Source organism: Enterobacter sp. I4, assembly GCF_022669095.1.
Taxonomy (GTDB): Bacteria; Pseudomonadota; Gammaproteobacteria; order Enterobacterales; family Enterobacteriaceae; genus Enterobacter; species Enterobacter pasteurii.
This window is the reverse complement of sequence record NZ_JALBUO010000001.1, coordinates 1261215-2177587: the sequence shown is the minus strand read 5'-3', so window position 1 is coordinate 2177587 and position 916373 is coordinate 1261215. Positions and strand designations below refer to the sequence as shown.

Here is a 916373-nt window from a genome sequence, read left to right as displayed (position 1 = left end):
CCTCACGGGCGACAAAGTAGAGCATCAGGATACGCGCCGAGGTCGCGCTGGCGATCTTCGCCACCCAGGCCTGCGCCCGCTCCTTCAGCCCGTAATACTCCAGCAGGCCAATGACCGGCAGGATCAGAATGAAGGTGGCAAGCGATCGGCTATTCACGAACTTTTCGCCAAAGGTTTCCAGCAGCATACCGAAATCCATGCCAACCAGCAGGCCCGTCGCCAGCCCCGCCACCACGACAACCAGCAGCGGGTTGAAGCGCAGTGCAAAACCAATAACCACTACCGGTATCCCGATAAGCGGCAACAGTGTAGAACTGTCCATAAACGTTACCCTATCCAAAGTGAGCGTTGCGCGCCGACGGCTATTTTTTATACTTCGCAGCAGAGCGAAGCCGGTGCATTACGGCGCGCGATGTTGTGTTTTGCGTGAGGCTCCGCAGAACCTGCACTAAAAAGCTATATCTGAACGTCAAAAACATGTAAACAATTTATCAATAAAATGTTCTTATTTTATCGACGGGTTTACATTTCGGGAGAAGGAGCGGTATGACAAAAGACAAAACGAAGACGGCGCCAGGCCACGACGATATTGCGGACGGGCGTATCGTCTCCTCCCGCCATCTGGTCTCAGAGCGGTGTGCCGAGCTATCGGAGCTGGAATACGCGCTGATCATGACCAGCAACGCGTTCAACAAGTGGATGGTGCGCTGCATGACGGCGGCGGGCGAGCCGGATATGGGTGCCTTTGACGTCTCGCTTTTGCACCACGTTAACCACCGCAACCGCAAGAAAAAGCTGGCGGACATCTGCTTTGTGCTGAACGTGGAAGATACCCACGTGGTGACGTATGCGCTGAAAAAGCTGGTAAAGGCGGGTTACGTCACCAGTGAAAAAGCGGGGAAAGAGCTCTTTTTCTCGACGACGGAGGAAGGCAAAGCGCTGTGCATGAAGTACCGGGACGTGCGGGAGGCCTGCCTGATCGCCATTCATGCGGAAAGCGGCATTCCGGGAACGTCGATTGGCGAGACCGCGCAGCTGCTTCGCGCGATCTCGTCCCTGTATGATACCGCCGCACGCGCGGCGGCCTCGCTTTAAGGACGACGGAACAGGGTGATACTCCGCCCGGCCAGCTCATAATCGACGGATTCCGTGATGATCTCCCCGGTGGGGGCATCGTCCGCCGTTGACAGCTCCAGCACCCAGCCGCCTTCCCCGAACTGCGGGATCTGGAACGGGACCGTGCCTTCAAACGGGTTAAACAGCATCAGCACGTCGTGCCAGACGCCCTCTTCCTTTTCGAGATCCGGTCGGCTGATGGCAAGGCCAAGGGTGGAGCCTTCGTCCCACTGTTCCGACTGCTGCAGCCCCCCGCCGGCGTTAAACCAGCGGATCTCCAGCCCGTCGCGCCAGTTTTCACGCCGCAGCAGCGGCTGCTCCGCGCGCAGGGCAATCAGCCGACGGGTAAATTCGCGCAGCCTATCGTCGTTTTCAGAAAGCCCTTCCCAGTTTATCCAGGAGATCTCGCTGTCCTGACAGTATCCGTTATTATTGCCCTTCTGCGAGCGGCCAAACTCATCTCCCGCCAGCAGCATCGGCGTGCCGTGGGAGAACAAGAGCGTGGTGAGGAAGTTGCGCTTTTGCCGCTCGCGGGTCGCGATGATGTCAGGGTTTTCCGTCGGGCCTTCTTCACCGTAGTTGTATGACCGGTTATCGTTATGGCCGTCGTTATTATCCTCCCCGTTATCGGCATTGTGCTTCTCGTTGTACGACACCAGGTCGTTGAGCGTGAAGCCGTCATGCGCGGTGATGAAGTTGACGCTGGCCCACGGGCGACGCCCGCGCAGATCGTACAAATCACCGGAGCCAAGCAGGCGTGCAGCAAAATCGGTGGAGACGTTATCGCCCTTCCAGTATTCCCGTACCGTATCGCGGTATTTGTCGTTCCACTCCCCCCAGCCCGGCGGGAAGCCGCCCACCTGATACCCGCCGGGGCCGATATCCCACGGCTCACCGATGAGCTTCAGCTTTGACAGCACCGGATCCTGGGTCACGGCATCGAAAAAGCCGCCGCGCGGATCGAACCCTTCCGGCTCGCGCCCGAGAATAGTGCCGAGATCAAAGCGGAAGCCGTCAATCTGCATCGATTCCGCCCAGTAGCGCAGCGAGTCCATGACCATCTGCAATACGCGCGGATGCGAGGTATTGACGGTATTGCCGGTGCCGGTGTCGTTGATGTAGTACCGGTGCTGATCCGGCATGGTGCGGTAATAGCAGAAGTTATCAATCCCCTTAAACGACAGGGTTGGCCCCAGCTCGTTACCCTCCGCCGTGTGGTTATAGACCACGTCGAGGATCACCTCGATGCCCGCGTCGTGGTACGCGCGCACCATATCGCGGAAGCCCTGGATCCCCGCCGGGCCGTAATAGCGGGACGCTGGCGCAAAGAAGGCGAGCGAGTTATAGCCCCAGAAGTTTTTAAGACCGCGATCGAGCAGGTGCCGATCGTCCGGGAACCAGTGGACCGGCAGCAGCTCCACCGAGGTGATGCCCAGGCTTTTGATGTAGTCCACGGAGGCTTTATGCCCCATCCCCTCAAACGTACCGCGCAACTCGGGCGGAATGGCCGGGTTAAGCTGGGTAAAGCCCTTCACGTGGCTTTCGTAGACGACGGTACGCGGCCACGGAACGTCAGGCCGGCGCGAGTCCTGCCAGTCGACGGCGTTCGGGTCGATGACCTTGCATTTCGGCGTAAACGGCGCGCTGTCTCGCGTATCGAAGCTGAGATCGAGCTCGTCGTGCCCCAGCTCATAGCCGAAGTGGGCGTCGTTCCACTCGATATCCCCTGCCAGCTCGCGGGCATACGGGTCGATGAGCAGCTTATGCGGGTTAAAGCGGTGACCGTTCTCCGGATCGTATGGCCCGTAAACGCGGTAACCGTACAGCGTCCCCGGCTTCAGGTCGGGCACATAGCCGTGCCACACCTCATGGGTATATTCCGGCAGCTCCAGGCGGGCGATTTCTGTTTTCCCGGAAGGGTCAAACAGGCACAGCTCCACCCGCTCCGCGTGCGCGGAAAACAGCGCAAAGTTGACCCCCTTGCCGTCATAGTTTGCGCCCAGCTGCTGGCCGTGACCGGCCCGAATTTCAAACGTTGTATCCTTTGGCATTTTTGTTCTCCTCGATTATTCGCAGGTAAGCAGAACCAACAAACATCCCTTTTCAGACGTTAAATCCAGCGTCTCGTGCAGTACGCGACTCTCACCGGTAAACAGATCCCGGTAGCGCTTCCCGGCCAGCTCCTGAGGTATGGCCAATGTGGTATTAACCCACAGCTTCTCGTTGTTGTTAACGCCAAACGCCAGCCGCGGAACGGCGACGATGAGCGCCTCGCCATCTTTCAGGCGGGCATAAGCGATCAGATTCTCCTCGCGCTCGCCGGTTACCTTCAGCGGCAGCCAGTCGCCGTAGCGGAAAAGCTCGGGGTAATGCGGCCGAAGCCGTAACAGCGTGGCGGTGACGTACTGCTTCACGCTGCCGTCTCGCCAGCGCTGCTCGTCGTTAAAGATGTGTCCATCCGCCGCGCTGAGGTTCTCCGCCAGCGCGGTGAAATCCGGTTCCCGGCGGTTGTCCGGGTCAACCAGGCTAAAGTTCAGCGCTTCGCTGCCCTGGTAAATATCCGGCACGCCGGGCGCGGTCAGCTTGATGACCGTCTGGCTCAGGCTGTTCATCAGTCCGGCGCGAATAAACGGCTGGAGCGCCTGGCTGAAATCGTGCAGGAACAGGGTGTTATCCGGGGAGAGCAGATGGCGGGCATAGTCCAGCACCACGCTCTCGTAGCTTTCGTTACTGTCGATCCAGTCGGTGCGCTGCTTGGCCTCGCGCAGCGCTTTCTCAAGAAAGCCGAGGAAGCGCGTCTCCAGCGACTGAAGCCCGTCGCGATCGTCAGGCGACAGCGATGCCGGCCAGACGCCCGCCAGCGCCTGGAAGATCATCCAGGTATCGGCCGCGTTCGGCGCGGTGCCGTCATTCAGGAACCGAACCTGGGTCTGGTTCATCTGCCGCCAGCGCGCCAGGCTCTCCCCCCACAGATCCGGCGCTTCCGTCAGCGTGTACAGCCGCGCCCGCGCATCCTCGCCGCGTTTGGTGTCGTGGGTGGAGGTGCCCAGCAGCGCGTCGGGCTGACGGGCGAGCCGAATGCGCATCTCCTGATGAAAGCGGGAGAGTGAAAACGCGCGCGGCGCGGGGTCAGCCCCGACCTCGTTCAGGGCCAGCTCCAGGTTGTGGCGGAAGAACAGCGTATCCTCTACCGATTTCGCCATCAGCGGCCCGGTCAGCTGCTGAAAACGGGTGCGGAAAAGCGAGGCCAGCGCGCGATACTGCTCCGGCAGGTCGCCGGTGAGAATACGCACGATCAGGCTCAGGGCGGGCTCCGACGCGTTAACGCTGGCGACCACGCGGCCGAGCAGCGCCACGTCCGCAGGCGTCAGCCCCTCGCCGGTGCCGTAGGTGCGGTATACAGGAAAGGCGATAAGCAGCTCGCGCAGGGCATGCCGGATATCGTCGCGCTGCACCTCGGCGCCGTTGTGCCGGGCCAGCTCGTAGGCAATCGCAAGCAGCGTGGTAAATTCGCCTTCGAAATTACGATCGGTCATCAGGCCTTTGGCCTTGCGCAGCTCTTCATGCGTGTCCACGGGCGCGCCCAGCGTTTCCGCGTGGATGGTCTCCAGCCGCGAGAGGTTGTTATCGTCCACCAGCACTTCGGCAAGGGAGGCGATAAACTCATAGCCCGTCGTGCCAGACACGGGCCACTCGGGGGGAAGCTGTTCCCCTTTGGCGAGGATCTTCTCAACCGTGATGTAGCAGTCCGGCCCGGTCGCCGCGCGCAGGCGCTGCAGATACGCCAGCGGATCGGCAAGCCCGTCCACGTGGTCGATGCGCAGGCCGTCCACCACCCCGGCGTGAACAAGCTCCAGGATCAGGCGGTGGGTATCCGCGAAGACCGCTTCATCCTCAACCCGCACGCCCACCAGCCCGGTGATTTCAAAAAAGCGTCGCCACGACAGCTGCTTCGGCGCTTCACGCCAGGACATCAGGCGCCAGCTTTGCGCCTCGTGGATCTCAGCGATGCTCTTATCCTCACTATACGTGCCTGGATTGAGCGGATAGGCGGTGTCGTAATACACCAGCGCCGCCTTTTCGGTGACACTGTCACGTTTCAGTGTGATAGCGCCCCGCTCCAGCTCCGCTTCAAAGGTGTCGCCAAGAAACGGCAGCGTTAGCGGTCGGGACCAGTCGATGTCAAAGAAGGCGGCGTAGCGGCTCTGTTTGCCGTTTTCGATAACGTCGCGCCACCAGCGGTTTTCCAGCGAGGTGGACATATGGTTAGGAACGATATCCAGAATCAGCCCCATGCCCGCCTGCCGGAGGGCCGCCGCCATGCGGTCGAACCCTGCGCGCCCGCCAATTGCCGGGTCGATTTCATTGGGGTCGGTCACGTCATAGCCGTGAGTGGAGTCCGTGGTGGCCGTGAAAACCGGCGACGCATAGAGATGGCTGATACCGAGATCTTTCATGTACGGTATCAGGTCCACTACGCGATCGAAGGTCATGCCGTTGCGAAACTGAATGCGATAGGTTGAGGACGGGATCATAGCGCTGCTTCTCCATCAGCAAAGCGAACAACAATGCTGTTCGGCGGCAGGTTTTCCTCTGCCTCCGGCCAGCTAAAGATCGTTTTTCCCGGCAGGTCCGGTAAGGCGAGCGGCTTTTTACCGATATTCAGCGCCAGCGACAGCGTCCCGGCTGGAAAACGCCAGCTCACCGCGACCATGCCGAGCGCCGTTTGCAGGACGTTACCCTCTGCGGCGCCCGGCTGTTTCAGTAACGGAACGACATGGCGCTGACGCAGCGCTATCAGCTCGCGCGTTAGCTGCAGCCACGCTCTGCCTTCCCCGGTTTGCGCCTTATCCCAGCCGGGCTTCGAGCGGATAAACGTATCGACGTCGTTGGGATCCGGAACGGCTTCATCGTGCCCGGTATGGCCCGTAAACTCCTTCGCGCGCCCTTCCCGCACCGCCTTCGCCAGGTCCCCGTGGAAGTCGGTGAAAAAGAGGAACGGACGGGTTTCGCCATACTCCTCGCCCATAAACAGCAGCGGAATATGCGGGGAGAGCAGCAGCGCGGCGAACAGGACGCGCGTTTTATCCTCTCCCGCCAGGGTAATGAGCCTTTCTCCCTGAGCACGGTTGCCGATCTGATCGTGATTTTGAATAAAATCGACAAAAAACTGCGGAGGCTGCTCGCGACACTCAACCCCGCGCGACCTGCCGGTCTGAAGCGAAATCTCCCCCTGATAGACAAACCCCTCGGCCAGCGCCCGCGCCAGCTTTTTCTCCGGCTCAAAGGCAAAGTCCTGGTAATAGGCGTGCGACTCCCCGGTCGCGAAAACGTGCGCGGCATTGTGAAAATCATCATTCCATTCGGCGGTAAACAGCGGCGTATTGCCCTCTGCATCGCGCGGATGAAGGAAAATCACGTTGCGGCTGTCCTCGGTGGTGAGATGGATATGGCGATCCGGAAACGCGTCGCGGATCCGCTGCGCAATGTAGGGAAGAATATGGGGCTCTGCGTCGTCGTTAATCTGGTCGATGGCGTCAAAGCGCAGGCCGTCAAGATGGTACTCCGACAGCCAGTACAGCGGCGCCTCGGTAATGTATTGCCGGACGGCGTCAACCTCGTAGGCAATCCCGTTGCCCCACGGGGTAATACGATCCTGATGGAAAAACGCCGGCGAGAGTAACGGCAGATAGTTGCCCTCGGGGCCGAAGTGGTTGAGCACAATATCCAGCACCACCGAAAGCCCGAGCGCGTGGGCGGCATCGATGAAGGCGTGAAAGTCATCCGGCGTGCCGTAGGCGGAGTGCGGGGCATACAGCAACACCCCGTCATAGCCCCAGCCGCGCGATCCGCCGAACTGGGACACGGGCATCACCTCCAGCTGCGTAATGCCGAGTTCAGCGAGATACGGCAGTTTTTCGATGGCCGCCCTGAACGTTCCTTCCTCCGTAAAGGTGCCGATATGCAGCTCGTAGATCACCGTCTCTTCCCACGGGCGCCCTTTCCATTCGCCCTGAGCGGGGGTGTAGCGACGCGGGTCGATCACGACCGACGGGCCGTTGACGTCGCCCTGCTGCGCGCGTGAGGCGGGATCCGGCACCGCCATACCGTCCTGTAAAACAAACTGATACGTCGTACCGTGCGTGACGCCGGGCACGTCAACCTGAAACCAGCCGTCGCCCACCGCCGCCATCGGAATGTCGGTGTCGGTTAAACGCAACGTGAGATCTCTTTGCCCTTCAGCCCAGACGCGAAAACGTACAACGTCATCGGAAATATATTCAGCACCCCAGTGCCTGCGACATGTTCTGAATTCCATTCACTGTCCTCGAATGACCACATTTTACGCGGAACGAGATACAAGCTTAGACCAGGATGAACAGAGTGTTATGCCAGCAGGTTATGCCGCTTCGTCTATTATCTGTTTATAACTCTTACTTAAGGAATACCATGCAGATTCGAAAAGGATTAAGTACGGACCTCCCCCGTCTTGAATGTTGTGATTTTTCCTTCACGGTCGATCGCATTGCCAGAGAGCCGTTTATCCATGGCGATTTGCATATCGAAGCGCTTGCCGAGCCTTATCTTAAAATCTATGAGCTCGATCTCCAGACGCTGGAAAATCATTGCGTTAATCCCGATGCCATATTTCTGATTGCCGAAACGGATGACGGAGAAATAGCCGGATTTATTACCGCATCCTGCAACTGGAATAAATTTATTTCCGTGGATTACGTTGCGGTAGAACGTTCAAAGCGCAGAACGGGCGCGGCGCACAAGCTGATGGCCGCCACGCACGTGTGGGCACGCAGCATCAACGCGCCCGGGTTACGGCTGGAGACGCAGAACGTCAACGTTTCAGCCTGCCTGTTTTACCGGCAATACGGTTTTATTCTGGGCGGTTACGATCGCTATCTTTACAACGCGCTGCCGGAAAAAGATGAGGTCGCGCTTTTCTGGTATTACATGCTGGCCTGAAGAATTATTTACCGCAGGTAATGGAATATAGATTTGTCTGAATTTGTCAGTTTTGCCCGCTTGCGCTTAATTAGCGACTAATCTTGGAATTCACTATTTAAGGAGGCCGGTATGTCTACAGGAAATAATCACACGCTGCATTACCCTCGTCCGCCGTTTGCAGAACAACCGCAAATGGCCCCCGGGCTGGCATCGGAAATGAAGCCATTACCGGATCATGGTGAAACAAGCTATATCGGGTCGGGAAAGCTGGCAGGAAAAAAAGCGCTCATTACCGGCGGTGATTCCGGTATTGGCCGCGCGGTGGCCATCGCCTACGCCCGCGAAGGTGCGGATGTTGCCATCGGCTATCTGCCGGAAGAAGAGTCCGATGCCGCATCGGTTATCGCGCTGATTCAGGCCGAAGGCCGTAAAGCGGTCGCCATTCCCGGCGACATTCGCGTGGAATCGTTCTGCGATACGCTGGTGGAAAAAGCCGTTGCCGAACTGGGCGGCCTGGATATCCTGGTGAATAACGCCGGTCGCCAGCAGTACTGCGAGTCGATCGATAACCTCACCACGGCCGATTTTGACGCGACGTTTAAAACCAACGTGTATGCGCCTTTCTGGATCACCAAAGCGGCGCTGCGCCACCTGCAGGAAGGGGCGGTAATCATCAATACCTCTTCCGTTCAGGCGTACAAACCGAGCGGGATCCTCGTGGACTACGCCCAGACCAAAGCCTGTAACGTGGCCTTTACCAAGTCTCTGGCCAAGCAGCTGGGGCCGCGCGGCATTCGGGTGAACGCTGTCGCACCGGGGCCGTACTGGACACCGCTACAGTCCAGCGGCGGTCAGCCTCAGTCCAAGGTACAGCAGTTCGGCGGAGATACGCCGCTGGGCAGGCCGGGCCAGCCGGTTGAAATCGCACCGCTGTACGTGCTGTTTGCCTCCGATACCTGCTCATACGCTTCCGGTCAGGTATGGTGTTCCGACGGCGGTACGGGCGTGCTGTAATTCCCTTCCCCAGACCTATCCATTCCATGGATAGGTCACATTCACTTCTCGGCCGTTCTCAAAAATCGCAGTTGAACTATGATGAACTTACTATTGAGGAGCCCATCATGTTTACTGTGAAAAAACTTGCTATATCAACCCTGTTGACCGGTTCTGCGCTTTTCTTTCCGGCGTTCCACGCGGCGGCGAATGTCCCGCAGCATGTGGTTAAACAGCAGGCTGGCGGCTACAGCGTGCAGGTTGGCGACACGATCGTCACCGCCTTTACGGACGGCAGCGTTCCGCAGGATCTGCATACCCTGCTGCGCCGGACGACGGCGGAAAATACCGATGCGCTACTGGCTAAAAACTTCCAGGCCAATCCGGTTGAAGCGTCCATCAACGCGTTCTATATCGCCCTGCCCGGCCACCGGATCCTGGTGGACACCGGCTCAGGCCAGCTCTTTGGCCCCGGAAACGGCGGACGGCTGATTGAGAGCCTGGCGACGCAGGGCATCAGGCCGCAGGATATTACCGACATCCTGATCACGCATGCGCACTCCGACCATGCCGGCGGCCTGGTGAAGGACGGCCAGCGCGTATTTGCCAATGCGCAGGTGTACGTCGGCAAGCCGGACATCGATTTTTTCTTTAACGACGAAAATCAGAAAAAATCAGGCTACGACCAGAACTACTTTGATATTGCACAGAAGACCCTGAAGCCCTATCTGGACGCCGGTAAGGTGACGCCATTCTCCGGGACGGAGCAGCTTCTGCCGGGCATCAGCGGCACGGTTCACCCGGGCCACACTCCCGGCTCCGCGTTCTATACGCTTGAGCGCCAGGGCGAAAAAATAACCTTTGTCGGCGATATCATTCACGTCGCCGCGGTTCAGTTTCCTCAGCCTGATGTAACCATCGCCTACGATGAGGATCAGGACGGCGCCTCCCGGGTTCGCAACGCTGCGTTCGCGGAGTTTGTCAAAAACCGCGCGCTGATTGCGGCTCCGCATCTGCCTTTCCCGGGCATCGGTTACGTCACCAGGGGCGAGCGTGAAGGCTACGCGTGGGTTCCCGTTACCTATACCAACCGTGATGCAAAGTAAGCTGACCTCCTCCGATATGGATATGGACCTGATCCTGGCGCTGGATGCCTTACTCCGGGACAGGAACATTACCCATGCGGCCGCGCGGCTGGCATCAGCCAGCCGGCGCTGTCGGCCCGGCTTGCGCGGCTGCGCGCCCTCTTTGGTGAGCCGCTGTTTGTCCCTTCCCCGCACGGACGCGGGGTGCTGCCTACGCCGCGCGCCGAGGCGTTAAGGCCGCAGGTTGCAGCGGTGCTGCAGGGCATTTCGGCGATGCTTGAGCCCACGACCTTCGATGCGCAAAACAGCAGCCGCACCTTCGTTATCGCCCTGCACGAAAACCCGGCGCTGATGCTTGGGGCTGAGCTACAGAATCAGATCGGCACGCTGGCGCCGGGTATTCGCCTGCGCTTTGCGCTGCCTGAAATCCAGAAACTGCCCGCGCAAATGGAAAGCGGAGAGGTGGATATTTACGTTGGCGTTGACGCGGGGGCGCACGATGCGTGGGTCAGGCGCAGGCTGTTTGACGATGAGTACGCCACGGCCCAGCGCAAGGGCCATCCGCGCGGAACGGGGGAGCTGGATCTGGACAGCTATTGCGCCCTTTCCCACCTGGTGGTGTCATCCGAAGGCGATCCTTTCGCAGGCTTTGTCGACCAGAATCTGGCCGGGCTTGGACGCCAGCGAAGCGTGGTAATGTCCACGCAAAGCTACGCCGTGGCGCCTGCGATTGTGGCCGGGACTGATTTGCTCTGTACCCTGCCAAAGCGCATGCTGCAACGCTTCGCGCAAACGCTCGATCTGTTTCCGCCGCCGCTGCCTCTCCAGCCGATCGTCATAGGCATGTACTGGCACCCGAAAAACGGCCAGGATCCGGCTAACGTCTGGCTGCGCGAACAGCTCCTTCAGGCCGCCGGACGGCCGGTGTGATCGAGGAGGCTGAGAAACTTTTTCAGCACCTCGGAGCGTATGATCCGGTGGCATACCAGCGTCAACTCGCTCTCCCGGAGCCGGTCGAGGATCTCCACGCAGACCACGTTCTCGATGCGGATAGCCTTTGCCGAGGCGGGCAGCATGGCAATCCCAAACCCCGCGGAGACAAGGCTTATCACCGTGGGAACGTCAGTGGCGCTTTGCACGACGCAGGGCCGGATGCCCGCGCCGCGGCAGGCGTCATAGAAGTACTGCTCCAGCCCCATGCCTTCCGGATCGCGCAGGGCAATCCATTTTTCCTCCTTCAGCGATGAAAGCGTAAGCGCTGCCGAACCCGCCAGCGGGTGCTGGCCCGGCAGCGCCAGCACCGTTTTCTCTGTGGTAAACGGACGGCTTTGCAGATCCTCAGGCAGCGGCGGAAGCGGCGAGCGGATGATGGCGATATCCAGCTGGTTGCTTTGTACAGCGCCGTAGAGGGTTTGTACATTCCCGGTCATGACCGAAAGCGTGATGTCCGGCCATTTCGCGTGAAGCTGGCGAAGCGCCGCGGGCAGTTTGCTGTCGAACATCGCGCTCGAAACGCAGCCAAGGTGTAATACCCCCTGCTCGCCTCTGGCGGTTTGCCTGGCGTCCAGGATGGCCTGCTCGGTCATCATTATCGCGACCCGGGCTTTGTTAAGAAAAGCCTCACCGGCGGGCGTCAGGGTCAGACGACGGTTTGCCCGACTGAAGAGCGTCACGCCCAGACGTTCTTCCAGGGTTTTGATCTGCTGGCTCAGCGCCGGCTGCGCCATATTCAGACGCTCCGCCGCCCGGTGCATGTGAAGCTCCTCGGCCACCACAATAAAATTGCGCATCAGGCGAAACTGCATAACGTGCCCCAATAATTGATATGAAAATACGTATCAAAATAGCATGAATGATGCAATTGATGGTGAATTTGCTTCCACCGACAATGGACGCATTCATCCGAGGGAGGAAAATATGGAAAACCCAATCAACGATCTCAGAAGCGCCATCGAACTGCTCCAGCGCCACGACGGCCAGTACATCGAAACTAACCATCCGGTCGATCCCAACGCGGAGCTGGCGGGGGTATACCGGCATATCGGTGCCGGCGGCACGGTCAAACGCCCAACCCGCACCGGGCCCGCCATGATGTTTAATAGCGTGAAAGGCTATCCCGGCTCCCGGATCCTGGTGGGGATGCACGCCAGCCGTGAACGTGCGGCGCTGCTGCTGGGCTGCGAACCTTCTGAGCTGGCGAAGCATGTCGGTCATGCGGTAAAAAATCCGCTAGCGCCGGTTGTCGTTCCGGCGGCGCAGGCCCCGTGTCAGGAGCAGGTGTTTTATGCCGACGATCCTGACTTCGATCTGCGCAGGCTGCTGCCGGCACCGACGAACACCCCGATAGACGCGGGCCCGTTCTTCTGCCTGGGCCTGGTGCTGGCAAGCGACCCGGAAGACGCGTCGCTCACCGACGTCACCATTCACCGCCTCTGCGTTCAGGAGCGCGACGAACTCTCCATGTTCCTTGCCGCGGGCCGCCATATCGAAGTGTTCCGCAAAAAAGCTGAAGAGGCCGGGAAACCGCTGCCGGTCACCATCAATATGGGCCTGGATCCGGCTATCTACATTGGCGCGTGCTTTGAGGCCCCTACCACGCCCTTCGGCTATAACGAGCTGGGCGTCGCCGGCGCGCTGCGTCAGTCCCCGGTTGAGCTGGTTCAGGGCGTGGCCGTGCGGGAAAAAGCGATTGCCCGCGCGGAGATCGTTATTGAAGGCGAGCTGCTGCCGGGCGTGCGCGTAAAAGAGGACCAGCACACCCATACCGGCCATGCGATGCCGGAGTTCCCCGGCTACTGCGGCGAGGCCAACTCTTCCTTACCGGTGATTAAGGTAAAAGCGGTTACCATGCGCCATCGGGCGATCCTGCAAACGCTGGTCGGGCCGGGCGAAGAGCATACCACGCTCGCGGGTTTACCGACCGAAGCCAGCATCCGCAACGCGGTGGAAGAAGCCATCCCCGGTTTTCTGCAAAACGTCTATGCGCATACTGCAGGCGGCGGCAAATTCCTTGGCGTGCTGCAGGTGAAAAAACGTCAGCCCTCAGACGAAGGACGCCAGGGCCAGGCGGCACTGATCGCGTTAGCCACCTACTCCGAGCTTAAGAACATTATTCTCGTAGACGAGGATGTGGATATTTTCGACAGCGATGACCTCCTGTGGGCCATGACCACCCGCATGCAGGGAGATGTCAGCATCACCAACCTGCCGGGGATCCGCGGCCACCAGCTGGATCCGTCTCAGGCCCCGGACTACAGCACCTCGATTCGTGGAAACGGCATCACCTGCAAAACCATCTTTGACTGTACGGTGCCCTGGGCGCTGAAGTCCCGCTTCGAACGCGCGCCATTTATGGAGGTAGATCCTACGCCATGGGCCCCAGAGCTATTTAAAAAATAAGGTTATCTCTGCAATCTCCTCTCTTCACCCCCTGCGGGGCTGAGGGTTCCCCAGTTATTTTTAAGCAGAAGCAATAATGTTGCTTTCTGAATGACTGAGGGCTGTCAGCGATTCCCTGGTCCGGCTGTAAATCGCTGAGGCGTTTCCTGCAGGCCGGGGCGAGGCGCAGGGATGCGCCGAGAGGGCGGCTTTACAGGGACGTTACATCCGCCCGTACCCGATAAGCCGGAAGGAATAAGCCAAGGGCACCGCGAAGCGGCGATTTACCGCCGAGAGCCCGGGTCGCCAGGATGGTGGCGACTGAGCCACCCTGGCACGTTCACCGGTCATGTCGTTACAGAGTAGCAAGGAACATAACGTGAACGGAATGACCACCACCGCCGTATGTTCCCCTCACCCTAACCCTCTCCCCGGAGGGGCGAGGGGATTGCTTAGTGCTCGCATTAATTTGTGGGGAACCTTCAGCCCTGCGGGGTGAAGAACCTCACGCTTAAATTGCCGCTTCCCCTGCTTTCTTGTAACCTTTCATCGATTATTCCATTCCCCATAATAAATGAGACTACCGGACGCCTATGACTGCACCTGTTTCCAACGATCCTTTGCATGGCGTAACGCTCGAGATGCAGGTTAACGCGCTTGTTGCGCGCTACGGCTGGAACGATCTGGGCAACCGCATCAAAATTAACTGTTTTCGAAAAGACCCGAGCGTTAAGTCGAGCCTGAAGTTCCTGCGCCGCACCCCGTGGGCGCGCGCGGAAGTTGAAGCCCTCTATCTTGACTCCCTTCATGATGAAGGTCCCGCAGAACAGGACGAACCGGCCTTTAATCCCTGGACGGAAAGCCGGACACCCAGGAGCTGATACGCCAATGATGCGACATGTAAAACGGACCGGCGCGCTGCTTGGCTGCGCGCTTTTACTTGTAAGCTGCACCTCCACGCCGCCGAAGTCGCTCGTTACGCCACTGCCGCAGGCAAATAAACCTCTACCGCAGGCAAACCAGCCCATGCGCGGGATCTGGCTGGCGACCGTCTCCCGCCTCGACTGGCCGCCGGTGTCGTCGGTAAATGGCCGCAGCGCGGACCAGCGTATTGCCCAACAGCAGCGTGCGCTGACGGACAAACTGGACAAGCTGAAAAGCCTGGGGATCAACACCGTCTTCTTCCAGGTCAAACCGGACAGTACGGCGCTGTGGTCCTCCGACATACTGCCGTGGTCAGATACCCTGACGGGGACTATCGGGGAATACCCGGGATACGATCCGCTCCAGTTTATGCTGGATGAAGCCCACCGGCGCGGCATGAAGGTTCACGCCTGGTTTAACCCGTATCGCGTTTCGACTAACACTAAGCCCTCGACCATCGCCGCGCTTAACCGGACCTCGTCGCTTCGCCCTTCCAGCGTCTACGTGCAGCATCCCGAATGGATACGCACCTCAGGGGATCGCTTTGTCCTCGATCCGGGCATTCCGGAAGTGCGGGACTGGATAACCCGTATAGTGATGGAGGTGGTGGATCGCTACGCCATTGACGGCGTACAGTTCGATGATTATTTCTACACGGAGACGCCCGGCTCCACCCTGAACGATGCTTACACCTTCAGGCGCTACGGCGAGGGGTTTGCGTCAAAAGCGGACTGGCGGCGGCATAACACGCAGGAGCTGATTGTGCAGGTCTCGCGGGCGATTAAGCAGGCTAAACCTGAGGTTGAATTTGGCGTCAGCCCGGCAGGCGTCTGGCGCAACCGCTCGTTCGACCCGGCGGGCTCGGACACGCGCGGCGCGGCAGCCTATGATGAATCCTACGCGGACACCCGCAAGTGGGTACAGCAGGGCTTACTGGACTACATCGCGCCGCAGATCTACTGGCCGTTCGCCCGGGATGCCGCGCGCTACGATGTGCTGACAAAATGGTGGGCCGACGTGGTGAAGCCGACCCATACCCGCCTCTACATCGGGATCGCATTTTATAAAGTCGGCGCGCCTTCCCGAAACGAACCGGACTGGACGGTGAACGGCGGCGTGCCGGAGCTGAAAAAACAGCTGGATCTTAATGATTCACTGCCGGACGTAAAGGGCACGATCCTGTTTCGCGAAGACTATCTTAACCAGCCCCAGACCCAGGAGGCGGTGAATTACCTTCGCGGGCGCTGGGGAAGCTGAAGGAGAACAGGCAGAAACGCCCCGTTTCTGCCTCTCTTTTGCGCGCTTACGGCTTCGGCCCGAACATCGCCTCAAGCTGTTTTGCGTCCGGCATGCCCACGACCTGCTGCAGTTCGTTTTGCTCGTTCAGGTAATAAATTGCCGGCGTCGCGTTCGCACCGAGGCTGTCCATTAGCGTCTGGTGGTTTTGCAGGATCTCAACGGTTTCCCGGGATGCCGCCCCGTCAGGTTTAGGCAACTTTTTGCCGCCGGACAGCTCGTACTCTTTCCATGCCGATACCGGATCTTTGGCATTCAGGATCGCAGAGGCGTTACGCCCGCTTTTCGGGTTAAGGAACGCGACCAGCAGCGTGTTGAGCTGGACCTTGCCGGCCTTCACCCACGGCTGCGCTTCAGCCCAGAACTGCTTGCAGTACGGGCAGAACGGGTCGGCAAAGACAAAGACCTTACGCGGCGCCGTATCTGCGCCCTCTTTCAGCGGATGCGCCGCGTTAAGCTTTTTCCACATTTCGCGGCCCAACGGTGCGTAAATCTCTTTCTGGAACAGGGTCTCGCTAAGGTTTGTTCCCTTCTCATCATACAGATAGCCCGACACCACATGCTTCCCGTCAGGGGTCAAAAAGAGGGTGACGCCCATATCCTGATATTGCCCCAGCCACGCTGGCGCGCCGCCGGGGGCGTCAATTTTCTTGATGATTTTGATGTCCTGCTGCTCGCTGAATGTCTTCACCACGTCAGGAAGCGACTCTTCTGCCCTGACCAGCCCGGAAACCAGCAGAGCAGAAAGTAACAGCGCCTTTTTCTTTGCAAACCGTTGAAGCATAACGACCTCTCTAAGATATTGTTTTTAGAGTGGTCGAAGTTTATTGCCCTGTCAACGCCTGTCCGTCATGCCGTCCTGGGCAGGCTGAAACTCGAAATACTCTGCGACAGCTGCTGCGCCTGCTCCTCCAGCGAGGCCGCGGCGGCGGCGGACTGCTGCACCAGCGCCGCGTTCTGCTGAGTTACGCCATCCATCTCGGTCACGGCCTGCCCGACCTGACCAATCCCGCGGCTCTGCTCCTCGGAGGCGACCGAGATCTGCTCCATCAGGCTATTAACTTTATTCACCGATGAAATAATAGAATCTATTACCTCTCCCGAGCGGTTAACCAGCTCCGCGCCGTTCTTCACGCTGGAAACGGACTGGGCGATAAGATTTTCGATATCCTTTGCTGCCACCGCGCTTTTCTGCGCCAGGGTGCGAACTTCACTTGCCACCACCGCGAAGCCACGCCCCTGCGTGCCGGCACGCGCCGCTTCAACTGCCGCGTTCAGCGCCAGAATGTTGGTCTGGAACGCAATGCTGTTAATCACGCTGGTGATATCCTCAATGCGCTTCGAGTTAGAGGCGATGGTATTCATCGTTTCGATAACGTCGCGGGTTACCGCTTCTCCGGTACGGGCATTTTTCACCGCGTCCTGCACCAGCTTACCCGCCTGGAATACGTTTTCAGTATTGTTCGCCACCGTCGCGCTCAGCTCTTCCATGCTGGCGGCCGTCTGGGTTAAGGCGGAAGCCTGCTGTTCAGTGCGCGAGGCCAGGTCGATATTTCCCGAGGCAATTTCCTGCGCCGCGTGCGTGACGGTATGGCTGGCATCGCGCACCTGAGAAATGGTCGCGAGCAGCGCCTGGCGCATCTGCTCCATCGATCCCATCAGGCGTTCGATTTCATTGCCTGAGTGAGGCTTAACGGGTACCGGAACGTCCAGCTTTCCGGCTGCAATCTGGCTACAGTGCTCGCGCGCCAGGTTGACCGGCGCGAAGACGACCCGTTTCATCAGGACGCTGACGGCGATAATCACCACCACAAACAGCAGGGCAATGCTGGCGATGATAACCAGCCCTGACACGAAATTGCTGCTCGCGTCCTCGTTCAGGCTTTTAGCGTACGTCTGGTGAACGGAGAGGATCTGGTCGAGCACGATCTCATACTGGCGATCGAGCTGAGACACCGCGGGAATAAGCGCGTTGAATCGCGCCACGTCCTGAGAAGCGGCTGCGGCGATCAGCGGCTCCAGCCCCTGGTTACGGTAGTTTTGCCACGCGTCCCGGTAGGCGGTAATCAGTGAGGCTTCATCCTGCAAACGCGGCGCGGCCATAAATGCCGAAAAGGCGCCATCGGCTTTGGTCAGCGCCTCTTTCACCGATGCCAGCTTCGCAGACCGATCCGAGGTATCCCCTGCCTCCACCATTTTCACATACTCCATCACCCTGACGCGCAGGGTCCGGCTGTGGTTGATGGGGTCAATGATGGACAGCACGACCTGAATTTCTTTGTTCACGTTATCCAGCGAATTATTACTTTTTATGATGAGCCCAACGCTGGTAAGGGTGCTGGCCACAAAGAAAAAAAGCAGGGAAAACAGGACAATCAGTGATGATTTTTTCAACGACATAACACACCTCAGAGATATAATTTCCCTTTGGTTATCGGCTAAATCAGATCTTTAATTAATTAAAGTTATTGATGTATCCGTAAGTCGTTTTTATTTCGTGCCGCTGTATCGCCGCCGCAGCGTGGCGTCCAGCTTCCGCTGGATCGGCTCCGGCGTTTCTCCTTCAATCAGTTTGCCAATCAGATCGAAGCAGTGCCAGGCGAGCTGGCGATTGTCCTGGCGGATGGTATCAACGGGAAGGGTTAAAGAATCATACAGATAGTGGTCGTCAAAGCTGGCCAGGCGTATTTCGCTTTGCAGCAGGTTATGCTGGCCCATGTAGCGTAACACCCCTTCCAGCAGACCGCAGGCGGCGGTAAAGAGGGCTTCAGGCGGGCGGCCAAGGCGCGCGCACAGTTCAGCAAACATTTCGTAGCCGGAGCTTGGGTGGTAATTGCCATGAACGATCCACTCCGGGCGTAGCTCAACGCCGGCGTCGCGCAGCCCCTGCTTAAACCCTTCCAGGCGGTCTCGCGTCGGAGATAGCCGCGGCTGTCCGCCGAGGAAGTAGAACTCATCTGGATGCTGGCGAGCAATTTCGGCCACCAGTTCAGCGGTAGGGGTAATCGAATCGGTGATGACCAGCGGCAGAGAGCTGTCGTTCATATGGCGGTCAAAGAGCACCACCGGCAGCTGTTCGCTCAGCTTCTGATAGTCCGCGTCGTTAAGCATGCTGGAGGCGACGATCAGCCCGTCCACCTGGCGCGCCACCATGTTATTGACCACCACCGTCTCCTGGCCCGGATTTTCATCGCTACATGAGATCAGCAGCTGAACGCCCGCCTCGCGGCACAGGGTCTCCAGTTCGTGAGAAAAGACGGCAAAACCGTAGTTGGTGATTTCCGGCACCACCAGACCAATGGTGTGGCTGCGGTTGTCCCGCAGCGAACGGGCGTGAATGCTGGGCTGGTAATGGTGTTCTTTGGCAATCGCCAGCACGCGCTCGCGCGTCTCCTCCGCCACCCGAAGCTCTTTGCTGCGGCCGTTCAGCACCAGACTGGCGGTGGCTTTTGACACCCCCGCCAGCTCCGCAATGTCTTTAATAGTAACGCGTTTTGTTTTTCTCACAACGACCTGGTTCCGGCAGCCAAAACCGCTATTCTATCATGCAGCTGCGCAGCGACCAGTAGCGTAATGTGATGTCGGACGCACCTTCGACGCGCACCCGTGCCGGATGGTCGGGAAAATAGCGGCTGCTCATGACCCCTTCACCGTGATTGATGAAAATTTCAACGCTGGAACGGTCGCACAGCACGCGCAGATGGTGCACCTCTCCCCGCCAGTAGCGGGTTAGCGTTTCCCCGGTTTTGAGGCTGGCCCGCTCCAGGCGTATACCTTCGTCATCGACAGCGAGCCGTAACGTCCCGGCAAAATCCACGCTTACGCGCGAGGCGCTCAGCTCGAACTCCAGGCGCGTTCCGTCCAGTTCCGGCGCATCGTCGGCGCGACCCTGCCAGTTATTTTCCTCCTCGCGCAGCGTTTCCAGCTCGCGCACCGGAGTTTGCAGGAGCTTACCGTCGCGAAAGCGTAGCTCTCGTGGACAGGTCATCTGATGGATCCAGCCGTGCGCGCGGGTCGGCTGGAGCATCTCCTCCCCGTCCGGCACGCCCATCCAGCCGATAAGAATACGTCGGCCGTCCTCTGCCTCCGCGGTTTGCGGCGCGTAAAATTCGAAACCGGCATCAAGCTCGTGCAGCTCGCCGTGGGTAAAGGAAGCCGTTTCCTCATCAAACGCCCCGCTCATCCAGACGGCCGGATAGGTGTTGAGATAGCGGTGCGGCTCGCGCGCCAGCCCCTGCGGGCAGCAGATCAGGACGTGCGTGCCGTCGAGCGCAAACAGATCCGGGCACTCCCACATATACCCGGCATCCGTAAGCCCGTTCACCCCGTGTCCGGCAATTTCACCGCAGGGCTGCCAGCAGCGTAAATCCCCGGATTTGTACAGCAGCACCTTGCCCCGCTTCTGCAGATCCTGCGCGCCGAGCACCATGTACCACAGCCCATTCTGGCGCCACACCTTCGGATCCCGGACGTGTCCGGTATACCCTTCCGGCAGCGGCAGCACCGGCCCCAGCTTGCTAAAAGTGCCATCGTCATTTTGCACCGCCAGACACTGCCAGGCGGTACGGCCGCCATCGTCAAACTTGACGTTGCCGGTATAGCACAGGGTGAGCGCGCCGTTATCATCCACGCCGCTGCCGGAGTAACAGCCGTTACGGTCGTAGTCTTCGTCGGGCATCAGCGCCATGGGCTCATGCCGCCAGTGCACCATATCCGCTGAACTCCAGTGGCCCCAGCACTTGTAGCGATGATCGCTGTCCAGCGGGTTCCACTGATAAAACAGGTGGTAACGTCCGGCAAACCAGATAAAGCCGTTCGGATCGTTCATCAGCCCCGTCACCGGCGCAGGGTGCCACTGGGGATAGTGGCTGTCCGCCAGCGCGCGCGGCTGGCCTTTCATTACGGCCTGCAGCACGGCAGGCCAGCGGGAAGCAGAGGTCATTATTCAGAGTCCGTTTTATACTTCAGCAGCAGGGAGACGGTAAACGCCACGCCAAAGGCTATCACCATGCCGATAATATAGTTGAGCAGCGAGCTGCCCTGTACGATCGCCATGCCGGGAATAGCGGTGAGCCCGACGGCGGTCATGTAAACGTGCACCGACACCACCCAGGCGCCGCCCGCCGCGCCGCCAATCAGCGCCGCGATAAACGGCTTCACGAAGCGCAGGTTGATGCCGAAAATCGCCGCCTCGGTAATGCCCAGCATTGCCGAGAACGCCGACGGTAGCGTGATGGCTTTGATTTTGGCATCGCGGGTTTTGAACCACACCGCCAGACACGCCCCGCCCTGCGCCACGTTCGCCATCGCCCAGATCGGCAGCAGGAAGTTAACGCCTATCGACGGGTTACCCAGCAGCCCGGCCTCGATGGCGTGGAAGCTGTGGTGAATACCGGTGATGACGATGACCGAATACAGGCCGCCAAACAGCAGTCCCGCCAGCCAGCCCGCGTGCGCAATCAGGGTGCTGAGGATGAAGGAGATGCCGTCGCCCAGCGCGCGTCCCGCCGGGCCGATAATCAACAGCGCGATAAAACCGGAGATAATAACGGTCAGGAACGGCGTCAGGATCAGATCTAACGCGTCCGGGATCGCCCGGCGCAGCTGCTTTTCCACGATGCTCATAAACCACACCGCCAGCAGCACCGGGAACACGGTACCCTGATAGCCAATCATGGCAATTTCAAGGCCGAAAAAGTTCATGGTCTGGAAGCCGGACGCCACGCCCCAGGCGTTGGTCAGCGCCGGGTGCGTCAGAATGCCCCCCAGCGTTGCCCCCAGGTACGGGTTACCGCCAAACTCGCGCGCGGCGGTGAAGCCAATCAGGATCGGCAGAATGATAAACGCCGCCGAGCTGCACATGTCCAGCATGATATAAAGCGCGTTGTCCGGATCCACCCAGCCGTAGGTTTTCACCATCCCGAGCAGGCCCATCAGCAGGCCGGAGGCCACAATCGCCGGAATAATCGGCACGAAGATGTTAGAGAGCAAACGGGCGATGCGCTGGAACGGATTCAGCTTGCGTGCCGCTATATCTGCGGCCTCCGACTTGCTGGATTCGCTAATCCCTGCCGCCTGAATAAACGCCGCGTAAACTTTATTCACCACCCCCGTGCCGAAGATCACCTGCATCTGTCCGGCGTTACGAAAACAGCCCTTTACGCCTTCAACCTTGCCGATGGCCTGCTGGTCGGCAAGCGCATCATCGACCAGGACCAGACGAAGACGCGTCGCGCAGTGCGCCGCGCTGGCGATGTTCTCTTTGCCGCCGAGCAGCGGAATAAGCTCGCGGGCAATTTGATTAAAATCCATAGATACCTCTTCCTGACGTCTTTTTATGATGTTCAAAACGCCCCCGCGGTGCGGGAGCGTACAGGGTTAAAACCAGGTTTCCATCTGTACCCCAAAGTTCCATTCCCCGCCTGCGTTGAAGCCGCTGCTGCCAAAGGCGTCATCGCTGGCATAGTTATCCAGCCTGCTGCTCCAGTCCATCCACGTGGCGAACAGGCGCAGCTCCGGACGGCTGAAGAAATCGCCAATCTTGCCCGCCTTGAGCGTCGGGGCAAAGGTTAGCTTGTAGAAGCTGCCGTTTACCGCGTTGCGATCCTTGTAGCCTTCCGGGGCTAAATCCATGTACTGATAGCTGCCCTCAAACGCGAGGGCGAAATTCTGGGTAACCTCCTTGATGAGGCGGGCGTTAAGCGTGACCCACTCGTAGCTGTCGCCCTTCACGTAGCGGTCCTTGCTGCTCTGCGCCAGCACGGCGGGCGCAACGTGCCAGCCACCGCCCAGCGCCGTGACACCGTAACTTGCAAAGCGCCACGTATCGGCTTCCGACAGCAGCGCGCCGTCAGCGCCGATGCTCTTCACCTCTGCACCCAGACCGTGGCCGTAGAGCAGCGCCGTTTTGGCGGAACCTTCGCGAAGGCCGTAGAAACTGTCGTTATGCAGACCGACCAGGGCATGCACGCCGTTATTCGCCGCGTCGGTTTTAATCGGATCGCCGTTGCTGTCCTTACGGTCGTCATTATCTTTTGCCCGCAGGCCGCTGACCATCACCTGCAACGGCCCGGCGAAGTGATTCATGCTGAGGATGTAGTTCTGTACGTTGTTGTCGATCTCCTCCTCGCTGCCGAAGTTGCGGCCATAGACAGAGAAGTTGCTGCGCAGCGCGTCGTTCCACTTCACGTCGTACACGCCGCCGCCGGTTCCGGCGAGAAACACCACGTCGGAATCCAGCCAGTGAATGTCGAAATTATCGCGATCGAAGCGTTTACCCGCCCAGAAGGTGCTGCCCCTCAGCGCGCCGGTGAAGTCCGGCAGATGGCCCAGTTCGGCAAAGGCCTGACGAATATTCAGGTCGCTGCTGTCGGCCGACCAGTCGTTATAGGTTTTCTGACCGTCGGCCAGCATCGCCTTAAAGCGCGTCGTGGCGCCATTCTCCAGCGTCTGGTTGTGCTCAACGTTCAGCTCAACGTAGGTGTCCGCTTCGTTCCCAAGGCGGCCGATGGCCCCGCCCGTTTCCCCGGCGGGAGTCAGGTACGGGCCGCTTTTGCTGCCGGAGGCCGCGTCGTTCATCAGCAGGCCGGAGCGGGCGTAGCCGTGAAACTCAAAGCCGCTGCTGCGGTCGGCTTTTTTCTCCAGTGCCGCGGTACGTTGCGCCACCTCCCGGGTGGTGGTTTGCGTTTTCTGCTGGGCCGCCACCAGCTGCTGCGTTTTTTGTTCCGCCGCCGTGGCGCGCTTTTCAGCAACCTGCGCGCGGGTTTCCGCCTCCTGCAAACGCTGCTCCAGCGCTGCAAGGCGGGCTTCGATACTGTTCATATTCGTCTGGGCAAAGACAGAGGTACTGCCGGCCAGCATGCCTATCATCACGGCAAGCGTGCGTTTTTTATACATTTTGTCGCATTCCTGGAAAAGTCGGTGAAAGTGCTAAATTGCTAAACCGGTTTAGGCTGATGATACTAAACCGCGAAATTTTGGATCGGCAATGTTTTTTGCTAAACCGATTTAGTAAGTGTGATCGAGGCGACAGTTCAGGCCGCCGGGCGGCGGCCAGGTGAGAAAATTACAGCTCGTGACGGTACGGCAGCGCGGTCATTGCCCCCTTTGCGGTGGTCGCCAGCGCGCCGCAGCGCTGCGCGATCGCGATAACGGCCGGGAGGTCGGCGTCTTCCTCGCGCGCCAGCCCGAACAGCAGCCCGGCAACGAAGGCATCCCCCGCGCCGGTGGCATCAACGCATTCAACGGAGGTAGCGGGATAGTGCCTCAACGCGCCTTTCTGCCAGGCGGTAACCCCCTCTTTTCCCTGCGTCACCAGCACCAGCCGTGCCCCGCAGCCGCGCATCAGCGCCGCGAGCCCCTCGTCCACCTGCGCGTTTCCGGTTAAAAACGCCAGTTCTTCAACCGAGAGCTTCACCACGTCGGCACAGGCCAGTGCCCGCTCAAGGCACGCGCGCAGGTCTACTTCATCGTGCCACAGATCGGCGCGAATATTGGGATCGAAGCTGACAAACCCGCCGGCCTGTCTGATGGCCGCCATCGCCTGAAACGCGGCAGACCGGCTGGGTTCCGCGCTGAACGCGATGGAGCAGACGTGTAGCCACTCCCCGGCGCGAAAGGCCGGGAGATCGGCGGGTTCAAGGAATAAATCAGCGCTCGGGCGAACCATAAAGGTAAAGGAGCGCTCGCCGCGGTCGTCGAGGTCAACCACCACCGTGGAGGTGCGATGCTGCGGATCGAGACGCATCCATTGCGTATTAACCTTTTCATCCGCCAGCGTCTTCTGCATAAAGCGTCCGAAGGGATCGTCGCCCACCCGGCCGATAAATGCGCTCCTCCCGCCCAGACGGGCGACGCCCACCGCGACGTTGGCCGGTGCCCCGCCCGGACACTGCAGCAGTTTACCCTCGCCGTCCGGCAGAAGATCCACTACCGCATCGCCAAGTACCCAGATTGTATCCATATCACCTTCTTAGCTAAATTTTGTTAAACCGGTTTAGCTATTTAAGCACAGGTGACAGGGCCGGGAAATAAGCGTGGGGAAATTTTGCTTATCGCTTCAGGTGAGGCCAGTAAATGTCGCCCACGCCATTCAGCTGCGGACGTGAGAACAAAAAGCCCTGAAAGCGGCGAATGCCGGCGGATTCAAGCCAGCACCACTCTTCAATCTTCTCGATGCCTTCCGCCACCAGGGTAATTTCCAGATCGGTACAGCAGCTGACTATCGACTTAACAATCGCCTGCTTTGGCCCGCTCAGGTGGATATCGCTGACGATCTCCCTGTCGATTTTGAGCTTGTCCGGCTGGAACCGGGTAAGCAGCGACAGCCCGGCATAGCCGGAACCGAAATCATCTATGGCCAGCCCGACCCCCTCCGCCCGGAGCTGCTTAATGGCGCTGTTAAACTGGTTGAAGCCGGAAATCATTTCGCTTTCGGTCACTTCGATGACCACCTGCTCGGGCTGAAGGCCGTGCTTTTTGATCTGCGCCACCAGAAACGCTACCGCACCGGGGACGTTAACCAGCGACATCGGCAGCAGGTTGACGGCCAGCTTGTGGCTGCCAATGCCCAGCTTTTCTGCCAGCGCGAAGGTCCAGGCCTTGGTTTGCAGGTCGGTTTCGTAGATCCGCGAGGGGTCGAGCGTACGAAAGAACTGCTCCGGGCTGCCGCCGTCGTTGCCGCGGATGAGGGCCTCAAGAGAGCTAATTTTGCCCTCGGACGGCTCGATAATCGGCTGCAGCGCAAACTGGCAGGTCTGACCCGCCAACAGGCCTAACCCGTTGCCGAACGGCGTACCTTCCCGCGAGAGCGTCCATTTTTCGGGTTCATACTGTGCCGTCGGTTGAGGAGAGGATTTGCCGACGATAAACGTCTGGATGAATTTAAACACCCGATCGTCAGACGTGAGATAGCTTTCCAGCTTGCTGTAGTGCAGTACCGACTCCAGAACCGCCTTCCGGGTTCGGGCCTGAATGTCAAACAGCAGCATTCCTACATTGTCGAAACGCCTGCGCGGACCGTAATCGCGCATCAGCTCGACCACGCCGTGATGTCGGCTGTCTTCGCGGATGGTCTTAAAAAGCGCGACCACGTTCTCTTCTGTCCCTTCGAGAATTTGCAAAACGTCCCGGCCGCTGGAGAGAAGAATGCCGGAGATGCCCTGCTCCGTGTTGCGGATCCTGGCCTGTTCAACCAGCGCGCTTAACTCTGCAACGGTGCAGGTTAAGCTCAGCTGGCTTCGATAAATGAGAGTTGTCAGCACAGAAACGGGGTCCGATATGAGGTATACGCCTGGACCGTACTGTTTAACACAGTTCCACGGCGTGACCTAATCTATTCCGCGCCGGAACTACTAATCCCCGATACGGCTGTCGATACGCGCCTGCATATAGTCGTAGAACGGGTTTGACGTCACGCGCATCAGCGCATCTTTGCCGACGCTCAGCACCGAGGTCTCCCCCCACAGGGCAATGGTCCCGAGGCTAATACCATAGTGATTTTTTATCGCAGGCTGGCGGCCATAAAGATCGTCATCGGGAGGGAACGGAATGGCAACGTGCGACAGAGAGTAGACCTCGCGCGGATAGTTAACCGACAGCGGGATTGCCGTCTCCCGCGTGCTTCCCGCGGGCGTCGTTTTCGCGACCGTCTGATAACTGTCGGCGCTGGCGTTGGTGATAACGGTGACACTGTAACGTCTGCGAGCCTCGGGCAGCAGGTCGGCCAGCGCGGTCCAGGAGGCGGGCTTAAACAGCGGACGAAAGCTCCCGGCCTGGTTGATGTCAATAACCACCAGCTCGCTGCCGTTAGCCGGGAGCTGGTCAAACAGCCCGGTGACCACCGCGCGGGTACTGACCGTTGAATCCATGATCGACTGGAACGCGAGGACCGGCGGCAGCTGCGCCAGCCGGTGTTCCCGGGCGGCGCGGCCGATCTGCTCATGCAGCGCCTGGGTCAACAGCCACGACTGGCGCGCCGCGTTCACCGGAAACGAGTTGTATTTGTAAGGATTGTATTCGGGCGAAACGTTGAGCCACGCGGCTTTGGCAAACGCCGGCAGCATGGCCGGCAGCCCGGCGAACCCGGCAAAGCGGGCAAATGCCGTGACGCCAATCATCGGCGACAGCAAAACGATCTGCTGAGGCTTGCGCAGTTCAGGCGCATCAAGCGAGTCGAGGGCATATTTCATCGCCAGCGCCCCGCCGTTGGAGTAGCCCACCAGGTGCAGGGGAACATCGTTACCCGCCAGGCGCGTCGCCTCGCGGACCGCCAGACGCGTTGCCGCCAGCCACGCCTCCCAGTCAACGTCCGTCAGCGCGCCGGGCGCGGTGCCGTGACCGGGCAAGCGAGGGACCACGGCCACGAAGCCGCGCGTTTGATAATGCAGGGCCAGATGCCTGACGCTGTAGGGCGAATCCGTCAGCCCGTGCAGCAGCACCACCGCCCCGCGCGGTTTTCCGTCAGGCTTCAGGACAAAGGATCGGTTGGCATCCGGGGAAAACTGGCCGGGCCACACCAGGCTCTGGCGGTAGTAGCGGTTAAGCGGCGTGCGCTCCTCCGCCGTTGCTTTCGCCGTCACCTCGCTATCGAGATCGCTGAAGATGGCATTTTCACGCGTGAGGTACTGCGCAAAGCTTGCGTTGTCCATCTCGCGCACGGACATCTCGTCTGCCCGCCAGGTGTGCCACGAATGCAGCGCCGGCCCCTGCTGTGAAAGATATACGCGCACCGCAAGCAGCACGATCAGAACGATCCCGACGACGATCGCCAGTTTTTTTGCGAGAGCCATCAGGCGCACGCTGACCCGCCAGGGCAAATTCGCCATGTGAGGCTCCCTCTCTTGTGCATAGTGCCGCCATCTTACCAAAAAATGTGAAGAGACTGACGTATTCACTAAATAGATAGCCGTCAGATCCTGCGCTGCACCAAAAGTGAACTACGCTGCACAAATGTTGTTCATTCGTTAATTAAATATTGCATTAACTTTGCAGCACAGCGCGCTTTCGCCGCAGTGTGAGTATGGCACGCATCCTGCATTGTTAATCAGGTAACAAACATCGGGACTTTGACAGCCGGTTAACAGCGAGGCGGTATGACGACAAAACCTGAGGTGCTGGGCCGTATCGAGGCGACGTTCAGCCAGTTCACCCCGAGCGAAAAGCGGGTGGCGAGCTGGATGCTGGCGCACGCCGGGCAGATCCCGTTTGAAACGGCAGAGAGCGTGGCGCAGGCAACCGCTACCAGCGGCATCACCGTCGGACGCTTTCTGCGCAAGCTGGGCTACCGCAACCTGGACGATGCCAAAAAAAGCCTGCGCGATCCCCGCCAGCCCTGGGGCATTACCGAGCGCCTCGACTCCTGGAAGCAGCAGCAGCCGCTGTCGGATCGCGTTCAGCACTCCCTCTCGCTGGAGGTGGATGCCATTGCCCACGTTTATCAGCTGGCGCAAAGCGAGACGTTCAGACAGGTCGTTCAGCGGCTTACCCATGCTGACGCCGTCTTCGTGCTGGGGATCCAGTCCACGCGCGGGATCGCCAACGCGTTCTTCAGCCATCTTGAATACCTGCGCCCGCGCGTGAGCTATTCCGAAGGGCTCTCCGGCAGCTGGGTGGAGTCGCTTAACTCCGGCTTTGCGCACCCGTATATCGTGCTGACGGATACCCGGGCCTACTCCGCCATTGCCCGTCAGTACTGCCGCGTGGCGAGCGAAAAAGGGCTGCCGATGGCGCTGATCACCGATATCTGGTGCCCGTGGGCGCGGGATTACCCGATTGATTTACTCCAGGTGAAGACCGATACCGGCCATTTCTGGGATTCGCTGGCGCCCGTGAGCTGTCTGTTCAACCTGCTGCTGTCGGGCGTGGTGGAGGCGCTGGGGGATGCGCTGCCGGAGCGTCTGGCAATCAACCGACAGTTACAACAACAGTTTGGTCAATTCGAACGCTAAAGGAGCGGAGCTATGCCCGAAGAGAATCAGCTGATTGACGTGGCGAAAACCTTTCCCACGCTGCATATCGATCTGAAATACGCGACCGCCGACAACATCACCGGCCGCCCGATCTACCAGCAGGCTACGTGTCTGCTGCATACGGATGCCGCCACCGCGCTGGCAAAGGCCATCAGCATCGCCGCGCTGGCTGGACTGAAGCTGGTGGTCTACGACGCCTACCGCCCCCAGCAGGCGCAGGCGCAGCTCTGGGATGCCTGCCCGAATCCGGAATACGTGGTGGACGTGGCGGTTGGATCTAACCACAGCCGGGGCACCGCCGTTGACGTCACGCTCATGGACGAACACGACAACGTGCTGGATATGGGGGCCGGCTTTGACGACATGCACGAGCGTTCCCACGCCTGGCACCCTTCCGTACCGCCCGAGGCGCAGCGCAACCGGCTGCTTCTTAACGCCGTGATGTCCGGCGGCGGTTTTGTGGGCATCAGCAGCGAGTGGTGGCATTTCGAACTGCCGAACGCCGCAGGCTATCCGCTGCTGGATGACCAGTTCGCCTGTTTTACGACCACACACTCACTCTAATTCTGGAGCCCGGCCATGAAAACAACGCTGCTTACGACCCTGATTGCCGCTACGCTCGCCCTGAGCGCCCCGCTCGCGCTGGCGGCTGTGCCAAAAGATATGCTGGTGATTGGCAAGGCCGCCGACCCGCAAACGCTCGATCCGGCGGTAACTATCGACAATAACGACTGGACGGTGACCTATCCCTCCTACCAGAGGCTGGTGAAATACAAGCCGGGCACCACGGAGGTGGAAGGCGATCTGGCGACGGGCTGGAACGCCTCGGAGGATCGGAAGGCGTGGACGTTCACCCTGGCGGACAACGCAAGGTTTTCCGACGGCACGCCGGTAACCGCCGAAGCGGTCAAGCTGTCGTTTGAGCGCCTGCTGAAAATCGGCCAGGGGCCGTCCGAGGCGTTTCCGAAAGATTTAAAGGTGGATGCGGTGGATGAGCACACCGTGAAGTTCACTCTCAGCCAGCCGTTTGCCCCGTTCCTGTATACGCTGGCCAACGACGGCGCGTCGATCGTCAACCCGGCGGTGCTGAAGGCCAATGCCGCCGACGATGCTCGCGGTTTCCTGGCGCAAAACACCGCCGGTTCCGGCCCGTTTATGCTGAAAAGCTGGCGCAAGGGTCAGCAGCTGGTGATGGTGCCTAACCCGCACTGGCCGGGCGAAAAGCCGCACTTTAAGCGCGTAGCGGTGAAAATTATTGGCGAAAGCGCGTCGCGTCGCCTTCAGCTTTCCCGTGGCGATCTGGACATAGCCGACGCGCTGCCGGTGGATCAGCTTGCCGCCCTGAAGCAGGAAGGCAAAGTGGCCGTGGCGGAGTATCCGTCCCTGCGCGTGACCTATCTCTATCTTAACAACGGTAAGGCCCCGATGAATCAGGTGGAAATGCGCCGCGCGGTCTCCTGGGCGACCGATTATCAGGGGATGGTGAAAGGTATTCTCAGCGGGAACGGCAAGCAGATGCGCGGCCCGATCCCGGACGGCATGTGGGGCTTCGATGCGAACGCCATGCAGTACAGCTTTGACGAAGCCAAAGCCAGGGCGGCGCTGGAAAAGGTGAAAGACAAACCGGCCAGCCTGACGTTCCTTTACTCGGATAACGACCCCAACTGGGAGCCCATCGCCCTCTCCACCCAGGCGAGCCTCGGCAAGCTGGGCATTAACGTCAGGCTGGAGAAACTGGCCAACGCCACCATGCGCGACCGCGTGGGCAAAGGCGACTATGACATTGCCATCGGCAACTGGAGCCCGGACTTCGCCGACCCGTACATGTTTATGAACTACTGGTTCGAGTCGGACAAAAAGGGGCTGCCGGGCAACCGCTCGTTCTATGAGAACAGGGAGGTTGACGCGCTACTACAGGCGGCGCTGAAAACCACCGATCAGGCCGAACGCACCAAAGACTATCAGCAAGCGCAAAAAGTGGTCATTGACGAGGCGGCTTACGTTTATCTGTTCCAGAAGAACTACCAGCTGGCGATGAACAAAGATGTCAAAGGCTTCACCTTTAATCCGATGCTTGAGCAGGTCTTTAACATCGCCACCATGAGTAAGTAACGGCCCACGCCGGGGGGAAGCGTATGACGTTCTGGAGCATCGTGCGCCAGCGCTGCTGGGGATTAATCCTGGTGGTGGCCGGTGTCTGCATTATTACCTTTATTATTTCACACCTGATCCCCGGCGATCCGGCCCGCCTGCTGGCCGGCGATCGCGCCAGCGACGACATCGTTCAGGGCATCCGCCAGCAGCTGGGGCTGGACAGGCCGCTCTATATCCAGTTTGGCCGCTATGTTGAGGCGCTGGCGCACGGCGATTTAGGCACGTCCATACGCACCGGACGCCCCGTTGCGGAAGATTTAAAGGCCTTCTTTCCCGCCACGCTGGAGCTGGCCTTCTGCTCCCTCCTGCTGGCGCTGATGGCCGGCGTGCCGCTGGGCATTTTATCGGCGGTATACCGTAACCGCTGGCTGGATCATCTGGTGCGGCTGATGGCGATGACCGGCATCTCGACCCCCGCCTTCTGGCTGGGGCTGGGGGTTATCGTCCTGTTCTACGGCCAGCTGCAGATCCTGCCCGGCGGAGGCAGGCTGGACGACTGGCTCGACCCGCCCGCCCACGTTACCGGCTTTTATCTGCTGGACGCCCTGCTGGAAGGCAACGGCGAGGTGTTTTTCAATGCCCTTCAGCACCTGATTTTGCCCTCCCTGACCCTGGCTTTCGTGCACCTGGGGATTGTGGCGCGTCAGGTGCGCTCCGCGATGCTGGAGCAGCTGAGCGAGGATTACATTCGTACCGCCCGCGCCAGCGGGCTGCCGGGCTGGTACATCGTGCTGCGCTATGCCTTACCCAACGCCATGATCCCCTCCATTACCGTACTTGGCCTGGCGCTGGGCGATCTGCTGTACGGGGCGGTGCTTACCGAAACCGTGTTTGCCTGGCCGGGAATGGGTGCCTGGGTGGTGACCTCCATTCAGGCGCTGGACTTCCCCGCCGTCATGGGCTTCGCGGTCGTGGTATCGCTGGCGTATGTCTTCGTTAATCTGGTGGTGGATCTGCTGTACCTGTGGATCGACCCGCGAATCGGGCGCGGAGGTGCCGAATGATGTTAACTCAGGAAACGCCCGCGCCCGTCAGCGCCGCAAAACGGCGCGTCAGCTGGGCAAAGCTATTCTGGACGTTGCGAAAAAGCCCGCTCACGCTGGCCGGCGGCGTAATTATGATCCTGATGCTGCTGCTGATGGTCGTCTCGCCCTGGATTGTGCCGCACGATCCGAACGCGCTGGATCTGACCGCGCGCCTGCAGGCCCCGTCGGCACAGCACTGGTTTGGCACCGATGAGGTGGGCCGGGATCTGTTCAGCCGCGTGTTGGTGGGCAGCCAGCAGTCCATCACAGCGGGTCTGGCGGTGGTGGCGATAGCGGGCGGTATTGGCTCCCTGCTCGGCTGCCTGTCCGGCGTGCTCGGCGGGCGCGGCGACGCCGTTATTATGCGCATCATGGACGTTATGCTCTCGATCCCCTCGCTGGTGCTGACGATGGCGCTGGCCGCCGCGCTCGGCCCAAGCCTGTTTAACGCCATGCTGGCGATTGCGATCGTGCGCATTCCGTTTTACGTGCGGCTGGCGCGCGGGCAGACGCTGGTGGTGCGCCAGTTTACCTACGTGCAGGCCGCACGCACCTTTGGCGCATCGCGCTGGCACCTGATCGCCTGGCATATCCTGCGTAACGCCCTGCCGCCGCTGGTCGTGCAGGCCTCGCTGGATATCGGCAGCGCGATCCTGATGGCCGCCACGCTGGGCTTTATTGGACTGGGCGCGCAGCAACCTACCGCCGAATGGGGGGCGATGGTGGCCGTGGGCCGCAACTACGTGCTCGACCAGTGGTGGTACTGCGCGTTTCCGGGAGCGGCAATCCTGATCACGGCGGTCGGGTTTAATCTGTTCGGCGACGGTCTGCGCGACCTGCTGGATCCTAAATCAGGAGGGAGGCAGTCATGAGTGATGCCGTATTATCGATTGAAGATTTGCACCTGAGCTTCCCCATTTTTCGCGGTGAGGTTCACGCGCTTAACCACGTCTCGCTGGAGATTGGCCGGGGCGAAATTGTCGGCGTGGTGGGCGAATCCGGCTCGGGGAAATCGGTCACCGCGATGCTGGCGATGCGTCTGCTGCCTGAAGGCAGCTATCGCGTACACCACGGACGCATCACGCTTCTCGGTGAAGACGTGCTGAACGCGTTGGAAAAACAGCTCCGCCAGTGGCGCGGCGCAAAGGTGGCGATGATATTCCAGGAGCCGATGACGGCGCTCAATCCCACGCGACGAATCGGCAAGCAGATGGTGGAGGTTATCCGCCAGCATCAGCCGCTTTCCCGCCGCGAGGCGCAGCAGAAGGCAATCTCCCTGCTGGGCGAGATGCAAATCCCGGATGCGGCGCAGGTGATGGAGCGCTATCCGTTTGAGCTATCCGGCGGCATGCGCCAGCGGGTGATGATCGCCCTCGCCTTTTCCTGCGAGCCGGAGCTTATCATCGCCGATGAACCGACCACAGCCCTGGACGTGACCGTGCAGCTCCAGGTGCTGCGCCTGCTGAAGCATAAGGCCCGCGCCAGCGGGACGTCGGTGCTGTTTATCAGCCACGACATGGCGGTGGTGTCTCAGCTTTGCGATCGTATGTACGTCATGTACGCGGGCAGCGTTATCGAAAGCGGCAGCTCCCGGAGCCTGATCCAGCGTCCGGTTCATCCCTACTCGATTGGCCTGCTGCGCTGCGCCCCGGAAAACGGCGAGCCGCGTGAAATACTTCCGGCCATTCCCGGCACGGTGCCGAACCTCAGCCACCTGCCGCGCGGATGCGCCTTCCGCGAGCGCTGCTTTGCGGCCGGTGCGAAGTGCGGCGAAACGCCGCCCCTGCTGTCGACGGGCGCGGAGGGCCAGCAGGCCGCCTGCTGGTATCCACAACAGGAGTCGCGCCATGTCTGAAATACTGCTTGAACTGGATGACGTGCACGTGAACTTTCCCGCGCGTAAAAACTGGCTGGGGCGCGTGACGGAACGTGTGCATGCCCTCAACGGCCTCGATTTGCAAATCCATCGCGGCGAAACGCTGGGCATTGTGGGGGAATCTGGCTGCGGCAAGAGCACCCTGGCACAGTTGCTGATGGGCATGCTTAAACCGAGCGCCGGTGCCTGCCAGCGGGCGAACGGGGCGGGCGGCATGCAGATGGTGTTTCAGGATCCGCTTTCGTCTCTCGATCCGCGGCTGCCCGCCTGGCGCATCATCACCGAACCGGTGTGGATCCAGCAGCGACGCAGCGAGCGGGAACGTCGGCAGCTGGCCGCGGAGCTGGCGCAGCAGGTGGGGATCCGCCCGGAATACCTTGACCGCCTCCCGCACGCCTTTTCCGGCGGACAGCGCCAGCGCATCGCCATTGCCCGAGCCCTCTCTTCGAACCCGGACATTATCGTGCTGGATGAACCCACGAGCGCGCTGGATATTTCCGTTCAGGCGCAGATCCTCAACTTGCTGGTTACACTGCAACGGCAGCGAAACCTGACGTTTGTGCTGATTTCGCATAACGTTTCGGTGGTCCGGCACATGAGCGACCGCGTGGCGGTGATGTATCTGGGGCAAATCGTTGAGCTGGGTACGACGGATCGGGTGCTGAACCATCCCCGCCATCCCTATACGCAACTGCTGCTTGACTCCGTTCCCCGCACCGGTGAACCGCTTGATGAAACGCTGGCGCTCAGAAAAACCGATTTGCCCGGCAATCGAAATCTGCCCGACGGGTGCTATTTCCGGGACCGCTGCCCGCTGGCGGCGAAGGGATGTGAGCAGCCGCAGGCGCTGCTGGCCCCATCGGGGAGCACGCGGGTGCGCTGCTGGCGTAACGGTTAAAATGAGCCGGGCGGATGCCCGGCTGCGATCAGTTGAGCTTATAGTCCAGGGTGATTTCGGCCTTGAGCAGCTGCGAAACCGGACAGCCCGCCTTCGCTTTCTGGATGATGCCGTCAAACTGCTGCGGATCGATACCCGGTACCGTCACCTTGCTTTGCAGCGCGACCTTGCTGATGGCAAAACCGCCGTCGGTTTTATCCAGATAGACATCCGCCGTGGTATCAATGGAGTCTGCGGTATAGCCCGCTTCGCCCAGCATCAGCGACAGAGCCATTGAGAAACAGGCCGCGTGCGCCGCGCCAATCAGCTCTTCCGGGTTTGTCCCTTTTTCGCCCTCAAAACGGGTGTTAAAGCCGTAAGGTTGCTGGTTAAGGACGCCGCTTTCCGTCGATACCGTGCCTTTCCCGCGCTTAATGTCGCCAGACCAGTGTGCTGAACCGTGCTTATGAATCGTCATTATTGCTCTCCTTTTGGCTTACAAAGGGTTAAGTATAGGACGCCTAATCCGTTTTGCAGGGAAGACAGACTAGTCCGATCGCGACGCAAGGCCGTTCGCCAGCGCGTCAAGAAACACCCGCTGCGCCGCAGGCTGGTAGTCACGCGACTGATAAATGCCAAAAATAGCGATCGGTTTTGGCGTATAGGCGTTAAGCACCGGCACCAGGCTGCCCTGCCGTAGCGCCGCGTCGGCCTCACGTTCGGGCAGCATGGCGATGCCGCAGTGGTTTATCGCCGCCTCCATCAGCAGGGAAGAGATGCTGGCGCTGAGGTTGCCGCTGACGGCCGTCGAAATCGTCTCGCCTTCAGGCGAAATAAAACGCCACGACTGCCCGGCAAAAAAGCTGTAGTGCAGGCAGTTGTGCTGCGCCAGATCCTCCAGCCGCCCGGGGACGCCCCGGGCTGCAAGGTAGCGCGGCGAGGCGCACAGCACGGACCGACACTCCCCCAGCCTGCGGGCAATCATGCCCGGCTCGGGGCTATCGGTGATGCGGATCGCCACGTCGATCCGCTCCCCCACCAGGCTCACGGGATGATTATTCACGTCCAGCTCAACGCGCAGCTGCGGGTAGCGCTGCAGCAGGTCAGGCAGTATCGGGGCGATAAGCTGGGTGGCGGTGAAGTGCGCGCAGGCGACACGCAGCGTGCCGGAAGGCGAATCCTTCACCGACTGACCTTCAATTTCCTGGGAAATTTGCGAGAGCGTGCGCGTTTTCTGAAGCACCTTTTCCCCCGCCGCCGTCAGCGTCAGCTTGCGGGTGGAGCGGTTTACCAGCCGCGCGCCGGCCCACTTTTCCATCTGTTCAAGGTAGCGGCTTACCATCGGGCGGGAGATCCCCAAAGCCCGTGCCGCCGCGCTCAAACTTCCCAGCTCGCAGATGCGGTTGTACACCTGGGCGGCGATGACGCGATCCATTCTGACCTCCATTTGCTCGATTTATGAAACTAAGCATCTCCTGTTTCAGGAATTCTGGCAAATGCAGAGATCCGTACAATAGAGACTTTCCAGAAGAACAGAGATAAGACCATGAAGATCGCCCGCCTTGCTATGCTGTGCACCCTTTTCGCTCCGGCTGCGTTTGCCGCGCCGTTAACCATCGATACCTATAACCCGCAGGAAAAGGGCATTTTTGCCGTCTCCTCCACGCTCGTTTCCGGCCCCAAAGAGGCGGTACTGTTTGACGCGCAGTTCAGCGTAAAGGACGGCGAGGCGCTGGTGGAGAAAATTCGCCGCAGCGGAAAAACGCTGAACAAGATCGTTATCACTTCCGGCGATCCGGATTTCTACTTCGGCCTTCAGCCGCTGGTAAAAGCCTTCCCGAACGCCAAAGTGGTGGCCACGCAGCAGGTGGTGGACCACATCAGGGCCACTAAGGACGCCAAGCTCGCCTTCTGGGGACCGCAGATGAAAGACGGCGCGCCGACCCGGCTTGTCGTGCCGCAGGTGATTGCGTCCACCACCTTCATGATTGACGGTGAGCGGGTCAACATTGAAGAGCCTGAAAGCTACGCGGCGTACGTCTGGATCCCGTCCGCGAAAACTATCCTTGGCGGTACCGGCGTCTCGTGGGGCATTCACGTCTGGACGGCAGACACCCAGACCAAAGCGAGCCGCCAGCAGTGGCAGCAGACGCTGGATAACATGGCGGCGCTTAAGCCAGAGCGCGTGATCCCGGGCCACTACCTGGGGACACCGCCCGCGGGAACGGGCGCTATCGACTTTACCCGCCGCTATCTTCAGCAGTTTGAACAGGCCCTCACCTCACATAAGGATTCAGCTGGCGTAATCAGCACGATGAAAAAACAGTGGCCGGAGCTGGCTGAAGCGAGCTCGCTGGAGCTGAGCGCCAAAGTAAACACCGGCGAAATGAAGTGGTAATAACCTGATTATCTCCTGCTATATTTACTTTTTTATAGCAGGAGATATATATGCAATCGTCAGTAAGGGGCATCGACCATATTGGTATTACGGTGCCCGACATTGAAAAAGCTACCTTATTTTTTGAACAGGCTTTCGGCGCGCGGGTTTTATATCACTCTGTCGATGCTGAAACCGATAATATTGACCAGTCTGCCCAGCAACACACCTTAAGGCTCTTCCCCGGCACAAAAATCCGCGCAATCCGCATGCTCGCCATGCCCCACGGGCCCGGTATAGAACTCTTTGAAATGCACGGCCCAGAACAGGGCATGCCCGCCCGCGCCAGCGACTTCGGCTTGCAGCATTTTGCTGTTTATGTTGATGATTTTGAACACGCCATAGCGGCATTTACCGCTGCCGGTGGTGAGATGTTTACTAAGCCGAAGCCGCTCTCTTTTCCGGATGAACAGGGTGAAGGGAATGCTTTCTGCTATGGTCAAACGCCATGGGGCAGCATTGTGGAATTGATCTCATGGCCTTCCCCAATGCCTTATGAAAAAACAACTAATTTACGCCGCTGGAAACCCTAAATTTTATTTCTCTGCTACGGGATGTGATATTTTTATTTCCAGGACGAATCTGAGCCACAACGGCAAAAATATTTGTCACTCTGAATGTGAATTAAGATTTTGCACGCCGTAACATTAAACAGAGAACGACACGGAGGCAGCATGTTTACTTATTACCCGGCACATACCACAGCAGCACAACCTGAACTCGTTAACGCGATTGCACAGGGTCTTCACGCCGAGCACGGTGTTGTAACTGAAGATGACATTTTGATGGAACTGACCAGGTGGGTGGAAGCCACGGACAATGACATCCTCAGTGACATCTACCAGCAAACCATTAACTACGTCGTCAGCGGGCAAAGGGCACCTTTGTAAAAACCTGCTAAGCTGGATCTGCAACCTAAGGGGTTACATTTCGTTTGCGGAAGCAAACTTGTCCTTAAAACTATCAACAGGATTGAGGAGTTAACATGAAATCGAACCGTCAGGCACGCCATCTTCTGGGACTGAACTACAAACTCTCTAACCAGCGTAAGGTGGTTATTGAAGGGGGTAGCGAAACGCAGGTGACCCACGCCACCGGCAGGAAACGCCAGACCGGCAAGTAAGTTCCGGCACGACATTCACGACACCATCGGTAATCCCGGTGGTGTTTTTGTTTATGTGTTGCGGTAATTAACATTTAGCTCCTTTATAATACCCCCCGACCGCAGCCCGCAGCGCACGCCAGAAAGATGACAAACAGCAGTGTCAGGGACGGTTCTTCTTAAAAAGAGTGAGTGACATGGACAACAAACTGAAAAAACATCGTTCCCTTTATATTCCTTACGCCGGTCCGGTTTTACTGGAGTTTCCGCTTCTGAACAAAGGCAGCGCCTTCAGCATGGAAGAGCGCAGCAGCTTTAACCTGCTGGGCCTGCTGCCAGAAGTGGTTGAAACCATTGAAGAACAGGCAGAACGTGCCTGGATCCAGTATCAGGGCTTCAAAACCGAAATTGATAAGCACATCTACCTGCGAAATATCCAGGACACTAACGAAACCCTCTTCTACCGCCTGGTGCAGAACCATCTCGAAGAGATGATGCCCGTCATTTACACCCCAACGGTCGGCGCGGCGTGTGAACGTTTCTCTGAAATCTACCGCCGCTCCCGCGGCGTGTTCATCTCTTACCAGAACCGTCACAACATGGACGACATCCTGCAAAACGTGCCTAACCACAACATCAAGGTGATTGTGGTGACCGACGGCGAACGTATTCTGGGCCTCGGCGACCAGGGCATTGGCGGGATGGGTATTCCTATCGGTAAGCTCTCCCTGTACACCGCCTGCGGCGGCATCAGCCCGGCCTACACCCTGCCGGTGGTGCTGGACGTGGGGACCAATAACCAGCAGCTGCTGAACGATCCGCTGTACATGGGCTGGCGCCATCCGCGCGTTACCGACGATGAGTACTATCAGTTTGTTGATGATTTCATTCAGGCCGTGAAGCACCGCTGGCCGGACGTGCTGCTCCAGTTTGAAGACTTCGCGCAGAAAAACGCCATGCCGTTGTTGAACCGCTACCGCGATGAGATTTGCTCGTTCAACGACGATATTCAGGGCACCGCGGCGGTAACCGTCGGTACGCTAATTGCCGCGAGCCGCGCGGCGGGCAGCCAGCTCAGCTATCAGAAAATTGTCTTCCTTGGCGCAGGCTCCGCCGGGTGCGGCATCGCCGAACAAATTATTGCCCAGACCCAGCGCGAAGGGCTGAGTGAAGAGCTGGCCCGCTCCCGCGTCTTTATGGTTGACCGTTTTGGCCTGCTGACCGACGGTATGCCGAACCTGCTGCCGTTCCAGACCAAGCTGGTGCAGAAGCGCGAGAACCTGAAGAACTGGGATACCGATAACGAAGTGCTCTCTCTGCTGGACGTGGTGCGCAACGTGAAGCCGGATATTCTGATCGGCGTGTCCGGGCAGACCGGCCTCTTCACGGAAGAGATCATTCGCGAGATGCACAAGCACTGCGAGCGACCAATCGTGATGCCGCTGTCGAACCCGACGTCACGCGTGGAAGCCACGCCGCAGGACATCATCGCCTGGACCGAAGGCAACGCGCTGGTCGCCACCGGCAGTCCGTTTGATCCGGTAGTGTGGAAGGACAAGCTGTACCCTATCGCCCAGTGCAACAACTCCTACATCTTCCCGGGAATTGGTCTGGGGGTTATCGCTTCCGGCGCGTCCCGCATCACCGACGAAATGCTGATGTCGGCAAGCGAAACGCTGGCTGGCCACTCTCCGCTGGTGAACAACGGTGAAGGACTGGTGCTGCCTGAGCTTAAGGACATTCATAAGGTGTCCCGCGCCATCGCGTTCGCGGTGGGCAAAATGGCGCAGCAGCAGGGAGTTGCGGTGAAAACCTCGGCCGACGCGCTGCAGCAGGCCATCGACGATAACTTCTGGATGCCGGAATACCGCAGCTATCGTCGTACTTCGATTTAACTATTGTCCCTCACCCCAGCCCTCTCCCCAAAGGGGAGAGGGTGAAAACCGCACCGGACAGTCCCCTCGCCCCTTCGGGGAGAGGGTTAGGGTGAGGGGAATATACGGCACTCCCCGCTAGCCAAACCCACATTCCCCCGCTACACTCCCTTCATCCATCAACCCACTGAATATATAAGGAGGCCTATTATGCTGTATTGTGAAATTTTTAATTTTTCACATACTCTTGGCGATCGCACCAGCTCAAGCGTTATCGGTATCGTGCTGCGATAACTTCTGCTTGAGCGAAGCCACCAACCCCTGAAATCCCTTCTCTCGGGCTTACTGAGTTATCGTCAGCGATGTTTGACGAGGCATAGCCATGCCTGTAACTCTTGGGTAAGCAACAATGAGCACTTTACTCACTGCACATTCACTACGCGTTGATACAGCGTTTGGCACGCTCTTCGACTCTCTCTCCTTTACGCTGAAAAAAGGCGACCGCCTTGGTCTGCTGGGCGATAACGGCTGCGGCAAAAGCACGCTGCTCAAAGTTCTCGACGGAACGCAACTTCCTGCGGCCGGAACGGTTTCTCTTGCGGGTCATTGTCTGATGGCGCGCGTGGAACAGCACCTGCCGGAGGCTGTTTATCCCCTGACCATGCTGGATGCTGTGCTGGCTCAGCTGCCGACCGGCGAGCGCGACAGCCTGCGCTGGAAAGCGGAAACGCTGCTTGCAGGCATGGGCTTCACGCCGCAGGAAACGGCGCTGCAATCCGCTACGCTGAGCGGCGGCCAGCACACGCGTTTACTGCTGGCGCGAGCGCTGATTGGCGATCCGGATCTGCTGTTGCTGGACGAACCGAGCAACCACCTTGACCTGCCAACCCTGCTCTGGCTGGAGCAGTTTTTACAGAACTGGTCCGGCAGCTTTGTTCTTGTCTCACACGACCGGCAGCTGCTGGACGCGGTGACCAACGGCAGCTGGATCCTGCGCGATAAGACGCTGCACTACTTTGCCCTTCCCTGCACGGCGGCACGCAAGGCGCTTGAAGCAAAAGATGAAAGCGACGCGCAGCGCCATAAGGCGGAGCAAAAGGAAATCGACCGCGTAACGGCCAGCGCGAAGCGGCTGGCGACCTGGGGCAAGGTCTACGACAACGAAGATCTCGCCCGTAAGGCGAAGCAGATGGAAAAACAGGTCGAACGGCTGAAGGATAATCAGACGGAACTGACGGAGGGCAGCCAGTGGACCTTAACCCTGCGCGGGGACGCGCTGCGGGCCGACCGCCTGCTTGAAATCACCAACCTCGGCGTGCCCCCTGCGCCGGGCCTGCCGGATCTGTTTACGATTGACAGCGCGCGGCTGAAAAGCGGCTACCGCGTTGCAGTTGTGGGTCGTAACGGCTGCGGTAAATCGTCGCTGATGAAGCTTATCTGGCGACATTTTCGTGACGACGTCTCAGATGACGGGCTTAAGCGTCATCCGCGCGTCTCGCCCGGCTACTACGACCAGACGCTGCGCCAGCTGCCGGACGATGCGGCGCTGCTTGATGCGCTGGAGCCTTTCTCGCCCGATCCGCACACCCGCAAATTGGCGCTTATCAGCGCCGGTTTCCCATGGGCGCGTCACGGGCAGAAAGTCAGTACGCTGAGCGGTGGCGAGCGTTCACGCCTGCTGTTTGTCGGCCTGACGCTTGCCCGCTATAGCCTGCTGATGCTGGATGAGCCAACAAACCATCTGGATATGGAAGGCAAAGACGCTCTGGCCGAAACCCTGCAACGGTTTGAAGGCGGCGTTCTGCTGGTAAGCCACGACCGTCATCTGATTAGCCGAAGCTGTAACCGTTTCTGGCTGATTGAGGACGGCAGGCTGAGCGAATGGCACGACGCGGAGGCGGTGTTCGACCTGCTGCGTGAAGGCACTGAGCCGGCTGCACAAGCGGCGTCGACGGCCGCGTCCAGGGCGCGACCTTCTCAACCTGACGATCTGCTCGAACGCCTGGTCGCGCTTGAAGCGCTGCTGGAAGAGGACCTGGCGCGAAAGCCAAAACATCAGAAGCCGCAGCTGCAGGCGCAGTGGCGAAAAGAGATTGAGGAGATAGAAGCCCGGCTGTAACTCAGTACCCGGCGGTCGTTACGCCGGGTCATTTTTACCCTTTTCCAGACGGCGTTTTCCCCTACCGATTATTAGAGGATCGCCGTATTCTTAATCTGAAATTGCACTAAATAATGACATTATGTTGCGGATGCCTTGCATTACAGCGCCAACGTATTAATCCTTAGGAGGTATTACACCTGCTATGCAGATACTCATCATGAAAAGGAGAAACACATGAAGGCTGCTGTTGTCACTCAGGATCATCAGGTTAACGTCACGGATAAAACCTTACGCTCGCTCAGGCACGGTGAAGCGCTGCTGAAAATGGAGTGCTGCGGGGTTTGTCACACCGATCTTCATGTTAAGAACGGCGATTTTGGCGACAAAACCGGGGTGATCCTCGGCCACGAAGGGATTGGTATCGTCAAAGAGATCGGCCCGGGCGTAACGTCGTTAAAAGTGGGCGACCGTGCGAGCGTGGCGTGGTTCTTTGAAGGCTGTGGTCACTGTGAATATTGTAATACCGGCAACGAGACCCTGTGCCGCGCCGTGAAAAACGCGGGTTATTCCGTTGACGGCGGCATGGCTGAAGAATGTATCGTTACCGCTGATTACGCCGTAAAAGTCCCGGACGGGCTGGACTCCGCGGCGGCGAGCAGCATTACCTGCGCCGGCGTAACCACCTACAAGGCCGTGAAGGTCTCTGAGATCAAACCCGGACAGTGGATTGCGATTTACGGACTGGGTGGCCTGGGCAACCTCGCGCTGCAGTACGCTAAAAACGTCTTTAATGCAAAAGTCATCGCAATCGATGTGAACGACGAACAGCTGAAGCTCGCCGCCAGCATGGGCGCGGATTTAACCGTGAACTCCCGCAGCGAAGATGCGGCAAAAGTGATTCAGGAAAAAACGGGCGGCGCACACGCAGCCGTGGTGACGGCAGTGGCGAAAGCGGCCTTCAACTCCGCCGTTGATGCGGTGCGTGCCGGGGGCCGCGTGGTGGCCGTTGGCCTGCCGCCGGAAGCGATGAGCCTGGATATTCCCCGTCTGGTACTGGACGGCATTCAGGTGGTGGGCTCACTGGTGGGTACCCGTCAGGATCTGCTCGAAGCCTTCCAGTTTGCGGCAGAAGGCAAGGTCGTGCCGAAGGTCACGATGCGTCCGCTTGAAGATATCAACGCCATCTTCAAAGAGATGGAACAGGGCCAGATCCGTGGCCGCATGGTAATTGATTTACGCTCGTAAATCAGGGTTGCCGGGCGGCGGCTTTGCCCTGCCCGGCCTTCAGGACGATGAACGCCGGTCGGAAATCCACTCCTGAACCTCAATCTGAAAGGTGTCAGGAGCTTTTCGATACATCTTACGCGCCAGGTCCAGGATGGTATGGCGCCCTAACTCCTCTTCCATCCGCTGCTGCGCGCTGTCCATCACTGACCGCACACCGCACGGGCCGTCACAAACCCAGGCCGGTGGCGTTTCATCAAACACCGCAAGGCGTTGACGCACTTCCCGACACTCAAACATGCTCTTCTCGCCGTCGATAGCATGCGCCACATCCAGCACGGAGATAAGCTCAGCCGGGCGAGCCAGCTTAAAGCCCCCGCCCTTGCCTTCCGTACTGATAACCAGCCCGGCGCGTGACAAGCGGGTAAAAATTTTCCCGAGATAGTCGTAGGGTACGCCCTGTAGGGCCGCCATTTCCCGGACGCTCATTTCGCGCTCATTGCCTTTTGCATCCACCATGCACATCAGGCTGTGAATGCCATATTCCACACCAGAACTGAAAAACGCCATCGATAACTCCGGGTCATTGTTCGCTGCATTATAACGAATTTTAACTCAGAAAGAACTTGTCGCAGTTAACTACGACCATTATAGTAGCAGTTACGTCAGGCATGCAGCCTGACGATCGAAAGGATCGAGTATGAAAAAGCAGATTTTAATTGTGGGCAGCGGTTTTTCCGGCATGTGGGCCGCGGTCAGCGCAGCGCGGCTTTCTGCACTGGAAGGTAACAACAGCCTTAGCATCGCGGTGCTGGCACCTGTTCCGGAACTTCGCGTACGCCCCCGTTTCTATGAAGAAAAGGTTTCAACGCTGGTCGCCCCGCTGAGTGACCTGTTTGCAGAGTTGGGGATTGAGTTTATTGCTGGAACAGCACAAGGCATTGATACAAAATCAAAAACCATCACATACCGCGACGCCACGGGCTGCGATTCTGAAGTAAGTTATGAACGTCTCATCCTGGCAACCGGCAGCCGGGCCAAACGACCGCCGATCCCCGGTCTGGCACAGTACGCCTTTGATATCGACCAGCTTGAGTCCGCCCGGGCGTTCGAACAGCACCTTGATTCGCTGGTCACGCGGCCTTCAACGCCAGAGCGCAATACCGTGGTAGTGTGCGGCGGCGGTTTTACCGGTATTGAGCTGGCAACCGAACTCCCTGCCCGTCTGCGTGCCCGCTTCGGCACCGAAACAAAGACTAAAGTTATCGTAGTTGAGAGAGGTAAGGTGATTGGCGGACGATACAGCGAGGCGCTCCGCAGCACGATTGAAGCAGCGAGCAACGAGCTGGGCGTTGAATGGCGTTTGAGCAGTGAAATTGAGGCGATTGATGCCAACGGCGTGACGCTCAAAAACGGAGATCGCCTCCCCGCCGCTACCGTCATCTGGACCGCGGGTGTAGAGGCAAATCCTCTCAGCAGGCAAATCGATGGCGAACGCGATGATATGGGGCGTTTAAAAGTCACCGGGACGCTGCAGGTGCCTGCGCATCCGGACGTCTACGCGACGGGCGATATGGCACATGCCAAAACGGATGACGCAGGCAATACGGCGCTGATGACCTGCCAGCACGCGATCCAGTTAGGCAAATTCGCCGGACATAACGCGGCGGCCAGCCTGTTGAACCTGGAGCCCTATCCTTACCGTCAGGTGAACTACGTGACCTGTCTGGATTTGGGCGGCTGGGGAGCGGTTTATACCGAGGGCTGGGAACAGGCAGTAAAATCGGTACGAGAAGAAGCCAAGAAGATCAAAATTGCCATCACTAATGAGTTAATTTATCCGCCGGCAGCGGATAAAGCCATTGCATTTGCCGCCGCCGATCCGCTGGCGAAGTTTGTCTAGCTTCAGTCTAAGCCAGTCACCCGGAGCCAGCGGCATGACGTCGACTCCGGGCGTTTCCCTTAAAATCAGGCCAGCGCCCGGGCGTTGGCCTGGCGCTTTTTGGCACATAAATGTCCATACAACAGCAGCGAGGTCATTGCCGAGAAGGACAAGATCGCGGCCGGAAGCGTGACGTAGCTCCAGCTGAAGCCGAGAACGATCGTCATTCCGCCAAAATACGCGCCAATTGCACTGCCGAGATTGAACGCCATCTGCCCGCCTGCCGCCCCCAGCATCTCGCCCCCTTTCGCATTTTGCAGCAGCAGAATTTGCAGCGGCGCAGAGAGCGCGAACAGCCCGGCACAGCAGATAAATCCCATCACCAGCGAAGCGGTTTTCAGTTCGCCAAAAGCAAACAACGCCAGCAGCGAGGCCACAATCACCAGGTCGGTGGTGGCCGCAATGCGCAAGGGGCTAAAGCGCGCGGATAATTTTCCGCTGAGCATATTACCCAGCACCATGCCCAGCCCCATCAGCATCATGATCGCGGTCATTACCCCCTCTGAGAAGCCTGACACGTTGACCATAAACGGCTTCACGAAGCTAAACCAGGCAAACACGCCGGCGTTGCCGAACATCGTGGCGGCAAAAATGAGCCACGGCTCCGGTTTCTTCAGGAAGCGAAATTGTTCCGTCAGCCGGGTGGCTGTCGTGTCGCGTATATCCGGCACCCACAGCAGGACCGACAGGATCACCAGCGCGTCAAACACCGCAATTAAAAAGAAGGTGTAACGCCAGCTAAACTCGTGCCCAAGCCAGGTACCCAGCGGTACGCCCAGCAGATTGGCTACGGTCATCCCGGCAATCATCCCGGCGACGGCAACCGTCACCTTTCCCGGCGGTGCGATCTTCGACAGGACGATCGCCCCCACGCCGAAAATCGCGCCATGAGGGAAGCCAGAGATTAACCGCCCCGCCGCCAGCCCGACATAGGACGTTGAGAAAGTAAACAGAGCATTACCGATGACGCACATCGCCATCAGAAACAGCAGCGTTGTTTTAAGGGAGAATTTGCCGGAGAACAGCGCCACAATCGGCGCGCCGATGACTACGCCAAAGGCGTAAAACGAAATCATATTCCCGGCGGAGGGAATAGAAATTCCCGTGTCATGCGCAAGCTCTGTCAGCACGCCCATGATGCCAAATTCAGCCATCCCCAGGCCAAAGGTGCCAAGCGCCAACGAAAAAATTGTCTTTTTCATACTACAGCCACGTTTGAAAAATATGCAGGGTGCATTATTGATTAAACTTGTATGGTGAGCCAGCTCAAACCAGCTTTCTGACACATTAATCCATTTATTCAGGTCGATTACACCCAGGCCACGGCCTCGATTCCGCGACCGGATACGGGCCGTTCCGCAGAGGGTAGCGCCGCTTTCTCGAACGATTTCACAGAGTACATATAAAGGACGGCATGCAGATAAGGTTGAATTATCGAAACGCAGAGCTGACAAAATAAATCGAAAATCTTCCTTCAGGCATCTTGCAGATCGAGGTTAATTATACTGGAAGGCGGCTCGCATAATTTATATTACCAGGGGAAACGGTATTGTTTTTTATTGCCTTCGGCCGATAATGGCCGCACCAACCAAGGGGAAATTAAATGAAATCGAACCCATCCAAAAACATTTCTAAAAGAGAGCCTTTCACTGGAACAAGGACTCGCACGCCCTTAACGACAGCGGAGCGCGTGAGGCAACGACAACAGGATAAGGAGTTTATTAAAGCCATGAATGAATTAACGGCTAAAGGCGGATTACTGTCCGATGACCCTTATTTCGGAGGGCTTTGATGTGTTTTCAGTTTGACGTTTATCGTAACCCATCAGACAGAACGCGTGAGTATCAGCCCTATTTTATGATAATTCAGCACGATTATTATGAGGACTTATCGACAAGGCTTGTGGTGCCGTTAAGTTATCATAATCATTTAAAAGGGTATTTTCATGCCGCTACTCCTCTGGTGAATATTGATTTTCAGACTTTTTTTCTGAACACAACAAACATAACTCACGTGGAGACAAAGAAACTAAATAATAAAAATTATGTATGTAATCTTCGTAGCGCAAGAAGCGGAGTTATTGCGGGAATCGATGCGTTAATTACAAATACATAATTCAGGCCCGCGCAAGCGCAGCGCCGCCGGACAAAGCCGACGGCGCAAGGCTTACTTCAACCCTTCCGAACTCTCTTTTTGCGCTTCAACACGCTCAACGTCCCGATACCATCGAGGATGGTGTTTCTGCGCCCAGCGGCGGCTCACCTTCCCTTCAATCATGCCCTTAATCGACCCTTTCACCCAGAATGCCATATACATATGGATCAGGATGGCGTGGATCAGAATAATGGCCGACGTTGCGTGGATCAGCAGCGCGTAGCGCACTACCTGAATCGGGAAGTAGTGGGCGAAATACGGTCGCCAGATGATGACCCCGGTTACCAGCAGCACAAAAATCATGCTCATGATGGTCCAGAACATCATTTTCTGCCCGGCGTTATATTTGCCTACCTTCGCTACTTTATGCTCGTTGCCTTTCAGAACTTCAACGATGCCTTTCACCCACGGAATATCCTGCTTATCCGGGATATTGTGATGGACGAAACGCACGAACATAAACATCAGCACCACGAAAATCAGCATGCCGAAGAACGGGTGAAGAATACGCCCCATCTGCGGTGTCCCGAAGGTTTCCGTCAGCCACTGCAGCGTCGGGAAGAAGAACGAGATGCCGGAGACCGCCACCAGGAAGAAGCAGATGACCACCGTCCAGTGACAGGCGCGATCGACAAATTTGGTGCGCACTATCATTTTCGACTTACTCATGATGCTCCTCCTCGTCGTCATCCACCTCTTTATTCGGCCCAATACCGATGTAGTGATAAATCAGCCCGGCAAAGGTGGCGATAAAGCCCGCCGCCGAGAGCGGCTTAAGCGCCCCTTTCCACAGGTTGATGGAGGTATCGATGGCCGGATCCTTCGGCAGGTTGTGATACAGCTCCGGCTGGTCATTGTGATGCAGGACATACATCACGTGGGTTCCGCCCACGCCCTGCGGGTTGTAAATACCCGCCTTGTCGTAGCCGCGCGCTTTCAGCTTGTCCACCCGCTGCTGCGCCACCTCGAGCATCTCTTTTTTGGTGCCGAAGTGGATCGCGCCGGTCGGGCAGGTCTTGACGCAGGCAGGCTCCTGACCCACGCTAACGCGGTCCACGCACAGCGTGCATTTGTATACCCGGTTATCCTCTTTATTGAGGCGCGGGATATTAAACGGACAGCCCGCAATGCAGTACCCGCAGCCGATGCAGTTATCCTGCTGGAAGTCGACGATCCCGTTGGCATACTGAATGATTGCACCCGCCGACGGACATGCCTTCAGGCAGCCCGGATCTTCACAGTGCATGCAGCCATCTTTACGGATGAGCCACTCCAGCTTGCCGTTCTGTTCGGTTTCGCTAAAGCGCATCACCGTCCAGGATTTGGCGCTCAGATCCGCCGGGTTATCGTAAACCCCAACGCAGTGCCCCACCTCGTCGCGAATATCGTTCCACTCCGAGCAGGCCACCTGGCAGGCCTTACAGCCCACGCAGGATGAGACATCGATAAGCTTGGCGACTTCAGCCTTGTAATCCCGCGCGCGAGGCGCGGGGGTTATCGGGTTGGTCGCGGAGCGTTTAATAATGTCTTGTGTTTCCATCGCCATTTAATCGCTCCTTACGCTTTCTCGATGTTGACCAGAAACGCTTTGTACTCCGGCGTTTGCGAGTTGGAATCGCCGACGTTTGGCGTCAGGGTATTGGCGATATAGCCTTTCTGCGCCACGCCCTCAAAGCCCCAGTGCAGCGGAATACCGACCGTTTCCACCTGCTGACCGTGAACGTTCAGGGACTGCAAACGACGGGTAACCACCGCGACGGCACGAATAAAGCCGCGCTTGCTGCTCACCTTCACGCGATCGCCATTGGCGATCCCTTTCGCTTTCGCCAGCGTTTCGCTGATCTCCACGAACTGTTCCGGCTGCGCGATGGCGTTGAGCCGCGCGTGCTTGGTCCAGGTGTGGAAATGCTCGGTCAGGCGGTAGGTCGTTCCGACATACGGGAACTTGTCCTTTTTGCCCAGGCGCAGCACGTCGTCTTCATAGATGCGCACCACCGGACTCGACACCACGTTCGGGTGCAGCGGGTTGGTGCCGAGCGGCGTTTCCATCGGCTCGTAGTGTTCCGGGAACGGCCCTTCCGCCAGCTTGTCGATGGCGAACAGGCGTCCCAGCCCTTCCGGCTGCATGATAAACGGCCCGGTGTTGCTGCCGGGTGCGGCGGTGTTGAAGTCCGGGATATCGTTACCCGTCCACTTCGTGCCGTTCCACTCGATCAGCATGCGCTTCGGATCCCACGGCTTGCCGTTCACGTCTGCGGATGCACGGTTGTACAGCACGCGACGGTTCAGCGGCCACGCCCATGCCCAGCCCAGCGTGTTGCCCAGGCCTGACGGATCGGCGTTATCGCGGTTCGCCATCTGGTTACCCTGCTCCGTCCAGCTGCCGGTGTAGATCCAGCAGGAAGAGGCGGTGGTACCATCGTCGCGCAGCAGCGCAAAGCTGTTCAGCAGCTGGCCTTTCTTCGCCACCAGGTTGCCGCTGGCGTCGTACAGATCCGCCAGCGCCACGCCGTTATTCTCTTTGGCCACCTCTTCGGACTCGGGACGATCCGGCTGCTTATAGTTCCAGCTCATCTTCAGCAGCGGTTCAGCGCCCTTACCGCCTTCGGTGCGGTACAGCTCGCGCAGGCGATGGTAAATGCCGGCCAGAATTTCACCGTCATTACGCGCCTCGCCCGGCGCATCCTGGCCTTTCCAGTGCCACTGAAGCCAGCGGCCAGAGTTAGCGATGGAGCCATCTTCTTCCGCAAAGCAGGTGGACGGCAGGCGGAACACTTCGGTCTGAATCGCTGCCGGATCGACATCGTTTGATTCACCGTGGTTCTGCCAGAAGGTAGACGTTTCGGTGACCAGCGGATCGATAACCACCATGTACTTCAGCTTGCTCAGGCTGCGGACGACTTTGTTTTTATCCGGGAATGAGGCTACCGGGTTAAAGCCCTGGCAGATATAGCCGGTGACGTCGCCCTTATCCATCATGTTGAAATACTTGATGACGTCGTATGCCTGATCCCATTTCGGCAACCACTCAAAGCCCCAGTCATTCTCTTTCTGCGCCGCGTCGCCGTAGAAAGATTTCATCAGGCTCACGGCAAACTTCGGATAGTTACTCCAGTAGTTCACCTGGTCCGGTCGCGTTGCTTTTGGCGTGTTGGCGTCAAGCCAGCTTTGCCAGTCGCTCTGCTTTTCGGACGGCAGCGTCAGGTAGCCTGGCAGGCTGGTGGACAGCAGGCCGAGGTCGGTTAAGCCCTGAATGTTGGAGTGGCCGCGCAACGCGTTCACGCCGCCGCCGGCCATCCCCATGTTGCCGAGCAGCAGCTGGATCATTGCCATGGTGCGGATGTTCTGCGCGCCGACGGTGTGCTGCGTCCAGCCCAGCGCGTACAGGAACGTGGTGGTTCTGTCGGCGGCACTGGTGGAGGCCAGAACTTCACACACTTTCAGGAAGTCCGCTTTTGGCGTACCGCAAATATTCTCCACCACGTCCGGCGTATAGCGGGAAACGTGCTGTTTCAGCAGATTCCACACGCAGCGCGGATCGGTCAGGGTATCGTCCCGTTTCGCGTAGCCGTTTTCGTCGAACTGATAGTTCCAGGAAGATTTATCGTACTGACGCTTCTCTGCGTCATAGCCGCTGAACAGGCCATCTTCAAAGGCAAAATCTTCCCGCACCAGCAGGCCGGCGTTGGTGTAATGCTTAACGTATTCCGCGTTAATCTTGTTGTTTTCGATCAGGTACAACAGCACGCCGGAGAGGAACGTAATGTCCGTACCGGAGCGGATCGGCGCATAAATATCGGCCACCGATGCCGTACGCGTAAAGCGCGGATCGACGACGATCAGCGTCGCATCGTTGTTGTTTTTCGCTTCCATCGCCCAGCGGAAGCCCACCGGATGGGCTTCTGCGGCGTTACCGCCCATCACCACCACGACGTTTGCGTTTTTGATATCAACCCAGTGGTTGGTCATCGCACCGCGACCAAATGTTGGAGCAAGACTTGCTACCGTTGGTCCGTGTCAGACGCGCGCCTGGTTATCAACCGCCAGCATGCCGAGGGAGCGCACAAATTTTTGCGTCAGCATGCCGGTTTCATTACTCGCCGCAGACGCGCACAGCATCCCGGTGGAGGTCCAGCGGTTAACCGTGACGCCCTGCTCGTTCTTTTCAATAAAGTTGGCGTCCCGGTCCGCTTTCATCAGTTTTGCGATACGGGAGAATGCGTCGTCCCAGGAGATGCGCTGCCACTTGTCGGAACCCGGCGCACGGTACTCGGGATAGCGCAGGCGGTTTTCACTGTGAACGTAGTCCAGCAGCCCCGCCCCTTTCGGGCAAAGCGCCCCGCGGCTCACCGGATGATCCGGATCCCCTTCAATATGATAAATCGCTTCTTTGGCGTTCTTCGCGCCATCACCCAGGCTATACATCAATAGCCCACAACCCACGGAGCAGTATGTGCAGGTGTTACGGATCTCTTTCGCACGCAGCAGTTTATAGTTGCGTGCCTGAGCCAGCGCCATTTTGGGAGCGAATCCCAGCATAGCGGCTGTTGTTCCGGCCATACCGCCCGCGCAGATTTTAAAGAATTGTCTGCGGCTGACGTCCATTGCTGTCCTCGTTATCTGATAAGACTTCGCGCCGCAAACTAACAGCAAAGCCCCTGTTTTTTTTGCGTCAAATCAAGGTCGTCAAAGTTCGCCCCCTTAATAGTCACCGCCGGTACGTTTTTTTAACCCTTATGGGTTAACCGGGTCTGAGAAAATTCGCCAGAAGAAGCGGATAGATGCTATAAGTTTTCCCTTTGATTTTTATGGGACTGGCTGGGTAATGGACAGAAAAAGAGCAACGCTGATTGGTCTGGCGGCCATACTGCTGTGGAGCACGATGGTAGGACTTATCCGCAGCGTAAGTGAGGGGCTAGGCCCGGTGGGCGGCGCGGCGATGATCTACACCGTCAGCGGATTACTGTGCCTGGTGACGGTGGGCTTTCCGGATCTGCGGCGTTTTTCCACGCGCTATCTCATTGCGGGCAGCGTCCTGTTTGTCAGCTATGAGATGTGCCTTGCCCTGTCGCTGGGCTATGCCGCGACGCGCTCGCAGGCCATTGAGGTGGGCATGGTCAACTACCTCTGGCCGAGCCTGACGATCGTGTTCGCCATTCTGTTCAACGGGCAAAAATCCAGCCTGTGGGTGGTGCCTGGGCTTCTCGTCTCGCTGTTGGGCGTGTGCTGGGTTTTAGGCGGCGAAAGCGGCCTGCACCTGGATGACATTATGCGCAACGTCGTCTCCAGCCCGCTAAGCTACGGGCTGGCGTTTGCAGGCGCCTTTATCTGGGCCGCCTACTGCACCGTCACCAGCAAGTACGCGAAGGGGCAAAACGGCATCACCCTTTTCGTCCTGCTGACCGCCTTAAGCCTGTGGGTCAAATATGCCTTAAGCGATCAGCCTGACATGGCGTTCAGCGTACCGGTGGTGGTGAAGCTGTTAATGTGCGGCGTTGCCCTCGGCTTCGGCTATGCGGCCTGGAATATAGGCATTCTTCACGGGAACGTGACGATGCTTGCGGCAGTATCTTATTTTACGCCGGTACTTTCCGCCGCGCTCGCGGCTATTTTGCTCAGCTCTCCCCTTTCATTCTCGTTCTGGCAGGGCGCACTGCTGGTTTGCGCCGGTTCACTGCTGTGCTGGTACGCCACACGTAAATAACCCTGCACGCTTTTGCCGGGTACGCGCGTTGCCCGGCAGAAAATTAACAATAATTTAAAATGTGATCACACATCAGAATATTATTCATAACATTAGAGCGCGCAGGACATTCTGTTTATAGTGCTAAAACTTAACCGTATTCTGGCGCTAAATTGACATAAACTGACAACGCGCGAAATTAATGCAGACTTAATATTTGCCCCCTAAATAGCACAATGTGCAATAGTTTATTTCTGGGTGTTTCTTATGAAAATTAAGCAACCACTTAAGCAACCCCTCATAACCATCTGTTTTTACGATAGAAAACCATCAGAAATATTTATTTCCGCTCGCCTGTTTAACTCGCCAACGTAAAAAACATAAACGCTCAAAAACTATTTGGGCGCATATTATCCTGATTAGTTAATAATCACTTTATGTATATTTATTCATCGAATCAGGCGATTCGACGGCAATTTTTCAGATCATGATCACACTAATTGAAATTATCTTTAATATTTTGAAACTTATTATTGAAACCAGACTACGGAATTTCAAAAATAGTCTGCCATTGACGATCTGCCTCGTTTAAAAATCGTCCAGTTGGCTTAGGAAACACCTAAATAAAATTATAAGGATTATTTAAGATGAAACTTAAATTAGTTGCAGTGGCAGTCACTTCCATGTTGGCAGCAAGCGTTGTTAACGCAGCTGAAGTTTTTAACAAAGACGGTAACAAACTGGACCTGTACGGCAAAGTTACGGGTCTGCACTATTTCTCTGATGATACGGATAACGACGGCGACAAAACTTACGTTCGTCTGGGTTTCAAAGGTGAAACGCAGATTAACGACCAGATGACCGGTTACGGCCAGTGGGAGTATGAGTTCAAGGGCAACCGCTCTGAAGATCAGGGTGCCGACGGCAACAAAACCCGTCTGGCATTTGCTGGCCTGAAATTCAACGAGTTTGGTTCTTTCGACTACGGTCGTAACTACGGCGTTGCTTACGACATCGGCGCATGGACTGACGTTCTGCCAGAATTCGGTGGCGATACCTGGACCCAGGCCGATGGCTTCATGACCAGCCGTACTACCGGCGTTGCCACCTACCGTAACACCGACTTCTTCGGTCTGGTTGACGGCCTGAACGTTGCTGCCCAGTACCAGGGTAAAAACGACCGTAAAGACATCACCGAATCTAACGGTGACGGCTGGGGTCTGTCCTCTACCTATGAGTTCGACGGTTTCGCGGCGGGCGCAACTTACGCAAAATCTGACCGTACCAATGATCAGGTTAATGCTGCAAGCGACCTGAACGCAGGCGGTGAAAACGCGGAAGTCTGGGCTGCCGGCCTGAAGTACGATGCGAACAACATCTACCTGGCAACCACCTACTCTGAAACCCGCAACATGACCGCGTTCGGTAACGGCCACATCGCCAACAAAGCGCAGAACTTCGAAGTTGTTGCTCAGTATCAGTTCGACTTCGGCCTGCGTCCGTCCATCGCTTACCTGAAATCCAAAGGTAAAGACATCGGCTCTTACGGCGACCAGGACCTGGTTGAATACGTTGACGTTGGCGCGAGCTACTACTTCAACAAAAACATGTCTACCTACGTTGATTACAAAATCAACCTGCTCGACGACAGCAAGTTCACCAGCGATGCAAAAATTGCAACCGACAACATCGTGGCTGTAGGTCTGACCTACCAGTTCTAAGATACGTTAGTGCAGAAAGGCCAGCCCTCGCGGCTGGCCTTTTTTATTACTGCTGCGGCGCTTTCGCCAGGCTAAACCAGATCCCCACCGCCAGAACCAGCAGCATACCTCCCGCACTGCCTAACGCCACGCTGTGCGAGGTGATAAACGCGGATTTCGCCGCCGACATCACCGACTCGGCCAGTGCAGGCGTCAGATCCTGCGCGACGCTCATCGCTTCACCGATCGACGACGACGCTTTCTCGCCAAGCGACGCGTTCAGCCCCTGCGGCAGCGCAATCGACGCCGAGAAGCTGCGGGTCAGCAGCAGTCCGAAAATGGCAATTCCCAGACCCGCGCCCAGCTCATAGGACATGGTTTCGATCGCCCCTGCGGCAGCGGCCTTCTCTTTCGGCGCCGCGGCCATGATCGCAGAGGTGGATGCCAGCAGCGCGCTGGCGGCACTGAAGCCCAGCAGCACCATCAGGCTCCACGCCTGCCACTGCTGCGTGCTGAAGTCGAGCATCGACAGGCCGATAAAGCTGACCGCGCTGAGGCCCATGCCCCCGGCCGCGACGATGCGCAGCCCCAGGCGACCGACCAGCACCCCGGCGATAGGCCCGCTAAATCCACTCGCCACCATCACCGGCAGCATAAACATCCCCGCTTCGAACGGCGTAAAGCCATGAACGAACTGCAGCTCCTGCGCCATCAGCAGCTCAAAGCCCACCAGCGCGATCATGGCGGTCATCGCCATCACCACGCCGCTTAAAATAATGCGGTGGCAAAACAGGCGCATGTCGATCATCGGCACGCGCGCCCGCAGCTGAATGCGGACGAAGATAAACAGCATCCCCCCCCCGGTGAGTAAGGTACCGAGCACCAGCCACGGAGACAGCACGCCTTTCAGCGCGGTTTTGGCGCTATACACCAGCAGCAAAATGGCCACAATCAGCATGATGGCGTGGCTGATATTGAGCGGCTGTTCAGGCCGTCCCTGCTGAGCTGGCACGAACCGCGCAGCGAGCGAGACCACGACCAGCACGATCGGCACGTTAATCAGGAATACCGATCCCCAGTAAAAATGCTCCAGCAGCATACCGCCAATCAGCGGGCCAAACGCCGCCCCGCCCGAGCCGACGGCGGCCCAGACGCCAAGAGCGATATTACGATGCCGCGCGTCGATAAACAGCGTGCGGATCCCGGCAAGCGTGGCCGGAATGATCATCGCCGCGCCAATAGCCAGCGACGCGCGGGCAGCAATTAGCCAGCCCGCCGACGGTGCAAAGGCCGCCGCCAGAGACGACAGGCCAAACAGCGTGCTGCCGATCATCAGCAGGCGCTTAAAGCCTATGCGATCGCCCAGCGCGCCCATCGGCAGCACCATTCCCGCCATGACCAGCGAATAAATATCAATAATCCACAGCAATTCATTGCCGCTGGCCCCCAGCGTCATGCTCAATGTCGGTGCGGCCACGTGCAGCACCGTCGCGTCAATCGCCACCGGGATATACACCAGCACGATAATCACCAACGCTAACCACTGACGAAACATAAATTTCCTTATCAGATAAAAACTGGACACATGTCCAGATTGCGATCCTACGTAAAGTTGAACACTTGTCCAGCTTTTTGTTACACTCGTTTCGTTCCCATTGAGAGTGAGAAATTATGCGTTATCTGAGCAAGGACGAGCGTCGGGAAGAGATCTTACAGGCCGCGATGCGCGTGGCGCTGACCGAAGGACTGGCCGCGATGACCGTTCGCCGCATCGCCACCGAAGCGGGCGTAGCCACCGGGCAGGTTCATCACCATTTTGCTTCGGCTGGCGAGCTAAAATCGCTGGCGTTTGTCCGCCTGATCCGCGATTTGCTGGATGCTGAAGTGGTGGGTGAAAATGCCAGCTGGCGGGAGCGGCTGCATGCCATGCTCGGCAGCGATGATGGCGGTTTTGAGCCCTACATTCGCCTGTGGCGTGAGGCGCAAATTCTTGCCAGCCGGGATAATGACGTCAAAGGCGCTTACGTGCTGACCATGGAAATGTGGCATCAGGAGACGGTCGCGATTATTCGTGACGGCGCGCAGGCTAATGCCTTTACCCTTAATGACCTGCCGGAAAATATTGCATGGCGTTTAATCGGCCTGGTATGCGGGCTGGACGGAATTTACGTCCTAAATATGCCCGAAATGGACGATGCGGCATTTAATAAGCATCTGGATAAACTGATCTCCCTCGAATTGTTTTAATACTCCCATTGGGGTATTAATTCCCTCCAAAAGTTACAATTAGTAACACATAATGCGAACCCTGATTCCCTTTCCAAACTCAGGGATTCGCTTTTTTATCTATCCTTTCAGATGTATCCCATAACATCCAATAATTTTCACAAGCAGCCAACAGGCATCCTTCTGTTTTTACTTGTTTTTTCTCTCCATTTGGTTAAGCAAGAGGGCGATATGTCACATCAAAGTGAGAAGAGTAATCAACATTTGTTGAGTAACTGGAAACCGGAAAACGCGCAATTTTGGGAGAATAAAGGGAAACATATCGCTCAAAGAAATCTATGGATTTCTGTGGCTTGTTTGTTGCTGGCGTTTTGCGTGTGGATGTTATTTAGCGCTATTGCGGTAAATCTTAATAAAGTAGGATTTAATTTCAGCACCGACCAGCTTTTTATGCTAACGGCGCTACCTTCTCTCTCCGGCGCAATATTGCGTGTCCCCTACTCTTTTATGGTGCCGATATTTGGCGGGCGGTACTGGACCGTGTTAAGTACCGTTATCCTCGTCGTGCCCTGCGTCTGGCTGGGGATCGCCATTCAAAACACCGCTACCCCATACTGGGTCTTTATCATCATTGCGCTGCTGTGCGGTTTTGCCGGTGCCAACTTCGCTTCCAGCATGGGTAATATCAGCTTCTTCTTCCCGAAGGCCAGGCAGGGCAGCGCGCTGGGCATTAACGGCGGGCTGGGCAATCTGGGCGTCAGCGTGATGCAGCTGGTCGCGCCGCTGGTGATTTTCCTGCCGATGTTCACCTTCCTCGGCGTACACGGCGTACCACAGGAGGACGGCTCGACAATGTGGCTGGCTAACGCGGCCTGGATCTGGGCGCCGCTGCTGATTCTGGCCACGCTTGCCGCCTTCTTCGGCATGAACGATATCGCCAGCTCGAAAGCGTCTATTGCCAGCCAGCTTCCGGTGCTTAAGCGTTTTCACCTCTGGCTGCTGAGCCTGCTTTATCTCGCCACCTTCGGCTCGTTCATCGGTTTCTCGGCGGGCTTTGCCATGCTGTCGAAGACCCAGTTCCCGGACGTAAATATCCTGCACCTCGCCTTCTTCGGCCCGCTGATTGGTGCCCTGGCGCGTTCTGCGGGTGGGATGATCTCGGACAAACTGGGCGGCGTGCGGGTGACGCTTTTCAACTTTGTCTTTATGGCCGTCTTTAGCGCCCTGATTTTCCTGACGCTTCCCGGCTCGGGTTCAGGCAGCTTTATCGCGTTCTATCTGGTCTTTATGGGTCTGTTCCTTACCGCCGGTCTCGGCAGCGGGTCGACCTTCCAGATGATCGCGATTATTTTCCGCCAAATCACCATCGACCGGGTGAAAAAGCAGGGCGGCACCGACGAGCAGGCGCAGCATGAGGCGGTGACCGAAACCGCCGCCGCGCTGGGCTTTATCTCTGCCATCGGTGCGGTCGGCGGCTTCTTTATTCCTAAAGCCTTTGGCACGTCGCTGGCGATGACCGGCTCGCCGGTGGGCGCCATGAAGGTATTCCTCGTGTTTTACATCGTCTGCGTGTTCGTCACCTGGCTGGTGTATGGCCGCAAATCCTCACAAAAATAATAACTATATCTTCGCCGGAGCGTGCGCCACGCCCTCCGGCAATGCTATCGAAGCAGGAGAAATGTCATGAGCAAACTGTTGGACCGCTTCCGTTACTTCAAAACAAAAGGCGACAGTTTCGCCGATGGGCACGGGCAGGTGTATCACACCAACCGCGACTGGGAGGACAGCTACCGTCAGCGCTGGCAGTTCGACAAAATTGTGCGCTCCACCCACGGCGTTAACTGTACCGGCTCCTGTAGCTGGAAAATCTACGTTAAAAACGGCCTGGTGACCTGGGAAACCCAGCAGACCGACTATCCGCGTACCCGCCCTGACCTGCCTAACCATGAGCCGCGCGGCTGCCCGCGTGGCGCGAGCTACTCGTGGTATCTGTACAGCGCCAACCGTCTTAAATACCCGCTGGTGCGCCGCAGGCTAATTGAGCTCTGGCGCGAGGCGCTGGCACAGCATAGCGATCCGGTGCTGGCCTGGGATGCCATCCAGAACGATCCGCAAAAGGCGCAGAGCTACAGGCAGGCGCGCGGGCGCGGGGGGTTTATCCGCTCGAACTGGAAAGAGCTGAACCAGCTGATCGCCGCCGCCAACGTCTGGACCATCAAGCACTATGGCCCGGACCGCGTGGCCGGCTTCTCGCCTATCCCGGCGATGTCGATGGTCTCTTACGCCGCCGGCACGCGCTACCTCTCCCTGATCGGCGGCACCTGCCTCAGCTTCTACGACTGGTACTGTGACCTGCCGCCCGCGTCGCCGATGACATGGGGCGAACAGACCGACGTGCCGGAATCCGCCGACTGGTATAACTCAAGCTACATCATCGCCTGGGGCTCAAACGTGCCGCAGACGCGTACCCCGGATGCCCACTTCTTCACCGAGGTGCGTTACAAAGGCACCAAGACCGTCGCCATCACCCCGGACTTCTCGGAAGTGGCAAAGCTGAGCGACCAGTGGCTGGCACCAAAACAGGGTACCGACAGCGCGCTCGCCATGGCGATGGGCCATGTGATCCTCAAAGAGTTCCACCTTGATAACCCAAGCGACTACTTCCTCAACTACTGCCGCCGCTATACCGATATGCCAATGCTGGTGCTGCTCGACGAGCAGGCAGACGGTCGCGTGGTGCCGGGCCGCATGCTGCGCGCGTCGGATCTGGCCGAGGGGCTGGGAGAAGCCAACAATCCGGAGTGGAAAACCGTTGCCTTTGACGTCGCCGGGAATCTGGTGGTGCCGAACGGCTCCATTGGCTTCCGCTGGGGCGAAAAAGGCAAATGGAACCTGGAATCGCTTGCCGCGGGTCAGGAAACCGAACTGACCCTTTCGCTGCTCATCACCCACGACAGCGTGGCCGACGTCGCCTTCCCGTACTTTGGCGGCAACGAGAACCCGCATTTTCGCAGCGTGAAGCAGGAACCGGTGCTGACGCGCCGCGTGCCGAGTAAAACCCTCACGCTCGCCGACGGCAGCGAGAAACGCGTGGTCAGCGTTTACGATCTGGTGCTGGCGAACTACGGCCTCGATCGCGGCCTCGAAGACGGTAACGCGGCAACGAGCTACGCCGAGGTTAAAGCCTACACTCCAGCCTGGGGCGAGCAGATTACCGGCGTACCCGCATACCTCATCGAAAAAATCGCCCGCGAGTTTGCCGACACCGCGCATAAAACCCACGGCCGTTCGATGATCATCCTCGGTGCAGGTGTGAACCACTGGTACCACATGGACATGAACTACCGCGGGATGATCAACATGCTGGTCTTCTGCGGCTGCGTCGGGCAGAGCGGCGGCGGCTGGTCGCACTATGTCGGGCAGGAAAAGCTGCGTCCGCAAACCGGCTGGCTGCCGCTGGCCTTCGCGCTGGACTGGAACCGCCCGCCGCGCCAGATGAACAGCACCTCGTACTTCTATAATCACGCCAGCCAGTGGCGCTATGAGAAGCTGACCGCGCAGGAGCTGCTCTCACCGCTGGCGGATGCGTCGAAATTCACCGGCCACCTGATTGATTTTAACGTTCGCGCCGAGCGCATGGGCTGGCTCCCGTCCGCGCCTCAGCTCAACCTTAACCCGCTGCACGTGAAGGCGCGCGCCGATGCCGCCGGGATGTCGCCGCAGGATTACACCGTTCAGGCGTTAAAATCGGGCGATATCCGCTTCGCCTGCGAACAGCCCGACAACGGCAAGAACCACCCGCGCAACCTGTTCGTCTGGCGCTCTAACCTGCTCGGCTCGTCCGGTAAAGGCCATGAGTACATGCTGAAATATCTGCTCGGCACCGAGAGCGGTATTCAGGGTGAAGATTTAGGCTCAACGGACGACGTGAAGCCTGAGGAAGTGGAGTGGCAGACCGCCGCCATCGAGGGCAAGCTCGACCTGCTGGTGACGCTCGATTTCCGCATGTCCAGCACCTGCCTGTTCTCCGACATCGTGCTGCCGACCGCCACCTGGTATGAAAAAGACGACATGAACACCTCGGACATGCATCCGTTTATTCATCCGCTTTCCGCCGCCGTTGATCCGGCGTGGGAGTCCCGCAGCGACTGGGAGATCTACAAGGGCATCGCCAAAGTCTTCTCCGAGGTCTGCGTCGGCCACCTGGGGACCGAAACCGACGTGGTGCTACAGCCGCTACAGCACGACTCGCCGGGGGAACTGTCGCAGCCGTTCGATATTCTCGACTGGCGCAAAGGCGAATGCGATTTGATCCCCGGCAAAACCGCGCCAACCATTGCGGTCGTCGAGCGCAACTACCCGGAAACCTACGAGCGCTTTACGGCGCTTGGGCCGCTGCTGGACAAGCTCGGTAACGGCGGGAAAGGCATTTCCTGGAACACCCAGAAGGAGGTCGATTTCCTCGGCAAGCTCAATTACGTCAAGCTCGACGGCCCGGCGAAAGGCCGTCCGCGCATTGAAACCGCCATTGACGCTTCTGAGGTGATCCTCGCCCTCGCGCCGGAAACCAACGGTCAGGTAGCGGTAAAAGCGTGGGAAGCGCTGGGCGAAATGACCGGGCGCGATCACACCCATCTTGCGCTGAACAAGGAAGACGAGAAAATTCGCTTCCGCGACATCCAGGCGCAGCCGCGTAAAATTATCTCCAGCCCGACGTGGTCCGGCCTTGAGAGCGAGCACGTGTCGTATAACGCGGGCTATACCAACGTTCACGAGCTGATCCCGTGGCGCACGATTTCGGGCCGCCAGCAGCTGTATCAGGATCACGCCTGGATGCGCGCCTTCGGGGAGAGCCTGGTGGCCTATCGTCCGCCGATTGACACCCGCAGCGTCACCCATATGCGCGAGATCCCGCCGAACGGCTTCCCGGAAAAAGCGCTGAACTTCCTTACGCCGCACCAGAAATGGGGCATTCACTCCACCTACAGCGAAAACCTGCTGATGCAGACCCTGTCGCGCGGGGGGCCAATCGTCTGGATCAGCGAAACCGATGCCCGCGAGCTGGGCATTGAAGACAACGACTGGATCGAAGCCTTCAACGCCAACGGCGCCCTCACCGCCCGCGCGGTGGTCAGCCAGCGCGTGCCGCCGGGTATGACCATGATGTACCACGCCCAGGAGCGCATTCTGAACATTCCGGGCTCGGAAGTGACCGGACGGCGCGGCGGGATCCACAACTCGGTAACCCGCGTCTGCCCGAAACCGACCCACATGATTGGCGGCTACGCGCAGCTGGCGTACGGCTTCAACTATTACGGCACCGTCGGCTCGAACCGCGACGAGTTCATCATGATCCGCAAAATGAAAAACATTAACTGGCTGGACGGCGAAGGTCGGGATCAGGTACAGGAGGCGAAAAAATGAAAATACGCTCACAGGTTGGCATGGTACTGAATCTCGATAAATGCATCGGCTGCCACACCTGCTCGGTCACCTGCAAGAACGTCTGGACCGGGCGCGAAGGGATGGAATACGCGTGGTTTAACAACGTGGAGACCAAACCGGGCATCGGCTATCCCAAAAACTGGGAAGATCAGGAAGAGTGGCAAGGAGGCTGGATCCGCGGCATTCACGGCAAGCTGACGCCGCGCCTCGGCGGCAAAATGGGGGTGCTGTCGAAAATATTTTCTAACCCGGTCCTGCCGCAGATTGATGATTATTATGAACCTTTTACCTTTGATTATCAGGATCTGCACCGCGCCCCGGAGGGGGATCACCTCCCTACCGCCCGCCCCCGCTCGCTGATTGACGGCAAGCGAATGGACAAGATCGTCTGGGGTCCAAACTGGGAGGAGCTGCTGGGCGGCGAGTTCGAAAAACGCGCCCGCGACCGCAACTTCCAGAAGATCCAGAAAGAGATGTACGGCCAGTTCGAAAACACCTTCATGATGTACCTGCCGCGCCTGTGCGAGCACTGCCTGAACCCGAGCTGCGTCGCCACCTGCCCGAGCGGTGCGATATACAAGCGCGAAGAGGACGGCATTGTGCTGATTGACCAGGACAAATGCCGCGGCTGGCGTCTGTGCATCAGCGGCTGCCCGTACAAGAAAATCTACTTCAACTGGAAAAGCGGCAAATCAGAAAAATGCATCTTCTGCTATCCGCGCATCGAGTCCGGCCAGCCGACCGTGTGCTCGGAAACCTGCGTCGGGCGCATCCGCTATCTCGGCGTGCTTCTGTATGACGCTGACCGTATAGAAGAAGCGGCCAGCACCGAGCATGAAACCGATCTGTACGAGCGCCAGTGCGACGTTTTCCTCAACCCGAACGATCCGGCGGTGATTGAAGAAGCGCTGAAGCAGGGCATTCCGCAAAACGTAATCGACGCCGCCCAGCGCTCTCCGGTCTACAAGATGGCGATGGACTGGAAGCTCGCCCTGCCGCTGCACCCGGAATACCGCACCCTGCCGATGGTCTGGTACGTGCCGCCCCTGTCGCCGATTCAGTCTTACGCGGACGCGGGCGGCCTGCCCCAGAGCGACGGCGTTCTGCCTGCGGTTGAAAGCCTGCGCATTCCGGTGCAGTACCTGGCGAACATGCTCAGCGCCGGCGATACCGGCCCGGTGCTGCGCGCCCTGAAGCGCATGATGGCGATGCGCCACTACAAGCGCTCCCAGACCGTAGAAGGCGTGACCGATACCCGCGCCATCGAAGAGGTGGGCCTGACCGAAGCGCAGGTCGAGGAGATGTATCGCTATCTGGCCATTGCCAACTACGAAGACCGCTTCGTGATCCCGACCAGCCACCGTGAAATGGCGCGCGACGCCTTCCCGGAGAAAAATGGCTGCGGCTTCACCTTTGGCGACGGCTGCCACGGCTCCGACACCAAATTCAACCTCTTCAACAGCAGCCGCATCGACGCGATCAACATCACCGAGGTGCGCGAACATGGGGAGGGTGAGTAATGCAGATCCTCAAAATCATCGCGCTGCTGATTGAGTATCCCGATGAGCTGCTGTGGGAAAACCGCGAAGAAGCGCTATCCCTGATAGACCAGGACGCGCCCATGCTGCTGCCGTTTGCGCAGCAGCACCTGAGCGCCCCGCTGCTGGATAAGCAGGTCGAGTGGTGTGAAGTGTTTGAACGCGGCCGCGCGACCTCGCTGCTGCTGTTCGAGCATGTTCACGCCGAGTCCCGCGATCGCGGTCAGGCAATGGTCGATCTCATGGGGCAGTATGAGAAAGCCGGGCTGGAGCTGGACTGCCGCGAGCTGCCGGACTACCTGCCCCTCTACCTGGAGTATCTCAGCCTGGTCAGCGACGATGAGGCGCGTGAAGGGCTGCAAAACGTCGCGCCGATCCTGGCGCTGATTGGTGGGCGCCTCAAGCAGCGCGACGTCGCGCATTACCAGCTGTTTGACGCCCTGCTGGCGCTGGCGGGAACGCGGCTTTCCAGCGACAGCGTGGCAAAACAGGTGTCCGGTGAAAAACGGGATGATACCCGTCAGGCGCTGGACGCCGTATGGGAAGAGGAACAGGTGAAGTTTATCGAAGACAACGCGACATCGTGCGACAGCTCGCCGATGCAGCAATATCAACGACGCTTTAGCCAGGACGTTGCGCCGCAGTACGTAGACGTCAGCGCCGGAGGCCCAAAATGACACATTACCTGAACGTGTTTTTCTACGACATTTATCCGTACATCTGCGCCACCGTGTTTTTCCTCGGCAGCTGGCTGCGCTACGATTACGGGCAATACACATGGCGCGCCTCATCGAGCCAGATGCTCAGCAAGCGCGGAATGAACTGGGCCTCAAACCTGTTTCACGTCGGGATTCTGGGGATCTTTTTCGGGCACCTGTTCGGCATGTTAACCCCGCACTGGATGTACGCCTGGTTTTTACCGATCGCCGTTAAGCAGCAGCTGGCGATGGTGCTCGGTGGCGTTTGCGGAATATTGACGCTGGTAGGCGGCGCGATGCTGCTCTATCGCCGCCTGTTTAACCAGCGGGTGCGCGCCACCTCGACCACGCCGGATATCATTATTATGAGCATCCTGTTATTCCAGTGCATCCTTGGCCTGAGCACGATCCCCTTCTCTGCCCGCTACCCGGACGGCAGCGAGATGATGAAGCTGGTTGGCTGGGCGCAGGGTATCGTCACCTTCCGCGGCGGCTCTTCGGAGATGCTGAACGGGGTGGACTTTATCTTCCGCGTTCACCTGGTGCTGGGGATGACGATCTTCCTGCTCTTCCCGTTCACCCGTCTGGTACACGTGTGGAGCGCGCCGTTTGAGTATTTTACCCGCCGGTATCAGGTGGTGAGATCGCGCCGCTGAGCACCTCGGCTGGCGAGATAAAAGCAGAACGGCAACCCTGGTTGCCGTTTTTTATGCTTTCGCCCTCAGCGCGCGGTACGCTAATCCCTATTTCCCGGCCTGCGGATGCGTATCAAACCCTGCCATCACCGCCGTCAACTCTGCCAGGGAAAAACCGTGCTTCGGATCGTCAACCCCCAGCCCAAAGCGCTCCTGCATCAGCTGATACAGCGCTTGTGCATCCGGCAGCGCGATCTGCTCCTCCACGTGGCCGTTCTGCCAGTGGGTAAAGTTAAAGTTGGTCAGCGTCAGCTTGCCGCCGTCCGACAGGTGGCGGCACATCAGCAGATGATGGCGGAAATGGGACTGCGGCCAGTGCGCGGACCAGAAGTTTCCCATCACGTAATCACTGAAATACTGGGTCGTCAGGTCAAAGTGGTACATCGACTGCCAGTGCTCGTGATGGCGGAACTGTAGCACCCAGTCGTTGCCCTCGCTCAGCAGGCGGTACATGCCGTGCGGGGTCTCCTGCTCCTCGTTGGCGAGTAACCGAATCGGCGCCGTCAGCGTTTGTCCGCCAAACCCCACATCGGCGATCCAGCGCTCGCCGTTCAGCTCCACCAGCAGCAGCCGGTGCGTGCGCGGCGGCATCTGGGACGGATTTGCCAGCACGACCCGCCCCAGCACGCTGCGTACCGTAAATCCGACTTCACGTAATACTCGCTCGAACAGGCCGTTTTGCTCGAAGCAGTATCCCCCGCGCCGGGCGGTAACCAGTTTGTCCACCAGACACCCGTCGTCCAGATGGATCTCCCGCGGCAAAACGACGTCGATATTCTCGAAAGGGATCGCGCAGTTGTGGTGTAAATGCAGCGCGCGCAGGGTGTCGATATCAACAGACGTCGGCAGGGTCCAGCCGATGCGGGCGAAGTAGGCAGTCAGAAATGGGGACATGCTTCAGTTTCCTTTGAGAGTGATGTTGAGTTTATAAACTAATTTCGCGCACCCACTTTGATTTCCGTGCTTTTTCGCCATACTCATCACTAAAAACAAGGAGCCACCATGAGCCACTTTCGCCCTGTAGAATTACGTCATGCCAGCCGCCTTTTGAATCACGGTCCGACCGTGCTCATCACCAGCCGGGATGACGTCATCGATCGTCGCAACGTCATGGCCGCCGCGTGGTCTATGCCGGTAGAGTTTGAACCCCCGCGTATCGCGATAGTGGTGGACAAAAGCGCGTGGTCACGGGAGCTGATCGAGCGCAGCGGAAAATTCGGCATTGTGATACCCGGCGTGGCGGCAGCGAACTGGACCTACGCCGTCGGCAGCGTCAGCGGGCGCGACGAGGATAAATTTAACTGCTACGGGATCCCGGTTATTCATGGCCCCGAGCTTGGCCTGCCGGTCATTGAAGAGAAATGTCTGGCGTGGATGGAGTGCCGGCTATTGCCCGCGACCTCTGCGGCAGAGAAATATGACACCCTGTTTGGTGAGGTCGTTTCCGCCGCCGCGGACGAACGCGCGTTCGTTGCCGGACGCTGGCAGTTTGACGGGGATAAGCTGAATACGCTGCATCATCTTGGCGCCGGAACGTTTGTCGCCAGCGGGAAAATGGTTAAGGCGCTGGAGTAGCGCAACCTCCAAAGAGAAAGCCCCCTTCCTGAGGAAGAGGGCTTTTTTGTTACCTCACACGCTTCGCAATAATCTCATCCGCTACGTTCCGCGGTGCTTCTGCGAAATGATGGAACTCCATCGTATACGTCGCGCGCCCCTGGGACATCGAGCGCAGCGTGGTGGCGTAGCCAAACATCTCGGCCAGCGGCACGTCAGCACGGATAATCTGGCTGCCGTACTGCTCTGCCATCCCCTGCACCATGCCGCGACGGGAGGAGAGATCGCCCATAATATTACCGGCATACTCTTCCGGCGTTTCTACCTCGACGTGCATGACCGGCTCAAGAATAACCGGATCCGCGCGCCGTGCGCCCTCCTTAAAGCCGAGGATCGCCGCCATGCGGAAGGCCATTTCCGACGAGTCGACGTCATGGTACGAACCGAACGTCAGGGTCGCCTTCACGTCGACCACCGGATAACCCGCCAGCACCCCGGTATTCATGGCCTCGCGCAGCCCTTTTTCCACGGAGGGGATGTACTCGCGCGGCACCACGCCGCCTTTGGTGGCGTCTTCAAAGACAAAACCGCTTCCGGCGTCCAGCGGCTCCAGGCTCAGGACTACGTGGCCGTACTGCCCTTTACCGCCGGACTGCCGGACAAATTTGCCTTCGATATCCTTCACCGCCTTACGCAGGGTTTCACGGTAGGTGACCTGCGGACGACCGATGTTCGCCTCTACGCCAAACTCCCGCTTCATGCGGTCGACGATGATTTCCAGGTGCAGCTCGCCCATGCCGGAGATAATCGTCTGGCCGGACTCCTCGTCCGTGTGCAGGCGGAACGACGGATCTTCCGCCGCAAGGCGCTGCAGCGCAATTCCCATTTTCTCCTGGTCGGCCTTGGTTTTTGGCTCGATCGCCAGCGAAATAACCGGATCCGGGAACTCCATGCGTTCAAGCGTAATTACCGCATTCGGGTCGGTGAGCGTATCGCCGGTGGTAACGTCTTTCAGCCCGACGCAGGCCGCGATATCGCCCGCACGCAGCTCGTCCACCTCGTGGCGATCGTTGGCATGCATCAGAACAATGCGCCCGATACGCTCTTTCTTGCCCTTCACCGGGTTATAGACCGCGTCGCCTTTGCGCAGTATGCCGGAGTAGACGCGGATAAAGGTCAGCTGGCCGACGTACGGATCGCTCATCAGCTTGAAGGCCAGCGCCGAGAACGGTTCATCATCGCTGGGGTGACGCTCAGCATGCTGACCGTTTTCATCAACGCCATCAATGGCGGGCACGTCCAGCGGGGACGGCATCAGCTCGATAACCGCGTCGAGCATGCGCTGCACGCCCTTGTTCTTAAAGGCGCTGCCGCACAGCATCGGCTGAATTTCACCGGAGATGGTACGGCTACGCAGCCCCTGGATGATTTCAGCCTCGTCCAGATCGCCCGTCTCAAGGTACTTGTCCATCAGCGCGTCGCTTGCTTCCGCTGCGGCAGAAACCATCTTTTCACGCCACTCCTGAGCGGTACTCAGCAGGTCGTCAGGCACCGGCGCGTAGCTAAACGCCATCCCCTGCGTCGCATCGTCCCAGAGGATGGTGCGCATCTTGATGAGATCCACCACGCCGGTGAAATGCTCTTCTGCGCCAACCGGGATCACAATCGGGACCGGGTTAGCCTTCAGACGCTCCTGCATCATCCGCACCACGCGGAAGAAATCCGCGCCCGGGCGGTCCATTTTATTGACGAACGCCAGCCGCGGGACGTGGTATTTGTTCGCCTGGCGCCAGACGGTTTCCGACTGCGGCTGCACGCCGCCGACGGAGTCATACACCATTACGGCACCGTCGAGCACGCGCATGGAACGTTCCACCTCAATGGTGAAATCCACGTGGCCCGGGGTGTCGATGATGTTGATCCGGTGCGGCTCAAAGCTCCGGTCCATGCCGGGCCAGAAACAGCTCACCGCTGCCGACGTAATGGTGATCCCGCGCTCCTGCTCCTGCGCCATCCAGTCGGTAGTTGCCGCGCCATCGTGTACTTCACCCAGCTTGTGGCTCATCCCGGTATAAAACAGGATGCGCTCGGTGGTGGTTGTTTTACCGGCATCGATATGCGCGGAGATACCGATGTTGCGATAACGTTCGAGGGGGATGGGTCGGGGCATGATATTTCCTTAAGTCATAATGACTGATGTGTGACGACCGGGATGGTCGCGTGTTCGTTCGTTTGTTATAATAGTCCCATTGTACGAGTATTATCGAACTGTTTTTTAACGGTTGACCTATTGTTGATATAGCTCAATCTGACGTGAGACGCAGGAAAACGATGATCCCAAACCACCCCGAACCTGAACAAATACTGCTGGAAAATGTGCTGTTTGCCCTCGGCAATCCGCTGCGGCTGGCGATTATCCGTCGGCTGGCCGACGGCAGCGAACTGAGCTGCAACGCCCTGCGGCCGGAAGATGTGGTGAAATCCACCATGACCCACCACTGGCGCGTGCTGCGCGACAGCGGCGTGATCTGGCAGCGCCCACAGGGGCGCGAGAATATGATTTCACTGCGAAGAGAAGATCTGGATGCCCGCTTTCCGGGGCTGATGGCAATCCTGTTACAGTCGGAATCATCAGCGCGCTGACCGAAGTCCTTCGCCCAGCGCGCGCAGCGTGGCTTTTAGCCAGTTCGTGACGCCTCGCTTACCGCTGCGCTTGTGCGAATAAATCTTCACTTCAAACGGGCTGATGTGGAACGGCAAGGGAAAAATCTTGATGTTTGTCGCTGGCAGCAGCTTTTCAGCGGCGAATCGAGGCAATGCCATCAGCAGATCGCTTTCTGCAATCACAAACGGGGCGCTGAGCATGGACGGGGTTTTGATCGCAATGTGTCGGGTATAGCCCATGCGTTCAAGCTGCAAATCCAGCACCCCCTGCTTCTCGTTCCACGGCGTGACCACAAGATGCCGTGCGGCGAGATAATCCTCCAGCGTCAGCGCGCTCCGGCTCGCGTTGCTAATCACGACATACTCATCCGCGAACCAGCTAATCTCTTCCAGCTCCGGATACCGGAGATCTCCGGTGGTGCTGAATCCCAGGGCCAGATCCACCTCTCCTGCCAGTAATTCCGTCAACGCCGGGCTGTGCGGCAGATAACGTAATTCCAGACGCAGGCCAGGCGCCGCATGCTGAAGCGTATTCATAAGCGCAGGGAAGATGCAGAACGCGGTAAAGTCCGTTATCGCGATCTGTAAACACGCCGTACTCACGGCAGGATCAAACTCCGGCTGCGGCGACAGCTCCTGGTCGAGATATTTCAGGGCCGATGCAATAACGGGCGCAAGCTGCGTGGCATAGACGCTGGGACACATCCGATGCCCCTCCCGGTAGAACAGCGGATCGTTGAGTGAAACGCGCAGCCGTGACAGGGCATGGCTGAGCGCCGAGGTGCTCATCGCCAGCTCGTCCGCCGCCAGACGAACGGAGCTGTGGCGATAAATTGCGTCAAAAACCGGCAGGAGGTTTAAATCAAGGCGACGTAAGGCCGGATGCATAATATTCATCATTCGTTGATTTCATTGCACTTAATTCTTCTGACATTACCCTTTATGCTTACCCTCATCAACCACATACAAAGATAAAGGGACACCAATGAGCGTCACGATCCGTCAGGCGCGGCCTGAAGATGCAGCGGCAATTTACGATATGATTTACGAACTCGCGGTCTATGAAAAAGCGCCGGAAGAAGTGGTCAGCACGCCGGACGAGATCCGCAAAACGCTGTTTGGCGCGGACGGTAAAACCGAAGCGCTGATCGCCGAATACGCAGGACACGCCGTCGGGTATGCCGTTTTCTTCACCAGCTATTCCACCTGGCTTGGCCGTAACGGCATCTATATGGAAGATTTGTACGTCTCTCCGGAATACCGCAGCAGGGGCGCGGGGAAAGCACTGCTGAAAAAGATCGCGCAATGCGCGGTGGAACGTCACTGCGGCCGCCTGGAGTGGAGCGTGCTTGACTGGAACCAGTCTGCCATTGATTTTTATCTGAGCATCGGCGCTGTACCGCAGTCCGAATGGGTACGCTATCGTCTTGATGGCGACGCGTTGCGGACATTTGCTGAATAGCGTCGTCGCATGAAAACGCCCCTCTTTTTAGGGGCATAATGTCAGTGAAAGCGTTACTGAAGCACGGTATATCTGAGAAAAAGATTGCCGCTATTTTTGTCTTCTCATAGGACCGCGACGGGTCATCGACTGAGGCTCATTTCGCAGGAGTCTGACTATAGACCGGGATCCGCCGGGTTGTCATCGTCAGCGTATCGAACACCTCCGTCTCCGACGTCACTATCCTCACGCCGGTTTTCCTTAGCCTCTGCACGTCGGCCGCGATGCGCTGAATGCCAAACCAGAAAAGCCCGTCGAGCGCCGTTACGGATAGCCCATTTTCGAGTGCCAGCCTGAGTCGTTCCCTGGGGGCTTTCACCTGCTGGGCGATTTGCCGGTAAGGCACCTCACTTCCGCCTGCGCTATCGCTTCGCTGGATCCGCGTTTTCAGGTGATAGGTAAATTCGTCAGGAACGCCTTCAAGGTCTTTTTTAAGGCTGTAGACGCAGCCAAACCGCTTGCCGTTGAACAGGACATTTTTTTGGCTGAGCTGAAACTCATTTCTTATCCCATCAATCAGCTGCGGGGCGCGGGTGAGGAGTAACCGGAAGGGAAGCTCAAAGCTGGTTACATAATCCACATTCAGCAGCGCGAGACGCAAACGCTCTTCCGCACCGGACTTCTGCTCGCGACACTCGCGCATCACTTCCGCCCACTGGCGGGTCAGACGTTCCGGCTCTGCCGCTTCGGTAAGGAGATATTTTTCAAGGTGATAGTCGACTCTTCCGGTCATATTTTGCATCCCGACAAGGTGGATGCGGTAATTCTATCCAGCGCCGCCGGTTTTATAAAGGGCGGAGCGCAACGGCATCCGCCCCCTTTGCTACTGCTGGATACTCGACCGATCCGACATATCGCTGGCAGAGAAGGTTCTGGCTGAGGACTTGACCTGTTTTTTTCGCGCATACCGGTCCGGTTGCCCTTCAGGACGCGTTTTGAAGCGACGGTGCAGCCACATATATTGCTCGGGCGCCATCATCACCGCACGCTCAATCGCCCTGTTCATCTGCGTAGCCACGGCCGCCTTATCGCCCCCCTGTAGGTCACCGCTGATATCGTCCAGAATAATCAGCTCGTACCCTGTGCCGTCTGCTTTTCTGCGCGGTACGAACGGGATCACGGCCGGTCTGGCGCTTTTGACCAGCATATAGCTACCGGCGGTTGTCGCGGCGTCCGGGACGGCAAAAAACGGCACGAACACGCTGTTGGTTTTGCCATAGTCGTGATCCGGGGCATACCACAGGATCTCATTTTGCTTAAGCGCGCGGATCATGCCCTTCAGATCGTAGCGGTCGAGCATGGTTTTATTGGAACGCAGGCGACCGCGCGTCTGTAGCCAGTCGAGCAGCGCATTATTGTTGGGACGATATACACCAATTCCCGCATTGAGCATGCCAAAAATGCGCGCGCCCAGCTCAAGCGTCAGAAAATGCATGCCAATAAGCACCACGCCCCTGCCTTGCGCCCTCGCCTGTTCCATGTGCTCGTAGCCGGTCACGCTAAAGTATTTGCGCACGCGCCGGTCTGGCCAGAACCAGGCGATACCCGTTTCGATGACGCCCATCCCGACCGATTCAAAATTACGCTCAAGTAAACGCGCGCGCGCCTCGTCGTTCATGTCCGGAAAGCAAAGCTCCAGATTACGTCTGGCTATCTCCACGCGGCGTGGAAGCAGGCGCATGGCCAGCCGGCCAAGCCCGTGACCCGTTTTTAACAGTAGCGGATACGGTAGCTGTACCGTGCACCAGAGCGCTGCAATGCCGGCCCAGCTGAGCCAGTAACGAGGATGCAAAAAGGCGAGTGAAAACTCAGGTAATTTTGTCATGTGAAAATTATCCTTTTACTAATGTACTTATCGTAGTGCTGTTGCAGTGCTTACCTGCTGATTTAACGGATATTGTTCGGGTGGGGGATTGTAGCGGAATCGTTATGGTTTTTATTATCGATTTTTGCGATAGGAAATAAAGGCGGGTATCGCCGGGTGATATTGCACCACCCGGCAATCAAGCTACATCGAATAGCCGGGCTTCTTAATCAGTTGATCCAGTTTCGGGCCGATCTCGGTATCCCAGACCTGCGCCTTCCAGTCAGCTTCCTGAACCTCCTGAAGCGCCACGGAGATTGAGCGATCTTTGCTGTTCAGATGACGGGCGATCGCTTCGGCGATATCCGCCGCCAGCGCCGTTTTTTGTTCGTCATTCAGATCGCGTGGAAAACATTTGATATCAACGTGTGGCATGTGCAGGCTTCCTTATATGATGTGAGCTTTCAACGTTATCAGATAATGTCGTTAGCTTTTAGCACCTTGTGCAGTTGAGGTAACGCACAGACCGCATCCGCAACTGACGTGATAGCGGGCGTATTGGCAGCGAACCACTCATGACGCGGCCCCCAGGTGCGCGCGACGGCAATAAACACGTCAAGCAGCGTCAGCCGTTCGCCAAGGGCAAAGGGCGAGGCGCTGAGCTGAGCGTCGAACCACAGATAGAGAGATTTGCGGTACTCGATGCAGTTTTTCTTCAGCTGCTCCGGCGCGTCAGGCACCCAGCGCTCCGGATAATCTGCATAGGTAAACGTGGGATAGACGTTGGCAACAAACCAGATAAGCAGGCGCTGAAACTGCTGGCGCTCGGCCTGCCCCACGGGCGGCGCCAGGTCGGGGCATCGGTCGAGCACCATCAGGGCGATCGCCGCGGTTTCCGTCACGATCGTACCGTTTTCCAGCTCCAGCGTCGGCACCTGGCACAGCGGGTTGAGTTTTATCAGCAGCTCGCGCTGCGGGCCGGGCCGGTCAAACCCGTCCACGTTGATAAATTGATAAGGGATGTCTGCCAGGGTCAGCATCACTTCACTGATTGCCGAGCCCCAGCCGGGTACGCCATAGAGTTTAATCATGTTGCCTCCTCAGGGATGAAAACCCTAAGTGTATACCCGTCATACTTCAAGTTGCAGGTGCGTTGGCTGCATTCACTCACCCCAGTCACGTACTTATGTACGCTCCCGGGGATTCGTTCCCTTGCCGCCTTCCTGCAACTCGAATTATTTAGGGTATAGAGCACCATTAGTAGGTTATCCCGGGCGGGTTAACCTCCGAGCTGGTTACCGCTTCGCCCGCCTCCCCCCAGCGCGCCAGCACGTTTTGATAGTCCCCGCGCTTAATCGCACCGTCCAGCGCAGCCTGCAGCGCGTACACCAGCCCGGTCCCTTTTTTGGTGGTGGTAGCGACGTAGGCTTTCTTCGGCCCTAATCCCACGACGCGGGTTTTGCCGGTTAACGCCGCCTTGTAGGCCGATACGGATTGCGGTCCAAAGAACACGTCCGCCCTGCCGGACTGAATATAGAGATTGCCTGAGGCATCGTCGGTCAGATAAACCGGTAATGCAGGCTCGCGTCCGGCCTTTTTATTCTCCTCGTTCCAGCCGAGCAGAATACGTTCCTGATTGGTGCCCGATCCGACAATCACCTTTTTACCGGCCAGATCTTTCGCACTGGAGATCGACCGTACGTTACTGGTGGATTTCACCGAAAAAGCCAGTGAATCGACGCGATAGGTCGCAAAATCGAACTTCTCCTTGCGCTGTTCGGTGACGGCGATATTCACCAACGCCATGTCATAGCGCCCGGAGGCGATCCCCAGCGGCCAGTCTTCCCACGCCGTTGGCACCAGCTTCAGTTTCAGCCCCAGGCTGCCCGCCAGCAACCGGGCGATATCCGGGTCGCTGCCAATACGGGTGCGGTTATCGCTGGCCAGCAGCGCCAGCGGCGGTGAATTCAGGGCGGAAACCGCCACCGTGAGGGTACCTGGCTCAACAAATTTATAGTTCGCCGGAATTTTCGCCACCGCCTGCGGATCAACCGCCACCGGCAGCGGTTGTTCATTGGCTTTTACATCAATGCTGGCATGGCTCGCCGTCGTAAAGATCAGCCCCGCCAGAAGTCCATATTTCATCTGCGCTCCTTACAGCACTTTTGAGAGAAACTGACGCGTTCGCGGATGCGACGGACGGTTTAAGACCTCGTCGCTGCTGCCCTGCTCCACAATTTTTCCGTCGACCATAAACACCACCTGGTCCGCCACTTCCCGGGCGAAGCCGATCTCATGGGTGACCACCACCAGCGTAGTGCCGGAGCGGGCCAGCTTTTTAATCACGTCCAGCACTTCGCCAACCAGTTCCGGGTCAAGCGCCGAGGTGGGCTCATCAAACAGCATCACGCGGGGGCGTAACGCCAGCGCGCGGGCAATGGCAATGCGCTGCTGCTGTCCGCCGGAGAGGTGACGCGACCAGGCATCGGCCTTATCGCGCAGCCCTACTACATCCAGCAGGCCGTACGCGCGCGCTATAGCCGCCTTTCTGGTGAGCTTCTTGTGCGCGATGGGCGCCTCAATCAGGTTTTCCAGCACCGTGAGATGCGGAAAAAGGTTGAAGTTCTGAAACACGTAGCCCACGTTAACGCGCTGTTTGAGGATCTCTTTCTCCTTTAGCTCGTAGAGTTTGTCGCCCTGGCGGCGGTAGCCAATATACTCTCCGTCAATCTGAATAAAGCCTTCATCTACGCGTTCCAGATGGTTAATGGTGCGCAGCAGCGTCGATTTTCCCGAGCCGGATGGGCCGAGGATCACCGTGACGGAACCCGGCGGGATCTCAAGCGTAACGTTATCGAGCGCTTTATGACGGCCAAAAAACTTGCTGACGCCGGTAATAGCAATGTGTCCTTCAGGAGAGGCTTGCATGAATAGGCTCCTGTGCTGGCGAGGTGGTAACGGAACGCGTCCGGCTGGCAGTCCGGTTGTGGTTTACGGCGGAGCGGCGCTCGCTGCGGGCGAGCCCACGCTCAACGACGTGCTGGATGGCAGACAGGACGGTGGTAATCACCAGGTACCAGACGGCACCCACCATCAACAGCGGAATGACCTCCTGCGTGCGGTTGTAGATCATCTGGATCGTGTAGAAAAGCTCCGGCATCGCCAGCACGTAAACCATCGCCGTACCTTTGGCGAGACTGATGATTTCATTGAACCCGGACGGCAAAATGGTGCGCAGCGCCTGCGGAAGAATAATCCGCACGGTGCGACGCCACGCCGGCAGACCCAGCGCAGCCGCCGCCTCATACTGACCATGATCGACCCCAAGGAAGCCCCCGCGGATAATTTCCGCCGTATAGGCGCTCTGCACCAGCGTCAGTCCCACAACGGCGGTAGAAAATTGCCCGAGAACGTTGATGGTTTCAAACTTGCCCCAGGTAATGCCAGTAAAAGGCACGCCGAGAGAGAGCGTGTCGTAGAGATAGGAAAAGTTATAAAGAACGATCAGCACCACGATCAGCGGCAGAGAGCGAAAAAGCCAGATATATCCCCACGCCAGGCTGCTCAACAGCCAGGATGACGAGAGCCGCGCCAGCGCCAGCATGCCGCCAATCACCACGCTCAGCACGGTGCCTATCAGCGTGAGCAGCAGCGTCTGTCCGACACCTTCCAGGATCACCGGGTCAAAGAACCAGCGGGCAAATACGCCCCACTCCCAGCGTGGATTAAAGGCCACGGACTGAATCACGACCGCCAGCACAAACAGCGCCACCGCAGCGCCGACCGTGCGCAGCGGATAACGTGCCGGGACCACTTTTATGGTTTCAACCTTGCTCATCGTCGCTCCTTATGCGGTTTTGCTGAGCGCTTCGCGGATCAGCGTCTTGGTGAAGCGCAGCCGACCATCGAACGGCGGCTGGCTGTACTCTTCCGGATCGCGGTTGAGATCGAACTGCGGCTGATACCCCTGACTCAGATAAAGCCGTACCGCCTCCGGCTGACGAAACCCGGTAGTCAGGTAAATGTGGCTGTAGCCCGCCAGTATCGCCCTGCGCTCCAGCTCCTGTACCACGCGCGCGGCCAGCCCCTGCTGGCGCAGCGTTTTATTCGTCCAGATACGCTTGATTTCTGCCGTGCGTTCGTCGAAGGGTTTATAAGCGCCGGTAGCGATGATTTCGCCATCGCGCTCCAGCACGATAAACAGCCCCTGCGGCGCCAGGTACCACTCCGTCAGCTCGACTTCTGCATCTTTTGAAAAGTAGTCGCCGTAACGAGCGGCGTATTCACCGAACAGCCCGACGATAATGGGCTGAAGATCGGCGTCTTCCGGCGAAACGTCACGAAATTGTTCCCGCATAGCGCCTCCTTAATCGCCCAGACCAGCCGGGTTAACTTCGGAATGGGGGATACGCTCAACGCCTTCCCCCCAGCGGTTCAGCACGTTGTCGTAATCTCCGTTCTTAATTACGCCGTTAAGCGCCGTTTGAACCGGTTCAACCAGGCCGCTCCCTTTTTTCAGCGTCACCGCGATATGCGCCGCCTTCGGCCAGCCGCCGTCGACGCTGCCGACCAGCCTGGTTTTACCGTTCAGCGCCGCTTTCCAGGCGCCGATCACGTTCGGGCCAAAATAGGCGTCAGCGCGGCCTGACTGTAGCGCGAGGGTTTGCGCCGCATCGTCTTTGGTGTAGACCGGGATAAACGGCTTAAGCCCTTTTTTCAGGTTCGCTTCGTTCCACGCCAGCAGGATCGCCTCCTGGTTGGTGCCGGAGCCGACGATGATGCGCAGCCCGGCGATATCTTCCGCCTTCTGCAGCGACGCGATCGGGCTGGTGGATTTCACGTAAAAGCCAAGGGAATCCTTGCGGTAGGTGGCGAAGTCGAACTTCTCCTTGCGCGCTTTGGTGACGGTGATATTGCTGATCGCCGCGTCGTATTTCCCGGATGCAACCCCCAGCGGCCAGTCCTCCCAGGAGGTGGGCACTACGTTGAGCTCGAGCCCGAGGCTGTCCGCCACCAGGCGCGCAATGTCGACCTCACTCCCAAGCAGAGTTTTGTTGTCGTCGGAAAAGACCGTCAGCGGCGGCTGATTCAGTCCCGCCACCGCCACGGTAAATTTCCCCGGCACGGCAAAGCGGTAGTCTTTCGGCAACTGCGCGATCGCATCGCTGTTTTTGGCGGTATGGATCGGCGTTTTATTCACCTCAATGCTCACGCCGGTGCCGTTAATATTGACGTTCTCTGCCCAGACGGCAGGGGTAAAGGCCAGCGCAAGCGCCAGAATAAGCGATGATTTCTGCATAGCGTTTTTCTCTTTTATTGTTGTGTGAACTGATTTTTGGGTTCGTCTAAGCCCAGGCTTTCGCGCAGCGTGGTGCCGGGATACTCGCTGCGGAAAAGGCCGCGCGCCTGTAAAACGGGCACCACCTGGTCGACAAAGCGCGCAAAGGTGTCCGGCGTACCGCCCTGAATAATGAAGCCGTCAGCCGCCTTCTCCTCGAACCAGGCCTGTAATCCATCGGCCACCTGCTCCGGCGTGCCGGAAAAACGCGGGCGCGGCGATGCGGCTTCCAGCGCGACCTGACGCAGAGTTAAGTTGCGCTCACGGGCGTTACGCTTGATTTCATCGGTGGTGCTGCGGAAGCTGTTTTTGCCTAAATCGCCAATATCCGGGAACGGCGCGTCGAGGGGATACTGGCTGAAGTCGTGATGCTCGAAATAACGTCCGAGATAGTTCAGCGCATCATGAATGGAGACCAGCGCCGCCGTGGTTTGATACTGGTTTTCAACGTCATCGGCGTCGTTTCCGACAATCACGCTGACGCCCTGGAATATATGTAAATCCCCTGCGCGGCGACCGTGACTTTCCAGCTGCTGTTTAACATCGCGGTAAAAGGCCCGGGCTTCTTCCAGCGTTTCATGGTGGGTAAAGATGGCGTCGGCGTGTTTCGCCGCCAGCTTTTTACCGTCATCCGACGCGCCGGCCTGAAAGACAATCGGACGCCCCTGCGGCGTGCGGCCAATGTTCAGCGGGCCGGAAACCCGGAAGAAATCCCCGTGGTGATCCAGGGTATGCAGTTTTGACGCGTCGAAAAACTGTCCGCTCTCCTTATTGCGGATAAAGGCATCCCCTTCCCAGGAATCCCATAACCCTTTGACCACGTCGAGATACTCATCGGCAATGCGGTAGCGCAGCGCATGCTCAGGATGTTTGTCGCGGGAGAAGTTTTTCGCTGACCCTTCCAGCGGTGAGGTCACAACGTTCCAGCCCGCGCGGCCGTTGCTCAGGTGATCGAGGCTGGCAAACTGGCGCGCCACGGTGAAAGGCTCGCTGTAGGAGGTGGACAACGTGCCGACCAGCCCCAGGCGCGAGGTAACGCTTGCCAGCGCGGACAAAACCGTCAGCGGCTCAAAGCGGTTTAAAAAATGCGGAATGGATTTCTCGTTAATATAAAGACCGTCGGCCACAAAAATAAAGTCGAGCTTGCCCTCTTCCGCTTTTAATGCCGTTTCTTTAACGAAATCAAAATTAATGCTGGCATCCGCGACCGCCGCCGGATGACGCCAGGCGGACATATTTCCGGATGCACCATGCAAAATGGTACCCAGCCGCAATTGACGATTTGCAGACATATTCACCTCAAATAAATTAAACGTGTTGCAGGGCTTTTTCCGCGAGCTGTGCAAAATAGCGGGCAGCGGGTTCGATTAGTGCTTCGTCCGGGTTAAATGCCGGATGGTGTAAACCAAACGGGCTGTTGCTGCCAATGCTGACAAACGCGCCGGGAATGTTTTGCAGATAGACCGCAAAATCTTCCCCACCCATGTGCAATTCAGCATGCCGGGTCTCATACCCCGCCTCGCGCGCGACCGAGGCGGCAAACGCGGCCCAGCGCTCGTCGTTAACCAGCGCGGCTGGCCCGGCGTACCAGGTGATGTTGATCTGCGCGCTAAAGGCGCTGGCAAATCCGGCGGCGATTTCACCGACGCGCGCCTTCACGTTCTGCTGCACTTCCGTGCGGTGCGTGCGCAGCGTGCCCTCCAGCTCAACGCTTTCCGGCAGCACGTTCCAGGTATTCCCCCCGGCGATGCGCGTCACGCTTAGTACGACCGAATCCAGCGTGTTGACGTTACGGCTGGCCACGCTTTGCAGCGCGGTCACCAGCTGGCTTGCCAGCACGATGGCGTCGTTGCCTTCATGGGGGCGAGCGGCATGCGCGCCTTTACCGGTAATATGAATAACGAAGCGATCGACGTTGGCATAAAACGGACCGCCGCGCGTGGCAAATTCACCAACCGGCAGTGAAGGCTCGTTATGCATCCCGAAAATCGCGCGCACGTCGCGTAACGCCCCGGCACGCACCATGCTTTTCGCTCCGCCGAAATTTTCTTCCGCAGGCTGGAACAGGATCCGCACGCGGCCGTTGAGCGAGGTTTCCCGCTCCTTCAGCTTTAACGCGGCGCCGAGGATCACGCTGGTGTGAACGTCGTGACCGCAGGCGTGCATCACTCCCGCACGTCTGGAGGTAAACGGCACCCCGCTGCGCTCATCGATGGGTAACGCGTCGATATCGGCGCGCAGCGCAACCAGTGCATTGCCCGCGCCGATCTCCGCAACCAGCCCGGTCTGAAGATCGTAATCCAGCGGAGCAATCCCGGCCGCCGTCAGCCACTTGCGCAGGCGAGCCGTTGTTTCGACCTCCTGACCGGACAGTTCAGGGTTCTGGTGCAGCTCACGGCGCCAGGCAATCAGCTGTTCGCAAAAGCTCATACGGTAACCTCCCTGTTAAGACGCGCCTCGGCCAGCAGCCGCAGGGACTGCACGCGCGTTGCGCCATCAGCTACCGGCGTGTCGATGATAAATTCGTCAATCCCCCACTGCTGATGCAGCGCGTTAAGCCGTTCAAGCACCGATGCCGCCGTTCCGGCCAGCAGAGACTGCGCCCGACGCGCGATGCGCACCGGTTCGCTGCCCGCCTGCCGCGCAAAGGCGTAGGCCTGTTCTTCGCTGGCCACGGTGACGCGTTGCCCGTTTGCCAGCTCCACGCCCCACACTTCAACCTTCTGCGCCAGAGCGTCGGCCTCTGACTGGGTTGGGGCAACAATGACCTGCACGGCCACCATCACCTCCCGGACGCTGTGTTGACGCCAGGCCGTGACGACCTCGCGCAGCAGTTCCGGGTCACCGTTCAGGTGGGCGGCAAAGACAAAATGCCAGTCGAGCGAGGCCGCCAGCAGCGCGCTTTCGGTGCTGGCGCCCAGCAGAAAGCCTTGCGCAGGCACCGGAGGCAGAGGCGTGGCGCGAACCGTCTCCTCCGCTGCCTGATTTTCAGGGCGGATCCACCGTTCGAGCTGCGTCAGTTGTTCCGCGAAGCTGCCTTTCTCCTGCGGATTAAGGCCGTGCTGCAAGGCACGGGTCGAGAGCGGCAGACCGCCGGGCGCTTTACCGACCCCCAGATCAACCCGGCCCGGCGCAAGGGCGGCCAGTACGTTAAAATTTTCGGCGACTTTATAGGGGCTGTAATGTTGCAGCATGACGCCGCCTGAGCCCACGCGAATACGCTTTGTTTGCCCGAGGATCCAGGCAATCAGCAGCTCCGGCGAGGGGCTGGCAAGCGCCGGGGTATTGTGGTGTTCGGCAATCCAGAAGCGGTGGTAGCCCAGAGTCTCCGCCAGCTGCGCCAGCGTTAAGGTACGCGCCAGCGCATCGGCGGCGGTTTCGTGTTCTGCGACGGGGCTTTTATCCAGAATGCTGATTCGCCATGACATGTTGCGTTCTCGTTTGACTTAACATGTCGTCATTATTAAAGGCGGATTTCACCTCTGAGAAACAATTAATTTACATTTGAATTGCCGGAAAACGGGAATAGCGGATCCGTCATCGGCCTGACTGGAGCGAAGTAATGAGTGCTTCCGCTTCCCGCCGTCGGGTAATGCGGAGAAAGCGAATGTGCGCGTACTGCGGGTTTTGCATATCCGCTTCATAGCGTTTGCGGTTGCTGCGCCAGGTTTTGATCGTCCAGATGATAATCGAGTCCTTGCTAAAGAACGATCGACGAAAGCTTTCACGGTTCCCCGTGCCGGGCCAGAGCTCCTGTTTGTGCCAGGCGCGTCTGAAGGCGCGCGTCACCGCCTGCCAGAGCGTGCGGCTAAACCCACGATCTATCCACACCACCAGATCAACGTCGCGCCACTTTACGTCGCGCGTGCGGTTGTAATTCCCGTCCAGGACCCAGTCAGGCGAGGCGGCGAGCGCCTTTTCCAGCGTTGCGAGAAACTCATCATCCGGGGTTCCCTGCCAGTTCGCTCGCCAGTAAAGCCTGTCCATCTCAATGTAAGGGATGGCCAGCGCCTCAGCGATTCGCCTGCCAAGGGTACTTTTCCCACTTCCGCTGGTGCCTATGATATTGATTTTCACCGTTCCACCTGCAAATGCTAAAGTAAACGGATCGAATCATAACGTTAAAAATTTGTTTACGAAACGCCAGGCTAAGCGTCCGGATACTGCTCGTCGGTGACCTTCTCCAGCCACGCCACCGGACTCCCGTCGACCGCTTCCGCGATGGCGATATGGGTCATCGCTGTCTGCACGCTTGCGCCGTGCCAGTGCTTCACGCCGGGTGGGATCCAGGCGATATCCCCCTGATTCAGCGGTTCCGCCTCTTTGCCCCACTCCTGTAACCAGCCGCGTCCCTGCGTCACGATCAGCGTTTGTCCAAGTGGATGCGTATGCCAGGCGGTACGTGCGCCGGGCTCAAAAGTGACGTTCGCGCCGCCAACTTTTGCCGGTTCAGTCGCCTGGAAAGGCGCATCGATGCGCACGTTGCCGGTGAACCAGGCGTCTGGCCCCTTAACGGAAGGTAGCGAACCGCTACGAATAATTTTCATGATTTACTCCTCGTTTGCTGTTGTGTTAACGGTAGCGTAAAGCCGCTGTGAGCATTAGAGTGCATAATCAGAAAGGAACCATGAATTCAATTCATAAATTGGATACGCCGCTATGCTAAAAGAAAATTTAAACGATCTGCTCTCCTTTATGGTCGTCGCCCGGGAGCGCAGCTTTACCCGTGCCGCTGCGCAGCTGGGAGTATCACAGTCGGCACTCAGCCACGCGATGCGCAATCTGGAAGCGAGGCTGGAAGTACGTTTGTTGACCCGCACCACCCGCAGCGTGGCCCCAACCGAGGCCGGCGAGCAACTCTTCATGCGCTTAAGCCCCCATCTGCTGGAAATTGAGCAGGAACTCACCGCGCTGCGGGATACGCGGGACAAACCCGCCGGGAATATTCGCCTTACCGCCGGGGAACACGCCATGTCTGCGGTGCTGTGGCCTGTGCTTAAACCCTTTCTGGCGCAGTATCCTGACATTAGCATTGAAGTCACGGTGGACGATGGGCTGACAGATATTGTCGATGGCCGCTTTGACGCGGGGGTGCGTCTGGGTGATCAGGTAGCGAAAGATATGATTGCGGTGCGTATTGCACCAGACATGCGAATGGCGGTCGTCGGGTCGGCAGATTATCTGCAACGTTTCGGCGTGCCGGAAACGCCAGAGCAGCTTGAACAACACCGCTGCATAAATATGCGCCTACCCACACGCGGCGGATTATATGCCTGGGAATTTGAACGGGACGGACGAGAGCTGCGCGTGCGGGTTGACGGCCAGCTGATCCTCAACGGCCTGCCGCAACGCATCGACGCCGCCGAAAACGGTCTGGGGCTGGCGTACGTTCCAGAAGATGCGGTTCTCGACGCTCTTGCTAAGGGCCGCTTAGTACGTGTTCTTGAAGCCTGGTGTCCGGCTTTTACGGGTTATCATCTGTATTATCCGAGCCGCCGCCAGCACACTACCGCGTTTGCATTACTCATTGCAGCCCTGCGGCATTCATAATCTCTACCTGGGTGTAATTATCAAATAAACCTGATGTATAAACTGGCATTTGGCGGCCTTTTTGCCTAAAAAAACGCCACGATTCAGCGCGTTGCGATCCCCGTCTGCTCTGACCACACGATTTCCTTCGACGCGCATCACTTTCGGCACGGTTATATTTTGCGTCGCTTATCAATTGCGGGTAGGATGCCTCGCCATGTTTTGCCTTATCCATACACAGAATGACTGGAAAGGCAGCATGTGTCTGCGCAGAAGCAATCGTTTGTTCGGGCTGCTGGCAGGCAGGACTATCACGTTAATGGTTCAGACAGGCAAACAGGTAACTCAATGAAAACAAGCAATAAAAGCGCAGCCGATCATCATGCTGCGAAACGTCGCTGGTTGAACTCTCACGAAGAGGGCTATCACAAGGCGATGGGCAACCGTCAGGTGCAGATGATCGCCATCGGCGGCGCTATCGGTACTGGTCTGTTTTTAGGTGCAGGCGCGCGTCTGCAGATGGCTGGCCCCGCCCTCGCGCTGGTCTATCTGGTGTGCGGGATCTTCTCTTTCTTCATCCTTCGTGCCCTGGGCGAGCTGGTTCTCCATCGTCCCTCCAGCGGCAGCTTTGTCTCTTACGCCCGTGAATTTCTCGGTGAAAAAGCCGCTTACGTCGCCGGCTGGATGTACTTCGTTAACTGGGCAATGACCGGTATCGTTGATATCACCGCCGTCGCGCTGTACATGCACTACTGGGGCGCGTTTGGCGATGTGCCACAGTGGGTGTTCGCCCTTGGCGCGCTGGCGATCGTCGGCACCATGAACATGATCGGCGTGAAATGGTTCGCCGAGATGGAGTTCTGGTTCGCGCTGGTAAAAGTGCTGGCCATTGTCATCTTTCTGGTCGTCGGTACCGTCTTCCTCGGCAGCGGTAAACCGCTGGACGGCAATGCGACGGGCTTCCATCTGATTACCGATAACGGCGGCTTCTTCCCGCACGGCCTGCTGCCAGCGCTGGTGCTGGTTCAGGGGGTGGTGTTTGCCTTTGCCTCCATCGAACTGGTGGGTACGGCGGCGGGTGAATGTAAAGATCCGCAGACCATGGTGCCTAAAGCCATTAACAGCGTGATCTGGCGTATCGGCCTGTTCTACGTGGGCTCCGTAGTGCTCCTGGTGCTGCTGCTGCCGTGGAACGCCTATCAGGCGGGTCAAAGCCCGTTTGTCACCTTCTTCTCTAAGCTGGGCGTGCCTTACGTGGGCAGCATCATGAACATCGTGGTATTGACCGCCGCGCTCTCCAGCCTGAACTCTGGCCTGTACTCGACGGGCCGTATTCTGCGCTCCATGTCCATGGGCGGCTCGGCACCGAAGTTTATGTCGAAGATGAGCAAGCAGCAGGTACCATACGCGGGTATTCTGGCCACGCTGGTGGTGTACGTCTTCGGGGTATTCCTGAACTATCTGGTGCCGTCTCAGGTGTTTGAGATTGTACTGAACGTAGCCGCGCTGGGTATCATCGCCTCCTGGGCCTTCATCGTGGTGTGCCAGATGCGTCTGCGCAAAGCGATCAAAGAAGGTAAGGCGGCTGACGTCAGCTTTAAGCTGCCGGGCGCGCCGGTGACCTCATGGCTCACCCTGCTGTTCCTGCTGAGCGTGCTGGTGCTGATGGCGTTCGACTACCCGAACGGTACCTACACCATCGCGACTATTCCGCTGCTGGCGGTGTTGCTGATTGCCGGCTGGTTTGGCGTACGTAAACGCGTGTATGAAATTCACAGCACCGCGCCGGTTCATCCTGACGATGAAAAAAAGGACGCTCCGCTGGTTGAAGAGACGTCGCGCTAATACGGCGTCAAAAAAAGGGAAGGCATTAAGCCTTCCCTTTTTATTTTGTATCGTAAGACGGCAGCTTGCCGCTCACGCTACGACATTACAGCGCGATACGAATGACGTCGTCAGGCTGGGTCGCTTCCTGCTGACGGGTAGATTTCTGCTTCACCGTCACGTACAGCGTTTTGCCATCGGCTGACAGCGCCAGGCTGTTCGGGTAAACCGGCGTATCGTAGGTTTTGGTCACTTTGTAGGTTTTGGCGTCAATCACGCTCACCTTACCCGCCTCGCGGTGCGTCACGTAGGCTTCATTGCGTGCCGGGTTAAACAGCACCGCCAATGATTCCGGCGCAGAAACTTTCCCGATTACGCTGCCGTCTTTCAGGCTCACCACCAGCACCTCTGGCTGTTTAGAATCCGTCAGGAACGCGCGCTGACCGGCAGTGTCCAGGCTCAGGTTCAGGTAGAAGTGCTCTTTCCCGTCGTCCTGCACCTTCTTACGGCTGAGGATTTTGTTGGTTGCGGTATCAATGGTTACCAGCTCGCCGTCCGCATTGGTGGTGTACAGGTGTTTTGCCTGCGCATCCAGCGCCAGGCCGGTGCTGAACGTGCCGGTGTTCGTGATGGTGTCTTTCAGCTTCAGCGTTGCGCCGTCAACCACCCAAATCACGCTCTCTTTGCCGATGCCGGTAATGTAGACGGTATTGGTGGCGTCATCGGCCACCAGCTGGCGCGGCTGGAGGGGCTTCACCGTGTCGCTACGCTTGCGATCGTCCAGCACCAGGCGCCCTTTCACCTCGCCCGTTTTGGCGTCAATGGCCGTTACCGCGCTGTTGACGGTGTTTCCAAACCACAGCGTCTGGGTGGCATTATCGATCGTTGCGCCAAACGGCTTGAGATCGTTATGAATCGCCTGCGTCACGTCCAGCGTGACCGGATCCAGGCGATATACCACGCCGCCTTTATCGGTTTTGCGGCTTTGAGTCGTCGCAACCCACAGCGCGTTTTCCTGCTGGCTGACGGCCATTTCATACGCGCCCTTGCCTACCGCTTTGCGCAGCATCTCTTCAGCAGCATGAGCCTGGAACGTACCGGCAATCAGTAAAGAACCCAACAGCAGAGACCCACGCAGGCGCGGCGAGCACAGATGACGTAAAGACATAACAATTCCTTTTTAAATGAGGAGATTTACCGCTGACATCGCTTCCGGCGGGCAAAGTCATCGCTTTGCCGTTATTTTAATGAGAATAGTAATCATTAATGAGTTGAATGTGGAGTTTTTCTTTCCTTCCGACCCTTACATTCACGAAATGTGCGGTTATAGTTTTCATAACATTTACAAAGGATTTAACATATATACACAGGTTCCAGTTGATTTGGTTCGAATCTTTTCTTAATCGGTTACTTCATGAAAATCATTTCTGCCCGCAGGGCATCGCTACCGCTGCTGTTCGTTCCCGTCGTATTTGGCCCGCTGAGCGCGATGGCCGCAGAAGAACAAACCCTGATCGTCAGCGCTACGCCGCAGGCCGTCTCCGAGCTGGATACGCCAGCCGCGGTCAGCGTAGTAAGGGGCGAGGATCTGCGCCATGCCGCCCCGCGCATCAATCTCTCTGAATCTCTCGGCAGCGTGCCTGGCCTGCAAATCCAGAACCGCCAGAACTATGCGCAGGATCTGCAGCTGTCGGTGCGCGGCTTTGGCGCGCGCTCGACCTTTGGCGTACGCGGGATCCGCATGTACGTGGACGGCATTCCGGCGACCATGCCCGACGGCCAGGGGCAGACGTCAAACATCGATCTCAGCAGCGTAGAGAGCATCGACGTGCTGCGTGGTCCCTTCTCCGCCCTGTACGGCAATGCCTCCGGCGGCGTCATTAACATCAATACCCAGACCGGCCAACAGCCGCCCGTCGTCGAAGCCAGCAGCTATTACGGCAGCTACGGCACCTGGCGTTACGGCATGAAGGCCACCGGGGCGGTCGGCGACGGTACGCAGGCGGGAGATGTTGACTATGCGGTATCCACCACCCGCTTCACCACCCATGGCTATCGCGACCACAGCGGCGCGAGAAAAAACCTCGCCAACGCGAAGTTAGGCGTTCGCATTGATGATGCCAGCAAGCTGACGCTGAGTTTTAACAGCGTGGACATGAAGGCCAACGATCCGGGCGGGCTGAGCTATCAGGAGTGGCAGAACAACCCGCGCCAGTCCCCGCGCGGGGATCAGTTCAACACGCGTAAAACCATTAAGCAGACCCAGGCCGGGATCCGCTACGACCGTCAGCTGAGTGCGCAGGACGACCTCAGCGTGATGATGTACGCCGGCGAGCGTGAAATGACCCAGTACCAGTCTATTCCGGCGTCCACTCAGCGTGACAATCCGGCCCACTCAGGGGGCGTCATTGACATGCAGCGCCACTATCAGGGCATCGATACGCGCTGGACCCACCGCGGCGAGCTGCTGGTGCCGGTGACGTTCACCACCGGCCTGAACTACGAAAACATGAGTGAAAATCGCCGCGGGTATGAAAACTTTGTAATGAACAACGGCGCGCCGGACTACGGCGTCAAGGGCGACAAGCGCCGTGACGAGCGTAACCTGATGTGGAACTTCGATCCTTACCTGCAAACCCAGTGGCAGCTTACGCAAAAGCTGTCCGTGGAGGCAGGCGTGCGTTACAGCTCCGTCTGGTTCGATTCTAACGATCGCTACATTACCCCGCAGAATGGCGATGACAGCGGCGATGCCAGCTACCACAAATGGCTTCCGGCGGGTGCGGTGAAATACGCCGTGACCGATGCATGGAATCTGTACGCTGCGGCGGGACGCGGGTTCGAGACCCCGACGATCAATGAACTTTCCTACCGCCCTGACGACAAAGGCGGGCTCAACATTAACCTGCAACCGTCCACCAACAATACGTACGAGGTTGGCAGTAAAACCCGCATCGGCAACGGTATTCTGACGGCGGCGCTGTTCCGCACGGATACCGATAACGAGATTGTGGTGGACACCAACAATGAACGCCGTACCAGCTATAAAAACGCCGGTAAAACGCGCCGTCAGGGCGTGGAGATCGCGCTCGACCAGCAGTTTGCAGAGAACTGGAAGCTAAAGATGGCGTGGACCTACCTTGACGCGACCTACCGTACCAACGTCTGTAACAATGCAGACTGTAGCGGCAACCGGATGCCGGGCATTGCCCGAAATATGGGATACGCGTCGCTTGGCTGGGAGCCGGAGGAAGGCTGGTATGCCGGCGCGGATGCACGCTACATGAGCGATGTGATGGCGAACGATGCCAATACCGCAAAAGCGCCCTCCTATACCGTGGTCGGCCTGAACACCGGCTATAAGCTTAACTATGGCAAATGGGGAATGGATATCTTTGGCCGCGTCGATAACCTGTTCGATAAAACGTACTCGGGGTCCGAAATCGTTAATGCCAGCCGCGACCGCTATTACGAGCCCGCGCCAGGCCGTAATTACGGCGTAGGGCTGTCAGTTTCTTATCGCTTTGAGTAAAACTTTATCCGGCAACGGGCGTTGCCGGTAATAAACGCGCTGAATAACGCTATTCCCGGTTGCCTGATGCGCCGGGAATTTATTTGTCATATTACTGCTCGAATAAAGAAATAAGTGCGCGCGGGGATCCTTAACTAAAGTATTGCCGTTGCAGCAGGACGTTGGCTTCATCAATTGCCCGGTCAATGGCTTCCCGGCTGGCCTCCACGTCCCTGTTCTCAAGCGCCAAAAGCAGATCGGCGTAATGATAGGTCTCAGCCGGCATCTCCTTCATCTCTCCATGCAGATAGTTTATGCACGGGCCAATCCGCACCCAGAGCTGCTCGATCAGCGAATTTAAGGTCGGCATCTCGGCATACTGATAGAGCGTAAAGCGGAAGATGCGGTTAGCATGCAGCGCCTTCTGGACGTTACCCTGATGCATCGCGGTGCTGAAGTTATCCGAGAGCGCGCGCAGCGTGTCAAGCTTAGCCTCGGTCATATTCTGGCACGCCGCCGCAACCGCCATCGGTTCAAGCTGTTTTCGAATGGCATTAATTTCGTTATAGCGTTCCAGCGTGACTTCCGGCACCAGAAAAGCCTGCGCCGGCGTGGCCTGCAACGCTCCTGCAGAAACCAGTCGCAGCAGCGCTTCACGTACCGGTGTGATGCTGGTACCTAATTTATCCGCAATCTCTTTGGTGATCAGCCGAGCCCCGGGCTTTAAAGACCCCGTGATTAACGCTCCTTTTAAACTGATCTCAACTTGCATAGTCAGACTGATTCTTTGTGCTTTTTCTAAATGATCCAAATCAAGCATGTTTAATTCCCGTAGCCAAAACAAAATGCCATTCTCAGTGCCTGTTTAAAAAAACAGCACCGGTTCGATATATCCTGTATCGTCATGCCTGGTATTAGGGGCGCGCGTTAAAATATAAATAGGACAATTAAAATTGCGTTTATCACTTCTGGCTCAGCTGGGCCGATGGCGCGCAAAGCTTATGGGTTAATTAAAGACAATATATCGTATCTTCACAAATAATTATGGCGGGCCACGCCCGCCATAACCGACGTACCGTTTAGTCTGCCGCTACGCGTATCACGACCTTGCCGAAGTTTTTCCCTTCAAGCAGGCCAATCAGCGCGTCCGGAGCCGCTTCCAGCCCTTCGATGACCTGTTCGCGATAGTGAATTTTGCCTTCCTTCACCCAGCGCCCCATCTCCTGCTGGAACTCGTCAATACGATGCCCGTAGTCCTGCGCGATGATAAAGCCCTGCATGCGGATGCGTTTTTTCAGAATGGTGCCCATCAACAGCGGCAGCCGATCCGGGCCATCCGGCAGGTTGGTTGCATTGTAGCCGCTCACCAGACCGCATACCGGCACGCGTGCGGAGGTATTCAGCAGCGGCAGCACGGCGTCAAAAACCTTGCCGCCGACGTTTTCATAATAGACGTCAATGCCCTGCGGGCAGGCGCTTGCCAGCTGTTCAGCAAAATCATCCGCATGGTGATCGATACAGGCGTCGAAACCCAGTACCTCGACCGCATGACGGCATTTCTCTTCACCACCGGCCACGCCAACGACCCGGCAGCCTTTGATTTTACCGATTTGCCCGACCGTTGCGCCGACCGGCCCGGTAGCGGCGGCCACCACCAGCGTTTCCCCCTCCCGTGGCTGGCCGATATCGAGCAGCCCCATGTAGGCGGTAAAGCCAGGCATACCCAGAACGCCCAGCGCCCAGGACGGATGCGACGGGCTATCGCCCAGCTTCACCAGCCCTTGTCCGTCGGACAGCGCATACTCCTGCCAGCCGCAGTAGCCCAGTACCCATTCACCCTCTTTATAGTCAGGATGACGGGACGTCTCAACGCGGCTTACCGTACCGCCTACCATCACCGCGCCAATCTCAACCGGTGGAGAGTAGGACGGCGCGTCGCTCATACGCCCCCGCATGTACGGATCCAGCGAAAGCCATACCGTGCGTAACAATACCTGCCCGTCTGCGGGCGTCGGGATCGGCTGTTCTTCCAGGCGAAAATTATCGGCGACCGGTGCGCCGTGCGGGCGGGAAGCCAGAACCCAGCGTCGGCTTTGCGTGGTAGATTGACTCATTAATCGCTCCTTACTGCTGAAAATGTCATTCAAGCCTGGCACTTTATCCTGCGGATCGCCTTACCATTATGAGGCAGACTGATTCAGCCGTACGACCAGGTAAAGGCACGGCCGATCCGTTTCGTTGATAAAGCGGCAGTCATTCGGTGGCCCCAGCTCCAGGCAATCTCCGGCCTTCATTTCATGGCGGGTATCCCCTTCCTGAAACACCAGCTCGCCGGACTGTAGCCAGATAAGCTGGCGCGCCAGGGCATAAGAGGAGGCGGGCATTGGCACATCGCTGCCCGCGGGCAGCTCCACCTGAACGAGATCGATGGGCAGGTCGGTGCGCGGCGATACGTGCCGGCGCAGATAGTGCGTTTGCGGATCGCGCCAGACGGGCTGGTTAGCCAGGCGCAGCAGTTTCCCCTCCTGCATTTCCGCACGCGCAATCAGCGTCGACATGCTGATACCAAAGGCACCCGAAAAGCGCGCAAGCAGTGTTGCGGTTGGGCTGCTGTCGCCCCGTTCAATCTTGTGGATCATGGCGCGCGAAATACCTGCCCGCTCGGCCAGCTCGCTCAAAGACCAGCCTCGCGATTCACGCTCAATGCGAAGCCGGGCGCTAATCCGTTGATTCATAGTGTCTGTCATCGTGTTCATGACGTCATACTATAGTGTATGAATGGTTTTCCGGTGCAGTTTTAATGACAAAAAAATAGGGACTTAGCCATGGCGATGCAACCCGGTAAATGTGTAATATTGTAATTAATGCATACTACTATAGTGAACACCACAGCCAGAGGACCCGTCATGATCGTTCGTCATGCCCTAAAAGAAGATTGCGCCGCTATCGGAGAGATTTACAACCATGCGGTGCTGCATACTGCCGCCATCTGGAACGATACGACCGTTGATACCGATAACCGTATCGCCTGGTTCGAAGCGCGCAAGCTGATGGGCTATCCGGTGCTGGTCAGTGAAGAAGACGGCGTGGTAACGGGTTATGCCTCTTTCGGCGACTGGCGGGCGTTCGACGGTTTTCGCCATACGGTTGAGCACTCGGTGTACGTTCACCCCGACCATCAGGGCAAAGGCATTGGGCGGCTGCTGATGAAGGCCCTGATCGACGAAGCCCGTCAGATCGGCAAGCATGTGATGGTGGCCGGTATTGAGGCGCAAAATCAGGCGTCGATTCATCTGCATGAAACCCTGGGCTTCGTCACCACCGGAAGGATGCCGCAGGTAGGCACCAAATTTGGCCGCTGGCTGGATTTAACCTTTATGCAGCTTCAGCTCGACGAGCGCAGCGATCCGGATGTGCTCCCATGAACCAGTCGCTGACCCTGGCGTTCCTGGTGGCTGCCGGCATCGGGCTGGTCGTGCAAAACACCTTAATGGTGCGCATTACGCAGTCCTCCTCCACCATTCTTATCGCCATGCTGCTTAACTCGCTGGTGGGGATTGTGCTGTTTGTCAGCATTCTGCTGATTAAGAATGGCATGGCGGGGTTTAGCGAACTGGCGTCGACGGTGCGCTGGTGGACGCTGATCCCCGGCCTGCTCGGGTCATTCTTTGTCTTTGCCAGCATTAGCGGCTACCAGAACGTGGGCGCGGCGACGACAATCGCCGTGCTGGTGGCAAGCCAGCTGATAGGCGGCCTGGTGCTGGACGTCCTCAGAAGCAGCGGCGTACCGCTGCGGGCGCTGGTTGGCCCGGCGTGCGGCGCGGTGATGCTGGTGGTCGGCGCCTGGCTGGTGGCGCGGCGCCAGTTTTAACCCTACAGGATACTACCGCCCTGCGTGAGGTGGGCTAGGCGCGCTTCCGCCTCTTCTTTATGCTGCCTGCCATGATGCGCAATTGCGGTGCGCAGGCGCTGCTGCTGGGTATAGCGTTCTTCACGGCTAAGCGCGGTATCGTCGCTGAGTTCAATCAGCAGTTCATTCATGTGCGCGATAACGCTCTCTTCGATGGCAGCATCAACGCGGGCCATCACGTCGCTTAAATGTGACATTGTCACTCCTCCGTTAATGCCCGGCAAGGGTAGCGCCACCGGGCAAGACCTCAGTTTATCTTCGCCTTTGAGAAATCACTGCCCATCAGGCTCACGCTGTAGCCCGTGACGTTGCTGCGGGTCGCGTAGAAGGTTTTGCCGTTAGCTAACGCGATCCACGGCGCCTGCTGGTAGAAAATTTCCTGGGCCTGACCGTACAGCTTCGCGCGCTCGTCCGCGGAGCTCGTCAGTTTGGCCTTTTGCACCAGATCATCATACCCCTTATCACACCAGCGTGCGGCGTTGGATCCGGTTTTTATGCTGTTGCAGCCCAGCAGCACGTCGGCGAAGTTGTCCGGGTCGCCGTTGTCAGACATCCAGCCGAACAGCGCGGAGTCATGCTCGCCTTTACGCATGCCGGAGAGGTATTCCCCCCACTCGTATGACACAATTTTTGCCTTCACCCCCACCTTCGCCCAGTCGGCCTGGATCATCTCCGCAATGCGTCGGGAATTTGGGTTATACGGGCGCTGAACCGGCATGGACCACAGGGTCACTTCTGCGCCCTTTTCAAGCCCAGCCTGCTTCAGCAGCGCTTTTGCTTTCTCGGGATCGTAGCCGTAATCCTGAAGGTCTTTATTGAAGCCGAGCATGTTCGGCGGGATCGGTGATTTGGCTACCGTGCCAGACCCCATAAAGACCGCATTGACGATGGCTTTTTTATCGGTCGCGTAGTTCAGCGCCTGGCGCACCAGCACGTTATCAAACGGCTTTTTCCCGGTATTAAACGCCAGGTAACCCACATTCAGCGCCTCCACCGAGTGCAGCGCCAGGTCTTTATTTTTCTTAATCACATCAAACTGCACCGGCGACGGCGCGGGGATAATCTGACATTCGTTAGTCTGCAGCTTCGCCAGGCGCGTTTCGACGTTAGGGGTAATGGAGAAGATAAGGTGTTTGGTCGGCACCTCACCGTCCCAGTAGTTCGGGTTGGCAACGTAGCGGATCAGCGAGTCCACCTTGTATTGCTGAAGCACGTACGGCCCGGTGCCGATTGGCCAGGTGTCTACGTTTTCAGGCGTGCCCTTTTTCAGCATGGCGTCCGCGTATTCGGCGGAGAGGATCGAGGCGAAGTCCATCCCCCAGTCGGCCAGGAAAGCCGCATTGGGTTCGCTCAGCGTGAACTGGACGTGATAATCATCGAGCTTTTTCACCTCCTGAATCAGCTTGTCGAGGCCCACGTCGTTAAAGTATTCGTAATTGCCCTGCGAAACATTGTGATACGGATGCTTAGGGTCTTTCTGACGCATAATGGAGAAAATAACGTCATCAGCGTTAAAATCACGCGTAGGCTTAAAGTACTTATTGCTGTTGAACTTCACCCCTTTACGCAGCGTAAAGGTATAGGTTTTGCCGTCAGGTGAAATAGTCCATGATTCTGCCAGCGAGGGAACCGGCGTATTTTTCACCGGATCGAAGTTTATCAGGCGGTTATACAGCGTTTGCGAGCTGGCGACAAACGACGGGCCAGAGCTGGCGATCTGCGGGTTAAACGACTCTGGCGACGCCTCGGAGCAGTAGATAATGGTGTCATTATTTGCAGCCCATGCGGCGCTTGCCGGCAGCAGCGCGCTCAGCGCCAGCGCGAGCAATGTTTTCCCTGTAGACATAGTTATTACCCTTTCGGTTTTATTATAGTGAACCGTAATAACAGCACAGCCGTTTTAACCTGACAAATAACGAATCACTATCAGGTTATTCTAAAGGCGAACATTTCGCCGGTTTTAGCACCAGCATGACGAAAGCGATTTGCCTTAAGGTTCGTTATTCGTCAAGCACAACCGCCACGATCAATGCCGCAAGAAATCGTCCCTTTTGCCGTCTCCTCAGCCGTTTGTTTGCTTTCCCGTTTAGCTAAAGTAACGGCGTGAAGAAGTCTACAGGACCAAATCGTGGCAAAAACACTTTTACGCAGCGGTAATCTGGATGATTTTCAGGCCGTTGGCGGCGGCGGACAAGCCGTTTTTGAATCAGCGCTGCAAATCCGCGAAGCGCTCCGGTTACGCAAACAGCAGGCCATCGTTGACTGCCTGGCTATCCCGCAGGTCAATGACGGCGGCGACCGCGTTGACTGGTACTCGCCGATAGAGGGAACCGTTTCAGGCTGGAAGGCCGCGAACGAAGATGACCGCTATCGCGCCCTGCGCTACCTTGAAAATACGCTCGCCAGCGTGGAATCGCTGAGTAAAAAATGCCTCCAGTCGCCTAAAACCGCCCAGCAGCTGTTTGGCTCTCTGCTTTCAAAAGCCTTCCAGTTCCCCGGTGAAAACTTCGTGTTTCTGGTGAACGGCAGGCCGGTAATCTGCTTCTGGGGCTTTGTGAACCTCAACGAGAGCGCGCGGGACGACGTGCTCGACTGCCTGCGAGAATCGCTTATCCCTGAACCTGCACCGGTGTTAATCGAGGAGCCGGAGCCGGAACCCGAGCCTGCGCCGGTAGTCACCTTTGAGCAGGCCGATGCGCCGCTTATCGCGCAAGCCACCGCTGTACGTATCACGGAAGATGATCTGTATACGCCAGAGCCTGCCCGCGTGAACGTTGAGCCAACAGAGCCAGCCCCTGCTCTCGCGCAAAAAAAACGTCGCTCCCCCCTCTGGCTGCTGCCGGTTGCTGCCGTCGCTATCGCGGCCATCGCCGCCCCGCAGCTCTGGCCGAAACAGGCCCCGACCGCAGCGCCGGCCGCCACGCCCGCGCCAGCCCCGGTCGCCATTGCGCCAGCGCCCGTGAAAACGGTGAAGCCGCTTGAGCTGACGCTCCCGCTGCACCAGGCCGAGGTGGTGGAGCCGAAGATTAAAACCCCGGCTCCCGCTGCGGAGCCGGTGGTGATTACCGCTATCCCGAAAGATGCCATGGTAATGGAGGCAAACCAGGTCAAGGCTGGGTTAACGCGCTTCCTGAACGGCACCTGGCGCGCGTTCCTGGATGTGCAGGATCCGCTCACCGGTAAGCCGCCGTCGCTGCGCTACCAGATCCAGAACAACAAAGGGTTCGCCCGGGTGGTGCATGGCGACAACATCGTGTGCCGCGTAGAGGTCTTCTCCGGTTTACACAGCAACGGCGAGCTGCTGATCAAAACGCGCGGTAACGCACGCTGCACCGACGGCTCGCGTTATCCGATGCCGGAAGTGGCCTGCAAGGCGGGGACCAGCGACGTGGCGGAATGCACGGCACGTTATGACGCCAACACCGTCGTTCCTTTGACGTTTAAGAAAGCAGGTGCCTGATCCTATGCTGGTTAATCTTTGCGACTACAAACAGAGCGTTACGCTTATCGCTAACAGCGGCGTGCAGTTTCTTGATTTTGGCCTGACCCCGCAGGACACCGCCAGCAACGGGCGGTTCGTGCGTAAAACGGCAAATGGCCCGCTGCTGCGCCTGAATTTTGATCTGGTAAATGGCCGTTACACCCTGCCCGCCGCCGATGGCGGACAGCCCGAAGTGGTTAAGCCTGAAAGCACGATTTCGCTGCATGATTCCCTGACCGTGCTGGACGGCATCTGGCTGCCGCTCCCTTTCCTGCGCTTTAACCCGCCGAGAACGTTTGTAGATGGCCCGGATAACTGGGCCCGCGTGCAGGTGCGCAAACTGTCCGCGCCCGACGCCGCAGGCAATACGCACCGCGTCACCGTCGCGCTCGACAGCCAGATCGCGGAACATGCAACCTCCGCCCTGTCGCCGGTTGAAAACGATATCCTGAACGGCACGCGTTTCGCCCTCGCCTGGCGCGATAGTGAAGTTGAGAGTTTCCTGGACCAGACCTGGATTGACGGCTGGCTGCGTGAAGCCTTCACACAGTATGCTGACGGGGTTGAAAAACGCGCCGAGCGCGAGCTGCATCAGGCCATGCGCAGCTTCGAGTATCAGGCGCACTGGCTCAACCTGCTCTCCATGCTCGGTGAACAGCTCACCGTGCCGGAGGTGAAGTTTGTCACGCACACCCTGAGCACCCCGGCCATTCCTGTCGATCTGATCCTCGACGTGGGGAACACCCATACCTGCGGCGTGATTATTGAAGATCACGGAGACGCTAACGACGGCCTGCGTCAGACGGCTGAACTCCAGGTACGTTCCCTGAGCGAGCCGCAGTTCCTGAACGAGCCGCTGTTTACCAGCCGCCTCGAATTTTCGGAGGCGCGTTTTGGCAAGCAGCACTTCTCCGTGGAAAGCGGCCGGGAGGATGCGTTCGTCTGGCCGTCGATTGTCCGCGTGGGTGATGAGGCGCGTAAGCTGGCAATGCAGCGTCTGGGCACCGAAGGCAACAGCGGAATTTCCAGCCCGCGTCGTTATCTGTGGGATGAGACCCCGGTGGTGCAGGACTGGCGCTTCAGCCAGATGAACGGCAAAACCCAGCGCGAACCGCTGGCCACCGCGTTCCCGCTGATGAACCTGATGAACGATGACGGGGAACCGCTTTTTACCCTGCCGCCGGATGAGCGCCTGCCGGTCTTCTCGCCGCAGTACAGCCGCAGCACCCTGATGACGCACATGCTCTGCGAGCTGCTGGCTCAGGCGCTGGGGCAGATTAACAGCGTGGCTACGCGTTTGCGGCTCGGTTTTCCGGCGTCACCCCGCCAGCTGCGCACGCTGATCCTGACCCTGCCTTCGGCGATGCCGAAACAGGAGCGCGAGATCTTCCGCCGCCGCATGTTCGAAGCCATCGCCATCGTCTGGAAAGCGATGGGCTGGCATCCGCAGGATGAAGATTTTGCCAGCCGCAGGCAGCAGGAAAAAAGCGTGGTTCCGGTACCTGAGATCCAGATGGAGTGGGACGAGGCCAGCTGCGGCCAGCTGGTGTGGCTGTATAACGAAGCCATTTCCCGCTTCGGCGGCCAGACCGAGGCGTTTTTTGCCTCCCTCGCCCGTCCGGACCGCGCGCCAGAGCCGGGGGTCCAGCCGGGACGCGCGCTGCGCGTAGCCTCGATTGATATCGGCGGCGGCACGACGGATATGGCCATCACGCACTATCAGCTGGACGATGGCTCCGGGAATAACGTCAAAATTACCCCGCAGCTGTTGTTCCGCGAAGGATTCAAGGTTGCCGGTGACGATACCCTGCTCGACGTAATCCAGCGCTACGTGCTGCCCGCCTTGCAAACCCAGCTTCAGAAATCCGGCTTAGCCGACGCCTCTCTGCTGATGGCATCCCTGTTCGGTGACTCCGGTCGGATCGATACTCAGGCGGTACTGCGTCAGCAAACCGCGCTTCAGCTCTTTATGCCGATCGGTCACGCGATCCTTGCGGCGTGGGAAACGAGCGACGTTGACGATCCGCTGGCCGGGCTGCACGCCACCTTTGGCGATCTGCTTACGCAAAAACCAACGCGTAACGTGATGAATTATTTCCAGCAGGCCATCGACCACGCGTTGCCGGCTGGCTCGGAAGCATTCGACCTGTTCAGCGTGCCGCTGCACGTCAACTTCCGTGAGATGCAGGACGCCATGCTGGCGGGCCAGTTCACGCTTGCCGCCCCGCTTCATGCGGTATGTGAGGCCATCTCGCATTACGGTTGCGATATTTTGCTGATCACCGGTCGCCCGGGCTGCCTGCCGGGCGTTCAGGCACTGATTCGCCATCTGCAGCCGGTGCCGGTCAACCGCATCGTCTGGCTGGATAAGTATCAGGTTCATGAATGGTATCCGTTCAGCCAGCAGGGACGGATCGGCAACCCGAAATCGACTGCCGCCGTCGGCGCGATGCTCTGTAGCCTTGCGCTGGATCTGCGCCTGCCGCGCTTTAACTTTAAGGCGGCGGATATCGGCGCGTACTCCACGGTACGCTATCTGGGGGTGCTGGATAACACCGTTAATACCCTGCGGGAAGAGAATGTCTGGTATCACGATATCGACCTCGATAAGCCCGGCGCGAAACTGGATGCCCGCCTGCACTTCCCGCTGCGCGGCAACGTCACGCTCGGCTTCCGGCAGCTGGCAAACGCCCGCTGGCCCGCGACGCCGCTCTATACCCTGAGCATTAACTCGGCCGAGCTGGCGAAAACCATTGCGGGTGACGGCGTGCTGAACGTGCGCCTGAAGCTGCGGGGCGGTAACAGGCAGGAAGGTCCGGAATCCTTCGAGCTGAGCGAAGCCTGGCTACAGGACGGTACGCCGGTGCCGCCGGATGCTCTGACCTTTAAACTGAATACTCTGGCCGATCGCCGACACAGCGGCAGCCACTACTGGATCGACAGCGGGAGCGTATACCTGAAATGACTGCGACGACTGCCACCACTCAGGCCTTAATCGGGTGGATCAACGAGACGCGACAGCACGCCCCGATGCTGGATAACGAAGCCGATGCCCTGCTTGCGCGTCTCAACGCAGCGCGCGCGCGTGAGGAGGCGCTCGATCGCGCGCTTATCAGCCAGAGCACCGTGGGCTTATACGGTCACTCTCAGGCGGCGAAAGCGCACCTGCTCGCGTCCCTGTGCGGCAACGGCAACGAACGGCTGAACGTTATGCCGGGTCAACGCACGTTTGACTACTTCTCGCATATCAATCCCGGAAACGCGCCGACCAATATGGCCGTTCGTTTCAGCAGAACGGCCAGTGAGATCGTCGATGATGCGTTTCCGCTGCGGATCGCACTGGTGACGGAAGCCGAGCTGGTACAGCTTTTCATTGCGCGAACCACCCTGCACCCGCAGATCCGCCCGGTTGAAAAATCCGTTATCGAAGCCCGCCTTGAACAGTGGCGTGCCCTGCGCCAGCCGCAGAGCGTGCCGGGAATGACGGCGCAGGACGTCGCGGCCGTCGCCCGTTTCTGGCAGAGCATGGTACCGGGTGCAAAACAGCACGTTGACGATGCCCTGTGGTATCAGTTTGCGCTGCTCGTGCCGTCGCTCGATCTCAGCACCCGCGCCAGCGTCTGGTCTCTGCTGTGGGGTGAGCAGCAGGAGCTAACCCAGCAGTGGCTTAAGCTCGCCCATGTGCTTCATCAAACCAGCCATGCCGGCACGCTTGCTGCGCCGTTGAGTCTGCTGATGGACAGCTTCGGTCTGCCGTGTGAAGGATTCCTGACCCCTGGGGCGTTAAGCGCACCGGAAGCGCAGGAAACGCTCCTTCACCCTCTGGAAAATGGCGAGATGCTCAATGCCATCAGCCTTCCTGTCGACGTGCTGGCGTTTCTCACCCGCGAACTGGTGCTGCCCGTTGAGGGTGCCGTACTGGACAGCGTGGATATTATTGATATTCCAGCCATTTCTGACGACAACACGCCGCTGATGCACCAGGCTAAATCCCTGTGGCTGCTGGAGCATTATCGCCAGCAGCTCCAGCCGGACGTGCTGGTTATCTGCAACGCGACGGCGCGCCACCAGCAGACGGCGAAGACGGCCAGGATCCTGCAAAACTGGGTAAAAGAGACGCAGCCTGGCGAGGAGTCCGCGCTGCCGGGCCTGGTGTGGGCCATTACCCCTCACGATGCGCGATTCACCACAAAGCAGAATCTTGACGAAGCCGTTCAGCAGCTGCTGGGTCAGCCGGGACTGCGCTGGGGGACGCTGCAGGCGCTGGATAACCACAGCATGCAAAGAGTGATTGAATGGCTATCGCAGGCTACCCTGCCGGCGCAGCGGCAGAAGCGACTCCACGCGCTGAAATCGCTGCTGCGACAGGAGCTGTCTGCGCTGATGCAGCCGTACCTCGCGCCGCTTACGCAGACGCCGGATCAAAGACGCTCTCAGGCCGAAAAAATGGTGCGAACGCTGCAAGGCAGCGCTGCCCGCCACGGTGAGCTGCTTGACGGTCTTCTTCCGCCGTTAAAGGCATTTGAAACGCTGCTGACGGTTCACCAGCCTCGCGAGGAGCAGGTCAACGGCCTGTTTAATGATGTTATCGACCTGTTCGCAGAAGAGACGCACGAAAGCACAGGTGCGACTCAGACCAAAGACAGGGCGCGGCTGGCGCATAGCGTCTGGGTTAACCATCTGCGTCAGTGGAGCCGCAACGACGCGGCAGCGGCCCGTCTGGGCCTGGATCCTGCGATTTTACAGCATATTGCCGATGTGCTTATCGTCACCAGCTACCGCCTGAACCTGCCGCTGCAGCTGCAACGTATTGTGGAAACGGATAAAAGCAGCGCTGCGCAGCTGCACGCCGCCACAGGCAATTTCATCGGCTGGCTGGGATACGATCTGACCGCGGTCTCTGAGCGTCCGGCAAGCCGGATCCGTAAAGGACAGCCAATTTTTGTGACCCCGGTGGTCAGCAGCGCCTCTCCACGCCTCACCCGACTGGGCGAGCAGCCCGTTCATGCGGCGACAGCCTATGTATATGACTGGCTGGTTGCGCTCTACACCCGCGCCATTGAGAACGTGGATTACCAGTGTCCTCACGACGTGCAGCCTGCTGCGCGCAGGAAATTATTAACCCTGCTGCCTTAATCATCTCAGCCCGCAGAAGTGCGGGCTAACGCTCACTTACCATCAAAGAAGTTGGCTAAAGCCTGAGCTAACGCAGAAGGATTTTCCCAGGACATTGAATGGCCCGCATTGGGTATAATCTTTGTCGCCACGCCTTTTTGTTGCAGGCGATTAAAATCTTCATCGGGAAGTGACCATTCACCGAAAACTAACGTTATCGGGCAGGTTAACGACAAGAACTTGTCTTCCCAGTCAGGTTTTACCCCCTCTACCAGGCTCGTTGCGCCGCGCCAAACGGCCCAGGGGGCATTGCTTTGAAGGCTTCCAGCCCATGGCGACGTTTCTGCGCGAAGCATTTCATTATATCCCTGCTCCAGAAACCGTTGTTCTGCTTGGGCCGCAATAGATCGGCTGAATATTCCACCGCCCGCATGAAAATTGGGTTCAGAAACGATTAATCCCTTAACGCGCGGCTGTAATAGCACTGCCGTTTCAATAGCAATGCTTCCTCCCATGCTATGGCCATAGAGCCAGAAATGGTCCAGGCCGAGATGGTTTAACAGTTCAACTACCACCTGCGCCTGCTCGCTTGTGCGATAACGGTACTTTTCAGGTTTCTCACTGTAACCGCTGCCGGGAAGATCGATCAGAATGGCTCTGCGATCTCCAAACCGGGTGTCACAGACAATGCGTGGATACTCATACGAAGAGGCGCAGCCTAATCCGTGGATAAATACAACAGGCTCACCTGAACCGGGAAGATCGAGCCAGCGCACAGTACAACCGGCATGCTGCGAATAAAAACTGTTCATAAGCACTCCCTTTACAACGAACTGTTTATTTATACAGTCTCTATGTTTGAAATGCTATGTTCTGATTTAGAATCTGGAAACGTGCTTCAGAAAAGTGAGATCAACAGCGCAACAGGAAAGCTCATCGGCCAGGTGGAACCCACCAGGAAGGCGCTCAGCAGGCGAATGCGCTTACGATCTTTTGACAGGAACCAGGTGATTAATGCGCAGATGAAGGCCATGATTGCGTAAAACACCAACATCTTTTGATACAACGTCATTCTGTTTACCTGAGCCGAAAAAATAACCGCACGCAATATGCGGCATATGTTGACGCAGATCAAGTTTTTTCGTTACATCATAACCACTTAAATATTATGGATAATAACAACTGAGTACCTTGTGTAACAACGCGGGGGGAAGCAAAACGGCTATTGGTAATAACATGCATTAAAAATGCACTTTTTGATAAATTTACTCCGGCGGAACGCGTTCTAATTAGCACAGGCTATTAAGGGAGGAAACATGCTACGCATTCCGCAGAGTTGTATTCACACCCGTTCCACACCTTTCTGGAACAAAGAGACGGCACCCGCCGGTATTTTTAAGCGTCACCTCGATACGGGCACGCGCCCGGGCGTTTACCCTCGCCTTTCGGTGATGCGTGGCGCGGTGCGTTATCTTGGCTATGCCGATCAGTTCACGCCCGAGCCTGACAGCGAACTCGTCATTGAAGCCGGTCATTTCGGCGTTTTCCCCCCTGAGAGATGGCACCATATTGAAGTGATGACCGACGACACGTTGTTCAATATTGAATTCTTTGTTGAACCAGAGGTGCTTAAGTCCCTTTAGGCGCCTGACGACATGAAGGAAACTATTATGTTACGTATTCCTGAAAACTTTGTTCACACCCGCTCGACGCCGTTCTGGAATAAAGAGACCGCCCCAAAAGCGCTCTTCACCCATCACAACACGAAAGCTGGCGTCTTCGGTCGTCTGTCCGTCATGCAGGGCGCGGTGCGTTACTATGGCTTCGCCGATAGCGATGCTGCCGAACCGGACCTGGAAGTGGTGATTGAAGCCGGTTCCTTCGGGATTTCCCCGCCGCAAAAATGGCACCGCATTGAGCTGTTGACCGACGATACCTATTTTAATATCGACTTTTTCGCCGATCCAGCCGTCACGCTCAGCGGTGCGGGCATTGGTAAAGTGGTTAATACGCATAAGGAGTAAGTGATGGGTAAGGCAACCTATACCGTGACCGTTACAAACAACAGTAACGGCGTGTCGGTAGATTATGAGACAGAAGCGCCGATGGAGCTGTTAATCCCCGACGTCGCGGCTGACGTGGTGAAGGACCTGGTGAATACCGTTCGCGCCTACGATACGGAGAATGAGCACGAGGTGTGTGGCTGGTAGGCAGATCTGCCCGGCGTTTGCGCCGGGCAAGACGGCTTAGTGCTTTATCATGACATGTCGCACAACCGTATAGTCCTCAAGCCCGTAGACCGACATATCCTTGCCGTAGCCTGATAACTTCATACCGCCGTGCGGCATTTCGCTCACCAGCATAAAATGGGTATTGACCCAGGTGCAGCCATACTGCAACCGCGCGCTGAGCCGATGCGCACGCCCTGTGTCTTTCGTCCAGACGGAGGATGCCAGGCCGTACCGGGAATCGTTAGCCCATTCCAGCACCTGCGCTTCATCCTCAAACTCCGTCACGCTGACCACCGGCCCGAACACCTCCCGCTGAACGATAGCGTCATCCTGCCTCGCCCCGGCCAGCAGCGTTGGCTGGAAGTAATATCCTGCGCCCTCTCTCTTGCCGCCACCGGTGACCACGCGGATATGACTCAGCGCTTTGGCGTCGTCCACCGCGGCACAAACGCGAGCAAGATGCGCTGCTGAGCTGAGCGGGCCAAGCTCCGTAGACGTATCCTCCGGCGCACCCATCTTCAGCGTGGCGACGGCGGCGCCCAGCTTTTCGACCAGCGCCGGGTAAATCCCCTTCTGGGCGTATATACGACAGGCAGCGGTACAATCCTGACCGGCATTGTAGAAGCCAAACGTGCGCACGCCCTCAACCACCGCATCCAGATCCGCATCGTCAAAGACGATGACCGGCGCTTTGCCGCCCAGCTCCATATGGGTCCGTTTGATAGAGGAAGCGGTATGGCCAATGATATGTTCCCCGGTGGCGATAGAGCCGGTAAGCGAAACCATGCGCACTTTTTCGTGACCGGTCAGCGGATCTCCCACGGTTTTACCGCGACCAAACAGCACGTTCAGCACCCCTGCCGGGAAGATGTCCTTCGCCAGTTCCGCCAGCTTCAGCGCCGTCAGCGGCGTGATTTCCGAAGGTTTGATCACCACGCAGTTTCCGGCGGCCAGCGCGGGCGCCAGCTTCCACGCCGCCATCATCAGCGGATAGTTCCACGGGGCAATGGAGGCGACAACGCCTACCGGATCGCGACGGATCATTGAGGTATGTCCCTCAAGGTATTCACCCGCGGCCAGACCATTCAGGCAGCGGGCGGCCCCGGCAAAGAAGCGAAACACATCGACGACGGCCGGAATTTCATCCCCCAGGGCACAATGCAGCGGTTTCCCGCAGTTAAGTGATTCCAGCTGCGCGAACGCGTCGGCATTGGCTTCGATTACATCCGCCAGCTTCAGCAGGCATTCGGCGCGCGTTTTCGGCGTCGTCTGGCCCCACTCAGCGAAAGCACGATCGGCAGCCTGAACGGCAGCATCCACCTGAGCGGCCGACGCCTCAGCAATCTCCAGCAGCACCTCACCCGTGGCAGGATTGTAAACCGCCTGCGCCTCGCCTTCGCCGGCCACCAGTTCACCATTAATCAGCAGTAGATTTTGCATAACATTGTCCTGTTGAAGTCGACATTATTTTCGCTGTCAGCACGCGTATTGCCGGACTTATTCGTGACAACGTCACGTATCAAGTCGGCGCTCCCTAACTAAAGGTAGACCGCGTACCCTGTCGCTTCAGGAATTTTCATCAGGGTGTGACTGGAGCCAGCATCATTTCGCGAATGACTTCACCCAGCCGGGCGACAGCCTGTTCCTCCCGCTCCCCCCAGCCCCATGAGGTGTTAAAGCGGAAAAACGGCGCCCAGGTATCGGAGGTGGAAAACATTTTGCCGGGGGCAATGCTGATTTGATGGGCTAACGCCTTTTCGCTGAACCGTCCTGCATCGAGCCGTTCCGGGAGTTCCAGCCATAAAAAGTAGCCGCTGTCGTTATGATGGATTTTGACACCGGCAGGCATATGGCGAAGAAGCGTCTGCCAGGCATGCTGCTTGCGCTCGGCGAGCGTGCGCCGCAGGCGGCGGAGGTGGGCGTCGTAACGTTTGGTGGACAGATAGTCCACCAGCGCCAGCTGCATAGGGGAGCTGGTTGATAAGGTGCTCATCAGCTGTAGCTGCTGAATACGCCGGGCATGTTTTCCTGCCGCCACCCAGCCGATGCGAAAACCGGCCACCAGGCACTTAGAGAAGGATGAGCAGTGCAGCGTCATGTCCTGCTTGTCCCAGGCCTTCGCAGGCAAAGGTTTTTCACGGCCAAAGTAGAGTTCGCTGTAAACATCGTCTTCAATCAGCGTGACGTTATGCCGCGTTAACAAGGCCACCAGCCGGGCCTTCTTCTCTGCGCTCAGGGTGAAGCCCAGCGGATTCTGGCTGTTGGTCATCAGCCAGCAGGCTTTTACCGGGTAATCGCTTAACGCCTGCTCTAGCGCGTTAAGATCGATGCCTTCACGCACGTCAGTGGCGATGGACAAGGCTTTCAGCTTCAGGCGTTCAAGGGCCTGAAGCGCGCCATAAAAACAGGGGTTTTCAACGATGACCCAGTCTCCCGGCTCGGTGACGGCCTGCAGGCTGAGGTTGAGCGCCTCGAGCGCCCCGGCGGTGATCACGATCTCATCCGGGGAGATGTTCATCCCCTGCTGGGCGTAGCGGCGGGCGATAGCATGGCGCAAGTCGACGTTACCCGGCGGCAGGTTTTCAATCACGCTCATGGCGGTGGCCGTTTTACTGACGCTGGCCAGCGATCGGTTGAGCTGCTGAAGCGGGAAAAGACGCGGATCGGGAAACGCAGAGGCAAACGGGACTACCGAGGGATCGCGGCTGGCCTGTAACACGTCGAAGATGTAGGTATTAATGTCTACCACTTCGTCGCGCATCACCTGTGCGGGCGGTGCAGGCTGGTGGGAGGTCGGGCGCGCGGCAACGTAGTAGCCCGACTGCGGTCTGGCGACAATGCGCCCCTGACTTTCCAGCATCTGATACGCGTGGCCAACGGTCATAAAGCTCATGCCGCTGCTTGCCACCTGCTCTCGCAGTGAAGGCAGCTTATCGCCCGGCAACCATACGCCAAGTTCAATCTGCGAGATAATTTGTTGCGCCAGACGCTGGTATTTTTTCATCAGATTCTCCTTATTGCTGACAGTGTATATCAGCAGGAGAAAAAGAGAAGATTTTGCTAACTGTTATGGGAAATGCGGATAATTACTTGCGGTACTCGGTAACGTGATTCTGCGCGGAACGCGCTGCGGCCAGATGGTCGAGCGTGATCATCGACGATTTGCAGAAAATGCACTTCGCGCCGAAAGGATTTTTATCAGACACGTCAAAAGCTGAGGTGCGGTACTGCGAGCCATGACAGCAAGGGCAGCGAAAATGGATATAAGAAGTCATAGGATTCTCCTGTAAACGTAAAAACGTAAATTACTCATGAGCCGAACGGGCAATAGTGGTTCGATACAAAACGAATCGGAAAGTAGATAAAGACCCAAGAGAGGCTGCGGAGAGGCACAACGTGATGAGAACTGCTTTATAAAACTACGTCAGATATTTATTTGGATGCAAAACCAGAAGGCCATTAACGCATGTTGCTGACGACAAAGCAAGCGGTTTAATGCGTAAAAATCATAAAAAGAAATTTTTTATGCATACGTAATCCGAAACCAATGAGTATTCAAGAGTTAAATTCTGGCAGGAAAACCCATAACCTATTGAAATATAACCGTTACCTATAACACTTTTTGCCTACATTGCGAATACAGAAGAGGTATTAACTTATTAAAATTTAATCAGTGAAAAGGTGTTTTAAGATGGCAATACCAGCCTACCTGTGGCCAAAAGATGATGGCGGAGCCAATATTAACGGTTCCGTTGACGTGATAGATCGTGAAGGAAGTATTGAAATACTGGGTTTCGGGCACGGCCTTCATCTCCCGACCGATAACATGACGGGTAAAATTACCGGTACACGTATACATAGTCCGCTTAATTTTGAGAAGGAGTTCGACAGCTCAAGCCCTTATCTGTACAAAGCGGTCGCAGAGGGTCAAACCTTAAAAAGCGCCGAGTTTAAGTGGTACCGTATTAATGATGCAGGGCAGGAAGTTGAATACTTCAACATGTTGCTGGAGAATGTAAAAGTGGTATCTATTTGCCCACTAATGCATGACGTTAAAAACCCCGCCACGGAAAAACACAACCACCTGGAAAGTATTGCGCTTCGCTACGAAAAGATCGCGTGGAAACATTGCGACGGGAATATCATCTTCTCGGACGAATGGAAAGACAGATGATTCGGTGCTCTTTTCATTTGAACGGGGGACAACTTTCAACGTTGAGCTGTCCCGGCCTGGGCTTTTTCCCGGCGTATTCGGGAAATTCAGGGCATAACAGAAATAATCCCAATGCCGTTGCGACTCCCGGGGCGGGACCATTACCTCCAGGACTATATTATATTGTGACACGTCCCCGAGGTGGTTTAGCGACCCACTGGCATGACACTATCAAAGGCCTTGAAAGCGGATCAAACCGTGACTTTTGGTTTGCCCTTTATCGTCACGATAATCACATTGACGACACTACTTTTGTCAGCAATGTCGAACGTGGCTCTTTTCGTTTACACCCGGCAGGACAGTCCGGTATCAGCAATGGATGCATAACGTTACCAAACCATGACCACTACAGAATATTGATGCATGGTTTGCTGGCGTCTGGCACTGTAAAAATAGCTGCTGGATTAAATGCGCTCGGAACAATACAGGTATATTAATGAATGCAAAAAAGCATGTCCTGACGTGGATAGTCGAAACGTTAATGCTGTTCGTTATTTACTCTCTGTTTTGTTACATCATGCCTGATGTAAAGCTCTATCAACTCTACACCAGCTATTTTGGATTTGTGACTGAACTGGAATGGAGCGAAAACTATACAACCTTACTTTTCATTCTTTCTTTTCTGCTCAATGCCGTGTTGATTTACGTTTGGGCGATACGGAAGTGAACGTTTAAATGGGCGGGACTATTCCCGCCCGTCTCGTATTTACGCAAAGGCAGGCATGTTAACTGTTATGGATAAATAACAGCACTCTGTCTCTGCAACCCCTGTCCAGCGCGGCTTAGAATTGCATCGAATTAATTGCACTGCGGAGTTTTGCATGTTTGGTTTAGATGCGTTTCATCTTGCGCGAATACAGTTCGCCTTTACCGTATCCTTTCATATTATTTTTCCGGCCATCACCATCGGCCTGGCGAGCTATCTCGCCGTGCTGGAAGGGCTGTGGCTGAAAACAAAAAATCCCGTCTGGCGTTCGCTGTACCATTTCTGGTCGAAGATCTTCGCCGTTAACTTCGGCATGGGCGTGGTCTCCGGCCTGGTGATGGCTTATCAGTTCGGCACCAACTGGAGCGGATTTTCGCAGTTCGCGGGCAGTATTACCGGCCCCCTGCTGACCTATGAAGTACTTACCGCCTTCTTCCTCGAAGCCGGGTTCCTCGGCGTGATGCTGTTTGGCTGGAATAAGGTAGGGCCAGGTCTGCACTTTTTCTCAACCTGCATGGTTGCGCTGGGAACTATCATTTCGACCTTCTGGATCCTCGCCTCGAACAGCTGGATGCAGACGCCCCAGGGACACGAAATTATTAACGGTCAGGTCGTTCCGGTGGACTGGTTTGCCGTTGTCTTTAACCCCTCCTTCCCCTACCGCCTGCTGCACATGTCGATTGCTGCCTTCCTCAGCAGCGCGCTGTTTGTCGGCGCGTCTGCGGCCTGGCATCTGCTGCGTGGAAACAACACCCCCGCCATTCGTGCCATGTTCTCCATGGCATTGTGGATGACGCTGATTGTGGCGCCCGTACAGGCACTGGTGGGTGATATGCACGGTTTGAATACCTTAAAGCATCAGCCTGCAAAAATAGCCGCCATCGAGGGACACTGGGAGAATCCCCCAGGGGAACCCACTCCGCTGCTGCTGTTTGGCTGGCCGGATATGGAGCAGGAGCGTACCCGCTTTGGGCTGGAGATCCCCGCTCTCGGCAGCCTGATCCTGACCCACAGCCTCGATAAACAAGTTCCGGCCTTAAAAGATTTTGCGAAAGAGGATCGACCCAACTCTACTATCGTTTTCTGGTCTTTTCGCATTATGGCCGGCTTGGGCATGTTGATGCTGCTCATGGGCGTGATGGCGGTCTGGCTGCGCTATAAGCAACGCCTGTATGTCTCTCGCCCTTTCCTGAGGTTTGCCCTGCTGATGGGGCCGTCGGGGCTGATCGCAATCCTCGCCGGATGGGTGACAACGGAGGTTGGCCGTCAGCCGTGGGTCGTCTACGGGCTACAGCGCACGCAGGATGCGGTCTCCGCGCATGGAGATCTGCATATGAGCGTCAGTTTACTGGCCTTCTTCGTGGTTTATACCTCGGTGTTCGGCGTGGGCTACAGCTATATGGTGCGTCTGATTAAAAAAGGGCCGCAGCCCCACGAATCTTTTGCCACCGAGTCCGATGGACGCCCTGCCCGTCCGCTTTCCGCCGTCACCACTGAATTTAAGGAGTAACCGTAATGGGTATCGATCTTTCCATTATCTGGTTCGTTATCATCGTTTTCGCCACGCTGATGTATATCGTGATGGATGGCTTTGACCTGGGGATTGGCATCCTGTTTCCCGCCACGCAAAATGCCGACGATCGCGACGTGATGGTCAACAGCGTCGCCCCGGTCTGGGACGGAAACGAAACCTGGCTGGTGCTTGGCGGTGCGGCGCTGTTTGGCGCATTTCCCCTCGCCTATGCGGTTATCATCGACGCGCTGACCATTCCGCTGACGTTAATGCTGATCGGACTTATATTTCGCGGTGTCGCCTTTGAATTTCGCTTCAAGGCAACCCCGGCACACCGTCCGTTCTGGGATAAGGCCTTTATCGGCGGCTCCATTCTCGCGACCTTCACCCAGGGCATCACCGTTGGCGCTGTTATCCAGGGGTTCAGCGTAACCGGTCGCGCTTACGGTGGCGGCCCGTTTGACTGGTTAACGCCATTTAATCTCTTCTGCGGCGCGGGTCTTGTGGTGGCTTATGCGCTGTTAGGATCCACCTGGCTGGTGATGAAAAGCGAGCATGCCCTGCAACGGCGGATGCGCCGGATATCAAAAGGGCTTTTGCTCCTCCTTCTGGTATTTATTGCTGCGATCAGCCTCTGGACGCCTCTGGCGCAGCCAGCCATTGCCGCGCGCTGGTTCACGCTGCCAAACCTGTTTTACCTCCTGCCGGTCCCCGCGCTGGTTGCGATCCTGAGTCTGCTACAGTGGCGCTGCCTGAATAATCCTGCCAGCCATAATCTGCCGTTTATCACGACGTTAGGTCTGGTTTTTCTCGGGTTCAGCGGGCTTGGGATCAGCATCTGGCCGCATATTATTCCGCCGTCCATCACCCTGTGGGAAGCCGCCGCGCCACCTCAAAGCCAGGGCTTTATGCTGGTGGGCGCACTGTTGATCATTCCCGTTATTCTGGTCTACACCTTCTGGAGCTATTACGTTTTTCGCGGAAAAGTACAGCATGGGGAGGGTTATCACTGATGCAACAACCTGTATGGAAACGTTTGATGTGGCTTGCCATCATCTGGGGAGGCAGCGTGCTGGCGCTGGCCTGCGTAAGTATGCTCTTCAAAATGCTGATGGCAGCGGCAGGATTTAAATCTCACTAATTCACTGACCGGGCGCGCCGCCGCCCGGTCCCTTCTCGCACTTTCAGATAAAACCCATTAACGCCGCAGGGGGTATCGTTACACTCGAATAATATTTACAGCATTGATAGTTCGAGAAGAAAAATGAAAAAGCTCGCGGCAATAAGTTTACTCAGCCTTGCACTGGCTGGATGCGTTAATCCCGGCAAAGCCTCCGTTCAGGCCGATCGGTTAGAGAATCACCGTTTCGTGCTGGAAAACGTCGATGGCAAAGCGGTAAACGTCGGGAAAAGGCAGCCTGAAATCCGCTTCGGCGCGCAGCCCAACATCAGCCTCATTAACAACATTGTCGTCTCCGGCACCATGTGCAACGGCTTCAACGGACAGGGGAAATTGTCCGAAGGCGAGCTGAAGGTCAAAACGCTGGCGATGACCCGTAAACTCTGCACCGAGCCGCAGCTTAATGAGCTCGATAAGACCCTCGCCGATATGCTGCGCAAAGGCGCGCAGGTAGACCTGACCGAAGACCAGCTAACGCTGGCGACAGCCGATAAATCACTGATGTTTAAGCGAGTAGAATAACTCAGTAGCTTCCGCACGAACCCACGGCAAGCGACTGTTCGCTACAGCGTTTGCCGTTAGGCAACGCGCACATCCCGATGGCGGAACCGTCGAGCTGGCGGGCGACGGATAGCGAACCGCCGATCATGGCGCAGTTGGCCTGCCCGGAGCTGGACATGGCCGCTCTCATACCCGGCGTAACGTGTGCCGCTGTCGCCTGCTGTACAGGTTCACTGCTACATGCCGATAACAGTAACGCGGCACACCCTACCCAAAATGCTGAACGCATATCTTCCTCCCCATCATTTAAGCGAAACCTATGCATAATAGGCATCACGCGCCGCATCGTCGAGAGCGGATGTGCGTATTTATGCGCCTCTGAAACAATTTCTCGCAATTTTTTAGCCCAAATCTTGATCTACTCATTGGTACGGCGAATAACCAGGACACAAAAGCGAAAATCGTAAAACCCCGGGTTTGCTAAAATACACAGATAATATTCAGGGTCTGTTGTCGTTTTACGGGCCCCTCTTTTTTTTGCGCAATGTAAGGGTGTTGTCCTATGCAAACTATTGACGGCAATGGTGCAGTCGCGTCTGTTGCGTTTCGTACCAGCGAAGTTATCGCCATCTATCCCATCACGCCAAGCTCAACGATGGCTGAACAGGCGGACGCCTGGGCTGGCAATGGATTAAAAAACGTCTGGGGCGATGTCCCGCGCGTCGTGGAGATGCAGTCTGAAGCCGGCGCGATTGCCACCGTGCACGGCGCGCTGCAGACCGGTGCGCTGTCGACCTCCTTTACGTCATCGCAGGGACTGCTGCTGATGATCCCCACGCTTTACAAGCTGGCAGGACAATTAACGCCGTTTGTACTGCACGTGGCCGCACGCACCGTAGCCACTCACGCCCTCTCAATTTTTGGCGATCACTCGGACGTGATGGCCGTACGTCAAACCGGCTGCGCCATGCTCTGCGCCAGCAGCGTGCAGGAAGCCCAGGACTTTGCGCTGATTTCCCATATCGCTACTCTGAAAAGCCGCGTGCCGTTCATTCATTTCTTTGACGGTTTCCGCACCTCCCACGAAATCAATAAAATCGTTCCGCTGCCGGATGACACCATCCTCAACCTGCTGCCGCAGGCGGACATTGACGCCCATCGCGCCCGTGCCCTCAACCCTGAACATCCGGTGATCCGTGGCACCTCTGCGAACCCTGATACCTATTTCCAGTCCCGCGAGGCGACAAACCCGTGGTACAACGCGGTGTATGACCACGTTGAACGTGCGATGGACGATTTTGCCGCTGCGACGGGGCGCGAATATAAGCCGTTTGAGTACTACGGACATCCGCAGGCTGAACGCGTAGTCGTTCTGATGGGCTCGGCCATCGGCACCTGCGAAGAAGTGGTCGATGAGCTGCTGACGCGTGGCGAAAAGGTTGGCGTGCTAAAAGTTCGCCTTTATCGTCCGTTCTCGGCAAAACATCTTCTCTCCGCTCTGCCGGACAGCGCGCGCGCCGTGGCGGTACTCGATCGCACCAAAGAGCCTGGCGCACAGGCTGAGCCGCTCTATCTTGATGTGATGACCGCCCTTGCAGAGGCGTTTAACGGCGGCGAGCGTGAAACGTTGCCCCGCGTAATCGGCGGCCGATACGGTTTGTCTTCCAAAGAGTTCGGGCCTGAGTGCGTGCTGGCCGTGTTTGCTGAACTGAACGAAGCAAAACCGAAACCGCGTTTTACGGTCGGCATTTATGATGACGTGACCAACCTCTCCCTTGCGTTGCCGGAAAACACCCTGCCCTCGACTGCAAAGCTGGAAGCGCTGTTTTACGGCCTCGGCAGTGACGGCAGCGTCTCGGCCACCAAGAACAACATTAAAATTATCGGTAACGCCACGCCGTGGTATGCGCAGGGGTATTTCGTCTACGACTCCAAAAAAGCGGGCGGTCTCACCGTATCCCACCTGCGCGTCAGCGAGCATCCGATTCGCTCGGCCTACCTTATCTCTCAGGCGGATTTTGTTGGCTGCCACCAGCTTCAGTTCATCGATAAATACCAGATGGCCGAGCGCCTGAAGCCCGGCGGTATTTTCCTGATTAACACCCCGTACAGCGCCGATGAGGTCTGGGGACGTCTGCCGCAGGAGGTTCAGGCGGTGCTGAACCAGAAACAGGCGCGTCTGTACGTGATTAACGCGGCAAAAATTGCCCGCGAGTGTGGCCTGGCCGCGCGTATTAATACCGTAATGCAGATGGCCTTCTTCCACCTGACCAATATTTTGCCGGGCGACAGCGCGCTTACGGCGCTGCAGGGGGCGATTGCTAAAAGCTACAGCAGTAAAGGCCAGGAGCTTGTTGAGCGCAACTGGCAGGCGCTGGCGCTGGCCCGCGAGTCGCTGTTCGAGGTGCCGTTGCAGCCGGTCAACGCCAGCAGCCCGAACCGGCCGCCGGTGGTGTCAGACGCCGCGCCGGACTTCGTCAAAACCGTTACCGCGGCGATGCTCGCGGGGCTGGGCGATGCCCTTCCCGTGTCCGCGCTGCCGCCGGACGGCACCTGGCCGATGGGCACGACCCGCTGGGAGAAACGCAATATCGCCGAAGCGATCCCCATCTGGAAAGAAGAGCTGTGCACGCAGTGCAACCACTGCGTGGCCGCCTGCCCGCACTCGGCCATTCGCGCCAAGGTGGTACCACCAGAAGCGATGTCCGCCGCACCGGAAAGCCTGCACTCGCTGGATGTAAAATCCCGCGACATGCGTGGTCAGAAATATGTTCTTCAGGTTGCGCCGGAAGACTGCACCGGCTGTAACCTGTGCGTGGAAGTGTGTCCGGCAAAAGATCGTCAGAACCCGGAAATCAAAGCCATCAATATGATGTCGCGCCTGGAGCACGTTGAGGAGGAGAAAGTGAACTATGACTTCTTCCTCAACCTGCCTGAGATCGATCGCAGCAAGCTGGAGCGCATTGATATTCGTACCTCTCAGCTTATTACGCCGCTCTTCGAGTACTCCGGAGCGTGTTCCGGCTGCGGTGAAACACCGTATATCAAACTGCTCACGCAGCTTTACGGCGACCGTATGCTGATAGCCAACGCGACCGGCTGTTCGTCAATCTACGGGGGGAACCTGCCGTCGACCCCTTATACGACGGACGCTAACGGCCGCGGTCCGGCGTGGGCAAACTCCCTTTTCGAGGATAACGCCGAATTTGGGCTGGGATTCCGCCTGACGGTCGATCAGCACCGTGCCCGCGTAATGCGTCTTCTGGCGCAGTTTGCCGATAACATTCCGGCAGAACTAAACGACGCGCTGCATGCGGAGGCCACGCCTGAAGTTCGGCGCGAACAGGTTGCTGAACTGCGCAAGGCGCTTCAGGGTGTTGAGGGGGCCGAACAGCTGCTGAACGATGCCGACGCGCTGGTGGAAAAATCGATCTGGCTGATTGGCGGCGACGGGTGGGCCTACGATATTGGCTTTGGCGGCCTGGATCATGTGCTGAGCCTGACCGAAAACGTCAATATTCTGGTGCTCGACACCCAGTGCTATTCAAACACTGGCGGACAGGCCTCAAAAGCGACCCCGCTGGGTGCCGTCACGAAATTCGGCGAGCACGGCAAGCGCAAGGCGCGTAAGGATCTGGGCGTCAGCATGATGATGTATGGCCATGTTTACGTCGCGCAGATTTCGCTAGGCGCACAGCTTAACCAGACGGTAAAAGCCATTCAGGAAGCGGAAGCTTATCCTGGCCCGTCGCTGATTATCGCTTACAGCCCATGCGAAGAGCACGGCTACGATTTGGCACTCAGCCATGACCAGATGCGCCAGCTCACCGCAACGGGATTCTGGCCGCTGTACCGCTTTGATCCACGCCGTGCAGATGAAGGTAAATTGCCGCTGGCGCTGGATTCACGTCCGCCGTCAGACGCCCTTGCTGAGACGTTGCTCCAGGAGCAGCGCTTCCGCAGGCTGAACGCTCAACAGCCAGAGGTGGCTGAACAGCTGTGGAAGGATGCGGCAGCAGATCTCCAGAAGCGTTATGACTTCCTGGCGCAGATGGCGGGGAAAGCGGAAAAATCAACCAGCGAATAATAAACTTGCCCGGCCTGTCCGGGCATTTTTTTGCCTAAAAAAAAGCCCGATGCAGGTACATCGGGCTCATCCAGACAATCGGTGAAAATTGCGTATACGATTTAAACAATATTCACGTGAATTATGGAAAAGAAATCTTAAAGGCATATAACGGCGTGGAGATTACCCTGTTTACTCAGCAATTAATAATTTTTATTTTGTATTATTCAACTAAAAACATTCATGGAGTGAATCGCTATTTCAATAGCATCATTTAGTTTAGATTTTACTTACCCAGTAACAATTATATTTTATTATTCATTATCGGAGTGATTTAGCATGGGACATCTTTCCAGCCCGGAAAGTTCACTAAGCAATTAAAAAAATAACGACACAGGAATAATCAAAATGCAAAGAAAAGTACTGGCACTGATGATCCCCGCTCTGTTAATGGCTGGCGCAACTCATGCGGCTGAAATTTATAATAAAGATGGTAATAAACTTGATCTGTATGGAAAAGTAGATGGCCTGCACTATTTCTCCGACGATACGTCTAAAGACGGTGATCAAACCTACATGCGTCTGGGCTTCAAAGGTGAAACCCAAATCAACGACATGATGACCGGCTATGCGCAGTGGGAATACAATATTCAGGCGAACAACACCGAAGGCTCTGATAACCAGTCCTGGACGCGTCTGGCCTTCGCCGGCGTGAAGGTGGGCGACTATGGCTCGTTCGATTACGGCCGTAACTATGGCGTACTGTACGATGTGGAAGGCTGGACCGACATGCTGCCTGAATTTGGTGGCGACTCATATACCTACGCCGACAACTTTATGACCGGTCGTGCAAACGGCGTGGCGACCTACCGCAACACCGACTTCTACGGTCTGGTGCAGGGTCTGAACTTTGCGGTTCAGTATCAGGGTAATAACGAAGACGCCAGCAATAATCAGGAAGGCACCAACAACGGCCGCGATATTCGCCATGAAAACGGCGACGGTTACGGTATTTCTGCGACCTATGATTTTGGCATGGGCTTCAGCGCGGGTGCGGCGTACGCCTCTTCAGACCGTACCAACGATCAGGTAACGTCTACCCGTGCGGGCGGTGATAAAGCGGATGCATGGACTGCGGGCCTTAAATACGATGCTAACAATATCTACCTGGCGGCGATGTATTCCGAAACCCGTAATATGACGCCATATGGTGATAACGCAGACGCAGTTGCCAATAAAACCCAGAACGTTGAAGTGACCGCACAATATCAGTTCGATTTCGGTCTGCGTCCGGCTATTTCCTATTTACAGTCCAAAGGTAAAGACCTGGGCAATGGCCAGGACGACAAAGACCTGGTTAAATACGCTGACGTCGGTGCTACCTACTATTTCAACAAAAACATGTCCACCTATGTTGATTATAAAATCAACCTGCTGGATGAAGATGACGCATTCTACAAAAACAACGGCATCGGTACTGATGACGTCGTAGCGTTAGGCCTGGTTTACCAGTTCTAATGACATTAGCCCGCAGAAATCTGCGGGCTAACGTTTATTTATGTTGAGTTTCTTCTTTGCGAAAAGAGAGATAGCCAAATATCCCGCTATCACCGTCCATCGGATGATTTACCCCATCCATCACCACCACTTCCGGGAAATCAAATGGCGTGACGTTTTCAAGACATGCGACATTCACGCCATACTCGTTAGGGTTGGAACGTCTTTGATGGAACGTATAAATTCCGCACACCGCACAGAAGAAATGGCGCGCCGTGCCGGTGTTGAAGCGGTATTCCGTGAGCCTGTCTTCGCCCTGAGTCACCGTAATACCCGTTAACGGTGCAGAGACCACCACCGCACCACGCATCCGGCAAAAAGAGCAGCTACAGCGACGCGCGGTTTTCAGGCCGTCCGTCAGCTCAACCGTAAACTGCACCGCACCACAATGGCACCGTGCATGACGAATTTCAGCCATCGCTTATACCCCTTTTCTCACTAATTCAGCAGCTTTCAAAAAGACTTCATCCTCAACGCCATCTCCCTTCTGCCTGCCGAGCCTTACCAGCTCATCGACAATACTTTCCCGGTTGATGATCTTCTGGGATGAAACCAGACCAATAACGGCGGCGCCAATAGCCAGCCCAACCAACCCTGTTTGTTCGTCTTTATTCTTCATTGAAGCGCTCCCTTGTACCCTTCAAAAGAGTAGCAGGAGTAAAATAAAGCGTGCTGGCTATCGTTAATGGGATCCATGCCATAACTGTCAGAGATTTTCGACTTGCCTGAAAAAAATAGGGTTTGCCTTTGGGGCTCGCCAGTCAGTCATCCTCAAGATGAACGGCAAGTCCAGACATACCCGGTGCAATGTGTTCCGCCAGTACATGCCGGTCCGGGTACTCCCCTGAATTTTGTGAACGAAAAGGGATCGGCGCATCGTTAAAGAGATTCTCCAGACGACTTCGCCAGCTGGTCTCCAGTTCACGTATAGCATTAGCGTTAAGCTGGCCGCTACCGTAAACAGCAAACGTGGGTAATACCTCCATTCCGGTATAAAAGAGCGTGCCATGGGTGATCGGAAATAATAATTGCGCTAAATCGCCATTGATGCCTCTGGGTGAATAATCACGTTCTGGCCCGCCAATCGAAACAGCAAGCAATGCCCGTTTGCCTTTAAAACCGCCTTCACCATAACGATACGCGTTGCCCTTATTCTGATAGCCATATGCAAGACCGTAGGCCCACACCCGCTCTATCCAGCCTTTCATAATGGCAGGCATACTGAACCACCATAATGGGAAAAGGAAGATAACCGCATCTGAGGCCAAAACTTTACGCTGCTCTTGTTCAACATCAGAGGTCTGTCGTCCATGAGCAAAAGCATGCGCAGACTCCTGAATATAGGAAAAACGTTCAGGATTAATTCGTTCAGGGAAGTCCTGGGAATCAAATACAGCTTTCCACCCCATCTTGTGGAGATCCGAATGCACGACACAGTGGCCCTGCGCGGTTAATACCTGCGTCGCTATGTGGACAAGATGACGTGTTAAAGAGGTGGTTTCGGGCTGGGCGTAGACAAGAAGTACATTCATTTTTTCGCTCCCAATCAGTTGGAAGCAACACATTAATTCCGCGTCTGATATAGTTAAAATGAATTTATAAAATGGCTGGCATTATGATGGTTAATACCTTAAGGAATCTTGATTTAAACCTGCTGGTTACGCTTAACGCGCTTCTGACCGAACATAATGTCACCCGTGCTGCCGAGCGTTTGCATCTTTCTCAACCCACCGTAAGCGTGCAACTCGCCCGACTTCGGAAGGTATTCGAGGATCCGTTACTCATACCGGGTCCACGGGGGATGCGCCCAACCCTTCGGGCTGATGAGCTTCGTGAACCACTGCGACATGCATTAGCAGCACTTGAAGAGGTAATCTCCCCAACGGGTGTCTTCAACCCAGCGCAGGCAACTCACCACTGGCACGTCGCCGCCTTTGATTACGGTGTTTTAACTATCCTGCGTCCAGCCCTGAAAGCATTACGCGCTGCTGCGCCAGCTACACGTATTGCAGTAGTACATATGCTTCCCTCGCAAGCGTCCAGGAAAGCCGATCGGGGAGAAATTGACCTGGCCTTTATGACCAGGGTCGAAGCTCCGCAAAATTTATATAGTCGAACACTGTTCACTGAGCGCTATGTACTTGTTGGTCGTGCGGGAAACCCCCACCTGCAAAAACCCCTGTCGCTTGAGAAATTCTGTCAGCTTGAACACGTCATTGTCTCACCAGAAGGTGGAGGCTTTCATGGTGCGACAGATACCGTATTGGCCGAACGAGGTATGACGCGTCGTGTCTCAATGTCTGTGCCAGGTTTTCTGCTTCTCTGTGCGGTGCTGGAGAGTTCAGATATGGTCGCCATGGCCCCATGGCGGCTGGTGTGTGAAAACAATGCGCTGCAAACTGTTGAACCACCAGTTGAGGTGCCCGGATTTGAAATGGTTATGCTCTGGCCTGAGCGGGTCCATCGCGATCGCGCCCATATGTGGTTTCGTGAGAAAATCGCCTCATCGGTATAAGCATCAATCGGTACAGACATCTTAAAAGCTTGTCAGTTTATGCTGGAAAGAACGACCAACGCTTTAGACTCCTCCGCGTCTGTACCCATGAGATCGCAGCCCCTGGACGATGCAAAGAAAAACCGCCCGAAGGCGGCTTCTTATCACTCTGGTTCTTTATCGCCCGATTCGGGCGCTGAGCCAGGGTCGTCTTTTGGCTTGCTTCCATCCTTATCGTGGCTGTCCGGGACGGGGCTAAAATCAGGATGGTCGCCATTTACTGGCCGGTCAGTCATGTTCACCTCCATTTCTACCGCGTAAACCTTAAGTGTAGACACTCCATACGTTATCCCCAAACTTCACGTGGCGTAAGGGAATGCTGCTTTCATCCTGACATAAGGTAACGACGTGTCTGCGGTCAGTTTAGCGCTTAACAGTGCCATTTAAACGGGAGGTAAACAGGGTGCTCTAACGCGATGTAAATGCAATATTTCAAAAGCGTGTAGCAATGCTGGAGGTTGGTATTACGCCTGGCTGAAGATAGAATGGTTTGACAAAAGTTAACGTCAGGACGACCTGCTCATGATTTTTCTTTATTCCGCTATTGCACTCTCCTCCCTGGCAGCCTTCGTCTTACTTTGCTTTTATGCAATTTATCAATTCTCAGTAAAGGGAGACGTCAGTTTCTACGTAATGCTCTTCGCTTTAATATTCCTTTGCATCTCTTTTTACGGAGCCGTAGGTTTTACTTACACAAAGTTAAAAGAAGCCGGAACCGTCATCAAAATTATCTGAACCAGCCACTTTTAGTCACGACCGGTAACCGCGTTTCTTTGATAGCCTCGGCCGCTTTCTCGTTGACTCCCGGTGCTGGAAACCTGTTACGCTTTAACGAGCATCGGCACCGGATCTAACGCCGCTGTAAAACGTGCTGGCATTCGCCGCCGGAATCCGTACCATACGCGGCATACTTTTGCCTGCTGGCTTTTATCTGCCGGCGCTAACCCGTCTTTCATAGCCAGCCAGATGGGGCATGAAAACGCGCAAATGGTTTATGAAGTCTACGGTGCGTGGATTGAAGAAATGAATGGCGAACAGGTGCTGATGCTTAACGATAAGCTGGCACGCTTAAATTTTTTGCCCCTACTGGCTCCGAAGGTAGTAATAAATGCAAGAAAATCAAGAAATTAACAAAAAAGAGCAATACAACCTGAACAAGCTGCAAAAGCGACTGCGCCGTAACGTGGGCGAAGCCATTGCAGACTTCAACATGATTGAAGAAGGCGACCGTATTATGGTCTGCCTGTCAGGGGGTAAAGATAGCTATACCATGCTGGAGATCTTGCGCAATCTTCAGCAAAGCGCACCGGTGAACTTTTCCCTGGTGGCGGTCAATCTCGACCAGAAACAGCCGGGCTTTCCGGAGCATATCCTGCCGGAGTACCTGGAGAAACTGGGCGTTGAATACAAAATCGTAGAAGAGAATACCTACGGTATTGTTAAAGAGAAGATCCCTGAAGGCAAAACGACCTGCTCGCTCTGCTCCCGTCTTCGCCGCGGCATTCTGTACCGTACAGCAACGGAGCTGGGCGCAACCAAAATCGCGCTGGGCCACCACCGTGACGACATTCTGCAAACGCTGTTCCTGAATATGTTCTACGGCGGCAAAATGAAGGGCATGCCGCCGAAGCTGATGAGTGATGACGGCAAACACATCGTCATCCGCCCGCTCGCCTACTGTCGCGAGAAAGACATCGAGCGTTTCTCACAGGCCAAAGCCTTCCCTATCATTCCATGCAACCTGTGCGGATCTCAGCCTAACCTGCAGCGTCAGGTGATTGGCGACATGCTGCGTGACTGGGATAAACGCTATCCGGGTCGTATCGAGACGATGTTCAGCGCAATGCAGAACGTGGTTCCTTCGCACCTGGCCGACGTCGAGCTGTTCGATTTTAAAGGCATCAACCATGGTTCAGAAGTAATAAACGGTGGCGACCTGGCGTTTGACCGCGAAGAGATCCCGATGCAGCCTGCCGGCTGGCAGCCGGAAGAAGATGATGCGCAATTCGATGAACTGCGCCTGAACGTGGTGGAAGTAAAATAACCTTACAGCGTCTCAGAAACCGCTTCTGAGACGCTTCTTTAGCTTACTTCAGCAGTCGAACGCGACAGGTTTTCCCTTTAATTTTCCCGTTCTGCAATTGTTTCCAGGCTTTTTGAGCAACCGGCTGGCGAACCGCCACGTAGACATGTGCCGGGTGGACCGTAATTTTACCAATATCTGCCCCATCCAGACCGATATCCCCTGTTAACGCGCCCAGAACGTCACCCGGACGCATTTTGGCTTTTTTGCCGCCGTCGATGCAAAGGGTAACCATCTCCGCCACAAGCGGAACAACGCTGGTGTGGCCTGGTGCGCTCACCCAGTTGAGTTTCATTTGCAGCATTTCTGCAAGAATGTTGGCGCGCTGAGCCTCTTCAGGCGCGCAGAAGCTGATGGCAAGACCGCTGTTGCCGGCACGCGCCGTGCGTCCGATACGGTGTACATGCACCTCTGGATCCCATGCCAGCTCAAAATTGACCACCAGCTCAAGAGATTTAATGTCCAGCCCACGGGCCGCCACGTCCGTGGCAACCAGCACGCGAGCGCTGCCGTTAGCGAAACGCACCAGGGTCTGATCGCGATCGCGCTGCTCCAGATCGCCGTGCAGCGGTAACGCACTCTGCCCGGCTTCATTCAGGGCATCACACACCGCCTGACAATCTTTTTTGGTGTTACAGAACACCACGCAGGACGCGGGCTGGTGCTGGCTCAGTAATTTTTGCAGCAGCGGAATTTTGCCCTGCTGCGACGTTTCATAGAACTGCTGTTCAATTGCTGGCAATGCATCAACGGTATCAATTTCGATAGTAATCGGATCTTTCTGCACGCGCCCGCTGATCGCCGCAATGGACTCGGGCCAGGTAGCAGAAAAGAGCAGCGTTTGACGAGAGGCAGGCGCGAAGCGGATCACGTCGTCAATCGCGTCGCTGAATCCCATATCCAGCATGCGGTCTGCTTCATCCATCACCAGCGTTTGCAGCGCATCTAGTGAAACGGTGCCTTTTTGCAGATGATCGAGCAGACGACCCGGCGTCGCCACAATGATATGCGGCGCGTGCTGAAGAGAATCGCGCTGCGCACCAAAAGGGTGTCCACCGCATAGCGTTAAAATTTTGGTGTTCGGTAAAAAGCGCGCCAGGCGACGCAGCTCGCCCGCCACCTGATCGGCCAGCTCGCGCGTTGGGCAGAGAATAAGAGACTGGGTCTGAAACAGGGTTACATCGATGTGCTGTAACAGGCCAAGACCGAATGCAGCCGTTTTACCACTGCCGGTTTTAGCCTGCACGCGCACGTCACGGCCTTCGAGGATGGCTGGCAGGGCAGCGGCCTGGACAGGTGTCATAGTCAGGTAGCCCAACTCATTCAGGTTAGTGAGTTGGGCAGCAGGCAGAACATTCAGCGTGGAAAAAGCGGTCACAATATACTCTCGTGGTAAAGATTACGGTCAGATGGCGCGTATCCTCGCAGATCTCCGCTAACGATGCGACAATTTAATCGGCTCTTCATCCGGTGGCGGGTCCGGCATCGGCTGCGGACGGGGGATGGGGTCAGGCATTGGGGTCGGATCGGTTGGCACCGGATCGGACTGACGCGTGTTCACCAGGTGCAGGGTAAGTAGCATACTCATCTTTTCCTCCAGGTTTTGGTGTTGTCCCCTAAAGGGTAGACGCTGAGAAACAGGAGGCAAAAAAAAGCCGACTATAAAGTCGGCGTCGTACGAATCAATTGTGCTATGCAGTAATTCAAAAAAAGGAAGTAAGACAATATGGAGCGCAACGCCCATCGCTTGACGTTGCATTCACCTGCGGGAGTAATATTGCACCTTAGAGGGTCGGAGTTTATTGACTTCGCTCAATTAAAATGTCGTTTTGAAGCAGACAATGCATCATAAAAGCGTAAATTTACAGCCATTTACTGCGATGCAACCACCACGCAACACCGCCAATTAAAACCACTAACATGACGCAAAACGTGGTGAAGCCGTAATGGTATTCCCCGCCGGGGATCCCTCCCAGATTGACGCCAAATAGCCCGGTTAGGAACGTGCTCGGTAAAAAGACCATCGCCATTAGCGACATGGTGTACGTTCTTCTTGCCAAAGACTCCTGCATCACCTGGGCTATTTCGTCCGCCATGACCGCCGTTCTGGCGATACAGGCGTCGATCTCGTCCAGACCCCTGCCGAGCCGGTCAGCGATATCCTGCATTCTGCGGCGCTGATCGTCATTCATCCAGCTCAGGCGTTCGCTTGCCAGACGCGCGTAAACGTCGCGCTGCGGCGTCATGTAGCGGCGCATGACGATAAGTTGCTTACGCAACAGCGCCAGAAAGCCTCGTGGGGGGATTTGCTGATCGAGAAGATTATCTTCCAGATCGATGATTTTATCGTGGAGTTCTTCAATAAACTCGCTGGCGTGATCGGTCAACGCATCACAGACATCAACCAGCCAGCTGCCGCAATCCGTTGGTCCCGTGCCCTCTTTCAGATCGTTAATAACGTCATCCAGCGCCAGCACCTTTCGCTGGCGGGTGGAGACAATCAGGCGCTCATCCATATATACACGCATTGCTACAAGCTGATCCGGACGTTCATCCGTGCTGCCATTAATACACCGCAGCGTAATTAACGTGCCCTCACCCATCCGGCTGACGCGCGGCCTGAGGCTTTCTCCCGCCAGCGCATCCCGGACATTATTAGGCAACAGCGGCGTGGATGCGAGCCAGTCTGCGCTGTCTGGATGGGTGTAGTTGAGATGCAGCCAGCATGGATGTTCACTGTCGATTTCATCCGTATCTTCCAGCGGTCTTGCGCCACCACGTCCATCAAACACCCACGCAAAAACTGCGTCAGGAACGTTAACCTCAGACCCTTTTATGCTTTCCACAGCGCCTCCACCGTTTTAACTCTTCCGGTGTCAGTCTAGCTTTCGCCGAGGGTTAAGCAATAATTATGTGAGGCATGGTCCTGAATATGCTCAGGAATTCACCGCCCACTTGCGGCGCTTTAGCGCATTGTCAGGCTGGTATTCATTATTCAGGCGGAAGTTACGCGTTCGCGTTTGTAGTTCAATCACCTGATTGCGCAGCACGTCTGATGAACCATTAAGTTCTTCTACCATCGAGACGTTGCTCTGCGTGACGCGCTCAAGCTCTGATAGTGCCTGAGTTATTTGTGAAATGCCTTTTTCCTGTTCCGACGTAGAGGCGGAAATGTCATCCATCAGTCTGCTGACATTGCCCGAGCCGGCTACGATGTCGTGCATATTTTTTTCCGCCTCCGATACTACCGTGACGCCCTGGGTCACGTTATGGCTGGTGACTTCAATTAATGATTTAATATTTTTTGCCGCTTCGGCGCTGCGATGCGCCAGGCTTCGGACCTCACCGGCCACGACGGAAAACCCTTTACCATGGTCACCGGCTCTTGCCGCTTCCACAGCGGCATTAAGCGCCAGAATATTGGTCTGGAAAGCGATACCGTCAATCAGCGAGATAATTTCCGTCATCTGCTGGGCACATTCGGTTATCGATTGCATATTGTTTGCAACCTGCCCCATTAACTCCCCACCCTTACGCGCCCGCATAGTCGCAGCATTCGCCTGCTCGCTGGCTAAACGGGTATTGTCTGCATTATTTTTGGTACTCGCAGCCATCTGTTCCATGCTGGCCGCCGTTTGGACCAGAGAGGCTGACTGCTGTTCTGTTTTGACGGAAAGCTCCGCGCTGCGGGAAGAGAGCTGTTCAGAAAGCGTCATGGCAGTATGCGACGACGCGCGGATCTCACGCACCAGCGTTGCGATATTGCTGGAGAGACTATTAATTCCCGGGATCAGCCGCCCCGCACAGTTGTTACCGAACTCGGGAATCGACACCCCCAGGTTACCCGACGTGACTTCTTCAATACTTTTTTTCACCGTATTGATCGGCGTCACAAGGTATTTTGTCATGTACGCCCAGAGTAAAAATAAAGCGACAGATTGAACAATAATAACAGCAATTAAAAGCGACAAGCTGCCTGAGAATATTGTTATCACTCCATCACTTACCAAAAATACACATAAAAGGAAATAGGTAATAAACGTCCTGACACTAATATTTCTTAGCATACTTTTTCCTGCGGCTTTATATTTGGGTTGGCAATAAGGGTTATAGCATTGCCGGGTAACTTTGTCCTCAGGTTCGTGACCGGATCCCTTTTTTGCTGTTTAAATTCAGGTATTTAATTTAAACAACCGTAACATGCTGCCTTAAGGCAAACTGAAAGATATCAGTTTTGTTATAATGCATCCGCAAAAAACGTTAGCGGTATATTTAAGAAGGAATACCTTTAAGTCATATTGTTTAGTAATGCTTAATAAGTTAGCGCTGGTAATATATACACGTTGCATGGGATAGCATACATACACTTTTAAAGTTTTAGTTCAGTATTGTTAAACGATTGCAGGAAGGCTTCGGGCGCTAATGCGATTAACAGCTATCGTAATCGCACCGCGCCCTACTCTTTCGATTCTAGTGCTTTTCAATGTACATAGTACGACTGTACGCCACGTCCTCTGGGTTATTTATTGGATATCCTTTGACCCAGGGCTTAATGAGGCGGCCATTGGTGTATTGATAAATCGGAGCAATAGGTGCCTTTTCTGTCAGGATCTTCTCCGCCATGTTGTAGTCGGCATTACGCGCTTTTTCAGTGGTTTCAAGCGTCGCCTGATTGATAATCTTGTCGTACGCCGGATCGTTGAAGCGCGAGATATTCCCGCTATGGGAGGAGGTGAGCAGCGACAGGAAAGTCGATGGCTCGTTGTAGTCCCCTACCCATGACGCACGGATGACGTCAAAATTCCCGGTGTTACGGCTGTCGATGTAGGTTTTCCACTCCTGATTCTGCAACTTGACGTCAACGCCCAGGTTTTTTTTCCACATGGATGCAACCGCAATCGCAATTTTTTGATGATTTTCGGACGTGTTGTAGAGCAGCGTTAATTTTAACGGGCGCTGCGGGCCATAGCCTGCTGCCTGCAATAACGTTTTCGCCTGAGCATTCAGCTCCTGTTGCGACATCTGCTCAAATGGCGAGGTTTCCGGCGTGAAACCGGCAGTCACATCGGGAGTGAAATGCCAGGCCGGCTTCTCGCCTGTTCCCAGCACTTTTTCCGCCATGATCCGCCGGTCGATAGTCATGCTGAGCGCCAGACGCACGCGGGCATCAGCGGTTGGGCCTTTTTGCGTGTTAAACGCGTAGTAGTAGGTACCCAGCTGCGGCGGCGTGTATACCTGCCCAGGGATATCCTTAAGCAGCTTCTGATACATGTTTTTTGGGAACGATTCGGTTATATCAATATCGCCCGCCAGATAACGTTTCGTTGCTGATGACTCCTGATTGATCGGCACGAAAGTCACTTTTTGAAGCACCGTTTTGGCGTTATCCCAGTAATGAGGATTCGGCTCAACCACCAGTTTTTCATTAACCACACGATCTTTAAGTACATACGCACCATTACCGATGAGCGCGCCTGGACGTGTCCACTCTTTACCGCTTTCGACGTTGGCCTTTTGGACAGGATAGAACGCAAAATTAGCCGTAAGATTGCTGAACCACGGCAGGGGCTTGTCGAGCTGAACGCGCAGCGTTTTCGCATCGACCGCCGTTACGCCAAGGGTGTCTGGTGCAGCTTTGCCATCGATTATGGCCTGAGCGTTGTTAATTCCAGCCAGCGCCGCAAACCAGGCGAAAGGTGAGGTCGTTTTCGGGTCAACCAGACGACGCCAGCTGTAAACAAAATCCTGCGCCGTCACCGGGCTACCGTCAGACCACTTCGCGTTGTCTCGCAGGGTAAACGTCCAGATCCGGTTATCATTGCTTTGCCAGCGCGTCGCTACTCCCGGCACCAGCTCCCCTTTTTCATTTTGATTCACCAGCCCTTCATAAAGGTCGCGGATCACCTGAATTTCCGGTAATCCCACCGCTTTTGCCGGATCGAGGGAAGCGGGTTCATCTTTGATATGTCGAACCAGCTCCTGTTTTTGCGCCAGAACCGTTCCCTGGGGAACATCCGCGGCATATGAAAGTGATGAGAGCCCGCACAGCCACAGCGCAGTACAAAGAAGCGAAACAGGATGCTTCATACGATCCCCTTAATGATTTCAGGTAACAGGCAGATGCGTAATTATTTGTTTCGAAACGGAGAAATGCAAATGCTTCCTCCTGAAAGTTGATGTCAGGCAAATTTCTACACGAAAGGAAACTATTTGATTAAGCGCGGGTTTTGCACAACACTGCCAGAAGCGACTTCATCATCAGGGTTTACTATGGCAACCACCCGACCACGAACGGAACGCGGCGCCTTTCCGCCCGGTACTGAACATTATGGCCGCTCCTTTTTAGGCGCTCCATTAATCTGGTTTCCGGCTCCCGAGGCCGATCGCAACAGCGGCTTGATTATTGCGGGGACGCATGGCGACGAAAATTCGTCCATCGTGACGCTCTCCTGCGCGCTGCGGACGCTGGCTCCCGACTTGCGGCGTCATCATGTGATTTTGACCGTTAACCCGGACGGCTGCCAGCTTGGGCTACGGGCGAATGCGCGGGGAGTTGACCTTAACAGGAACTTCCCGGCGGCAAACTGGCGCGCCGGTGAAACGGTGTACCGCTGGAACAGTTCGGCGCAGGAGCGGGATGTGGTCCTGCTTACGGGCGACAAGCCCGGCTCCGAACCCGAGACTCAGGCGTTATGCCAGCTTATTCATAAGATCCACCCGGCCTGGGTTGTCTCTTTCCACGATCCGCTCGCCTGTATTGAAGATCCTCGCCATACGGCGCTCGGGCAGTGGCTCGCAGATGCGTTTGCCCTTCCTCTGGTGACCAGCGTCGGCTATGAAACTCCCGGATCGTTTGGCAGCTGGTGCGCCGACCTCGGCCTGCACTGTATCACCGCAGAGTTTCCGCCCATCTCCTCGGACGAAGCGAGCGAAAAATATCTGCGGGCAATGACGGACCTCCTGCGCTGGCAGCCTCAGAGGTGAAGCACGCCGGAGGTAAAATTCAGGGCGGGCGATACATCAACCGCGAGCCAGGTTGGGCCATCCAGATCGGCAAAACGCACGCTGTTCGCCAGCGGGAGCGCTGCGCCAATCGCCCTGGACGTGCAGAGCATACAGCCCAGCATTAAGGTAAATCCTTGCGACTGCGCGTCCTTTGCCAGAGCAAGGGCTTCGGTTAATCCACCGGTTTTATCGAGCTTAATGTTCACCATCTCGTAGCGGCCCTTCAGGGCCGACAGGCTTTCGCGAGTATGGCAACTCTCATCAGCACATACCGGAAGCGGATGAATGAAATTTGCCAGCGCGGCATCATCTTCCGCGGGTAAAGGCTGCTCAAGCATCGCAACGCCCAGGTCGGCCAGCAGCTGACAGCGCGCTGCCAGCCCTTCGCTGTGCCATGATTCATTAGCGTCGACGATCAGGGTCGCCTCAGGCACCGCGGCGCGAATGGCGATCATGCGTTCGCTTATCATACGGTCGTCGAGCTTTACTTTTAACAACGTCGCGCCCGTGGCATACAGCGCCTGGGCGCTGGCCGCCATCTGCTCCGGTTCACCTATGACTACCGTTTGCGCGGTGACGATCGAGTCTGGAAGCGTAATGTTAAGAAGTGAAGGCAGCATTTTGCCCTGTTTCGCCGCCTCAAGGCTCCAGAGAGCACAGTCGATAGCATTGCGGGCTGCGCCAGCCGGTAAGCGCTGCTGGAGCGCTTCACGCGTAAGGCCGGTCTGAAGATCGGGCACAACCGTCATGATCTGCGCCATCACCGACGCCAGGCTTTCACCGTAGCGTGGATAGGGCGTACATTCCCCGACGCCCTTCACGCCGTCCTCTTCACATTCAACCACCACCACACGGGCCTCATTACGGCTGCCGCGCGAGATCACAAATGGGGTATGCAATGGCCAGGCTTCTTCATAGACCTTAACGCTTCTCATCACTGACTCCTTGCAGGCCGGTAAGGCGTAAAATTGGTTTGCCGTGCTAACTGCGGATGACATACACTAGCCACGACGTTAACTATTTGTAAACAGGAAGATATCCATGTCACAACTCGTTCATTTCCAGGGCAACCCGGTTGCTGTTGCAGGTTCCATTCCACAGTCCGGCAGCAAAGCACAGCCTTTCACTCTGGTTGCTAAAGATCTGTCTGACGTCACGTTGAGCCAGTTTGCCGGCAAACGCAAAGTCCTGAACATTTTCCCAAGCATCGACACCGGCGTCTGCGCCGCGTCCGTGCGTAAATTCAACCAGCTGGCGACCGAAATGGACAACACCGTGGTGCTGTGCATTTCTGCTGACCTGCCGTTTGCCCAGTCCCGCTTCTGCGGCGCTGAAGGCCTGAGCAACGTCATCACCCTTTCCACCCTGCGCAGCCCGGATTTCCTGGAGAAGTACGGTGTTGGCATTTCCGAAGGTGCGCTGAAAGGCCTGGCCGCGCGCGCGGTGCTGGTCATTGATGAAAACGACAACGTTGTTTTCAGCCAGCTGGTAAATGAAATCACCACCGAACCGGATTACACCGCGGCACTCGACGCCCTGAAAGCGTAATCGTAAAAAAGCCTCTGCAAAGAGGCTTTTTTATTTATTCTTCACCCTTCTTCTGACTCAATCCGTACTCGCGCAGTTTATTGGCAATCGCGGTATGCGACACCCCAAGGCGCTTAGCCAGCTTGCGGGTACTCGGATAGCTACGATAGAGCTGCGTCAATACCGAGCGCTCGAAACGGCTGGTGATATCGTCCAGCGAGCCTTCCATTGCCTCTTCGCCCACCGAAACCGTTCCGGCATCGTAATCCGGCAACAAAATATCCTGCGGTCGTAGTTCATATCCTTCCAGCTGGGTCAACGCACGGTAGACCGCGTTTTTCAGCTGACGAATATTGCCCGGCCAGCCGTAGCGGGTCAGCACGGTGCCCAAATCGGCGGAGAGCTTCGGACGCGGGACGCCCTGCTCATCGGCAAAACGGGCCACGAACAGCTCCGTCAACGGCATGATGTCCTGCGGGCAATCGCGCAGCGGCGGAATATTGAGGGTCAGAACGTTCAGGCGATAGTATAGATCTTCGCGGAAGACGCCCTTCTGAACCAGCTCCACCAGGTTTTTCTGGGTGGCGCATATCACGCGCACGTCAACGTGCACTTCATGATCTTCCCCTACGCGGCGGAAAGTGCCGTCATTCAGAAAACGCAGCAGCTTCGCCTGCATGCGTGGCGACATTTCGCCAATCTCGTCCAGCAGCACCGAGCCGCCGTTCGCCTGTTCAAAAAAGCCTTTTTTACCTTCCGGCGCATGGCCGAACAGTTCGCTTTCAACCGCGTCTTCCGGTATAGAAGCGCAGTTGAGCGCCAGATAGGGTTTTGCCGCACGCGGGCTGGCCAGATGCACGGCATGCGCCAGCAGATCTTTTCCCGTACCGGTATCGCCGGTGATAAGCAGCGGCGCGGTCAGATTTGCCAGCTTGCGCGCCTGCTCAACCACGTGACGCATCTTCGGGCTTACCGCAATGATCTGGCTGAAGGCACCGACATCCTGGCTTGAAAGATTCTGCAACTGGCGGCCCATGCGCACGGTGGAGCGCAGCATGATCACGGCCCCGGTCAGCACGCGCGCGTCGTTTTCCCCTTTCAGGTAGACCGGCGTGATCTCCATCAGGAAATTCTGTCCGTTGATCGCCACGTGTTCGCTGTGGGTGTTTTGCGGGCTACTCTCCAGCCAGCGCTGGAAATTAAAGCCAGGGATCAGCTGCGTGGCGTGGTGGCCGATGAGTTTTTCCTGGCTCTGCGCAAACAGCTGGCAGCTGGCCTGGTTGACGCGCTCGACTTTATTTTTCAGATCGAGGGACAGGAACGGCTCCGGCATCGCTTCCAGCAGCGCGCTCAGGGCCAGGTGTTCACGCTCGGACGGCATCCATGGAATGGTGCGTACATCCGTAACGCCAGCGATACGGCGGATTTCCGCCATCAGGCTGCTGAAGGTATTAAATTCAATTTCGGCAAAATTGAGGTAAATTCGCCCGACAGGGTCGATCTCAATGCCACGTAAATCAATGCTACGTAAAACAAGAAGATCGAGTAACTCGCGGGTCAGACCGAGACGGTCCTCACAAAAGACTTCCAGACGCATGGGAAATTCACCGTTTAAGCCATTAACAGTAAAATGATATGTCAGATCGCGGTGTTCGGGAAGGTGGCTGTCAACAAATATTGACAGCCAGCACGATTAGTAAACAAAACCTCACTGAGCAGGTTTTTTGTTAAGCGTATCCTTGAGCTGGCCAATCAGCTCGCGCCGGAAATCGCCTAACCGCGGCTTGTCGCCGTCAATCCAGGGTAAAGGACGACAAACCTCCATCGCTTTGATTCCCAGGCGTGCCGTCAGCAGACCGGCACCGATCCCCTGCGCCGCTCGCGCGGACAGACGTGCCGCGAGATCCTGCGACATCCAGTCCATTCCTACCTCGCGCACCAGTTCGCTGGCCCCGGCGAAGGCGATATTCAGCAATACCAGCTTGAACAGGCGCAGCCGGCTGTAATAGCCAAGCTCAATGCCATACAGTCTGGCGATGCGGTTGATCAGGCGCAGGTTGCGCCAGGCAATAAAGGCCATATCCACCATCGCCAGCGGGCTAACGGCGATCATCAGCGTGGATTCTGCGGCTGACCGGCTTATTTCACGCCGTGCCTGCGCATCCAGCACCGGCTGAACAATATGGGCATAGAGCGTGACCACTTCCCGATCGTTCTGCGTTTCGTGGATCGCCGCGTACCAGCGCTGTAGCGCCGGATGAGAATGATCTACCCCGGCCTGAGCCGCCAGCTTTTCACAAAAAGCACGCCCTTTGCCCGTGCCGTGGCTGTGAAGAAGATCCCGCGCTTCATCACGTTCGTGGGCACGCTGTCGCAAACGCCAGAGCCGTCGCCACTCGGTGACCACTGACCCAACGCCCGCACCAACGATCAGTGCCCCGGCTGCACAGCCGCCCAGCGCCACCCAGTCCTGCGTCTGCCAGGCATTGATGCCCCACTGGACGCCCTGCCCGATTACGCTCGCACCGAAAAGGACCAGCCCGGCGCTGACCATCCTGCGCCACAGGCTGCGTTTCGGGCGCAGCGCCGCGTCAACGACCGCTTCCGCCTGCCCCTCTTCAACCAGCGGCTCTTCTGCCAGCACCGGCGCAAAATTGTCGGCCTGCGGGCCGCCGAAGGTGTGCGCCGATTTGAACACCTCCTCCGGTGTCTGCTCAAGCTGGCCAGTAAAATCAATGCGTGGTTTTAACGGTTCCGTCATCGCAATTTATCTCCAATCAAAAACTCCAGCGCTGCATCCAGACGGATGTGCGGCAATGGCTGGTCAACGTTCATCACCTGCGGACGGAAGGCTTCAAACTGAAACCCCTGATTTTGCCAGAAGGCCTGGCCCGGGAGACGCGCCGGGACTTCCCCCGGATAGACCGTGAGCGGTTCACCATCGCTGAGGCGATTACCGCGTAATGCCGGGATTTTCTCGCCATTCACGTCGATCAGCCCACTCTGGGTGGCCTGTACGGACGCCAGCCCCAGGCAATCCATACCGATCCCTTCGAAAGCCGCATTCTGCCATGCATCCTGCACCAGCTGTTGCAGCAGGGAAACCATATTGGCGTGCTGATCGACCGTCACGTGATCGGCCTTTGTCGCGGCAAACAGCAGCTTGTCGATCACCGGAGAGAACAAGCGGCGAAACAGCGTTCGCTGGCCGTAATGAAAACTCTGCATCAGCTGCGTCAGTGCCAGTCGCATATCGTTGAACGCCTGCGGCCCGCTGTTGAGCGGTTGCAGGCAATCCACCAGCACTATCTGACGGTCAAAACGTAAAAAGTGATTTTTATAAAAACCTTTAACGACTTTTTCACAGTAGTAATTGTACCTGTCCCGGAGCATGCCGGCGTTGGTGGTTTTGTCCGCCTGCGCCAGTTTCACTTCACCAATGCCGTCAACGTCCGGCCACGGGAAAAACTGCAGCGCGGGGGCACCGGCTAAATCTCCCGGCAAAACAAACCGACCCGGCTGGATAAAATGCAGCCCCTCCTGCTTGCACTGGTGCAGGTAGTCCGTCCAGGCCTCGGCTATTGCTGCCAGACGGTTTTCATCCGCTGGCGCCAGCGGATCCAACCCTTCGCAAAGTTGCCGCCATTTTGTTGACCAGTCCGCACGCTGCCCCTGCAACAGGCCGGTCATCTGTCGGGACCAGCTCAGGTAGTCCAGCGCCAGCATGGGTAAATCGAGCAGCCATTCGCCAGGATAATCCACAATCTCAAGATAGAGCGTGGACGTCTCTTTAAAATGGCGCATCAGCGATTCGTTAGAGCGAAAACGAAGCGCAAGACGAATCTCGCTCACGCCACGCGTTGGCGTAGGCCAGGTGGGTGGCTGTCCGTACAGCTGCGCCAGCCCTTCATCATAGGTGAAGCGGGGGATGCCAAAATCACGCTGCGGCACACGTTTCACGCCCAACAGCCGCTCCTCGCGCACCGCGCTAAGCAGCGGCAGCCGTGCCCCGGCATGCAGGTTCAAAAGCTGATTGACCATTGCCGTAATAAATGCGGTCTTACCGCTGCGGCTCAGCCCCGTCACGGCCAGACGCAGATGCCGATCAACGCCACGGTTCACCAGAGAATTGAATTCGTTTTTAAGTCGCTTCATCGCCATCCTTCATTGCCTGGAAGCCGGAAAAGAGTCACTTCAGAATACAATAAATTGGGGCAGATCGTTGATTATCAATTCTTAATTATTGCTATTGCCGTTTTCTCTCCAGTAAGATGGGCGCCATTGCTGTCCGTCTGGAGTGAGTAAGGTGTATGTCACCCACGATCTATGATATTGCACGCGTTGCTGGCGTTTCGAAATCAACCGTGTCGCGCGTTCTGAATAAACAAACGAATATATCTCCCGAGGCGCGTGAAAAAGTGTTGAAGGCGATAGAAGAGTTAAATTATCAACCTAATAAACTTGCCCGCGCGCTTACCTCTTCTGGCTTTGACGCCATTATGGTTATTTCGACCCGCTCAACCAAAACTACCGCAGGCAATCCTTTTTTCTCTGACGTACTGCATGCCATCACGGCAAAAGCGGAAGAAGAAGGTTTTGACGTCATTTTACAAACCTCAAGAAGCAGTGAAGACGATCTACAAAAGTGCGTGGGTAAAATAAAGCAGAAGATGATCAAAGGGATCGTCATGCTGAGCTCACCGGCTAACGAATCTTTTTTCGCCACGCTGGATGAATACGGTGTGCCGGTGGTCGTTATTGGTAAAGTGGAAGGTGATTATCAGAATATATACTCTGTCGATACGGACAATTTCCACGACAGCGCCATACTGACAGATTCTTTTATCAGGCATGGGCGAACGAAAATTGCCTGCCTGCATGCCCCGCTTGATTATCACGTTTCAATCGATCGTCTCGCGGGTTATAAATCCAGCCTTGAACAACAGGGATTTGCTATTAACCCGAACTGGGTTATTGATGGCGGATATACCCATGAAAGTGCACTTCAGGCGGCGTGTAAATTGCTCTCTTCTGATAACCCGCCTGACGCGGTTTTTGCCACGGACAGCATGAAATTGCTGAGCCTCTATCGTGCCGCGGATGAGCTGAATCTGACGATCCCTGAACAGGTCGCCATAGCGGGATACAGCGACCCGATGCTGTCTCTCATTTTGACCCCTGCACCAGGCGGTTTTGATATTCCAACGAGAAAGCTGGGTGAAGAGAGCTGCGACCTGCTGTTCAGGTGCATTGCGGGTAAAGCTGCGCCACATAAGGTACTGGTCGAAACGCATTTTTCAGATGCGGCTTCGCTGCGCTAAAAACCAGGGGCATCCGCCCCTGGTAACCGGTTATCAGAACGCGTAATTCACGCCGACACCCGCATAGTGGAAGCGATCGCTATCTCCTTCGTCGTGATTTTCCCATTCGTAGGCATATTCCAGCGTCATGGATACGCCATTCTCGAAGTCATAAGCATAGAGCAGCCCCAGGCGATTGAAGTCATGCCCTTCACGGGTTGGATCGTCCTGCCAGTCCCAGTTTGACCAGCGGTCAAGCCCAAGACGGGTATAAGGCGTCAGTGTCGTCTGACCTAATGAAACAGGCAGGTACGCGCGAATTTCCTGCGTGGAAAATTCACCGTTATTACGTGAACTGTCCATATTAAAACCACGCTCTAAATAGTAATTAACCTTTGCAGAGACGGTTTCATTTATTGTCCAGGTAAAGCCGGTTTCCGTTTCGACACGGCTGTCAGAATAGCCGGTTTTTCCCAGGTCATTTGCAAACTGATACATGGCAAACCAACCGCCAAAACGCCAGTCATCGGTTAATTTCAGGTCCCAGTCCGGCTGAATTTTGTAGCGCTGCATATTGGCACTACCGTCTTTTGCCCCATGCTCATCTTTAAAATGATATCCATAATTGCGGAAACCCCCCGTAAGACCCAGCGTAAAATCATCGGTGCCAATGAAGCGATACCGTAATTCAAATTCCGGACGGTCAAAATAGGTACCGCGCGTCATGCTGCTGTAATCAACCGGACCTTCCTGATACATGGCAAGTGAAATGGTCCACGCATCGTACGTGGCGTTAAACCACACGGAAGGTTCATATAATCCATCTTTATCGTCGCCCTGTCCTTCGACGTTTTCAATTTCATACATGGCACCAATATTAAACTCCCAGCGTTTTGCTGTTTCTGTTGCTTGCGCGCAGCTAACCCCTGCGCACAGAACGAGCGCAGCACTTCTTAGTAGAGTACTCATTAAAATATTCCTTTATAATTAACTAACAAAAAACCGGAAACTTTCATTTCCGGCGAACACCTTTCTTATCTAATAGCTAATTCAGTATCAGCATCGAAGAAATGGCATTTATTCATATCGAACTGGATGCCAATATTATCTCCCGCTATGTAGTCATTTGCCGCCCCTGCGCGGACAACCAGTTCATGCCCGCCCACTGTGGCATACAGCATAAACTCCGCCCCGGTCAGTTCGGCGACGCTGACTTTTGCCGTGATCTCTCCCCCGCTGCTCTGCGGGGTGAGAATGTCTTCCGGACGGATGCCAAATACGACCGCCTTACGCTGGTAGCCCTGCGCATTCAGCTCAGCCAGCTTGTCTTCAGGGATCTCCAGACGCAGCGTTTCCGTCACGAAATAGCGATCGTCGATTGCACCGCGAATAAAATTCATCGCAGGTGAGCCGATGAACCCTGCCACAAACATATTTGCCGGCTCGTTGTAAACCTGCTTCGGCGCACCTACCTGCTGAATGATGCCGTCTTTTAAGATCACGATACGGGTTGCCATGGTCATGGCTTCCGTCTGGTCGTGCGTCACGTAAATCATGGTGGTGTTAAGCTTCTGGTGCAGCTTGCTGATTTCGGCACGCATCTGCACACGAAGCTTGGCATCAAGGTTAGACAGCGGTTCGTCCATCAGGAATACCCCGGCTTCGCGTACGATAGCCCTGCCCAGCGCCACGCGCTGGCGCTGACCGCCGGACAAGGCGCCAGGTTTACGCTGGAGGTAGTCACGTAACCCGAGGATTTGTGCCGCCCAGCTGACGCGTTCTTCAATGACGGATGGCGCGATTTTTTGCATTTTCAGGCCAAACGCCATGTTGTCGTAGACCGTCATATGCGGATAAAGCGCGTAGTTCTGAAAAACCATGGCGATATCGCGGGACTTGGCAGGCACATCGTTCATGCATACCCCGTCAACGATCAGTTCACCCGCGCTGATCTCCTCAAGTCCGGCAATCATGCGCAACGTCGTGGATTTACCGCAGCCCGATGGACCGACAAAGACTATAAATTCTTTGTCTTCAATTTCGAGGTTGAAATCCTTTACCACGTGAACCTGATTATCATAGATTTTCTGAATGTGTTTCAGAGATAGTTGAGCCATTATTAATTCCTTATCAATGCGCCCGGGATGCCCAGAACGCCGTCAGGCATTTCCAGGTCAGTTCCCGCGTTGAATGAAGTTGTAGTCCCGCATGGTTCAGGCCAGACCCAATCCCGACCGACAGCATTCCTGCGGCGTTGATTGCCTCAACGCCTGCTGCGGCATCTTCGATACCGATAGCCTCTTCGGGACGTACGTTCAGCCCTGCACAGGCCGCGAGGAAAATCTCCGGATCCGGCTTTGAGCGGCGGATCCGCGAGGCATCCGCGCAAAAATCGAACGCCTGATGAATGCCCAGCGCATGTAAGATCCCCGGGGCGTTGAGCGATACTGACGCCAGCCCAATTTTGACCTTCGCCGCACGGATATCCGCCAGCACGTCGCGTATACCCGGCAGCAGCGAATCCTGCGTCAGCGATGACAGCGACTGGACATAGAGCGCGTTTTTCTTTGCCGCAAGAGCCTCACGCTGCTCATCGCTGAACATCCCCGCTTTCCCCCCATGCTTCAGGATGAGCTGGAGGGAATCCATACGGCTAATCCCCTTCAGCTGTTCGTTAAACACCTCGTCGAAGGTGATGCCGATCTCCTGCGCTACGGCACGCCAGGCGAGAAAGTGAAGGTGTGCGGTATCGGTAATCACACCGTCCAAATCAAATACAACAGCGTTAAGCGTCATGGCGCCCCTCCGTGGTAGCGGTCCCATTAACGGATGCAAGAAAGTCCTTATAAGCGCAGACCTTCCGCCCCGTTATATCCAGCGTTTTGCCCCACAGCGTCAAACTGACAGGTGCAGTAGTTTCGATGGTTAACTGGCCTTCTTCACAGGTGAAATGCACTGTGGCGTCCCGCCACCGCAGCGGGAAGGCAAGCCTGCTCCAGCGAGCGGGCAGCTTCGGCGCAAGGTGCAACTCCCCTTCGATGATTTGCAGGCCAGCAAACCCCTGAATGGCACCGGACCAGATCGCACCGGTAGCCGCGGCATGAATACCGTCATCGCTGCTGTGCGGATCGTCACCCAAATCGATAGCGATACCGTCTCGCCAGAAGGCATAGGCTCCTTCGGTGTCACCGCAGCGCGCGAGAACAATCCCGTGGATGGCTTTGCTCAGCGACGAATCATGGATGGTGCGTGGCTCATAGAAGGCCAGATTGGCGGCACATTGTTCCGGCGTAAACCGCTCCGGCAGCAGGTAGTTAAGCATCACAACATCAGCCTGCTTTAGGATCTGCATCTCATTGACTTCCGCGCGGGAGTAATCGAGCAGGATGGTCTGTTTACCCGCATTCGCTTTATAGCGGGTAAGGTCAATCGCCGGTTTTGCCATAAAGGTGTCATCCTGTGGGATAACCCCGTCTGCATTAGCCTCAGGCAGCCACAGGCGCGCCAGGAACCGTGCGGCATTATCCGTGAACCGCGCATCTTCCCGCCCAAACATCGACATAAACTGGCGCGCGCAGGCTACGTTGTGCCAGGCCAGATAGTTGGTGTAGGCGTTGTTGTTGACATGCTCGGTATATTCGTCAGGGCCGATCACGTCATGGATCTCAAGGCGACCATTTGTTTCCGTCGCGCGCCCCATCCAGAAGGAAGCAGTTTCCATCAGCAGCGTCAGGCCTTCATTACGCATAAAGGCATCATCGTGCGTCGCCTGCCAGTAAGCGACGACGGCCCAGGCAATATCCGCCACGATGTGGTGTTCAGCGAGCGCGGAAGCGACCTTCTGGCGTACCCCGGTGCGGATGTTGATTGCGGCAAACTCAGGCGTCTCCTCTTGTCCGCTGGCGGCGCTCTCCCACGGGAACAACGCCCCCGGCCAACCGTTACGGCGGGCTTTTTCACGGGCGCCTGAAAGGTTAAGCCAGCGATAGCGCAGCAGGCTGCGGGCAATCTGCGGGCGCGTAAACAGATGAAAAGGCAGCAGGAAAATCTCGGTATCCCAGAATACGTGCCCTTTGTACCCCTCGCCCGTCAGCCCTTTTGCGCCGATGCTGCTTCGCTCGCTGTGGGCTGGCGTCATTGTCGTCAGATGCCAGACGGCATAATCCAGCGCCATCTGATCCTGATGTTCAGACGACTCAACCTCAACGCGACAGTCGCGCCAGACCTTTTCCCAGGCGCTGACGGAACGCTTTAGCAACGCTGCGTAACCCCTTTCTGCACACGCCTTTAACTCAGCCAGCGAATGGCGGGCAAACGAGTCTTGCGAAAGGGCTTTATCGCTGCGGTGAGTAACCCAGACCAGCTTTTCAAAAGTTACAGCGTCACCTTTATTGACGGTCAGCGCGTGGTGCGCCATTACGCGTCGATTTTTGGCGGTAAAGCAGCTGTCGCTATTTTTAGATAGTCGGCAGCAGGCCGAAATCACCACGTCAGAAACGCGATCCTGCGTTTCATACACGCCCTGCATATAGTGCTCATCGAAAACTCTGACGGATATCTCATCCAGATGCTGCTTCCCGCTGTTGGTTTGGGTCGCGTCGATTCCGGTTTTCAGAACAACGCAAGAATCCGCATCAACTGGCGTGATGGAAAGCTGCATGGCGACCAGCGGCAGCTGGTCCAGCGAGACAAAGCGACGGCTTTCCAGGCGATAGCGTTTTCCCTCCGGCGAGCACCAGAGAACGCTGCGGCACAGTTCCCCGCTGGCGAAGGCCAGTTCACGGTGCCAGTCAAGAATTTCGCCGGACAGCAGCGTAAAATTGATGCCGTCCAGTTCAATATCGATGCCTGTAATATCGGGCAGATTGACCAGCTCGTTCGTTTCATTGCGCCCCGCACGATGGTACAGGCCCGCCAGATACATGCCTCTGGTCTGCTGGGTGTAATCTTCTTCATGCGTGGCGCGAACGCCCATATAGCCGTTACCGCAGGCCATTATGGACGCGTACTTATTCAGGCTATGCGGGCAAAAGCCCGGGTCGGTTAATACAGACTGGATCAGCATAACGTCACGCTTTCCCCTGTTTCCGCCGCTTTATATAGCGCTGCGACTAACTGCTGGATCACCAGCCCCTGTTCCGCATCGGCGATCATAACCGGCTCGCCCATCACGTGGCGCACAAAAGCATCCATACTGCGCAGATGACGCCGATCGTCTGCTTCTTCACGCTGCGTTAGCGTCTGCAAAACACCGGCTTCGTCGTTGTAAATGTGTGCCGGGAACAGCGTTGCGCCTGCCTTATCACCACAGAATGTGATATTCATGATGGACTGCTCGCGAATATTAAGCGCGAAGGAGGTATCCAGACGCAGAACGCTGCCATTGCTGAACTCAATTGTCCCGAAAAGCGCATCTTCGACGGTGAACTGTGCGGGATCCCACTCACCGAACTGGCCGCTGTGTTTCTGGTTCCCAAGCTTCTGAAAGCTGTGCGCGGTTACCCGCTTCACGCTCGGGAACCCCAGCACGTACATTGCGGCATCCAGCATATGAATGCCGATATCGATCAGTGGCCCACCGCCCTGCAACGCTTTATTCGTAAACACGCCCCATCCCGGTACGCCGCAGCGACGCAGCGCCTGCGCGGAGGTGAAATAAACTTCGCCCAGCGTGCCGTTAATGACCGCATTACGCAGCAGCTGGGTATCCAGGGCAAAGCGATGGTGAAAATCATATGCCAGCACTTTGCCCGCCTTGCGCGCGGCGATGCGCATCTGGTCGGCCTGCTGCGGCGTCATCGCCGGCGGCTTTTCACACATCACATGGCAGCCAGCCTCGAGGGCCGCCATCGCATGTTCGAAATGGAATCGGTTAGGCGAACAGACGCTCACCACATCCGGTTTCACGACCTGCAGCATCTCGTGCGCGTCCTGCCATGCCGATGGAATAGCATAACGGTCCGCGAACGCCTGTGCCTGCTCGAGGCGGCTGTCCATGACAGCCACCATCTGAACATCACTGCGCGAGGCGTAATACGAGGCATGCACTTTGTCCGCGACCTGACCGGCACCAATAATGGCGACGCGCAGAGGCGAAGGTGTAGAAGCACTCATCACGCTTGTCATCCTTAGCATTCACGCAAATAGGTGAGTGAATCCTGATAAGCCTGAGCCGGATCGTCGGCACGAACGCGGCACTCATACACCACATATCCCTGATAGTTATCGGCACGCAGCCGATCGAACAGGCTGGCAAAATCGAGGCTGCCGCTGCCCGGCTGATAGCGATGATTATCCGCAATGTGTACATGACCCAGCAGATCGCGGTTGTTGTGCAGGGCATCGGTCAGCGAGTCTTCTTCAATGTTCATATGATAGAAATCGCCAATGATCTGCACGTGCTTCAGGTCGTTTTCTTCAATATAACGACGCGCGTCTGCCAGGGTGTTGATCATATGGTCCTGATAGCGGTTCAGCGGTTCAAGGTAGACGGTGGTACCGGTGCGCGCGGCTACTTCATCCAGCCAGCGCAGGGAGGCACTTACGGCTTTCCGGTCGCCGTCGAGGCTGCGCGGAGAGGTCATCGGCGGCAGGCGGAAGGTAAACATCCCCCAGGCAGCAGGCACGATTATGCCCTTCCCGCCCACTTCGGCCAGTGCTTCCAGAATGCGTTCAATCTGCTGTAGCCCGTTGAGACGGCGTTCTTCGATAAAATCACCAATCCAGCCATCGTATCCGCCGCATGCCGTCGTAACCGGCAGGCCAGTGGCTTTGATAGCCGCTTTCACCTCATCGAGGTTTTCAACCAGCAGGCGGCCATCAATTTCGTAGCCATCAAAACCCATCGCTTTGATGTACTCGAACTTTTCCAGGATATTGGTTGGGAAAAAGGCCTGGTTTTGTGTTGCGATTTTCATGGTTTGCTTTCCTTAGCTTAAAAAGTGACGCCCATTTTGATACTGAGTTCAGGATGCCGATCGACATACTTCATATAGCTTTCCGGGCTGGTGGTGAAGGTCACGACCGGATCGATCAGATCTTCACAATTGAGATAGCCGTTCATCAGCAGTTCCCAGCAGGTCTCTTCAATACGCTTGCGGCTCCAGCGTGGGTAATCCGGGTTGGGTTCGCTGCATGCGCGGGAAAACACAATTTTCGCGTTATTGAAGTGCGCCTCGCGTCCAAGGTTGAAGCCGGCCGCAAACGGCTTGGCGAAAGCCACGTAGGAGATGGTTCCGCCGTAGGCGAGTCCGCGCAGCGCAGACTGTAACGCGTCCGCAAAACCGCTGGTTTCAACGATCACGTCCGCGCCCTGCTTGCCGGTCAGTTTCTTAATTTCCAGACCGACATCGGTACCGATTGGGTTCAGACAATGGTCCGCACCGTGACGACGAGCGATCTCACAGCGGTGTTCGATAGGATCAACGCCGATGACCACTGACGCACCGGCTTTTTTCGCCAGTTGAATCGCGATCTGGCCAATCGCGCCCAGGCCGACCACCACAACGAAATCCCCTACGCGGACGTTGGCATCACGCACGCCGCTCATGGCGAACTGTGCCGGATCGTAGCAAACGGCGTTTTTCCAGGAAGCGCCCTGCGGCATTTTGCGCAGCTTATAGTTATTGACCGCATTGACGATGACCGTTTCCTGCAGCGGACCGTAGCAGCAGACGCTGTCGCCGATCTGGTATTTCGTGACCTCAGCACCACATTCGATAATGTCGCCGACGATCATGTTCCCCAGCTGGAACTTACCAAATTCGATACCGCGGGCTGCGCCCTCTTCACGTGGCGTAAACATCTGCCACTCGGCGTTGAATTCCTCATCGATAAACGGGCTTGCCGCGCGGAAATCCACCACTTCGGTACCGTGTTTCGGCGCGCCAAAACGGGCACGAATTTTTACTTCATGCGCTGCAACGGGACGATCTTCATATTCCACCAGCGCCGCTACACGAGGCGCTGTCGCAACTAACTTTTTCATGACTCACTCCTTGTTAAAATCGGCCGCCTCAGCCCTTCACGCCGCCGGCGGTCAAACCACTTTTAATGAAACGTTCAGACAGGGCATACATAATGACGACCGGAAGTGCCGTCACCAGCGATGCCGCCATCATCCGACCCCAGATGTAATCTGGCGTACTGAAGAGCGTGTTCAGCCCTACCGGCAGCGTGAAGTTGCTGGCGCTGGACAGGAAAATAGAGGCGAACAGATAGTCATTCCACGCCACCATAAAGCAGTAGACAAAGACCGACACGAGACCGGAGATCGCCAGCGGCACGGTGATGCGGAAGATGATTTGCAGGCGGTTCAGGCCATCCATCATCGCGGCTTCTTCAATTTCGTCCGGGATGGTGTCGAAATAGCTGCGCAGCATAAATACCGCCGTCGGCAGCGTCTGGGTCACCATGGTGATGATTAGCGCCAGCTCGGTATCATAAATGCCGAGCGCGGTGATGATTTTGAACAGCGGCACCACCAGCAGGATCCCGGAGAACATATAAACGGTGTAAAAGCTGGCATTGATCGTTGTGCGCCCTTTAAAGCGCAGTTTGGACAACGCATAAGCGCCAAGCGTGCCGAGAAACACCGCAATGACCGATGAGGTCAGCGACACCACCATGCTGTTACGGAAGTAATCCACAAACGGGAAAATAAGTGGGTTAAAAATGTCGACGTAATGCTGTAGCGTCCACTCCTGCGGCAGAATGGTCGGATGCAGCGATATCGCCTCTTTCGCGCTCTTGAACGATGTCATCAGCATGACGAAAAACGGAAACAGCGTAATAATCAGAAATACCGCCAGCCCCAGATAAAATCCGATACGGCCCAGCACGCGTTTATTTGTTGCCATTGAGGTTTACCCTTTTTCTGGTCAGCAGAATGACGGCGAAGATGATCACAAACAGCACAACGGAAATGGCGGCTGCTTTACCCAGGTCATTGAAGGCAAATGCTGTTTTGTAGAGATACACGCCCAGAATATCGACCTTGGTCGTCAGCAGATAAACATCCGCAAACATGTAAAACATCCAGATGGTTCTCAGCGTGACCACCGTTGCCAGCACCGGCATGATGGCGGGCAGCGTAACGATACGAAAACGCTGCCAGGCGTTGGCTCCGTCCATCTCTGCCGCTTCGTACAACGATTTATCAATCGTCTGCAGAATCGCCAGGAATGAGATAAAGGCATACGGGAAGTAGCGCCAGATGGCGAACAACACGACCAGCACAAAGCTGCTGCCCGGGTTGTCAAACCACAGCGGCGCCTGCTTATAAAGATGCAGCAAGTCAACGCCCAGATAGTTCACAATCCCGTAGCCGTTGTTGAACATGTATTTCCAGGCAAATACGAGCGATATAGACGGCGTCACGTAGGATAAAATCACCAGCGAACGCGCCGTTTTCCGCATACGGAATTCCCGGTTAAAGAAGATCGCCACGGCCAGCCCCAGCCCGGTGCTGCCGATCACCACCAGCGCCGTGTACCAGAACGTCATCCACAGGGAGTGCCAGAAGGCAGCGTCGCCGAGAATGCGGACATAGTTATCCAGGCCGACGAACGCCGCATCAATACGCGGGTTCAGCGGCAAACGTAAAAAACTGATTTCAATGTTGGAAATCATTGGCCAGGCCACCAGGCCCCCCAGCAGAATCAGGCTGGGGGCCAACAGCAGCATGGCGAAAGGCATATCTGAACGACCAGAAAACAACGTCTTCATAATTCCCTTCGCAAAGCGCTCCTATCGTTGTGATATCAGGTCAGTCAGTTTTTTCTGGCTGTTGCTTAAGGTCTCATCGAGATCTTTTTGCCCCACCGTCACGTTATGCACCATGGAGCTGATAATGCCGGAGCCGGTAACGTCGCCCATGCGGGTAAAGTTTTTGTCGCCCACGGCACCAAACACCTGCACGTTCGGGAACTGCGCAATCAGTTCGTAAGGCAACTGGCCAAAGGCTTTGATCACGTCGTTGTTTTTCCAGCTCTCCGTGCCGACAACCAGCTTATTCACCGGCAGCGCCGCGCCCGGTGACATCATCACCCAGTCAGAGGCGTTCTGCGCCTGCTCCATCCAGGTGACGAATTTCTCGGCCGCCTGCGTTTCCTCTTCGGTCTGGCCTGTGGTGATGGTCAACGATGTGACCATCCCGTAAACGGCGGAAGATTTTTCCGTCGGGACGACAAATCCCAGGTTGGCCGGGGTGCCATCTTTGTAAACGGCAGGCAGGATATAGGTGGAATAAACGGCCATAGGCGCGGAACCATTCATGAAAGCATCTTTGATCTCCATGACATCGTTCGAACCTGGCATGGTGGTTGCCGCCAGTGCCTTATAGAACGCCAGGGCTTTCGACATTTCAGGGGTATCGATGTCAACGTTGCCGTTTGCATCAAAGACGTTGCCGCCGCCTGACAGGGCAAACTGGGAGAAAGCCTGCTCGGTCATAACGCTTTCCGCGGTAGGAAGCGCGATACCGTAATGTTTTTTGGCCGGATCATTCAGCGCCTGGCTGGCCTTCAGCAGCTGTTCCCAGTTGTGCGGCTCCTCGATTCCCGCCGCCGCGAGGGCGTCTTTGTGATACCAGACGCCGGATAGCCACGCGCTAACAGGCACACCCGTCCATGCGCTGCCATCTTCGGTGCGAACAACGCGCAGGATACCGTCGTAGAAGGTCTCCTCGCCCACGGCTTTGATGGCCTGGCCAATCGCTTTACGATCCAGCAGTTGCTCTTTATCCATCACTTTGGCGTAGTCATGGCTGACCTCAATCACTTCCGGTAGCGCACCGGTACGGGCCAACGTAATAACCTTGGTGTTATAGGCATCTTCCTCAACGGGTACCTGCTTCACCGTAATAGAAGGGTTCTCTTTCTCGAATTTTTCGATCAGCTTCGTGATGACCGCCTGACGCTCCTGTTCTACCGACGAGTGCATGAACTCGATGGTGACCTGAGATGATTTGTCGTCCTTACAGCCCGATAACAGGGCGCACGAAACCAGTGCTGATAACAGCACAATTTTGGGCATTTTCATTTTAGGGTCCTTTTTAGTTTTCTTTAATCCACATTACCTGCCATGGATTGAGGGTCAGATCCGTACCGCTAATCTTATATTGAGATAATAATTCCATACCGGACAGCGCGGGTTCATTAACGGCCTGCATTTTATTACTAAAATTAAATAATGCTGTAATCCGTTCCCCGTTTTCAGCAACGCGAACAATTTTAAGAATTTGTTCACCCACCGCTTCAAAAATTGCCTGGCTATCAGGATGGAAAGCGCGCTCTCCGCGGCGAATCGCGATTAGGCTGGTTAAACGAGAATAGATTTGATGTCGAATACTATTCTTATTATTAAGCTCCCGATCAACCTCACCAGCGGCGTATTTCTTCCTGTTTATCGCGCGGTTATATCCGAGACGCTCAACGCCTTCGTAATCATTACGCGATCCAAGTATGCTTTGAATATAAACAGCCGGTACGCCAGGGAAACTTAACAACACCGCATGCGCCAGAATAAATCGTGTAATGCGCTCCTCATCGGAGCTGTCTTGCGCGCTTAGCGCATCAAGATAGGTGACATTGATTTCATAAGGGCTTCGCGTTCCGTCGGGGTTATTTTTCCAGTTGACCAGCGCCCCTTCCTGCTGAAGATTTTCAACCAGCGAGAGGATCTCTGATTCCGGCAAAATGCCGCGTAACGGATTCAGCCCGATACCATCATGAGAGGCCAGGAAGTTGAACCACGTGGTATGTGCTGAAGGCAGCGCCAGCGAACCCGCCCACTGGCAGAGGGCTTTTACATCCTGACGATGAACGGCATGCAGCACCAGCGGTGGTAATGAGAATTGGTAAACCATCTGGGCTTCATTTTCACCATCACCAAAGTACGAAATATTGTCTTTGTGCGGAACATTCGTCTCGGTGATGATCACCGTTCCCGGTGCCACGGCGTCGGTAATGGCGCGGAACAGCTGGATAAGGCAATGGGTTTGTTCCAGATGAATGCAGCTCGTTCCCGGGATTTTCCACATAAACCCGACCGCGTCCAGACGGATATAGCGCGCCCCTTCCTCAAGATAATGGAGCAGGACATCGACCATCGCAATCAGCACCTGCGGTGAGGCGAAATTGAGATCGATTTGGTCATCGCTGAAGGTTGTCCACAGGTGACGTACGCTTCCGTCATGAAGGGTAAACGGCGTCAGCAGCGGTAACGCGCGCGGCCGGGTCACGGCAGATAAATCGGTATCGGGGTCGACAGAAATAAAGAAATCTTCAAAGCCTGGCTTCTGCGCCAGATAATTAGCAAACCATTCGCTTTTAGCTGACATATGGTTGCAAACGAAGTCAAACATTAAGCTGGCTGACTGTTTTAGCTCCGCAACATCTCGCCAGGTTCCGGTTTCAGGCGCGACGCAGTGATAATCAATGACGGAAAATCCGTCATCTGAGGACCACGGATAAAAAGGCAAGAGATGGACATGGGAAAAAGTACGAGAAAGCCATTCATTATAGAAACGGGTAAATATCGGCAGCGCTTTCTCCCCTTTCGCGGAGAACTGATCGGCATAGGTAATCAGGACGACATCTTTTTCATCCCAGCCGGATTTACGCTTTTCCGTAATATTAACAGCCGCTTGTTCAAGCTTAGTTAATAGCACGTCAAGGTGTGCATCAGAAAATGATTCACCGTAAATATGATTGATAAGATTTTTAATTTTTGCGTTCACATTATTTTCCATGGTAGCGGTCCCACGGAGTGGCAATCTACTCCCATGAAAAATATCTGTCAACGGACCTGGGGACGGAAAAAGAGATTCTTAAAGCAACTCAACGCAGTAATGTGAGCTGCCGCAAAGAAAGAAAAAAAGCCGAGGGGAGTTTCGCGCCCTCTCTCTGCGAGAAAGGGCTTATTCGGAAGGATAATTAGCGTGAGAGGTAACGACGGGAAACGCGTTTAGCGAGTTTCTTTAACAGGGGTTCGAGCGCGACCGCCAGCACCATTCTGACCGGTTTACGGGCAACAGACTTGATCGCCCAGCCCGCCACGCCTGCCGGGCCATAACGTAGCGCCGTCATCAGAACCAGTTTACCTGCGATTTTCAGGCCGGGTTTTACCTTCTGACCGGCCTGTTGCCAGTGTTGTTTCATGTAGAGTCTCTCTTAAAGCTGACGAAAACGGCTTCTTAGCGTAAAGGTGTCGGAGGTGACATAACGTTCCATCTCGCGCAACCGCTTCTCCCCTGCACTCAGCTGTTCATCCACCGCATTGAGGAGATCGCTGCTGGTTGGCATGCCCTCAGCATCCAGTTCGCCTTCCGGCATTGGGTCGAGCACAAACGACAGAATGATATATGCCACCAGGGTGATAAACGCCAGGCCGAAGAAAATCGACAGCACGGTGACCACGCGCACCAGCTTTACCGGGACGTCCAGATAGTGGGCCAGCCCGGCGCATACGCCCCGCACCATGCCCTTTTGCGGGATACGCCACAGTTTTTTATTCAGATTCAGTCCAGCCATTAACGGTCCCTCCAGTTCGGGTGTTCCGCATCCAGGATAGCTTCCAGCGCCTGAATACGTTCGCGCATTTTATTCGCCTCCGCAGAAAGCTGCGCCAGCCGCTGTTGTTCACTTTGCGACAGCTCCCCGCGTGCAGAGCGGTTGCTGTAGTGCAGCCAAAGCCAGATGGGCAGAACAAACAGCACGAAAATTGTCAGGGGTATAGCCAGAAAAAGCGCGCTCATGTGTACTCCTTGTCTTACGATGCGGCACGCTCAGGTGCCGCAGAAATTATTACTGGTTGTCTTGCTTCATTTTGGCCTTCAGCGCAGCCAGCTGCTCGCTAATTTCATCGTCGGCTTTCAGGTCAGCAAACTGCTGATCCAGGGTTTTCTGCTTACCGATGCTGTGGCTTTCCGCTTCGGCTTCCATGTGGTCGATACGGCGTTCAAACGATTCAAAACGCGCCATCGCTTCGTCCAGCTTGCCGCTGTCCAGCTGACGACGCACGTCGCGGGACGAGCTGGCCGCCTGATGGCGCAGCGCCAGCGCCTGTTGACGCGCGCGGGTCTCGCTCAGCTTGTTTTCAAGCTCGCCAATCTCTTTCTTCATACGCGCCAGCGTATCATCCACCAGCGTCACTTCATGTTCCAGCGTGGCAACCATGTCGGTCAGCTTCTGCTTCTCAATCAGCGCAGCGCGCGCCAGATCTTCTTTATCTTTACGCAGCGCCAGTTCGGCTTTTTCCTGCCACTCGCTGAGCTGAGCGGTCGCCTGCTCGATACGACGCGTTAACTGCTTTTTCTCAGCCAGCGCGCGAGCGGAGGTGGAACGCACTTCAACCAGCGTGTCCTCCATCTCCTGAATCATCAGGCGCACCAGCTTCTGCGGATCTTCCGCTTTTTCCAGCAGCGAGTTAATGTTGGCGTTCACGATGTCGGCAAAACGAGAAAAAATACCCATAATTCAATCCTCATAGTTCTGTTATCGGGCGATGCCCTGCTGAATAGTTAATACAAATCCCATGCCAACTTTTTATCTTATTGATTTCATTCAATGTGATTGATATTCATCCATCCAGCGACTATCCTCACCTGGTGAATATCGCTAAGGAGTGGTTAATTTCATCATGGCAGAATACAAAGACAATCTGCTTGGCGAAGCCAACAGCTTTCTGGAAGTACTTGAGCAGGTTTCCCGCCTTGCGCCCCTCAACAAACCGGTGCTGATTATCGGCGAGCGCGGAACGGGGAAGGAACTCATCGCCAATCGCCTGCACTATTTGTCAGGGCGCTGGGACGGCCCCTTTATTTCGCTGAACTGCGCGGCGCTGAACGAGAATCTGCTCGATACGGAGCTGTTTGGGCACGAAGCCGGCGCCTTTACCGGCGCGCAAAAACGCCATCCGGGCCGTTTTGAGCGTGCCGACGGCGGCACCCTCTTCCTTGACGAGCTGGCAACCGCGCCGATGCTGGTGCAGGAAAAGCTGCTGCGCGTCATCGAGTACGGCGAGCTTGAGCGCGTTGGCGGCAGTCAGCCGCTCCAGGTCAACGTTCGCCTGGTGTGCGCCACCAACGCCGATCTTCCCGCAATGGTGGCAGAGGACAAATTCCGCGCCGACCTGCTGGACAGGCTGGCTTTTGACGTCGTGCAGCTGCCGCCGCTGCGCGAGCGACGCAGCGATATTATGCTGCTGGCCGATCAGTTCGCGATTCAGATGTGCCGGGAGCTGGGGCTGCCGCTGTTCCCCGGCTTCAGTGAACAGGCCACCGAGACCCTGCTCGGCTACCGCTGGCCGGGCAACATTCGGGAACTGAAAAACGTCGTGGAGCGCTCCGTTTACCGTCACGGGAGCAGCGACACCGAGCTGGACAACATTATTCTCGATCCCTTCAAGCGCAGCGTTAAACCGCCCCCGGCACCGGCTGCGCTGCATGAAGGCCCGACGTTACCGCTCGATTTGCGTCAGTATCAGCACCATCAGGAACAGCTGCTGCTTGAGCAAAGCCTGACAGAGGCGAAATATAACCAGAAACGGGCGGCTGAACTTCTGGGGCTGACCTACCATCAGCTAAGGGCATTGCTCAAAAAGCATCAAATGCGCTGACATTATCAGCACTTATCCCCAGACATTTTTACGAAGCAGGCGTAAGTGCGATACACTTTGCAGATCGAATCTAAAAACCTTAAAAAATATGCGCCTGGTTTTATCGTCCCTGTTTGCACTCGGTCTGTTCAGCAATCTGGCCTTTGCTGCGCCCGAACGTCCTGTGCCCCCTGATATCCGCGATAGCGGTTTCGTCTATTGCGTCAGCGGGCAAGTTGATACCTTTAATCCGCAAAAAGCGGGCAGCGGCCTGATTGTCGATACGCTGGCCGCGCAGCTTTACGATCGCCTGCTCGATGTGGATCCCTATACCTATCGGCTGGTGCCTGAGCTTGCCGAAAGCTGGGAAGTGATGGATAACGGTGCGACCTACCGCTTCCGCCTGCGCGATGATGTCGCCTTTCAGCACACCCCCTGGTTTACTCCAACCCGCAAGCTCAACGCGGATGACGTGGTTTTTACCTTCCAGCGCATTTTCAACCGCAATCATCCGTGGCATAACGTCAATGGCGACAACTTCCCCTATTTCGACAGCCTGCAGTTCGCCGATACGGTCAAAAGCGTGCGCAAGCTGGATAACCACACGGTTGAGTTTCGCCTGACGCGCCCGGACGCCTCATTTCTCTGGCACCTGGCGACGCACTATGCCTCCATCATGTCTGCCGAATATGCGGATCGGTTGACGAAAACGGGGCGTCAGGAACGCCTCGACCGAGAGCCTGTGGGTACAGGTCCGTTCCAGCTGGGCGAGTACCGCGCAGGACAATACATTCGCCTGCAGCGTCACGAGCGCTTCTGGCGCGGCAGGCCTCTGATGCCGCAGGTTATCGTCGATCTGGGTTCAGGCGGCACCGGTCGTCTCTCCAAGCTGCTGACCGGCGAGTGTGACGTCCTTGCCTGGCCTGCGGCCAGCCAGCTGACCATTCTGCGTGACGATCCTCGCCTGCGCCTGACCCTGCGTCCCGGGATGAACATTGCCTATCTGGCGTTTAACACCGATAAGCCGCCGCTCAATAATCCGGCCGTGCGCCATGCGCTGGCGCTGGCGATCAATAACCAGCGTCTGATGCAGTCGATTTATTACGGTACCGCGGAAACCGCCGCCTCTATTCTGCCGCGCGCCTCGTGGGCCTACGACGGCGAGGCGAAGATCACGGAATATAATCCGGCGAAAGCGCGAGAACAGCTTAAGGCGCTGGGGGCGGAAAACCTGACGCTGCAACTGTGGGTGCCTACCAGCTCCCAGGCCTGGAACCCCAGCCCGCTGAAAACCGCCGAGCTGTTGCAGGCTGATATGGCGCAGGTGGGCGTGAAGGTGATCATCGTTCCTGTTGAAGGCCGCTTCCAGGAGGCGCGCCTGATGGACATGAATCACGACTTAACCCTGGCCGGCTGGTCTACGGACAGTAACGACCCGGACAGCTTCTTCCGTCCGCTGCTGAGCTGTGCGGCGATAAACTCCCAGACCAACTACGCCCACTGGTGTAACCGGGAATTTGATGCCGTACTGCAAAAAGCGCTGGCCTCACAGCAGCTTGCCTCGCGCATAGAAGCCTACGACGAAGCGCAAGATATTCTGGCCAGAGAACTCCCCGTGCTGCCGCTTGCCTCTTCCCTGCGCCTTCAGGCCTACCGTTACGATATTAAAGGGCTGGTACTGAGCCCGTTTGGTAATGCCTCCTTCGCGGGCGTAACCCGTGAGAAAGAACAAGAGGTGAAGAAACCATGATTATATTTACCCTGCGTCGGCTGCTGCTGCTGCTGGTCACGCTGTTCTTGCTAACCTTTGTCGGCTTCAGCCTTAGCTACTTTACCCCTCACGCCCCGCTTCAGGGCTCTTCGCTCCTGGACGCCTGGCTGTTCTGGTTTAACGGCCTGCTGCACTGGGATTTCGGCGTGTCCAGCATCAACGGACAGCTCATATCCGAGCAGCTGAAGGTTGTTTTTCCGGCCACCATGGAGCTCTGTATTCTGGCCTTCGGCTTTGCCCTTATCGTAGGCATTCCGGTGGGGATGCTGGCAGGAATATATCGCAATAAATGGCAGGATAAGTTTATCAGCGCCCTTGCCCTGATTGGCTTCTCCATCCCCATTTTCTGGCTGGCGCTGCTGCTCACCCTCTTCTTCTCGCTGACGCTAGGCTGGCTGCCGGTGGCTGGTCGTTTCGATCTGCTCTATAACGTGCAAACGGTGAGCGGGTTCGCCATCGTTGACGCCTGGCTTTCAGATTCAGTCTGGCGCGATGAGATGATCGTGAGCGCCCTGCGCCACATGGTGCTGCCGGTCCTGACGCTGGCCGTCGCGCCGACGACCGAAGTGATCCGCCTGATGCGTATCAGCACCATTGACGTTTTTGACCAAAACTATGTTAAAGCCGCCGCCACGCGCGGCCTGTCTCGCCTGACGATTTTACGCCGCCACGTGCTGCACAACGCGCTGCCGCCGGTTATTCCGCGTCTCGGGCTGCAATTCTCAACCATGCTGACGCTGGCAATGATCACCGAGATGGTCTTCAGCTGGCCGGGCCTTGGGCGCTGGATGATTAATGCGATCCGCCAGCAGGACTATGCGGCTATCTCCGCCGGGGTGATGGTGATTGGCTCCCTGGTCATCATTGTTAACGTTGTTTCCGATATTTTGGGTGCCATGGCCAACCCGTTGAAGCATAAGGAATGGTATGCCTTACGATAACGTCTACAGCGAAAAGCGCACGCCCGGTGCGCTACGCACCGTGTGGCGTAATTTTTACGGTGACACCACGGCAATGATCGGCTTTTACGGCTGCATTGGCCTCGTGCTGCTGTGTCTCTTCGGTTCATGGTTTGCCCCGTATGGCATCGATCAGCAGTTCCTCGGCTACCAGCTTTTGCCGCCGTCGTGGTCGCGCTACGGAGAGGTCTCTTTCTTCCTCGGGACTGACGATCTCGGACGTGACGTGCTCAGCCGTCTGCTGAGCGGTGCCGCACCGACCGTAGGTGGCGCATTCGTGGTGACGCTCGCCGCCGCCGTCTGCGGCCTGGCGCTGGGCATTTTTGCCGGTGCAACCCACGGCCTGCGTTCAGCCGTACTTAACCATATTCTTGATACCCTGCTCTCTATTCCCTCGCTGCTGCTGGCGATCATCGTCGTGGCCTTCGCAGGCCCGCACCTTTCGCACGCGATGTTCGCCGTCTGGCTGGCTATCCTGCCGCGCATGGTGCGTTCGGTTTACAGCCTGGTGCATGACGAGCTGGAGAAAGAGTACGTTGTCGCCGCCCGTCTGGATGGCGCCACCACCTTCAATATTTTGTGGTTTGCCGTGCTGCCTAACATTGCCGCCGGGCTGGTTACGGAGATCACCCGCGCCCTGTCGATGGCGATACTGGATATCGCCGCGCTGGGCTTCCTGGACCTGGGCGCACAGCTGCCCTCCCCGGAATGGGGCGCCATGCTCGGCGATGCGCTGGAGCTGATTTACGTCGCGCCGTGGACCGTGATGCTGCCGGGCGCGGCTATTATGGTGAGCGTTCTGCTCGTCAACCTGCTGGGCGACGGCATCCGCCGCGCAATCAACGCGGGGGTGCAATAATGCCGTTACTTGATATTCGCAACCTCACCATCGAAATCAAAACGGGTGAAGGCTGGGTAAAAGCCGTGGATCGCATCAGCATTACCCTTGCAGAAGGCGAAATCCGCGGGCTCGTGGGCGAATCTGGTTCGGGTAAAAGCCTGATCGCCAAAGCCATTTGCGGCGTGGCGAAAGACAACTGGCGCGTCACCGCCGACCGCATGCGCTTCGACGACATCGACCTGCTGCGTCTCTCCCCGCGCGAACGCCGCAAGCTGGTGGGCCATAACGTTTCGATGATTTTCCAGGAGCCGCAATCCTGTCTCGACCCGTCCGAGCGCGTGGGCAAACAGCTGATGCAGAACATTCCCGGCTGGACCTATAAAGGCCGCTGGTGGCAACGTTTCGGCTGGCGTAAGCGCCGCGCCATTGAGCTGCTGCACCGCGTCGGGATCAAAGACCATAAAGACGCGATGCGCAGTTTTCCGTATGAACTGACCGACGGCGAATGCCAGAAGGTGATGATTGCCATCGCCCTTGCTAACCAGCCGCGCCTGCTGATTGCCGATGAACCGACGAACGCGATGGAGCCGACGACGCAGGCGCAGATTTTCCGCCTGCTCACGCGTCTGAACCAGAACAATAACACCACCATTTTGCTCATCAGCCATGACCTGCAAATGCTGAGCAAGTGGGCGGACAAGATTGACGTAATGTACTGCGGACAGACGGTGGAAACCGCGCCGAGTGAAGATCTGGTGAACACCCCACATCATCCGTACACCCAGGCGCTGATCCGTGCGATCCCTGACTTTGGCAGCGCGATGCCGCACAAGAGCCGTCTGAATACCCTGCCCGGGGCGATCCCGCTGCTGGAGTCGCTGCCGATTGGCTGCCGTTTGGGTCCGCGTTGCCCGTATGCTCAGCGTAAATGCATTGAAACGCCACGGCTGACGGGGCCGAAGAATCATCTGTTTGCCTGTCATTTCCCGCTGAACATGGAGAGAGAGTGAAATGGTCGAAACCTTACTGGAAGTGCATAACCTGAGTAAGACCTTTCGCTATCGCACTGGCCTTTTTCATCGTCAGACAGTCGAGGCGGTTAAGCCGCTGAGCTTTACGCTGCGCGAAAAGCAAACGCTGGCCATCATCGGCGAAAACGGCTCGGGCAAATCAACGCTGGCAAAAATGCTCGCCGGCATGGTAGAGCCGAGCGGCGGAGAAATACTGATTGACGATCATCCTCTGGTTTTTGGGGACTATTCGTTTCGCAGCCAGCGCATCCGCATGATTTTCCAGGATCCGTCGACGTCCCTTAATCCACGCCAACGAATTTCGCAGATTCTGGATTTCCCGCTGCGGTTAAATACCGATCTGGAGCCGGAAGCGCGACGGAAACGCATTGTTGAAACCCTGCGCCTGGTGGGGCTGCTGCCCGATCACGTTAGCTACTACCCGCACATGCTGGCACCGGGTCAAAAACAGCGTCTCGGCCTGGCCCGCGCGCTTATCCTGCGCCCAAAGGTCATTATCGCCGACGAAGCGCTGGCCTCGCTGGATATGTCGATGCGTTCGCAGCTCATCAACCTGATGCTGGAATTACAGGAAAAACAGGGAATTTCGTATATCTACGTGACCCAGCACCTGGGCATGATGAAGCATATCAGTGACCAGGTGCTGGTCATGCATCAGGGAGACGTCGTCGAGCGCGGCAGTACGGCTGACGTGCTGGCCTCCCCGCTCCACGACCTGACAAAACGCCTGATTGCAGGACACTTTGGTGAAGCGTTAACGGCCGACGCGTGGCGTAAAGACCGCTAGCTGTTGCGTAACCCGCTTGCCAGCAGGCTAAACACCTCGATGGCATGCGGCAGCGTCTTCTGCGGCTCGTCACTTGCGGCAATCAACAGGGCAGCATTCAGCGCAGCGCCATTCAACAGATGGGCTGCGACTTTTGCATCCATTTTTTTAAGCACCTTGCAGCCGATCATTTTTTCGATAGTCTGGCGGGTCGATTCAAGGCAGCTATTCTGGCTGGGCCATTGCGCGGGATCGCCCAGAACGGCCGGGCCATCAAGAAGCACGATACGCTGCACTTCCGGAACGAGCGCCATGTTGATGTAGGCGATGCCTTCCGCGAGCAGTCGGTCCCAGTCGTTCTCCGCGGTTGCGGCAATGGCTTTCGCTTTTGCCGCCATTTCGCTATCAATCTGCGCGACCACCGCCGCCAGCAACCCCTTCTTGTCGCTAAAGTTATGGTACAGCGCACCGCGCGTTAACCCCACGCTGGCCGTGAGTTCGTCCATCGACGCTGCGGCATAGCCTTTTTCAGCAAAGGCCTTCCGCGCCGCCTGAATCATTTTTTCGCGATTTTCCTGAGCCGTTTCAGCACGACGTTTTACAGCCATAGGGCTCCCTTAGTTAACCGATCTTTTAATTTGACATACACGACGTATGTGAATTACATTTTTGACATACACCGCGTATGTTACTTCTGATGCGCAATCACGACAACATCTCTGACAAAAAAGGAAAAACCATGCATTCACGCGATCCTGTATTCCCGGCCAACCGTCATGCCCTGTATGAAGAGCACGGCTATTCAGCGGCAATCCGCTCAGGCGATCTGTTATTTGTTTCCGGCCAGGTTGGCAGCCGCAGCGATGGCACACCTGAACCCGACTTCCCCGCTCAGGTGCGGCTGGCATTCGATAATTTACGGGCGACCCTGGCAGCCGCCGGGTGTACTTTTGACGATTTAATTGATGTCACCACGTTTCATACCGATCCAGAAAACCAGTTCCCCGTCATTATGGAGGCGAAAAAACTGGCGTTTCCGCATCCTCCTTACCCAAACTGGACGGCTATTGGCGTTAACTGGCTGGCAGGATTTGATTTTGAAATTAAAGTTATTGCGAGGATCCCTTCGCCTGCTAATTAACTTACGGCATAATCTGTCCGGCACTAAACTGGTTTACCGTTAAGTACTCACTGACAGACAAATGAAAGACAGCATCAGAAAGTATATTCTCTCCTGGGTGGAGGAGAATAACTTCACTATTTTACATATTGATGATCTGGTTGCAGATATCGGATATAGCAGAAGAACCATCGAAACATGGTTCAAGGAGCATTATCAGCTCTCACTCGGAGAATATATTCTCCGAAGGAGGCTGAGCCGTGCTGCCATTATGCTAAGAATGACGTCTATTCCGGTGACGGATATTGCCTATTTATTCCATTACCAGAGCAGCCAGAGTTTTTCGAGAGCCTTTAAAAAAATGACGGGTCTGACGCCCTCTGAGTACAGACATGCCAGAGTGTGGGATTTTGATATCCTACAGCCCTCATTTTTATTAAGCGAACAACAAACGCCTGAGCTCGAAATATGTGAACTGAATGAGACGCTTATCTGTAACCATCAAATTATAGAGCACGATCATCTTTTTGATACCTCGGTACATGATATTACTAAAAAAATCAAAAAGCTCCTGACAGAAAACCGTCATGAAATCGAGAAAATTACCCTGCTGCCCCGCCGACCCGAACTCGGCAAAAGCCGATCGTATCTGGTGGAGGTGTTAATATCTTACGCTTTACAAAGCGACACGAAGGATAATAAACAAACGTGCGTAGTGCGTGGTAAATACGCAAGAATGCCCTTTAGCGGCAGTTGGGAAAGCTACAGCGCCTTTAACAAGATTGCCTTCGTTAAGGCGATGGTTAAAAATCGCCTGACGCTGCGCGACGATATTTACCTCATGAAATTTAATTCGTACAGCGAGGAACATGTCGATTTTGATGTTTACATCCCTGTCCTGTAGCCTCAGCTGCATTCAGCCTGTCTGGTGACGGTTTTGTTTTTACCGTTGTGCTTCGCCTCATAGAGCGCATCATCCACCTTACGAATGACATCGTTACTGTTGAGGCTGTTCTGAATGGCAGAGCACACGCCAATACTTAACGTTACCTCCGCGGGAATCGCATAGTGGTTGCCCTGTCCGGTGCGACGCTGGACGTTCTGGCGAATGCGCTCTGCAACGGATAGCGCCAGATTTGCGTCCGTATCCGGCAGCAGAAGACCGAACTCCTCGCCTCCCAGTCGGGCAAAAATATCCTTATCCCGGATGCTGTCTTTGATGATATCCACGACCGCCAGTAGGACGCGATCGCCTGCCGGGTGGCCCCATGTATCATTAATAGACTTAAAGTTATCGATATCCAGCATCATTATGCTGGCCCCCTTTTCTGTTCTGAGAGTACGGATCCGCTGAAGCGCCTCATAAAAATATTTACGGTTGAAAATTTGCGTAAGCGGATCGCGATTAACCCGGTCGCCAAAAATTTTTAACATGCTAAAGACATGAAACAGTAAGGTGCAAATAACAAACAATTTACTAAATACTTCTACCGTCCGGCTGATATACCAGAGCGACATATTGTACGTATCAAGCAGCAGCAGGAAAAAGTTATAAATGATGGCCGAGAGACACACCACAATAATACTGTTCCAGATCCCGGATGACAGTCGCGTCACATAGGTCATATAGCAGAGCAAAAACGACCAGAGCGCGATCAGAACGTTAACATAACTGACGTTCCAGACCGGATCGTGGCGGTCACGACCGTCTGACGCTATCGTTAACGACAATGCGGGATGGTAGCTGCTCAGATAATGGGCCAGCACCGGAAATACGACCAGCGGAATAAATAATGCCAGAGCCAGTTTAGCCTTATTACGACGCCCGAGTACCGATCGGGTTGAGAGCTTCTCCACCCAAACGGCGAGCGCCAGCAAAAAGATCAGGCTGAGCTGTCGGAAAAAATAAAACACCGCCGTATCGTTAGTTTTTACCGCATAGGAAAACCCGGCGTTTTCCGGAAGCTGAATAATCACGATGGTTTCAATGAAGTAGACCAGCCCGCTTAAAAACGCCAGGCTCAGTATTAATAATGAAGGGTGCGACCTGTCAGACGCATACTGCATCTGGATAAAAATAAAGATGATGGTATCCAGAAAAAACAGCGCAATCATGACAATTAGGTACGTTGTCATGGGTACCCTGAAACCTGGACTGTCATTCACGCAAAAGGAGTTCACCGCGATCATGAGTGCAAAAAGGAATGCACCGCACAGCACGATCATCTTCTCGGCCAACGTAACGTTATTCATCTTACTTCTTACCGCAAATCTCTATACACGCAAATCGACTCCCCTGACCGGCGAGGTCAGGGGATCGTACTACTGCTCTGGGGTGACATTCACCACATCGCCATGGCTGTCAAAATCAACGTACAGCTTTTTATTAGCCTGGAACTGCTGATAAACCGGCTGCGCAAGCGAAAAGCTCGTCGCCAGCTCCGCCTCACTCGCGACGCGGGCGGGCTGAACCGCTACGTTATGGTGTTTATAGCGGTTATAAAGCGCCCAGAGAACCAGCACCAGCGCGTTGAGTATCGCCAGGATGAAATAGAGGAATAGCCGCGAATACGCGTCATCCTCTTGCGCAAATCCCTTCAGAAAAAAAGAGATAAATCCCGTGGCGAAGTAGGTGAACACGGCCCATAAAAGGCAGGTTACCGCCAGTTCCACGCCCTTGCGCAGGCCATTCCTGCGCGAATAAATGATCCAGTTTTTCATGTTATCCCCTTGCGATCCCGCGGTCCGGACTGACCCAACGCGCGCGCGCGTTACGGGGATTTAGCATCACAGCCGTAAATGCAACAAGCGTGGTGAATAAGCTGATAAGCCAGAAGATGATTGGGTACCAGATGATCCAGAACAGCGTGGAGATGACGTTATGCTCATACCGGTATTCAATCATAATACTTACCAGGAACTGCACGAGGCACAGGCTACAGAGCAGCACTCCGGCATTCTCCGATACCGAAGAAATTGACAGCCCGCCCGCCGTACCGTTCTGGATGACGTCCACCAGGATGACCAGCCCGCTCACCAGGCAGGTGAATGCCCAGGCCGTGGAAGCACAATATTCCACAAACAGCGGCCACATATGGCGGTGTTTCCAGCGCCAGAGCGACCCCATATTTTTCAGGAATACCTCTGCGCCTCCCTTCGCCCAGCGCAAGCGCTGCTTCCACAGCCCCCGTAGCGTTTCTGGCATCAAAATCCAGCACAGCGCACGCGGCTCATAAAACACAGACCAGCGGCGAAGCTGCAATTTCCAGCTGATATCAATGTCTTCCGTAATCATGTCATCGCTCCAGTAACCGACGTCCGCCAGCGCGCTACGGCGAAACGCGGCAATGACGCCAGAGACGGTAAACACCTGGCCATATACCCGCTGCGTACGCTTGATTAGACCGATGATGGAAGAAAACTCGCCGACCTGAACTTTACCGATTAACGTTGAGCGAGTTCGGATCCGCGGATTGCCGGTGACCGCCCCCACGCGCGGGTTATCAATCATTGGCGCAACAAGCCAGGCTGCCGCGTCACGATCCAGACAGGCGTCGCCGTCCACGCAAACCAGAAATTCACCTTTTGCGGCGGCTGCACCGCTTTTCAGCGCAATCGCTTTTCCCTGGTTTTCCATCAGATGCAGAACGCGCAGGCGGGGATAACGCTCGGCCAGCATATTAAGCTGAAAGCCCGTATCGTCCGAAGACCCGTCGTTCACCGCGATAACTTCAAAATTGTCATACCGCTGGGACATGGCCGCCGCAATGGTCTCATGAATATTTTTCGATTCATTAAAACAAGGAATGACGATCGAAATTAAAGGATTGCCCCGGAGCCCGGGCGCCGGCGCATTCTTTCCCCACGCCCAGTGGCGTTCGCGATAAAACCAGAAAAATACGCTGCCGGCTATCCAGAATATCGACATAAAGAACGGCCAGAAAAAGACGTAACGCAGCATAACCTCTGCGGAAAACAGCAGAGTCAAACCGACTGGGATGCACAACACCAGAATTAAAATAACGATAGAGAAATAGCGATTATTCATCTTCAGGGTACCAGCTAGTTGAGAATTCTGGCCGAATAACATTTATCTTCGGCTGATTATTCAAAAAATCATCCGGGTAATAACCGTAATGTTTTATTCCGGAGAACTGCATAATACGCATCCATTGCGCAATCTTGCTGGATGCAATATGTTGATGCTGGCCGTCGGGACGCCAGTCGCGAGCCTGAAGCTCAATAATCATTTTATTTTTCCCGTCGGGTAACGCTGCTACACGAGCAATAAGCGCTTTAAACCATTTATCGCCCTCCCGACCGTTCACTCCCTCCATGTAGGGCATCGCCATCACGGCCGTCCAGTCATAGTGGGCGAGAAAGTCGCTGGTGTTTTGCGCAAACCAGGCTTCGCTTTGCGGTTCAATCAACGGCAACGCATACAGGTTACGCGCCGTTTTGATTTCCGGACCGCGGATCGCTTTTACTTTATCCGCCAGCTCAAGCGTGAAGCGGGTGAGCGTTTCGGTTTTAAAGCGGGTCCATGCCTCAAACCGCTCTGGGTCGTCACGAATGGCCCGAATATCACGTCCAAAGCCTGCTTTTTCGTAAGCATCCAGCGCAGCGGGGCTGGCATCCTCCGTATCGGACAGCACGGCGTCATCGTGAAAAAGAATGCCGTCAAAAGAGGCGTGCGCCGCCAGATCTTCATACACCTCACCGATTCGCTGCCTTGCCCGATCGTCGAAGGGCGACAGGCGACGATATTGTGAAGGATTGACCTGAGGGCCGTCCTCATCCCCTGTCTCCAGGCTATGCACGCGGGTTAAGGTTTCCGCCATTTCCCAGCTCAGAACGGGCATCCAGGCATAAACGGCCACGCTCGCCCGGGTACGCAGCTGCCACGCAACGCGGCTGAAAATATCGGCCTTTACCGGCATCCATCGATTCGGGAAGTAGACCGCTTTAACCAGACCGTCACCCGCCGGGTCCGCGAAGGCCTGGAGGTATACGGTGGTGATCCCCATGTCTTTCACTCTCTGAATAAGGGCATCGATATTTTTTTCCATCTGCCCGGCATCAGGATCAAATACGTAGTCCAGGTCGACATGCATCACGCGCTGAAGCTGCTGCTCCTGTACCCCCGTCACCTGAAGCGCAAACTCTTCCAGCGTCGGGTTGCCGTTAATCAGGATACGGGGAATTGCATCCAGCTGCGTGGCCGTTGACAGCCCGTCCTCAAGGGTGAAAAACATGTCAAACCCGAGTGCCTTTAGCTCCTGAATCGCCGTACCGTTCGCCGCGCCATAGGGCCACACCCAGGCCGTAGGTGCTTTGCCGGTATGCGCTTTTACATGGCTTATCAGCGTCTGCGCGTCTCGCCGTATCCGCGCCCGGTATTCCGTTTCGGTTTCATAGCGACGGCCGTCCTGAATAAACCGACGATTCGCAAAGGCAGGAAGCATGCTGCCGCTCGGGTTAGCAAGCGTCCCAAAGTGGCTGTTCCAGGTATGCCCGCCAATCTCTACCAGCGGCGAACGGGAGAGCTCCTGCACCTGTTGCCAGGTCGCAAAGCGTTCACGCTCGATCTTCTCATCACCGTATTGCACCGGTTGTCCGGCGGGGGTGTTGATCCAGCTCCCAACCGGCGCCCACAGAGCAGGCCACTGATTGGCGACGAGCAGCGGATAGACGCGCGTGTAGAAGCTGCTGAATCCGTCGTCAAAGGACAGCAGCACCGCTTTTTCCGGGAGCGGTTTTCCCCCACGGTGTGCCTCACGGATCTGCGCCACGCTGACAGGGCTATAGCCGTTAGCGCGCAGCCAGGCAAACTGCTCTTTCAGCGCAGAGGTCCGCACGGACATAAAGCGCTGATCCGCTTCGCCATCTTCGACCTCATGATACGCAATCGTCACGAAGCCATTCGCCGGCCATGGCGTCTCGGCGCGTAACTTTTCGCGCAGGGCCGGGCTGGTATAGGCCGGCCCGCGCCCGTCGACGCACGCTGCCACGAGCATAATGCCGAGCAGTACGAGTAATGTTTGAAATCCTTTCCGTAACATACGTTGCCTCAGAATCGAAGGGTCACGTTAAAATCAACTGACAGATTGTGTTCCTGCTTTCCGTCAGAGGGGCGTTTATCCCAGCGTATCGCCACACCGGCTTCACCACCGTCGCGCCAGGACACGCGTTGCCCGTAGCCAAGATGGGTGATAAGGCCGCTGCCATAGCCGTGCTGCCACGCATTACCTGCACCGGCGCTGAAGGTCTGCGTCCAGCTGTTTTCATACCGACGCCACAGCCGATGATCCAGCGTCACGCCTGCCATCACGTCGAGACGTTTTTCCGGGCTGAAGTAAGGCGTGTCAGACTGGCTGTTGGTGCCGTAATACACGCCGGGCTGGATACTCAGGTTCATATCAGGCGAAGCCCAGACCTGTTCCTGACCATTGAGGAAATATTCATTCCTGCGGTTACCGTCAGAGAAAGCGGTTTTCAGGTAGCGGGCGCTGTACTGACGGCTTTCATGCTGATACCAGCGTACCTCCGCCCCACCGCTGTTCGCGGTAATATCGTTTTTCATGGCGCGCATCGGCGCGTTACGCGATAAGCGTTCACCTTCCAGGCCCAGCTGCCAGCTATCGTTGACATCAACCCGGGCTGCAAGGCGTGCTCCGACTTTCCTGTCGCCGTTGAAATGTCTCTTCGAGACTTCAGCCTCTGCCCACAGGTCTCGCGAACGCCATTCCAGCCCCATGAGCCCGTCGCGAACCACGCCTTTCCCCTCCTGGAAACGGCCGTCAAAGAAGCCGTAGCCGACGAATCCACGCCAGTTATAGTTAAGCGGCGGGCTATAAAGGGTGGTATTGACGTTAACATCATGGCGCCCTGAATCAGGCGAATCAGAGTCCAGGCCGACCGTCCCCCCCATCCTTAATTCTGCGCGCTCATGGGTGGCAAACGCCTTGCTGAGCTGCTTTACCGCCGCGTTGTCGGGCGCGCGTTGCGCTACATCCTTTGTCAGCTCCTCCGCCTGTCGCCATTCCTGAAGATCCAGCGCGGCATAGGCCTGTTCGGTTTCCAGGGCAACGCTGGAAGGCTCAAGCAGTTCGGCCTGCTTTAAGCGCGCTTCTGTGGCCCTCGGCAGACCACGCGCAAGCAGCACGCGCGCATGATCTATAAGGAGCCCCTGATTACCCGGCGCCGCCTGCGATAGGCTACGCGTCAGCGCTTCCGCCCGGGCAAGATCCTGTTCATACATCGCAAGCGAGGAGCGGTACTGCTGCCCCTCAAGCCACTTATCATTCGGCACGGGCACTGACGATCCGCGCGGATACCAGGTGGCGGGCGTGGTATCAACGACGCGTTTCGTCAGCAGCTTTGCCGGGCGATAGTTTTCACTTTCCAGATGGCTGTAAAAAAGGTCGGCACGCTCTTCCTCCGAAATATCATCAACCTTCTGAGGATTCTGATAAAACAGCCTGGAGAGCATCGCCTGAGCCCGGTCGGGCTGGCCCGTTTTGAGGAACGCTGACGCGACCCAGTACTGGGCATACTCCGGCAGCACCAGACCTTCCTGTTTCATCTGTTGGTATTGCCCGATAACCTCCTGATGGCGGCTGCGGGCCAGCAGCGCCCCCAGCCTGTCGAAGCGAATACGGCGATACACCGCCTCATGCTCCGGCTTCTCTTTCCACTCGGCGATCATCCCGTCGTAAAGGGACAACGCCCGATCGGCGATGACGTAACGCTCTTTTTCACCGCGGGTCGGCATAAACGCGAGCCTGACTAACTCCGCCGCTGCGTCCGCACGTTCGCGGGCATCAGGCTCTTTCCCCTGCGCCTGAACGTGCTTTAACCCGGCTGACGGCAGCTGGTTATCCGCCAGCGCCTGGCGATAGGCATCGGCCAGCGTTTCAGGATGCTGTGACAGGCGCATCGCCTTCGTAATAGCGAGTAACTCATCAGGATAATTTCCGGCAAGCCTGTGCACATAGGCTTCAGTCAGGTAGTTTTTGCTGTCCGGCGTTCTCTTCTGCAGCCGACGGATCTCACGGAGCGCACCGGCATACTCGCCGCTGTCGGCCAGCGTTAACACCCTTCCCCGGCAAAACTCCGCCGTGTACGGGCTGTCATCGCAAATGCGGTCCCAGGCATTGAGCGCTTTTTTCCACTCCTGTTTATTACGCCACGCTACCGCCAGCGCGGCCCAGGCTCTCGCCGGCAGCGCGTAATGCTGGTGCCTGGAATAAACGTCGATAACCTCGCTGTCTTTACCGCCCCACAGGGCAATCTGCATCCAGTCGGCAATCTGGGATTCATCAAGCCGTTGATGGCCGGAAAACCAGGTTAATGCAGGCTGAGTATTTCCCTTTCTCGCTTCAATAATCAGCGCGTCGTACTGGTTATCATCCGCTGGCAGCATGGCCGACACCGGCGCGCAAGGCAGGTAAAACGTGCCGACAACTAACGTTTTAGCTATTAACTGTGCAATCCTCATGCATATAATCCCTATATCCGTATAAGGTAAAATTAGCGCTGCGCTTTATTTTGTATTAGATACCGCGAAAAATATTCTTCTCCTGACGCGTACTGCAGGAAATGGCGGAACTCGGCTAACTTACTTTCATATTTCTCTCTTTCCTTCTCTGATATTCTGGTTAAAACACAATCCTGTAATGTGTCCATTCCCAGCCATTCGCTAAATGCGACGGACCAGGCGATTGAGTCGATATCATCTTCATCGTACTCGTACATTTCTTCTTTCTTCATTAACAACTCCCTTTGAAAAATATCCACATCAAACGAGGTGCAGAATATTTCCTGACTTCAGTCGGTCACCGCAGACGCGTATACAGGGATGAAATTCCTGACGCGTGCCGACCCGCGGTAAATTTTAGGGAGTTGAGACAGCTGAACGGATCATTTTGCGCAAAAGCGCCCCGGGCGCGTTGAGAAGGCGACGGCGCCGTTCCCCTCTCTGGTTGGATGAGGCGAACCCGACGCGCGGTGGTATACTGCTGAGATGCATACGAAACAGCGTGAATAAGCGCCGGCTCAAGGCCTTCCGGCGCCCCGGTCACGGCAGATGAGCGAGAAATATCGTGACACAAGGGGCTGTGAGTGGGCTATAATTTCGAGCTAATTTCGAATGATTTTGAAATACTGCCTGTAACGCTATGAATTACAAGGCAAAATAAGCAATGAATATAAGGATTAAAGCTATGGGTTTTCTTTCCGGTAAGCGCATTCTGGTAACTGGCGTTGCCAGCAAACTGTCCATCGCATACGGCATCGCACAGGCTATGCATCGCGAAGGCGCTGAGCTGGCGTTCACCTACCAGAACGACAAGCTGAAAGGCCGTGTTGAAGAATTTGCCGCGCAGCTGGGTTCCAGCATTGTTCTGGAATGTGACGTTGCACAAGACGAAAGCATTGACGGCATGTTTGCTGAACTGGCAAAAGCATGGCCGAAATTCGACGGCTTCGTTCACTCCATCGGCTTCGCACCTGGCGACCAGCTGGACGGCGACTACGTTAACGCGGTTACCCGTGATGGCTTCAAAATCGCACACGACATCAGCTCCTACAGCTTCGTAGCGATGGCAAAATCCTGCCGCGCGATGCTGAACCCGGGCGCAGCACTGCTGACCCTGTCCTACTTGGGCGCTGAACGTGCTATCCCTAACTACAACGTTATGGGTCTGGCGAAAGCGTCTCTGGAAGCCAACGTGCGCTATATGGCGAACGCCATGGGTCCTGAAGGCGTGCGTGTTAACGCCATCTCTGCGGGTCCAATCCGTACCCTGGCGGCCTCCGGTATCAAAGATTTCCGTAAAATGCTGGCACACTGCGAAGCGGTTACCCCGATTCGTCGTACCGTTACCATCGAAGACGTGGGTAACTCTGCTGCCTTCCTCTGCTCTGACCTTTCCGCGGGTATCTCCGGCGAAGTGGTTCACGTTGACGGCGGTTTCAACATCGCTGCCATGAACGAGCTGGAAATCAAATAAGCCTGCCACTCTCTTCCCGCCAGGGAAGAGAGTTCTCCCCCGCCCCTCGTTATTCCGTTCTGCTATTTGTTATCACCTAACAATATTTTTCCCCTCATCCGCCTTACGCCAGGATATTGATCGCCATTTTGAGATCAAGGAACGCCCATGGAACAACGCCGTTTTTCCGGCAAAGGCCACTGGTATCATGAAACCCAGTCGAATCATTCGCAGACGGACGTTCTGCCTCTGGTGCCCGAAGCCGCTAACGTCGACGATCGTTTTTTGCTCGATTTAGCCCTGCCTGACGACATTGCCGCAAGCTGTTGTGGGTGGCTTACGCCAGCCCGAACCTTGTGCCACCACCTATTCCCGCTCGATACTCCCGTGAACCGTCTGCACACGCTTAGCGCCTACGACAGGCTGAGCACGGCGTTGACGGTTGCCCAGGCGTGCGGCGTACAGCGGCTCTGTAACCACTATGCTGCCCTGCTCGCGCCGCTTCCAGGCCCGGACTCCTCCCGCGAAAGCAATCGACGCCTGGCAGAGATCACCCAGTATGCCCGCCAGCTGGCGAGCTCCCCGGATGTCATTGACGACAAAGCGCAAACCCAGCTTGATGAGGTGGGGCTGACAACGTATGACATTGTGCTTATCAACCAGATCATCGGCTTTACCGGATTCCAGGCGCGGGCGGTCGCGGTGTTTCAGGCGCTGCTTGGCCACCCGGTACGCTGGCTGCCGGGACACCACATCCAGCCCCATACGCTACCGCTGAGCTTTACCCGATGGACCGCCACCCAGCCCGTAGTCGAACTAAAATATGCCAGTGCGGTTCAGCTTGAGGCGCTCTCGCGCTGGCAGGCCGAACCGGCGCTTGCAGCGCTCACGCCGGTTCTGTGCCACGAGCCGATGCTGCTAAATCTGACGGGTGAGATACTGGTTAACCATCCACAAAGCGAAGCCCAGCCGTCTGCATCGCTCTCGGCCGCCCATGCGCTGCTGCTTACGTCTCCCGATCGTTTTAGCGCCGCCCAGCTAACGCCTCTCACGGAGGCCGGAATCCCGCCGGGCAAGGCAATTAATCTGTTAACCCGCGGCGCATTTAATGGCTGGCTGGACCGTCTGCGCGTGGCGCTTGGCAAAGAGGAATAACCACACGCTTTACCTAAAGAGCGCTTGCTGTAGCAGTGAGAATCGCGTAAAACTGTCAGCCGCTCAATGGCTACGAAAATAGAACATTATGTTTCAGGACAACCCGCTGCTAGCGCAGCTTAAACAGCAACTGCATTCCCAGACGCCGCGTGCAGAAGGGGTCGTAAAAGCCACGGAAAAGGGCTTTGGCTTTCTTGAAGTTGACGGACAGAAGAGCTACTTCATTCCGCCTCCTCAGATGAAGAAAGTGATGCATGGCGACCGCATTTCGGCCGTTATTCATACCGAAAAGGAGCGTGAGTCTGCCGAGCCGGAAGCACTGATCGAACCTTTCCTGACGCGTTTTGTCGGGAAAGTGCATAAAAAAGACGATCGTCTTTCTATCGTACCGGATCATCCTCTCCTGAAAGATGCCATCCCTTGCCGCGCCGCGCGTGGCGTTGAGCATGACTTTGTCGAGGGTGACTGGGCGGTTGCCGAAATGCGCCGTCATCCTTTAAAAGGCGATCGCGGTTTCTACGCCGAGCTGACCCAGTTCATCACCTTTGGCGACGACCATTTCGTTCCATGGTGGGTGACGCTGGCGCGCCACAACCTCGAAAAAGAAGCGCCGGATGGCGTAGCGACCGAAATGCAGGACGAAGGTCTTGAGCGTCGCGATTTGACGGCCCTGGACTTTGTCACCATCGACAGCGCCAGCACCGAGGATATGGACGACGCGCTGTACTCCGAAGAGGCAGCGGATGGCAAACTGCATCTCACCGTCGCCATTGCCGACCCTACCGCGTGGATCGTTGAAGGCAGCAAGCTGGACGAGATGGCCAAAGTGCGTTCGTTCACTAACTACCTGCCGGGCTTCAACATTCCAATGCTGCCGCGCGAACTCTCTGACGATCTCTGCTCGCTGCGCCCGCATGAAGTGCGTCCGGTGCTGGCCTGCCGCATGACAATCGCGGCGGATGGAACAATTGAAGATGATATCGAATTCTTCGCCGCCACCATCGAATCCAAAGCCAAACTGGCTTATGACAGCGTGTCCGACTGGCTGGAAAATACCGGCAGCTGGAAGCCTGAATCCGAAAATATTGCTGCGCAAATTCGTCTGCTGCATCGCGTCTGCCAGAGCCGCAGTGAGTGGCGCCAGACCCACGCGCTGGTATTTAAGGATCGCCCTGACTACCGCTTTGTGCTGGGTGAAAAAGGCGAAGTGCTGAACATCGTCGCCGAGCCACGCCGTATTGCCAACCGTATCGTTGAAGAAGCGATGATCTCCGCCAACATTTGCGCCGCACGCGTGCTGCGCGACAGGTTAGGCTTTGGCATTTACAACGTGCACACCGGGTTTGACCCGGCGAACACCGAAGCGCTGGCCGCCCTGCTCAAAACCCACGACGTACACGTCGACCCGGAAGAGGTGCTGACCCTGCCAGGCTTCTGCAAGCTGCGCCGCGAGCTGGACGCACAGCCGTCAGGTTTCCTCGACAGCCGCATTCGCCGCTTCCAGTCCTTTGCGGAAATCAGCACGGAGCCAGGCCCGCACTTCGGTCTCGGCCTTGAGGCGTACGCGACCTGGACTTCACCTATCCGTAAGTACGGCGACATGGTTAACCACCGTCTGCTTAAAGCAATCATTAAAGGTGAAGCTATTGCCCGTCCACAGGACGACACCACGCTTCAGATGGCAGAGCGCCGCCGTCTGAACCGCATGGCGGAGCGCGACGTCGGCGACTGGCTGTACGCGCGTTTCCTGAATGATAAAGCAGGAACAGACGCTCGCTTCCCGGCTGAAATCATCGACGTTAGCCGCGGCGGTATGCGCGTGCGTCTGGTGGATAACGGCGCCGTTGCCTTTATTCCTGCCCCGTTCCTGCATGCCGTTCGGGACGAGCTGGTTTGCAGCCAGGAAAACGGTACCGTGCAAATTAAAGGCGAAACGATTTATAAGGTCACAGACGTGATTGATGTAAACATCGCTGAAGTCCGCATGGAAACCCGCAGCATTATCGCGCGCCCGGTTGCCTGATAATCGCTTAACATATCGGCCATTTTATTGGTAAATGGCCGATATTTTTCTCCCGCTTTATTTCCCGCAAAACCATCGTTTTATTTCACAATTTTCCGTATCCCGTCGCCACATTTCGCCAGAGTTATCTACAGTAAAAAGAGCCGTCATAGTCGACTGCAAATGAATAATTTGTGCGCTACTCAGCTGCCGCGGGAGAAAACGGGATGGACGATCTGGAGCAGAACCTGCTGTTTCGTTACATGGGTACCCATAGCCCCTGGTGGCGATTAACAGCAGACAGCAATGCTCTGCATCTTGCCGCAAGTGAAAACACCGACATTATCCAGGTTGTTGCGCTGGATGATGAACAGGCCGATCTGATTCGCCAGCTAACCGTGATCACCTCCAGCATTGCCATGACCCTGCCGCTGTACGGTGTTGAAGTCCCCGTTCATCTGGTGGGCCGTAAAATTAACAAAAGCGAGTGGGCGGGAACGGCATCAGCATGGAACGACACGCCTTCCGTGGCGCGCGATCTGGCGCAGGGACTCTCCTTCGCCGAACAGGTGGTGTCCGAGGCTAACTCCGTCATTGTCATCCTCGACCAGAACGGGAATATCCAGCGCTTCAATCGCTTAAGCGAAGAGTATACGGGCCTGAAGGAGCAGGAAGTTATCGGGCAAAACGTGTTTAAGCTGTTTATGAGCCGCAGCGAGGCCGCCGCATCGAAACGCAATATTGCCGGTTTTTTTCGTAACGGCAGTTCGTACGAAGTCGAACGCTGGATCAAGACCCGCAAGGGCCAGCGCTTGTTTCTGTTCAGAAATAAGTTTGTTCACAGCGGCAGCGGGAAAAATGAAATCTTCCTTATCTGTTCGGGCACCGACATCACGGAAGAGCGTCGTGCCCAGGAGCGGCTGCGCGTTCTCGCCAATACGGATACCATAACCGGATTGCCAAACCGTAACGCCATTCATGAGCTGATCTCCGATGCCATCAGCGCCCGTGGTGACGGACAGGTGGGTGTGGTCTATCTCGATCTGGATAACTTCAAAAAGGTAAACGACGCTTACGGCCACATGTTTGGCGACCAGCTGCTTCAGGCCGTTGCGCTGGCGATCCTGAGCTGCCTGGATGAAGGGCAAACGCTGGCGCGCCTCGGCGGGGATGAATTTATCGTGATGGCCACCGATACGTCACAGGGCGCGCTGGAAGCCATGGCGTCGCGGATCCTGACCCGCCTGCGCCAGCCTTTCCGCATTGGCTTGATTGAGGTGTATACGGGCTGCTCGCTTGGTATCGCGCTTGCGCCCCAGCACGGTAACGATCGCGAAAGCGTCATTCGCAATGCCGACACCGCCATGTATACCGCCAAAGAAAATGGCCGGGGTAAATTCTGCGTATTTTCGCCAGAGATGAACCAGCGCGTATTTGAATATCTCTGGCTGGATACCAACCTGCGTAAGGCGCTGGATAACGATCAGCTGCTGATCCACTACCAGCCCAAGATGACATGGCGCGGCGAAGTCAGGAGCCTCGAGGCGCTGGTGCGCTGGCAGTCGCCAGAGCGTGGCCTGATCCCGCCGATGGAGTTCATCTCCTACGCTGAAGAGTCAGGACTGATTGTGCCCCTTGGCCGCTGGGTGATGCTCGACGTGGTGCGGCAGGTGGCAAAGTGGCGCGACAAGGGTATTAACCTGCGCGTCGCGGTCAATGTCTCTGCCCGTCAGCTGGCGGACCAGACCATATTCAGCGACCTAAAACAGGCGCTGAAGGATCTGAATTTTGAATACTGCCCGATTGACGTGGAGCTAACCGAAAGCTGCCTTATCGAAAATGAAGAGCTGGCGCTCTCGCTCATCCAGCAGTTTAGCCGCCTGGGGGCGCAAATCCATCTGGATGACTTCGGGACGGGATACTCTTCCCTGTCGCAGTTGGCGCGATTCCCTATCGATGCGATTAAGCTCGATCAGTCGTTCGTCCGGGATATTCACAAGCAATCCATTTCACAGTCTCTGGTGCGGGCGATTGTCGCCGTGGCGCAGGCGTTAAACTTACAGGTTATTGCCGAAGGCGTGGAGAGCGCAAAAGAAGACGCCTTTCTGACGAAGAACGGCGTCAACGAACGGCAGGGTTATCTTTTTGCTAAGCCCATGCCCGCTGCCGCGTTCGAGCGATGGCTAAAGCGCTATCAGGCGCGGCACGTCCGCTAGCTGGCCTGCGTAACCCCGTCGCCTGATGGCGGTTTTGCAGCATAACCAGCCGTTCCATTTAGGGGTTGTTGCCGGCACGACGGGCTACCAGTGAAAATTAATCACTTTCATTTATGTGCTTTGGTAATTGCATTTTTTACCTTCTCTTTTGAAGCAATTTTCTGCATCATTGATAATATTCACATTTCGCTTCAGGGTAAGATTATGTCTAACATTGATGCAGCAGCCGTAGCACAGCGTATTGATACCGTGCTGGATATTCTCGTCGCGGGCGATTATCACTCTGCTATCCGTAATCTTGAGATCCTCAAGTCTGAACTCCTGGCTCAGAACGGCGCTGACGACGCACCACAATCTGCGCAACCAAAAGCCCCGTGGGAAGTGTAACCACGCCGTTTCCGCCCTTGTCTTTTAAATGGATGCTATGAATTCCCGACAACAAATTATTTTGCAGATGGTCATCGACCAGGGACGCGTAAGCGTGGTCGATCTCGCTAAAGCCACCGGCGTTTCTGAAGTCACCATCCGTCAGGATCTTAATCTTCTGGAAAAACAGAGCTATCTGCGGCGTGCGCACGGATATGCCGTGCCACTGGACAGCGAAGATGTCGAAACCCGCATGATGAACAACTACGCGCTAAAGCGGGAGCTGGCGGAATTTGCCGCGTCCTTAGTGAACAACGGTGAAACCGTCTTCATTGAAAATGGCAGCAGCAACGCTCTTCTGGCGCGCACGCTTGCTGAGCAGAAAGACGTTACCATCATCACCGTGAGCAGCTATATCGCCCATCTGCTGAAGGAAACCCGCTGCGAGGTGATTCTGCTGGGCGGCATTTACCAGAAGAAAAGCGAAAGCATGGTGGGACCCTTAACGCGCCAGTATGTTCAGCAGGTTCACTTCAGTAAGGCATTTATCGGCATTGATGGCTGGCAGCCCGACACCGGTTTTACCGGCCGGGATATGATGCGTTCAGACGTGGTTAACGCCGTGCTCGCCAAAGAGTGCGAGGCGATTGTCCTTACCGACAGCTCTAAATTCGGTGCCGTGCATCCCTATACGATGGGCCCTGTCTCGCGCTTCAGCCGGGTGATTACGGATGAGCGCTTGCGCGATGAATATCGCCAGCAGTTACAGCACGACGGCCTGACGGTTGATATTGTCAAAAAAACGGCCTGATTATCCTGCTGCGTCCGGATTATGGACGCAGTTCAACCTTTGTCTGAGATTATTCCGACCCCTCCTTTAAGAGTTTTTACCTGTTGAAACGCCTTTAAACACGTAAAATTATTATTAGCGATATAACAGGAAGTGACTATCACCTGCGTGATGATGAAACGCCTGCGCGACCAGCTTTCACGGGAACGGAATTTAAGTATAAATATTGTCTATACTTAAATAGCACTTCTTTCCGTGAATCGATAATTCAGGAGAAAGTATTATGACCTTTACCAGCAAAAAATTAGCCGCCGCTGTTCTGGCAATCACTGTAGCAATGTCCCTGAGCGCTTGCTCTAACTGGTCTAAACGTGACCGTAACACCGCGATTGGCGCCGGTGCTGGTGCTCTTGGTGGTGCAGTATTAACGGATGGTAGTACGCTGGGTACATTAGGTGGTGCTGCCGTAGGTGGTATTATCGGTCACCAGGTGGGCAAATAATCACCATAACGGCTCTCACCGGTAAAATAATATATTTTGTATTTTCAGGTCTGACTTACGCACGTAAAAAAAAGAGCCACGGCATTGTCCGTGGCTCATTTATTTAACCGCCCGCCAGCTTGACCTTCATCCCTTTGGCTTCCAGAAGCGATTTAATTACGTCGCGCTTATCGCCCTGAATCTCGATAATGCCATCCTTGACCGCCCCACCGCATCCGCATTTCTTTTTAAGCTCTGCGGCGAGTTTTGCCAGTTCCACATCGTCCAGATCGACGCCGGTAATCAGGCATACGCCTTTACCCTTTCTGCCGCTGGTCTGGCGCTGTATACGGACAATACCGTCGCCCCTGGGGCGTACAGCTTTTTCTTTTGGCTCCTCAATGCGTCCGGTATCAGTTGAATAGACCAGACGACTGTTGGCGTCACCCATTATGCCCCCTTTTTCAATGATGCATTAATCGCTTTCAGCGTTTCTGCCGGGTTAGCAGATTGCGTTACCGGACGACCAATCACCATATAGTCTACGCCCGCGCTCAGGGCCTGCTCCGGCGTCATGATGCGACGCTGATCCCCTGTCTCGCTGCCCGCAGGACGAATACCCGGCGTAACCAGCTTAAATTCGCGGCCTAAGGCGGATTTAAAACGCTCCGCTTCCTGTGCAGAACAGACCACTCCATCAAGACCGCAGCTTTGCGTCAGACGCGCAAGACGCTCCGCATGTTCTGCCGGTGACAACGTCACTCCCAGATCTCGGAGGTCGCTTTCATCCATACTGGTCAGCACGGTGACGGCAATCAGAAGTGGCGCCTCTTTGCCAAACGGCAGTAGCGCTTCGCGCGCGGCCGTCATCATGCGTGCCCCACCGGAAGCGTGCACGTTTACCATCCACACGCCCAGGTCAGCCGCCGCGGCAACGGCGTGCGCGGTGGTATTGGGAATATCGTGGAATTTCAGGTCGAGGAAAACGTCAAAACCGCGCTGGTGCAAATCGCGGACGAGTTGCGGCCCGAACAGCGTGAACATCTCTTTGCCGACTTTAAGACGGCAATCGCGAGGATCAATGCCGTCAACAAAGGCCAGCGCGGCGTCACGGTTATTGTAATCCAGAGCAACGACAACAGGAGAATCGGTAACTACGCGGGAAGTAGAGGAAGTAACAGACGTCATGACCAGCCCTTTTCGTCTATGGGCGCGCAGCGGCGCGGAACAGATAAACGGCGTGCATTCTACCTGCCATCGGCGGAAATGAACAGAATCGAATGTCTTTCCTGCTGAACGACAGACCGCACGGTGCTGGTTGGCTTACCCAAAAACATTAGTATGTTGTAACTAAAATGTGGTGTTTTAAAAAATTACTGCCCGTCCAGACCACGAATTGGCTTAATGGTGGACCACGCGCGGCACGATGGACAGTGCCAGTAGAGCGAGTAAGCGGTGAAACCGCATTTCTGGCAGCGGTAGCGCGGTTTGCTCCGCACCTGCTCGCCCACCATGTCTCGCAGCACCATCAGGCTCTCTTTGGCGCGCCCTTCCTCTGCCTCATTGAGGTGGTAGTCCATTAGCTTGTGGAACACGCGCATTGTAGGATGGCGCTGCAGCTGGCGCGTAATGTAGACCTGAGCGGTTTCACTGCCTTCGTGCTGCTCAACGACATCGGAGAGCATCAGCTCGGCCGTGGCCCCGGTATTCTCCTCTACGCAGCGGCGCAGAAACGCGACCCACTCGTCCTGCTTGCCCAGCTGCTGATAGCAGGTTTGCAGCATCTCCAGCGTTTCGCTGACCAGTTCTTTGTCCTGATCGATAACGCGAAGCAGGCTTTCCACGGCTTTGGCGTAATCCCCGTTTGCCATAAAGACCCGCCCCATCATGATTGAGATGCGAGCGCTGTTGCGATCGGCTGCCGCGCCTTTTTTAAGCAACGCCATGGCTTTGTCCATGTCATCGCTGCCCATTTGCTGGAGGGCCAGCTCGCAGTAAAAGTGGGCAATCTCGACGCGCTGTTTGTCTTTGCCGAGTTTCACCAGCCGTTCTGCCGTATCAATCGCTTTTTGCCAGTCGCTGGTGGCCTGGTAGATTTGCAGAAGCTGCTGAAGCGCACCGATACGGAAGTCCGTCTCATCCACCAGCTGGGTGAACATATCTTCGGCGCGATCGTAAAGCCCCGCGGCCATGTAGTCCCGCCCCAGCTGCTGCACGGCCAGCAATCGTTGCTCATAGGTCAACGAGGCGCTTTCCATCAGGGTCTGGTGTATGCGAATGGCGCGGTCAACCTCTCCGCGCGAGCGGAAAAGGTTTCCCAGGGTGAGGTGTGCCTCTACGGTGCCGGTATCCTCTTTAAGCATGTCGAGGAACAGATCTACCGCTTTGTCCTGCTGGTTGCTCAGCAGGAAGTTCACCCCCGCAACGTAGTCGCGGGAGAGTCGGTTTGCTTCATCCTGTTTTGTTTGTTGCGCGCTTCTGCGGCCCATATACCAGCCATAGGCTGCGGCGACAGGCAAAAGCAGAAACAACAACTCCAGCATATTCGATTATTCCTTGACTACCGGCACACCAGAGCTCGCCGGAATGTCAGACGCAGGCGCAAGTTGATGTTCAAGTCGTTTAATTTTACGTTCAGCGCGAACAAGAGAAACACGAACCTTAAGCCAGAACAGGCCACATACGAGCCAACCTATGACAAATCCCGCCGCGAATAATACTGCCAGCAGGCTCGACACCCGGTACTCGCCCTGCGCCAGCAGATAGTTGAAGCTTACCTGATGATCGTTTTGCGCGCCCAATGTGACTGAAATGACAAAAATCGCCAACACCAGTAAGAAAATGAGTAAATATTTCACATGACTTCCCGTTATGTGGTTCGAGCGTATAAAGCGTGTTCAACTCACTGCAATCAGCCTTATAAGCTACCATTTTAGTGGCGGGCGCGAAACGGAAAAAGTAACGCGCCCTTCATGGATTTAGGGTCTAAATGCGGAAAATCAAGCTTCAGGTTCCGCCTGACTCCCTTTCGGCTATTTCTTCCTTCTCTTCCGGCGGTGGCGTTAGTGGCCCACAAAAACGTTGAGCAAGCCACGTCGCCAGCGTCACCAGTACCCACGAGATCAGCGTTGCGACCACCAAATCACGCGGCCAGTGCATTCCCAGCAGCATCCGGCTACCCATTACGCCCGTGGCCCAGACCAGCAACAACGCAATGGTTAAGGTGCGTCGGCGCGGCCATAAAAGCCCTACGCCAAGCAATGCCCAGCTGGCGGCAAACATCGTGTGCCCGGAAGGAAACGCAAAACCGGTCTCTTTTTGCCAGTGTTTGCGTAAAAAGGTCGGAATATCCTGCTGTTCCGCAAGCTGTTCTTTCACCAGCGCCCCGCGATCTTTACGCTTTAAATTGTAGAACTCATCCACGGGAACATGGTGTGTTTTTTCCAGCCAGACGACGAAGGGACGGGGTTCCTGCACGCGATCTTTTACCCACGACTTCACCCCCTGCCCGACAAGAATAGCGCCGGCGAGAATGGCAAACAGCACCAGCGCCGCGCGCAGGCGAAAGCGCAGGCACCACAGAAACCAGCCACAGAGCAGCACGTGCGTAATAATCCCCCACGGCTGGGTGACCGTCTCGGTTATCCAGTATAAGGTTTTCAGCCACGTCTCGTTTTGTCCGGGCTGCCATGTCCAGCCGGAAAACCACACAACCAGGGGTATAACAAGCAATACGGCGGCGCCGGCGGCCGTGCGTCTGGCGATTGAAAGCATGTCCTCTCCTTTTTCACTAAGCACCACAATCATAACTGAATTTCATCTTTCTGGTGGATATGTCGGATCGTGCGTTTAACGTTCATATAGGGTGGTGGTGATTAGGTGAAGTTGCCGGGCTTGTGGCAAAATAGTCGAATACAGAAAGCAAAACGGGGCAAGGACACGAAACGTGTCAGCCTGGTCTGGAGAATCACATGCAGCTTAAACGTGTGGCAGAAGCCAAACTGCCAACCCCATGGGGCGATTTCCTGATGGTGGGTTTTGAAGAACTGGCAACCGGGCAGGATCACGTCGCCCTGGTGTTCGGCGACATTTCAGGACAGACGCCGGTGCTGTCCCGCGTTCATTCAGAGTGTCTTACCGGTGACGCGCTGTTCAGCCTGCGCTGCGACTGCGGCTTCCAGCTTGAAGCTGCCCTTTCTCATATCGCAGAGGAAGGCCGTGGCGTGCTGCTGTATCACCGCCAGGAAGGGCGTAACATTGGCCTGCTGAATAAAATCCGCGCCTATGCGTTGCAGGATCAGGGCTACGATACGGTTGAAGCCAATCATCAGTTAGGCTTTGCGGCTGACGAGCGCGATTTCACCCTGTGTGCAGATATGTTCAAGCTGCTGGGCGTGGACGAAGTGCGTCTGTTGACCAATAACCCGAAGAAGGTTGAGATCCTTACTGAAGCGGGCATCAATATCGTTGAGCGCGTGCCGCTGATTGTAGGTCGCAACCCGAAAAATGCACACTACCTCGATACCAAAGCCGCCAAGATGGGCCATCTGCTGAGCGAGTAATCGCAAAACGCCCGGCACGCGTGCCGGGCGTCTTTTATCAGTCCAGCATCTTACGAATCACATAATGCAAAATGCCGTCGTTCTGGTAGTAGGTCAGCTCTGTTGCCGTATCAATACGACAACGACAGTCCAGCACTTCCGTTTGACCGTCCGCGCGCGTTAACTTCACCGGCACCGTTTTACCCGGTTGCAGCTGTTGCAGACCGCTGATATCGATCTGCTCTTCCCCGGTCAGACCCAGCGTTTTACGCGTCACGCCCTGCGGAAACTCCAGCGGCAGGATCCCCATCCCGATCAGGTTTGAACGGTGAATACGTTCAAACGATTCGGCAATGACCACGCGAACACCGAGCAGGCGCGGCCCCTTCGCAGCCCAGTCGCGGCTGGAGCCGGAGCCGTACTCTTTCCCGGCAATGACCGCCAGCGGCGTTCCCTCCTGCTGATACTTCACGGCAGCATCATAAATCGAGATGACCTCCATATCCGGCAGATGGCGCGTCATGCCCCCTTCCACGCCCGGCACCATTTCGTTTCGAATGCGGATGTTGGCAAACGTGCCGCGCATCATGACTTCGTGATTTCCGCGACGCGAGCCGTAGGAGTTAAAATCGCGGCGTTCCACTCCACGGCTTTGCAGATAACGCCCCGCAGGGCTGTCCGCCTTGATGCTCCCGGCCGGTGAGATATGGTCGGTCGTGACGGAATCCCCCAGCATCGCCAGAATGCGCGCACCGTGAATGTCCTTCAGCGGCGCGGGCTCTGCCAGCATCTCGTCGAAGAACGGCGACAGGCGGATATAGGTGGAATCGTCCTGCCAGCCATAGGTGTCAGAGCCAACGACGTCGATCGATTTCCATTCCGGCGTACCTTCAAAGACTTCGGCATATTCCTTGCGGAACATCTCGGTGGAGACTTTCTCTACCGCGCGCGCAATTTCACGCGACGAAGGCCAGATGTCCTTCAGGTATACCGGTTCATTCTTGCGATCGTGCCCAATCGGATCGGTCGCCAGGTTAATATTCATGTTACCTGCCAGGGCATACGCCACCACCAGCGGCGGCGAGGCCAGCCAGTTGGTCTTCACCAGCGGATGAATACGGCCTTCGAAGTTACGGTTACCGGAAAGCACCGCGCCAACGGTCAGATCGCCCTGCCTGATCGCCACTTCAATGGGTTCAGGCAGCGGGCCGGAGTTACCGATGCAGGTCGTGCAGCCGTAGCCCACAAGGTTAAAGCCCAGCTCGTCCAGGTAAGGCGTGAGTCGTGCCTGGGCCAGATAATCAGAAACCACTTTCGAACCCGGCGCCAGAGAGGCCTTGACCCACGGCTGCGGCTTGAGCCCCAGCTCTACCGCTTTTTTAGCCAGCAGCCCGGCTGCCATGAGCACGCTCGGGTTGGAGGTATTGGTGCAGGACGTGATGGCGGCGATCACCACCGCGCCGTCAGGAAGCTGATACTGATGACCGTTCAGAACATAGTCGACCGGACGGCGATCTTTTTGCGCCGTATTCACCTCCAGCTCGTTGCTGGCGGCAAAGGCAGCCGGAACGTTGCTTAAGGCGACGCGGTCCTGAGGACGTTTTGGTCCTGCGAGGCTTGCCTCAACGGTGCCCATATCCAGTTCAAGCGTGCTGGTAAATACCGGTTCGTCACCCGGGTTACGCCACATGCCCTGCGCTTTGGTATAGGCCTCGACCAGGGCAACCTGCTCCTCGCTGCGGCCGCTGAGTCGCATATACTCCAGCGTAACGCTATCAATCGGGAAGAAGCCACAGGTCGCGCCGTATTCGGGCGCCATGTTAGCGATAGTGGCACGGTCCGCCAGCGGTAACGAGTCCAGACCATCGCCGTAAAATTCAACGAATTTGCCCACCACGCCGTGCCTGCGCAGCATTTGCGTGACCGTAAGCACCAGGTCCGTGGCGGTAATGCCTTCGGATAATTTACCGGTCAGCTTAAAGCCCACCACATCCGGAATGAGCATAGATACCGGCTGGCCAAGCATGGCCGCCTCCGCTTCAATCCCGCCGACGCCCCAGCCCAGAACGCCGAGGCCGTTGATCATGGTGGTGTGTGAATCGGTACCTACCAGCGTATCCGGGTAGGCCACCCAGGCTTTATCCTGCAGCTCACTCCAGACGGCTTTGCCGAGATATTCGAGGTTAACCTGGTGGCAAATGCCGGTTCCCGGCGGCACCACGCTGAAGCGGCTGAACGCCTGCTGACCCCATTTAAGGAATACGTAGCGTTCATGGTTACGCTCCATCTCCAGACGGACGTTTTCGCCGAACGCATCGTCGTCGCCGAAGCGATCCACGGTCACCGAGTGGTCGATGACAAGATCCACCGGAGAGAGCGGGTTAACCTTCGCGGTATCGCCCCCGAGACGCTTAACGGCTTCACGCATGGCGGCCAGATCAACGACCGCCGGCACGCCGGTGAAATCCTGCATTAACACCCTGGCCGGGCGATAGGCTATCTCTCTGTCTGCGTGAGCATTCTTTAGCCACCCTGCCAGAGCATGGATATCCTCCTCGGTAACCGAGTCGCCATCCTGCCAGCGTAAAAGGTTTTCCAGTAAGACTTTCAACGACTTGGGTAACCGCGAAATGTCCCCAAGCGTTCTGGCTGCCAGCGGTAAGCTGTAGTAGTGCCAGGTTTTATTTTCCGCCTGTAATGTGTCCTTACTGGCTTCGCGTAGGGTTAACGACATAAGCTCCTCCATAAAAACAGGGATGTCCTGACAATCATCAGGGCTGTAATTAAAGATAACACAAAGATGTCGTAACGTTTTGATAACAACCCGAATTGATAAATTTCGGAATGCTCCAGGGCGCGGGATAAAACAAAAAACCCCGCCGTGGCGAGGTTTTACGATTTAGTGGAGAGCCAGCCAGATGAGCTGACACCAGAAGAGGATCGACGCCGAGAATACGCCGAGCCACGACCAGTATTTTAAGGTTGTCATGTTATTCATCATAGGGACACCAGACTTTATTTATTAAACATGGCGAGGTCTGCCCTCGGTCTATATTGCTGATGTGTATTTATTAAAGAGTACAAAAGTGCAGCGTCGTTATTCAGACTATTTGCATCGTTACGCAAAATACTAAATTATTGTTTTTTGGGTTCGTCTTCCGCGAACACATCAATAAAGGCCTGCTGTTGCGGCGTCAGTTTCCACGAGGCCGGCACGCTGGTTGCTGGCGCCTTGCGCGCTTTGTGAGCATTGTCACGAAGCTGACACATCTCTTTTATCGCTTCTGTACGCACCGTTATGGCCATATTCAACCCCAGTATTTCCAGACAAGAAGCGCAACCACCACCCAAAACAGGGCAGAGCCAAGAAAGACCGCCAGCCAGGCTTTACGCTTAAGCGCGGGATCCCTTTGCGGTTCTTCACTTCCTGACGGCATTGCTAACCTCATACAATCGATATCGCTTATCATTTAGAGACCAAACAATTGGCACAAGTAATCATCTGATGAGATAAATCCTAAAGAAACTTTAGCCGAAAAGCCAGTGAATTTACGCATCTGCGTCCAGGAATATTCAATCTTTTGACCAGAAATAAATAATTGAAAAGAATAATTTGCACACCTGTAAATTACTTTCTACTTTTGTCGCAAATTTGCGACAGTAAAACCTTAGTCATTAAATGGATTATGAGGATATATGACGGTGACGCAGATGATGATAATTCTAATTCAGATTTGCGGGGTAAATTCGGTATCTTTCCGCAGGAGAAAGATACCGGATGTGATTATTTGGCGGGGAGCTTAATGTCTTTAAACATCTCTTCGATGTCTTCGTTGGAGCGCAGGGCCACTGCCGTATCCACCACGTCGCGCGTAAGATGCGGCGCGAAGCGTTGAATAAAGTCATACATATAGCTGCGCAGGAAGGTGCTGCGACGAAAACCTATCTTGGTGGTGCTGTGGCTGAAAATATCATGCGCGTCCAGGCGCACCAGGTCCGGATCGGAGACCGGATCCACCGCCATGCTCGCAATTACCCCAACGCCAAGCCCGAGTCGAACGTAGGTTTTAATTACGTCCGCATCCGTCGCGGTAAAGACAATGCGCGGTGTTAAACCCGCGCGGTTGAAGGCGGTATCAAGCTCCGAACGGCCCGTAAAGCCAAACGTATAGGTGACCAGCGGATATTGCGCCAGCTCTTCTATAGTTACTTCCCCCTTCCCCGCCAGCGGATGGTCGGGCGTTACGACAATTGAGCGGTTCCAGTGATAGCACGGCAGCATTACCAGGTCGTCATACAGGTGAAGGGCTTCCGTTGCGATGGCAAAATCCGCATTGCCTTTTGAGACGGCTTCGGCGATTTGCGTTGGCGAGCCCTGATGCATATGCAGCGAAACGCGGGGATAGCGTTCGATAAAGCCTTTAATTACGCCGGGAAGCGCATATCGCGCCTGCGTATGCGTGGTGGCAATATACAGGGAGCCTTTGTCGGGCCAGGTATGCTCCCCCGCGACGGATTTAATAGCGTCCACTTTGGAAAGCACTTCCCGTGCAATACGGATGATTTCCTGTCCCGCCGGCGTGACCTGCGTCAGATGTTTACCGCTGCGGGCAAAAATCTGAATACCTAACTCATCCTCCAGCATACGCACCTGCTTACTGATGCCGGGCTGGGAGGTATAAAGACCTTCTGCGGTGGAAGAGACATTGAGGTTGTGGTTGACGACCTCAACGATATAGCGAAGCTGCTGTAATTTCATGCCTGACCATCCGATTTAGCGCATGCGTCCATCGCTTAAGACGATTTGATAATAAGAAACGGGTTAACTATAACCACTATATCATTTATAGCCAGGCTGTATAGTACGGAACAAAAAATAATAACGAGGTATTAAAAAAGGGCCGGAAGTCCGGCCCTTTCACAGGTAAGTTACGGTAAGGGAAGATTATTTCTTGCCTTCAACCCATTTGCCGTCAACAAAGAAGGCTGACCAGCCTGTCGCTTTCCCCTCTTTCTCCGCCGCCACGTACTGCTGCTTCGTTTTACGGCTAAAACGCACCACGGTTTTATTGCCTTCCGGATCCTGCTGCGGCGCATCGGCCAGGTAGCGCAGTTTTTCCGGCAGGCGGTCGCGGAAGCGGTAAAGCTCTTCTACCAGCGGCGCGCGCGTTTCACGTGATTTCGGGAAAGTATTGGCCGCGAGGAATACCCCGGCAGCGCCGTCACGCAGCACGAAGTAGGCGTCCGACTTCTCACACGGCAGCTCCGGAAGCGGAACCGGATCTTCCTTCGGCGGTGCGACTTCACCGTTACGCAGGATCTTGCGCGTGTTTTTACAGTCGTCGTTGGTGCACGCCATGTACTTACCGAAGCGTCCCATTTTCAGGTGCATTTCGGAACCACATTTCTCACACTCGACGATTGGGCCATCGTAGCCTTTAATGCGGAACTCGCCCTCTTCAATCTCGTAACCGTCGCAGGTCGGGTTATTACCGCAGACGTGCAGCTTGCGTTTCGGATCGATCAGGTAGCTGTCCATCGCCGTGCCGCATTTCTTGCAGCGGCGTTTAGCGCGAAGCGCGTTGGTTTCAGCATCATCCCCTTCCAGCACGTTGAGAACTTCGTTCTCCGGAACGAGGTTGATAGTGGTTTTGCAACGCTCTTTCGGGGACAGCGCGTACCCGGAGCAGCCGAGGAACACGCCCGTGGTGGCGGTGCGAATGCCCATCTTTCGGCCACAGGTCGGGCAGTCGATGCTGGTCAGAACCATCTGGTTAGGCAGCATTCCGCCCTCTTCAGGATCTTTCTCGGCTTTCTCAAGCTGGTTGGTAAAATCGCTGAAGAAGCTGTCGAGAACCTTTTTCCACTCGGCCTTGTGGCTGGCAACCTCGTCAAGGCTGTCCTCCATCTGCGCGGTGAAGTCGTAGTTCATCAGTTCACGGAAGTTAGCTTCCAGCCGGTCAGTGACGATCTCGCCCATTTTTTCGGCATAGAAACGACGGTTCTCAACGCGAACGTAACCGCGATCCTGAATGGTCGAGATGATTGACGCGTAGGTGGACGGACGGCCAATGCCGCGTTTTTCCAGCTCTTTTACCAGCGACGCTTCGCTGAAGCGCGCAGGCGGCTTGGTGAAGTGCTGAGCCGGAACGAGATCGACAAGCGACAGCTCGTCACCTTTATTGACGGACGGCAGCGTTCGGTCTTCATCGCCTTTACGCAGCGCGGGCATTACTTTTGTCCAGCCGTCGAAACGCAGAATACGGCCGCGAGCCTTCAGGCGGAAATCACCTGCACCGACGGTCAGGGTGGTGGAGTCGTATTTCGCAGGCGTCATCTGGCAGGCCACGAACTGGCGCCAGATCAGCTGATAGAGCTTCTGCGCATCCGCTTCCATATCTTTCAGGGATTCAGCCAGTACGGAAACGTCAGAAGGACGAATCGCCTCGTGCGCTTCCTGAGAATTCTCCTTGCTGGCGTACTGATTAGGGCTTTCCGGCAGGTATTTTTTACCGAAGTTGTCGCCAATGTAGCCGCGCACCATGTTGACAGCATCCTGGCTCAGGTTGGTTGAGTCAGTACGCATGTAGGTGATGTAACCCGCTTCATACAGACGCTGGGCCATCATCATGGTCTTCTTCACGCCATAGCCCAGACGCGTGCTGGCAGCCTGCTGAAGGGTAGACGTAATAAACGGCGCACCAGGCTTGCTGCTGGTCGGTTTATCTTCACGATCCAGAACCTGATAACGCGCTTTTTCCAGCAGCGCCACGGCGGCCATTGTCTGGTCGCGGTTTTCAGGACGGAACGGCTTGTCGTTGTGGTGGCTCACCTGCAGGGGCAGCGCATCGCCGCCCGGCGTGGTGACATTCGCATCCACTTCCCAGAACTCTTCCGGAACGAACGCTTTGATTTCGCGTTCGCGCTCCACGACAAGGCGCACGGCAACGGACTGTACGCGCCCTGCTGAAAGACCGCGAGCGACCTTTTTCCACAGCAGCGGCGAGACCATGTAGCCCACAACGCGGTCCATAAAGCGACGCGCCTGCTGAGCGTTTACACGGTCGATATTCAGTTCACCCGGCTTTTCAAACGCCTGACGAATCGCATTCTTTGTAATTTCGTTAAACACTACACGGCTGTAGCGTTTGTCGTCTCCGCCGATCACTTCCCGCAGGTGCCATGCGATGGCTTCCCCTTCGCGGTCAAGGTCGGTTGCGAGATAGATGTGGTCGGCTTTTTCAGCCAGCTGCTTCAGCTCGTTAACGACTTTCTCTTTGCCTGGCAGCACTTCATATTGTGCATCCCAGTTGTGCCATGGGTTAACACCCATGCGGTTGACAAGCGCGCTACGTTCATCCTTTTTAGGCTTTTTAGCCCCTTTGGTGGAGGTAGAGTCTGCGCTCTTTTTGCTGGCTGAGCCACTGGTCGGCAAATCGCGGATGTGACCAACGCTGGACTTAACCACGTAGTCATTGCCCAGATATTTATTGATCGTTTTGGCTTTTGCCGGGGACTCAACGATGACGAGAGCTTTACCCATATTCACCTTTACCTAATTTAATTCTTCCAGGAATACGCCGCACGTTGATTTCCCTTCCGCTGACGACGAGCCATTGATATTGCGACGGCGTCAGGGGATATCAACCCCTATGTCTTACCGAACGTCAGAATGGCGACATCCAGGTCATTGAGTTATCGGGTATTTTTCTCACATCACTATTCATTCGTGACGAATTCCCGGTCGAATGTCAAGCAATTCTGTTGCCAGAATGACGAAAGCGCACACTGTACCTGATAAAATTCGTTACGCAACTTTATTAGCATGCAAAAGCAAATCCCGCCAGCAAGCCGCCGGTTCCTTATCCCCTCTGATAACAGGGAAAATTTGCCCCTGAAGCGCCCCAGGCGTAGACTATTGTCACTGTTTAAGGAGTGGAATATGCAGAATACAACCCAACCCATTGACCGAGCTTCTCTGCTTATCGAAGCAAACAAACTCATTCGAGACCATGAGGATACCCTGGCGGGGATCGAAGCGACTGGTGTAGAACAACGTAATGGCGTGCTGGTGTTCAGCGGTGAATACTTCCTTGATGAACAAGGGCTGCCCACCCCGAAAAGCACCGCCGTATTTAACATGTTTAAGTACCTGGCGCATGCGCTCTCAGAGAAGTATCACCTGGTCGATTAAGACAAAAACGCGAGGCAAATGCCTCGCGTTTTTCTTTACAGCAGCGGCTTTTGGCCCCGCTGGAGCCAGCGCAGCAGCAGGCGATCCGCGCTTTCTGCCGCGCTATTGGTAAAGCGATCCAGAAGGCGCTTGCGCTGGGTAAAACGTACCCCTACCAGCTCGCGGCCCTCCATCAGGTTGAGCAGCAGATCGTCACTGGTGCCAACGTCATCCACCAGCCCCTTCTCCTGCGCCTGGGTGCCGTACCAGTGTTCACCCGTTGCAACCTGCTCAATATCAAGCGTAGGGCGCATACGGTGCACGAAGTCTTTGAACAGATGATGGGTTTCGTTCAGATCCTCACGGAATTTCTGCCGCCCCTCTTCTGTGTTTTCACCAAGCAGCGTCAGCGTGCGTTTGTACTGACCCGCGGTGTGCAGCTCAATATCAATCTCTTTGTTTTTCAGGAAACGATTGAAGTTAGGGATCTGCGCGACCACGCCAATCGAGCCGATAATGGAGAAAGGTGCTGCAACGATTTTGTCCGCGACGCATGCCATCATATAGCCACCGCTCGCCGCCACTTTATCCACGGCTACAGTAAGCGGGATCTGCTTATCCCGCAGGCGCTGTAGCTGTGAAGCCGCCAGCCCATACCCATGGACGACACCACCCGGGCTTTCAAGACGAACCACGACCTGATCCTGCGCAGTGGCTACGGCAAGCACCGCCGTCACCTCTTCGCGCAGTGAAGAGACTTCGTGCGCGTCCATGCTGCCTTTAAAATCGAGCACATAGACCCGCGGCTTTGCGTCAGCCTGCGGGGCACCACGCTTTGCTTTCACCTTCGCGGCCCTGGCTTCCTGCTTCTGTTTTTTCTTGCGGGCTTTCAGCCACAGCTTCTGCTGATGATCGTCCAGCAGCGCCAGCGACATCTCTTCCTGCATCTCTTGATACTGCTCACTCAGGCGGGTAATGCGTAATTCACCGCGCTGACGCTTGCGCTGCGTCAGGTTGGCAATCAGAACGGCAATCACCGCAATAGCAATAACCACCGTCGCGATTTTGGCCAAAAACAACCCATATTGAGAAAGTAACTCCACGCGTTCCACCTTGATTTAACCACGAATCTTTCACGCCAGTGTACAACAGCCCGGCCTGGGCGTCTCGCTCGGGACATTACCTCTGCGAGGCGGCTTCAGGAATACCCCGATTCTGGTTTAAATCTTTGCAAATTGTTAATTTCCCAGCGTTCTGTCCGGTAGACTGATTGAATTCTGACGCTGTTTCGGGCATAAAGCCGAAAAGTCATAAATAAAGGTGCAGGTCCCGCCCGTTGCACCTGAGGAGTCACCGTGCATTATCAGCCACAAAAAAACCTTCTAGAGAACCGCATTATTCTGGTTACCGGTGCCAGCGACGGGATTGGTCGCGAAGCTGCCCTGACCTACTCCGAATACGGTGCCAGCCTTATTCTGCTCGGACGCAATGAAGAAAAGCTCAAGTCCGTCGCGCGGGAAATTGAAGACGCCAGCGGTACGCCCACGCCCTGGTATACCCTGGATCTGCTGACCTGCACGCCAGCGTCATGCCAGGCGCTTGCCCGGCGCATCGGCGCCCACTACCCGCGCCTTGACGGCGTCCTGCATAACGCGGGATTACTCGGTGAAGTGCGTCCGATGGATGAGCAGGATCCCGAGGTGTGGCAGCAGGTGATGCAGGTAAACGTCAACGGAACGTTTTTCCTGACCCAGGCATTGCTTCCTTTATTACTTAACTCAGATTCCGGCTCGCTGGTCTTCACCTCCTCCAGCGTGGGTCGTCAGGGCCGCGCGAACTGGGGGGCATACGCTGTCTCTAAATTTGCTACTGAAGGGATGATGCAGGTGCTGGCGGAGGAGTATCAAAGCCGCCACCTGCGGGTGAACTGTATCAACCCAGGCGGTACGCGCACTAAAATGCGCGCCAGCGCGTTCCCGACCGAAGATCCGCAGAAGCTCAAAACCCCGGCCGATATCATGCCGCTCTATCTTTGGCTGATGGGCGACGACAGCCGTCGCAAAACCGGAATGACCTTTGATGCCCAGCCGGGCCGTAAGCCGGGGATTTCGCAATGAGTGAAGAACGTCACCAGCAGCGCCAGCAGCGCCTGAAAGAACAGGTCGACGCGCGCGTGGCGGCCGCACAGGATGAGCGCGGGATCGTCATCGTCTTTACCGGTAACGGCAAAGGAAAAACCACCGCCGCATTTGGCACCGCTGCCCGCGCGGTCGGACACGGCCAGAAGGTAGGCGTGATCCAGTTTATCAAGGGCGAATGGCCCAACGGTGAGCGTAATCTGCTCGAACCGCACGGCGTCGAGTTCCAGGTCATGGCGACCGGCTTCACCTGGGACACCCAGAACCGTGAAACGGATACCGCCGCCTGCCTCGCCGTCTGGGAGCACGCCAAAAGAATGCTTTCCGACCCGACGCTGAATATGGTGCTGCTGGATGAGATCACCTATATGGTGGCCTATGACTACCTGCCGCTACAGGACGTGCTGGAGGCGCTCAAGAATCGCCCGGCGCATCAGACGGCGATCGTTACGGGGCGCGGGTGCCATCGGGATATTCTGGAGCTTGCAGATACCGTCAGCGAGCTGCGTCCGGTTAAACATGCGTTCGATGCGGGTATCAAAGCGCAAATCGGGATTGATTACTAAAGAAAAAAGCCCGGTATGTTCACCGGGCTTTTCGATTAACCGTTGTTATTATTACGGCTGCCAGAGCGGCGATTGCTGCTCACCTGGCTGTGACGCTTCACCGCACGGCGGATCTGATTTGCCTTCATGCGACGACGATCTTTTTCAACCGCTACCTTAGACGTGGTTTCTGGCGTCAGTCCAACCAGATCGCGCAGGTAGTTAGTTTGCGTCAGATCCAGCTCCGTATAGCCGCCGCGAGGCAAGCCTTTAGGCAGCAGAATGTCGCCATAGCGAACGCGGATCAGGCGGCTTACCTGCACACCTACCGCTTCCCACAGGCGACGAACCTCGCGGTTACGCCCCTCGGTCAGGGTAACGTTGTACCACTGGTTAATGCCTTCACCACCGGTAAATTTGATGGTCTTGAACGCCGCAGGACCATCTTCAAGCTGCACGCCGCGCGACAGGTCGCGCAGTTTGTTCTCGTCAACCTGGCCGAATACGCGTACTGCGTATTCACGCTCCACTTCACGGCTTGGATGCATCAGACGGTTTGCCAGTTCACCATCGGTGGTGAACAGCAGCAGGCCGCAGGTGTTCACGTCCAGACGCCCTACGGCAATCCAGCGAGCGCCACGCAGCTTAGGCAGACGGTCAAAGACCGTCGGGCGACCTTCCGGGTCGTTGCGGGTACACAGCTCGCCTTCCGGCTTGTAGTAAGCCAGCACGCGGCAGATCTGCTCAGCGGATTCTTTTACGGAGATAAGATGGCCGTCGATGCGGATCTTGAGCCCCGGTACGATTTCAACGCGGTCACCCAGCGTGGCAATTTTGCCGTCCACGCTCACGCGACCGGCTTCAATAATAGCTTCGATTTCACGGCGTGAACCGTGGCCGGCGCGCGCCAGCACTTTCTGTAACTTCTCGCTCATTGAGCTTCCTCAGGTGTCGCCTTCACAGGCGTCGAATCAGGTCAAAAACAGAGCAGCGCCCTGCTTTGATGGCCGCGTAGTATATCTGCTTACACCCTTACAAGAAAGGCTTAACGTCACCTGCGCCTTCACGAATCACCTCTGGCGCATCTTCGGTGAGATCCACCACGGTGGTCGGCTGCTGGCCGAGATAACCGCCGTGAATGATCAGCTCTACCACCTTTTCCAGACGATCTTTGATCTCTTCCGGGTCGGATTCGGTAAACTCACTTCCCGGCAGCATCAGCGAGGTGGATAGCATCGGCTCGCCGAGGGTTTCCAGCAGCGCCTGGGCAATCGGGTTAGACGGCACGCGCATTCCGATGGTCTTGCGCTTTTCCTGCAGCAGACGCCGCGGCACCTCCTTCGTCCCCTTCAGGATAAAGGTGTAGTTACCTGGCGTGTTGTTTTTGATCAGACGAAACGCCACGTTGTCGACGTAGGCGTAGGTCGACAGCTCGGAGAGATCGCGACACATCAGGGTAAAGTTGTGCCCGTCCGGCAGCTGACGAATGCGGCAGATACGCTCCATCGCCCCTTTATCTTCAATTTTACAGCCCAGCGCGTAGCCAGAATCGGTTGGATAGACAATCACGCCGCCCTTGCGGACGATCTCCACGGCCTGATTAATCAGACGTGGCTGGGGGTTATCCGGATGGATATAGAAAAACTGACTCATACTTCCCTCTCTTCAATTTGCTGCGGCTGTTCCCAGAGCTGCCAGACCGGCTCAACGCCGGCGGGCAACCAGAGCTTACGCCCCAGTTCAATCCACGCGCAGGGCTGATGAAAATCTGAACCCTGTGACCCAAGCAGGCCAAACTGGCGGGCGTAGGTCGCGAGCTGTGAGCGCTCATTGGGTGCCTGCTGACACTGGGCAACTTCCATCGCCTCACCACCGCATTCGGCAAAGTGCGCCAGCAGCCTTTTCAGCCATTTAGCAGAAAGATTATACCGCCCCGGATGGGCCAGCACCGCCTTACCGCCAGAATGATGAATCACATCAATAGCTTGTTTTATTGTACACCACTGTGGTGGAACGTATCCGGTTTTCCCGCGCGCCAGATATTTTTTAAAGACATCCGCCATGGTTGTTGCTTTCCCCGCCTCAACCAGGAAACGGGCAAAGTGGCCGCGCGTTACCGCTCCGCCGTTCGCCAGCTTTTGCGCACCCTCCAGCGCACCGGGAATATGCGCCTTCTCCAGCCGCTCGCCAATCAATTCCGCGCGATGATTGCGGCGCGCTTTTTGTTCCTGCAAAAGCGTCCGCATAGCCGGATGGTCTGGATCGATGTTAAGGCCAACGATGTGAATCTCGTGGTTTTCCCAGACGGTCGAAATCTCTACGCCGGACACCAGATTGAGCGCCAGCCCGCTGCGGGCAATCTCGGCGCGCGCCGCAGGAATGGCGTCTGTCGTGTCGTGATCGGTTATCGCCAGCGTGCCGACGCGCATTTCAACGGCGCGATGAACCAGATCTTCGGGTGTCAGCAGGCCGTCAGAGGCCTGAGTATGGCTGTGTAAATCATAAATAATGGCGTAGGTGGTATCGCTCAAAGCACTTCCCATAACAGGTTGGAGACATCCGAAGCCCCTATGATACCGACTAACGGAAAAATACTGAAATCAGTGGTTGACAACACGTCATCGAACTAGTTAACTAGTACGCAAGTTCACACGAGAAAGGTATCTGAAAATGACCGCACAATTCACTCTTCACGGTTGGTGGCGCACTTCCTGACTATCGGGCAGTGTCACGCGTCTGCGAAATGCAAACAGATACCCAGCCCGCTACCCAGCGGGCTTTTTTTTGAACAGAAAATGAGAACAACACCATGCAAACAGCCAAACCACACCTCGAATTGCTGACCTGCGAGGCGGCCTATCGCCACAACCCGACCGCCCTGTTTCACCAGGTCTGCGGTGCGCGCCCAGCGACGCTGCTGCTGGAGTCTGCCGATATCGACAGCAAGGACGATCTGAAAAGCCTGCTGCTGGTGGACAGCGCGTTGCGCATTACCGCGTTTGGTGACACTGTCACCGTTAAGGCCCTTTCCGATAACGGCGCGTCGCTGCTGCCGCTGCTGGATGCGGCTCTGCCGTCGGGCATTGAAAATGAGCATCACCCGGAAATGCGTATTCTCCATTTCCCACCGGTCAGCCAGCTGCTGGATGAAGATGCCCGCCTCTGCTCGCTGTCCGTTTTCGATGCCTTCCGCCTGCTGCAAAATCTGGTCACCGTGCCGGAAGATGAGCGCGAAGCCATGTTCTTCGGCGGGCTGTTTGCTTACGACCTGGTTGCCGGCTTTGAAGCGTTGCCGGAAACCGAGCAGGGCAACCGCTGCCCGGACTACTGCTTCTATTTGGCTGAAACCCTGCTGGTAATCGACCATCAGAAAAAATATACCCGCATCCAGGCCACCCTGTTCACGCCGTCAGCGTCTGAGAAAAGCCGCCTTCAACAGCGCATCGCCCAACTGCAACAGCAGATGACGGAGGCCCCGCCCGCGCTGCCGGTACAGCGTATTGAGCAGATGACCTGCGAGGTAAACCAGACTGACGACCAGTACGGCGCCGTGGTTCGCCAGATGCAGAAGGCGATTCGCGCCGGGGAGATTTTCCAGGTGGTGCCTTCCCGCCGCTTCTCTCTGCCCTGCCCGTCGCCGCTGGCCGCCTACGACGTGCTGAAAAAGAGCAACCCAAGCCCGTACATGTTCTTTATGCAGGACAACGATTTCACCCTGTTTGGCGCCTCACCGGAAAGCTCGCTGAAGTACGACGCCACCAGCCGCCAGATTGAGATCTACCCGATCGCGGGAACCCGTCCACGCGGCCGTCGCGCCGATGGCTCGCTGGATCGCGATCTCGACAGCCGCATTGAGCTGGAAATGCGTACCGACCATAAAGAGCTGTCCGAGCACCTGATGCTGGTCGACCTGGCGCGTAACGACCTGGCGCGTATCTGCACTCCGGGCACCCGCTACGTGGCGGACCTGACCAAAGTCGACCGCTACTCCTTCGTGATGCACCTGGTATCCCGCGTGGTGGGCGAACTGCGCAGCGACCTCGACGTGCTGCACGCCTACCGCGCCTGCATGAACATGGGCACCCTGAGCGGTGCGCCGAAAGTTCGCGCGATGCAGCTTATCGCCGAAGCAGAGGGCCGCCGTCGCGGCAGCTACGGCGGCGCCGTAGGCTACTTCACCGCACACGGCGACCTGGATACCTGCATCGTGATCCGCTCCGCCTACGTTGAGGACGGCGTTGCCACCGTTCAGGCCGGTGCCGGGATTGTGCTTGATTCTGTCCCGCAGTCTGAGGCTGACGAAACCCGCAGTAAGGCTCGCGCGGTACTGCGCGCCATCGCTACCGCACACCATGCACAGGAGATTTTCTGATGGCTGACATTCTGCTGCTCGATAATATCGACTCTTTTACCTATAACCTGGCAGATCAGCTGCGTGCGAATGGTCACAACGTCGTTATCTATCGCAATCACGTTCCGGCCCAGACGCTGATTGACCGTCTGGCGACCATGCAAAATCCGGTGCTGATGCTCTCTCCCGGGCCAGGCGCGCCGAGCGAAGCGGGCTGTATGCCAGAGCTGTTAACCCGCATGCGCGGCAAGCTGCCGATTATCGGTATCTGTCTCGGCCACCAGGCGATTGTGGAAGCCTACGGCGGCTACGTAGGACAGGCTGGCGAGATCCTGCACGGTAAAGCGTCCAGCATAGAACATGACGGCCAGGCGATGTTTGCCGGGCTGCCGAACCCGCTTCCGGTGGCGCGTTACCACTCGCTTGTCGGCAGCAACATTCCAGCCGGGCTGACCATCAACGCCTCGTTTGAAGGAATGGTAATGGCGGTACGTCACGACGCGGACCGCGTCTGCGGAATGCAGTTCCACCCGGAATCAATTTTGACTTCCGGCGGCGCGCGCCTGCTGGAGCAAACGCTCGACTGGGCGTTGCAGAAGCTGGAACAGACCAACACCCTGCAGCCGATTCTGGAAAAGCTGTATCAGGCCCAGACCCTGAGCCAGCAGGAAAGCCACCAGCTTTTCTCTGCCGTGGTGCGCGGCGAGCTGAAGCCTGAACAGCTGGCCGCCGCGCTGGTGAGCATGAAGGTGCGCGGCGAAAGCCCGCAGGAGATTGCCGGTGCTGCCACGGCCCTGCTGGAAAATGCGGCTCCGTTCCCGCGCCCGGACTATCAGTTTGCCGACATCGTCGGTACCGGTGGCGACGGTAGCAACAGCATTAATATTTCGACCGCAAGCGCCTTTGTAGCCGCGGCCTGTGGTCTGAAGGTGGCGAAACACGGTAACCGCAGCGTGTCCAGCCGTTCCGGATCGTCCGATCTGCTGGCCGCGTTCGGCATCAACCTGGACATGAATGCCGAACGTTCACGCGAAGCGCTGGATGACCTGGGCGTCTGTTTCCTGTTTGCGCCGAAGTATCACACCGGTTTTCGCCACGCGATGCCGGTTCGCCAGCAGCTTAAGACCCGCACGCTGTTCAACGTGCTCGGCCCACTCATTAACCCGGCGCACCCGCCGCTGGCGCTGATTGGCGTTTACAGCCCGGAACTGGTGCTGCCCATTGCCGAGACCCTGCGCGTGCTGGGTTACAAACGTGCCGCCGTGGTTCACAGCGGCGGAATGGATGAAGTTTCGCTGCATGCGCCAACGCTGGTAGCCGAACTGAACAACGGCGAAGTGCTGAACTATCAGCTTGAGGCTTCTGATTTTGGCTTAACGCCATACCGTCAGGAGGCGCTGGCTGGCGGTACTCCTGAAGAAAACCGTGACATTCTCACGCGCTTATTACAAGGTAAAGGTGAGGCCGCCCACGAGGCCGCCGTGGCTGCCAACGTTGCCATGCTGATGCGTTTACATGGCGAGGAAGATCTGAAAGCCAACGCCCAAAAAGTTCTGGACGTACTGCGCTCCGGTGCAGCTTACGATCGCGTTACCGCACTTGCGGCAAGAGGGTAAATAATGCAGACCGTTTTAGCGAAAATCGTCGCCGATAAGGCCATCTGGGTGGAAGCACGCAAGCAGCAGCAGCCGCTTGCCGGTTTCCAGAATGACGTCGTGCCGAGCAGCCGTCGATTCTATGATGCCCTCCAGGGCGCACGCACCGCGTTCATTCTGGAGTGTAAAAAAGCGTCTCCTTCTAAGGGCGTAATCCGTGACGATTTCGACCCGGCGCGTATTGCCGGTATCTACAAACATCATGCGTCCGCCATTTCCGTGCTGACGGATGAGAAATATTTTCAGGGCAGCTTTGATTTTCTGCCCGTCGTCAGCGGCATCGCGCCGCAGCCGATTCTGTGCAAAGACTTTATTATTGACCCGTACCAGATCTGGCTGGCGCGCTTCTACCAGGCCGATGCCTGCCTGCTGATGCTGTCCGTGCTTGATGACGAACAGTATCGCCAGCTCGCCGCCGTCGCGCACAGCCTGAATATGGGCGTGCTGACCGAAGTAAGCAACGAGGAGGAGCTGGAGCGCGCCATCGCGCTGGAGGCCAAAGTGGTGGGCATTAACAACCGCGACCTGCGCGATCTCTCGATTGACCTTAACCGCACGCGTGAGCTTGCACCGCGCCTCGGCGCGGGCGTAACGGTGATCAGCGAGTCCGGCATTAACAGCTACGCTCAGGTGCGCGAGCTCAGCCATTTTGCTAACGGCTTCCTGATCGGCTCCGCAATGATGGAACACGACGATCTGAATGCGGCCGTGCGCCGCGTGCTGTTGGGCGAAAACAAAGTGTGCGGCTTAACCCGTGAACAGGATGCCCTGGCCGCGTATGAAGCGGGCGCCATCTACGGCGGTCTGATCTTTGTTGATTCCTCCCCGCGGGCTGTCAGCGACGAACAGGCGCGTAAGGTCATCGCGGCGGCCCCGCTCAGCTATGTGGGCGTGTTCCGCAATGCGGACATCAACGACGTTGCGGCGAAAGCGGAAGCGTTAGAACTGAGCGCGGTTCAGCTCCACGGCGATGAAGACCAGGCGTATATCGATGCGCTTCGAGCCGTTCTCGCGCCTCAGATTCAAATCTGGAAAGCACAACGCGTCGAAGCCACGCTGCCCGCACGTAACCTGAACCAGGTGGATAAATACGTGCTTGATAACGGCCAGGGCGGTACCGGACAGCGTTTCGACTGGTCACTGCTGCGTGGCGAAGCGCTGGACAACGTTCTGCTGGCAGGTGGATTAAGCCCCGATAACTGCGTGGAAGCGGCTAAAACCGGCTGCGCAGGCCTCGATTTCAATTCAGGCGTAGAGAGCCAGCCGGGTATAAAAGATGCCAGCAAGCTGGCCTCGGTATTTAAAACTCTGCGCGCATATTAAGGAAGAGAAGATGACGACATTACTTAACCCGTATTTCGGTGAATTCGGTGGGATGTACGTCCCGCAGATCCTGATGCCCGCCCTGCGCCAGCTGGAAGAAGCCTTCGTAAGCGCGCAGAAAGATCCGGCGTTTCAGGCTGAATTTACCGACCTGCTGAAAAACTACGCCGGTCGCCCGACGGCGCTGACCAAATGCCGTAACCTGACCGAAGGCACGCGGACGACGCTGTACCTTAAGCGCGAAGACCTGCTGCACGGCGGGGCGCACAAAACTAACCAGGTGCTGGGCCAGGCGCTGCTCGCGAAGCGCATGGGCAAAACCGAAATCATCGCCGAAACCGGTGCGGGCCAGCACGGCGTGGCCTCGGCGCTCGCCAGCGCCCTGCTCGGCCTGAAATGCCGCATCTATATGGGGGCAAAGGACGTTGAGCGTCAGTCTCCAAACGTGTTCCGCATGCGTCTGATGGGCGCGGAAGTGATCCCGGTGCACAGCGGTTCCGCCACGCTGAAAGATGCCTGCAACGAAGCGCTCCGCGACTGGTCCGGCAGCTACGAAACCGCGCACTACATGCTCGGCACGGCGGCGGGTCCGCATCCGTTCCCAACCATCGTTCGAGAATTTCAGCGCATGATCGGCGAAGAGACCAAAGCGCAGATCCTCGAGAAAGAGGGTCGCCTGCCGGATGCGGTGATCGCCTGCGTTGGCGGAGGCTCTAACGCCATCGGCATGTTTGCCGATTTTATCGACGAGACCAGCGTTGGGCTGATTGGCGTAGAGCCAGCCGGTCACGGGATCGAAACCGGCGAGCACGGCGCGCCGCTGAAGCACGGTCGCGTGGGGATCTACTTCGGCATGAAGGCCCCGATGATGCAGACCGACGAAGGGCAGATTGAAGAGTCTTACTCAATTTCTGCCGGGCTGGATTTCCCGTCCGTTGGGCCGCAGCACGCCTTCCTCAACAGCACCGGCCGCGCGGATTACGTCTCTATCACCGATGATGAAGCGCTGGAAGCCTTTAAAACGCTGTGCCGCAATGAAGGGATTATCCCGGCGCTGGAGTCCTCACACGCGCTTGCACACGCGCTGAAGATGATGAAAGCGGACCCGGAGAAAGAGCAGCTATTGGTGGTTAACCTTTCCGGTCGCGGAGATAAAGATATCTTTACCGTTCACGATATTCTGAAAGCACGAGGGGAAATTTGATGGAACGCTACGACAACGCATTTGCACAGCTGAAAGCCCGCCAGGAAGGCGCGTTCGTTCCCTTCGTTACGCTGGGCGACCCCGGTCCGGAGCAGTCGCTGAAAATCATCGACACCCTGATTGAAGCCGGTGCCGACGCTCTTGAACTGGGGATCCCGTTCTCGGATCCGCTGGCGGATGGCCCGACCATCCAGAACGCCACCCTGCGCGCCTTTGCCGCGGGCGTCACGCCGACCCAGTGCTTCGAGATGCTGGCGGCAATTCGCCAGAAGCATCCGACCATTCCGATCGGCCTGCTGATGTACGCTAACCTGGTCTTCAGCCGCGGTATTGACGAGTTTTACGCCGAGTGCGCCCGCGTTGGCGTTGACTCCGTGCTGGTCGCTGACGTTCCGGTGGAGGAATCTGCGCCGTTCCGCCAGGCGGCGATGCGCCACAACGTCGCGCCAATCTTCATCTGCCCGCCGAACGCCGATGACGCACTGCTGCGCCAGATTGCCTCGTACGGGCGCGGCTATACCTACCTGCTCTCCCGTGCGGGCGTTACCGGCGCGGAGAACAAAGCCGCGCTGCCGCTGCACCATCTGGTGGAAAAGCTGGCGGAATATCACGCTGCGCCGCCGCTTCAGGGCTTCGGGATATCCTCCCCGGACCAGGTTACCGCAGCGATTGAGGCGAAGGCGGCTGGCGCGATTTCCGGTTCGGCTATCGTGAAAATCATCGAGAAAAACGTAGACAAGCCCGCGCAGATGCTGGCTGAGCTGAAAGCGTTCGTCACTGCCATGAAAGCGGCAACGCGCAGCGCCTGACCGTCCTGACCGTCTGGCCTCGCTGCCGGGCGGTCTTCTTTCCGATACGGCCTTCAGCGTGTCGGGTCAAAATTGATCGCGTCGATATTTTCGGCGTGAATAGCTTTTCAAACGTTTACGTAAGCGTATGATCTGGGCTCTTTTTAGCGTTATCCTTCTGAGTTCAGAGGTTATTCATGTCATGGCATTACTTCAAACAGACTTACCTGGTTAAGTTCTGGTCACCTGTTCCGGCCGTCATCGCGGCAGGCATTCTCTCCACTTATTATTTCGGTATTACCGGCACCTTCTGGGCCGTCACGGGCGAATTTACCCGCTGGGGCGGACAGCTCCTTCAGCTGGCAGGCGTACACGCCGAAGAGTGGGGCTACTTTAAACTCATTCATCTGGAAGGCACGCCGCTGACCCGTATTGACGGAATGATGATCGTCGGTATGTTCGGCGGCTGTTTTGCCGCCGCGCTGTGGGCGAACAACGTTAAGCTGCGGATGCCAAAAAGCCGCATTCGCATTATGCAGGCGGTGGTCGGCGGTATCATTGCCGGCTTTGGCGCGCGCCTGGCGATGGGCTGTAACCTTGCCGCGTTCTTCACCGGTATACCGCAGTTTTCGCTGCATGCCTGGTTCTTTGCCGTTGCCACCGCCATCGGCTCTTACTTTGGTGCAAAATTCACCCTGCTGCCGCTGTTCCGCATTCCGGTGAAAATGACCAAAGTCAGCGCGGCCTCGCCGTTAACACAGAAGCCTGACCAGGCGCGGCGCCGCTTCCGTCTCGGTATGCTGGTCTTTTTCGCCATGATTGCCTGGGCGATTTGCACTGCGATGAATCAGCCTAAGCTCGGTCTGGCGATGCTGTTCGGCGTTGGGTTTGGTCTGCTGATTGAACGCGCGCAGATCTGCTTTACGTCCGCGTTTCGCGATATGTGGATCACCGGGCGCACGATGATGGCGAAGGCGATCGTAGCCGGTATGGCGGTCAGCGCTATCGGCATCTTTAGCTACGTGCAGCTCGGCGTCGAGCCGAAAATCATGTGGGCGGGCCCGAATGCCGTCATTGGCGGCCTGCTGTTTGGTTTTGGCATCGTGCTGGCAGGCGGATGTGAGACCGGCTGGATGTACCGCGCCGTGGAAGGCCAGGTACACTACTGGTGGGTAGGTCTGGGTAACGTGATTGGCTCGACCATTCTGGCGTACTGCTGGGATGACGTTTCTCCGGTGCTTGCAACGAACTGGGATAAGGTCAACCTGCTGAACGCCTTTGGCCCGCTCGGCGGACTGCTGGTAACGTACGGCCTGCTGTTAATCGCCTTCTTACTGGTTATCGCGCAGGAGAAGCGCTTCTTCCGCCGCGCCTCAGCTACAACGAAAACTCGGGAGAATGCAGCATGAAAGAGATCGTTCCGGACTATCGCCTCGATATGGTAGGTGAACCCTGCCCTTATCCCGCCGTCGCCACGCTTGAAGCCCTGCCACAGTTAAACAAAGGAGAAATTCTGGAGGTCGTGAGCGACTGCCCGCAGTCCATCAACTCTATTCCGCTTGATGCCAAAAACCACGGCTACACGGTGCTGGATATCCAGCAGGATGGGCCAACCATACGGTATTTAATTCAGAAGTAATATTCCGATCTAAAAAGGCCTCCTGGAGGCCTTTTTTTAGCTTACTGGCTTTGGCCACCGCCGCCTTTTAAGCTTTGGGAGGCATGAATGTATGGTGAGTCGTGTTCCGCAAGCTGAACAAAGCGCACCGTGAGGTTGGTTGTGTGCTGCACTAAAGATGGTAAAGTAAAACTGTTTACCTGCACAAACCGGACACTCAAATTTGATGTTGGGGATATCCCCTCCAGCCAGGTGTATGGAATAACCACCATACAGCAATTATCCCCCTTGCAGGGATATATCGTCTTACGGTCCAAACCTATGGGCGTGATGAAACGACAGGTTGTTGAAAGTTAACTCTTATTGATCCATGGCAACAGGAAAAATTTTTACTTAAGTAAAATCTTAAGCCTGGTTGAATAAGGTTTTGATGGATTGATGTTGGTAAGATTTTCTGGATTGTTGCTCTTTTTTATCTCTTTTCACGCGTTATCTTTAAATTTTTCGTCAACGGTTTTGCGGCTAAATTGTCCAGAAAGAGGGCCGGTAGAAATCATCCTGCACGTTTATGACCACACGCAGGAAAAATGGTCAGGGAATTTTGAAACCGGCGCGGGTCATAAGCGATCCGGCGATACTGAAATTATTCCCTTTGCGAACGGCGATATTCTGTTCCACTCCATCTCACGCGATACGTTCAGCTACCTGTATGATGGCGAATCGAGGCTCAGGTATTGCGCAAAGCTGGATGAACGGCCTGTTTACCCTTCTTTTTAAGCCGGTATGACTGGCCGCCGTGCGGCCAGTTTTTTGAACGATCAGAAACGATATCCCGCAGAGAACATAAACACCCACGGATCCAGACGGGTGCTGATACTCTGCTGCTCCCCGCCTGCTTTGAAACGCACGTCGGTATCAATATCCATGTACCAGACGGAGGCGTTGATTAGCCAGTCGCGGTTGATGAGGTAATCCAGCCCCACCTGCCCCGCCACGCCCCAGGAGTCCTTCAGGCTAAGATCGGTCAGCCCGGCCGCTTTCCCGGTATCGTTAAATTTCTCGTCGAAGAAGGTCGTATAGTTCACACCGGCACCAATATACGGACGCACCTTGCTGCTGGAGTCACCGAAGTACCACTGCGCCATCAGCGTTGGCGGTAAATGATGCACCGTGGCAATGTCTCCGGTCGGTCCTAAACCGACGCGGTGACGGAATGGCGTTGCGGCCAACAGCTCGACGCCAACGTTATCCGTTGCCATATAGGTGAACGTTAAGCCTAACTGGGTATTGTTGCTGACGTTAAAACCGCCCATTCCCAGTACGCTGTCTGAACCTTCCGTTGGACGAACCGTTGCCGAGCCGGCACGGATAAAGAATTCACCCGCTTCATGCGCGTACGCGCCACCAGAGAGACTGCTTAATACAAGGGCTGCCACCGCTACTTTTTTCATATCCGCTCCATCGTTGTGGTTTTAATAGCGATGGAGAATATACCTACAAATAAGTAATAAGTGATCTAACACAGATCACATTAAAACCAGTAACTTAACATTTATTGATCCAGATTAATTTTTACCAACATCATGTTAGCGCCTGTCTTGATATAGCCCGGCAAGACGGGATTACCGCTGCTTTACAAAGATATGCTTTTCCATACAAGCCTTGAGGCTGCCACCCGCGTGATATCCGGTGTACAATTGCCGGCTAATTAACACCTGCAATACTCAAGGAGAGTGCATGTCTATCACGGCGAAGTCTGTCTACCGTGACACGGGAAATTTTTTCCGCAATCAGTTCGTTACGTTTTTACTGATCGCGCTGTTGTGCGCCTTTATTACGGTGGTTCTGGGTCATGCGTTCTCACCCAGTGAAGAACAGATTGCTACGCTGAGCCAGGGGGATCATCTTGCAGGCAGCGCAGGCTTGTTTGACCTTGTGCAGAATATGACGCCAGAGCAACAGCAAATCCTGCTGCGCGCCTCCGCGGCATCGACGTTCTCCGGGTTAATTGGGAATGCGATTCTGGCAGGTGGCGTGCTGCTGATGATCCAGCTCGTTTCGGCCGGACACCGCGTTAGCGCGTTGCGTGCCATCGGTGCCAGCGCACCCGTGCTGCCGAAGCTGTTTATCCTTATCTTCCTGACCACGCTCCTGGTGCAGATGGGGATCATGCTGGTTGTCGTACCGGGCGTCCTGCTGGCGATTGTGCTTTCATTCGCACCGGTTATGGTTGTGCAGGACAAAATGGGGATCTTCACGGCGATGCGCAGCAGCATTAAGCTCGCGTGGGCGAACATGCGTCTGGTCGCCCCGGCCGTTATCAGCTGGCTGCTTGCCAAAACGCTCTTATTGCTGTTTGCGCCGAACTTTGCGGTATTAACGCCCAACGTCGGTGCGGTTGTCGCCAATACGCTGAGCAACCTGATTTCAGCCGTGCTGCTGGTCTATTTGTTCCGCCTGTATATGTTAATTCGTCAGTAACCGGGATCGCAGAATGAAGCAGTTTCTAGATTTTTTACCGCTGATCGTTTTTTTCGCGTTTTACAAGCTCTACGACATTTACGCCGGGACGCTGGCCCTGATTGTAGCAACGGCTGTAGTGCTGATTTATAGCTGGGTACGCTATCGCAAAGTTGAAAAGATGGCGCTCATCACCTTCCTAATGGTGGCGGTTTTTGGTGGCCTGACGCTGTTCTTCCATAACGATGAATTTATCAAATGGAAGGTGACGGTGATTTACGGGCTTTTTGCTGGCGCACTGCTCATCAGCCAGTGGGTAATGAAAAAACCCCTGATTCAGCGCATGCTGGGCAAAGAGCTGACGCTACCGCAGGAGGTGTGGTCTCGTCTGAACATCGCCTGGGCGCTGTTCTTTATTCTCTGTGGCCTGGCCAACATCTATATCGCCTTCTGGCTGCCGCAAAATATCTGGGTCAACTTTAAAGTCTTCGGGCTTACGGCCCTGACGCTGATCTTCACTCTGCTGAGCGGGGTTTATATCTACCGCCACATGCCGCAGGACGATAAGCAGTAATCAGATGGCCAGATCGCCTCGCGGTCTGGCCCCTCTCTTTTTCCTTCCCTATTCTCATCACGCTTTCTGCAAAAATGTCCGAATCATGAAGATTTTGTGGAGATTGCTCCCCCTTCATTGTAATGAGAATCACTATCATTAATATTCGTCATCGCATTTTTAACAAATGGAAATGAGTTGATGAATAAAACAATAAGATTTGCCCCCGCGTCACTGACGCTGGCCATGCTTTCCGCACTCAGCCAGAGCGCGCACGCAGCAGACGATCTCCTCGCCGATGGTGAAACCATGGTGGTTCAGGCCACCGCAGAGGAAGCACTCAAGCAGCAGCCGGGGGTTTCTGTCATCACCGCAAAAGACATTGAAAAGGATCCACCGGTTAACGATCTTTCGGAAATTATTCGCAAAATGCCCGGGGTTAATCTCACCGGAAACAGCGCTACGGGCAGCCGCGGCAACAATCGCCAGATCGACATTCGCGGCATGGGGCCAGAGAACACCCTGATCCTGATTGACGGTGTTCCGGTAACTTCCCGCAACTCGGTGCGCTACAGCTGGCGCGGCGAGCGCGACACCCGCGGTGACACTAACTGGGTTCCGCCAGAGATGGTCGAGCGCATTGAAGTGCTTCGTGGTCCTGCTGCTGCCCGCTACGGTTCGGGGGCCGCCGGCGGCGTCGTCAACATCATTACCAAACGCCCAACCAACGACTGGCACGGCTCGCTCTCCCTGTTCACCAACCAGCCTGAAAATGATAAAGAGGGGGCGACCAAACGCGCTAACTTTGACCTGAGCGGCCCGCTCGCGGGCGACGCGTTGACGATGCGTCTGTACGGGAATATCAACAAAACCGACGCGGATGCGCAGGACATCAATACCGCACAGAATGGCTCCTGGGCCGCCGGACGCGAAGGCGTACGTAATAAAGACATTAATGCCCTGCTCTCCTGGAAGCTCACGCCGCAGCAGATAATCGATTTCGATTACAGCTACAGCCGCCAGGGCAATATTTACGCTGGGGATACGCAGTACAGCAACGGCAACGTCAGCCCCAACGGGCTGGTATCGTCCCTTTATGGTCACGAAACTAACCGCATGTACCGCCAGTCATACGGTATTACCCATAACGGCATCTGGGACTGGGGCCAGTCAAAATTCGGTGTCTATTACGAGAAGACCAATAATACCCGCCTGGGCGAAGGCTCCACGGGTAAAGTGGAGGGGATGATCAATAGCGATAAATACGACACCAGCCGTCTCGAGTCATACCGCTCCACCGGTGAGCTGAATATTCCCTTCTTCTGGCTGGTCGATCAGACCCTGACCGTTGGCGCAGAGTGGAACCGTGATGAACTGAACGACCCGGCGTCGATGCAGGCAACTAACGTGTCGGGAGAGGTAATTAACGGCGTTTCCGGCACGGCCTCCGAGCGTAACAGCAAAAACAGCGCCGACCTGACCGGTATCTATCTTGAGGACAATATTGAAGCGCGTCCGGGCACCAGCCTGATCCCCGGCATCCGTTTTGATTACCACAATCAGTTTGGCAGTAACTGGAGCCCAAGCCTCAACCTCTCTCAGGATCTCGGCGACATGTTTAAGGTCAAAGCGGGTATCGCACGGGTATTTAAAGCGCCAAACCTGTATCAGTCCAGCGAGGGCTATCTGCTTTCCACCCGCGGTAATGGCTGCCCGAATAACGTTTCCGAAGGAAGCTGCTACCTGCTGGGCAACCCGGATTTGGATCCTGAAATCAGCGTGAACAAGGAAATCGGCCTCGCCTTCGCGCTGGAAGGCTACGAAGCCGGCATTACCTGGTTCCGAAACGATTATAAAAACAAGATCGTTTCGGGAACGGACGTGCTGGGGCAGACCAGCAGCGGTGTGAACATCCTTCAGTGGGAGAATGGTGGTAAGGCCGTCGTTGAGGGGCTGGAAGGTAACCTGACGGTCCCGGTGATTCGCGACACGCTCACCTGGCGCACCAACGCCACGTATATGATTCAGTCTGAAAGCAAAGATACCGGCAACCCGCTGTCGATTATTCCTGAATATACCGTCAACACCATGCTCGACTGGGAAGTAAACAGCAAACTCTCGGCAAACGTTACCTGGACCATGTACGGCCGCCAGAAGCCTCGGGAAAATGCGGAAATCCGTAAAGAGGAAGGCACGATGTCAGACCGGGAGATCGGCGCGTATTCCATCGTAGGGATCGGCGGTAATTATCAGCTGACAAAAAACCTGCGCCTTAATGCGGGAATCAGTAACCTCTTTGATAAGCAGATTTATCGTGAAAATGAGGGTGCGTCGACCTATAACGAACCGGGCCGCGCGTATTACGCAGGCGTAACCATGTCCTTCTGACCCTCAGGCGCCTGCTCTGCGGGCGCTATCCCCTATTCTCTCCAGCCAGAAATCATAGTAGCATCCCGCCTGAAGTCTTCAGTTATGAGTTAAAAAACAATGACAACAAATAGCGCCCCTCAGGGCGAACTGGTTTTACGCACACTGGCAATGCCTGCGGATACGAATGCCAATGGCGATATTTTTGGCGGCTGGTTGATGTCGCAAATGGATATGGGCGGTGCAATCCTTGCAAAAGAGATTGCTCACGGGCGGGTGGTAACTGTCCGGGTTGACGGAATGACCTTCCTGCGGCCCGTAGCGGTGGGCGACGTCGTTTGCTGCTACGCGCGCTGCGTTAAGCGCGGCAACACGTCCATCTCTGTCAACATTGAGGTATGGGTGAAGAAAGTCTCTTCTGAACCGATTGGCCAGCGCTACAAGGCGACTGAAGCGCTGTTTATCTATGTGGCGGTGGATAACGACGGAAAACCCCGTCCGCTACCCCAGAACTGATCCTCAGACGTAAAAAAAGCCTCACTCGAGGCTTTTTTTATTGCTGTTATTCCATTTGGGCCCCGCCGTTCAGGCGGAAGACAATGTTCACAATCAGCCCGTTGCCTGGCTTACCGGCTTCATAGCGCCACTTGCGCATGGCCGATTTAACTTCACGTTCAAACATATTGGATGGCTGCGCGGACAGGATCTGCACGTTATCCACGCGCCCGTCTGCCGTAACGTCAAATTTCACCCGTACTCGCCCTTCAATACGTAATGCCTGAGCGCGAGCCGGATACTGCGGCTGGTTACGGCTCAGCGCGCGCGGCCCCGCAGGCGCTGTTACCGCTGGTTTGGCCGCGGTCGCGGTGTTATTCATCAGCGGACGCGAAGGTGCGGTATTTTCAACCGGCTGCGTGGCGCGCGGCTCTACCGGACGCACTTCACGTTTAGGGCGTTCCTCCACCTTTTTGACCGGTTTCGGTTTCGGTTTTGGCTTTGGCTTCGGTTTTGGCTCTGGCTTATGGATGACCACCGGCGCTTCTTTCGGCGGCTCCGGAACGGGCTCAGGCTCTGGCTCCGGCTCAGCAACTGGCTGTGGCGGCGGAGGCGCAACCTGTGGCGGTTCAAGATCCGCAGGCGAGACCATGGTCACCGAAATTGGCTGCGCGGGCGCCGGCATTTCAATAACCTGATGAACCGAGGTATAGAGCAGACCCGCCACGACAGCACCGTGAATAACGACGGAAAGCAGCGTCGGCCATGGAAAGCGGCGAGGTAAATCAAGGGTCATCGAAGTCATAATCATCAACGTTAAAAAACCGAACTCCGATTTTAAATGCAAATAGCAATCATATTCAATAAGACACTTTGTCCTGGCGCAATTTAAGCGTACAAGAGGACAAAAAAGGGGCATCCAGATCAGGGTTTTAACATTGTTATTATCTTTGCATTGCAGACATTTGTGCTTTCACATAACGTAAATGACACTTTTACCGGTTAAGGAGCTTTGCCGTGCTTTACGTGATTTACGCTGAAGATGTATCTGATTCTCTGGAAAAACGTCTTTCCGTTCGCCCTGCCCATCTGGCGCGCTTACAGCTGTTGCAGGATGAAGGCCGGTTACTGACCGCGGGCCCGATGCCTGCCGTCGACAGCAACGATCCTGGTGCAGCGGGTTTTACCGGCTCAACGGTGATTGCCGAGTTTGAGTCTCTCGAAGCCGCACAGGCATGGGCAGAAGCAGACCCGTACGTCGCGGCCGGCGTGTATGAGAACGTCACGGTTCGCCCGTATAAGAAAGTGTTCTGAAAGAAAGGCTCCAGCAGGAGCCTTTTTTCATTCCGGTAAAGAGCCGTTAAGGCGGGTAAACTGCTGTTCGGTAATCAGGCTTCCCCACTGCTCGCCCTCCCACTCACTGGCAAGCTGAAAGCCAAAGGATTGGTAGAGACGTCTGGCGGCCGTAAGCTTATTAAACGTCCAGAGATGTACCGCGGAAAAACCCATGCTGTCGCAAAAATTCATCGCTTCCGTCAGCAGCCTTTTGCCCGCCCCATGTCCACGGCATCCATCGTCAAGAATAAACCATCGCAGATGGGCTTCTCCCTGCTCAAGATCTTCACCATCAATGGCTACGGAGCCAACAATCCTGCCCTGAATGAGCGCCAGCCAGATTCGGTTACGGGGATTAGTAAGACGTCCGCTGAACTCAGCCAGCCCCGAAGCGACTTTGGCTTCAAAGAAGCTGCCGAACTGGTGTTCGCGGGCGTAGAAAGTCCCGTGCATCTCCGCGATGCGTCCTATCATACCGGGCAGATAGCCCTCAACAATCTCCAGCTCATCTGAGAATTTATCCGCAGGATTTTCGCGGCACGACAGCAGCGCACCGGCATAAAGCGATAACCCCCGGGCAATGGCCTGCTGTTGATCGGAAGTCAGCGACCGTATTGCCGAAATCACCCGCTCGCTACCGTAAGCGTTGATTTGCTGGACGGTCGCATGCCCTTTTGCGGTCAGCCGGAGACATTTTGCCCTGGCGTCTTCCGGTGATGCGAACTCCTCCAGTTCACCAGCGGCTATCAGACGAGCCAGCATTCGGCTGACGCTTGATTTTTCCAGCCCCAGCAGCTGGACTAGCTGTCCGGCCGTCATCTCTTTACGCAACCCAATTTCGACCAGAGTATGGACGGCGGAAGGGGAATAATTCGTTGAGGCCAGCGTCGAGGCCATAAATCCAAGCTCTCGCACCATCAGACGGGAGGCGCTGCGGATGTCACTGACTATAGGGGTTTCGATGTGCATTGTTGTTCTCCGTTATTTAGTTGTACTATACAACCAAATAACGGCACGTTGTCAACAGGATCAAAAAAGGCTCCCTCAGGAGCTTTTTTTAAACGCTTTAACACAATGAACCAAAAGGGTTTGTCTCATATAGTATTTACATGTTGACCACAACAAGACTTGAAGCCCAGCTTTTGCGGGCTTCTAACAACTATTGGTTGCGCGCAGCAATGGTCTCAACAATAACGCCGAGCGTGGTATCGTGCCATGGCTGTTCCCGGCAGGAGTTTAGCGACCCGCGAAAATCAGCGCTGCCCCCCGGATGGTGACCGTATCAGGGCGCCCCGGCGCTCGATTTCATCGACCGTAAAAATCCCTTGATTCAATGACCTCGACGCCGTGTTGATAGTCGCTCATCCGTAAAACTCCGTGGTGAAGTGGAGCGTCTATTTTCTTGCTTACAGGAGTTAGGAACTATTCGACTCAGTTCTTCTGCAGATTACACAGCAAGCCTTCTGCGGGGCACGTTGTCATTTTTGGGTTGAGCAGCTTTATCATTACAGTTACTATGCCTATCGTTTGTATGACTTTTATAATTCACAGATATATTTACTGATTTTTCATCAGTACACTCAGCAAATTACTATTCAATAAAACGGAATGTTGTTTTACAAGGGAGCACGATGAAAACCTTCGTTATCAACCTTAAAACTGAAATAAAAAAAAGAAACAATATTGATGCACAATGCAAAGCCAATGGTTTCGACTATGAAATCATTGAGGCTGTTAACGGCCGTGAACTGCAGGATGAAGCAACGCACCTTCTGGCTCATAACCCTTCACAGGCCAGACTAACAAAAGGCGTGATTGGCTGTACATTGAGCCATCTGTATATATATACCAGAATGGTAGCAGACAGCATCCCTTATGCCCTGGTGCTTGAGGATGACATTACAATCACTGAGTCTGCAAAAGAAGTTATTAGTACTGTAGAAAACGCACTTCAGCCGCGCAGCCGTGAAATTTACCTGCTCAATACGCCTGAGGCTATCACTCCGTTAATCAAGAAGAAACTGACTGAGAATGTCACGTTCCACAGAATGGCGCGGGCAAGCCAGTCACCTGCATACATTCTCAGCCTTGAAACGGCAAAAGCCTTGCTCGATTTTAACTACCCAATTAAATATGAAGTAGACCGCTGGGTTGCATTCCGAGATTACTGCAATATTAAAATATGGTGTCTCCCGGAAGGAGTCATCGATAGCTATGACCAGGATAAGAAAGAATCAACCCTTGAAGCTGAGCGCTGCAAAATTGAGCATGAGCGGCTGAGATTCCTGGCCACCCTAAGAAAAAAAGAGAAAGGATATCAAAGAAAGAGATTGGCTAATTTAATTCTAAAAAAAATCAGTCATCAGGTTATTTGAAATATGCCCCCAAAACGGGGCTTTTTTTAAGGCTTTTCAGGCCAGACGCATGGCGGAACAACTGAAGGGATACTGGCCAAACCAGCTGAGCTTCTCAGAGTCATGCGGAATGGTAATGCGAATGTTGATGACTCTTCAGGGCGCTTCACCAGGGGGTATCCCGAAGCTGATGCGTGATCTTGAAAGCATGGGGCTGCTGGTAAAATTGGGAAAGGGCCTTCCCGAGAGTGATAAAGGAAAGGCCCTGAAGATACCCCACAGCCCCGAAAAAGGGCCAGTCAGCTGCTTAACTGACTGGCATTACTCCCCCAGAAGCCTTTTTTTCATTCAGTGCAGCGACGCCAGCCGCGCCGCGAACCCGACGAACAGCAGCCCTATCAGACCGTTGCCCAGCCTGGCGAGCTTCTTTTTCGTTTTTAGATATCGGGTCACAAACGCCCCTGAGAAAATCAGGAAGCTCATGTACATGAAGCTGATCAGCTCAAGGGTCGTGGCGAGGATCAGGAACGACGTGCCGGTATTCGTCGCGTTTACATCAATGAACTGCACGAAGAACGACACGTAAAAAAGAATGGCCTTCGGGTTCGTCAGGCTCAGCACCAGCGAACGCTTGAGGATCGCGCTTGCCGGTTCGGCGCTATTATCATGTGCATTATTCTGACGGTTAATAACAGACCAGAGCATTTTGCCGCCGAGCCACAGAAGGTAAAACGCGCCCAGATAGCGGACGATATTAAATAACACCGGCGTGGTCTGGATTAACGCGGCGACCCCCGCCCAGGCCAGAAACATGAGTACAGCATCACCAATAAATACGCCGGTGGCGGCCAGATATCCTTTTTTAACGCCGTGGCCAATCCCTGTTTTAAGCACAAACAAGGTGTTCGGTCCTGGAACCAGCACGATAAAAAATGCGCCGACAACATAGGTCCAGAAATTCAGTACACCAAACTCCGCAAACACGTCTCACTCCTTTTGCACTACAACTGCGGGATTACCGCAAATAACGGTATCCCCAAATCAGGGCGCTATTGTACGCCGTTATAGCCGTCAAGATAAGTCGCTGCCAGTTCGTTGCCAAATAAAGCAGCATCCTTTTCATCCATTGCCGACGTCCACTTATCCTTCGCATTGCCTGCGAAGGACTCCTGCGACTTCGCATTTTCCTTAAGCTGATCGCGTATGCTTTGGGCGTATTGATGCGCTTCTGCCTGCGTCCGGCCTTCCGTGCGGTCGGCCCTACCGCGCGCGTAAAGCTCGCGGAACTGCGCCACGTTAAGGCGATAGTTCTTCTGCACGTCAGAGGCGTAATTGCCGCCGGTGAAGCCGGACTGATGCGAGACAAAATAAAACGCGTGCCGATCAGGGGAAGGTTTACTGCTGGTACATCCGCTTAATATCGCAATCCCGAGGATCGCTGCCACCGCTTTTCCGTTCATCCTTTTTCCTTTTAATAAAGCCAGCTTACTCCCCAGGCATAAACATAATCTGTCAGCGAGGAGAATGACGATAACCCTAAATCTTCCCTGAGCGCATCCAGCGCCAAAAGCACAATAAAAACCCAGAGATATGGATTCATCTTTTTATTTCATGACGTTAAGGGGGCGTAGTATATCGCTGAAACCGGAGAGGAGAGACTGCGAAAAATGATAGTCCGGAGGTTTAACGGGCACCTCAACGGTGCCCCTCATGCTTTTCAGATGTCCTGGACCGCGAACAGCAGCGCGTTACGGTGTCTGTTCAGTCCACATTTTCTGATGGCGTGGATACGCATATTGCGGCGGGATTGTGCTTCCAGCCAACGAGCCTTACGACGACTCACCTGTCGCAACATGCGCCAGCGCCCTACTTCAGTTCTACTGCGCTTCATGTCTACAACTCTTTCTCTAACAGAAACGTCATTATAAGCCTAAGCTGTCGGCAAACCAGCGCTTTTATCTGCCGTTTTTATTTGCCAGATGATTCCTGATGCGTAAACTCATAACAATACGCTTTCAAAAGGATTTTTTATTTATGACAACCTTCTACACCGTGGTGAGTTGGCTGGTCATTTTAGGATACTGGCTGTTAATTGCCGGGGTGACGCTGCGCATTCTGATGAAACGCAGAGCGGTACCTTCAGCCATGGCCTGGCTTCTGATTATCTATATTCTGCCGCTGGTGGGCATTATCGCCTATCTCTCTTTCGGTGAACTTCATCTTGGGAAACGCCGCGCTGAACGCGCCCGTGCCATGTGGCCCTCCACGGCAAAATGGCTGGCCGATCTCAAAGCCTGCAAGCATATCTTCGCCGAAGAGAACAGCAGCGTGGCCGCGTCCCTGTTCAAACTGTGCGAACGCCGCCAGGGCATTGGCGGCGTAAAGGGCAATCAGCTGCAGCTTATGACCACCTCCGATGATGTGATGCAGGCCCTAATCCGCGACATTCAGCTCGCCCGACATAATATCGAGATGGTATTTTATATCTGGCAGCCCGGCGGAATGGCGGATCAGGTAGCCGAATCGCTGATGGCCGCCGCGCGCCGCGGTATCCACTGCCGCCTGATGCTGGACTCCGCCGGCAGCGTCGCCTTTTTCCGCAGCCCGTGGGCCGGTATGATGCGCAATGCGGGCATCGAAGTGGTCGAGGCGCTGAAGGTGAATCTTTTCCGCGTCTTCCTGCGCCGCATGGATCTCCGGCAGCACCGTAAAATGGTCCTGATCGATAACTATATTGCCTACACCGGCAGCATGAACATGGTCGATCCCCGCTTCTTCAAGCAGGATTCCGGCGTGGGGCAATGGATCGATTTGATGGCGCGTATGGAAGGCCCGGTGGCGACCTCTATGGGTATCGTCTATTCCTGCGACTGGGAAATTGAAACCGGTAAACGTATTCTTCCGCCGCCGCCGGATGGCAATATCATGCCGTTTGAAGAAGCCAGCGGCCACACCATTCATACCATTGCCTCCGGCCCCGGCTTTCCGGAAGATCTCATCCATCAGGCGCTGCTGACCGCCGCTTACTCAGCGCGTGAGTATCTGATAATGACCACGCCCTACTTCGTACCCAGCGACGATCTTCTGCATGCCATCTGCACGGCGGCGCAGCGCGGGGTGGACGTGAGCATTATTCTGCCGCGCAAAAATGACTCGCTGCTGGTCGGATGGGCAAGCCGCGCGTTCTTCAGCGAGCTGCTGGCCGCCGGGGTGAAAATTTACCAGTTCGAAGGCGGGCTGTTACACACCAAGAGCGTGCTGGTGGACGGCGAGCTGAGCCTGGTGGGCACCGTCAACCTCGACATGCGTAGCCTGTGGCTGAATTTTGAAATTACGCTGGTGATTGACGACGTTGGATTCGGCGGCGATCTGGCGGCGGTTCAGGACGATTATATCTCCCGCTCCCGCCTGCTGGACGCCAGGCTGTGGGCCAAACGTCCGCTCTGGCAGCGAATTGCCGAACGACTGTTTTACTTCTTTAGTCCGTTGCTGTAAAACGTGCCCAACGATGTTAAACAGGTAGTCATCATGGAAATGGATCTGAACAATCGCCTGACCGAAGACGAAACGCTCGAGCAGGCTTACGATATTTTTCTCGAACTGGCGGTTGATAACCTCGACCCTGCGGACGTCATTCTTTTCAACCTTCAGTTTGAAGAGCGTGGCGGCGCCGAGCTGTTCGATCCGTCTGAAGACTGGGCCGAACACGTTGATTTTGACCTCAACCCGGACTTCTTCGCCGAGGTTGTGATTGGACTGGCAGATGAAGACGGTGGCGAAATTAACGACATCTTCGCGCGCGTGCTGCTGTGCCGCGAGAAAGACCACAAGCTGTGCCACATTCTCTGGCGCGAATAAATAAAGGCTGCGACGGCAGCCTTTTTTATTTACTCCGGTAATGCCTTTCCGCAGCGGTGACAAAACCGCGCGTCGGGTTCATGATTCCCCTGCTGACAATTCGAACATTTGCGTTGCCGTTTGCTGCTCTGAAACGCGCTGCTCATGTGGGTAGTAATTAGCCCCGTCGGGATCGCTATCACGGAATAACCGATCAGAATCAGGACAGAGGCCACAATACGTCCGAGCGGCGTATGCGGCGTAATATCCCCATAGCCTACCGTCGTCACCGTCACGATGGCCCAGTAAACCGACGCATTAAGGGTGGTAAAGCCGTATTTTGGCCCTTCGATTAAATACATCAGGGATCCAAAAACGATCATCACGATAGCAATAAACGAATAGAAGAGAATAAGCTGGTGGCGGGCGCTGACAATGGCGACCCAAAAAACCCGCAGCGACGGCATAAAGCGCAGCAGCTTCAGAATACGTAATACGCGAATCGCCCGCATTGCGCGCCAGGCAAAGACATAGTTCAGGCTAATTTCAGGCCACAGCCACATGACGTACAGCGGCAGAATGGTGGCTAAATCAATAATTCCCCAGAAGCTGAAGACGTATTTAGCCGGATTCGGCCAGCTGATGACCCTCAGTATATATTCGACGCTAAAGACCAGCGTAACGATCAGTTCCAGCCAGACGAAGACATGCCACTCCTCAAACGTCATGTGGTACTGCGTTCCGGCGCCGGATTCAATAAAGATGATGATGACGCTAATCAGCGCAAATAAGCCGCACAGTCCCTCGACGCGTCGACCGGAAACCGTTTCAGGATCGAATAAAAAATGATACAGCCGCTGGCGGGCCGACGTGAATAATCGCGACACAATAACCTCGAAAAATAAGGGCTGACATCTTGTCAGCCCTTGCGATTATAGCGGTTCTACTTTCAGGCAGGAAACCGCGTGTCGGAAACTGCCCTCCAGCACCGGCCGCGTCTTCGCGCATTCCGGCCCGGCTAATGGGCACCGCGTACGGAATACGCAGCCCGAAGGCGGGTTAATCGGCGAAGGCAGTTCGCCTTCCAGCAGCTGAATGGTTTTATTTTTCTCCAGATCGGGGTCCGGTACGGGTACCGCGGACATCAGCGCTTTGGTGTAGGGGTGCAGCGGGTTGTGATACACCTCGTCGTAGGTGCCCAGCTCCACGGCGTGACCCAGATACATCACCAGCACGCGATCGGAAATGTGTTTTACCACCGCCAGGTCATGAGCGATGAAAATCAGCGACAGCCCCATCTCCCTCTGGAGTTTCTGCAACAGGTTAACCACCTGCGCCTGGATAGATACGTCCAGCGCCGAAACCGGCTCATCGCAGATGATCAGCTTTGGCTCGAGGATCAGCGCACGCGCAATACCGATACGCTGACACTGGCCGCCGGAAAACTCGTGCGGATAGCGGTTGATGAGGTTAGGCAGCAGACCCACCTTCAGCATCATCGCCTTCACGCGGTCGCGCACTTCCTGGCGCGGCATCTTTGGATGATAGGTGCGCAGCGGCTCGGCAATGATTTCACCAATGGTCATACGCGGGTTGAGCGATGCCAGCGGATCCTGGAATATCATCTGGATATCGCTGCGCACGTCGCGCCATTCATCCGGCTTCATTCCCAGCAGATCTTTGCCAAGCCAGGCCACTTTACCGTCGGTGGCTTTTACCAGGCCGATAATCGCCCGCGCAAACGTCGATTTGCCGCAGCCGGATTCGCCCACCACGCCCAGGGTCTCCCCTTCGTACAGGCGCAGCGTAACGCCATCCACCGCTTTCAGGGTTTTAGCCGGCTGCCAGAACCACTGCTTGCCGTCTTTGATATCGAAATGAACCTTCAGGTCAGCGATTTCGAGCAGTACATTTCTTTTTTCATCAATGGCGTTCATACCAGCTCCTCCTGCGGCTTAAAGCAGGCGCGCAGACGGCCCGGGGCAAACGCCTCCAGCGGCGGTGCGCTGTTGCAGATTTCCATCGCGTGCGGACAGCGCGGCTGGAACGGACAGCCTTTCGGCAGACGCAGCAGGTTTGGCGGGTTACCGGGGATCGTCAGCAGCGACTCTCCTTCCGCATCAAGGCGCGGTACGGCATTCAGCAGGCCAATGGAGTACGGATGGGCTGGCTGATAAAACACGTCACGTGCGTTACCGTATTCCATCGTGCGGCCGGCATACATGACCAGGACTTTGTCACAAATCCCGGCGACAACCCCCAGATCGTGGGTAATCATGATAATCGCGGTGTTGAACTCGCGCTTAAGCTCGTTCAGGAGCGTCATGATCTGCGCCTGTACGGTCACGTCCAGCGCCGTGGTCGGTTCGTCGGCAATCAGCAGCTTTGGCCTGCAAAGCAGCGCCATTGCGATCATAACGCGCTGACGCATCCCGCCGGAGAACTCGTGCGGATACATGCGCATGCGCTTGCGCGCTTCCGGCATTTTCACCGCATCCAGCATTTTGACCGACTCTTCAAACGCTTCGGCTTTGCCCAGGCCCTTGTGCAGCATCAGCACTTCCATCAGCTGTTCCCCCACACGCATGTACGGGTTCAGCGACGTCATCGGATCCTGGAAAATCATTGAGATCTGCTCGGCGCGCAGTTTGTTCAGCTCATGTTCCGGCAAATTCAGGATCTCTCTGCCGTTAAATGTCGCCGAACCGCCAATCACGCCGTTAGACGCCAGCAGGCCCATCAGCGCGAAGGCGGTTTGGGATTTTCCGGAGCCGGACTCCCCCACGATACCCAGCGTTTCACCCGCACGCAGGTCGAAGTTGAGATCGTTTACGGCGGTAACGTCCCCGTCCGGGGTTTTAAAAGTCACGCGGAGATCTTTTACGTCCAGCAGTGCGCTGGTCCGCTGCTGCGCCTGAGGCGCGGTTGCCGTTTCAATAATGGTCATGGCGGCGCTCCTTAACGGTCTTTCGGGTCGAGGGCATCACGCAGGCCATCGCCGATAAAGTTGAAACAGAACAGGGTGACTACCAGGAAGCCCGCCGGATACAGCAGTAGCCACGGCGACACTTCCATGGAGTTTGCGCCATCGCTTAACAGAGCGCCCCAGCTGCTCAGCGGCTCCTGCGTACCTAATCCCAGGAAGCTCAGGAAAGATTCAAACAGGATCATGCTCGGTACCAGCAGGGAGGCGTATACCACCACCACGCCCAGCACGTTAGGAACGATATGACGCACCACGATATTGGCGGTAGAGACACCCCCAACCTGCGCGGCCTCAATAAACTCCTTGCGTTTGAGGCTCAGCGTCTGGCCACGCACGATACGCGCCATGTCCAGCCAGGAGACCATCCCGATTGCCACAAAGATCAGCAGGATGTTCTGACCAAAAAAGGTCACCAGCAGAATGACGAAGAACATAAACGGGAAGGAGTTAAGGATCTCAAGCAAACGCATCATTACGGAGTCCACTTTGCCGCCGAGATAACCGGAAAGCGAGCCGTAAAGCGTACCGACCAGAACCGCCACCAGCGCCGCGGCAATACCGACCATCAGCGAGATACGGCCGCCGATCGCCACGCGCACCAGCAAATCACGGCCGGAAGAGTCGGTACCGAAATAGTGCCCGGACTCCATATCCGGCGCGCTGGACATCATGCCCCAGTCCGTATCGAAATAGGTAAACTGCGACAGCATCGGTGCCAGGGTAACGAACAGCGCGATAAGCACCAGCACAACCAGGCTGGCAACGGCGGCACGGTTATGCATAAAGCGACGGCGCGCGTCCTGCCAGAGGCTGCGCCCTTCGACCTCCAGCTTTTCACTGAAGTTTTCCAGCGCCTCGCTGTTTTTCTTACTCAACATCATGGCGTGCTCCAGTTAGTAACGGATTTTCGGGTCGATAACGGCATACAGCACATCGACAACGGCATTAAACAGAATGGTCAGCGCACCCACGAGGATCGTGAGGCTCAGCACCAGCGAATAGTCACGGTTAAGCGCCCCGTTAACAAACAGCTGCCCAATGCCCGGCAGACCGTAAATGGTTTCAATGACCATGGAACCCGTAATGATGCCGACGAAAGCAGGCCCCATATAGGAGAGCACCGGCAGCAGCGCTGGCTTGAGCGCATGACGCAAAATAATCCGGCGCATCGGCAGCCCCTTCGCGCGGGCGGTACGGATGAAGTTAGAGTGCAGGACTTCAATCATCGATCCACGGGTGATACGGGCGATGCTGGCGATGTACGCCAGTGATAACGCCACCATCGGCAGTATCATGAACTTCAGCGCCCCGCCGTTCCAGCCGCCCCCGGGCAGCCACTGCAGCGTGATGGCAAATATCATGACCAGCAACGGCGCGACAACGAAGCTGGGGATAACCACCCCGGTCATTGCGACCCCCATCACGGCGTAATCCCATCGGGTATTTTGTTTTAGCGCGGCGATAACGCCCGCAGTGACGCCGAGAACCACGGCCAGGATAAATGCAGCAGCACCTAATTTAGCCGATACCGGGAAGCTGGACGCGACCAGGTCGTTAACGGAATAGTCTTTATATTTGAATGACGGTCCAAAATCACCGTGAGCAAGCTGCTTCAGATAGTTGAAGTACTGCGTGGTAATGGGATCGTTTAAATGGTATTTCGCTTCGATATTGGCCATGACTTCTGGCGGAAGCGTACGTTCGCCGGTAAATGGACTGCCCGGCGCAAGGCGCATCATGAAGAATGAAATAGTAATTAGAATAAATAACGTTGGGATCGCTTCAAGACAGCGACGCAGGATAAATTTCAACATTGCCCGTACCTTCTGGCGTGTGCCTGATGAATGTTACAAAGTAGACACAGTGGGGCAAGCTGGCTCGCCCCACGTATTGCCATTAATGCTTGATAATATAAAGATTCTTAACGGAAATATTATCCAACGGGTCTTTACCGGTATAACCCCCTACCCACGGCTTCACCAGACGGGCGTTGACGTAGTAGTACACCGGAACGATCGCAGAGTCTTTATCGAGCTGTTGCTCAGATTTAGCGTACAGATCGGCGCGCTGAGCGTCATCTGCTACCTTCAGCGTTTCACCAATCAGCTTATCAAACGCCGGGCTCTTATAATGTGCAGTGTTGTTCGAGCTGTCGCTGAGCATGGTGTTCAGGAAGGAGGTTGGTTCGTTATAGTCCGCACACCAGCCTGCACGGGCCACGTCGAACGTCCCCTGATGGCGCGTATCGAGGAAGGTCTTCCACTCCTGGTTTTCCAGCTTCACGTTTACGCCCAGGTTCTTCTTCCAGATTGACGCGACGGCGATAGCCAGTTTTTTATGCAGATCGGACGTGTTGTACAGCAGGCTAAACGTCAGCGGCTTATCGGCGGTATAGCCGGCTTCGGCCAGCAGTTTTTTCGCTTCTTCGTTACGTTTTTCCTGAGACCACTTGAACCACTCAGGCTCAACCAGCTTCATTCCGTCGGTGTAAGGCGGGGTATAACTGTAGGCAGGCAGGTCGCCCTGATTCTTCACTTTGTGGACGATGATATCGCGATCCAGCGCCAGCTTCAGTGCGGTACGTACGCGAACGTCGGTAAACGGTGCTTTCTGGTTGTTGATTTCGTAGTAATAGGTGCACAGATACGGATCGACGTGAACTTCTTTTGGGATCTCTTTTTTCAGTTTCTGGAACAGTTCAATCGGCATGTTGTTGTAGGTCATGTCGATTTCACCGCTGCGGTAGCGGTTAACGTCCGTTACTTCTGAAGCAATTGGCAGGTAGGTTACCTGATTAATAACGGTCTTCGCGTTGTCCCAGTACTGCGGGTTACGCTCCAGCACCATACGTTCGTTTACTACCCAGCTTTTCAGCTTGTACGCACCGTTGGTCACGATATTCGCAGGCTGGGTCCATTTTTCACCGAATTTTTCAACAGCGGATTTTGGCACCGGAGAGACGGACGGGTGTACCAGCAGCTTATAGAAGTACGGAACAGGTTCGCTCAACGTGACTTCAAAGGTGTTGGCATCAATGGCTTTTACGCCCAGATCGGTAACCGGCTTTTTACCCGTGATGATGTCATCGATATTGGCAATATGACCATACTGCAGGTAGCTCGCATACGGAGAGGCGGTATTGGGATCCGCCAGGCGCTGCCAGCTATACACGAAATCTTCGGCGGTTACCGGCGTGCCGTCGGACCATTTGGCATCTTTACGCAGGTGGAAGGTCCAGACTTTAAAATCTTTATTGTCCCACTTTTCCGCCACACCCGGCGCCGGATGGCCGTCCACGTCAGTCACCAGCAGACCTTCAAACAGGTCACGGTTAACGTTAGATTCTGGCACCCCTTCAATTTTGTGCGGATCGAGAGACTGTACTTCCGCGCCGTTGTTACGGACCAGCGTTTGCTTCTCGGCCAGCTGAACACCCGCAGGAACGTCCGCGGCCATTGCAGCATTACCCGCGATTAGCGCAGTTAAAATCCCCGCCGCTACCAGACTTTTTTTTGTGATGATGGACATTGTGTTGATACTCCACTCATTATAATGACCGGCCTTCGCCAGTTGTGTAATCCCCTGTTGGGGCCTGTACAGCGCAGGAGTTTTTTTTGCTGCTGTCAGGTTCTTTTTTTACTTCTTGCTATCACCGACTTCATTATTACTGACCGCTCGTACGGCGGCCTTGCGTCGATTCTTTAACCCTCTCCCCTGTCAGAGAGAGCGTGGATTTCATTGGCGAGAGCTATCTGAAAATAATTCTCATCAACTTGTTTAATTCAGCAAAATATAAGGCCGGAAAGTACCAAATGGTGCCACCACTCGCCAATACATTTTGCAAATTTGTTAAGCATTTCTCTTTTATAGCGCCTGAACACACATTGATGGCAGACGCCAATCCTGAAGAAAATGCTAAAAATGCTTGTTTATTATGCTATTACAGAAAAAACGCTCGTAACCGCGATGACATTGCCTGACCGCTCAATTTTTTCACGAAAATTTAACAAATGGTTATTATTTAGCACATTCGTCTGAGCCATCGCAGAATTTACTAATATCATTTCGGTTATCCGTCAGCAAGCCCCAGAGTATCATGTGAGTAAAATAACAAAGGGTTCGAAGGATTTATGTGCAGGATGGGAAGGGTGAAATTAACAACCTCTTGAAAAATAACAAAACAGAGTTATTAGCAGAACTTATTATGACGGGAGCGCATTTCAACTTTATTTATATGATTTACTGATAATCATGTAAAAAAAACGGAGCCATCGGCTCCGTCGTTTCAAATGAAGGTCAGTGTAATAATCCGGGGAATATGCTTTTTATACCGGTGACAATAAATTCAATGCCCAATGCCATTAACAGCAGCCCCATGATACGGGTAATGACGTTGATGCCCGTTTGTCCCAGCAGGCGAACCAGCCATGGCGCCATGCGGAACACGCCCCAGCAGCAGAGCGCGAAAAGAGCAATGGCAACGGAAAAACCAATCAGATGCATCAGGCTGTGGTAGCGCGTACCCCACACAATGGTTGAGCTGATCGCACCCGGTCCTGCCATGAGCGGTAAGGCCAGCGGTACCACGCCAATGCTTTCGCGGATCGCCGTCTCTGATTTTTCCTGCTTGTTCTGCTTATCCTCCCCCAGCTTGCCGCTGATCATCGACATCGCAATGGTCACCACGAGGATCCCACCCGCAATACGGAACGAATCAATCGAGATCCCGAACACCTGCAGAATGGCGTCACCAAGATAAAGGGAGGTCAGCAAGATGATCGCCACCGACAGGTTTGCCGTCAGGTTGGTTTTATTTCTTGCGGCTGCCGTTTGATAGCTGGTCATACTGATAAAGACAGGGATGATCCCGACCGGGTTGACCAGAGCAAACAAGCCGATAAAAAACTTAAAATATGTAGGGAAATCAAAGAGCGTTTGAATCACATTAAGCTCCGCAAATGAGCATGTCCTGGAAGAGATAGCGTGTCATGATAAATCCGCGCTGAAGATACGCTTTTTAGCCGCATACTTCACCAGAAATCTGTGCCTAAACGTTATCAATTCATGATGTTAAACGTTTGTATAATCAATGATAGCGCCACTTCCAATAGTTACTTAATTATTTAACAGTGGAATAATTAGCACAAATTAACCCTGCTGAAAGGTATCAGCTTAGTGGAAAATTGACCCAGATCATAATTTTCGTACTCAGAAGTGAGTAATCTTGATTACGCCGCCAGGGAGATCACCTATCAAAAAGGTATGATGCTAAGGTAAGGCTCTTTTAGTAAATTAGTGAGCTGGAGCAGAGAGTAATCCTTTGTTTTACTGTGTGTTACGCAAGTGGAATCGGCTCTGACTATACTGTCTGACGTATCGAGCGCTGGTTTACTAAAAGAGTTTAAACATTATCAGGAGAGCATTATGGCTGTTACCAATATCGCTGAACTGAACGCCCTCGTCGAGCGCGTAAAAAAAGCCCAGCGTGAATATGCCAATTTCACCCAAGAACAGGTTGATAAAATCTTCCGCGCGGCCGCTCTGGCTGCTGCAGATGCTCGAATCCCTCTCGCTAAAATGGCCGTTGCCGAATCCGGTATGGGTATCGTTGAAGATAAAGTGATCAAAAACCACTTTGCTTCAGAGTATATCTACAACGCCTATAAAGATGAGAAAACCTGCGGCGTGCTGTCAGAAGACGATACTTTCGGCACCATCACTATTGCAGAACCGATCGGCATCATTTGCGGTATCGTTCCAACCACTAACCCAACCTCTACCGCAATCTTCAAATCTCTGATCAGCCTGAAGACCCGTAACGCAATCATCTTCTCCCCGCATCCACGTGCGAAAGACGCCACCAACAAAGCAGCAGACATCGTCCTGCAGGCTGCCATTGCTGCGGGCGCACCAAAAGATTTAATCGGCTGGATCGACCAACCTTCCGTTGAGCTGTCCAACGCCCTTATGCATCACCCAGACATTAACCTGATTCTGGCGACCGGTGGTCCTGGTATGGTTAAAGCAGCATACAGCTCCGGTAAACCGGCAATCGGCGTAGGCGCGGGTAACACACCTGTTGTTATCGACGAAACGGCTGATATTAAGCGTGCTGTTGCCTCTGTTCTGATGTCCAAAACCTTCGATAACGGCGTTATCTGTGCGTCTGAACAGTCTGTCGTCGTCGTTGATTCTGTGTACGACGCCGTTCGTGAACGTTTCGCCAGCCACGGCGGCTACCTGCTGCAGGGTAAAGAGCTGAAAGCCGTTCAGGACGTGATTCTGAAAAATGGCGCACTGAACGCCGCCATCGTTGGTCAGCCAGCTTATAAAATCGCTGAGCTGGCAGGCTTCACCGTTCCTGCTACCACCAAGATTCTGATCGGTGAAGTTAAGGTTGTCGATGAAAGCGAACCGTTCGCTCACGAAAAACTGTCCCCTACTCTGGCAATGTACCGTGCGAAAGATTTCGATGACGCGGTAGAGAAGGCAGAGAAACTGGTTGCCATGGGCGGTATCGGTCACACCTCCTGCCTGTACACCGACCAGGATAACCAGCCAGAACGTGTTGCTCACTTCGGTCAGAAGATGAAAACGGCGCGTATCCTGATCAACACCCCTGCTTCTCAGGGTGGTATCGGTGACCTGTACAACTTCAAACTCGCACCTTCCCTGACTCTGGGTTGTGGTTCCTGGGGTGGTAACTCCATCTCTGAAAACGTTGGTCCAAAACACCTGATCAACAAGAAAACCGTTGCTAAGCGAGCTGAAAACATGTTGTGGCACAAACTTCCGAAATCTATCTACTTCCGCCGTGGCTCTCTGCCAATCGCGCTGGATGAAGTGATTACTGATGGCCACAAACGTGCGCTCATCGTGACCGACCGTTTCCTGTTCAACAATGGCTATGCAGACCAGATCACCTCTGTTCTGAAAGCGGCTGGCGTCGAAACTGAAGTCTTCTTTGAAGTTGAAGCTGACCCAACCCTGAGCGTTGTACGTAAAGGTGCCGAACTGGCAAACTCCTTCAAACCAGATGTGATCATCGCACTGGGTGGCGGTTCCCCAATGGACGCCGCGAAAATTATGTGGGTCATGTACGAGCATCCTGAAACGCACTTCGAAGAACTGGCGCTGCGCTTTATGGATATCCGTAAACGTATCTACAAGTTCCCGAAAATGGGCGTGAAAGCGAAAATGATCGCCGTCACCACCACTTCCGGTACCGGTTCAGAAGTAACGCCGTTTGCGGTTGTGACTGATGACGCAACGGGTCAGAAATATCCGCTGGCTGACTACGCGCTGACGCCAGATATGGCTATCGTCGATGCCAACCTGGTTATGGAAATGCCAAAATCACTGTGTGCGTTCGGTGGTCTGGATGCTGTGACTCACGCTCTGGAAGCTTACGTTTCCGTACTGGCCTCTGAGTTCTCTGACGGTCAGGCTCTGCAGGCGCTGAAGCTGCTGAAAGAAAACCTGCCGGCATCCTATAACGAAGGTTCGAAAAACCCTGTAGCACGTGAGCGTGTACACAGTGCAGCAACCATCGCGGGTATCGCGTTTGCTAACGCCTTCCTCGGTGTTTGCCACTCTATGGCTCACAAACTGGGTTCACAGTTCCACATTCCACACGGTCTGGCGAACGCCCTGTTGATCAGCAACGTTATCCGTTATAACGCCAACGACAACCCAACCAAACAGACTGCATTCAGCCAGTACGACCGCCCACAGGCTCGTCGTCGTTACGCTGAAATCGCTGACCACCTGGGTCTGAGCGCACCGGGCGACCGTACTGCTGCGAAGATTGAGAAGCTGCTGGCGTGGCTGGAAAGCCTGAAGGCGGATCTGGGTATTCCTAAGTCTATCCGTGAAGCAGGTGTTCAGGAAGCTGACTTCCTCGCACACGTAGACAAGCTGTCTGAAGATGCGTTCGATGACCAGTGTACCGGTGCTAACCCACGCTACCCGCTGATTTCCGAGCTGAAACAGATCCTGCTGGATACCTACTACGGCCGTGAATTCACTGAAAGCGATGTTGCTGCTGTGAAAGTGGAACTTCCATTAGTAAAAGCTGACAAGAAAGCGAAGAAAAACGCGTAATTGACAGCGTGATAAAAAACCCGCCAGCGGCGGGTTTTTTTATATCTGAATAACAGCCGCTCTGTTATTTCCGGCTGTCGCCCTGTAGCGCCGTCAGCGAGCCGACAACCAGCGCCTCTTTATAATGCTTGCGGCACACCGAGACATAGCGCTCATTGCCCCCTATCACCACCTGCTCGCCATCAGCGTAGGGTTTGCCCGACTGGTCAAGGCGAAGCACCATGCTGGCCTTACGACCGCAGAAACAAATCGTTTTCAGCTCAACCAGCTTATCTGACCAGGCGAGCAGATACTGACTTCCGGCAAATAACTCTCCACGAAAATCGGTACGTAATCCGTAGCACAGCACGGGAATATCCAGTTCATCCACAACGTCTGAAAGCGCATGGACCTGCTCTCGGGTCAAAAACTGGCTTTCATCGACCAGCACGCAGTGTACAGGCTTAGCGGCATGCTCGGTACGAATATCCTCAAGCAGATCCGTTTCTGGGTTAAACAGCCTTGCAGGCGACGATAGCCCTATTCGTGAACTCACTTTCCCGGCACCGAAGCGATCGTCGATTTCAGCGGTGTACACAACGGTACGCATGCCACGTTCCTGATAATTGTATGAGGATTGCAGTAACGCCGTCGATTTCCCTGCGTTCATTGCCGAATAGTAGAAATAAAGTTGTGCCATTGGCCGAAAAATCCTAATCAATGTGTAATATTCCCGATGATTCATTGTACCATATTTCGTACCTGCATCTGCGCCAGACCGCACGTTCGGGGCCTTTGAGCAGCGGTTAACCCCTCAGCATTCTGCGTAAAATAATGCGTTAAAACAGGCAGTAAAGGCATATAGCAATGACAATATGACAAGCGCAACGTAAGTGATAACACTTCTTTTTATACTGGATTGTTCGTGCTTTAAAATTCACTATTTATTAACTATTTTCGTTCTGGCTGCGCTTTCCCGGAGTAATACAAAAGGCTGATATTTATCAACCGCAACTATAATTCCTGCGGGAAAAGTCACAAAACAAACATGCAAATGACGAGTTTTTGCCGTTTGCATCGATATCTGACAGGTCAGACAAGCAATGAAATTTAAGATAGCGTAATTAATAATAGCGTCGTTTATTTTGTATTTTTTGAATTCCTTACATTCCGGCCTATTGCACAAGTCAAATTAACGCTCTATTATTAGGACAACAAACCCACCCCCATTATAAGTTTGAGATTACTACAATGAGCGAAGCACTTAAAATTCTGAACAACATCCGTACTCTTCGTGCGCAGGCAAGAGAATGTACCCTTGAGACGCTTGAAGAAATGCTGGAAAAATTAGAAGTTGTAGTTAACGAACGTCGTGAAGAAGAAAGCGCAGCCGCTGCTGAAATCGAAGAACGTACGCGTAAACTGCAACAGTATCGCGAAATGCTGATTGCTGACGGTATCGATCCAAATGAATTGCTGAACAGCATGGCAGCAGCGAAAACGGGCACCAAAGCAAAACGCGCTGCACGCCCTGCTAAATATAGCTACATTGATGAGAACGGCGAAGAGAAAACCTGGACCGGCCAGGGTCGTACTCCTGCTGTTATCAAGAAAGCAATGGACGAGCAAGGCAAACAACTGGATGACTTCCTTATCAAGGATTAATCTGGAAAGATTCTGAAAATCCCGCCCTGAGCGGGGTTTTTTATGCCTGCCATATTTTCCCGTACATCTCCTTACACTCTGTCATATTGCGATGCGCACTATTTAACGTCCTTGACAATCACGGTGACAAATACCGCACGGCAGGCATAAAAAAACCGGTGAGCATCGCCGCACCGGTCTTGTTTAGCAGGCTGGAGGATTATTACTTAATACCCACGCTACCTTTGAGCCAGGCTTTAAATTCTTCACCCAGGCTGTTGTGGCGAATGCCATATTCAACGAACGCCTGCATATAACCGAGTTTATTCCCGCAGTCATGGCTCTTACCTTTCATATGGTAGGCTTCTACGGTCTCTTTCTCGATCAGCATATCAATGGCATCCGTCAGCTGGATTTCATCACCAGCACCCGGAGGGGTTTTCGCCAGCAGCGCCCAAATCTCTGCGCTGAGCACATAGCGGCCTACGACAGCGAGGTTAGACGGCGCAACGTCAGCCTTCGGTTTTTCTACAACGCCAACCATCGGCACGCTTTCGCCCGGTTGCAGGTTTACGCCCTTGCAGTCAACCACGCCGTAAGCGGTAACGTCGTCGACTGGCTCTACCATGATCTGGCTGCTGCCGGTTTCGTCGAAGCGTTTGATCATCTCTGCCAGGTTTTCCTGGGAAAGATCGGATTCGTATTCGTCCAGAATGACGTCTGGCAGGATTACCGCAACGGGCTCATCACCCACTACCGGATGCGCGCACAGTACCGCATGGCCCAGACCTTTCGCCAGGCCCTGGCGAACCTGCATAATGGTAACGTGTGGAGGGCAAATAGACTGAACTTCTTCCAGCAGCTGACGCTTAACGCGTTTTTCCAGCATCGCTTCAAGTTCGAAACTGGTATCGAAATGGTTTTCGATAGAGTTTTTAGATGAATGCGTCACCAGAACAATTTCGGTGATACCTGCAGCAATACACTCATTCACGACATACTGGATTAATGGCTTATCAACCAGAGGCAGCATCTCTTTTGGGATTGCCTTCGTCGCTGGCAACATCCTGGTACCCAATCCCGCCACCGGGATAACGGCCTTTCTGACTTTCGAATTTAGGGCAGCCATTGAAATTCTCCTGAATTGTTCAAGTTTTGAACTTTTATGCATTGAATAACGCGTTGAGTATACAGTCTCAGCCACTAATACGGGTCTGAAAAGGACGCGTTGCCGATCAATTAAGACAAATACGCATGAAACTTGCAGCGATAGTAGCACCGCCGGCAAAAACACAGGTAAAGCAATCTGAAAAATAAAAACCGATTGCTTACTCCGTGGACAACATTAAGCGTAACCGTCCACCCGCACCCCAAATTTGGCACTGCCAGGAGGTGCAGCGATGACTAATTTGATTAAGGTAAGTATTTCCCAGCGTCCCCAAGGGTACGCCGTTACTCACCTGAATATGATGTTCTCCGGTATTCAGCGTGGCATTTAACCCTGCCGATACCAGAATAAGGTTATTCAACCCGCTGTGATAATAGCCAACCAGAAGCGGGAACTGACCCGGTAAATTCGCCTGGCGGAAAAGCTGGTTAACCTGTTTGAGTAAACTGCCTAGCTCAGGAAGCCGTTGCCCCTGATGGGATAATTGTTCCTGTAACAAACCATTAAACAGCGCGCGCAGCAATAAGGCAGCCAAAACGCCGTTATCTCCCGCCCGGGTGACGTCCAGACAATAAAAGGCGAGATCGGAATCTGATAACGGTGCAATATCCAGCACCAGTCCCGGCTGGTCAGCCGCTACCAGCTGACGATAATTTACCCTGCAATGAGAAATCTTTTGCTGCACGGGCGGCTGAAGTTCCTGAAGCAACTTTGCGGCCGCGAGGGGATTACTGACTAATGCATCCCAGTCCTGGAATAAACGTTCTTCTTCCTCAACCCGGGAATTAAACATATTAGGGTACAGGCACGCGAGCACCGTTTCACGCAGACGGTTTAAATCCTTGACGGGCTTGAGCAGGATATCCTGCACCCCCAGACGCAGCGCTTTGGCGATATCCGACATATTCTCGGTGGCGGAGATAACCAGAATGGGGGTCTGATCCCCTTCGTTACGCAGGTTCTCCACCAGCATCAGGCCGTTCATGCGAGGCATCTCGATATCACAGATCATCAGGTCAGGCGTAATGCTGGCCATTTTTTCCAGCGCCTCGACGCCATCTTCGGCAAGGGACGTGGTTGCACCCAGTGAGGATAACCACGAATCCAGTAGCGATCGGAAAACGGGCTCGTCTTCAACTATCAAAATGTGTTTTCCGGCCAATGGCTGTGTCATGGTTCCTCCCCTGGCTGACAGTTACTCAATAGTGGCATGCTATTGGTACTATCGCCTGTCAGATTTTGCTGAAGTAATCAAAAAAGTGCTTAACGTGCTGTACGCACAAAAGGCAACAGTTCATCTATTTTCTTTTCGACGGCTAACGAGCCCGCTGCAATGGCGGCTTCAGCCCGGTGGAAATCTAAGGTTGAGATTTGTGGGCAATAGGGTTGAATAAGAATATCCGGAGGATCGCCCGCCATACGGTTTCGCTTCAGGCGATTCTCAAGGATTTGAATGGAGGTCGTCATGATTTCGACGGCGTTAGGCGCGGCTACCGCACGACGGGAGGCCAGACGCCCTATTCTGCCGCGCAGACGCGCATGCCACGCCAGTTTCTCTGTTTCTGCCTCATCGCTCTGAAGATTAACCGACATCAGATCCTGCTGCATAAGATGGGCGTCGTGCTGTAAATCTACGGCAATGACGATATCTGCCCCCATAGCACGCGTCAGCGAGATGGGCACGGGATTCACTACCCCGCCATCAACGAGCCAGTAGCCGTTGTGCGGCACGGGGGCCATTAAGCCCGGTATGCTACAGGAGGCGCGTACGGCACGGTGAATATCCCCTTCGGTGAGCCATATTTCCCGGCCCGTACTGAGGTTGGTGGCAACGGCACCAAATGGCATATGGCAGTGGCTGAAGTCAGCGTGCGGCATAATCTTGCGGAACTGGTTGAACACGCGTTCCCCGCGCAGCAGCCCGCCGCGCTGCCAGGAGAGATCCATCAGGCGCAGCACATCCCAGTAGCGAAAAGAGCGCACCCAGCTTTCGAGCTCCGGGAGCTTGCCGCAGGCGTAAGCGGACCCGACCAGCGACCCGATAGAACAACCTGCAACGATATCAACGTCAATCCCCATCTGGTTTAAGGCGTTGATAACGCCAATATGTGACCAACCCCGGGCGGCACCTGAGCCCAACGCCAGTCCAATTTTTACCTTTCTCATTAGCCCTGTTTTACTTCCCCTGGATTCCCGACATAGCGTCAACGCAACTGCTCAGTTAACATGGTGCTACCTTAAGCGTTTAACGCCTTATTTTTTGTTCCAGGAAGAGAATCGTGTCTCAACTCTGCCCCTGTGGTAGCGCTCTGGAGTATAGCCTATGTTGCCAGCGATATCTTTCTGGCGAGCAGGTTGCTCCAGACCCGTCACACCTTATGCGCTCGCGGTATGCTGCTTTTGTGATCAAAAACGCAGACTACCTGATTAACACCTGGCACCCGTCCTGCCAGGCGGCCGATTTCCGCCAGGAGATTGAAGCCGGGTTCGCCAACACGACCTGGCTTGGCCTCACCGTCTTTGACTCCGCTCCCGGTCGTGATGATAACGAAGGCTATGTCAGCTTTGTCGCCCGCTTCAGCGAGCAAAACAAACCGGGAGCCATCATTGAACGTTCCCGGTTCTTAAAGGAAAGCGGGCAATGGTATTATATTGACGGTACACGCCCGCAATTCGGTCGTAACGATCCCTGCCCCTGCGGTTCAGGTAAAAAATTTAAAAAGTGTTGCGGCAGCAATGCCTGACAACTCAGACTTCGCAAATACTTAAACAGGATTTCCCGGCGATGCAATCATTACAACGTAAAGTTCTGCGCACTATTTGTCCCGATCAAAAAGGGCTTATCGCACGAATTACTAACATTTGTTACAAACATGAACTGAATATCGTGCAGAACAACGAGTTCGTTGACCACCGTACCGGTCGCTTCTTTATGCGCACCGAGCTGGAAGGCATTTTCAACGACACCACCCTGCTTGCCGATCTGGATAGCGCCCTGCCGGAAGGCTCGGTACGCGAGCTGAATCCGGCCGGCCGTCGCCGCATTGTGATTCTGGTCACCAAAGAGGCGCACTGCCTGGGCGACCTGCTGATGAAGGCCAACTATGGCGGACTGGACGTTGAAATCGCCGCCGTTATTGGCAACCACGAGACGCTGCGTACCCTGGTTGAACGTTTTGACATTCCGTTCGAGCTGGTGAGCCATGAAGGCCATACCCGTGAAGAACACGACAACCTGATGGCTCAGGCCATTGAGGCGCATAACCCGGACTACGTCGTGCTGGCAAAATACATGCGCGTACTGACGCCGTCCTTCGTGGCACGCTTCCCGAACAAGATCATCAACATTCACCATTCATTCCTGCCAGCCTTTATTGGTGCACGCCCGTATCACCAGGCGTACGAGCGCGGGGTGAAGATCATCGGTGCGACCGCCCACTACGTGAACGATAATCTGGACGAAGGCCCAATCATCATGCAGGACGTCATTCACGTGGACCACACCTACACGGCGGAAGATATGATGCGCGCAGGGCGCGACGTCGAGAAGAACGTCCTGAGCCGTGCTCTGTATCAGGTGCTTGCCCAGCGCGTCTTTGTCTACGGCAACAGAACGATTATTCTTTAATCCTTCGGAAAATGAATTGATTAGCTTTCCGCCTTTACGGATAAAAAGCAGGCAAACAACTTCATTTCCCTAAAGGAATACTTTACAGGGGCGCCTCATTTGATATGATGCGCCCCGCTTCCAACAGGAAGCAGGCCAGTAAAAAGCATTACCCCGTGGTGGGGTTCCCGAGCGGCCAAAGGGAGCAGACTGTAAATCTGCCGTCATCGACTTCGAAGGTTCGAATCCTTCCCCCACCACCATCTTCAAGCTGTACCTCAAAATATGAATTACCCCTGGTGGGGTTCCCGAGCGGCCAAAGGGAGCAGACTGTAAATCTGCCGTCATCGACTTCGAAGGTTCGAATCCTTCCCCCACCACCATCACTTCCAAATATCCCAATACTACCCTAAAGCACAATGCCTTATGTTCTTCCATTGCGGGGAAGGATGAGAAGCTTCGACTAAGGTTCGATTCGAGCGTAGCGAGAAAGCGTTGCCGCAGGCAACGACCCGAAGGGCGAGGCGCAACGCGCCGGGTAATCCTTCCCCCACCACCATCACTTCCAAATATCCCAATACTACCCTAAAGCACAATGCCTTATGTTCTTCCATTGCGGGGAAGGATGAGAAGCTTCGACTAAGGTTCGATTCGAGCGTAGCGAGAAAGCGTTGCCGCAGGCAACGACCCGAAGGGCGAGGCGCAACGCGCCGGGTAATCCTTCCCCCACCACCATCACTTCCAAATATCCCAATACTACCCTAAAGCACAATGCCTTATGTTCTTCCATTGCGGGGAAGGATGAGAAGCTTCGACTAAGGTTCGATTCGAGCGTAGCGAGAAAGCGTTGCCGCAGGCAACGACCCGAAGGGCGAGGCGCAACGCGCCGGGTAATCCTTCCCCCACCACCATCACTTCCAAATATCCCAATACTACCCTAAAGCACAATGCCTTATGTTCTTCCATTGCGGGGAAGGATGAGAAGCTTCGACTAAGGTTCGATTCGAGCGTAGCGAGAAAGCGTTGCCGCAGGCAACGACCCGAAGGGCGAGGCGCAACGCGCCGGGTAATCCTTCCCCCACCACCATCACTTCCAAATATCCCAAGACTACCCTAAAGCACAATGCCTTATGTTCTTCCATTGCGGGGAAGGATAAGTCGTGCCAGACCTGCGTCACTCAGCGATAAGCGCCCTGAAAGGCTAAGCCGGAACAAAAAAAGCCCCGCCAGGCGGGGCTTGTATCAGAAAAGTGAATCAGCGACGTGCGCGCACAATCTGGTACTTGCGCGTCATGTACTCCACCGGCGCGCTCCAGATGTGCACCAGACGAGAGAACGGGAACAGCACAAACAGGGTCATACCCAGCACCAGGTGAACGCGGAAAATAAACGCCACGCCGTCGAGATGCTCAGATGCACCGCCGTGGAAGGTCACCACTGACTGCGCCCATCCCACCAGCTTCATCATTTCACTGCCGTCCATATGCTGCGCGGAGAACGGTATGGTCAGCAGACCCAGCGCACACTGCACCATCAGCAGGGAGAGGATCAGGATGTCCGCTCCCGTGGTGGTAGCACGCACGCGCGGGCTGAACAGACGGCGCTTCAGCAGCAGCAGGCCACCCACAAGGGTCATCACGCCGCAGGCACCGCCGGCGATCATCGCCATCTTCTGCTTCACTTCAATCGGCAGCCACGCTTCGTACATCCAGTGCGGCGTCAGCATCCCCAGGAAGTGCCCCGCGAAAATCCCCAGAATCCCGATATGGAACAGGTTAGACGCCAGGTTCATCCCTTTGCGATCCAGCATCTGGCTGGAGGCAGCACGCCAGGTGTACTGGCCGTAGTCATAACGCAGCCAGCTTCCCACCAGGAATACGGTGCCCGCGATATACGGGTAAATGTCAAAGAAGAACATATTCAGGAAGTGCATTAGTGCCGTCCTCCGTTAGAGATATTCAGATATTGCGGAGCAACCGCTCCGGCAAAACGACGCTGGTGGGCTGAGATTTCAGATTCCCCGCAGTTCTGGTCCGCGAAGAATTTCACCTGCTCCTCTTCCCAGACCGCATCCAGCGCTTGTGGGGTATCGTCGCGGGCTTCATCCGCGATTTTTTCCGCCACTTTTTCACCGTCGACCGAGGCGTTAGCCAGCTTCACCAGCAGATCGAACAGGACCGCATAGCGGCTCTCACGCTGCTTCAGGCGCGCGCCGAGCAACGCCAGAATCGGCGCGATGTCCTGCAGGCCACCCAGCGCCTCCTCTTTCGGCAGCTGCGCCAGATACTCCAGGTACAGCGGCAGATGATCCGGCAGCTCGCGGCTGTCGAGCTGCAAACCGTGCTGCTCGTACTGGGCCATCAGATCCACCATTGCCTGACCACGGTCGCGGGATTCACCGTGGACGTGTTCAAACAGCAGCAGCGACGTCGCACGTCCACGGTCAAACAGCTGGCTGTAGTCCGCCTGCGCATCGAGAAGATCGCGCGCTAACAGGTCGCGGAGGAAAACGCCAAGGCGCTGGGCATCCTCTTTATCCAGGTTTTCAGATGACGCGAGTGCATCAAAGAGTTCCTGCTGATGCTGCGCAAGCGCAGCATCAGGGTACTCGAGCAGACGCGAAACAATGACGAGCTCAATCATTGGTGCGGCTCCGTTTTGCTGGTCACATCAAGGGCGTCGATGCGGCGGCTGTTAAACAGGTTGAACTTGCTGTCTGACCCGTGGCAACCGTCGCCAAAGGTAAAGCCACATCCGCTTTTTTCCGGGAAGGCTTCACGCGCCAGTTCACGATGGCTGCTCGGCACCACGAAACGGTCTTCGTAGTTGGCAATCGCCAGGTAACGGTACATTTCCTGCGCCTGCGCTTCGGTCAGGCCGACCTCTTCCAGCGCGCGGGTATCGTTGACGCCGTCAACGGTTTCCGCGCGTTTGAAGTGGCGCATCGCCAGCATGCGCTTCAGCGCCAGCAGTACCGGCTGGGTATCCCCTGCGGTCAGCAGGTTTGCCAGGTACTGAACCGGGATACGCAGGCTTTCCACGTCCGGCAGAATGCCGTTGCTGCCCAGTTCACCCGCATCGGCCGCAGACTGAATCGGAGACAGAGGCGGCACGTACCAGACCATCGGCAGCGTGCGGTATTCCGGGTGCAGCGGCAGGGCCAGCTTCCAGTCCATCGCCATTTTGTACACCGGAGACTGCTGCGCGGCGTCGATCACGCTCTGCGGAATGCCGTCTTTCAGCGCCTGTTCGATAACCTTCGGATCGTTCGGATCGAGGAAGACGTCCAGCTGACGCTGATACAGATCTTTCTCGTTCTCGGTGCTCGCGGCATTTTCAATCGCGTCCGCGTCATACAGCAGCACGCCGAGGTAGCGAATTCGGCCTACGCAGCTCTCAGAGCAGACGGTCGGCATACCGGCTTCGATACGCGGGTAGCAGAAGATGCACTTCTCAGACTTACCGCTCTTCCAGTTGAAGTAGATTTTTTTGTACGGGCAGCCGGTGATGCACATACGCCAGCCGCGGCACTTGTCCTGGTCGATCAGCACGATACCGTCTTCTTCACGCTTGTAGATGGCACCGCTCGGGCAGGTCGCCACGCACGCCGGGTTCAGGCAGTGCTCGCACAGGCGCGGCAGATACATCATGAAGGTGTTTTCGAACTGGCCGTACATCGCCTTCTGCATGTTCTCGAAGTTCTGGTCTTTGGCGCGTTTTTCGAACTCGCCGCCCAGAATCTCTTCCCAGTTTGGACCGCTGGTAATTTTGTCCATGCGCTGGCCGGTGATCAGCGAGCGAGGACGGGCGATCGGCTGGTGCTTGCTCTCCGGCGCGTTGTGCAGGTTCTGATAGTCGTAATCAAACGGCTCATAGTAATCGTCGATGCCCGGCAAATGCGGGTTGGCGAAGATTTTACCCAGCAGCATCGCACGGTTACCCATGCGTGGCTGAAGCTTGCCGTTGATTTTACGGATCCAGCCGCCCTTCCACTTCTCCTGGTTTTCCCAGTCGGTCGGGAAGCCGGTGCCCGGCTTGCTTTCCACGTTGTTGAACCAGGCGTACTCCATACCTTCACGGCTGGTCCAGACGTTTTTACAGGTGACCGAGCAGGTATGACAGCCGATGCATTTATCCAGATTCAGCACCATGCCGACTTGTGAACGAATTTTCATTTTACGCTCTCCTGTACCTGGTCATTACCTTCACCGTCTAACCAGTTAATATTCTTCATCTTACGTACCACCACGAACTCATCGCGGTTCGATCCTACGGTGCCGTAGTAGTTAAAGCCGTAGGCCAGCTGCGCGTAGCCACCGATCATGTGGGTTGGCTTCGGCGTAATACGCGTCACGGAGTTGTGAATACCGCCGCGCTGCTCGGTGATCTCTGAACCCGGCAGGTTCACGATACGTTCCTGCGCGTGGTACATCATGGTCATCCCGGCCGGTACGCGCTGGCTCACCACTGCACGTGCCGTCAGGGCACCGTTGCTGTTGAACACTTCGATCCAGTCGTTATCTTCGATACCCAGATCCTTGGCGTCCGTCTCGCTCATCCAGACGATTGGGCCCCCGCGCGACAGCGTCAGCATCAGCAGGTTGTCGCTGTAGGTTGAGTGGATACCCCACTTCTGGTGCGGCGTCAGGAAGTTCAGCGCCTTCTCAGGGTTACCGTTAGATTTCGCACCCATCACGGCCTTCACGGAGCGGGTGTCGATAGGCGGACGGTAAACCAGCAGGCTTTCACCGAAGTCCCGCATCCACTGGTGATCCTGATACAGCGACTGACGGCCGGTCAGGGTGCGCCATGGGATCAGCTCGTGAACGTTGGTGTAGCCGGCGTTATAGGACACGTGCTCATCTTCCAGGCCAGACCAGGTCGGGCTGGAGATGATTTTGCGCGGCTGCGCCTGAATATCGCGGAAGCGGATTTTTTCGTCTTCTTTGTTCAGCGCCAGATGCGTGTGGTCGCGGCCGGTGAATTCACTCAGCGCTTCCCACGCCTTCACGGCAACCTGGCCGTTGGTTTCCGGTGCCAGGGTCAGGATCATTTCTGCCGCATCAATCGCCGTATTCAGCATCGGCTGGCCTTTGGCCGGACCGTCCGCTTTGGTGTAATTGAGCTTGCGCAGCAGATCCATTTCGCTCTGGGTGTTCCAGGCGATCCCTTTCCCGCCGTTACCGATTTTCTCCATCAGCGGGCCGATAGAGGTAAAGCGCTCGTAGGTCGCCGGGTAGTCACGTTCTACCGGAATAATGTGCGGCGCGGTTACGCCCGGAATCAGGTCGCATTCGCCTTTTTTCCAGTCCTTCACGTCCAGCGGCTGCGCCAGTTCGGCAGCGGAGTCGTGCTGGATCGGCAGCGTGACCACGTCGGTCTCTTTGCCCAGGTGCCCCACGCAGACTTCGGAGAACTTCTTCGCGATGTCCTTGTAGATATCCCAGTCGCTTTTTGATTCCCACGCCGGGTCAACGGCCGCAGACAGCGGATGAATAAACGGATGCATATCCGAGGTATTCATGTCGTCTTTTTCGTACCAGGTCGCGGTTGGCAGCACGATGTCGGAGTACAGGCAGGTGCTGGACAGACGGAAGTCGAGGGTCACCACCAGATCCAGCTTGCCGTCGAGACCGTTGTCTTTCCACTCCACCTCTTCCGGCTTCACGCCGCCCTGCTTGCCGAGATCTTTACCCTGGATACCGTTTTCGGTACCGAGCAGGTATTTCAGCATGTACTCATGCCCTTTACCGGAAGAGCCCAGCAGGTTTGAGCGCCAGATGAACAGGTTACGCGGATGGTTTTTACCGTTTTCCGGCTGTTCAGCCGCGAAACGAATTGAGCCTTCTTTCAGTGACTTAACGGTGTAATCCACCGGCGACATCCCCGCCTTCTTCGCCTCTTCTGCAATGCGCAGCGGGTTAGTCCCCAGCTGAGGCGCGGACGGCAGCCAGCCCATGCGTTCAGCGCGGACGTTGAAGTCAATCAGGTGGCCGCTGTAGCGGGATTTATCCGCCATCGGCGACAGCAGCTCCTGGGCGGTAACCGTCTCGTAGCGCCACTGGCTGGAGTGGTTATAGAAGTAGGAGGTGCTGTTCATGTGGCGTGCCGGACGCTGCCAGTCAAGGGCAAACGCCAGCGGCTGCCAGCCGGTCTGCGGACGCAGCTTTTCCTGGCCCACGTAGTGTGCCCAGCCGCCGCCGCTCTGACCGACACAGCCGCAGAAGATCAGCATGTTGATCAGACCGCGATAGTTCATATCGAGGTGATACCAGTGGTTCAGACCGGCCCCGACGATGATCATTGAACGGCCGTGGGTCTTATCGGCGTTTTCCGCAAACTCGCGGGCGATGCGAACGATCTGCGCGCGCGGCACGCCGGTAATCTGTTCTGCCCAGGCTGGGGTGTAAGCCTTCACGTCGTCATAGCCGGTCGCGCAGTTTTCGTCGTTCAGACCGCGTTCCAGGCCGTAGTTGGCCATGGTCAGGTCATAGACGGTGGTGACCAGCGCGGTAGAACCGTCGGCCAGCTGCAGGCGCTTAACCGGCAGCTTGTGCATCAGGACGTTTTGCAGCTCAACCTTGTTGAAGTGCTCGGAGCCTTCGCCGCCAAAGTACGGGAAGCCAACATCGGCGATCTCATCCTGGCTGCCCAGCATGCTGAGGCGCAGTTCAGTCTCTTCGCCGGTAGTGCCGTTACGCTGCTCCAGGTTCCATTTGCCCTTCTCGCCCCAGCGGAAGCCGATTGAGCCGTTTGGCGCCACCAGCTCGCCGTTGCTGTTGCAGGCGACGGTTTTCCACTCCGGGTTGTTTTCCTGGCCCAGGGCGTCCACCAGATCCGCCGCGCGCAGCATACGGCCCGCCGCGTAGTAGCCGTCACGCTCTTCGAGCATGACCAGCATCGGCATGTCGGTGTAGCGACGCACGTAGTCGGTGAAGTATTGGCTTGGCTTATCGAGGTGGAATTCGCGCAGCATAACGTGGCCCATCGCCAGCGCCATTGCCGCATCGGTACCCTGCTTCGGTGCCAGCCACAGGTCGCACAGCTTCGCGATCTCCGCGTAGTCCGGGGTCACCGCAACGGTTTTCGTCCCTTTGTAACGCACTTCGGTAAAGAAGTGCGCGTCCGGGGTACGGGTCTGCGGAACGTTAGAGCCCCAGGCGATGATGTAGCTTGAGTTGTACCAGTCGGCAGATTCCGGCACGTCGGTCTGCTCGCCCCAGGTCTGTGGAGACGCAGGCGGCAGGTCGCAGTACCAGTCGTAGAAGCTCAGGCAGGTACCGCCGATGAGCGAAAGATAGCGCGCACCGGAGGCGTAGGAGACCATCGACATCGCCGGGATCGGCGAGAAGCCTGCCACGCGGTCAGGACCGTAGGTTTTCACGGTGTAGACGTTGGAAGCCGCAATCAGCTCGTTCACCTCTTTCCAGGAGGAACGAACGAAGCCGCCGCGACCGCGAGCCTGCTTGAAGCTTTTCGCTTTGTCGGCGTCTTCGATGATGGATGCCCACGCATCAACCGGATCGCTGTGCTGAACTTTCGCTTCACGCCACATTTTCATCAGGCGTTTACGCATCAGCGGGTATTTCAGACGGTTGGCGCTGTAGAGATACCAGGAGTAGCTGGCGCCACGCGGGCAGCCGCGCGGTTCATGGTTCGGCATATCCGGGCGGGTGCGCGGATAGTCGGTCTGCTGCATTTCCCAGGTCACCAGACCGTTTTTAACGAAAATCTTCCAGCTACATGAGCCAGTGCAGTTTACGCCGTGGGTAGAGCGGACAACTTTGTCATGCTGCCAGCGTTGACGGTAACCGTCTTCCCAGTCCCGGTTGGTATCCAGAACCTGGCCGTGCCCATCGGCAAAAGTTTCACCCTTCTGTTTGAAGTAGCGAAACCGGTCCAAAAATTTGCTCATCGGGTATCTCCTGTGTGGAGCCTGTGGCTCTCTAAATCGACATTGCTGATTTGCAGCGAAGGTAACGCTATGAAAGATGGTGAGAATTGATAACGATCAAGGCGAAGGGGGACTCTCACGGGGGGTATTAGATGAAATACCACCAAAGCGGTAGGTTTTTAAATTTACTATCATTTTGAAATATATGGATATTTTTTATTTATCGTACAAAAAGCAGGGAAAAATTTAACATCTTAGGTATTAAGGGGTAGGCTCCCCTGAAAAGCGATGGCCATCACAGCGTTACCCGCGCGATACCCCTGGCGAAGCCATTAGTATGTTGTAACTATTTGTGCCATAAAAAAAGCGCGGCACACAGGCCGCGCAAACGGATAATCAAGCTTACTTGTTTTTCTTGGTATTACGGCCGTATACCAGCCACGTGATAGCCACGCAGGCGATATAGAAGACGAGGAAGACCTTCATTGCTCCCGCCGGGGAGCCGGTCAGATCCAGCGAGATGCCGAACGCTTTTGGAATAAAGAAGCCACCGATGGCGCCGATAGCAGAGATAAAGCCCAGCGCCGCCGCGGTGTCGGTAGCGGCTTCACGCATCGCCTGCTCGTCGCTCCCGCCCTGCGCCTTCACGCGATCCATGGTCAGCTTGCGGAAGATGACGGAGATCATCTGGAAGGTAGAAGCACTTCCCAGCCCGGCCGTCAGGAACAGCACCATAAAGACGCCGAAGAAGGCAATGAAGTTACCCCCCTGACCATCCGCCGGCAGCGTCAGGAACAGCAGCGCACAGAAGATAGCCATCACCACAAAGTTCACCAGCGTGACGCGGGTACCGCCAAGGCGGTCAGAAATCATGCCGCCCAGCGAACGCGCCAGGGCGCCAATAAACGGACCGAAGAAGGCGAACTGAAGGATCTGCACGTCCGGGAACTGGGTTTTCGACAGCATCGCAAAGCCCGCGGAGAAGCCGATGAACGAGCCGAAGGTTGCCAGATACAGCAGCGCCATCACCCACAGGTGGCCACGCTTCAGCACCGGCAGCTGCTCGCTCAGGGAAGCTTTTGACGCAGACAGATCGTTCATAAAGAACCACGCCGCCAGCGTAAAGACCACCAGGAACGGCACCCAGATCCAGGCGGCGTTTTGCAGGAACAGCATCGAACCGTCAGGCTGCGTCACGCCGCCGCCGCCGAACGCAGCAAAGATAGAAACAGAGATCGCCAGCGGAGCAAGCAGCTGCATCACGCTCACGCCCATGTTACCCAGACCGCCGTTAATGCCGAGCGCCCCGCCCTGCTTCGCTTTCGGGAAGAAGAAGCTGATGTTTGCCATGCTGGACGCAAAGTTCGCACCCGCAAAACCGCACAGCAGGGAGATAATCACGAACACGCTAAACGGCGTGGAGGTATCCTGCACCGCAAAACCGAGCCACACGCACGGGACGATCATGATGCCGGTGCTGAAGGCCGTCCAGCGACGTCCGCCGAAGACCGGCACCATAAACGCGTAAGGCACGCGCAGCAGCGCGCCCGAGAGCGACGGCAGCGCGGTCAGCATAAAGAGCTGATCGGTGGTAAAGGTAAAGCCAACCTTTGGCAGGTTAACCGCAACCGCGCTGAACAGCATCCAGACGCAAAACGCTAACAGCAGGCATGGAACGGAAATCCACAGATTACGACTTGCTACACGATGGCCGCGCTGTTGCCAGAACGCCGGATCCTCTGGACGCCAGTCAGTAATGACGGCACCATTTTCCCTTTCGGGAGCGGATGAGTGACTCATAGACACCTCTGATTCTCGAATGATGCTGCAAACATTAGGGCTTTAGAGCGGCGGTAAGTTGATATAAATCAAAGGAAAAGTGGGACGTTTTGCGGCGAAAAAAAAGTCATCCCCCTTAGTGAGTAGACGCAAAACGTAAAAAAGGTGTGGTTTTTCACGGTTCTGACCCGTTCCTGCTGCGCCCACCCCCTAACCGTTACCCCTGCGGCAATTTAGAGGTAATCCTTTATTGGTATGGGTATACTCCAGGGTATGCACCAGAATAGCGCCATTCCTGCAATTATGTCACGTCAGGAGCCCGGCAACTCTATGTTAAAAAGATGTTTATCTCCGCTGACGCTGGTTAACCAACTGGCGCTTATTGTTTTGCTGTCCACCGCCATCGGTGTGACCGGCATGGCTATTTCTGGCTGGCTGGTGCAGGGCGTACAGGGTAACGCGCATGCCATTAACGAGGCAGGCTCCCTGCGTATGCAGAGTTACCGGCTGCTGGCGTCGGTCCCGCTGACCCAGGCCGATAAGCCGCTTATTGATGAAATGGAGCGTACCGCGTTCAGCCCGGAACTGGAAAAAGCCGCCATTCGTGACGGTCAGGAATCGCAGCTTAAGGCGCTTCAGGGCTACTGGCACACCCAGCTGGCGCCGGGGTTAAAGCGGGCGGAAAGCCGCGATACCGTCGCTCAGGATGTCGCCGGGTTCGTATCGCGCATCGATCGCCTTGTCAGCTCATTCGATCGCACCACGGAGCTACGCATTGACCGCGTGGTGATGGTTCACCGCGCGATGGCGCTGTTTATGGGCCTGCTGCTGATTTTCACGGTGATCTGGCTGCGCGCGCGCTTGCTTAACCCCTGGAAGCAGCTGCTGGCGATGGCTCGCGCCGTTACGCAGCGCGATTTTACCCAGCGCACGCACATCAGCGGACGCAACGAAATGGCGATGCTCGGCGAGGCGCTGAATACCATGTCGGCAGAGCTGTCGGAAAGCTACGCGGTGCTGGAGAAACGCGTTCAGGAGAAGACCGCGGGGCTTGAGCAGAAAAACGAGATCCTCTCTTTCCTGTGGCAGGCGAACCGTCGCCTGCATATGCAGGTACCGCTTTGTGAACGTCTCTCGCCGGTACTGAACGGCCTGCAAAACCTGACCCTGCTCCACGACCTGGAGCTGCGGGTTTACGACGTTGAAGATGAAGAAAATCATCAGGAATTTACCTGCCAGTCGGACATGTCCTGCGACGATAAAGGGTGTCATCTGTGCCCGCGCGGGCTACCTCCGCTCACCACCAGCGGCACAACGCTGAAGTGGCGGCTGATGGACAGCCATACCCAGTACGGTATTTTGCTGGCTACCCTGCCAGCCGGGCGTCACCTGAGCCACGACCAGCAGCAGCTGGTGGATACGCTGGTTGAACAGCTCACGGCCACGCTGGCGCTCGACCGCCACCAGGAGAAACAGCAGCAGCTGATCGTCATGGAGGAGCGAGCCACCATCGCCCGCGAGCTGCACGACTCCATCGCCCAGTCCCTCTCCTGCATGAAGATGCAGGTGAGCTGTCTGCAAATGCAGGATGAAGGTATGCCGGAGAGCAGCAAACAGCTGCTCAGCCAGATCCGCAACGAGCTTAACACCTCGTGGATCCAGCTTCGCGAACTGCTGACCACCTTCCGCCTGCAGCTCACCGAGCCAGGGCTGCGCCCCGCGCTGGAGTCGAGCTGCCAGGAATTTAGCGCCCGGCTGGGCTTCCCGGTGAAGCTGGATTACCAGCTGCCGCCGCGATTTGTCCCCTCCCATCAGGCGATTCATTTACTGCAAATTGCCCGTGAAGCCCTGAGCAACGTGCTTAAACATGCCGATGCGACGGCCGTCACGGTGACCGTGAGCTGCCAGGATAACCAGGTGAAGCTCAGGATCCAGGATAACGGCCGCGGCGTGCCGGAAAATGCCGAACGAACGAACCACTATGGTTTAATTATCATGCGAGACCGCGCGCAAAGCCTGCGCGGTGATTGCCAGGTTCGCCGGGGAGAGTCAGGTGGCACCGAAGTCGTGGTCACCTTTATACCCGAAAAGCCCCTCATAACTGCTCAAGGAGAAAACCATGACTAATCAGGAACCGGCATCCATCCTGTTGATTGACGATCATCCGATGCTGCGTACTGGCGTTAAGCAGCTTGTCAGCATGGCGCCCGACATCACCGTCGTCGGTGAGGCCAGCAACGGCGAACAGGGCATTGAACTTGCCGAATCGCTCGATCCTGATTTGATCTTACTCGATCTCAACATGCCGGGCATGAACGGTCTGGAAACCCTCGACAAGCTGCGGGAGAAATCCCTCTCCGGCCGGGTGGTGGTCTTTAGCGTATCTAACCATGAGGAAGACGTGGTCACCGCGCTCAAGCGGGGTGCAGACGGCTATCTGCTGAAGGATATGGAGCCGGAAGATCTGCTCAAGGCGCTGCAGCAGGCTGCCGCAGGCGAGATGGTACTGAGTGAAGCGTTAACGCCAGTGCTGGCCGCCAGCCTGCGCGCGAACCGCGCCACGTCCGACCGCGACGTCAGCCAGCTGACCCCGCGCGAGCGCGACATTCTGAAGCTGATTGCCCAGGGCCTGCCGAACAAGATGATCGCCCGCCGTCTGGACATCACCGAAAGCACGGTCAAGGTACACGTTAAACACATGCTGAAGAAAATGAAGTTAAAATCCCGCGTTGAGGCCGCCGTCTGGGTGCATCAGGAACGCATTTTTTAACTTACTCGTCCGGCAGCAACTTCCACCGTGGATCGTCGTCAGGCACTGCGACGAGCGGTTGCACCACGGAAAGCGTGATCTCATTGGAGGAGACACGCTGCCCATTCTTATCTTCCACAACGGCCGAGAGCCGCCATTCGTTTTTCGCCCCTTCCGCGTCGTTCCAGGCAGGCATGATCACGCTCCAGCCGTCGCTGCTGTTGCTGTTTTCCGGCGAGGTCAGGCTGAGCGCCTGGGTATCACCCAGCCAGTGGATCTGACGGATACCGTGCGTGCTGCGAATTTGCAGCTTCAGCATCACGGTTTCGCCCGGCTTCAGATCCCACGGCGGCGTGGCCAGATAAACCGACAGCGTTTTGCGCTGGCGGAACTCCATCACGGGCAGATTATCGCGCTCGGGTGAATCATAGCGGCTCCCGCGAAGCGAGCGCGTCGCCGCCACTTCCCCGGCGGAAAGCTGCTTCGCCAGCGGCACGCCAAAACGGTAGTTGAGCTTTAGCCCGAGGTTATTCTGGCTGACCCCGCTCTCCCCCTGCTTGTGGGCAGCCGTCAGGGTGACCAGCGGAACGGGGGTATAGTTCAGCCCCAGATTGACCGCCACCGGGTTGTGATACCCCGTGCCGCTGTTGAACAGATCCACGTTATCGCCAAAATACTGCTCAAAGCTGACGCTGGTGTTCAGGTGGTGAAACCACGGCAGCCAGGCTTTCGCCGTCACGTCGTACCCGCGCGCCATGCGCTGCTCCCGAATATCGGAGCGCGGCTGCCATCCCGCAAACGGCTGGTAGTAGTTGGCCGACAGGCGCAGGTTTTCGCCCCACGCCTCTGCCCCCAGCCCGGCACGTTGCAGGTTGTCCTCAAGCAGATTGTCGTAAAAGGTGTTGTAGCCCAGCAGCCACTTTCCGGCAACCCAGCGCTGGCCGATCCCCGCGTTGCTCACCAGCCCGTCGGCCTGCTGCGTCAGCCCAAGCTGGCTCCAGCTCAGGTAGCGGTTGTTATCGTTCCAGGGGATAAACCAGCTTCCGCTGCTGCCGTTGAAGTTGCCTTCATCATCCACCAGCACGTTAACGCTGGCGTTACCCCAGGGAGAAAGCCAGGATTCAATCTGCTCGTTGACTTCTCCGCTCACCGCATCGCGCACCTGACCCAACGCGAACTGCCGCGCCTGCTGCCCGGCGGTAAGGCCGTTATCGTTCATACTCGCCTCACCGAAGGCTTTCGCCATTTCGGCAAGGTGCTTTTCGCCCTCGCTGGTGGGCTGGGCCATGCCCAGGTCCGGCAGGCTATCGCCGTTGTTATCAAAGGGATTTTGCGCCTGCTGCACGAAGGATTTCGGCGCACCGTGAACGGCTCCGGCCGAAAGAAGGGGGAGTAATAGCAAAAAACCGATGCGGGACGATACAGCCTTCAACGTCGTCAATAAGAACCTGTGCGTATAAACAAACTCCTATTATGTTAACGCTATAAAACCCGAAATACAGTCTTAACAGCAATTTCAGGAATATCCTGAAAGCGTTTGTCCGCTTTACAACCTCATCCCAGCAGCCCCTTCAGTTCAGGCACGCAGGAGCCGCAGCCGGTGCCGCACCGTAGCGACGCCCCGAGCGATGCCACGGAACCGCAGCCTCCGGCAATCGCCTCGCGTATCGTGTTTTCCCCCACGCAAAAGCAGCTACAGATAATTCGCCCGGGATCGGATTCTTCATCCGGTCTTTGCCCGTTCAGCAGCGCGTGGCGTTCAGCTACCTCTACAGACGCAGCGGCGAAGGCTTCTTCTATATATGCATGCGCGAGCGCCGGCAGCGTATGGCCTTCCCAGAAGCCAAGCATCAGCTCGCCGTCATGCCAGGCCAGCACGCTGCTGCGTTCGCCCGCCTGAGCAACCTGAAGCTGCCAGCCGCGGCCGCTGGCGTAATTCATCACCCACGACAGCAGCGGCTTATCGCCCGCCACCGTCAGCCGCGAGGCTTTACGCCACCAGCATACCGGGGGCGGCAGCTCGGGCAGTTCCCGGGCATACAGCTCCCCCTGCCAGACCGGCTGCCAGGGCGCGATCCTGACGGCGGTTTGTTTACTCTCCGGCTGGCCAGAAGCCGGATCGCAGCGCCCTTCCACCAGCGCATTCACCTTCCCCTGGCGGGCAAACTGCGCGTTCCAGTGCATCGGCGCAAACAGCTCCCCCGCACGCTGGCCGGGGTTGATACGGACTCTGGCAACCATGACCCCGCGCGGAGAGCTGATCCGCGCCAGCTGGCCGTCGGTAAGGGCAGCGCGCGCGGCGTCGGTGGTGCTTATTTCCACCACAGGCTCGTCGACGTGCTGCATCAGGCGCGGGACGTACCCGGTGCGCGTCATGGTGTGCCACTGGTCGCGTATCCGCCCGGTGTTGAGCATCAGCGGATACAGCGCCCCGACGCGTGCCCCATGCGATTGCGGCTCAACCGGAACCATCGTACGCTGCGGGAAGTCACCGGCATGCCACTGGTACGGCTCCAGCCCATCCCACTCTTCCCGCGTCAGCCCCGCCAGCTCGCGCAGGTTCAGCGCCCGCTCCCCGCCGTTTTCAAACGCCGTCAGCGCCGCGTGCTCACAAAATATCTCCTGAGGATGTTCCCAGGCGAAGGCCTCGCCATAGCCAAGCTGCCCGGCGACCCGGGCGACGATCCACCAGTCCGGCTTCGCCTCGCCGGGCGCCGGCAAAAACGCGCGCTGGCGGGAAATACGCCGCTCGGAGTTCGTCACCGTGCCGTTTTTCTCGCCCCACCCCAGCGCCGGAAAACGGATATGGGCAAACCGGCTGGTGTCCGTCTCCTGCATCACCTCAGAGACGATCACCAGCGGGCAGCCCGCCAGCGCCTGGCATACCGCGTGGCTGTCCGGCAGCGAGACGGCAGGGTTAGTCCCCATGATCCACACCGCCTTCACCTCGCCGCGGGCAATGGCGTCAAACAGCTCCACCGCCATCAGCCCCGGAGTCTGCGCCAGCCGCCCGGTGCCCCAGAAGCGCGCCACCCTTGCCAGATCGTCCGGCTCGAAGCCCATATGCGCCGCCAGCTGGTTTGCCAGCCCGCCCACTTCCCGCCCGCCCATGGCGTTTGGCTGTCCGGTCAGCGAAAACGGGCCGCAGCCCGGACGATTAAATTTTCCGCTGGCAAGATGCACGTTAATGATGGCGCTGCACTTGTCGCTGCCGCTGGAAGACTGGTTGATCCCCATGGCGTAAAGGGTGATCGCGCGAGGCGCGGTGATAAACCAGTCGTAAAAGGTCCCTATTTTCCCGGCAGGGAGATCGCAAAACGCCGCCACGCGGGCAATGGGCCACTCACCGGTGCCCTGGATCAGATTGAGCAATCCCACAAACAGCCCGGCGTCGCTGCCGGGCTTCAGCGCCAGGTGCAGGTCGGCGATATCGCAGGTGGCGGTGGTACGCGGATCGATCGCCACGACCTTCATCTGCGGATTATTGAGTTTTGCCTGGACCAGCCGCTGGTACAGCACCGGATGCGTCCAGGCCGCGTTCGAGCCAACGAGCACCACCAGGTCGCTGTTTTCCACATCCTCGTAGCTGCACGGCACCACGTCTTCGCCAAAGGCGCGTTTGTAGCCCACCACCGCCGACGACATGCAAAGCCGCGAGTTGGTATCAATGTTTGCCGCCCCGATAAACCCCTTCATCAGCTTGTTGGCGGCATAGTAATCCTCGGTTAACAGCTGGCCGGAGGCGTAAAACGCCACCGCCTGCGGCCCCCATTGTTCAATAATTGCCCTGAGCCGCTCGCCTGCTGCGCCCAGCGCCTGCGGCCATTCCACCTCAGCGCCGTCAACGACCGGGTGCAGCAGCCTTCCCTGCAATCCCGTCGTCTCTCCCAGGGCAGCCCCTTTTACGCACAGGCGACCAAAGTTTGCGGGGTGCGTTTCATCTCCCCGAACGCTCACCTTTTCGCCGTCTACGCTGGCAATTACGCCGCAGCCCACGCCGCAGTAGGGGCACGTTGTCCGGGTTTCCGTCATGAGGCCTCCGCGCGCATCACCAGCTCTTCGTTGCCAACCCACACCTTGCCGTTTTCAATTTTTACCGGCCAGGCGCGCACGGCAGGCTCGCCGCTCTCGGCCTGACGCCCGTCGCGCAGGCGAATACGCTGCTTGTAGAGCGGAGAGATAACGACCGGTTCGCCTGCCGCATCGCCGAGAATGCCGCGCGAAAGCACGTTCGCGCTGCTGCCCGGCTCCAGATCGTCGAGGGCGTAAACGCAAGCCCCAAAGCGGAACAGCGCAATCGGATTGCGGCCAAGCCGCGCGCCGATGCCCGCCTGCTCCGGGATATCGTCAATGCCGCAGATCTCCTGCCAGCGCTTGCTTTCGTCCGCTGCGGTAACGTTCACCGACGTGCGGAACAGCGCCAGACGATCGGGATCGTTCAGCGTGGTCTGCCACTCACACTGATACGTTTCCACCACCCGGGCCATCTCCTGCTCCAGCTCGTGGGCGATCCCCAGGCTGTCGTGCAGGATCACCTCCCGCAGATAGTCGAGGCCGCCTTCAAGGTTGTCCATCCAGGTGCTGGTGCGCTGCAGGCGATCCGCCGTGCGGATATAAAACATCAGGAAACGGTCGACGGTGCGGATCAGCGTTTCGTCGTCCAGGTCGCTGGCAAAGAGATCCGCATGGCGCGGCTTCATCCCGCCGTTGCCGCACAGATAGAGGTTCCAGCCCTTGTCCGTGGCAATCACCCCCACGTCTTTGCTCTGCGCCTCGGCGCACTCGCGGGTACAGCCGGAAACCGCCATTTTGATTTTGTGCGGCGCCCGCAGCCCCTTGTAGCGGTGCTCCAGCCTGACCGCGAGGCCGGTAGAGTCCTGCACGCCGTAGCGGCACCACGTCGACCCGACGCAGGACTTCACCGTGCGCAGGGATTTCCCGTACGCGTGCCCGGTTTCAAACCCGGCCTCCACCAGCGCCTGCCAGATCTCCGGCAGCCGATCGAGGGTGGCGCCGAAGAGGTCGATACGCTGGCCGCCGGTGATTTTGCTGTACAGGCCGTAGCGCTTCGCAATCTGTCCGATGGCGATCAGGCCGTCGGCGGTCACTTCCCCCGCGGGCATGCGCGGCACGATGGAGTAGGTTCCGTCCTTCTGGATATTGGCGAAGTAGCGGTCGTTGGTGTCCTGCAGCGGCAGGTGCGCCGGCTTCAGCAGATACTCGTTCCAGCAGGAGGCGAGCACCGACCCGACCAGCGGCTTACAGATTTCACATCCGTGCCCGTGGCCGTAGCGGCTGATGAGCTGGTCAAAGGTGCGGATATGGTTGACGCGCACCAGGTGGTAAATCTCCTGACGCGAGTACGGGAAGTGTTCGCAGATATCCTTTTTCACCTCCACGCCCTGTTCGGCAAGCTGAAACTCCATCACCTGCTTCACCAGCGCGCTACAGCCCCCGCAGCCGGTGGCCGCTTTCGTACACCGTTTAATGGCTCCCATCTCCGTCGCACCGCCGCTCACCGCCCGGCAGATATCGCCTTTGCTGACGTTATGACAGGAGCAGATCTGCGCGCTTTCCGGCAGCGCCGCCACGCCGAGCGCTTTTGGCGCGCTGCCCGAGGAGACGGGTAATATCAGCGTTTCCGGCTCTTTCGGCAGGCCGATACCGTTGAGCATCATCTGCACAAGGGTGGCGTATTCGCCAGCATCGCCTACCAGCACGCCGCCCAACAGCGTTTTGCCGTCGTGGCTAACCACGATTTTCTTATAGATTTGCCGCGGGCCGTGCGTCCACTGGTAGCTCATCGCCCCCGGCGTGCGTCCGTGAGCGTCGCCGAACGAGGCGACATCCACGCCGAGCAGCTTGAGTTTGGTGCTCATATCCACCCCGGTGAAGGTCTTCTCCTCACCCGCCAGCGCGGCGGCGGCCACCCGCGCCATCTGGTAGCCCGGCGCTACCAGGCCGTAAATTTTGCCCTCCCACAGCGCGCACTCGCCGATGGCAAACACGTCCTGGTCAGAGGTATGACAGCCGTCGTCAATGCAGATCCCGCCGCGCTCGCCGACAGCCAGCCCGCAGCCGCGCGCCAGCGCGTCCTGGGGACGAATGCCCGCAGAAAAGACCACCATGTCCGTTTCCAGCCGTTCGCCATCGGCGAAGCGCAGGACTAATCCGTCGTCCGTCGGGATAATGTCGGTCGTGGCTTTAGAGGTATGAACGCCGACGCCAAGCGCCTCAATTTTCTTACGCAGCATTGCCGCGCCGTCGTTATCGAGCTGCACCGCCATCAGGTTCGGCGCAAACTCCACCACGTGGGTTTCCAGCCCGAGCTGCGTGAGGGCATTCGCCGCCTCCAGCCCCAGCAGGCCGCCGCCAATCACCACGCCGCGTCGTGACCCCGCGGCATGGGCCGCAATGTTGTCCAGGTCGTCAAGGGTGCGGTAGACAAAGCAGCCCGGCAGATCGTTGCCCGGCACGGGCGGGACGAACGGGTATGAACCGGTCGCCAGCACCAGCTTGTCCCAGTGGATCTCATGCCCGCTGGCGGTGCGCACCACGCGCGCATCGCGATCGATAGCGACGATCTGCTGCGACAGGCGCAGCTCGATGCCGCTGTCGGCAAAGAAATCCCCTTCCACCAGCGAGAGCGACGCCGCGCTGCGCCCGCCAAAGTACTCGGACAGATGTACCCTGTCATAGGCGGCATAGCGCTCTTCACCAAAGACAACGATCTGGTACTGCTGATGCAGATTGCGGTTAACGCAGTCTTCAAGGAAATGATGGCCGACCATACCGTGTCCAACCACCACCAGAGTAGGTTTTGTCATAGCGTTCTGTCCTGCAACCCGCGGTTGCGTAGTGAAACGATCGAACAGCCAGTCCGCGTGGGCGGGCGCAGCCGTTGCCAGTAAATCGGTAAATGTCGCCGCGCTGCGGCAGTCTCCCATCAGCAGCACGCCAGCCAGCGCCCCCCGGTGGATCAGCAGGCGACGATAGTGGCGGGTTAGCGGATCCCACGAGCTCCAGACCACGTCGTTCTCCTGCGCAGCCGCGCGACCGAGGCTGAACAGCTCCACGCCGGTTACCTTGAGGCGCACGCCGCTGTCGGTCAGGGCAAACGGCGCGGCGATCTCTCCGGCCAGCCGCGCGGCGAGGATATCCGCCTGCGCCATGCAGGGGGCGACCAGGCCAAAGGTCTGGCCGTCAACTTCGCAGCACTCGCCAATGGCGAAGACAGCCGGCACCGAGGTCTGCATCTGGCTATCCACCACAATGCCGCGCGCGCAGCGAATGCCGCTTGCCCGCGCCAGCGCGACGTTCGGCTGCACCCCGGTCGCCAGCACCACGCGCGCGGCCGCGACGCGGCGTCCGTTAAGCAGTTTCACGCTATCCTCATCAATCGCCGTGATGCCCGAGTCGAGCTCGCAGCGAACGCCCCGCTCCGCCAGCGCCTCTTCCAGCAGCACGCCCGCCTGCCGGTCCAGCTGCTGCTCCATCAGCCACGGGCCGCGGTGCACCAGCGTGACGCTGTCACCCGACCGCGCCAGCGCCGCAGCCGCCTCCACGCCGAGCACCCCGCCGCCCAGCACCACCGCCGGACCGGAAATGCGCTGAACGGCGCGGGTATCGTCCAGGGTACGAAAGGTAAACACGTGCGGCGCGCCGCTGCCGGGGATCGGCGGCACAAAGGGCGTTGACCCGGTGGCAAAGACCAGCGCATCCCAGCCCAGCCTGCGGGCAGCGGTATGCACTTCACGCGCGCTCACGTCCACGGCAATGACCTTTTCCCCCCGAAGCACCGTCACGCCTCGCGCCCGGTACCACTCCTCATCGTGCAGGTAAATGCTCGCCGCCTGCTTTTCCCCGCCCAGAACCGGTGAAAGCTGGATACGGTTATAGGCATGCTGAGGCTCGTCACCGATGACGGTGACGCAAAAACTACCGGGAGCACGCCCGGTCAGCGAGTCAATCAGCCGGGCTGCCGCCATCCCATTACCGATAATGACCAGTCGCATGGTTGCCCCTCGCTACGCCGCTTTCGGCTGTTTTTCGTAGAGGAAATGGAGGATCTGCTGGCGCATGTGGTGATAGCGACCGTCGTCCGCCAGCTGCACCCGGTTGCGCGGGCGCGGAAGATCGACGCGCAGGATCTCGCCCACGGTGGCCGCCGGGCCGTTGGTCATCATCAGCACGCGATCGGAGAGCAGCACCGCCTCGTCGACGTCGTGGGTAATGAGCACGATGGTGGTATTCAGCGCCTGCTGGATCTGCATCACCGAGTCCTGAAGGTGCGCCCGCGTCAGCGCGTCCAGCGCCCCGAACGGCTCATCCATCAGCAGCACCTTCGGCTTCATCGCCAGCGCGCGGGCGATCCCCACGCGCTGCTTCATGCCGCCGGAGATCTCCTCCGGACGCTTATGCAGCGCGTGGCCCATCTGCACGCGGTCGAGGTTGTGTTCAATCCACTCCTTACGCTCGGCTTTGCTCATGGCGTGGCGAAACACCCTTTCCACCGCCAGCGCCACGTTGTCGAAGCAGGTTAGCCAGGGCAGCAGCGAATGGTTCTGAAACACCACCGCCCGCTCGGGTCCCGGCCCGGCGATTTCGCGGTTGTCGCAGATCAGCCCGCCTTCCGTCGGCAGCGTAATGCCGGCGATAAGGTTTAACAGCGTCGACTTGCCGCAGCCCGAGTGACCAATCAGGCTGACGGTTTCACCCTCGTGAATATCAAAAGAGACGTTCTGCAGCGCCAGGAACTCGCCGCTGGCGGTGGAAAAGCGCTGGCTCACGGCCTGGACCTGAATTAACGGTTTCATCTTCGCTCCTTATTTTTCCTGCCAGCTAAAGCGACGGGCGATCAGCATCAGCCCCTGCTCCAGCAGCAACCCGACCACGCCAATGATGACGATGGCGATGAGAATGTTTTCAACGTTGAGGTTGTTCCACTCGTTCCAGATCCAGAAGCCGATGCCCAGCCCTCCGGTGAGCATCTCGGCGGCGACGATCACCAGCCAGGCAATGCCGATGGAGAGGCGTACCCCGGTCAGTACCGCAGGCAGCACCGCCGGGAAGAGAATGCGGCGCATGATGTCCCATTCAGAGAGCTGCAGCACCCGGGCGACGTTGAGGTAGTCCTGGGGGATACGGCGCACCCCTTCGGCGGTGTTGATGACCATCGGCCAGATGGAGCAGATAAAAATGGTCCAGCTGGACGCCGGCTCCGCTTTCTGGAACAGCAGCAGGCCGATGGGCAGCCAGGCCAGCGGGCTGACCGGACGCAGGAGCGCGATCAGCGGGTTAAACATGCGTGAGAAAAAGGTGAAGCGGCCAATCAAAAAGCCCAGCGGAATGCCCGCCAGCGCGGCCAGCCCGAAGCCAATGGCGACGCGCTGCAGTGACGCGAGCACGTTCCAGCCGATACCCATATCGTTTGGCCCGTCGCGGTAGAACGGGTCGGCGAACAGGGTGATGGCCGAATCCAGGGTGCTGAGCGGTGTAGGGAAGCCTTTGCTGTTGATCGCCGCCAGCTGCCAGAGCACCACCAGCAGCCCGAGACCGAGCAGCGCCGGAATAACGCGCTGTAAAACATCGTTCATCCGACGCGTAAACGCCGGGGCGCGGCGGCGTACCCGTCGCGGAGGCAGGACAATCACCTCCCCGCTCTCCGGCGTCTCTTGTGGTTTCGTACTTTGTAAATGCTGCATAATCAGGCCCCTTTACGGTGAATGGCGAAGCGGTTGGCGTACCCTTCCGGATCGGTGCCGTTCCAGACGGTGCCGTCCATCAGGGTGCTGCTGCGATAGGGTGATGACGGGGTGGACATGCCGCCGACGGCGGTCGCCGCATCCTGCCAGACCGCGGTCTGGTTGATGCGCCGTGCGATGCCCACGTAGTCCGGCGCGGCGTGGAGCAAGCCCCAGCGGCGGAACTGGGTTAAAAACCACATGCCGTCGGAGAGATACGGGTAGCTCACCGCACCCTCGTTGAAGAAGCGGATCGGGTGTGCGTCCTGCCAGCGCTGCCCCAGGCCGTTGTCGTATTCGCCCAGCATTCGCCCGGTGAGGTACTGCTCCTTGCAGTTCAGCCACGCGCGGCGGGAGAGGATCCGCGCGGTCTCGCGTTTATTTTCCGGTGAGGCCTCGATCCAGCGCGCGGCTTCCATCACCGCGCACACCAGCGCCCGGGCGGTGTGCGGATTTTTGTCCACCCAGTCGCGACGCGTGCCGAGAATTTTTTCCGGATGATCGGCCCAGATGGACTGCGATGTGGCGGCGGTAAACCCGATGCGGTCGTTAATCGCCCGCGCGTTCCACGGCTCGCCGACGCAAAAGCCGACCATGTTGCCGATGCGCATGTTCATCACCATCTGCGGCGGCGGCACCACCACCGTGCGCACGTCGTCGAACGGATTGATGCCCGCGCTGGCCAGCCAGTAGTAGAGCCACATGGCGTGCGTGCCCGTCGGGAAGGTATGCGCGAAGGTATACGTCCCCGGAGCCTGCTGGCCAACCAGCGTCTTCAGCCCGTCGAGATCGCGAACGCCCTTCTCCGCCAGATCGCCTGAGAGCGTAATGGCCTGACCGTTCTGGTTGAGGGTCATCAGGTTCGCCATCTGCTGCGGCTTGCCGGCGATGCCCAGCTCAAGCCCGTACAGCAGGCCATAAAGAACGTGCGCCGCGTCCAGCTCGCCCGCCACCAGCTTGTCGCGCACCGCTGCCCAGCTCGCCTCTTTGGTGGGGACAATGGTGATGCCATATTTTTTATCGAACCCCTTCAGGGCCGCGATAACCACCGGCGCGCAGTCGGTGAGCGGGATAAACCCGATGCGTACCGTCTCCTGTTCGGGCTTATCCGACCCCGCCGCCCACGCGGCCTGCATGACGCCCGGTAACAGCATTGCGCCACTTGCCAGCATGCTGGCCTGCAAAAACCGCCGTCTCGACAATTCCGCCATAACCGCTCCTGAAAAAAAGCCAAAAAAAAGCGCCCGCCGTGCCGAAGCACTGCTGGACGCCTTTATCCCGAAGACGCATGCACCGCCGTTGGCGCATCGTCGAAAATGGTTAATCTGTTAATGCAAAGCTAATGCCAGCTTTTAACACCCTGTTTTACTGGCTTTACCCCCGGCAGCCGCGATTTCACGCACCGCTATCAGGCAGAAAATGCCCGCCGATTGTGCAGCTACTCCTTAGGGGTTATCGGCCAGAGGTTCCTGACGGTGAGCAGCGCACGGGCGATATCAACCATGCGCTGATTTTTATCCATCGCCATTTTGCGCAGGGCCGTCCACGCCTGCTCCTCGCTCATGTTCTGGTGGGTAATCAGTATGCTTTTGGCCTTATCGATGAGCTTACGCTCCTCCAGCGTGTCCCGCAGGGAGGCCAGCTGGCGGGATAGCTGCTCTATCTCGCGCGCCTGCTGACGCACCAGCGTAAGCAGGGGTTTATCCGGGTAAGGCGCAATCGGGTCGTCGCGTTCATCGCCTCCCATCGCGGCCGCACCGGAGGTCTGAATTGCCTCATCCACCGCCACCATCAGGTCGGCAATCACGATCTCCTCAAGCGCGCGCAGATGCTCAAGCCGCGACGTTTGCAGTGAAAACCAGTTCAGCGCGGTATTGCCGTTGTCAGCGGAGGGCTGCCGCGTGCAGGCGACGCGCCGGAGCTGCTCCGTCTCACGGTCGGGCTGGCAGTGACGGGCGAACGTGTCCTGCACGTCCGCGTGGCTATGGGATAAAAAGATCTCAAAACAGGCCTGCTGTCCGTCAATGCGGTCAACCAGCTTCTGACGGGTATCGTCATTGAAAAAACCCTGCGTAAAGCCAATGGCCCCAAGCGCGCGCTCTAGCCCCACCAGCTCTTTGCCCTGCATCAGGCTATAGAGGGCAACAAAACGGCCCGCGATTTGCGGATCGTCAATGCTGTCATTCAGCTGCGGTACGATACTGAGCAGCTGACGGAGCATCCGGCTGTAGCGATCCATGGCCTGGGGAGCCGTGATGCTTTGCGCGTCTATCCCGTTACGCAGGAGTGGAAGCGTATCCAGGCTGAGCAACGCGCAGGCGATGCGCTCGCAGACGCCGCTCCCCGTGACCGGGAAGTGCGCGCTGAGCTCGGCATGCAGCGCGGTGAGGTTTTCATCCACCAGCCCGCGACTGGCTTTGCATTCGGGGACATACAGCTTACCCTGAGAGCAGAGCCAGACGTTGGATGCCCCGCGCTCGCACTGGAGCATATGTGCCAGACGGCTGATGCCATTCACCAGCACGCCAAGCGCGGCCAGCCTGCCGAGCTGCTCCTTGCGCAGCAACGTCGCGCGCTGGAACCACTCGGTTGCCGCAGGTGAACTGCCCGCTATTAATGTCATGCTTACTCTCCCGGATAACGAATCTCCGGAGTAGTAAGCAATTTTCGTGCCCTTTAAATAACAGGAGTCAACATGCAGAAGATTGTGATCGTCGCCAACGGTGCGGCCTACGGCAGCGAATCCCTTTTTAACAGCCTGCGTCTGGCGATAGCGCTGCGCGAGAAAGAGAGCGCGCTTGAGCTGCGTCTTTTTTTGATGTCGGACGCCGTCACGGCCGGACTGAAGGGGCAGAAACCCGCCGAGGGGTACAACATCCAGCAGATGCTGGAGATCCTGACCGCGCAGGACGTGCCGGTCAAGCTGTGTAAAACCTGCACCGACGGACGCGGCATCACCGGGCTGCCTTTGATTGAGGGCGTCGAGATCGGCACGCTGGTGGAGCTGGCCGAATGGACGCTGAACGCGGATAAAGTATTAACATTTTAATAATTTCGCCGTAAAAATAGTATTTTCTTATGGACGCGGTTTCAGCATCAAGTTTACCTGCAAGGTTGCCGATGGAGATGGAAACAACACAGCAGGTATTAAACTTATGTTCAGATCCATTCGCGCCCGCATCATTGCCGCGACGACAGGCTGTCTTGTCGTCGCCCTTCTTCTTAATACCGTTATCAACTTTCAGGTTACGCGCCACGATAACCAGCAGTCACAGCGCGATATTCTGAGCAGCACCAGCGCCAGCCACACGATGGCGATTGCCGACTGGGTGAAGGGCAAAATGGCCGTCATCGCCTCGGCGCAAAGCGTGGCGTTAAGTGATGATCCGGTGCCCGTATTTAAGCAGCTCGCGCAGGCGGGCGGGTTTACCAACGTGTATGTCGGGTACGCCAGCAAAACGGCCAAATTCTCCGACCCGGCCGGCGTACCTGCCGATTACGATCCAACCATTCGCCCCTGGTACCAGCAGGTCGTCAGCGCGGATGGCCCGGTGGTGACTGCCCCCTACGTGGACGCGGGTACCGGAAAACTGGTGGTCACCTTCGCGATACCGGTAAAGGAGAACGGCACGCTGAAGGCGGTTGTGGCGGGCGATGTGGCCCTGGACAGCGTGGTGGCTAACGTGCGCGGCATTCACCCGACCCCGGCCAGCAGCGGATTACTTTTGAGCAGCGACGGCACCGTGATTGCCGCCAACGACCCGGCCCTGACGCTGAAGCCGTTGAATGAGGTCCTCAAAGGGATCGATTTTGCGGCCCTGAAAAGCGGTAACCTGGTTGACGGGACGTTTGACGGTAGCGATAAAACGTTCGTCGCGACCGCCGTACCGGGCACCCGCTGGCTGCTTGTTGTCGCGCTCGATAACGCGGATGCCACCTCCGGAATGCGCTCCCTGCTTAAAGCCTCAGCGCTGTCGCTGGCGATCCTCGCCCTGCTGAGCGGCGCCATCGTGCATGTCCTGATCGCCCGCCTTCTCAAACGACTGTCTGATATCCGCGATGCGATGAACAACATCGCCAACGGTACTAACGATCTGTCACAGCGCCTGCCGGATAAGGGAGACGACGAAGTGGCGCAAATCGCTCAGGCCTTTAACGCCTTCAGCGATAAGCTCTCCGTGGTGATGGTCCAGCTGCGTGAGGCCAGCGCCTCGGTGAAAAACGCCGCGCGGGAGATTGCGGCGGGCAATCAGGATCTTTCCGGACGAACCGAGCAGGCCGCCTCCAGCCTGCGGGAAACGGCCAGCGCCGTAGAGGAGATTACCGCCTCCGTCACGCAGTCAAACGAGTCGGCAGCAGAGGCGAACGAGCAGGCGAGCAAGGCCTCGGCCGCGGCGGCGCGCGGGGGCGACGTCGTCGCTCAGGCCATCAGCACCATGCAGTCCATCGAGGTCGCTTCCGCAAAAATTGGTGATATCACCAGCGTCATTGACGGCATTGCCTTCCAGACCAATATCCTGGCGCTGAACGCCTCGGTGGAAGCCGCACGTGCCGGAGAGCAAGGCCGCGGGTTCGCGGTCGTCGCGGGCGAAGTGCGTAATCTGGCCAGCCGCAGCGCTCAGGCGGCGAAAGAGATCAAATCCCTCATCGACTCTACCACCGAAAGCGTCGCGACCGGCTCCCGGTACGTGCACCTTGCGGGAGACAGCATGGATGAGATCCGCTCCAGCGTCGGGAGCGTGTCGGGCATCATGCGCGAAATATCGATTGCCACCCGCGAGCAGATGAAGGGGATCCACGAGATTAATCACGCGGTTAGCCATCTGGATCGGATGGTGCAGCAGAACGCCGAACTCGTGGTGCAGTCTGCCGCTGCGGCCAGCGCGCTGCAAAGCCAGGCGGGCGACCTTGCTGAGACCGCCGGACATTTCCGCATATAATTTTCTCCAGGCGCGCGCAGGACAGGGAAAACGCGCGCCGGCTGAATGGTTTCAGGGATTTTGTCATTTTTGTTTAATCGTTACGCCCTTTTTTGATCAAAATCAGCATCCCGCCCCTCCCCCTTTGGTGTTATGCAATGAGTAAATTGTGAACAACATCACGCTCGGGATGGGCAAAAAAACGGGGTAATAAAATGGCACTGGTTAAAACAAGCTTGAAGCTGTTTGGCGGGGATACGGTAGTGGTTCGTTGCTCAGAGCGTTGCCGCATCCACCTGATGAGTTCGAAAGCGCACGCGCAGTCTGGGGCGGATATCCTCTCCGTGCAGGATGATAAGGCATGGCTGACGGTGCCCTATACCGGCACCTGGGATGTTCTGATCGACAGCCACAGCCAGTCGCTCGAGCACTCCGTGAGCTACGTGGCGGCATAATGCAAAACGCCCGGTTAACCGGGCGTTAATTCATGCAAAACCTGGCCTCAGCGTCGCGCCGGGCGGGTTGCCTTCCAGCAGCGCTTTCACCTTCACCACCAGCTCGTTCAGACAGTCGTCCTTCATGCCGAGCCGCGTCAGCTCCTGATCGAGCGAGAACAGGTACTGCGCGTTGGTGCCCAGCGGTCCGCTGGCGGCGGCAATCAGCGGAGCAATCACCTGGGTTCGGGTATCGGCTTCATACAGCGGATGGCGCGGATCCATAATGAATACCAGCGCGCTTACGCTGCGCCCGTCGTCCAGCTCCAGCCTGCACCAGCTGGGCATATAGCAGCCGGTAATCATTTCGCGCTTCCACAGCAGCGTCAGCTCCTCTTCCAGCGTGGCGTCCGGAAGACGGTATGCTACGCCCGTGGTGCGCCCGCCCTCTTTTAGTGCAAGCATGCGGCCCGGCCGGCAGGCGCTGCCGCGCCCGGCGGTGAGGCGCAGGCAGAATGCGCGGTGCCAGCCGGGCAGCGTTCCGGTTGCCGATTCGACGTACTCGAGCGCCGGGTTCCACATCAGCGAGCCGTAGCCAAAAATCCACACCGGACCATCATCCGGGCGGCAGGCAAGCGTTGCCGCAAGCGACGCCGCACGCTGTTCAGCCGACCAGAGAAGCGATTCCTCAATAGCGCCAAATGCCGTCTTACAATCTGCCTTCATCAGGAAATCACGCGTTAACACATTCCACCTCCGCCACTGCATGCTTCCCTGCGACATCTGTAATTCGCCTTCCCGGCCTTGTATGCTGTTCATTTTAACAGCAGGTGAGCAACGATAAGCAATTCGCGGGCCAGATGCAACACAGCGGTAGCTCAACCGCCTGAAATGTCAAAATGAAGGTGGCGTATTATTCAGCGGCTATTTCTTTTTATGCCATTTGTCATCGTCCCCTTTCTCGTACTCATTTTTTACGGCGGCCCAGGCGACCTTGTGCGCCGTCTCTTCACGGCTGGCATCGTCCCGGCGATCTTCTTTATCTTTGTACTGATCCCAGGCGCTGTTAAACGCTTCTTTGTAGATATCCTGCGCGTGAGCAGGCAACACGTTTTGCACGTTATCCGGTAATTCGCTTTTCGATTTGTATGGCATCGTTAACCTCTCTTTTGGCTAAAGAGATAAGTGTGGACGACGATACGTCAGGGTGCCACCCGGCGATGAAAAATGAACATCGTTGAATCATAGTTTATTGTTATTTAATGACTATTTATCACAGATAGAACATTATAAGCTTCAACCATAAAAATCTTAACAAAGGGTAAAATTAAGTAAAAATTAAAGGGTAGTTAACCAATTTCTGTTAATTTAATGGCCTCAAAATCTATCTATAATTACAAGCACCTGCACTGATGGAGAAACACATGACAGCAACACACGAGGCGGTAAAAACCCGCCACAAGGAGACGTCTCTCATTTTCCCGGTTCTGGCACTGGCTGTGCTGCTCTTCTGGGGAAGCAGTCAGTCATTGCCAGTGGTTGTGGGGATCAATATTCTGGCTCTCGTGGGAATTCTGACCAGTGCATTTAGCGTGGTGCGCCATGCGGATGTTTTAGCCCACCGTCTTGGAGAGCCGTACGGCTCATTAATTTTAAGCCTTTCGGTTGTTATTCTTGAAGTCAGCCTAATTTCCGCATTAATGGCTACCGGCGACGCCGCGCCAACGCTGATGCGCGATACGCTCTACTCCATCATTATGATTGTGACCGGCGGTCTGGTCGGTTTCTCTCTTTTATTAGGTGGCCGTAAATTTGCCACCCAGTACATGAATCTGTTTGGCATTAAGCAGTATCTGATCGCCCTGTTCCCGCTGGCGATTATCGTGCTTGTCTTCCCGATGGCGCTGCCGGGCGCAAACTTCACGACCGGCCAGGCGCTGCTGGTGGCGCTGATTTCCGCGGCAATGTACGGCGTATTCCTGTTGATTCAGACCAAAACGCACCAGAGCCTGTTTGTCTACGAGCATGAAGACGACGGCGATGACGATGACCCGCATCACGGTAAGCCTTCGGCCCACAGCAGCGCGTGGCACACGGTTTGGCTGATCGTGCATCTGATTGCCGTTATTGCGGTTACCAAGATGAATGCGAATCCGCTTGAGGCGCTGTTAACTGAAATGAATGCGCCTGTTGCCTTTACCGGTTTCCTGGTCGCGCTGCTGATCCTGTCTCCGGAAGGCCTGGGTGCGCTGAAGGCGGTGCTCAATAATCAGGTGCAGCGTGCGATGAATCTGTTCTTCGGCTCCGTGCTGGCGACCATCTCCCTCACCGTTCCGGTGGTGACGCTGATTGCCTTTATGACCGGGAATGAATTGCAGTTTGCGCTGGGCGCGCCGGAGATGATTGTGATGGTGGCGTCGCTGCTGCTGTGCCAGATCTCCTTCTCTACCGGACGCACCAACGTGCTGAACGGCGCGGCGCATATGGCGCTGTTTATTGCGTATCTGATGACGATCTTTGCGTAGTTTTATCTGGTGCGAGCTGATGCCCTACCCCAACCCTCTCCCACGGGGAGAGGGAGAACAAAAAACCCGCCGAAGCGGGTTTTTTTATTAGTTGCTGGTATCCAGCTCGTCGAAGCTCTTCACCAGATCGTCAATTGCCTTGATCTGCTTGAGGAACGGCTCCAGCTTGTCCAGCGGCAGCGCGGATGGACCGTCGCATTTCGCGTTAGCCGGATCCGGGTGCGCTTCAATGAACAGGCCCGCCAGGCCCGTTGCCATCCCGGCACGCGCCAGCTCGGTAACCTGAGCGCGACGGCCGCCAGACGCTGCGCCAAACGGATCGCGGCACTGGAGGGAGTGCGTAACGTCAAAAATAACCGGAGACTGGTTAGAGACGTTCTTCATCACGCTGAAGCCCAGCATATCCACAACCAGGTTGTCATAACCGAAGTTTGAACCACGGTCGCACAGGATCACCTGGTCATTACCGCCTTCGATAAACTTATCGACGATGTTACCCATCTGGCCTGGGCTCACGAACTGCGGTTTTTTCACGTTGATCACGGCACCGGTTTTCGCCATGGCTTCAACCAGATCGGTCTGGCGAGCCAGGAACGCCGGAAGCTGGATCACGTCTACTACGTCAGCCACAGGCTGCGCCTGAGACGCTTCGTGCACGTCGGTGATCACCTTCACGCCAAACGTCTGTTTCAGCTCCTGGAAAATCTTCATCCCCTCTTCGAGGCCCGGGCCACGGTAGGAGTGAATGGAGGAGCGGTTGGCTTTGTCAAAAGAGGCTTTAAACACGTACGGGATGCCCAGCTTTTGGGTCACGGTCACGTAGTGTTCGCAGATGCGCATAGCGAGATCGCGGGACTCCAGCACGTTCATACCGCCAAACAGCACGAACGGCAGGTCGTTTGCCACGTTGATATCACCAATGCTAACCACTTTTTGTTTCATAGGATCGCCTTATTCAGGTGTGAATCGGAATTAAATTTAATGCAGTGTAATGTGTTTATGCGCGATCGCGTTGATCTGCGCGCGAATCATTTCGCTAATCGGATCTTCCGGACATTGCTCGACGAAATAATTCAAATCGTTCAGCGCCACGTGCTCGCAGTCGAGCTGCGCGTAAATCAGGCCGCGGTCGCGGATTTCGTACGGATCTTCCGGATTAAACTGCAGCAGCACTTCGCTTGCGCGCAGCGCCAGCTCCATCTGACGCTCTTCCATCAGCGCAGACTTCAGAGTATCCAGCAGCTTGCGGATAACCTCAGCGTTATCGGCTTCATCAAGATCTTCATTGAACAGTTCGGCTATCGGGCTGATGTTGCCCTTCAGCCAGACGTCAAGCGTGTGTTCATCCAGCGTGTCGCCGTTAAACGGATTGATTAACCACATCTCACCGTCCAGCCACTCCGCGCGCAGGATCATCTGCGTCGGGAAGATGACCGGCACCAGCGGAATATCCAGCCGGTGCGCAACCCACAGTAAAATGGCGCCCAGCGCGACGGCGCTGCCCTGACGATTTTTCAACACCTGGTCCAGCCACAGTGCGTCAGACAGGCGGTACACGCCGCGCGTGTCGCAGAAACCCCATTCGCCGTAGAAAAGCTCAATCAGCTTCTCCAGTTGCCAGTCCTGCGGACGTGCCTGACTGATCTCCTCGCGCGCCAGGCTAACCAGATTTTCCAGTTCAGCGTAAACGTACTGTGACGTAAAATCGTCGCGGATCATCTCTGAAATCAGGATCATACCATCGCAAAGCGGCGCTTTATTAAATTCGAAATCGGCTAAGGACCTCATGACTTACCCCAGTAACGGTATTCTTGTGGTGGCGAGTTTAATGATGATGTACAGCACCACCAGACCCAGCAGAAAGGCGATAAAACCCGTCTGCTGGCTGCGCGGACGATGACGCCCAAGCGCGATAAAACCCAAAACGATGTAGATGATAACGCCAAACAGCTTTTCAGTCAGCCATGCGCCTTTATCAGTAAATGGCAGATAGCCGGTCTTCCACATTAACCCGGCGCCGGAAAGAAACAGCACCGTGTCGATACAGTGCGGAGCGATGCGCACCCAGCGGGCGTTAATCAGCGGATTATTACTGTAGCGCCACCAGTAGCGGACAATGAAAAAGCCGATGGTCAGGGCAACGGCCAACAGGTGAACGGAGATCAGCAGCGTAAACAGGCTCATGACCGCTGCCCCAGCGTCAGGCGCTCGTTGCCGCCGTAATCCCGACAGGTTTCCACCATGCGATAGCCGGCACGCGTAAACAGCGCCCGCACCGCCTCCCCCTGCGTCCAGCCATGTTCCACCAGCAGCCAGCCATCGGGAAGCAGATGTTGCCGTGACGTTGTCACAATGTGATCGAGATCCGCAAGCCCCTGATTAGCGGCTACCAGCGCCGTCAGCGGTTCAAAGCGTACGTCACCCTGCGCCAGATGCGGGTCATTTTCGTCAATGTAGGGAGGATTGCTGACAATCATGTCGAACAGGCGGTCTTCAAGGGCGGTAAACCAGCTGCTTTGCAGAACGGAAACATTGCTAAGCCCCAGACGCTCAACGTTGCGCTGCGCGAGAGTGACCGCATCAGGCATCACGTCCACTGCCGTTACGGTGCAGTCCGGCCGCTCGCTGGCAAGCGCCAGCGCAATGGCGCCGGTGCCCGTTCCGAGATCGAGGATCCGGCACGGCTGCGCAGGCAATCGCGCCAGCGCCTGCTCCACCAGACACTCGGTGTCCGGGCGCGGGATCAGCGTGGCCGCTGAGACGTACAGCGGAAGTGACCAGAACTCGCGTTCGCCTACCAGATGCGCCACCGGCTCGCCGGCTTTGCGGCGGGCAAGCAGCGACTCCAGCTGCGAAAGCTGTTCAGCGGTCAGGATGGTTTCACCGAACGCCAGCAGGTACGTCCGGGCTTTGCCCGTGACGTATTCCAGCAGTATTTCGGCGTCGCGCTTCGGGCTTTCACCCGCAGAAAGCGCACTGGCGGCATGGCGTAGCCAGCGTTGAAAATCCATTAATCCTGCTCGGACAGCGCCGCCAGCTGGTCGGCCTGGTATTCCTGCACGATAGGCTCAATCAGCATATCGAGCTTGCCTTCCATCGCCTCATCCAGACGGTAGAGCGTCAGGTTGATACGGTGATCGGTTACGCGGCCCTGCGGGAAGTTATAGGTGCGGTTACGATCGCTGCGGTCGCCGCTGCCCAGCAGGTTGCGGCGGGTAGAGGCTTCCGCCTGCTGGCGTTTGGCCATTTCCGCCGCGTGAATGCGCGCGCCCAGCACCGACAGCGCCTTGGCTTTGTTTTTGTGCTGGGAACGTTCGTCCTGACACTCCACCACAATGCCGGTTGGCAGGTGGGTAATACGGATGGCGGAATCGGTAGTGTTAACGTGCTGACCACCTGCCCCGGAGGAGCGGAAGGTGTCGATACGCAGGTCCGCAGGGTTGATATCCGGCAGTTCCGCTTCCGGCAGCTCTGGCATCACCGCCACCGTACAGGCAGAGGTGTGGATACGCCCCTGCGACTCGGTCGCCGGTACGCGCTGCACGCGATGGCCGCCGGATTCAAACTTCAGTCGGCCATAGACGCCGTCACCGCTGATCTTGGCGATCACCTCTTTATAGCCGCCGTGCTCGCCTTCATTGGCGCTCATGATCTCCACGCGCCAGCGGCGGGACTCTGCATAACGGCTATACATACGGAACAGATCCCCGGCAAACAGCGCGGCTTCGTCGCCGCCGGTACCGGCGCGCACTTCCACGAAGGCGTTACGTTCGTCATCCGGATCTTTCGGCAGCAGAAGCACCTGAAGCTGCTGCTCCATCTCCTCTGAACGCGCTTTGGCATCCTGCAGCTCTTCCTGCGCCATCTCGCGCATTTCAGGATCGTCGAGCATCATCTGCGCGGTTTCGATATCTTCCTGAACCTGTTGCCAGTCGGTAAAGCATTTTGAAACATCACTTAACTGCGCGTATTCACGCGACAGCGCGCGAAAACGTTCCTGGTCGGCAATGGTCCCGGCATCGCCGAGCAGCGCCTGTACTTCTTCATGGCGCTCGTGCAGAGCTTCCAGTTTAGCGACGATAGAAGGCTTCATAGGCGTAAATGCACCTTGTCATAGAAAATGGGTATAGGGCGCTATTCCAGCCCGAGGCTGTTGCGCAGAATAGTCAGGCGTTCATCATCCCCGTCACGGGCAGCCTGCTGAAGAGATTTGGTTGGAGCATGGATCAGGCGGTTGGTCAGCTTCCAGGCCAGATCCTGCATAATTGCCTGCGCGTCGCCGCCCTGTTCAAGCGCCGCGAGCGCTTTGGCCGTCAGATCATCTCGCACCTGCTCCGCCTGACCGCGGTACTCGCGGATGGTCTCGCTGACGCTTTGCGCGCGCAGCCAGGCCATAAATTCGCTGGTTTCCTGCTCAACGATGGTTTCCGCCTGCACCGCCGCCGCTTTACGCTGGGCAAGGTTGTGCGAAATGATGCTTTGCAGGTCGTCAACGCTGTAAAGGTAGGCGTTCGCGAGCTTGCCCACTTCCGGTTCAACATCGCGCGGAACGGCGATATCCACCAGCAGCATCGGCTGATTTCGGCGAGACTTCAGGGCACGTTCGACCATTCCTTTGCCGATAATCGGCAGCGGGCTGGCGGTAGAGCTGATAATAATGTCCGCCTCTTTCAGGCGTTCATCAATGTCGCTCAGGGCAATCACCTCAGCGCCCACTTCATCTGCCAGCGCCTGCGCACGCTCGCGGGTACGGTTGGCGATGATCATCTTCTTCACTTTGTGTTCGCGAAGATGGCGCGCCACCAGCTCGATGGTTTCACCAGCCCCCACCAGCAGCACCGTGACGGTCGACAGCGACTCAAAGATTTGACGGGCGAGCGTACAGGCTGCGAAGGCAACCGAAACCGCACTGGCACCAATGTCGGTTTCGGTTCGCACACGCTTGGCCACGGAGAACGACTTCTGGAACATACGCTCCAGTTCGCTGGCTTTCAGATGCCCTTTCTGGGAATCCGCAAAGGCTTTTTTCACCTGGCCGAGGATCTGCGGCTCGCCGAGCACCAGCGAATCCAGACCGCTCGCGACGCGCATAAGATGGCTGACCGCATCGTTATCCTGATGCCAGTACAGGCTGTTGCGCAGCTCTTCCTCGTTGAGGTTGTGGTAATCGCAGAGCCAGCGGATCAGCGCGTCGTGCAGGTTGTCCTGCTCCTCTACGCTCAAGTAAAGCTCGGTACGGTTGCACGTCGACAGCACCACGCCACCCTGCACCATCGGCTGTGCAAGCAGGCTGTCCAGCGCCAGGTCGAGCGTATCCGGCGAAAACGTAACGCGTTCTCGCAGCGAAACCGGGGCCGTTTTGTGGTTAATGCCGAGTGCTAATAGGGTCATGTTGAGCGGGAGTAGTACCAGCGTTAATAAGGTTAGCAGGACGCATCATACAGGATGCGCGAGATCAATAAAAGAGACTGCACCCTTTCGGAGTAATAGGTTACATAGCGCTTTGAGATAATTTGAACGTAGACGGTGCCCCCCTTCAACGCTAGCATTAACACTTATAACTGCAACGTATCTCAAGGATTTGTCATCATTATGACCCGAATGATTCGCCTGCTGCCTCTGGCGGCCCTCGTTCTGACCGCCTGTTCCGTTCATCAGCCGAAAGGCCCGGGCAAAAGCCCTGACTCACCGCAGTGGCGTCAGCACCAGCAGGACGTGCTGAAATTAAGCCAGTACCAGACCCGCGGCGCGTTTGCCTATCTCTCTGACGAGCAAAAGGTTTATGCTCGCTTCTTCTGGCAGCAGACGGGCCAGGATAACTATCGCCTGCTGCTGCTGAACCCGCTGGGCAGCACCGAGCTGGAGCTTATCGCGAAACCGGGCGAAGCGCAGATCACCGATAACAAAGGCCAGCACTATACCGCGACCGATGCCGAAGAGATGATTGGCAAGCTAACCGGGATGCCGATCCCGCTCAACAGCCTGCGCCAGTGGATCCTCGGCCTGCCGGGTGATGCAACCGACTATAAGCTTGACGAACAATACCGTCTGAGCCAGGTGAACTACACCCAGAACGGTAAAACCTGGAAAGTGGTTTACAGCGCCTATGACAGCAAGACTCAGCCGTCGCTGCCGTCCAATATGGAGCTGACGCAGGGTAGCCAGCGCATCAAGCTGAAGATGGACAACTGGATCGTTAAATGATGACCCGCTGGCCCTCTCCCGCAAAACTGAACCTGTTTCTCTATATCACCGGGCAGCGCGCTGACGGCTATCACACGCTGCAAACGCTGTTTCAGTTTGTCGATTACGGCGACACGATCTTTATCGAGCCGCGTCATGACGGGCAGATTTGCCTGCGGACTCCCGTCGACAGCGTGGAGCATGACGATAACCTTATCGTACGCGCCGCGCGCCTGCTGATGAAGGCAGCGTCGGCGTCCGGTCGTCTGCCCGCGGGAAGCGGGGCGGATATCCGTATCGAGAAACGCCTGCCGATGGGGGGTGGTCTGGGCGGCGGTTCGTCAAATGCCGCGACCGTGCTGGTGGCCCTTAATTACCTGTGGGGCTGCGATCTTTCCACAGACGAGCTGGCAGCATTAGGGTTGACGCTGGGCGCGGATGTACCGGTGTTTGTGCGCGGCCACGCGGCGTTTGCCGAAGGCGTGGGTGAAATTTTGACGCCGGTCGACCCGCCGGAAAAATGGTATCTGATTGTGCATCCCGGAGTGAGTATTCCTACCCCGGTAATCTTTAAAGATCCTGACCTGAAAAGAAATACCCCGGTACGGTCAATAGAAACGTTATTAAATTGTGAATTCAGCAACGATTGCGAGGATATCGCAAGAAAACGTTTTCGCGAGGTTGATGCGGTGCTTTCCTGGCTGTTAGAATACGCGCCGTCGCGCCTGACCGGTACAGGGGCCTGTGTCTTTGCTGAATTTGACACCGAGTCCGCCGCCCGTCAGGTGCTTGAGCAAGCGCCGGTTTGGCTGCATGGTTTTGTAGCGCGCGGGATGAACACTTCCCCCCTACAGCAGGCCATTCTGGCGCAGACTGAGTTTCGGTGACAACGTCACCCTGTTCCAGACGTTGCATCGCGCTCTTTAATACACCGCCTGGATAGCATTCGCTTAGGCCCCGCAGTTTGCGGCGGACGCTATCCACCACTGGACGCATGCCTGAGGTTCTTCTCGTGCCTGATATGAAGCTTTTTGCTGGTAACGCCACCCCGGAACTAGCACAACGTATTGCCAACCGCCTGTACACTTCCCTCGGCGACGCCGCTGTAGGTCGCTTTAGCGACGGCGAAGTCAGCGTACAAATTAACGAAAATGTACGCGGTGGTGATATTTTCATCATCCAGTCCACCTGTGCTCCAACGAATGACAACCTGATGGAACTGGTTGTTATGGTCGACGCCCTGCGTCGTGCTTCTGCAGGCCGTATCACTGCTGTTATTCCTTACTTTGGTTATGCCCGCCAGGACCGTCGCGTCCGTTCCGCGCGTGTGCCAATCACCGCTAAAGTTGTCGCTGACTTCCTGTCCAGCGTCGGCGTTGACCGCGTACTGACGGTTGACCTGCACGCAGAGCAGATTCAGGGCTTCTTCGACGTTCCGGTTGATAACGTATTCGGCAGCCCAATCCTGCTGGAAGACATGCTTCAGCTGAACCTGGACAACCCAATTGTGGTTTCTCCGGATATCGGCGGCGTGGTTCGTGCTCGTGCTATCGCGAAGCTGCTGAACGATACCGACATGGCGATCATCGACAAACGCCGTCCGCGCGCTAACGTTTCCCAGGTGATGCACATCATCGGTGACGTGGCTGGCCGCGACTGCGTGCTGGTTGACGACATGATCGACACCGGCGGTACGCTGTGTAAAGCAGCAGAAGCGCTGAAAGAGCGTGGTGCAAAACGCGTATTCGCTTACGCAACTCACCCGATCTTCTCCGGTAATGCAGTGAATAATCTCCGCAACTCCGTTATCGACGAAGTTGTGGTTTGCGATACCATCCCTCTGAGCGACGAGATCAAGGCACTGCCAAACGTGCGTACCCTGACCCTGTCCGGGATGCTGGCCGAAGCGATTCGTCGTATCAGCAACGAAGAATCCATCTCTGCTATGTTCGAACATTAATCGAACACGGCCAAAAAACCCGCTGCGGCGGGTTTTTTTGTTTCTGTTATGTATTAATGCTCTAAATAATTCGTGTTGCAGGAAGGCGGCAAGTGAATGAATCCCAGGAGCTTACTTAAAGTAAGTGACTGGGGTGAATGAGCGCAGCCAACGCCTCTGCAGCGCGAAGTATGACGAGCAATGATTAATGCCTCCTTCACCTGCCATTTATATGACAGATGATGCGCACACGGATGATAGATAATTGTGAAAAACGTAACCTCCTCACATGTTCTGCCCTTTCGCGCCCTCATCGACGCATGCTGGAAAGAGAAATACACCTCGTCACGCTTTGTCCGTGACCTGATTGCCGGTATCACCGTCGGGATCATTGCCATCCCGCTGGCGATGGCGCTGGCGATTGGCAGCGGCGTCGCGCCGCAGTACGGCCTTTACACGTCGGCGGTTGCCGGGATTGTAATTGCGCTGACGGGCGGGTCCCGCTTCAGCGTTTCCGGCCCGACCGCCGCCTTTGTAGTGATCCTCTATCCGGTTTCCCAACAGTTTGGTCTGGCAGGCCTGCTGGTTGCCACCCTGATGTCCGGCGTCTTTTTAATTCTGTTCGGTCTGGCCCGCTTTGGACGGCTGATTGAATATATTCCCCTTTCCGTGACGCTGGGGTTCACCTCGGGTATTGGTATTACCATCGGGACCATGCAGATCAAGGACTTCCTCGGCCTGGAGATGGCGCACGTTCCGGAGCACTATTTGCAGAAAGTGAGCGCGCTGTTTATGGCGCTGCCGACGGCCAACCTGGGCGACGCGGCTATCGGCGTCGTGACCCTTGGCACGCTAATCGTCTGGCCTCGCCTGGGCATTCGCCTTCCGGGGCACCTGCCCGCCCTGCTGCTGGGCTGCGCGGTGATGGGTATCGTCAACCTGCTCGGCGGACAGGTCGCCACCATTGGTTCCCAGTTCCACTACGTTCTGGCGGACGGCTCACAGGGCAACGGGATCCCGCAGCTGTTGCCGCAACTGGTGCTGCCGTGGAATATGCCCGGCTCCAGCTTCACCTTAAGCTGGGATTCCCTTCGCGCCCTGCTGCCCGCCGCGTTCTCCATGGCGATGCTGGGGGCCATTGAATCCCTGCTTTGCGCCGTGGTGCTGGACGGCATGACCGGCACCAAACATAAAGCCAACGGTGAGCTGGTCGGCCAGGGCTTAGGCAATATCGTCGCACCCTTCTTCGGCGGAATAACGGCTACGGCGGCGATTGCCCGCTCCGCCGCGAACGTGCGCGCGGGGGCAACCTCCCCGGTATCAGCGGTCATTCACTCCCTGCTGGTGATTATGGCGCTGCTGATCCTTGCCCCGCTGCTTTCGTGGCTTCCGCTCTCCGCCATGGCCGCCCTGCTGCTGATGGTGGCCTGGAACATGAGCGAGGCGCATAAGGTGGTTAACCTGCTGCGTCGCGCGCCGAAAGACGACATCATCGTGATGCTAATCTGCATGTCGCTGACCGTGCTGTTCGATATGGTTATCGCCATCAGCGTCGGCATTGTGCTGGCCTCGCTGCTGTTTATGCGCCGTATTGCGCAGATGACGCGTCTCTCGCCGGTTAACGCTGAGGTGCCTGACGATGTGCTGGTGCTGCGCGTGATCGGCCCCCTGTTCTTTGCTGCCGCGGAAGGGTTGTTCAGCGACCTGGAATCCCGCATCGCGGGTAAACGGATTGTGGTGCTGAAGTGGGATGCCGTCCCGGTACTGGATGCTGGCGGTCTGGATGCCTTCCAGCGCTTTGTTGCGCGTCTGCCGGCAGGCTGCGAGCTGCGGATAAGCAATCTTGAATTTCAGCCGCTGCGCACCATGGCGCGCGCGGGCATCCAGCCGATCCCTGGCCGGTTGTCCTTCTACCCTAACCGGGAAGCCGCATTAGCGGATCTGTGAGTCACGTGATGCAGAGAAGCGTCTCTGCATCATCACCCCTATCGCCTGCTGGAGCCATTCAAGCACGGCAGGCGTCATCCACGTTCCTTTCATCAGATGCGGCTCCTGCTGCATGGCGATACGAAACTTTTGCTGCGTCTCCGGGTCTGTTCCTGCGTATGACTGGAACAGCGCCAGCCAGGTTTCTGCCAGCTGTTGCGCACCGTCCGATGCGGGATCGAGCCGTTCGCGCTGCGCCCTGTACAGCTTCGCCACCAGCGGCGGCCACTCCATCATGCGGTCAAAGTAATGCGCCCGGGTAAAAGCCATCTCCTCAGCAGAGAGATACTTCTCCCAGATGCTGAGCTTTGATTCGGCAAACGCCCGCGTGATGTAATCAGTCATCTCCGGCGTGATGCCGGTTTGCTCCTGCATCTGCGGCTCAACGCTGTGCATCTCGTTGAGCCGGGTCAGGAATTCCGGCCTGCCTGCGGTATCCTTCTCCAGGCGCTCCATCCAGCGCGACGCCAAATCAATCGCCTGCGGATCCCTGACGTCGACGTGTTGTTCCAGCATTTTTTTGGCCTCCTTGACCAGACCGGACCAGATATCCGCCAGCGCCTCTTTCTCTACCGCAAACGGCAGCTGCTGCAATTCTTCTTTGCTAAACCAGCGATCGTACATATTCATTAACTCCAGAGTCTGTAGCCAGGATTCCAGATCCGGCGTCGCATCGTCGTTAAGCCCGGTACGCAATTCCACCAGCCGGTCGCGCAGCGTATGGATGCTGCGCAGCTGCTTGTCCAGCAGGGTGATTTGTCCATCGAGTAGCTCGGTTAACGACAGCGATCCCTGTTCCAGAAACTCCCTTATTTCGGCAAGCTCCAGACCCGCTTTCGCCAGCGTCTGGATCATATGCAGACGCTGCACGTCCGCCAGGTTATAAAGCCGATAGCCTGCCGCGCTTCTGGCAGAAGGCAACAGCAACCCTGTTTGCTCATAGTGATGCAATGTCCGCACGGTGATCCCGGCGCGTTTCGCCAGTTCACCCACCTGAATCAACATAACGGCTCCTTTTGTTCTGCCAGTGTCGCTACTCTGAAGCCTTACGTTACGTGAGGGTCAATGCGTCATGCAAAAAAAAAACGACCCCAGATGGAGTCGTTTCGGTGTTCTTTATTGGGCACTAGCCGTGCTTATGCTGGTCGCGGCGGCATCGTTTATCGTAATGGCGCACCCACCAGTATTTATCGCATACTTCCTCATGTCCGCTCACGCGCGCCCCGGCGAGCCACAATACCGCACCGAGGAAGATGCTCAGCACCGCGCCATGCGCAAAGTATTGTGGGAGGTCAAGCTGCGGTAGTTGGTTTAAAATTGAATAACCGACACCGGCGACCATCACGAACAGTCCCAACCCCATTAGCACGTTACCGAGCATTGAAGCGTTTTTGCGTTTCATATGTCACCTCCGGAACTTTGGGTTGTCAGGGGAAAAGCCCCTTCTCCTTGTGTGTAAAGTATAGACAACAGCTCTTATATGAGTTGCGTGAATGATCACATTTACAGATAACTGCCCGACAAAAATTTACAAATAAGGTATTGAACAGCTTGAAATTCTAATTGTTCAGGTAAGTAATTATTCGCATTTCAAGATGCGGCAGCCAGAATTTTGTCAAGCGGCGCGCCAGACAGTAAACTACGCGCCAGATCTGGAACCCATTAGGAAGTAAAACGTGACGATTAAACTGATTGTCGGCCTCGCCAACCCGGGCGCAGAGTACGCGGCAACCCGCCATAATGCCGGTGCCTGGTATGTCGATCTGCTGGCAGAGCGTTTGCGCGCTCCCCTGCGTGAAGAACCGAAGTTTTACGGGTATACCTCGCGCATCAACCTTGCGGGGGCTGACGTGCGGCTGCTGGTGCCAACCACCTTTATGAATCTGAGCGGCAAAGCCGTGGCGGCCATGGCAACGTTCTATCGCATCAATCCGGATGAGATTCTTGTAGCCCACGACGAACTGGATCTTCCGCCAGGCGTGGCAAAGTTTAAGCTGGGCGGTGGTCACGGTGGCCACAATGGGCTGAAAGATATTATCAGCAAGCTGGGTAATAACCCCAATTTCCACCGTTTGCGCGTCGGAATTGGCCATCCGGGCGATAAAAACAAAGTTGTCGGCTTTGTGTTGGGTAAGCCCCCGGTTCCTGAGCAGAAGCTCATTGACGAAGCGGTGGACGAAGCGGCGCGTTGCACCGAGATTTGGCTACAGGACGGCTTAACGAAAGCCACAAACCGACTACACGCTTTTAAAGCGCAATAGTCGGCCTCCTGCGGCTTTTTTACCGCGCGCTGTGCGGGTTACGTGTATAATAGGCGTAGTTATTTACTTTTCTTCAATCGGTTATCACTAACGGATTGATTATCAAGATATTAAGGTGATTTAGAAATGGGATTCAAATGCGGTATCGTCGGTCTGCCAAACGTGGGCAAATCAACCCTGTTTAACGCGCTTACCAAAGCGGGTATCGAAGCGGCGAACTTCCCGTTCTGTACCATTGAACCGAACACCGGCGTTGTACCAATGCCCGACCCGCGTCTGGACCAGCTTGCGGAAATCGTGAAGCCGCAGCGCATCCTGCCGACCACCATGGAGTTCGTGGACATCGCGGGCCTGGTAAAAGGCGCATCCAAAGGTGAAGGCCTGGGCAACCAGTTCCTGACCAACATTCGTGAAACCGAAGCGATCGGTCACGTGGTGCGCTGCTTCGAAAACGACAACATCATCCACGTTAACAACAAAGTGGATCCGGCCGACGACATCGACGTTATCAACACCGAGCTGGCGCTTTCTGACCTCGATACCTGCGAACGCGCCATTCACCGCGTGCAGAAGAAAGCCAAAGGCGGCGATAAAGACGCGAAAGCGGAGCTGGCTGCGCTGGAAAAATGTCTGCCACAGCTGGAAAACGCGGGCATGCTGCGCGCGCTGAAAAACCTGACTGAAGAAGACAAAGCGGCGATCAAATACCTGAGCTTCCTGACCCTGAAGCCAACCATGTACATCGCCAACGTTAACGAAGACGGTTTCGAGAACAACCCGTACCTCGACAAAGTGCGTGAAATCGCGGCGGCTGAAGGTTCTGTGGTTGTTGCCGTGTGCGCTGCCGTTGAATCCGATATCGCCGAGCTGGACGATGCTGACCGTGAAGAGTTCATGGCCGAGCTGGGTCTGGAAGAGCCGGGCCTGAACCGCGTGATCCGCGCAGGCTATGAGCTGCTGAACCTGCAGACCTACTTCACCGCTGGGGTGAAAGAAGTGCGTGCGTGGACCATCCCTGTGGGTGCAACTGCGCCTCAGGCGGCTGGTAAAATTCACACCGACTTCGAGAAAGGCTTTATTCGTGCGCAGACTATCGCGTTTGAAGACTTCATCACCTACAAGGGTGAACAAGGCGCGAAGGAAGCGGGCAAGATGCGTGCGGAAGGGAAAGATTATATCGTTAAAGATGGCGACGTAATGAATTTCCTGTTTAACGTCTAAAAGATAAAACGGTTCTTTGTGGGGTTCTTCGCTGCCTCATATAGAAGCCAAAATATAAAATCCACGCCACTGCGTGGATTTTTTTTACACGTTAGCTACTCGAGCCACCACGTTTACAGGCCTGTATCGGGAAGGCTCCCCATCCCGCGGGCTCTCCGGGCAAAGGGCGGGCCAGTTATCCTTCCACACCCGCAGCAGCGAATAAAGCGTGAGCGCATTACTGATGCCAAGCTTACCAAGAGCCTTTACCTTATGCGAGCTATAGGTTTTTCGGTTCATACGGCGCAACCTGGCCTTGTCATCAGCATCGGTTTCTTCGCACATCACCCTAATCGCCCATTTCTCTCTCTCGGTTAAGTGCGGTCTCCCCAGAGTATTAACCCGATGGCCAGACAGATAAAAGGCATATGTCTCCAGAGAAACATCACGCTTAAAATAAAAACTGCGGCAGTGCAGCAACGCGCTGTAAGGATCGAATATTTTGTTCCTTTGCAGTTCGCCAGAATCAAAAATATATGCCGAGCGCAACCCGGTATCAAAAATGACGAGATGGCGGGTATTCACAGCCGGCATCTCTTTCGCGATAACCTTCAGCCCCCCGATAAAATAGTTATCATTAGAAATAATTTGCACCTGTCCGCCCGTTTCAAATTGCTGAATCATAAAAAGGCGCACGCAGCGGCGCCTTGTGTTATTAAATCAAAGACTATCTGGAGCAATGCTCCATAAGGACAAACAAAGCGTCATTGCATTTCGCTGGATCACGCATATAGGCTTCAGGCGAAAAGATCTGCAGCGGCAATCCCGCGTTCGTTAGTACGGTGAGATTATAGGGCGACTTATTATCTACCCCTTCTGCATAGCAAATCTCTTTATATCGCTGAGGAACGGAAAGTAATGAGCAGAAGACATCGTAACGCTGTGCATCAGCGCCAAACCGGCTGGAGACCAGCGTTTGCACGGCCTGCGGATCGTCTTTGAATTTATTAAGACTCTCGATTTCTACCGCCGTGAGCTTATTTTCACCGACCGTTTCACCCAGCCAGCGCTTGACGCAAACCGCCGCGTTTGTGCCCGAAATATCACCGCTACGGATAGCATCCGCCATCTTTCCCGGCTGCTTCAGCGCGGCGTTGATCGTCCGAATTTTATCCAGCTCGAGGCTTTCTCTGAACATACCCACCATATAATCAGGATTTTTATCCATGCGTTCCGTCATGGCCAAACGTAGCTCTTCAGCCGCAGCCGGTTGGATATTATTCAGTTTCGGGTTACCTGCGGTCTTACTCTTATTCGGCACAAGCGAGCTTATCGCCGAGGCAACATGCCGCAGTCCGGACTGAACGGACCTGCCCATCGTTTCCAGCGAATTTGCAACACATTCCAGACAGGAAAGAAAGCCTCGCTTAATCGTTCTCAGACCATCACTCACGGCGGTCGTCACGGAATGTAAAATGCTATGATCTATTTTTCTCGGCTCAAAGCCGGAGTTAATTGACATGGTCGCCATAAATATACCTTTAGTTAATGTGAAACGTCGCCACCAGGGGAAAGTGGCGACTGTGAAAAAAGAAATCAGTGAATTGACGCCACGTGCGTGACAATATCCCCCACCGTCAGCTCGCTCGTTATTTCAGACTCATGAATCGCGACGCCAATTTCCTCAAGGCGCATAAGCAGATCGATCAGCTCAATCGAATCCATAAGCAGGTCATTAACAAGGCTATGGTGTAATGAAATATCCTTAGGCAGCACGCCGTTCACCTGGTAAATAAGGTTAGCGACCAACGATTCTGCATGGTTATCCACCACCATATTACTCATCGCCGTACTCTCCAGTCGGGTTCGTGTCCGTCACGCTGCCTTTTGTCGCGTCGCCACGGCGCACGGTGCCGGATGTCGACGCCTCGGTATTCCTTGGAACGAAGGATTTTGGTTCAGGAACGTCAAAATTCCACTGGCTGCGCGTTCTAATCGTGGAGTACACATGGCCCGGGGCGGTGCTGCTGGTCGGTCGGGATACTCTGGCAGACGCTGGCTGTGCCCCGATCTTCTGGGCCTCTTCGAAATACCTGATCCGATCAGCGATGCTAAATGGATTTGCGGCACTCACCTGCGGCGACGGAATGCCTGACGCATCCGCTGCGGCAGTCTGATGCCCGCTGCCCGGCTCTTCCGGCCTTGCTTCACGCACATCGCCAGCCTCGCGTGCACCACGGCGAGCGGCATTCTGTATGCGACCATCCGCTTCGTCCACGGACGAGGAGACTGGCGGCTCCTCTTGACCCAAATCGTTCAGGGTGACAAGTTCGGCAACGCTGGGCTCAGGCAAGTATGAAGACGTGACCTGTAGCGTCTGGCGAACCGTCGTTCCGGAGCGCAATACGTCACTGGTCGATCTCATGGATTCGTCCACGGGCGGCTGCGCCGCAGTTTGTCCGGGCGTCGGCGATGCTGCCGGACGAAGACCATTCACCGGCTTCAGGGTGGGGAACGCCTCCACTGGCTTATTCATCGGCACAAAGTGATTTACCTTCACAGGGTCACGTCTGCTCCACTGGTTCAGCGTTCGCTCAGTGGTGTAGATCTGGGACGTTTTATTTTCACCGGCAGGAATGGTTGCTGCCGTTTGATTTGCTACGCTGCGCGTGGCAGCTGCCGACGGCTGCTCATCCTGTGGGCGAGTACGGGTCCCTTCCACTGGCGGCGCTGTTTCCGGCGCACGGGTAGAGACGTTCCGGGTGGAATCCGGGATCCGCTCATCCGGATCCTGCGCGCGTGCGCCTGTCCTCCGGGAATCAACGTCGTCAGCGCGCGTGTTCACGCTATCATCGACGGGCCGATCCTCGCTCTGCTGAGCGAAAGGCGGAATGACCTGAGGCTGTTCGGTTACGTTTTCTTGATTACCTACCCTTACGCTTTCGATATGATCGATTACGCGTGAACCATAACAACCGTCGATGATGCGCCTGGCTAACTCATACTTTTCCTTCGGGCTAATGTTTAGCTTCTCGACGATTTCGAGCCTTCTGGTGTGGGGATCGACGACAGCAGAATTTCCACCCGGATACACCGGGGCATTCGAAATGTCACCGTTGCGGTTCGAGTTAGAATTATTAATGTGAAGCGTTACGCCGCCCTTATCTGCTCCACCGTGAATATCGTATCTCCGGCCATCCGGCGTGGCTTTTACCGCTTCCGGCGTTGTCGCAGGCTTTTCGGGATGAGCATCAGCGGGCGGTGCATCGAAGTCATGCCTGATCAGCGCCTTTGAGACGGCCGCGCATTCGTCTATCAGCATGCTCATGTTCTGAGTCAGCAATTCCCATGGCTTACCCGGCTCGCTCATCACATCCAGACGCCTGTTTAAAACGGTGCTGCAGGCATTTAGCTGTTCGTTAAACGTCTCTTTATCCTTTACGTCAATGCCCTGGCTTTCGTGATACTTGAGCCATGCCGGATAGCAGTACGTTTCCATAAAGTTATTAATGAACTTTTCACCTGAGCGCCGGGCAAATTTAGACACCAGGTCATCAAGCTGACCGGCGATTTTTTTCTCATCCTTCTCGCGCCCGGCCAGATTCGCCAGCTTGTTGCTTACGCTGTCCAGCTTTTCTTTATCCGCCGGCGTGCCGTGCTCCTTCACCTGTTCAGATATGAATCCGATAAGATCCCTTGCTCGCGTCCCGTTATAGGTCAGGCTGGCATTATGCAGTTTGACCGGAACGCCTAATTGAATTTCAGAGCGCAGGGCGTCACGAGCAAGCGTTTCGTCATGAGGTTGAGTAATAAAATTCTCGCGCGCCGTGTTATTTACGTGCTTAAGCTTCGCAAGTACCTCGTGCTGCTGCATTGCATTTTTTGCCACCCCTTTGCTTTGCGCGTTTGGGCGTATTAATTCTATTTGTGAGAAACTTCGGGTAATTCCGCGCATTCAGTTATTCTCCCAGAGAGTTATTTTTGAAATTTGACGCAGGGTAAAATACTTTGCAGCAACCCTTGCCAGAAACGCTGAAAGGATGATTTAGATTTTGAGCCACATTCCTGGACTTTATAATGATGAACTTCAGGGGGCGCGATAGATTCGCGCCACGTTTGTTCCGGCTGGGTATGTGCCGAAAATAACTGCGCGGGTAAACGCTGCTGCGGAAACATCACCACGTTATGGGACTCACGCTCTGCTGGCGGCAGTTTCGCACCGATGCAATAGCTAAGAACGCGTACCTCATTCCTCATCGTGTCTTCATTATCAGACCATGCGAGCGTTTCGGTGCTGATTGCAGCGCTAAATTTAAGACCGCCAATGCGGGCATAATATGCAGATGCGGTTTCACAAACACCCTGCCCCGGCAGGCATGAAATAGTAGCATTAGAATAGACATTATTAACTGGCATGGCTGTTCACCTGTTAAATCACCCCAGTGCTTTAAGCACGTCTTTTGCACTGTCGGCCATTGAACTTATCGCACCGCTCAGCACTTTATTTAGGTTATCGAATGTGCTGTTGGCCTGCGTATATCGCTGGGCGAACGACTGCATATTACTTTGCAGCCCGGTGCCGATGGCATTAAAGGAAGCCAGCCATGCCTGATAGCTGGAGGTCGATACTTTTCCGCCGCCATCGCTTGGATAATAAGGACGGCCATTATATTGATCGAGATTGAAGCTTATTTTGCCGCTGCCCTGGTCAACCTTAAAGGCAGGCTCAAGCGTGGCCGTCATGCTGGCCTTTTGCTCATCGGTCATTTTATCCCAGTTGGCGACGCTGCCGAGATCCATACCGTTAACGGCATTATTAAATTTATCGTATCCCCCCTTCATCGTATTGTTATTGAAATCAACGTTATTACCATCCTCACCGGCCTTTACAGCATCAGCGCTGGCTTTCTGTACATACTCGTTGTAGGCCTCATACATCTCCGTATATTTCTGCATCAGGCCAGCATAGAAATCGACGTAGTTCGTTCTGATATTTTTAATGGCCTCGGCCATCACCGCCCAGAGCTTGCTGTAGCTGGTATGAACGGAAATCTCGTTGTCACCAGTTCTGGCTTTTGCGGCCTCTTCAGCTTCGGCAATTTCCTGAAGTGAGGTTTGCATGGTCGCTTTGAGCTGGTTCTCAGAAAAGTTGGCCTTGATTCGGTTCTGCGCTATTTCATCTTTAATCGTACCCAGTGCGGCTGCCGTTTTATCAACCTGCTGGTACCTGGCGGAGATCATCTCCTCCACGGTGGCTGTCGTGCCAGCCTTGTCATTTGCCGCCTTTATCTCTGCCAGCGCGGCGCGCAGCTTGCTTTTGAGGAAAGCCTCATCACTGGTCTCGAGACCGTGCTGCTGCAAAACTTTTCGAATATCCTCTAGCTGGTTATCACTTTCCGTCGACGTTAAGGCGGAAATGAGCTGTTTTAATAACACCGTATTCAGTTCAGACGTTGATCCCATGCCGACTTCCGCGACCTGTGAAGCAGAAATCATGGGTGTTTCAACAACTAAAGGGCGAACGGGCGCAGACGCGCTGCCGCTAACTGGAAGCATATCTTTGTATCCTTTACAAAAATGGCGGGATAGCTCCCGCCGGGAAAGTAAGCCGATAATTAACGCATGCGCTCGGCGATGGTTGACGCCGCGCTGTTGTTCGCATTGAGCACATTTTCAGCAGCCTGGCTAAGCGCCGCGCGAGTATCCGCCGCTTTTTTCGCCACTTCTTTATGCGTATTGGCCAGTTCGCTGTTCTGGTTGCCGTCGGCGCGGGCTAAATCTGCTTCACCCTGCATTTCGGCGGCGTTAACGTTATATGCCCCTTCGGTAATATTGCGGGTGGTATTCGCCAGCTGGTTGCCCAGCTCGGTGACCACGCGAACTTTCTGCGTGTTGTTCTGAATTTCATTGTGTTTGAGATGCTTCTGCGACGCAGAAAGCTGCTCTTCGCCCTGGGTTTTGCTCATGGTTTCTTTGACCTTGCCGTCCATGCGCTGTCCTTTCATGACCATGTTGTCGCCAGCGCTACCAATGGCATTTTTCTGCTGGGTAACACCAAATTCCTGATTTTTCGCCACGGCAACGTTGTTTTTCAGCGATGCATTCTCTTTACGCAGCGCGTTAGTGGACGCCACTGCCATGCCGCCCTGTGCAACCGCGGCGGTTACGCCGCCCACGATGGCGCCATCACGACGCTCCTCGGCGGCTTCAATCCCTTTCTGCGCGCTGCGCGCCGTCGATTCGATAAAGCGGTTCGAGGCTTTCGCCGCCGACATATTCTGCGTATTTTCACTTTCCAGCAGCGCAACGGTCAGCTTATTGCTCAGGACGATCTGACTCATCGGGCCGACGACGTTGATGAAGGTCGGCTTGACCGAATCGGCACCGGTAATATCCGTTCCGCCGGCAACCGTTGGCTGGGAGCGAGTCTGCCCCACCGCGTTGGTGGTGGTATTACCGGAGGTGTCAACAGCGCTTTTGCTTTCTGCCGCTTTATTATTGGGCTGGGTAATATTGGTCTGCGCCGCCATAATGCTCGGCATAGCGGACGCCATACGTTCAGACTTATTCGCATCACCTTCCCCTGCGGCAGAAAGCGTTACGGTTGACATCGCGCTTTGGCTGTTAACATCATTGCCACCGTTTCGCTGCGCCACGGCGGCGGCCTGAGCCTCATCGCGTCGGGCGCTTTGCATATCCATGACGGATGACAGCATGCCCTTTTCGCTGGCCCACTCGGATACGTTCTGCGGGCTGCGAGTTTCCGGCTTCGCATTTTCCGTCTTTTGACTTTCGGTGAAGTTAATTTGAACGGGACGTGCGGATACATTAGAAATAGATGTGGTCATTGAATTAATTACTCCTGTTATGAATCGTTCTGTAAAAATGCACGTTGCTTATCCAGCAACGGAACTCATCTGTTTAGTGATATATCTACCGGCCTTCAGCTGGGTGTCGGCCACGGCGGAAATGTTTTTCACAATTTGGTTAACCGTCTCCATGCGGTGCGTGAAGGTATCGATGGCACGATTCATCATCTCGTTGAGCAGCTCCTGCAGCGCGGCGTCTTTCATCATCTGAGCCTTCGTCTTTGAGGCTTCAACCATCATGTCGGCCACCACGATGCTGCCAGCAACCTGAATAGAGGTGTTCACCACCGCCGCGCCGGTAACCGCCATCTGCGTACGGTTGTAAATTGTTCCCATTTTGACTTCGTCCATGCCCGCCGCCCGGCCAAAGCCCTGGAACACGCGCTTGAACGCCTGTGCAAAGGCGCTGTCCATCAGCCGCTGCATGGTGGTTTTCGTCGCCTGTTCGGTCACCTCTTTCGCCACCTCCTCAGACACTTCTTTCGCGGCGGTGCGCAGGGTGGTTTTCGCCAGATCCTGAGTTACCTCTTTCTGCACTTCGGCGGCCACGCTTTTGCCCATGGTCTTGCTGGCTTCTTCACCCACTTCGAGGCCGATCTTCTTCATGACGACACCAAACACCTTGCTCAGCGCGCTGCCCGCGACGATCACCCCAGCGACCAGCACCGCGGCGGCGGCGATAGCGCCCAGGATCTTGCCGACCATTTCGGCCGTCTCTTTATCGACGCCCATCGCCTCGAGGATCCCGGCAAACATCTTGCCCATCAGCTCCATCAGCGGCTTGACGATCGCATCCATCAGCGGCTTCATCGCGTCGGCCATAAAAGAGTTGCCCGTGATCGCCTGATTAATCTCATCACCGATCGCCAGTGCCAGACCGACGGCGGCCAGCGCCAGCGAAGCCCCGCCAGTGAACGCGGCGGCAACAAAGCTCACGGCGGTAATAAGCCATCCGAGTACCTTTCCGATGCAGCCCATCGTTTTTTGCATTTCCTCGGCCTTACGCACCTCTTCTTCGTACTCTTTGGCCTTTTTTTCAGCGTCCTTGGCCGACGCTTCCGCAAGCTTCTGCTTCAGCTCAGCGGTGGCCTGCAGATCGTCACTGGAGCTTTTGGCAATCAGCTGCGACATAAGCGCCATCAGGAAATTAAGGCTCTTTGACTGGTCATCGTTGTTTTTGCGCTGAAACTCTACGGCGCTTTGCTGCTGCGGCGTGAGCGTGTTAATGAGCGCCTGGGATTTGGTTTGCGTCGCTTCCAGCGCCATGCGCGAGTTCGATTCAGCGGTTTTGGCAGGGTTCAGCGTCTTTTCGACAAATCCGTTATACAGTCCGGTAGCCGTCGTAAGCGCGAGCTGCGCGCTGGTGACTGCCGTCTGGGCCCGATCGATTTGCTTTTGCAGATCGTCCGACACCGGATCCTGCCCGGCGGCCTGATTCTTGAGCGCGTCCAGTTCTGCCTGCGCGCTGTCGAGCGCCTTTTGCGCGGCGTCAACGCCGCTGGAAAGCCCGTCGGCCTGCTGCTGCGCCGCTTTCAGGGCATCGGAATCGGCGGCCCACTGGGTTCCCTGCTGCTCCAGCATCGCGGCCATTTCAGACCATGCGCTGGTTGCTCCCGACATCATCGCGTTGAAGCTGTTCAACTGAGATAGCATTTTCTCAAGCGACGTATTGGCCGTGAGCTGCGTAATTTTCCCCAGCAGTTCGGTCAGCTCAGCCGCGCTGGAGCGCTGGCCGCCTCCGCTTGCCGCGGCCTTTGCATTACCGCCCTGCGGCAACTGGAGCACGGGCATCTCCTGAGCGTTAATGGCCGACTTGCCGCCATTTCCCACCAGTGCCTGCTGGGTATTTTTCAGCACGGCCAGCAGCTGCTCCGGCTGTAAAGATTGCACGGCGCTTTTGACGCTTCCCGCCTGCGCGTGGTTTTTGTAACCGTCATTGCCCAGACGCCTGGCCTGTTCAGACTGCTTTTTAAGTTCGTCTTTTCCTATTTCCAGACTAACCTGGTGATAACTCCCGGCATCCTGGCTATCGACACGCATATTCATTACGATTCCTCATACTCATTTTTCTGCTCCATCTCATTAGGCTGATCGCGTTTTAATTTATTCATCGCGGAAACATAAGCTGCAGCTTTCTCAACTAATAACGGATCGCGACAGCGTTCCATTACTATTTCAAAACATTTTCGAGCCTGCGCCGCCTGACGCTGCATTAAATTACACTGCCCGGCGTAAAACATCGGTCGATAATCTTCCTTCGACAAGGAATAGGCGAGAGCGTAGAAATCAATGGCTTTCGCATAATTTTTTTTCAGCTGATAAACCGCTGCCAGCCCCATCGCGTATTCAGGGTTGTAAAAGTCATAAATACAGAGAAAACGGAACAATGACTCTGCGTCATTCAGCTTGCCCTGGTGATAAAAATCATATGCGAGTTTATAAACATCCTGCATAGTATCGCTCGATACATCGTGGATATCCTTCATCGTCGCGCCATTCTGAAGGGCATCCAGCAAACGGTCAGAATAAACATCTAACTCTTCATCCGTTTTATAACCCTCATCCTCGGTGAGAAATTCAAGCATATTTTTATCAACCATCTGTGTCTCTTCCCTTATTAATAAGCAACGTATAAGTCACGCATTTGACGTATGGACAGACAGCCAAGAAGATATAAACATCTTACTGTTGTCCATTGGTCGTTAATACAAAAAAACCGCACAGCCCCAGGGCGGAACTACTGACGGGGGCTGTTCTCAGAGTCGGGCTCTGGTGGGGCGGGATCCGCATCGAGAGGTACTATGCCTGCTGCTTCGACCTGGCGTAGCCAGATGAGCACGTCCATCACGTCCATCAGTACCTCATCTTCCAGCGAAATGAAGCTGTACTGGCTGTAGGTATGATACAGCCGACGCGTCAGCGGAATATTACGTACCACCGGCACGCCAATTTTCTCCGCATAGGCGATCGCGGCCTTCGCCTTCAGGTTGGTGCAGCGCAGGGCAATAAAGGGCAGCGACGCGACTTCGGGGTTAAAATAGACCGCCATGGCAATGTGGGTCGGGTTCGCCAGCACCACTTCTGAATTGCGTACCGCCGCCATCTCCTCCCCGGAAAGCAGATCCTGATGCGCACGGCGCCGCGCGCTTTTGATTTGCGGGTTGCCGTCGCTCTCCTTGTGCTCCTGCTTCACCTCGTGTTTATCCATTTTCATATCTTTAAAATGGAGGAAGTACTCCACTAAGAGATCGGCCAGCAGCACAAATATGGACCAGGCGATAAATACCATCACCGCCTTCACCGCCAGGGCCACCCACACGGCAACCATCCCCGGCATGTCGGCGCGATACAGCGTCAACGCCTGGCGGAGATCCTGCTGAATCAGGCTATTACAGGTGGCGGCGAACACCACCAGATAGCACAGCGACTTCACCAGCTCCTTAACGGTGCGCATGCTGAATATTTTCTTAATCCCCTCCACGGGGTTCAGCGCTTTAAAATTCAGCTTGATGGCTTCGGTCGCCAGCGTAAATCCTGTTTGCAGCAAGGTGGCGGCAAAACCGACAAGGGTACATACCGTAATAAAGGGCAATGCCAGCGTGAAAAAAATCCTGGCGAGCTCCAGGAGGAACACGCCCATGCCGGGCCGGGTCGGATACTGCAATAAATGCGTATAAAATGAGATGAAGGGGCCGAAGCTCACGGCATGCGCCAGAAAATAAATCCCCACCAGCAAAATAACGGTGGTAATGACGTCTTTACTTTTGAACGTCTGCCCTTTTTTTGCCGAATCTTTGCGTTTTTTACTGGTCGGTTGTTCTGTTTTTTCAGCCATTGCGTTCTCTCAGGAAATAAACTGACGGAAGTCGGCAATGGAAAACAGCTGCAGCGGTTTCTCGGTTAATGCCTGGAAACCGTAAAACAGAAAAACGACAAAGGCAATCGTGCTTTTCACCGTTAGCGACAGCGAAAAGGGGTTAAGCTGCGGGCAATAGCGAGCAAATACGCCCAGCAGTATTTCCGCCGTCATCATCACCAGCATGATCGGTGCTGCCAGCATGATGCTGTTTTGCATTAACACCTGAAGCAGCACTCCCGTATACTCCCAGCGTATGCCGTCCAGCGAGCTGCCTCTCGGCAGCATCTCGTAGCTCTGGACCATCACCTCCATTAATTTCAGCATGCCGCCGCTGACGAAGAAAATCGCACCAAAAGCAAAGCTGAGAAAGCCGGACAATATTGAACTTTGTACGCCGTTCACGGGGTCGATACTGTCGCTGATGGTGGCCCCGCGCTGGTTATCAAGGATTTCACCCAGACCAGTGACAATCCAAAAAGGAATACACAGCGTGACCGCCAGAATTAATCCAACGACAAACTCTTTTATCAGAATAATAAACCAGCCCTGCTCCGGCGTGACTACCGTTGTGAAACTTGGCCACAGCCCGATAATCGTCAGCGCAATAATCGTATTCTTAATAACCAGATTGGATAAGACCCGTTCGCCTAGCGCTGGCAGCATATAAAAAACGATAGCCAGCCGCGCGTACACCATAACAAACGTCAGCACGCTGTGCTGAAAATTAAGATACAACGCAACAAACAGCATAGAGATTCCGTTTTAGCGAAAAGCCATATAAAAAGCCTGGTTAGCAAAGTTCATCATTTCTGCCGAGAACCATTCAATCAGCATAAAAATACTGGCGAAGACCGCCAGCATTTTCAGACCAAACGGCAGCGTCTGCTCCTGAATTTGCATAATGGTCTGGAATAAGCCAACAATAATGCCGACCACGGTTGCAAAGGCAATCGGTACCGCGGTCAGCTTCAGCACCACGATTAGCGCCGTATTTCCGATAAATAAAACGTTATTCATGATGTCATCAGATCGGCATATTGAGCGATCAGTCCTTTCGTTAATAAGGCCCAGCCATTCATCGACACAAACAGGATGAGTTTTATCGGAATTGAGATCGTCACCGGGCTCATCATCATCATTCCGAGCGCCAGCAGTATGCTGGAGACCACCATGTCAATCACGACAAACGGCACGTACAGATAAAATGCAATTTTGAACGCGCTCTGAATTTCGCTTAATGCATACGCGGGCATCAGCGTCATTAGCGAAAGCGTGCTCAGCTCATGATCCTCCACTTCCGGCGCCGGCTCGCCGCTGCGCTGCTGCTGGACCTTATTGAAGAAACGGATCAGGTCGTGGTCGGAGTAGCGCACCAGATAGTCACGGTAGCTTCCCAGCCCCTGCTCCATCAGCTGCGTAACCGATCCGCTGTTGTTAAAGTCAATATGATTCGATTCGATATAGTCGGAGATGCGCTGGCATACCGGCATCATCACAAAGGCGCTTAAAATCAGCGCCACGCCGTTTAACGTCAGGGTTGAGGGAACCTGCTGGATCCCCAGCGCATTACGCACCATGATCAGGACTATGGAAAACTTAATAAAACAGGTGCCCCCCGCAATAATAAAAGGCAGCAGGGTAAAGAACGACAGTAAAGCAATGAGGGAAATATCGTTACTCAACATCGGATGCGCCCATATTACCGATAAGCCCAGCGTTTACATGGTTCACTTCAACGGCAAGCGCGCCATTTTCCAGCGCCACCAGCTCACCGCGCGCAAAAAGCTTCTTATTCAGGTAAATCTTCATGTTTTTTTCCGCATCCTGCGGGAGAGCCAGCGCGGCACCGGGTCGGATATCCTCAAGTTCGGCCAGCGTCACTCTGCTGCCGTCCAGAACAAACTCAATCTCTATCGGCAGGCTGGCCCACTCGTACAGCGTTTCATCCTCATCGCGGTACTCTTCTTCATATTCAACATACTGTTCTTCCACAATAACCTCCTGATTCAGGGTAAAGCTCACTCGATAAATGCGGCGCGCGCCAACGGTCAGATACGCCTCGGGGCGCTTGATTAACAACAGGTCGCCTGGGGCTACGTCCATCAGCTGCGACAGGCTGAGCCGGCTGCATCCCAGGCTGAACTGAAGCGGGTACGGAACAAGCCAGGCCGGAATACCCGGGGTGCGGTATCGCTCAAGTGGATCTTCCGGCCAGTCCAGGCACCACAATGGACAGGGATCCGCGTGCAGCAGCAGCGCAGCGTGAGGTAGCTCAGCCACCGCTGGCGTAATCGACTCAACGGACCAGACCGTTTCGGCGAAATAAAAATTCAGCCCGAGCCTGGCCAACCAGCTCGCCAGATAGTCCACCGGCACCTCCTTCCACGGAATGGCGGGGAGATGGAGGTTCATTTGCCTAAGCCAGGCGTCGACGTCAAACCAGGCCTGCGTCTGGTCGTCGTTCTCATTACGCAGCCTCAGCGGCAGGTAGCGCGCATCCGGTGCCGGGTGCGAAATTTCACTGCCGGGAAGCCGGTTATGCAGCTGCAGCAGCTTCTGCTGTTCTTCACAACGCTTGCGTAAATGGTGGCGTAAACTCATTCTTGCTCCTCATCCTGCTGGGGCTGCTGCTCGCGCTTTTGCTGTTCGTGCCGCTCCTGCCTCGGCTGCAAAAGCTCCGGCGAATGCCCTGCCAGCGCGCCGAGATTGCGCGACAGCGCATCCGCCGCGCGCGCATCCGACGGCAGTAGCGTCATGTTGCCCTCCCGCAGGGCCTGCGCGGGAATGGTCACCTTCACCGAGTGGTCTCCCGACCAGCGCTGGAACGAATAATCCACTTCGAGCGTTTGCGCCTCTTTAGCTGACGGCGCTGCCGTCGCGGCGTTCACCTGGCTCTTTAGCTGCTGCAGGGTCGCCAGCACGGCCTTGGTTTGCCCCTGCCGTTCACTCTGTACGTTTGTTCTGAGATCTACCGCTTTGCCCGGCGCCAAAATAGGTCTCTCCTCGTTCAGCTCATCCTTGCGCTGGAGGCTGCTCTCAGAGTGACGGCTCGCGTCCTCACTCTTTGTCACGCGTGCGGTTAGCGGCTGAGAAATGACGGTCGTCTCTGCTCCCGCTGCCTCGACAGCAACCGGCTGTGAGATCGCCCTGGCATCCGCCTGCCTGACCGGAGCGATCGATGCGCGAGGTGGAGATACGCTCTCTTTCATCGAGTCAGCTGCGGCTACCGGCCTGTCAGCGGTGGATAGGGGCCTGTCGCCGGTGGCTAGCGGCTTAATCAGCGTCGCTTCAGTCCGGGCGGAAGCCGCCAGCATGACCTTATGGCGCTGACCCTCATCGCTGCGGCTCACCTGCCGTACAGGCTCGGGCACTGCCGCGGGGTTGGCCGCTTTATTCTCCTTTTGCTGCCACCCGCCGCCGGTGAGCGCCCCGTTGAGCACCTGTACCAGCATCTGCGCGGTAAGCGCCGCGGAAGACGGCTGTTCATCGAGCCGATTTTGCTTTTTCTTCTTATCCACCCATTCAAGCAAAACGCTGTCATCCGAAACGGAGCCGCTAGCGAGCGCGGTATTAACGTTAACCTTAGAAACTTTTTCGACCATATCCCGCCATCTCCTGGATTTCATTTTCAGCAGCGTTATCACGGCGGCGAATATAATCGCGGCGCAGTGGCTGCAAATAATAATTCAGTTTGTAATGCTTCTTATCCAGCCGGGTCATTGAGGCGCGCAGCTGTTCTTTATTTTGCTCAAGCTTCTGCTGTTCACTTTCCAGCTGATTTATCTTATGGAAGACATACTGCTGGTGCGTGAGTAACGCGCCCTGCTGCCTTATTCCTTTATAAATATCCGCCCGGCTCATAATCCCCGCGGGAGTAAGCATTTTTATTTGTTGATTGATATCCGAAAACTCCTGCTGATATTGCTGTATCTGCAAAATTACCTGGGCTAAGTTATTGTCGGTTTTAACGATATCCTGCTGTAACACCTGCTTCTTGCGCTCGAGCATGCCGACAAATTCGCGCCCTTTACGCCACGCTTCCATATAACGTCTCCAGACAAGCCTGCATGTCCGTTTTTTCAGTCATCCGTTGTTGCAGAAAAGCCTCCATCTGGTCTTTGCGATCGAAGGCGGCATCATTCTCCGTATTTTCACCGCGGCGATATTCCCCAAGGTCGAGATAGAGCTGCATATCCTTCTGGCGCACGAGGTACTCGCGAAAACGCGTCGCCAGAACCTGATGATCCTCGCTGGTCACCTGGGTAAAGACGCGGCTGATGCTTTGCATGACGTCGATGGCCGGATAATGCCCCTTGGCCGCCAGCTTTTTGCTGAGGTAAATATGGCCATCAAGAATTGACCTAACCTCATCGCCGATGACGTCTGACTCTTCCTCATTTTCAATCAGGACGGTATAAAACGCGGTTATCGAGCCTCTCAGAAAACGGCCTGGACGCTCCAGAAGCTTTGGCAGCGCCTCAAACACCGAGGCCGGGTACCCTCTTCGCGCCGGCAGCTCGCCCATACTCAGCGCGACGTCGCGCAAGGCGCGCGCGTAGCGGGTAATTGAATCCACGAACAGCAGAACGTTTTTGCCCTGTTCACTGAAAAATTCAGCTATCGTAGTGGCGATCTGCGCCGCGTTGCAGCGCTCCACGCAGGATCGATCGGACGTGGCATAAACCAGGATAACCTGCGAACGCCGGGAGGAGCGCTTAAGCTCCTCAACAAACTCCGTCACCTCGCGGCCACGCTCGCCGATCAGGCCAATAACGTAAATATCCGCTTCTGAATGTTCGATGATCATGCTCATCAGCGAGGTTTTGCCGCAGCCCGCGGCGGCGAAAATCCCCATACGCTGGCCCTGGCCGCAGGTCAGCAAACCGTCAATCGCGCGGACGCCGGTCGCCAGCGCGTCGGCGATCGGTTTACGCTGTGTGAAGTCTCGCGGCGCGCCGCAGGCATCAAGGCTTACGCCGCCCGTTAAGGGCGGCTGGACAATCTCATCCAGCCGCCCACGGATGGTTCCGGTTGCGTCAATGATGGCCCCGGCAATGTTTTCATGAACCTCGATACGAAACGGCTTACCGGTAGGTAGGAGCACATTGCTGCGGGAAAATCCTTGATTGTCATTAAGCAGGCTTAATAACGTATGTTCTTTGTTAAACCCAATAACCTGGGCAAAGCCCATAACCTGCGGTTCGAGCAGGGATTTCTGAATCTCACAGACCTCCCCAATACGCGTTCCCGGTAAATGTGCTTCAATAACATTCCCCTGAATACGCAGCGGGTGTGCGAGATGAACCAGACATTGCGCAACCATCGAATTAGCCTCCGGAGTTAAACGAGCACGGACCGGTAGTCCTGCAGGATGGTCAGGAAGTGGTCGAGCATCGGCAGAAACGCGTCAGGACTGGACATATGCTTCTCTTTTACCTGCGCACGAAGTTCCAGGTGGCCGTCGACCGGATACAGACAAGGCTGGCCAATATGGAAGAAATCTTCCTGGTGATTCATCATCAGCGGCAGCAGACTGGCGCTGCAGTAAGCCAGACTGGTGGGCGCATTTTCCATTACTTTCGCCCATACCCAAACTTCATCATTTTCCTCGCGGATATGAATAGTTGGGATGTCGTCTTTCATGGTCAGCGAAATTGTCGAATGGTTATTTAAATCACTGTCCAGAATATCGCTAATGCCTGCATCGTTTAGCAATCTGGACAGTAATTCGACGATATCGTATTTCATTCTTACCTCTGTTATTTCTCTAATGTACCAATTACATCAACATCCACACCGGAAGCGACGTCTCCATAAGAAAGCACTTCCATTTCTGGATAACTGCCTTCAATTATTTTCTTCACAAAACGACGTATATCTAATGACACCATTAAAATTATGTCGCGCGCGTTTACGCCATTACTGCGAATACAGTTTTCAAGACTCTGAATAATACTTTCCGTTTCTGGCGGAGCCAGATTAATAAAGGTACCGCCGGAAGTCTGACGAATACCGCCGCGAACCAGCCCTTCCATATCATGCGACATTACCAGCGTGCGAATCTGTCCATTAGCGGAAAAACGGTTGGAAATATAGCGCGATAAAACGCCGCGAACATGCTCAACCAGCATAATGGGGTCTTTTTCCTTCGGTGCCCATTGCACCAGCGCTTCAAGGATCAGTCGCATATTGCGAATTGAAATGCGCTCCTGCAGCAGCCGCTGGAATACTTCGGTGATGCGCTGCACGGTATTGTTGCGATAGCACTCCTTTAAAAGTTCGGGATATTTCTTTTCCAGGTCGTCCAGCAGCGTTTTGGCTTCCTGAATACCGAAGAACTCCGAAATATTGTGCACCAGCAGGGTAGATATGCAGGCATAACATTCATCCACCGCCGAGCGGGAATAGAATCCAAGCTCCAGCGCAGTCTGGCTATGTGATTCAGGGATCCAGTAGGCGACGCCCTGGGCGGTTTCCACGGCCTGCACGCTGTCGTCCATAACCTGTAGCTCTTCTCCGCGCAGCAGCACCTTGCACATTCCCGGCAGAATATCGTAGGCGGCAACTCGAATTTCGTTAATTGCCACGGTCAGCTTGCCGCGCTCGATGTGCTCGTCATAGTTCATGACTACTTCAGGCAGGCGGACACCGTACTCAATAAAGAAATTACGCTTCAGCAAAGAGCAAAGATTGTGTTCTTTAAAATACTCTTCATAGCCTTTCCACGCGGAAATAATCAGTGGAATGGTTTCAGGAATATATTCACCATCAATCATCACCGGCTTGCTTTTCAATACCGGCTGTTCATCCTCTTCTTCTGCCGGTGCAGCCGGTTTTTTGCCTCTTTTCTCGTCAATTTTATCCTTGATATAAATGCCTAACAAAACCGCCGCAAGCAGCAAAAATACGGGTAGCGGGAATCCCGGCAGCAGACCAAGCGCAATGGCCAGTACGGCGGTAACCAGCAGAATAAATTTATTGGAGAACATATCCTGGAGGATCCTTGCCCCCAGGTTGCTGTTTTCACTGTTATTCACGCGGGTCACGATCAGCCCGCCGCTTATCGAGATTAACAGCGCCGGGATCTGCGCCACCAGCGCATCGCCGATGGTCAACAGCGTAAAGACCGACATGGCGTGGGAGAGATCCATCCCGTGCTGCAGCACCCCGACGGAAATACCGCCGATAAGGTTCACGAAGATAATAATGATCCCGGCAATAGCGTCACCTTTAATGAACTTCATTGCCCCGTCGAGCGCACCGTACAGCTGGCTTTCTGCCTCAAGGTCGCTCCGGCGTCGCTTCACCTCTTTCTCATCGATAACACCGGCCTTCAGATCGGCATCAATGCTCATCTGCTTGCCCGGCATCGCGTCAAGCGAGAATCGCGCCGCTACCTCGGCAATACGCTCCGACCCCTTGGTGATCACGATAAACTGCACGATCGTCACGATGAAGAAGATCACGAAGCCAACCACCAGGTTATCGGCAATAACGAACTCACCAAAGCTGGCAATAATCTCACCGGCATCGGCATCGGTCAGCACCAGACGGCTGGTACTGATCGATATGGCCAGTCGGAAAATGGTCGTAATCAGCAGTATTGACGGGAATGTTGAAAACTCCAGCACCCGCGTAATATAGAACGAGCCAATGAAAATCAATAATGCCATGGTCAGGTTAAGACCGATAAGAAAGTCCACCAGGTACGTTGGCAATGGAATAATCAACATCACCACCACCATGACCATTATCGACAGAATAATGAGCTCTGGTCGGCTGCGAAGCTGCAGAATAAATTTTTCAATCATTTTATTTACGCATTAAGTTGGAGGCGATGGATAAACATCGGCAATTATTTATAGTGTTCGTTCCAGATACCCGTATTTTTCTCTTTTTCAGCCATTTTGCGTAATATCATGGACAAATGGTCCATTACAATTTCGCGATACATTAAGTCTGCAAAGAGAAATTCAGGCGTCAGGTTAAAAATATTGCGTAATGCCTGCATCACCGTCGCCCGCTGTTTGAGCAACAGCATGGACATAAACTCTTTACTGAATCGCTTAAGTACACTCTTAAATTCATCTGTATCTACCAGGCCCGTAATATACAGCGCGACAATATCGGCCTCTCCCGCCAGGATATGCTGATTTCGCATTTGCTCGCGAAACGCAAACTTCGCAAAGTTTTCATTCAGTAGCTTATCGAGCGTGTTTAATACGCGTGCGTCTGATAGCTTAGCGCTCAGCGGGCCGAACTCCGAAGAGTGCACCCCCGGCTCATTCGCCTTCATATCCGCGACCAGCGCCGCCAGGGTAAAGGCGAGCAGCCGGGTGCGGTTTTCATAGCCATATACATCAACCCAGTCTTTGTAGATAAAGCCCGCCGGCATATCCAGCTCCAGAAAGTTGAGGTAGCTGTTGCGCAGATCTTTAGCCGACAGCGGCCTGCCTTCGCTTTCCTGACTAAAACGCCTGGCCAGACGGCCAACGTTTATCCCGGACTGCATCTTTTTGCTGTCGCCGAACTTCTCCAGATCGGCAATCGCCTCTTTGATTTTCTTTTTCTGAAGCTCTGACAGCTGACGGCTCAGCAGCATTTCCCGCAGTGCCAGCATCAAATCACTGTCGTTAGGGAAAAGCTGGCGGGCAAAATTAATCAGCGTATTGACGTCGCGCAGTTTTGCCACCTGACGAATGAGCGTATCCAGCTTCTCATCAGCCTGGTCCTCAAGCATGGCGGAGACAAAATCATTATCCGTGCTGTCGTTTTTTCGCCCCATCTTGCTAAAACGTCCAAACGCGCTGAGGATGTCCGCCATCTCCTCAGCGGCATTGCTCAGCTCCTGCTGCAGGTTCAGGGGCTGTACTTCCTCTCCCCCATCCGCCATCAGCGTCCCAGAGTGACTCTGCGGCATCGGGGTATCGATGCGTTTAAAATCTATGCCGGGGACAGAACGAATATTAATCACGAGAGCAGCCCTTAATTATCTTTCATCGTTTCGCGCAACATGGAGACCGTCGATTTCAGAGTCACTTCGTTGCCCGTCCAGGTACGTCCCAGAACCGGGTTATTTTCCGTGCGTCCCTGCCAGGTTTCGCCGCTGGTCAGGAGGCCCGGCTGGATCAGGAACAGGCGCACCATCTTTTTGTGGCTGGTATAGCTGTAGTCAAACAGCTTGCCCACAAACGGGATATCGCGCAGCAGCGGGATCCCGAGGCTATGATACTCATCCTGATCGCGGCTATAGCCGCCGACCAGCAGGCTATAGCCGACCGGAACGCGCGCCTCGGTACTGATCTGGGTATTGTTAACCATCGGCAGGCTGTCGATGTTTTCCGTGGAGCCATCGGCGTTCAGCGGTAGTCCGCCGTCCTGAATATTGAGGATCATCTCAATTTCCTGCTGACGTTGAGCCAGACGCGGCAGCACGCTTATCATCGTGCCGTAGGTGATCTTCTCCAGCGACGAAGTGCGTTCGCCAATCAGCTTCGCGTAAAAGCTGCTGTTGTTATCAAATAGTGCCGGAACGTTTTCCTGGGTGAGGATCTCTGGGCGAGACACCACCTGCGCGCTGCCTTTCTTCGCCAGCGCAGAGACGTCCGCCAGGAAATGAAGGCTATTTTCCGGCGTCAGGGAGCTGGTATTGAACGTCACCCCGGTATTGCCCAGCTTCGCCGCGCCCTGCCAGCGAATGCCCAGCTCGTTGATATCGTCTTTTGAGATATCAATAATCCACAGAGAGAGCTGGATCTGCTGTTTAGGAATGTCGATAGCGTTCACCAAATCCTCAACGAAGCTTACCTGCCGCTCGGAGCCCTGAATCAGCAGGCTATTCGTGTCGGAATACCCCACGATATTGATCGTCTGCTGGCTGGGGATATCCCTGTCAACCGCCCCGCTCCTTGCCGCAGGTGCCGCGTTAAATGACGGCAGCGGCGGAAAGTTGCCTTTTTGCGTCGCAGACGCGGCTTCCAGCGCGCTACGCGTATCGTTATCAACGGTAATATTCGCGCCCGCCGGCGCTGAACGCCCTCCCTCGCGGCTGCTGGTATTGTTTAACAGCTGATTCAGCACCGTCGCTACGCCTGGCACGGTAATAGGAACATCCCGCTGGGTATAGTTACGGTCGTTCACGAAGGTATTTTTCAGCTTGATCACGCGGATTGTGGTCTCTCCGGTTCCCGGCCTCGCATAGGTGGCATCAATGTATTTTGCCGCGGCGGAGACAAGCTCGACGTAAACTGGCGGGCCCGAAACATAAAACGAGCCCGAGCGTCCGTCTGAACGCAGCGGGAATCGCGGATCGTACAGGCCCGACGACTGCAGGTAGGCGACCAGCCTGTCATAAGGTGCGTAGGCCAGGCGCACGACGCTGCTTTGTATTTCGCTGGTGTCGTAAATGTAGACCGAGCTGCCGTCGTCATACCAGATAAGACCGGTACGGGCGGCCACGGTATCAAGCACCGATTTAGGGTCATTGAGGTCAAAATTGCCGGATACCCGTTTTTTCGCCGCCTCGACGCTAACGATAAAAGGCTTATGGAGCGCGCCACCAACGACAAAAAAGAGCTGCTGAACGCTGTTGTTGCTCGCCACATAGGTATTTTCCGCCGTCGACTGAATGGACGTTGCGGGCGCTGAGGTAGTATTCAGCATATTTGCGCCTGCTGGCGCACAGGATATTACCGTCAGCAGGAGATAGGGCACTCTGCTATTCAGCGTTTTGCGAACAAACTTATTCATGAAGCAAACCTTCCAATTTTTTAAACTCCCTGGGGGTGATGCCAAATAGCGACTTTATTTCGCTGGAAAAATGCGAAGACGATGCGTAGCCATTGTCACCCGCAATGGTGGCAATGGACTGGTCATTCTCAATCAGCTGCAATGCGCTATTCGCCGCACGCCATAAGCGCAGCTGTTTTTTGGGGCCTCGTGTAAAGGCGTGGTGGCAAAGCTTTCTGAAATAGGACTCTGAAACGCCATAGATTCGACTGGCATTATAAATTTTGTGCGTTTCGCTCTCTTTATCTTCATTCATGACCTGCGACAGCAAAAAATGCGCAATCCAGTAACTCTCCACGTTACGCACAAAGGCAAAAAGGCTTTCCAGGCGTCGGTCTTGCGGATCTAATAACGATGAAATAAGCAACGCCATCAGCGATTTATTTTCATGTTCAACTCTTAATACCAGATGAGATGCGGTAAGCAGCATAACGTTTTCCTGCCCCTCGATACCCTCACCGCTGGCTTCCGGGCATTTAGTCTGATAGTCGAGAAAAGAAAATAACGTCGTCGCCTGAGACATAGACTTAACCTCGACAATCCATTCCCCAGAAAAACATAAGTGTATTTCACTCAGGGTGGCGATCATTACAGCATGACGGATAGTATCGAATGCCACTGCGCTCTCTTCCTCCGTTTGGTCGATGCCCAGTGACATAATAGAATGCTGATTAACCGGCCGCGCATATAAAATCGCTGAGTGACACTTGATATCTTTACAATCAATTTTGTGCGTTTTCCCTCTGAGAATATCATCAGACAGGAGCTGCTGAGATTTCTGCTCCAGATGGCGTTGTTTATGATTATTCATCATCGTTGCACCCTACATGAGTAAGTATGTCTATCAATACTAATGAATCAGATAAAAACAGTTGAACGAGCACGGGTTTTAAGAATTTCCGTAAACTTATCAGAAAATTCCGCACGGTCAATGGCGTAAAATAATATTAAATTTTTAATAAATTTTATTATAAAAACTTCAAAAAAAGATCAAGACTAATTGTTGCGGATTATTCCTGGCTTCCGTATATTCATTTTCCCGTAAGCATCTGTTGTAATGCAATGCAGTCGGGATACCAGTATGGATTCAAGTATTATTTATATTTTGATTTATCCAATAAGCTATTGACAGCAACTGGCCCTTATATTGAAACCGGTAGCAAAACAATTTAACGGTAGCAGATTAAATATACAATCTTAAGGATGCCAGCATCTGTTTGATTGTTTTTTTATATTGAATGGCTCTTTTCTATGAACAGCGACATGAATGAAATAACTGAAGCGATGCCTGTTGTGCCAGAGACAAAGAAAAGCTACACATTGAAGGTGCTGTTTGGCCCTATGTTTGGCTGTGAACTTAATCTGCCAGCAGATGACTATTTTATTATTATTAATCAGAGCATTGCTATCGATGACGCTGGCAGCGCAGCGATATCAAGCGGCGAGCATGCCGCAGCGTATACCCATAATACGCTCTATATACCTTGCGACCGCCCGTCGCCGAACCTCATTTTACGCCTCTCGGCCCCAGCAGAAGACGGAGAAGGCCCGGGCAGCTTTCGGGTAGAGGTTCAGGATGAGAATAACAGTTTCCCGACCATCGTTAATGAAAACGAAATATTTACCCGTGAACATATTCGTTTCGCCCTAAAGCGCACTGAAGATGAGTGGCCGGAAAGTATCCGTAATTTTGCGCTCCCCCCCAATGTTGATGCAGAATTCAACGGACAGGAGACCATTGCTGAGTTTAATGCTAAAAAGCACCATACGCTGATCGTTGGTGCTGCCATTCTGCTGATTTTAATCATTACTGCCGCCGTTATCTGGTATAAAAAACTGGAGAACGATCGTCAGGTATTAAATCTGAATGCGGCGCTCGCCGGCGCGCCCGCGGCTATCGATATTTATCGAGGCCGTGAGAATAGTACAATATATGTTCTGGCAAGCAAATATCAGGCCCTGGAGTGGGTAAAAGAAGCCTTATTCAAGCTAGGTGAAAATAATAACGTCGTTCCTGTATGGTTAGTTCAGCACCAGAAAGCCACAACCGAAGTGCTGATCAAGTCAGGCTATCCGGTAGTGCAGATCGATTACACCAAGCCTCAGCACCCTGTGATTATCCTCTGGCAGGATCTTTCTCCCATTCAGCAGGAGAAGTTAACGTCATTGGCACTGCAGAAAATTCCGTTTGCGCTTGATATCCAGGTATTTATAAAAAGCAAACAGCAGCTCCTGCAGGATGCACGCCAGGGCTTAGACCGCATGCACATTAATTATCGTCAAATAAACTCGTCAAGCGGCTACGCCTTAGTGATTCGCGATGCGCTTAGCGATAATGCTCTTTCGGCGTTGCAGCGATTTATAAATGATTTCAATCGTCAATGGGGAACACACATCATTAATTTTTCGATAAACCTCAATGAGAACTGGTTAGAGAATAAATCTTACCTTGACTCATCGAATGGTTATTTGTTTTTAAACCCTCGTCACTGGTACTTTCCATTAAAGCAAGGAGATATAAATGGCTGATACAAATCCTAGCCCGACCCCCACGAGCAACGGTTATTTTCTTGATGACGTCTCGGTCGCATTCGAGAACGGTGCGGCAGACATGATGAAGCAGCTTCAGGATGCCCAAACGGCTCTTGAAGCCGACCCATCCGATCCCGCCGTGCTGGCTAACTATCAGGCGAAGCTGCAGGAATATACGCTGTTCCGTAACGCCCAAACCAGTACGGTTAAAGCCTATAAGGATATTGGCGCAGCCATTATTCAGAACTTCCGTTAATTATAAGTGGTACGAATATTTTCGTACCCTTTCCTTTTATTGGAGATTTTATGAGTCAGCCAATCGAAGCATTATCCGCATTAACTCGCCTGAGCCCACACGGTATCAATCCGGAGGACAATACCTCAGTCACGGTACATGACCAGTATTTTAACAATCTGGTTGCCAGTACGTTTAATAAGATCAGCGACACCGACATGCAGTTCAAGAATGTGATTAATACGCTCAGCCAGTCGCCCCAGTTCACCAGCGACCCGCAAAAATTATTGATGCTGCAGAGCTATATTGGCGAGTACAGCAACTATGTCTCTCTGGTGAGTACGCTGGCTCGTAAGGGGGTTAGCACAATTGAAACCCTGGGAAAATCGCAATAATGAGCACTACATTTTTCCGCACCCTGGCGGTTGTCTTTTTTGCTTTTATGTTGAGCGCCTGTAATGACGAAAAGCTGCTATTCAATCTGACCCAGGAACAGGCCAATCAGGTGCTGGCCGTCCTGCAACAGCACAATATCTCTGCCAGTAAGGAAGGCACGCTCAAGGCGGGCTATACCGTTGCGGTAAACAAGTCCGAAAGTACCGCCGCGCTGTCAATCATCAACCAGTACCAGCTACCGTGGTCCGCTGATGTGCAGATAGCCCAGGCCTTTCCCGAAGGCGCGCTGGTCTCCTCCCCTAATGCCGAGCAGGCGCGCGTTCTCTCTCTTCAGGAGCAGAGGCTTGAGCAATCTTTGCGCATGATAGCGCAGGTCGTTAACGCGCGCGTTCACGTGAGCTATCCGGCGTTCAACAATGACAGCAGCAGAACGCCAACAGGCCACGTTGGGGTGATAATCACCTATAAAGGTGAAATTGACGATAACCTCTTCATCTCGCAGATTAAATCGCTAATTAAAAACAGTTTTGATGACGTGCGTTATGAAAATATCTCGGTTGTGCTGTTCCCGGCACCGCTGATCCAGTACGTCACGCCAACCAAAGTCCCTGACGCTCTGCCTGCCACCTGGATACTCATTCTCGTTGCGCTAGCGCTGTGCGGAGCGGTCACTTCTGGCTACATGCTTTACCGCGTCAGCCGCCGTCCTCCGGTTGAAAAAGAGCATAGCGCAGAGCCGCTCGCACCGGAGAACGCAGAACCATGAGAGCCGACGATCAGCACATGATGTCTATCCTGTATGCGCCGGCCGGGTATGCCCACATGAGCCATCTTCCGCAAGCGCTAGCCTATGGCGATATCGACTGCCCGACGCTGCGTAACCTGTGGCTTCTCCGTCAGGGTAAACTCAGCCATCTTCCGCCAGCGTGGCGGTCTGATAATAAAACGCTGTCGCAGATGCTGTCGTGCTGGCATCTGATTCCCGAAACGGCGCACCTGATCGGCGGCTATCTCATGCGAAATCATCTGCTTAAGCGCGGCGCGCTGATAATGTCCGATCCGCGGCTTCTGGCCTTTATTTCATTGCCAATGCCCCACGGCATTGCGCTCGATCCCGGCGGCCGGACCTCAATGGCAACTACCTCCTGCGGGCTGGCGTTTATTCTGAGCCAGTTCCCAGAATTACCTCAGGCGCTACGACAGCGCCTGCTGCTGCACTTCCCCGCGGGGATGTCTATTGAACCGCTGCCGGCGGGAAAAACGCTTAACCATATCAATCTACTCCGAATGGCCCTGACCTATGCGAACCATTACTACTGATACCTTACCTGAAGATATCGATAATCAGGTTGTGGTTAAGTCCGGTGAACGGACTCGCCATCAGCGAATGACCGTAGCGCTGGAACGAACCCTCAGCCGCTGCAGTGAAATTCACGCGGAATATGAACTACAGACCATCAGGCTACGAGAGAGCTGTGAAAAACAGGGCTTTGAAGCCGGTTTTCGCCTGTTCTTCGACCAGCTTGTGGCACTGATTGATGATTATCAGCGCCTGCAACGCCAGCACCAGATGCAGTTCCGCGAGCAGGTCGGTGATGCGCTTAAAGGCGCGCTGCACGACACGATGATCGTGAATCGAATTATTCATCATTTACAGGAAAAGTGCGGTCATCAGAAGGCGCTGCGGATCATCATCCCCACTGCCGTGAAGCTGCCGGAAGGCGCCGACGCCTCAAACTATCAGTTCACCGATGACAACCATATCACCGTGCAAAATGATATGGATGCCATCCGCTTTCCCAGTGAATCACTCTGTCGCCAATGGCTACATCATGCCGATGAAAAGGTTGCTCCCACCGAAGCGGTGATGTCCCATCTGGCCCCTGACGTGCTGCGAGATATCGCCAGTCAACTTATTGGCCTCAGTAACCAAATCCCCCTCACCTCCACTTATTCAGAACATCAACAGGAAGAGCACGATGAGTCAGATTAACCCGGTCTCCGCTGCGGCGCTTGCCGCATACTCCAGCGCATCAGATGAAGAAAACGCTACGGGCAGCAATTTTAACACTAAGGTGCTGGATTTTTTTAAACAAAACCAGCCTGAAGGTTCACTCAATGAGGTGCTCGCACAGCTTAAAAATCTGGCCGACCCGGGTGAAAAGATTTCAATGCAGCAGCTAAACTCGGCGATCCTCATTGCTGATGGCACCCTGCGCAAAGACCCGGAATATAAGACATATACCGACAGCACCCTCGACAGGATGACGACCCAGATGCTTGGCGTGAATATGTTTTACAACAACATGCTGTACAAAAGCTTCACCAAAACCGACGACGATACTTCCCTCTAATTCATTCAGCCCAGACCCGGCGTAGCGCCGGGTATTTACATTATGCAGATTAAAACCGTTATTGCTCTCGCCAGCCCTTTCTTCCTCTCTTTTCATGCTTTCGCTCAAAACGGCGACTGTATTACTCAGGCAGCACAATGTTTCCAGGTCAACCCACTGCTTATCAAAGCGATAATCTGGCACGAATCCAGGAATCAGCCGCAGGCGCTGAATTTCAATAAAAATAAAACCGTGGACGTCGGCATCATGCAGATTAACACGGTGCATTTTAGCAGTCTCAAAAGCCGGGGGATTGATGAGCAGCGCCTGCGCAAGGACAGCTGCGCCAATGTGTTCTCGGGAACCTGGATACTAAAGCAGAAAATTGAGCGTTATGGTTATACCTGGGACGGCATTGGCAGCTACCATTCACGAACGGCAGCTCAGCGTGAAAAGTATGTGCGAAACATCGTCTCACTTATTGCCCATCAGACGGCCACCCTCGACAAAATTGCCGTTCCCCCCTCGCACAGCGTCCCAACGCTTTTCTCATGCCGGTAAGTTAAAGCAATAACGCAGGCGCTGGCCTGCGTTATTGTTTTAGTCAGCATGATCTGGAATAGAGAGGTAAATAACGCCGTCACTTATCTTAAATTAAGGCTAATTTAACGAGTAAAAGATTCAGAGCCTGAGATTAGTCTGCTTTGATAGCTTCGGTATTCAGCGTGCATTTTCCCATAAGCATGGACGCCCTGGGGCTACAAACCAGTCCGTGATCCGTTTTGCAACAGTATAAATAATTATCCATAAGCCTGGTCTTACTGTACTGCGCCAGCAGTCCGCCAGAAAAGAAGACCTTCTTTTCTTCAAAAAGATCCTGTGCATATCCCCTTGCCCCCATGGCCACCCCCGCCAAAAAGATGCTTAACGTTGCGACGGCGAAAATAAACCACTTCCTTGACGTCAGCTTTCGCCCCACCGGCTTGTGCTGTGGCACATAGGATACAACCGTCATTGACGTTGTGGGGGGAGCGGGCTGATAGCTGGTAATGGGTTTAGCTGAATAAGAGATGTTGTCCAGTTCAATCGTTCCTGCCGCCGGGGAACGTTCGTTTAGCGTGTCAGGCTCCAGTTCGGGCTCTGATAGCGACGCCTCCCAGGTGGGTTCGGCGGTAAGCTGATAGCCTAACTTTGGAATAGTGACGATAATGTTCTTAGATTCATCTTTAAGGCTAATGCGTAATGAGCGTATCATTTGCGCAATACTCTGGGAGGTAACATAGCTGCCATCCCAAACTTCCGAAAGAAACTCGTCCTGAGAAACCGGGGATGGATATTTGGCGCAAAGCAGGGCCAGAACGTCTGACTGTTTTTTTCTCAACTGCAGGATTGTATCTTCGCGTTGTAAGGTTCTTAATGCCGGATTAAAAGTGTAATCAAGAAAGAAAATCTTGCCTTGCTTCGTTGAGCTATTTTTCAATTTAGATCCCTCAGTCATTTCATTTGATGAGTGAACATACCATCAAGAAAATGCATGGCCGAAAGCCTCAACCCACGCCTCTAGACATTTAATCGACAACTGATTAGTTCATTTCACATTTATTTAATTAAACGATACCTAAACGGACAATTACATTATCAGCTCACCAATATAATTACCTGCGGTATTAATATGTGTCAGATGGAATATTATGGATAATGCTTTACTCTGTAAAAATATCATCTTAACACAGTAAATCCATAGTTTTATAATTGATTTAAACGATCGATGCCCATACGTTAATCGTCAAAACAAATCACACTATTTATTTACATTCAATTAAAATCAACTTCATATACTCCTTCAGCAAGCTGAAAAATAGCATATGATTCACATCTTTAAATTAAGCTAAATCTGTCCCTGATAGACATATTATCGTATGCCGTTTAAAAAAAATGCGGAACATCCTTGTCCGCTAATAAAGCAATGTCCTCACGCTACATGAATAGTCACTGCATTCTGGAGTCGAATCTGTCGCTAACCTTGACTCCTTTTCCCGACCCAATCCATGGTCAAAAATTTAACATATATCCAGGAAACCACTCTATCAAAAAACGCCACTTAGCCTGTCAGTACTGCGTCAGAATCATCGTCGCCGATGCGGAAAATGCCCCTGTTGCAATATTCTCATAGCTGACCGAAGCCGGTTTCACCGGAGTAAAGCTCAACGGCACGGTGAAACTGCCATTCGTGACGCTGAGTTTCTGGCTATCTCCGTTGGCGATCGCATTCCCATTCCATCGCATTTCCACAGCCAGATTATCATTATTGGTTTTAATCGCCTTATTATTCCAGGCCGGAGATAAGAGGCTCATTTTGACATCAAAATCCACAGTGTGCGCCGCGTCACAAACTATATTGAAATCTTTTCTTACAGTTTGCGATGACGTCCCGCCTGAGACAATATCACCGCGTTCAATCTGCCCTAAATCCACGTTGAAGGTCGATCCAGACATAACGCTACAGGTCGAGGTATTAATATCCACATCGTTCGACGCGTAGAGGGTCCAGGTATAGTTATGACGCTCGCCTTTATTATTGGTCTGCACGAATCGCAGGCTCCCCAGCTTATCGCCGGTCTTGATGTGAATCTCCTCCCCGAGCGACGTCAGTTCAAAATAAAGCACCACCGGTAATTGTCTGGATTCACCATTGTTTAGATCGAAGATTTTCGTTTCTGATACCGGCGCAGGATGTTCGGTCCCCGAAATCGTGACGCCATATTTAAGGTTTTTAAATATACCGCTTTCAAGCTTTACCCCATCGGCCCCCAGCCACATGGTGTCGATCCAGCCGTCCTGTCCCGCCGTATTCTTGCAGGTAATTTGGGGCGCCAGATCGACGATACTGTTTTTACCGGTATTAACATCTGAGCTGACGTTAATATGGATATCGGCGTCGCCGCCGTGCCAGCCAATCTTGTCACACTCATAGGCCGACGCCGCCACGCTTTGCAGCAGCAGAATTGCCAGCAACGGCAATTTTATCTTCATAAGATTTTCCCTAGGGGTAATTAAGCTCAAACGTCGCCAGCGCGCTAAATTCGCCGCGGCGCAGTGTGCGGTTGGCGAGCGCGCCTGGTTCACCTATCACGTAACCTTCCAGCGCCAGCTCGCTGGTACCGTTCTGAAGTGAAAACGCCTTTACCGTCTTGTTGAAAGGTAAAGGCGTGCCGTCCGGCAGCGACATGCCGATGGCCAGACCGCTATCGGCAGGAGACGTCACGGCCAACATGCCGGAGAGCTCCGCGCTCTCAGCGCCCTTAAAGGTCACTTCAACCTGATTGCCAAGCGTCAGGTCGCACTCCCTGAGCTTGATGACGAACGGCTGCGCGTGGGTGCGTGTATGTAGATAGAGATACGTATCGATTACCGTGCCAAAATCGAGGGTTATGGCCGCGGAGGCGGGATCGAGCTCACAGGGATCGGCCACCAGCTGGCCGTCAAACCGCAGATTATTACTTACTTCTTTTACGCCGCCCTCCGCCGCACACGCGGCGTGGGTGATGATAAGCAACAGTAATCCCAGCGCCCCGCGCCGCGTGTAGAATATGTCCATGCTATTTCCTTAGAGGTATTCCGCCAGCAGCGTCGCGGTTGCGCTAAACGCGCCTTCACTCAGCTCGCTGACGCTCGGATCTTTTACCGGTACCGCTTCAAGGGTTGGCGGATTTTGATAGGTAATATCCAGCGCCTTGTTGATCTCAAACGGCTGCCCGTTCTGAAGGATCTGGATCCCCAGCCCCGCCGCATTGGTGCTCAGCGCGCTGGCGTCAAAGGAGGCGGCGCTGCCCTTCACAATCATGGTCAAACGCCAGGTTGGATCGATATCATCGCAAACCAGCTGGTAGCTGATGGTCTGCCTGTAGCGCTGCCCGTCGACCTTGTGGATACCAACATTGTCGAAATGAATGCTCAGGTCACGGTCGTTATTGATGTGGCAGGGATGAATTTTCAGCGTCCCGTGAAACGCGATGTCGCTACTGTCGCCGGTCGCGACGGCGAAAGCATGCCCGGAGGCAGAAAGCACCAGGGTAAAAATAGCGCCGCGCAGACGCGCCCGGCTGCGATTAAGGAGGGTGTGAATCATCGTTCTTGCCTCAGTTATAGGCCACTTTCAGGGTTGCCGTGGCGTTAAATGCCTGGCCGTCCTGAAACCGGGCGCCGCTCTCCTTTTCAAGCACCGCATACAGCGAAGGCGGACTGCTGCTATCAAAATCGATCCAGTGATTAAGCGGCAGGGTCGCGCTGCCGTTTTGCAGCTTTATCGTCAGCCCATTGGCATCGGTTTGTAGCCTGCTGGTATCGCCACCCGCGGGCGTGCCGGATACCTGCAGCTGCACCGTTTTGCCATCCGGGTCGCCCTGGCAGCTCACCTGATACGGGATCGCCTGACGATACGCCGTCCCCACGATCTCATTGATGTACACATCGCCAAATTCGACCTTTATCGGCTCGTTGCTGGAAAAGGTACAGGACGCTGTAGCAATCACCTCGCCGGAAATGGCGATGTCCACGTTGCTGGATCCCGGTCCGGCGGTCGCGCCGGCGGCGGCCACCATCATCAGCGCGCTAGCGCCGCGGCTCAGACATTTCATGACGCGCTCCTTAGTCATAGTCCAGTTCAAATCCTACCGTCGCGCGCCACTCGCCGGACGACAGGTCCTGGGCCGTGCGTTCCGGCTGCACGCGGTACAGCATCGCACCGTTTCCCGGCACGATAAAATGCGGCACGCCGCGCTGACCAAGACGAATGTCCCGGCCCGCGCTGTCGGTGATACGCAGGCCCATCCCGCTTACGCCGTTGACCTTAACCAGCTCGGGCGTGTCCGGATCGGCGGGGGCGGTGAACGTCACGCTAACCATTGGTTGTGCGCTATCCCAGTAGCGATTGCCCGTGCGCAAATCAAGCATATTGCCGCCGACATGGACGCAGTCGCGCAGCCGCAGGATAAACGCCTGCGCTTCCCCGCGTGACCCCGTCTTTTGCAGAAGCGACGTCGTGATGCGCCCCAGATCGATCTCCTGATTTTGCGAGACCATATCGAGGCGACAAGCACCCTCTACAAACTCTCCGTAAACGTGCAGTTCGCCGTGCTCGCCTTCCACACCCCAGCTATCCGCGTCGGCGAAGGCCGGCATTGCCGGCCCGAGCGCGCTTGCGATAAGCAGCACCGCGGCGCGTTTTGTCGTTTCATTCATCGTGCTTATCCAGCCCTGCTGTCAACAACCCGGCAAACATCGTGCGCGCAGCTGAACATCAGCTTTGGCCGGCCGCCATAGTCATTAATCCAGGTCATAATGGGCTTATTGCCGAGCGCCCCCGCCTTCACGGTGAGCGGCGATTCAGAGAAAGGGGCAATCATCACCGGGTCAAACCCGGCAATGGGCGCGCCGCCCGGCTGATTGTACGCAGCAGCCAGCGTCACGTAATAAGGGCTGGGGTTACTGACGCGGTAGCCTTCGCCGTGGCGGGTTAAGACCAGCTTTTTCTGCCAGAGATCCGGGGCCTGATTGCGGTCAAGCTGCAGCGAGGCCGGACGGTAGAAAAGCTTGATGCGCGTTTGCAACGCAATCTGCAGGGTGTTCGCCTTGCTGCTTTTGGGCGGAATTTCACGCAGGTTAAAGTAGAAAATTGATTCTCTGTCCTGCGGCAGCGACTGGGCATCATCGGTAAGCTGCAGCTTTACCTGCCCTTTAGCCACGGGCTCTACCCGCTGAAGCGGCGGCAGCGCCGCCAGCGGCCCGCTGATTTTGTTCCCCTTTTCATCCTCAATCCACGCCTGCGCCAGGTAGGGCAACGCCTTGTTCTGGTTGGAGATGTTCAAGCTCATCGACCTGTTCGCGCCGTTAAACACTGCCCGCGTGCGGTCAAGCGTAACGGCAGCCTGCACGCTCTGGCAAAGCAGCCCGGAGATCAGCACTGCTCCGATCCCCGTGAACGATAAATGATGTTTCATACGGATATACTCGCTGTTGTTGGGCCACCGCAGAATACGGTTGCCCGGTTGTTTTCCCCGCGGTCGCGGATGGCTGAAACGCTATATCTGCTGCGGCCGGCAGGTTAACGGCAGAACGCGGACGCCGGTCGGCAGGGGGTTAGGCAGCGTTACTACGCACTGCGTTTGCCCATCCCACATCACCCGCATCGACTCCCCGCTGACCATCCCCGTTAGCCATACCATGCCGTCATCGTCGACGATCCCGGCCTGGCTCTCACGATGGCTGAGCACCGTCGCTCCGAACGGTGGAACGCTGCCGTTGGTAAGACGCAGCTGCACCATCGCCTTTTCCCCGGCAATCATTCCAAAACGGCGGTAGCCGATGGCCCCTTCCGTCAGCGTTCCCTGAACCACCGACCGCGTTGCCTCGACGTTGTCGGCCAGGTTGTTCACGTCCACGCTGAGGCTGCTGCGATAGCCATTGCTGATATCCGCAACCACGGCCTTGCCAAAGCGGTTCGTCTGGGTTCCCGTGCCGTATCCGCGGACGGGTACCCCAGCAATGCCCGCCGTATCAACCATCATTCGTGTTCCACCCATGCTGCTCACCCGATGCATCGCCACACCCTCTGGCGTCGCAGTAAGGCCCCCCTGAATCGCTCCGCCCCAGGAGCGATAGCGCCCCTCTTCATAGGTGGTATTAGCGGTCAGCTCGGCAACGTCGCCCTTGTGCGTAAAGTACCCGCTGCTGGCTGCCCGGCCCTGCCGGGCAACCCCGGCTTTAATCCGGTAGGTATTGTTTGCGTCAATGTTGTCGAAATAGCCGATCATCGCCCCGTTGCCTGAACTTCCCGCCTGGCCATCGACATTGAGCGTGCCCCCATTACCCCACGGCACCGAGAGGCTCAGGTAAGCGCCATCGTCGCGTGTATGGTTAAAAAGAGAGCGATAGGCCGACAGGGTCAGACCAAGATTTTTAAGCTGTCCGGCATCGAAAAAGCGGGATAGCGAGAGGTTGTAGGTATCGTTATCCGGGCGGTCCCAGTAGGTCTGGTGGCTATAGTTCACATACGCACTAAGCCCCAGCTGCCGAAACTGTTTATTGAAAGCAATGGTGTAGAGCTCTTTATTGTTATTTCCCGCTATACCGTGATAGCGCGCGCTTAAAAACTCCGACATATTCATAAAGTTACGCTGCGAGAAGCGATAGCCTGCGAAGGTGACCTGGCTGTCGTATTCGTCAAAGCGTTTGGAGTAGCTAAGGCGCCAGGAGCCACCGGACCGGCTGCCCGTCTGCGGCAACACGGCACGCGACTCGGTGAAGTCAAACGAGACCGCCCCCAAGGCCAGCAGGTCACGACCGACGCCCGTCGCCACCGCGTTATAGTCACCCGCCAGCAGGCTGCCGCCGTAAAGCGACCAGCCGTTATTGATCCCCCACGAAAATTCCCCCGTGGCAAATCCCGGCCCCACGCTGTTGTGGCGGTAATCCGACGGCTTGCCCAGCGCCAGCTTGTAACGCACCATACCTGGCCGCGTCAGATAGGGAATATTGGCAGTATCCATCTGGAAATGGCGAACGGTGCCGTCCTGTTCCTGTATCTCCACGTCCAGCGTTCCAGAAACCGCCGTGTTCAAATCCTGAATACGAAACGGGCCCGCCGCCACGGTGGTTTCGTGCAGCACGCGTCCCTGCTGGCTAATAGTGACCTTCGCGTTGGTCCTCGCGACGCCGACCACCTCCGGCGCATAGCCGCGCAGGTTGGGCGGCAGCATATTGTCATCCGATTCCAGGCTGCTTCCCGTGTAGCGGAAACTGTCAAACAGCCCCGAGTTGAGATAGTTTTCCCCCATCATCAGCTTCGACTTCAAGGACGGCAGCGCCCGCCACGCGTAGTAACGACTCCACGCCCACTCGCGCTGATTGTCCTGATACGACCCAGCGCTGTGGCTGTAGCGCGCCTGCCAGTCTGCACGCACCCGCCAGCCGCCGACGTTAAAACCGGTAGTGCCGTTACCCGTCAGTGATTTCATCTCGCGGCGGCTCCCCGTTGCATACCGCGAAGACTGACCGTTAAGGTTATAGTCAAAAATGGCCCCGCCAATCCCCTCATCCCAGCTGCCGGGGGGATCCCAATTCTCAGCGGTATATTCGAGATAGGCCTGGGGGATGCTCAGGTACAGCGTATTAGAACCTAGGTCGGCGCGCTGGCTGGCGCCCGGCAGGCTCGCCAGCTGCAGGCAAGTACCGTGATGCCACCACGTCAGCGTGCTTTGCAGCGCTGATTTAAGTCCAAGCAGCGCCACAAGGTCGTGCGTCAGGCATACCTCACTGCCCTTTGGATCATCATCCGGCGCCAGAAAACTGAGCGGCTGTTCGGGCAACTCGGTCTTGTTCAGGCGAACCACCATCTGGTAATTTCCCGGCATAATAAAACCGGCGCGAGAGAACTGACTCAGGTCGATATGCGCCCGATCGCTGACGTCCAGCACGTCGGTATTAAATTGAATGGTTTGTGCCGCATACCCACTGGCCATCCCTCCCTGTAAGGCCAGGGTGACCAGCACGGCAATGCCCGAAAAATTAAAAACGTGCCTCATCAAAAATAATCCAGTTTGAAACGCACCGTAGTCTGGTACGCACCCGCGCGCAGCTTCTGGTGGTTACCCACCAGCCGCAGGCTGTAATCAAGGCGCATGGCGCCAGGCTGTAGCTGCCCCGAAGAGGAGGCGATTCCCGGCCGCATGCGGTTGCCTGCGGCATCCATAATTTCCAGACCGACCCCGCGGGCCTCGCCGCGAAGCGCGAAGAGCGAGCCATCGGTGATGGCCCCATCGAAGGTGACGCGAAAATGTGACCAGTCAGGATGGTTTGGCAGCATCGGTTCCAGCGCGCAGTTCTCGAGGTGAATGCTGAACGGCTTTGATGGCCCGACGCCGGCATTGATGATCTGATCCAACGGCAGCGTGATGAGGTCGATCGCCTGATCGCGACTATCGACTTTGATCGCGCAGGGCGTATCGATAATCGCCCCCTGCATGCTGACCTTGCCATGCCCCTGGCCGGTAATGTTAGCCGCCGGTACGCCCACACAGACGAAGGGCAATGTCAGCCACAGCAGCCGCACAGGCGTGACAAATGAAGCACTATGTTTCATAGATTTCCCGCAAAAAAACCGAACCAGACGGCCGCAAGGCCAACGTCGTCTTACTGGTAAGCCAGGGTGAAGTTGGCAACCGAGGTAAACTCACCCGGCACAACGGAGGACGTGGCGCCGTTCCCCTGCAGATAAGCGGCATAGGTAAGGGTGTTATCACCCTGCTGGGTTTTGGTGACCGAGCTCGGCGTACCAAGCGGGATGTTGGTGCCATTGTCATTGGTAATGCCAATAGCCGCGCCGCTGGCCGTGCCAACCAGCGCCAGATAGCCTGGCTGGGCGCTTGATTCCGATCCCGTGAAGGTGACGGTGACCGTTTTATCCGTCAGGCCAGCGAGATCGCAGCTTTCAAGCTTGATATCAAACGGTCGCGGACGCGATTTCCCGCCGTTCGCCAGCGCTTTGTTGGAAATTTCACCCAGGTCAACGGTTTGTTCAATGGTATCGGGGGTAATTGAACAAGGGGCGTCGATAATTGCGCCGGTAAATGTGACCTTGCCGTGCCCCTGATCGGCCGCCTGTACCTGACCGACGAGTACGGTAGTCGTCATGCCAAGCGCCCAGGCCCATTTGGTTAATTGCATCGTTATTCTTTCCTGTAAAAGTTAATAGATAACACCAACACACACTTTATCCGCATAGAGTTAGTGGCTTTAATCTACTTAATTTTTACTGGCACAACTTTCAAAAAACGACACCGCAAAAATATCCTCTTTTCAGTAAAAAGCGTTTTTTGCAAGAAGCACACGATGGCGCATGACACTATACATCCCGACAGCTAAACCGGTCCTGTGAACGGTTTTATATTGTAATTTAATGCCAAGCGAGGAAATTATGTCGTTAACTGTACGTGAACAAAATCGATTTATTGCTGCCCTTGATAACCTAAGAACCTCCGAGCGGGTGCACAAAAGCGATCTCAAAACCGTTAATAAAACGCTGGATAAAATGGGCAGCGTGGCTAATAGTAAAGAATTACTCGCAAGTCTCAGCGATCGAATGCGTCAAAACTTTGACATTAAAGATTCCAAAAAAGTGGAGTCGTTTATTGAAAATGTCAAGGACAAGCTTGAAAAGCAGGAATCAAAGATCCACGATAAGAAACTCACGCAGCTGAACAATATTGGCAACCGTATCTTTCAGGCAAGCCAAAAAATTGAGGTTGATCATCTCAGCAAAGAGATCGCGCTCAAGACGAGTGCGGCAAATCGTCAACTGGAATGCGCCAGGTCTGATAAAAACCTGGTTCACGAAATGATTGACAAACGAAATGAAGCAAAAGAGTTTGTCTCTATCGAGAAGCATAAATTAGAACAGATCACTCCGCAGAAAATTAGCGAAGATCAAGAAAAACGCATTAATAGATTGACCCAGAAAACAAATAGTGAGATTGACAAACTGAAGGTTGACATTCGTAGAATTAATAAACGTGAGCCTGAGCTCTTTAAATTCCTTAATAACCTGGGGAAGACCGACGTTATTAATGATTTGGCCAAAGCGCAAAATAATAAATTCCTCAAGAGAACAATGGCTACGCCTGAGTATGCTGAAAAGATGTTTGGTACCAAGACCATTGTGGTTGAGGGTCGACGCTCCTATTCTGCTACGACAACAAAAGAAGTGCTGAGCGACAACGGAGCAGAGTTCCTCACTCGCATTAAGAAATATCAAAACGCTAAAAATGAGGTTGCAGCCATTAAACATGAAATTAGCCGTATGGAATCTGCCAGAGACGCGCGGATCGCGGCCATTAAGTCTGAAGAACGTTCGCCGCTGCAGTCAAAATATGACGCTAGAATTGCGCAATATCAGGACGGTGTCAAAGAGATGGGTGAAACCGAAAACCGCGCCCTGAATACGTTAGCGAAGAGAATTAACTTCATCGATAGCACAATTGAGCATACAACCGCGCTTAAGAAAGGTATTGAAGAAAAAGCCGAGCTTATGGCTGACCCTGAAGTTAAACAGTCAGCGGCTCGTCATGAAAATAGCATTAGCAGGCTCGTCGCCAGGAAAGAGAAGCTGGAAAACAGTTACCAGCGTCTTGTTGAGGCGTCAAACACCGGTAAAAACTACGTCAGCGACGTTGAATCCGACATCGGAAGCGATTACTAAAGTCACGTGTAACCACGCCTGGCCCTCTTCACGAGAGTGACGTTTAAAATCCACGCCCCGGCGTGGATTTTTTCTGTTAACTAGCCCCCGCGTTCTGAAAGTGTGCTTCTCAGGGAGCCAGGGCCTGTTCACAACCCGCTTTTTCACTACGGGATAAACGGTGACCTCGATAGGTTTTCACCAGATCAGGCGCGCCCATTCGCTGAAGCCGATGACGACGAACCCGCGATTACACCACCGGTGCGCCTCACGGTTTTGCTCGTATACCGTGCTGAACCCGTACCAGGGAACGCCGGAGAAAACTGATGGGGTTACTGATGATGCCACAACGCTTCCAGCTGCGGTAAAGCAGTACGTAAAGCCCGGAGCGATACTCACCCTGAATCCGGGGCAGTACGCAGAGCTCAACATTAATGTCTCAGCTGGGGATGGTTTGGGAGTATGCAACATGGAGGGAACGGCAAAGTAGATAGCTGCTGGATAAAAACCAGAAGCGTCACTGGGTCTGGAACGACAATTCCAGCCAGTGTACTGCAGTAATTGGTGAACTGGATACTGTGAAGTTTATGCGGGAGGCGCAATGGATGGCAAAAGTATCGTTAATTAACGAAGGAATATTAGATGAAAAGAACAGGCTTGGCAGGTAGTTTGCTGGCTATGGCGAGTAAATGCCAGGTGTAGTAGTGATGACGAAAAAATCTGGTCATGGATATTGCCATTAAGACAGTCGGGAAAGGTATGATGCTGGATAAGGATGTGCGGATTTCAGTAGAATATGTCAGTACAATTAGCGATGAATCAGGACTTGATGTCTATCAGTGTGCGGCTGATTTAATGTTCATAAAACCAGAACTGAAAGATTCGCTTCCAGTAGCTCATTATGTTTGATTTGTTTTGAAAAAAATCCACGATTTGGCGAGATTTTCCATTATTCTGAACTATATCTTTGATAAGTAAAGATTTATAGCATCAATATACTATTACTTTCTTTATCCATGTCCAGACTTCCTAACGCTCCAAGATCTAAAGAATAAATCTCATCAGTACCTTTGCGCAAATTCAAAAAGTATCCCAGATCAGCATCTTGACCAATCAATAAAACGTCAGGCTCAACCGCTTGAATAGTATATGTATCATTTCTTTCTAGTAAGTCAAAACAATTGAAAACATATAGCTGGTCACCATTTGCTCGTTGAATTTCATAAGAGTCACTATCCTTAACGTTCTCAATCATAAAGCGCTTATACTCAGAGGGTAAAGAGGAGCGCATGAGCTTTTCAATTTTCTTTAACTGATCAATTAAATATTGTTTTTTCATATAACTTCATCTATAAATGAATAAATTACATACCCAAATAAATATTATCTCCATTTGGTTCGCATTCGTTAATTAATCAGTGAAATTATTAATAATTACAATTACTGTAACTTTCCTGCAACTAATAAGTCGTTAATTGTACACCATTAGAGCTGGGCTAAACAATAGCGCCCAGTTTTTCTCAATGCCGTTATTTAAGTAATAAAAAGTCGCGCCTTCAGGAGGTGCAGACCAAAATAGTTTTTCGCCCTGAGCATTGAAGATGGTCAAAACGGTTGGTTATGGCTTTGGCTCGCTTAACGCAAAGACTAACTGGCGTGTTGAGTCGACCATTGCGAGGTCTAAGCAAGGTATACTTAAGCGTCCGCTTCTTGTGCAGCATATCCACTCGAGCACGTCTTTTTCTTTAAAAAATTGAAGTAAGCGATCATCTTCGCTCTTAATACATATTTTTATTACGTTAATAAGAAATTTTCAGATGATCTCGATATGTTATAGTTTAAATCCCGATATATATTATATAAAGCATCAATTATCAAATCGTTCTGAAGATTCCAAAGAGGTTTAGTGTGTTTATTTTTGAAAATAACATCGCAATTTGATTTAGGGCATGAGTGTTTTATCTGAATACTCATGAAAATCATCTTTTTTTCGTCATAGATGATGTGTCTAGGTCTATAAATATATCCTTATAGAAGAATGGCATCATATTTCCAATCACGGACCATAAAAATGCATCAATGTGTTAAGATCCTCTAAATCTTGTTTGGTTGGTTTATTTTTCTCCATTTTATCATATTCATAAATTATTCCTTTCATAGGAATGCCGAAATCATGATTAATTGCCAGCCCCATTAGCTTATCAATATCAGCCTGATTTTTTAAAGTATTCTTTAAAAATTTATGGAGAAGTTTTTCAGCATCTTTTCTTTCTAAGAAATACATCATATTTATCCGGTGATATTTCAATAAAGTAAAGGATTACGATTACCATCTTCATACACTTGCAAAATGCAGTTTTACAATGCTGTGAATATTTTAAAGCTTCATATCATATTAAGGATAGCAAGATGAGTGAGCAGATCAAGTTTTAGAACCAGCTAAAGACCATGCTTGCAGCAATGGCTCTTAGCAGACAGTTTTAGAGCCTAATCGCACTTAAGAAAAATAAGTCCAACAAATCCTCAAAAGAACAGTGTCTATCATCATGGTTTAGTGTACAAAATTGTAACAGACTGGGGCAAGACTGCTTCGAAGGCTAATTTCGTCCGCACGCAGATGAATTGATTGATGCTAGCTTTAATTTTAATACATCAGCCGGTTAATAGTGATTATTTTTGCGCTCTTTTATTAAAAATTGTCTGTTTCTGTGGTTGGAGTGAGAATTTCAAAAAAAGACAACCACTTAATTATAACCTCGCAAAAAATCATTCCTTCCCTTTGCTTAATATCAGGGCATCTTTTTTTTAATATCAAGTGCGTAATTAACAACATCATCTAAAAGTTTTTCTTCCCTGAGGGAAAAGTTTGCGTATTGAGCCATAGCTCTGCATGTTGACAGACTTTCAACTATTTCCAATGCAATTTCGTCTTCAAAAATTATTATCTGATCATAACGAATTTTAAAAAAATTTGCCGATTCATGTTTACCATTGGCATTAAGTTCAAAAATTATTTTTTCAAGTGCATTTTTTAAGTTATTCAAATTCATTACCAGGGAACCCTTAAAGTTTTAACCACCCATGCTCTTGGAAGATTTGACACCACAGCCTGGTATCCCATCCCAGGATATCCTGCCCCTTGAGCTGCAGCAGGACCTTCACTCACCCAAGTTCCCTTAGGAACTCTAAACTCTGATACATTAGTAATATTTACACCCCAATCATGGCGAATAGCTAGTTTTTCTCGCAACACCTCCTCGGAATTGTATTTTTCATTTGTCAGCCAAGAGATTTTTCTTCCTGTTCTATTATTTACACCATGATATTTATAAAAAGTCTCGTCTCTTTTTAGCTGCCTGTTTTTATAAATACTTTTATCTAATGTTTCAGCAATTCCTCCAGGAAGTTGCGGCCCTGGTTTTTTCCCTGTATTGCATCTACTCAACCCCCACGGATCCACCCACCCCAGCGCATTCGGCGCATACTGGTAAAGGTTTATCCCTCCCGCCAGCCCTATCGGGTCCTGCTGCGTAAACCGTCCGCAGTCCGGGTCGTAATACCGGAACAGATTGTAGTGCAGCCCTGTCTCACGGTCCAGGTATTGCCCCTGCATGCGCAGGTTCTGGGGATATCCTGATAGCTGCGTCTCACTTTCCCGCAGAAGCTTGCCCCAGGCGCTGTTAACGCCTTCCCAGCGCACCTGCCCTTCGATATCCGTCATTCGCTCCGGCGTGCCGTTGGGCTGGCAGTGGAACCAGAAGATCTCCGGGGCATCAACACCGTCAATGCGCGCCAGCGGGTCGTAGCTGTCCTGGCCGCTGTAGACATAGGTCAGCGGCACGTCTCCGTGCAGCTCCTGGAGCAGGCGGAACCCTTCCCAGACAAACCGGGTGGTGACCGGCTTACCGGCTCGCTGACCGCCCAGCATCTGCTGGCGCGTTTTGCTAATGCGGCGTCCGAGCGGATCGTAGCGGAAGCTGACCCGCGTTTGCGGCCTGTTGCGATCCCGCGGCTGGCTAATCACCTCCGTCAGGCGGTGCTCGCCGTCGTAGCGATAGTGCCAGCGGGTCTGACCGTTATCCTTCTCCACGATGTCATAACGCCAGCGGCGGGACCAGCGGCGCGGCGACGGGCGCTGGGCGTTACCGGTGAAGACGTCCCGGCGATGCAGGCGACCAAGACGGTCGTAGTCGCTGCGGGTGGTCAGCAGCCCCTGCGTGCGGCTTGTTTCACGGTGAAGTTCGTCGCGGGTATACTGACAGCTTATTGAGGGTAAGATTCAGCAAGGAGCGTAAGAGGAAGCCCGAATGCGTACTGAAGGTAAATATTACATCGTTAATGATGGCGATGTGATGAACTTCTTATTTCACGTTTGATTAGTTTTGAATGAAAAAATCCACGCCAAGGCGTGGATTTAATTCAGAGATAAACTCCCTCTTCTAATGAATTTTCAGTAAACGTTGCTTTTGTAAAAGAAATTAGAACATCTGAACCTTGCTTTTTGTATTTAACTTCGTAACTACCAGGTTCTAAAGTAATAAACTCACCTGATATAACATCTGAATCATCAGGCTCAAGATCTCCGCCCGTAACATCCTCTCCTGCTCCAATGAAAACCTTTCCAGAAGGTACTTTTAAAAATAGCGCCCCGGCATATTCATCAACATCATTTTTAATAAGGACTTTATAAACACCATCATCTCCAAGATTGAGAAATAATACATTCCCTTTATTTATTTCTTCAATTTCATCTTCTGGAAGACTCCACCAATCTGCATCATCATCAATCCTATGTTTTAATGACATCAAATCATAAATAACTAATGTGGCAGTATCTGTCTGTATATTAATTAATTTATTCACTTTACCCCCTATTGAAATATTATTTCGCTGATGGCATCCCCAGGCTGAAGCCCCGCCTTTCTGCCTGCATTTTTTAAAGAACTACCGACACTTTTATTAATTGTTTCATTCAGCATTTGTAATCTTTGTGTAGGCGAACCTCCCACAATTAAATCAACAGGATGATCAGCGTTTAACTTACTTAGATCAGGAGTTGAGCCAAACATCCTTTCAAATCGTGCAGAAACAGCTTGCCTGTAAGAACTTTGCAAAGATGAAATCCTAACTTCATGGGTGCCTGGAGACCAAACTAACTCTCCTCTTTGAGCCGCTCGGTTTAATGCATTCATTTTTTTCATGAACTGCCTTTCGAGGAATTTTCTCTCAGTTGACGACAGCTTTGTGCTGCTTAAAATCTTCGGTTTATTGACAGTTAACCGGGTGCCTCCAGAACACCTACTCAATCCCCACGGATCCACCCAACCCAGCGCATTCGGCGCATACTGGTAAAGGTTTATCCCTCCCGCCAGCCCTATCGGGTCCTGCTGCGTAAACCGTCCGCAGTCCGGGTCGTAATACCGGAACAGATTGTAGTGCAGCCCTGTCTCACGGTCCAGGTATTGCCCCTGCATGCGCAGGTTCTGGGGATATCCTGATAGCTGCGTCTCACTTTCCCGCAGAAGCTTGCCCCAGGCGCTGTTAACGCCTTCCCAGCGCACCTGCCCTTCGATATCCGTCATTCGCTCCGGCGTGCCGTTGGGCTGGCAGTGGAACCAGAAGATCTCCGGGGCATCAACACCGTCAATGCGCGCCAGCGGGTCGTAGCTGTCCTGGTCGCTGTAGACATAGGTCAGCGGCACGTCTCCGTGCAGCTCCTGCAGCAGGCGGAACCCTTCCCAGACAAACCGGGTGGTGACCGGCTTGCCGACTGGCTGTCCGCCCAGCATCTGCTGGCGCGTTTTGCTGATGCGGCGTCCGAGCGGGTCGTAGCGGAAGCTGACCCGCGTCTGCGGCCTGTTGCGATCCCGCGGCTGGCTAATCACCTCCGTCAGGCGATGTTCGCCGTCATAGCGGTAGTGCCAGCGATTCTGACCGTTATCCTTCTCCACGGTGCGCCCGTGGATGTCATAATGCCAGCGAATACCGTTCAGCTGCGTCAGGCGGTTGTGCGTGACCTTCTCAGCAGATCCGTCGAGCGGGTTACCGGCCGCATCCCAGCGCCACTGCTCCTGCCCGGGCAGCGTGCCGTCCTGAACGAGCAGTCGCCCGGCGCTGTCGTACTGCCAGCGGTACCAGCTGAACGGGTTATCGTCCCGCTCTTCACGCACCAGGTTATTGCGGTAGTCGTAATCCCAGCGGCGGGACCAGCGGCGCGGCGACGGGCGCTGGGCGTTACCGGTGAAGACGTCCCGGCGATGCAGGCGGCCGAGACGGTCGTATTCGCTGCGGGTGGTCAGCAGCCCCTGCGTGCGGCTTGTTTCACGGTGGAGTTCGTCGCGGGTAAAGTCGGAGACCGACAGCTTATCGAGAGCAATGCCGAGCAGATGTCCGCTGCCGTAGTAGAACTGTTTTAGCTCGCGGCCATCCGGCAGCGTAACGGAGGTGCGGTTGCCCAGGGCGTCGTACTGCCACACCAGCTCGCCGTGCTCGCCCGCTTCGCGCGTGACGCGACCGAGCGCATCATACTCAAAGGCAAGCTCCTGCTCTGCCTCGGCGCTCCACGCGTCGGCTGAAAGCGCCGGGTGCAGCCCAATCCGGGTCAGCAGCCCTGACGGGGTATAGTGGTAGCGGGTCTGTCCTTCCGGCGTGGTGCGGGCGACCAGCTGGCCGCTCGCGCTCCAGGCAAAGGCGTGGGTAATGGCCTCCGGATGACCGGCGGCAAAGGTACGCGTTATGGTGCGCCCACAGGCGTCGTAGCGATACTGCGAGGTAACACCGTCCAGCCCCACCTCTTCGAGCAGCAGCGAGTCAGGCCCCCAGCGGAACTGATATGCCTCGCCGTTTTCGTTTTCAAGAGCAATCAGACGCCCCCGGCTGTCCCAGCGGCGATGGACCTCTTCACCCTGAGTATTACGCGTGGCGGTTAAGCGCCCGGCCTCATCGTATCTGAACTCACTTTCTTTACCGTCAGCGCCGGCATGCTTCACCGGCAGGCCGCGTTCGTTCCATTTGAGCGACTCCGTCCAGCCTTCCGGGCGATCGAGCTGCACCGGGCGCCCTGCCGCGTCGTAGCGATAGCGCGTCTCTTCACCGTCGGCGCCCGTCTCGGTCATCAGCCAGCCCAGCGGATGATAGCTATAGCGGGTGGTGCGGCCAGAGCAGTCCGTCGCGCGCACCACCTGTCCCGCCTCGCTGTACTCCTGATAGCGGCTGTTTCCGGCGGCATCCACCTCTTCAACAACCTGACCAAACTCGTCCCGGCGCAGCAGCGTGATCTGCCCCATCGGGTCCACCACGCGCTTCAGGCCGTGATGTTCGTCGTACCAGAAACGGGTAGCGCTGCCGTCGGCTTCGATAATCGCAGACGGCAGCGCGCGGTGCTCAAGCCAGGTGGTGGTGCGGGCATTGCCGTCGGGGTCGATCTCCTGCACCCGGTTGCCCATCTCGTCATAAACGAAGGTAACGGCGTTCCCGAGCGGATCGATGCGGCGGGTCAGGAGCTCGTTGTCATCCCACTCGTAGCGCCAGTTTTCACCGCGCTCGTCGACGTAGCGGACAATCAGATTTTGCGCGTTCCAGTAGTGCTGACGTTTCTGACCATCATAGTGATCGACGGTGGTCAATCCGGCGTCCAGATCGTAGGTGAAGCGACAGCCGTCGCCCGTGCTGGTGCGGTTCTCCACCACGCGCCAGTGGTCAAATTTTTTCCAGCGGTATTCGCTCTCAAGACCGCCCGGCAGGCGGTGCCAGACCATCAGGCCGTGGTCGTTATAGCGGTATTCGCGGGTGACAACGCCAGAGGCATCCGTCGCGCTCGCCAACTGGCCGCGCGCATCATAGGCCCACTGCATCAGCGGCCAGGTACGGCTGCCGTCAAAATGGCTGGCAGCGGTCACGCGCTGCGGGAACCGTTCGTCCTCATAGCGAAGTGTAACGTCTATCGCCCGCGGCTCATCGTGAAGACCAACCAGCCTGCCGTGCTCGTCCCACTCCGTCAGCAGCGCGTTGCCGTATTCGTCGCTTAGCGAGGCCAGACGCAGAACGGATGGATTCATGCGTGTCGGTTTATACAGACGCCACACCGCGCCGTCATCGTCGGCAATCGCCACGTCGCCGCTCTCGTTGCGACGGATAATAATGCCTTCGCTGATGCTGTAAAACGCGCGGTCCACTGGCGGCAGTTCAAAGCTCAGCTCACGTCCGGTTTCGTCGAACCAGGTCGCGCTGTTCTCTTCAAGCGTCAGATAGCTGTCGAAAGCGGTAGCCCAGCCCAGGCCAAACAGCCCTTCGCGGGTGGTCAGGCTGTTGTAGCTGCGCTGCCAGCGAAGCGGGAAGCGGCCTGGAAGCGAGAAATCAAGCTCATCGTCGTCATTCAGCACCTTTACGCCTGTGGCCGCGTGAACCGGGTGCGAGGAGCCAAACACGGCGTTAACGGCCATATCGGCCAGCATACCGCCCCCGGCAGATGCCAGCGCGCAGGGCATGTTTTTTAAAATCTTGCCCGGACGCCCGCGCAGCAGGGAGAGCGCAATCATCCCCAGCGCCAGCCCCGGCGTTTTGCCGCTTTTGATATCGCGGACCGTCAGCGTCTCGCCGCCGATGATCACGTTCGGGGAGACGTCATCGGAAACGGTACCCTCGCAGGTGGTGCGATCTTTCGCACGCACCGCGGGCTGGCCGTTAATGAAGACGCTTTTCGAGCCTTCCGCCAGATACTGCGGTCCGGAGTGCTTTTCACACGCCACCTTGTCTTCTTCCAGCGGTGAGGTTCCCGCGGCGGCAGACGCCACGCTCGGCTGCCACATTTCGCTGCCAAACTGTCCGGCAGCGGAGAGCAGCATGCCCGCGTAATCGGCAAAGCTGCCCGGCGACTGCGGTTCAGGTGAAGGCGTATCTGCTGGCGTGAGCGTTCCGGCCGCGCGCGCGGCGGGGATGGCATTCGTCAGAACGTTGTCGGAGCCGGTAGTGATTTTACCCGCAGGCGACGGAGGGAAAATTGCATTGCCTAACCCCTCGGCAGCGCTGCTGATATCGTCTGTGATCCCCGCCACGTTTGCCAGCACGCCGCCAATGATGCCGCTTAACAGACAGCTGGAGCCAATCGCCGCCACGCCTGCGGCTGCCGCCCCTGCCCCCAGCAATGGTGCCGCCACGGTAGCGGCTGCCCCCACCGCCGCGCCGATTACCGCATAAGCGGCACCTTCCGCCACAATGCTGGTGATATCCGCGAAGATGCTGGAATGAATAATCTCGTCACCCTTACGGGCCGCGTTGTTATCGCTCATGCCTTACGCATTCCGGTTGTCGTTCAGCGTCAGGCTCTGCTTAAGCGCGCTCCAGCGCCCCTCGTCCTCTTCAGTGAATGCTCTGAGCGCTGAAAGGGTAAAAATCATCAACACCGGTTTGCCCGGCGTCTGCACGGCCAGCTGTTTTTGCCAGAGGCGCTGGCCGTTATGGTCAAAGTTGGTTTCAACTTCCAGCCCGTTGATTTTGCCGTCAGGCCCGGCTTTCACGCGCTGGAATTCGCTCTGGACGATCTCGCCCATCTGAGGGCGCATCACGTCCCACTGGCGGTGGAACTCTTTCTCATAATCGCAGCCATCCGGGATAACGCCGCGGCTGACCACGACGGACAGCCCGCTTTCGTCATCGCGAATAATGTTCATGCTGTTATCCTGCCAGGCCGCAGGAAAAAGGGAAAACGAACCTTCCTGGAGGGTATATTTCATAAGTGAACTCGGGATGATTAATATTGAGAAAGATGAAGAGCGGTAAACGTAGATCTTTTATCTGCACTTCTTGCAGATGCGAAAAAACCGGTACCGAAATAACCGTACCGGCTGGAAAGTGTAATGCTTATTAACTATCGTAACGTGACAAAACGACGCGCTTAAGGCACTCTTGATCCATTACCGGAAAACTAAATGACCACGCTAGCCCTCGCTCATCTGTAGCGGTTCGGTATCCAACCGATTGCCCGGAAGTTTTCCCGCGAGGAATATTAGACAGTTTAACATCGGGGAAATGGGTTTTGACCTGGTCGAGGGTGATGCAAGGATGCTCAATGACAAACGAAACAAGTGAAACACTATTATCTTCATTCCCCCACAAACGAACATCTACATCGCTGATTCGTGTCCCATCCGATAATGTAAATGGAGCCGATGTATAACGATCGTTTATTTCTGGATTTTTTTTGATTAGCGGTTGATTGAGCAGTTTACTCACATCCTCGGCTTGTTTACCCCAAACTGTTTTAAGCTCTTTGACTACTTGCCATAAGGAATCTTGATTCATATCCGTTTGTCCTGCATAAGAAAATGTTGAAAATAGTGGGAGCAAAAAGAGGATAGTATTTTTTGTCATTCTACTTACCATAGAAACCCCCATAATAATCGTTGTAATTGAGATCGGTTCCTGAAGCTATTTCGCCCTTACCGTAGACTTTACCTATAGCTTTAGCAGCATCAACGCGCGACAACTCGCCACTTATCATTTTATCATAGGCTGCATTATAAGCCTTTAAATTTTCAGGGCTTCCCGCAATGTCAATATCGATGCCGCCATTTCCCAGAATTTCTCGCTGTATTTTTATATTATTTAATGTTGCACCACCTTCATCCATAAGCTGGCTGTTAATGAAGTTTTCTTTACTCGAATAATCAGCAGTTACAGGATACGTGGCATGTCCTGCTTCATGGGCCAGCGTTTGTACCGTCGTGGCTGTGTCTTCCATATGTTCGGGATCCATAACGATCAATTTATTATCCGAATCAGCATAACTCCCCCCTCCGGTAGCGCCAGGTTGAATGGCCCATCCCTTGTCTTTCAAATCTTTTAGCTGGGTTTGAAGAGTCGGCGACTTATTAATCTCCTTCACCACGTCGTCATTGAAAGGCATAACATCTGAGCCATTCGGATTATTTTTGTAAACATAATTCCCTTTCAAAGGTGGGGCTGTTGTTGATGCTGAAGCTGGAGCGGATTTCGACTGACCAGCTACTGCAGCTGCAACGGGAGCAGGACGCTTAGCGCTCTCTGGCGGCGCAAATTTCTCCTGCACTGCAGCATCAATATCTCCTTTGTGCCCTGCGCCCGGTGCCGTTGTGCCCGGCTTGGTACCAGAGGTATTCAGGTGCAGCTTACCGCCCGTGGTGATATGACCATCCCCTTCAACGAAGAAGTTAAACTCTTTGCCGATCAGGCTAATTTTGCCGTTCGCGTTGAGTTCAATCGCGCTCTCGCCGGATACCAGCCTCAGCTTAGTCCCGGAAGCGATAACGTACTGCTCCACCGCCGCATCCAGCTTGCCTTTGCCCGTCAGGATCTCGGTGCCGCCTTTCACGGCCTGAGTCTGGTTCGCTTCCACGCGATGCAGCTCGTTTTTCTTCACGTAGTGGCTGCGCTCGCCGCCGACGCTGTGCGTTTCATCATTCTTAACGCTGGTGTCCATATTTCGCTCGGCCTGGATCCATACCTGCTCCGCGCCCGCCTTGTCCTCAAAGCGCAGGGCGTTGGCGTTGTCGACCAATCCATCCTTCGAGCGGCTCATGAAGCCCATCTGCGTCGCCGCTGCCGGCAGCGCCCACGGCGGCATGCTCGCGTCGTTGTACACGCGCCCGGTGATAATCGGCCGGTCCGGATCGCCGTTGATAAAGTCCACCACCACCTCATCGCCCACGCGCGGGATCTGCACCCCGCCGTAGCCCTGGCCCGCCCAGGCGCTCGACACGCGCACCCAGCAGGAGCTGGTGTCGTCCCCCTTCGCCAGGCGGTCCCAGTGGAACTTCACCTTCACGCGACCGTATTTGTCCGTCCAGATGCTCTCCCCCTGTGGCCCGACAACCTTCGCCGTCTGCGGGCCGTAGGTGCGCGGCCACGCGGTGCTCTGCGCCGGACGATAGGAGACCGATGCCGGGATGACGGTGAAATCGGTGCGGTGAACGGTTTCACCCTCCCCGCTGGCGTAGCGGTTCTCCTCGAAGTGATACCCGGCCGCCGTCACCAGATACTCGCCGTTATCGCTGAAGAACGGCGCGTTAGTCAGGGTGAAGGTGTGGCCCGGCGCGATGCCCGCCGCCGTGGCCGTGGCCTGAATCTGCTGATGCTCCACCTGCCAGCGCTCCTGACGAATGCGGGCGTAGAACTCCGCATGCCCGGTCTCCACAAAGCGGCCCGGCCAGTCGTACACGTCAATGCTGCCCGGCTTCGGCGACGCCGGGTTCTGCTGCGCCTGGAACAGCCACGCGTTCGGCTTGCGGAAGTCGTAGTCGTCGAGACTGTAAATCCCCGGCGTCACGCTGTCCTCCAGCGCCCACTGGCTGATGCCCTCTTCGTCCGTGCTGCCGCCGGACGGCGTCTGGTGGTACGGGATGACCTCGTAGCCGCTGAACGGCTGGTGCTGGGTGGCGGCGTCGGTCAGGACCAGGGTGTGCCTGTCGGCCTCGTGGCTGAAGTAATACGCAATCCCCTCCAGCTCCATCAGGCGGCTGATGAAGTCCAGGCTCGACTCCTGATACTGCACGCAGTAGTCCCACACCCGGTAGCTGCCGGTGAGTTTATCCTCAACGTTGACCTGATGTTCGCCCAGCAGGGTTTTCACTATCTGCGGCACCGTCTGGCCCTGGAAGATGCGCAGGTTACGGTCGCGCTTCATCGGCCACAGGTCCGGCTCCACCGTCAGCTGGTAGACCGCGTAGCGGGTGCCCGTCAGCTCAACGGCGCTCACCGCCACGCGCGTGACTTTGCCGTTGATGAAGCGCGGGGTAAGCAGGTTCTGGGTCGGGATAGTCACCGTGACCGGCTGACCCAGCAATTTGCTGCGGTCGATGCGCGCGTCCGTGCCGAGCAGGGTCAGCGTCAGGGCGAACGACTCGGACATCGCCTCGCGGCCGGAGAGTTTCCAGAAGAGCAGCCCCTCGACGGGGAGCTGAACGGTAATTCGGTTGAGCATAATCTTTATTCCGTAAATGCAACGTCTTAGTTTCAGCAGCCGCAATGCAGCGTCAATTACAACGCTTACTTAAGCCACAAACCTGAAAACATAAGGACACACCCCAACGAAAGAAGGAGCCTGGCGAAGATAAACAGGGGCGACGCTACAGTGTATGTGACCCGGGAGATCTTTTCATAATTCGGAGCGTTGTATTTTTTATGCCCCGCCATAACACCAGAAAATATTGTGCATAGCAAAACGACGGTAAATTTCATACCCCAGACGCACAGGAGAGACATTGATAAGATGATGGAGTAGTGTTTAGCCACCGCGACCGGAAATATTGAAAATGTCAGCGCCAGCCATTTTAAAAGAAAACCAATGCCGGCTGTAGAAAGCAGGACAAGCCCCAGCATCAGACCCATGCTGATCCATTGTTTCTTATTAAAAAGGTTATTGTCATTCCAGATAAGTGCAAGCGTGAGGATCAAAAAGGAAAAAAAGAATAACCAGTTCATTTCAGGGTGCCTCTTTTGCCCCTCAATGCCTGGCTTTCCCGTCGCCTATGGTGACGGGAAAGCCGGTTATGTGGCAGGCTGAATATAATTATTTATTAGCATTGAACACAAAAAAGCCATCCACTTCCTGCTGGATCGCTGACTGGTGGGATGCCCCTGGTGCATCGATGGCATTGGTTCCTTCAGCAGGATTTAAATGCAGCTGCCCGGAAAGCGTATTTATTTGCGCATTCTGTTTTGCAGTAAAGTTGAAGTTATTGCCGATGATATTCACGCTGCCGTCTTTTGTTAATTCGATAGCGCTTTCACCACACTCCAGCCTCAGGGTATTACCCGCTGAGAGAATGTAGTTATTAACAACTTTATCGCTGCGGCTGCTACCCGTCAGGCAAACCACCTCACCTTTCACACCTGCTTTCTGATTTTTTGCCACCCGTAAGGTTTCATCTTCGCCCACATACTGGGTTCGATTTTTTTCAGTCGCATGGGACTCATCATTCTTAACGTTGATATCCAGGTTGCGCTCGGCCTGGATCCACACCTGCTCCGCGCCCGCCTTGTCCTCAAAGCGCAGGGCGTTGGCGTTATCGACCGAGCCATCCTTCGAGCGGCTCATAAAGCCCATCTGCGTCGCCGCTGCCGGCAGCGCCCACGGCGGCATGCTCGCGTCGTTGTACACGCGCCCGGTGATAATCGGCCGGTCCGGATCGCCGTTGATAAAGTCCACCACCACCTCATCGCCCACGCGCGGGATCTGCACCCCGCCGTAGCCCTGGCCCGCCCACGCGCTCGACACGCGCACCCAGCAGGAGCTGGTGTCGTCCCCCTTCGCCAGACGGTCCCAGTGGAACTTCACCTTCACGCGACCGTATTTGTCCGTCCAGATGCTCTCCCCCTGCGGCCCGACAACCTTCGCCGTCTGCGGGCCGTAGGTGCGCGGCCACGCGGTGCTCTGCGCCGGACGATAGGAGACCGATGCCGGGATAACGCTGAAGTCGGTGCGGTGAACGGTTTCACCCTCCCCGCTGGCGTAGCGGTTCTCCTCGAAGTGATAACCCGCAGCAGTGACCAGATACTCGCCGTTATCGCTGAAGAACGGCGCGTTAGTCAGGGTGAAGGTGTGGCCCGGCGCGATGCCCGCCGCCGTGGCCGTGGCCTGAATCTGCTGATGCTCCACCTGCCAGCGCTCCTGGCGAATGCGGGCGTAGAACTCCGCATGCCCGGTCTCCACAAAGCGCCCCGGCCAGTCGTACACGTCAATGCTGCCCGGCTTCGGCGACGCCGGGTTCTGCTGGGCCTGGAACAGCCACGCGTTCGGCTTGCGGAAGTCGTAGTCGTCAAGGCTGTAAATGCCCGGCGTGACGCTGTCCTCCAGCGCCCACTGGCTGATGCCCTCTTCGTCCGTGCTGCCGCCGGACGGCGTCTGGTGGTACGGGATGACCTCGTAGCCGCTGAACGGCTGGTGCTGGGTGGCGGCGTCGGTCAGGACCAGGGTGTGTTTGTCGGCCTCGTGGCTGAAGTAATACGCAATCCCCTCCAGCTCCATCAGGCGGCTGATGAAGTCCAGGCTCGACTCCTGATACTGCACGCAGTAGTCCCACACCCGGTAGCTGCCGGTGAGCTTATCCTCGACGTTGACCTGATGCTCGCCCAGCAGGGTTTTCACTATCTGCGGCACCGTCTGGCCCTGGAAGATGCGCAGGTTGCGGTCGCGCTTCATCGGCCACAGGTCCGGCTCCACCGTCAGCTGGTACACCGCGTAGCGGGTGCCCGTCAGCTCAACGGCGCTCACCGCCACGCGGGTCACCTTGCCGTTGATATAGCGGGAGGTAAGCAGACTCTGCGTCGGGATGGTCACCGTGACCGGCTGACCGAGCAGTTTGCTGCGGTCAATGCGCGCGTCCGTGCCGAGCAGGGTCAGCGTCAGGGCGAACGACTCGGACATCGCCTCGCGGCCGGAAAGTTTCCAGAAGAGCAGCCCCTCAACCGGGAGCTGAACGGTAATTCGGTTGAGCATAATCGTTAATCCATATGGCTTATGCGATGAAAAGTATTACGGCAACAGACAAGCATGAACAGGCGCTGTTCCGGTCAATGCTCTGCAGGGTCGGCGGGCTGTTTTTTTATGATAAAGATGAGCGTTCCGGTTTTTAGTAATTCAGAAAATACAAACAGCACAATATTTAGGGGAAGAATGCTTAACCCAGTACCGACAATAACAACAGGGAATAACGTCACTGAACAACTTACAGTGAGAACGCGCAATGCTTCCTGCGAAAGGGCAAAACGGACAGCGTATCGGTGGTTTGTGAAAAAAAACCAGGCGGAGAAAAACATCGAAATGGGCAACAGAAAATATGCGAGATAGAAGATTCCTGTCAGAATGCCATTTACCCCTCCAGCAATGACCATAAAGACGATCATCCCCAGATTTCCTCCGGTGGCGTCCCACCAGGACTCAAGCAAACGTAAAGGCCCCATCGAATAAAACACAATCCCGATGATATCCATCACGCCCCAAAAATAGAAAACCTTTTCTTTTGAGATCATCAACGCCAGCCTTACTTCACGGGTGCAGGAGGCCATTTACCGCCATGCTGAATAAGCGCATCTTTGATTTCAGTCAGTTTTTGATATTCCTCACTGCCCTCTTTCGCCCGGTTCAGATAACGCTGCAGCTGGTTGGCCATTGTCCAGCCATTATCCGCCTTGATCTCAGCGTTTGCGCCACGCTCCAGCAAAAGCAGGACATGGTCGTAAGAGTGAAAGTCCAGCGCGGCGATCAGCAACGTATTACCCAGTGAATTGGTAATATTGATGTCTGCTCCACCGTCAAGCATCGCTTGCAGCGTATCGGTGTTTTTTGCTTCGAGGGTTTCGAAGATAATCGGTTCCCCAAACGTTTTATCCTTCGCATCCGGCGATAATCCGCCTTCCAGCATCGCCTTTATCCAGACCCCACTATCTGCTTTCAGCACATATTCGGCCGGACTACTCTCCCCCTCAGGCCTTGGCTGGAGCGGATCCGCCCCCGATTTAACCAGAGCGGTAATAATTTTTAGCTGATCCGGTGTTTTTTTATCGTTAATTGCGTTCATCACCGCCCAAAACAAAAGCGTCATGTCCTCTTTACCGGGTTTATTAAGGTCTGTTTGCGACGCTAATTTAACAACCTCATCCCTCTCACCGGCTTCAATTGCACGCGCTACGGTGAGCTGCTGACCGCTGAAATAATTGTCTGGTTTTAAATCCATATTTTGTTTGCACCCCTGAACCATTAACATTAAACAAAGCGCTATCCAGCCTGTAATCAATGATTTCACGCGCGACTCCCGATAATAGCGATGTCTTCATCCTTCTGTTGTTCAATACATTTTATCGCCTGATCGATTCCATGACGATCGAGCGCGCCCCCCGTGCCACCCGGAAGATCGTGTGCAATTCCGGCAGCGTTAGGCATGACGGCAGAAAGCTCCTCTTTGGCTATCAGTGTCGGTATATGTCCTTTTACCGTTTTGAGATCTTCCCAAAGATTAACTTCCTGGATCTTTGTAAGCAGTTCGCCTTCAACACGGTAGGCCTGAATATTTTCGTTACTGCCTAACAAACTTCCGCCGTATTTCTCTACGGTGCCTGAATTCAGACCGGCCGCGTTGAAGGTCCATCCTGGCATACCGCTGGCCATCGCGGTAGCAGACGCTAATCCGCCTCCCAGAGAGTGGCCCGCAATGTCCACCTGTTGGCCAGATTTAGAGAGTTGTTCGCCAAGACCCACCGCTCTTTTATAATAATCTGACGCCATTCCGAGCCCTTGCGCACCATTATTTTTCCAGTCAGCCATGTTCTTCATGGGGAAAAATTCGGGTTGCCGTGACCCTCTGAAAACTAACGTTGGGTTCATCTCGCGACCAAAAACCTCAGGGTCGGGTTGATAAACGCGGGCCAGAAAATCCGGAGAGCCTGAGTTGTCGAACAGTGATTTGCTGTTTAGCCCAAGCTTCTTCAGCGCGGCCGCATCATTACTGATATCCGTCCACCCCTCCGGCACGCCCGGCGTCGTTTCCAGCGGATTTACCGTCTTGTAGACGTTCTCAGCAAGCTTCGCTTTTTCGACCGCAATATTATTCGCCGCTAACCGCTTAGCCGCTATCTGCGCATCCGGGTAGAGACTGTTGCTGCCCTTTGCAATCAGCTCCTTACGCGCCTGCCAGCGTTCGGCTTTGGTCATATTTTCCAGCTGTGCCGCATAGGTTTTACCGTCTTTGCCCGGCGTTGGCGCATCCGGCACCTGCGCCGCTTTAGACTTCACCACCTGCTTCGGCAACACCGTTGGCGCAGGGCGAGAACCATACGCTCTCACCATGGTTTCGTAACGATCGACAATCGTACTCACCGGGTACCAGCCCAGACCAACAAGGGAGGCAGCCTGCAGCTGCCCTTTGGCATTGATATAAAAAATCTCCGTTACCGATGACCAGTCGCGGAAGCTTTCGTCGATGGCCACTACCCTGCCGATATCCAAATCCTGAGCGATCAGCTTGCGCGTATCGCGGCCGGACTGATAAGGATTCGCGCCGGTGATGTTGCGCAGCAAATCGTAGCGCGTGAAGAGCGAGCGCAGCGAATGGTCGGGAACCGACATAATCCACTGCCCGGCAACGGACGGGCGGATAATTTTCGCAAACAGCGCCGGTGAAACGTTCTCATGAAAAAGATAGACAAACTTGATGTTGTACATGCGCTCCGTCCTGTTACCCGCTGGCCTACGGGTTCACCAGCCAGGTACCTGGCTTCGCAATATCCAGCGTCTGGGTACGCGTTCTTCCATTCCCTTCCAGCTCGATACGGGCCTCGCCCGCCGGCAATTTCAGCGATGCGTAACCGTTATTTCCCGGACGCAGCGCTTTCGGCTCACCGTTAACCTTCAGCGTCTCGCCGTCGAGCATGCGGATATAGACAAGCGCGACGGGGCTGGCGGCAACGGGCGGCGTACCCTGCTGTGCCGCGGCAGGTGGTGCAGCCGGCTCGTCGGCCTCTGCCGTTTCCGGTGTGGTATTCGCTGCGGCAGTGGTCCGTGCAGGCGGAGTCGCGGCAGGCGCTTGCGCCGTCTGCTCTGGTGCGCTCTGACCGCCGCCGAACAGCATCGCGCCGGCAACAACCCCAACCAGTACGCCCGCGGCGACCAGCCCCGGCAGCTTGTAGCGCCGCCAGTCCAGCGCGGAAGCAGACGTCTCCTCTTCAACCGGCACCAGCATCGTGCCCGTCTTTTTCGCGGTCAGCACGTCGTCGATACCGGCGACGGGCATTTCGATCAGGGCCGCAAACTCCTCGATGGATTGCGGGCGATCTTCCATATGCAGCGCCAGCGCCCGGTCAATCGCCTGCAGCAGCGGAATGGAATAGCCCTGCGGCATCAGTTCCACCAGCGGTTTACAGGTGTCCTGAATGGAGCGCACCACGCTGACCGGCGGCGGAGAGCCTACGATCAGGGTGCGCAGCACGGCGCCGAGAGCGTAGATATCCGTCCACGGCCCCTGCTCGCTTTCATTGTCGTCGGTATATTGCTCGATTGGCGCGAACCCCGGACGCAGCATGGTTTCCGTCTCGTCCGAGAGATTACCGATGGTGCGGCGCGCCGAACCGAAATCAAGCAGCACCGGCAGGCCGTTATCCTGGATCTGAATGTTGTCCAGCGAGATATCGCGGTGCAGATAGCCTTCATCGTGGATCGTTTTGATGGCGCCAAACAGCATCGGCAGCATGCGACGGATCCACGTCTCGTTAATCAGCTCGGGCTTCTCTTCGCGCAGGCGAGACAGCGTGGTGCCGCTGTAGAACAGCGTTCCCATGTAGGCCGTGTCGTTTTGTACCCAGAAACGCAGCACGTGCAGCAGGTTCGGGTGGTTGAACCGCGCCAGCAGGCGGGCTTCCTGAATGAAGCTGTTCAGGCCCGCGGAAAAGGCTTTGCCGAAGCGCTCGCTGCGCAGCACCAGCGTCATGTCCTCGCCGCGCACGGCGAGGGAGGAAGGCATAAACTCTTTGATAGCGATAGTGCGTTCGAGCTGGTGATCCCAGGCGCGATAGACGATGCCGAATCCGCCGCCGCCAATTACCTCTTTAATCTCAAACTCATTGAAACGGTACCCGACCGGGAGCGCGTTTGGGACAGTCCGATTGTTATCATTATCCGTCATCTTTTACAGTTCTCTTGATGATTATTACGCGGCAAACTGACAGTGGAACTCGCCCTGCTCGCAGGTAACGTGCAAACGACGATACTGCTCGTCGCTGCGGCTGGCGGTAAGTAAAATCTGGCTCATCTGCGGCAGCAGCGTATTGGTCAGAATTGCATCCACCATACGCCCGCCCGACTCTACCTCGGTACAGCGCTGAACGATCTGTTCAACCACGCTGTCGTCAAATTCAGAAATTATGTTGTGATTCTCTTCCAGACGACGCTGAATGCGCCTGAGCTGCAGGCGCACAATCTGCCCCAGCATCGCGTCGCTCAGCGGATAATACGGCACCACCAGCAGACGGCCCAGCAGCGCAGGCGGGAATACCTCCAGCAGCGGCTGGCGCAGGGCGCCGCTTAACGCGTCCGGCTCAGGCATCAGTTCCGGGTCGGCGCACATGGCGCCGATCAGCTCGGTGCCAACGTTGGACGTCAGAATAATAATGGTGTTACGGAAATCAATATGACGCCCCTCGCCGTCCTCCATCCAGCCTTTGTCAAAGACCTGGAAGAAGATCTCATGAACGTCCGGGTGCGCTTTTTCAATTTCGTCCAGCAGCACCACGCTGTAGGGGCGGCGGCGCACGGCCTCGGTTAAGACGCCGCCTTCACCATAGCCCACGTAGCCCGGAGGCGCACCTTTTAACGTCGATACGGTGTGCGCTTCCTGGAATTCGCTCATGTTGATGGTAATTACGTTCTGCTCGCCGCCGTACAGGGACTCCGCCAGCGCCAGCGCGGTTTCGGTTTTGCCGACGCCGGACGGCCCGCACAGCATAAATACGCCGATCGGTTTGTTCGGATCGTCGAGCTTCGCCCGCGAGGTTTTCACCCGACGGGCGATAAGCTCCAGACCGTGGCGCTGGCCGATAACCCGCTGGTTCAGCGTGTCGGCCAGGTTCAGCACCGCGTCAATTTCATTTTTCACCATCCGGCCCAGCGGGATCCCGGTCCAGTCAGAAACCACCGCGGCCACCACGTTTTCGTCCACCGCGGCAAACAGCAGCGGTTCGTCACCCTGTAAGGCCGCCAGCGCCTGCTGCTGCTCTGCCAGCTGGCCGCGCAGTTCAGCCGTGTCCTCGTCGCCCGCCGCAAACAGCGCGGCGCGCAGGCGGATAATCTCCTGCACCAGATTGCGCTCTTCTTCCCAGCGCCGGGCCAGGGCTTCGCGCCTGGTTTCAAATGCGTCCCGCTCGGCGGTTAAGGTCGCCACACGCGCCGGATCGCCTGCCCCGACCCGCGCCTCACGTTCAGCAATCTCCAGCTCCACGTCCAGGGCGGCCAGGTGACGCAGGCAGTCTTCCAGTTGGGCAGGCGGCGCGCTCTGGCTGACGGCCACGCGCGCGCAGGCGGTATCCAGCAGCGCCACCGCTTTATCAGGCAGCTGGCGCGCGGGGATATAGCGATGAGAAAGCTTCACCGCCGCGCTGACCGCTTCGTCGAGAAGTAAAACCTGGTGATGGGTTTCCAGCGGCGAAACGGTGCTGCGCAGCATCAGAACGGCTTTCGCTTCGTCCGGCTCGTGGACCTGTACCGTCTGGAAACGGCGGGTGAGCGCCGGATCCTTTTCGATGTATTTTTTGTATTCCGCCCAGGTGGTCGCGCCGACGGTGCGCAGCTGCCCGCGCGCCAGGGCGGGCTTCAGCAGGTTAGCGGCGTCGCCGGTGCCCTGCTGACCGCCCGCACCGATAAGGGTATGGATTTCATCAATGAACAGAATAATCGGCGTAGCGCTGGACTGCACTTCATTAATCAAGGCCTGGAGGCGCGCCTCGAACTCTCCCTTCATGCCCGCCCCGGCCTGGAGCATGCCGATATCCAGCAGCCACAGCTGAACGTTTTGCAGCGGTTCCGGCACGTCACCGCTGGCGATGCGCAGCGCCAGCCCTTCCACCACCGCCGTTTTCCCTACGCCGGCTTCCCCGGTCAGCAGGGGGTTGTTCTGGCGGCGGCGCATCAGAATATCGACCATCTGGCGGATCTCTTCATCGCGCCCTACCACCGGGTCAATTTTTCCTTCCCGGGCGCGCGCCGTCAGATCCTGACCATACTGCGCCAGCGTCCCCTGCGCGGCAGGTACCGCACCGGCGGGCGCCTCTACCGCGGCGGCGGCCTGCTGGCTCTCTTTGCTGCTGGCACAAATGGCGTCGAACTGCTCGATCAGCACCTCAACGTTAAGCCGTGTGAACTGTGCCGAGATGCCTTTCAGCACGTTGGCCAGATTCCATGTTTTCAGTATTCCGATCAGCAAATGACCGCCGCGGATCCGGCTGACGCCGAACTTCAGCGAGCCGTAAACCCACGCGCGCTCGACGGCGCTGTCGATATGTTCGGACAGATCCGAGACGGAGCTTGCGCCGCGCGGCAGGGCATCCAGCGCCGCTACGATATCGCGGGTCAGCTGCTGTTCATCAAGCGCGAAGTGACGGATGACCTGCTGCAGATCGCCATCCTGCTGCTGCATAAGCTGATGCAGCCAGTGCACCAGCTCAACGTACGGGTTGCCGCGCAGCTTGCAGAAGGCAGTCGCGCTTTCCAGAGAGGTAAATAACAGCGTATCCAGTTTGCCGAAAAGCACGGCACGGCTAATTTCTGACATGTTAGTTTCCATTAACAATGATTCGGTATACGAAGGATTATCGCTCTGCGCGATACACCAGATCGCCACGCGGAACAGGCTGTGGCTGAATGCCCAGCCAGGTGTTGTACCCTAATCGACCGGTGCTGCCGAGCGCGGCGCCCTGCACCGCATCGGCGCGCAGGATCGCCCGTGTTTCCCATTCAAATTCTACCCCGACGTACTGCCGCACCCAGTCGCGTAGCTCGGTCACCCACGGTTCGCCGGGCAGAAAACGGTTGTACTCGTCGGCGCTCAGCGGGCCTATTTCCAGACGAAACTTGTGCTGCACGTCGCGTACCGCAATCCCGAGAAAGGCGGATTCGCCCATGCGCGGCAGGCGACGCCCCTCGCCCAGCTGCGCCTGCTCACGGGGGGAGAGCGGCATCCACTGCGGCACGTTGGCCACCAGCCTGACCGGGACGTTGAAATAGTTACGCAGGATCTTCTCCAGCCCTTCCGGGTCCCGCCCGTGGCGGGTCAGGTGTCCGGCGTGGGTAAAGCGGGCATGCGCGCTCAGGCTGCCTTTGGTCATCTGGCCCGGCTGGCCCATGCCGATCAGCGACGCCAGATAGCCTTCGAAGCGCTTGTTGTCATCGCGATCGAGGGAAACGGCTGGCTGCGCGTCCGCCCAGGCGCGGTAAAACAGCAGCGTCAGGCGGTGGTGAAAGAGGTCGGCAAACGCGCTGAGGCTATGGTCCTGATGATGATGGATACGCTCGCGGGCATACTCGGTCATATGCACCGGCAGCGGGCCGTTCGGGCCAAACAGCCCGAAGCTGAGAATCGAAACCTCGTGCAGCCCGTTCTCTTTGCGCTGCCGGACGTCGGCAACCGTGGATGGCGCAAACCCCATCGAAGGCTGCTGGCCAATGCGCAGCGGCTCAAATTTCGGCAGCGGCGCACGTCCAAGCGGATAGCGTTCGCCGCCCTGGGCGTCAATGCGCCTTAACAGCTGAAACAGATCGTAGCGCCACGGCGTCTCGCGCACGCCGCGCCAGAAGGCATCGGGCAGCGGCGTCAGGCGATGCACGCGAAGCGTTGCAGGGGCAACCTCACTCATACCAGCGCCCTTTTACCCATGCGCGGCGCCCAGTAGCCGATCTCGCCGCGCTGCTGGCTCTTGAGCGTGAACTCCGTAAAGCTGTTGATGGAGACCAGACGGGCAAAGAGACGCTCCAGCACGCTGCCGAAAAGCCACGGGCTGGCACCGGAGAAGGCGCGTTCATCCACCGTCAGGGTAATGCCGATCCCGCGGGCGAACACCACGGGGCCGGGTTCCGGCACGCGGCGGTGCACCGGCTCCAGCACGCAGTGGCGAACGCCGTCCACCTGACGGGCAACCGGCGTCTCTGCCAGGTTGGCATACAGCCCTAACAGCTGGCGCAGCGCGGCGGCGCCCTCTTCGTTTTCACTGTCCATCAGGCTGAGGTAATTCATTTGCAGCTGGCTGATAAGCCGCCAGGTGCTGAACCCTTCCGCCAGCGCCGGACGCGGCGGCGTCGGGCCTTTACGCAGGTTGAGGGTCTTCACCGGCATGGAGTCGGCCATAATGAACTGCCCGAGCTCCTGCTGGAGCATCAGCGGCAGGTCGCGGCTGGTGCACAGCACCTCGGCGGAAATGTAGCGCAGGTTGTCCTGCCACGGCGCGTGCTGCGCATCCACCAGCGAGACAAACACCTCCGAGCCGATATAGCCGGTGCGGGTACCGTAGCGAAGCGCATGCTCCGAGAGGACGCGCTGCTCGCGGCGCAGGGAAAAATAGGCGCCGTAGTTGCCCGCGTCGCCGCTCCAGGTGCTCCAGAACGGGCGAAACGTCTGGTCGTCCCGTTGCCCGTCCGCGCTGGCATAGATTTTTTTCACCGCATAAATCTCATAATCCAGCGGCCGGATGTTATCCACCACCAGATGGTATTCATGCTGGCCTTCGCTCAGCTTCTGGCGCGCAGCCACTTTCGGAAACAGGTTGATTACCGGCGTGCAGTGCAGGGCCAGATGGCTGGCGTCCACCACGCGCTCCAGCTGATCGTCGCTCTTGTCGAGCAGAATGAAGATATCAAACGCTTTTTCGTCTTCGCAGTGCTGGATCAGCTTGCCCAGCCCGCTCAGGCTAATAAAGCGAAAACGAGCCGGGAACGCAAAGTACTCCTGCAACAGGCGATAGCCGTCAAAGTTACGCAGATCGTCCGGGAGCAGCGCCTGATCCGCCTCAAAGCCCTCCTGACGCAGGGCGTCGGACGACAGCAGCTGGCGCCGGGGCTGGCTGTTAACCGTCTGGCAGACGATACCAGCATGGTGCTCCATCACCAGCTCCAGCAGCTTCAGCGCCTCTATGTCCGGGCCGCTTAAGAAGAACTCCAGACGGTCAAAATCCAGATGCCCGAGATGCTGCGGGCCATCGCAGGCAATGCGGATCCGTAACGCGCTGCTGATCCCCCTCTGGCTCAGGCCCAGCTGCGCCAGCGGCAGGTCGGCAGGCACGCCGCCCAGCTCGATGCGGTCGATTTTCAACGGCAGCAGGTTGACCTCGTGCGCCGTGGTGTAGCTACAGGTGACGCCGGTTTTTTTCAGCGCCAGGCTGTCCATCATGGTGCCGCGCGGCACGATAAAGCCTTTGCTCAGGTCGCCGCGGCTGCTGTCGGGCTGAATTTCTGCGATCGCCATCGACGGCGTGGGCGCCAGATAGTTCGGCGCAATCATCTCCAGCATGCGCTGCGAGAAGCGCGGAAATTCCGCGTCCATTTTCATCTGCACGCGGGAGGTCAGGAAGGCAAAGCCTTCCATCAGGCGCTCGATGTACGGATCCGCCACTTCGATGCCGCGCATGCCGAGCCGTCCCGCCACCTTAGGGTAGCGCTCGGCGAACTCCGCGCCCATCTCGCGCAGGTAGGCCAGTTCACGGTTGTAATATTCGAGCAGCTTGCTTTCCATAATTACCCCGCATCCTTCAGTTCAAAATGCCCGTTTTCCAGATCGACGTCCGTGCGAAAGAGAAACTCAAGCGGATACGGCACGCACCACAGGCGGCCCTTGATTTCGATAGACAGAACGTTGTGCAGATCCAGCGACGAGGTATCGGACACGCAGCGAACCTGAAGCCCCTGCGGGAGGATCCGCGGTTCAAAGTTAATAATCGCCTCGGTAAGCTTGCGCTGAATGTCATGCCATTCGATATCGGACATTCTTTTCCCGGCCAGCGGCGCAACGCCGAAGTTAACGACGGAACGGCTCACCTGCGTCAGCCCGCTTAAGTCGCTGGAGGCATCGTGGTTGATGGTATTAAACAACCACTGTAAATCCCGCAGCACGTTGCGGCGCAGCGCGGCGTGGGTGATCAGGTTGCTGTTAGCGGACTCGCGTTTCTTTTCCGGATCGTTATCGGTCAGGCGATCCAGCAGCGAGGGCTGCATTTTGTCGCGCGCCCCCACTTTCTCCTGCCTGCTGCGGGCCTGCCAGCCGCTGCGCAGCAGATCGCCTTCGCCAGCAGGATTACTCATCAGCACCATCCGCGGCGAACGTCACCAGGCTCAGGGTGAGCAGCGGGCTTTCGCTTTGCTCGCTGAGCCAGGCCTTCTGTCCCATGCCTTCATACAGCGTGCCGTCATCGTCGAGGGGAAGCCATTCGGTGGTACGTCCAAGCCTGACGCTGTCGGGTGCCCCGTCAGTAAACGGATAGCGCGCCGGGATCTGACAAACCTGCTCGGTGCCGTCCGTCAGACGAACCAGCGCATGACGCCATACCAGATCGGTCACGCTGGCCGGAGCCTGAAAGCGGATGGTGTCGATGGCGCAGAACGGCACCCAGAAGTAGCGGCCATTGACCAGGGTTTCACACACCGGCCCCAGGCGGGCATCGCCGTCCATCAGCCACTCGAAGGTGTGCTGTTCGTCATTCTCAAGCGTAAGCTGGCCTGCGCCTGCCGGCGCCTGCTCCAGCGCGGCAAGGCGCAGGGCTTGCGCGCGCTCGCCGCCTTCCGTCAGCGCCTGGGCTAAGATCGCCATCCACGGCCACTGCGCCTCGGGCATCGCCGGGCGTGCCTCTCCCGCAAACGCGCGCGCGCGCTGCTGTTCGCCCTGAATGGCCTGCTCCAGCAGCGTGACGGTCGGTTTTGCCTGCGGCTTTAGCGCCAGCCAGCTTTTCAGCTGGGTCAGGGCGCGCGCCCAGTTGCCGCTGAGGATCAAAAACTGCACAAACGCGGCGCGCAGATCGGCATCCGCCGGGCGGGCTTTGATATCGGCTTCCAGGCGAAGCAGCGCGTCGCTAATCGACTCGCCCGCCAGATGTTGATAAAGCGTATTCATAGCCACTCCTTAATTAGCCGCGCGCCATGCGCCTACTGCCGGATCGCGAAGCTGCGGGCGCAGCGTATCAATCAGAACAATGTTCAGCTCCGCGCCTGGTGCAACCCATGCGCTCCAGGTTTTCTTCACCGCCGCAATGCGCGCCTGGAGCCTGGCGTCGTCGCTGGCGATCTCACGGGAGATCTCCACCGCCACCGTGCCGTTGCTCTTCCAGCCGTTCAGGCTGCTGTCGTACGGCAGGATCATCCAGCTCTGGTCGCTGTTCTGGGTGCTGAAGACCATGCGCTCCTTGTTGACGGAGGTGATCAGCGCGTTTTCAGGATCGACACTGTTGTTCAGGCCCATCACCGGGAAGCCGTGAATATAGGTCACCGGGATCGCTTTCTGCGTCCCGTTGCGGTTCTGGGTGACGACCGTGTGGCCGCTGAGCCAGCTGCCGTTGCCGCAGCGGGTGGTGTCGGAGTCCGGGATAAACAGCGCAGGCGCGGAGGCACCGCCCTCCCAGAAGGTGCGCAGGTGGCAACCGTCCTGAAGGGTGAACTCCTGCCACGGGGAGCGATCTGCCGCCACGGTACGCGTTTCCGGGTTCTGGTCAGGCGGCAGCAGCGCGCCGGAGGTCGCGGGCGCCGTGGCCGCCGTTTCCTGCTGCTTCACCACCAGCGCCCAGTCCTGCGCTTTGGCCGCCGTACCCCGGGCGAGCGTCGTCCCTTCGGGATCGTTTAGCGTCCAGTTAAGGGTGTTGAGCCTGCTGCACTGGTGCTCCAGCAGCGAGCCCAGGCGCGGCACGAAGTTTTCCAGCACCGAAACCTCTTTCCTGCCGTTGGCCACGATACGCAGCGCAACGTCCGACTTACACCAGCTTTGCGGCGTATTGTCTTTAATGTTGTCGATCCAGATATCCAGCTTCTGCGCAGGAGACTGCACGATGCGGAAGTTTTCAGCCTGTGCGGTGGTCGCCACCGTCAGAAGAGCCAAACCCGATAGCCAAAGTTTCATATCAATCCTTGTGTGTCTAATCAGTTCCGCAGGGAAGAAATTGCGCTGCGTCAGAGAGCGTATGCAGCAAAGTGGTGTCCTGAGGGTTGCCCATCCACACCGCGACGGCGGTATAGTTATCCTGAGCATTGCCCTCCTGTTCGCCATTCTTTTGAATGATTTGGTTCATTAAGGTCAGCCACTCCTGTGGCGTATTGACCATGTGCAGCGACTGCTTCATCTGCTCTTCGCTGACGCCGTGCCAGAAACCGTCGGTGCAGAGTAAAAAGGCATCGCCGTCTTCAACCTGCACAACGTCGCTGTAGCTCGCCTCCGGTCCGCCGTTCTCAATACCCAGCGCCAGATACAGCAGGTTGCTGTTGAGATCGTCGGTCTGGTGCCCGGCGTCCTTCATCTGCTGTACGAGGCTGTGATCGGTCGTGACGTGCCACAGCCAGCCGCGGCGAAACAGGTACAGGCGGCTGTCCCCGGCGTGCGCCCAGTAGGCCAGGCGGTAATCCCTGTCGATAAACAGGCTGACCAGCGTGGTGCCCATCCGGCGGTAGTCCTGTACGGCCTGCTGTTCGCTGAGGATGGTGCGGTTTGCCGTTTGCACGTAGTCACGAATATGCTGCGCGTTCAGGTGCTTATCGCCGTCGAAACGGGAAATGATGCTGTTGCGGGCCAGTTCAGCGGCCACCTCGCCGCCCGGCAGGCCCGCGATGCCGTCACAGACGACAAAGCAGGCTGAACGTTCCCCAATGGTTTCTCCCGTCTGATCCTGGTTGCTGGCGCGCGTCCCCTGGCGGGAGAGAGAAGCCGTTGCGATATTCATTTGTCTTCGGATCCGCTCTGTGAGTCTTTGTACTGATTGACCTCCATGTCATAGGCATGGAGGAAGGCTTCGCCAAACAGGGTATGGAAGTCGTCTTCGATCTCCCCTGCCGTCTCGCCATAGCTGCGTACAAAATAATCCCACAGCGCGGCTTTACGGCTGCCCGGCAGCGCCAGGCGCGACGTCATCCCGTTCTGCTTCGCCTGCTCTTCGAGCTGCTCCGGGTTAAAGGATTGCAGCATGGCGGCAATGATGGCGCGGATACCGGAGATCATCCCCAGCTGGTGCGCCTGTAAATCGATCAGCGCATCGCGCACCGATTTGGTCGGCGGCATAAAGCCAGGCATCGGCGTGCCGAACATCTGAATCAGCACCGTTTTCCCGGTCGGCAGCAGCTTGAACGGGTTGTTGGCATCGTCGAGCACCATGGTCATATCGGCCTTCACGCCGCGCTTGAGGATAGAGCGCGACGAGAGCAGCGCCACGGTTCCCTGGGAGAACATGCCCAGGATCTGGCCCAGCTGACGCATATTTTCCCGATCGAACTGCGGCACCGGCTGCATTTCGCTCAGCCCCATCCCTTCCAGAAGCGCCTCCAGCAGCTCGCCCTGCAGCACCTCGCCCTTCTCGCCGTTCTGCATGGTGGAGGCAGGTGATGCAGCGTTTTTAACCGGGTCGATACGCAGGCGGCCTTTAGGCGCCTGAGCGTTGCTGCGCGCCACGGCCTGCGGCGTTGGCATGGTGAAGCCGGCGTAGTCGGTACGCGCGGGCTCTTCTTCTTCCGCGCGCGGCGCGTCCTGCGGTTCCGGGGCGAAGAGCGGAGAATCGGCAAGGGGATCCGCTTCCGGCTCGGGCTCGGATACCGGCTCTGGCTTCGGCTTCTCGGCCGCGATCTCATCCGGATGCGTTAACGGCGCGCCGCCCATCAGGCCGAGCGGGTCATCATGGCGTGCGGCAGGCGCGCTGGCCGTCCCGCCAAACAGGGCCAGCGGATCGAGTTCATCCGCCGCCTCCTCCTTTGGCTGGGCAGGTTTGCTTTCGTCCGGCTGCACCAGCGCTGAAGGGGTGACATCGTCAAAGATGCTCTCTTTTTTAAACAACGCTTCATCGCTGAACAGCGTGTCCGGGTCAACGTTCTTACGCTCGAGCCTGGGATCGCTGTCGTTGAACATTGCCAGCGGATCTTCGGCGTTGCGCTCCGGGGCCGCAGGCTGGGAAAACGGGTCGTGAGAAGCCGCGGGCTGTGGTTTTGCGCGGTTACTGGAGATGCTGTCGGAGATGGAGAACTCCTGCATCAGGCTGTCCCAGATTTCCGTCGGCACGGCCGTCGGCTCGGCTTTGCCGCGCGGCGCGGCGCTTGCAGGTTTCGGCTGCGGTGCCGGAGCAGGTGTCGCCGCCGGACGCGCCTGCTGCATGCTGGCCGCCATACGGCTTACGGGCTGGGTATCGTGAATCAGTTCGCTGACTTCGATGCGATACTCATCAATACCGAGAATATCCCCATCCTGAAGCTCAACCTGACGCCCACGCTCAAGAGGAATGTCATTTAATACCACGCGGGTAACGCTGCCGCGGTTCGTGACGCGGCATTCGCCGCTGGCGTCGACGTGAACGATGGCCTGCAAACGCGAGATAGTGCGGTCATTGTCCGGCAGCACCAGATTGTTATCCGTACCGCGCCCAATGGTGCCGCCCGGGGCATAAAAATCACAGCTGCTTTGCGGCGGCTGATGACCGGGTTTCGTAGAAATAATCGTGAATCGCATGGCGTATTCCTGCTGGTATGATTAGCGCTCAAACGCTGCCGCTCTCGGAGGTGAAAACGGCGGGGTTTGGGGGTTAAGGCATCCTATTCGGTCTGCGTAATCTTTAATTGGCCTGACGCATTTTCTTCGAGCGTGAATCGGGCAGCATAACGAACAGAATCGTTTTTTCCCGAGACTTTCAGGGCGACATCATATTCCCCGGTCTGCCACGCAATACCGCTCCATTGATGACACTGCTGGGTATTCAACGTCACCACAGGGCTATACGTAGATGGCGGTGATATCGTTTTCCATTCATTCCCCGCCCGTTTCATAATGGTGGGCGAATGGCTGGTAACAGGCGCATCTAATCCGGAATTAGCAGGAATTGCGAAGCAGGGTTCGTTGTTTTTAAGCGTAACGGTAAGCGACTGGTATTGTGCGGGATGAGACACGCAGGCACTCGCCATTAACGTAACCGATAATGCACCGAATACTTTTTTCATAACCATGCCCGCCGTTCCTTAGGGTTTTTAATAAACAAAGACAATGCTTGCTGATACTTATCCCTCAGATCTGGTCCGATAATACCTTCAAAACCTGCAATATTGCGAAAATCACCCAAGCCGTAATTTATCAGAAAATAATAATCTGAAATGATTGAAGCCTGCTGCTCCATCCCAAAGTTCGAGAGTTTTTTATCCGGCGGTAACGAGCAATTATAGCTTGCGGCCCAACTGAATGCGCCTCGGGTTCGTACATTCATTCCAATCTGGTGTTGCAGCACATGAACCATTTCATGAATAAACCAGTGTTTATACCGAGGGACTTCCGTGGAGAAATCATCACGGTAATGGGGTTCCCGGAAATAGAGTTCACCATTAGGCGTCATTGCAACATTGTTAGATTGCATATTAAATGGCAGATAGCTTTTATTATGCACTTTTACTTCTGAATATTTTATGGCGTCACCAAACACGGTTCGTGCGAGGGCGATTTCGCCAATAGTCAGAGGACGAGAGCTTCCTTCCTGCAAACTTGCCATACTATCTTCCCTTCCGGTTGATAATGACCGGGGAAAACTCCCCGGCCATACGGGCAATTACGCTTCTTTGTTCTCTTTGATGTTCCAGCCAGCGCTGCTTTCAGCACCTTTACCACCGGCAGTGGTCTGCTCCCAGTACTGCTGTTTCACTTTCGCAGCCTGGAATGCATAGGTCACGCCAACGGTATCGCCGTTGTCGGCACCGGTGTACTGAACGGAAGTCACGAGAACGTCTTCCAGGGTGATGCGGGTATATTCAACCTGCTGACCACCCGCCTTGCAGACGGACAGTTCAACTTTGGTCAGGTGCTTACCGCTTGCGCAGTGTTTCAGGATTGCTGTAGTGGATTTGTCGATCAGAGCGTTAACGTGCAGATCGTTAAAGTTAACTTTACCGGCACCGCCGCCGCCGCCAACGCTCATATTACCCGGCTGGGACGCGCCCCAGGAGAAGGAGGTAATATCAGTCCAGCCGGTGTGGTTAGAATCTTTAGATTCGCCCGTAACACCCTCGACCTTCAGAAACATATCAATAGCCATAATATCTACTCTTCGTGGATGAACAATATTGCTTTCGAAAAAGCCCTTATATGGCAAACAGGAAAGCATGGGGCTGAATAAAACCGTCCATATTTTACCTCTGCCTCATATCAAACGACCCGTGTCATTTGACAGTCTTACATTCCCCCTGAATGAACGGAAAGAATGTGAAGTCTTTTACTACTGCGGATTATCCTGAATCCAGGTACGATCAGGATCGCCAATGATGAGCTGCGGAACCAGTTTATTCAGTTCGTCGCTATGATAAAGACGTAGACAATTTAAGGTTACGCCTTTTACATCAGGTTTGCGCTCCGAGTGGAAACCATTAATTTGGTGTTTATACTTCCCAATGATGGCGTTAACTTTGTCAGTACCGTTTTCAGCATCAAACGGTATCCACTCAATAAATGCACTCGCACTGCGGGCCGCATCAGCAGAAAATTGACTGCCTTTATCTGCCACCTGCGCAAGGCAGCGCGCCAGGACCAAATCTTTTACCACCTGCCGGTATGTTTGCTGCTGATAAAAATCAACGTAAGGGTTGTCACCGCGAGCAGAAAAAGATAAGCAAGTAAGCAAAAGAAATGCGGTCTGTAGAAACCTGAATATAATTATTTTAATTCCCAAAACCAGATTTCCTGACAGTACGGAAAGCAATCGGAGTTACATATAAACGAATTATTACTCAGAGGCTCGATAAGGTCGATATGACCACCACCATACCCATCAATTTTATTGAAGAAAACAACACCTTTTCGGCCCAACATTGAGCGTGCACCAGCCTCGCGGTCTTTAAAGATTTCTGCCTTGCCAAACACATGGGATTTATAAAGCTGATCGGCAAGTAATTTTGCGCCAGGCTCGATTGTTTTTCCCTTATAGGGACCGGTCTTTATGGGTAAACGCCCTGTAAATTCAACATTGCATTTTAACAATGCCAGGCTCATTCTTACCGCACAGGTATTTTCGTATGCCGGTTGTTGCTTGATAATCGTCGAATAATCGTAGCCAATTTCTGAAAATACCTGTTCACCCGAGGCAAAACCCGCGCGTGTGTGATTTGAAGAGTAATGCTGACGTTTAAGTTGTTCGTATAATGGTCTCATCTGTCACTCTCCTTTTTTGCACGGGCGTAATTCTTTCATGCCGTCAATGATGATTTTTGAAGCGCGCTCCTCGCCTTGCTGTTTCGATAAGTTCGCAAAACGAGAATAGAGAAACTCATGTATTGTATTTGGCAAAAAAGGCCTGCCCTTGCACCATGCGGTGCCCTCAGACGCGTCGACTACGCCGAGAAGATACATATTTGCCTTAATGCGTTCACGTTCATTCGTTTTCGACAGCCAGGCTTTAGCAAATCGCTCTGCACTCAGATTTAAATCGTACCCTGTTAACAGCGTCGGATCGCGTTGGAAGTTTGATGTGTCATCCTGAGGCAATGCTTCCGCTTGAGGGTATTTGTAATTTCCAGCGTCCGCGCTTGCGAGAGTAGAAACTGCCAGCAAACTGGTCGCGATCAAAAGTATATGTTTCACCATCTATCCTTATTCACTGACAGAAATAAGCTAAGCTCTTCCGCTCAGATGGCCGGCCCCTTCGGGCCGGCAATCGTCATTACGCGTCTTTCGTCTTCAGCGACGGCAGTTTAGATACCAGGCGCAGGGAAACGGTCAGGCCTTCCAGCTGGTAGTGCGGACGCAGGAAGAACTTCGCGGCGTAGTAGCCCGGGTTGTCTTCGATCTCCTGCACCTGCACTTCCGCAGCCGCCAGCGGCTTGCGGGACTTGGTTTCCTGGGAGGAGTTAGCCGGATCGCCGTCCACGTAGTTCATTACCCAGTCGTTCAGCCAGCGTTCCATCTCTTCGCGCTCGCGGAAGGAGCCGATTTTGTCGCGCACGATGCACTTCAGGTAGTGGGCAAAGCGGCAGCAGGCGAACAGGTACGGCAGGCGAGAGGCCAGACGCGCGTTCGCGGTGGCATCCGGATCGTGGTACTCGGCCGGCTTTTGCAGCGACTGCGCGCCGATGAAGGCGGCAAAGTCGGAGTTTTTACGGTGAACCAGCGGCATAAAGCCGTTTTTCGCCAGCTCGGCTTCGCGACGGTCGCTGATGGCAATTTCGGTCGGGCACTTCATGTCCACGCCGCCGTCATCGCTCGGGAAGGTGTGGCACGGCAGGTTTTCAACCGCCCCGCCGGACTCCACGCCGCGAATCGAGGTGCACCAGCCGTACTCTTTGAAGGAGCGGTTGATGTTGGCCGCCATCGCATAGGCAGCGTTCGCCCAGGAGTAGCTGTTGTGGTTCGCGCCGTCGGTCTGCTCTTCGAAATCGAAGCTGTCGACCGGGTTGGTGCGAATGCCGTACGGCAGACGCGACAGGAAGCGCGGCATCACCAGCCCCAGATAGCGGGCATCTTCCGATTCACGCAGTGAGCGCCAGGCGGCGTACTCGGTGTTCTGGAAGATTTTCGTCAGATCGCGCGGGTTGGCCAGCTCCTGCCAGGACTCCATCTGCATCACGCCCGGCGCGGTGCCGGTGATGAACGGACAGTGGGCCGCGGAGCCAATGCGCGCCATCTCGCCCAGCAGCTCAACGTCCTGCGGGCTGTGGTCGAAGTAGTAGTCGCCCACGATGCAGCCAAACGGCTCGCCGCCAAACTGACCGTACTCCTGCTCGTAAATTTTCTTGAAGATCGGGCTCTGGTCCCAGCCCACGCCCTTGTAGCGCTTCAGGGTACGGCCCAGCTCCTGCTTGGAGATGCTCATGAAACGGATCTTCAGCATCTCGTCAGTTTCGGTGTTGTTCACCAGGTAGCTCAGCCCGCGCCAGGCGCTCTCCAGCTTCTGGAACTCGTCGTGGTGAATGATCTGATTCACCTGCTGCGACAGCTGCTCGTCAATACCGGCAATCAGGTTCTGAATGGTGCGGTAGGTGTCGTTGGAGAAGGTCACGGTGTTTTCCAGCGCCTGCTGCGCCAGCGTTTTTACCGCGCTCTCAACGGCAGAGCGCGCCTGATCGGTTTTCGGGCGGAACTCTTTATTCAGCAGCGCGCTGAACTCGTCCTGGCTGAACGCCTGGCCCGCCTGCTGATCGTGTTGTTGAGTCTGGTTGCTCATCGATTATTCCTCGCTACCTTTCGCACTTTCGTCATTTTTTGGCATCTGGCTCAGGGATTTGAGCAGCGTCGGATCCTGGAGAATTTTGGCGATCAGCTCTTCCGCACCGTTTTTGCCGTCCATGTAGGTCAGCAGGTTAGAGAGCTGGGTACGCGCTTCCAGCAGCTTGTTCAGCGGCTCTACCTTGCGCGCCACCGCGTCCGGCAGGAAGTCGTCCATGCTGTCAAAGGTCAGATCGACGTTGAGCTTCCCTTCGCCGGTCAGGGTGTTATCCACCTGGAACGCCACGCGCGGCTTCAGCGCCTTCATGCGTTCGTCGAAGTTGTCGATGTCGATTTCCAGGAACTTACGCTCGTCAACGGCTGGCAGGTTTTCCACCGGCTTGCCAACCAGATCGGCCATAACGCCCATCACAAACGGCAGCTGAATTTTACGTTCTGCACCGTAGATCTCTACGTCGTACTCGATCTGCACGCGGGGAGCACGGTTGCGTGCGATGAATTTCTGTCCACTGTTACTCATTGCCATGATGTTCTCCATCAAAGATGCGCGGTGAAGGTGAAACGGCAGACTCCATGCCTGTCGTCATAATGCCAGGACGCGTCATTCGCGGCGTCCAAAGATGTTTTCCAGTTGGTTAACGCCGTCTGGCGCCAGGTCGCGAATAATGTCCATAAAGTTGAGTTCAGACAGCCGCTGCACTCGTTCAATCATGAGCGGTGCGGGATGGCTCGGTTCGTACTGCGCAAAATACTGCTTCGCTTTTTCCAGCATCAGCTGGGCGTCGGCGCGGCTGGTCACCTGCACGCTGCGCCAGTCCGTTACCTGCTGGACAGGCGCAGCGGCAGCCGGCTGCGGCTCCGCGTGCTGTTCAGCCTGCGCCTCGCGGTTCGGCAGCAGCTTGCTGATGTCGGTCACCTGGCAGGCGCTGGCCACCAGCCCGACGGTTTTCAGCAGCTGTTCCATCTCCGGTACGCCGCTTTCTCCGAGATAGCCGGTAAGCAGCTCGCGGATGGCCAGCAGACGCGCGTTGATCTCGATAACCGCCGCGGTGCCGGGCTGGTCGCCGCGGGCCAGCTCGTCAATCAGTCTTGGACGTCCGCCGGGATAGTCCGGGCATTCGGTTTTACTGCCGTCGAGCAGCGCCTGAGCGTCACGCAGCGAAATTTCATCGCCGTTTGAGCGCAGCAGCGAGGCGTTGCGTACCGCGACGGTCAGCTCGGACTTATCGCTCAGCCCGGCGAGGGCGTTAATGCGGTAGAACGGATCGGTCTCGCCATACTCTTCCAGCAGGGGGTAGAGCTGCTCCCAGTACCGGGACAAGGCTTCCTGCACCAGCAGCAGCCCGTCGGCGTAACCAGCGAGCCCGCGGCGACGCGTCCAGGCGTGGGTTAACGCCAGCATGACGCGAAGATCTTTGGTGCGCCCCAGCAGGCTGGTAGCGAGTTTTTCTACCGTGTTCCAGTCGGCGGGCTCCGCCGGAATAATGGTGTCGCCAAACTGCTGCTCGGCTTTGCCCTGGCTTGCCTGCCCCATGGCCTGGAAATCGGCGTCGTACTCCAGGTTTTCCCCGCAGGGGTTTTCAGGGCTTATCGGCGCGAGAAATTCATCGATATTCATAAAGTCCCTGCTTATTCAAACATAGGCGGATAAAGACCGTGGCGGCCCGGTCTGGCGCCGCCTGCCGGATCGAACAGCAGCGTAAACAGCTGCCCGGTGAAGTTCCCGCTGTGTACATGAGTATAAAGCGGGTAGCCGTCGCAGCGGTTCGTCCACCAGTAGCTGGTCTGACGCAGCGGATCGAAACACTCCGCCGCCTGCGGCCAGCCCAGCGTGTTCTGACCGTCGTCCTCATAGCCAATCACGTCCAGAATGTCGGATCGCTTCTGCGGCTCAACCGGCTGCGGCGCCGGGATCGTCATTAACATTTCATCAAGCTGTGAAGCTGAATAGCCGTTACGCACCGCGTGCAGCCCCAGGCGGCCAAGCTGCTGGTACCAGCCTTCAGCCTGCCCGAGCAGACGGGATGACCATTCGGCCGGGGTAAAGCTCAGCTGAATGCAGACCGGATAGTGGCGACCTACGCTGTCGCGGCCCGGAAGCAGGCAACCCATCTGAATCATCTGGCTGCCGAGCATCGGCGGAACGACAAAGTTCCACACCGGCGCTTTGGTAAACTGGCGCTCGCCGCTGCGCTGCTCTTCCTGTTGCCAGGCCAGCAGGCCGACCTGAAACCAGTGCGACCACTGGCGTTGCAGGGTGTCCGGAAAGCGACGCTGCAAAAAATCTCCGGCGCTGGGCAATTTGCCATACCAGCTGTAGCGGTTCATCGCAGGGGTATTCGTCATACGGCTGTCCTTGCGGTTATGGGCATGAGAAACGGGGAAGCTGGAACGGGTTGCGGATGCTGTTCGGCGCAAACTCCAGCGTGACCTGATGTCCGTCGACGCTGAAGGTAGCCTGACGGCTCAGGCTACCTGCGCCAGGGCTGGTGCGCGCCTTGTCGAAAAAGCGGTTGAGCGCCCAGGCGCCGTTGGTTACCAGCGTCGCGGTACTGCCGTTTGCCAGGCCGAGCTGCATACGCACCTGGTTGGTGCCGCCCGGCCCCGGCCAGTTCATGATCTGCACCGCCTGCGGGCCGTGGCTATAGCGCAACAGCTGCCCGTCCACGTCCAGGGTGAGGTTCAGAATGGTGTTATCCATCCGCACGGTGCGCACCGTGACCTTAAAGGAAGGCGTCGTGGCTCCGTTGGCAAAGAAGGCATCGCGGATGGACTGCGCCTGCTGGAACGGACGCAGCAGCCCTTCGCTGCCAGGGAGCGTTTTGCCGTCGATGCCCGGCATAAAGCGCCAGTTCGCCTGAGTGGTGTCCACTTTATTGGTCAGGTTATCGCGGAAAAAGGTGTCCATCAGCCCGGTTCCCGGGGCAAACATGCGGGCGAGATCGTCCGGCGTCACCTCGGTGCTGGCGCTGCGCACCAGCGGGTAGCGCCCGGCAATCGCCTGACGGCAGAACCCGCCTACCTCCACGTTGATTCGCTTACGCACGTTCTCCAGATCCCGGCGCTGGGTATCGCTGCTGGCGCCCACGGCCATGTTGCTGAACATGGTTTGTAGCCCGCCCGGAAGACGGCCCGCGCTGGCCTGCAGGCGGCTGATTGCATCGCCGCCCGGGGCAGGCATACCGCTGTTAGCCGCATCCTGAACGGCGGTCAGGTAGCGATAAAGCTCGTCAACCTGCTTGAGAAAATCATCAAAGACGATGGTCTTGCCGCCCTTCTCCAGCGGCTGAGCCAGCTCAATCATTGGGGCAAAGTGGTCGGTCACCAGCAGCTCGGGCGCCTGGTTTACCACTGCGCCCTGGGTTGGGGCATTGTCGTCGTTGCTGAAGAGCGCCTCCAGCGTTCGGGTGGCGCGGTTGCTTTGCGCTTCCGCTTTCTGCGCATCTTCAGGTGCCGGGGCCGTGCGCGACAGCGTCAGCACTTTGCTCAGGTTGAGCACCAGACGGCGCAGCGGCGAGTTGGTGCCTGAAAGCAGGCGCGCGGTATTGATGCGCTGGGAGAGATCGGCGCTGTTATTGAGCTGAATGTCCGCGAGGAAACGATCCCAGTTGACGATAAAGTCGCGCATATAGAGCTGACGCACGGCGTTGTCGATCTGCTGTTTATCTTCCTCAGCGCTGGTGGCGCCCAGCACCCAGGCATCGTCTTCGTGCAGGGCGGTGGTGACGCTGTCGATCTGGTCGTTAAAGCTTTTCCAGTAGCCGTCCGGGGTAAAGAGCCCCGGCACGCCTTCGCTCACCGGCTTGCCGCTTTTCCGGGAAAAGACCAGCTCGCTCTGCGGGCCGCCGAGGTCAGAAAGCGAAACCGGCTTCAGGCTCTCGTCACGCTCCAGCAGACGCTTCAGGCGGCCGTAGACGCGGGTAGAGAGCGGCTGCTGGTTGATGAGCGCCCTTTCCCGGGCCACCAGGTCTTCGTCCTGCGCATACGGTGAGGCCTGAATTTTCGGCTCCAGCAGCTGCGTCAGGTGCCACTCCAGCTCCTGGAGCTGCGCCTGCGTAACGTTCTGCGGCAGGTTGCGCTGCAGGTTAAGCATCACCCACGAGTGCAGGAATTTGCCGTCGTAGTGCTTCGGCTGGTAGAGCATCTGGTAGGCTTTCAGCGCCTCATAGCTGTACTCCACGTCGCTGCCGTTGTCGTTACGCAGCCAGGTGGTGATGTGCATCGCGACGGCAGGCAGCAGCAGCTGGTCCAGCGCTTTCTGATAAAGCGACTGGGACGCATCGCTGACGTCATCCCCGCGATAAAGCCCCATCCGGCGGGACACCGGTGGGTCGTTCACGTCAAACGCATCGCTTTTCGGCAGATCCACCAGCCCGTTAAGCAGCGGCAGAAGCGCAAACAGGTCGCGCTGGGGCTGATTTTGCAGCGCCTTGCTCTGCTGCTCCAGCATCGGCACCTTCGCGTCAACCTCTTCCAGATACGCTTTGTTTTTGGCGTAGCTGGTCAGCCACAGGCCAGCCAGGATCGCCAGCAGGGCCAGCAGCGCCGCATAGCCGGACCACATCACGGCGCGGTTACGCAGTTCCCACCAGCGGTTTTCGCCGGCAATGCCCGCTTCCTGGAAAATCACGTTTTGCAGCAGGTTCTTGATGAAGAAGCTCTGCCCCTTCGCCCCCGGGATCGGCGCGTCTTTGCTCACCGAATCCCAGCTGTCGCTCTCGCCTCCTTCCGGCAGCGAAAGCGCGCGGTTCAGCTCGCCCATCACCCGATCGAACGGCATGCCTTCCTGCGTGCCGCTGGCGAAATAAATGCCGCGCGGAGAAAATTCGGTTTCAAAGTTTGAACGGGCAAAGACCGTGCTCAGGTAGTCTGCCAGCAGCGGGCGCAGCGCGGCGAACTCCTGGGGGAAGAGATACGCTTCGGCGCGCGTTTTTGCGTCGTGCTCCTTAAGCATGGTTTCCGGCAGGCCAGCGTCCAGACGCTGTTGCAGCAGGGAGAACTCCTGCTGGAAGTTCCCCATCAGGTCGTAATCGGCGTGTCGGGTTTGCTCCCACGGCAGCGTAAAGCCCCAGATCTGGTCGCGCTGGGCTTTGTCGTAATCGGCAAACCAGGCGCGGAAGCCTTTGAGCAGGTCAGCCTTGGTGACCATGACGTACACCGGGAAGCGGATACCCAGCTGTTCGTGCAGCTCCGAGAGACGCTGGCGAATGTTCACCGCCTGCTGGCGGGAGGCCTCCGCGGACTGAGACAGCAAATCGGAAATGCTGATGGTGATAATTACGCCGTTAATCGGCTGGCGGCGGCGGTATTTGCGCAGCAGGTTGATGAATTCCAGCCACTCGCCGGCGTCCTGAACCTGCTCGCTCTCCTGGGTGGTGTAGCGGCCAGCGGTATCCAGCAGCACCGCCTCGTTGGTGAACCACCAGTCGCAGTTACGCGTGCCGCCAATGCCGCGCAGCGCGGTTTTACCGAAGCGGTCCGCCAGCGGGAACTGCAACCCGGAGTTGGCCAGCGCGGTGGTTTTACCGGAACCCGGCGCACCAATGATTACGTACCACGGCAGCTGATAGAGATACTGCGTGCTGAAGCGCTGCGTCCACTGCGCGCCGTGCCCCGCCTTGCTGAAGTGGGCTTTTTTCAGCATCTGGGCGGCTTCGTCGAAGCGCCCGGCCAGGATCTGCTCCTCGCTGTTCAGTCGCTTCTGCGGATCGGCCGCTTCCGGGCTGGTGGTGTTTTCGTTGAGCTTGTCCATCAGCTTGCGGTTCAGCCAGGCGTTATACAGCCGCGGCAGAATGTGGCTCTGGGCCCAAATCAGGTAGACCACCGCAATGCTGATGACGCGGTTTTGTTCAGATTCGAGGGGGCGGGTATCGACGATGGACAACAGCGGGCCAATCATCCAGATCACCGCCGCGAGCGCCGTTACGCCGAGGAAGCTCCACAGAATGCGATTGGTCAGTATGGAAAGAAGAGTAGTCAGCATCCTTAGTTTCCTTGCGGCAATCCGTTCAGCTCGGCCTGCGTATTTTCAGGCGACACCAGCAGAGTGATCTCTACGCGGCGGTTACGGGCGCGATTTTCAGGCGTAGTGTTTGGCGCTACCGGGTTGATCTCGCCTCGCCCTTCGGCTTTCACGCGTTCTGGCTGCGAGAGGCTGCCCTGCAGCTGTTTTTGCACCGAGCGGGCGCGCTCAAGCGAGAGTTCATAGTTGGAGGCGAAGCGAGCGCTGCGGATCGGCACGTTGTCGCTGTAGCCCACCACCAGAATCTTGCCGCTGACGTTATTCATCGCCTGGGCGATGCGGTCAATCACCGGCTCATAGCGATCGCGTACCACCGTTGAGGCAGAGGCAAACAGTCCGTCTCCTTTGAGGATCACCACGCTGCGGTCCGCCTCATCCTTAACGGCCACCAGGCCGGCTTCAATTTCCGGCTTCAGGAAACCACGCAGGTTGAGCACCGCCGGAAGCTGGCGCGCGGGCTGCTGGATGGTGGTTTCAGGCAGCTGAGACTGGTAAATCTTCGCCAGCACCGGGCTGGTGTTATCACCCAGACGCCAGTTGAGAACGATATAGAACAGGCAGGCGATAAAGCCGACCAGCGCCACGCACGCCCACAGGGGGATCATCGGACGCCAGAGCTTACGCAGCACCGGACGATCTTCCGGGTGGGGCGAAAGCGGCGGCGGGTAGCTGCCGCGCACGCCACGGATCATCTGCCACAGGCGCTGTTTGATGGTTTCTAGCTGGGTGCGGCCATTGTCCAGCACGCGGTAGCGCCCTTCAAAGCCAAGCAGCAGACAGTAGTTGATCATCTCCAGCAGCAGAATGTGCTCGCGCGGGTTTTGCGACAGGCGCGCCAGCAGCTGGAAGAACTTCTCGCCGCCCCAGGTTTCGTTATGAAACGTTACCAGCAGGCCATTGCTTGACCAGACGCCGCTGCTGCCCCATGGCGTCAGGGCGGCCGCTTCATCCAGCGCCGTACAGAGGCAATAGCGCGCGCCGACGATCACCTCATAGGGCAACCCCGCCTGCTGGCACCGCACTTCGAAACGGCGAATCTCATCAATCAGGCGCTGGCGCAGCCCAACCTGGTCGTCGTGGGAAACCGAATGACGGATTTGCGGAATCGCGTTGAGCAGCGGATTGGCGGCCGCCACCAGCTGATTATTGCCACTGGCTCCGGTAAACACGGCATCACTGCCGGTATCCTGTCGTTCCTGCATATTAAGCGCTCGCTTTATTATTCTGTCGGGCTACGGATGGCCCAGAACTCCATATCGAGACCCGGGAATTCCCCTGCAAGATGCAGAGCGAATGCGCCGGACTTGTCCATCTCGTGCCACAGCTCGCTGCCCCTCTCCAGCTCGAAATAGCTGTAGCCCGCATGCCACGGGATCTGCGGCGGGGCAACGGGCATTGCGCGGAGCATAATGCCCGGCAGCTGGAGCTGTACCAGGTCGCGAATTTTCGAGACCGGCGCTACCTTCATCTGGGCAGGGAAATGGGTTTGCAGGTGTTCGCCAGGCACGTTGGCTTTGACCGCCAGCACGAAGCCAAACTCCCGTACCATGCTGGTTTCCGGCACGGTGGCGATATTCAGCCCGTGGGAACGTTCGTGCAGCGGCAGCTGAATGGCGTGGTCTTCCATCACCAGCGACAGCCCCTGGCGCAGCATCAGCATCAGCTTGCTGAAGCAGACGGCAAGATCGTCATGATCGTATACCGGCAGAACGCTCTCGGCGGTGCGCTGCGGTGTCCAGGTGGCGAGCTCCGTCGCAAACGGCAGCCAGCTGCGCCAGAGCGCTTCCGGATGAAGCAGCGGCAGCGTTTTAAGATGCGACACGTCTCCCAGATGACGGTTGATCAGCGAAAGCAGCGTAAATTCAATCATCTCAGAGGTGTTAAAACGGCCCGGCTGGCGCAGGCGCCCCCCAATCTGCTGGCTACGCTGGACCAGCAAACCGTGCAGATCGTTGATCATGCCGTAGAGCTGGGGGCTGTTATTGGCGTTCAGCATCGGCGGGATGTAGCTGTTATCGAGCCGCACGAGGTTGTCGTTGCGTTTTTCGGTCACGAACGCCACGCCGATGGCGGTCCACTCTGCCGTCAGATCTTTTTCCAGCATCAGCGTCAGGCGCAGACGGCCAAACTGGACCGTCGCCTCCCCCACCGCCATGGCGTTATCGTCTTCCACCTCTTGTTCAAAGGTAATAAAACGCGCCAGTGAAGCCTGCTCCTCGCTGAAGATCACCTCTTCGCGGCCGCCGCGACGAACCGGCAGCGCAAGCACCACCTTTTCATTGGTGAGATTATCCGGGATCCTGAGCGGAGCCGGACCGTTACGATCGCTGCGAATCTGGAAAAACGTGCCGTCAGGCAGCAGGCCGCTGCAGTAGCTCAGGGCGATGCAGCCCTGACGCAGCATCGCCTCGTCCAGCTCAAGGTCGAGAAAGCCCCAGAGATACGATCGCTGCAATGCTCCCCACTCACGAACGTGGTTGAGCAGGTAACTTTCTGCCCGCTGAAAATGGTGCGGACGCAGGAACATACCTTCGGTCCAGACGACCTTTTCTGCTTTCGTCATGATGATCTCTTTTCTGTTATGTAGGCCGTTACTGGCTGATGACCCGGATTCCATTTACGTCAAGAAAGACGCTGGCCTGAAGTTCATCTGCGGACCATTTCCAGAACTGGTAAATCGCGTTTTCGCCGGGAACAGGCAAAGGGAGTGAGACGCGCCATTTTTTTCCGTCCAGCGCCTGATATTCCGCCATCACGCCGATATAGCGCGCTTCCGGTGAGCTTTGTCCGCTCAGGGTTTTCGAAAGCTGGCCCGGCATCAGGAAGAATACATCGCTGTTCAGCAGATTCGCGCCAAGGGTAGCTGACGCGTTGTTCTGCAGGGAATAGAAGTCGCTGGACATGAAATCCGCATCGGATTTCAGCAGCAACACTCTGACCTTAAGCGGCGCAGAATCATTGATTTGAGGATGAGCCTGAAACTGCAGATTGTAGCGGGAGGGGTCGCTGTGTGAAGACGACGTACAACCACCGATCTGAGCGAAAATCACCGCCAGAAAAGCGAACCACATCAGATGTAATTTTTTATTATTCATAAAAATACGCTCTTGAAACCCGTTTAGTTCAGGATCCACGTACCGTTCGCGCTGTCTTTGCAGGCTTTGCTGTTGCCATCGACGTCAACACAGGTGGCTTTTTTCCGCGCTTTAGGACGCAGTGCCTGTTTACGTACGGTGGCCTCGTACTGGTCAGCCTTGATTACGGCACGCATCGGCACGTAACCAATCAGCTGTTCATTCCCTTCATCGGCCAGCGCCATCCAGAAATGTTCAACCTGACCCAGCACAACATAGGTTTTGCCGGTTTCCAGGGTACGGATCACTTTTCCGCCGTAATCAGGACGGCTCATCAGGGACGCCGGATACATGGCACGGTACGGTTCATTCACCTGGGTGAACTCCGCCGGAGGGGTAACGGCATGACGGTGCGTCAGCGTGACGCCGTTAACCTGGCTGGTGACGATCGTATCGTCGGTGATCGCTGGTTTCTGCGGCGCCTTACAGCCCGCCACCGCCATAACAAACAGAAGTGATAACAATACGCGCAGTTTCATATGCTTTTCCGTAGCGATATTTAGAGGATGAAGAGAGGGGATAAAATTTGACTTAGGTGCTATTGTTAAAATAGTCAGGATATTTTCGGCATGTAACTATTTAAAGGCATAGCTACCGCACGAGCCTAACAGAAATAGGCCCAACGCGTTCCTGACATATTTTGACAAACGGTAGACAAGTTTACATGAGCTTGTCATCAATTCAATATTTCCCGCCTGCTTAACGGCGTTTAATGATACGCCCAATGCATTATAGGATTAATCTCATAAAAAAAGAGAACTTAGCTGAAATTGTTTTTTTCCGTAAGAAAAAATCCACATAACTAATTGATTAAAAAGACATATCCTGTAAAAGAGAACCGCTATCATTAACGTAACCACCCTATTAACGCCACTACCATATTTAGTAGATTTTCATTTTTTCTGTGCGCCGTGGGATATATTTAGGATTATTTCTTTGTTGCATTCTGAAGGTATCTTTCACACAACAGGAGCTGCGCCCATTAACAAAAAGAGGGGATAAAAAAGGAGTAAAGTTAATTTCGCAATGCGAAATAATGCCGCGGCTTTTATCTTTTTGGGTTAACTTTTGGTCGTTAACAATTAAGTCCCGCTACATCTTTTTGTTCTATTATTGCTCAGCCGCATGCCCCCTCCCTCCAGGAAACGGGAATTTAAGGGGCATCGGCATTGCGTCGCTCAAAGAATGTTTTACCGTTACTACATATCTCTATAAAATCTGAGTAACATCTTTCGGGTTACTCCTTCACCCGTGCACGCTTAACTCTCGCCTCCTCCTCCGCCCCGGCGGCCTTCACCAGCGTGAAGCTAAAGCTCACTTCCGTATGCGGCTCATGTATATCCCTCTCGCGGGCAAGCGTGCTGTCGGTGACTTTCACCCGATCGGCAATCAGCTCCTCACGGGTGGCAAAGGCAAAGTCATCCCACAGGTACCGATCGCCGTTAAGGTTGATCTGCGTGGTGAGGTGTTTAAAGCCCGGCGCGGAAACAAAGAAATGAATATGCGCCGGGCGGTTACCGTGACGGCCCAGCTCGTTCAGCAGCTTCTGCGTCGGACCATCGGGCGGGCAGCCGTAGCCACAGGGAACAATGCTGCGCACCGCGTAGCTGCCATCGGCAGCCGTTTTTACCCGGCGGCGGAGGTTATATTCAGGCTGCGACGGGTCAAAGAAGGAGTAGCCCCCGTGCGTGTTGGCGTGCCAGATATCGACAATCGCCCCTGCGACCGGTTCACCGTCAATATCGGTCACGGTGCCGTGCAGCCACATGGCTTCTGCCCGCTCGCTGCCGTCGTCCATGCGTGCAAAATGGTCGCTCAGCGGCGCGTTCGCGACGTACAGCGGCCCTTCAATGGTGCGCGGCGTCCCCGCGCGGCTGACAGTCGCGGCCTCTTTTTCATCGGCGCGCATGTCGAGGTAGTGTTCCAGCCCCAGCCCTGCGGCCAGCAGCGCCGCCTCTTTACGCTCGCCGAGCTCGTTCAGGTAGTTTACGGCGATCCAGAATTCTTCGTCGCTGATGTCGAAGGTTTTAATGGTATGGCACAGATCGTTCAGCAGCTGATGAATAACGCGCTTAACGCGCTCGTTGCCGCCGTCGGTATTGAGGCCACTGCTGATGGCAAGTAAGGTCTCAAGCTCTGACTGCTGGGAAGGGTTTTTAGACATTGCGGGTTCCTCATTATCGTAGGGTATTTACCGTTTATCGTTATCAATTGACGATGGATGGCCGCAGAGCGGCTGAACGCTTATTGCCATGTACGGATAGAGCGGCAGCGCCGTTAAGAGGGCGTGCAGCTCCTCGTTGTCCTTAACGTCAAAGATGCTCACGTTGGCGTACTGCCCCACTACCCGCCAGATGTGCAGCCATTTGCCTTCACGCTGGAGCCGCTGCGAGTAGGCTTTCTCTTTTGCCTTAATCTCATCCGCCTGCACCTGCGGGAGTGAAGCCGGGATGTTGACCGTCATTTCTACTTTGAACAGCATATGAACTCCTTACTGGCGCGCGTAGTGGCGTAATTTATCGTCGTCGACCTCAATGCCCAGGCCTGGTCCGTCCGGCAGCGTTACCTGCCCGTCGCTGAACGCCAGCGCGCGTACAACGACATCATCTTTAAGAAGCAGCGGGCCGAACATCTCGGTGCCCCACTGCATCTGAACCGTTGACCAGGCATGCAGGGAGGCGACCGTGCCGATCGTTCCTTCCAGCATGGTGCCGCCGTAAAGCGCAATGCCCGCCGCCTGCGCTACGCTTGCCAGCTTCAGCGCCTGAGCCGGGCCGCCCGCCTTGGCGATCTTGAGGGCAAACGCCCCGCGAAAGCCGCCGTTCGCCAGGGTAAAACCGTCATGGCCGGTTGCCACCGCCTCATCCGCAAGAACCGACACCTCGAAGCGCTGGCTCAGGGCAATGAGCCCCTCCCGGTCCCACTGCGCAATGGGCTGCTCCACCAGGTCTATTCCCCCGTCCTGCAACAGGCGCATACCTTTTATTGCGGTCGCCAGATCCCAGGCCTGGTTGACGTCGACCCGGATGCTGACCTCATCCCCGAGCGCGGACCTGATCGCCAGCGCATGGCGGACGTCGGTCATCAGATCGCGCGCGCCAATCTTCAGCTTGAAGGCGCGGTGTCGCCCTGCCGCCAGCAGGCGTCTGCCCTCTTCAATGTCTTGCCCGGTATCCCCGCTCGCCAGCGTCCAGAGCACCGGCAGCCGCCTGCCCAGCGCGCCGCCCAGCAGCGTGCTGACGGATACGCCCAGCGTTTTGCCCTGCGCGTCCAGAAACGCCGTTTCGAGGGCCGATTTCGCAAAGGTGTTGCCCTTCACGCTGGCATTCATGGCCTGCGCCAGCGCCGCCGGGCCGCTGAAGGTTTTGCCGCACAGCAGCGGCGCGAGATAGGTGTCGATGGCTGACCTGATCCCCTCCGGGCTTTCGGCGCCGTAGCTCAGGCCGCCGATGGTGGTCGCTTCGCCCCAGCCGACCACGCCCCGGTCGCAGGTCATACGCACCAGGGCCAGCGTCTGGCAGCCCATCGTCGCCATCGACAGCCTGTGTGGACGAATCGTCGGAATATCCACCAGCCAGCAGGCGATGGACTCAATCGTGATGCTCATGCGGAACTCCTGCGGTTAAAAAAGTGATGAGATGCTGATTGAACGCCTGCGCACAGGCCGTACTGGAGAGGTGTGAGGCGGGTAAGGCCAGGTATCGCGCGTCCGGGGCGGTCTCCACCAGCCATCGTGCGTCGCGGGTCGTTGTCACCGGATCGTGTTCCCCGGCAATTACCAGCATCGGGCGCGGCATGAACTGTACGTCGTCACGCAGATCGGCATATGCCAGCGCCTCGCAGCAGGCGGCATAGCCCTCCGCAGGCGTATCTGTAAGTCCGGCGATCAGCTCCGCCACTACCTCCGGATGCGCCTGGCGAAAGTCAGGCGTGAACCAGCGGTCGGCTGCCGTGGCCGCGACGGGCGCCATTCCATGCTCGCGTACCAGAGCCGCACGCTGTAGCCACCCCGCCGTTTCACCAATTCTGGCGGCGGTGTTTGCCACCACCAGGCGGTGAAAACGTTCCGGGGCGTGGCGGTTCAGCCACAGCCCCGTCATTCCGCCCAGGGAGATCCCACAGAAGCAGGCTTTCTCAACGCCCAGGCGATCCAGCAGAGCGATCGCGTCCTGGCCCGCGGAGGCGAGGCTTACCGGCCCCCGCGGCAGGGGCGAGCGCCCGTGGCCGAGCGTGTTGTAGCGCAGCACGCGAAAATGCCGCGTCAGTGCGGGAAGCTGCGCCTGCCACATTCCATAGGTCGTGCCGAGTGAATTAGAGAGCACCAGCAGCGGCGCATTGGCCGGTCCGTCCAGTCGAAATTCAAGATCCATAGCGTTTTCCTCAGGCCGTGGCGTCTTCACCGCGTAACGCAAACGTCAGCCCGACGGGCGTGACGGACTGCAAATAGTCCGGGGTGACGTCGCCAAAAAGCTCGCGCACCACGATGCCGCAATCGGTAATATCCATCACCGCCATATCGGTGTAGATCCGGTCGATGCAGGCCACACCGGTCAGCGGACAGGTGCAGGCTTTGACGATTTTGCACTCGCCTCTTTTGGTCAGGTGTTCGGTCATCACAAACACCTTTTTGGCGCCAATCGCCAGATCCATCGCCCCACCGACCGCCGGGATCGACGACGGCTCCCCGGTGCTCCAGTTAGCCAAATCGCCGCGCTCGGAAACCTGATACGCCCCCAGCACGCAGATATCGAGATGGCCGCCGCGCATCATGGTGAACGAGTCGCCGTGGTGGAAATAGCAGCCGCCCGCCAGCAGCGTCACCGGCTGTTTACCGGCATTAATGAGCTCCGCATCCTCCAGTCCTGCCCGGGGCGCCGGCCCCATGCCGAGAATGCCGTTTTCACTGTGCAGGACGATCTCACGATCGGCAGGCAGGTAATTGGCGATGCGGGTCGGCATGCCGATACCGAGGTTGACGTACGCCCCTTCGGGAATATCGTCGGCAATACGCTGCGCCAGCTGCTGGGGGGTAAGCGTAATCATGCGGACTCCTTAAGCGCTGCCGCCACCCGGACCACGCGCTGCACGAAGATCCCCGGCGTGACCACCGCTTCAGGATCCAGCTCTCCCAGCGCCACCGTCTCGCTCACCTGCGCGATGGTGCAGGCGGCGGCGGTGGCCATAATCGGCCCGAAGTTGCGCCCGGTTTTGTCAAACGTCAGGTTGCCCCAGCGGTCGGCCTTCAGCGCCTTAATCAGCGCGAAATCGGCCTTCAGCGGCGTTTCAAACACGTAATCTTTTCCGTCGATGCGACGCGTCTCTTTGCCTTTAGCCAGGTCGGTACCGAAGCCGGTGGGGGTGAAGATCCCGCCCAGCCCCGCGCCTCCCGCCTGAATGCGCGCCGCAAGGTTGCCCTGCGGCACCAGCTCCAGCTCAACCTCTCCGCGTCGGTAGAGATCGTCGAACACCCAGGAGTCCGCCTGGCGCGGGAACGAGCAGATCACCTTCCTGACGCACCCGGTCTTCAGCAGCGCCGCCAGACCGTAATCGCCGTTGCCCGCGTTGTTGCTGATGAGCGTCAGCGCGCGCGGCCGTCGGCGAATGAGGGCATCAAGCAGCTCTGCGGGCTGTCCCGCGGGGCCAAATCCGCCGACCATCACCACCGCGCCGTCAAAAACGTCAGCAACCGCGTGGTCGGTATCGGCCATCCGTTTATCAATCATTCTGTCACCTCTTGTTTTGCCGGCAGGCTGCGCAGCGCGAACCACGCCAGAATCGCGTAGAGCATCAGCAGCAGGGAAACCGGCCAGTAGGAGTCAAATTCAATCAGCAGCGCTACCGCCAGCATCGGCCCTAACCCCCCGGAGAAGATCGACCCAACCTCGTGCCCGAGCGCCAGACCGGAGTAGCGCACGCGGACCGGGAAGAGATCGCTCATGATGCAGGGCTGGGTACCAATCATCGCTCCGTGGCAGAACGGCAGACCGAGAAACATGCCGAGCAGGATCCAGCCGTAGCTACCGGTAGACAGCAGCCAGAAGAACGGGAACGCCATCACCAGCAGGCCAATAACGCCGACGTAATACACCGGCTTAAGGCCGATGCGATCCGAGAGCGCGCCCCAGAACAGAATCGAGAAAAACTCCACCAGCATTGCCAGCGTTACGGCGCTGATGATGTCCCCGGTGCTGATACCAATGTGTCTGGCGTAGACCACCGAGAAGGTAAAGAAGATGTAGGACGCGCCGTTTTCCGGCAGGCGCAGGGCAATCGCCTGCAACAGCGCTTTGGGGTGATCGCGCATCAGTACCAACAGCGGAATTTTCTCGTGCTTCTCTTCCGGCTTCGCCTGGGTGAACGCCTTGCTTTCGCGGATGTTTTTACGGATATACACGCCGACTAAAAAGATGACGATGCTCAGCAGGAACGGCACGCGCCAGCCCCAGCGCATAAAGTCCGCTTCCGGCAGCTTCTGCACCAGATAAAAGGCAAACGCCGAGAGAACGAACCCGCCGGAGACCCCCATCTGGCTCCAGGCGGTGTAGTAGCCGCGACGGGATGCCGGCGCGTTTTCACTCAGCATTAATACGCCCCCGCCCCACTCGCCGCCCGAGGCCACGCCCTGTAAAAAGCGCAGGATGATGAGCGTCAGCGGTGCCCAAATCCCCATCTGCGCGTAGGTGGGCAGCAGGCCGATAACGAAGGTGGTCGCCCCCATCAGCGTTAAGGTCATGATCAGGGTCATCTTGCGGCTGTATCTGTCCCCCAGATGCCCGAAGAGGATCCCGCCCAGCGGTCGCGCCAGAAAGCCGACCGCGAAACCGGAAAACGCCAGCAGCGTGCCCTGCAGGGGATCGCCTCCCACCGGAAAGAACAGCGGGCCAAACACCAGAGCCGCCGCGGTGCCGTAGAGGAAAAAGTCATACCATTCCAGCGCGTTGCCCAGCACGGACGCGATCACCAGCTTACGCATCTGGTTTGTATCCTGGCTCACGTCGGTCGTGATTTTTTGTTCTGTTACGACATTGCTCATTACGCATTACCCCTGTTGGCGGGAAAAATGGCTAGGCCTCAACGTCGTGCCCGACGGCATGGTAACGACGGTTGAAGTAAACCAGCCCGCGAGGCTGGTCGCTGATGCGGATCGCCTGCACCTGGCAGTAAAAGACCGAATGGCTGCCCACCTCGTGGCAGTCGGCGATCCGGCAGTCGAAGCTGGCAACGGATGAACTCAGCACCGGCGCCCCGCTGCTCATCACCTGCCAGCTGTCGTGCATGAAGCGCTCTTCAGACCGCAGGCTGGCGTTGGCAAACACGCCGGACAGCGCCTGATGGCTGCTGGAAAGCACGTTCACGCACAGCACGCCGTTGCGGCAGAAATGTTCATGGGCGTATGAGTTGCGGTTCATGCAGACCAGCAGCGTCGGCGGCTGGTCGGTCACGCTACAGACCGCCGAGGCGGTGAAGCCAAATTTGCCCGCCGGGCCGTCGGTGGTGATCACCGACACGGCGCTGCCGAGCTGGGCCATTGCGTTACGAAATTCAGTTTGCAGCGTCATGGTTTTCTTCCTTACAAATCGATGACTAAACGACCGCATCTCGCGCGGGAGCAGCACAGCAGAATCTGGTCGCCGTCCGCCTTCTCTTCATCGGTGAGGTAGTGGTCCCGGTGGTCCGGCTCGCCTTCGAGGACGTCCGTCAGGCAACTGCCGCAGATCCCCTGTTTACAGGAGACGTTGACCTTCAGCCCGGCCTGCGCCAGCGCCTCGACGATGGTCTGATTTTCCAGCACGGTCACGGTGATGCCGCTGGCGGCCGCGACAACGTCAAACGCCTCGCCTGCGGTGGCGACGTCGGCGCTAAAGCACTCCTGGTGGATCCGTTCCGGGGAGACCCCCTTCGCTAGCGCTTCCGCCTTGACCGCCTCCATCAGGCGCGAGGGGCCGCAGACGTAAACGTGGGTATCCGGCGGCACGTCGCCCAGCACCGCCGCCAGATCCAGGCGCCGTTCATCGCTGAAGTGCAGATGCGGCGCATACGCCGAGGCTTCGAGCTGTGCCGCAAAAGCCGCCTGCTTGCGGGATCGCGCGCAGTAGTGCAGCGCGAACGATCGTCCGGCGGCGTGCAGTTCGGCGGCCATCGCCAGCAACGGCGTGATGCCGATCCCGCCGCCAATCAGCAGGCTGTGCGCCGCGCAGGCGTCGAGGGCAAACAGGTTGCGCGGCTCGCTGGCGGTCACCAGGTCCCCTTCTTTCAGCGCGTGAACGGCCAGCGAGCCGCCCTTCGACTGCCCCTCTTTCAGAATGCCCAGCTGATAGTGGTGCCGGTCCTGCGGATCGCCGCACAGGGAGTACGGACGAATCAGATCTTCGGCGAGATGCAGGTCGACATGCGCGCCCGCGCTAAACGGCGGCAGCGCTAGCCCTTCAGCATGCGTCAGCGTCAGCAGGACAACCTCCCCCAGCAGCTCGCGCCGGGTAACCCGTAAAGTCAGCATGTTGCCTCCTTAGCGCATAAACAGGCCGCCGTTGATGTCCCAGGTTGCCCCGGTGACAAACGACGCCTGGGGTGATGCCAGCAGCGCCACGGCCTGCGCCACAAACCCCGCCTCACCGAGCCTGCCAACCGGGATGGTTTCCAGCAGCCTGGCCATTTTCGCCTCCGGCACCAGCGCGTGAACGGTGGGCAGATCCATGGGCCCAGGGGCAATGGCGTTGACCGTCACGCCTGATTTCGCCAGTTCCCGGGCAAATATTTTGGTGAGGGTGAGGATGCCGCCTTTAGAGGCCGCGTAGTGCGCCCCCGACGCCGTACCGCCGTTCTGCCCGGCGAGCGAGGCCAGGTTGATAATCCTTCCGTACCCTTTACCGGCAAAGTAGCGGCCAACGGTCTGGCAGCCGATAAAGGTGCCGCGCAGATTGGTGGAGATAACCCGGTCGAACTCGTCGACGTCAATTTCCATCACCGGCGTGGCGAGCGTCAGCGCGGCGTTGTTCACCAGCACCTCCAGGCTGCCGAAGCGGGCGAGGATAGCCGTCAGCGCCCGTTCAAAGTCATGCGGCTGGCGAATGTCCAGCCCGAGCGCCAGCACCCTGCCGTTATCCAGCTCGTCCGCCGCCTGCCGCGCCCGGCCAGCGTCCACGTCGGTGAGCACGACCTGAAAGCCCTGCTCCAGCAGGCTGGCGGCAATGGTTTTGCCCAGGCCGGAGGCCGCACCGGTCACTAATACGGTTTGCGTCATGCGTGGCTCCTCACAGGATGTAGCCGATGCTGTGCAGCACATCGTCGCTGTTAACCAGGCGGATCACCTTCTGCTGGATCAGCCAGCGGTCGCCCTGCTGGCGCAGGTGCCAGGTGATGTCTGCGGCATAGTGTCGGCTGTGCCCCTTGCGGTGCTCCCACAGGGATTGCGCCCCGCGCACCACGATGGTGTTGCCGTCCGACTCAAGCACGCGCAGGCGCGACAGGGTGCGCAGGGTGCGGGCGCGCGGCGTGGTGGAGATCGACTCCCCGCTGTAGAGGCGTTTCACCCGCTTCTCCCGCATGTGGCTATCGTCGCAGGCGTAGTTGAGGGTGTTCTTAAAATCGGTTTCGGCGGGGTCGATGGGCACCACGTACAGCCCGTCGTGCAGCCACAGATCCAGCCAGGCGTTAAATTCGCCCTGGTCGAGCAGATCGCCTTCGAGGTTAACCACCGTCATGGCGGTAAAAAGTGCAGTATCCGGCATCATCATTATTCGGTCTCCGTCATGAGTTTTTTCCACTGGCGATAGGCAGCGCGCATGCCGGTTTCGGCGCTTACGTCACTGCGCAGCCCGTCATCGGTGCGATACTCCCCGGCCAGCCCGCGATTAAGCATGATCCACAGGTCATCACCCGACGTGGCCCCGCGCTGAACGCGCTCCCAGGCTTCGGAGTCATCCGGCGTACCGAATCCCATCGGCCCCTGGAAGTGTTCGTGCAGACGCAGGCGCACCTGATTGGCAATTTCCGGGCCGCCCTCCATGGTGATCGCCGCATGGTGAATTTCGGTTTCGTTCACGGATACCGGCTGGAGGACGCGGAAGAAGGCCATCGAGCAGGCGATGTTAGGGAAAATATTGAGGTTAAAACCGGAGCCGCCGACGGCGCGAACAATGCGGCGCACCTGCGCCTCGTCGTGCTCGGCGCGCAGGGCGTCCGCCAGCTCGATGAAGCGCTCCGGGATGGGGGCGTCGGGATTAGCGTCCAGGTCCACCAGCTCCGGGATCATCACCATCACGCTGTGGCCGTTGCCGAGATCTTCAACGTAGCCGCTGCCGTCGACGAAGTTGAGCATCTCTTCGGTCTGCTTATCGACGGAGCTTAAGAACGAGCGGTGCACCACCGGAAAGTGGTAGCCGTCGGTGGTATTTTCGAGCTGAATTTTCCAGTTGCCGGGAAAGCGGAAACGGTGCGCGGGTCCGGTTTTTATCGGATAGCCCGCCCCCTGCTTCATAAACAGATCCATCCACTTTTTAGCCGCCCCGAGAAAATCATCCAGCGGTTCAATCTGTTCATTAAAGGTGGCGAAGATCATGCCCGCGTACTGCTCGGTGCGCAGGGATACCAGCCCCAGCTCGCCCTTCTCCAGCTGGTCAGCGTAGCTTTCCGGATGCGGCACGCCGCGCAGGCTGCCGTCCAGCGCATAGCCCCAGCCGTGGTACGGGCAGACAAAGCTGTTGGTCTTACCGCTGCGGTGTTCACATACCGTGGCCGCGCGGTGGCGGCAGCGGTTCAGCAGCGTATGCACGTTGCCTTTACGGTCGCGCACCACTATCACCGGCTGGGTGCCGATCTCGGTGGTTTTGAAGCTGCCCGTTTCCGGGATTTCGCTGACATGGGCAACCCAGACCCACGTTTTGCTGAAAATTCTCTCCAGCTCCAGGCGGAACAGCGCTTCCGAGGTATAAAGCGACGTATGCACGCGGTCGTGCTGCACGAGCGCCGCAATCGCCGAGCGCGATGGCGCGGTATCGATATTTTTAACGTTGATGAGGTGGTCGCATTGCATATCCAGTCTCCTGCCGATTTAGTTGTTATCCGGTACGGGTAAGGCATCCGCGGCGTGCCAGCGGTCGACCGGCCTGCTGAACAGATTCCGGGTGGTGAAGTGGGTCATTGCCATCCCGCTCTCCTCGCTGGCAAAGCTAACCTCTATTTCAGCCGCGTTAAGGTGCGCGCCGCCTGCGCTGAACGCCGACGTTTGCAGCATCAGCCAGCGGCCCTTAAGCTGCCCGTCCGGCTCGTGCCACAGTGCCTCCGAGCACAGAAAATGGGCGTTAATGGTGAAATGCGCGGGCTTTCGCACGTAGGCCGCCATCATCGTCATAATTGCCTCCCGCCCCCGGTGCCGACCGAGCCGGGTAGCGTAGGGTTCACCCACCCCTTCCCAGCAGGCGTCGACGGTAAAGAGCGCGCCTATGGCCTGCACCGTTTCCGGTGAATCGAGGCGATCGCACAGGTGCATGTAGTCGCTGATGCAGACCCGTGCGGCCTGGTATGCTTCAAGCTGCCGCAGTCGCAGCGCGTCCCGGGCGTTCATGGTCAGCTCTGAATAATCAGTTCGCGGCCCACGCGGGCTTCGATTTTGCAGTACTTCCACAGCCTGCTGCCGCTGTCGCCAACCGGCGTGGTGCGAAACAGGTTGCAGACCGCCGCCACGTTTTCGAGGCGCTCCGCGTCCGCCAGCACGTAGGTGGTCCACGGCGCGGCGGTGGACGGCCCGACCATCAGCTGGTCGTCGTCCATGTTGCCAAGCACGCGAATGCCCTGCGTCTCCTCAATACCCTTCATCATTACGCCGAAGGCGGCCCATACCTGCCCGGCTTCTGCCGCACTCGCATCGAAAAAGTTCTGATTAACGCCGATGCAAAACAGCACGCGTAAGGTTGTTGTCTGGCTCATCCGTTACTCCTTTAGGTAAATGTCACAGGTAACCCGGCAGCGGTTTGCCGCCAAAAAAGACCGTCCCGGCATTCAGGTACGAGAGGTCACCCATAAAGGCATGCTGGGTAATCACCATGGTGTCGCGCACATAGCGCTGGAGCGGGCTGGTCATGCTCACCCCACCCATACCGTTCAGCGCCAGCGCCTGACGCGCCACCTCCGCGGCCACGCGGGTGGCATGGGTAGATGACAGGCGCAGGGCGTTGATTAGCCCGCAGTGCGGATCGTCCCCCGCCAGCAGGCTCTGCCAGACGTCATCGATGGCCTCGTAAAACCACGCGCGGGCGGATCGCAGTTCCGCCTCGCAGCGGGCGATTTGCATCTGCGCCTGCGGGCGTTCAGCCAGGCGCGGTGCGCCGGTGACGGACTGCTGACGATGCGCAAGGGCGTAAATTTCGCTGAGCGCGGCGCGCGCCACGCCGAGCGCCACCACGGAGAGCACCTGCGTGGCAAGCGACAGCACCGGGTAACGGTAGAGCGGCCCCTCCAGATTCAGCGCCCCGCCCCGGACAAAGGTCCATTCATGCGGCACGAAGGCATCGTTGACCACCAGGTCGTGGCTGCCGGTTCCCGCCAGCCCGACGGTGTCCCAGACCGGATCGATCTGCACGCTCTGGCGCGGCAGCACCGCCATCCGCGGCAGGGGGTGGTCATCCTCCGGCAGGATCCCGACGCCCAGTACCGACGCCCCCATGCAGCCGCTGGCAAAGCTCCAGCGCCCGCCGACGCGGTAGCCGCCGTCGGCCCGCTGCGCTTTTTGCGTCGGGAAGATCCCCCCGGCAAAAACCACGTCAGGTCCGTCGCACCACAGCGCCTTCAGCGTGTCTGGCGGAAGCGCGCCGAGATAAAACGGGCTCATGCCGAAGCTCGCCACCCAGCCCGCCGAGCCGTCGGCGGTTGAGATCTGCTCAATCAGCTCGCAAAACTGCGCCGGGGAGCATTCGTCTCCGCCGTACTCTCTGGGCACCAGCGCACGGTAGACGCCTGCCTGTTTGAAACGGGCGATCACGTCGTCAGAAATATGACGCTGATGCTCAAATTCATGGCTGCGGGCAGCAATATCGCTCAGCAGCGGGACCAGCTCCTCACGGACGGGTACGGCAGACATAGCATCCTCCGGATAGTTATCAGCGGCATGCTCGGGGCGAGCGAGGCCGCAATGAGACGAACTCACTGGATCTTCAGGGTGAAAGCAGGAACGTAAGGGCTAGTGACGTCGTCGCGCGTTCAGCCACCCGGCGGCCTGCACCAGCAGCCCGTCATCACCTCTGCGGGCGATAAGCTGGAGCGCCACCGGGCGACCGTCGATTTCGCCCACGGGCAGCGTTATTGCAGGATGGCCGCTAAGGTTAAACGGGCGCACCAGCCGGGTGAGATTGACGACGCTGAGCGGCTCTTCGGCTTCCCGCAGCGTCGGCGGCAGCTCCGGCAGCGTCGCCATCGCCAGCAGCGGCGTAATGTTAAGTAAGTCATCCACCTGTTCGGTGAACGCCCGGCGGATTTGCTCCGCGTGGCGAAGCGCCTCTTCGCTAATATCAGCCCCGGCGCGTATGCGCGACGCCACGTCTGGCGAGACTAAATTGCTTTTCAGAAGCGGGCCTGACGCCAGCCAGTTTTCATGGCTGATAAGCGTAAGCCCGGCGCGATGGGCCTCTTCGAGCAGCGGCAGCGCGGCTTCCTGCGGCGTTACGCCAGCCTGAGAGAGAAACTCGTCAATGCAGGCGTCAATATCGGGCTCTGCCGCCAGCACGTACGCCAGGGACGGAAAGGCCTCCAGCGGCGGGCCGACGGGAACGGCCAGGCGGGTCATCACCTTACGCAGAACATCAGCATCGCGGGCGAATACGCCGACGCAGTCAAGCGAACTCTGTTCCGGCATGACGCCGCTGCGGCTCAGTACGCCAAACCCCGGCTTAAGGCCGATAATTCCGCAGCAGGCGGCAGGCATACGCACCGAACCGCCGGTATCCGTCCCGAGAGAAAAATCCACCTCACCGGAGGCCACCACCGCCGCCGAACCGCTGGAGGAGCCCCCGGGGATCAGCGTCGGATAATGTGGGTTTAGCGGTGTGCCGCAGCGCGGATTGATGCCGGTTACGCCGAAAGCCAGCTCGTGCAGCGTGGTTTTACCGGTCAGCACGCACTGCGCCTCCAGCAGCCTGGCGACCACGTCCGCATGGCGCTGCGCAACCGGTGCATTAGCCAGTGCCGGCGAACCCGCCCGCGTACGGTGCCCGGCAACGTCCAGCGTGTCCTTGACCGCAAAGCGGAGATCGCCCTCGCCGAGGGTAAACTGCTCAATATAACCATTGCTCTTGAATACTGGCTTCATGATGAACACCTTAACCAGAAAAAATGAATCACATTCAGGCGGAGCGTCGTTGCGCTTTTTTTGTGCTGAATGACGGTAGGTCAATCATGGAAGATTTAGATGAATATTCAAGTAATAATTCACGTTAATTTTACTGATGCACAACATTTCATTAACCTCTCAACAAGCAGGGTTAATGCTTCATGGCGATGAAAAATAAAACAAAACGGTGGGAAACGGCAGCGACGCAGGCGATATCGTCTTATCGCCACACGTCTTTGAAAAGTGAGTAATTACAGTAGATTAGAAAGAATAGCTACGCGGATCACAAATTTAGTATGCGGTTAAAGTTCGTTGAGGTTATCCAGCACTTTTGCCAGGGAGGCGTTCATTTTCGTTACCTGGCTGGCGGTCATTCCCTTAAAACCTTTCTCAAAAACCTTGCCTGCCTGAGCCATCGCTTCCTCCACTTTCTGGCGACCGGCATCGGTGAGCTGGACCACCGTTACCCGCGCGTCCTGTTCGCTGCTTGCGGTGGTGACCAGCCCTTCGTCACGCAGCCGACCGACGATTTTCGTCACGGTGGGCATCTTGGCCATTGCGTATTCGGCGATCTGGGAAATGCTGGCCCTGCCGTACTGATGCGTTACCATCAGCACCCGAAAGCCTGAGACGTCCAGCTGGGCTTTTTTTAACGTAATCTCCATGATTTGCGTGTAGCGAGCGTGGACGTTAACGATCCAGTAAAACGGAAACTCTTCGCGGTGAAAGGCAGCGTCAGCGGCCTGACCATCAGTGGTTTTTTTTATCGTCGACATGCGTTTCCTTACCAAAACAGGCGGCAGATGAAACGATTATACCCTGCGGCCCGGTGACGGACATAGCAGCAATGCGCGTAACGCTGGCGTTTCAGCCCTTTACCGCCGGGCATTAGCGATCCGGATCGCAATATGATTCATAAATGCTATGCAATTAACAATTACGTATCATTTTTCGAACATTAAATTGACGTCCTGCCTGGCTATTTTCTATACGTTAGCCGACCTGCACTCTCATTCTAATAATCGCAATGTGGAGCTTTTCATGAACGCACCTCCCGCTCAACCGCCTCTGGATCCGCGTCAGCAAGCCGTTATCAAGAAACTGTTCCGTCGTTTAATCGTTTTTTTATTTATTCTGTTTGTTTTTTCCTACCTCGACCGCATCAACATCGGCTTCGCCGGCCTGACGATGGGCAAAGATCTGGGGCTGACCAGCACCATGTTTGGCCTGGCAACCACGCTGTTTTACGTGATGTACGTGATTTGCGGCATTCCCAGTAACGTGATGCTGAGTATCGTCGGCGCGCGCCGCTGGATAGCGATCCTGATGGTGATCTGGGGCATTGCCTCTACCGCGACCATGTTCGCCACCGGACCAAACAGCCTGTACGTGCTGCGCATGCTGGTGGGGATAGCGGAGGCGGGCTTCCTGCCGGGGCTGCTGCTCTATTTAACCTACTGGTTCCCGGCCCACTACCGCGCCCGGGCAAATGCCCTGTTTATGATTGCCATGCCGGTAACGATGGCGCTTGGATCCCTGGCTTCCGGCTATATCCTGAACATGGACGGACTGTTAAATCTCAAAGGCTGGCAGTGGCTGTTCCTGCTGGAAGGTTTCCCGTCGGTACTGCTGGGGCTGGTGGTCTGGTTCTGGCTGGATGACAGCCCGGCGAAGGCCAAATGGCTTACCGAGGACGATAAGGCCTGCCTGAACGAGATGCTGGAAGCCGATAAGGTAGCGCTGCAAACTTCGCAGCTGGCGGCAAGCGCGGCTGTCCTGCCTCAGCGTAGCATGGCGCGGGAGCTCTTTACGCCAGTCATCATTTTGTACACCGTAGCCTATTTCTGCCTGACGAATACCCTGAGCGCGCTGAGCGTCTGGACGCCGCTGATTTTGCGCAGCTTTAACGAAAGCAGCAGCAACGTCACAATCGGTATTCTGAGCGCCATACCTCAGGTTTGTACCATCGTCGCCATGGTGTGGTGGAGTAAACGCTCTGACCGCCTGAACGAGCGCAAGGCGCACACGCTGCTGCCTTATCTGTTTGCCGCGGCGGGCTGGATATTGACTGCCACCAGCACTACCCCACTATGGCAGTTTGCCGGGATCGTTATGGCCTCGGCGGGCGCGTTTGCCGCAATGGTCATCTTCTGGACTACGCCGGATCGCTACATCTCCCTGCGCGCGCGGGCGGTGGGCATCGCGGTCATTAACGCCACCGGCATGACCGGCGCGGCGCTCGGTCCCCTGCTGATGGGCTGGATGAAAGACGTCACGGGGAACTTTAACGCCGGGATTTTCATGGTGGCCGGATTCCTGGTGCTGGGGGCACTGATTATCGCCGTTATTCCAATGAAAAAGGTCAGCGCGCCCGAGGCGGCGCCATCACCGGCCGCTTGACTTATTTTGCAATAAAGGTACTTTTCAGGACATGAAGAAGATCCTGATTATCGTCCCTGACGGCGGCATGCTGTTCGAAGCCGCCGGTATCGCAGACATTCTGATGCAGGCCAACCGGCTGCACCCGGACGGCCTTGCGCAGCCCCGCTATCGCATCATTATTGCCACCACGCAGCCGCATCAGGTGATCCACGGCCAGTCCGGATTAAACCTGCTGGCGGACTACCGCCTGCCGGAGCTGGACCCGCGCGAGCCGCTGGACACCATCATCATTACCGGACGCGGCATGAATGAGCAGGAGAGCACCGCCGTCGTGGACTGGCTGCACCTTGCCGCGCCGCATGCGCGACGCGTTGCCTCCATATGCGGCGGCGCCCTGCTGCTGGCACAGGCGGGGCTGCTCGACGGGCGGCGGGCAACCACCCACTGGCGTCTTCTGGAGACGCTGCAAACCCTCTATCCTGCGGTTAACGTCGTGGGCGGCCCGCTCTATATTCAGGATGGTTCCGTCTGGACCTCCGGCGGCGTCAGCTCCGGTTTTGACCTGACCCTGGCGCTGGTGGAGGACGATTACAGCTTTACCCTGGCACGCAACGTGGCGCAGGACATGGTGATGTACCTGAGACGTCCCGGCGGTCAGCTCCAGTTCAGCCGCTATAGCCTGGAGCAGTCCGCCGCAGCCGGCCCCGTCAGCGAGCTGCAAAGCTGGATCCTGCAGCACCTCACCGCCGATTTGTGCGTCGAAAAGCTGGCAGAACGGGTGGCGATGAGTCCACGCAATTTCACCCGCGTGTTTACCCGTGACGCCGGCGTGCCTCCCGCCCGCTACGTCACGGAGGCTCGCCTGGCCGCCGCCCGACAGCTTCTTGAACAGACCCACGATTCACTTGAAGCCATTGCCGAAAAAAGCGGATTTGGTACCAGCATTAACCTGCGCCGCGTTTTTGAAAAGCAGCTCCACCTGACGCCGGGAGAATACCGCCAGCGCTTCCACTGCCGCAAAATGGCGTAATATGATCCTTTTTTGTCATTTACGCCATCCCGACTGGCGCCTACAGTGACTCCAGACAACACAGATAAGGAGTGCATCATGGTTAAGGTCGGTATTAACGGTTTCGGCCGTATCGGACGTAACGTCCTGCGCGCGGCGCTGGGCAACCCTGACCTTCAGATTGTGGCCATTAACGATCTGACGGACAGTAAAACCCTCGCCCATCTGCTGAAATATGACTCACTGCTGGGCACGCTACCGGTGCCCGTTGAAGCGGCGGACGGCGCGCTCCAGGTGGACGGCCAGCGCATCACCGTATTTAGCGAACGCGATCCGGCCAACATCCGCTGGAAAGACGCGGGCGTCGAGGTGGTAATCGAAGCCACCGGATTCTTTACCGAGCGAGAAAAAGCGGCGGTGCATATCTCGAGCGGCGGCGCGAAACGCGTCATCATTTCCGCGCCGGGCAAAAACGATGACCTGACGGTGGTGATGGGCGTGAACGACGGGCTGTACGATCCGGCACAGCATTTCGTGGTCAGCAACGGGAGCTGCACCACTAACGGACTGGCGCCGGCCGCGCAGGTGCTGCACCAGCAGTTTGGCATTGAGCACGGTCTGATGAACACCACCCATGCGTACACCAACAGCCAGGCGCTGCACGACCAGCCCGAGAAAGATCTGCGCGGCGCACGCGCGGCGGCGCTGTCGATTGTGCCTTACTCCAGCGGCGCGGCGAAAGCGCTGGGGAAAGTGATCCCCTCCCTCGACGGTAAGCTGACCGGGTACTCCCTGCGCGTGCCGGTTCCGGTGGTATCGATTGTCGACCTGACCGTAACGCTGAGCCGCGATGTGACCGCCGGGGAGGTCAATGACGCGTTCCGTCAGGCAGCCGCCAGCGGACCGCTGAAGGGCATTCTGGGCTACAGCGATGAACCGCTGGTCTCCAGCGACTATCAGGGCGACCCGCGCTCTTCCATCATCGACGGGCTTTCCACGCTGGTTATTGGCGGGAACATGGTGAAAATCCTTTCCTGGTATGACAACGAGTGGGGATTCTCAAATCGCCTGGTGGATCTGGCGGTACTGATGGATAAGAGAGGGTTATAAGATTTAAGCCGGGGGGCGCTTGGGTCCCCCCGGCCTGTAGGGTATTTAGTTGATTAATGTGTTCCGCAATATTTATCTTATCAATTCTTAAAGGCCACTCATCACCTGATAAAATATATAAGCCCTTTGGTTTTAATAAATATCAGTCCTGAGAGTGCGATCACTTTTCTTTTTTTGCATAGCAGTCATTATTTATCCCACCAACAACAGGGATAAATAATGCATTACAGCAAATCAATTATAGAAAAAATAGGTTCCGATAAAGATCTTGCTTTAAGGCTAGACTATGCTGTTGCAGGGGTTAAAGATGGAGCCATTGAATATTTAAATAATCTTGGCGATGCTACTACACGTTTACTCTATTATACCTCTTGCTTCACTGATAATTACTTTGATGTATGTAAAAAACTGGCTTCCGAAGACAAAAGATTCATGCTAGGTATTGTAGAATTAGTTAAACATAGAGATTTAATATTCCGCATGGTTAAGATATATATAGAAACAATGCTGAAAAATAGAAGTGAGCATGAGAAACAAAGTATACTCGAAAAAGTCATTCCCTTCACGACAGGTTATTCAATAAAGCAAGTCTCTAAAACAGGCCTGATTTACGTTGTAGCAAAATATATATGCTATGGCAATAAAATGAACACCGCTGTACAAAATGCCTTAATGAAAAAAGTTGCCGGGCGAATGGGAGGTGCATTTTTAGTCTTAAACGCCTATACCCTGGTTCAACACGCGGCTGAAAGCGCAAATAACCTTAAGACATCCCTGCCATTATTTTACCAGGCTTTATATTTAGAGAGAATTGAAATGATGTATTTTCTCATCGAACCGGTAATTATGAAAGCTGGTTATTTGAATATTTACACAGCATCAGACGATGATATCACTAATGCATTTATAAAATTGTTCCGGTAATGAAAAAGTTCATCAAGAGCCTTATTAGAGTCATCCTGGAAGACTTGAAGAATGATTTTAAAGCCTATACCTCTATTTTTGTTATTGTGGTTTTATCCACGATACCAGCAAACTTCATTGAGAATGATATAACCGCAATCCTTACCATAGGGGTGATTGCTGTAGTTGTTCTTTACGTTTTCTATTTCTACGAACCCAAAGGATAAATAAATGTCTACCCCAGCACATATTTGGTTTACGGATGAAAACAATGCCCCCATTCCAGGAGAATGTTTAATGCCTTCGAGATTGGGCTCTACCGAACTTAAATGCTTTAACCATTCCGTCTGGATACCCACCTGTTCGAACACCGGGAAATTGACAGGAACGCGACTACATATTCCTGTTACCTTTGAGAAAGAAATAGACCGCATCACTCCCTATCTCTTTCGAGCCGTATGTACAGGGAGAATGTTCAAAACGGCATTGATTAAAATGTATAAAATTAATGACGCCGGGATGGAGTATGAATACTTCAACATAACGCTGGAAAATGTGAAGATAACCCGGATCTCCCCAGTCCTGCATCCACTTGGTATCGCCAGCGCGCACATGGAGGAGGTTGAAGTACGTTATGAAGCCATTGAATGGAAATATTGTGACGGAAATATCAGGTTTAAAGATACCTGGAATGAGAGGGCGACGGCATAATACCAGTACAGCCGATAATCCCCTCTCCCGCAGGAGAGGGGAAGTTATTACTCCGCTTTAACCTTCACACCCATAAGCACAATGACCATCGCCGTGACCAGCAGGAAACCGCTTCCGGCAAAGACCCCGCTGGCACCGTTAAGGTCAAACACCGCCCCGCCACCTGCCGCTCCCGCGCCGATGGCAAACTGGATTGATGCCACCAGCAGGCCCCCTGCACTTTCCGCTTCATCCGGAACGGTGGTAGCAAGCCACGTTGACCAGCCCACCGGCACCAGACCAAAGGCAAAGCCCCACATCGCCACCAGCAGTCCGTCCAGCATTGCCAGATGGCCAAACGCCACCATAGCGAGTGCCAGCATCCCCATGGCGAACGGGACCAGCGCCAGCGTCAGGCGCAGATTGCGCGCCAGCAGGTGTCCGGCAACGGAGGTGCCGATAAAGTTGGCAATACCAAAGCCCAGCAGGATCAGCGAGATGCTTTCTACGCTCGCCTGCCCCACCGTTTCGAGGAACGGACGCAGGTAGGTGAAGAAGGCAAAATGGCCGCTGAAGATAAGGATCGTCGCCAGCATTCCGCCAATCATCCCCGGACGACGCAGCACGCGGAACAGCGTACTCAGGCTCCCGCTGCTCTCCGGCTTCATGGACGGCAGGACCCAGAGCTGCCACAGCAGCGCCAGCATGCTCGGCAGAATGCACAGGATAAACACGTTACGCCAGCCGATCAGGCTGCCGAGATAGCTGCCCAGCGGCGCCGCAACCACCGTAGCAATCGAAACGCTGGAGAAGATCACCGCCAGCGCTTTTGGCACTTTATCGGCAGGGACCAGACGCATCGCCGTCGCGGTCGACATCGCCCAGAATCCCCCGATGGCAATGCCCAGCAGCAGGCGCCCCATCAGCAAAACGTGAAGCCCGGGCGCAAAGGCCACCAGCAGGCTGGAGACGATTTGCAGCACCGAGAAAAACATCAGCACCCAGCGCCGGTCGATACTTTTGGTCGCGGGGGTAATCAGCAGCCCGGTCACCAGCGCCACGAGGGCGGTGGCGGTAACGGCCTGTCCCGCCATTCCCTCACTCACCTCCAGGCTTGCGGCCATCGGCGTTAACAAACTGGCGGGCAGAAACTCTGCCGTTATCAAACCGAATACCCCCAGCCCCAAAGAATAAACCGCCCGCCAGGCAGGTTTTGCCGGCGCTACGGCCTCTCTCGCCGCGACACATGAGTTCATCTGTTGTACTCCCGTTATAGAAATGTGACTAATGTCGCAAAAGCATAGAGAGTTCAGCATGGACGATCTATGACATATAATCTCCACTTATTGATTATTCGTCCGGAGTTCTGCCATGACCGTTACGTCACCCGATTTGATCAGCGAACTGCTGCGCGGCATGCGCCTGTCGGGCGTGAAGTATCGACGGATTGAAGCCAGCGCGCCGTTTGGCGTGGCCTTCCATCAGGCCGCGGGGAAGGCGCAATTTCATTTTGTCAGCCACGGCACTGCCCTGCTGCGTATGGAGAGCGGCGCGACGTTCCCGCTTAACGGCGGCGACGCGCTGTTCATCCCAAACGGCAACGCCCACGCCCTGCTCTCGGATGAACGCGCCGATATCACCCCGGTCAGCGCCTTTCCGGGAGAACCCCTTTGCGGTTCGGTCTGCGCTATCACCTGCGATCCGTGTCCGGACAAGGAGAAAACCATCATCTTCAGCGGATGTATGGATTTTGAACTAGGGGGCATGCAGCCTCTGATCAAAGCCATGCCGGAAGTCATGATGGTGAGCCGGCTGATGTCAACCTGGCCGGAGATCCACCCGCTGCTTGCGGCGATGGAGCGCGAATCGATGACGCGCCAGGCCGGATTCGCGGGGATCCTGGCTCGCCTTGCGGATGTGGTCGCCGCGCTGATTGTTCGCGGCTGGGTGGAGGCGGGATGCGGCAACGCCACCGGATGGGTGCAGGTGCTGCGTGACCCGCGCCTGAGCCGGGCCATTTACGCAATGCACCAGCAGCCGGGCGTGAACTGGAGCGTGGCGGACCTCGCGAAGGAAGCCGGCACCTCCCGGTCCGTGTTTGCCGAGCGCTTTCTCGCCGCGACGGGCACCACGCCGGCCAGATACCTCAGCGAGCTGAGGATGCGGCTGGCCATTCAGTATATTCGTCATGAAAATCAGCCGATTGAAGCGGTCGCGCTGCGGCTGGGTTACGGCTCTCTGGCGGCGTTCAGCCGGGCGTTTAAGCGGATTATCGGGCATGCACCGGGCACGCTGCGGGAAGCCAGCCAGGCCCCGGAGGAGGCCTGACTGGCGAACGGCATCAGAAGTAGTATTTAAAGCGCACGCGTCCGCCGTAGCGATCGTCATTCCGGTCATCGCCGTCGTTCGGATGCGCTTCCACCCAGGAGGCGTAGGCGCCAAGATAAATATTGAAGTTTTTCATCTTCATGACGTTCGGGATCAGGTATGAAGCATGCAGGGTGTGAATATCATAATCCCCCGGATCGGTGACCCAGCAGTCGCCGTCGCAGTCAGCGTCAAGGTTAGCGGCGTTGAAGCTATCGATCTGGTTATGCGCGTAGATATAGCCCAGCTCAAAATTACGCCATAAGGCATTCACGCCCGCGGTGAAATCCTTCTCGTCCGTGGCGTCCATGTATGCGGTGTTCAGGTTCGCCACGATGCCGTTATCCGGGTCGGTTTTCTGCCCGTTCCACGTCATGGTGAAGCCGTAGCCAGTGCGGTCAGACTGATCCACCCAGTTCCCCGATCCGTCGCGGTAGCCGTAGGCGTTGTTGACGAGGTTGCTCTCCATCGCGAGGGCCGTCGAGAAGTTGCCCTCCTGCCAGGCAATAACCGGGCGAAGGTAAGCGACGTTTTTATCGTTATCCAGATCCACGCCGTGATACTGCTGGTCTACAAACAGCGCGCTGCCATCTTCCAGCAGGGTGTTAACCTCGAAATACCAGTTACCCAGGGTTTTGCTCAGCAGGAAGTTACCGCCGCTGTCGCTACGCCCCCGCCCCTCTTTCATCATGTAGATGTAGCCATAGCCGTCGCTGTAAAGATCGTTGGCCGTGTTGCCGGAATATTCAACGAAGGTGTCCTGATTCAGCGGGAACATGTCGTAGGCTTCGAAGCGGCCGACCTTCACCTGCCAGTCGTTTTCCGTGCCGAAGAAGAAAACGGCATCATCCAGATTCATTTTGCCCGTCAGGTCCGCCAGCGGCTGCACGGAGAAACCGGCAAAGTTGCCGTTTTCCATGCGCCTGTAGCCGTCAAAGCCCAGCAGAAGGCGTCCGTTAATATCCCAGCGTTCGTGGCCGCCGGGTGCCCAGTCCTTATTGGCCGACGTTTTTACAGAGGTTAAGCTGCCGGTCCTGCTGGCCGCGTCCATATTAAATTCAACGTCACCATAAAACTTAATATCCCCGTAGCCGGATAACGTCAGCTTCGGCGCCGCTTGCCCTGCGGCAGGCTCGGTGGATTCAACGACCACCGGATAAGAGGTAACGCCAATCCGCTGTTGTTCCAGAGCCTGAATTTGCGCTTCCGCCTTTGCCGCCCTTGATTCGGCCTTTTCGAGACGCGCCTCCAGCTGCGCCAGTTTATTTTCCAGCTGCCCGGTCTCTTTTGCTGCCATTGCTCCGGTAGTACAAAACGCACTGATAATAAGTGCAAGATATTTCACTTTCATCGACTCCATCCTCGTGAGTTAATCATTATTTCCTGACGGACACAGAGAACCTCACCGATAATTCGCATGAATTATCGGCTTACTGCTTCACCCCTTAAGAATGCGCAAATTCGCCTTTATTTAAATCACGCACCACGCCGTTCATGACGCTTTCGGTTAATTTATAAAACCTAATCGAGAAGGCGGTAAGTAAATAAAAGATTGACGGGATCAGCGTAAACAGCAGAATGACGCCCTGAACGGCGGTTTCCGATTGTACGGTGCTGTTCGACTCATAATTGAACCAGGCCAGCACCCATCCCAGAATGGCACCGCCGACGGCGACGCCTAATTTAATTACGAATATATTGGCCGCCACATTCATTCCAGTAATACGACGCTGGGTTTTCCATTCGCCATAATTATTTGCATCGGTAATCATGGACCACTGGAGCGCGCCGTTGCCGCCCTGCACAATTTGAATAAGAATGTGGGCGATCAGCGGAATCGCCCAGAACTCCAGCGGCAGCCAGAAGCAGGCCACGCCCAGTGCCGCGTTCAGAATATTGATCCAGAACGAGAGTTTGACCTTGCAGAAACGGGTGCCGAACGGCTGGGCGAGCACGGAGCCAAGCATGGAGGCCAGCATCCCGCCGAGCATAAAGAACGAGATGACGTCCGCCCCCTTGTTGAGCACGGTATTCACGTAATAAACCACCGCGCCGCCGCGGATCACCACCGCCACCAGCATCATGAAGTTGTAGAGGGAAAGAACGCGCCACTGATCGTTACGAAAGAGAATCTTAACGTCTCGGGCGATGTTCAGATTCTCCTCTTTGATGGGCTGCACGCGCTCTCTGGTGGTTGCAAAGCAGACGATGAACATCAGGCAGCCAATCGCGCCAAAAATCGCCATCGCCTCCTGTATGCCGGTGGCTCTGTCACCGGGACAGAGATAGTCCGCCAGGGGCAGAATGAGGGCGGTTCCAAGCGCACCGCCAATGGGGGTGATGGCAAATCGCCATGACTGTAGCGAGAGGTTTTCACGCGGGTCGGAGGTCAGCGCGGCGCCCAGAGAGCAATATGGAATATTAATGGCGGTATACATCAGGGTCATAAATATATATGCCCCGACGGCGTAATAAATTTTGCCGGTTTCGGTGAAATTCGGAATGGAATAAACCAGTACACAGCTCACCGCAAAAGGAACGCATATTGCCAGTAGCCAGGGACGAAAACGCCCCCAGCGCGTTGAGGTTGCGTCGGCAATAGCCCCCATCACGGGATCGGTAATGGCGTCTAATAAACGCACCAGCAGAAACATGGTGCCCATTACGGCCGGCGGCAATCCATATATATCCGTATAGTAATACGCCAGAATGGCCACCGATGAGTCAAATACAATATGACTCGCTGCATCTCCCAGGCTATAGCCTATTTTTTCTTTGACCGGAATTTTTTCAGCCACCGACATCGCGTTACTCCTCGTTAATGAAACCGCTTTCTTTTATCGCGGTAATGTCGCCCGAGAGTGACGTCACGTTCCATTATGTTTTTTCATCCCTTAATTATGTTTTTTGCTTTATGTGATCGTGACAATTAAAAGAAACCATTTGCCGACCACATTATGCGTAACGGATCGCACTTTATTTTTATATTCATCTGAACATTCACAATATCAATATTTCTCCGCATCGTCGGGGCTTTAAGCGCAGCGGTAAATAATCTGTATTTGTGCAAAATGCGACGTTCGACACGCGAAGCGCGGAATATTCGACTAAGGTTTTCAGGTGATTGACGACAGCGTGACCGCTGCTCAGCGAAATAAGGAGAAGTAACGATGATAACACCTCAAAAGCTGCGCCCTCGCCTCTTACCTCTGATCCTGGGCAGCGCGTTGCTCACGGTTGGCGCAGCAGGCAATGCGGAAGAGAAAATCTCTGGCCAGATCGCTTCACCTGATATCCTGCTCGGCCCCCTTTTCAGCGATGTTCAGAGCGCTAAACTGTTCCCGGATCAGAAAACCTTCGCGGATGCCGTTCCGAAAAGCGACCCGCTGACGATCCTGGCGGATTACCGGATGCAGCATACCCAGTCCGGTTTCGACCTGCGCCACTTCGTGGAGATGAACTTTATTCTGCCAAAGGAGGGTGAAAAATACGTTCCTCCCGAGGGCCAGAGCCTGCGCGAACACATTGACGATCTGTGGCCGGTTCTGACCCGCACAACCGATAAAGCCAACAAGTGGGATTCGCTCCTGCCCCTGCCGAAGCCGTACGTGGTGCCCGGAGGACGCTTTCGCGAGGTCTATTACTGGGACAGCTATTTCACCATGCTGGGGCTGGCCGAGAGCGGGCACTGGGACAAGATTAGCGACATGGTGGACAACTTCGCTTACGAGCTCGACAGCTGGGGCCATATCCCCAACGGCAACCGCAGCTACTACCTGAGCCGCTCGCAGCCGCCGTTCTTCTCGCTGATGGTGGAGCTGCTGGCCACGCACGACAGCGAGGCGTTAAAGAAATACCGTCCGCAGATGGAGAAAGAGTATGCCTACTGGATGGAGGGGGCGGATGGGCTTCAGCCCGGCCAGGCGAACAAGCGCGTGGTGAAGCTGGACGACGGCTCCCTTCTCAACCGTTACTGGGACGATCGGGATACTCCGCGCCCCGAGTCGTGGCTGGATGACGTTACCACCGCCAAAAATAACCCTGACCGTCCGGCCACGGAGATTTACCGCGATCTGCGCGCCGCCGCCGCGTCGGGCTGGGATTTCAGCTCCCGCTGGATGGACGATCCGCAAAAGCTGGGCACCATTCGCACCACCAGCATCGTGCCGGTGGATCTGAATGCCCTGATGTTTAAGATGGAAAAACTGCTGGCCCGCGCCAGCCGGGAAGACGGCGATGCCGCCAGCGCAGGCAAATATGACGCGCTGGCCTCGGCGCGCCAGAAGGCCATGGAGAGCCACCTGTGGAACGATAAAGAGGGCTGGTACGCGGATTACGATCTGAAAAGCAAGAAGGTGCGCAACCAGCTAACGGCTGCGGCCCTCTTCCCGCTGTACGTGAAGGCGGCATCACAGGATCGCGCGGATAAGGTGGCGGCCGCCTCATCAGCGCGCCTGCTGAAGCCGGGCGGTATTTCTACCACGACCGTCAACAGCGGACAGCAGTGGGATGCGCCGAACGGCTGGGCGCCGCTACAGTGGGTGGCCGTGGAAGGGTTACAAAACTATGGCCAGCAGAAAGTGGCGATGGACGTGACCTGGCGTTTCCTGAAAAACGTTCAGCATACCTACGATCGCGAGAAGAAGCTGGTTGAGAAGTACGACGTCTCCTCGACCGGAACCGGCGGTGGCGGCGGTGAGTATCCGCTGCAGGACGGTTTCGGCTGGAGCAACGGCGTGACGCTCAGGATGCTGGACATGGTATGCCCGCAAGAGAAGCCGTGCGACAGCGTGCCGGAGAATCAGCCTGCGGCAAACGACGATGTGGCGTCCGAGAAGCAGGCGGCGCAGTAGCGCCCCCTGACCCTCTCCCCGGCGGGGCGAGGGTCAGGATCCGTTCCGGCTAGTGGCCCGGTAGCGTTACCGGGCTTTTTTCAGAAGCTATAGCTTGCCCCGACCTGGAACGTCCGGTCACGGCCTATCCAGCAGTTGGCGGCGTCATAGCAGGTGAGCGTCTCTTTGTTGGTCACGTTCTGCGCGCTGGCCTTCAGCGTCAGCCCCTCCAGCGAGGGAGTCATTTCGCCCATGCGGTACGATGCCGCCAGGTCGTACTGCGTGGTGCCCCCCAGCCTGCCCGCGTCGTTAGCGGGCGAGATCTCCATCGGCCCGGTGTAGCGAGCGCCGACTCCCAGCGTTACTCCCCTCAGCGACGTGCCCTCAAAGGCGTAATCGCTCCAGAGATTAAAGGCGTTCTCAGGCACCTGCGTCGGTCGTTTGCCCCGGTATTTGTCATCTTCGGTGTTGATGGCATGGGTGTAGGCGTAGTTGGCAATCAGCGTCAGGTTATCCGTCGGACGGCTGATGGCGGACAGCTCCGCGCCTTCAGATTCCACTTCCCCGGTCTGGCGATAGTTGAGGAAGCCCGGATCGCTGGTGACCACGTTTTTCTGACGAATTTTAAACACCGAGGCGGTAAAGGTGGTTGCGTATTCCGCCAGCAGGTATTTCACCCCGCCCTCAACCTGTCTGCTGGTGGTGGGCTTAACCGCCTTCGCGGTCAGCGTGCCCTGCGGCGATACCGGAGCGAATCCTTCCGAATAGCTGATGAACGGCGACAGGCCGTTGGCAAAGGCATAAAGCGCGCCCAGTCGTTTGGTGAGGCGATCCTGCGATACCCACGCTTTGTCACCGTTTTGCAGATAGCTGGTGGTGACCGAACGGTAGTCGTCATAGCGCAGGCTGGCCAGCACGTTCAGCCCGCCGAACTCCACCTGATCCTGCACGTAATATCCGTTCTGCTGATAGCTCAGACGGTTTTTCTGCGCGGTAAACAGCCCCAGCGCGCCGCTGTCGATCTGCGAATAGTCCGGATGGCGCATATCAATGCCCGGCGTGGCCGAGGCGTAGCGGTAGCGGAAGTGACCGTTCAGCTTCTGATAGTCAAAGCCCGCCAGCAGATGGTGTTTCCAGTCTCCCAGCGCGACGGTTCGGGTGACCTGGCTGTCTACGTTGACGCTCTGCAAATCTTCATCCGTGGTATAGGCGAAGCGGTTGAGCCGGTATACCTCGCTGCCCGTGCCGGTGGAGTAGGCGCTGCGCTGATGGGTGTCCACGTCAAAGTAGCGCGCCTTCTGGCTAAAGCCCCAGCCGCCGTCAAACGCATGTTCAAAGCTGTAGCCCAGCATCCACTGGCGCTGCTTAAAGCCGCTCCACTCGTCGCCGGCATAGTCACGGCGATCGGCGTAGGTTGACCGCAGGTAGCTCAGCGGCAGCGGGTCTGACGGCGTCAGGCTCGGCGTGTTTTGCGCCAGCGCGTCAACGGTCAGGCGCGTGCTGGCGTCCGGCTCCCAGGTGACGGAAGGGGCCACCAGATAGTTTTCATAGCGCGCGGTGCGCGCCTGTTCGTCACTCTCCGTCGCTTTGCCCAGCAGGCGATAGCGCCAGTCGCTGCTGGCTATCTGCCCGGTGGCGTCCAGATAGCCCTCTTTCAGGCTGCGGTTTCCGGTGTTCAGGCCCAGCTCCGTTTTCGCCTCCTTCTGCGGCTTTTTGCTCTGGATATTGACCAGCCCGCCCGGCGAACCGCCGCCGTAGAGCACGGATGATGGCCCTTTCAGAATATCAACGCTCTCAATCAGCAGCGGATCGATTCGCGCCTTGGTGTTCCCGGTGACGTTGTAGGGAAGCTGCAGGCCGTTGTAGAACTCCTGTTCAACGTTAAACCCGCGGATCTTGTATTCGCTCATGTAGGAGGTGCTGCCGCGCACCTCCGTCGAGACGCCGGGCGCATAGCGCAGGATCTCGTTTACCGAGCGGGCCTGCCGCTGCTCAATCTCTTGCGCCGCAATGGTGTTGATCGCCTGCGGGGTTTTGCTTTCCGCTACGGCTGACTTCGTGGCGCTGTTGGTCCAGGCGGGAAGCGCGCTGCCCTGCTCTGTTCCGGTCACCAGGATGGTGGATTCCTCTGCGAAAGCCTGCGTCTGCCCTGCCAGCGTGACGGCGCCCGCCAGCGCACATACCGCAAAACGTGAAGTACTCATGGTGTCGTCTTGTTATTAGATGATATTGGGAATGGCAATTATTATCATTCCCATTAACAAAGCAATATGGGCGGTGAAAAACAGGCGTTTGTATTAAGTTTCGCCATGGCGTGCCGATAACCCTGAGATAGTCTGTCATTTATCGAGGAGCCTTCTGGCGTGAGTAACTACAGTGCGCAGTTCCTGAAACAAAATCCGCTGGCGGTATTAGGGGTGTTACGCGACCTGAAAAAAGGTGAGGTGCCGCTGCGCATCAGCGCGTCAGCCAGTCAGTTTATCAGCAAGATCCTGGACGTGACGGCGGAGCACCTGATCGTCGATCTCGGCAGCCGGGATTATGAAAACCGCGTCGCGCTGGAGGCAGAGAATCTCTCGGTAATGGCCGAAACGCACGGTGCAAAAGTCGAGTTTGTGCTGCCTCGCCTGACCGCGACGGCGTATCAGGGCCTGCCTGCCTTTATGGCCCCGCTGCCCGCTAACCTCTGGTTCGTGCAGCGCCGGGAGTATTTTCGCATCAGCGCCCCGCTTCACCCCGCCTATTTCTGTAAGGCAAAAATGCCGGACAAAAAAGAGATCCGCTTTCGCCTTTTCGATCTGTCGCTGGGCGGTATGGGAGCGTTGATGGATACGCCGAAGCCGGAAGGCCTGGTGGAAGGCATGCGTTTTAGTCAGATTGAGCTGGACATGGGCGGATGGGGACGCTTCTGGTTTGACGCCCAGCTGATTGCCATCGGCGAGCGCAGGGTGGTGGACGGCAAAAACGAAACCGTTACCACGCCGCGCCTCAGCTTTCGCTTCCTGAACGTCGGGCCCGGTGCCGAGCGCGAGCTCCAGCGCATCATCTTTTCACTGGAGCGTGAAGCGCGGGAGCGCGCGAATAAAGTGCGCTGAAGGACGTCGGGCAGCGTGCTGCCGCCCGACAGCGGCGTTACATGGCATCCATCGCTTTCTGTACTTTCCAGATATAGCGCGGAGCCTGTGCCGACGGATGATTCTTCACAACGTGGTCGAAAAATTCGTCTTTATCCATATCGTTAATCTCTTCAATCGCCTCTTTGCGATCGGACGAGAAGGTCCTGAGCAGCGCTCCGGCACCGTTAACGTACGACACCACCAGCGCATACTGCATGACCTCCGGATCTTCAATGCCCTTCAGAATGCCATGTTCCAGAATGCTCAGGTAAGCCGTCCCCATAGAGATATTACGCTCCGGGTTTTTCAGCTCGCTGGTGGACGGCTGCCCCTTCCAGCCCATGTAGCGATAAACCTCTCTCCCTGCCGTCGAGGCTTTTAGCTGCATCAGCCCCACCGCGTTCGATTTACTCACCAGCGTCGGGTTACCGCCGGATTCCACCGCAATGATCGCCGTGACCAGACGCGGGCTGACGCCCCAGGCCTTTCCGGCTTGTTCGCTGATCGGCATCCACTGCATGGCCCGCTTCACCGGGACTTCAGGGTTCCAGGGGGGATTCTGATAATCATGTTTTGAACTACAGCCAGCGAGCAGCACAATCAAAAAAGCAAACCATCTCAATTTCACGTCATCTATCCTTATAGCCGGTCATCGCGGTACGTCGCCTCTTGTCGCAGGCGACGGATAAGCGGCATGATATAGACAATTAGATTCTCATTCAGCAAGGAATTGCCATGTCTCAGTTTCATCTCATCGCCCCGTCGGGCTATTGCATCAACCAGGAGGCGGCGCTGCGGGGCGTTCAGCGCCTGCTGGAGATGGGCCATCAGGTAGAAAATCAGACGATTATCCCCCGCCGCATGCAGCGTTTTGCCGGTACGGAGGCGCAGAGGCTGAGCGATATCAACGGCCTGGCGAAGCTGGAAGGCGCAAACAACATCGTGCTGGCCGTGCGCGGCGGCTACGGAGCGAGCCGGCTGCTGGAGAGCATTGACTGGGCCGGGCTGGCGGCACGCCAGCAGCAGGATCCGCTGCTGATCTGCGGGCACAGCGATTTCACCGCGATCCAGCTCGGCCTGCTGGCGCTGCATAACGTCATCACCTTTAGCGGCCCGATGCTGGCCGGCAACTTTGGCGCGCCGATGCTGGATGCGTTTACTGAGGAACATTTCTGGCGCGCCCTGCAAAACCCGACCTTCACCGTCGAGTGGCAGGGCAACGGACCGCACTGGGAGTGTGAAGGCCAGCTGTGGGGCGGAAACCTGGCAATGCTGGTGTCGCTGATTGGCACGCCGTGGCTGCCGCAGATTGAAGGCGGGATCCTGGTGCTGGAAGATATCAACGAGCACCCGTTCCGCGTCGAGCGCATGCTGCTGCAGCTGTACCACGCCGGGATCCTCGATCGCCAGTCGGCCATCGTGCTGGGCAGCTTCAGCGGCTCAGCCCCGAACGATTACGATGCTGGCTACACGCTGGAGACGATGGTTGATTTCATTCGCTCCCGGCTGGATATTCCGGTGATTGCCGGGCTGGATTTCGGCCATGAGCAGCAAACCGTCACGCTGCCGCTGGGCGCGCAGGCGATTCTGAGGCACGACAGGTCGGGCAGCCGGTTAACCATGCACGGTCATCCGGTCTTAAAGGCATAAAAAAGCCGTTATTCCCCCTCAATAAAACGCAGATGTCGTTGTTAATATGTTAGGGTTTTAATAACAGCGTTCACATTGAGGTGGGAGTAAGACGACATTGGGTGCCACAGCGATAATCAGTCTTTTCATTCTGGGTTCCATCCTGGTAACCTTCAGCATTTTATTAAGTTCATTTTCATCGCGTCTTGGCATACCTATTCTTGTCATTTTCCTTGCTATCGGCATGCTGGCAGGAATCGACGGTATCGGCGGTATCCCCTTCGATAATTACCCTTTCGCCTACATGGTGAGTAACCTCGCGCTGGCGGTCATTTTGCTCGACGGCGGCATGCGCACCCAGGCAAGCTCGTTTCGCGTTGCCTTAGGCCCGGCGCTGTCCCTGGCGACCGTCGGCGTGCTGATCACCTCCGGCCTGACCGGCATGATGGCCGCCTGGCTTTTTAACCTCGATATGATGGAGGGCCTGCTGATTGGCGCGATTGTCGGCTCTACCGATGCGGCGGCGGTCTTCTCCCTGCTAGGCGGCAAAGGGCTAAACGAACGCGTTGGCTCAACGCTTGAGATTGAATCCGGCAGTAACGATCCGATGGCGGTATTCCTGACCATTACCCTGATTGAGATGATCCAGCAGCACGAAACCGGCCTGAGCTGGATGTTTGCCTGGCACATCCTGCAGCAGTTTGGTCTGGGGATTATCATTGGCCTGGGCGGCGGTTACCTGCTCCAGCATACGATCAACCGTATCTCTCTCCCTTCCGGTCTCTATCCACTGCTGGCTCTGAGCGGCGGCATTCTGATTTTTGCCGTCACCACCGCGCTGGACGGCAGCGGTATCCTGGCGGTTTACCTCTGCGGGTTCCTGCTGGGCAACCGGCCGATTCGTAACCGCTATGCGATCCTGCAAAACTTTGACGGGCTGGCCTGGCTGGCGCAGATCGCCATGTTCCTGGTGCTGGGCCTGCTGGTGACGCCTTCCGACCTGCTGCCCATCGTCGTGCCGGCGCTGCTTTTATCGGCGTGGATGATCTTCATCGCGCGCCCGCTGTCGGTGTTTGCCGGCCTGCTGCCGTTCCGCGGGTTTAACCTGCGCGAGCGGGTGTTTATCAGCTGGGTGGGGCTGCGCGGCGCGGTGCCGATTATTCTGGCGGTGTTCCCGATGATGGCCGGGCTGGACAATGCCCGTCTGTTCTTCAATGTCGCCTTCTTCGTGGTGCTGGTGTCGCTGCTGTTTCAGGGGACCTCGCTGGGCTGGGCGGCGAAAAAAGCCAGGGTGGTGGTGCCCCCCGTCGGCTGGCCGGTTTCCCGCGTGGGGCTGGATATTCACCCCGAGAATCCGTGGGAGCAGTTTGTCTATCAGCTGAGCGCCGACAAATGGTGCGTGGGCGCCTCCCTGCGCGATCTGCATATGCCCGCTGAGACGCGCATTGCCGCGCTGTTCCGGGATAACGCCCTGCTTCACCCGACCGGCAGCACGCGGCTGCGCGAGAACGATATCCTCTGCGTGATAGGCCGCGAGCGCGACCTCCCTGCCCTCGGCAAGCTGTTCAGCCAGTCGCCGCCGGTGGCGCTGGATCAGCGTTTCTTTGGTGATTTTATTCTCGAAGCCAGCGCCAGCTTTGCCGACGTCGCGCTGATTTACGGTCTGGAAGAGGGCCTGGCGGACGGCAACGGTCAGCAAACGCTGGGTGAAATAATCCAGCGGCTGCTCGGGGCTGCGCCGGTTGTGGGTGACCAGGTGGAGTTCGCCGGGATGATCTGGACGGTAGCCGAAAAAGAGGATAACGCGGTGCGTAAGGTCGGTATGCGCCCAATGGATGAGGAACCGGAGTAGCGGATTCTTCCGGGTAAGCGCTGGCGCTTACCCGGAACAGGAGTGCGTTACACCGTCACAACCGGCACGCGCGGCGCCAGCGCGCACATCAGCTCATAGCCGACGGTGCCCGCCGCGGCGGCCACATCATCAATTTTGACCTCGTTGCCCCACAGCTCAACCGGTGAACCAATGCCCGCCTGCGGGCACGGCGTTAAATCTACGGCCAGCATGTCCATTGAAACGGTGCCCACGGTGCCCGTGCGAACGCCGTCGATCCATACCGGCGTGCCGCTCGGGGCGATACGCGGATACCCGTCCGCGTAGCCTCCCGCCACAATACCGATGCGCTGTTCGCCCGAGGCCCGGTAGCGGCTGCCGTAGCCCACCGAATCCCCCGTTTTTAGCGTCTGCACGCCAATAATTTCGCTGCGCAGGGTCATGACCGGCTTGAGGCCGCTGTTGGCGATATCCTGCCACTGTCCGGAGGGTGACGCCCCGTACAGAACGATCCCCGGACGCACCCAGCCGTAGTGTGCCTCAGGATGCCAGAGGGTGGCCGCCGAGTTCGACAGCGAGCGCGGACAGTCCAGCCCTTCTGCCGCCTGCTCGATGCGCACCATGGCATCAGCGATCCCGTCTGGCTTTTCCGCATCGGCGAAGTGCGCCATCAGGGTCATCTCACCGACGTTTTTCAGCGCGCGAAGCTGCTGCCAGACCGTATGCACCCGCTCGGGCTGGAAGCCAAGGCGGTTCATACCGCTGTTCACCTTAAGATAGATATCCAGCGGGGCATGCAGCTTAGCGTCCTGAATGGCCTTGATCTGCCAGTTACTGTGGACGCTGGTGGTCAGGCGGTACTTATCCAGCAGGGGCAGATCGTCCGCGTGGAAAAAACCTTCGAGCAGCAGAATCGGCCCCTTCCAGCCGCGCTCGCGCAGCAGGATGGCCTCTTCAAGATTGAGTAAAGCAAATCCATCGGTTGCGCCCAGCGCGCTCCAGACACGGTCGATACCATGTCCGTAGGCGTTGGCTTTCACCACCGACCAGACGCGGGAACCTGGCGCAGCACGGCGAACAATTTGCAGGTTGTCCTTCAGCGCCTGCAAATCCAGCTGAGCCAGAATTGGACGGGACATGACGACTCCTTAATTATGCGCGCCGTGCAGGTGCTGGTGGCGCGATGGGGTAAACCCTGATTGATAGCGTGCGGCGCTCAGATCGTCAAACGGAATTGCCGGCGTGCGCCCGGAGATCAGGTCGCTCAGCAGCTGACCGGAGCCGCAGGCCATGGTCCAGCCGAGCGTGCCGTGGCCGGTGTTGGTCCACAGGTTTTTGTACGGCGTACGGCCCACAATCGGCGTGCCGTCTGGCGTCATCGGGCGCAGTCCGGTCCAGAACGTCGCCTGTTCAATGAAGCCGCCGCGCGGGAAGAGATCGCCCACCACCATCTCCAGCGTTTCACGACGCGGCTTGAGCAGTTCGGTATTGAAGCCGACAATTTCCGCCATGCCGCCAACGCGGATGCGGTTGTCAAAGCGGGTGATCGCAATTTTGTAGGTTTCATCCAGGATGGTAGAGACCGGCGCGCCGCTGTCCTCTTTTACCGGAATGGTCAGGGAATAGCCCTTAAGCGGGTAGACCGGAATATCCAGAATGCCCTTCAGCATCGCGGTGGAGTATGAACCAAACGCCATCACGTAGGCGTCGGCCTTGATCACCTCGTCGCCACACTTCACGCCGTAAATCTTTTCCCCTTCCGACAGGAGCTTGTCGACCGAAGTGTTGAAGCGGAACGTCACTCCGGCCTGCTCGCACATCTGCGCCAGACGCTGGGTGAAAAGCTGGCAGTCGCCGGTTTCATCATTGGGTAAGCGCAGGCCGCCCGTCAGCTTGTGGGCCACCTCTGCCAGCGCCGGCTCCACCTGCGCCAGCTGGCTCGCCTCGAGCAGCTGGTAAGGGACGCCCGCGTCTTCAAGCACGGCGATGTCGCGGGTGGCGTTTTCATACTGTTGCGCGGTGCGGAACAGCTGGAGCGTGCCGCCCTGGCGCGCCTCGTACTCGATACCCGTTGCGGTGCGCAGCGCCTTCAGGCAATCGCGGCTGTACTCCGCCAGGCGCACCATGCGCCCTTTGTTTTCCATGTAGTGGCGCGTGTCGCAGTTACGCAGCATCTGCCACATCCACTTAAGCTGGAACTGCGTGCCGTCCAGGCCGATCGCCAGCGGCGCATGGCGCTGGAACATCCACTTAATTGCCTTCAGCGGTACGCCGGGTGCCGCCCACGGCGCAGCATAGCCCGGGGAGATTTGCCCGGCATTCGCCGCGCTGGTTTCCATCGCCGGACCGGATTCGCGATCGATAACGGTAACCTCATGTCCCGCCTGACTTAAATACCAGGCGCTGGTTACGCCAACGACGCCACTTCCCAGTATGACAACACGCATAGCCACTCCATTATGTGCAAAAGAACAATCATCTAATTACAGATTGATAACCTAGTTGAAAATATTATTCAACATATGACTTTTTTATGGTGACTTAACTCACATATCCCTCTGTATCAGGGGATAGCGCTTATTTGGCATCTCCTGCTGCGCGTTATTTTTAACCAGTAGAAAATTCTGTGAGCACCGCTTTTTTTGCCGTATTGAAAACGCGAAATCGCAAAGAAAAAATTTTCTGCGTCCCGCGTATTTGAATGGGGTGATCTATGCTTGAAAGGAGGCTCTCCAGACAGAGAGAGCTACCAACAACGAGGGCGCGCTAATGGCTACAATAGATTCCATGTCCAGGGACAGCACCCGTCTGAGCGATGGACCCGACTGGACCTTCGAGTTGCTGGATGTCTACCTGGCGGAGATCGACCGGGTGGCAAAACTCTATCGTCTGGATACCTATCCCCATCAAATTGAGGTCATCACCTCCGAACAGATGATGGACGCCTACTCCAGCGTCGGGATGCCGATTAACTATCCCCACTGGTCGTTCGGGAAAAAATTCATTGAGACAGAGCGGCTCTATAAGCACGGGCAGCAGGGGCTGGCGTATGAAATCGTCATTAACTCCAACCCGTGTATCGCCTACCTGATGGAGGAGAACACCATTACCATGCAGGCGCTGGTGATGGCGCATGCCTGCTACGGGCATAACTCGTTCTTCAAAAACAACTATCTGTTCCGCAGCTGGACGGACGCCAGCTCCATCGTCGATTACCTGATCTTTGCCCGTAAATACATTACCGACTGCGAAGAGCGCTACGGCGTGGACGAGGTGGAGAAGCTGCTGGACTCCTGCCACGCGCTGATGAACTACGGCGTTGACCGCTATAAGCGCCCGCAGAAGATTTCGTTGCAGGAAGAGAAAGCCCGGCAGAAGAGCCGCGAGGAGTACCTGCAAAGCCAGGTGAATATGCTGTGGCGCACCCTGCCGAAACGCGAGGAGGAGAAAACCGTCGCCGAGGCGCGCCGCTACCCTTCCGAGCCGCAGGAAAACCTGCTCTACTTTATGGAGAAGAACGCCCCGCTGCTGGAGCCATGGCAGCGCGAGATCCTGCGCATCGTGCGCAAGGTGAGCCAGTATTTCTATCCCCAGAAGCAGACCCAGGTCATGAACGAAGGCTGGGCAACCTTCTGGCACTACACTATTCTTAACCACCTGTATGACGAGGGAAAAGTCACCGAGCGGTTTATGATGGAGTTTCTGCACAGCCACACCAACGTGGTGTTCCAGCCGGCCTATAACAGCCCGTGGTACAGCGGCATCAACCCGTACGCGCTCGGCTTTGCCATGTTCCAGGACATCAAGCGCATCTGCCAGTCGCCAACGGAAGAGGACAAATACTGGTTCCCGGATATTGCGGGCTCCGACTGGCTGGAAACGCTGCACTTCGCGATGCGTGATTTCAAGGATGAGAGCTTCATCAGCCAGTTTATGTCACCGAAGATCATGCGTGATTTCCGCTTTTTCACCGTGCTGGACGATGACCGCAACAACTTCCTTGAAATCTCCGCGATCCATAACGAAGAGGGCTATCGCGAGATCCGCTCGCGCCTGTCGTCTCAGTACAACCTGAGCAACCTGGAGCCGAATATTCAGGTCTGGAACGTGGATCTGCGCGGGGACCGCTCTCTGACGCTGCGCTATATCCCGCACAACCGCGCGCCGCTGGATAAAGGGCGTAAGGAAGTGCTGAAGCACGTGCATCGCCTGTGGGGATTTGACGTATTGCTGGAACAGCAGAACGAAGACGGCAGCGTGGAGCTGCTGGAGCGGTGTCCGGCGCGCCTGAATACGCTGTAGCGCCAGCGGGCGAAAAAAAACCTCTCAGCCGAGAGGTTTTTTTATTTCAGCGGCCCTGAATGGCCAGATCGCCCGGCAGGGTTTTCTGCATCCGGTGCCAGATTTCCCCGGAGTCGTGACCGTAGCGACGTACCGTTTCATAGACCTGATCGTGCAGCCCTTCGGTGCAGAGCTTGCTCAGCTTATGGTAGAAGCCGAGCGCCAGGCTGCGGGCTTCAGGGTTGGCAAAGTAGTGACGGCCAATGCGCGTATACAGCCCCTTCATGCCGTTCAGGATCAGACCATAAATCGGATTGCCGGACGCAAACGCCAGACCGCGGAACACGTTATAGTCGAGGGTCGCAAAAGCGTCCGCGTGGTCTTCCACCTCGTTGGCGGTGGCGAGCACCTTCAGGGCATCTTCAGGATGCTGGCGAAACGCGGTGCGGATAAAAATAGTGGCGATGTTGGTACGCACAGAAAGCAGATTATCAATCAGCTGCGGTACGCTTTCGTGGTCGAGACGCGCCAGCGTTTCCAGAATATTCAGCCCGGACGTTTCCCAGAAGTTGTTCACTTTAGTGGGTTTGCCATGCTGTATCGTCAACCAGCCATCGCGCGCCAGACGCTGGAGCACTTCTCGCAGCGTGGTACGGGTGACGCCAATCAGTTCAGAGAGTTCGCGTTCAGCAGGTAGAATTGATCCCGCAGGGAAACGATTATTCCAGATGCTTTCAATGATGTACTCTTCCGCGAAACCCGCCGGGCTCTGCGCCTTAATGACCATAGTGAGATTTCCATTACACAGCTTTTAGCAAATTGCACTCATCATACCAGAGGCGGACAGAGGCAGATAGCGCAGCAGAGGCAGAAAAGAGGGATCGACGTTTCATTTTTATGAAATTTACAAACGGGCTTTATCCCCCTCTCCGCCGCCATTTTGCGTATACTGATGTCTTGTCTTACTTGACGGGGAAAGGACGTCTGTCGTGGAAATTTCATTTGGCCGCGCGCTGTGGCGCAACTTTTTAGGCCAGTCACCTGACTGGTACAAACTCACTCTACTGGTATTCCTGATCGTCAATCCCGTGGTCTTTCTGGTAAACCCCTTTGTTGCCGGGTGGCTGCTGGTTGCCGAGTTTATCTTTACCCTGGCGATGGCGCTGAAGTGCTATCCGCTGCTGCCCGGCGGCCTGCTGGCGCTGGAAGCCGTGGCCATCGGCATGACCAGCGCGGAGCACGTTAAAAACGAGATTGCGTCGAACCTTGAGGTCCTGCTGCTGCTGATCTTTATGGTGGCCGGGATCTACTTTATGAAGCAGCTGCTGCTGTTTATCTTCACGCGCCTGTTGCTGAGCATTCCGTCAAAAACGCTGCTCTCGCTGGCGTTTTGTCTCGCCGCGGCCTTCCTTTCGGCCTTCCTGGACGCGCTGACGGTGGTGGCGGTTGTCATCAGTGTTGCCGTTGGTTTTTACGGTATTTACCACCGGGTGGCTTCGTCTCGTCCCGGCGAAAGCCTGCAGGACGACAGCCACGTTGAGGCCCATAACCGCGAGGTGCTGGAACAGTTCCGCGCGTTTCTGCGCAGCCTGATGATGCATGCGGGCGTAGGTACGGCGCTCGGCGGCGTGATGACCATGGTCGGGGAGCCTCAAAACCTGATTATCGCCAAAGCGGCAGAGTGGCATTTTGGCGAGTTTTTCCTGCGCATGGCGCCGGTCAGCGTGCCGGTGCTGATCTGCGGCTTAGCGACCTGCGTGCTGGTCGAAAAATTCAACCTGTTTGGCTATGGCGCTCGGCTGCCCGAGCCGGTCCGCACGGAGCTGCATAAGTTTGACGAGCAGAGCCGCAAGCAGCGCACGCGCCAGGAGACGCTGCGCCTGATTGCGCAGGGCATCATCGGCGTGTGGCTTATCGCGGCGCTGGCCTTCCACCTTGCGGAAGTCGGGTTAATTGGTTTGTCGGTGATTATCCTCGCGACCAGCTTCGGCGGCGTAACGGATGAACATGCCATCGGCAAAGCGTTTACCGAGGCGCTGCCGTTTACCGCCCTGCTGGCGGTGTTTTTCGCCGTCGTGGCGGTGATTATCGACCAGCATCTGTTCGCGCCGATTATCGCGTTTGTGCTTCAGGCCTCGCCGGACTCGCAGCTTACGCTGTTCTATCTCTTCAACGGCCTGCTGTCCTCGATATCCGATAACGTCTTCGTCGGAACGGTGTATATCAACGAAGCCAAAGCGGCGATGGAGCAAGGGATCGTCAGCACCGGGCAGTTTGAGCTGCTGGCGGTAGCCATCAACACCGGGACCAACCTGCCCTCCGTTGCGACACCAAACGGCCAGGCGGCATTCCTGTTCCTGCTGACCTCGGCGCTGGCGCCACTCATACGTCTTTCTTATGGAAGAATGGTCTGGATGGCGCTGCCGTATACGCTGGTGCTCACCCTTGTTGGTTTGCTGTGCATCAAAATTACTCTCGTTCCCTGTACGCAATGGCTGTTACAAGCGGGTATACTTGCGGCGCATTAAAATTCGTTTACACTGCGCTTTCTAAGCATGTTCCAGGGAAATGATTATGTTGCGATTTTTGAACCAGTGCTCACGCGGTCGCGGAGCCTGGTTGTTGATGGCCCTGACCGCCTTCGCGCTGGAAATGGTCGCGCTGTGGTTTCAGCATGTGATGGGGCTGAAACCATGCGTGCTGTGTATATATGAGCGCTGTGCGCTGTTCGGCATTATGGGCGCGGGTCTGGTCGGTGCGATTGCCCCCAATACGCCGTTACGCTATGGGGCGATTGCCATCTGGCTGTACAGCGCCTGGAAAGGGATTGCGCTTGCCTGGGAGCATACCCAGATGCAGCTTCACCCTTCACCGTTTATGACCTGCGATTTTGCTGCCCGCTTCCCGAGCTGGCTGCCGCTGGATAAATGGCTGCCGCAGGTGTTTGTCGCATCCGGAGACTGCTCCGTTCGCCAGTGGGAATTTCTGACGCTGGAGATGCCGCAGTGGCTGGTAGGCATTTTTGTGGCCTACTTCGTGGTGGCGCTGCTGGTGCTGATTGCCCAGCCGTTCAGGCCGAAGAAACGCGATTTGTTCGGAAGGTAAAAGCAAAACGGCAACGATAGTTGCCGTTTTTAGTTTTTGCGCCCTCTCCCGTGGGAGAGGGTTGGAGTGAGGGCATCAGGCCGCACCTCAATAAAAAACCGCCCCGGCGGTTTTTTTTATTATCAACGGTTGGGGTGATTCAGAATGTGGTCTTCCCAGTCCCGCACCTCAGACTCTTTCACCGCAATGTGGCGCACGGAAATGCGTTCGCCGTGCATCGCCGCTTTGGATCCCGTCAGCAGCGGGTGCCACGCCGGGAGGTCTTTTCCTTCCGCCAGCAGGCGATAGGCGCAGGTGTGCGGCAGCCACTCGAAGGTCGGCAGGTTTTCACGGGTTAATTTGATGCAGTCCGGTTCGTATTCGAAACGGCGCTCGTAGTTGCGGCACTGGCAGGTTTTGATGTTTAGCTGCCTGCAGGCTACGTTGGTGAAATAGATTTCGTCCGAATCTTCATCCATCAGCTTATGCAGGCAGCACTGCCCGCAGCCGTCACACAACGATTCCCACTCCGCATCGGTCATGTCGTCGAGAGTTTTGCTTTGCCAGAAAGGAATATCGTTCATCAGGATGTCCACACGTCAAAATAGAGCGCACCTTATAACGAGTCTGGCACGTTGATGCAAGTTTTGCCGCCCTTTTCGGGCGGCAAGGCGCTTTTACAGCACGCGGGTTTTCAGCGACAGGCCGTTAAAGCTGACGTCCAGTTCGTCGCCGCTGTGCAGGGGACCCACGCCTTCCGGGGTGCCGGTGAGGATCACATCGCCGGGCTTCAGGGTGAAGAAGCGGCTCATGTAGGCAATCAGCGGGACGATCTTGTGGATCATGTCAGCGGTGGTGCCCTGCTGGCGGACCGCGCCGTTGACCGTCAGGCTGAACGTCGTGTTCTGCGGATCGTCGGTAAATTCACTTACCGGAACGAAACCGGAGATGGGGCAGGAATTATCAAAGCCCTTGGCTTTTTCCCACGGCTGCCCCGCCTTCTTCATTTTACCCTGCACGTCGCGCAGGGTCAGATCCAGCGCAACACCGTAACCCGCAATCGCTTTCTGCACGTGATCTTCGGTGGCCTGGCGTAGCGTCGCGCCTATCAGCACCGCCAGCTCCACTTCATGATGCACCGAGCCAAGCCCCTGCGGGAGCACCAGCGGCTGGCGAATATCGCACAGCGCGGTTTCTGGCTTGATAAACAGAACCGGCTCCTCCGGCACGGCGCTGCCCATCTCCTGAATATGTTTCGCATAGTTGCTGCCCACGCAGACCACTTTGCTGACGGGATAATCCAGTAATGCACCTTGCCAGTTATGATGTTGATACATGGTCGACCCCTAATCGGTTGAGAAGTTGATCCCGGAAAGAGCGGGAGTTATTTCTTTCCGCTCGCCTCAAGATGCTGTTTTAATAAATTCTCCGGCGGTGGCGGAAGCTGTAAATAATAGCCTTGATCCGCTAATGCCTTTTTCACTTTTTCCAGATCGGCATTGACCAGCTTCTTGCGGCCATCCAGCGGCAGCAGCATCGCCAGCTGCGGTCGGCCAAAGCTTTTCATTAATTCTTCCGGCACGCGGGAAAAATCGTCTTTCTTTTCGACATAAAGATAGGTCTGGTCGCGGCTGGTACTTCTGTAGATCACACAAAACATGTTTTTACTCTGAATTAACGGGTGGTTGCTTGCCTCAATATACTCCTGACTATAACATGCCTGATACTCTTCGGAATATCGCGGCGATGTGTTGCGGTTAATAGCAAATTGAGTAAGGCCAGGATGTCAAATACGCCCATCGAGCTTAAAGGCAGTAGCTTCACCTTATCAGTGGTTCATTTGCATGATGCAAAACCCGAGGTTATTCGTCAGGCGTTAGAAGACAAAATCGCGCAGGCTCCCGCTTTTCTTAAGCATGCGCCCGTCGTCATCAATGTAAGCGACCTTGAGGGTCCGGTGAACTGGAAGCGACTCCAGCAGGCCGTCACCTCTACGGGGTTGCGCATCGTGGGCATCAGCGGCTGCAAAGAAGCTGAGCTGAAAGCCGAAATTGACCGGGCAGGTTTGCCGCTGCTGAGCGAAGGCAAAGAAAAAGCCCCCCGCGCAGCGCCTGCAACCGTTCCCGTTCCCCCGCCTCCGGCGCAAAACGTAACCGCTGTCACAAAAACGCGATTGATTGATCTGCCGGTTCGTTCCGGTCAGCGCATTTATGCGCCAAACTGTGATCTGATCGTTACAAGCCACGTCAGCGCGGGCGCTGAACTGATTGCAGATGGCAATATTCACGTTTACGGTATGATGCGTGGACGTGCGCTTGCGGGTGCCAGCGGCGATCGAGAAGCACAAATATTTTGTACTCACCTGACGGCAGAACTGGTGTCTATCGCAGGTGAATATTGGCTGAGCGATAAAATCCCAGCCGAATTTTATGGCAAAGCGGCCCGTCTGCAGCTGGCAGACAACGCTTTGACCGTTCAACCGTTAAATTGATCCCTTTTAACAAGGAATTTCTATGGCACGCATTATTGTTGTGACTTCGGGTAAAGGAGGCGTTGGCAAGACCACCTCCAGCGCGGCCATCGCTACTGGTTTGGCCCAGAAGGGAAAGAAAACCGTCGTAATCGACTTCGATATCGGTCTGCGTAACCTGGACCTGATTATGGGCTGCGAGCGTCGCGTGGTGTATGACTTCGTGAACGTCATTCAGGGCGATGCCACCCTTAACCAGGCGTTGATTAAAGACAAGCGCACCGAGAACCTCTACATTCTCCCGGCGTCCCAGACCCGCGATAAAGATGCCCTGACCCGCGAAGGCGTGGAGAAGGTGCTCGACGATCTGAAAAAAATGGAGTTCGACTTCGTGGTCTGCGACTCCCCTGCCGGTATCGAAACCGGCGCGCTGATGGCGCTTTACTTCGCGGATGAAGCCATCATCACCACCAACCCGGAAGTCTCGTCGGTACGTGACTCCGACCGTATTCTCGGCATTCTGGCCTCAAAATCCCGCCGCGCGGAAAATGGCCAGGAGCCGATCAAAGAGCACCTTCTGCTGACCCGCTACAACCCGGGCCGCGTGAATAAAGGTGATATGCTGAGCATGGAAGACGTGCTGGAGATCCTGCGCATCAAACTGGTTGGCGTCATCCCGGAAGATCAGTCCGTGCTGCGCGCATCAAACCAGGGCGAGCCGGTGATTCTGGATACACAGGCAGACGCGGGTAAAGCGTATGCGGATACCGTTGACCGTCTGCTGGGAGAAGAACGTCCTTTCCGCTTCATTGAAGAAGAGAAGAAAGGTTTCCTCAAACGCCTGTTCGGAGGATAAGTTATGGCATTACTGGACTTTTTTCTCTCGCGGAAAAAAAGCACCGCCAACATCGCAAAAGAACGTCTGCAAATCATCGTTGCGGAGCGCCGTCGTAGCGACGCCGAGCCGCACTACCTGCCGCAGCTGCGTAAAGACATTCTGGAAGTGATCTGCAAATACGTGCAGATTGACCCGGAAATGGTCACCGTTCAGCTGGAGCAAAAAGACGGGGATATTTCAATTCTGGAGCTGAACGTGACGCTTCCGGAAGCGGAAGAGTCACGTTAAATCGTTTGTGGTTCGTAACCCCGGCAGGCGCAGCGCCACCGGGGAAAATATGCCGGGTATATGCCCGGCATATTTGTTAGCGCGGATACCCTTCCAGCAGGGTATTCAGGCGTTCGGCCATCAGTTCACCCCGCCATCCCGCGACCAGCTCCGGCAGGCCGTTCTGCGGCTTTAACTTCCAGTGCCAGTTCAGCAGCTGGTTAATCTGACGACGTGAAGCCAGCAGCTCCGCGCTCAGCCTGCTTTCGCTCGCCACCGCCTGCACCAGCGCTTTGATATCCTTAAACGCCTTGCGGTATCCCGGCATATCCATCAGGTTTAGCAGCGGCTCCGGCAGCGCCTCTTCCGGCAGCTGCCGGGCTTTCTCAACCAGCGCGAGCAGGGTTTTGCCGTGGAAGCGGATCTCGCTCCCGGAAAGGCCGATGCTGTCCAGCTCGCCAAGACTGCCCGGCATGTAGCGCGCTACGGCCCACAGATGCTCTTCGCGCACCACGAAATTAACCGCCAGGTCACGCTCGCGCGCTTTACGCAGGCGCCAGTCGGCCAGCAGCTGCAGGCAAGCCAGCTGGCGCGTGCGCAGCTGCCAGGCGTTGGTGATATCACGCCAGGCCTCTTTCGGGTCAACGACTTCCTGACGACGCTGTTGGGTCATGCGGCACTCGTCCAGCGCGGCGTCCAGCCAGCCGGAGGCTTCCGCCTCCTTCATGAGCTGGCCGGCGATCGGCAGCAGGTAGAACACGTCTGCCGCGGCATATTCAAGCTGGCGCGCCGTCAGCGGACGCGCCAGCCAGTCGGTGCGGGACTCGCTCTTATCGAGCGTCAGGCCGGTGTACTCTTCCACCATCGCCGCAAAGCCCCAGGAGAGCGGACGACCGCTGAACGCCGCGAGGATCTGGGTGTCAATCAGCGGCTGCGGCATGATGCCAAAGGTGTTGAGGAATACTTCCAGATCTTCACTGCCTGCATGCAGATATTTCGTTACGGCGGTATCAAGCAACAGCTCGCGCATTGGCGCCCAGTCGGTGATGCCAAGGGGGTCAATCAACGACACGTTTTTGCCGTCATACATCTGAATCAGACCCAGCTGGGGGTAGTACGTTCGGGTGCGGACAAATTCCGTATCCAGGGCGATAGCGGGGAAATCACGCGTCACCTCGCACAGCGAAGCCAGCTCGTCGTTGGTAGTGATCATCTGGTAATTCAAATCGGACTCTCTTTTGTTTGCGCCCATAAAAAACGCCGGCTTAACCGGCGTCTGGGCGATTAACGTGAAGCTCAGGCCTTATTGTCCACGTTGGCACGGGCTTCGTCACGTAATTCTCGTCGTAATATCTTCCCGACGTTGGATTTCGGCAGCTCGTCGCGGAATTCCACCAGCTTCGGCACTTTATATCCCGTCAGGTGACGGCGACAGAAGGTTATCAGCTCCTCTTCCGTCAGCGAACCCTGTTTTCTGACCACAAATATCTTCACCGCTTCGCCGCTGCTGCCGGACGGGACGCCCACTGCCGCCACTTCCAGCACGCCGCTGTGCTGCATGACCACATCTTCAATTTCGTTCGGATAGACGTTGAAGCCGGAAACGAGGATCATGTCTTTTTTGCGATCGACGATGCGCAGGAAACCTTCGTCATCCATCACCGCAATGTCTCCGGTGTAAAGCCAGCCGTCTTTGATGATGTCGTCCGTGGCATCCGGACGCTGCCAGTAGCCCAGCATCACCTGCGGCCCTCTTACGCACAGCTCGCCGGGTTCGCCATGAGGCACTTCGTTGCCCTCATCGTCCACCAGCTTTGCTTCCGTCGACGGCACCGGCAGGCCGATGCTGCCGCTGTGGTAGTCAATATCGTGCGGGTTCACGCTGACCAGCGGCGCGCACTCCGTCAGGCCGTAGCCTTCCAGCAGATACTGCCCGGTGAGCTTCACCCAGCGCTCGGCAACCGCCTGCTGGACGGGCATACCGCCGCCCGCCGAAAGGTGCAGCGTGGAAAAATCGAGCTGCTGGAACTCTTTGTTGTTAAGCAGCGCGTTAAACAGGGTGTTCACGCCGGTCATGGCGGTGAACGGGTATTTCGCCAGCTCCTTAACCAGGCCGGGGATGTCGCGCGGGTTTGTGATCAGCACGTTCTGGCCGCCCAGCTCGATAAACAGCAGGCAGTTCATGGTCAGGGCGAAAATGTGATACAGCGGAAGCGCGGTGATCACCAGCTCTTTGCCCGGGTGCAGCAGCGGGCCGTAGGTGGCGTTAACCTGCTCAAGGTTCGCCAGCATGTTGCGATGGGTCAGCATCGCCCCTTTAGCCACGCCGGTGGTGCCACCGGTGTATTGCAGAAACGCCAGATCTTCCGCCACGATTTCCGGCTTCACGTACTGCATCCGGTAGCCCGCATGCAGCGCGCGGCGGAAGGAGATGGCGTCCGGCAGATGGTATTTTGGTACCAGGCGCTTAACGTATTTGACGACAAAGTTGACCAGCGTACCTTTCGCGGTAGAGAGCTGGTCGCCCATGCGCGTCAGGATTACGTGTTTGACCTGGGTTCTTTCAACCACCTTTTCCAGCGTGTGGGCAAAGTTGGAGACGATCACAATCGCCGCCGCACCGCTGTCATTCAGCTGATGCTCCAGCTCGCGCGGGGTGTAAAGCGGGTTGACGTTCACAACGATCATCCCGGCCCTGAGGATCCCGAACAGCGCCACCGGATACTGCAGCAGGTTCGGCATCATCAGCGCGACGCGATCCCCTTTCTGCAACCCCAACCCTTCCTGTAAATAGGCCGCAAACGCCCGGCTGCGCTCTTCCAGCTTACGGAAGGTCATCACTTCGCCCATGTTCACAAATGCGGGCTGGTCAGCATAACGCCGTACCGAGTGTTCAAATAATTCAATCAGGGATTGATAACGGTCAGGATTGATCTCCGCAGGGACATCTGCGGGATAACGGTTAAGCCAAACCTTTTTCAATGCATCACCTCTGAAATGAGTGTTCGTCGTCATCACAGCCCCGATAATAAACAGTTTGTTAACATTATATTAACTCAGCGTACCAGTTTATTAATTGTTCAGATTGCAGGTTGCGAAGCGCGTCACTCTTTTTTTTCGTTTTATCCGTAAAAAAACAGAGACAGCGGCTGAGCCGCTGTCTCTTTTCTATCAATAACAGTAACTTACTCGGTTACGATGGTTTGTACCTGTGCCGGGCCCGGAGTGTACCAGCCCCAGCCACCGTAGCCGTAACGGTACGGATGAGGACCCCACATCCAGGGGTCGATCGGCTGCGGCGGCATGACGACCTGCTGGGCAATACGCCAGCGCTTGTAGCCGTTAACCTGCATGGTCATAAATTTGTACGGCGTATTGCCGATTTTACCCGCCACCGAACCGGTGATCGGGCCGACAACGGTCACCAGCTGTCCACGGAAATCAACCGGGTCGAGGAAGCCGCTAACGTCCGCGTAGATCCGCCCGCGCGAGGCTTCACCCAGAACAGGCCGCGCGCCGCCGTCCAGCGGGACGGTGGCAATTTCCAGGCGGGTTTTACCCTGCTGGTTAACGACGTCAACCACCTTGCCGCCAAACCGCGCTTCCTGGCCAACGTACAGCTCCGGGGCATTCATCACGCGTACCAGATCCTGCTGTGGCGTCGGGCTGGTGCCCTTAATCGCATCAGGAACGGTAACGCACCCGCTCAGCGCTATGGCAAACGCGCCTGCCATAAAAAAGCGTACAACTTTAGTCTGAACCGCCATGATGCGACTCCTTTTTCTCAGTTCCTGTTACTGAGATTCACTCGCGGCCCGGAAGTTTCTTCCACGCGACGGTGTTTCGTAAATAAACCGGTTCAGCGTGTTCAACCGCCACGGTTTTTCCTGCTGCAAGCAGCTGACCGGCGATCGGGAGCATATCTTCAGCGGCAGGCAGGAGCATGTTGCCGTCCACCAGCGTGATGCCGGTATCCTTCGCCATCTCAGGCCATGCCGGCCAGCCGGTTCCGACCGTTGCCCACTCGCCGGTGAGCTGCTTCAGGCGTTCCGTAACGGCTTCAGGCTTAAGCACCGCTTCCGTCTCTTCGCCGTGCCAGACGCCGTTTTCATCGCGGGTATATTCCGCCCAGTACACTTCACCCATGCGGGCATCAATCGCGGCCAGCACGCGGGTGGCCCCGGTCATGCGCCAGGCGCCCTGAGCCATCGTTGCAAGCGTAGAGACGCCGATCATCGGCAGCTCGGCGCCCAGCGCCAGCCCCTGCGCAATGCCAATCCCGATACGTACGCCCGTGAAGCTGCCCGGCCCACGGCCATAGGCCAGCGCGTCGAGATCGGCCAGGGCGGCGTTGCCCTCGGTTAAAATGGTTTTCACCAGGGGCAGAATACGCTGGGTGTGTTCCCGTGGGCACTCTTCGAAATGAGCAAAGATCGTACCGTCGTTCCACAGGGCAACGGAACAGGCCTCTGTCGCGGTATCAATAGCCAGAATTCGCATCAGTCGTCGCGCTCTCGCAATGGTCAGTCACAAAATGGCGCGCATCTTAACACACTCCGGCGAGAATTACTCCGCCGTTGGGTTCGCCAGGAAGCGAACCGCGCGTTTAATATCCCGCGTGCGCGGCGCGGGCGGCAGGCTGGCAAGGAAGGTGGCACCGTAGGGGCGCATCACCAGGCGGTTGTCGCAGATAACCAGCACGCCACGATCGGTAACGTCGCGGATCAGGCGCCCTACCCCCTGTTTAAGGGTAATTACCGCGTCCGGCAGCTGAACGTCGTCGAACGGATCGCCCCCGCGCAGGCGGCAATCCTCCATGCGCGCTTTCAGCAGCGGGTCGTCCGGCGAGGTGAACGGCAGTTTATCGATAATCACCAGCGAGAGCGTATCGCCGCGCACGTCCACCCCTTCCCAGAAGCTGCTGGTCGCCACCAGCAGGGCGTTACCGGCGCTGACGAACTGCTGGAGCAGCTGGCCTTTGCTGGTTTCTCCCTGTAACAGCACCGGCAGGGTCATGGTGGCGCGGAACTGCTCGGCCAGATCGCGCATCATGGCGTGAGAGGTGCAGAGCATAAAGCAGCGGCCGTTGTTGGCCTCAATCATCGGCTTGAGCATTGCCGCCAGATGGCGCGCCGCCCCCGGCTGATTCGGCAGCGGCAGATTGCGCGGCACGCACAGCAGCGCCTGTTTTTCATAGTCAAAAGGGCTCGGCAGAAGCAGGGATTCTGCCTGCTCGATGCCGAGACGCTCGGTAAAGTGGTGCAGATCGTCATTGACGGACAGCGTGGCGGAGGTAAAGACCCAGGTACCGGGCTTTTGCGCCATCACCTCTTTGAACTTATCGGCAACGGTCAGCGGCGTCAGCGCCAGGGTGAAGTGGCGAGAGGTGCATTCATACCAGTAGCTGTACCCCGGCTGGTTAATCTCCTTCAGCCGCTTCAGCCGCCCGCGATAGAGCGTGGCGCGCTCAAAGGCGGCGTCCAGCAGGGCGGAGCGTCCAAGAGACAGCTTCGCCACGTCGTAGCAGAGCTCAAGAGCGTCATCGAGCAGCAGCAGCGCGCGCTGAATGTTTTTGTCTGCGAGCAGTTCGCGCAGGTTGCCGCGATAGCCCGGCTCGCCGAGCTGTAAACGGAAGTCCTGCGCGCACTGCGCCAGGCGATCGGCGCACTTTTGCAGCTGCTGGGTGTCTTTTAATTCGGTGCGATAGGCAATGGTGAAATCTTTCGCCAGATCCTGAAGCTGGCGGCTTGAGAGCGACTGGCCGAAATACTGGCTGGCGATGTCCGGCAGCTGGTGGGCTTCATCGAAGATCATCACCTCCGCTTCGGGAATGAGCTCCCCAAAGCCGCTGTCTTTCACTACCATATCCGCGAGGAACAGGTGGTGGTTGACTACCACCACATCCGCATCCATGGCGGTTTTGCGCGCTTTCACCACAAAGCAGTCTTTGTACAGCGGACAGTCGCTGCCGAGGCAGTTATCGTTGGTGCTGGTCACCAGCGGCCAGGCGGGGGAGTCTTCCGGCACGCTCGCGCAGGTGCTGATATCCCCCTCCTCCGTCTGGTTGGCCCAGGCGCGCAGGACAATCACATCGCTCAGGGTTTGCACCGGCAAATCGCCTCCCGCCAGCGCCTGCTGTTCGAGCCGCTCCAGGCAGAGGTAGTTAGAACGCCCTTTCAGCAGCGCCAGACGGCCTTTGTATTTCAGCGCTTTCGCCACCGTCGGCAGGTCACGGCTGTAGAGCTGGTCCTGTAGCGCTTTTGATCCCGTAGAGATGATCACCTTCTTTTTCGCCCGCAGCGCAGGCGCGAGGTAAGCGTAGGTTTTCCCCGTGCCGGTTCCGGCCTCCACCACCAGCGGCTGCGCCTTGTCGATGGCGTGCGCGACGGCATGCGCCATCTGACGCTGGGGTTCACGCGGCTTAAAGCCGGGAATAGCCTGTGCTAACTGACCTTCTGGGGAAAAATCGTCTGCCACGGTGTTCTCTCACTGTATTTTTGCACAGGGATTATGTCAGCCCATCCTCTCCTGTGCCACCCCAAATAGTGACGACGGCGGAACAATATGGCAGTCTTGCCGGCTGACGACGAAAAATAACGAGGATACGTTTATGACTATTGTGCGCATTGATGCCGAAGCCCGCTGGTCTGATGTGGTGATCCACAACCAGACGCTCTACTACACCGGCGTGCCCGCTAACCTGGACGCCGACGCCTTCGAGCAGACGGCGAACACCCTGGCCCAGATCGACGCCGTGCTGGAAAAACAGGGCAGCGACAAATCCCGCATTCTGGATGCGACGATTTTCCTGGCAAATAAGGACGATTTCGCGGCAATGAACAAAGCCTGGGATGCGTGGGTGGTGGCAGGTCACGCGCCTGTACGCTGTACCGTACAGGCCGCGCTGATGAAACCGGAATATAAGGTAGAGATCAAGATTATCGCGGCGGTGTAAGCCCGTTACTCTTCATCTTCATCCTCAAAACGCGCCACGATCCGCTCGCCGGTATGGGTGGCGCGAAGTTCTTCCGCGACCTGGGAAATCGCCTGTCCGCTGCTCATCCCCTGGGACATCAGCTCCTGGATACGCTCAACAGCTTTCTGCTGCTGGTCATGGCTGAGAGAAGGTAAACCTGCAAACATCGTCAACTCCTGCTAAATTATTCGCGCTAATTATTTCACGCTGCCCGGTAGTATGCCATACATGAACATGCGCTTCCCCACTGTTATTGCCTTGCCCTGGCGTGAAGACGCCGCCGAGTTCTGGTTTTCTCGTCTGAGCCATCTTCCCTTTGCCATGCTGCTGCACTCGGGCCATGCGGATCACCCCTACAGCCGATTCGATATTCTGGTAGCCGACCCGGTCAGGACGCTGACCACCGAAAGCCTTTCACCGACGGACGATCCGCTGATGCGGCTTCAGGAGGAGATCGGCGCGCTGGGATTATCAGCCGCCCCAAACCCGGATCTCCCGTTCCAGGGTGGCGCCCTGGGCCTGTTTGGCTACGATCTGGGCCGCCGCTTTGAAACGCTGCCCGGACGGGCGCTGGCGGATATTTCCCTGCCCGATATGGCGGTGGGGCTGTATGACTGGGCGCTGATCGTGGATCACCGTAAACAGACGGTTTCCCTGGTATGCCATGGTGACGAGCAGGGGCGTCTGGCCTGGCTTGAGGCGCAACGTCCCGCTCCGGTGGAACCCTTCAGGCTTGCCTCCGGCTGGCGCTCGAACATGACCGCCGCGGACTACGCGGAAAAATTCACCCGCGTACAGGCCTATCTGCAAAGCGGTGACTGCTATCAGGTTAACCTTGCCCAGCGTTTCCAGGCCGCGTACCGCGGGGACGAGTGGCAGGCGTTCACCCGCCTTAATGCCAGCAATAAGGCCCCGTTCAGCGCGTTTTTACGCCTTGAACGCGGCGCGATCCTCAGCCTGTCGCCCGAGCGCTTTATTCATCTGGCGGAAGGTATAATTCAGACACGCCCGATTAAGGGCACCCTGCCGCGCCTTGCCGATCCGGATGCCGACCGCCAGCAGGCGGAAAAGCTGGCGGCCTCGCCGAAAGACCGGGCTGAAAACCTGATGATTGTCGACCTGATGCGCAATGATATCGGCCGCGTCGCCGAGCCGGGCAGCGTGCGCGTGCCGGAGCTGTTTGTCGTGGAGCCTTTCCCGGCGGTACACCATCTGGTCAGCACCGTTACCGCGCGTCTGCCCGCGTCGCGCTCGGCCTGCGATCTGCTTCGCGCGGCGTTTCCTGGCGGCTCCATCACCGGTGCGCCAAAGGTCCGCGCAATGGAGATTATCGATGAGCTGGAGCCACATCGCCGCAACGCCTGGTGCGGAAGCATCGGCTATATCAGCCTGTGCGGGACCATGGATACCAGCATCACCATTCGCACCCTGACGGCCAGCAACGGCACCCTGTACTGCTCCGCGGGCGGCGGCATTGTGGCCGACAGTCAGGTTGAGGCGGAATATCAGGAAACCTTTGATAAAGTGAATCGTATTCTGAAGCAGCTGGAGAACTAACGGTGGAGAAAGAGAACCTGACGCTGGATGATTTTTTATCGCGCTTTCAGCTTTTGCGGCCCCAGATTAACCGCGCCACGCTGAATCAACGTCAGGCGGCGGTGCTGATCCCCGTGGTGCGTCGGGAGCAGCCGGGCCTGCTGCTGACGCAGCGCTCCCCCCATATGCGAAAACACGCCGGCCAGGTTGCCTTTCCCGGCGGCGCGGTGGACAGCACCGACGCTTCGCTGATTGCTGCCGCACTGCGTGAGGCGCACGAAGAAGTGGCCATCCCGCCTGAGGCCGTCGAGGTCATCGGGGTGCTGCCGCCGGTCGACAGCGTAACCGGTTTTCAGGTCACCCCGGTCGTCGGCATTATCCCCCCCAATCTTCAGTATCACGCCAGCGTCGATGAAGTGTCTGCTGTGTTCGAAATGCCGCTGGAAGAGGCCCTTCGATTGAGCCGCTATCACCCGCTGGATATTCACCGTCGCGGACACGATCATCGGGTCTGGCTGTCGTGGTACCAGCATTATTTTGTCTGGGGCATGACGGCAGGCATTATTCGTGAACTGGCCCTGCAAATCGGCCTGAAGCCTTGACTATACTTTACATTCCACCCTTTTCTGGCAGGTTTGCGATCGGCGTCGCGCTATTAGCAAAACCATCGTTAACCATTAGTTTAATTCATGTGAATAGTTAAGCCGAGGTTGATGTTCCCTCTTACACTATGCGCAGTTATAACATCGTTACTGGAACCCCAGTAACCCTGTCAGGAGTGTGAAAGTGATTAGTATATTCGACATGTTCAAAGTGGGGATTGGCCCGTCCTCTTCCCACACTGTAGGGCCGATGAAGGCCGGTAAACAGTTCGTCGATGATCTGGTCGAAAAAGGATTACTGGAAAGCGTTACCCGTGTCGCCGTAGACGTTTACGGTTCACTGTCATTAACGGGTAAAGGCCACCACACCGATATCGCCATTATTATGGGTCTGGCGGGCAACATGCCGGACACTGTTGATATTGATGCCATTCCGGCATTCATCCGCGACGTGGAAACGCGCGGTCGCCTGCTGCTGGCTAACGGCCAGCACGAAGTGGATTTCCCGCAGGATGACGGGATGCGTTTTCGCAGCGACAACCTGCCGCTGCATGAAAACGGCATGACCATTCATGCCTGGAGCGGCGAAAAAGAGATCTACAGCAAAACCTATTACTCCATCGGCGGCGGCTTCATCGTTGATGAAGAGCATTTTGGTAAAGAGAGCGCGGGCGACGTCAACGTCCCCTATCCGTTCAAATCCGCTACCGAAATGCTGGGCTACTGCAAAGAGACCGGCCTGTCCCTGTCCGGTATGGTGATGCAGAACGAGCTGGCGCTGCACAGCAAAAAAGAGATCAAAGACTATTTTGCCAACGTGTGGCAAACCATGCGCGCCTGTATTGACCGCGGGATGAACACCGAAGGCGTTCTGCCCGGGCCACTGCGCGTGCCGCGTCGTGCCTCTGCGCTGCGCCGTATGCTGGTGACCACGGACAAGTTCTCCAACGACCCGATGAACGTGGTTGACTGGGTAAACATGTTCGCGCTGGCGGTTAACGAAGAGAACGCCGCGGGTGGTCGCGTCGTGACGGCGCCAACCAACGGCGCGTGCGGTATCGTTCCGGCCGTGCTGGCCTACTACGATCACTTTATTGAGCCCGTGACGCCGGACATTTATATCCGTTATTTCCTCGCGGCAGGCGCCATCGGCGCGCTGTACAAGATGAACGCGTCTATCTCCGGCGCTGAGGTAGGCTGTCAGGGTGAGGTGGGCGTTGCCTGCTCCATGGCGGCAGCCGGTCTGGCGGAGCTGCTGGGTGCAAGCCCAGAGCAGGTTTGCGTGGCGGCCGAAATCGGTATGGAGCATAACCTCGGTCTGACCTGCGATCCGGTTGCCGGTCAGGTACAGGTGCCGTGCATTGAGCGTAACGCCATCGCCTCCGTTAAGGCCATCAACGCCTCGCGCATGGCGATGCGCCGTACCAGCGAGCCGCGCGTGTCGCTGGATAAGGTTATCGAAACCATGTACGAAACCGGCAAGGACATGAACGCGAAGTACCGCGAGACCTCTCGCGGCGGCCTGGCCATTAAGGTGCAGTGCGACTAATACTTCCCCTCGCCCGTCTGCAACGGATGGGCGAATTTTCCCTTCTCGTCTCGTCGCTTCCCGTATTCCCCACTACACTGTCTCTGTTGCGTCCGGCTTTTTTGACTGGTGCTTATCAGGCGACCGTTCATGCAAAATGCACAAACGATCATTAAAGACTATCGCCGAAAGCGCGCTATCGTCTGCGTCACGGTTGCGCTCGTTACGCTCGTCCTGACCCTGGGCGTGCGCTTTATTTCACAGCGCAACATAAATCAGGATCGGATCCTCGACTTTACCCACAGCACCGTGCGCGCGCTGGACAAGGTGCTTATGTCCCTGGAAACCCACCGTGAAACGCTCCTCTCGCTGGTTGGCGAACCCTGTTCTGAGGTAAATCTGGTCCTGCGAAAGCAGGCTGCGATTCTGCAAACCGTACGCTCGATCGCCCTCATAAAAGACGGAACGCTGTATTGCTCAAGCGTGTTTGGCATTCGTAACGTTCCCGTCAGCGAATTTCAGCCGATACTGCCGTCCAGTGAACCAAAGCTGCTGTTACTGACCGACCGGTGGCTTTTAAAAGGCAGCCCGGTGCTTATCCAGTGGTCCCCCGTGGCGGGCCAGGGCACGGACGGGGTAATGGAGGTGGTGAATATCGATCTTATTACCAAAATGATCCTCGAGCCGCAGCGGCCGCTTATTACCGACGTTGTCCTCAAGGTAGGCGATAATTTTCTCCGCTACGGGCAGCAGGTTTCGGATACCCTGGCCCTGGATGAAAACGCGCCCCGGCTGGAACAGCCCTCGCATCGTTATCCGTTCAGCGTTACCGTGAGCGGGCCAGGCCCCGGCGAGATGGCGTTAAAAAACCTGCCAACCCAGCTGCCGCTGGCGCTGATGCTCAGCTTGCTGATGGGCTATATCGCGTGGCTTGCCACGGCGCGGCGCATGAGCTTTACCTGGGAAATCAACATGGGGATCGCCGCCCGGGAGTTTGACCTCTTTTGCCAGCCGCTGGTCAATGCCCGCACCGGGGAGTGCGTCGGCGTTGAGATCCTCCTGCGCTGGAATAACCCGCGCCAGGGGTCGATCTCTCCCGACGTGTTTATACCCCTGGCCGAAGAACATAATCTGATTGTGCCGCTTACCCGCTACGTCATCAGCGAAACGGTGCGTCAGATTGGCTATTTTCCCGCCTCACGGGATTTTCATATTGGCATCAACGTGGCCGCCAGCCATTTTCGCCGCGCCGCGCTGATCCGTGATCTCAACCGGATCTGGTTTAACGCCAGCCCGGTTCAACAGCTGATTATTGAGTTAACCGAACGCGATGCGCTGCTCGACGTGGATTACCGCATCGTGCGCGAGCTGCACCGTAAAGGGGTGAAGCTTGCGATTGATGATTTTGGTACCGGCAACAGTTCCCTTTCCTGGCTCGAAAAGCTTCATCCGGACGTGCTGAAAATCGATAAGTCCTTCACCGCCGCGATCGGCACCGACGCCGTAAACTCAACGGTAACGGATATTATTATTGCCCTGGGCCAGCGGCTGAACATTGAACTGGTTGCGGAAGGGGTTGAAACCGGGGAGCAGTCGCGCTATTTGCGCCGTCACGGCGTGCATATTCTGCAGGGATTTTTGTATGCGCGGCCTATGCCGCTGCGGGAGTTTCCGAAATGGCTGGCGGAGAGTTCCCCTCCGCCAGCGCATCACAACGGACACATCGTGCCCTTAATGCCGTTACGCTAGATGGCGTTACTCTTCTTCGTCGTGGGCTGACTGCTCTTTAACAATACGCACCATATCCACGCGATAGTCGTTGGCCTCAACGATGGTAATTTGCAGCGGCGGCAGTTCAAGCACGTCACCGACGCGCGGGATCTGTCCGTTAACCGCAATAACCAGCCCCGCCACGGTAGCGATGTCTTCGTCATCATTCACCACGTTTTCCACGCCCAGCGTGTGCGACAGCGCGTGCAGGTCGGTGGTCCCTTTTACCAGCCAGCCGTCACCGTCGGCAACGATTTCCGGCGTTTCATCCGCATCGGGGAATTCCCCGGCGATGGCTTCCAGTACGTCCAGCGGCGTCACCAGACCCTGTACCACACCAAATTCGTTGGTGACGATAACAAAGCTTCCGCGCGCGCGGCGCAGCACGCCCAGCAGGTTAATCGGATCCAGCGTCTCCGGCACCACAATAGCGGGCGACGCGGCGGCGACAGCTTCGACGTTGATGCCCTCTTCCAGCGCCACCAGCATCTCCTTCGCGCGCACCACACCGATGATTTCATCCAGCTCGCCCCGGCAAACCGGGAACAGGCTGTGCGGTGAGGAGAGCAGCTGCTGACGAATTTCATCGACGCTCAGGTTGGCATCGACCCAGCTGATTTCACCGCGCGGCGTCATGATGCCGCGCAGGGAGCGGGAGGCCAGGGAGAGCACGCCGTTAATCATGTAACGTTCTTCTTCCACGAACGCCCCTTCCGGAACCGGCACCGGATTACGGTTTTCGGAATCAGACTGCACGTTCACCTGACGGCGACCGCCCATCAGACGCAGGATCGCATCTGCGGTACGGGCGCGCAGCGGCTGATTCGATTGCTGCTTAATAAAGTTACGGCGTGCAATCTGGTTAAACAGCTCGATCAGGATCGAGAAGCCAATCGCGGCGTACAGGTAGCCTTTCGGAATATGGAAGCCAAAGCCTTCCGCCACCAGGCTCAGACCAATCATCAGCAGGAAGCTCAGACACAGCACCACTACCGTCGGATGCTGGTTGACGAAGCGCGTCAGCGGCTTCGAGGCCAGCAGCATTACCGCCATCGCAATCACAACGGCCGCCATCATCACCGGCAGATGGTTCACCATGCCCACCGCCGTAATCACCGCATCCAGCGAGAAGACCGCATCAAGCACCACAATCTGAAGCACGACCACCCAAAAGCTGGCGTAGCCTTTCCCGTGCCCACCGTCGTGCTGCCGGTTCTCCAGCCGTTCATGTAGCTCTGTTGTGGCTTTGAACAGCAGGAAAAGCCCCCCCACCAGCATGATCAAATCGCGTCCGGAGAAGGTGAAATCCATAACGGTGAACAGGGGCTTCGTCAGGGTGACCATCCACGAGATCACGGACAGTAAGCCCAGTCGCATGATCAGCGCCAGCGAGAGGCCGATCAGACGCGCTTTATCACGCTGTTTCGGCGGCAGCTTGTCCGCGAGGATGGCGATAAATACCAGGTTGTCGATACCGAGAACGATCTCCAGCACGACCAGCGTAAGTAAGCCGACCCAGATTGACGGGTCCATTAAGAATTCCATGAGACGCTCCTGCTAAAGAAATGACAAAGCGGTGCCCCGGTACGGTTGGGCAGATCACAGGGAATGAGCGATGGTGCGTGGCGAAGATCGCCGTTGAAGAAGGCGCGGGGTGGCCTGATAGATGACTGACGTCGGTGACGGTCCATATAGTGGGCTGTAGCCCTATACTCCTGAATTATTAAACGGAGGCTAAACATATCAGAGACAAGTGGTTTTTAGCAAAGATTTACGTTCCTTTGCAATCTTCTGTAACACACGCGGTTTACCTTACAGAAAAATCTGTAAGGCGTAGCTAAATTACGGATCTTCATCACATAAATTATTTTTTCACTATCTAAAATAATTCGCGGAAGTCTTAGTTTTTAGAACTCTAACCCTTATCTGAATCGATTCGGTTCGCCAATACGATTCTCAATACGCCTGCCTGGCAGACGTATCAATGATAATAAAAGGAGGTAGCAAGTGACCATTGCTATTGTCATAGGCACACATGGTTGGGCTGCGGAGCAGTTACTCAAAACGGCAGAGATGCTGTTGGGCGAGCAGGAAAACGTCGGCTGGATCGATTTCGTTCCCGGTGAAAACGCCGAGACGCTGATTGAAAAGTACACTGCTCAGCTGGAGAAACTGGATACCAGCAAAGGCGTGCTGTTTCTCGTGGATACATGGGGCGGCAGCCCGTTCAACGCTGCCAGCCGCATTGTCGTCGATAAAGAGCATTATGAAGTCGTCGCCGGGGTGAATATCCCGATGCTGGTGGAAACCTTCATGGCGCGCGACGACAACCCAGGCTTCGATGAACTGGTGGCGCTGGCGGTGGAAACCGGCCGCGAAGGCGTGAAGGCGCTGAAGGCCCAGCCGGTTGAAAAACCCGCCCCTGCTCCCGCGGCACCGAAAGCGGCAGTCCCGGCGAAGCCAATGGGCCCGAACGATTATATGGTTATCGGCCTCGCGCGTATCGATGACCGTCTGATCCACGGGCAGGTGGCGACGCGCTGGACGAAAGAGACCAACGTACAGCGTATTATCGTGGTCAGCGACGAAGTGGCCGCCGACACCGTCCGTAAAACCCTTCTTACCCAGGTTGCACCGCCGGGCGTCACCGCGCACGTTGTGGATGTCGCCAAAATGATCCGCGTTTATAACAACCCGAAATACGCGGGCGAGCGCGTGATGCTTCTGTTCACCAACCCGACAGACGTCGAGCGCCTCGTTGAAGGCGGCGTGAAAATCACCTCCGTTAACATTGGCGGCATGGCATTCCGTCAGGGCAAAACGCAGGTCAACAACGCGATTTCAGTCGATGCGAAAGATATCGAGGCCTTCAACAAGCTGAATGCACGCGGTATCGAACTGGAAGCCCGCAAGGTTTCCACGGATCCGAAACTGAAAATGATGGATTTGATCGGCAAAGTGGGGAAATAAGCCCGGGCCGGTTTTCACATAAAGCTTATGTAATAGGAGAAGTACAATGGAGATTACCACTCTTCAGATTGTGCTGGTGTTCATCGTCGCATGTATTGCGGGTATGGAGTCCGTACTTGATGAATTTCAGTTCCACCGCCCTCTGGTGGCCTGTACGTTGATTGGCGCCGTTCTCGGGGACATGAAAACCGGTATCATCATCGGTGGTACCCTGGAAATGATCGCCCTCGGCTGGATGAACATCGGTGCGGCAGTGGCGCCGGATGCGGCGCTGGCGTCCATCATTTCAACCGTTCTGGTTATCGCCGGTCATCAGAGTATCGGTGCCGGTATCGCACTGGCCATCCCGCTGGCCGCTGCGGGCCAGGTGCTGACCATCATCGTTCGTACTATCACCGTTGCCTTCCAGCACGCGGCGGATAAGGCAGCCGAAAACGGCAACCTTACGGCGCTCTCCTGGATCCACGTTTCATCCCTGTTCCTGCAGGCGATGCGTATCGCGATCCCTGCGGTTATCGTGGCGATCTCCGTCGGTACCAGCGAAGTTCAGGGCATGCTGAACGCTATTCCTGAAGTGGTCACCAGCGGTCTGAACATCGCCGGGGGTATGATCGTGGTGGTTGGTTATGCGATGGTCATCAACATGATGCGCGCAGGCTATCTGATGCCATTCTTCTACCTCGGCTTCGTTACCGCGGCATTCACCAACTTCAACCTGGTTGCGCTGGGCGTGATTGGTGCAGTGATGGCGATTCTCTACATTCAGCTCAGCCCGAAATATAACCGCGTGGCGGGTGCTCCGGCGCAGGCTGCTGGTAACAACGATCTCGATAACGAACTGGACTAACAGGTGAGCGACATGGTTGATATGACTAAAACTACCACTGAGAAAAAACTCACTCCGGGTGATATTCGTGGCGTGTTCATCCGTTCTAACCTGTTCCAGGGTTCGTGGAACTTCGAACGTATGCAGGCGCTCGGCTTCTGCTTCTCCATGGTGCCGGCCATCAAGCGCCTGTATCCGGAAAACAACGAAGCACGTCGCCAGGCGATTAAGCGTCACCTGGAATTTTTCAACACCCATCCGTACGTCGCCGCGCCGGTTCTCGGCGTGACGCTGGCGATGGAAGAGCAGCGTGCGAACGGCGCAGAGATTGACGACGGTGCCATCAACGGTATCAAAGTCGGTCTGATGGGGCCGCTGGCAGGCGTGGGCGACCCGATCTTCTGGGGTACCGTGCGTCCCGTCTTTGCGGCTCTGGGTGCCGGGATCGCCATGAGCGGCAGCCTGCTTGGTCCGCTGCTGTTCTTCATCCTGTTCAACGCGGTGCGTCTGCTGACCCGTTACTACGGCGTGGCGTACGGTTATCGCAAAGGGGTGGATATTGTTAAGGATATGGGCGGCGGCTTCCTGCAAAAACTGACCGAGGGGGCGTCAATCCTCGGCCTGTTTGTGATGGGGGCGCTGGTTAACAAGTGGACACACGTGAACATCCCGCTGGTGGTATCGACCATCACCGGTCAGGATGGCCAGACGCGCGTCACCACCGTGCAGACCATTCTGGACCAGCTGATGCCGGGCCTGGTGCCGCTGCTGTTGACCTTCGCCTGTATGTGGCTGCTGCGTAAGAAAGTGAACCCGCTGTGGATCATCGTTGGCTTCTTCGTCATCGGTATCGCGGGCTACGCCGTCGGCCTGCTGGGTCTGTAATAAACTGCGTTATCGACCGGGGGCTTGCCCCCGGTCTTTTTATCTGGAGGATGAATGACTTTCACGGACACCGTACTGGTTTTGTTTATTGTTGCCCTTCTGGCTTACGCGATCTATGACGAGTTCATTATGCCTCGCCGCCACGGCGAGACGCTGCTGACCCTTCCTCTCTTACGCCGTGGACGCATTGATGCGTTTATCTTCGCCGGCCTGGTCGTCATCCTGATTTACAATAACGTGACCAGCCATGGTGCAATATTAACCACATGGTTATTATGTGCGCTGGCCCTGATGGCGATTTACCTGTTCTGGATCCGTTCGCCAAAACTCATCTTTAAAAAACACGGATTTTTCTTCGCCAATGTGTGGATAGAATATAACCGTATTAAAGAGATGAATTTATCCGAAGACGGCGTGCTCGTCATGCAATTAGAACAGCGCCGCCTGCTTATTCGGGTCAAAAATATTGATGACCTTGAAAAGATCTACAAACTTCTTCTTAAAACTCAATAGCTTAATATTATAGCACCGGCTATATAACGCGATATTGTTTCGCACTCAGTATAGCCGTTGCTATATCTTGCTTGCGTAATAACTTATATTTATTAACGATATTTTCACGCATAAACCTAAATGAAAATCGTTATCAAACAATAAGCTAAATTACGCCTTCTTCATTGTTGTTTTATATTCTCAAAATATGTTAAGGTTGCGCCCGTCGTTGGGGAGTAGCCGATTTCCTGCATGCAGGAAATGTACGTGTCAACATACTCGTTGAAAAACGTGGCGCGTACGGATCGCTTTCAGCACGTTATCGTGCCAAGAGGATCAGGCGAGACCATAGATACATCAACTGCTGTTTACTGGGGGCAGTGATGTGTCATATGGATATCCCCGGTCTGGACGCTCTGATGAATATCTCCGCTACGATCCTTCTCGCTTTTGGCATGTCCATGGACGCGTTTGCCGCCTCCATCGGTAAAGGTGCCACGCTCCATAAACCTAAATTTTCTGAAGCTCTGCGTACCGGCCTCATCTTTGGCGCTATCGAAACGCTGACGCCGCTTATCGGTTGGGGTCTGGGAATGCTCGCCAGCCAGTTCGTGCTGGAGTGGAACCACTGGATTGCCTTCGTGCTGCTGGTCTTCCTCGGTGGACGCATGGTGATTGAAGGTGCTCGCGGTAACGGCGACGACGAGGAAGCGCCGCTGCAACGCCACGGCTTCTGGCTCCTGGTCACCACAGCGATTGCCACCAGCCTGGACGCGATGGCCGTCGGCGTTGGTCTGGCCTTCCTTCAGGTCAATATTATCGCCACCGCGCTGGCGATTGGCTGCGCGACGCTTATCATGTCGACGCTGGGAATGATGGTTGGCCGGTTTATCGGCCCGCTGTTAGGCAAGCGAGCGGAAATTCTGGGCGGTATCGTGCTGATCGGGATTGGTGCCCAAATCCTCTGGGCACACTTCGCGGGTTAAGCGTCGCGCTGCCAGCAGTGGATGCTGAAATCCGTCTGGCAGCGAAATTCTGCGCAGGTCGCTAACGTTTCCCACACCTCTGGTTTTGCCCGCCACGCGAACGGCGTCATTTGCAGCAGCGCCACGGCTTCACTTCCCTGCAGCGTCATTTCATACCCCACCGACTGCGCCTGCGTTAACGTAAAGCCCGCCAGCTGTTCAGAGTGAGGCGCATGCAGGCGCACGTCATCGTAGATTAGCCCCTTCAGCTCCATCAGATGGCGTGGCCCGGGCGTGACGGTGATAACCCACCCGCCGGGCTTAACCACGCGCGCCAGCTCCTCTGCCTTACAGGGCGCATAGATGCGCACTACGGCATCCATACTCGCATCCTCAAACGGCAGCCTGTGGCTCGAGGCGACGCAAAACGTCACGGCGCAGTAGCGTTTTGCCGCCGCGCGGATAGCCACCTTCGACACGTCCAGGCCGAACGTTTCAGCGCCCTTCTCTCGCGCCACGTCAGCAAACGCTGCGGTGTAGTAGCCTTCGCCGCAGCCGATATCCAGCACGGCGGAGGCGGCATCCGTCAGGCTTTCAGCCAGCCGGTGTGCAACGGTGTCCCTGAGCGGCTGGTAATGCCCGGCATCAAGAAACGCCCGGCGCGCCTGCATCATCTCTGCGCTGTCTCCCGGATCCCGGGAGCGCTTGTGCTGCACCGGCAGCAGGTTCACATAGCCCTCCTTCGCCATGTCAAACTGATGGCCCTGCGGACAGGTAAAGCTTTTCTCCGAGCGCGTCAGCCGCGCGTGACAAAGGGGACAACTGAAAGACATGACAACTCCGGGGACGTAAACCAAAAGGCGAAGTGTACCGCTATTCGCCGGGGTTATAAACGGCTGGGTTGCGCATCACGATCAGATGGTCAGAATCTTCCGGCAGCCCGTCGGGCTTCACGTTTTCCAGGCGCAGGACGTTCCCCATAATTTCGCTGAACACCGGCGCGGAAACGGCTCCCCCATAATAGGCGCCGTTTTGCGGATCGTTGATCACCACCACCAGCGCAAAGCGGGGATCGCTCGCGGGCGCAACGCCTGCGGTATACGCGACGTATTTATCCACGTACTTACCGTGCTCATCGATTTTTTTGGCCGTCCCGGTTTTTATCGCCACGCGGTAGTTACGCACCGCCGCCTTTACCCCACCGCCGCCGGGGAGCGCGACGCTCTCCATCATGTGCTCCACCTCGTGAACAATCTGTTCGGGCATCACCCGTTTGCCAATTACCGGCGGATCGATACGGGTGATCGACAGAGGACGTTCAATCCCGTAGCTGCCGATGGTGGCATACACGTGCGCCAGCTGGAGTGGCGTTACCATCAGACCATAACCGAACGCGAAGGTCGCCCGATCGAGCTGACTCCAGAATTTTCGCTGCGGCAGTAAGCCCGAACTCTCCCCGGTTAAGCCAAGCCCGGTACTCTCACCAAAACCAAAGCTTTTGTAGGTATCAAGCAGCCGCTGTACGGGCATTGCCAGAGAAAGACGGGACACGCCCGTGTCGCTGGATTTTTGCAGGATCCCGGTCATCGTCAGCTCCGGGTAGTAGCCCACATCGCGAATACGGTGACCGTCAATGGTGTAGGGATGGGTATCTATCACGCTGTCAGGCTGAACCAGCCCCTGCTGAAGCGCCGTCATCAGCACCAGGGGCTTGACGGTTGAGCCGGGTTCGAAGGTGTCGCTGATAGCGCGATTGCGAAAATCATCCAGCGTCGCTCCTTCCCTGTTGTTGGGGTTGAAGTCCGGGAAGCTCGCCATCGCCAGAATTTCACCCGTATGGATATCGATCAGCACCGACGCGCCTGACTCGGCTTTGTTCCACGCCACGGCGTTATCCAGCGCGTCCTCCGTGATGGTTTGCAGGCGTTCATCGATACTGAGCTGGATATTATGCGCCGGTACGGGCGCCACCTCGGTGAGGTTCTCCACCACGTGACCGTAGCGATCTTTCCTCACCTGCCGCACGCCAGCCTTTCCGGTGAGCTGCGCATTAAAGCTTTTCTCAACGCCTTCAATGCCCTGACCGTCAATGTTCGTAAAGCCGATAAGGTTAGCGGCCACGTGCCCGGCAGGATAAAACCTCCGGGATTCATCCCGAAGGTTGATACCCGGAAGGCGCAGCTTATCGATCCACTTAGCCTGGGCGGGATCGACCTGACGGGCGAGATAAATAAATCGGCCATGCGGATTGCCGTTGATGCGCGACGCAAGCGTGCTCAGGGAGAGGTGCAAGGCGTTTGCCAGCGCCTGCCAGCGCGAATCAAAACCCACTCCACCTTTTTCCAGTACGGTTTTCGGATCGGCCCAGACGGCCTGGACAGGTACGCTTACCGCCAGCGGGCGTCCTTCACGGTCAACGATCATTCCCCGCGGGGCGTCGATTGGCACTTCGCGCAGGGAGCGCATATCTTCCTGCTTCACCAGATTGTCCGGTTTGACGATTTGTAACCACGCCACCCTGCCCAGCAGAAAGGCCAGGCTGCAAAAGATAGCGAGACACAGAAGAGCAAAACGCGCCGGCGTAAAATTTCCGGTGGCCGTTATAGTATTTTTTTTCACCTTAACCCCAGGGCTGTTAAACAACGCACTGATTTAACGGGAAAAGAGGACGATAAGGCGGGAAAACAATGCTAATAACCTCGCAGCTTTGCAACAAGTTACTAACAGGGAAGGATTACGTAATAATTTGAGAAATAAACGCATAAAAAAGCCCCGCATCGGCGAGGCTTATGTCTGAGATCGAAGCGCCTGGCGCTTCAGTCAGCAGTGATTCGATCAGATAGCAGTTACGTTAACCGCAGCTGGGCCTTTCTGGCCGTCCTGAATTTCGAACTCAACGTTCTGGCCTTCAGCCAGAGTTTTGAAGCCGTTACCCTGGATTGCAGAGAAGTGTACGAACACGTCTTTGCTGCCGTCAGCAGGAGTAATGAAGCCAAAACCTTTAGACTCGTTGAACCACTTAACTTGACCTTTAATCTTTGCCATTTGCAAAATTCCTTAGAGTGTTTTCTTAGCCCGCAGGCATAACTGAGATAAAACTGAGACATTACTGCATGAGGCACTAATATAAGGTTCGGCAGAGAAGCGGTATTCAACGACAACGTGTTTACTCAGGACTTCTTTACTGAAAATGCCACACATAAACAGAACTGTACCTCGTTTGACCCAAACCGTGTTATCACATACAACGTTTAATATGGCAAGCCATTTTTAAACGTGTCTCGATCCGCCGCACAAACTCTGGCGTTACTTCGCCACACTCCGCACAGTTATGCGTATTGCAAAGTAAAGCACCAGCCGTTTTACCTGCCCTCGGGGTGCACTGACGCGCCCTGTAATCAAAGACTTTTTAAACATAGCTCAACTATTTCAGGTCGTCCATATTCCGCTAAACATTTCTTTAAAAGAATGACTGAGTTAGAACATTTTGTGAAAAGTTATGCTGAAATCTTTGCAATGCACCAAAACTGTGACACGCAATATTCAATGTTAAATACCTTTCACTAACTGTATTAAAATTCACCATTTAACAGTCGTTGTTATGCACCAAAATAATGAAATTTTTATGAACGTGCCTCAAAAGAAGGCAAGCAAAACGTTTCGATTAAAATAAAACACTTCTGGAAATTTAAAGTACATTCTTTATTCAACGAAACGGCACCAGTTATATGCGGATAATTCTTCGCCATTTTTCAGCGCACTGAATCAATAGTTAACTGTTGCTTAATATTAGGAGGGGATTTTACAGGCGTTTGTTGTTCAGGGAGGAGATTTACGCCGTACGCTCGGGCCACCTCCCCGTTCGGGGCAGACTATCGTTCGGCCACCAGACGAATGAAGTCTTCATCCTCTTTTTGCTGAACCGCGGCTTCCTTCGGCACGTCTTTCGCCTCCGGTTCGTTGGCTTCACACAAACGACGCAGCAGCGCATTCTGGCGCTTCTGCTGATCGAGTAACGCTTCCAGCAGCTCAATCTGCTCGTTTGTACGGAAACTGGCACGGTTAACGTAGAACCACAATACCAGCCCAACAACCAGCACAACCAAAGCCATCACCAGGGATGCAATGCTCAGCAGCCCCGCATTCAGTAACTCACCCATCTTACCACCTCAGTAAAAAAAGCCATTTTACCACTGCCGCAGGGGAAGGAAATCACCCAGCGAAAAAATGACGATCTACCAGGGGATAAACTGATTAATTGAACAAATGCCGCTAAAGAACTGTACATCCTGATCGCACATCACGTTGATAGTCTGCGTCCACAGCACTACGCATGCCACCAACACTATAATCAGAATTACCCAGCGTATTTTTTTCACTCCACACTCCGTTTTATCACCTGATGTAGCCAGGTTATCACGGCTATCTTAAACAGGGGCTAACTGTACCCGCAACAGACCCTTTTAGGAATCGTGCACTTGTTTCACTGCGTAAACCCGGTACGCTTACCCTATGACAACAAAGAAAAAAGAGGCATTAATGCGTTTAATTATTCGTACGGTTATTGTACTGGCCATCGTGTGGATTGGCCTTCTGTTAAGTGGGTATGGCGTATTAATGGGGAGCAAAGAAAATGCCGCGGGCCTGGGTATCCAGTGCAAGTATCTGACCGCGCAGGGCGTGAGCACGGCCCAGTACATTCATTCAGACAGCGGGATTATCGGGCTGACCAACTGCCCGGTGCTGCGTAAAACGTCTGTAGTGGTTGATAACGGCTAAGCCTGGTTAAATGCAGTTTACAAAAACGCCGCAGTAATGCGGCGTTTTTAATGGGTGCAAGGATCAGAACGGGTAGTCGTTATAGCCCATCTGCTCTGAAATTTTGCGCGCGGCGGTGTGCAGAATCGCCACATACTCATGGAGACGCTCTTCAGAGAATCGCAGCGTAGGGAACGAAATGCTCAGGCCCGCAATCACAACCCCGAAGCGGTCGAACACCGGCACGCCGATGCAGCGCAGCCCCTCTTCCTGCTCTTCGTTATCTTCCCCGTAACCCTGTTCACGGACCTTATCCAGCACGGCCAGCAGTTCATCGGTACTGGTGATGGTGCGGTCAGTGCTGCGTTTGTATTCCACGCCGTCGAGGATCTGCTTCACCTCTTCGCGATCGCGCCAGGCCAGCAGCACTTTACCAATTGCGGTACTGTACAGCGGGTTGCGGCGACCGATACGGGAGTACATGCGCAGGTTGTACATGGAGTCAATTTTGTGGATGTAAACGATGCTGTCTTCATCCAGCGCGCCGAGGTGAATCGTCTCTTTCGTCAGGCGCGAAAGCTCGCGCATCTGAATGTCCGCGCTGCGGATCAGATCCACGTTTTGCAGCGCGCGGGCGCCCAGCTCAAACAGCTTCAGCGTCAGAGAATATTTTTCTGATTCACCTTCCTGTGCGACATAACCCAATGATTTCATTGTCTGCAAAAAGCGATAAACGGTGCTTTTCGACATCATCACACGCTGCGATAACTCTGTAATACCAATTTCACGCTCTTCTCCGAGCGCCTGCAAGATGCCAAACACCTTCAGCACGGAAGAAACAGAATCTGGCTGCTTATCCAAATCTGCGATTGCCATTTATCACCTCATGGAGAGTGTTTTATAAAAATCAGAACCGGTTTTTATTATAAATTCGTGCGGTGCGTGCTGCAATCAATCTGGGTTTACTTCGTTACAAATCTGCGACATAAAACTGAAATAACGATGCTAAAATAGTTACCCTGAAAATAATTTCACCCTGAGCCATTTTTTTCCATGCAAAAACACCTTTCTGATGGCCTGCCCTTACCCCAGCGGTACGGCGCAATTGCCACTATTATCATCGGTATTTCGATGGCCGTCCTTGACGGCGCTATTGCCAACGTTGCCCTCCCCACAATAGCCAGCGACCTTAACGCGTCTCCGGCAAGCTCAATCTGGATTGTGAACGCGTACCAGATAGCGATTGTGATTTCACTCCTGTCACTCTCGTTCCTGGGCGATATGTTTGGCTATCGCCGGGTTTACCAGTGCGGGCTGGTGGTGTTTACGCTCACCTCGCTCTTCTGCGCCCTGTCCGATTCACTGCATACCCTGACGATAGCGCGTATCGCCCAGGGGTTCGGCGGCGCGGCGCTGATGAGCGTCAACACGGCCCTGATACGGCTCATCTATCCCCATCGCCACCTTGGGCGCGGCATGGGGATTAACTCGTTTATTGTTGCGGTGTCGTCTGCCGCCGGGCCGACGATTGCCGCCGCGATTCTCTCCGTCGCGTCGTGGCAGTGGCTGTTTGCCATCAACGTGCCGCTGGGCATTGTGGCCATCTTCTTCGCGCTGCGTTATCTCCCGGAGAATGGCCCGAAAAGCACCGTGCCGCGTTTCGACCTGCCCAGCGCAGTGATGAACGCGCTGACGTTTGGCCTGCTTATTACTGCCCTGAGCGGCTTTGCGCAGGGGCAGTCGCTGACGCTAATCGCCGCAGAAGCTGTGGCTATGCTCACCGTCGGCTTTTTCTTCGTTCGTCGCCAGCTGGCGCTGCCGGTGCCGTTATTACCGGTAGACTTGCTGCGCATTCCGCTGTTTTCACTCTCGATTTGCACCTCGATCTGCTCGTTCTGCGCCCAGATGCTGGCGCTGGTTGCCCTGCCGTTCTTCCTGCAGAGCGTAATTGGCCGTTCGGAGGTGGAAACGGGCCTGTTGCTCACGCCCTGGCCTCTGGCAACGATGGTGATGGCCCCGCTGGCCGGATACCTTATCGAGCGCGTGCATGCCGGGCTGCTGGGGGCTATCGGGCTGGTCGTGATGGCAATAGGGCTGTTCTCATTGGCGCTGCTGCCCTCGTCGCCGGGCGATCTGGATATTATCTGGCGCATGATCCTGTGCGGTGCAGGTTTTGGTCTGTTCCAGTCACCCAACAACCACACCATTATCACCTCCGCTCCTCCGCAGCGCAGCGGTGGCGCCAGCGGGATGCTGGGAACGGCGCGGCTGCTGGGACAAAGCACCGGGGCCGCCCTGGTGGCGCTGATGTTCAATCTTGCCGGGCAACACGCGACCCACGTTGCGCTGCTTACCGCCGGAGCGCTGGCAACCCTCGCGGCTATCGTCAGCGGGCTTCGCGTCACCCAGCCACGGGTACAGGCATAAAAAAACCGGGCGGAGAGTCTCCTGCCCGGCTTTTTCCAACCCGAGAGCGTTACTTCAGGTATTCACCGCTGCGCAGCGCTTCAATGCGTTTATCCAGCGGCGGGTGAGACATAAACAGCTCACTCAGCGACTTCGATTTGCCGTTGATGCAGAAAGCCATCATGCTGTTCGCTTCCTGCGGCTCGTAGCTGGTTTTCAGACGCTGCAGCGCGGCAATCATCTTCTCACGACCTACCAGCTTCGCTGAGCCGGCATCCGCATGGAACTCGCGGTGGCGGGAGAACCACATGGTAATGATGCTTGCCAGAATGCCAAACACCAGCTCCAGCACCATTGAAACCGCAAAATAGATCAGCGGGTTACCGTTGCTCTCTTCACCCTCGTCACGGTTGCCCCCCATGAACCCGGCGGCGATCTGCGCCAGAATACGGGAGATGAAGATAACGAAGGTGTTCACCACGCCCTGGATCAGGGTCATGGTAACCATATCACCGTTGGCAATGTGGCTGATCTCGTGGGCAATAACCGCTTCCGCTTCGTCACGGCTCATGTTTTGCAGCAGACCGGTACTGACGGCCACCAGAGAGGCGTCACGACGCGCGCCGGTGGCGAAGGCGTTGATATCCGGCGCGTGGTAAATGGCCACCTGCGGCATGGCAATGCCCGCCTGCTTTGACTGCTGAGCAACCGTGCTCATCAGCCACTGTTCCATATCGTTACGCGGCTGCTCAATAACTTCACCGCCCACGGATTTCAGCGCCATCCACTTCGACATCAGCAGTGAAATGAAGGAGCCACCAAAACCAAACAGCAGCGCCATAATCAACAGACCCTGAACGCTGCTCGACTGAATTCCCGTCAGGCTTAGCACCAGCCCGAAAACCACCATTACCGCCAGGTTGGTGAGCAGGAAGAGCGCGATTCGCATCATAATATTCTTTTAACCTCAGTTTAACAAAACGCACTATGCGATTACCCACATCGTATGGGTATTCCGGCTATTTTCAAGCATCCAGGCGGCGTAAGTCACCAGAAAGACACAACTTTACACAATTGGAAATCTGCTTGACGGGAGAGTGCGGAACAAAAAGAAACAGGCACAATCGCTTGTGCCTGTTGGGAGATTATTTTGCCGGAGCGGGTTGCACGGCAGGCTTCTCTTTTTCCAGATTCGCCAGGTCGAGCGCGATATGCACCGTCTCGTCGAGGTACGGATCCGGCTCCTGGTAATCTTTAGGCAGATCGTCCAGCTTCTTGAGCAGCGGCTTGCCTTCACGTTTGAAGCGATCGTTAATACGCGCCAGACGCGTTGCATCATCTTCGTTGTTCTCTTTCTCACGCTGAGCGTAGTTAAGAGAGACAATGTTCCGTTTCGCTTTCAGGGCATTGAAACGCGCGATGTCCTTCATGATGTACTGGAATTCCGGATCTTTCACGATGCGGTCGTTATGATTTTTCAACAGTTCCGGTCCGAACTGTTTCATATCACCCGACTTCACGAATGTCGCGGCATCAATGCTGTCCCACGGCAGCGCATTATCTTCAAACTTCTCGCCCGTTTCCGTCTCTTCGGTACCTGTCGGCATCAGGATATCCGGCGTAACGCCCTTACGCTGCGTACTCCCGCCGTTCACGCGGTAGAATTTCTGAATGGTGTACTGTACGGAACCCAGCGCAGGCCATTCCGGGCGCAGCATCTGGTCGTAGATACGGTTCAGAGAGCGGTACTGCTGAACGGTGCCTTTACCAAACGTCGGTTCACCGACGATCAGCGCACGGCCATAGTCCTGCATCGCAGCAGCAAAGATTTCGGATGCAGACGCGCTGAAGCGGTCGACCAGTACCACCAGCGGGCCTTTGTAGTAGACCACGCCGTCGGTGTCGGCATCTTCACGCACTTTACCGTTGTTATCACGCACCTGCACCACCGGGCCGGACGGGATAAACAGACCGGACAGCGAGACCGCTTCGGTCAGGGCGCCGCCGCCGTTGCTGCGCAGATCGATGATCACGCTGCTGACGTTTTGCTTCTCGAGCTTCTGCAACTGCACCTTCACATCGTCGGTCAGGCCAACGTAGAAGCCAGGGATATCAAGAACGCCAACCTTCTCTTTACCGACGGTTTTCACCGACATTTTCACCGCGCGATCTTCCAGGCGGATACGCTCGCGGGTCAGGGTAATGATTCGGGTCTTGGTCCCCTTACCGGCAGGGAGAATTTCAAGGCGAACTTTGCTGCCCTTTGGCCCTTTAATCAGCGCAACCACGTCGTCGAGTCGCCAGCCGATCACGTCTACCATGCTCTGGCCGCTCTGACCGACGCCCACAATGCGGTCCCCAACGCTGATCGCTTTGCTTTTGGATGCAGGACCGCCGGCCACCATGGAGTTGATTACCGTGTAGTCATCGTCCATCTGGAGCACCGCACCAATACCTTCCAGAGACAGGCTCATTTCGGTATTGAACTGTTCGGTGTTACGCGGAGAGAGGTAATTAGTGTGCGGGTCAATTTCATGGGCAAACGCGGTCATCGCCAGCGAGAAGACATCCTCACTGTTGGTCTGCGCCAGGCGACGGATGGCAAATTTGTAGCGACGGTTTAGCGTCTCACGAATCTCTTTCTCGTCTTTACCCGTGAGCTTGAGGCTCAATTCGTCGTACTTAACCTTTGCGTCCCACAGCGCGTTCAGTTCGGCCTCGTCTTTCGGCCATGGCGCTTTGCTGCGGTCCAGATTAAAGGTGTCGTTGCCGGTAAAGTCCATCGGACGTTCCAGCACCTTAAGCGCGTATTGATAACGTTCAAAACGGCGCTTTTGCGATAAATTGTACAGATCGTAGAACAGATCCAGCTTTCCGGAGCGCAGCTCATCACCCACTTCGGATTTACGTTTAGCGAACTGTTCGACATCGCTGGCCAGCAGTACGTTGTGGCTGTAATCCAGCAAGTTCAGATAACGGTCAAAGATTTTGGCCGAGAAGGCCTGATCGAGATCGAACTGACGATAGTGCGAACGAGTAAAGCGCGACGTCACGCGCTCACTCACCGTCGCGTGCTGGGTCTCTTCCTTGAGAACAGGAATTTGATCAACACGCGTAATATCGTCCACAGCGAAAGCGTGGCCTGTTATAGCAAACAGGCCAGCCAGCGCGGTGAGCTTAAAAAAAGTGTTCATGCCAGGCTCGGCCTCCGTTTCAGAACAACAAGTGTTCTGCGCGTACAATCATTGACATACCAGAAGTCAGCTGTACACGAACGCCATCTTTGGTGATTTCCAGTACGGTGGCGTCCATCGCGTTGTTACCCGCTTTCACCTTCAGCGCCTGACCCACGCTCAGCGCGTTAATGTCAGAAACCGGGGTGTGGCGTGGCTCTTCGCGCGGCGCACGTGGGGCTTTAGCTGCTGGTTTGTCAGCACGCGGTTTGCGATCGTTATTTTCAGAACGACGCGGTGCCGGGCGTGGTTTGCGCTCGCGACGAGGGGCGTCTTCCTGACCGTTTGCCGCTGCGGCTTCGCGTTTTTTCGCCTGCTGCTCCGCACGCTGTGCCTGCACGCGAGCTTTGGCTTCTTCAAGCTGCTTGCGTGCGTGCTCTACGTGCTGCTCATCCAGCTCACCGCACGGGTTGCCGTCAAGGTCGACACGGGTCGCGCCCGGCTTGATACCGTACAGGTAACGCCAGCTTGAGGTATAAAGGCGTAAGGCAGAACGAAGCTGCGTTTTGCTGAGGTTCATTTCGCCCTCAACGCGCGCGACCAGATCCTGAAAGATACCGACTTTCAGAGGACGCGCTTCACCTTCAGCGCTGAAGCACTGCGGGAAACGCTCGGCCAGAAATGCGATAACTTCTTTACTGCTATTCAACTTAGGTTGATTTTCCATGAAATTTCCTGATTACAACGGACGTTGCCAACAAGCGCAGGCATGAACAGGCGACATTATAATGACGCTATCAGTAAATGCTACGTTATCCGTTGATTATCCTGCGACGCTCGCAAAGAATTTATGATAATCGGTTGCTGCCAGAACATTTTCCAGGTTCGCCACCAGCTCGCGCAGCCCCTGTTCGTCCTCGGCAGTGAAGCGGCTGAAGACCGTACTGTCGATATCCAGAACGCCAATAATCTGATTTTTGACCACCAGCGGCAGAACGATCTCTGAATTGCTGGAGGCATCGCAGGCGATGTGCCCATCAAACGCGTGGACATCTTCAACGCGCTGAACCTGACGGGTTGCCACCGCGGTACCGCATACGCCACGCCCTACCGGAATGCGCACGCAGGCAAGCTTGCCCTGGAAAGGCCCAAGCACCAGCGTTTCACCTTCAAGCAGGTAAAAGCCCGCCCAGTTCACGTCTGAAAGGCGTTCGAACAGTAACGCGCTGGTATTTGCCAGAGTGGCTAAGAAACTGGTTTCCCCCGCCATTAATGCCTTAAAATCGCGATTCAGATCCGCGTAGAATTCTGTTTTGTTCATTATTCAATCACTTAGTTATCTTACATATTTACCGCATAGCCTATTAAAATAAGCATTAAATGCGCTCATGCTCAAGATGAATCCGTTCATGAGTTATTATAACTTTCAACAATACTAATCTGTGCGCGACTCATGGCCATAAAAACACCCAAAATTACGCCGACAAGCAAGATCGTTGTCCATACGGTAAGCCAGCCTTTGCCTCGTGCACATTATCAGCGTTGCCCCCAGTGCGATACGCTTTTTATGTTGCCGAAGATGAAATCGCATCAAAGCGCCTTTTGCCCGCGCTGCGATGCCAAAATCCGCGACGGACGAGACTGGTCATTAACGCGTCTGGCGGCAATGGCGGTGACGATGCTGCTGCTGATGCCCTTTGCCTGGACCGAGCCGCTGCTGAAGCTCTATCTCCTGGGCGTGCGAATCGACGCCAACGTATTGCAGGGGATCTGGCAGATGACGCGCGAGGGCGATCCGCTCACCGGCGCGATGGTGCTGTTCTGCGTCGTCGGCGCGCCGCTGGTGCTGGTCGCGGCGATTGCCTACCTGTGGTTTGGCAACATCCTGGGGATGAACCTGCGCCCGGTCCTGCTCATGCTGGACAAGCTCAAGGAGTGGGTGATGCTGGATATCTATCTGGTCGGCGTCGGCGTCGCCTCCATCAAGGTGCAGGACTATGCGTTTTTGCAGCCCGGCATTGGCCTTTTCGCGTTTATTTCGCTGGTGCTGCTGAGCATTCTGACCATGATCCATCTGAACGTTGAACAGCTCTGGGAGCGATTTTACCCCCAGCGCCCCGCCACCCGGCCGGATGAAAACCTGCGCGTCTGCCTGGGATGCCACTACACCGGCCTGCCGGATGGGCGTGGACGGTGCCCGCGTTGCCATATACCGTTAAGATTACGGCGCAACAATAGCCTGCAAAAATGCTGGGCGGCGTTAATCGCTTCCCTGGTATTTTTGTTCCCGGCAAACATGCTGCCGATCTCCGTGATATACGTGAACGGCGCCCGCCAGGAAGACACGATCCTTTCCGGGATTATCTCCCTTGCACACAGCAACGTGGGGGTTGCCGCCATCGTTTTTATCGCCAGTATCCTGGTGCCGTTTACTAAAGTGGTGGTGATGTTCACGCTGCTCATCAGCATCCACTTTAAGTGCGAACAAGGACTTCGCACCCGCATCCTGCTTCTGCGATTCGTGACCTGGATAGGTCGCTGGTCGATGTTGGATCTGTTCGTGATTTCGTTAATGATGTCGCTCATCAATCGCGATCAGCTACTTGCTTTTACCATGGGACCCGCAGCTTTTTATTTCGGCTCTGCGGTGATATTGACTATTCTTGCAGTGGAATGGCTGGACAGCCGCTTACTTTGGGACGCACATGAGTCAGGAAACGCCCGCTTCGCCGACTGAAGCGAGAATTAAAACAAAACGCCGCATTTCGCCATTCTGGCTGCTGCCTGTTATCGCGCTGCTGATTGCAGGCTGGCTTATCTGGACGAGCTATGAAGATCGCGGAAGCACCATCACCATTGACTTCCAGTCTGCGGACGGCATAGTCGCCGGACGGACTCCCGTTCGCTTCCAGGGGGTGGAAGTGGGGACCGTACAGGATATTTCCCTGGGCAAAGGACTGAACAAAATCCAGGTACGGGCAAGCATTAAGTCCGACATGCAGGACGCCCTGCGCGCCGAAACGCAGTTCTGGCTCGTGACGCCTAAAGCCTCTCTGGCCGGCGTTTCGGGGCTGGATGCCCTCGTTGGCGGTAACTATATCGGCATGATGCCCGGCAAAGGTGAGCCGCAGGATCACTTTGTTGCGCTGGATACGCAGCCGAAATACCGGCTCAATAACGGGGATTTGATGATTCATCTCCGCGCGCCGGATCTTGGCTCACTGAACAGCGGCTCACTGGTCTATTTCCGTAAAATTCCAGTCGGCCGCGTCTACGATTACGCCATCAACCCAAACAAAGATGGCGTGACCATTGACGTGCTCATTGAGCGGCGCTTTACCAGCCTGGTGAAAAAAGGCAGCCGCTTCTGGAACGTTTCGGGCGTTGATGCCGACCTGAGCCTGAGCGGTGCGAAGGTGAAGCTCGAAAGCCTGGCGGCGCTGGTAAATGGCGCTATCGCCTTCGATTCTCCGGAAGGCTCAAGCCCGGCCGCCGCAGAAGATACGTTTGGCCTGTACGCGGACCTGGCGCACAGCCAGCGCGGCGTTATCGTCAAGCTGACCCTGCCGGATGCTAAAGGGCTGAAGGCCGGCTCGACTCCGCTCATGTACCAGGGGCTAGAGGTCGGTCAGCTGACAAAATTAACCCTCAACGCGGGCGGCTCCGTTACCGGTGAAATGACCGTGGATCCAAGCGTGGTCGATCTCCTGCGGGAGAAAACGCGCATTGAGCTGCGTAATCCGAAGCTGTCGCTCAGCGACGCCAGCATCAGCACCCTGCTGACGGGCAGTACCTTCGAGCTGATCCCGGGTGAAGGTCCTCCGAACAAAAACTTTGTTATCGCGCCGGCGGATAAAGCCCTGCTGCAAAAGCCAGGCGTGCTGACCGTAACGCTTAACGCCCCGGAGAGCTATGGTATCGAGGCCGGGCAACCGCTGATCCTGCACGGCGTGCAGGTAGGCCAGGTTCTGGAGCGCAAGCTGTCGGAAAAAGGGGTCTCCTTCTCCGCCGCCATCGATCCGCAGTACGGCAACCTGGTTCACGGCGACAGCAAATTCGTGGTTAACAGCCGCGTCGACGTGAAGGTGGGCCTGGACGGCGTTGAGTTCCTGGGAGCCAGCGCCAGCGAGTGGGTAAACGGCGGGATCCGCATTCTGCCGGGCAGCAAAGGCGCGCTGCGCGAAAGCTATCCGCTGTTTGCCAATCTGGATAAGGCGATCGAAAACAGCCTGGGCGACCTGCCGACCACCACCCTGACCCTGAGCGCTGAAACGCTGCCGGACGTACAGGCGGGCTCGGTCGTGCTGTATCGTAAATTTGAGGTCGGGGAAGTGATCACCGTTCGCCCTCGCGCGGACGCGTTTGATATCGAACTGCACATTAAGCCGGAATACCGCAAGCTGCTCACGCCAAACAGCGTGTTCTGGGCAGAGGGCGGCGCGAAGGTACAGCTCAACGGCAGCGGGCTGACCGTGCAGGCCTCTCCCCTCTCCCGTGCCCTGCGCGGGGCTATCAGCTTTGATAACCTGAGCGGCGCGGGCGGCAATATGCGTAAAGGCGACAAGCGGATCCTCTTCCCGTCTGAAACCGCTGCGCGCGCCGTCGGCGGGCAGATCACGCTGCACACCTTTGATGCCGGCAAGCTGGCGGAAGGGATGCCAATCCGCTATCTGGGCATCGATATCGGGCAGGTGCAGAAGCTGAAGCTGATCACCGCGCGCAACGAAGTCCAGGCCACCGCCGTGCTTTATCCGGAATACGTGCAGACGTTTGCCCGTGCAGGCTCTCGCTTCTCGGTGGTTACGCCGCAAATCTCTGCCGCCGGCGTAGAGCACCTCGACACCATTCTCCAGCCGTACATCAACGTTGAACCGGGTCGCGGCAATACGCGTCGCGAATTTGAACTGCAGGAAGCGACCATTACCGATTCCCGTTACCTGGACGGCCTGAGCATTGTGGTTGAAGTGCCGGAGGCGGGTTCGCTGGGCATTGGCACGCCGGTGCTGTTCCGCGGTATCGAGGTGGGAACGGTAACGAGCCTGACGCTGGGGAACCTGTCCGACCGCGTGATGGTCGGCCTGCGCATCAGCCAGCGTTATCAGCACCTCGTGCGCAACAACTCGGTGTTCTGGCTGGCTTCAGGCTACTCGCTGGACTTCGGCCTGACCGGCGGGGTGGTGAAAACCGGCACCTTCAACCAGTTCATTCGCGGGGGCATTGCCTTTGCCACGCCGCCGGGCACGCCTCTGGCGCCTAAGGCGCAGGCGGGTAAACACTTCCTGCTGCTGGAAAGTGAACCGAAAGAGTGGCGTGAATGGGGAACGGCGCTGCCGCGTTAATCTCACAGGCTCCGGTGTCAACGCGCCGGAGCCTTTATGCTACACTGCTCGCCTGAATGTTTCCCTGTGGTGTGCCCGTGGCTCAAAACTCCGTATTTCTTCCTGAACAGTTCCTGGCGCAGATGCGCGAGGCGCTTCCCGCTCATCTCTCTTTTGATGATTTTATCGCAGCCTGCCAGCGCCCCTTGCGCCGGAGCATTCGCGTCAATACGCTCAAAATCAGCGTCGAGGCGTTTCTGGATCTTGTCTCCCCCTACGGCTGGCAGCTAACGCCGGTCCCGTGGTGTGAAGAGGGTTTCTGGATCGAGCGGGATGATGAAGAGAGCCTGCCGCTCGGCAGCACCGCCGAGCACCTGAGCGGGCTGTTTTATATTCAGGAAGCCAGCTCCATGCTGCCGGTTGCCGCGCTGTTTGCCGATGACAATCAGCCTGAGCGGGTAATGGACGTCGCCGCGGCGCCCGGCTCTAAAACCACCCAGATTGCCGCCCGGATGCACAACCGCGGCGCCATCCTCGCCAACGAATTTTCCGCCAGCCGCGTCAAAGTCCTGCATGCCAATATCAGCCGCTGCGGGATCCACAACGTGGCACTGACGCACTTCGACGGACGCGTGTTTGGGGCCGCTCTGCCGGAGGCCTTTGACGCCATCCTGCTGGACGCCCCCTGCTCCGGCGAAGGCGTGGTGCGTAAAGATCCCGATGCGTTAAAAAACTGGTCCGTTGAAAGCAACCTGGAGATCGCCGCCACGCAGCGTGAACTGATCGACAGCGCCTTTCATGCCCTGCGCCCCGGCGGGACGCTGGTTTACTCCACCTGCACGCTGAACCGCGATGAAAACGAGGACGTCTGCCTGTGGCTGAAGCAACACTATGCGGATGCCGTCGAGTTTCTCCCGCTGGACGCCCTCTTCGATTCGGCCAATGCGGCCGCCACGCCTGAAGGCTTCCTGCACGTCTTCCCGCAGATTTACGACTGCGAAGGCTTTTTCGTCGCGCGTCTGCGCAAAACCCGCGCCGTTGACCCTCTCCCTGCCCCTAAGTTTAAGGTCGGCAACTTCCCGTTCTCCCCGGTCAAAGGACGCGATGCGGCGCAGGCGGAGGCGGCTGCCGGCAAAGTGGGCCTGCGCTGGGATGAGAGCCTGCGCCTCTGGATGCGTGACAAAGAGCTGTGGCTGTTCCCTGCGAATATCGAACCGCTGATTGGTAAGGTGCGCTTCTCCCGCCTAGGTATTCGCCTCGCGGAGATCCACAACAAGGGCTATCGCTGGCAGCATGAAGCGGTTATTGCGCTGGCCGGTCTTGAAAACACCTTCGCCCTGACGCATCAGGAAGCGGAAGAGTGGTATCGCGGCCGTGACGTTTACCCGGAAAACGGCCCGGCGCAGGATGAAGTTATCGTGACGTATCAGGGCTATCCGCTGGGGCTGGCAAAAAAAGTTGGCTCGCGGCTGAAAAACAGCTATCCACGTGAACTGGTACGCGATGGCCGCCTGTTTACCGGTAACAGCCGCACCGCCTGAAAAAAACGCATTTTTTTACTGGCGATTTCGCTCTCCTTGTCTAGGCTCAAAGATGGGTGGCTGTACTGGTCATACCAGATTTTGGGCAACGAACCGGAGAGCATTATGACGAAAACCAGCGTACGCATTGGCGCTTTTGAAATCGACGACGCTGAACTGCGCGGCGAAGCACAAGGCGATCGAACGTTAAGTATTCCCTGCAAATCCGACCCGGATTTGTGCATGCAGCTGGATGCCTGGGACGCGGATACCAGCGTCCCGGCTATTCTTGATGGGGAACATTCCGTTCTGTACCGTGAGCATTACGACAGTAAAACCGATGCCTGGGTCCTGCGTCTTGCCTGACCCAAAGAGAACCCGCCCGAAGGCGGGTTATTTATTACTGAAGCTGCACCAGCGTCAGGAAGCCTCCAAAAACCGCCCCCGTATCGATATAGTGCAGATTGTTAAAGTCATATCGTTTGTCTAAAGGCGTATGCCCGAACCAGAAGTGATCCGCGCCGCTGATGCCCTGCCCTTTACCCGCCATCAGCCCCGTTAAGCGATCGCGATCCCACAGCACGCGCTGCGCATCCACCGGCCTGTTCCAGACATATTCGGCTGATGGATAATCCGCATGGGCGACAACGTTCAGCCCGTTTGCGCAGGTTATTTCAATGACGTGCGGTAAGGCCCGACACGCGTCGAGTAAAGCCATCGCCTGTTTTTGCTCGTCACCCTTAAGAGCGGTAAACCAAATACCGCCATTTATCGACCAGAGAGTAATATTATTATTTTCAAGCGCATCCAGCGCCATTTGCTCGTGGTTGCCGCGAACAGCGCAAAACCATTTTTCCTGCACCAGCTGTAAACATTTTACGCTGTCAGGCCCGCGGTCGATAATATCCCCCACCGAGATCAGCAGATCCGCGTCAGGATTAAAACGCCGCTGCTTCAGCTCCTCCATAAGCCCCTGATAGCAGCCATGAATGTCGCTGACAACCCAGACATGACGCCAGCGATCCCCGCTAATTTTCCGATACATAACGCCTCCTGTAAAAAGTATAGCTGCAACAGAAAATGTCATGGGCTGACGTCAGACGCCTCGAATCCAAACGAATCGTAAACCAGCCGGAAATAAAGATCGCTGCGCTATTAATCCCTTATCCCCGGCCCTTTAAAATAGTGCGGAATAAAACGAGGGATTTTCACGTGTCAAACATACACCTGCAAAACGATGTTTTTTACCCACATCGTACAAATATTATTTCTGAACTGGTGAAGGGAAAACGCGTTCCTGGCCCTATCTGGCAGAAACGTGAATACCGGTTAAAGTTCCTGTTGCGCTCGCTTTTATTCTGGTCCTCCACCCATCGCATGCTGGAGGCGCTGTCCGGACGCGACGACTTTGACAAACTGCTAGCGTCTCAAATTACGCTGCCGAGCAAAACCCACCGCCAGTATCTGATGCGCGGCCTGAACTCAAACGACAGAGCGGATGCTATCGTCAGCCACTATGACTGGATCGATAGTCTGAAAAATACCGCCCTTGCCCACGCCCTGACCAGCCCGCAGGAGCTGCCGGTTGTGCAGTTTGAGGCTAAAAACGGCGTCACGTATACCGTCAATGCCTCGTCCGCGGGTAAAGCCGAGCGCGAAGGCGAAAGCACGCTGTGGCTGCACGACAGCGACAACACGCTGCTCGCCAGCCTGACCTTTTGCGTCGCACGCAGCAACGGCCGCGCGGTGCTGGTGATCGGCGGGCTCCAGGGTCCGCGTCGCAACGTGCCGCGTGAGGTGATTAAAGAGGCCACCCGCGCGTGCCACGGTCTTTTCCCGAAGCGCGTGCTGATGGAGGTAGTCTTCCAGCTTGCCGCACGCTCAAACATCAGCGCTATTTTTGCCGTCAGCGATGAAGGACATGTGTTCCGCGCGCTGCGCTATCGCCTGAGCAAAGGCCGCCATTTCCACGCCAGCTATGACGAGTTCTGGGAAGGGCTGAACGGTAATAAGGTCTCCCCATTCTGCTGGCAGCTGCCGCTGCGGATGGAACGTAAATCGTTAGAGGAGATTGCCAGCAAAAAACGCGCTGAATACCGGCGCCGCTTCGCGTTACTTGATGAAATCGCGGCATCGGTTGATTCGCGGTTTTAGCCCGCTGCCGCCTGAGGAAAAGTAGATACAAAAATTTAACAATGCAGCCCAAAAGGACTGGACTTTCACCCGTCGGGTGGTGAATGGTGAGGAAGGCAAACAGGACGTAAACCTCCTGCGAAGGCAATAAGCGGATGATATCGTTTGCTTTAATGCAGATAAAAAAAAACGACTTCGATTCCTGTTTTCTCTAGGTCCAGTCCTTTAGTCTTAATTCAATACCCTTCCTCTGCAAACGTCATTTCCAGGGTTTCACCTTTACGTTCTCCTGGTAAGACGAGCACATAATCGCTCTGTGTCAAAATTGTTCAAATGGATGCAGGACCATTTTACGGTTGGCCTAAGTAGCTTTCATTTCCCTCCTGTCGCATTATTTGAAAATGACGCATCCGTGTTATCCAACTCTTAGAACCAAAAATATTGAAGATTATAATAGATATAACTTCAGATAAATTAAAAGCGCCTTCTACTAACATCCATTGCACCCTTCATCACCGTTAATAAACAAACCACAAACAAATCCCCCATACATAGATACAGTTGAAACATTTCATAAATAAACAAAAAGTCAAAAAATCAACTCATTTTTATTTTTTTGTTGATTATTGCGAATTTTAAAATTAATCTCTACGGATCATAAGGTTCATTTTACATGCACTTTATGATTAAGTTGGTTGAACGTTAAATAAATTATAATTTACGTTAAATGTTATAACTGGTTAATTTACCGCCAAAACTACGAGCCAAAGTATGATCATGCAATCACCAACCACACAACACTCTGTTTTTGTTGAAGATAAAAATAACGAGCTACTATCAAACCTGGTATCTGTTATATCGTCAGTAATGGATGCCATGGAAAAAGCGATACCAAAAAATATCGAAGTTGTTTTACATGATTTAACTCACCCCGATACATCAGTTATTAAAATTATTAACGGAGAGATTACGGCCAGAAAAAGAGGTGACTCATTATTGAAGGCTCCCGATAACAATGATGGTTTTGCAGGCATGCTCCTAAAAGACAGAGATCGTCTCACTCCTTTTATACTTAGTGGGTACAATTGCGTAATAAAAAGTGGCGAGGTAGTTAAAAGCGGCAGTAGCACATTCTATAATGACAACGGTGAACCTATCGCCGCATTTGCTATAAACGTTTTGGTTTAATCAGATAAATCCTATTACATTATCGTAATTCATATAAATATTTAACGAGAGCATAAGCACTCGTCAGTCATTATATGCCCTCTTTGTGCAATGTCATATGTCTATGCGGGCCTGCATTTCATCTTTTAATACAAAGAGGGCTTTTGTCGCAAATACCATGAATAAAAAAATCTTATTCATGATATGCGTTATTATTACCAGTCAACAACATGCGTTCCCTGTTATAGCAGAGCATTCCCTCCAGGCAGCAGTCCGATCAGGGAGGCGATCGTCGAGGGGTAACTGGCAGGAACCCGGCTGCCCCTTTTGACTCCATGCTTTACTCACCGGAACACCGCGGGGGAAGAATTTGCATTACGATTGCCGGGACACAAAAATTTAACAAAGACCAAAAAATACCTGGACGCACGCGGTGCAGAGTATGTTATGGTTTAGACAGGATATGGAATATTCGAGTAATTTTCGGGGGATTTCGTGTTGAGCCCGGTAAGCCCTTGAAAATGAATAGATAAAAAGAGACCGAATACGATTCCTGTTTCCGCCACAACCAGCCTTTTTTGATTTTATTCAAACACTTACACATCAGCAACCCGTTAAATACGGGTTCCAATGCTTACCAATACATCCATTCAAGATCAAACCGTTGCCATCTTTTTCGAGTGGGCGACGGGTGAACTTCGGGATCGCTTCGATCCGAAATCTCCCCAACTTTGCGTAGCTCCTTCCAGTTTCGTAACACGCCGCTTTACGCATTTCATCCCCAACAGCATAATCGCCCCGAATCAGTTTGTAAGACTTAACCAGCGCGCGCGACTTTTTCTCCCTGCCCTATACTTTCAGTCTGACTGACTGGAGGTTACTATGTGTGGACGTTTTGCACACGCCCAAACCCGTGAAGATTATCTGGCATACCTGGCCGACGAATCCGATCGTGACATCGCCTACGACCCGGAACCAATTGGCCGCTACTACGTCGCGCCCGGCACAAAAGTACTGCTGTTGAGCGAACGCGATGAGCAACTGCACCTCAATCCGGTATTCTGGGGTTACGCGCCCGGGTGGTGGGATAAACCGCCACTGATTAACGCGCGTGTCGAGACGGCGGCCACCAGCCGAATGTTTAAGCCTCTCTGGCAGCATGGCCGGGTCATATGCTTCGCCGATGGATGGTTCGAATGGAAGAAGGAAGGCAACGAAAAACAGCCCTACTTCATTCACCGGGCCGATGGCCAGCCCATTTTCATGGCTGCGATCTGCAGCGCGCCATTTAAGCGCGGCGATGAAGCAGAGGGCTTTCTGATAGTAACGTCAGCAGCCGATAAAGGTCTGGTCGATATTCACGACCGCCGGCCACTGGTTTTGTCGCCGGAAGCGGCGCGCGAGTGGATGCGTCAGGATGTAGGAGGGAAAGAAGCTGAGGAGATAGCCGCCAACGGCGCCGTGCCAGCCGACAAGTTTGCCTGGCACGCCATTACACGTGCGGTGGGTAATGTCAAGAATCAAGGGCCGGAAATGATTGCCAAAAATTAGATAATTATTAATAACCTGCGTAGCCTCGACGACCATATGATGCAGTGATAGAATGCCTTTTATTAGGCATTAACAATTACTAATTTATTTTTACCCTTAAGGTTAGATGATGGATTTATTATTCTCGCTTTGCCTTGTTTTGACCTGTTTAGCACTCGCAATTGGAATATTTAGCTTGCCGTTATTCAGGTTTATAGATGAAGATACAGATACAGCAAGGGCCAATAGTTTAGATGGCATGAGATTCATTCTTGCTTCTTTTGTAATATTTCACCATATTGACTGCGCCTATACCTACATAACAAAAGGCAAATGGATGCCGACTTCAGATTGGTTGTTATATATGGGTAAATATGGTGTGGCTTTATTTTTCATGATTACAGCTTTTTTGTTTTGGGGGAAAGTAAGAAAATCCAATAAAATTGATTGGGTTGACTTATATAAAAAAAGATTTTATAGGATTGCACCTTTATCTATTTTTTGCTCAGCTATTGCGCTGGCAAGTCTGTTTTTATTGACAGAAAGAAAGGAATTTTCTCATAGTATACTGGCTGCTTCACTCTCCTGGTTTGATGCTGGGTTGTGGAATTCAAAACCTGCTGTTACTGCGTTTACACCTCCATTTATGGCATTAGCTGGCGTTACCTGGACGCTCCGATGGGAATGGATCTTTTACTTTTCACTCCCCCTGTTTTTCATGTTTAAAAAATGGTCATTTGAGTTAACTGTTTCTGTATTTGCTTTTTCTGTTTATTTCCTTCCAGACTTTACTAAAGATGCATATTTATGGTCGTATTTTTTCGCTGGAATGTTATGCAACGTTCTAAAAGATAAGATACACTTAAACGCTAAATCTGCCAATACCATATTAGTGATTATGATATTAATTACTTTGTTAGTCCAACCAGCTTTATACGGCTCTCCTGAAAAGATATTCCTCTGCGTTATATTTTTCGCTGTAGTATCAGGAGCTAATTTTTTTGGTGTATTAATTAACAAAGCGGCAATTCGTCTTGGGGCAATAAGTTATAGTTTATATTTAACGCAAGGATTGGTTCTTTTCCCAATGGTTATCTACTTTAGTAATGAAAGAAATTTAGACTTAAATATAAACACATTTATTATATTCGCAGTATCTTATGTCTTGATTTGCATTCTATCATCATTAACCTTTCATTTTATTGAAAGGCCATTTATGAACAGAATAAAGGCCAGTAATACTGCCGACCAGGCATACAATAAATAATGGCATCCGGCGACTTGTCGCCGGAGATTTAGATCTTTAGTTATCTAACAACCAGTAGGTCTGAATATCTTGTCGTATACCTTGGCGATAACATCTCACGCTTCATTTTCCATTGCTGCTGAATGCCCTGACCGGCAAAGTAGAGCGTACCTCTGCCACCCTTAGCATTGAGTTGATCCAGAACGTTCATCAAAGATGCGCTATCGTTACGCGGCGCATTTTCATCAAACAGGTTGAGTTGGGCTACACCCTGGCTGAAGAAGTCGCCCAGCATAATGCCAGCCTTTTGATAGCGGTGACCATCCTTCCAAATTTTGTCCAGGCACTTTACCGCAGCATTGACGATGTCGCGGGAATCATGTGTCGGGGTCAGCAGCTTTACCGATGCGCTGTTGCCGTAATATGGCTCGTTCAGCGCAAACGGAGAGGTTTTCACGAACGCAGAGATAAAGCGGCAGTACTGATGCTCACCACGAAGTTTTTCAGCACCACGGGCCGCATAACTGTAGATAGTCTGGCGCATCTGTTCATACTCGGTGACGCGTTCGCCGAACGAACGACTACAGACGATTTCCTGTTTTGCCGGCGCAAACTCTTCCAAGTCTAGGCATGGCTCGCCGCGTAGCTCACGCACCGTTCGCTCCAGCACGACGTTGAAGTATTTAGGGATAATCCACGCACTCTGTTCTGAGAGGTCCATTGCTGTTTTGATGCCCATAGTGTTTAGTTTCTTACTGATGCGACGACCAACGCCCCAGACATCCTCCACAGGAACAAGCGCCAATAGCCTCCGCTGACGTTAAACGTTTGAGAGATCAACCACACCGCCAGTCTGCCGCTGCCATTTTTTCGCAACATGGTTAGCAAGCTTCGCCAGCGTCTTGGTCTGGGCTATGCCAACGCCGACAGTAAGATGAGTCCGCTGTAAAATTGTCTCGCGGATTTCTTTTCCGAACTCAGTCAGGTCCCGGCAGTTTCTTACGCCTGACAGGTCGCAGAAGGCTTCGTCTATGCTGTAAATTTCGACGCGAGGGCTCATTTCTTCGAGTGTCCTCATCACCCGGTTCGACATGTCTGCGTACAGCTCATAATTGCTGCTGAAGCAGACAACACCAGCGCGCCGGAACAACTCTTTTTGCTTGAAGAACGGCTCTCCTATAGTAATACCAGAGGCTTTGGCCTCGGCGCTGCGTGCTATTACACAGCCGTCATTGTTCGAGATAACGACCATCGGCCGCCCCCTCAAATCAGGTCGAAACACCGTCTCGCATGATGCTTAGAACGAATTCACATCACAGAGTGCAAACATATTCAGCTCGCCGATTTAACGATGAAAGTCACGACACCGAACACATCAAGCGTATCTTCGCTGCCGACGATGATCGGTGAGTAAGCGCTGTTCATCAGAATAAGCTGGAAGGTCGGGCGCAGCTGCAATCGCTTAACAGTGAACTCCCCTTCCACCGCGGCAATGACAATATCACCGTGCTCAGCTGTGCGTGAGCTGTCCACCACCAGCAGATCGCCGTCGCTGATCCCCACCTCAATCATTGAGTCTCCGGCAGCTTTTACGAAATACGTCGAACTGGGATGGGACACTAGCAACTCATTGAGATCGATACGCTGCTCAACGTAATCAGCGGCCGGGCTCGGGAACCCGCATTGCACTAAATCGCTGAACAGAGGGATAGCAATAATTTCACGTAACTCTGCTGGTCTGAAGAACTCCTTGATTCACACTTCAAATACTGTTTTTATATACAGTTGTTTTAACTGGGATATTGATCAAGATGGTCGCTTGTTTATGTGTGGCCACTTATTAGCCGCTTCGTTTGTAAGCCTGTAACGCTATTCGTTTTTTGGTATTTGTAAATTTCAAAAGGAAGAGTGTCGACTGCTCATTTTGGATACTACATGAAAGGGTTTTCGTCTGAAACAACTGGGCGAATGGTATGCGTAACCACACATACCAAGCGAACGTCATCAAGCGCCTCGCCTTCGATGGCTTCACCATCATCAGTAATCAGCACGTCACCGGCCCAATATGCATGCTGCTGGCGTCCGCAAAACCAGATGAGCAAGGTACCTCCTATCTTAAACAGCATTTCTTTCTCAATGACATCATACCCTTGCTGCGTTTCAACAATACTGGAAGAAGGTGGAAGGAATGACTCTGAGGCCGCAACGAAGGCGGTGTGTATATCTGCTGTGCGTGGCATAATTACCTCACAAAATAACTGTATGCATACACAGCATTGATCAGTAATCTTATGCAGTCAATCATCTCTATTACGGCATTGTTAAGGTGTGTCTAACTTGGTGAACTGAATAAATATCAGACAGTAAATAGGTGGATTTCATCACATTATTAGTAGTTCTTGCGCCTTGTGACAAGACATCTATTAACGGAGCTCTTCCAAATATGGTACAATCATCACAATTCTGAGCACACTCATTGTGAGATTATCATGTTATTTTCCATACATTATTTAAGAGGGTTGGCAGCTTTATTTGTTGTTATGTACCATTATAGAAGAATATTAAATGATGTATATGTTCAAAAGGATCTTGGTGATATTTTATTCAATGGCGCATTCTTTGGGGTAGATTTGTTTTTTATGATTAGTGGCTTTGTTATTGTCCTCTCAACTAAGCATGATAATTCCTTGATTTCATTCTACGCAAAACGATTCTTTAAAATTTACCCAGTATATATAGCTGTTTTCATTGTTTGGGTGATAATGCAGTATCCGTCTACTTTCGATGTTGAGCTAGCCATTAAATCCCTACTTTTCATACACTTTGACTACACCAAACCTGCTCCATGGTTTGGTTACTCTTCTATAAACACAGCATGGACATTAACTTACGAAATATTATTTTATTTTATTTTTTCATTAGGACTACTTTTAAATCACAAACAAAGAACCATAATCGCCTCTTCTATTATCGTTCTTTTGTTCATCTCAGCCAACTATTATTTTAACGGCTTTATTTCATTCAACCCTCACACCACGATAGGGAATGGAGAAACTTCAGGACTAATAAAATTGGTGGGTTCTCCACTAATGCTTGAATTTATTTTTGGGATGATTGCCTGCGAGCTTTATCTAAATATAAAAAGAAATGAGTCTTATGTGTTTTTAAAAAATACCACAAAACCTTTTATTATAATTAGCATGGCATTCTTCCTATTAAGTATATCAAGAGGTGACATTCCCCACGGGCCGCTTGATATTGGCATACCATGTTTCTTGTTGCTTGTATCTTTTGTGAATTATGAACGGTATTATGGGCTTAAACAATCTAAAATACTGTCATTTCTTGGTGATATATCATACCCTTTATACTTAGTTCACCTAGTAGTTTCTGGATATATGTATGATATAAAGAAAATATTCCCTTACTATGCTGAATTGCACGGCTTTTCCAGACTCCTCTTCCTCTTACTTACAAGCTTCGTACTAGCTTATGCAATACATGTATGCATAGAAAAACCAGCATCCAAGATCGCAAGGGTAGCGTTAGACAAGTTTAAAATGAGACAAGCATAGGAAATAGGCGCTCGTTACTTGAGCGCCATATAATCAGAAGTTCCTTGATATTTCAGTCCACACGCCTGTTGAAATTTGTCGCATGGTTATCATTGCCCTAGTGACAGACAATGATGCGTTTACTGCTCCTTTCATATAAAAGTTTGAATCGCCACGGATTTAACAGACATCCCAGATTCATTTAAGATGATTTCAAGAGAGGTGCCCATGAGCGGTAAACGTTATCCCGAAGAGTTTAAAATTGAAGCAGTCAAACAGGTTGTTGATCGTGGTCATTCTGTTTCCAGGGTTGCAATACGTCTCGATATCACCACTCACAGTCTTTACGCCTGGATAAAGAAGTACGGTCCGGATTCTTACACTCATAATGAACAGTCAGATGCTCAGGCCGAGATCCGCCGTCTACAGAAAGAGTTGAAGCGGGTTACGGACGAACGGGACATATTAAAAAAGCCGCGGCGTACTTCGCAAAGCTGTCCGACTGAGGTACGCCTTTATCCGCGACAACAGCCGTTGCTGGCCTGTTCGTTTGCTCTGTCGGGTTCTGGATGTCCATCCGAGTGGATTTTATTTCTGGCTTCAGCAGCCACATTCACAGCGTCACCAGACAGACCAGATACTGACCGGGCAGATCAAACAGTTCTGGCTTGAGTCTGGCTGCGTCTATGGTTATCGCAAGATCTATCTCGATCTGCGTGATACCGGACAGCAGTGCTGAGTGAACCGGGTCTGGCGGCTGATGAAGCGTGCCGGAATAAAAGCTCAGGTTGGGTATCGTAGCCCACGGGCACGTATAGGCGAAACCAGCATCGTGACACCCAACAGGCTCCAGCGGCAGTTCAATCCGGACTCACCGGATGAGCGTTGGGTGACGGACATAACCTACATCCGAACCCACGAAGGCTGGCTGTATCTGGCCGTGGTGGTTGACCTGTTCTCCAGAAAAGTTATCGGCTGGTCAATGCAACCCCGCATGACAAAAGAGATTGTCCTGAACGCATTACTTATGGCGGTGTGGAGGCGTAATCCTCAAAAGCAGGTACTGGTTCACTCTGATCAGGGCAGTCAGTACACGTGTCATGAGTGGCAGTCGTTCCTGAAATCACACGGTCTGGAAGGCAGCATGAGTCGTCGCGGTAACTGCCACGACAACGCAGTTGCGGAAAGCTTTTTCCAGCTACTGAAACGCGAACGGATTAAGAAAAGGATCTACGGAACGAGAGACGAAGCCAGAAGCGATATTTTTGATTATATCGAAATGTTTTATAACAGTAAGCGTCGTCATGGTTCGAGCGAGCAGATGCCACCGGCTGAATATGAAAACCTATATTGTCAACGGCTCAGAAGTGTCTAGATTATCCGTGGCGATTCACCGAGTTCGAATATTACGACCTAGCTTCAAAAGTAATCATTGGGCTGGTAACCGGTATTGCAGCTTCATTCTTAACCGCTAAATTTGCTCTTAACCGATTTTACAAGGAAAAGTGGTGGGAAAAACGCCTAGCCTCATTCACTGATGTAATTGATAAAGCATATAGAGTCAAAATGACTGACCGCTATTTTCTCAATCTAGAATGAAGCCTCACGCAGGAACAGGATGATACTTTTAACAGACATCCTCCTGAACAGGAAAAATTACTCACCGATCTTTATTGGGAGGATATTCAGGAACTTGAGCGCATAGCTCAACTTTCTGCTTTTACCCTAACCCCAAAATCCTCTAAGTTATTGAATGATTTCGTCAAAAAGAGAGCCGTTACTCGCTCAGACTTTAGGGTTGATGCCATCAATTCCCTTGTTGGCGCTGAAACAGATCTTGAGGCATCAGAAAAATTATTGGATGGGCTTGTGCAGGAAGCTAAAAGAGCACTGAAAATAAAGTAATTTTGACTCTACTCAGCACTAAATCTAACCGCCTCCGGGCGGTTTTTTCTTGCCTGATTTCGATTAATCGACACCTCAACGCGGCCTCGCTTATAATGCCTAGCAGCTAAGGAGTTCACATGGCTAAGCTTCTCAACTTGCAGGAATGGGCTGCTGAGGTCTACGCGACTCCACCCTCCCTTTATACTCTGCGTCGATGGACGCGGGAGGGGCGAATTTATCCCGCGCCAGAGCTGCACGGAAAGGAATATAAGGTTCAGCCTGACGCTATTTACCTGGATCCGCGCAAGAAGAATCTGCGCGCTAAACCGAAACCCACCAAACTGCCTTCCGGCGGCACCTTACTGGAGAGACTGACTCATGGAGAAAAGGCCAGTACGTTACGACGCTAACCTGCCCCGTAAACTGACCTATCGTAAAAGAGACAGACTTTACAGCTGGCGCAATCCGTTGACCGGGCAGGAGATTTCTCTTGGCCGGATTGATCGCAAAGACGCTGTTGCCCAGGCCATTGAGGCCAACAACTACATCGACCAGAATTACCTTCCCTCTTCTCTCCTGCATCGCATAAAAGACGTGCCCACTTTCACAGTGGCTGCATGGCTTGAGCGTTACGAGGTAATTCTCGAGCGGCGCGAGCTGAAACCAAACACGATGAAGGTCAGGCAAAACCAGATCGCCGCGATAAAGGAAGAGTTCGGAAAAATACCCCTCGCATCAATTACAACAAAGGATATCGCCTCATTCCTTGAATCGTACATTCTCTGCGATAAAAAGAGCATGGCCTCCGGGCTGCTTTCAGTCTTAATGGACATCTTCAGGGAGGCGATCGTAGAAGGTCATGTCGACAAGAACCCAGCCGAGCCGACGCGAACGCCGACACCGAAAGTTAAACGAGAGCGCTTATTGCTCGAACATTTCACCGCCATCCGCCAGGCTGCGTTAACTCATTCTGACTGGGCGCCAAATGCATTCGACCTGGCGCTTGTCACAGGCCAGCGGCGGGAAGATATCTCTCTGTTCAGGTTTAGTGACGTCAAAGACGGGAGGCTTTTCGTTACTCAGGAGAAAACAGGTCACAAACTGGCGCTTCCCCTTGATTTGAGGATGGACGTCGCCGGGCTTGTGTTGCAGGATGTCATTGAACGATGCCGGGTGAACAACACTTCTGACTTCATGCTTTTCTCGCCGGTTCGCCGCGGCGGGAGAAAGCCGGGGCCGCTAACTCCTGACGGACTCACCCAGGCATTTGCAGAGATAAGGGATTCGACCGGGTTAAAATTTGGACCTAACCCACCGCCTTTCCATGAGATCAGAAGTCTGGCGAGCAGGCTCTATGAAAAGGAGCGCGGAGAGGAATTTGCTCAGCGTTTACTCGGCCACAAAAATTTAACAATGACCAAAAAATACCTGGACGTACGCGGTGCAGAGTATGTTATGGTTTAGGCAGGATATGGAATGTTCGAAAAATTTTCGGGGGCGTTCGTGTTGAGACCGGTAAGCCCTTGAAAAATCAATAGATAAAAAGAGACCGAATACGATTCCTGTATTCGGTCCAGGGAAATGGCTCTTGGGAGAGAGCCGTGCGCTAAAAGTTGGCATTAATGCAGGCTCTGTCGCCTTGCCCTTTAAGAATAGATGACGACGTCAGGTTTTCCAGTCCACAGCAAAAGTGGCCTGAAAAAAAGCGTCAGAACATCACTAAATGTGAAAAACCGCAGCGCTTTTGCAAGCCCTGCGGTTTTTTTTACTGGAAACCTGACGGCTAACAGAGCTTTTCTGCGCGCGCAATAAACGGTGCCAGGCTCTTCTTCTGCCCCGGATTAGCCGGATCGTCAACCTGAATCACGCTGACGGGCTGACCATTGCTTTTCCCGCTGGCAACCTGCCGCTCTGCCACGTCATTTAACGGATACTGGACCAGCGTGCTGGGATTAATGACGTACAGCGCGTGGCCGGGACGGCAGGTGAGCATCACCTCTTCGCGATTAAACGCCCAGTTATCCTTGCCCATCTCAAAACGGCTGACGGTAATGACCTGCGGTGCGGCCAGCGCGCTGCCGGCACTGGTAAGAAGTAAAAGAGAAAGCAGTGTCTTTTTCATATGTTTATTAACCTTGTCAGAAGGGTTCCCAGGTTGCGAAGAGACTGACTGCCGCCAGCACCAGCGCGCCTAGCACCACTTCTGCCTGTGTCATCCTGATAAAAATCTGTTGTTCCCGCCCGGCCTCAGGGCGAAAGCGTGGCACCAGAAAATACCGATTCGTCAGCGCAATTGCCACCATCATGATGACCAGCGCACATTTAAACAACAGCAGCCGTACGTAAGGCGCCTGCCACGGTACGTCAATGCCAACGATGAACAGCGTATTTACGAGCCCGGTAAGCAGCACGCCTGCAACGGCGTAATGCCCCACGCGGGAGAAGCGCATCATGGTAAAGATAGCCGCTGGCCGCCAGCGCCCTGTTGCCAGACGCATGCAGAAAAGCAGCGGCACCAGACCGCCCAGCCAGGTCGCGGCACAAAGTAGATGAAGCGCGTGGTTCAGACGGTGCAGCGCCCCCGGAGCGCCTGCGTCCATCGCGGCATGTCCAACCCCTGCCAGCAGCACGAGCTGTCCCATGGCAAGCAGTAGCAGCCGTGAGCCTTTTTGTGGTGCCAGCCATGCTGCGCCCACGGTGACCGCTGCCAGAACCATTTGCCACAGCCAGACGCCGCCAAACTGCGTCCCCAGCACGCTGCGCCAGACCTCCGGGCTAACGACATCGCCCCAGCCGTTGCCCATCAATCCGCTTTGCAGGCCAAACATCAGCCCAGCCGTCACCAGGCCGATGAGGGCCGCGACCTTCTGCTGTAGCTGGAAACGCTGCGTCATCAGACGCTGCAGCGACGACGGCGCAAACCAGACGCTGTATAACGCGTTGCCAAAGAGCAGCATCAGCGCGGAAAAATGGATAAAGCGTAACGCTACGTAGCTCAGTGCCAGCATACTATTTCACGCTAAAGCGATAGCTGCCCCTGGTTTTGTGGCCGTCCACTGAAACCACGTGCCAGTCCACCGTGTAGGTGCCTTTCGCCAGCCGCTGTTCAAGAGGAACAATCAGCCGCGCGTTATCCTTCTCGTCACGCTTCACCGCGCCGGTTTTGATCTTCTGCTGCTGCGCGTCGGTCACCGCTACCCCGCTAAAGGCCGGCTCAATGCCTTCCGAGAAGCTCAGGGTGATGAACTTCGGCGCCGCCGCGACCGTATTTTCCTGCGGGGATTGCTGTTTAAGATGGGCGTGGGCCAGAGCCGAGGGCGTGATTGCCGAAGAGACAAGGAAAACCAGCGCGCACGCGACGCGGGAAGGGGTAAGATGCATCACAATCATTCCTTTTCGTTATGCCTGAATGGTAAAGAATAACGCTGTATAATAGACGAGTCGAGGATCATCCTTTGCTCCCTTGTCATCATTGAATAATCGCGGTAACGTTGCCGCCGCAGAAAAAGGAGAAGGAAATGAACGTTAATCTGGCCGCCCTTCCTCAGGACGAGATGGACAAAGTCAACGTCGATCTCGCCGCCGCTGGCGTTGCATTTAAAGAGCGTTACAACATGCCCGTTGTGGCCGAAGTGGTTGAACGTGAGCAGCCCGCGCATCTTCGCGACTGGTTTCGCGAACGCCTGATCGCGCATCGCCTCGCGTCGGTTAACCTCTCGCGCCTGCCGTACGAACCTAAAGTTAAATAAGCTTAACGTCTCGTTACACTTCCTTACGCGTTATGTGGCAGGATAAGAAAACCCTGATAAATTTAGGTGTAATCTTAGAATCCCAGCGACTCAGTGTATAAGGAAGTCACGATGTCACGATGGAATATTGCCGCGGCCCAGTATGCCCCGCGGCACGGCTGCGTAGACGAGCACGTAAAACACCACCTGCATTTCATTGACGAAGCAGCCCGGCAAGGGTGCGATTTAATCGTCTTTCCGGAGCTGTCGCTTACCGGCCCCGGAGATCCAACGTTACCTCCGCCACCCGACGATTTACAGCTTGCTCCCCTCCTTCACGCCGCGCAGTCGCGCTTTATCACGGTAATTGCCGGCGTAACGCTCCAGCAACACGGCCAGCGCCAGAAGGGCCTCGCGCTTTTTACCCCCAGCCTCTCGACCATTCGCCGTTACCCCCAGGGCAACGGGGCGGGCGTGATCCCAGGCGACAAACGCTTAGCCATCGTTGATAACCAGGGTGAGTCCCCGGAGCTGGATCCGGAGGCGACGCTGTTTACCAGCAGCCTTGCGGTGGGCGATCACCGCTGGCGGCAGTCCATTAGCGCGCTACAGCGCTTCGCACACAAATACGCTATCGCCGTTTTAATGGCGAACGCGCGCGGCGGGAGCGCGCTATGGGATGAGAAAGGCCAGCTGATCGTTCGCGCCGATAAGGGCGAGCTGCTGCTAACCGGTTCTTTAGGCCGACAGGGTTGGCAAGGCGATATCATTCCTTTAGGCTAGGCATTTTAGGATCAGGAGCGATCGATGCTGCGCGTTATCGATACCGAAACTTGCGATTTGCAGGGTGGAATTGTGGAAGTCGCTTCCGTCGACGTGATTGACGGAAAGATAGTCAACCCGATGAGTCACCTGGTGCGGCCGGATCGCCCCATCAGCGCGCAGGCGATGGCCATTCATCGCATTACGGAGTCGATGGTGGCGGACAAGCCGTGGATTGAAGAGATCATTCCTCACTATCACGGCAGTCAGTGGTACGTGGCGCACAACGCCAGCTTTGACCGCCGCGTGCTGCCGGAAATGCCCGGCGAGTGGATTTGCACCATGAAGCTGGCGCGCCGCCTGTGGCCGGGGATCAAGTACAGCAATATGGCGCTATATAAGTCACGCAAGCTCAGCGTGCGGACGCCGGAGGGGCTGCACCATCACCGGGCCCTGTATGACTGCTACATCACCGCCGCGTTACTCATAGACATCATGAATACCTCTGGCTGGACGCCGGAGGATATGGCAACCATAACCGGGCGTCCCGCGCTCCTGACCACCTTCACGTTCGGTAAATATCGTGGAAAACCGGTGGCAGAGGTCGCGGATAAGGATCCGGGCTACCTGCGCTGGCTGTATAACAACCTCGACAGAATGAGCCCGGAACTGCGCCTGACGCTGAAGCATTACTTAGGCGAAGCCTGAGTTCCCGCATGGCCTGGCAGCGTGCCCTGCGCCAGGCCAATCAAAAAGGCGTACTCCAGCGCCACTCCTTCGTACGATTTAAATCGCCCCGACTTACCGCCGTGCCCGGAATCCATGTCGGTACACAGCAGCAGCAGGTTATCGTCGGTTTTCAGCTCGCGCAGCTTCGCCACCCATTTCGCGGGCTCCCAGTACTGGACCTGAGAATCGTGCAGGCCGGTGGTCACCAGCATGTGCGGGTAGGCTTTCGCCTCGACGTTATCGTAGGGGCTGTACTCCTTCATGTACCGGTAATACGTTTCATCCTGCGGGTTACCCCACTCCTCGAACTCGCCGGTCGTCAGCGGTATGGACTCGTCCAGCATGGTCGTCACCACGTCCACAAACGGCACCTGGGCGATAACCCCCTTAAAACGTTCGGGACGCTGGTTGATTACGGCCCCCATTAACATTCCGCCCGCGCTGCCCCCCATGCCAAAGCAGAGCTGCGGATCGCCATACCCCTGCGCGATCAGCGCGTCGCAGACGTCAAGGTAATCATTAAAGGTGTTTTTCTTTTTGAGGAATTTACCGTCTTCGTACCAGTGCTGCCCAAGCTCGCCGCCGCCGCGAATATGGGCGATGGCATAGACAAAGCCGCGGTCGAGCAGGCTCAGCCTGCTGCTGCTGAAATCGGCATCCATGCTGGATCCGTAAGAGCCGTAGCCGTAGACCAGAATGGGGTTTTTGCCCTTGCTGAAGTGGTCCTTGTGATAGACTAGGGACACGGGGACTTCAACGCCGTCGCGCGCGGTCACCCACAGGTGCTCGCTGCGGTAGTTTTCCGACTCGAACCCTCTGACCTCCGCCTGCTTAATCACCTGACGCTGCCCTGTATCCATATCCAGCTCAAACAGCGTATCCGGGGTGGTCATGGAGGAATACCCGTACCGCAGACGTGACGATTCCGGTTCCGGGTTAAAGCCAATCCACGTCACGTAGGCCGGATCGTCAAACGCAATGCCCACCACCTCGCGGGTTTTGCGGTTGATCTGGCGGATACTGGTCAGCCCGCGCTGTCGCTCCTCCACCACCAGCCAGTCGGTGAACAGGGTAAAGCCCTCGAGCATCACCTGATCGCGCGCGGGAATTAACACTTCCCACTTGCGTTCATCGCGTACTTTGGTCTTATAGAGACCAAAGTTTTTGCCCTCCCGGTTGGAGCGCAGGTAAAAGCTGTGCTGGAAGTGATCGAGGCTGTACTCATGATCTTTACGGCGCGGCAGGAAGCACAAAGGCTGCGCATCCGGCAGTTCGGCATCGAGCAGCAGCACTTCGGATGTCGTGGCGCTGGAGAGGAAAATAATCACGTAGTGGCGCGATGACGTTTTATGCAGGCTGACGTAGAACGTTTCGTCTTTTTCCTCGTAGACCAGTTCATCGTCGGCGGAATCGGTCCCTACCGTATGACGCCACACCTGGTAAGGCAGCAGCGTCGAGGCATGCTTTTTAACGTAGTAGACCGTTTCCGAATCGTTGCCCCAGACGAAATCCGGGGAGACATTTTCCAGCATCTCGGGATACCAGTTTCCCGTTTCGAGATTGCGAAAACGCAACCCGTACTGGCGGCGGGAGAGGTAATCCTCAGCCAGCGCCATAATGGCGTTATCCGGTGAGATCGACATGCCGCCCAGGGTGTAAAACTCGCTGTGGGCCGCACGCCTGTTGGCATCCAGCAGTATATCCCATTCGTCCCACTCGGCGCTCAACACCGACTGTCGCTGGTAGATGGGATACTCGTTTCCGGGTTCATAGATATGGCGATAGCGATAGCCGTTTTTGGTCCACGGGGCGGAGATATCGCGCTGGGGGATACGCTGCACCATTTCGTTCAGCAGCCGATCCTGAAGCGCCTGCTGGGTGCCCATGACCTTCCGGCCATAGTCGTTTTCTTCGTGCAGATAGTCGAGCACTTCTGGCCGGGAACGAGAGTCGTCCCGCAGCCAGTAGTAGTTATCTATACGCGTATCGCCATGCGTGACGATCGCATAAGGAGTACGTCGGGCTTTTGGAGGCATGGCATTCTTACTTTTTCGTTTTACATCCTATAAGGTTGGCAAAACGCGCGCATGATGCAAGCGAAACATGGCCTCCTAGCCCACAAGCGCCTGTTTCTGCTGCTGGATATCCTTCTCGATGCCCTCGCGAACGTCCTGCGGGATCTTAAGCGCATCGCCCAGCGCGTTCAGGTAGCTGCGCTCCATAAAGTGGTCGATGTCAATGGCGGCACAGCTCAGGAAGTAGAGTTCAAGCGCCTCTTCTTCGTTTTTTACGCCCTGCGCCAGGCGCTGCGGATCGAGCGGCTGTTCGATAGCTTTCGCCACCAGCGCCCTGCCCTGCTCCTCAACGCCCGCTTCGCGCATCTGCTGGTCAATCGCGGCGCGTTCGTTATCGTCGATATGGCCGTCGCTTTTGGCCGCAAACACCAGCGCGAGGAGCAGCCGCTCGGTGCGTAAATCTAACGGCGACACCTGGTTTCCGTACTGCGGTTCATCCTGATGCGCGCTGCGCACCTTGTCTTTATATTTGTTCCACAAAACGGAGCCCGCAATGGCCCCTCCGCCCGCCAGCAGCGCGCCGGTGCCGTATTTAGTGAGCAGCTTGCGCGATGATTTATTGGCGACCAGCAAGCCGGCCAGCCCGCCGAGCGCGCCCGGCACCAGCAGCTTGCTTAGCCCCTGCTCGCCGGACGACGAGCCTTTTTGTCCCAACAGGGATTGCAGTTGATTCATCCAGCCTGACATATTTTTCCTCACGTAACGGTGCTTAACGTTCACAGCCTAAGCGAGCAGGTGTCAGGAAATGTCTGTCAGTGCTAAAGAAGCGCAAATTTCTCGCCTGCCGCGGCGGTCACGGACAAGACAGACGCAAACGTTTTCGTTTATACTGCCCGCATCGTTTTCAGGGGGATTTTTATGACTCGTTTAGGAACTGCGCTGCGTCCTGCCGCGACGCGCGTCATGCTGTTAGGATCGGGCGAACTGGGAAAAGAAGTGGCCATTGAGTGCCAGCGTTTAGGCGTTGAGGTGATTGCGGTTGACCGTTATAAGGATGCACCTGCCATGCACGTTGCTCACCGCTCGCACGTTATCGACATGCTTGACGGTAACGCCCTGCGCGCGTTAATTGCCGGGGAAAAGCCGGATTTCGTGGTACCGGAGATTGAAGCCATTGCCACCGATATGCTGATCGCCCTTGAGCAGGAGGGACAGCGCGTGGTGCCCTGTGCTAAGGCGGCAAAACTGACCATGAACCGCGAAGGTATACGTCGTCTGGCGGCCGAGGAGCTGCAGCTTCCGACCTCCAGCTACCGTTTTGCCGGCGATAAAGCCGGGTTTATTCAGGCCGTTGAAGAAATTGGCTACCCGTGCATCGTTAAGCCCGTGATGAGCTCCTCCGGCAAAGGGCAGAGCTTTATCCGCGACAGCAGTACGCTGGACACGGCATGGGACTATGCCCAGCAGGGCGGTCGTGCCGGGGCCGGTCGCGTCATCGTGGAAGGCGTGGTCAGGTTTGATTTTGAAATTACCCTGTTGACCGTCAGCGCCGTGGACGGCGTCCATTTCTGCGATCCGATTGGCCATCGCCAGGAAGACGGCGATTATCGCGAATCCTGGCAGCCGCAGCAGATGAGCGCCCTGGCGCTGGAGCGCGCGCGGGAAATCGCCCGCAAGACGGTGCTGGCCCTGGGGGGCTATGGCCTGTTCGGCGTCGAGCTGTTTGTATGCGGTGACGAGGTGATTTTCAGCGAAGTCTCACCTCGCCCGCACGATACCGGAATGGTTACGCTGATTTCGCAGGATCTCTCCGAGTTCGCGCTGCACGTACGCGCCTTCCTCGGCCTGCCGGTTGGCGGCATCCGCCAGTACGGCCCGGCGGCATCAGCGGTTATTCTGCCGCAGCTGACCAGCCAGAACGTCACCTTTGATAACGTCGAAGGGGCGGTTGGCGCCGGGATGCAGGTCCGACTGTTTGGTAAACCGGAGATCGACGGCACCCGTCGTCTGGGCGTGGCCTTAGCGACGGGTAATACCGTAGACGAGGCCGTCTCGAGGGCGAAAGCGGCCGCCGCAGCCGTGAAGGTCGAAGGATAAAAAAAACGGGCCATCAGGCCCGTTTTTATTTTGCAGGTCGGCAACAGGCTTACTGCTTCGCGCCTTCAACCGCTTCGCGAGCCAGCTTAGTGATGCGATCCCAGTCGCCCGCTTCCAGCGCGTCCGCCGGAACCAGCCAGGAGCCACCGATGCACAGCACGCTTTTCAGCGCCAGGTAGTCGCGGTAGTTGGCCGGAGAGATGCCGCCCGTCGGGCAGAAACGCACCTGTGAGAAGGGACCCGCAATCGCCTGTAGCGCTTTGGTGCCGCCGTTGGCTTCCGCCGGGAAGAACTTGAACTCTTTCAGACCGTAGTCCATACCCAGCATCAGCTCAGAGACGGTGCTGATACCCGGGATCAGCGGAATGGTGCCCTCGGTTGCCGCTTTCAGCAGCGGCTCGGTCAGACCCGGGCTGATGGCAAACTGCGCGCCCGCTTCGGTTACTTCCGCCAGCTGCTGCGCGTTCAGAACGGTGCCCGCACCGATGATGGCTTCCGGCACTTCTTTCGCGATAGCGCGGATCGCGTCCATCGCGCAGGCAGTACGCAGGGTCACTTCCAGAACGCGAACGCCGCCCGCAACCAGCGCTTTCGCCATAGGTACGGCGTGCTCCAGCTTATTCACCACGATAACCGGCACGACAGGGCCAGTGGTCAGGATTGCTTCTGCACTTGTTTTCCAGTTTTTCATCAGAGTTTTCTCTCGCCAGATCGTTAAAATCAAGTCGTCTTAAAACGTAATACAGGTTGCGCCCTGCTCCGCGCCGGAGAGTTTCTCACGCAGCGCGCCAAACATTTCGCGTCCGGTACCCACGCGCGACGCGCTCAGGTCAGGAATGTGCGGCTGACGTGCCGCCAGCTCGGCCTCATCCACCAGCAGGGTTAACTCGCCTGTCTGACCGTTAACGCGGATCGTGTCACCATCGCGCACTTTCGCCAGCAAACCACCGTCGTAGGCTTCCGGAGTGACGTGGATTGCAGAAGGCACTTTACCGGACGCACCCGAGAGGCGTCCATCGGTCACCAGCGCAATTTTGAAACGGCGGTCCAATAATACACCAAGCGGCGGCATAAGTTTATGTAATTCTGGCATTCCGTTCGCTTTTGGCCCCTGATGGCGTACTACAACCACGCAGTCTTTATCAAGCAGCCCTGCTTCAAAGGCAGGTAAAACGTCATGCTGGCTTTCAAACACCACCGCCGGCGCCTCGATAACCTGGTTCTCTTCCGGCACGGCAGAGGTTTTCATCACCGCACGGCCAAGGTTGCCGCTCAGCACCTTAGTGCCGCCGTGAGGAGAGAACGGCTGTTCGAAGGTTGCGATGACCTGCGGATCGAGAGAGTGGCTCGCCCCTTCGCGCCAGTCCAGCTCACCGTTGTTCAGCCACGGCTCCAGGGTATAGCGGTGCAGGCCAAAGCCCGCCACCGTGTTCACGTCCTCATGCAGCAGCCCGCCCTTCAGCAGCTCGCGCATCAGCACTGGCACCCCGCCTGCCGCCTGGAAGTGGTTGATGTCCGCCGGACCGTTCGGGTACAGGCGCGCCATCAGCGGCACCACGGACGAGATATCGGAGAAGTCATCCCAGTTGATCAGAATGCCCGCCGCGCGCGCCATCGCGACAAGGTGCATGGTGTGGTTGGTTGAGCCGCCGGTCGCCAGCAGGGCAACAATGCCGTTAACGATGACTTTTTCATTCACCATTTTGCCCATCGGCATCCACTCGTTACCGTTGCCGGTAAGACGCGTCACCTGACGGGCCGCGGCTTCGGTCAGCGCTTTACGCAGTGGCGCATCCGGCTGGATGAACGACGAGCCCGGAAGCTGCATCCCCATGAACTCCACCACCATCTGGTTGGTGTTAGCCGTACCGTAGAAGGTACAGGTGCCCGGGGCGTGGTAGGACGCGGCTTCCGCTTCCAGCAGCGCCTGACGATCAGCCTTCCCTTCAGCGTACAGCTGGCGGATACGCACTTTTTCTTTATTCGGCAAACCGCTTGCCATCGGGCCTGACGGCACAAAAATCGCGGGCAGATGGCCAAACGACAGCGCGGCCATCACCAGGCCGGGGACGATTTTATCGCAGACGCCCAGATAGAGCGCGCCATCAAACATATTGTGAGACAGGCCAACCGCCGCCGACATGGCGATCACTTCGCGGCTCAGCAGCGACAGCTCCATGCCGTCCTGCCCCTGAGTCACGCCGTCGCACATGGCCGGCACGCCGCCCGCGACCTGCCCCACCGCGTTTACGCTGTGCAGCGCGTTGCGGATGATAGTCGGGTAGACCTCATACGGCTGGTGCGCAGAGAGCATGTCGTTATAGGAGGTAATGATGGCGATATTGTTACGCAGCATGCTCTTCAGCGCGTCTTTATCACCGGGCTGGCAGGCCGCAAAGCCGTGGGCCAGATTGCCGCATGCCAGCTGCGATCGGTGAACCGTTTCACTCTTCGCCTGTTCGATGCGGGCAAGGTAGGCTGAACGGGTCTCTTTCGAGCGCTCAATAATGCGCCGTGTTACGCGTAACAATGTCGGATTCATAAAAGCTCCTCTAATTTATCTGTCCGGGCTCGGGAGTTTACATAGTCTCTGGCGATGGTTAACAACGCTGAAACGCCTGGTGTCCGGAGCACAGGGGCAAAATGTCTTCCGGCAGTGTAATAAAAAAAGCCCCGCGGGTGAATCCACGCGGAGCTTAAAAGATTAAAAATTGTGCCCGTTGCTGTGTTAGATCATGTTACCGGTAAAATAACACCTTCGGGCTAGAGGACGATTTACTCAAACTCGTTCCAGGAGCGGCCATCGCGGGTGATCATCGCAACGGAGGCGACAGGACCCCACGTTCCCGCCTGATACGGTTTTGGCGCGTCCTGATCGGCAGCCCAGGCTTCGGTAATTGAGTCGACCCACTTCCACGCCTCTTCCACCTCATCGCGACGCACGAACAGCGCCTGAATGCCGCGCATGGTTTCCAGCAGCAGACGCTCGTAAGCATCGGCCAGGTGCGTCTGGTTAAAGGTTTCGGAGTAGCTCAGATCCAGCTTGGTGGTTTGCAGGTTGTGCTTGTGATCGAGACCCGGCACCTTGTTCAGGATCTGAATATCCACACCCTCGTCCGGCTGCAGACGGATGGTCAGCTTGTTCTGCGGCAGCTCCTGCCAGGACTCCTTGAACAGGTTCAGTTCCGGGTTTTTGAAGTAGACCACCACTTCGGAGCATTTCGCAGGCAGACGTTTACCGGTACGCAGGTAGAACGGAACGCCGGCCCAGCGCCAGTCGTCGATATCCACGCGGATCGCCACAAACGTTTCCGTGTTGCTGGACTTATTCGCGCCCTCTTCTTCCAGGTAGCCCGGCACTTTTTTACCCTGAGCAAAGCCTGCGGTGTACTGGCCGCGCACGGTTTTCTCGCGCACGTTGGAGCGGTCAATGCGGCGCAGGGACTTCAGTACTTTTACCTTGGCGTCACGGATGCTGTCTGCCGTCAGATCCGACGGTGGAGACATGGCAATCATGCACAGGATTTGCAGCAGGTGGTTCTGGATCATGTCGCGCATCTGGCCTGCCTGGTCGAAGTAGCCCCAGCGGCCTTCGATGCCCACCTCTTCCGCCACGGTGATTTCCACGTGGTCGATAGTGCGGTTGTCCCAGTTGTTCACGAACAGGGAGTTGGCAAAACGCAGCGCCAGCAGGTTCAGTACCGTCTCTTTCCCCAGGTAGTGGTCAATACGGTAGACCTGGCACTCTTCGAAGTACTCGCCCACCTGGTCGTTGATTTCACGGGAGGTTGAAAGCGAGGTGCCCAGCGGTTTTTCCATCACGACGCGCGCCGGCTTGGCGTTCAGCTTCGCTTCGCCCAGGCCTTTGCAGATGGCGCCGAAGGTGCTTGGCGGCATCGCGAAATAGTTAATGGTGACGCGATTTTTCTGGTCCAGCATATCGCCCAGACGGGTGAAGGCGCTGACGTCGTTCACGTCAAGGTTGCAGAAATCGAGGCGCCCGCTCAGCGTATCCCACAGGCTTTCATCAATTTTCTCCTTCATGAACGTTTCGAGCGCCTCGCGCACCACTTTGGTATAAGCTTCCTTATCCCAGTCGGCGCGCCCTACCCCCAGAATACGGGTGTCGGGATGGATCTGGCCCGCTTTTTCCAGCTGATACAGGGAAGGCAGCAATTTCCGGCGTGCAAGATCGCCTTTCGCGCCGAAAATGACCAGGTCACATGCCTGGGCTGTTTGCGTTACCGCCATGTCATTCTCCTCAGTTAGATCCCCTGGTACTCTGCCAGGTATCGTTGTAATTTTATTACAATGCACTGTACTGCTTTTACGAGTTTCCTGAAACCATTAGCGCTTAACGTCGCGTGCGATACGGCGATTTTTCGCCGGTCAGGCGTTAGCGGCGACCCGATGACGCAACAAACGTCGATTCTTTGCGCAACGCGGCCACAGTAAAACCCGACATCGATCAAGTAATGAAAAAAAACAACAACATTTCTTGTCGACGATTACCCTTTCGGGAATCCCGGGGGTAATATCGGCTACATCGACTCAGGATTTCATCTATTTATGAAATCGTTTCTGCCCCCACGAGCGTCTTGTTAACAATGAACATGCTGGAAAAAATCCAGTTTCAACTGGAACACCTTAGCAAATCCGAGCGCAAAGTGGCTGAAGTTATTCTCGCCGCTCCCGCTCAGGCGATTCATTCAAGCATCGCCGCTCTGGCTCAGGAATCGGGCGTCAGCGAACCGACGGTAAATCGATTCTGTCGTAGTCTGGACACCCGCGGCTTTCCTGATTTTAAACTGCATCTGGCCCAAAGTCTGGCAAACGGCACCCCGTATGTTAATCGCAATGTGGATGAAGACGACAGCGTTGATGCCTACACGGCGAAAATATTTGAATCGGCAATGGCCACCCTCGACCACGTTCGTCAGTCGCTTGAGATGAGTTCAGTTAACCGTGCGGTCGATCTGCTCACCCAGGCCAAGCGGATTGCCTTCTTTGGCCTCGGCTCGTCCGCCGCCGTGGCCCATGACGCGATGAACAAGTTCTTTCGCTTCAACGTGCCGGTGATTTACTCCGATGACATTGTGCTGCAACGCATGAGCTGTATGAACTGTAGCGAAGACGATGTGGTGGTTCTCATCTCGCACACCGGTCGCACCAAGAGCCAGGTAGAGCTGGCGCAGCTCGCGCGCGACAACGATGCGATGGTGATCGCCCTGACGACAGCAGGCACCCCGCTGGCGCGCGAAGCAACGCTCGCCATTACGCTGGACGTGCCGGAGGACACCGACATGTACATGCCGATGGTCTCCCGCCTGGCGCAGCTGACGGTCATCGACGTGCTGGCGACCGGTTTTACCTTACGCCGGGGCGCAAAATTCCGGGATAACTTGAAGCGGGTCAAGGAAGCCCTGAAAGAATCGCGTTTTGATAAAGAATTGCTTATAAAGAGCGATGTTCCCTAATAACTACGATGTACGATTTACGGCATTCGGTCCGCTCGCTACTGCCTTGCGATAGATGAAGATCGATTCAATGTTCACGCAACACCAAAGTTGTTTCAGTCAACGGAGTATTACATGTCCAGAAGGCTTCGCAGAACCAAGATCGTCACCACCTTAGGCCCGGCCACCGACCGCGATAATAACCTCGAAAAGATTATCGCCGCGGGTGCCAACGTGGTGCGTATGAACTTCTCTCACGGTACGCCAGAAGACCATAAGTTACGTGCCGACAAAGTCCGTGAAATCGCGGCAAAACTGGGCCGCCACGTTGCTATCCTCGGTGACCTCCAGGGTCCAAAAATTCGCGTATCGACCTTCAAAGAAGGCAAAGTCTTCCTCAACATCGGCGATAAATTCCTGCTGGATGCCAACCTGAGCAAAGGCGAAGGCGATAAAGAGAAAGTGGGTATCGACTATAAAGGCCTGCCTGCTGACGTTGTGCCAGGCGACATCCTGCTGCTGGACGATGGCCGCGTGCAGCTGAAAGTGCTGGAAGTTCAGGGCATGAAGGTGTTCACCGAAGTGACCGTCGGCGGCCCGCTCTCCAACAACAAAGGCATTAACAAGCTCGGCGGTGGCCTGTCTGCCGAAGCGCTGACCGATAAAGACAAAGCGGATATCGTCACCGCAGCGCAGATTGGCGTGGATTACCTGGCCGTCTCCTTCCCGCGCTGCGGCGAAGACCTGAACTATGCCCGCCGCCTGGCGCGCGATGCAGGCTGCGATGCGAAAATCGTTGCCAAAGTTGAACGCGCTGAAGCCGTATGCGATCAGGACGCGATGGACGACGTGATCCTGGCGTCTGACGTGGTGATGGTTGCCCGAGGTGACCTTGGCGTGGAAATTGGCGACCCTGAACTGGTCGGCATCCAGAAAGCGCTGATCCGTCGCGCGCGTCAGCTGAACCGTGCGGTGATCACCGCTACCCAGATGATGGAATCCATGATCACCAACCCGATGCCTACCCGTGCGGAAGTCATGGACGTGGCCAACGCCGTGCTGGACGGTACCGATGCGGTGATGCTGTCAGCAGAAACCGCTGCGGGCCAGTATCCGGCGGAAACCGTAGCCGCAATGGCGCGCGTCTGCCTGGGTGCAGAGAAGATCCCAAGCATTAACGTCTCCAAGCACCGCCTGGATATTCAGTTCGACAATGTGGAAGAAGCGATCGCGATGTCCGCGATGTATGCCGCCAACCACCTGAAAGGGGTTACGGCGATCATCACCATGACCGAATCCGGCCGCACCGCGCTGATGACGTCCCGTATCAGCTCCGGCCTGCCGATCTTCGCGATGTCCCGCCACGAGCGTACGCTGAACCTGACGGCGCTGTACCGCGGCGTTACGCCCGTGCATTTCGACAGCACCAACGACGGCGTGGCCGCGGCGCACGATGCAGTAAACCTGCTTCGCGACAAAGGCTACCTGGTGTCGGGTGATATCGTCATCGTGACGCAGGGCGACGTGATGAGCACCATCGGCTCAACCAATACCACCCGCGTACTGACCGTAGAGTAAGATCCGATCCCCTCTCCCCTAAGGGGGAGAGGGATAAGGTGAGGGTTTTCTATTTCTTCGGGAAAAGCTCTTTACGCTTGTACGGCTCCGTTTCACCCGGTTTACGTGTTTTAAGCAGCTTCAGGATCCACGTATACTGCTCCTTGTGCGGCCCCACCAGCAGCTCCACCTCTTCATTCATACGACGTGCAATGGTGCGATCGTCTGCGGTAAGCAGATCGTCCATCGGCGGACGTACCTCAATGCTCAGTCGATGCGTTTTACCGTCATAAACCGGGAACAGCGGGATCACCCGGGCGCGGCAGACCTTCATCAGGCGGCCAATCGCGGGCAGCGTTGCCTTATAGGTTGCGAAGAAATCGACAAATTCGCTGTGCTCCGGGCCGTGGTCCTGATCGGGCAGATAGTAGCCCCAGTAGCCCTGACGTACAGACTGAATGAAGGGTTTAATCCCATCGTTACGGGCATGCAAGCGTCCGCCAAAGCGACGGCGCACGGTATTCCAGACGAAATCGTAGATTTTGTTACCCTGGTTATGGAACATCGCCGCCATCTTTTGCCCCTGCGAGGCCATTAGCATCGCCGGAATGTCGACGCCCCAGCCGTGCGGCACCAGGAAAATCACCTTCTCGTCGTTGCGACGCATTTCGTCAATGATTTCCAGCCCCTTCCAGTCAACGCGGCCGACGATCTTCTCAGGCCCCTTCAGCGCCAGCTCCGCCATCATCGCCATCGCCTGTGGCGCGGTGGTATACATTGCATCAATGATGGCCTCGCGTTCGGCGTCGCTTTTATCCGGGAAACAGTACAGCAGGTTAATTTGCGCACGGCGGCGCGCGCTTTTTCCCAGGCGGCCCGCAAGGCGTCCCACGGTGCCGAGCACCGGATCGCGAACCGAAGCAGGTAAAAGCGCCATGCCGGCAAACGCGTAAACGCCAAGCCAGGCGCCCCAGTTACGCGGGTGGCGAAAGGATTTTTCAAACTCGGGAATGTACTCAATATTGTTTTTTTTGGTTTCCATGCGGGTTCCAGGGTCTGGTGACGCAAAAAATTATGCAGATAGTGTAGCGAGGCAGCGCTCCTCGTACAAAAGAAAAAGCCGGCGCACACTGACGCCGGCTTTATTCACATACGGAAGGCTTAGTCGAAGCGCAGCTGCGGCATAACCTCTTTCACCTGCGCCAGATAATCTTTACGATCTTTGCCGGTCAGCCCCTCGGTGCGCGGCAGTTTCGCCGTGAGCGGGTTAACCGCCTGCTGGTTGATCCACACTTCATAGTGCAGGTGCGGACCGGTCGAACGACCGGTATTACCGGACAGCGCGATGCGGTCACCGCGTTTCACCTTCTGGCCCGGCTTGACCAGTAGCTTGCGCAGGTGCATATAGCGGGTGGTGTACGTGCGGCCGTGACGAATGGCAACGTAGTACCCGGCAGCGCCGCTGCGCTTAGCCATCACCACTTCACCATCCCCTACTGCCAGCACCGGCGTGCCCTGCGGCATTGCGAAGTCAACGCCACGGTGCGGCGCAACGCGTCCGGTGACCGGGTTCAGACGACGCGGATTGAAGTTGGAGGAGACGCGGAACTGTTTAGCCGTCGGGAAACGCAGGAAGCCTTTTGCCAGACCGGTACCGCTGCGGTCATAGAACTTGCCGTCTTCCGCGCGGATCGCGTAGTAGTCTTTGCCATCGGAACGCAGACGCACGCCCACCAGCTGGCTCTGTTCACGCTTACCGTCCAGCATTTCGCGAGACATCAGCACGGAGAAGCGATCGCCTTTCTTCAGCTTGCGGAAATCCATCTGCCATTGCATGGCTTTAATTACCGAGCTGATTTCAGCGCTGGTCAGGCCGGCGTCGCGGGCGCTGGAAACAAAGCTGCCGCCAACGGTTCCGCTCATCACGCTGTTAACCCAGTCGCCCTGCTGCATTTCGCTGGTCATTTTGAAACCGTTTGCGGTGCGATCGTAGGTGCGGGTTTCGCGACGGGACATTTCCCAGGTCAGGCGCTGCAGGTCGCCGTCAGGGGTTAAGGTCCAGGAAAGCTGCTGACCGATTTTCAGGTTACGCAGCTCTTTGTCAGATGCAGCAAGCTGGCTGATGTTGCCCATGTCGATACCGTACTGGTTCAGAACGCTGCTCAGCGTATCGCCAGTAGAAACAACATATTCATGAATGCCGGCTTCGTTCTGGATTTTGTCGTCCAGCTCGTCCTGGGGAATGGCTTCATCTTCCTGAGCAGCCTGGTCGATAGGCTCGCTGGCCTCAGGCAGTAGAGAGCGAATTTCGCTCTTTTCCAGTTCGATGGTTTTGATAATAGGGGCAGAACTCGGGTGGTAAACATAGGGTCGCCATACGGCGACCGCTAATGTGAGAACGGTAAGTGACCCCAGCATAACGCGGTGGGGTCGAGGCAGATTGTTAAATGCCAGGGCGACAGAGCGGGCTATCTGTTGCACGTATTCACTTCCTCGTTAATCTCCTTTCAGGCAGCTCGCATACTGATTCGCCAGTTGGCTGAGGAACTGCGAATAGCTCGCTTTGCTCAACTGGATGTTCGTACCTAGCGGGTCAAGGGTTCCCATGCGCACGGATGTTCCCCTGGCCACGGCTTCTACGACCGCTGGCCTGAACTGTGGCTCAGCAAAAACGCACGTCGCTTTTTGCTCAACCAGCTGTGTTCTGATTTCATGTAAACGCTGCGCACCAGGCTGAATTTCGGGGTTGACGGTAAAGTGTCCCAGCGGGGTCAGACCGTAATGTTTCTCGTAATAGCCGTAAGCATCATGAAAAACGAAATACCCTTTTCCTTTAAGCGGTGCGAGCTCGTTACCTACCTGTTTGTCGGTTGCGGCTAGCTGAGCCTCAAAATCCTTCAGGTTGGCGTCGAGTTGGACTCGACTTTGCGGCATAAGTTCCACTAATTTGTCGTGGATTGCAACCGCTGAAAGCCGCGCTATCTCTGGGGAAAGCCAGAGATGCATGTTGTACTCACCGTGATGGTGATGGTCGTCACCTTTTTCGTCGTGAGCATGCCCGTGGTCGTGTTCGTCACCGTCGTCATCGGCCCCTTTCATGAGCAGCGGTTTTACCCCGGACAACCCGGCAATGGCGACCTGTTTATTTGCCGGGACCTTACTGGCCGACTTTTGCATGAAGGCTTCCATCTCTGGACCAATCCAGACGACTAAGTCCGCGTTCTGTAAGCGTTTTACATCCGACGGGCGCAGGGAGTAATCATGCTCCGAGGCGCCGTCAGGCAGCAGCACCTGCGTTTCCGTTACCCCATCTGCGATAGCCGCGGCGATAAAGCCAAGCGGTTTAAGCGAAGCGACAACGGCAGCGTTAACATCTTGTGCGGTTGTCCCCCAAAGTGCAGCGGATAAAGCTGCGAAAAGAAGCGTATTTTTCTGTAACATAATGCGACTAATCATCGTAATGAATGCGTGGAATGTGATATTATAACATTCGATAACTTCTGCAAGCTTAAATTGACATGACGACTTTAGTTTCTCTTGAAAATGTTTCGGTCTCGTTCGGCCAGCGCCGCGTCCTTTCTGACGTGTCGCTGAATCTGAAGCCCGGCAAAATACTGACGCTGCTCGGCCCTAACGGGGCGGGTAAATCAACGCTGGTGCGCGTCGTGTTAGGCCTGGTTGCGCCTGATGAAGGGGTAATTGTCCGCGAAGATAAATTGCGTATCGGCTATGTGCCGCAAAAGCTTCATCTCGACGCCACGCTGCCGCTGACGGTAAGCCGCTTTCTGCGCCTGCGTCCCGGCACCCGTAAAGCGGATATCCTTCCGGCACTGAAGCGCGTTCAGGCGGGCCATCTCGTCGATGCCCCTTTGCAAAAACTCTCGGGGGGTGAAACCCAGCGCGTCCTGCTTGCCCGCGCCCTGCTCAGCAGCCCTCAGCTGCTGGTGCTGGACGAACCCACCCAGGGTGTTGACGTTAACGGTCAGGTGGCGCTGTACGATTTGATCGACCAGCTGCGCCGGGAGCTTAACTGTGCGGTGCTGATGGTTTCCCATGACCTGCACCTGGTGATGGCCAAAACCGACGAAGTGCTGTGCCTGAACCATCACATTTGCTGTTCCGGCACGCCGGAAGTGGTTTCAATGCATCCGGAATTTATCTCCATGTTTGGCCATCGCGGCGCCGAACAGCTGGGCATCTATCGCCATAATCACAATCACCGCCATGATTTACAGGGACGAATTGTCCTGCGTCGGGGAAATGGACACTCATGATTGAACTGTTACTGCCCGGCTGGCTGGCCGGGATTATGCTCGCGTGCGCCGCAGGCCCGCTCGGGTCGTTTGTGGTATGGCGCAGAATGTCCTACTTTGGCGATACGCTGGCCCACGCCTCGCTGCTGGGCGTCGCGTTTGGACTGCTGCTGGACGTGAATCCGTTTTATGCCGTTATTGTCGTCACGCTCCTGCTGGCCGGCGGCCTGGTCTGGCTGGAGAAACGCCCTCACCTCGCCATCGATACCCTGCTCGGCATTATGGCGCACAGCGCCCTGTCGCTGGGGCTGGTAGTGGTGAGCCTGATGGCAAACATCCGCGTTGACCTGATGGCCTACCTGTTCGGCGATCTGCTGGCCGTCACGCCAGAGGATCTGATGTCGATAGCCATCGGCGTGGTGGTGGTGCTGGGTATTCTGCTGTGGCAGTGGCGAAACCTGCTGGCGATGACCGTCAGCCCGGATCTGGCCTTTGTCGACGGCGTGAAGCTTCAGCGCGTGAAGCTCCTGCTGATGCTGGTCACGGCGTTAACCATCGGCGTGGCGATGAAGTTTGTCGGCGCGCTGATCATTACGTCGCTGCTGATTATCCCTGCCGCCACGGCGCGTCGTTTTGCCCGTACTCCGGAACAGATGGCGGGGATTGCGGTGATTATCGGGATGATTGCGGTGACGGGGGGGTTAACCTTCTCGGCGTTTTACGACACGCCCGCGGGACCGTCGGTGGTGCTCTGCGCGGCGGTGCTGTTCATTTTCAGCATGATGAAGAAGACGGCAAGCTGACCTCGAGGGCGCTGATGCCCTCACCCTGCCCCTCTCCTACGGGAGAGGGAACAGAACGCTACGGCATTGCCGGTGGCGTAATCCCGAAGTGATTCCACGCCCGCACCGTCGCCATACGCCCACGCGGCGTACGCTGCAGGAAGCCCTGCTGGATCAGATAGGGCTCCAGCACATCTTCAATTGTCTCACGCTCTTCGCCAATCGCCGCCGCGAGGTTATCCAGCCCCACCGGCCCGCCAAAGAACTTGTCCAGCACCGCCAGCAGCAGCTTACGGTCCATATAGTCAAAGCCTTCAGCATCCACGTTCAGCATATCCAGCGCCTGGGCGGCAATCTCGGCCGAGATGGTTCCATCGTGCTTCACCTCGGCAAAGTCACGTACGCGGCGCAGCAGACGGTTGGCGATACGCGGGGTACCGCGTGAACGCTTCGCCACTTCAAACGCCCCCTCTTCGCTCATATCCAGCCCCATGTAGCGCGCGCTGCGGCCCACAATGTGCTGAAGATCGGGCACCTGATAGAATTCCAGGCGCTGCACGATACCAAAACGGTCGCGCAGCGGAGAGGTCAGCGATCCGGCGCGCGTCGTGGCGCCAATCAGGGTAAACGGCGGCAGATCGATTTTAATGGAGCGCGCGGCCGGCCCTTCTCCAATCATGATATCCAGCTGGTAATCTTCCATCGCCGGATAGAGCACTTCCTCCACCACCGGCGACAGTCGGTGAATTTCATCGATGAACAGCACGTCGTGCGGCTCGAGGTTGGTCAGCATCGCCGCCAGATCCCCTGCTTTCTCAAGCACCGGGCCGGAAGTGGTGCGCAGATTTACGCCCATTTCGTTGGCGACAATATTCGCGAGGGTAGTTTTACCTAACCCCGGCGGGCCGAAAATCAGCAGGTGATCGAGCGCATCGCCGCGCAGCTTTGCCGCCTGGATGAAAATTTCCATCTGAGAGCGTACCTGCGGCTGGCCGATGTACTCATCCAGCAGCTTCGGGCGGATCGCCCGATCCACCACGTCATCTGGCTGAATGGTGCCTGCCGATACCAGGCGGTCTGCTTCAATCATCCTTTACCTCACAATGCAGCGCGCAGCGCTTCACGAATCAGGGTTTCACTGCTGGCATCCGGTTTAGCAATTTTGCTCACCATCCGGCTGGCCTCCTGAGGTTTATAGCCCAGCGCCACCAGCGCGGCAACCGCTTCCTGCTCGGCATCGTCATCCGACGCCGGGGCGCCTGGAGAAGTCAGCACCAGGTCGGCGGCCGGGGTGAACAGATCGCCATGCAGCCCCTTAAAGCGGTCTTTCATCTCGACGATCAGGCGCTCGGCGGTTTTCTTGCCGATGCCCGGGAGCTTAATCAGCGCCGCGGGATCTTCACGCTCAACGGCATTCACAAACTGCGGGGCCGACATGCCGGATAAAATCGCCAGCGCCAGCTTCGGCCCGACGCCGTTGGTTTTAATCAGCTCGCGGAACAGGGTGCGTTCCTGTTTGTTGTTGAAGCCGTACAGCAGCTGAGCGTCTTCGCGCACCACAAACTGGGTAAAGACGGTAGCCTCTTTGCCCGCTTCCGGCAGCTCGTAGAAGCAGGTCATCGGCATATGGACTTCATAGCCCACGCCGCCCACTTCCAGCAGCACTAACGGGGGTTGTTTTTCAATGATGATGCCTCTGAGTCTGCCTATCACGTGACGCTCCTGCGTTCTGGAAAATTTTTGATTTGCGACATAATAAAAAAAGGCTGGATAAACATCCAGCCTGATTTCTGATTATCGTAACCTGCCTCGCGCCAGATTGAGCCGCGACTCGCTCATCTGCATCGCGTTCTGGCTGACGTGGCAGTGGGTAATCGCAATTGCCAGCGCGTCGGCGGCATCGGCCTGCGGGTTCGCGGGGAGCTTCAGCAGGGTACGCACCATGTGCTGAACCTGACTTTTCTCCGCGCTGCCAATCCCTACCACCGTCTGCTTAACCTGACGGGCCGCGTACTCGAACACGGGCAGATCCTGGTTTACGGCGGCAACAATCGCTACGCCGCGAGCCTGGCCGAGCTTTAACGCCGAGTCCGCGTTTTTCGCCATAAAGACCTGCTCGATGGCGAAATAGTCTGGCTGAAACTGCGTGATGATCTCCGACACGCCCGCATAAATGAGCTTCAGACGTGACGGCAAATCGTCCACTTTGGTGCGAATACAGCCGCTGCCGAGATAGGTTAGCTGGCGTCCCACCTGACGAATAACGCCATAGCCGGTGACGCGTGAGCCGGGGTCAATCCCGAGGATAATCGACATCACGCGTCTCCTTTAACGGATTTAAACGCTCTCATCAGAGAGTCGCTGCAACCTCATCAGAGATTTCACCGTTGTGATACACTTCCTGCACGTCGTCGCAGTCTTCGAGCATGTCGATCAGACGCAGCAGCTTCGGTGCGGTTTCCGCATCCATATCCGCTTTGGTGGACGGGATCATGGACACTTCAGCGTTATCCGCCTTCAGGCCAGCCGCTTCCAGCGCATCGCGCACGGCACCCATCTCTTCCCACGCGGTGTAAACATCAATCGCACCGTCGTCGTAGGTCACCACGTCTTCCGCGCCCGCTTCCAGCGCCGCTTCCATGATGACGTCTTCGTCGCCTTTCTCGAAGGAGATGACGCCTTTTTTGCTGAACAGGTAGGCAACGGAACCGTCGGTGCCCAGGTTACCGCCGGTTTTGGTGAACGCGTGGCGCACTTCCGCAACGGTACGGTTGCGGTTGTCTGACAGGCATTCAACCATCACCGCCGTACCGCCAGGGCCGTAACCTTCATAAATGATGGTTTCCATGTTCGCGTCTTCATCACCGCCCACGCCGCGCGCGATGGCACGGTTAAGGGTGTCGCGCGTCATGTTGTTGGACAGAGCTTTATCAACCGCCGCACGCAGGCGCGGGTTAGAGGCCGGATCGCCGCCGCCCAGACGCGCCGCTGTTACCAGCTCACGAATGATTTTGGTAAAGATTTTACCGCGTTTGGCATCCTGCGCCGCTTTACGGTGTTTGGTGTTGGCCCACTTACTATGACCTGCCATAAAAAGTTCTCCAAAAATCGCGCCTTCTCAGGCAGCGTTAATTACAAATTCTTCAATCGCCTGCCGGTTGCTCCATGACTTGGTCAGTGCGGCAGCATCCGCCGCATCCACCCAGCGGTAGGTCAGATGTTCAGTGAACACGATCTCCCGCTCATGGGGAAGCGCAAGGCAGAACCACGATTCCGTATTGCGCTCAATTCCCGGCGCGTAGCGATGACGTAAATGGCTAAAAATTTCAAACTCCACCGTGCGCTGACAGTCCTTCAGGGTCAGTTGCTCGCGAGCAACGTCAATGGTGACCTCTTCCTTTACTTCGCGCGCGGCGGCCTGCGGCGCGGTCTCCCCGTCCTCCAGGCTGCCGGTAACCGACTGCCAGAAATCAGGATCGTCGCGCCGCTGCAACATCAGCACCCGCTTCGTATCTTCTGCATAAATGACCACCAGAACCGAAACGGGACGCTTATATGCCATATCAGTTTTTCTCTTCCTTCTTCACCACCTCAATGCCCAGCTCGGCCAGCGCGGCCGGGTTGGCAAAGCTTGGCGCTTCGGTCATCAGACACGCCGCTGCGGTGGTTTTCGGGAAGGCGATAACGTCACGGATGTTATCGGTGCCGGTCAGCAGCATGGTCAGACGGTCAAGACCGAAGGCCAGACCCGCGTGCGGAGGCGTACCGTACTTCAGCGCGTCCAGCAGGAAGCCAAACTTCTCGCGCTGCTCCTGCTCGTTAATGCCCAGAATACCGAACACGGTCTGCTGCATTTCACCGCTGTGAATACGCACGGAACCACCGCCCACTTCGTAGCCGTTGATAACCATATCGTAGGCATTAGCCACTGCATCTTCCGGTGCCGCTTTCAGCTCCGCCGCCGTCATGTCTTTTGGCGAGGTGAACGGGTGGTGCATCGCGGTCAGGCCGCCTTCACCGTCGTCTTCAAACATCGGGAAGTCGATAACCCACAGCGGTGCCCATTTGCTTTCGTCGGTCAGGTTCAGGTCTTTGCCAAGTTTCAGACGCAGCGCGCCCATCGCATCGGCAACAATTTTCCTGTTGTCTGCGCCGAAGAAGATCATGTCGCCGTCCTGCGCGCCAGTGCGCTCAAGGATCGCTTCCACGATGTCCGCGTTCAGGAACTTCGCCACCGGGCTGGTGATGCCTTCCAGACCTTTTGCACGCTCGGTAACTTTAATATAGGCCAGACCTTTGGCGCCGTAGATCTTGATGAAGCTGCCGTAGTCGTCAATCTGCTTACGGCTAAGCGCTGCACCACCCGGTACGCGAAGGGCTGCCACGCGGCCTTTCGGATCGTTAGCCGGGCCTGCAAACACCGCGAACTCAACGGCTTTCACCAGATCGGCCACGTCCACCAGCTCCATCGGGTTACGCAGGTCCGGTTTGTCGGAGCCGTAGCGGCGCTCGGCTTCGGCGAAGGTCATGATAGGGAAATCGCCCAGCTCAACGCCCTTCACGTCGTTCCACAGGCTACGCACCAGCGCTTCCATCACTTCACGCACCTGCTCGGCGGTCATGAAGGAGGTTTCCACGTCGATCTGGGTAAATTCTGGCTGACGGTCAGCGCGCAGATCTTCGTCGCGGAAGCATTTAACGATCTGATAGTAGCGGTCGAAGCCGGACATCATCAGCAGCTGTTTGAACAGCTGTGGTGACTGCGGCAGCGCGTAGAATTTGCCTTTATGAACGCGGGATGGCACCAGGTAGTCGCGCGCGCCTTCCGGCGTGGCTTTGGTCAGCATCGGGGTTTCGATATCGAGGAAACCGTGGTCATCCATAAAGCGGCGCACCAGGCTGGTGATTTTCGCACGGGTTTTCAGGCGCTGAGCCATCTCCGGACGACGCAGATCCAGGTAACGGTATTTCAGACGCGCTTCTTCAGTGTTGACGTGGTTAGAGTCCAGCGGCAACGCTTCCGCGCGGTTGATGATCGTCAGATCGGACGCCAGCACTTCAATTGCACCGGTCGCCATCTCGGCGTTGATGTTTTTCTCGTCACGCGCGCGTACCGTGCCCGTAACCTGAATGCAGAACTCATTACGCAGCTCAGAAGCCAGCTTCAGCGCATCAGCGCGATCCGGATCGAAGAACACCTGAACGATACCTTCGCGGTCACGCATATCAATAAAGATAAGGCTACCAAGATCGCGACGACGATTGACCCAACCACACAGGGTGACCTGCTGCCCGACGTGGGACTGACGCAGCTGCCCGCAATATTCTGTACGCATGAGATATCCCTTAATTAGCCGCAGGCTGATTGTCGCCTGTCTCGCAGGCTACGATGTCGCAGCTTTCTGTATGTCACAACTGGATGAAAAAAGGCGGCTATTATACTGGAAATTCTGCCGCACGATAAGAGCGAAGCACGGCCTGACGCGCGTTTGCTGTACTCTTATTGTCTATTCTCACAAAAATTAACAAAATTATCCGACCGATAACAGGCCATCACGTCGTAAGGTGTAGCGGAAGCGATTAATTTGACTGGAGTTAGTATGTTGACACTTGATGCCACCAAAACCGCCCTCGTGGTGATTGATTTACAGGAAGGGATCCTGCCTTTTGCCGGCGGCCCGCACGCCGCTGACGACGTGGTAAGCCGCGCAGCGCGTCTGGCGGAAAAATGCCGGGCCGGCGGTTCGCCTGTGGTCATGGTGCGCGTCGGCTGGTCCGCTGATTTCGCCGAAGCGTTAAAACAGCCGGTGGACGCCCAGGCACCCGCACACGCGCTGCCGGACAACTGGTGGACCTGGCCGGTGTCGCTCGGCAAACGCGACAGCGACATTGAAGTCACGAAACGCCAGTGGGGCGCCTTCTACGGCACCGACCTGGAGCTACAGCTGCGCCGTCGCGGGATTGACACCATCATTCTGTGCGGCATTTCCACCAACATTGGGGTGGAGTCTACCGCCCGCAACGCGTGGGAGCTGGGCTTTAACCTGGTGATCGCCGAAGATGCGTGCAGCGCGGCCTCGGCCGAGCAGCATCAGGGCAGCATGACCCATATCTTCCCGCGTATCGGCCGCGTGCGCAGCACGGATGAGATCCTGAGCGCGCTATGATGTACGTGGGCCTGCCCCAGTGGTCGCACCCGAAATGGGTGCGCCTGGGTATAACCAGCCTGGAACAGTATGCCCGACACTTTAACTGCGTGGAGGGCAATACCACGCTGTACGCCCTGCCCCGCGCAGAGATCGTCGAGCGCTGGCGCGAGCAAACCACCGACGACTTCCGCTTTTGCTTCAAATTTCCGGCCACCATTTCGCACAATGCGGCGCTGCGCAACTGCGATGATTTAACCCACGAGTTCTTCACCCGGATGTCGCCCCTGGCAAACCGTATTGGCCAGTACTGGCTCCAGCTTCCCGCCACGTTCGGCCCGCGCGATTTGCCCGCCCTCTGGCAGTTTCTCGACGCCCTGCCACGCGATTTCACCTACGGCGTGGAGGTGAGGCATCCAGATTTCTTTGCCAAAGGCGACGCGGAGAAAGCGCTGAATCGCGGCCTGCACGAGCGGTCAGTCAACCGCGTTATTCTCGACAGCCGGCCCGTGCACGGCGCGATCCCGCACAGCGAGGCCATTATTGACGCCCAGCGCAAGAAGCCTAAAGTGCCCGTCCACGCGATCGTGACGGCGAAAAATCCGATGGTCCGGTTTATCGGCAGCGATAATATGCAGCAAAATCAGGAGATGTTCGCCGTCTGGCTGCAAACGTTAGCGAAATGGGAACCGACCACCACCCCCTATCTCTTTTTGCACACGCCGGATATCGCCCAGGCGCCTGAACTGGTCGATGCTCTCTGGCAGGCCTTGCAGCAGGCGGTTCCGTCGGTCGGACCCGCGCCCTCCATCCCACAACAATCTTCTCTTTTCTGAAATCACCCCCTATCATAGAGACGTGCCATCTGCCAAAAACAGGGAGTTAGTATGGTCAGCGCGCTGTATGCGGTGTTAGGTGCATTACTGCTGATTAAATTTTCATTTGATGTTGTGCGCCTGAGAATGCAGTACCGCGTCTCCTACGGTGACGGTGGTTTTTCTGAACTGCAAAGCGCAATCCGGATCCACGGCAACGCGGTTGAGTACATTCCCGTCGCGTTAATTTTACTGCTGTTAATGGAGATGGATGGCGCAGAAACCTGGATGGTGCACGTCTGCGGGCTGCTGCTGATTGCCGGTCGCCTGATGCATTATTATGGTTTTCACCATCGCCTGATCCGCTGGCGTCGTTCCGGCATGAGCGCGACCTGGTGTTCGCTTTTGCTGATGGTGCTGGCTAACCTTTGGTATATGCCGTGGGAGTTGGTTTTCTCCTTCCGTTAGCGCACAATATGCCCCTTTATTTTTCCCGGATTTTTACGTTATGTCAGATCGCGACACGCTTTTTTCCGCGCCTATCGCCAGCCTGGGCGACTGGACCTTTGATGAACGGGTAGCCGAAGTCTTCCCGGATATGATCCAGCGCTCTGTTCCCGGTTATTCCAACATCATCTCCATGATCGGCATGCTGGCGGAGCGATTCGTTCAACCCGGCACGCAGGTCTATGACCTGGGCTGTTCGCTCGGTGCGGCAACGCTGTCCATTCGTCGTAACGTTCATCATGAAGGCTGTAAGATCGTGGCTGTCGATAACTCTCCGGCCATGGTTGAACGCTGCCGTCGCCACATCGACGCCTATAAAGCCCCTACCCCTGTAGAGGTGATTGAGGGCGATATTCGCGATATCGACATCCAGAATGCCTCGATGGTCGTGCTGAACTTTACCCTTCAGTTCCTGGTGCCGGAAGACCGCCAGCTGTTGCTGGATAAAATTTATCAGGGGCTGAATCCGGGCGGCGCGCTGGTGCTGTCCGAGAAATTCAGCTTTGAAGACGCCAGCGTGGGCGAACTGCTGTTCAACATGCACCATGATTTCAAGCGTGCGAACGGCTACAGCGAGCTGGAGATCAGCCAGAAGCGCAGCATGCTGGAAAACGTGATGCTGACGGACTCTGTGGAAACGCACAAGGCGCGCCTGCGTAAAGCCGGATTTGAACACAGCGAGCTGTGGTTCCAGTGCTTTAACTTTGGCTCGCTGGTGGCGCTGAAGGCCGGAGACGCAGCATGATCGAGTTCGGTAATTTCTATCAGCTGATTGCCAAAAATCACCTCTCCCACTGGCTGGAAACCCTGCCTGCGCAAATTGCCGCCTGGCAGCGCGATCAGCAGCATGGTCTGTTAAAGCAGTGGTCAAATGCCGTGGAGTTTCTGCCGGAACTGACGCCGCATCGTCTGGACCTGCTGCACAGCGTGACGGCGGAAAGCGAGGAGCCGCTGCCGGCCGGGCAGCTCAACCGCATTGAAACGCTGATGCGTAACCTGATGCCGTGGCGCAAAGGGCCGTTTTCCCTGTACGGCGTGAACATCAACACCGAGTGGCGTTCGGACTGGAAATGGGATCGCGTTCTGCCGCATCTGTCCGACCTGACCGGGCGCACTATCCTGGACGTGGGCTGCGGTAGCGGCTATCACATGTGGCGCATGATCGGCGCAGGCGCGCATCTGGCGGTCGGTATCGATCCGATGCAGCTGTTCCTGTGCCAGTTTGAAGCGGTGCGTAAGCTGCTGGGTAACGACCAGCGCGCGCATCTGTTACCGCTGGGCATTGAGCAGCTACCGGCGCTGAAGGCGTTTGATACGGTGTTCTCCATGGGCGTACTGTATCACCGCCGTTCCCCGCTGGAGCATCTGTGGCAGCTGAAAGATCAGCTGGTCAGCGGCGGCGAGCTGGTGCTGGAAACGCTGGTGATCGAAGGCGACGAACACGCGGTTCTGGTGCCGGGCGATCGCTACGCGCAGATGCGCAACGTCTACTTTATCCCTTCCGCGCTGGCGCTGAAGAACTGGCTTGAGAAGTGTGGGTTCGTGGACGTGCGCATTGCCGACGTCAGCGTGACCTCTCTCGAGGAGCAGCGCCGTACCGACTGGATGATTACCGAATCGCTGGAGCAGTTCCTCGATCCAGCCGATCGCAGCAAAACCGTTGAAGGCTACCCGGCCCCGATGCGCGCGGTGCTGATTGCGACGAAGCCGTAGTATTTATCCCCTCACCCCGGCCCTCTCCCCAAAGGGGCGAGGGTGAAAAGACCGCACCGTGCAGTCCCCTCTCCCCTGTGGGGAGAGGGTTAGGGTGAGGGGAAAGAATAAAAAAAGGCCCCTGTGTAAATGGCAGGGGCCTGGTACAAGCAAGCATCATATTGGGCGACATGATGCGCGGTAAAAATCGGTACGTTGCTACACGTGATGACGTTCAATCAGCGATTTCATTACCGCAACCGACTCTCCATCCACACCGTAGCGCGAGTACTCATCCGCTTCAGCATCCGTCGACATTGACAACCCTGTATTGCGATAGCGCATGGGTGAAGGTGTCCATTTCCCCGCCGAGCTGTGCAGCTCTTCCACCCCTGCGTTTAAAAACAGTTCCAGATTGCTGGCGCGTACTCCTGCGCCCGCCATGATTATTGGAACACCGGAATGTGCTTTTAGTTCCGTAATTAATTGCAGTCCTTTTTCAGCAGAGGACTGCTGGCCCGACGTCAGCACGCGCGCCACGCCCAGTTCCGCCAGCGTATCAAAGGCTTGCATCGGATCTTTGCACATATCAAACGCACGATGAAAAGTGACCGCCATCCCCTGCGCGGCCTGCATAACCTGACCCATGCGCGGAAGATCGATATTACCCTCTTCATCCAGTATGCCGGTTACCAGCCCCGGGAACCCCGCATCACGGACGAAGGCGATATCCTCCAGCATGGCGCTGAACTCCCCCGCCGTGTAGCAAAAATCTCCGCCGCGCGGGCGAATAATCGGGTGCACCGGAATGGTGACGGCCTGTCGTGCCGCGCTCAGCACGCCAGAGGACGGGGTTAATCCCCCCTCTTTCGGTGCCGCGCACAGCTCAATGCGATCGGCCCCGTGCCGCTGCGCGGTGACGGCACACTCCACGCTGTAACAGCAAATTTCCAGCAGCGCCATGTCATTCTCCTTACGTTTCACTCAACGGACCATCGTGGCACGTTGCTCGCATCAGGTCCGGGGCGATGCTCACAACGCTTACGCTTCGCTGGCGACAATCTGCTCGATGGTCCAGGGATGGAATTTGACCGTCACGTTTCCGTCCGTCACGGCAAGCGTTGGGTTCGGCAAGCGTTCGCGTGCGCCCTTCGGCGAGCTGGTTTTCACAAAAATCCCCGGCTGGCTTAAGCCCTCGTCGGAAAGCAGCGCCAGCGCGCGGGCGTTGAGGGTGTCTGGCTCGCCCGGCAGCACAATTTCGATATGCTCCCAGCCTTCGTGCGGATAACGCTTTTCTCCCGGCCAGGGCAGTTCAACAACGGTAAACTGCCAGTGCGCCACCTTTACCGGCTCGTGAAGCTTAAACAGGCAAATTGGGCGACCGTTAATGATATTCTCTGACAGCAGTTCACCGCACTGCTCAAAGCCGCGCCGCCAGCGTTCGGCCGTGGCGTTCTGGTGGCAGCGCAAGGAGATGTGATCGGCATCAAGCGGCGCGATATCCAGCCCGAGACGGGTGGCAAGTTCTGTGAACGCCCGGGTGAAGCGCGGTAAATCTGCGGAAATATCATGCAGTTCGTCAATGGAGTGCCAGTTCGCCATAGGTCAGTCTCGTCTCGTGTCGCAAAGCCGCTAATTTACTCTGTTGCCCCCTTTCGACCAACCGCAGAATCACGCTTTTTTCGGCTGCATGTTTATGCACGCTTTCTTAGCCTGGATTCTGAGCGATCTTCGCCCCCCGCAGTGCTGACGCCCGAAGGCATTTGCAGTATACTCCCGCCCTAAATTCTTAAACTGGCGCGGGCGAAGTTTACCCGCATCAAAAACGTAAGGTATCCAGGTGAATATTCAGGCTCTTCTCTCAGAAAAAGTCAGTCAGGCACTGATTGCCGCAGGCGCGCCTGCGGATTGCGAACCGCAGGTTCGTCAGTCAGCAAAAGTACAGTTTGGCGACTATCAGGCTAATGGCGTGATGGCAGTGGCTAAAAAACTGGGCATGCCGCCGCGACAGCTCGCTGAGCAGGTACTGACGCATCTGGATCTCACCGGCATTGCCAGCAAAACGGAAATCGCCGGTCCGGGCTTTATCAACATTTTCCTCGAACCCGCGTTCCTGGCAAGCCACGTTGATGCAGCGCTGAAATCCGAACGCCTCGGCGTGGCCCAGCCCGCGCCGCAGACCGTGGTCGTTGACTACTCGGCGCCAAACGTGGCGAAAGAGATGCACGTAGGCCACCTGCGCTCCACCATCATCGGTGACGCGGCGGTACGCACGCTGGAATTTCTCGGCCACAAAGTGATCCGCGCCAACCACGTCGGCGACTGGGGCACCCAGTTCGGCATGCTGATCGCGTATCTGGAAAAACAGCAGCAGGAAAACGCAGGCGAGATGGCGCTGGCGGACCTGGAAGGGTTCTACCGTGAAGCCAAAAAACACTACGACGAAGATGACGCCTTCGCCGAGCGCGCGCGCAGCTACGTGGTGAAGCTTCAGGGCGGCGACCCGTACTTCCTCGAGATGTGGCGCAAGCTGGTAGACATCACCATGTCCCAGAACCAGCTTACCTACAACCGTCTGAACGTGACCCTGACCCGCGACGACGTGATGGGTGAAAGCCTGTATAACCCAATGCTGCCGGGCATTGTGGCGGATCTGAAGGCCAAAAACCTGGCGGTGGAAAGCGAAGGCGCCACGGTGGTATTCCTTGACGAGTACAAAAACAAGGAAGGCGAACCGATGGGCGTGATCGTCCAGAAAAAGGATGGCGGCTATCTCTACACCACCACCGACATCGCCTGCGCGAAATACCGTTATGAAACCCTGCACGCGGACCGCGTGCTGTATTACATCGACTCCCGCCAGCACCAGCACCTGATGCAGGCGTGGACTATCGTGCGTAAGGCGGGTTACGTGCCGGACTCCGTGCCGCTGGAACACCACATGTTCGGCATGATGCTGGGTAAAGACGGCAAGCCGTTTAAAACCCGCGCGGGCGGTACGGTGAAGCTTTCCGATCTGCTGGACGAGGCGCTGGAGCGCGCGCGTCGTCTGGTAGCAGAGAAAAACCCGGATATGCCTGCCGACGAGCTGGAAAAACTGGCTAACGCGGTCGGCATCGGCGCGGTGAAATACGCGGATCTCTCCAAGAACCGCACCACCGACTATATCTTCGACTGGGACAACATGCTGGCGTTTGAAGGCAACACCGCGCCATACATGCAGTACGCCTATACCCGCGTACTTTCCGTATTCCGCAAAGCCAGCATCGACGAAAGCGTGCTGGCGAACGCCACGGTGACCATTACCGAAGACCGTGAAGCGCAGCTGGCCGCGCGCCTGCTCCAGTTTGAAGAGACCCTCTCCGTGGTCGCCCGTGACGGTACGCCGCACGTCATGTGTGCTTACCTGTACGATCTGGCCGGTCTGTTCTCCGGCTTCTACGAACACTGCCCTATCCTGACCGCCGAGAGCGAAGCGGTGCGTAACAGCCGCCTGAAGCTGGCGCAGCTGACGGCGAAGACCCTGAAGCTGGGTCTGGATACCCTGGGTATCGAAACCGTAGAGCGTATGTAAAAAAAAACCCGGCGGTCGCCGGGTTTTTTATTATCAGAAATACTTCCGCAAATACTCCGTCAGGCACAGTATCGCCATTGCCTGCCCGTACGGCATCGACGTGAGCGGTATCTGGCGATAAAACTCAAGTTCGCTTCCCATCCCGGTCCCGAACGAGGTTTGCAGCAGCTCCCCTTCCGGCGAGATGTTTTTCACGATACCGCGAATCGCTTTCTCCGCCACGTCAGCATACTCTGCGCTAACGTAACGCTTGCGCACCGCTTTCAGAATACCGTAGGCAAAGCCTGCCGTAGCCGACGCCTCCAGATAGGACAGAGGATCGTCGAGCAGCGTATGCCACAGGCCGCTGTCGTCCTGACATTTCGCCAGCGCGGCAATCTGGGCATTCAGCACCTGCACCAGATAGCGGCGCACGGCGCTGTTTTCCGGCAGATCCACCAGTTCGAGGAAGTCCGGGATCACGATGGTCAGCCAGCTGTTGCCGCGCGCCCAGCGGGCATGAGCAAAGTTATGGTTACCGTCGTAGCTCCAGCCGTGGAACCACAGGCCGGTCTCCCGGTCCATCAGGTTCTGCACGTGCAGCAGGAACTGGTACACCGCTTCCTCAACGTATTCCGGCCTGTTCAGCAGCTTGCCAATTTTTGCCAGCGGCAGCACCGTCATCATCAGCGTGTCGTCCCACATCTGCTGATGGTTCTCTTCCGCCAGGGTGATATGCTGCATGCCGCCGTGTTCGGTGCGCGGCATTTCACTCATCGCCCACTCCGCCCAGCTCTCCAGCCACGGCAGCCAGGCCGGGTTCCGGGTCTCTTCGTAGCGATAAGCCAGCGTCAGGAACGGCGACATGGTATTCACGTTTTTGGTGGTTGCCCCTTCCGCAAAACGGTCAGCAAACCAGCCGTCGATAATGTCGCGCATCCCCTCGTCGCCGGTCTGGCAGTAATACTGCCAGATACCGTACAAACCGACGCCGTGCGTCCATTCCCACCCGGCCCAGCCCTTGGTGTCGATCACGCGTCCGTCGTCCAGCCGCAGCAAAAATTCACCCGTTTTGTCGTGGATAGTGACCAGGTTATGCGTCACTTTCTGAATCAGCGACTTCAGCTCATCCCGGGCAATAAAGCGCTCAGGCTGGCGCAGTAGCGGGCTATGTTTGACAGGCCAAACTTTCATAATCTTAACCTCTGTTGTATGTCGAATTCAGTACCGCACGGTCCTTCAGCGCAGGTGCTGCCGGCTTATTGCGATTCAGGTAACCGATGTTGTTATTGCCCCACAGGGAGTCGTACGGCATACCGGCCAGCATTTCCACGGTGGCGCGGGCGTGCGGGGTTGCCGCTTCAGGCATCGCGCGGCCGGACTCGCGCATTTTCGCGGTCTCTTCGCGCAGCGTGCTGTGGGTTTGCAGATTGAGCCTGAAGCGCAGGGAGACCAGGAAGCCGCAGAACAGCACCAGAATGGTGCCGACGCTCAGGATCATCAGGATGGTGTGGCTCACTTCCGCAGGCTGCACCTTCTGGCCGCTGACAAAGCCGGACATCTGCATCACAATGCCCACCAGCATCACCGCACCGGCCTGAGACGCTTTGCGGGTCAGGGTCATGATGCCGGCGAAGATGCCCTCGCGACGCTGTCCGGTGATCACTTCGTCCACGTCAGCAATGTAGGTGTAGGTGTTCCACGGGACATAGTTGATACCGCCGCGGCCTAGACCGGCAACCGCAGAGATAAGCAGCAGCAGAGCGTAAACGTCGCTCAGGCCCGCGTAATACAGCACGGCGTAAGAGAGCGAGGCCAGGCCAAACAGCACCACCACCATGCGGTAAGACGGCGCGGGCCCAAAGCGAATGCACAGCGGGATCATCCCAATCACGGCGAGGAACTGGAAGATGGCCATCGTGCCCAGCAGGTTAGAGGCCATAGACGCTTCCTGCATCAGCACAAACACCACGTAATAGGTAAATACGGCGTTGAAGACGTCCTGCGCAATGTAGCCGCCGAGGTACATGCCGAGGTGCTGGCGGAAAATCTTGATGCGCAGCGTCGAGCTTAACTCCACGAACAGACGGTTCAGGCTCTGGCCCAGGGTGAGCTTTTTCTTCTCTTCTTCCGCGCGCAGGGCCGCTTCGGACCACTCCTCGCGCGGGCGCTCCCAGGTGAAGAACCAGACAAAGATCAGCATCAGCGCGCACAGCACCGAGAAGACCAGGCTTGCGTAGAAGAAGGAGATCGCGTTGTCTTTACCGAAATGCGTGAGCAGGATACCCGGCAGGAATGAGGCCAGAATGGCGGACATCTGCGCCATTGAGATACGGGCGCCGGAGAATTTGGTTTTCTGTTTGAAATCGTCCGTCATCTCCGGAACCAGCGTTTCATAGGGCACCAGGATCATGGTGTAGACGATATCGAAGATCAGATAGGTTAGCAGGTAGTACCAGAAGCTCATGTCCCCTACCCACATCAGCGAGTAGCTGAACACGCAGGGAATACCGAGCAGGATAAAGAACTTACGGCGGCCAAAACGCTTGCCGAGCCAGGTGGTGCCAAAGTTATCCGTTAAAAAGCCCATTAACGGGCTGACAACCGCATCAAGTACCCTTGCGGCGGCGAAGATAAAGGTTGCTTCAATCGGAGTGAGCCCACAGAAGGTGGTATAAAAATACAAAAGCCAGGCCGCCGTCAGCGCGGTGGTACCCGCCCCGAGGAAGTCTCCTGACCCGTAAGCAAGATAATTTGCGAGTCCAATTTTACGTGTTTTCATTGCCGTCAACCCTAATCAGTTTTGGGAGACTCCCTGTAAGCAAACCTCATCCGGGAGCTTTTACACGGCTACAGTAAAAGTATCGACCTGGTGAAACCTTTCTGTTTCTGCCATCACAGGGTGGCGAATGGCAAAAATGCAAAGAGTGTCGATACGCGTGTCACTGATTTATAAAACAGCGTTTCTTTTGTATCAAAAGGGAAGGTCAATTTTGCGAGCCAGCCTTCAGAAATGCGGAAGGCTGGCGAAAAGGCAGGCGGCTAGCGGTAGTTAACGAGGACTTCGTTGCGCTGAATCTTCAGCGCCGGGATCAGGCGGCCCCCGCCCGGCACTTCCCAGATGAAGCGTAACGGCTCCTGGGCAGACACGCCGTTGAAGGCCCGGGTAGTACCGTTCTGACCGTCGATTTCCGCGCAGCGGGACAGCGAGCACAGGCGCACCCGCAGCCCGGCAGGCGTCGGTCCGATCGGCGTATAGCTCCACACCACCAGCGTCATCTGCCCGGAGACGGGTTCAGGGGGAGACAACGGACGGGAAGCGATCGACTCTCCCCGATGGTTAAGCGTCAGGCCGATGCTGCTGGCCTGCCATGAACCCTCGCCTGCGGCCTGCGCCGCGAGCGGGAAAAGTAAGATCCACAGCCACTTACGCATTATTTTCCTCCTATGGTCGCCGTCATGCGGATATTGCGGTTGTCGGACAGCTCCATGTTCGACAGCACCACCAGCTGGTTCAGGCTCCGGCGCAGGAAGCGCGACAGCAGCGGACGCAGCGCGTGGTTCACCAGCAGCACCGGCGGCGCGCCCAGCATCTCCTGACGCGCCAGCGCCTCCTGGGTTTGCGCCAGTAATCTGTCCGCCAGTCCGGGCTCCAGCCCGCCACCGCCCTGGAGCGCCTGGAGCAGCAGACGCTCCAGCGGCGTGTCGAGGCCAATCACCTGCACCTCGCCGGTTCCCGGGAACCACTGCTGGGTGATAGCCCTTCCCAGCGCCACGCGCACTACCGCGGTCAGCTCGTGCGGATCGTTTTGCAGCGGAGCATGTTCGGCCAGCGTCTCGAGGATGGTGCGCATATCGCGAATAGGCACCTTCTCGTCGAGCAGGTTTTGCAGCACCTTGTGCAGCGTGGTTAAGGTCAGCACGCCCGGCACCAGGTCTTCGGTCAGCTTCGGCATCTCCTGGGTCACGCGGTCGAGCAGCTGCTGCGCCTCCTGTCGTCCGAACAGTTCGGCAGAGAACTGGCCGATCAGGTGGTTGAGGTGTGTCGCCACCACGGTACTGGCCTCGACCACCGTGTAGCCCTGGATCTGCGCCTGCTCTTTCAGGGCGCTCTCAATCCAGATAGCCGCCAGGCCAAAGGCCGGATCGATCGTCTGCTCGCCCGGCAGCGTGCCTGCGGCGGTGCCCGGGTTAATCGCCAGCCAGCGGCCCGGATAGGCGTCACCGCTGCCGATCTCAACCCCTTTCATCAGAATGCGGTAGCGCGCCGGCGGGAGGTCCATATTGTCGCGAATGTGGACGACCGGCGGCAGGAAGCCCATATCCTGGGCGAATTTTTTACGGATGCTGCGGATACGGCCAAGCAGCTCGCCATCCTGCTGGAAATCCACCATCGGGATCAGACGGTACCCCACCTCCATGCCCAGTGAATCTTCCAGCTGAACGTCGTTCCAGGTGGCTTCGACCGCCTGGGTGTTCTCGGGCATTTTAACCGGCGCAGGCTCTGCCGCAGGCTGGGTTTCCCGGCCGCGCATCCACCAGGCAAGCCCCAGCAGCGCGGCGGTAAACAGCAGGAACACCAGGTTCGGCATCCCCGGCACCAGGCCGAGCAGGCCGAGAACCGCCGCAGCCAGCAGCATCACCCGCGGGTTGCTGAACAGCTGACCAACCATCTGCTCACCCACGTCCTGATCGGTGCTGACGCGGGTAACAATTACGCCTGCCGCCGTGGAGATCACCAGCGCCGGGATCTGGGCGACCAGGCCGTCACCGATGGTCAGCAGCGTATAGCTTTCCGCCGCGTGGCCCATGTCCATGCCGTGCTGCAGCACGCCCACCAGCAGGCCGCCGACGACGTTAATCACCATGATCAGAATGCCCGCGATGGCATCACCGCGCACAAACTTACTCGCACCGTCCATGGAGCCGTAAAAGTCTGCCTCCTGGGTCACTTCGGCACGGCGTTTTTTCGCTTCATCTTCCGCGATCAAACCGGCGTTCAGGTCGGCGTCGATCGCCATCTGCTTGCCCGGCATCCCGTCGAGCACAAAGCGCGCGCCCACCTCTGCGATACGCCCCGCGCCCTTGGTGATAACCATAAAGTTGATGATCACCAGGATGACGAACACCACGATACCGATAGCGAAGTTACCGCCCACGAGGAAGTGGCCGAAAGCCTCAACCACCTTACCCGCCGCGGCCGCACCGGTGTGACCTTCCATCAGGATAATACGAGTGGAGGCAACGTTCAGCGCCAGCCGCAGCAGCGTGGTGAACAGCAGGATCGTCGGGAACGCGGCAAACTCCAGCGTGCGCTGGGTGAACATCGCCACCAGCAGCACCATGATCGACAGCGCGATGTTGAAGGTGAAAAGCAGGTCGAGGATAAATGCCGGCAGCGGCAGCACCATCATCGACAGAATTAGCAGGATCAGAATCGGTCCGGCAAGGATCTGCCATTGCGTCGATTTCAGGTTGCCGGGCAGGCGCAACATTGCCACCAGATTAGCCATCAGTGTCCTTCTCGTTCAAAAAATCCAGTGCTTCAGGCACCGGAAGGTTCTCAGGTTTTACAGGTCGTTGACCGCCTGCTAAACGCCAGCGTTTCAGTTGCCACACCCAGGCCAGTACCTCTGCCACAGCGGCGTAGAGCTGTCCCGGTATCTGCTGACCTATTTCCGCGTGGCGGTACAGCGCACGCGCCAGCGGCGGGGCTTCAAGGATCGGCACGCGGTTTTCGGTCGCGATTTCACGAATGCGCAGCGCAATCAGCCCTGCCCCTTTCGCCACCACTTTCGGCGCGCTCATTTTGTTTTCATCGTACCGGAGCGCCACGGAGTAGTGGGTCGGGTTGGTGACAATCACGTCAGCCGTCGGCACGTCTTCCATCATGCGACGGCGCGCGGCGGCACGCTGCATCTGGCGAATGCGGCCCTTAACGTGCGGGTCGCCCTCCATCTGCTTATATTCGTCGCGGATGTCCTGACGTGACATGCGCAGCTTCTTGATATGGGAATAGATCTGGAAGATGACGTCGAAAGCCACCATCGGAATAATGCTGAGCACCACCAGCAGCGAGCATAACCCGGCCAGGTTGAGGGCGTTTTTCATCGCCGTCAGAGGGGATTCGGCGATCAGGCGCATCATTTCCGGCCAGTTGTGCCAGAGGAAAAACCCGGCCGTCCCGCCCATCAGCAGCGATTTCAGGATCGCTTTAAGCAGTTCCGCCCCCGTTTGCGCGGAAAACATTTTTGCAATGCCGGGAAACGGATTGAGCTTGGAGAATTTTGGCTGCAGTGACTTACCGCTAAACACCAGACCGCCGAGCATGACCGGGGAGACCAGCGCCACGATGACCACGCCGACGATCAGCGGCAGTAAGGCAATCATCGCGCTTTTTACCAGGTTGATGATCTGAATCAGGATTAGATTAGGATCGTTTACCATGCTGTGGTCAAAACGTAAGCCGGCTGAGAGCATGCCCGCCAGCCTGCGCGCAAGCAACTCCCCGCCCCACCAGATAATGCACACGCCGACCACCAGGATCAGCAGCGATGTCAGCTCCCGGGATCGGGGGATTTGCCCATCCTCACGCGCCTTTTCAAGCCGATGGGGTGTGGGGGCTTCCGTTTTGTCGTCGTTATCTTCTGCCACTGTGCCTGCTCGCAGCCCATTAATTCACGGGTATCATGCCAGCGCAGAGAAATTCCAATGGCGGGAAAAGCCCGTTTAATCGGGCTCTTTTCACTGATTATGTCATTGACTGCCTCAGGCCGCGTTCGCGACCCGAGGCAGAGCGGGCTATCAGAAACCCAGGCTGTCGAGCAGATCGTCTACCTGGTCCTGGCTTGCCACCACGCCCGCCTTGCTGGCGTCGAGCTGTGGGCCATTGAGCAGGCTTTCGTTCTCGCGTTTCGGACGGGCGGCTGGTTCGGGAATGTTCTCCAGCAGCACCATCAGCAGCTGACGCTCAATTTCCTGAATCACATCCATCATGCGCTTGATCACCTGGCCGGTAAGGTCCTGGAAATCCTGCGCCATCATGATGTCCAGCAGCTGGGCGTTGGTGAAGCTGGTGTGGCCCGGCACGTCGCCAAGGAACTGGCGGGTATCGGTCACCAGCTCGCGCGCGTCCGCCAGCTCGATGGGGTTTTCAAACCACTCGTCCCAGCGCCGGGTCAGGGCTTTTGCGCCCTTTTCCATCGCGTCCTGGTGCGGCTGCGACGCCTCAACGCTGTTCAGCGCGCGCTCGGCCGCCTGAGCGGTCATCTGCACCACATAGTCCAGACGGTCGCGTGCGTCAGGAATGGCTTCCGCCGCTTCGGCGATAGCCTGGTCCAGCCCCAGCTCGCGCAGGCTGTCGCGCAGCATGCGCGTCAGGCTGCCGATGCGGGCAATGATGTCGCTCGGCGAATGTTCTTCAACGGGTTTCATAGCAGGTTGCATCATAACCAACTCCTCACATGCCGAGTTTCTCGAAGATCTTGCCGAGCTTCTCTTCCAGAGTCGCCGCGGTGAATGGCTTCACCACGTAGCCGCTTGCGCCCGCCTGTGCGGCGGCGATGATGTTCTCTTTCTTCGCTTCTGCGGTCACCATCAGTACCGGCATAGAGGCCATGCCCGCATCGGCGCGAATGGTTTTCAGCAGCTCCAGCCCGTCCATGTTCGGCATGTTCCAGTCAGAAATCACAAAACCAAACCCGCCAGCCTGCAGCTTGTTCAGCGCATCCACGCCGTCCTCTGCTTCTTCAACGTTGTTGAAGCCCAGCTCTTTCAGCAGGTTGCGCACAATGCGTCGCATGGTGGAAAAGTCATCCACAACCAAAAACTTAAGCTCTTTATCCGCCATAAAATAATACTCCTGAGTCAAATACGTATTGCCTGTCCGGCACTGATTTTCGCCAGCATCTGCTGGCTTACCTGGCTAAGATCGACCACTTCGCTCACGCCACCCATGTTGATGGCCTCGCGCGGCATGCCGAACACCACACAACTTGCTTCATTCTGCGCAATCGTCCAGGCGCCAGCCTGGTGCATCGCAAGCATTCCGGCGGCGCCGTCGTTGCCCATCCCCGTCAGGATCGCTCCCACGGCGTTGCGCCCCGCATGTTTCGCCACCGAATGAAACAGCACATCCACCGACGGACGGTGCCGGTTAACCGGCGGCCCGTCATGAATTTTGATTTGATAGTTCGCCCCGCTGCGCGTCAGCTCCATATGCTTGTCCCCCGGCGCGATATACGCATGCCCCGGCAGCACGCGCTCGCCGTCCTCCGCCTCCTTCACGCTAATCTGGCACAGCTTGTTGAGGCGCTCCGCGAACGAGCGGGTAAAGCCTGGCGGCATATGTTGCGTAATCAGGATACCCGGGCTTGAGAGCGGCAATGGCTGGAGTACATGGCGAATTGCCTCTGTTCCTCCGGTTGACGCGCCAATCACCAGCAGCTTTTCCGAGCTGAGCAGCGGCCCCGCCTTCAGCGCTGCCGGAGCCGCCATCGGTTTGTGCGCGGCGAGCTTCGCCCGGGACGCGGTGCGGATCTTCTCGGCGATCGTTTCGCTGTACGCCAGCATGCCCTCGCGAATGCCGAGCTGCGGCTTGGTGACGAAGTCCACCGCCCCCAGCTCCAGCGCGCGCAGAGTGATTTCAGAGCCCTTCCCGGTCAGGGAGGAGACCATCACCACCGGCATCGGGCGCAGGCGCATTAATTTTTCCAGAAAATCGATGCCATCCATGCGCGGCATTTCGACATCCAGCGTCAGCACGTCGGGGTTATATTTCTTGATTAAATCCCGCGCGACCAGCGGATCCGGCGCGGTGGCCACCATCTCCATATCGCTGTGGCTATTGATGATTTCGGTCATGATCTGGCGCATCAGCGCCGAATCATCGACTGACAATACCCTGATTTTACTCATGCTTTTTCCTTACTCAGCGCATATACCGTTTGCCCACGCAGGCTAAACTCACGCACGAGGTTGCTGAAGTTTTCCGAGTGCCCGGCAAACAGTAAACCGTCAGGCTTGAGCAACGGAACAAAGCGACGCAAAATGTCCTGCTGCGTCGTTTTATCAAAATAAATCATCACGTTACGGCAAAAAATGGCGTCAAAAGGCCCCGGAACGTTGTACTGCTTATCCAGTAAATTAACGGGGGCAAATTCCACGCAGTTCGCCAGCTCCTGGCGTACGCGCACCAGGCCTTCGTGAGGGCCGGTGCCGCGCATGAAGTAGCGCTGCAGCTGCTGAGGAGAGAGCGTTTTCAGCTCATCCTGGCGATAAACGCCGTTGCGCGCTTTTTCCAGCACTTCGGTGTCGATATCGCTGGCGTACACTTTCCAGCGGCCCGGCGCCATGCCCAGGGTGTCTGCCAGGGTGATGGCCAGCGAGTACGGCTCCTCGCCGGTAGAAGCCGCAGCGCTCCAGACGCGATACTCTCCGCTACGGCGACGGGCGTGCTCCGCCAGCACCGGGAAGTGATGCGCTTCGCGGAAAAACGCGGTCAGGTTGGTGGTCAACGAGTTGATAAATGCCTGCCATTCGGCGCTGTTCTGGTTCGCTTCGAGCATGCTCAGATAGCGGCCAAAATCGTCCAGCCCCAGCGTGCGCAGGCGCCGCACCAGCCGGTTATAGACCATGTCTCGCTTATGGTCCGCAAGCACGATCCCCGCACGCTGGTAGATTAACTGACATATCCGACGAAAATGCGCGTCGGACAGCGCGAGGCGCTGTGTCATCTGCAACAGTAATGACGTTTGCCCTGAGGGCATGGGTGATGTCATAGCGCCTTCTTAATCACATTCAGGATACAACGGGCACGGCCTGTGGCCGTCCGACTTCGGTTACTGCTTCAACGTGCTCTTTCAGATTAAATATGGCGACCAGCCCGGTAAGGTGGTCAGCCTGGTTTGCCAGCTGTTCGGTTGCCGCCGCCGCCTCTTCCACCAGCGAGGCGTTCTGCTGCGTTACCTGATCCATCTGGGTCACGGCCTGCGCCACCTGTTCAATGCCGCGGCGTTGCTCATCGGACGCCGAGGCGATTTCCCCCATAATGTCGTTAACCCGCGTCACGGAGGTGACAATCTCGTGCATGGTCTGCGCTGCCGTATCCACCAGGGCCGAGCCCTGCTGAACGCGGGAGACCGACTCTTCAATCAGCCCTTTTATCTCTTTCGCCGCGTTGGCGCTGCGGCTGGCAAGGTTACGGACTTCCCCTGCGACCACCGCGAACCCGCGCCCCTGCTCGCCGGCGCGCGCCGCCTCCACCGCGGCGTTCAGCGCCAGAATGTTGGTCTGGAACGCGATACCGTCGATAACGCTGATAATGTCGCCAATCTTCTGCGAGCTGGCGGCGATGTCCTGCATGGTGCTGGCGACGTGAGAAGCCTGATCGCCTCCGCGCTTCGCCGTCATCGCCGCCTGTTTCGACAGATCGGACGCCTGGCGCGCGTTATCGGCGTTCTGGCTTACCGTCGCGGTTAGCTGCTCCATGCTGGCCGCCGTCTGCGCCAGCGAAGCCGCCTGCTGCTCGGTGCGGGACGACAGATCGTTATTGCCCGCCGCAATCTCTGAGATCCCGCTGTGCATGGCGTGGCTGCCCTGCCGCACGTCGCTTACCGTTTCCCGCAGCGAGCCCTGCATGGCCTTAAGGCTTGCAAAGATCGCGGATATCTCATTTTTCCCGTACACGGCAACCGGACGCGCCAGGTTGCCACCCGCAATGCTGTCGAAGTGGCTGCTGACGACCGCCAGCGGCTGCACGATCGTCCTGCGCGCCCACCACAGCGAGCCGCCGGTTAACAGCGCCGCCAGGACAACCATGGTCAGGAAAATCACCCCCGACGTGCGGTAGCTGGTCCGGCTGTCCGCGCCGGCACGCGCGACAAACTGGTTAATGTCCTGCTGCCACGCGTTGAAGCTGCCGTCGAACGCCGCCTGCGAGTCCTGCACCGGCGCGGTCAGGAAGTCAGAAAGCTGGTTGTTCTCCAGCCACGTTGCCTGATGTTCCAGATCGCCGTACCAGGCATCAAAGTTCTTCTTCATGGCGCCCTTCAGCGCTTTCTCTTTTTCACTTACGGCTTCCTGCGCCGTAAATGCCTTAAACTGCGCATCGGCCTGCTTCAGGCTGCTGCGGGCAATCGCCATCAGCGCCTTAATATCATCCGGCGGATAGCTCAGCGCGGTTAACGTCCCGGCTTTGTTCAGCGCGGTGCTTGCCTGCAACAGCACGGCACGCGTTTGTGCCAGCGCGGAGCGCTGCTGATTACTCGTCTCAACTTCCTGCAAATTCTGATAGCCATCGCGAAACGCCCAGAAAGACAACCCGTTACTGCCAACCTGCAACACCCCACACAGGATCAGAATCAAAAACAGTGTGGTCGAGATACGAATACGATTTAACATCCACGCTCCCATCAAGCGGCAAGCGGCCGCGGTTTAACTGTCAGTCAAAATGTTTCCCAGTTTTCATCTTGTCCGGTCACCGCTGCGCGCGGGCGTGTCGCCGCGGGCGCCGGGGCTGCGTCGTCGTACCCGGTACGCGCGCTGACCGTATTTGTCATTGTTGAAGTAAGACGGAACGCCGAGACGGCCATTTTCAGGCGGCTCGCCTGGTCCTCCAGCGCGGCAGCCGCGGCGGCGGACTCCTGCACCAGCGCGGCGTTTTGCTGCGTCACACGATCCATTTCCGATACCGCCAGGGCGACCTGGTCAATACCGCGACTCTGCTCGTCCGATGCAGAGGCGATTTCACCCATGATGTCCGTCACGCGAGTCACGGCATTCACGATGTCATTCATGGTTTCACCCGCGCTTTCCACCAGCACCGAGCCGGTATCCACGCGTGAAACAGAGTCTTCAATGAGGGCTTTGATCTCTTTCGCCGCATTGGCGCTGCGGCTGGCGAGGTTACGCACTTCACCGGCGACGACCGCAAACCCGCGCCCCTGCTCGCCAGCACGCGCGGCTTCCACGGCGGCGTTCAGCGCGAGAATGTTGGTCTGGAAGGCGATACCGTCGATAACGCTGATGATGTCGGCAATTTTCTTTGAGCTGTCGGCAATGTCGTGCATGGTTTTCACCACGCCGTCTACGACCCGCCCGCCGCGCTGGGCGGTGTCGGAGGCGCTTTCCGCGAGCTGAGACGCCTGACGGGCGTTGTCGGCGTTTTGCTTCACGGTTGCCGTGAGCTGCTCCATGCTGGCCGCCGTCTCTTCAAGGGCCGACGCCTGCTGTTCGGTACGGGATGAGAGATCGTTGTTGCCCATCGCAATTTCGCTGGTGCCGATATAAATGGCATCCGCCCCCTCACGCACGTTCGCGACGGTCTCAATCAGCGAACGCTGCATGCGATCGACGCTGGTTGCCAGCTCGGTGATCTCGTTGCGCCCGGAAATAACCAGCGTTTTCGTCAGGTCGCCGCGACCAATCTCGCGGATATGGGCAATGACGCGGCCAAGCGGGTTCAGAAGGATATGGCGAATGCCGTACCACACGGACATCAGCACGATGACCAGCGCGAGGGCGAGAACCGCCATCTGCCATTTCGCAAAGCGGTAATCGTTCTGGCTCTGCGTAAACGCGGAGTGATAAAGCTCGCCGCTGGCCTTAGCGTACTCCCCGAGCGCCGCGCCGAGGGCGTTCTGCATCCCCTGGGTCGGCTGGGCGAAATAGGCCTCCATGTTGCCGTTCTCAAGGAACTGCACCAGCTCCGTCAGGCCAGCGAAGTAGGCCTGATATTTTTCATCTATGTTTGCGCTCGCCTGCGCCATTGCTGGCTGAGGGGCGATTTTTTTGAAGGTGTCGTAGTGTTTTGCCGCGTCGGCCAGCGTCGCGCGCGCGTTCTTCAGCAGTTCCGTTTTCGCGCTGCTCTGCTGGTTGCCAGGATCCATCATCATGCGGGCGGACGAGCGGCTCAGGTTAATACGCGTCTGCAGCATCAGGTCCCAGGTCGTGGTCAGCTCGCTCTGCTGCATGCGCACATCGTTCGAGGCCGCGAAGCTGTCCTGGTTTTGTTTTAACGACGAGAAAAAGAGGCCGCCGGAAATAAGCTGAAGAAGTGCGAAAATGACCAGCACCAACATAAGCATTGTGACAACGCGGATACGGTTCAACATACAACACCTTCTCATAGATTTATTAACGGTGTTATCGGCACAGGCCACGGGAACTTTACATTTGCGAAAGGGAAAAGCGCGGGGAGTCAGAACGCAACGTCAACGATCAGCGTGTCGGTGTAGGTACCTGCCGGCGGCGTGGCCTGATTGGTCAGGACCTTAGCGGTGTAGTTATAGGTGCGCAAAAGCCCGTCGGTGCTGACCTGGGAGGAGCTGGCGCTGGCCCAGCGCTCGCTGCCGCTGCCGCCCCAGCGGTTGCCCGACGCCTCTTTAAAGATGTCGTAGCTCATAAAGTTACTGCCGCTGACCATACGGCGAACGTTGTTCAGGGCGTTGGCACCATTGTTTATGCCTATGGTGTAGGTGCTGCCCTTGGTGCAGGTGACGGCAACGGACTGTGAGACGGTGGGAAAGTTTTGCACCAGCGGCGCGCTGTTGAAGTTGACGTCCGGCGTGCTCATGGTGCTGCAATCGTTGGTCACGTTCATGTTGAGGAGAATGGAGGTGGTCGCCGTGCCGGTTTGCGGCGTCAGGCATGCCCCGGCGACGCCAACGGCACAGACGTTGTAACTGATGCTGAACGTTAACAACACCTGGTACGGCCCGGCCGTGACGTTCTGCCCCGGCACGGTACGGAAATAAAGCGGAATATTGTAGCGCCGTGACCCCAGCAGCCCGAGCAGCGTGTTGCCGCTCCAGCTATAGGTTTTACTGATTTGCACTTCACTGTTTGCGCCGCAGCCTGAGGCACCGCACAGGCGCGCAGGGATCACGTCAGCGATGGCCGCGTTGTCGGTACGTTTCATGGTGGCGCGGCTGTTGGCGGCTATCGACGCCGAGGTGTAGGTCAGCGTCACCGAGTCGTTGGTGAGCAGGTTGAGAACCGTGTCGCAGGCCACCACCAGCGTGCCGGTGGTTTGCACCTCCCCCGTACCGCTAAGGGCAAACGACGTGACGCTGCCAAACGCGGCATTCACCGTACTGACGGTGCAGGCCGCCCAGCTGCCGCCGGAGAACAGCAGCAGGAGCGCGATAAGCAGGCGCTTCACGGCGCCTCCCGGCAGGTCAGCGGACCGAAGGTTTGCAGCTTATGCCCGGGGTTTTCGCCCACGGTCAGCGTGGCGGTACAGCGTTTGCCGTCCGGCATGGTGACCTCCAGCGGGTTCACGTCGTTCAGGTTTTCCAGCCAGGCGATGCCGTCATAGCCAACCACCGCATTGCTGCGGGAAGCGCGCCTGACCTGGCTTCCCACCGGAACGGCATTCCCCTGCGCATCGTGAAGGATCACGCTGGCGACGCGCTCCTGCTCCATCGGGAAATCCACCAGATAGCCGTTGTGGCGGCGAATCGCCACCCGCCTCTCGGTCTCTTTCAGCCGGGTATCCGCCGGCAGGTTCAGGGTATCGATGCGGTAGCTCGCCGGATAATAGGCTGACACGCCGCTGACCAGCAGATAGCCTTTGCTATTGGTCTTGCCGACCGGCTGGTTTTCGTAGCTGACGGGCACGTCCGGGTGACCGTCGGTGCTAATAACCACAAACGCGTCGTTGATTTTATTCGCCGCAAACAGTTCACCGTCCATCAGCACGATGGAGCCCATCGCCTCGCCCCACCACGTCATCATGCCCTGCTCGCCGTAGCCGCCCCCCTGAAGCTCAACGTTATTGTTGCGCCAGCCGAGCGTGGCCTGCTGGTAGTTGCTCGAGCGCGACTGGTTGGCCCAGGCCATATTCCAGCTAAAGCCGCCGTCCGAAGGCATCGAGTGGTTATAGTTGACGCGCTGGGTGCTGCCCGCGTCCGGGGTATTTTCAAAGGTGACGGCAGCGCTGTCCCGTTCCCCCAGCGGCACCTGAAGCGACAGCGCGACCGTCCAGTCGCCCCGCTGCTGGTCGCGGCTGGCGGCCAGATAAATACTGCTTGAGCCCCACAGGTTTCGGCTCCAGGAGAGGTTGAGCAGCTCGGTTTTCTGGCTGTCAAAATTCTCCACGCCGATCCACGCCGCGCCGATATTGCCGTAATCCCCGAGGTTAAAGGTTAGGGAGTACTGATCTGTGTTGCGGCTCAGGCTCGCGACGGGGTTATCATATTCATCATAAACGGTGGGCCGATCGTAAAGAGCAAGGTTGCCGAAGCCGCGGTCGCGCCGGGTATGCTGAGTTGCCACGCTAAACTCGCTGGTGCTGTACTGATAGCCCCAGTTCATCTGCCCCCCTTCGTCGCCGCGCATCCGGCTTTGGGTGTAAGAGGTATTGACCACCCCAAATCGCCCGAGCTTCACCACCGTGCCCGCACCGCCGAGCGCCAGCGACTCCGCCCCCTCCGCATGGCCTTCCAGCGTCAGCCAGTCCGTAACACCGTAGCGATACGATCCGCTGCCCGCCGCCGGGCCATAATCAAAATTCTCGATGCCGTAGTTGCGCCGCAGGCTACCCAGCGTCACTGCGCCGTCGCTCAGCCCCTGCTTCAGCACATCGCTGCTGACGTAAAACGGCAGCGTGGTGCTCACCTGCCGCCCCAGCGCGTCGGTGGTGACCAGTACCGCATCCCCCGCGCCGTTAATATAGGGCAGATTGGTCAGGGTAAATGGCCCCGGCTGAAGACGGGTGGAGCCGGAACGGTAGCCGTTGATAAACAGATCGACCGAGGTAGGCACCGCCGCCTCACCGGAAAATTCCGGAAGCGGCCAGGTCACCAGATCCGGACGCAGGGAGAAGTCGCGCCCGTAGCTGATCCCGCCCATGCGCACGCTGCTGCTCCAGCTCAGCGCATCGCTGATGACGTCCCCGGCGGTCCAGGTGGTGGCATCGTCCTCGTTGGTGATGAGCAGGGTTGAGTCGTAGCGCACGTACCCCTCCTGCTGCCCGCTGCTTCCGGCGAAATTCTGTCGCGCGTACCCTGTCGAAGAAAATGAATAGTCTTCGTTGAAATAGCGGAACTCATGCCACACCGACGCCTGGCCGCCCGTGTGCTCGGTATGGTTGGTATAAACGTCGTAGTTGAGCAGCGCGCCCCGGCCATAATGCGGCTTGCTTTGCGCGCTCTGACCGTTAAACGAGGTGACCCGCGCCGCAACCCACTCCCGGGGAACCGTCAGCAGCAGCCGCTGGGCGCTGCTGTCATACTCCACGCGCACCGATGAAAGCGTTGAAAGGTTCACCTCTCCGGCAGGCACGTGCTCCGGCGGCAGCCCGGCGCGAAGCAAATCCGCCCCCGAAATAAACCAGGCTCCCCCGCGCTGCGTCACGGGCACGACCTGGCCCGTGTCATAGTGGTTCAGCACCAGTGCGAGCTGGAACACGGCTTCGCCGTTCATCGACCGCGCGTCCGGCGGCGGCGGTAAACTGTCGTCACCGCCTTCGGCCCACGAGCTGGTACTGACGCAAAGCAGGATCATCATTGCCGGTTTCAGCTGTCGGGGGTCGATTGCCATTGCGTATCCCTGGCATTGATTTGCGCGCTCATCCGGTTCGGCTGGTAAATACCTGCCGGAAGCGGCCAGCTTCGGGTGCTGCCCGGCAGCACATAGCCCAGCAGCCCCTCGGCAACCGTGCGTTTTTGCCCGCCCTGCTCAACCGCAACCTGACTAAGCCTGACGTGAACGTCCCCCTGATTGCGCACCTGCAGCGCGGGTTTACCCTGCTCCTGAATGACCCGCCAGCTCAGGTTGCCGGGGTTTACCAGCGCATGATGCGCGCCTTCGTTGATGGTGGGGATCCCCTGACCGTAGACGAATAAAGGAATGGAGTAGCGCATTTGCAGCTTGAGGCCCATGGACGGTTCGGCTTTGGCATCCGGCTGGGGCAGTTCATCCACGATAATGCGGTAGGCTTGCTCGACGCCCGACGGGATCGTCCCCTGCCTGATCAGGCGAATCAGCTGTTTATTGCCCCTGCCGATGGTCACAATTGGCGGGCTGGCGACCACGTCCTGCTGCGCCGTATAGCGCTCATACCCGCCCTCCTGCTTCCAGCGCACAATGCGCACCTGCATTGTCGTGGCGCTGTTTCCCTGATTCTGGATCCACAGCTCCGTTGCTTTGGCGTCTGCCGAAAGCCACGGATCGATGGGCCACAGGAGAATGGTTGCCGCTGCCCGCGCCTGACCCGCCGCGAGGGCCGTCGTCCCCAGCAGCCCCGCCAGGCATAACCGCCTGAAAAATGGCTTCATCAATGCTCTCCCTTTCCTACCATGACAAGGTCACGGTGAGTTGATCTGAATAAGTTCCCGGCAGGCTGAACCCCGTCAGGAGCGCGACGCCAAATAAAGGCAGCGCGATGTTATTGCTGTTGGTATAGGTAATTGGTATGGCCTGGTTAACCCCTATTTCACTGTTTGCGGCCAGCGAGCTGCTGCTGTAGAGGCGGTATCCGACCACCTCTGTCCCGCCTGAACGGGTCATCCGCCGCACCGAGCTGTAGTTCTGCCCGCCGTTAATGCTCATGCTCAGCGCCACGCCCGGCGTACAGGCGATGGACAACGCGCCGTCGGCGACAAAGCTGGTGCTCACCGGCGTGTTCTTCACGCCGCTGTGGCTCCCGAAATCCAGGGTCCCGAAGCGTCCGCCCGTGCCGGTGCTCACCGAGCAGCCCGGTACAACCGTCGCGCTCACCCTGAATGACTGGGTGGTCACCGCCCCGGCGCCGGGGATCATCATCAACCCGGCGACCAGGGCTAAAAAAGGGTGCACGACGCCCTCTGCGCGCTCGCGCAGACGTGAACACAACGCCTTCATGGCTGAACTAGTAGGTTACGCTGACGTTAATCGTGTCGGTGTAGGTTCCCGGTACGACCGTCACGCTGTTGCCGCCGCCCGTTATGCGTGCGTAGAGGGTGTAGCTATCCACCCCACCCGCCGTAGAGGCGACCGGCAGCGCGGCGTTATTTGCCACCACGTTGTTGTAACCGCTATCGCTGAACAGGCTGTAGGCCACGCCCTGCGCCGCGTTGGCGGTGTTGATCAAATAGCGGCCCGGCGTACCCGGGGTGCCGACAACGGTACCGGGCGCGGTGGCGTTGGTGTTGCCGGTAATCGCCACCGTATAGCTGGCGGTGGTGCATTGAATGGTAAAGGTGTTACCTCCGCTGGCGCCGGTCAGCTGCGTTGTCAGCGTGGAGAAGGTAGCCGGATGGGTCCCAAAATCGAGTGTCCCGAAGTTAATGCCGTTTTGCGTTGGCGAGCCGTTGATTAAGCAACCGTTAGTCAGCGTGAGCGTCGCACCGATAGTGCCGCTACTGGTGACCGCCAGGGCCTGGCCGACGGTCGTCGCCGCCAGCAGCGTGCCCGCGCAGATAACAAGAAGTTTTCTTTTCATTTACCGCCCTCCGGGAGAAATTCTGGTTCGCTTGCCATATTTTATTCATACTGTTCAGTATGTTAGCCCCGCTTAAACATCCCTCACCGCGGTTACTGAGAATTTAGTTTATGGATACTGCTTCAACCACTTTCGCCGCTCTGACGGCAATACGCCCTGAATTAACAGACTATTAACAAATATTACAAAGAGTTAGGAAAATAAAACGGGCATTATTCTTGCTTGCCCTGAAGATATATCGCTTAAAGTGTGATCTCGATCACGATATATCGGCGAAGCAAAAACAACTAATTCGATAAAAATTAAAAACAAGTTGTATGTGACGCAGCTTTACTTCAATTTATGCCCTGAATATTTTCCTGTGCTTAAATAAAAAATTTGCATGTGTTGGCACAGGAGCTCTTTTAGTGCATAGAGGATCTTTTTGTGGCAAGTGCAAATAAACTCACGCTCTTCATCGTGATTTTCATGCTGGCGGGTATTCTTTCAGGCGCGGCGATCCACGAGTATGCTTCGCCCGACGCGATTCAGGCCTGGTCGGAGAACATTACGCTGCTGACCGACATTTTCCTGCGGCTGATTAAAATGGTGATTGCCCCGCTGGTGTTCAGCACCCTGACGGTGGGCATTATGAAGCTGGGTGAAACGTCGACTATTGGACGCGTGGGCGGCAAGGCGATGGTGTGGTTTATCAGCTCATCCGTGCTGTCGATCCTGGTGGGGCTGTTTATTGTTACCCTGGAACAACCCGGCAGCGGCCTGAACCTGAGTATTCCGGCAGAGACGGTTGATACCGGCCTGGCCGTTAGCGGCATGTCGCTGAAGGCCTTCGTATCGCACACGATCCCCACCAGCATTGCGGGCGCGATGGCGAACAATGAGATCCTGCAAATTGTGGTCTTCTCGATGTTCTTCGGCATCGGCGGCGCGTCATTAGGCCAAAAATTCAACGCTCCGCTGGTTGCGGCGCTGGACGTGGTATCGCACATTATGCTGAAGGTGACGGGCTACGTGATGTACGTTGCGCCGCTGGCCATTTTCGCGGCGATTTCGTCCGTCATTGCTACCCAGGGTCTGGGCATTCTGCTGAACTATGCCTCCTTTATCGGCGGTTACTACGTGGCGATCCTCCTGACCTGTATGGTGCTGCTGGCGGTGGGCTACATGGTGCTGAAGAAAAACATTTTCCGCCTGGTGGCCATGCTGAAAGATCCGGTGCTGGTTGCGTTTACCACCAGCAGCTCCGAAGCGGCGTATCCTAAAACGCTGGAACAGCTGGAACGCTTTGGCTGTTCACGAAATATCGCCTCTTTTGTCCTGCCCATCGGCTACTCGTTTAACCTGGTTGGCTCTATGGTGTACTGCTCGTTCGCATCCATGTTTATTGCCCAGGCGTACAATATTCACCTCAGCTTTACCGAGGTCACGGTGCTGATGTTAACCCTGATGCTGGCGTCAAAGGGGATTGCGGGCGTACCGCGCTCGTCGCTGGTGGTGCTGGCGGCAACGATTCCGAGCTTTAATATTCCGGTGGCCGGGATCCTGCTGCTGATGGGGATCGACCATTTCCTGGATATGGGGCGTTCGGCTATCAACGTGCTGGGGAACGGCATTGCGACGGCGATGCTGTCGCAGAATGAAGGCGCGCGCGAGGCGCAAGCGGAGCTGGTGGAGCAGGAAGCGTAAGGGTGTAAAAAAGGTGAGGCCTGTTGCCCTCACCCCGTCCCTCTCCCACGGGAGAGGATGCTAACGCTAAAAACGGCAACCGGGTTGCCGTTTTGCGTTTACCTATGCCACGTGATTGGCCGCGATATCCAGCAGCGCCATCTCTTCGCTGTTGAGCAGCTTCTCAATATTCACCAGAATCAGCATACGCTCGCCGAGCGCGCCCAGCCCCGTCAGGTATTCCGTTGACAGCGTGACCGCAAACTCCGGCGCGGGACGGATCTGGTCGGCGGTGAGCGACAGCACGTCAGACACGCCATCCACCACGATGCCCACCACGCGCTGCCCGAGATTCAGGACAATCACCACCGTGTTGTCGTTGTACTCCACATCGCCCTGGCTGAACTTCACGCGCAGGTCCACGATTGGCACAATCACGCCGCGCAGGTTGGTTACACCCTTGATGAACGCAGGCGTGTTGGCAATGCGCGTTACCTGATCGTATCCGCGAATTTCCTGCACTTTCAGGATGTCGATACCGTACTCTTCGTCACCTAAAGTGAAAACCAGGAATTCCTGCCCAGATGGCTCGCCCGCCAGTTTCGTTACGTTACTCATACCGGTCATGTTATTACCTTCTACTTAATCAGGCGGCTGTGTACGCCACACGTTGTTCACGATTTAATCCCTGAAGTGCCGATACATCGACGATCAGCGCGACGCTACCATCCCCCAGAATGGTGGCAGCGGAGATCCCCGGCACTTTGCGGTAGTTACTTTCCAGGTTCTTCACCACCACCTGATGCTGGCCAATCAGCTGATCGACCAGCAGCGCATAGCGGCGTCCGGCGCTTTGCAGGATCACAACGATTCCCTGCGTGGCCTCGGTTTTGGCACCGTCCACTTCGAACACTTTCCACAGCTCCACCAGCGGCAGGTACTCGCCGCGGACTTCGAGGACGCGCTCGCCGCCCGCCAGCGGATGCAGATCTTCTTCGCGCGGCTGGAGTGATTCCATCACCGCGTTCAGCGGCAGAATAAACACCTCGTCCGCCACCTTGACGGACATTCCGTCCAGGATGGCCAGCGTCAGCGGCAGCAGGATACGGATAGTTGTGCCCGCGCCCTGTTTAGACTGGATCTCAACGTGGCCGCCCATCTCCTGAATGTTACGTTTCACCACGTCCATGCCCACGCCACGGCCGGAGACGTCGGTGACCTGCTCCGCGGTTGAGAAGCCCGGCGCAAAGATCAGCATGCCCACTTCTTCATCGGTCATATTTTCGTTTACGGCCATGCCCTGCGAAACGGCTTTTGCCAGAATGCGCTCGCGGTTCAGCCCCGCGCCGTCGTCGGTCACTTCAATGCAGATGTTGCCGCCCTGGTGTTCCGCTGACAGGATCAGGTTTCCAACCGGTGACTTCCCGGCCGCCACGCGGTTTTCAGGCAGCTCGATGCCGTGGTCGAGGCTGTTACGCACCAGGTGCGTTAACGGGTCAATAATGCGCTCGATCAGGCTCTTGTCCAGCTCGGTGGAGCTGCCCATCAGCGTCAGCTCGATCTGCTTGTTGAGCTTGCCCGCCAGGTCGCGAACCAGACGCGGGAAGCGGCTGAAGACGTATTCCATCGGCATCATGCGGATGGACATCACCGACTCCTGCAAATCGCGGGCGTTACGTTGTAACTGACCCATGCTGGTGATGAGATCGCCGTGGGTAACCGGGTCCAGCTCGTTGGAGCGCTGGGCCAGCATCGACTGGGTGATCACCAGTTCGCCCACCAGGTTGATTAGCTGATCCACCTTCTCTACCGCCACGCGAATGCTGGTGGACTCGCTGGAGCGCGCCGCCGGTTTTTCACCGCGCGCGGGTGCCGCCGTCTCTTTTGGTACCGCCTTCAGCGCCGGCGCGGCGGGCACCGCGGCAGGAACGTCCTCTACCGGCGCGGGGGCTTCAACGGCCGCGTCTTCGGTTTCAAACGCGATTTGGTCGGCTTCAATAACGAAGCACAGCACCGCCACGATATCGTCCTGACCAATGCCGCCGTCGAGCGTCGCGGCCAGGCTGTCTTTGCCCTTCACCACGTTGCTTAACGTCGCCAGATTGCCCAGCTCGTCTTCCAGCAGGTTGACTTCGTTCTCTTTCAGGCGTGACAGCACCACCCGCAGCTTGCCAGCGGGTGCGGCAGGCGCAGCATCCGTCCCGGCAACCGCATCCACAACGCTCAGTTTTGCCGCAGGGACAACCGGCGCGGACGCCTCACCTTTGGCTTCCAGCGCCAGCTGACGAAGCGCATTGCAGATGTATTCAAAGCTGGCGGCATCAGGCTCTGCCGAACTTTTATAGGCGTCGAGCTGTTCCTGCATAATATCTTTCGTTTCCAAAAACAGGTTGATAATGTCGGTATTGAGCTGCATCTCACCGCGTCGGGCGTCATCAAGCAGGTTTTCCATTAAATGGGTTGTTTCCTGCAGGACGGTAAAACCAAAGGTACCGGCCCCGCCTTTGATGGAGTGCGCCGCACGGAAGATGGCATTAAGCTGCTCGGAATCCGGTGCCTCAGGCACCAGGTCCAGCAGGTGTTGCTCCATGTCAGCCAATAGTTCATCGGCTTCATCGAAAAATGTCTGGTAAAAATCGCTAATATCCATGCTCACGCTATCACCTCGGATTGGCTGGTGGCGATGTTGGAACGGCAGCCGAAGGGACGGCCCCAGGCTGTTTTAAATCGTCCAGTGACTCACTCTGACTTTCGGCGTTTTCATGCAGGATGGCCTGCTCCGCCTGCTGGTTCAGCACTAAAAGACTGATACGACGGTTGATGGCGTCATCCGGCCCGCGGTCGGTAACGCGCATGGTTGCCGCCATGCCGACCACGCGCAGTACCTTGCCATCATCAAGCCCACCCGCCACCAGCTCGCGACGCGAGGCGTTGGCGCGATCGGCAGAAAGCTCCCAGTTGCTGTATCCCTTTTCTCCCGAGGCGTACGGGAAATCATCCGTGTGCCCGGACAGGCTGATGCGGTTAGGAATGCCGTTCAGCACCGGCGCAATGGCGCGCAGAATATCGCGCATGTACGGCTCAACGTCGGCGCTGCCGGTTTTGAACATCGGCCGGTTCTGGCTGTCGATGATCTGAATACGCAGACCTTCCTGCACGAGGTCGATCTTCAGGTGCGGGCGCAGCGCGCGCAGTTTCGGATCGGCCTCTATCAGCTGATCCAGATCGCCGCGCAGTTTTTTCAGGCGCGCCTGCTCCATCCGTTTTTTCAGCTCGTCGATGTTGGGCTGCTTTTTGACTTCGCCCTGCTGCTGGGTGTAATCGTCACCGCCGCCGGGAATCGGGCTGTCGCTGTTCGAAATGCGCGGCCCGCCGCTCACCGCCGTTGCCAGCGGGGTTCGGAAATATTCCGCAATCTGGATAAGCTCTTTCGGGCTGGAGATGGAGATCAGCCACATCACCAGAAAGAAGGCCATCATGGCGGTCATAAAGTCGGCGTAGGCGATTTTCCAGGAGCCGTGAGAACCGTGTCCGTGCCCCTTATGCTTGCGCTTTTTGACGATGACGATCGGATGGGACTGGTTTTTCATGCGTCCTCAGTTGTCGTCTGTTGGTTTGGGTTTTTCACCGCGCGCACGTGCTCTTCCAGCTCGATGAACGACGGACGTTCGCTGGAGTAGAGCGTCTTACGACCAAATTCGACGGCGATCGGTGGCGCATAGCCGTTGAGGTTAGAGAGCAGCGTAATCTTCACGCACTGCATCATTTTTGTAGTTTCGGCGCTCTTCTGGCGCAGAACGCTTGCCAGCGGGGAGATAAAACCGTAGGCCAGCAAAATACCGAGGAACGTCCCCACCATCGCGTGGGCGATCAGCGCGCCCAGCTCTGCCGCCGGGCGATCCGCCGAGGCCAGGGCATGCACCACGCCCATGACCGCCGCCACGATCCCGAAGGCCGGAAGCGAGTCGCCCACCAGCGCCAGGCTGTTTGCCGGCACTTCGGATTCGCTTTCGTGGGTTTCGATTTCTTCGTCCATCAGGGCTTCAATTTCGAAGGTGTTCATGTTGCCGCTGATGATCAGGCGCAGGTAATCCACGATAAAATCGAGCATTATCGCGTCGGCAAGAATGCGCGGGTAGCTGGCGAAAATTTCGCTCTCTTTCGGGTTTTCAATGTCCCGCTCAAGCGAGAACATCCCCTGCTGGCGCGACTTCGCCATCAGGCGATAGAGCAGCGCCAGCAGATCCATATACATGCTTTTGGTGTATTTTGAGCGACGAAACAGCAGCGGAATCGCCTTCAGCGTGCCCTTGATCGATTTACCGTTGTTACCAACGATAAAAGCCCCTACCCCTGCGCCGCCGATGATGACAAGTTCAGCCGGTTGATAGAGTGCTCCAAGGTGCCCGCCGGTCATCATGTAACCGCCGAAAACTGTACCGAGAACTACCAGGTAACCTAATAAGATAAGCACGACATCATCCTTCCGCTAGTGACTATGGCAGGACGTTCAGTTCGAGCGCGTTACCGGAACGCAGGGTAAAAAAAAGCAGCGGTAATCGCTTACCGCTGCTGGAATCTTGCCCACAGGTTCGGGTTAAACAGCGTGTTCGATCTGTTCATCCAGCAGTTGTGGAATAATATCGGCAGCATCCCGGGAAAGTTTACGTCTTTTTACGGCCCGGGACGGAGGCTGGCACAAACTACAGGCAAAGCTGCCCGCAGGCTGGTGCGCGTGGGTAATAAAATTGCCGTCGCAGCAGTTGCAGCGCGACAGTTCAAGCATTCCGCTTTCAACAAAACGCACCAGCGTCCATGCGCGGGTTAGCGCCAGCAGGGGCCCTTCTTCCTGCTGAGGGCATTGCTCAAGGTAAAGTTTGTAGGCTCTGATAACGGCATCAACGCCGCTGCATAAGCCCGTTTTAAGCAGGTACTGCCAGGCGTTACAGAACATGGAGGCATGAATGTTCTGTTCCCAGGTCATGAACCAGTCTGTCGAAAACGGCAGCATACCTTTCGGCGGCGGGCTTCCGCGTAATTCTTTGTACAGCTTGATCAGACGACCACGGCTCAGCTGCGTCTCGCTTTCCAGCATCTGTAAACGAGCACCCAGCGTAATGAGTTCCATCGCCAGCTGTATATCACGGGCTTCCTGAACAATGCTTTTTTCGCTCATTGTTAAGCCCTTTTCTTCCGGGCTACGTCATCAGGCTGGCTGATTTCGCTGAGCAGGCGGGTGGAGAGAAGAATACCGGTGTGGATCTGTTGCAGATCGTCCACGCGGGATTCCTGAGTCAGACGCGTGATGGTCTGCGGGTTATCAAAGCGGAACTGGCAAACCAGTTGATTAGTTTCAGCCAGCTTGACCATTTGCGGGAGCGTTAATCCACCCAGCATGGTTGCCATCTCTTCGGTAACACCCAGACGAAACATCGCTGATGCCTTATCCTGACTAATCAAACGCTGCGCGAGCAGTAAATACGACAAATTGATGTCATAAATATGTTTTAGCAACTCGGATGTATGCATTTTTCCCATCCCGAATAACCAACTATTATTTTTATGCGGTAAGACCGCACCCCGTGATGTCGCCGGGAAATCACCCGGTATAAAAAGAAAAGGCTAAATGCATAGTTGAATTAAGGTTTGTACGTCGTAAAGCGCGTGACCGGCTGACATGGCCCAAAAGTCGGTTACACATTTTATCTTTTCTTACAAATAACTAAGATTTTTCCTAATTCGACGCAAACTCTACTCGTCAGTTTTGACACATACAATGCAGCCCCCCCTGAAATTTAAAATAAATGTGATCCACGTCACATAATTTACGCGAATGTAACCTATAAATCCATCAGCACGACTTGTAATTTGTCTATTTTTCGAACAATCGAAGCTGATTTATATTCTTATTGATCGAATACCCATGCAGAGGAATGACGGATCGGGCACGGAAATTGCCTGCCAGCGTAAACCCGCTCCCCTTTCGCCTTTTGGGTATACCCCTATAGAAAGCAGGTGTAGTTTATTTAGTAAAAACAGTAGGTTATCGTCGATAAAAGGAAAGGTAGTTTCGGAGGGTAATTATCGCACCCGCGTTGAGTATCGATTAAGGCGATTTAACAGCACGGAAGGTTAAATGTGTGATTTGCGTTAAGTTGTTAATTATTTTCATTTAGGGCGGCGTTTTAGTTATTCTTCTTATAAGAATAATTAATGAATAATTATGATAAGCTTCACATTTCTGTCGTATGCCCCTCTTGCAGCAGCGCCAGATTCGCGGTAAAGCTGGGAAAACGCGTCATTCTGACATAAAGGAGTGTGTGATGAGTTACTCCCATCTTCTTGTTTCCGTTGCTGTTTCGCCTGAAAGCCACCACCTTGTCGCCCGCGCCGTTTCCATCGCCCGCCCGAACAATGCCCGCATCAGCCTGATCACGCTGGCCGCTGAACCTGAAATGTATAATCAGCTGGCTGCGCCGATGCTGGAAGATATTCGTGAGGTTCTTCAGGAGGAAACGCAGCAATTTCTGCGCGAGCTGGCAGAGAGGGCAAACTATCCCGTTCACCAGTCGGTAATCGCCACCGGGGAGTTAAGCGAACATATTCTCGCCATGTGCAGGCAGGAGAATATTGACCTGGTTATCTGCGGTAATCATAACCAGAGTTTTTTTTCCCGGGCGGCGTGTTCGGCAAAATCTATCGTTTCGTCAAGCCAGGTGGATGTGCTGCTGGTGCCTCTCGGGGGCAGTTAATGCCCCCGGAGAAAATCACGCCAGTTTAGGGAATGTCGCGATCTTTTTTTGCAGGTCACCTTCCTGACTTTGCGGCTGGATCGCGCGCAAATCGTCGATAAAACGCGCCTGCCAGCGGTTAATATCATTCTTCACGATGGTCTCCATCATTTCCGAATGACGTGAAATACGTTCCGCAAGCGGCATGGTTAACGCGCGGTTCAGCGCATTTGCCACGTCATCGCGATCGTACGGGTTTACAATCAGCGCCGAGGTTAACTCGTTCGCCGCACCGGCAAATTGCGACAGCACCAGCACGCCCGGGTCAGCAGGATCTTGTGCTGCTACATACTCTTTTGCCACCAGGTTCATCCCGTCACGCAGCGGCGTAACCAGCCCGACGTCCGCATAACGGAACACCTTCATCAGGATCTTGCGCTCAAAATGCTGATTTAAATAGAAAAGTGGCGTCCAGCCAAGCTGCCCGTAGCGCCCGTTAATGCGCCCTGCTTCGGTCTCCAGCTGGTGACGAATATCCTGATAGGCCTGAACCTCCCCGCGCGACGTTGGGGCGATCTGGGTATAGCGAATTTTGCCGTGATGCTGCGGGTACTTATCCAGCAGGGTTTCGTAGGCGAGAAAACGCTCCGGCAGGCCTTTGGAATAATCCAGTCGTTCAACCGAAAAGATATTCTTAACGTGCTTAAGTTCATCCTTAAGCTGGGCAAGCTTCGGCGGCAGCGGGCCGGAGGCCTGCTCGGCAATTTCGTCAGGCTCAATGCCAATCGGGTAAACTTCGGTATGGAAGTTCCGTCCCCACGCCGTGTGGGATTTGCCCCCGTGCGTCACCAGCCGCGTTTTACCCGACACGCTGTCGAGGAAGGCCAGCCTGTCGTTTTCCGTCTGGAAGCCCAGCAGGTCGTAATCAGACAGCGCTTCAAGAATTTCATCATGCTGCGGCAGCGCGGTAAAGATCTCCGGCGTCGGGAACGGTATATGCAGGAAGAAGCCGATGCGGTTATTCACGCCACGCTTACGCAGCTCCCTTGCAAAAGGCAGCAGATGATAATCGTGGATCCATAAAATATCGTCTTCTTCGATAAGCGGCAGCAGTTTATCCGCCAGCAGCGCGTTGACGCGCATGTAGCCTTCGTAGGACTCACGCTGGAACTTCACCAGATCCAGACGATAGTGAAACGCCGGCCACAGCACGGCGTTTGAAAACTCGGAATAGTATTCATCGTAGTCCTTCTCGCTCAGGGCGAAGGAGGCCCACGTAATATTGCCCCGTGACACCTTTTTTAGCGGTTTCTCATCATTGCTGATTTCCCCGCTCCAGCCAAACCAGAGGCCACCGGCGGCTTTCAGGGCACCTAATACCCCGACCGCCAGGCCACCCGCGCTGGCTTTTTTATCATCCGGCGGTGCGATGCGATTAGAGACGACGACTAAGCGACCCATAATGATTTCTCCCGTTGTTTTGCGCTATTTGTTGTTGTTGCTGGTTAGCGACGTCAGATATCCACTGCCAGACGCTGGCGACGTTTTCCAGACGCCATGCGGCAGTAGTTTCGCCAGGACCAACCTTGACGGACATGCCGTCGGCCTGGTTTACCACCCCAAACCCGGCCTCGTCGGTCAGGTCATCCCCAAAAAATACCGGCGTGCGCCCCCGGAACGGCGGCTCCGCCATGAACGCCGCAATGGCAGCGCCTTTGTTAATTCCTGCTGGTTTAATCTCGACCACGCATTTACCCGGCTGAAGCGCCAGCTCCGGATGGGCGTCCGCCACGCTTCGCGCTACCGCAAAGATTGCAGCCTCATGATGGGGCGCCTGACGGTAGTGCAGCGCAAAGGCCATGCCTTTGGCTTCCAGTTCCGTACCGGGAAGCATTTCCAGAGCCGAAGTGAGTTGCGCATGCAGCGCCTGAATCAGCGTATCGGGGAGTGAAACTATATGCAGTTGATCATGGATATCGCGGCGCTCCGCTCCGTGTACACCGGCCAGCGGAAAGTGATAAGGACTGGCGAGCACGTCCAGCTCGGCCATTGAGCGCCCTGAAATCAATGCCAGTGCCCCCTCGTTCAGTCGGGAGAGCTGCTGCAAATTCTCTAACACCGTATCCGGTACTACAACGTCATCGGGATGCGGTTCTATCCCGGCGAGCGTCCCGTCGAGGTCAAAAAAGAAAGCAAATTTTCCGGGCAGTACAGGCGGTGCGGTTAACAAGTCAGCCACCCTAATCCTCCTTACGGTTAGCAAAACAGCCATGTAAGTATAGACAGTGTGACGGCGCTCGCCATTTAGCAACCGGCCCGTCAGCGAAACTGGCGGGCCGGTCCGGGGGTCAACTATGGTTAATAGTTGAGCATAGCGGTGTTGAAAAAAGAATCAAACGGTACGCTTCGCTTTTTGCTTGTAACGGTCGAAGATCACCGCTGCCAGCAGGATCAGGCCGCGAACGACGTACTGAGAGAAAGGCGAAATATTAAGCAGGTTCATCGCGTTCTCCACGGTCCCCAGAATCAGGATACCCGCCACCACATATGAGATTTTTCCGATGCCTCCCTTGAGGGAAACGCCCCCCAAAACGCACGCAGAAATGACAATCAGCTCATATCCGATAGAGGTCATCGGCTGACCGCTGGTCATGCGGGACGCCAGAATAATCCCTGCCGCCGCCGATACCAGCCCGGAAAGCACGAAGATGATGATTTTGGTTCGCACGACCGGGACGCCCGCCAGGCGCGCCGCTTCCTCATTACCGCCAATCGCCAGGGTGTTACGGCCAAAGGTGGTGCGGTTAAGCAGGAAACCGAACAGGATCAAACAGGCTACCGTCAGCCAGATTGGCGCCGGCAGGCCCAGCCAGTTGGCATAGCCCAGCGTGAAGAAACGCTCGTCTTCAATCCCAACCGCCTTACCGTCGGAGATGATATAGGCCAGACCGCGCACGATCTGCATGGTTGCAAGCGTCGTGATCAGGGCGTTGATCTTCAGGCGCGCAATCACAAACCCGTTCACCAGGCCGCTCAGCACGCCGAGCATCAGCCCGGCAAATACGCCGATCCACAGGCTTTCGGTCATGTTGATGACCACGGCGGTGGTGACGCCGGCACAGGCAATTACCGAGGCGACCGACAGGTCAAAATCGCCGGAAGCCAGGCAGAACAGCATGCCGCAGGCCACCATGCCGGACATGGAGATCGCCAGCCCCAGCCCCTTCATATTAATGAACGTGGCGAAGTTCGGCACAAAAATTGCGCAGGCGACGAACAGGGCGGCAAAGACCACCAGCATGCCGTACTGGTCCCAGATGCGGCCAAAACTGAAAGCCGACTTCGGCGCTCCGGATGTAGTAACAGAGGACATCATTGACTCCTTACTCAGGCGACAGCCTGGCTAACTTTAGGCATGGCGAGACTCAACGCCTGTTGTTCATTCGCCTGTTCATGCAGCAATTCACCGGCAATTTCACCTTCGCGCATCACAACGATGCGGTCGGCGACGCCCAGCACCTCGGGCAGATCGCTTGAAGCGAACAGCACCGCCACGCCGCGTTTTGCCAGTTCATAGATGACGTTATAGATTTCGTGTTTGGCCCCCACGTCGATACCGCGCGTTGGCTCATCCAGCAAAATGACCTTCATGTCTTCCGACAGCCAGCGGCCCAGAATGGCCTTCTGCTGGTTACCGCCCGAAAGGTTCATGATCAGCTGTTCAGCGCCGGGGGTTTTGATGTTCAGCGAACGGATATGGTGCTCCGCGTTGCTCGCCTCCCAGCCGTCGTTAATCAGACATCCCGCGCGGATGAACTTGCGCCGGGCAGAGATGTTGATGTTGTCGCGCACCGAGTGCACCGGGATGATGCCCTCGGCCTTTCGATCCTCAGGACAGAGCATGATGCCCGCGTTAATGGCATGCGCGGGCTTCTGAATATCGACCTTTTGCCCGTCCACAAACACCTGCCCCTGGATAATGCGCGTGCCGCCGAACAGCCCTTTCATCAGCTCGCTGCGCCCTGCCCCGACGAGACCAAACAGCCCCACGATTTCCCCGCTGCGTACCGTGAGCGAAATGGGCGTGCGGACCCCCGGCGCTTTGACGTTATCCAGACGCAGACGCTCCGGGCCGTACTCTCGCGGTTTCCAGTGGTAAATATCCCCCAGATCGCGTCCAACCATCGCCTGCACCAGCTGGTCATGATCCACCTGCTGCATATCGCTGAAGGTGCGCACGTAGCGGCCATCCTTAAATACGGTGATGGCATCGCTTAAGGCAAAAATCTCTTCCATACGGTGAGAGACATATAAGATGACGCGGCCTTCCCTGCGCAGCTCGCGGATCACGCGAAAGAGGTTTTCAATCTCGCGCGCGGAGAGCGAGCTGGTCGGCTCGTCGAAAGCGATGATCTTGGCGTTGCGGGCCAGCGCCTTGGCAATTTCCACCATTTGCCACTGGCCGATGGAGAGATACTTAAGGGGCGTTTGCGGATCGACATCCAGCCCGAGGTGTTTCAGCTGCAGGCCCGCTTCATAGTTGAGCAGCGAGCGGTTAACCACGCCGCTTTTGTGCGGAAGCTGGCCCAGATAGATGTTCTCCGCCACGGTCATCTCAGGAATAAGGTGCAGCTCCTGATAGATGATAGCGACCCCGGCGTTCAGCGCCGCCGTGGTGTCGGCAAAGGCCACCTCTTCGCCACGCAAGGCCAGCGTGCCGGTGGTGGGCGTGTAGTTGCCGCTGAGTATTTTTAACAGCGTGGATTTTCCCGCGCCGTTCTCCCCCATCAGGGCGTGAACCTGTCCGGCATAGCAGTCGAAGCTGATATCGGTCAGCGCGTTTACGCCGGGGAACGTTTTACCGATGCCGCGGAAAGAGAGGTACGGATCAGACTGTTGCATAACGACTCCGTGATTCCTGTAGTGTGTACGTCTGGCCCCTCACGGCGCGTAAGGGGCACAATCACAGCGTATTACTTACCGCCCAGTCCTTTTTTCGCCAGCTCCTCTTTGAAGTTTTCGCGGGTGATCAGCACCACGTCGGTTACTTCGGTGAATTTCGGCGGTTCAACCCCTTTGGTCACCCAGTTGTAAAGCATCTCGCTGGATTTATAGCCGTGTACGTCCGGGCTCGGCAGCAGAGAGCCGTAGAAGCCGGTCGCCTGCGCTTTGGAGAGTTCGCTCACCGCGTCAACGCCGTTGATGCCGATGCCGATCACGTCCGGCGCCTTAAAGCCCTGACCTTCGGTTGCGCGCACGCCACCCAGCACGGTGTTGTCGTTCATGCCGACCACCAGCCAGTGCTTCACCTCAGGGTGCTGAACGAGCATGGAGTTCGCCGCATCAAAGGCGCCGGGGATATCGTTAGATTTGGTAGGCACTTTGTAGATCTGTTTTTCCGGGAAACCTGCGGCTTTCAGCGCGTCCATGGACCCGGTGGTACGACGACGCGCGGTATCCAGCTCGTCCGCGGTGATGGCCATGACGGCGGTCTCTTTTACATCCCAGCCGCGTTTCTGCATCTCTTTATAGAGCTCCTGGCCCTGACGCTCGCCGATTTTGGTTGCCGCCATCATTACCAGCGGTACGGTATCCATCGGCTTGCCTTTGGCATTCACGAACTGATCGTCCACGGCGATCACTTTCATATCGTAGCCGCGCGCTTTCGCGGCAATGGCGGAACCCAGTTTGGGATCCGGCGTGCAGATAACGAAACCTTTCGCGCCGCTGGCCGCCAGGCTGTCGATGGCGTTTAGCGTTTTCTCACCGTCAGGCACGGCGATTTTGATCACCTCAAAACCTAAATCTTTCCCGGCTTTATCAGCAAATTTCCATTCGGTCTGGAACCACGGCTCTTCAGGCTGTTTAACCAGAAAACCGAGCTTTAAATTTTCAGCGATAGCGGATTGTGACATAACGGCAGCCAGGCCGATGGCCGCCAGCGCTTTAGTAAATTTGTGCATGGTAAACTCCAGCTTTAGCATTCTTTTCTGTAGGGAATAATGACGAACGTCTTATTTAATCGGACTTAAAACAAGGCATTAGCGCCTACCTCGTCATAAGCGTTAGTGCTGGTGATAGTTTTAGCGGGAAATTAATCATCCATAAGAGAGCGCCATCACACCGCAGAATTACAGTAATTGCGTACATAAATTCAGCGGAAAATGACATAAAAATGGGCAGAATTGTCCTACAAATAGTGGGGAATTAAGCAGAATAATCCATAAGGTCAGCTAAGGAGTCCCTGTTAACCGGACGCGCGGGCGCCCGGTGGGACGTTTACCAGGGGTAATAGATGTGTTCAGCATGCTCGCGGACGGGAGCGTCATCTCCCAGCAAACGCGCGGAAAGGGCCAGCGCAAAGTCAAAGGCGTGGCCAAGGCCTTTGCCGCTGATCAGGTTGCCGTCCTCCACGACCGGGGCATCCACGTATTCTCCGTCCCGTACGGTTTGCCATAAGTCACCGGAACAGACGTAGCGCCGCCCCTTCAGTAACCCGTTGCCGCCCAGGACTCGCGCCGCCGCGGAGCAGATTGGGCAGATCAGCCTGCCACTCTCGTCATGCGCGGCAACAAAGCGGATAACGTCGCGGTCGGCCGCAAGATTCATGCTCCCCTGCGGGCCGCCGGGCAACACCACCGCGTCATACAGCGTGTCGATGCGCTCCGCTAGCGTACCGTCTGCGACCATGGGAATGTTGTGATAGCTCACCACCGCCCGCGACGCGGCACAGGCCAGCGTTTCTACCTCAATCTGCAGGCGACGCAGAATATCAATAGTGATAATTGCCTCTGCCTCTTCAAAACCAGGTGCCAGCAGCACCGCAACCTTAGCCATCGTAAACCTCAGCGAATAAAAGAAGATAAAACATCGTTTCATTTCCATCGCTTACCGGATGACAATCTTACGACGCGATCGCAGAACGGTATATTTAATAAAAATTGATTTAGCTCAAATTAGCAGCAGCAGGATATATTCATGAATATTAAATCCGTTTTAACCCTTTCACAGAATTTCTCGCCAAAGAACGTTTCCCTAAACGACAGAAATGAGCGAAATGTGATTATAAATTATTTATATCAACACGTTAACTGATGGCGCATTTGTTTACCTGTTTATAATTCTCAACTATATTTAATTTTGTAATGTATGGTAAACACAGCCCAATTAAGAGTTTTCTTAAGCGAAAGAGAAGCGTATGCTTATTCGTATCGAACACAGGAAGTGAATATTCGAACGCTTATACCTTGCAGAAAATTTATTCTGCCATTCAGTCGTCAGTACCTGCCGGGTCAGGTTATGTAGCGGACATCATGTCCAACAGTCAATAAGGATATTAGTATGACTACCCCAACGATGATGCAAAAACTCAACGCCCAGATGAACCTGGAGTTTTACGCTTCCAATCTGCATCTGCACCTTAGCGCGTGGTGTTCCAGAAAAAGCCTGAACGGCACTGCCACCTTCTTTCGTTCACAGGCGCAAAGTAACGTCACGCATATGATGCGCGTGTTTAACTTTTTGAAGGCGCTTGGTGCAAATCCCACCGTCAAAGAGCTTGAAACGATTGAAGATAACTACTCTTCACTGGAAGAACTGTTCCAGAAAACGCTGGAAGAGTATGAGCAGCGCTGTGCAAGGCTGAGCAAGCTGGCCGATGAAGCCATGGCGCAGCAGGACATCGCAACCCTCAAATTCTTACGTGATATGGATAAAGAGCAGCAGCAGGATGGCATGCTGCTGAAAACGCTCGCAGATGAGATCCGCAATGCAAAACGCGCGGGTCTCGGTCTGGAGCAGACGGACCGCCATCTTCTCGACCTCGCCACCGTTCAACACCACTAAGCCCGTCTCGCCCGCTTCCGCCCGGAAGCGGGTATCAACTGCCTGCTTTTGCTGACATTTAACAAATCCGATCTCGCTCCCAATGAATAACCACACAACATGTAATGATTTGTTAATTACAATCATTGACGAGGGAGCAGCATGATCACCATTGAGTTTATTGTCATTATCCTCTGCCTGCTGACGGGCACACGCTTCGGCGGCATGGGGCTTGGGCTGATAAGCGGCATCGGCCTGTTTATTTTGAGTTTTGTTTTTGGGCTACAGCCCGGTAAACCCCCGGTGGACGTAATGCTCACCATCCTTGCCGTCATCGGCTGTGCCGCCACGCTCCAGACCGCCGGTGGCCTGAATGTGATGATGCAGTTTGCGGAGCGCCTGCTGCGTAAACATCCGCAGCACATCACCCTTCTCGCGCCGTTTACCACCTGGATGCTGACCTTTCTCTGCGGAACCGGTCACGTCGTCTACACCATGTTTCCCATCATTGCGGATATCGCGCTAAAAAAGGGCATTCGCCCGGAGCGCCCAATGGCGGTCGCCTCGGTGGCGTCTCAGATGGCCATCACCGCCTCCCCCGTCTCCGTCGCCGTCGTGTCGCTGGTTTCCATTCTGGGTGCGCAGCACGGTATTGGCCACGGGTGGGGGATCCTCGAAATTCTGGCCGTCTCCGTGCCGGCCTCGCTGTCCGGGGTTGCCATTGCCGCGCTGTGGAGCTTACGCCGCGGAAAAGATCTGGCAGACGATCCGGAGTTTCAGGAAAAGCTGAACGATCCGAAACAGCGGGAGTTTATTTATGGTGGAACGGAGACGCTGATGAATCAGCGCTTCCCGAAACAGGCTTACTGGTCAACGTGGATCTTCTTCGCCGGTATTGCCGTAGTGGTGCTGCTGGGGGCGCTGCCAGCGCTGCGTCCGGCCTTTGAAATCAAAGGCAAAATGACCGCCCTGTCGATGAACCTTGTCATACAGATGATGATGCTGATTGCCGGTGCCGTAATGCTGATGACCTGCAGGGTAAATGCGTCGGCGATTTCAAACGGGGCGGTGTTTAAGGCGGGGATGGTCGCGATCTTCTCGGTGTTCGGCGTGGCGTGGATGAGCGATACCTTTTTCCAGGCGCATCTCGACGAGCTGAAAATGGCGCTGGAGGGGATAGTGAAAAGTCATCCGTGGACGTACGCCATCGTGCTGTTTCTGGTTTCAAAACTGGTCAACAGCCAGGCTGCGGCCTTAACCGCCGTCGCCCCGATGGGATTGATGCTGGGTATCGACCCGAAAATGCTGGTTGCCTTCTTCCCGGCGTCGTACGGCTACTTCGTGCTGCCAACCTATCCGAGCGATCTGGCGTGTATCGGATTCGATCGTTCCGGCACGACCCGCATCGGTAAATTCATCATCAACCACAGCTTTATCGTGCCGGGGCTGATTGGCGTGAGCTGCGCCTGCGTGGTGAGCTATCTGCTGGTGCAGACGTTCTTCTGATCTTTCTGCGGGCGACAGGCTCTGTCGCCCTTCGGCGTAAAATCAGCAAGGGTGTCTGATTTCGGTTTACCTAGTGCGATTCACCCTGCGGCGTGAAGCGCAGCTCAATCAGGGCGATAGCTTTCTGGATTGCGCGGAGCGTAACCGGGTCAGCCGCGGCGGGGTGGTTGGTGAAATCGATGTTTTTCAGCTGGGTCGACATCTTTTCGCGTACTTCTACCGGTGCGATAACGTCAATTACGTCAAGGATCTGTTTGATGACCAGCTGGCAGGCGACGACGTCAGATACCAGTTCCTGATCGGCGCTCAGGTTTTGTGACATGGGGATTCTCCTTATTTAAAGGCCGCCATAGTAGCAAAACAGAGGCCCTTCCATCTCCCTCTCGTCGTACGCAGACGTAAAAAAACCTGCCGAAGCAGGTTTTTTTATCAGAACATCGCGCCCGGTGGGACGTCTTTGAAAGTTGTGCAGTAATTAGCCCACATGCTTTTCAGGATTTTGCGCAGTTTCATCGTGTTGCTCCAGTAACGTGTTATGCAGGTGTTATTGTCGATACGCTTATAATATGACCACCATCACAAAAATCAACCATTTTGTGACGCACATCACGCTCAAAAAGGCTGCATTGCGGCGGGCATGTTAAAAAAAGTAGCGATAAATCCGCAGGTTACGGGCTTATAAATTCCAGTAAATTTTTATAGAATTTTTTGAAACGGAAGGAACGCAAGGGATGAAGCGGCGATCGCTGATACGTCAGCAGGGAGGGTTGACACGCTGCGCCTGGCACGGGATGCGGGCAGCGCGATATCTTCAAAAACGTAATGCGGCATGCCGGGCAGGTATAGCCCTGCCCGGCAAAGCGGAATCAGCCAACAATGGCGCGGACAAAAGCTTCAATCTCTTTGTCCTGGCAGTTCTCGAAGAAGCACTGCTGGAAGCGCTGGCCCGAAACGGCGGTTTTAACCAGCTCGGGATCGATTGCGCGCAGGGTATCCAGATAGTTTTCTTTCACCACCGCCGCTTTCACCTGATTCAGAATACCGGCGTTGCGCACCTGCGGCTCTTTACGCTCTGGTGGATAGCCTTCGCCATTGCGCCCGGTAAACGCTTTCTCGAAGATAAAGCGCACGTTCAGTTCAGCGCCCCAGCCAAAGCCTTTCGCGAACGGCAGGGAAAGCGCGTTGCCGTTGTTGATTTGCGCGAACAGGAACGCGTCAGCAGGATCGATGCAGTAGCCGCAAATTACGCCCGGATGAATGTTCAGGGACATCAGCGCGCCCTGCCCGGTTCCGCAGCCGGTCACAACAAAATCGACGGCTTTTGAATTGAGCAGAATGCTCGCCATGATGCCAAGGTGAATATAGGTAAGGTGGTGATCGTTTTCATCACTCATACCGACGTTATAGACCGGGAAACCTTTCTCATCGGCAACGGCCTTCAGCTCATTAAGGATGATGGCATTTTTAGCGGCCTGGCTGTTTTCCATCATCAGTGCAATTTTCATCTTGTCTCTCCTGAATGCATGGCGGGCGTTCCCGCTGTGGATAGCTTTTCACCTTAACCTTACTATCAAACAAACGCACTTTCAAATTAAGTGAAAACTTGTTTTAAAAAACAAAGATGCGCTCACAGTTTGGCGGGCTGGCCCGGTTCGTTGCGAAGTGTAAGGGGAGATCTTCCGGCTATTCCGCCCATTGCGGCCTGCGGATCGGCTTACAATAGCGTATTTCCCGTCACGCAGAGTTAACTATGAAAAGAGTAATCCTGGCCGCAACGATCCTGATGCTCGCGGGGTGCAGCATTAACCGTCAGGCGGAGATAAGCAGTGTAGACGCCCCGAACGGGATTGTGCGCCTCGACTACGGTCAGGCGCTGCTTCAGAACGCCTGGTCTGACGACTATGTGAATAACGGTACGGCAGCCAAAGCCTGTCAAAACATGGGGTATGCCACCGCGTCCGCCTACGGGCAGCCGATAAAAACCTGCACCCTCATCAGCGGCTCGCTCTGTCTGAACGAAAGCGTGACCATTCAGTACAAATGCATGGGATATGCCGTTACCTCCGCAAACCAGAACCCATGGTATTAACGGGTGCTGCCAGCCACGCTGGCAGCCTATTTAATAAGAACAAAAACAATTCTCATTAATTAATATAAAGAGTGGCAATGCGTGTTATTCCCATTCGTATTTTTAATAAAGAGATATTTATTTTACTTTTTGCAAATAATTAAATAACAAATTATAGTGTCGCTCATCGTGAACCAGTAATAATAAACCGGAGCTGCACCATGCTAAAAACCGAAATGATTGAAAAGCTTAATGCGCAAATGAACCTTGAGCTTTTTTCATCCCTCCTTTACCAGCAGATGAGCGCCTGGTGCAGCTATCACAGCTTTGAAGGTGCGGCCGCGTTCCTGCGTCGCCATGCCCAGGAAGAGATGACGCACATGCAGCGTCTGTTTGATTATCTTACGGATACCGGCAGCCTGCCGCGCATTGACAACGTGGCATCGCCTTTCGCCGAATACGGCTCTCTGGATGAACTGTTCCGCGCCACCTACGAGCACGAACAGCTGATCACCCAAAAAATTAATGAACTGGCTCATGCGGCGATGACCAGCCAGGATTATCCAACCTTTAATTTCCTTCAGTGGTATGTTGCTGAACAGCACGAAGAAGAGAAACTGTTTAAATCCGTCCTGGATAAATTATCTCTGGCGGGTAAATCCGGTGAAGGTCTGTACTTTATTGATAAAGAGCTGTCGACCCTCGACGCGCAGAATTAATGTTAAAACGGTGCTGACCCGTCAGCACCGTTTTATTTAATGGCGGCATATTTTACTTTCGTGAGTAGAAAAGCCCTCTTCTGCCGGAATAAATTTTCCCCGCGCCGCCAGAAACGCCACCAGCTCCGCCGCTGACATATCCGAAGCCGAACAGGTATGGAACCGCGCATCTTCGCCAAAGCGGGCACCTATCGCCGCCACCAGGCTTTGCTCCGTATAGCGTTCCCCCGACTCAATCATCATATTAAGCACATCGTGTCCGTGAATTGACATGGTTACCTCCCGCAAATAAAAGGCAGACTAAACGCTTCCTCAGCCACGCGCCTTGCGCTGGCGCAGGTTCCCCCTTTTCTTTTTGTAAATTAATCATTACACCCTATGTAACGGTGATTTGACGAGATGGGGCTTTTCCCTTACTCTGCGCCGCAGAATAGGTTGCGGTATCGAAGGGTTGTAGAGGAAAGCGTGAAGAACAGAACTCTGGGAAGTATTTTTATCGTCGCCGGAACGACAATTGGCGCAGGAATGTTGGCCATGCCGCTGGCTGCCGCGGGCGTCGGGTTTGGCGTAACCGTACTGCTGCTGGGCGGCCTGTGGGCGCTGATGTGTTACACCGCGCTGCTGCTGCTGGAGGTCTATCAGCACGTCCCCGCCGATACCGGCCTGGGCTCGCTGGCGGCACGCTACCTTGGACGCTACGGGCAGTGGATCGCCGGTTTTAGCATGATGTTCCTGATGTACGCGCTGACTGCCGCCTATATTAGCGGCGCCGGAGAGCTGATTGCGTCAAGCATCAATGACGGCTTCGGGACATCGATTTCGCCGGAGACGGGCGCAATTGCCTTTACGCTGACTGGCGGCGGCGTGGTTTGCGCCGGAACGTCGCTGGTCGATCTCTTTAACCGCTTTTTGTTCAGCGCCAAAATCCTCTTCCTGGCTGCGATGCTGGTGCTGCTGGCGCCGCACGTCCACAAGATCAACCTGCTCGCCATGCCGCTGGAGAAAGGCCTGGCGCTTTCGGCGATCCCGGTCATTTTCACCTCGTTCGGTTTTCACGGCAGCGTACCGAGCATCGTCAGCTATATGAACGGCGATATCCGCAAGCTGCGCCGCGTGTTTATCATCGGCAGCGCCATACCGCTGATTGCGTACCTTTTCTGGCAGCTGGTAACGCTGGGCAGCATTGACTCCACAACCTTTGTTGGCCTGATGGCGGAGCACTCTGGCCTGAACGGTTTCCTGGTTGCCCTGCGCAACGTGGTGGCTTCTACGCACGTAGAGCTGGCGGTGCATCTGTTTGCGGATCTGGCGCTGGCTACCTCCTTCCTCGGGGTGGCGCTCGGCCTGTTTGACTACATGGCGGACCTGCTCCAGCGCCGCAATACCGCTGCCGGCCGTTTACAGACGGGAGCAATGACCTTCCTGCCGCCGCTGGCCTTCGCGCTTTTTTACCCACGCGGCTTTGTGATGGCGCTGGGATATGCCGGCGTGGCGTTATCGGTTCTGGCCCTGCTCCTGCCTTCCCTGCTGGCCTGGAAAAGCCGCCAGCAGCATCCGCAGCAAGGGTATCGCGTGGCGGGAGGTAAGCCGCTGCTGTGCCTGGTGTTTAGCTGCGGAGTAGCGATTATTCTGGTGCAGATATTGATTGCAGCGGGGATGCTGCCGGAAGTGGGATAAGAATAAGGGGCTATTTTTAGCCCCTTTTTATCAGTGCAGACAGCAGCTTTTGAACTTCTTCCCGCTGCCGCACGGGCACGGATCGTTACGACCCACCTTTGCCCCGTTCACGATCGGTTGCTTCGCTTCCGGCTGCTGCGGGTTAGCCACCCAGTAGTTATACAAACGCAGCGCCGCAGGCTGGATGCTCTCAATGCTGGCCATGAACTCCTCTTCGGTCAGCGCATCCAGCTTCTCGCTGGTCTCTTCCGTACCGTGCAGCGCAATCACGGCCAGATCGGCCTGTAGCGATTCCGGCAGGGATGACCAGTCCGTCAGCGCCACGCCGCGCATGTAGCCATAGCACCACTCTTCCACCACGGTATAACTCTGGCCGTCAACGTCGTTATAGCCAAAGAGCGGCTCAAACTGGTCCGGGTATTCGCTCAGACGCTCGGCAATATCGTTCATATGCTTAAAGCAAAGATCGATAAAGCGGTTCATCTCGCGGTCGTTTTTCCAGCGCGGAATAAACTTCTCACCGCCCCAGACCGCCACCAGCCAGGTGTCGGGCTCCACCACAACGGGACCGGAAAGTACTGCGGTAAGCATGCCGTCCAGTTCGGACACGTCAATCACGGATGCATCGTCGTGACCGTAAGACATTAATGTCTCTTCCAGCCACGCCATCTCGCTTTCATTTAATGGGCCTTCAGCCATTGCTGATACTCCTGATAAAAAAAACGATCCTGACATATATCGCCGCGCGTGCCTATCTGAAGTTTAGGTCTTTATTGCTGCATAAACGTGCAATTCGTGACCCTTGCACAACTTATGGGCTTTGTTGTTAAGGAGATGTGATCTCCGCTGTAATTTCACGTCATCCCGCAAAGGCGCATAAAACGGCACTCTATACTCAACATGCTGTGACCCGGTCAAGGGATTAACCATTCTGGCAACCTTTTTGCTTAATGTTCTGCGCGCTTCGCGGTGCGTAGGATCCTCGCCGTATTAAGCAGGAGATTGCTTCTAACGTGCATTTTGTTCTCGCTCTTGTTTTTGGATTAACGATGCCATCAGGCGTTCGGGTTTATACCTGGTGCAAAAACCTCTTTGCTAAGGAACATAATAATGTCGCTTAAATTTACCAAAACGTCCCTTTCCCTTGTGCTGGCTGGCTGCCTGGTGACGGCCTTTTCCGCGCGGGCAGATATTGTGATTGGCGTGGCCGGGCCGTTCACCGGCCCGAACGCAACCTATGGCGATCAGTACTGGCACGGCGCCACGCAGGCGGCGAAAGACATTAACGCCGCAGGCGGGATCAACGGTGAGAAAATCAGGCTGGTTCAGGGCGATGACGCCTGCGAGCCTAAACAGGCGGTAGCCGTTGCCAACCGCCTGGTCGATCAGGACAAGGTCAACGCGGTGGTCGGCCACTTCTGCTCCTCGTCGACCATGCCCGCCTCCGAGGTGTATAGCGATGCAGGAATATTATCCATCACCCCCGGCTCGACTAACCCGCTGATTACCGAGCGCGGCATGAGCGATATGTTCCGCATGTGCGGCCGCGACGACCAGCAGGGCCAGGTCGCCAGCGATTTTATTATTGATAAGCTGAACGCTAAACGGGTGGTCATTATCCACGATAAAGACACCTATGGTCAGGGGCTGGCGGACGCCACCAAAGCGGCGCTGGCGAAACGCGGCGTCAAGGATGTGATGTACGAAGGGCTATCGCGCGGGGAAAAAGACTTTAACGCGCTGGTAACCAAAATTGGCGCGCAGAAACCGGACGTGGTGTTCTTCGGCGGCTGCCACCCGGAAGCGGGCCCGCTGGTTCGCCAGATGCGTGAACAGGGCGTACAGGCGAAGTTCTTCTCCGGTGACTGCATCGTCAACGAGGAGATGGTGACCGCCGCCGGCGGTGCGCAATATACCAACGGCATCTATATGACCTTCGGCAAAGATCCCCGCCAGATCCCGGACGGGAAGGCCGTTATCGAGAAATTCCGCGCCGGTAAATTTGAACCTGAAGGCTATACGCTCTACGCCTACGCTTCGGTGCAGGCTATCGCGGCGGCGTTTAAGGCCACCAAAGGTACGGATTCTGCGAAAGCCAGCGAGTGGCTGAAGGCCAATTCCGTCGACACGGTTATGGGTAAAAAAGCCTGGGACAGCAAAGGCGATCTCAGGGTGTCTGACTATGTGGTGTACCAGTGGGACGACAAAGGCAAGTATAAAGAAGTGCCGTAACGGGACGGAATCTGCTCGACGCCGACGGGGTTGCCCGTCGGCGTAACCCCTCATTCAGGTGCGCAACGATGAGTACTTTCTTCCTTCAGCAGTTAATTAACGGCCTGACGCTGGGTTCGGTCTATGGCCTTATCGCTATCGGCTACACCATGGTGTACGGCATTATCGGCATGATCAATTTCGCCCACGGCGAAGTGTATATGATTTCCGCCTATCTCTCGGCCATTGGCCTTGCCCTGCTGGCATTTTTTGGACTCCAGTCATTTCCGCTGCTGATCCTCGGGACGCTGGTATTCACCATCGTGGTCACCGGGGTTTACGGCTGGACTATTGAGCGCATCGCCTATAAGCCCCTGCGCAACTCGACCCGCCTGGCTCCGCTGATCTCGGCCATCGGGATGTCGCTGATCCTGCAAAACTACGTCCAGCTCAGCCAGGGCCCGCGGCAGCAGGGCGTACCTACCATGCTGGACGGCGTGCTGCGCTTCCACCTGGGCGAAGGGTTTGTCCAGATAACCTATACCAAGGTCTTTATCCTCATTGCCTCTTTCGCGGGCATGCTGGTCCTGACCTGGATTATCAGCCGTACCCGCCTGGGGCGGATGTGCCGCGCGGTGCAGCAGGATCGCAAAATGGCCTCTATCCTGGGCATCAATACCGACAGGATTATTTCGCTGGTGTTTGTTATTGGCGCCGCCATGGCCGGGCTGGCGGGCGTGCTGATCACCATGAATTATGGCACCTTCGATTTTTACGTCGGGTTCGTCATCGGCATTAAGGCATTCACGGCGGCGGTGCTTGGCGGCATCGGCTCGTTGCCTGGCGCGATGCTCGGCGGGCTGATCCTGGGGATCGCCGAAGCGCAATTCTCCGGGCTGGTGAACTCGGACTACAAGGACGTGTTCTCGTTTGGCCTGCTGGTCCTGATTCTGATCTTCCGTCCTCAGGGGCTGCTGGGCCGCCCCGTCGTGGCTAAAGTGTAAGGAACAACGCGATGACCTCTGACGGATTTTCCCTGAAGCGCTGCATTCTGGACGCGATTTTTTCCGGAACGATCGCGCTGATTATTTTCGGCCCGATTGCGGGCGTGATACTGGATGGCTATAGCTTTACCTTTGACGGCCAACGTCTGGCGTGGATGACGGGCACCGTGATGCTGGGACGCTTTTTGCTCAGCGCTTTTTCCGGTACGGCTGCCGGAAGACGGCTACAGGCACGGTTTGAATCTGACAGCGCGGGGGTGTACGTCCGGCCGCCGGGGTACAAGAGCCGCATGCGCTGGATCCTGCCGCTGATCGTCACGCTGGCGATTTGCTTCCCGTTTGTTGCCACCAAGTACGTCCTGACGGTTGCCATTCTCGGGCTGATCTACGTCCTGCTCGGCCTTGGGCTGAACATTGTTGTCGGGCTGGCGGGGCTGCTGGATCTGGGCTACGTCGCCTTTTACGCCATTGGGGCCTACGGCCTGGCGCTTGGGTATCAGTATCTTGGCTTAGGGTTCTGGAGCATGCTGCCGCTGGCGGCGCTGATGGCCGCGGGCGCGGGCGCCCTGCTCGGCTTTCCGGTGCTGCGCATGCACGGGGATTACCTGGCCATCGTCACGCTCGGGTTTGGCGAGATTATCCGCCTGGTGCTGAACAACTGGCTGACCTTCACCGGCGGGCCTAACGGCGTTTCAGCCCCGGCCCCGACCTTTTTGGGCCTGGAGTTTGGTCGACGCGCTAAGGAAGGCGGCGTGCCCTTCCACGAGTTCTTCGGCCTGACCTATAACCCCAACATGAAGTTTATCTTCATCTATGCGGTGCTGTTTCTGGTGGTCGTGCTGGTGCTGTACGTTAAGCACCGGCTGACGCGAATGCCGGTTGGCCGGGCGTGGGAGGCGCTCCGTGAAGATGAAATTGCCTGCCGCTCAATGGGGCTTAACCACGTCCTGGTGAAGCTTTCGGCGTTTACCCTCGGCGCGTCGACAGCGGGTATCGCCGGCGTATTTTTTGCCACCTACCAGGGTTTTGTGAACCCCACCTCCTTCACCTTTTTCGAATCGGCTCTGATTCTCGCAATCGTGGTTCTGGGCGGGATGGGCTCTACCGTGGGCGTCGTTCTGGCAGCCTTCGTGCTTACCGTCACGCCGGAGCTGCTGCGCAGCTTTGCGGAATACCGCGTGCTGCTGTTCGGCATGCTGATGGTGGTCATGATGATCTGGCGTCCTCGCGGCCTGATCCGCATCAACCGCAGCGGGTTTGCCGTGCGTAAAGGAGTCGCACCATGAACGCAACAATTTTGCGCGTAGAGCATCTGAGGATGCATTTCGGTGGCATCAGGGCCTTAAACGACGTCAACCTTGAGGTGCAGCGCGGGTCGATTACCGCCCTGATTGGGCCTAACGGCGCGGGAAAAACGACCGTCTTTAACTGCCTGACCGGTTTCTACCGCGCTTCCGGTGGCAACATAATATTCAATGCGCGTGATAAAACCACCAACGTCATCCAGGTGCATGGCCAGAAGTTCCAGCCCGGCGACTGGCTCAACCCGACGCAGCTCGGCCAGCGACTGTTCTATAAAATGTTCGGCGGCACGCATCTGGTGAACCGCGCGGGTCTTGCCCGCACCTTTCAGAACATCCGCCTGTTTCGTGAGATGTCGGTAGTGGAAAACCTGCTGGTGGCGCAGCATATGCGCGTCAACCGCAGCCTGCTTGCGGGGGTGCTGAATACTCCGGCATATCGTCGGGCGGAAAGCGATGCGCTGGACCGGGCGTTTTACTGGCTGGAGGCGGTGGATCTGGTGGACTGCGCGAACCGGCTTGCCGGTGAAATGTCCTACGGCCAGCAGCGGCGCCTCGAAATCGCCCGCGCCATGTGTACCGGCCCGGAGATGATTTGTCTCGATGAACCCGCCGCCGGGCTGAACCCGGTTGAGACGCACAAGCTGAGCGAAATCGTTCGCTTCCTGCGCGACCACCACGGCATTACGGTGCTGCTGATTGAGCATGACATGGGGATGGTGATGGAGATTTCGGATGACATCATCGTGCTCGATCACGGCGACGTTATTGCCAGAGGTACGCCAGACGCGATCCAGCACAATGACAGCGTCATTGCCGCCTATTTGGGTACCGACGAAAGCGAGGTCAGCCCGTGAGCGAACCGATGCTTCAGTTTCACAGTGTGGACGTTTTCTATGGCGCGATCCAGGCGCTCAGGCAGGTTTCGCTTGAGGTTAACGAAGGAGAGACCGTGGCCTTGATTGGCGCTAACGGTGCGGGGAAATCGACCCTGCTGATGTCTGTCTTTGGCCAGCCCCGCATTCGCAGCGGGCAGATCGTCTTCTGCGGCGAGGATATCAGCGACAAATCCACCCACTACGTCGCTACCGGCGGCATTGCTCAGGCGCCTGAAGGGCGACGCGTTTTCCCCGATATGTCTGTGGAAGAGAATTTGCTGATGGGGACGATTCCCATCGGCAGCCAGCACGCAGCGGCAGATATGCAGAGCATGTTTGACCTGTTTCCCCGCCTCAAAGAGCGGCGCAACCAGCGGGCGATGACGCTCTCCGGGGGAGAACAGCAAATGCTGGCTATCGCCCGCGCGCTGATGAGCCGCCCCAAACTTCTGCTGCTGGATGAACCCAGCCTCGGCCTCGCGCCCATCGTGGTTAAACAGATTTTCCAGACGCTGCGCGAGCTGGCCCGTAACGGGATGACGATTTTTCTCGTGGAGCAGAACGCGCACCATGCGCTGAAGTTGTCCGACCGCGGCTATGTAATGGTTAACGGGCAGATCCGCTTAAGCGGCAGCGGCGAGGCGCTGCTGAACGATCCGGAGGTAAGGAAAGCCTATCTTGGAGGGGCGTGAAGCGTAGAGGCCAGCGTGAGTAAAACTCACAGTGATTTCCATTATTAATCGTTTTTCTGAAGCGACCGCATTCAAATATCATCATCACGACCCGCCGTTGCGCGGGTCGATAAACGTTCAGCCGCACGCTGAATAATAATGATAAGAGGATCCGGGGCAAACATGACACTTGATGCGTTATTTCAGTTAATGAAGTTCGACTTACCGCCTGACGCCCGTTCAGCCGTTGATTTACAGGATTTTATGGCCATGCTTATGGCGACGAAACCTCACTCTGAGGCCCTGTCACCGTTTTCGCAGCGCGTGTATATGCTTTGTGCCGCCCATCGTGACCCTAAACAGGCGGCTGCGCTGCTTTCGGCCTCTCTGCCCGAAGCAGGAAAGCCCCTTCCGCTGCTCGACTTCTCTGGCTGGCCACAGGTGCGTTACGCCGCTTCCGGCGAACTACAGACGCCCGAGTCCGAAGACTATTTTCACAGGGTTTCGTCTGCCGCCACGATATTACGCGCGGCAATCCTCGACGCCGGGCAGCAGGAAAACACCCCTGCTTTTTATATTCTGGATAAGGTGCTCAGCCTGAACGGCGCTTTGCCGGAACGTTATAAAAAGATGGCGAACATTACTTACTCATAACGGCACTATTAGACCCGGCCTTCATCGTATTCCAGACAAACGATATCCAGAGCCGGGACGATCGGGGCGTGGTTTTGCAGCCAGGCCAGAAGATGCTGGATGCTGTCTCTTTTGAGCGAATTTTTTGGCCAGACGAGGTAGTAGCCATCTCCCGTCGCGATAGCTTCCCTGAAGGGCAGGCCGAGCAGGCCGCTTTTCAGGGCGTCGAGCGTAAGGCGCAGGTCGGCAATCGCGATACCGTGACCGTTCATGGCGGCAATACTTCCCTGTTCCAGGGTATCAAATACCATGCCGCTGCTCATATCGAGCCCCGGGTACAGCCCCGTTCTTCGCAGCCAGCGCCTCCAGTCCCTTCTGTCCGGCGAAGGATGGATCAAATCGCATTGCGCAAGCCGCTGCCGGGCCGGTTCGATAAGCGAGGGGGTGCAAACCGGGATAAGCCATTCACTAAAAAGCAGCTGGCTTTCCGCCGACTCACCGAAATGGCCGTTACCGAGCAGGATGGCGCAGTCGTATGGCTCAAGGTTGAAATCAACGGTATCAATGTCCATCCAGACGCTGGCAATCTCAACCTGTGGTTTTGCATGGCTGTTCCGAAAGGATCGCAGCACGTCGAGAAGCCATCTCATGGTCAGGGTGCTGGGCGCTTTTAGCCGCAGCAGATGATTTTCACTGCGAAATGCCCGGCAGGCCCACTCAATGCTCGTGAAGCTCTCGTTCAGCTGCCCGGCCAGCACTCGCCCGGCCTCGGTGACCTCTACCCTGGGGCCCTGTCTTTTAAAAAGCTCGCAGTCGAACCACAGTTCAAGGGTGCGGACGTGTCTGCTGACCGCGCCCGGCGTAATATTGAGCGTTTCAGCGGCTTTGCTGAAGGAGTTCAGTCGCGCAGCAACTTCAAACGCACGCAGCGCATACAGTGGCGGTAAAGACATAGCGGCCCTTAAAATGAGGTGATGGCATCTGGAATCGGGTCGCAGGCCTGAACATCTACAGACCGTAAAAGGCGCCCGCCTTAAGATAGCATAATGCGTATCTGTTTAATTACGCTGCAAAAGGATCGCTAAAGCCAGAGAGGGAGGATGCTGAGAAGCGGAATGACAGGCACAAAAAAACCACCTTTCGGTGGTTTCACGACACTGCTTATTGCTTTGATTATTCTTTGTTTCCCATGGTAGCCGGAGTGGGACTTGAACCCACACAGCGCGAACGCCGAGGGATTTTAAATCCCTTGTGTCTACCGATTCCACCATCCGGCCAGGGAAGAAAGTGGAGGCGCGTTCCGGAGTCGAACCGGACTAGACGGATTTGCAATCCGCTACATAACCGCTTTGCTAACGCGCCTTAAATCTGATGTCTTTCGACCTACACCCGCAAATGCCGATGTATTTAAACTGGAGCGGGAAACGAGACTCGAACTCGCGACCCCGACCTTGGCAAGGTCGTGCTCTACCAACTGAGCTATTCCCGCATGTCATCAAGCGTTATCTAACTTCTTGATTTCATTATCGTCCGGCTGACTGTGCCGCCGTTCGATGCGTTGCATTCTACTGATATGTCGTTTTGAGTCAACGATATTTTTTGCATCTCAGGATCGTTTGCTGAAAATTAAGGCGAAACGATCACTGTTCAAGCAAATCTCCGCGCGCGGCGTTCAAATATTGCAGCATTGACCACAGCGTCAGCACCGCCGCGACCCACAGCAGGCCGATACCTGCCCACTCAACCCAGGCATTCGGACGCCACAGCATCCACACCAGCGCCGCCATCTGTGCGGTGGTTTTGACTTTACCGATCCAGGACACCGCCACGCTGCTGCGTTTACCCAGCTCCGCCATCCACTCGCGCAGGGCAGAGATAATAATCTCACGGCCAATCATGGTCGCCGCAGGCAGCGTAACCCACCAGGTATGATAATGTTCCGCCACCAGCACCATCGCGATTGCCACCATCACCTTATCCGCGACCGGATCGAGGAACGCGCCGAATCGGGTACTCTGATTCCAGCGACGCGCCAGATAGCCGTCGAACCAGTCCGTAACGGCGGCGATCAGGAAAATCAGCGCACAGGCAAACGGTGCCCACACCACCGGCAGATAAAATGCCAGTACAAAGAACGGAATGAGCACAACGCGAAAAAGAGTGAGCAACGTAGGGATATTAAATCGCATGATGACGGTAACTGTCTGTTGTCAGTAAAATTTAGCTCTATGTTGCTACAGAGCCCTCAATGTTTCAACGAGTAGTAGATCTTTTCTGCCAGCCCTTGCGAAATACCCGGCACTTTTGCAATTTCCTCCATGCTGGCATTGAGTAATCCTTGCAATCCGCCCATGTACTTCAACAGCATCTGGCGACGTTTTGGCCCGACGCCTTCGATAGTCTCAAGGGTACTGGTATTTTTCACTTTCGCCCGTTTTTTCCGGTGCCCGCTGATGGCGTGATCGTGCGACTCATCGCGGATATGCTGGATCACGTGCAGCGCAGGAGAATCAGGCGGCAGGCTGAAGCCCTCCCCTTCCGGCTCGAAGAACAACGTCTCCAGACCCGCTTTACGATCCGCCCCTTTCGCCACCCCTAACAGCAGCGGATGGTTTTTATCCCACTCCACGTCGAGCGATTCAAATACCGCCTTCGCCTGTCCAAGCTGCCCTTTCCCGCCGTCGATAAGTATAACGTCAGGAATTTTGCTCGCTTCGATCGCTTTACCATAGCGGCGGCGCAGCACCTGGTTCATGGCGGCGTAATCGTCGCCCGGGGTAATGCCGGTGATGTTATACCGACGATACTCTGCCCGCAGCGGACCGTTGGCATCAAAGACCACGCACGACGCCACGGTCTGCTCGCCCATGGTATGGCTGATGTCGAAGCATTCCATACGCTTCACTTCAGGCAGCTTGAGCAGCGTAGCGAGCGCGGTTAAGCGCTGGCTGACGGTGGACTGCTGAGAAAGTTTGGTGGTCAGCGCCGTGGCGGCATTGGTTCGCGCCAGCTTCAGATAGCGGGCGCGATCGCCGCGCGGTTTCGTCTGCACGTTCACCCGGCGGCCGGCCAGCTCCGAAAGCGAATCCGCCAGCAGCGTTTTGTCGTCGAGGGTGAAGTCGAGCAGGATCTCAGACGGCAGCGTACGCATCTGACTGCCCTGCAAATAGAACTGGCCGACGAAGGTTTCCACCACTTCCCCCAGTTCGGTGCCGCCCGGCACCTTCGGGAAGTAGCTGCGGCTGCCGAGCACCTTGCCCTGACGAATAAACAGCACGTGAACACAGGCCAGACCGGCGTCAAAGGCAACGCCGATAACGTCGAGGTCGTCGCCCGTGTTGGAGACAAACTGCTTCTCGGTGACTCTGCGCACCGCCTGGATCTGATCGCGGATGCGCGCGGCTTCCTCAAACTCCAGCCCCGCGCTGGCTTTCTCCATGCGGGCAATCAGCTGCGTCAGCACCTGATCGTCTTTACCGGCTAAAAACAGACGCACGTACTCAACCTGCTGCGCATACTCTTCTTCACTTACCAGCCCTTCGACGCACGGCCCCAGGCAGCGGCCAATCTGATATTGCAGGCACGGCCGGGAACGGTTGCGGTAGACGCTGTTTTCACACTGGCGAACGGGGAAGATTTTTTGCAACAGCGCCAGCGTTTCGCGTACGGCATAACCGTTCGGGAAAGGGCCAAAGTATTCACCCTTCGCATGCTTAGCGCCACGATGCATCGCCAGGCGAGGATGGGTATCACCGCTCAGGAAGATAAACGGGTAGGACTTATCATCGCGCAGCAGAACGTTGTAGCGCGGCTGATACAGCTTGATATAGTTGTGCTCAAGCAGCAGTGCTTCCGTTTCCGTGTGAGTCACGGTGACATCAATGTTGTGGATGAGTGCGACCAGTGCTTCGGTTTTACGAGAGGCAAGATTGCTGCGGAAATAGCTGGAAAGGCGTTTTTTCAGATCTTTTGCCTTACCGACATAGATAACCGTACCGCCAGCGTCGTACATTCGGTAGACGCCCGGCTGGCTGGTGACGGTTTTCAGAAATGCTTTTGAATCGAACGCTTCACTCACTGACTTATTAACGACTCCGCATTGCACAAACCATGGCGAATGGCCAGATGAGTCAGTTCGACATCACCGTGTATGTTCAGTTTACTGAACATCCGATAGCGATAGCTGTTGACCGTTTTCGGGCTGAGATTCAGCTGCTCTGAAATCTCATTCACCTTCTGACCTTTAGTGATCATCAGCATAATCTGCAATTCACGCTCAGACAAACTGGCGAACGGAGATTCCGTTTTTTCCGGTTCAATCTGACTCAGCGCCATCTGTTGAGCAATGTCTGAAGCAATGTACCGCTGACCTGCATAGACGGAACGGATCGCATTAACGACTTCCTGCGGCGCGGCACCTTTGCTGAGATATCCGGCAGCCCCTGCCTGCATAACCCTGGCCGGGAGCGGATTTTCGGTATGGACGGTCAGCATGATGACTTTTGTGTCAACGAACATGCGGGCGATTTTACGCGTGGCTTCAAGCCCGCCGATTCCGGGCATGTTCATATCCATCAGCACCACGTCTGCTGAGTTAGCGCGACACCATTTTACGGCATCTTCGCCACAGCATGCCTCGCCGGCAACTTTAATACCCTTTATATCTTCAAGAATGCGACGTATCCCTGCGCGCACCAGTTCGTGGTCATCAACAAGAAGGACGTTGATCAAAGGAAATGTCTCCAGAATAGGGATAACGCTACTGACTGCTAATTCCGCTTATATTAGCGGTTTTCCATCCAAGTTTAAAACGCTAAAAAATCGGCTATACGATTGTGGTCTCGTTTTTGGAAATTAGGCTGTACAGCAGCTGGAAAGAAAACCCGCGCACGCTGGGCTTTTGCCGCTATTTTTAAGCACCAGCATTCAAAAAGTTACCAAAACATTTGTTAACGCAAACTAAAAAATGCTCTCATTTTTTTGTAACAACAATTAACGAATGGCGAACCGGTGATAAACATTTAATTGTCGCTAACATATTGGACAGATTACCTTCATAATCCGCGCGAACCAATAATCAATACCTGGAAAAGTATAAAAAACAACCACTGCATTTTTTGCCGCGGCTTGTGGTATACTCCGCCGCCTTAACTTTCATCGTCGCGCTCAAGCGCTGTTTTATAATGAGGAAAATAAATGAGCACACCTGAATTTGCCACTGCCGAGAATAACCAGGAACTGGCACAGGAAGTAAACTGCCTTAAGTCGCTGCTGACGCTTATGTTACAGGCGATGGGCCAGGCTGATGCTGGACGTGTGATCATTAAAATGGAAAAACAGATCGCGCAGATGGAAGATCGGGCGGAATCCGCTGTTTTTGCCAATACGGTTAAGCAAATTAAACAAGCCTACCGCCAGTAACAAAAACGGCTGGATGCAGAGCATTCAGCCGTTTTCTCGTCTGACACGCAGAACGTGATATCAGTCAGATAAGCCCCGTCGCTGCGGCATAACACGCTATCTGGGTTTTATTCGGCGCGTTGAATTTCTTCTGCATATTCTTCTGATGGAAATTCACGGTATTTTCCGAGATAGAGAGAATAATAGCGATCTCTGCCGACGTTTTCCCTTCCGCTGTCCACTTCAGAATTTCCCGCTCACGCTTGCTGAATTTCATTTCCGGCGGCATCACCATCTCATCCTCAAAACGAAGCAGTGAGGTTAACGCCATCTGAACCAGCATTTGCAGACGCAGCTCCACTTCTTCGCTGGATATTGCGCTAGCCTGCAGGCTGGTACGCGACACGGAGAGGAACCCAAGCGCATGATTTGGCAACATCATGCACTGCGTTATTCCTTTACGTAAACCGTGATCCCGCGCCCCGTCCCATAATTGCTGGGCATCCGTGAATAATTCATCCGTCCAGGGCAAATGGCCCTGTATGAAATTCTCGGGCTTAAGTACCGGATCGATTGAGAAATAATTCTCGGACTGATATTGCGCCATCCACTGCTGCGGATAAGTGGAGTGGACGGACGTACGCGGGCGGGTAAATGGCACAGGGTGTCTGACGCAAAGCGCATAATAATCGAAGTCTAGCGCCTGCGTTTGTCGCTGAAGTTCCTGATATACCTCGTCGGCACAGGTCATTTCCTGAAACCGGAGAAAGCATTCCCGTCGCCAGGTGAAAAAGTCTATATCCCTCATACCTTCTGAATGAAGCCTCTGATAAAAGATAATCATAATTATGGTGAATATAACCTAACACATAAATCACGATTATTTATATAAAATGTCGGCGCCGAGCAGATTATCTTTAATTTGGCGAGGGCTTATCCAAATTCGGTGGAATAAAAAAGCACCAGAACAGGCTTTAAGGGAAGATAATTTGCTCCAGAAGGAACATCTGGAGCAAATTGCGTGTGAAAATGCTACTGCATTAAGAATTTTTCAAGGAACTGGCGCGTGCGCGGCTGCTGCGGATTGGCGAACAGATCCTTAGCGGGCCCCTGCTCTACAATTCGCCCCTGATCCATGAAGATAGCCCGATCGGCAACGTCGCGGGCAAAGCTCATTTCATGGGTCACAATCACCATCGTGCGTTTTTCCTGCGCCAGCTGTCGGATGGTGTTCAGCACTTCCCCCACCAGCTCGGGATCGAGCGCCGATGTAGGTTCATCGAAGAGGATTACGTCCGGGCGCATCGCCAGCGCGCGGGCTATGGCGACACGCTGCTGCTGACCACCGGAAAGACGACGCGGATAGCTTGTCTCTTTACCGGCCAGCCCAACTTTCGCCAGCAGTTCACGGGCGCGGGCGGTCGCTTCTTCCCGGGGTTCACCCTTAACGATGACCGGGCCTTCAATGATGTTTTCCAGCACCGTGCGGTGAGGGAAAAGATTAAAGCTCTGGAATACGAAGCCAACGTGCTGACGCAGGCGACGAATCAACCCTTTTTGCTGACTGATGGATTTGCCGGTATCAATGGTGATATCGCCCACGCGGATCGTCCCGCCCTCCGGCTGCTCCAGAAGATTGATGCTGCGCAGCAGCGTGGTTTTCCCTGACCCGCTCGGGCCGATAATCGCCACCACTTCGCCCTGCGCGACCTCAAGGTCGATTCCATGCAGCACCGTTTGCCCGTGGAACTTTTTCACCAGGTTTTTAACGTCAATTGCACTCATTTTGGATCACGCTCCTGGCGGTTAAGCTGGTTTTCAAAATAGTTTTGCAGGGCGGAGAGCACCGTCGCCATCACCCAGTAAATCAGCGAGGCCGCCAGATACATGGTAAACACTTCAAGAGTACGCGAGGTGATCAGCTGCGCCTGACGGAACAGTTCCGGCACCTGGATGGTGGCCGCAAGCGAGGTGTCTTTTACCAGGCTAATAAAGCTGTTGCTCAGCGGAGGAAGCGCCACGCGCGCCGCCTGCGGCAGGATCGCCCGGCGCAGCGTCTGCCACGGGGTCATCCCGATGCTGGCCGCCGCTTCCCACTGCCCCTTATCGATAGAGGAGATTGCCGCACGCAGCGTTTCAGACGTATACGCCGCCGTATTCAGCGACAAACCTATCATCGCCGCCGGAACAGGATCCAGCTCGATGCCGAACTGCGGCAGCCCGTAGTAAATCATGAACAGCTGGGCGATAAGCGGCGTTCCGCGGAATACGGAGATGTAAAACCGCGCCAGCCACCGCACCGGCAAGATGTTCGACATGCGCATCAGCGCCAGAATAAACCCGAGTACCAGCCCGAAGAACATTCCGCCGATACTCAGCTGCAGGGTAAACACGGCCCCTTTAAGCAGAAATGGCAGGGAATCAATAACCAGTTGAATACTTTCTTGCATTATTATTTTTCTACCTGATTTTTAGACGTGAGGATGATAGGCAAACAGCGCAGGCGCCCCGCCAGTATGAACAAACAAAATCGGTCCTTCATCCTTAAAGCGCTTGCGGGCAATGCCGTCGATCAGGCCAGCCATTGCCTTACCGGTATAGACCGGATCCAGCAGAATACCCTCAAGGCGAGCCAGCAGCTTAACGGCCTCCATCCCTTCATCGTTTGGGGTGCCATAGCCAGGGGCAAAATAGTCATCCCACAGCGTAACTTCCGCCTTCGCCTCCAGCTCAAGCTGTTCTGCCACCGCCTGCTGCAGGGTGACGACTTTTGGCTTTTGATCCGCCACGCTTCTGGAAACCGTGACGCCAATCAGCTCAACGTCCGGCATCAGCTGCTCAAGCCCGACCGCTAATCCCGCATGGGTCCCTGCACTGCCGGAGGCCACCACCACCGAGGACAGGCTCACCGCGCCTTCACACTGCTGAGCGATCTCCAGCGCGCTCTCGACATAGCCGAGGGCGCCCAGCGCGTTCGAGCCGCCCACGGGAATAACGTAGGGGCGGAATCCCTGCGCTTCCAGCCGCGTTGCGAGCTCGTCAAGCTGCGCGGACGGGTCGGTCAACGCGTCGACCATTTCGACCTGCACATTAAACAGATCCAGAAGCAGCCGGTTACCGTTAGTCAGGTAATTCTCTGCCCGCGTGCCGATCGGGTTCTCCAGCAGGGCGACGCAGTGCAGGCCCAGCTTTGCCGCCACGGCGGCGGTCTGGCGAACGTGGTTGGACTGGATGGCCCCTGCGGTGACCAGCGTGTCCGCGCCCTCGCGCAGGGCATCGGCGGCGAGAAACTCCAGCTTGCGCAGCTTATTTCCGCCCATCGCCACTGGCGTCACATCGTCACGCTTAATGAAAATATCGCGCCCAAGATAGTCAGAAAATCGCGGCAGGTACTCCAGCGGCGTGGGGGCGCCAATAAATTCCAGACGGGGAAAGCGCGTTAAATTCTGTAGTGACATGGTTCCTCCGGTCACGCAAACAATTGTTATTTCATTATGCACGCAGACGCGCGAGAAATAAAAAAGGCGCTTTTAAAAGCGCCTTTTTTTATCGGTCAGGGACTTATTTGGTCACGTCTGCGCCGAACCACTTCTCGGAAAGCGCCTTCAGGCTGCCGTCTTTCTGCATTTCAGCAAGCGCGCCGTCGATGGCCTTCAGCAGGTCGTCGTTGCCTTTACGCACCGCCACGCCGGACTCCTGACGGGAGAACGGCTCGCCCGCAACGGCCAGGGTGTTATTGGTTTTCTTCACCAGGTCCAGCGCGGCCAGGCGATCGACCAGAATGGCGTCAATACGGCCTACGCGCAGATCCTGGTATTTAGTCGGGTCATCATCATACGTGCGGATGTCCACGCCCTGCACGTTCTGGCGCAGCCACTCTTCATAGTTAGTGCCCAGACCCACGCCGACTTTCTTACCTTTCAGATCCGCCGCGGTTTTAATGCTGCCTTCGTTACCTTTCTTCACCAGCGCCTGGATACCGGACACGGTGTACGGCGTGGAGAAGTCGTACTTCTTCTTGCGCTCGTCAGAAATGGTCACCTGGTTAATCACTACGTCAATGCGTTTGGAGTCCAGCGACGCCAGCATACCGTCCCATTTGGTCGGTTTCAGGGAGGCTTTCACGCCGAGATGTTTTGCCAGCTCCTGCGCAAACTCCACTTCAAAACCGGTCAGCTTGCCGTCGTCACCCTGGAAGCTAAACGGAGGATAGGTTCCTTCCAGCCCCACCAGCAGCGTGCCGCGCTCTTTGACTTTGTTGAGCAGATTTTCTGCTGCGAACGTTTTCACGCTCATACCCGCGACCAGCGCAACGGCCATCATCCCCATCAGCGCCTGACGACCCAGAAGTGCTAATTTCATAAGTACCCCGATACAGTGGAATTTTTGAGTAGTGTAGAGAAATCGCCTGCAACGTCAAAGGCGGCTGCGCTACATCTTATTCTTTTTTAATATATATCAGAAGTTGTTCCGGCGCGGACTTTCTGCTTCATGACGCCCGGCATCTGGACTTTATACTGGGCGTACTTGCGCAGCGCGATGCGGTAGTTGTTGGTGCTGGTGGCAGGCAGCCACGGCTCGAGATTTTCATCCAGATAGCCGGTTGTCAGCAGATCCCTGGAGATATTTTGCAGGGTCAGGTGCTGACCAAGGCGACGCAGGCGAACGACGTATTCCCGCACGGTGCCGTGGCTCATCTCGGTTTGTTCAAACAGGAATTGCTTAAAGCCGATAATATCAAAGAAGTCGCTTTGCTCTTTGCAGTGGAGATCGCCACAGAAACGGCAAAGCGCCACCCACTCTTTTTGCTCTTCAAGCCAGGCGGCTTCATCCATCAGCGTGTCGAGGCGGGAAATCGCTATCTTATTCACAATTTCGCCGCGACGAACCAGCGTGATGCGGTCGAGTAGTTTTTTACAGTGGGCGCAATGCGTCTGGCTGTGTTTAAAGTCTTTCAGGTAGCGGCTTAAAGGCCGTCTTTTTGATTGCTGCACCGTCATGATAACTCCTGGTTGTCAATACGTTGTGCGGCATTTTTCAGGTGAATCAATCACCTATAACTTACCCAGTTTTGTGCGCAGACGTTTAATGGCCTGGCTGTGCAGCTGGCTCACCCGTGACTCACCCACCTCCAGCACGGCGCCAATCTCTTTGAGATTGAGCTCCTCCTGGTAATAGAGCGTCAACACCAGTTGTTCACGTTCCGGTAACGCTTCAATCGCTTCCATCACGCGCTGGCGTAAATTACCTTCCAGTAAATGGTGTAACGGGTTTTCTTGCTGATGCTCATCCGTCACCAGCTCGATGCTATCGCCATGCTCTTCGCGCCACTCGTCGTAAGAAAAGAGTTGGCTGTTGTTGGTATCGAGCAACATCTGGCGATACTCTTCAACAGGTATGCCCAGGCGTTCCGCCACTTCCGTTTCCGTCGCGTTGCGCCCAAGCTCCTGTTCCAGCTGCCCCATTGCATGCGCTACTTCACGGGCGTTGCGGCGAACGCTGCGCGGCACCCAGTCGCGGCTGCGCAGCTCGTCCAGCATCGCACCACGAATACGCTGCACTGCGTAAGTCGTAAATGCCGTTCCTTGCAGAGCGTCGTACCGGTCAACTGCATTCAATAACCCGATACCGCCCGCCTGCAGCAGATCGTCCAGTTCCACGCTCGCCGGCAAACGCACCTGGAGGCGCAATGCTTCGTGACGCACCAGCGGAACATAACGCTGCCACAGCGAGTGTTTATCCATTACACCTTCAGCGGTATAGAGTGAATTCACGATAAACAGCCCTGCGTTAGTTGAGTTATCGGCATGATTATCCGATTCTGGAGGGTAATCAATTGGATGAATAATGGGTGAAATGGGGGGTTATTTGCCTATTACTTTATAATCCTCGACGCTGGCACAGCATATAAAACCAGTTCAAAAGCCAGTTCCGGATGATGGCCGCGAAGATAAAAGGCGTAATCTGCGCTGAGTGACTGAATATATTGCGGAATAGTCAGCAAATCTTCCGGTTTATGATAAAGGCTGATTGCCAGCAGCGGCTGCCAGGTCCGAATAGTCTCAGCGGCGCCCTCCAGTGCTTTAAGCTCCGCCCCTTCGACATCCATTTTTATAAATGTGGCTTTACCGCCCTGGAGGATATTATCGATGCTGTCCAGCTCAATGGTGACGGTATTGCTGCTTTGCTCCACAAGGCGTGAAGAGAGGGCATTTCCCGACTGAAAAGAGAGAACGGTTTTATTATCCCATACCCCTTTTTGCACCGGCTGGCAGAATGGCCACCGACGCGTATTGTCACAAAGCTGAGCATAATTACCGGCATCCGGTTCGAAACCGACAATTTTTTCCGGCATCGCGACCTGCTGGCGCTCCACTTCCTGCATAAACGCGCCGATGCTGTCGCCATTGTAGGCACCGCAATCGATGAAGACTTCGTTATCCTGTAGACGGAGAACATCGGCAGGGAAATAGTGCGCTGGCTCGTAGACCGTCTGGTAATAGCCACGCGTTGCGCTCAGACGCTGCTTCAGGAATGCGACCAGCGTTTCTCTTGAGCGTTCGTCTGCCAGGCCTGCATAGACCTCTTCGAGGACGTCGCTATGCCCGGCGCAAAACGACGGGGTATACCATAAACGGGTGCTGACGCCGATAAACGCGGGATCGTATACCAGCACGTTGGCGCCACCGCGACGTAATTCGTCCTGCAACGCTTCGCTTACGTACTGTAGCGCCACGATACAGTTAAATTCGCCGGGCTGTTCAATGAGATCTTCAATCGCCACCACCGGCAGGCCGTGGAAGGTCATGCCCTCGGTCAGGTACTGTCGGTTTAATGCCACCTTATCGAGAGGCATATTTTCCCGGAACATAAATTCCGCGGTCATCTGCCCGAGGCAGCCTGCGCCGTACAGCACCAGCGGAAGACCGCTGGCATGCATAGCGCGGATGCTTTCAACGAAGTGATTATCGTAGCCCTGTATTTGTTCCAGTAATGTCATGTGGTCCTCAGCTAAACCTTTGTTAACGATGCAAATCGACTTTCGCAGACGTCACCGCGCTCTGCTGCGCTTTTTCGAGAAACTCCAGGCCGCTAACGGCGGTATCGCAGCTGAGGCTGTATCCTGTAGGCTCACCGCGTAAGCTGGCGGCGATGTCGGCGTAATAGTTAGCAAACGCCTCAATAAAGCCGGCGGGATGCCCTGCCTTAAAACGACAATAGCGCGGCTGATTAGCCACCCTGTTATCTCCCGCCGTGCGGTCGATAAGCCGCACGTTGCCGTGTTCATCGGCAAGACGGAGATATTCGGGTTCCATCTGCAGCCACTCCGCGCTGCCCAGCGATCCATAGATGCGGATGCGCAGGCCGTTGCGGTAACCGAGCGCCGCTTTGCCATACCAGTAGTTGCAAACCATATCGTCGCCATAGCGGGACACCAGGTTCACCGTATCGACAACGTCCGATACGCGCGCAAAGGTGCTGTTGATCGCATAGACATCTTCGGCTTGCCTGTCCGTCAGAAACTCCACCAGCTGGTGGACATGGACACCAAGGTCGAGCGAAACGGTGGGAATGTCTCCGTCAACTCGTCGCCATTCCTGAGGCTGCGGCACGCTGCCATCCTCACGGCTGCGAATAAACCCTTCCTGCGGCATTTCGACCATGACGTGCTGAATTTTGCCCAGCTCGCCGTTGAGCAGGCGCTCGCGCAGTTCGCGAACCATGGGATAACCGGTGTAGTTATAGGTGACGTACAGTTGCCCTTTCATGTCCGCCACGCGCCGGGCGATATCCCGCGCGTCTCCCGCGCTGGCAACCAACGCTTTTTCACTGATAACCGGCAGCCCGTACTCCAGAGCGGCCATGATAATTTCACGGTGGGCCGGCGTAGGCGTCAGGATAACCACGGCATCCAGCCGCGCGTGCTGTTCTTCCAGCAGGGTAACCGCGCTGGTGTAGATGGACTCGTCGTTAAGCCCCCAGGCCCGCCCCGTCTGCTGGTTCAGGGACGCATCGCGGCTAAAGCAGCCCGCCGTGAGCTGGAAATGTCCATCCATTTGGCTGGCGATTTTGTGGGTCAAGCCGATGGCGGAATTGATCCCACCGCCGATAAATCCGAGTGACAGCGGCCTGTTCATAATCCGGTCCTTACAACGTAGTAAAAGAGAAATAGTTTTTTAGCTGCGGCGTGTGGCGCGCCATGGCAGTAAGTTCGGTAAACTCCGCAAATACCAGCCCGGCGCGATCCCCGGGGGCAGGCCCGAGTTCATCGCCCGGCTGTTTAAGCGGGAAAGCCTGCATGACCGTGGCCGGCAGCGAGGCGTAGCTAAAGCCGAAGAAACGGCTTTGCCGTTCGCTGGAGACCGTATGGCGCGCAATGTAGCGCTGGCGCGCCGGTCGCCGGTGCGCGAACGCGGTCTCCTCACCGATAAAGGGGGCGACAAATTCGCGGCAATAATCTATGCCCGTTGAGAACTCAATCAGCTTCGAGTAGAGATCGCCGGGGCAGCGGCGGGTAACCTCAATCAGCCAAAACGCCTCTTCGTCAGCGATAAGCTGGGTATGCAACAAACCGTCTACCAGATTCAAATCACTGACGATGGCCTGCATGCACTCGCTGATGCGGTCGCGCATCGGCTCGCTGAGGTTGACGCTCAGGCAGCTGCTATTCACCTGCCACGGGTAGACCGTGCAGTACTCATCGACAAAAAATTCGCAGACGATTTGCCCACCCCGGATAAAGGCGGAGTGGCTGTACAGGGCCCCCTGGCAGAACGTTTCAATGACGCACTCCCCTCCTGTCGATGCCGCACGGGCGACATTTACCGCCTCATCCAGCTCTGACGGCTGATGAATCAGTGAAATCCCCTTTCCGCTGTAGGCATCAACCGGTTTAACCAGCAGCGGAAACGCCATAGCGCGCGCCTCCTGAAGGCTGCCGGCGGCCTGCGGGATAGGGTATCCCCGGGCGCTGGCCCATTTCCTGAAACGGTCCTTAAGAAAGAGAAGATTGCTGACGTCGGGCTCGTCGAAGCCTGGAAGGCCCAGCGCCTGCGCGACCCGACAGCCAGACAGGTAAGAGACGTCGGTTACGCCCGGGGAGAGCGCGGTAATGTTTTCAGCACGGGCAATCGCCAGCACGGCGTCGCTGTCGGCATAATTTTGCACGCAGGCCGCGTCGGCATATTTCATCCCCGCGTCCTGGGCTTTTCCGCTACAGGCGAGCGTGCGAAAACCCGCCGCTTTAATGGCCTGCTGCAAGGGCAGTGAGGCAAAGCCCGCGTCAAGGATCATGGCAGTCCGCGTCATCGTCATACCGCCAGCGCCGTGAGTATTGTTGACTCGTCAGACGGTAACCGCCCGGGCAGCGCGGCGCGCTTCAGGGCATTCACCACCCGATCCTGATCCTGTGACGTTAATCCCGGATAAACAGGCAGGCACAGCACCTTGTCTGCGATAGCGTTCGCCACAGGCAGATGCTCTTCCGCGGACGTTGGGAAACCTCTGTACATGGCAAAGGAGCTGATCAGCGGATAGAAATAGCGGCGCGTCAGAATGTTATCTGCCTTGAATAGCGCATAGACTTCATCGCGGCTTCTGCCAAATTCCGGCTCAATGAGCACCGGAAAATAGGCGTGATTCCAGCTCACATCGTCTGGCACGTCGACGAACGTTAATCCTTCCAGCCCCTCCAGGAGGTCGCAATAGCGTTGATGGAGCGCCTTGCGCTCCTCCAGGGCTTTATCTATATGCTTAAGCTGAAGCAGGCCAAACGCGGCTTCCACTTCATTCATTTTGGCGTTTATCCCCGGGGCCACGATGCGGGTTTCACCAGCAAAGCCAAAATTCTTGAGATAGTCGATGCGCTGCTTGGTTTTCAGATCCTGGGATATAATCGCCCCGCCCTCAAAGGTATTAAAGACTTTGGTGGCATGGAAGCTGAGTATCGATAAATCGCCGTGGTTTAAAATACTGACATCATTTTTACGCACGTTAAAGGCGTGTGCGGCATCATAAATAACCCGCAAACCGTAAACGTCCGCAATTTTCTGGATCTTATCGATGTCGCAAGGAATACCGTAACAGTGGACAGGTAAAATTGCCGTGGTATGCGGCGTAATTAATTCTTCGATACGATCCGGATTAATATTATAGGTTCGCGGATCGATATCAGCGAAGACGGGCGTTAAGCCATTCCACAGCAGGCTATGCGAGGTGGCAACAAAGGAATAAGGCGTGGTGATCACCTCGCCGCTCAGACGCAGTGCCTGAAACGCCGTCAGCAAGGCCAGCGTACCGTTAGCAAACAGCGACAGGTGCTTTACGCCAAGATATTCCGCCAGCGCTTCTTCAAGCTGCTGGTGAAAAGGCCCGCCGTTCGTCAGGGTCTTGTTTTGCCATATTTGCTCCAGATAGGGGATAAACTCTTCCAGAGGAGGCAAAAAAGGACTGGTTACGTAAATTTCACTCATAGCGTACCTCGGTATTGATACCGGCAAATTTTTTCCAGACGGCCTGCGTTATTAGCGATGTTCATTTATGCGCGCTCTTCAGCAATGAGGAAGGCATGCGGTTTTTCTCCACGGCAATAGATCCCCCACGCTTCGCGCAGCGCCCGTTCAAAGTTTTCAGCAACATTAAAATCGGGTACATGGTCGACCGGGATCCGCTCCCGCATCCCCTGACGTATTTCAGCCAGCTCGGGAATACGTTTACTCCAGCCGGTGGCCCTGGAAATATAATCGGCTTCATCTGCCGCAATAAACTGCTCCAGCCCGTAAGAACGCATAATATCGACGCCCTGCTGGCAAGGTATGGTTGGGCCATTCATCGTTAATGTCGGCACGCCCATCCACGCCCCGTGATGCGTGGTCGTTCCGCCGCTGTAGGGGAATGCATCGAGCAAAATATCAATTTCATGATGCAGGGCCAGGTACTCGTCCAGTTCGACCAGCCCTCTGAAAAGCAGCCGTTCCTGAGAAATACCACGCTGCCTGAGACGTTTTGTCATGGCCGCGATCATTTCGGCGTCGGTCATGTTACCGATTAACAAGCGACCCTCAGGATAGCCCTGTAAAATAGCGGCCCACGCGTCCAGAACCTGGTCGTTTATTTTTTTAGAACGGTTAAAGCTGGCAAACGTAATATAGCCGTTGCGAAGCGCGGGCAATGGGTTAATGTCCGGGCTTCGCGGATGGGGCTGGAAGCTCTTACGCGTTGCGACGAACATCGCGTTTTCCACCAGCTGTTCTTCAAGCGCCGGCGACTGCGCCAGGCTCGATGAAAGCAGAATATAATCCATCTCCTTCATACCGGTCGTGCCGGGATAACCTATCCAGGTTATCTGGATCGGGGCCGGACGCAGGGCGAAGACCGGTAGCCGGTTGTAGGCGGTATGGCCCGATAAATCGAACAGAATATCGATCCCGTCTTCCGCTATCAGCTTCGCCAGCTCGATATCGCTGATGGCATCCACCTGGCGCCACAGGGTAGCGCTCTCGCGAAGGTGGCAGTAAACGTCATCCTCTTCCAGGAAAAGGGTGTTATAGGCAACCAAATCATACTGTTCACGATTGATGGCGTCCCAGTAAGGCAGCAGGAAATTGGCCACGGGGTGCTTGCGCAAATCACCGGAAACAAAGCCGAGCCGGAGCCTGCGCTGAGGCTCCCGGGAATTGCCGAGCGCAAGCTTTACCCCGCTCTCCTTAGCCCAGGCTGAAGCGCGACGACCAAATTCCAGATGCCTTTCCAGCAGTTCATCCGCCTTCACGCTGGCGTCGTGACTCATCACGAAGAGCAAATTGCTGAAGTAACCAAAATTGTAGTTACTGAGCTCGACGGCCTTTTCCATGAAATAGCGCGCCTCGGCCATTTTATGATTGTCACTCAGGACGATGCCGGTAAGACCAAGCGAGCTGGGGCCAGGGTGCTGGAAGCGCATAATTTCCCTGCAGCATTTTTCTGCCAGCGACATATCGCCATACGCATGATGCAGCGACGCCAGGCTGAGCCAGTAGTCAATATTCTTATTGTTGAGGCGAAGTAAGGTACGGACGATCTGCCGGGATCCGTAAAATTCACGCTTACGCTGGAGCACCGTGGCAAGATCGTAATAGATATCAAGGCTGGAGAAATAATATCCCATCAGCCTGCAGAGCGAGGCCAGAGCCTCGTCCCAGGCCGAGGTCAATACGCACGTTTTTGAGTAGCAGCGAAGCACGTGAATATTGTCGGGGTTTTTCTCCATTAATTCGCGGGCGTATTCCCGCGCCTCTTTGGAGCGCCCTTTTTGAATAAGGCCGTTCGCCCGCTCGTAAATCGCATCGACGGCCGGATCGGCTAATTCGGGTTCGGCATTGCCTTTCAGCAGCATTCCGCCCTGCGCCCTCTCGACGCTCAATAACAACAGCAGAGAAAGTTGCGATTTCAGCACGTCGAGCATGCCCGCTCGCAGGAAACGCTGGAGCTGTTTTTTCCAGGCCTCCGGCGAGCCCGTAAGCAACCCTTTAACCTTCAGCGCCGAGTAGTGTTCCCAGTTCGCCTGCCCTGCCCTGTTCATATCAAACCGCAGGTAATGCCACTCGTCGGGAGTCAATGAGACCCACTCTCCCCACAGGTTCATGAGGGGGATATTCTCTGCTGGACGCCCGGAGGGGAGTCGCCCCACCGGTACCAGCTCATCATGCCGCGCGGCGTTGTATGCGCCAGGAGCGGCGCTCCAGAAGAAGCCATCAGCGCAGGTCATGAACAGCGTTTTCAGGGCTTCCCATACCGTCTGCTGATAATCCTCCTGAGTTTCAGGGGCACGGCAGTTAAGCACCAGCTGTTCGAAGCTTAAGGACATTGGCCAGGCATTACCCAGCAGTTCCATGATGCGGATAATAATGGCGTTGTCGGTACGAATGATTCGGCCATTATTATTTCTGAATTCGTGCGGCGCTTTTGCGGGATCCACGTCCACCGGCACAAAGCTGCCGGCCCAGTGCAGGTTTTTGAGCTGGTCAAGATCCGGTTCGGCAGGAGGCGAGAGCGCGTTCAGATGACAAAGCAGGGTGAAGCGTTCTTCTCGCTGCACGGCGTAGTCAAGATACTGCTGTGCCATCGTTCTGCTGGCACCGTCGCTGACGGCCTCCAGCAGCCGTGCCGTTGTCGGGTTATAGTAGCCTCCCAGCTCCGACTGCGGCAGTACGTCACCCAGATACTGCAAGCCCATCTGTTCGGCCTGCGCGCTGAAGTCAGCAAGCGTACAGGCTCCGTCGGTCGGGCTTAAGTAGGCCAGAACCAGCGCGTTGTCGTCCATTTCTTCAGCAAGCCGGACTTCATTCCTGAGCGGGCCCTCCTCCAGCGTTAACAGCATAAAGCTGAGCATGGCGCGGGCGGATGCCAGCAGGTCGCTTCCCTCTTCTGCTCGTTCAAGATGAAACCGTAACGCTTCTCCCAGCGTCAGGCGCGCAGAACTGCCGGGCAGTACGGACCATTTTATGGCGATAACGCCGCTGGCCGATAAATGCGCGTGACACCACTTCAGCAAGGCTTCCCGCTCGCTTTTCCCCAGAAAGGCAAAGGTCTGGTGAATAATGATATAATCAAATTCGCCGGGATCGGCAGCCAGTAAATCCCCTAACCCCGCGGCAAAGAGCTCAACGTTCTGACATCCTAATTCTGCGGCATGCTGCTGCCCTTTCTGGATAGCCTCTTCATCAATATCCACGCCAATGGCGATACTCTCGGGGTACGCCCAGGCATGCATTATCAGGCGCGTTGCCGATCCGCAGCCCATCTCCAGGACGCGGGCAAACGCGGGCAGCGGCGCAGCCAGGTGATTAAGCAGCGCAGAGGCATGGAGGGACTCAGGGCTAACCCGATAGTAGGGATACAGTGTCGTCACGTTTATTCCAGATTCTCGTTATTACAGGCCAGGTTCAGCGCTGGTACTGGCGGATGAGCGCCGATTTATAGGCCTGACATGACCCTTCTTCCTTTATCGTCACCCAGCTGAACGCCTCTTCACCCGCCTCGCTGTCCAGCATTACGCGACGCTCGGCTCGCGTGATGGCGCGATGGTCCTCTGGCGACAGGCAGTCCAGACAGGAAAAGAGTGCGACCTGCTCCAGGCCCGGCGCGTAGTTGCCGCTGGCGAGGTTATCGTCGATAAAGTGCGCCACCCGGTCGAGATAGCGCTGCGCGACGCCGCCGGGTCTGGCGTAGATGAAACCGGCAAAGACCTCCTCCCAGAAAGGAGCGGCTTCGGTCTGCAACAGCAGCAGCGGCGCGTCGGGCTCCGTCCAGCGCTTGCGCACCAGCACATTCGTGTTTATGGCAATAACGGGCGTATTGAAGGTCGCCAGGGCATGGCGCAGGAAAACGATACGACGGGCAGCGCTGACTACCGACGCGTCGGCGTTACTGGCTATTTTTTCATGGCTGGCAGAGAGGTTAAGTTCCGGAAGCTGTTCCCGAAGCGCCGTCAGGCTTGCTTTAACCGCATCGCTACCGTTAAAAAGATGCAAGTGAACATCCAGCACGTCGCGGTTGGTGTCATACAGGGAGTACAGCATCGGTACGGCGTGTTCGAAATACTCCTCGCTATCGCAGGTTAACAACACCGTCGTTTTACCGGCTGAGGTTTTTTCAATCCAGTTTTCAAAGGCTCCCGCCTTCACCACGCCTTCACTCGCGTTCAGCGATCGGAAATCGATGTAAGAATCCGGAATGCCCCCGAGCCTGTAGATCCCACAGGCGATCATCAGCAGGGCCATGGGATCTTCGCCAATCAACGACGCATCCGCGGTCAGCGCCTGGATCACCACCATCGCCTGGTTGAAGTCGTTTTCCATTAAGCAGATCAGCAGCAGGATTTTCAGTACCGGGGCCGAGCTGCTTACCAGCGAAAGGTTATTGTTTATCAAAAATAGCGCTGAACTGATTTCATTCACCCGGAATAACAGCTGAATGGCGGCGACAAGATAATTAATATTGCTATCGGCTTTTAGGGCCGAGACGATATATTCGGTAAGCCGGGCGCGCTGGTCTGCGGATAATGCCTCTCCTTCGCCAGTGCGGGCGTCATTCAGCGCGCCGTTGGCCAGCACGATCGCGCACAGCATATTTTTTAAGGCCGCATCTTTTTCCGCCTCCAGCCCCGTTTCTGCCGCACGGATCGTCGGCTCGAGGGCGGTAATATTGGCGCTCTTAAAACTGAAGATTTCCGCCGCGATGTTTGCGGGCATAACGTCGGCTTCCGGGAGATCGATAAACCGGGTAAAGACATCCCGATAAAACTGACGCATAGCCCGGCTACGTGCGAATTCACTCATCTTATAACTCATCGGTAAACTGTCGTCAGACGACCGGAAAAAGAGATTTTAGGCAGAGTACCACTGCGCTACGGGGGGTGATGGCGGGAAAACGCTGCTAAATGCAGCCTTATTTTGCAGATTACGCGCGGGTATTTTTAAGGATAAATAGTGAAAAAAAAGGCTGCTGTTTCCAGCAACCTTTTTTACATATTTTGCGGCTATTAACGCAGCAGAGACAGCATCGCCTGTGGAACCTGGTTTGCCTGAGACAGCACGGAAGTACCAGCCTGCTGCAGGATCTGCGCGCGAGACATGTTAGAAACTTCAGTTGCGTAGTCAGCGTCCTGGATACGGGACTGAGCAGCAGACAGGTTAGTGATAGAGTTGTTCAGGTTGTTGATGGTAGATTCGAAACGGTTCTGAATCGCACCCATGTTAGAACGAGCGGTATCAATTTTAGAGATAGCGTTGTCTGCGGCGGTGATGAACGCTTTAGCAGTGCTGTTGTCGGTGATAGTACCGGTCAGGCCAGTGTCGAGGCTGGTTGCTTTAGCATTGATCAGTGCGCCAGTGGTGATAGCGATGCTATCAGTAGCGCCAGTACCCGCGCCAACCTGGATGTTCAGGGAAGCAGTCTGGCTACCGTCCAGCAGTTTTTTGCCGTTGAAGTTAGCAGCGCCAGCGATACGGTCGATTTCACCCAGACGCTGAGTGATTTCAGTGCTGATTGAGGTGTAGTCAGTGGTGCCGTTAGTATCGTTCGCAGCCTGAACAGCCAGCTCACGGATACGCTGTAAGTTGGAGTTGATCTCGTTCAGGTTACCTTCAGCGGTCTGAACCAGAGAGATACCGTCGTTAGCGTTACGTGCAGCCTGAGTCATCCCTTTGATCTGAGAATTCATACGGTTTGCAATCGCCTGACCAGCAGCGTCATCTTTAGAGCTGTTGATACGCAGACCGGAAGACAGACGCTCGATAGCGGTGCCCAGAGAAGACTGAGATTTGTTCAGGTTGTTCTGAGTGGTCAGGGACAACAGGTTAGTATTGATAACTGCCATAATTTTAATTCCTTCAAAAATGGTTTCTAGGGTCGGTGCCTAACACTCACGGCGTCTCTCACCGTCAACAAGGTTATCGACGCCCTGGCAGCAGACTTTAGAAAATATCGAAGAAAATATTTAATTTATTGTTTTATAAAGTTTTATTTACATTAAACCGGCGCCAGCACTAATTTAAGCATGCAAAATGACGACGCCTGACGCTGCCTGTATGCACGCTTATTACGCGATAAATTTTTTTGGCTCGCCGTAAACTTTTTGCCAGCCTGGCCGATAAACGACTGAAACATCCATTGAGAAGGAATATTACATGGCGACAATCAGTAATCTCGGGGTGGGCATGCCCGGCCTGCAGGATCTGTACGATAAGCTCCAGGCTGCAGAAGAGACAAAATTAACGGCCATTGCCAAACAGAAAACGACGTACGACGCGCAAATTACCGGTTACGGCAAACTGCAAAGCGCCCTGACGACCCTGCAAACCGCAGCTGCCAAGCTGGCAAAAACGGATACCTGGAACTCCACGTCAATTAGCAGCACCAACACCGCGTTCTCGGCGGTCAGTACCTCCAGCGCCAACGTTGGCGATGTCACCGTAAACGTCAGCAAGATTGCGAAAGGCCAGGTTCTGACGACCGCGCCCGGCACCATTGACAGCAATACGAAGCAGTTAGGCGGCACAACCGGTTCCAACAGCCGAACCATTACCATCACCCAGGCAGGAGCCGACAGCAAGCCGCTGACGGTTACGCTTGCCGATGGCGACACGTCGCTGAATGGGATTGCGAAAGCCATTAACGCGGCCAACGGCGGCGTATCGGCAAGCGTGGTGAAGGCCGACGACGGCGACTACCGCCTGATGCTGACCTCTAAAACCACGGGTACCGATTCCGATATGACCGTAACGGTAACCGGGGACGATACGTTGAATGCCGTCATCGGCAGCGGCGCGCTTAACGAGCAGGTGAAGTCGCAGAATGCCGTCGTTAACGTGAACGGTATCCAAATTGTTCGCCAGAGCAATACCATCACTGACGCCCTGCCCGGGGTTACGTTAACCCTGAAAGCGCCGAGCACGGCAGATGAAACCCTGACGGTAGCGCGCTCGACAGACGACAACAAAAAAGCCATTACGGAATGGGTGACTGCCTACAACGCGCTGCAGTCCACCATTGCCTCGCTGACCAAGTATGAGCCGCCTGCGGTGGGTGCAACCGCCCAGTCGTCGAACAACGGCGTACTCATGGGTGACAGTACTATCCGCGGAGTACAATCCGATCTGCGTGCTTTATTGACCAATGTGCAGAGCGGTTCTTATGCCATCATGGCGCAGCTTGGCATTACGCAGGACCCGGTTAAAGGTGCAGATGGCGCAATTGGCAACCTGAAGATCGATGATAAAAAATTAACCAAAATCCTCACGGAAGATCCTGCTGGCGTGCAGGCCTATTTTGTGGGTAACGGCAAAACGACCGGTTTCGCCACGCAGATGAATAACAAGCTGACCGATATGCTGAGCACCTCTGTCGGTAAAGAGGGCGTTATTCAGAATGCGAAGGACGGTATCAACGCCACGCTTAAGTCCATCGGCAAACGTTACGACGCGATGGAGCTGTCCATCGAAGCCACGATGGCGCGCTATAAAAAGCAGTTTAACGATTTGGATAAGCTGGTCACCAAATTCAACAGTACGGCCACTTATTTGAACCAACAGTTCAGCAGTAAGTAAGAAAGGAACCGATATGTATAGCAAATCTGGTGTACAAGCCTATCAGCAGGTAGGTCTTGAATCTGCTGTCTTGAGTGCCAGCCCGCACCAGTTGGTTGTCATGTTATTCGACGGTATCCATAGCGCGCTTATACGGGCGCGCCTTTTCCTTGAGCAAGGGGATATTCCCGCTAAGGGCGAGGCCCTGTCTAAGGCCATTAATATTATCGAAAATGGCCTGAAGGCAGGGTTAAATATGGATGTGGGGGGAGAACTTCCCCACAACCTTTCTGCGCTTTATGACTATATGGTACGCCGTCTGTTACATGCAAACCTGCGCAATGACATTGAGGCTATTACCGAGGTCGAGGCTCTTCTGCTCAATATTTCCGACGCCTGGAAGCAAATCGGCCCGGGTTATTCTCCCAAGCAGGATTAACTGTAATGAACGACTCCAGCTTATCCCTAAAAAAGTGGCATGCTCTTTATGCGCTTAGCAATACCATGCTAAGCCTTGCTCAATCCGGGAAATGGGATGAGCTAATCGATCGGGAGGTTGCATACGTTTCGCTGGTTGAAGAGATCAGCACGACCCCTTTTCCGCCTGACAGCAAGTCCATTCAGGACCAGGCGATGGTCATCCTGAATCAGGTGCTTCAGAATGAACTCATTCTTAAAGAGTTGCTGCAGGAAAGAATGAGCGAGCTGAGCGGTCTTATTGCCCAAACCAATAAGCAAAAAAACGTCAACGTCACCTACGGCAGGCTTTCGGGCAACATATTATTTCCCGGAGAGATGAATCACTAATACACGTTAGCGATTCTTGATCCATACTCCAGAAGTCAGCCAAACGGCTTCTGGAGCACGGACGATGAAAAACCCCACCCTGTTACAATGTTTTCACTGGTACTACCCTGCTGGCGGTGAATTGTGGCGAGAGGTCACGGCATTAGCCCCCAATCTTAACGAAATCGGCATCAATATGGTCTGGTTGCCGCCTGCATATAAAGGCGCATCCGGAGGCTATTCCGTCGGGTATGACTCCTACGACCTCTTTGACCTCGGTGAGTTTGACCAGAAGGGCAGCATCGCAACGAAATACGGCGATAAAGCGCAGCTGCTGGAGGCCATCGACGCCTTAAAAAGCAACCAGATTGCGGTCCTGCTGGACGTCGTGGTTAACCACAAAATGGGTGCCGATGAAAAAGAACCCGTGCGCGTCCAGCGCGTGGATGCCCAGGATCGCACGCAGATTGGCGATGAGATAATCGAATGTGAAGCCTGGACGCGCTACACCTTTCCGGTGCGGGCGGGCCAGTATTCGCAGTTTATCTGGGATTACAAATGCTTCAGCGGTATCGACCACATCGAGAACCCTAACGAAGACGGCATCTTCAAAATCGTAAACGACTACACCGGCGAGGGCTGGAACGACCAGGTCGACGACGAGATGGGCAATTTCGATTACCTGATGGGCGAGAACATCGATTTTCGTAACCATGCGGTGACGGAGGAGATCAAGTACTGGGCGCGCTGGGTAATGGAGCAGACCCGCTGCGACGGCTTCCGTCTGGATGCGGTAAAGCACATTCCGGCGTGGTTCTACAAAGAGTGGATTGAGCATGTTCAGGAGGTAGCCGCGCAGCCGCTGTTTATCGTGGCGGAATACTGGTCTCATGAGGTGGATAAGTTGCAGCACTACATCAACCAGGTGGACGGTAAAACCATGCTGTTTGATGCGCCGCTGCAGATGAAGTTTCACGAAGCGTCACGCCAGGGCCGCGACTATGACATGAGCCAGATTTTTACCGGCACGCTGGTGGAAGCCGATCCGTTCCATGCCGTCACGCTGGTGGCCAACCATGACACCCAGCCGTTACAGGCGCTGGAGGCACCGGTTGAAGCGTGGTTTAAACCGCTGGCCTATGCCCTTATCCTGCTGCGTGAAAACGGCGTGCCGAGCGTGTTCTATCCGGATCTCTTTGGTGCCAGCTATGACGACACGGGGGGTGATGGCGAAACGTACCACATTGATATGCCGGTGATCGAGCAGCTCCACGAGCTGATCCTCGCCCGACAGCGCTTCGCCCACGGCGTGCAGACGCTCTTTTTCGACCATCCAAACTGCATTGCCTTCAGCCGCAGCGGAACGGAGGATAACCCTGGCTGCGTGGTGGTGCTGTCGAACGGTGATGACGGCGAGAAAACGATCTGTCTCGGTGAGAATTACGGCAATAAAAACTGGCGTGATTTTTTGGGCAATCGCGAAGAAACCGTGACCACGGCGGCGGATGGTGAAGGAACGTTCTACTGTAACGGCGGAAGCGTCAGCGTCTGGGTCATTGAGGACGCGCTCTAGTACTGGAAAAGTGCGGCCTGATGCCCTCACCCCGACCCTCTCCCACGGGGAGAGGGCGCAAACCCTAAAAACGGCAATATAATTGCCGTTTTGCTTTTACCGTCAGGGAAGCTTGCTCTCCAGCGGATTTTTGCTCAGATAATCTGCGCACTCCACCGTTGGGCGATCGACCTTTTGCAGCTCCATACCGTCATATTCGAGCGTTGAACCGTCACGTTCGAGCGGATAGACGTCAAGCTTACTCGTCACGTTATAGTAGCTGTCCGAACGGAGCATGATCTTGCCCGGCACGGCTATTACCCGCTGCCACTGGCGGCAGTCAAGCGTATCCCCCTCTTGCGTCACCACCAGCGTGGCAATCGCTTCCGGGCTCACCATCGCGCTCTGCGGCCCTTTCGACTGCCAGTAACCCGCCAGTTGAGAAGGTACCGGATGCTTAATCACTTCCTGGTAGTTATCGACCTGAACACAGCCCGCCAGCGCCAGCATCGCAGCCACAATTGCTACTTTTTTCATCATCTTTCCTGCATGCGAAGAAAAAAATATTGTGGCATTAAAGCCATAAGGCTGCCAGCGCAAGATTGGCAATGATTACACCTGCATGCCCATCACTTCCTGATACGCCGACACCAGCTTGTTACGCACCTGCAGTCCCATCTGCAGTGACACCGACGCTTTTTGCAGATCGGCCATCACATCGTTGAGCGCCACGCCGGGTTCACCGAGGGTAAATTTTTCAGCCTGGGTACGGGCCGCGTTCTGCTTATCGCTGATCCGGTCCAGCGCCGCATGCAGCTGGCCGGCAAAGCTGATGCCCGGCTGCTGGTCAGCCACGTTCTGATTACGGGCCGTCATCGCCGCGGCCTGCAGCTGACTGATTACCCCTTCAATACCCTGTATAGCCATGACTCTCCCCTGGATGGTTTTTTACGGGGTCAAGACTAACAGCTTGTCAATAAGATAATGGCGGTAAATAGCGTTAAAAAACCAGGTTATTTGACGCATAGAAAATCCCGAATCATCAAATAATGGCAGGGCCATCAGTATGGAACTTTTGTCGTGTTTGCCGACCCGGGAGTCAGTTTTGTTTCTCTACACGAATAACGTAAACCACCAGGATTTAAGAGGTGCGCAATGAGTGCGACAGCAGCATCGACAGCGCCACAGAATAAATCACTCGAGTGGATGAACCGCCTTCGCGCGAACCCTAAAATCCCGTTGATTGTGGCAGGCGCTGCCGCCATCGCGATCGTTGTTGCGATGGTCTTATGGGCAAAAAGCCCGGATTACCGCACGCTCTACAGCAATCTTTCCGACCAGGATGGCGGTGCCATCGTTACCCAGCTGACCCAGATGAACATCCCGTATCGCTTTGCCGATAACGGCGGTGCGCTCGAAGTACCGGCGGATAAAGTGCACGAGCTTCGCCTGCGTCTTGCCCAGCAGGGGCTGCCGAAAGGCGGCGCGGTTGGGTTCGAGCTGCTGGATCAGGAAAAATTCGGCATCAGTCAGTTCAGCGAGCAGGTTAACTACCAGCGCGCGCTGGAAGGCGAGCTGGCCCGCACCATTGAGACCTTAGGCCCGGTGAAGAGTGCCCGCGTGCACCTGGCAATGCCTAAGCCGTCCCTGTTTGTCCGCGAACAAAAATCCCCTTCCGCCTCTGTGACCGTCAACCTCGAACCGGGCCGCGCGCTGGATGAAGGGCAGATCAGCGCCGTCACGCATCTGGTCTCCAGTGCGGTAGCCGGTTTGCCGCCGGGTAACGTCACGCTGGTGGATCAAAGCGGTCACCTGCTGACGCAGTCCAACAGCGCGGGGCGCGATCTCAACGACGCGCAGCTGAAGTATGCCGCCGATGTGGAAGGCCGCCTCCAGCGCCGCATCGAAGCGATCCTCGGTCCGGTTGTGGGCAACAGCAACGTGCACGCGCAGGTCACCGCGCAGATTGATTTCTCAAATAAAGAACAGACCGAAGAACAGTACAGCCCGAACGGGGATGCCTCCCGCGCCGTGCTGCGCTCGCGTCAAATCAACGAAACCGAACAGGTGGGCGGCCAGTATCCTGGCGGCGTGCCGGGCGCGCTCTCTAACCAGCCCGCGCCTGCTAACGCCGCGCCAATCTCCACGCCGCCGGCAAATCAGCAGAACGGTCAGCAAAACGCCCAGCAGACCACCTCTACGGCAAACAGCGCAGGCCCGCGCAACAGCAGCCGTAACGAAACGACCAACTACGAAGTCGACCGTACGATCCGCCATACCAAAATGAACACCGGCGATATTCAGCGCCTCTCCGTTGCCGTGGTGGTGAACTACAAAACGCTGCCGGATGGAAAACCGCTGCCGCTCACCGCGGAGCAGATGAAGCAGATCGAAAACCTGACCCGCGAAGCGATGGGCTTCTCTGAAAAACGCGGCGATACCCTGAACGTCGTCAATTCCCCGTTCAGCGCGGTAGATGAAAGCGGCGGAGAGCTGCCGTTCTGGCAACAGCAGGCGTTTATCGACCAGCTGATGTCCGCGGGCCGCTGGCTGCTGGTGCTGATTGTCGCGTGGCTGCTGTGGCGTAAAGGCGTTCGTCCTCAGCTGCAGCGTCGTGCTGAAGCCGAGAAAGCCGCTAAGGAACAGATGAACACGCGTCAGGACGTGGAGGAAGCGGTTGAAGTTCGCCTCAGCAAAGATGAACAGCTTCAGCAGCGCCGGGCGAATCAGCGCATGGGCGCTGAGGTGATGAGCCAGCGTATTCGCGAAATGTCAGATAACGATCCGCGCGTTGTGGCGCTGGTCATCCGCCAGTGGATGGGTAACGAACATGAGTAACACGCTTACAGGCACCGATAAGAGCGTCATCCTGCTGATGACCATTGGCGAGGATCGTGCGGCAGAGGTGTTTAAACACCTCTCCCAGCGCGAAGTGCAAATTCTCAGCGCGGCGATGGCGAACGTGCGCCAGATCTCCAACAAGCAGCTGACCGAGGTGTTGTCCGAGTTTGAGCAGGAAGCAGAACAGTTCGCGGCGCTCAACATCAACGCCAACGACTACCTGCGCTCCGTGCTGGTCAAGGCGCTGGGCGAAGAGCGCGCCGCCAGCCTGCTGGAAGATATTCTCGAAACGCGCGATACCGCGAGCGGGATCGAAACGCTCAACTTTATGGAGCCGCAGAGCGCCGCGGATCTTATTCGCGACGAGCACCCGCAGATTATCGCCACCATTCTGGTCCACCTCAAACGGGGCCAGGCGGCCGATATTCTGGCGCTGTTCGACGAGCGCCTGCGCCACGACGTGATGCTGCGTATCGCCACCTTCGGCGGCGTCCAGCCAGCCGCGCTGGCGGAGCTGACCGAAGTGCTGAACAACCTGCTCGACGGCCAGAACCTCAAGCGCAGCAAAATGGGCGGCGTGAGAACGGCGGCAGAAATTATCAACCTGATGAAAACCCAGCAGGAAGAAGCCGTTATTACGGCGGTACGCGAGTTCGACGGCGAACTGGCGCAGAAAATTATCGACGAGATGTTCCTGTTCGAAAACCTGGTCGAAGTGGACGATCGCAGCATCCAGCGCCTGCTCCAGGAAGTGGATTCGGAATCCCTGCTTATCGCCCTCAAGGGTGCCGAGCAGCCGCTGCGCGAGAAGTTCCTGCGCAACATGTCCCAGCGTGCGGCAGATATTCTGCGCGACGACCTGGCCAACCGTGGTCCGGTGCGTCTGTCTCAGGTAGAGAACGAGCAGAAAGCGATCCTGCTTATCGTTCGTCGTCTGGCGGAAACCGGCGAGATGGTGATTGGCAGCGGAGACGACACCTATGTCTGATGAACTGTCGTGGAAGCGCTGGACGCCTGACGACCTCTCCCCTCCTGCCGCGGCGTTTACGCCCGCCGTCCTGTCATCCGACGAGGACGACACCGGTGCAGAGGAGGTGCCGGAGCTGAGCGAGGAGGAACAGCGCGCCCAGATGCTGGCCCAGCTGCAAATGCAGGCTCACGAGCAGGGCTTTAACGCCGGGATGAGCGAAGGTCGTCAGACTGGCCACGCGCAGGGCTATCAGGAAGGGATGGCAAAAGGTTTAGAGCAGGGTATTGAGCAGGCGCGCCAGCAGCAGGCGCCGCTTCATGCCCGCATGCAGCAGCTGGTGAGCGAGTTTCAGCACACGCTGGACGCGCTGGACAGCGTCATCGCCTCGCGCCTGATGCAGATGGCGCTCGAGGCGGCCCGCCAGGTAATTGGCCAGACGCCGGTGGTGGATAACGCGGCGCTGATTAAGCAGATCCAGGCCCTGCTCCAGCAGGAGCCGCTGTTCAGCGGTAAGCCGCAGCTGCGCGTTCACCCGGATGACCTACAGCGCGTGGAGGAGAGCCTCGGCGCAACCCTGAGCCTGCACGGCTGGCGCCTGCGGGGCGACCCGTCGCTCCATCACGGGGGCTGTAAAGTCTCCGCCGATGAGGGCGACCTGGATGCCAGCGTCGCGACCCGCTGGCAGGAACTGTGCCGCCTGGCGGCACCGGGAGTCGTCTGATGACCGCACGCCTGACGCGCTGGCTCAACACGCTCGATAATTTTGAAACGAAGATGGCGCAGCTGCCGTCCGTTCGTCGTTATGGACGCCTGACGCGTGCCACCGGCCTGGTGCTGGAGGCCACGGGCCTGCAGCTTCCGCTCGGCGCCACCTGCGTGATTGAGCGTCAGGACGGCCTGGAGATGCGCGAAGTGGAGAGCGAAGTGGTCGGGTTTAACGGCCAGCGGCTCTTCCTGATGCCCCTTGAGGAAGTGGAGGGCATTTTGCCCGGCGCGCGCGTCTACGCGAAAAACATCACCGGCGATGGGCTGCAAAGCGGCAAACAGCTGCCGCTCGGCCCGGCGCTGCTGGGGCGCGTGCTGGACGGAAGCGGTAAGCCGCTTGACGGCCTCCCCTCCCCCGACACCACCGAAACCGGGGCGCTGATCACGCAGCCGTTTAACCCGCTGCAGCGCACGGCCATCGAGCATGTGCTGGATACCGGCGTTCGCCCCATCAACGCCCTGCTCACCGTAGGCCGCGGGCAGCGTATGGGCCTGTTCGCCGGATCCGGCGTCGGTAAATCCGTTCTGCTCGGCATGATGGCGCGCTATACCCAGGCGGACGTCATCGTCGTTGGCCTGATCGGCGAGCGCGGTCGCGAAGTAAAAGACTTCATCGAAAATATTCTGGGTGCGGAAGGCCGCGCCCGTTCGGTAGTGATCGCCGCACCGGCTGACGTGTCGCCGCTGCTGCGTATGCAGGGAGCCGCCTATGCCACCCGCATTGCGGAAGATTTCCGCGATCGGGGCCAGCACGTGCTGCTGATCATGGACTCCCTGACCCGTTACGCGATGGCGCAGCGTGAAATCGCGCTGGCCATTGGTGAGCCACCGGCCACCAAAGGCTATCCGCCGTCCGTCTTTGCCAAACTCCCGGCGCTGGTTGAACGCGCGGGGAACGGCATCAGCGGCGGAGGGTCGATTACCGCGTTCTACACGGTGCTGACCGAAGGCGATGACCAGCAGGATCCGATTGCCGACTCCGCGCGCGCGATCCTCGACGGCCATATTGTGCTGTCGCGCCGTCTGGCCGAAGCCGGGCACTATCCCGCTATCGATATTGAAGCCTCGATCAGCCGCGCGATGACGGCGCTGATTACCGAGAAGCACTACGCCCGCGTGCGTAACTTCAAACAACTGCTCTCCAGCTTCCAGCGCAACCGCGATCTGGTCAGCGTTGGGGCGTACGCCAAAGGCAGCGACCCGATGCTCGATAAGGCGATTGCCCTGTGGCCGCAGCTGGAGGCATTTCTGCAACAGGGTATTTTTGAACGCGCCGACTGGGACGATTCCATCCAGGCTCTGGAGCTGATTTTCCCGCAGGCGTAACACAGGTGGAGGGCGAAGGTCATGGCGCAAAACAGCGCGTTATCAACGCTAAAAGATCTGGCTGAAAAAGAAGTTGACGATGCCGCACTGCAGCTTGGCGCAATGCGGCGCGGGTGCCAGCAGGCTGAAGAGCAGTTGAAGATGTTAATCGACTATCAGCATGAATATCGCACCAACCTTAACACCGACATGACGCAGGGCATTGGCAGCCAGCGCTGGATTAACTACCAGCAGTTTATCCAGACGCTGGAAAAGGCAATTGAGCAGCATCGCCAGCAGCTTAACCAGTGGACCCAAAAAGTGGATACCGCGCTCAATTTCTGGCGCGAGAAAAAACAGCGGCTGCAGGCCTGGCAAACGTTACAGGACCGGCAGATTGCCGCCTCGACCCTGGCGGAAAACCGTCTGGATCAGAAAAAAATGGATGAGTTTGCCCAGCGCGCATCAATGAGGAAACCAGAATGATCACACTGCAACAACTGCTGATGACCGACAGCGACCTGACCGGCGGCACGCTGGCCGGAAAAGGCGCTGAGGGTGCGCAGGATTTTCTCTCTCTGCTGGCGGGCGCGCTGACGGAGACCACCGGTAAAGGTAAAGATGCGCCGCTGACGCTGGCCGACCTGAAGGCGGCGGGCAGCAAACTGTCGAAAGCGGCGCAGGAAAAGAGCGGTGATACCGCGCTCCAGGCCAAAATCGCCGAGCTGATTACCCGCCAGGAGACGCTATCCGGGGATGACACCACCCTGCAAAGCCTCGTCTCCGGGCTTAAGCCTGCGACGGGCACCGATGCGCTGAAGGTGCTGGCCCATGCGGATGCGAAAGCAGACCCCGACGCCGCCACCGACGAAGACGAGCTGGCCGGGCTAAGCGCGCTGATGGCGATGCTGCCGCACCAGCAGATCGCCGCGCCGGTAGCGCCGCAGCCTGCGGGTACCGGGGGAGCCGCGCCGCGTGCCGCCCTCACCCCTGCCCTGGCCCAGACGGGTAACGGCCCGCAATCGACGTTTAGCCGCACGTTAACCGGTCAGGAAAACGTATCGGTTCAGGATAGCGATAAGACGCTGCCCGCCGCGGCAACCCTTACGCCTGTTGTCGCCGCCGCCGCTGAGAAACAGGACGTGCTGAGCACCCCGTCGTCCACCGCGGGCCCAACCGCAACGCTGGCACCGATACTTAGCGGCCTGACGCCGTCTCAGCCAGCCGCGACCGTTGCCACTGCGCCGGTGCTAAGCCAGCCGCTGGGCACGCCAGAATGGCAGCAGAACCTGAGCCAGCACATCACGCTGTTCACTAAGCAGGGACAGCAGACCGCGGAGCTGCGTCTGCACCCGGAGGATCTGGGCCAGGTGCACATTTCGCTTAAGCTCGATGACAACCAGGCACAGCTGCAGATGGTTTCCCCGCACGGCCACGTCCGCGCGGCGCTGGAAGCGGCCCTGCCTGTCCTGCGCACGCAGCTTGCGGAAAACGGCATTCAGCTTTCACAAAGCAGCGTCAGCGGTGAGAGCTTTGCCGGACAGCAGCAGTCCTCATCCGGACAACAGCAGCACGCGTCACGTTCCGGCCAGCACGGCGGCTTTAACGATGAGGGCGAGGAGCTATTGCCGGTCCCTGCCGCCCTGCAATCCGCCGCTCGCGGCACCAGTGCCGTAGACATCTTTGCCTAAACGCCAGAGGTAACGTGATTATCCCCGTCTTTTCCACGCTTTGACCTAAGCCGGACACGGGATAATCACCGTATTAAGCTGTACCGAAACAGGAAGCTCGTATCAGATGACAGACTCCGCTATCACCAAAAAAAGCAAGCGTTCCATCTGGATCCCGCTGCTGGTGTTGATTACCCTCGCGGCCTGCGCCACCGCAGGCTACAGTTACTGGCGTATGCAGCAGGAACCGTCCACCGCTGCCGCCAAGGCTGAAGTGCCGCCACCTCCGGCGCCGGTCTTCTTCCCGCTGGATACGTTCACCGTTAACCTGGGCGATGCGGATCGCGTGCTTTACGTGGGCATTACGCTGCGTCTGAAGGATGAAGCGACCCGTGCGCGTCTGAACGATTACCTGCCGGAAGTGCGCAGCCGTCTGCTGCTGCTGTTCTCCCGTCAGGATGCCTCCGCGCTCGCCACCGATGTGGGTAAGCAAAAGCTGGTCGACGCGATTAAACAGACGCTGTCGACCCCGCTGGTCAACGGCCAACCTAAGCAGGAAGTCACTGACGTTCTGTATACAGCCTTCATTCTGCGGTAACGACATGGGCGACAGTATTCTTTCTCAGGCAGAAATCGACGCGCTGCTCAACGGCGACAGCGATAAGAGTGACGATCCGAAACCGGGTCTCACCGGCGACGACAATATTCGTCCCTACGATCCCAACACCCAGCGCCGCGTGGTGCGCGAGCGTCTCCAGGCGCTGGAGATCATCAACGAACGTTTTGCACGTCAGTTCCGCATGGGGCTGTTTAACCTGCTGCGACGTAGCCCGGACATCACCGTGGGTGCGATCCGCATTCAGCCGTATCATGAGTTTGCCCGCAACCTGCCGGTGCCAACCAACCTTAACCTGATCCATCTGAAGCCGCTGCGCGGTACCGGCCTTGTGGTGTTCTCGCCTAGCCTGGTCTTTATTGCAGTGGATAACCTGTTCGGTGGCGACGGCCGTTTCCCGACCAAAGTGGAAGGGCGCGAATTTACCCATACCGAACAGCGCGTGATTAACCGCATGCTGAAGCTGGCGCTGGAGTCTTACAGCGACGCGTGGAAGGCGATTAACCCGCTGGAAGTGGAGTACGTCCGTTCCGAGATGCAGGTGAAGTTTACCAACATCACGACTTCGCCGAACGACATCGTGGTCAACACCCCGTTCCACGTTGAGATCGGCAACCTGACGGGCGAGTTCAACATCTGCCTGCCGTTCAGCATGATTGAACCGCTGCGCGAGCTGCTGGTGAACCCGCCGCTGGAAAACTCACGCCATGAAGATCAGAACTGGCGTGAAAACCTGGTGCGTCAGGTACAGCATTCGCAGCTGGAGCTGGTGGCTAACTTTGCCGATATCTCCATGCGCCTGTCCCAGATCCTGAAATTACAACCCGGCGACGTTTTGCCGATAGACAAACCCGACCGCATTATTGCCCACGTGGATGGCGTACCCGTGCTGACAAGCCAGTACGGCACGATTAATGGTCAGTATGCGTTACGCGTTGAGCACCTGATCAACCCGATTTTGAATTCGCTGAATGAGGAACAGCCCAAATGAGTGACATGAACAATCCGTCCGATGAAAACAGCGGAGCACTGGACGATCTGTGGGCTGACGCGTTAAACGAGCAAAAAACCACGCCGACGAAAAGCGCGGCGGACGCGGTATTCCAGCAGCTGGGCGGCGGCGACGTCAGCGGCACGCTGCAGGATATCGACCTGATTATGGATATTCCGGTCAAGCTGACCGTTGAGCTGGGCCGCACCCGCATGACCATCAAAGAGCTGCTGCGCCTGACCCAGGGCTCCGTGGTGGCGCTTGACGGTCTGGCCGGCGAGCCGCTGGATATTCTGATCAACGGCTACCTGATTGCCCAGGGCGAAGTGGTGGTGGTGGCCGATAAATACGGCGTGCGCATCACCGACATCATCACCCCTTCCGAACGTATGCGTCGCCTGAGCCGTTAAGCATGAAAACCCAGGCAACAATTTCCGCGCCCTCCGCCGTGCCCGGCTCACCGCTGCTTCAGGTGAGCGGTGCGCTGTTCGGTATTATTGCCTTTATCCTTATCGCCGCCTGGCTGGCAAAGCGTTTCGGCCTGGCGGGGAAAACGGCCGGCACGCGCGGGCTGAAGGTCAGCGCCAGCACGACGCTCGGGCCGCGCGAGCGCGTGGTCATTGTTGAAGTTGACGATGCGCGACTGGTGCTGGGCGTTACCGCCTCCAGCATCAACGTCCTTCACACGCTGCCGCCTGCGCCCGCCGCGGTGGAGGCTAACGCACAAGCCCCTGCGGATTTTCAGTCCGTCATGAAGAGTTTGCTCAAGCGTTCCGGGAGATCCTGATGCGCCGTTTGTTACCCTTTACGCTGGCAGGCCTGAGCCTGTTCGCCCCCGCTGTGTATGCGCAACTGCCGGGGCTGGTTTCAACGCCGCTGGCGAACGGCGGACAAAGCTGGTCCCTGTCCGTGCAGACGCTGGTGTTCATCACCTCGCTGACCTTTATTCCGGCGATCCTGCTGATGATGACCAGCTTCACCCGCATCATCATCGTGTTCGGCCTGCTGCGCAACGCGCTCGGTACGCCCTCCGCGCCGCCGAATCAGGTGCTGCTGGGGCTAGCCCTGTTCCTGACCTTTTTCATTATGTCGCCGGTTATCGATAAGATTTACACCGAGGCGTACCAGCCGTTCAGCGAAGATAAGATTTCGATGCAGGTCGCGCTGGAGAAAGGGGCGCAGCCGTTACGGGAATTCATGCTTCGCCAGACGCGCGAAGCGGATTTGGCCCTGTTCGCCCGCCTCGCCAACACGGGCGAGCTTCAGGGGCCGGAAGCGGTGCCGATGCGTATCCTGCTGCCGGCTTACGTCACCAGCGAGCTGAAAACAGCGTTCCAGATTGGCTTCACCATTTTCATTCCGTTCCTGATCATTGACCTGGTGATCGCCAGCGTCCTGATGGCGCTCGGGATGATGATGGTTCCGCCTGCCACCATTGCCCTGCCCTTTAAGATCATGCTGTTCGTGCTGGTCGACGGCTGGCAGCTGCTGGTCAGCTCGCTGGCGCAGAGTTTCTACAGTTGAGGAGCGCGCAATGACGCCTGAGTCGGTCATGATGATGGGCACGGAGGCGATGAAGGTCGCGATTGCCGTTGCCGCCCCCCTGCTGCTGGTCGCGCTGGTGACCGGTCTGATTATCAGTATTCTTCAGGCCGCCACGCAGATTAACGAGATGACCCTGTCGTTTATCCCGAAGATCATCGCCGTCTTCGTGGCGATTATCGTTGCCGGGCCATGGATGCTCAACTTGCTGCTGGACTATATGCGCAACCTGTTCACTAACCTGCCGTACATCATCGGCTGACGGACGATGCTTCATTTCACCAGCGATCAGTTTGTTCAGTGGCTCGGCATCTATTTCTGGCCGATGCTGCGCATCATGGCGCTGATCTCAACCGCCCCTATTCTCAGTGAGAAATCGATACCCAAGCGCGTCAAGGTTGGGCTGGGCATCGTTATCACCATTATCGTTGCCCCTGCCCTGCCGCCGGTAGATATTCCGATTTTTTCCCCGAACGCCGTCTGGATTGCCCTACAGCAGGTAATGATCGGCGTGGCGGTTGGGTTTACGATGCAGCTTGCCTTCGCCGCGGTGCGTACCGCGGGGGAACTGATCGGCTTGCAGATGGGCTTATCCTTCGCGACCTTCGTTGACCCGGGCAGCCATCTGAATATGCCGGTGCTGGCGCGGATTATTGACCTGCTGGCGATGCTGCTGTTTCTCACGTTCAACGGCCATCTGTGGCTGATCTCCATGCTGGTGGATACCTTCCACACGTTGCCGATTGGTGATGACCCGGTGAACAGCAACGCCTTTCTGGCGCTGGTGCGCGCTGCCGGGCTTATCTTCCTGAACGGGCTGATGCTGGCGCTGCCGATCATCACCCTGCTGCTGACCGTCAACCTCGCGTTAGGGTTACTCAACCGCATGGCGCCGCAGCTGTCGGTATTTGTCATCGGCTTTCCGGTGACGCTGACGGTAGGGCTTTTATTAATGTCATTGCTGATGCCACTTATCGCCCCCTTCTGCGAGCATTTATTCAGTGAGATATTCAATCTGTTAGCGGATATTGTCAGCGAACTTCCACGCAAATAATAACCCCCAGCGTTTGCAATGTCTTTCTGAGGATATTCCTAAAATAAAACTCAAAAAACATCTACCAGGATATATCTGACGCGGTTTAAATGTTTCTAACCACCTCACAATACTTAATATTTACTTTACTTTAAGATGATTCCTGGCAAATTATACGTAACTTTACGGGATAGTGAGTCCGCCTGAAAGTCTTTGTCATGCTCACAGGTTTATTAGGTTTTATCCATCCCGTATGGCTGTTTATGAGCTCTCAGGCAGATGGTGAATTATCGTTACGCATTGAGTGAGGGTATGCCATGTCAACGATCATTATGGATTTATGCAGCTACACCCGGCTAGGGTTAACCGGGTACTTAGCAAGCAGAGGGGTAAAAAAGAGAGATATCAACGATGCGCACACCGTTGAAGAACTCGCAGCCGCTTGTGACGTTCACAAGCCAGGCGTGGTGTTTATTAATGAGGACTGTTTCATTCACGATCCCGCTAACAGTCAGCACATTAAGCAAATCATTAATCAGCATCCTAAGACCTTGTTTATTGTCTTTATGGCGATCGCCAATATTCATTTCGATGAATATTTGTTGGTCCGTAAAAACTTATTAATCAGCTCTAAATCGATTAAACCAGAGTCACTTGATGATATTCTGGGCGATTACCTGAATAAAGAAGTTAAGAATGTAGGTGCGGTTAACTTACCCACCCTATCATTAAGCAGAACTGAATCAAGTATGCTAAGAATGTGGATGGCTGGACAAGGGACAATTCAGATCTCAGACCAGATGAATATTAAGGCAAAAACAGTATCGTCACACAAAGGAAATATTAAAAGGAAAATTAAAACGCATAATAAGCAAGTGATATACCATGTCGTACGCCTGACAGATAATGTGACGAACGGGATTTTCGTTAATATGCGCTAAGCTGCACGGCCATGTTGTACCCTACCTCTATCTCTGGCCTGGCCAGAGATTTTGCTTTTTAGCCGCAGAAGCCGGGGTGACAAGCCCCCGACGCCGCGCTATTCCGCCGTTTCCACAAAGATCCCATCCGGATGCCCCAGTTCGTTAAAGAACCAGATGCCGAGCGGGTAGTCTTCCAGCGACACGAGGTACATCGTGCCTTCATTGAACTCTTCTAATGCCAGCACCACGCCCGGGCGGCGCGGCCCACCGTCCGTTTTCACGGTTACCCGATCGTTGACCTTCATACTTTCCTCCTGTGGTTTTGAGCCAGTGTAGAACAAAATGGATTGCCTGACATCGGCGCCGGGCGCGAATGGCGTTTTTGTGTGCGGTCTATACTTAGCTGTGGAGATGGTTAAATGAGGAGCCCGTAATGAAGACCGACAAAGAGTACAGCGACACCATCAAGCGTGAGGTAGAAGTGGATGTCGACGCCCTGCTTGCCGCCATTAACGAAATTAGCGAGTCCGAAGTACATCGCGCCGAGGATAATTCAGACCATGTCGTGGTTAACGGACGTGACTATCACACCTACCGTGAACTCGCCGAGGCGTTCGAGCTCGACATTCATGATTTTAGCGTCTCGGAGACGAACCGCTAGGATGAAAAAAATCCCGGTCATGGGGATGACCGGGATCAAACTTGCTTATGCAAGAAGCACTTGTAAATTCGTTACACCAGGAAATCTGATGCAGGTAAGACATTAGCCCCATCGGTTTTGTCTTACAAGCATATATTCTCTGAGCGAATATAATATTTTATACATGTGAATTTTTGTTATGAGTATAAACCTGCGTGGGGTGTGGGTTTGTCGGGATCGTTACCGGTTCAACGGGGTGACAACGCTTCTATTTTTTAAGAATTTTCTCATAAAAACCGCCATCATCCGGGAGAGTTTATGCCTTCGCTTCAGGAGACGCTGCTCGTCTTTACCGACCTCGACGGCACGCTGTTGGATTTTCATACCTTCGACTGGCAGCCCGCCGCCGCGTGGCTGGAGAGGCTGCAGGATGAGCAGGTTCCGGTCATACTGTGCAGCAGCAAAACGGCGTCGGAGATGAACGATATCCAGCAGGAGCTGGGGCTTGTCGGTCTGCCGTACGTTGCGGAAAACGGTGCGGTGATCCAGCCTGACGTCCGGTGGGAAAACGCCGCGCGTTTCATTTCAGAAAAGCAGCACGGCGGTATTCGGGAATTCATCGAGCGGGTTCGCCTGGAGCTGCACCTCAAGTTCACCACCTTCGATGATGTGGATGAGCGGGTCGTGGCCGAATGGACGGGGCTAAGCCGCCCGCGCTCCGTGCTGGCACGCCAGCACGAGGCTTCCGTGACGCTTATCTGGCGCGACAGCGATGGGCAAATGCAGCGCTTTGCACGGCTGCTGGCCGGACAGGGGCTGAAGATCGTGCAGGGCGCGCGCTTCTGGCACATTCTGGACACGCGCTGCGGAAAAGACGTGGCGGTTAACTGGCTGGTTGAGCGCTATCGCCAGCGCGACGGCTCAGACTTCACGACGCTGGGTCTGGGAGACGGCCCCAACGATGCGCCGCTGCTGGACAGCGTAGACTATGCGGTGGTCGTCAAAGGCTTCAACCGGGCAGGCATCAGCCTGAAGAACGACAGCCCCGCACGGGTTTATCATTCCCGGCTCAGCGGACCGGCTGGCTGGCGCGAAGGGCTTGATTACTTTTTTTCCTGATCCTGCCAGATAACCCGGTTACGCCCGCTCTGTTTCGCCTCGTACAGCCGTGCATCGGCGGCGGATTGCAGTTGTTCAAAGTGATAGTTGCCCTTCTCCTGCGCCCCGGAGACGCCAAACGACGCGCTCACGCGCAGGGTCGTGCTCTTTTTAATCAGAATTTCTTTGCTGTCGATTCGCTCGCGGATACGTTCGGCCACCTCAGCCGCCTCCTCCAGCGTCAGCCCGGGCAGCACCACGCAGAACTCCTCGCCGCCGACGCGCCCGGCAATATCGCCGGCGCGAACGGTGCTGGCAATCAGCCCCGCCGCATGGGACAACACCTTATCACCCGCCTGGTGACCGAAACGATCGTTGATGCTCTTGAAGCAGTCCAGATCGATCTGAATGATGGAGAACGGCAGCGACTGCTGTTCACACTGCTTCGCCAGCACTTTCGCCCGCTCGAACAGCGCCCCGCGATTATTCAGCCGGGTAAGCGGATCGTGCCAGGCCTGCCACTGCAGCGAGTTCTGCAACGAATACATATTGCTGACCATGCGCCGGATCACCAGCCATGAAATGAGCAGCATTGCGGTAAACAGCGCCCAGAGCAGGGCCAGCACGATGCTGATACTGCCGAAATCACCGCGAACCCCCTCATCCAGGGTGTGTACCCGCAGGACGAGGCCGTCGAAATGATCGAGGCGCGCCCAGCTGATAAAGCGGCTTCCCAGGCGAATGCCGCCCTCGGTGTCCAGCTCTATAGCGTGCGCGATTTGCGCCAATTCCCGCTCGTCGAAGTGATTAACCTCCTCTGCCGGGGTCTCAGTCGTCGCGAGCATGTTGAGGCGGCTGTCATACAGCTGGTACTCCCCTTCCGTATGGTCGTCCATCGCCTCCACCAGCAGCTGGCGTATGGTGGCAAAGGTGAAATCCATCGCCACTACGCCATACCAGACGTGATGGTAATAGACCGGCACGCTGGCGGTAATGAGCGGCTGTTTACCCGCAAAAGCCGAGGGAGGCGAGATAAACCACCGAACCGCCCGCGCCCGGTTTTCACGATCTGTCTGCTGCGTAAACCAGGGCTGCGTGACCAGATGGTAATAGCGCTGGGCAATATCGCCGTGATGCGCAGGCGTATCCGTTTCCAGAAAAAACCCAGCGCGAGAAACGTATAATACCCGCTCCTCGTGGCGTGAATTTGTGGAGGCCAGGCGCAGTAAATAGCCCACTTCGAGCGCGGCGGAGAGCTCGTTATCCAGGTAATCGTCATCGCGAGTGAGCAGCGTTGTTTTTTCAACAAACGCATCCGAAACGCCGTTGATCGGCAGCGTGCGCTTTTTATCGACCGCGATTTGCCAGACGGGGGAACGCCGCACGCGTTCAAAACGCTTTACCGCATCCTGCAGGACCCCAAACGCCAGCGGCGTCTCCAGCGCGTCCAGCATGCTGTGGCGAAAGTAGAGCATTTTATTGACGCTAAACTGGAGCTGTCTGTCCAGCGAGCTGGCAACGGTTTCCAGATGGTTACGCTGGCTGGAGATGTAAGCCTCCTCCAGCACCACGACTTCGCGCCAGGTCAGGAGGGTGGAGAAGATCAGCACAACAATAAAACAGAGGTTAACAACCAAAAGGGGATTGCTACGCTTGTGCAGCCATTGCAAAAAAGATTGTTTAACAACGTACGTATCGTGCTGCACACACACTCCCTGATTGCCGTTCACCCTGCGGCATGGTAACCCATCAGTCAGTAAAAACGCCCGGCAGAGCCGGGCGTTACGTGATTAAGCCTTATCGCGACTTTGCCTTTCATCACCGGGCTGAAGCTCGTCTTCACGAAAAGCCTCGCGCTTAATGCCGTATCCATCATGCCACCGGCATTCCACCATTCCGCTGGAATAACCGGTGACGATCATGCTCGGACCGCCACCCTTAGGCTTAACTTCATCACTGACCAAAAAGACCATACCTGCCTCCTGTATCAGGGTGAAACGTTATCAATTTAGACGAGGAACGCGCTTTTTGCACCCGCAGCGAGTCAATAATTAATGCGATGTGCCGCGTACTTTTCCAACCAGCTTAACCACTGCCACCACAATGAGGCCGACGATAAAGCCCAGCACGAGGTTAAGCAGCGTCGGCAGAATGGCGGCGACCACCGTACCATGTCCTGACGCCAGATGTTCAATCGCATGATGCAGCGCGGCAACGCCGTGTACAATAATTCCGCCGCCGACCAGGAACATCGCCAGGGTACCCACGATTGACAAACTTTTCATCAGCCACGGAGCCAGCACCAGCAGGCTTTTGCCGATGCCGCGCGCAATGGCGCTGGATTTTTTTTCCAGCCAGAAGCCGATATCGTCCAGCTTGACGATAAGACCGACCAGGCCATACACCCCAACCGTCACAAGAATGGCGATCAGCGACAGCACCATGACCTGGTTCATCAGCGGTGCTTCGGAGACGATCCCAAGCGTAATCGCCACAATCTCAGCCGAGAGAATGAAGTCGGTACGAACCGCGCCTTTGATTTTATCGCGCTCAAACGTTTTAGGATCCTGCGCGGCCAGCGCTTCCAGACGCTGCTGGCGCATCTCAGGGGTATCTTTCTCCTTGCGCGCCGCAAGCATGTGCAGCACTTTTTCGGCACCTTCAAAGCACAGGAACGCGCCGCCAATCATCAGCAATGGCGTAATGGCCCAGGGAATAAAGGCGCTGATCAGCAGCGCCAGCGGAACGAGGATCACCTTGTTAATAAAAGATCCTTTCGCCACGCCCCACACCACCGGCAGCTCACGGTTCGCCCGCACGCCGCTAACCTGCTGCGCGTTCAGCGACAGATCGTCTCCCAGCACCCCGGCGGTTTTCTTCGCCGCCAGTTTTCCCATCACCGAAATGTCATCAAGCAGCGTGGCGATATCGTCCAGTAATGTTAATAAGCTACTTCCTGCCAAAATCTCTATCCTTCTTTTTTTGCTAATTAAGTGAATAGTATGGAACAAAACTCGCGGCCCGGAAACAGGCACCTCGCGTCAACAAAAATTTCACATAACCAGCACAATTAAAGCGCTCGCCAGCGAGATAGTTTTGGCGTTAACTATGAGCGAACTTTTTATTTCGTCGTGAGGGACTATGCGTTTCCGGCATCTGCTACCGCTCATTGGAGCACTTTTTTCCCTGTATATCATCTGGGGATCCACCTATTTTGTTATCCGTATTGGCGTGGAAAGCTGGCCCCCGCTGATGATGGCCGGCATTCGCTTTCTTGCAGCCGGCGTGCTGCTGCTGGCGTTTTTACTGCTGCGCGGCCATAGGCTTCCGCCGCTGCGCCCGATGCTTAACGCCGCCCTGATCGGCCTGCTGCTGCTGGCTATGGGCAACGGTGCGGTTACCGTCGCCGAACATCAGAACGTGCCGTCGGGGATCGCCGCGGTGGTCGTCGCGACCGTGCCGCTGTTCACGCTCTGCTTTAGTCGTCTGTTCGGGATCCGCACCCGCAAGCTCGAATGGCTGGGCATCGCGATTGGGCTTGCGGGAATCATCATGCTCAACAGCGGCGGTAACCTGAGCGGCAATCCGTGGGCGGCGGTGATGATCATGATTGGCTCCATGAGCTGGGCCTTCGGCTCGGTCTACGGCTCTCGCATTGAACTGCCTGCCGGGATGATGGCGGGTGCCATTGAGATGCTCGCGGCGGGCATCGTGCTGCTGATTGCCTCCACGATAGCGGGCGAAAAGCTGACGGCGATGCCGGGTCTGTCCGGTTTCCTGGCCGTCGGGTATCTGGCGCTGTTTGGCTCCATTATCGCCATCAACGCCTATATGTACCTTATCCGCAACGTATCGCCGGCGATCGCCACCAGCTACGCCTACGTTAACCCAGTGGTTGCCGTACTGCTGGGCACCGGTTTTGCCGGCGAAGTCCTGTCGACGATTGAATGGCTGGCGCTGGGGGTCATTGTCTTTGCGGTGGTGCTGGTCACGCTGGGTAAATATTTGCTGCCCGCGAAGCCGATCGTCACGGCGTGTGGGGCGGAGAAACCGTGATCGGGTGAATGCCCTGCGTATCGATCTGCGCGGCCTGACCGCCGCCGCAGATCCACTCTTCCAGCCGCTCGGTCAGGGCGTCGTCACCGAGCTGCAGTTTGCCGCGCAGCGCGCACTCCCAGACGATCAGCACGCGCCAGCCCTGAGCGAAAAGCGCCGAAACGTCGCGCTTGTCGCGCTCGACGTTCTTGCCAATCTTCTCCAGCCAGAAATCGGTGCGCGTCGCCGGGACTTTAAACAGATAGCAGTCGTGGTGATGCCAGAAACAGCCGTGGGTAAAGATGATGCACCGGTAAGCGTCGATCACGAAATCAGGACGCCCGGCAAGCGCGGCATCCTGAACCCGGAACGTAAACCCGACGGCGCTCAGGAGGCCCGCAATCCGCTTTTCGATCGCGGTATCACGCGTGCCGATCGCGCGCATGTTCTTGCTGCGCGTGGCCTTATTGTGAACGTCCGCCATTGACGGCCTCACTCTTGCGAATTTCAACCGCCTTACCGATGCGCGACACCAGCAGTTTTGCTACGGCGGCAAAGGCAGGCACCACAACCGAGTTGCCGAACTGGCGATAGGCCTGGGTATCCGACACCGGAATACGGAAGCGGTAGCCCTGCGGCGTCTCAAAACCCATCAGACGCGCGCATTCGCGCGGCGTTAAGCGACGCGGTCGGTGCTGCTGGTTGTGCGGATCGTCAAAATCCTTTTCGCCCAGCGCCCTATCCCATCCCCGGTCAATCAGGATCTCCGCGCCGTCCTTGTAGTAGCGCGCCGACAGCGTGCGCGTCACGCTGTCGGGATTAAGCGGGTTGACCATGCCAAAACCAAAGCCGTTGCCCTTAGCCTGATGCTTTTTGGCATAGCGATAGAGGTATTTCCACAACACCGGCGTCAGGATGAATTTGGCGTCAACGGCGGGCTCCAGCAGATCCGCAACCGTCGGGCGGCGCGCCGGATACAGCGAGGGCAAATCACGCAGCGTAAAGTCGCCTTTCAGATCCAGATCGCGACGGAAGCCTACCAGCACGATACGTTCCCGATGCTGCGGCAGGAAGTGTTTGCCGTCGATAATTTTCGGATCGTCCGGCCCCATATCGTCCGCGTCCGCCACGTCGTAACCCAGCTCATCCAGGGTTTGCATGATAATGCGGAAGGTTTTTCCGCCGTCATGGCTCTTTAAATTCTTGACGTTTTCCAGCACAAAAATCGCCGGGCGGCGGGCGTCGATGATGCGGGCAACGTCAAAGAACAGCGTTCCCTGCGTATCGCAGGCAAAGCCGTGCGCGCGGCCCAGCGCGTTCTTCTTCGAGACGCCTGCCAGCGAGAACGGCTGGCACGGAAAGCCGGCCAGCAGCACATCGTGCGCCGGGATGGTGTTGCGAATGTGCTCAGCGGCTTCTTCGTCGCTGACGCCGCTTTTGTGGCTCAGGGTGACGTCGCGGATGTCGGCATTGAACTGGTGCTCGTCGGGGTCGCAGTACCAGTTCGCCTTATAGGTGCGCACGGCATGCTTATTCCATTCGCTGGTGAACACGCACTGCCCACCAATGGCTTCAAAGCCGTGGCGAATGCCGCCGATGCCGGCAAAGAGATCGATAAAACGAAAGGCATAATTCGGATGCGCAGCGGGTGGGCGCGGCAGCAAATTTTGCAGGTAGCGGAACTCGCCGTCGCTGAGGCGGTGCCCTGCCCTGTCGCTTATCAACAGCCGCTTGAGTATTGCCGGGCTCCAGTGGCTTTCGCCATGGGCCTCCAGCTGGTTTGCCAGCGTTTTAGCATCGTACATTTCCAGCAGCTGACGCAGCAGTCCCTGCACAGATGCCGTTGATTTCTCAACCCGCTCGGGCGCGGGTACAGTCACTGATAGATTTTCCAGCATTCTCTTAACCGGGCAATAAAGACAGAAAACAGATTACCACAGTTCAGGATCGCAAACTGCGACGGAAATGGTTCAGCACCCGGCTATCCGTTCCGAGATAATCGCCCTGTAGTTCAGCGCTGAGCTTCGCCATAAACTGGATCAGGAAGTCGGCATTGTGGAGCGCAAGCTCGCGTCCTCGCGGGGTTTGCATGGTGTCCGGCAGGCGCAAGAGTTTGGTCTGGAAGTGGTCGAGCGCGAAGGTTTTATCATCCAGCGGTCGGGCACCGGCAAACGGGTCGTCGGCATCGAACAGCGCGACGCCCAGCGCACCGGACACGGCAAAAACGCGCGCCAGGCCGATAGCGCCTAAGGCCTCCAGCCGGTCGGCATCCTGCACGATTTTCGCCTCAAGGCTTTGCGGCGCAACCCCGGCGCTGAAGCTATGCGCCTCAATGGCATGCTCAACGGCCGCATAGCGCTCTGGCGGGAAGTCAGGAAAATCGCGGCGCAGGATCTCACGCGTTTTGCGCGCCGCCAGCAGCGAGGACTGGCTCCGATCGGGATGATTTTTCGGCAGGCTGACAACGTCATGGAAGTAGCATGCGGTCAGCACAACCAGCGGCTCGATGTCGTGCTCAGCCATAATGTTCTGTGCCGTCACCCAGACGCGGCGAAAATGGGCGATATCGTGGGCCGCATCATCGGTGAAATGGTTTTCATCCAGCCAGCGTTCAAAACGGTGCTGCCACTGCGCAAGTTCCATACTCTCATCCTGTTGCTCAAAAGAGGGTTAATTATAATACACCCGAATCAAACCCACTTAAAAATAGAAGCGCGAAATACTTAATAATAATTACAGCTCATATTTTCAATGAATTAATTCACCTGAAAAATAAAGAGATAAAAAGAAATATTTTGTAATCTTTTTACCCATTTAATTACATTTATTTTTGAAACTAAATAACTCTTCATAGAATAGTATCGGCCATGTAGTTACGGAGGGTAATTACATATATTCAGACAAATTATATTTAAAGGGAATATATAATGAAAAGAAAAGTTCTGGCAATTCTTGTACCCGCATTATTAATGGCTGGCGCAGCAAATGCGGCTGAGATGTACAACAAAAACGGCAACAAGGTCGACCTGTACGGTAAAGTCGATGCGCGTCACACCTTCTCTGACCATGCAGGCGACGACGGTGACGAAACTTATGTACAGGTTGGTTTCAAAGGCGAAACGCAGATCGCTAACGATCTGGTGGGCTATGGTCAGTGGGAATATAAAACCTACGCTAACGATACCGAAGGTGCGGGCGACAAATCTTTTAACCGTCTGGCCTACGCTGGCCTGAAATACGGTGAATATGGCTCATTTGATTACGGTCGTAATTACGGCGTCGTGTACGACGTTGAAGCCTGGACCGATATGCTGCCGGTATTTGGTGGTGATTCCTACACCTGGACTGACAACTATATGGTTGGCCGTACTAATGGCGTGGCGACCTACCGTAATAATGATTTCTTTGGTCTGGTCGACGGCCTTAATTTTGCGCTGCAATACCAGGGTGCTAACGAAGGCGCGAACGCAAACGAAGATCAGGAAGGCACCAAAAACGGACATGACGATGTGCGTTTCCAGAACGGCGACGGCTTCGGTATGTCGAGCACCTATAACTTCGATTTCGGTCTGACGCTGGGTGCGGCGTATTCTTCCTCTGACCGCTCTAATAAGCAGGAAGCCTATGGCAAGCATTACAGCGCACATTTCGCTGGTGGCGAAACAGCCGAAGCATGGACCATTGGTGCAAAATACGATGCCAATAACGTCTATCTGGCGATGATGTATGCAGAAACCCGCAACATGACCCCATACGGTGATTATGGTATCGCGGATCAGACTCAGAACTTCGAAGCCGTTGCACAGTACCAGTTCGACTTCGGCCTGCGTCCATCTCTGGCATGGGTTTACTCGAAAGGCAAAGATATGACCTATCCAGGCACCGCCGGTAACCCGCAGGGTCAAAAAGGCGACATGGATCTGGTTAACTACATCGACGTGGGCATGACCTACACCTTTAATAAGAACTTCTCAACCTATGTTGATTACAAGATCAACATGCTGGACAACGATGAGCGCTTCTATGAAGCCAACGGTATTTCTACCGACGACATCGTTGGCGTAGGCATGACCTACCAGTTCTAATCCCCAAAACAGTAAAGCCCGCTACGCGGGCTTTTTATTTTATGGCGCTTCCTGCAAGGCCAGACGGATAAACCCGTTATTCTGCGCCAGCAGCTCATGCGCTTTCCACGCATCTAGCCCCGTCAGCACCATCAGCACCGCCGTTTTGCAGTGGTGGTTACAGCTCTCCAGCGCGGCCTTCGCCTGCGCCCGGGTGCATCCTCCCGCCTCCATTACAATGGCGATTTGCCGTTCGGCCCACCGGGTGCTGGTGGCCTCAATATCAACGCGCAGGTTGCTGTATACTCGTCCGGTTCTTACCGCCAGACCGGTGGTGACCATATTCAGGATCATTTTTTGCGCGATGCCCGCTTTGGTATTCGCGTACCCGGCCACCACATCGGCACCCGGATCGGGCGCAATCACCATGCTCGCCAGCTGCGCCGCCTCGCTTTGCGTATCCCCCGTGACCAGAGCAACCGTTGAGCCCAAAGACCAGGCATGGCGCATCGCGCCCCACACCCACGGCGTTTTGCCGCTAACGGACAGCGCCAGCATCATGTCGTGCTCGCCAAAATTGATCGTCTGGAGATCGGCAACGCCGCGCTCGTAGCTTCCGGCGTTATCGCCTGCCGTAATCGCAATGACGGGATGTTTACCTGGCGCAAACTCCGCCGCCGCCTGCTCCGCCACGCGTCCGGACGCGCCCGCGCCGGTCAGGACCAGACGTCCGCCGTGGCTAAGGGTTGCCGCCGCGTTATCTACCACGCGGGCGAGCATCGTCAGGTGTGGGGTAAGTGCAGAAGCGATCTGTGCGTCATCCTGGTGAATGACTTTCAGCATATCCAGCGTGGATAATCTGTCGATATTCATCGTGCTGGCGTGCCGTTTTTCCCTGGCCGTACCGGTAAGCATAATGCTCATAAACTGCCTCCTTATTATGAGTACCCCCACACTATAAAGTGTTTTATATAGGTCACCTGAGAGGAGGGTCACGAAACGCCCTTCTTTACATGGCTTTATGAAACGCCCGTCATCAGCGATAATTAGCCCATTCTTTATCATCGCGGAGTGTTAATGAGCGATTTGCAGCCCTTTTCCCCGACGCGCAAGCGCCCTATGAAGCTGAACACGCTGGTTACGCTGATGGTATGCGCCATTATCGGATCTGTGCTGCTGGTGGTCTTCGCGCTCTATTCTGTACAGATTACCCGGGCAACGCGCGATGACGTAAAAGACACCGCGCTGGGTATCGCCCGTACGCTGGCAGACAGCCCGGACATCAGGCGCGGCCTGATGGAGTCGCCCCAGGCCGGCATCATCCAGCCGATAGCGCAGGCCGTGACGAAGCGTAACGATCTGCTGTTTACCGTGGTCACCGATCTGCGCGGCGTGCGTTATTCCCATCCCAATGAGGCGCTGTTAGGTTTGCATTTTATCGGCGACGATCTGACCCCCGCCCTGGAAGGGAAAGAGAATGTCTCCGTAAACCGCGGCGCGCTCGCGGAAGCGCTGCGCGTCTTTACGCCGGTGTATGACGACCAGCACGAGCAGATAGGCGTGGTGGTGGTCGGCATTTCGCTGAATAAGGTAGAAGATCAGATTGCCCGCGGGCGGCTTAACGCCGTGTGGACCATCCTGTTCAGCGTCCTGATGAGCTCGCTGGGGATATGGGGCTTAGTCCGGGTTCTCAAACGCATCCTGTTCGGGCTGGAGCCTTATGAGATCTCCGCCCTCTTTGAACAGCGTCAGGCCATGCTGCAGTCCCTGCGCGAGGGCGTCATGGCCGTGGACATTCACGGCCGCGTGACGATGATTAACCATACCGCCAGAGAAATTTTACTCCTGACCTCCGGCCAGCACTCCGAAAGCAGCAGCGAACCGCTGCTGGCCAGCCTGAGGGAGGTGTCGAGAACCGGCATTGCGCGTCAGGATCAGGAGATTGGCTGTAACGGACGGCTGCTGCTGTGCAACATGGTGCCGGTAAAAAGCCAGAATCAGGTGATCGGGGCAATCAGCACGTTCCGCGATAAAACCGAAATCAGCCAGCTGATGCAGCGTATTGATGGCATGGTCAGCTACGTCGATGCCCTGCGCTCCCACACGCATGAGTTTATGAACAAGCTGCACGTGATCCTCGGCCTGCTGCACATGAAACGCTACGACAAGCTGGAGGAGTACATCATCCAGACCGCGCAGAATTATCAGACCGACATTGGTGCGATACAGCGTAAGGTTAAATCGCCGGTCATTGCCGGCTTCCTGCTGGGTAAAATCAACCGCGCGAAAGAGGCCGGTGTAACCCTGACGCTGGCGGAGGAGAGCCAGCTTCCGGACACGGCCAATGAAGAGCAGGTTGCGGTGCTGATTACCGTGCTGGGCAACTTAATTGAAAACGCCCTGGATGCGATGGAAGGCCAGCCGGAGGGTGAGATCGGACTGCTGCTGCATTACCAGAACGGCTGGCTGAGCGGTGAAGTCAGCGATGACGGTCCCGGCATCGACCCCGAGCGGCTGGAGGCTATTTTTACCAAGGGCTACTCAACCAAAGGTGAAAACCGCGGCGTTGGGCTGTTCCTTGCACGTCAGCAGATCCAGAACCTCGGCGGGGATATTACCGTCGAGTCGGAGCCTGGCGTGTTTACCCAATTTTTTGTTCAGATCCCCTGGGATAGCGAGAGGAATATCGCGTGATAAATGTGTTAATTGTCGATGATGACGCCATGGTAGCCGACCTCAACCGCCTGTACGTTAACCGCGTTGAGGGTTTTAGCTGCTGCGGCGTCGCTTCCACGCTCAACCAGGCCGAGGCGCTGATTGCAAATCCGGCCCAGCCGATCGACCTGGTGCTGCTGGATGTCTATATGCAGCAGGATAACGGGCTGGATCTGCTGCCCGTCATCCGCGCGTCGGGCCGCCCGATTGACGTGATCATGATCTCATCGGCCTCCGACGCGGCGACGATCCAGACGTCCATGCACTACGGCGTGGTGGATTACCTGATTAAACCGTTCCAGTTCCCGCGTTTTGAAGAGGCGCTAAACGGCTGGAAGGCAAAGCGCAGCCTGATGGGATCGCATCAGTATTATGAACAGGCCGACGTGGACAGGCTGATCCACGGCGGCGCGCCGGAGCTGGCCGACAGCAAGAAATTACCGAAAGGGTTAACGCCGCAGACGCTGCGCACGATTTGCCAGTGGATCGACAGCCATCCGGAGACTGAATTCTCCACCGACGATCTGGCCAACGCGGTAAACATTTCACGCGTTTCCTGCCGCAAATACCTGATCTGGCTGGCGCAAATCAACATCCTGTTTACCAGTATTCACTACGGGGCCACGGGCCGCCCGGTGTATCGCTATCGTTTACAGCCGGAACAGACCGGCCTGCTCAAGCAGTACTGCCAGTAATACGGTAGCCCTCGTCCAGCAGGGTAAAGCGGAAGTGGTGCATCGAGGAGAACACCACTTCTTTCGTTTTGGTGACAAAAATCGCTTCAATATCAGGGCGCGAGCGCAGCGCGGCGCAGCCCTTCTCCACTCCCATGCCGTAGATCAGCGTGGTCCAGAGATCGCCGTCGATGGAGTCTCCGGAAATAATCGTCACGCTGTCCAGCTCGTTATCCAGCGGGTAGCCGGTGCGCGGATCCAGGATGTGGTGATAGCGTTTACCGTTCTGTTCAAAGTAGCGCTCATAGGTACCTGACGTCACGACAGACCGGTTCTCTACCGTCATTGCCCCAATCAGCGCGTCACCGGCGAACGGTTTTTTCAGGCCTACGCTCCAGCCCCCTTCCGGGGAGCCCAACGTCTGGATGTTGCCGCCGAGGTTAATGAGCCCCAGCTCGACCCCCTCCTTGCGCAGATAGTCCCGGACCCGATCGGCAATATAGCCTTTAGCAATGGCGCCCAAATCAATCTCCATGCCGGCCCGCGTCAGAAACACGCTGCTGCTGGATTCATCCAGCACCACGTCAGCGGGACGGGTCAGATCCAGCAATGCCGTGATTTCATCCGCAGGCGGTACGGTGTCGCCCCGAAAGCCGATTTTCCACCGCTTCACCAGCGGACCGATCGCCAGGTTAAACGCGCTGTCCTTGAGCAGGCTTGCCGCTTTCGCGCAGCGGATGAGATCGAATACCGGACGGCTAACGGCAACCGGATGACTGCCGGCGGCATGGTTGATGTCCATCACCTGAGAATGGGCACGATTGACGGTAAGGAGATCTTCGTACTGTTTGATGAGTCGAAACACGCGGGAGGCAAGCGCTTCGTCATGGGAAAAGAGTTTCAGGAGAATGGGCGAGCCCATCAGAACGGCGGAGTAGCTGTAAACGCGGTTGTCGTCAGGCATGGCAAAGTCCTCAGATGTAGCCCCGGCAGGCACCGCGCCGCCGGGGTTTAATGCCGGATAGCGCGATGCGTATCCGGCCTACAGTACAGGAGCCTTATGCTTTTTTCGCTCGCATCGCCGCCTGATGTCCGGCAAGCGTACCAAAAATAATGATATCTGCCACCGCGTTACCGCCGATGCGGTTACCGCCGTGGATGCCCCCGACAACCTCACCCGCGGCAAACGCCCCTGGCAGCACGTTGTGGTTGCCGTCCAGCACGCAGGTATCGGTGTTGATGGTCACGCCGCCCATGGTGTGGTGTACGCCCGGTGCAATCTGAATGGCATAGAATGGCCCTTCGTTGATGGGCGCACGCAGCGCGGTGGTACGACCAAAATCGTCGTCGTGCTGTTTTTCCACAAAGCCGTTGTAGCGTTCAAGCGTTGCCAGGAACTGGTGGCGATCCATCCCCAGCGCTTCCGCCAGGGCTTCCGGCGAGCTGGCGCTGGTGACGAAACCTTTTGCGATGTACTCATCCGCGGCTTTGTTTTTAGCCCGAACATGCTCGTCAAAGACGATGTAAGCGTATTTCTCCGGCAGCGCGATGATTTGCGCCGAGACCTTGTCGCGGGTCTCCATTTCGTTAAAGAAGCGGTTGCCCTGCTGGTTCACCAGAATCGCCCCGCCGCCGCGGATGGATTCGGAAATCAGATACGAGGTTTTCTGCTCAACGGTTGGGTGGATCTGGATTTCGCCCATATCGACGGTGCCTGCGCCAATACGTTCCAGCAGCGCGATACCGCCCCCCGTCGCCCCTTTGTGGTTAGTGGTGACGAACCCTTCCAGGTCCGGACGGTATTTCACCACCATCTGGCTGTTGGCGCTGAAGCCGCCCGTCGCGACAATCACGCTTTTGGTTGCCACGGTGAGGGTTTCATTCTCTTCCGTCGTCAGACGCACGCCGGTGACTTCGCCGTTTTCAAAGAGGATGTCGCTGACGGAGGTATCCAGCATCACCTCAATGTTGCGCCGGTTGACGTTACGCACCAGGCCGCTGATCAGGTAACCGCCCACCGCGGAACCGTCTTTTGGACGGTGAGTACGGTCGATGCTCATCCCGCCGGTTGTGGTGATGTCGTTCAGCATAATGCCGCGCGTAGCCAGCCACTCGATGGCTTCCGGTGCGTTCTCGACAAAGCGACGCAGCAGTTCCGGGTTGTTCTTGTTGCCGCCGCCTTTCAGGCTCTCCTGATAGAACAATTCTTTGCTGTCCTGGATGCCCTTCACGCGCTGGAAGCGGGTTTCGGCGGCGTTCATACCGGCCGAAGCTTTGATGGTGTTACCGCCGATGGTTGGCATTTTCTCGACGATCAGCACGCTCGCGCCTTCGTCATGAGCCTGAATCGCCGCCGCCAGACCTGCGCCGCCGCTGCCGACCACCACAACGTCCACGCTTCTGGTTTCATTCGGGTCTGCGCCCTCTTCTGCCGCCAGCGCCTTGCTGGATTTCAGCATCGCTTTCGAAACCGCTTTTTTCACCGCCTCGCTCTGGCTGGTTGCGCCCGTAATCGCGTCCACGTGCGGGGTGTTGGCGTCCAGAATGCGGGTGCGGATCTCTTCGAAGCTGGTCACAAACTCCACGTCTTCGCCGGGGCCGGAGGCCAGTTCGATATCCGCGATACGATCGGTTTCAAGGCTGACGTTAATCACCAGCTCGTTAGCATCGTCCTGCACTTTCTCGGTGAAGGTGCCGGGCTTGAATTTAGATTCGCCCATGCTCATGTCGCGGATCATCGCTTCCACCAGCGAGAAGCGCCACAGCGGTTCAGGAATGTTCAGCGCTTCACGGCGGGTGCTGTCCATAAACAGCTCGAGGCTTTCACCGGCAGCGATGCGGTCGGTCCAGTCCGGGTAGGCGATAGTGGCCCGCCCGACGGCAATCAGATCGTAGCCGCGATCCAGCGCCTCATTCACATCGGCGGCATTTACCACGCCGCCAACGCCCATCACCGGCACCTGTGCCAGGGTTTCAGACCGCATCGCGCAGTATTTTTCAATCAGCGGCGTTGGATCCTGAGTGTCGACGATAGAAGGTCGCAGGGTGGCGCCAACGGAGAAGTGCAGGTAATCCACGCCGCGCGCGGCCAGTTTTTCCAGCAGATACATGGTGTCGTCGAAGCGAATGCCCGGGACCTCCAGCTCTTCTGGCGAGAAACGATAGCCGATAATGAACGCGTCGTCCGCGTACTGGCGCACCATTTTATGGGTAATGTCCAGCACCGCCAGCGGGAATTTCGCGCGCTTATCGCGGCTGCCGCCCCACTCGTCATCGCGCTGGTTAGAATTTGGGGAGTAAAACTGCTGGATGAGATAGGTGTTCGCCCCGTGGATTTCGACACCGTCGAAGCCGGCCTGAATCGCGCGGCGCACGGCTTCACCGAACTTGCCCACCATGCCTTCCACTTCTTCGGTGGTCAGCGCAACCGGCGTCGCGGCACCGTCACGCGGCGCGGCAACGGCGCTGGGACCAACCGGCGTGCGGCCGCCGATAAGCTTAGGATCGACCATACGGCCGCCGTGGTAGATTTGCAGAAGGGCTTTGGATCCTTTGGACTTAATGGCGTCAGCGATTTTCGCCAGCCCGGCGATTTTCTCGTCGTTATCAATACCAATTGCGCCCGGGAACGCCAGGCCGAGATCGTCGACAAAACAACACTCAACGATGATGGTGCCGATGCTGCCAGAGCGGGCGCGGTAGTATTCCACCAGCTCGCTGGTCACGGTGCCATCGTAATAGCCGGTACAGGTTGTCATCGGGGCCATTAACAAACGGTTTTTCAGTTCAGTACCATTCGGTAATGTGAAAGGGCTTAACATACGTTCGTTAGTGCTCATAATAGAAACTCCAAACTTTAAAAAATTAAGAATTCGTTATCGGGCTGAATTTTTATTTCGTCGTTTTTGCCGATGTCATGATATTAATATAATGCTTTTTTTAGTTTCTAAAGTCATTACGTTAGTTAATAAACTATTTAATCCCTGCGATAACAACAATAATACATTGGTGTTAGCCATATAATTTCATCCATTTACAACAATGCAAACTTCGTTAACATACTTAAGGTAAGACCATTTTATCAACGATAAATAAACTCTTATCTATCAATTAATTGCATAAATACCGAGCTTTATATGTTATCAAAATGAAAAAACTAACAAGAAAAACCCCTAATACCCACATACGCCGTAGTGGTTATTTAAAAGAGCATAAAAATACGCATCCATTTCTGTTTATTTGATCGCGATCAAAAGTTTCGACACCTAAACGCGCAATATATAAATATCATCATTTTTTAATTAAGCGCCCAGCAAAAAGCGTTTAATCCCTATTACTGAAATAACTGAAGCGCCGCTTTAATAACTAAAAAAAGCAAAGAAATTAAATAAAGCGAACCGGCTATTTCATCGTATGACGAATCTTTGACAACTTAAGACGTGAAACTATGAAAACAAAAACTGCTGTAACGCCTCCTGCGGCGAATCAAGCATCAAATGGAACAGCTAAACGACTGCTGATGATGGCCCTGCCCGTCATAGTTGCCGTACTGCTGCTGTTTGTTCCCGTTCCTGAAGGCCTGCCGCCTTACGCGTGGCACTACTTCGCAATCTTTGTTGGCGTCATCGTCGGGTTAATCTTCGAACCGCTGCCGGGTGCCGTGATCGGCCTCACCGGCGTAGTGGCGATTGCGCTGTGCAGCCAGTGGGTGCTCTTTAGCCCGGAACAGCTGGCCGATCCCAAGTTCAAGCTGGCGGGTGCCTCCTTTAAATGGGCGGTCAGCGGGTTTGGTAACTCTACCGTGTGGCTGATCTTCGGTGCCTTTATGTTTGCCGCGGGCTACGACAAAACCCGCTTTGGCCGTCGCCTGGCGCTGATTCTGGTGAAATACCTGGGCCGCCGCAGCCTGACGCTCGGCTACGCGATTACCTTCGCGGACCTGCTGCTGGCACCGTTTACCCCGTCCAACACCGCGCGCAGCGGCGGGACAATCTACCCCATCATTGCTAACCTGCCGCCGCTGTACGGTTCAAAACCGAACGACCCAAGCGCGCGTAAAATTGGCTCGTACCTGATGTGGGTGGCGATCACCGCCGCCTGTATCACCAGCTCTATGTTCCTTTCCGCCCTCGCGCCTAACCTGCTGGCGCTGGCGCTGGTAAAAAGCACGGTAGGCATTGATATCTCCTGGGGGACCTGGTTCCTCGCCTTCCTGCCGCTCGGCGTGCTGCTGATCCTCACCATGCCGCTGCTGGCCTACTGGTTCTACCCGCCAGAAGTCAAAGTGAATAATGAAGTACCGCTGTGGGCAACCCGTGAACTGGAAAAGCTCGGCAAACTGTCGCGCAATGAAATCCTGCTGCTGGTGTTTGTGTGCTGTGCGCTGCTGATGTGGATCTTCGCCGCCGCGTGGATTGAACCGGCCATGGCCGCCCTGCTCATCGTTGGCCTGATGCTGTGGACCGGCGTGCTGGAGTGGAACGATATCACCGGTAACAAAGCCGCGTGGAACACCTTCGTCTGGTTCGCCACCCTGGTTGCGCTGGCGGATGGCCTCTCCTCAACCGGCTTTATCAGCTGGCTGGGTAAAGAAGGCGGCCTGCTGATGAGCGGCATCTCGCCGGGCGTGGCTACTATCGTGCTGCTGCTGGCGTTCTACCTGCTGCACTACCTGTTTGCCAGCACCACCGCGCACACCACGGCGCTGCTGCCGGCGATGCTGACCATCGCCTCCACCATTCCGGGCATGAATATGGAAGTGTTTGTCCTGCTGATGGTGACCTCGCTGGGCGTAATGGGGATCATCACCCCGTACGGCACTGGCCCAAGCCCGATTTACTACGGTAGCGGCTACCTGCCAACCAAAGACTACTGGCGCCTCGGCACCATCTTCGGTGCCATCTTCCTGGCGGCCCTGCTGCTGATTGGTTATCCGTGGATGTCCATGATGTTCTGATTCCTGACCGCCGGGCTAACCCTCCGGCGGTTTTATTTTTATGGAGCAAGCTATGTCGAACAAACCGTTTTTCTACCAGAACCCGTTCCCGCTCGCGCACGACGACACCGAATACTATCTGCTGACCAAAGAGCACGTCTCGGTTGCCGAGTTTGACGGTCAGGAAGTGCTGAAAGTTGAGCCGGAAGCCCTGACCCTGCTGGCACAGCAGGCCTTCCACGATGCGGCGTTTATGCTGCGTCCTTCGCACCAGAAGCAGGTTGCGGCTATTCTGAGCGATCCGCAGGCCAGCGAGAACGACAAATACGTTGCCCTGCAGTTCCTGCGCAACTCCGAGATTGCGGCGAAAGGCGTGCTGCCAACCTGCCAGGATACCGGCACGGCAATCATCATGGGTAAAAAAGGCCAGCGCGTCTGGACCGGCGGCGGTGACGAAGCGGCGCTAAGCCAGGGCGTTTATAACACCTATATTGAAGATAACCTGCGCTACTCGCAGAACGCGGCGCTGGATATGTATAAAGAGGTGAATACCGGCACCAACCTGCCCGCGCAGATTGACCTCTACAGCGTGGACGGCGATGAGTACAAATTCCTCTGCATGGCAAAAGGCGGCGGTTCAGCGAATAAAACCTATCTCTACCAGGAAACCAAAGCGCTGATCACCCCGGCGAAGCTGAAAAATTACCTGGTTGAGAAGATGCGTACCCTCGGTACCGCAGCGTGCCCGCCGTACCATATCGCCTTCGTTATCGGCGGAACCTCGGCGGAAGCCACGCTGAAAACCGTCAAGCTCGCCTCCGCGCGTTACTACGACGACCTGCCAACCGAGGGTAACGAGCACGGCCAGGCGTTCCGCGACGTTCAGCTCGAACAGGAGCTGCTTCAGGAAGCGCAAAACCTCGGCCTGGGCGCGCAGTTTGGCGGCAAATACTTCGCCCACGATATTCGCGTGATCCGCCTGCCGCGCCACGGCGCGTCCTGCCCAATCGGCATGGGCGTCTCCTGCTCCGCCGACCGCAATATCAAAGCGAAGATCAACCGCGACGGGATCTGGATTGAGAAGCTTGAGCACAACCCGGGCCAGTATATTCCGGAATCCCTGCGCCAGCAGGGTGAAGGCGACGTGGTCAGCATCGATCTGAACAGGCCGATGAACGAGATCCTGGCGCAGCTTTCCGCGCATCCGGTCTCTACCCGCCTGTCCCTGAACGGCACCATCATCGTGGCGCGCGACATCGCCCACGCGAAGCTGAAGGAGCTGCTCGATAACGGCGAAACGCTGCCGCAGTACGTAAAAGATCACCCGATCTACTACGCGGGCCCGGCGAAAACGCCGGAGGGCTACGCTTCCGGCTCGTTAGGCCCAACCACCGCGGGGCGTATGGACTCCTACGTGGACCTGCTGCAGTCCCACGGTGCGAGCATGATCATGCTGGCCAAAGGTAACCGCAGCCAGCAGGTGACGGATGCCTGCCACAAACACGGCGGCTTCTACCTCGGCAGCATCGGCGGCCCGGCGGCGGTGCTGGCGCAAAACAGCATCAGGAGCCTGGAGTGCGTGGCGTACCCGGAACTGGGAATGGAAGCTATCTGGAAAATTGAAGTGGAGAACTTCCCGGCGTTTATCCTGGTGGACGACAAAGGCAACGACTTCTTCCAGCAGATCCAGAATAAACAGTGCCAGGGTTGTTCACAGCGCTGAGCGTTTCCATAACGCCGGCAGCAGCGACAGCGTATCGTTAATCAGCCCGCGGTTGTCGCTGCCCGGCTTCCAGATGGTCACCATCGTCTGGCTTATCCCCTGGCTGCCCACTTCGGTGGGCAGCCTTTTTACGTTTTTCCACCGCGCCGCGCGAAGATGGGTCGGCAAAAAGCCCCAGCCGCAGCCCTGTTCCAGCAGGCCGCGCAGCATCTCCAGTTCATTGGTGTAGAGCGTGTGTCCGGCGATTTGCAGGCGGCGGGCAACCGGCTCGTCAGACGCGTCATGCATAATCACCTGCGGGACCAGAGAGAGATCGAGCAGCGACACCGGCGACGTCACCTCCGCAAAAAGCGCCTCTGCGGCGTAAAAATCCATGTCGATCGCCCCCAGCGCCCGCCACTCCATTTCATTGCCCACGCTGCGGTTGCGCGCCTGGCAGATCGCCAGATCGGCCTCACCGCCTGCCAGCATGGCTTCCGCGTCATCGCGCGACGCGCTGGTCAGGCTCAGGCGAATTTTTTGCGTCGCCAGTGTGGCAATCAGCGCCTGCAAAAAAGCCCGGGGGGTGAACGGATCGTAGACGAGGGCAATGTCCTGCGTCGCGCTGGCCGGTACCGCTCTGGCAAAGGCCTCAAACGCTTTTACCTGGCGCATCAGCAGATGAGCCTGCCGCTGAAGCTGCTCCCCCTCCGGCGTCAGGCGCAGGCTGCGCCCCTCTCGCAGAAACAGCGCGTAGCCCAGCCCGTCCTCAAGAAAATCAATCAGATCGCGCAGGGTTGTACGATCTTTGCCAAGCTTCATCGCCGCCTTCATCAGGCTGCCATGCTCGGCGACGGCGGTGAATGCCTCAAGCTGGGCAAACGAATAGTTCAGTGACGACACGTCATCCTCCCCGGGGATTTTATGGGGGATTTTCCCCCATTACGCGCTTTTTATTATAGGCCGGGGGTTCTTAAACTGAAGCCCTTCCTGAGCCACACGAGATAAACATGAAAACTAAAACGAACCTCACGCTGCTCGCGGCGCTTGTTGTCAGCAGCCTGCTGTCGCCCGCCGCCATGGCGGCCTGCAACGGTACCGACCTCGCTACCTGTCCGGCGCCTTTTGACGCACGGCTTCCGGATGCGCATACGATGCTCACCTGGAGCCAGGCCGATCGCGTGGTGGGCTTTCGCAATGACTATCGCAACTACGCCGGCGACGTGTTCCGCCACGGCAACGCCTCGCCACTGCTCGCCGCGGAAAAGCCGCTCGCTGACGTCCGCTATCGGGTGAACGGCAAGACCTGGGATCTTCAGGATTACCTCGAACGCCAGAACGTCAGCGGCATGCTGGTGCTCAAGGACGGCAAGATCGCCTTTAAATATCTGGGAGAAGGCAATACCGATTCAACGCTCTGGACGTCGCGCTCCGTGGGAAAATCGGTGGTCTCGGCGCTGGTGGGTGTTGCAATTAAAGAGGGGAAAATCCACTCCCTGGACGATCTTGTCACTCAATACGAACCGGACTTAAAAGGCACCGCCTGGGAGGGCGTGACGCTGAAACAGCTCATCACCCACACCTCGGGCGTGGCGTGGAATGAAGATTACACGAACCCAAAATCTGACTTCGCCCGGCTTACCGAATGTGAAGCGAAACCCGGCGCGTACGACTGCGTGCGCACGCTGGTGAAGGGGTTACGCCGCGAGCATCCGGCGGGAGAAAACTGGTCGTATTCGTCGGGCGGCGCGTGGCTGCTGGGCGACGTGCTTGAGCGCGCCACGGGAATGACGCTTGCCGCATACCTGGAGAAAAGCATCTGGCAGCCTTACGGCATGGCGAGCGACGGCGTGTGGCACGCCTACAGCAAAGGCCAGCACGACGTGGGGGCGCACGGGTTCAACGCCACGCTGGAGGACTGGGGGCGCTTCGGGGAATTTATCCTGCATAACGGTACGCTGCCGGACGGCAGGCAGATCCTGCCGGAAGGCTGGGTGAAGCAGTCCTCGGACTGGACGCAGGCTAAAGGGTCGGTGTCAGAGGCGCACCCGAAAGGGCTGTACGGCTTTCAGTGGTGGAACAACGAAGTGCCGGCTAATGCCGTCGGCGTGACGCCGAAAGTGGAGGATTCGCTGAAGGATTCCCTCTGGGCGCTGGGAATTTTTGGCCAGATGATTATGGTCAACCAGAAGGAAAATCTGGTTATCGTTCAGTGGTCCACCTGGCCGCAGGCGGAGCCGTCGTTCAGCGCCCAGCCGCTGGAGGCGTCACTGATGTTCAGCGCAATAGCGAACGCGCTGCGTTAAACAACCTGAGCCAGGCGCTGCCTGGCTTCACTTCTGCGCCATGTCACAAAACAGGCATTTCAGCAACTTAGGCTGAAACGGTGAATAAAAAATTGCCGAATTGTTAAGTTATTGTTGGCAATGTAAATCCTGGTCAACGTAGCGTCATTGATGCGCATCGCGCATCGGCCTATGCGCTAATTGCGCTTATTAATTTCCGCTTCCTGATCCAGTTTTCAGAAACAGACGGGCATAACGTCACTATAAAACTGGAGATAATCATGGTTACCTCAACCTCACCTGCAACGGTCCGTGCGAAAGCCGGCGCGATTTTTCGCGTCACCTCGGGCAACTTTCTTGAGCAATTCGACTTCTTTCTTTTCGGCTTTTATGCCACCTACATCGCCCACACGTTTTTCCCGGCGAGCAGTGAATTTGCCTCGCTGATGATGACCTTCGCCGTCTTCGGCGCAGGCTTTCTGATGCGTCCCGTCGGGGCGATTGTCCTCGGGGCCTACATTGACAAGGTGGGCCGCCGTAAAGGGCTTATCGTCACCCTGTCGATTATGGCCGCCGGAACGTTTCTGATTGTGCTCATTCCCTCTTATCAGAGCATTGGCCTGTGGGCGCCGCTGCTGGTGCTGACGGGCCGCCTGCTGCAGGGCTTTTCTGCGGGGGCGGAGCTTGGCGGGGTTTCGGTTTATCTGGCGGAGATCGCCACGCCGGGCCGCAAAGGTTTTTACACCAGCTGGCAGTCGGGCAGCCAGCAGGTGGCGATTATGGTCGCGGCGGCAATGGGCTTTGCGCTGAATATGATGCTGGAAGAGAGCGCCATCCGCGAATGGGGCTGGCGTATTCCGTTCCTGTTTGGCTGCCTGATCGTACCGTTCATCTTTTTCCTGCGCCGCAGGCTGGAGGAGACCGAGGAGTTTAGCGCCCGTCGCCATCATCTGGCGATGCGTCAGGTGTTCACCACGCTGCTCGCGAACTGGCAGGTTGTTGCGGCGGGCATGCTGATGGTGGCGATGACCACGACGGCCTTTTACCTGATTACCGTTTACGCCCCAACCTTCGGCAAAAAAGTGTTGATGCTGAGCGCGTCAGACAGCCTGCTGGTCACGCTGCTGGTCGCCGTGTCTAACTTCATCTGGCTGCCGATTGGCGGCGCGCTGTCGGACCGCTTCGGGCGCAAGCCGGTGCTGATTGCCATGACGCTGCTGGCGCTGGCGACCAGCTATCCGGCGCTGACGATGCTGGCGGCGGCCCCGAGCTTCTCAATGATGCTGGCCGTGCTGCTGTGGCTCTCCTTCCTTTACGGCCTTTATAACGGCGCGATGATCCCGGCGCTGACGGAGATCATGCCAACGGAAGTTCGCGTGGCGGGCTTCTCGCTGGCGTACAGCCTGGCAACGGCGGTCTTTGGCGGCTTCACGCCGGTCATTTCTACCGCCCTTATCGAGTACACCGGAGACAAGGCCTCTCCGGGATACTGGATGAGCTTTGCCGCCGTGTGTGCCCTGCTGGCGACGCTCTATCTCTATCGTCGTCGCACGTTAACCCTGCACGCCGCCGTTAAGGAGTGATTCAGCATGCATACATTCAGAACGGTGGTTGCCGCCCTGACGCTTGTCGGCTTCAGCGCGGGCGCGCTTGCGCAGGACGTGACGGTAATGATCTCTGGCGGCTTCAGGGCGGCGCTGGAGAAGCTGACGCCGCAGTACGAAGCGAAAAGCGGCGACAGGCTGATTTTAATTTCCGGCCCGTCGATGGGCAAAACGCCGCAGGCCATTCCGGCCCGGCTCGCCCGGGGAGAAAAGGCGGACGTGGTGATTATGGTGGGCGATGCGCTGGAGAAGCTTGAACAGGATCGCCGCACGGCGCCGGGCTCCCGCGTGGAGCTGGCGGATTCGCCCGTCGGGATGGTGGTGAAGGCGGGTGCGCCAGTGCCGGATATCAGCACGGTGCCCGCCCTGCGGCAAACGCTGCTGAAGGCCCACTCCGTTGCCTGGTCCGACAGCGCCAGCGGCCGGTACGTTGAGAGCGCCCTGTTGCATAAGCTGGGCATTGCGGATCGGATAAAAACGAAGGGACACCGGGTTGAGCGCATTCCGGTGGCGTCTGAAGTGGCGAAAGGGAAATACGCGCTCGGCTTCCAGCAGGTCAGCGAGCTTCTGCCCGTTCCGGGGGTGACGTTTGTCGGTAAGCTGCCGGAAAATGTGCAATACATTACCCGTTTCGCCGGAGCCGTCACCCGGGGCGCCGACCATCCGCAGCAGGGCGGCGCGCTGCTGGCGTTCCTCTCTTCCCCAGAGGCCGCCAGCGTCATTACCGCCACCGGCTTACAGCCCGTTAGCGCAGCTCGCGATACTGCTCGGTGATAAGCGTTTCCAGCTCAGCCGCAATATAGGACTGGATCCGCCCGCGGCGGCGAATCAGCCCCACGGTTCGCCTGACCTCGGGCTCAGTCAGAGGAACAGACGTCAGCAGGGAATGCTCCGGGCGGGGCATCGACATGGCGGGGACGGCCGCAATGCCGATCCCCGCTTCAACCATCCCCAGCATGGTCGTGACGTGGCGCGTTTCGCAGATGCTGGGGCGCTCGGGACGAATATGGCCGATCCGCTGGTCGAGGAGGTTGCGGTTCCCGGAGGTCTTGTCCAGGCCGATATAATCCTGCTGATAAAAAGCCTGCCACGTCAGGCTTTTTCTTTTTGCAAACTTACTGTCGCGTCGGCAGGCGGCAACGTAGATATCCTCCACCAGCGGAACAAACTCAACGTCGGACGGCAAACGCTGGGAAAAGCAGATGCCAAAATCCGCCTGCCCGCCGGTCACGGCGTCGATTACGTTTCCGGCGCTGCTGTCGATGAGCTTAATACGCACCCGGGGGTAGCGCGTCTGAAAACGGCGGATCACGTCCGGCATAAAGTAACAGGCGGCGGACGGCACGGCCGCCACCGTGATCAGCCCCGTTCGATCCTCGCTGGCTTTATCGATATCCGAGAGCATGGACTCCACGTCGGCAAGCAGTTGCCCGCACCGGTCGGCAAAGGTCTGGCCATAAAGCGTCAGCGTGACGCGCCGGGTGGTACGGTCGAACAGCTTTGCCCCCAGCGCCGCCTCCAGCTTTTCTATTCTGCGACTCAGCGCCGACTGGGAAAGGCAGATAGACTCTGCCGCAAGACGGAAATTGCCATATTCCAGCAGCGCGCGAAAAGCGTAGAGATCGTTGAGGTCAAAATTGACGGGCATACGGACGTGATCCTTGAGCACAGTAGGGTTAGAAAAGATTTATCACAGTTGCGCACGACATACTTCACAAAATGAAGGGGATACACCTAAAGCGCTATCAACCTGACGGCACATAGTGATAGTTTATGCGGGCTGGATTCCTCTTAAACAGGCTGGCAGTCAGCACGCCGCAGCAGAGGAATGTCATACTACAAAACAGAGTATGTTGGCACGCTAACAGCCCCTGACCTTTCCATTTTTTTCACGTGCGAGTAACGAGCAAAGCGATGATTAAGTGGCCCTGGAAAACGAACGACGCCGATCGAAATATGACGCTCCCCTGGGACGAGGCTATGGCGATCCCCGTCCTGGCTAATCTTTTGCCCGAAGAGCAATCCAGGCTGACTCAGATGGCCGAGCGTTTTTTACATCAAAAACGCCTGGTACCGCTACAGGGCTTCGAGCTGGATCCGCTGAAAAACGCGCGCATCGCCCTGCTCTTCTGCCTGCCGGTGCTGGAGCTGGGCATCGAGTGGCTGGATGGCTTCCACGAAGTGCTGATTTACCCGGCGCCGTTTATCGTGGACGACGAGTGGGAAGATGACATTGGCCTGGTGCACAACCAGCGTATGGTGCAGTCCGGACAAAGCTGGCAGCAGGGGCCAATTATTCTCAACTGGCTGGATATTCAGGACTCGTTCGATGCCTCAGGCTTCAACCTGATTATTCACGAAGTGGCGCACAAGCTGGATACCCGCAACGGCGATCGCGCCAGCGGCGTGCCGATGATCCCGCTGCGCGACGTCGCGGGCTGGGAGCACGACCTGCACGCGGCGATGGAAAACATTCAGGATGAAATAGACCTGGTTGGCGAGAGTGCGGCCAGCATTGATGCCTACGCCGCAACCGATCCCGCCGAGTGCTTTGCGGTGCTTTCTGAGTACTTCTTTAGCGCGCCTGAGCTTTTCGCTCCTCGCTTCCCGGCGCTGTGGCAGCGCTTTTGCCAGTTCTATCAGCAGGATCCGCTGCAGCGCCTGCGTCAGAGTGAAGACTCTGCGAACAATTCCCCTCACGCCTTCCATTAACGTTCGACAGGGGTACGGTTGGCAGACCGTACCCACACGCATACCGCGAGGAACAGCAGCGCCATTCCCCATGCGGCACTAATCAAATACTGCTCGCCGTAAAAGCGCGTTACCACCGGTACCAGCAGCGCGCTGACGCCGTAGCCCAGGGTATGACTGGTGGCGATCGCCCCCGCGCCTTTGCCGGTCGTCAGCCGATCGTTGAGCAACAGCTGGTAGCCCGGCGTCGCCATTGCGGCCCCCAGCGAGGTGATGACAATTCCCACGTAGAACAGCACCACGTCCGCGATACACATCAGTCCAAGCCCCGCCACCATCAGCACCGCTGCAATGGAAAGCAGCACCTTCGGGCTGAAATGCTGCGGGCGCACCACCAGAAACTGCGCCGCGAGGGTCGCCAGCGCGGCAAGGCTAAGCAGCAGCGCCACGTGATGGCTGATTTGCACCGCGTCGCCGCTGAACAGCGGGGCAAGGTGCGGGGACAGGCCAAGCTGCATCAGGCTGACCAGTGCCGCCAGCAGCAGCGCCAGCAGCAGAAAAGGCAGCATTGAAGCCTGCAGGCGCGTTGACTGATGCGCCACCGGCGGCAGCGGCGGATCGGCAGCCTCGCGCAGCACCAGCAGCAACGCGATAAACGGCGCCAGCGCCATCAGCCAGAGCGGCGCGATCGGGTTAAGGCTGAGCATCAGCGCGGCCAGGGGCGGCCCTGACAGACGTCCGCAGCTGAGGCCGGAGCTTATCGTCGCCAGCGCGGCCATTCTTTTATCCAGACCCGCGCGCTGTATGGCCCACGTCTGCGCTGCAGGCACCAGCCCTGAAACCGTCAGGCCGTACAGCGTACGCGACAGCACCAGCCCCGCCATTCCCCAAAGGGTATTCAGCACGCCGTTGGCCATCGCCCAGACCACCAGCGCCATCACGCCGAAGCTCGCCAGATACCCGCCCAGCGAGGCCATCATCACCACCTTACAGCCGTGCCGCTCGCTCTGACGCCCCCACCAGGGCGATGCCGGCAGAAAAAGCATCGAGCCGAACATCAGCAGTCCCGCCCAGGCGGAGAGCGACAGGCCGGTGAGGGAAACCAGCTGCGGCAGCATAACCAGCAAACCGTTTTGCCCGATGCCCAGTAACCCTGCGCACAGCGCCAGGGGCCAGTTCGCTTTGGGAGCGATGATTTCAGTGAGATTTTCGGTACGGGTGCCCATAGAATTGTGAAGATAATGTCAATAAATGTGTGGAAATTATGAAGTTTATGAAAACAAATATTGCAAAAATAGTTGCGGCTGTAAACAGAATGAATATCATAACGAGAATTATTATCAGTCATGGAATGAGGTACACCTATGCGTACTCTGCCCCGCTCCGCCGGTACAGACGTTGCGGCCCAGTGTTTCCTGAACGCGCTGCTGCGCGAAACGAAGGACTGGCGTTATCTTCCCGCAGCCCGCGCGGATGAGCTATCGCAGATTCATATCCCGCTCTCCCCATCCCGGGCCATCCGGGTTCCGGTACACTATTTCTCCCCCACTCAGCATCATCAGTATCGCTTTCCGGCAACGCTGATTCAGGCAGACAGCGACGAAGGTGACATGGTCACTTTCCCTCAACTGATTGATTTAATTCTTGAAAAAGACGCCGTCAAAGGCTCGCTTGATGCCGGTACGCTGGCGCGCTTCAGGCAGCGCGTGCTTGAAAGCCATACGCATACCTGGCAGGCCATTGACTTACGCCACGGCTGGGCCACCCTGCGCGACGGGCCGCTGTCGTTTGCCGAAGCGGAACAGGCGCTGCTGGTCGGCCACGCGTTTCACCCGGCGCCCAAGTCGCACGAGCCGTTTAACGAAGCCGAGGCGCGTCGCTATCTGCCGGATTTTGCCTCCCGTTTCCCGCTGCGCTGGTTCGCGGTGGAGAGTACGCAGATTACCGGCGACAGCCTGAACGTCTCCCTGCGCGAACGCCTGCTGCGCTTTGCGGCACAGAGCGCGCCCGGGCTTCTTGGCCACTTCACCGACACCCGCTGGCTGCTGCCGATGCACCCGTGGCAGGCTGACTATCTGCTTGAGCAGCCGTGGTGCCAGCGTCTGGTTGAAAAAGGCGCCCTTCAGGATCTCGGCGAAGCCGGAGCGCAGTGGCTGCCCACCAGCTCCTCCCGCTCGCTGTACAGCGAAACCAACAGCGACATGATTAAGTTTTCCCTGAGCGTGCGCCTGACCAACTCCGTGCGCACGCTGTCGGTAAAAGAGGTTAAGCGCGGAATGCGCCTGGCGCGCCTGGCGAAAACAGAACGCTGGCAGGAGCTTCAGGCCCGCTACCCGACCATGCGTGTGATGCAGGAAGACGGCTGGGCGGGCCTGTGCGACGAGCACGGCGTCGTTCATGAAGAGAGCCTGATGGCCCTGCGCGTCAACCTGCTGTTTGACACCCCTGAAACGCAAACCAACGTGCTGGTAAGCCTGACGCAGGCCGCGCCGGACGGCGGCGACAGCCTGCTCGCGGCGGCGGTGCGCCGTCTGAGCCAGCGCCTGGCGCTACCGCTCGACAAGGCCGCGCGCTGCTGGCTGGATGCCTACTGCGATCGCGTGCTGCTCCCGCTGTTCAGCGCCGAGGCGGATTACGGTCTGGTCCTGCTGGCGCACCAGCAAAACATCCTCGTTGAGATGCAGCAGGATTTCCCGGTCGGGCTTATCTACCGCGACTGCCAGGGCAGCGCATGGACCGAAGGGGCCGACGCCTGGCTGAAAGCGGCGGGCGAAACCGAGGTGGAAAACCGCTTTGGCGAAAGCCAGCTGCTGCGCTACTTCCCGTACTACCTGCTGCTTAACTCCACGCTTGCCGTCACCGCCGCCCTCGCCGCTGCCGGTTTCGACAGCGAAGAGAGCCTGATGTCCCGCGTGCGCGACGCGCTGGCCGGCCTGCGCAGGACGGCGAAGCAGACCCGCTGCCTCGACTACGTGCTCGACAGCCCGACCTGGAACTGTAAAGGCAACTTCTTCTGCTACCTGCACGACCGCAACGAAAACACCATCGCCGATCCTGCGGTGATCTATTTCGACTTTAGCAACCCGTTTTACAAGGAGAAGGCGTGATGGCCATTGCGAATATCGTACATTCCGGCTTCGGCTTCCGCTGCGCCGCAACGGAACTGGCCCTGCCGCTGACGCTGGGCCTCGACGGTAGCGCGGTGCTGGAACGCCTGGCCGGGATCCCGGACGGCTGGCTGGTGGAAGCCCTCGATCAGCTGTTCGTCGCCGCCCCCGCCCTGACCGGCATTACCCTGCCGTGGGCAGCCTGGCAGGATGAACCGCAGGCGCAGGCGCTGTTCAGCCTGGCCCACGGGGATTACCTGGCGCGCGAAACGTTCTGGCAGCTGCCGCTGTGGCTGAAGGGCGAACGGCCGCAGGCTAGCGGCGGGATGCAGTTTGATGAGAGCCGCCAGCTCTACTTCCCGCTGCGCCCCCATCGCCCGCAGGGCGAGGTGTATCGTCGTTACGACCCGCAAATCAAACGCACCCTGAGCTTCCGGGTGGCGGACGTGGCGCTGGACGGCGAACGATTCACCCAATGGATGAATAACCCGCGCGTGAACGCCTTCTGGGAGATGGCCGGCCCGCAGGCCGAACAGGAGAACTACCTGCGCCGTCAGCTCGACTCGGCGTACTGCTATCCGGCGATCGGCTGCTTTGACGACCAGCCGTTCGGCTATTTTGAACTCTACTGGGCGGCGGAAGACCGCATTGGCCGCCACTATCGCTGGCAGCCGTTTGACCGCGGGCTGCACATGCTGGTGGGTGAAGAAAACTGGCGCGGCGCGCAGTATATCCGCAGCTGGCTTCGCGGCCTGAGCCACTATCTGTATCTCGATGAGCCGCGCACGGCGCGCATTGTCGCCGAGCCGCGCTTCGACAACCAGCGCCTGTTCCGCCATCTGGCGTCCGCCGGTTTCGACACGGTGAAAGAGTTCAACTTCCCGCACAAGCGTTCTCGCCTCATCATGAGCGAGCGTCACCGCTTCTTCAGCGAGGTGGGACTGTGAACGCACTCTGGCAAAAAGTGAATCGCGAGATGGTGGCGAAGATCCTCGCCGAACTGGAATACGAACGCACCCTGCGCGCCGAAGCCCTGGGCGCGGACCGCTGGCAGATCGCCATGGGCAGCGAAACATGGCAGTTTTGCGCCACGCGCGGCATCTGGGGCTGGCTGCATATCGACCCTGATACCCTGGTCACCGCCAGCGGCGCCGCGGTAGAAGCGGAGCACGCGCTGCTGCATCTGGCGAGCGTGCTTGAGATGAGCGACGCGCAAACGGCGGAGCACATGGAAGATCTCTACGCCACGCTGCGCGGCGACATGCAGCTGCTGCAGGCGCGCGAGGCGCTGGATGCCGACGCGCTCATTCATCTTGACCCGGACGAGCTGCAGTGCCTGATGAGCGGTCACCCCAAGTTTATCTTCAACAAGGGACGCCGCGGCTGGGGGCTGGATGCCCTGCGCCAGTACGCCCCGGAATATCGCGGGCGTTTCCGCCTGCACTGGGTTGCCGTGCAGCGCGACCAGCTGGTCTGGAGCAGCGACGCCGATTGCGATATCAATGCCCTGCTGTCCAGCGCCATGAACGAGGCCGAGCGCGCCCGGTTCGACGCCCGCTGGCAGGCGCTGGATCTGGACGACAGCTGGCTGCCGGTGCCGCTGCACCCGTGGCAGTGGCAGCAAAAAATTGCCATTCATTTCGTAGCGCAGCTCGCGCGCGGCGAAATGGTTGAGCTGGGCGAGTTTGGCGATGAGTATCTGGCGCAGCAGTCCCTGCGCACGCTGACCAACGCCAGCCGTCGCGCGCCGTATGACATCAAGCTGCCGCTGACCATCTACAACACCTCCTGCTACCGCGGCATTCCGGGCAAGTACATTGCCGCCGGTCCCCTGGCCTCGCGCTGGTTACAGCAGCAGTTCGCCAGCGATGCCACGCTGGTTCGCTCCGGGGCACGGGTGCTTGGCGAACCCGCCGCCGGGTATCTGGCGCATCGGGGTTACGCCGCCCTGCCGAAAGCGCCCTATCGCTACCAGGAGATGCTGGGCACGATCTGGCGCGAGAACCCGTCCCGTTATCTGCATGAAGGCGAACAGCCGGTGCTGATGGCGGCGCTGATGGAAACCGACAATGCCGGACGCCCGCTGATCGACGCGTGGATCGCACGCTCGGGATTAACCGCCGAGGCATGGCTGGAAAAGCTGTTTGAAGCGACGGTTATTCCCTTCTATCACCTGCTCTGCCGCTACGGCGTGGCGCTGATCGCCCACGGCCAGAACGTGACGCTGGTGATGAAAGACTACGTCGTGCAGCGCATTCTGCTGAAGGATTTCCAGGGCGATATGCGTCTGGTGGACGAGGATTTCCCGCAGGCGCAGAGCCTGCCCGACCCGGTAAAAGCGGTCACCGCGCGCCTCAGCGCGGATTACATCATCCACGACCTGCAAACCGGCAACTTTGTGACGGTGCTGCGCTTTATCTCGCGACTTACCCTGCAATGCGGCGTCAGCGAAACGCGCTTCTACCAGATCCTGGCGCAGGTTTTGCAAAGCTATATGACCGCGCACCCGGATCTGGCGGAACGCTTCGTCAAATTCGATCTCTTCAAGCCGCAGATTATTCGCGTGATCCTCAACCCGGTCAAACTGACCTTCTCCGAACACGACGGAGGCAGCCGCATGCTGCCGAACTACGTCAGCGATCTTGATAACCCTCTTTTTCTGGTCTCCCAGGAGTCAGCGCAATGAAAACGTATGATTTCATCGGCATCGGTATTGGTCCGTTCAACCTCAGCATCGCCGCACTGGCGGAGGGGCTGGACGGTTTTAGCTCGCTGTTTCTTGAACGTAAGCCGCATTTTTCCTGGCACCCTGGGATGATGGTGCCGGACTGCCACATGCAGACCAGCTTCCTGAAGGATCTGGTCAGCGCCGTGGAGCCGACCAACCGCCACAGCTTTTTGAACTACCTGGTGCAGCGTAAAAAATTCTACCGTTTTCTCACCACCGAGCAGCGCACCGTCTCCCGCGAGGAGTTTGCCGACTACCTGTGCTGGGCGGCGGATAACCTCACTAACCTGTCCTTCAGCCAGCAGGTGCAGCAGGTCAGCTTTGATGAGCAAAGCGGCCTGTTTGAGGTTATGACCCAGCGGGATCGCTTCCTGGCGCGCCACGTCTGCGTGGGGATTGGCAAACAGGTCAATCTGCCCGACTGCGTCACGGCGCAGGACGATACCTGCTTCCACGCCAGCGAGATGATGCTTCGCGCGCCGGATCTGGCCGGCAAGCGCGTCACCGTCGTCGGCGGCGGCCAGAGCGGTGCAGATCTGTTTTTGAATATCTTCCGCGGTGAATGGGGCCAGCCGCTGAGCCTGAACTGGGTGTCGCGCCGCAACAACTACAACGCGCTGGATGAAGCCGCCTTTGCCAACGAATATTTCACGCCGGAGTATGTGGACAGCTTCTCCACCCTCGGCGATGACGCCCGTCGCCAGATGCTGCACGAGCAGAAAATGACCTCCGACGGGATCACCACCGAGTCGTTACTGGCGATTTACCGCGCCATGTACCACCGCTTCGAAGTGCTGCGCGAAAAACCCTGGGCGCACCTTCTGCCGTCACGCTCGGTGACGGCGCTGGCGCGCCAGGAAAACGGGCAGCGCCTGAGCATACAGCATCACCTCGACGGCGGCCGCGAGCAGCTGGACAGCGACGTGGTGATTTTCGCCACCGGCTACCGCGCCGTGCAGCCTGCGTTTCTGGCCCCGCTCTCTCACCGCCTGCGCCTGGACGAGGATGAAGCCTTCTGCATTAACAATGATTTTACCCTTGAATGGGACGGCCCGCAGAGCAACCGCCTGTTTGCCGTGAACGCCGGGATGCACCGTCTCGGCATTGCCGAACCCCAGCTCAGCCTGATGGCCTGGCGTGCGGCGCGAATACTCAATCGCGCCCACGGCGACGAGCCGTTTGAGCTGGCAACCACCCCCGGCGTTATCCACTGGCGGAGCACCGCCGGCCCGGAGAGCAGCCCGGTTTTTAAATCATTAGCAAAAACCACCGAGTACTGACACACACATTCAGGATCAACATAACAATGAAACGTTCTCATCTTTGGGTATTAAATCCGTGCCTGCTTGCCATGCTTTCTACCTCTGCGTGGGCGGAAGAACAAAAGGAAGAAGATATTGTGGTTTCCGCCAGCCGCGCGCACCGCAGCGTGGCGGAGATGGCGCAGACGACCTGGGTCATTGAGCGTGCGGAAATTGAGCAGCAGGTTCAGGGCGGGAAAGAGATTAAAGACGTGCTGGCGCAGCTGATCCCCGGCATGGACGTCAGCAGCCAGGGGCGTACCAACTACGGCATGAACCTGCGCGGTCGCTCCATGATGGTGATGGTAGACGGCGTTCGCCTGAACTCTTCCCGCAGCGACAGCCGCCAGCTTGACTCTATCGATCCGTTCAACATTGACCGCATCGAGGTTATCTCCGGCGCCACCTCGCTCTACGGCGGCGGCAGCACCGGCGGCCTGGTGAATATCGTCACCAAAAAAGGCCAGCCTGAGACCGAAGTGGAGTTCCAGACCGGGGCAAAAAGCGGATTTAACAGCCATAACGATCACGATGAGAACGTCTCCGCCGCGGTGAGCGGCGGTAACGACAACGCCTCTGGCCGTCTGTCGGTCTCCTATCAGCGCTACGGCGGCTGGTACGACGGCAACGGCGACGAGGTGATTATTGATAACACCCAGACCGGCTTACAGTATTCCGACCGTATTGACGTGATGGGCACCGGCACCATCAACATTGACGACCATCAGCAGCTCCAGCTAACCACGCAGTACTACAAAAGCGAATCCGACGGGAAGCACGGCCTGTTCCTCGGGGAGAATTTCGCTGCGGTAACGGGCGATGCCAAAGCCTACAACAAAAACAACCTGGACTCTGACCGGATCCCGGGCACAGAGCGTCACCTGATTAACCTGCAATACTCGAACACCGACTTCTGGGGCCAGGATCTGGTCGCGCAGATTTACTATCGCGATGAGAGCCTGACCTACTACCCGTTCCCGACGCTGAGCAAAGGCACGGTGACGAGCATTGGCGCGTCCCAACAGAAAACTGATTTTTACGGCGGCAAGCTGACGCTGAACAGCAAGCCGGTGGACGACCTGACCCTCACCTGGGGCGTGGATGCCGATCACGAAACCTTCGACGCCAACCAGCAGTTCTTCGACCTGAGCAAAGCGGCAGCAAGCGGCGGCATGAAGCTGGACAACGCCTATAACGTGGGCCGTTATCCGGGCTACAGCATTACCAACCTTGCCCCGTTCCTCCAGGCCAGCTATGACATTGACGCCATCACCCTGAGCGGCGGCGTGCGTTACCAGTACACCGAAAACAAGGTGGACGATTTTGTCGGTTACGCCCAGCAGCAGGCTATCGCCACGGGCAAAGCGACCTCGGCAGACGCGGTGCCGGGCGGGAAAACCGATTACAACAACTTCCTGTTCAACGCGGGGATCCTGGGACGCCTGACCGAACGTCAGCAGCTGTGGTTTAACTTCTCCCAGGGCTTTGAAATCCCGGACCTGGCGAAGTACTACGGATCCGGTACCTATCAGCTGGTCGACGGTCACTATCGTCTGCAAAACAGCGTGAACGTGAACGACTCCACGCTGGACGGCATTAAGGTCAACGCTTATGAACTGGGCTGGCGCTTCACCGGCGATAACCTGCGTACGCAGGTGGCGGCTTACTACTCGCTCTCGGATAAGACCATTACCATCAACAAGAGCGACATGACCATTAACCTGGAAGACGACAAACGCCGTATTTACGGGGTTGAAGGCCAGGTGGATTATTTCTTCACCGACAGCGACTGGAGCACCGGGGCGAACTTTAACGCCATCAAGTCCGAGACGCGCGAAAACGGGAAATGGGAGAAGCTGACGGTAGACAGCGCCAGCCCGTCGAAGGCCAGCGCATGGGTTAACTGGGCGCCGGGCGACTGGGCGTTGCGCGTGCAGAGCACGCAAACCTTTGACGTGTCCGATGCCGACGGCAAGAAGATCGATGGCTATAACACCATTGATTTCCTGGGCAGCTACGCCCTGCCGGTGGGTAAAGTCAGCTTCAGCGTGGAAAACCTGCTGGACAAAGACTACACCACCGCCTGGGGCCAGCGCGCACCGGGGCTGTATAGTCCAACCTACGGCGCACCGGGTCTTTATACCTATAAAGGCCGTGGACGCACCTTTGGTCTGAACTACTCCGTCCTGTTCTGATCCTTCGCGCCGCCTGCGGGCGGCGCAGCCTGCTGTGCAATTTGAAAGCAAATTTGCTATTAAATCATCGGTTTGCTGAAATTCTCGGCAAACGAACAAAAACGCCGTTTTCCCCTTTGACAAGGCGCACGCAGGTCGATAATATTCGCCTCGTTCACACGATTCCTCTGTAGTTCAGTCGGTAGAACGGCGGACTGTTAATCCGTATGTCACTGGTTCGAGTCCAGTCAGAGGAGCCAAATTTGAAAAGCCTGCTTTTAAAGCAGGCTTTTTGCTTTTCTGCATTCGGTTAATTTGCCAGGTGACGGCTATGCCCTACCCGGTCAGCAAACTCTCTGACTGCGCGCGGAAATTTAAATCTGATAATCAATCGCCACTTCTTCCGGCTCCATCACCTGACGTTTGATCTCGTCTACCGAGAGCCCGGCGTTGCACAACTCAATAAACCGCCACACGTAGTTGCGCTGGAGCTGCCCGCGCTTCAGTCCCAGCCAGACGGTATTCGCGTCGAACAGATGGCGCGTGTCCAGACGCACCAGGTTCCCGGCTTCACGCTCGCCGCCGGACTGTTCCGCCACCAGGCCAATCCCCAGCCCTAACTCGACGTAGGTTTTGATCACGTCGGAATCCTGCGCGCTCAGCACCACGTCCGGCGTGAGCCCTTTGCGCTTGAACGCCTCATCAATGCGCGAGCGGCCGGTTATGCCCTGCCGGTAGGTGATGAGCGGCCATTTGCCGATCTCTTCCAGCGTCAGCGGCGAAACCTGGTTCAGCGGGTGATCGTCAGGCAACAGCAGGCTGTGATGCCAGCGGAACCACGGGAAAGCCACCAGCAGCGGGTCGTTGCTCAGCCGTTCACTGGCAATGCCGATATCGGCCCCACCGTTATGCAGCAGCACTTCGATTTCCTGCGGCGTGCCCTGGATCAGCTCGAGACGGACGTCCGGGAAGATCTCACGAAAGGCTTTGATCACCGTCGGGAGGCTGTAGCGCGCCTGCGTATGGGTGGTGGCGATGGTCAGCACGCCGGAGGCATCGCTGGTAAAGAGATCCGCCAGCCGGCGCACGTTGCTGGCCTCGTTGAGTATGCGCTCGGCGATGGTCAGCAGCGCCTTGCCGGGCTCCGTCATGCCGAGCAGGCGCTTGCCGCGGCGGATGAAGATCTCAATGCCTAACTCCTCTTCCAGCTCGCGGATGTGTCGGCTGACGCCCGACTGGGAGGTGTAAAGCATGTTGGCGACTTCAGTCAGGTTGTAATCCCGCCTGGCCGCCTCACGAATAATTTTAAGCTGCTGGAAATTCACGATTCACTCCGGCGCATCTGACATAACGCTATTGTTAGAGTCAGCCGGGCTGTAAAACAAATAATAAAAACCAGCATCTTATGCTTATCTGGAATATCAGCTGACGAGCTGCAGCTCGCGATTTTCCAGCGATGGCTTGCTGACCAGAGACATCAGGATCTCTTTCACCGCCTGCGCCTGCGGAGAAAGCGAACCGCGCGCGGACATGTTCAGGGACAGCGGCAGGCTCATGGACGGCGTGGTGATGCGGGCCATCCAGCCGTTCGCCGCGCTGCACAGCGAACGTGCGGCGGACTCGGGCAGTACCGTCACGCCCATCCCGCTGGCAATGGCGGCAGTCAGCGTGGAGATGGAATCAATCTCACCGATAATTTTCGCCGTGAGGCGGCGCAGCGAGAACGCCTCATCGACGCGCACGCGCACCGCGCTGTAGTCACGCGGCAGGAACAGGTTCATCTCCGCCACCGCCGTTAAATCAATGCTCTGCCCCGGGCAATCGCGGGTACCGACCAGATAGAGGTCTTCCTTCAGCAGCGGCTGGCTGGTTATCCCGGCAACCGGTGAGCGATCGTAGAGTACCGCCATGTCCAGCTGGCCGCTGAGCAGCTTGTCATTCAGGACGGCACCGCTGTTCTCATGCAGGTAAACCAGCACTTCCGGCAGCTCTGCGCGCACCGCCTGGAGCAGCGGCATGGTGACGGACGATGCGGCCGTACCCGGGGCCAGCCCGATGGAGACATGCCCGCTCAGGGTCTGACCAACGTTGTGAACGGCCAGCTGCGCCTGTTCACACTGACGCAGGATGGTGCGAGCGTGGGTATATAAAATTTTACCTGCTTCAGTAGGCGTTACGCCGCGCTTGGTGCGGATCAACAGCTGCTGGTTCATTTCGCCTTCCAGAGTCGCGACCTGCTGGCTCAGCGCAGGCTGCGCGATGTGCAGCACTTCAGCTGCCTGCGTCAGGCTGCCGATATCGACGATTTTTACGAAGTATTTCAGTCGTCTTAAGTTCATGTTGCCCCCTGTTCGAAAATACCGTGCCGCTAACGGCTGTGTTGTTGAACAGGTTTTGCAATATGAATGCCAGTTTTTGCTGATGGCCCGATATCGTCGCTAAGCGGCTGAAAATAAGGAAAGCCAATCGCTGAAGCCCTTTTTCAGGCGCAGGCAACGGTTTCCGATCTGCCCCATTCGGGGTATATCTGCACAAAAATGGTGCATTACGTTGGCAAAATCGTCACTTTGCTGTTTTTGTCAGCAAACGATCGAAAGACGGCGATCCATCCTTTGACAAGGCGTACGCGGGTCGATAATATGCGCCCCGTTCACACGATTCCTCTGTAGTTCAGTCGGTAGAACGGCGGACTGTTAATCCGTATGTCACTGGTTCGAGTCCAGTCAGAGGAGCCAAATTTGAAAAGCCTGCTTTTAAAGCAGGCTTTTTGCTTTTCTGCATTTGCGCTGTCGCAGCCGCCCGTCGAACTATCCTCACATGCCGATCTTCACCGGCATCCCCGACCGCCGCTCCAGTTCGGCCTGCGCGCCATCGCTAACGAGCTGCGCCCGCAGCGCGGCGGTTATGGACAGCGGAACCTTATTCGTGGACTCAAATTCGGCGCGATTGCGCGAAAGCGGCTCGTGCACTTCTACCCAGCGGCTGCCGTCCGGCTCCGTGGTGACCTTTACGGGCATATCGATAAGCTGCACCCGCGTGCCCACCGGGACGTTATCAAACAGGTATTTGATGTCCTCATTGCGCAGGCGAATGCATCCCTGGCTGACGCGCAGCCCGATGCCGAAATTCGAGTTGGTGCCGTGAATGGCATACAGCCTGCCAATATAGATGGCATACAGCCCCATCGGATTATCCGGCCCCGCGGGTACGAACGCGGGCAGGGTTTTGCCCTCTTTCGCGTAAGCGCGACGCGTGTTGGGCGTAGGTGACCAGGTTGGGCCTTCCTGCTTACGCTCCACGGCGGTTACCCAGTTACGCGGCGTTTCGCGTCCGGCCTGGCCGATGCCGACAGGCAGCACCTCCACCGTGTTGCCGTCGGGTGGATAATAGTAAAGGCGCATTTCCGCCACGTTCACCACGATCCCCTCACGCACCGTTGGCGGCAGAATCAGCTGCTGCGGCACCACCAGCCGCGTTCCGGCTCGGGGCAAAAACGGATCGACCCCGGGGTTAGCTTCCAGCATATTGCTCAGCCCCTGCCCGTGCTGCGCCGCGAAGGCTTCGAGCGGCAGGGTATTGCCCTCGGGCACGGTAACGGTGACGGGTGCCCCCACCAGCCGGCTTCCTTCTGGGGGGAGCGGATAGGTTACGGCAAACGCCGCGGGCGCCAGGGAACAAAGCGTAAAAACGAACGAGGCAAATCGAATCATAATGTTCTGTGCTCGGTTAAAAGAGAAAGCCTGCCGGTGGGCAGGCTTATCTTACTTGCATAGCTATGCTTTTGGCGTGCGCCACTTCCGGGTAAGGACTTTTTCCGCTTCGACAATCATGAACATCGCAAACCCAATCAGGAAGGTAATGATCCAGTAGCGGAACGGCAGCGCTTCGGTACCGAACAGCATCTGCATAAACGGTGCATAGACGATCAGAAGCTGAAGCATCAGCAGCACGCCGCTGACAATCCATATTCCCTTATTGGCCAGCAGACCTTTGCTCAGGGAGAAACCGTCGGTGACGCGGCAGTTGAGCATGTAGAACCACTGGGCCGTCACCAGCATTTGCAGCAGCACGGTGCGGATGAATTCCGGCGAGTAACCCCGCGGCTGCAGCCAGGCCTCCAGCACAAAGGCGCTGATGGCAATCATCAGGCCGACAAACGCCACCCGCCAGATGGCGAAACCGTCCATGACGTGCAGATTCGACTTCCGCGGCGGCCGGTGCATGATGTCCTTCTCGCCTGCTTCAAACGCCAGGCCAAACGACAGCGTTGCCGACGTCGCCATGTTCATCCAGAGGATCAGCACGGGCGTTAACGGGATCAGGTTCCCCGCCAGCAGGGCAATAATGATCAGCAACGCCTGGGCGATGTTGCTTGGGATCACAAACAGAATGGTCTTCTTCAGGTTGTCGTAGACCCGCCGCCCCTCGTGCACCGCACTGGCGATGGTGGCGAAGTTATCATCCGTTAGCACCATGTCGGCGGCTTCTTTTGTGACCTCGGTACCTTTGATGCCCATTGCGATGCCGACATCCGCCCGCTTCAGCGCCGGAGCATCGTTCACGCCGTCCCCGGTCATCCCCACCACTTCCTGCTTACTTTGCAGCGCCTGCACCAGGCGGAATTTATCTTCCGGGCTGGTGCGCGCAAAAATATCGTATTTCTGCGCCGCCTCGCTCAGCTGCTGGTCGTCCATTGCCTCCAGCTCGCGTCCCGTGATGGCGCTCGCGGCGTTACCGATGCCCAGCATCTGGCCAATACTCATTGCCGTTTGCGGATGATCGCCGGTAATCATCTTCACGCGAATCCCCGCCTGCAGGCAGTCGGCAATGGCCGTAATGGCCTCCGGACGCGGCGGATCCATCATGCCGGCGATACCGAGCAGAATAACGCCCTCCTGCAAATCCGCATGCTCCAGCTCGCGCTGGCCGCTGGCGGCAGGTTTCCAGGCCGCCGCCACCATGCGCAGCCCTTCACGGGCATACGCTTCAATTTTCTCTTCCCAGTAGGGCTGATTGAACGGCTCCAGCCCGCGGTTCGTCTGCTGCTGCTGGCAAAGGCGGAAAAGCACGTCCGGCGCGCCGGTGATCAGTATCACCTCTTCGTCGCCAAGACGATACAGGGTGGACATGTACTTGTACTGCGAATCAAAGGGGATTTTACCGCGCAGTTCAGAATCGACGGCAGGCAGCGGGATTTTCGCCGCCAGCACCTTCAGCGCACCCTCGGTCGGGCCGCCCGTGATTTTCCACAGCCCCTGCTCATCTTTGATCAGCTGGCTGTCATTACAGAGATCGACGGTGCGGAGATAGCGCTCCAGCACCGAGCCCCGGGCCACGCTCGCTGGCGTCGGGTCGTCAACAGGGTGAATATTCCCCACCGGCTCGTAGCTGTCCCCCTCCACCCGATAGGTGGTGTCCGCGGTGATGACCGCTTTTACCGTCATTTCGTTCATCGTCAGGGTGCCGGTTTTATCCGAGCAGATGACCGTCATCGCCCCCAGCGTTTCCACGGTGGGCAGCTTGCGAATAATCGCCTTGCGCCGCGCCATCGCCTGAACGCCCAGCGAGAGGATAATCGAGATAATGGCCGGTAATCCTTCCGGCACCGCCGCCACCGCCAGGCTTATCAACGACAGCACCAGCTCTGAAACGGGCATATCCCTGAAGATGAGGCTGAAAACAAAAAGCGCCACCATCATCACCAGAATGGTGATGAAAATGGTCTTGCCGAGCCTGTCCATTTGCACCATCAGCGGGGTACGGTGCTTTTCAATGTCCGACATCATCTGGTTGATGTGGCCGAGCTCGGTCTCGCCGCCGGTCGCCACCACCAGCCCTTTCCCCCCGCCGGAGCTGACCGTGGTGCCGGAATAAAGCAGGTTGTAACGGTCGCCTAACGGCAGTTCGCCGCTGAGCGCATCGCTGCTTTTCTCCACGACGGTGGATTCGCCGGTGAGGATAGCCTCTTCCACCCGCAGGTTGTGGGCCTCTATCACGCGAAGGTCGGCGGGAATGCGGTCCCCGGCGCGTATCACCACAACGTCTCCCGGCACCAGCGCCGTGGTGGGGATGGTTTCATGGCTGCCCTGCCTGATGACCACCGCCTCGCTGGAGAGCATATTGCGAATGCTTTGCAGCGATTTCTCCGCGTTGCTCTCCTGAATATGGCCGATCAGGGCGTTAATGACGGCGACCCCGAGAATGACAAACATATCCACCCAGTGTCCCATTACCAGCTTCAGCAGTGCCGCCGCCAGCAGGACATAAATAAGGACATCGTTAAAATGGGCTAAAAAGCGCAGCCAGCCGGGTTTACCCGCTTTTTGCGGCAGCGCGTTTTCACCATATTGTTCCAGCCTGGCGGTGGCTTCCGTACGGCTAAGTCCGTCGGGGCTGGATTGTATATTTGTCAGGGTTTCTTCAACGGTCTGTTGATAATACGGACGGTGAGGTTTTTCTGTTTTCATCGTTCCTTCCTCGGGTTCTTTTCAGAAATCACCTTGCTTCACGCCATTAACGAATAACGAAAACAGGAACATGCGCGTAACGAACGATACTCGCCGCCTCCGATCCTAATAAGTGGGTTTGAATATTAGGATTGCGCGACCCCACAATTATCGCTCCGGCGTTAAGTTCATCCGCCAGCTTTATTACCTCATCACGAATATTTCCGCTGCGAACGTGGAGATGGACGTGGGCTTCCGGCAGGTTGACTTTTTTTACCAGCGCGGCAAGCTTTTCTTTAGCGTTATTAATCATATATTCATCCATCTTTCTTGCGTCTGCAATAAAGCCGCGCGTCAGTTCAGCGGAAAACTTTGGCATAACGTGCAGCAGGTGGATTTCACCCGACGCGCTTTGCGCCAGGAACTGAGCGTGCTGAAGCGCTTTGTCAGAGAGGGTTGTCTCATAGACGTCCACCGGAACCAGAATATTTTTATACATACCGAGCATCCTTTTTATGACCAACACGACGGTGTGTGAACCAGGAGAAATCGCATAACGCGCAGGGGTATACGCGTGAATGACGTTTAGAGAAAAAAGGGATGAATGCTATTAAACGTAGCACAGGAATATCAGGATGTTATTCAAAGCGAACCAGCTTTTGTTACTAACGTTCAGCCCGCAGGCGACACGCCGCTAATAATGGTTATTTAACATTTATTTATTCACCGACTATGCTCATAGTCAGGCACGCCACGCGCTCACTGATATTTATCCCGCGCCACCTTCCACCTCATGGAGGAATGCATGTACGGTTTAAGCCTGATTCGACTTGGTTTGTTTATCGCGCTTGCCATTATCGCCAGCACGGCAATCGGCTTATTTACCTATGCGGTCGTCTCGGCCCTGGCAGAATAGCGCCGCCTCAGCATTGATGGCGAAATAAAATAATTATTTTCAGGGGTATACCGTGAAACGTTACGTCTCTTTTCTGCCCGTCGCGTTACTGCTGCTGACGGCGTGCGACTCCAGACCCGATCCCGCCGCTCCCCTGCCCAAAATGGTAAAGGTCGCGGAGGTGGCTGAAGCCGGCAGCGCGCAGCAGCGGGTTTTCCCCGCCCGCATTGAATCCGGCGACGCCACGGATCTGGCCTTCAAGCGTCCCGGGCAGATTGAGGCGCTCGATATTCGCCAGGGCGCCGTCATCAGGCAGGGGCAACCGCTCGCCAGGCTCAACGCCCGCGAGGCGCAGCAGCGCCTGAACGACAGGCAAACGGCGGCGACGCTGGCCCAGCGGCAGTTCGACCGCTTCCAGACGCTGGCGGGACGCCAGGCCATTTCGAAGGCCGAGATGGACGTTCAGCGCGCGCAGCGCGACTCCGCAAACGCCGCGCTACAGATTGCCCGCGAAGAATTAAGCCAGATGACGCTCGTCGCCCCCTTTAGCGGGACCGCGGCCAGCGTGCACGTGCGAAACCATCAGGTCGTTTCAGCAGGCCAGCCCGTCGTCACGCTGACCCGCACGGACACGCTGGACGTGGTGTTCAGCATTCCTGAGAATCTGTTCAGAACCTTCGATATCCGTAACATGCAGTATCGCCCGGTCGTGAGGATTAACGCCCTGCCTGACCGCGAATTTACCGCCGTCTACAAAGAGCACTCGGGCAGCAGCGACAGCAATACCCTGACCTGGCAGGTAATTTTAACCATGCCCAGGCCGGACGATTTTCCCGCCGTGGGGGGCGTCAGCGGGACGGTCACCGTCAATCTAACCAACCTTCCCGCGGGGGTGGGCACTCAGGCGCTGGTGGTGCCGGTTGAGGCGGTCTTTAACCCCGATAACAGCCCGCGCAATGAGCCGCACGTCTGGGTGGTCAAGGGTGAGGGCGATGCGTTGCACCTGGAAGATCGCAAGGTCAGCGTGGGCCAGGTCAGCACCGAGGGAGTGGTGATCACGCGCGGACTTCATGCCGGCGAGCGCGTGGTGGCCGCGGGAGTGGGGGAATTGCATGCCAACCAGCCGGTTCGCATCTGGACGCGTGAACGGGGACTGTAATGGATATTACTCGTCAGTTTATCAACAACCCGGTTCGCGTCTGGCTGACCATTCTGCTGCTGGGCGTTGGCGGCGTGTTTGCCCTGCTGAATATCGGCAGGCTGGAAGATCCCGCATTTACCATCAAAACGGCGGTTGTGGTCACCCATTATCCGGGCGCGTCGGCGCAGCAGGTTGAGGAAGAGGTTACCCTGCCGCTGGAAAACGCGCTTCAGCAGCTACCGTACCTGGATAACGTCAGCTCCATCTCCTCCAGCGGCCTGTCGCAAATCACCGTGAATATCGCGTCGCGCTACCATTCAAACGATCTGCCGCAGATCTGGGATGAACTGCGCCGCCGCGTGGGGGATGCCGCGCGCCAGTTTCCGCCGGGCGTGGTGACCCCGTTTGTGAATGACGATTTTGGCGACGTGTTCGGCTTTTTCTTTGCCATTTCCGGAGATGAATTTAGTAATCCGGAACTGGTGCGCTATGCCGAGCAGCTGCGCCGGGAGCTGGTCCTGGTGCCGGGCGTCGGTAAGGTCGCCATCGGCGGGGCCATCAGCCAGCAGATCAACGTGGATATTTCTCTGAGCAAAATGGCCGCACGCGGAATCACGCTAAACCAACTCTCCGCGCTGCTGGGCAGGCTGAATGTGGTCTCCAGCGCGGGGGACATTCCCGCCGGAACCGAGTCGATCCGCCTGCATCCTACCGGTGAGTTCGAGAATATTGACGAGCTTGCCGATCTCATCATCTCCCCGTCCGGCACCGGGGCAACTACCCGCCTAAGGGATATCGCCACCCTGTCGCGCGGGCTGAATGCCTCACCGCCCGGCATCTACCATGCCAACGGCAGAAAGGCCGTCACCATGGGCGTCTCTTTTATCCCCGGCGTGAATGTGATCGACGTGGGGCATGCGCTGGAGGTGAAGCTTCAGCAGATGTCCGCTGAAAAACCGGCGGGGATCCATATCGACCTGTTTTACGATCAGGCCGCGGAAGTGGGCCATTCCGTGAACGGGTTTATCGTTAATTTCCTGATGGCGCTGGCAATCGTCGTCGGCGTGCTGCTGATTTTTATGGGCCTGCGCAGCGGGATTATCATCGCCTTCTCCCTCGCGCTCAACGTGCTGGGTACGCTGCTTTTCATGTATCTCTGGGGAATTGAACTGCAGCGCATTTCCCTGGGGGCGCTGATCATCGCCCTCAGTATGCTGGTGGACAACGCCATCGTGATTGTCGAAGGGGTACTTATTGCCCGGCAGCAGGGTTCGCCCCTGTCCGGGGCCATTAATCACATCATCCGCCGCTCTGCCCTGCCGCTGCTGGGCGCGACGGTGATCGCTATTCTGGCCTTTGCGCCCGTCGGGCTGTCGCAGGACTCCACCGGCGAGTACTGTAAATCGCTGTTTCAGGTGCTGCTGATTTCGCTCATGCTGAGCTGGTTCTCAGCGCTCACCATTACCCCGGTGCTGATTAAGTGGTGGCTGTTTAAGCATGACGCTGCGCCGCCGAAGGCCGACGAAACGGATCCTTACGACAAACGCATCTATCGGCTCTATCAGGGCTTGCTGAGCGCGCTACTGCGGCGTAAGGCACCGACGCTGATCGTCATGGCCGCCCTGCTGGCCGCTGCGGTCTGGGGCTTTGGTGCGGTTCGCCAGAACTTCTTTCCCTCCTCCAGTACGCCGATTTTCTTTGTCGACCTCTGGCTTCCTTACGGAACCAACATCAAATGGACCGAGAAAATGACCGGGGATATCGAGAAAACCATTAACGGCCAGCCCGGCGTGGAGACCACGGTCTCGACGATTGGTCAGGGAAGTATGCGTTTTATTCTGACCTACAGCGGGCAGCGCCAGTACAGCAACTACGCGCAAATCATGGTGCGGATGGACGATCGACGTACCATTCCGGCGCTGGCACGCCACGTGGATGAGTACATTGCCCGCCACTACCCGCAGGTTAACGCCAGCACGAAGCGGGTAATGTTTGGCCCCTCCGGCGACAGCGCCATTGAGGTACGCATCAAAGGGCCCGATCCCGACAGGCTGCGCCTGATAGCCAGCCAGGTGGATGATATCCTCGCGCGCGATCCGGCCACCGACAGCGTAAGGAACGACTGGCAAAACCGCAGCAAGGTGATCCGTCCCCAGTACGTTGCCGCGCTCGGCCGCGAGCTTGGCGTGGATAAGCAGGACGTCGATAACGCCCTGGAGATGAATTTCTCCGGCAGCCGGGCGGGACTGTACCGGGAAGGGAGCGACCTGTTACCCGTGGTGGTGCGCCCCCCGGAAAGCGAGCGGCTGGACGCCAATCACCTGAACAACGTGCTGGTCTGGAGCCAGACCCGACAGCAGTATATTCCGCTGAGTAACGTCGTCAGCAGCTTCTCGCTGGAGTGGGAAGACCCGCTGATCCTGCGTCGCGACCGCTCGCGGGTGCTGACCGTGCAGACCGACCCCGACCCGCTGAGCCAGCAGACCTCCGGCGATATTCTCGCCCGCGTGAAGCCGCACGTTGATGCGCTTCCCCTGCCCCACGGCTACAGCATCGAGTGGGGCGGAGATGCAGAAAACTCCAGCGAAGCGCAGCAGGGCCTGTTCACCACGCTGCCGCTGGGGTATCTGGTGATGTTTGCCATCACGGTTCTGATGTTCAGTTCGCTGAAAAACGCCGTTGCCATCTGGCTGACCGTACCGCTGGCGCTGATCGGCGTCACGCCGGGATTTTTACTGACCGGGATCCCCTTTGGCTTTATGGCGCTTATAGGCCTGCTGAGCCTGAGCGGGATGCTGATCCGCAACGGCATTGTGCTGGTGGAAGAGATCGAGCAGCAGAAAGCGCATAAGGATCAGCACGACGCGATCGTCTACGCCGCCACCTCGCGCCTGCGCCCTATCCTGCTGACCGCCTTTACCACCGTGCTTGGCCTCGCTCCCCTGCTGCTGGATGTGTTCTTCCAGAGCATGGCCGTTGTGATTATGTTTGGACTTGGGTTTGCTACAATCCTTACGCTTTTGGTACTCCCGGTAATTTATGCGTGTTTTCATCGTAAGGACAAAGCTGAACAACAATGAATGCGACAGGGCTGAACATCATCAAGACGCTGGGCTGTATGACGGCGGTAACCTTTTTCACCATCTACAACACCTGGGATCGTTATGATTATGACTACCACTGGATCCTGGGCTTTTTAACGTTTATTTCGACCATCGCCACGCCGCTGTTTTTTGTGGTTGCAGGTTATCTGGACGGGCAATCCCGTCACGGCACAAGCTGGCAGCTTAATAAGATCAAAAGCCTGGTTATCGTCTTTCTGTTCTGGGTAACCATCTACTACCTGTGGGAGCCCTATCAGCGCGGCTATCTGATCCAGCCCTGGTTCGTGTTCGCGTTTGTCGTGATTTACACGTTTCATCCGGCGGTGGAGTGGCTCAGCCAGCGGCGCAGGCTGTTTTGCGGGGTGATTGCCGGCCTGCTGCTTTTCTCGTACGGGTACGATTTGCTGTCAGCGCTCTATCCTGAGGCCCATGTTCTTTCGCTGTCGCCCCAGTACCGGCTGTGGACGTGGCTGCTGTTTTATCTGACGGGGCAGCTTTTTTGCGATCCGCAAATCGCAGCGTGGATCGGCCGCAAAAGCGTGGTCAGGGCAGCGGTAATTGCCATTCCTTTTATTTATCTCTTCACGTGGTTTTACGAGCGGCACTTCTTTTTCGCGCTGTTTAAAGCCGACAGAAACGCCTTTATACTCACGGGATCGCAAATCTACATTCTGATCATCGCGCTGGTGATTGCGGCAAATGGCGTACGCTTTCGCCGCAATGCGGAGTTTAAGGAGTCCGTGCTGGCCGCCATAAGCAAAACGATGACCGGGGTATATATTATGCACTACTCGGTGTTTCACCTGCTGACGGCCCTTATTCCGGTGACCTCGCTGAGCATCAAGCTTGCCCTGATCGTGCTCACCTTTATAACGTCGGTCCTGTTTTCTCTGCTGATCCTCTCCAACGCGGTGGCTAAAAAAGTGATCACCCTTTAAAAGCCCAGCCGCAGCCAGGCAAACAGCACGTTGCCGTTGTTGTAGGTTCCGGGAATATAGGTGAACTGAACGGTAGCGCGCTTGTACCCGGCGGAGAACAGGGGAAAGATAAACGGAAGCGGTACATAGTTAGCAAAGTCGTCGCGGGCCGTGATGCCCGCCGCGGCGCCCAGCCCCAGGCGAAAATCTTTCGCGTTATCGAGATACCACCCTTTTTCCCAGCCGTAGCCCATCGCGGGCTGCCACTCGTTGTGGGAATCTTTAAACATCATGGCAAAGAGCGCGCTCCAGTTGCCCTCATCGCTGTAGCGAGATATGCCCAGCCCCCCGCCCCACGGCATTTCGTTGTAATTGTCCGTTTTTTCTTTATCGTACATAAAGCGAGCGTGCCAGCTCAGAAACGGCAGATAGAGATCGTAACGATCCGGCTGCTCCCAGGTCTGAGAAATATCCTCCGTCAGCGCGTCCCACCAGCGGTGAATGCGCTGCTCGCCATAGACTTTAGGCTCCGCATGCAGCGGCGAAACCACTAAAAACAGAACGACCCAGAGTGCAGGAAAGAGGCGTTGCATGGTTATTCCCTCAGCTTACGTCACGTTGCGATCGTTATTACTGTAAACCATCCAGACCTAACCGGAGCCAAACAGGTTGATTTATGTTGGGGCGGGGTAAGATGAAATATATTTATTTAGCGCTTTCAGGAAAGATAAAAACGTTTTCTCAGGCCGCCCGTCGCGGTAGTCTCATACGTTCCGTCACTACGACGGCCGCAGTGTGAGTGACCTTTTCTTATACCAATAATTAAAAATCAGTACGGACAGGACAACTATGGACTCAACCCTCATCTCCGCTCGCCCTGACGAGGAGACACCTTCGCTTAACCGCGCCCGCCGCGCCGCTTTAGGGAGCTTCGCAGGCGCCGTCGTCGACTGGTATGACTTTCTGCTCTACGGCATCACCGCCGCGCTGGTGTTCAACCGTGAATTCTTTCCCCAGATCGGCCCCGCCATGGGCACGCTGGCCGCCTTTGCCACCTTCGGCGTCGGCTTCCTGTTTCGCCCTCTCGGCGGGGTGATCTTCGGCCACTTCGGCGACCGCCTGGGCCGCAAGCGCATGCTGATGCTCACCGTGTGGATGATGGGCATTGCCACCGCGCTAATTGGCATTTTGCCGTCCTTTGACTCCATCGGCTGGTGGGCACCGGTGCTGCTGGTGACGCTGCGCGCCATTCAGGGCTTTGCCGTAGGCGGCGAATGGGGCGGCGCGGCGTTGCTCTCCGTGGAAAGTGCGCCAAAAAACAGGAAAGCCTTTTACAGCAGCGGCGTACAGGTGGGATATGGCGTGGGCCTGCTGCTCTCCACCGGGCTGGTGTCGTTGATAAGCCAGCTCACCACCGACGAGCAGTTCCTGAGCTGGGGCTGGCGTATACCGTTTATCTTCAGCATTGTGCTGGTCGTGGTGGCCCTCTGGATCCGCAACGGCATGGAGGAGTCGGCCGAATTTGAACAGCAGCAGCGGGAAAAGCCGGTAGCGAAAAAACGGCTACCGGTAATGGAAGCGCTGGTGCAGCACCCTGGCGCTTTTCTGAAAATTATCGCCCTGCGCCTGTGTGAACTGTTGACCATGTATATCGTCACCGCTTTTGCCCTGAACTATTCGACGCAAAACCTCGGCCTGCCGCGGGAGCTGTTCCTGAACATTGGCCTGGTGGTCGGCGGAATAAGCTGCCTGACCATCCCCTGCTTCGCCTGGCTCGCCGACCGGTTTGGCCGTCGGCGGGTTTACATCACCGGGGCATTAATCGGCACCCTGAGCGCGTGGCCGTTCTTTATGGCGCTGGAGGCGCAGTCGGTCTTCTGGATCGTCTTCTTCGCCATCATGCTGGCCAATGTCGCCCACGACATGGTGGTATGCGTGCAGCAACCGATGTTTACCGAGCTGTTCGGCGCAAGCTACCGCTACAGCGGCGCGGGCGTGGGATACCAGGTCGCAAGCGTGGTCGGCGGCGGGTTTACGCCGTTTATCGCCGCCGCGCTGGTGACCTTCTCCGGCGGCGACTGGCACAGCGTGGCGATTTACCTACTGGCGGGCTGCCTGCTCTCCGCCGCGACCGCCCTGTTTATGAAGGAAACCGCGCACGGCTGATCTCCTCACTTTTGTTTCACAGGCGTGTGACATACTATCGGGTATCGCCGCACACCTGTGGAACAAGGAGACAGACATGAATAATAAGGGCTCCAGCCTGACCCCGGCTCAGGCGCTGGAAAAACTCGACGCGCTGTATGAACAGTCCGTCAACGCGCTGCGTAACGCCATCGGCGACTATATCGAAACCGGGAAACTTCCCGATGAAAAGGCCAGAACCCAGGGCCTTTTTGTTTATCCATCGCTCTCTGTCACCTGGGACGGCAGCGCCAGCAGTAATCCGAAAACCCGCGCCTATGCCCGCTTCACCCACTCGGGCTGTTACAGCACGACCATCACCCGTCCCGGGCTGTTTCGGCCCTATCTGGAAGAGCAGCTCACGCTGCTGTACCAGGACTACGGCGCGCATATCAGCGTCGAACCGTCCCTGCACGAGATCCCCTACCCCTACGTGATAGACGGCTCGGCGCTGACGCTGGACCGCTCCATGAGCGCGGGGCTGACGCGCCACTTCCCGACGACCGAGCTGTCGCAGATTGGCGATGAAACGGCTGACGGCATCTACCACCCGGCTGAGTTTTCACCGCTGTCGCACTTTGATGCCCGCCGGGTGGATTTCTCGCTGGCGCGCCTGCGCCATTACACCGGCACGCCGGCCGAACACTTCCAGCCGTTCGTGCTGTTTACCAACTACACGCGCTATGTGGACGAATTTGTCCGCTGGGGCTGTAGCCAGATCCTCGACCCGGACAGCCCTTACATCGCCCTCTCCTGCGCGGGCGGGATCTGGATCACCGCCGAAACCGAAGCGCCGGAGGAGGCCATCTCCGACCTGGCGTGGAAAAAGCACCAGATGCCGGCCTGGCACCTGATCACCGCCGACGGGCAGGGCATTACGCTGATTAACATCGGCGTTGGCCCGTCGAATGCGAAAACCATCTGCGACCACCTGGCGGTGCTGCGCCCGGACGTCTGGCTGATGATCGGCCACTGCGGCGGCCTGCGCGAAAGTCAGCTGATTGGCGATTACGTCCTGGCCCACGCCTACCTGCGCGACGACCACGTTCTCGACGCGGTTCTGCCGCCGGACATTCCAATCCCAAGCATCGCCGAAGTGCAGCGCGCCCTTTACGACGCCACGAAAGAGGTGAGCGGCATGCCGGGTGAAGAGGTGAAGCAGCGCCTGCGTACCGGTACGGTCGTCACCACGGATGACCGCAACTGGGAGCTGCGTTATTCCGCCTCCGCGCTGCGCTTCAACCTCAGCCGCGCGGTGGCCATCGACATGGAAAGCGCCACGATTGCAGCGCAGGGCTACCGCTTCCGCGTGCCTTACGGCACGCTGCTGTGCGTATCCGATAAGCCGCTTCACGGGGAAATCAAGCTGCCGGGTCAGGCGAACCGTTTTTACGAGGGGGCAATTTCTGAACATTTGCAAATCGGTATTCGCGCCATCGATTTGCTGCGCGCGGAAGGCGACAGGCTGCATTCCCGCAAGCTACGCACCTTCAACGAGCCGCCGTTCCGCTGATAGCAGGGCTTCGCCTTCCCGTCTCTGGGTAAGGCGAAGCCGCTTCCCGACAGGTTTACAGAACGCAGAAAAGCAAAAAGCCTGCTTTAAAAGCAGGCTTCTTAAATTTGGCTCCTCTGACTGGACTCGAACCAGTGACATACGGATTAACAGTCCGCCGTTCTACCGACTGAACTACAGAGGAATCGTGTGAACGGGGCGCATATTATCGATGCGCCCTGAGGATGTCAAAGGGTGAATGCAGATTTTCAATCGTTTGCCGATTTATTCTCCACTTCGCGCATTTGTCAGGCGTTCGCGGTTTCCGAAACCGCCTGTTCCGTTTTTTTGCGCGGGTATTTCCACAGCCAGCGTCCGCTCACCATACGCCAGTAGAACAGCGCGCCGCGCACGGCCCAGTCAAGGAACATCCCCAGCCAGACGCCGACCACGCCCATGCCCAGCATCACCCCCAGCGTGTAGCCCGCCACGACGCGACAGCCCCACATGCCGAGCATGGACACCCACATGGCGAAGCGGGCGTCGCGCGCCCCTTTCAGCCCGGCAGGCAGCACCCAGGAGGCCGCCCAAATCGGCATAAACGCCGCGTTGAGCCAAATCAGCACCTTCACCACCTCTTTTACGTCATTTTCATGCGTGTAGAACGAGGCCATCAGCCCTGCAAACGGCGCGGTTCCCCACGCGATTGCCGTCAGCCCAATGGTTGAAAGCCAGAAGACGTGGCGAAGCTGCCGTTCCGCCTGCCCTATCTGCCCTTTTCCGAGGCGCCTGCCGGTGATAATCGTCGACGCTGACCCCAGCGCGTTACCGGGCAGGTTAATGAGCGAGGCGATGGAGAAGGCAATAAAGTTACCGGCGATTACGTCCGTCCCCATCCCGGCAACAAACATTTGCGTTAACAGCTTCCCGCCGTTGAACAGCACGGATTCAATACTGGCCGGAATACCAATCCCCATCACTTCCCAGATAATGGCGAAGTTAAGCGGACGGAAATAGCTTTTCAGCGTCAGGCGCAGCGATGGCGCGATCCCCGCCATCAGAACGCCGATAATGGCCGCCGCACCGATATAGCGGGAAATGGTCAGCCCTAGCCCCGCGCCGACAAAACCCAGCCCATCCCAGGAGAAGACGCCGTAGATCAAGATAGTGCTGATGATGATGTTCAGGATGTTCATCCCGCCGTTTATCAGCAGCGGAATTTTTGTATTGCCGGCCCCGCGCAGCGCGCCGCTGCCAATCAGCGCGATGGCGGCCGCCGGATAGCTCAGCACCGTCATTTCCAGATAGGTGAGCGCCAGCGCCTTCACTTCACCGGTCGCTTCACCCGCCACCACGTCAATGATCTCTTTGCCGTAGTAATGGATAACCGCCGCGAGAACGATCGAAAAGAGCGTCATGATCATCAGCGACTGTCTGGCTGCTTCCCGGGCGCGTTTCGGATCGAGCTTGCCGAGGCTGAACGCCACCACCACCGTCGTCCCGAGATCGATAGCGGCGAAGAACGACATCACAACCATGTTGAAGCTGTCCGCCAGCCCTACCCCGGCCATCGCTTCTTTGCCAAGCCAGCTCACCAGGAAGGTGCTCAGCACCCCCATTAACAGGACGCAGGTATTCTCCAGAAAGATGGGCACAGCAAGGGGGGTGATTTCACGCCAGAACAGAACTCGATAGCTTTTACGTTTGGCATACCAGGGCGTGCGCATTATCGCCTGGCGTATGGGGGCGGTGACGTTCAAAATGGACCTTAGCGAGAAAGTTGAAACTCCATTTCAAATGATGGGGCAGAAATGCGTATCCTGCAAAGTATTTTCCATAAAATTATGTCTGGATTAGCAACAAAACGACGACAGAATCATCAATCAGTCACTTTTACCTAAGATCAGGTTTGACAAAAGTTTTTTCGCCGCTAAGATAAGCCTCCACAACGATTCCTCTGTAGTTCAGTCGGTAGAACGGCGGACTGTTAATCCGTATGTCACTGGTTCGAGTCCAGTCAGAGGAGCCAAATTTAAAAAGCCTGCTTTCGAGCAGGCTTTTTGCTTTTCTGCGTTCGCTAAAACTGTCGGAAGCAACCAGGCCATACCCGACCACGGAACCGCAGGCCCGGCAGGCGAAGCCGCCACCGGGCAGTAAATTGCGCGATTACTCGCCTTTAGCGTCGACGTTTTTAATTTCGCCCATCACCTTCAGCTTCTTGGAGATGTCGCGACGCTCTTTGGACAGCTCGGCGTTTTTAATGATGTAGTCATCAACGCGATCTTCATAGTCGCTCTTCATGCTGGCAATGATGCCCTGAATAGCTTCAACGCTCATGCCCGGCTTGATGTAGTCGCTCAGGTTGTCCAGCAGCAGGACACGTTTCTGGTTGTCACGGATCTTCTTCTCAACGTCCTGGATTTCACGCTGCAGTTTATTTTTGCGGCGGAACAGGCGGACGAACTCCAGAACATCCTGGAACGAAGGCTTAGTAGTTTCCATTTTTACACCCCTGATAATGTGAGATTCGGATTCGTTAAGGCAACCGTTTTAACAGACAGCGGCTGCGAATGACAATGAGTATATCGTTTAAAACCATCATAACCCTAATTGTTGCTGAATCGAAGCAGCAGGCGTCACATACGCTTTTTATTTGCGCAGCGCCCGGCAGATCAGCTGCGATAACAGCTCCAGCTGCCGCGCCAGCTCCATGCTCAGCCAGACGTAGCCATGGATGGGCGTTTCCGCCACGCTGTCGACATGCCGTTCATTCATCAGCTGTTTCAGCTCGGCGACGATTTCATTCAGGCGCTCGCTGTTGGCCCGAATCGGCTGGGGGTTCCCTTCGTAGAGCGCGTGGGCAATGGTCAGCAGGGTTTGCTGCGTCATCTGCTGCGTCTCTTTCAGCGTATGCGCGTTGAGCATCAGGAAGTGGCTGGGACGTGAAGCCCAGTGGGCATTGATTTGCAGCTCAAGCATGCAGACCAGATTGCGGCTGACCGTCTGAATGGCCTCAAAAATGGCTTTTTGAATGTGCGTTTCTTTGCTTGCCGGAGTAATCAGCCCGCGCATTTTGACCACATCATTGAGGATTTTTTGCAGGTGCTTTTCCAGCCGCGGACGTTCGATCAGGTTTGGAGAAAAACCGGCCTGGTAGACGCGGTTAAACGCGGTGACGTAGCTGGCCATCTGAATGCGCCAGTGCAGGAAAGCGCGCTGCGGCCAGATGCCGGTAAACAGCATGGCGAGCAGCGAGCCGAGAATAACGTCCCCGCTTCGCCATAGCGCGGTAGTCATGTCCCCAGCCGGGGCGCCGACCACGACCGCGAGCGTAATGCCAATCAGCAGGGCCTGGTACGGCCTCTTGCCCAGCGCCAGCCAGCCGCAAAGAAACATCGCCACCGCGCACCACAGCAGCATGACCGGGAAGGAAATCAGCTCCAGCTTGAGAGCGATAAGCCCAAGCGCAGAGCCTAAAACGGTGCCGCCAATACGCTCGAATGCACGCGGGACAACGTTACCCCAAAAGGAGATAGGCCCCATCACCACCACCAGCGTGATCAGCGGCCACGTTCCTTCCGGAATATCCAGCAAACGAACCAGAACGAAGGTCAGAACAAACGCCAGCGCGATGCGGCAACCGTGCACCACGCGATAATGTTTGTATAACCGAATTTCAAAGGGCGTTAATGATTTGTCGGGGCGCACACCCGTCTCCAGCTTCACGGCAAACCACAATTGTACTGTGTTTTCAGCCGGATTGTTTACACCCGGCTGAAAAACCCTGCATTCCGCAGGCTTAACCCACCTTATGCTCTACCGGAACAAACATCTCAATGTCCCAGTAGCCGTCTGCATTGCCATCGTTCAGATAGCGTTCGAAACAGGGCTTTGGTGCAATCTGGAATTTGCTGTCCTCCAGCAGGGAGTTGAAGAACTGATACCACGGGGTGGCGAAGTCATCGTTTTCCACTCGCGCGGTGGCGATGGCATAATCACCGGCAGCAATCTCGGTCATCATTACCCCTTCGCTGTTCTCAGGAATGGTGAAATCGTCCGCTACCGTTACGGCGGTATCGCAGCGGAGTTTTTCTGCCGGTACTTGATCCGGATTATCGTAATAAACGGCCACCCACTCCTGCGGCTGGATATGACGGCCGTCTACCCACATGACCAGCTGTTCAAATCCCTGCTTGACCGTTTTCTCCCACGGCCCTACGAGATGAAAGCCTGCGATCGTACGTTTCTGCTGCTGCCTGATGCTGTAGTCCATGCTGCCTCCGTTTATTACTGTGTATTTATACACTATAAAGCAGAGTAAATATTATCGGCAAACGAGAAGTGTTAATTATGCGAGCAGACTCGCAACGCTGCCAGTCTGCTCAAAAAGGTCAGAATGTATGGTGGAGATAATCACCAAGGCGGGAGAAAACGCCACCCTTATCAACGCCTTCCAGCGTAACCAGCGGCCAGTGCGCCACCACCTTGTCCCGATCGTACAGCTGGATTTCCCCTACCCGCTGATGCGCGGCAATCGGCGCTTCCAGCTCTTTTTTATCCAGCACGTATTTGGCCTTAATGTTCGGTATTTCCGCTTTCGGTAACGACAGCCAGAAGTCCCGATCCGTGCCCAGCGCGATCTGCTCTTTATTACCGTACCAGACGCGCTCGGTGCCCACCTTCTTCCCGTTATGCAGAATCTGCACCGTATCGAAATTCTGCTGTCCCCAGTGCAGCAGCTTGCGCGCCTGATCCTCGCGCCCTTTCGGGCTGTCTGCCCCCATCACAACGGCAATCAGCCGGCGCTGGCCGTCCACCGCAGAAGCAATCAGGTTGAAGCCCGCGCCCGACGTATGCCCGGTCTTCAGGCCGTCGACGTTCATCGTTTTATCCCACAGCAGGCCGTTGCGGTTCTGCTGGGTGATGCCGTTCCAGGTCAGGCTCTTTTCGCTGTACATATGGTAGAACTCTGGTTCACCGTGAATGATGGCCCTGGACAGCACCGCAAGATCGTAAGCAGAGCTGTGCTGGCCTGGCGCATCCAGACCATGCACGGTTTCGAAGTGGGTATCGCGCAGGTGCAGCTTTTCCACATAGTCGTTCATCAGTTTGACGAACTGCGGCTGACCGCCCGCCACGTGATCGGCCAGCGCCACGCAGGCGTCGTTGCCGGAGTCAACAATCAGGCCGCGGCTGAGATCGCGTACGGAAACCCTGTCGCCCTCTTTGAGAAACATCAGCGATGAGCCGTCAAAGACCGGGTTGCCTTTTGCCCAGGCGTCACGCCCTACCGTCACAATGTCGTCCGGGCTGATGCGGTGGCTGTCAATGGCGCGATCGACAACGTATCCCGTCATCAGCTTGGTCAGACTCGCCGGATTGCGCTGCTGATGTTCGTTGCCCGCCGTTAAGATTTGACCCGTGGTGTAATCCATCAGTACCCACGATCCTGCCTGGATGGCAGGAGGCTGCGGTGAAAAATCCAGCGGATCGGCAGCCAGCGCGGATGAAATACTCGAAGCGAGTAAAGAAACAGCAATAAACAGACGGCGTTTCAACGGTATATCCTCAGGTCATTAAAAATCGATGACCTTTTTACGGGAGTTCTGATGTCGTTACCTGCCTTAATTGCAAAAAAATGTGACAGCGCGCAGGTTTTACCGGAACAGATCTCGCAAATTTCTTGCGTGAGCGTGCTTTTTATTCGGACTGCTCACCCCAATCGTTTACCATAGAGACGTCAATTTTTAACAGGATGAGATTACTGGTGTCTGACTCTGCCGCGCGCCCGACTTTTTTGTTCCACGATTACGAAACCTTTGGCACCCATCCGGCGCTGGACAGACCGGCGCAGTTTGCTGCCATCCGTACCGACGACGAATTTAATATCATCGGCGAGCCCGAGGTGTTTTACTGCAGGCCCGCCGATGACTACCTGCCGCAGCCTGGCGCGGTGATGGTGACAGGCATTACGCCCCAGGAAGCGCGGGAGAAAGGCGTCAGCGAAGCGGAATTTGCCCGCCGTATTCACGATCTGTTTACCGTGCCCCATACCTGCGTGGTGGGCTACAACAACATCCGTTTCGACGATGAAGTGACGCGCAATATCTTCTACCGCAACTTCTACGATCCCTATGCCTGGAGCTGGCAGAACCGCAATTCGCGCTGGGATTTACTGGATATCATGCGCGCCTGCTATGCGCTGCGCCCGGAGGGGATTACCTGGCCGGAAAATGACGACGGCCTGCCGAGCTTCAGGCTGGAGCACCTGACGAAGGCCAACGGCATCGAGCACAGCAACGCCCACGACGCGATGGCGGACGTCTACGCGACCATCGCCATGGCGAAGCTGGTTAAAACCGCGCAGCCGCGCCTGTTTGAATATCTGCTGAGCCATCGCAGCAAGCAGAAGCTGATGACGCTGATTGATGTACCGCAGATGAAGCCGCTGGTGCATATTTCGGGTATGTTCGGCGCGTGGCGCGGAAACACGAGCTGGGTGGCGCCGCTCGCCTGGCATCCGGACAACCGTAACGCCGTTATCATGGTGGATCTCGCCGGGGATATTTCGCCGCTGCTTGATCTCGACAGCGACACCTTACGCGAGCGGCTGTATACGCCGAAAGAGGCGCTGGGTGACCTGCCCGCTGTGCCGGTTAAGCTGGTGCATATCAATAAATGCCCTGTACTGGCGCAGGCCAATACGCTGCGCCCGGAAGACGCCGACCGGCTGGGGATTAACCGCCAGCACTGCCTCGATAACCTGAAGGTGCTGCGCGACAACCCGCAGGTGCGCGAGAAAGTCGTCGCCATTTTTGCTGAAGCGGAGCCGTTTGTGCCGTCAGAAAACGTGGATGCACAGCTGTACAACGGCTTCTTTAGCGACGCCGATCGGGCGGCGATGAATATCGTGCTGCAAACCGACCCGCGTAACCTGCCCGCGCTGGATATCACCTTTGCGGATAAGCGTATCGAGAAGCTGATGTTTAACTATCGGGCACGTAACTACCCCGGCACGCTGGATGAAGCAGAGCAGGAGCGCTGGTTACAGCATCGTCGTAACGTCTTTACGCCCGAGTACCTGCACAGCTATGCCCAGGAGCTGGAGATGCTGTACGGCCAGTATGAAGGTGATGCCGAGAAGCAGGCGTTGCTGAAGGCGCTGTACCAGTATGCGCAGGAGATTGTCTGAACCGCAGATATAAAAAAGCCGGAGGCGATGTCTCCGGCTTTTTTTTAACGCGTTAAAACTTACGCTACGTCTTCGTACTGAGGAACCGGGTTGCGGAAGCTCTTCGTTACGCAGGCCAGGTAAACCAGACCGATACCGCCCCAGATCAGACCCAGAACCATTGAGCTCTCTTCCAGGTTAATCCACAGCGCGCCCACCGTCAGCGCACCGCACACCGGCAGCACCAGGTAGTTGATGTGATCCTTCAGCGTCTTGTTGCGCTTCTCACGGATCCAGAACTGCGAAATCACGGAGAGGTTAACGAAGGTGAACGCGACCAGCGCACCGAAGTTGATAAGCGCAGTTGCTGTAACCAGGTCGAACTTAATCGCCAGCAGCGCAATTGCGCCAACCAGCAGCACGTTCCACGCCGGGGTACGCCATTTTGGATGCACGTAACCGAAGAAGCGGGTTGGGAACACACCGTCACGGCCCATCACGTACATCAGACGCGATACGCCCGCATGAGCCGCCATACCGGAAGCCAGTACGGTTACGCTGGAGAAGATCAGCACGCCCCACTGGAAGGTTTTACCCGCCACGTACAGCATGATTTCAGGCTGTGATGCATCCGGATCTTTAAAGCGAGAGATGTCCGGGAAGTACAGCTGCAGGAAGTATGACGCGCCGATGAAGATCAGGCCGCCAATCAGCGCAGTCAGGAAAATCGCTTTCGGGATCACACGCTCGGCGTCTTTGGTCTCTTCAGACAGAGAAGAGATACCGTCGAAGCCCAGGAACGAGAAGCACAGGATAGTCGCGCCGGTGATCATCGGCACCACGTGCGCGCCTTCAGACCAGAACGGACGGGTGCTGGTCAGCGTACCTGCGCCTTCACCGTGGGAAACGCCGTAGATAATCAGCCCAACGATAACCGCCACAATACCCATCTGAAGAATAACGATCAGGGTATTGAAGTTAGCCACGGTCTTGATGCTGCGCAGGTTAGAGATGGTCATAAAGGCCACCAGCGCCACCACGAAGATCCACGACGGCACGGAAGGCACCAGCGCTTCGAAGTAAATTTTTGCCAGCAGAATGTTGATCATCGGCATGAACAGGTAGTCCAGCAGGGATGACCAGCCCACCATAAAGCCAACCGCCGGGCTAATGGATTTCTGAGCATAGGTGTACGCAGAGCCTGCGGACGGGAAACGGCGAACCAGTTTACCGTAGCTCAGCGCCGTAAAGAGAATGGCGACCAGCGCAAAGGCGTACGCCGTTGCAACGTGACCGTCAGTAAGGCCTGATACGATACCGAATGTATCGAACAGCGTCATCGGTTGCATATAGGCCAGGCCCATCATAACAACCGGAATCAACGTAAGCGTTTTACGTAATTCCACGCGAGAGGTGTTTGGAGTTGCGTTATGCGACATAGTTATTCTCCTTTACGGTGATAACCGCCACGTAAGCGAAAAATTGCCCCATTTCTTTCTTCCTCAGCGACAACAACTGTCGGATTTTAGTAAATATCTATCCGGTACGAAGCCCGGCCTCTTGGTTTTTAGTTTCGTTTCGTACATGCAAAAAAAAATAACCGACGCCTTTTATATCGTCGATTATTCATTTGTTTGCAGCGGCGGCATTTTGCCCTATTCCAGATACAAAACGCAATACATTGAGAAACAAGCCCATAAATTAATTTTTCTAACTGGTTGATTTCCCATCATCTGCCTGAGAGTAAACGGCGGCGATAGCACTATTTGCTAAAATTTCGTCTCGCCACCAGGCGCTGGCAAGCCCTGCGGTTTGTTCATTCCAGCCCACCCAAACCGATTCGTTACCGCGTTGCGCTAAAACCTGTTTTTCCACCAGCGCTCCGCTTTCAATAAACCGCTGCGCTAAATAGCGGGGAAGATAGCCGCACCCCAGGCCGCTAATTTGCAGTTCGAGCTTGGTTTTAAAATCAAAAACGGTGATGGCCTCCTGCTCGTCTAGTAGCTGCGATGATATGCCGCACTCCGGACGCGCGCTGTCGCCTACCACAATGGCGCGATGGTTTTTAATCACGCGTCGGGTAACGGGCTCAGGTTCATTTGCCAGCGGGTGATGAGGCGCTACGGCAAAAATCTGCTCCAGAACGCCCAAGCGGGCATAGCCAAATTCACTCAGCTGGGGTGGTTCATGCAGCGCCCCAACGATGATATCCGCCCTGCCCTGCGTTAAGGCGTCCCACGAGCCGCCCAGCACGCCGTTGATAAAAATCAGCCGCGTGACGCTGTGGCGCTGATAAAACGCCTCGATGAGCGGCGTAAGCAGCGAAAAAGGGAACGTGTCATCTACCCCAATGACCAGCTCATTTTCCCAGCCCTGGTGGAGCTTAACGGCCTGTTTTTCCAGCTCGCGCACCGAATGCAGCACGTCGCGCCCCTTTTCCAGCAGCATCTGCCCTGTGCGGGTAAAGCGCGCGCGATGACCGGTGCGGTCAAGAATTTGAATGTTAAGATCGCTCTCAAGCTTTTGCACGGCATAGCTCAGGGCCGAAGGCGTTTTGTAGAGCTTTGCCGAAGCGGCGGCAAAGCTCCCCTCTTTTTCCAGCGCATCCAGAATAACGAGAACATCCAGCAGCGGTTTCATCTTCGCCCCCTTGCGGTGTGCGATTGTCTCCGCCGGTGCAGTTATTCCATCGGCATAACCAGCGGATCGGGATACTGATACTCAAACCCCAGCTCATGGCAAATGCGATTGCCATCAATAATTTTGCCTTTGCGATCGCCCTGCGCATCGCTGAATACCGGCGGAGCCAGGCCAAGCTGGCGCGCCATCAGCGGATAAAAGGTACTGCGCGGCGGATGCGAAGGCGCACATATATTATAGATGTGCCCCCCTTTTGGAGCCTGTAAAAGCAGCTCTATCGCGCTGACAACGTCCGCCAGATGCACCAGATTGACGCCGTGCTGGCCGTCCGGCGCCGATTTACCGGCAAAGAAACGCCCCGGATGACGCCCCGGCCCCACCAGCCCGGCGAGGCGTAAAATATCCACCTGCGTGCCGGGCAGGTTATGCAGCCAGTCCTCCAGCTCTTTCAGCACCCGGCCGCTGGCGGTCACCGGACGGCGCTCGGTGCTCTCCTTCGCCGTGCCGTCGATGTCGCCATAAACCGACGTTGAGCTGGTAAAGATGATGCGCGGAATATGGTGCGCCAGCGCGCTGTCCACAATCTCCTGTACGGCCTGCAGGTAAAACGTCTCTCCCGGCCCGCTGCGCCGCGCCGGCAAGGTAATCACCAGCGCGTCCACATTCATCAGCTCATCCAGCTCGTCCGTATCGCAAATTAACTCAGGTTCGAGACGCAGCTCGACGCCCTCAATGCCGCACATGCGCGCCGCTTCAACCCCGTCCCGCGTGGTCTTACTCCCCGTCACCTGCCAGCCTTTCGCGGCTAATGACATCGCCAGCGGCATTCCTAACCACCCTAAACCGACAATCGCGACCTTTTTCATGTACATTCTCCGCTTAACTCCGCCTTTTATAAGGCTACGCCAGCCTGATGGAACGCACAATTCATAGCATCAATATGAAATGAATTAATGATCAAAAAAAGCCCTTGCTTTCTGGCGTACAACTGGTTTAGGTTAAAAGACATCAAATGCATAAGCATTCAACGAGAATTTATATGACACGCGTTCCATTTAAAAACCACCACCATCACCATCATCCTGACTAGTCTTTCAGGCGATGTGTGCTGGAAGACGTTTGGATCTTCCAGTGGTGCATGAACGCATGAAAAAGCCCCCGGAAGATCACCTTCCGGGGGCTTTTTTTTGGACCGCATTCAGACAGGTTATTACAGGTTAACGAGGAACACAGAATGTTAGATAACGCACGTTTACGCATAGCTATTCAAAAATCAGGCCGTTTAAGCGACGATTCACGCGAACTGCTGGCCCGCTGCGGGATTAAAATTAACCTGCACACCCAGCGCCTGATCGCCCTTGCTGAAAATATGCCGATCGATATTCTGCGCGTGCGTGATGACGATATTCCTGGCCTGGTGATGGACGGCGTCGTTGACCTCGGCATCATCGGCGAAAACGTGCTGGAAGAAGAGCTGCTCACCCGCCGCGCTCAGGGTGAAGATCCGCGCTACTTTACCCTGCGCCGTCTGGACTTCGGCGGGTGCCGCCTGTCGCTGGCGACGCCGGTTGATGAAGCGTGGGACGGCCCGGCCGCGCTTAACGGTAAACGTATCGCCACCTCTTACCCTCACCTGCTGAAGCGTTACCTCGACCAAAAAGGCGTGCAGTTCAAATCCTGCCTGCTGAATGGCTCCGTGGAAGTGGCCCCGCGTGCGGGCCTGGCCGATGCCATCTGTGACCTCGTCTCCACCGGCGCCACGCTGGAAGCGAACGGCCTGCGCGAAGTGGAGGTTATCTACCGCTCCAAAGCGTGCCTTATCCAGCGCGACGGCGACATGGCCGACGCCAAACAGCAGCTCATCGACAAACTGCTGACCCGCATTCAGGGCGTGATTCAGGCGCGTGAATCCAAATACATCATGATGCACGCTCCAACCGAACGTCTGGATGAGGTAATTGCCCTGCTGCCGGGCGCCGAGCGCCCAACCATCCTGCCGCTGGCGGGCGACCAGCAGCGCGTGGCGATGCACATGGTCAGCAGCGAAACCCTGTTCTGGGAAACCATGGAAAAACTGAAGGCGCTGGGGGCAAGCTCTATTCTGGTGCTGCCAATTGAGAAGATGATGGAGTAACGGCCATGCGTTTTAACACAATCATCGACTGGAATACGTGCAGCGACGCGCAGCAGCGCGAGCTGCTGATGCGTCCGGCCATTTCCGCCTCTGAGAGCATCACCCGCACCGTGGGGGAGATCCTCGACAACGTCAAAGCCCGCGGGGACGATGCCCTGCGCGAGTACAGCGCAACGTTTGATAAAACCGAGGTTAACGAGTTACGGGTTACCGCCCAGGAGATCGCCGAGGCGGAAAGCCGCCTTGGGGACGAGATCAAACAGGCGATGGCCGTCGCGGTAAAAAATATTGATACCTTCCACACCGCGCAGGTACTGCAGGCCGTGGACGTGGAAACCCTGCCCGGCGTGCGCTGCCAGCAGGTGACGCGCCCGGTGGCCTCCGTCGGCCTCTATATTCCCGGCGGCTCTGCTCCGCTGTTTTCGACCGTACTGATGCTGGCAACCCCGGCACGCATTGCCGGCTGCCAGAAAGTGGTGCTGTGCTCTCCGCCACCGATTGCCGATGAGATCCTCTATGCGGCAAAACTCTGCGGCGTGCAGGCGGTATATAAGGTGGGCGGAGCGCAGGCGATTTCCGCCATGGCGTTCGGAACGGAGTCTGTTCCCAAGGTCGACAAAATTTTTGGCCCGGGCAACGCGTACGTTACCGAAGCGAAGCGCCAGGTCAGCCAGCGTCTGGATGGCGCCGCGATTGATATGCCTGCCGGGCCGTCTGAAGTACTGGTGATCGCCGACAGCGGCGCCACGCCAGACTTCGTGGCCTCTGACCTGCTCTCGCAGGCAGAGCATGGCCCAGATTCGCAGGTGATTTTACTGACGCCAGATGCCGATATGGCAAAACGCGTGGGCGAGGCCGTTGAGCGCCAGCTTGCCGACCTGCCGCGCGCGGAAACGGCGCGTCAGGCGCTATCGGCCAGCCGACTGATTGTGGCTCGCGATCTCGACCAGTGTATTGCCATCTCCAACCAGTACGGCCCGGAACACCTGATTATTCAGACCCGCAACGCGCGCGAGCTGGTTGACGGCATTACCAGCGCGGGCTCGGTGTTCCTCGGCGACTGGTCACCGGAATCCGCCGGGGATTACGCCTCCGGCACCAATCACGTGCTGCCGACGTACGGCTATACCTCAACCTGCTCAAGCCTGGGGCTGGCAGATTTCCAGAAGCGCATGACCGTGCAGGAACTCTCCCGCGAGGGGTTTGCCTCGCTCGCGTCGACCATTGAAACCCTGGCCGCCGCCGAGCGCCTGACCGCCCACAAAAATGCCGTGACGCTGCGCGTTGCCGCCCTGAAGGAGCAAGCATGAACATTGAAGAATTAGCCCGCGAAAATGTCCGCCGCCTGACGCCCTATCAGTCCGCGCGCCGTCTGGGCGGAAACGGCGACGTCTGGCTGAACGCTAACGAGTATCCAACGGCGGTGGCCTTCGAGCTGTCGCAGCAGACGCTGAACCGCTACCCGGAATGTCAGCCGAAAGCGGTGATCGAAAACTACGCGCAGTACGCGGGCGTGAAGCCTGAGCAGGTGCTGGTCAGCCGCGGGGCGGACGAAGGCATTGAGCTGCTGATCCGCGCCTTCTGCGAGCCGGGTAAAGACGCGGTGATGTACTGCCAGCCCACCTACGGGATGTACAGCGTCAGCGCCGAAACCTTCGGCGTAGCCTGCCGCAACGTGCAGGCGCTGGAAAACTGGCAGCTCGACCTGCAGGGCATCGCCGATAACCTCGACGGGGTGAAGGTGGTGTTTGTCTGTAGCCCAAACAACCCGACCGGACAGATTATGGATCCGCAGGACGTTCGCGCCCTGCTGGAGATGACCCGCGGCAAAGCGCTGGTGGTGGCTGACGAAGCCTACATTGAGTTTTGTCCGCAGGCGACGCTGGCGGGCTGGCTTGAAGAATATCCGCATCTCGTCGTGCTGCGCACCCTGTCCAAAGCCTTTGCCCTCGCCGGCCTCCGCTGCGGATTTACGCTGGCGAATAAGGCGGTTATCGACCTGCTGCTGAAAGTGATCGCCCCTTACCCGCTTTCAACGCCGGTTGCCGACATCGCGGCACAGGCGCTGGCCCCGCAGGGGATTAAAGCGATGCGCGAGCGCGTGGCGCAGATCCTTGAAGAGCGCCAGTATCTGGTCGAGGCCCTGAAGGCTATTCCGTGCGTGGAGCAGGTGTTCGATTCTGAAACCAACTACGTCCTCGCGCGCTTCACCGCCTCAAGCGCGATATTTAAATCATTGTGGGATCAGGGCATTATCTTACGAGACCAGAATAAACAACCTTCCCTGAGCGGCTGCCTGCGGATTACCGTCGGCACCCGTGCAGAGAGCCAGCGCGTGATTGACGCCCTGAAAGCGGAGAAAGTATGAGCCAGAAAACCCTCTTTATCGATCGTGACGGCACCCTCATATCGGAGCCACCCAGCGATTTTCAGGTCGACCGTTTCGACAAGCTGGCGTTTGAACCCGACGTGATCCCGGTGCTGCTGAAGCTTCAGAAAGCGGGCTATAAGCTGGTGATGATCACCAACCAGGATGGTCTTGGTACCGCGAGCTTCCCGCAGGCGGACTTCGACGGCCCGCACAACCTGATGATGCAGGTGCTGACCTCGCAGGGCGTGGTGTTTGAAGAGGTGCTGATCTGCCCGCACATGCCTGCCGACGAGTGCGACTGCCGTAAGCCAAAAGTGAAGCTCGTCGAGCGCTATCTGGCGGAAGAAGCGCTTGATAAAGCGAACAGCTACGTCATCGGCGATCGCGTCACGGATATCACCCTGGCGGAAAACATGGGCATCGCGGGCCTGCGCTACAGCCGTGACGCGCTTAACTGGACGATGATTGGCGAACAGCTGACCAGACGCGACCGCTATTCGCACGTTGAGCGTAACACCAAAGAGACGCAGATCGACGTTAAGGTCTGGCTCGATCGCGAAGGCGGCAGCAAGATCCACACCGGCGTCGGCTTCTTCGACCATATGCTGGACCAGATCGCGACCCACGGCGGCTTCCGGATGGAAATCACCGTTAAGGGCGATCTCTACATTGACGATCACCACACCGTGGAAGACACGGGACTGGCGCTGGGCGAAGCCCTGAAGCTGGCGCTGGGCGACAAGCGCGGCATCAACCGTTTTGGCTTTGTCCTGCCGATGGACGAATGCCTGGCGCGCTGCGCGATGGATATTTCCGGTCGTCCACACCTGGAATACAAAGCCGACTTCACCTACCAGCGCGTGGGCGATCTCAGCACCGAGATGGTGGAGCACTTCTTCCGCTCGCTGACTTATACGATGGGCCTGACGCTGCACCTGAAAACCAAAGGTAAAAACGATCACCACCGCGTGGAGAGCCTGTTCAAAGCCTTTGGCCGTACCCTGCGCCAGGCGATCCGCGTTGACGGTGATGCCCTTCCCTCGTCGAAAGGAGTGCTGTAATGAACGTGGTGATTCTGGATACCGGCTGCGCCAACCTGAACTCCGTGCGCTCGGCAATTATGCGCCACGGCTATGAGCCAGCGGTGAGCCGCGACCCGGACGTGGTGCTGCGCGCGGATAAACTCTTTCTGCCGGGCGTAGGCACCGCCCAGGCGGCGATGGATCAGGTCCACGAGCGCGAGCTGGTTGAGCTCATCAAAGCCTGTACCCAGCCGGTGCTGGGCATTTGCCTGGGCATGCAGCTGCTCGGGCGCCGCAGCGACGAGAGCAACGGCGTCGACCTGCTGGGGATTATTGAAGAAGATGTGCCGAAAATGGCCGACCACGGCCTGCCGCTGCCGCACATGGGCTGGAACCGCGTCTATCCGAAGGCGGGTAACAGGCTGTTTCAGGGTATTGAAGACGGCGCGTACTTCTACTTCGTCCACAGCTACGCGATGCCCGTCAATACGTACACTATTGCCCAATGCAGTTACGGCGAGGCGTTCACCGCCGCGGTACAGAAAGATAATTTTTACGGCGTGCAGTTTCACCCGGAACGCTCCGGCGCCGCCGGCGCACAGCTGCTGAAAAACTTCCTGGAGATGTGATGATTATTCCCGCTTTAGATTTAATTGACGGCACGGTGGTTCGCCTCCATCAGGGCGACTACGGCCAGCAGCGCGACTACGGCAACGACCCGCTGCCGCGTCTCCAGGCGTATGCGGCGCAGGGGGCTGAGGTGCTGCACCTCGTCGATTTAACCGGCGCGAAAGATCCGGCGAAACGCCAGATCCCGCTGCTGAAAAAACTGGTGGCTGGCGTGGACGTTCCCGTGCAGGTTGGCGGCGGCGTGCGTACGGAAGACGACGTTGCGGCACTGCTGGACGCTGGCGTGGCGCGCGTGGTGGTCGGTTCGACCGCCGTAAAAGATCCTGAGACGGTCAAGGGCTGGTTCCGCCGCTTCGGCGCGGATGCGCTGGTGCTGGCGCTGGACGTGCGCATCGACGAGCAGGGTAACAAGCAGGTCGCGGTCAGCGGCTGGCAGGAGAACTCTGGCGTTACCCTGGAAGCGCTGGTCGATATTTATCTTCCCGTTGGCCTGAAGCACGTGCTGTGCACGGATATCTCCCGCGACGGCACGCTGGCAGGCTCTAACGTTTCTTTATATCAAGACGTTTGCGCCCGCTATCCGCAGGTGGCGTTTCAGTCCTCCGGCGGCATAGGTGATATTAACGATATCGCCGCGCTGCGCGGGACCGGCGTGAAGGGCGTGATTGTGGGTCGGGCCCTGCTGGAAGGAAAATTTACTGTAACGGAGGCGATTCAATGCTGGCAAAACGGATAATTCCCTGCCTGGACGTGCGCGACGGTCAGGTGGTTAAGGGCGTGCAGTTCCGCAACCACGAAATCATTGGCGACATCGTTCCGCTGGCTAAACGCTATGCCGACGAAGGCGCAGACGAGCTGGTATTTTATGATATCACCGCCTCCAGCGATGGCCGCGTGGTGGACAAAAGCTGGGTAGCGCGCGTGGCAGAGGTGATCGATATCCCCTTCTGCGTGGCGGGCGGGATCAAATCCGCTGACGACGCGGCCAAAATTCTCTCTTTCGGTGCGGACAAAATTTCCATTAACTCCCCTGCGCTGGCAGACCCCGAGCTGATCACCCGTCTGGCCGATCGTTTTGGCGTGCAGTGTATTGTAGTAGGTATCGACACCTGGCATTGCGCCGCAACGGGCAAGTATCACGTCAACCAGTACACTGGCGATGAAAGCCGCACGCGCGTGACGCAGTGGGAGACGCTGGACTGGGTGCAGGAAGTGCAGAAACGCGGCGCGGGTGAGATCGTGCTGAACATGATGAACCAGGACGGGGTGCGTAACGGTTACGACCTCGAGCAGCTGAAAAAAGTGCGCGCCGTGTGCCGGGTTCCGCTGATTGCCTCCGGCGGCGCGGGCACCATGGAACACTTCCTGGAAGCCTTCCGCGATGCAAACGTGGACGGCGCGCTGGCCGCGTCCGTGTTCCACAAGCAGATTATCAATATTGGTGAGTTAAAAACGTACCTGGCCGACCAGGGCGTGGAGATCAGGGTATGTTAACAGAGCAACAACAGGCGCAGCTGGACTGGGAAAAAACTGACGGATTACTGCCGGTGGTTGTACAACATGCCGTATCAGGCGAAGTGCTGATGCTGGGATACATGAACCAGGAGGCGCTGGCGCAAACGATCGACAGCGGTAAGGTGACGTTTTTCTCGCGCACCAAACAGCGCCTGTGGACCAAAGGTGAAACCTCCGGTCATTTCCTGAACGCGGTAAGCATTACGCCGGATTGCGATAACGACACCCTGCTGGTGTTGGCAAACCCGATTGGGCCAACGTGCCACAAAGGGACCAGCAGCTGCTTTGGCGAGGCGAGCCACCAGTGGCTGTTCCTGTATCAGCTGGAACAATTGCTGGCTGAGCGTAAAACGGCGGATCCCGAGAGCTCGTACACCGCGAAGCTGTACGCCAGCGGCACCAAGCGCATTGCGCAGAAGGTGGGTGAGGAAGGCGTTGAGACCGCGCTGGCTGCCACCGTGCATGACCGGGAGGAGCTGACGAACGAAGCGTCGGATTTAATGTATCACCTGCTGGTGCTGCTTCAGGATCAGGAGCTGGATTTAACGGCGGTAATTGAGAATTTACGTAAGAGACACAAATAAAAAAAGACCGGGGAAACCCGGTCTTTTTTTGTCTGCAAATCAGGCTTTCGGTTTGTAGTTTCTCAGCGCGTTACGGCCAAGAACAACACCAGAACCGATAATTCCACCGAGGAGTACGGCGAGGATCAGGGTGATAGCTTTTTTCGGGCTGTCGCGACGGATCGGGAGATTCGGTTTCATAACGTAACGGTAGACGTGTACTGTGTCCGGGTTAACGTTAAGGTTCTGAATATCCAGCAAGTTTTGCTTGGTCTGGTAGTAGGCACCTGAGAAAACGAGCGGACGGGATGCCTCGTTATCAATCATTGACTTCAGCGCTACCGTGCCCAGCAGGAACATGGTTTCCTGAGTAACGTCCTGAGTTTGCTGGAGCTGCGGAGTGCTAATTTTCGCGGCTTCCGCGTTTTTATACGCCTCAGTAATCTGCTTAATACGCAGATCTTTTTGCTCCTGAGCCACTTTTTCCTGGTTCTGAATGGAGTCGTTCAGGGTAGTGATCTGCTGCTTAAGGTTATCCTTGAGGTCAAGAGTCAGTTCTTTGGCCGTCTGCTCGTCAACCTGTTGAATATACTGTGCAAGTTGCTTTTGTGCAGCTTCAGCAGATTCGCCCTGATATGTAACCGTTAAGGGTAAGCTCTGCCCCTTGACGGTAGGTTCAATTGTGAGTATTTCAGGGAGCTCTTGGTTTTCAAGAGCTTGCGCTAAAGCAGAAAAAGAAGAATTGAAGCGGCCAATAGCGCGACCTTGAATATCCTGCATTGAGGGTGCGGCACTACCATAGAGAATATTCAATGCATTCGCGTAAGTTGCAATTTGCGCTGCGTCAGGCTGGGCGATGATCGCCGACGAGGTCCACTTTTCTTTTGCAATGGTGATATAAACGCCAGCAAGAACGATAAAAACAGCAATAAACGCTCCAATTACCCACTTGCCGCGCCACAGCTGTAGTACTAAATCCAGTAAATCAATTTGCTCCGGGTCATTGCTGCGAGTGACCAGGCTATTGTTGTTTTGCGTCATACAATCCCTAACAGATCAAAAAAGGGCAAAAAGAAACATGTCTACCTAGTGTATCTGTTGCTACGGATTTTTCTATAAGAATCCGATGAGTTATATCGGAAAGATGGGTTATGTATGTGAAGAACAACGCGCTATCATAGCGGGAATCTGATGTCTTGTGGCATCAACAAGAACACTGTTTTAATGAGGGAAGCTATGAAATTTCTGATTACGGGCGCAGCGGGGTTTATCGGTTCTCACGTCAGCAAGCGCTTGCTTGATGCGGGGCATGAGGTCGTTGGGATTGATAACCTCAATGATTATTACGACGTCAATCTTAAGCTGGCACGCCTGGACTTATTGAAATCCGAGCGTTTCACTTTCCTCAAGCTGGATTTAGCGGACCGTGAGGGCATGGCTGCGCTCTTCGCTGATGAGAAATTTGACCGCGTCATTCATCTGGCCGCACAGGCGGGCGTCCGTTATTCTCTGGAAAACCCCCACGCCTATGCTGATGCCAACCTTATAGGGCATCTTAACGTGCTTGAAGGCTGTCGCCACAATAAGGTTCAGCATCTTCTGTATGCATCATCCAGCTCCGTTTACGGCCTTAACCGTAAGATGCCGTTTTCCACTGACGATTCAGTGGACCACCCGGTATCCCTGTATGCGGCAACCAAAAAAGCTAACGAGCTGATGTCGCATACCTATTCGCATCTGTACAACCTGCCGACCACTGGCCTGCGCTTCTTCACCGTGTATGGCCCGTGGGGACGCCCTGACATGGCGCTGTTCAAATTCACCAAAGCTATGATTGAAGGTAACAGCATCGACGTATACAACTACGGCAAGATGAAACGTGACTTCACCTATATCGATGATATCGCCGAGGCGATTATTCGCCTGCAGGACGTCATACCCGAGGCCAATGCCGACTGGACGGTCGAAGCGGGTTCACCTGCAACCAGTTCTGCTCCATACCGCGTATACAACATCGGCAACAGCTCTCCGGTAGAGCTGATGGACTACATCACAGCGCTTGAAGAGGCTCTGGGCAAAGAAGCGGTAAAAAATATGATGCCTATCCAGCCGGGTGACGTACTGGAGACCAGTGCAGATACCAGAGCGCTTTATGACGTCATTGGGTTTAAACCGCAGACCTCCGTCAAGGAGGGCGTGAAAAACTTCGTCGACTGGTACCGCAACTTTTACAACGTTTAAAAATAGAAAACCCGGCTAAACGCCGGGTTTTTTATGCGCGACAGTTAGCAATCAGTCACTACCGAACAGGTCACGGGTATAGACTTTATCTTTAACGTCAGCCAGCTCTTGCGCCATGCGGTTAGAGATAATCACGTCCGCTTCTTTCTTAAACGTATCCAGATCGCGAATTACGCGCGAGTGGAAGAACTCGTCTTCCTGCATGGCCGGTTCATAAATGATGACCTGCACGCCTTTTGCCTTAATACGCTTCATGATCCCCTGAATGGAAGAGGCGCGGAAGTTATCCGAACCGCTCTTCATGATCAGTCGATACACCCCCACCACTTTTGGCTGGCGCGCCAGGATCGAATCCGAGATGAAGTCTTTACGCGTACGGTTAGCATCCACAATTGCGGAAATCAGGTTATTTGGCACCGCCTGATAGTTTGCCAGCAGCTGCTTGGTGTCTTTTGGCAGACAGTAACCGCCGTAACCGAATGACGGGTTGTTGTAGTGGTTACCAATACGCGGGTCGAGGCACACGCCTTCAATAATCTGACGTGTGTTCAGGCCTAAGCTCTCTGCATAGCTGTCCAGCTCGTTGAAGTAAGCCACGCGCATTGCCAGATAGGTGTTAGCGAAAAGCTTAATCGCCTCCGCTTCAGTTGAGTCGGTGAACAGAACCGGGATATCTTGCTTGATGGCGCCTTCCTGAAGCAGCGCCGCAAAACGCTCCGCACGTTCGGAACGCTCACCGATCACAATGCGTGATGGATGCAGGTTATCGTATAACGCCCTGCCCTCGCGCAGAAACTCCGGCGAGAAGAAGACATTATCAATACCCAACTCTTCTTTAATCGATTTGGTGAAGCCCACTGGAATGGTCGATTTGATAACCATCACTGCGTTAGGATTGATCGCTACAACGTCTTTGATAACTGCCTCAACGGTAGAGGTGTTGAAGTAGTTGGTTTTCGGATCGTAGTCGGTTGGTGTGGCGATGATGACGTAATCCGCATCACGATACGCATCTTCTTTGTCGGTAGTAGCACGGAAATTAAGCGATTTATTCGAAAGATAATCCTGAATCTCTTTGTCAAAAATAGGAGACTGCTTCTGGTTCAGCATGTCCACTTTGGCCTGAACGATATCCAGCGCAACCACTTCATGATTCTGGGCAATCAATATACCGTTTGAGAGGCCAACGTAACCAGTTCCGGAGATAGTTATTTTCATTCGCTTATGACTTCTGTGAGTTAATTGTAGAGATGATCGTCAGACCATCGCGAAATAGACTGTTGGGCTTTGTACCTCCAGCCTGACAGAACTGTCAAGGCAAACCAGGACTAATCCCCGCAAGGGGGCCGACATTCAGACAACTTCGAAAAAAAACGTCATTTTTTAACGTAAAAAAACCCGGAGATATCTCCGGGTTATGTTCACCGCAGCTGTATTAACTCAATCCAGCCATTCGGTGTGGAACACACCTTCTTTATCGGTACGCTTATAGGTATGCGCACCGAAGTAGTCACGCTGTGCCTGAATCAGGTTCGCTGGCAGAACGGCAGCACGATAGCTGTCGTAGTACGCCACCGCAGCGGAGAAAGTTGGAACCGGGATACCGTTCTGCACGGCGTACGCAACGACATCACGCAGCGCCTGCTGATATTCGTCTGCAATCTGCTTGAAGTAAGGCGCCAGCAGAAGGTTGGCGATACCCGCATTTTCAGCATAGGCATCGGTGATTTTTTGCAGGAACTGAGCACGAATGATGCAGCCGGCACGGAAGATCTTCGCAATCTCGCCGTAGTTCAGATCCCAGTTGTTTTCGTCTGAAGCTGCACGCAGCTGAGAGAAGCCCTGCGCATAAGAGACGATTTTACCCAGATACAGTGCACGACGTACTTTTTCAACGAACTCAGCTTTGTCACCGGCTGGTTTAGCCTGCGGGCCGGACAGCACTTTGGATGCCGCAACGCGCTGCTCTTTAAGAGAAGAGATATATCGCGCGAATACAGATTCGGTGATCAGGGACAGCGGCTCGCCCAGATCCAGAGAGCTCTGGCTGGTCCATTTACCGGTACCTTTGTTCGCCGCTTCATCCAGAATCACATCGACCAGGTATTTACCCTCTTCATCTTTCTTAGTGAAGATATCTTTGGTGATGTCAATCAGATAGCTGTTCAGCTCGCCTTTGTTCCACTCGGTAAAGGTCTCAGCCAGTTCTTCGTTAGAGAGGTTCAGGCCGCCTTTCAGCAGGGAGTAAGCTTCGGCAATCAGCTGCATATCGCCGTATTCGATGCCGTTGTGAACCATCTTCACATAGTGGCCAGCACCGTCAGGACCGATATAGGTCACGCATGGCTCACCGTCTTCCGCAACGGCTGCGATTTTGGTCAGGATTGGCGCGACCAGTTCGTACGCTTCTTTCTGGCCGCCAGGCATGATAGATGGACCTTTCAAAGCGCCCTCTTCCCCGCCGGACACGCCCGTGCCAATGAAGTTAAAGCCTTCAGCAGACAGTTCACGATTACGACGAATAGTGTCGTGGAAGAAGGTGTTACCACCATCGATGATGATGTCGCCTTTATCCAGATATGGCTTCAGGGAGTCGATGGCAGCATCGGTACCTGCGCCCGCTTTAACCATTAACAGGATACGACGAGGTGTTTCCAGAGACTCAACAAACTCTTTAACCGTATAGAAAGGAACCAGTTTCTTTCCCGGATTCTCAGCGATGACTTCTTCGGTCTTATCACGGGAGCGGTTGAAAACGGAGACGGTATAACCACGGCTTTCGATGTTGAGCGCCAGGTTGCGCCCCATCACTGCCATACCGACAACGCCGATCTGTTGCTTGGACATTACATACTCCTGTCAGGTGACTGATATGAACTCAAATTAATAATCTTTTATTGACTAATACGATTACTTTACATCAGTTTTTGTTAAAACACTATTTCTATTATCGCAATTGTTTACAACATAAGCATTTTTGGTAAAAAATAAATTTGAAAGCCCTAGAGGAATAAAAATCACCCACATATAGTCAAACTTTAGTAAATAAGGATTTGTGGCATTAGCTATCATGAAACTTATAAAACCTGAAAGATAGCAGAACTCAAAACTGTTACGACCAACAAGTTTAACTCGTTTTATTAAAGTGAAAAATAAATACAAAACTCCAGATAAATAAATAAAAAAGCCTAGAATTCCAAATTGGAATAGAAAAGCAACATAGGATAATTCATATGCCCATGGCTGGGTATCTGAACGTAAATAGGAAGCTGCTGCACCAGCCCCATTCCCAATCAATGGATGTTCAAAAAAACCAGCCATGAGTGCATCAAATTGGTATTTTCTTTCTAAATTGCTTTCATTGCTGTCGAAGTTAAATATATTAGCCACACGATCTATAAAATAGTCTGGATAGACCATGTAAAAAACATAAATAGCGACACAAGCTAGTAAAGCAGCAATTAGAAGCCTTGAAAAATATTTGTTATTTGACCGTTTATCAGAGGTAAGAAGGACTGATATCATAGGTGCCATGAACATAGTTAATAATAGCGCTCTACGCCCCGACAAGATAGCAATAACGCATAAAATGACAAATAAGACATAATATCTCGCTGGAGTTTTCCTAAAAAAAATTGCGGATATTAAAAAAGGTATCAAAAAAATGAGAGAAGATATATTTGGCACAGTAAACTTAAAATACCCACCTGAATTGTCGATCACGACAGAATCTTTATCATAAATGAGTGTTGCAATGTTATAAATGCCAACATGAATCCAAAGATAATCGATTAAAATAAGTAAAATAATTAAAGATAAAACCCAAGCAGCATAAACAAATAATTTATAGAGCTTTTCATTTAGTTGCTCTCTGTACAAACCAGAGAGGATTCCGAATAAAACCGGGTAAATTATGAGAACTGTTGACATACTAACTGCACCAGGATTACCACGCAGAGCACCGTATAAAACCCATACAGCCCCGACTATAGTAAATAGTACCGTTAATAAAACATTTTGCTTTGCTATGGTTAAAAACCCACCAGTTTTTATAAAATAAAGTAGTAGAATTGAAAGCAATAATGCAAACTTAATGAGCGAGAGTGAAGTTGGCAATATTAAGGAAAGGAATAATAACGCACCACTTAGCTTATAAAGAAAATCATTAAGTGTCAGATTCATAAGTTTATTTATCGGCAGGATTAGCGGTGAATGAATTATAGATTTTCATATGAATTTGAACCACACTCTTAATATCAAATGATTGCTCAGCTAGTTCCCTTCCATTAAAAGCCATCTGATGTCTTAACTCAGGATTATTGAGCAGCAATTTTATTGAATCAGCAAGTGTCAAATGGTCTTTTACATCTACTAAAAGACCTGTCACATCTGGCGTTATAGCATCACGACAGCCGGGGACATCAGTGGTCACAACTGCTCTGCCACATGCTGCGGCTTCAATCAAACTTTTAGGAAGCCCCTCACGATATGAAGGAAGCACAACAATATTTGAATACGACATTACCTGTGGGATGTCTTCTCGGTAGCCCCAGTATTCAATAATACCTTCGTTTTGCCATTGTTCTATTTCAAAGTCTTTAGCTGAATTGGGATTCTCATCTATATTACCAACCAGAACTGCTCTAAATTTGATATTTTCCTTTTTAATCAAACGCACTGCAGCGATGAACTCTCTTATACCTTTATCATAGAGTAACCGTGAAACGAACATCACAACAGGTACATCAGTCGGTTCCGGTTGTACAACATATCTTGTAAGGTCGACACCAGAACCTCTAATTATGACGGCTTGCGATTCACGTATCATCCCATAATGGATAAACAACTGCTTATCATTTTCATTCTGAAAAATAACCTGAGTACGTTCGTTTTTAAGCGAGAAACTATAAAACAATAAAATAATATTTTTAATCAATTTAGCTTTTAAGCTGCTATCTATAAATGCATATCCTAAGCCAGAAATAGAGGCAACGCGTCTATTTACACCTAAAAGTTTACATGCAACCCCACCATAAGCTACAGGTTTGGCTGTAATCATATGCACAACGTCAGGTCTTAATGCTTTGATGATTTTATAAATTTTAAGAAAGGCTTTTATTTCTTTTATAACGGATATTCCAGCGCGTGTTAATGGAATAGGATGAGTAATAATACCTAAATTTTTAAGATATTCCTCAGAACCTGTTAATGCACATGCTAAATGCACCTCATACCCTTTACTAATACATTCCAAAGCAATAGGTAAACGATGTGAAATAAAAAACGAGTCAACGTTTACAACAAAGAGAATTTTTTTCATACATTTAAAAAACCGAGAGGAAATGCTTTAACATTTCCTCTTATTATTAATTAATTGAATAATACCATTTGACTGATTCTACTAATCCATCTTTCAAAGTGAATAGTGGCTCATATCCAAGTCTTGTTTGAATCTTACTGATATCGGCTAAAGAATGTTTGACATCACCTTCACGAAAGTCTCGATACACTAGTTTATTATCCTTGACGTCTACTCCATATTTCTTTAGTTCGTTTGCTATTGCATTATACAATTCATTTAATGACGTTTGTTGCCCAACAGCGACATTATAAACGGTATTTATGGATTCTGGATCCATAGTTTTAGCTGCGAGCAAGTTTGCTTGCACAGCATTAGCTACAAAGCAAAAATCACGACTCGTACTGCCATCCCCATTCACATAAACAGTCTCATCATTAAGGATAGACGCTGTCCACTTAGGAATAACGGCTGCGTAAGCACCATTAGGATCCTGGCGGGGACCAAATACGTTAAAATATCTTAAACCAATGCTTTCAACACCATAAACTTTAGCGAAAACTCCTGCATAAAGTTCGTTAACATATTTCGTCACTGCATATGGAGATAATGGTTCACCAATTAAATCTTCTACCTTAGGTAAACCAGGATGAGTTCCATAGGTTGAACTACTCGCAGCATAGACAAATCGTTTGACATTCTGGTCTCTTGTTGCAACAAGCATATTCAAAAAACCAGAAATATTATTTTCGTTTGTTGTTATCGGGTCTTTTATAGATCTAGGAACTGAACCTAATGCTGCTTGATGTAAAACATAATCAACCCCCTCACAAGCATTTAGACAATCATCTAAATTACGAATGTCACCTTCGATGAATTTGAATTGATTCCATTGTTCTTCTCTAACCGCTTCTTTGACAAGATTCAGATTTCTTTCATGTCCAGTAGAAAAGTTATCAAGACCTACAACTTTTTGATTTAATTTGAGTAATTGTTCTAGAAGATTACTCCCAATGAACCCTGCTACACCAGTTATAAGCCATTTATGGTTGGATGCTAAAAGAGTTGATTTTAAGGTTTCAAAAGTATTCATTTTACAGTCTCCAACTGGTTATACCGTGTTTTGCGACTTCTTCAGTTGCCCAGACACTCTTAATATCAGAGAAGACACCACCTGGGATTATCTTTGACTTAATATTATCGAAACCACCGTTAATATATTCCTTATGACATACGCTTAGGATAACAGCATGGCAAGGAGGAATTTCATCCCAGCTCTGAAGCTTTATATTATATTCATGTTTTGCTTCTGAATGCGAGGCAAGTGGATCGTGTACAATAATATTTACGCCATACGATTCCAACTCTCTAATAACATCAATGACTTTACTGTTTCTCAAGTCGGGGCAATTCTCTTTGAATGTTAACCCCATAATTAATACATTTGCACCTTTAACAGAAATGTTTGCTGCAATCATTTTTTTTACTGTCTGCTCAGCAATGTACTTACCCATAGAGTCGTTAATTCTACGTCCGGCAAGTATCACTTGAGGGTGGTATCCGATCATATCTGCTTTATGTGTCAAATAATATGGATCAACACCTATACAATGTCCTCCAACTAAGCCTGGGCGGAACGGTAGGAAATTCCATTTAGTACCTGCAGCCTCAAGAACTTCAAGTGTATCAATTGATAACTTGTCGAATATAATAGCCAGTTCATTCATCAATGCAATATTTAGATCACGTTGAGTATTTTCTATTACTTTCGCGGCTTCTGCGACTTTGATGGAACTTGCTTGGTAGACTCCAGCTTTAATTACCATCTCATATGTTTCACTTACTTTCTTTAAAGTTTCAGGTGTGTCACCAGAAACTACTTTTACAATTTTTGTAACAGTCCTTTCTTTATCTCCGGGGTTGATTCTTTCTGGACTATAACCTACATTAAAATCTGTTAACCATTTTAAGTTAGAAAATTTCTCCAGAATGGGTATACATACATCTTCTGTGGCGCCAGGATATACAGTTGACTCGTAAACAACGGTTGCGCCTTTTTTTAAATTTCTGCCTACAGTTTCTGAAGACTTAATTAAAGGCGTAAAATCTGGCTGATGCGATTCATCTACCGGGGTTGGTACCGCAATGATGATGAAATCCGCTTCGTTGAGTTTTGTAGCATCGGTTGTACAAATAAGTTTATCTGCTTTAATTAATTCCTCAGTAGCAACCTCTCCTGTCGGATCAATATGTTCCAAATAAGAATTAACCTTCGATTCAGATAAATCAAACCCAATCGTTTTTGTTTTTTTACCAAATTCTACTGCTAATGGTAAACCGACATATCCTAGACCTACGACAGCTATGATCATTTTAATATCCTGAGTTTATCTATTCTTAAATAAATGCATTGTTAATTTAATGCCAAATTTTATATAAGCTAATCTTTTTTTGCAATCTTCTTTATTAGTTGAGATAAAATTACACTATTAATTTGTAGAGTATAATTTTCCTCAACGCGACGTCTCGCATTAGTACCCATTGATTGTAATATCTCGGGTTTCTCTAAGATATAATTAAATGCCTGGAACCAATCTTCTTCCGTATTAGCAAGAAATCCTACATCAGGAGTCACTACTTCTGAATTGAAACCAACGTTAGACGCGATAACAGGTTTTGAGCTAGCCATATATTGGATTAACTTATAGCCACACTTACCTTTTTCCCAAGGGCCATCTTCTAAAGGCATAATGCCAATTGAAATAGTCTTCAAAATTTCACATTCCGAGTCTAATGACCATGGTAATTGCTCTACCGGAATAGGGCAATCGTCGATCACATCAGCACCAATGGTAATTAGGCGTATATTCGTATGGTGTTTTAATTTTTCAAAAACAGGCCAAATCAATTTAAGATATTTTGTTGTACTTGGGGAACCGATCCAACCAATTTTAATTACATCAAGTTTAGAATCTGAGTCTTTATGATATCGATTAATATTAATCACAGTAGGAATCTTCAGGACATTTTTTGCACCATTTTTTATGGCTAAATTTTCTAAATACGAATTACCTACTGTCACATAACTTGCATTTGAAAGCAGTGGTTTGAGTTTATTCTGTAAAAGCAGTTTCTTAAATTTTGAAGTTGTCAGATCATAATTATGGAAGATTGCATCATCATAATCGACTATATAAGGAATCTTTGCATTACATATTAGCCTTTCAAATATCCCAGGGAGATATGGGAAAGCCTCTTTTTCGAGAAAAATAACATCATACTTCTTCAAATCAAAAAGAATAACTTTTATTCTGTGAAGATAATATTTTACTAGTGAAATTTTAGATCGTTTTTTCTTGGAATATAGTTTACGAAGATATTCATTATCAAAAAGTGCAGAAACTGTAGTTTTAATGCCTTCTTTTTCAAAATATTCGATGTAATCAAGCGAACGTAGACGACTACTTGCACCTAAACTTTCGTATTTCGATAAAATTAAGAGCTTAACCATTTATTTTTCTCCCTCTTCTTATCAATCCTGGAAGCTCTTTGTAAAGCATTCTGTATGCTTTTAATGTGTTAGCAACTTCTATTCTTGAAAAATGTAATATACCTCTTAACGTGCGAGTGAACAACTCCAAGACTATGGTAAGAAAGAGAAGAACATATGCCTGCCAAAGGGGAAAATGTTTAAAACCAAATAAAATCCTGCTACGCAAAGAATAAAATAATCTGAACGCTTTTACTTGTTCTGATGTGCCCCCCCCTTTATGAAAAGCAGCGGCAGTCGATAAATAATGGATCCTAAATCCTTTATCTAAAACTCGGCGAGAAAGATCCAAGTCTTCTAAATAGACAAAAAAAAGCTCATCGAATCCCTTCAAACTTTTGAATAGTTCATTTCTGATACAATAAAAGGCACCAATTGTATGTGGAACATCAGCATCTTTATCATAATCTAAATCTTTCAAAAATATATATGGGAATAACTTCGAAGATACTGCTGACAGGCCAGTTGCATGATTAAAATAATGTTTAAGCCTAGGTTGAACAGTACAATGTTTTTGTATTTTATTTGATGAATCAATTAGTTTAATACCACATACACCAACGTCATTATTTTCCTCCATATAGTTTATGACTTTTGTTAATGTATCAAAATATATCTGAGCGTCCGGATTCAGGAACAAAATGTACTTAGACTTTATATTCTTACTGGCAACATTACAAGCTTTCCCAAAACCTAAGTTTGATTGCGAACATATTAATCTAATCGCGAAATCGTCAGTTTTAAGATTGCTAATATTTGTTATAGAGTCATCTGTTGAATTATTATCCAGAATGACAACTTCGTCTATTAAATTTGAATGATAACAAATGATAGAATTTAGACATTCCTTTAACTGCTCACCAGCATTCCAATTAACGATTACAATACTTAAAGTCATTTTTTAGCCATAAAATAAGAAAAGTTATAAATTTTTCTCGATTGCAATTTCGGCAACCAAAAGTAATAAGAAATCTACAAATGTTCGAGCAAGCCATGCATATGCAACGCCTATCAAACCAAGTTTGCTAATCATATAGAATAATAAATAGATGTAAGGTACCAATTCAATTAAATGAATCGCTGCTGTATAATGTGCTTTCCCTTTAGCCTGTATACTTGCATAGGGAATTTGGGCAATAGCATTAAATACAAAACCAATAACAAGTATTCTTAAAATCAGTGTCGGTTCTGATGCAGAAAAGGCTACGCCCATCCATAACCTTAAAATATCGCTAGCGAAGATAAATACAACAATTGCTACCGGTAAACAAGCCATTAATAGAATCAAATATCCAAGGCGTTGATGTTTTAGTCTTTCACTTTGATTTTTTGCATAACTTAACTTTGGAAATATAGCTCGAGATAATGCTGCTGGAATAATTGTTAAACGCGCCACACCTTCAGAAGGTGCTGTATAAAATGCAATATTATTAGCACCCATTAAATGGGATAGTATAAAACGGTCTGCAATTGTCATTATTGGGCTGATAATATTACTTACTGTAATCCACCCACCAAATTTTAATAATCTAAAAAAAACGATTTTATGAAAATGAAATTCTTTAACAATAAAGGTTAGGCGACTTAAATAAATAGCTATCAACATTCCTATAATTCGACCACACAGTAAACCATAAACAGCATAGTTAAGATTTTTGTCAAAATATACAAAAAGGGCCGGCATACCTGCAATAAATATATTAGCTATTATTTTTTGTGTGTTAACATGTCCAAATTTTTCTTCTCCTTCCATAAACCCCATGAATAGTTGATTGATGAGAAAAATCGGGATGCACAGACCTACAATAATAACACTGCTCTTAACGACACTTTCATTTATAGAGGTTACGTTTAAAATTTCCATCGTAAATGGGGATAAGAGCAATAATGTACTAAACCCCAAAAAACCCATAAACAACATACAAAATATTGAAGTAGTTACTATTTTTTTTCTTTCATTTTGATCATCCCGAAAAAATGATATTTCTCGTATAACTGAACGAGTGATACCTGCGTCAAATATGCTTGCATAGCCTACTATCGCAAGTGCTAACGTAAAAAGTCCAAACTGTTGGGTACCCAGTGCCCTTGCAAGGTAGCCTAATGCTGGAATAGCTACAAATGAAGGAATAGCATACCCCAAAATATTCCATAAACTGTTACGAATTAAACTCATTTTACGTCCAAGTTTACACTGAAAGAGGTGTAATTATAATTCTGAAAATTTTTCTGCTTTGGAATCTTTAAGAGAGAGTTGTGGCTCATCTTTGATAGGCCAAGATATATTGAGTGAAGAATCATTCCAGAGAAGGCCCTTTTCACATTCAGGATGGTAATAATTTGTAGTTTTATAGACAAACTCAGCCACATCACTCAACACCAAAAATCCATGAGCAAACCCTTCAGGGATCCACAATTGACGTTTATTTTCAGCTGAAAGATTCACACCAACCCATTTTCCAAAAGTCGGAGAGGATTTACGGATATCAACCGCAACATCAAATACTTCACCGGCGACACAGCGCACCAGTTTTCCCTGCGCATACGGTTCCAGTTGATAATGTAAACCGCGAAGCACACCCTTGCAGGATTTAGAGTGATTATCCTGCACAAACTCAACTTTACGTCCTACTGCCTCTTCGAATACTTTCTGGCTGAAACTCTCAAAGAAAAAACCACGATCGTCACCAAAAACTTTTGGCTCAAAAATGAGTACATCTGGAATATCAGTTTTAATAACGTTCATGTCTTAGTAACCTTTAATCATCTTAAGCAGGTATTGCCCATAGGCATTTTTCTTCAACGGTTCAGCCAGCTTCTTCACCTGCTCCGCATCAATAAACCCTTTGCGATACGCAATCTCTTCCGGACAGGAGACTTTTAGCCCCTGACGCTCTTCAATCGTCGCAATAAAGTTGCTTGCCTCGATCAGGCTTTGGTGTGTACCAGTATCCAGCCACGCATAGCCGCGCCCCATCATAGCAACGGAAAGACGGCCCTGCTCCAGGTAAATACGGTTGATGTCGGTAATTTCCAGCTCACCGCGTGCAGAAGGCTTCAGGTTCTTCGCCATTTCCACTACGTCATTATCGTAGAAATAGAGCCCAGTAACGGCATAGTTGCTTTTAGGTTCCAGCGGCTTCTCTTCCAGGCTAATGGCCGTACCATCTTTATCGAACTCCACCACGCCATAACGTTCAGGATCGTTAACGTGATAGGCAAATACTGTCGCACCATCGCCCTTGCCAACTGCACCTTCCAGCTGTTTTGGCAGGTCATGTCCGTAGAAAATATTATCGCCAAGCACCAGCGCGCAGCTGTCGTCACCAATAAACTCTTCGCCAATGATAAAGGCCTGCGCAAGTCCATCAGGGCTTGGCTGGACTTTATACTGAAGGTTTAGCCCCCACTGGCTACCATCACCCAAAAGCTGTTCAAAGCGCGGCGTATCCTGTGGCGTACTGATGATCAGTATATCCTTAATCCCTGCCAGCATTAGCGTTGACAGCGGATAGTAAATCATTGGTTTATCATAAATTGGCAGCAGCTGCTTGCTTACCGCCATGGTCACTGGATAGAGACGAGTGCCGGATCCGCCGGCAAGGATAATACCTTTACGTGTAGTCATTATAATTTCTCTATAAACACGAAATGCCCGTAAACGGGCATTTTTTAAATGATTAAATAGATTGCGCCGTGAAAAGCTCAGCAAGCATACGTTTCACACCATCGTGCCATGCAGGCAATACCAGGTTGAAGTTCTGCTGGAACTTAACGGTATTTAAGCGTGAATTATGTGGACGACGCGCGGGCGTCGGATATGCTGAGGTGGGAACGGCATTCAGTTTTTCAATAGCCAACTCAACGCCGTTCTTTTTGGCCTCGTCAAACACTAGCGCCGCATAGTCGTACCAGGTTGTCGTTTCAGAAGCAACGAGATGGTAAAGCCCTGCAACTTCAGGTTTAACCATTGCCACACGAATAGCGTGAGCGGTGCAATCGGCTAACAGCTCAGCGCCCGTTGGTGCGCCAACCTGGTCATTAATTACGGAAAGTTCTTTGCGCTCTTTCGCAAGGCGGAGCATGGTCTTGGCAAAATTGTTGCCCTTACCAGCATATACCCAACTTGTACGGAAAATGAGGTGATTAGGGCAGTTATCCTGCAAGGCTTTTTCGCCATCCAGTTTCGTCTGACCATAAACATTCAGCGGCGCCGTCGCGTCCGTTTCACTCCATGGCGTTTCGCCATCACCCGGGAAGACGTAATCCGTGGAATAGTGCACAACCCAGGCACCGATCTTTGCAGCTTCTTTCGCGATAGCCTCAACGCTTGTCGCATTCAGTAACTGCGCAAACTCTGGCTCAGATTCTGCTTTATCCACTGCGGTGTGAGCAGCTGCGTTGACGATCACATCAGGTTTAATATTACGAACCGTCTCAGCAATCCCTTCAGGGTTGCTAAAATCGCCGCAGTAATCTTTTGAATGCACATCAAGCGCAATCAGGTTGCCCAGTGGGGCCAGCGCGCGCTGTAGCTCCCAACCCACCTGCCCTGTTTTGCCGAACAGAAGGATGTTCATTATTGACGTTCCCCGTAATTCTGTTCGATCCAGGTTTTGTAAGCACCGCTTTTTACGTTGCTAACCCACTCCTGGTTGCTCAGGTACCATTCAACAGTCTTACGAATTCCGCTTTCGAATGTCTCCTCAGGCTTCCAGCCAAGCTCAACGCCAATTTTGTGCGCATCAATCGCGTAGCGACGGTCATGCCCCGGGCGGTCAGCAACGTAAGTGATCTGATCGCGATAAGAGCCTTCTTTCGGCACGATCTCATCCAGCAAATCGCAAATAGTGTGCACAACGTCCAGATTTTGCTTTTCGTTATGCCCACCGATGTTGTAAGTCTCACCCGGTTTACCCTGGGTAACAACGATATAGAGCGCACGTGCATGGTCTTCGACATATAGCCAGTCGCGGATCTGGTCGCCTTTGCCGTAAATCGGCAACGCTTTTCCGTCCAGCGCGTTCAAGATTACCAGTGGGATAAGCTTTTCCGGGAAATGATACGGACCGTAGTTGTTTGAACAATTGGTGACAATCGTCGGGAAACCGTAGGTACGCAGCCAGGCGCGGACCAGATGGTCGCTGGACGCTTTAGAGGCAGAGTATGGGCTGCTTGGCGCATAGGCTGTGGTTTCAGTGAAGAGCGGCAGGTCGGTAGAAGCCGGATGCTCGTCCGGGTGCGGCAGGTCGCCGTACACTTCATCGGTAGAAATGTGATGGAAGCGAAACGCTTTTTTTGCTGCATCATCCAGCGCAGACCAGTAAGCGCGGGCCGCTTCCAGGAGCACATAGGTGCCAACGATGTTGGTCTCAATAAACGCAGCCGGACCGGTAATGGAACGGTCAACGTGACTTTCTGCCGCCAGGTGCATTACCGCATCCGGTTTATGCTCGGCAAAAATACGATCCATAGCCGACTTATCACAAATATCCGCATGCTCAAAGGCATAACGGTCGCTGCCGCTGACATCGTTGAGGGACTCCAGGTTACCGGCATACGTCAGTTTATCCACGTTAACGACTTCGTCCTGGGTATTTTTAATAATATGTCGTACAACCGCTGAGCCGATGAAACCGGCCCCGCCCGTCACAAGAATTTTCACGTTAACTAATCCGTCTATTGGAGATATAGAGATATTGGCAATCGAGAAACCACTGTCTTAATTACGGTTTCACAAATTGTGCACGCTACCGCCCCTGGCTTGACAGCTACCAGTGCACTGAGCGACGTTTGAATAAAAGATTTACAGTCTGATTACAGACAAAACTGGCGTTAATTGTCGTCCTAAATCGCATCAGAAACAAGCACAAATCGTTACAAATCAGTCCAGATTTAAAGCAGATAACTCTCTGTTATCATAGGAATTAATAACAAAAAAGCGACAGCCATCATTTTAGTTATGTAACCACATAACAAAATGATGGCTGTCGCTCGTAAACCGATTATGCCTGTGATGAGCTATCAGTCGTTAGCCAGCAGCTTCTCAATGCGGCTTCTGAACTTCGCCCCTTCCTTCAGGTTACGCAGGCCGTAGTTCACAAACGCCTGCATATACCCCATTTTCTTGCCGCAGTCGTAGCTGTCGCCGGTCATCAGCATCGCATCAACGGACTGCTTTTTCGCCAGTTCGGCGATCGCATCGGTCAGCTGGATTCGGTCCCAGGCGCCCGGCGCGGTTTTCTCCAGCTCGGCCCAGATATCCGCATTCAGAACATAGCGGCCAACCGCCATCAGGTCTGAGTCCAGCGTCTGCGGCTGATCCGGTTTTTCGATAAATTCAACGATACGACTCACCTGCCCTTCCGTCTCCAGCGCTTCTTTGGTCTGGATAACAGAGTATTCGGACAGATCGCCTTTCATGCGCTTAGCCAGCACCTGGCTGCGGCCCGTTTCGTTGAAACGCGCCACCATCGCCGCCAGGTTATAACGCAGCGGGTCAGCAGAAGCGGTATCAATGATGATATCTGGCAGTACCACGATAAACGGGTTATCGCCTACAACGGGGCGAGCACACAGGATGGAGTGGCCCAGGCCCAGCGGCTGTGCCTGGCGCACGTTCATGATGGTTACGCCAGGAGGACAGATAGACTGCACTTCTGCCAGCAGCTGGCGCTTAACGCGCTGCTCAAGCAGCGCTTCGAGTTCGTAAGAGGTGTCGAAGTGGTTCTCTACCGCATTCTTGGATGAGTGCGTCACCAGAACGATTTCTTTGATCCCTGCAGCAACAATCTCGTCGACGATGTACTGAATCATCGGCTTGTCAACGATCGGAAGCATCTCCTTAGGAATGGCCTTTGTGGCTGGCAACATGTGCATGCCCAGACCTGCTACCGGAATGACTGCTTTCAAATTAATCATTATATCTTCCACCTTAAAATGGTTGACGAATTATAGCTTTTAAACCTGTTTTCGCCAGCATGATTTGCCGTAAATATGAAGTAATCCTAAGCTACCCCACCACAAATTACAGTAGTTGTAATCTGAATAGATCGCGATTCTGTGCCAGGAAAAGTCGCAAAATTGCGTCCCGGTTAGCGGTGCGGTAGCGCAAAATTCAGCCGTTCCGTATTCACAACGTGTTGATCCACCCGGTCAATATCCACCGAGCTCTGCCCCTTCTCATTCACTGCTTTGATGTTTGCCAGCGACAGCAGCGTCTCGTTTTTAGCCATAAACTTCCCGCGCACGTCTTTGCGCAGGTCGAAGTTGATCTTCAGGGCTGGCCCGGTCGTTGACTCCTGCATCACGTTGATATTGCGCAAGAAAAGGTGCTGGGGTTTGTTATGCAGCTCAAGCGTTGCGCGCTGCATCTCAACGTTGGTGATGGCAACAAACGACGTGGCATTGCCGGATGAGATCTGTATTCCGCGCAGCTTATACGCCAGCTTTCGGTTATCCAGCCGGATATCGTTGAGTTTGAAGTTCTGCGGGATCGACAGATAATCCCCCTTGATTACGCCATAGCCAATTAGCATGCCAGCGCTGTTGACCATATCGACATTATCAATAACGAAATTATCACAGCCATAAATAGCTACCGTCGCGTTATCAATTCCCGCTTTTTTGCTGAAGTCAGGCGTAATATTTTTGGCCTTAATATTACGAATAACAAAGTGCTTACCGTTTTCGACATGCACCAGCTGTCGACAGTTGCTGCCCGTGATATTTGCCACCACGAAGTTTTTTACGGTCTGCTTTTCCGGGTAATCATTGTCGTAGGTACTGCCGGCAAGCCCGATGCCAATGCCCCAGTTGATCTTGCCGTTCGTGCAGTTAATGTTATCGATTACGTGGTCCGAGATCAGGATATTGCGATCGTTGATCGCCACGTTCCACTCTATCGCATCACCCTGTAAGTGGCTGAATTTGCTGTTGGTGATGCGCGCGCCGTCCACCTGATTGTGGAACCCCTGACGCAGAATCGCGTAGTTGGCCTGCGTCACGGTAATGTTATCGATAAGCAGATTGCGCATCACTCGCCGCTTTTTACCGCCGATGTAAATCTGGGTGACGGGGCCGAAGCCGCTCATCGCCAGCCCTTTGATGGCACAGTCGGAGCCACGGACGTCCAGCGTGATGTTGTGCGTGCGCCCTTCCCCCTCGCCGATCACCTTACAGCCTTCCTGGAGCACAAAGCGCCCGCGCCCGTTGCCCTTAAGCGCGCCGCGGATGAGCAGCGTTTTGCCATCAGGGATAAAAATGCCGGTGTTGATGTTTTCGCAGGTTAACCCGGCAGGAACCACCACGGTATCGCCTTCGCTAAAGGCCTGCTTAAAGGCGGCGATCCAGTCGTTATGGTTATAGCGATCGACAGAAACCGTCTTTCCGGTGGCCGCCCGCGCGGCGCGGGGCGACAGCAACGGCATGGCAGCCAGGACGGATAAAGAAGAGACAAATCGGCGTCGGGTAATCTTTTTCAGCATACAACCTCAGCGTTACAGCGTTTGCAGCAGGCTCGCTAACTGGCGATTAATTACCTGCTGGTTAAATTCTGCTTCGACTTTTTGTCGGGCGTTTTGCAGCACGGGTACCAGCGTCTGGCTATCAATATCACTGAACGCCGCCAGGCGGTCCGCCAGCGCCAGCGCATTGTTTTCAGGCACCAGCCAGCCGGAATGCTCAGAGGTGATCAGCTCCGGGATGCCGCTGTGTAACGTCGAGACAACCGGAATACCGACCGCCATCGCCTCCATCAGCGCCACGGGAATGCCTTCCATATCGCCATCGGCGCCCGTCACGGAGGGGAGCAGGAACACATCCGCCTCGTCGAGCATGGCCTTCACCTCGTGGCTCGGCTTGAAGCCGGGCATCTCGACCACGTCTTCCAGCTGGTACTGCTCTATCAGCGTGCGCAGGCGACGCTCCCACGGCCCGATCCCCAGGATGCGGTAGTGGAAATCGACGCCGCGAGCCTTCAGCTGGCGACAGGCCTCAATGGCCACGTGCAGCCCTTTCTTTTCGGTCAGGCGGGCCACGGAGATAATCTGCAGCGGCTTGCCCGGCACCTTGACCGGGCGCTGGGTGAAGCGCTCCATGTCCACGCCCATGCGCGAGACGGTAATTTTCTCGCTCGGGCACCCCATGGTTTTCAGGCGTCCGGCCCACAGGTCGCTTATCGGCAGCATCATGTCGCCGCGGCGAAACAGCTGCTGATACTCCGGGGTATAGTGGTTCAGCACCTCGCGGCTGGAGATGTCGATACCGTGGAATATGGTCGCAATTTTGCCCTCAATCACCCCAAGCTCGCGCAGCTTCGCGGCGGTGACGCCCGCTGGGCCGAAGTGGGCGATAAAAACATCGGCACGGTACGGCCGCGCCGTTTGCCCGCAGATGGCGGAGAGGATCAGGTTGCGCGCCTCCGCCCCATAGCGCGACATGTTCAGCGCCCGCCACGTCGACGCGCGATGCAGCCCGCGCAGCGTCTGGCCGGCGCGATAGCGCAGTTTGTTCATCCGCCCGCCCGGCTCATCCTGCAGCCAGCGGGTTTTCGCCTCCAGCCCATACTGGGTATACGCCGCATGGGTGTTCTGCGTATCGCCCTTTTGCAGGGCGATAATCTCCACGTCATATCCCATATCGATAAACGCGGTGATTTGGTTCAGCACAAAGGTCTCAGACGACAGCGGGAATTTCAGCAAGAAGAAACCAACCTTCATTTCCCCTCCCGGACGCGATCGAGTACGGATTTCACCATCCCAATGCCTTTTTCGCGTTCGGCTTTCACCGCTACCGCCAGACGTTCGTTGATTGCAGGCAGCTGGCCCAGCGTGTCGCCAACCATCGCACCAAGCGAACCGTCCAGCAGATGACGAATATCAACGGCCATTTCCGGCATGCCGAGCTGCTGCATAATGCCCGCTGACTTGTGTTCGTAGTTAATGGCAATCGCCGGCGTGCCGAAGTTCATCGAGATAATCGCCGAGTGCAGACGCGTGCCCACCGTCAGGTCGCAGGCGGAGAGCAGCTTGCCCATCTCCAGATCGTTCAGCTCGTCCATCACCACGTGGTAGCGGGACGGATCGTTCACCAGGTTGCGCAGGTTCAGCGCCACCATGCGGTCATCCTTGTTATAGCTGTCGATACCGGTGCAGGTGGAGAGCGCCAGCACCTGGTAGCCGCTGTCGAGCACGCGGTTTACCACGTCGGCAAACGCTTTCTCGTACGCCGCCTGGGTGGTGCCGAGACGTTTATCGAACGGGGCGAGTTCGCGCAGGGTAATCGCGACGGTTTTCTGTTTTGCCGCCACGTCCAGCCAGTGCCGGACCGCGTAGCTCGGCTGGAAGCTGTCGACCTGATGATCCACCAGCCAGGCGGTATCCACGCCGTGCTCCACTTTTGACGTGTCGATCTCGCTGCGCTTCATCATGTCGAGGCTGACCGATTCGCGCAGGATCAGCGCGTCGCAGTGGCCGAAGACATAGTTTGCCAGCTGGTTAAACTGCGGATCCTGGAACGGCCCGACGCTGTGGCCGATCATAAACAGCGGCTTTTTCGCCATAAAGGTGCAGAGCGCATGCTCAAACTGCGGCACGCCGTAGAGATCGACAAAGAACGAGCCGCCAACCTGAATAATGGCGTCATAGCCGGACAGCAGGCGCACGAAATCGGTAAAGCCCTGCGCGATGGCGATGTTGCGCAGCCTGCCGGTATCGGTCACGCGGGAGAGCAGCACCTGATGCTGGTAGCGGCGACGCAGCACCTTCTTCACGCGCCCCATCACGCCCGCGGCGTTGTTGTGCTGTTTCATCTGGCCGTAGAGCGGGTCGCCCATTACCGGACGGTTCAGTAACCAGGACGAGCTGACCGGATAACGGCTCATTACGTCCACTTCGGTCTCAGGCTTAAGGGTGTTAATTGCATCCAGTAAACCGCGCAGGATGGCGCTGTCGCCACGGTTGCCGCAGGTATGGTTGCCAAGAATAAGTAATTTCATAATGGCCTCTTAAATATCTAGCCTGCGCGAAGCAGCGTTTTCATTTTTTCGTTACGGCAAAACTGGCGCTTCATCTCAACCACCAGCGCGTTGCGTGACAGCACAATCATCACGCCGAAGGCCAGCGCGCCTGCCGCGACCTGCACCGCAAGCAGCGCCGCCAGCGGCAGATGGCCGCCGAGCACCACGCCCAGGCCGTAGCTGACGGCAAGCGTTGGCAACGAGAGGTAGAGCGGCAGCCACAGGCTGTGGATGTATTGACGATAGCTGGAGCCCAGCACCGGTTTGATCATCACGAAGTAGCTCAGCACGGTATTGACGATCTGCACCAGCAGGAACCCGAGCGTCACGCCAATGGCGCCCGCCATGTGCCCACCCACGATAATCGCCGGAATAAACAGGAAGGTTTTAAACACGTTGAACTTGAAGCTGATATCCACGCGCGCCTTCGCCATCAGCAGGGAGCCAATCGGGTTTCCCACGGAGCGCAGCAGCCCCACCACGCAGAGCAGCTGGAGGATCGGGATGATGCTGTTCCACTTCTCGCCAAACACCAGCGGCACGAAGTTGCTGGACACCACCATCAGCCCCAGCAGCACCGGGAAGTTGATAATGCCCACCACGGACAGCAGCTTGTAGAAGTTGACGCGCAGCTTCTCGGTATCGTCCTGAATCTTGGCAAACGCCGGGAACAGCACGCGGGTGATGATCGGGTTGAGCTTCATTGGCGGCACGACCGCGACGTTATACGCCAGGTTATAGCCGCCCGCGACGCTGGCGCCCAGAATGCGCGCCAGCACCAGCGTGGAGAGGTTGGTATTCACATAGTTAATAATGCTGTCTGCCGTCAGCCACGCGCCGAAGCGCAGGTTGGAGGAGACGGACGCCAGCGAGAAGTGCAGCCCCGGGCGGTAAATCTTGCGGCCAAAGAAGCCAAACAGCAGCGTGCGCACGGCAGAGTTAACGAGGTAGCCGAGAATGGCGGTCATCGCCAGCGGCCAGAAATGGGCGCTCACCACGGTGAAGGTAAAGCCCGCCAGCACGGCGCTGGTCTCAATCATGCCGATTTTGTTGAACTCCAGCTCTTTTTGCATCAGCGCGCGAAACTGCTGCCCGTGCGGGATCACCACAAAAGCAAACGACAGCGTGCGCATCAGCGGGGCCAGATCCGGGTTGTGCAGCACGCCGGCAATCACGTCGCTCAGCAGGAACACCAGCACAAAGACGAAAATGCCCAGCCCGACGTTCAGCCAGTAGAGCGTGGTCAGCTCCAGGTGGCTAATCTCTTTGCGCTGGATAATCGAGTTGGCGATACCGAAGTCAGACAGCGTATCGGCCAGCGCGATAATCACCAGCGAGACCGTCAGCAGGCCGAACTGGTGGTTATCAATAATGCGCGCCAGCACCGTCATCTGCACCAGCCCGAGGCCGATGATGACGATGGTGGCCATGGCTGACCATTTCGCGCCGCTGATGGTTTTTTCACGTAAGCTCATCTTAGTACGCCGCTTTGTTCACGAAGCCCTTGAAAATGGTCAGAAAAACAATCTTGATATCGAACCAGAGGCTCCACTCGCGGATGTACTCCAGGTCGAACTCGATGCGTTTTTCCATTTTTTCCAGCGTGTCGGTCTCGCCGCGCCAGCCGTTGATCTGCGCCCAGCCGGTGATGCCTGGCTTCACCTTATGGCGCAGCATGTAGCCTTCAATCAGAGTGCGGTACTGCTCGTTGTGGGCAACAGCGTGAGGACGCGGCCCAACGATGGACATCCCCCCGGTGAACACGTTAATGAACTGCGGCAGCTCGTCCAGCGAGGTGCGGCGCAGGAAGTTGCCCACGCGGGTGACGCGCGGATCGTTCTGCGTCGCCTGGGTCACCACCTTGTCGTTCTCCATCACCTTCATGGAGCGGAATTTCCACACCATGATCGGCTTACCGTCCATGCCGTAGCGGGTCTGACGGAAGATGATCGGCCCCGGCGAGCTGAGCTTCACCGCCAGCGCAATGCAGCACAGCACCGGGGAGATCAGCAGCAGGATCAGCGACGAAAGCACGATGTCCTCCACGCGCTTCAGCACGCGGTTAATGCCCGACAGCGGCGTGTCGTACAGCGGAACAACCGGCACCCCGTTGACCTCTTCAATACGGGAGTGAAGAATGTTGAAGGTGAAGACGTCCGGGATGAGGATCACCGAGCAGGTGGTATCGGCAAGCTCGCGCATCAGCTTCTTGATGCGGGATTCATCCTTCATCTGCATGGCGATATAGACGTTATGAATTTTGCCGGCCTTCGCGTCGTCGATAAGCTGTTCGTAGTTGCCCGCCCAGTCGGACGGCACGCCGCCGGGCTTCGCGTCGTGATAAATACCGACCACTTCAAAGCCTAACCACGGCTCTTTGCGGAAGCCGTCGAGCAACACCCGGCCGACCGGCAGATCGCCCGCCACGGCAACGAAGCGGCGGTTATAGCCGCGGTTGCGCAGCCAGCCCGCGCCAAAGCGGATCAGCGAGCGGCAAACCACCATGCCAACGCTGGTCAGCAGATACCAGCAGAGATAGGTCACAAGGCGGTTATCAAAATCATGGCTGAACGCCACCAGGCCCGCGCTGAAAATCAGGCTTAAGGTCCAGTTCTGTAGCAGCAGCATCAGTTCGGTGGTCATTTTTACGCCGCGCCATGAGCGATAGAAATCGGTCATGCCGCCAATCATCTGAAACACCACCAGCGCAATTAACGCCATCAGCAAATGCATGTAGAAGAACGACTGCCCGCTGACCCAACACACCGCCCACAGTCCGCCTACCATGATGGTGATATCAGAAAAACGCTGCACCATAGAGATTAACGATGCATTCGTTCTCGCTCGTTCGCGCTTTTTTAGATTCGTCATCGTTGTTCCTTTATTCAACCAAAACCTGGGCCCCTCACCCCGGCCCTCTCCCCAAAGGGGAGAGGGTGTTCAAGTTCCCTCTCCCCTTTGGGGAGAGGGTTAGGGTGAGGGGCCAGGCTCAGGCTTTCGTATTACTGATTCAACAGCGCCAGAATGTCCTTCGTTCGAGCTTCCATCAGCGCGGTATCGGCACGGGATTCGACGTTCAGGCGCACCACCGGCTCGGTGTTTGAGGAGCGCAGGTTGAAGCGCCACTGCGGGAACGACATGCTGATACCGTCGGTACGGTCAATCTCCAGCGCGTGAAGGGCAAAGTGGTGTTCAACGCGGGCAATCGCCTCGGCGGGCTGCGCCAGCTTGCTGTTGATCTCGCCGCTGGCCGGGAACGCCGCCATGCGGTCGCGCACCAGCTCGCCCAGGCTCTGCCCTTTCAGGCACAGCAGCTCGGTCACCAGCAGCCACGGGATCATCCCGCTGTCGCAGTAGGCAAAATCGCGGAAGTAGTGGTGCGCGCTCATCTCCCCGCCGTAAATGGCGTCTTCTTCACGCATCCGCTCCTTAATAAACGCGTGGCCGGTTTTGGACATCACCGGCGTACCGCCCGCGGCACCCACCACGTCGACGGTGTTCCAGGAGAGGCGCGGGTCGTGAATGATCTTCGCGCCCGGGTTTTTCTCGAGGAACGCTTCCGCCAGCAGGCCGACAATGTAGTAGCCCTCGATAAACTGGCCTTTCTCGTCGAACAGGAAGCAGCGGTCGAAGTCGCCGTCAAAGGCGATGCCCATATCGGCGCCGTGCTCGATTACCGCGTTGCGGGTGTCGTCGCGGCACTCCGGCAGCAGCGGATTAGGAATACCGTTCGGGAAGTTGCCGTCAGGCATGTTGTGCACCTTGACGAAGGTTACCGGCACGTTCAGCGCCTTAAAGCGGGCCTCAAGTGCATCGACAACCGGGCCTGCCGCGCCGTTGCCGGAGTTAATGACCAGCTTCAGCGGCTTAAGGTTCGCCACGTTGATGTAGCCCAGCAGGTGGTCGATGTACTCTTTTTGCAGGTTAATCTGCTTATAGCTGCCGCGTTTTGCGTCGTTAACCGGCGGGAAGTCGTTGGCCTCTGCCAGACGCTGCACGTCGCGCAGCCCGGTGTCGCCGCTGATAGGACGTGCGCCCTTGCGCACCAGCTTCATGCCGTTGTAGTCCATCGGGTTATGGCTGGCGGTGACTTCGATACCGCCGTCCACGCCGAGGTGGAAGGTGGCAAAATAGATCTCTTCGGTACCGGAAAGGCCGATATCCAGCACGTCCACGCCCGCGTCCTGCAGCCCTTTCGCCAGCGCCAGCTTCAGGGATTCGCTGGTCAGACGCACGTCGCCGCCCAGCACGATGGTTTTTGGCTTGAGATATTCGCCGTACGCGCGGCCGATGCGCCACGCAATGTCTTCGTTCAGCTCTTCGCCCAGCTTGCCGCGAATATCGTAGGCTTTAAAACAGGTTAATTTTTCCATGATGACCTCTTTTTCAGGCAACGGTTGGCCCTGACCACATAATGGCCAAATTTATTTTTGTCATTCGTAGGCCCGGCAGGCGCAGTGCCGCCGGGCATGATGCGGGGTGCTACACGCGCCCGTAACGATCCTGGAAGCGGATAATGTCGTCCTCTTCCAGATAGGAGCCGGAGCGCACCTCAATTAAGTCGAGCGGAATTTTTCCGGGGTTTTCCAGGCAGTGCGTCGCCCCCAGCGGAATATAAATGGACTCGTTTTCACCCAGCAGCTTCACTTCCCCGTCGATGGTTACTTTGGCGGTACCCGCCACCACCACCCAGTGCTCGGCGCGGTGGTGGTGCATCTGCACCGACAGCCCCTCGCCCGGCTTCACGGTGATGCGCTTCACCTGGTAACGTTCGCCCGCGTCGATGGAGTCGTATTTGCCCCACGGACGGTACACTTCCCGGTGAATATGGTGCTCGTGGCGGCCGTCGGCCTTGATCTTCTCCACCACTTTTTTGACGTCCTGCACGGCATTACGGTCGGCAATCAGCACCGCGTCTTTGGTCTGCACCACCACCAGATCCTTCACCCCTACCGTGGTGACCAGGCCAGACTCGGCGTAGACGTAGCTGTTTTCCGTTTTGTGGCTAATCACGTCGCCGTGATGGACGTTACCCTCCGGGGTATGCGCGCTGATCTCCCACAGGGATGACCAGGAGCCGACGTCGCTCCAGCCCGCATCCATCGGCACCACCACGGCGTCCGCCGTGCGCTCCATCACCGCATAGTCAATGGACTCTTCCGGGCAGGCGAGGAAAGAGGCTTCATCCACGCGGATAAAGTCGAGATCCGGATCCACCACCGCCATCGCTTTCTCGCAGGCGCTTAAGATATCCGGGCGATATTTTTCCAGCTCTTCCAGGTAGCGCCCGGCGCGGAACAGGAACATACCGCTGTTCCAGTAATATTCACCGCTGGCAACGTAGGCCTGCGCGGTTTCCAGATTAGGTTTTTCGACGAACTGGGCCACGTCAAAGGCCACGCTGTCGCCCTCGCCTGGCGTCACGCTGCCGCGGCGAATGTAGCCATAGCCGGTTTCCGGCAGATCCGGCACGATGCCGAAGGTCACCAGCTTGCCGCGCTCGGCGTAAGGAATGGCCGCACGCACCGCGTCGCGGAACGCCTCTTCCTGCTGGATAACGTGGTCAGCCGCCAGCACCAGCATCAGCGGATCGCAGTCCGGGCTGCTGCGTTTCGCCGCCAGCGCCGCCAGGGCGATAGCGGGCGCGGTGTTGCGACCGGCAGGCTCCAGAATGATATTTTCGGTGAGTTTGTTCAGCTGGCGCAGCTGCTCGGCAACGATAAAGCGGTGCTGTTCGTTACAGATCACCACCGGGCTTTCGCACTCCACGCCCTGCAGACGGTTAACCGTCGTTTGCAGCATGGTGAGGTCGCCCTTCAGGCAAAGAAACTGTTTTGGATAAAGCACGCGGGACAGTGGCCACAACCGGCTCCCGGATCCACCCGCCATTACGACCGGATACAAAGTGGTTTGACTCATGATTTATCCCCGTATATCTGCAATAAATTGGCTCAGCACGTTCTCTTTCTCGAGCGTGCATTCGGCATATTCACGTGCCACCGTGTTCTCTTTTGGCATGGCAAGCGCCTGCTCAATTCCGGTCACCAGCGCGGGAACCGATTCCGGCTCCACGCAAACGGCAATGCCCGGGTAGCTGTTGCACAGCTGGCCTAATTCGGTATCGGCTTCTGCCGTTATTACCGCGTTGCCGCCCACCGCCAGAATGTTGGTCAGCTTGGACGGCAGCACCGCATCCGCCGCGCCGCGTTTTTGCACCACCAGATGGCAGTCCGCCATTTTCAGCAGCGCGGGCAGCGCGTCATAAGACTGAAGCGGGAAGAAGCGGACGTTGGTCAGGCCGCGCTCGCTGGCCATTTTTTCCAGGCGCGCCTTGCCGCCGCCCTGCCCGACAATCACGAACGTCCACGGGTGTTCGCTCAGCTGAAGCGCGGCGTCAATCACGCTCTCCAGCCCCTGCTTTTCGCCGATGTTGCCCGAGTAAAGAATGATTTTATGACCATCAGGCAAACCGAGCTGCGCGCGTAACGCCTGCGCGTCGCTTTCCGTTACGTCGCGAAAACGCGCCACCTCGGACCAGTTCGGGAAGAAAATCACCTTCCGGGCCGGGACGCCCTTCTCCTGCGCCTTATTCATCATCGAGCGCGAGATGGTGGAGACGTAATCCACGTTGAGCAGCCCGCTGCGCTCGAAGGCGCTGGCGAGCTTCGCCACCTTGCCGCCCTTGCCCTTGCCCGCCATTCCGAGGCCGAGCATCGCGTCCACTTCATAATCCTGGATGTGCAGCAGGGTGCGCGCGCCGGAGAGTTTCCCCAGCAGGCGCATGCCCGGCGTGCAAAACAGCGTTGGCACCACGCCGATGATGCGATCCGGCTTCCAGCGGCGCTGCGCCATCAGCGGGAAGAAGCTGCTCAGGGCAAAGCTGCCCAGATGAATTAAACGTTTCAGCGTCGAGGGCTGCTTCGGCACGTAGAGCGGGCAGCGCCAGACGGTCGCCGCGCCCTCTTCGCGGCGATAACGCCAGCTTGAATAGCGCTCGCCTACCTTCCACTCCGGATAGTACGGCGGCGCGGTAATAACACGCACGTCGTGCCCCTGGCTCGCCATCCACTCGACCATCTCGCCGGTGTATTTCCCGATGCCGGTCAGCTCCGGCGAGTAGTTGATTCCATACACCAAAATTTTCATAAGCCCGGCACTCCGGACTGACGATCTGCCAGGAAATAGGCACGACTGTTGTCGTGCACATTGTCGCTGGCAAGCAGCGCCTCTGGCGTCAGCCAGCGGTAGTCGTCATGCTGAGAATCAGGCAGACGCAGGTCTGCCTCACTCACCTTCAGGCGGAACCCCAGCACGATGTAGTGCGTAGTAAAGTCCGTGCCTGAAAAGTTATCGTCATAGAAGTGCTGCCAGACCCCGTAAAACTGGCCCGCTGCCATCGGCAGGTGCTGGCCCAGTTCCGCCAGAGTGAGACGCTCAAACGCATCGCTCAGCGTCTCATCCTTCTGCACGCGCCCGCCGGGCACGAACCAGAAGCCCTGTGCAGGACGATTGGTTCGTTTCCCCAGCAAGAACTCGCCGCGTTCGTTCTCCACGATCAAGTCAACTGAGATGAGCGGAGTGGAACGAACGACCGTGGCAAAATCTTCCTGACTTAAAAACATCATTACCCCCGGAAGCGGTGCTGGTTTTCCAGGAACCACTGGTAGGTGCTGGCCAGCCCCTGCTCCAGCGACACCTCGTGATACCAGCCCAGCTGATGCAGACGGGTCACGTCCAGCAGCTTGCGCGGCGTGCCGTCCGGTTTGGTGGCGTCAAACACCACGCGGCCCTTGTAGCCCACCACCTGCGCGATGGTCTGTGCCAGCTCGCGAATGGTGCAGTCGACGCCGGTACCCACGTTGATGTGCGACAGCATCGGCTCGGTGTTTTCCTGCCACACCTCGCGATCCAGCTCCATCACGTGAATGCTGGCCGCCGCCATATCGTCTACGTGCAGGAACTCGCGCATCGGCGTACCGCTCCCCCACACCACCACATCCGGCGCGTTTTCGGCGGTCGCCTCGTGGAAGCGGCGCAGCAGCGCCGGGATCACGTGCGAGTTGCTCGGGTGGAAGTTGTCGTGCGGACCGTACAGGTTAGTCGGCATCACCGAGCGATAGTCGCGGTTGTACTGACGGTTGTAGGACTCGCACAGCTTGATCCCGGCAATTTTGGCAATCGCGTACGGCTCGTTGGTGGCTTCCAGCGTGCCCTGCAGCAGTTCGCTTTCGGCGATCGGCTGCTTCGCCATTTTCGGGTAGATACAGGATGAGCCGAGGAACAGCAGCTTGTTCACATTGTGCAGATGCGCCGCGTGAATAATGTTGCTCTCAATCATCATGTTCTCGTAGATGAAATCCGCCGGGTAGGTGTTGTTAGCGACAATGCCGCCCACCTTTGCCGCCGCCAGATACACCTGGTCGATACGCTCGCTGGCAAAAAAGTCCTGCACCGCTTTGCTGTCAAGCAGGTTCAGCTCGTCGCGGGTGCGAACCAGCACCTCAACGTCACCGCGCTGCTCCAGCTGGCGGACAATCGCGGAACCCACCATTCCGCGATGACCGGCGACAAAAATACGTTGTTTGGTCATTCTCAGGACTCCAGCGCGATGGCAACCTCGTAGCCATGAGACTTGAGCAGAGAGTGTTTTTTCGCTGCTTCAAGATCTTTGGCCACCATCTCGGATACCATCTCCTGCAGAGTGGTTTCTGGTTTCCAGCCCAGCTTCTCGTGCGCTTTGGTTGGGTCGCCCAGCAGGGTTTCCACTTCAGCAGGACGGAAGTAACGCGGGTCAACCTGGACAATCACGTCGCCTGGCTTCACGCCCGGCGCGTCGTGGCCGGTCACGGAAACCACGATACCCTTCTCTTCCACGCCGGTGCCTTCGAAGCGCAGCTTGATACCTAGCTGTGCCGCAGCCATCTCAACGAACTGACGCACGGAATACTGCACGCCGGTCGCGATGACGAAGTCTTCTGGCTGCTCCTGCTGAAGCATCATCCACTGCATCTTCACGTAGTCTTTCGCATGGCCCCAGTCGCGCAGGGAATCCATGTTGCCGAGGTGCAGGCAGGATTCCAGACCCTGAGCAATGTTGGCGATAGCGCGGGTGATTTTGCGGGTCACGAAGGTTTCGCCGCGACGCGGGGATTCGTGGTTGAACAGGATGCCGTTACAGGCGTACATGCCGTAGGATTCACGGTAGTTCACGGTGATCCAGTACGCGTACAGCTTCGCTACCGCATACGGAGAACGTGGATAGAACGGCGTGGTCTCTTTCTGTGGAATTTCCTGCACCAGGCCGTACAGCTCGGAGGTGGATGCCTGGTAGAAGCGGGTTTTCTTCTCAAGACCGAGGAAGCGAATCGCTTCCAGCAGACGCAGGGTACCCATGGCGTCAACGTCAGCGGTGTATTCCGGAGATTCGAAAGAAACCGCAACGTGGCTCATCGCCCCCAGGTTGTAGACTTCATCCGGCTGCACTTCCTGCAGGATGCGGGTCAGGTTGGAGGTATCGGTCAGGTCGCCGTAATGCAGGTGGAATTTCGGGTTAGCCGCATGCGGATCCTGGTAAATGTGATCGACACGCTCGGTGTTGAATGAAGAAGCACGACGCTTAATACCGTGAACTTCATAACCTTTTTCCAGCAGCAATTCTGCCAGGTAAGAACCATCCTGCCCGGTAACGCCGGTGATGAGAGCGACTTTAGACATGTTTATATTCCTCTGTACTTATCAAAGTTTTTCAGTTTCAACGCGTTCGCGTATCACCACTGCGGGGTTGCCACGGCAAACTTTATTTGCCGGTAGCGATTTAAAAACGCTGCTGCGGGCACCAACAACCGTGCCATCGCCAACAGAAACACCCGGTGCAACAAATACATCCGTTGCCAGCCAGCATTTTTCGCCGATCGCAATTGGCGAAGCGGTAATATCAAAATGCGGACTCATAAAATCGTGGCTGCCGGTGCACAAATAACACTTCTGTGAAACCACCGAGTTTGCGCCAATCGTAATCTCGCCCAGGGTATATAACACCGCGTCATCCCCTACCCAGGCGTAATCCCCAAGCGTTAATTTCCAGGGGTAGGTAATTTTTACCGAAGGTCGAATGACTACGTTTTTTCCGATTTTTGCGCCAAACAGGCGCAATAAAAATGCTCGCCAGCGGTACATTATCTGCGGCGACCAGGCAAATAACGTTGCCTGTACGGCCCACCACAGCTGAACTTTAATACCGCTCCCGCCCCGAAAGCCTTTCGGCACGGAGAATCCGTTTAATTCCTGCATTACATTTCCTTATATCTCAGGCTTTGTTATATAAGGCTTTCGCTTTACCCGTCGTTTTCAGACGTAATAAATAAGATAATTCCGCCCAGAACCCCGGCACGCGTAATATTTTACGCTGCACGTTTTTTGCATCCTGGCACAACTCCAGATTATTCGAGGTTGACACGCCGCCCATTGAAAATTCAGATACCAGCCCTTTAATACGACGGAACGGGTAACCGGATTTGTACAGGCTGGCGGCCAGGGCATAATCGGACGACACTTTATATTGCAAGTCGTAAGGCTGCTTTTTCAGGCCACTCATCGGGAAGAAAATAGCCTGATGGCTGGCCGGCAGGCTGTGGTAGATATACCAGCCGGGCTTCGCGCCGCGCAGCACTTTTTTCCCATCACCGAAATCAAGCAGCGCATCACCGATAAACATGGCGTCCTCTTTCTGGCGCGCGAGCTGACGGGCAAATAACGCCACGTCTTCATGGAACACGTCGCCGGAATTGAGGAAGATGGCGTAACGGCCCTGCGCCATCGTGATGCCTTTATTCATCGCATCGTAAATGCCTTTATCTTTCTCGCTGATGTAGCGCAAGTTGAACTCACCGTTGAGTTTTTCCAGAAACTCTGCCGTGCCGTCGTTCGAGCCGCCATCGACCACGATCCACTCAAAGGTGAGGCTCGGATCGCGCGCCAGGTTGCGCAGCGAGCGCCAGGTTTTTACCACCCCTTCGTAATTACGAAAAGCGACAGTAATGACGCTAAGAAACATAAATCACCTCATTTCGTCATACGCTCGTAATATTCAGCGCCTTTCGCAAAATAAACGGGCAGACAATCAAGAAAGCATATTCCGGGCTAAATATTGACCCGGTGAAAAACAACGACACCGGTGTGAACAGATAAAGCTGCACGCGAAAGTTTTGGTTATCACCAAACGCGTTAATCATCATTTTGAAAACTTTAAACAGATACCACAGCGTCAACAGTACGGCGAACCAGGAAAAATAAATAATTAACAGATACAGACCATTGTCTATGGTTTTACCGACATCCGCACCGTTAAAGATTCCGAATGATGCAACATATTCGTAAAGTGAGCCGAATCTTACTACACCATCAATATGGGTTAAGGAATAACCCACCATCACCAGTGGACCGATGATGCGATAATAGGACGACGAGCCTTCCGTTCCCAAATCACCCAGGCGTTCTGAGATGTACGGAAACGCAAATATTACGCCCACTAAAAACACCGTCAGGGAGATAATCGCCAGCGGCAGTTTTTTCTTAATCGCCTCTTTGTTCAGGTACTGGAACGCCCACTCCAGCAGGTAAAACAGGATAAACGTCATTACCCCGGAGAACGACCCAGACAGAACGATTCCTGCAAGAATCATAGCATCGGTTTTAGGGGTTTTGATACCGAACTGTTTGATGCTGAGCCAAATTGAGATTAATGCCAGAGCAAAGAACGCCGGTTCAAAATAGAGCGCCGTGGTTCGCTTGCCGCCAAACTTAATGAAGTTCAGTACATAGCTGTTACTGTATATAAGATATTTCGAAATTATTTCCATCAGGCTACTGCCGCCCGTCAAAATAATTTGCGCCATCTCCAGTGCCGCAAGCACGACAATCATCCCAACGACAATATAAAAGAACCTGAGGATTTTCCTATAATTGTGCGGGGAGATAGTTTTAAAACGAATACTCCAGACCATGCCGATAATTATGACGATATAAACAAACAGCATGGTGGAGGTGACATATTTGCTGGCGTCCAGCGACTGGCCAAAGATGTAGTTAAACGCCGTCAGGCCAAACCCGATGCCCAGCGCAATCATCAGCTTTTTAAGGTTGAGCCTGTCAACGTAAAGCAACAGCAGAACCGGCAGGAAGGTGACGATGGTGATCGGGAAACTTTCGCCGAGCTGGGCAATCTTGACGTTGACCAGCAGGTAGATCAGCGGCAGCAGCAGATAGCTACAGATTCTGATAGAACGAGACATACTCCTCCAGCATCTGTTGTCCACTGTAGGCCTTGCGGCTGCGGTTGCGGAACGATTCCAGGTCGGTGCCAAAAACGGCCTGCGCAATGTCGGCCTTCGGCATCTGCACCAGCGGCAGCACCTCGTTTTCGCTGAAGGTTTTTCCGCCTGATTTCTCCAGCACTTCACGCGCCGCGTCGCTGTGGGTTGCGATGACCGGCACGCCAATAGAGAGCGCTTCGCACAGGATCAGCGGATAGTTGTCTACCCGCGAGCTGAACACCAGCGCATCCATGCCGTTGAGGGCGCTCATCAGCTTGCGCTTGTCGGTTTCGAACCCGTGATTTACCACGTTCGCCCCTTCAAACGGGGAAAATTTGCCGAAGGTGTGCAGTTCAATCCTGTCGCCGAGCGCCATCATGTCGCGCACCAGCTGCTGGTTGGTTTTACCGTCGTAGCGCAGATCGTGGGCGACGATGGCGATTTTCGGCCGGCCCGCCGTTTCCGCCACCGGCGTCAGTTCCGCCAGAATCTCTTCCGTCGCCACGTCGATACCGTTGTTAATAATCCTGCAGCGCCCAGCCCCGTACAGGCTGTTGAAGGCGTCCGCCACGTGCTGGCTTGGGGAAATAAAGGTACAGCCGAGCGCGAGCATGTCGCGGAACAGCTGACGCTTACCGTCAACCAGCTGGTGCGCGCGATCCACCTTCACCGGCGGATAGTTGCTCAGGGTCGGGCACTTCTGGCAGGCGTTTTTCCAGCCTTCACAGCCGTCGGTAAAGGCGCAGCGGCCGGTCACGCTCCAGTGATCGTGCAGCGTCCAGACGAATCGGACGTCCGGCTTATGCGCTTTTACCTTGCCGCAAAACGCCACCACCTCTTCCAGATTCAGCCAGTAGCTGTGCAGCACGTGAAAGTGCAGCACAACCGGGCCGCTGGTGCGGGTAACGGTGCGGTAGAGATTATTCAGGTTGCCGAACAGGTCGCGGTTAAACAGGCGGAACAGCGCAATATTGGCGATGGAGGTCAGACGCGGCGTCTGCTTCAGCACCTGCGGATAGTTGTCATGGCTGACGCTTTTCTTGCCGCCTTTGCCGTAACCGTAAACAAAGCGCGACTGTAACCCTTTTTGCAGCGCGCGCTGGTGCAGATCCAGCGCTACGCCAGCCGCCCCGCCCTCGGCGAGGCGCACGTTAAATTGCAGAATGTTCATTTAATCACCTTCACGCGGGCTTTTTCGCCCACTACCAGCGCGTTGTCCGGAATGCTGTCCAGCACCACGCTGCCTGCGCCAATCGTCACGTTATTGCCCACGGTAATATCACCAACGATCACCACGTTCGCGCCCAGCTCGACGTTATTGCCGATTACCGGACATGCCAGGCTGTCCGGCCCGCGGTTGCCGATCGTCACCGCGTGGCGAATGGTGAAATCATCGCCCGCGACAACGAACTTGTTGATGACAACCCCATAGCCGTGGTGAATGGTAAAGCGGCGGCCGATGGTGGCGGCAGCCTGAATTTCGTAGCCAAAAAAGCATTCGGTGATAATGCGGTAGAGCACCAGCACCGGCGCGGCCCAGAGGTTATTTAAGACATTTTTCTTGCGCCACACGGAGCAAAAGTGGGCAATGCGGTAGGCCAGAACCATGCAGCACGGGCGCAGGCTCCAGCTGTTTGCGCGGCAATCTTCCAGAAACATTATTTCCCCCGAAGTCCATCGGCCAGACGCTTGCCGTTACGCACGGACAGCAGCGTCAGCAGGGTGCGCCAGTTCATGCGCTTGTTGCGGATCTGATAGAGGGTAAAGAGCTGGTACTTCCGGCTGGCACGGTCAAACTTGTCCTTGTGCTTGCGGTAAAAATGGAAGTAGCCCGAGAATTTTTTCGGTGACGAGGTGATTTGCATCTCCCCGTGATTGATGTGCAGGATCTGCGTGGCCTCTTCCACCTTCCACGGCTCGCCGTACTCCACCACCATGCGCAGGAAGATGTCGTAGTCCTGCGCGGCCTTCAGTTCGGTATCGAACAGGCACTCCTTAAAGCGCCAGGCCCAGGTAAAGACCTGATTGCCAATAATGTTGCGCTTGTAGAACAGGCGGCGGGAATACGGCGATTTCGGATACAGCGGCAGGCTTGCCGGCTGGGAGTACACCTCGCCCTGGCAGACATAGTCGTTAGCGTACAGAAACGCGTGGGTCACCAGCTGCGCCTTGTGCGACAGGAAGATCGACAGACGGTTTGGCGTCCATTCGTCATCGTCGTCGATGCCGGTGAGATACTGCCCTTTCGCCTGCATAATCGCCTGGTTGCGCACCGCGCACGCCCCGGAGTTGATGGCGTTGTGCGTGTACATCACGCGCGGATCGTTCAGGTCTTCGACAAACTTTTGCAGCTGTTCGTAAGAGGAGGAACAGTCATCCACGATGATAAGTTCCCAGTTATCGTAGTCCTGACGCAGCACCGATTTAATCGCGCGGATCGCCAGCTGCTGACGGTTCCATGTCGGCATATAGATAGAAATTAAAGGGCGTTGTGTGGTCATATTTTCCTCCTACCCCTCACCCCGGCCCTCTCCCCACAGGGGAGAGGGTGAAAGGCCGCACCGAACAGTCCCCTCTCCCTTCAGGGGAGAGGGTTAGGGTGAGGGGTGTGGGGTGTGTTTTGTTATTTACTGTCAGACTTATATTCGTACTCGTAATAACCGTAATCCTGATAGCCCGTCGCGCGGCGGAAGATGGAGTTCAGGATCACCCCCTTCACCTCAATACCGTTCTGCTCGAAGCGGCTCAGGCTGGTTTCCACTTCCTTCAGGGTGTTCACCGCGTAGCGTGCGACCATCAGCGTGGTGCCCGCGTGGCGTCCGACCACGGCGGCATCGGTCACGGCCAGAATCGGCGGCGTATCGATCAGCACCAGGTCATAGTTTTTGCTCGCCCACTCAATCAGCTGCGTGAAGCGCTCGCTCATCAGCAGTTCAGACGGGTTCGGCGGTACCTGGCCGCGCGGGATCAGGTCAAATTTCGGAATCGAGGTCGGCTTGGCGCTCTCGCTGATTTCCCCTTTACCCAGCAGGATCTCCGACAGGCCGTTAACGTTGTTGGTGCCCAGCAGCTCGTGGGTGTAGCCCTTACGCATATCGCAGTCGATCAGCAGCACGCGCTTGTTGGTCTGGCTCACCACCGCCGCCAGGTTGGCACAGACGAAGGTTTTACCAATTGACGGGCTAACGCCGGTCATCATCAGAACGTTGTTTTTGGCCTGCATCATGGCGAAGTGGAGGCTGGTACGCAGGCTGCGTACCGCTTCAATGGCCAGATCGGTCGGGTTACCCACGGCCAGCAGCTGGCTCTGCTTGTAGCGCTTAACGCCCTTGACGGTTTTGACGCTGTCACGGGTCTTCTGCCACTCGGAGAGCGGAATGCTCGCGTAAACGCTGATGCCGTTCTCTTCCAGCACCTGCGGGCTTTCGATACCGCGGTTGAACAGGGAGCGCAGCAGCACGCCGACGATAGAGAGCATCAGGCCCAGAATAATGCTGCCGAGGATAATCAGCGCTTTCTTCGGCTTCAGCACGCCAGGCTGGGTGATCGCCGGGTCAACGATACGCACGTCGCCGACGGTGCTGGCCTCGGTGATTTTCAGCTCCTGCTGTTTGTTCAGCAGCTGCATGTAGACCTGCTGGCCGGATTCCACATCACGCGTCAGGCGCACGATTTCCTGCTGCGTCTTCGGCATCGCGGTTACGCGGTCGTTCAGCTTCGCTTTTTCTTCTTCCAGGGTACGACGTTTCTCCAGCAGCGTGCGGTAGGCCGGGTGACGTTTTGTGTAGAGCTTGGAAATTTCCGCCTCTTTGAAGGTCAGCTCGTTCAGCTGCGCATCAATATTGACCATTGAGTCGAGAACCGATTTCGCCTCCAGCGGCAGGTCGACGGAGTCTTTATCCTGACGGTAAGCGTTCAGCTTGTTCTCGGCGTCGTCCAGACGCGCGCGCACTTCCGGCAGCTGTTTGCTGAGGAACGCCAGGCTTTTCGCCGCTTCCGCAGACTTGCGCTCAATATTTTGCTCAAGGTAGTTGCGGGTGATGCTGTTCAGGATGTCGCGGATTTTGTCCTTATCTTCACCGGTGAAAGTCATGCTCAGAACACCGGTGTCCTTGCCGTTTTCGGTGACGGTGAGGTTGTTTTGCAGGTTGTTGATCATCCCGAGGGTAGAGAATTTAGTAACCGTAAACTCGCCGCCCTCGTGCGCGTTGATGGCGCCTACCCTGAAGCTGACGCCGTCTTTGGTCAGCATCTGCCCCACTTCACCGCGCGCGCTGAAGCCCGCGTCGCTGGTCAGCTGATACTGTTTTGGCCCCAGCACGGTAAGGGTAAAGACCTGGTCCCCTGCCCCTTTTGGTATCACGAAGTCGGTGACTTTTACCGTATCGTTACTGCGCCCCATCAGGCGATCCCAGCCTGCACCAAACACCGGGAAGGTGTTTTTCGTAACCGCAATATCCAGCCCCAGATCGTGAACCGTTTTGCCCAGCACCAGGCGCGACTGGATCAGCTGAATTTCGGCTTCCGATGCCGGTGGCTTGTTGGCCAGCGCCGAGCCGATATCCTGAACCAGCGAGTTACCGGTGTTTTGTTCAATCTGCACCAGCGCGTCGGCGCTGTAGATTGGCGTCGCGAACAGCGTATATATGACCGCCGCCACGGCAAAGACGGCGGTAATACCCAGCACCCACCATTTCGCTTCAATAACGGTGCCGACCAGGCGACCGATATCAATTTCATCACTGCCCGACGTCGGGGCGGCAGAAGCTTTTGTTTTTTCTGTCATTGTTATCCCTGCTGAGCTTTCAGTGCCTGCGCCCACTGGCGGGCAGACTGGTCTAGTAAGGTGTATACCGCCTCAAAGGCCTCGCGGCTCTTGCGATACGGATCGGGAATTTCGCGCTCACCGTCCCAGTGACCAAACAGCATCACCTTGCCGCGCATCTCCGGTGCGATATCGCACAGCGCGTGAATGTGGCGTTTTTCCATCGCGAGGATCAGGTCATATTCCCGGCACATCCGGCCAGAGACCTGACGGGCAACGTGCCCGTCGAGTGAGAGGTTATGTTCGAGGGCTACGCTTGAGGCGCGCTCGTCGGCGCCTTTACCAACCAGCGCCCCCAGCCCTGCGGAGTCGACCGTTAACCCAGGCTGGTAATTTTTCAGCAGCCTTTCAGCCGTGGGGGAACGGCAAATGTTCCCCACGCACACCACCAGAATTTTGTTAAACATCGCGGCTTACCAGGTATGAATGTCGCTCGCCGTATCCGTCATGTAGCGAACGCCACTGATGGTAGGCAGCAACTGGTTGATCAGACGGTTCCAGCGGGCAACCGGCGCGGTGGTGACATAGACCACATCGTAAGGCTGCAGGCGGAACGCCGTAGCCATGACCAGGGACGTCGCGTCGGACATATCCAGCTGGTAGATGTTGGCAATCTTGCCTTTCGCGTTCTCGCCCTTGATCGGACGGATCACGAAGATACCGCTGGCGTTGGAGGCGGTCAGATCGATGCCTTCCGCATTGCCCAGCGCTTCGGTCAGGGTCATACCGCTGAAGTCCATCTTGAGGGTGCTCTGTTTCTTCACTTCACCCATCACGAACACTTTCAGATCGTCGTTGCGCGGCACGTACAGGATGTCGCCCGGATAGAGCAGGCGGTTCTGGGTCAGGTCGCCGTTTTGCATCAGCGCCTGGAGGGAGATGCGCTGCTCTTTACCGTTGTGGGTGAGCACCACGTTGCGCCAGTCGGCGCCGTCGGTTAAACCGCCTGCGGCGTTGATCGCATCCAGTACCGTGAGCGGTACGTTGGTAATGGCCTGCTGACCGGACTTATTGACCTGGCCGGAGATATAGGCTTTCTGGGATCGGAACGCGGCGATATTAACGTCCACCTGCGGGTCAGCAATGTACTGCGCTAAGCGGCCGGTAATATCACTACGGATCTCAGCAAGCGTTTTGCCCGCAACATGCACTTTGCCAATGTAGGGATAGAACATGGTGCCATCGGACTGTACCCAGTTACCGGTGTCGCTTGAGCTGCGGTACTGGCCCGCAGGGGTGGTCAGTTCCGGGTGATCCCAGACGGTGACGTTAATCACGTCGCCGGGACCTACGCGGTACTGATAAGACGCAATTTCCTGGTCCAGAGACATATTTGGCTGAGCAACATTTGGACGTGGGCGTAATTGTTCCACCAGACGTGGGGTTAATGGATACACATTCACCATTTTGTCGAGATCAAAATCAGCGTCCTGCTGCTTAATCACATCCTTGCCCATTGTTGACATATTGCTGCCGGGAAAGACCGTGCAACCACTCATCAAGGTCACAGACACCAATAATGGCATCAATTTCATTTTGGATTTCATCATTGATTATTTATCACTTTGGCAGAGTAATTATCCTGTGCAATTTAAATAAGCGCGGGTCGTGGTGACAATCAGAATGCAGTTAATCATTTAGCAATTTAACTGGCATCAGTCCTAAAAAAAGCTTATTCATCCATTGACTATTGACAGAATAATTGAGGCTGATTCACACGCTTTCAGGCACGCTACCGCCCTTGGCTTTCAGTTACCAATCCACTGACTAAACAATGCTTTATGGATAGACACCCTCTTAATCAAGGCCATTTGCAAAATATATCAGCCACTTCGAACACGCGGCCGATAAAGAATAAACCTCGCAAAAGGCCAAAACTAAAATAGCAACAAGGAAATTTAACATTTGATGCTGGGAGAATTGTTGCAGCTAACCTAATAGCAGGCAAGGAGACAACCGTCCTAATATTGTTTTTTAAGATTAATATTAATAGCAAAGTTTTGATGTTTTCGGATTTTCTTTATATTGACAAAACAGACGCCAAAACCATTCATTGCGATATATCCTAAATATCGTTCTTCGTAATTAAATCTTCGCAATTAACTTATTTACACCATGGGCAAATTCGGTTTTACCTTGAGGCAGCATTAAGAGAAATCTCAGCTCGGCATTGCAATTTCCCTCGGCTTTATCCATGATCGAAGTGTGACATTAGTCATATAACAGAAGGTATTGTGTTTACTATGGAATGGATTGCCGATCCATCGATCTGGGCCGGGCTGGTGACGCTGGTCGTCATTGAATTAGTGCTCGGCATTGATAACCTGGTGTTTATCGCCATCCTTGCCGATAAATTGCCTCCCTCGCAGCGCGACCGCGCGCGCGTGACGGGCCTGCTGCTCGCCATGGTGATGCGCCTGCTGCTGCTCGCCTCGATATCCTGGCTGGTTACGCTGACCAAACCCCTGTTCAGCGTGCAGAGCATGAGCTTTAGCGCCCGCGACCTGATAATGCTGTTCGGCGGGCTGTTCCTGCTGTTCAAAGCCACGGTAGAGCTTAACGAGCGGCTGGAAGGTAAAGACAGCGAAAATCCCACCCAGCGACGCGGCGCAAAATTCTGGCCGGTGGTGGCGCAAATCGTGGTGCTGGACGCCGTCTTCTCTCTCGACTCCGTGATCACCGCCGTCGGGATGGTGGACCACCTGGCCGTCATGATGGCCGCCGTTATCATCGCCATCACCCTGATGGTGCTGGCGAGTAAAGCCCTGACGCGGTTTGTGAACAGCCACCCCACCATCGTGATCCTGTGCCTGAGCTTCCTGCTGATGATTGGCTTTAGCCTGGTGGCCGACGGATTTGGATTCCATATTCCGAAGGGGTATCTGTACGCCGCGATTGGCTTCTCGGTGCTGATTGAGTTCCTGAACCAGCTGGCCATATTCAACCGCCGCCGTTTCCTTTCGGCGAACCAGACGCTGCGCCAGCGCACCGCAGATACGGTCATGCGCCTGCTGAGCGGCAAAAAAGAGGATGCCGAGCTGGACGCCGAATCCGCTGCGATGCTTGCCGATCACAGCGACGGACAGATATTCAACCCGCAGGAGCGGCGCATGATTGAGCGCGTGCTTAACCTCAACCAGCGCTCGGTCAGCAGCATCATGACCTCCCGCCACGACATTGAGCACGTTGACCTGACGGCACCGGAAGAGCAGATCCGCGCGCTGCTGGATAAAAACCAGCACACCCGGGTGGTGGTTACCGGCGGGGAAGAGGAAGAAGAGCTGCTGGGCGTGGTGCACGTAATCGACCTACTGCAGCAGCAGCTTCACGGCGAGCCGCTCAACCTGCGCGCGCTGGTGCGCCAGCCGCTGGTTTTCCCGGAAGCGCTGCCGTTACTCTCCGCGCTGGAGCAGTTCCGCAACGCGCGTACCCACTTCGCGTTTGTGGTGGATGAATTTGGATCGGTGGAAGGGCTGGTGACGCTCAGCGACGTCATGGAAACCATTGCCGGCAATCTGCCCAATGAAGTTGATGAGATCGACGCCCGCCACGATATCCAGAAGAACGCCGACGGTAGCTGGACCGCGAACGGCCATATGCCGCTTGAGGATCTGGTGCAGTTCGTCCCGCTTCCGCTGGACGAGAAGCGCGAATACCACACCATTGCCGGTTTGCTGATGGAGCATCTGCAACGCATTCCGCAGCCGGGGGAAGAAGTACAGGTGGGGGATTACACGATCAAAACGCTGCAGGTGGAGAGCCATCGCGTGCAGAAGGTTCAGCTGATACCGCTGCACGCTGCGGATGAAGCGGATTTTGAGGTGTAAAAAAGCCGGGTAGCGCTGCGCATACCCGGCCTTTTGAAGCGTGGTTTTGCAGGCCGGGAAAGGCGAAGCCGCCGCCCGGCACAACAAACATCAAAGCTTATCCAGCAGTTTTTTCACGTCCTTGCCGGACTGAGACTCCTTATTACGGTCCGCCCAGTCATTCAGCCGACGTTTCGCTTCATCCTGAAGATGCTTACGCAGGATCTGGTCGACCTGCAGGCTGTAGTTCAGCTCCTGCCATTTCCCGTAAACGCTCAGCGGGATCGGCGTCTCTTTCAGGAAGTCGACAAGCTCTCCTTCACCTTCCCAGCCGGCCATCACGCGCACCTTGAAGTGGGTGTCCGCCGTCTCTTTCACCAGATCCAGCGCTCCGCTCCCGGTCAGCGCCAGCAGAGACGAGGTCCCCTGCATCCCGTCCAGCGTTAGCTGACCGTTGTCGAGTGCCAGCTCGCTGGTAAAGCTGTCGAGACGGGTTGCGCTGTCGTAGTTCTCGTTCGCCTTCACGCTGCTGCTGCGCTCCACCGCCTGCTGCACCAGCTGCTGGAAGTTCAGCCCCTCCATGCGCGAGTCTTTCAGCTCCACGTGCGCCTTACCCTGCCAGCTGCGGCGGAAGGCGTCAGCATCAATCTTCGTGCCGGAGAAATCCCCCGCCAGCGTCAGCTGCCCCGTAAGGGCAATCGGATAGTTAAAGGCCTTCAGGATCGTGCCAATCTCGACGTTTTCCAGACGCGGCTGGAACGCGGCGCTGGCAACGTCGCTGCGCACGTCCAGGGTGCCCGGCAGCGAAAGGCTCCCGGCCCCCATTTTTCCGCTGAGGTCGGAGATAACCAGCAGGCCATTGCGGTTAAACATCTGGCTGCTGACGTCGGTAAAATCAATGCCGCGCCAGCGCACGGTGTTGGCCTTCAGCAGAATATCGGCGGTAAACCCGCGCAGGCCGTTGTAGTCAGGCCGATCGAGATTCGAGGAGATCACCGGACGCGACTGCGTTGCCTGGCTTTGACCCACCTGGGTGACGGAGCCATCGGACGCGTTAACCGGCTGAGGCGCAAGCAGGTTCTCCAGGTTCAGCCTGTCAAATTGCAGATCCAGCACCCAACCGGGTTTCTCTGCAAGCGTGACGCTCGCCTGTCCCTTCAGGCTACTGTCGTTGGCCTGGAGGTTGAGCGCGTTCAGCTCCAGCTGCTTGCGCTCTTCGTGCCACACCGCCTGCATGGTGCCCTTTCCGGCAATCCCTTTCGTCGGTAAGTCTGCTCCGGTGAGCTGCCAGCTCAGCTGCTGAACGTCCGCCGTCAGCTGGTGCGGGTAGTCAGACGCGTTCACGTTGGCGTTTATCGACAGGTTGAGATCCCGCTGGTTGCGGTTGATGCGCCCGGAGAACTCCATGGTGGCGTTATGGCTGGCGTCCTGCTCCATTTTGAGATTGATATTGCGTACGGTGATCTGTTCGTCGTCCTCGTGCTGGAAAACCAGCACGCTGTCAGCCACTTTCAGATTAGCAATGTCAAACGACCAGCCGGCATCGGAGGGAACGTCAGGCAGGGTGTTTTCACGCGGCGCGACCGGCGCGTCCGCCTGGCGAACGGCTTCGGTCTGGGGGGTAAGCTGAATCACCGCCCCTTTCAGCATCACCTGATCCACCTGAAGCTGATGCGACAGAAGCGGAATGAGTGAGACATCAAGACGCATATTGTCCGCCGTGACCAGCGGCTGCGCGGCCCCCGGTGCGGTGAGCGACATGCGTCCTGAGAGAATACTGAGCTGAGGCCAGACGTGCCAGCGCAGCGGCCCGTCCAGCTTGAGTTCATAACCGCTGCGCGCTTCAACCTGCCGCACCATATAGGCACGGAAGTCATTCGGATTAACCAGCAGAACTAACGCTGAAAGGCCAGCCACCAGCACCACCAGCAAAATCATCAGCGTCGTCAGAACTCTTCTCATGGCTTCCTCAGTGAACTTACAAATCAGTCTTTATCGATACGACTGGCAACCGCACCCTGCTGGTCGCGATATTTTGCGTCCTGGCGGCGGTTATAAGGACGGTCTGCCGGGCCTGTCAGCGGTTCAAAGCTCAGCGCACCGATCATCATCCCGGGACGCAGGGCCAGCGGCAGTTTACCGGCATTAAAGAATTCCAGCACGATTCGACCCGACCAGCCCGGATCGATACGGTGCGCGGTGACGTGCACCATCAGGCCCAGGCGCGCCAGCGATGAACGTCCGTCAAGCCAGCCCACCAGATCCGCAGGCAGTGTGACGGATTCAAAGGTCACCGCCAGCGCCAGCTCACCCGGATGGAGATAAAACGCCTCTCCTTCTTCGATGACGATTTCGTCGCTCATGACGCGATCCAGCGCCGCGCTGACTTCGTCTTTCGGACCGCTCAGGTCGATAAACGGTGCCGTGTGGCCGCTGAAGGTGCGGAATTTATTCCCCAGACGCACGTCAACGGTCACGCCGTTAATACGCTCAACCGGCGGACGCGGGGTGATGGACAGACGGCCTTCATCCAGCCAGGCTTCTATATCGCGGTCACAAAGACGCATGGCACTTTCTCCTTTCGTGCATCGCGCCCTGAAGCCTTACGGGCTCAGGGCAAAACCAGGTTATCTCTGAACGGTACACAATTCACACGGCTTATTCAAAAAACTGACTGATTTTCGCTTTTAAGATATCAATTGCAATACGGTTTTTACCGCCGCGAGGCACGATAATATCGGCGTACTGTTTCGAAGGCTCAATAAATTGCAGGAACATCGGGCGAACGGTCTTTTGATATTGCGCCATCACGGAGTCCATGGAGCGGCCGCGTTCGTTAACGTCGCGTTTGATGCGACGCATCAGGCAGATATCCAGAGGGGTGTCGACGAAAATCGAGAAGTTCATTGATTCGCGCAGGCGGGCGTCGGTGAGCAGCAAAATCCCTTCAAGGATAATGACCTTTTTCGGCTCGATGCGGATCGTTTCTCGGGTGCGGGTATGTTCTACGTAGCTGTAGACGGGCAGTTCAATGGCCTCGCCGCGCTTCAGCGCTTCCAGATGCTGGAACAGCAGGCTGTGATCCATTGCACTGGGGTGGTCATAGTTGGTTTTTACGCGCTCTTCCATCGAAAGATGGGATTGATCTTTGTAATAGCTGTCTTCGGGAATAACACCGATATGCTCATCACCTACCTGTTCACGCAGTTCACGATAAAGCGTACTGGCAATAAGACTTTTACCTGAAGCCGATGCGCCGGCGATGCCTATGATGACGCACTGATGAGACTTATCAGTCATAAATTTAGCGACCTGATTAACCTGGATGTAAGGAAGGACGACGCCGGAGCGTCAAACGCGGCAATTATAGGGATTTCGGGGGCGTGATACCAGTCGAATGCGCAGGTTATGCGAGGCGGGCTGAAAAGTGCCGCTTCACGCCCTGAGCGAAATTTTTACGATCGCTTTTTCGACATTTGATCCCCTTTCTTCGCAGAGTAACTATTTTATAAGTCTATGAAGTCAAAATCTGAGCGCTCAGCATATGAATTGTAAAATGTTTGTACTAGCATAAACCAAATTAATGATTTCACGCGTCCGGACCTGGCTCCTGACAACACGGCGTCCCTGGATAGAGCGGTAATGAATAAACAATACCAGCGGGTTTTGGTTACTACCCCACATCCTTTACTACGACTTGTCTGTCTGGGTCTCGTCACGTTCATTTTTACCCTGTTTTCCCTTGAGCTGACCCGCTTCGGGTCGCTGCTGGCACCGCTGTGGTTCCCGACCTCCATTATGATGGTGGCGTTTTACCGCCATGCGGGAAAAATGTGGCCCGGCATCGCCCTCGCCTGCTCCTTTGGCAATATTTTTGCCTCGTGGATGCTCTTTTCATGGGACGCCATCAACCTAACCTACACGGCGATCAATATTATTGAGGCCTGTATTGGTGCGGTGCTGCTGCGTAAGCTGCTCCCCTGGTATAACCCGCTGCAAAACCTCAACGACTGGATCCGCCTTGCCGTCGGCAGCGCCCTGGTGCCGCCGCTGGTGGGCGGCGTTCTGGTTCATTTTCTGGTGCCGGGCCCGGAGCCGTTGCGCAATTTTCTGTTCTGGGTACTTTCAGAAGCCATCGGCGCGCTGGCGCTGGTACCGTTAGGCCTGCTGTTTAAGCCGCATTACCTGCTGCGTCACCGCAACCCGAGGCTGCTGCTGGAAACGCTGGTGACCCTGGTCATCACCCTGGCCCTGAGCTGGACGGCCATCACCTGGCTGCCGTGGCCGTTCACCTGCATCATCGTTTTGCTGATGTGGAGCGCGGTACGCCTGCCGCGAATGGAAGCGTTCCTGATATTTTTATTCACCATCATGATGGTATCCCTGATGATGGTGCGAAACCCGCCCTCCATGACGCCTTCAAACATGATGGTGACCTTCAACGCGCCGTGGCTTCCCTTCCTTATGATGCTCCTGCCGGCCAACGTGATGACGATGGTGATGTATGCCTTTCGCGCCGAGCGTAAACACATTACGGAAAGTGAAGAGCGTTTTCGTAACGCGATGGAGTATTCCGCGATTGGTATGGCGCTGGTGGGGATTGAGGGCCAGTGGCTTCAGGCCAACAAGGCGCTGTGCAATTTTCTCGGCTACAGCCAGACGGAGCTCCAGTCGCTCACGTTTCAGCAGCTAACCTGGCCCGAGGATTTACATACTGACCTGGAACAGCTGGGACAGCTGATCAACGGAGAGATCAACAGCTACAGCCTCGAAAAGCGCTACTATACCCGCAACGGCGAGGTGGTCTGGGCGCTGCTGGCCGTCTCCGTTGTTCGCCATGCCGACGGCACGCCGCTCTACTTTATTGCCCAGATAGAAGACATCAACGACCTGAAACAGACCGAGTGGGTGAATAAGCGCCTGATGGAGCGCATCACGCTCGCCAACGAAGCCGGTGGGATTGGCATCTGGGAATGGGACCTGGAGCCGGACGTGATCAGCTGGGATAAGCGCATGTTTGAGCTGTACGAGATCCCTTCGCATATCAAGCCCACCTGGCAGCTCTGGCATGACGCCATCGTGCCGGAAGATCGCACGAACGCCGAACGGGTGCTGCGCGAGTCCCTCCAGGCGAGGGTGCCCTTCAAGCTGGAGTTTCGCATCCGCGTTAAGGGAGGCATTCGCCACATTCGTTCGCTGGCAAACCGGGTGCTGAATAAACACGGCCAGGTGGAACGCCTGCTGGGCATCAATATGGACATGACCGAGGTGAAGCAGCTTAACGAGGCGCTGTTCCAGGAAAAAGAGCGTCTGCACATTACCCTCGACTCCATCGGCGAAGCGGTGCTCTGCACCGACATCGACATGAACGTCACCTTTATGAACCCGGTCGCCGAGAAGATGAGCGGCTGGACGCAAAACGACGCGCTGGGTCAGCCCGTGCTGAAGGTGCTGCACATTACCTTCGGCGAGAATGGCCCGCTGATGGAGAACATCCACAGCGGGGATATGTCCCGTACCGATATCGAGCAGGACGTGGTGCTTAACTGCCGGAACGGCGGCAGCTTCGACATTCATTACAGCATCACGCCGCTGAGCACCCTGGACGGTCACAACATCGGCTCGGTGCTGGTGATTCAGGACGTGACCGAGTCGCGCAAAATGCTGCGCCAGCTGAGCTACAGCGCCTCCCATGACGCCCTCACCCGGCTGGCGAACCGCGTAAGTTTCGAAAACCACCTTAAGCGCCTGCTGCAGACGGTACACGAGACGCATCAGCGCCACGCGCTGGTCTTTATTGACCTTGACCGCTTTAAGGCCGTGAACGATACGGCAGGCCACGCGGCAGGCGACGCCCTCCTGCGCGAGCTGTCATCGCTAATGCTGACGATGCTGCGCTCCAGCGACGTGCTGGCGCGCCTGGGGGGCGACGAGTTTGGCCTGCTGCTCCCGGACTGCAACGTCGAAAGCGCGCGTTATATTGCGGGCAGGCTGATCGACGCTATCAATAACTACCATTTTTCCTGGGAGGGACGCCTGCACCGCATCGGCGCCAGCGCAGGTATTACGCTGATTGACGATAACAATCGTCTGGCCGCGGAAGTGATGTCGCAGGCCGACATCGCCTGTTACGCCTCGAAAAACAGCGGACGCGGCGTCGTCACCGTGTATGAACCCCAGCAGGAGCGGATCCACAGCATGCGCAGCATGATGTCGCTGGACGAGCAGTGGCACACGATCAAGGATAATCATCTGTTGATGATCGCGCGCAGCGTTGCCTCGCCGCGCGTGCCCGAGAGCAGCAGCTTCTGGCTGCTCTCAATGCGCCTGTGGACCAGCCAGGGCGAAGTGCTGGAAGAGCACGCCTTCCGCGCGGGGCTGGCGGAGCCGGAGCTGCTGCACGCCCTTGACCGGCGTATTTTCAGCGACTTTTTCCGCACCCATGCCGCGCAGGTGGCGGCGAAAGGGATGGGCGTCGCGCTGCCGCTGTCAGAAGCGGGTTTAGCCAGCGTTACGCTGGTGGACGAACTGCTCGACCTGATTGCACGCGGTCCGCTGCCGGCGCGTCTGCTGCATCTGATGATATCCGTCGACGTGCTGAGCAATGCGGACGAAAACGTGCAGCAGGGTCTGCAAAAGCTTCGTCACGCCGGCTGTCGGGTGGTGTTAACCCGCGTGGGGCGCGATATCAACGTTTTCAGCCGCCTCAGCGCCAGCACCGCAGACTATCTGCTGCTGGATACGGACGTGGTGACGAACGTTCACGGCAACCTGATGGACGAGATGATGGTAACGATCGTTCAGGGTCACGCCCAGCGTCTGGGGCTAAAAACCATTGCCGGGCCGTGTAACCAGTCGATCATGATGGACACGCTGTCAGGCATCGGCATTGACTATATCTTCGGCGATACCATCGGAGAAGCGCAGCCGCTCGATCTACTGCTCAATACCAGCTATTTCGCCATCAACTGACGGCGACCAGCCGTCGGTATACCAGATATGTAACAGCGCATACGAGCGCCACGGCTGCCAGCGTTCGGCATAGCGACGGATCTGCGCAGGCGTCATTCCGGCAAAACGCTGCTTAATCAGGTAATCATCCGGCAGAAAAACATCCTTCGCCTGCCAGCCGCGCAGGGCCAGATAGCTGGCAGTCCAGCGCCCGATGCCGGGCCGCTGCTGTAAAGCCTTCAACCCGGCCTCGATATCCGCAGGCGGGAAGAGCGGAAAGTCACCGTCCACTACCGACTGCGCCAGATGAATCAGCGACTCCGCACGCTTCAGCGGCATCCCGAGGGCCTTAAGCGCCAGCGGATCCGCAGCAGCGACCGCCTCTGGCGAAGGAAAGCAGAGATACCCCGGCGCGTCCGCAATCGGTTCGCCGCACAGCGCCACCACCCGTGACGCCAGCTTTGCCGCCATCGCCACGCTCACCAGCTGGCCGAGAATGGCGCGCACGCCCTGCTCCCAGGCATCCACGGCGCCCGGCAAACGTAGCCCCGGACGTGCCGCACCGAGCTCGCCGAGGGTCTGCGCTATCCGCTGCGGATCGCAGGCGAGATCGAACAGGCGGGCAATGCGGTCAAGACATGTTTCCGCCACCGGGATCAGGCCCGGGCTCAGCGTCACGGCCAGCGTATGGGTTGCGCAGTCCGGCGTGACGCGAAAAACGCCCTGATGCCCCTCGTAGCCGAAGCTCCGCTCGTAGTAATCGTCCGTAACGGTTTCAACCCCCGTGACCGCACGCGCCGCAAGAAAGCCAAACATCCACTGCCAGTCGTAGGGGGGTTGCCAGTTCAGGGTGTACATCGTCTCTCCTTTTTTGTTCACCTCAGCATAAACCGAAAGACCGCGATGCGCCTTGCTTTCATATTCCTGTTGTCGCCTGGCAGACATTTCGCTAAAGTCTCGCCCCTTCTCACCGGCATGGGGATTTATCGTGTTTATTGGATTCGACTACGGCACCGCAAACTGCTCGGTTGCCATCATGCAAAACGGACACCCGCAGCTCCTGAAAATGGAAAACGGCAGTGCGCTGCTGCCCTCCATGCTCTGTGCGCCCACGCGCGAAGCGGTAAGCGAGTGGCTGTTCCGCCACCATCAGGTGCCGGCCACGGCGGCTGAATCGCAGGCGCTTCTGCGTCGGGCCGTCAGCTTCAACCGGGAAGAAGATATTGAGGTTACGCCGTCCAGCGTGCAGTTCGGCCTCTCCTCCCTCGGGCACTACATCGAGGATCCGGAAGAAGTTTACTTCGTTAAATCGCCTAAATCCTTCCTGGGCGCCAGCGGGCTGAAGCCGCAGCAGGTCGCGATGTTCGAAGACCTGGTGTGCGCCATGATGCTGCACATCCGCAATCAGGCCCAGTCTCAGGTGCCGGACGTCATCACCCAGGCCGTGATCGGTCGCCCAATCAACTTCCAGGGGCTGGGTGGCGACGAGGCTAACCGGCAGGCGCAGGGGATCCTCGAGCGCGCGGCGCACCGGGCAGGCTTTCGCGACGTGGTGTTCCAGTATGAGCCGGTTGCCGCGGGGCTGGATTTTGAAGCCACGCTGGCGGAAGAAAAACGCGTGCTGGTTGTGGACATCGGCGGCGGTACCACCGACTGCTCGCTGCTGCTGATGGGGCCGCAGTGGCACCACCGCCGCGACCGCGAAAACAGCCTGCTGGGGCACAGCGGCTGCCGCGTGGGCGGTAACGATCTGGATATCGCCCTGGCGTTCAAGAGCCTGATGCCGCTGCTCGGCATGGGCGGACAGACCGAAAAAGGGATCGCCCTGCCGATCCTGCCGTGGTGGAACGCCATCGCGATCAACGACGTGCCCGCACAGAGTGATTTTTACAGCACCGCCAACGGCCGTTTCCTGAACGATCTGGTGCGCGACGCGCAGGATGCGGAGAAGGTCGCGCTGCTGTATAAGGTGTGGCGTCAGCGTCTGAGCTACCGCGTGGTACGTACTGCCGAAGAGAGCAAAATTGCCCTTTCCGATCGTCCTGAGCATACCGCTTCGCTGCCGTTCATCAGCGACGATCTGGCGACGGCTATCACCCAGGACGGTCTGGAGCTGGCGCTCGCCCAGCCGCTGCAGCGCATTCTGGAGCAGGTACAGCTGGCGCTGGATAACGGCAAGGTGAAGCCGGATGTTATCTACCTGACTGGCGGTAGCGCCCGTTCACCGCTTATCAAAAAAGCGCTGGCGGAACAGCTGCCGGGCATTCCGATTGCCGGTGGCGATGACTTTGGCTCCGTTACGGCAGGACTGGCCCGCTGGGCGCAGGTGATGTTTAGCTAGCGTTGGGGCGGTCTGGTCCCCTCACCCCGACCCTCTCCCACAGGGAGAGGGTGCAAACACCAAAAACGGCAACGGATGTTGCCGTTTTGCGTTTACCTCCATTCAGACCATTCCTGACAGTGTTCCATATTTCCTCCATTTTTCCGCTGTGTTACCTGACTAAACTAGTATCATTCCCCGAAAGAGCTTCAGGATGAGAACGTATAACGATGAAAGGCAGTAACAAATCCCGCTGGGCAATCGCCGCAGGTCTTTTTGTGGTGGTCCTTGCCGCCGCCTGGTACTGGCACAGCCAGTCCGCGAACTCCACGGCTCCCGCAGGCGCCAGCAGCCCGTCTCAGCGCCCGGCGGGCGGGGGTCGCCAGGGTATGCGCGGCGGCGCGCTGGCGCCGGTGCAGGCGGCAACGGCGGTGAATAAAGCGGTACCTCGTTATCTCACCGGGCTTGGAACCGTAACCGCCGCCAATACCGTCACGGTGCGCAGCCGCGTGGACGGTCAGCTGATGGCCATTCACTTCCAGGAAGGTCAGCAGGTGAAAGCCGGGGATTTGCTGGCCGAAATCGATCCAAGCCAGTTTAAGGTGGCGCTCGCGCAGGCGCAGGGGCAGCTCGCGAAAGATAAAGCCACCCTTGCCAACGCCCGGCGTGATTTAGCCCGCTATCAGCAGCTGGTCAAAACCAACCTCGTGTCGCGTCAGGAGCTGGATACCCAGCAGTCGCTGGTCAGCGAGTCTCAGGGGACCATTAAGGCCGACGAGGCCGCGGTCGCCAGCGCCCAGCTGCAGCTCGACTGGAGCCGGATCGTCGCGCCGATTGACGGGCGCGTCGGCCTGAAGCAGGTGGATATCGGCAACCAAATTTCCAGCGGCGACACCACGGGCATCGTGGTGATCACCCAGACGCATCCCGTCGATCTGGTCTTTACCCTGCCGGAAAGCGACATCGCCACGGTAGTGCAGGCGCAGAAGGCCGGAAAAGCGCTGGTGGTGGAAGCCTGGGATCGCACCAACAAGAAGAAGCTGAGCGAAGGCACGCTGCTGAGCCTGGATAACCAGATCGACACCACTACCGGCACCATCAAGCTGAAAGCACGCTTTAACAATCAGGACGATGCATTGTTCCCGAACCAGTTCGTCAATGCGCGAATGCTGGTTGCGACCGAGGAAAACGCGGTAGTGATCCCAACGGCGGCCCTGCAAATGGGCAGTGAAGGCAACTTTGTCTGGGTGCTCAACGGCGAAAACAAGGTTAGCAAGCATCTGGTGAAAACCGGCATCCAGGACAGCCAGACGGTGGTCATCGACGCCGGACTTTCTGCGGGTGACCGCGTCGTGACCGACGGTATCGACCGCCTGACCGAAGGCGCGCAGGTCGAGGTGGTGGAAGCCCGGACCGCGGGAGCAAAATCCTGATGCAGGTAATGCCGCCGAGCTCCACAGGTGGGCCTTCACGCCTGTTTATTTTACGTCCTGTCGCAACGACCCTGCTGATGGTGGCGATCCTGCTGGCCGGGATCATTGGCTACCGTTTTCTGCCCGTGTCGGCGCTGCCGGAAGTGGACTACCCGACCATTCAGGTTATCACGCTCTATCCGGGCGCCAGCCCGGATGTGGTCACGTCCGCCATCACCGCCCCGCTGGAGCGCCAGTTTGGCCAGATGTCTGGCCTGAAGCAGATGTCCTCCCAGAGTTCCGGCGGCGCGTCGGTGGTGACGCTTCAGTTCCAGCTTACGCTGTCGCTGGACGTTGCCGAGCAGGAGGTGCAGGCCGCCATTAACGCCGCCACCAACCTGCTGCCGTCTGACCTGCCGAACCCGCCGGTCTACAGCAAGGTCAACCCGGCGGATCCGCCGATCATGACGCTTGCCGTGACGTCGTCCGCTATGCCGATGACGCAGGTGGAAGACATGGTCGAAACCCGCGTGGCGCAGAAGATTTCGCAGGTCTCCGGCGTGGGGCTGGTAACGCTCGCGGGCGGCCAACGCCCCGCCGTGCGCGTTAAGCTCAACGCCCAGGCCATCGCCGCGCTGGGGTTGACCAGCGAAACCATTCGCACCGCCATCAGCAGCGCTAACGTCAACTCGGCGAAAGGCTCGCTGGACGGCCCCGATCGGGCGGTCACCCTCTCCGCCAACGACCAGATGCAGTCCGCCGATGAGTACCGCCAGCTGATTGTGGCCTATCAAAATGGCGCGCCGATCCGCCTTGGCGACGTGGCTACCGTTGAGCAAGGGGCTGAAAACAGCTGGCTCGGGGCGTGGGCCAACGGGCAGCAGGCAATCGTCATGAACGTGCAGCGCCAGCCGGGTGCGAACATTATTGATACCGCCGACAGCATTCGCACCATGCTGCCGCAGCTGGTGGAAAGCCTGCCGAAGTCGGTCAGCGTGAAGGTGCTTTCGGATCGCACCACCAACATTCGCGCCTCGGTCACCGACACCCAGTTTGAGCTGATGCTGGCGATTGCGCTGGTGGTGATGATCATCTACCTGTTCCTGCGTAACGTCCCGGCCACCATCATTCCTGCCGTCGCGGTGCCGCTCTCGCTGGTCGGCACCTTCGCGGTGATGGTGTTCCTCGATTTCTCCATCAACAACCTGACGCTGATGGCGCTGACCATCGCCACCGGGTTCGTGGTGGATGACGCCATCGTGGTTATCGAGAACATCTCGCGCTATATCGAAAAGGGCGAAAAACCGCTGGCCGCCGCGCTGAAAGGGGCCGGTGAAATCGGCTTTACCATCATCTCCCTGACCTTTTCGCTGATTGCGGTGCTGATCCCGCTGCTGTTTATGGGCGATATCGTCGGCCGCCTGTTCCGCGAGTTTGCCGTCACGCTGGCGGTCGCCATTCTCATCTCCGCCGTGGTGTCGCTGACGCTCACGCCGATGATGTGCGCCCGCATGCTGAGCCATGAGTCCCTGCGCAGGCAAAACCGCTTCTCCCGCGCCTCTGAGCGGATGTTCGAGCGCGTTATTGCCGCCTACGGCCGCGTGCTGGCGAAAGTGCTGAACCATCCCTGGGCAACGCTCGGCGTGGCGCTGGGAACGCTGGCGCTCAGCGTGATGCTGTGGGTATTCATCCCGAAAGGCTTCTTCCCGATTCAGGATAACGGCATTATTCAGGGCACGCTTCAGGCGCCGCAGTCGGTCTCCTTCGCGAACATGGCGCAGCGCCAGCAGCAGGTGGCGGAGATCGTCATGAAGGATCCGGCGGTGGAAAGCCTGACCGCCTACGTGGGCGTGGACGGCACTAACCCGGCGCTGAACAGCGCGCGCCTGCAAATTAACCTCAAACCGCTCGATGACCGCGACGACCGGATCAGCGCGGTGATTGAGCGCCTGCAAAGCGCCGTGGCACGGGTGCCGGGCATTGAGCTGTACCTGCAGCCGATTCAGGATTTAACCATCGATACCCAGGTAAGCCGCACGCAGTACCAGTTCACGCTCCAGGCCACCTCGCTCGAGGCCCTGAGCACCTGGGTGCCGCAGCTGGTCGACAGGCTGAAGGCGCTGCCGCAGGTTTCTGACGTCAGCAGCGACTGGCAGGACAAAGGGCTGGCGGCCTACGTCAACGTCAACCGCGACACCGCCAGCCGCCTCGGCATTACCATGTCCGACGTGGATAACGCGCTGTATAACGCCTTTGGCCAGCGCCTCATCTCCACCATCTATACCCAGGCGAACCAGTACCGCGTGGTGCTGGAGCACAACACGGAAAATACGCCGGGGCTGGCAGCGCTGGACTCGGTACGCCTGACCAGTAAAGACGGCGGCATAGTGCCGCTAAGCGCCATCGCGACGGTGGAGGAGCGTCATGCCCCGCTGTCGATTAACCATCTCGATCAGTTCCCGTCCACCACCATTTCCTTCAACGTGCCGGACGGTTATTCGCTGGGCGAAGCGGTGGAGGCTATTCTGGGCGCAGAAAAAGCGCTCAGCTTCCCGTCCGACATTCAGACCCAGTTCCAGGGCAGTACATTGGCGTTCCAGGCCGCGCTGGGCAGCACCGTCTGGCTGATTGTCGCGGCGGTGGTGGCGATGTATATCGTGCTCGGGGTGCTGTATGAGAGCTTTATCCATCCGATCACTATTCTCTCCACCCTGCCGACGGCGGGCGTAGGGGCGCTGCTGGCGCTGATGCTGGCGGGCAGCGAGCTGGACGTGATCGCGATAATTGGCATCATCCTGCTTATCGGGATCGTGAAGAAGAACGCCATCATGATGATCGACTTTGCCCTTGCCGCCGAGCGCGAGCAGGGCATGGCGCCGCGCGAGGCTATATACCAGGCCTGCCTGCTGCGCTTTCGTCCGATCCTGATGACTACCCTCGCCGCCCTGCTGGGCGCGCTGCCGCTGATGCTGAGCACCGGCGTGGGGGCGGAATTGCGCCGTCCGCTGGGTATCGGCATGGTCGGCGGCCTGCTGGTGAGCCAGGTGCTGACGCTGTTCACCACGCCGGTCATTTACCTGCTGTTTGACCGTCTGGCGCTGTGGACGAAAAGCCGCTTCCCGAAACGTGAAGAGGAGGCGTAAGTGAAGTTTTTCGCCCTCTTCATTTACCGCCCGGTGGCGACCATATTGCTCTCCGTCGCCATTACGCTGTGCGGCGTGCTGGGCTTCCGGCTGCTGCCGGTGGCACCGCTGCCGCAGGTGGATTTCCCGGTGATCATGGTCAGCGCCTCGCTGCCGGGCGCGTCGCCTGAAACCATGGCCTCGTCCGTTGCGACGCCGCTTGAACGGTCGCTTGGGCGCATTGCCGGGGTCAACGAAATGACCTCCAGCAGCTCGCTGGGCAGCACGCGCATCATCCTGGAGTTCAGCTTCGACCGGGACATCAACGGCGCGGCGCGTGACGTGCAGGCCGCGATCAACGCCGCGCAAAGCCTGCTGCCGAGCGGCATGCCGAGCCGCCCAACCTACCGCAAAGCCAACCCGTCCGATGCGCCGATCATGATCCTGACGCTCACCTCGGAGACCTACTCTCAGGGCGAGCTGTACGATTTTGCCTCCACGCAGCTGGCGCAGACCATTGCCCAGATTGACGGCGTGGGCGACGTGGACGTCGGCGGCAGCTCCCTGCCCGCCGTGCGCGTGGGGCTGAATCCGCAGGCGCTGTTTAATCAGGGCGTGTCGCTGGACGATGTGCGCTCCGCCATCAGTAGCGCCAACGTGCGCAAGCCCCAGGGGGCGATTGAGGACGGCAGCCACCGCTGGCAGATCCAGACCAACGACGAGCTGAAAACCGCCGCCGAGTATCAGCCGTTGATTATTCACTACAACAACGGCGCGGCGGTGCGCTTAAGCGACGTCGCCAGCGTTACCGACTCGGTGCAGGACGTGCGTAACGCCGGGATGACCAACGCCAAACCGGCGATTTTGCTGATGATCCGCAAGCTGCCGGAAGCCAACATCATCCAGACGGTGAACAGCATCCGCGCGCGCCTGCCGGAGCTGCAGGAAACCATTCCGGCAGCAATCGATCTGCAGATTGCGCAGGACCGCTCCCCCACTATTCGCGCCTCGCTCGGAGAGGTAGAGCAAACGCTGATTATCTCCGTGGCGCTGGTGATCCTGGTGGTGTTTCTGTTCCTGCGCTCGGGTCGCGCCACGCTTATTCCCGCCGTTGCGGTGCCGGTGTCGCTGATAGGCACCTTTGCCGCTATGTACCTGTGCGGCTTTAGCCTCAACAACCTGTCGCTGATGGCGCTTACGATTGCCACCGGCTTTGTGGTGGATGACGCCATCGTGGTGCTGGAGAATATCTCGCGCCATCTGGAAGCAGGCATGAAGCCATTGCAGGCGGCGCTTCAGGGAACGCGCGAGGTGGGCTTCACGGTGCTGTCCATGAGCCTGTCGCTGGTAGCGGTATTCCTGCCGCTGTTGCTGATGGGCGGCCTCCCCGGACGGCTGCTGCGTGAATTTGCCGTTACCCTCTCGGTGGCGATTGGCATTTCGCTGGTTATCTCGCTGACGCTCACGCCAATGATGTGCGGCTGGATGCTCAGGCGCAGCAGGCCGCACTCCCAGCCGCGCCGCAAAGGCTTTGGCCGTTTCCTGATGGCGATGCAGGAGGGCTACGGCAGGTCGCTGAAGTGGGTGCTGAACCACACGCGGATGGTCGGGCTGGTGCTTATCGCCACCATTGGGCTTAACGTCTGGATGTACATCACCATCCCAAAAACCTTCTTCCCGGAGCAGGATACCGGGGTGCTGATGGGGGGCATTCAGGCGGACCAGAGCATTTCGTTCCAGGCGATGCGCGGCAAGCTCCAGGACTTTATGAAGATCATCCGGGAAGATCCGGCCGTGGACAACGTGACCGGCTTTACCGGCGGCTCGCGCGTTAACAGCGGAATGATGTTTATTACCCTTAAGCCGCGCGGCGAGCGTAACGACACCGCGCAGCAGGTGATTGACCGCCTGCGGGTGAAGCTCGCCAAAGAGCCGGGGGCAAACCTGTTTCTGATGGCCGTTCAGGATATCCGCGTCGGCGGTCGTCAGGCTAACGCCAGCTACCAGTACACCCTGCTCTCGGACGACTTATCCGCCCTGCGCGAGTGGGAGCCGAAAATACGTAAAGCGCTGGCCGCTCTGCCGCAGCTGGCGGACGTGAACTCCGACAGCCAGAACAACGGCGCGGAGATGGCGCTCACCTACGATCGTGAAACCATGGCGCGGCTGGGCATTAACGTCGAAGCGGCTAACAGCCTGCTTAACAACGCCTTCGGCCAGCGCGAAGTGTCCACCATCTACCAGCCAATGAACCAGTATAAGGTGGTGATGGAGGTGGATCCGCGCTACACCCAGGACATCAGCGCGCTGGACAAGATGTTTGTCATCAACAGCGACGGCAAGGCGATTCCGCTGTCGTACTTCGCCAGCTGGCAGCCGTCGAACGCGCCGCTGTCGGTGAACCATCAGGGGCTTTCTGCCGCCTCGACCGTGTCGTTTAACCTGCCGACCGGCTCGTCGCTTTCTGAGGCCAGCGATGCCATCAACCGCGCCATGACCCAGCTCGGGGTGCCCTCCTCCGTGCGCGGCAGCTTTGCCGGTACGGCGCAGGTATTCCAGGAGACCATGAACTCGCAGGTCATTTTGATTCTGGCGGCGATTGCGACGGTCTATATCGTGCTGGGCGTGCTTTATGAAAGCTACGTGCATCCGTTAACCATTCTCTCAACGCTTCCTTCAGCGGGCGTGGGGGCGCTGCTGGCCCTGGAGTTGTTCGGTGCGCCCTTCAGCCTCATCGCGCTTATCGGGATCATGCTATTAATAGGTATTGTGAAGAAAAACGCGATTATGATGGTCGACTTCGCGCTGGACGCCCAGCGCAACGGCAACCTCACGCCGGACGAGGCGATATTTCAGGCCTGTCTGCTGCGTTTTCGCCCGATCATGATGACCACGCTTGCGGCGCTGTTTGGTGCCCTGCCGCTGGTGATTTCCGGCGGTGACGGCTCTGAGCTGCGCCAGCCGCTGGGGATCACCATCGTTGGCGGGCTGGTGATGAGCCAGCTGTTGACCCTCTACACCACGCCGGTGGTCTATCTGTTCTTCGATCGCCTGCGGCTGCGTTTTTCGCGTAAAAAGAGAACCACGGTGACCGAGTAAATGACCGAACTCCCCGGTAACGTTCGCTGGCAGTTGTGGATAGTCGCGTTCGGCTTCTTTATGCAGTCGCTGGACACGACCATCGTTAACACCGCCCTCCCCTCGATGGCCAAAAGCCTGGGGGAGAGCCCGCTGCATATGCATATGGTGATTGTCGCCTACGTGCTGACGGTCGCAGTGATGCTGCCCGCTAGCGGCTGGCTGGCGGATAAGGTCGGCGTGCGGAATATCTTCTTTACCGCCATCGTGCTGTTTACCGCCGGCTCGCTGCTGTGCGCTCAGGCCAATACCCTCGATCGGCTGGTGATGGCGCGCGTGCTGCAGGGCGTCGGCGGCGCGATGATGGTGCCCGTCGGGCGTTTAACGGTGATGAAAATTGTTCCGCGCGAGCAGTATATGGCGGCGATGACCTTCGTCACCCTGCCCGGTCAGGTTGGCCCGCTGCTCGGCCCGGCGCTGGGCGGGGTGCTGGTGGAGTACGCGTCCTGGCACTGGATTTTCCTGATTAACCTTCCGGTCGGCATCATCGGCGCGATTGCCACCCTGATGCTGATGCCGAACTACAAAATGCAGACCCGGCGCTTCGATTTCTTCGGCTTTATCCTGCTGGCTGCCGGGATGGCAACGCTCACCCTGGCGCTCGACGGCCAAAAAGGGCTGGGCATTTCGGCCCTCTCGCTCGCCGCGCTGGTAGGGCTGGGAGTTACCGCCATCCTCTGGTACCTGTGGCATGCCAGAGGCAACGAGAAGGCGCTGTTCAGCCTGAATCTGTTTAAAAACCCCACCTACCGTCTGGGGCTGCTCGGCAGCTTCGCCGGGCGCATTGGCAGCGGCATGCTGCCGTTTATGACGCCGGTGTTTTTGCAGATCGGCATGGGCTTTTCGCCGTTCCATGCCGGATTGATGATGATCCCGATGGTGCTCGGCAGCATGGGGATGAAGCGCATCGTGGTGCAGGTAGTAAACCGCTTCGGCTACCGCCGCGTGCTGGTGGCGTCAACGCTCGGGCTGGCGCTGGTCAGCCTGCTGCTTATGGCCGTGGCGCTGCTGGGCTGGTACTACATCCTGCCGCTGGTGCTGTTTTTGCAGGGGACAATCAACGCCATGCGCTTTTCATCGATGAACACCCTGACGCTTAAGGATCTGCCGGACGAGCTGGCGAGCAGCGGCAACAGCCTGCTGTCGATGATCATGCAGCTTTCCATGAGCGTGGGGGTCACGGTGGCCGGTATGCTGCTGGGTATGTACGGCCAGCAGCATCTCAGCGTCGACACCCCCGTCCCGCATCAGGTCTTTTTCTTTACCTATATCAGCATGGCGGTCATTATCGCCCTGCCCGCTTTTATCTTTGCCAGAGTGCCGAATGACGCGACTAAAAACGTCGTGCTCCGCCGCGGCAAAAGGAGTGCACCATGAAATTCTGGCGTCCCGGGATCACCGGCAAGCTTTTTTTAGCCATTTTCGCCACCTGTATTGTTCTGCTGATCACCATGCACTGGGCGGTGCGGGTCAGCTTCGAGCGCGGCTTTATTGATTACATCAAGCACGGAAACGAGCAGCGGTTACAGGGCTTAAGCGACGCGCTGGGCGAGCAGTACGGCCTGCACGGTAACTGGCGTTTTCTGCGCAACAACGACCGCTTTGTGTTTCAAATCCTTCGCTCGCTGGAGCACGATAATGACGACGACCGCCCGGGGCCGGGCATGCCGCCGCACGGCTGGCGCACCCAGTTCTGGGTGATAGACCAGGACAGGCGCGTGCTCGTCGGCCCGCGCTCGCCGGTACCGCCGGATGGTACAAAGCGCGCCATCACCTCGAACGGCGCCACGGTAGGCTGGGTTATTGCCTCGCCGGTCGAGCGGCTGACGCGCAACACCGACATCAACTTTGACCGCCAGCAGCGTCAGACCAGCTGGCTGATCGTCGCCCTCTCCACCCTGCTTGCGGCACTCGCCACCTTCCCGCTGGCGCGGGGCCTGCTGGCGCCGGTTAAGCGTCTGGTTGAGGGTACGCACAAGCTGGCGGCGGGCGATTTCTCTACCCGCGTGGACACCCGCAGCCAGGATGAATTGGGCAAGCTGGCGCAGGACTTCAACCAGCTCGCCAGCACGCTGGAGAAAAACCAGCAGATGCGCCGCGACTTTATGGCTGACATTTCGCACGAGCTGCGCACCCCGCTGGCGGTGCTGCGCGGCGAGCTGGAGGCGATTCAGGACGGCGTGCGGCAGTTCACCCCCGAATCCGTGGCCTCGTTGCAGGCGGAGGTGGGTACGCTGACCAAGCTGGTGAACGATCTGCATCAGCTGTCCATGTCCGACGAAGGCGCGCTGGCCTACCAGAAGGCGCCAGTCGACGCGATCAATATTCTTGAAGTCGCGACCGGCGCCTTCCGCGAACGCTTCGCCAGCCGTGACCTGAAAATCAACCTCTCGCTGCCGGACAGCGCGGTGGTGTTTGGCGACAAAGATCGCCTGATGCAGCTGTTCAATAACCTGCTGGAAAACAGCCTTCGCTATACCGACGGCGGCGGCGCGCTGCATATTTCCGGCAGGCAGGAGAACGGACGCTTTGCCCTGACCTTCGCGGACTCCGCCCCTGGCGTAAAGGATGCGCAGCTGGAAAAACTGTTCGAGCGCTTTTACCGCACCGAAGGTTCCCGCAACCGTGCCAGCGGCGGCTCCGGTCTCGGGCTGGCGATTTGCGTCAACATCGTGGAGGCGCACGGCGGCACCATTCGCGCCGCGCATTCGCCTTTTGGCGGGGTTAGCATTACAGTAGAGTTACCTCTGGAACGGGATTTATCGAGGGAAGCATGACCGAATTACCGATTGACGACAACACGCCGCGCATTTTGATCGTGGAAGACGAGCCCAAGCTTGGGCAGCTACTGATCGACTATTTACGCGCCGCAAGCTATGCCCCGTCGCTTATCAGCCACGGCGACCAGGTACTGCCCTACGTGCGCCAGACGCCGCCGGATCTGATCCTGCTGGATCTGATGCTGCCGGGCACCGACGGCCTGACCCTGTGCCGCGAGATTCGTCGTTTCTCCGACGTTCCCATCGTGATGGTGACGGCCAAAATAGAAGAGATCGACCGCCTGCTGGGGCTTGAGATTGGCGCGGACGATTACATCTGCAAGCCATACAGCCCGCGGGAGGTGGTTGCCCGCGTGAAAACCATTCTGCGCCGCTGCAAGCCGCAGCGCGAACTTCAGGTGCAGGATGCGCAAAGCCCGCTAATTGTTGACGAAAGCCGCTTCCAGGCGAGCTGGCGCAGCAAAATGCTGGACCTGACGCCCGCCGAGTTCCGCCTGCTGAAAACCCTCTCCCACGAGCCGGGGAAAGTGTTTTCCCGCGAACAGCTGCTCAACCACCTGTATGACGACTACCGCGTGGTAACCGACCGCACCATCGACAGCCACATCAAAAACCTGCGCCGCAAGCTGGAAGCGCTGGATGCCGACCAGTCGTTTATCCGCGCGGTGTATGGCGTGGGGTATCGCTGGGAAGCGGACGCGTGCCGGATTACCTGACAGCATTCTCCCCTCACCCTCTCTCCAAAGGGGACTAAAACACCCTCTCCCCTTTGGGGAGAGGGCAGGGTGAGGGCTCCGGGCTTTACCTCCCCGCCCCGCAGCGCTACAATGCCCGCCCTTAAAGTGGGGGATCTCCCCTTACCGCTGCACCAGGTGTATGCGGATCTGACCTGTCATCAGAACGAGAACAAACATGTTTAAACCGGAACTCCTTTCCCCGGCGGGAACGCTGCAAAATATGCGTTACGCTTTCGCCTACGGTGCCGACGCCGTCTACGCGGGCCAGCCGCGCTACTCGCTGCGCGTGCGCAACAACGAATTCAACCACGAGAACCTGCAGCTCGGCATCAACGAAGCGCATGCTCTGGGCAAAAAATTCTACGTGGTAGTCAACATCGCGCCGCACAACGCCAAGCTGAAAACGTTCATTCGCGACCTGAAGCCGGTGGTGGACATGGGGCCGGACGCGCTGATCATGTCGGACCCGGGTTTAATCATGCTGGTTCGGGAGAACTTCCCGGAGATGGATATTCATCTCTCCGTGCAGGCTAATGCCGTCAACTGGGCAACGGTGAAATTCTGGAAACAGATGGGGCTGACCCGCGTCATTCTGTCTCGCGAACTGTCCCTTGAAGAGATCGAAGAGATCCGCACCCAGGTGCCGGATATGGAAATCGAAATCTTCGTTCACGGCGCGCTGTGCATGGCCTACTCCGGCCGCTGCCTGCTCTCCGGCTATATCAACAAGCGCGATCCGAACCAGGGTACCTGCACCAACGCCTGCCGCTGGGAGTACAACGTTCAGGAAGGCAAAGAGGATGACATCGGCAATATCGTGCACAAACACGAGCCGATACCGGTTACAAACGTTGAGCCTACGCTTGGCATCGGCGCGCCAACCGACAGCGTGTTTATGATTGAAGAAGCCAAACGTCCGGGCGAGTACATGACCGCCTTTGAGGACGAGCACGGCACCTACATCATGAACTCGAAAGATCTGCGCGCCATTGCGCACGTTGAGCGCCTGACCCAGATGGGCGTGCACTCTCTGAAAATCGAAGGCCGCACCAAGTCTTATTACTACTGCGCCCGCACCGCGCAGGTGTACCGTAAAGCCATTGACGATGCCGCCGCCGGAAAACCGTTCGACACCAGCCTGCTGGAAACGCTGGAAGGCCTGGCGCATCGCGGCTATACCGAAGGCTTCCTGCGTCGTCATACGCACGACGACTACCAGAACTACGAGCACGGCTACTCCGTTTCCGAGCGTCAGCAGTTTGTCGGCGACTTCACCGGCGAGCGCAAAGGCGCGCTGGCGGCCGTGGCGGTAAAAAACAAATTCACCAAAGGCGACAGCCTGGAGCTGATGACCCCGCAGGGCAACATGAACTTCCGTCTGGAGCATCTGGAAAACGGTAAAGGTGAAGCGATTGAGGTTGCGCCGGGTGACGGACACACCGTGTGGCTGCCGGTACCGGAAGAGGTGGAGCTGGAGTTTGCGCTGCTGATGCGCAATTTTGAAGGTGAAAACACCCGAAATCCGCACGGCAAATAGTCAATCAGCGGGATTTTTTCACGCCGGGATAATTCTTAGAATCGGATCACATACCGCTTCGTTCAATATGGGTATTATCCCCCCCGCTGAAAAACATAACCCATAAATGCTAGCTGTACCAGGAACCACCTCCTTAGCCTGCGTAATCTCCCTTACGCGGGCTTATTTTTTTGTTAACTCCTGAAATTCTTCCCCCTGATAAATATGGCGTTGCATTGACCCGGGAAAGGTTTGTGTCAGCATCAGGCGTATCATCTAAGGAAATCGAACGAACAAAGGATCCTAATCACAATTTTTAATGGATTAGAGAGGGATGAACACTATTCGGAACATTCCTAATTTTAAGTGTTAACAGGACCTTTACTCTTGATTTAATAACAGTCAACGTTTCACACGGACGGAGAGATGAAGTGACATTCACAGGACAATTTTCAAAGGATCTTCCAGATTACGAACTCGCACGCAGTCTTGGTCTTGCCTCTGGCGGCGATATAAATTTCACAGCACTTGCTGGTCAACTAGACTGCAGCAGAAATTTTAGCCAGGCCGGGATTATCTACTCAGACGGTACACGTCAGTGGCTAGTAAGGCCATCAAGAAGGATTGCGACACCAAACGAAAGCTCGGTTAGTCATGTAGTCATAACCAAAGTAAATGCCTCACAAGTTAACCCCGTTCACGCAACAACGGCTACGATTCAGTCCCCTTCCCTGGCGACTGAAATTGGTTCAACGGCAATTTCCTGCGGAGCCGCAATTCTTACTGTTGTACTTGCGGCAGGGGCCGGTATGGCTATACCTCTCACTGCAGGGTCTTCCGGTGCTATAGCCGCTGTGATTTTAGCCGGTGGTGTAGCAACTGGAATTCAATGTGCAAATGGGCTTGGCCGACTATCGTTGATTGCTATGAATCATGATGACTACGTTGCGTGGATGGACTCCCAGGAGTGGTATACAGCAACCAACACAGCCCTGGATGCGATTTCTCTTGCCGGGGCTGCTGCGGGTCTAAAAAGCGCTGCATTAACATATCGCCTTCTTAACCGTTCATCGTCTGAGAGTTTGCTCTCCTTATTACAAAAAATGAGCCGGGCCGACCGTACGCGATTAACAGAGGAGATTATTCGTATCCGCAATCCCGGCATCTCGAATTCAGGTGTAAAAGCAGCAATGAAGGCAGGCGTGTATCCCAAACGTTATCCGTCAGAAGCGTTGCAGTTGCTCTTACAGCGTGAGTTGCTGAACACCATTTCAAATTCCTCTGCCTTCGTTGGAAGTGCTATTTCAGGAAATATCAGAAATCCACAGAATGTTGCACAAACGGGTAAGTACATTTTTGGTTTAATTCAGTCTTTTTCATTTACAGGAAGTTAATGACCCGTCCATGATGAAATACATTAAAGATAGCCTTGCATTAAGTGCTTTGGTTAAAAGTAAAATGGCGACCGATGATCTCAACCAGCTTGAAACATTAAAAGAACAGCTAAAAGATCGGTTCGGCGTTCCTGTGGGCGTCCATATGACAGGAATTCCTTTGGCAGTGAGCACGTTACTGGCTATTTTTTGCTACGCCATGCTGCAAGTGTCCCTCTGGTTGTTGCTGTTTCGCTGGCTCGGCTTACCCGAATTTAAGGTTATGATGGGAGTATTCATTGCAGCGATTGTGTATTGCCTGGTAGTGATGAGCACGATGTTTCTGACTACACGAGGTTCTTTACCTGGATATAAACTGCATATTTTCGTCATTACGCTGACAGGCATAATGAGCATCATTTATTTCATCTGGACGGGGATTTCGCTTTTATTCGGCCCTGTTGAGAACTACACACCGCAAATAACCTCTTTGCTGGGGCTGGGATGTTTCTTTCTGAACATTATGTGGATGAATTCATCGATTTTTTACCGCTCCATTGCGCTAACGCTACATAATCGGGTCTGGCGTAAGCAGCTCAAAATCGAGGCAAGGCCAATGTCACACCTCAAACGTTGACCACAATAGTCAATTGAGCGGCAGTAGTATGCACTGTAAGCGCTACGGGGTTCTTTAGTCGATTTCAAAGCCCTTACGCGGGCTTATTTTTTGCCTTTCATCCTGTTCTTACCCGCTTTTTCCCTCTCTGGGATAAACTCTTTCTATAGCTAAAAAAGGGAGCAACCCGGATGGCAACCTATCCAGACAGTTTATTAATTCTTAACGGCAAGAGTGCAGGCAACGATCTGCTGCGCCAGGCGATTACCGAATTGCGTGAAGACGGAGCATGCATACACGTGCGGGTAACGTTTGAAAAAGGCGATGCGGCGCGCTACATCGACGAGGGCATCAGGTTAGGTGTTCAGACCATCATTTCCGGCGGCGGCGACGGAACGATCAACGAGATCGCCGGTGCGCTCATTGACCTCAACACCGCAGCTCGCCCGGCGATGGGGATTTTACCGCTCGGCACCGCCAACGATTTTGCCACCAGCGCCGGTATTCCGGAGGATGTGGGAAAAGCGCTACAGCTGGCCATTCTCGGTAAGGCTACCGCCGTCGATATTGCTCAGGTAAATGAACAAACCTGCTTTATCAATATGGCGACGGGCGGTTTCGGCACCCGCATCACCAGCGAAACGCCGGAAAAACTGAAGGCCGCGCTGGGCGGCGTTTCGTATCTCATCCATGGCCTGATGCGCATGGACACGCTCAGACCCGACAGCTGTGAGATCCACGGTGAAAACTTCCACTGGCAGGGCGACGCGCTGGTGATTGGTATCGGCAACGGGCGGCAGGCGGGGGGCGGACAGCAGCTTTGCCCGGAAGCGCTGATCAACGACGGTCAATTGCAGCTGCGTATTTTTACCGGCGACGGGCTGCTGCCAGCGCTGTTCACCACGCTAACGCAGCCGGAGGAGAGCCCAAATATTATCGACGGGAAATCCGCGTGGTTTGAGGTGATCGCCCCACACGGCATGACCTTTAACCTCGACGGGGAGCCGCTGAGCGGAGAGCGGTTCCGCATCGAAGTTTTGCCCGGAGCGCTGCAGTGCCGGCTGCCGCCTGACTGTCAGCTGTTGCGCTGATATTTTACCGGATAGCGGCCTACGCTTTTCCCCCTAACCCCTGCGGGTGAGGGCAACGGACCGCACAAACCTAATACATCGCCACCTCCCGCGCCATCTCGCGGGAGTACTGCTGGCTGGCATTGACCAGCATCCTCGTATAGTCGGTCTTCGCTTTCCCGGCGACCAGCTCGTCTACCGTCAGGCTTTCGAGAATTTTGCCGTACTGCATCACCGCCACCTTCCGACACAGATGGGCAATCACGCCCAGATCGTGCGTCACCATCAGGTAGGTCAGATTCGACTCACGCTGGAGCTCCGCCAGCAGGTTAAGGATCTCCGCCTGCACGGAAACGTCCAGCGCGGAAGTCGGTTCATCCAGCAGCAGCACCTGCGGCTCCAGTATCAGCGCCCGGGCAATCGCCACGCGCTGGCGCTGTCCGCCTGAAAGCTGATGGGGATAGCGGTCACGAAAGGCGCGGTTCAGCCCCACTTTATCCAGCAGGGCGTGAACGCGCCGATCCCGACCTTTTATACCGTGAATGTGGAGCGGCTCTTCCAGAATATCGCCGATGGTGTGGCGCGGATGCAGCGAGCCGTACGGATCCTGAAACACCATCTGTACCCGACGACAACGTTCACGGCTGATGCGCTTTTCCAGCGGCCTGCCGTCAATCGCCAGTTCGCCCTCCCAGTGGGTAAACAGCCCGGCAAGGGATTTCAGCACGGTAGTTTTGCCCGAACCGGACTCGCCCACCAGGCCGTAAATCTCCCCTTCCGCAACGCTAATACTCACATCATCCAGCACCTGATTGCGCTTTTCGCCCTCGCCAAACGTCAGGTTGAGGTGTTTTATCTCGATCATCTCTGCTCCTTAATCGGTGAGCCAGCTGGCCTGACGCTGCAAAACCGGCAGCGTCGGGCGGCGATGGTTGATTTCCGGCAGCGCGCTAATTAAGCCCTGAGTATAGGGATGCTTCGCGTTGTGCAGCTCCTTCGCGGCAATCGACTCCACCACCCGTCCGGCGTACATCACCAGCACCCGGTCGCAGAAGCTGCGCACCAGGTTAATGTCGTGGCTGATGAAGATCAGCCCCAGACCGCGCGACTGCACCAGGTCGTCGAGCAGGCCCAACACCTGCAGGCGAACCGAAACGTCCAGCGCCGAAGTGGGTTCGTCGGCAATAACCAGCTCCGGATCGGTGATAAGCATCATGGCGATCATGATGCGCTGCCCCTGCCCGCCGGAAATCTCGTGCGGATAGAGGTGGTAAACCCGCTCCGGCTGGCGGATACGCACCACGTCGAGCATCTCCAGCACCTTCGCTTTGGCTTCAGCCTTGCGCCCGGGGTGATGGGTCAGCCAGGCTTCAGCAATCTGATCCCCCACGCACACCACCGGATTGAGGGAATACTTCGGGTCCTGCATGATCATCGAAATCCGCTTGCCGCGAATGCCGCGCATCTGCGCCTCGCTGACGGTGCGAAGATCGACATCGCCGAACTGCATCCGCTCGGCGCGGATCTGCGCCTTGGCCGGATGCAGGCGCAGCAGCGCCCGCCCGACGGTGGATTTACCGGAGCCAGATTCGCCAACAATCGCCAGCTTCTCGCGTCCGAGCTGGAAAGAGACGCCGCGCACCGCGTTTGTAACCGCGCCGCCGTTGATGAAATCGACGTGGAGGTCGCGCACGTCGAGCAAGGTGTTATTCGCTGCGGGGATCGAGGATGTCACGTAGGCCATCTCCTAAGAAGTTGAACGCCAGGCTGTTAATCAGGATCGCCAGCCCCGGAATAGTTACCACCCACCAGCACTCCATCATGTAGGTACGGCCGCTGGAGATCATCGCCCCCCACTCCGGCTCTGGCGGCTGCGCGCCGAGACCGAGGAAGCCCAGTCCGGCCGCGGTGAGGATGATCCCGGCCATGTTCATGGTGATACGAATAATCACCGACGGCAGGCACAGCGGGACGATGTGGCGCCACAGCACGCGCGCGGGGGACGCTCCCTGCAAACGTACGGCGGAGATAAAATCGGCCTGCCGCAACGAGAGCGTTTCGGCGCGCGCCAGGCGGGCAATCGGCGGCCAGGCGGTGAGCGTAATGGCAATCACCACGTGCTCCAGCCCCGGCCCGAGCGCCGCGACAAACGCCAGGGCCAGCACCAGGCTCGGAAACGAGATAAAGATATCGGTGACGCGCATCAGCACCGCATCAACCTTGCCGCCAAAGTAACCTGCGGTCACGCCCAGCAGCAGCCCCAGCGGACCGACGGTGACGGAAACCAGCAGCACGATATAGAGCGTAATGCGCGCGCCGTACACCAGCCGGCTGAAGATGTCGCGACCAAACTCGTCGGTGCCGAACCAGTGCTCTGCGTTCGGCGCGACCAGCGCGTTGTTAAGATCCTGCACCAGCGGATTATACGGGGCGATCAGCGGGGCAAACGCCGCCACAGTCAGCAGCAACAGAATAATCCCGCCGCCGATGGCGGTGAGCGGGTTGCGCGCCATTCTGCCGACAAAGCTGGCGGCGCGCCCCAGCGCGCGTCTGATACGCTGGCGGCTTTCGGACTGCCCCGCCCCCAGCGGCGTATCCAGCGAAACGGTCATGATTTCGTCCTCGGATCAAAGAGTTGATACAGCATGTCGGAGAGCAGGTTGAGCATCACGAAGATTATCCCCACCAGCAGCACGCAGCCCATCACCGCGTTCATATCCCCGAGCAGCAGGCTGCCGGTCAGATAAGAGCCGAAGCCAGGCCAGGAGAAGACGGTTTCAATCAGCACTGCCCCCTCAAGCAGCGAGCCGTAGGCCAGCGCCACCACCGTCAGGAGCTGAACGAGAATGTTGCGGAACGCGTGGTTCCAGATCACCTGACGTTCGGTTAAGCCTTTCACCCGCGCGGTAATGATGAACTCCTGCGACAACTGCGCCAGCATAAAGCTGCGCGTCATGCGGCTGATGTAGGCCAGAGAGTGGAAGCCAAGCAGCGACGCGGGCAGCACCAGATGGTTAATGGCGTTCCAGAATACCGCGCTGTTTCCTGCCAGCAGCGCATCCACCGTCATCAGCCCGGTGCGACGCGGCACTAATCCCTCCAGTCCGAGATCGAGACGCCCTGCGCCGCCTACCCAGCCAAGCCAGGCGTAAAAGAGCAGCAGCCCCATCATCCCGACCCAGAATATCGGCGTGGAATAGCCCGCAAGGCTTATGATTCGCACCACGTAATCCGAAACGCTGTTGCGCCGCGCCGCCGCCAGTACCCCAAGCGGAATGCCTAAGCCCGCGCCGACGATAATCGCCATCGTCGCCAGCTCCAGCGTCGCCGGGAAGACGCGCAGGATATCGGCGGTGACCGGTTTGCCCGTCAGCAGCGCGTTACCCAGATCGCCCTGCAGGAGATTGCTGAGGTATATGCCAAACTGCGTCAGCAGCGACTTGTCGAACCCCAGCTGGTGATACACCTGCTGATAGGTGCTGTGGTCGGCATCCGGGCCGACAATCGCCAGCACCGGGTCGACGGGCATCACGCGGCCGATGAAAAAGGTCAGCAGCAGCAGGCCGAACAGCGTTACCACCACCTGCGTCAACCGCTTAGAGAAGCGCCGGGTCCGGGAGCCGGGCGCGAGGATCGCCGCACTCATTGTTCACCTCCGGTTTTGTAGACCTCACGCAGGAACGTGGTTGCCGACGGGTGCGACTGGAAGTTCTTAACCTCGTTACGCACCACCACCGAATCCACCATCTGCGACAGGGGGATCATCGCCGGGATCAGCGCGTCGTAGCGCACCTGGATCTGCTGGTAGTCGGCGATCTGTTTTTTCGGGTCGCGCTCCAGCAGGGCCCTGTCGATCATCTCGTTGAGCGGCTTGTCATAGAAGCTGGTGCGCCAGCCCTGGAAGTTGGTCAGCCGGGCCTGGTCACTGTTGTCCGGGTTATAGACCAGCGCGCGCAGGCTGGAGTGCGGATGCGGCTCAACCCCGCTCCCCCCGCGCCCTACCAGCATGTCGAACCTGCGCTCGCGCATCGCGCCGTAGATCTGGTTCCCGGTGCCGGTGATGATTTTGGCGTTGATCCCCGCCTGCATCAGCGTCGACTGCACGGCGATGGCGATATTCAGGAAAGGCTGATCTGCCAGCACCCGCAGGGTAGTATCAAACCCGTCCGGGTAGCCCGCCTCTGCCAGCAGCTTTTTAGCGCGCGGGATATCCAGCCTGTAGCCCGGGTCCGGCAGCGTGGACGGCATGCCGGCTTTAATCGGGCGCTGGTGCAGCACGCCGTAGCCCGGCATCAGCGCTTTATTGATGCCCTGATAGTCAATCAGGTAACGCACCGCTTCGCGCACCTTCGGGTTGGCGAAATGCGGCTCCTTCATGCTCATCGCCACGTAGTAAACCGTGCCTTTCTGCACGGCTTCGACCGTAAGCTGCGGATCGTTGCGCAGGGCGTTAATGTCCGCCACCGCCATGTTGTTGGCGATGTCGAGGTCGCCCTTCTCTATCATCAGCCTCAGGGTTTGCGACTCCTGAAAATGGCGCAGCACCACGCGGCTCATCTTTGGCGCTTCCCGCCAGTAGTGCGGGTTACGCTGCATGCGCAGCACGTCCTTCGCCTGCCAGGTTTCCAGCATAAAAGGGCCCGAGCCGGCCTCGTTAGTGGTGAGCCAGCGGTTGCCCCAGTCGTTGTTTACCGCATGCTGCTGTACCGTTTTGCTGTCGAGCACGCCGAGGTTGCCCAGCGCGCCGAGAGAGTAAATCACCAGCAGCGGATCGTTAGGCTTAGGCAGCTCAATCTGGACGGTCCGGGCATCGGGCGCGCTGATTTTCCTGTCGATGTTTTGCTTAGAAAAGCCGTAGGATTTCCACACCGACGCCTGGGCGAGGTTAAGGTGCAGCAGACGCCGCATCGACCACACCACGTCCTCCGCCGTCAGCGGATTGCCGGAATGGAATTTTACGCCGTCGCGCAGGTGGAAGGTCAGGGTTGTACGGTCCGCAGAAATGTCCCAGGACGTTGCCAGCGCGGGCCTGACGTTGGTGAGGTCGTTCGGATCCAGCTCCACCAGCGAATCGTAGAGATTAACCACAATGCCAACCACTTCGTTACCGGTCATTGCCGCCGGATCGAGGGTCAGCAGATTGTTCATATTCATGCCGATGATGAGCTGGTCGGGCGGCGTTTTCGCGTACGCGGCCCCGCTCCCCATCATCAGCGAGAGCGCAAATAAGCACGCCCCGGCTAAGGAAGTTCTTTTCATGTATATATCGCCTGTAGGGTACGTTTTTTTAGCTGTCAGTCGTGGCTGACGGTATTGGCTTCGATATATGCAAAATTAATGTCTTCGCCCAGTCCGGGGCGGGTCGGCAGGCTGACCATGCCGTTTTCATCCATCGGATCGACCAGGCTGTTGAGGTACGCCGCCGGTTCGTCGTAGTCGAGGAACGGGTGCAGCAGGCCGCGCTCGTACCAGCGGCAGTTTTTAATGGCACCAATCACCGCCAGGCTTGCCGCCCCGTTACCGTGGATTTCGCAGTCCATACCGAAAGACTCCGCAAGGTTCGCCACCTTTAGCGTCGGTGAGATGCCTCCCACGCCGTTTGCCCCGGCGCGCAGGATGTCGCACGCCCCGGCCTTCACCCAGTCCGCGCGGCTGTGATGTTTCCCGCCCAGGCTTTCCGGCCCGATAATCGGGATCGACAGGTTCTCCGCCAGCCACGCGTAGGAGGCCATGCTCTCCTCTTCCATTGGCTCTTCAAACCAGGCGAAGCTGAGCTTTTCCAGCTCTTTGCCGATGTACAGCGCCTCGGTGCGGCTGTACCAGTGGTAGCCGTCAATCATCAGGTCGATATCCGGACCGACCGCTTCGCGCACGGCGGCGCAGGCTTTGACGTCCATCTTCGGATCGGGGGCGAAAGAGACCGGCGGCATCCAGGTGTGCAGCTTGATGGCCTTATAACCGCGCGCCACCAGCTTTTCAGCAAAGCTGGCGTATTCATCCGGCGTGGAAAGCCCGCCCGGCAGATCGTCCCCGCACATGGTGCTGCCGTAGGCCGGAACCCTGTCGCGATAGCCGCCGAGCAGTTTCCAGACCGGCATGTTGAGCTTGCGGCCGATGAGATCCCACAGCGCCTGTTCCACGAAGCCCAGCGCGCGCTCGGTCAGCTGATGCGCGCTCCCCCGCTGCCAGTGCGCCAGGTCCTGCCAGATGCGCTCGCGGTTAAACGCGTCCTGGCCAATCAATACTTTGCGAAAGAAGGTGTTAACCACAAAGGGGCGCACCACTTCCGGCGGGGCGAAGGAATATCCTTGCGTGCCATCGTCTGCCGTGATGGTCAGCATCGCCATTCTGGCCAGGCTCTCCGGCCCCGGATGCGAATGCCCGGCGCTGTCGGAGACCCGGCGCGTCGGGTACTGGAAGACGGTGACGTTTACAGATTCAATTTTCATGATCAGTCCTTAACGCGACAGAGGTTCAGAGCGGCTCGTATTTTGAAAAGCCGTTTCGAAACTAACTTTAAGCGCAAAATTCATCCACTGCCTTAGACAAATTCCGCTAAGCGCCGACCATTTTTTGTGCATATGCACGGACTGAAGTGACAGTTTTCACAAAAGAGAGGGGAAGTGTGAGGTGGATCGGGAGAAACAAACTGCGGGTTTGAACCCCCCTCACGCCGGCCCCTCCCAAAAGGGCGAGGGGGCAAAGATCGCACCTTACGGTCCCCTCTCCCCTTTGGGGAGAGGGTTAGGGTGAGGGGAAAAAGAGTTAAGCGATCGTGACTTTACTGTCCAGATACACATCCTGAACCGCGTTAATCAGCTTCACGCCGTCGGCCATGGATTTTTTGAACGCCTTACGGCCGAGGATCAGCCCCATGCCGCCCGCGCGTTTGTTAATCACCGCCGTGCGTACCGCGTCGGTCAGGTCGGTTTCGCCGCCTGCCGCACCGCCGGAGTTAATCAGCCCGGCGCGGCCCATGTAGCAGTTCGCCAGCTGGTAGCGCACCAGATCGATCGGGTTGTCGCTGGTCAGCTTGCTGTAAACGCGGTCATCGGTATAGCCGAAGTTCACCGCTTTATACCCGCCGTTATTCTCGGCCATTTTCTGCTTCACAATGTCCGCGCCGATGGTCGCCGCCAGGTGGTTTGCCTGGCCGGTGAGATCCGCAGATACGTGATAATCCACGCCGTCTTTCTTAAACGACGCGTTGCGCAGATAGGCCCACAGCACGGTCACCATGCCCAGCTCATGCGCACGCTCGAACGCGGCGGAAATCTCTTCTATCTGACGACGCGACTGCTCGGAGCCGAAATAGATGGTCGCCCCCACCGCTACCGCGCCCATGTTGAACGCCTGCTCGACGCTGGCGTACAGCGTCTGGTCGTATTCGGTTGGGTAGCTCAGGGTTTCGTTGTGGTTCAGTTTGACGAGGAACGGAATGCGGTGGGCATAGCGACGCGATACGGAAGCCAGCACGCCATAGGTGGAGGCGACACAGTTACAGCCCGCCTCAATCGCCAGCTCGACGATGTTTTTCGGATCGAAGTAGAGCGGGTTCGCGGCAAACGACGCCCCCGCAGAATGCTCAACGCCCTGGTCAACGGGCAAAATAGAGAGGTAGCCTGTCCCGCCCAGACGGCCGGTATTGTACAGCGTCTGCATGTTTCGCAGGACGGCAGGCGGACGGTTGTTGTCGACCATAACGCGGTCTACGTAGTCATGGCCAGGCAGGTAAAGCTGGTCGGCTGGAATGGTCATACAACGATGCTGTAAAAGGCTGTCGGCGTCTTTGCCAAGCAACTGCGCAATATCAGTCATAGTGATGCTCCCGTAAGTCCGACGTGATGTCGGCACGTGTGATCCAAACCTGCGTTTTTTGCAGGCAGACTAAGCCTGGTACCGACTTACTCTATTTTCCACCATTTGCAACTTTTTTAAGCACAATCTGCTGGCTCGTTTCGTGTACAACATTTTTGTTACACTGATCATACAATCGCCTTAAAGGTATTTAAAAGGTATTATCACATGGTATGTTACTCGCGTACCTCTGACATGCAGGATTAAAAAATGAAAACGAAAGTCCAACTGTCATTCATGATGTTCGTTGAATGGTTTATCTGGGGCGCCTGGTTTGTGCCGCTGTGGCTATGGCTGAGTAAAAGCGGGTTTACCGCAGGGGAAATCGGCTGGTCCTATGCCTGTACCGCCATTGCCGCGATTCTCTCTCCTATCCTGGTCGGCTCGCTGACGGACCGCTTCTTCGCCGCCCAGAAGGTGCTGGCGGTGCTGATGTTCGCGGGCGCCATTCTGATGTACTTCGCTGCACAGCAAACCCAGTTCAGCACCTTCTTCCCGCTGCTGCTGGCCTACTCTCTGACCTACATGCCCACCATCGCCCTGACCAACAGTATCGCCTTTGCGAACGTCGATGACGTGGAGGCCGACTTCCCGCGCATTCGCGTAATGGGAACCATTGGCTGGATTGCTTCCGGCCTGGCGTGCGGTTTCCTGCCGCAGATGATGGGCTATAGCGATATCTCTGACACCAATATTCCCCTGCTGATGACCGCAGCCAGCTCTCTCCTGCTTGGCGTCTTCGCGCTGTTCCTGCCGAATACCCCGCCGAAGAGTACCGGCAAGCTGGACTTCAGGGTGATGCTGGGGCTGGATGCGCTGATCCTGCTGCGCGACAGAAACTTCCTGGTGTTCTTCTTCTGCTCGTTCCTGTTCGCCATGCCGCTGGCCTTCTACTACATCTTTGCTAACGGCTATCTCACCGAAGTGGGGATGAAAAACGCCACCGGCTGGATGACGCTCGGCCAGTTCTCTGAAATCTTCTTCATGCTCGCGCTGCCGTTCTTTACCAAACGCTTTGGTATTAAGAAGGTCCTGCTGCTGGGCCTGATCACCGCCGCCATTCGCTACGGCTTCTTTGTCTACGGCGGCGCGGAGCAGTACTTCACTTACGCCCTGCTGTTCCTCGGAATCCTGCTGCACGGCGTGAGCTATGACTTCTATTACGTTACCGCGTACATCTACGTGGATAAAAAAGCGCCTGTGCATATGCGCAACGCGGCGCAGGGCTTGATCACGCTGTGCTGTCAGGGCTTTGGTAGCCTGCTGGGTTACCGCCTGGGCGGCGTGATGATGGAAAAAATGTTCGCTTACAAAGAGCCGGTGAATGGGCTGACCTTCAACTGGGCCGGAATGTGGACATTTGGCGCAATCATGATTGTGGTGATTGCCGTGCTGTTTATGCTGTTTTTCCGCGAATCGGATAAAGAGATCACCGCAATTGAGGTGGTTGATGGCGATACCGCGCTGACACGAGGGGAAGTTAAATGAAACAAGACCGTATTCTCGGTGCCCTTTATGGGCAGGCGTTAGGGGATGCGATGGGGATGCCGTCGGAGCTGTGGCCGCGTAAGCGGGTGAAAGCGCACTTCGGCTGGATCGACCGTTTCTTACCCGGCCCGGCTGAGAATAATGCCGCCTGCTACTTTAAGCAGGCGGAATTTACGGATGACACGTCGATGGCGCTGTGCCTGGCCGATGCGATTATCGAATGCGACGGAGAAATCGATCCGGACGTTATCGGTAAACATATTCTGCGCTGGGCGCTGGACTTCGACGCGTTCAATAAGAATGTGCTCGGCCCGACGTCCAAAATCGCCCTGAACGCCATCCGTGACGGCAGGCCGGTGAGCGAGCTGGAAAACAACGGCGTCACCAACGGGGCGGCGATGCGCGCCTCCCCGCTGGGCTGCCTGCTGCCGGCCACGCGCCTGGCGCACTTTGTGGAACAGGTTGCGATGGCCTCCAGCCCGACGCATAAATCGGATCTCGCCATCGCCGGGGCTGTGGTCATCGCCTGGGCGGTGTCGCGCGCCATCGACGGCGAAAGCTGGCAGAACATCGCCGATGCCCTGCCGGGTATCGCCCGCGCGGCCCAGGAGGCGAACACCACCACCTTCAGCGCGTCGCTCTCGGCACGCATTGAGCTGGCCCTGAAAACCGTGCGCGAAGCCAACGGTACGGAATCGGCCAGCGAGCAGGTCTATCAGCTGATTGGCGCGGGAACAAGCACGGTTGAGTCCGTTCCGGCAGCCATTGCGATGGTCGAACTGGCGGGAACCGACCCGAACCGCTGCGCGTTTTTGTGCGCCAACCTGGGCGGCGATACGGACACCATAGGTGCGATGGCAACGGCAATCTGCGGCGCGCTGCATGGCGTTCAGGCGATCGATCCCGCGCTTAAGCACGAGCTTGATGCGGTGAACCGGCTTGATTTCGGCCATTACTGCGACAAGCTGCTGCACTTCCGGGAGCAAAGGGAGGGGGTATGAGCGCTTTTGCCCACCGTCTTGAAACCCTTCATGCCACACGGCCGGTCACGGTGCTTGGTGCGGCTGTCATCGACGTGATTGCCGACGCGTACGCCCTGCCCTGGCGCGGGTGTGATATCGAACTGAAGCAGCAGGGGGTGAATATTGGCGGCTGCGCGCTAAATATCGCCATCGCCCTGAAGCGGCTCGGCATTGCCGCGCAAAACGCACTCCCCGTCGGCCACGGCGTGTGGGCAGATATTATCCGTAACGCCATGGCGAAGCAGGATCTGCACAGTGCGGTAGAAGCGGAAACGGGCGATAACGGCTGGTGTCTGGCGCTGGTGGAGCCCGACGGTGAACGCACCTTTATGTCGTTCAGCGGCGTGGAGAACCAGTGGCAGCAGGGCTGGCTGGACGGGTTAAGCGTACCAGAGAAAAGCCTGGTCTATCTGTCCGGCTACCAGCTGGCTTCACCCAGCGGCGAACTGCTGACGGCCTGGCTGGAAAACCTTCAGGATGTGACCGCCTTTATCGATTTCGGTCCGCGCATTGCGGATATTCCGGTCCCGCTGATGGCGCGGATCATGGCCCGTAAACCGATCGTATCGCTCAATCGTCAGGAGGCGGAACTCGCCGCCGAATGGCTTGGCGTGAATGCAGAAAACCTTGGCGCGCAGTGGCAACACCGGTTCGGCGCTGCGCTGATCGTGCGCCACGACAAAGACGGGGCGGTCTGGTATGACGGTGATGCTTCGGGGCACGTTCCGGCTTTTCCAGCAACCGTCGTCGATACCATCGGCGCGGGTGACAGCCATGCGGGTGGCCTGCTTGCCGGACTGGCCGCAGGCTGGTCACTGCCGGAGGCGGTGCGGCTTGGCAACGCCGTCGCCGCCTGGGTGGTCAGCCATCGCGGTGGAGACTGTGCCCCCACGCGCGAGGCATTACTCCTCGCACACAAAAACGTATAGATCGCTGCGGCAGTAGCTGATGCTGTACTCAATTGGCCGGTGCTGTTGATCGAGCGCGACTTGCCTGATAACCAGCACCGGTATTTTATCGTCCATCTTAATATGCGCCTGAAATTCGCTGTCCGGCATACAGGCGCTGACGCGTGAACGGGTGCGCTGCGGAAAGATATTCTGGCTGCGGAAGTAATCATACAGCGAGACGCCAATGTCGTCCGGGTTAGGAATTAACCCTACCGGTACCCAGGACTCCTCTATCGATACCGCATCGTCGTCCACGTAGCGGATGCGCTTAAGCAAAAACACCTCGCTCTCTGGCTCCAGAGAAAGCTGGCGGGCAATCTCTTCCGGGCACTTCACGACGCTTCTGTTGACCCACAGCGTGTTGGGCGTTTTCCCGCGCAGCACCACCTGCTGGGAAAAACCCCGCGCCTCTTTGAGGGAATATTCAAAGATATTGTTGATCTGCGTGCCGTAGCCGCGGGCGCGGGTGACGACGCCAGCCTCCTCCAGCGCCTGCATTGCTTTACGCACCGTAATACGCGATACCCCGGCGAGCTGGCTCAGATCCCGCTCGCCGGGCAAAATATTCCCGTGTGCCAGCACCCCGCTGCGCACCGCGTTTTTCACCGTTTCGGCAAATTTCAGGTACAACGGCATGTTGTCTGGCGCGGCAATGCGTTCCCTGAGTTGGGCAATTAACCGGGTATGCGCTTGTTCCATCTCTGTTTTTCTCTGGCATAAGGTTTCCTGCCAGTATACGGCTTACCACCATGCATGGAAATGGTGAACCGGACCAATACCGTGACCCACTTCCAGAGAATCCGCTTTTGCCAGCGCGCCGGAGAGCCATACCTTGGCTTCCTGCACCGCACCCGCCCAGTCATTGTGGCGCGGACGCAGCGCCGCCAGCGCCGCAGAGAGCGTGCAGCCCGTTCCGTGGGTGTTTTTGGTCTGTACCCGCGGTGCGGTGAAGCGCTGCGCGCCGTCGCGGGTGAAGAGCCAGTCCGGGCTTTCTGCGTCATCAAGATGGCCGCCCTTCATCAGCACCGCGCTACACCCCATCGCCAGCAGCGCGTTCCCCTGCTCTTTCATTTCGCGCTCGTTCCGGGCGTGTGGCGCATCCAGCAGCGCGGCGGCTTCAGGCAGGTTGGGCGTGATCAGGGCCACCTGCGGCAGCAGCTTTTTACGCAGCGTTTCGACGGCGGAGGCCGGGAGCAGCGGATCGCCGCTTTTTGCCAGCATCACGGTATCGAGCACCACGTTTTGTATCTGATAATGCCTGAGCCGTTCGGCGACCGCTTCAACGATATCGGCTTCTGCCAGCATGCCGATCTTGGTGGTATCGATGCGTACATCGCTGAATACCGAATCCAGCTGCGCGGCAACAAAATCAGGCTCAATGCGATAAACCGACTGCACGCCGCGCGTGTTTTGCGCCACCAGCGCGGTGATGACAGAGCAACCGTACGCGCCAAGAGCGGAGAAGGTTTTCAGGTCGGCCTGGATCCCTGCCCCGCCGCTTGGATCGGTACCCGCAATGGTGAGAGCATTAATACGTTTCATACCCGCTCCTCCAGCGCGTAGAGCGCGTCCAGAAAAGCAGCGGCAAAGCTTCCGGGGCCGCGGGTCTGGGATACGGCAATCGACCCCGCGCGCTTCATCCACCCGCAGGCCGCCGTCACGTTGTCGAGCCTGTCGCCCGGCAGCGAACAGCTGGCGGCAACGACCGCAGAGAGCGCGCAGCCCGTTCCCACCACGCGGGTCATCAGCGGATCGCCCCCCGTAACCGTGCGGATTCTCTGGCCGTCGGTAATGTGATCCACCTCTCCCGTCACCACCACTATGGCGCTGGTCTGGCGGGCCAGCGCCTGCGCAGCGGGCAACGCGCTCGCCGCGGTATCGGTAGTATCCACGCCGCGTCCTCCCGCGCTCATGCCGGTGAGGGCAAGTATTTCCGAGGCGTTACCGCGAATAGCCGCGGGTTTGAGAGAAAGTGCCTGGTGACAGAAGCGGGTACGGAACGTCAGGGCGCCTACCGCGACCGGATCCAGAGTCCAGGGTTTGCCTGCGGCCACCGCACTCTCTATGGCCCGGCGCATCGACTGGGCACGCGGGGCGGTAAGCGTGCCAACGTTGATTAACAGCGCGTCGGCAAGCGCGGCAAACTGTTCGGCTTCTTCAGCTTCGATCACCATCGCCGGCGATGCGCCAAGCGCCAGCAGAACGTTGGCGGTGAACGTCTGCACGACGTCGTTAGTCATACAGTGTGTGAGCGGGGAACGGGTTCGGAACTGATGTAAAACAGGTAGATCGAGCAGGTTAGTCTGCATGGTTTCGCTCCTGCCGTACGTGAAGAAGCGATGACCGGGAAGGCATCTGACTTCCCTACGCTGGCATTATCCAGATCAGGTAATACGGGTATTTCTCAGCCTTCACAAAGAAGGGCACCCCGAGTCATTTACAAAAAAAATCAAAAGCTTGCGATTAACGTCCCGTTAATCCCTGTTCTGGATCATGCCAGCGGGAAGCCAAAGACTCAACCCTAAAAATTCCTCTGTGTCCCAGCTTGTGTCTCACGTTGTGTCCCACAGATAAATGGCAGGCACAAAAAAACCGCCCATAAGGCGGCTTAAGGAAATTATTCAGTCATGATGATTTAAACCGCATACGTTTTCTTCATGCAGTCGAAGTGCTTTTGCCAATTCCAATTGAAATGCAAATGACAAGCGGGAACAGCTGATCTTGAGACCGTCAATAATGATGTGTGAATAGCCACGAATAATCTAGACACTTCCTAGTCGTTGATAATACTGGTTTTCATATTCTGCCGGTGACATCTGATTGCTCGAACCATGCCGACGCTTACTGTTATAAAACATTTCGATGTAATCAAAAATATCGCTGCGGGCTTCTTCCCACGTTCCGTAGATCTATTTCTTTATCCGCTCGCGTTTCAGTCACTGGAAAAAGCTTTCTGCAACCGCGTTATCGTGACAGTTACCGCGACGGCTCATACTCCCTTCCAGGCCGTGTGATTTCAGGAACGACTGCCACTCATAGCTTGTGTACTGACTGCCCTGGTCCGAGTGAGCCAGTACCGGTTTTTGCGGATTACGCCGCCATACAGCCATCATCATTGCGTTCAGGACAATGTCCTTTGTCATCCGGGATTGCATTGACCAGCCGATAATTTTGCGTGAGAACAGATCAACAACCACGGCAAGATACAGCCAGCCTTCGTGGATCCTGATGTAGGTGATGTCCGTTACCCAACGCTCATCCGGTGCTTCCGGGTTGAACTGTTTAATCTGTCCTGTCAGTCTCAGGTCTGCCTGATGGCGTTGTGAATGCGGCTGCTGAAGCCAGGCGTAAAACCCACTCGGATGAACATCCAGCACCCGGCAGAGCATACGAACAGGCAAGCAACTGGCGTTGTCACGGATAAAGGCGCACCTCAGTCGGACAGCTTTGCGAAGTACGCCGCGGCTTTTTTTAATATGTCCCGTTCGTCGGTAACCCGCTTCAGCTCTTTCTGGAGATGGCGGAGCTAGGCCTGAGCATCTGACTGTTCTTTATGAGTGGAAGAATCCGGACCGTACTTCGTTATCCAGGCGTAAAGGCTGCGAGTGGTGATATCGAGACGTGTTGCAACGCTGGAAAGAGAATGACCGCGATCTACAACCTGTTTGACTGCTTCAATTTTAAACTCTACGGGAAACGCTTAACGCTCATTGGCACCTCTCTTTAAGTCATCTTAAATGACTCTGAGGTGTCTGTTAAACCTGTGGCGATTCAATACTCATCCCCCGGGTACATATGCACTTTATCCACAAGTGATTATATATGGAAAAGCAACCGGATATCGGCTTCCAGTAAGTTTCGTCGGCTAAGGCCAGTTAAAGTCGAAAAGTCAAAAAACAACCTTAGCGTACAATAATTTTCGATCACCAAAGTGCCCCTAGGAAGCACGTACCTCACAAAGACTGTAAATAGTATCTCGTGATTCACGGGCTTTAGGCCATTAACTTTGTTAATTATTTCCTCTTTATTATCATATTAATTCATGTTGAATTTTTTTCATGTCTATTGGAAAAGAATTTATTTTTTCGAAATTTAGTTTTTAGTGTTACGTAAGACATACTAATCAGATGAAAAAACCGCTAGGAGTAGATGGCGGGTAACACATGCAGAAATTATCTCACCCAAAGTGTAAATTAATTGTGATTGACATGTTTCTACCGATAACGATACATTCACAGAACTACGAATAATTCAGAGAAAAAAGATCTGGATATATTCTTTAAAAATTGTATAAGCCAAGTGACAATGGCTCAAAAAAACCAAGTTAAGCCATGCTTAATTCATCATTTATTAATGATTACATATTAATGGTTCATTACTAAGTCTGTCCACATCAGGAATCAGAATATAACAAGGGAGATGCTATGAGTTATGTGGAACAATTAACTCCGCAGATGTTGGCATATTCGAAAGAGTTTGCTGATAATGGCAAAATAAATTGGCTTCCTTATGTCATGTACTTTCATCCGTATAATCATCGATCATCTGTTGTTAATACAGATAGTCGGGGCTTCAGGTATAGTAACGCCTGCGGAAAAATATATTCTGTTGGTGATTGCAGTCAACTTAATAGTTGCCGCATTATCGCTGGGAGTTCAACGGTATTCGGTATAGGAGCAAGCGCGGACTGTCATACCCTGGCGTCACGGATGAGTATAAATGATCCGCATACATCTCCATGGATTAACTTCGGGGGGCGTAGTTTTAATTCTACACAGGAAATGATTCTGTTTTCGCTTAATCGCCACCTGTTGCCTGAGATTGATGAGGTCGTTTTAATGTCTGGTTTTAACGATCTTGGGCTGGCGCGGTTACCTGCGCGTTTTCGGCAAGAACATGGTGCTTTTTTTATGGGCAACCAGTTTCATAGTGCCATGCAGAGCTTCCAGGAGACTCGTGTGTCACGATGGGTTAGTCGTAGGAAGGCAGTAGAGCATGATGATGTTCCTTCTCTCGAAGAACAGATTTCCTATGCTGTTGAACTCACGAGACGGAACCTATCAAACTGGTCAGCGCTTTGCTCAGATATGAAGGCCCCCCTAACTTTTGTGTTGCAACCTCTAGCAAACTGGGTGCGTGTCCGTGGGGCAAAAGAAGAGGAATTACTTTTTGCTGAACGTGAGAAATTGGGCGGATTTGCCCAGCACTACGGGGATATTCTTAGTCAAGAGACCTATGAAACATACCGTGACAAACTGGCTGCGGCGTGTGACGAACTGGGTATTTCTTTTATCGATCTGACATCGGCCATTCAGGATTCCATTTCGGATGATTTATGGCTTTTTGTTGATCGTATTCATTTCACAGATGAAGGGCATGACATTGTTGCCCGCATTTTGATTGAACAACTTGCGATGAAAAAGAGGAAATCATGAAGCGACTTATTCTTGCAATTAAAATGTTATTCGTACGTAAAAAGAAAAAGAAAAAAGACGATCCCTCTATTTATCCTATGTTCTGAGGCACATCGCAACATAATTGGAAGGTGTTTCGTTATTTATTTATGAGGGGCTTATGTGGCGAGCTGTTTTTGCTTACTCGGTGCGTCCGGAGATTTATCTGGACGTAGATAATATTTATAGTTTGTTTCCTGAACAAATCCCCCTGAGCGGAAATATTACATCATGTGTTTCTTCGCTCACTTTAACATTGAAACATTTAGCACTACGCTGGAAGCAATTTCATGAATTCGCAGGGCATGGCTCGTCTGTGCAAAATATTATTCTTCAGCAGACCGCTCCCCTTGCAGCAAGTATGGGAGTGGCGCTTCACGGAATGAGCGCACCGGGCGTTTTTGAGGATGCAGTGCATTTACGTCTTCTTACGTTGCTTGCCGATGATGTTGGAGTGGGAGAGGCAGAAAATTCTCGCTTTGACCGGTTCTGTTCACTCGCGCGTACCCAAGGCGTCTCGAATATGTCAGCTGGCAGCCGGGAGTTGAGTGATATTCGTGAAATTCGTGATATATGCTTTAAGTTTCCCGCCATACTTTACGCTATGAGCAGGCGCAGTGACGCTTTTGATTATGAACTTATTGGTTTCGATTTTGCTTGGAGAACCGCTGGTCTTTTGCCTGCCTGGCAATCGCTCGATGTTAATGAATCGGCGCTAATGCACCTAAACATGGGAGTCGGACGCGGTGCTGCCCTTTCTTACGGAGAGATAGTACAGCCGATTACTGAAGAGCTTTTCAACAGCCTGTGTGCTGAACAAACAGCCCGGACGAGAATAGCCTTCGGCATTGGCTTATTCGAGGCGTTGTTGCAGGAGCTGGATGATGCTGTACTTACGATTACGCGCTCGATGTGCAATCCCCGCCTCGCGATGGCTAGCCTTATTCAGGAACGAGCTCGTGAAGCTCAGGTTTATCATGCAGGATTTATTCTTGAGGGACGCCCTCTTTCAGAGTGGTTTGCTGAGGCTCGTGATAATCCCCTTCCTCTGGTTGATGCTCTTGGTTGCAGCCGCTTGGTTCGTCCAGGGGCTCCTGATCGTAGTGTTTTGATTAATGGCTTGGTGTCAGACAATGGAGCGATGTTCCGCATCTTTAGCCAGAAAGATCTTCTAACGATCCGTAACTGGATACTCAGCCTTACCGATGCTCCTAACAACGGCGAGACAATTTTACCCGCTGAAGTTTGCGTAGCCTCATTCTCTTGTGAGGTTCGTGCTGGCGATTGCTCACTTGGAGCCCAACCTGGCGACATCCGCAGCGCATATTACCTATTACAAGGGAGGGCACTTACCCCAAACTTACGTGATTTTGCCAAAAGTTATTGCCACTTCTGGCTCCAGAAAGCACAGGAATCTTTCGACAAAAATCCTCGTTCTTTCCCACATACTTGGTCTCCGGGCATACTCAGGGAATGGTTGTTAACGTCGCATGATGCACATGCTCAGAATTTTAGTACCTCACAAAACGTCGATATGCCTTCGCGTGAATCTGTCATTGCGCAGACGCTACAACTGGCACCACTCACCCTGATTGATGGGGCTTGGCTTCAAGGATTTACTGACATCTCGCTGGCCTCTAGTCGCACGGGAAGTCCTCTGTTTGAGACATTCTGGGATGAGCTCGGTAATGGTCAGTGGAGACTTAATCATCCGAAAATTTACCGAGATGTTCTCGCTGCAATGTCGATAACGTTACCTGCAACTGGCAGCCTTTCTTTTGCGCAAGATATACGGTTTGCAGATGACGCTTTTCAACTCCCGGTTTACTGGCTTTGCCTCGGTAAATTTCCGTTAACATTCCGACCGGAAATTTTAGGTATGAATCTGGCGATGGAACTGTCCGGGGTCGGCGGCACTTACCGAAACGCGCACCGTTTCCTCAAGCATTATGGACTGCCGACCACTTTTGTCGATTTACATAACACCATAGATAACGTCTCAACTGGGCATGCAGCTTGGGCCGCAGAGGCGATTGATGCATGGATGCAATACTCGCAAGATCTGATTCCCGTAGAAGCAACTTGGGCACGTATACGACTTGGTTACGAGTCTCTTGCTCCTGTTGTTAATTCACCGGAACAGCTGAATTTCTTTTCTTCACATAAGCGAGATCTGCAATTTTCGAGTGACCTTTCCCCCTTGTTACACCGTCAATTCCATTCCTTCGAGGTGGTAGAGTGAGACATTATCATTTAGGTATTTCAGCCTATTTCCATGACAGCGCAGCAGCTCTGGTGTCTGAAGGACAAATTATTGCCGCTGCGCAACAGGAAAGATTCAGTAGGAAACGCCACGACAGCAGCTTCCCAGCAGATGCCATCTGTTATTGTTTGGATGAGGCAGGTGTAGGGCTTAGTGACTTGACGTCAATTAGCTTTTATGATGCTCCAGATCTTAAGTTCGAACGTTTAATTTCCTCGTTTGCCAGCGCGGGACCGGGAGGTCTTGCCGCTTTTCAGCGGGTCTTTCCAGAATGGATTCGTTGGAAGGCGCGGCCAGAAAAACAGATCATGTCTTCGCTATTGAAACTTAATCGCGGGCACCCCAAGGTAAATATCATTTACGGTACGCATCATCGCTCTCATGCGGCGTCTGCGTTTTATCCTTCTCCCTATAATCGTGCAGCTGTGCTGTGTATCGATGGTGTAGGCGAATGGCAAACGACCACTATCTGGCACGGAGAGGGTTCTGACCTCACGCTGAAAAATGCAATCTCCTATCCACATTCACTCGGACTGCTTTATTCAGCATTTACCGAGTTCTGCGGTTTCAAAGTCGATTCAGGTGAATACAAGCTTATGGGGCTTGCCCCTTATGGCGAACCGATTTACGCACAAAAAATTCTCGATGAGCTTATTACGCTTCGTTGCGACGGATCATTCTCCCTTAATATGAACTATTTCACATTCCTTCAGGGACAGAACATGGTGGGTGAAAAATTTGAATCCTTGTTTGGTCGTTCCAAACGTCAACCAGAAAGTGTAATCACGCAAGACGATTGTGATTTTGCTGCCTCAATTCAGAAGGTTGCAGAAGAGGTGGTATTAGGCCTGGCGAGAGCAGCGAAGCAGTTGACGGGAGAGGACCGTCTCTGTCTCGCTGGCGGCGTTGCCTTGAACTGTGTGGCGAACGGCTGTCTTTCACGGGCGAGGATCTTCGATGAGATTTGGATCCAGCCAGCGGCGGGTGATGCCGGGTGTGCGCTTGGTATTGCGTTGGAGCAGGATGCTAAATGTCAACAAAAACGAATGAAGCCAGCTTCTGGTCACCGAGATGCAATGCAGGGGGCTTACCTGGGACCGGCATTCAGTGACGAGAGGGTGATGAATTATCTGAATGAACAAGATATTCCCCATCAGCTGTTATCAGAGGAAGAAATGCTGAGTTTTACAGCAGAAGCGCTGGCATCTGGCAAGGTTGTGGGCTGGTTCCAAGGAAAAATGGAATTTGGGCCAAGGGCGCTGGGCGCGCGTTCTATTCTAGGCGATCCACGTAACATTGAAATGCAAAAAACCATGAATCTCAAAATAAAGTTTCGCGAGTCGTTCCGACCTTTTGCTCCTATGGTGCTTGCTGAACGTGCATCGGAATTCTTCGATATCCGTCAGGAAAGCCCCTATATGTTGGTGGTTTCAGAGGTGCGTAAAAAGTGGCTTAAACCTGTTGAAAACCGTCATCTTGGCTCAATCAATGATGTTCGCTCGACGATGCCCGCTATCACCCATGTTGACAATTCAGCTCGTGTACAAACCGTGCATCCGGAAACGAATCCGCTTCTGGCTCGACTATTACAAAAGTTTGATGAGCTTACGGATTATCCCGTGTTGGTAAACACCTCTTTTAACGTCAGAGGAGAGCCCATTGTATGCACGCCGGCTGAGGCATACCTCTGTTTTATGCGAACTAATATCGATCTCCTAGTGTTGGGTAATTGTGTCTTGCGTAAGGAAGAACAACCCGCCCTGGAGAACGATTCGGACTGGCGTACAGAAATCGCTCTCGATTAAATTATGAGGCAAGTTACAATGCTGAAAGTCATAACTACTGCCCTGTATGTTCTTCTGTTCATACCTGTCTGGGCATGGCGTAAGTTCCTTGGGCACAGCCGATTTGAACGCTTGTTCCATAATCGTTCTAGCGCATGGGATCATCCGCTGACGCTTACCAAGGAGCATTCCGGTCGTGTGACGCGATCGATTTTTCTGAAAATCTGGACGGCAATTTTCCTTGCCTCCCTGTCAACGTTCTTCCTATTAATGGTTCTCGCCGCGCGCGTGTTTAATGACAGCGCGTCTCCTCTTGCGGCGAATATGGTCGTATTAACCCAGTGGTTACCTGCTGTGTTGGCTTTGCCGCTTATCCGGCGGGCGGGGGCAAGATTCTCACCCCGTAATCTGCTACGGACGTCAGAATTTGCCAGCGCGCTAATTGTTCCAGCCATTGCGTTCGTTTCCGGTTCTTATTACGTCATGATTTTTCTTCTTCTGTTGAAGGGTGGGTTAGACTCTCTGTCCAAGATGGCACGCGCGGTGGCTCTGAAAAATTACTTTTCTGGCCAAGCGTTGAATCAGGCGGCATCCTACTATAACACGGCAATGCTGGGGGGGGCCGGAGTCGGTGCCCTGCTGGGGGCACTATTGCTATCCGTGCTTCCGCTGGAAGCCATTTTGGGACTATGTATGATCTGTCACCTGGCCGCGGGTATTTTGTATACGCGCCTGCCAGCGCCACTAAACGACGTTAAAATACCAACAGCGAACGGGACATCGTTTCACACGCCCGTACGCGATCCTCGCCTACGCATGTCCATTATTTACTATGTCTCGACCGTTGCGCTCTATCAGGGGTATCAGAACGTCGCGCGTTCGGTCTATCCCACAGAACAGTTGGGCATGGATCCGTCCGGGATTGCTTTGATACAAACCATTGCGAGTTTTGCTTACATTCTGGGCGCAATTTTTGCTGCGCGACTGGATCTATCCGGCAACCGTTATACCGTTACTGCCCCTGTTTCGCATTTACTCACTCTGGCGCTGATGCTGCCGCTCCCCTTTATCACGTCCGCGGTCCCTGGTCTTGCCGTCTATGGCCTGTTTGCGCTGCTATTTGAGGTGGCATGGGCCGTCCATCAGCGCTACATAATTGTCGCCGCGCCACCTGAACAGCTTGGCAAAATTGTGGCCAATGCTAATGCGTTGGGATTGGGGGCAATGATTGTGGTTGCCCTACTCGGCAGTATCTTGGTTGAGCAACTTAACTTTGGCTCCGTCACGCTGAGCTTTATTGTCCTGGCGCTGATGATCCCCGTTTTAATCAATGTTTTTCTCGGCAAAAAACGCGTGTCCAGTGCCGTAGGTGAAGGAGAGTAAGTCATGCATATTGTTATCGTAGATTCTAACCGTATCGGGCTGCGTGCACTTCGTGCCGCTAAACGGGCGGGTCACTATGTCACGTTTATTGGTTCGCGTCGGCTGGAAGAACTTGTGGTTAATTTTGACAACCTTCGAGTCCCTGAACTGAGCGACAGGGTGGTAACCCTCGACACCGCGCAGGACGAAGCGACGCTGCTGGCGACGTTAAAAACCATTGATGATGAAAGAAAAATTGATGCGCTGTTTACCGTGATTGAAGTTAATGTGGCCTCGGTGGCCAAGTGCGCCAAGGCGTTAGGACTTCCGGGTATAGAACCAGAAGCAGTACATCTCTCTCAGGATAAGGCGCTTTGTCGTAAACAGATTGCAGAATGCGGTCTGGCCTCAGTTTCTTACGCTGTGGTTGAGAGTCTTGAAGCGGCACGAGAGGCGGCTCGGCACATTGGCTATCCAATGATTGCGAAGCCAAAGGTCGGTGCTGCGAGTCTTCGTGCGCTGAAGCTGGTGAATGACGATGATCTGGTGAGTTATTTTGCCAGCCTGCAAGTTGCGGTTGAAGGGCCGGAGGGCTACCTTGACGCAATGTCTGCTGAAACGTTGCTCGAACACTATGTGGAAGGGCCGCTGTTCTCGGTTGAAATTGCGGTTGCCGGGGGGGTAATACAGCCGCTGGTTCTGTCCTGGCGTAAACGCTGCACTGAAAATCCGGCTATTGAGCTGGGCACGGTTATCCCCGCGCCTGTGTCAGTGACGATCCGTGATGCTATGTTTGAGTACACAGCAGATGTCGTGCGCGCTTGTAAGCTAAACTTAGGCATTTTCCACATTGAACTGATTTACGGCCCAGAAGGCCCGGTTTTGGTGGAAATAAACCCGCGCATAATGGGTGGAAACATTCCGGCCGTGTTCAACCTGGCAACCGATATCGATCCTTATGAGCTCTTACTGGAGATTTTCCTGACGGGACGCATGCCAGCGATCTGCCAGGACATTACGCCGGTACGCGCGGCTGCGACCCGCAGCTTGGGGCCGAAGTATCCGGGACGGTTGGCTGACGATTTCACCAGCGAGACCTGGGATGCCGATTTTCGTCCACTCCTGTCTCATCTCTCTTATCACTATACCTCGGGGATGCAGGTGCCGGACATGAACAGTACCTGGTATCCCTGGCATTTCCAGTTGGTAAGCTCGTCAGCCGTAGAGGTCAGCTTGCTGACGGAATGGATCATTATGACTGCCGCAGACAAGACAGGGCTGGCGCTTCGTCGTTCAAGTGAAGACTACCTTTTACTCAAATAATGACCTATTTAGCTATCTACTCAATAAAGGAGAGGTGAATGTTAGTCGCGCTTTCGATTTTTGGTGTTATTGCTGTAATATATGTTAGTAGTCCATTTCCGCTTTGGCATTCGTATTTTATTATTTTTTATTCAAGTATCAAAAGCCAGGAAGTTTCGGGAAAAGAAAAACGTGCACTGGTAGGGTATTTGGTAAAAAGTTTCTTTTATTTGCCCCTTTCGGGTCTGCTTTATCGTCTGGATGACATCTTTGTTCGAGCTTACCGTAAGCAAGAAGTTATGGGTCCCTTATTTATTATAAGCCAGCCGCGAAGTGGAACCACTTTTTTGCTGCGCACCCTTGCGGAAGATGACAAAAATTTCTTCACTTTAAAGCATCTGGATTGGCGGGTACCAAGTATTATTGCGTGGCGCTTGTTTGATTTTCTGGGCATCCGTAAGCACCTCGAAAAGATTGACTACTGGCCCAATACTGAGCAGGGGCGTCTGGCCTCGAAAATGCATGTCCATACGCTAGGGTCCATTGAGGGGCACGGTGTTTTTCTTGAAGAAAATATGTACCACCATTATTTCACTTATCGTCGTTTTCCGTTTGCAAACGTGCTGCGCCGGATAGAGACCGTCGGCGCATTATCCTCCTTCGCAAAAAGGAAATTGGTGCATAGTCTGGCTGGGGTTGTACGTCGTGCCGCATACCATCGGGGCAACGGGCGAATGTGGTTAACAAAAGAAAATGAAAATGCGGATTTCTATCGCGAACTCTATTCTGCTTTTCCCAATGCTCGTTTCCTTTGCATTGGTCGGGAACCCAGTGGCTTTGTGAACTCATACATATCAGCGTCAGATGCCTCTATACGTGCGAAACATGATATTAATCCAAATACATTGACCGGTTATCATGAGGACAACCTTAATTTCCGTATCCGTCAGTGCCAGCAACAGATGATATTTTGCCAGGAACTAGAAGAGAAAGGAGCAATTACATATGTCGATTATTCTCAGCTGCTGGAAAACATTCCCTGTACTATGGAACGCGTATACGGAGAATTGGGAATCCCGATGACGGAAGCATTTCGTCAACGTCTGAATGAATTGCAAGAGATCCAGCGTAATCGTAAGCGTGGATATAACAACGTAAAAGAAATGGTAGTTGGTTTCGAAGATTATAGCGCTTTTCTTGAACGTTACCGTGTATCTCCTACATCTGATATGTCTCAACCTCTAACGTCAATGGAAGAGTGAGTCGCTAACTATTTTTTAAAAATGGGATTTTGTATGTCTAAGAATTCATTAACGACACGGATTGTGCATGCCGACCGTCATTTTGGCGTTGAGCACGGGGCGATCCGCAAGCCTATTCACACTGCCGTTCAGTATGACTTCGAACGGATAGAAGATTTGCTTGATGTTTTTCAGGGCAAGCTTAAAGGAGCTTTTAACTATTCGCGGACTGGAACGCCAACGACAGCAGCGCTTGAATCTAAAATGACTATGCTGGAAAACGGTATCGGGAGCGTTTGTTTCGCGACCGGTATGGGCGCCATTGCGGCGGTATTCCTAACGATGCTGCGTGCAGGCGATCATCTAGTGACTAGCCGCTACGTCTTTGCAGGAACCAACAGTCTACTTGATACCCTATCAGGATTAGGTGTTGGTGTCAGTAAAGTCGATTCCACCTGCATACAAGATGTAGCAGATGCGATCACGCCGAAAACAAGAATGGTCTTTCTTGAAACCATCGCGAACCCAGGTACAGAAGTTCCTGACTTGCAGGGCATTGGTAAGCTGTGCGAGAAACAAGGGATCTTGTTTGTCATAGATAATACGATCACCTCTCCGGTACTCTTTAGCCCTAAAAAAGTAGGTGCAGGGCTTGCTATCAACTCGTTAAGCAAAACACTGGGCGGTCACGGCGCAGCGCTGGGAGGCGCTGTAACGGATACAGGGTTATTCGACTGGCGTCAGTATCCTGCTATTTCAGAGAGCTATCGAAAAGGCGATAGTACGATGTGGGGGCTTAACCAGCTTCGTAAGAAAGCGCTTCGTGACATGGGTGCTTCGCTCTCGTCTGAACATGCGCATCAAATTGCCATCGGGATGGAAACGCTGGAGCTGAGAGTGGCACGTAGTAGCGCGACCGCACTGAAACTGGCGAAGTTTCTTGAAATGCATCCGAAAGTAAAAAATGTACTGTATCCTTTTTTACCCAGCCATCCTCAGCATGAGTACGCCCAGAATAATTTTTCGGCTGGTTCTTGGCTTCTATCGTTCGAGATAGCTGACATTGACGCGTTAATGCCCATGATGAATCGGCTGCGCATCGTATCCCGCGCTACGGGCATGGGGGATACTCGTACGCTTGCCATTCCTGTTGCTCCAACTGTTTTTTGGGAGTCAGGAGCAGAAGTGCGCAAGCTAATGAACATCCCGGATGGCTTGGTTCGTGTCTCTGTTGGACTGGAAGATGCCGAAGATTTGATATCTGATTTCAATCAGGCATTAGGGTAATCACGTACTATAGTGGCAGAGAGGGAGCCCCTGATAGGTCTTCAGAACTTTTGTAAACCAATCTTATACTGTTATACCTCTACCATAACGCCTCAATCCCAGGCTCAGCGCAATATGAGCGGAGAATGTCGAAATACATTCTTCGCCAATTTAAACAACGAAATTCCACATCGGTTAGACAAAACATACAAATCCGCGTCACCCAGAATCGCCACAGGTTTAACAGACACCTCAGAGTCATTCAAGATGACTTAAAGAGAGGTGCCCATGAGCGTTAAGCGTTATCCCGTAGAGTTTAAAATTGAAGCAGTCAAACAGGTTGTTGATCGCGGTCATTCTCTTTCCAGCGTTGCAACACGTCTCGATATCACCACTCGCAGCCTTTACGCCTGGATAACGAAGTACGGTCCGGATTCTTCCACTCATAAAGAACAGTCAGATGCTCAGGCCTAGCTCCGCCATCTCCAGAAAGAGCTGAAGCGGGTTACCGACGAACGGGACATATTAAAAAAGCCGCGGCGTACTTCGCAAAGCAGTGCGACTGAGGTACGCCTTTATCCGTGACAACACCAGTTGCTGGCCTGTTCGCCTGCTCTGTCGGGTGCTGGATGTTCATCCAAGTGGCTTTTACGCCTGGCTTCAGCAGCCGCATTCACAACGCCATCAGACAGACCTGAGACTGACAGGAGAGATTAAACAGTTCTGGCTGGAATCCGGTTGCGTCTATGGTTATCGCAAGATCCATCTGGATCTGCGGGATACCTGGCAACTGTACGGAGTCAACAGAGTCTGGCGACTGATGAAACGTGCCGGGATAAAGGCTCAGGTCGGATACCGGAGCACGCGGGCACGTAAAGGCGAGGCCTGTATCGTGTCGCCCAACAGGCTCCAGCGGCAGTTCAATCCGGATGCTCCGGATGAGCGTTGGGTAACGGACATCACCTACATCAGGACCCACGAAGGCTGGCTGTATCTTGCCGTGGTTGTTGATCTGTTCTCACGCGAAATTATCGGCTGGTCAATGCAATCCCGGATGACAAAGGACATTGTCCTGAACGCATTGCTGATGGCTGTATGGCGGCGTAATCCCCAAAAACAGGTGCTGGTTCACTCTGATCAGGGTAGTCAGTACACAAGCCATGAGTGGCAGTCGTTCCTGAAATCACACGGCCTGGAAGGGAGTATGAGCCGTCGCGGTAACTGTCACGATAACGCGGTTGCAGAAAGCTTTTTCCTGTGACTGAAACGCGAGCGGATAAAGAAAAAGATCTACGGAACGTGGGAAGAAGCCCGCAGCGATATTTTTGATTACATCGAAATGTTTTATAACAGTAAGCGTCGGCATGGTTCGAGCAATCAGATGTCACCGGCAGAATATGAAAACCAGTACTATCAACGGCTCGGAAGTGTCTAGATTATTCGTGGCTATTCACACCCCGAGTCAAATTACTTATAAAAGAATCAGTTATGCATTAAAAACTAATGCTTTTTTAGTGTAATCGGGAGCGTAGTTCTGGCGCAAGGGTTTTCGATTTATTATTACCCACTCCTTCGAGAGAGAAAACCTAAACAAAACGACACCGTAAAAGATGATAATAAATCTCACTTTAGCAAAGTTAGGTAATCTAATCTTTTATTAAGTTGTTGCCTTTAAGCCGTGCTCTTTAATGTTTACTTTCAGCTTGCGAATTTTTAATTTTCATTCGAAACAGTATTTATAAAAACACTAAAAACACCACCTCTAACTGCATCGTAATAAGTGTAAAAGGTGATCTGCATCAACACTTGCAAGACTAAACTATTTATAGTTTAGCTCCGTTATCACTTATTTAATCTTTAATTTTAAATTCTTCTGCCGCGAGTCTTTTTAAATGAAATCTCTTTATAAATCAGCGATTGCTATTGCTGTTTTTGGTGCTCTTTTCGTTAATACTGTTAATGCTGGTGATGTTTACATTCAAGACGTTAGCGGCTTAGGTACACAAGGCGTCTTCATTCACCTGCAAGGGCAAGATGAAAGCGTTAAAAGCTACGATCTGGATCAGATTGATGCTAACACCGCTGCTATCAACGTTAATACAAACACTATTAATACTGTTCAGGGAGTTACCATTGATAACGCAGATAAAATATCTGCTTTACGTGGCGATCTCACTGCTGAGGCTAATGAACGTATTAGTAACAATGCAGCACAAGATAAAACCATCAATGCTAATACTACTGCTATTGATGGTGTAAATGCTGATTTGCAAACATCTAAACAAGCGCTTTCTGATAAAGCGCAGGTTGCCCAAGATACAGCTAATAATGCTCTTACCGCTGCTGATAGTGTAGGAAAGAAACTCACCACTGTAAGTAATGCTATTCAGGGTGAGATTACCCAGGAAGCAGACACCCGTTTAGTTGCCGATCGCCAACTTAACGATCGAATCAGCACTGAAAAACAAGCAAGAATTGATTCTGACAAACTGATTTCGGCTACTAACGATAATCAGGATGTTGTTCTTGATAATCATGAAACCCGCATTCAAAAGCTTGAAAGTCAGCCTGTTCCTAAAGATGGTGTTGATGGTAAAGACGGCGCTAAGGGCGACAAAGGCGATACAGGAGCAACCGGAGCGAAAGGCGACACCGGCGCACAGGGCCTCGCGGGAATAAACGGTCGTGACGGCGTAAATGGCCATAACGGCAAAGATGGCGTGACAACCACCGTTACGCAAAAACAAGTCGACACGGCAACCCAGGCTAAGGTCGCTAAAAATAGCCTGGCGGTTAACGCAGCAACGCAGGAGCTGCAAGCGACGAGGCAGACCTTGCAGGCAATGAATAACGCCACCAGCCAGCAATTTAAATCCCTGCGTGAAGAAGTGGACAATAATAAGAAACAGGCAAATGCCGGTATTTCGGGCGCGATGGCAATGGCGGGTTTACCACAGGTGCAAACTAACCAGCGCGTGATGTTTTCAGCAGGCGGTGCGACCTACAACGGCGAAAGCGCCCTTGCCGTCGGCGCGTCGGTAAACTTTTCTTCCCATGTCATCGGTAAAATGAGCTTCTCTGATGATACCGCGAATAACATGGGGGCATCGGTTGGGATAGGTTTGGGCTTTTAAAACTTCGCCCTTTTAATGGGCATTAATTGATAGCAACGCGCATGTATAAATATATTTTTATTTCCGCAGCCCTGTACCTGATGCTGATTTCCGTTGGGATCTGGATCGGCATAATGTACGTCTCATATTATTTATGTCGTTATTAAGGCGATAAATGAAAAAGTTAATGATGATAATCATGCTTGTGGGATATGTCTCGCCCGAGCAACGCAGATGCAGCCCGAGCGGCAGACGCTGGCCAAAAACACTATCACCACAGCTAAGGTTTATTTTATGAAAACGAAATTAACGCCGATCGTATTACTGTTCTCCGTTGTCGTAATGCCCGCGCACGCCATTAGCGCACATTATCGTGCCCAGCTGGAACGTTCGGGATGCACGCAAATTAGCGCTACCGACGGTTCTTGCGATATCAGCAAAACGAAAGCGGAAAACGCGGTACAAGGCGATCGAACGACAGCGGTTCACGATCCCCTGCGGGAAGCCTCATTAACCTCAAACACGGTTAGCGCCACGGTTTCAAACGGCTTTTTTAACGCTACGGTTAACGGTAAAAAAGCCAGCGTAAAACGCCTGAATGCGCATTTCTACGAGATTCATGGCGATGGTGTTGTGATATCGCTTAGCCTTGATGAAAACGGTATTACGGACGCGTCGTGGAATAAAACGAAGGGACGCGATCGCGGTATTTTGCAGGTCATGCAGAAATAAAGCGCGTAAGGAGGCGGTCAGCCTCCTTTTTATCCGTCAATCGCACGATTTGTCACACTCTTTTCTCTGATTTTACAATGCTGACAAACCACACGTAACTCATTGTTTTTATTTGTCATAAACCGCAATTTTCCGCCTGTAAACGTGGATATTGCCCCCCCTGTGCTCTGTGTCACAAAACAGTAAACAAATTAACCATTGAGCCCGGTGACAAAAGGCTCTATATTGGCGGCGTTTTTTTCAGGCCCCATCTGTTTTTTAACTTTTTATTCAATCGTTGCTCATAACGAAGCGGCGGTTGTAGGAGTGATATGATGACGGATAAAGTCCGTATTGACACCGTAGATGCCCACAAAAGCAACGAAACCTATCTGGCCCGTCAGGCCGAGTTTGAATCTAACGTCAGGAGTTATCCTCGCAAGCTGCCTTTAGCCATCACTAAAGCAGAAGGCGTGTGGATCACCGATGCAGATAATAAAGAGTACCTTGACTGTTTAGCAGGCGCAGGCACCCTTGCGCTTGGTCACAATCATCCTGATGTGCTGAAAAGCATCCAAAATGTCATTACCAGCGGCTTGCCGTTACATACCCTGGATCTGACCACGCCTCTTAAAGACGCGTTCTCAGAATACCTGCTCTCTCTGCTGCCTGGTCAGGGCAAAGAGTACTGCCTGCAATTCACCGGGCCATCCGGTGCTGACGCTGTAGAAGCGGCGCTGAAGCTGGCTAAAAAAGTGACCGGTCGTAGCGGTATCATCAGCTTCTCTGGTGGTTACCACGGTATGACCCACGGCGCACTGTCCGTTACCGGCAACCTGTCTCCGAAAGAAGCGGTAGACGGCATGATGCCTGAAGTTCAGTTCATGCCTTATCCGCACGAGTACCGCTGCCCGCTGGGTATCGGTGGTGAAGCGGGCGTGAAAGCGCTGACCTACTACTTCGACAACCTGATTAACGACGTTGAAAGCGGCGTGCGTAAACCTGCGGCGGTGATCCTTGAAGCCGTTCAGGGTGAAGGCGGCGTGAACCCGGCTCCGGCCGAGTGGCTGCAACGCATCCGTAAAGTGACTCAGGAACACGGCATTCTGCTGATCCTCGACGAAGTTCAGGCTGGTTTTGCCCGTACCGGTAAATTCTTCGCCTTCGAACACGCGGGCATCGAGCCAGACATCATCGTGATGTCTAAAGCCGTTGGCGGCGGTCTGCCGCTGGCCGTGCTTGGTATCAAAAAGCAGTTCGATGCATGGGCGCCAGGCCACCACACCGGCACCTTCCGCGGAAACCAGCTGGCAATGGCAACCGGTCTGACCACGCTGAAAATCCTGAAAGACCAGAACATCGCTGGCAAAGTGGCTGCACAGGGCGAATGGCTGAAGGGCCAGCTGAAAGAGATGGCGAAACGTTATCCGGTAATCGGCCACGTTCGCGGTCTGGGCATGATGATCGGTATCGAGATCGTTAAGCCGCATGAAGCCGCTGACCACATGGGCTGCTTCCCGGGCGACGGCGAACTGTCTGCGCTGATCCAGAAGAAGTGCTTCGAAGCCGGTCTGATTCTGGAGCGCGGCGGTCGTAACGGTATCGTTCTGCGTCTGCTGCCTTCCCTGCTGATCAGCGATGATGAGCTGAAAGTGTTCCTGGATAAATTTGAGCAGGCGCTGCTTGCTGCGGGCGTTCGCCCGGCGTAACCGGAGTGGTTGATTACGATGTCTGATTCAAACCCAATTTTGTTCTCCTCTGCGCAGAGCATTGAAGCTTACCAGCAGGCGATTGAACAAAGCACTCAGGCTGTGATGCAGTGGCTGAAGCAGCCTGAGATGTACCAGGGCAAAACGGTCGCGGAGCTGCGCGACCGTATTAAGCTGGATTTCAACCCGAAAGGGCTGGGCAACGAAGCGGCGATTGAACGCGCCGTTGAGTTTTTCCTGAAAGACAGCTTGTCCGTTCATCACCCGCAGTGCGTGGCGCACCTGCACTGCCCGAGCCTGGTGGTAAGCCAGGCAGCGGAAGTGCTGATTAACGCCACCAACCAGAGTATGGACTCCTGGGATCAAAGCCCGTCCGCAACCATCATTGAAATCAAGCTGATTGAATGGCTGCGTACCCGCGTGGGTTATCAGGCTGGCGACGCAGGTGTCTTCACCAGCGGCGGTACCCAGAGCAACCTGATGGGCCTGATGCTGGCGCGTGATGCGTTCTTCGCGCGTCAGGGCCACTCTGTCCAGCAGGATGGTCTGACCGGCGATCTGCGTAAGATCCGCGTGCTGTGCTCCGAAAACGCGCATTTCTCCGTGCAGAAAAACATGGCGCTGATGGGTCTGGGCTATCAGTCCGTGGTGCAGGTGAAAACTGACGAATTTTCCCGTATGGATCTCAACGATCTGGCGGCGAAAATTGAGCAGTGCAACGCGAACGGTGAACAGATCCTGGCTATCGTGGCCACTGCAGGCACGACCGACGCGGGCGCAATCGATCCGCTGCGTGCCATTGCCGAGCTGGCTGCGAAACAGAATATCTGGGTACACGTTGATGCGGCCTGGGGCGGCGCGCTGCTGATGTCCGAGCAGTATCGTCACTACCTGGACGGCATCGAGCTGGTGGACTCCGTGACGCTGGACTTCCACAAGCAGTTCTTCCAGACCATCAGCTGCGGTGCCTTCCTGCTGAAAGAAGCACGTCACTATGAGCTGATGCGCTATCAGGCGGCTTACCTGAACTCTGAGTTTGATGAAGAAGCGGGCGTGCCTAACCTGGTGTCCAAATCTCTGCAAACCACGCGCCGTTTCGACGCGCTGAAGCTGTGGATGAGCCTGGAAGCGCTGGGTCAGGAACAGTATGCGGCGATCATCGATCACGGCGTGACGCTGGCGCAGCAGGTTGCGGCCTACGTGAAAGAGCAGCCTGCTCTGGAACTGGTTATGCAGCCACAGCTGGCAAGCGTTCTGTTCCGCTTCCGTCCGCAGGTGCAGATGGATGACGCCGGTATTGCCCTGCTGAACCAGAAGATTGGCGATGCGCTGCTGGAATCAGGCCGCGCAAACGTCGGTGTTACCGAACATAACGGTATCACCTGCCTGAAGCTGACCCTGCTGAACCCAACCGTGACGCTGGAGGACATTAAAGTCCTGCTGTCTCTGGTTGAGCGTACCGCTCAGGAAGTTCTGGCGAAATAACCCAAACCCCTCTCCCGCCGGGAGAGGGGCTATTTTTATAACCCTGCCCACCACATCCTGACTTTTAATCCCCAGTAGCTTGTCCAGCCCGTTGTTGTGCTAACGACATTGCCTTTAGAGACCAGCACCAGCGTCGGCGTTACGCTAACCTGCCATTGCTTTGACAGCGCACCGTTTTCGTCATTAATCACCGGCATTTTCAGCTGTTTCTTTTCGGCCCAGCGCGCAAGCTTAGCGTCATCACCAGAGCGCATGGCAATACTCACCACGTTACCGCCCTCTTCTGCCAGCCTAACGACCGCAGGCGTGGTATAACGGCAGATGCTGCACCAGGTCGCCCAGACGTAAATCAGCAGCGGCCGATCCTGTGACTGAGTGCAGCAATGTCATGTACTGAACCATCAACGTCCTGCATCGGAGTAGCGCTAAACGTGGCGGGTAATAACGGCTTGCGGTACTGATCCACACTCCAGATCACGGCCAGCGCCAGCAGTACGAGTATGATCCCTTCCCGCGCCCAGCGGCGCAGTTGGCTGAATTTGCGGTTTTCCATTATGACCTCGTGATTTAACGAAGGTCACCTTAGCGAGCTGAGCGCCGTTTCGCTGTAAAGAAGTGTCGCCTTACCTGGTGCGTAAGGTATCAACCATCAGGGTAAAGCAGGATTCAATGAGCGGAGGCAGCGCCTGCGGGGCACGCATCAGCGCCACCGTGCGCGCCAGGGCCGGTTGCTGTAGGTGAACCACCTTAAGCTGCGGGTCCTGCAGGTGGGTGGTGTAAAGCTGAGGCAATATCCCCACGGCAAGCTTCGAGCGCACCAGCCCGTATAATGTCTCGATATAGTCCACCTGATAACGGGTCTGCAGGGACAGACGGTGGCTTTCGGCAAGCGCATTGACCAGCCGCTGAATATTGCCTTTTGAGAAAACGGCAATATCCCGGCCCACCAGCTGTTTCCAGGGAACATGTGCCGACGCGGCGAGCGGATCGTCGCAGTGCAGCACGGCCACAAACGGATCCTCCTGCAACGGGAACACGTCCAGCTGTTCGGGTACCGAGTTGTCCAGCGCCCCGATGCCAAAATCAATCTGCCCTTTCAGCAGTTGCGCCACCAGCGCATCGTTAGTCTGGTCGTGAAACTCCACCCGCAAGCGCGGAAAGGCCTGCCCCAGCGTCTGCGGCAGCAGCGGAAACAGCAGCGAACTGACTGAAGGCACCAGACCGATCCGCACCGTACCGTCGCCGCCGGCCTGCACAATCTGCTGCATATCATCAAACGCCAGCTGCGCCACGCTGAGCACCCGCTGGGCATGTGGCAGAATGGCGTGCCCCAGCTCGGTCAGCGTGACCGCCGACGCGGTACGGTTGACCAGTTTACCGCCGAGCACGGTTTCGATTTGCCGCAGGGCGCTGCTGAGCGCCGGCTGGCTGATGGCCAGTTTACTGGCGGTATCCGTAAAATGACGCAGCTGCGCCAGAGTGACAAAATACTGTAGCTGCCGAAGGGAGAGCGCAGGCAAGCGCTGCCAGGGTTCCGTCATCATTATCCGTTACACGCGTCACAGAATAACCCGGGGTTATCGGGCGATAAATTTTATCAGCTGGGCAAACGTTTGCCGGGTGCATAGAGTAACGTCAATATTTCAATGCTGGAACTGTTAATTGCATGACTGCCGAAACCCGACGCCGCGCCGTGAAGGCTGCACGAGGCGAAACGCCGTTTGACCTGTTGCTTACGCATACCCGAGTTGTTGATATGGCAACCGGTGAGATCCGCGACGCGGATGTGGGCATCGTCGGCTCGCTTATCGCCAGCGTCCATCCGCGCGGTAACCGCAACGATGCGCATGAGACGCATGACCTGAACAACCAGTTTCTCTCTCCGGGGCTAATGGACACGCATGTTCACCTTGAAAGCTCGCATCTGCTGCCCGCCCGCTACGCAGAGATCGTACTGGCGCAGGGCACCACCGCTGTGTTCTGGGATCCGCACGAGCTGGCAAACGTTCTGGGGATTGAGGGCGTCCGCTTTGCCATTGAGGCGAGCCGCAACCTGCCACTGCAGGTAATGGTCGCGGCGCCATCGAGCGTCCCTTCCACACCGGGGCTGGAGATGTCCGGCGCAGACTTTGCGGGCGAAGAGATGAATACCCTGCTTGGCTGGCCCGAAGTGCGCGGCGTGGCGGAAGTGATGGACATGCACGGAGTGCTGAATGGCAGTCAGCGTATGCTGGAGATCGTGCAGGCCGGGCTGGAAAGTGGGAAGCTGATTGAAGGTCACGCGCGTGGTCTGAGCGGCGCGGATTTACAGGCGTATCTGGCGGCGGGCGTCACCTCCGATCATGAACTCACCTCCGCCGACGATGCGCTGGAAAAATTACGCGCCGGGCTGACGCTGGAGATCCGCGGCTCGCATCCTTATCTGCTGCCTGATATCGTCAGCGCGCTGAAAACGCTGCCGCATCTGTCGTCACAAATCACGGTCTGCACTGACGATGTCCCACCGGACATCTTGATGGAAAAAGGCGGCATCATCGCCCTGCTCAACCTGCTGATTGAACATGGCCTTCCGGCGACGGACGCGCTGCGGTTTGCTACCCTGAACGCCTCCCTGCGCCTGCAGCGTAACGATCTCGGGCTGATTGCCGCGGGTCGTCGTGCGGATCTGGTGGTGTTCGATTCACTGGATAAACTGACGGCTCGTCGGGTGTACGTCGCCGGAAAATGCATTGCCCGTGACGGAGCGATGATCGAGCCGATTGTTGATACGCCCCTGACGCTGCCCCGGGATACCGTGCGCCTGTCGTCGCTGACCACCAGTGATTTTTACATGCGCATCGACAACGCAAACCACGGTGTGGCGCGCCTGCGTCATATCAGCGGCGCACGTTTTACCCGCTGGGGAGACACCGACGTCCGGGTACGTGACGGACGCGTTGAGATACCGGCTGGTTTTAGCCTGATTTGGGTTCAGCACCGCCACGCACGCCATGCGGCGGTACCGCAAATCGCCCTGCTGGAAGGCTGGGGAGAGCTGCGGGGGGCCATTGCCACCAGCTACTCCCATGACTCACACAACCTGGTGGTACTGGGACGCGATCCTGCTGACATGGCACTGGCCGCCAACACGCTGATCCAAAGCGGTGGCGGGATGGCGCTGGTACAGAACGGGGACGTGATCGCCCATGTGGCGATGCCCATTGCGGGGATGTTGTCAGAGCTCGCCCCTGCGGAACTGGCGCGCCAGTTCCGTGAGCTGCGCGAACGCAGCAGCCAGATTGCCGACTGGGAGCCGCCATACAGAGTATTTAAAGCCATTGAAGGGACGTGCCTTGCCTGCAACGCCGGGCCGCATTTAACCGATCTTGGACTGACCGATGGCAGCACGCGCCAGATTGTCGATCCGCTGATTTCTTACCGGGAAACCCCGGACACCACACAATAATACAGAAGGAGAGCCGGATAATGGCCGACAATACCGTTAATTCGCCAGCACCAGGGAACTGGCTTGAACGTCGTTTTGCACTGTATACGCGCGGCAGTACCGTGCGCACAGAGTGTCTGGCCGGTCTCACCGGTTTTCTCGCAGCCGCCTATTTGCTGGTGGTCATCCCGGGGCTTCTCGCCGTAGGCGGGATGGACAAAGGCGCGGCGACCACCGGCACCATTTTGGTGTTTGTGGCCGGTACGCTACTGATGGCGTTTTACGCCAACCTGCCGTTTATTGTCGGGCCCGGCATTGGTGGCTCGGTGCTGGTCGGGGTAACGCTGGCGGGCAGTGAAGGCATCGGCTGGCAAATTGGTCTGGGCATTGCCTGCTGGTCGGGTATTTTGTTCTTCCTGCTCACCCGTTTTGGCCTGCGAGAGGTTGTGACCCGCTCCGTACCGCAGTCCATCAAACTGGGACTGACGGCTTCTATCGGTCTTTTTGTCGCCGTACTGGGCTTTCGCAATGCCGGCCTGGTGCAGGCTAACGCAAAAACGAACGCGCTGATGCTGGGTGATTTTCTCTCCCCAGGCGCGCTGGTGGCGCTCAGCGGCCTGTTCCTCGCCATTGCCCTGCAGGCGCGTCGCATTCCGGGCGCCATTTTGTGGGCCATTTTATTTGCTACCCTCGTAGGCATTCCGATGGGGGTGACCCGCCTTCCTGCCAGCTTTATTGACATGCCTCACTCACTGACGCCGGTACTGAGCCATATCGACATGCTGGGCGCGCTGAATATTGCCTTCCTGCCGTTCCTGTTTGTCTTTTTCGCATCGGAGTTTTTCTCCACCATGGGCACCACGCTGGCGGTGGGAGGTGAAGCCGGGTTGCTGGATGAAGAGGGCAATATGGCAAACATCAATCGCCCGTTTATGGTGGACTCGATTGCCGCCGCGATTGGCCCCTGGGTGGGTATTCCTGCCGCCACGGCGCTGATTGAATCCTCAGCGGCCGCAGAAGCGGGGGGTAAAACCGGCATGACGGCGCTGGCCGCTGCGATCATGTTCCTGCTGATGCTGCTGTTTACGCCCGTTGCGCTCATGATCCCCAAAGAAGCCACGGCGCCTGCCCTAATCCTGATAGGCCTGAATATGTTCAGCGGCCTGCGTAAGGTGGATCTGGCAAACTTCACCGACGGGCTGCCGGTGCTGATGATGGTGATGATTACGCTGATTGCCAACAGCTTCGGGACAGGGATTGCGGGAGGGCTGCTGTTTTACATCGTCATCAAAGCGATTGCAGGAAAATGGCGAGAAATCCCCGTTGGTCTGTGGATCCTCGCCATTCCGCTGGTGTATTACTTTGCCACGCTGGTGAAGCACTAATCCTTGCGCGGTTGCCGTGTCGGGCTATGGCCATACTCGTAATGGCCATAGCCTGCACGGTAATACAGCGCTGCCGATTTCACTACATCGTTCAGCACGGTGCCGTTGATATGCGCCCCCGTTTGCTGCAAACGCTTAATGCTGTTCTCCATCTCTTTCAGGCTGGTTTTACCATAGCGGGCCACCAGCAGCGAGGTGGCGGCCACCGGGGCAGCCACTGAGGCGTCGGTTACGGCCAGCACCGGTGGGGTATCGAGGATCACAAGGTCATAATGCTCATCTGCCCAGATCATTAACGCCCTGAAGCGTTCGCTCATCAGCAGTTCAGAGGGGCGTAACGGAACCGGCCCGCAGGTCAGGACATCAATGTTGCCTTTCTCATAGCGCTGAATCACCGCCTGGAAATGACATTTTCCGTCAAGCACGTCGGAAAGCCCGGTATGATTTTTCAGGTCAAAGATGTTGTGTACATATCCCTCGCGCATATCCGCATCAATGAATAACACCCTGAGCCCGGCCTGCGCTTCAATCACGGCCAGCGAAGTGCTGACAAGGGTTTTACCGCAGTCCTGCGTTGGGCCAGAAATCATCACGATCCGGTTAGCGGCATCCTGCAAAGTGAAATGCAGGCTGGTGCGCAGCCCCCGCACGGCCTCGACAAAAACATCCGCAGGCCGATCAACCGGCAGGAAAGGAACATCGACAATCTTGTGTCTCCAGCGTGAGCCAAATACGCGTTTTTTACGCAGGTTGGTTTTTTTCCACAGCCACAGGGAACGGGGCAAGGTAGCCATCACCTGTACGCCAAGACCTTCCAGCTGCTCGGAGGTATTGATGCCGCGTCTGAGTGCCATGCGGACCAGAACCAGCCCCATTGAGCATATCAGCCCCAACAGGATGCCTAAGACGATAATCACCAGCTTTCGCGGTTTGATGGGATCGGGTTGCGTCACCGCGCTGTCGATAATTCGCACGTTACCAATGGCGCTGGAGCGCGAAATGTTCAGCTCCTGCTGACGGGTGAGTAGCTGCAAATAGATGGTGCGGCCTGACTCCACATCCCGACTGAGGCGCAAAATATCCTGCTGGGTCGATGGCATGGCGGCGACACGCTGATTAAGGCGGACCTTCTCCTGCTCAAGCGTCTGACGCTTTTCACGCAAGGCGCGGTAGTTCGGGTGCTCTTTCTTGAACAGCTGAGAAATCTCCGCCTCACGAAACGTCAGCTCGTTGAGCTGGTTTTCGATATTCACAATCTGCTCAAGAACCGATTTCGCTTCCAGGGAGAGATCCACCGAGTCACGCTGTTTGCGATACTGATTAAGCCGCTCTTCAGCCAGATCCAGTTCGCTTCTGATTTTAGGCAATTGCTGCTGCAAAAATGCAAGACTGCGCGCATCCTGTGCTTCCTGGCGCGCAATGTTTTGCTGCAAATAGTTGTTGGCAATCCGGTCAAGCACATGCGCAATGCGCTCAGGATCGTTTCCGGTCAGCGTGAGCATCAGTACCCCACTCTGCTTTGCCGATTCAACGACGCTAAATTGGGTGCTGAGCGTATTAATAGCTTCCAGACGGGTGCTGTTTTGCACCGTGAATTGCGTGCCCGTTGGCGCATTCATTTTCACCACTAGCAGCGAAACGCCGGCTTTTTCCAGCGGTTTCCCTTCCCTGCCCTCGGCATAAAAGTTATCGCCCTCCAGCCGGTATGCCCCTTTTTCCAGCACAGTGAGCACAAGGGTGCGAGGTTTTCCTTCGACAGGGGGAAGTTGCAGCCAGTCAAGGGCAACCGTCGCTGGTTTACGGCCCTGCAACCGTGCCCACAGACGACCCACTACCGGGAACGTACACTGCGTCACGTGCTGTGTTAGGCCTAATTCATCGACGGTTGCGCCCAGAATCATGCGCGATTTAAGCAGAAGAATTTCAGGTTCGACATCGGGAGACATCTCACTCCCAAACTGCCTTAAATTTTTGAGCAGGCTGTTATCCTGCTTTCCTTCTACCTGGATTAAAGCATCTGCGCGATAAACGGGCGTGGCCAGAAAGGCATACAGCCCCGCCAACAGGGTGAACAGGAAAGTTATCGATAAAATGACTGCACGGTGATCGATCACCTCGCCGAGCAGGCTAATGAGATCGATTTCATGATTCTCCGGTGCTGCCGCACCGTAACTGTCTGTTGTGTAAGACGACATTAACGCTTCATTCCTTGTTGACTCAAACGATGAGCCCATTCCTGACTGGCTTTGCCCAGCAGACCGAAAACATAATCGAATGCTTCACGACTTTTACAATAGGGATCGGGGATGTCCTGCGGCCCCAACCATTGCCCAAAAAGCAGCGATTTGCCGCGAATTTCCGGGGCCATGTCAGAGATAAAGCGAAGATGAGCAGGTTCCATCACCAGAATCAGATCCGATTCCCGCATGATCTGCGGGGTCAGTTTGCGCGCGCGATGTCCCTCAAGTGAGATCCCATGTCGCCTTGCCACGTCCTGAGCGCTGACATCCGCCGGACTGCCCTCCAGCCCATAGATACCTGCCGAGGTTATCCGTTTTCCCGGTAGCAACTGACGCAACAGCCGCTCGCCAATCGGCGAGCGACAAATATTGCCGGTGCAGACCACTAAGATGGAATCAAACATTATTGCGGCCACGATCTGATGTTACGCACCGTCTCGGTAATGTCATGCACGCCGCTGATGGTTGGCACAAGCTGCGTAATCACGCGATTCCAGCGTGACAGCGGCGCGGTGGTCACATAGACAATGTCGTAGGGCTCAAGCTGAAATTCGGTGCCTAACACCATGGCTGAAGCATCTTTGGCATCCAGCTGATAGACCGTGGCGAGTTTGTCGGCGCGATCCTTTTTCGGCACCGAACGTATGACGAAAATGCCGGTGGCATCCGCCATATTCTGGTTCAGGCCGCCCGCGTTACCCAGCGCTTCGGCGAGGGTCATGCCGCTGCGATCCATTTTCAGCGTACTTTGTTTAATAACCTCCCCCATGACGAACACCTTCAGCGCGTCGTTACGGGGAACAAACAGAATATCGCCCGGGTAGAGCAACTTATTTTGGGTGAGATCGCCGCACTGCATCAGCGCATACAGAGAGAGGCGCGTATCCTTGCCGTTATGGGTGAGCACCACGTTACGCCAGTCCGCGTCAGCAGAAAGGCCCCCGGCAGCGTTGACGGCATCCATGACCGTCAGCGGAATATTCGTGATAGCCTGCTGGCCCGACTTCATCACTTCACCCGTGACGTAGGCTTTTTGCGAGCGGAAGGAGGCGATGCTGACGTCCACCTGCGGGCTTTGAATGACGTTGTCCAGCCGGGCGGTGATCTCTTCACGTACCTGAGAGACCGTTTTGCCTGCCACATGCAGTTTGCCAACGTACGGATAGAAAAGCGTGCCGTCAGCGTTGACCCAGTTACCGGTGTCGCTTGCGCTACGATACTGGCCCGCCGGGGTAGTCAGCTCAGGGTGATCCCAGACGGTAACGGTTAAAATATCGCCGGTTCCGATACGGTATTCCCAGTTTTTGACTTCGTTATCCAGATTAGGATTTGCCTGAGATTTTGAGACCGGAGGCCGCAGTTTTTCAATTAGCGAAGGCGTGAGGGGATAAACGTCCACCCGTTTCTCACGCTGATAGTTTGCATCTTCTGTGGCAATGACCTGCTTTCCCCCAGGGTCGAGATGCTGACCGGGAGAAAATACGCAGCCCGCGAGCGGGATAATAGTGAAAAGCAGTATCGAAAATGCCGTTGTATTTTTCATTTATTAAAATTGTTTTATAGTAGTGATTATCATAAGTCTGGTAAAAACCTAAAACTTCCTTTAAGAACAAGCTCCTGTTAGTCAACGCATTAACGAAGCAGCCAGTATCAATTAAAAAGCTGGCCGCTAGCCCTACATTAAGCCTTTGTCAGTCGGATAATTACTGAATTTTGATCGCGGAGGTTTAGTTTCGGACAATCTTAAATGTTCTATTCGTTGAATGCATGCCTGTATCCTTGTAAATTGGCTCTGAAAATGTCTTTTCAGAATTAATTAATAAAACAATAATTATTATATCTATTAAGGCTGGCATTAATTCATAGCCAAAATACTTTATGGCCGTTTTGACTACACAAATCCCTTCACTTTTGTTACATTTTTTTCAAACTCATCCTGATGATGATACTTAAAATGAACTGCCTGCCCTCCGTTTCCGGATCTGCACGCAAAAGTATCAGTAACGATATGACTGGAGAAAAAATGGCTAAGCGTAAATTGCTGCTTCTGGGCGTTTTACTGTCACTGGCGGGAGCCGCGAACTCTGCGCCGCAAGCGTCGACGTCCCCTTCGGGCATCAAAGCTTACGAAGAACAAGAGTTCATTGCCGATTTTACAAAGTTCAAAATTGGCGACACGGCGCCTGCGCAGTATCAGACGCCCGAGTACACCATCAAACAGTATCAGCTGCGCAACCTGCCTGCGCCGGATGCCGGCACGCACTGGACCTACATGGGCGAGAATTACGTTCTGATCGGTGATGCCGATGGCAAAATCTACAAAGCCTATAACGGAGATATCTTCTATCACCGCTGATACGATGCTGATCCGGCCCTGGCAGGAGGACGACAGGCCGTTCCTGCGCACGCTCTACCTGCATGCGCGACGCGAGGCCTGGCCGTGGCTGGACAGCGCGGAATGGCAGCTTGAGGACTTCGACGCAGCAACGCGCGACGAGCAGATCTGGGTTGCGATTCACGACGGCCACCGCGTGGGTTTTGCCTCCGTCCATGAAAACGATAACTTTCTGCACAACCTGTTTGTCGATCCGCAGCATCAGGGCATGGGGGTTGGACGCCTGTTGCTTGAACAGGTACAGAAATCGTTTACCAGCACCGGCGCCCTGAAGTGCCTGGTGAAGAATGAACGGGCGGTTGCCTTTTACCAGCGCCACGGCTGGCACATTGAAGCATCAGGGGATTCACCGGAAGGCGAGTATTACCTGATGCACTATCGGCTGGGCTAGCGTCAGGTGGCGGTTACGCTTAACTGACGTAAAAACTCAACAGGCCGGGTAAGGCGAAGCCGCCCCCCGGCACTAACGCGCAGAGACGCTACACCGCGCGAAACGCGATTTCACCTGGAATAACCTCGCCCTGCCAGTAGAGCTGCGCCGCAACGCGCCCTGCCAGCTGACGATAGATCTCCGCAAATTCGCTGTCCGGACGGCTGACGACCGTCGGTTTCCCGCTATCGAGATCTTCACGCAGCGTGATGTGCAGCGGCATCTGCCCAAGCAGCTGAGTGTGATACTGCACCGCCAGCTTCTCCGCACCACCGGTACCAAAGATTGGCTCATGGTGGCCGCAGTTGCTGCAAATGTGCATGCTCATATTCTCGACGATGCCCAGCACCGGCACCTCCACCTTCTCGAACATCACGATGCCTTTTTTGGCGTCGATCAGCGCGATATCCTGCGGGGTGGTTACCACAACGGCCCCGGTTACCGGAATGTTCTGCGCCAGCGTCAGCTGAATATCACCGGTACCCGGCGGCATATCCAGCACCAGATAATCCAGATCCGGCCACATGGTCTCCTGCAACATTTGCAGCAGCGCTTTGCTGGCCATCGGGCCACGCCAGACCATTGCGTTATCGTCCGTCACCAGGTAACCAATTGAGTTGGTCGCCAGGCCGTGCGCCATAATCGGCGCCATGTGGGTCCCGTCCGGGGAAGTCGGACGCTGGTTTTCCGCGCCGAGCATGTTCGGAATGGAGGGGCCGTAGATATCCGCATCCAGAATGCCGACTTTCGCCCCTTCAGCCGCCAGCGCGAGGGCCAGGTTAACGGCGGTAGACGATTTACCCACCCCGCCCTTGCCGGAGCTGACGGCGATGATGTTCTTCACGCCGTTAACGCCCGGCTGATTTTTCACGCGCTTGAGCGTGGCGATGCTGTGGCTCAGCTTCCAGTCAATCGCTTTTGCCCCGGTAATACGCAGCAGCTCGGAGCTGGTCTGCTCTTTCAGCGCGTCAAAGGCGCTGGTCCAGACGAACGGCATTTGCAGTTCAATGTGCAGCGTATCGTCCAGCCACGCGACATGGTGCAGCGCTTTTAGCGTGGTGAGATTGTGCTTCAGGGTTGGGTGCTGAAAATTAGCCAGCGTTCCGGCGACCATTGCTCGTAAGGCTTCCGGTGATTTGGCCTGGGACTGAGAACTCATCCCGACTCCTTTGTTCTTGTGAATAAGACCTTAGACAAACAAGTTTACCTGAAAGGGCGCGGTTTGTGCTTACTTAATAATGCCCCTTTTGGTAATATCGAAAACCCTTTTCACAGTTAAAAGAAGTAATGCCCACTATGACTCAAGTCGCGAAAAAAATTCTGGTAACGTGCGCCCTGCCGTACGCCAACGGCTCAATCCACCTCGGCCACATGCTGGAGCATATCCAGGCTGATGTCTGGGTCCGTTACCAGCGAATGCGCGGCCACGAGGTTAACTTCATCTGCGCGGACGATGCTCACGGTACGCCGATCATGCTGAAAGCACAGCAGCTGGGTATCTCCCCGGAGCAGATGATTGCCGAAATGAGTCAGGAGCATCAGACCGATTTTGCTGGCTTTGACATCAGCTACGACAACTATCACTCCACGCACAGCGACGAAAACCGCGAGCTGTCGGAGCTGATCTACACCCGTCTGAAAGAGAACGGTTTTATTAAAAACCGCACCATTTCTCAGCTGTACGATCCGGAAAAAGGCATGTTCCTGCCGGACCGTTTCGTGAAAGGCACCTGTCCGAAATGTAAATCTCCGGACCAGTACGGCGATAACTGCGAAGTCTGCGGCGCAACCTACAGCCCGACCGAGCTTATCGAGCCGAAATCCGTCGTCTCTGGCGCGACGCCTGTGATGCGTGATTCCGAGCACTTCTTCTTCGACCTGCCGTCGTTCAGCGAAATGCTGCAGGCATGGACGCGCAGCGGCGCCCTGCAGGAGCAGGTGGCGAACAAAATGCAGGAGTGGTTCGAATCCGGTCTGCAGCAGTGGGATATCTCCCGCGATGCGCCCTACTTCGGCTTCGAAATCCCGAACGCGCCGGGCAAATATTTCTACGTCTGGCTGGATGCGCCAATTGGCTACATGGGCTCCTTCAAGAACCTGTGCGACAAGCGCGGCGACAGCGTCAGCTTCGACGAATACTGGAAGAAAGATTCCACCGCCGAGCTGTATCACTTCATCGGTAAAGACATCGTTTACTTCCACAGCCTGTTCTGGCCGGCCATGCTGGAAGGCAGCAACTTCCGCAAGCCAACCAACCTGTTCGTGCACGGCTACGTGACGGTGAACGGCGCGAAGATGTCCAAATCTCGCGGGACGTTCATCAAGGCCAGCACCTGGCTGAACCACTTCGACGCGGACAGCCTGCGCTACTACTACACGGCGAAGCTCTCATCCCGCATCGACGACATCGACCTGAACCTCGAAGATTTCGTGCAGCGCGTGAACGCGGATATCGTCAACAAGGTGGTGAACCTGGCCTCCCGTAACGCGGGCTTTATCGCCAAGCGTTTTGACGGCGTGATGGCGGCTGAACTGGCTGACCCTGCGCTGTACAAAACCTTCACCGACGCCGCCGGGACCATTGGCGAAGCCTGGGAAGCGCGCGAGTTCGGTAAGGCGGTGCGTGAAATTATGGCCCTGGCCGACCTGGCTAACCGCTATGTCGACGAGCAGGCGCCGTGGGTAGTGGCAAAACAGGAAGGCCGCGATGCCGATCTGCAGGCTATCTGCTCCATGGGCATTAACCTGTTCCGCGTGCTGATGACGTACCTGAAGCCGGTGCTGCCGCAGCTTGCAGCCCGCGCGGAAGCGTTCCTGAACACCGAACTCACCTGGGATGCAATGGCGCAGCCGCTGCTTGGCCACAAGGTGAACACCTTCAAGGCACTGTATAACCGCATCGACATGAAGCAGGTTGAAGCGCTGGTGGAAGCCTCTAAAGAAGAGGTGAAAGCGGCTGCCGCACCGGTGACCGGCCCGCTGGCTGACGATCCGATTCAGGAAACCATCACCTTTGACGATTTCGCGAAGGTCGATCTGCGCGTGGCGCTGATTGAAAACGCGGAGTTCGTGGAGGGGTCTGACAAGCTGCTGCGCCTGACGCTGGATCTGGGCGGCGAGAAGCGTAACGTCTTCTCCGGCATCCGCTCAGCCTATCCCGATCCGCAGGTGCTGATTGGCCGCCAGACCGTGATGGTGGCAAACCTGGCGCCGCGCAAAATGCGCTTCGGCATCTCTGAGGGGATGGTGATGGCCGCAGGCCCTGGCGGGAAAGATATTTTCCTGTTAAGCCCTGACGAAGGCGCGAAGCCGGGTCAGCAGGTGAAATAACAAAAAAGCCGGAGATAATCTCCGGCTTTTTTTTATGGCATTTTATTTTCTCACTCTCCCCGTGGGAGAGGGTCGGGGTGAGGGCATCAGGCCGCACCCTACCGCCTTTATGCCTTCGGGTGATGCACCCGGTGGGTCAGCCCGCGCAGGAAGTTACGCAGAAACTGGTCGCCGCACTCGCGGTAGTTTTTGTGGTCCGGCGCGCGCATCATGGCGGTGACTTCCGGCACGGATACGCGGTATTTTTGCTCCGTCATGATCGCCACAATATCGTCCGTTTTCAGGGAGAACGCGATGCGCAGCTTTTTCAGCACCGTGTTGTTGTTCACCCGACGCTCCAGCGCCAGCTCGGGCGCAGACTCGTCTTTGCCGCGCCTGTCGTAAATCAGCCCGTTCAGAAAGCCCGACAGGATAATGTCCGGGCAGCGAACGAAACCCTCTTCGTCTTCTTTGGTCATCCAGGTGTCAAACCCGGCGGACGTGGACTCCATGTCGGAAAGCGCAAGAATGCGCACCATATCATTGTTGTTCGCTTTCAGGGTGTAGCGCAGGCTACGAAGAATATCGTTACTTAGCATAGAGCCTTCAAATGTCGATGATGCAATGGCGCGCAGTGTACCAGTTTTACAGGCCAATCGCCTCTTTCAAACTTTTCAGGTAGCGACGGCTGACGGGCACCGTTTGCCCGGCGCGCAGCACCAGTTCGGCCTGGCCGTTATCCTCCAGGCGGATCTCCTTCAGGTGCGCCATGTTCACCAGATACTGGCGATGGCAGCGGATCAGCGGCGTGCGGCTCTCCAGCGTGCGCAGCGTCAGCTCGGTAAAGCCTTCGTTACCTTCGGCGCTGGTGGCGTACACGCCGCTCAGTCGGCTACTGACAAAGGCAACGTCGTCCATTTGCAGGAGATAAATTCGGCTGTGCCCGGTACACGGGATGAACTTCAGCGGCTGCTGATGTTCCGGCAGCAGCGATACATCCTGCACGCTCCGCTCCTGGCGCAAACGGGACAGAGTCTTATCAAGCCGCTTCTCTTCGATGGGCTTCAGCAGATAGTCAAAGGCGTGCTCTTCAAACGCCTTTACGGCGTATTCGTCAAACGCCGTAAGAAAGACGATATAGGGACGATGCTCCGGATCGAGCATCCCGACCATCTCCAGCCCGCTGATGCGCGGCATCTGAATATCGAGGAACAGCACGTCCGGGCGCAGCTTGTGCACCGCGCCAATGCCCTCAATCGCGTTCGCGCACTCGCCCACCACCTCGATATCGCTCTGCTCCTGCAACAGGACCCGCAGGTTTTCCCGTGCTAACGGCTCATCGTCAACAATCAGCACTCTTAACATGCGTTCTCCTCCAGCGGCAATCGTAAGGTAATTCGGGTATAGCGGTCTGGCTCACAGGCGACGGTGATACCGCAGTCGTCACCAAAGTGCGCGCGCAGGCGTTTATCCACCAGGCTCATGCCTAAACCGCCTGACGCGGAGGCCTCGTACAGCCCGGCGTTGTCTTCAATATCCAGCACCAGATGATGGTTAAAACGGGAAGCGGAAATCGTTATCTCTCCGGTGCCCAGCAGCTGCGAAGTGCCGTGCTTAATGGCGTTTTCCACGATCGGTTGCAGGGTAAACGCGGGCAGATGCTGATACGCCAGCTCGTCCGGGACGGATAACGACACCTGTAAACGTGACTGGAAGCGCGCTTTTTCGATTTGCAGATAGGCGTTTACGTGCTCAACCTCGTCCGCGAGGGTGACAATCTCCGAGGGCCGCTTCAGGTTTTTGCGGAAAAATGTCGACAGAAACTGCACCAGCTGCGCGGCCTGATCGCTGTCGCGGCGGATCACCGCCTTCAGCGTATTGAGCGCGTTAAACAGGAAATGCGGGTTCACCTGGGCGTGCAGGAGCTTAATTTCGGATTGCGTCAGTAACGCTTTTTGCCGCTCATACTGCCCCGCAAGGATCTGCGCCGAAAGCAGCTGGGCTATGCCCTCTCCCAGGGTGCGGTTGATGGAGCTGAACAGGCGGTTTTTGGCTTCGTAAAGCTTAATGGTGCCCATCACCCGCTGGTTTTCGCCCCGCAGGGGAATAACCAGCGTCGAACCGAGCTTGCACTGCGGATGCAGGGAGCAGCGGTACGGCACCTCGTTACCGTCGGCATAGACCACTTCGCCCGTTTCAATCGCGCGCAGGGTGTAGGCCGAGGAGATCGGTTTGCCCGGCAGATGGTGATCGTCTCCGGTACCGGTAAACGCCAGCAGCTTCTCGCGATCGGTAATCGCCACGGCCCCGATATCCAGCTCTTTATAAAGCACCTGCGCCACCTTCATGCTGTTTTCTTCGTTGAATCCCTGACGCAGGATCCCTTCGGTAGAGGCCGCCACCTTCAGGGCGGTGGCGGAAAATGCCGAGGTGTATTTTTCGAACATGGCGCGTTTGTCGAGCAGAATGCGCATAAACAGCGCCGCCCCCACGGTGTTGGTCACCATCATCGGCGCGGCGATATTGCTCACCAGGTGCAGGGCGTCTTCAAACGGACGCGCGATAAGCAAAATGATCGCCATTTGCGCCATTTCGGCCACAAAGGTAATGGCACCGGCGGTCAGCGGGCTAAAGACTTTGTCCGGGCGGCCACGTTTGATCATGTAGCTGTGAACCAGACCGCCAAGTAATCCCTCGACGATAGTCGAAATCATGCAGCTCAGCGCCGTCATGCCGCCCATTGAATAGCGATGCAGGCCGCCGGTTAACCCTACCAGACCACCCACAACCGGGCCGCCCAGCAGCCCGCCCATAACCGCGCCGATGGCGCGCGTATTGGCAATGGAATCTTCAATATGGAGGCCAAAATAGGTGCCCATAATGCAGAAAATGGAGAACGTGACGTAGCAGAGCAGCTTGTGCGGTAAACGTACGGTGACCTGCATCAGCGGAATAAACAGGCGCGTTTTGCTCATCAGCCACGCGATAACAAGAAACACGCACATCTGCTGAAGCAACAGCAGCACCAGATTAAACTCGTACATACCCACAACCGCACAGTCTAAAAACGCGTAACATACACTGATGGCGGTAAACTTTCTTTGAAACGTGCCATAAAAGCGATAAATCGTGTCCGCTATCACACCTTTTGCCGCACCCGATCCGGGCCTCGCATAATTTGTACAAAAAAGAATCAATTCTTCCTGGTTCCGCAATGTGGGTCTACAGTTAAGCTGGGGACGCGTAAGCCTGGGGGCGAAAATGGCGCTTTACACGATAGGTGAAGTGGCACTCCTGTGTGATATCAATCCCGTTACGCTACGGGCGTGGCAGCGACGGTACGGATTGCTTAAGCCGCAAAGAACGGACGGCGGGCATCGCCTGTTCAACGATGCGGACATCGACCGGATCCGTGAGATCAAAAGCTGGATCGACAACGGCGTGCAGGTGGGTAAGGTGAAGTCGCTGCTGAGCCAGGACGATCCTGATACCCAGCATGCCTGGCGCGAGCAGCAGGAAACCCTGCTGAGGCTGTTGCAGGCGGGCAATTTGCAGCGTCTGCGCGGCTGGATCAAAGAACAGGGGCGGGATTACCCCGCGCAGACCCTCATCACCCACCTTTTTATTCCCCTGCGGCGACGTCTCCAGTGTCAGCAAACTACCCTCCAGGCGCTGCTCAGCATGCTCGACGGCGTGCTGATTAACTATATTTCCGTCTGTCTTGCCTCCGCGCGCAATAAAAACAGCAAGGATGCGCTGGTGGTCGGCTGGAACGTGCACGATACCACCCGGCTGTGGCTCGAAGCGTGGATAGCCATCCAGCAGGGCTGGCGCGTTGACGTACTTGCCCACTCGCTGGCCCAACTCAGACCGGAGCTGTTTGACGGCCAGACGCTGCTGGTCTGGTGCGGAGAAGTCCCTTCGGCCTCCCAGCGGCAGCTCCTGACCGAATGGCGCGCGCATGGCTATCCCGTTTACCCGCTGGGGCCAAATGCGTCGTAACGGCATTTAATGGTTCATTAACAGCTGCGCTTCACCGTATAATTGTTCCGTTAACAACAGGAGCACATGATGAAGGCAACGAAACTCGCCGTAATTACCCTTTTTGCACTGATGGCCCTCAGCGGGATCGGTGGCGTTATGCTCGCAGGCTACTCGTTTATTGTCCGCGGCGGTGTTGGCTGAGATACGCGGCCAGACGTTCGAACAGGCGATCCACCACAATAGCCGCCAGCGCGACCAGAACGGCGCCCTGGATAATATAGGCCGTATTAAACCCGCTTAACCCGATGATGATTGGCGTACCAAGCGTATTCGCTCCCACCGTCGAGGCGATGGCTGCCGTACCGATGTTGATAATTACCGACGTCCGCACGCCGGCGATAATCACCGGTGCAGCCAGCGGCAGCTCAACCTTAACCAGCCGCTGCCGGGCGCTCATCCCCATCCCTTCCGCTACGCTCAGCACCGATGCAGGCGCCGCCGCAATACCCGCCAGCGTTCCCTGCAGAATGGGCAACACGCCGTACAAAATCAGCGCAACGATCGCCGGCTCCTGTCCAAAGCCGATGGCCGGAACCGCAATCGCCAGCACGGCTACGGGCGGGAAGGTCTGCCCCGTTGCGGCGATGGTCTCCACCAGCGGGCGAAACTCCCTGCCCGCAGGTCTCGTCACCGCAATACCTGCCCCCACGCCCAGCACGATGGCGGCCACGCTCGAAACCGCCACCAGCCAGAAGTGCGCCAGGGTGAGATTAACAAAGCTCTCCTGCTGATAAACCGGACGCGGCAGCCCGGGAAACAGCGCGCTGAACAGCGACGCGCTGTGCGGCATCAGGAAAAGCAGGGCAATAAAGAGCAGCACCAGCCAGAGCAAGGGATCACGCACCCGCTTCACGCGTCACCTCCCCCGCCAGCAGATCGCGGAAATGGATCGTTCCGCACGGCGTTCCCTGCGCATCCGCCACCGGCAACGCTTCACACTGCCTCGCGACAAACGCCGATAACGCATCGCGCAGGCTCATCTGGTCGTGCAGCGCTTCGCCGCCAACCCGCGCATCCTGCGGGCGCATATAGTCCCTGACGGTGCGCAGCGAGAGCAGCCTGACGCCCAGCTCGCTGCGGCCAAAAAACTCGCGCACAAAGTCGTTTGCCGGCGCCGTCAGCAGCTCAAGCGGCGTCCCCTGCTGAACGACCTCACCGCGATCCATCACCACCAGACGATCGGCCAGACGCAGCGCCTCGTCGATATCGTGGGTCACCAGAACGATCGTACGCCCAAGGATCCGATGGATGCGGCTCATCTCCGCCTGCAGCGCGCCGCGCGTAACCGGGTCCAGCGCGCCAAAGGGCTCATCCATCAGCAGCACCTGCGGGTTGGCGGCCAGCGCGCGCGCCACGCCGACCCGCTGCTGTTGTCCGCCGGAAAGCTGATGCGGATAGCGGCCGCGAAGCGACGCGTCAAGCCCCAACAGCGCCATTAGCTCGTCGACGCGCGCGTTGATCTTCGCCCGCGACCATTTCTCCAGCTGCAGCACAGTGGCAATATTCTGCGCCACCGTCCAGTGGGGAAACAGGCCGATGGACTGAATGGCGTAGCCCATCCGACGCCGCAGCTCAAGCACCGGCAGGCTGCGGATCTCTTCTCCGGCAAAGCGAATCGTCCCGCTGTCATGCTCCACCAGCCGGTTGATCATCTTCAGGGTGGTGGATTTTCCCGATCCCGACGTACCGATCAGCACCGAAAACGCCCCCTCGGCAAAGTTCAGGTTCAGGTGGCTTGCCGCCGGACGGCCCGCAAAGGTTTTACTTACATCGTGAAATTCAATCATTGGCTCTTCTCCCGAGCAGCGCGAGCCACAGGGCAAATAAGGCATCCAGCACGACCGCCAGCGCAATGGTGGGTACGACGCCCAGCAACACCAGATCCAGCGCGCTGCTGAGCAGCCCCTGGAAGACCAGCGCCCCAAAGCCGCCCGCCCCAATCAGCGCGGCAATCACCGCCATCCCCACGGTTTGCACCGTCACCACCCGCAGGCTGCGAACCAGCAGCGGAAGCGCAAGCGGCAGCTGTACTTTCCAGAAACACTGGCGCGCACTCATCCCCATCGCGCGCGCGCTTTCCAGCACGTCCGGCGCAACCTGGCTTAGCCCCGCCACCACGCCGCGCACCAGCGGTAACAGCGCATACAGCACGAGGGCGATAAGCGCCGGCGTCAGCCCGGTTCCGGCAATGCCCACCGCGGCCAGGGCAGGGAAAGTTTTCACCAGACCGGCCAGAGGGGCAATCAGCAGGCCGAACAGGGCGACGGAGGGAATGGTCTGAATGACGTTGAGCACGGTAAAGACAGCGCCCTGCTGGCCGGGATGCCGGTAGCACCACATGCCAAGCGGCACGCCCAGCAGCAGCGCCGGGAGCAGCGTTCCGCACAGGATCGTCAGATGCTGCACCAGCGCGTTGTCAAATACCTCCTGGCGGTTGGCGTACTCTTTTAACAGCGAGAGCTGATCCAGATCGCCGCTGAAGAGGATCAGCAGCGGAATAACCCAGAACTGCGCGTTAAGCAGCCAGCGCCAGACTGGCATCGGCGTCAGACGGCGAATGGCATCGCTACAGGCCAGCAGGCAGAGCGCCAGCCACAGCCACAGGCCGCTGCCAATTGACGTGCGGGCAAGCGGGCTTTCAACCGAGGCCATCTGCGCTGCCGCCTGCCCCGCGCTCCAGAACAGCACGATAAACAGCGCTTCGCAGAGAAGTAGCGTCAGCCATTGCGCGGCGCGGCCCGGCCAGAGCGATAAGGCAACGGCACCCGCCAGCGCCGCCCCCAGCAGCAGCGGCGTAAACGACCATATCTGCCAGAGCGCACGCGGCTCGCCCGACACCAGGCGGTTTGGTGCAACATTCACAAAGGGTAACGCGACCGCCGCGATGGCCACGCAGGCCAGCAGCAGCAGTACGCGGTTATGACATTTTATTGGCACAGCCTTATCCCGTTACTTCACAAGCCCTTGTTGCTTCAGGAAGTCGGCAGCCACTTTTTTGGCATCCAGCCCCTCAACGGCAATGCTGGCGTTCAGCTGTTGCAGCGTTTTCGCATCCAGTTTTTCAAAGACCGGCTTCAGCCATTCGTCCATATCCGGATAGGCTTGCAGAACCGCCTCGCGCACCACCGGGGCGGGGGCGTAAATCGGCTGAACGCCCTTCGGATCGGTTAAGGTTTGCAGGCCAAGCGCCGCTACCGGCCCGTCGGTGCCGTAGGCCATCGCGGCATTCACGCCGGAAGTTTGCTGCGCCGCCGCCTTGATGGTCACGGCCGTATCGCCGCCCGCCAGAGAGAGCAGCTGAGCCTGGTCAAGCTTGAAATCATAGGCTTTTTCAAACGCCGGCAGGGCATCCGCGCGCTCGATAAACTCGGCCGAGGCCGCGAGCTTAAACTCGCCCTTCTCTTTCAGGTAGCGGCTGAGATCGTCAAGCGAGGCAAGCTTGCCCTTTTCGGCGATATCTTTGCGCACCGCGATTGTCCAGGTGTTGTTGGCCGGTGCCGGCGTCAGCCAGATCAGCTTGTTTTTCTCCGCGTCCAGCGTTTTGACTTTGTCATAGCCGGCTTTGGCATTTTTCCAGGCCGGATCGTTTTCATCCTTGAAGAAGAACGCTCCGTTGCCGGTGTATTCCGGATAGATATCCAGCTCGCCAGAGGTGATAGCGCCGCGCACGACCGGCGTGGTGCCAAGCTGCACTTTATTGACCGTTTTCACGCCGTGGCTTTCAAGCACCTGCAAAATGATATTGCCGAGCAGCGCTCCCTCGGTATCAATTTTGGAGCCTACCTTAACCGGCTCAGCAGCCTGTAGCGGCAGGCTCAGCGCCGCCAGAAGCACCGCTGAACCTGAAATCCCCTTAATAATCGTCATTCTGCTTTCCTCATTATTTTGTGGCCTTTTTCATAGGCTTGAGAGAAAAGCGTAGCTTAAAACGGCGAATTTAACCGTTTTTAGTACAAGATGAGAGACATCCCCCGGCCAGGCGGGGGATGGTGAGGCAGGAAGGGTTATTGCAGTTCGAATTCGGCTTTGTTCACGCGGGCGGAGTCCACGCCAATAAAGACGTTGAATTTGCCAGGCTCGGCATCGTATTTCATCTGCTGATTCCAGAACTTCAGCGCGCTCACGTCGATCGGGAAGCTGACCGTTTTGGTTTCGCCCGGCTTCAGGTTGACCTTCTCGAAGCCGCGCAGCTGTTTCACCGGACGGCTCATGGAGGCGGTGACGTCCTGCACGTACATCTGGATCACCGTTGCCCCTTCGCGCTTGCCGCTGTTGGTCACGTCCACGCTGGCGGTGACCTTGCCGTCACGCGTCATGGTCGGGGCTGACATTTTCACGTCAGAAACCCTGAAGGTGGTGTAGCTCAGGCCGTAGCCAAACGGATACAGCGGGCCGTTGGCCTCGTCGAAGTAGCGCGAGGTGTACTTGTTCGGCTTATCGGCATTATAGGGGCGACCGGTGTTCAGGTGGCTGTAGTAAACCGGGATCTGCCCGACGGAGCGCGGGAAGGACATCGGCAGCTTGCCGGACGGGTTGTAATCGCCAAACAGCACGTCGGCAATGGCGTTACCGCCTTCGGTACCGGCAAACCAGGTTTCCAGAATGGCGTCAGCCTGCTGGTCTTCTTTCACCAGCGCCAGCGGACGGCCGTTCATCAGCACCAGCACCAGCGGCTTGCCGGTGGCTTTCAGGGCCGCGATCAGATCGCGCTGGCTTTGCGGAATGGTGATATCGGTACGGCTGGAGGCTTCGTGCGCCATCCCCTGCGCTTCACCCACGACCGCGACCACCACGTCGGACTGCTTCGCGGCGTTAACCGCTTCGTCGATCATCGCCTTCGGCGTGCGCGGATCCACCTTCACCGCTTCCTCATACTGATTGAGGAACGTGACGATGTCTTTGTCGTCAGTGACGTTCGCGCCTTTGGCGTAGATAACTTTCGCGTTCTCGCCCACGGCGCTCTTGATGCCGGTCAGCACGGTAACGGACTGATCGGCCACGCCCGCGGCGGACCAGCTGCCCATCACGTCACGCTTGCTGTCGGCCAGCGGGCCGACCACGGCAATGGTGCCGGATTTTTTCAGCGGCAGCGTGTCGAGGCGGTTTTTCAGCAGCACCAGGCTTTCGCGAGCCACTTCCCGGGCCTCTTTACGGTGCAGGCGGCTTTCGGCGTTGGTGTCCGCCGGGTCAGACTCCTTCGGCCCCAGATGGCTGTACGGATCGTTAAACAGCCCCATGTCGTATTTCACGTTCAGCACGTGCCGCGTGGCGTCGTCCAGCTCCGCCATCGTCACCTTGCCGCTCTTCACCAGCCCCGGCAGGTATTTGCTGTAGTATTCGTCGCTCATGCTCATGTTGATGCCGGACTTGAGCGCCACGCGCACCGCATCTTCCGGGTCAGACGCCGTACCGTGTTTAATCAGCTCTTTAATCGCGCCGTGGTCAGAAACGGTGATGCCCTTAAAGCCCCACTGGTCGCGCAGCACGTCTTTCAGCAGCCAAGCATCGGAGGTGGCTGGCGTGCCGTTGAGAGAGTTCAGCGCTACCATCACCGCGCCGCTGCCCGCGTCCAGCCCCGCTTTGTACGGCGGCATGTAGTCGTTGAACAGGCGCTGCGGACTCATGTCGACGGTGTTGTACTCTTTGCCGCCCTCCACCGCGCCGTAGGCCGCGAAGTGCTTAACGCTGGTCATCACCGAGTAGCGATCCGCCGGGCTTTTACCCTGCATCGCTTCCACCATGGCCTTGCCCATCGTGGCAGTTAAATACGTATCTTCACCAAAGCCCTCTGACGCGCGGCCCCAGCGCGGATCGCGGGAGACGTCGACCATCGGTGCCCAGGTCATGTTCAGGCCGTCGTCTGCGGCTTCATATGCCGATACGCGCCCGACGGTTTTCACCGCATCGAGGTTAAAGGAGGAGGCTAAGCCGAGGCTGATGGGGAAAACGGTACGCTGGCCGTGCAGCACGTCGTAGGCGAAGAACAGCGGAATTTTCAGGCGGCTGAGCGCCATCACCTGATCCTGCATGGCGCGGATATCCTGACGGGTGACGGTGTTAAAAATCGCCCCCACCTGGCTATCTTTAATCATCTCGCGGATGGCTTCTTTTGGATTATCCGGGCCGACGCTGATCAGCCGCAGCTGGCCGATTTTCTCATCGACCGTCATCTTTTTGAGCAATTCCGTGACAAACGCGTCGCGGGCTTCAGGCGTGAGCGGGTGATTACCAAACAAATCCTCTGCCAGCGCAGGCTGCAGCGCCAGGCTGACGGCGACACCTACAGAACATAGCCATTTCATGTCGTTATTCTCTCTCATCAATAACCGCGGGAAGCACCCGGCCAGACCGTGCGAAAAGCGCAGTGTGCCACAAAGCCCGAAAACCTTGCAGGGTTATTCTCTGATTTTTCTCATGAATACCCGACCCCTTAACGGCTAATCGCGCTATGCTTTACAGCGAGAAATTTGCCCCACCACAAGGAGTGGAAGATGTCTTCTGTTCGAACTGACGATAACAATACTTTTATTAACGAACTGTCGCGCCTGGTTGGTCACTCTCACCTGCTCACCGACCCGGCCAAAACCGCCCGCTACCGTAAGGGCTTTCGCTCCGGACAGGGCGACGCGCTGGCGGTGGTCTTCCCCGGCACGCTGCTCGAACTGTGGCGCGTGCTGAGCGCCTGCGTCGCGGCGGACAAGATTATTTTAATGCAGGCTGCCAATACCGGCCTGACCGAAGGCTCCACGCCGAACGGTAACGACTACGATCGTGACATCGTCATCATCAGCACCCTGCGTCTCGACAAGCTGCACCTGCTGGACAAAGGTGAACAGGTGCTCGCCTTCCCCGGTACCACCCTTTACTCGCTGGAAAAAGCGCTCAAGCCGCTGGGACGCGAGCCGCACTCGGTGATCGGCTCCTCGTGCATCGGCGCGTCGGTGATCGGCGGGATCTGCAATAACTCCGGCGGCTCGCTGGTGCAGCGCGGCCCGGCCTACACGGAGATGTCGCTGTTTGCGCGGATTGATGAAAACGGCAAGCTGACGCTGGTGAACCATCTGGGCATCGATCTGGGCGTAACGCCCGAGCAGATCCTCAGCAAGCTTGACGACGACCGCGTAAGGGATGAAGACGTACAGCACGATGGCCGTCACGCGCACGACCATGATTACATCACCCGCGTGCGCGACATCGACGCCGATACGCCGGCGCGCTATAACGCGGATCCGGATCGCCTGTTTGAATCCTCCGGCTGCGCGGGCAAGCTGGCCGTATTTGCGGTGCGCCTTGATACCTTCCCGGCGGAGAAAAAACAGCAGGTGTTTTATATCGGCACCAATCAGCCAGAGGTGCTCACGGAGATCCGCCGCCATATTCTTGCGGAGTTCACCCACCTGCCGGTGGCGGGCGAGTACATGCACCGGGACATTTACGACATCGCCGAGCGCTACGGCAAAGACACCTTCCTGATGATCGACAAGCTCGGCACCGACAAAATGCCGTTCTTCTTCACCATGAAGGGCCGCACCGACGCGATGCTGGAGAAAGTCTCGCTGTTTAAGCCGCACTTCACCGACCGCTTCATGCAAAAGCTGGGCAACGTCTTCCCGGCGCATTTACCGGAGCGGATGAAGACCTGGCGTGACAAATATGAACACCACCTGTTGCTGAAGATGGCCGGTGACGGCATTGAAGAAGCGCAGAGCTGGCTTACGGCGTTTTTCGAATCCGCCGACGGGGATTTCTTCGCCTGTACGCCGGAAGAAGGCAGCAAGGCCTTCCTGCACCGTTTTGCCGCGGCGGGAGCCGCCATTCGCTATCAGGCGGTGCATTCGGAGGAGGTGGAAGATATCCTGGCGCTGGATATTGCGCTGCGCCGCAACGATACCGAGTGGTTTGAACACCTGCCACCGGAGATCGACAGCAAGCTGGTGCACAAGCTCTACTACGGCCACTTTATGTGCTATGTCTTCCACCAGGATTACATCGTCAAAAAAGGGGTTGATGCGCATGCGCTGAAAGAGCAGATGCTGGCGCTACTGCACGAGCGCGGCGCACAGTACCCTGCCGAGCATAACGTGGGCCATCTGTATAAGGCGCCGGAAACCCTAAAAGCGTTTTATCGCAAAAATGACCCTACCAACAGTATGAACCCCGGCATTGGCAAAACAACCCGGAAGAAATACTGGAAAGAGAGTGCCGAAACAGCGCAGGACAATACGCAAGCCGCTGATTGAACCCAGCAGCCAAATTTTAGAGATTGTTAAGCCTTCCGCATCCTACTAGAGTAGCTGCCTGTAGCCAGAGAAACGTTTCTCTGGCTTTCCTGACTGAGGAGCAGGCAGAGCATGTCGGCTATAGAAATTTTATCCGAAACCGAAATTGAGGTGCGCGACGCCCTTCCTGACGATGCGCATGCCATCTCGGCGATATACGCCTGGCATGTGCTTCATGGGCGTGCGTCGTTCGAGGAAGTTCCCCCAACCGTCGATGAGATGCGTCAGCGGATAAAGAGCGTGACCGACAGCGGCTTACCGTGGCTGGTCGCGCTGTATCGCGGCATCATCGTTGGCTACTGTTACGCCACGTTTTATCGTCCTCGCCAGGCCTACCGGTATACCCTTGAAGAATCCATCTATGTCGATGCCAGCACCACCGGCCGCGGGTTTGGTTCGTCCCTGCTTCAGGCGCTGATTGCCCGCTGTGAGCAAGGGCCCTGGCGGCAGATGATTGCCGTCGTTGGTGACGGGCAGAATAACCCCGGGTCGTTACGGCTGCATAAAAAACACGGTTTCGAGATTGTGGGCCAGCTCAGGAGCGTGGGATACAAGAAAGGCGACTGGCGGGACACGGTAATGATGCAGCGCCCGCTCAACGACGGGGACTGGACGCTGCCGGAATAAGGGCACGATCTGGTGCCCTCACCCCGGCCCTCTCCCTGTGGGCGAGGGAGAAAACTTTGCTCAGTCGTTCTGCGCCGTTGCCATCTGCTGCGCTTTCTGCTTTTTATACGCCAGCGCTGAAGCCGGCACCGGCTGCACTTTCCCGGTTTCAATCCAGGTACGCAGACGGCTCGCATCCGCAAAGTGAGTGTATTTGCCGAAGGCATCCATCACCACCAGCGCCACCGGCTTGCCGTTGAACACGGTGCGCATCACCAGGCAGTGTCCTGCCGCATTGGTAAAGCCGGTCTTGGTTAGCTGAATATTCCAGTTATCACGATAAACCAGATGGTTGGTGTTCCGGAACGGCAGCGTGTAGGCCGGGTTCGAGAATGTCGCCATATCTTCACGCGTGGTGCTGAGCTGGCCAATCAGCGGGTATTGCTTACTGGCGATCAGCAGCTTCGTTAAATCTCGCGCCGTCGAGACGTTATGGATCGACAGGCCGGTTGGCTCCACGAAACGGGTGTTTTTCATTCCCAGCGCTTTGGCTTTTGCGTTCATCGCGCGAATAAACGCGTCGTAACCGCCAGGATAATGATGGGCGAGGCTTGCCGCCGCGCGATTCTCAGAGGACATCAGCGCCAGCAGCAGCATATTTTTACGGCTGATTTCACTGTTCAGACGAACGCGGGAATAGATCCCTTTCATCTCCGGCGTGTGGCTGATATCCACCTTCAGCCTTTCGTCCAGCGGCAGTCGCGCATCAAGCACCACCATCGCGGTCATGACTTTGGTAATAGAGGCAATCGGGCGCACCAGATCCGGTTGACTGGCGTAGATCACCTTGTTGGTATTCAGGTCAACGATCATCGCGCTGCCGGAAGCAATCTGTGGCTGCGCAGCAGCGGTAGCGACTGCGGGGGTTTTGGCGACGGCTGGCGCGGTAGCGGACACACCCAACAGCAGCGCAAGGCTAAGTAGTGAAACTCGGAATTTCAGCATGATGAGACTTCTGATAATGATTCACGCACGTTATGACGTACACCGCCTGCGTCGACGCGCTTCACAGGCTGGCTTCGGCATCATAGCGGGCAGCGAACGATGTCGCCAGCGGAGAATCATGAGCAGATGCTGCATTGCTGGCATTTACGCCAGCAATGCAGTGGAGCTAAAAGAGACGGTATCCATAGCCCCAAAGAATGACCGTCAGGGCCAGAAGCGCCTCCAGGACCAGAACGCCGATGGCCAGCGTTGAGCTGGAGAAGCTCAGGCCCTCTTCTCTATTGATATTCAGGAAGGTTGGCACCCCCACATACAGCAGATAACCGGTGTAAAAGAGGGCAACCGTACCGATCAGCGCGCACAGCCAGACCAGTGGATAGAGCGCGACAATACCGCTTAAGAACAGCGGGGTCGCGACGTACCCGGCGAAGACCATACAGTGCGCCAGCGACGGGCGCTGCGGGTAGTTGCGCGCCATCCAGTGGATGACCCGCCCCATCACCGCCACCCCGGCCAGCATCAGTCCATAGAACAGAATGGCCATATACAAACCGGTAAACCAGGAGAGCTTAACCACGGTGCCATCACCAAAGTTCCAGCCGATTTGCGTTGTACCAATAAACGCGCAGACCACCGGCACCGCCGCCATCAGCAGCACGTGGTGGGTGTAGTGATGCGCGACCGTTTCGTTCTCGTTTCGGATCACCTGCATTTCACGATCGGGATGGGAGAAAAGTCCCCAGACATGGTTCATAACGCCCCCTTGTTGTCGGCCCGTCAGCGATAGCTTAAGTATAATGCAGCCTTTAGATTATTTTATGTACAGTGGGAAATTTCCGTTGATTGCCGCGCGGTTGATGGATGGGGTATATGATTAACGCAGGCATTTTAAGGGAGATGACATTTACAGCATGGATATCAACGGTCTCATTGAGCAATATGGCTACGCCGCGCTGGTGATCGGCAGCGTGGCAGAGGGCGAAACCATCACGCTGCTGGGCGGCGTCGCCGCACACCAGGGACTGCTGTCGTTTCCGCTGGTGGTCGCCGCGGTGGCGCTGGGCGGAATGATTGGCGATCAGCTGCTCTACTTTCTGGGGCTGCGCTTTGGCCCAGCGCTCCTGCAGCGTTTTGCCAGGCATCAAAAGAAAATCCGCCGCGCCCAGCGCCTCATCCAGCGACATCCCTATCTGTTTGTGATTGGCACCCGCTTTATGTACGGCTTTCGCATCATTGGCCCAATACTGATTGGCGCCAGCCGCTTACCGCCGAAAATCTTCCTGCCGCTCAACATTATCGGGGCGATTGCCTGGGCGCTTATCTTCACCACGCTTGGCTACGCGGGCGGCGAGGTAATCGGGCCGTGGCTGCATAACCTCGATCGGCATCTTAAGCACTGGGCGTGGTTGATCCTCGTGGTGGTGGCGGTAGTTGGGGTGCGGCTGTGGCTTAAGCATCGCGAAAAGCGGCGGGATGAGGAGTGAGTGCGCCCTGCTGCCCTCACTCCGTCCCTCTCCCACCCGGAGAGGGAGAAGGGTATCTACCCTTGTGGCTTAAACTGCGGGTTCGCCAGCATAAAACCGCCGTCGACAATAAACGACTGCCCGGTGGTGTAGCTGGCGTCACTGTCGCATAGCCACGCCACCAGGCTGGCAATTTCTTTGGTGTGCCCGGGGCGCGCCAGCGGGATTGACGGCATTGATCCCTCTTTAACTTCGCTGTCGTCCATGTCGTTCATTGGCGTGGCAATCGCGCCGGGGGCGACGGCGTTCACCAGGATCTTATGCTGCACCAGCTCCAGCGCCATCGACTTGGTTAACCCGCCCAGGGCATGCTTTGCGGCGGTGTAGGCGCTGGCTTCCGGCAGCGGCGTATGTTCATGCACCGAAGTGATGTTCACTATTCGCCCCCCTTCCCCCTGCTTCACCATCTGACGCGCGGCGATCTGCGAGCAGAGAAACGCGCCGTCGACATCAACGGTAAATATGTTCCGCCAGTCGTCGAAGGACAGGTCAAGAAAAGACGATTTGTTCATTGCCCCGGCATTGTTAACCAGCACATCCAGCCGCCCGAAGCGCGCAACCAGCGTTTCAATGGCCCTGGCGCCTTCCGGCAGGTTGCTCAGGTCCAGATGAATGGCCTCGGCGCGCTGCCCGCGCGCTTCAACTTCACGGCAGGTTTCCAGCGCTCCTTTTTCATCCGAATGCCAGGTCACGCCGATATCAAACCCGCGTTCGGCCAGCATCAGGGCCGTCGTTTTACCAATTCCCGAATCCGATGCGGTAACAATTGCGACTCGCGTCATACTCACCTCCTGAAAATCTGCAAAGAGATAAGTATAGATAACGCGCGATTTTAGCCGTGATGATATCCGCCACCCAGCGCGGAGGTCAGCTGGAGCGTGGCATCCACGTACTGGCCTTTCAGCATCAGGCCGGAAATACGCTCCCTGAGCGCCGGAATTTTTGCCTCGCTCACCCGCGAACCGGCAACGATCCCCGCCCTGAAGCGCGCCTGCGCCAGCGCAACGACTCGCGCCGCGTCTTTTTCGATCTGCTGCTGGTGCTGGTTTTTGGCGGTCAGCGTTTCCACTTCGCTTGCCGTGCGGGCGACCTGATTTACGGCGTCCACCACGGCCTTGTTGTAGTTCGCCACGGAGAGGTTGTTCTGCGCCTGAGCGATATCCAGGTTCGCATTCAGGCGACCGCTGTCAAAGATCGGCAGCGTCAGCCCGGCGGTCACGCCCATCTGCTGCGCGGACGAGCGGAACAGGTCGCTCAGGTGCAGCGCATCCTGCTGTAAGAAGGCCATCAGATTAACGTCCGGGTAGAACGCGGCCTTCGCGGCATCCACTTCGCTCATGGACGCTTCGATATACCAGTGGGCTTCCTGCAGGTCCGGACGGCGGGCCAGCAGCTCGTAGCCGAGCGTGGACGGCAGCGTTGCCTCTACCGCGGGCAGTGGGCGTTTGGCAAGGCTAACGGAAGGCGTGTTGGTCAACGCGTTCAGGCGCGCTTCAATAACCCTCATTTTACCCTTCACGTCAGCTAGCTGCTCGTCGGTTTTACCGGCATTGATATCGGTTTCAACGCCCTCCACCGAGGAGGTAATGCCGTGCTGATAAAGGTCACGATCGGCACCGATGATATTTTCCTGCTCCTGTTTAATCTGGGCGAGCACATCCCCCACGGCGGCCTCGGTCTGCCAGTCCCAGTACAGGCGCGCGACGCTGCTCGCAAGCAGCTGGCGGGTTTGCTCCAGCTCCGCTTTTTGCGCATTCACCTTACCGATGCGGGCCTCAATCCGGGCGCGATTTTTGCCCCACAGATCCAGATCCCAGCCCGCCGTCAGGCCGAAGGTCCCGTTGGTGTACCACGGACCGGTGGTTCCCGCGGCGGGGTCAGTCAGGGCAAACGGCCCCATCAGCCCCTCAGCCGACATTTTTTGCCGCTCAACGTCTGCGGAAAAATCCATCTGCGGGCCATCCGCAGCGATGGCGGCCTTCGCCTGCGCTTCCGCAAGCGTGATGCGCTGCCGGGCAATTTGCATATCCGGCGCATCGGCTATCGCTTTGGCGATCAGCGAACTGAGCTGCGGATCGTTATAGTCTTTCCACCATTCGCTTTTCGGCCAGTCGGCATGGCGCAGCGGGCTATTCACCGACGCGGCCGCCGTTTGCGCCTTTACTGGCGACACCGTCGCATGTTCCGGCGCGCAGGCGGCCAGGATTAAAACAAGGGGAGCACTCAGAGATAAAATAAGAAAACGTTTCATTACGCCATGCACTCAAAAAAATAAAGGCGCAACTTACGCTTGATGGCGCAGCGTTTTTTAGTAACGCGTGGCAATCCGTACATTGTCATACATTTTTATATTCGGAAATTTATATCCTTAAAAAATGTATTAATTACATGTATTCATACCAATTATGAATTGGCTGCTACACTTATTCACGACAGACATACGCAGGAGAAGCGAATGAAAATACTATTGTGGGTTATTTTGATTATATTTCTGATAGGGCTGCTGGTGGTAACCGGCGTATTCAAGATGATTTTCTGATTCTGTCGCCCGGCGTCCTGCCGGGCGAGCATAGTAACGCTTTTAATGCTTCGACTGGATCACCCGCGCAATCTCTGCCGAGGTTTGCAGCGTCCGGATCTCCTGAAATAACCCCAGCGCTTCGCCGTACTCTTTACGCAAATAGCTCAGCCACTGTTTAATGCGCGCAACGTGGTACAGCCCGGTATCGCCCTGCTTCTCCAGCCGCGTGTATTTTTGCAACAGCTTAACCACGTCAGCCCACGGCATGCGCGGCTCGTTATATTTCACCACCCGGCTGAGGTTTGGCACGTTAAGCGCGCCGCGGCCGATCATCACCGCATCACAGCCGGTCTCCTTCAGGCAGGCCTGCGCGCTCTCGTAATCCCAGATTTCACCGTTGGCGATAACCGGTATGGCAAGCCGCTTGCGGATCTCGCCTATGGCCTGCCAGTTGATGCGCTCGGCTTTATAGCCGTCCTCTTTGGTGCGCCCGTGAACTACCAGCTCGGTTGCTCCGGCCTGCTGCACCGCGTCAGCAATTTCAAACTGCTTATCGCCACTGTCCCACCCAAGACGCACCTTAACCGTGACCGGCAGATGCGACGGCACCGCCTCACGCATGGCCTTTGCGCCGCGATAAATCAGCTCAGGATCCTTGAGCAACGTCGCCCCGCCGCCGCTGCCGTTCACCAGCTTTGACGGACAGCCGCAGTTAAGGTCAACCCCGTAAGAGCCAAGCGCCACCGCGCGGGCGGCGTTTTCCGCCAGCCACTCGGGATACTGGCCGAGCAGCTGGATGCGCACCAGCGTTCCGGAAGGGGTACGGCTCTGACGGTGCAGCTCAGGGCAGAGGCGATAAAAGGATTTTTCTGGCAGCAGCATATCGACCACGCGCAAGAACTCCGTCACGCAGAGATCGTAATCGTTCACCTCGGTTAGCAGCTCGCGCACGAGCGAGTCGAGCACGCCTTCCATCGGGGCCAGTAAAACACGCATTCTGAGTACCTGTGAAAAAAGACGCGCTATAGTAGCTGCTCTCTATGTATGTTGAAAGCCCGGCGTTCCATTGCGGAATGTCTGGTATGCGCAAAATTCATGATGTGATCCGTGGCACATTTTCAGGTTTAATTGTATGATGAATACGTCTCAGCAAGGACTTTCACCATGAGCAAATCACTGAATACTATCTGGCAATATCTTCGCGCCTTCGTCCTGATTTATGCCTGTCTGTACGCCGGCATTTTTATCGCCTCGCTGCTGCCCATCGTCATCCCCGGCAGCATTATCGGCATGCTGATCCTGTTTGTGCTGCTGGCTTTACAGGTTCTGCCTGCGCAATGGGTCAACCCGGGATGCTTCGTGCTTATTCGCTATATGGCCCTGCTCTTTGTGCCTATCGGCGTCGGGGTAATGCAGTATTACGATGTGCTTAAAGCGCAGTTCGGCCCGATTGTTGTCTCCTGCGCCATCAGCACGCTGGTGGTGTTCCTGGTGGTGAGCTGGAGCTCGCATCTGGTGCACGGTGAACGTCGCGTGGTCGGGCAGAAAGGAGCTAAAAAATGATGGCCAATATCTGGTGGTCCCTGCCGTTAACGCTGGCGGTGTTCTTCGCCGCGCGTAAGCTTGCGGTTCGTTTCAAAATGCCGTTGCTTAACCCGCTGCTGGTTGCCATGGTGGTAATTATTCCTTTCCTGCTGCTTACCGGCATTCCCTACGAGCGTTACTTCGCCGGGAGCAAGATCCTCAACGATTTATTGCAGCCTGCCGTGGTGGCGCTGGCGTTTCCTTTATATGAGCAACTGCATCAGATCCGCGCTCGCTGGAAGTCGATTATCACTATCTGCTTCGTGGGTAGCCTGGTGGCGATGATCACCGGCACCTCAGTGGCCTTGCTGATGGGCGCGTCACCGCAGATTGCCGCCTCTATCCTGCCTAAATCCGTCACCACGCCAATTGCCATGGCCGTGGGCGGCAGCATTGGCGGCATCCCGGCCATCAGCGCCGTGTGCGTAATATTTGTCGGTATTCTGGGCGCGGTGTTTGGCCACACGCTGCTGAATATCATGAAAATTCGTACCAAAGCGGCGCGCGGTCTGGCGATGGGCACCGCTTCGCACGCGCTGGGCACCGCACGCTGCGCGGAGCTGGACTACCAGGAAGGGGCGTTCAGCTCGCTGGCGCTGGTGATCTGCGGGATTATTACCTCCCTGGTCGCGCCGTTTATCTTCCCGGTTATTCTGGCGGTAATGGGCTAAAATTTGCGATGCGTCGCGCAAATTTCATTTTCATTTCATAAGTTGCACACATAATGAGATTTGGATCACATATAAAGGCCGAACGGCTCCGTACACTACCGATCCATTAACCTTGATGAGGCAACGTCATGCATCCACGTTTTCAAGCTGCTTTCTCTCAGCTTGCAGAGAATTTGCAATCAGCCCTGGCTCCGGTTCTGGCGGATGCGCATTTCCCCGCCCTGCTGACGGCAGAACAGGTCTCGACGCTTAAGCAGGCGACGGGGCTGGACGAAGACGCGCTGGCTTTCGCCCTGCTGCCGCTGGCGGCTGCCTGCGCCCGCGCTGACCTTTCCCATTTTAACGTAGGTGCAATCGCGCGCGGCGTGAGTGGAACCTGGTACTTCGGTGGGAACATGGAGTTTCTCGGCGCCACCATGCAGCAAACCGTTCACGCGGAGCAGAGCGCCATCAGCCACGCCTGGCTGCGCGGTGAAAAAGCGCTGAGCGCCATCACCGTCAACTATACCCCCTGTGGCCACTGCCGCCAGTTTATGAACGAGCTGAACAGCGGTCTGGAGCTGCGCATCAACCTGCCGGGACGCGCGCCGCATACGCTGGGCGATTATCTGCCTGACGCTTTTGGCCCGAAAGATCTTGAGATCAAAACCCTGCTGATGGACGAGCAGAACCACGGTTTTGCGCTGACGGGGGATGCGCTCAGCGAGGCAGCCATTGCGGCCGCGAATAAAAGCCACACGCCGTACAGCAAATCCCCAAGCGGCGTCGCCCTTCAGTGCCGCGACGGGCGCATCTTCACCGGTAGCTATGCAGAGAACGCCGCGTTTAACCCGACGCTGCCCCCGCTGCAGGGTGCACTGAACCTGCTCAGCCTGAACGGGTACGACTACCCGGATATTCAGCGCGCCATTCTGGCTGAAAAAGCCGATGCACCGCTGATCCAGTGGGACGCCACCGCGGCCACGCTGAAAGCGCTGGGCTGTTCGACCATCGAGCGCGTCCTGCTCGCATAATCACGTCGGCGGGCAGAAATGCCCGCCCGTCTGACGAAAAACCCCTCAGTTGATTCGCTGTTTCTTGCGCTAACCAGGCGGGTACAGTAGCCTGAGGGAAATTTCATCATCGGTACGAGCCATCTGCATGTTAAAGCGCGTGTTTTACAGCCTGTCTGTCCTGGTCGGCATACTGCTGTTGATCGTGCTGGGCCTCGACCGCTGGATGAGCTGGAAAACAGCTCCCTACATCTTCGATGACCTTCAGGACCTCCCCTACCGCCAGGTGGGCGTGGTGCTCGGTACCGCCAAGTATTATCGCACCGGCGTCATTAATCAGTACTATCGCTACCGTATTCAGGGCGCGCTCAACGCCTATAACAGCGGCAAGGTGAACTATCTGCTGCTGAGCGGTGATAACGCGCTGCAAAGCTATAACGAGCCGGTGACGATGCGCAAAGATCTGATTGCCGCAGGCGTCGACCCGGCCGACATCGTGCTCGACTACGCCGGGTTCCGCACGCTGGACTCCATCGTGCGCACCCGCAAGGTGTTCGACACCAATGACTTCATCATTATCACCCAACGCTTCCACTGTGAGCGGGCGCTGTTTATCGCGCTGCACATGGGCATTCAGGCCCAGTGCTACGCCGTGCCGTCGCCAAAAGATATGCTGAGCGTACGCGTGCGCGAGTTTGGCGCCCGCTTCGGCGCCCTGGCTGACCTGTACCTGTTCAAGCGCGAGCCGCGCTTTTTAGGCCCGCTGGTGCCGATCCCGGCGATGCATGAAGTACCGGAAAATGCGCAGGGTTACCCGGCGGTGACGCCGGAGCAGCTGCTGGAAATGCAGAAGAAAAAATAAACCCGCCATGCGGCGGGTTCAGGGTTATCGATTGGCTTATTTCTTACGCGCGTACTTCAGTGAATCCAGCGCAACCGCGAAGATGATAATCGCGCCCTTGATGATGTACTGCCAGTAAGGGTTCACGCCGATATAGGTCAGGCCGTAGTTAATCACGGTGAAGATGATCACACCGGTCACCACGCCCAGCACGGTGCCTACGCCGCCGCTGAAGGAGACGCCGCCAACCACGCAGGCCGCAATCGCATCCAGTTCGTACATAAAGCCGAGGTTGTTGGTGGCAGAGCCGATGCGGCCCGCTTCCAGCAGCCCGCCGAAGGCGTAGAACACGCCGGACAGGGCATAAATCATCAGCAGGTTCAGGGCCACGTTAACGCCGGAGACCTTCGCCGCTTCCGGGTTACCGCCGATGGCGAAGATGTTTTTACCGAAGCGGGTTTTGTTCCACAGGATCCAGACGAACGCCACCGCAATCAGCGCATAGAAGGTGATATAGGAGAGCCGGAAGCTGCCCAGCGCCACAAACCCCTGCGTGAAGGTGGAGAAACCGCTGTCGAAGCCGGAGATGGGGGACGCGCCGACGAAATCGTAGTACAGGGAGTTGATACCGTAAACGATGATCATCGTGCCCAGCGTGGTGATAAATGGCGTCACGTTCAGGTAAGCGATGATGATGCCGTTAATCAGGCCAATCACCGCGCCGATGGCGCAGACGATCAGGATCACCACAAAAATCGGCATGGTTGCCATCTCCGGGAACACCTTGTTGGCGTTTTCCATCGACTGCAGCAGGGTTGCCGCAATAACCGCCGCCAGACCCACCTGGCGCCCTGCCGAAAGGTCAGTCCCCTGGGTTACGATAAGCCCCGCCACGCCCAGCGCGATAATAATACGCACGGAAGACTGGGTCAGAATGTTACTCAGGTTCAGCAGGCTTAAGAACGTAGGGTCCTGGAAAATAATAATTGCCAGCAATACTAAAAGAACAACGTAAATACCGCCTTCTTTCAGATAAGTGAGAAAACTTTTTTTATTTAACGCACTCATGAGGAGCCCCTGATCTTAAAGGTGCAAAGACGCAAGACGCAAAATTTCGTTTTGCGTTGTCGTTTTGGTGTCAACAATACCGGCAACGAGACCATTGCTCATAACCAGAATACGATCTGTGATCCCTAACAGTTCCGGCATTTCGGAAGAGATAATAATGATCCCTTTATCTTTCTTAGCCAGCTCTGCTATCAGCTGGTAAATCTCAAACTTTGCCCCGACGTCGATACCGCGCGTAGGTTCATCCAGCATCAGAATTTCAGGCTGCGTTAATAACCAGCGACCGATAATCACCTTCTGCTGGTTCCCTCCTGAGAGTGAGCCAATTTGCGTACGGTGGCCCGGCGTTTTCACGCGCATGGAGTCAATGACCCACTGGGTATCACTCTTCATGCGGGAATTATCCAGCAGACCGATTTTGCTTTTGTAGTTACGGATATTCGAAATTAACGAGTTAAAGTTAATATCGAGGTAGGCATAAATACCGGTTGAACGACGTTCTTCCGTCACCAGCGCAAAGCCGTGGTTAATGGCTTCGTTCGCGTTGTGGTTATTGATTTTCTTGCCGTGCAGCGTAATGGTGCCGCCGGATTTTTCACGGATCCCGAACAGGGTTTCCACGATATCGGTACGCTTAGCGCCCACCAGCCCCGCGATACCCAGGATCTCGCCTTTGTGCAGGTCAAAAGAGACGTCACGTATGGACGGCTGACGCAGCGAGGTAAGGTTACGCACCTCGAGGATTACTTCGCCCGGCTTATTTTCTTTGTCCGGGAAGCGCTGGTTCAGGGAACGGCCAACCATCATGGCGATGATCTTGTCCATATCCAGCCCTTCCAGCGGCTGCGTGGCAATCCACTGGCCGTCGCGCAGGATGGTGATTTCATCGCACAGCTGGAAAATTTCTTCCATTTTATGTGAGATATAGACGATGCCGCAGCCGCGATCCTTCAGCTTGCGAATAATGGTAAAAAGGTGGTTAACCTCTTTTTCCGTTAATGACGATGTCGGTTCATCCATGATCACGATTTTCGCATCATAGGAGAACGCTTTGGCAATTTCGATCATCTGCATCTGGGATACGGATAATGTTCCCACGCGCGCGCGCGGATCGATATCAATATCCAGCTCGTCAAAAATGGCTTTGGTATCGCGATACATTTTGTCCTGATCGACAAAAACGCCTTTGGTTGGATAACGACCCAACCACATGTTATCCATTACTGAACGTTGCAGAACCAGGTTTAACTCCTGGTGTACCATCGAGATGCCGTTTTCCAGCGCTTCTTTCGCTGAGTGGAAATCGATCTCTTTTCCCTGAAAAAGAATGCTGCCGGAATCTTTTTGATAGATCCCAAAAAGACATTTTAATAACGTTGATTTACCCGCACCATTTTCACCCATTAACGCATGAATAGAGTGAGGACGCACTTTTAAATTAACATTATCGAGTGCCTTAACGCCGGGGAATGACTTATTAACGCCGGTCATTTCCAACAAGTATTCACCGGACGACTGAGTAGCTGTGCTGACCATAATTATACCTTGTTGGCCTCGCATATCGCGTTATAAAAGGGCGCAACGAATTGCGCCCAGTGAAGATAAAACGAAGATCTTATTTACCGATAAACTCAGCCAGGTTGGACTGGTCTACGCCCACGTAAGGAACGCGAACGATTTTGTTTTCAATTTTCCAGCTGGTGCCGTCAGCAGCGCCTTTACCGTCAGCGAGGTTTTTCGCCAGGTCGAAGGTGGCTTTCGCCTGGTTGTTAGCATCGTTCAGCACGGTACCGGCCATGGCGCCAGATTTCACCAGCGCCAGCGCTTCTGGCAGCGCATCTACGCCAAACACGGGAACGGCGGATTTGTTGTGCGCTTTCAGCGCTTCTACTGCGCCCATTGCCATCGCATCGTTGTTGGCGATAACCACTTCAATTTTGTTAGCGTTCGGACCAGAGAGCCACGCATCCATCTTATCTTTCGCCTGAGCGGTGTCCCACATTGCGGTGTCTAACGCCAGCTGCTGGGTTTTCAGGCCTTTGTCGTTCAGCTCTTTGATAACGTAAGTAGTGCGTGCTTCAGCATCCGGGTGGCCCGGCTCGCCTTTCAGCAGCACAAACTGAATCTGCCCATCTTTGTTCAGATCCCAGTTCGGGTTCGCCGCCCAGTGTTTCGCAATCAGATCGCCCTGGATAATACCGGACTCTTTGGAGTCAGTACCCACGTAGTACGCTTTGTCGTAGCTATCCAGCGCCTTACGGGAAGGTTCTTTGTTGAAGAAGACAATTGGCACGTTCTGGCCGCGCGCTTTCTCGATAACCGTGCCCGCCGCCGCCGGGTCAACCAGGTTGATGGCCAGCGCCTTCACGCCTTTTGCCAGCAGAACGTCAATCTGATCGTTCTGTTTGGACTGGTCGTTCTGGGAGTCATTCATCAGCAGCTGCACGTCAGGCGCTGATTTAGCATCTTTTTCAATTGCTTTACGCACAACAGACATGAAGTTGTCGTCGTATTTATAGATAGTTACGCCAATACGGGTATCCGCTGCGTGCGCTGCTGCGCCAAAAAGCATGCTTGCCATGACAGCAGACAGAGTCAACACCTTCTTATTCATGGTATCTCCGGTTTTTTTTATGCAGGGTAGTTCTTGTGAAAAACGGTCGGCGGGCAGATGTTAATAAAACGTTACTGATCGCCGAAGTTCACTTATAAAATGTCCAGCTTCCGTGTTCGGTAACGCTCCAGAAATGCGTTTTATTCGTTGTTTGAGGCATGGTGGTAACGGTAAAAGCGAATAATCACCGTTACATTATGTTTCAGCCCCTAAAACGCTGACATCATAGACAGCGGCTTGTTAAGATACTGTGAATTTACTCACAGATTGAAAACGGTTACATCACCTGATGTTATCAGTTAGTGATCGGAGCCACAGTTTGCCGAACCGCGACCGAATGACGCCGCACTAAAGTCGGCATAAAACAATGCGTTGCGTCAGGATCCAGCAGCCCTGCCGCCCCCTGCAGCGCCAGCTCCGTCGCCAGTTTCGCCATCGACGCAATGGGGTAACGCACCGTCGTCAGCTGCGGATCGGTGTAACGGGCAATCGGGATATCGTCGAAGCCGATCAGCGATAAATGCTGCGGCACCGCAATGCCGTTGTCCTTCAGCGCGGTAAGCGCCCCTGCCGCCATGCTGTCGTTGTATGCGAACACTGCCGACAGCTGAAGATTACGTCCCAGCAGCTCAACCATTGCCGCTTCACCGCCCTGCATATCCGGCGAACCGGTCCCTACCCAGCTCTCCAGCGGCACGATGCCCTGCTCTTTGAGGGCGTTTTGCCAGCCCTGACGGCGCATCATGTCGTCTTCAATGCCGTGGCTGGAAGCCAGATAGCCAATACGCTGATGGCCGTTGCTGATGAGCATCCGCGTCGCCATCATTGCGCCGCTGATGTTATCCAGACCAACGCAGCGGTGCGCATAGCCGGGCACGATGCGGTTGATCAGCACCATGCCGGGGATCTGCTCCATAAACCCGGCAAGCTCCTCATCGCTCAGGGCTTTTGAGTGCACGATCAGGGCGTTGCAGCGCTGGCGGATCAGCACCTCAATGGCATAACGCTCTTTTTCCGCCTCGTGATAGCTGTTGCCAATCAGCACATACTTCTGGTGCTGCTGGGCGACAACGTCCACCGCCTTAACCAGCGCGCCAAAGAAGGCGTCCGACACATCCATCACCACCACGCCAATGGTATCGCTGACCTGCGTGGCCAGCGCCTGGGCATTGGCGTTTGGCCGGTACCCCAGCTGGGTCACGGCTTTCATTACGGTTTCACGCGTTTCAGGGCTGACCAGCGCGCTGTTGTTCAGCACGCGGGAGACGGTAGCAACAGAAACACCCGCCAGGCGGGCGACGTCACGAATGGTGATCATATTCACCACCCTTTAAGGAATTGCAGCAACTCACAGACACCCCCTGTGTTTAGCAAGGTGGCTATTCTGGCAGCGAGAGAAAGGAGACTACGTGAAGAAGCTCACACAGATGAAAACGCTTACATCCATTTTGTTAATGATTGTGATCCAGATCGTTATCTGGATGTATTACGTAATGATACGCCCGACGCACGCGCGGTTAACTGCCGCCACGCCCACTCCAGCGGGCCCTGACGGAAATAGCGCAGCCAGATGACGGAAAACATCACGTTAACAATCCAGACCGGAATAACAAACGCCAGCAGCGTCAGGCGGTCGAATTTCATAAACAGGCCGAATCGATAGAATAGCGTGGTGCATATCAGGGTTTGCAGAAGGTAATTGCTTAACGCCATCCGCCCAACGCAGGCCACCGCGCTGACGATCCACAGGCGAGAGAGCTGCGGCCAGAAGCCGTAGATGAGCGCCGCATAGCCAACGGTCTGGAACGGTGCGCTCAGCTCTCGCGGGATCTGGAGCAGGAACGCGCACCAGCGGTAATCCCACTGAAGATGCCACTGTACGATCGTCGCCGGAAGGTTAATCATCACGCCGAGCAGCACCAGGCCCGCGCCTGTGAGACGATAGTGACGCAGGCTAAACTCCCCTTTCAGCCAGCCGGTGCGCATCAGGGAGGCGCCAATCAGCATCATTCCCGCCAGCTGCCAGCCGTATTGCGCGCCCAGCGCCAGCAGGTTATCGCCGAGCATATCGGCCCGGTTGCCGATGGCTTCCGCGCCGCCCTTCAGCTTCCAGTACTGCTCATATTGCAGGTTCGCCGCGTCCGGGGTCCATGACCGGCTGGTGGAACCATCCGCAATCATGCCCAGCAGCAGCAGCACGGCCAGCCCCATGACGTAGAGCATCACCCCGGTGTTGAACAGGCTTTTTACGCCGGGCGCGTCGCGGATCAGCCGCCAGCAAATAAGGCCCACCAGGCCATAAGCCAGCAGAATATCGCCGTCCCAGAAAAGGAGTCCGTGAATAAAGCCGAGGATGACCAGCAGCGTTAAGCGCGACTGGATCCAGCGCGTGCCGCGCCTGAGGAGAAGCTGAAGCCCCGCGCCAAAGAGAAGCGCAAAGAGGGTAAGGAATTTAACCTGGGCAAAGAGATCGAGGAGGGCCCACGTCCAGGCATCGCTGCGCGTGATGTCGCCATACCACGCCGGATTGAGATACGCCGCCTTCGGCAGACCGAAGGCGTTAATATTCAGCAGCAGGATACCGAGAATGGCGACGCCGCGAACAAAATCGAGCGTGACGTTTCGCTCCATGGTCCCTGCCCTGCCTGCTTAGTTGTGGTGACGCACGGCGCGCAGGAACTCCTGGCGGGTGTTCTGGCTCGACTTAAACAGACCGCCCAGCGAGGTGGTGGTGGTCGCGCTGGTGGCATCACGTACGCCGCGGGCCTTCACGCAGTAGTGTACCGCGTCGATGGACACCGCCACGTTGTTGGTACCCAGCAGGGTTTGCAGCGCGGTCAGGATCTGCTGCGTCAGACGCTCCTGCACCTGCGGACGCTGGGCAAAGAACTGCACGATGCGGTTGATTTTGGACAGGCCGATCACCGTATCTTTAGGAATATAGGCCACCGTCGCTTTGCCATCGATCGTCACGAAGTGATGTTCACAGGTGCTGGTCAGCGTGATATCGCGCACCGTCACCATCTCATCAACCTTCATCTTGTTTTCAATGACGGTAATTTTCGGGAAGTTCGCGTAGTCCAGGCCGGAGAAAATTTCGTCGACGTACATTTTTGCAATGCGGTGCGGCGTCTCCATCAGGCTGTCGTCGCTCAGATCGAGATTCAGCAGTTGCATGATCTCCGTCATGTGATCGGCGATCAGACTCTTGCGGGTTTCATTGTCCAGTTCCTGCACGGGCGGGCGCAGTGGCGTTTCAAGACCGCGCGCAACCAGCGCTTCATGGACAAGGGCTGCTTCTTTACTGAGTGATGGCATTCTTTTCTCCTGCAGGTGTGGCGTCTTTTGCCCTCGTTGTGGCAAAAGTGTGCGCTCATTGTGCGTGAGGCGACGCACATAATCCAGTATTCACGACGATAATTATTGCAATTGCTGTTGCCTTTCAGCGTGACGATTCCAGACAAGGCCGCCAGCAACAAAGAGCGCGATACCGGCCAGCCCAAGCGCAGGCTCCAGCCGGTGGGTAAGCCAGGTCGACAGGGCCGAGGTGACCGGACCGATCAGCTGACCGATGGCATACCCGGTGGTGAGCAGTCCCGCCATGTAGCGCGTGTGGTCTGGCGCCAGCTCGCGCCCGTATAACAGGGAGAGCTGTACGGCGCAGAGGAAACCGCCGCCCACCAGCAGCCCGCCCGTCAGCAAACCGCCAATGCCCGGCAGAAGCCATGCCGCCAGCACGCCAACGCCCTGTAGCCACAGGACAATCGCCAGCCTGCGGTTGGATGTCGAGGTATGGCGCAGAGCAATGCTGAGGGCAATTCCCACCACCGAGGCGGCGCCAAAAATCGGCCAGACAAACTGGGCAAACAGGCTGCCGGGAAAACGCACGGCAGCCATTTGCGACAGGAAGGTCGCCGGGAGGATATAGCCAAACCCCGCCAGGCTGTAGCTCCAGACCAGGCGCTTTAAATCTGCGGTCAGCAGCAGCGGTTCAGGTGCGGAACCCGGACGATGAAGCTGACCCGCACGCGGCAGATACCGGGCCGCCAGCGCAATCAGCACCAGCGCCAGCACGCCGTAAATTTGCCATGCCGCTCCGGCGGACAGGGATTTCGCCTGAATATAGACCGCCAGCAGGCCGCTCAGGGCAATACCGGCGCCGGGACCGGCAAAGACGGCCGCACTCAGCCCCGGCTTGCCCAGCTGCCCCAGCCGCTCGTTGGTCCAGGCGGCAATCAGCACCATCGACCAGCCGCTCATGCAGCCAATCACAAAGCGCAGCAGGCCGTGAACGATGGCGTTATCTGCCGCCGCGGAGAGCAGCGTCAGCGCCACCGCGCCGCCAATGCCCAGCCAGAGACGCGTTTCAACGAAGCGATGGGCGCGCATGGCATCCCACGCGCCTACCAGATAGCCCAGATAGTTCATCGCCGCGACCAGCCCCGCGCTGGTGAGCGTGAGTTGCCCGGCGGCAATCATCAGCGGCACCTGAGGCGTGAAGGCGAAGCGCCCTATCCCCATCGCCACGACCAGAACCACAAATCCGCTGAGCGCGATACGCAGCGCCATGATCGCTCCAAATGTTAAAGAAAAGTAAAATCATGATGCAACATCTCGCCGTCCTGCGAAAGTGAAAGTTGCTCACAGGTCAATGAAAACTCTGTATTATGAGTTTCATGAATAGTCTTCCGTATAAGGAGCCCTGCATGGAACTGCTCGAAGAGCATCGTTGTTTTGAAGGTCGACAGCAGCGCTGGCGGCACGACTCCACCGTCCTGAACTGTGCCATGACGTTCAGCATTTTCCTCCCACCGACGGAAAATCCACCGGTTCTGTTCTGGCTTTCAGGCCTGACCTGCAATGACGAAAACTTCACCACTAAAGCGGGAGCCCAGCGTGTTGCCGCTGAGCTTGGCATCGCGCTGGTGATGCCAGACACCAGCCCGCGAGGGGATGATGTGGCGGACGATGCCGGGTACGATTTAGGCAAAGGCGCCGGATTCTATCTGAACGCCACCAAGCAGCCGTGGGCGAGCCACTACCGCATGTATGATTATGTCCGTGATGAACTACCTGCACTGATTCAGTCAGAATTCGCGGTGAGCGAGCGCTGCGCGATTAGCGGTCACTCCATGGGCGGCCACGGCGCGCTGATAATGGCGCTGAAAAATCCGGGTAAGTACGCGAGCGTGTCGGCATTTGCGCCCATCGTGAACCCAACGCAGGTACCGTGGGGGCAAAAAGCCTTTACGGCCTATCTGGGGGAAGATGTACAAAAATGGCAGGAATGGGACAGCTGCGCGCTGATGCTGGCAAGCCGGACGGAAGACGCGATTCCGATGCTTATCGATCAGGGTGATGCGGATCAGTTCCTCGCCGGGCAGCTACAGCCTGCGGTGCTGGCCGAAGCGGCGCGTCAGAAAGACTGGCCGCTGACGCTGCGCATCCAGCCGGGATACGACCACAGCTATTACTTTATGGCGTCCTTTATTGAGGACCATCTCCGCTTCCATGCGGAGCATTTGTTCAGGTAAGTTCGGCCTTTTGCCCGGTAGACTCCTGTATACCGGGCCTATCCCCTCCCCCTCATTTACATAATCCTATCCGCTTGAAACCAGACCGGTTTTTTTTATTTACATCAAACACAAATGATTTCAATTATCATTTGTGTTTACAATTCTACATTCTTTTGTACAATTCCAGGCTCTTCTCCATCTCAAAGAGTTCTTAAAAGACAAAAACATACAGTTCTCAGGGTTATCCCGATGGAGTTTTATTCTTTTTATATGGAATGTACAAATGACAATACTCCGCGTTAAGCTCCTGGCCGTCGCCGTTGGCGCTGCCACATTTACCCCCTTCGTTCACGCAGCCGATCAGGACACCGTTGTCGTCACCGCGACGGGTTTTGAACAAAAGATCCAGAATGCCCCCGCCTCCATCTCTGTTATTTCGAAACAGCAGATTGAAGATAAAGCCTACCGTGATGTTACCGATGCCCTGAGAGACGTCCCGGGCGTTGTCGTCACTGGCGGCGGGAGTAGCAGTGATATCAGTATTCGCGGTATGGCATCTCAGTACACCTTGTTTCTTGTGAACGGCAAACGCGTCAGTACGCGAAGCACCCGCCCAAACAGCGATAACTCGGGTATTGAACAAGGCTGGCTGCCGCCACTGGAGTCCATAGAGCGCATCGAGGTCATCCGCGGCCCGATGTCCTCGCTTTACGGCTCTGATGCTATGGGTGGTGTCATCAACGTCATTACCAAAAAAGTCTCGAACACCAAAGCCTGGACCGGTTCTTTGCATGGCGATGCAACCTTCCAGGAAAACCATGATTCCGGTGACATCTTCCAGACCAACGCCTACGCTTCAGGTCCTCTGATTGACGGCCTGCTGGGCGCAAAAGTGACGGGGCTTTTGTCACGCCGCGCCGAAGATAAGATAGTGAACGGGTATAACGAGCAGAAAATGCGTAACGGTGGCATTACGCTGAACTTTACGCCGGACGAGAAGAACGATTTCGATCTTGATTTTGCTCGTGAGCTTCAGGACAGAAACAGCACGCCAGGGATGTCGAAAGCGGCTGAAACCTGCCGGGGAACGACCTGTAAGCCAAATACCAAAAGCGACTCGCGCTATGAGCATACAACTTACTCCTTAACCCACAGCGGGTATTACGACGACTTCAATACCACCAGCTATATCCAGCAGGAAGAGACCAATAACCCAGGTCGCAAAATGCGCTCGTATAACACCACCTTCAACAACCAGAACCAGATTTTCCTCGGCGATCATACATTGACCCTCGGCGGGCAGTATCGGTATGAGAAACTGCGCGACAAGGGCAATCAGCTGGAAGCTGCGGACGGCCTGAACAAACTGACTCGCTGGAGCTGGGCCCTGTTTGCCGAAGATGAATGGTCAATGACGGAAAGCTTTACGTTGACCGGTGGCCTGCGTATGGACAAAGACCAAAACTACGGGACGAACTGGACGCCGCGCGGTTACGGCGTATGGCACCTGGCCGAACAGTGGACGCTGAAAGGCGGGGTTTCGGCTGGCTATCGGGCGCCGGATCTGCGTCAGTCGTCCGCCAGCTGGGGCCAGGTAACGGGTGGCGGCCGTCTTGACGGTATCATCGTTGGCAACCCGGATCTGAAACCAGAGAAGAGCCTGAGCGAAGAGCTCGCCCTGCTCTGGGATAACAACGATAACCTGAATGCCGGCGTGACGCTGTTTAATACCGACTTCAAGGACAAGATTACGGAAGTTCGCCGCTGTAACAGCAGCGCCGATCCCGCCTGTACGATTGGCGATCACAGCTATGATTTTGTGAGCGACCGCGTCAACGTGGACAAAGCCAACATGCGCGGCGTGGAGTCCTCGTTCGGCTGGAAAATCTCGCGCGATGTGAACTGGACCGCAAACTATACCTATACCGAATCCGAGCAGAAGAGCGGTCAGTTCTCCGGCAAGCCGATGAACAAGATGCCTAAGCATATGTTCAACACCACCCTGGACTGGCAGGCGACGCCCGACGTCGGTTTCTGGAGCCGTCTGAACCTTCGCGGTAAAACGTCCGAGTATCTGAGCCGTACGTCAATGTCCCAGGGCACGCCGTCCTACACTCAGGTTGATGTCGGTCTGCGCTACAACGCAAACAAAAACCTGCTTGTTACCGCCGGTGTGTATAACGTGCTTGATAAGCAGATTGATTACGATACGTATGACACCGTGCTTGACGGGCGACGCTATACGGTTGGCATGACCTATAGCTTCTGATTTGCCCATAAAAAAGCCCGCTCAAATGAGCGGGCTTAAAGAGAGGAAGTGCGTTTAGCGTTTAAATCGTTCCGGGAAATCCATTTCACTGTAGCGAACGAAGCGGGTTCCTTTCGTCAGCTTGTAGCCAAACCAGATAATCAGGAACAGCGGAATACCGATATAGGTGGCCGTCACGGCGCCCCAGTCGATGGTGTCCGCAAGGAAGGCTTCGTAGTTCTGGCCCAGGGTGATGATCAGGCACAGAATGAAGGCAAAAATCGGCCCCAGCGGGAAGAACCCCGAGCGGTACGGCAGGTTGTTCAGATCGTGGCCCTGCTTGACGTAGCCGCGGCGGAAACGATAGTGGCTGATGGCAATGCCCAGCCAGGCGATGAAGCCCGTCATACCGGAGGTATTAAGCAGCCACAGGTACACCGTCTGGTTGCCGAACATAGAGGTCAGGAAGCACAGACCGGCAATCACCGTGGTCGCGTACAGCGCGTTGCGCGGCACGCCGCCGCGGGACAGTTTCGAGAAAATACGCGGCGCTTTGCCGTCGCAGGCCAGGGTATAGAGCATACGGGTGGACGCGTACATACCGGAGTTACCCGCAGACAGCACCGCCGTCAGGATCACCGCGTTCATTACCGCCGCCGCAGAGAGCAGGCCCGCGTGCTGGAAGACCAGCGTGAACGGGCTGACGCTGATGTCCTTCACGTCGTTACGCAGCAGGCTTGGATCGGTGTACGGAATGATCAGGCTGATAATCAGGATCGCGAATACGTAGAACAGCAGGATACGCCAGAACACCTGACGCACCGCGCGAGGAATGTTCTTCTCCGGGTTTTCGGATTCACCGGCCGCAATGCCAATCAGCTCGGTGCCCTGGAAGGAGAAGCCGACAATCATCGCCACGCCAATCATCGCCGAGAAGCCTCCGGCAAACGGCGCATCGCCTATGCTCCAGTTGCTCCACCCGGCCGGTTCAGCCCCTTTGAAAATACCAACGATCATCGCCACACCGACGACGATAAAGATGATGACGGTTGCCACTTTAATCAAAGAGAACCAGTATTCCGCTTCGCCAAAGCCGCGAACGGAGATGTAGTTCAGCAGGAAAATCACCGCAAGGAACAGCGCACTCCAGATCCAGCCCGGCGTGTCCGGGAACCACCAGGTCATCACCAGCTGTGCGGCGACCAGATCCACGGCGATAGTCACCGCCCAGTTGTACCAGTAGTTCCAGCCCAGCGCGAAGCCGAAGCCTTCTTCAACGTATTTCTGACCGTAGGTCGAAAACGAACCCGATACCGGCATATAGGCTGCCAGTTCGCCCAGGCTGGTCATCAGGAAGTACACCATCAGGCCAATCAGGATATAAGAGAATAGTGCCCCACCCGGGCCTGCTGCCGAAATCGTTGCGCCAGAGGCAACGAAAAGACCTGTACCGATAGATCCGCCAATGGCGATCATCGTCAGGTGACGCGCCTTAAGTGCGCGACGTAGCGCGGGCGCTTCTGTGGTTTTAGTTTCTGAAACCATGTGAAAATGCTGTCCATTCAATAAATGAGGCGCGATTGTAGCAGACGATCCGCGTTCCTTCCGGCAGAAATGCTCAGTTATAAGAGAGCTTCATGACTCGGCCAGGATTATAAGTAAAGCATAATTTTTCCCTCTCCCCTTTGGGGAGAGGGCCAGGGTGAGGGGCGATTTCACATCTCGCAGTAGCGCAGAAAACGCTGCAGCGAACTGGAAAGGTGCTTTTGGCGATGGTGGATGCACCATAATGTGCGCACCAGCTTCGGCAGCGGAACGGGGATCTCAACCAGCGATCCGGTTTCCAGCTGCTCGGCAATCACCCGTCGGGAAAGACAGCTAATGCCCAGACCATGGCGTACGGCGTGCTTAATCGCCTCTGAATTGCCCAGCTCCATGCCCAGCTGAAAATGCGGCAGGTGCGAGAGCAGCAGATAATCGACAATCTCACGCGTGCCGGAGCCCTGCTCTCGCAGTATCCACTGGGCCTGCGCCAGCCGCTCCAGCGTGACCTCGCCCTGCAGTAGAGAGGAGGCCGGAGACGCAAACACCACCAGCTCGTCCTCCAGCCAGGGTTCGGCGATGATATCGACGTTGTGGCATGGCCCTTCGATAAGCCCGATATCCACGCGGAAATCAATCACCGCGTTGATGACATCCTGGCTGTTGCCCACGCTCATCTCCAGCGGCAGGGTCGGGAAATCCCGGCGGTAGCGGGCGATCACTTCCGGCAGAATATAGTTACCGATCGTGCTGCTGGCGTACACGCGGATCGCGCCGTTGTCCTCGCGGAACAGCTGTTCGATTTCGACGGCCTGCTCCAGCAACGCCAGCGCGCGCGGGTAGAGCAGTCGGCCATGTTCGTTCACCACCAGCCGCTTCCCTACCCTGTCGAACAGCTGGACGCCCAGCTGGCCTTCAAGATCGGTTAAGGCCGCGCTGACGGCAGACTGCGAGAGCGCCAGCATTTGTGACGCCTGGGTCGTCGAGCCGCTCTTCAGCACTTCGGCAAAAACTTCCAGCTGACGCAATGTAATGTGCATGGTTGCTTACCACTTATAAAGATTGATTATAAATATATAATCAATTTTATTTTTAAGCCAGAGCGCCGTAACCTTTAGCCAGACAAAGGAGAAGGTTATGTCAGAAATCACCTTACAACATCATCGTACAGTGTGGCACTTCGTGCCGGGTCTTGCGCTCAGCGCCGTGGTTACCGGTGTCGCCTTATGGGGCGGCAGCATTCCGGCGGTGGCCGGTGCAGGGTTCAGCGCCTTAACGCTGGCCATTCTGCTCGGCATGGTCGTCGGGAATACCGTTTATCCGCACATCTGGAAATCCTGTGACGGGGGCGTTATTTTCGCCAAACAGCATTTATTGCGTCTCGGGATCATCCTTTACGGCTTTCGCCTCACCTTTTCGCAGATTGCGGATGTGGGCGTCAGCGGCATTGCCATCGACGTCCTGACCCTTACGAGCACCTTTTTCCTGGCGTGCTTCATCGGCCAGAAGATCTTTGGGCTCGACAAACAAACCAGCTGGCTGATTGGTGCTGGCAGCAGCATCTGCGGCGCGGCCGCGGTGCTGGCGACGGAGCCGGTGGTTAAGGCCGAGGCCAGTAAAGTCACGGTGGCCGTCGCGACGGTAGTCATCTTCGGTACGCTGGCGATCTTCCTCTATCCGGCCATGTACCCGCTGGTGGCGCACTGGTTCAGCCCGGAAACCTACGGCATCTATATCGGTTCAACCATGCATGAAGTGGCGCAGGTGGTAGCGGCAGGTCACGCCATCAGTCCGGATGCGGAAAACGCGGCGGTCATCGCTAAAATGCTGCGCGTAATGATGCTGGCACCGTTCCTGATTTTCCTGGCGGCGCGGGTTAAACAGCTGGCGCCGGCGGGCGGCAACGAGAAAAGTAAAATCACCATTCCATGGTTTGCGATCCTGTTCATCCTGGTTGCCATCTTTAACTCCTTCCACCTGCTGCCCAAGGCGGTGGTGGATATGCTGGTCACGCTGGATACGGTACTGCTGGCCATGGCGATGGCGGCGCTGGGCGTAACCACGCACGTGAGCGCCCTGAAAAAAGCCGGTGCGAAGCCGCTGCTGATGGCGCTGGTGCTCTTCATCTGGCTGATTGTGGGCGGCGGCGCGATTAACCTCGCCGTACACAGCCTGCTGGCATAAACCATCTCGTCCTTCTCCTGTTAACCCGTTATCATAGGCGTTTCGGGTTAACAGGAGTCTTTTTATGAAATATGTTGGAGCGCACGTTAGCGCTGCCGGTGGCCTTGCGAATGCCGCCATTCGTGCCGCCGAAATCGAGGCGACCGCCTTCGCCCTGTTCACCAAAAATCAGCGCCAGTGGCGCGCTGCTCCCCTCACCGCTGAAGTGATTGATAGCTTCAGGGCCGCCTGCGAGAAGTACCGCTATGGGCCAGGCCAGATCCTCCCGCACGACAGCTATCTGATTAACCTCGGCCACCCGGTTGCTGAGGCGCTGGAAAAATCCCGTGAAGCGTTCCTGGATGAGGTACAGCGCTGCGAGCAGCTGGGGCTGACGCTGCTCAACTTCCATCCGGGTAGCCATCTGATGCAGATCGATGAAGACGCCTGCCTGGCGCGCATTGCCGAGTCCATTAACATCACGCTGGATAAAACCAAAGGCGTGACGGCGGTGATTGAAAACACCGCCGGTCAGGGCAGCAACCTGGGCTTCAGGTTCGAACATCTGGCGGCGATCATCGACGGCGTGGAAGACAAATCCCGCGTGGGCGTGTGCATTGATACCTGCCACGCGTTTGCGGCAGGCTATGACCTGCGCACGACCGAGGCAACGAAGAACACCTTCGACGAGTTCGAGCGGATTGTGGGCTTTAACTACCTGCGCGGCATGCACTTAAACGATGCAAAAAGCGCGTTCGGCAGCCGCGTTGACCGCCACCACAGCCTGGGCGAAGGCAATATTGGCCACGATGCGTTCCGCTTTATTATGCAGGACGCCCGCTTCGACGGCATTCCGATGGTGCTGGAAACCATTAACCCGGATATCTGGGCGGAAGAGATTGCCTGGCTGAAAGCGCAGCAGACCGCTGAACAGGCGGCATAAAAAAAGCCGGGCGCGTAATGCGACCCGGCTTTTTTATTGCGTTAACGCTTATGCCGCTTTGGCGACCGCTTCCGCTTCCGGGCGCTTCAGCACCGCGTAAGACAGGCCCGCCACCAGCGTACCGACAACAATCGCCAGCAGGTAACCCAGCACCGGAGTGATTGCGCCTGGGATCAGCAGAACAAACAGACCGCCGTGCGGCGCCATCAGCTTCGCACCCACCGCCATAGAGATGGCGCCCGTTACCGCACCGCCTACGATACAGCAGGGCAGAACGCGCATTGGGTCACGCGCCGCAAACGGGATTGCGCCTTCGGTAATGAAGCACAGGCCCAGCACCAGCGCCGCTTTCCCACCTTCCTGCTGCGCTTTATCGAACTTACGACGGGCAATAATCGTCGCCAGGCCGAGCGCCAGCGGTGGCACCATGCCTGCCGCCATGATCGCCGCCATCGGCGCATAGGTCTGGGTACTCAGCAGGCCAACGCCAAACGCGTATGCCGCTTTGTTTACCGGACCACCCATGTCGGTACACATCATACCGCCGAGGATAGCGCCCAGCAGAACCGCATTCGCCGTCCCCATGGTTTGCAGCCAGTGGGTCAGGCCTTCCAGAATGCCCGCGACCGGCTTACCGATCAGGTAAATCATTGCCAGACCCACCACCAGGCTGGAAATCAGCGGGATGATCAGGATAGGCTTCAGCGCTTCCATGCTCTGCGGCAGCTTCAGCTTCGAGCTAATCAGCTTCGCCACGTAGCCTGCCAGGAAACCGGCAATAATACCGCCAATAAAGCCTGAACCGGTGCTTACCGCCAGCATACCGCCGATGAGACCCGGGGTCAGGCCCGGACGGTCGGCAATAGAGAAGGCGATAAAGCCAGCCAGTACCGGCACCATCAGCGCGAAGGCGGAGCCACCGCCAATCTGCATTAACGCCGCCGCCAGCGTGCCCTGCTCCTTAAACGCTTCGATACCGAAGGCGAAGGAGAGCGCAATACACAGGCCGCCCGCTACCACCATCGGCAGCATGTAGGAGACGCCGGTCAGCAGGTGGCGATACGCGCCCGCAGACTCTTTTTTCCCTTCGGTCGGGGTTTTAGCCGCACCGGTTGCCTGATACGGTTTGGCTTCCGCCAGCGCCTTGTCAAATTCCTGCGCGGTTTTCTTCAGCGCCAGGCCGGTAGAGGTGCGATACATCGGCTTGCCGGCAAACTTCGCCAGATCCACTTCGATATCTGCCGCCACGATAACCAGATCGGCTTCAGCGACCTCTTCCGGCGTGATGGCGTTACCTGCGCCCACGGAGCCACGGGTTTCAACCTTCACCCACCAGCCGCGTTTTTTCGCTTCGGTTTCAATGGCTTCAGCCGCCATAAAGGTATGAGCCACGCCCGTCGGGCACGCCGTTACCGCGACGATGCGCTTCGGCCCGGTGGCCGCAACCGGCGCCGCCTCAACGGGTGCGCTGTAAACCGCGGCATGACCTTTTGCTTCGCTCAGAAACAGTTCAGGGTGTGCCACCGCGCGATTAATATCGCCCAGCCACACTTTTTTGCCGTTCAGGGCGCTGTCGGCGGGGATTTTATCGCCCAGAACAATCGCCATTTCGGCATCACCCGGGTTATCAATGATATCCAGGTGCGCTTTTTGTGCCGCCGCGCCCAGCAGGGTCTTCGCCATATAGGCACGAGCCTGTCCGAGACCGGAGTCAATGATCAGCAGCGTTTTCATTATTCCTCTCCTGCTGTTAGTTAAACGGTTTTAAGTCAACGCGCGCCATCATCGCGGCTAACTGGGTACGATCGGTAATGCCGACGTTGCTCTGGCTTACGGCCAGGGCCGCAACGGCGGTAGCAAGACGTAAGGTATGTTCACTGGATTCCCGCATCAGCAGGCCATAAATCAGGCCGCCAACCATGGAATCCCCGGCACCCACGGTGCTGACCACGTCCATTGAAGGGGGTTTAGCAATCCATTCCCCGGAGGCGTTAACCCACAGGGCACCTTCTGCGCCAAGCGAAATCACCACGTGAGCGATACCCTGCTCGCGCAGCGCATGGGCAGCGTCAATCACATCCTTTAATTCTGGCAGCTTACGGCCAGCCCAGATCTCCAGCTCGCGGCGGTTAGGCTTAACCAGCCATGGAGAGGCTTTCAGTCCGGCGACCAGCGCATCGCGGCTGCTGTCGAAAATAATGCAAGGGCACTGGCTGCGCAGGCGGGTCATCCAGTCGGTGAAGGCTTCCGGGCTGACGCCGGACGGAAGGCTGCCGCTGACGCACACCATGTCAAACTGTCCCAGCCAGCTCAGGGAATCGGCAACGAAGCGCTCCCAGTCAGACGGGGTAACCTCAAAGCCCGAGAAGTTCAGATCGGTCACTTCACCGTCTTTCTCGGTCAGCTTTACGTTGATACGGGTACGGCCCTGTACAACCTGAAAACGGTTAGCGATGCCCAGCTCGCTGAACAGCTGCTGAAAACCGTCCTGGTTGTCTTTACCGAGGAATCCGCCAACGGTGACGTCGATGCCGAGATCTTTCAGCACTTTCGCCACGTTAATTCCTTTCCCTGCGGCATGCAGGCCGGTGGTTCGCACCAGGTTAACTTCGCCACGCTCGATTTCCGGGCAGAAGCCCACCAGATCGTAGGCCGGATTCAGCGTAATGGTCGCAACACGTCTGCTCATTATGCGCCCTCCCCCAGACCGGCAGCGATGGCATCGCCAATCGCTTTCAGCGCCTGTTCAGCATCTGCTCCCTGCGCGGTGAAACGCAGGCGGTGTCCTTTCTTCACGCCCAGCGCGACGACTTTCATCAGGCTGCGCCCGTTGGCAGGCTTACCCGAACCATCCAGATTGGTCACGGTGATCTCGCTCTCAAATTGTTTAATGGTATTCACCAGCATGGTTCCCGGACGGGCATGCAGGCCGTGTTCGTTACGCACCACGTACTCTGCGCTCAGCAGGTCGTCCTTCAGCGCATCGTCGCTGGTCAACAGCGCCAGCACCGTTGCCGCGTCGGCGTTCAGCAGTTTTTCAGCTTTATTGTTCAGCAGCAGGTCACCCAGACGCTTCAGCACGGCAACCGGCTGGTCGTCGGTCATGGCGACGGTCACCAGCATCGCCGCACGCTCGCCGTCTGCGTCAAAGGCACCAGCAGCGCGGCTGACGGCGATAGCGCTGCGCAGGTTGCCTTCAGCACTGTCGTTCAGCCAGATGCCCTGGCCCAGGTTCAGCGGCCTGTCGTTGATGGCGCGCGTGACGAAGACGGCATCAGCCGCGCCCGCCTCTTTCAGGCGCGCCGCATTCAGCGCCTGGAGGGTGACCAGATCGGAAGCGACGACGTCCAGCGTCAGGGTTTCATTGTCGAGCTTCAGCGCTTCGCTCTGCTTTTCGCCCATCAGCAGCGCGCGCAGCTCTTCAGCGGTGGTCGCGGATTTAAGCTGTTCAGCAACGGAGTCATCGCTCAGCACGTGGGTCAGCTGACGCAGCAGGCCCAGGTGTTCGTCACCGCTGGCCGCGATGCCGATAGCCACGTAAGCCACCTGACCGTCTCCCCAGAGCACGCCCTGAGGGAACTGGAAAACCTGTACGCCGGTTTTCAGCACCTGGTCGCGGGTGTCCGTGGTGCCGTGCGGGATAGCAATGCCGTTGCCGAGGAAGGTGGAGGTCTGCTGCTCGCGCGCCAGCATGCCGTTAACGTAGCCGTCAGCCACGTTGCCAGCCTGCACGAGAGCAGCGGCGACCTGGCGAATAGCCTCTTCTTTATTCCCGGCCTGTTCGCCCGGGTGGATATCCTGAACAGATAACTGGAACATGGTTCTCCTCTCCTGCTGAAATTGAATCGTTTCAGCTTAACTGAGAAAATAGGCGCTAACCTGCTCCATCAGGACAAACAAGATAGCGCTGAAACGTTTCAAGAAGTCTTGTCTTTTCTTCAGAAGGTTGCAAGAAAAGTTACGTTTCGTGTATCAGAATTTAGAAGTGCAGCACATTTCTTCTTCACACCGTGACGTTTTGCTGATGTTCAGCAAACAGGTTCAGCACGCTTCAGCGCAGGCTCAATAAACTGAAATGGCATTTTGATTTTTTGTGGCAATCTTGACCTCACCCTCTGTTTATTTAATGACGGGCGGCGTAAACTCCGCGTCTCCCTGTCACTCGCAAATACTGACCATGCATAACACCCCCGCTGCCGCCTCACCAAAGCCCTTTGATTTGACGTCAACGGCGTTTTTGATAGTCGCTTTCCTCACCGGGATTGCCGGTGCGTTACAAACGCCTACCCTGAGCCTGTTTCTGACCAATGAAGTCCACGCGCGTCCGGCGATGGTCGGCTTCTTCTTTACCGGGAGCGCCATCATCGGCATTCTCGTCAGCCAGTTTCTTGCCGGGCGTTCAGACCGCAAAGGCGACCGCAAAAGCCTGATCGTGTTCTGCTGCCTGCTAGGGGTGTTTGCCTGCCTGCTGTTTGCCTGGAACCGTAACTATTTCATCCTGCTGTTTGTGGGCGTGTTCCTGAGCAGCTTCGGCTCCACCGCCAACCCGCAGATGTTCGCCCTTGCCCGCGAGCACGCCGACCGTACCGGGCGGGAAGCGGTGATGTTCAGCTCGATACTGCGCGCTCAGGTGTCGCTGGCGTGGGTGATTGGTCCCCCGCTCGCCTACGCGCTGGCAATGGGTTTTGGCTTTACGGTGATGTACCTCAGCGCGGCGGTAGCCTTCGTGGTGTGCGGCGCGATGGTCTGGTTCTTTCTGCCATCCATGCGTAAAGAGCCAAAAGTGGCGACCGGTACGCTGGAAGCACCGCGGCGTAACCGGCGCGACGCGCTGCTGTTATTCATTATCTGTACGCTGATGTGGGGAACGAACAGCCTGTATATCATTAATATGCCGCTGTTTATTATTGATGAGCTGCATCTGCCCGAGAAGCTGGCCGGGATCATGATGGGTACCGCCGCAGGGCTTGAGATCCCCACCATGCTGATTGCGGGCTATTACGCGAAGCGTTTCGGAAAGCGCTTTTTGATGCGCATTGCCGCCGCTGCCGGGCTGCTGTTTTATGTCGGCATGCTGACGGTCCATACGCCCGCCCTGCTTCTTGCTTTACAGCTGCTGAACGCCATTTATATCGGCATTCTGGCCGGTATCGGCATGCTCTACTTCCAGGATCTGATGCCGGGTCAGGCAGGCGCTGCCACCACCCTTTATACTAATACCACCCGCGTGGGCTGGATTATTGCAGGCTCGCTGGCGGGCATCGTGGCTGAAATCTGGAACTATCATACGGTGTTCTGGATTGCGCTGGTGATGTGCGTCCTGACGCTAGGCTGCCTGACGCGTATTAAGGACGTTTAAGGCGCGGTGAGCGCTTCCAGCTCAAGAAGATAGGTGATGGCCTGCTGCCGCGTACTGCCGCACATTTCGGCGGTTGGCTGTAGGCCGGAGCACACCTTCGGGCGCAGGGGCGAGCCAAAGATCATACACAGGTTGGAATCAGAGAGCTGAACGCAGCGGGTATTGGCAGGCTTGCCCTCGGGCATTCCTGGAATGGGGCTTGAGATGGACGGTGCGGTACAGCACGCGCCACAGTCGGAACGACAATCCATAAATGCTCTCTGCTGGTGGCAAACGCCCGTGCGGTCGGGCATTGCGCGCACAGTAACACCTTTTATGTATTGATAGCAAAACCCACGAATTCCGCTTGCCTGAAAGGCCGCGCGCGAGTAATTTGGCGCGATATTTTTTACCTCCCGTAAACAGGATTACTGCAATGCCAAGAGCGAACGAAATTAAGAAAGGTATGGTACTGAATTACAACGGCAAACTGCTGATTGTGAAAGATATCGATATTCAGGCACCGAGCGCCCGTGGCGCAGCAACGCTGTACAAAATGCGCTTCGCCGACGTCCGTACCGGCCTGAAGGTGGAAGAACGCTTCAAAGGTGACGATATCGTGGATACCGTGACCCTGACCCGTCGCTACGTTGATTTCTCCTATATCGACGGCAACGAATACGTGTTCATGGATAAAGAAGACTATACCCCGTATATCTTCACCAAAGATCAGATTGAAGAAGAGCTGCTGTTCATTCCTGAAGGCGGGATGCCGGACATGCAGGTGCTGACCTGGGACGGCGTGCTGCTGGCGCTGGAGCTGCCGCAGACGGTCGATCTGGAAATCGTTGAAACGGCACCGGGCATCAAAGGCGCGTCTGCGAGCGCGCGTAACAAGCCGGCTACCCTGACCACCGGCCTGGTCGTACAGGTGCCAGAATATCTGTCTGCTGGTGAGAAAATCCGCATCCATATCGAAGAAAAACGCTATATGGGTCGCGCTGACTGATACGCTCAGCGTATCTCACGAAAAACCGGCCCTGAGGCCGGTTTTTGTATTTTGGCAGGTCGGAAAGCTGACAATATGCTTTACAGCAGCTCTGGATATTTCGTCATTTTCAGCGCCAGCTCAATACCGCGCACTTCCGCCATGCCCTTCAGACGGCCAATCGCCGAATACCCTGGGTTCGTTTTCTTACGCAGATCGTCCAGCATCTGGTGGCCGTGGTCCGGACGGAACGGGATAGGACGTAAATCCCCTGCCTTCTTACGGCGCGCCTCCTCCGTCAGAATGGCGTCCACCACCGCAACCATGTTCACGTCACCGCCCAGGTGCGCGGCTTCGTGGAAGGTTTTTGGGTTCTCTTCACGGCAGGTTGCGCGCAGGTGCGTAAAGTGAATGCGATCGCCGAAGGTTTCAATCATCCGCACCAGATCGTTATCCGCACGCACGCCGTAAGAGCCCGTACACATGGTGAAGCCGTTGTAGATGCTATCCACTGTCTCTTTCAGCCACTGCATGTCTTCAATGGTCGATACGATACGCGGCAGGCCGAGGATAGGGCGCGGAGGATCGTCCGGGTGAACCGCCAGCCGCACGCCAGCCTCTTCAGCCACCGGCACGATAGCGCGCAGGAAGTGCGCCATGTTTTCGCGCAGCTGGTTTTTATCGATATCGCCATATTCCGCCAGGCGCGCGCGGAACCTGTCGAGGGTATACCCCTCTTCCGCACCCGGCAGGCCAGCGATGATGTTGCGGACCAGCTTTTCTTTCTCCGCTTCGCTGGCGGCATTGAACCACGCCAGCGCCTGCTGCTGCTCATCGGCGGTGTAATCTGCTTCCGCACCCGGACGCTTCAGAATGTGCAGCTCAAAAGCCGCAAAGGCAATCTGATCGAAGCGCAGGGCCTTTGAACCGTCCGCCATTTCATATTCCAGATCGGTACGCGTCCAGTCCAGAATCGGCATAAAGTTATAGCAGACGGTATCAATACCGCAGGCCGCCAGGTTACGAATGCTTTGCTGATAGTTCGCAATCCAGGTTTCACACTCGCCGGAATGCGTTTTGATATCTTCGTGAACCGGAATGCTTTCCACAACAGACCAGGTTAGCCCTTTCTCGGCCAGCTGTGCCTGACGCTTTTGAATTTCCTCAACCGGCCACACCTGGCCGTTCGGAATATGATGCAGCGCCGTGACCACACCCGTTGCGCCAGCCTGACGCACATCATCAAGAGAAACCGGATCGTTCGGCCCGTACCAACGCCAGGTTTGTTCCATTGCCCCACCCTCGCAAGTTGTTATACCAATATGAATATCTTCGATGACGACTACCATACATGTTTACCGTCAGTGGTCAATACAGCAGGCGGCATTGATTGATCAAACTCACATAACGGGGATATTTACGGCTTACCAATTCAATTTGTTGTCATATAACTTTACACTGGCATTGTTAATTAATGGTTAATAAGGTGTGTATTTCATGAAGACTATTGCCTCCACCGCGCTTCCTGCCCACGTCCAGCAGCCCCGCTACGATCGCGCGCTACTGCGCTCCCGCATCGTCCATTTCGGCTTCGGCGCGTTCCATCGGGCGCATCAGGCGCTGTTAACAAACCGGGTACTTAACGCCAGAGGAGGCGACTGGGGTATTTGTGAGATTAGCCTTTTTAGCGGCGATGTCCTCATGAGCCAGCTTAGGGCGCAGGATCATCTGTTCACCGTGCTGGAGAAAGGCGCCGATGGCAACCAGCCCATCATCGTCGGGGCGGTAAATGAATGCCTGAATGCGAAACTCGACTCGCTTGCCGCCATCATCGAAAAGTTCTGCGAACCGCAGGTGGCGATTGTCTCGCTCACCATTACCGAAAAGGGGTATTGCATCGATCCGGCAACCGGCAGGCTGGACATGCAAAACGGCCGCATACTTCACGATCTGGAACACCCTTCCGAGCCGCATTCCGCGCCGGGGATCCTGGTCGAAGCGCTTCATCGCCGCCGGGAGCGGGGGCTACCGGCGTTTACCGTGCTCTCCTGCGATAATATCCCCGACAACGGCCACGTTGTGAAAAACGCCGTACTCGGCATGGCCGCGAAGCGGTCCGCAGAGCTGGCCGGCTGGATAGAGGCGCACGTGAGCTTCCCTGGCACCATGGTCGACAGAATTGTTCCCGCCGCCACCGACGCCTCGCTCGCGGAAATTACCCGGGAGCTGGGCGTTGACGATCCGTGTGCCATCAGCTGTGAGCCGTTCATTCAGTGGGTGGTGGAAGATAACTTTGTCGCCGGACGCCCGGAGTGGGAAGCCGCAGGCGTGCAGATGGTGCAGGACGTTCTGCCCTGGGAGCAGATGAAGCTGCGGATGCTGAACGGCAGCCACTCCTTCCTCGCTTATCTCGGCTACCTTGCCGGACACGCGCATATTAATGAATGTATGCAGGACGACAGCTTCCGCGAGGCCGCCCGCAGGCTGATGCTGAACGAGCAGGCGCCAACGCTGCGCATCACCGACGTCGATCTTACGGCGTATGCCGACAGCCTCATCGAGCGGTTTGCGAACCCGGCGCTACAGCACCGCACCTGGCAAATTGCAATGGACGGTAGCCAGAAGCTGCCGCAACGCATGCTGGACGGGATCCGCGTGCATCTTGCGCGCCAGACCCCCTGGCCACTGCTGGCGCTGGGCGTCGCAGGCTGGATGCGCTACGTCAGCGGGACGGACGACCAGGGCAACGCCATTGACGTGCGCGATCCGCTGAGCGAAAAGTTTAGGGCGATTGCTGAAGCCAGCAGCGACGCGGAGCGCGTTAACGCCCTGCTGACGCTGAAAGAAATTTTTGGCGACGACCTGCCGCAAAATCCTGTCTTTGTCGACGCGATAGCCGGGGCGTACCGGCGCATCGCCCGCCTCGGCGCGCGTCAGGCCGTTATCGAAACGTTAAAAATTTAGCGATTATTGCGTTTAAGGCGAACGGCATTGCGCTCCGTTCGCCCTCCCTCTTCTCAATGCCCGTTTTTTTCGTCAGGATGATAGATAGCTGTTAGTACATCATAATTATCTATCGGAGCGCACGTGACCAAAACCAATCTGATCACCGGTTTTCTCGGCAGCGGTAAAACTACGTCCATCCTGCATTTGCTGGCCAATAAAGATCCGTCGGAAAAATGGGCCGTGCTGGTAAACGAATTTGGCGAAGTCGGCATCGACGGCGCGCTGCTCGCCGACAGCGGCGCGATGGTAAAAGAGATCCCGGGCGGGTGTATGTGCTGCGTGAATGGTCTGCCGATGCAGGTCGGGCTTAATACGCTGCTGCGTCAGGGCAAACCGGACCGCCTGCTGATTGAACCTACCGGGCTGGGTCATCCGAAGCAAATTCTCGATTTACTGACCGCGCCGGTATACGAGCCCTGGCTTGAGCTCCGCGCGACGCTTTGCCTGCTCGACCCGCGCCAGCTGCTGGATGAAAAAGCGGTCAATAACGACAATTTCCGCGACCAGCTCGCCTCGGCAGATATTATCGTTGCGAATAAATCCGATCGCGCGACGGCCGAGAGTCAGGCCGCGTTCGAGGCCTGGTGGCAGCAGGCTGGCGGCGGACGTCAGCTTGTTCAGGCGACTCAGGGTAATATCGATGGCGCCCTGCTGGATCTCCCCCGCCTCAACCAGACGCCGCTGCCTGCCAGCGCGGCGCATTCCCATAGCCACGGCGTGAAGCACGGTCTGGCTGCGCTGAGCCTGTCAGAACATCAGCGCTGGCGTCGTAACCTGAACAGCGGCCAGGGGCATCAGGCGTGCGGGTGGATCTTCGACGCCGACACGGTTTTCGATACCATTGGCATACTGGAGTGGGCGAGGCTGGCCCCGGTTGAACGGGTTAAGGGGATCATGCGCACCCCGGATGGGCTGGTTCGCATTAACCGTCAGGGCGAGGATTTCTTCATTGAAACGCAGAATGTTGCGCCACCCGACAGCCGAATAGAGTTAATAAGTGCGGTTAACGCCGACTGGAACGCTCTTCAGTCCACCCTGTTGAAGCTTCGTTTAAGTTCGGGCGGCTAACGTTGCCCCTGGTTTATTGCGTGCTGAAGACTATGACGACTCGACTTCCTGCTATTTTATTGCTTAATGCTGCCGGCCTGGCGATCTTTTTCTCCTGGTATATCCCGGTGGATCACGGCTTCTGGTTCCCGCTGGATTCTGGTCTTTTCCACTTCTTTAACCAGGCGCTGGCGAAGAGTGAGGCCTTCCTGTGGCTGGTCGCGATCACCAACAACCGCGCCTTTGACGGCTGTTCGCTGCTGGCAATGGGCTGCCTGATGCTCTCCTTCTGGCTAAAAGAGGACAGCGCGGGTCGTCGACGCATTCTGATTATCGGGCTGGTGATGCTGCTGTCCGCGGTCATCATCAACCAGCTGGCGCAGCACCTGATGCCGGTTAAACGCGCCAGCCCGTCGCTCACCTTCCCGAATATTAACCGCGTCAGCGAGCTGCTGCACATTCCGACAAAAGACGCCTCTAAGGATAGCTTCCCGGGCGACCACGGTATGATGCTGCTGATTTTCGCCGGCTTTATGCTGCGCTATTTCGGTAAAAAAGCCTTCGCGGTAGCTCTGGCGATCGTGGTGATATTTGCATTCCCGAGGGTGATGATTGGCGCTCACTGGCTGACCGATATCGCGGTGGGTTCGCTTACGGCGGTGCTGATTGGTTTACCATGGGTTCTGATGACCCCCCTCAGCGATCGCTTAATAATGATGTTTGATCGTTATCTTCCCGGTAAATTTAAACAAACCGAAAACAAATAAATAACCAAAATTAACATCATTCATCAGGGATTGTTTTCGATCCCTGATTTATTTCGTCTCCGACGCGCGCCACGCTGTCATCATCCCGTCATACCGTTCGTGATAAAAATGAAGCAATTGCAGGGTTTACGGGCATCTTCGACGCTATTTTGAGCAATTGCGCGCTGTAACGTTGTGTATCACAATTTCTTATAAAAAATCAGACTTTTTTGCTCGCAATGCCCCTTGCAATCGGTTAACCTCGAACTCGTTTTGCCCCACGGAGATAATTATTTTCGTGGTGAATAATTTTGTGCGTTGCGCCACAGTTTTCACCATAAAGAATTGTCTCATTGTGAACAGATAATTAGTCTCGTCACGGTTGGCATTTTTATAACGATTTTTTTCGTTAAGGACTTCAAGGGAAAATAAACAAAATGGTCAAATCTCAACCAATCTTGAGATATATCATGCGGGGGATCCCGGCGATTGCAGTAGCGGTTCTGCTTTCGGCATGTAGTACAACCAATACCGCCAGGAATATGCATCCTGAGACGCGTGTTGTGGGAATGGAAGATTCCTCTTCACTGCAAGCCTCTCAGGATGAATTTGAAAATATGGTACGTAATCTGGACGTGAAGTCCCGCATTATGGACCAGTATGCTGACTGGAAGGGCGTGCGCTATCGCCTGGGCGGCAGCACCAAGAAAGGTATAGACTGTTCCGCATTCGTGCAGCGTACGTTCCGCGAGCAGTTTGGGTTAGATCTTCCGCGTTCTACTTATGAACAGCAGGAGATGGGCAAGTCCATTTCGCGTTCTAAGCTGCGCACCGGGGATTTAGTTCTGTTCAAAGCGGGTTCAACCGGTCGACACGTTGGCATCTATATCGGTAACGATCAGTTTGTCCATGCCTCCACCAGCAGTGGTGTGACGATTTCCAGCATGAACGAGCCTTACTGGAAGAAGCGCTACAACGAAGCGCGCCGCGTTCTGAGCCGCAGTTAATCTTGCTGTCGTATCGTTGGTTATCCCTTGGCTGGCGATACGATAAAAAAAACACTGCTCCGGCAGTGTTTTTTTTTGCCCGTTACACTGATAGTTATTCAGCGGCATTTCAGGAATCACGACATCTATGTTTACCCGCTACTTCTCCAGTAACCGCAGGATACTGTTTCTCAGTTTTCTGACGGGGTTATTTACCGCCCTGCTTCTGGGTGCGTTACAGTTTTACTGGAGTTATCACAAGCGAGAAGTCAGGTACGATACCCTCATTACGGATTTAAGCGTCTACATGGAGAGCTTTTTCGACGAGCTCAAAACCTCCATTGATACGCTCCAGCCGCTCACGCTGAACAGCTGTGACGAAGTCAGCGCGGCGCTGACCTCGCGCGCGGCCTTCAGCCTTAACGTGCGCGCCTTTTTGCTGGTCAGGGATAAACAGGCCTTCTGCTCCTCGGCAACAGGTCCGATGAATACCCCGATGGAAACGCTTATCCCTCAGCTACATATCAGCAAACCTGTTGATATCGCGCTTCTGCCGGGCACGCCCATGCTCCCGGATAAGCCCGCGATCGCCATCTGGTATCGTAATCCGCTGGTGAAAGACGGCGGCGTATTTACCTCCGTGAACATCAACCTGACGCCTTACCTTCTCTATACGTCACGTCAGGATGAATTTGCCGGAATATCGATCGTTATTGGCGATTCCGCGTTATCCACCCAGTCCGGAATGCTGGTTCAGGCGCGGGATTTGCCCGACGTCCCTGCCCGCACCGCCACGCTGAAAAATATTCCTCTGACCGTAAACGTCTACGCGCAAGAGTGGACGACCGATGAACTGCTCTACGCCGTGTTTTTCGGCCTGGTCTGCGGCATCGCGGCAGGTCTGCTGAACTTCTATATTCTCACTATTCGACTTAATCCCGGAAAAGAGATCCTCACGGCCATCAAGCGCGACCAGTTCTACGTTGTCTATCAGCCGGTCGTGGATGCGCAGTCGCTCAGGATGACCGGGCTGGAAGTCCTGATGCGCTGGAAGCACCCGGTGATGGGGGAAATCCCACCGGACGCGTTTATCAATTTTGCCGAAGCGCAGAAGCTGATTGTTCCGCTGACGCTGCATCTTTTTGACCTTATCGTGCGCGATGCCCCCGTTCTGCAAACCCTGCTTCCCCCCGGCGCCAAGTTTGGGATAAACATCGCGCCCGGTCATCTGCATTCGGAAAGCTTTAAAGAGGATATGCGCGCGTTTGCCGCCGCCCTTCCCCCCGATCACTTCCAGATTGTGCTGGAAATAACCGAGCGCGACATGATCAACCACCGCGAGGCTAACCAGTTGTTCGAATGGCTGCACGATGAAGGATTTGAAATCGCCATCGACGATTTTGGCACCGGCCACAGCGCGCTCATCTATTTAGAACGCTTCACGATGGATTACCTGAAAATTGATCGCGGCTTCGTGAACGCCATTGGGACGGAAACCGTGACCTCGCCAGTGCTTGATGCGGTGCTGACGCTGGCGGGACGCCTGAATATGTTAACCGTCGCAGAGGGTGTCGAAACGCCGGAGCAGGCGGCGTGGCTGCGCGAGCACGGCGTGAACTATCTCCAGGGCTACTGGATCGGCCGCCCGATGCCGCTGGAGCAGTTTAAGACGTGGCAGCCCAGCGTTACGCTCGGGGAATAATTTCACAATCGCGGCGCAGTCACTTATTATTCTGTTCAACCGAGCCTGCCTGTGAACAAAGGGATCCGCCGCACTATGATTATGCGCGTTGTACTGATGCTGTTGGCGCTGGTGAGCCTGCCCGGCCAGGCGCAGACCATCAAAGAAAGCACGGCCTTTGCCGTCATAGGCGAGCCGAAATACGCGGTTAACTTTACCCACTACGATTACGTGAATCCCGCCGCGCCCAAAGGCGGGAGCGTGACGCTTTCCGCCACGGGCACGTTTGATAACTTTAACCGCTTTGCCCTGCGCGGCGTGGCGGCAGCCCGGACCGAATCGCTTTACGACACGCTGTTCGTTACCTCCGACGACGAGCCCGGCAGCTATTATCCGCTGGTTGCCGAGAACGTGCGTTACGCCGACGATTTTAGCTGGGCAGAAATCGCCCTTAACCCGCGGGCGCGCTTTCACGACGGCACCCCGGTTAGCGCCCGCGACGTGGCGTTCACCTTTCATAAATTTATGACCGAGGGCGTTCCCCAGTTTCGTCTGGTGTACAAAGGCACCACGGTAAAGGCCATCGCTCCGCTGACCGTACGAATCGAGCTGAGCGAACCGAACAAAGAGAATATGCTGAGCCTGTTCTCACTGCCCGTGATGCCCGAGTCATTCTGGAAGCACCACAAGCTGAGCGATCCTCTCTCGACCCCGCCGTTAGCCGGCGGGCCGTATCGCATCACCGACTGGCGGATGGGCCAGTATGTGATCTATTCCCGCGTGAAGGACTACTGGGCTGCCGGGCTGCCGGTAAACCGCGGCCGCTGGAACTTCGATACCCTCCGCTACGACTACTATCTTGACGACAACGTGGCCTTTGAGGCGTTTAAGGCAGGCGCGTTTGATCTGCGCGTGGAGAACAGCGCCAAAAACTGGGCCACTCGCTATATCGGCAAAAACTTCGACAGAGGCTACATCGTTAAGGACGAACATAAAAACGAATCCGCGCAGGACACGCGCTGGCTGGCGTTTAATATTCAGCGCCCGGTCTTTCACGATCGTCGGGTGCGCGAAGCGATTACCCTGGCGTTTGATTTTGAATGGATGAACAAGGCGCTGTTTTACGGGGCCTACAGCCGGGCTAACAGCTATTTCCAGAATACCGAGTACGCCGCCCGGGATTATCCCCACGCGGATGAGCTGGTTTTGCTGGCCCCGCTAAAAGCGGAACTGCCGCCGGAAGTGTTTACCCGCGTATTTGAGCCGCCTACCTCTGACGGCAACGGGTTTGACCGCGAAAACCTGCTGAAAGCCAGCAGCCTGCTGGATGAGGCGGGCTGGGTGCTGAAAAATCAGAAGCGGGTCAATGCCCAAACCGGTAAACCGCTGAGCTTCGAACTGCTGATTGCCTCCGGGGCAAACGATCAGTGGGTGCTGCCCTTTAAGAAGAACCTTGCCCGGCTTGGGGTAACGATGAATATTCGCCAGGTCGATATGGCCCAGCTCACCAACCGCAAGCGCAGCCGCGATTACGACATGATGCAAAGCCTGTGGGCCGCGCAGCCGTGGCCGAGCTCAGATCTGCAAATCTCCTGGGCATCAGGCTATATTGACTCCTCCTATAACGCCCCGGGCGTCAAAAGCCCGGTGGTCGATGCCCTGATTGCGAAAATCGTGGCCGCCCAGGGCGACAAAGAAAAACTGCTGCCGCTCGGGCGCGCGCTCGACAGGGTGTTAACCTGGAACTATTACATGCTGCCAATGTGGTATATGGGTGAAGATCGCGTGGCGCGCTGGGACAAATTCTCCCTGCCTGCCGTGCGTCCCGTTTACACCCTGGGCTTTGACACCTGGTGGTATGACGTGAATAAAGCCGCAAAACTGCCCGCAGAGCGGCGTTAAGGAATTACGATGGGCGCTTATCTTATCCGCCGTCTGCTGCTGGTTATCCCGACGCTGTGGGCCATCATCACCATCAACTTTTTCATCGTCCAGATTGCTCCTGGCGGACCGGTCGACCAGGCGATTGCGGCAATAGAATTTGGCCACGCCGGCGGCATGCCGGGCGGCGGCGGCGAAGGGATGGGCGCCAGCCATGCCCGCACCGGCGTGGGGAATATCAGTGAAAGTCACTACCGGGGCGGCCGGGGGCTGGATCCGGAAGTGATCGCCGAGATCACCCATCGTTATGGTTTCGACAAGCCGCTTCACGAGCGTTATTTCAGCATGCTCTGGGATTACGTTCGCTTTGATTTCGGCGACAGCCTGTTTCGCAGCGCCTCGGTGTTAACCCTGATCAAGCAAAGCCTGCCGGTTTCCATCACGCTCGGGCTGTGGGGAACGCTGATTATTTACCTGGTCTCCATTCCGCTCGGGATCCGTAAAGCGGTCCACAACGGCAGCCGTTTTGATATCTGGAGCAGCACGTTCATCATCATCGGCTACGCCATCCCGGCGTTTCTGTTCGCCGTGCTGCTGATTGTCTTTTTCGCCGGCGGCAGCTACTTCGACCTCTTCCCGCTGCGCGGGCTGGTGTCAGCTGATTTCGACACCCTGCCGTGGTATCAAAAAATCACCGATTACTTCTGGCACATCACGCTGCCGGTGCTTGCGACGGTGATCGGCGGCTTTGCGGCGCTTACGATGCTGACCAAAAACGCCTTTCTCGATGAGATCCGCAAACAGTACGTCGTCACCGCGCGCGCCAAGGGCGTTGGCGAAAAGCAGATCATGTGGAAGCACGTTTTTCGTAACGCCATGCTGCTGGTCATTGCCGGTTTTCCCGCCACGTTCATCAGCATGTTTTTTACCGGCTCGCTGCTGATAGAGGTCATGTTCTCCCTGAACGGATTAGGGCTGCTGGGCTATGAGGCCACCGTCTCCCGTGATTATCCGGTCATGTTCGGCACGCTCTATATTTTCACCCTGATCGGCCTGCTGCTGAATATCATCAGCGATATCAGCTATACGCTGGTCGATCCCCGTATCGACTTTGAGGGCCGCTGATGTCGCGTTTAAGCCCCGTCAACCAGGCCCGCTGGGCCCGCTTTCGCCACAACCGTCGCGGCTACTGGTCGCTGTGGATCTTCGCCGTACTGTTCGTTTTAAGTATGTGTTCGGAGCTGATTGCCAACGATAAGCCCCTGCTGGTGCATTTCAAAGACCGCTGGTACGTGCCGGTGCTTGCCAGCTACACCGAAAGCGATTTTGGCGGCCCGTTTGCGACACCGGCCGAGTATCAGGATCCCTGGCTGCGCGAGCAGATAGCGCAGCACGGCTGGGCGCTCTGGGCTCCCATTCGGTTTGGCGCGAACAGCATTAACTTTGCCACGTCCACCCCCTTCCCTTCTCCGCCGTCATCGCAAAACTGGCTGGGAACGGACGCGAACGGCGGCGATGTGCTGGCGCGCATTCTCTACGGTACCCGCATCTCGCTTCTGTTTGGGCTGATGCTGACGCTCTTTTCAAGCGTGATGGGCGTCGTGGCGGGCGCCGTACAGGGCTATTACGGCGGGAAAATCGATTTGTGGGGACAGCGCGTGATTGAGGTCTGGTCCGGCATGCCGACGCTGTTTCTGATTATCCTGCTGTCGAGCGTGGTGCAGCCTGGCTTCTGGTGGCTGCTCGGGATCACAGTCCTGTTCGGCTGGATGGCGCTGGTCGGCGTCGTGCGCGCGGAGTTTCTGCGCACGCGCAACTACGACTATATCCGCGCCGCGCAGGCGTTAGGCGTGAGCGACCGCGCGATCATCTTCCGCCATATGCTTCCCAATGCGGTGGTGGCGACCCTCACCTTCCTGCCGTTTATACTGTGCAGCTCCATCACCACCCTGACGTCGCTTGATTTCCTCGGATTCGGTTTACCCCTGGGGTCGCCATCCCTTGGCGAGCTGCTGCTGCAGGGCAAAAACAACCTCCAGGCTCCCTGGCTGGGCATCACCGCCTTTCTTTCCGTGGCGGTGCTGCTTTCCCTGCTGATTTTTATTGGCGAAGCCGTCCGCGATGCCTTCGACCCCAACAAGGCGGTATGACATGACCCGGCCCCTTCTGAGTATTGAAAATCTGTCGATTGCGTTTTCAAAACAGGGCGAGTCGCGCACCGTGGTGACGGATTTATCGCTGCAGATCCAGCGCGGCGAGACGCTGGCGCTGGTCGGGGAATCCGGCTCAGGTAAGAGCGTCTCGGCGCTGTCGGTGCTGCGCCTGCTGCCTTCCCCGCCGGTAAGCTACCCGCAGGGGGATATCCTGTTCCATGGACAATCGCTGCTGAACGCCGACGAGCGCACCCTGCGCGGCATCCGTGGCAACAGGATAGCCATGATTTTCCAGGAGCCGATGGTGTCGCTCAACCCGCTGCATACGCTGGAAAAACAGCTCTGGGAAGTGCTGTCGCTCCACCGGGGAATGCGCAAAGAAGCGGCCCGGGGCGAGATCCTCGACTGCCTTGAACGTACCGGCATTCGCAATGCGGCGAAACGGCTGAACGATTTCCCGCACCAGCTTTCCGGCGGCGAGCGCCAGCGCGTGATGATTGCTATGGCCCTGCTGACGCGTCCCGAGTTGCTGATTGCCGATGAACCGACCACCGCGCTGGACGTCACGGTGCAGGCGCAAATTCTCCAGCTGCTGCGCGAACTGCGCGACGAGCTGAACATGAGCCTGCTATTTATCACGCACAACCTGAGCATCGTGAGAAAGCTCGCTGACGCGGTAGCCGTAATGCAAAACGGCCGCTGCGTTGAGCAGAATACGGCATCTGCCCTGCTGAGCGCGCCTCAGCACCCGTATACGCAGCGCCTGCTGGATAGCGAACCCTCCGGCGACCCGGTTCCTCTGGACGCCGGCAGCGCGCCGTTGCTGAAGGTTGAGGATCTGGCGGTGTCGTTCCCGATCCGCAAAGGCATTTTCCGCCGCGTGGTCGCCTGCAACCCCGTGGTGAAAAACATGAGCTTCTCGCTGCGTCCGGGCGAGTCGCTGGGTCTGGTGGGTGAATCCGGCTCCGGAAAAAGCACCACCGGCCTGGCGCTGCTGCGCTTAATCGCTTCCCGGGGCAGCATTGTTTTTGACGGCGTGCCGCTGCAAAACCTGAATCGCCGCGCGCTGCTGCCCGTCCGCCCGCGGATGCAGGTCGTATTTCAGGATCCTAACTCGTCGCTTAACCCACGGCTCAGCGTATTGCAGATTGTTGAAGAGGGCCTGCGCGTTCACCAGCCTGCGCTGACGGCACAGCAGCGTGAAAACGAGGTGAAACGGGTGATGGCGGAAGTGGGTTTAGATCCCGAAACCCGGCACCGCTACCCGGCCGAGTTTTCCGGCGGGCAGCGCCAGCGCATTGCGATTGCCCGCGCGCTGATCCTGAAACCGGCGCTGATCGTGCTGGACGAACCCACGTCGTCGCTGGACCGCACCGTGCAGGCGCAGATCCTGGCGCTTCTGAAGGGGTTACAGGAAAAACATCGGCTGGCCTATATCTTTATCAGCCACGATTTACAGGTGGTGCGCGCGCTTTGCCATCAGGTGATTGTGTTACGACAGGGAGAGGTCGTTGAGCAGGGTGAGTGCCAGCGCGTATTCACTGCGCCGACGCAGGATTACACGCGCCAGCTATTGTCCGCTGACTAGCACTCAGAAGGGATAGTGGCCGGAGAAAGGCTCGGCGATCGCTACGCCGAAGTTTTTCAGGCGACAGGTCGCGGCAAATTCGTCCTGGCTGTTGACGAACAGGCACGGCTCCCCTTCGCATTCCAGCACGGAGCTGTCCACTTCGATGTCCGTCAGCGCCTGGCTGAGACGCTCCATTACCGGCCACGCATTTTCATCGCTCGGGCTGAGCAGCTTGAGCGCCACCAGGCAATTATCTCCCCCTGCAACGCTTTGCGGAATCGGTTCAACTTTCGAACCTGCAAAACCCGCTGACCAGCGATAGCTCTGGGGCAAGCGATGGACAATGGAGAGTTGTAATGTATTCACGTTCATTTCCCCGGAAGCAAATTTACTTCACAATTTATTTACATTTATAGTAACACATCATCGCCAGCCTGCACTATTTAGCAGATTTTATAAGCGTTACAGGCTCACGTCGGCGCTATATGTACCCGTTTCTGCGATCTAACTCAACCTTTTTAAATACAATGGTGTGACTTTTTACATAAATAGATTTTACATAAAAGAAACAAACACAGGGTAAACGAACGAAGGGTTGGTTGATATGGGTCAACAAAAAGGCCCGTACCGGGCCTTAACTGTTTATTTATGCGCCGTCTTACGCGGCCGGCTGGCATAAAGATAGAAGAGAATGGAGCTGGTGGCGCAGAACGCTATCGCCCACAGCATCGGCCAGGCGGTATTAAAGGTCGCCATTGAAAGCAGCGCGCCGACAATGGCGCCGATACCGAAGCGGAACGTCCCCGCCAGCGACGAAGCGGTGCCCGCCATATGGGGAAATTCGTCGAGGATCACCGCCATCGCGTTAGAAGAGACCATCGACACGCATCCCACAAACGCCGCCACGCCCACCACCAGCGCCCAGAAGCCAACGCCCAGCAGTGCGCTCACCACCAGCCAGATGGCCATCACGAACTGGATCCACAGCCCGGCGCGGAACATATTCAGCGCCCCTACCCGCCGGACAAAGCGGCTGTTGATGATGGTCATCACAAACAGGAAGACGATATTCAGCGCGAAGTAGTAGCCAAAGTGCTGGGGTGAAACGTGGTTGAGTTCAATATAGACAAACGGCCCCGCGCTCAGGAACGAGAACATCCCGGCAAAGCTGAAGCCGCTGGCCAGCATATAGCTCAGGACGCGCTTATGGCGAAACAGCGAGGCAAAGTTTCCAAGCGTGGTACGGACGTGGAACTTCTGACGGCGCTCGACGGGCAGCGTTTCATCAATAAAGACGAAGATCATCACCGATGCCAGCAGCGCGGCAATCGCCAGGATCCAGAAAATCGCATGCCAGCTAAACCACACCAGCACCGCCCCGCCCACCATGGGGGCAACCAGCGGCGCAACTGTCGTGACCAGCATGACGAACGACATCATGCGCGAGAACTCTTCCTTCGGATAGACGTCGCGCATCAGCGCGTTAATCACCACGCTTGCCGCAGCCGCCGCCAGGCCATGGAAGAAACGCATCACGATCAGCTGATCGATACTCTGCGCCAGCGCGCAGGCCACCGCCGCCGCGGCAAAGATCAGCGTCCCGCCGAGGATAACGGGTTTACGCCCCAGGCTGTCTGCCATGGGGCCATAAAAAAGCTGGCCGAGCGCGAAACCGAGAATGTAGGTGCTGAGCGTCATCTGCGCGCTGCCTGCCGGAACGCCAAACTGCGCGGAAATCACCGGCAGCGCGGGCAGGTACATATCAATAGACAGCGGCATCAGCATGGCCAGCAGGCCAAGGATAAACACGATTTTAAACGACGAGTGTGGCCTGGTGGTCACAGGGTTCTCCTGAATTTAGCGTGATGGCAGCCCGACGCTGGCGATCTCTTCTTCCGTCAGCGGGCGATATTCACCTGGCGCCAGTTCCGGATCGAGTTCAATCGCGCCGATACGTTCACGGTGCAGGCCCACAACGTGGTTACCCACGGCGGCAAACATACGCTTCACCTGGTGATAGCGGCCTTCACTGATGGTCAGGCGCACGTCGGTTGGGGTAATGATTTCAAGCACCGCCGGTCTGGTCAGATCTTTTTCATTATGCAGCTGAACGCCTTTCGCGAATTGCTCTGCCGTGTCATCCGAGACCGGCGACTCAAGCGTCACCCGATACGTTTTTTCACAGTGATGGCGCGGGGAGGTAATACGGTGCGACCACTGACCGTCATCGGTCATCAGCACCAGGCCGGTGGTATCAATATCCAGTCGCCCTGCCGCATGCAGCTTGTGCGCCACAGGTTCATCAAGGAAGTAGAGCACCGTCGGGTGATCCGGATCGTCCGTTGAGCACACGTAACCTTCCGGTTTGTTGAGCATAAAATAGCGCGGGCCGTTCTGCTGGGTCAGCGGGTTGCCGTCATACTCCACCTGGTGGTCAGGCTGGAGTTTAAAAGCGCTGTCTCTCACAATGTCGCCGTCCACGGTTACGCGGCTGGCGCGAATTTCACGCCCGGCAATAGCGCGGCTTACGCCGAGTTGCTGAGCGATAAACTTATCAAGTCGCATGAAATCTTTTTAGCCTTAATGGTGCTGGAAGTCGGACTACGCGTCCGAAAAAGAAGCAGTCAGAAACGGTTCAGTATAATGGTCTGGTTGCGCCACTCAAGGGAAAAAGTTTCGTGGCATACTATATGCGAGTTAACTGAATAGAGATGTCATGACTTTTACACTACGCCCCTATCAGCAGGAAGCCGTTGACGCCACCCTCGCCTGGTTTCGCAGGCACCGGGAACCTGCCGCCATCGTGCTCCCGACCGGAGCCGGGAAAAGCCTGGTCATCGCCGAACTGGCACGTCTGGCGCGCGGGCGCGTGCTGGTGCTGGCGCACGTCAAAGAGCTGGTGGCGCAGAATCACGCCAAATATTGCGCGCTCGGCCTGGAGGCCGATATCTTTGCCGCCGGGCTGAAGCGCAAGGAGAGCCACGGCAAGGTGGTGTTTGGCAGCGTGCAGTCGGTGGCCCGCAACCTGGATCTGTTCCGCAGCGAGTTTTCCCTGCTGATTGTCGACGAGTGTCACCGCATCAGCGATGACGACGACAGCCAGTATCAGCAAATCCTCACGCACCTGAAAGAGGTGAATCCTCACTTACGTCTGCTTGGCCTGACCGCCACGCCGTTTCGGCTGGGCAAGGGCTGGATTTATCAGTTTCATTATCACGGCATGGTTCGCGGGGATGAGAAAGCCCTGTTCCGCGACTGCATCTATGAGCTTCCGCTGCGCTACATGATCAAGCACGGCTACCTGACGCCGCCGGAGCGTCTGGATATGCCGGTGGTGCAGTACGACTTCAGCCGCCTGCAGGCGCAGAGTAACGGGCTGTTCAGCGAAGCGGACCTTAATCACGAGCTGAAAAAGCAGAAGCGGATCACGCCGCATATCGTCAGCCAGATTGAAGAGTTCGCCCAAACGCGAAAAGGGGTGATGATCTTTGCTGCCACCGTCGAACACGCGCGCGAAATCACGGGGCTGCTGCCCGTAAGCGACGCGGCGTTGATTACCGGTGAAACCCCCGGCCCGGAGCGCGACAGCCTGATTGAGGCCTTCAAAGCCCAGCGGTTCCGCTATCTGGTGAATGTCTCCGTATTAACCACCGGGTTTGACGCCCCGCACGTCGACCTGATTGCGATTCTGCGCCCGACCGAATCCGTCAGCCTGTATCAGCAGATTGTCGGGCGCGGGCTGCGCCTGGCCCCGGGCAAAACCGACTGTCTGATCCTTGATTACGCCGGTAATCCGCACGATCTCTACTCCCCTGAAGTGGGCACGCCAAAAGGCAAAAGCGACAACGTGCCGGTACAGGTATTTTGCCCGGCCTGCGGGTTTGCCAACACCTTCTGGGGGAAAACCACCGCCGACGGCACGCTGATTGAACACTTTGGCCGCCGCTGCCAGGGCTGGTTTGAAGACGATGAAGGCCATCGCGAACAGTGTGACTTCCGCTTTCGCTTTAAAAACTGTCCGCAGTGCAACGCCGAGAACGATATCGCCGCCCGCCGTTGCCGCGAGTGCAACACGGTTCTGGTAGACCCGGACGACATGCTGAAAGCGGCGCTGAAGCTGAAAGATGCGCTGGTGCTGCGCTGTTCCGGCATGGCGCTGCAGCCCGGCGCGGATGAAAAAGGCGAGTGGCTAAAGATTACCTATTATGACGAGGACGGGGCGGACGTGAGCGAGCGCTTCAGGATTCAGACGCCCGCCCAGCGAACCGCTTTCGAGCAGCTCTTTATCCGCCCTCATACCCGCACGCCCGGCGTGCCGCTGCGCTGGATAACCGTTGCCGACATCGTGCATCAGCAGGCGCTGCTGCGCCATCCTGATTTCGTTGTCGCCCGCAAAAAAGGCCAGTTCTGGCAGGTGCGTGAGAAGGTCTTTGACTATGAAGGACGGCTCCGCCGGGCAAATGAATTGCGCGGTTAACGGGACTTTTCGTTGATGCGCGCGCCATTTGAGTATAAAATGCCGCCCGCTTCACATCCGTGAGGCAGAACACTCACCTGCTGCTGGGTCGCCTGTAGTAGGGTTTTAAATACAGAGAGAAATCAATGTTCACTATCGAAGCAGAAGTACGTAACGTGCAGGGTAAGGGTGCGAGCCGCCGCCTGCGTAACGCTAACAAGTTCCCGGCTATCGTTTACGGTGGCGAAGCTGCTCCAGTTGCTATCGAACTGGATCACGACAAAGTATGGAACATGCAGAACAAAGCTGAATTCTACAGCGAAGTTCTGACCATCGTTGTTGGCGGTAAAGAAGAAAAAGTGAAGGTTCAGGCTGTTCAGCGTCACGCGTTCAAGCCAAAACTGACTCACATCGACTTCGTTCGCGCGTAATCGCAAACCTGTCGAGAAAAACCCCGCTTCTGCGGGGTTTTTTTATGGCTGTTACTTGCCGCCAGAGGTGCGACGCTGAAGCTGATCGCGCAGGTTCGGCGGCGTGCCTTTAATGGTCAGCGTGTCGGTAGCCGGATCCCAGAAGATACGTTCCCCGAGCAGCATCGCATCAAAGTTGATGGTTAACCCACCGCCGCTGCCGGCAAATTTGGTCAGCTGACGCAGCGTGCTGCGATCCGCCGGGAAGCTCTCCTCCAGCTCGTAGCCTTTTTCCGCGGTGAACTCCTGGAAGCTGACCTCGCTAACGCCCGCCAGCTCTTTGGACAGCGACTCCAGCTCAATCTCTTCACCCGCCTGCAGCTGCTCGTTGCAGTAGCTGTAAACCTGCTGACGCACGTTCTGGCGCTCGGCTTTATCAAGCTGCGCTTCGGCCGTAAAGTCATCCACCGCCTGTAGCAGACCTTTGTTCTGCACTTTGGCGTTCAGGCCTTCGCTGGCGCCGAGGAAGTCCATAAAGAAATCCGCCACTTTGCGCCCCACGCGGCCCTTCAGGAAGGTCAGGTAGCGGGTTGACTCCGGATTAGTTTCCCATTCGGTCAAATCGATACGCGCCACGATATCCGCATGGTTGATGTCCAGATAGTGCGTTGAGCTGATGTCCAGCTGCTCGTTCACGCGCATGCTGCTCAGATTATTCAGCACGCTAACCAGCAGATACTCTACCGCCAGATAGCGATAGTGGCAGAACAGGACGATACCGCCATCGGCGAACGGATATTTCGCCAGTTCGTCACGCAGACGGCCAGTCGCAGCGCGGCTGAATGCCAGGAAATCCTCTTCACCCTGACGCTGCAGGCGCAGGCTATCCGCCAGTTCGCTCTCCTCGCTGAACAAGCCATAGGCTTTATTTTTCGCGCTGTAGACGCGATGCAACTCCGCCATCATCTCGACAACGGTAGGCGTTGGTTCCAGTAACGAATCGCGTAGCACCACTTCAAGGGTTTGCTCATCACGCTTGATAAGCTGGTGCAGGGCAATCTGGTTGATTTCCAGACTCATGATAAACTCTCCTTTTAGACCGGGCGGTATTCAACCACCACCAACGCATGTGTGCAACAGAAGATAAAAAAGGGGAAAAAAAGCTGTTGCTACGGTAATATGTCGCCCTTCTCTCAACAAACTGATTTTGATTTATGCCACAACATTCCCGCTACAGTGACGAACACGTTGAACAACTGCTCAGTGAGCTGGTCAACGTACTGGAAAAACATAAAACGCCAACCGATCTCTCCCTGATGGTTTTGGGAAATATGGTTACCAACCTTATCAATACCAGCGTTGCTCCGGCTCAGCGTCAGGCGATCGCCAAATCTTTCGCCCAGGCCTTGCAGTCCTCCGTTAGCGACGACCAGGCACACTAAGGGAAACGAACAACAGTTTATGGTGACGAATCGTCAGCGCTACCGTGAAAAAGTCTCCCAGATGGTCAGCTGGGGGCACTGGTTTGCCCTGTTCAACATTTTGTTGGCGATGGTGCTCGGCTGCCGTTATCTGTTTGTGGCAGACTGGCCAACCACGTTAACCGGGCGTATCTACTCCTGGATGAGCCTGGTTGGACACTTTAGCTTCCTGGTTTTCGCCACCTATCTGCTGATCCTGTTTCCGCTGACGTTTATCGTCATGTCGCAGCGGCTGATGCGCTTCCTGTCCGCTATTCTTGCGACGGCGGGCATGACGCTGTTGCTTATCGACAGTGAAGTCTTCACCCGGTTCCACCTGCACCTGAACCCGATCGTCTGGGAACTGGTGATTAACCCGGACCAGAACGAAACCGCGCGCGACTGGCAGCTGATGTTTATCAGCGTGCCCATTATCCTGCTGATCGAGATGTTGTTCGCCACGTGGAGCTGGCAAAAGCTCCGCAGTCTGACCCGGCGCCGCCATTACGCGAAGCCCGTCGCGGCGCTCTTTTTCGCCTCTTTTATCGGTTCGCACCTGATGTATATCTGGGCAGATGCGAACTTCTACCGCCCGATTACCATGCAGCGCGCTAACCTGCCGCTCTCCTATCCGATGACGGCGCGTCGTTTCCTTGAAAAACACGGCCTGCTGGATGCGCAGGAGTATCAGCGTCGTCTGGTCGAACAGGGTAATCCGGAAGCGGTCAGCGTGCAGTATCCCCTGAGCGATCTGAGATACCGCGACATGGGCCGTGGTCAGAACGTGCTGCTGATTACCGTCGATGGCCTGAACTATTCCCGCTATGAGAAGCAGATGCCTGCGCTTGCGGAGTTTGCCGGGAACAACATCGCGTTCACTCAGCACATGAGTTCCGGTAACTCGACCGACGCGGGTATTTTCGGCCTGTTCTATGGCATCTCACCGAGCTACATGGACGGCGTGCTGTCGGCCCGTATTCCTGCGGCGCTGATCACCGGCCTTAACCAGCAGGGCTACCAGCTGGGGCTGTTTGCCTCCGATGGGTTCAACAGCTCGCTCTACCGCCAGGCGCTGCTGTCTGACTTCTCCCTGCCAGCCGCGCAGAGCCAGTCTGACAATCAGACCGCCGATCAGTGGATTAACTGGCTCAAGCGCTATGCGCAGGAAGATAACCGCTGGTTCTCCTGGGTTGCGTTTAACGGCACAACGCTTGATGACAGCAATCAGAAAGGCTTCGCGCGCCGCTATAGCCGTGCCGCGGGTGACGTCGATGCGCAGATTAGCCGCGTGCTGAACGCCCTGCGCGATGCGGGCAAGCTGGACAATACGGTGGTCATTATCACGGCGGGTCACGGCGTGCCGCTGGGTGATGAGGCGAAGAGCATGGAGTGGTCGCGTCCGAACCTGCACGTGCCGCTGGTGATCCACTGGCCGGGAACGCCTGCTCAGCGCATTACCATGCTGACCGACCACAAAGACGTTATGACGACGTTAATGCAGCGTCTTCTGCACGTCAGCACACCGGCAAATGAATACTCGCAGGGGCAGGATCTCTTTAGCGCCACGCGGCGCCATAACTGGGTCACGGCTGCGGGTGGAAACACGCTGGTAGTGACCACGCCATCGTTGTCCCTGGTGCTGAACAGTAACGGAAATTACCAGACGTACAGTCCCGAAGGTGAGAAGCTGAAAGACCAGAAGCCGCAGCTCAGCCTGCTGCTGCAGGTGCTGACGGACGAGAAGCGCTTCATCGCTAACTGATTATTTATGAATCAGTTAGCGCGGCTTCCCCCTTGCAATCAAAAAGGAATCGAGTACTATTCCTTTAATGCGTCGGCACGTAGCGCAGCCTGGTAGCGCACCGTCATGGGGTGTCGGGGGTCGGAGGTTCAAATCCTCTCGTGCCGACCAACAATACATAAAAAAAACCAGCCTTTAATGGCTGGTTTTTTTATGCCTGTATCCACGTGCGAAATGGTTAGTGCTTCTCGCGTCCGCCCAGGAAGAAAATCCCCAGCGGGATGGCAAGCAGGACGGTAAACACCAGGCTGTATACAAAGATCATCGCCGACTGCAGGACAAACATGCTGGTTGTCCAGGCGGAGAGCGGAATGTTGTACTGCTCGATCACGCCGACAATGGTTGCCCGCCCTACGCATGCGGCAGCAATCATAAATACCACCAGCAACGCCAGCAGGAACTTGCGGCCTTCAGGTGTCTTCAGTTTTGCGCGTACCATCTCTCTCTTCCCTTTACAGATGAATAACAATATCTAACGCGTAAAATAACACGATCTTACCATCGACTCCACCACAGCATTAAACACCACAAAAACGCCAGAAAACCAGTTTATTACGCCAGGCAAAATGAAAATGTGAGTAAATTACGCCAACCATTCATGCGAGTTATGCTAGTCTGGTCACGATCGTTTTGACAAAAAAGGAATGACAGTGAAAAACGCACCTAAATTTGCCCTTGCCCTTATCGCCGCAGCCTGCGTGAGCGCCAGCGCTTTTGCCAGCGACGCGCCTGAAGTCCAGCCTCTGGAAAAAGTCGCGCCTTATCCACAGGCGGAGAAAGGGATGAAGCGCCAGGTTATTCAGCTGCCGGCGCAGCAGGATGAAGCGAATTTCAAAGTGGAGCTGTTAATCGGCCAGACGCTGGAAGTGGACTGCAACCACCATCGTCTCGGCGGCCAGCTGGAAAGCAAAACCCTGGAAGGCTGGGGCTATGACTACTATGTCTTCGACAAAGTCACGTCGCCGGTCTCCACCATGATGGCGTGCCCGGACGGCAAAAAAGAGAAGAAATTTATCACCGCGTATCTGGGTGACAACAGTCTGCTGCGCTATAACAGCAAGCTGCCAATCGTCGTGTATACGCCGGAAAACGTGGATGTGAAATATCGCGTATGGAAGGCGGACGAGACGGTCGGGCAAGCGGTAGTACGTTAAAATCAGGCCGGGTGACGGCTTCGCCTTACCCGACCTGTATAAGGGTGTGTGCTGGTGCCCTCACCCCACCCCTCTCCCACCGGGAGAGGGAGAAAACGCTAAAAACGGTAACGGATGTTACCGTTTTTCGTTTACCTTACAGCGCGATATCCGCAACCGGCTTGCTTTCCGCCTGAGGCTTCAGCTCTGCCTTGGGTACCGCATCCGCAGCCTGCGGTTTGACGTACTGCAGCTGCAGAACGCGGCTGGTGTACTCCAGCTCTTGTTCCGTGGCCTGAACGTTACCGTTCAGCTTAGTACCGTAGGACGGAATAATGGTTTTCAGCTTCGCCTGCCATTCCGGGCTGGAGACTTTATCCTTAAACACTTTTTCCATCAGGTGCAGCATGATTGGCGCAGCGGTAGACGCGCCCGGTGACGCACCCAGCAGGGCGGCAATGGTGCCATCCTTATCGCTCACCACTTCGGTACCCAGGCGCAGCACGCCGCCCTCTTTCGGATCGCGTTTGATAATCTGCACGCGCTGGCCCGCCTGCCACAGACGCCAGTCTTCTTTCTTCGCCTGCGGATAATACTCTTTCAGCGCCTCGAAGCGTTCTTCATCAGAGAGCATCACCTGGCTTATCAGGTATTTCACCAGATCGAAGTTATCCAGCCCCACGTCCATCATTGGCTTGACGTTCGAGGTGGTGGTCGCGCTCAGCAGATCCCACAGGGAACCGTTCTTCAGGAACTTGGTGGAGAACGTGGCGAACGGCCCGAACAGCACAACGCGCTTCCCGTCAAGCATGCGGGTATCAATATGCGGAACGGACATCGGTGGTGCACCGACGGAGGCCTGACCGTACACTTTTGCCAGATGGCGGTTAACCACTTCCGGGTTTTCCGACACGAGGAACTGGCCGCCGACCGGGAAGCCCGCGTAGTCATCCGCTTCCGGAATGCCGGACTCCTGCAACAGCTTCAGCGCCGCACCGCCCGCACCGATAAACACGAACTTCGCCTTGATCACATGCTCGGCTTCGTTGTTTTTCAGATCGGCAACGGTCACGCTCCAGCTGTTGTCCGCGTTGCGCTTAAAGCCACGCACTTCGGTGCCGAGCTGCAGATTGAAGTTCTCTTTTTTCTTCAGAGAGCCAACCAGCTGACGGGTGATTTCACCATAGTTAACGTCGGTACCAATTTCAGTGCGGGTCGCCGCCACTTTCTGATTCGGATCGCGGCCTTCCATTACCAGCGGTGCCCACTCTTTGATCTGAGCGTGATCTTCGGAGTATTTCATTCCGCGGAACAGCGTGCTCTGCTGCAGCGCAGCGTAGCGCGCGCGCAGGAAATTGACGTTCTGCTCGCCCCACACAAAGCTCATGTGCGGCACGGTGTTGATAAAGGAGTGCGGGTTGTTCAACACGCCGCTGTTAACCTGATGAGACCAGAACTGGCGTGAGATCTGGAACGCTTCGTTGATCTCAACCGCTTTCTCGATACTAATGGAACCGTCCTTTTTCTGCGGCGTATAGTTCAGTTCCATGAGTGCCGAGTGCCCCGTCCCGGCGTTATTCCAGCCGTTAGAGCTTTCCTGCGCCACGCCATCGAGGCGTTCGACCATGGTCATTGACCAGTTCGGCTCTAATTCCTGAAGATACGTTCCCAGCGTGGCGCTCATGATGCCGCCACCAATTAAAAGGACATCCGTTTCCTGCTCTTTTGGTGCGTCTGCTTTCGCCGCCAGCGAGACGGCGTTCAGCCCCACGGCCAGGGAAAAGAGCACGGCAGTCATTTTTTTCATCATTTATGCCTTAGTTGAATAGTGCGTGATGCGTAGAAATTACAGGTGAAACACGCTGCGGTGGCACGGTAGCAACTTTTAAATATTGTTTAAAGGTTAAGAAATTATTGTAATTGTGAAATTTAATGATCGTTTGTTTGTGTGGATTTAGAGGGCAGGCTGGCAAAAGGCGTTTATCCTGGCTACTATGCTGCACTTTGTGATCGCGCGCACGGAAGCCTGCCCCTACTTGCGAATTGTTATGTCATTACCCCACTCGTCCGTACCCCATGAAGGCCATATCGCCACCGTTTTACGTTCGCCTAAGCTTCTGATGCGTGAAACCCTGGCCGGCGTGATTACCGCGCTGGCGCTGATCCCGGAAGTGATTTCATTTTCCGTGGTCGCAGGCGTGGATCCTAAAGTCAGTCTTATCGCCTCCGTGGTGCTCTGCTTCGCCCTTTCCCTGCTCGGAGGACGTCCGGCCATGGTGACGGCGGCGGCAGGTTCCGTCGCGCTGGTAATTGGCCCGATGGTCCATCAGCACGGCGTGCAGTACATTCTGCCGGCGGTGGTGATGGCGGGCGTGATTCAGATCCTGTTCGGCGCGCTGGGCATGGCGCGGCTGATGCGCTTTATCCCACAGTCGGTGATGACGGGTTTTGTTAATGCCCTCGGCATTTTGATTTTCTTTGCCCAGGTTCCCCACTTCTGGAGCCGAAGCCCGCTGATTGTGGGCCTGTTCGTGCTGACGCTGCTGATTGTGCTGTGGGTGCCGCGCTATATCAAAAGCGTGCCCTCCCCGCTGATTGCCATTGTGGTGCTGACGCTGTTCACCGTCACCAGCGGGCAAATCCTGCCGACGGTGGGAGATGAAGGCTCAATGAGCGGCGGTTTGCCTGGATTTACGCAGCTACTGGTGCCGCTCAACCTTGAGACGCTGAGCATCATCTGGCCGTGCGCGCTCAGTATTGCTTTCGTAGGCCTGCTGGAATCATTGCTGACGGCGAAGCTGGTGGACGAACTGACCGTAACGCCATCCAGCAAGCGTCGCGAAAGCATCGGGCTGGGCGTGGGAAATATCATGGCCGGCTTCTACGGCGGCATTGCGGGCTGTGCGATGATTGGGCAGACCATCGTTAACGTGGAGATGGGTAAAGGAAGAAGCCGCATTTCCACGTTCGCGGCGGGCATTGTGCTGCTGGTGCTGGTCACGGCGCTCAGCGACGTGATGGCCAGGATCCCGATGGCGGTCCTGGCGGGTATTATGGCGATTGTGGCCATCAAGACCTTTAGCTGGCATAGCGTTCAGCCCGGAACGCTGAAAAAGGCGCCCGTTGCGGAAACCGTCGTTATGCTGGTGACGGTTGCGGCAACGGTATCAACCGGTAACCTGGCGATTGGCGTGCTGGGCGGCATCGTAATGATGTTCATCCTTCCCGCCCGTCTTAAGCAAAAAGCGCTGGCTACAGAAGAAAAATCGTCGCCAGCCCAAGAAAAATAAAGAAACCGCCGGTATCGGTAATCGCGGTAATCATAACGCTCGACCCCACCGCGGGGTCGCGCCCCAGCCGGGTCATCGTCAGCGGGATAATCACCCCCATTATCGCCGCCACCAGCAGGTTCAGCACCATTGCCAGCATCATGACCCCGCCCAGCGCCATATCGTCGTACAGCCACCAGGTGACGCCGCCCATGATGCCGCCCCAGACCAGGCCGTTTATCAGCGCGACGCCCATCTCCCTGAAAATCAGCCACGAGAAGTTCCCCGGCTGAATGTTTTCCAGCGCCAGGGCGCGAACGATCATGGTGATGGTCTGGTTACCGGTGTTTCCGCCGATCCCCGCCACAATCGGCATCAGCGAGGCCAGAGCCACCAGCTGGGAAATGGTATGTTCGAAGCCGTCGATGACGCGGGAAGCCACGAAGGCGGTGCATAAGTTGATGGCGAGCCACGCCCAGCGCGTTTTAACGGCCTTGCCAACGGAGGCGTGAACATCATCTTCGGCGCTGATCCCGCCAAGGGCGCGCAGGTCGTTATCGGTCTCTTCATAGACCACGTCAACGATCTCATCGATGGTCAGACGCCCCATCAGCTTGCCCACGGAATCCACCACCGCCGCACTCACCAGGTCATCACGTTCGAAGGTACGCGCCGCTTTTTCGGCATCGTCTTCCGGCGAGAACACCATCGGCTCGGTTTCCATGACCTCGCTGACCCGCCGCTGGGTGCTGTTCAGCAGGATCGTTTTAAGCTCCAGCTCTCCGAGCAGGGTTTTATCCCGGGAGGTGACGAACAGTTTGTCGGTGTTGTCCGGCATACTGCCCAGGCGACGAAGATAGCGCTGCACCGTACCAAGGGTAACGTCCGGACGCACCGTGATGACGCCAAACTCCATGATGGCGCCGACGCTGTTTTTCTCGTAGTGCATCACCTGACGCACGCGCGCCCGCTCCTCGGCAGGCAGGGAAGCCAGCAGGCGACCGGTCAGGTTGCGTGGAAGATGCTGGACGAGGTAAATCTGCTCATCGATATCCAGCGTTTGCAGGGCGTCGAGAATGTCCCGGTCGCTCATCTCATCGATAAGGTCATCCCAGACGTTTTCCGAGGCCTCCAGCAGCACCTGACCGCGCTCGTGATCCTGCACCAGCCGCCACAGGGCGTGGCGCTCCTCGGAGGGCAGCGCCTCCAGGGTATCCGCCAGATCCGGAGGGGGTAAATGTGCAACCAGCGCACCTACCTCAGCAATATCGTCGGCCAGCGTGCCGACATCATATTGCTCAGCCAGGGTCAGCTTACCCAATAGCGTTGACGTTACCGCTTTATCGGTCGTCAGGAGCCAGATGAGGCGCGCACGCTCCTGGTCACGCTGCCTTGCGCTGTTTTTCTTTAATAACGACATTAATCATAAATCCATGAAATAAGTTGGCTTTAAGCATAGCGCGGAGATATGTAAATAAGAATAAACAACGGGGCGGGATGGAGAAAAAAGCGGCATAACGGCCGCGATTTGACCCCTCTCCCTGTGAGAGAGGGGCCGGGTGATGGTATTACGCCGTACGCGCCACCGCATCCCGCGATGCCGCATCGCGCTCATCGCCGGTCAGTTCACTCAGCTTGCCGTCGCGCATCTCCAGCAGACGGTCGGCGTGAATGAAGTAGTGGTCGTCATGGCTGATGGCAAAAATGGTTTTGCCCATCGCCTGCATCAGCGGCAGCAGTACCTGATAGAACTCGCGGCGGAAGTGCGGGTCCTGGTCCGCTGCCCACTCGTCCAGCAGGATGATATCGCGCTCTTCAGCCAGCGCCAGCAGCAGCGCCACGCGTTTCTTCTGCCCTTTCGACAGCTTGAGGTTCAGGATCCTGCCATCCTGTAGCTCCAGCTTGTGCGACATCTGAAGGTGCGCAAGCCATTTATCCACCAGCACCGGATCCGCCTGCTGCCCTTCCGGGCCAAGCAGCCGGTCGAACAGCCAGACATCGGTAAATACCGCCGAGAAGAGCTTGCGGTAATCTTCCGGTTTCTCCGCGCTCAGGGCCTTCCCGTCCAGCAGAATGTCGCCCGACAGCGGCTGGTATAGCCCCGTCAGCAGCATCGCGAGGGTGGATTTTCCGCTGCCGTTGCCGCCGATCAGGAACAGCAGTTCGCCGCGATGGATCGTCAGGTTAATCGGCCCCACGGAGAAGGCATTGTCCTGATAGCGGAAGGTAACGTTACGCAGCTCAAGCGTTTTCCAGTCCGGAAACGCCTGCGGGCGCGGGAACTCCGCCTTAAACGGCGCAAGGTCGAATTTCTTCAGCTTGTTGAAGGCCACCTGGGCACTCAGCAGCGTCGGCAGCGCGCCGACGGCCGACAGCAGCGGCGTGCGCAAAAACAGCAGCGTTAGCGAGTAGGTTGCCGCCACGTTGGTGTCCGCCCAACCCAGGCTGTTCGCCATCCAGAACACCAGGCCTATGGCGCCCAGCATCATAATGTTGGACCAGTTCACGGCGCTCAGGTGGAAGGTATCGGCGCGAATAATATGATGGCGATATTCCTGCGCGTCGGGGATATAGAGATTGTTGAAGATATGCTCTGCGCGCTCACGGTTCAGCGTCAGCTCCTTGCGCCCTTCCAGCACCGTCTGGTAGTCGTGATAAAGCTTATCTTCCGTTTCGCGCAGCACCGCCATGTGCTTATAGACGCGGGATACCAGCAGGAATCCGCCCCAGATGGTGATAACGATCCACAGCGCCGTTACCGCCAGCATTTTGCTGGAGAGCCAGGCGAGGTACGCCGCCGAGCCAAAGGTCAGGATGATCCCCTGCACCAGCTCCGGCAGGCGTACAAACGCGATGGTAATGGCGCGCACGTCGCTGGTCAGCCCCGCCAGCAGGGAGGCGCTTCCCAGCTGCTCGATACGTTCAACCTGGGTGTCGAGGATACGTTTGATGAACTCGCTGCGCAGGCGAAACACGAAATGGTGGCCAAGCGCGGTCAGCGCCAGCTGTGAGCCGAGCGTAACCGCCATTAGCAGCAGCAGTAATCCCAGAAATTCCGGCAGGACGGAGAGCGACGTATCGACCATTTCGATCAAACGCACGTTAATGAAGGCAATCAGGCCAATCCCCAGCGCCGCGCTGGCAAGGCTTAACGCCATCACCGCAATAAAAGGCCAGCGATACTGCCGCCAGACAAGAAGAAGTAGTTGCATGCAGAGCAATCCGGACAAGAAAAATCAGCCAGCAGTGTAAACTGCCTTTCGCACACATCAAGAATAATTCTTATTTTTATTCTCTGCTGGCTGCCTGCCGAAACGTCAGGTTGTAGCGAAACGCCCCTGCCTCCGGGTGAACGCCGGGCTTCAGCGGCTGAATACCGTGGTAAAACAGCCGCGATTCGCCGCCCCAGACCACCACATCACCGTGCTCCAGCAGCAGCCGTTTTAGCGGATCGTTGCGCCGCAGTCCGCCAAACTGAAACACGGCGGGCAGCCCAAGGGAAACCGAGACGATAGGCGCGCGCAGATCCGGCTCGTCCTTATCCTGGTGCAGCGAGAGCTTTGCCCCGACGGCATAGCGGTTGATAAGACAGGCGTCGGGCTGAAAATCGGGGTAGCCGGCCGCCACGGCGGCATCATCACATAGCGCCTGAAACGCCTCCGGCACCGGCGGCCACGGCTGACCGGACAGCGGATCGTTCGGGGCATATAAATAGCCCCGTTCATTCGTCGCCCATCCCAGCTCGCCGCAGTTGGTCATCGCCACGGACATGGTATACCCGCCGGGCGTGACCATATGGCGAAACGGGGAACGGGCGGTGACGGCATCAATACCGTCGAACAGCGCCGCCGCGCGGGAGAGCGCAAAGCGTCTCAGGATCGTCGCCCCCGGCGCGAGCGGCTCCTGCCAGGGTTCAGCATCAGCAAAAAGATCGAGCATTATCCCTCCGGAATATTCGCCTCACGTTTCAACAATAGCACCTTACGGCCAGCGCCCCAGCGATAACCCGAAAGCGCACCGTCGTTACGCACCACGCGGTGGCAGGGAATGATAATCGCCAGTTTATTGGCGGCGCAGGCGCCCGCCACGGCGCGCACGGCGTTGGGTTTACCGATGGCCTTCGCCACCTGCTGGTAGCTCGCCGTTTCACCGCAGGGGATAGCCCGCAGCGCCTGCCAGACCTGCTGCTGGAAAGCGGTTCCGCGGATATCCAGCGGCAGCGCCAGCGGCGCCTCGCGGCTGTCGACGGCGGCAATCACCTGACGAACCCGATCGGCAAACGCGCCCTCCATCGGTTCCCGTTCGGCAAGCGGGAACAGCGACCGCAGCTCTGCGGTCAGCGCGGCATCGTCGTCCCCCAGCAGTATCGCACAGATCCCGCGCTCGCTTTCCCCCACCAGACAGCGGCCAAGCGAACAGTCGCTGAGGGCATAGCGCACCGCGGCATCACCCTTGCGGTACTGCTTCGCCGTCATCCCCAGCGCGCCGTCGGCCTTGCGATAGTAGCTGCTGCTGTCCGGAAACCCTGCGGCCAGAACGGCGTCGGTAATTTTATCGCCCTGCGCCAGCGCGCTGCGCAGGCGCTGTTCACGGGCGGCCTGCTGCCAGGCTTTCGGCGTCATGCCGGTGACGGATTTAAACAGACGATGGAAATGGAACGGGCTCATGGCAACCTGCCGGGCCAGCGCCTCAAGGTTCAGCCCGGCGTCCTGCTCCAGCAGACGACACGCCAGCGCAATTTTTGCTTTTTTCTGCGCCTGAGGGTCGTCTTTATCCGGCATACAGCGCTTACAGGGGCGGAAACCCGCCTGCCCGGCGCGGTGAGCGTCAGGATAGAAGCAGACGTTTTTACGCAGGGCATGGCGGGCGCGGCAGGACGGACGACAAAAAATGCCGGTCGTCTGCACGGCAAAGACAAACTGATTATCCGCCTGTGGATCGCGGGCCAGAACGGCCTGCCAGCGATCCTCATCGGTGAGATAGGCTGTGTTTTTCATGATCGGCTCCTCTTACAAGCATACGCTCAGCCTGCCTGAACGCCACCGAACAAAAACCCGCAACCTTGCTTTTTAATTTTTTTCGCTCACCAGGAAGCTTTTGAACTGGGGTGAACTCCAGGTTTTAAACCCGTCCGCCTCTTTGGTGATCATATAGACGGCAAGCCCTTCCTGACGCACCACCTCTTTGGCTTTCTCCGTCCCGAGCACCATCAGTCCGGTATCCCAGGCGTCCGCTTCCAGCGCCGTTGGCGCTATCACCGTGACGGACACCAGATTATGGGTAATCGGGCTTCCGGTTTGCGGATCGATAACGTGCGAAATACGTTTACCGTCCAGTTCGTAATAGTTGCGGTAGCTTCCGGAAGTGCTGATGCCGTGTCCGTTGATGTCAACAATCGCCTGCACCGCGTTTTGCTGGTCGGTTGGCTTCTGGATAGCCACTCGCCACGGTTTGCCGCTGGCGTTCATGCCCCGGCTGACAAGCGCGCCGCCGACGGACACCAGATAACGGGGAATGCCTTCCTGCGCCATCAGGGCTGCAAGATGATCCGCCGCATAGCCCTCGCCCACCGTGGAGAGATCCACAAACAGGTCGGGAATGTCTTTTTGCAGGTATTGCTGACCGTACTGCGTAATCACCGCCAGGTGCTGTAGCCCTGTACGCGCGCGGGCATCATCGATGGCGGCCCGATCGGGCGTAGCGACCGGCTGCCTGTCGGGGCCAAATCCCCAGAGGTTTACCAGCGGCCCCACGGTCACATCCATTGCGCCGTTGGTTTTATGGCCCACGCGCATGGATTCCGTCACGATATCGGCCATTGCTTCGCTCACTGGCCAGAGCGAGGTGCTGCTGGAGCGATTGAAGCGCATAAGCGCCGAGTCGTTTTTATACGTTGAGAGCAGCTGATCGTCGGCATCCAGCTGCGCCTGAATTTTACCGCGCAGTTCTTCAGCGCGGGATTTATCAATATCCATTACGCTGACGCGCCAGAAGGTTCCCATGGTTTTCCCTTCCAGCACCGTCGCGGCTGGCGCCTCGATTTTTGCGGGCTGCGTAGAAGAGTCACACGCGGTCAGGAGTAAAACAGTAGCCATAAAGCTGGCGCGTAAAAAAGTCATTTCCATTCGTTATTATCCTCATGCCAGGGCGGCAAGAGTACACTAAAACAGCGTATTTGTAAGACCCTAGAAAAGCATGAAAAAAGGGGCCTGATGGCCCCTTTGTCGCTGTATAAGCAATTAGAACTGGTAAACCAGACCCAGCGCTACGATATCGTCAGTACCGATACCTGCTGCGCGGGTGAACTCGTTTTCATCAACCAGGTTGATTTTGTAATCAACGTAGGTGGACATGTTTTTGTTGAAGTAGTAAGTCGCACCAACGTCAACGTATTTCAGCAGATCCTGGTCGCCATAACCTTCAATGTCTTTACCTTTGGACTGCAGGTAAGCCACGGATGGACGCAGGCCGAAGTCGAACTGGTACTGAGCAACCACTTCGAAGTTCTGCGCTTTGTTAGCAAAACCGTAAATGTCGCTGCTGCTCTGAGAGTTGCCGAAGCGCGTTGCGTTGTAGGTCTGGGAGTACTGTGCTGCCAGATAGATGTTGTTAGCATCATATTTCAGGCCACCAGTGTAAACTTCTGCGCGGTCACCTTCGCCTCGCAGCGCCAGGTTCGCAGTGTTGTTTTGGTCAGCAGTACGCTTAGAAGAAGACATCGCACCACCGACGCTGAAGCCTTCGCCCAGATCGTAGGTCAGGGATGCGCCGTAACCGTCGCCGTTCTGTTTCAGCGTGCTACGGCCAGTATCATTTTCGCCGCTTACGCTACCGTTTTTACCCTGATACTGCAGAGCGAAGTTCAGGCCATCAACCAGACCGAAGAAGTCCTGGTTACGGTAAGTCGCTACGCCGTTAGCACGAGATTGCAGGAAGTTGTCTGAACCGTAGGTGTCGCCGCCAAACTCTGGCAGTACGTCAGTCCAGGAAGTTACGTCGTAAATCACGCCGTAGTTACGACCATAATCGAAAGAGCCTGCGTCCGCGAATTTCAGACCTGCGAAGGCTACACGCGTCCAGGACTGGTTGTCGCTTTCGGTAGTATTGCCCTGAATCTGGTATTCCCACTGGCCGTAACCGGTCAGCTGGTCGTTAACCTGAGTTTCGCCTTTGAAGCCAAGACGCATGTAGGTCTGGTCGCCGTCTGCACCGTCGTCATCAGAGAAATAGTGCAGGCCGTCCACTTTACCGTACAGATCTAATTTGTTGCCGTCTTTGTTATAAATTTCAGCCGCATTTGCTGCGCCTGCCACCAGCAGTGCTGGTACCAGGAGGGACAGTACTTTAACTTTCATTTTATTAACCCTCTGTTATATGCCTTATTATTTGCCACTGCATACTGGTCAACCCTCTTAACCAGTCGGCAAGTTCATTCTCCTCAAAAAAACAGAATAATCCAACAGGAATATGATACGAAAACTTTGAAGATGTTTCATTTTACCTGCAAGATGTTTCAATTTGTAAATATGAAGGAACTTTTTGAATAGCATGAAGAGTTTAAAAATATAGCACTTATAATCAAGATTGAAATATATCTTACTAAATTCAATTAGTTAAATACAAAGTACACACAGCACTGAATGACAAAAAAAATTCGCTCAACATCTCTAAAATAACTCTCGCTATCATCATTAACTTTATTTATTACCGTCATTCAGTTCTGAATGTCTGTTTATCCCTAATTGAACCGGATGCTTCGCATTCGGTTTTTTTTTACCTTTCTTTACGTCGCCAGGCATTTTATGTGCTACCCGCGCGTTATGATAACGACTATTAACTAAATGCTGTTCTCTCCCTTTTCCTGAATGATTTTTTACCTTAAAGATTAATTTCTTGTTAATTCGTGCTATTTTTCTGCGACTGTTGCCGCGCATTTGTACATTTCGCCGCGGTTTGTACACCTTTAAGCCGGCTCGCTGTAGCGAGGTTCAACGGATAAAAAGTCAAGGTTACAGCGATAACGACGCTGGAAATTCGGTTATTACCCTTTATACTGCCCTATCCCATTACCGCGCGGCCATTACGGGTTAAACACATCGATGAGTCAGACTGAAACTACCGCCCCGAGCAAATTTTCCCTTCTACCGGGCAGCATCACCCGTTTCTTTCTTCTGCTGATCGTTGTGCTGTTAGTCACAATGGGGGTTATGGTTCAGAGCGCCGTTAACACCTGGCTTAAAGATAAGAGCTATCAGATCGTCGATATCACCCACGCGGTGCATAAGCGCATTGATACGTGGCGCTATGCGACCTGGCAAATCTACGACAATATCGCTGCGGCACCGGCCACCTCGTCAGGAGAAGGGTTACAGGAAACGCGCCTGAAGCAGGATGTCTATTATCTGGAAAAACCGCAGCGCAAGACCGAAGCCCTGATTTTCGGCTCGCACGACAGCGCAACGCTTGAAATGACGCAGCGCATCTCGTCCTATCTCGACACCCTGTGGGGTGCCGAAACGGTGCCGTGGTCTATGTATTACCTGAACGGTCAGGACAACAGCATGATCCTGATCTCGACCCTGCCGCTTAAGGATCTCTCGTCAGGCTTTAAAGAGACGACCGTCGGCAGCATTGTGGATTCCCGTCGGGCGGAAATGTTGCAGCAGGCCAACGCGCTGGACGAGCGCGAAAGTTTCTCCTCGCTGCGCCGCCTTGCCTGGCAGAATGGGCATTACTTTACGCTGCGCACCACCTTTAACCAGCCGGGCCATCTGGCGACCGTGGTTGCTTTCGACCTGCCTATAAATGACCTGATCCCGCCGGATATGCCGCTGGACAGCTTCCGCCTGGAGCCTGACAACAGCTCCCAGAACATGCGTACACCGTCGGACAAAGAAGGCGCGGACAGCGTGGCCATCTCCTTTAATGGCTCAAAGATTGAGATTGCGTCCTCGCTGAACTCAACCGGTATGCGTCTTGTCTGGCAGGTGCCTTTTGGCACCCTGATGCTTGATACCCTGCAAAATATCCTGCTGCCGCTGCTGCTGAATATCGGTCTGCTGGCGCTGGCGCTGTTTGGCTACAGCACCTTCCGCTTCCAGTCAGGGCGCCAGAGCGACTCCACCTCGGTGTCAGCCGGAACCAGCAACGAGCTGCGCGTGCTGCGCGCCCTTAACGAAGAGATTATTTCCGTGCTGCCGCTCGGGGTGTTAGTGCACGATCAGGAGGCGAACCGCACGGTGATGAGCAATAAAATTGCCGATCACCTTCTGCCGCATCTTAATCTGCAAAACATTACCGCGATGGCGGACCAGCATCAGGGCGTTATTCAGGCCACCATTAATAACGAGCTGTATGAAATCCGTCAGTTCCGCAGCCAGGTCGCTTCGCGCACGCAAATCTTCATTATCCGCGACCAGGACCGTGAAGTGCTGGTGAATAAAAAACTCAAGCAGGCACAAAGGCTGTACGAGAAAAACCAGCACGGCCGCGCCGCGTTTATGCAAAATATTGGCGATGCCTTTAAGCAGCCGCTGAAGTCGCTCGCCACGCAGATCGCTGAGCTAAGCACGCCGGAGAGCCGCCAGCTCAGCAACCAGGCCGACTCGCTGGTCCGTCTGGTAGATGAGATCCAGCTTGCGAACATGCTGGAGAATGACATCTGGAAAGGCACCCCGACGCTCTTCTCTATCCAGGATCTGATTGATGAAGTCGTTCCTGAAGTGCTGCCGGTCATTAAGCGCAAAGGGCTCCAGCTGTTGATCAACAACCGTTTACCGGCGAACGACGAGCGTCACGGCGATCGCGATGCCCTGCGCCGGATCCTGGTGATGCTGATCCAGTATGCCGTAACCACCACGCAGATCGGCAAGATCACGCTTGAAGTCAGCACCGATGAATCCAGCGACGATCGTCTGACCTTCCGTATTCTGGATACGGGCGAAGGCGTGACCGTAAGCGAAATTGATAATCTGCACTTCCCGTTCCTGAACGATACCCAGCGCGACCACTATGGTAAGGCTAACGCCCTCACCTTCTGGCTCTGCGATCAGCTGGCGCGCAAGCTGGGCGGCCACCTGAATATTAAGGCGCGCGAATCCCTCGGCACCCGCTACTCTTTACACGTTAAAATGGCGGCAAATCCGCAGGAAGAAGATGAAGAGCGTCTGCTGGATGACGTGGTGGTCATGGTGGATGTGACCTCTAATGAGATCCGTAATATCGTGGTTCGTCAGCTGGAAAACTGGGGCGCGTCCTGCATCACCCCGGACGAAAGGCTCGCGAGTCAAGAATTTGATCTATTTTTAACTGATAATCCGTCTAATCTTACTGCCTCCGGCTTGCTTTTAAGCGATGATGAGCCAGGCGTGCGAAAAATCGGCCCTGGCCAGCTGCGCGTCAACTTTAATATGAGCAATGCGATGCAGGAAGCTGTATTACAACTGATTGAAGAGAATCTGGCGCAGGAAGAGATCCTGGAGTCACCGTTAGGCGGCGATGAAAATGCCGAACTCCATGCCAGCGGATATTATTCGCTCTTCGTTGATACAGTACCAGATGATGTTAAGCGGTTGTATACTGAGTCCGCTGCGCAGGATTTTGCAGCGCTGGCACAGACAGCACACCGGCTTAAAGGGGTGTTTGCCATGCTAAATCTGGTTCCCGGCAAGCAGTTATGTGAAACGCTGGAACATCTAATTCGTGAGAAAGATGCCTCTGGCATTGAAAAATACATCAGCGACATTGACGCTTACGTCAAGAGCTTGCTGTAGCAAGGTAGCCTTATACATGAACAATATGAACGTAATTATTGCCGATGACCATCCGATTGTACTGTTCGGTATTCGCAAATCACTTGAACAGATCGAGTGGGTGAATGTAGTCGGTGAATTTGAAGACTCCACAGCTCTCATCAACAACCTGCCTAAACTTGATGCGCACGTGCTCATTACCGATCTCTCTATGCCGGGAGATAAGTACGGTGATGGGATCACGCTCATCAAATACATTAAACGTCACTTCCCGGACATTTCGATCATTGTTCTGACCATGAACAATAACCCGGCGATCCTGAGCGCCGTTCTTGATCTCGATATCGAAGGGATTGTGCTGAAACAAGGCGCGCCTACCGATCTGCCAAAAGCCCTTGCGGCGCTGCAGAAAGGGAAGAAATTCACGCCTGAGAGCGTCTCACGTCTGCTCGAAAAAATCAGCGCGGGCGGCTATGGCGACAAGCGCCTCTCACCAAAAGAGAGTGAAGTTTTGCGCCTGTTCGCTGAAGGTTTCCTGGTAACGGAAATTGCCAAGAAGCTGAACCGCAGCATCAAAACCATCAGCAGCCAGAAGAAATCAGCGATGATGAAGCTGGGTGTGGATAACGATATCGCCCTGCTGAACTACCTCTCCTCCGTGACGCTGAGCGCGACGGACAAGGATTGATCCCAACGGGTGTGCGGCCTGTTGCCCGCACCCTGCCCTCTTCCCCGGCAGAGAGCATCAGTAAAAAAGGCCCTTGCGGGCCTTTTTTTACGTCCGCGTTTTCCTCACGCGCTCCGCATAGACAGACAGCGTTTGTTTGAGCACGTCCAGCGTGACCGGTTTCGACAGACAGCTGTCCATTCCCGACTCCAGACAGCGCTGCTTCTCTTCCGCCAGCGCGTTGGCCGTAACCCCAACCACCGGCAACGTCAGGCCCAGCTGGCGGATACGCTGCGTCAGGCGGTAGCCGTCCATGTTTGGCATGTTCACATCGCTGAGCACGATATCAATATGGTTCTTACTCAGGACATTCAGGGCATCCACCCCGTCGTTGGCCGTTTTACACTGATAGCCCAGGGAGCCCAGCTGGTCGGCGAGCAGCCGACGGTTTATCGGGTGATCGTCGACGACCAGAATCATCATGTCGTCGTTCACCGACGCCAGTTCATCCGGGGAAGCCAGGGCGGTGGCGCCGTCGCTGTCCTCAAGCTGTACGCTGTAAATGCGCGCCAGCAGGCCCAGCAGCTCGTGCGGCGTCGCCACGCTGTGCACCCAAACTCCAGGTGAGCGCTCAACCGGGATACCGATATGCCGACGGCAGAACGTTACCACGCCGCGCCCCGCCCACGCCTGCTCCGGCTCGCCGTCGGTGATCAGCATGTCGTCCGCATCCGGCGTCTGGCCTTCGTAGCGCGATACCCGCACGCCGCTGCTGGTCAGCATCGAGGTCAGGAAATCCTGTAAGGAGGCGTTGTGCACCGCCAGCCAGCAACGCTTATCGCTCAGCCCGTCGACCGTGGTTTTTGCCGGATAGTGCGCGGAATAGAGCGGAATACGGATGGTGAACTGGCTGCCCATGCCTGGCTCGGTATCCACGGAGATATCCCCGTCCATCATGCTGATAAGCTTCTCGCATATCGCCAGACCCAGCCCGGTCCCCTGGAAGTTACGCTGGACGCCCGTTCCTACCTGGAAGAACGGATCGAACAGGCGCACAACCTCTTTCGCCGGAATGCCGACGCCCGTGTCGCGCACGCGTATGGTCAGGTAATCCCCTGCCCGACTGACGTGCAGCACAATACAGCCGATATCGGTGAATTTGATGGCGTTGCTCAGCAGGTTAGAGATGACCTGCTGCAGACGCATCGGGTCGCCGTGCAGCGTCAGGGGCACATCCGGCTCGATAAAGCAGTACAGCCCCAGCTGTTTACGCACGACCAGCGGCAGATAGTTGGCGCTGATATGGTTCATCACCTCGCGCGGGGAGAACTCGCGCGGTTCAATCTTCAACTGCTCGGATTCAATTTTTGAGAAGTCGAGAATGTCGCTGATGATTTTCAGCAGCAGGCTGGATGAGTTATTCATCGCCGTGACCAGCCTGTCGACCCCTTTCGGCAGCTCTTTGGTCTGGAGCAGATCGAGGTTACCGATGATGCCGTACAGCGGCGTGCGCAGCTCGTGGCTGACGGTGGCAAGGAACATGGATTTCGACTGGCTCGCCTGCTCCGCCGCCTGCGCCATGTCCTGCAGTGACTCTTCCATCTTCACGCGCGCGGAGACGTCCACCAGCACGCAGATCGCTACGTTTTCATTGCGGTAACGCGAATGGACGAAGCTGATTTGCAGGTTGGTGTGGGTGCTGGTCAGCACATCCACAAAGTTAACCTGCTGCCCGCAGATGATCTGCGTTAACCGCTGGCGGTCTTCATGCGTCAGCATGTTCAGGTAGTTATGGGCAAGCTCGTTGCTGAGGATATTCGTGCCGTCCTGGGTGCGCAGGATACAGATCCCTACCGGCGCCGAGGCGACAATTTTACGGTTAAACTGCTCGTGCTCCTCCAGACGCTGGGCGTCCGCTTCCGCCGGAATGAAAATCCGCCGCTCGTACATGCGCGCCAGCATAAACAGCGCCACGCCTACCGCGATGTTCAGCAAGATGGCGTTGAGGATCAGGATACGAATGCGCTCCAGCACCTTGTCCACCGGCAGCGAGTAGACAATGCTCAGCGACGATGGCGGCAGGCTTTTCTTCAGCACCAGCTCGCGGAAACCGGAGGTATAGCCAAACCATGAGCGCTCCTGCATCCAGCCGGGTTCAACTTTCAGACGGTTTTCAGGCCCGGCAAGCGAGATAAGCGGGTGGCCGTTTTCATCCAGAATGGTCACGCCCATCGGCAGGCTGCCCGGCGTGAAGAAGTTTTCCATGCGGATGGTTTGCTCAATGCCCAGCAGCGCCTGCAGGCGGTTCCCGAGGTAAACCGGGGTCAGGGCGTAGAAATAGCCGACGCCCATGCGCGGGCCCTGGCTTATCCAGAAGATGTTGTTCCCGCGCTCTTCCTGCGGTGCGTTGCGGTATTTCACAATGCGTTCATGCAGGCTTTTCAGCGCGTCTTCCCGCTCCATCGGCATATCCCGCAGGCCGAAATCCGCCATGCACAGGTTTTCGTTACCAATCAGGTAGACGCGGTTCAGATCATAGGCGGCTGAAAAGTTGTCGCGCCAGTAGCGCATGAACCACGACAGCGATTCCAGCGATCCGCGCCAGGCTTTGCCCATGGCTGAACAATCGGAGTCCGGGAAGAGCGGTTCGAAATCAGGTACTTCCGTTTTTTCATCCCGACCACGGATGGCCAGGATGCCGTTCTCCGCCGTCAGTCGATTCTCAGCAATATACTTAAGCTCTTTCATCACGTCAGACGTGCGCTGGATATAGCGCTGGGCCTGATCTGAACTTAAGTTAAACTCCTGGCGGATCTCCGCTTCTTTCTGGTTTAACGCGTTGACGATGTAGAACACCGAGAGTAGCGCCACCAGCAACCATAGCAGCAGCGCAAGCGCCCGAAACAGATAGCGAGAGACTTTAAGCGTGGTACGAAAGGAGACGAGGTATTTCAAAGGGGCGAGGCTCCGCCATCGGGGAAAAAAGAATGTGGTTAAGGTAGCGGTAAACGCGGCTTGTCGCAACGTTCACTTGTCTGCTTGCGCAAAACAAAAGGGCCGGAAACCGGCCCTTTACGCGTCAGGAGACGTTACTCGTCAGCATCATCTGCTGGTTCATCATCGGTGTCTGCTTCCGGTGCGATTTCATCATCACCTTCCGCGACGCTTCCGTCGATTGAGTCGAGCTCTTCGTCATCCACCGGCTCGGCAACGCGTTGCAGACCCACAACGTTTTCATCTTCCGCAGTACGGATGAGGATCACGCCCTGGGTGTTACGACCCACCACGCTGATCTCGGAGACGCGGGTACGCACCAGCGTACCGGCATCGGTGATCATCATGATCTGGTCCGCGTCGTCCACCTGCACCGCGCCCACAACGGAACCGTTGCGCTCGGTCACTTTGATGGAGATAACGCCCTGCGTGCCGCGTGATTTGGTCGGATATTCGCTTTCCGCCGTGCGTTTACCGTAGCCGTTCTGGGTGACGGTGAGGATTGCGCCTTCGCCACGTGGAACGATCAGGGACACAACGGCGTCTTCACCCGCCAGCTTGATACCACGCACGCCGGTCGCGGTACGACCCATTGCGCGCACGGCGTTCTCCTTGAAGCGCACCACTTTACCGGCCGCAGAGAACAGCATCACTTCATCGGAACCAGAAGTCAGATCGACACCGATCAGCTCGTCGCCTTCGTTCAGGTTCACCGCAATAATACCGGCAGAGCGCGGACGGCTGAACTCGGTGAGCGCGGTTTTCTTCACGGTACCGCTGGCGGTCGCCATAAAGACGTTCACGCCCTCTTCGTACTCGCGTACCGGCAGGATGGCGGTGATACGTTCGTTCGCTTCCAGCGGCAGCAGGTTAACGATTGGACGACCACGCGCGCCACGGCTCGCTTCCGGCAGCTGATAGACTTTCATCCAGTACAGACGACCACGGCTTGAGAAGCAGAGGATCGTGTCGTGGGTGTTCGCCACCAGCAGACGGTCAATGAAGTCTTCTTCTTTAATACGCGCCGCTGATTTGCCTTTACCGCCACGACGCTGTGCTTCGTAGTCGGTCAACGGCTGATACTTCACATAGCCCTGGTGAGACAGGGTAACCACCACGTCTTCGCGGTTGATCAGATCTTCAATGTTGATATCGGAGCTGTTGGCCGTGATTTCGGTACGGCGCTCGTCGCCGAACTGATCGCGCACCAGCTCCAGCTCTTCGCGAATCACTTCCATCAGGCGCTCTGCGCTACCCAGGATGTGCAGCAGCTCGGCGATTTGCTCCAGCAGCTCTTTGTACTCGTCGAGCAGTTTTTCATGCTCAAGGCCGGTCAGCTTCTGCAAACGCAGATCCAGAATCGCCTGGGCCTGCTGCTCGGTCAGATAGTACTGCCCGTCACGCACGCCAAATTCCGGTTCCAGCCACTCTGGACGCGCGGCGTCATCACCCGCACGTTCCAGCATTGCCGCCACGTTACCCAGGTCCCATGGACGCGCAACCAGCGACGCTTTCGCTTCTGCCGGCGTTGGCGCACGGCGGATCAGCTCGATGATTGGGTCGATGTTCGCCAGCGCAACGGCCAGTGCTTCAAGGATATGCGCACGGTCACGCGCTTTGCGCAGTTCGAAGATGGTACGGCGCGTCACCACTTCACGGCGGTGACGCACGAACGCGCTCAGGATCTCTTTCAGGTTCATGATTTTCGGCTGACCATGGTGCAGCGCAACCATGTTGATACCGAAGGAGACCTGAAGCTGAGTCTGGGAGTAAAGGTTGTTCAGCACAACTTCACCCACCGCGTCGCGCTTGATTTCAATCACGATGCGCATACCGTCTTTATCAGACTCGTCGCGCAGCGCGCTGATACCTTCAACACGTTTTTCTTTAACCAGCTCGGCGATTTTTTCAATCAGACGCGCTTTGTTCACCTGATACGGGATCTCGTGAACAATGATGGTTTCACGGCCGGTTTTGGCGTCCGCTTCCACTTCGGCGCGGGCACGGATGTAAATCTTGCCGCGACCGGTGCGGTACGCTTCTTCAATACCACGACGACCGTTGATGATTGCCGCCGTCGGGAAGTCCGGGCCCGGGATGTGTTCCATCAGCCCTTCAATGCTGATGTCTTCATCGTCGATATAGGCCAGGCAGCCGTTAATCACTTCCGTGATGTTGTGCGGCGGAATGTTGGTTGCCATACCGACGGCGATACCGGACGAACCGTTCACCAGCAGGTTAGGGATCTTCGTTGGCATAACGTCAGGAATTTTTTCCGTGCCGTCGTAGTTATCAACGAAATCAACCGTCTCTTTTTCCAGGTCGGCCATCAGCTCATGGGCAATCTTCGCCAGACGGATTTCCGTATAACGCATTGCCGCGGCGGAGTCGCCGTCGATAGAACCAAAGTTACCCTGACCATCTACCAGCATGTAGCGCAGCGAGAACGGCTGCGCCATACGGACAATGGTGTCGTACACCGCGGAATCACCATGGGGATGGTACTTACCGATTACGTCACCAACGACACGGGCAGATTTTTTGTAGGCTTTATTCCAGTCATTGCCCAATACGTTCATGGCGTATAGTACGCGACGGTGTACCGGCTTCAGGCCATCGCGGACGTCCGGCAGCGCACGGCCAACAATGACCGACATCGCATAGTCCAGATAGGAGCTTTTCAGCTCTTCCTCGATGTTAACCGGTGTAATTTCTCTCGCAAGGTCGCTCATCTAACCGCTATCCCTCTACTGTATCCCGGATTCAAAGGTCGCAAATTATAACACAGCCGCGGTGATACAGGTAAACCTATACGCTTTATTCACGGGGATTGCCTGATATACTCATTTGTCTTGCTAAATAAGGAGTAAAAGCGCCCATGAATGCCGAAAAATCCCCGGTGGCTCACAACGTTGACCACGAAGAGATTGCCAAATTTGAAGCGGTGGCGTCCCGCTGGTGGGATCTCGAAGGTGAGTTCAAACCTCTGCATCGTATTAACCCGCTGCGTCTGGGCTATATCGCGGAGCGTTCCGGCGGTCTGTTCGGTAAGAAAGTGCTCGACGTGGGCTGCGGCGGCGGCATCCTGGCGGAAAGCATGGCCCGCGAAGGCGCCACCGTTACCGGTCTGGACATGGGCTTCGAACCTCTGCAGGTGGCTCGTCTTCATGCCCTGGAGTCCGGCGTGCAGGTGGAGTACGTACAGGAGACCGTAGAAGAACATGCGGCAAAACACGCGCACCAGTATGATGTCGTGACCTGCATGGAGATGCTGGAGCACGTTCCCGATCCGCAGTCGGTGGTCAGCGCCTGTGCGAAACTGGTCAAGCCGGGCGGTCAGGTCTTCTTCTCCACCATCAACCGTAACGGCAAAGCCTGGCTGATGGCCGTGGTTGGTGCAGAGTATGTCCTGCGCATGGTGCCGAAAGGAACGCACGACGTGAAGAAATTCATCAAGCCTGCCGAGCTGCTGAGCTGGGTTGACCAGACGTGGCTCAAGGAGCAGCACATGACGGGCCTGCACTACAATCCGCTGACGGATAAATTCAAGCTCGCGCCGGGCGTTGATGTTAACTATATGTTGCACACAACCGCCAAAAACGCCTAACGTCATTCGTTATTCTTATAAAGATTGCGCGACTTCATGTTGCGCAATTCTGACCTCCCGTTGAAGAAATCAGCACTCGATCAAATTTTGAATTTTTTTTCTGGAATATTGACATCTCTTCCAGGCCTTACGGTACGAGGACTTAGGCTTTTTTACCCTTTCACAACCTCAATTTAACCTCAAAATCAACCCTTGTGCTGAAAAGATTCGATACTAGAATACTCACCATATAGCGTTCTTCTTATCGCAAAACCCCTATATGTAGTATTTATCCACAGAGTTAGTCACAAGACGGATCTGTGGATAAGCGGGGGATATTTTTTTATTTCACGGACAGGTAAAAACCCACATGAATCAGAGTCTGCTGGTGACAAAGCGCGACGGTACTACCGAGCGCATCAATCTGGACAAAATCCATCGAGTTCTCGACTGGGCAGCAGAAGGACTGAACAACGTATCTATCTCCCAGGTTGAACTGCGTTCTCACATTCAGTTCTACGACGGCATCAAAACGTCTGATATCCACGAAACCATCATCAAGGCGGCGGCAGATCTGATCTCCCGCGACGCGCCGGATTATCAGTACCTCGCTGCACGTCTGGCCATCTTCCACCTGCGTAAAAAAGCCTACGGCCAGTTCGAGCCGCCGAAGCTTTACGACCACGTGGTAAAAATGGTTGAGCTGGGCAAATACGATACGCATCTGCTGGAAGACTATACGGAAGAAGAGTTCGAGCAGATGAACGGGTTTATCGATCACTGGCGCGACATGAACTTCTCCTACGCGGCGGTGAAGCAGCTCGAAGGTAAATACCTGGTTCAGAACCGTGTGACGGGCGAAATCTACGAGAGCGCCCAGTTCCTCTATATTCTGGTGGCCGCCTGCCTGTTTTCTAATTATCCACGCGAAACCCGTCTGGACTACGTGAAGCGTTTCTACGATGCGGTGTCGACGTTCAAGATCTCGCTGCCAACGCCAATCATGTCTGGCGTGCGTACCCCTACCCGTCAGTTCAGCTCCTGCGTGCTGATCGAGTGCGGTGACAGCCTGGATTCCATTAACGCCACCTCCAGCGCCATTGTGAAATACGTTTCCCAGCGCGCCGGTATCGGCATCAACGCCGGTCGCATCCGCGCGCTGGGCAGCCCGATTCGCGGCGGTGAAGCGTTCCACACCGGCTGTATCCCGTTCTACAAGCACTTCCAGACCGCAGTGAAATCCTGCTCTCAGGGCGGCGTGCGCGGCGGTGCAGCAACCCTGTTCTACCCGATGTGGCACCTGGAAGTGGAAAGCCTGCTGGTTCTTAAAAACAACCGCGGCGTGGAAGGCAACCGCGTGCGCCACATGGACTACGGCGTACAGATCAACAAGCTGATGTACACCCGCCTGCTGAAGGGCGAGGACATCACCCTGTTCAGCCCGTCTGACGTCCCGGGCCTGTACGACGCGTTCTTCGCCGATCAGGACGAGTTCGAGCGTCTGTACACCAAATACGAAAAAGACGACAGCATCCGCAAGCAGCGCGTGAAGGCGGTAGACCTGTTCTCCCTGATGATGCAGGAACGTGCCTCTACCGGCCGTATCTACATCCAGAACGTTGACCACTGCAACACCCACAGCCCGTTCGACCCGGTCGTGGCGCCAGTGCGCCAGTCTAACCTGTGCCTTGAGATCGCCCTGCCGACCAAACCGCTGGAAGACGTGAACGACGAAAACGGCGAAATCGCGCTGTGTACGCTCTCTGCGTTCAACCTGGGTGCGATTAAGAGCCTGAACGAGCTGGAAGAGCTGGCCGTGCTGGCGGTTCGTGCCCTCGACGCCCTGCTGGACTACCAGGATTACCCAATCCCGGCGGCAAAACGCGGCGCAATGGGCCGTCGTACCCTGGGTATTGGCGTGATTAACTTCGCCTACTGGCTGGCGAAAAACGGCAAGCGTTACTCCGACGGCAGCGCCAACAACCTGACCCACCAGACGTTCGAAGCGATTCAGTATTACCTGATGAAAGCCTCCAACGAGCTGGCGAAAGAGCAAGGCGCGTGCCCGTGGTTCAACGAAACCACCTATGCGAAAGGCATTCTGCCGATCGACACCTACAAAAAAGACCTGGATGCGATCGTCAGCGAGCCGCTGCATCTCGACTGGGAAGGCCTGCGCGAGTCCATCAAGACTCACGGCCTGCGTAACTCCACGCTCTCTGCCCTGATGCCGTCCGAGACCTCCTCGCAGATCTCTAACGCCACCAACGGGATTGAGCCGCCGCGCGGCCACGTCAGCATCAAAGCCTCCAAAGACGGCGTGCTGCGTCAGGTTGTGCCGGATTACGAAACGCTGGGGAACAACTACGAGCTGCTGTGGGAAATGCCAAACAACGACGGCTACCTGCAGCTGGTAGGTATCATGCAGAAGTTCATCGACCAGTCGATCTCTGCCAATACCAACTATGACCCGACGCGCTTCCCGTCCGGCAAGGTTCCGATGCAGCAGCTGCTGAAAGACCTGCTCACCGCCTATAAGTTTGGCGTGAAAACCCTGTACTATCACAACACCCGTGACGGTGCGGAAGACGCTCAGGACGACCTGGTGCCGTCAATTCAGGACGATGGCTGCGAAAGCGGCGCATGTAAGATCTAATAATACGCCCCTCACCCCGGCCCTCTCCCCACAGGGGCGAGGGTGAAAAAATTGCTCCGAACGTTTCCCTCTCCCCTCAGGGGAGAGGGTTAGGGTGAGGGGGAAATAACACCACAGGACTCACCGCAATGGCATATACCACCTTTTCACAGACGAAAAACGACCAGCTCAAAGAGCCGATGTTCTTCGGCCAGCCGGTCAACGTGGCACGCTACGATCAGCAAAAATATGACATCTTCGAAAAGCTGATTGAAAAGCAACTCTCCTTCTTCTGGCGTCCGGAAGAAGTTGACGTTTCCCGCGATCGTATCGATTTCCAGGCGCTGCCGGATCACGAAAAGCACATCTTCCTCAGCAACCTGAAGTACCAGACGCTGCTGGACTCCATTCAGGGCCGTAGCCCGAACGTGGCGCTGCTGCCGCTGATCTCCATTCCTGAGCTGGAAACCTGGGTAGAAACCTGGGCGTTCTCCGAGACGATCCACTCCCGCTCTTACACCCACATCATCCGCAACATCGTTAACGATCCGGCGGTGGTGTTTGACGATATCGTTACCAACGAGCAGATCCAGAAACGTGCGGAAGGCATTTCGCACTACTACGACGAGCTGATTGAGATGACCAGCTACTGGCACCTGCTGGGCGAAGGCACGCACAACGTGAACGGTAAAACCGTCACCGTGAACCTGCGCGCGCTGAAAAAACAGCTGTACCTGTGCCTGATGAGCGTCAACGCGCTGGAAGCAATTCGCTTCTACGTGAGCTTCGCCTGCTCCTTCGCCTTTGCCGAGCGCAAGCTGATGGAAGGCAACGCCAAAATCATCCGCCTGATCGCCCGTGACGAAGCCCTGCACCTGACCGGCACCCAGCATATGCTGAACCTGCTGCGCAGCGGTACGGACGACCCGGAGATGGCGGAAATTGCTGAAGAGTGCAAGCAGGAGTGCTACGACCTGTTCGTCCTGGCCGCGCAGCAGGAGAAAGAGTGGGCAGACTACCTGTTCCGCGACGGCTCCATGATCGGCCTGAATAAAGACATCCTGTGCCAGTACGTTGAGTACATCACCAACATCCGCATGCAGGCCGTTGGTCTCGACCTGCCATTCCAGACGCGCTCTAACCCGATTCCGTGGATCAACACCTGGCTGGTGTCCGATAACGTGCAGGTGGCGCCGCAGGAAGTCGAGGTGAGCTCCTATCTGGTCGGTCAGATTGATTCTGAAGTCAACACCGACGATCTGAGCGACTTCCAGCTCTGATGACGCGCGTAACGCTGAGCCTTTCGGGTACAGAAGTGCTGTGCCAGGAAGAGCACCCTTCTCTGCTGGTGGCGCTTGAAGCGCATCAGGTGGAGGTAGAGTACCAGTGTCGCGAAGGCTACTGCGGCTCCTGCCGCTGCCGACTGGTCGCCGGTCAGGTAGACTGGCTGACCGAACCGCTGGCCTTTATCAGTGAAGGGGAAATTTTGCCCTGCTGCTGCCGCGCGAAAGGCGATATTGAGATCGAGATGTAAAAAAGGGCCTTACGGCCCTTTTTCTATTTTAAGAACTCCACCGCTTTATCCGGGAAATCCGTAAACAGTCCGTCCACGCCCGCCTGGTTGTACAATATCTCATAAAGCTGATTCACGTCCGTGGCATACGGCGGCAGCTGGTCGGCACGCACCGTATACGGATGCACCTGCATCTTGCTGGCATGCGCCTCCTTCACCATCGCCGTGAGCTTCACGTGGCCCGGCGTTGAGCCTTCCGCCACCAGCATGTGGTAATCCGGCCCGATGCCGTCGGCGTACTGCGCAATCTGCTTCATCGCGCCCGGCTTAAACATCCAGTCGTAGCTGTAGTTCACCCACTTCCCGTCCGGCTGCTTCTCCTGGGTTTCGTTCCAGTCGGTATAAGCAATCAGCTGTACCAGATTGAGGTTCATCCCCATCTTCGGCTCCAGCTCGGTTTTAATGCGCTTCAGCTCAGCGGCGTCAAAACACTGGAGATAGGCTTTGTCCTGCTTGCTGGTGTAGCCGTACTGCTTCAGCACCTCCAGCGTTTTCGCGGCAATGTCCTTCCCTTCCTGATGGTGGAACCACGGCGCCTTGATTTCCGGGTAAATGCCGATATTTTTCCCGGTTGAGTGGTTCAGCCCCTGAACAAACTCAATCTCTTCCTGGAAGGTATGAATACGGAAGTCGGACTTGCCCATCGGGAAGCGTCCCGGATAGACCTGCACCTTCTTACCGTTCTCAATCTCGAAGCCTTCGGTAAACTTCAGCGAGCGGATCTCCGCCAGCGTGAAGTCGATGGCGTAATAGCGGCCGTCTTTGCGGGCGCGGTCCGGGAAGCGTTCCGCCACGTCCGTAACGCGGTCGAGATAGTGGTCATGCAGGACGACCAGCTGGTCGTCTTTGGTCATGACCAGATCCTGCTCCAGATAATCCGCGCCCTGCGCATAGGCCATCGCTTTCGCCGGCAGCGTATGCTCCGGCAGATAGCCGCTGGCGCCGCGGTGGGCGATGACGATTTTATCCGCCGCCAGCGCGGAGCCGGTCATTAAACCGGCCAGCAGCAGGCCGGTTGTTAAGTAAGATAATTTCATGTCCATGCTCCTTATTGACGACGCGCCTGCACTTCGGCGTGGTGACGTTTTTCACCAATCATCACAATGATGAGCAGCAGAACCGCCAGCACGCTGCCGCCAATCATCACCATAAAGCCACCGTCCCAGCCGAAGAAGTCAACGGTATAACCGACGATAGCACTTGCCGCCACGGAACCGCCCAGGTAGCCAAACAGGCCGGTAAAGCCTGCCGCCGTTCCTGCCGCCTTCTTCGGCGCCAGCTCCAGCGCGTGCAGGCCAATCAGCATTACCGGGCCGTAAATCAGGAAGCCGATGACGATCATACAGGCCATGTCCACGCCCGGGTTGCCCGGCGGGTTGAGCCAGTAAACGACCGTCGCGATGGTCACCAGGGTCATAAAGAACACGCCCGTTGCGCCGCGGTTGCCTTTAAACACCTTGTCCGACATCCAGCCGCAAATCAGCGTCCCCGGGATCCCCGCGTATTCATACAGGAAGTAGGCCCAGGACGATTTATCCAGCGCGAAGTGCTTCACCTCTTTCAGGTAGGTTGGCGACCAGTCGAGAATGCCGTAACGCAGCAGGTAAACAAAGACGTTCGCCACCGCGATGTACCACAGCAGCCTGTTGGGCAGCACGTACTTCATGAAGATCTGCTTTGCCGTCAGCTCTTCTTCGTGCTTCTCGCTGTAATCATCCGGATAGTCGTTTTTGTACTCTTCAATCGGCGGCAGGCCGCAGGACTGCGGCGTATCGCGCATCAGCGCAAAGGCGATAAGCGCGACCAGGATTGCCCCAAAGGCTGGCATATAAAGCGCGGCGTGCCAGTCGTTGAACCAGGCCATCCCCAGCAGGAACAGCAGCGGTGGAAGCCCTCCCCCGACGTTATGCGCGCAGTTCCAGACCGATACAATGCCGCCGCGCTCCTTCTGCGACCACCAGTGCACCATGGTGCGTCCGCACGGTGGCCACCCCATCCCCTGGAACCAGCCGCAGAGGAACAGCAGCACGAACATGACGGCAATGCTGGACGTCGCCCACGGCACAAAGCCCATAAACAGCATCACCGCTGCCGCCAGGATCAGGCCGGCGGGCAGGAACACGCGCGGATTCGAGCGATCCGACACGGACCCCATAATAAATTTCGAAAAACCGTAGGCGATAGAGATCCCCGACAGCGCGAAACCCAGATCGCCGCGCGAGAAGCCCTGCTCCACCAGGTACGGCATGGCGAGCGCGAAGTTTTTACGTACCAGGTAGTACGCCGCATAGCCAAAGAAAATCCCCATGAAGATTTGCCAACGCAGACGGCGGTAGAGAGGGTCTATCTCTGCCTCTGGCAGTCGCGCCCGATGTGGCGCAGGTTTAAAGATACTGAGCATAACAGCCTCCGTGGCCTTTCAAAAAATGACCGGACATAACGCGCCCGGCTACAGAGGCGGCGATGTTAAGAAATCACGGTGATTGTTACTGTGAATCAACGCACAGATTGTTACAGAAATATGACAGAATGCGCAAAAAAGCGCATGAAATCACGTTTCACTTTCGAATTTCGCGCGTTTATGTTCGAAATCAAACAAACCACACTATCACTGTGGCTAAATGCTAAAAAACGAACATAGAGGAAAGGCAATGACAATTCACGATCCACGCTACAGCGATGTGATTATCATTGGCGGTGGCGCGACGGGTGCCGGCATCGCACGCGACTGCGCCCTGCGGGGGCTGAGCGTCACGCTTCTGGAACGCCACGATATCGCCACCGGCGCGACCGGGCGAAACCACGGCCTGCTGCACAGCGGCGCGCGCTACGCGGTTACCGATGCGGAATCCGCGCGCGAATGCATCGCTGAGAACCAGATCCTCAGGCGCATCGCCCGCCACTGCGTTGAGCCCACCGACGGGCTCTTTATTACCCTTCCCGAAGATGACCTCGCCTTTCAGCACACCTTTATTACCGCCTGCACGGCGGCGGGCATCCGCGCGGAGGCAATCGATCCTGCGCTGGCGCGCCGTCTTGAACCGTCGGTCAACCCGGCCTTACTCGGCGCGGTAAAAGTGCCTGACGGCACCGTTGACCCCTTCCGCCTGACCGCCGCGAATATGCTGGACGCGCGCGAGCACGGCGCACGTATTCTGACCGGGCATAGCGTCACCGGGCTTATTCGTGAAGGCAATACCGTGCGCGGGGTGCGCGTTTGGGATACGCAGTACAACGAACACAGCGAGCTGTATGCCGCCGTGGTGGTGAACGCGGCGGGGATCTGGGGCCAGCGCATCGCAGAATATGCCGATTTAGCCATCCGCATGTTCCCGGCAAAGGGTTCGCTGCTGATCCTCGATCACCGCATCAATAACCATGTGATCAACCGCTGCCGCAAACCGTCCGACGCCGACATCCTGGTGCCCGGCGACACCATTTCGCTCATCGGCACGACGTCTACGCACGTCGACTATAGCGACATTGACGTTAACCGCGTCACTGCTGAAGAGGTGGACATTCTGCTGCGCGAAGGGGAAAAGCTGGCCCCGGCGATGGCGCAGACCCGCATCCTGCGCGCCTATGCAGGGGTGCGCCCGCTGGTTGCCAGCGATAACGACCCGAGCGGGCGCAACGTCAGCCGCGGCATCGTGCTGCTCGATCACGCCGAGCGCGACGGCATGGACGGGTTTATCACCATCACCGGCGGTAAGCTGATGACCTACCGCCTGATGGCGCAGTGGGCCACCGACGCGGTCTGCCGCAAGCTCGGGAACACCACGCCGTGCGTCACGGCAGAACGGGCCCTGCCTGGCTCGCAGCAGTCGACAGAAAAAACGCTCCACAGCATCATTTCCCTTCCCGCGCCGCTTCGCGGTTCGGCGATTTACCGCCACGGCGACCGCACCCCGGCCTGGCTCGGTGAAGGACGGCTGAGCCGCAGCCTGGTGTGCGAATGCGAAGCCGTAACCGCAGGCGAGGTGCAGTATGCGGTGGAAAACCTGACGGTGAACAACCTGCTCGACTTACGCCGCCGCACGCGCGTGGGGATGGGCACCTGCCAGGGGGAGCTCTGCGCCTGCCGCGCAGCCGGGTTGCTGCAACGTTTTCACGCGACCACCTCTACCCAGTCGCTCGCCCAGCTGAGCGATTTTTTAAACGAGCGCTGGAAAGGCATTCAGCCCGTCGCCTGGGGCGATGCCCTGCGCGAAAGCGAGTTTACCCGCTGGGTCTATCAGGGGCTTTGCGGCCTGGAGAAGGAGCCAAATCATGAAATTTGATACCGTGATTGTCGGCGGCGGGCTGGCGGGCCTGCTCTGCGGCATTAAGCTGACGCAGCAGGGTCTGCGCTGCGCCATCGTGACCCGTGGACAAAGCGCCCTGCATTTCTCCTCCGGCTCGCTGGATTTACTGGGCGCGCTGACGCTTGCGGATCTGCCGCCCGAGCACCCCTACCGCCTGACGGGCGCAGAGAATATGGCCCGCTTTGCCTGTGAAGCTGAACATCTGCTGTCCACCTGCGGCGCCCGCATGCAGGGTGACGCAGAGCAAAATCATCTGCGCGTTACGCCGCTCGGCACCCTGCGCGCCGCCTGGCTTAGTCCGGAAGAGGTGCCCGTCGCTCCCATTATGGCGGCACGCGTGCTGGTGGTTGGGATCGGCGGTTTCCTCGATTTCCAGCCGCACCTGGCCGCCGCGTCCCTTAAGCAGCAGGGGGTGCAGGCGGAGACGGCAGAAATTGACCTTCCCGAACTCGACGTGCTGCGCGAGAACCCCAGCGAGTTTCGTGCGGTGAATATTGCCCGCCTGCTGGATAATGAACGTTACTGGCCGCGCCTGTACGAGGCGCTTCGGCCGCTCGGCGAGAGCTGCGACGCCCTGTTTATGCCCGCCTGTTTTGGCTTAAGCGACAACCGGCTCTGGCGCTGGCTCTCGGAGCGCCTGCCCTGCACGCTCGGTTTACTGCCGACGCTTCCCCCTTCCGTGCCCGGCATTCGTCTGCATACCCAGCTGCAGCGCCAGTTTGTCGCGCAGGGCGGCGTGTGGATGGCGGGCGACGAGGTGAAGAAAATCACCCTGAACGGGGGCGCGGCAGGTGAAGTCTGGACCCGCAACCACGACGATATCCCCCTTCGTGCGCGCTACACGGTGCTGGCCAGCGGCAGCTTTTTCAGCAACGGTCTGCTGAGCAGCCGGGATGGCGTGCGTGAGGCGATCCTCGGGCTGGACGTCCGGCAAAGCGGCTCCCGCGCGGACTGGTATCAGAGCGATTTCTTCGCCCCTCAGCCGTGGCAGCAGTTCGGCGTCATCGTCGACGACCGGCTGCGTCCGCAGCTGCACGGGAAACCGGTTGAAAATCTTTACGCCATCGGCTCGGTTCTGGGCGGATACGATCCCGTGGCGCAGGGCTGCGGCGGCGGCGTTTGCGCGGTTACCGCGCTGCACGTTGCGGAGCAGATTATCCAGCGCAGGGAGGCTGCACGATGAACGACACCCGTTTTGAAAGCTGTATCAAATGCACGGTCTGCACCACGGTTTGCCCGGTGAGCGGCGTGGATCCCCGCTATCCCGGCCCGAAACAGGCCGGTCCCGACGGAGAACGTCTGCGCCTGAAGGACGGGGCGCTGTACGACGAGGCGCTGAAATACTGCATCAACTGCAAACGCTGCGAAGTTGCCTGCCCGTCGGACGTGAAGATTGGCGACATCATCCAGCGCGCCCGGGCGCGCTACAGCACGCAAAAGCCGACGCTGCGCGACGCGATTCTGAGCCACACCGATCTGATGGGCAGCGTCTCCACGCCTTTCGCGCCGGTGGTCAATGCCGCCACGGCGCTAAAACCGGTGCGCAGGCTGCTGGACGCAACGCTTAAAATCGACCATCACCGTAGCCTGCCGAAATACGCTCACGGCACCTTCCGCCGCTGGTATAAATCCGTGGCGGCAGATCAGGCGCAGTTTGCCGACCAGGTCGCCTTCTTCCACGGCTGCTACGTGAACTACAACCATCCGCCGCTGGGAAAAGATCTGCTGAAGGTGCTGAACGCCATGGGAACAGGCGTACAGCTGCTGAGCAAGGAGAAGTGCTGCGGCGTTCCGCTGATTGCCAACGGTTTTACCGACAAAGCGCGCAAGCAGGCGAAAAGCAACGTCACCGCTTTGCGCGAGGCGATCGTCGACAAAGGGATCCCGGTGCTGGCGACGTCGTCAACCTGCACCTTCACGCTGCGCGATGAATATCCTCACCTGCTGGACGTGGATAACAGCGGCCTGCGCGAGCACATTGAGCTGGCGACCCGCTTTCTCTGGCGCAGGCTGGACGGCGGGCAGACGCTGCCGCTGGGCAACCTGCCGCTGAAGGTGGTGTATCACACCCCGTGTCATATGGAGAAGATGGGCTGGTCAATCTATACGCTGGAGCTGCTGCGGCTGATCCCGGGGCTGGATCTGACGGTGCTGGATTCCCGCTGCTGCGGCATCGCAGGCACCTACGGCTTTAAGCGGGAAAATTACCAGACGTCACAGGCGATTGGGGCTCCGCTGTTCCGCCAGATTGAAGAGAGCGGCGCGGATATCGTGGTGACCGACTGCGAAACCTGTAAATGGCAGATTGAGATGTCCACCAGCAAGCGCTGTGAACATCCCATTAGCCTGCTGGCAAAAGCGCTGGCGTAACCGTTGCCGGGGCCACCGCCCCGGCGACTGCTTACTCGACGAACAGCGTTTCCACCACGTTGATCCAGCCGTGCTCGCTGGCGACCTCTTTCCCGTTCAGCCAGCGGCGCAGCATGTTCAGCGCCATCATCGCGCATACCTCCTGGCGCACGGCCAGGCTATGGCGGGTAATGCTCATCTTCACGCGCAGGGCGTGCGTGCCTTCCGGCGTCGCCAGGGCAAGGTTGAGGTATTCGTCATCCAGCCCGCCGACGAACAGCGCCAGCCCCGCGAAATGCTTCACTCTGCGCTCGGACGCCCAGCGTGCCGTCTGCGCCAGCGTCTCCTGCTGGAACGGCACCACTTCGCTGGCCAGCAGCGGCGCACCCGCGCGGGTAAGCTGAAGCGCCAGAAGCCCACCGGTAAACTGCTCGCTTAGCGTCACGCTCAGCTGGCGAGACTGCAAATGCCGTGCAATCTGCGCCGGCAGCCCTTCCGTGCCTTCGAAGATCAGGCTTTCCCCGGCAACGCGCTGCACCTCAGGCCACAGCGCCAGCATGGCGGCTTTTTCCGTCGCCGGCCCGGTCAGCTTGAGTTCGATAATCGGCATGGAGGAGCGATAGCCCATCGACACGCCGGGCGGCAGCTGCAGGCCGTCGAGGCTCTGGGCCAGATCGCTCTCCGAGCGGCCAAACGTGGTCAGGCGCAGGCACAGCGGCGGTTCAGGCAGGGTGAAGCGCGCGCGCAGGCGCGGCAGGATCTGCTGCTCGACCATCACCTTAAATTCCGACGGCACGCCGGGGGTGAAGAACATCAGGCAGCGGTTAAGCTGAACGGCAAACCCGCAGGCGGTGCCGACCGGGTTATCAATCAGTTCCGCACTGGCGGGAATTTCAGCCTGTTTGCGGTTGCTGGGAGCCATTACGCGGCCACGATCGGAGAAAAAGCGCTCCATCTGCGCCAGCCACGCCTCGTGCAGCACCAGCCCTTCGCCTTTGGCCGTGGCGGCGGCCAGCGCGCTAAGATCGTCGCTGGTGGGACCCAGCCCGCCGTTCACAATCAGCACGTCGCACTGCTCGCTGCGCTCGCGCAGAACGTTGACCAGTGACTCAAGACTGTCGCCCACCGTGTTGCGGCGCGTTAACGGTAATCCTTGCTCAAAGAAGAGATCGGCGAGCCAGGCGGCATTGGTATCAATGATTTGCCCATGCAGCACTTCGTCGCCAGTGGATAACATTTCCACGTTTATCATTGTGTTCTCCCATTTCAATGGTCAAAACACTATAGCGCAATCGAAGAGCGGGGGAAGAGAGAAACTGGCGCGACGGAACGCCGCGCCGAAGGGGTTAGAAGCCTGCGCTAACGCCTACGTACGGGCCGTCGGCCAGCGCGTTGTCGCGGTTGCCGTCTTTACCGGCCAGGTTCAGATAGCGGTAGCCTGCTTCAATGGTGATTGGACGCATGATGGTCCAGCGCGCGCCGGCGTTGGCTTCCTGGTAGCTCTCGATACCGCTGGAGAGGGAGTCCGGGGAGTAGTAGTACTCGCCGAACAGGCCAAAGCTGTCGCCAATCTTCCACTGCAGCCCGCCGCCTACTGCCGCCGCGTAGCCTTCGTCACCGTCGTTCGGGTTGGTATAGATCCCTTTACCGCCGACGGTCGCCAGGAATGGACCAAGCGGAACGTTAAAGCCGAGGCCCAGGCTCGCCGCGTCGCCATCGTCGTCGTTATGCGTCCAGCCGCCGGACATCGCCAGGCCTGCGCTATCCGTGCCAAGACCAAAGCCCAGGTGGGTATAGTCCTCGCCCGCCGAGCCGTTGAAGGAGATAGCGTTGGCCGCAGCCGATACAACCATCAGGCCTAAGCCCATTAATGCCACTTTTTTCATTGTCGTGATCCCGCACAATTTATTCACAGATGTCCCAAAACCGCGAGATTTTAACCTGACTATCCGTGGGATCAATGGACTCCGCATACATCGAACAATTAGTTTGTAACGATATGAAAATATCGGCATTTACGTCATCAATAAAAAGCGCATTTTCACGCTCAGGCCGCCCAGCTGTTCACTGGCCGAGAGCTGAAGATGGCTGCGGTGCAGGCGGGCGATGTCCCCGGCCAGCGCCAGCCCAATCCCGGACCCGGCGGCGTCCCCCACGTTATCCAGCCGATGAAACGGCAGCATGGCCTGGGCGATCTGATCCTCCGCAATTCCCGGCCCGCTGTCCTCCACGCGGAGCTCAACGGCGTCGTTATCGATGCGCAGAAACACCGTGACTATGCCCTGCTCCGGGGTGTATTTGATGGCGTTCTCCAGCAGGTTCGCGCACAGCTCGCCCAGCAGCACGTCGTCCCCTTCAATCATCACCGGCTGCTGAACGCCGTCATACCCGAGATCGATACCCTTGCTGCGCGCCTGCGCCAGCCGGGAAAAGCAGCAGTTTTGCACCACCTGCACCAGATCGACGGGGCCAAACTGCCGCTCACCCTGCTCCTTTCGCTTCACCGCCGAAAGCTGCAGCAGCCGCTCGGTCAGCACGATGGTGTTGTCCAGCGTGACGTTCATCGCCCGCAAGCTCTCCTGCCACAGGGCCGGATCGTTTCGCGTCAGGGCAACCGAAACCTGAGTTTTGAGCACCGCCAGCGGGGTTTTGAGCTGGTGGGAGGCATCGGCGTTGAAGCGCTCCTGCCGCGACAGCACGCCGCGCAGCCGGTCGATATAGCGGTTAAACGCCACGATCAGCAGGCGCGTTTCCGACCAGGGCAGCAGCTCCGGCAGCGGGGCCAGCAGCCCGGGCTCACGGCGCACCATCAATGAGGAGAGCTGGCGCATCGGGCGCAGCACGCGGCGCAGCAGCCAGGCGGTTAAGACCAGCGTCAGCAGCACCAGCAGCCCCTGCGAGACAAGAGATGAAAAGAGAAGCTGGGTGGCCAGATAGCGCCGCGACTGCAGGGTTTCGGCAACGTAGATCTCCGCCATTCCGGACACGCCGTCTTCGTTAACCGGCTGGAGCAGCTTCGCCACGCGGATCGCCTGACCGCGATACTCGGTATGATAGAACCAGGCCAGCGCGGGATAGTGCGTGGTGCGCGACGTGGAGGGGGGCATGTTCGGCAGATCGTCATAGCCGGAGATCGTCCGGCCGTCCGGATCAACCACCTTGTAGTAGAGGCGATCGTTCATGTTCAGCTCAAAGCTGTCGAGCACCACCCAGGGAACGTTGACCAGCAGCTTGCCGTTGTGCACCTCCAGCCGCTCAGACACCGTACGCGCCGAGGATAGCAGCGTGCGGTCATAGGCCTGCGTCGCCGCCTGAAGCGCGCTGACGTAGCTGTTGAAGGCCGACAGCCCCCATAACAGCAGCAGCGGCAAACCCAGAAAGAGCAGAAGTTGCTGGTAAAGCGACTGCGGCTTAACCCACCTCATCGCCGCACTCCAGCACGTAGCCCAGCCCCCGAAGCGTGGTGATCCGCACGTCGCTGCCGGCCAGCTTCTTACGCAGGCGGTGAATATAGAGATCGATGCTCTCGGGGCTGACGTCGTCGTTCAGGCTAAACACCTGGTCGAAAAGCTGCTGTCGGGATACGGGGCGGGTGCGGCGGTGCATCAGCACCTTCAGTAACGAAAGCTCGCGGGGCGTGAGCGAGAGGGGCTCATCGCGCAAAAGAAAAAAGCCGTCGTCATCGTATTCCAGCTCCCCCAGGCGCTGGCGCCCCTGGGTTCGCCCTTCACTGCGGCGCAGCAGAGCGCGCAGGCGGGCATCAAGCTCCTCCAGCTCGAACGGCTTCGGCAGATAGTCATCCGCCCCGGCATTCAGCCCTTTCACCCTGTCCGCCACGTTGCTGCGGGCGGTAAGAAACAGCACCGGCAGCGTCTGCCCGCGCTTTCTCAGGCGGTGCACCACCTCCAGCCCGTCGAAGCCGGGCATGCCGATATCCAGGATCGCGACGGCATAGTTTTCCCCCTGCAAAAGGTGATCGGCCGCGCGCCCGTCGTTAACGCAGTCCACGGCAAAACCGTTCTGTACCAGCGCTTTCTCCAGCCAGTGAGCCAGCTCACGATTATCTTCCGCCAGTAAGAGACGCATTCTTTAGTTAACTCCATGTTTTTACTGATTACGATTTGAGGATACTTCGTTTTATGTCCGGTATGTTGTCCGGTTTTATAAAAGCAACTCAATTCATCACATGGAAAGAATGCCGACTTGTTACATGTTTGCAACATAGAGCGATGGGATATGCGGTCAGCTTAACACAAAACCTCACATCACCGGACAATCATCAAACTCACCTGTCCGCGCATCGTTGATGATGTACGTGATTACTCCAAACACCGGGCTCTCTATCCCGTCGAAGTTACCAGGTAACTTTTCCTTTCGTCCGTTCAGCGCGTTCTCAAGGTGAGGCTGAGGATGGGTGCGGTAAATCTTCACCTTAAACTCGCCTTCCATCTCGCAGACAAGCAAGGAGCCATCACATGGGTTTAGTGACGAGTCGATGACCAGAAGCGCATCCTTCATGATGCCGCATCGGTAGATGGTCTCTGACGCTTTCATGTAGTACGTGGCTGCCGGTTTATGGATAAGCCGATCATCAAGCGACAGGCGGTTCTCAACGTAATCAGCAGCAGGGCTCGGGAATCCCATAACTCACCTCCGATAGATACTGTATATCGATACAGTATTACCGATCGGCGGTGTCGATCAATAGTCTTTGTGGTGCTACACTTCAGACCTTTCAGAATCTACTGATTTTTATCATGTTAAAGTTATTCGCCAAGTACACATCGATCGGCGCCATAAACACGCTCATTCACTGGGTTGTGTTCGCCGTTTGCATTTATGCATTTCACACAGGTCAGGCTCTTGGCAACTTCGCCGGGTTTGTCGTGGCGGTGTCATTCAGCTTCTTTGCAAACGCCAGATTCACGTTCCGGTCTTCCACAACAACCATGCGTTACATGCTTTACGTTGGATTTATGGGCTCTCTGAGCGCGGCAGTGGGTTGGGCGGCGGACAAATCAGGCTTAGCACCAATCATCACCCTGATTGTTTTCTCTGCCGTAAGTCTGGTGTGCGGTTTTATTTATTCAAAGTTCATTGTCTTTAGGGATGCGAAATGAAAATTTCTCTGGTAGTTCCCGTCTTCAACGAAGAAGACGCGATACCTATTTTTTATAAAACAGTTCGGGAATTTGAAGGACTTCAGCAGCATGAAGTAGAGATAGTCTTCATCAATGACGGAAGCAAAGATGCAACAGAATCAATTATTAACGCTCTGTCCGTTGCTGACCCTCTTGTAGTGCCTTTGTCATTTACCCGAAACTTCGGGAAGGAGCCTGCATTATTTGCCGGCCTTGACCACGCTACTGGTGATGCAGTTATCCCGATTGACGTGGACCTGCAAGACCCAATCGAGGTTATTCCGCACCTGATTGAGAAGTGGCACGCCGGGGCAGATATGGTACTGGCTAAGCGTTCTGACCGCTCCACTGACAGCCGACTTAAACGTAAATCTGCCGAGTGGTTCTACAAGCTTCACAACAAAATCAGCAACCCTCAGATTGAGGAGAACGTTGGTGATTTCCGTCTGATGTCTCGCGAGGTTGTCGAAAACATCAAGCTCATGCCGGAGCGAAACCTTTTCATGAAAGGCGTATTGAGTTGGGTTGGTGGCCGTACTGATGTCGTAGAATATGCCCGTGCCGAACGTATAGCAGGTAGTACCAAGTTCAATGGCTGGAAGCTATGGAATCTCGCTCTTGAAGGTATCACTAGCTTCTCTACCTTCCCGCTGCGCATGTGGACTTACATAGGTCTCTTTGTTGCCGGTGCTGCTTTTATATATGGTGCATGGATGATTGTCGACACACTGGCATTTGGCAATGCAGTTCGCGGGTACCCATCTCTGCTGGTATCTATACTATTTTTGGGTGGTATCCAGTTGATTGGCATTGGTGTTCTTGGTGAATATATTGGCAGAATTTATGTCGAGGTTAAGAGCAGGCCTCGTTATGTCTTAAAGCGTTCAATGGATAAATGAATATCATGGTTAAGAACTATAATCCTGTTTGGGAAAAATACGGAGTCGCGATAACCTTTATCATCGCCTTTTTACTTATATGGCTGAGGCGCCCAGATCTTCTAACCAACGCTCAGTTTTGGGCTGAGGATGGAAGGGTATGGTATGCTGGGGTATACAATGGTTCTATCATTGATTTCATATTGACACCTAAAAATGGTTACTATCAGACCATTTCTAAACTTACTGCGGCAGTATCTCTAGCCATACCAATTGAATTGGCTCCGCTATTATTTAATATTGTAGCTATTTCTATCCGCGCCATGGCAATAAGCTTCCTTTTGTCATCAAGGATGAGTGATATATCTTTCAGTGGTAGGTTATGCGTTTCCCTGTTCGCGATTTTAATGCCGGAAATCACGGAAATACACGCTAACATCACAAATACTCACTGGTATCTAGCTCTTTATTTGCTGTTGATTTTGATTGCCAGGCCAGCCAAGAGTGCGGCAGGAAAGGCTCATGATATAGTGATGACGATCATTGCTGGGCTGAGCGGACCCTTTGTTGTGTTCATGGCTCCAGTTGTACTTATGAAGCTTATTCATAACAAGGCCTTGCAGTTTAGGCGCATAGACATAAGTAAAGTCGATTTAATTTCATATATTGTTGCTGCATGCTCTGTCATCCAGGCGGTATCAATACTATTAACAGCAGACGGCACAAGAACAAAGGCGCCACTTGGCGCATCTATGGATACTCTTTCTAGTATACTTTCAAGTAGAATATTTTTTTCATCATTCTCTACAGCTAGAGATGCGTCGTGGTTATGGAATTATCCATTCTTCAAGTATTTAGTATGCTTCATTGGGTTCACTGCAATAGTGTACACGTTGATAAAGTCGGACTGGAAAATGAGAAGCGTCGTTATCTTCCCTGCGATAATGTTTGCATTCGCTCTTGCCAAACCTCAAATGGCTAACATTGAAGATCAGTGGCCTAAGTTTATGCTCAGTGGAGAAAGATATACCGTTATACCTTCAATAGCGATGTTTGCTGTAATATGCTACTGCATTGGACAAATAAAAGGCTATATTGGTAAGGCTGTAACTATATGCTTTACAATTCTGTACCTATACACCGCTGTAGATAATTTTAAGATTCGCAAAATGCCAGACCTTAACTGGGGTAACGAGGTCGTTAAACTTCATTCAGCAAAAAAAGGAGAGGAAGTTAAAATGAAAATCAATCCTGTTGGATGGGATATGGTTTTAATTAAAAAATAGAGATAAAGGGGCTAAAATGCCCCTTTGCGTTAAAAGTTCCTGTATATCTCAGTCCAAACACCAGATGAGATGTACTGGAACGTCACTACCTTCCTTGTGTCATCAAGAGTGGCGCTTGTGGTTCCTTTAAGATAAAAAGATGTGCTGTGGGCAAGGATTATTGGGTTTGTTCCATTATTCCTTATTTGCACCTCGGCACCTACTAGCGGACCATTCACTATACCCGAAATTTGCAGGCCTGTGGTGGTAGCGGTTACTGCTAACTTTGCCGTCCTGAAAGCATTCCAGTCTATTGAGCCGCTTGATGATATGCTTAAAGTTCCTACTGATTGCATTAGCAAATCAGTATTAATTCTCCGATATTTTGTAAACGCAACTCCAGAAGATGGCATTGATGTATTGCCTAATTCCTGGCTACTATCTGGAATAGTGTAGTTATAAAGGCTACCTCCAAACATAGTGCAGTTGGCATAGATACTCCTTCCTGCGTCTCCTGCTGTATGTGCCGGGTCTGCATAAAACAGATAGCTAAATGCTCCGATGGTGTTACCTCCGCTAATTCCATTGAATCTTGCGTAAGTCAGGTTTCCTTGGATCAGGATGACTGCTGCGGGTAGTGCAGGAGGGGTTGTGCCTGACCCGTTAAGTTCAAAAATATCATCGTCTGAACCATTCAATGCAAGGTCAACATATACATCATTTATGTTTGCTGATGGGTTAAAGTTTGTTCCTGAATCGGATCCTACTACCAATATACCCCTGCGCATTCTGATATTTTCATAAATAACGTCAGCTATAGCGAGAGACGTCTGCCTTATGCATCCGTAGTCAAATGATACGTTAGATATATGAATATTCTGAGTGATGACTCCACCCGCGCGCGTCTGGAATCGGATGTCTCCGCGTATAACCTGAGAACCGCTATTGATAGGCTCTTCATAGAAAGGGTTGGTTCCCGTGTATGCAAGAATATTACCAGCATGAAACCTTATATTGCTTACCATCATATTCTGTAAGCGTTGGTTAGTAGCGTTAGGCTCGAAGTCGATGCCACCTATAATTCTACAGTTATCAATCTTTAGGCCTACACAGTCGATTACAGCAATTGCCAGCCTAGATCTTGAGCCGCTGTAGTATGACCTAATTCCGTTGCCATAACGCTCTTTGAACGTGCAGTTAATAAATGAAATATCCCTGCAAAAGAGTCCGGTTAATGCGCCATCCTCAAGACTCCCTCCAAGATAAACGCAGTCCCCCAAGCTGTTTGCACCATAGCAGTCATCGAATGTGACACCGCTACAATTATATGCGCATGAGAATAAAGCATCTCGTTCTCTCGAAGGAGCAAGAGTCCCTCCGCCATACCCAATAACCCTCAACCCCTTTATTCTTACGCCATAATTGGCGCTAAAAATACCATTTAGTCGACCTGTGCTACCTGAGTAGAAGGTTGCTCCATAGCACAGGAAAATCACATTCCTCAATCCAGAGCCCACCCTACCCCACATCACGCCTACGCCGCCAGGGTTAGTGCTGCCATCAAAATTGAAGTAATAATTTCCAGGAGGGATGATTACGGTTTTATTGCCACCTATGTTAACCAGATCGTCCATTAACTGTTGCAAAGCGGCTCGGTTATTTGTTCCGTTAACGAATCCAGTTGATGGATCAAAGTCACCTTTCATTCCGTAATCGGTTACCGCATTGATAGGCGTTGTCTGGTAATAAGCCCCGACAGTGGTGGAGATATTGTTTGGCAACCCAGTTCTTTTAATACCGACTAGATTAGCACCAGTATCCGAAGATAGCGTGAATTGAAATTGGTCGGGGTCATACTTTAGAACGTTAGGGAAGTAGAATTGCTGCACTCCGTATGCATCATAGACAGCCATAGAATGGCCTTGCTCTGTCACGAACTTAGATATTTGTCCGTTATAAACAGGGTAGCCAGCAGCATTGATTACGATAGGTTGTGCAACGGGGACATGAGTTCCGTCCTCATTCTCCAGATAAACCTGTATCTGATTTGCTGGAATAGTAGGGTCGGTATCAATCTTTCCTATGTAGATTTTTCCATCTGATGCAGCCTTAAATGACCGCGCCAGAGTGAATAACTGGCTCGGCATGCTGATTACGACATTGGCGGAGATATCTGACATTTACTTTGCTCCGGGCGCAGCAAAGCCGCACAAGCTAAAACTTGCGCAGCGTTGCGTTATGGTCGGTTATAATTGATTAAAAGAGTGGAGGATTTATGGAACGAGACTGGTTGAACTTTGCATTCTTGATCTTCGGAATCTGTGTAGGCGTCGCCCTATTCACTTAATGCCTCAGATTTCGCACCCTGAGCGAATGAGTTAACTACTCGCTCGACGTCAGAAAGGGCTTTCTCAAATGCGGTAGAACCACGCGGCGTGTTAGCCAGGCGAAGCATTGCATTACGTGCTGGCTCGCTCTCATACAGCCTTGCAAGAAGCCCATACCCGCCACCAACGCCAATCAAGGCCGGGTTTGTCACAGTGCCAATTCCCATAATGAATGGGATGGTCTGTTGGCCTGTCGGAGTAGTTACTCCAGCCTGCCCTGCTCGCTTGGTTGACTCAAGGTAGTTCTTCAGCCCTTTCAGGTATGCAGCATCACGGCCTTTGAACGCGATTCCCGTCTGATTAGACATTAAATTAACTTGTCGCAGGAACTGGTCAGGTGAGCCGCCAGATTTCTCCATCGCCTTGCCGATAATGCCGTTACGCATTTGAGCGCGCCCCGTTTGACTCACTGAGCGATACAGATTCTGGACTTCTGACTTGTTCTTGCTGAAAAGCATATTGTTGACGACTTCTGGCGTCAGATCTCCTTTCATAATCACGTTCTTCAGGCGCGTATTCTGTAGCTTATTTGCTTCATCAGCGTATATAGCGTTAGCCTGCTTGTAGCGCCGCAATGTATCATTACCTAAGCTTGTGCCAATGGCATTGTCAATATCTCCTGTCATGGCACTGTATACACGATTCACTGCTGCCTCAGATCTGTTGATTAGCGCTTGTCGCTCTCCCTTTACGTCTTGTCTGAATTGGCTGCGCAAAGCACTTAACTGCGAAAGGTCCATCGCCATAGGTCCGCTAGCGCCGGCATTTCTCGATAACTCGTCTCTATATACCTTGAGCTTAGAAATTGTTTCAGTATCCGCAGCTCCTCCTAGCTTTTGCAGGTCTGCGATCTCCTTATCTATTTGCTGAATTGCTCGGTTAGGCTGAATATTTACCCCGGCCATTGCGCTCTGAACCTGCTCAAGTCTGTTTCCAGCAGCTCTACGAATACCAGACGTTTTGGATTTCAAGCTTCCAACAACAATCGATGGATCATACTCACCGAATCTTGACGCAAACTCATCCACTAACTGGCTGCGAGCTTCCTGCTGATTTGCTCGCATAGTGCTTGTGCCGGCGAATGGAATATTCTCCGCTGTGGTCTGTGCCATTCGTCCAACGCGAGAATTTGGAGGCAATACGTCTGTTGTATGAAGCGGAACGTCCGCAGAATTGGCGAATCGGATCGCCTGCTGTGCCTCTGGCGAGATTGCACCCCTTACACCTCGATATGCAGCTCCAGCAACGCGTCCAAGCTGATTAATAGCCCCACCCAGTACAACACCAGTGCCAAGGTCGGTTGCGAGTGCTGACGGTTCATTCTGTTCGCTATTTGCAGCCAGAGAACCAGCGGTATTTTCTGCAAGCAACCTAGATGCTCCCTGGGCTACTCTTCCTGAAACTCCAGCAGGTACAGATGATGCAACCCGTGATCCACTACCTAATACTTGAGGAGCCAGGCGCTCAGCTAATGCCGCCGCTTTAGAAACTCCTCCACCTATCCCTACTGGTGCAAGGTAGGGGATTGCTTCGGCGAAGATTTTACCCTCTGTAGTCTGTGGGGTAAGAGCGCCCTGCTGAAGTCCCATTTCCTGAGCAAGACCTTCCGTGGTTACACGCGGCGCAGGCTGATACGTCCCATCACCTAATCCCAGCTTATTGCCAGCCCAAGCACCTGCACTTACTACCGCATCAGCCATTGATGCAGGGATGTTTGCCAGGTTAACGCCTGCTTGAAGCAAGCCACGCCCTGTTTCTGCTGCCGCATTGCCTAGGTCAGACAGGAATCCGCCCTGTTCTTGTGGTTGAGCTTCCTGCTGCGGTTGCTGTACCTGGTGAGGCTCTGCTGACGGCACTGGATATGCAGCATAGAAAGCCTGTTTAGCCTGCTCTGCATTGCTGCCAGCCTGAGGAGCAACTACCTCATTAAAGTACTGCTCCTGTGCCTGTGCTTTTTGCTCTGGTGCCAATGCCTGATACTGCGGAGAGGCAATAACGTCTTTCCATGCCTTAGCCATTAGTCACCCCATAGTGAAGAGAAGCCGGTGCTTTGCTGTGGTTGTTGAGCTGGTTGAGATTGTTGCGCTGTTCGGGAAGGCTGTGACTGCGCACTGCGATTACCAACGTCTACGCTGTACTGCTGGTTGTAGTTGTCGGTGTACTGCTGAATATCGCGCAGAGATTGCTGCATTGCTTCAGGGCTTGAGTAGTCGACCTGAGGCATGCCCTGAAAATACATCTTCGCTTCTGTTACGGTGTTGATGCCTGACGCGCCCATATCCCTTGCGGATGCAATGCCCTGGTTCTGCATCTTGCCCTGAATGCGCTTAGCGGCGTTGAATAATTGGCGCTGCTCGCCACCACCAAGACGGCTACGAACTTCAGCATCCCATGATGGAGAGCCGTTACCTCCTGTCACGCCAGTCATGAAGTCCAGCTTGTCAGTTGGCGCGTTAAGGATTGCGTTCAGGTCTTTCGACATTGCGTAATTCTGCGCAGATGCTGCAGATGTTGCCGGCGCTGCGATTGAGCTTGCTGGAACACGAACGGTGTTACCTGCATTGTCTACACCTTCATAGAAAGCGTTCTGACCAGCACCGTGAAGCTTGCCAACGATTTGCACGGTACGCCCATCTGACAGTTGTACGGCGCGCCCGTTACTGCCTGCATTGCCAGATGCGTTTGCTCGCTGGTTAGCCATATCCTGACCTCGGCGCGCTGTTGCTGCTGATATGTCCTGACCTCGTGCGGTAATATCCTGCCCACGACGCTGTAATGACTCTCCAGCCTGATTGCTACGGATAGTTTCGTTGAGCTTATCTCTGTTTAGGGCCTGACCAACGATTTTGTCCTGAGCATTGAAGTAATCGACCGGCCCAAGCGCCGCCATGCCAAGATGGTCTACAAATTCACCGAACTGTTTCGGATTCTGCTGGTAGGTTTGTGCGATATCAGATGGGTCCAGGCCTACTCGTTGCAGGTCTGCCGAGTTGTTCTGCAACCATGCTCCCATTGCTTCTGGTGAAGTGGCAGCGAGACGGGCAGCCGCGGCAAGATTGCCAACCGTAGCGCGCTGGTCTTCGTCGACGAACTTCATTCCATTGCGAACAGCATCAACCTGGTCAGGGAATTGCGCAGCCAGTTGTCGCATAGCATTGCGATCACCTGATGCGTAGGCCTGACCATAAGCCTGCTGGAATTGCTGCTTTCGCTGAGCCTGCTCCTGCTGATTGTAGATATCCATTACCGAGCCAATGCCCTGCAACGCCTGCAAGCCAATGTTGTTGCGGCCTGAGCGCTCATCTTCATTGTTCTGACGGATGAAGGCGAGTGCTGCATTTGCATCGCTGGCCTGTGGTGCGTTTGTATTTACGCCACCAAGACCTGCAAGCAACCCGCCCGGGTTACCTGACTGCTGCCATGTAGCCATGATTTCCCCTTAGAAAAGTGAACCAAGCGCACCAATGCCTGCACCGATTGCCGTACCCCAGCCAGGCATGATTGCGGTACCAGCTGCCGCACCTGCTGCTGCCCCTCCCAGCGCTGACTGGAATCCTGATGGGCGGTTAGCATTTGCCGCTGCTGCATTGGCCTGCTGCTGATACAACTGGCTGGCTTTGTTGGCGTAGTTCTGTCCTGCCGTAGCCTGGCCTGTCAGCGCACCAAGACCAATATTTGCCAAGTTCTGGTAGTTATTCATCTGACCAGAAAGCCAGTTCTGACCCAGCGTTGGTGCAATGGTTGCTAACTGGTTGCTTGTTGCGGTAGAGCCCAATCCGCCAGTTGCTTCGGCAGCGTTAAGGCTTTGGTAGCGCGCCTGGTTAGCGAGGTCTTTGTATTGCTGTGAGTTGTAATACTGATTAAGCGCATTACCCTGCCCCTGAAGCGTGGAAAGGTTCTGCAGCTGAGATACGTACTGCTGTGCAAGAGGCGTGAACGGTGCAAGGTTCTGCATGTTCGTTTGCCACATTTCACGCTGAAGCTCGATGCCTTTCTTCGTTGCATCTGCCTGCGCGCCAGCTCCGTTATCACCACCTTTCTGATACACCGCTTTGTTAAGGTGCTTATTGGCAATTTGATGAATTAGCATTTAATAGCTCCTCATATTTCGAGCGAGGTAATTGATAGAGGGTAATTCCGACAGGTTTCCCATTGCTCATATAGGCATCGTCCAGATGACCAATGCGTGTAGCGCCAAGCAGACGAATCAGTGCGCGTCCATATTTTGTAGTGTCGGGGACCATCGTGACGCTGTTCAGGAATGGGGAGTTATCGAGAAGCCATTTGCAGAATAACCGGTGACCACTGAGGGCGTATTCACCGCGAAAGCCAGGAGAGTAGATGGCGTGACATTCAACAACGCTGTGCCAGAAGTTACGCACTTCATGAACGCCAGCCAGCAGAACGCCTTCGTAGATGCCGAGATATACTGCATCGGGCTTGATGAAGTATTTTTCTCCGCTGTCGACGATGTTTCCTGTGTTTTCTGGGTTATTGAGAAATTCTGCAAGCTTCACCGGATTATCGATGAGCTTTATGTGCATTATGCGTTTATCAACCCGTGACCGGATGTTGCTCCTACTGCGGTTTGCATCGCTACAGCCCACTGCCTAATTTGCTGTAGACCAGTTGCAATTGCCTGAATCTCAGACTGCGTGTACGTGGCGCTAACGGTGTACGTCGTGCTTCCATTTATTCCGGCTTTAGATGCGGTGCCGGTTGATGCTGTCCAGCCTGTGTTACGTGCGCCGACAACCTTAGTTCCTCCGACAGAGTAAGAGTTAGATACGCTCAGAGGTGACGCCAGTGTTTGTAATGCTACGGCTGATTTTGAAACGTAATCCCCTTGTAGCGCGGTGATATTTCCTTCTGCCGCAGTGACACGAGTCGTCAAAGAGGAGACGTTGGTCTGTAACGCTGAGACATCAGCCTGTAGCGTAGTGATGTTTCCTTCCGCTGTCGTAACCCTGACTGATAGAGCTGAAATTGCAGAAGTGTTTCCAGTTATGCGTATTTCGTGATCGTCTACTTCAACGCGTAACGCTGAAATCCGGCTTTCATGGTCCTCAAGTATTACATCTTGCTGTTCGTTCTTGACAGTCGCCTCATAAGCCAGTTCTCCTGCATTATTTGCAGCATCAGCAAGACTGAGCATGTCCGTGTTTTGCTGAATGATATAGAGGCGATATGGCTGGCTAAATGTATTGGGAAGTATTGAAGAGTCAACGCGCCGTGATTGCACGTTAACCTTTACCGGTTCATCTGCCATCACTCTATCCTTACCTGGCACCCGCTAAGCGTCACAGGTGATGAGGTGATAATTCGTATCTTGAATCCGATGTTCTTGCGGATGCGACCAAGGCGTTTCCAGATAGCTCTCTGGTCATATCTGAAAGGGGCATTCCATGGAATCATCTGTTCACGACCGTAGTTAATCCCATCCGTGGTTGCCGAGATAAACATGCGCTCTGCGAACTGTGATACACCTGTACTGGACTCAAGCTCAAAGTCGAATACGCGGGCGTTGTCAGCCTTAAACAGCGGTGTATAGAGCAAATGCTCCTGCTGCTCTGTATACTGGCTGGATATAGATTTATCCATCACGCCAAGCTGACCGGTTAGCTTGTCACCGCAGGTTATCGTGTTGCCTTCATACACCAGATCTACAGCACGATAAACGTCGTCGTTGAAACCCGTTTTGAGTATTGCCCACTGCGCCCCGCCCTGATTGACTGAACCGTCATAAACCATCACATGCCGTGGCAGGTGAATCAGCAGCAGCTCGTGAGCTTCGAATCGTGTTGTTTCCATGTATGCGGAAGCCAACTCGTCAGCGCTGTAACTCTGGAGGATTTTCTCTACAGTTGATGTGGCAATCTGCTGAACAGCGCCCGAGTTAATCAGATATACCGAGGGCGCTCCGGTTGCCGGGTGGCTGATGATTGCGTGGGTGTCGGCGTATTTCGTTTTGCAGTAAGTGCCAGCAACTCCCTTCTGCACCATCATTGACGGTTGAGACTGATAAATTGCAACCCCTACCGCAGATGCATTCCCTGTCAGGTTGAAGTACTCGATGGTCGACGTGCCAAAGCAAACCACGAAGTCACGCCAGTTATCTATACCGATGATTCCGTCAGGCTGACTCTCAGCACGGTATTCGGCGGCGTAACGATCTGGCTTGGACTCGTCCTCAAGGTCGCTAACGAAGAATGAGTCAGTTCCGTCTTTGCTCCAGATGTAACGAGAGCGGTTTCGACACATATCCCGCAAGCTGCCGAGCTCATACTGGACATAGCCAGTTGATGTAGGCCAGTTGCTGAGGATTTTTGTCGTTCCGTCATAGCGAAACAGAGTCATGGTTCCATTGGCACCGATTCCCTGGCTGTTATAGCTGCACGCCATGCTAACCCTGGCGCTTCCTGCTACATCTCCAATTGAAGAGCCTGATTTGTACAGCTTTGTACCGCATACCCGATACACAGCATTCTCATGCGTGTTATACATTGCGCCGCGGCTAACTCCGGCGACATCCTGAAGCTTCTTAATGCCAGGGAAAGAACGCAGATAACCGTTAGAGTTGAGCACCTCTTTCGGCGTTGCCAGCATGTTCACCGGCAGGAAATCAACATAATCGGCATTGGTGAAGTCTTTGCCGACTCCCTTCATTAACGGCAATTGCTGAATCGGCATTTACTCACCTATGGATTTGGTACATCACCGTCTATTGGTGGTAGGTCGCCAGGGTAGTAACGGTCTGATGTGAACACGTCATACTTATTACCTTGACCAACAGGGAAGTCACCACGACGGCGCATTGATGGAACGACAAGGGTATCTGTCAGAAGTGCGTCATAAGATCGCTGGGCGTTCGTAAGAACACTTGCTGATGGCTCAAGGTTATAGTCAGAAAGAATGCGCAGCATTAACTGGTAACCAACGGCCTGCATGTATTTGCGAGGTAGTCCGGAGTCATCGTCCGGCAACGGCTCCTCACCATCCGCCGCGAATAAATATCCAATTTCGCGAGGGTTAATCTGCCACTCGTACATCATATTTTCGAGGTCCTGAATGGCATCCTCGACGGACTGTGGCTCTACATCAGTCAGGGTGGCATTTGAGGCAATCGCTGGCTTACGCAGTGCAAATAGTACGATTTCACCCTTTGTTAGAGTCGTCGCCATTGTCTGCCGCCTTACGTCCGCGTTTGGTTGCTGGCTTGAGGTCATCGACTGATGCGACAAAGCCGAGCTTTTCGTAAATCGGGAAGTCTTTCTCTGCAATAACAGCCTGAACATGACCGGCTTCGTTATCTGCGCTAAGGAATACACTCATGCGATCCATATCGTCTCCTCAAAAAGAAAGGGGCCGAAGCCCCTTGTGATTACGGGTTGCCGAAGAACTGACCGCCCATGTGAGGGTTAAAGCACACATAAGCTGGCAGCAGGTCGAAACGCATTTTCTGTACGTTAGCATCACCGTCTGAGTATTTGTGCACTCGGATGGAGAAACCTTCGTAAGTTGCGACTGCTGAGTCGATGCTATTCAGTTTTGGCAGAGGGATGGTGCCGAGGCCGCAGAAGAACTTGTTATAGAACAGGTTCGGCTTCATGGTCTGACCGGCAGTACCAATTACAGTTACGGCATCACCGGCTGCAACCTGGCGGCTCACTGCGTTGTACTGAGGGTTAGTGGTGTCGTAGATTGGGACGCCAGACAGCGTAACAGTAACCGCGCCACCCGCAGTGGAGTTAGCATCCGCCAGGACAGTAGCGGTAAAGCTGATTGGGGTTGAGCCGTTATACAGAACCTGCTTGCTCTGCTGTTGCAGCCAGTAGGTGTTGGTGAACTTAATCTGATCACCGGCTTTCAGGAATCCGGTAACAGATGCGGTTGCGCCAGACAGTGTAACAGTGAACTGATAGGTATCTTTCACCGCGTTGTAAGTAACGGTCGGCGCGGTAGATACAGTCAACGTACCGCCAAATGCGCCCTGAGTACGTGACGCCAGGCCATTAGACATCAGCGCACGGATGCCGCCGAAGTTAGAGGCAATCTGTGCCTGCTCCCATGCGGTGCGTACCAGCTGATCAGATGCATGCAGGCCAGACTGAGCATCAGCCAGGCGCTGTGCGGACCATGGGTCCATTACCGCATAGTTCTCACCTTCCTCAACGCCAAGGTCTTTCAGGAATGATGCAGTCTGCGCAACATCGGACCATTTGTTGATTGGGGTGTTCGGGCTGCCCAGTGAAAGAGCGCCGTTGTTCATCATGAATTTGGCAAGCTCGGTCTCCAGGTCAGTGACGATGCGCTGGCGAACTGGAGCCAGAATCTCGTCCAGCTGGTTTAGCTTGATAGCCTCTTCCAGTTGACCGTATTCAACCGCTACGGTGATGTAGTTACCGACTTTACCAGTGGCTTTACCTGAAATCAGGTTGTTCTTGGCCTGACCGGAAATGTCACCGGTTGCAGTGCGCAGAGACGCGAACTGGTGCGGACGTTTGAAGCTTACGCTATCGCCGGTGCTGGAGTTGATTTCACCTGCCAGCAACTGGCGGTCTACGGTTTTAGCGAGAACCAGATCGGACATGAAGCCCGGCAGGAATTTTTTCAGGACGATTTGACTGACGTTGCTGTCGAGATTGTTAGTAGCCATTAAGCAGTTTCCTTTATTCGATGATTGCGCCGGGACATTTTTTGTTGAAGTCGTCTTGTTTCGCATCAGCGCCGCCACCTCGAACTTCCGGCTCTGGTTTGATGGCTTTCTTAGGCTTCGGTGCAAGATGTACTTGCTTGCTAATCTGACCTAAGAGGAATGCTGCGCGAATTGGGTCTGTCTCAGCGGCTACACGCTGGCGTAGTTGCTGGCTCTTACCTAGCCCGTAGGCAATCAGTTCTGAGCCTTCGTCGGCACAGTGAATCAGTATTTCCTTATGCAGGTCTGGCACCTCTGCTCTCACGATTTCCTCCATCTCCTGGTAATCTTTCACCGGGAGTTTGGCGGCTCGCTGCTTATGGGCTTCTACCCGCTGCTGGAAACGTTGCTGATATTCCTGTTGCTGGCGTTCTTTCTGCTGCATCTGCTGCTCGGCACGGCTTTTCTTCTCATGCCAGTCAGTCATTGCCTGTTCAAACGCTGCCTCGTCGTATTCGCACGACTCAAGCGTCGGCTTAGGAGGGATGGCGTCTGATTGCTGCTGTGGTTGCTGCTCTGCTGGCCTGGATTGGACTTGCTCAAGCTGACGTCGCAGTTCCCGTAACTCTTTATCTTTCTCGCGGTTGTTCTTGCGTAAATCTTTCACCCACTGAGGTGCAGGTTGACCATCAACGTGATCGTCATCCTCTTCCATCAGTGGAATTTCTTCATCACCGACGCGCAGGGAGTATTCTTCCGGCTGCTCTTCGGCCTGTTCACTCTCGGTCTCCGCTTTCGCTTCCGTTTCCTGGACTTTCTCCTCAGGTTGTGGCTGCTCAGTGGTTACTTCTTCGGCTGATTCCTGTTTTTCAGACAGGTCAATAACCTGACCGTCGATGATCAGTTCGCTTTCCATTGATTGCTCCTGCTTAGCTCGGCATTGAGTCTGCCGGTGACTGTGGTGATGTAGGTATTTGTGATTGTTGCGATTGAAGGACTTCATTCAGAAGCTTGATAGCATCCATGACGCCCTGTTTATTGATGTGTTCAGCCTGAGAAAGCTTGTAAACAACGTTTGCCTGGCTTTCCTGAGCATCTTGCTGCGCAGTGAACGCCTTGATGAGTGTGTTGCGGGTCTCATTGTCAGCTTTCTTCTCTTCGGCCTGCGCTGCAACCAAATTAGCCTGTGCAATGAGCATTTCAGGGTTAGGCTGATTTGCCGCCGCCTGCTGTGCCTGCATGACAATCTGCTGCTCTTTCTCGTTGCGTGGCTTAACAATGCCAGAGGTTAGAAGCTGGTTGCGGTTGTACTCTTTGAAATCATCCAGACCTTCACCGTCGATGTTATCCAGGATTATTCCTTGAATAGCAGGGCGCATAGGGTCATTTGGCAACATCGTGCTGAGTACATTCGTCAGAACTGATACCGTAGCATCACGCCGCGCTGTGTAGCTCGGACCAACATCAACGGTGACATCGTATCGACCAGTAGACAGGTCATTCAGTGCAACTACTCGCCCGGTCTGACGATCGAGAACCTGCGCATTCATCAGTGCGATGTCGTCAGTGCCATCCTCGTTGACGACGCGAACCTCGCGATCTGAACCGTAAACCTCACGAGCCATGGACAACCAGACCTCACCTGCACGTTTCAGGCTCTTTGCCATGTTGTCCAGGTAGATGAACGATGCCATGTCTGAACGGTTCATCAGGTTGTTCACCGTCTCCTGTGCAATGTTGCTTGGCATCTGCTGCATTGCCTGGCTGCCACCGGTTACTTCCTGAATGTCAGCACTGGTCTGCTGAAGTAACGCCGCCAGAGCCTGATTCATTACTGCTGGCTGCGTGTAACCTGCTGGCGTTGCACCTGCAATGATGTTTCCGGCCTTGTCCTTCACTTCACGCAATGGCAGGAACGCAGGACGTTTCTTATTGCGAGCCTCCCAGTGCTTCTCAAGGCCTCGTATCTGCTCCATGCCGACAATAGGGATTTGCCCTGGGTCTTGCGCTGCCGTATCGGCCAGCATAGACACCTGGAGGTTGTATAGCCTCTGTGGGTCCATGGCTTTAGCAATATGACCTTCGACGCGCTCAATGTCGTCAATGAACCAGCGCTTGCCATACACAGGGATGAGAGGGATGTGCTCACCAGGAATACGGCGCGGCTTCTCAAGGAAGTTCTGTCCGTCAACTACCGAGACATAGACTCTGCGACGCTTAACAGAGCGACGCGCAACCTCTTCGAAGCCTGCTATAGCTAGCTCATCCTGAATGTCTTCAATCTGGTCGCTGTCGTAGGTGGCAATCTCACCAGTTAGCGGCTGGCGATAACTGATTACGTCTACCGACTCCTTGCGAACTTCGTAGTATTTAGCGATGTACACTACTTCAGGCTCGAACCAGTCATACTCCCAGCTTGTCATTGTCGTTACGTCGAGCGATGACGGCGGAGTCTTGCCATACTCAGCCTCGTACTTCTCAGGTGAGAGCGAGTACATGCAGAACGCCCACATAGCATCTGACTTGTCGTACTTCTTCGCGTCAGGGTCGAACCACACTGATCGTGACGGGTCGTAGATTGGCTCGATAGCGATGCGCTGGCGCTCGTCCATCGGGTCATACTCATTGACCAGCATCGACGTTAAACGGAAGCAGCCAAAGCCACCCGTTGCAGCATCATCGAATGCGTTATCACATGCTTCACCACCGTCAGTCTCTTCGTAGTCAGCGCGGAACAGGCCGTTCAGCTTGTTCGCTAACTCTTCGCTGGCCTCTTTGTCGCCCGGGCGAAACTTAACAGTTATGCGGTTATTACGGTACTCAGCAATGATGCGGTTAAGCTCAGTCGCTACCTTGTTAATCTCAAACTTTGGGTACTTCTCAAACTGATCATCAAGCTTGGTTCCCGCTGCCGTTGCTCCTTCCCATTGACCGCCAGGGACACGAGCGAATCGCGTAGCCTCAATGCACTTTTCGCGCACGTCTTGCTGCGGCGTATAGGCGCGGTCAAACCTGAGCATGACGCGCTCATGTTTTTTCTCTAATGTCTCTGCCATTTTTACCAACCGGAGGATGAGGGAACGTAGATGTCCGTTTCTTCTGGAGCTAATGCCGGGCAGTGCATGCACATCATCAGTGCGTCTGCCAGGTTAGGAGATGGAATGCCAAGCTTCTGCTTCATGTCTACTTTAGTCATGAGCTCGAGCTTGCCGTTACCGTTAAATTTGCGTTGTATCTGTGTGAGTTCTGCGAATAGCTTGTCAAGCATCTTCTCGCCGATAGCTTCCTTGTCGAAACTCAGCATTTCGTCAGGGTCAGCGTATTCACCATGCTCTACTGCCCGGTACGTCAGATAAAGCCTGTCAGCCAGCGTGTAATAGAACTGTGCTCGCTTGTTGCGGAATACATCACCGATGGTTCGGATGTTGTCACCCTGCACTACTTCGTCAGCCCATGCCCCGGCCTGATATGGTGCGTCTTCATCGAATGGAGATTCGCTACCCTTGAACATCGTCACGGTTACTTTCTTACCGCTGAACGAATCTGTTATCTGCCGACGCAGACCAGCGCCTAATCCGTCTCCGTCAAACAGGAAGTGATCAGCGTTGTCACCGATTGCCAAATCGGCAGCCCAGTCAGCTCCTTCATTGACATCCATCAACGTGCCTTCAGCTATCCGCTTAACCACTGAGCCGTGACGCATTGCATATCCTTTGGCATCCGGCCCTGTGTCTGATGGGTCGTGAGCTGCGATAACTGCACCTCTCGCTTTCCATCCAAGACGCCTGTGCGCATCTGTGGCTGCTTCCAGCCATTCACGACTGATGATTGCCATATCACTTGCGCTTACTGGCTCGCCTAGCCAGATGTGACGATACAGGGTAGGGTTACGCCGCTTGCACTCCTCCATCTCCAGGCGAAGAACCTCAGGGAAGTGCGGGTTATCGGTGTAGTTCACCGTCAGCAGGCAGATGTCGTCAGGATGGTCGACAACGAAACGCTGATAGGTGTCGTCAAGAATGTTCTTCGGGTTGAAGCTCACCCATATCTCGGAGTGCGGCTTACGAATTGTTGGAATGAGGATATCCCATGATTCCTTCGTTACCGCCTCAGCTTCTTCTACCCAGCATATGTCGATGCCTTCAAGAGATTTAATCTTCGTCGGGTTGTTCTTAATGCCGTAGAACATGAACTCAGCGTTAGTGCCAAGATGTCGAATCATTGAGCGCTGTATTTCGAACTCAGCCGCATAACCTTCACGCTCTATTGTGTCCTCAAGCAACCTGATTACTGAGTCACTAATGCTGTTCTGCAATTCACGAGCGCATAGGATTCGAACCGCCTGACGCCTTGCTGCCTCTATAAGTAATCTTGCTATTGCCCATGACTTACCGCTACCTCGACCGCCCTTAGCGACTTTGTAGCGATGCGCCTCGATGAACGGTTGGAAGATAGGGTTAATCGTTGTCATTTTCCGAATAGCGTACTCATTGGTGAGGTTTCAATCTGGATAGCTCCACCATCCTTGCCGACAATCTCATTGGTAATTTTGTCACCGTATTTCTTTGGAGCCATTCGCGAGAGGATCCACTTGCGCGTATCAACCTGTAACCTTGCTTTCGATACAGCCGCACTCTCTTCAACCACCGCGTCAGCGATATCCATCATTTCTTCAAAGATGGCATCAGCACGACTCTCTGTGGCTTTCGCGTACTGGTCTCTAAACTCAGAATGTTCTGCTATCCAGCGGAATATGGTTGCCTTTGCTGGCATGCCAGGACGTTTGCAGATAGAACGAATGCTTTCACCATCAGAAAGCCTTGAGCATATGTCGGCGGCTACCTCTGGTAGGTAATCAGAAGGGCGACCGCCTTTGCTTCTCTCAGTCGCCATAGTTCATTACGCCTTAGTGAATGCTTGTGCGTACTCTACTGTGCGACCCGGACCCATCTGAATAACGCTCATGTCACCCAAAGGAAGGAAGCCAGCAGTAATCTTTTCGTTGCATTTGATTGTGAAGTCAGCACGGTCCTGGCTTACTACGATGTCGTAATCAGTAACAGTCGTACCGCCTGCTGCTACCACCTGGAAGTATTCCGTCTTGCTGATAGTTGCATGCACACCACGTAGACTTCCTTGCGGGAAACGTGATGCAGCAATATGCGCTTTAACTACCGGCACGAGGTTAGCGACAGAGCCAGCCGTTGCTGTCTGGATAGATGTAATTGCCATGATTGTTCCTTTAGCTGATAGAGACTTCGGCTGAGTCGCCGTCATTTGAAGCGGTTCGAATCCACGCGATAGTAGGCGGGGTTATCGTTGCCCAGTTATCATCGTTATCGGTCAACATGTGACCCTGCCAGAAGCCATTTCCCGGATTGGTTGTTGCATCCGCTAAGCGCACGGCTCCAGATAGCACCTGAACTGTTTTTGTCTGCGTTCCGTCAGTTACCTGAATCCATGCAGAGCCAACCGTTAGCATCGATGTGTTAATCGCCATGGTTAACTCCTTTACGTTAATGGCTGCATGAATACTTCAGAGATGGTTGCTGTGGTTCCTGTTGTTCTTCGTACTGCGCAATAATGGCCAGCAGGAACAAGCCAGGTTAACTGACCTCGGTCACCTGAGCCCATTCCTATAGATACTGCTATACCGGTTAGAGATGACCTGAATGAGGCAACTCTCTTGGCTGTTGCAGTATTACCTGAAGCAACGTCAGCTGATACTGGGCCTACCCATAGCTCGACAACATCAGCCAGCGTTGCGGCCAGTGTTATTGAGTAGGCAACATCAATCATCACAGAGAGGAAGTGAGGCTTCGTTGTGTCTATTGCCCGGAATGAGGTTCCGAGCGTTACCACAGTTGTGATGCCTGTACCAGGAGATAAGCCGACGCCTTGGGGACCAATTGAGCCAGTGGCACCGGTAGCTCCAGCTGGTCCTGTTGCACCAGTAGCACCTGCTGGGCCGGTTGGTCCTTGAGGTCCGGTATTGCCAGTGTCACCTTTTAGACCTTGTGGTCCTATTGGCCCTTGCGATCCGGTGGCCCCAGGCATTCCATAAACCCGGCCTTTATAGATAACCATCTCATACCCCTTACGGTTTATGCGAAAAGGTCTAACACTTCCTTAGCTTCACGGATTGCTTTCTCGGTCTTAGCAAGAGCCGTTGTTTCATTGGCTGTTTTGGCATATGCATCCTTGAACAGCTCAAAGTTCAGCTCGCTACCGGCAATAAACTCAATGGCCTTTTCGGTAGCCGCGGAGTCATTCATCACCAGGCGGTAGACTTCGAGCTTCAGTTTCTGTGCATCTGTCATTTGTGTAATGTCTGCCATTGTTGGCTCCGTTGGTTGCTATCCCGTGATGGGGATGAACGAAAGAATCAGGATGATTGATGAGGTTGCCAGCGTTATGAAAGATGTGAACGCAAACGCGTAATGCATGAAGATGATTAATCTGTCTTTGGCTGAGTGCTTTGGTAGCGGGTGGTTAAGAACGTCATCGCGTATGAGTGACATTCCGTAGAGCAGCGTTATTTCACGCTCTCGTTTTCGCATAATGAATCCCACTTGTCGTTGTAGGCATTGACCGCCTTCACTGTCCTTGCATCCATCAATTCAGGGTCTTTGCCGTGCGTGATAATCGGTCCGAATGCTGTGCAGGCTGAATCAACGTTGATGTACTTAATCGTCGGTGTGGTATTTTGATTTCCGCATGCGGTCACGAGCAGCGTCATCAGAAAGAGACTGATTCGTTTGGTCTGCATCTTTTGCAACCTTAATGATTGTGGCCTGCTTATCAGTTGCAGCTTGAGACTGCTTCACGGATTGGTTAGCTGATTCAACTTCAGCCTTTGCTTTGGCCTCTGTTGTTCCTTTGCTCTTTCCGCTGAACCATGCGGCCAGCACAGCAACGATGATCCCAGCAATGCCGAAGATGTATTGCCAGCCTGATGCGATAAGGTTTGTCATTTCCCATCTCCCTTATCTTTTGGTGGCTTCTGCAAGGTCATCCTCGACAGAACGCCAACAACCATCAGGACAATCGCACCGACACGCATCCAGCTTGAGGGGATTTCAGCTTTCCATTCAGGGGGAAGTTCAAACCAGATTGTCGGCAGAGCACCAAGCGCCAGAATCACTTTCGTTGAATTCCATCTCCACCAGTGCCGCCAGTCATCAACGAGTCGAAGTTTCATAGCAGCCCCACATATGCATTCATCTCACCGGTGCGCATCACCTCGGCATGACGTTTGGCGCGATTAGGTGTTTGCTTAGCCCACAGGCTTGATAGCATTCCGTTGGCTGCGCCTGCATAGTTACCCGCTGCGACCATTGCCAGCGTGTTCTTGAATCCTGCCAGTCCATTAACACCCATCTGGTAAGCCATGCTTATCAGGATGTCTCTGCGAGCCGGGTTACAGGATTTCATTGCAGCAACAATGGAAGGATTTGCGTTCATCTTGCTAATAGTGGTTTTGACGAATGACTCAAGCCATACGTCACCAACATCTCGCGGAACGGTGAAGGTGTAATTGCTTAACGAAGCGCCCTTAGGGCCAATCTTGATACCGCAAGCAACTGTCGGATAGCCTTCGGTATCAATGTAAGGTTTTTCACGATAACCCTCTTCGTAATTAAGCAGGGGGATTATTTGACTCATTGCGCCGGTCTCCGTACTGCATCCGTAGAGCGTTTTCTTCTCGGCGATCTCGTTTTCGTTGGTAATGGAGATTTATGGCGAACGTAAAGACTGCCAGAACGAAACCGCCGAGAGCCAGCCATTCATTTAATGACATACTCCCCGCCAGAAAGGTTGCCCCAGATGTGGTGTAAGCAGCGGCAGTGGTTACTTTGTCTGCCATATTTTTCATTCCAACCTCCAGAACATCAGGAGGATTTGTTCAAATTAGGATTATGGATGATGGTGATCAGAACAAATCCAGGATACATTTTGCGGTAACGTGGTTTGTTCGTGACTAAAGGCATGAGCAAATCAGGCAAGAGGCTGTTAGCGCAGTCTCTTGCCACCCATCTTCACGAAGCCCAGCCATAGTGCTGGGTTTTCTTTTTTGCAAAGCGCATAGCACCGTAGCCACAGCGGATAAGGTGAGGGTATTGTCTGTCTGGTATTTGGTGGGATGCGCTTTCAGAAAGGTCGTGAAATAAAAAAGGCCGCCTTAGCGACCTAGTGATGACATGCTCTTGATTACTTCTAAGCTTTTCTTGGTTAGCCTATACTGCCTTTCCATTTCTTCTATAGCAGCTTCTTCCTGCATTTTATTTGGCTTTACATCCTTAGGCTTGCGTGACCACTTCCACATCACAATAAGGAATATCACTGCTGCAATAGCCTGAATTATGTGAAGTATAATGCTAACAATATGCTCTGTGTCACTCATAACAACCTCGCCTAGTTGCTCGTCAATGTTCGCTATGGCAGGCAGTGACGATACTGCTTTTCGGGAGCTACCCTATCCATAGCAAAAAAGCCACCGGAGTAACTTAAGAGTCACTAACGGCAGCTTACCCTGTAATTATGGCTAAATGGCTAAAAGGTTGTCAAGCCTTTTAGGTGCAACATGTTTAACTTTCTCAACACGTTTGCGACTTTTAAAGGCATCTTGCATGGGTTGATACAAAACGAAGAGTGAGGCTTTGAGGATTTCGTCAATCTCGTTTCTGCAAGTTGCCAGAGACGGTCGACGCCATCCTTCTCCACTTCTGCCGCACATCTTGCGTGGTTTTGCAGTCGCATGGTAGTACGATGCAATTGCTCTCTTGGAGGAACCGTGAGAGTAGTAGCTGAGAAGAATACCAAAGGCCTTTGTGTCGATGCGCATAACGGAATCTACGACCTGAGAAATCAACATTCCGTCATCGTCATTGCACATTGGCCTTGTCATTACTCGTGATGGCTCTACTCTCTCCATAAACTGCGCTATAACGCTGCTCATGCGTTTTTCTAATCGACCCGAGTAAACCCATGCACCCCACAGCTCAAGCCAGCCATTAAGCCAGTCATTCTGTTCTTTCGTCAGGTTAAGTTCACGCACTCCCATTATGCAGCCTCCGGGCCATCTGGCTTGTTGAGGCCCAAGCGATTAACCAGCTCACGGCGACGCTCTGCCAATAAGGTCACAGCTCGTTCCGCATCTGCAATCTGCGCATCAATATCCTTGAGCTTCTCCATGTCTGCGTGACGCTGCCACTTAACCTGCTGGATGTTAGTTACTGAGCACATACGGGTTCTCCTACTAAGCTATCTAACTGGCGACGCATCATCTTGAGTGCTCCATCAGGGAATGGCTGACGGGCTAATCCTGCGAAGATGGCGCGGATTTTCTTGTCGCGGATGCGCTTGAGTAACTCTGTCACTGTTGCGCGGATGGTGGCGTTAATCTTGCGGTCTTCGAGCTGTGCGAATCGAACGGATAACTCCACTGTGACCAGAGCATCCAGATATTCCTCACAGACCTCTCTGCTTATGTCTGTCATGCTGCCTCCTGCATAACCTGCTCATGACTCAGATACAGGCCCCAGCAACTGACAAGCAAACGTGCTTTCACCACCGCTCTCTCTTCGTTGCACCACCGGCAGAACCAGTTAACCGCACCTTCAATTTCCTGCTTAACCTTGCCGGCATTTTCGAAATGAAGCGGATAGACAACATCATCGAAAATTGCCGCTGTGGTCATTGGGTATTGGATTTTGCTCATGCTGCCTCCGATAGCTCTGTAATCTTGATTTCAACCTGACCACCCTTCACTTTTGCCGCACGAATCACGCGAATATCATCAAACTGCTCGTCGTCCTCAGCGAATGAGGCATGGACAAGTGAGTCGAGGAGACATTTCAAAATGTTGTCGATATCTCTGCGCCGGGAATCTGGCACTGCGGCGATGATTTTGATGCGGAGTCGTGATTTTGTGAGGATGTCGAGATTGAGGATTTTGATAATCTGGATAACTTCTTTGCGGTACTGCTGCCCTTTCTTGCTGATGTAATACCTACCTCCTTGCCGTCGCCAGTATGTGTTTACGCTGGGAGGCCATGGAAGGATGAAGTTATATTCATTCATATCTTTATCTTCCTCTCCTTGCGCAAAATATCCTGAGTTCGCATCACGCCTTCGAGGTGATAGAGTTTTGCATCACGGTTATCAATTAGGTGCGTGCGGCGATCAACCTCATCGTGACATGCGCTACATCCCCATGCTGCTAGTAGGTCATCTGGCTTCATTCCAGTTCCACAAATGCCTGCCATTCGGTAATGAGCAAGAACTGTAGTTTCAGGGTTTCCGTTGCATACGCCATAAATCCGTATCTGGCATTCACGACCACGGGCTTCTTTACGAAGGTTTGCCATCTTCTTCCTCCGTCATTGAGTTATTAGGATCACGATAAATCAGCCATTCATCCACGCATTCAGAGCATGCATAGGTTTCCTCTGGCGTAAGTTCCTTCGTGCAGCCAGCGCACAACGTTCGACGTATGCTTTGCTGCTCGTAGGATTGGGCTTCGTGTGGGCTAAGCATGTGTGGCGTCCTGCATCATGAGGAAGACAATCATAGCGGCGCGGAGAGGGTTGTCGTCATAACAAGACTTCATCGTTGCGTTGTTAAGAGCATAAGGTTTGAATTCCCCGTCTTTCCATTCATGCCACTCAATATTTATTTTATTTCCAGCGATAATCGGCCATGCGTCTGCCGGGTTGTTGCAGTGGTCAACCAGAGTTTTATTGTCTGAAAGAAGAATTGTCGCGTCATCTTGCATGATGATTCGTGCGTAACTGCTTAGCTCATGTCCAAGCTCCTTACACACCATCATGTTTATCTGTGCGTCATGTAACTGTGAATAGTCCATATTAATGCACCCTCTCGCTAACTGGCTGTTCGTCATTGCTGACGATGCTGATAATCAGGCTCTTTCCGCCGAAGTCGACGCAAAGCGTTTTGTCTTCTTCATCCTCAAGCTCGCCTTCCAGATAATCAGCTATTGAGTTGACCAGCAGGTCAATGGGGTCGATGTCGTCTACTGATGCCTCTGTAAGCAGGTCATCAAGTCGGCCCTGGTAATCTTCGATAAGACTCATAGCTATTTCCTCGCACGGTCACGCAGCCAGCGGATATCCCACAGGTGCGCGGTGTAGTTGAAGGTTATTACGTCTGATTCGGTAGGTGCTGGCTTGGGTTTGTTTCTGGAGCGTTTGGTGGGGATGAATATCAGGTTGTCCATTGCGATTTGGGTTATGCTTCGTCGATGTCGACTCATTCATACCTCCTGTCAGTGAATCTGACGCTCTGACCTTCCGCCCAAGCCATCGTGTACTCGATAAGGCTCGACATACGGCCTACGCTCATCTCTGCGCTGCTCTCGCGAATGTTGACGTACTCACCCTCTAACCCGGGCACAACCTCAGCCTCCTGCTTTGTAGCGACTGCATGACCGCTAATCAGCAATACCTTCCACTGTTCAGGCTTAAGTTGCTTTCCGCACCATGTGACCTGCCGAGCGATATCGCCCAAAAGCGCGTGAAATTTCGCGTTCTGGTCAATGTTGCGCTTGTAGTCAGAGATTCGAATGGTGACGGGTCGGTCGTTGTCGAGAGGTGATGCGAGGATGGCGTTTATTGCTGACTGCTGTTGCTGCTTACTTCGAAGGAAGATTGTCTGCTTCATCTCCTGCTCTCCGGTTCCATGAACTGATTGCATCTTCGCGACCTAACTCTTCCGGACCTTCCCCGCCACAATCTCGGCAAATGACTGAGTTCCAGTCGCGGCCTGCGTGATTAATGATAAGGTCTTTTGAGCCGCAAAACGGGCACGGCTTTAACTCGCTCATACTCACTCCTTCACTTTGATTCCAGCGGCGCGGATGGCGCTTTCTACGCTATCTGCATCCATTGTATAATGCGGCATGTAGTGCTCGTACGGGCTTAATTCTATCTTTGGCGGTAGCTTTATATCGATAGCTTCTCGACTGGCTTTCCATGCTTGCCAATACATCTCAATCATATTGGCGTGGCCCGAATTGCTGGCCTTTATGCCATGATAATTCTCAAGCCACGATTCGAAAGCCTTTCTTGATTCGTCCATATTCCTCTCCATCACTCGCCCAGCACTTTCAGCGCGTTAGCAATCTCTTCAATCGGGTCATCAGCCTGATTAAGGATTTCCCATACTGAATCGTCTTCTTCTACTTCGTAGTACGCCATGAGCGCATCGAAAATCACGCCATAATTAATCTCTGATACTTTCATCATTCCTCTCCATCATCGTGCTGGGGTGTTAAAACTCTTCGTGGGTAATCTTTCCGCAATGCGCACATTGCATGCGGTAAACTGTGGTTATTCGATAAGGTCGCTTAGATGTCGAATATTCGAAGTGCTGGCGGGATATCTCTCCTATCTGCTTCCACTGGTGCATCCCAAAGAAGCACTTCCAGTTTCGCGTGTCATTCATTGAGCCCTAACCTCTCTCAGTCTCTGGTTGATAAATGCAGTCATCTGATTAGCACAGCCAAACGTAAGCGGTGCATTCTTGCGATACAGCCAGACCTTACCTTTATCTAACCATTCCCGATAAACCTCACCCTGCTTGCTCAGCGATGCCAGAATCTGCGCGGTCATTTGCAGGTCTACTCCGGTTGCTGCTGAGATAACCGATGATGTACCTTCGCTGCCGCCATCTAACCAGTCCAGTATCGACTGGCGACGGTTAGCATGAAGCTCAGTCAGACGATAACGCTTGATGCCGTTATGGACGCTGTGGATTTCAAGCTGGCCTGATTCTGTGAGTTCGCGGAGTAGTTGGGTGATGCGGGATTTTGGTGCGCCGGTGAGTTGGTGAAACTCTCTTGCTGAAGTTGGTTTGTTGCTCTCTAGGTGGTTGAGTATTTTGTCTCGTGTGTTCATACGTCGGCTCCTGAATAGCGCCGGCCTTTTTGTTGTGGCTGGCTTGCAGCTGTGCATTTCGCTCTGGCTTCTTCCTGGTCGCATCCAACAAAGTGACCATTTCGGAATCCCTGATACACAGTTCCAAGGGAGCCGAATCGGTTTTTCGTCACGATGATTTCTGCATATGGTGCGGCCTGGCTGTTTTCGTCATACACAGCCTCGCGATACAGCATGATGATTGAGTCTGCATCCTGTTCGATACTTCCTGAATCGCGCAGGTCTGCGTTGGTTGGTCGTTTGTTAGGGCGTTTTTCAACTTCACGGGATAACTGGCTTAGTGATACGACGGGGGTTTTAAGCTCCTTCGCCATAGCCTTCAGGCTTCCGGAGATGTGAGCAATAGCCAGGTCGTTTCGTTCTGCTTTTGGCTTCTGAATGAGGCCCAGGTAGTCAGCCATGATGAGAGAAAGGTGTGGATTCTCCTGCTTCAGGCGTTCTGCGATCGACCTGATTTCCTCAACCGAAAGTCGACATGCATCGACAACCCACACATCAAGGTCAGCCAGCCGTCTCATCCCTTCAGCTACCCTTCCCCACGCCTCGTCGTTCATGCGCGTTGGGTTTCTCAGTGCGCTAACTGACATCATTCCTGCTCCGGCAATACTTCGCTCGGCAATCTGCAATGCGCTCATCTCCATCGAGAAAATCAGCACCCCGCGCTTTTGCTCTGAGTTAGGCAATGTCCTGCTTGCGACACTTTCTGCCAGTTTGAGCGAGAACTCCGTTTTTCCCATGCCCGGTCGCGCTGCAACGATGATCAGGTCTTCGGCGTTAATCCCACCTAGGATTGCATCAAGCTCATCTATGCCGGTCTTCAGGTTGTCTGACTCTTCACCGTTGCGCAGGCGCTTATCAAGCGTCTCTGTGTAGTCGGTGATGATATCGCCAAGGTGAACAGGCTTAATCTCGTCACGCGGCTTTCTGATGGCTGACAGGCGCTTTACCAGTTCGTCCATGGCCTGTCCTGATGCGTCGATGGTTCCGTTCTCGATAGGGTCTCGCATCTCGCTTATCAGTTGCAGCACCAGTCGACGGTGGTAGTTATCAGCAACCATGCTGGCGTAGCCTTTCAGGTTTGCGGCACTCGGACACGACCGCGCAGTCATCATCACGTCGGTAGCATGTTCATCTCCACATTCCTCAGCGACCATCAGTGCGTCAATCAGGTTACGGTTGCGAGCTTGCTTGCAGATAACCTCAAACGCTTTCCGATAGAGCGGGATGGAGAATGCTTCAGGTTCAAGCGTCGCCAGAACGTCGCCGGCTGCCGGCGTTAACCCTCCCAGGAGTAATCCGCCGATAACACTGGCCTCGATATCCTGTCTCATAGTGTTCCCTCACGAATTGCGGTTAATACTTTCGGTTGCAGCAGGTAATCAAACGTCGCCACCCAGCCACGGTCGTTATCACCGAAATGGAATGGCCTAGCAGCGGACATGAACGCTTTCACGTATGCCCGGTAGCCGTCGATGTTTTTGGTAGCGAGAGAGTTAATCAGCTTCTTGAGTTTGCGCTGGCGCCCTGCGTTGGCCTCTACAGCGTGAGGTAATCTTTCACCCACGATTTCGTTGTAGGCTTCGAGATACTCGTTGTAGTTGATGCGAACGGCCTTTCGCTTTTCAGGTTTAGAACCCTCAGCACATCCCCCTTTAGGGGGTAAGGGGGTATTTGTATTTATTGTCTTTTGAATATTGTCTTTTGTGTTTAGCTGAGTTGGCTTATACCCATTAGCTGACTTGGCTAATGTTTTATTAGCCGTATTAGCTAATGTTAAGCTGTCTTGGCTAATCCACTCTGAGACCACCTTGTTAACGCCAATTCTCACCCCGTCCGCAATGAGAAACTTTCGCTCAATCAGCTGACGTTTTGCGGCGCAGATATGCGTGTGGTGAATACCGGTCATTGCTGCTATCTGCGTGTTTGTGAGCCTGTCCATTGGCTTATTGAATCCGTATGTCTTGCGCATGATAGCGAGCATTACCTTCAACTGCCTGGCGGTTAAATCAGCCATCAGTAAGCTGTCTGTAAGCTCGTTAGCAACGCGCATGAAGCCATCTTCGGTATCTGCCACGCGATGCTCCACAACCTCAAGGTGAGGCTTTATAGGTGTTACGGTTGCGAGATTACTCATGACCTTTCTCCTTCTGCATCAGCTTCACTTTCTCCAACTCAGCCCGAAATCGACCAGGCTGCTTGAAGCTGGACAGGAAGCGATCACGTAGTATTTTTTTGTGCATTTTGTCCTGGTAAGGACTGAGTGGTTTTGTCATTTTTCCGCCTTGAGAAATATTATCCAGTGCGTTTTGTCGGACTTACCCGTCCTCTGTCCAATAAGAGGTTTTTCAGGCGTTAAGGTGATTACCTGACTTACTGGAATCTGAGTTTCATTCCATTTGAAGATGAGAACGCCGTTAGGTTTTAAGACTCTGAACGCTTCAGCAAAACCAGCGCGCAAATCTTCACGCCATGTGCCACGGTTGAGCGCTCCATACTTCTTTCTCATCCATGCGTTTTCACCTATGCTTTCGAGGTGGGGAGGGTCAAACACAACCACAGGGAAATGATCATTTTCAAAAGGCAGATTTCGGAAATCAGCAATTATGTCTGGACTGATAATTAGCTTTCTTCCGTCGCAAAGAACATGCTCTTCTTCACGTATATCTGTGAACACCGCTCGTTCATCTTGTTTATCAAACCAAAACATCCTTGAGCCGCAGCACATATCTAGAACTAACTGCTCTGATGTTTGATTTAACTGTTTCTCATATGCCATAATTACTCCTGTTACTTGGCGTAACACAGTGTGATCAGGCCTCAAACGTTACCGCGTTTGGGGCTTTTTCTTTTGTGAGATAACTAGCCAGCCGCTTTGTCAGCTCAGCCATTTCCTCGTCTTCGATTCCGTATTCCAGAACCGCCAGCATCATGCTCACCTGAGAGAAGAAACCGTTCTTCCACCGGCTTACCTGGTATTCAGGAATTCCCATGGCTTTAGCGAATGTCTTCTGACCCATCAGAGCCAGCTTGTTTAGCAAGGTCGATTCGATACGAGCCGCCTTCTTGCTTTGAGTTGCAATTCCATTCATGCAATATATTCCTTAGTTAATAAGTAAATACGCATCGGTTGATGCGTTGGTTGTAGGGACGAAACATCCCTGGCCAGAAGTGTTAAAGAGCAGTGTTACTTAAGCGGCTTTGCCGCTTTTGGTTCCGTACTGTAACCACACAGGATCACAGTTAAGAGCCATCGCAATCTCAAACAAGAAACGTGGGCGCTTGGTTACTCCAGCCTCGATAAGCTGAATTGACTGTTGCTTTACGCCTGCTTTGTTAGCCAGCTCAGTCTGAGTCATCTTCAACTGAACTCGTTTCTTTTTGAGGCGTTCTGACAGAGTTTGCATATCGCCTCCTTCAACAAACTTTCTTGTATTCTCATACAAACTATCTTGTTTGTCAATTACAGGATTTCTTGTAACCATTGGAGGAAATTACAGAGGTGGTTTATGAGTATTTCTTCCAGGGTAAAAAGCAAAAGAATCCAGCTTGGTCTTAACCAGGCTGAGCTTGCGCAGAAGATTGGGACTTCTCAGCAATCAATTGAACAACTGGAAAATGGAAAGACCAAGCGACCAAGATTTTTACCGGAACTCGCTTCAGCTCTCGGAGTTAGCGTCGATTGGTTATTGAAAGGTTCGCCAGATTCAAACATAACTTATGTTGGGCCCAACGAACCTAAAGGAAAATATCCATTGATTAGCTTAGTTAGCGCTGGCGCGTGGTCAGAAGCTTGTGAGCCGTACAATCTCAAAGATATTGAGGAATGGTACGACAGTGATATTCATATGCTTGGTGATGGATTCTGGCTGCGTGTAGAGGGTGACTCTATGACGTCTCCAGTGGGACCGAGTATTCCAGAAGGTCACATTGTCTTGGTTGATACCGGCAGGGAAGCAGCAAACGGTAGCCTGGTTGTAGCAAAGCTTCTTGATGCGAACGAGGCGACATTTAAGAAGTTGGTAATTGACGGCGGACAGAAATACCTAAAAGGACTCAACCCTTCATGGCCTATGATGCCTATTAATGGCAACTGCAAGATCATCGGTGTTGTGGTTGAGGCAAGGGTGAAGTTCATATGAAGCGCATAGCGTTGGCACTCTCCATTATGTCGATTCCTATCGCCTCTTATGCTGACTGTTGGATTGTATCTGGCCTCAAGGGTAAATCTGCATTTAGTCAGGATGGATATGATTTTATTGATGACTCAGTTTCTGGGTTAGCGTTCAAATTGCGGATTGATGGTGAAAAGGCATCAGTTACTAATCTTGACGGATCTGCCGTATCAGACATGTCATATGTAGCCCTGACCGACAGCACAATAGTGGGAAGCTATCAGTCAGGTGGCGGAATAACGGTGGAAACATGGTCTATCACAACAGACAAAAGGGTTATGTATTCCAAAGTAATGAACATCCCAGGATTTCAAAAGCTAACCTCAACTAAAGCATTCGTCGGAGTTGTATCTGGCAACTGCGAAAAGTAGCCCATCACAGATCTTATCAAATTAAAAACAAACTATTTTCCGTTATAAAACAACGGAGTTTGTTTTTTTCGCCTTCAAATACAATATTTCTTGTTTACAACATACAATCTTTCTTGTAATTTTAAGCCATCAGCAGGACGCTGGTAGCCAAACGGAACTGATTGGCAATGTTCTTTAACAAGATGACATGGGGATGATTCGTCCCCGCCAAAGGAAGTTGCTTTGGAATGAATGCAACGATGGGTGGATTGCAGAAGACGCTCAGCGGCCTGGGTAAATCAACTCTGCTAAGTCTGATGATAAACAGGTGCATTCATCTCAAAGCAACCACTGGAGGTATCCAATGAAAGCCAGAGAGATTCGTAAACTCGAACGTGCTCGTCAGCACAAAGAGATGAAAGCCTACTGTAAAAAGATTGACCGTGCATTTTCACGGCTGTCGGAAGGCTGTAGTGAGCGTGTTTCAAGAGCCATTTCGCTTGCCGGAACGCGCCAGAAGGAAGTTGAAGTAAGCGCGGTTAAGCAGAATCGCATCTACTACCGGGACGCTAACCCGCTCGGTAACAAAATCCACGTCGTTCAGCGCATGAAGCTGAGCAGTAAGCCACTTATTTGAGGTGAATATGAGTAAATCATGGAGCGTTCCATTCCCTGAATCAGAGGTGGAGCATGACGGGATGCCTGTATTCTGGCGATTTCAGTCAACCGTTGAAGAAGATGGCATAAAGGTTTTCGCATTGCAGTACGTTGCTTTTCACCAAACTGAGCATTATGCATGGCTGGTTCCGGCGCACTGGATTGATCTCTATAAGCCTGAGCCACAACGCTGGATGCAGGAATGGAAGGATAAAAAGAGCAGATACGCAATTAAGAAGGTTAAGAAAAGCGCGGAAAGGTCTTTCGCATTTCCGACCAAGAAGCTGGCAATCGAAAGCTTATTGCGCAGAAAGAAATACCACTTGATGCGCCTTAAACAAGACCTCGCTGTTGTATCCACTGTTGTAGATGAAATGAAAAAACTTGATACCAGCGAGCCGTTTATTGATTACAACTTCGGGCACAACCAAGAAACAGAAAATTGGGTATTTGACTGAGGCCGCATAGTCGGCCTTCTTTTGGCAGCAAGCCACAGAGGTGAATATGAAAAGATTTATGGGGACTCCCGGACCGTGGGTGCTGGATGAGTTTGACAATGTGGTGCATGGAAATGTAGATGGCTGGGGGCGTAAGGAGTCAGTGAGAGTAAGTGGCGTAGCTCTACCGGGAAGGGTTACAGAAGAGTATGCAGCAAATACAAGGCTTGTTTCAGCAGCCCCTGATTTGCTCGAAGCTCTGCAAGAGGTCGTGAAGGTGCTGGACGGTGCGGGGTGTGAAGCAGCAACAGTAAAATCTAAGGCGGCCATCAGCAAGGCTCTGGGGGAGGAGTGATGGGAAATTTAGATAACGGTGGCCAAGCTTTTCCTTGTGATTCAATTGTGGAACGTGATGACAATGGTCACATGCATGGCAAAGAAGTTAGCTCGGCAGGTATGACATTGCGTGATTACTTCGCTGCAAAAGCAATGCAAGGAGAGCTTGCAAGCGGTGATGCATCTCGTTATGCGGAAAATATTGCATCTCGCTCATATGCTATTGCAGACGCAATGCTCAAAGCACGTGAATAGCAGCTGATAGCTAATTCTCTGAGTTAGCTATTGGGTGTAATACCGCACCGTACTATCGGAGATTGTATTGTGGATAGAGATTACCTAATGTCCATTCTTACATATGACGAAGACACGGGTATTTTTTCAAGAGTAATAGAAAAAAGCTTATACAACTCTCCTCATCAGTATCTTTGCAAGAACACGCAAGGTTATGTACGTATCGTCATAAACAAAAAATCATACTACGCGCACCGTCTGGCATGGCTTTTTGTTCATGGGTATATGCCAGATATTATTGACCATATTGATGGCGATAAAGCTAACAACAGAATTTCAAACCTTAGAGCATGCACAAAGAGCCAGAATGCTTTGAACAGAAAGGCGTGCAAAAAGTCCCTATCGGGAATCAAAGGTGTCACATTTCATAAGCCATCAGGAAAGTGGCTTGCTCATGGATTTATAAACAACAAGCGAGTTCATATAGGGACATTTGATTGTGTTGAATCCGCATCAAGAGCACGACAAGAGTTCGCAAGAAAGCATTTGGATATGGAGTTTTATATAGATTAGCGCCTGATTAAATCCCCTCGTTTCACCTTTGCCCTCCACTGTGAGGGCATTTTTTTAACTGTATATCAGTGCGCTCAACGAACGCAGCGCTATGCAATCACACACAACATAAGGAATTCCACCATGATGCATTTATCGCTATCGGGTGGCGGCATCATGTCCGCCTATTACCCATCCGAATCTGAATTATCCAAACGTGTTCGCCGTCTCATTCGTGCTGCCCGTAAGCACCTGGAGGGTTTATGCCACCAGTTATAAATCACAGCCTGCTGAAAGCAGCTCAAAGCAAAGCGGTTATCGCTCGCTATCTCGGTGATGGTCGCATGTGGCAGCAGGCTCATGAAGCCATGAAGAACGCAATCAACATGCCGTGGTATCGCAAATCATGAGTATCAGAGACATGTCAGATGAGCAGTTTTACCACTTGATGAAAGATTTAATTGGCAGCGAAGGAGGTTTCCATGCAGCCGACAACAACAATCGAAGAGAGTCAGAGAGTACGTCGAGTGACGACGATGCAGGCTCTGCTGTGGCGTTACAGGGGTGACCGAGAGCGCATGCGTATGTATCTCAACCTGTCGCGCTTAGAAGTGCTAAATCAACGCTATTTCCTGGGCGGATGCCCGTTCTGAGGTATATATGAGCATTCAATTTTATGAGCGCCTTGCTGATATACAGGCGCACTTAAACGCGCCGAAAAATCAGTACAACTCATTTGGTAAATACAAATACCGCAGTTGCGAAGATATTCTGGAAGGTGTTAAGCCACTTCTGAAAGGACTTTTCCTGTCAATTAGCGATGAAATTGTGCTTATTGGCGATCGCTATTATGTAAAAGCCACGGCAACCATCACTGACGGCGAAAATAGCCACTCAGCGAGCGCTATGGCGAGAGAAGAAGAAAACAAGAAGGGAATGGATGCTGCGCAGGTAACGGGAGCCACAAGCTCGTATGCGCGTAAATACTGCCTTAACGGGTTATTCGGTATCGATGATGCCAAAGACGCTGACACTGACGAACACAAACAGCAGCAAAGTGCACAGCAGCCTGTAAAGCAACAACAGTCAGCAAATCATGCCAAACCGCATGATTCTCGCTCTCCTCAGCAGTTCTTGACTGACTTCTCGGCATACGCACTTAAGGCGACCCTGCCAGAGCTTGAAGAAGCATGGAAGGCAGTAGACAAGAAGCTTTCTGGCACAGAGCAGCATGACAAGGCCAAGTCAGTTTATTTAGATCGCAAATCAGAAATAGAAGGGGTAGCAGCATAATGAGCATTAACGTAATCGTCGCATCCGGAAACATAGGAAAGGATGCAGAGCAACGATGGACGCAAAACCAGAAGTGTATCGCATCATTCTCTCTTCCAGTTAAACAGGGATTTGGGGAGAGAGAGAAAACCTCATGGGTAAAGTGCGTGCTGTTCGGTGCAAAGGCAGAAAAGCTTACGCAGTATCTGACTAAGGGGATAAAAGTTACGGTGACTGGTGAGTTTGTCATGGAGGAATGGACAGACCAGAACGGAGGTAAAAGATCTCAGCCAGTAATCATCGTCAATGACATTGATTTTGGCTCTTCTGGAAATAAACAAGCCACACAACAGCATTCCGAGCCAGAGCCAGTTTACGACCCAAGCATTCCATTCTGATTTAACCACCACCTGAATATTCTATTTCACCTCACGGAGGCGGGTTAACCACACCCGCATATCACCATGCATCAGAAACGCACAGCAGAAGTAATCATCAAAATGCTCGCGCAGGATGAGCGTAACTACATATCCGAATACTGGGCAGGGAAAATGCCAGGAAAGGAAGGAAGCCATACTGGTGGGATAACGATTAATTGCCGAAACCCATACTGGACAACCGAAGGCATCTGCTCTTGGGACAGCTGGTATATCAGTGCCTCAGAACTGGAAAGCGTGAAGGATGTATGCGAAGCGGAGCCGTGGGGAGGGGATGTTCTTGGTGGAATTGAGTACAGGCTGAAATCTGAATTGAGGAAAGCAGCATGATCGGATTAACGTACGACCCGGGCATTACCCCAAACGAGCTAGTAGCCCGCCACCGATTCAAACCAATCGACGACATCCCACGCGAAGAAATGCTGAAGCGCGAGTCATTCCCCAGCGTGAACGAGAACAAATTCCTGACAGCGTGGTTAAACCAGAGGGCTAAGAGATGAGCGTTAATCGTTATAGCGTTGGTGTTGATGGCATAGACCAAAATGGGAATCTTGTTAAATACACAGACTACGCCGCACTTGAAGCAAGATGCTTGGAGTTGGCTGCTGAATTGCAGTCAGTTAAAGCCATGAATGATTGTCTGTCTGAAGAACTTCGCGGATATGAGTCTGACGGCGCTTTTGAGGGCCCGAAAATGCACCTGCTGTGGTGGCAGTGCGAAACGCCAAATCATGACGCTTTCTTGGCTAAAGTGCGAGCGCAGGGTGTGGATGCAGCTATCCAGCATCTCAATAAAATATTCGGCAGCAAAGAAGACAGTGGCGAGCAGGCAAGGGCTCTTGAATGGTTGGCGCAGGCGCTTCGCAAAGGAGTGCAGTCATGATTACGGGAACCTCAAATTACGACGAAGTGCCGGTAGTGCCCTGCAAAATATGCGGAGGTTACTACAAGGCTGATGAGCCAGAACTGCATCCTTGCGAGGAGCGTGACGAATGAAAGATGAAGATTTAGACCGCTGCCCGCGCTGCAAAGAGGATATGTGGAAAGGACAGCAGCTGTGCCGTAACTGCCAGCATGAAGATGATATGGAAGAATGGCCTGGTGGAGAAGGTATGGAGTGCGATATCTGCGGACACATAAGCGCAGACCCCGAAGGTCGCCACTTTTGCAGTGAGGATAATAGCGATGAATAGCCGCCCAATGAGCAACATCGACAAACAGGCTTTCCGCGGTCAGAGCGTTGAAGGTTCATTTTACCTGGTGGAATGCTGCAATTGCGGTGAAATGTACCCCAGCAACCTTCTGGATGGTGGAGAAGCAATTGCTGACTCCGGGGATTACGGTGATTGCTACTGCCATCTGTGCGGAGCAGATGATACGGAACGGGCGGATTGGGGAGACGTAAATTCGAATGAAGCAAAGGCGTGGAATTTTCAGCAGAAACGTATTGAGGCGCTGCTGGATGAGCTGGAAGCCAAGGACAACAGAATCAATCGACTTGAAGCCATTGTTGGTGTTGCAGAACAGCGCAACGCCATCATGCGTGAGTGGAAACGTGAATTGAAGGTTCCATGTGACCTAGTAGACAACCAGGTTCCTGTGGTTATTCATGGCATGGTTATACGCCTTGAGAGGCTCAAAGAGACCGAAGCGAAGCTGGAATCCGCAGAGTCGCTGATTGCTGAGCTGTCAGCCAGCCACGGAAAACTACGTGAGGCAATGGCTGGCATTCACAACACAATCAGAGGCGGAGGTGCTTATACATCGCTGGCGGCAATTCTGAATGCATCCAAACGCGCATACGAAGAGTCGGCAGCCGCAGCCGGAAAAGGAGAATGAGCATGTCAATGACAGTGAGGCAGTTAATCAGCAAGCTCAGGAAAATGCCTCCTGAGGCTGTCGTAGTTTGGCAGGACCATGACCAGGCGGAGGGAGAATATAACGATTTTGTAGGTCATGTGGCCGAAGTTACCGATGAGTTCGCATCTTCCTTTGACCCAGAAGTGCGCACTGTGGCGTTGAGAGGATAATCATGAGCACCTTTACCAAAGAATGGCTGCAGCAGAAGATTGCCCACATGGAAGCCGCCCGAGATGAAATCCCGTTCGGCCTTGACGAAGACGACAGCAACACGCTGGCGGCACTGCGTATCACGCTGGCATCGCTCGAAGCAAGGAGCCGCAAACTTTTTACATGTAGCGCGTGTGGCGCCGAGGGTTTGGACGAGCCATTAGAGTCGAAGTGCCATTGCAATGAAGATGGCGCGCACTGGATTGAAAGTGTTGTTTATACCGCCCCTCCAGCGCCGGTATCTGTGCCTGATGAACTGACACGTGTACAGTACAAGCGTCGATTTATGGAAGACGACGACTTTGATGACACTTTCCGAGGTGGCTGGAACGCCTGCCGCGCCGCCATGCTTCAGGGTGCCGAAAACAGCGAGTCGCGCTGCACCATCCAGGCCGCGCCAGCACTGGATTCTTCACCAAAAAATGCCGGGTCGCGCTGCGGCAAGGCTCCAGTGATTCAGGATGCCTGGGTGGCTTGCAGTGAGCGGATGCCTAATGACAAAGATTACGTATGGTGTTGGGGTCGTGTTGTTGGGTGGACGGAAGATGATGGGTTTGAAGCCTACTACGATGCTAGTAGAAACAAGTGGTGGGCAGTAACAATGGATGGTGAGGAGCCAGTTAGAAAAGTAACCCACTGGCAACCACTCCCCTCACCTCCAGCCAAATAACAAACCCGCACATCGCGGGTTTTTCTTTATCCGGAGTCCGTATGCAACTCAATCCAGTAGCAGCCGTCATCATGGCTCTTTTTGCATGGGCGGCTATCTCTTCACTCGCACATCAATCAGAGGGCTTGTTATGGCTAAATTTGCTGTGGGCGCAATCGTAAAGCACAAGTCAGGAGATATCAAAGGAGTGGTTGATGGCGTTACGGAGCAGGAGAACAGGCCGACATGGTATCGCATCGATTGGGACTCCGGTGATTACAGTTCTCACGCAGAACACGAACTTCGCGCGGCTACTGTTGATGAGCCTCGCGTGTATAAGAAATTAGCGTAGAATATATGAACATGAGAACGAAAAGACGAGGTTGTTATGAAACCAATCGAATACCTTGAGCTGCTTGCGTTAGAAGAAACGCGACCTTCTGCTGATGGCAGTACAAAATTACTAGACGGCTCAGCTCGTAGAATTTTTGATGCCTTTAGATTTGGCAATATCAGTGAAGATGAAGCAGTTATCATGTTTATGAAGAGCCAAAAGGAAAAGGCGGAATTTTATCTTAATGAGAGCATAAGCTTACGCGTGAACTCAACGTCTACCCCAATATTTATTGGCGGGTAGCGATACGTTTCCAGTGCAGAAAAATAAGATTACTAAGGTCGCTTAGGCGGCCTTTTTTACGCATCGACTAGACCGCCGCAATGGCGGTTTTTTATTGGAGAAAGATAATGAACATCTTCTGGGCCTTCTGGATTCCGGCGAACATTATGTTTTGGTTTTGGTGTGCCTCAGAGGCCAGGAATCCAACAAAAATTCATTTTGTGGTTTCCTTCTGTTTCTCGATGATAACAGGCGCTTTGCCGATGCTGATTTATAAATTGCTTTGAATGCGGAGTAACCATGGAGTCACACGACCTCACACTCGATGAGGCCTGTGCATTTCTCAAGATATAAATTGGAGACAGCAATGAGCGATACACTCATGCCGATCACCGATGTGTGCGCGGCAACCGGCTACAAGAAGCCAACCATCTACGAATGGATGCGCGACGGAAAATTCCCGCGTCCGGTAAAGATTGGAAGGAGCGTCAGATGGCCTTCTAGTGAGGTAGATGCCTGGATAAAGGATAAAATCACTTCTTGTCCGCGATCAGGTCAGCAATAACACCGCCCCACCACTCCATCATTTCCCTTCTCTCTTTCATATACTCCGCATGGTTGTACGCGGCAGCTACTCTGTTCTTTTGCTGATGCGCCAGTTGTGCTTCTATCACTTCTGGCCTGAAGCCTTGCTCATATAAAGCGGTGGATGCCGTGGCACGGAAGTCATGTCCGGTGATCTCACCGCTTGCAAATCCCTGATACTCGATAGCGCGGTTAATGGTGGTTTTGGCAATAGGCTGATCTGGCTTTGACGGACTTGGGAAGAGATATTCTTTATCACCGGTCAGAGGTTTAAGTTCCTCAAGCAATGCGATAACATGCTCACACAACGGAACGCGATGTTCACGGCGTTTCTTCATTACCTCTTTAGGGATTGTCCATTCAGCCTTTTCAAAGCTGATATCTCCCCACCTGGCAAACCTAAGCTCCTGTTGACGCACGAATGTCATAACCAGCATTTTAATGCAGATGACCATAACAGGGCTTTTGTAATTCCTGAGTGCAACGAATAGCTGACGAAGTTCTTCTGTGGTGGCTGGCCTTGCATGCGTTGTAGGCTTCTGCATCACTGCCCCCCGTAGCGCATAAGAAGGATCAACTTCCGCTCTCAGCGTGGCTACCGCATAGCAAAATACAGCTGAACATATCTGTCTCACCTTTCCGGCAGAATAGGCGTTACCAGCTTTCTCCAGTGAGCGCATTAAGGCGAGTACGTGCGCTGCTTTGACGTCCTTAATGGGTATCTTTCCGATGGATGGGAGGATGTGCTTATCCAGAAACCCGCGGTTAACTAACTGCGTTTTCTCTGCCCACGTCTGGCACTTACGCTCATACCATTCTTCAGCGATGGATTTGAAGGTGTTCTCAGAGTCACCCATCACCATCAGCTTTTCTGTGTCTTTAACGATGGTTGGGTTTTTCCCCTGCTTAACCTGCTCGCGAGCCCATTCTCTTTCTCTTCTGGCATCAGCAAGGGAAACGCCAGGGTACTCTCCAATAGTATAGCGACCATCTTTTTTTGGCGTTAGCCAGAACCGGTAGCGCCATATCTTTGCACCGGTAGGCCTGACATCAAGATAGAGACCCTGCCCATCCTGAAGCGAGTAAGGCTTCTCCTGAGGTTTAGCATTTCTGATTTTTGTGTCGGTTAATGGCATGGCAACAGGACAAGGTGAGAAATTTGTCCGGTAGATTATCCGGTTTTTATCCGTCTCTCAATGGACGCTGGCATAACTCGACATAAACGTGAGAGGTAAAATATGAGGTAGGAATGGTGACGAGCATAATGTGACATAACTACACATTATTCAGTGAGGATAAGCCAGTAAGAGACGCATATCACATCCTGTAAAGTTGGTGTCGCAGTGAAAGGGAAATGAAAGGTTATTGTTTTAACAATCACGCAACGGAACCGCTACAAGGTGGTTCACATAATCAGAAAAAAGACACCCGTACCCGTACTCCCGGTTCTCCGGCGTGAGGATAAACGATGAAAAAACAATTACTTTCTGCTCTTGCTGCAAGCGTTTTGATGTTGAGTGCCTCTGTCGTCCAGGCGCAGGATGCCCCGTCCCGCACCGAATGCATTGCCCCGGCCAAGCCCGGCGGCGGTTTCGACCTGACCTGTAAGCTGATTCAGGTCAGCCTGCTGGAGACGAAGGCCATCGAAAAACCGATGCGCGTTACCTACATGCCCGGCGGCGTAGGCGCGGTAGCCTATAACGCCATTGTCGCGCAGCGCCCTGCCGAAGCGGGTACCGTGGTGGCCTTCTCCGGCGGCTCGCTTCTGAACCTGTCGCAGGGCAAATTTGGCCGCTATGACGTGGACGACGTGCGCTGGCTCGCCACCGTGGGCACCGATTACGGCATGATTGCCGTTCGCGCCGACTCCCCGTGGAAATCCCTGAAAGATCTGCTGACCGCCATGGAAAAAGATCCGAACAGCGTGGTGATTGGCGCGGGCGCGTCTATCGGCAGCCAGGACTGGATGAAAGCCGCTCTGCTGGCGCAGCAGGCAAAAGTGGATCCGCACAAGATGCGCTACGTGGCCTTTGAAGGCGGCGGTGAGCCGGTCACGGCGCTGATGGGCAACCACGTGCAGGCCGTTTCTGGCGATCTCAGCGAAATGGTGCCCTACCTGAGCGGGGATAAAATTCGCGTGCTGGCGGTGTTCTCGGAAAACCGCCTGCCGGGCCAGCTGGCAGACGTCCCAACCGCCAAAGAGCAGGGTTATGACCTGGTCTGGCCGATCATTCGCGGCTTCTTCGTTGGGCCAAAGGTGACCGACGCCGAGTACCAGTGGTGGGTGGATACCTTCGCAAAACTCCAGCAAACCGAGTCGTTCAAAAAGCAGCGCGATCTGCGCGGGCTGTTTGAGTTCAACCTGAACGGCAAGCAGCTGGACGACTACGTGAAAAAACAGGTGAATGATTACCGCGAGCAGGCGAAAGCCTTTGGCCTGGCGAAATAACCGGAGGCGCTATGAGCGATCGCATTTTTGCCGGGATCTGGCTGTTGCTCTGCGTTGGCGGGATGTTCGTCGCCTGGCAGATCCACAGCGAATACAGCTATGAACCCGTGGGGCCACGCCCCTTCCCTGTGGGCATTGTCGGCCTGATGCTGCTCTGCTCGGTAGCCCTGCTGCTGCGCCACCCGGATACCGTGGAGTGGCCGCCGCGCCGCACGCTGCAGCGTCTGCTGGTGATGGTGATTGTGCTGCTGATGTACGCGTGGGGCTTTGAGTGGCTCGGCTTCCCGATTGCCACCGCCCTGCTGACGATGGTGATTGGCCTGCTGTTTAACGCCTCGCTGCCCGCGGCGGGGATCTCCGGGGTCGTGCTGGGCATTTTACTCTGGTACGCCTTTGACCGCCTGCTGGACGTGACGCTGCCCCTCGGCGCATGGTTTAACTAACGGAGCACGCTATGGATACCTGGATCTATCTCTCTCAGGGGTTCGCGGTAGCGATGACCCCGGAAAACCTGGTGATTGCCCTGATCGGCTGTTTCGTCGGGACCATCGTCGGCCTGCTGCCCGGCCTTGGCCCCATCAACGGCGTGGCGATTTTATTGCCGCTGGCCTTTGCCCTGCATCTGCCCGCGGAATCGGCGCTGATCCTGCTGGCGACGGTATATATCGGCTGTGAATACGGCGGGCGGATTTCGTCGATACTGCTTAACGTGCCCGGCGATGCCGCCGCCATTATGACCGCGCTGGATGGTTATCCGATGGCGCAGCAGGGGCGCGGCGGCGTGGCGCTCTCGATTTCCGCCGTCAGCTCGTTCTTTGGCTCCCTGATCGCCATCGGCGGCATTATCCTGTTCGCCCCGGCGCTGGCCCAGTGGTCGCTGGCCTTTGGTCCGGCCGAATATTTTGCCCTGATGGTGTTCGCCATCGCCTGCCTCGGCAGCATGATGGCGCAGAACCCGCTGAAGTCGTTTTTATCCGCGCTGATTGGCTTAGGGTTAGCCACCGTCGGCGTGGATGCCAACACCGGGGTTTATCGCTTTACCTTCGACAGCGTTCACCTGTCCGACGGCGTGCAGTTTATCGTCGTCGTGATTGGCCTGTTCTCCGTATCGGAAATCTTGCTGATGCTGGAACATACCAGCAGCGGGCAGACGCTGGTGCGTAAAACCGGCCGTATGCTCTTTAACGCCAAAGAGGGGGCGCAGTGCGTGGGTGCCACCCTGCGTTCGTCGGTGATTGGTTTCTTCGTCGGCATTCTGCCCGGGGCGGGGGCAACCATCGCCAGCGCCATTACCTACATGACCGAGAAGAAGCTGAGCGGTAACGGCGACAGCTTCGGCAAAGGCGACATACGCGGCGTGGCGGCGCCAGAGGCGGCCAATAACGCCTCGGCCTGCGGCTCGTTTATCCCGATGCTGACGCTCGGCGTGCCGGGCTCCGGCACCACGGCGGTGATGATGGGCGCGCTGACGCTCTATAACATCACTCCCGGTCCGGCGATGTTTACCGAGCAGCCCGATATCGTCTGGGGCTTGATTGCGGCGCTGCTGATCGCCAACGTGATGCTGCTGGTGATGAACATCCCGCTGATCGGCCTGTTTACCCGAATGCTGACCATTCCCCTCTGGTTTCTGGTCCCGGCTATCGCCGCCGTCTCTGCGGTTGGGGTATACGCGGTGCACAGCACCACCTTCGACCTGGTGTTAATGGTGCTGCTCGGGGTGCTGGGGTACATCTTACGCAAGATGCACTTCCCGATGTCGCCGCTGATTTTAGGGTTCGTGCTGGGTGAAATGCTGGAGCAGAACCTGCGCCGCGCCCTCTCCATCAGCAACGGCAACATGGCGATTCTGTGGGAGAGCAGCGTGACGAAGATCCTGCTGGGGATGGCGATCATGGTTATTGTCGTGCCGCCGGTGCTGCGCTGGATGCGCCGACGCCACCACAAACCGCAGCCGGATATCGGCTGATTATCCCCTCAACAGGGCATTGACCCACTGCTTTAACGCCTGGCGGGAGATCTTTATCCCGCCATTTTTTAGCTCCGGCGGCAGGGCCAGCCAGTGCACCGGCTGCTCAAAGCGCGCCAGCCTGCCCTTAACCCACTCCGGTAACAGCGTGATATCCGTGCCGGGCTCGCATTCCACTACCGCAACCGGGCGCTGCCCGAACTCAACGTCATCCAGCGGAACGATAAACGCCTGGCTCACCTGCGGGTGCGTGACGATGACGCGCTCCAGCGCTTCCGGCTGGATCCCTTCTCCGCCGCTGAAAAAGAGATTGTCCATCCGGCCCAGAATGGTCAGACGGCCGTTACGCCACTCGCCGCGATCGCGGGTGGCAAACCAGCCCTGCTCGTTAACCAGCGGCAGCAGCGCGCCGTCTCGCCAGTAGCCCTTTGCCATGCTGTCTGCCCGGATCCAGACCTCACCGTTGACCACCTGAACCTCCCTGCCCGGCAGCGCGCTGCCCACGTCGGGCTCGCCGTCGGCCGCCTTGGCGCAGACGGTGGAAGCAAACTCGGTCAGGCCGTAGCCGCAGAAGGTGCGGATCCCCTTTTCGCGCGCCTGTTCGGTCAGCTCAACGGGGATTTCCGCTCCGCCGAGCAGCACGGCCTTCAGCGCGACGGGATGGTGTGAATTGAGCAGTCGCCACAGCTGGGTCGGCACCAGCGAGGCGTGGGTGCAGCCCCGTAGCGCCTGCTCCAGCGGCTGTTTTTCGCGCACGGTAAGACGACCTCCGCCCTGCAGCCAGCGCCACAAGATCCCCTGACCGGAGACGTGAAACAGCGGCAGGGACAGCAGCCAGTCGTCGTCACCGCCGTAAGGCATCAGCGACAGCACGCCTTTTGCGCTCGCAAGGTGGGCAGCGCAGGTGTGCACCGCCGCCTTCGGCAGGCCGGTGGAGCCGGAGGTGAGCGTCATCGAGGCCAGACGTTCCGCCCGCCACGTCACGCCGCCCTGCCCCTCTCCCTCTCTTAACGCCAGCGCGGGCAGACCGTCGTATTCACCGTTGAGCACCAGCGCAAAGCGCAGCGTCATCTGCGGCAGCAGCACGTCCAGCAGGGGACGCGGAAGCTGAGGGTTTACCGGCAGAATGCGTGCGCCACACTGCAGCAGCGCAAGCCAGGCCAGCAGGGTTCGGGGATGGTTTTGGGCGAGCAGCATGACGCCGTCACCGTCACTGACCCCCTGAGACTGAAAACCGGCTGCCAGCCCGTCGATACGCTCGCACAGCTGAGACCAGCTGAGCGTTACATCGCCTAAGCGCAGCGCGGGCCTGTCGGCATGCCGCGCGCGCCAGTGCCGCCACGGCCAGTCGATAAAAGTCATTGCAGCGGCTCCAGCGCCCCAGCGTCGAGGCACGGCAGGGTGCTGTCTGGCCAACGGCGAATAAGCTGCGCCTGCATCAGGTTCAGCGTATCGAGGCCGGGAGTGGTCTGCGGCGTTAGCCAGGCGGCAACGCGCGCCAGCTGCGTCAGCCCAAGGCTTGACTCGATGGACGAGCTGATCACCACCGTCAGCCCCGAAGCATGGGCCGCCGCGACCTGCTCGCGCACCGTATTAAGGCTGCCGGTCAGCATCGGCTTGATGACCACGGCACTGACGCCAGGCTCGGCGACGAAGGCAAAATCGGCTTCGCGCAGGCTTTCATCCCAGGCGATAGCAATGCCCGTTTCCCTGGCAAAGGCGCGGGAATCGTCGCGGGTTTTGCACGGCTCCTCGAGAAACGCAATGCGGCTGCGGTACGCGGGGTTAACGTATTTCGCGAACTGCTGCGCCTTGAGCGGCGTCCAGGCGCGGTTGGCGTCCAGGCGCAGGCGCAGGTCGGGGATGGCTTCCAGCAGCAGGTTGACCACCATCCCGTCGCGCACCGCTTCGTACAGGCCGACCTTGATTTTCGCCACCTTCTCGCCCGGCATCGCGGAGAGCAGCGCGAAGAGTTCATCCGGATCGCCGGTGCAGAGCGGGGCGGCGCGATAGTTCGCCGCCTCCGGCAAACTGCCGTCCAGCTCTGCCAGCGCGCAGCTGATGCCGAACGCGGCGGAAGGAACGTCCGGCAGCGCCGGATCGTCTCCCTCGCGCCAGTCGTGCGTCCAGGCCAACAGCGCGGCCTGCGCCTCGTCCAGCGTTTCCAGGCTAAAGCCCGGAAGCGGGGCTATCTCGCCCCACCCTTCCCGCTCGCCCTCCCGGAGGTGCACGAAAAAGCCGTCACGGGTTTTTAACCGCCGTTCACGCAGCACCACGCCCGCGTCCATCGGTATCTGCCAGCGGTAAACCTGCGCGCGACGCATTACGGGTTCCGTTTGTATTTGCTGAAGTCTGGCTGGCGTTTTTCGTTGAACGCGTTGCGCCCTTCCTGACCCTCTTCGGTCATATAGAACAGCATGGTCGCGTTGCCCGCCAGCTCCTGAAGGCCCGCCTGGCCGTCACAGTCGGCGTTGAGCGCGGCTTTCAGGCAGCGCAGCGCCATTGGGCTGTTTTGCAGCATTTCGCGACACCAGCGCACGGTCTCTTTCTCAAGATCGGCAACGGGCACCACGGTGTTGACCAGCCCCATATCCAGCGCTTCCTGCGCGTTGTACTGGCGGCACAGGAACCAGATCTCGCGGGCTTTTTTCTGGCCGACGATGCGCGCCATGTAGGATGCGCCCCAGCCGCCGTCGAAGGAGCCCACTTTCGGGCCGGTCTGGCCGAAGATGGCGTTTTCCGCCGCGATGGTCAGGTCGCACATCATGTGCAGCACGTGGCCGCCGCCGATGGAATAACCTGCCACCATCGCCACCACCGGTTTCGGGCAGGTGCGGATCTGGCGCTGGAAATCCAGCACGTTCAGGTGGTGCGTTCCCGCATCGTCCTGATATCCGCCGTAGTCGCCACGCACTTTTTGATCGCCGCCGGAGCAGAAGGCTTTTTCGCCTTCGCCGGTCAGGACGATGACGCCGATGCTGTCGTCGTAGCGGGCATCCGCCAGCGCCTGGATCATCTCTTTGACGGTCAGCGGACGAAACGCGTTGCGCACCTGAGGGCGGTTAATGGTGATTTTGGCAATGCCGTCGGTGGACTTGTGGTAACGAATGTCGGTGTAGCCTTCGGAGCAGTCCTGCCATTCAACCGGCGCGTAAAGCATGTTTTCATCAGGATAGATCATAGCGTGTCCTTTGTTCGATAACGCAGTATCTGCGCCAGACTCGCGGCAACCGCATCCGGGTTTTCCCGGTGGGCGTTGTGTCCGGCATGAGGGATAGCATGACGCGTGGCGTTAAGTTCAGCAGCGATGGCGTTGAACTTCTCATCACGTTCGCCATAGAGATAGTAAAAAGGAAAATCACGCGCGCTGAGCGCGGGACGCAGGTCAGGCTGAACGGCAAGCGAGGTGGCTTCCAGCATCTCTGCCAGCTTCAGGCCGTTGTTTCGGCTGCGCAGGGCGATAAGCGCGCGGCGCTGCGCCTGCGTGAGGGAGGCAAAGACGGGCTGCTGATACCAGTCGGCAAAGACGGCTTCCAGCGGCTCGCCGCGAAAACGTGACGCCCAGCGGCGGTCGGATACAAGCCGCGCCTCGCGCGCATCGGCCTGGAGCAGGCCCGGGTGCCCGCCTTCCACAATCAGCCCGTTCAGGCCCGCAGGACGCTGGCAGGCATGAAACATCGCAATGCGGCCGCCGAGGGAGTACGCCACCAGCCAGTAGTTTAGTATGTTGTAACTAATAAGGGTGCGGGTAAGCAGCGCGCTCATCCCGGCAAATCCCGTTACGCCGATGTCCGCTGACTCACCGTGTCCCGGCAGGTCCAGGTAGAGCCGGGGATAGTCCTTCAGCGACGCTCCGACAGCCTGCCACTCGCGGCGGTCGCCGGAAAAACCGTGCAGGAAAACCAGCCAGGGGTAGCCTGGCTTTCCGGGCTGCGTGACGCCTGCGAGGATCACAGGTGGCTCACCTGCGCCAGCAGAGTTTGCAGCTTCTGCGCGCCGTCAGAATCGTTGACCACCAGCTCAATCAGCGTTGCGCCGGGCTGTCGCCAGGCGGTGCTCAGCGCCGTTTCCAGATCGTCCCAGCTTTCCGGGCGATGGTATTTAAGGCTGAACATGGCGGCGGCATGTTCAAACTGCACGTTCTGCGGCATCAGATAGAAGCGCTCGCGTTCGCTCTGCGGGGTCGGCAGCAGCGAGAAAATCTGGCCGCCGTTATTGTTAACGACAATCAGCACAAACGGTGCCGACGCCTGACGCAGCAGCGCCAGCGCGTTGAGATCGTAGAGCGCGGAGAGGTCCCCCACAATCGCCAGCGTGGATTTGGCGCTGGCGCGCTGTACGCCGGCCGAGGTGGAGATCAGGCCGTCAATGCCGCTCGCCCCCCGGTTGCTGTACACCGGGTAACCAGCGGGCAGCTTCGAGAGGGCGTCAATCAGGCGCACGACGAGGCTGTTACCGACAAAAAGCTGCCCCTGCTCGGGAAGATATTTCCGGATACGGTGCGCCAGCCCGGCTTCACTGAACGCTTCGCACTGCGTTTTGGTAAGCTCCCACGCCTGGCGTGACAGCTCGGGGATCGCTACCGCCCAGGGCTTGCGTTTTTCCGCCGGATGCAGCGCCAGCCAGGTATCGATATCGCTCACCAGGCGGCGACCGCGGTGGTGCGCCGGATCGAGGCGCCCTTCGAGCGGGTCCACCAGCCAGTACTCTTCCGGCGTACAGGTGGCCTGCCACTGAAGCAGGCGTTTACCCGTCAGGCTCGATCCCAGCTGGACGACAATCTGCGCCTGCGCCAGCTCGGTGACCGCTTTCGCGTTCCCCAGCCAGAGATCGGCGCACGGCAGCGGCTGACCGGTCTGGGAAAGCACGTCACCAATCAGCGGCCAGCCAAGCGTTTGTGCCCACTCCGCCGCCAGCCTGCCTTCCGCCGCGCTCATCCGCCCGGCAAGCACCACGCCGCGCTTCTGACGCCAGAAGAACCAGTCGCGCTGCTTTGCGCTTTCCAGATGCGTTTGCTCGCGCAGCCACGGCTTTTCGCTCTCCCACCACTCTCCGAGCTGCTGTTGCCAGGCGAGGCCGGTATCGTTCATTTCGCCGTACAGCGGCTCGGCAAACGGGCAGTTGATGTGCAGCCCGCCGCTGCGCAGCGCGTTCATGGCGTGGTCGAGGGTGGAGACCAGCCAGCTGGCGGGGATATCCTGAGTGGGGCGCGGCAGCGAAACCGTCTGAGAGGGATGCGAAGCAAAAATGCCGGGCTGGCGAATCGCCTGGTTAGCGCCGCAGTCAATAAGTTCAGGGGGACGATCGGCAGTCAGTAAAATCAGCTTCTCACCGGTTAAGCCCGCTTCAATCAGCGCCGGGTAGAGGTTCGCCACCGCCGTACCGGACGTGACGATCACCGCCACGGGCGCCTTGCTGACCTTCGCCAGCCCGAGTGCCAGATGGCCCAGGCCGCGCTCGTCAAAATGGGTGTGATGAATAAAAGCCCGGTTTTCCGCCGCTGCAAGGGTGAGCGGCGTGGAGCGAGAGCCCGGGGCAATACACACGTGCCTGACGCCATGGCGGGTCAGGGCTTCAAGGATCACCGTCGCCCAGCGTCGGTTAAAAGAACTTACTGACATGAGGTTGTCCAGTATCAAGAATGCGACACAGTATAAATAATAGAAAAAATCAGAATTTTGATGTGAATCGGGATTGCGCGAATCAGTATTAATCCCTAAGGAGAAGGGAGCGCAGCCCGGCGGCTTTGTTTTCTATCTCCTGCCACTCCTGCTCCGGATCGGAGCCGCTGACGATGCCCGCCCCGGCATAAAGGCGCAGCGCGTCGTCGTGGACGCGGGCGGAGCGTAATGCCACGCAGAATTCACTTTGTTCGACCGACAGATAGCCCGCCGAGCCGGCGTACCACTCCCGATCAAACGGCTCCACTTTCTCAATAAACTCACGCGCGGCCTGACGCGGCAGCCCGGCCACCGCCGCCGTCGGTTGCAGGGCGTGCAGACACTGCTCGTCGTCAGGCTGTTTAAGCTCGGTCCAGATGCAGCGGCGCAGGTGCTGTACCTTGCGCAGACGCAGCACCTGCGGGGGCAGTACCTCAAGCGTCCGGGTATGGTGCTGAAGACGCTGGCAGATATCTTCCACCACCAGCATATTTTCACGCTGATTTTTGTCGTCGTTCATCAGCCAGTCGCCTAAATGCCTGGCCTGCCTGTCGTCGGTATGGCTGGCAACGGTGCCTGCCAGCGCTTCGGTGCGCAGCAGCGTGCCGCGCCGCCGCCACAGGCGCTCGGGGGTCGAACCGAGAAACGCGTTGCCGGCATCGAAGACCATACAAAAATGGTAGCAGTTGAGGTTCAGCGCGCGGCTGGCGGCCATCAGCGCAATCGCGTCTACGGGCTGCCTGCACTGCAAATCCGTCGCTCGCGCCAGCACCACTTTTTCGACATCGCCGAGCGCGATGGTATCCGTCGCATGACGGATCAGCCGCAGCCACTCCGGCTTTTGTGGATGATGCGTTTCCTGCGCAACCTGAACGGACAGCGGGCGAATTGGGGCGGCATCGCGCAGGCTGTCTATAACGCTCAGCGCCTGACGGGCGTCTTCGCGCAGGGACGTTTCGCTCCAGAGCTGCAGGCGCAGCGTGGCGACGCCGGCAGACCGTCGCCAGAGCAGGCGCGGCAAAAACAGGTTTCCCTGCGCCGGGTTAAAGGCGTTCAGGCCGCAGATGCGGGTATCATCTGCCGCATCCTGGGCACGTAAAAACCGTGAAGCCGAGGTCAGAGAATCAAAGTGGACGAGGCTTCCCAGCACGGCAAGCTCTTCATCGCCGCTGCGCTGCTGCCAGTAAAACTGAGGATAGCTCCGCTGCGCGCCCAGCCATGCCAGGGGATCGAAGGCATCGTTTAACGGGAATGAAACGTCGAAATGACGTAAGCCGGGCGTAGCGGGCAACGCTTGCGCAAGCTGAGTGCGCAGGCGTTCCAGCGCGAGGAAAATCGAATGCACGCGAACCTCTCCCTGTTAAAACCTACTATTATACGGGGTACTGACGATAAATAGCAGTACCCACGTTTAGGGAGGGGTTTAGCGGCTTAACGGCGGGCTAACAGCAGGCCCAGCACCAGCCCTACGGCAGCCCCGACGCCAATGCCCTGCCACGGTTTTTCATGGACGTAATCATCGGCACGATATACCGCCTGCTTGGCGCGGTAGTAGTAATTGTCGGAGGCGTTGCTGACGCGGTTTTTCACATCATGCAGCGCCTGTTCGGCACGCGCTTTAAGCTCAATGTACTTCTGATCGGCAGGATCGCCTGACGAACGAAGCACCTCTTCCAGCGTTTCGCTCAGCAGCGTCAGGTCGTCGTCTGCTCGGGAATCCCAGGATTGAAATGACATAATGTTCTCCATGTTAGTACACCAGTCCGGTAACTATAGACAACGTCTCGCCATTACGCCTGTTTCGCTTCGCGCGCCATGCCGACGTGCGGGATGCCGTCCTCGTCATAGATTTCCGTCACCGGGGCAAAACCGAAATGGGCGTAGAAAGGCTGCAGATGCGCCTGCGCGCCAAGGTATAACGCCTTGTCAGGCCACCGTTTTCTGCACGCTTCCAGCGTTTTTTCCATCAGCTGATAGCCCAGCTTTTCACCGCGGGCGCTGCCGCTGACAATAACCCGGCCAATAACGACGGGGTCGAAATCGTCCTCGCTTTTCAGAATCCTCGCATACGCCACCAGGTCATCACCCCGCCAGCCGAGGATATGCCGGTTCTCACCCACCAGATCGTCGCCGTCGATATCCTGATACGGGCAGGTTTGTTCAACAATAAAGACTTCACAGCGCAGCCTGAGCAGGGCGTATAGTGACTGAACGGTCAGTTCGCCGTGGTGTAAATCTTGCCACTGGATCATGTGTTTCTCCTTCCTGGGGTTCATCACGTTATACTAAACCCCTTCCCATTCGGCAAAGGGCTGATTGCGTTATGGAACTGATTTTTCTGGGTACGTCCGCCGGGGTGCCAACCCGCTCACGAAACGTGACGGCAATTCTGCTGGATCTTAAGCATCCTACCCGCGGCGGGCTGTGGCTGTTTGACTGTGGAGAGGGCACGCAGCATCAGCTGCTGCATACCTCATATCATCCCGGCAAGCTGGATAAGATCTTTATCACGCATCTGCATGGCGATCACCTGTTTGGCCTGCCGGGCCTGCTGTGCAGCCGTTCAATGGCGGGCAACGCCAACCCGCTGACGATTTACGGGCCGGCGGGTATTCAGGAATTTGTTGAGACCACGCTGCGCCTGAGCGGTTCATGGACCGATTATCCGCTGGAGGTGGTGGAGATTGGCGAAGGTCTGGTCTTCGACGACGGCGACTATCAGGTGCGCGCCTACCCGCTTAACCATCCGGTGGAGTGCTATGGCTATCGCGTGGAAGAGCATGATAAACCCGGCGCGCTCAACGCCGCCGCGCTGCAGGCCGATGGCGTTAAACCCGGCCCGCTGTTTCAGCGCCTGAAGCACGGAGAGACCGTCACGCTGGAAGACGGCCGCGTTATCAACGGCCAGGATTATCTCGCGCCGCCGCAGCCGGGCAAAAAACTGGCGATATTCGGCGACACCGCCCCCTGCCCTTCAGCGCTGAGGCTTGCGCAAGGCGTGGACGTGATGGTGCATGAGGCGACGCTGGACGCTGCGATGGAGGAAAAGGCCAACGGCCGGGGCCATAGCTCAACGCGTCAGGCGGCACGGCTTGCCCGTGAAGCAGGCGTCGGGAAGCTGATTGTCACTCACGTCAGCTCGCGCTACGACGCCCGCGGCTGCCAAAGCCTGCTGGCGGAGTGTCGGGAGGTCTTCCCGGCGTGTGAGCTGGCGGAAGATTTCGCTAAGGTCAGCGTTTAGTCCTTCACTTTTCCCTCAGGATGCCGATAACGATTAAAAGGCCAGCATTTCTCTTGAGGGTAGAATGGATAATTTCCAGAAAGATATTGATGACAGGGCGAATCTGACCCTGTCCAACCGTTTTGAACTGTTGCTGTTCCGTCTTGGCACCTCTCTGAACGAAAACAAATCCGAGCTGTTCGGCATCAACGTTTTTAAGCTGCGCGAAATTGTGCCGATGCCGACGTTCACCAAACCCGCGGGGATGAAGTCTCCGCTGATGGGGATGGTGAATATTCGCGACCAGGTTATACCGGTGATCGATCTTGCCGCCGTCGCGGGCTGCAGGCCAGCAACCGGGCTGAACATACTGCTGATCACCGAATATGCCCGCAGCGTGCAGGCGTTTGCCGTGGAATCGGTGGAGAACATCATGCGTCTGGACTGGAAGCAGGTTCACGCGGCCGAAACCGCCGTCAGCGGGCGCTATATCACCAGCATCGCCTGTCTGGACGAGAAGACCGATACCAACGATCTGGCGATGGTGCTGGATGTGGAGCAGATCCTCTACGATATCACCCCGGCCAACCACGATCTGCACGCCACTGACCTGAAGACCACCAAATTCAACATCAAGCCGGGCTCTGTCGCGATTGTTGCGGAAGACTCAAAGGTGGCGCGCTCGATGCTGGAGAAGGGGTTGCAGGCGATGGAGATCCCGGCCCAGCTGCACATCACCGGCAAAGACGCATGGGAGAAAATTGGCGTGCTGGCCGCGCAGGCGCAGGCTGAAGGGGTGCCGATCACCGATAAAATTGCCCTGGTGCTGACCGACCTCGAAATGCCGGAGATGGACGGCTTCACGCTGACGCGCAAAATCAAAACCGATCCGCTGCTGAAAGATATTCCGGTGGTGATCCACTCGTCGCTCTCCGGCAACGCCAACGAAGATCATATTCGTAAAGTGAAGGCGGACGGCTACGTGGCGAAGTTTGAGCTGAACGAGCTGTCGTCGGTGATTGAGGAAGTGCTGGATCGTTCGATGAAGAAAATTGACGGGCCGCTGATTAGCAGGAAACAGCTGGCTTAAGTTGGTGCGGGCTGGTGCCCTCACCCCGTCCCTCTCCCACCGGGAGAGGGCGAAAACCATAAAAAAACCCGCCGAGGCGGGTTTTTTACTTTTACATTAATGGCATTGCTCGCTGCACGATATCAATCAGCGGCTGCGGATAGATACCGAAGATCAGCACCAGCAGCGCAGAGATCAGCACCACGATACCCCCGGCGCTGTACTGCCAGTTGGACGGTGCATCGCGGTTAAGCTGCTGAGGCGCGCTCAGGTACAGGCTCACCGCTACGCGCAGGTAGTAGTAGAGACCAATAGCGGAGCCGATAACGACGCCCGCAGTCAGCCACCACAAACCCGCCTGGACACCGACGGCCAGCACGTAGAACTTACCGATAAAGCCCAGCGTCATCGGGATACCCGCCAGCGAGAGCATCATCACGGTCATCACCGCGGACAGGATTGGACGGTGCCAGAACAGACCACGGTAGGAGAACAGAGAATCTGCATCCGGACCACGGTACGGGCTGGACATCAGGCTCACCACGCCGAACGCGCCGAGGCTGCTGAACAGGTAGCCGGCCAGATACACGCCCACGGTTTCCATCGACATCTCGCCGCTTTGCAGCGCAATCAGCGCCACCAGCAGGTAGCCCAGATGAGAGATAGAGGAGTAGCCCAGCAGACGCTTGATGTTGGTCTGGCTCAGCGCCATCAGGTTACCGAAGATGATGGAAACGAAGGCGATAATGCCCAGCACCACGCGAACCGCTTCGCTGTCGCCCACCGGCGCGTACAGGAACAGACGCATAACCACGCCGAAGATAGCGATTTTGCTCGCCGTCGCCAGGAAGGTAGAGACCGGCGCGGGTGCGCCCTGGTATACGTCTGGCGTCCACAGGTGGAACGGAACCAGAGACAGCTTGAAGCCAAGGCCAACAATCATCATGCCCAGACCCGCCAGCAGCAGCGGCTCGTGCAGCATGTCGTCTCCGAGGCTCTTGCCGAGCGCCATGAAGGAGAGGTTACCCGTCTGTGCGTACAGCAGCGCGATACCGAACAGCAGGAACGACGACGCGGCAGCGGACAGAATGGTGTACTTGATTGCCGCTTCCAGAGAACGCTTCTGGCGGAAGGCGTAGCCAATCAGGCCGAACAGCGGCAGAGAGATCAGCTCAATACCGAGGAACAGCGCGGCCAGATGGTTCGCATTCGCCAGCAGAATACCGCCCAGTGCGGCAATCAGTACCAGCAGGTAAAACTCTTCTTTGTTGTCGTTGTAGCCTTCGAGCCACGGGTACGCAAAGGTACAGGTTGCCAGGCTCGCCAGCAGCACCAGACCGGTGTAGAGCATGGCGTAGCCGTCAACGCGCATCAGCGGCGTGACGTCCATCGCTCCCGCCTGGCCAACAAACCAGAGGGAGACTAACGCAGCGTTCAGACCCAGAACGGACAGGGTCGCATTCAGGAAGTGATTGCGTCGCCACGCAATGGAGAGCATCACAACCACCACCGTCAATCCGACGATCAGCAGCGGTAGCAGCGCGATCAGTTGTTGTGGAGTTATTGTCATGGCGAATTACGGCCTTGTAGTAGAAGCAGAATTAACAAACCACTGCTGGATATTACCCATCGCGGAGTGCGAGGTATCCAGAATCGGCTGCGGATAGAAGCCCAGCAGCACCAGCAGTACGACCAGCAGCAGGATGATGAACAGCTCGCGCAGCGACATCCCCGGCAGTTCTTTTGCAGCAATTTCGCTCTTCGCTTTACCGAAGTAAGCGCGATGCAGCATCGCCAGCGAGTACACGGAAGCGAACACCAGACCAAAGGTGGAGATGACGGTGATCATCGGAACCACTTTGAAGCTGCCGAACAGGATCATAAATTCGCCGACGAAGTTACCGGTACCCGGCATCCCCAGGGTGGCAACCGCGAAGAACATGGAAAGCGCTGGCAGCCACTTCATTTTGCCCCACAGGCCGCCCATCATACGCATGTCGCGGGTATGCAGACGTTCGTACAGCTGACCGCACAGGATGAAGAGACCCGCAGCGGAGAGACCGTGCGCAATCATCTGAATCACCGCGCCCTGGTACGCCAGCTGGCTGCCGGTGTAAATAGCAATCAGCACGAAGCCCATGTGGGAAACGGAGGTGTAAGCAATCAGACGTTTGATGTCGTACTGCGTGAAGGCCATCCACGCGCCGTAGAAGATACCGATCACACCCAGCCACATGGCAATCGGTGCGAACTCCGCGGAGGCGTTCGGGAACAGCGGCAGGGAGAAACGCAGCAGACCGTAGGCCGCGGTTTTCAACAAGATACCCGCGAGGTCAACGGAACCCGCCGTTGGCGCCTGGGAGTGCGCGTCCGGCAGCCAGCCGTGCAGCGGTACCACCGGCATTTTCACCGCGAAGGCGATGAAGAAGCCCAGCATCAGCAGGTATTCCACGCCGTGGGACATCGGCGTCTTCAGCAGGTCTTCATAATTGAAGGTCCAGACGCCGGTCGCGTTGTAGTGCACGAACACCAGCGCCAGGATAGCAATCAGCATCACCAGACCGCTCGCCTGGGTGTAGATGAAGAACTTGGTTGCCGCCGTGATACGCGTTTTACCGTCGGAGGCCTTGTGGCCCCACAGCGCGATCAGGAAGTACATCGGCACCAGCATCATCTCCCAGAAGAAGAAGAACAGGAACATGTCGATGGCCAGGAACACGCCGATAACGCCGCCCAGGATCCACATCAGGTTCAGGTGGAAGAAGCCCTGGTATTTTTCGATTTCACGCCAGGAACACAGTACCGCCAGAACGCCGAGCAGGCCGGTCAGCACCACCATCAGCAGCGACAGACCGTCAATGGCCAGGTGGATCGTGATGCCGAAACGCGGGATCCACGGCAAAATGAACTCAGACTGCCACTGCGGAAGCCCCGCAGACTGGGTCAGTGAGTAGCCACCCTGCAACCAGAGTTGCAGGCCAAGCGCGAGCGTCAATCCCATGGTGATCAGCGCGATCCAGCGCGGCATCTTCACGCCAAAGCGTTCAGTCTGCCAGCACAGGAAGCCGCCGATGAAGGGAATTAATATTAGCCAGGGTAGTAACATGGCGATTTATATTCCTTTTTAAGGCCCCCAACAGGGGCCTGATTTTCAACGAATTCGAATAAAATTCACTTAACGATCAACGCAACACCATCAGCAGCGCCAGCACGACAACCGCACCGATGCTCATGGACGCCACATACCAGCGCAGATAACCGTTCTCGCTGAACAGCAGGCCTTTACCTGCGAAGCGAGAGAGGATCGCCGGGATGTTCATCAGGCTGTTCAGCGGGTCGCGCTTCAGCAGCCACGCAATGCCCAGGAACGGCTTAACGAAGATCATGTCGTACAGCCAGTCGAAGCCCCACGCGTTGTACCACCAGGTGCTCAGCAGACGGCCTGGCGCACTGTTGGCAACGGCAGTCACCAGCGTGCGTTTACCCAGCCACAGCCATGCAGCAATCAGGATGCCCGCAATTGCGACCACGCCGGAGGTAATTTCAAGCGTCAGAACGCGACCGTGCTCAAGCTCGGTTGTCGCCGGCAGTACGCCCTGCAGCGGTGGCACAATCATC

848 protein-coding genes, 10 tRNA genes, 4 other RNA genes, 14 pseudogenes, 1 riboswitch and 2 other annotated features (2 of these 879 cut by a window edge) are annotated in these 916373 nt (G+C 55.9%); of the genes and pseudogenes, 354 read left to right on the top strand and 522 right to left on the bottom strand.

The features are described 5' to 3' along the window. Positions 1-322, bottom strand: the beginning of a protein-coding gene (locus MOQ06_RS10365) for a DUF969 domain-containing protein (RefSeq protein ID WP_148422681.1). Its footprint begins 401 nt before the window's first position; 322 of the gene's 723 nt are visible here — the first part of the coding sequence; the start codon lies at positions 320-322; its stop codon lies beyond the left edge, outside the window. Positions 323-546: 224 nt separating this feature from the next. Here MOQ06_RS10365 and MOQ06_RS10360 point away from each other — a divergent pair, with 224 nt between their 5' ends. Beyond that, the gene (locus MOQ06_RS10360) at positions 547-1095 is read left to right on the top strand and encodes a winged helix DNA-binding protein (RefSeq protein ID WP_148422680.1); all 549 of its coding nucleotides are present in this window, start codon (positions 547-549) and stop codon (positions 1093-1095) included. On the opposite strand, the gene glgX is transcribed toward MOQ06_RS10360, so the two are convergent. From glgX to treZ, 3 genes are read right to left on the bottom strand one after another with little or no spacing between them, the layout of a single operon-like run. Further along, entirely contained in the window at positions 1092-3167 is a 2076-nt protein-coding gene (gene glgX, locus MOQ06_RS10355) for a glycogen debranching protein GlgX (RefSeq protein WP_242172745.1), read from the bottom strand. The two genes, MOQ06_RS10360 and glgX, sit on opposite strands and share 4 nt — an antisense overlap. Positions 3168-3182: 15 nt before the next feature. After that, complete coding sequence (treY, locus tag MOQ06_RS10350) at positions 3183-5651, bottom strand: malto-oligosyltrehalose synthase (RefSeq protein ID WP_242172742.1); 2469 nt, start codon at positions 5649-5651, stop codon at positions 3183-3185. Then, on the bottom strand, positions 5648-7435 hold the full coding sequence (gene treZ, locus MOQ06_RS10345; protein ID WP_242172739.1) for a malto-oligosyltrehalose trehalohydrolase: 1788 nt from the start codon (positions 7433-7435) through the stop codon (positions 5648-5650). Before treZ ends, treY begins: the two co-directional genes overlap by 4 nt. Positions 7436-7566: 131 nt before the next feature. On the opposite strand from treZ, the gene MOQ06_RS10340 reads away from it, so the two are divergent. The 4 genes and pseudogenes from MOQ06_RS10340 (at position 7567) to MOQ06_RS10320 (ending at position 11084) form a co-directional block, all read left to right on the top strand. Further along, on the top strand, positions 7567-8094 hold the full coding sequence (locus MOQ06_RS10340) for a GNAT family N-acetyltransferase (RefSeq protein ID WP_176610303.1): 528 nt from the start codon (positions 7567-7569) through the stop codon (positions 8092-8094). A gap of 111 nt (positions 8095-8205) precedes the next feature. Further along, entirely contained in the window at positions 8206-9090 is an 885-nt protein-coding gene (locus MOQ06_RS10335; protein WP_148422675.1) for an SDR family oxidoreductase, read from the top strand. 107 nt (positions 9091-9197) lie between these two features. Next, positions 9198-10175 carry an MBL fold metallo-hydrolase gene (locus tag MOQ06_RS10330; RefSeq protein WP_193355144.1) on the top strand — a complete coding sequence of 326 codons (978 nt, stop codon included), beginning with the start codon at positions 9198-9200 and terminating at the stop codon, positions 10173-10175. Between the two features lie 16 nt (positions 10176-10191). Then, a pseudogene (locus MOQ06_RS10320) lies at positions 10192-11084 on the top strand (LysR family transcriptional regulator). Here the strand turns inward: MOQ06_RS10320 and MOQ06_RS10315 are convergent. After that, entirely contained in the window at positions 11060-11959 is a 900-nt protein-coding gene (locus MOQ06_RS10315; RefSeq protein WP_242172733.1) for a LysR substrate-binding domain-containing protein, read from the bottom strand. The pseudogene MOQ06_RS10320 and the gene MOQ06_RS10315 sit on opposite strands and share 25 nt — an antisense overlap. 112 nt (positions 11960-12071) lie before the next feature. Between MOQ06_RS10315 and MOQ06_RS10310 the strand changes: the two genes are divergently transcribed. From MOQ06_RS10310 to MOQ06_RS10300, 3 genes are all read left to right on the top strand, one after another. Next, positions 12072-13553: a UbiD family decarboxylase gene (locus MOQ06_RS10310; RefSeq protein ID WP_242172731.1), complete on the top strand. Its 1482-nt coding sequence runs from the start codon at positions 12072-12074 to the stop codon at positions 13551-13553. Between the two features lie 572 nt (positions 13554-14125). After that, complete coding sequence (locus tag MOQ06_RS10305; RefSeq protein ID WP_242172730.1) at positions 14126-14413, top strand: VF530 family protein; 288 nt, start codon at positions 14126-14128, stop codon at positions 14411-14413. Positions 14414-14420: 7 nt separating this feature from the next. Further along, positions 14421-15713, top strand: a complete 1293-nt coding sequence (locus MOQ06_RS10300) for a glycoside hydrolase family 10 protein (protein WP_242172728.1) — start codon at positions 14421-14423, stop codon at positions 15711-15713. Positions 15714-15759: 46 nt separating this feature from the next. Here the strand turns inward: MOQ06_RS10300 and dsbG are convergent, their stop codons facing one another. From dsbG to MOQ06_RS10255, 9 genes are all read right to left on the bottom strand, one after another. Further along, positions 15760-16536 (bottom strand): thiol:disulfide interchange protein DsbG, encoded by a 777-nt coding sequence (gene dsbG / locus MOQ06_RS10295; RefSeq protein WP_242172726.1) that lies wholly within the window; start codon positions 16534-16536, stop codon positions 15760-15762. 65 nt (positions 16537-16601) lie between these two features. After that, positions 16602-18152, bottom strand: coding sequence for a methyl-accepting chemotaxis protein (locus MOQ06_RS10290; RefSeq protein WP_242172725.1), 1551 nt, complete (start codon positions 18150-18152; stop codon positions 16602-16604). Positions 18153-18242: 90 nt separating this feature from the next. Then, positions 18243-19259 carry a LacI family DNA-binding transcriptional regulator gene (locus MOQ06_RS10285; RefSeq protein WP_148419825.1) on the bottom strand — a complete coding sequence of 339 codons (1017 nt, stop codon included), beginning with the start codon at positions 19257-19259 and terminating at the stop codon, positions 18243-18245. A 28-nt stretch (positions 19260-19287) separates the two neighbouring features. Continuing rightward, positions 19288-20694: a sucrose-6-phosphate hydrolase gene (locus MOQ06_RS10280; protein WP_242172723.1), complete on the bottom strand. Its 1407-nt coding sequence runs from the start codon at positions 20692-20694 to the stop codon at positions 19288-19290. Beyond that, positions 20694-22064 carry a sucrose-specific PTS transporter subunit IIBC gene (locus tag MOQ06_RS10275; protein WP_148419823.1) on the bottom strand — a complete coding sequence of 457 codons (1371 nt, stop codon included), beginning with the start codon at positions 22062-22064 and terminating at the stop codon, positions 20694-20696. Before MOQ06_RS10275 ends, MOQ06_RS10280 begins: the two co-directional genes overlap by 1 nt. Positions 22065-22130: 66 nt before the next feature. After that, positions 22131-23648 carry a carbohydrate porin gene (locus MOQ06_RS10270; protein ID WP_242172720.1) on the bottom strand — a complete coding sequence of 506 codons (1518 nt, stop codon included), beginning with the start codon at positions 23646-23648 and terminating at the stop codon, positions 22131-22133. 169 nt (positions 23649-23817) lie between these two features. Continuing rightward, a complete protein-coding gene (locus MOQ06_RS10265) occupies positions 23818-24714 on the bottom strand; it encodes an aminoimidazole riboside kinase (protein WP_242172719.1) in 897 nt (298 codons plus the stop codon). 88 nt (positions 24715-24802) lie between these two features. Beyond that, on the bottom strand, positions 24803-26014 hold the full coding sequence (locus MOQ06_RS10260) for a diguanylate phosphodiesterase (protein WP_193355155.1): 1212 nt from the start codon (positions 26012-26014) through the stop codon (positions 24803-24805). 90 nt (positions 26015-26104) lie between these two features. Continuing rightward, on the bottom strand, positions 26105-27577 hold the full coding sequence (locus tag MOQ06_RS10255) for an alpha/beta hydrolase (protein ID WP_242172716.1): 1473 nt from the start codon (positions 27575-27577) through the stop codon (positions 26105-26107). A gap of 267 nt (positions 27578-27844) precedes the next feature. Here MOQ06_RS10255 and MOQ06_RS10250 point away from each other — a divergent pair, with 267 nt between their 5' ends. From MOQ06_RS10250 to MOQ06_RS10220, 7 genes are read left to right on the top strand one after another with little or no spacing between them, the layout of a single operon-like run. Continuing rightward, on the top strand, positions 27845-28699 hold the full coding sequence (locus tag MOQ06_RS10250; protein ID WP_242172715.1) for a MurR/RpiR family transcriptional regulator: 855 nt from the start codon (positions 27845-27847) through the stop codon (positions 28697-28699). A gap of 12 nt (positions 28700-28711) precedes the next feature. Then, positions 28712-29284 carry a D-alanyl-D-alanine dipeptidase gene (gene ddpX / locus MOQ06_RS10245; protein ID WP_148419817.1) on the top strand — a complete coding sequence of 191 codons (573 nt, stop codon included), beginning with the start codon at positions 28712-28714 and terminating at the stop codon, positions 29282-29284. A gap of 15 nt (positions 29285-29299) precedes the next feature. After that, positions 29300-30832, top strand: coding sequence for an ABC transporter substrate-binding protein (locus MOQ06_RS10240; protein WP_242172713.1), 1533 nt, complete (start codon positions 29300-29302; stop codon positions 30830-30832). 23 nt (positions 30833-30855) lie between these two features. Beyond that, on the top strand, positions 30856-31878 hold the full coding sequence (locus MOQ06_RS10235; RefSeq protein WP_148419815.1) for an ABC transporter permease: 1023 nt from the start codon (positions 30856-30858) through the stop codon (positions 31876-31878). Next, positions 31875-32771, top strand: a complete 897-nt coding sequence (ddpC, locus tag MOQ06_RS10230; protein ID WP_193355158.1) for a D,D-dipeptide ABC transporter permease — start codon at positions 31875-31877, stop codon at positions 32769-32771. Before MOQ06_RS10235 ends, ddpC begins: the two co-directional genes overlap by 4 nt. Further along, positions 32768-33754, top strand: coding sequence for an ABC transporter ATP-binding protein (locus MOQ06_RS10225; RefSeq protein ID WP_242172711.1), 987 nt, complete (start codon positions 32768-32770; stop codon positions 33752-33754). Before ddpC ends, MOQ06_RS10225 begins: the two co-directional genes overlap by 4 nt. Next, positions 33747-34673 carry an ABC transporter ATP-binding protein gene (locus MOQ06_RS10220; protein WP_242172709.1) on the top strand — a complete coding sequence of 309 codons (927 nt, stop codon included), beginning with the start codon at positions 33747-33749 and terminating at the stop codon, positions 34671-34673. Before MOQ06_RS10225 ends, MOQ06_RS10220 begins: the two co-directional genes overlap by 8 nt. Positions 34674-34701: 28 nt before the next feature. Here MOQ06_RS10220 and MOQ06_RS10215 read toward each other — a convergent pair whose 3' ends face one another. Both MOQ06_RS10215 and MOQ06_RS10210 read right to left on the bottom strand, forming a co-directional pair. Continuing rightward, on the bottom strand, positions 34702-35130 hold the full coding sequence (locus MOQ06_RS10215) for an OsmC family protein (RefSeq protein ID WP_242172706.1): 429 nt from the start codon (positions 35128-35130) through the stop codon (positions 34702-34704). Positions 35131-35199: 69 nt separating this feature from the next. Beyond that, on the bottom strand, positions 35200-36087 hold the full coding sequence (locus MOQ06_RS10210) for a LysR family transcriptional regulator (RefSeq protein ID WP_242172704.1): 888 nt from the start codon (positions 36085-36087) through the stop codon (positions 35200-35202). A 111-nt stretch (positions 36088-36198) separates the two neighbouring features. Here MOQ06_RS10210 and MOQ06_RS10205 point away from each other — a divergent pair, with 111 nt between their 5' ends. The 7 genes from MOQ06_RS10205 (at position 36199) to adhP (ending at position 43411) form a co-directional block, all read left to right on the top strand. Beyond that, positions 36199-37050: a Vmh family MBL fold metallo-hydrolase gene (locus MOQ06_RS10205; protein WP_176610280.1), complete on the top strand. Its 852-nt coding sequence runs from the start codon at positions 36199-36201 to the stop codon at positions 37048-37050. Between the two features lie 50 nt (positions 37051-37100). Next, positions 37101-37622, top strand: coding sequence for a VOC family protein (locus MOQ06_RS10200; protein ID WP_148419809.1), 522 nt, complete (start codon positions 37101-37103; stop codon positions 37620-37622). A 141-nt stretch (positions 37623-37763) separates the two neighbouring features. Continuing rightward, positions 37764-37979, top strand: coding sequence for a biofilm-dependent modulation protein (gene bdm / locus MOQ06_RS10195; RefSeq protein ID WP_148419808.1), 216 nt, complete (start codon positions 37764-37766; stop codon positions 37977-37979). A gap of 95 nt (positions 37980-38074) precedes the next feature. After that, positions 38075-38212: a stationary-phase-induced ribosome-associated protein gene (gene sra, locus MOQ06_RS10190; RefSeq protein ID WP_148419807.1), complete on the top strand. Its 138-nt coding sequence runs from the start codon at positions 38075-38077 to the stop codon at positions 38210-38212. 176 nt (positions 38213-38388) lie between these two features. Continuing rightward, positions 38389-40086: an NAD-dependent malic enzyme gene (locus MOQ06_RS10185; RefSeq protein ID WP_148419806.1), complete on the top strand. Its 1698-nt coding sequence runs from the start codon at positions 38389-38391 to the stop codon at positions 40084-40086. A gap of 388 nt (positions 40087-40474) precedes the next feature. Beyond that, complete coding sequence (locus MOQ06_RS10180) at positions 40475-42184, top strand: ABC-F family ATP-binding cassette domain-containing protein (RefSeq protein ID WP_242172703.1); 1710 nt, start codon at positions 40475-40477, stop codon at positions 42182-42184. A 216-nt stretch (positions 42185-42400) separates the two neighbouring features. Beyond that, positions 42401-43411 (top strand): alcohol dehydrogenase AdhP, encoded by a 1011-nt coding sequence (gene adhP, locus MOQ06_RS10175; protein ID WP_242172700.1) that lies wholly within the window; start codon positions 42401-42403, stop codon positions 43409-43411. Between the two features lie 39 nt (positions 43412-43450). Here the strand turns inward: adhP and MOQ06_RS10170 are convergent, their stop codons facing one another. Next, positions 43451-43960, bottom strand: a complete 510-nt coding sequence (locus tag MOQ06_RS10170; RefSeq protein ID WP_242172698.1) for an Rrf2 family transcriptional regulator — start codon at positions 43958-43960, stop codon at positions 43451-43453. 130 nt (positions 43961-44090) lie between these two features. Between MOQ06_RS10170 and MOQ06_RS10165 the strand changes: the two genes are divergently transcribed. Next, positions 44091-45293 carry an NAD(P)/FAD-dependent oxidoreductase gene (locus tag MOQ06_RS10165; protein WP_242172696.1) on the top strand — a complete coding sequence of 401 codons (1203 nt, stop codon included), beginning with the start codon at positions 44091-44093 and terminating at the stop codon, positions 45291-45293. Between the two features lie 65 nt (positions 45294-45358). On the opposite strand, the gene araJ is transcribed toward MOQ06_RS10165, so the two are convergent. Beyond that, positions 45359-46534: an MFS transporter AraJ gene (gene araJ / locus MOQ06_RS10160; RefSeq protein WP_242172694.1), complete on the bottom strand. Its 1176-nt coding sequence runs from the start codon at positions 46532-46534 to the stop codon at positions 45359-45361. A gap of 589 nt (positions 46535-47123) precedes the next feature. Here araJ and MOQ06_RS10155 point away from each other — a divergent pair. Next, positions 47124-47447: a CcdB family protein gene (locus MOQ06_RS10155; protein ID WP_277932187.1), complete on the top strand. Its 324-nt coding sequence runs from the start codon at positions 47124-47126 to the stop codon at positions 47445-47447. 51 nt (positions 47448-47498) lie between these two features. On the opposite strand, the gene fdnI is transcribed toward MOQ06_RS10155, so the two are convergent. The 3 genes from fdnI to fdnG are packed head-to-tail and all read right to left on the bottom strand — an operon-like array spanning position 47499 to position 52091. Further along, complete coding sequence (fdnI, locus tag MOQ06_RS10150) at positions 47499-48155, bottom strand: formate dehydrogenase-N subunit gamma (protein WP_242172692.1); 657 nt, start codon at positions 48153-48155, stop codon at positions 47499-47501. Then, positions 48148-49032 carry a formate dehydrogenase subunit beta gene (gene fdxH / locus MOQ06_RS10145; RefSeq protein WP_148419801.1) on the bottom strand — a complete coding sequence of 295 codons (885 nt, stop codon included), beginning with the start codon at positions 49030-49032 and terminating at the stop codon, positions 48148-48150. The genes fdnI and fdxH overlap by 8 nt, the downstream gene beginning before the upstream one ends. Before the next feature lie 11 nt (positions 49033-49043). Next, on the bottom strand, positions 49044-52091 hold the full coding sequence (gene fdnG, locus MOQ06_RS10140) for a formate dehydrogenase-N subunit alpha (protein ID WP_193355170.1): 3048 nt from the start codon (positions 52089-52091) through the stop codon (positions 49044-49046). 220 nt (positions 52092-52311) lie between these two features. On the opposite strand from fdnG, the gene yddG reads away from it, so the two are divergent. Together yddG and ompC (MOQ06_RS10130) are read left to right on the top strand one after the other, a co-directional pair. Further along, positions 52312-53190 (top strand): aromatic amino acid DMT transporter YddG, encoded by an 879-nt coding sequence (yddG, locus tag MOQ06_RS10135; protein WP_242172691.1) that lies wholly within the window; start codon positions 52312-52314, stop codon positions 53188-53190. Positions 53191-53816: 626 nt separating this feature from the next. Then, positions 53817-54890: a porin OmpC gene (gene ompC / locus MOQ06_RS10130; RefSeq protein WP_242172687.1), complete on the top strand. Its 1074-nt coding sequence runs from the start codon at positions 53817-53819 to the stop codon at positions 54888-54890. A gap of 46 nt (positions 54891-54936) precedes the next feature. Here the strand turns inward: ompC (MOQ06_RS10130) and MOQ06_RS10125 are convergent, their stop codons facing one another. Then, complete coding sequence (locus MOQ06_RS10125; protein WP_242172685.1) at positions 54937-56424, bottom strand: MFS transporter; 1488 nt, start codon at positions 56422-56424, stop codon at positions 54937-54939. 116 nt (positions 56425-56540) lie between these two features. On the opposite strand from MOQ06_RS10125, the gene MOQ06_RS10120 reads away from it, so the two are divergent. The 6 genes from MOQ06_RS10120 to narI (MOQ06_RS10095) all read left to right on the top strand — a co-directional run bounded on the left by MOQ06_RS10120 (position 56541) and on the right by narI (MOQ06_RS10095) (position 65432). Continuing rightward, entirely contained in the window at positions 56541-57116 is a 576-nt protein-coding gene (locus MOQ06_RS10120; RefSeq protein ID WP_242172683.1) for a TetR family transcriptional regulator, read from the top strand. 210 nt (positions 57117-57326) lie between these two features. Beyond that, complete coding sequence (locus tag MOQ06_RS10115) at positions 57327-58712, top strand: NarK family nitrate/nitrite MFS transporter (protein WP_242172681.1); 1386 nt, start codon at positions 57327-57329, stop codon at positions 58710-58712. A 66-nt stretch (positions 58713-58778) separates the two neighbouring features. Beyond that, positions 58779-62519 carry a nitrate reductase subunit alpha gene (locus tag MOQ06_RS10110; RefSeq protein WP_176610266.1) on the top strand — a complete coding sequence of 1247 codons (3741 nt, stop codon included), beginning with the start codon at positions 58779-58781 and terminating at the stop codon, positions 62517-62519. Continuing rightward, the gene (narH, locus tag MOQ06_RS10105; protein ID WP_193355176.1) at positions 62516-64060 is read left to right on the top strand and encodes a nitrate reductase subunit beta; all 1545 of its coding nucleotides are present in this window, start codon (positions 62516-62518) and stop codon (positions 64058-64060) included. Before MOQ06_RS10110 ends, narH (MOQ06_RS10105) begins: the two co-directional genes overlap by 4 nt. Continuing rightward, positions 64060-64755: a nitrate reductase molybdenum cofactor assembly chaperone gene (gene narW / locus MOQ06_RS10100; protein WP_242172679.1), complete on the top strand. Its 696-nt coding sequence runs from the start codon at positions 64060-64062 to the stop codon at positions 64753-64755. The genes narH (MOQ06_RS10105) and narW overlap by 1 nt, the downstream gene beginning before the upstream one ends. Further along, positions 64752-65432, top strand: a complete 681-nt coding sequence (gene narI, locus MOQ06_RS10095) for a respiratory nitrate reductase subunit gamma (protein ID WP_148419791.1) — start codon at positions 64752-64754, stop codon at positions 65430-65432. The genes narW and narI (MOQ06_RS10095) overlap by 4 nt, the downstream gene beginning before the upstream one ends. Before the next feature lie 87 nt (positions 65433-65519). Here narI (MOQ06_RS10095) and nhoA read toward each other — a convergent pair whose 3' ends face one another. Beyond that, positions 65520-66365: an N-hydroxyarylamine O-acetyltransferase gene (nhoA, locus tag MOQ06_RS10090; protein WP_242172677.1), complete on the bottom strand. Its 846-nt coding sequence runs from the start codon at positions 66363-66365 to the stop codon at positions 65520-65522. Positions 66366-66473: 108 nt separating this feature from the next. On the opposite strand from nhoA, the gene MOQ06_RS10085 reads away from it, so the two are divergent. Beyond that, positions 66474-67046, top strand: coding sequence for a flavin reductase family protein (locus MOQ06_RS10085; protein WP_242172675.1), 573 nt, complete (start codon positions 66474-66476; stop codon positions 67044-67046). 49 nt (positions 67047-67095) lie between these two features. Here the strand turns inward: MOQ06_RS10085 and fusA are convergent, their stop codons facing one another. Beyond that, the gene (gene fusA, locus MOQ06_RS10080; RefSeq protein ID WP_148419788.1) at positions 67096-69195 is read right to left on the bottom strand and encodes an elongation factor G; all 2100 of its coding nucleotides are present in this window, start codon (positions 69193-69195) and stop codon (positions 67096-67098) included. Between the two features lie 161 nt (positions 69196-69356). Here fusA and MOQ06_RS10075 point away from each other — a divergent pair, with 161 nt between their 5' ends. Continuing rightward, positions 69357-69668: a helix-turn-helix domain-containing protein gene (locus MOQ06_RS10075; protein WP_193355180.1), complete on the top strand. Its 312-nt coding sequence runs from the start codon at positions 69357-69359 to the stop codon at positions 69666-69668. On the opposite strand, the gene MOQ06_RS10070 is transcribed toward MOQ06_RS10075, so the two are convergent. Continuing rightward, positions 69657-70589: a LysR family transcriptional regulator gene (locus MOQ06_RS10070; protein WP_176610260.1), complete on the bottom strand. Its 933-nt coding sequence runs from the start codon at positions 70587-70589 to the stop codon at positions 69657-69659. The two genes, MOQ06_RS10075 and MOQ06_RS10070, sit on opposite strands and share 12 nt — an antisense overlap. An 85-nt stretch (positions 70590-70674) precedes the next feature. Between MOQ06_RS10070 and MOQ06_RS10065 the strand changes: the two genes are divergently transcribed. Further along, positions 70675-71151: a GNAT family N-acetyltransferase gene (locus MOQ06_RS10065; RefSeq protein WP_242172673.1), complete on the top strand. Its 477-nt coding sequence runs from the start codon at positions 70675-70677 to the stop codon at positions 71149-71151. Positions 71152-71287: 136 nt separating this feature from the next. Here MOQ06_RS10065 and MOQ06_RS10060 read toward each other — a convergent pair whose 3' ends face one another. The 13 genes and pseudogenes from MOQ06_RS10060 to MOQ06_RS10000 form a co-directional block, all read right to left on the bottom strand. After that, positions 71288-71923 carry a helix-turn-helix domain-containing protein gene (locus MOQ06_RS10060; protein ID WP_242172670.1) on the bottom strand — a complete coding sequence of 212 codons (636 nt, stop codon included), beginning with the start codon at positions 71921-71923 and terminating at the stop codon, positions 71288-71290. A 90-nt stretch (positions 71924-72013) separates the two neighbouring features. After that, a complete protein-coding gene (locus tag MOQ06_RS10055) occupies positions 72014-73015 on the bottom strand; it encodes a Kdo(2)-lipid IV(A) acyltransferase (protein ID WP_242172668.1) in 1002 nt (333 codons plus the stop codon). 183 nt (positions 73016-73198) lie between these two features. Continuing rightward, complete coding sequence (gene pptA, locus MOQ06_RS10050) at positions 73199-73429, bottom strand: tautomerase PptA (protein WP_148419782.1); 231 nt, start codon at positions 73427-73429, stop codon at positions 73199-73201. A gap of 38 nt (positions 73430-73467) precedes the next feature. Next, complete coding sequence (locus MOQ06_RS10045; protein ID WP_242172665.1) at positions 73468-74085, bottom strand: glutathione S-transferase family protein; 618 nt, start codon at positions 74083-74085, stop codon at positions 73468-73470. 166 nt (positions 74086-74251) lie between these two features. Further along, positions 74252-75139: a transporter substrate-binding domain-containing protein gene (locus MOQ06_RS10040; protein ID WP_242172663.1), complete on the bottom strand. Its 888-nt coding sequence runs from the start codon at positions 75137-75139 to the stop codon at positions 74252-74254. Positions 75140-75148: 9 nt separating this feature from the next. After that, entirely contained in the window at positions 75149-75922 is a 774-nt protein-coding gene (locus tag MOQ06_RS10035; RefSeq protein ID WP_242172661.1) for an amino acid ABC transporter ATP-binding protein, read from the bottom strand. Further along, complete coding sequence (locus tag MOQ06_RS10030; RefSeq protein WP_242172658.1) at positions 75906-76832, bottom strand: amino acid ABC transporter permease; 927 nt, start codon at positions 76830-76832, stop codon at positions 75906-75908. The genes MOQ06_RS10035 and MOQ06_RS10030 overlap by 17 nt, the downstream gene beginning before the upstream one ends. A gap of 9 nt (positions 76833-76841) precedes the next feature. Further along, the gene (locus MOQ06_RS10025) at positions 76842-77351 is read right to left on the bottom strand and encodes a GNAT family N-acetyltransferase (RefSeq protein ID WP_148419777.1); all 510 of its coding nucleotides are present in this window, start codon (positions 77349-77351) and stop codon (positions 76842-76844) included. 9 nt (positions 77352-77360) lie between these two features. Further along, positions 77361-79624: pseudogene (locus tag MOQ06_RS10020) on the bottom strand (NtaA/DmoA family FMN-dependent monooxygenase). 16 nt (positions 79625-79640) lie between these two features. Then, positions 79641-80762 carry an amidohydrolase gene (locus MOQ06_RS10015; protein ID WP_242172657.1) on the bottom strand — a complete coding sequence of 374 codons (1122 nt, stop codon included), beginning with the start codon at positions 80760-80762 and terminating at the stop codon, positions 79641-79643. After that, a complete protein-coding gene (locus MOQ06_RS10010) occupies positions 80759-81760 on the bottom strand; it encodes an LLM class flavin-dependent oxidoreductase (protein WP_176610249.1) in 1002 nt (333 codons plus the stop codon). The genes MOQ06_RS10015 and MOQ06_RS10010 overlap by 4 nt, the downstream gene beginning before the upstream one ends. 109 nt (positions 81761-81869) lie before the next feature. Further along, positions 81870-82409, bottom strand: a complete 540-nt coding sequence (locus MOQ06_RS10005; RefSeq protein WP_242172653.1) for a shikimate kinase — start codon at positions 82407-82409, stop codon at positions 81870-81872. A 71-nt stretch (positions 82410-82480) separates the two neighbouring features. Then, on the bottom strand, positions 82481-82879 hold the full coding sequence (locus MOQ06_RS10000) for a cupin domain-containing protein (RefSeq protein ID WP_242172650.1): 399 nt from the start codon (positions 82877-82879) through the stop codon (positions 82481-82483). A 112-nt stretch (positions 82880-82991) separates the two neighbouring features. Here MOQ06_RS10000 and MOQ06_RS09995 point away from each other — a divergent pair, with 112 nt between their 5' ends. Together MOQ06_RS09995 and ansP are read left to right on the top strand one after the other, a co-directional pair. Then, positions 82992-83882, top strand: coding sequence for a LysR family transcriptional regulator (locus MOQ06_RS09995; protein WP_242172647.1), 891 nt, complete (start codon positions 82992-82994; stop codon positions 83880-83882). A 327-nt stretch (positions 83883-84209) separates the two neighbouring features. After that, positions 84210-85706, top strand: a complete 1497-nt coding sequence (gene ansP, locus MOQ06_RS09990) for an L-asparagine permease (RefSeq protein ID WP_148419769.1) — start codon at positions 84210-84212, stop codon at positions 85704-85706. A gap of 85 nt (positions 85707-85791) precedes the next feature. Here the strand turns inward: ansP and MOQ06_RS09985 are convergent, their stop codons facing one another. Beyond that, positions 85792-86853: a YncE family protein gene (locus MOQ06_RS09985; protein WP_242172644.1), complete on the bottom strand. Its 1062-nt coding sequence runs from the start codon at positions 86851-86853 to the stop codon at positions 85792-85794. Positions 86854-87099: 246 nt separating this feature from the next. Here MOQ06_RS09985 and pqqU point away from each other — a divergent pair, with 246 nt between their 5' ends. Beyond that, positions 87100-89217: a TonB-dependent receptor PqqU gene (gene pqqU, locus MOQ06_RS09980; protein WP_242172642.1), complete on the top strand. Its 2118-nt coding sequence runs from the start codon at positions 87100-87102 to the stop codon at positions 89215-89217. Positions 89218-89347: 130 nt separating this feature from the next. Here the strand turns inward: pqqU and MOQ06_RS09975 are convergent, their stop codons facing one another. The 3 genes from MOQ06_RS09975 to MOQ06_RS09965 all read right to left on the bottom strand — a co-directional run bounded on the left by MOQ06_RS09975 (position 89348) and on the right by MOQ06_RS09965 (position 91952). Then, positions 89348-90016 (bottom strand): GntR family transcriptional regulator, encoded by a 669-nt coding sequence (locus MOQ06_RS09975; RefSeq protein WP_242172640.1) that lies wholly within the window; start codon positions 90014-90016, stop codon positions 89348-89350. Positions 90017-90275: 259 nt separating this feature from the next. Then, positions 90276-91310 carry an NADP-dependent oxidoreductase gene (locus MOQ06_RS09970; RefSeq protein WP_242172638.1) on the bottom strand — a complete coding sequence of 345 codons (1035 nt, stop codon included), beginning with the start codon at positions 91308-91310 and terminating at the stop codon, positions 90276-90278. A gap of 66 nt (positions 91311-91376) precedes the next feature. Beyond that, on the bottom strand, positions 91377-91952 hold the full coding sequence (locus tag MOQ06_RS09965; protein WP_148419764.1) for a helix-turn-helix domain-containing protein: 576 nt from the start codon (positions 91950-91952) through the stop codon (positions 91377-91379). A gap of 150 nt (positions 91953-92102) precedes the next feature. On the opposite strand from MOQ06_RS09965, the gene MOQ06_RS09960 reads away from it, so the two are divergent. Next, a complete protein-coding gene (locus MOQ06_RS09960) occupies positions 92103-92621 on the top strand; it encodes a GNAT family N-acetyltransferase (protein WP_148419763.1) in 519 nt (172 codons plus the stop codon). Continuing rightward, the gene (locus tag MOQ06_RS09955; RefSeq protein WP_148419762.1) at positions 92618-93067 is read left to right on the top strand and encodes a DMT family transporter; all 450 of its coding nucleotides are present in this window, start codon (positions 92618-92620) and stop codon (positions 93065-93067) included. The genes MOQ06_RS09960 and MOQ06_RS09955 overlap by 4 nt, the downstream gene beginning before the upstream one ends. Before the next feature lie 2 nt (positions 93068-93069). Here MOQ06_RS09955 and MOQ06_RS09950 read toward each other — a convergent pair whose 3' ends face one another. After that, positions 93070-93303 carry a YdcY family protein gene (locus MOQ06_RS09950; protein WP_242172636.1) on the bottom strand — a complete coding sequence of 78 codons (234 nt, stop codon included), beginning with the start codon at positions 93301-93303 and terminating at the stop codon, positions 93070-93072. Positions 93304-93353: 50 nt separating this feature from the next. After that, positions 93354-94952, bottom strand: coding sequence for an ABC transporter substrate-binding protein (locus MOQ06_RS09945; protein WP_242172634.1), 1599 nt, complete (start codon positions 94950-94952; stop codon positions 93354-93356). Between the two features lie 282 nt (positions 94953-95234). Here MOQ06_RS09945 and MOQ06_RS09940 point away from each other — a divergent pair, with 282 nt between their 5' ends. The 3 genes from MOQ06_RS09940 to MOQ06_RS09930 are packed head-to-tail and all read left to right on the top strand — an operon-like array spanning position 95235 to position 101723. After that, on the top strand, positions 95235-96566 hold the full coding sequence (locus tag MOQ06_RS09940; RefSeq protein ID WP_242172632.1) for an SrfA family protein: 1332 nt from the start codon (positions 95235-95237) through the stop codon (positions 96564-96566). Between the two features lie 4 nt (positions 96567-96570). Then, positions 96571-99552 (top strand): virulence factor SrfB, encoded by a 2982-nt coding sequence (locus tag MOQ06_RS09935; RefSeq protein ID WP_242172630.1) that lies wholly within the window; start codon positions 96571-96573, stop codon positions 99550-99552. Further along, complete coding sequence (locus MOQ06_RS09930) at positions 99549-101723, top strand: virulence factor SrfC family protein (protein ID WP_176610239.1); 2175 nt, start codon at positions 99549-99551, stop codon at positions 101721-101723. The genes MOQ06_RS09935 and MOQ06_RS09930 overlap by 4 nt, the downstream gene beginning before the upstream one ends. Before the next feature lie 32 nt (positions 101724-101755). On the opposite strand, the gene MOQ06_RS09925 is transcribed toward MOQ06_RS09930, so the two are convergent. Together MOQ06_RS09925 and MOQ06_RS09920 are read right to left on the bottom strand one after the other, a co-directional pair. Continuing rightward, complete coding sequence (locus tag MOQ06_RS09925; protein WP_176610238.1) at positions 101756-102514, bottom strand: alpha/beta hydrolase; 759 nt, start codon at positions 102512-102514, stop codon at positions 101756-101758. A gap of 86 nt (positions 102515-102600) precedes the next feature. Then, positions 102601-102774: a GhoT/OrtT family toxin gene (locus MOQ06_RS09920; protein ID WP_148419756.1), complete on the bottom strand. Its 174-nt coding sequence runs from the start codon at positions 102772-102774 to the stop codon at positions 102601-102603. A gap of 244 nt (positions 102775-103018) precedes the next feature. On the opposite strand from MOQ06_RS09920, the gene MOQ06_RS09915 reads away from it, so the two are divergent. Genes MOQ06_RS09915 through MOQ06_RS09905 form a run of 3 tightly spaced genes read left to right on the top strand, consistent with a single transcriptional unit; the run spans position 103019 to position 103912 of the window. Continuing rightward, positions 103019-103345 (top strand): DUF1971 domain-containing protein, encoded by a 327-nt coding sequence (locus tag MOQ06_RS09915; RefSeq protein WP_148419755.1) that lies wholly within the window; start codon positions 103019-103021, stop codon positions 103343-103345. 27 nt (positions 103346-103372) lie between these two features. After that, positions 103373-103726 (top strand): DUF1971 domain-containing protein, encoded by a 354-nt coding sequence (locus MOQ06_RS09910; protein ID WP_176610237.1) that lies wholly within the window; start codon positions 103373-103375, stop codon positions 103724-103726. Positions 103727-103729: 3 nt separating this feature from the next. After that, positions 103730-103912 (top strand): DUF1869 domain-containing protein, encoded by a 183-nt coding sequence (locus MOQ06_RS09905; RefSeq protein WP_003856955.1) that lies wholly within the window; start codon positions 103730-103732, stop codon positions 103910-103912. A 36-nt stretch (positions 103913-103948) separates the two neighbouring features. On the opposite strand, the gene patD is transcribed toward MOQ06_RS09905, so the two are convergent. The 3 genes from patD to MOQ06_RS09890 form a co-directional block, all read right to left on the bottom strand. Beyond that, the gene (gene patD, locus MOQ06_RS09900) at positions 103949-105373 is read right to left on the bottom strand and encodes an aminobutyraldehyde dehydrogenase (protein ID WP_176610236.1); all 1425 of its coding nucleotides are present in this window, start codon (positions 105371-105373) and stop codon (positions 103949-103951) included. A 139-nt stretch (positions 105374-105512) separates the two neighbouring features. Further along, positions 105513-106937: a PLP-dependent aminotransferase family protein gene (locus MOQ06_RS09895; protein ID WP_242172628.1), complete on the bottom strand. Its 1425-nt coding sequence runs from the start codon at positions 106935-106937 to the stop codon at positions 105513-105515. 82 nt (positions 106938-107019) lie between these two features. Beyond that, entirely contained in the window at positions 107020-107208 is a 189-nt protein-coding gene (locus MOQ06_RS09890) for a cold-shock protein (protein ID WP_148419751.1), read from the bottom strand. 416 nt (positions 107209-107624) lie between these two features. Here MOQ06_RS09890 and MOQ06_RS09885 point away from each other — a divergent pair, with 416 nt between their 5' ends. The 6 genes from MOQ06_RS09885 (at position 107625) to hslJ (ending at position 112067) form a co-directional block, all read left to right on the top strand. After that, on the top strand, positions 107625-108107 hold the full coding sequence (locus MOQ06_RS09885; RefSeq protein ID WP_242172625.1) for an Hcp family type VI secretion system effector: 483 nt from the start codon (positions 107625-107627) through the stop codon (positions 108105-108107). After that, complete coding sequence (locus MOQ06_RS09880; protein ID WP_242172622.1) at positions 108104-108583, top strand: DUF2778 domain-containing protein; 480 nt, start codon at positions 108104-108106, stop codon at positions 108581-108583. Before MOQ06_RS09885 ends, MOQ06_RS09880 begins: the two co-directional genes overlap by 4 nt. Before the next feature lie 384 nt (positions 108584-108967). After that, positions 108968-110362: a cytochrome ubiquinol oxidase subunit I gene (locus MOQ06_RS09875; RefSeq protein ID WP_242172620.1), complete on the top strand. Its 1395-nt coding sequence runs from the start codon at positions 108968-108970 to the stop codon at positions 110360-110362. 5 nt (positions 110363-110367) lie between these two features. Then, positions 110368-111378: a cytochrome d ubiquinol oxidase subunit II gene (cydB, locus tag MOQ06_RS09870; RefSeq protein ID WP_242172618.1), complete on the top strand. Its 1011-nt coding sequence runs from the start codon at positions 110368-110370 to the stop codon at positions 111376-111378. Continuing rightward, on the top strand, positions 111378-111506 hold the full coding sequence (locus tag MOQ06_RS09865) for a DUF2474 domain-containing protein (protein WP_017693358.1): 129 nt from the start codon (positions 111378-111380) through the stop codon (positions 111504-111506). Before cydB ends, MOQ06_RS09865 begins: the two co-directional genes overlap by 1 nt. 123 nt (positions 111507-111629) lie before the next feature. After that, the gene (gene hslJ / locus MOQ06_RS09860) at positions 111630-112067 is read left to right on the top strand and encodes a heat shock protein HslJ (RefSeq protein WP_242172616.1); all 438 of its coding nucleotides are present in this window, start codon (positions 111630-111632) and stop codon (positions 112065-112067) included. Between the two features lies 1 nt (position 112068). On the opposite strand, the gene MOQ06_RS09855 is transcribed toward hslJ, so the two are convergent. Beyond that, complete coding sequence (locus tag MOQ06_RS09855) at positions 112069-112335, bottom strand: DUF333 domain-containing protein (RefSeq protein WP_148419747.1); 267 nt, start codon at positions 112333-112335, stop codon at positions 112069-112071. Positions 112336-112608: 273 nt separating this feature from the next. Between MOQ06_RS09855 and nifJ the strand changes: the two genes are divergently transcribed. Then, positions 112609-116133 carry a pyruvate:ferredoxin (flavodoxin) oxidoreductase gene (nifJ, locus tag MOQ06_RS09850; RefSeq protein WP_242172614.1) on the top strand — a complete coding sequence of 1175 codons (3525 nt, stop codon included), beginning with the start codon at positions 112609-112611 and terminating at the stop codon, positions 116131-116133. 387 nt (positions 116134-116520) lie between these two features. Continuing rightward, positions 116521-117630, top strand: coding sequence for a porin OmpC (ompC, locus tag MOQ06_RS09845; RefSeq protein WP_242172613.1), 1110 nt, complete (start codon positions 116521-116523; stop codon positions 117628-117630). Positions 117631-117664: 34 nt separating this feature from the next. On the opposite strand, the gene MOQ06_RS09840 is transcribed toward ompC (MOQ06_RS09845), so the two are convergent. The 3 genes from MOQ06_RS09840 to MOQ06_RS09830 all read right to left on the bottom strand — a co-directional run bounded on the left by MOQ06_RS09840 (position 117665) and on the right by MOQ06_RS09830 (position 119201). Next, positions 117665-118087 (bottom strand): GFA family protein, encoded by a 423-nt coding sequence (locus MOQ06_RS09840; protein ID WP_242172610.1) that lies wholly within the window; start codon positions 118085-118087, stop codon positions 117665-117667. A gap of 3 nt (positions 118088-118090) precedes the next feature. After that, the gene (locus tag MOQ06_RS09835) at positions 118091-118288 is read right to left on the bottom strand and encodes a hypothetical protein (protein ID WP_003856931.1); all 198 of its coding nucleotides are present in this window, start codon (positions 118286-118288) and stop codon (positions 118091-118093) included. 142 nt (positions 118289-118430) lie between these two features. Beyond that, entirely contained in the window at positions 118431-119201 is a 771-nt protein-coding gene (locus MOQ06_RS09830; RefSeq protein ID WP_242172608.1) for an NAD(P)H-dependent oxidoreductase, read from the bottom strand. A gap of 86 nt (positions 119202-119287) precedes the next feature. On the opposite strand from MOQ06_RS09830, the gene MOQ06_RS09825 reads away from it, so the two are divergent. Beyond that, a complete protein-coding gene (locus MOQ06_RS09825; protein ID WP_242173251.1) occupies positions 119288-120184 on the top strand; it encodes a LysR family transcriptional regulator in 897 nt (298 codons plus the stop codon). A gap of 143 nt (positions 120185-120327) precedes the next feature. Here the strand turns inward: MOQ06_RS09825 and MOQ06_RS22530 are convergent, their stop codons facing one another. Next, on the bottom strand, positions 120328-120459 hold the full coding sequence (locus tag MOQ06_RS22530) for a hypothetical protein (RefSeq protein WP_255517716.1): 132 nt from the start codon (positions 120457-120459) through the stop codon (positions 120328-120330). A gap of 586 nt (positions 120460-121045) precedes the next feature. On the opposite strand from MOQ06_RS22530, the pseudogene MOQ06_RS09820 reads away from it, so the two are divergent. Together MOQ06_RS09820 and ttcA are read left to right on the top strand one after the other, a co-directional pair. Next, positions 121046-121354 (top strand): annotated as a pseudogene (locus MOQ06_RS09820) (tyrosine-type recombinase/integrase); the annotation flags it as partial. After that, positions 121332-122267 carry a tRNA 2-thiocytidine(32) synthetase TtcA gene (gene ttcA / locus MOQ06_RS09815; protein ID WP_176610188.1) on the top strand — a complete coding sequence of 312 codons (936 nt, stop codon included), beginning with the start codon at positions 121332-121334 and terminating at the stop codon, positions 122265-122267. The pseudogene MOQ06_RS09820 and the gene ttcA, both read left to right, overlap by 23 nt. Positions 122268-122310: 43 nt before the next feature. Here ttcA and dbpA read toward each other — a convergent pair whose 3' ends face one another. From dbpA to MOQ06_RS09790, 5 genes are all read right to left on the bottom strand, one after another. Beyond that, positions 122311-123684 carry an ATP-dependent RNA helicase DbpA gene (gene dbpA, locus MOQ06_RS09810; protein ID WP_242172606.1) on the bottom strand — a complete coding sequence of 458 codons (1374 nt, stop codon included), beginning with the start codon at positions 123682-123684 and terminating at the stop codon, positions 122311-122313. A 57-nt stretch (positions 123685-123741) separates the two neighbouring features. Further along, positions 123742-123888 carry a hypothetical protein gene (locus MOQ06_RS09805; RefSeq protein ID WP_274857168.1) on the bottom strand — a complete coding sequence of 49 codons (147 nt, stop codon included), beginning with the start codon at positions 123886-123888 and terminating at the stop codon, positions 123742-123744. Positions 123889-124168: 280 nt separating this feature from the next. Then, complete coding sequence (gene zntB / locus MOQ06_RS09800) at positions 124169-125152, bottom strand: zinc transporter ZntB (protein ID WP_148419714.1); 984 nt, start codon at positions 125150-125152, stop codon at positions 124169-124171. Positions 125153-125242: 90 nt separating this feature from the next. After that, complete coding sequence (locus MOQ06_RS09795; protein WP_242172603.1) at positions 125243-126373, bottom strand: methyl-accepting chemotaxis protein; 1131 nt, start codon at positions 126371-126373, stop codon at positions 125243-125245. Between the two features lie 403 nt (positions 126374-126776). Beyond that, entirely contained in the window at positions 126777-128393 is a 1617-nt protein-coding gene (locus MOQ06_RS09790; RefSeq protein WP_242172599.1) for a peptide ABC transporter substrate-binding protein, read from the bottom strand. 183 nt (positions 128394-128576) lie between these two features. Between MOQ06_RS09790 and mpaA the strand changes: the two genes are divergently transcribed. Beyond that, complete coding sequence (mpaA, locus tag MOQ06_RS09785) at positions 128577-129290, top strand: murein tripeptide amidase MpaA (protein WP_242172597.1); 714 nt, start codon at positions 128577-128579, stop codon at positions 129288-129290. On the opposite strand, the gene ycjG is transcribed toward mpaA, so the two are convergent. Next, positions 129281-130246, bottom strand: coding sequence for an L-Ala-D/L-Glu epimerase (ycjG, locus tag MOQ06_RS09780; protein WP_242172595.1), 966 nt, complete (start codon positions 130244-130246; stop codon positions 129281-129283). The two genes, mpaA and ycjG, sit on opposite strands and share 10 nt — an antisense overlap. A 106-nt stretch (positions 130247-130352) precedes the next feature. Between ycjG and tpx the strand changes: the two genes are divergently transcribed. After that, positions 130353-130859: a thiol peroxidase gene (gene tpx, locus MOQ06_RS09775; RefSeq protein ID WP_176610182.1), complete on the top strand. Its 507-nt coding sequence runs from the start codon at positions 130353-130355 to the stop codon at positions 130857-130859. Between the two features lie 34 nt (positions 130860-130893). Here the strand turns inward: tpx and tyrR are convergent, their stop codons facing one another. From tyrR to MOQ06_RS09760, 3 genes are all read right to left on the bottom strand, one after another. Beyond that, the gene (gene tyrR, locus MOQ06_RS09770) at positions 130894-132435 is read right to left on the bottom strand and encodes a transcriptional regulator TyrR (RefSeq protein WP_193355275.1); all 1542 of its coding nucleotides are present in this window, start codon (positions 132433-132435) and stop codon (positions 130894-130896) included. Positions 132436-132546: 111 nt separating this feature from the next. Then, on the bottom strand, positions 132547-133599 hold the full coding sequence (locus tag MOQ06_RS09765) for a YcjF family protein (protein ID WP_242172593.1): 1053 nt from the start codon (positions 133597-133599) through the stop codon (positions 132547-132549). Beyond that, positions 133596-134993 (bottom strand): YcjX family protein, encoded by a 1398-nt coding sequence (locus tag MOQ06_RS09760; RefSeq protein ID WP_242172592.1) that lies wholly within the window; start codon positions 134991-134993, stop codon positions 133596-133598. Before MOQ06_RS09760 ends, MOQ06_RS09765 begins: the two co-directional genes overlap by 4 nt. A gap of 155 nt (positions 134994-135148) precedes the next feature. On the opposite strand from MOQ06_RS09760, the gene MOQ06_RS09755 reads away from it, so the two are divergent. Further along, positions 135149-136159 carry a LacI family DNA-binding transcriptional regulator gene (locus MOQ06_RS09755; RefSeq protein WP_242172590.1) on the top strand — a complete coding sequence of 337 codons (1011 nt, stop codon included), beginning with the start codon at positions 135149-135151 and terminating at the stop codon, positions 136157-136159. Between the two features lie 33 nt (positions 136160-136192). On the opposite strand, the gene MOQ06_RS09750 is transcribed toward MOQ06_RS09755, so the two are convergent. The 15 genes from MOQ06_RS09750 to pspA all read right to left on the bottom strand — a co-directional run bounded on the left by MOQ06_RS09750 (position 136193) and on the right by pspA (position 150612). Then, a complete protein-coding gene (locus MOQ06_RS09750; RefSeq protein ID WP_148419704.1) occupies positions 136193-137107 on the bottom strand; it encodes an OmpG family monomeric porin in 915 nt (304 codons plus the stop codon). A 65-nt stretch (positions 137108-137172) separates the two neighbouring features. Beyond that, positions 137173-138255: an ABC transporter ATP-binding protein gene (locus tag MOQ06_RS09745; protein ID WP_176611208.1), complete on the bottom strand. Its 1083-nt coding sequence runs from the start codon at positions 138253-138255 to the stop codon at positions 137173-137175. A gap of 13 nt (positions 138256-138268) precedes the next feature. Further along, positions 138269-138934, bottom strand: coding sequence for a beta-phosphoglucomutase (pgmB, locus tag MOQ06_RS09740; RefSeq protein ID WP_242172588.1), 666 nt, complete (start codon positions 138932-138934; stop codon positions 138269-138271). Next, positions 138924-141203 (bottom strand): glycoside hydrolase family 65 protein, encoded by a 2280-nt coding sequence (locus tag MOQ06_RS09735; RefSeq protein ID WP_242172586.1) that lies wholly within the window; start codon positions 141201-141203, stop codon positions 138924-138926. The genes pgmB and MOQ06_RS09735 overlap by 11 nt, the downstream gene beginning before the upstream one ends. After that, on the bottom strand, positions 141197-142255 hold the full coding sequence (locus tag MOQ06_RS09730; protein ID WP_242172585.1) for a Gfo/Idh/MocA family oxidoreductase: 1059 nt from the start codon (positions 142253-142255) through the stop codon (positions 141197-141199). Before MOQ06_RS09730 ends, MOQ06_RS09735 begins: the two co-directional genes overlap by 7 nt. Before the next feature lie 11 nt (positions 142256-142266). Continuing rightward, entirely contained in the window at positions 142267-143055 is a 789-nt protein-coding gene (locus tag MOQ06_RS09725; protein ID WP_176610176.1) for a sugar phosphate isomerase/epimerase family protein, read from the bottom strand. Positions 143056-143072: 17 nt separating this feature from the next. Further along, complete coding sequence (locus MOQ06_RS09720) at positions 143073-144125, bottom strand: zinc-binding alcohol dehydrogenase (protein WP_242172583.1); 1053 nt, start codon at positions 144123-144125, stop codon at positions 143073-143075. Between the two features lie 28 nt (positions 144126-144153). Beyond that, positions 144154-144996, bottom strand: coding sequence for a carbohydrate ABC transporter permease (locus MOQ06_RS09715; protein ID WP_120158286.1), 843 nt, complete (start codon positions 144994-144996; stop codon positions 144154-144156). Next, positions 144983-145864 (bottom strand): sugar ABC transporter permease, encoded by an 882-nt coding sequence (locus MOQ06_RS09710; protein WP_242172580.1) that lies wholly within the window; start codon positions 145862-145864, stop codon positions 144983-144985. The genes MOQ06_RS09715 and MOQ06_RS09710 overlap by 14 nt, the downstream gene beginning before the upstream one ends. A 21-nt stretch (positions 145865-145885) precedes the next feature. Next, the gene (locus MOQ06_RS09705; RefSeq protein ID WP_148419696.1) at positions 145886-147178 is read right to left on the bottom strand and encodes an ABC transporter substrate-binding protein; all 1293 of its coding nucleotides are present in this window, start codon (positions 147176-147178) and stop codon (positions 145886-145888) included. Between the two features lie 13 nt (positions 147179-147191). Next, a complete protein-coding gene (locus tag MOQ06_RS09700; protein ID WP_277932185.1) occupies positions 147192-148889 on the bottom strand; it encodes a sugar phosphorylase in 1698 nt (565 codons plus the stop codon). Between the two features lie 184 nt (positions 148890-149073). Continuing rightward, positions 149074-149298, bottom strand: coding sequence for a phage shock protein PspD (gene pspD, locus MOQ06_RS09695; protein ID WP_148419694.1), 225 nt, complete (start codon positions 149296-149298; stop codon positions 149074-149076). A 12-nt stretch (positions 149299-149310) separates the two neighbouring features. Further along, positions 149311-149670, bottom strand: coding sequence for an envelope stress response membrane protein PspC (gene pspC, locus MOQ06_RS09690; RefSeq protein ID WP_148419693.1), 360 nt, complete (start codon positions 149668-149670; stop codon positions 149311-149313). Then, on the bottom strand, positions 149670-149894 hold the full coding sequence (pspB, locus tag MOQ06_RS09685) for an envelope stress response membrane protein PspB (RefSeq protein WP_148419692.1): 225 nt from the start codon (positions 149892-149894) through the stop codon (positions 149670-149672). Before pspB ends, pspC begins: the two co-directional genes overlap by 1 nt. Before the next feature lie 49 nt (positions 149895-149943). Next, positions 149944-150612, bottom strand: coding sequence for a phage shock protein PspA (pspA, locus tag MOQ06_RS09680; RefSeq protein WP_148419691.1), 669 nt, complete (start codon positions 150610-150612; stop codon positions 149944-149946). 166 nt (positions 150613-150778) lie between these two features. On the opposite strand from pspA, the gene pspF reads away from it, so the two are divergent. The 6 genes from pspF (at position 150779) to sapF (ending at position 157124) form a co-directional block, all read left to right on the top strand. After that, entirely contained in the window at positions 150779-151756 is a 978-nt protein-coding gene (pspF, locus tag MOQ06_RS09675) for a phage shock protein operon transcriptional activator (protein ID WP_242172579.1), read from the top strand. Between the two features lie 88 nt (positions 151757-151844). Further along, positions 151845-153485 carry an ABC transporter substrate-binding protein SapA gene (gene sapA / locus MOQ06_RS09670; RefSeq protein ID WP_242172577.1) on the top strand — a complete coding sequence of 547 codons (1641 nt, stop codon included), beginning with the start codon at positions 151845-151847 and terminating at the stop codon, positions 153483-153485. Then, positions 153482-154447, top strand: a complete 966-nt coding sequence (gene sapB, locus MOQ06_RS09665) for a putrescine export ABC transporter permease SapB (protein WP_148419688.1) — start codon at positions 153482-153484, stop codon at positions 154445-154447. The genes sapA and sapB overlap by 4 nt, the downstream gene beginning before the upstream one ends. Then, the gene (gene sapC / locus MOQ06_RS09660) at positions 154434-155324 is read left to right on the top strand and encodes a putrescine export ABC transporter permease SapC (RefSeq protein WP_148419687.1); all 891 of its coding nucleotides are present in this window, start codon (positions 154434-154436) and stop codon (positions 155322-155324) included. Before sapB ends, sapC begins: the two co-directional genes overlap by 14 nt. Further along, a complete protein-coding gene (sapD, locus tag MOQ06_RS09655) occupies positions 155324-156316 on the top strand; it encodes a putrescine export ABC transporter ATP-binding protein SapD (RefSeq protein WP_148419686.1) in 993 nt (330 codons plus the stop codon). The genes sapC and sapD overlap by 1 nt, the downstream gene beginning before the upstream one ends. 1 nt (position 156317) lies before the next feature. Further along, a complete protein-coding gene (gene sapF / locus MOQ06_RS09650) occupies positions 156318-157124 on the top strand; it encodes a putrescine export ABC transporter ATP-binding protein SapF (RefSeq protein ID WP_148419685.1) in 807 nt (268 codons plus the stop codon). On the opposite strand, the gene MOQ06_RS09645 is transcribed toward sapF, so the two are convergent. Then, entirely contained in the window at positions 157121-157711 is a 591-nt protein-coding gene (locus MOQ06_RS09645) for a TetR/AcrR family transcriptional regulator (protein WP_242172575.1), read from the bottom strand. The genes sapF and MOQ06_RS09645 overlap by 4 nt on opposite strands. A gap of 131 nt (positions 157712-157842) precedes the next feature. Between MOQ06_RS09645 and MOQ06_RS09640 the strand changes: the two genes are divergently transcribed. Both MOQ06_RS09640 and MOQ06_RS09635 read left to right on the top strand, forming a co-directional pair. Further along, positions 157843-158244: a RidA family protein gene (locus MOQ06_RS09640; RefSeq protein ID WP_148419683.1), complete on the top strand. Its 402-nt coding sequence runs from the start codon at positions 157843-157845 to the stop codon at positions 158242-158244. Between the two features lie 61 nt (positions 158245-158305). After that, a complete protein-coding gene (locus tag MOQ06_RS09635) occupies positions 158306-159127 on the top strand; it encodes a helix-turn-helix transcriptional regulator (protein ID WP_148419682.1) in 822 nt (273 codons plus the stop codon). Between the two features lie 2 nt (positions 159128-159129). Here MOQ06_RS09635 and MOQ06_RS09630 read toward each other — a convergent pair whose 3' ends face one another. The 6 genes from MOQ06_RS09630 to MOQ06_RS09605 form a co-directional block, all read right to left on the bottom strand. Continuing rightward, positions 159130-160359: a GGDEF domain-containing protein gene (locus tag MOQ06_RS09630; RefSeq protein ID WP_242172573.1), complete on the bottom strand. Its 1230-nt coding sequence runs from the start codon at positions 160357-160359 to the stop codon at positions 159130-159132. Between the two features lie 186 nt (positions 160360-160545). Continuing rightward, complete coding sequence (gene pgaD / locus MOQ06_RS09625; RefSeq protein ID WP_193355291.1) at positions 160546-160944, bottom strand: poly-beta-1,6-N-acetyl-D-glucosamine biosynthesis protein PgaD; 399 nt, start codon at positions 160942-160944, stop codon at positions 160546-160548. 1 nt (position 160945) lies between these two features. Beyond that, positions 160946-162271: a poly-beta-1,6-N-acetyl-D-glucosamine synthase gene (gene pgaC, locus MOQ06_RS09620; RefSeq protein WP_242172571.1), complete on the bottom strand. Its 1326-nt coding sequence runs from the start codon at positions 162269-162271 to the stop codon at positions 160946-160948. Further along, positions 162264-164285 carry a poly-beta-1,6-N-acetyl-D-glucosamine N-deacetylase PgaB gene (gene pgaB, locus MOQ06_RS09615; RefSeq protein ID WP_242172569.1) on the bottom strand — a complete coding sequence of 674 codons (2022 nt, stop codon included), beginning with the start codon at positions 164283-164285 and terminating at the stop codon, positions 162264-162266. The genes pgaC and pgaB overlap by 8 nt, the downstream gene beginning before the upstream one ends. A gap of 8 nt (positions 164286-164293) precedes the next feature. Then, positions 164294-166723, bottom strand: coding sequence for a poly-beta-1,6 N-acetyl-D-glucosamine export porin PgaA (pgaA, locus tag MOQ06_RS09610; RefSeq protein WP_242172567.1), 2430 nt, complete (start codon positions 166721-166723; stop codon positions 164294-164296). A gap of 32 nt (positions 166724-166755) precedes the next feature. Next, the gene (locus MOQ06_RS09605) at positions 166756-166995 is read right to left on the bottom strand and encodes a hypothetical protein (RefSeq protein ID WP_148419676.1); all 240 of its coding nucleotides are present in this window, start codon (positions 166993-166995) and stop codon (positions 166756-166758) included. Positions 166996-167447: 452 nt separating this feature from the next. On the opposite strand from MOQ06_RS09605, the gene fabI reads away from it, so the two are divergent. From fabI to osmB, 7 genes are all read left to right on the top strand, one after another. Continuing rightward, positions 167448-168236: an enoyl-ACP reductase FabI gene (fabI, locus tag MOQ06_RS09600; RefSeq protein ID WP_003856831.1), complete on the top strand. Its 789-nt coding sequence runs from the start codon at positions 167448-167450 to the stop codon at positions 168234-168236. A gap of 147 nt (positions 168237-168383) precedes the next feature. Continuing rightward, on the top strand, positions 168384-169370 hold the full coding sequence (locus MOQ06_RS09595) for a CMD domain-containing protein (RefSeq protein ID WP_176610167.1): 987 nt from the start codon (positions 168384-168386) through the stop codon (positions 169368-169370). An 88-nt stretch (positions 169371-169458) separates the two neighbouring features. Next, positions 169459-171393 (top strand): exoribonuclease II, encoded by a 1935-nt coding sequence (locus tag MOQ06_RS09590; RefSeq protein ID WP_242172565.1) that lies wholly within the window; start codon positions 169459-169461, stop codon positions 171391-171393. Between the two features lie 206 nt (positions 171394-171599). Beyond that, positions 171600-173588, top strand: a complete 1989-nt coding sequence (gene pdeR / locus MOQ06_RS09585; RefSeq protein WP_242173247.1) for a cyclic di-GMP phosphodiesterase — start codon at positions 171600-171602, stop codon at positions 173586-173588. A 204-nt stretch (positions 173589-173792) separates the two neighbouring features. Beyond that, a complete protein-coding gene (locus MOQ06_RS09580) occupies positions 173793-173975 on the top strand; it encodes a hypothetical protein (protein ID WP_242172563.1) in 183 nt (60 codons plus the stop codon). A gap of 37 nt (positions 173976-174012) precedes the next feature. Beyond that, the gene (locus MOQ06_RS09575; RefSeq protein ID WP_148419672.1) at positions 174013-174765 is read left to right on the top strand and encodes a DNA-binding transcriptional regulator YciT; all 753 of its coding nucleotides are present in this window, start codon (positions 174013-174015) and stop codon (positions 174763-174765) included. A 262-nt stretch (positions 174766-175027) separates the two neighbouring features. Then, positions 175028-175246, top strand: coding sequence for an osmotically-inducible lipoprotein OsmB (osmB, locus tag MOQ06_RS09570; RefSeq protein ID WP_003856823.1), 219 nt, complete (start codon positions 175028-175030; stop codon positions 175244-175246). Positions 175247-175349: 103 nt separating this feature from the next. Here the strand turns inward: osmB and yciH are convergent, their stop codons facing one another. The 5 genes from yciH to pgpB form a co-directional block, all read right to left on the bottom strand. Next, on the bottom strand, positions 175350-175676 hold the full coding sequence (gene yciH, locus MOQ06_RS09565) for a stress response translation initiation inhibitor YciH (RefSeq protein WP_242172561.1): 327 nt from the start codon (positions 175674-175676) through the stop codon (positions 175350-175352). After that, positions 175676-176413, bottom strand: a complete 738-nt coding sequence (gene pyrF, locus MOQ06_RS09560) for an orotidine-5'-phosphate decarboxylase (protein WP_242172559.1) — start codon at positions 176411-176413, stop codon at positions 175676-175678. Before pyrF ends, yciH begins: the two co-directional genes overlap by 1 nt. A 185-nt stretch (positions 176414-176598) precedes the next feature. Beyond that, complete coding sequence (lapB, locus tag MOQ06_RS09555) at positions 176599-177768, bottom strand: lipopolysaccharide assembly protein LapB (RefSeq protein ID WP_148419669.1); 1170 nt, start codon at positions 177766-177768, stop codon at positions 176599-176601. Between the two features lie 6 nt (positions 177769-177774). After that, complete coding sequence (locus MOQ06_RS09550) at positions 177775-178083, bottom strand: LapA family protein (RefSeq protein WP_242172557.1); 309 nt, start codon at positions 178081-178083, stop codon at positions 177775-177777. 148 nt (positions 178084-178231) lie between these two features. After that, positions 178232-178999, bottom strand: coding sequence for a phosphatidylglycerophosphatase B (gene pgpB, locus MOQ06_RS09545; RefSeq protein ID WP_176610164.1), 768 nt, complete (start codon positions 178997-178999; stop codon positions 178232-178234). A 197-nt stretch (positions 179000-179196) separates the two neighbouring features. On the opposite strand from pgpB, the gene ribA reads away from it, so the two are divergent. Next, positions 179197-179787 (top strand): GTP cyclohydrolase II, encoded by a 591-nt coding sequence (ribA, locus tag MOQ06_RS09540; RefSeq protein ID WP_003856813.1) that lies wholly within the window; start codon positions 179197-179199, stop codon positions 179785-179787. Positions 179788-179824: 37 nt separating this feature from the next. Here ribA and acnA read toward each other — a convergent pair whose 3' ends face one another. From acnA to topA, 6 genes are all read right to left on the bottom strand, one after another. After that, positions 179825-182500, bottom strand: coding sequence for an aconitate hydratase AcnA (gene acnA / locus MOQ06_RS09535; RefSeq protein ID WP_242172555.1), 2676 nt, complete (start codon positions 182498-182500; stop codon positions 179825-179827). Positions 182501-182665: 165 nt separating this feature from the next. After that, positions 182666-182764 carry a small membrane protein YmiC gene (ymiC, locus tag MOQ06_RS09530; protein ID WP_227009597.1) on the bottom strand — a complete coding sequence of 33 codons (99 nt, stop codon included), beginning with the start codon at positions 182762-182764 and terminating at the stop codon, positions 182666-182668. A gap of 137 nt (positions 182765-182901) precedes the next feature. Next, positions 182902-183072 carry a hypothetical protein gene (locus tag MOQ06_RS09525; protein ID WP_176610162.1) on the bottom strand — a complete coding sequence of 57 codons (171 nt, stop codon included), beginning with the start codon at positions 183070-183072 and terminating at the stop codon, positions 182902-182904. A 2-nt stretch (positions 183073-183074) separates the two neighbouring features. After that, the gene (locus MOQ06_RS09520) at positions 183075-183215 is read right to left on the bottom strand and encodes a YmiA family putative membrane protein (protein ID WP_096168876.1); all 141 of its coding nucleotides are present in this window, start codon (positions 183213-183215) and stop codon (positions 183075-183077) included. 335 nt (positions 183216-183550) lie between these two features. Next, on the bottom strand, positions 183551-184525 hold the full coding sequence (cysB, locus tag MOQ06_RS09515; protein WP_006810844.1) for an HTH-type transcriptional regulator CysB: 975 nt from the start codon (positions 184523-184525) through the stop codon (positions 183551-183553). 186 nt (positions 184526-184711) lie between these two features. Next, the gene (gene topA, locus MOQ06_RS09510) at positions 184712-187309 is read right to left on the bottom strand and encodes a type I DNA topoisomerase (RefSeq protein ID WP_148419665.1); all 2598 of its coding nucleotides are present in this window, start codon (positions 187307-187309) and stop codon (positions 184712-184714) included. A 399-nt stretch (positions 187310-187708) separates the two neighbouring features. Here topA and MOQ06_RS09505 point away from each other — a divergent pair, with 399 nt between their 5' ends. Further along, entirely contained in the window at positions 187709-187960 is a 252-nt protein-coding gene (locus MOQ06_RS09505) for a YciN family protein (protein ID WP_080329314.1), read from the top strand. Between the two features lie 35 nt (positions 187961-187995). Here the strand turns inward: MOQ06_RS09505 and sohB are convergent, their stop codons facing one another. Next, positions 187996-189042: a protease SohB gene (sohB, locus tag MOQ06_RS09500; RefSeq protein ID WP_242172553.1), complete on the bottom strand. Its 1047-nt coding sequence runs from the start codon at positions 189040-189042 to the stop codon at positions 187996-187998. A gap of 252 nt (positions 189043-189294) precedes the next feature. Here sohB and MOQ06_RS09495 point away from each other — a divergent pair, with 252 nt between their 5' ends. Continuing rightward, on the top strand, positions 189295-190056 hold the full coding sequence (locus MOQ06_RS09495) for a YciK family oxidoreductase (protein ID WP_176610158.1): 762 nt from the start codon (positions 189295-189297) through the stop codon (positions 190054-190056). Beyond that, the gene (gene cobO, locus MOQ06_RS09490; RefSeq protein ID WP_148419662.1) at positions 190053-190643 is read left to right on the top strand and encodes a cob(I)yrinic acid a,c-diamide adenosyltransferase; all 591 of its coding nucleotides are present in this window, start codon (positions 190053-190055) and stop codon (positions 190641-190643) included. The genes MOQ06_RS09495 and cobO overlap by 4 nt, the downstream gene beginning before the upstream one ends. 35 nt (positions 190644-190678) lie before the next feature. On the opposite strand, the gene rluB is transcribed toward cobO, so the two are convergent. From rluB to rnm, 3 genes are all read right to left on the bottom strand, one after another. Beyond that, positions 190679-191557: a 23S rRNA pseudouridine(2605) synthase RluB gene (gene rluB, locus MOQ06_RS09485; RefSeq protein ID WP_148419661.1), complete on the bottom strand. Its 879-nt coding sequence runs from the start codon at positions 191555-191557 to the stop codon at positions 190679-190681. Between the two features lie 97 nt (positions 191558-191654). Beyond that, positions 191655-192275, bottom strand: coding sequence for an L-threonylcarbamoyladenylate synthase (locus MOQ06_RS09480; protein ID WP_023335953.1), 621 nt, complete (start codon positions 192273-192275; stop codon positions 191655-191657). Next, complete coding sequence (gene rnm / locus MOQ06_RS09475; protein WP_148419660.1) at positions 192272-193165, bottom strand: RNase AM; 894 nt, start codon at positions 193163-193165, stop codon at positions 192272-192274. Before rnm ends, MOQ06_RS09480 begins: the two co-directional genes overlap by 4 nt. A 148-nt stretch (positions 193166-193313) precedes the next feature. After that, positions 193314-193408 (top strand) — a sequence feature (Trp leader region). Between the two features lie 23 nt (positions 193409-193431). On the opposite strand from rnm, the gene MOQ06_RS09470 reads away from it, so the two are divergent. From MOQ06_RS09470 to MOQ06_RS09435, 8 genes are all read left to right on the top strand, one after another. Next, the gene (locus MOQ06_RS09470) at positions 193432-194994 is read left to right on the top strand and encodes an anthranilate synthase component 1 (protein WP_242172551.1); all 1563 of its coding nucleotides are present in this window, start codon (positions 193432-193434) and stop codon (positions 194992-194994) included. Next, on the top strand, positions 194994-196589 hold the full coding sequence (gene trpD, locus MOQ06_RS09465) for a bifunctional anthranilate synthase glutamate amidotransferase component TrpG/anthranilate phosphoribosyltransferase TrpD (protein ID WP_176610155.1): 1596 nt from the start codon (positions 194994-194996) through the stop codon (positions 196587-196589). Before MOQ06_RS09470 ends, trpD begins: the two co-directional genes overlap by 1 nt. A gap of 3 nt (positions 196590-196592) precedes the next feature. Then, entirely contained in the window at positions 196593-197951 is a 1359-nt protein-coding gene (gene trpCF / locus MOQ06_RS09460; protein WP_242172549.1) for a bifunctional indole-3-glycerol-phosphate synthase TrpC/phosphoribosylanthranilate isomerase TrpF, read from the top strand. A 10-nt stretch (positions 197952-197961) separates the two neighbouring features. Beyond that, the gene (gene trpB, locus MOQ06_RS09455; protein WP_148419656.1) at positions 197962-199155 is read left to right on the top strand and encodes a tryptophan synthase subunit beta; all 1194 of its coding nucleotides are present in this window, start codon (positions 197962-197964) and stop codon (positions 199153-199155) included. Beyond that, positions 199155-199964, top strand: a complete 810-nt coding sequence (gene trpA, locus MOQ06_RS09450) for a tryptophan synthase subunit alpha (protein ID WP_242172546.1) — start codon at positions 199155-199157, stop codon at positions 199962-199964. Before trpB ends, trpA begins: the two co-directional genes overlap by 1 nt. 176 nt (positions 199965-200140) lie before the next feature. Further along, a complete protein-coding gene (gene yedE / locus MOQ06_RS09445) occupies positions 200141-201352 on the top strand; it encodes a selenium metabolism membrane protein YedE/FdhT (RefSeq protein WP_193355305.1) in 1212 nt (403 codons plus the stop codon). Continuing rightward, on the top strand, positions 201349-201582 hold the full coding sequence (gene yedF, locus MOQ06_RS09440) for a sulfurtransferase-like selenium metabolism protein YedF (RefSeq protein ID WP_148419653.1): 234 nt from the start codon (positions 201349-201351) through the stop codon (positions 201580-201582). Before yedE ends, yedF begins: the two co-directional genes overlap by 4 nt. Positions 201583-201999: 417 nt before the next feature. Beyond that, positions 202000-202338 carry a hypothetical protein gene (locus MOQ06_RS09435; RefSeq protein WP_148419652.1) on the top strand — a complete coding sequence of 113 codons (339 nt, stop codon included), beginning with the start codon at positions 202000-202002 and terminating at the stop codon, positions 202336-202338. A 41-nt stretch (positions 202339-202379) separates the two neighbouring features. Here MOQ06_RS09435 and ompW read toward each other — a convergent pair whose 3' ends face one another. Further along, the gene (gene ompW / locus MOQ06_RS09430) at positions 202380-203012 is read right to left on the bottom strand and encodes an outer membrane protein OmpW (RefSeq protein WP_148419651.1); all 633 of its coding nucleotides are present in this window, start codon (positions 203010-203012) and stop codon (positions 202380-202382) included. A gap of 168 nt (positions 203013-203180) precedes the next feature. Here ompW and MOQ06_RS09425 point away from each other — a divergent pair. The 5 genes and pseudogenes from MOQ06_RS09425 to yciA all read left to right on the top strand — a co-directional run. After that, a pseudogene (locus MOQ06_RS09425) lies at positions 203181-203273 on the top strand (YkgJ family cysteine cluster protein); the annotation flags it as partial. A 25-nt stretch (positions 203274-203298) separates the two neighbouring features. Beyond that, positions 203299-204042 (top strand): YciC family protein, encoded by a 744-nt coding sequence (locus MOQ06_RS09420; protein WP_193355306.1) that lies wholly within the window; start codon positions 203299-203301, stop codon positions 204040-204042. Between the two features lie 13 nt (positions 204043-204055). Next, on the top strand, positions 204056-204595 hold the full coding sequence (locus MOQ06_RS09415) for a septation protein A (RefSeq protein ID WP_148419649.1): 540 nt from the start codon (positions 204056-204058) through the stop codon (positions 204593-204595). Positions 204596-204775: 180 nt separating this feature from the next. Further along, positions 204776-206962, top strand: a complete 2187-nt coding sequence (locus MOQ06_RS09410; protein WP_277932184.1) for a TonB-dependent siderophore receptor — start codon at positions 204776-204778, stop codon at positions 206960-206962. A 99-nt stretch (positions 206963-207061) separates the two neighbouring features. Next, positions 207062-207457 (top strand): acyl-CoA thioester hydrolase YciA, encoded by a 396-nt coding sequence (gene yciA, locus MOQ06_RS09405; protein WP_148419647.1) that lies wholly within the window; start codon positions 207062-207064, stop codon positions 207455-207457. A 46-nt stretch (positions 207458-207503) separates the two neighbouring features. Here the strand turns inward: yciA and tonB are convergent, their stop codons facing one another. Next, the gene (gene tonB, locus MOQ06_RS09400; RefSeq protein WP_176678699.1) at positions 207504-208232 is read right to left on the bottom strand and encodes a TonB system transport protein TonB; all 729 of its coding nucleotides are present in this window, start codon (positions 208230-208232) and stop codon (positions 207504-207506) included. Positions 208233-208453: 221 nt separating this feature from the next. Between tonB and MOQ06_RS09395 the strand changes: the two genes are divergently transcribed. Continuing rightward, positions 208454-208750: a YciI family protein gene (locus MOQ06_RS09395; RefSeq protein WP_148419645.1), complete on the top strand. Its 297-nt coding sequence runs from the start codon at positions 208454-208456 to the stop codon at positions 208748-208750. A 27-nt stretch (positions 208751-208777) separates the two neighbouring features. Here the strand turns inward: MOQ06_RS09395 and MOQ06_RS09390 are convergent, their stop codons facing one another. Both MOQ06_RS09390 and MOQ06_RS09385 read right to left on the bottom strand, forming a co-directional pair. Then, positions 208778-209740 (bottom strand): bifunctional helix-turn-helix transcriptional regulator/GNAT family N-acetyltransferase, encoded by a 963-nt coding sequence (locus tag MOQ06_RS09390; RefSeq protein WP_242172541.1) that lies wholly within the window; start codon positions 209738-209740, stop codon positions 208778-208780. 196 nt (positions 209741-209936) lie between these two features. Continuing rightward, positions 209937-210105, bottom strand: a pseudogene (locus MOQ06_RS09385) (phage late control D family protein); the annotation flags it as partial. A 297-nt stretch (positions 210106-210402) separates the two neighbouring features. Here MOQ06_RS09385 and MOQ06_RS09380 point away from each other — a divergent pair. After that, positions 210403-211146 carry a glycosyltransferase family 25 protein gene (locus MOQ06_RS09380; RefSeq protein ID WP_176610147.1) on the top strand — a complete coding sequence of 248 codons (744 nt, stop codon included), beginning with the start codon at positions 210403-210405 and terminating at the stop codon, positions 211144-211146. A 46-nt stretch (positions 211147-211192) separates the two neighbouring features. After that, positions 211193-211394, top strand: a pseudogene (locus MOQ06_RS09375) (IS4 family transposase); the annotation flags it as partial. A gap of 79 nt (positions 211395-211473) precedes the next feature. On the opposite strand, the gene leuE reads toward MOQ06_RS09375, so the two are convergent. The 3 genes from leuE to MOQ06_RS09360 all read right to left on the bottom strand — a co-directional run bounded on the left by leuE (position 211474) and on the right by MOQ06_RS09360 (position 213016). Continuing rightward, positions 211474-212109 (bottom strand): leucine efflux protein LeuE, encoded by a 636-nt coding sequence (gene leuE / locus MOQ06_RS09370; RefSeq protein ID WP_176610146.1) that lies wholly within the window; start codon positions 212107-212109, stop codon positions 211474-211476. 65 nt (positions 212110-212174) lie between these two features. After that, entirely contained in the window at positions 212175-212585 is a 411-nt protein-coding gene (locus tag MOQ06_RS09365) for an Exc2 family lipoprotein (RefSeq protein WP_242172538.1), read from the bottom strand. A 257-nt stretch (positions 212586-212842) separates the two neighbouring features. Further along, complete coding sequence (locus MOQ06_RS09360; RefSeq protein WP_017384232.1) at positions 212843-213016, bottom strand: YciY family protein; 174 nt, start codon at positions 213014-213016, stop codon at positions 212843-212845. 143 nt (positions 213017-213159) lie between these two features. Here MOQ06_RS09360 and cls point away from each other — a divergent pair, with 143 nt between their 5' ends. Both cls and MOQ06_RS09350 read left to right on the top strand, forming a co-directional pair. After that, positions 213160-214620 (top strand): cardiolipin synthase, encoded by a 1461-nt coding sequence (gene cls / locus MOQ06_RS09355; RefSeq protein WP_148419640.1) that lies wholly within the window; start codon positions 213160-213162, stop codon positions 214618-214620. A gap of 33 nt (positions 214621-214653) precedes the next feature. Beyond that, on the top strand, positions 214654-214983 hold the full coding sequence (locus MOQ06_RS09350; RefSeq protein WP_006810881.1) for an HI1450 family dsDNA-mimic protein: 330 nt from the start codon (positions 214654-214656) through the stop codon (positions 214981-214983). A 29-nt stretch (positions 214984-215012) separates the two neighbouring features. Here the strand turns inward: MOQ06_RS09350 and MOQ06_RS09345 are convergent, their stop codons facing one another. The 6 genes from MOQ06_RS09345 to oppA all read right to left on the bottom strand — a co-directional run bounded on the left by MOQ06_RS09345 (position 215013) and on the right by oppA (position 221476). Continuing rightward, positions 215013-215849 (bottom strand): ion transporter, encoded by an 837-nt coding sequence (locus MOQ06_RS09345; protein ID WP_242172534.1) that lies wholly within the window; start codon positions 215847-215849, stop codon positions 215013-215015. Between the two features lie 45 nt (positions 215850-215894). Beyond that, on the bottom strand, positions 215895-216899 hold the full coding sequence (gene oppF, locus MOQ06_RS09340; protein ID WP_242172532.1) for a murein tripeptide/oligopeptide ABC transporter ATP-binding protein OppF: 1005 nt from the start codon (positions 216897-216899) through the stop codon (positions 215895-215897). Continuing rightward, positions 216896-217909 (bottom strand): ABC transporter ATP-binding protein, encoded by a 1014-nt coding sequence (locus MOQ06_RS09335; RefSeq protein WP_148419637.1) that lies wholly within the window; start codon positions 217907-217909, stop codon positions 216896-216898. Before MOQ06_RS09335 ends, oppF begins: the two co-directional genes overlap by 4 nt. An 11-nt stretch (positions 217910-217920) precedes the next feature. Continuing rightward, positions 217921-218829 carry an oligopeptide ABC transporter permease OppC gene (gene oppC / locus MOQ06_RS09330; RefSeq protein ID WP_242172531.1) on the bottom strand — a complete coding sequence of 303 codons (909 nt, stop codon included), beginning with the start codon at positions 218827-218829 and terminating at the stop codon, positions 217921-217923. Between the two features lie 12 nt (positions 218830-218841). Then, positions 218842-219762: an oligopeptide ABC transporter permease OppB gene (oppB, locus tag MOQ06_RS09325; protein WP_148419635.1), complete on the bottom strand. Its 921-nt coding sequence runs from the start codon at positions 219760-219762 to the stop codon at positions 218842-218844. 82 nt (positions 219763-219844) lie between these two features. Then, positions 219845-221476: an oligopeptide ABC transporter substrate-binding protein OppA gene (gene oppA / locus MOQ06_RS09320; protein ID WP_148419634.1), complete on the bottom strand. Its 1632-nt coding sequence runs from the start codon at positions 221474-221476 to the stop codon at positions 219845-219847. A gap of 200 nt (positions 221477-221676) precedes the next feature. Here oppA and MOQ06_RS09315 point away from each other — a divergent pair, with 200 nt between their 5' ends. Beyond that, a complete protein-coding gene (locus MOQ06_RS09315; protein ID WP_242172527.1) occupies positions 221677-221928 on the top strand; it encodes a hypothetical protein in 252 nt (83 codons plus the stop codon). Positions 221929-222244: 316 nt separating this feature from the next. On the opposite strand, the gene MOQ06_RS09310 is transcribed toward MOQ06_RS09315, so the two are convergent. Next, entirely contained in the window at positions 222245-222892 is a 648-nt protein-coding gene (locus MOQ06_RS09310) for a YchE family NAAT transporter (RefSeq protein ID WP_063452247.1), read from the bottom strand. A gap of 480 nt (positions 222893-223372) precedes the next feature. Here MOQ06_RS09310 and adhE point away from each other — a divergent pair, with 480 nt between their 5' ends. Further along, positions 223373-226051, top strand: a complete 2679-nt coding sequence (adhE, locus tag MOQ06_RS09305; RefSeq protein WP_242172525.1) for a bifunctional acetaldehyde-CoA/alcohol dehydrogenase — start codon at positions 223373-223375, stop codon at positions 226049-226051. 64 nt (positions 226052-226115) lie between these two features. Here the strand turns inward: adhE and tdk are convergent, their stop codons facing one another. Beyond that, positions 226116-226730 (bottom strand): thymidine kinase, encoded by a 615-nt coding sequence (tdk, locus tag MOQ06_RS09300; protein ID WP_148419631.1) that lies wholly within the window; start codon positions 226728-226730, stop codon positions 226116-226118. A 551-nt stretch (positions 226731-227281) separates the two neighbouring features. Between tdk and hns the strand changes: the two genes are divergently transcribed. Beyond that, entirely contained in the window at positions 227282-227695 is a 414-nt protein-coding gene (gene hns, locus MOQ06_RS09295; protein WP_003856724.1) for a histone-like nucleoid-structuring protein H-NS, read from the top strand. Positions 227696-227897: 202 nt separating this feature from the next. Here the strand turns inward: hns and galU are convergent, their stop codons facing one another. The 3 genes from galU to rssA form a co-directional block, all read right to left on the bottom strand. Continuing rightward, positions 227898-228803 carry a UTP--glucose-1-phosphate uridylyltransferase GalU gene (gene galU, locus MOQ06_RS09290; RefSeq protein ID WP_148419630.1) on the bottom strand — a complete coding sequence of 302 codons (906 nt, stop codon included), beginning with the start codon at positions 228801-228803 and terminating at the stop codon, positions 227898-227900. Between the two features lie 199 nt (positions 228804-229002). Next, positions 229003-230016 carry a two-component system response regulator RssB gene (gene rssB / locus MOQ06_RS09285; RefSeq protein ID WP_242172524.1) on the bottom strand — a complete coding sequence of 338 codons (1014 nt, stop codon included), beginning with the start codon at positions 230014-230016 and terminating at the stop codon, positions 229003-229005. An 89-nt stretch (positions 230017-230105) separates the two neighbouring features. Then, positions 230106-231008 carry a patatin-like phospholipase RssA gene (gene rssA, locus MOQ06_RS09280; protein ID WP_148419628.1) on the bottom strand — a complete coding sequence of 301 codons (903 nt, stop codon included), beginning with the start codon at positions 231006-231008 and terminating at the stop codon, positions 230106-230108. A 113-nt stretch (positions 231009-231121) separates the two neighbouring features. Here rssA and MOQ06_RS09275 point away from each other — a divergent pair, with 113 nt between their 5' ends. The 8 genes from MOQ06_RS09275 to MOQ06_RS09240 all read left to right on the top strand — a co-directional run bounded on the left by MOQ06_RS09275 (position 231122) and on the right by MOQ06_RS09240 (position 233536). Continuing rightward, entirely contained in the window at positions 231122-231586 is a 465-nt protein-coding gene (locus MOQ06_RS09275) for a YchJ family protein (RefSeq protein ID WP_242172522.1), read from the top strand. Between the two features lie 41 nt (positions 231587-231627). Next, complete coding sequence (purU, locus tag MOQ06_RS09270; protein WP_063452241.1) at positions 231628-232470, top strand: formyltetrahydrofolate deformylase; 843 nt, start codon at positions 231628-231630, stop codon at positions 232468-232470. 157 nt (positions 232471-232627) lie between these two features. Next, positions 232628-232712: transfer RNA gene (locus MOQ06_RS09265), tRNA-Tyr, on the top strand. A gap of 35 nt (positions 232713-232747) precedes the next feature. Further along, positions 232748-232832, top strand: a tRNA-Tyr gene (locus MOQ06_RS09260). Between the two features lie 45 nt (positions 232833-232877). Further along, positions 232878-233008, top strand: a non-coding RNA gene (locus MOQ06_RS09255) — RtT sRNA. 45 nt (positions 233009-233053) lie between these two features. Next, a non-coding RNA gene (locus MOQ06_RS09250) (RtT sRNA) lies at positions 233054-233184 on the top strand. Between the two features lie 45 nt (positions 233185-233229). Next, positions 233230-233360: non-coding RNA, RtT sRNA (locus tag MOQ06_RS09245), on the top strand. 45 nt (positions 233361-233405) lie between these two features. Beyond that, positions 233406-233536, top strand: a non-coding RNA gene (locus tag MOQ06_RS09240) — RtT sRNA. Between the two features lie 168 nt (positions 233537-233704). On the opposite strand, the gene narI (MOQ06_RS09235) is transcribed toward MOQ06_RS09240, so the two are convergent. The 5 genes from narI (MOQ06_RS09235) to MOQ06_RS09215 form a co-directional block, all read right to left on the bottom strand. Next, positions 233705-234382 carry a respiratory nitrate reductase subunit gamma gene (gene narI, locus MOQ06_RS09235; protein WP_193356432.1) on the bottom strand — a complete coding sequence of 226 codons (678 nt, stop codon included), beginning with the start codon at positions 234380-234382 and terminating at the stop codon, positions 233705-233707. Then, a complete protein-coding gene (gene narJ / locus MOQ06_RS09230; protein ID WP_242172520.1) occupies positions 234382-235092 on the bottom strand; it encodes a nitrate reductase molybdenum cofactor assembly chaperone in 711 nt (236 codons plus the stop codon). Before narJ ends, narI (MOQ06_RS09235) begins: the two co-directional genes overlap by 1 nt. After that, positions 235089-236624, bottom strand: coding sequence for a nitrate reductase subunit beta (narH, locus tag MOQ06_RS09225; protein ID WP_148419624.1), 1536 nt, complete (start codon positions 236622-236624; stop codon positions 235089-235091). Before narH (MOQ06_RS09225) ends, narJ begins: the two co-directional genes overlap by 4 nt. Next, a complete protein-coding gene (locus MOQ06_RS09220) occupies positions 236621-240364 on the bottom strand; it encodes a nitrate reductase subunit alpha (RefSeq protein ID WP_176610135.1) in 3744 nt (1247 codons plus the stop codon). Before MOQ06_RS09220 ends, narH (MOQ06_RS09225) begins: the two co-directional genes overlap by 4 nt. Before the next feature lie 381 nt (positions 240365-240745). After that, positions 240746-242143 carry a NarK family nitrate/nitrite MFS transporter gene (locus MOQ06_RS09215; RefSeq protein WP_193356433.1) on the bottom strand — a complete coding sequence of 466 codons (1398 nt, stop codon included), beginning with the start codon at positions 242141-242143 and terminating at the stop codon, positions 240746-240748. Positions 242144-242452: 309 nt separating this feature from the next. On the opposite strand from MOQ06_RS09215, the gene narX reads away from it, so the two are divergent. Together narX and narL are read left to right on the top strand one after the other, a co-directional pair. Next, entirely contained in the window at positions 242453-244249 is a 1797-nt protein-coding gene (gene narX, locus MOQ06_RS09210) for a nitrate/nitrite two-component system sensor histidine kinase NarX (protein WP_148419621.1), read from the top strand. Continuing rightward, positions 244242-244892, top strand: coding sequence for a two-component system response regulator NarL (narL, locus tag MOQ06_RS09205; protein WP_003856701.1), 651 nt, complete (start codon positions 244242-244244; stop codon positions 244890-244892). The genes narX and narL overlap by 8 nt, the downstream gene beginning before the upstream one ends. Before the next feature lies 1 nt (position 244893). On the opposite strand, the gene MOQ06_RS09200 is transcribed toward narL, so the two are convergent. The 7 genes from MOQ06_RS09200 to nasR all read right to left on the bottom strand — a co-directional run bounded on the left by MOQ06_RS09200 (position 244894) and on the right by nasR (position 257237). Beyond that, positions 244894-246312 (bottom strand): YchO/YchP family invasin, encoded by a 1419-nt coding sequence (locus tag MOQ06_RS09200; RefSeq protein WP_277932183.1) that lies wholly within the window; start codon positions 246310-246312, stop codon positions 244894-244896. Positions 246313-246425: 113 nt separating this feature from the next. After that, a complete protein-coding gene (locus MOQ06_RS09195; RefSeq protein ID WP_242172518.1) occupies positions 246426-248903 on the bottom strand; it encodes a nitrate reductase in 2478 nt (825 codons plus the stop codon). Next, positions 248900-252886 carry a nitrite reductase large subunit NirB gene (nirB, locus tag MOQ06_RS09190; protein WP_242172516.1) on the bottom strand — a complete coding sequence of 1329 codons (3987 nt, stop codon included), beginning with the start codon at positions 252884-252886 and terminating at the stop codon, positions 248900-248902. Before nirB ends, MOQ06_RS09195 begins: the two co-directional genes overlap by 4 nt. 12 nt (positions 252887-252898) lie before the next feature. Further along, positions 252899-253687, bottom strand: a complete 789-nt coding sequence (locus MOQ06_RS09185) for an ABC transporter ATP-binding protein (RefSeq protein WP_242172514.1) — start codon at positions 253685-253687, stop codon at positions 252899-252901. 9 nt (positions 253688-253696) lie between these two features. After that, a complete protein-coding gene (gene ntrB / locus MOQ06_RS09180) occupies positions 253697-254575 on the bottom strand; it encodes a nitrate ABC transporter permease (RefSeq protein WP_148419616.1) in 879 nt (292 codons plus the stop codon). A 2-nt stretch (positions 254576-254577) separates the two neighbouring features. After that, on the bottom strand, positions 254578-255825 hold the full coding sequence (locus tag MOQ06_RS09175) for a CmpA/NrtA family ABC transporter substrate-binding protein (protein WP_242172512.1): 1248 nt from the start codon (positions 255823-255825) through the stop codon (positions 254578-254580). Between the two features lie 227 nt (positions 255826-256052). Beyond that, the gene (gene nasR, locus MOQ06_RS09170) at positions 256053-257237 is read right to left on the bottom strand and encodes a nitrate regulatory protein NasR (RefSeq protein WP_242172510.1); all 1185 of its coding nucleotides are present in this window, start codon (positions 257235-257237) and stop codon (positions 256053-256055) included. Positions 257238-257309: 72 nt separating this feature from the next. On the opposite strand from nasR, the gene MOQ06_RS09165 reads away from it, so the two are divergent. From MOQ06_RS09165 to MOQ06_RS09155, 3 genes are all read left to right on the top strand, one after another. Beyond that, positions 257310-257663, top strand: a complete 354-nt coding sequence (locus MOQ06_RS09165) for a DsrE/DsrF/TusD sulfur relay family protein (RefSeq protein ID WP_148419613.1) — start codon at positions 257310-257312, stop codon at positions 257661-257663. 106 nt (positions 257664-257769) lie between these two features. After that, positions 257770-259554 (top strand): methyl-accepting chemotaxis protein, encoded by a 1785-nt coding sequence (locus tag MOQ06_RS09160; RefSeq protein WP_242172508.1) that lies wholly within the window; start codon positions 257770-257772, stop codon positions 259552-259554. Positions 259555-259748: 194 nt separating this feature from the next. After that, positions 259749-259988, top strand: a complete 240-nt coding sequence (locus tag MOQ06_RS09155; RefSeq protein WP_242172506.1) for a DUF1883 domain-containing protein — start codon at positions 259749-259751, stop codon at positions 259986-259988. A 30-nt stretch (positions 259989-260018) separates the two neighbouring features. Here MOQ06_RS09155 and MOQ06_RS09150 read toward each other — a convergent pair whose 3' ends face one another. Next, the gene (locus tag MOQ06_RS09150; RefSeq protein ID WP_176611204.1) at positions 260019-260714 is read right to left on the bottom strand and encodes a gamma-glutamylcyclotransferase; all 696 of its coding nucleotides are present in this window, start codon (positions 260712-260714) and stop codon (positions 260019-260021) included. Positions 260715-260891: 177 nt separating this feature from the next. After that, on the bottom strand, positions 260892-261122 hold the full coding sequence (chaB, locus tag MOQ06_RS09145) for a putative cation transport regulator ChaB (RefSeq protein WP_242172504.1): 231 nt from the start codon (positions 261120-261122) through the stop codon (positions 260892-260894). 269 nt (positions 261123-261391) lie between these two features. Here chaB and chaA point away from each other — a divergent pair, with 269 nt between their 5' ends. Next, positions 261392-262492: a sodium-potassium/proton antiporter ChaA gene (gene chaA / locus MOQ06_RS09140; protein ID WP_148419610.1), complete on the top strand. Its 1101-nt coding sequence runs from the start codon at positions 261392-261394 to the stop codon at positions 262490-262492. Between the two features lie 87 nt (positions 262493-262579). On the opposite strand, the gene kdsA is transcribed toward chaA, so the two are convergent. From kdsA to hemA, 6 genes are read right to left on the bottom strand one after another with little or no spacing between them, the layout of a single operon-like run. After that, positions 262580-263434 carry a 3-deoxy-8-phosphooctulonate synthase gene (kdsA, locus tag MOQ06_RS09135; RefSeq protein ID WP_003856671.1) on the bottom strand — a complete coding sequence of 285 codons (855 nt, stop codon included), beginning with the start codon at positions 263432-263434 and terminating at the stop codon, positions 262580-262582. A 36-nt stretch (positions 263435-263470) separates the two neighbouring features. Beyond that, positions 263471-264280 carry an invasion regulator SirB1 gene (sirB1, locus tag MOQ06_RS09130; RefSeq protein WP_148419609.1) on the bottom strand — a complete coding sequence of 270 codons (810 nt, stop codon included), beginning with the start codon at positions 264278-264280 and terminating at the stop codon, positions 263471-263473. A gap of 3 nt (positions 264281-264283) precedes the next feature. After that, complete coding sequence (sirB2, locus tag MOQ06_RS09125) at positions 264284-264676, bottom strand: invasion regulator SirB2 (RefSeq protein ID WP_242172502.1); 393 nt, start codon at positions 264674-264676, stop codon at positions 264284-264286. Then, complete coding sequence (prmC, locus tag MOQ06_RS09120; RefSeq protein WP_193356442.1) at positions 264673-265503, bottom strand: peptide chain release factor N(5)-glutamine methyltransferase; 831 nt, start codon at positions 265501-265503, stop codon at positions 264673-264675. The genes sirB2 and prmC overlap by 4 nt, the downstream gene beginning before the upstream one ends. After that, positions 265503-266585 (bottom strand): peptide chain release factor 1, encoded by a 1083-nt coding sequence (prfA, locus tag MOQ06_RS09115; RefSeq protein WP_148419606.1) that lies wholly within the window; start codon positions 266583-266585, stop codon positions 265503-265505. Before prfA ends, prmC begins: the two co-directional genes overlap by 1 nt. Before the next feature lie 41 nt (positions 266586-266626). Then, positions 266627-267883, bottom strand: a complete 1257-nt coding sequence (hemA, locus tag MOQ06_RS09110; RefSeq protein ID WP_148419605.1) for a glutamyl-tRNA reductase — start codon at positions 267881-267883, stop codon at positions 266627-266629. Between the two features lie 201 nt (positions 267884-268084). On the opposite strand from hemA, the gene lolB reads away from it, so the two are divergent. The 4 genes from lolB (at position 268085) to dauA (ending at position 272561) form a co-directional block, all read left to right on the top strand. Continuing rightward, positions 268085-268696, top strand: a complete 612-nt coding sequence (gene lolB, locus MOQ06_RS09105) for a lipoprotein insertase outer membrane protein LolB (RefSeq protein ID WP_148419604.1) — start codon at positions 268085-268087, stop codon at positions 268694-268696. After that, the gene (gene ispE, locus MOQ06_RS09100) at positions 268693-269562 is read left to right on the top strand and encodes a 4-(cytidine 5'-diphospho)-2-C-methyl-D-erythritol kinase (protein WP_242172500.1); all 870 of its coding nucleotides are present in this window, start codon (positions 268693-268695) and stop codon (positions 269560-269562) included. The genes lolB and ispE overlap by 4 nt, the downstream gene beginning before the upstream one ends. A 125-nt stretch (positions 269563-269687) precedes the next feature. Then, the gene (gene prs, locus MOQ06_RS09095) at positions 269688-270635 is read left to right on the top strand and encodes a ribose-phosphate diphosphokinase (RefSeq protein WP_003856663.1); all 948 of its coding nucleotides are present in this window, start codon (positions 269688-269690) and stop codon (positions 270633-270635) included. A gap of 246 nt (positions 270636-270881) precedes the next feature. Next, on the top strand, positions 270882-272561 hold the full coding sequence (gene dauA / locus MOQ06_RS09090; RefSeq protein WP_242172498.1) for a C4-dicarboxylic acid transporter DauA: 1680 nt from the start codon (positions 270882-270884) through the stop codon (positions 272559-272561). Here dauA and MOQ06_RS09085 read toward each other — a convergent pair. Together MOQ06_RS09085 and ychH are read right to left on the bottom strand one after the other, a co-directional pair. Further along, the gene (locus MOQ06_RS09085) at positions 272547-273605 is read right to left on the bottom strand and encodes a MerR family transcriptional regulator (RefSeq protein WP_242172496.1); all 1059 of its coding nucleotides are present in this window, start codon (positions 273603-273605) and stop codon (positions 272547-272549) included. The genes dauA and MOQ06_RS09085 overlap by 15 nt on opposite strands. Before the next feature lie 121 nt (positions 273606-273726). Continuing rightward, entirely contained in the window at positions 273727-274002 is a 276-nt protein-coding gene (gene ychH / locus MOQ06_RS09080) for a stress-induced protein YchH (protein WP_022648382.1), read from the bottom strand. Between the two features lie 274 nt (positions 274003-274276). Between ychH and pth the strand changes: the two genes are divergently transcribed. Then, a complete protein-coding gene (gene pth / locus MOQ06_RS09075) occupies positions 274277-274861 on the top strand; it encodes an aminoacyl-tRNA hydrolase (RefSeq protein WP_242172494.1) in 585 nt (194 codons plus the stop codon). A 126-nt stretch (positions 274862-274987) separates the two neighbouring features. Beyond that, complete coding sequence (ychF, locus tag MOQ06_RS09070) at positions 274988-276082, top strand: redox-regulated ATPase YchF (protein WP_010432886.1); 1095 nt, start codon at positions 274988-274990, stop codon at positions 276080-276082. 84 nt (positions 276083-276166) lie between these two features. On the opposite strand, the gene MOQ06_RS09065 is transcribed toward ychF, so the two are convergent. The 22 genes from MOQ06_RS09065 to MOQ06_RS08960 all read right to left on the bottom strand — a co-directional run bounded on the left by MOQ06_RS09065 (position 276167) and on the right by MOQ06_RS08960 (position 298391). Beyond that, positions 276167-276745, bottom strand: a complete 579-nt coding sequence (locus tag MOQ06_RS09065) for a hypothetical protein (RefSeq protein WP_242172492.1) — start codon at positions 276743-276745, stop codon at positions 276167-276169. Positions 276746-276788: 43 nt separating this feature from the next. Further along, complete coding sequence (locus MOQ06_RS09060; RefSeq protein ID WP_242172490.1) at positions 276789-277592, bottom strand: hypothetical protein; 804 nt, start codon at positions 277590-277592, stop codon at positions 276789-276791. 65 nt (positions 277593-277657) lie between these two features. Continuing rightward, complete coding sequence (locus tag MOQ06_RS09055; RefSeq protein WP_126765224.1) at positions 277658-277906, bottom strand: acyl carrier protein; 249 nt, start codon at positions 277904-277906, stop codon at positions 277658-277660. Then, on the bottom strand, positions 277899-280016 hold the full coding sequence (locus MOQ06_RS09050; RefSeq protein ID WP_242172488.1) for a hypothetical protein: 2118 nt from the start codon (positions 280014-280016) through the stop codon (positions 277899-277901). The genes MOQ06_RS09055 and MOQ06_RS09050 overlap by 8 nt, the downstream gene beginning before the upstream one ends. A 20-nt stretch (positions 280017-280036) precedes the next feature. After that, the gene (locus MOQ06_RS09045) at positions 280037-280477 is read right to left on the bottom strand and encodes a hypothetical protein (protein WP_242172487.1); all 441 of its coding nucleotides are present in this window, start codon (positions 280475-280477) and stop codon (positions 280037-280039) included. Positions 280478-280495: 18 nt separating this feature from the next. Next, positions 280496-281617, bottom strand: a complete 1122-nt coding sequence (locus MOQ06_RS09040) for an IpaD/SipD/SspD family type III secretion system needle tip protein (protein WP_148419596.1) — start codon at positions 281615-281617, stop codon at positions 280496-280498. A 59-nt stretch (positions 281618-281676) separates the two neighbouring features. After that, the gene (locus MOQ06_RS09035) at positions 281677-282909 is read right to left on the bottom strand and encodes a type III secretion system protein (RefSeq protein ID WP_242172484.1); all 1233 of its coding nucleotides are present in this window, start codon (positions 282907-282909) and stop codon (positions 281677-281679) included. A 48-nt stretch (positions 282910-282957) separates the two neighbouring features. Then, positions 282958-284976, bottom strand: coding sequence for a type III secretion system translocon subunit SctE (sctE, locus tag MOQ06_RS09030; RefSeq protein WP_148419594.1), 2019 nt, complete (start codon positions 284974-284976; stop codon positions 282958-282960). Beyond that, positions 284976-285530, bottom strand: coding sequence for a type III secretion system translocator chaperone SicA (gene sicA / locus MOQ06_RS09025; protein WP_148419593.1), 555 nt, complete (start codon positions 285528-285530; stop codon positions 284976-284978). The genes sctE and sicA overlap by 1 nt, the downstream gene beginning before the upstream one ends. Before the next feature lie 137 nt (positions 285531-285667). Then, positions 285668-286765 (bottom strand): EscU/YscU/HrcU family type III secretion system export apparatus switch protein, encoded by a 1098-nt coding sequence (locus tag MOQ06_RS09020; RefSeq protein WP_242172482.1) that lies wholly within the window; start codon positions 286763-286765, stop codon positions 285668-285670. A 9-nt stretch (positions 286766-286774) separates the two neighbouring features. Further along, positions 286775-287539: a type III secretion system export apparatus subunit SctT gene (gene sctT / locus MOQ06_RS09015; protein ID WP_148419591.1), complete on the bottom strand. Its 765-nt coding sequence runs from the start codon at positions 287537-287539 to the stop codon at positions 286775-286777. A 12-nt stretch (positions 287540-287551) separates the two neighbouring features. Beyond that, complete coding sequence (sctS, locus tag MOQ06_RS09010; RefSeq protein WP_044243276.1) at positions 287552-287806, bottom strand: type III secretion system export apparatus subunit SctS; 255 nt, start codon at positions 287804-287806, stop codon at positions 287552-287554. After that, positions 287803-288474, bottom strand: a complete 672-nt coding sequence (locus MOQ06_RS09005) for an EscR/YscR/HrcR family type III secretion system export apparatus protein (protein WP_148419590.1) — start codon at positions 288472-288474, stop codon at positions 287803-287805. The genes sctS and MOQ06_RS09005 overlap by 4 nt, the downstream gene beginning before the upstream one ends. Next, positions 288464-289390 carry a FliM/FliN family flagellar motor switch protein gene (locus tag MOQ06_RS09000; protein ID WP_242172480.1) on the bottom strand — a complete coding sequence of 309 codons (927 nt, stop codon included), beginning with the start codon at positions 289388-289390 and terminating at the stop codon, positions 288464-288466. The genes MOQ06_RS09005 and MOQ06_RS09000 overlap by 11 nt, the downstream gene beginning before the upstream one ends. Next, positions 289387-290391 (bottom strand): hypothetical protein, encoded by a 1005-nt coding sequence (locus MOQ06_RS08995; protein ID WP_242172478.1) that lies wholly within the window; start codon positions 290389-290391, stop codon positions 289387-289389. The genes MOQ06_RS09000 and MOQ06_RS08995 overlap by 4 nt, the downstream gene beginning before the upstream one ends. Then, the gene (locus MOQ06_RS08990) at positions 290372-290833 is read right to left on the bottom strand and encodes a type III secretion system protein (RefSeq protein ID WP_148419587.1); all 462 of its coding nucleotides are present in this window, start codon (positions 290831-290833) and stop codon (positions 290372-290374) included. The genes MOQ06_RS08995 and MOQ06_RS08990 overlap by 20 nt, the downstream gene beginning before the upstream one ends. Further along, positions 290817-292112, bottom strand: coding sequence for a type III secretion system ATPase SctN (sctN, locus tag MOQ06_RS08985; RefSeq protein ID WP_242172476.1), 1296 nt, complete (start codon positions 292110-292112; stop codon positions 290817-290819). The genes MOQ06_RS08990 and sctN overlap by 17 nt, the downstream gene beginning before the upstream one ends. A gap of 17 nt (positions 292113-292129) precedes the next feature. Next, positions 292130-292537 (bottom strand): hypothetical protein, encoded by a 408-nt coding sequence (locus MOQ06_RS08980; RefSeq protein WP_148419585.1) that lies wholly within the window; start codon positions 292535-292537, stop codon positions 292130-292132. An 11-nt stretch (positions 292538-292548) separates the two neighbouring features. Next, on the bottom strand, positions 292549-294600 hold the full coding sequence (locus MOQ06_RS08975; protein ID WP_242172474.1) for an EscV/YscV/HrcV family type III secretion system export apparatus protein: 2052 nt from the start codon (positions 294598-294600) through the stop codon (positions 292549-292551). Positions 294601-294644: 44 nt separating this feature from the next. Continuing rightward, the gene (gene sctW / locus MOQ06_RS08970) at positions 294645-295763 is read right to left on the bottom strand and encodes a type III secretion system gatekeeper subunit SctW (protein ID WP_148419583.1); all 1119 of its coding nucleotides are present in this window, start codon (positions 295761-295763) and stop codon (positions 294645-294647) included. Between the two features lie 11 nt (positions 295764-295774). Next, positions 295775-297538 (bottom strand): type III secretion system outer membrane ring subunit SctC, encoded by a 1764-nt coding sequence (sctC, locus tag MOQ06_RS08965; protein WP_347272545.1) that lies wholly within the window; start codon positions 297536-297538, stop codon positions 295775-295777. Beyond that, positions 297531-298391, bottom strand: coding sequence for a helix-turn-helix domain-containing protein (locus MOQ06_RS08960; protein WP_242172470.1), 861 nt, complete (start codon positions 298389-298391; stop codon positions 297531-297533). Before MOQ06_RS08960 ends, sctC begins: the two co-directional genes overlap by 8 nt. Positions 298392-298828: 437 nt before the next feature. On the opposite strand from MOQ06_RS08960, the gene MOQ06_RS08955 reads away from it, so the two are divergent. Genes MOQ06_RS08955 through MOQ06_RS08920 form a run of 8 tightly spaced genes read left to right on the top strand, consistent with a single transcriptional unit; the run spans position 298829 to position 303634 of the window. Further along, the gene (locus MOQ06_RS08955; RefSeq protein ID WP_242172468.1) at positions 298829-300106 is read left to right on the top strand and encodes a PrgH/EprH family type III secretion apparatus protein; all 1278 of its coding nucleotides are present in this window, start codon (positions 298829-298831) and stop codon (positions 300104-300106) included. Next, positions 300099-300365 carry a type III secretion system needle complex protein gene (locus MOQ06_RS08950; protein ID WP_126765271.1) on the top strand — a complete coding sequence of 89 codons (267 nt, stop codon included), beginning with the start codon at positions 300099-300101 and terminating at the stop codon, positions 300363-300365. The genes MOQ06_RS08955 and MOQ06_RS08950 overlap by 8 nt, the downstream gene beginning before the upstream one ends. A 50-nt stretch (positions 300366-300415) precedes the next feature. After that, positions 300416-300739 carry a type III secretion system inner rod subunit SctI gene (gene sctI / locus MOQ06_RS08945; protein WP_112011574.1) on the top strand — a complete coding sequence of 108 codons (324 nt, stop codon included), beginning with the start codon at positions 300416-300418 and terminating at the stop codon, positions 300737-300739. Continuing rightward, the gene (gene sctJ, locus MOQ06_RS08940; protein WP_176610102.1) at positions 300739-301506 is read left to right on the top strand and encodes a type III secretion inner membrane ring lipoprotein SctJ; all 768 of its coding nucleotides are present in this window, start codon (positions 300739-300741) and stop codon (positions 301504-301506) included. Before sctI ends, sctJ begins: the two co-directional genes overlap by 1 nt. Then, the gene (locus tag MOQ06_RS08935; RefSeq protein ID WP_242172466.1) at positions 301503-302060 is read left to right on the top strand and encodes a type III secretion protein; all 558 of its coding nucleotides are present in this window, start codon (positions 301503-301505) and stop codon (positions 302058-302060) included. The genes sctJ and MOQ06_RS08935 overlap by 4 nt, the downstream gene beginning before the upstream one ends. After that, on the top strand, positions 302041-302733 hold the full coding sequence (locus MOQ06_RS08930; RefSeq protein ID WP_242172464.1) for a type III secretion protein: 693 nt from the start codon (positions 302041-302043) through the stop codon (positions 302731-302733). Before MOQ06_RS08935 ends, MOQ06_RS08930 begins: the two co-directional genes overlap by 20 nt. Beyond that, positions 302720-303094 carry a type III secretion system protein gene (locus tag MOQ06_RS08925; RefSeq protein WP_126765275.1) on the top strand — a complete coding sequence of 125 codons (375 nt, stop codon included), beginning with the start codon at positions 302720-302722 and terminating at the stop codon, positions 303092-303094. Before MOQ06_RS08930 ends, MOQ06_RS08925 begins: the two co-directional genes overlap by 14 nt. 42 nt (positions 303095-303136) lie before the next feature. Further along, the gene (locus tag MOQ06_RS08920; RefSeq protein WP_148419579.1) at positions 303137-303634 is read left to right on the top strand and encodes a lytic transglycosylase domain-containing protein; all 498 of its coding nucleotides are present in this window, start codon (positions 303137-303139) and stop codon (positions 303632-303634) included. A gap of 133 nt (positions 303635-303767) precedes the next feature. Here the strand turns inward: MOQ06_RS08920 and MOQ06_RS08915 are convergent, their stop codons facing one another. The 10 genes from MOQ06_RS08915 to MOQ06_RS08870 all read right to left on the bottom strand — a co-directional run bounded on the left by MOQ06_RS08915 (position 303768) and on the right by MOQ06_RS08870 (position 312763). After that, positions 303768-304553, bottom strand: a complete 786-nt coding sequence (locus MOQ06_RS08915) for a winged helix-turn-helix domain-containing protein (protein ID WP_242172462.1) — start codon at positions 304551-304553, stop codon at positions 303768-303770. A gap of 629 nt (positions 304554-305182) precedes the next feature. Continuing rightward, positions 305183-306106, bottom strand: coding sequence for a fimbrial protein (locus MOQ06_RS08910; RefSeq protein ID WP_242172460.1), 924 nt, complete (start codon positions 306104-306106; stop codon positions 305183-305185). A gap of 10 nt (positions 306107-306116) precedes the next feature. Then, positions 306117-306671, bottom strand: coding sequence for a fimbrial protein (locus MOQ06_RS08905; RefSeq protein ID WP_242172456.1), 555 nt, complete (start codon positions 306669-306671; stop codon positions 306117-306119). 9 nt (positions 306672-306680) lie between these two features. Beyond that, positions 306681-307202, bottom strand: coding sequence for a fimbrial protein (locus MOQ06_RS08900; RefSeq protein WP_148419575.1), 522 nt, complete (start codon positions 307200-307202; stop codon positions 306681-306683). A 10-nt stretch (positions 307203-307212) separates the two neighbouring features. Next, positions 307213-307710 carry a fimbrial protein gene (locus MOQ06_RS08895; protein WP_176610098.1) on the bottom strand — a complete coding sequence of 166 codons (498 nt, stop codon included), beginning with the start codon at positions 307708-307710 and terminating at the stop codon, positions 307213-307215. A gap of 10 nt (positions 307711-307720) precedes the next feature. Beyond that, the gene (locus MOQ06_RS08890; protein ID WP_148419573.1) at positions 307721-308314 is read right to left on the bottom strand and encodes a fimbrial protein; all 594 of its coding nucleotides are present in this window, start codon (positions 308312-308314) and stop codon (positions 307721-307723) included. Positions 308315-308319: 5 nt separating this feature from the next. Further along, a complete protein-coding gene (locus tag MOQ06_RS08885; protein ID WP_126765291.1) occupies positions 308320-309072 on the bottom strand; it encodes a fimbria/pilus periplasmic chaperone in 753 nt (250 codons plus the stop codon). Positions 309073-309153: 81 nt separating this feature from the next. Then, the gene (locus MOQ06_RS08880; protein ID WP_242172454.1) at positions 309154-311655 is read right to left on the bottom strand and encodes an outer membrane usher protein; all 2502 of its coding nucleotides are present in this window, start codon (positions 311653-311655) and stop codon (positions 309154-309156) included. Then, positions 311655-312212 carry a fimbrial protein gene (locus MOQ06_RS08875; RefSeq protein ID WP_242172452.1) on the bottom strand — a complete coding sequence of 186 codons (558 nt, stop codon included), beginning with the start codon at positions 312210-312212 and terminating at the stop codon, positions 311655-311657. The genes MOQ06_RS08880 and MOQ06_RS08875 overlap by 1 nt, the downstream gene beginning before the upstream one ends. Before the next feature lie 50 nt (positions 312213-312262). Further along, complete coding sequence (locus tag MOQ06_RS08870) at positions 312263-312763, bottom strand: fimbrial protein (RefSeq protein ID WP_277932252.1); 501 nt, start codon at positions 312761-312763, stop codon at positions 312263-312265. Between the two features lie 283 nt (positions 312764-313046). Between MOQ06_RS08870 and MOQ06_RS08865 the strand changes: the two genes are divergently transcribed. Continuing rightward, complete coding sequence (locus MOQ06_RS08865; protein ID WP_242172450.1) at positions 313047-314327, top strand: hypothetical protein; 1281 nt, start codon at positions 313047-313049, stop codon at positions 314325-314327. Positions 314328-314504: 177 nt separating this feature from the next. Here MOQ06_RS08865 and MOQ06_RS08860 read toward each other — a convergent pair whose 3' ends face one another. After that, positions 314505-314654, bottom strand: a complete 150-nt coding sequence (locus MOQ06_RS08860) for a hypothetical protein (RefSeq protein ID WP_242172448.1) — start codon at positions 314652-314654, stop codon at positions 314505-314507. Between the two features lie 378 nt (positions 314655-315032). Between MOQ06_RS08860 and MOQ06_RS08855 the strand changes: the two genes are divergently transcribed. Next, positions 315033-315215 carry a hypothetical protein gene (locus MOQ06_RS08855; RefSeq protein WP_242172446.1) on the top strand — a complete coding sequence of 61 codons (183 nt, stop codon included), beginning with the start codon at positions 315033-315035 and terminating at the stop codon, positions 315213-315215. 73 nt (positions 315216-315288) lie between these two features. On the opposite strand, the gene MOQ06_RS08850 is transcribed toward MOQ06_RS08855, so the two are convergent. From MOQ06_RS08850 to MOQ06_RS08575, 55 genes and pseudogenes are all read right to left on the bottom strand, one after another. Continuing rightward, on the bottom strand, positions 315289-315645 hold the full coding sequence (locus MOQ06_RS08850; RefSeq protein WP_242172444.1) for an SMI1/KNR4 family protein: 357 nt from the start codon (positions 315643-315645) through the stop codon (positions 315289-315291). 717 nt (positions 315646-316362) lie between these two features. Next, a complete protein-coding gene (locus MOQ06_RS08845) occupies positions 316363-316593 on the bottom strand; it encodes a hypothetical protein (RefSeq protein ID WP_242172442.1) in 231 nt (76 codons plus the stop codon). Between the two features lie 502 nt (positions 316594-317095). After that, a complete protein-coding gene (locus tag MOQ06_RS08840; protein WP_242172441.1) occupies positions 317096-317356 on the bottom strand; it encodes a hypothetical protein in 261 nt (86 codons plus the stop codon). Further along, a pseudogene (locus MOQ06_RS08835) lies at positions 317356-318561 on the bottom strand (RHS repeat-associated core domain-containing protein); the annotation flags it as partial. The gene MOQ06_RS08840 and the pseudogene MOQ06_RS08835, both read right to left, overlap by 1 nt. A gap of 164 nt (positions 318562-318725) precedes the next feature. Beyond that, positions 318726-319169, bottom strand: coding sequence for a DUF6386 family protein (locus MOQ06_RS08825; protein ID WP_176610092.1), 444 nt, complete (start codon positions 319167-319169; stop codon positions 318726-318728). Positions 319170-319177: 8 nt separating this feature from the next. Then, positions 319178-323593, bottom strand: coding sequence for an RHS repeat-associated core domain-containing protein (locus MOQ06_RS08820; protein WP_242172440.1), 4416 nt, complete (start codon positions 323591-323593; stop codon positions 319178-319180). Between the two features lie 3 nt (positions 323594-323596). Continuing rightward, complete coding sequence (locus MOQ06_RS08815) at positions 323597-324037, bottom strand: DcrB-related protein (protein ID WP_242172437.1); 441 nt, start codon at positions 324035-324037, stop codon at positions 323597-323599. A 130-nt stretch (positions 324038-324167) separates the two neighbouring features. Then, complete coding sequence (locus MOQ06_RS08810; RefSeq protein WP_242172436.1) at positions 324168-324674, bottom strand: hypothetical protein; 507 nt, start codon at positions 324672-324674, stop codon at positions 324168-324170. A 1-nt stretch (position 324675) separates the two neighbouring features. Next, complete coding sequence (locus tag MOQ06_RS08805; protein ID WP_242172432.1) at positions 324676-327261, bottom strand: type VI secretion system tip protein VgrG; 2586 nt, start codon at positions 327259-327261, stop codon at positions 324676-324678. A 65-nt stretch (positions 327262-327326) separates the two neighbouring features. Then, positions 327327-327761 carry a hypothetical protein gene (locus MOQ06_RS08800; protein ID WP_242172430.1) on the bottom strand — a complete coding sequence of 145 codons (435 nt, stop codon included), beginning with the start codon at positions 327759-327761 and terminating at the stop codon, positions 327327-327329. Between the two features lie 88 nt (positions 327762-327849). After that, entirely contained in the window at positions 327850-329778 is a 1929-nt protein-coding gene (tssI, locus tag MOQ06_RS08795) for a type VI secretion system tip protein TssI/VgrG (RefSeq protein ID WP_242172428.1), read from the bottom strand. 74 nt (positions 329779-329852) lie between these two features. Beyond that, the gene (locus tag MOQ06_RS08790) at positions 329853-330311 is read right to left on the bottom strand and encodes a hypothetical protein (protein ID WP_176611201.1); all 459 of its coding nucleotides are present in this window, start codon (positions 330309-330311) and stop codon (positions 329853-329855) included. A gap of 11 nt (positions 330312-330322) precedes the next feature. Next, positions 330323-331084, bottom strand: a complete 762-nt coding sequence (locus MOQ06_RS08785; protein WP_242172426.1) for an ankyrin repeat domain-containing protein — start codon at positions 331082-331084, stop codon at positions 330323-330325. After that, on the bottom strand, positions 331081-332499 hold the full coding sequence (locus MOQ06_RS08780; protein ID WP_242172423.1) for a phospholipase: 1419 nt from the start codon (positions 332497-332499) through the stop codon (positions 331081-331083). The genes MOQ06_RS08785 and MOQ06_RS08780 overlap by 4 nt, the downstream gene beginning before the upstream one ends. Before the next feature lie 25 nt (positions 332500-332524). Continuing rightward, positions 332525-333955, bottom strand: coding sequence for a serine/threonine-protein kinase (locus MOQ06_RS08775; RefSeq protein ID WP_242172421.1), 1431 nt, complete (start codon positions 333953-333955; stop codon positions 332525-332527). Positions 333956-333979: 24 nt separating this feature from the next. Further along, positions 333980-336595 (bottom strand): type VI secretion system ATPase TssH, encoded by a 2616-nt coding sequence (tssH, locus tag MOQ06_RS08770; protein ID WP_242172419.1) that lies wholly within the window; start codon positions 336593-336595, stop codon positions 333980-333982. 37 nt (positions 336596-336632) lie between these two features. Next, positions 336633-337676, bottom strand: coding sequence for a type VI secretion system baseplate subunit TssG (gene tssG, locus MOQ06_RS08765; RefSeq protein ID WP_193354575.1), 1044 nt, complete (start codon positions 337674-337676; stop codon positions 336633-336635). Then, a complete protein-coding gene (gene tssF / locus MOQ06_RS08760) occupies positions 337673-339544 on the bottom strand; it encodes a type VI secretion system baseplate subunit TssF (protein WP_242172417.1) in 1872 nt (623 codons plus the stop codon). Before tssF ends, tssG begins: the two co-directional genes overlap by 4 nt. A gap of 2 nt (positions 339545-339546) precedes the next feature. Next, the gene (gene tssE, locus MOQ06_RS08755) at positions 339547-340110 is read right to left on the bottom strand and encodes a type VI secretion system baseplate subunit TssE (protein ID WP_015570336.1); all 564 of its coding nucleotides are present in this window, start codon (positions 340108-340110) and stop codon (positions 339547-339549) included. Further along, on the bottom strand, positions 340103-340915 hold the full coding sequence (locus tag MOQ06_RS08750; RefSeq protein ID WP_242172416.1) for a type VI secretion system accessory protein TagJ: 813 nt from the start codon (positions 340913-340915) through the stop codon (positions 340103-340105). The genes tssE and MOQ06_RS08750 overlap by 8 nt, the downstream gene beginning before the upstream one ends. 9 nt (positions 340916-340924) lie before the next feature. After that, a complete protein-coding gene (locus tag MOQ06_RS08745; RefSeq protein ID WP_242172414.1) occupies positions 340925-341911 on the bottom strand; it encodes a hypothetical protein in 987 nt (328 codons plus the stop codon). A 16-nt stretch (positions 341912-341927) separates the two neighbouring features. After that, positions 341928-342725 carry a protein phosphatase 2C domain-containing protein gene (locus MOQ06_RS08740; RefSeq protein ID WP_063449579.1) on the bottom strand — a complete coding sequence of 266 codons (798 nt, stop codon included), beginning with the start codon at positions 342723-342725 and terminating at the stop codon, positions 341928-341930. After that, positions 342722-344491: a type VI secretion system-associated FHA domain protein TagH gene (gene tagH / locus MOQ06_RS08735; RefSeq protein ID WP_242172413.1), complete on the bottom strand. Its 1770-nt coding sequence runs from the start codon at positions 344489-344491 to the stop codon at positions 342722-342724. Before tagH ends, MOQ06_RS08740 begins: the two co-directional genes overlap by 4 nt. A gap of 83 nt (positions 344492-344574) precedes the next feature. Further along, a complete protein-coding gene (locus MOQ06_RS08730) occupies positions 344575-344982 on the bottom strand; it encodes a putative T6SS immunity periplasmic lipoprotein (protein WP_242172412.1) in 408 nt (135 codons plus the stop codon). Further along, positions 344973-345515 (bottom strand): hypothetical protein, encoded by a 543-nt coding sequence (locus MOQ06_RS08725; RefSeq protein ID WP_242172409.1) that lies wholly within the window; start codon positions 345513-345515, stop codon positions 344973-344975. The genes MOQ06_RS08730 and MOQ06_RS08725 overlap by 10 nt, the downstream gene beginning before the upstream one ends. A 57-nt stretch (positions 345516-345572) precedes the next feature. Further along, positions 345573-346055, bottom strand: coding sequence for a type VI secretion system tube protein Hcp (locus MOQ06_RS08720; RefSeq protein ID WP_014884229.1), 483 nt, complete (start codon positions 346053-346055; stop codon positions 345573-345575). Positions 346056-346235: 180 nt separating this feature from the next. Next, positions 346236-346685 carry a T6SS amidase immunity protein Tai4 family protein gene (locus MOQ06_RS08715; RefSeq protein ID WP_242172407.1) on the bottom strand — a complete coding sequence of 150 codons (450 nt, stop codon included), beginning with the start codon at positions 346683-346685 and terminating at the stop codon, positions 346236-346238. After that, the gene (locus tag MOQ06_RS08710) at positions 346670-347164 is read right to left on the bottom strand and encodes a T6SS effector amidase Tae4 family protein (protein ID WP_022648411.1); all 495 of its coding nucleotides are present in this window, start codon (positions 347162-347164) and stop codon (positions 346670-346672) included. Before MOQ06_RS08710 ends, MOQ06_RS08715 begins: the two co-directional genes overlap by 16 nt. Before the next feature lie 3 nt (positions 347165-347167). Further along, positions 347168-347593 carry a Rap1a/Tai family immunity protein gene (locus MOQ06_RS08705; RefSeq protein ID WP_045337522.1) on the bottom strand — a complete coding sequence of 142 codons (426 nt, stop codon included), beginning with the start codon at positions 347591-347593 and terminating at the stop codon, positions 347168-347170. 79 nt (positions 347594-347672) lie between these two features. Beyond that, the gene (gene tssC / locus MOQ06_RS08700; protein WP_063868514.1) at positions 347673-349172 is read right to left on the bottom strand and encodes a type VI secretion system contractile sheath large subunit; all 1500 of its coding nucleotides are present in this window, start codon (positions 349170-349172) and stop codon (positions 347673-347675) included. A gap of 3 nt (positions 349173-349175) precedes the next feature. After that, positions 349176-349700 carry a type VI secretion system contractile sheath small subunit gene (tssB, locus tag MOQ06_RS08695; protein ID WP_022648413.1) on the bottom strand — a complete coding sequence of 175 codons (525 nt, stop codon included), beginning with the start codon at positions 349698-349700 and terminating at the stop codon, positions 349176-349178. Between the two features lie 75 nt (positions 349701-349775). Continuing rightward, positions 349776-350792 carry a type VI secretion system protein TssA gene (gene tssA, locus MOQ06_RS08690; RefSeq protein ID WP_242172405.1) on the bottom strand — a complete coding sequence of 339 codons (1017 nt, stop codon included), beginning with the start codon at positions 350790-350792 and terminating at the stop codon, positions 349776-349778. A gap of 11 nt (positions 350793-350803) precedes the next feature. Continuing rightward, the gene (gene tagF / locus MOQ06_RS08685; protein ID WP_148417986.1) at positions 350804-351520 is read right to left on the bottom strand and encodes a type VI secretion system-associated protein TagF; all 717 of its coding nucleotides are present in this window, start codon (positions 351518-351520) and stop codon (positions 350804-350806) included. A 16-nt stretch (positions 351521-351536) separates the two neighbouring features. Further along, positions 351537-355157 carry a type VI secretion system membrane subunit TssM gene (gene tssM / locus MOQ06_RS08680; protein WP_242172403.1) on the bottom strand — a complete coding sequence of 1207 codons (3621 nt, stop codon included), beginning with the start codon at positions 355155-355157 and terminating at the stop codon, positions 351537-351539. A gap of 2 nt (positions 355158-355159) precedes the next feature. Next, positions 355160-356398, bottom strand: coding sequence for a DotU family type VI secretion system protein (locus MOQ06_RS08675; protein ID WP_148417988.1), 1239 nt, complete (start codon positions 356396-356398; stop codon positions 355160-355162). 17 nt (positions 356399-356415) lie between these two features. Further along, positions 356416-357759 (bottom strand): type VI secretion system baseplate subunit TssK, encoded by a 1344-nt coding sequence (gene tssK / locus MOQ06_RS08670; RefSeq protein ID WP_242172400.1) that lies wholly within the window; start codon positions 357757-357759, stop codon positions 356416-356418. A gap of 28 nt (positions 357760-357787) precedes the next feature. Then, complete coding sequence (gene tssJ / locus MOQ06_RS08665) at positions 357788-358267, bottom strand: type VI secretion system lipoprotein TssJ (protein ID WP_242173237.1); 480 nt, start codon at positions 358265-358267, stop codon at positions 357788-357790. Between the two features lie 47 nt (positions 358268-358314). After that, complete coding sequence (locus MOQ06_RS08660) at positions 358315-358809, bottom strand: SH3 domain-containing protein (RefSeq protein WP_148417991.1); 495 nt, start codon at positions 358807-358809, stop codon at positions 358315-358317. A 758-nt stretch (positions 358810-359567) separates the two neighbouring features. Further along, positions 359568-360494, bottom strand: coding sequence for a catechol 1,2-dioxygenase (gene catA / locus MOQ06_RS08655; protein WP_242172397.1), 927 nt, complete (start codon positions 360492-360494; stop codon positions 359568-359570). 27 nt (positions 360495-360521) lie between these two features. Beyond that, the gene (catC, locus tag MOQ06_RS08650; protein ID WP_193354583.1) at positions 360522-360812 is read right to left on the bottom strand and encodes a muconolactone Delta-isomerase; all 291 of its coding nucleotides are present in this window, start codon (positions 360810-360812) and stop codon (positions 360522-360524) included. 9 nt (positions 360813-360821) lie between these two features. Further along, positions 360822-361937 carry a muconate cycloisomerase family protein gene (locus tag MOQ06_RS08645; protein WP_242172394.1) on the bottom strand — a complete coding sequence of 372 codons (1116 nt, stop codon included), beginning with the start codon at positions 361935-361937 and terminating at the stop codon, positions 360822-360824. Continuing rightward, positions 361921-362700 carry a 3-oxoadipate enol-lactonase gene (gene pcaD, locus MOQ06_RS08640; protein ID WP_242172392.1) on the bottom strand — a complete coding sequence of 260 codons (780 nt, stop codon included), beginning with the start codon at positions 362698-362700 and terminating at the stop codon, positions 361921-361923. Before pcaD ends, MOQ06_RS08645 begins: the two co-directional genes overlap by 17 nt. A 10-nt stretch (positions 362701-362710) precedes the next feature. Next, positions 362711-363373, bottom strand: coding sequence for a 3-oxoacid CoA-transferase subunit B (locus tag MOQ06_RS08635; protein ID WP_242172390.1), 663 nt, complete (start codon positions 363371-363373; stop codon positions 362711-362713). Beyond that, complete coding sequence (locus tag MOQ06_RS08630) at positions 363370-364053, bottom strand: 3-oxoacid CoA-transferase subunit A (protein WP_242172388.1); 684 nt, start codon at positions 364051-364053, stop codon at positions 363370-363372. Before MOQ06_RS08630 ends, MOQ06_RS08635 begins: the two co-directional genes overlap by 4 nt. Further along, positions 364050-365363 carry an MFS transporter gene (locus tag MOQ06_RS08625; RefSeq protein ID WP_148417998.1) on the bottom strand — a complete coding sequence of 438 codons (1314 nt, stop codon included), beginning with the start codon at positions 365361-365363 and terminating at the stop codon, positions 364050-364052. The genes MOQ06_RS08630 and MOQ06_RS08625 overlap by 4 nt, the downstream gene beginning before the upstream one ends. 31 nt (positions 365364-365394) lie before the next feature. Next, positions 365395-365889, bottom strand: coding sequence for a flavin reductase (locus MOQ06_RS08620; RefSeq protein WP_148417999.1), 495 nt, complete (start codon positions 365887-365889; stop codon positions 365395-365397). An 11-nt stretch (positions 365890-365900) separates the two neighbouring features. Next, on the bottom strand, positions 365901-366827 hold the full coding sequence (locus tag MOQ06_RS08615; protein WP_242172384.1) for a PDR/VanB family oxidoreductase: 927 nt from the start codon (positions 366825-366827) through the stop codon (positions 365901-365903). Positions 366828-366836: 9 nt separating this feature from the next. Further along, positions 366837-367571 (bottom strand): SDR family NAD(P)-dependent oxidoreductase, encoded by a 735-nt coding sequence (locus tag MOQ06_RS08610; RefSeq protein WP_242172382.1) that lies wholly within the window; start codon positions 367569-367571, stop codon positions 366837-366839. Positions 367572-367581: 10 nt separating this feature from the next. Beyond that, positions 367582-368061 (bottom strand): aromatic-ring-hydroxylating dioxygenase subunit beta, encoded by a 480-nt coding sequence (locus MOQ06_RS08605; RefSeq protein WP_347272548.1) that lies wholly within the window; start codon positions 368059-368061, stop codon positions 367582-367584. A gap of 2 nt (positions 368062-368063) precedes the next feature. After that, the gene (locus MOQ06_RS08600; protein ID WP_242172378.1) at positions 368064-369362 is read right to left on the bottom strand and encodes an aromatic ring-hydroxylating dioxygenase subunit alpha; all 1299 of its coding nucleotides are present in this window, start codon (positions 369360-369362) and stop codon (positions 368064-368066) included. 18 nt (positions 369363-369380) lie between these two features. Next, positions 369381-369893, bottom strand: a complete 513-nt coding sequence (locus MOQ06_RS08595; RefSeq protein WP_148418003.1) for a nuclear transport factor 2 family protein — start codon at positions 369891-369893, stop codon at positions 369381-369383. Between the two features lie 2 nt (positions 369894-369895). Continuing rightward, positions 369896-370255, bottom strand: a complete 360-nt coding sequence (locus MOQ06_RS08590; protein ID WP_148418004.1) for an IacB protein — start codon at positions 370253-370255, stop codon at positions 369896-369898. A 22-nt stretch (positions 370256-370277) separates the two neighbouring features. Next, on the bottom strand, positions 370278-371405 hold the full coding sequence (locus MOQ06_RS08585; RefSeq protein ID WP_242172376.1) for an acyl-CoA dehydrogenase family protein: 1128 nt from the start codon (positions 371403-371405) through the stop codon (positions 370278-370280). A 99-nt stretch (positions 371406-371504) separates the two neighbouring features. Continuing rightward, positions 371505-372629, bottom strand: coding sequence for an amidase (locus MOQ06_RS08580; RefSeq protein WP_242172375.1), 1125 nt, complete (start codon positions 372627-372629; stop codon positions 371505-371507). A 323-nt stretch (positions 372630-372952) separates the two neighbouring features. Beyond that, on the bottom strand, positions 372953-373426 hold the full coding sequence (locus MOQ06_RS08575; protein ID WP_148418007.1) for a MarR family transcriptional regulator: 474 nt from the start codon (positions 373424-373426) through the stop codon (positions 372953-372955). A gap of 265 nt (positions 373427-373691) precedes the next feature. On the opposite strand from MOQ06_RS08575, the gene hpaX reads away from it, so the two are divergent. The 5 genes from hpaX to tssD all read left to right on the top strand — a co-directional run bounded on the left by hpaX (position 373692) and on the right by tssD (position 378765). Beyond that, complete coding sequence (gene hpaX / locus MOQ06_RS08570) at positions 373692-375050, top strand: 4-hydroxyphenylacetate permease (protein WP_242172372.1); 1359 nt, start codon at positions 373692-373694, stop codon at positions 375048-375050. 31 nt (positions 375051-375081) lie between these two features. Further along, positions 375082-376062: a helix-turn-helix domain-containing protein gene (locus MOQ06_RS08565; RefSeq protein ID WP_242172370.1), complete on the top strand. Its 981-nt coding sequence runs from the start codon at positions 375082-375084 to the stop codon at positions 376060-376062. Positions 376063-376140: 78 nt separating this feature from the next. Further along, the gene (gene gap, locus MOQ06_RS08560; RefSeq protein WP_242172367.1) at positions 376141-377151 is read left to right on the top strand and encodes a type I glyceraldehyde-3-phosphate dehydrogenase; all 1011 of its coding nucleotides are present in this window, start codon (positions 376141-376143) and stop codon (positions 377149-377151) included. A gap of 219 nt (positions 377152-377370) precedes the next feature. Continuing rightward, positions 377371-378075 (top strand): hypothetical protein, encoded by a 705-nt coding sequence (locus MOQ06_RS08555; RefSeq protein ID WP_242172365.1) that lies wholly within the window; start codon positions 377371-377373, stop codon positions 378073-378075. Between the two features lie 210 nt (positions 378076-378285). Continuing rightward, on the top strand, positions 378286-378765 hold the full coding sequence (gene tssD, locus MOQ06_RS08550) for a type VI secretion system tube protein TssD (protein WP_242172363.1): 480 nt from the start codon (positions 378286-378288) through the stop codon (positions 378763-378765). Between the two features lie 47 nt (positions 378766-378812). Here tssD and MOQ06_RS08545 read toward each other — a convergent pair whose 3' ends face one another. Beyond that, positions 378813-380000 carry an MFS transporter gene (locus tag MOQ06_RS08545; RefSeq protein ID WP_148418011.1) on the bottom strand — a complete coding sequence of 396 codons (1188 nt, stop codon included), beginning with the start codon at positions 379998-380000 and terminating at the stop codon, positions 378813-378815. A 115-nt stretch (positions 380001-380115) separates the two neighbouring features. Between MOQ06_RS08545 and MOQ06_RS08540 the strand changes: the two genes are divergently transcribed. Continuing rightward, positions 380116-381072 carry an AraC family transcriptional regulator gene (locus MOQ06_RS08540; RefSeq protein ID WP_242172361.1) on the top strand — a complete coding sequence of 319 codons (957 nt, stop codon included), beginning with the start codon at positions 380116-380118 and terminating at the stop codon, positions 381070-381072. A 13-nt stretch (positions 381073-381085) separates the two neighbouring features. On the opposite strand, the gene MOQ06_RS08535 is transcribed toward MOQ06_RS08540, so the two are convergent. Both MOQ06_RS08535 and MOQ06_RS08530 read right to left on the bottom strand, forming a co-directional pair. Next, positions 381086-382462: a carbohydrate porin gene (locus MOQ06_RS08535; RefSeq protein ID WP_242172359.1), complete on the bottom strand. Its 1377-nt coding sequence runs from the start codon at positions 382460-382462 to the stop codon at positions 381086-381088. Between the two features lie 94 nt (positions 382463-382556). Further along, positions 382557-383915, bottom strand: a complete 1359-nt coding sequence (locus MOQ06_RS08530) for a glycoside-pentoside-hexuronide (GPH):cation symporter (protein ID WP_242172357.1) — start codon at positions 383913-383915, stop codon at positions 382557-382559. A gap of 366 nt (positions 383916-384281) precedes the next feature. Between MOQ06_RS08530 and MOQ06_RS08525 the strand changes: the two genes are divergently transcribed. Further along, positions 384282-385964 carry an alpha,alpha-trehalase gene (locus MOQ06_RS08525; protein ID WP_242172355.1) on the top strand — a complete coding sequence of 561 codons (1683 nt, stop codon included), beginning with the start codon at positions 384282-384284 and terminating at the stop codon, positions 385962-385964. Between the two features lie 80 nt (positions 385965-386044). Here MOQ06_RS08525 and MOQ06_RS08520 read toward each other — a convergent pair whose 3' ends face one another. Beyond that, positions 386045-388147, bottom strand: coding sequence for a TonB-dependent siderophore receptor (locus MOQ06_RS08520; protein ID WP_242172353.1), 2103 nt, complete (start codon positions 388145-388147; stop codon positions 386045-386047). Between the two features lie 159 nt (positions 388148-388306). Here MOQ06_RS08520 and MOQ06_RS08515 point away from each other — a divergent pair, with 159 nt between their 5' ends. Further along, on the top strand, positions 388307-389038 hold the full coding sequence (locus MOQ06_RS08515) for a flagellar brake protein (protein ID WP_148418017.1): 732 nt from the start codon (positions 388307-388309) through the stop codon (positions 389036-389038). A 37-nt stretch (positions 389039-389075) separates the two neighbouring features. Here MOQ06_RS08515 and emtA read toward each other — a convergent pair whose 3' ends face one another. Continuing rightward, positions 389076-389687 carry a membrane-bound lytic murein transglycosylase EmtA gene (gene emtA / locus MOQ06_RS08510; RefSeq protein ID WP_148418018.1) on the bottom strand — a complete coding sequence of 204 codons (612 nt, stop codon included), beginning with the start codon at positions 389685-389687 and terminating at the stop codon, positions 389076-389078. A gap of 107 nt (positions 389688-389794) precedes the next feature. Here emtA and ldcA point away from each other — a divergent pair, with 107 nt between their 5' ends. Both ldcA and MOQ06_RS08500 read left to right on the top strand, forming a co-directional pair. Further along, a complete protein-coding gene (gene ldcA / locus MOQ06_RS08505; protein ID WP_242172352.1) occupies positions 389795-390709 on the top strand; it encodes a muramoyltetrapeptide carboxypeptidase in 915 nt (304 codons plus the stop codon). Between the two features lie 97 nt (positions 390710-390806). Beyond that, on the top strand, positions 390807-392540 hold the full coding sequence (locus MOQ06_RS08500) for a potassium/proton antiporter (protein ID WP_148418020.1): 1734 nt from the start codon (positions 390807-390809) through the stop codon (positions 392538-392540). A 47-nt stretch (positions 392541-392587) separates the two neighbouring features. Here the strand turns inward: MOQ06_RS08500 and dadX are convergent, their stop codons facing one another. Next, positions 392588-393658: a catabolic alanine racemase DadX gene (gene dadX, locus MOQ06_RS08495; protein WP_242172350.1), complete on the bottom strand. Its 1071-nt coding sequence runs from the start codon at positions 393656-393658 to the stop codon at positions 392588-392590. 9 nt (positions 393659-393667) lie between these two features. Then, a complete protein-coding gene (locus MOQ06_RS08490) occupies positions 393668-394966 on the bottom strand; it encodes a D-amino acid dehydrogenase (RefSeq protein ID WP_242172348.1) in 1299 nt (432 codons plus the stop codon). Between the two features lie 322 nt (positions 394967-395288). Here MOQ06_RS08490 and MOQ06_RS08485 point away from each other — a divergent pair, with 322 nt between their 5' ends. Further along, on the top strand, positions 395289-396821 hold the full coding sequence (locus MOQ06_RS08485; RefSeq protein WP_176610066.1) for a SpoVR family protein: 1533 nt from the start codon (positions 395289-395291) through the stop codon (positions 396819-396821). Positions 396822-396867: 46 nt separating this feature from the next. On the opposite strand, the gene fadR is transcribed toward MOQ06_RS08485, so the two are convergent. Next, positions 396868-397587, bottom strand: a complete 720-nt coding sequence (fadR, locus tag MOQ06_RS08480) for a fatty acid metabolism transcriptional regulator FadR (RefSeq protein WP_148418024.1) — start codon at positions 397585-397587, stop codon at positions 396868-396870. A 202-nt stretch (positions 397588-397789) separates the two neighbouring features. Between fadR and nhaB the strand changes: the two genes are divergently transcribed. Both nhaB and dsbB read left to right on the top strand, forming a co-directional pair. Next, positions 397790-399328, top strand: coding sequence for a Na(+)/H(+) antiporter NhaB (gene nhaB / locus MOQ06_RS08475; protein WP_242172346.1), 1539 nt, complete (start codon positions 397790-397792; stop codon positions 399326-399328). Positions 399329-399374: 46 nt separating this feature from the next. Beyond that, complete coding sequence (gene dsbB / locus MOQ06_RS08470) at positions 399375-399905, top strand: disulfide bond formation protein DsbB (protein WP_148418026.1); 531 nt, start codon at positions 399375-399377, stop codon at positions 399903-399905. A gap of 122 nt (positions 399906-400027) precedes the next feature. On the opposite strand, the gene MOQ06_RS08465 is transcribed toward dsbB, so the two are convergent. The 3 genes from MOQ06_RS08465 to MOQ06_RS08455 form a co-directional block, all read right to left on the bottom strand. After that, positions 400028-400468: a YcgN family cysteine cluster protein gene (locus MOQ06_RS08465; RefSeq protein WP_193354611.1), complete on the bottom strand. Its 441-nt coding sequence runs from the start codon at positions 400466-400468 to the stop codon at positions 400028-400030. A 93-nt stretch (positions 400469-400561) separates the two neighbouring features. Further along, the gene (locus tag MOQ06_RS08460) at positions 400562-401221 is read right to left on the bottom strand and encodes a fumarylacetoacetate hydrolase family protein (protein ID WP_242172342.1); all 660 of its coding nucleotides are present in this window, start codon (positions 401219-401221) and stop codon (positions 400562-400564) included. A 47-nt stretch (positions 401222-401268) separates the two neighbouring features. Next, positions 401269-401544 (bottom strand): YcgL domain-containing protein, encoded by a 276-nt coding sequence (locus MOQ06_RS08455; RefSeq protein ID WP_148418029.1) that lies wholly within the window; start codon positions 401542-401544, stop codon positions 401269-401271. Positions 401545-401667: 123 nt separating this feature from the next. On the opposite strand from MOQ06_RS08455, the gene minC reads away from it, so the two are divergent. The 3 genes from minC to minE are packed head-to-tail and all read left to right on the top strand — an operon-like array spanning position 401668 to position 403480. Continuing rightward, complete coding sequence (gene minC / locus MOQ06_RS08450; RefSeq protein WP_242172340.1) at positions 401668-402375, top strand: septum site-determining protein MinC; 708 nt, start codon at positions 401668-401670, stop codon at positions 402373-402375. Positions 402376-402397: 22 nt separating this feature from the next. Then, positions 402398-403210: a septum site-determining protein MinD gene (gene minD / locus MOQ06_RS08445; RefSeq protein ID WP_003859938.1), complete on the top strand. Its 813-nt coding sequence runs from the start codon at positions 402398-402400 to the stop codon at positions 403208-403210. Positions 403211-403213: 3 nt separating this feature from the next. Continuing rightward, positions 403214-403480 carry a cell division topological specificity factor MinE gene (gene minE / locus MOQ06_RS08440; protein WP_003859937.1) on the top strand — a complete coding sequence of 89 codons (267 nt, stop codon included), beginning with the start codon at positions 403214-403216 and terminating at the stop codon, positions 403478-403480. 76 nt (positions 403481-403556) lie between these two features. Here minE and rnd read toward each other — a convergent pair whose 3' ends face one another. The 5 genes from rnd to MOQ06_RS08415 all read right to left on the bottom strand — a co-directional run bounded on the left by rnd (position 403557) and on the right by MOQ06_RS08415 (position 409936). Next, on the bottom strand, positions 403557-404672 hold the full coding sequence (gene rnd / locus MOQ06_RS08435) for a ribonuclease D (protein ID WP_242173235.1): 1116 nt from the start codon (positions 404670-404672) through the stop codon (positions 403557-403559). 83 nt (positions 404673-404755) lie between these two features. Then, positions 404756-406441 carry a long-chain-fatty-acid--CoA ligase FadD gene (fadD, locus tag MOQ06_RS08430; protein ID WP_148418031.1) on the bottom strand — a complete coding sequence of 562 codons (1686 nt, stop codon included), beginning with the start codon at positions 406439-406441 and terminating at the stop codon, positions 404756-404758. A gap of 203 nt (positions 406442-406644) precedes the next feature. Continuing rightward, positions 406645-407226, bottom strand: a complete 582-nt coding sequence (locus MOQ06_RS08425) for a Slp family lipoprotein (protein ID WP_176610063.1) — start codon at positions 407224-407226, stop codon at positions 406645-406647. A 37-nt stretch (positions 407227-407263) separates the two neighbouring features. Beyond that, positions 407264-407959: a tRNA (adenosine(37)-N6)-threonylcarbamoyltransferase complex dimerization subunit type 1 TsaB gene (tsaB, locus tag MOQ06_RS08420; protein ID WP_242172338.1), complete on the bottom strand. Its 696-nt coding sequence runs from the start codon at positions 407957-407959 to the stop codon at positions 407264-407266. Positions 407960-408025: 66 nt separating this feature from the next. Beyond that, on the bottom strand, positions 408026-409936 hold the full coding sequence (locus MOQ06_RS08415) for an ATP-dependent DNA helicase (protein ID WP_148418034.1): 1911 nt from the start codon (positions 409934-409936) through the stop codon (positions 408026-408028). A gap of 133 nt (positions 409937-410069) precedes the next feature. On the opposite strand from MOQ06_RS08415, the gene MOQ06_RS08410 reads away from it, so the two are divergent. Beyond that, on the top strand, positions 410070-410414 hold the full coding sequence (locus MOQ06_RS08410; RefSeq protein WP_148418035.1) for a RidA family protein: 345 nt from the start codon (positions 410070-410072) through the stop codon (positions 410412-410414). A 5-nt stretch (positions 410415-410419) separates the two neighbouring features. On the opposite strand, the gene MOQ06_RS08405 is transcribed toward MOQ06_RS08410, so the two are convergent. Then, positions 410420-410602, bottom strand: a complete 183-nt coding sequence (locus MOQ06_RS08405) for a YoaH family protein (protein ID WP_003859925.1) — start codon at positions 410600-410602, stop codon at positions 410420-410422. Between the two features lie 61 nt (positions 410603-410663). On the opposite strand from MOQ06_RS08405, the gene pabB reads away from it, so the two are divergent. The 4 genes from pabB to MOQ06_RS08385 all read left to right on the top strand — a co-directional run bounded on the left by pabB (position 410664) and on the right by MOQ06_RS08385 (position 415850). Then, the gene (gene pabB, locus MOQ06_RS08400) at positions 410664-411992 is read left to right on the top strand and encodes an aminodeoxychorismate synthase component 1 (RefSeq protein WP_242173233.1); all 1329 of its coding nucleotides are present in this window, start codon (positions 410664-410666) and stop codon (positions 411990-411992) included. Positions 411993-411994: 2 nt separating this feature from the next. Beyond that, positions 411995-412573, top strand: a complete 579-nt coding sequence (locus tag MOQ06_RS08395) for a CoA pyrophosphatase (RefSeq protein WP_148418036.1) — start codon at positions 411995-411997, stop codon at positions 412571-412573. A 184-nt stretch (positions 412574-412757) separates the two neighbouring features. Further along, positions 412758-414122 (top strand): L-serine ammonia-lyase, encoded by a 1365-nt coding sequence (sdaA, locus tag MOQ06_RS08390; protein WP_242172336.1) that lies wholly within the window; start codon positions 412758-412760, stop codon positions 414120-414122. 129 nt (positions 414123-414251) lie between these two features. Then, positions 414252-415850, top strand: coding sequence for a cyclic diguanylate phosphodiesterase (locus tag MOQ06_RS08385; RefSeq protein WP_242172334.1), 1599 nt, complete (start codon positions 414252-414254; stop codon positions 415848-415850). A gap of 6 nt (positions 415851-415856) precedes the next feature. On the opposite strand, the gene yoaE is transcribed toward MOQ06_RS08385, so the two are convergent. Beyond that, positions 415857-417416, bottom strand: a complete 1560-nt coding sequence (gene yoaE / locus MOQ06_RS08380) for a CNNM family cation transport protein YoaE (RefSeq protein WP_148418038.1) — start codon at positions 417414-417416, stop codon at positions 415857-415859. A 462-nt stretch (positions 417417-417878) separates the two neighbouring features. Between yoaE and manX the strand changes: the two genes are divergently transcribed. The 5 genes from manX (at position 417879) to mntP (ending at position 422030) form a co-directional block, all read left to right on the top strand. After that, positions 417879-418841, top strand: coding sequence for a PTS mannose transporter subunit IIAB (manX, locus tag MOQ06_RS08375; protein WP_242172333.1), 963 nt, complete (start codon positions 417879-417881; stop codon positions 418839-418841). Positions 418842-418887: 46 nt separating this feature from the next. Further along, positions 418888-419688: a PTS mannose transporter subunit IIC gene (gene manY, locus MOQ06_RS08370; protein WP_003859914.1), complete on the top strand. Its 801-nt coding sequence runs from the start codon at positions 418888-418890 to the stop codon at positions 419686-419688. A 12-nt stretch (positions 419689-419700) separates the two neighbouring features. Beyond that, positions 419701-420552: a PTS mannose transporter subunit IID gene (locus MOQ06_RS08365; protein WP_006810994.1), complete on the top strand. Its 852-nt coding sequence runs from the start codon at positions 419701-419703 to the stop codon at positions 420550-420552. A gap of 54 nt (positions 420553-420606) precedes the next feature. After that, positions 420607-421065 carry a DUF986 family protein gene (locus tag MOQ06_RS08360; protein ID WP_242172332.1) on the top strand — a complete coding sequence of 153 codons (459 nt, stop codon included), beginning with the start codon at positions 420607-420609 and terminating at the stop codon, positions 421063-421065. Positions 421066-421463: 398 nt separating this feature from the next. Further along, a complete protein-coding gene (gene mntP / locus MOQ06_RS08355) occupies positions 421464-422030 on the top strand; it encodes a manganese efflux pump MntP (protein WP_148418041.1) in 567 nt (188 codons plus the stop codon). Here mntP and rlmA read toward each other — a convergent pair. From rlmA to mgrB, 6 genes are all read right to left on the bottom strand, one after another. Continuing rightward, positions 422027-422842 carry a 23S rRNA (guanine(745)-N(1))-methyltransferase gene (gene rlmA, locus MOQ06_RS08350; RefSeq protein ID WP_242172331.1) on the bottom strand — a complete coding sequence of 272 codons (816 nt, stop codon included), beginning with the start codon at positions 422840-422842 and terminating at the stop codon, positions 422027-422029. The two genes, mntP and rlmA, sit on opposite strands and share 4 nt — an antisense overlap. 40 nt (positions 422843-422882) lie before the next feature. Continuing rightward, entirely contained in the window at positions 422883-424628 is a 1746-nt protein-coding gene (gene ftsI / locus MOQ06_RS08345; RefSeq protein WP_242172330.1) for a peptidoglycan glycosyltransferase FtsI, read from the bottom strand. A gap of 216 nt (positions 424629-424844) precedes the next feature. Next, positions 424845-425054, bottom strand: a complete 210-nt coding sequence (gene cspE, locus MOQ06_RS08340) for a transcription antiterminator/RNA stability regulator CspE (RefSeq protein ID WP_001062678.1) — start codon at positions 425052-425054, stop codon at positions 424845-424847. A gap of 12 nt (positions 425055-425066) precedes the next feature. Continuing rightward, positions 425067-425210: a DUF2627 domain-containing protein gene (locus tag MOQ06_RS08335; RefSeq protein ID WP_148418044.1), complete on the bottom strand. Its 144-nt coding sequence runs from the start codon at positions 425208-425210 to the stop codon at positions 425067-425069. 671 nt (positions 425211-425881) lie between these two features. Next, complete coding sequence (locus tag MOQ06_RS08330; protein ID WP_242172329.1) at positions 425882-426169, bottom strand: YebO family protein; 288 nt, start codon at positions 426167-426169, stop codon at positions 425882-425884. Positions 426170-426244: 75 nt separating this feature from the next. Then, a complete protein-coding gene (gene mgrB, locus MOQ06_RS08325) occupies positions 426245-426388 on the bottom strand; it encodes a PhoP/PhoQ regulator MgrB (protein WP_148418046.1) in 144 nt (47 codons plus the stop codon). A 160-nt stretch (positions 426389-426548) separates the two neighbouring features. Here mgrB and MOQ06_RS08320 point away from each other — a divergent pair, with 160 nt between their 5' ends. Next, the gene (locus tag MOQ06_RS08320; protein ID WP_148418047.1) at positions 426549-426788 is read left to right on the top strand and encodes a YobH family protein; all 240 of its coding nucleotides are present in this window, start codon (positions 426549-426551) and stop codon (positions 426786-426788) included. A gap of 63 nt (positions 426789-426851) precedes the next feature. Here MOQ06_RS08320 and kdgR read toward each other — a convergent pair whose 3' ends face one another. Then, on the bottom strand, positions 426852-427643 hold the full coding sequence (gene kdgR, locus MOQ06_RS08315) for a DNA-binding transcriptional regulator KdgR (protein WP_148418048.1): 792 nt from the start codon (positions 427641-427643) through the stop codon (positions 426852-426854). 177 nt (positions 427644-427820) lie between these two features. Here kdgR and MOQ06_RS08310 point away from each other — a divergent pair, with 177 nt between their 5' ends. Then, complete coding sequence (locus tag MOQ06_RS08310) at positions 427821-429194, top strand: MFS transporter (RefSeq protein WP_242172328.1); 1374 nt, start codon at positions 427821-427823, stop codon at positions 429192-429194. Between the two features lie 49 nt (positions 429195-429243). Here MOQ06_RS08310 and htpX read toward each other — a convergent pair whose 3' ends face one another. The 4 genes from htpX to MOQ06_RS08290 all read right to left on the bottom strand — a co-directional run bounded on the left by htpX (position 429244) and on the right by MOQ06_RS08290 (position 433667). Continuing rightward, positions 429244-430125 carry a protease HtpX gene (htpX, locus tag MOQ06_RS08305; RefSeq protein ID WP_003859899.1) on the bottom strand — a complete coding sequence of 294 codons (882 nt, stop codon included), beginning with the start codon at positions 430123-430125 and terminating at the stop codon, positions 429244-429246. A 193-nt stretch (positions 430126-430318) separates the two neighbouring features. Beyond that, positions 430319-432367: a carboxy terminal-processing peptidase gene (gene prc, locus MOQ06_RS08300; protein ID WP_148418050.1), complete on the bottom strand. Its 2049-nt coding sequence runs from the start codon at positions 432365-432367 to the stop codon at positions 430319-430321. A gap of 19 nt (positions 432368-432386) precedes the next feature. Next, positions 432387-433073: an RNA chaperone ProQ gene (gene proQ / locus MOQ06_RS08295; RefSeq protein ID WP_176610053.1), complete on the bottom strand. Its 687-nt coding sequence runs from the start codon at positions 433071-433073 to the stop codon at positions 432387-432389. A 96-nt stretch (positions 433074-433169) separates the two neighbouring features. Next, positions 433170-433667 carry a GAF domain-containing protein gene (locus tag MOQ06_RS08290; protein ID WP_148418052.1) on the bottom strand — a complete coding sequence of 166 codons (498 nt, stop codon included), beginning with the start codon at positions 433665-433667 and terminating at the stop codon, positions 433170-433172. A gap of 132 nt (positions 433668-433799) precedes the next feature. Here MOQ06_RS08290 and yebS point away from each other — a divergent pair, with 132 nt between their 5' ends. From yebS to MOQ06_RS08270, 4 genes are all read left to right on the top strand, one after another. Continuing rightward, the gene (yebS, locus tag MOQ06_RS08285) at positions 433800-435083 is read left to right on the top strand and encodes a membrane integrity lipid transport subunit YebS (protein WP_148418053.1); all 1284 of its coding nucleotides are present in this window, start codon (positions 433800-433802) and stop codon (positions 435081-435083) included. Continuing rightward, positions 435052-437685 (top strand): PqiB family protein, encoded by a 2634-nt coding sequence (locus MOQ06_RS08280; protein ID WP_242172327.1) that lies wholly within the window; start codon positions 435052-435054, stop codon positions 437683-437685. The genes yebS and MOQ06_RS08280 overlap by 32 nt, the downstream gene beginning before the upstream one ends. A 71-nt stretch (positions 437686-437756) precedes the next feature. Continuing rightward, positions 437757-439205: a 16S rRNA (cytosine(1407)-C(5))-methyltransferase RsmF gene (rsmF, locus tag MOQ06_RS08275; RefSeq protein ID WP_242172326.1), complete on the top strand. Its 1449-nt coding sequence runs from the start codon at positions 437757-437759 to the stop codon at positions 439203-439205. Between the two features lie 105 nt (positions 439206-439310). Further along, complete coding sequence (locus tag MOQ06_RS08270) at positions 439311-439550, top strand: YebV family protein (RefSeq protein WP_006176013.1); 240 nt, start codon at positions 439311-439313, stop codon at positions 439548-439550. Positions 439551-439584: 34 nt separating this feature from the next. Here MOQ06_RS08270 and pphA read toward each other — a convergent pair whose 3' ends face one another. Beyond that, positions 439585-440229 carry a protein-serine/threonine phosphatase gene (gene pphA, locus MOQ06_RS08265; protein ID WP_176610048.1) on the bottom strand — a complete coding sequence of 215 codons (645 nt, stop codon included), beginning with the start codon at positions 440227-440229 and terminating at the stop codon, positions 439585-439587. A gap of 167 nt (positions 440230-440396) precedes the next feature. Between pphA and MOQ06_RS08260 the strand changes: the two genes are divergently transcribed. The 4 genes from MOQ06_RS08260 to MOQ06_RS08245 all read left to right on the top strand — a co-directional run bounded on the left by MOQ06_RS08260 (position 440397) and on the right by MOQ06_RS08245 (position 445281). Continuing rightward, on the top strand, positions 440397-441338 hold the full coding sequence (locus MOQ06_RS08260) for a VirK/YbjX family protein (RefSeq protein WP_176610047.1): 942 nt from the start codon (positions 440397-440399) through the stop codon (positions 441336-441338). Positions 441339-442094: 756 nt separating this feature from the next. Next, entirely contained in the window at positions 442095-442505 is a 411-nt protein-coding gene (locus MOQ06_RS08255; RefSeq protein ID WP_242172325.1) for a PAS domain-containing protein, read from the top strand. An 861-nt stretch (positions 442506-443366) separates the two neighbouring features. Beyond that, entirely contained in the window at positions 443367-444035 is a 669-nt protein-coding gene (locus MOQ06_RS08250) for an SOS response-associated peptidase (protein WP_242172323.1), read from the top strand. Positions 444036-444141: 106 nt separating this feature from the next. Further along, positions 444142-445281 (top strand): acyltransferase, encoded by a 1140-nt coding sequence (locus MOQ06_RS08245; RefSeq protein WP_242172322.1) that lies wholly within the window; start codon positions 444142-444144, stop codon positions 445279-445281. Positions 445282-445321: 40 nt separating this feature from the next. Here MOQ06_RS08245 and MOQ06_RS08240 read toward each other — a convergent pair. From MOQ06_RS08240 to MOQ06_RS08230, 3 genes and pseudogenes are all read right to left on the bottom strand, one after another. Beyond that, positions 445322-446590: pseudogene (locus tag MOQ06_RS08240) on the bottom strand (Y-family DNA polymerase). A 2-nt stretch (positions 446591-446592) separates the two neighbouring features. Then, a complete protein-coding gene (locus MOQ06_RS08235; RefSeq protein WP_242173231.1) occupies positions 446593-447015 on the bottom strand; it encodes a translesion error-prone DNA polymerase V autoproteolytic subunit in 423 nt (140 codons plus the stop codon). Between the two features lie 176 nt (positions 447016-447191). Further along, complete coding sequence (locus tag MOQ06_RS08230) at positions 447192-447500, bottom strand: hypothetical protein (RefSeq protein ID WP_242172320.1); 309 nt, start codon at positions 447498-447500, stop codon at positions 447192-447194. A 249-nt stretch (positions 447501-447749) separates the two neighbouring features. Here MOQ06_RS08230 and MOQ06_RS08225 point away from each other — a divergent pair, with 249 nt between their 5' ends. The 4 genes and pseudogenes from MOQ06_RS08225 to MOQ06_RS08210 all read left to right on the top strand — a co-directional run bounded on the left by MOQ06_RS08225 (position 447750) and on the right by MOQ06_RS08210 (position 452165). Next, positions 447750-448835, top strand: a complete 1086-nt coding sequence (locus MOQ06_RS08225) for an acyltransferase (protein WP_242172317.1) — start codon at positions 447750-447752, stop codon at positions 448833-448835. Positions 448836-449042: 207 nt separating this feature from the next. Further along, a pseudogene (locus tag MOQ06_RS08220) lies at positions 449043-450189 on the top strand (IS3 family transposase). A gap of 649 nt (positions 450190-450838) precedes the next feature. Continuing rightward, positions 450839-451111 (top strand): excisionase, encoded by a 273-nt coding sequence (locus MOQ06_RS08215; RefSeq protein WP_242172316.1) that lies wholly within the window; start codon positions 450839-450841, stop codon positions 451109-451111. Continuing rightward, positions 451080-452165 (top strand): tyrosine-type recombinase/integrase, encoded by a 1086-nt coding sequence (locus MOQ06_RS08210; RefSeq protein WP_242172315.1) that lies wholly within the window; start codon positions 451080-451082, stop codon positions 452163-452165. The genes MOQ06_RS08215 and MOQ06_RS08210 overlap by 32 nt, the downstream gene beginning before the upstream one ends. A gap of 319 nt (positions 452166-452484) precedes the next feature. Here the strand turns inward: MOQ06_RS08210 and MOQ06_RS08205 are convergent, their stop codons facing one another. From MOQ06_RS08205 to yobA, 3 genes are read right to left on the bottom strand one after another with little or no spacing between them, the layout of a single operon-like run. Then, complete coding sequence (locus tag MOQ06_RS08205) at positions 452485-452823, bottom strand: YebY family protein (RefSeq protein ID WP_176610045.1); 339 nt, start codon at positions 452821-452823, stop codon at positions 452485-452487. 16 nt (positions 452824-452839) lie between these two features. Further along, positions 452840-453709, bottom strand: a complete 870-nt coding sequence (gene copD / locus MOQ06_RS08200; protein ID WP_242172314.1) for a copper homeostasis membrane protein CopD — start codon at positions 453707-453709, stop codon at positions 452840-452842. A 1-nt stretch (position 453710) separates the two neighbouring features. Continuing rightward, the gene (gene yobA / locus MOQ06_RS08195) at positions 453711-454082 is read right to left on the bottom strand and encodes a CopC domain-containing protein YobA (protein WP_242173229.1); all 372 of its coding nucleotides are present in this window, start codon (positions 454080-454082) and stop codon (positions 453711-453713) included. A 137-nt stretch (positions 454083-454219) separates the two neighbouring features. Here yobA and MOQ06_RS08190 point away from each other — a divergent pair, with 137 nt between their 5' ends. The 3 genes from MOQ06_RS08190 to exoX all read left to right on the top strand — a co-directional run bounded on the left by MOQ06_RS08190 (position 454220) and on the right by exoX (position 455899). Then, positions 454220-454450 (top strand): DNA polymerase III subunit theta, encoded by a 231-nt coding sequence (locus MOQ06_RS08190; protein ID WP_003859784.1) that lies wholly within the window; start codon positions 454220-454222, stop codon positions 454448-454450. Between the two features lie 111 nt (positions 454451-454561). Continuing rightward, positions 454562-455212 carry a carbon-nitrogen hydrolase family protein gene (locus MOQ06_RS08185; protein WP_242172313.1) on the top strand — a complete coding sequence of 217 codons (651 nt, stop codon included), beginning with the start codon at positions 454562-454564 and terminating at the stop codon, positions 455210-455212. Between the two features lie 24 nt (positions 455213-455236). After that, positions 455237-455899: an exodeoxyribonuclease X gene (gene exoX, locus MOQ06_RS08180; RefSeq protein WP_242172312.1), complete on the top strand. Its 663-nt coding sequence runs from the start codon at positions 455237-455239 to the stop codon at positions 455897-455899. Here exoX and ptrB read toward each other — a convergent pair. Then, entirely contained in the window at positions 455881-457956 is a 2076-nt protein-coding gene (gene ptrB / locus MOQ06_RS08175; protein WP_242172311.1) for an oligopeptidase B, read from the bottom strand. The genes exoX and ptrB overlap by 19 nt on opposite strands. A 75-nt stretch (positions 457957-458031) precedes the next feature. Beyond that, entirely contained in the window at positions 458032-458682 is a 651-nt protein-coding gene (locus MOQ06_RS08170) for a tellurite resistance TerB family protein (protein ID WP_148418065.1), read from the bottom strand. 171 nt (positions 458683-458853) lie between these two features. On the opposite strand from MOQ06_RS08170, the gene purT reads away from it, so the two are divergent. After that, entirely contained in the window at positions 458854-460032 is a 1179-nt protein-coding gene (gene purT / locus MOQ06_RS08165) for a formate-dependent phosphoribosylglycinamide formyltransferase (protein ID WP_242172310.1), read from the top strand. Positions 460033-460081: 49 nt separating this feature from the next. On the opposite strand, the gene kdgA is transcribed toward purT, so the two are convergent. The 3 genes from kdgA to zwf form a co-directional block, all read right to left on the bottom strand. Next, a complete protein-coding gene (gene kdgA, locus MOQ06_RS08160; protein WP_023300441.1) occupies positions 460082-460723 on the bottom strand; it encodes a bifunctional 4-hydroxy-2-oxoglutarate aldolase/2-dehydro-3-deoxy-phosphogluconate aldolase in 642 nt (213 codons plus the stop codon). A 39-nt stretch (positions 460724-460762) separates the two neighbouring features. Then, the gene (edd, locus tag MOQ06_RS08155; protein ID WP_242172309.1) at positions 460763-462574 is read right to left on the bottom strand and encodes a phosphogluconate dehydratase; all 1812 of its coding nucleotides are present in this window, start codon (positions 462572-462574) and stop codon (positions 460763-460765) included. 233 nt (positions 462575-462807) lie between these two features. Next, positions 462808-464283: a glucose-6-phosphate dehydrogenase gene (zwf, locus tag MOQ06_RS08150; protein ID WP_148418068.1), complete on the bottom strand. Its 1476-nt coding sequence runs from the start codon at positions 464281-464283 to the stop codon at positions 462808-462810. Between the two features lie 356 nt (positions 464284-464639). Here zwf and MOQ06_RS08145 point away from each other — a divergent pair, with 356 nt between their 5' ends. Further along, entirely contained in the window at positions 464640-465509 is an 870-nt protein-coding gene (locus MOQ06_RS08145) for a MurR/RpiR family transcriptional regulator (protein ID WP_148418286.1), read from the top strand. A gap of 114 nt (positions 465510-465623) precedes the next feature. Further along, positions 465624-467066, top strand: coding sequence for a pyruvate kinase (gene pyk, locus MOQ06_RS08140; RefSeq protein WP_010432595.1), 1443 nt, complete (start codon positions 465624-465626; stop codon positions 467064-467066). Between the two features lie 49 nt (positions 467067-467115). Here the strand turns inward: pyk and lpxM are convergent, their stop codons facing one another. From lpxM to znuA, 3 genes are all read right to left on the bottom strand, one after another. Next, positions 467116-468087 carry a lauroyl-Kdo(2)-lipid IV(A) myristoyltransferase gene (gene lpxM / locus MOQ06_RS08135; protein ID WP_148418069.1) on the bottom strand — a complete coding sequence of 324 codons (972 nt, stop codon included), beginning with the start codon at positions 468085-468087 and terminating at the stop codon, positions 467116-467118. Positions 468088-468206: 119 nt separating this feature from the next. Then, on the bottom strand, positions 468207-469526 hold the full coding sequence (gene mepM, locus MOQ06_RS08130) for a murein DD-endopeptidase MepM (RefSeq protein WP_148418070.1): 1320 nt from the start codon (positions 469524-469526) through the stop codon (positions 468207-468209). 15 nt (positions 469527-469541) lie between these two features. Further along, entirely contained in the window at positions 469542-470486 is a 945-nt protein-coding gene (gene znuA / locus MOQ06_RS08125; protein WP_148418071.1) for a zinc ABC transporter substrate-binding protein ZnuA, read from the bottom strand. A 77-nt stretch (positions 470487-470563) separates the two neighbouring features. Here znuA and znuC point away from each other — a divergent pair, with 77 nt between their 5' ends. Continuing rightward, a complete protein-coding gene (znuC, locus tag MOQ06_RS08120) occupies positions 470564-471319 on the top strand; it encodes a zinc ABC transporter ATP-binding protein ZnuC (RefSeq protein ID WP_148418072.1) in 756 nt (251 codons plus the stop codon). Next, positions 471316-472101 (top strand): zinc ABC transporter permease subunit ZnuB, encoded by a 786-nt coding sequence (znuB, locus tag MOQ06_RS08115; protein WP_148418073.1) that lies wholly within the window; start codon positions 471316-471318, stop codon positions 472099-472101. Before znuC ends, znuB begins: the two co-directional genes overlap by 4 nt. Positions 472102-472159: 58 nt before the next feature. On the opposite strand, the gene ruvB is transcribed toward znuB, so the two are convergent. From ruvB to aspS, 6 genes are all read right to left on the bottom strand, one after another. Beyond that, positions 472160-473170: a Holliday junction branch migration DNA helicase RuvB gene (ruvB, locus tag MOQ06_RS08110; protein ID WP_003859753.1), complete on the bottom strand. Its 1011-nt coding sequence runs from the start codon at positions 473168-473170 to the stop codon at positions 472160-472162. Positions 473171-473178: 8 nt separating this feature from the next. Then, positions 473179-473793 carry a Holliday junction branch migration protein RuvA gene (gene ruvA / locus MOQ06_RS08105; protein WP_242172308.1) on the bottom strand — a complete coding sequence of 205 codons (615 nt, stop codon included), beginning with the start codon at positions 473791-473793 and terminating at the stop codon, positions 473179-473181. Positions 473794-473874: 81 nt separating this feature from the next. Further along, complete coding sequence (gene ruvC / locus MOQ06_RS08100; protein WP_003859749.1) at positions 473875-474396, bottom strand: crossover junction endodeoxyribonuclease RuvC; 522 nt, start codon at positions 474394-474396, stop codon at positions 473875-473877. A gap of 34 nt (positions 474397-474430) precedes the next feature. Continuing rightward, on the bottom strand, positions 474431-475171 hold the full coding sequence (locus tag MOQ06_RS08095; RefSeq protein ID WP_006176049.1) for a YebC/PmpR family DNA-binding transcriptional regulator: 741 nt from the start codon (positions 475169-475171) through the stop codon (positions 474431-474433). Between the two features lie 27 nt (positions 475172-475198). Then, positions 475199-475642 (bottom strand): dihydroneopterin triphosphate diphosphatase, encoded by a 444-nt coding sequence (nudB, locus tag MOQ06_RS08090; protein ID WP_148418076.1) that lies wholly within the window; start codon positions 475640-475642, stop codon positions 475199-475201. 1 nt (position 475643) lies between these two features. Further along, positions 475644-477416, bottom strand: a complete 1773-nt coding sequence (gene aspS, locus MOQ06_RS08085; RefSeq protein WP_176610037.1) for an aspartate--tRNA ligase — start codon at positions 477414-477416, stop codon at positions 475644-475646. A gap of 264 nt (positions 477417-477680) precedes the next feature. Between aspS and MOQ06_RS08080 the strand changes: the two genes are divergently transcribed. From MOQ06_RS08080 to cmoB, 5 genes are read left to right on the top strand one after another with little or no spacing between them, the layout of a single operon-like run. Then, positions 477681-478247, top strand: coding sequence for a hydrolase (locus tag MOQ06_RS08080; protein WP_148418078.1), 567 nt, complete (start codon positions 477681-477683; stop codon positions 478245-478247). Further along, complete coding sequence (locus tag MOQ06_RS08075) at positions 478244-479062, top strand: DUF72 domain-containing protein (RefSeq protein WP_176610036.1); 819 nt, start codon at positions 478244-478246, stop codon at positions 479060-479062. The genes MOQ06_RS08080 and MOQ06_RS08075 overlap by 4 nt, the downstream gene beginning before the upstream one ends. Before the next feature lie 51 nt (positions 479063-479113). Then, positions 479114-479509 carry an MAPEG family protein gene (locus tag MOQ06_RS08070; RefSeq protein WP_148418080.1) on the top strand — a complete coding sequence of 132 codons (396 nt, stop codon included), beginning with the start codon at positions 479114-479116 and terminating at the stop codon, positions 479507-479509. Between the two features lie 40 nt (positions 479510-479549). Further along, complete coding sequence (gene cmoA / locus MOQ06_RS08065) at positions 479550-480293, top strand: carboxy-S-adenosyl-L-methionine synthase CmoA (protein WP_148418081.1); 744 nt, start codon at positions 479550-479552, stop codon at positions 480291-480293. Next, entirely contained in the window at positions 480290-481261 is a 972-nt protein-coding gene (cmoB, locus tag MOQ06_RS08060) for a tRNA 5-methoxyuridine(34)/uridine 5-oxyacetic acid(34) synthase CmoB (protein WP_176610035.1), read from the top strand. The genes cmoA and cmoB overlap by 4 nt, the downstream gene beginning before the upstream one ends. Positions 481262-481459: 198 nt before the next feature. Here the strand turns inward: cmoB and cutC are convergent, their stop codons facing one another. Beyond that, positions 481460-482203, bottom strand: coding sequence for a copper homeostasis protein CutC (cutC, locus tag MOQ06_RS08055; RefSeq protein WP_242172307.1), 744 nt, complete (start codon positions 482201-482203; stop codon positions 481460-481462). Positions 482204-482281: 78 nt separating this feature from the next. Continuing rightward, positions 482282-482842, bottom strand: coding sequence for a VOC family protein (locus MOQ06_RS08050; RefSeq protein WP_242172305.1), 561 nt, complete (start codon positions 482840-482842; stop codon positions 482282-482284). Between the two features lie 238 nt (positions 482843-483080). Here MOQ06_RS08050 and argS point away from each other — a divergent pair, with 238 nt between their 5' ends. Then, the gene (argS, locus tag MOQ06_RS08045; RefSeq protein WP_242172303.1) at positions 483081-484814 is read left to right on the top strand and encodes an arginine--tRNA ligase; all 1734 of its coding nucleotides are present in this window, start codon (positions 483081-483083) and stop codon (positions 484812-484814) included. Between the two features lie 33 nt (positions 484815-484847). Here argS and MOQ06_RS08040 read toward each other — a convergent pair whose 3' ends face one another. The 16 genes from MOQ06_RS08040 to MOQ06_RS07965 all read right to left on the bottom strand — a co-directional run bounded on the left by MOQ06_RS08040 (position 484848) and on the right by MOQ06_RS07965 (position 503217). Next, a complete protein-coding gene (locus MOQ06_RS08040) occupies positions 484848-485987 on the bottom strand; it encodes a glycoside hydrolase family 105 protein (protein ID WP_242172302.1) in 1140 nt (379 codons plus the stop codon). Positions 485988-485991: 4 nt separating this feature from the next. Continuing rightward, the gene (locus MOQ06_RS08035) at positions 485992-487575 is read right to left on the bottom strand and encodes an MFS transporter (protein WP_148418087.1); all 1584 of its coding nucleotides are present in this window, start codon (positions 487573-487575) and stop codon (positions 485992-485994) included. A gap of 260 nt (positions 487576-487835) precedes the next feature. Then, the gene (locus MOQ06_RS08030) at positions 487836-488231 is read right to left on the bottom strand and encodes a flagellar protein FlhE (protein WP_176611196.1); all 396 of its coding nucleotides are present in this window, start codon (positions 488229-488231) and stop codon (positions 487836-487838) included. Next, the gene (flhA, locus tag MOQ06_RS08025) at positions 488228-490306 is read right to left on the bottom strand and encodes a flagellar biosynthesis protein FlhA (protein ID WP_148418089.1); all 2079 of its coding nucleotides are present in this window, start codon (positions 490304-490306) and stop codon (positions 488228-488230) included. Before flhA ends, MOQ06_RS08030 begins: the two co-directional genes overlap by 4 nt. Then, a complete protein-coding gene (flhB, locus tag MOQ06_RS08020; RefSeq protein WP_148418090.1) occupies positions 490299-491447 on the bottom strand; it encodes a flagellar biosynthesis protein FlhB in 1149 nt (382 codons plus the stop codon). The genes flhA and flhB overlap by 8 nt, the downstream gene beginning before the upstream one ends. 150 nt (positions 491448-491597) lie before the next feature. Further along, the gene (cheZ, locus tag MOQ06_RS08015; RefSeq protein ID WP_176610028.1) at positions 491598-492242 is read right to left on the bottom strand and encodes a protein phosphatase CheZ; all 645 of its coding nucleotides are present in this window, start codon (positions 492240-492242) and stop codon (positions 491598-491600) included. 10 nt (positions 492243-492252) lie between these two features. Next, the gene (gene cheY / locus MOQ06_RS08010; RefSeq protein ID WP_008500431.1) at positions 492253-492642 is read right to left on the bottom strand and encodes a chemotaxis response regulator CheY; all 390 of its coding nucleotides are present in this window, start codon (positions 492640-492642) and stop codon (positions 492253-492255) included. A gap of 17 nt (positions 492643-492659) precedes the next feature. Continuing rightward, positions 492660-493709, bottom strand: a complete 1050-nt coding sequence (locus MOQ06_RS08005) for a chemotaxis response regulator protein-glutamate methylesterase (RefSeq protein ID WP_242172301.1) — start codon at positions 493707-493709, stop codon at positions 492660-492662. After that, complete coding sequence (gene cheR, locus MOQ06_RS08000) at positions 493706-494572, bottom strand: protein-glutamate O-methyltransferase CheR (RefSeq protein ID WP_017384409.1); 867 nt, start codon at positions 494570-494572, stop codon at positions 493706-493708. Before cheR ends, MOQ06_RS08005 begins: the two co-directional genes overlap by 4 nt. 19 nt (positions 494573-494591) lie before the next feature. After that, a complete protein-coding gene (tap, locus tag MOQ06_RS07995) occupies positions 494592-496193 on the bottom strand; it encodes a methyl-accepting chemotaxis protein IV (RefSeq protein WP_242172300.1) in 1602 nt (533 codons plus the stop codon). A gap of 44 nt (positions 496194-496237) precedes the next feature. Beyond that, the gene (gene tar, locus MOQ06_RS07990) at positions 496238-497905 is read right to left on the bottom strand and encodes a methyl-accepting chemotaxis protein II (RefSeq protein ID WP_242172299.1); all 1668 of its coding nucleotides are present in this window, start codon (positions 497903-497905) and stop codon (positions 496238-496240) included. An 86-nt stretch (positions 497906-497991) separates the two neighbouring features. Beyond that, a complete protein-coding gene (locus MOQ06_RS07985; RefSeq protein WP_242172298.1) occupies positions 497992-498954 on the bottom strand; it encodes a spore coat U domain-containing protein in 963 nt (320 codons plus the stop codon). Further along, positions 498951-501335, bottom strand: coding sequence for a fimbria/pilus outer membrane usher protein (locus tag MOQ06_RS07980; RefSeq protein ID WP_242172297.1), 2385 nt, complete (start codon positions 501333-501335; stop codon positions 498951-498953). The genes MOQ06_RS07985 and MOQ06_RS07980 overlap by 4 nt, the downstream gene beginning before the upstream one ends. Further along, on the bottom strand, positions 501311-502072 hold the full coding sequence (locus MOQ06_RS07975) for a molecular chaperone (RefSeq protein WP_148418097.1): 762 nt from the start codon (positions 502070-502072) through the stop codon (positions 501311-501313). The genes MOQ06_RS07980 and MOQ06_RS07975 overlap by 25 nt, the downstream gene beginning before the upstream one ends. A gap of 16 nt (positions 502073-502088) precedes the next feature. Further along, a complete protein-coding gene (locus MOQ06_RS07970) occupies positions 502089-502637 on the bottom strand; it encodes a spore coat U domain-containing protein (protein WP_242172296.1) in 549 nt (182 codons plus the stop codon). A 7-nt stretch (positions 502638-502644) separates the two neighbouring features. Next, on the bottom strand, positions 502645-503217 hold the full coding sequence (locus tag MOQ06_RS07965; protein ID WP_148418099.1) for a spore coat protein U domain-containing protein: 573 nt from the start codon (positions 503215-503217) through the stop codon (positions 502645-502647). A gap of 426 nt (positions 503218-503643) precedes the next feature. Here MOQ06_RS07965 and MOQ06_RS07960 point away from each other — a divergent pair, with 426 nt between their 5' ends. After that, positions 503644-504903 carry a dicarboxylate/amino acid:cation symporter gene (locus MOQ06_RS07960; protein WP_242172295.1) on the top strand — a complete coding sequence of 420 codons (1260 nt, stop codon included), beginning with the start codon at positions 503644-503646 and terminating at the stop codon, positions 504901-504903. Positions 504904-505005: 102 nt separating this feature from the next. Here MOQ06_RS07960 and cheW read toward each other — a convergent pair whose 3' ends face one another. From cheW to flhD, 6 genes are all read right to left on the bottom strand, one after another. After that, a complete protein-coding gene (gene cheW, locus MOQ06_RS07955) occupies positions 505006-505509 on the bottom strand; it encodes a chemotaxis protein CheW (protein WP_003859699.1) in 504 nt (167 codons plus the stop codon). A 19-nt stretch (positions 505510-505528) separates the two neighbouring features. Continuing rightward, positions 505529-507538, bottom strand: coding sequence for a chemotaxis protein CheA (gene cheA / locus MOQ06_RS07950; RefSeq protein ID WP_242172294.1), 2010 nt, complete (start codon positions 507536-507538; stop codon positions 505529-505531). Positions 507539-507542: 4 nt separating this feature from the next. Continuing rightward, a complete protein-coding gene (motB, locus tag MOQ06_RS07945) occupies positions 507543-508472 on the bottom strand; it encodes a flagellar motor protein MotB (protein WP_148418102.1) in 930 nt (309 codons plus the stop codon). Continuing rightward, positions 508469-509356: a flagellar motor stator protein MotA gene (gene motA, locus MOQ06_RS07940; protein WP_242172293.1), complete on the bottom strand. Its 888-nt coding sequence runs from the start codon at positions 509354-509356 to the stop codon at positions 508469-508471. The genes motB and motA overlap by 4 nt, the downstream gene beginning before the upstream one ends. A gap of 123 nt (positions 509357-509479) precedes the next feature. Continuing rightward, on the bottom strand, positions 509480-510058 hold the full coding sequence (gene flhC / locus MOQ06_RS07935; RefSeq protein WP_193354660.1) for a flagellar transcriptional regulator FlhC: 579 nt from the start codon (positions 510056-510058) through the stop codon (positions 509480-509482). Positions 510059-510060: 2 nt separating this feature from the next. Next, positions 510061-510411 (bottom strand): flagellar transcriptional regulator FlhD, encoded by a 351-nt coding sequence (gene flhD, locus MOQ06_RS07930; protein WP_209007143.1) that lies wholly within the window; start codon positions 510409-510411, stop codon positions 510061-510063. 794 nt (positions 510412-511205) lie between these two features. Between flhD and uspC the strand changes: the two genes are divergently transcribed. Continuing rightward, positions 511206-511634 (top strand): universal stress protein UspC, encoded by a 429-nt coding sequence (gene uspC / locus MOQ06_RS07925; protein ID WP_242172292.1) that lies wholly within the window; start codon positions 511206-511208, stop codon positions 511632-511634. Positions 511635-511649: 15 nt separating this feature from the next. Here the strand turns inward: uspC and otsA are convergent, their stop codons facing one another. The 6 genes from otsA to MOQ06_RS07895 all read right to left on the bottom strand — a co-directional run bounded on the left by otsA (position 511650) and on the right by MOQ06_RS07895 (position 518450). Next, positions 511650-513074: an alpha,alpha-trehalose-phosphate synthase gene (gene otsA / locus MOQ06_RS07920; protein WP_148418106.1), complete on the bottom strand. Its 1425-nt coding sequence runs from the start codon at positions 513072-513074 to the stop codon at positions 511650-511652. After that, positions 513049-513852, bottom strand: coding sequence for a trehalose-phosphatase (gene otsB, locus MOQ06_RS07915; RefSeq protein WP_176610019.1), 804 nt, complete (start codon positions 513850-513852; stop codon positions 513049-513051). Before otsB ends, otsA begins: the two co-directional genes overlap by 26 nt. Before the next feature lie 153 nt (positions 513853-514005). After that, on the bottom strand, positions 514006-514986 hold the full coding sequence (araH, locus tag MOQ06_RS07910) for an arabinose ABC transporter permease AraH (protein ID WP_176611195.1): 981 nt from the start codon (positions 514984-514986) through the stop codon (positions 514006-514008). 14 nt (positions 514987-515000) lie between these two features. Further along, entirely contained in the window at positions 515001-516515 is a 1515-nt protein-coding gene (araG, locus tag MOQ06_RS07905; protein WP_242172291.1) for an L-arabinose ABC transporter ATP-binding protein AraG, read from the bottom strand. A gap of 71 nt (positions 516516-516586) precedes the next feature. After that, positions 516587-517576: an arabinose ABC transporter substrate-binding protein AraF gene (araF, locus tag MOQ06_RS07900; RefSeq protein WP_242172290.1), complete on the bottom strand. Its 990-nt coding sequence runs from the start codon at positions 517574-517576 to the stop codon at positions 516587-516589. A 316-nt stretch (positions 517577-517892) separates the two neighbouring features. Next, a complete protein-coding gene (locus MOQ06_RS07895; RefSeq protein ID WP_148418109.1) occupies positions 517893-518450 on the bottom strand; it encodes a DJ-1/PfpI family protein in 558 nt (185 codons plus the stop codon). A 504-nt stretch (positions 518451-518954) separates the two neighbouring features. Between MOQ06_RS07895 and MOQ06_RS07890 the strand changes: the two genes are divergently transcribed. Together MOQ06_RS07890 and MOQ06_RS07885 are read left to right on the top strand one after the other, a co-directional pair. Then, on the top strand, positions 518955-519458 hold the full coding sequence (locus tag MOQ06_RS07890) for a non-heme ferritin-like protein (RefSeq protein WP_148418110.1): 504 nt from the start codon (positions 518955-518957) through the stop codon (positions 519456-519458). Between the two features lie 141 nt (positions 519459-519599). Further along, positions 519600-520943, top strand: a complete 1344-nt coding sequence (locus MOQ06_RS07885; protein WP_148418111.1) for an anaerobic C4-dicarboxylate transporter — start codon at positions 519600-519602, stop codon at positions 520941-520943. A gap of 70 nt (positions 520944-521013) precedes the next feature. On the opposite strand, the gene MOQ06_RS07880 is transcribed toward MOQ06_RS07885, so the two are convergent. The 3 genes from MOQ06_RS07880 to MOQ06_RS07870 form a co-directional block, all read right to left on the bottom strand. Next, on the bottom strand, positions 521014-521265 hold the full coding sequence (locus MOQ06_RS07880; protein ID WP_003859683.1) for a DUF2766 family protein: 252 nt from the start codon (positions 521263-521265) through the stop codon (positions 521014-521016). A 107-nt stretch (positions 521266-521372) separates the two neighbouring features. After that, complete coding sequence (azuC, locus tag MOQ06_RS07875; RefSeq protein ID WP_003859682.1) at positions 521373-521456, bottom strand: stress response protein AzuC; 84 nt, start codon at positions 521454-521456, stop codon at positions 521373-521375. A gap of 353 nt (positions 521457-521809) precedes the next feature. Then, on the bottom strand, positions 521810-522448 hold the full coding sequence (locus tag MOQ06_RS07870; protein WP_148418112.1) for an RpiB/LacA/LacB family sugar-phosphate isomerase: 639 nt from the start codon (positions 522446-522448) through the stop codon (positions 521810-521812). A gap of 245 nt (positions 522449-522693) precedes the next feature. Between MOQ06_RS07870 and yecR the strand changes: the two genes are divergently transcribed. Both yecR and ftnA read left to right on the top strand, forming a co-directional pair. Next, complete coding sequence (yecR, locus tag MOQ06_RS07865; protein ID WP_193354666.1) at positions 522694-523032, top strand: YecR family lipoprotein; 339 nt, start codon at positions 522694-522696, stop codon at positions 523030-523032. A gap of 200 nt (positions 523033-523232) precedes the next feature. Beyond that, complete coding sequence (gene ftnA, locus MOQ06_RS07860; RefSeq protein WP_148418114.1) at positions 523233-523730, top strand: non-heme ferritin; 498 nt, start codon at positions 523233-523235, stop codon at positions 523728-523730. A 36-nt stretch (positions 523731-523766) separates the two neighbouring features. On the opposite strand, the gene MOQ06_RS07855 is transcribed toward ftnA, so the two are convergent. Beyond that, a complete protein-coding gene (locus MOQ06_RS07855; RefSeq protein ID WP_242172289.1) occupies positions 523767-524003 on the bottom strand; it encodes a YecH family metal-binding protein in 237 nt (78 codons plus the stop codon). Positions 524004-524255: 252 nt separating this feature from the next. On the opposite strand from MOQ06_RS07855, the gene tyrP reads away from it, so the two are divergent. Continuing rightward, positions 524256-525407, top strand: coding sequence for a tyrosine transporter TyrP (gene tyrP / locus MOQ06_RS07850; RefSeq protein WP_255517690.1), 1152 nt, complete (start codon positions 524256-524258; stop codon positions 525405-525407). A gap of 30 nt (positions 525408-525437) precedes the next feature. Here the strand turns inward: tyrP and MOQ06_RS07845 are convergent, their stop codons facing one another. Then, entirely contained in the window at positions 525438-526106 is a 669-nt protein-coding gene (locus MOQ06_RS07845) for a YecA family protein (protein ID WP_242172288.1), read from the bottom strand. Positions 526107-526517: 411 nt separating this feature from the next. Here MOQ06_RS07845 and MOQ06_RS07840 point away from each other — a divergent pair, with 411 nt between their 5' ends. The 6 genes from MOQ06_RS07840 to MOQ06_RS07815 all read left to right on the top strand — a co-directional run bounded on the left by MOQ06_RS07840 (position 526518) and on the right by MOQ06_RS07815 (position 532126). Then, positions 526518-527639 (top strand): branched-chain amino acid ABC transporter substrate-binding protein, encoded by a 1122-nt coding sequence (locus tag MOQ06_RS07840; protein WP_242172287.1) that lies wholly within the window; start codon positions 526518-526520, stop codon positions 527637-527639. Between the two features lie 68 nt (positions 527640-527707). Continuing rightward, positions 527708-528622, top strand: a complete 915-nt coding sequence (locus MOQ06_RS07835) for a branched-chain amino acid ABC transporter permease LivH (protein WP_176610013.1) — start codon at positions 527708-527710, stop codon at positions 528620-528622. Positions 528623-528633: 11 nt separating this feature from the next. Continuing rightward, a complete protein-coding gene (gene livM / locus MOQ06_RS07830; protein WP_242172285.1) occupies positions 528634-529908 on the top strand; it encodes a high-affinity branched-chain amino acid ABC transporter permease LivM in 1275 nt (424 codons plus the stop codon). After that, positions 529905-530780 carry an ATP-binding cassette domain-containing protein gene (locus MOQ06_RS07825; protein WP_242172284.1) on the top strand — a complete coding sequence of 292 codons (876 nt, stop codon included), beginning with the start codon at positions 529905-529907 and terminating at the stop codon, positions 530778-530780. Before livM ends, MOQ06_RS07825 begins: the two co-directional genes overlap by 4 nt. Beyond that, on the top strand, positions 530777-531493 hold the full coding sequence (locus tag MOQ06_RS07820; RefSeq protein ID WP_242172283.1) for an ABC transporter ATP-binding protein: 717 nt from the start codon (positions 530777-530779) through the stop codon (positions 531491-531493). The genes MOQ06_RS07825 and MOQ06_RS07820 overlap by 4 nt, the downstream gene beginning before the upstream one ends. Before the next feature lie 162 nt (positions 531494-531655). Beyond that, the gene (locus MOQ06_RS07815; protein ID WP_242172282.1) at positions 531656-532126 is read left to right on the top strand and encodes a hypothetical protein; all 471 of its coding nucleotides are present in this window, start codon (positions 531656-531658) and stop codon (positions 532124-532126) included. A gap of 8 nt (positions 532127-532134) precedes the next feature. Here MOQ06_RS07815 and MOQ06_RS07810 read toward each other — a convergent pair whose 3' ends face one another. From MOQ06_RS07810 to uvrY, 7 genes are all read right to left on the bottom strand, one after another. Continuing rightward, positions 532135-533058 (bottom strand): LysR substrate-binding domain-containing protein, encoded by a 924-nt coding sequence (locus tag MOQ06_RS07810; protein WP_242172281.1) that lies wholly within the window; start codon positions 533056-533058, stop codon positions 532135-532137. Between the two features lie 237 nt (positions 533059-533295). Continuing rightward, a tRNA-Leu gene (locus MOQ06_RS07805) sits at positions 533296-533382 on the bottom strand. An 11-nt stretch (positions 533383-533393) separates the two neighbouring features. Next, positions 533394-533467 (bottom strand) — tRNA-Cys (locus MOQ06_RS07800). Positions 533468-533518: 51 nt separating this feature from the next. Then, positions 533519-533594 (bottom strand) — tRNA-Gly (locus MOQ06_RS07795). A gap of 151 nt (positions 533595-533745) precedes the next feature. Further along, the gene (gene pgsA / locus MOQ06_RS07790) at positions 533746-534294 is read right to left on the bottom strand and encodes a CDP-diacylglycerol--glycerol-3-phosphate 3-phosphatidyltransferase (protein WP_003859652.1); all 549 of its coding nucleotides are present in this window, start codon (positions 534292-534294) and stop codon (positions 533746-533748) included. 56 nt (positions 534295-534350) lie between these two features. Continuing rightward, positions 534351-536183 carry an excinuclease ABC subunit UvrC gene (gene uvrC / locus MOQ06_RS07785; protein ID WP_242172280.1) on the bottom strand — a complete coding sequence of 611 codons (1833 nt, stop codon included), beginning with the start codon at positions 536181-536183 and terminating at the stop codon, positions 534351-534353. Continuing rightward, the gene (gene uvrY, locus MOQ06_RS07780; protein WP_148418129.1) at positions 536180-536836 is read right to left on the bottom strand and encodes a UvrY/SirA/GacA family response regulator transcription factor; all 657 of its coding nucleotides are present in this window, start codon (positions 536834-536836) and stop codon (positions 536180-536182) included. The genes uvrC and uvrY overlap by 4 nt, the downstream gene beginning before the upstream one ends. 367 nt (positions 536837-537203) lie before the next feature. On the opposite strand from uvrY, the pseudogene MOQ06_RS22555 reads away from it, so the two are divergent. After that, positions 537204-537305: pseudogene (locus MOQ06_RS22555) on the top strand (hypothetical protein); the annotation flags it as partial. Next, on the top strand, positions 537302-537526 hold the full coding sequence (locus tag MOQ06_RS07775; protein WP_148418130.1) for a DUF2594 family protein: 225 nt from the start codon (positions 537302-537304) through the stop codon (positions 537524-537526). The pseudogene MOQ06_RS22555 and the gene MOQ06_RS07775, both read left to right, overlap by 4 nt. A 64-nt stretch (positions 537527-537590) precedes the next feature. On the opposite strand, the gene sdiA is transcribed toward MOQ06_RS07775, so the two are convergent. From sdiA to MOQ06_RS07705, 14 genes are all read right to left on the bottom strand, one after another. Then, complete coding sequence (gene sdiA, locus MOQ06_RS07770; protein WP_148418289.1) at positions 537591-538313, bottom strand: transcriptional regulator SdiA; 723 nt, start codon at positions 538311-538313, stop codon at positions 537591-537593. A gap of 224 nt (positions 538314-538537) precedes the next feature. Next, complete coding sequence (tcyN, locus tag MOQ06_RS07765) at positions 538538-539290, bottom strand: L-cystine ABC transporter ATP-binding protein TcyN (RefSeq protein ID WP_193354673.1); 753 nt, start codon at positions 539288-539290, stop codon at positions 538538-538540. Next, the gene (gene tcyL, locus MOQ06_RS07760; RefSeq protein WP_176610004.1) at positions 539287-539955 is read right to left on the bottom strand and encodes a cystine ABC transporter permease; all 669 of its coding nucleotides are present in this window, start codon (positions 539953-539955) and stop codon (positions 539287-539289) included. The genes tcyN and tcyL overlap by 4 nt, the downstream gene beginning before the upstream one ends. A gap of 21 nt (positions 539956-539976) precedes the next feature. After that, complete coding sequence (gene dcyD / locus MOQ06_RS07755) at positions 539977-540963, bottom strand: D-cysteine desulfhydrase (RefSeq protein WP_193354674.1); 987 nt, start codon at positions 540961-540963, stop codon at positions 539977-539979. Between the two features lie 103 nt (positions 540964-541066). Then, positions 541067-541867, bottom strand: coding sequence for a cystine ABC transporter substrate-binding protein (gene tcyJ, locus MOQ06_RS07750; RefSeq protein WP_176610003.1), 801 nt, complete (start codon positions 541865-541867; stop codon positions 541067-541069). An 86-nt stretch (positions 541868-541953) separates the two neighbouring features. After that, positions 541954-542505, bottom strand: a complete 552-nt coding sequence (fliZ, locus tag MOQ06_RS07745; protein ID WP_176610002.1) for a flagella biosynthesis regulatory protein FliZ — start codon at positions 542503-542505, stop codon at positions 541954-541956. Positions 542506-542559: 54 nt separating this feature from the next. Beyond that, the gene (locus tag MOQ06_RS07740) at positions 542560-543279 is read right to left on the bottom strand and encodes an RNA polymerase sigma factor FliA (RefSeq protein WP_003859623.1); all 720 of its coding nucleotides are present in this window, start codon (positions 543277-543279) and stop codon (positions 542560-542562) included. Positions 543280-543380: 101 nt separating this feature from the next. Further along, positions 543381-544505 carry an FkbM family methyltransferase gene (locus MOQ06_RS07735; RefSeq protein ID WP_242172279.1) on the bottom strand — a complete coding sequence of 375 codons (1125 nt, stop codon included), beginning with the start codon at positions 544503-544505 and terminating at the stop codon, positions 543381-543383. A 22-nt stretch (positions 544506-544527) separates the two neighbouring features. Next, a complete protein-coding gene (locus tag MOQ06_RS07730; RefSeq protein WP_242172278.1) occupies positions 544528-545643 on the bottom strand; it encodes a Gfo/Idh/MocA family oxidoreductase in 1116 nt (371 codons plus the stop codon). Between the two features lie 10 nt (positions 545644-545653). Next, complete coding sequence (locus MOQ06_RS07725) at positions 545654-546814, bottom strand: ATP-grasp domain-containing protein (RefSeq protein ID WP_242172277.1); 1161 nt, start codon at positions 546812-546814, stop codon at positions 545654-545656. A 2-nt stretch (positions 546815-546816) separates the two neighbouring features. After that, positions 546817-547977, bottom strand: coding sequence for a DegT/DnrJ/EryC1/StrS family aminotransferase (locus MOQ06_RS07720; RefSeq protein WP_148418139.1), 1161 nt, complete (start codon positions 547975-547977; stop codon positions 546817-546819). Between the two features lie 65 nt (positions 547978-548042). Continuing rightward, positions 548043-551393, bottom strand: a complete 3351-nt coding sequence (locus MOQ06_RS07715) for a bifunctional class I SAM-dependent methyltransferase/glycosyltransferase (RefSeq protein ID WP_242172276.1) — start codon at positions 551391-551393, stop codon at positions 548043-548045. A gap of 34 nt (positions 551394-551427) precedes the next feature. Next, entirely contained in the window at positions 551428-552822 is a 1395-nt protein-coding gene (locus MOQ06_RS07710; protein WP_242172273.1) for a hypothetical protein, read from the bottom strand. Positions 552823-553025: 203 nt separating this feature from the next. Further along, on the bottom strand, positions 553026-553862 hold the full coding sequence (locus MOQ06_RS07705; RefSeq protein ID WP_047652381.1) for a flagellin: 837 nt from the start codon (positions 553860-553862) through the stop codon (positions 553026-553028). Between the two features lie 310 nt (positions 553863-554172). On the opposite strand from MOQ06_RS07705, the gene fliD reads away from it, so the two are divergent. From fliD to amyA, 4 genes are all read left to right on the top strand, one after another. After that, positions 554173-555591, top strand: coding sequence for a flagellar filament capping protein FliD (gene fliD, locus MOQ06_RS07700; RefSeq protein ID WP_242172270.1), 1419 nt, complete (start codon positions 554173-554175; stop codon positions 555589-555591). A 13-nt stretch (positions 555592-555604) separates the two neighbouring features. Further along, the gene (gene fliS / locus MOQ06_RS07695; RefSeq protein WP_148418143.1) at positions 555605-556009 is read left to right on the top strand and encodes a flagellar export chaperone FliS; all 405 of its coding nucleotides are present in this window, start codon (positions 555605-555607) and stop codon (positions 556007-556009) included. Positions 556010-556014: 5 nt separating this feature from the next. Continuing rightward, positions 556015-556377 carry a flagella biosynthesis regulatory protein FliT gene (gene fliT, locus MOQ06_RS07690; protein WP_148418144.1) on the top strand — a complete coding sequence of 121 codons (363 nt, stop codon included), beginning with the start codon at positions 556015-556017 and terminating at the stop codon, positions 556375-556377. Positions 556378-556441: 64 nt separating this feature from the next. After that, a complete protein-coding gene (gene amyA / locus MOQ06_RS07685; protein WP_148418145.1) occupies positions 556442-557929 on the top strand; it encodes an alpha-amylase in 1488 nt (495 codons plus the stop codon). Positions 557930-558031: 102 nt separating this feature from the next. Here the strand turns inward: amyA and yedD are convergent, their stop codons facing one another. Together yedD and fliE are read right to left on the bottom strand one after the other, a co-directional pair. Beyond that, the gene (gene yedD / locus MOQ06_RS07680; protein WP_242172269.1) at positions 558032-558445 is read right to left on the bottom strand and encodes a lipoprotein YedD; all 414 of its coding nucleotides are present in this window, start codon (positions 558443-558445) and stop codon (positions 558032-558034) included. 75 nt (positions 558446-558520) lie between these two features. Then, positions 558521-558835, bottom strand: coding sequence for a flagellar hook-basal body complex protein FliE (fliE, locus tag MOQ06_RS07675; RefSeq protein ID WP_148418149.1), 315 nt, complete (start codon positions 558833-558835; stop codon positions 558521-558523). Positions 558836-559063: 228 nt separating this feature from the next. Between fliE and fliF the strand changes: the two genes are divergently transcribed. The 14 genes from fliF (at position 559064) to rcsA (ending at position 570582) form a co-directional block, all read left to right on the top strand. Next, positions 559064-560746 (top strand): flagellar basal-body MS-ring/collar protein FliF, encoded by a 1683-nt coding sequence (gene fliF / locus MOQ06_RS07670; protein WP_148418150.1) that lies wholly within the window; start codon positions 559064-559066, stop codon positions 560744-560746. After that, positions 560739-561737 (top strand): flagellar motor switch protein FliG, encoded by a 999-nt coding sequence (gene fliG, locus MOQ06_RS07665; protein WP_148418151.1) that lies wholly within the window; start codon positions 560739-560741, stop codon positions 561735-561737. The genes fliF and fliG overlap by 8 nt, the downstream gene beginning before the upstream one ends. Then, a complete protein-coding gene (fliH, locus tag MOQ06_RS07660) occupies positions 561730-562440 on the top strand; it encodes a flagellar assembly protein FliH (RefSeq protein WP_148418152.1) in 711 nt (236 codons plus the stop codon). The genes fliG and fliH overlap by 8 nt, the downstream gene beginning before the upstream one ends. Next, positions 562440-563810, top strand: a complete 1371-nt coding sequence (fliI, locus tag MOQ06_RS07655; RefSeq protein ID WP_148418153.1) for a flagellar protein export ATPase FliI — start codon at positions 562440-562442, stop codon at positions 563808-563810. The genes fliH and fliI overlap by 1 nt, the downstream gene beginning before the upstream one ends. Before the next feature lie 21 nt (positions 563811-563831). Further along, positions 563832-564275: a flagellar export protein FliJ gene (gene fliJ, locus MOQ06_RS07650; protein ID WP_006811155.1), complete on the top strand. Its 444-nt coding sequence runs from the start codon at positions 563832-563834 to the stop codon at positions 564273-564275. Continuing rightward, positions 564272-565480 carry a flagellar hook length control protein FliK gene (gene fliK, locus MOQ06_RS07645; RefSeq protein WP_242172268.1) on the top strand — a complete coding sequence of 403 codons (1209 nt, stop codon included), beginning with the start codon at positions 564272-564274 and terminating at the stop codon, positions 565478-565480. The genes fliJ and fliK overlap by 4 nt, the downstream gene beginning before the upstream one ends. A gap of 106 nt (positions 565481-565586) precedes the next feature. Beyond that, positions 565587-566057: a flagellar basal body-associated protein FliL gene (gene fliL / locus MOQ06_RS07640; RefSeq protein ID WP_148418155.1), complete on the top strand. Its 471-nt coding sequence runs from the start codon at positions 565587-565589 to the stop codon at positions 566055-566057. A 4-nt stretch (positions 566058-566061) separates the two neighbouring features. Next, a complete protein-coding gene (fliM, locus tag MOQ06_RS07635; RefSeq protein WP_006811158.1) occupies positions 566062-567066 on the top strand; it encodes a flagellar motor switch protein FliM in 1005 nt (334 codons plus the stop codon). Next, positions 567063-567476 carry a flagellar motor switch protein FliN gene (gene fliN / locus MOQ06_RS07630; protein ID WP_003859592.1) on the top strand — a complete coding sequence of 138 codons (414 nt, stop codon included), beginning with the start codon at positions 567063-567065 and terminating at the stop codon, positions 567474-567476. Before fliM ends, fliN begins: the two co-directional genes overlap by 4 nt. Before the next feature lie 2 nt (positions 567477-567478). Continuing rightward, a complete protein-coding gene (gene fliO / locus MOQ06_RS07625; RefSeq protein WP_176609993.1) occupies positions 567479-567853 on the top strand; it encodes a flagellar biosynthetic protein FliO in 375 nt (124 codons plus the stop codon). Continuing rightward, a complete protein-coding gene (fliP, locus tag MOQ06_RS07620; RefSeq protein ID WP_242172266.1) occupies positions 567853-568590 on the top strand; it encodes a flagellar type III secretion system pore protein FliP in 738 nt (245 codons plus the stop codon). Before fliO ends, fliP begins: the two co-directional genes overlap by 1 nt. A gap of 10 nt (positions 568591-568600) precedes the next feature. Further along, a complete protein-coding gene (gene fliQ / locus MOQ06_RS07615; RefSeq protein ID WP_003859587.1) occupies positions 568601-568870 on the top strand; it encodes a flagellar biosynthesis protein FliQ in 270 nt (89 codons plus the stop codon). A 6-nt stretch (positions 568871-568876) separates the two neighbouring features. Next, positions 568877-569662 carry a flagellar biosynthetic protein FliR gene (gene fliR, locus MOQ06_RS07610; RefSeq protein ID WP_242172265.1) on the top strand — a complete coding sequence of 262 codons (786 nt, stop codon included), beginning with the start codon at positions 568877-568879 and terminating at the stop codon, positions 569660-569662. A 296-nt stretch (positions 569663-569958) separates the two neighbouring features. After that, positions 569959-570582, top strand: a complete 624-nt coding sequence (gene rcsA, locus MOQ06_RS07605) for a transcriptional regulator RcsA (RefSeq protein WP_148418159.1) — start codon at positions 569959-569961, stop codon at positions 570580-570582. Between the two features lie 98 nt (positions 570583-570680). Here rcsA and dsrB read toward each other — a convergent pair whose 3' ends face one another. Then, positions 570681-570869, bottom strand: coding sequence for a protein DsrB (gene dsrB / locus MOQ06_RS07600; RefSeq protein ID WP_242172264.1), 189 nt, complete (start codon positions 570867-570869; stop codon positions 570681-570683). 128 nt (positions 570870-570997) lie between these two features. Between dsrB and yodD the strand changes: the two genes are divergently transcribed. Then, on the top strand, positions 570998-571225 hold the full coding sequence (gene yodD / locus MOQ06_RS07595) for a YodD family peroxide/acid resistance protein (protein WP_063151635.1): 228 nt from the start codon (positions 570998-571000) through the stop codon (positions 571223-571225). A gap of 297 nt (positions 571226-571522) precedes the next feature. Further along, a complete protein-coding gene (locus tag MOQ06_RS07590) occupies positions 571523-572323 on the top strand; it encodes a mannosyl-3-phosphoglycerate phosphatase-related protein (RefSeq protein WP_242172263.1) in 801 nt (266 codons plus the stop codon). On the opposite strand, the gene dgcQ is transcribed toward MOQ06_RS07590, so the two are convergent. The 3 genes from dgcQ to MOQ06_RS07575 form a co-directional block, all read right to left on the bottom strand. Beyond that, entirely contained in the window at positions 572308-574008 is a 1701-nt protein-coding gene (gene dgcQ, locus MOQ06_RS07585) for a cellulose biosynthesis regulator diguanylate cyclase DgcQ (RefSeq protein ID WP_242172262.1), read from the bottom strand. The two genes, MOQ06_RS07590 and dgcQ, sit on opposite strands and share 16 nt — an antisense overlap. Before the next feature lie 84 nt (positions 574009-574092). Then, positions 574093-574275: a DUF2158 domain-containing protein gene (locus MOQ06_RS07580; protein ID WP_148418162.1), complete on the bottom strand. Its 183-nt coding sequence runs from the start codon at positions 574273-574275 to the stop codon at positions 574093-574095. Between the two features lie 78 nt (positions 574276-574353). Beyond that, positions 574354-575265 (bottom strand): DUF808 domain-containing protein, encoded by a 912-nt coding sequence (locus MOQ06_RS07575; protein ID WP_148418163.1) that lies wholly within the window; start codon positions 575263-575265, stop codon positions 574354-574356. Between the two features lie 178 nt (positions 575266-575443). Between MOQ06_RS07575 and yedA the strand changes: the two genes are divergently transcribed. After that, positions 575444-576358, top strand: a complete 915-nt coding sequence (yedA, locus tag MOQ06_RS07570) for a drug/metabolite exporter YedA (RefSeq protein WP_193354687.1) — start codon at positions 575444-575446, stop codon at positions 576356-576358. On the opposite strand, the gene MOQ06_RS07565 is transcribed toward yedA, so the two are convergent. From MOQ06_RS07565 to MOQ06_RS07555, 3 genes are read right to left on the bottom strand one after another with little or no spacing between them, the layout of a single operon-like run. Then, on the bottom strand, positions 576330-576821 hold the full coding sequence (locus MOQ06_RS07565) for a very short patch repair endonuclease (RefSeq protein ID WP_242172261.1): 492 nt from the start codon (positions 576819-576821) through the stop codon (positions 576330-576332). The genes yedA and MOQ06_RS07565 overlap by 29 nt on opposite strands. Next, complete coding sequence (locus MOQ06_RS07560) at positions 576802-578235, bottom strand: DNA cytosine methyltransferase (RefSeq protein WP_242172260.1); 1434 nt, start codon at positions 578233-578235, stop codon at positions 576802-576804. The genes MOQ06_RS07565 and MOQ06_RS07560 overlap by 20 nt, the downstream gene beginning before the upstream one ends. Before the next feature lie 43 nt (positions 578236-578278). Beyond that, positions 578279-578980 carry a phosphohydrolase gene (locus tag MOQ06_RS07555; protein ID WP_242172258.1) on the bottom strand — a complete coding sequence of 234 codons (702 nt, stop codon included), beginning with the start codon at positions 578978-578980 and terminating at the stop codon, positions 578279-578281. A 284-nt stretch (positions 578981-579264) separates the two neighbouring features. On the opposite strand from MOQ06_RS07555, the gene ompC (MOQ06_RS07550) reads away from it, so the two are divergent. Then, the gene (gene ompC, locus MOQ06_RS07550) at positions 579265-580422 is read left to right on the top strand and encodes a porin OmpC (protein WP_242172257.1); all 1158 of its coding nucleotides are present in this window, start codon (positions 579265-579267) and stop codon (positions 580420-580422) included. A 39-nt stretch (positions 580423-580461) separates the two neighbouring features. Here the strand turns inward: ompC (MOQ06_RS07550) and MOQ06_RS07545 are convergent, their stop codons facing one another. Further along, positions 580462-581325: an N-acetylmuramic acid 6-phosphate etherase gene (locus MOQ06_RS07545; protein WP_148418169.1), complete on the bottom strand. Its 864-nt coding sequence runs from the start codon at positions 581323-581325 to the stop codon at positions 580462-580464. A gap of 153 nt (positions 581326-581478) precedes the next feature. Between MOQ06_RS07545 and MOQ06_RS07540 the strand changes: the two genes are divergently transcribed. Together MOQ06_RS07540 and dcuR are read left to right on the top strand one after the other, a co-directional pair. Further along, positions 581479-583095, top strand: coding sequence for a sensor histidine kinase (locus MOQ06_RS07540; RefSeq protein ID WP_176609983.1), 1617 nt, complete (start codon positions 581479-581481; stop codon positions 583093-583095). Next, a complete protein-coding gene (gene dcuR, locus MOQ06_RS07535) occupies positions 583092-583811 on the top strand; it encodes a two-component system response regulator DcuR (RefSeq protein ID WP_148418171.1) in 720 nt (239 codons plus the stop codon). Before MOQ06_RS07540 ends, dcuR begins: the two co-directional genes overlap by 4 nt. Here the strand turns inward: dcuR and MOQ06_RS07530 are convergent. After that, positions 583792-584754: an FAD:protein FMN transferase gene (locus MOQ06_RS07530; protein WP_242172256.1), complete on the bottom strand. Its 963-nt coding sequence runs from the start codon at positions 584752-584754 to the stop codon at positions 583792-583794. The two genes, dcuR and MOQ06_RS07530, sit on opposite strands and share 20 nt — an antisense overlap. Before the next feature lie 94 nt (positions 584755-584848). After that, entirely contained in the window at positions 584849-587629 is a 2781-nt protein-coding gene (locus MOQ06_RS07525) for a flavocytochrome c (RefSeq protein WP_242172255.1), read from the bottom strand. A 608-nt stretch (positions 587630-588237) separates the two neighbouring features. On the opposite strand from MOQ06_RS07525, the gene MOQ06_RS07520 reads away from it, so the two are divergent. Both MOQ06_RS07520 and fumA read left to right on the top strand, forming a co-directional pair. After that, positions 588238-589746, top strand: coding sequence for an anion permease (locus MOQ06_RS07520; RefSeq protein WP_148418174.1), 1509 nt, complete (start codon positions 588238-588240; stop codon positions 589744-589746). Between the two features lie 52 nt (positions 589747-589798). Continuing rightward, positions 589799-591448: a class I fumarate hydratase FumA gene (fumA, locus tag MOQ06_RS07515; protein ID WP_242172254.1), complete on the top strand. Its 1650-nt coding sequence runs from the start codon at positions 589799-589801 to the stop codon at positions 591446-591448. Here fumA and MOQ06_RS07510 read toward each other — a convergent pair. After that, a complete protein-coding gene (locus tag MOQ06_RS07510; RefSeq protein WP_242172253.1) occupies positions 591437-592330 on the bottom strand; it encodes a LysR family transcriptional regulator in 894 nt (297 codons plus the stop codon). The genes fumA and MOQ06_RS07510 overlap by 12 nt on opposite strands. Before the next feature lie 107 nt (positions 592331-592437). On the opposite strand from MOQ06_RS07510, the gene MOQ06_RS07505 reads away from it, so the two are divergent. From MOQ06_RS07505 to MOQ06_RS07495, 3 genes are all read left to right on the top strand, one after another. Continuing rightward, positions 592438-593733 carry a serine hydrolase gene (locus MOQ06_RS07505; protein WP_242172252.1) on the top strand — a complete coding sequence of 432 codons (1296 nt, stop codon included), beginning with the start codon at positions 592438-592440 and terminating at the stop codon, positions 593731-593733. A 260-nt stretch (positions 593734-593993) separates the two neighbouring features. Continuing rightward, positions 593994-595295 carry an MFS transporter gene (locus MOQ06_RS07500; RefSeq protein WP_193354697.1) on the top strand — a complete coding sequence of 434 codons (1302 nt, stop codon included), beginning with the start codon at positions 593994-593996 and terminating at the stop codon, positions 595293-595295. A 6-nt stretch (positions 595296-595301) separates the two neighbouring features. Continuing rightward, on the top strand, positions 595302-596090 hold the full coding sequence (locus tag MOQ06_RS07495; protein ID WP_242172251.1) for a substrate-binding domain-containing protein: 789 nt from the start codon (positions 595302-595304) through the stop codon (positions 596088-596090). On the opposite strand, the gene MOQ06_RS07490 is transcribed toward MOQ06_RS07495, so the two are convergent. Further along, entirely contained in the window at positions 596062-596964 is a 903-nt protein-coding gene (locus tag MOQ06_RS07490; RefSeq protein ID WP_176609977.1) for a LysR family transcriptional regulator, read from the bottom strand. The genes MOQ06_RS07495 and MOQ06_RS07490 overlap by 29 nt on opposite strands. Before the next feature lie 266 nt (positions 596965-597230). On the opposite strand from MOQ06_RS07490, the gene mtfA reads away from it, so the two are divergent. Beyond that, a complete protein-coding gene (mtfA, locus tag MOQ06_RS07485; RefSeq protein WP_242172250.1) occupies positions 597231-598028 on the top strand; it encodes a DgsA anti-repressor MtfA in 798 nt (265 codons plus the stop codon). On the opposite strand, the gene MOQ06_RS07480 is transcribed toward mtfA, so the two are convergent. Further along, positions 598025-599233: an MFS transporter gene (locus MOQ06_RS07480; RefSeq protein WP_242172249.1), complete on the bottom strand. Its 1209-nt coding sequence runs from the start codon at positions 599231-599233 to the stop codon at positions 598025-598027. The two genes, mtfA and MOQ06_RS07480, sit on opposite strands and share 4 nt — an antisense overlap. A 138-nt stretch (positions 599234-599371) precedes the next feature. On the opposite strand from MOQ06_RS07480, the gene MOQ06_RS07475 reads away from it, so the two are divergent. From MOQ06_RS07475 to MOQ06_RS07450, 6 genes are all read left to right on the top strand, one after another. Then, the gene (locus MOQ06_RS07475; protein WP_242172247.1) at positions 599372-601114 is read left to right on the top strand and encodes an IucA/IucC family protein; all 1743 of its coding nucleotides are present in this window, start codon (positions 599372-599374) and stop codon (positions 601112-601114) included. Continuing rightward, a complete protein-coding gene (locus tag MOQ06_RS07470) occupies positions 601114-602061 on the top strand; it encodes a GNAT family N-acetyltransferase (RefSeq protein WP_242172245.1) in 948 nt (315 codons plus the stop codon). Before MOQ06_RS07475 ends, MOQ06_RS07470 begins: the two co-directional genes overlap by 1 nt. Continuing rightward, entirely contained in the window at positions 602058-603800 is a 1743-nt protein-coding gene (gene iucC, locus MOQ06_RS07465) for an aerobactin synthase IucC (protein ID WP_347272543.1), read from the top strand. The genes MOQ06_RS07470 and iucC overlap by 4 nt, the downstream gene beginning before the upstream one ends. Further along, positions 603797-605122 carry a SidA/IucD/PvdA family monooxygenase gene (locus tag MOQ06_RS07460; RefSeq protein ID WP_242172244.1) on the top strand — a complete coding sequence of 442 codons (1326 nt, stop codon included), beginning with the start codon at positions 603797-603799 and terminating at the stop codon, positions 605120-605122. Before iucC ends, MOQ06_RS07460 begins: the two co-directional genes overlap by 4 nt. Positions 605123-605148: 26 nt before the next feature. After that, on the top strand, positions 605149-607338 hold the full coding sequence (locus MOQ06_RS07455) for a TonB-dependent siderophore receptor (protein ID WP_242172243.1): 2190 nt from the start codon (positions 605149-605151) through the stop codon (positions 607336-607338). A 163-nt stretch (positions 607339-607501) separates the two neighbouring features. Further along, positions 607502-607577 (top strand) — tRNA-Asn (locus tag MOQ06_RS07450). Positions 607578-607691: 114 nt separating this feature from the next. On the opposite strand, the gene cbl is transcribed toward MOQ06_RS07450, so the two are convergent. Both cbl and nac read right to left on the bottom strand, forming a co-directional pair. Then, the gene (cbl, locus tag MOQ06_RS07445; RefSeq protein WP_148418188.1) at positions 607692-608642 is read right to left on the bottom strand and encodes an HTH-type transcriptional regulator Cbl; all 951 of its coding nucleotides are present in this window, start codon (positions 608640-608642) and stop codon (positions 607692-607694) included. A 96-nt stretch (positions 608643-608738) separates the two neighbouring features. Beyond that, positions 608739-609656, bottom strand: coding sequence for a nitrogen assimilation transcriptional regulator NAC (nac, locus tag MOQ06_RS07440; RefSeq protein ID WP_148418189.1), 918 nt, complete (start codon positions 609654-609656; stop codon positions 608739-608741). 320 nt (positions 609657-609976) lie between these two features. On the opposite strand from nac, the gene MOQ06_RS07435 reads away from it, so the two are divergent. Then, positions 609977-610052: transfer RNA gene (locus MOQ06_RS07435), tRNA-Asn, on the top strand. Between the two features lie 78 nt (positions 610053-610130). Here MOQ06_RS07435 and ldtA read toward each other — a convergent pair. From ldtA to MOQ06_RS07420, 3 genes are all read right to left on the bottom strand, one after another. After that, positions 610131-611027 carry a L,D-transpeptidase gene (gene ldtA / locus MOQ06_RS07430; protein ID WP_242172242.1) on the bottom strand — a complete coding sequence of 299 codons (897 nt, stop codon included), beginning with the start codon at positions 611025-611027 and terminating at the stop codon, positions 610131-610133. Between the two features lie 63 nt (positions 611028-611090). Then, positions 611091-613784, bottom strand: a complete 2694-nt coding sequence (locus MOQ06_RS07425) for a cation-transporting P-type ATPase (RefSeq protein ID WP_242172241.1) — start codon at positions 613782-613784, stop codon at positions 611091-611093. Positions 613785-613830: 46 nt separating this feature from the next. Continuing rightward, positions 613831-614262, bottom strand: a complete 432-nt coding sequence (locus tag MOQ06_RS07420) for a universal stress protein (RefSeq protein WP_148418192.1) — start codon at positions 614260-614262, stop codon at positions 613831-613833. 469 nt (positions 614263-614731) lie between these two features. Between MOQ06_RS07420 and MOQ06_RS07415 the strand changes: the two genes are divergently transcribed. Genes MOQ06_RS07415 through MOQ06_RS07405 form a run of 3 tightly spaced genes read left to right on the top strand, consistent with a single transcriptional unit; the run spans position 614732 to position 619841 of the window. After that, positions 614732-615817 (top strand): efflux RND transporter periplasmic adaptor subunit, encoded by a 1086-nt coding sequence (locus MOQ06_RS07415; RefSeq protein WP_176609966.1) that lies wholly within the window; start codon positions 614732-614734, stop codon positions 615815-615817. Beyond that, complete coding sequence (locus tag MOQ06_RS07410; protein WP_242172240.1) at positions 615817-618879, top strand: efflux RND transporter permease subunit; 3063 nt, start codon at positions 615817-615819, stop codon at positions 618877-618879. The genes MOQ06_RS07415 and MOQ06_RS07410 overlap by 1 nt, the downstream gene beginning before the upstream one ends. After that, entirely contained in the window at positions 618876-619841 is a 966-nt protein-coding gene (locus MOQ06_RS07405) for an acyltransferase family protein (RefSeq protein ID WP_242172238.1), read from the top strand. The genes MOQ06_RS07410 and MOQ06_RS07405 overlap by 4 nt, the downstream gene beginning before the upstream one ends. Here MOQ06_RS07405 and pagP read toward each other — a convergent pair. Beyond that, positions 619838-620413, bottom strand: a complete 576-nt coding sequence (pagP, locus tag MOQ06_RS07400) for a lipid IV(A) palmitoyltransferase PagP (protein ID WP_148418195.1) — start codon at positions 620411-620413, stop codon at positions 619838-619840. The two genes, MOQ06_RS07405 and pagP, sit on opposite strands and share 4 nt — an antisense overlap. A 256-nt stretch (positions 620414-620669) precedes the next feature. Here pagP and shiA point away from each other — a divergent pair, with 256 nt between their 5' ends. Beyond that, positions 620670-621986, top strand: coding sequence for a shikimate transporter (gene shiA / locus MOQ06_RS07395; protein WP_242172235.1), 1317 nt, complete (start codon positions 620670-620672; stop codon positions 621984-621986). Positions 621987-622062: 76 nt separating this feature from the next. Further along, the gene (locus tag MOQ06_RS07390; protein WP_148418197.1) at positions 622063-623517 is read left to right on the top strand and encodes an AMP nucleosidase; all 1455 of its coding nucleotides are present in this window, start codon (positions 622063-622065) and stop codon (positions 623515-623517) included. A gap of 108 nt (positions 623518-623625) precedes the next feature. Here the strand turns inward: MOQ06_RS07390 and MOQ06_RS07385 are convergent. After that, positions 623626-623701, bottom strand: a tRNA-Asn gene (locus MOQ06_RS07385). Positions 623702-623804: 103 nt separating this feature from the next. Further along, complete coding sequence (emmdR, locus tag MOQ06_RS07380) at positions 623805-625259, bottom strand: multidrug efflux MATE transporter EmmdR (protein WP_242173225.1); 1455 nt, start codon at positions 625257-625259, stop codon at positions 623805-623807. 190 nt (positions 625260-625449) lie between these two features. Between emmdR and MOQ06_RS07375 the strand changes: the two genes are divergently transcribed. After that, a tRNA-Asn gene (locus MOQ06_RS07375) sits at positions 625450-625525 on the top strand. A 137-nt stretch (positions 625526-625662) separates the two neighbouring features. Here the strand turns inward: MOQ06_RS07375 and MOQ06_RS07370 are convergent. From MOQ06_RS07370 to dacD, 4 genes are all read right to left on the bottom strand, one after another. Beyond that, positions 625663-625998 (bottom strand): DUF496 family protein, encoded by a 336-nt coding sequence (locus tag MOQ06_RS07370; protein ID WP_000450410.1) that lies wholly within the window; start codon positions 625996-625998, stop codon positions 625663-625665. Between the two features lie 147 nt (positions 625999-626145). Next, the gene (locus MOQ06_RS07365; RefSeq protein WP_242172234.1) at positions 626146-627204 is read right to left on the bottom strand and encodes an FUSC family protein; all 1059 of its coding nucleotides are present in this window, start codon (positions 627202-627204) and stop codon (positions 626146-626148) included. A gap of 91 nt (positions 627205-627295) precedes the next feature. After that, positions 627296-627769: a DNA gyrase inhibitor SbmC gene (sbmC, locus tag MOQ06_RS07360; RefSeq protein WP_148418201.1), complete on the bottom strand. Its 474-nt coding sequence runs from the start codon at positions 627767-627769 to the stop codon at positions 627296-627298. A gap of 118 nt (positions 627770-627887) precedes the next feature. Next, positions 627888-629060, bottom strand: coding sequence for a serine-type D-Ala-D-Ala carboxypeptidase DacD (gene dacD, locus MOQ06_RS07355; RefSeq protein ID WP_242173223.1), 1173 nt, complete (start codon positions 629058-629060; stop codon positions 627888-627890). A gap of 200 nt (positions 629061-629260) precedes the next feature. On the opposite strand from dacD, the gene sbcB reads away from it, so the two are divergent. Next, positions 629261-630688 carry an exodeoxyribonuclease I gene (gene sbcB / locus MOQ06_RS07350; RefSeq protein WP_242173220.1) on the top strand — a complete coding sequence of 476 codons (1428 nt, stop codon included), beginning with the start codon at positions 629261-629263 and terminating at the stop codon, positions 630686-630688. Positions 630689-630747: 59 nt separating this feature from the next. Here the strand turns inward: sbcB and MOQ06_RS07345 are convergent, their stop codons facing one another. The 4 genes from MOQ06_RS07345 to MOQ06_RS07330 all read right to left on the bottom strand — a co-directional run bounded on the left by MOQ06_RS07345 (position 630748) and on the right by MOQ06_RS07330 (position 634173). After that, positions 630748-632106 carry an APC family permease gene (locus MOQ06_RS07345; protein WP_193355836.1) on the bottom strand — a complete coding sequence of 453 codons (1359 nt, stop codon included), beginning with the start codon at positions 632104-632106 and terminating at the stop codon, positions 630748-630750. Then, positions 632096-632158 (bottom strand): membrane protein YoeI, encoded by a 63-nt coding sequence (yoeI, locus tag MOQ06_RS07340; protein ID WP_099458931.1) that lies wholly within the window; start codon positions 632156-632158, stop codon positions 632096-632098. Before yoeI ends, MOQ06_RS07345 begins: the two co-directional genes overlap by 11 nt. A 219-nt stretch (positions 632159-632377) precedes the next feature. Further along, the gene (locus tag MOQ06_RS07335) at positions 632378-633307 is read right to left on the bottom strand and encodes a LysR substrate-binding domain-containing protein (RefSeq protein ID WP_242172233.1); all 930 of its coding nucleotides are present in this window, start codon (positions 633305-633307) and stop codon (positions 632378-632380) included. Positions 633308-633348: 41 nt separating this feature from the next. Then, positions 633349-634173, bottom strand: coding sequence for an SDR family oxidoreductase (locus MOQ06_RS07330; protein WP_148418206.1), 825 nt, complete (start codon positions 634171-634173; stop codon positions 633349-633351). 173 nt (positions 634174-634346) lie between these two features. Here MOQ06_RS07330 and hisL point away from each other — a divergent pair, with 173 nt between their 5' ends. The 9 genes from hisL (at position 634347) to hisIE (ending at position 641563) form a co-directional block, all read left to right on the top strand. Further along, positions 634347-634397, top strand: a complete 51-nt coding sequence (gene hisL / locus MOQ06_RS07325) for a his operon leader peptide (protein WP_099516347.1) — start codon at positions 634347-634349, stop codon at positions 634395-634397. Beyond that, positions 634373-634496, top strand: a sequence feature (His leader region). Its footprint overlaps the gene before it by 25 nt. A 45-nt stretch (positions 634497-634541) precedes the next feature. Beyond that, a complete protein-coding gene (hisG, locus tag MOQ06_RS07320; protein WP_148418207.1) occupies positions 634542-635441 on the top strand; it encodes an ATP phosphoribosyltransferase in 900 nt (299 codons plus the stop codon). A 5-nt stretch (positions 635442-635446) separates the two neighbouring features. After that, the gene (gene hisD, locus MOQ06_RS07315; RefSeq protein WP_242172232.1) at positions 635447-636751 is read left to right on the top strand and encodes a histidinol dehydrogenase; all 1305 of its coding nucleotides are present in this window, start codon (positions 635447-635449) and stop codon (positions 636749-636751) included. Further along, a complete protein-coding gene (gene hisC / locus MOQ06_RS07310; protein WP_242172231.1) occupies positions 636748-637809 on the top strand; it encodes a histidinol-phosphate transaminase in 1062 nt (353 codons plus the stop codon). The genes hisD and hisC overlap by 4 nt, the downstream gene beginning before the upstream one ends. Next, positions 637806-638873: a bifunctional histidinol-phosphatase/imidazoleglycerol-phosphate dehydratase HisB gene (gene hisB, locus MOQ06_RS07305; protein ID WP_242172230.1), complete on the top strand. Its 1068-nt coding sequence runs from the start codon at positions 637806-637808 to the stop codon at positions 638871-638873. Before hisC ends, hisB begins: the two co-directional genes overlap by 4 nt. Further along, a complete protein-coding gene (gene hisH / locus MOQ06_RS07300; RefSeq protein ID WP_242172229.1) occupies positions 638873-639463 on the top strand; it encodes an imidazole glycerol phosphate synthase subunit HisH in 591 nt (196 codons plus the stop codon). Before hisB ends, hisH begins: the two co-directional genes overlap by 1 nt. After that, positions 639463-640200 carry a 1-(5-phosphoribosyl)-5-[(5-phosphoribosylamino)methylideneamino]imidazole-4-carboxamide isomerase gene (gene hisA, locus MOQ06_RS07295; protein ID WP_242172228.1) on the top strand — a complete coding sequence of 246 codons (738 nt, stop codon included), beginning with the start codon at positions 639463-639465 and terminating at the stop codon, positions 640198-640200. The genes hisH and hisA overlap by 1 nt, the downstream gene beginning before the upstream one ends. Beyond that, on the top strand, positions 640182-640958 hold the full coding sequence (gene hisF / locus MOQ06_RS07290; RefSeq protein WP_242172226.1) for an imidazole glycerol phosphate synthase subunit HisF: 777 nt from the start codon (positions 640182-640184) through the stop codon (positions 640956-640958). Before hisA ends, hisF begins: the two co-directional genes overlap by 19 nt. Then, the gene (gene hisIE / locus MOQ06_RS07285; RefSeq protein ID WP_242172225.1) at positions 640952-641563 is read left to right on the top strand and encodes a bifunctional phosphoribosyl-AMP cyclohydrolase/phosphoribosyl-ATP diphosphatase HisIE; all 612 of its coding nucleotides are present in this window, start codon (positions 640952-640954) and stop codon (positions 641561-641563) included. Before hisF ends, hisIE begins: the two co-directional genes overlap by 7 nt. Before the next feature lie 39 nt (positions 641564-641602). Here hisIE and wzzB read toward each other — a convergent pair whose 3' ends face one another. After that, positions 641603-642583 carry an LPS O-antigen chain length determinant protein WzzB gene (wzzB, locus tag MOQ06_RS07280; protein ID WP_242172224.1) on the bottom strand — a complete coding sequence of 327 codons (981 nt, stop codon included), beginning with the start codon at positions 642581-642583 and terminating at the stop codon, positions 641603-641605. A 195-nt stretch (positions 642584-642778) separates the two neighbouring features. Between wzzB and MOQ06_RS07275 the strand changes: the two genes are divergently transcribed. After that, positions 642779-643783 (top strand): NAD-dependent epimerase, encoded by a 1005-nt coding sequence (locus tag MOQ06_RS07275; protein WP_242172223.1) that lies wholly within the window; start codon positions 642779-642781, stop codon positions 643781-643783. A gap of 51 nt (positions 643784-643834) precedes the next feature. On the opposite strand, the gene ugd is transcribed toward MOQ06_RS07275, so the two are convergent. From ugd to MOQ06_RS07105, 34 genes are all read right to left on the bottom strand, one after another. Next, the gene (gene ugd / locus MOQ06_RS07270; protein ID WP_242172222.1) at positions 643835-645001 is read right to left on the bottom strand and encodes a UDP-glucose 6-dehydrogenase; all 1167 of its coding nucleotides are present in this window, start codon (positions 644999-645001) and stop codon (positions 643835-643837) included. A gap of 222 nt (positions 645002-645223) precedes the next feature. Then, entirely contained in the window at positions 645224-646630 is a 1407-nt protein-coding gene (gene gndA / locus MOQ06_RS07265) for an NADP-dependent phosphogluconate dehydrogenase (RefSeq protein ID WP_006811221.1), read from the bottom strand. 63 nt (positions 646631-646693) lie between these two features. Further along, entirely contained in the window at positions 646694-647965 is a 1272-nt protein-coding gene (locus MOQ06_RS07260) for an O-antigen ligase family protein (protein WP_277932175.1), read from the bottom strand. Between the two features lie 4 nt (positions 647966-647969). Next, positions 647970-649103, bottom strand: coding sequence for a glycosyltransferase family 4 protein (locus MOQ06_RS07255; RefSeq protein ID WP_242172221.1), 1134 nt, complete (start codon positions 649101-649103; stop codon positions 647970-647972). A gap of 46 nt (positions 649104-649149) precedes the next feature. Beyond that, positions 649150-650175 (bottom strand): NAD-dependent epimerase/dehydratase family protein, encoded by a 1026-nt coding sequence (locus tag MOQ06_RS07250; RefSeq protein WP_242172220.1) that lies wholly within the window; start codon positions 650173-650175, stop codon positions 649150-649152. A gap of 1 nt (position 650176) precedes the next feature. Beyond that, entirely contained in the window at positions 650177-651454 is a 1278-nt protein-coding gene (locus MOQ06_RS07245; protein WP_242172219.1) for a nucleotide sugar dehydrogenase, read from the bottom strand. 68 nt (positions 651455-651522) lie between these two features. Continuing rightward, positions 651523-652593: a glycosyltransferase gene (locus MOQ06_RS07240; protein ID WP_242172217.1), complete on the bottom strand. Its 1071-nt coding sequence runs from the start codon at positions 652591-652593 to the stop codon at positions 651523-651525. Then, entirely contained in the window at positions 652586-653530 is a 945-nt protein-coding gene (locus tag MOQ06_RS07235; RefSeq protein ID WP_242172216.1) for a glycosyltransferase family 2 protein, read from the bottom strand. Before MOQ06_RS07235 ends, MOQ06_RS07240 begins: the two co-directional genes overlap by 8 nt. Positions 653531-653554: 24 nt before the next feature. Next, positions 653555-654808: a flippase gene (locus tag MOQ06_RS07230; RefSeq protein ID WP_242172215.1), complete on the bottom strand. Its 1254-nt coding sequence runs from the start codon at positions 654806-654808 to the stop codon at positions 653555-653557. Between the two features lie 33 nt (positions 654809-654841). Continuing rightward, on the bottom strand, positions 654842-655378 hold the full coding sequence (gene rfbC, locus MOQ06_RS07225) for a dTDP-4-dehydrorhamnose 3,5-epimerase (protein WP_242172213.1): 537 nt from the start codon (positions 655376-655378) through the stop codon (positions 654842-654844). A gap of 3 nt (positions 655379-655381) precedes the next feature. After that, positions 655382-656260 (bottom strand): glucose-1-phosphate thymidylyltransferase RfbA, encoded by an 879-nt coding sequence (gene rfbA, locus MOQ06_RS07220; RefSeq protein WP_242172212.1) that lies wholly within the window; start codon positions 656258-656260, stop codon positions 655382-655384. Between the two features lie 52 nt (positions 656261-656312). After that, a complete protein-coding gene (rfbD, locus tag MOQ06_RS07215) occupies positions 656313-657212 on the bottom strand; it encodes a dTDP-4-dehydrorhamnose reductase (RefSeq protein ID WP_242172211.1) in 900 nt (299 codons plus the stop codon). Continuing rightward, positions 657212-658297: a dTDP-glucose 4,6-dehydratase gene (gene rfbB / locus MOQ06_RS07210; protein WP_242172210.1), complete on the bottom strand. Its 1086-nt coding sequence runs from the start codon at positions 658295-658297 to the stop codon at positions 657212-657214. Before rfbB ends, rfbD begins: the two co-directional genes overlap by 1 nt. 359 nt (positions 658298-658656) lie before the next feature. After that, positions 658657-659553: a GalU regulator GalF gene (gene galF, locus MOQ06_RS07205; RefSeq protein WP_110293152.1), complete on the bottom strand. Its 897-nt coding sequence runs from the start codon at positions 659551-659553 to the stop codon at positions 658657-658659. Between the two features lie 173 nt (positions 659554-659726). After that, complete coding sequence (wcaM, locus tag MOQ06_RS07200) at positions 659727-661118, bottom strand: colanic acid biosynthesis protein WcaM (protein WP_242172209.1); 1392 nt, start codon at positions 661116-661118, stop codon at positions 659727-659729. Between the two features lie 12 nt (positions 661119-661130). Continuing rightward, positions 661131-662351 carry a colanic acid biosynthesis glycosyltransferase WcaL gene (gene wcaL, locus MOQ06_RS07195; protein WP_242172206.1) on the bottom strand — a complete coding sequence of 407 codons (1221 nt, stop codon included), beginning with the start codon at positions 662349-662351 and terminating at the stop codon, positions 661131-661133. Beyond that, positions 662348-663628: a colanic acid biosynthesis pyruvyl transferase WcaK gene (wcaK, locus tag MOQ06_RS07190; RefSeq protein WP_176609937.1), complete on the bottom strand. Its 1281-nt coding sequence runs from the start codon at positions 663626-663628 to the stop codon at positions 662348-662350. The genes wcaL and wcaK overlap by 4 nt, the downstream gene beginning before the upstream one ends. Positions 663629-663645: 17 nt before the next feature. Beyond that, entirely contained in the window at positions 663646-665124 is a 1479-nt protein-coding gene (gene wzxC / locus MOQ06_RS07185; RefSeq protein WP_242172204.1) for a colanic acid undecaprenyl disphosphate flippase WzxC, read from the bottom strand. 1 nt (position 665125) lies between these two features. Beyond that, entirely contained in the window at positions 665126-666520 is a 1395-nt protein-coding gene (wcaJ, locus tag MOQ06_RS07180; protein WP_176609935.1) for an undecaprenyl-phosphate glucose phosphotransferase, read from the bottom strand. 131 nt (positions 666521-666651) lie between these two features. Further along, the gene (cpsG, locus tag MOQ06_RS07175) at positions 666652-668022 is read right to left on the bottom strand and encodes a colanic acid biosynthesis phosphomannomutase CpsG (protein ID WP_242172201.1); all 1371 of its coding nucleotides are present in this window, start codon (positions 668020-668022) and stop codon (positions 666652-666654) included. Positions 668023-668131: 109 nt separating this feature from the next. Continuing rightward, positions 668132-669568: a mannose-1-phosphate guanyltransferase gene (cpsB, locus tag MOQ06_RS07170; protein ID WP_242172199.1), complete on the bottom strand. Its 1437-nt coding sequence runs from the start codon at positions 669566-669568 to the stop codon at positions 668132-668134. Between the two features lie 3 nt (positions 669569-669571). After that, positions 669572-670795 carry a colanic acid biosynthesis fucosyltransferase WcaI gene (gene wcaI / locus MOQ06_RS07165; RefSeq protein WP_242172197.1) on the bottom strand — a complete coding sequence of 408 codons (1224 nt, stop codon included), beginning with the start codon at positions 670793-670795 and terminating at the stop codon, positions 669572-669574. Beyond that, positions 670792-671271, bottom strand: a complete 480-nt coding sequence (locus MOQ06_RS07160) for a GDP-mannose mannosyl hydrolase (protein WP_242173218.1) — start codon at positions 671269-671271, stop codon at positions 670792-670794. The genes wcaI and MOQ06_RS07160 overlap by 4 nt, the downstream gene beginning before the upstream one ends. A gap of 2 nt (positions 671272-671273) precedes the next feature. After that, a complete protein-coding gene (locus MOQ06_RS07155) occupies positions 671274-672239 on the bottom strand; it encodes a GDP-L-fucose synthase (protein ID WP_148418236.1) in 966 nt (321 codons plus the stop codon). A 2-nt stretch (positions 672240-672241) separates the two neighbouring features. After that, positions 672242-673363, bottom strand: coding sequence for a GDP-mannose 4,6-dehydratase (gmd, locus tag MOQ06_RS07150; RefSeq protein WP_003863514.1), 1122 nt, complete (start codon positions 673361-673363; stop codon positions 672242-672244). A 21-nt stretch (positions 673364-673384) separates the two neighbouring features. After that, on the bottom strand, positions 673385-673939 hold the full coding sequence (gene wcaF, locus MOQ06_RS07145; protein ID WP_176609934.1) for a colanic acid biosynthesis acetyltransferase WcaF: 555 nt from the start codon (positions 673937-673939) through the stop codon (positions 673385-673387). A 16-nt stretch (positions 673940-673955) separates the two neighbouring features. Then, entirely contained in the window at positions 673956-674702 is a 747-nt protein-coding gene (wcaE, locus tag MOQ06_RS07140; RefSeq protein ID WP_242172196.1) for a colanic acid biosynthesis glycosyltransferase WcaE, read from the bottom strand. A gap of 16 nt (positions 674703-674718) precedes the next feature. After that, positions 674719-675939, bottom strand: coding sequence for a colanic acid polymerase WcaD (gene wcaD / locus MOQ06_RS07135; RefSeq protein WP_148418239.1), 1221 nt, complete (start codon positions 675937-675939; stop codon positions 674719-674721). Beyond that, the gene (gene wcaC, locus MOQ06_RS07130) at positions 675914-677131 is read right to left on the bottom strand and encodes a colanic acid biosynthesis glycosyltransferase WcaC (RefSeq protein ID WP_242172195.1); all 1218 of its coding nucleotides are present in this window, start codon (positions 677129-677131) and stop codon (positions 675914-675916) included. Before wcaC ends, wcaD begins: the two co-directional genes overlap by 26 nt. Continuing rightward, on the bottom strand, positions 677128-677619 hold the full coding sequence (gene wcaB / locus MOQ06_RS07125; protein WP_148418241.1) for a colanic acid biosynthesis acetyltransferase WcaB: 492 nt from the start codon (positions 677617-677619) through the stop codon (positions 677128-677130). The genes wcaC and wcaB overlap by 4 nt, the downstream gene beginning before the upstream one ends. Beyond that, positions 677619-678461 carry a colanic acid biosynthesis glycosyltransferase WcaA gene (wcaA, locus tag MOQ06_RS07120; RefSeq protein WP_017693085.1) on the bottom strand — a complete coding sequence of 281 codons (843 nt, stop codon included), beginning with the start codon at positions 678459-678461 and terminating at the stop codon, positions 677619-677621. The genes wcaB and wcaA overlap by 1 nt, the downstream gene beginning before the upstream one ends. A 122-nt stretch (positions 678462-678583) precedes the next feature. Next, on the bottom strand, positions 678584-680746 hold the full coding sequence (gene wzc, locus MOQ06_RS07115; protein WP_242172193.1) for a tyrosine-protein kinase Wzc: 2163 nt from the start codon (positions 680744-680746) through the stop codon (positions 678584-678586). 2 nt (positions 680747-680748) lie between these two features. Then, positions 680749-681192: a low molecular weight protein-tyrosine-phosphatase Wzb gene (gene wzb, locus MOQ06_RS07110; RefSeq protein WP_148418243.1), complete on the bottom strand. Its 444-nt coding sequence runs from the start codon at positions 681190-681192 to the stop codon at positions 680749-680751. Between the two features lie 6 nt (positions 681193-681198). After that, on the bottom strand, positions 681199-682335 hold the full coding sequence (locus tag MOQ06_RS07105) for a polysaccharide export protein (RefSeq protein ID WP_148418244.1): 1137 nt from the start codon (positions 682333-682335) through the stop codon (positions 681199-681201). A gap of 693 nt (positions 682336-683028) precedes the next feature. Between MOQ06_RS07105 and MOQ06_RS07100 the strand changes: the two genes are divergently transcribed. Beyond that, positions 683029-684612: a TerC family protein gene (locus MOQ06_RS07100; protein WP_148418294.1), complete on the top strand. Its 1584-nt coding sequence runs from the start codon at positions 683029-683031 to the stop codon at positions 684610-684612. Positions 684613-684702: 90 nt separating this feature from the next. Here MOQ06_RS07100 and asmA read toward each other — a convergent pair whose 3' ends face one another. The 3 genes from asmA to udk form a co-directional block, all read right to left on the bottom strand. Beyond that, the gene (gene asmA / locus MOQ06_RS07095) at positions 684703-686553 is read right to left on the bottom strand and encodes an outer membrane assembly protein AsmA (protein WP_242172191.1); all 1851 of its coding nucleotides are present in this window, start codon (positions 686551-686553) and stop codon (positions 684703-684705) included. A 23-nt stretch (positions 686554-686576) separates the two neighbouring features. Then, positions 686577-687158, bottom strand: coding sequence for a dCTP deaminase (gene dcd, locus MOQ06_RS07090; protein ID WP_006811250.1), 582 nt, complete (start codon positions 687156-687158; stop codon positions 686577-686579). A 91-nt stretch (positions 687159-687249) separates the two neighbouring features. After that, complete coding sequence (gene udk / locus MOQ06_RS07085) at positions 687250-687891, bottom strand: uridine kinase (RefSeq protein ID WP_148418246.1); 642 nt, start codon at positions 687889-687891, stop codon at positions 687250-687252. 342 nt (positions 687892-688233) lie between these two features. Here udk and MOQ06_RS07080 point away from each other — a divergent pair, with 342 nt between their 5' ends. Further along, entirely contained in the window at positions 688234-691563 is a 3330-nt protein-coding gene (locus tag MOQ06_RS07080) for a diguanylate cyclase (protein ID WP_242172190.1), read from the top strand. Here MOQ06_RS07080 and alkA read toward each other — a convergent pair. Then, positions 691528-692400 carry a DNA-3-methyladenine glycosylase 2 gene (gene alkA, locus MOQ06_RS07075; RefSeq protein WP_242172189.1) on the bottom strand — a complete coding sequence of 291 codons (873 nt, stop codon included), beginning with the start codon at positions 692398-692400 and terminating at the stop codon, positions 691528-691530. The two genes, MOQ06_RS07080 and alkA, sit on opposite strands and share 36 nt — an antisense overlap. Before the next feature lie 130 nt (positions 692401-692530). Here alkA and yegD point away from each other — a divergent pair, with 130 nt between their 5' ends. The 11 genes from yegD to yegS all read left to right on the top strand — a co-directional run bounded on the left by yegD (position 692531) and on the right by yegS (position 709647). Further along, positions 692531-693883: a molecular chaperone gene (yegD, locus tag MOQ06_RS07070; protein WP_242172188.1), complete on the top strand. Its 1353-nt coding sequence runs from the start codon at positions 692531-692533 to the stop codon at positions 693881-693883. 209 nt (positions 693884-694092) lie between these two features. Next, complete coding sequence (locus MOQ06_RS07065) at positions 694093-695295, top strand: MdtA/MuxA family multidrug efflux RND transporter periplasmic adaptor subunit (RefSeq protein WP_193355571.1); 1203 nt, start codon at positions 694093-694095, stop codon at positions 695293-695295. Next, positions 695295-698417, top strand: coding sequence for an MdtB/MuxB family multidrug efflux RND transporter permease subunit (locus tag MOQ06_RS07060; RefSeq protein WP_242172186.1), 3123 nt, complete (start codon positions 695295-695297; stop codon positions 698415-698417). The genes MOQ06_RS07065 and MOQ06_RS07060 overlap by 1 nt, the downstream gene beginning before the upstream one ends. Further along, entirely contained in the window at positions 698418-701495 is a 3078-nt protein-coding gene (mdtC, locus tag MOQ06_RS07055; RefSeq protein ID WP_242172184.1) for a multidrug efflux RND transporter permease subunit MdtC, read from the top strand. It begins immediately after the preceding gene. Next, a complete protein-coding gene (locus MOQ06_RS07050) occupies positions 701496-702911 on the top strand; it encodes an MFS transporter (protein WP_242172182.1) in 1416 nt (471 codons plus the stop codon). It begins immediately after the preceding gene. After that, entirely contained in the window at positions 702908-704311 is a 1404-nt protein-coding gene (gene baeS / locus MOQ06_RS07045; RefSeq protein WP_242172181.1) for a two-component system sensor histidine kinase BaeS, read from the top strand. Before MOQ06_RS07050 ends, baeS begins: the two co-directional genes overlap by 4 nt. Further along, on the top strand, positions 704308-705030 hold the full coding sequence (gene baeR / locus MOQ06_RS07040) for a two-component system response regulator BaeR (protein ID WP_148418255.1): 723 nt from the start codon (positions 704308-704310) through the stop codon (positions 705028-705030). The genes baeS and baeR overlap by 4 nt, the downstream gene beginning before the upstream one ends. A gap of 196 nt (positions 705031-705226) precedes the next feature. After that, positions 705227-706588, top strand: coding sequence for a tRNA 5-hydroxyuridine modification protein YegQ (gene yegQ, locus MOQ06_RS07035; protein WP_193355575.1), 1362 nt, complete (start codon positions 705227-705229; stop codon positions 706586-706588). Between the two features lie 410 nt (positions 706589-706998). Beyond that, positions 706999-707961, top strand: a complete 963-nt coding sequence (locus tag MOQ06_RS07030; protein WP_176678694.1) for a hypothetical protein — start codon at positions 706999-707001, stop codon at positions 707959-707961. A 10-nt stretch (positions 707962-707971) separates the two neighbouring features. Further along, the gene (locus MOQ06_RS07025) at positions 707972-708577 is read left to right on the top strand and encodes a hypothetical protein (protein ID WP_022651497.1); all 606 of its coding nucleotides are present in this window, start codon (positions 707972-707974) and stop codon (positions 708575-708577) included. 170 nt (positions 708578-708747) lie between these two features. Next, complete coding sequence (gene yegS, locus MOQ06_RS07020; protein WP_242172180.1) at positions 708748-709647, top strand: lipid kinase YegS; 900 nt, start codon at positions 708748-708750, stop codon at positions 709645-709647. 70 nt (positions 709648-709717) lie between these two features. Here the strand turns inward: yegS and MOQ06_RS07015 are convergent, their stop codons facing one another. The 7 genes from MOQ06_RS07015 to fbaB form a co-directional block, all read right to left on the bottom strand. After that, positions 709718-710491 (bottom strand): ABC transporter ATP-binding protein, encoded by a 774-nt coding sequence (locus tag MOQ06_RS07015; RefSeq protein WP_242172179.1) that lies wholly within the window; start codon positions 710489-710491, stop codon positions 709718-709720. A 9-nt stretch (positions 710492-710500) separates the two neighbouring features. After that, positions 710501-711361, bottom strand: coding sequence for an ABC transporter ATP-binding protein (locus MOQ06_RS07010; protein WP_242172178.1), 861 nt, complete (start codon positions 711359-711361; stop codon positions 710501-710503). Further along, entirely contained in the window at positions 711333-712238 is a 906-nt protein-coding gene (locus MOQ06_RS07005) for an ABC transporter permease (RefSeq protein WP_242172177.1), read from the bottom strand. Before MOQ06_RS07005 ends, MOQ06_RS07010 begins: the two co-directional genes overlap by 29 nt. Beyond that, on the bottom strand, positions 712235-713272 hold the full coding sequence (locus MOQ06_RS07000) for an ABC transporter permease (protein WP_242172176.1): 1038 nt from the start codon (positions 713270-713272) through the stop codon (positions 712235-712237). Before MOQ06_RS07000 ends, MOQ06_RS07005 begins: the two co-directional genes overlap by 4 nt. Beyond that, complete coding sequence (locus MOQ06_RS06995; RefSeq protein WP_242172175.1) at positions 713269-714885, bottom strand: ABC transporter substrate-binding protein; 1617 nt, start codon at positions 714883-714885, stop codon at positions 713269-713271. The genes MOQ06_RS07000 and MOQ06_RS06995 overlap by 4 nt, the downstream gene beginning before the upstream one ends. A 35-nt stretch (positions 714886-714920) precedes the next feature. Next, complete coding sequence (locus tag MOQ06_RS06990) at positions 714921-716075, bottom strand: mandelate racemase family protein (protein WP_242172174.1); 1155 nt, start codon at positions 716073-716075, stop codon at positions 714921-714923. 316 nt (positions 716076-716391) lie between these two features. Beyond that, positions 716392-717444 carry a class I fructose-bisphosphate aldolase gene (gene fbaB, locus MOQ06_RS06985; protein ID WP_000129585.1) on the bottom strand — a complete coding sequence of 351 codons (1053 nt, stop codon included), beginning with the start codon at positions 717442-717444 and terminating at the stop codon, positions 716392-716394. Positions 717445-717693: 249 nt separating this feature from the next. Here fbaB and MOQ06_RS06980 point away from each other — a divergent pair, with 249 nt between their 5' ends. Genes MOQ06_RS06980 through MOQ06_RS06970 form a run of 3 tightly spaced genes read left to right on the top strand, consistent with a single transcriptional unit; the run spans position 717694 to position 720922 of the window. Next, complete coding sequence (locus tag MOQ06_RS06980; RefSeq protein ID WP_193355584.1) at positions 717694-718971, top strand: nucleoside permease; 1278 nt, start codon at positions 717694-717696, stop codon at positions 718969-718971. Then, positions 718968-719972, top strand: a complete 1005-nt coding sequence (locus tag MOQ06_RS06975) for an ADP-ribosylglycohydrolase family protein (protein ID WP_242172171.1) — start codon at positions 718968-718970, stop codon at positions 719970-719972. Before MOQ06_RS06980 ends, MOQ06_RS06975 begins: the two co-directional genes overlap by 4 nt. Further along, positions 719969-720922 (top strand): PfkB family carbohydrate kinase, encoded by a 954-nt coding sequence (locus MOQ06_RS06970; protein ID WP_242172170.1) that lies wholly within the window; start codon positions 719969-719971, stop codon positions 720920-720922. Before MOQ06_RS06975 ends, MOQ06_RS06970 begins: the two co-directional genes overlap by 4 nt. On the opposite strand, the gene MOQ06_RS06965 is transcribed toward MOQ06_RS06970, so the two are convergent. The 4 genes and pseudogenes from MOQ06_RS06965 to MOQ06_RS06950 form a co-directional block, all read right to left on the bottom strand. Further along, positions 720896-721642, bottom strand: coding sequence for a GntR family transcriptional regulator (locus MOQ06_RS06965; protein WP_148418267.1), 747 nt, complete (start codon positions 721640-721642; stop codon positions 720896-720898). The two genes, MOQ06_RS06970 and MOQ06_RS06965, sit on opposite strands and share 27 nt — an antisense overlap. A gap of 42 nt (positions 721643-721684) precedes the next feature. Beyond that, the gene (gene thiD / locus MOQ06_RS06960) at positions 721685-722485 is read right to left on the bottom strand and encodes a bifunctional hydroxymethylpyrimidine kinase/phosphomethylpyrimidine kinase (RefSeq protein ID WP_242172169.1); all 801 of its coding nucleotides are present in this window, start codon (positions 722483-722485) and stop codon (positions 721685-721687) included. Beyond that, positions 722482-723252, bottom strand: coding sequence for a hydroxyethylthiazole kinase (gene thiM, locus MOQ06_RS06955; RefSeq protein ID WP_242172168.1), 771 nt, complete (start codon positions 723250-723252; stop codon positions 722482-722484). Before thiM ends, thiD begins: the two co-directional genes overlap by 4 nt. A 35-nt stretch (positions 723253-723287) precedes the next feature. Further along, a riboswitch (TPP riboswitch) is annotated at positions 723288-723384 on the bottom strand. 321 nt (positions 723385-723705) lie between these two features. Beyond that, positions 723706-724622: pseudogene (locus tag MOQ06_RS06950) on the bottom strand (IS3 family transposase). Between the two features lie 745 nt (positions 724623-725367). Between MOQ06_RS06950 and MOQ06_RS06945 the strand changes: the two are divergent. The 12 genes and pseudogenes from MOQ06_RS06945 (at position 725368) to MOQ06_RS06890 (ending at position 742632) form a co-directional block, all read left to right on the top strand. Continuing rightward, the gene (locus MOQ06_RS06945) at positions 725368-726378 is read left to right on the top strand and encodes a GDSL-type esterase/lipase family protein (protein WP_242172167.1); all 1011 of its coding nucleotides are present in this window, start codon (positions 725368-725370) and stop codon (positions 726376-726378) included. Positions 726379-726481: 103 nt separating this feature from the next. Beyond that, entirely contained in the window at positions 726482-728638 is a 2157-nt protein-coding gene (locus MOQ06_RS06940) for an iron-containing redox enzyme family protein (RefSeq protein WP_242172166.1), read from the top strand. After that, complete coding sequence (locus MOQ06_RS22550; RefSeq protein ID WP_242172165.1) at positions 728635-730464, top strand: carbamoyltransferase; 1830 nt, start codon at positions 728635-728637, stop codon at positions 730462-730464. Before MOQ06_RS06940 ends, MOQ06_RS22550 begins: the two co-directional genes overlap by 4 nt. An 18-nt stretch (positions 730465-730482) precedes the next feature. Further along, positions 730483-731826 (top strand): MFS transporter, encoded by a 1344-nt coding sequence (locus MOQ06_RS06930; protein ID WP_242172164.1) that lies wholly within the window; start codon positions 730483-730485, stop codon positions 731824-731826. Between the two features lie 3 nt (positions 731827-731829). Beyond that, entirely contained in the window at positions 731830-733128 is a 1299-nt protein-coding gene (locus MOQ06_RS06925) for an ATP-grasp domain-containing protein (RefSeq protein ID WP_242172163.1), read from the top strand. Between the two features lie 38 nt (positions 733129-733166). Beyond that, the gene (locus tag MOQ06_RS06920) at positions 733167-734369 is read left to right on the top strand and encodes a sulfotransferase (RefSeq protein WP_242172162.1); all 1203 of its coding nucleotides are present in this window, start codon (positions 733167-733169) and stop codon (positions 734367-734369) included. 33 nt (positions 734370-734402) lie between these two features. Beyond that, complete coding sequence (locus MOQ06_RS06915) at positions 734403-735635, top strand: cystathionine gamma-synthase family protein (RefSeq protein WP_242172161.1); 1233 nt, start codon at positions 734403-734405, stop codon at positions 735633-735635. Positions 735636-735902: 267 nt separating this feature from the next. After that, positions 735903-737049, top strand: a pseudogene (locus tag MOQ06_RS06910) (IS3 family transposase). A 457-nt stretch (positions 737050-737506) separates the two neighbouring features. Beyond that, a complete protein-coding gene (locus tag MOQ06_RS06905; protein WP_242172160.1) occupies positions 737507-738748 on the top strand; it encodes a YadA-like family protein in 1242 nt (413 codons plus the stop codon). A gap of 273 nt (positions 738749-739021) precedes the next feature. Next, positions 739022-739459, top strand: coding sequence for a hypothetical protein (locus MOQ06_RS06900; protein WP_242172159.1), 438 nt, complete (start codon positions 739022-739024; stop codon positions 739457-739459). 311 nt (positions 739460-739770) lie between these two features. Further along, complete coding sequence (locus MOQ06_RS06895; RefSeq protein WP_032623920.1) at positions 739771-741147, top strand: diaminobutyrate--2-oxoglutarate transaminase; 1377 nt, start codon at positions 739771-739773, stop codon at positions 741145-741147. A gap of 18 nt (positions 741148-741165) precedes the next feature. Next, positions 741166-742632 carry an aspartate aminotransferase family protein gene (locus MOQ06_RS06890; protein ID WP_242172158.1) on the top strand — a complete coding sequence of 489 codons (1467 nt, stop codon included), beginning with the start codon at positions 741166-741168 and terminating at the stop codon, positions 742630-742632. Between the two features lie 35 nt (positions 742633-742667). On the opposite strand, the pseudogene MOQ06_RS06885 reads toward MOQ06_RS06890, so the two are convergent. Together MOQ06_RS06885 and MOQ06_RS06880 are read right to left on the bottom strand one after the other, a co-directional pair. Then, a pseudogene (locus MOQ06_RS06885) lies at positions 742668-743185 on the bottom strand (protein disulfide oxidoreductase). A 70-nt stretch (positions 743186-743255) separates the two neighbouring features. After that, positions 743256-744176 (bottom strand): LysR family transcriptional regulator, encoded by a 921-nt coding sequence (locus MOQ06_RS06880; protein WP_176609909.1) that lies wholly within the window; start codon positions 744174-744176, stop codon positions 743256-743258. Positions 744177-744298: 122 nt separating this feature from the next. Between MOQ06_RS06880 and MOQ06_RS06875 the strand changes: the two are divergent. Next, a pseudogene (locus tag MOQ06_RS06875) lies at positions 744299-746117 on the top strand (adenine deaminase C-terminal domain-containing protein). Then, positions 746098-747441 carry an NCS2 family permease gene (locus MOQ06_RS06870; protein WP_242172157.1) on the top strand — a complete coding sequence of 448 codons (1344 nt, stop codon included), beginning with the start codon at positions 746098-746100 and terminating at the stop codon, positions 747439-747441. The pseudogene MOQ06_RS06875 and the gene MOQ06_RS06870 overlap by 20 nt, the downstream one beginning before the upstream one ends. Here the strand turns inward: MOQ06_RS06870 and etk are convergent. The 3 genes from etk to MOQ06_RS06855 are packed head-to-tail and all read right to left on the bottom strand — an operon-like array spanning position 747438 to position 751224. Further along, a complete protein-coding gene (gene etk / locus MOQ06_RS06865) occupies positions 747438-749636 on the bottom strand; it encodes a tyrosine-protein kinase (protein WP_242172155.1) in 2199 nt (732 codons plus the stop codon). The genes MOQ06_RS06870 and etk overlap by 4 nt on opposite strands. After that, on the bottom strand, positions 749636-750085 hold the full coding sequence (locus MOQ06_RS06860) for a protein-tyrosine-phosphatase (RefSeq protein WP_013097923.1): 450 nt from the start codon (positions 750083-750085) through the stop codon (positions 749636-749638). The genes etk and MOQ06_RS06860 overlap by 1 nt, the downstream gene beginning before the upstream one ends. Next, entirely contained in the window at positions 750085-751224 is a 1140-nt protein-coding gene (locus tag MOQ06_RS06855) for a polysaccharide export protein (protein WP_242172153.1), read from the bottom strand. Before MOQ06_RS06855 ends, MOQ06_RS06860 begins: the two co-directional genes overlap by 1 nt. A gap of 480 nt (positions 751225-751704) precedes the next feature. Between MOQ06_RS06855 and MOQ06_RS06850 the strand changes: the two genes are divergently transcribed. Together MOQ06_RS06850 and MOQ06_RS06845 are read left to right on the top strand one after the other, a co-directional pair. Continuing rightward, positions 751705-752037 carry an RcnB family protein gene (locus MOQ06_RS06850; protein ID WP_148418277.1) on the top strand — a complete coding sequence of 111 codons (333 nt, stop codon included), beginning with the start codon at positions 751705-751707 and terminating at the stop codon, positions 752035-752037. After that, a complete protein-coding gene (locus MOQ06_RS06845; protein ID WP_148418278.1) occupies positions 751988-752467 on the top strand; it encodes a GNAT family N-acetyltransferase in 480 nt (159 codons plus the stop codon). Before MOQ06_RS06850 ends, MOQ06_RS06845 begins: the two co-directional genes overlap by 50 nt. A gap of 88 nt (positions 752468-752555) precedes the next feature. Here MOQ06_RS06845 and apbC read toward each other — a convergent pair whose 3' ends face one another. Beyond that, positions 752556-753665, bottom strand: a complete 1110-nt coding sequence (gene apbC, locus MOQ06_RS06840; RefSeq protein WP_242172151.1) for an iron-sulfur cluster carrier protein ApbC — start codon at positions 753663-753665, stop codon at positions 752556-752558. 137 nt (positions 753666-753802) lie between these two features. On the opposite strand from apbC, the gene metG reads away from it, so the two are divergent. Next, positions 753803-755836 (top strand): methionine--tRNA ligase, encoded by a 2034-nt coding sequence (gene metG, locus MOQ06_RS06835; protein WP_242172150.1) that lies wholly within the window; start codon positions 753803-753805, stop codon positions 755834-755836. 107 nt (positions 755837-755943) lie between these two features. Here the strand turns inward: metG and MOQ06_RS06830 are convergent, their stop codons facing one another. From MOQ06_RS06830 to MOQ06_RS06820, 3 genes are read right to left on the bottom strand one after another with little or no spacing between them, the layout of a single operon-like run. After that, positions 755944-756414: a DUF1456 family protein gene (locus MOQ06_RS06830; protein ID WP_148422763.1), complete on the bottom strand. Its 471-nt coding sequence runs from the start codon at positions 756412-756414 to the stop codon at positions 755944-755946. 46 nt (positions 756415-756460) lie between these two features. Beyond that, the gene (gene btsR, locus MOQ06_RS06825; RefSeq protein ID WP_242172148.1) at positions 756461-757180 is read right to left on the bottom strand and encodes a two-component system response regulator BtsR; all 720 of its coding nucleotides are present in this window, start codon (positions 757178-757180) and stop codon (positions 756461-756463) included. After that, positions 757174-758859: a sensor histidine kinase gene (locus MOQ06_RS06820; protein WP_148422761.1), complete on the bottom strand. Its 1686-nt coding sequence runs from the start codon at positions 758857-758859 to the stop codon at positions 757174-757176. The genes btsR and MOQ06_RS06820 overlap by 7 nt, the downstream gene beginning before the upstream one ends. Before the next feature lie 217 nt (positions 758860-759076). On the opposite strand from MOQ06_RS06820, the gene mlrA reads away from it, so the two are divergent. Both mlrA and MOQ06_RS06810 read left to right on the top strand, forming a co-directional pair. Further along, positions 759077-759817, top strand: a complete 741-nt coding sequence (mlrA, locus tag MOQ06_RS06815) for an HTH-type transcriptional regulator MlrA (protein ID WP_242173216.1) — start codon at positions 759077-759079, stop codon at positions 759815-759817. A 69-nt stretch (positions 759818-759886) separates the two neighbouring features. Continuing rightward, the gene (locus MOQ06_RS06810; protein ID WP_148422764.1) at positions 759887-760000 is read left to right on the top strand and encodes a protein YohO; all 114 of its coding nucleotides are present in this window, start codon (positions 759887-759889) and stop codon (positions 759998-760000) included. Here MOQ06_RS06810 and MOQ06_RS06805 read toward each other — a convergent pair. The 5 genes from MOQ06_RS06805 to bglX form a co-directional block, all read right to left on the bottom strand. Continuing rightward, positions 759975-760712 carry an ABC transporter permease gene (locus MOQ06_RS06805; protein ID WP_242172147.1) on the bottom strand — a complete coding sequence of 246 codons (738 nt, stop codon included), beginning with the start codon at positions 760710-760712 and terminating at the stop codon, positions 759975-759977. The two genes, MOQ06_RS06810 and MOQ06_RS06805, sit on opposite strands and share 26 nt — an antisense overlap. Then, positions 760696-761646 (bottom strand): ABC transporter ATP-binding protein, encoded by a 951-nt coding sequence (locus MOQ06_RS06800; RefSeq protein WP_242172146.1) that lies wholly within the window; start codon positions 761644-761646, stop codon positions 760696-760698. Before MOQ06_RS06800 ends, MOQ06_RS06805 begins: the two co-directional genes overlap by 17 nt. Further along, on the bottom strand, positions 761639-762796 hold the full coding sequence (locus MOQ06_RS06795; RefSeq protein WP_242172145.1) for an ABC transporter permease: 1158 nt from the start codon (positions 762794-762796) through the stop codon (positions 761639-761641). The genes MOQ06_RS06800 and MOQ06_RS06795 overlap by 8 nt, the downstream gene beginning before the upstream one ends. 12 nt (positions 762797-762808) lie before the next feature. Beyond that, on the bottom strand, positions 762809-763726 hold the full coding sequence (locus MOQ06_RS06790) for an ABC transporter substrate-binding protein (protein ID WP_176609898.1): 918 nt from the start codon (positions 763724-763726) through the stop codon (positions 762809-762811). Between the two features lie 137 nt (positions 763727-763863). Then, positions 763864-766161 (bottom strand): beta-glucosidase BglX, encoded by a 2298-nt coding sequence (gene bglX, locus MOQ06_RS06785; RefSeq protein WP_242172141.1) that lies wholly within the window; start codon positions 766159-766161, stop codon positions 763864-763866. A 189-nt stretch (positions 766162-766350) separates the two neighbouring features. On the opposite strand from bglX, the gene dld reads away from it, so the two are divergent. After that, positions 766351-768099: a D-lactate dehydrogenase gene (gene dld, locus MOQ06_RS06780; protein ID WP_242172137.1), complete on the top strand. Its 1749-nt coding sequence runs from the start codon at positions 766351-766353 to the stop codon at positions 768097-768099. Positions 768100-768210: 111 nt separating this feature from the next. Beyond that, the gene (locus MOQ06_RS06775; protein WP_148422754.1) at positions 768211-768765 is read left to right on the top strand and encodes a GNAT family N-acetyltransferase; all 555 of its coding nucleotides are present in this window, start codon (positions 768211-768213) and stop codon (positions 768763-768765) included. Between the two features lie 60 nt (positions 768766-768825). Here MOQ06_RS06775 and pbpG read toward each other — a convergent pair whose 3' ends face one another. Together pbpG and MOQ06_RS06765 are read right to left on the bottom strand one after the other, a co-directional pair. Beyond that, positions 768826-769749, bottom strand: a complete 924-nt coding sequence (gene pbpG / locus MOQ06_RS06770) for a D-alanyl-D-alanine endopeptidase (protein ID WP_148419839.1) — start codon at positions 769747-769749, stop codon at positions 768826-768828. Positions 769750-769915: 166 nt separating this feature from the next. Further along, positions 769916-770503: a Yip1 family protein gene (locus tag MOQ06_RS06765; protein ID WP_193355602.1), complete on the bottom strand. Its 588-nt coding sequence runs from the start codon at positions 770501-770503 to the stop codon at positions 769916-769918. Positions 770504-770660: 157 nt separating this feature from the next. On the opposite strand from MOQ06_RS06765, the gene MOQ06_RS06760 reads away from it, so the two are divergent. After that, positions 770661-771233 (top strand): DedA family protein, encoded by a 573-nt coding sequence (locus MOQ06_RS06760; RefSeq protein ID WP_176609896.1) that lies wholly within the window; start codon positions 770661-770663, stop codon positions 771231-771233. 56 nt (positions 771234-771289) lie between these two features. Here MOQ06_RS06760 and MOQ06_RS06755 read toward each other — a convergent pair whose 3' ends face one another. The 3 genes from MOQ06_RS06755 to dusC form a co-directional block, all read right to left on the bottom strand. Beyond that, on the bottom strand, positions 771290-772054 hold the full coding sequence (locus MOQ06_RS06755) for an SDR family oxidoreductase (protein WP_193355603.1): 765 nt from the start codon (positions 772052-772054) through the stop codon (positions 771290-771292). A gap of 50 nt (positions 772055-772104) precedes the next feature. Next, positions 772105-773523, bottom strand: a complete 1419-nt coding sequence (gene mdtQ, locus MOQ06_RS06750; protein ID WP_242172134.1) for a multidrug resistance outer membrane protein MdtQ — start codon at positions 773521-773523, stop codon at positions 772105-772107. Positions 773524-773853: 330 nt separating this feature from the next. Next, complete coding sequence (gene dusC, locus MOQ06_RS06745; RefSeq protein WP_148419843.1) at positions 773854-774789, bottom strand: tRNA dihydrouridine(16) synthase DusC; 936 nt, start codon at positions 774787-774789, stop codon at positions 773854-773856. Between the two features lie 168 nt (positions 774790-774957). Here dusC and MOQ06_RS06740 point away from each other — a divergent pair, with 168 nt between their 5' ends. The 4 genes from MOQ06_RS06740 to sanA all read left to right on the top strand — a co-directional run bounded on the left by MOQ06_RS06740 (position 774958) and on the right by sanA (position 777902). Then, positions 774958-775356 carry a CidA/LrgA family protein gene (locus MOQ06_RS06740; RefSeq protein ID WP_148419844.1) on the top strand — a complete coding sequence of 133 codons (399 nt, stop codon included), beginning with the start codon at positions 774958-774960 and terminating at the stop codon, positions 775354-775356. Next, on the top strand, positions 775353-776048 hold the full coding sequence (locus MOQ06_RS06735) for a CidB/LrgB family autolysis modulator (protein ID WP_148419845.1): 696 nt from the start codon (positions 775353-775355) through the stop codon (positions 776046-776048). Before MOQ06_RS06740 ends, MOQ06_RS06735 begins: the two co-directional genes overlap by 4 nt. A gap of 128 nt (positions 776049-776176) precedes the next feature. Then, the gene (gene cdd / locus MOQ06_RS06730; RefSeq protein WP_193355606.1) at positions 776177-777061 is read left to right on the top strand and encodes a cytidine deaminase; all 885 of its coding nucleotides are present in this window, start codon (positions 776177-776179) and stop codon (positions 777059-777061) included. Positions 777062-777188: 127 nt separating this feature from the next. Continuing rightward, positions 777189-777902, top strand: coding sequence for an outer membrane permeability protein SanA (sanA, locus tag MOQ06_RS06725; protein WP_176609890.1), 714 nt, complete (start codon positions 777189-777191; stop codon positions 777900-777902). Positions 777903-777938: 36 nt separating this feature from the next. Here the strand turns inward: sanA and mglC are convergent, their stop codons facing one another. The 7 genes from mglC to MOQ06_RS06690 form a co-directional block, all read right to left on the bottom strand. After that, positions 777939-778949 carry a galactose/methyl galactoside ABC transporter permease MglC gene (gene mglC / locus MOQ06_RS06720; protein WP_176609889.1) on the bottom strand — a complete coding sequence of 337 codons (1011 nt, stop codon included), beginning with the start codon at positions 778947-778949 and terminating at the stop codon, positions 777939-777941. 15 nt (positions 778950-778964) lie between these two features. Continuing rightward, positions 778965-780485, bottom strand: coding sequence for a galactose/methyl galactoside ABC transporter ATP-binding protein MglA (mglA, locus tag MOQ06_RS06715; RefSeq protein ID WP_148419847.1), 1521 nt, complete (start codon positions 780483-780485; stop codon positions 778965-778967). 79 nt (positions 780486-780564) lie between these two features. Then, positions 780565-781563 carry a galactose/glucose ABC transporter substrate-binding protein MglB gene (mglB, locus tag MOQ06_RS06710; protein WP_242172126.1) on the bottom strand — a complete coding sequence of 333 codons (999 nt, stop codon included), beginning with the start codon at positions 781561-781563 and terminating at the stop codon, positions 780565-780567. Positions 781564-781858: 295 nt separating this feature from the next. Further along, positions 781859-782881 carry an HTH-type transcriptional regulator GalS gene (gene galS, locus MOQ06_RS06705; RefSeq protein WP_148419849.1) on the bottom strand — a complete coding sequence of 341 codons (1023 nt, stop codon included), beginning with the start codon at positions 782879-782881 and terminating at the stop codon, positions 781859-781861. 155 nt (positions 782882-783036) lie between these two features. Beyond that, on the bottom strand, positions 783037-784194 hold the full coding sequence (gene yeiB, locus MOQ06_RS06700; protein WP_242172123.1) for a DUF418 domain-containing protein YeiB: 1158 nt from the start codon (positions 784192-784194) through the stop codon (positions 783037-783039). Between the two features lie 18 nt (positions 784195-784212). Then, the gene (gene folE, locus MOQ06_RS06695; protein ID WP_148419851.1) at positions 784213-784881 is read right to left on the bottom strand and encodes a GTP cyclohydrolase I FolE; all 669 of its coding nucleotides are present in this window, start codon (positions 784879-784881) and stop codon (positions 784213-784215) included. Between the two features lie 102 nt (positions 784882-784983). Further along, positions 784984-786132, bottom strand: a complete 1149-nt coding sequence (locus MOQ06_RS06690; RefSeq protein WP_242172121.1) for a YbfB/YjiJ family MFS transporter — start codon at positions 786130-786132, stop codon at positions 784984-784986. Positions 786133-786269: 137 nt separating this feature from the next. Between MOQ06_RS06690 and fghA the strand changes: the two genes are divergently transcribed. Both fghA and MOQ06_RS06680 read left to right on the top strand, forming a co-directional pair. Further along, positions 786270-787097 carry an S-formylglutathione hydrolase gene (gene fghA / locus MOQ06_RS06685; RefSeq protein WP_242172119.1) on the top strand — a complete coding sequence of 276 codons (828 nt, stop codon included), beginning with the start codon at positions 786270-786272 and terminating at the stop codon, positions 787095-787097. Between the two features lie 265 nt (positions 787098-787362). Further along, the gene (locus MOQ06_RS06680; RefSeq protein WP_242172117.1) at positions 787363-789348 is read left to right on the top strand and encodes a ligand-gated channel protein; all 1986 of its coding nucleotides are present in this window, start codon (positions 787363-787365) and stop codon (positions 789346-789348) included. 54 nt (positions 789349-789402) lie between these two features. Here MOQ06_RS06680 and MOQ06_RS06675 read toward each other — a convergent pair whose 3' ends face one another. Both MOQ06_RS06675 and yieE read right to left on the bottom strand, forming a co-directional pair. Then, the gene (locus tag MOQ06_RS06675) at positions 789403-790872 is read right to left on the bottom strand and encodes an amino acid permease (protein ID WP_148419855.1); all 1470 of its coding nucleotides are present in this window, start codon (positions 790870-790872) and stop codon (positions 789403-789405) included. Between the two features lie 170 nt (positions 790873-791042). Next, positions 791043-791909, bottom strand: a complete 867-nt coding sequence (yieE, locus tag MOQ06_RS06670) for a DNA-binding transcriptional regulator YeiE (protein ID WP_148419856.1) — start codon at positions 791907-791909, stop codon at positions 791043-791045. Positions 791910-792006: 97 nt separating this feature from the next. Here yieE and MOQ06_RS06665 point away from each other — a divergent pair, with 97 nt between their 5' ends. Next, complete coding sequence (locus tag MOQ06_RS06665) at positions 792007-793053, top strand: YeiH family protein (protein WP_242172111.1); 1047 nt, start codon at positions 792007-792009, stop codon at positions 793051-793053. A 64-nt stretch (positions 793054-793117) separates the two neighbouring features. Then, entirely contained in the window at positions 793118-793975 is an 858-nt protein-coding gene (nfo, locus tag MOQ06_RS06660) for a deoxyribonuclease IV (RefSeq protein ID WP_148419858.1), read from the top strand. Between the two features lie 48 nt (positions 793976-794023). Here nfo and fruA read toward each other — a convergent pair whose 3' ends face one another. The 3 genes from fruA to fruB are packed head-to-tail and all read right to left on the bottom strand — an operon-like array spanning position 794024 to position 797794. After that, complete coding sequence (gene fruA / locus MOQ06_RS06655; protein WP_242172108.1) at positions 794024-795709, bottom strand: PTS fructose transporter subunit IIBC; 1686 nt, start codon at positions 795707-795709, stop codon at positions 794024-794026. Between the two features lie 16 nt (positions 795710-795725). Then, a complete protein-coding gene (gene fruK, locus MOQ06_RS06650; RefSeq protein WP_242172107.1) occupies positions 795726-796664 on the bottom strand; it encodes a 1-phosphofructokinase in 939 nt (312 codons plus the stop codon). After that, entirely contained in the window at positions 796664-797794 is a 1131-nt protein-coding gene (gene fruB, locus MOQ06_RS06645; protein ID WP_242172103.1) for a fused PTS fructose transporter subunit IIA/HPr protein, read from the bottom strand. The genes fruK and fruB overlap by 1 nt, the downstream gene beginning before the upstream one ends. Positions 797795-798152: 358 nt before the next feature. On the opposite strand from fruB, the gene setB reads away from it, so the two are divergent. After that, positions 798153-799334, top strand: coding sequence for a sugar efflux transporter SetB (gene setB / locus MOQ06_RS06640; protein ID WP_148419862.1), 1182 nt, complete (start codon positions 798153-798155; stop codon positions 799332-799334). Here the strand turns inward: setB and MOQ06_RS06635 are convergent. Beyond that, a complete protein-coding gene (locus tag MOQ06_RS06635) occupies positions 799331-799585 on the bottom strand; it encodes a zinc/iron-chelating domain-containing protein (RefSeq protein ID WP_039274169.1) in 255 nt (84 codons plus the stop codon). The two genes, setB and MOQ06_RS06635, sit on opposite strands and share 4 nt — an antisense overlap. Positions 799586-799749: 164 nt before the next feature. Here MOQ06_RS06635 and yeiP point away from each other — a divergent pair, with 164 nt between their 5' ends. After that, positions 799750-800322, top strand: a complete 573-nt coding sequence (gene yeiP / locus MOQ06_RS06630; RefSeq protein WP_008500940.1) for an elongation factor P-like protein YeiP — start codon at positions 799750-799752, stop codon at positions 800320-800322. A gap of 80 nt (positions 800323-800402) precedes the next feature. Here yeiP and uxuA read toward each other — a convergent pair whose 3' ends face one another. Continuing rightward, positions 800403-801593: a mannonate dehydratase gene (gene uxuA, locus MOQ06_RS06625; RefSeq protein WP_148419863.1), complete on the bottom strand. Its 1191-nt coding sequence runs from the start codon at positions 801591-801593 to the stop codon at positions 800403-800405. A gap of 205 nt (positions 801594-801798) precedes the next feature. Here uxuA and MOQ06_RS06620 point away from each other — a divergent pair, with 205 nt between their 5' ends. From MOQ06_RS06620 to yejF, 9 genes are all read left to right on the top strand, one after another. Beyond that, positions 801799-803265, top strand: a complete 1467-nt coding sequence (locus MOQ06_RS06620; protein ID WP_242172099.1) for a fructuronate reductase — start codon at positions 801799-801801, stop codon at positions 803263-803265. Positions 803266-803388: 123 nt separating this feature from the next. Beyond that, on the top strand, positions 803389-804375 hold the full coding sequence (locus MOQ06_RS06615; protein ID WP_242172098.1) for a GTP-binding protein: 987 nt from the start codon (positions 803389-803391) through the stop codon (positions 804373-804375). Between the two features lie 32 nt (positions 804376-804407). Next, positions 804408-805121, top strand: coding sequence for a phosphatase PAP2 family protein (locus MOQ06_RS06610; protein ID WP_193355616.1), 714 nt, complete (start codon positions 804408-804410; stop codon positions 805119-805121). Positions 805122-805537: 416 nt separating this feature from the next. After that, positions 805538-806107, top strand: a complete 570-nt coding sequence (gene mepS / locus MOQ06_RS06605; RefSeq protein WP_148419867.1) for a bifunctional murein DD-endopeptidase/murein LD-carboxypeptidase — start codon at positions 805538-805540, stop codon at positions 806105-806107. Positions 806108-806234: 127 nt separating this feature from the next. After that, positions 806235-807788: a cyclic di-GMP phosphodiesterase gene (locus MOQ06_RS06600; protein ID WP_176609874.1), complete on the top strand. Its 1554-nt coding sequence runs from the start codon at positions 806235-806237 to the stop codon at positions 807786-807788. A 75-nt stretch (positions 807789-807863) separates the two neighbouring features. Beyond that, the gene (locus MOQ06_RS06595) at positions 807864-809669 is read left to right on the top strand and encodes an extracellular solute-binding protein (protein ID WP_176609873.1); all 1806 of its coding nucleotides are present in this window, start codon (positions 807864-807866) and stop codon (positions 809667-809669) included. 9 nt (positions 809670-809678) lie between these two features. Continuing rightward, complete coding sequence (locus tag MOQ06_RS06590; protein WP_148419870.1) at positions 809679-810773, top strand: microcin C ABC transporter permease YejB; 1095 nt, start codon at positions 809679-809681, stop codon at positions 810771-810773. After that, positions 810773-811798 (top strand): microcin C ABC transporter permease, encoded by a 1026-nt coding sequence (locus MOQ06_RS06585; protein ID WP_193355618.1) that lies wholly within the window; start codon positions 810773-810775, stop codon positions 811796-811798. The genes MOQ06_RS06590 and MOQ06_RS06585 overlap by 1 nt, the downstream gene beginning before the upstream one ends. Before the next feature lies 1 nt (position 811799). Then, a complete protein-coding gene (yejF, locus tag MOQ06_RS06580) occupies positions 811800-813389 on the top strand; it encodes a microcin C ABC transporter ATP-binding protein YejF (protein WP_242172095.1) in 1590 nt (529 codons plus the stop codon). 3 nt (positions 813390-813392) lie between these two features. On the opposite strand, the gene MOQ06_RS06575 is transcribed toward yejF, so the two are convergent. The 3 genes from MOQ06_RS06575 to rsuA form a co-directional block, all read right to left on the bottom strand. Next, positions 813393-813737 (bottom strand): YejG family protein, encoded by a 345-nt coding sequence (locus MOQ06_RS06575; RefSeq protein WP_148419873.1) that lies wholly within the window; start codon positions 813735-813737, stop codon positions 813393-813395. A 276-nt stretch (positions 813738-814013) separates the two neighbouring features. Continuing rightward, the gene (locus MOQ06_RS06570) at positions 814014-815213 is read right to left on the bottom strand and encodes a Bcr/CflA family multidrug efflux MFS transporter (protein ID WP_148419874.1); all 1200 of its coding nucleotides are present in this window, start codon (positions 815211-815213) and stop codon (positions 814014-814016) included. Between the two features lie 15 nt (positions 815214-815228). After that, on the bottom strand, positions 815229-815936 hold the full coding sequence (gene rsuA, locus MOQ06_RS06565; RefSeq protein ID WP_176609871.1) for a 16S rRNA pseudouridine(516) synthase RsuA: 708 nt from the start codon (positions 815934-815936) through the stop codon (positions 815229-815231). Positions 815937-816087: 151 nt separating this feature from the next. Between rsuA and MOQ06_RS06560 the strand changes: the two genes are divergently transcribed. Next, positions 816088-817848, top strand: a complete 1761-nt coding sequence (locus MOQ06_RS06560; RefSeq protein ID WP_242172094.1) for a DEAD/DEAH box helicase — start codon at positions 816088-816090, stop codon at positions 817846-817848. Between the two features lie 125 nt (positions 817849-817973). Further along, a complete protein-coding gene (gene rplY / locus MOQ06_RS06555; RefSeq protein ID WP_148419877.1) occupies positions 817974-818258 on the top strand; it encodes a 50S ribosomal protein L25 in 285 nt (94 codons plus the stop codon). 51 nt (positions 818259-818309) lie between these two features. Here rplY and yejK read toward each other — a convergent pair whose 3' ends face one another. Next, positions 818310-819317 carry a nucleoid-associated protein YejK gene (yejK, locus tag MOQ06_RS06550; protein ID WP_148419878.1) on the bottom strand — a complete coding sequence of 336 codons (1008 nt, stop codon included), beginning with the start codon at positions 819315-819317 and terminating at the stop codon, positions 818310-818312. A gap of 134 nt (positions 819318-819451) precedes the next feature. Here yejK and MOQ06_RS06545 point away from each other — a divergent pair, with 134 nt between their 5' ends. The 3 genes from MOQ06_RS06545 to MOQ06_RS06535 all read left to right on the top strand — a co-directional run bounded on the left by MOQ06_RS06545 (position 819452) and on the right by MOQ06_RS06535 (position 821609). Further along, positions 819452-819679: a YejL family protein gene (locus tag MOQ06_RS06545; protein ID WP_001135586.1), complete on the top strand. Its 228-nt coding sequence runs from the start codon at positions 819452-819454 to the stop codon at positions 819677-819679. Positions 819680-819698: 19 nt separating this feature from the next. Further along, positions 819699-821459, top strand: a complete 1761-nt coding sequence (yejM, locus tag MOQ06_RS06540) for an LPS biosynthesis-modulating metalloenzyme YejM (protein WP_242172091.1) — start codon at positions 819699-819701, stop codon at positions 821457-821459. Positions 821460-821532: 73 nt separating this feature from the next. Then, positions 821533-821609, top strand: a tRNA-Pro gene (locus tag MOQ06_RS06535). Positions 821610-821676: 67 nt separating this feature from the next. Here the strand turns inward: MOQ06_RS06535 and MOQ06_RS06530 are convergent. Then, complete coding sequence (locus MOQ06_RS06530; protein ID WP_148419880.1) at positions 821677-821937, bottom strand: DUF2534 family protein; 261 nt, start codon at positions 821935-821937, stop codon at positions 821677-821679. Between the two features lie 205 nt (positions 821938-822142). Here MOQ06_RS06530 and eco point away from each other — a divergent pair, with 205 nt between their 5' ends. Continuing rightward, positions 822143-822652 (top strand): serine protease inhibitor ecotin, encoded by a 510-nt coding sequence (eco, locus tag MOQ06_RS06525; protein WP_242172088.1) that lies wholly within the window; start codon positions 822143-822145, stop codon positions 822650-822652. A 136-nt stretch (positions 822653-822788) separates the two neighbouring features. Here the strand turns inward: eco and mqo are convergent, their stop codons facing one another. Then, positions 822789-824438 carry a malate dehydrogenase (quinone) gene (mqo, locus tag MOQ06_RS06520; RefSeq protein WP_242172084.1) on the bottom strand — a complete coding sequence of 550 codons (1650 nt, stop codon included), beginning with the start codon at positions 824436-824438 and terminating at the stop codon, positions 822789-822791. A gap of 187 nt (positions 824439-824625) precedes the next feature. On the opposite strand from mqo, the gene MOQ06_RS06515 reads away from it, so the two are divergent. Continuing rightward, on the top strand, positions 824626-825921 hold the full coding sequence (locus tag MOQ06_RS06515) for a SulP family inorganic anion transporter (protein ID WP_242172082.1): 1296 nt from the start codon (positions 824626-824628) through the stop codon (positions 825919-825921). On the opposite strand, the gene mgtE is transcribed toward MOQ06_RS06515, so the two are convergent. The 6 genes from mgtE to MOQ06_RS06485 all read right to left on the bottom strand — a co-directional run bounded on the left by mgtE (position 825884) and on the right by MOQ06_RS06485 (position 833255). Next, a complete protein-coding gene (gene mgtE / locus MOQ06_RS06510) occupies positions 825884-827320 on the bottom strand; it encodes a magnesium transporter (RefSeq protein WP_148419883.1) in 1437 nt (478 codons plus the stop codon). The two genes, MOQ06_RS06515 and mgtE, sit on opposite strands and share 38 nt — an antisense overlap. Before the next feature lie 148 nt (positions 827321-827468). After that, positions 827469-829112: a multidrug ABC transporter permease/ATP-binding protein gene (locus MOQ06_RS06505; protein ID WP_242172079.1), complete on the bottom strand. Its 1644-nt coding sequence runs from the start codon at positions 829110-829112 to the stop codon at positions 827469-827471. A gap of 76 nt (positions 829113-829188) precedes the next feature. Beyond that, positions 829189-829839, bottom strand: a complete 651-nt coding sequence (gene alkB / locus MOQ06_RS06500; protein WP_242172076.1) for a DNA oxidative demethylase AlkB — start codon at positions 829837-829839, stop codon at positions 829189-829191. Then, positions 829839-830897, bottom strand: a complete 1059-nt coding sequence (gene ada, locus MOQ06_RS06495; RefSeq protein WP_193355627.1) for a bifunctional DNA-binding transcriptional regulator/O6-methylguanine-DNA methyltransferase Ada — start codon at positions 830895-830897, stop codon at positions 829839-829841. The genes alkB and ada overlap by 1 nt, the downstream gene beginning before the upstream one ends. A gap of 72 nt (positions 830898-830969) precedes the next feature. After that, positions 830970-832025 (bottom strand): FAD:protein FMN transferase ApbE, encoded by a 1056-nt coding sequence (gene apbE, locus MOQ06_RS06490; protein ID WP_242172075.1) that lies wholly within the window; start codon positions 832023-832025, stop codon positions 830970-830972. 114 nt (positions 832026-832139) lie between these two features. Further along, positions 832140-833255 carry a porin OmpC gene (locus MOQ06_RS06485; RefSeq protein WP_148419888.1) on the bottom strand — a complete coding sequence of 372 codons (1116 nt, stop codon included), beginning with the start codon at positions 833253-833255 and terminating at the stop codon, positions 832140-832142. 744 nt (positions 833256-833999) lie between these two features. Between MOQ06_RS06485 and rcsD the strand changes: the two genes are divergently transcribed. Both rcsD and rcsB read left to right on the top strand, forming a co-directional pair. Beyond that, positions 834000-836672, top strand: coding sequence for a phosphotransferase RcsD (gene rcsD / locus MOQ06_RS06480; protein ID WP_242172071.1), 2673 nt, complete (start codon positions 834000-834002; stop codon positions 836670-836672). Between the two features lie 16 nt (positions 836673-836688). After that, positions 836689-837339 (top strand): response regulator transcription factor RcsB, encoded by a 651-nt coding sequence (rcsB, locus tag MOQ06_RS06475; protein WP_003859405.1) that lies wholly within the window; start codon positions 836689-836691, stop codon positions 837337-837339. An 87-nt stretch (positions 837340-837426) separates the two neighbouring features. On the opposite strand, the gene rcsC is transcribed toward rcsB, so the two are convergent. Together rcsC and gyrA are read right to left on the bottom strand one after the other, a co-directional pair. Further along, positions 837427-840273: a two-component system sensor histidine kinase RcsC gene (rcsC, locus tag MOQ06_RS06470; protein ID WP_242172068.1), complete on the bottom strand. Its 2847-nt coding sequence runs from the start codon at positions 840271-840273 to the stop codon at positions 837427-837429. A gap of 134 nt (positions 840274-840407) precedes the next feature. Then, positions 840408-843044, bottom strand: a complete 2637-nt coding sequence (gene gyrA / locus MOQ06_RS06465) for a DNA topoisomerase (ATP-hydrolyzing) subunit A (protein ID WP_148419891.1) — start codon at positions 843042-843044, stop codon at positions 840408-840410. A gap of 146 nt (positions 843045-843190) precedes the next feature. Between gyrA and ubiG the strand changes: the two genes are divergently transcribed. The 4 genes from ubiG (at position 843191) to yfaE (ending at position 848067) form a co-directional block, all read left to right on the top strand. Then, positions 843191-843919: a bifunctional 2-polyprenyl-6-hydroxyphenol methylase/3-demethylubiquinol 3-O-methyltransferase UbiG gene (gene ubiG / locus MOQ06_RS06460; protein WP_148419892.1), complete on the top strand. Its 729-nt coding sequence runs from the start codon at positions 843191-843193 to the stop codon at positions 843917-843919. 349 nt (positions 843920-844268) lie between these two features. Then, positions 844269-846554 (top strand): class 1a ribonucleoside-diphosphate reductase subunit alpha, encoded by a 2286-nt coding sequence (gene nrdA, locus MOQ06_RS06455; protein ID WP_176609863.1) that lies wholly within the window; start codon positions 844269-844271, stop codon positions 846552-846554. Positions 846555-846682: 128 nt separating this feature from the next. Next, on the top strand, positions 846683-847813 hold the full coding sequence (nrdB, locus tag MOQ06_RS06450; protein ID WP_047346599.1) for a class Ia ribonucleoside-diphosphate reductase subunit beta: 1131 nt from the start codon (positions 846683-846685) through the stop codon (positions 847811-847813). Continuing rightward, positions 847813-848067 (top strand): class I ribonucleotide reductase maintenance protein YfaE, encoded by a 255-nt coding sequence (yfaE, locus tag MOQ06_RS06445; RefSeq protein WP_010433414.1) that lies wholly within the window; start codon positions 847813-847815, stop codon positions 848065-848067. The genes nrdB and yfaE overlap by 1 nt, the downstream gene beginning before the upstream one ends. A 23-nt stretch (positions 848068-848090) precedes the next feature. On the opposite strand, the gene glpQ is transcribed toward yfaE, so the two are convergent. Both glpQ and glpT read right to left on the bottom strand, forming a co-directional pair. Beyond that, positions 848091-849143 (bottom strand): glycerophosphodiester phosphodiesterase, encoded by a 1053-nt coding sequence (gene glpQ, locus MOQ06_RS06440; RefSeq protein WP_242172065.1) that lies wholly within the window; start codon positions 849141-849143, stop codon positions 848091-848093. 11 nt (positions 849144-849154) lie between these two features. After that, entirely contained in the window at positions 849155-850507 is a 1353-nt protein-coding gene (gene glpT, locus MOQ06_RS06435; RefSeq protein WP_176609861.1) for a glycerol-3-phosphate transporter, read from the bottom strand. Between the two features lie 250 nt (positions 850508-850757). Between glpT and glpA the strand changes: the two genes are divergently transcribed. The 3 genes from glpA to glpC are packed head-to-tail and all read left to right on the top strand — an operon-like array spanning position 850758 to position 854780. Further along, positions 850758-852386, top strand: coding sequence for an anaerobic glycerol-3-phosphate dehydrogenase subunit A (glpA, locus tag MOQ06_RS06430; RefSeq protein ID WP_148419896.1), 1629 nt, complete (start codon positions 850758-850760; stop codon positions 852384-852386). Then, complete coding sequence (gene glpB, locus MOQ06_RS06425; RefSeq protein WP_242172063.1) at positions 852376-853593, top strand: glycerol-3-phosphate dehydrogenase subunit GlpB; 1218 nt, start codon at positions 852376-852378, stop codon at positions 853591-853593. Before glpA ends, glpB begins: the two co-directional genes overlap by 11 nt. Beyond that, a complete protein-coding gene (gene glpC / locus MOQ06_RS06420) occupies positions 853590-854780 on the top strand; it encodes an anaerobic glycerol-3-phosphate dehydrogenase subunit GlpC (RefSeq protein ID WP_242172061.1) in 1191 nt (396 codons plus the stop codon). Before glpB ends, glpC begins: the two co-directional genes overlap by 4 nt. A gap of 31 nt (positions 854781-854811) precedes the next feature. Here the strand turns inward: glpC and MOQ06_RS06415 are convergent, their stop codons facing one another. The 5 genes from MOQ06_RS06415 to MOQ06_RS06395 all read right to left on the bottom strand — a co-directional run bounded on the left by MOQ06_RS06415 (position 854812) and on the right by MOQ06_RS06395 (position 859403). Then, positions 854812-856011 (bottom strand): nicotinamide mononucleotide deamidase-related protein YfaY, encoded by a 1200-nt coding sequence (locus MOQ06_RS06415; RefSeq protein WP_242172060.1) that lies wholly within the window; start codon positions 856009-856011, stop codon positions 854812-854814. A 94-nt stretch (positions 856012-856105) separates the two neighbouring features. Then, entirely contained in the window at positions 856106-856645 is a 540-nt protein-coding gene (locus tag MOQ06_RS06410; RefSeq protein ID WP_242172059.1) for a YfaZ family outer membrane protein, read from the bottom strand. 129 nt (positions 856646-856774) lie between these two features. After that, complete coding sequence (locus MOQ06_RS06405; protein ID WP_242172058.1) at positions 856775-858184, bottom strand: sensor histidine kinase; 1410 nt, start codon at positions 858182-858184, stop codon at positions 856775-856777. Further along, on the bottom strand, positions 858171-858845 hold the full coding sequence (gene tctD / locus MOQ06_RS06400) for a transcriptional regulator TctD (RefSeq protein ID WP_242172057.1): 675 nt from the start codon (positions 858843-858845) through the stop codon (positions 858171-858173). The genes MOQ06_RS06405 and tctD overlap by 14 nt, the downstream gene beginning before the upstream one ends. 174 nt (positions 858846-859019) lie before the next feature. Next, positions 859020-859403 carry a S24 family peptidase gene (locus MOQ06_RS06395; RefSeq protein ID WP_242172055.1) on the bottom strand — a complete coding sequence of 128 codons (384 nt, stop codon included), beginning with the start codon at positions 859401-859403 and terminating at the stop codon, positions 859020-859022. Between the two features lie 113 nt (positions 859404-859516). Here MOQ06_RS06395 and MOQ06_RS06390 point away from each other — a divergent pair, with 113 nt between their 5' ends. From MOQ06_RS06390 to MOQ06_RS06380, 3 genes are read left to right on the top strand one after another with little or no spacing between them, the layout of a single operon-like run. Next, on the top strand, positions 859517-859879 hold the full coding sequence (locus MOQ06_RS06390; RefSeq protein WP_242172053.1) for a GtrA family protein: 363 nt from the start codon (positions 859517-859519) through the stop codon (positions 859877-859879). Next, entirely contained in the window at positions 859876-860799 is a 924-nt protein-coding gene (locus MOQ06_RS06385; RefSeq protein ID WP_242172051.1) for a glycosyltransferase family 2 protein, read from the top strand. The genes MOQ06_RS06390 and MOQ06_RS06385 overlap by 4 nt, the downstream gene beginning before the upstream one ends. Before the next feature lie 5 nt (positions 860800-860804). Beyond that, positions 860805-862064: a glucosyl transferase gene (locus MOQ06_RS06380; RefSeq protein WP_242172049.1), complete on the top strand. Its 1260-nt coding sequence runs from the start codon at positions 860805-860807 to the stop codon at positions 862062-862064. 29 nt (positions 862065-862093) lie between these two features. On the opposite strand, the gene MOQ06_RS06375 is transcribed toward MOQ06_RS06380, so the two are convergent. From MOQ06_RS06375 to MOQ06_RS06170, 41 genes are all read right to left on the bottom strand, one after another. After that, positions 862094-864223, bottom strand: coding sequence for a phage head-binding domain-containing protein (locus MOQ06_RS06375; protein ID WP_242172048.1), 2130 nt, complete (start codon positions 864221-864223; stop codon positions 862094-862096). Between the two features lie 155 nt (positions 864224-864378). Next, the gene (locus MOQ06_RS06370) at positions 864379-866448 is read right to left on the bottom strand and encodes a lytic transglycosylase domain-containing protein (protein ID WP_242172047.1); all 2070 of its coding nucleotides are present in this window, start codon (positions 866446-866448) and stop codon (positions 864379-864381) included. Next, complete coding sequence (locus MOQ06_RS06365) at positions 866448-867860, bottom strand: phage DNA ejection protein (RefSeq protein ID WP_242172044.1); 1413 nt, start codon at positions 867858-867860, stop codon at positions 866448-866450. Before MOQ06_RS06365 ends, MOQ06_RS06370 begins: the two co-directional genes overlap by 1 nt. A gap of 9 nt (positions 867861-867869) precedes the next feature. Continuing rightward, positions 867870-868520, bottom strand: a complete 651-nt coding sequence (locus tag MOQ06_RS06360; protein WP_242172043.1) for a DNA transfer protein — start codon at positions 868518-868520, stop codon at positions 867870-867872. Then, positions 868495-868974 (bottom strand): DUF2824 family protein, encoded by a 480-nt coding sequence (locus tag MOQ06_RS06355; RefSeq protein WP_070134167.1) that lies wholly within the window; start codon positions 868972-868974, stop codon positions 868495-868497. The genes MOQ06_RS06360 and MOQ06_RS06355 overlap by 26 nt, the downstream gene beginning before the upstream one ends. Next, positions 868974-869699 carry a phage tail protein gene (locus MOQ06_RS06350; RefSeq protein WP_242172040.1) on the bottom strand — a complete coding sequence of 242 codons (726 nt, stop codon included), beginning with the start codon at positions 869697-869699 and terminating at the stop codon, positions 868974-868976. Before MOQ06_RS06350 ends, MOQ06_RS06355 begins: the two co-directional genes overlap by 1 nt. Further along, the gene (locus MOQ06_RS06345; protein WP_242172037.1) at positions 869699-871120 is read right to left on the bottom strand and encodes a packaged DNA stabilization protein; all 1422 of its coding nucleotides are present in this window, start codon (positions 871118-871120) and stop codon (positions 869699-869701) included. Before MOQ06_RS06345 ends, MOQ06_RS06350 begins: the two co-directional genes overlap by 1 nt. A gap of 8 nt (positions 871121-871128) precedes the next feature. Beyond that, positions 871129-871611, bottom strand: coding sequence for a packaged DNA stabilization gp4 family protein (locus MOQ06_RS06340; protein WP_242172034.1), 483 nt, complete (start codon positions 871609-871611; stop codon positions 871129-871131). Continuing rightward, a complete protein-coding gene (locus MOQ06_RS06335; protein WP_242172027.1) occupies positions 871586-871771 on the bottom strand; it encodes a hypothetical protein in 186 nt (61 codons plus the stop codon). Before MOQ06_RS06335 ends, MOQ06_RS06340 begins: the two co-directional genes overlap by 26 nt. 40 nt (positions 871772-871811) lie before the next feature. Beyond that, positions 871812-873086, bottom strand: a complete 1275-nt coding sequence (locus MOQ06_RS06330) for a P22 phage major capsid protein family protein (RefSeq protein WP_242172026.1) — start codon at positions 873084-873086, stop codon at positions 871812-871814. Positions 873087-873099: 13 nt separating this feature from the next. Then, the gene (locus MOQ06_RS06325) at positions 873100-873981 is read right to left on the bottom strand and encodes a phage capsid protein (protein WP_242172023.1); all 882 of its coding nucleotides are present in this window, start codon (positions 873979-873981) and stop codon (positions 873100-873102) included. Between the two features lie 13 nt (positions 873982-873994). Beyond that, positions 873995-876121, bottom strand: a complete 2127-nt coding sequence (locus tag MOQ06_RS06320) for a portal protein (protein WP_242172019.1) — start codon at positions 876119-876121, stop codon at positions 873995-873997. Between the two features lie 2 nt (positions 876122-876123). Continuing rightward, positions 876124-877536 carry a PBSX family phage terminase large subunit gene (locus MOQ06_RS06315; protein ID WP_242172013.1) on the bottom strand — a complete coding sequence of 471 codons (1413 nt, stop codon included), beginning with the start codon at positions 877534-877536 and terminating at the stop codon, positions 876124-876126. Continuing rightward, positions 877533-877958, bottom strand: coding sequence for a ubiquitin carboxyl-hydrolase (locus MOQ06_RS06310; RefSeq protein ID WP_242172012.1), 426 nt, complete (start codon positions 877956-877958; stop codon positions 877533-877535). The genes MOQ06_RS06315 and MOQ06_RS06310 overlap by 4 nt, the downstream gene beginning before the upstream one ends. A gap of 6 nt (positions 877959-877964) precedes the next feature. Further along, entirely contained in the window at positions 877965-878297 is a 333-nt protein-coding gene (locus MOQ06_RS06305; protein ID WP_242172010.1) for a DUF1737 domain-containing protein, read from the bottom strand. A gap of 10 nt (positions 878298-878307) precedes the next feature. Continuing rightward, entirely contained in the window at positions 878308-878565 is a 258-nt protein-coding gene (locus MOQ06_RS06300) for a hypothetical protein (RefSeq protein WP_070134178.1), read from the bottom strand. Positions 878566-879169: 604 nt separating this feature from the next. Then, positions 879170-879403, bottom strand: a complete 234-nt coding sequence (locus MOQ06_RS06290; protein WP_242172007.1) for a DUF2560 family protein — start codon at positions 879401-879403, stop codon at positions 879170-879172. A gap of 348 nt (positions 879404-879751) precedes the next feature. Continuing rightward, entirely contained in the window at positions 879752-880039 is a 288-nt protein-coding gene (locus MOQ06_RS06285) for a hypothetical protein (protein ID WP_242172006.1), read from the bottom strand. After that, on the bottom strand, positions 880036-880266 hold the full coding sequence (locus tag MOQ06_RS06280; protein ID WP_047741102.1) for a hypothetical protein: 231 nt from the start codon (positions 880264-880266) through the stop codon (positions 880036-880038). The genes MOQ06_RS06285 and MOQ06_RS06280 overlap by 4 nt, the downstream gene beginning before the upstream one ends. Continuing rightward, positions 880263-880730, bottom strand: coding sequence for a glycoside hydrolase family protein (locus tag MOQ06_RS06275; protein ID WP_242172005.1), 468 nt, complete (start codon positions 880728-880730; stop codon positions 880263-880265). Before MOQ06_RS06275 ends, MOQ06_RS06280 begins: the two co-directional genes overlap by 4 nt. Next, positions 880705-880941 (bottom strand): holin, encoded by a 237-nt coding sequence (locus MOQ06_RS06270; RefSeq protein WP_047741100.1) that lies wholly within the window; start codon positions 880939-880941, stop codon positions 880705-880707. The genes MOQ06_RS06275 and MOQ06_RS06270 overlap by 26 nt, the downstream gene beginning before the upstream one ends. Positions 880942-881610: 669 nt before the next feature. Then, positions 881611-882129: an antiterminator Q family protein gene (locus MOQ06_RS06265; protein ID WP_090393305.1), complete on the bottom strand. Its 519-nt coding sequence runs from the start codon at positions 882127-882129 to the stop codon at positions 881611-881613. Next, positions 882129-882311 (bottom strand): hypothetical protein, encoded by a 183-nt coding sequence (locus tag MOQ06_RS06260; RefSeq protein WP_242172004.1) that lies wholly within the window; start codon positions 882309-882311, stop codon positions 882129-882131. The genes MOQ06_RS06265 and MOQ06_RS06260 overlap by 1 nt, the downstream gene beginning before the upstream one ends. Beyond that, on the bottom strand, positions 882299-882565 hold the full coding sequence (locus MOQ06_RS06255; RefSeq protein ID WP_063448341.1) for a hypothetical protein: 267 nt from the start codon (positions 882563-882565) through the stop codon (positions 882299-882301). The genes MOQ06_RS06260 and MOQ06_RS06255 overlap by 13 nt, the downstream gene beginning before the upstream one ends. Then, positions 882562-882786, bottom strand: coding sequence for a protein ninY (locus tag MOQ06_RS06250; protein ID WP_088569393.1), 225 nt, complete (start codon positions 882784-882786; stop codon positions 882562-882564). Before MOQ06_RS06250 ends, MOQ06_RS06255 begins: the two co-directional genes overlap by 4 nt. Next, on the bottom strand, positions 882783-883148 hold the full coding sequence (locus MOQ06_RS06245) for a RusA family crossover junction endodeoxyribonuclease (RefSeq protein ID WP_242172003.1): 366 nt from the start codon (positions 883146-883148) through the stop codon (positions 882783-882785). Before MOQ06_RS06245 ends, MOQ06_RS06250 begins: the two co-directional genes overlap by 4 nt. Then, a complete protein-coding gene (locus tag MOQ06_RS06240) occupies positions 883145-883435 on the bottom strand; it encodes a DUF1364 domain-containing protein (RefSeq protein WP_242171999.1) in 291 nt (96 codons plus the stop codon). The genes MOQ06_RS06245 and MOQ06_RS06240 overlap by 4 nt, the downstream gene beginning before the upstream one ends. Then, positions 883419-883604 carry a protein NinF gene (locus tag MOQ06_RS06235; protein WP_242171997.1) on the bottom strand — a complete coding sequence of 62 codons (186 nt, stop codon included), beginning with the start codon at positions 883602-883604 and terminating at the stop codon, positions 883419-883421. The genes MOQ06_RS06240 and MOQ06_RS06235 overlap by 17 nt, the downstream gene beginning before the upstream one ends. After that, the gene (locus MOQ06_RS06230; RefSeq protein WP_242171992.1) at positions 883597-883932 is read right to left on the bottom strand and encodes a phage protein NinX family protein; all 336 of its coding nucleotides are present in this window, start codon (positions 883930-883932) and stop codon (positions 883597-883599) included. The genes MOQ06_RS06235 and MOQ06_RS06230 overlap by 8 nt, the downstream gene beginning before the upstream one ends. Before the next feature lies 1 nt (position 883933). After that, the gene (locus tag MOQ06_RS06225) at positions 883934-884161 is read right to left on the bottom strand and encodes a hypothetical protein (protein WP_242171987.1); all 228 of its coding nucleotides are present in this window, start codon (positions 884159-884161) and stop codon (positions 883934-883936) included. Positions 884162-884163: 2 nt separating this feature from the next. Continuing rightward, complete coding sequence (locus tag MOQ06_RS06220) at positions 884164-884340, bottom strand: NinE family protein (RefSeq protein ID WP_242171984.1); 177 nt, start codon at positions 884338-884340, stop codon at positions 884164-884166. Next, positions 884337-884747, bottom strand: coding sequence for a recombination protein NinB (locus tag MOQ06_RS06215; protein ID WP_242171982.1), 411 nt, complete (start codon positions 884745-884747; stop codon positions 884337-884339). The genes MOQ06_RS06220 and MOQ06_RS06215 overlap by 4 nt, the downstream gene beginning before the upstream one ends. Positions 884748-884912: 165 nt before the next feature. Beyond that, positions 884913-885164 (bottom strand): hypothetical protein, encoded by a 252-nt coding sequence (locus MOQ06_RS06210; RefSeq protein ID WP_242171981.1) that lies wholly within the window; start codon positions 885162-885164, stop codon positions 884913-884915. Positions 885165-885175: 11 nt separating this feature from the next. Next, positions 885176-885331 (bottom strand): hypothetical protein, encoded by a 156-nt coding sequence (locus MOQ06_RS06205; RefSeq protein WP_176210191.1) that lies wholly within the window; start codon positions 885329-885331, stop codon positions 885176-885178. A 195-nt stretch (positions 885332-885526) separates the two neighbouring features. After that, positions 885527-885982 (bottom strand): transcriptional regulator, encoded by a 456-nt coding sequence (locus tag MOQ06_RS06200; protein WP_242171979.1) that lies wholly within the window; start codon positions 885980-885982, stop codon positions 885527-885529. Continuing rightward, positions 885979-887352, bottom strand: coding sequence for a replicative DNA helicase (locus MOQ06_RS06195; protein ID WP_242171976.1), 1374 nt, complete (start codon positions 887350-887352; stop codon positions 885979-885981). Before MOQ06_RS06195 ends, MOQ06_RS06200 begins: the two co-directional genes overlap by 4 nt. Beyond that, on the bottom strand, positions 887349-888155 hold the full coding sequence (locus MOQ06_RS06190; RefSeq protein WP_242171973.1) for a replication protein: 807 nt from the start codon (positions 888153-888155) through the stop codon (positions 887349-887351). The genes MOQ06_RS06195 and MOQ06_RS06190 overlap by 4 nt, the downstream gene beginning before the upstream one ends. After that, a complete protein-coding gene (locus MOQ06_RS06185; RefSeq protein ID WP_242171969.1) occupies positions 888148-888294 on the bottom strand; it encodes a DUF2740 family protein in 147 nt (48 codons plus the stop codon). The genes MOQ06_RS06190 and MOQ06_RS06185 overlap by 8 nt, the downstream gene beginning before the upstream one ends. Then, on the bottom strand, positions 888291-888797 hold the full coding sequence (locus tag MOQ06_RS06180; protein WP_242171966.1) for a class I SAM-dependent methyltransferase: 507 nt from the start codon (positions 888795-888797) through the stop codon (positions 888291-888293). The genes MOQ06_RS06185 and MOQ06_RS06180 overlap by 4 nt, the downstream gene beginning before the upstream one ends. A gap of 34 nt (positions 888798-888831) precedes the next feature. Next, a complete protein-coding gene (locus MOQ06_RS06175) occupies positions 888832-889110 on the bottom strand; it encodes a CII family transcriptional regulator (RefSeq protein ID WP_180249361.1) in 279 nt (92 codons plus the stop codon). A 99-nt stretch (positions 889111-889209) separates the two neighbouring features. Beyond that, positions 889210-889425, bottom strand: a complete 216-nt coding sequence (locus MOQ06_RS06170) for a helix-turn-helix transcriptional regulator (RefSeq protein ID WP_070134198.1) — start codon at positions 889423-889425, stop codon at positions 889210-889212. A 102-nt stretch (positions 889426-889527) separates the two neighbouring features. Between MOQ06_RS06170 and MOQ06_RS06165 the strand changes: the two genes are divergently transcribed. From MOQ06_RS06165 to MOQ06_RS06075, 20 genes are all read left to right on the top strand, one after another. After that, complete coding sequence (locus MOQ06_RS06165; RefSeq protein ID WP_070134199.1) at positions 889528-890160, top strand: LexA family transcriptional regulator; 633 nt, start codon at positions 889528-889530, stop codon at positions 890158-890160. After that, entirely contained in the window at positions 890157-890564 is a 408-nt protein-coding gene (locus MOQ06_RS06160) for a hypothetical protein (RefSeq protein ID WP_242171963.1), read from the top strand. Before MOQ06_RS06165 ends, MOQ06_RS06160 begins: the two co-directional genes overlap by 4 nt. A gap of 394 nt (positions 890565-890958) precedes the next feature. Then, on the top strand, positions 890959-891180 hold the full coding sequence (locus MOQ06_RS06155; RefSeq protein ID WP_347272547.1) for a transcriptional regulator: 222 nt from the start codon (positions 890959-890961) through the stop codon (positions 891178-891180). A 7-nt stretch (positions 891181-891187) separates the two neighbouring features. After that, entirely contained in the window at positions 891188-891658 is a 471-nt protein-coding gene (locus MOQ06_RS06150) for a hypothetical protein (protein ID WP_232951147.1), read from the top strand. 46 nt (positions 891659-891704) lie between these two features. Beyond that, positions 891705-891992, top strand: a complete 288-nt coding sequence (locus MOQ06_RS06145) for a hypothetical protein (protein ID WP_232951146.1) — start codon at positions 891705-891707, stop codon at positions 891990-891992. Beyond that, positions 891992-892228 carry a hypothetical protein gene (locus MOQ06_RS06140; RefSeq protein ID WP_232951145.1) on the top strand — a complete coding sequence of 79 codons (237 nt, stop codon included), beginning with the start codon at positions 891992-891994 and terminating at the stop codon, positions 892226-892228. Before MOQ06_RS06145 ends, MOQ06_RS06140 begins: the two co-directional genes overlap by 1 nt. Positions 892229-892315: 87 nt before the next feature. Next, on the top strand, positions 892316-892780 hold the full coding sequence (locus MOQ06_RS06135) for an HNH endonuclease (protein ID WP_242171958.1): 465 nt from the start codon (positions 892316-892318) through the stop codon (positions 892778-892780). A 123-nt stretch (positions 892781-892903) separates the two neighbouring features. After that, on the top strand, positions 892904-893038 hold the full coding sequence (locus tag MOQ06_RS22515; protein WP_063855077.1) for a hypothetical protein: 135 nt from the start codon (positions 892904-892906) through the stop codon (positions 893036-893038). Further along, positions 893023-893169, top strand: coding sequence for a host cell division inhibitory peptide Kil (locus MOQ06_RS06130; RefSeq protein ID WP_242171957.1), 147 nt, complete (start codon positions 893023-893025; stop codon positions 893167-893169). Before MOQ06_RS22515 ends, MOQ06_RS06130 begins: the two co-directional genes overlap by 16 nt. 250 nt (positions 893170-893419) lie before the next feature. Beyond that, entirely contained in the window at positions 893420-894052 is a 633-nt protein-coding gene (locus MOQ06_RS06125; protein WP_242171956.1) for an ERF family protein, read from the top strand. Next, positions 894052-894429, top strand: coding sequence for a single-stranded DNA-binding protein (locus tag MOQ06_RS06120; RefSeq protein ID WP_242171955.1), 378 nt, complete (start codon positions 894052-894054; stop codon positions 894427-894429). The genes MOQ06_RS06125 and MOQ06_RS06120 overlap by 1 nt, the downstream gene beginning before the upstream one ends. Before the next feature lie 66 nt (positions 894430-894495). Continuing rightward, entirely contained in the window at positions 894496-894798 is a 303-nt protein-coding gene (locus tag MOQ06_RS06115) for a hypothetical protein (protein ID WP_242171953.1), read from the top strand. Beyond that, positions 894795-894968, top strand: coding sequence for a DUF2737 family protein (locus tag MOQ06_RS06110; RefSeq protein ID WP_242171951.1), 174 nt, complete (start codon positions 894795-894797; stop codon positions 894966-894968). The genes MOQ06_RS06115 and MOQ06_RS06110 overlap by 4 nt, the downstream gene beginning before the upstream one ends. After that, the gene (locus tag MOQ06_RS06105; protein ID WP_242171949.1) at positions 894965-895351 is read left to right on the top strand and encodes a hypothetical protein; all 387 of its coding nucleotides are present in this window, start codon (positions 894965-894967) and stop codon (positions 895349-895351) included. The genes MOQ06_RS06110 and MOQ06_RS06105 overlap by 4 nt, the downstream gene beginning before the upstream one ends. Before the next feature lie 109 nt (positions 895352-895460). Further along, positions 895461-895661 carry a hypothetical protein gene (locus MOQ06_RS06100; protein WP_242171946.1) on the top strand — a complete coding sequence of 67 codons (201 nt, stop codon included), beginning with the start codon at positions 895461-895463 and terminating at the stop codon, positions 895659-895661. Between the two features lie 7 nt (positions 895662-895668). Beyond that, positions 895669-896307, top strand: coding sequence for an ead/Ea22-like family protein (locus tag MOQ06_RS06095; RefSeq protein ID WP_242171944.1), 639 nt, complete (start codon positions 895669-895671; stop codon positions 896305-896307). 2 nt (positions 896308-896309) lie between these two features. Then, entirely contained in the window at positions 896310-896498 is a 189-nt protein-coding gene (locus MOQ06_RS06090) for a hypothetical protein (protein ID WP_242171943.1), read from the top strand. Positions 896499-896500: 2 nt separating this feature from the next. Further along, entirely contained in the window at positions 896501-897208 is a 708-nt protein-coding gene (locus tag MOQ06_RS06085; protein WP_242171940.1) for a DUF551 domain-containing protein, read from the top strand. Between the two features lie 367 nt (positions 897209-897575). Further along, positions 897576-897824: a hypothetical protein gene (locus MOQ06_RS06080; protein ID WP_188245939.1), complete on the top strand. Its 249-nt coding sequence runs from the start codon at positions 897576-897578 to the stop codon at positions 897822-897824. Positions 897825-898128: 304 nt separating this feature from the next. After that, entirely contained in the window at positions 898129-898368 is a 240-nt protein-coding gene (locus tag MOQ06_RS06075; RefSeq protein WP_347272542.1) for an AlpA family phage regulatory protein, read from the top strand. Here the strand turns inward: MOQ06_RS06075 and MOQ06_RS06070 are convergent. Further along, positions 898337-899524 (bottom strand): integrase arm-type DNA-binding domain-containing protein, encoded by a 1188-nt coding sequence (locus tag MOQ06_RS06070; RefSeq protein WP_242171938.1) that lies wholly within the window; start codon positions 899522-899524, stop codon positions 898337-898339. The genes MOQ06_RS06075 and MOQ06_RS06070 overlap by 32 nt on opposite strands. A 332-nt stretch (positions 899525-899856) precedes the next feature. Between MOQ06_RS06070 and MOQ06_RS06065 the strand changes: the two genes are divergently transcribed. The 3 genes from MOQ06_RS06065 to MOQ06_RS06055 are packed head-to-tail and all read left to right on the top strand — an operon-like array spanning position 899857 to position 902806. Then, the gene (locus MOQ06_RS06065; RefSeq protein ID WP_193355636.1) at positions 899857-900837 is read left to right on the top strand and encodes a tripartite tricarboxylate transporter substrate binding protein; all 981 of its coding nucleotides are present in this window, start codon (positions 899857-899859) and stop codon (positions 900835-900837) included. A gap of 11 nt (positions 900838-900848) precedes the next feature. Beyond that, complete coding sequence (locus MOQ06_RS06060; protein ID WP_176609853.1) at positions 900849-901280, top strand: tripartite tricarboxylate transporter TctB family protein; 432 nt, start codon at positions 900849-900851, stop codon at positions 901278-901280. 11 nt (positions 901281-901291) lie between these two features. Further along, the gene (locus MOQ06_RS06055; protein WP_148419905.1) at positions 901292-902806 is read left to right on the top strand and encodes a tripartite tricarboxylate transporter permease; all 1515 of its coding nucleotides are present in this window, start codon (positions 901292-901294) and stop codon (positions 902804-902806) included. On the opposite strand, the gene menE is transcribed toward MOQ06_RS06055, so the two are convergent. The 8 genes from menE to MOQ06_RS06015 all read right to left on the bottom strand — a co-directional run bounded on the left by menE (position 902807) and on the right by MOQ06_RS06015 (position 910718). After that, the gene (menE, locus tag MOQ06_RS06050; RefSeq protein WP_242171934.1) at positions 902807-904168 is read right to left on the bottom strand and encodes an o-succinylbenzoate--CoA ligase; all 1362 of its coding nucleotides are present in this window, start codon (positions 904166-904168) and stop codon (positions 902807-902809) included. After that, entirely contained in the window at positions 904165-905130 is a 966-nt protein-coding gene (gene menC / locus MOQ06_RS06045) for an o-succinylbenzoate synthase (protein ID WP_242171932.1), read from the bottom strand. The genes menE and menC overlap by 4 nt, the downstream gene beginning before the upstream one ends. After that, a complete protein-coding gene (menB, locus tag MOQ06_RS06040; RefSeq protein WP_242171930.1) occupies positions 905130-905987 on the bottom strand; it encodes a 1,4-dihydroxy-2-naphthoyl-CoA synthase in 858 nt (285 codons plus the stop codon). Before menB ends, menC begins: the two co-directional genes overlap by 1 nt. Then, positions 905984-906760, bottom strand: coding sequence for a 2-succinyl-6-hydroxy-2,4-cyclohexadiene-1-carboxylate synthase (gene menH / locus MOQ06_RS06035; protein WP_242171928.1), 777 nt, complete (start codon positions 906758-906760; stop codon positions 905984-905986). The genes menB and menH overlap by 4 nt, the downstream gene beginning before the upstream one ends. Further along, positions 906757-908427, bottom strand: a complete 1671-nt coding sequence (menD, locus tag MOQ06_RS06030) for a 2-succinyl-5-enolpyruvyl-6-hydroxy-3-cyclohexene-1-carboxylic-acid synthase (RefSeq protein WP_242171926.1) — start codon at positions 908425-908427, stop codon at positions 906757-906759. The genes menH and menD overlap by 4 nt, the downstream gene beginning before the upstream one ends. Before the next feature lie 88 nt (positions 908428-908515). Beyond that, on the bottom strand, positions 908516-909811 hold the full coding sequence (gene menF / locus MOQ06_RS06025; RefSeq protein WP_242171923.1) for an isochorismate synthase MenF: 1296 nt from the start codon (positions 909809-909811) through the stop codon (positions 908516-908518). Between the two features lie 86 nt (positions 909812-909897). Next, complete coding sequence (gene elaB, locus MOQ06_RS06020) at positions 909898-910203, bottom strand: stress response protein ElaB (protein ID WP_148419912.1); 306 nt, start codon at positions 910201-910203, stop codon at positions 909898-909900. Between the two features lie 53 nt (positions 910204-910256). Further along, positions 910257-910718, bottom strand: a complete 462-nt coding sequence (locus MOQ06_RS06015) for a GNAT family N-acetyltransferase (protein ID WP_176609845.1) — start codon at positions 910716-910718, stop codon at positions 910257-910259. A 71-nt stretch (positions 910719-910789) separates the two neighbouring features. Here MOQ06_RS06015 and rbn point away from each other — a divergent pair, with 71 nt between their 5' ends. After that, positions 910790-911707 carry a ribonuclease BN gene (gene rbn / locus MOQ06_RS06010; protein ID WP_242171919.1) on the top strand — a complete coding sequence of 306 codons (918 nt, stop codon included), beginning with the start codon at positions 910790-910792 and terminating at the stop codon, positions 911705-911707. Between the two features lie 64 nt (positions 911708-911771). Continuing rightward, on the top strand, positions 911772-912776 hold the full coding sequence (locus MOQ06_RS06005; protein WP_242171916.1) for a chemotaxis protein: 1005 nt from the start codon (positions 911772-911774) through the stop codon (positions 912774-912776). Positions 912777-912867: 91 nt separating this feature from the next. Here the strand turns inward: MOQ06_RS06005 and nuoN are convergent, their stop codons facing one another. The 3 genes from nuoN to nuoL form a co-directional block, all read right to left on the bottom strand. Further along, positions 912868-914325 (bottom strand): NADH-quinone oxidoreductase subunit NuoN, encoded by a 1458-nt coding sequence (gene nuoN / locus MOQ06_RS06000; protein ID WP_148419916.1) that lies wholly within the window; start codon positions 914323-914325, stop codon positions 912868-912870. Positions 914326-914331: 6 nt separating this feature from the next. Continuing rightward, complete coding sequence (gene nuoM, locus MOQ06_RS05995) at positions 914332-915861, bottom strand: NADH-quinone oxidoreductase subunit M (protein ID WP_148419917.1); 1530 nt, start codon at positions 915859-915861, stop codon at positions 914332-914334. A 76-nt stretch (positions 915862-915937) separates the two neighbouring features. After that, positions 915938-916373, bottom strand: partial view of an NADH-quinone oxidoreductase subunit L gene (nuoL, locus tag MOQ06_RS05990; RefSeq protein ID WP_148419918.1) — the final stretch only. The gene runs 1406 nt beyond the window's last position; the window shows 436 of its 1842 coding nt (coding positions 1407-1842); its start codon lies off the right edge, out of view — the gene reads right to left on this strand; it ends in the stop codon at positions 915938-915940.

What these genes read in the sequence shown, in the direction of transcription:
- pphA (WP_176610048.1), bottom strand. Translation starts at nt 440,229, where the DNA reads ATGTATCGGAAAATTAGCGGGGATCGCTGGCGTCATGTCTGGGTTGTC.
- MOQ06_RS09745 (WP_176611208.1), bottom strand. Translation starts at nt 138,255, where the DNA reads ATGGCTCAACTATCTCTGAAACACATTCAGAAAATCTATGATAATCAG.
- nuoN (WP_148419916.1), bottom strand. Translation starts at nt 914,325, where the DNA reads ATGACAATAACTCCACAACAACTGATCGCGCTGCTACCGCTGCTGATC.
- MOQ06_RS08555 (WP_242172365.1), top strand. Translation starts at nt 377,371, where the DNA reads ATGCATTACAGCAAATCAATTATAGAAAAAATAGGTTCCGATAAAGAT.
- flhA (WP_148418089.1), bottom strand. Translation starts at nt 490,306, where the DNA reads ATGGCTAATCTGGTGGCAATGTTGCGCCTGCCCGGCAACCTGAAATCG.
- yieE (WP_148419856.1), bottom strand. Translation starts at nt 791,909, where the DNA reads ATGCACATTACATTGCGTCAGCTGGAAGTTTTTGCCGAAGTGCTGAAG.
- MOQ06_RS10040 (WP_242172663.1), bottom strand. Translation starts at nt 75,139, where the DNA reads ATGAAATATGGACTTCTGGCGGGGCTGATCTTTACGACGGCGAGCCAT.
- MOQ06_RS08730 (WP_242172412.1), bottom strand. Translation starts at nt 344,982, where the DNA reads ATGGTTATGAAAAAAGTATTCGGTGCATTATCGGTTACGTTAATGGCG.
- apbC (WP_242172151.1), bottom strand. Translation starts at nt 753,665, where the DNA reads ATGAGTTCTCAGTCCCAGGCCAAATCACCGGAAGCCTTACGAGCAATG.
- MOQ06_RS08600 (WP_242172378.1), bottom strand. Translation starts at nt 369,362, where the DNA reads ATGCAATGCGACCACCTCATCAACGTTAAAAATATCGATACCGCGCCA.
- MOQ06_RS06205 (WP_176210191.1), bottom strand. Translation starts at nt 885,331, where the DNA reads ATGATGAAAGTATCAGAGATTAATTATGGCGTGATTTTCGATGCGCTC.
- narI (WP_193356432.1), bottom strand. Translation starts at nt 234,382, where the DNA reads ATGCACTTCCTGAATATGTTCTTCTTTGACATTTACCCGTATATCGCG.
- MOQ06_RS06250 (WP_088569393.1), bottom strand. Translation starts at nt 882,786, where the DNA reads ATGAGCAAAATCCAATACCCAATGACCACAGCGGCAATTTTCGATGAT.
- MOQ06_RS10085 (WP_242172675.1), top strand. Translation starts at nt 66,474, where the DNA reads ATGAGCCACTTTCGCCCTGTAGAATTACGTCATGCCAGCCGCCTTTTG.
- dsbB (WP_148418026.1), top strand. Translation starts at nt 399,375, where the DNA reads ATGTTGCGATTTTTGAACCAGTGCTCACGCGGTCGCGGAGCCTGGTTG.
- MOQ06_RS09895 (WP_242172628.1), bottom strand. Translation starts at nt 106,937, where the DNA reads ATGAAAAAATACCAGCGTCTGGCGCAACAAATTATCTCGCAGATTGAA.
- MOQ06_RS08725 (WP_242172409.1), bottom strand. Translation starts at nt 345,515, where the DNA reads ATGGCAAGTTTGCAGGAAGGAAGCTCTCGTCCTCTGACTATTGGCGAA.
- MOQ06_RS08890 (WP_148419573.1), bottom strand. Translation starts at nt 308,314, where the DNA reads ATGAATGAAACGACAAAACGCGCCGCGGTGCTGCTTATCGCAAGCGCG.
- MOQ06_RS09840 (WP_242172610.1), bottom strand. Translation starts at nt 118,087, where the DNA reads ATGGCTGAAATTCGTCATGCACGGTGCCATTGTGGTGCGGTGCAGTTT.
- fliJ (WP_006811155.1), top strand. Translation starts at nt 563,832, where the DNA reads ATGGCGCAAAACAGCGCGTTATCAACGCTAAAAGATCTGGCTGAAAAA.
- MOQ06_RS10240 (WP_242172713.1), top strand. Translation starts at nt 29,300, where the DNA reads ATGAAAACAACGCTGCTTACGACCCTGATTGCCGCTACGCTCGCCCTG.
- MOQ06_RS06220 (WP_242171984.1), bottom strand. Translation starts at nt 884,340, where the DNA reads ATGAGTCGACATCGACGAAGCATAACCCAAATCGCAATGGACAACCTG.
- MOQ06_RS09960 (WP_148419763.1), top strand. Translation starts at nt 92,103, where the DNA reads ATGATCGTTCGTCATGCCCTAAAAGAAGATTGCGCCGCTATCGGAGAG.
- yodD (WP_063151635.1), top strand. Translation starts at nt 570,998, where the DNA reads ATGAAGACCGACAAAGAGTACAGCGACACCATCAAGCGTGAGGTAGAA.
- tcyJ (WP_176610003.1), bottom strand. Translation starts at nt 541,867, where the DNA reads ATGAAATTAGCACTTCTGGGTCGTCAGGCGCTGATGGGGATGATGGCC.
- fusA (WP_148419788.1), bottom strand. Translation starts at nt 69,195, where the DNA reads ATGCCCCGACCCATCCCCCTCGAACGTTATCGCAACATCGGTATCTCC.
- MOQ06_RS07720 (WP_148418139.1), bottom strand. Translation starts at nt 547,977, where the DNA reads ATGAGTGAAATTTACGTAACCAGTCCTTTTTTGCCTCCTCTGGAAGAG.
- rcsA (WP_148418159.1), top strand. Translation starts at nt 569,959, where the DNA reads ATGTCAACGATCATTATGGATTTATGCAGCTACACCCGGCTAGGGTTA.
- MOQ06_RS07410 (WP_242172240.1), top strand. Translation starts at nt 615,817, where the DNA reads ATGGATATTACTCGTCAGTTTATCAACAACCCGGTTCGCGTCTGGCTG.
- dsbG (WP_242172726.1), bottom strand. Translation starts at nt 16,536, where the DNA reads ATGCTTCAACGGTTTGCAAAGAAAAAGGCGCTGTTACTTTCTGCTCTG.
- MOQ06_RS06285 (WP_242172006.1), bottom strand. Translation starts at nt 880,039, where the DNA reads ATGACAAACCTTATCGCATCAGGCTGGCAATACATCTTCGGCATTGCT.
- pptA (WP_148419782.1), bottom strand. Translation starts at nt 73,429, where the DNA reads ATGCCACACGTTGATATCAAATGTTTTCCACGCGATCTGAATGACGAA.
- hisF (WP_242172226.1), top strand. Translation starts at nt 640,182, where the DNA reads ATGCTGGCAAAACGGATAATTCCCTGCCTGGACGTGCGCGACGGTCAG.
- MOQ06_RS10030 (WP_242172658.1), bottom strand. Translation starts at nt 76,832, where the DNA reads ATGAGCAAGGTTGAAACCATAAAAGTGGTCCCGGCACGTTATCCGCTG.
- MOQ06_RS06545 (WP_001135586.1), top strand. Translation starts at nt 819,452, where the DNA reads ATGCCACAACATTCCCGCTACAGTGACGAACACGTTGAACAACTGCTC.
- nhoA (WP_242172677.1), bottom strand. Translation starts at nt 66,365, where the DNA reads ATGTCCCCATTTCTGACTGCCTACTTCGCCCGCATCGGCTGGACCCTG.
- dusC (WP_148419843.1), bottom strand. Translation starts at nt 774,789, where the DNA reads ATGCGTGTTTTACTGGCCCCGATGGAAGGCGTGCTCGACTCGCTCGTG.
- MOQ06_RS06085 (WP_242171940.1), top strand. Translation starts at nt 896,501, where the DNA reads ATGAGCACCTTTACCAAAGAATGGCTGCAGCAGAAGATTGCCCACATG.
- MOQ06_RS06340 (WP_242172034.1), bottom strand. Translation starts at nt 871,611, where the DNA reads ATGGCGACGACTCTAACAAAGGGTGAAATCGTACTATTTGCACTGCGT.
- MOQ06_RS08630 (WP_242172388.1), bottom strand. Translation starts at nt 364,053, where the DNA reads ATGATTGATAAACGGATGGCCGATACCGACCACGCGGTTGCTGACGTT.
- cls (WP_148419640.1), top strand. Translation starts at nt 213,160, where the DNA reads ATGACAACCTTCTACACCGTGGTGAGTTGGCTGGTCATTTTAGGATAC.
- MOQ06_RS06515 (WP_242172082.1), top strand. Translation starts at nt 824,626, where the DNA reads ATGCTGCACTTTGTGATCGCGCGCACGGAAGCCTGCCCCTACTTGCGA.
- etk (WP_242172155.1), bottom strand. Translation starts at nt 749,636, where the DNA reads ATGTCGTCTTACACAACAGACAGTTACGGTGCGGCAGCACCGGAGAAT.
- MOQ06_RS06945 (WP_242172167.1), top strand. Translation starts at nt 725,368, where the DNA reads ATGAGTTATGTGGAACAATTAACTCCGCAGATGTTGGCATATTCGAAA.
- MOQ06_RS08790 (WP_176611201.1), bottom strand. Translation starts at nt 330,311, where the DNA reads ATGATCTCAAAAGAAAAGGTTTTCTATTTTTGGGGCGTGATGGATATC.
- MOQ06_RS07080 (WP_242172190.1), top strand. Translation starts at nt 688,234, where the DNA reads ATGAATAAACAATACCAGCGGGTTTTGGTTACTACCCCACATCCTTTA.
- MOQ06_RS10330 (WP_193355144.1), top strand. Translation starts at nt 9,198, where the DNA reads ATGTTTACTGTGAAAAAACTTGCTATATCAACCCTGTTGACCGGTTCT.
- minE (WP_003859937.1), top strand. Translation starts at nt 403,214, where the DNA reads ATGGCATTACTGGACTTTTTTCTCTCGCGGAAAAAAAGCACCGCCAAC.
- MOQ06_RS07455 (WP_242172243.1), top strand. Translation starts at nt 605,149, where the DNA reads ATGAAACGTTCTCATCTTTGGGTATTAAATCCGTGCCTGCTTGCCATG.
- narW (WP_242172679.1), top strand. Translation starts at nt 64,060, where the DNA reads ATGCAGATCCTCAAAATCATCGCGCTGCTGATTGAGTATCCCGATGAG.
- MOQ06_RS08455 (WP_148418029.1), bottom strand. Translation starts at nt 401,544, where the DNA reads ATGTTTTGTGTGATCTACAGAAGTACCAGCCGCGACCAGACCTATCTT.
- narH (WP_148419624.1), bottom strand. Translation starts at nt 236,624, where the DNA reads ATGAAAATTCGTTCACAAGTCGGCATGGTGCTGAATCTGGATAAATGC.
- fruA (WP_242172108.1), bottom strand. Translation starts at nt 795,709, where the DNA reads ATGAAAACGCTGCTGATCATTGACTCCGGTCTCGGACAGGCTCGTGCC.
- catA (WP_242172397.1), bottom strand. Translation starts at nt 360,494, where the DNA reads ATGTCTAAAAACCCTTCCCAGCAGTCAGAGCTTGAGACCTTACTTGCC.
- MOQ06_RS06215 (WP_242171982.1), bottom strand. Translation starts at nt 884,747, where the DNA reads ATGAAGCAGACAATCTTCCTTCGAAGTAAGCAGCAACAGCAGTCAGCA.
- MOQ06_RS08885 (WP_126765291.1), bottom strand. Translation starts at nt 309,072, where the DNA reads ATGAAACATCATTTATCGTTCACGGGGATCGGAGCAGTGCTGATCTCC.
- MOQ06_RS08040 (WP_242172302.1), bottom strand. Translation starts at nt 485,987, where the DNA reads ATGAAAGTTTGGCCTGTCAAACATAGCCCGCTACTGCGCCAGCCTGAG.
- wcaF (WP_176609934.1), bottom strand. Translation starts at nt 673,939, where the DNA reads ATGCAGGAATTAAACGGATTCTCCGTGCCGAAAGGCTTTCGGGGCGGG.
- MOQ06_RS07815 (WP_242172282.1), top strand. Translation starts at nt 531,656, where the DNA reads ATGACACTTGATGCGTTATTTCAGTTAATGAAGTTCGACTTACCGCCT.
- MOQ06_RS07705 (WP_047652381.1), bottom strand. Translation starts at nt 553,862, where the DNA reads ATGGCAGTTATCAATACTAACCTGTTGTCCCTGACCACTCAGAACAAC.
- hisG (WP_148418207.1), top strand. Translation starts at nt 634,542, where the DNA reads ATGTTAGATAACGCACGTTTACGCATAGCTATTCAAAAATCAGGCCGT.
- sapB (WP_148419688.1), top strand. Translation starts at nt 153,482, where the DNA reads ATGATTATATTTACCCTGCGTCGGCTGCTGCTGCTGCTGGTCACGCTG.
- prmC (WP_193356442.1), bottom strand. Translation starts at nt 265,503, where the DNA reads ATGGATTTTCAACGCTGGCTACGCCATGCCGCCAGTGCGCTTTCTGCG.
- MOQ06_RS10335 (WP_148422675.1), top strand. Translation starts at nt 8,206, where the DNA reads ATGTCTACAGGAAATAATCACACGCTGCATTACCCTCGTCCGCCGTTT.
- MOQ06_RS10110 (WP_176610266.1), top strand. Translation starts at nt 58,779, where the DNA reads ATGAGCAAACTGTTGGACCGCTTCCGTTACTTCAAAACAAAAGGCGAC.
- MOQ06_RS10180 (WP_242172703.1), top strand. Translation starts at nt 40,475, where the DNA reads ATGAGCACTTTACTCACTGCACATTCACTACGCGTTGATACAGCGTTT.
- cheY (WP_008500431.1), bottom strand. Translation starts at nt 492,642, where the DNA reads ATGGCGGATAAAGAGCTTAAGTTTTTGGTTGTGGATGACTTTTCCACC.
- dcyD (WP_193354674.1), bottom strand. Translation starts at nt 540,963, where the DNA reads ATGTCACTACAGAATTTAACGCGCTTTCCCCGTCTGGAATTTATTGGC.
- MOQ06_RS09705 (WP_148419696.1), bottom strand. Translation starts at nt 147,178, where the DNA reads ATGAAAATGCCCAAAATTGTGCTGTTATCAGCACTGGTTTCGTGCGCC.
- MOQ06_RS10210 (WP_242172704.1), bottom strand. Translation starts at nt 36,087, where the DNA reads ATGGATCGCGTCATCGCCGCCCAGGTGTACAACCGCATCTGCGAGCTG.
- MOQ06_RS08905 (WP_242172456.1), bottom strand. Translation starts at nt 306,671, where the DNA reads ATGGACATATTCTACACGCGGCGCGGGGCGCTGGGATTACTGTTGCTT.
- MOQ06_RS08855 (WP_242172446.1), top strand. Translation starts at nt 315,033, where the DNA reads ATGGATATTGCCATTAAGACAGTCGGGAAAGGTATGATGCTGGATAAG.
- MOQ06_RS09605 (WP_148419676.1), bottom strand. Translation starts at nt 166,995, where the DNA reads ATGAAGAAAGAAGAAATGTACGAGTACGATGAAGATGATATCGACTCA.
- MOQ06_RS08595 (WP_148418003.1), bottom strand. Translation starts at nt 369,893, where the DNA reads ATGAACGCCCGGGACGCGCTGCGACTGCGGCAGCTTGAAGCATACCAG.
- glpT (WP_176609861.1), bottom strand. Translation starts at nt 850,507, where the DNA reads ATGCTCAGTATCTTTAAACCTGCGCCACATCGGGCGCGACTGCCAGAG.
- MOQ06_RS09920 (WP_148419756.1), bottom strand. Translation starts at nt 102,774, where the DNA reads ATGACGTTGTATCAAAAGATGTTGGTGTTTTACGCAATCATGGCCTTC.
- acnA (WP_242172555.1), bottom strand. Translation starts at nt 182,500, where the DNA reads ATGTCGTTAACCCTACGCGAAGCCAGTAAGGACACATTACAGGCGGAA.
- MOQ06_RS08615 (WP_242172384.1), bottom strand. Translation starts at nt 366,827, where the DNA reads ATGCTGACTTTACGGGTTACCCGGCGCGAGCTGCTGGGGGAGGTTGTC.
- mpaA (WP_242172597.1), top strand. Translation starts at nt 128,577, where the DNA reads ATGGCAACCACCCGACCACGAACGGAACGCGGCGCCTTTCCGCCCGGT.
- MOQ06_RS08950 (WP_126765271.1), top strand. Translation starts at nt 300,099, where the DNA reads ATGGCTGATACAAATCCTAGCCCGACCCCCACGAGCAACGGTTATTTT.
- MOQ06_RS09020 (WP_242172482.1), bottom strand. Translation starts at nt 286,765, where the DNA reads ATGGCTGAAAAAACAGAACAACCGACCAGTAAAAAACGCAAAGATTCG.
- MOQ06_RS08230 (WP_242172320.1), bottom strand. Translation starts at nt 447,500, where the DNA reads ATGCCACGCACAGCAGATATACACACCGCCTTCGTTGCGGCCTCAGAG.
- MOQ06_RS08290 (WP_148418052.1), bottom strand. Translation starts at nt 433,667, where the DNA reads ATGAACAAAACAGAATTCTACGCGGATCTGAATCGCGATTTTAAGGCA.
- sapA (WP_242172577.1), top strand. Translation starts at nt 151,845, where the DNA reads ATGCGCCTGGTTTTATCGTCCCTGTTTGCACTCGGTCTGTTCAGCAAT.
- prc (WP_148418050.1), bottom strand. Translation starts at nt 432,367, where the DNA reads ATGAACACTTTTTTTAAGCTCACCGCGCTGGCTGGCCTGTTTGCTATA.
- motB (WP_148418102.1), bottom strand. Translation starts at nt 508,472, where the DNA reads ATGAAAAACCAGTCCCATCCGATCGTCATCGTCAAAAAGCGCAAGCAT.
- ychF (WP_010432886.1), top strand. Translation starts at nt 274,988, where the DNA reads ATGGGATTCAAATGCGGTATCGTCGGTCTGCCAAACGTGGGCAAATCA.
- MOQ06_RS10250 (WP_242172715.1), top strand. Translation starts at nt 27,845, where the DNA reads ATGACGACAAAACCTGAGGTGCTGGGCCGTATCGAGGCGACGTTCAGC.
- chaB (WP_242172504.1), bottom strand. Translation starts at nt 261,122, where the DNA reads ATGCCATACAAATCGAAAAGCGAATTACCGGATAACGTGCAAAACGTG.
- MOQ06_RS09935 (WP_242172630.1), top strand. Translation starts at nt 96,571, where the DNA reads ATGCTGGTTAATCTTTGCGACTACAAACAGAGCGTTACGCTTATCGCT.
- wcaC (WP_242172195.1), bottom strand. Translation starts at nt 677,131, where the DNA reads ATGAACATTCTGCAATTTAACGTGCGCCTCGCCGAGGGCGGGGCGGCT.
- glpC (WP_242172061.1), top strand. Translation starts at nt 853,590, where the DNA reads ATGAACGACACCCGTTTTGAAAGCTGTATCAAATGCACGGTCTGCACC.
- MOQ06_RS09595 (WP_176610167.1), top strand. Translation starts at nt 168,384, where the DNA reads ATGGAACAACGCCGTTTTTCCGGCAAAGGCCACTGGTATCATGAAACC.
- fruK (WP_242172107.1), bottom strand. Translation starts at nt 796,664, where the DNA reads ATGAGCAGACGTGTTGCGACCATTACGCTGAATCCGGCCTACGATCTG.
- MOQ06_RS08575 (WP_148418007.1), bottom strand. Translation starts at nt 373,426, where the DNA reads ATGTCGACGATAAAAAAAACCACTGATGGTCAGGCCGCTGACGCTGCC.
- MOQ06_RS09085 (WP_242172496.1), bottom strand. Translation starts at nt 273,605, where the DNA reads ATGTTGATTCAGGTGGGTGAACTGGCGAAACGCGCCGGGATCACCGTG.
- MOQ06_RS06225 (WP_242171987.1), bottom strand. Translation starts at nt 884,161, where the DNA reads ATGAGTCTTATCGAAGATTACCAGGGCCGACTTGATGACCTGCTTACA.
- pbpG (WP_148419839.1), bottom strand. Translation starts at nt 769,749, where the DNA reads ATGCTGAAATTCCGAGTTTCACTACTTAGCCTTGCGCTGCTGTTGGGT.
- MOQ06_RS09045 (WP_242172487.1), bottom strand. Translation starts at nt 280,477, where the DNA reads ATGCCAGTTAATAATGTCTATTCTAATGCTACTATTTCATGCCTGCCG.
- tar (WP_242172299.1), bottom strand. Translation starts at nt 497,905, where the DNA reads ATGTTGAACCGTATCCGCGTTGTCACAATGCTTATGTTGGTGCTGGTC.
- MOQ06_RS06635 (WP_039274169.1), bottom strand. Translation starts at nt 799,585, where the DNA reads ATGGATTGTCGTTCCGACTGTGGCGCGTGCTGTACCGCACCGTCCATC.
- MOQ06_RS08870 (WP_277932252.1), bottom strand. Translation starts at nt 312,763, where the DNA reads ATGACGACTACCGTACTCGTCGGTCAGGTACAGGCGGCCGATCAGGGG.
- sctI (WP_112011574.1), top strand. Translation starts at nt 300,416, where the DNA reads ATGAGTCAGCCAATCGAAGCATTATCCGCATTAACTCGCCTGAGCCCA.
- MOQ06_RS08145 (WP_148418286.1), top strand. Translation starts at nt 464,640, where the DNA reads ATGAACATGCTGGAAAAAATCCAGTTTCAACTGGAACACCTTAGCAAA.
- MOQ06_RS07725 (WP_242172277.1), bottom strand. Translation starts at nt 546,814, where the DNA reads ATGACGCGGACTGCCATGATCCTTGACGCGGGCTTTGCCTCACTGCCC.
- tssB (WP_022648413.1), bottom strand. Translation starts at nt 349,700, where the DNA reads ATGGCAATGAGTAACAGTGGACAGAAATTCATCGCACGCAACCGTGCT.
- MOQ06_RS06595 (WP_176609873.1), top strand. Translation starts at nt 807,864, where the DNA reads ATGATTATGCGCGTTGTACTGATGCTGTTGGCGCTGGTGAGCCTGCCC.
- MOQ06_RS08590 (WP_148418004.1), bottom strand. Translation starts at nt 370,255, where the DNA reads ATGAGCCAGACAACAACCTTACGCGTGCTGTTTTGCATCGGCGTTAAT.
- MOQ06_RS06560 (WP_242172094.1), top strand. Translation starts at nt 816,088, where the DNA reads ATGACTTTTACACTACGCCCCTATCAGCAGGAAGCCGTTGACGCCACC.
- purU (WP_063452241.1), top strand. Translation starts at nt 231,628, where the DNA reads ATGCAATCATTACAACGTAAAGTTCTGCGCACTATTTGTCCCGATCAA.
- MOQ06_RS06375 (WP_242172048.1), bottom strand. Translation starts at nt 864,223, where the DNA reads ATGTCAGATATCTCCGCCAATGTCGTAATCAGCATGCCGAGCCAGTTA.
- MOQ06_RS09995 (WP_242172647.1), top strand. Translation starts at nt 82,992, where the DNA reads ATGCTAAAAGAAAATTTAAACGATCTGCTCTCCTTTATGGTCGTCGCC.
- tssH (WP_242172419.1), bottom strand. Translation starts at nt 336,595, where the DNA reads ATGTCAGAAATTAGCCGTGCCGTGCTTTTCGGCAAACTGGATACGCTG.
- MOQ06_RS08330 (WP_242172329.1), bottom strand. Translation starts at nt 426,169, where the DNA reads ATGGGTGAGTTACTGAATGCGGGGCTGCTGAGCATTGCATCCCTGGTG.
- MOQ06_RS07825 (WP_242172284.1), top strand. Translation starts at nt 529,905, where the DNA reads ATGAACGCAACAATTTTGCGCGTAGAGCATCTGAGGATGCATTTCGGT.
- trpB (WP_148419656.1), top strand. Translation starts at nt 197,962, where the DNA reads ATGACGACATTACTTAACCCGTATTTCGGTGAATTCGGTGGGATGTAC.
- MOQ06_RS09640 (WP_148419683.1), top strand. Translation starts at nt 157,843, where the DNA reads ATGCATTCACGCGATCCTGTATTCCCGGCCAACCGTCATGCCCTGTAT.
- MOQ06_RS06125 (WP_242171956.1), top strand. Translation starts at nt 893,420, where the DNA reads ATGAGCATTCAATTTTATGAGCGCCTTGCTGATATACAGGCGCACTTA.
- MOQ06_RS07490 (WP_176609977.1), bottom strand. Translation starts at nt 596,964, where the DNA reads ATGCCCGTCAATTTTGACCTCAACGATCTCTACGCTTTTCGCGCGCTG.
- MOQ06_RS09975 (WP_242172640.1), bottom strand. Translation starts at nt 90,016, where the DNA reads ATGCTTGATTTGGATCATTTAGAAAAAGCACAAAGAATCAGTCTGACT.
- MOQ06_RS07775 (WP_148418130.1), top strand. Translation starts at nt 537,302, where the DNA reads ATGAGCACACCTGAATTTGCCACTGCCGAGAATAACCAGGAACTGGCA.
- MOQ06_RS09910 (WP_176610237.1), top strand. Translation starts at nt 103,373, where the DNA reads ATGTTACGTATTCCTGAAAACTTTGTTCACACCCGCTCGACGCCGTTC.
- pdeR (WP_242173247.1), top strand. Translation starts at nt 171,600, where the DNA reads ATGGACGATCTGGAGCAGAACCTGCTGTTTCGTTACATGGGTACCCAT.
- MOQ06_RS06150 (WP_232951147.1), top strand. Translation starts at nt 891,188, where the DNA reads ATGAGTAAATCATGGAGCGTTCCATTCCCTGAATCAGAGGTGGAGCAT.
- gmd (WP_003863514.1), bottom strand. Translation starts at nt 673,363, where the DNA reads ATGTCTAAAGTCGCTCTCATCACCGGCGTTACCGGGCAGGATGGTTCT.
- MOQ06_RS07060 (WP_242172186.1), top strand. Translation starts at nt 695,295, where the DNA reads ATGCAGGTAATGCCGCCGAGCTCCACAGGTGGGCCTTCACGCCTGTTT.
- pgaB (WP_242172569.1), bottom strand. Translation starts at nt 164,285, where the DNA reads ATGTTACGGAAAGGATTTCAAACATTACTCGTACTGCTCGGCATTATG.
- MOQ06_RS06900 (WP_242172159.1), top strand. Translation starts at nt 739,022, where the DNA reads ATGAAAACGAAATTAACGCCGATCGTATTACTGTTCTCCGTTGTCGTA.
- hisB (WP_242172230.1), top strand. Translation starts at nt 637,806, where the DNA reads ATGAGCCAGAAAACCCTCTTTATCGATCGTGACGGCACCCTCATATCG.
- rsuA (WP_176609871.1), bottom strand. Translation starts at nt 815,936, where the DNA reads ATGCGACTTGATAAGTTTATCGCTCAGCAACTCGGCGTAAGCCGCGCT.
- MOQ06_RS07885 (WP_148418111.1), top strand. Translation starts at nt 519,600, where the DNA reads ATGATCACCATTGAGTTTATTGTCATTATCCTCTGCCTGCTGACGGGC.
- MOQ06_RS06895 (WP_032623920.1), top strand. Translation starts at nt 739,771, where the DNA reads ATGATGACGGATAAAGTCCGTATTGACACCGTAGATGCCCACAAAAGC.
- MOQ06_RS07230 (WP_242172215.1), bottom strand. Translation starts at nt 654,808, where the DNA reads ATGAGTTTAATTCGTAACAGTTTATGGAATATTTTGGGGTATGCTATT.
- MOQ06_RS10290 (WP_242172725.1), bottom strand. Translation starts at nt 18,152, where the DNA reads ATGTCGTTGAAAAAATCATCACTGATTGTCCTGTTTTCCCTGCTTTTT.
- MOQ06_RS06355 (WP_070134167.1), bottom strand. Translation starts at nt 868,974, where the DNA reads ATGCACATAAAGCTCATCGATAATCCGGTGAAGCTTGCAGAATTTCTC.
- metG (WP_242172150.1), top strand. Translation starts at nt 753,803, where the DNA reads ATGACTCAAGTCGCGAAAAAAATTCTGGTAACGTGCGCCCTGCCGTAC.
- hslJ (WP_242172616.1), top strand. Translation starts at nt 111,630, where the DNA reads ATGAAAAAGCTCGCGGCAATAAGTTTACTCAGCCTTGCACTGGCTGGA.
- minC (WP_242172340.1), top strand. Translation starts at nt 401,668, where the DNA reads ATGTCAAATACGCCCATCGAGCTTAAAGGCAGTAGCTTCACCTTATCA.
- ruvB (WP_003859753.1), bottom strand. Translation starts at nt 473,170, where the DNA reads ATGATTGAAGCAGACCGCCTGGTATCGGCAGGCACCATTCAGCCAGAT.
- MOQ06_RS06210 (WP_242171981.1), bottom strand. Translation starts at nt 885,164, where the DNA reads ATGGACGAATCAAGAAAGGCTTTCGAATCGTGGCTTGAGAATTATCAT.
- MOQ06_RS10065 (WP_242172673.1), top strand. Translation starts at nt 70,675, where the DNA reads ATGAGCGTCACGATCCGTCAGGCGCGGCCTGAAGATGCAGCGGCAATT.
- MOQ06_RS07015 (WP_242172179.1), bottom strand. Translation starts at nt 710,491, where the DNA reads ATGATCGAGATAAAACACCTCAACCTGACGTTTGGCGAGGGCGAAAAG.
- narH (WP_193355176.1), top strand. Translation starts at nt 62,516, where the DNA reads ATGAAAATACGCTCACAGGTTGGCATGGTACTGAATCTCGATAAATGC.
- MOQ06_RS07870 (WP_148418112.1), bottom strand. Translation starts at nt 522,448, where the DNA reads ATGAAAATTGCACTGATGATGGAAAACAGCCAGGCCGCTAAAAATGCC.
- MOQ06_RS06160 (WP_242171963.1), top strand. Translation starts at nt 890,157, where the DNA reads ATGAAGCGCATAGCGTTGGCACTCTCCATTATGTCGATTCCTATCGCC.
- MOQ06_RS09520 (WP_096168876.1), bottom strand. Translation starts at nt 183,215, where the DNA reads ATGAGGTTAGCAATGCCGTCAGGAAGTGAAGAACCGCAAAGGGATCCC.
- kdsA (WP_003856671.1), bottom strand. Translation starts at nt 263,434, where the DNA reads ATGAAACAAAAAGTGGTTAGCATTGGTGATATCAACGTGGCAAACGAC.
- MOQ06_RS06005 (WP_242171916.1), top strand. Translation starts at nt 911,772, where the DNA reads ATGGATAATTTCCAGAAAGATATTGATGACAGGGCGAATCTGACCCTG.
- hisIE (WP_242172225.1), top strand. Translation starts at nt 640,952, where the DNA reads ATGTTAACAGAGCAACAACAGGCGCAGCTGGACTGGGAAAAAACTGAC.
- yejM (WP_242172091.1), top strand. Translation starts at nt 819,699, where the DNA reads ATGGTGACGAATCGTCAGCGCTACCGTGAAAAAGTCTCCCAGATGGTC.
- ompC (WP_242172687.1), top strand. Translation starts at nt 53,817, where the DNA reads ATGAAACTTAAATTAGTTGCAGTGGCAGTCACTTCCATGTTGGCAGCA.
- mglA (WP_148419847.1), bottom strand. Translation starts at nt 780,485, where the DNA reads ATGGTCAGCACAGCTACTCAGTCGTCCGGTGAATACTTGTTGGAAATG.
- MOQ06_RS06255 (WP_063448341.1), bottom strand. Translation starts at nt 882,565, where the DNA reads ATGACAGACATAAGCAGAGAGGTCTGTGAGGAATATCTGGATGCTCTG.
- MOQ06_RS07565 (WP_242172261.1), bottom strand. Translation starts at nt 576,821, where the DNA reads ATGGCGGACGTTCACAATAAGGCCACGCGCAGCAAGAACATGCGCGCG.
- MOQ06_RS06995 (WP_242172175.1), bottom strand. Translation starts at nt 714,885, where the DNA reads ATGAAAAGAACTTCCTTAGCCGGGGCGTGCTTATTTGCGCTCTCGCTG.
- MOQ06_RS10270 (WP_242172720.1), bottom strand. Translation starts at nt 23,648, where the DNA reads ATGTATAAAAAACGCACGCTTGCCGTGATGATAGGCATGCTGGCCGGC.
- MOQ06_RS07370 (WP_000450410.1), bottom strand. Translation starts at nt 625,998, where the DNA reads ATGGAAACTACTAAGCCTTCGTTCCAGGATGTTCTGGAGTTCGTCCGC.
- MOQ06_RS06790 (WP_176609898.1), bottom strand. Translation starts at nt 763,726, where the DNA reads ATGACGATTATTAAGGGGATTTCAGGTTCAGCGGTGCTTCTGGCGGCG.
- MOQ06_RS09065 (WP_242172492.1), bottom strand. Translation starts at nt 276,745, where the DNA reads ATGATTCAGCAATTTGAAACGGGCGGACAGGTGCAAATTATTTCTAAT.
- MOQ06_RS09480 (WP_023335953.1), bottom strand. Translation starts at nt 192,275, where the DNA reads ATGAGTCAGTTTTTCTATATCCATCCGGATAACCCCCAGCCACGTCTG.
- proQ (WP_176610053.1), bottom strand. Translation starts at nt 433,073, where the DNA reads ATGGAAAATCAACCTAAGTTGAATAGCAGTAAAGAAGTTATCGCATTT.
- MOQ06_RS09925 (WP_176610238.1), bottom strand. Translation starts at nt 102,514, where the DNA reads ATGAACAGTTTTTATTCGCAGCATGCCGGTTGTACTGTGCGCTGGCTC.
- ruvC (WP_003859749.1), bottom strand. Translation starts at nt 474,396, where the DNA reads ATGTCGATTATCCTCGGGATTGACCCCGGCTCACGCGTCACCGGCTAT.
- yedA (WP_193354687.1), top strand. Translation starts at nt 575,444, where the DNA reads ATGCGTTTCCGGCATCTGCTACCGCTCATTGGAGCACTTTTTTCCCTG.
- mglB (WP_242172126.1), bottom strand. Translation starts at nt 781,563, where the DNA reads ATGAATAAGAAGGTGTTGACTCTGTCTGCTGTCATGGCAAGCATGCTT.
- tdk (WP_148419631.1), bottom strand. Translation starts at nt 226,730, where the DNA reads ATGGCACAACTTTATTTCTACTATTCGGCAATGAACGCAGGGAAATCG.
- MOQ06_RS09420 (WP_193355306.1), top strand. Translation starts at nt 203,299, where the DNA reads ATGTCTATCACGGCGAAGTCTGTCTACCGTGACACGGGAAATTTTTTC.
- baeR (WP_148418255.1), top strand. Translation starts at nt 704,308, where the DNA reads ATGACCGAATTACCGATTGACGACAACACGCCGCGCATTTTGATCGTG.
- MOQ06_RS07275 (WP_242172223.1), top strand. Translation starts at nt 642,779, where the DNA reads ATGAAATTTCTGATTACGGGCGCAGCGGGGTTTATCGGTTCTCACGTC.
- MOQ06_RS08280 (WP_242172327.1), top strand. Translation starts at nt 435,052, where the DNA reads ATGAGTCAGGAAACGCCCGCTTCGCCGACTGAAGCGAGAATTAAAACA.
- MOQ06_RS06755 (WP_193355603.1), bottom strand. Translation starts at nt 772,054, where the DNA reads ATGACGCGAGTCGCAATTGTTACCGCATCGGATTCGGGAATTGGTAAA.
- MOQ06_RS06345 (WP_242172037.1), bottom strand. Translation starts at nt 871,120, where the DNA reads ATGCCGATTCAGCAATTGCCGTTAATGAAGGGAGTCGGCAAAGACTTC.
- MOQ06_RS09415 (WP_148419649.1), top strand. Translation starts at nt 204,056, where the DNA reads ATGAAGCAGTTTCTAGATTTTTTACCGCTGATCGTTTTTTTCGCGTTT.
- pspC (WP_148419693.1), bottom strand. Translation starts at nt 149,670, where the DNA reads ATGGCTGGACTGAATCTGAATAAAAAACTGTGGCGTATCCCGCAAAAG.
- MOQ06_RS06300 (WP_070134178.1), bottom strand. Translation starts at nt 878,565, where the DNA reads ATGGCGATTAACACATCGATGCTAACGGTTGGCTCTGCATGGATTCAG.
- tagH (WP_242172413.1), bottom strand. Translation starts at nt 344,491, where the DNA reads ATGCGATTCACGATTATTTCTACGAAACCCGGTCATCAGCCGCCGCAA.
- MOQ06_RS08385 (WP_242172334.1), top strand. Translation starts at nt 414,252, where the DNA reads ATGCAAAATGCACAAACGATCATTAAAGACTATCGCCGAAAGCGCGCT.
- pgsA (WP_003859652.1), bottom strand. Translation starts at nt 534,294, where the DNA reads ATGCGATTTAATATCCCTACGTTGCTCACTCTTTTTCGCGTTGTGCTC.
- wcaM (WP_242172209.1), bottom strand. Translation starts at nt 661,118, where the DNA reads ATGCTGAAAAAGATTACCCGACGCCGATTTGTCTCTTCTTTATCCGTC.
- nifJ (WP_242172614.1), top strand. Translation starts at nt 112,609, where the DNA reads ATGCAAACTATTGACGGCAATGGTGCAGTCGCGTCTGTTGCGTTTCGT.
- MOQ06_RS06100 (WP_242171946.1), top strand. Translation starts at nt 895,461, where the DNA reads ATGAAAGATGAAGATTTAGACCGCTGCCCGCGCTGCAAAGAGGATATG.
- MOQ06_RS08310 (WP_242172328.1), top strand. Translation starts at nt 427,821, where the DNA reads ATGCAAAAACACCTTTCTGATGGCCTGCCCTTACCCCAGCGGTACGGC.
- narJ (WP_242172520.1), bottom strand. Translation starts at nt 235,092, where the DNA reads ATGATTGAGCTCGTCATTGTTTCGCGTCTGCTCGAGTACCCTGATGCT.
- MOQ06_RS09930 (WP_176610239.1), top strand. Translation starts at nt 99,549, where the DNA reads ATGACTGCGACGACTGCCACCACTCAGGCCTTAATCGGGTGGATCAAC.
- MOQ06_RS09645 (WP_242172575.1), bottom strand. Translation starts at nt 157,711, where the DNA reads ATGGCTGTAAAACGTCGTGCTGAAACGGCTCAGGAAAATCGCGAAAAA.
- MOQ06_RS07105 (WP_148418244.1), bottom strand. Translation starts at nt 682,335, where the DNA reads ATGATGAAATCCAAAATGAAATTGATGCCATTATTGGTGTCTGTGACC.
- MOQ06_RS06930 (WP_242172164.1), top strand. Translation starts at nt 730,483, where the DNA reads ATGCTGAAAGTCATAACTACTGCCCTGTATGTTCTTCTGTTCATACCT.
- MOQ06_RS06365 (WP_242172044.1), bottom strand. Translation starts at nt 867,860, where the DNA reads ATGGCTACATGGCAGCAGTCAGGTAACCCGGGCGGGTTGCTTGCAGGT.
- znuA (WP_148418071.1), bottom strand. Translation starts at nt 470,486, where the DNA reads ATGTTACAGAAAAATACGCTTCTTTTCGCAGCTTTATCCGCTGCACTT.
- nac (WP_148418189.1), bottom strand. Translation starts at nt 609,656, where the DNA reads ATGAACTTAAGACGACTGAAATACTTCGTAAAAATCGTCGATATCGGC.
- hisC (WP_242172231.1), top strand. Translation starts at nt 636,748, where the DNA reads ATGAACATTGAAGAATTAGCCCGCGAAAATGTCCGCCGCCTGACGCCC.
- exoX (WP_242172312.1), top strand. Translation starts at nt 455,237, where the DNA reads ATGCTGCGCGTTATCGATACCGAAACTTGCGATTTGCAGGGTGGAATT.
- cutC (WP_242172307.1), bottom strand. Translation starts at nt 482,203, where the DNA reads ATGGCGCTGCTGGAAATTTGCTGTTACAGCGTGGAGTGTGCCGTCACC.
- MOQ06_RS06265 (WP_090393305.1), bottom strand. Translation starts at nt 882,129, where the DNA reads ATGGGAGTGCGTGAACTTAACCTGACGAAAGAACAGAATGACTGGCTT.
- ansP (WP_148419769.1), top strand. Translation starts at nt 84,210, where the DNA reads ATGAAAACAAGCAATAAAAGCGCAGCCGATCATCATGCTGCGAAACGT.
- MOQ06_RS06140 (WP_232951145.1), top strand. Translation starts at nt 891,992, where the DNA reads ATGGGAAATTTAGATAACGGTGGCCAAGCTTTTCCTTGTGATTCAATT.
- fadR (WP_148418024.1), bottom strand. Translation starts at nt 397,587, where the DNA reads ATGGTCATTAAGGCGCAGAGCCCGGCGGGTTTCGCGGAAGAGTACATC.
- osmB (WP_003856823.1), top strand. Translation starts at nt 175,028, where the DNA reads ATGACCTTTACCAGCAAAAAATTAGCCGCCGCTGTTCTGGCAATCACT.
- cdd (WP_193355606.1), top strand. Translation starts at nt 776,177, where the DNA reads ATGCATCCACGTTTTCAAGCTGCTTTCTCTCAGCTTGCAGAGAATTTG.
- MOQ06_RS06810 (WP_148422764.1), top strand. Translation starts at nt 759,887, where the DNA reads ATGAAGGCAACGAAACTCGCCGTAATTACCCTTTTTGCACTGATGGCC.
- MOQ06_RS07890 (WP_148418110.1), top strand. Translation starts at nt 518,955, where the DNA reads ATGACTACCCCAACGATGATGCAAAAACTCAACGCCCAGATGAACCTG.
- MOQ06_RS09725 (WP_176610176.1), bottom strand. Translation starts at nt 143,055, where the DNA reads ATGAAAATCGCAACACAAAACCAGGCCTTTTTCCCAACCAATATCCTG.
- MOQ06_RS08035 (WP_148418087.1), bottom strand. Translation starts at nt 487,575, where the DNA reads ATGAAAACACGTAAAATTGGACTCGCAAATTATCTTGCTTACGGGTCA.
- MOQ06_RS06165 (WP_070134199.1), top strand. Translation starts at nt 889,528, where the DNA reads ATGAGTATTTCTTCCAGGGTAAAAAGCAAAAGAATCCAGCTTGGTCTT.
- MOQ06_RS06245 (WP_242172003.1), bottom strand. Translation starts at nt 883,148, where the DNA reads ATGAATGAATATAACTTCATCCTTCCATGGCCTCCCAGCGTAAACACA.
- rfbC (WP_242172213.1), bottom strand. Translation starts at nt 655,378, where the DNA reads ATGAACGTTATTAAAACTGATATTCCAGATGTACTCATTTTTGAGCCA.
- MOQ06_RS10000 (WP_242172650.1), bottom strand. Translation starts at nt 82,879, where the DNA reads ATGAAAATTATTCGTAGCGGTTCGCTACCTTCCGTTAAGGGGCCAGAC.
- menD (WP_242171926.1), bottom strand. Translation starts at nt 908,427, where the DNA reads ATGTCAGTAAGTTCTTTTAACCGACGCTGGGCGACGGTGATCCTTGAA.
- MOQ06_RS07855 (WP_242172289.1), bottom strand. Translation starts at nt 524,003, where the DNA reads ATGTCAATTCACGGACACGATGTGCTTAATATGATGATTGAGTCGGGG.
- MOQ06_RS06240 (WP_242171999.1), bottom strand. Translation starts at nt 883,435, where the DNA reads ATGGCAAACCTTCGTAAAGAAGCCCGTGGTCGTGAATGCCAGATACGG.
- menE (WP_242171934.1), bottom strand. Translation starts at nt 904,168, where the DNA reads ATGACTTTTATCGACTGGCCGTGGCGGCACTGGCGCGCGCGGCATGCC.
- pgmB (WP_242172588.1), bottom strand. Translation starts at nt 138,934, where the DNA reads ATGACGCTTAACGCTGTTGTATTTGATTTGGACGGTGTGATTACCGAT.
- tagF (WP_148417986.1), bottom strand. Translation starts at nt 351,520, where the DNA reads ATGACGAATACCCCTGCGATGAACCGCTACAGCTGGTATGGCAAATTG.
- rcsB (WP_003859405.1), top strand. Translation starts at nt 836,689, where the DNA reads ATGAACAATATGAACGTAATTATTGCCGATGACCATCCGATTGTACTG.
- MOQ06_RS06880 (WP_176609909.1), bottom strand. Translation starts at nt 744,176, where the DNA reads ATGATGACGGAACCCTGGCAGCGCTTGCCTGCGCTCTCCCTTCGGCAG.
- MOQ06_RS08875 (WP_242172452.1), bottom strand. Translation starts at nt 312,212, where the DNA reads ATGAAACATAGTGCTTCATTTGTCACGCCTGTGCGGCTGCTGTGGCTG.
- MOQ06_RS08840 (WP_242172441.1), bottom strand. Translation starts at nt 317,356, where the DNA reads ATGAATTTGAATAACTTAAAAAATGCACTTGAAAAAATAATTTTTGAA.
- nfo (WP_148419858.1), top strand. Translation starts at nt 793,118, where the DNA reads ATGAAATATGTTGGAGCGCACGTTAGCGCTGCCGGTGGCCTTGCGAAT.
- rluB (WP_148419661.1), bottom strand. Translation starts at nt 191,557, where the DNA reads ATGAGCGAGAAGTTACAGAAAGTGCTGGCGCGCGCCGGCCACGGTTCA.
- MOQ06_RS06735 (WP_148419845.1), top strand. Translation starts at nt 775,353, where the DNA reads ATGATGGCCAATATCTGGTGGTCCCTGCCGTTAACGCTGGCGGTGTTC.
- yfaE (WP_010433414.1), top strand. Translation starts at nt 847,813, where the DNA reads ATGACGCGCGTAACGCTGAGCCTTTCGGGTACAGAAGTGCTGTGCCAG.
- MOQ06_RS09945 (WP_242172634.1), bottom strand. Translation starts at nt 94,952, where the DNA reads ATGTCTACAGGGAAAACATTGCTCGCGCTGGCGCTGAGCGCGCTGCTG.
- sanA (WP_176609890.1), top strand. Translation starts at nt 777,189, where the DNA reads ATGTTAAAGCGCGTGTTTTACAGCCTGTCTGTCCTGGTCGGCATACTG.
- pgpB (WP_176610164.1), bottom strand. Translation starts at nt 178,999, where the DNA reads ATGCTTTCAATCGCCAGACGCACGGCCGCCGGCGCCGCCGTATTGCTT.
- MOQ06_RS09955 (WP_148419762.1), top strand. Translation starts at nt 92,618, where the DNA reads ATGAACCAGTCGCTGACCCTGGCGTTCCTGGTGGCTGCCGGCATCGGG.
- MOQ06_RS08320 (WP_148418047.1), top strand. Translation starts at nt 426,549, where the DNA reads ATGCGTTTAATTATTCGTACGGTTATTGTACTGGCCATCGTGTGGATT.
- MOQ06_RS07475 (WP_242172247.1), top strand. Translation starts at nt 599,372, where the DNA reads ATGCGTACTCTGCCCCGCTCCGCCGGTACAGACGTTGCGGCCCAGTGT.
- MOQ06_RS08405 (WP_003859925.1), bottom strand. Translation starts at nt 410,602, where the DNA reads ATGTTTGCAGGTTTACCTTCTCTCAGCCATGACCAGCAGCAGAAAGCT.
- cheW (WP_003859699.1), bottom strand. Translation starts at nt 505,509, where the DNA reads ATGACCGGTATGAGTAACGTAACGAAACTGGCGGGCGAGCCATCTGGG.
- araF (WP_242172290.1), bottom strand. Translation starts at nt 517,576, where the DNA reads ATGCACAAATTTACTAAAGCGCTGGCGGCCATCGGCCTGGCTGCCGTT.
- MOQ06_RS06395 (WP_242172055.1), bottom strand. Translation starts at nt 859,403, where the DNA reads ATGGGATTCCCGAGCCCTGCTGCTGATTACGTTGAGAACCGCCTGTCG.
- yegQ (WP_193355575.1), top strand. Translation starts at nt 705,227, where the DNA reads ATGTTTAAACCGGAACTCCTTTCCCCGGCGGGAACGCTGCAAAATATG.
- araG (WP_242172291.1), bottom strand. Translation starts at nt 516,515, where the DNA reads ATGCAACAGTCTGATCCGTACCTCTCTTTCCGCGGCATCGGTAAAACG.
- MOQ06_RS10360 (WP_148422680.1), top strand. Translation starts at nt 547, where the DNA reads ATGACAAAAGACAAAACGAAGACGGCGCCAGGCCACGACGATATTGCG.
- mtfA (WP_242172250.1), top strand. Translation starts at nt 597,231, where the DNA reads ATGATTAAGTGGCCCTGGAAAACGAACGACGCCGATCGAAATATGACG.
- ribA (WP_003856813.1), top strand. Translation starts at nt 179,197, where the DNA reads ATGCAGCTTAAACGTGTGGCAGAAGCCAAACTGCCAACCCCATGGGGC.
- MOQ06_RS09805 (WP_274857168.1), bottom strand. Translation starts at nt 123,888, where the DNA reads ATGCTACTTACCCTGCACCTGGTGAACACGCGTCAGTCCGATCCGGTG.
- MOQ06_RS10200 (WP_148419809.1), top strand. Translation starts at nt 37,101, where the DNA reads ATGCAATCGTCAGTAAGGGGCATCGACCATATTGGTATTACGGTGCCC.
- MOQ06_RS06920 (WP_242172162.1), top strand. Translation starts at nt 733,167, where the DNA reads ATGTTAGTCGCGCTTTCGATTTTTGGTGTTATTGCTGTAATATATGTT.
- MOQ06_RS09630 (WP_242172573.1), bottom strand. Translation starts at nt 160,359, where the DNA reads ATGACAACGTACCTAATTGTCATGATTGCGCTGTTTTTTCTGGATACC.
- sapD (WP_148419686.1), top strand. Translation starts at nt 155,324, where the DNA reads ATGCCGTTACTTGATATTCGCAACCTCACCATCGAAATCAAAACGGGT.
- fliO (WP_176609993.1), top strand. Translation starts at nt 567,479, where the DNA reads ATGAAAACCCAGGCAACAATTTCCGCGCCCTCCGCCGTGCCCGGCTCA.
- MOQ06_RS09580 (WP_242172563.1), top strand. Translation starts at nt 173,793, where the DNA reads ATGTCTAACATTGATGCAGCAGCCGTAGCACAGCGTATTGATACCGTG.
- MOQ06_RS08530 (WP_242172357.1), bottom strand. Translation starts at nt 383,915, where the DNA reads ATGTCGGTGGCTGAAAAAATTCCGGTCAAAGAAAAAATAGGCTATAGC.
- fumA (WP_242172254.1), top strand. Translation starts at nt 589,799, where the DNA reads ATGTCGAACAAACCGTTTTTCTACCAGAACCCGTTCCCGCTCGCGCAC.
- adhP (WP_242172700.1), top strand. Translation starts at nt 42,401, where the DNA reads ATGAAGGCTGCTGTTGTCACTCAGGATCATCAGGTTAACGTCACGGAT.
- MOQ06_RS06105 (WP_242171949.1), top strand. Translation starts at nt 894,965, where the DNA reads ATGAGCGTTAATCGTTATAGCGTTGGTGTTGATGGCATAGACCAAAAT.
- MOQ06_RS07730 (WP_242172278.1), bottom strand. Translation starts at nt 545,643, where the DNA reads ATGAACAGGCCGCTGTCACTCGGATTTATCGGCGGTGGGATCAATTCC.
- MOQ06_RS09865 (WP_017693358.1), top strand. Translation starts at nt 111,378, where the DNA reads ATGCAACAACCTGTATGGAAACGTTTGATGTGGCTTGCCATCATCTGG.
- cysB (WP_006810844.1), bottom strand. Translation starts at nt 184,525, where the DNA reads ATGAAATTACAGCAGCTTCGCTATATCGTTGAGGTCGTCAACCACAAC.
- tssJ (WP_242173237.1), bottom strand. Translation starts at nt 358,267, where the DNA reads ATGTGGTTCGCTTTTCTGGCGGTGATTTTCGCTCAGATCGGTGGTTGT.
- mlrA (WP_242173216.1), top strand. Translation starts at nt 759,077, where the DNA reads ATGGCGCTTTACACGATAGGTGAAGTGGCACTCCTGTGTGATATCAAT.
- trpCF (WP_242172549.1), top strand. Translation starts at nt 196,593, where the DNA reads ATGCAGACCGTTTTAGCGAAAATCGTCGCCGATAAGGCCATCTGGGTG.
- MOQ06_RS07025 (WP_022651497.1), top strand. Translation starts at nt 707,972, where the DNA reads ATGATGAAATACATTAAAGATAGCCTTGCATTAAGTGCTTTGGTTAAA.
- MOQ06_RS10315 (WP_242172733.1), bottom strand. Translation starts at nt 11,959, where the DNA reads ATGCAGTTTCGCCTGATGCGCAATTTTATTGTGGTGGCCGAGGAGCTT.
- MOQ06_RS09760 (WP_242172592.1), bottom strand. Translation starts at nt 134,993, where the DNA reads ATGAAGCGACTTAAAAACGAATTCAATTCTCTGGTGAACCGTGGCGTT.
- ompW (WP_148419651.1), bottom strand. Translation starts at nt 203,012, where the DNA reads ATGAAAAAAGTAGCGGTGGCAGCCCTTGTATTAAGCAGTCTCTCTGGT.
- MOQ06_RS09715 (WP_120158286.1), bottom strand. Translation starts at nt 144,996, where the DNA reads ATGGCAACAAATAAACGCGTGCTGGGCCGTATCGGATTTTATCTGGGG.
- mglC (WP_176609889.1), bottom strand. Translation starts at nt 778,949, where the DNA reads ATGAGTGCGTTAAATAAAAAAAGTTTTCTCACTTATCTGAAAGAAGGC.
- MOQ06_RS10220 (WP_242172709.1), top strand. Translation starts at nt 33,747, where the DNA reads ATGTCTGAAATACTGCTTGAACTGGATGACGTGCACGTGAACTTTCCC.
- MOQ06_RS08360 (WP_242172332.1), top strand. Translation starts at nt 420,607, where the DNA reads ATGACTTTCACGGACACCGTACTGGTTTTGTTTATTGTTGCCCTTCTG.
- MOQ06_RS07500 (WP_193354697.1), top strand. Translation starts at nt 593,994, where the DNA reads ATGGTTACCTCAACCTCACCTGCAACGGTCCGTGCGAAAGCCGGCGCG.
- wcaA (WP_017693085.1), bottom strand. Translation starts at nt 678,461, where the DNA reads ATGACCACACAACGCCCTTTAATTTCTATCTATATGCCGACATGGAAC.
- MOQ06_RS07405 (WP_242172238.1), top strand. Translation starts at nt 618,876, where the DNA reads ATGAATGCGACAGGGCTGAACATCATCAAGACGCTGGGCTGTATGACG.
- oppA (WP_148419634.1), bottom strand. Translation starts at nt 221,476, where the DNA reads ATGTCCATCATCACAAAAAAAAGTCTGGTAGCGGCGGGGATTTTAACT.
- MOQ06_RS08975 (WP_242172474.1), bottom strand. Translation starts at nt 294,600, where the DNA reads ATGATTGAAAAATTTATTCTGCAGCTTCGCAGCCGACCAGAGCTCATT.
- MOQ06_RS09735 (WP_242172586.1), bottom strand. Translation starts at nt 141,203, where the DNA reads ATGCTGATCCAGTCTGTATTAACCGACCCGGGCTTTTGCCCGCATAGC.
- MOQ06_RS06350 (WP_242172040.1), bottom strand. Translation starts at nt 869,699, where the DNA reads ATGGCAGATGAACCGGTAAAGGTTAACGTGCAATCACGGCGCGTTGAC.
- MOQ06_RS06325 (WP_242172023.1), bottom strand. Translation starts at nt 873,981, where the DNA reads ATGGAAAGCGAACTGATCATCGACGGTCAGGTTATTGACCTGTCTGAA.
- MOQ06_RS06130 (WP_242171957.1), top strand. Translation starts at nt 893,023, where the DNA reads ATGCCACCAGTTATAAATCACAGCCTGCTGAAAGCAGCTCAAAGCAAA.
- MOQ06_RS07245 (WP_242172219.1), bottom strand. Translation starts at nt 651,454, where the DNA reads ATGATCATAGCTGTCGTAGGTCTAGGATATGTCGGTTTACCATTAGCA.
- MOQ06_RS07260 (WP_277932175.1), bottom strand. Translation starts at nt 647,965, where the DNA reads ATGAATCTGACACTTAATGATTTTCTTTATAAGCTAAGTGGTGCGTTA.
- MOQ06_RS06175 (WP_180249361.1), bottom strand. Translation starts at nt 889,110, where the DNA reads ATGAATGGAATTGCAACTCAAAGCAAGAAGGCGGCTCGTATCGAATCG.
- rnm (WP_148419660.1), bottom strand. Translation starts at nt 193,165, where the DNA reads ATGGGAAGTGCTTTGAGCGATACCACCTACGCCATTATTTATGATTTA.
- tssD (WP_242172363.1), top strand. Translation starts at nt 378,286, where the DNA reads ATGTCTACCCCAGCACATATTTGGTTTACGGATGAAAACAATGCCCCC.
- MOQ06_RS08520 (WP_242172353.1), bottom strand. Translation starts at nt 388,147, where the DNA reads ATGAGTACTTCACGTTTTGCGGTATGTGCGCTGGCGGGCGCCGTCACG.
- tpx (WP_176610182.1), top strand. Translation starts at nt 130,353, where the DNA reads ATGTCACAACTCGTTCATTTCCAGGGCAACCCGGTTGCTGTTGCAGGT.
- ada (WP_193355627.1), bottom strand. Translation starts at nt 830,897, where the DNA reads ATGAAAAACACAGCCTATCTCACCGATGAGGATCGCTGGCAGGCCGTT.
- MOQ06_RS06665 (WP_242172111.1), top strand. Translation starts at nt 792,007, where the DNA reads ATGTCAGAAATCACCTTACAACATCATCGTACAGTGTGGCACTTCGTG.
- MOQ06_RS06235 (WP_242171997.1), bottom strand. Translation starts at nt 883,604, where the DNA reads ATGCTTAGCCCACACGAAGCCCAATCCTACGAGCAGCAAAGCATACGT.
- tctD (WP_242172057.1), bottom strand. Translation starts at nt 858,845, where the DNA reads ATGCGTCTCTTACTGGCGGAAGATAATCGTGAGCTGGCTCACTGGCTG.
- MOQ06_RS08335 (WP_148418044.1), bottom strand. Translation starts at nt 425,210, where the DNA reads ATGTGTGGCATTTTCAGTAAAGAAGTCCTGAGTAAACACGTTGTCGTT.
- MOQ06_RS06385 (WP_242172051.1), top strand. Translation starts at nt 859,876, where the DNA reads ATGAAAATTTCTCTGGTAGTTCCCGTCTTCAACGAAGAAGACGCGATA.
- MOQ06_RS06680 (WP_242172117.1), top strand. Translation starts at nt 787,363, where the DNA reads ATGACAATACTCCGCGTTAAGCTCCTGGCCGTCGCCGTTGGCGCTGCC.
- ttcA (WP_176610188.1), top strand. Translation starts at nt 121,332, where the DNA reads ATGCAAGAAAATCAAGAAATTAACAAAAAAGAGCAATACAACCTGAAC.
- MOQ06_RS08865 (WP_242172450.1), top strand. Translation starts at nt 313,047, where the DNA reads ATGTCGTTAACTGTACGTGAACAAAATCGATTTATTGCTGCCCTTGAT.
- MOQ06_RS07980 (WP_242172297.1), bottom strand. Translation starts at nt 501,335, where the DNA reads ATGGCAATCGACCCCCGACAGCTGAAACCGGCAATGATGATCCTGCTT.
- MOQ06_RS09380 (WP_176610147.1), top strand. Translation starts at nt 210,403, where the DNA reads ATGAAAACCTTCGTTATCAACCTTAAAACTGAAATAAAAAAAAGAAAC.
- MOQ06_RS08425 (WP_176610063.1), bottom strand. Translation starts at nt 407,226, where the DNA reads ATGGCGGTTCAGACTAAAGTTGTACGCTTTTTTATGGCAGGCGCGTTT.
- MOQ06_RS10300 (WP_242172728.1), top strand. Translation starts at nt 14,421, where the DNA reads ATGATGCGACATGTAAAACGGACCGGCGCGCTGCTTGGCTGCGCGCTT.
- MOQ06_RS06095 (WP_242171944.1), top strand. Translation starts at nt 895,669, where the DNA reads ATGAGCAACATCGACAAACAGGCTTTCCGCGGTCAGAGCGTTGAAGGT.
- fliL (WP_148418155.1), top strand. Translation starts at nt 565,587, where the DNA reads ATGACAGACTCCGCTATCACCAAAAAAAGCAAGCGTTCCATCTGGATC.
- gyrA (WP_148419891.1), bottom strand. Translation starts at nt 843,044, where the DNA reads ATGAGCGACCTTGCGAGAGAAATTACACCGGTTAACATCGAGGAAGAG.
- MOQ06_RS08080 (WP_148418078.1), top strand. Translation starts at nt 477,681, where the DNA reads ATGTTGACACTTGATGCCACCAAAACCGCCCTCGTGGTGATTGATTTA.
- MOQ06_RS07005 (WP_242172177.1), bottom strand. Translation starts at nt 712,238, where the DNA reads ATGACCGTTTCGCTGGATACGCCGCTGGGGGCGGGGCAGTCCGAAAGC.
- tonB (WP_176678699.1), bottom strand. Translation starts at nt 208,232, where the DNA reads ATGACCCTTGATTTACCTCGCCGCTTTCCATGGCCGACGCTGCTTTCC.
- ispE (WP_242172500.1), top strand. Translation starts at nt 268,693, where the DNA reads ATGATGACCCGCTGGCCCTCTCCCGCAAAACTGAACCTGTTTCTCTAT.
- baeS (WP_242172181.1), top strand. Translation starts at nt 702,908, where the DNA reads ATGAAATTCTGGCGTCCCGGGATCACCGGCAAGCTTTTTTTAGCCATT.
- rcsD (WP_242172071.1), top strand. Translation starts at nt 834,000, where the DNA reads ATGAGTCAGACTGAAACTACCGCCCCGAGCAAATTTTCCCTTCTACCG.
- MOQ06_RS10070 (WP_176610260.1), bottom strand. Translation starts at nt 70,589, where the DNA reads ATGATGAATATTATGCATCCGGCCTTACGTCGCCTTGATTTAAACCTC.
- prfA (WP_148419606.1), bottom strand. Translation starts at nt 266,585, where the DNA reads ATGAAGCCTTCTATCGTCGCTAAACTGGAAGCTCTGCACGAGCGCCAT.
- pgaA (WP_242172567.1), bottom strand. Translation starts at nt 166,723, where the DNA reads ATGAGGATTGCACAGTTAATAGCTAAAACGTTAGTTGTCGGCACGTTT.
- glpQ (WP_242172065.1), bottom strand. Translation starts at nt 849,143, where the DNA reads ATGAAATTATCTTACTTAACAACCGGCCTGCTGCTGGCCGGTTTAATG.
- manY (WP_003859914.1), top strand. Translation starts at nt 418,888, where the DNA reads ATGGAGATTACCACTCTTCAGATTGTGCTGGTGTTCATCGTCGCATGT.
- tssE (WP_015570336.1), bottom strand. Translation starts at nt 340,110, where the DNA reads ATGAGTAATCCTGCTGGCGAAGGCGATCTGCTGCGCAGCGGCTGGCAG.
- MOQ06_RS08805 (WP_242172432.1), bottom strand. Translation starts at nt 327,261, where the DNA reads ATGCTCAACCGAATTACCGTTCAGCTCCCCGTCGAGGGGCTGCTCTTC.
- MOQ06_RS10055 (WP_242172668.1), bottom strand. Translation starts at nt 73,015, where the DNA reads ATGACAAAATTACCTGAGTTTTCACTCGCCTTTTTGCATCCTCGTTAC.
- sctN (WP_242172476.1), bottom strand. Translation starts at nt 292,112, where the DNA reads ATGGTTGCGCAATGTCTGGTTCATCTCGCACACCCGCTGCGTATTCAG.
- MOQ06_RS06070 (WP_242171938.1), bottom strand. Translation starts at nt 899,524, where the DNA reads ATGCCATTAACCGACACAAAAATCAGAAATGCTAAACCTCAGGAGAAG.
- MOQ06_RS09710 (WP_242172580.1), bottom strand. Translation starts at nt 145,864, where the DNA reads ATGAAGACGTTGTTTTCTGGTCGTTCAGATATGCCTTTCGCCATGCTG.
- MOQ06_RS06015 (WP_176609845.1), bottom strand. Translation starts at nt 910,718, where the DNA reads ATGATCCAGTGGCAAGATTTACACCACGGCGAACTGACCGTTCAGTCA.
- fliE (WP_148418149.1), bottom strand. Translation starts at nt 558,835, where the DNA reads ATGGCTATACAGGGTATTGAAGGGGTAATCAGTCAGCTGCAGGCCGCG.
- kdgA (WP_023300441.1), bottom strand. Translation starts at nt 460,723, where the DNA reads ATGAAAAACTGGAAAACAAGTGCAGAAGCAATCCTGACCACTGGCCCT.
- sctC (WP_347272545.1), bottom strand. Translation starts at nt 297,538, where the DNA reads ATGAATAAGTTTGTTCGCAAAACGCTGAATAGCAGAGTGCCCTATCTC.
- MOQ06_RS07970 (WP_242172296.1), bottom strand. Translation starts at nt 502,637, where the DNA reads ATGAAGGCGTTGTGTTCACGTCTGCGCGAGCGCGCAGAGGGCGTCGTG.
- alkB (WP_242172076.1), bottom strand. Translation starts at nt 829,839, where the DNA reads ATGCTCGATCTTTTTGCTGATGCTGAACCCTGGCAGGAGCCGCTCGCG.
- MOQ06_RS08815 (WP_242172437.1), bottom strand. Translation starts at nt 324,037, where the DNA reads ATGAAATATACCCTCCAGGAAGGTTCGTTTTCCCTTTTTCCTGCGGCC.
- sctT (WP_148419591.1), bottom strand. Translation starts at nt 287,539, where the DNA reads ATGCTGTTTGTTGCGTTGTATCTTAATTTTCAGCACAGCGTGCTGACG.
- ymiC (WP_227009597.1), bottom strand. Translation starts at nt 182,764, where the DNA reads ATGAATAACATGACAACCTTAAAATACTGGTCGTGGCTCGGCGTATTC.
- tyrR (WP_193355275.1), bottom strand. Translation starts at nt 132,435, where the DNA reads ATGCGTCTGGAAGTCTTTTGTGAGGACCGTCTCGGTCTGACCCGCGAG.
- MOQ06_RS10340 (WP_176610303.1), top strand. Translation starts at nt 7,567, where the DNA reads ATGCAGATTCGAAAAGGATTAAGTACGGACCTCCCCCGTCTTGAATGT.
- MOQ06_RS08255 (WP_242172325.1), top strand. Translation starts at nt 442,095, where the DNA reads ATGCAATCACCAACCACACAACACTCTGTTTTTGTTGAAGATAAAAAT.
- pabB (WP_242173233.1), top strand. Translation starts at nt 410,664, where the DNA reads ATGAACATGCGCTTCCCCACTGTTATTGCCTTGCCCTGGCGTGAAGAC.
- MOQ06_RS08095 (WP_006176049.1), bottom strand. Translation starts at nt 475,171, where the DNA reads ATGGCAGGTCATAGTAAGTGGGCCAACACCAAACACCGTAAAGCGGCG.
- MOQ06_RS08900 (WP_148419575.1), bottom strand. Translation starts at nt 307,202, where the DNA reads ATGATTCACACCCTCCTTAATCGCAGCCGGGCGCGTCTGCGCGGCGCT.
- pyk (WP_010432595.1), top strand. Translation starts at nt 465,624, where the DNA reads ATGTCCAGAAGGCTTCGCAGAACCAAGATCGTCACCACCTTAGGCCCG.
- MOQ06_RS09435 (WP_148419652.1), top strand. Translation starts at nt 202,000, where the DNA reads ATGTTGGTAAGATTTTCTGGATTGTTGCTCTTTTTTATCTCTTTTCAC.
- MOQ06_RS07470 (WP_242172245.1), top strand. Translation starts at nt 601,114, where the DNA reads ATGGCCATTGCGAATATCGTACATTCCGGCTTCGGCTTCCGCTGCGCC.
- MOQ06_RS10060 (WP_242172670.1), bottom strand. Translation starts at nt 71,923, where the DNA reads ATGACCGGAAGAGTCGACTATCACCTTGAAAAATATCTCCTTACCGAA.
- MOQ06_RS07420 (WP_148418192.1), bottom strand. Translation starts at nt 614,262, where the DNA reads ATGTATAAAAATATTCTGGTTCCGGTGGACGTCTATGAGACAACCCTC.
- znuB (WP_148418073.1), top strand. Translation starts at nt 471,316, where the DNA reads ATGATTGAACTGTTACTGCCCGGCTGGCTGGCCGGGATTATGCTCGCG.
- MOQ06_RS07495 (WP_242172251.1), top strand. Translation starts at nt 595,302, where the DNA reads ATGCATACATTCAGAACGGTGGTTGCCGCCCTGACGCTTGTCGGCTTC.
- MOQ06_RS07880 (WP_003859683.1), bottom strand. Translation starts at nt 521,265, where the DNA reads ATGTCACAAAACCTGAGCGCCGATCAGGAACTGGTATCTGACGTCGTC.
- mdtQ (WP_242172134.1), bottom strand. Translation starts at nt 773,523, where the DNA reads ATGAAACGTTTTCTTATTTTATCTCTGAGTGCTCCCCTTGTTTTAATC.
- MOQ06_RS09885 (WP_242172625.1), top strand. Translation starts at nt 107,625, where the DNA reads ATGGCAATACCAGCCTACCTGTGGCCAAAAGATGATGGCGGAGCCAAT.
- otsA (WP_148418106.1), bottom strand. Translation starts at nt 513,074, where the DNA reads ATGGGTCGCTTAGTCGTCGTCTCTAATCGCATCGCACCGCCGGATGAT.
- azuC (WP_003859682.1), bottom strand. Translation starts at nt 521,456, where the DNA reads ATGAAACTGCGCAAAATCCTGAAAAGCATGTGGGCTAATTACTGCACA.
- MOQ06_RS06610 (WP_193355616.1), top strand. Translation starts at nt 804,408, where the DNA reads ATGACGACTCGACTTCCTGCTATTTTATTGCTTAATGCTGCCGGCCTG.
- MOQ06_RS07520 (WP_148418174.1), top strand. Translation starts at nt 588,238, where the DNA reads ATGAAAACAAAAACTGCTGTAACGCCTCCTGCGGCGAATCAAGCATCA.
- MOQ06_RS09750 (WP_148419704.1), bottom strand. Translation starts at nt 137,107, where the DNA reads ATGAGTACTCTACTAAGAAGTGCTGCGCTCGTTCTGTGCGCAGGGGTT.
- MOQ06_RS07560 (WP_242172260.1), bottom strand. Translation starts at nt 578,235, where the DNA reads ATGCTGGAAAATCTATCAGTGACTGTACCCGCGCCCGAGCGGGTTGAG.
- MOQ06_RS06775 (WP_148422754.1), top strand. Translation starts at nt 768,211, where the DNA reads ATGTCGGCTATAGAAATTTTATCCGAAACCGAAATTGAGGTGCGCGAC.
- alkA (WP_242172189.1), bottom strand. Translation starts at nt 692,400, where the DNA reads ATGTACACCCTGAACTGGCAACCCCCCTACGACTGGCAGTGGATGTTT.
- MOQ06_RS08225 (WP_242172317.1), top strand. Translation starts at nt 447,750, where the DNA reads ATGTTATTTTCCATACATTATTTAAGAGGGTTGGCAGCTTTATTTGTT.
- wcaE (WP_242172196.1), bottom strand. Translation starts at nt 674,702, where the DNA reads ATGTTTCTTAGCGTCATTACTGTCGCTTTTCGTAATTACGAAGGGGTG.
- MOQ06_RS08645 (WP_242172394.1), bottom strand. Translation starts at nt 361,937, where the DNA reads ATGAGCATCACGATTGAGTCCATCGCCTGCTGGCTGGTGGATATTCCG.
- eco (WP_242172088.1), top strand. Translation starts at nt 822,143, where the DNA reads ATGACAGTGAAAAACGCACCTAAATTTGCCCTTGCCCTTATCGCCGCA.
- MOQ06_RS08810 (WP_242172436.1), bottom strand. Translation starts at nt 324,674, where the DNA reads ATGACAAAAAATACTATCCTCTTTTTGCTCCCACTATTTTCAACATTT.
- MOQ06_RS09060 (WP_242172490.1), bottom strand. Translation starts at nt 277,592, where the DNA reads ATGGCGACCATGTCAATTAACTCCGGCTTTGAGCCGAGAAAAATAGAT.
- MOQ06_RS06115 (WP_242171953.1), top strand. Translation starts at nt 894,496, where the DNA reads ATGCATCAGAAACGCACAGCAGAAGTAATCATCAAAATGCTCGCGCAG.
- tsaB (WP_242172338.1), bottom strand. Translation starts at nt 407,959, where the DNA reads ATGCGAATTCTGGCTATTGATACCGCGACAGAGGCCTGTTCCGTTGCC.
- MOQ06_RS07390 (WP_148418197.1), top strand. Translation starts at nt 622,063, where the DNA reads ATGAATAATAAGGGCTCCAGCCTGACCCCGGCTCAGGCGCTGGAAAAA.
- MOQ06_RS10035 (WP_242172661.1), bottom strand. Translation starts at nt 75,922, where the DNA reads ATGCAAGCCTCTCCTGAAGGACACATTGCTATTACCGGCGTCAGCAAG.
- MOQ06_RS10265 (WP_242172719.1), bottom strand. Translation starts at nt 24,714, where the DNA reads ATGGATACAATCTGGGTACTTGGCGATGCGGTAGTGGATCTTCTGCCG.
- ompC (WP_242172257.1), top strand. Translation starts at nt 579,265, where the DNA reads ATGAAAAGAAAAGTTCTGGCAATTCTTGTACCCGCATTATTAATGGCT.
- MOQ06_RS06970 (WP_242172170.1), top strand. Translation starts at nt 719,969, where the DNA reads ATGAGCGCTTTTGCCCACCGTCTTGAAACCCTTCATGCCACACGGCCG.
- mntP (WP_148418041.1), top strand. Translation starts at nt 421,464, where the DNA reads ATGAATATCTCCGCTACGATCCTTCTCGCTTTTGGCATGTCCATGGAC.
- narL (WP_003856701.1), top strand. Translation starts at nt 244,242, where the DNA reads ATGACTAATCAGGAACCGGCATCCATCCTGTTGATTGACGATCATCCG.
- glpA (WP_148419896.1), top strand. Translation starts at nt 850,758, where the DNA reads ATGACAATTCACGATCCACGCTACAGCGATGTGATTATCATTGGCGGT.
- MOQ06_RS08955 (WP_242172468.1), top strand. Translation starts at nt 298,829, where the DNA reads ATGAACAGCGACATGAATGAAATAACTGAAGCGATGCCTGTTGTGCCA.
- tssG (WP_193354575.1), bottom strand. Translation starts at nt 337,676, where the DNA reads ATGAGTGAGGTTGCCCCTGCAACGCTTCGCGTGCATCGCCTGACGCCG.
- gndA (WP_006811221.1), bottom strand. Translation starts at nt 646,630, where the DNA reads ATGTCCAAGCAACAGATCGGCGTTGTCGGTATGGCAGTGATGGGGCGC.
- yejF (WP_242172095.1), top strand. Translation starts at nt 811,800, where the DNA reads ATGACCCGGCCCCTTCTGAGTATTGAAAATCTGTCGATTGCGTTTTCA.
- MOQ06_RS09970 (WP_242172638.1), bottom strand. Translation starts at nt 91,310, where the DNA reads ATGAGTCAATCTACCACGCAAAGCCGACGCTGGGTTCTGGCTTCCCGC.
- ntrB (WP_148419616.1), bottom strand. Translation starts at nt 254,575, where the DNA reads ATGCAGCATTTACAAAGTACGAAACCACAAGAGACGCCGGAGAGCGGG.
- MOQ06_RS07835 (WP_176610013.1), top strand. Translation starts at nt 527,708, where the DNA reads ATGAGTACTTTCTTCCTTCAGCAGTTAATTAACGGCCTGACGCTGGGT.
- MOQ06_RS06855 (WP_242172153.1), bottom strand. Translation starts at nt 751,224, where the DNA reads ATGAAAAATACAACGGCATTTTCGATACTGCTTTTCACTATTATCCCG.
- udk (WP_148418246.1), bottom strand. Translation starts at nt 687,891, where the DNA reads ATGACTGATAAGTCTCATCAGTGCGTCATCATAGGCATCGCCGGCGCA.
- shiA (WP_242172235.1), top strand. Translation starts at nt 620,670, where the DNA reads ATGGACTCAACCCTCATCTCCGCTCGCCCTGACGAGGAGACACCTTCG.
- MOQ06_RS09575 (WP_148419672.1), top strand. Translation starts at nt 174,013, where the DNA reads ATGAATTCCCGACAACAAATTATTTTGCAGATGGTCATCGACCAGGGA.
- sctS (WP_044243276.1), bottom strand. Translation starts at nt 287,806, where the DNA reads ATGAATAACGTTTTATTTATCGGAAATACGGCGCTAATCGTGGTGCTG.
- trpA (WP_242172546.1), top strand. Translation starts at nt 199,155, where the DNA reads ATGGAACGCTACGACAACGCATTTGCACAGCTGAAAGCCCGCCAGGAA.
- tssM (WP_242172403.1), bottom strand. Translation starts at nt 355,157, where the DNA reads ATGCTGACTACTCTTCTTTCCATACTGACCAATCGCATTCTGTGGAGC.
- MOQ06_RS06370 (WP_242172047.1), bottom strand. Translation starts at nt 866,448, where the DNA reads ATGGCTAAGGCATGGAAAGACGTTATTGCCTCTCCGCAGTATCAGGCA.
- MOQ06_RS08920 (WP_148419579.1), top strand. Translation starts at nt 303,137, where the DNA reads ATGCAGATTAAAACCGTTATTGCTCTCGCCAGCCCTTTCTTCCTCTCT.
- MOQ06_RS06290 (WP_242172007.1), bottom strand. Translation starts at nt 879,403, where the DNA reads ATGGCAGACATTACACAAATGACAGATGCACAGAAACTGAAGCTCGAA.
- MOQ06_RS10305 (WP_242172730.1), top strand. Translation starts at nt 14,126, where the DNA reads ATGACTGCACCTGTTTCCAACGATCCTTTGCATGGCGTAACGCTCGAG.
- ompC (WP_242172613.1), top strand. Translation starts at nt 116,521, where the DNA reads ATGCAAAGAAAAGTACTGGCACTGATGATCCCCGCTCTGTTAATGGCT.
- fliR (WP_242172265.1), top strand. Translation starts at nt 568,877, where the DNA reads ATGCTTCATTTCACCAGCGATCAGTTTGTTCAGTGGCTCGGCATCTAT.
- amyA (WP_148418145.1), top strand. Translation starts at nt 556,442, where the DNA reads ATGAAAAACCCCACCCTGTTACAATGTTTTCACTGGTACTACCCTGCT.
- MOQ06_RS09155 (WP_242172506.1), top strand. Translation starts at nt 259,749, where the DNA reads ATGGCACTGGTTAAAACAAGCTTGAAGCTGTTTGGCGGGGATACGGTA.
- fliH (WP_148418152.1), top strand. Translation starts at nt 561,730, where the DNA reads ATGTCTGATGAACTGTCGTGGAAGCGCTGGACGCCTGACGACCTCTCC.
- sirB1 (WP_148419609.1), bottom strand. Translation starts at nt 264,280, where the DNA reads ATGAGGTCCTTAGCCGATTTCGAATTTAATAAAGCGCCGCTTTGCGAT.
- MOQ06_RS07065 (WP_193355571.1), top strand. Translation starts at nt 694,093, where the DNA reads ATGAAAGGCAGTAACAAATCCCGCTGGGCAATCGCCGCAGGTCTTTTT.
- MOQ06_RS09950 (WP_242172636.1), bottom strand. Translation starts at nt 93,303, where the DNA reads ATGTCACATTTAAGCGACGTGATGGCCCGCGTTGATGCTGCCATCGAA.
- narI (WP_148419791.1), top strand. Translation starts at nt 64,752, where the DNA reads ATGACACATTACCTGAACGTGTTTTTCTACGACATTTATCCGTACATC.
- MOQ06_RS09790 (WP_242172599.1), bottom strand. Translation starts at nt 128,393, where the DNA reads ATGAAGCATCCTGTTTCGCTTCTTTGTACTGCGCTGTGGCTGTGCGGG.
- MOQ06_RS08245 (WP_242172322.1), top strand. Translation starts at nt 444,142, where the DNA reads ATGATGGATTTATTATTCTCGCTTTGCCTTGTTTTGACCTGTTTAGCA.
- MOQ06_RS10115 (WP_242172681.1), top strand. Translation starts at nt 57,327, where the DNA reads ATGTCACATCAAAGTGAGAAGAGTAATCAACATTTGTTGAGTAACTGG.
- hisD (WP_242172232.1), top strand. Translation starts at nt 635,447, where the DNA reads ATGCGTTTTAACACAATCATCGACTGGAATACGTGCAGCGACGCGCAG.
- MOQ06_RS06180 (WP_242171966.1), bottom strand. Translation starts at nt 888,797, where the DNA reads ATGGCATATGAGAAACAGTTAAATCAAACATCAGAGCAGTTAGTTCTA.
- fliZ (WP_176610002.1), bottom strand. Translation starts at nt 542,505, where the DNA reads ATGACGGTGCAGCAATCAAAAAGACGGCCTTTAAGCCGCTACCTGAAA.
- mepS (WP_148419867.1), top strand. Translation starts at nt 805,538, where the DNA reads ATGGTCAAATCTCAACCAATCTTGAGATATATCATGCGGGGGATCCCG.
- MOQ06_RS08960 (WP_242172470.1), bottom strand. Translation starts at nt 298,391, where the DNA reads ATGATGAATAATCATAAACAACGCCATCTGGAGCAGAAATCTCAGCAG.
- treY (WP_242172742.1), bottom strand. Translation starts at nt 5,651, where the DNA reads ATGATCCCGTCCTCAACCTATCGCATTCAGTTTCGCAACGGCATGACC.
- MOQ06_RS08465 (WP_193354611.1), bottom strand. Translation starts at nt 400,468, where the DNA reads ATGAACGATATTCCTTTCTGGCAAAGCAAAACTCTCGACGACATGACC.
- MOQ06_RS10280 (WP_242172723.1), bottom strand. Translation starts at nt 20,694, where the DNA reads ATGACCTCTGCTTCCCGCTGGCCTGCCGTGCTGCAGGCCGTAATGAAA.
- MOQ06_RS10310 (WP_242172731.1), top strand. Translation starts at nt 12,072, where the DNA reads ATGGAAAACCCAATCAACGATCTCAGAAGCGCCATCGAACTGCTCCAG.
- MOQ06_RS07845 (WP_242172288.1), bottom strand. Translation starts at nt 526,106, where the DNA reads ATGGCTGAAGGCCCATTAAATGAAAGCGAGATGGCGTGGCTGGAAGAG.
- asmA (WP_242172191.1), bottom strand. Translation starts at nt 686,553, where the DNA reads ATGAGAAGAGTTCTGACGACGCTGATGATTTTGCTGGTGGTGCTGGTG.
- MOQ06_RS10275 (WP_148419823.1), bottom strand. Translation starts at nt 22,064, where the DNA reads ATGGATTTTAATCAAATTGCCCGCGAGCTTATTCCGCTGCTCGGCGGC.
- tcyN (WP_193354673.1), bottom strand. Translation starts at nt 539,290, where the DNA reads ATGAGTGCAATTGACGTTAAAAACCTGGTGAAAAAGTTCCACGGGCAA.
- MOQ06_RS06980 (WP_193355584.1), top strand. Translation starts at nt 717,694, where the DNA reads ATGAAAACGAAAGTCCAACTGTCATTCATGATGTTCGTTGAATGGTTT.
- wcaB (WP_148418241.1), bottom strand. Translation starts at nt 677,619, where the DNA reads ATGTTTCTGGAAGATTGCCGCGCAAACAGCTGGAGCCTGCGCCCGTGC.
- pspF (WP_242172579.1), top strand. Translation starts at nt 150,779, where the DNA reads ATGGCAGAATACAAAGACAATCTGCTTGGCGAAGCCAACAGCTTTCTG.
- ugd (WP_242172222.1), bottom strand. Translation starts at nt 645,001, where the DNA reads ATGAAAATAACTATCTCCGGAACTGGTTACGTTGGCCTCTCAAACGGT.
- MOQ06_RS09505 (WP_080329314.1), top strand. Translation starts at nt 187,709, where the DNA reads ATGCAGAATACAACCCAACCCATTGACCGAGCTTCTCTGCTTATCGAA.
- rfbD (WP_242172211.1), bottom strand. Translation starts at nt 657,212, where the DNA reads ATGAACATCCTTCTGTTCGGCAAAACAGGGCAGGTGGGTTGGGAGCTA.
- MOQ06_RS07330 (WP_148418206.1), bottom strand. Translation starts at nt 634,173, where the DNA reads ATGAAAAAGGTCGCGATTGTCGGTTTAGGGTGGTTAGGAATGCCGCTG.
- dld (WP_242172137.1), top strand. Translation starts at nt 766,351, where the DNA reads ATGTCTTCTGTTCGAACTGACGATAACAATACTTTTATTAACGAACTG.
- nuoM (WP_148419917.1), bottom strand. Translation starts at nt 915,861, where the DNA reads ATGTTACTACCCTGGCTAATATTAATTCCCTTCATCGGCGGCTTCCTG.
- MOQ06_RS07545 (WP_148418169.1), bottom strand. Translation starts at nt 581,325, where the DNA reads ATGAGCATTATGCTTACCGGTACGGCCAGGGAAAAACGGCACGCCAGC.
- MOQ06_RS08270 (WP_006176013.1), top strand. Translation starts at nt 439,311, where the DNA reads ATGACGAAAACCAGCGTACGCATTGGCGCTTTTGAAATCGACGACGCT.
- MOQ06_RS08565 (WP_242172370.1), top strand. Translation starts at nt 375,082, where the DNA reads ATGAAGAAGATCCTGATTATCGTCCCTGACGGCGGCATGCTGTTCGAA.
- adhE (WP_242172525.1), top strand. Translation starts at nt 223,373, where the DNA reads ATGGCTGTTACCAATATCGCTGAACTGAACGCCCTCGTCGAGCGCGTA.
- pspB (WP_148419692.1), bottom strand. Translation starts at nt 149,894, where the DNA reads ATGAGCGCGCTTTTTCTGGCTATACCCCTGACAATTTTCGTGCTGTTT.
- tcyL (WP_176610004.1), bottom strand. Translation starts at nt 539,955, where the DNA reads ATGCAAGAAAGTATTCAACTGGTTATTGATTCCCTGCCATTTCTGCTT.
- folE (WP_148419851.1), bottom strand. Translation starts at nt 784,881, where the DNA reads ATGCCATCACTCAGTAAAGAAGCAGCCCTTGTCCATGAAGCGCTGGTT.
- MOQ06_RS07460 (WP_242172244.1), top strand. Translation starts at nt 603,797, where the DNA reads ATGAAAACGTATGATTTCATCGGCATCGGTATTGGTCCGTTCAACCTC.
- tap (WP_242172300.1), bottom strand. Translation starts at nt 496,193, where the DNA reads ATGTTAAATCGTATTCGTATCTCGACCACACTGTTTTTGATTCTGATC.
- ddpC (WP_193355158.1), top strand. Translation starts at nt 31,875, where the DNA reads ATGATGTTAACTCAGGAAACGCCCGCGCCCGTCAGCGCCGCAAAACGG.
- araH (WP_176611195.1), bottom strand. Translation starts at nt 514,986, where the DNA reads ATGTCCTCTGTTACTACATCCGGAGCGCCGAAGTCGGCTTTCAGTTTT.
- MOQ06_RS06320 (WP_242172019.1), bottom strand. Translation starts at nt 876,121, where the DNA reads ATGGCAGAGACATTAGAGAAAAAACATGAGCGCGTCATGCTCAGGTTT.
- MOQ06_RS09835 (WP_003856931.1), bottom strand. Translation starts at nt 118,288, where the DNA reads ATGAAGAATAAAGACGAACAAACAGGGTTGGTTGGGCTGGCTATTGGC.
- tyrP (WP_255517690.1), top strand. Translation starts at nt 524,256, where the DNA reads ATGTTGGCCATGCCGCTGGCTGCCGCGGGCGTCGGGTTTGGCGTAACC.
- MOQ06_RS08540 (WP_242172361.1), top strand. Translation starts at nt 380,116, where the DNA reads ATGACCGTTACGTCACCCGATTTGATCAGCGAACTGCTGCGCGGCATG.
- MOQ06_RS06915 (WP_242172161.1), top strand. Translation starts at nt 734,403, where the DNA reads ATGTCTAAGAATTCATTAACGACACGGATTGTGCATGCCGACCGTCAT.
- MOQ06_RS08585 (WP_242172376.1), bottom strand. Translation starts at nt 371,405, where the DNA reads ATGTCTGCCGTACCCGTCCGTGAGGAGCTGGTCCCGCTGCTGAGCGAT.
- MOQ06_RS08535 (WP_242172359.1), bottom strand. Translation starts at nt 382,462, where the DNA reads ATGAAAGTGAAATATCTTGCACTTATTATCAGTGCGTTTTGTACTACC.
- fliM (WP_006811158.1), top strand. Translation starts at nt 566,062, where the DNA reads ATGGGCGACAGTATTCTTTCTCAGGCAGAAATCGACGCGCTGCTCAAC.
- MOQ06_RS06600 (WP_176609874.1), top strand. Translation starts at nt 806,235, where the DNA reads ATGTTTACCCGCTACTTCTCCAGTAACCGCAGGATACTGTTTCTCAGT.
- yebS (WP_148418053.1), top strand. Translation starts at nt 433,800, where the DNA reads ATGGCCATAAAAACACCCAAAATTACGCCGACAAGCAAGATCGTTGTC.
- MOQ06_RS08210 (WP_242172315.1), top strand. Translation starts at nt 451,080, where the DNA reads ATGGAGAAAAGGCCAGTACGTTACGACGCTAACCTGCCCCGTAAACTG.
- MOQ06_RS07160 (WP_242173218.1), bottom strand. Translation starts at nt 671,271, where the DNA reads ATGTTTTTAAGTCAGGAAGATTTTGCCACGGTCGTTCGTTCCACTCCG.
- fliS (WP_148418143.1), top strand. Translation starts at nt 555,605, where the DNA reads ATGTATAGCAAATCTGGTGTACAAGCCTATCAGCAGGTAGGTCTTGAA.
- livM (WP_242172285.1), top strand. Translation starts at nt 528,634, where the DNA reads ATGACCTCTGACGGATTTTCCCTGAAGCGCTGCATTCTGGACGCGATT.
- treZ (WP_242172739.1), bottom strand. Translation starts at nt 7,435, where the DNA reads ATGGAATTCAGAACATGTCGCAGGCACTGGGGTGCTGAATATATTTCC.
- rssA (WP_148419628.1), bottom strand. Translation starts at nt 231,008, where the DNA reads ATGAGAAAGGTAAAAATTGGACTGGCGTTGGGCTCAGGTGCCGCCCGG.
- wcaK (WP_176609937.1), bottom strand. Translation starts at nt 663,628, where the DNA reads ATGAAATTACTTATTCTTGGCAACCATACCTGCGGCAACCGTGGCGAC.
- MOQ06_RS08185 (WP_242172313.1), top strand. Translation starts at nt 454,562, where the DNA reads ATGTCACGATGGAATATTGCCGCGGCCCAGTATGCCCCGCGGCACGGC.
- galF (WP_110293152.1), bottom strand. Translation starts at nt 659,553, where the DNA reads ATGATTAATTTGAAAGCAGTCATTCCGGTAGCAGGTCTGGGCATGCAC.
- MOQ06_RS09035 (WP_242172484.1), bottom strand. Translation starts at nt 282,909, where the DNA reads ATGACCACATCTATTTCTAATGTATCCGCACGTCCCGTTCAAATTAAC.
- MOQ06_RS09410 (WP_277932184.1), top strand. Translation starts at nt 204,776, where the DNA reads ATGAATAAAACAATAAGATTTGCCCCCGCGTCACTGACGCTGGCCATG.
- MOQ06_RS06360 (WP_242172043.1), bottom strand. Translation starts at nt 868,520, where the DNA reads ATGCTAATTCATCAAATTGCCAATAAGCACCTTAACAAAGCGGTGTAT.
- MOQ06_RS07710 (WP_242172273.1), bottom strand. Translation starts at nt 552,822, where the DNA reads ATGAGTGAATTCGCACGTAGCCGGGCTATGCGTCAGTTTTATCGGGAT.
- mgtE (WP_148419883.1), bottom strand. Translation starts at nt 827,320, where the DNA reads ATGTCGTTATTAAAGAAAAACAGCGCAAGGCAGCGTGACCAGGAGCGT.
- MOQ06_RS06145 (WP_232951146.1), top strand. Translation starts at nt 891,705, where the DNA reads ATGAAAAGATTTATGGGGACTCCCGGACCGTGGGTGCTGGATGAGTTT.
- MOQ06_RS10170 (WP_242172698.1), bottom strand. Translation starts at nt 43,960, where the DNA reads ATGGCGTTTTTCAGTTCTGGTGTGGAATATGGCATTCACAGCCTGATG.
- galS (WP_148419849.1), bottom strand. Translation starts at nt 782,881, where the DNA reads ATGATCACCATTCGTGACGTCGCCCGCCTGGCGGGTGTTTCTGTTGCT.
- MOQ06_RS07525 (WP_242172255.1), bottom strand. Translation starts at nt 587,629, where the DNA reads ATGAGCACTAACGAACGTATGTTAAGCCCTTTCACATTACCGAATGGT.
- apbE (WP_242172075.1), bottom strand. Translation starts at nt 832,025, where the DNA reads ATGGAAATGACTTTTTTACGCGCCAGCTTTATGGCTACTGTTTTACTC.
- MOQ06_RS08460 (WP_242172342.1), bottom strand. Translation starts at nt 401,221, where the DNA reads ATGTATCAACATCATAACTGGCAAGGTGCATTACTGGATTATCCCGTC.
- MOQ06_RS09880 (WP_242172622.1), top strand. Translation starts at nt 108,104, where the DNA reads ATGATTCGGTGCTCTTTTCATTTGAACGGGGGACAACTTTCAACGTTG.
- edd (WP_242172309.1), bottom strand. Translation starts at nt 462,574, where the DNA reads ATGAATCCGACATTGTTACGCGTAACACGGCGCATTATTGAGCGCTCG.
- MOQ06_RS06135 (WP_242171958.1), top strand. Translation starts at nt 892,316, where the DNA reads ATGTCCATTCTTACATATGACGAAGACACGGGTATTTTTTCAAGAGTA.
- MOQ06_RS10215 (WP_242172706.1), bottom strand. Translation starts at nt 35,130, where the DNA reads ATGACGATTCATAAGCACGGTTCAGCACACTGGTCTGGCGACATTAAG.
- nudB (WP_148418076.1), bottom strand. Translation starts at nt 475,642, where the DNA reads ATGGCATATAAGCGTCCCGTTTCGGTTCTGGTGGTCATTTATGCAGAA.
- MOQ06_RS06060 (WP_176609853.1), top strand. Translation starts at nt 900,849, where the DNA reads ATGAGCGATCGCATTTTTGCCGGGATCTGGCTGTTGCTCTGCGTTGGC.
- MOQ06_RS06975 (WP_242172171.1), top strand. Translation starts at nt 718,968, where the DNA reads ATGAAACAAGACCGTATTCTCGGTGCCCTTTATGGGCAGGCGTTAGGG.
- chaA (WP_148419610.1), top strand. Translation starts at nt 261,392, where the DNA reads ATGACAGCAACACACGAGGCGGTAAAAACCCGCCACAAGGAGACGTCT.
- MOQ06_RS08215 (WP_242172316.1), top strand. Translation starts at nt 450,839, where the DNA reads ATGGCTAAGCTTCTCAACTTGCAGGAATGGGCTGCTGAGGTCTACGCG.
- fghA (WP_242172119.1), top strand. Translation starts at nt 786,270, where the DNA reads ATGGAACTGCTCGAAGAGCATCGTTGTTTTGAAGGTCGACAGCAGCGC.
- MOQ06_RS06335 (WP_242172027.1), bottom strand. Translation starts at nt 871,771, where the DNA reads ATGGATCGCATGAGTGTATTCCTTAGCGCAGATAACGAAGCCGGTCAT.
- MOQ06_RS06155 (WP_347272547.1), top strand. Translation starts at nt 890,959, where the DNA reads ATGAAAGCCTACTGTAAAAAGATTGACCGTGCATTTTCACGGCTGTCG.
- menC (WP_242171932.1), bottom strand. Translation starts at nt 905,130, where the DNA reads ATGCGTCGCGCGCAGGTTTACCGCTGGCAGATACCGATGGACGCGGGC.
- copD (WP_242172314.1), bottom strand. Translation starts at nt 453,709, where the DNA reads ATGCTGGCACTGAGCTACGTAGCGTTACGCTTTATCCATTTTTCCGCG.
- MOQ06_RS06270 (WP_047741100.1), bottom strand. Translation starts at nt 880,941, where the DNA reads ATGAAAAATATGGCAGACAAAGTAACCACTGCCGCTGCTTACACCACA.
- yejK (WP_148419878.1), bottom strand. Translation starts at nt 819,317, where the DNA reads ATGAGTCTGGAAATCAACCAGATTGCCCTGCACCAGCTTATCAAGCGT.
- MOQ06_RS08070 (WP_148418080.1), top strand. Translation starts at nt 479,114, where the DNA reads ATGGTCAGCGCGCTGTATGCGGTGTTAGGTGCATTACTGCTGATTAAA.
- MOQ06_RS08930 (WP_242172464.1), top strand. Translation starts at nt 302,041, where the DNA reads ATGCGAACCATTACTACTGATACCTTACCTGAAGATATCGATAATCAG.
- fliD (WP_242172270.1), top strand. Translation starts at nt 554,173, where the DNA reads ATGGCGACAATCAGTAATCTCGGGGTGGGCATGCCCGGCCTGCAGGAT.
- MOQ06_RS09335 (WP_148419637.1), bottom strand. Translation starts at nt 217,909, where the DNA reads ATGACCATTATTGAAACGGCAACCGCGCCTCAGGCGCAGCAGCGGACC.
- MOQ06_RS07250 (WP_242172220.1), bottom strand. Translation starts at nt 650,175, where the DNA reads ATGAATACTTTTGAAACCTTAAAATCAACTCTTTTAGCATCCAACCAT.
- rfbA (WP_242172212.1), bottom strand. Translation starts at nt 656,260, where the DNA reads ATGACTACACGTAAAGGTATTATCCTTGCCGGCGGATCCGGCACTCGT.
- MOQ06_RS06505 (WP_242172079.1), bottom strand. Translation starts at nt 829,112, where the DNA reads ATGCAACTACTTCTTCTTGTCTGGCGGCAGTATCGCTGGCCTTTTATT.
- MOQ06_RS09985 (WP_242172644.1), bottom strand. Translation starts at nt 86,853, where the DNA reads ATGTCTTTACGTCATCTGTGCTCGCCGCGCCTGCGTGGGTCTCTGCTG.
- MOQ06_RS06585 (WP_193355618.1), top strand. Translation starts at nt 810,773, where the DNA reads ATGTCGCGTTTAAGCCCCGTCAACCAGGCCCGCTGGGCCCGCTTTCGC.
- ldtA (WP_242172242.1), bottom strand. Translation starts at nt 611,027, where the DNA reads ATGATTCGATTTGCCTCGTTCGTTTTTACGCTTTGTTCCCTGGCGCCC.
- MOQ06_RS09765 (WP_242172593.1), bottom strand. Translation starts at nt 133,599, where the DNA reads ATGACGGAACCGTTAAAACCACGCATTGATTTTACTGGCCAGCTTGAG.
- dcd (WP_006811250.1), bottom strand. Translation starts at nt 687,158, where the DNA reads ATGCGTCTTTGTGACCGCGATATAGAAGCCTGGCTGGATGAAGGCCGT.
- MOQ06_RS09720 (WP_242172583.1), bottom strand. Translation starts at nt 144,125, where the DNA reads ATGAAAAAGTTAGTTGCGACAGCGCCTCGTGTAGCGGCGCTGGTGGAA.
- MOQ06_RS08410 (WP_148418035.1), top strand. Translation starts at nt 410,070, where the DNA reads ATGACTATTGTGCGCATTGATGCCGAAGCCCGCTGGTCTGATGTGGTG.
- MOQ06_RS22530 (WP_255517716.1), bottom strand. Translation starts at nt 120,459, where the DNA reads ATGACTGACCGGCCAGTAAATGGCGACCATCCTGATTTTAGCCCCGTC.
- MOQ06_RS10255 (WP_242172716.1), bottom strand. Translation starts at nt 27,577, where the DNA reads ATGGCGAATTTGCCCTGGCGGGTCAGCGTGCGCCTGATGGCTCTCGCA.
- MOQ06_RS08605 (WP_347272548.1), bottom strand. Translation starts at nt 368,061, where the DNA reads ATGATGCCGGATACTGCACTTTTTACCGCCATGACGGTGGTTAACCTC.
- MOQ06_RS09525 (WP_176610162.1), bottom strand. Translation starts at nt 183,072, where the DNA reads ATGGCCATAACGGTGCGTACAGAAGCGATAAAAGAGATGTGTCAGCTT.
- MOQ06_RS06850 (WP_148418277.1), top strand. Translation starts at nt 751,705, where the DNA reads ATGGCTAAGCGTAAATTGCTGCTTCTGGGCGTTTTACTGTCACTGGCG.
- MOQ06_RS06905 (WP_242172160.1), top strand. Translation starts at nt 737,507, where the DNA reads ATGAAATCTCTTTATAAATCAGCGATTGCTATTGCTGTTTTTGGTGCT.
- MOQ06_RS07895 (WP_148418109.1), bottom strand. Translation starts at nt 518,450, where the DNA reads ATGGCTAAGGTTGCGGTGCTGCTGGCACCTGGTTTTGAAGAGGCAGAG.
- wcaL (WP_242172206.1), bottom strand. Translation starts at nt 662,351, where the DNA reads ATGAAGGTTGGTTTCTTCTTGCTGAAATTCCCGCTGTCGTCTGAGACC.
- MOQ06_RS09965 (WP_148419764.1), bottom strand. Translation starts at nt 91,952, where the DNA reads ATGAACACGATGACAGACACTATGAATCAACGGATTAGCGCCCGGCTT.
- MOQ06_RS08935 (WP_242172466.1), top strand. Translation starts at nt 301,503, where the DNA reads ATGAGAGCCGACGATCAGCACATGATGTCTATCCTGTATGCGCCGGCC.
- sdiA (WP_148418289.1), bottom strand. Translation starts at nt 538,313, where the DNA reads ATGAGGGATATAGACTTTTTCACCTGGCGACGGGAATGCTTTCTCCGG.
- MOQ06_RS10010 (WP_176610249.1), bottom strand. Translation starts at nt 81,760, where the DNA reads ATGTCATGGCGAATCAGCATTCTGGATAAAAGCCCCGTCGCAGAACAC.
- MOQ06_RS09055 (WP_126765224.1), bottom strand. Translation starts at nt 277,906, where the DNA reads ATGAGTAATATGGTGGTGGATAACCATGCAGAATCGTTGGTCGCTAAC.
- MOQ06_RS06195 (WP_242171976.1), bottom strand. Translation starts at nt 887,352, where the DNA reads ATGAGACAGGATATCGAGGCCAGTGTTATCGGCGGATTACTCCTGGGA.
- MOQ06_RS08675 (WP_148417988.1), bottom strand. Translation starts at nt 356,398, where the DNA reads ATGCAGGAACGACAGGATACCGGCAGTGATGCCGTGTTTACCGGAGCC.
- htpX (WP_003859899.1), bottom strand. Translation starts at nt 430,125, where the DNA reads ATGATGCGAATCGCGCTCTTCCTGCTCACCAACCTGGCGGTAATGGTG.
- cpsG (WP_242172201.1), bottom strand. Translation starts at nt 668,022, where the DNA reads ATGGAAAAATTAACCTGTTTTAAAGCCTACGATATTCGCGGCAAGCTG.
- MOQ06_RS06110 (WP_242171951.1), top strand. Translation starts at nt 894,795, where the DNA reads ATGATCGGATTAACGTACGACCCGGGCATTACCCCAAACGAGCTAGTA.
- minD (WP_003859938.1), top strand. Translation starts at nt 402,398, where the DNA reads ATGGCACGCATTATTGTTGTGACTTCGGGTAAAGGAGGCGTTGGCAAG.
- MOQ06_RS07050 (WP_242172182.1), top strand. Translation starts at nt 701,496, where the DNA reads ATGACCGAACTCCCCGGTAACGTTCGCTGGCAGTTGTGGATAGTCGCG.
- glpB (WP_242172063.1), top strand. Translation starts at nt 852,376, where the DNA reads ATGAAATTTGATACCGTGATTGTCGGCGGCGGGCTGGCGGGCCTGCTC.
- MOQ06_RS06410 (WP_242172059.1), bottom strand. Translation starts at nt 856,645, where the DNA reads ATGAAAAAAGTGGCATTAATGGGCTTAGGCCTGATGGTTGTATCGGCT.
- pspA (WP_148419691.1), bottom strand. Translation starts at nt 150,612, where the DNA reads ATGGGTATTTTTTCTCGTTTTGCCGACATCGTGAACGCCAACATTAAC.
- MOQ06_RS08745 (WP_242172414.1), bottom strand. Translation starts at nt 341,911, where the DNA reads ATGAAACTTTGGCTATCGGGTTTGGCTCTTCTGACGGTGGCGACCACC.
- narX (WP_148419621.1), top strand. Translation starts at nt 242,453, where the DNA reads ATGTTAAAAAGATGTTTATCTCCGCTGACGCTGGTTAACCAACTGGCG.
- MOQ06_RS09825 (WP_242173251.1), top strand. Translation starts at nt 119,288, where the DNA reads ATGGTTAATACCTTAAGGAATCTTGATTTAAACCTGCTGGTTACGCTT.
- MOQ06_RS06120 (WP_242171955.1), top strand. Translation starts at nt 894,052, where the DNA reads ATGAGCATTAACGTAATCGTCGCATCCGGAAACATAGGAAAGGATGCA.
- wcaI (WP_242172197.1), bottom strand. Translation starts at nt 670,795, where the DNA reads ATGAAAATTTTGGTGTATGGAATCAACTACTCGCCGGAGCTGACCGGC.
- MOQ06_RS06590 (WP_148419870.1), top strand. Translation starts at nt 809,679, where the DNA reads ATGGGCGCTTATCTTATCCGCCGTCTGCTGCTGGTTATCCCGACGCTG.
- MOQ06_RS08485 (WP_176610066.1), top strand. Translation starts at nt 395,289, where the DNA reads ATGGCTACAATAGATTCCATGTCCAGGGACAGCACCCGTCTGAGCGAT.
- ptrB (WP_242172311.1), bottom strand. Translation starts at nt 457,956, where the DNA reads ATGCCTCCAAAAGCCCGACGTACTCCTTATGCGATCGTCACGCATGGC.
- MOQ06_RS06275 (WP_242172005.1), bottom strand. Translation starts at nt 880,730, where the DNA reads ATGAGTCAAATAATCCCCCTGCTTAATTACGAAGAGGGTTATCGTGAA.
- MOQ06_RS08190 (WP_003859784.1), top strand. Translation starts at nt 454,220, where the DNA reads ATGAACGTTAATCTGGCCGCCCTTCCTCAGGACGAGATGGACAAAGTC.
- thiM (WP_242172168.1), bottom strand. Translation starts at nt 723,252, where the DNA reads ATGCAGACTAACCTGCTCGATCTACCTGTTTTACATCAGTTCCGAACC.
- MOQ06_RS06185 (WP_242171969.1), bottom strand. Translation starts at nt 888,294, where the DNA reads ATGACAAAACCACTCAGTCCTTACCAGGACAAAATGCACAAAAAAATA.
- MOQ06_RS08750 (WP_242172416.1), bottom strand. Translation starts at nt 340,915, where the DNA reads ATGAATACGCTTTATCAACATCTGGCGGGCGAGTCGATTAGCGACGCG.
- MOQ06_RS08635 (WP_242172390.1), bottom strand. Translation starts at nt 363,373, where the DNA reads ATGATTACGCTTACCCCCCAGCAGCTGGCGCAGCGTATTGCCGACGAT.
- ftnA (WP_148418114.1), top strand. Translation starts at nt 523,233, where the DNA reads ATGCTAAAAACCGAAATGATTGAAAAGCTTAATGCGCAAATGAACCTT.
- MOQ06_RS06415 (WP_242172060.1), bottom strand. Translation starts at nt 856,011, where the DNA reads ATGATAAACGTGGAAATGTTATCCACTGGCGACGAAGTGCTGCATGGG.
- MOQ06_RS10225 (WP_242172711.1), top strand. Translation starts at nt 32,768, where the DNA reads ATGAGTGATGCCGTATTATCGATTGAAGATTTGCACCTGAGCTTCCCC.
- wzb (WP_148418243.1), bottom strand. Translation starts at nt 681,192, where the DNA reads ATGTTTAACAAAATTCTGGTGGTGTGCGTGGGGAACATTTGCCGTTCC.
- MOQ06_RS09830 (WP_242172608.1), bottom strand. Translation starts at nt 119,201, where the DNA reads ATGAATGTACTTCTTGTCTACGCCCAGCCCGAAACCACCTCTTTAACA.
- MOQ06_RS09890 (WP_148419751.1), bottom strand. Translation starts at nt 107,208, where the DNA reads ATGACTTCTTATATCCATTTTCGCTGCCCTTGCTGTCATGGCTCGCAG.
- rssB (WP_242172524.1), bottom strand. Translation starts at nt 230,016, where the DNA reads ATGACACAGCCATTGGCCGGAAAACACATTTTGATAGTTGAAGACGAG.
- MOQ06_RS07540 (WP_176609983.1), top strand. Translation starts at nt 581,479, where the DNA reads ATGAGCGATTTGCAGCCCTTTTCCCCGACGCGCAAGCGCCCTATGAAG.
- MOQ06_RS09905 (WP_003856955.1), top strand. Translation starts at nt 103,730, where the DNA reads ATGGGTAAGGCAACCTATACCGTGACCGTTACAAACAACAGTAACGGC.
- MOQ06_RS10125 (WP_242172685.1), bottom strand. Translation starts at nt 56,424, where the DNA reads ATGTTTCGTCAGTGGTTAGCGTTGGTGATTATCGTGCTGGTGTATATC.
- wzxC (WP_242172204.1), bottom strand. Translation starts at nt 665,124, where the DNA reads ATGAGCTTACGTGAAAAAACCATCAGCGGCGCGAAATGGTCAGCCATG.
- sctE (WP_148419594.1), bottom strand. Translation starts at nt 284,976, where the DNA reads ATGAATATGCGTGTCGATAGCCAGGATGCCGGGAGTTATCACCAGGTT.
- oppC (WP_242172531.1), bottom strand. Translation starts at nt 218,829, where the DNA reads ATGATGTTGAGTAAGAAAAACAGCGAGGCGCTGGAAAACTTCAGTGAA.
- MOQ06_RS08845 (WP_242172442.1), bottom strand. Translation starts at nt 316,593, where the DNA reads ATGATGTATTTCTTAGAAAGAAAAGATGCTGAAAAACTTCTCCATAAA.
- MOQ06_RS09350 (WP_006810881.1), top strand. Translation starts at nt 214,654, where the DNA reads ATGGAAATGGATCTGAACAATCGCCTGACCGAAGACGAAACGCTCGAG.
- MOQ06_RS06080 (WP_188245939.1), top strand. Translation starts at nt 897,576, where the DNA reads ATGAAACCAATCGAATACCTTGAGCTGCTTGCGTTAGAAGAAACGCGA.
- mqo (WP_242172084.1), bottom strand. Translation starts at nt 824,438, where the DNA reads ATGAAAAAAATGACTGCCGTGCTCTTTTCCCTGGCCGTGGGGCTGAAC.
- fbaB (WP_000129585.1), bottom strand. Translation starts at nt 717,444, where the DNA reads ATGACTGATATTGCGCAGTTGCTTGGCAAAGACGCCGACAGCCTTTTA.
- fdnI (WP_242172692.1), bottom strand. Translation starts at nt 48,155, where the DNA reads ATGAGTAAGTCGAAAATGATAGTGCGCACCAAATTTGTCGATCGCGCC.
- MOQ06_RS08170 (WP_148418065.1), bottom strand. Translation starts at nt 458,682, where the DNA reads ATGTCAGGCTGGATGAATCAACTGCAATCCCTGTTGGGACAAAAAGGC.
- MOQ06_RS06965 (WP_148418267.1), bottom strand. Translation starts at nt 721,642, where the DNA reads ATGGAACAAGCGCATACCCGGTTAATTGCCCAACTCAGGGAACGCATT.
- MOQ06_RS07335 (WP_242172233.1), bottom strand. Translation starts at nt 633,307, where the DNA reads ATGAAACCGCTGCTGGATGTTCTCGTTATTCTGGATGCGCTGGAAAAA.
- MOQ06_RS08545 (WP_148418011.1), bottom strand. Translation starts at nt 380,000, where the DNA reads ATGAACTCATGTGTCGCGGCGAGAGAGGCCGTAGCGCCGGCAAAACCT.
- MOQ06_RS08995 (WP_242172478.1), bottom strand. Translation starts at nt 290,391, where the DNA reads ATGGTCGAAAAAGTTTCTAAGGTTAACGTTAATACCGCGCTCGCTAGC.
- MOQ06_RS07810 (WP_242172281.1), bottom strand. Translation starts at nt 533,058, where the DNA reads ATGTCTTTACCGCCACTGTATGCGCTGCGTGCGTTTGAAGTTGCTGCG.
- MOQ06_RS08720 (WP_014884229.1), bottom strand. Translation starts at nt 346,055, where the DNA reads ATGGCTATTGATATGTTTCTGAAGGTCGAGGGTGTTACGGGCGAATCT.
- MOQ06_RS08660 (WP_148417991.1), bottom strand. Translation starts at nt 358,809, where the DNA reads ATGAAACTGCGCGTATTGTTATCACTTCTGTTTGTTATGGCGGTGGCG.
- MOQ06_RS06200 (WP_242171979.1), bottom strand. Translation starts at nt 885,982, where the DNA reads ATGAACACACGAGACAAAATACTCAACCACCTAGAGAGCAACAAACCA.
- tssC (WP_063868514.1), bottom strand. Translation starts at nt 349,172, where the DNA reads ATGAGCAACCAGACTCAACAACACGATCAGCAGGCGGGCCAGGCGTTC.
- nasR (WP_242172510.1), bottom strand. Translation starts at nt 257,237, where the DNA reads ATGACATTAATAGCGGGCAGTTCACCTGCGGCAACCGAGTGGTTCCAG.
- sra (WP_148419807.1), top strand. Translation starts at nt 38,075, where the DNA reads ATGAAATCGAACCGTCAGGCACGCCATCTTCTGGGACTGAACTACAAA.
- ychH (WP_022648382.1), bottom strand. Translation starts at nt 274,002, where the DNA reads ATGAAACGCAAAAACGCTTCAATGCTCGGTAACGTGCTAATGGGGTTG.
- sctJ (WP_176610102.1), top strand. Translation starts at nt 300,739, where the DNA reads ATGAGCACTACATTTTTCCGCACCCTGGCGGTTGTCTTTTTTGCTTTT.
- wcaJ (WP_176609935.1), bottom strand. Translation starts at nt 666,520, where the DNA reads ATGACGAATCTAAAAAAGCGCGAACGAGCGAGAACGAATGCATCGTTA.
- MOQ06_RS08820 (WP_242172440.1), bottom strand. Translation starts at nt 323,593, where the DNA reads ATGAGCGATAACAACGCGGCCCGTAAGGGTGACGAGATTATTCATTCC.
- elaB (WP_148419912.1), bottom strand. Translation starts at nt 910,203, where the DNA reads ATGTCATTTCAATCCTGGGATTCCCGAGCAGACGACGACCTGACGCTG.
- pgaD (WP_193355291.1), bottom strand. Translation starts at nt 160,944, where the DNA reads ATGAAAAACTGGATCATTTATTCGCGCAGGAATGGCCTGCGCAAGGGC.
- MOQ06_RS08075 (WP_176610036.1), top strand. Translation starts at nt 478,244, where the DNA reads ATGATGTACGTGGGCCTGCCCCAGTGGTCGCACCCGAAATGGGTGCGC.
- MOQ06_RS06820 (WP_148422761.1), bottom strand. Translation starts at nt 758,859, where the DNA reads ATGTACGAGTTTAATCTGGTGCTGCTGTTGCTTCAGCAGATGTGCGTG.
- topA (WP_148419665.1), bottom strand. Translation starts at nt 187,309, where the DNA reads ATGGGTAAAGCTCTCGTCATCGTTGAGTCCCCGGCAAAAGCCAAAACG.
- cobO (WP_148419662.1), top strand. Translation starts at nt 190,053, where the DNA reads ATGAGTGAAGAACGTCACCAGCAGCGCCAGCAGCGCCTGAAAGAACAG.
- hisH (WP_242172229.1), top strand. Translation starts at nt 638,873, where the DNA reads ATGAACGTGGTGATTCTGGATACCGGCTGCGCCAACCTGAACTCCGTG.
- MOQ06_RS06485 (WP_148419888.1), bottom strand. Translation starts at nt 833,255, where the DNA reads ATGAAAGTTAAAGTACTGTCCCTCCTGGTACCAGCACTGCTGGTGGCA.
- sapC (WP_148419687.1), top strand. Translation starts at nt 154,434, where the DNA reads ATGCCTTACGATAACGTCTACAGCGAAAAGCGCACGCCCGGTGCGCTA.
- MOQ06_RS06740 (WP_148419844.1), top strand. Translation starts at nt 774,958, where the DNA reads ATGAGCAAATCACTGAATACTATCTGGCAATATCTTCGCGCCTTCGTC.
- patD (WP_176610236.1), bottom strand. Translation starts at nt 105,373, where the DNA reads ATGCAAAATCTACTGCTGATTAATGGTGAACTGGTGGCCGGCGAAGGC.
- MOQ06_RS07590 (WP_242172263.1), top strand. Translation starts at nt 571,523, where the DNA reads ATGCCTTCGCTTCAGGAGACGCTGCTCGTCTTTACCGACCTCGACGGC.
- galU (WP_148419630.1), bottom strand. Translation starts at nt 228,803, where the DNA reads ATGGCTGCCCTAAATTCGAAAGTCAGAAAGGCCGTTATCCCGGTGGCG.
- cmoB (WP_176610035.1), top strand. Translation starts at nt 480,290, where the DNA reads ATGATCGAGTTCGGTAATTTCTATCAGCTGATTGCCAAAAATCACCTC.
- wzzB (WP_242172224.1), bottom strand. Translation starts at nt 642,583, where the DNA reads ATGACGCAAAACAACAATAGCCTGGTCACTCGCAGCAATGACCCGGAG.
- zwf (WP_148418068.1), bottom strand. Translation starts at nt 464,283, where the DNA reads ATGGCGGTAACGCAAACAGCCCAGGCATGTGACCTGGTCATTTTCGGC.
- MOQ06_RS10165 (WP_242172696.1), top strand. Translation starts at nt 44,091, where the DNA reads ATGAAAAAGCAGATTTTAATTGTGGGCAGCGGTTTTTCCGGCATGTGG.
- MOQ06_RS06890 (WP_242172158.1), top strand. Translation starts at nt 741,166, where the DNA reads ATGTCTGATTCAAACCCAATTTTGTTCTCCTCTGCGCAGAGCATTGAA.
- MOQ06_RS09635 (WP_148419682.1), top strand. Translation starts at nt 158,306, where the DNA reads ATGAAAGACAGCATCAGAAAGTATATTCTCTCCTGGGTGGAGGAGAAT.
- lapB (WP_148419669.1), bottom strand. Translation starts at nt 177,768, where the DNA reads ATGCTGGAGTTGTTGTTTCTGCTTTTGCCTGTCGCCGCAGCCTATGGC.
- MOQ06_RS08775 (WP_242172421.1), bottom strand. Translation starts at nt 333,955, where the DNA reads ATGACGGATAATGATAACAATCGGACTGTCCCAAACGCGCTCCCGGTC.
- MOQ06_RS06170 (WP_070134198.1), bottom strand. Translation starts at nt 889,425, where the DNA reads ATGCAAACTCTGTCAGAACGCCTCAAAAAGAAACGAGTTCAGTTGAAG.
- MOQ06_RS06530 (WP_148419880.1), bottom strand. Translation starts at nt 821,937, where the DNA reads ATGGTACGCGCAAAACTGAAGACACCTGAAGGCCGCAAGTTCCTGCTG.
- MOQ06_RS07555 (WP_242172258.1), bottom strand. Translation starts at nt 578,980, where the DNA reads ATGGAACTTGCGCAGTGGCAGCACCGTTTTGAACGCTGGCTGGATGAA.
- cheZ (WP_176610028.1), bottom strand. Translation starts at nt 492,242, where the DNA reads ATGATGCAACCTGCTATGAAACCCGTTGAAGAACATTCGCCGAGCGAC.
- MOQ06_RS07000 (WP_242172176.1), bottom strand. Translation starts at nt 713,272, where the DNA reads ATGAGTGCGGCGATCCTCGCGCCCGGCTCCCGGACCCGGCGCTTCTCT.
- MOQ06_RS06870 (WP_242172157.1), top strand. Translation starts at nt 746,098, where the DNA reads ATGGCCGACAATACCGTTAATTCGCCAGCACCAGGGAACTGGCTTGAA.
- MOQ06_RS08780 (WP_242172423.1), bottom strand. Translation starts at nt 332,499, where the DNA reads ATGTACAACATCAAGTTTGTCTATCTTTTTCATGAGAACGTTTCACCG.
- yedD (WP_242172269.1), bottom strand. Translation starts at nt 558,445, where the DNA reads ATGAAAAAAGTAGCAATTGTGGCTGCGATGCTGGCGCTGGCGGGCTGT.
- MOQ06_RS09915 (WP_148419755.1), top strand. Translation starts at nt 103,019, where the DNA reads ATGCTACGCATTCCGCAGAGTTGTATTCACACCCGTTCCACACCTTTC.
- MOQ06_RS09220 (WP_176610135.1), bottom strand. Translation starts at nt 240,364, where the DNA reads ATGAGCAAATTTTTGGACCGGTTTCGCTACTTCAAACAGAAGGGTGAA.
- MOQ06_RS08850 (WP_242172444.1), bottom strand. Translation starts at nt 315,645, where the DNA reads ATGAAAAAACAATATTTAATTGATCAGTTAAAGAAAATTGAAAAGCTC.
- MOQ06_RS09040 (WP_148419596.1), bottom strand. Translation starts at nt 281,617, where the DNA reads ATGCTTCCAGTTAGCGGCAGCGCGTCTGCGCCCGTTCGCCCTTTAGTT.
- pgaC (WP_242172571.1), bottom strand. Translation starts at nt 162,271, where the DNA reads ATGAATAATCGCTATTTCTCTATCGTTATTTTAATTCTGGTGTTGTGC.
- MOQ06_RS08205 (WP_176610045.1), bottom strand. Translation starts at nt 452,823, where the DNA reads ATGAAAAAGACACTGCTTTCTCTTTTACTTCTTACCAGTGCCGGCAGC.
- rlmA (WP_242172331.1), bottom strand. Translation starts at nt 422,842, where the DNA reads ATGTCTTTCAGTTGTCCCCTTTGTCACGCGCGGCTGACGCGCTCGGAG.
- MOQ06_RS09390 (WP_242172541.1), bottom strand. Translation starts at nt 209,740, where the DNA reads ATGCACATCGAAACCCCTATAGTCAGTGACATCCGCAGCGCCTCCCGT.
- sapF (WP_148419685.1), top strand. Translation starts at nt 156,318, where the DNA reads ATGGTCGAAACCTTACTGGAAGTGCATAACCTGAGTAAGACCTTTCGC.
- MOQ06_RS07255 (WP_242172221.1), bottom strand. Translation starts at nt 649,103, where the DNA reads ATGAAAAAAATTCTCTTTGTTGTAAACGTTGACTCGTTTTTTATTTCA.
- MOQ06_RS06760 (WP_176609896.1), top strand. Translation starts at nt 770,661, where the DNA reads ATGGATATCAACGGTCTCATTGAGCAATATGGCTACGCCGCGCTGGTG.
- yecR (WP_193354666.1), top strand. Translation starts at nt 522,694, where the DNA reads ATGAAAAGAGTAATCCTGGCCGCAACGATCCTGATGCTCGCGGGGTGC.
- MOQ06_RS09005 (WP_148419590.1), bottom strand. Translation starts at nt 288,474, where the DNA reads ATGTTGAGTAACGATATTTCCCTCATTGCTTTACTGTCGTTCTTTACC.
- yedE (WP_193355305.1), top strand. Translation starts at nt 200,141, where the DNA reads ATGTCATGGCATTACTTCAAACAGACTTACCTGGTTAAGTTCTGGTCA.
- MOQ06_RS06765 (WP_193355602.1), bottom strand. Translation starts at nt 770,503, where the DNA reads ATGAACCATGTCTGGGGACTTTTCTCCCATCCCGATCGTGAAATGCAG.
- MOQ06_RS08880 (WP_242172454.1), bottom strand. Translation starts at nt 311,655, where the DNA reads ATGAGGCACGTTTTTAATTTTTCGGGCATTGCCGTGCTGGTCACCCTG.
- MOQ06_RS09160 (WP_242172508.1), top strand. Translation starts at nt 257,770, where the DNA reads ATGTTCAGATCCATTCGCGCCCGCATCATTGCCGCGACGACAGGCTGT.
- ubiG (WP_148419892.1), top strand. Translation starts at nt 843,191, where the DNA reads ATGAATGCCGAAAAATCCCCGGTGGCTCACAACGTTGACCACGAAGAG.
- rplY (WP_148419877.1), top strand. Translation starts at nt 817,974, where the DNA reads ATGTTCACTATCGAAGCAGAAGTACGTAACGTGCAGGGTAAGGGTGCG.
- MOQ06_RS06305 (WP_242172010.1), bottom strand. Translation starts at nt 878,297, where the DNA reads ATGGCAATTACATCTATCCAGACAGCAACGGCTGGCTCTGTCGCTAAC.
- yciA (WP_148419647.1), top strand. Translation starts at nt 207,062, where the DNA reads ATGACAACAAATAGCGCCCCTCAGGGCGAACTGGTTTTACGCACACTG.
- hisA (WP_242172228.1), top strand. Translation starts at nt 639,463, where the DNA reads ATGATTATTCCCGCTTTAGATTTAATTGACGGCACGGTGGTTCGCCTC.
- glgX (WP_242172745.1), bottom strand. Translation starts at nt 3,167, where the DNA reads ATGCCAAAGGATACAACGTTTGAAATTCGGGCCGGTCACGGCCAGCAG.
- MOQ06_RS07235 (WP_242172216.1), bottom strand. Translation starts at nt 653,530, where the DNA reads ATGACTTTAAGTATTGTAATCGTTAATTGGAATGCTGGTGAGCAGTTA.
- ddpX (WP_148419817.1), top strand. Translation starts at nt 28,712, where the DNA reads ATGCCCGAAGAGAATCAGCTGATTGACGTGGCGAAAACCTTTCCCACG.
- MOQ06_RS08365 (WP_006810994.1), top strand. Translation starts at nt 419,701, where the DNA reads ATGGTTGATATGACTAAAACTACCACTGAGAAAAAACTCACTCCGGGT.
- flhD (WP_209007143.1), bottom strand. Translation starts at nt 510,411, where the DNA reads ATGCATACATCCGAGTTGCTAAAACATATTTATGACATCAATTTGTCG.
- MOQ06_RS06075 (WP_347272542.1), top strand. Translation starts at nt 898,129, where the DNA reads ATGAGGCCTGTGCATTTCTCAAGATATAAATTGGAGACAGCAATGAGC.
- MOQ06_RS06830 (WP_148422763.1), bottom strand. Translation starts at nt 756,414, where the DNA reads ATGCTAAGTAACGATATTCTTCGTAGCCTGCGCTACACCCTGAAAGCG.
- MOQ06_RS10045 (WP_242172665.1), bottom strand. Translation starts at nt 74,085, where the DNA reads ATGATTAAACTCTATGGCGTACCCGGCTGGGGCTCGGCAATCAGTGAA.
- menB (WP_242171930.1), bottom strand. Translation starts at nt 905,987, where the DNA reads ATGATCTATCCTGATGAAAACATGCTTTACGCGCCGGTTGAATGGCAG.
- nirB (WP_242172516.1), bottom strand. Translation starts at nt 252,886, where the DNA reads ATGCGACTGGTCATTATCGGTAATGGGATGGCGGCAGCCCGGCTGATT.
- MOQ06_RS06065 (WP_193355636.1), top strand. Translation starts at nt 899,857, where the DNA reads ATGAAAAAACAATTACTTTCTGCTCTTGCTGCAAGCGTTTTGATGTTG.
- MOQ06_RS06380 (WP_242172049.1), top strand. Translation starts at nt 860,805, where the DNA reads ATGGTTAAGAACTATAATCCTGTTTGGGAAAAATACGGAGTCGCGATA.
- sicA (WP_148419593.1), bottom strand. Translation starts at nt 285,530, where the DNA reads ATGGTTGATAAAAATATGCTTGAATTTCTCACCGAGGATGAGGGTTAT.
- MOQ06_RS07580 (WP_148418162.1), bottom strand. Translation starts at nt 574,275, where the DNA reads ATGGTCTTTTTGGTCAGTGATGAAGTTAAGCCTAAGGGTGGCGGTCCG.
- MOQ06_RS09470 (WP_242172551.1), top strand. Translation starts at nt 193,432, where the DNA reads ATGCAAACAGCCAAACCACACCTCGAATTGCTGACCTGCGAGGCGGCC.
- MOQ06_RS06925 (WP_242172163.1), top strand. Translation starts at nt 731,830, where the DNA reads ATGCATATTGTTATCGTAGATTCTAACCGTATCGGGCTGCGTGCACTT.
- fliI (WP_148418153.1), top strand. Translation starts at nt 562,440, where the DNA reads ATGACCGCACGCCTGACGCGCTGGCTCAACACGCTCGATAATTTTGAA.
- yedF (WP_148419653.1), top strand. Translation starts at nt 201,349, where the DNA reads ATGAAAGAGATCGTTCCGGACTATCGCCTCGATATGGTAGGTGAACCC.
- fliF (WP_148418150.1), top strand. Translation starts at nt 559,064, where the DNA reads ATGAGTGCGACAGCAGCATCGACAGCGCCACAGAATAAATCACTCGAG.
- lolB (WP_148419604.1), top strand. Translation starts at nt 268,085, where the DNA reads ATGACCCGAATGATTCGCCTGCTGCCTCTGGCGGCCCTCGTTCTGACC.
- MOQ06_RS06280 (WP_047741102.1), bottom strand. Translation starts at nt 880,266, where the DNA reads ATGAAACTTCGACTCGTTGATGACTGGCGGCACTGGTGGAGATGGAAT.
- MOQ06_RS09360 (WP_017384232.1), bottom strand. Translation starts at nt 213,016, where the DNA reads ATGAAGCGCAGTAGAACTGAAGTAGGGCGCTGGCGCATGTTGCGACAG.
- hns (WP_003856724.1), top strand. Translation starts at nt 227,282, where the DNA reads ATGAGCGAAGCACTTAAAATTCTGAACAACATCCGTACTCTTCGTGCG.
- MOQ06_RS06860 (WP_013097923.1), bottom strand. Translation starts at nt 750,085, where the DNA reads ATGTTTGATTCCATCTTAGTGGTCTGCACCGGCAATATTTGTCGCTCG.
- cydB (WP_242172618.1), top strand. Translation starts at nt 110,368, where the DNA reads ATGGGTATCGATCTTTCCATTATCTGGTTCGTTATCATCGTTTTCGCC.
- MOQ06_RS06620 (WP_242172099.1), top strand. Translation starts at nt 801,799, where the DNA reads ATGAAGACTATTGCCTCCACCGCGCTTCCTGCCCACGTCCAGCAGCCC.
- MOQ06_RS09195 (WP_242172518.1), bottom strand. Translation starts at nt 248,903, where the DNA reads ATGACGGAAACCCGGACAACGTGCCCCTACTGCGGCGTGGGCTGCGGC.
- MOQ06_RS08005 (WP_242172301.1), bottom strand. Translation starts at nt 493,709, where the DNA reads ATGAGTAAAATCAGGGTATTGTCAGTCGATGATTCGGCGCTGATGCGC.
- MOQ06_RS08910 (WP_242172460.1), bottom strand. Translation starts at nt 306,106, where the DNA reads ATGAAGATAAAATTGCCGTTGCTGGCAATTCTGCTGCTGCAAAGCGTG.
- znuC (WP_148418072.1), top strand. Translation starts at nt 470,564, where the DNA reads ATGACGACTTTAGTTTCTCTTGAAAATGTTTCGGTCTCGTTCGGCCAG.
- yegS (WP_242172180.1), top strand. Translation starts at nt 708,748, where the DNA reads ATGGCAACCTATCCAGACAGTTTATTAATTCTTAACGGCAAGAGTGCA.
- pcaD (WP_242172392.1), bottom strand. Translation starts at nt 362,700, where the DNA reads ATGGATCTTGAATTTCGACTGGACGGACCGGCCAATGCGCCGCTGCTG.
- MOQ06_RS08710 (WP_022648411.1), bottom strand. Translation starts at nt 347,164, where the DNA reads ATGAGACCATTATACGAACAACTTAAACGTCAGCATTACTCTTCAAAT.
- rbn (WP_242171919.1), top strand. Translation starts at nt 910,790, where the DNA reads ATGGAACTGATTTTTCTGGGTACGTCCGCCGGGGTGCCAACCCGCTCA.
- MOQ06_RS06990 (WP_242172174.1), bottom strand. Translation starts at nt 716,075, where the DNA reads ATGAAAATTGAATCTGTAAACGTCACCGTCTTCCAGTACCCGACGCGC.
- uxuA (WP_148419863.1), bottom strand. Translation starts at nt 801,593, where the DNA reads ATGGAACAAACCTGGCGTTGGTACGGGCCGAACGATCCGGTTTCTCTT.
- MOQ06_RS09700 (WP_277932185.1), bottom strand. Translation starts at nt 148,889, where the DNA reads ATGGAAAATAATGTGAACGCAAAAATTAAAAATCTTATCAATCATATT.
- MOQ06_RS06675 (WP_148419855.1), bottom strand. Translation starts at nt 790,872, where the DNA reads ATGGTTTCAGAAACTAAAACCACAGAAGCGCCCGCGCTACGTCGCGCA.
- MOQ06_RS08620 (WP_148417999.1), bottom strand. Translation starts at nt 365,889, where the DNA reads ATGACGCTGCAAACTGAATTTCGTAACGCAATGGCCCAGCTCGGCAGC.
- oppB (WP_148419635.1), bottom strand. Translation starts at nt 219,762, where the DNA reads ATGTTGAAATTTATCCTGCGTCGCTGTCTTGAAGCGATCCCAACGTTA.
- MOQ06_RS07240 (WP_242172217.1), bottom strand. Translation starts at nt 652,593, where the DNA reads ATGGTTAAGCTCTTAATTTTATCGAAATACGAAAGTTTAGGTGCAAGT.
- cheR (WP_017384409.1), bottom strand. Translation starts at nt 494,572, where the DNA reads ATGACATCACCCATGCCCTCAGGGCAAACGTCATTACTGTTGCAGATG.
- MOQ06_RS07425 (WP_242172241.1), bottom strand. Translation starts at nt 613,784, where the DNA reads ATGAAAACAGAAAAACCTCACCGTCCGTATTATCAACAGACCGTTGAA.
- fliN (WP_003859592.1), top strand. Translation starts at nt 567,063, where the DNA reads ATGAGTGACATGAACAATCCGTCCGATGAAAACAGCGGAGCACTGGAC.
- MOQ06_RS08580 (WP_242172375.1), bottom strand. Translation starts at nt 372,629, where the DNA reads ATGAAGCCAGTATTCAAGAGCAATGGTTATATTGAGCAGTTTACCCTC.
- yeiP (WP_008500940.1), top strand. Translation starts at nt 799,750, where the DNA reads ATGCCAAGAGCGAACGAAATTAAGAAAGGTATGGTACTGAATTACAAC.
- catC (WP_193354583.1), bottom strand. Translation starts at nt 360,812, where the DNA reads ATGCTGTTCAAAGTAGAAATGACGGTCAACATCCCGGCTTCACTCCCG.
- MOQ06_RS10075 (WP_193355180.1), top strand. Translation starts at nt 69,357, where the DNA reads ATGATCCCAAACCACCCCGAACCTGAACAAATACTGCTGGAAAATGTG.
- MOQ06_RS06230 (WP_242171992.1), bottom strand. Translation starts at nt 883,932, where the DNA reads ATGGACTATTCACAGTTACATGACGCACAGATAAACATGATGGTGTGT.
- MOQ06_RS08050 (WP_242172305.1), bottom strand. Translation starts at nt 482,842, where the DNA reads ATGGCGAACTGGCACTCCATTGACGAACTGCATGATATTTCCGCAGAT.
- MOQ06_RS10235 (WP_148419815.1), top strand. Translation starts at nt 30,856, where the DNA reads ATGACGTTCTGGAGCATCGTGCGCCAGCGCTGCTGGGGATTAATCCTG.
- nrdA (WP_176609863.1), top strand. Translation starts at nt 844,269, where the DNA reads ATGAATCAGAGTCTGCTGGTGACAAAGCGCGACGGTACTACCGAGCGC.
- fruB (WP_242172103.1), bottom strand. Translation starts at nt 797,794, where the DNA reads ATGTTCCAGTTATCTGTTCAGGATATCCACCCGGGCGAACAGGCCGGG.
- MOQ06_RS08800 (WP_242172430.1), bottom strand. Translation starts at nt 327,761, where the DNA reads ATGAACTGGTTATTCTTTTTTTCCTTTTTGATCCTCACGCTTGCACTT.
- MOQ06_RS10155 (WP_277932187.1), top strand. Translation starts at nt 47,124, where the DNA reads ATGTGTTTTCAGTTTGACGTTTATCGTAACCCATCAGACAGAACGCGT.
- tssI (WP_242172428.1), bottom strand. Translation starts at nt 329,778, where the DNA reads ATGCTCAACCGAATTACCGTTCAGCTCCCGGTTGAGGGGCTGCTCTTC.
- kdgR (WP_148418048.1), bottom strand. Translation starts at nt 427,643, where the DNA reads ATGGCAATCGCAGATTTGGATAAGCAGCCAGATTCTGTTTCTTCCGTG.
- thiD (WP_242172169.1), bottom strand. Translation starts at nt 722,485, where the DNA reads ATGAAACGTATTAATGCTCTCACCATTGCGGGTACCGATCCAAGCGGC.
- bglX (WP_242172141.1), bottom strand. Translation starts at nt 766,161, where the DNA reads ATGAAATGGCTATGTTCTGTAGGTGTCGCCGTCAGCCTGGCGCTGCAG.
- fliP (WP_242172266.1), top strand. Translation starts at nt 567,853, where the DNA reads ATGCGCCGTTTGTTACCCTTTACGCTGGCAGGCCTGAGCCTGTTCGCC.
- MOQ06_RS22515 (WP_063855077.1), top strand. Translation starts at nt 892,904, where the DNA reads ATGATGCATTTATCGCTATCGGGTGGCGGCATCATGTCCGCCTATTAC.
- MOQ06_RS07975 (WP_148418097.1), bottom strand. Translation starts at nt 502,072, where the DNA reads ATGAAGCCATTTTTCAGGCGGTTATGCCTGGCGGGGCTGCTGGGGACG.
- dsrB (WP_242172264.1), bottom strand. Translation starts at nt 570,869, where the DNA reads ATGAAGGTCAACGATCGGGTAACCGTGAAAACGGACGGTGGGCCGCGC.
- MOQ06_RS07100 (WP_148418294.1), top strand. Translation starts at nt 683,029, where the DNA reads ATGGAATGGATTGCCGATCCATCGATCTGGGCCGGGCTGGTGACGCTG.
- fabI (WP_003856831.1), top strand. Translation starts at nt 167,448, where the DNA reads ATGGGTTTTCTTTCCGGTAAGCGCATTCTGGTAACTGGCGTTGCCAGC.
- fliQ (WP_003859587.1), top strand. Translation starts at nt 568,601, where the DNA reads ATGACGCCTGAGTCGGTCATGATGATGGGCACGGAGGCGATGAAGGTC.
- yobA (WP_242173229.1), bottom strand. Translation starts at nt 454,082, where the DNA reads ATGCATCTTACCCCTTCCCGCGTCGCGTGCGCGCTGGTTTTCCTTGTC.
- MOQ06_RS08925 (WP_126765275.1), top strand. Translation starts at nt 302,720, where the DNA reads ATGAGTCAGATTAACCCGGTCTCCGCTGCGGCGCTTGCCGCATACTCC.
- MOQ06_RS06315 (WP_242172013.1), bottom strand. Translation starts at nt 877,536, where the DNA reads ATGACAACGATTAACCCTATCTTCCAACCGTTCATCGAGGCGCATCGC.
- MOQ06_RS08895 (WP_176610098.1), bottom strand. Translation starts at nt 307,710, where the DNA reads ATGAAATGTCTGAGCCGCGGCGCTAGCGCGCTGATGATGGTGGCCGCC.
- tssK (WP_242172400.1), bottom strand. Translation starts at nt 357,759, where the DNA reads ATGACGAAAGCAGAAAAGGTCGTCTGGACCGAAGGTATGTTCCTGCGT.
- MOQ06_RS08990 (WP_148419587.1), bottom strand. Translation starts at nt 290,833, where the DNA reads ATGGAAGCGTGGCGTAAAGGGCGCGAATTTGTCGGCATGCTCGAGCGC.
- MOQ06_RS10120 (WP_242172683.1), top strand. Translation starts at nt 56,541, where the DNA reads ATGCGTTATCTGAGCAAGGACGAGCGTCGGGAAGAGATCTTACAGGCC.
- MOQ06_RS09755 (WP_242172590.1), top strand. Translation starts at nt 135,149, where the DNA reads ATGTCACCCACGATCTATGATATTGCACGCGTTGCTGGCGTTTCGAAA.
- MOQ06_RS09795 (WP_242172603.1), bottom strand. Translation starts at nt 126,373, where the DNA reads ATGCTAAGAAATATTAGTGTCAGGACGTTTATTACCTATTTCCTTTTA.
- tssF (WP_242172417.1), bottom strand. Translation starts at nt 339,544, where the DNA reads ATGGAAAGCAAGCTGCTCGAATATTACAACCGTGAACTGGCCTACCTG.
- dadX (WP_242172350.1), bottom strand. Translation starts at nt 393,658, where the DNA reads ATGTCCCGTCCAATTCTGGCTCAGCTGGATTTGCAGGCGCTGAAGGAC.
- MOQ06_RS10025 (WP_148419777.1), bottom strand. Translation starts at nt 77,351, where the DNA reads ATGCGGGAACAATTTCGTGACGTTTCGCCGGAAGACGCCGATCTTCAG.
- sbmC (WP_148418201.1), bottom strand. Translation starts at nt 627,769, where the DNA reads ATGGACTACAGCATCAGGCAGCAGCAGAAACGTACGATCGCAGGCTTT.
- lpxM (WP_148418069.1), bottom strand. Translation starts at nt 468,087, where the DNA reads ATGGAAACCAAAAAAAACAATATTGAGTACATTCCCGAGTTTGAAAAA.
- MOQ06_RS09215 (WP_193356433.1), bottom strand. Translation starts at nt 242,143, where the DNA reads ATGAGTCACTCATCCGCTCCCGAAAGGGAAAATGGTGCCGTCATTACT.
- MOQ06_RS10015 (WP_242172657.1), bottom strand. Translation starts at nt 80,762, where the DNA reads ATGAGCTTTTGCGAACAGCTGATTGCCTGGCGCCGTGAGCTGCACCAG.
- MOQ06_RS08525 (WP_242172355.1), top strand. Translation starts at nt 384,282, where the DNA reads ATGATAACACCTCAAAAGCTGCGCCCTCGCCTCTTACCTCTGATCCTG.
- MOQ06_RS09590 (WP_242172565.1), top strand. Translation starts at nt 169,459, where the DNA reads ATGTTTCAGGACAACCCGCTGCTAGCGCAGCTTAAACAGCAACTGCAT.
- uspC (WP_242172292.1), top strand. Translation starts at nt 511,206, where the DNA reads ATGAGTTACTCCCATCTTCTTGTTTCCGTTGCTGTTTCGCCTGAAAGC.
- fliG (WP_148418151.1), top strand. Translation starts at nt 560,739, where the DNA reads ATGAGTAACACGCTTACAGGCACCGATAAGAGCGTCATCCTGCTGATG.
- wcaD (WP_148418239.1), bottom strand. Translation starts at nt 675,939, where the DNA reads ATGTCTCGTTCTATCAGAATCTGTAGCTATCTGCTGCTGCCGCTGATC.
- cpsB (WP_242172199.1), bottom strand. Translation starts at nt 669,568, where the DNA reads ATGAGTCAAACCACTTTGTATCCGGTCGTAATGGCGGGTGGATCCGGG.
- oppF (WP_242172532.1), bottom strand. Translation starts at nt 216,899, where the DNA reads ATGAACGCCATTGATGAAAAAAGAAATGTACTGCTCGAAATCGCTGAC.
- MOQ06_RS08625 (WP_148417998.1), bottom strand. Translation starts at nt 365,363, where the DNA reads ATGAGCAATGTCGTAACAGAACAAAAAATCACGACCGACGTGAGCCAG.
- pspD (WP_148419694.1), bottom strand. Translation starts at nt 149,298, where the DNA reads ATGAAACAACACTGGCAACAGGCCGGTCAGAAGGTAAAACCCGGCCTG.
- MOQ06_RS07965 (WP_148418099.1), bottom strand. Translation starts at nt 503,217, where the DNA reads ATGAAAAGAAAACTTCTTGTTATCTGCGCGGGCACGCTGCTGGCGGCG.
- trpD (WP_176610155.1), top strand. Translation starts at nt 194,994, where the DNA reads ATGGCTGACATTCTGCTGCTCGATAATATCGACTCTTTTACCTATAAC.
- yddG (WP_242172691.1), top strand. Translation starts at nt 52,312, where the DNA reads ATGGACAGAAAAAGAGCAACGCTGATTGGTCTGGCGGCCATACTGCTG.
- rnd (WP_242173235.1), bottom strand. Translation starts at nt 404,672, where the DNA reads ATGATCACTACCAACGACGAGCTGGCTTCGCTGTGCGAGGTGACGCGT.
- MOQ06_RS06190 (WP_242171973.1), bottom strand. Translation starts at nt 888,155, where the DNA reads ATGAGTAATCTCGCAACCGTAACACCTATAAAGCCTCACCTTGAGGTT.
- setB (WP_148419862.1), top strand. Translation starts at nt 798,153, where the DNA reads ATGCATAACACCCCCGCTGCCGCCTCACCAAAGCCCTTTGATTTGACG.
- aspS (WP_176610037.1), bottom strand. Translation starts at nt 477,416, where the DNA reads ATGCGTACAGAATATTGCGGGCAGCTGCGTCAGTCCCACGTCGGGCAG.
- MOQ06_RS06390 (WP_242172053.1), top strand. Translation starts at nt 859,517, where the DNA reads ATGTTAAAGTTATTCGCCAAGTACACATCGATCGGCGCCATAAACACG.
- MOQ06_RS10185 (WP_148419806.1), top strand. Translation starts at nt 38,389, where the DNA reads ATGGACAACAAACTGAAAAAACATCGTTCCCTTTATATTCCTTACGCC.
- MOQ06_RS09000 (WP_242172480.1), bottom strand. Translation starts at nt 289,390, where the DNA reads ATGAGTTTACGCCACCATTTACGCAAGCGTTGTGAAGAACAGCAGAAG.
- MOQ06_RS09050 (WP_242172488.1), bottom strand. Translation starts at nt 280,016, where the DNA reads ATGCGCGGAATTACCCGAAGTTTCTCACAAATAGAATTAATACGCCCA.
- wzc (WP_242172193.1), bottom strand. Translation starts at nt 680,746, where the DNA reads ATGACAGAAAAAACAAAAGCTTCTGCCGCCCCGACGTCGGGCAGTGAT.
- MOQ06_RS09165 (WP_148419613.1), top strand. Translation starts at nt 257,310, where the DNA reads ATGCAGAAGATTGTGATCGTCGCCAACGGTGCGGCCTACGGCAGCGAA.
- MOQ06_RS08740 (WP_063449579.1), bottom strand. Translation starts at nt 342,725, where the DNA reads ATGAATATCGCAACGGCTTCTCTCTCCCGCCAGGGGACGCGCGCCAGC.
- fdxH (WP_148419801.1), bottom strand. Translation starts at nt 49,032, where the DNA reads ATGGCGATGGAAACACAAGACATTATTAAACGCTCCGCGACCAACCCG.
- MOQ06_RS07345 (WP_193355836.1), bottom strand. Translation starts at nt 632,106, where the DNA reads ATGTCGCATAACGCAACTCCAAACACCTCTCGCGTGGAATTACGTAAA.
- MOQ06_RS09185 (WP_242172514.1), bottom strand. Translation starts at nt 253,687, where the DNA reads ATGAAACCGTTAATTCAGGTCCAGGCCGTGAGCCAGCGCTTTTCCACC.
- MOQ06_RS09855 (WP_148419747.1), bottom strand. Translation starts at nt 112,335, where the DNA reads ATGCGTTCAGCATTTTGGGTAGGGTGTGCCGCGTTACTGTTATCGGCA.
- MOQ06_RS06260 (WP_242172004.1), bottom strand. Translation starts at nt 882,311, where the DNA reads ATGTGCTCAGTAACTAACATCCAGCAGGTTAAGTGGCAGCGTCACGCA.
- hpaX (WP_242172372.1), top strand. Translation starts at nt 373,692, where the DNA reads ATGAACGCACCTCCCGCTCAACCGCCTCTGGATCCGCGTCAGCAAGCC.
- cspE (WP_001062678.1), bottom strand. Translation starts at nt 425,054, where the DNA reads ATGGCAAAGATTAAAGGTCAAGTTAAGTGGTTCAACGAGTCTAAAGGT.
- MOQ06_RS10205 (WP_176610280.1), top strand. Translation starts at nt 36,199, where the DNA reads ATGAAGATCGCCCGCCTTGCTATGCTGTGCACCCTTTTCGCTCCGGCT.
- MOQ06_RS07480 (WP_242172249.1), bottom strand. Translation starts at nt 599,233, where the DNA reads ATGGGCACCCGTACCGAAAATCTCACTGAAATCATCGCTCCCAAAGCG.
- pqqU (WP_242172642.1), top strand. Translation starts at nt 87,100, where the DNA reads ATGAAAATCATTTCTGCCCGCAGGGCATCGCTACCGCTGCTGTTCGTT.
- MOQ06_RS06690 (WP_242172121.1), bottom strand. Translation starts at nt 786,132, where the DNA reads ATGGCGCTGCGTATCGCGCTCAGCGGATTTGTGGTTCTGGTCGTGGCG.
- pyrF (WP_242172559.1), bottom strand. Translation starts at nt 176,413, where the DNA reads ATGACGTCTGTTACTTCCTCTACTTCCCGCGTAGTTACCGATTCTCCT.
- cmoA (WP_148418081.1), top strand. Translation starts at nt 479,550, where the DNA reads ATGTCAGATCGCGACACGCTTTTTTCCGCGCCTATCGCCAGCCTGGGC.
- MOQ06_RS07505 (WP_242172252.1), top strand. Translation starts at nt 592,438, where the DNA reads ATGAAAACTAAAACGAACCTCACGCTGCTCGCGGCGCTTGTTGTCAGC.
- MOQ06_RS09875 (WP_242172620.1), top strand. Translation starts at nt 108,968, where the DNA reads ATGTTTGGTTTAGATGCGTTTCATCTTGCGCGAATACAGTTCGCCTTT.
- tssA (WP_242172405.1), bottom strand. Translation starts at nt 350,792, where the DNA reads ATGAATATCGATGAATTTCTCGCGCCGATAAGCCCTGAAAACCCCTGC.
- MOQ06_RS06055 (WP_148419905.1), top strand. Translation starts at nt 901,292, where the DNA reads ATGGATACCTGGATCTATCTCTCTCAGGGGTTCGCGGTAGCGATGACC.
- MOQ06_RS08980 (WP_148419585.1), bottom strand. Translation starts at nt 292,537, where the DNA reads ATGAAATACGATATCGTCGAATTACTGTCCAGATTGCTAAACGATGCA.
- fliT (WP_148418144.1), top strand. Translation starts at nt 556,015, where the DNA reads ATGAACGACTCCAGCTTATCCCTAAAAAAGTGGCATGCTCTTTATGCG.
- nrdB (WP_047346599.1), top strand. Translation starts at nt 846,683, where the DNA reads ATGGCATATACCACCTTTTCACAGACGAAAAACGACCAGCTCAAAGAG.
- bdm (WP_148419808.1), top strand. Translation starts at nt 37,764, where the DNA reads ATGTTTACTTATTACCCGGCACATACCACAGCAGCACAACCTGAACTC.
- MOQ06_RS07840 (WP_242172287.1), top strand. Translation starts at nt 526,518, where the DNA reads ATGTCGCTTAAATTTACCAAAACGTCCCTTTCCCTTGTGCTGGCTGGC.
- yoaE (WP_148418038.1), bottom strand. Translation starts at nt 417,416, where the DNA reads ATGGAATTCTTAATGGACCCGTCAATCTGGGTCGGCTTACTTACGCTG.
- ldcA (WP_242172352.1), top strand. Translation starts at nt 389,795, where the DNA reads ATGTCTCAGTTTCATCTCATCGCCCCGTCGGGCTATTGCATCAACCAG.
- ycjG (WP_242172595.1), bottom strand. Translation starts at nt 130,246, where the DNA reads ATGAGAAGCGTTAAGGTCTATGAAGAAGCCTGGCCATTGCATACCCCA.
- MOQ06_RS06330 (WP_242172026.1), bottom strand. Translation starts at nt 873,086, where the DNA reads ATGGCTACTAACAATCTCGACAGCAACGTCAGTCAAATCGTCCTGAAA.
- flhC (WP_193354660.1), bottom strand. Translation starts at nt 510,058, where the DNA reads ATGAGCGAAAAAAGCATTGTTCAGGAAGCCCGTGATATACAGCTGGCG.
- MOQ06_RS08490 (WP_242172348.1), bottom strand. Translation starts at nt 394,966, where the DNA reads ATGCGTGTTGTCATACTGGGAAGTGGCGTCGTTGGCGTAACCAGCGCC.
- MOQ06_RS07530 (WP_242172256.1), bottom strand. Translation starts at nt 584,754, where the DNA reads ATGCCTGACGACAACCGCGTTTACAGCTACTCCGCCGTTCTGATGGGC.
- MOQ06_RS07735 (WP_242172279.1), bottom strand. Translation starts at nt 544,505, where the DNA reads ATGACATTACTGGAACAAATACAGGGCTACGATAATCACTTCGTTGAA.
- btsR (WP_242172148.1), bottom strand. Translation starts at nt 757,180, where the DNA reads ATGTTAAGAGTGCTGATTGTTGACGATGAGCCGTTAGCACGGGAAAAC.
- purT (WP_242172310.1), top strand. Translation starts at nt 458,854, where the DNA reads ATGACTCGTTTAGGAACTGCGCTGCGTCCTGCCGCGACGCGCGTCATG.
- MOQ06_RS08610 (WP_242172382.1), bottom strand. Translation starts at nt 367,571, where the DNA reads ATGACGCAAACCGTATTAGTGACCGGTGCGGCCTCCGGCCTGGGCAAA.
- MOQ06_RS08250 (WP_242172323.1), top strand. Translation starts at nt 443,367, where the DNA reads ATGTGTGGACGTTTTGCACACGCCCAAACCCGTGAAGATTATCTGGCA.
- MOQ06_RS06310 (WP_242172012.1), bottom strand. Translation starts at nt 877,958, where the DNA reads ATGGCGACTGAGAGAAGCAAAGGCGGTCGCCCTTCTGATTACCTACCA.
- MOQ06_RS09365 (WP_242172538.1), bottom strand. Translation starts at nt 212,585, where the DNA reads ATGAACGGAAAAGCGGTGGCAGCGATCCTCGGGATTGCGATATTAAGC.
- MOQ06_RS06090 (WP_242171943.1), top strand. Translation starts at nt 896,310, where the DNA reads ATGTCAATGACAGTGAGGCAGTTAATCAGCAAGCTCAGGAAAATGCCT.
- gap (WP_242172367.1), top strand. Translation starts at nt 376,141, where the DNA reads ATGGTTAAGGTCGGTATTAACGGTTTCGGCCGTATCGGACGTAACGTC.
- hemA (WP_148419605.1), bottom strand. Translation starts at nt 267,883, where the DNA reads ATGACCCTATTAGCACTCGGCATTAACCACAAAACGGCCCCGGTTTCG.
- MOQ06_RS06405 (WP_242172058.1), bottom strand. Translation starts at nt 858,184, where the DNA reads ATGAGGTGGGTTAAGCCGCAGTCGCTTTACCAGCAACTTCTGCTCTTT.
- pagP (WP_148418195.1), bottom strand. Translation starts at nt 620,413, where the DNA reads ATGCAACGCCTCTTTCCTGCACTCTGGGTCGTTCTGTTTTTAGTGGTT.
- MOQ06_RS06800 (WP_242172146.1), bottom strand. Translation starts at nt 761,646, where the DNA reads ATGATTGAATTTCACGATGTAAGTAAAACCTTTGCGGGCCGTCCGGCG.
- MOQ06_RS09175 (WP_242172512.1), bottom strand. Translation starts at nt 255,825, where the DNA reads ATGGCGGAATTGTCGAGACGGCGGTTTTTGCAGGCCAGCATGCTGGCA.
- MOQ06_RS06845 (WP_148418278.1), top strand. Translation starts at nt 751,988, where the DNA reads ATGGCAAAATCTACAAAGCCTATAACGGAGATATCTTCTATCACCGCT.
- araJ (WP_242172694.1), bottom strand. Translation starts at nt 46,534, where the DNA reads ATGAAAAAGACAATTTTTTCGTTGGCGCTTGGCACCTTTGGCCTGGGG.
- yeiB (WP_242172123.1), bottom strand. Translation starts at nt 784,194, where the DNA reads ATGGAGCGAAACGTCACGCTCGATTTTGTTCGCGGCGTCGCCATTCTC.
- sirB2 (WP_242172502.1), bottom strand. Translation starts at nt 264,676, where the DNA reads ATGAGCCTGTTTACGCTGCTGATCTCCGTTCACCTGTTGGCCGTTGCC.
- yciH (WP_242172561.1), bottom strand. Translation starts at nt 175,676, where the DNA reads ATGGGTGACGCCAACAGTCGTCTGGTCTATTCAACTGATACCGGACGC.
- MOQ06_RS07155 (WP_148418236.1), bottom strand. Translation starts at nt 672,239, where the DNA reads ATGACCAAACAACGTATTTTTGTCGCCGGTCATCGCGGAATGGTGGGT.
- fliK (WP_242172268.1), top strand. Translation starts at nt 564,272, where the DNA reads ATGATCACACTGCAACAACTGCTGATGACCGACAGCGACCTGACCGGC.